This window comes from Sphingomonas sp. H160509 (assembly GCF_024124765.2).
GTDB lineage: Bacteria > Pseudomonadota > Alphaproteobacteria > Sphingomonadales > Sphingomonadaceae > Sphingomonas.
In genome coordinates, this window is the sequence record NZ_JAMXSR020000002.1 from 2,980,383 (window position 1) to 3,903,128 (window position 922,746).

At 65.6% G+C, this 922,746-nt stretch carries 701 protein-coding genes, 16 tRNA genes and 222 pseudogenes (2 of these 939 running past the window's edge); 484 read left to right on the plus strand and 455 right to left on the minus strand.

Going from position 1 to position 922,746, the window contains the following annotated elements; genetic code table 11:
- From NHF48_RS16515 to NHF48_RS16535, 5 genes are all read right to left on the minus strand, one after another.
- Window positions 1-813, minus strand: the 5' portion of a protein-coding gene (locus tag NHF48_RS16515) for an alpha/beta hydrolase (RefSeq protein ID WP_253071726.1). Its footprint begins 312 nt before the window's first position; 813 of the gene's 1,125 nt are visible here — the first part of the coding sequence; its start codon is at window positions 811-813; the stop codon falls past the left edge of the window.
- 133 nt (window positions 814-946) lie between these two features.
- Window positions 947-2,293 carry an amidohydrolase family protein gene (locus NHF48_RS16520; RefSeq protein WP_253071727.1) on the minus strand — a complete coding sequence of 449 codons (1,347 nt, stop codon included), beginning with the start codon at window positions 2,291-2,293 and terminating at the stop codon, window positions 947-949.
- Window positions 2,294-2,378: 85 nt separating this feature from the next.
- Complete coding sequence (locus NHF48_RS16525) at window positions 2,379-2,684, minus strand: DUF3325 family protein (RefSeq protein WP_253071728.1); 306 nt, start codon at window positions 2,682-2,684, stop codon at window positions 2,379-2,381.
- Entirely contained in the window at window positions 2,677-4,236 is a 1,560-nt protein-coding gene (locus NHF48_RS16530) for a PepSY-associated TM helix domain-containing protein (protein ID WP_263816913.1), read from the minus strand. Before NHF48_RS16530 ends, NHF48_RS16525 begins: the two co-directional genes overlap by 8 nt.
- Window positions 4,233-4,556, minus strand: a complete 324-nt coding sequence (locus NHF48_RS16535; RefSeq protein ID WP_253071730.1) for a hypothetical protein — start codon at window positions 4,554-4,556, stop codon at window positions 4,233-4,235. Before NHF48_RS16535 ends, NHF48_RS16530 begins: the two co-directional genes overlap by 4 nt.
- A gap of 104 nt (window positions 4,557-4,660) precedes the next feature.
- On the opposite strand from NHF48_RS16535, the gene NHF48_RS16540 reads away from it, so the two are divergent.
- On the plus strand, window positions 4,661-6,940 hold the full coding sequence (locus tag NHF48_RS16540) for a TonB-dependent siderophore receptor (RefSeq protein WP_263816914.1): 2,280 nt from the start codon (window positions 4,661-4,663) through the stop codon (window positions 6,938-6,940).
- Here the strand turns inward: NHF48_RS16540 and NHF48_RS16545 are convergent, their stop codons facing one another.
- The 4 genes and pseudogenes from NHF48_RS16545 to NHF48_RS16560 form a co-directional block, all read right to left on the minus strand.
- Window positions 6,941-7,264 (minus strand): ATP-binding protein, encoded by a 324-nt coding sequence (locus NHF48_RS16545; protein ID WP_253072463.1) that lies wholly within the window; start codon window positions 7,262-7,264, stop codon window positions 6,941-6,943.
- A gap of 196 nt (window positions 7,265-7,460) precedes the next feature.
- Window positions 7,461-9,098 (minus strand): annotated as a pseudogene (locus NHF48_RS16550) (GAF domain-containing protein); the annotation flags it as partial.
- Between the two features lie 79 nt (window positions 9,099-9,177).
- Window positions 9,178-10,158, minus strand: a complete 981-nt coding sequence (locus NHF48_RS16555; RefSeq protein WP_253071732.1) for a bile acid:sodium symporter family protein — start codon at window positions 10,156-10,158, stop codon at window positions 9,178-9,180.
- Window positions 10,155-11,167: pseudogene (locus NHF48_RS16560) on the minus strand (adenosine deaminase). Before NHF48_RS16560 ends, NHF48_RS16555 begins: the two are co-directional and overlap by 4 nt.
- Before the next feature lie 133 nt (window positions 11,168-11,300).
- On the opposite strand from NHF48_RS16560, the gene NHF48_RS16565 reads away from it, so the two are divergent.
- Window positions 11,301-12,236, plus strand: a complete 936-nt coding sequence (locus NHF48_RS16565) for a DUF808 domain-containing protein (RefSeq protein WP_253071733.1) — start codon at window positions 11,301-11,303, stop codon at window positions 12,234-12,236.
- A gap of 234 nt (window positions 12,237-12,470) precedes the next feature.
- Here the strand turns inward: NHF48_RS16565 and NHF48_RS16570 are convergent.
- Window positions 12,471-14,503 (minus strand): annotated as a pseudogene (locus tag NHF48_RS16570) (prolyl oligopeptidase family serine peptidase).
- Between the two features lie 83 nt (window positions 14,504-14,586).
- On the opposite strand from NHF48_RS16570, the gene NHF48_RS16575 reads away from it, so the two are divergent.
- The 7 genes from NHF48_RS16575 to NHF48_RS16600 all read left to right on the plus strand — a co-directional run bounded on the left by NHF48_RS16575 (window position 14,587) and on the right by NHF48_RS16600 (window position 19,903).
- Window positions 14,587-15,906 carry a S1 family peptidase gene (locus NHF48_RS16575; RefSeq protein WP_253071734.1) on the plus strand — a complete coding sequence of 440 codons (1,320 nt, stop codon included), beginning with the start codon at window positions 14,587-14,589 and terminating at the stop codon, window positions 15,904-15,906.
- A 108-nt stretch (window positions 15,907-16,014) separates the two neighbouring features.
- On the plus strand, window positions 16,015-16,527 hold the full coding sequence (locus NHF48_RS16580) for an RNA polymerase sigma factor (RefSeq protein ID WP_107951849.1): 513 nt from the start codon (window positions 16,015-16,017) through the stop codon (window positions 16,525-16,527).
- 36 nt (window positions 16,528-16,563) lie between these two features.
- Window positions 16,564-16,842: a FecR/PupR family sigma factor regulator gene (locus NHF48_RS16585; RefSeq protein ID WP_253071735.1), complete on the plus strand. Its 279-nt coding sequence runs from the start codon at window positions 16,564-16,566 to the stop codon at window positions 16,840-16,842.
- A gap of 53 nt (window positions 16,843-16,895) precedes the next feature.
- Complete coding sequence (locus NHF48_RS16590; protein ID WP_253071736.1) at window positions 16,896-17,225, plus strand: FecR domain-containing protein; 330 nt, start codon at window positions 16,896-16,898, stop codon at window positions 17,223-17,225.
- On the plus strand, window positions 17,201-17,485 hold the full coding sequence (locus NHF48_RS16595; RefSeq protein ID WP_253071737.1) for a hypothetical protein: 285 nt from the start codon (window positions 17,201-17,203) through the stop codon (window positions 17,483-17,485). The genes NHF48_RS16590 and NHF48_RS16595 overlap by 25 nt, the downstream gene beginning before the upstream one ends.
- A 2-nt stretch (window positions 17,486-17,487) precedes the next feature.
- A complete protein-coding gene (locus NHF48_RS25300; RefSeq protein ID WP_342454670.1) occupies window positions 17,488-18,087 on the plus strand; it encodes a hypothetical protein in 600 nt (199 codons plus the stop codon).
- On the plus strand, window positions 17,969-19,903 hold the full coding sequence (locus NHF48_RS16600; RefSeq protein ID WP_342454759.1) for a TonB-dependent receptor: 1,935 nt from the start codon (window positions 17,969-17,971) through the stop codon (window positions 19,901-19,903). Before NHF48_RS25300 ends, NHF48_RS16600 begins: the two co-directional genes overlap by 119 nt.
- 144 nt (window positions 19,904-20,047) lie before the next feature.
- Here NHF48_RS16600 and NHF48_RS25305 read toward each other — a convergent pair whose 3' ends face one another.
- Both NHF48_RS25305 and NHF48_RS25310 read right to left on the minus strand, forming a co-directional pair.
- Entirely contained in the window at window positions 20,048-20,986 is a 939-nt protein-coding gene (locus tag NHF48_RS25305) for a hypothetical protein (protein WP_342454671.1), read from the minus strand.
- Window positions 20,987-20,995: 9 nt separating this feature from the next.
- On the minus strand, window positions 20,996-21,244 hold the full coding sequence (locus NHF48_RS25310; protein ID WP_342454672.1) for a hypothetical protein: 249 nt from the start codon (window positions 21,242-21,244) through the stop codon (window positions 20,996-20,998).
- Window positions 21,245-21,336: 92 nt separating this feature from the next.
- On the opposite strand from NHF48_RS25310, the gene NHF48_RS16610 reads away from it, so the two are divergent.
- From NHF48_RS16610 to NHF48_RS16625, 4 genes are all read left to right on the plus strand, one after another.
- Entirely contained in the window at window positions 21,337-23,877 is a 2,541-nt protein-coding gene (locus NHF48_RS16610; protein WP_342454673.1) for an autotransporter outer membrane beta-barrel domain-containing protein, read from the plus strand.
- A gap of 78 nt (window positions 23,878-23,955) precedes the next feature.
- Complete coding sequence (locus NHF48_RS16615; protein WP_253071739.1) at window positions 23,956-24,228, plus strand: hypothetical protein; 273 nt, start codon at window positions 23,956-23,958, stop codon at window positions 24,226-24,228.
- A gap of 65 nt (window positions 24,229-24,293) precedes the next feature.
- Window positions 24,294-25,037: a class I SAM-dependent methyltransferase gene (locus NHF48_RS16620; RefSeq protein ID WP_253071740.1), complete on the plus strand. Its 744-nt coding sequence runs from the start codon at window positions 24,294-24,296 to the stop codon at window positions 25,035-25,037.
- Between the two features lie 151 nt (window positions 25,038-25,188).
- Window positions 25,189-26,385 (plus strand): multidrug effflux MFS transporter, encoded by a 1,197-nt coding sequence (locus NHF48_RS16625; protein ID WP_107952523.1) that lies wholly within the window; start codon window positions 25,189-25,191, stop codon window positions 26,383-26,385.
- A 6-nt stretch (window positions 26,386-26,391) separates the two neighbouring features.
- Here NHF48_RS16625 and NHF48_RS16635 read toward each other — a convergent pair whose 3' ends face one another.
- Entirely contained in the window at window positions 26,392-27,867 is a 1,476-nt protein-coding gene (locus NHF48_RS16635; RefSeq protein ID WP_274705165.1) for a helix-turn-helix transcriptional regulator, read from the minus strand.
- 185 nt (window positions 27,868-28,052) lie between these two features.
- Between NHF48_RS16635 and NHF48_RS16640 the strand changes: the two genes are divergently transcribed.
- The 3 genes from NHF48_RS16640 (at window position 28,053) to NHF48_RS16650 (ending at window position 29,385) form a co-directional block, all read left to right on the plus strand.
- The gene (locus NHF48_RS16640) at window positions 28,053-28,322 is read left to right on the plus strand and encodes a GlsB/YeaQ/YmgE family stress response membrane protein (RefSeq protein ID WP_056061356.1); all 270 of its coding nucleotides are present in this window, start codon (window positions 28,053-28,055) and stop codon (window positions 28,320-28,322) included.
- A gap of 86 nt (window positions 28,323-28,408) precedes the next feature.
- Window positions 28,409-28,720, plus strand: a complete 312-nt coding sequence (locus NHF48_RS16645; RefSeq protein ID WP_056484947.1) for a hypothetical protein — start codon at window positions 28,409-28,411, stop codon at window positions 28,718-28,720.
- A 23-nt stretch (window positions 28,721-28,743) separates the two neighbouring features.
- Window positions 28,744-29,385, plus strand: a complete 642-nt coding sequence (locus NHF48_RS16650) for a general stress protein (protein ID WP_253071741.1) — start codon at window positions 28,744-28,746, stop codon at window positions 29,383-29,385.
- Between the two features lie 127 nt (window positions 29,386-29,512).
- On the opposite strand, the pseudogene NHF48_RS16655 reads toward NHF48_RS16650, so the two are convergent.
- Window positions 29,513-31,181 (minus strand): annotated as a pseudogene (locus NHF48_RS16655) (MFS transporter).
- A 228-nt stretch (window positions 31,182-31,409) separates the two neighbouring features.
- A complete protein-coding gene (locus NHF48_RS16660) occupies window positions 31,410-32,861 on the minus strand; it encodes a DcaP family trimeric outer membrane transporter (RefSeq protein ID WP_253071742.1) in 1,452 nt (483 codons plus the stop codon).
- Window positions 32,862-33,016: 155 nt separating this feature from the next.
- Here NHF48_RS16660 and acs point away from each other — a divergent pair.
- Window positions 33,017-34,973: pseudogene (gene acs / locus NHF48_RS16665) on the plus strand (acetate--CoA ligase).
- Window positions 34,970-35,593: a response regulator transcription factor gene (locus NHF48_RS16670; RefSeq protein ID WP_253071743.1), complete on the plus strand. Its 624-nt coding sequence runs from the start codon at window positions 34,970-34,972 to the stop codon at window positions 35,591-35,593. Before acs ends, NHF48_RS16670 begins: the two are co-directional and overlap by 4 nt.
- A 259-nt stretch (window positions 35,594-35,852) precedes the next feature.
- On the opposite strand, the gene NHF48_RS16675 is transcribed toward NHF48_RS16670, so the two are convergent.
- Together NHF48_RS16675 and NHF48_RS16680 are read right to left on the minus strand one after the other, a co-directional pair.
- Window positions 35,853-37,628, minus strand: a complete 1,776-nt coding sequence (locus NHF48_RS16675; RefSeq protein ID WP_253071744.1) for a PAS-domain containing protein — start codon at window positions 37,626-37,628, stop codon at window positions 35,853-35,855.
- A gap of 11 nt (window positions 37,629-37,639) precedes the next feature.
- A complete protein-coding gene (locus NHF48_RS16680; RefSeq protein ID WP_253071745.1) occupies window positions 37,640-39,136 on the minus strand; it encodes a hypothetical protein in 1,497 nt (498 codons plus the stop codon).
- 232 nt (window positions 39,137-39,368) lie between these two features.
- Between NHF48_RS16680 and NHF48_RS16685 the strand changes: the two genes are divergently transcribed.
- The 4 genes and pseudogenes from NHF48_RS16685 (at window position 39,369) to NHF48_RS16700 (ending at window position 45,421) form a co-directional block, all read left to right on the plus strand.
- Window positions 39,369-39,442: transfer RNA gene (locus tag NHF48_RS16685), tRNA-Gly, on the plus strand.
- A gap of 192 nt (window positions 39,443-39,634) precedes the next feature.
- Window positions 39,635-42,838, plus strand: a complete 3,204-nt coding sequence (locus NHF48_RS16690) for an efflux RND transporter permease subunit (protein WP_253071746.1) — start codon at window positions 39,635-39,637, stop codon at window positions 42,836-42,838.
- Window positions 42,831-44,019 (plus strand): annotated as a pseudogene (locus NHF48_RS16695) (efflux RND transporter periplasmic adaptor subunit). The gene NHF48_RS16690 and the pseudogene NHF48_RS16695 overlap by 8 nt, the downstream one beginning before the upstream one ends.
- A 7-nt stretch (window positions 44,020-44,026) precedes the next feature.
- A complete protein-coding gene (locus NHF48_RS16700; RefSeq protein ID WP_253071747.1) occupies window positions 44,027-45,421 on the plus strand; it encodes an efflux transporter outer membrane subunit in 1,395 nt (464 codons plus the stop codon).
- Window positions 45,422-45,443: 22 nt separating this feature from the next.
- Here the strand turns inward: NHF48_RS16700 and trmB are convergent.
- Window positions 45,444-46,125 (minus strand): annotated as a pseudogene (trmB, locus tag NHF48_RS16705) (tRNA (guanine(46)-N(7))-methyltransferase TrmB).
- A 123-nt stretch (window positions 46,126-46,248) separates the two neighbouring features.
- On the opposite strand from trmB, the gene NHF48_RS16710 reads away from it, so the two are divergent.
- The 4 genes from NHF48_RS16710 (at window position 46,249) to NHF48_RS16725 (ending at window position 49,273) form a co-directional block, all read left to right on the plus strand.
- Complete coding sequence (locus NHF48_RS16710) at window positions 46,249-47,016, plus strand: formate/nitrite transporter family protein (RefSeq protein WP_342454674.1); 768 nt, start codon at window positions 46,249-46,251, stop codon at window positions 47,014-47,016.
- A complete protein-coding gene (locus tag NHF48_RS16715; RefSeq protein WP_253071748.1) occupies window positions 47,016-47,645 on the plus strand; it encodes a phosphatase PAP2 family protein in 630 nt (209 codons plus the stop codon). The genes NHF48_RS16710 and NHF48_RS16715 overlap by 1 nt, the downstream gene beginning before the upstream one ends.
- Window positions 47,646-47,787: 142 nt before the next feature.
- Window positions 47,788-48,072 carry a hypothetical protein gene (locus NHF48_RS16720; protein ID WP_056061318.1) on the plus strand — a complete coding sequence of 95 codons (285 nt, stop codon included), beginning with the start codon at window positions 47,788-47,790 and terminating at the stop codon, window positions 48,070-48,072.
- Between the two features lie 169 nt (window positions 48,073-48,241).
- Entirely contained in the window at window positions 48,242-49,273 is a 1,032-nt protein-coding gene (locus tag NHF48_RS16725) for an AI-2E family transporter (RefSeq protein ID WP_253071749.1), read from the plus strand.
- Between the two features lie 299 nt (window positions 49,274-49,572).
- Here NHF48_RS16725 and metK read toward each other — a convergent pair.
- From metK to NHF48_RS25325, 4 genes and pseudogenes are all read right to left on the minus strand, one after another.
- Window positions 49,573-50,792: pseudogene (gene metK, locus NHF48_RS16730) on the minus strand (methionine adenosyltransferase).
- 32 nt (window positions 50,793-50,824) lie between these two features.
- Entirely contained in the window at window positions 50,825-51,229 is a 405-nt protein-coding gene (locus NHF48_RS25315; RefSeq protein WP_342454675.1) for a nitrilase-related carbon-nitrogen hydrolase, read from the minus strand.
- Complete coding sequence (locus NHF48_RS25320) at window positions 51,195-51,872, minus strand: nitrilase-related carbon-nitrogen hydrolase (protein WP_342454676.1); 678 nt, start codon at window positions 51,870-51,872, stop codon at window positions 51,195-51,197. Before NHF48_RS25320 ends, NHF48_RS25315 begins: the two co-directional genes overlap by 35 nt.
- Window positions 51,873-51,990: 118 nt before the next feature.
- Window positions 51,991-52,383: pseudogene (locus tag NHF48_RS25325) on the minus strand (apolipoprotein N-acyltransferase); the annotation flags it as partial.
- Between the two features lie 296 nt (window positions 52,384-52,679).
- Here NHF48_RS25325 and NHF48_RS16740 point away from each other — a divergent pair.
- Both NHF48_RS16740 and NHF48_RS25330 read left to right on the plus strand, forming a co-directional pair.
- On the plus strand, window positions 52,680-53,099 hold the full coding sequence (locus NHF48_RS16740; RefSeq protein WP_253071750.1) for a VOC family protein: 420 nt from the start codon (window positions 52,680-52,682) through the stop codon (window positions 53,097-53,099).
- A 121-nt stretch (window positions 53,100-53,220) separates the two neighbouring features.
- Window positions 53,221-53,412, plus strand: coding sequence for a polyhydroxyalkanoic acid system family protein (locus NHF48_RS25330; protein WP_342454677.1), 192 nt, complete (start codon window positions 53,221-53,223; stop codon window positions 53,410-53,412).
- 2 nt (window positions 53,413-53,414) lie between these two features.
- On the opposite strand, the gene NHF48_RS16750 is transcribed toward NHF48_RS25330, so the two are convergent.
- The 4 genes and pseudogenes from NHF48_RS16750 to pyk form a co-directional block, all read right to left on the minus strand.
- Window positions 53,415-53,933, minus strand: a complete 519-nt coding sequence (locus NHF48_RS16750; protein WP_253071751.1) for a biliverdin-producing heme oxygenase — start codon at window positions 53,931-53,933, stop codon at window positions 53,415-53,417.
- Window positions 53,930-54,119, minus strand: a pseudogene (locus NHF48_RS16755) (YbdD/YjiX family protein). The gene NHF48_RS16750 and the pseudogene NHF48_RS16755 overlap by 4 nt, the downstream one beginning before the upstream one ends.
- A pseudogene (locus NHF48_RS16760) lies at window positions 54,116-56,172 on the minus strand (carbon starvation CstA family protein). Before NHF48_RS16760 ends, NHF48_RS16755 begins: the two co-directional pseudogenes overlap by 4 nt.
- Window positions 56,173-56,818: 646 nt before the next feature.
- A pseudogene (pyk, locus tag NHF48_RS16765) lies at window positions 56,819-58,284 on the minus strand (pyruvate kinase).
- 92 nt (window positions 58,285-58,376) lie between these two features.
- Between pyk and NHF48_RS16770 the strand changes: the two are divergent.
- The 5 genes and pseudogenes from NHF48_RS16770 (at window position 58,377) to NHF48_RS16790 (ending at window position 60,473) form a co-directional block, all read left to right on the plus strand.
- Window positions 58,377-58,679 carry a DUF1244 domain-containing protein gene (locus NHF48_RS16770; protein WP_253071752.1) on the plus strand — a complete coding sequence of 101 codons (303 nt, stop codon included), beginning with the start codon at window positions 58,377-58,379 and terminating at the stop codon, window positions 58,677-58,679.
- Window positions 58,680-58,893: 214 nt separating this feature from the next.
- Window positions 58,894-59,137: pseudogene (locus NHF48_RS16775) on the plus strand (DUF2312 domain-containing protein).
- 200 nt (window positions 59,138-59,337) lie between these two features.
- A complete protein-coding gene (locus NHF48_RS16780) occupies window positions 59,338-59,652 on the plus strand; it encodes a hypothetical protein (RefSeq protein WP_253071753.1) in 315 nt (104 codons plus the stop codon).
- The gene (locus NHF48_RS16785) at window positions 59,649-59,948 is read left to right on the plus strand and encodes a DUF1294 domain-containing protein (RefSeq protein WP_253071754.1); all 300 of its coding nucleotides are present in this window, start codon (window positions 59,649-59,651) and stop codon (window positions 59,946-59,948) included. Before NHF48_RS16780 ends, NHF48_RS16785 begins: the two co-directional genes overlap by 4 nt.
- Window positions 59,949-60,029: 81 nt before the next feature.
- On the plus strand, window positions 60,030-60,473 hold the full coding sequence (locus NHF48_RS16790; protein ID WP_253071755.1) for a nuclear transport factor 2 family protein: 444 nt from the start codon (window positions 60,030-60,032) through the stop codon (window positions 60,471-60,473).
- A 4-nt stretch (window positions 60,474-60,477) separates the two neighbouring features.
- Here the strand turns inward: NHF48_RS16790 and NHF48_RS16795 are convergent, their stop codons facing one another.
- A complete protein-coding gene (locus NHF48_RS16795) occupies window positions 60,478-61,941 on the minus strand; it encodes an ATP-binding protein (protein ID WP_121904341.1) in 1,464 nt (487 codons plus the stop codon).
- Window positions 61,942-62,051: 110 nt separating this feature from the next.
- Between NHF48_RS16795 and NHF48_RS16800 the strand changes: the two are divergent.
- The 5 genes and pseudogenes from NHF48_RS16800 (at window position 62,052) to ruvA (ending at window position 66,019) form a co-directional block, all read left to right on the plus strand.
- Window positions 62,052-62,622 (plus strand): annotated as a pseudogene (locus NHF48_RS16800) (DUF1003 domain-containing protein).
- A 29-nt stretch (window positions 62,623-62,651) separates the two neighbouring features.
- A complete protein-coding gene (locus NHF48_RS16805; protein ID WP_056477859.1) occupies window positions 62,652-63,395 on the plus strand; it encodes a YebC/PmpR family DNA-binding transcriptional regulator in 744 nt (247 codons plus the stop codon).
- 195 nt (window positions 63,396-63,590) lie between these two features.
- Window positions 63,591-64,098, plus strand: a pseudogene (ruvC, locus tag NHF48_RS16810) (crossover junction endodeoxyribonuclease RuvC).
- Between the two features lie 330 nt (window positions 64,099-64,428).
- Window positions 64,429-65,337, plus strand: a complete 909-nt coding sequence (locus tag NHF48_RS16815; RefSeq protein WP_263816915.1) for a hypothetical protein — start codon at window positions 64,429-64,431, stop codon at window positions 65,335-65,337.
- 82 nt (window positions 65,338-65,419) lie between these two features.
- The gene (gene ruvA / locus NHF48_RS16820; protein ID WP_093399715.1) at window positions 65,420-66,019 is read left to right on the plus strand and encodes a Holliday junction branch migration protein RuvA; all 600 of its coding nucleotides are present in this window, start codon (window positions 65,420-65,422) and stop codon (window positions 66,017-66,019) included.
- A 74-nt stretch (window positions 66,020-66,093) separates the two neighbouring features.
- Here ruvA and NHF48_RS16825 read toward each other — a convergent pair whose 3' ends face one another.
- A complete protein-coding gene (locus NHF48_RS16825; protein WP_253071757.1) occupies window positions 66,094-67,002 on the minus strand; it encodes a 2-hydroxyacid dehydrogenase in 909 nt (302 codons plus the stop codon).
- A gap of 54 nt (window positions 67,003-67,056) precedes the next feature.
- On the opposite strand from NHF48_RS16825, the pseudogene ruvB reads away from it, so the two are divergent.
- The 7 genes and pseudogenes from ruvB to NHF48_RS16860 all read left to right on the plus strand — a co-directional run bounded on the left by ruvB (window position 67,057) and on the right by NHF48_RS16860 (window position 76,418).
- Window positions 67,057-68,083, plus strand: a pseudogene (gene ruvB, locus NHF48_RS16830) (Holliday junction branch migration DNA helicase RuvB).
- Window positions 68,084-68,311: 228 nt separating this feature from the next.
- A pseudogene (ptsP, locus tag NHF48_RS16835) lies at window positions 68,312-70,586 on the plus strand (phosphoenolpyruvate--protein phosphotransferase).
- A 108-nt stretch (window positions 70,587-70,694) separates the two neighbouring features.
- Window positions 70,695-71,663 carry a RodZ domain-containing protein gene (locus NHF48_RS16840; protein ID WP_253071758.1) on the plus strand — a complete coding sequence of 323 codons (969 nt, stop codon included), beginning with the start codon at window positions 70,695-70,697 and terminating at the stop codon, window positions 71,661-71,663.
- 95 nt (window positions 71,664-71,758) lie between these two features.
- Entirely contained in the window at window positions 71,759-72,682 is a 924-nt protein-coding gene (locus NHF48_RS16845) for a tetratricopeptide repeat protein (protein WP_253071759.1), read from the plus strand.
- Window positions 72,683-73,057: 375 nt separating this feature from the next.
- Window positions 73,058-73,951 (plus strand): tRNA lysidine(34) synthetase TilS, encoded by an 894-nt coding sequence (gene tilS / locus NHF48_RS16850; protein WP_253071760.1) that lies wholly within the window; start codon window positions 73,058-73,060, stop codon window positions 73,949-73,951.
- A 95-nt stretch (window positions 73,952-74,046) separates the two neighbouring features.
- Window positions 74,047-75,956 (plus strand): annotated as a pseudogene (gene ftsH / locus NHF48_RS16855) (ATP-dependent zinc metalloprotease FtsH).
- Between the two features lie 63 nt (window positions 75,957-76,019).
- Entirely contained in the window at window positions 76,020-76,418 is a 399-nt protein-coding gene (locus tag NHF48_RS16860; protein ID WP_253071761.1) for a hypothetical protein, read from the plus strand.
- A 112-nt stretch (window positions 76,419-76,530) separates the two neighbouring features.
- Here NHF48_RS16860 and NHF48_RS16865 read toward each other — a convergent pair whose 3' ends face one another.
- On the minus strand, window positions 76,531-77,640 hold the full coding sequence (locus tag NHF48_RS16865; RefSeq protein WP_253071762.1) for a DUF3667 domain-containing protein: 1,110 nt from the start codon (window positions 77,638-77,640) through the stop codon (window positions 76,531-76,533).
- A gap of 78 nt (window positions 77,641-77,718) precedes the next feature.
- Here NHF48_RS16865 and NHF48_RS16870 point away from each other — a divergent pair, with 78 nt between their 5' ends.
- From NHF48_RS16870 to NHF48_RS16925, 12 genes and pseudogenes are all read left to right on the plus strand, one after another.
- Complete coding sequence (locus tag NHF48_RS16870; protein ID WP_253071763.1) at window positions 77,719-78,981, plus strand: glutamate-5-semialdehyde dehydrogenase; 1,263 nt, start codon at window positions 77,719-77,721, stop codon at window positions 78,979-78,981.
- Window positions 78,982-79,012: 31 nt separating this feature from the next.
- Complete coding sequence (locus tag NHF48_RS16875) at window positions 79,013-79,267, plus strand: hypothetical protein (protein WP_107963188.1); 255 nt, start codon at window positions 79,013-79,015, stop codon at window positions 79,265-79,267.
- 30 nt (window positions 79,268-79,297) lie between these two features.
- Entirely contained in the window at window positions 79,298-79,549 is a 252-nt protein-coding gene (locus NHF48_RS16880) for a type II toxin-antitoxin system RelE/ParE family toxin (protein WP_263817042.1), read from the plus strand.
- Window positions 79,546-80,160 (plus strand): nicotinate-nucleotide adenylyltransferase, encoded by a 615-nt coding sequence (locus NHF48_RS16885; protein ID WP_253071764.1) that lies wholly within the window; start codon window positions 79,546-79,548, stop codon window positions 80,158-80,160. Before NHF48_RS16880 ends, NHF48_RS16885 begins: the two co-directional genes overlap by 4 nt.
- Window position 80,161: 1 nt before the next feature.
- Window positions 80,162-80,569, plus strand: a complete 408-nt coding sequence (gene rsfS / locus NHF48_RS16890) for a ribosome silencing factor (protein WP_056061225.1) — start codon at window positions 80,162-80,164, stop codon at window positions 80,567-80,569.
- 16 nt (window positions 80,570-80,585) lie between these two features.
- The gene (locus NHF48_RS16895; protein WP_253071765.1) at window positions 80,586-81,008 is read left to right on the plus strand and encodes a 23S rRNA (pseudouridine(1915)-N(3))-methyltransferase RlmH; all 423 of its coding nucleotides are present in this window, start codon (window positions 80,586-80,588) and stop codon (window positions 81,006-81,008) included.
- 83 nt (window positions 81,009-81,091) lie between these two features.
- The gene (locus tag NHF48_RS16900; RefSeq protein ID WP_253071766.1) at window positions 81,092-82,186 is read left to right on the plus strand and encodes a murein hydrolase activator EnvC family protein; all 1,095 of its coding nucleotides are present in this window, start codon (window positions 81,092-81,094) and stop codon (window positions 82,184-82,186) included.
- 288 nt (window positions 82,187-82,474) lie between these two features.
- Window positions 82,475-83,864: pseudogene (locus tag NHF48_RS16905) on the plus strand (S41 family peptidase).
- 129 nt (window positions 83,865-83,993) lie between these two features.
- Window positions 83,994-84,368, plus strand: coding sequence for a disulfide bond formation protein B (locus NHF48_RS16910; protein ID WP_446741170.1), 375 nt, complete (start codon window positions 83,994-83,996; stop codon window positions 84,366-84,368).
- A pseudogene (locus NHF48_RS16915) lies at window positions 84,365-84,902 on the plus strand (demethoxyubiquinone hydroxylase family protein). The gene NHF48_RS16910 and the pseudogene NHF48_RS16915 overlap by 4 nt, the downstream one beginning before the upstream one ends.
- A gap of 280 nt (window positions 84,903-85,182) precedes the next feature.
- Window positions 85,183-85,485: a hypothetical protein gene (locus NHF48_RS16920; protein ID WP_253071767.1), complete on the plus strand. Its 303-nt coding sequence runs from the start codon at window positions 85,183-85,185 to the stop codon at window positions 85,483-85,485.
- A gap of 537 nt (window positions 85,486-86,022) precedes the next feature.
- Entirely contained in the window at window positions 86,023-86,715 is a 693-nt protein-coding gene (locus NHF48_RS16925) for a DJ-1/PfpI family protein (protein WP_253071768.1), read from the plus strand.
- Here the strand turns inward: NHF48_RS16925 and NHF48_RS16930 are convergent.
- Window positions 86,706-87,338 carry a DedA family protein gene (locus tag NHF48_RS16930; RefSeq protein WP_253071769.1) on the minus strand — a complete coding sequence of 211 codons (633 nt, stop codon included), beginning with the start codon at window positions 87,336-87,338 and terminating at the stop codon, window positions 86,706-86,708. The two genes, NHF48_RS16925 and NHF48_RS16930, sit on opposite strands and share 10 nt — an antisense overlap.
- An 80-nt stretch (window positions 87,339-87,418) precedes the next feature.
- Between NHF48_RS16930 and NHF48_RS16935 the strand changes: the two genes are divergently transcribed.
- The gene (locus NHF48_RS16935; protein ID WP_253071770.1) at window positions 87,419-88,216 is read left to right on the plus strand and encodes an aldo/keto reductase; all 798 of its coding nucleotides are present in this window, start codon (window positions 87,419-87,421) and stop codon (window positions 88,214-88,216) included.
- A 148-nt stretch (window positions 88,217-88,364) separates the two neighbouring features.
- Here NHF48_RS16935 and NHF48_RS16940 read toward each other — a convergent pair.
- The 6 genes and pseudogenes from NHF48_RS16940 to NHF48_RS16965 all read right to left on the minus strand — a co-directional run bounded on the left by NHF48_RS16940 (window position 88,365) and on the right by NHF48_RS16965 (window position 97,221).
- Window positions 88,365-89,749: pseudogene (locus NHF48_RS16940) on the minus strand (UdgX family uracil-DNA binding protein).
- 122 nt (window positions 89,750-89,871) lie between these two features.
- Window positions 89,872-91,118, minus strand: a pseudogene (locus NHF48_RS16945) (putative DNA modification/repair radical SAM protein).
- Window positions 91,119-91,547: 429 nt separating this feature from the next.
- Window positions 91,548-94,936 (minus strand): annotated as a pseudogene (locus NHF48_RS16950) (chromosome segregation SMC family protein).
- A gap of 275 nt (window positions 94,937-95,211) precedes the next feature.
- A complete protein-coding gene (locus NHF48_RS16955; RefSeq protein ID WP_333928554.1) occupies window positions 95,212-95,805 on the minus strand; it encodes a thioredoxin domain-containing protein in 594 nt (197 codons plus the stop codon).
- A gap of 174 nt (window positions 95,806-95,979) precedes the next feature.
- Complete coding sequence (locus NHF48_RS16960; protein ID WP_093398756.1) at window positions 95,980-96,645, minus strand: thioredoxin domain-containing protein; 666 nt, start codon at window positions 96,643-96,645, stop codon at window positions 95,980-95,982.
- A pseudogene (locus tag NHF48_RS16965) lies at window positions 96,645-97,221 on the minus strand (DUF721 domain-containing protein). The gene NHF48_RS16960 and the pseudogene NHF48_RS16965 overlap by 1 nt, the downstream one beginning before the upstream one ends.
- A gap of 14 nt (window positions 97,222-97,235) precedes the next feature.
- Between NHF48_RS16965 and NHF48_RS16970 the strand changes: the two are divergent.
- The 9 genes and pseudogenes from NHF48_RS16970 to NHF48_RS17010 all read left to right on the plus strand — a co-directional run bounded on the left by NHF48_RS16970 (window position 97,236) and on the right by NHF48_RS17010 (window position 111,062).
- Window positions 97,236-98,285 carry an A/G-specific adenine glycosylase gene (locus NHF48_RS16970; RefSeq protein ID WP_446741171.1) on the plus strand — a complete coding sequence of 350 codons (1,050 nt, stop codon included), beginning with the start codon at window positions 97,236-97,238 and terminating at the stop codon, window positions 98,283-98,285.
- 188 nt (window positions 98,286-98,473) lie between these two features.
- Window positions 98,474-99,307: pseudogene (locus NHF48_RS16975) on the plus strand (serine hydrolase domain-containing protein); the annotation flags it as partial.
- 333 nt (window positions 99,308-99,640) lie between these two features.
- Complete coding sequence (gene nudC, locus NHF48_RS16980; protein WP_253072466.1) at window positions 99,641-100,519, plus strand: NAD(+) diphosphatase; 879 nt, start codon at window positions 99,641-99,643, stop codon at window positions 100,517-100,519.
- A gap of 55 nt (window positions 100,520-100,574) precedes the next feature.
- On the plus strand, window positions 100,575-101,981 hold the full coding sequence (locus tag NHF48_RS16985) for an L-serine ammonia-lyase (RefSeq protein ID WP_253071772.1): 1,407 nt from the start codon (window positions 100,575-100,577) through the stop codon (window positions 101,979-101,981).
- Between the two features lie 10 nt (window positions 101,982-101,991).
- Window positions 101,992-104,025 carry a M3 family metallopeptidase gene (locus NHF48_RS16990; RefSeq protein ID WP_253071773.1) on the plus strand — a complete coding sequence of 678 codons (2,034 nt, stop codon included), beginning with the start codon at window positions 101,992-101,994 and terminating at the stop codon, window positions 104,023-104,025.
- An 8-nt stretch (window positions 104,026-104,033) separates the two neighbouring features.
- Complete coding sequence (locus tag NHF48_RS16995; protein WP_274705169.1) at window positions 104,034-105,110, plus strand: PLP-dependent cysteine synthase family protein; 1,077 nt, start codon at window positions 104,034-104,036, stop codon at window positions 105,108-105,110.
- A pseudogene (locus tag NHF48_RS17000) lies at window positions 105,107-108,647 on the plus strand (hydantoinase B/oxoprolinase family protein). The gene NHF48_RS16995 and the pseudogene NHF48_RS17000 overlap by 4 nt, the downstream one beginning before the upstream one ends.
- An 85-nt stretch (window positions 108,648-108,732) precedes the next feature.
- Window positions 108,733-110,376 (plus strand): glycoside hydrolase family 3 protein, encoded by a 1,644-nt coding sequence (locus NHF48_RS17005; protein ID WP_253071774.1) that lies wholly within the window; start codon window positions 108,733-108,735, stop codon window positions 110,374-110,376.
- Entirely contained in the window at window positions 110,349-111,062 is a 714-nt protein-coding gene (locus NHF48_RS17010) for a glycoside hydrolase family 3 C-terminal domain-containing protein (protein ID WP_253071775.1), read from the plus strand. Before NHF48_RS17005 ends, NHF48_RS17010 begins: the two co-directional genes overlap by 28 nt.
- Window positions 111,063-111,500: 438 nt before the next feature.
- On the opposite strand, the gene NHF48_RS17015 is transcribed toward NHF48_RS17010, so the two are convergent.
- The gene (locus tag NHF48_RS17015; RefSeq protein WP_253071776.1) at window positions 111,501-113,315 is read right to left on the minus strand and encodes a DUF885 domain-containing protein; all 1,815 of its coding nucleotides are present in this window, start codon (window positions 113,313-113,315) and stop codon (window positions 111,501-111,503) included.
- 462 nt (window positions 113,316-113,777) lie between these two features.
- Window positions 113,778-114,805 (minus strand): annotated as a pseudogene (locus NHF48_RS17020) (mannose-1-phosphate guanylyltransferase).
- Window positions 114,806-115,029: 224 nt separating this feature from the next.
- Between NHF48_RS17020 and NHF48_RS17025 the strand changes: the two are divergent.
- From NHF48_RS17025 to NHF48_RS17055, 7 genes and pseudogenes are all read left to right on the plus strand, one after another.
- Window positions 115,030-116,417: pseudogene (locus NHF48_RS17025) on the plus strand (TIGR03013 family XrtA/PEP-CTERM system glycosyltransferase).
- Between the two features lie 19 nt (window positions 116,418-116,436).
- Entirely contained in the window at window positions 116,437-118,476 is a 2,040-nt protein-coding gene (gene prsK / locus NHF48_RS17030) for an XrtA/PEP-CTERM system histidine kinase PrsK (RefSeq protein WP_253071777.1), read from the plus strand.
- A pseudogene (gene prsR / locus NHF48_RS17035) lies at window positions 118,473-119,832 on the plus strand (PEP-CTERM-box response regulator transcription factor). Before prsK ends, prsR begins: the two are co-directional and overlap by 4 nt.
- A gap of 103 nt (window positions 119,833-119,935) precedes the next feature.
- Window positions 119,936-120,658 carry a tetratricopeptide repeat protein gene (locus NHF48_RS17040; protein WP_253071778.1) on the plus strand — a complete coding sequence of 241 codons (723 nt, stop codon included), beginning with the start codon at window positions 119,936-119,938 and terminating at the stop codon, window positions 120,656-120,658.
- A 19-nt stretch (window positions 120,659-120,677) separates the two neighbouring features.
- Window positions 120,678-121,220, plus strand: a complete 543-nt coding sequence (locus NHF48_RS17045; RefSeq protein WP_253072467.1) for a tetratricopeptide repeat protein — start codon at window positions 120,678-120,680, stop codon at window positions 121,218-121,220.
- On the plus strand, window positions 121,208-121,846 hold the full coding sequence (locus tag NHF48_RS17050) for a tetratricopeptide repeat protein (RefSeq protein WP_263816916.1): 639 nt from the start codon (window positions 121,208-121,210) through the stop codon (window positions 121,844-121,846). The genes NHF48_RS17045 and NHF48_RS17050 overlap by 13 nt, the downstream gene beginning before the upstream one ends.
- Window positions 121,847-121,908: 62 nt before the next feature.
- Window positions 121,909-122,712 carry a DUF815 domain-containing protein gene (locus NHF48_RS17055; protein ID WP_253071780.1) on the plus strand — a complete coding sequence of 268 codons (804 nt, stop codon included), beginning with the start codon at window positions 121,909-121,911 and terminating at the stop codon, window positions 122,710-122,712.
- A 43-nt stretch (window positions 122,713-122,755) separates the two neighbouring features.
- Here NHF48_RS17055 and NHF48_RS17060 read toward each other — a convergent pair whose 3' ends face one another.
- Window positions 122,756-122,998, minus strand: a complete 243-nt coding sequence (locus NHF48_RS17060) for a hypothetical protein (RefSeq protein WP_082452997.1) — start codon at window positions 122,996-122,998, stop codon at window positions 122,756-122,758.
- Between the two features lie 98 nt (window positions 122,999-123,096).
- A pseudogene (locus NHF48_RS17065) lies at window positions 123,097-124,879 on the minus strand (ABC-F family ATP-binding cassette domain-containing protein).
- Window positions 124,880-125,000: 121 nt separating this feature from the next.
- Between NHF48_RS17065 and NHF48_RS17070 the strand changes: the two are divergent.
- From NHF48_RS17070 to NHF48_RS17080, 3 genes and pseudogenes are all read left to right on the plus strand, one after another.
- Window positions 125,001-125,315, plus strand: a complete 315-nt coding sequence (locus tag NHF48_RS17070) for a hypothetical protein (protein WP_263816917.1) — start codon at window positions 125,001-125,003, stop codon at window positions 125,313-125,315.
- Between the two features lie 23 nt (window positions 125,316-125,338).
- Entirely contained in the window at window positions 125,339-126,004 is a 666-nt protein-coding gene (locus NHF48_RS17075) for a response regulator transcription factor (RefSeq protein ID WP_056061146.1), read from the plus strand.
- Between the two features lie 97 nt (window positions 126,005-126,101).
- A pseudogene (locus NHF48_RS17080) lies at window positions 126,102-127,411 on the plus strand (sensor histidine kinase).
- A 144-nt stretch (window positions 127,412-127,555) separates the two neighbouring features.
- On the opposite strand, the pseudogene NHF48_RS17085 reads toward NHF48_RS17080, so the two are convergent.
- Window positions 127,556-128,459: pseudogene (locus NHF48_RS17085) on the minus strand (prephenate dehydratase).
- Window positions 128,460-128,605: 146 nt separating this feature from the next.
- On the opposite strand from NHF48_RS17085, the gene NHF48_RS17090 reads away from it, so the two are divergent.
- A complete protein-coding gene (locus NHF48_RS17090; RefSeq protein ID WP_253071782.1) occupies window positions 128,606-129,322 on the plus strand; it encodes a c-type cytochrome in 717 nt (238 codons plus the stop codon).
- Window positions 129,323-129,452: 130 nt separating this feature from the next.
- Here NHF48_RS17090 and NHF48_RS17095 read toward each other — a convergent pair whose 3' ends face one another.
- Window positions 129,453-130,331 (minus strand): LOG family protein, encoded by an 879-nt coding sequence (locus tag NHF48_RS17095; protein ID WP_253071783.1) that lies wholly within the window; start codon window positions 130,329-130,331, stop codon window positions 129,453-129,455.
- Between the two features lie 47 nt (window positions 130,332-130,378).
- Window positions 130,379-131,032 carry an extensin family protein gene (locus NHF48_RS17100; protein ID WP_253071784.1) on the minus strand — a complete coding sequence of 218 codons (654 nt, stop codon included), beginning with the start codon at window positions 131,030-131,032 and terminating at the stop codon, window positions 130,379-130,381.
- A 235-nt stretch (window positions 131,033-131,267) separates the two neighbouring features.
- Here NHF48_RS17100 and NHF48_RS17105 point away from each other — a divergent pair, with 235 nt between their 5' ends.
- The 5 genes and pseudogenes from NHF48_RS17105 (at window position 131,268) to NHF48_RS17125 (ending at window position 137,094) form a co-directional block, all read left to right on the plus strand.
- Entirely contained in the window at window positions 131,268-132,422 is a 1,155-nt protein-coding gene (locus NHF48_RS17105; protein ID WP_253071785.1) for a phosphoserine transaminase, read from the plus strand.
- A gap of 195 nt (window positions 132,423-132,617) precedes the next feature.
- Window positions 132,618-134,195 carry a phosphoglycerate dehydrogenase gene (gene serA / locus NHF48_RS17110; protein ID WP_253071786.1) on the plus strand — a complete coding sequence of 526 codons (1,578 nt, stop codon included), beginning with the start codon at window positions 132,618-132,620 and terminating at the stop codon, window positions 134,193-134,195.
- Window positions 134,196-134,321: 126 nt separating this feature from the next.
- The gene (locus NHF48_RS17115; RefSeq protein ID WP_253071787.1) at window positions 134,322-134,675 is read left to right on the plus strand and encodes an endonuclease domain-containing protein; all 354 of its coding nucleotides are present in this window, start codon (window positions 134,322-134,324) and stop codon (window positions 134,673-134,675) included.
- Window positions 134,672-135,773: pseudogene (locus tag NHF48_RS17120) on the plus strand (ATP phosphoribosyltransferase regulatory subunit). Before NHF48_RS17115 ends, NHF48_RS17120 begins: the two are co-directional and overlap by 4 nt.
- A 30-nt stretch (window positions 135,774-135,803) precedes the next feature.
- A pseudogene (locus NHF48_RS17125) lies at window positions 135,804-137,094 on the plus strand (adenylosuccinate synthase).
- Between the two features lie 62 nt (window positions 137,095-137,156).
- Here the strand turns inward: NHF48_RS17125 and NHF48_RS17130 are convergent.
- The 7 genes and pseudogenes from NHF48_RS17130 to NHF48_RS17165 form a co-directional block, all read right to left on the minus strand.
- Window positions 137,157-137,648: a hypothetical protein gene (locus NHF48_RS17130; protein ID WP_253071788.1), complete on the minus strand. Its 492-nt coding sequence runs from the start codon at window positions 137,646-137,648 to the stop codon at window positions 137,157-137,159.
- Between the two features lie 56 nt (window positions 137,649-137,704).
- A pseudogene (gene aroC, locus NHF48_RS25335) lies at window positions 137,705-138,773 on the minus strand (chorismate synthase).
- Window positions 138,770-139,024 carry a DUF2442 domain-containing protein gene (locus NHF48_RS17145; RefSeq protein ID WP_208622480.1) on the minus strand — a complete coding sequence of 85 codons (255 nt, stop codon included), beginning with the start codon at window positions 139,022-139,024 and terminating at the stop codon, window positions 138,770-138,772. The pseudogene aroC and the gene NHF48_RS17145 overlap by 4 nt, the downstream one beginning before the upstream one ends.
- The gene (locus tag NHF48_RS17150) at window positions 138,993-139,253 is read right to left on the minus strand and encodes a DUF4160 domain-containing protein (protein ID WP_253071790.1); all 261 of its coding nucleotides are present in this window, start codon (window positions 139,251-139,253) and stop codon (window positions 138,993-138,995) included. The genes NHF48_RS17145 and NHF48_RS17150 overlap by 32 nt, the downstream gene beginning before the upstream one ends.
- Window positions 139,254-139,262: 9 nt before the next feature.
- The gene (fabI, locus tag NHF48_RS17155) at window positions 139,263-140,054 is read right to left on the minus strand and encodes an enoyl-ACP reductase FabI (protein WP_253072468.1); all 792 of its coding nucleotides are present in this window, start codon (window positions 140,052-140,054) and stop codon (window positions 139,263-139,265) included.
- A gap of 23 nt (window positions 140,055-140,077) precedes the next feature.
- Window positions 140,078-140,954, minus strand: a pseudogene (locus tag NHF48_RS17160) (YihY/virulence factor BrkB family protein).
- 82 nt (window positions 140,955-141,036) lie between these two features.
- A complete protein-coding gene (locus tag NHF48_RS17165; RefSeq protein WP_253071791.1) occupies window positions 141,037-141,975 on the minus strand; it encodes a DnaJ C-terminal domain-containing protein in 939 nt (312 codons plus the stop codon).
- Window positions 141,976-142,069: 94 nt separating this feature from the next.
- Between NHF48_RS17165 and NHF48_RS17170 the strand changes: the two genes are divergently transcribed.
- Window positions 142,070-142,213: a hypothetical protein gene (locus NHF48_RS17170; protein ID WP_167397634.1), complete on the plus strand. Its 144-nt coding sequence runs from the start codon at window positions 142,070-142,072 to the stop codon at window positions 142,211-142,213.
- Between the two features lie 116 nt (window positions 142,214-142,329).
- Here the strand turns inward: NHF48_RS17170 and NHF48_RS17175 are convergent, their stop codons facing one another.
- From NHF48_RS17175 to ku, 4 genes and pseudogenes are all read right to left on the minus strand, one after another.
- Entirely contained in the window at window positions 142,330-143,223 is an 894-nt protein-coding gene (locus NHF48_RS17175; RefSeq protein WP_253072469.1) for a transglutaminase family protein, read from the minus strand.
- 149 nt (window positions 143,224-143,372) lie between these two features.
- Window positions 143,373-145,809 (minus strand): annotated as a pseudogene (locus tag NHF48_RS17180) (circularly permuted type 2 ATP-grasp protein).
- A gap of 373 nt (window positions 145,810-146,182) precedes the next feature.
- Window positions 146,183-148,712 (minus strand): annotated as a pseudogene (gene ligD, locus NHF48_RS17185) (DNA ligase D).
- A 115-nt stretch (window positions 148,713-148,827) separates the two neighbouring features.
- A pseudogene (gene ku, locus NHF48_RS17190) lies at window positions 148,828-149,710 on the minus strand (non-homologous end joining protein Ku).
- Window positions 149,711-149,820: 110 nt separating this feature from the next.
- Here ku and pdxH point away from each other — a divergent pair.
- The 3 genes from pdxH to NHF48_RS17205 are packed head-to-tail and all read left to right on the plus strand — an operon-like array spanning window position 149,821 to window position 152,145.
- Window positions 149,821-150,399 (plus strand): pyridoxamine 5'-phosphate oxidase, encoded by a 579-nt coding sequence (gene pdxH, locus NHF48_RS17195; RefSeq protein ID WP_253071792.1) that lies wholly within the window; start codon window positions 149,821-149,823, stop codon window positions 150,397-150,399.
- Window positions 150,396-151,343: a cation diffusion facilitator family transporter gene (locus tag NHF48_RS17200; RefSeq protein ID WP_253071793.1), complete on the plus strand. Its 948-nt coding sequence runs from the start codon at window positions 150,396-150,398 to the stop codon at window positions 151,341-151,343. Before pdxH ends, NHF48_RS17200 begins: the two co-directional genes overlap by 4 nt.
- Window positions 151,344-151,353: 10 nt before the next feature.
- Window positions 151,354-152,145: a PhzF family phenazine biosynthesis protein gene (locus tag NHF48_RS17205; protein WP_253071794.1), complete on the plus strand. Its 792-nt coding sequence runs from the start codon at window positions 151,354-151,356 to the stop codon at window positions 152,143-152,145.
- Between the two features lie 156 nt (window positions 152,146-152,301).
- Here the strand turns inward: NHF48_RS17205 and NHF48_RS17210 are convergent, their stop codons facing one another.
- Complete coding sequence (locus tag NHF48_RS17210; RefSeq protein ID WP_253071795.1) at window positions 152,302-152,574, minus strand: UvrB/UvrC motif-containing protein; 273 nt, start codon at window positions 152,572-152,574, stop codon at window positions 152,302-152,304.
- Window positions 152,575-152,588: 14 nt separating this feature from the next.
- On the minus strand, window positions 152,589-153,710 hold the full coding sequence (mnmA, locus tag NHF48_RS17215) for a tRNA 2-thiouridine(34) synthase MnmA (protein WP_253071796.1): 1,122 nt from the start codon (window positions 153,708-153,710) through the stop codon (window positions 152,589-152,591).
- Window positions 153,711-153,904: 194 nt separating this feature from the next.
- Between mnmA and NHF48_RS17220 the strand changes: the two genes are divergently transcribed.
- The 3 genes from NHF48_RS17220 to NHF48_RS17230 all read left to right on the plus strand — a co-directional run bounded on the left by NHF48_RS17220 (window position 153,905) and on the right by NHF48_RS17230 (window position 154,885).
- Complete coding sequence (locus tag NHF48_RS17220; RefSeq protein WP_056061089.1) at window positions 153,905-154,132, plus strand: hypothetical protein; 228 nt, start codon at window positions 153,905-153,907, stop codon at window positions 154,130-154,132.
- A 102-nt stretch (window positions 154,133-154,234) separates the two neighbouring features.
- The gene (sciP, locus tag NHF48_RS17225; protein WP_056061087.1) at window positions 154,235-154,534 is read left to right on the plus strand and encodes a CtrA inhibitor SciP; all 300 of its coding nucleotides are present in this window, start codon (window positions 154,235-154,237) and stop codon (window positions 154,532-154,534) included.
- Between the two features lie 93 nt (window positions 154,535-154,627).
- Window positions 154,628-154,885, plus strand: coding sequence for a GlsB/YeaQ/YmgE family stress response membrane protein (locus NHF48_RS17230; RefSeq protein ID WP_056484797.1), 258 nt, complete (start codon window positions 154,628-154,630; stop codon window positions 154,883-154,885).
- Between the two features lie 239 nt (window positions 154,886-155,124).
- On the opposite strand, the gene NHF48_RS17235 is transcribed toward NHF48_RS17230, so the two are convergent.
- Entirely contained in the window at window positions 155,125-155,859 is a 735-nt protein-coding gene (locus tag NHF48_RS17235; RefSeq protein ID WP_253071797.1) for an SIMPL domain-containing protein, read from the minus strand.
- Window positions 155,860-156,105: 246 nt separating this feature from the next.
- On the opposite strand from NHF48_RS17235, the gene NHF48_RS17240 reads away from it, so the two are divergent.
- The 3 genes from NHF48_RS17240 (at window position 156,106) to NHF48_RS17250 (ending at window position 162,248) form a co-directional block, all read left to right on the plus strand.
- Entirely contained in the window at window positions 156,106-157,296 is a 1,191-nt protein-coding gene (locus NHF48_RS17240) for an efflux RND transporter periplasmic adaptor subunit (RefSeq protein WP_253071798.1), read from the plus strand.
- A 4-nt stretch (window positions 157,297-157,300) separates the two neighbouring features.
- Window positions 157,301-160,522, plus strand: coding sequence for an efflux RND transporter permease subunit (locus tag NHF48_RS17245; RefSeq protein ID WP_253071799.1), 3,222 nt, complete (start codon window positions 157,301-157,303; stop codon window positions 160,520-160,522).
- Between the two features lie 457 nt (window positions 160,523-160,979).
- Complete coding sequence (locus NHF48_RS17250; RefSeq protein ID WP_253071800.1) at window positions 160,980-162,248, plus strand: DUF445 domain-containing protein; 1,269 nt, start codon at window positions 160,980-160,982, stop codon at window positions 162,246-162,248.
- Window positions 162,249-163,052: 804 nt separating this feature from the next.
- On the opposite strand, the gene NHF48_RS17255 is transcribed toward NHF48_RS17250, so the two are convergent.
- The 4 genes from NHF48_RS17255 to NHF48_RS17270 form a co-directional block, all read right to left on the minus strand.
- Window positions 163,053-163,283 (minus strand): hypothetical protein, encoded by a 231-nt coding sequence (locus NHF48_RS17255; RefSeq protein WP_263816918.1) that lies wholly within the window; start codon window positions 163,281-163,283, stop codon window positions 163,053-163,055.
- Between the two features lie 298 nt (window positions 163,284-163,581).
- Window positions 163,582-163,836 (minus strand): hypothetical protein, encoded by a 255-nt coding sequence (locus NHF48_RS17260; protein WP_253071802.1) that lies wholly within the window; start codon window positions 163,834-163,836, stop codon window positions 163,582-163,584.
- 89 nt (window positions 163,837-163,925) lie between these two features.
- A complete protein-coding gene (locus NHF48_RS17265; protein WP_253071803.1) occupies window positions 163,926-164,234 on the minus strand; it encodes a hypothetical protein in 309 nt (102 codons plus the stop codon).
- Between the two features lie 675 nt (window positions 164,235-164,909).
- The gene (locus NHF48_RS17270; RefSeq protein WP_253071804.1) at window positions 164,910-165,614 is read right to left on the minus strand and encodes an HAD family hydrolase; all 705 of its coding nucleotides are present in this window, start codon (window positions 165,612-165,614) and stop codon (window positions 164,910-164,912) included.
- A 62-nt stretch (window positions 165,615-165,676) separates the two neighbouring features.
- Between NHF48_RS17270 and NHF48_RS17275 the strand changes: the two genes are divergently transcribed.
- The 5 genes from NHF48_RS17275 to NHF48_RS17295 all read left to right on the plus strand — a co-directional run bounded on the left by NHF48_RS17275 (window position 165,677) and on the right by NHF48_RS17295 (window position 169,622).
- Window positions 165,677-166,786, plus strand: a complete 1,110-nt coding sequence (locus NHF48_RS17275; RefSeq protein WP_253071805.1) for an ABC transporter permease — start codon at window positions 165,677-165,679, stop codon at window positions 166,784-166,786.
- A complete protein-coding gene (locus NHF48_RS17280; RefSeq protein WP_056484782.1) occupies window positions 166,786-167,694 on the plus strand; it encodes an ABC transporter ATP-binding protein in 909 nt (302 codons plus the stop codon). The genes NHF48_RS17275 and NHF48_RS17280 overlap by 1 nt, the downstream gene beginning before the upstream one ends.
- Window positions 167,694-168,659: an MlaD family protein gene (locus NHF48_RS17285; protein ID WP_056484780.1), complete on the plus strand. Its 966-nt coding sequence runs from the start codon at window positions 167,694-167,696 to the stop codon at window positions 168,657-168,659. The genes NHF48_RS17280 and NHF48_RS17285 overlap by 1 nt, the downstream gene beginning before the upstream one ends.
- 8 nt (window positions 168,660-168,667) lie before the next feature.
- Window positions 168,668-169,249: an ABC-type transport auxiliary lipoprotein family protein gene (locus NHF48_RS17290; protein WP_056061054.1), complete on the plus strand. Its 582-nt coding sequence runs from the start codon at window positions 168,668-168,670 to the stop codon at window positions 169,247-169,249.
- 82 nt (window positions 169,250-169,331) lie between these two features.
- Window positions 169,332-169,622, plus strand: a complete 291-nt coding sequence (locus NHF48_RS17295; RefSeq protein WP_056061052.1) for a hypothetical protein — start codon at window positions 169,332-169,334, stop codon at window positions 169,620-169,622.
- A 213-nt stretch (window positions 169,623-169,835) separates the two neighbouring features.
- Here NHF48_RS17295 and NHF48_RS17300 read toward each other — a convergent pair.
- From NHF48_RS17300 to NHF48_RS17330, 7 genes and pseudogenes are all read right to left on the minus strand, one after another.
- Window positions 169,836-170,673 (minus strand): annotated as a pseudogene (locus NHF48_RS17300) (HpcH/HpaI aldolase/citrate lyase family protein).
- Between the two features lies 1 nt (window position 170,674).
- Window positions 170,675-172,313, minus strand: a pseudogene (locus tag NHF48_RS17305) (alpha-D-glucose phosphate-specific phosphoglucomutase).
- Window positions 172,310-173,758 (minus strand): annotated as a pseudogene (gene glgA, locus NHF48_RS17310) (glycogen synthase GlgA). The pseudogenes NHF48_RS17305 and glgA overlap by 4 nt, the downstream one beginning before the upstream one ends.
- A gap of 147 nt (window positions 173,759-173,905) precedes the next feature.
- Window positions 173,906-175,130, minus strand: a pseudogene (gene glgC / locus NHF48_RS17315) (glucose-1-phosphate adenylyltransferase).
- Between the two features lie 126 nt (window positions 175,131-175,256).
- A pseudogene (gene glgB, locus NHF48_RS17320) lies at window positions 175,257-177,419 on the minus strand (1,4-alpha-glucan branching protein GlgB).
- Window positions 177,416-179,813, minus strand: a pseudogene (locus tag NHF48_RS17325) (glycogen/starch/alpha-glucan phosphorylase). Before NHF48_RS17325 ends, glgB begins: the two co-directional pseudogenes overlap by 4 nt.
- Before the next feature lie 185 nt (window positions 179,814-179,998).
- Window positions 179,999-180,085 (minus strand) — tRNA-Tyr (locus tag NHF48_RS17330).
- A 162-nt stretch (window positions 180,086-180,247) separates the two neighbouring features.
- Between NHF48_RS17330 and rlmB the strand changes: the two genes are divergently transcribed.
- A complete protein-coding gene (rlmB, locus tag NHF48_RS17335; RefSeq protein ID WP_056055070.1) occupies window positions 180,248-180,991 on the plus strand; it encodes a 23S rRNA (guanosine(2251)-2'-O)-methyltransferase RlmB in 744 nt (247 codons plus the stop codon).
- A 167-nt stretch (window positions 180,992-181,158) separates the two neighbouring features.
- Here rlmB and NHF48_RS17340 read toward each other — a convergent pair whose 3' ends face one another.
- The gene (locus tag NHF48_RS17340; protein WP_121885580.1) at window positions 181,159-181,476 is read right to left on the minus strand and encodes a 2Fe-2S iron-sulfur cluster-binding protein; all 318 of its coding nucleotides are present in this window, start codon (window positions 181,474-181,476) and stop codon (window positions 181,159-181,161) included.
- Window positions 181,477-181,536: 60 nt separating this feature from the next.
- Between NHF48_RS17340 and NHF48_RS17345 the strand changes: the two are divergent.
- The 3 genes and pseudogenes from NHF48_RS17345 to NHF48_RS26130 all read left to right on the plus strand — a co-directional run bounded on the left by NHF48_RS17345 (window position 181,537) and on the right by NHF48_RS26130 (window position 183,857).
- A pseudogene (locus NHF48_RS17345) lies at window positions 181,537-182,161 on the plus strand (DNA-3-methyladenine glycosylase family protein).
- A gap of 462 nt (window positions 182,162-182,623) precedes the next feature.
- Window positions 182,624-182,893: pseudogene (locus NHF48_RS26125) on the plus strand (Nramp family divalent metal transporter); the annotation flags it as partial.
- Window positions 182,894-183,011: 118 nt separating this feature from the next.
- Window positions 183,012-183,857 carry an Nramp family divalent metal transporter gene (locus NHF48_RS26130; protein WP_446741219.1) on the plus strand — a complete coding sequence of 282 codons (846 nt, stop codon included), beginning with the start codon at window positions 183,012-183,014 and terminating at the stop codon, window positions 183,855-183,857.
- 3 nt (window positions 183,858-183,860) lie between these two features.
- Here NHF48_RS26130 and NHF48_RS17355 read toward each other — a convergent pair whose 3' ends face one another.
- From NHF48_RS17355 to mutS, 3 genes and pseudogenes are all read right to left on the minus strand, one after another.
- Window positions 183,861-184,307: a hypothetical protein gene (locus NHF48_RS17355; RefSeq protein WP_093398655.1), complete on the minus strand. Its 447-nt coding sequence runs from the start codon at window positions 184,305-184,307 to the stop codon at window positions 183,861-183,863.
- Between the two features lie 51 nt (window positions 184,308-184,358).
- Window positions 184,359-185,324, minus strand: coding sequence for a cation diffusion facilitator family transporter (locus NHF48_RS17360; protein WP_253071806.1), 966 nt, complete (start codon window positions 185,322-185,324; stop codon window positions 184,359-184,361).
- A 327-nt stretch (window positions 185,325-185,651) separates the two neighbouring features.
- Window positions 185,652-188,232: pseudogene (mutS, locus tag NHF48_RS17365) on the minus strand (DNA mismatch repair protein MutS).
- Between the two features lie 220 nt (window positions 188,233-188,452).
- On the opposite strand from mutS, the gene NHF48_RS17370 reads away from it, so the two are divergent.
- Window positions 188,453-190,708, plus strand: coding sequence for an NADP-dependent malic enzyme (locus tag NHF48_RS17370; protein WP_120299452.1), 2,256 nt, complete (start codon window positions 188,453-188,455; stop codon window positions 190,706-190,708).
- Window positions 190,709-190,875: 167 nt separating this feature from the next.
- Here the strand turns inward: NHF48_RS17370 and NHF48_RS17375 are convergent, their stop codons facing one another.
- The gene (locus tag NHF48_RS17375; protein ID WP_121904437.1) at window positions 190,876-191,664 is read right to left on the minus strand and encodes an SDR family oxidoreductase; all 789 of its coding nucleotides are present in this window, start codon (window positions 191,662-191,664) and stop codon (window positions 190,876-190,878) included.
- A 130-nt stretch (window positions 191,665-191,794) separates the two neighbouring features.
- On the opposite strand from NHF48_RS17375, the pseudogene NHF48_RS17380 reads away from it, so the two are divergent.
- Window positions 191,795-192,623 (plus strand): annotated as a pseudogene (locus NHF48_RS17380) (SDR family NAD(P)-dependent oxidoreductase).
- Entirely contained in the window at window positions 192,620-194,008 is a 1,389-nt protein-coding gene (locus NHF48_RS17385; protein WP_342454679.1) for an MFS transporter, read from the plus strand. The pseudogene NHF48_RS17380 and the gene NHF48_RS17385 overlap by 4 nt, the downstream one beginning before the upstream one ends.
- Window positions 194,009-194,278: 270 nt before the next feature.
- Here the strand turns inward: NHF48_RS17385 and NHF48_RS25340 are convergent, their stop codons facing one another.
- Window positions 194,279-194,407, minus strand: a complete 129-nt coding sequence (locus tag NHF48_RS25340) for a hypothetical protein (protein WP_342454680.1) — start codon at window positions 194,405-194,407, stop codon at window positions 194,279-194,281.
- 334 nt (window positions 194,408-194,741) lie between these two features.
- On the opposite strand from NHF48_RS25340, the pseudogene NHF48_RS25345 reads away from it, so the two are divergent.
- The 3 genes and pseudogenes from NHF48_RS25345 to NHF48_RS17395 form a co-directional block, all read left to right on the plus strand.
- Window positions 194,742-194,789, plus strand: a pseudogene (locus tag NHF48_RS25345) (hypothetical protein); the annotation flags it as partial.
- A gap of 48 nt (window positions 194,790-194,837) precedes the next feature.
- The gene (locus tag NHF48_RS17390; RefSeq protein ID WP_342454681.1) at window positions 194,838-196,145 is read left to right on the plus strand and encodes a leukotriene A4 hydrolase C-terminal domain-containing protein; all 1,308 of its coding nucleotides are present in this window, start codon (window positions 194,838-194,840) and stop codon (window positions 196,143-196,145) included.
- Window positions 196,146-196,282: 137 nt separating this feature from the next.
- The gene (locus NHF48_RS17395; RefSeq protein WP_253071807.1) at window positions 196,283-196,906 is read left to right on the plus strand and encodes a CHAP domain-containing protein; all 624 of its coding nucleotides are present in this window, start codon (window positions 196,283-196,285) and stop codon (window positions 196,904-196,906) included.
- Between the two features lie 375 nt (window positions 196,907-197,281).
- Here the strand turns inward: NHF48_RS17395 and msrB are convergent, their stop codons facing one another.
- The 4 genes and pseudogenes from msrB to NHF48_RS17415 all read right to left on the minus strand — a co-directional run bounded on the left by msrB (window position 197,282) and on the right by NHF48_RS17415 (window position 201,370).
- Window positions 197,282-197,770 carry a peptide-methionine (R)-S-oxide reductase MsrB gene (gene msrB, locus NHF48_RS17400; RefSeq protein WP_253071808.1) on the minus strand — a complete coding sequence of 163 codons (489 nt, stop codon included), beginning with the start codon at window positions 197,768-197,770 and terminating at the stop codon, window positions 197,282-197,284.
- Between the two features lie 61 nt (window positions 197,771-197,831).
- Window positions 197,832-199,070 (minus strand): annotated as a pseudogene (locus NHF48_RS17405) (cytochrome P450).
- A gap of 178 nt (window positions 199,071-199,248) precedes the next feature.
- On the minus strand, window positions 199,249-200,475 hold the full coding sequence (locus tag NHF48_RS17410) for an ABC transporter permease (protein ID WP_342454682.1): 1,227 nt from the start codon (window positions 200,473-200,475) through the stop codon (window positions 199,249-199,251).
- Window positions 200,444-201,370 carry an ABC transporter ATP-binding protein gene (locus NHF48_RS17415; protein WP_253071809.1) on the minus strand — a complete coding sequence of 309 codons (927 nt, stop codon included), beginning with the start codon at window positions 201,368-201,370 and terminating at the stop codon, window positions 200,444-200,446. Before NHF48_RS17415 ends, NHF48_RS17410 begins: the two co-directional genes overlap by 32 nt.
- 44 nt (window positions 201,371-201,414) lie before the next feature.
- On the opposite strand from NHF48_RS17415, the gene queG reads away from it, so the two are divergent.
- The 19 genes and pseudogenes from queG to NHF48_RS17505 all read left to right on the plus strand — a co-directional run bounded on the left by queG (window position 201,415) and on the right by NHF48_RS17505 (window position 220,023).
- Window positions 201,415-202,593, plus strand: a complete 1,179-nt coding sequence (gene queG, locus NHF48_RS17420) for a tRNA epoxyqueuosine(34) reductase QueG (RefSeq protein WP_253071810.1) — start codon at window positions 201,415-201,417, stop codon at window positions 202,591-202,593.
- A 1,064-nt stretch (window positions 202,594-203,657) separates the two neighbouring features.
- Window positions 203,658-204,912, plus strand: a pseudogene (locus NHF48_RS17425) (DNA-packaging protein).
- Window positions 204,913-205,081: 169 nt separating this feature from the next.
- Window positions 205,082-206,204, plus strand: a pseudogene (locus tag NHF48_RS17430) (phage portal protein).
- On the plus strand, window positions 206,204-206,509 hold the full coding sequence (locus NHF48_RS17435; RefSeq protein ID WP_183129183.1) for a DUF6127 family protein: 306 nt from the start codon (window positions 206,204-206,206) through the stop codon (window positions 206,507-206,509). Before NHF48_RS17430 ends, NHF48_RS17435 begins: the two are co-directional and overlap by 1 nt.
- A pseudogene (locus NHF48_RS17440) lies at window positions 206,506-206,884 on the plus strand (HK97 family phage prohead protease). The gene NHF48_RS17435 and the pseudogene NHF48_RS17440 overlap by 4 nt, the downstream one beginning before the upstream one ends.
- 338 nt (window positions 206,885-207,222) lie before the next feature.
- Window positions 207,223-207,612: pseudogene (locus NHF48_RS26135) on the plus strand (phage major capsid protein); the annotation flags it as partial.
- The gene (locus NHF48_RS26140; protein WP_446741172.1) at window positions 207,507-207,743 is read left to right on the plus strand and encodes a hypothetical protein; all 237 of its coding nucleotides are present in this window, start codon (window positions 207,507-207,509) and stop codon (window positions 207,741-207,743) included. The pseudogene NHF48_RS26135 and the gene NHF48_RS26140, both read left to right, overlap by 106 nt.
- A complete protein-coding gene (locus NHF48_RS26145) occupies window positions 207,659-208,129 on the plus strand; it encodes a phage major capsid protein (protein ID WP_446741173.1) in 471 nt (156 codons plus the stop codon). The genes NHF48_RS26140 and NHF48_RS26145 overlap by 85 nt, the downstream gene beginning before the upstream one ends.
- 325 nt (window positions 208,130-208,454) lie before the next feature.
- Window positions 208,455-208,853, plus strand: a complete 399-nt coding sequence (locus NHF48_RS17450; RefSeq protein WP_253071811.1) for a head-tail connector protein — start codon at window positions 208,455-208,457, stop codon at window positions 208,851-208,853.
- A 462-nt stretch (window positions 208,854-209,315) separates the two neighbouring features.
- Window positions 209,316-209,692, plus strand: a pseudogene (locus tag NHF48_RS17455) (phage tail tube protein).
- A 173-nt stretch (window positions 209,693-209,865) separates the two neighbouring features.
- A pseudogene (locus tag NHF48_RS17460) lies at window positions 209,866-210,180 on the plus strand (gene transfer agent family protein).
- Window positions 210,177-210,368, plus strand: coding sequence for a phage tail assembly chaperone (locus NHF48_RS17465; protein ID WP_253071812.1), 192 nt, complete (start codon window positions 210,177-210,179; stop codon window positions 210,366-210,368). The pseudogene NHF48_RS17460 and the gene NHF48_RS17465 overlap by 4 nt, the downstream one beginning before the upstream one ends.
- The gene (locus NHF48_RS17470) at window positions 210,361-210,906 is read left to right on the plus strand and encodes a tail tape measure protein (RefSeq protein WP_342454683.1); all 546 of its coding nucleotides are present in this window, start codon (window positions 210,361-210,363) and stop codon (window positions 210,904-210,906) included. Before NHF48_RS17465 ends, NHF48_RS17470 begins: the two co-directional genes overlap by 8 nt.
- A 167-nt stretch (window positions 210,907-211,073) precedes the next feature.
- Window positions 211,074-213,354 (plus strand): annotated as a pseudogene (locus NHF48_RS17475) (DUF2460 domain-containing protein).
- Window positions 213,355-213,508: 154 nt separating this feature from the next.
- A pseudogene (locus NHF48_RS17480) lies at window positions 213,509-214,329 on the plus strand (DUF2163 domain-containing protein).
- Between the two features lie 367 nt (window positions 214,330-214,696).
- A pseudogene (locus NHF48_RS17490) lies at window positions 214,697-216,861 on the plus strand (phage tail protein).
- A gap of 22 nt (window positions 216,862-216,883) precedes the next feature.
- Entirely contained in the window at window positions 216,884-217,387 is a 504-nt protein-coding gene (locus NHF48_RS17495; protein WP_253071814.1) for a DUF2793 domain-containing protein, read from the plus strand.
- A gap of 119 nt (window positions 217,388-217,506) precedes the next feature.
- Window positions 217,507-218,629, plus strand: a pseudogene (locus NHF48_RS17500) (OmpA family protein).
- A 575-nt stretch (window positions 218,630-219,204) separates the two neighbouring features.
- Window positions 219,205-220,023, plus strand: coding sequence for a shikimate 5-dehydrogenase (locus tag NHF48_RS17505; protein ID WP_253072471.1), 819 nt, complete (start codon window positions 219,205-219,207; stop codon window positions 220,021-220,023).
- Window positions 220,024-220,028: 5 nt separating this feature from the next.
- Here NHF48_RS17505 and ygfZ read toward each other — a convergent pair whose 3' ends face one another.
- Window positions 220,029-220,766: a CAF17-like 4Fe-4S cluster assembly/insertion protein YgfZ gene (ygfZ, locus tag NHF48_RS17510; protein WP_253071815.1), complete on the minus strand. Its 738-nt coding sequence runs from the start codon at window positions 220,764-220,766 to the stop codon at window positions 220,029-220,031.
- Between the two features lie 133 nt (window positions 220,767-220,899).
- On the opposite strand from ygfZ, the pseudogene pyrC reads away from it, so the two are divergent.
- Window positions 220,900-221,933: pseudogene (gene pyrC / locus NHF48_RS17515) on the plus strand (dihydroorotase).
- A gap of 128 nt (window positions 221,934-222,061) precedes the next feature.
- Here the strand turns inward: pyrC and NHF48_RS17520 are convergent.
- Window positions 222,062-222,409: a hypothetical protein gene (locus NHF48_RS17520; RefSeq protein ID WP_253071816.1), complete on the minus strand. Its 348-nt coding sequence runs from the start codon at window positions 222,407-222,409 to the stop codon at window positions 222,062-222,064.
- Between the two features lie 182 nt (window positions 222,410-222,591).
- Window positions 222,592-223,377, minus strand: a pseudogene (locus tag NHF48_RS17525) (DUF1134 domain-containing protein).
- A 284-nt stretch (window positions 223,378-223,661) separates the two neighbouring features.
- Here NHF48_RS17525 and NHF48_RS17530 point away from each other — a divergent pair.
- From NHF48_RS17530 to NHF48_RS26150, 5 genes and pseudogenes are all read left to right on the plus strand, one after another.
- Window positions 223,662-223,754, plus strand: a tRNA-Ser gene (locus NHF48_RS17530).
- A gap of 703 nt (window positions 223,755-224,457) precedes the next feature.
- Window positions 224,458-225,633, plus strand: coding sequence for a M48 family metalloprotease (locus tag NHF48_RS17535; RefSeq protein WP_253071817.1), 1,176 nt, complete (start codon window positions 224,458-224,460; stop codon window positions 225,631-225,633).
- Window positions 225,630-226,151: a hypothetical protein gene (locus tag NHF48_RS17540; protein WP_253071818.1), complete on the plus strand. Its 522-nt coding sequence runs from the start codon at window positions 225,630-225,632 to the stop codon at window positions 226,149-226,151. Before NHF48_RS17535 ends, NHF48_RS17540 begins: the two co-directional genes overlap by 4 nt.
- 58 nt (window positions 226,152-226,209) lie before the next feature.
- Window positions 226,210-226,443 carry a hypothetical protein gene (locus NHF48_RS17545; protein WP_263816919.1) on the plus strand — a complete coding sequence of 78 codons (234 nt, stop codon included), beginning with the start codon at window positions 226,210-226,212 and terminating at the stop codon, window positions 226,441-226,443.
- A gap of 234 nt (window positions 226,444-226,677) precedes the next feature.
- Window positions 226,678-226,815, plus strand: a pseudogene (locus NHF48_RS26150) (hypothetical protein); the annotation flags it as partial.
- A gap of 66 nt (window positions 226,816-226,881) precedes the next feature.
- Here the strand turns inward: NHF48_RS26150 and NHF48_RS17555 are convergent.
- Complete coding sequence (locus tag NHF48_RS17555) at window positions 226,882-227,235, minus strand: hypothetical protein (protein ID WP_253071821.1); 354 nt, start codon at window positions 227,233-227,235, stop codon at window positions 226,882-226,884.
- 112 nt (window positions 227,236-227,347) lie between these two features.
- On the opposite strand from NHF48_RS17555, the pseudogene NHF48_RS26155 reads away from it, so the two are divergent.
- The 4 genes and pseudogenes from NHF48_RS26155 to NHF48_RS17570 form a co-directional block, all read left to right on the plus strand.
- A pseudogene (locus tag NHF48_RS26155) lies at window positions 227,348-227,677 on the plus strand (AAA domain-containing protein); the annotation flags it as partial.
- Between the two features lie 1,699 nt (window positions 227,678-229,376).
- A pseudogene (locus tag NHF48_RS26160) lies at window positions 229,377-229,976 on the plus strand (AAA domain-containing protein); the annotation flags it as partial.
- A gap of 43 nt (window positions 229,977-230,019) precedes the next feature.
- Window positions 230,020-231,135 (plus strand): WGR domain-containing protein, encoded by a 1,116-nt coding sequence (locus tag NHF48_RS17565; protein ID WP_253071823.1) that lies wholly within the window; start codon window positions 230,020-230,022, stop codon window positions 231,133-231,135.
- Between the two features lie 113 nt (window positions 231,136-231,248).
- A complete protein-coding gene (locus NHF48_RS17570; RefSeq protein WP_253071824.1) occupies window positions 231,249-231,899 on the plus strand; it encodes a response regulator transcription factor in 651 nt (216 codons plus the stop codon).
- Window positions 231,900-231,910: 11 nt separating this feature from the next.
- Here the strand turns inward: NHF48_RS17570 and NHF48_RS17575 are convergent, their stop codons facing one another.
- Window positions 231,911-232,564, minus strand: a complete 654-nt coding sequence (locus NHF48_RS17575) for an outer membrane protein (protein ID WP_253071825.1) — start codon at window positions 232,562-232,564, stop codon at window positions 231,911-231,913.
- A gap of 90 nt (window positions 232,565-232,654) precedes the next feature.
- On the opposite strand from NHF48_RS17575, the gene NHF48_RS17580 reads away from it, so the two are divergent.
- On the plus strand, window positions 232,655-232,783 hold the full coding sequence (locus NHF48_RS17580) for a hypothetical protein (protein WP_263816920.1): 129 nt from the start codon (window positions 232,655-232,657) through the stop codon (window positions 232,781-232,783).
- A 13-nt stretch (window positions 232,784-232,796) separates the two neighbouring features.
- On the opposite strand, the pseudogene NHF48_RS17585 reads toward NHF48_RS17580, so the two are convergent.
- The 4 genes and pseudogenes from NHF48_RS17585 to NHF48_RS17600 all read right to left on the minus strand — a co-directional run bounded on the left by NHF48_RS17585 (window position 232,797) and on the right by NHF48_RS17600 (window position 238,810).
- Window positions 232,797-235,971: pseudogene (locus NHF48_RS17585) on the minus strand (efflux RND transporter permease subunit).
- Window positions 235,972-236,041: 70 nt separating this feature from the next.
- Entirely contained in the window at window positions 236,042-237,196 is a 1,155-nt protein-coding gene (locus NHF48_RS17590; RefSeq protein WP_253071826.1) for an efflux RND transporter periplasmic adaptor subunit, read from the minus strand.
- Entirely contained in the window at window positions 237,193-238,455 is a 1,263-nt protein-coding gene (locus NHF48_RS17595) for a TolC family protein (protein WP_253071827.1), read from the minus strand. The genes NHF48_RS17590 and NHF48_RS17595 overlap by 4 nt, the downstream gene beginning before the upstream one ends.
- 55 nt (window positions 238,456-238,510) lie before the next feature.
- Window positions 238,511-238,810, minus strand: coding sequence for a hypothetical protein (locus tag NHF48_RS17600; RefSeq protein WP_263816921.1), 300 nt, complete (start codon window positions 238,808-238,810; stop codon window positions 238,511-238,513).
- 316 nt (window positions 238,811-239,126) lie between these two features.
- Between NHF48_RS17600 and NHF48_RS17605 the strand changes: the two genes are divergently transcribed.
- The 5 genes from NHF48_RS17605 (at window position 239,127) to uxuA (ending at window position 245,890) form a co-directional block, all read left to right on the plus strand.
- The gene (locus NHF48_RS17605) at window positions 239,127-239,879 is read left to right on the plus strand and encodes a dienelactone hydrolase family protein (RefSeq protein WP_253071829.1); all 753 of its coding nucleotides are present in this window, start codon (window positions 239,127-239,129) and stop codon (window positions 239,877-239,879) included.
- A gap of 509 nt (window positions 239,880-240,388) precedes the next feature.
- Window positions 240,389-240,631 (plus strand): hypothetical protein, encoded by a 243-nt coding sequence (locus NHF48_RS17610; protein ID WP_253071830.1) that lies wholly within the window; start codon window positions 240,389-240,391, stop codon window positions 240,629-240,631.
- A gap of 34 nt (window positions 240,632-240,665) precedes the next feature.
- The gene (locus NHF48_RS17615) at window positions 240,666-243,656 is read left to right on the plus strand and encodes a TonB-dependent receptor (RefSeq protein ID WP_253072472.1); all 2,991 of its coding nucleotides are present in this window, start codon (window positions 240,666-240,668) and stop codon (window positions 243,654-243,656) included.
- Between the two features lie 155 nt (window positions 243,657-243,811).
- Window positions 243,812-244,609 carry a FadR/GntR family transcriptional regulator gene (locus NHF48_RS17620; protein ID WP_446741174.1) on the plus strand — a complete coding sequence of 266 codons (798 nt, stop codon included), beginning with the start codon at window positions 243,812-243,814 and terminating at the stop codon, window positions 244,607-244,609.
- Window positions 244,610-244,717: 108 nt separating this feature from the next.
- On the plus strand, window positions 244,718-245,890 hold the full coding sequence (gene uxuA / locus NHF48_RS17625; protein WP_253071831.1) for a mannonate dehydratase: 1,173 nt from the start codon (window positions 244,718-244,720) through the stop codon (window positions 245,888-245,890).
- Between the two features lie 9 nt (window positions 245,891-245,899).
- Here the strand turns inward: uxuA and NHF48_RS17630 are convergent, their stop codons facing one another.
- The 9 genes and pseudogenes from NHF48_RS17630 to NHF48_RS17670 all read right to left on the minus strand — a co-directional run bounded on the left by NHF48_RS17630 (window position 245,900) and on the right by NHF48_RS17670 (window position 257,386).
- Window positions 245,900-246,700 (minus strand): FadR/GntR family transcriptional regulator, encoded by an 801-nt coding sequence (locus NHF48_RS17630; RefSeq protein WP_253071832.1) that lies wholly within the window; start codon window positions 246,698-246,700, stop codon window positions 245,900-245,902.
- A 144-nt stretch (window positions 246,701-246,844) separates the two neighbouring features.
- Window positions 246,845-248,323, minus strand: a complete 1,479-nt coding sequence (locus tag NHF48_RS17635) for a right-handed parallel beta-helix repeat-containing protein (protein WP_253071833.1) — start codon at window positions 248,321-248,323, stop codon at window positions 246,845-246,847.
- The gene (locus NHF48_RS17640; protein ID WP_253071834.1) at window positions 248,208-248,987 is read right to left on the minus strand and encodes a hypothetical protein; all 780 of its coding nucleotides are present in this window, start codon (window positions 248,985-248,987) and stop codon (window positions 248,208-248,210) included. Before NHF48_RS17640 ends, NHF48_RS17635 begins: the two co-directional genes overlap by 116 nt.
- Window positions 248,988-249,100: 113 nt before the next feature.
- Window positions 249,101-250,412, minus strand: a pseudogene (gene xylA / locus NHF48_RS17645) (xylose isomerase).
- Between the two features lie 6 nt (window positions 250,413-250,418).
- Window positions 250,419-251,867, minus strand: a pseudogene (xylB, locus tag NHF48_RS17650) (xylulokinase).
- Window positions 251,867-253,016: pseudogene (locus NHF48_RS17655) on the minus strand (glycoside hydrolase family 43 protein). Before NHF48_RS17655 ends, xylB begins: the two co-directional pseudogenes overlap by 1 nt.
- A 151-nt stretch (window positions 253,017-253,167) precedes the next feature.
- Window positions 253,168-254,813 (minus strand): annotated as a pseudogene (locus tag NHF48_RS17660) (glycoside hydrolase family 43 protein).
- An 8-nt stretch (window positions 254,814-254,821) separates the two neighbouring features.
- Window positions 254,822-256,429, minus strand: coding sequence for a glycoside hydrolase family 9 protein (locus tag NHF48_RS17665; protein ID WP_253071835.1), 1,608 nt, complete (start codon window positions 256,427-256,429; stop codon window positions 254,822-254,824).
- 120 nt (window positions 256,430-256,549) lie between these two features.
- Window positions 256,550-257,386, minus strand: coding sequence for a hypothetical protein (locus NHF48_RS17670; RefSeq protein WP_253071836.1), 837 nt, complete (start codon window positions 257,384-257,386; stop codon window positions 256,550-256,552).
- A gap of 218 nt (window positions 257,387-257,604) precedes the next feature.
- Between NHF48_RS17670 and NHF48_RS17675 the strand changes: the two genes are divergently transcribed.
- From NHF48_RS17675 to NHF48_RS17720, 10 genes and pseudogenes are all read left to right on the plus strand, one after another.
- Window positions 257,605-259,260 (plus strand): carboxylesterase/lipase family protein, encoded by a 1,656-nt coding sequence (locus NHF48_RS17675; protein WP_253071837.1) that lies wholly within the window; start codon window positions 257,605-257,607, stop codon window positions 259,258-259,260.
- Between the two features lie 34 nt (window positions 259,261-259,294).
- Window positions 259,295-260,216 (plus strand): annotated as a pseudogene (locus NHF48_RS17680) (alpha/beta hydrolase).
- A gap of 23 nt (window positions 260,217-260,239) precedes the next feature.
- On the plus strand, window positions 260,240-260,965 hold the full coding sequence (locus tag NHF48_RS17685) for an acetylxylan esterase (protein ID WP_253071838.1): 726 nt from the start codon (window positions 260,240-260,242) through the stop codon (window positions 260,963-260,965).
- Window positions 260,966-260,978: 13 nt separating this feature from the next.
- Window positions 260,979-262,430 carry a family 43 glycosylhydrolase gene (locus tag NHF48_RS17690; protein WP_253071839.1) on the plus strand — a complete coding sequence of 484 codons (1,452 nt, stop codon included), beginning with the start codon at window positions 260,979-260,981 and terminating at the stop codon, window positions 262,428-262,430.
- A gap of 175 nt (window positions 262,431-262,605) precedes the next feature.
- A pseudogene (locus NHF48_RS17695) lies at window positions 262,606-264,145 on the plus strand (alpha-N-arabinofuranosidase).
- A 6-nt stretch (window positions 264,146-264,151) separates the two neighbouring features.
- The gene (locus tag NHF48_RS17700) at window positions 264,152-264,994 is read left to right on the plus strand and encodes a glycoside hydrolase family 95 protein (protein WP_253071840.1); all 843 of its coding nucleotides are present in this window, start codon (window positions 264,152-264,154) and stop codon (window positions 264,992-264,994) included.
- Window positions 264,891-266,402 (plus strand): glycosyl hydrolase family 95 catalytic domain-containing protein, encoded by a 1,512-nt coding sequence (locus NHF48_RS17705; protein WP_253071841.1) that lies wholly within the window; start codon window positions 264,891-264,893, stop codon window positions 266,400-266,402. The genes NHF48_RS17700 and NHF48_RS17705 overlap by 104 nt, the downstream gene beginning before the upstream one ends.
- Before the next feature lie 161 nt (window positions 266,403-266,563).
- Complete coding sequence (locus NHF48_RS17710) at window positions 266,564-267,586, plus strand: alpha/beta hydrolase (protein ID WP_253072474.1); 1,023 nt, start codon at window positions 266,564-266,566, stop codon at window positions 267,584-267,586.
- Window positions 267,583-267,780: pseudogene (locus tag NHF48_RS17715) on the plus strand (family 43 glycosylhydrolase); the annotation flags it as partial. The gene NHF48_RS17710 and the pseudogene NHF48_RS17715, both read left to right, overlap by 4 nt.
- A gap of 124 nt (window positions 267,781-267,904) precedes the next feature.
- Window positions 267,905-269,149 carry a beta-xylosidase family glycoside hydrolase gene (locus NHF48_RS17720; RefSeq protein ID WP_253071842.1) on the plus strand — a complete coding sequence of 415 codons (1,245 nt, stop codon included), beginning with the start codon at window positions 267,905-267,907 and terminating at the stop codon, window positions 269,147-269,149.
- A gap of 154 nt (window positions 269,150-269,303) precedes the next feature.
- On the opposite strand, the gene NHF48_RS17725 is transcribed toward NHF48_RS17720, so the two are convergent.
- The 5 genes and pseudogenes from NHF48_RS17725 to NHF48_RS17745 all read right to left on the minus strand — a co-directional run bounded on the left by NHF48_RS17725 (window position 269,304) and on the right by NHF48_RS17745 (window position 280,516).
- Complete coding sequence (locus NHF48_RS17725; RefSeq protein ID WP_446741175.1) at window positions 269,304-271,208, minus strand: NPCBM/NEW2 domain-containing protein; 1,905 nt, start codon at window positions 271,206-271,208, stop codon at window positions 269,304-269,306.
- Window positions 271,205-273,788 (minus strand): annotated as a pseudogene (locus NHF48_RS17730) (glycoside hydrolase family 3 C-terminal domain-containing protein); the annotation flags it as partial. The pseudogene NHF48_RS17730 and the gene NHF48_RS17725, both read right to left, overlap by 4 nt.
- A 156-nt stretch (window positions 273,789-273,944) precedes the next feature.
- Window positions 273,945-275,897, minus strand: coding sequence for a sialate O-acetylesterase (locus tag NHF48_RS17735; RefSeq protein WP_253071843.1), 1,953 nt, complete (start codon window positions 275,895-275,897; stop codon window positions 273,945-273,947).
- 17 nt (window positions 275,898-275,914) lie between these two features.
- Window positions 275,915-277,458 (minus strand): annotated as a pseudogene (locus tag NHF48_RS17740) (tryptophan halogenase family protein).
- Window positions 277,459-277,522: 64 nt separating this feature from the next.
- Window positions 277,523-280,516, minus strand: coding sequence for a TonB-dependent receptor (locus tag NHF48_RS17745; RefSeq protein WP_253072476.1), 2,994 nt, complete (start codon window positions 280,514-280,516; stop codon window positions 277,523-277,525).
- 323 nt (window positions 280,517-280,839) lie between these two features.
- Here NHF48_RS17745 and NHF48_RS17750 point away from each other — a divergent pair, with 323 nt between their 5' ends.
- The 8 genes and pseudogenes from NHF48_RS17750 to NHF48_RS17785 all read left to right on the plus strand — a co-directional run bounded on the left by NHF48_RS17750 (window position 280,840) and on the right by NHF48_RS17785 (window position 283,664).
- Window positions 280,840-281,196, plus strand: coding sequence for a SapC family protein (locus tag NHF48_RS17750; RefSeq protein WP_253071844.1), 357 nt, complete (start codon window positions 280,840-280,842; stop codon window positions 281,194-281,196).
- Window positions 281,186-281,524, plus strand: coding sequence for a SapC family protein (locus NHF48_RS17755; protein ID WP_253071845.1), 339 nt, complete (start codon window positions 281,186-281,188; stop codon window positions 281,522-281,524). Before NHF48_RS17750 ends, NHF48_RS17755 begins: the two co-directional genes overlap by 11 nt.
- A gap of 59 nt (window positions 281,525-281,583) precedes the next feature.
- Window positions 281,584-282,538, plus strand: a pseudogene (locus tag NHF48_RS17760) (cupin-like domain-containing protein).
- A gap of 12 nt (window positions 282,539-282,550) precedes the next feature.
- The gene (locus NHF48_RS17765; RefSeq protein ID WP_253071846.1) at window positions 282,551-282,874 is read left to right on the plus strand and encodes a hypothetical protein; all 324 of its coding nucleotides are present in this window, start codon (window positions 282,551-282,553) and stop codon (window positions 282,872-282,874) included.
- Entirely contained in the window at window positions 282,838-283,014 is a 177-nt protein-coding gene (locus tag NHF48_RS17770; RefSeq protein WP_253071847.1) for a hypothetical protein, read from the plus strand. The genes NHF48_RS17765 and NHF48_RS17770 overlap by 37 nt, the downstream gene beginning before the upstream one ends.
- The gene (locus NHF48_RS17775; RefSeq protein WP_253071848.1) at window positions 282,983-283,243 is read left to right on the plus strand and encodes a hypothetical protein; all 261 of its coding nucleotides are present in this window, start codon (window positions 282,983-282,985) and stop codon (window positions 283,241-283,243) included. The genes NHF48_RS17770 and NHF48_RS17775 overlap by 32 nt, the downstream gene beginning before the upstream one ends.
- A complete protein-coding gene (locus NHF48_RS17780; protein ID WP_253071849.1) occupies window positions 283,244-283,534 on the plus strand; it encodes a type II toxin-antitoxin system RelE/ParE family toxin in 291 nt (96 codons plus the stop codon).
- On the plus strand, window positions 283,518-283,664 hold the full coding sequence (locus tag NHF48_RS17785; RefSeq protein WP_253071850.1) for a hypothetical protein: 147 nt from the start codon (window positions 283,518-283,520) through the stop codon (window positions 283,662-283,664). The genes NHF48_RS17780 and NHF48_RS17785 overlap by 17 nt, the downstream gene beginning before the upstream one ends.
- 1,036 nt (window positions 283,665-284,700) lie before the next feature.
- Here the strand turns inward: NHF48_RS17785 and NHF48_RS17790 are convergent.
- Window positions 284,701-285,753 carry a ribonucleotide-diphosphate reductase subunit beta gene (locus NHF48_RS17790; RefSeq protein WP_056484648.1) on the minus strand — a complete coding sequence of 351 codons (1,053 nt, stop codon included), beginning with the start codon at window positions 285,751-285,753 and terminating at the stop codon, window positions 284,701-284,703.
- Window positions 285,754-285,815: 62 nt separating this feature from the next.
- Window positions 285,816-286,019: a hypothetical protein gene (locus NHF48_RS17795; RefSeq protein WP_056060833.1), complete on the minus strand. Its 204-nt coding sequence runs from the start codon at window positions 286,017-286,019 to the stop codon at window positions 285,816-285,818.
- Between the two features lie 57 nt (window positions 286,020-286,076).
- On the opposite strand from NHF48_RS17795, the gene NHF48_RS17800 reads away from it, so the two are divergent.
- Window positions 286,077-286,337 (plus strand): DUF2171 domain-containing protein, encoded by a 261-nt coding sequence (locus tag NHF48_RS17800; protein ID WP_056055125.1) that lies wholly within the window; start codon window positions 286,077-286,079, stop codon window positions 286,335-286,337.
- A 138-nt stretch (window positions 286,338-286,475) separates the two neighbouring features.
- On the opposite strand, the pseudogene NHF48_RS17805 reads toward NHF48_RS17800, so the two are convergent.
- The 4 genes and pseudogenes from NHF48_RS17805 to NHF48_RS17820 all read right to left on the minus strand — a co-directional run bounded on the left by NHF48_RS17805 (window position 286,476) and on the right by NHF48_RS17820 (window position 293,831).
- Window positions 286,476-288,363, minus strand: a pseudogene (locus NHF48_RS17805) (ribonucleoside-diphosphate reductase subunit alpha).
- A gap of 750 nt (window positions 288,364-289,113) precedes the next feature.
- Complete coding sequence (locus NHF48_RS17810; protein ID WP_253071851.1) at window positions 289,114-291,150, minus strand: hybrid sensor histidine kinase/response regulator; 2,037 nt, start codon at window positions 291,148-291,150, stop codon at window positions 289,114-289,116.
- Window positions 291,151-291,338: 188 nt separating this feature from the next.
- Window positions 291,339-292,064: a haloacid dehalogenase type II gene (locus NHF48_RS17815; protein ID WP_253071852.1), complete on the minus strand. Its 726-nt coding sequence runs from the start codon at window positions 292,062-292,064 to the stop codon at window positions 291,339-291,341.
- A gap of 240 nt (window positions 292,065-292,304) precedes the next feature.
- Entirely contained in the window at window positions 292,305-293,831 is a 1,527-nt protein-coding gene (locus NHF48_RS17820; protein ID WP_253071853.1) for an EAL domain-containing protein, read from the minus strand.
- A gap of 5 nt (window positions 293,832-293,836) precedes the next feature.
- On the opposite strand from NHF48_RS17820, the gene NHF48_RS17825 reads away from it, so the two are divergent.
- A complete protein-coding gene (locus NHF48_RS17825; protein WP_253071854.1) occupies window positions 293,837-294,055 on the plus strand; it encodes a hypothetical protein in 219 nt (72 codons plus the stop codon).
- Here NHF48_RS17825 and NHF48_RS17830 read toward each other — a convergent pair.
- From NHF48_RS17830 to NHF48_RS17850, 5 genes and pseudogenes are all read right to left on the minus strand, one after another.
- Window positions 293,986-294,402 (minus strand): annotated as a pseudogene (locus NHF48_RS17830) (diguanylate cyclase); the annotation flags it as partial. The gene NHF48_RS17825 and the pseudogene NHF48_RS17830 overlap by 70 nt on opposite strands.
- Window positions 294,390-294,968 (minus strand): hypothetical protein, encoded by a 579-nt coding sequence (locus NHF48_RS17835; RefSeq protein ID WP_253071855.1) that lies wholly within the window; start codon window positions 294,966-294,968, stop codon window positions 294,390-294,392. The gene NHF48_RS17835 and the pseudogene NHF48_RS17830, both read right to left, overlap by 13 nt.
- Window positions 294,969-295,096: 128 nt before the next feature.
- Window positions 295,097-296,729 (minus strand): annotated as a pseudogene (locus NHF48_RS17840) (efflux transporter outer membrane subunit).
- Window positions 296,729-300,003 (minus strand): annotated as a pseudogene (locus tag NHF48_RS17845) (multidrug efflux RND transporter permease subunit). The pseudogenes NHF48_RS17840 and NHF48_RS17845 overlap by 1 nt, the downstream one beginning before the upstream one ends.
- A 6-nt stretch (window positions 300,004-300,009) precedes the next feature.
- Entirely contained in the window at window positions 300,010-301,233 is a 1,224-nt protein-coding gene (locus NHF48_RS17850) for an efflux RND transporter periplasmic adaptor subunit (RefSeq protein ID WP_446741220.1), read from the minus strand.
- Window positions 301,234-301,711: 478 nt separating this feature from the next.
- Here NHF48_RS17850 and rpiA point away from each other — a divergent pair, with 478 nt between their 5' ends.
- The 14 genes and pseudogenes from rpiA to NHF48_RS17915 all read left to right on the plus strand — a co-directional run bounded on the left by rpiA (window position 301,712) and on the right by NHF48_RS17915 (window position 315,125).
- The gene (gene rpiA, locus NHF48_RS26165) at window positions 301,712-302,659 is read left to right on the plus strand and encodes a ribose-5-phosphate isomerase RpiA (protein WP_446741176.1); all 948 of its coding nucleotides are present in this window, start codon (window positions 301,712-301,714) and stop codon (window positions 302,657-302,659) included.
- Window positions 302,547-304,554, plus strand: a pseudogene (gene tkt / locus NHF48_RS17860) (transketolase). Before rpiA ends, tkt begins: the two are co-directional and overlap by 113 nt.
- Window positions 304,554-305,678: a transaldolase gene (gene tal, locus NHF48_RS17865; protein WP_253071857.1), complete on the plus strand. Its 1,125-nt coding sequence runs from the start codon at window positions 304,554-304,556 to the stop codon at window positions 305,676-305,678. The pseudogene tkt and the gene tal overlap by 1 nt, the downstream one beginning before the upstream one ends.
- A 129-nt stretch (window positions 305,679-305,807) precedes the next feature.
- Window positions 305,808-306,792 (plus strand): annotated as a pseudogene (gnd, locus tag NHF48_RS17870) (phosphogluconate dehydrogenase (NAD(+)-dependent, decarboxylating)).
- A gap of 8 nt (window positions 306,793-306,800) precedes the next feature.
- Window positions 306,801-307,613: a Cof-type HAD-IIB family hydrolase gene (locus NHF48_RS17875; protein ID WP_253071858.1), complete on the plus strand. Its 813-nt coding sequence runs from the start codon at window positions 306,801-306,803 to the stop codon at window positions 307,611-307,613.
- On the plus strand, window positions 307,610-308,353 hold the full coding sequence (locus tag NHF48_RS17880; protein ID WP_253071859.1) for an HAD-IIB family hydrolase: 744 nt from the start codon (window positions 307,610-307,612) through the stop codon (window positions 308,351-308,353). Before NHF48_RS17875 ends, NHF48_RS17880 begins: the two co-directional genes overlap by 4 nt.
- Window positions 308,354-308,357: 4 nt before the next feature.
- Window positions 308,358-308,825 carry a GreA/GreB family elongation factor gene (locus NHF48_RS17885; RefSeq protein ID WP_253071860.1) on the plus strand — a complete coding sequence of 156 codons (468 nt, stop codon included), beginning with the start codon at window positions 308,358-308,360 and terminating at the stop codon, window positions 308,823-308,825.
- On the plus strand, window positions 308,825-309,007 hold the full coding sequence (locus NHF48_RS17890) for a hypothetical protein (RefSeq protein WP_055881387.1): 183 nt from the start codon (window positions 308,825-308,827) through the stop codon (window positions 309,005-309,007). Before NHF48_RS17885 ends, NHF48_RS17890 begins: the two co-directional genes overlap by 1 nt.
- Window positions 309,008-309,550: 543 nt before the next feature.
- Window positions 309,551-309,838, plus strand: a pseudogene (locus tag NHF48_RS25355) (NAD(P)/FAD-dependent oxidoreductase); the annotation flags it as partial.
- A 1-nt stretch (window position 309,839) separates the two neighbouring features.
- Complete coding sequence (locus NHF48_RS17895) at window positions 309,840-310,676, plus strand: NAD(P)/FAD-dependent oxidoreductase (protein WP_342454686.1); 837 nt, start codon at window positions 309,840-309,842, stop codon at window positions 310,674-310,676.
- 56 nt (window positions 310,677-310,732) lie between these two features.
- Window positions 310,733-312,503 (plus strand): annotated as a pseudogene (locus NHF48_RS17900) (DEAD/DEAH box helicase).
- A gap of 136 nt (window positions 312,504-312,639) precedes the next feature.
- Window positions 312,640-313,104 (plus strand): YaiI/YqxD family protein, encoded by a 465-nt coding sequence (locus NHF48_RS17905; protein WP_253071861.1) that lies wholly within the window; start codon window positions 312,640-312,642, stop codon window positions 313,102-313,104.
- 71 nt (window positions 313,105-313,175) lie between these two features.
- Complete coding sequence (locus tag NHF48_RS17910; RefSeq protein WP_253071862.1) at window positions 313,176-313,565, plus strand: lysozyme inhibitor LprI family protein; 390 nt, start codon at window positions 313,176-313,178, stop codon at window positions 313,563-313,565.
- 363 nt (window positions 313,566-313,928) lie between these two features.
- Window positions 313,929-315,125: an acyltransferase family protein gene (locus NHF48_RS17915; RefSeq protein WP_253071863.1), complete on the plus strand. Its 1,197-nt coding sequence runs from the start codon at window positions 313,929-313,931 to the stop codon at window positions 315,123-315,125.
- A 182-nt stretch (window positions 315,126-315,307) separates the two neighbouring features.
- Here the strand turns inward: NHF48_RS17915 and NHF48_RS17920 are convergent.
- The 10 genes and pseudogenes from NHF48_RS17920 to NHF48_RS17970 all read right to left on the minus strand — a co-directional run bounded on the left by NHF48_RS17920 (window position 315,308) and on the right by NHF48_RS17970 (window position 321,750).
- A tRNA-Arg gene (locus tag NHF48_RS17920) sits at window positions 315,308-315,384 on the minus strand.
- Window positions 315,385-315,435: 51 nt separating this feature from the next.
- A complete protein-coding gene (gene nth / locus NHF48_RS17925) occupies window positions 315,436-316,137 on the minus strand; it encodes an endonuclease III (RefSeq protein WP_253071864.1) in 702 nt (233 codons plus the stop codon).
- Window positions 316,138-316,141: 4 nt separating this feature from the next.
- Window positions 316,142-316,973, minus strand: a pseudogene (dapB, locus tag NHF48_RS17935) (4-hydroxy-tetrahydrodipicolinate reductase).
- Window positions 316,974-317,006: 33 nt separating this feature from the next.
- A complete protein-coding gene (locus NHF48_RS17940) occupies window positions 317,007-317,771 on the minus strand; it encodes a nucleotidyltransferase family protein (RefSeq protein WP_253071865.1) in 765 nt (254 codons plus the stop codon).
- Window positions 317,768-318,676: a hypothetical protein gene (locus NHF48_RS17945; RefSeq protein WP_253071866.1), complete on the minus strand. Its 909-nt coding sequence runs from the start codon at window positions 318,674-318,676 to the stop codon at window positions 317,768-317,770. The genes NHF48_RS17940 and NHF48_RS17945 overlap by 4 nt, the downstream gene beginning before the upstream one ends.
- Entirely contained in the window at window positions 318,673-318,942 is a 270-nt protein-coding gene (locus NHF48_RS17950) for a hypothetical protein (RefSeq protein ID WP_253071867.1), read from the minus strand. The genes NHF48_RS17945 and NHF48_RS17950 overlap by 4 nt, the downstream gene beginning before the upstream one ends.
- Before the next feature lie 5 nt (window positions 318,943-318,947).
- Window positions 318,948-319,763 carry a diacylglycerol/lipid kinase family protein gene (locus NHF48_RS17955; protein WP_253071868.1) on the minus strand — a complete coding sequence of 272 codons (816 nt, stop codon included), beginning with the start codon at window positions 319,761-319,763 and terminating at the stop codon, window positions 318,948-318,950.
- Window positions 319,764-319,848: 85 nt separating this feature from the next.
- The gene (locus tag NHF48_RS17960; protein ID WP_263816922.1) at window positions 319,849-320,310 is read right to left on the minus strand and encodes a DUF2141 domain-containing protein; all 462 of its coding nucleotides are present in this window, start codon (window positions 320,308-320,310) and stop codon (window positions 319,849-319,851) included.
- Between the two features lie 86 nt (window positions 320,311-320,396).
- Window positions 320,397-320,558 carry a hypothetical protein gene (locus NHF48_RS17965; RefSeq protein ID WP_253071870.1) on the minus strand — a complete coding sequence of 54 codons (162 nt, stop codon included), beginning with the start codon at window positions 320,556-320,558 and terminating at the stop codon, window positions 320,397-320,399.
- Window positions 320,518-321,750, minus strand: a complete 1,233-nt coding sequence (locus tag NHF48_RS17970; RefSeq protein ID WP_253071871.1) for a lipopolysaccharide biosynthesis protein — start codon at window positions 321,748-321,750, stop codon at window positions 320,518-320,520. Before NHF48_RS17970 ends, NHF48_RS17965 begins: the two co-directional genes overlap by 41 nt.
- A gap of 114 nt (window positions 321,751-321,864) precedes the next feature.
- Between NHF48_RS17970 and asnB the strand changes: the two genes are divergently transcribed.
- Together asnB and NHF48_RS17980 are read left to right on the plus strand one after the other, a co-directional pair.
- Complete coding sequence (asnB, locus tag NHF48_RS17975; RefSeq protein WP_263816923.1) at window positions 321,865-322,965, plus strand: asparagine synthase (glutamine-hydrolyzing); 1,101 nt, start codon at window positions 321,865-321,867, stop codon at window positions 322,963-322,965.
- Window positions 322,923-323,813, plus strand: a complete 891-nt coding sequence (locus NHF48_RS17980) for an asparagine synthase-related protein (RefSeq protein WP_253071873.1) — start codon at window positions 322,923-322,925, stop codon at window positions 323,811-323,813. Before asnB ends, NHF48_RS17980 begins: the two co-directional genes overlap by 43 nt.
- Before the next feature lie 179 nt (window positions 323,814-323,992).
- Here the strand turns inward: NHF48_RS17980 and NHF48_RS25360 are convergent, their stop codons facing one another.
- The 4 genes from NHF48_RS25360 to NHF48_RS18000 all read right to left on the minus strand — a co-directional run bounded on the left by NHF48_RS25360 (window position 323,993) and on the right by NHF48_RS18000 (window position 327,158).
- Complete coding sequence (locus NHF48_RS25360; protein ID WP_342454687.1) at window positions 323,993-324,697, minus strand: CDP-alcohol phosphatidyltransferase family protein; 705 nt, start codon at window positions 324,695-324,697, stop codon at window positions 323,993-323,995.
- A 609-nt stretch (window positions 324,698-325,306) separates the two neighbouring features.
- Window positions 325,307-325,435, minus strand: a complete 129-nt coding sequence (locus NHF48_RS17990; protein WP_263816924.1) for a hypothetical protein — start codon at window positions 325,433-325,435, stop codon at window positions 325,307-325,309.
- On the minus strand, window positions 325,432-326,421 hold the full coding sequence (locus NHF48_RS17995) for a hypothetical protein (RefSeq protein ID WP_253071874.1): 990 nt from the start codon (window positions 326,419-326,421) through the stop codon (window positions 325,432-325,434). The genes NHF48_RS17990 and NHF48_RS17995 overlap by 4 nt, the downstream gene beginning before the upstream one ends.
- Window positions 326,418-327,158: a phosphocholine cytidylyltransferase family protein gene (locus NHF48_RS18000; RefSeq protein ID WP_253071875.1), complete on the minus strand. Its 741-nt coding sequence runs from the start codon at window positions 327,156-327,158 to the stop codon at window positions 326,418-326,420. The genes NHF48_RS17995 and NHF48_RS18000 overlap by 4 nt, the downstream gene beginning before the upstream one ends.
- A gap of 107 nt (window positions 327,159-327,265) precedes the next feature.
- On the opposite strand from NHF48_RS18000, the gene NHF48_RS18005 reads away from it, so the two are divergent.
- Window positions 327,266-328,345 carry a mechanosensitive ion channel family protein gene (locus NHF48_RS18005; protein WP_446741177.1) on the plus strand — a complete coding sequence of 360 codons (1,080 nt, stop codon included), beginning with the start codon at window positions 327,266-327,268 and terminating at the stop codon, window positions 328,343-328,345.
- A 132-nt stretch (window positions 328,346-328,477) separates the two neighbouring features.
- Here NHF48_RS18005 and NHF48_RS18010 read toward each other — a convergent pair.
- The 3 genes and pseudogenes from NHF48_RS18010 to otsB form a co-directional block, all read right to left on the minus strand.
- Window positions 328,478-329,865, minus strand: a pseudogene (locus NHF48_RS18010) (alpha,alpha-trehalose-phosphate synthase (UDP-forming)).
- Window positions 329,862-331,632: pseudogene (locus NHF48_RS18015) on the minus strand (glycoside hydrolase family 15 protein). The pseudogenes NHF48_RS18010 and NHF48_RS18015 overlap by 4 nt, the downstream one beginning before the upstream one ends.
- 24 nt (window positions 331,633-331,656) lie before the next feature.
- The gene (otsB, locus tag NHF48_RS18020; protein ID WP_263816925.1) at window positions 331,657-332,418 is read right to left on the minus strand and encodes a trehalose-phosphatase; all 762 of its coding nucleotides are present in this window, start codon (window positions 332,416-332,418) and stop codon (window positions 331,657-331,659) included.
- A 610-nt stretch (window positions 332,419-333,028) separates the two neighbouring features.
- Here otsB and NHF48_RS18025 point away from each other — a divergent pair.
- From NHF48_RS18025 to NHF48_RS18040, 4 genes and pseudogenes are all read left to right on the plus strand, one after another.
- A pseudogene (locus tag NHF48_RS18025) lies at window positions 333,029-334,502 on the plus strand (efflux transporter outer membrane subunit).
- Window positions 334,502-336,016, plus strand: a complete 1,515-nt coding sequence (locus tag NHF48_RS18030) for an efflux RND transporter periplasmic adaptor subunit (protein WP_253071878.1) — start codon at window positions 334,502-334,504, stop codon at window positions 336,014-336,016. The pseudogene NHF48_RS18025 and the gene NHF48_RS18030 overlap by 1 nt, the downstream one beginning before the upstream one ends.
- Window positions 335,956-336,597 (plus strand): annotated as a pseudogene (locus NHF48_RS18035) (ABC transporter ATP-binding protein); the annotation flags it as partial. The gene NHF48_RS18030 and the pseudogene NHF48_RS18035, both read left to right, overlap by 61 nt.
- 180 nt (window positions 336,598-336,777) lie before the next feature.
- Window positions 336,778-337,986, plus strand: a complete 1,209-nt coding sequence (locus NHF48_RS18040) for an ABC transporter permease (protein ID WP_056060727.1) — start codon at window positions 336,778-336,780, stop codon at window positions 337,984-337,986.
- Here NHF48_RS18040 and NHF48_RS18045 read toward each other — a convergent pair.
- The 7 genes and pseudogenes from NHF48_RS18045 to NHF48_RS18075 all read right to left on the minus strand — a co-directional run bounded on the left by NHF48_RS18045 (window position 337,961) and on the right by NHF48_RS18075 (window position 345,832).
- Window positions 337,961-338,578: a nucleotidyltransferase family protein gene (locus NHF48_RS18045; RefSeq protein WP_192239444.1), complete on the minus strand. Its 618-nt coding sequence runs from the start codon at window positions 338,576-338,578 to the stop codon at window positions 337,961-337,963. The two genes, NHF48_RS18040 and NHF48_RS18045, sit on opposite strands and share 26 nt — an antisense overlap.
- Window positions 338,565-339,489 (minus strand): annotated as a pseudogene (locus NHF48_RS18050) (XdhC family protein). Before NHF48_RS18050 ends, NHF48_RS18045 begins: the two are co-directional and overlap by 14 nt.
- A gap of 149 nt (window positions 339,490-339,638) precedes the next feature.
- Entirely contained in the window at window positions 339,639-340,925 is a 1,287-nt protein-coding gene (locus NHF48_RS18055; RefSeq protein WP_253071880.1) for a xanthine dehydrogenase family protein molybdopterin-binding subunit, read from the minus strand.
- Window positions 340,922-341,716: a molybdopterin cofactor-binding domain-containing protein gene (locus NHF48_RS18060; RefSeq protein WP_253071881.1), complete on the minus strand. Its 795-nt coding sequence runs from the start codon at window positions 341,714-341,716 to the stop codon at window positions 340,922-340,924. The genes NHF48_RS18055 and NHF48_RS18060 overlap by 4 nt, the downstream gene beginning before the upstream one ends.
- A 337-nt stretch (window positions 341,717-342,053) precedes the next feature.
- Window positions 342,054-344,287 (minus strand): annotated as a pseudogene (locus tag NHF48_RS18065) (xanthine dehydrogenase family protein molybdopterin-binding subunit).
- A 2-nt stretch (window positions 344,288-344,289) separates the two neighbouring features.
- Window positions 344,290-345,272: pseudogene (locus tag NHF48_RS18070) on the minus strand (FAD binding domain-containing protein).
- Window positions 345,269-345,832 (minus strand): 2Fe-2S iron-sulfur cluster-binding protein, encoded by a 564-nt coding sequence (locus NHF48_RS18075; RefSeq protein WP_082441359.1) that lies wholly within the window; start codon window positions 345,830-345,832, stop codon window positions 345,269-345,271. Before NHF48_RS18075 ends, NHF48_RS18070 begins: the two are co-directional and overlap by 4 nt.
- Before the next feature lie 142 nt (window positions 345,833-345,974).
- Between NHF48_RS18075 and NHF48_RS18080 the strand changes: the two are divergent.
- Window positions 345,975-346,993 (plus strand): annotated as a pseudogene (locus tag NHF48_RS18080) (glycerophosphodiester phosphodiesterase).
- A complete protein-coding gene (locus NHF48_RS18085) occupies window positions 346,994-347,272 on the plus strand; it encodes a hypothetical protein (protein WP_253071883.1) in 279 nt (92 codons plus the stop codon).
- 237 nt (window positions 347,273-347,509) lie between these two features.
- Here the strand turns inward: NHF48_RS18085 and NHF48_RS26170 are convergent.
- A pseudogene (locus NHF48_RS26170) lies at window positions 347,510-348,174 on the minus strand (TIGR02117 family protein).
- A 22-nt stretch (window positions 348,175-348,196) separates the two neighbouring features.
- Between NHF48_RS26170 and phhA the strand changes: the two are divergent.
- A complete protein-coding gene (gene phhA / locus NHF48_RS18100; protein WP_120299374.1) occupies window positions 348,197-349,075 on the plus strand; it encodes a phenylalanine 4-monooxygenase in 879 nt (292 codons plus the stop codon).
- Window positions 349,076-349,318: 243 nt separating this feature from the next.
- Here phhA and NHF48_RS18105 read toward each other — a convergent pair.
- The 3 genes and pseudogenes from NHF48_RS18105 to NHF48_RS18115 form a co-directional block, all read right to left on the minus strand.
- A pseudogene (locus NHF48_RS18105) lies at window positions 349,319-350,256 on the minus strand (50S ribosomal protein L11 methyltransferase).
- Complete coding sequence (locus NHF48_RS18110) at window positions 350,246-350,935, minus strand: SDR family NAD(P)-dependent oxidoreductase (RefSeq protein WP_253071886.1); 690 nt, start codon at window positions 350,933-350,935, stop codon at window positions 350,246-350,248. Before NHF48_RS18110 ends, NHF48_RS18105 begins: the two are co-directional and overlap by 11 nt.
- A 69-nt stretch (window positions 350,936-351,004) precedes the next feature.
- Window positions 351,005-352,348, minus strand: coding sequence for a methyl-accepting chemotaxis protein (locus NHF48_RS18115; protein WP_056061736.1), 1,344 nt, complete (start codon window positions 352,346-352,348; stop codon window positions 351,005-351,007).
- 267 nt (window positions 352,349-352,615) lie between these two features.
- On the opposite strand from NHF48_RS18115, the gene sdhC reads away from it, so the two are divergent.
- From sdhC to lpdA (NHF48_RS18200), 17 genes and pseudogenes are all read left to right on the plus strand, one after another.
- A complete protein-coding gene (gene sdhC, locus NHF48_RS18120; protein WP_263816927.1) occupies window positions 352,616-353,026 on the plus strand; it encodes a succinate dehydrogenase, cytochrome b556 subunit in 411 nt (136 codons plus the stop codon).
- Window positions 353,026-353,412 carry a succinate dehydrogenase, hydrophobic membrane anchor protein gene (sdhD, locus tag NHF48_RS18125; RefSeq protein ID WP_120299369.1) on the plus strand — a complete coding sequence of 129 codons (387 nt, stop codon included), beginning with the start codon at window positions 353,026-353,028 and terminating at the stop codon, window positions 353,410-353,412. The genes sdhC and sdhD overlap by 1 nt, the downstream gene beginning before the upstream one ends.
- A pseudogene (gene sdhA, locus NHF48_RS18130) lies at window positions 353,412-355,213 on the plus strand (succinate dehydrogenase flavoprotein subunit). Before sdhD ends, sdhA begins: the two are co-directional and overlap by 1 nt.
- On the plus strand, window positions 355,213-355,683 hold the full coding sequence (locus NHF48_RS18135) for a hypothetical protein (protein ID WP_253071887.1): 471 nt from the start codon (window positions 355,213-355,215) through the stop codon (window positions 355,681-355,683). Before sdhA ends, NHF48_RS18135 begins: the two are co-directional and overlap by 1 nt.
- A gap of 23 nt (window positions 355,684-355,706) precedes the next feature.
- On the plus strand, window positions 355,707-355,955 hold the full coding sequence (locus NHF48_RS18140) for a DUF1902 domain-containing protein (RefSeq protein WP_253071888.1): 249 nt from the start codon (window positions 355,707-355,709) through the stop codon (window positions 355,953-355,955).
- 6 nt (window positions 355,956-355,961) lie between these two features.
- Entirely contained in the window at window positions 355,962-356,159 is a 198-nt protein-coding gene (locus tag NHF48_RS18145; protein ID WP_253071889.1) for a type II toxin-antitoxin system HicA family toxin, read from the plus strand.
- Between the two features lie 61 nt (window positions 356,160-356,220).
- A complete protein-coding gene (locus tag NHF48_RS18150; RefSeq protein WP_253071890.1) occupies window positions 356,221-356,802 on the plus strand; it encodes a ClpP family protease in 582 nt (193 codons plus the stop codon).
- A gap of 133 nt (window positions 356,803-356,935) precedes the next feature.
- Complete coding sequence (locus NHF48_RS18155) at window positions 356,936-357,730, plus strand: succinate dehydrogenase iron-sulfur subunit (protein WP_133031655.1); 795 nt, start codon at window positions 356,936-356,938, stop codon at window positions 357,728-357,730.
- Between the two features lie 180 nt (window positions 357,731-357,910).
- The gene (locus NHF48_RS18160) at window positions 357,911-358,366 is read left to right on the plus strand and encodes a PaaI family thioesterase (protein ID WP_253071891.1); all 456 of its coding nucleotides are present in this window, start codon (window positions 357,911-357,913) and stop codon (window positions 358,364-358,366) included.
- Window positions 358,367-358,464: 98 nt separating this feature from the next.
- Window positions 358,465-359,556 carry a cell division protein ZapE gene (gene zapE, locus NHF48_RS18165; protein ID WP_253071892.1) on the plus strand — a complete coding sequence of 364 codons (1,092 nt, stop codon included), beginning with the start codon at window positions 358,465-358,467 and terminating at the stop codon, window positions 359,554-359,556.
- Window positions 359,557-359,682: 126 nt separating this feature from the next.
- Window positions 359,683-360,645, plus strand: a complete 963-nt coding sequence (gene mdh, locus NHF48_RS18170) for a malate dehydrogenase (RefSeq protein WP_060524038.1) — start codon at window positions 359,683-359,685, stop codon at window positions 360,643-360,645.
- A gap of 74 nt (window positions 360,646-360,719) precedes the next feature.
- Window positions 360,720-361,016, plus strand: coding sequence for a GIY-YIG nuclease family protein (locus NHF48_RS18175; protein ID WP_342454688.1), 297 nt, complete (start codon window positions 360,720-360,722; stop codon window positions 361,014-361,016).
- 55 nt (window positions 361,017-361,071) lie between these two features.
- Window positions 361,072-361,957, plus strand: a pseudogene (gene sucD, locus NHF48_RS18180) (succinate--CoA ligase subunit alpha).
- A gap of 163 nt (window positions 361,958-362,120) precedes the next feature.
- A pseudogene (locus tag NHF48_RS18185) lies at window positions 362,121-365,059 on the plus strand (2-oxoglutarate dehydrogenase E1 component).
- 101 nt (window positions 365,060-365,160) lie between these two features.
- On the plus strand, window positions 365,161-366,411 hold the full coding sequence (gene odhB / locus NHF48_RS18190) for a 2-oxoglutarate dehydrogenase complex dihydrolipoyllysine-residue succinyltransferase (RefSeq protein ID WP_253071893.1): 1,251 nt from the start codon (window positions 365,161-365,163) through the stop codon (window positions 366,409-366,411).
- A 26-nt stretch (window positions 366,412-366,437) separates the two neighbouring features.
- Window positions 366,438-366,920, plus strand: a complete 483-nt coding sequence (locus tag NHF48_RS18195; protein ID WP_253071894.1) for a DUF1877 family protein — start codon at window positions 366,438-366,440, stop codon at window positions 366,918-366,920.
- Window positions 366,921-366,941: 21 nt separating this feature from the next.
- Window positions 366,942-368,349, plus strand: a pseudogene (gene lpdA, locus NHF48_RS18200) (dihydrolipoyl dehydrogenase).
- 125 nt (window positions 368,350-368,474) lie between these two features.
- On the opposite strand, the gene NHF48_RS18205 reads toward lpdA (NHF48_RS18200), so the two are convergent.
- Window positions 368,475-368,756, minus strand: coding sequence for a hypothetical protein (locus NHF48_RS18205; protein WP_263816928.1), 282 nt, complete (start codon window positions 368,754-368,756; stop codon window positions 368,475-368,477).
- A gap of 673 nt (window positions 368,757-369,429) precedes the next feature.
- Between NHF48_RS18205 and NHF48_RS25365 the strand changes: the two genes are divergently transcribed.
- On the plus strand, window positions 369,430-370,581 hold the full coding sequence (locus tag NHF48_RS25365; RefSeq protein ID WP_253071896.1) for a GGDEF domain-containing protein: 1,152 nt from the start codon (window positions 369,430-369,432) through the stop codon (window positions 370,579-370,581).
- A gap of 65 nt (window positions 370,582-370,646) precedes the next feature.
- On the opposite strand, the gene NHF48_RS18215 is transcribed toward NHF48_RS25365, so the two are convergent.
- Both NHF48_RS18215 and NHF48_RS18220 read right to left on the minus strand, forming a co-directional pair.
- A complete protein-coding gene (locus NHF48_RS18215) occupies window positions 370,647-371,138 on the minus strand; it encodes a hypothetical protein (RefSeq protein WP_253071897.1) in 492 nt (163 codons plus the stop codon).
- A gap of 176 nt (window positions 371,139-371,314) precedes the next feature.
- On the minus strand, window positions 371,315-372,148 hold the full coding sequence (locus NHF48_RS18220) for an energy transducer TonB (RefSeq protein WP_253071899.1): 834 nt from the start codon (window positions 372,146-372,148) through the stop codon (window positions 371,315-371,317).
- 214 nt (window positions 372,149-372,362) lie between these two features.
- Between NHF48_RS18220 and uvrA the strand changes: the two are divergent.
- Window positions 372,363-375,258: pseudogene (gene uvrA / locus NHF48_RS18225) on the plus strand (excinuclease ABC subunit UvrA).
- 7 nt (window positions 375,259-375,265) lie between these two features.
- Here uvrA and NHF48_RS18230 read toward each other — a convergent pair.
- The 4 genes from NHF48_RS18230 to NHF48_RS18245 form a co-directional block, all read right to left on the minus strand.
- Window positions 375,266-375,700, minus strand: a complete 435-nt coding sequence (locus tag NHF48_RS18230; protein WP_253071900.1) for a hypothetical protein — start codon at window positions 375,698-375,700, stop codon at window positions 375,266-375,268.
- 286 nt (window positions 375,701-375,986) lie between these two features.
- Window positions 375,987-376,568, minus strand: a complete 582-nt coding sequence (locus NHF48_RS18235; RefSeq protein WP_253071901.1) for a hypothetical protein — start codon at window positions 376,566-376,568, stop codon at window positions 375,987-375,989.
- A 111-nt stretch (window positions 376,569-376,679) separates the two neighbouring features.
- Complete coding sequence (locus tag NHF48_RS18240) at window positions 376,680-376,787, minus strand: BrnA antitoxin family protein (protein WP_342454689.1); 108 nt, start codon at window positions 376,785-376,787, stop codon at window positions 376,680-376,682.
- 155 nt (window positions 376,788-376,942) lie between these two features.
- Window positions 376,943-377,215, minus strand: a complete 273-nt coding sequence (locus NHF48_RS18245; protein WP_253071902.1) for a BrnT family toxin — start codon at window positions 377,213-377,215, stop codon at window positions 376,943-376,945.
- Window positions 377,216-377,385: 170 nt separating this feature from the next.
- Here NHF48_RS18245 and NHF48_RS18250 point away from each other — a divergent pair, with 170 nt between their 5' ends.
- Window positions 377,386-377,715: a hypothetical protein gene (locus NHF48_RS18250; protein WP_253071903.1), complete on the plus strand. Its 330-nt coding sequence runs from the start codon at window positions 377,386-377,388 to the stop codon at window positions 377,713-377,715.
- A gap of 493 nt (window positions 377,716-378,208) precedes the next feature.
- On the opposite strand, the gene NHF48_RS18255 is transcribed toward NHF48_RS18250, so the two are convergent.
- Window positions 378,209-378,919: a hypothetical protein gene (locus NHF48_RS18255; RefSeq protein ID WP_263816929.1), complete on the minus strand. Its 711-nt coding sequence runs from the start codon at window positions 378,917-378,919 to the stop codon at window positions 378,209-378,211.
- Here NHF48_RS18255 and NHF48_RS18260 point away from each other — a divergent pair.
- The 5 genes from NHF48_RS18260 (at window position 378,897) to NHF48_RS18280 (ending at window position 381,584) form a co-directional block, all read left to right on the plus strand.
- Window positions 378,897-379,823: a hypothetical protein gene (locus NHF48_RS18260; RefSeq protein ID WP_253071905.1), complete on the plus strand. Its 927-nt coding sequence runs from the start codon at window positions 378,897-378,899 to the stop codon at window positions 379,821-379,823. The genes NHF48_RS18255 and NHF48_RS18260 overlap by 23 nt on opposite strands.
- On the plus strand, window positions 379,820-380,266 hold the full coding sequence (locus NHF48_RS18265) for a DUF3597 domain-containing protein (RefSeq protein ID WP_253071906.1): 447 nt from the start codon (window positions 379,820-379,822) through the stop codon (window positions 380,264-380,266). The genes NHF48_RS18260 and NHF48_RS18265 overlap by 4 nt, the downstream gene beginning before the upstream one ends.
- Window positions 380,267-380,343: 77 nt before the next feature.
- Window positions 380,344-380,757 (plus strand): glycine zipper 2TM domain-containing protein, encoded by a 414-nt coding sequence (locus NHF48_RS18270; RefSeq protein WP_156362209.1) that lies wholly within the window; start codon window positions 380,344-380,346, stop codon window positions 380,755-380,757.
- A 278-nt stretch (window positions 380,758-381,035) separates the two neighbouring features.
- A complete protein-coding gene (locus tag NHF48_RS18275) occupies window positions 381,036-381,248 on the plus strand; it encodes a cold-shock protein (RefSeq protein WP_031394996.1) in 213 nt (70 codons plus the stop codon).
- Window positions 381,249-381,353: 105 nt separating this feature from the next.
- On the plus strand, window positions 381,354-381,584 hold the full coding sequence (locus NHF48_RS18280) for a hypothetical protein (RefSeq protein ID WP_056060610.1): 231 nt from the start codon (window positions 381,354-381,356) through the stop codon (window positions 381,582-381,584).
- 297 nt (window positions 381,585-381,881) lie between these two features.
- On the opposite strand, the gene NHF48_RS18285 is transcribed toward NHF48_RS18280, so the two are convergent.
- From NHF48_RS18285 to NHF48_RS18350, 14 genes and pseudogenes are all read right to left on the minus strand, one after another.
- Entirely contained in the window at window positions 381,882-382,949 is a 1,068-nt protein-coding gene (locus tag NHF48_RS18285; RefSeq protein WP_253071907.1) for a cell wall hydrolase, read from the minus strand.
- A gap of 51 nt (window positions 382,950-383,000) precedes the next feature.
- On the minus strand, window positions 383,001-383,867 hold the full coding sequence (locus NHF48_RS18290; protein ID WP_253071908.1) for a M16 family metallopeptidase: 867 nt from the start codon (window positions 383,865-383,867) through the stop codon (window positions 383,001-383,003).
- 142 nt (window positions 383,868-384,009) lie between these two features.
- Window positions 384,010-385,833, minus strand: a pseudogene (locus tag NHF48_RS18295) (M16 family metallopeptidase); the annotation flags it as partial.
- Between the two features lie 203 nt (window positions 385,834-386,036).
- A complete protein-coding gene (gene tgt / locus NHF48_RS18300) occupies window positions 386,037-387,188 on the minus strand; it encodes a tRNA guanosine(34) transglycosylase Tgt (protein WP_253071909.1) in 1,152 nt (383 codons plus the stop codon).
- A gap of 1 nt (window position 387,189) precedes the next feature.
- Window positions 387,190-387,657 carry an EF-hand domain-containing protein gene (locus NHF48_RS18305; RefSeq protein ID WP_253071910.1) on the minus strand — a complete coding sequence of 156 codons (468 nt, stop codon included), beginning with the start codon at window positions 387,655-387,657 and terminating at the stop codon, window positions 387,190-387,192.
- Window positions 387,654-388,681 (minus strand): annotated as a pseudogene (gene queA, locus NHF48_RS18310) (tRNA preQ1(34) S-adenosylmethionine ribosyltransferase-isomerase QueA). The gene NHF48_RS18305 and the pseudogene queA overlap by 4 nt, the downstream one beginning before the upstream one ends.
- A 7-nt stretch (window positions 388,682-388,688) precedes the next feature.
- Window positions 388,689-389,417, minus strand: coding sequence for a peptidylprolyl isomerase (locus NHF48_RS18315; RefSeq protein ID WP_253071911.1), 729 nt, complete (start codon window positions 389,415-389,417; stop codon window positions 388,689-388,691).
- Window positions 389,418-389,630: 213 nt separating this feature from the next.
- On the minus strand, window positions 389,631-390,137 hold the full coding sequence (coaD, locus tag NHF48_RS18320) for a pantetheine-phosphate adenylyltransferase (protein ID WP_056060588.1): 507 nt from the start codon (window positions 390,135-390,137) through the stop codon (window positions 389,631-389,633).
- A gap of 22 nt (window positions 390,138-390,159) precedes the next feature.
- Window positions 390,160-391,051 (minus strand): annotated as a pseudogene (locus tag NHF48_RS18325) (polyprenyl synthetase family protein).
- A 13-nt stretch (window positions 391,052-391,064) separates the two neighbouring features.
- Window positions 391,065-391,304 carry an exodeoxyribonuclease VII small subunit gene (locus NHF48_RS18330; RefSeq protein ID WP_056060585.1) on the minus strand — a complete coding sequence of 80 codons (240 nt, stop codon included), beginning with the start codon at window positions 391,302-391,304 and terminating at the stop codon, window positions 391,065-391,067.
- A 71-nt stretch (window positions 391,305-391,375) separates the two neighbouring features.
- The gene (locus NHF48_RS18335; protein ID WP_253071912.1) at window positions 391,376-391,573 is read right to left on the minus strand and encodes a hypothetical protein; all 198 of its coding nucleotides are present in this window, start codon (window positions 391,571-391,573) and stop codon (window positions 391,376-391,378) included.
- 61 nt (window positions 391,574-391,634) lie between these two features.
- Window positions 391,635-393,086 carry a GGDEF domain-containing protein gene (locus NHF48_RS18340; RefSeq protein ID WP_253071913.1) on the minus strand — a complete coding sequence of 484 codons (1,452 nt, stop codon included), beginning with the start codon at window positions 393,084-393,086 and terminating at the stop codon, window positions 391,635-391,637.
- Window positions 393,087-393,602: 516 nt separating this feature from the next.
- Window positions 393,603-395,921: an ATP-dependent Clp protease ATP-binding subunit ClpA gene (clpA, locus tag NHF48_RS18345; RefSeq protein WP_253071914.1), complete on the minus strand. Its 2,319-nt coding sequence runs from the start codon at window positions 395,919-395,921 to the stop codon at window positions 393,603-393,605.
- 144 nt (window positions 395,922-396,065) lie between these two features.
- Window positions 396,066-396,260 (minus strand): DUF1192 domain-containing protein, encoded by a 195-nt coding sequence (locus NHF48_RS18350; RefSeq protein ID WP_056060574.1) that lies wholly within the window; start codon window positions 396,258-396,260, stop codon window positions 396,066-396,068.
- Between the two features lie 123 nt (window positions 396,261-396,383).
- On the opposite strand from NHF48_RS18350, the pseudogene NHF48_RS18355 reads away from it, so the two are divergent.
- The 5 genes and pseudogenes from NHF48_RS18355 to NHF48_RS18375 all read left to right on the plus strand — a co-directional run bounded on the left by NHF48_RS18355 (window position 396,384) and on the right by NHF48_RS18375 (window position 401,761).
- Window positions 396,384-397,365, plus strand: a pseudogene (locus tag NHF48_RS18355) (NAD(P)H-quinone oxidoreductase).
- A 396-nt stretch (window positions 397,366-397,761) separates the two neighbouring features.
- On the plus strand, window positions 397,762-398,646 hold the full coding sequence (locus NHF48_RS18360; RefSeq protein ID WP_253071915.1) for a UDP-2,3-diacylglucosamine diphosphatase: 885 nt from the start codon (window positions 397,762-397,764) through the stop codon (window positions 398,644-398,646).
- Between the two features lie 161 nt (window positions 398,647-398,807).
- A pseudogene (locus tag NHF48_RS18365) lies at window positions 398,808-399,830 on the plus strand (glycosyltransferase family 4 protein).
- Window positions 399,831-399,929: 99 nt separating this feature from the next.
- Window positions 399,930-400,608: pseudogene (locus NHF48_RS18370) on the plus strand (cell cycle transcriptional regulator TrcR).
- 448 nt (window positions 400,609-401,056) lie between these two features.
- Window positions 401,057-401,761, plus strand: coding sequence for an MBL fold metallo-hydrolase (locus NHF48_RS18375; protein ID WP_253071916.1), 705 nt, complete (start codon window positions 401,057-401,059; stop codon window positions 401,759-401,761).
- Here NHF48_RS18375 and NHF48_RS18380 read toward each other — a convergent pair.
- The gene (locus tag NHF48_RS18380) at window positions 401,758-402,045 is read right to left on the minus strand and encodes a hypothetical protein (RefSeq protein WP_263816930.1); all 288 of its coding nucleotides are present in this window, start codon (window positions 402,043-402,045) and stop codon (window positions 401,758-401,760) included. The two genes, NHF48_RS18375 and NHF48_RS18380, sit on opposite strands and share 4 nt — an antisense overlap.
- Between NHF48_RS18380 and NHF48_RS25370 the strand changes: the two genes are divergently transcribed.
- The 3 genes from NHF48_RS25370 (at window position 401,998) to NHF48_RS18390 (ending at window position 403,806) form a co-directional block, all read left to right on the plus strand.
- A complete protein-coding gene (locus NHF48_RS25370) occupies window positions 401,998-402,120 on the plus strand; it encodes a hypothetical protein (RefSeq protein ID WP_342454760.1) in 123 nt (40 codons plus the stop codon). The two genes, NHF48_RS18380 and NHF48_RS25370, sit on opposite strands and share 48 nt — an antisense overlap.
- A 34-nt stretch (window positions 402,121-402,154) precedes the next feature.
- The gene (locus tag NHF48_RS18385) at window positions 402,155-403,024 is read left to right on the plus strand and encodes a dienelactone hydrolase family protein (RefSeq protein ID WP_253071918.1); all 870 of its coding nucleotides are present in this window, start codon (window positions 402,155-402,157) and stop codon (window positions 403,022-403,024) included.
- Window positions 403,025-403,191: 167 nt separating this feature from the next.
- A complete protein-coding gene (locus tag NHF48_RS18390) occupies window positions 403,192-403,806 on the plus strand; it encodes a glutathione S-transferase family protein (protein WP_263816931.1) in 615 nt (204 codons plus the stop codon).
- Between the two features lie 578 nt (window positions 403,807-404,384).
- Here the strand turns inward: NHF48_RS18390 and NHF48_RS18395 are convergent.
- The 3 genes from NHF48_RS18395 to NHF48_RS18405 all read right to left on the minus strand — a co-directional run bounded on the left by NHF48_RS18395 (window position 404,385) and on the right by NHF48_RS18405 (window position 407,365).
- A complete protein-coding gene (locus NHF48_RS18395; RefSeq protein WP_253072482.1) occupies window positions 404,385-404,903 on the minus strand; it encodes a thioredoxin family protein in 519 nt (172 codons plus the stop codon).
- A gap of 5 nt (window positions 404,904-404,908) precedes the next feature.
- Window positions 404,909-406,618, minus strand: coding sequence for a DEAD/DEAH box helicase (locus NHF48_RS18400; RefSeq protein WP_253071919.1), 1,710 nt, complete (start codon window positions 406,616-406,618; stop codon window positions 404,909-404,911).
- A 375-nt stretch (window positions 406,619-406,993) separates the two neighbouring features.
- Complete coding sequence (locus NHF48_RS18405) at window positions 406,994-407,365, minus strand: hypothetical protein (RefSeq protein ID WP_263816932.1); 372 nt, start codon at window positions 407,363-407,365, stop codon at window positions 406,994-406,996.
- Between the two features lie 232 nt (window positions 407,366-407,597).
- On the opposite strand from NHF48_RS18405, the pseudogene NHF48_RS18410 reads away from it, so the two are divergent.
- From NHF48_RS18410 to NHF48_RS18430, 5 genes and pseudogenes are all read left to right on the plus strand, one after another.
- Window positions 407,598-409,027 (plus strand): annotated as a pseudogene (locus tag NHF48_RS18410) (FAD-binding oxidoreductase).
- A gap of 62 nt (window positions 409,028-409,089) precedes the next feature.
- A pseudogene (locus NHF48_RS18415) lies at window positions 409,090-409,876 on the plus strand (SapC family protein).
- A gap of 242 nt (window positions 409,877-410,118) precedes the next feature.
- Window positions 410,119-411,666 (plus strand): cation:proton antiporter, encoded by a 1,548-nt coding sequence (locus NHF48_RS18420; RefSeq protein WP_253071921.1) that lies wholly within the window; start codon window positions 410,119-410,121, stop codon window positions 411,664-411,666.
- Between the two features lie 83 nt (window positions 411,667-411,749).
- Window positions 411,750-413,018, plus strand: coding sequence for a glucose-6-phosphate dehydrogenase (zwf, locus tag NHF48_RS18425; protein ID WP_253071922.1), 1,269 nt, complete (start codon window positions 411,750-411,752; stop codon window positions 413,016-413,018).
- Complete coding sequence (locus NHF48_RS18430) at window positions 412,945-413,250, plus strand: hypothetical protein (protein ID WP_253071923.1); 306 nt, start codon at window positions 412,945-412,947, stop codon at window positions 413,248-413,250. The genes zwf (NHF48_RS18425) and NHF48_RS18430 overlap by 74 nt, the downstream gene beginning before the upstream one ends.
- Before the next feature lie 121 nt (window positions 413,251-413,371).
- On the opposite strand, the gene NHF48_RS18435 is transcribed toward NHF48_RS18430, so the two are convergent.
- The 3 genes from NHF48_RS18435 to NHF48_RS18445 form a co-directional block, all read right to left on the minus strand.
- Window positions 413,372-413,659: a hypothetical protein gene (locus tag NHF48_RS18435; protein WP_056047554.1), complete on the minus strand. Its 288-nt coding sequence runs from the start codon at window positions 413,657-413,659 to the stop codon at window positions 413,372-413,374.
- A gap of 28 nt (window positions 413,660-413,687) precedes the next feature.
- Complete coding sequence (locus NHF48_RS18440; RefSeq protein ID WP_056047557.1) at window positions 413,688-413,918, minus strand: hypothetical protein; 231 nt, start codon at window positions 413,916-413,918, stop codon at window positions 413,688-413,690.
- An 88-nt stretch (window positions 413,919-414,006) separates the two neighbouring features.
- Window positions 414,007-415,614, minus strand: coding sequence for a hypothetical protein (locus tag NHF48_RS18445; protein ID WP_253071924.1), 1,608 nt, complete (start codon window positions 415,612-415,614; stop codon window positions 414,007-414,009).
- A 907-nt stretch (window positions 415,615-416,521) separates the two neighbouring features.
- On the opposite strand from NHF48_RS18445, the gene NHF48_RS18450 reads away from it, so the two are divergent.
- Window positions 416,522-417,793 (plus strand): Xaa-Pro dipeptidase, encoded by a 1,272-nt coding sequence (locus tag NHF48_RS18450; protein ID WP_253071925.1) that lies wholly within the window; start codon window positions 416,522-416,524, stop codon window positions 417,791-417,793.
- A gap of 223 nt (window positions 417,794-418,016) precedes the next feature.
- Here NHF48_RS18450 and NHF48_RS18455 read toward each other — a convergent pair whose 3' ends face one another.
- The gene (locus tag NHF48_RS18455) at window positions 418,017-418,670 is read right to left on the minus strand and encodes a hypothetical protein (RefSeq protein ID WP_253071926.1); all 654 of its coding nucleotides are present in this window, start codon (window positions 418,668-418,670) and stop codon (window positions 418,017-418,019) included.
- Here NHF48_RS18455 and NHF48_RS18460 point away from each other — a divergent pair.
- Window positions 418,642-419,472, plus strand: a complete 831-nt coding sequence (locus NHF48_RS18460; protein ID WP_253071927.1) for a hypothetical protein — start codon at window positions 418,642-418,644, stop codon at window positions 419,470-419,472. The two genes, NHF48_RS18455 and NHF48_RS18460, sit on opposite strands and share 29 nt — an antisense overlap.
- 462 nt (window positions 419,473-419,934) lie before the next feature.
- Here the strand turns inward: NHF48_RS18460 and rplL are convergent, their stop codons facing one another.
- The 7 genes from rplL to NHF48_RS18495 all read right to left on the minus strand — a co-directional run bounded on the left by rplL (window position 419,935) and on the right by NHF48_RS18495 (window position 424,552).
- Window positions 419,935-420,309: a 50S ribosomal protein L7/L12 gene (rplL, locus tag NHF48_RS18465; protein ID WP_056047577.1), complete on the minus strand. Its 375-nt coding sequence runs from the start codon at window positions 420,307-420,309 to the stop codon at window positions 419,935-419,937.
- Window positions 420,310-420,374: 65 nt separating this feature from the next.
- Window positions 420,375-420,890 carry a 50S ribosomal protein L10 gene (rplJ, locus tag NHF48_RS18470; RefSeq protein ID WP_055879768.1) on the minus strand — a complete coding sequence of 172 codons (516 nt, stop codon included), beginning with the start codon at window positions 420,888-420,890 and terminating at the stop codon, window positions 420,375-420,377.
- A 278-nt stretch (window positions 420,891-421,168) separates the two neighbouring features.
- On the minus strand, window positions 421,169-421,525 hold the full coding sequence (locus tag NHF48_RS26175; protein ID WP_446741178.1) for a GFA family protein: 357 nt from the start codon (window positions 421,523-421,525) through the stop codon (window positions 421,169-421,171).
- A gap of 324 nt (window positions 421,526-421,849) precedes the next feature.
- The gene (gene rplA, locus NHF48_RS18480) at window positions 421,850-422,542 is read right to left on the minus strand and encodes a 50S ribosomal protein L1 (protein WP_056047582.1); all 693 of its coding nucleotides are present in this window, start codon (window positions 422,540-422,542) and stop codon (window positions 421,850-421,852) included.
- Between the two features lie 4 nt (window positions 422,543-422,546).
- A complete protein-coding gene (gene rplK, locus NHF48_RS18485; RefSeq protein ID WP_253071929.1) occupies window positions 422,547-422,984 on the minus strand; it encodes a 50S ribosomal protein L11 in 438 nt (145 codons plus the stop codon).
- A 166-nt stretch (window positions 422,985-423,150) separates the two neighbouring features.
- Window positions 423,151-423,432, minus strand: coding sequence for a hypothetical protein (locus NHF48_RS18490; protein ID WP_253071930.1), 282 nt, complete (start codon window positions 423,430-423,432; stop codon window positions 423,151-423,153).
- Window positions 423,425-424,552, minus strand: a complete 1,128-nt coding sequence (locus tag NHF48_RS18495) for an EAL domain-containing protein (protein WP_253071931.1) — start codon at window positions 424,550-424,552, stop codon at window positions 423,425-423,427. Before NHF48_RS18495 ends, NHF48_RS18490 begins: the two co-directional genes overlap by 8 nt.
- 676 nt (window positions 424,553-425,228) lie before the next feature.
- Between NHF48_RS18495 and NHF48_RS18500 the strand changes: the two genes are divergently transcribed.
- The 3 genes from NHF48_RS18500 to NHF48_RS18510 all read left to right on the plus strand — a co-directional run bounded on the left by NHF48_RS18500 (window position 425,229) and on the right by NHF48_RS18510 (window position 427,773).
- Window positions 425,229-426,008 (plus strand): hypothetical protein, encoded by a 780-nt coding sequence (locus tag NHF48_RS18500; protein ID WP_253072483.1) that lies wholly within the window; start codon window positions 425,229-425,231, stop codon window positions 426,006-426,008.
- A gap of 260 nt (window positions 426,009-426,268) precedes the next feature.
- A complete protein-coding gene (locus NHF48_RS18505; RefSeq protein WP_253071932.1) occupies window positions 426,269-427,168 on the plus strand; it encodes a M48 family metalloprotease in 900 nt (299 codons plus the stop codon).
- Between the two features lie 11 nt (window positions 427,169-427,179).
- Complete coding sequence (locus NHF48_RS18510) at window positions 427,180-427,773, plus strand: hypothetical protein (protein ID WP_253071933.1); 594 nt, start codon at window positions 427,180-427,182, stop codon at window positions 427,771-427,773.
- 261 nt (window positions 427,774-428,034) lie between these two features.
- On the opposite strand, the gene nusG is transcribed toward NHF48_RS18510, so the two are convergent.
- The 3 genes from nusG to NHF48_RS18525 form a co-directional block, all read right to left on the minus strand.
- Entirely contained in the window at window positions 428,035-428,571 is a 537-nt protein-coding gene (gene nusG / locus NHF48_RS18515; RefSeq protein WP_253071934.1) for a transcription termination/antitermination protein NusG, read from the minus strand.
- Window positions 428,572-428,584: 13 nt separating this feature from the next.
- Window positions 428,585-428,755 carry a preprotein translocase subunit SecE gene (gene secE / locus NHF48_RS18520; protein WP_253072484.1) on the minus strand — a complete coding sequence of 57 codons (171 nt, stop codon included), beginning with the start codon at window positions 428,753-428,755 and terminating at the stop codon, window positions 428,585-428,587.
- Window positions 428,756-429,326: 571 nt separating this feature from the next.
- Window positions 429,327-429,403: transfer RNA gene (locus NHF48_RS18525), tRNA-Trp, on the minus strand.
- A gap of 167 nt (window positions 429,404-429,570) precedes the next feature.
- Between NHF48_RS18525 and NHF48_RS18530 the strand changes: the two genes are divergently transcribed.
- The 5 genes from NHF48_RS18530 (at window position 429,571) to tuf (ending at window position 435,546) form a co-directional block, all read left to right on the plus strand.
- The gene (locus NHF48_RS18530; RefSeq protein ID WP_253071935.1) at window positions 429,571-430,584 is read left to right on the plus strand and encodes an alpha/beta fold hydrolase; all 1,014 of its coding nucleotides are present in this window, start codon (window positions 429,571-429,573) and stop codon (window positions 430,582-430,584) included.
- Between the two features lie 415 nt (window positions 430,585-430,999).
- Window positions 431,000-431,371, plus strand: a complete 372-nt coding sequence (gene rpsL / locus NHF48_RS18535) for a 30S ribosomal protein S12 (RefSeq protein ID WP_010164594.1) — start codon at window positions 431,000-431,002, stop codon at window positions 431,369-431,371.
- Window positions 431,372-431,421: 50 nt separating this feature from the next.
- Window positions 431,422-431,892: a 30S ribosomal protein S7 gene (gene rpsG, locus NHF48_RS18540; RefSeq protein ID WP_031393769.1), complete on the plus strand. Its 471-nt coding sequence runs from the start codon at window positions 431,422-431,424 to the stop codon at window positions 431,890-431,892.
- Between the two features lie 147 nt (window positions 431,893-432,039).
- Window positions 432,040-434,139 (plus strand): elongation factor G, encoded by a 2,100-nt coding sequence (gene fusA, locus NHF48_RS18545; RefSeq protein ID WP_253071936.1) that lies wholly within the window; start codon window positions 432,040-432,042, stop codon window positions 434,137-434,139.
- Window positions 434,140-434,352: 213 nt separating this feature from the next.
- Window positions 434,353-435,546, plus strand: coding sequence for an elongation factor Tu (tuf, locus tag NHF48_RS18550; RefSeq protein WP_031393767.1), 1,194 nt, complete (start codon window positions 434,353-434,355; stop codon window positions 435,544-435,546).
- 732 nt (window positions 435,547-436,278) lie between these two features.
- Here the strand turns inward: tuf and NHF48_RS18555 are convergent.
- Window positions 436,279-436,653 (minus strand): endonuclease domain-containing protein, encoded by a 375-nt coding sequence (locus NHF48_RS18555; protein WP_253071937.1) that lies wholly within the window; start codon window positions 436,651-436,653, stop codon window positions 436,279-436,281.
- A gap of 310 nt (window positions 436,654-436,963) precedes the next feature.
- Between NHF48_RS18555 and rpsJ the strand changes: the two genes are divergently transcribed.
- The 27 genes and pseudogenes from rpsJ (at window position 436,964) to NHF48_RS18690 (ending at window position 453,594) form a co-directional block, all read left to right on the plus strand.
- Entirely contained in the window at window positions 436,964-437,272 is a 309-nt protein-coding gene (rpsJ, locus tag NHF48_RS18560; RefSeq protein WP_007406109.1) for a 30S ribosomal protein S10, read from the plus strand.
- Between the two features lie 289 nt (window positions 437,273-437,561).
- Window positions 437,562-438,309 (plus strand): annotated as a pseudogene (gene rplC, locus NHF48_RS18565) (50S ribosomal protein L3).
- 2 nt (window positions 438,310-438,311) lie between these two features.
- Window positions 438,312-438,938, plus strand: coding sequence for a 50S ribosomal protein L4 (gene rplD / locus NHF48_RS18570; RefSeq protein WP_056047616.1), 627 nt, complete (start codon window positions 438,312-438,314; stop codon window positions 438,936-438,938).
- The gene (locus NHF48_RS18575; RefSeq protein ID WP_056047618.1) at window positions 438,931-439,245 is read left to right on the plus strand and encodes a 50S ribosomal protein L23; all 315 of its coding nucleotides are present in this window, start codon (window positions 438,931-438,933) and stop codon (window positions 439,243-439,245) included. The genes rplD and NHF48_RS18575 overlap by 8 nt, the downstream gene beginning before the upstream one ends.
- Before the next feature lie 4 nt (window positions 439,246-439,249).
- Window positions 439,250-440,089: a 50S ribosomal protein L2 gene (gene rplB / locus NHF48_RS18580; protein ID WP_055872649.1), complete on the plus strand. Its 840-nt coding sequence runs from the start codon at window positions 439,250-439,252 to the stop codon at window positions 440,087-440,089.
- Between the two features lies 1 nt (window position 440,090).
- Window positions 440,091-440,366: a 30S ribosomal protein S19 gene (gene rpsS / locus NHF48_RS18585; RefSeq protein WP_031393761.1), complete on the plus strand. Its 276-nt coding sequence runs from the start codon at window positions 440,091-440,093 to the stop codon at window positions 440,364-440,366.
- Complete coding sequence (rplV, locus tag NHF48_RS18590; RefSeq protein WP_056047621.1) at window positions 440,366-440,743, plus strand: 50S ribosomal protein L22; 378 nt, start codon at window positions 440,366-440,368, stop codon at window positions 440,741-440,743. The genes rpsS and rplV overlap by 1 nt, the downstream gene beginning before the upstream one ends.
- Window positions 440,743-441,448 (plus strand): annotated as a pseudogene (gene rpsC, locus NHF48_RS18595) (30S ribosomal protein S3). The gene rplV and the pseudogene rpsC overlap by 1 nt, the downstream one beginning before the upstream one ends.
- 15 nt (window positions 441,449-441,463) lie before the next feature.
- Window positions 441,464-441,898 (plus strand): 50S ribosomal protein L16, encoded by a 435-nt coding sequence (gene rplP / locus NHF48_RS18600; RefSeq protein ID WP_031393758.1) that lies wholly within the window; start codon window positions 441,464-441,466, stop codon window positions 441,896-441,898.
- A 4-nt stretch (window positions 441,899-441,902) separates the two neighbouring features.
- On the plus strand, window positions 441,903-442,109 hold the full coding sequence (gene rpmC / locus NHF48_RS18605) for a 50S ribosomal protein L29 (RefSeq protein ID WP_055872644.1): 207 nt from the start codon (window positions 441,903-441,905) through the stop codon (window positions 442,107-442,109).
- Window positions 442,110-442,119: 10 nt separating this feature from the next.
- On the plus strand, window positions 442,120-442,392 hold the full coding sequence (gene rpsQ / locus NHF48_RS18610) for a 30S ribosomal protein S17 (RefSeq protein WP_031393756.1): 273 nt from the start codon (window positions 442,120-442,122) through the stop codon (window positions 442,390-442,392).
- A gap of 162 nt (window positions 442,393-442,554) precedes the next feature.
- On the plus strand, window positions 442,555-442,923 hold the full coding sequence (gene rplN, locus NHF48_RS18615) for a 50S ribosomal protein L14 (protein WP_031393755.1): 369 nt from the start codon (window positions 442,555-442,557) through the stop codon (window positions 442,921-442,923).
- On the plus strand, window positions 442,923-443,240 hold the full coding sequence (gene rplX / locus NHF48_RS18620; RefSeq protein WP_253071938.1) for a 50S ribosomal protein L24: 318 nt from the start codon (window positions 442,923-442,925) through the stop codon (window positions 443,238-443,240). The genes rplN and rplX overlap by 1 nt, the downstream gene beginning before the upstream one ends.
- Before the next feature lie 52 nt (window positions 443,241-443,292).
- The gene (gene rplE / locus NHF48_RS18625; RefSeq protein ID WP_082441396.1) at window positions 443,293-443,856 is read left to right on the plus strand and encodes a 50S ribosomal protein L5; all 564 of its coding nucleotides are present in this window, start codon (window positions 443,293-443,295) and stop codon (window positions 443,854-443,856) included.
- A gap of 126 nt (window positions 443,857-443,982) precedes the next feature.
- Window positions 443,983-444,288, plus strand: a complete 306-nt coding sequence (gene rpsN, locus NHF48_RS18630; protein ID WP_056015537.1) for a 30S ribosomal protein S14 — start codon at window positions 443,983-443,985, stop codon at window positions 444,286-444,288.
- A 10-nt stretch (window positions 444,289-444,298) separates the two neighbouring features.
- Window positions 444,299-444,694 carry a 30S ribosomal protein S8 gene (gene rpsH / locus NHF48_RS18635; protein ID WP_031393751.1) on the plus strand — a complete coding sequence of 132 codons (396 nt, stop codon included), beginning with the start codon at window positions 444,299-444,301 and terminating at the stop codon, window positions 444,692-444,694.
- Complete coding sequence (rplF, locus tag NHF48_RS18640; RefSeq protein WP_056047628.1) at window positions 444,694-445,227, plus strand: 50S ribosomal protein L6; 534 nt, start codon at window positions 444,694-444,696, stop codon at window positions 445,225-445,227. Before rpsH ends, rplF begins: the two co-directional genes overlap by 1 nt.
- Window positions 445,227-445,583 carry a 50S ribosomal protein L18 gene (gene rplR, locus NHF48_RS18645; RefSeq protein WP_031393749.1) on the plus strand — a complete coding sequence of 119 codons (357 nt, stop codon included), beginning with the start codon at window positions 445,227-445,229 and terminating at the stop codon, window positions 445,581-445,583. The genes rplF and rplR overlap by 1 nt, the downstream gene beginning before the upstream one ends.
- A gap of 3 nt (window positions 445,584-445,586) precedes the next feature.
- On the plus strand, window positions 445,587-446,378 hold the full coding sequence (rpsE, locus tag NHF48_RS18650; RefSeq protein WP_132898059.1) for a 30S ribosomal protein S5: 792 nt from the start codon (window positions 445,587-445,589) through the stop codon (window positions 446,376-446,378).
- Window positions 446,379-446,384: 6 nt separating this feature from the next.
- The gene (gene rpmD, locus NHF48_RS18655; protein ID WP_055872633.1) at window positions 446,385-446,561 is read left to right on the plus strand and encodes a 50S ribosomal protein L30; all 177 of its coding nucleotides are present in this window, start codon (window positions 446,385-446,387) and stop codon (window positions 446,559-446,561) included.
- 120 nt (window positions 446,562-446,681) lie between these two features.
- Complete coding sequence (gene rplO / locus NHF48_RS18660; protein WP_056047631.1) at window positions 446,682-447,224, plus strand: 50S ribosomal protein L15; 543 nt, start codon at window positions 446,682-446,684, stop codon at window positions 447,222-447,224.
- A 391-nt stretch (window positions 447,225-447,615) separates the two neighbouring features.
- Window positions 447,616-448,981: pseudogene (secY, locus tag NHF48_RS18665) on the plus strand (preprotein translocase subunit SecY).
- Window positions 448,982-449,033: 52 nt separating this feature from the next.
- Window positions 449,034-449,684 (plus strand): adenylate kinase, encoded by a 651-nt coding sequence (locus tag NHF48_RS18670; RefSeq protein ID WP_253071939.1) that lies wholly within the window; start codon window positions 449,034-449,036, stop codon window positions 449,682-449,684.
- A 442-nt stretch (window positions 449,685-450,126) separates the two neighbouring features.
- A pseudogene (locus NHF48_RS18675) lies at window positions 450,127-450,821 on the plus strand (winged helix-turn-helix domain-containing protein).
- Between the two features lie 497 nt (window positions 450,822-451,318).
- Window positions 451,319-451,435, plus strand: a pseudogene (locus NHF48_RS18680) (hypothetical protein); the annotation flags it as partial.
- Window positions 451,436-451,589: 154 nt separating this feature from the next.
- On the plus strand, window positions 451,590-452,165 hold the full coding sequence (locus NHF48_RS18685; RefSeq protein ID WP_253071940.1) for a sensor histidine kinase: 576 nt from the start codon (window positions 451,590-451,592) through the stop codon (window positions 452,163-452,165).
- A gap of 170 nt (window positions 452,166-452,335) precedes the next feature.
- Window positions 452,336-453,594, plus strand: a pseudogene (locus NHF48_RS18690) (MFS transporter).
- 33 nt (window positions 453,595-453,627) lie between these two features.
- Here the strand turns inward: NHF48_RS18690 and rsmD are convergent.
- Window positions 453,628-454,173: pseudogene (gene rsmD, locus NHF48_RS18695) on the minus strand (16S rRNA (guanine(966)-N(2))-methyltransferase RsmD).
- Window positions 454,174-454,261: 88 nt separating this feature from the next.
- On the minus strand, window positions 454,262-455,605 hold the full coding sequence (locus NHF48_RS18700) for a pseudouridine synthase (protein ID WP_446741221.1): 1,344 nt from the start codon (window positions 455,603-455,605) through the stop codon (window positions 454,262-454,264).
- 273 nt (window positions 455,606-455,878) lie between these two features.
- On the opposite strand from NHF48_RS18700, the gene NHF48_RS18705 reads away from it, so the two are divergent.
- Complete coding sequence (locus NHF48_RS18705) at window positions 455,879-456,310, plus strand: response regulator (protein WP_253071942.1); 432 nt, start codon at window positions 455,879-455,881, stop codon at window positions 456,308-456,310.
- A 52-nt stretch (window positions 456,311-456,362) separates the two neighbouring features.
- On the plus strand, window positions 456,363-457,733 hold the full coding sequence (locus tag NHF48_RS18710) for an AmpG family muropeptide MFS transporter (RefSeq protein WP_253071943.1): 1,371 nt from the start codon (window positions 456,363-456,365) through the stop codon (window positions 457,731-457,733).
- Here the strand turns inward: NHF48_RS18710 and NHF48_RS18715 are convergent.
- Together NHF48_RS18715 and NHF48_RS18720 are read right to left on the minus strand one after the other, a co-directional pair.
- Window positions 457,723-458,199: a DUF6628 family protein gene (locus NHF48_RS18715; protein WP_253071944.1), complete on the minus strand. Its 477-nt coding sequence runs from the start codon at window positions 458,197-458,199 to the stop codon at window positions 457,723-457,725. The genes NHF48_RS18710 and NHF48_RS18715 overlap by 11 nt on opposite strands.
- Before the next feature lie 68 nt (window positions 458,200-458,267).
- A pseudogene (locus tag NHF48_RS18720) lies at window positions 458,268-459,523 on the minus strand (bifunctional folylpolyglutamate synthase/dihydrofolate synthase).
- Between NHF48_RS18720 and NHF48_RS25375 the strand changes: the two are divergent.
- Window positions 459,452-459,631, plus strand: a complete 180-nt coding sequence (locus NHF48_RS25375; protein WP_253072534.1) for a hypothetical protein — start codon at window positions 459,452-459,454, stop codon at window positions 459,629-459,631. The pseudogene NHF48_RS18720 and the gene NHF48_RS25375 sit on opposite strands and share 72 nt — an antisense overlap.
- A 74-nt stretch (window positions 459,632-459,705) precedes the next feature.
- On the opposite strand, the gene accD is transcribed toward NHF48_RS25375, so the two are convergent.
- The 8 genes and pseudogenes from accD to NHF48_RS18765 all read right to left on the minus strand — a co-directional run bounded on the left by accD (window position 459,706) and on the right by NHF48_RS18765 (window position 467,847).
- Entirely contained in the window at window positions 459,706-460,557 is an 852-nt protein-coding gene (gene accD / locus NHF48_RS18730; protein ID WP_253071945.1) for an acetyl-CoA carboxylase, carboxyltransferase subunit beta, read from the minus strand.
- A complete protein-coding gene (trpA, locus tag NHF48_RS18735; RefSeq protein ID WP_253071946.1) occupies window positions 460,554-461,366 on the minus strand; it encodes a tryptophan synthase subunit alpha in 813 nt (270 codons plus the stop codon). Before trpA ends, accD begins: the two co-directional genes overlap by 4 nt.
- 112 nt (window positions 461,367-461,478) lie before the next feature.
- A pseudogene (gene trpB, locus NHF48_RS18740) lies at window positions 461,479-462,721 on the minus strand (tryptophan synthase subunit beta).
- Between the two features lie 161 nt (window positions 462,722-462,882).
- On the minus strand, window positions 462,883-463,518 hold the full coding sequence (locus NHF48_RS18745) for a phosphoribosylanthranilate isomerase (protein WP_253071947.1): 636 nt from the start codon (window positions 463,516-463,518) through the stop codon (window positions 462,883-462,885).
- 177 nt (window positions 463,519-463,695) lie between these two features.
- Complete coding sequence (gene pyrF / locus NHF48_RS18750; RefSeq protein WP_253071948.1) at window positions 463,696-464,370, minus strand: orotidine-5'-phosphate decarboxylase; 675 nt, start codon at window positions 464,368-464,370, stop codon at window positions 463,696-463,698.
- Complete coding sequence (locus tag NHF48_RS18755; protein WP_253071949.1) at window positions 464,367-464,714, minus strand: hypothetical protein; 348 nt, start codon at window positions 464,712-464,714, stop codon at window positions 464,367-464,369. The genes pyrF and NHF48_RS18755 overlap by 4 nt, the downstream gene beginning before the upstream one ends.
- 84 nt (window positions 464,715-464,798) lie before the next feature.
- Window positions 464,799-467,086 (minus strand): annotated as a pseudogene (locus NHF48_RS18760) (patatin-like protein).
- A gap of 35 nt (window positions 467,087-467,121) precedes the next feature.
- Window positions 467,122-467,847 carry an endonuclease/exonuclease/phosphatase family protein gene (locus tag NHF48_RS18765; protein WP_253071950.1) on the minus strand — a complete coding sequence of 242 codons (726 nt, stop codon included), beginning with the start codon at window positions 467,845-467,847 and terminating at the stop codon, window positions 467,122-467,124.
- A 171-nt stretch (window positions 467,848-468,018) separates the two neighbouring features.
- Between NHF48_RS18765 and NHF48_RS18770 the strand changes: the two genes are divergently transcribed.
- Entirely contained in the window at window positions 468,019-469,473 is a 1,455-nt protein-coding gene (locus NHF48_RS18770) for a L,D-transpeptidase family protein (RefSeq protein ID WP_253071951.1), read from the plus strand.
- Window positions 469,474-469,608: 135 nt separating this feature from the next.
- On the opposite strand, the gene NHF48_RS18775 is transcribed toward NHF48_RS18770, so the two are convergent.
- The 8 genes and pseudogenes from NHF48_RS18775 to NHF48_RS18810 form a co-directional block, all read right to left on the minus strand.
- Window positions 469,609-470,034 (minus strand): DUF4112 domain-containing protein, encoded by a 426-nt coding sequence (locus tag NHF48_RS18775; RefSeq protein ID WP_056060449.1) that lies wholly within the window; start codon window positions 470,032-470,034, stop codon window positions 469,609-469,611.
- Window positions 470,035-470,039: 5 nt separating this feature from the next.
- A complete protein-coding gene (locus NHF48_RS18780) occupies window positions 470,040-470,324 on the minus strand; it encodes a hypothetical protein (protein WP_253072535.1) in 285 nt (94 codons plus the stop codon).
- Between the two features lie 9 nt (window positions 470,325-470,333).
- Complete coding sequence (locus NHF48_RS18785) at window positions 470,334-470,777, minus strand: hypothetical protein (protein ID WP_253072536.1); 444 nt, start codon at window positions 470,775-470,777, stop codon at window positions 470,334-470,336.
- Between the two features lie 244 nt (window positions 470,778-471,021).
- A pseudogene (locus NHF48_RS18790) lies at window positions 471,022-471,270 on the minus strand (ABC transporter substrate-binding protein); the annotation flags it as partial.
- 11 nt (window positions 471,271-471,281) lie between these two features.
- The gene (locus NHF48_RS18795; protein ID WP_253071952.1) at window positions 471,282-471,527 is read right to left on the minus strand and encodes a hypothetical protein; all 246 of its coding nucleotides are present in this window, start codon (window positions 471,525-471,527) and stop codon (window positions 471,282-471,284) included.
- A 171-nt stretch (window positions 471,528-471,698) separates the two neighbouring features.
- Complete coding sequence (locus tag NHF48_RS18800; RefSeq protein ID WP_253071953.1) at window positions 471,699-472,049, minus strand: hypothetical protein; 351 nt, start codon at window positions 472,047-472,049, stop codon at window positions 471,699-471,701.
- Window positions 472,050-472,083: 34 nt separating this feature from the next.
- On the minus strand, window positions 472,084-472,374 hold the full coding sequence (locus NHF48_RS18805; protein ID WP_253071954.1) for an I78 family peptidase inhibitor: 291 nt from the start codon (window positions 472,372-472,374) through the stop codon (window positions 472,084-472,086).
- 168 nt (window positions 472,375-472,542) lie between these two features.
- Window positions 472,543-473,979: an NAD-dependent succinate-semialdehyde dehydrogenase gene (locus tag NHF48_RS18810; RefSeq protein ID WP_253072485.1), complete on the minus strand. Its 1,437-nt coding sequence runs from the start codon at window positions 473,977-473,979 to the stop codon at window positions 472,543-472,545.
- Window positions 473,980-474,328: 349 nt separating this feature from the next.
- On the opposite strand from NHF48_RS18810, the gene NHF48_RS18815 reads away from it, so the two are divergent.
- Complete coding sequence (locus tag NHF48_RS18815; protein ID WP_253071955.1) at window positions 474,329-476,428, plus strand: phosphocholine-specific phospholipase C; 2,100 nt, start codon at window positions 474,329-474,331, stop codon at window positions 476,426-476,428.
- Between the two features lie 48 nt (window positions 476,429-476,476).
- Here the strand turns inward: NHF48_RS18815 and NHF48_RS18820 are convergent, their stop codons facing one another.
- From NHF48_RS18820 to NHF48_RS18835, 4 genes and pseudogenes are all read right to left on the minus strand, one after another.
- Entirely contained in the window at window positions 476,477-476,728 is a 252-nt protein-coding gene (locus tag NHF48_RS18820) for a hypothetical protein (RefSeq protein ID WP_253071956.1), read from the minus strand.
- Between the two features lie 74 nt (window positions 476,729-476,802).
- On the minus strand, window positions 476,803-477,312 hold the full coding sequence (locus NHF48_RS18825) for a ferritin-like domain-containing protein (RefSeq protein ID WP_253071957.1): 510 nt from the start codon (window positions 477,310-477,312) through the stop codon (window positions 476,803-476,805).
- Window positions 477,313-477,395: 83 nt separating this feature from the next.
- Entirely contained in the window at window positions 477,396-477,857 is a 462-nt protein-coding gene (locus tag NHF48_RS18830) for a hypothetical protein (protein ID WP_253071958.1), read from the minus strand.
- Between the two features lie 81 nt (window positions 477,858-477,938).
- Window positions 477,939-479,112 (minus strand): annotated as a pseudogene (locus NHF48_RS18835) (zinc-dependent alcohol dehydrogenase).
- Between the two features lie 548 nt (window positions 479,113-479,660).
- On the opposite strand from NHF48_RS18835, the gene NHF48_RS18840 reads away from it, so the two are divergent.
- Genes NHF48_RS18840 through NHF48_RS18850 form a run of 3 tightly spaced genes read left to right on the plus strand, consistent with a single transcriptional unit; the run spans window position 479,661 to window position 482,397 of the window.
- Window positions 479,661-481,349, plus strand: a complete 1,689-nt coding sequence (locus tag NHF48_RS18840; protein WP_253071960.1) for an SDR family oxidoreductase — start codon at window positions 479,661-479,663, stop codon at window positions 481,347-481,349.
- On the plus strand, window positions 481,346-482,107 hold the full coding sequence (locus tag NHF48_RS18845) for a patatin-like phospholipase family protein (protein WP_253071961.1): 762 nt from the start codon (window positions 481,346-481,348) through the stop codon (window positions 482,105-482,107). Before NHF48_RS18840 ends, NHF48_RS18845 begins: the two co-directional genes overlap by 4 nt.
- Window positions 482,095-482,397 carry a DUF3734 domain-containing protein gene (locus tag NHF48_RS18850; protein WP_253071962.1) on the plus strand — a complete coding sequence of 101 codons (303 nt, stop codon included), beginning with the start codon at window positions 482,095-482,097 and terminating at the stop codon, window positions 482,395-482,397. The genes NHF48_RS18845 and NHF48_RS18850 overlap by 13 nt, the downstream gene beginning before the upstream one ends.
- 33 nt (window positions 482,398-482,430) lie before the next feature.
- On the opposite strand, the gene NHF48_RS18855 is transcribed toward NHF48_RS18850, so the two are convergent.
- The 3 genes from NHF48_RS18855 to rpsA all read right to left on the minus strand — a co-directional run bounded on the left by NHF48_RS18855 (window position 482,431) and on the right by rpsA (window position 484,788).
- Window positions 482,431-482,514, minus strand: a tRNA-Leu gene (locus NHF48_RS18855).
- A gap of 100 nt (window positions 482,515-482,614) precedes the next feature.
- Window positions 482,615-482,893 (minus strand): integration host factor subunit beta, encoded by a 279-nt coding sequence (locus NHF48_RS18860; RefSeq protein ID WP_056060417.1) that lies wholly within the window; start codon window positions 482,891-482,893, stop codon window positions 482,615-482,617.
- A gap of 176 nt (window positions 482,894-483,069) precedes the next feature.
- Window positions 483,070-484,788: a 30S ribosomal protein S1 gene (rpsA, locus tag NHF48_RS18865; RefSeq protein ID WP_056060414.1), complete on the minus strand. Its 1,719-nt coding sequence runs from the start codon at window positions 484,786-484,788 to the stop codon at window positions 483,070-483,072.
- Between the two features lie 359 nt (window positions 484,789-485,147).
- On the opposite strand from rpsA, the gene NHF48_RS18870 reads away from it, so the two are divergent.
- Window positions 485,148-485,321, plus strand: a complete 174-nt coding sequence (locus tag NHF48_RS18870; protein WP_253071963.1) for a SemiSWEET family transporter — start codon at window positions 485,148-485,150, stop codon at window positions 485,319-485,321.
- Window positions 485,322-485,634: 313 nt separating this feature from the next.
- Here the strand turns inward: NHF48_RS18870 and cmk are convergent, their stop codons facing one another.
- Window positions 485,635-486,273, minus strand: coding sequence for a (d)CMP kinase (cmk, locus tag NHF48_RS18875; RefSeq protein WP_056051420.1), 639 nt, complete (start codon window positions 486,271-486,273; stop codon window positions 485,635-485,637).
- A gap of 1 nt (window position 486,274) precedes the next feature.
- Window positions 486,275-487,611 (minus strand): annotated as a pseudogene (aroA, locus tag NHF48_RS18880) (3-phosphoshikimate 1-carboxyvinyltransferase).
- A 100-nt stretch (window positions 487,612-487,711) separates the two neighbouring features.
- Between aroA and NHF48_RS18885 the strand changes: the two are divergent.
- On the plus strand, window positions 487,712-488,038 hold the full coding sequence (locus NHF48_RS18885; RefSeq protein ID WP_031395784.1) for a TIGR02300 family protein: 327 nt from the start codon (window positions 487,712-487,714) through the stop codon (window positions 488,036-488,038).
- An 82-nt stretch (window positions 488,039-488,120) separates the two neighbouring features.
- Window positions 488,121-488,196, plus strand: a tRNA-Ala gene (locus NHF48_RS18890).
- Window positions 488,197-488,240: 44 nt separating this feature from the next.
- Here the strand turns inward: NHF48_RS18890 and NHF48_RS18895 are convergent.
- The gene (locus tag NHF48_RS18895) at window positions 488,241-489,134 is read right to left on the minus strand and encodes a LysR family transcriptional regulator (RefSeq protein ID WP_253071964.1); all 894 of its coding nucleotides are present in this window, start codon (window positions 489,132-489,134) and stop codon (window positions 488,241-488,243) included.
- 108 nt (window positions 489,135-489,242) lie between these two features.
- On the opposite strand from NHF48_RS18895, the gene NHF48_RS18900 reads away from it, so the two are divergent.
- The 5 genes and pseudogenes from NHF48_RS18900 (at window position 489,243) to NHF48_RS18920 (ending at window position 495,076) form a co-directional block, all read left to right on the plus strand.
- Complete coding sequence (locus NHF48_RS18900) at window positions 489,243-490,409, plus strand: isovaleryl-CoA dehydrogenase (protein WP_253071965.1); 1,167 nt, start codon at window positions 489,243-489,245, stop codon at window positions 490,407-490,409.
- 116 nt (window positions 490,410-490,525) lie between these two features.
- A pseudogene (locus NHF48_RS26180) lies at window positions 490,526-492,130 on the plus strand (carboxyl transferase domain-containing protein).
- A 4-nt stretch (window positions 492,131-492,134) separates the two neighbouring features.
- Window positions 492,135-492,617 (plus strand): nuclear transport factor 2 family protein, encoded by a 483-nt coding sequence (locus NHF48_RS18910; protein WP_253071966.1) that lies wholly within the window; start codon window positions 492,135-492,137, stop codon window positions 492,615-492,617.
- A gap of 159 nt (window positions 492,618-492,776) precedes the next feature.
- The gene (locus NHF48_RS18915; RefSeq protein ID WP_253071967.1) at window positions 492,777-494,615 is read left to right on the plus strand and encodes an acetyl/propionyl/methylcrotonyl-CoA carboxylase subunit alpha; all 1,839 of its coding nucleotides are present in this window, start codon (window positions 492,777-492,779) and stop codon (window positions 494,613-494,615) included.
- Window positions 494,615-495,076: a MaoC family dehydratase gene (locus NHF48_RS18920; RefSeq protein WP_133018752.1), complete on the plus strand. Its 462-nt coding sequence runs from the start codon at window positions 494,615-494,617 to the stop codon at window positions 495,074-495,076. Before NHF48_RS18915 ends, NHF48_RS18920 begins: the two co-directional genes overlap by 1 nt.
- Here NHF48_RS18920 and NHF48_RS18925 read toward each other — a convergent pair.
- Both NHF48_RS18925 and NHF48_RS18930 read right to left on the minus strand, forming a co-directional pair.
- Window positions 495,070-496,860 carry an IlvD/Edd family dehydratase gene (locus tag NHF48_RS18925; protein WP_253071968.1) on the minus strand — a complete coding sequence of 597 codons (1,791 nt, stop codon included), beginning with the start codon at window positions 496,858-496,860 and terminating at the stop codon, window positions 495,070-495,072. The genes NHF48_RS18920 and NHF48_RS18925 overlap by 7 nt on opposite strands.
- A 24-nt stretch (window positions 496,861-496,884) precedes the next feature.
- Window positions 496,885-498,030 carry an aldose epimerase family protein gene (locus NHF48_RS18930; RefSeq protein ID WP_253071969.1) on the minus strand — a complete coding sequence of 382 codons (1,146 nt, stop codon included), beginning with the start codon at window positions 498,028-498,030 and terminating at the stop codon, window positions 496,885-496,887.
- A gap of 125 nt (window positions 498,031-498,155) precedes the next feature.
- Here NHF48_RS18930 and NHF48_RS18935 point away from each other — a divergent pair.
- Both NHF48_RS18935 and araD1 read left to right on the plus strand, forming a co-directional pair.
- Window positions 498,156-499,491, plus strand: a pseudogene (locus tag NHF48_RS18935) (sugar MFS transporter).
- Between the two features lie 162 nt (window positions 499,492-499,653).
- Window positions 499,654-500,650: pseudogene (araD1, locus tag NHF48_RS18940) on the plus strand (AraD1 family protein).
- A gap of 2 nt (window positions 500,651-500,652) precedes the next feature.
- Here araD1 and NHF48_RS18945 read toward each other — a convergent pair.
- A complete protein-coding gene (locus NHF48_RS18945; RefSeq protein WP_253071970.1) occupies window positions 500,653-501,021 on the minus strand; it encodes an ATP-binding protein in 369 nt (122 codons plus the stop codon).
- Window positions 501,022-501,033: 12 nt separating this feature from the next.
- Here NHF48_RS18945 and NHF48_RS18950 point away from each other — a divergent pair, with 12 nt between their 5' ends.
- Both NHF48_RS18950 and NHF48_RS18955 read left to right on the plus strand, forming a co-directional pair.
- Window positions 501,034-501,204 (plus strand): hypothetical protein, encoded by a 171-nt coding sequence (locus NHF48_RS18950; RefSeq protein WP_253071971.1) that lies wholly within the window; start codon window positions 501,034-501,036, stop codon window positions 501,202-501,204.
- A 55-nt stretch (window positions 501,205-501,259) separates the two neighbouring features.
- A complete protein-coding gene (locus NHF48_RS18955; RefSeq protein ID WP_253071972.1) occupies window positions 501,260-501,697 on the plus strand; it encodes a hypothetical protein in 438 nt (145 codons plus the stop codon).
- A gap of 526 nt (window positions 501,698-502,223) precedes the next feature.
- Here NHF48_RS18955 and NHF48_RS18960 read toward each other — a convergent pair.
- Window positions 502,224-502,889, minus strand: coding sequence for a response regulator transcription factor (locus NHF48_RS18960; RefSeq protein ID WP_253071973.1), 666 nt, complete (start codon window positions 502,887-502,889; stop codon window positions 502,224-502,226).
- Window positions 502,890-503,001: 112 nt separating this feature from the next.
- Between NHF48_RS18960 and NHF48_RS18965 the strand changes: the two genes are divergently transcribed.
- Window positions 503,002-503,592: a hypothetical protein gene (locus NHF48_RS18965; protein WP_253071974.1), complete on the plus strand. Its 591-nt coding sequence runs from the start codon at window positions 503,002-503,004 to the stop codon at window positions 503,590-503,592.
- 143 nt (window positions 503,593-503,735) lie between these two features.
- Here NHF48_RS18965 and NHF48_RS18970 read toward each other — a convergent pair whose 3' ends face one another.
- The 5 genes and pseudogenes from NHF48_RS18970 to NHF48_RS18990 form a co-directional block, all read right to left on the minus strand.
- Entirely contained in the window at window positions 503,736-503,957 is a 222-nt protein-coding gene (locus NHF48_RS18970) for a hypothetical protein (RefSeq protein ID WP_253071975.1), read from the minus strand.
- Window positions 503,954-505,087, minus strand: coding sequence for a PepSY-associated TM helix domain-containing protein (locus NHF48_RS18975; RefSeq protein WP_253071976.1), 1,134 nt, complete (start codon window positions 505,085-505,087; stop codon window positions 503,954-503,956). Before NHF48_RS18975 ends, NHF48_RS18970 begins: the two co-directional genes overlap by 4 nt.
- Before the next feature lie 247 nt (window positions 505,088-505,334).
- A pseudogene (locus NHF48_RS18980) lies at window positions 505,335-506,230 on the minus strand (SDR family oxidoreductase).
- 252 nt (window positions 506,231-506,482) lie between these two features.
- Window positions 506,483-507,955 (minus strand): annotated as a pseudogene (locus tag NHF48_RS18985) (OFA family MFS transporter); the annotation flags it as partial.
- On the minus strand, window positions 507,955-508,629 hold the full coding sequence (locus NHF48_RS18990) for a fumarylacetoacetate hydrolase family protein (protein ID WP_253071977.1): 675 nt from the start codon (window positions 508,627-508,629) through the stop codon (window positions 507,955-507,957). The gene NHF48_RS18990 and the pseudogene NHF48_RS18985, both read right to left, overlap by 1 nt.
- A gap of 125 nt (window positions 508,630-508,754) precedes the next feature.
- On the opposite strand from NHF48_RS18990, the gene NHF48_RS18995 reads away from it, so the two are divergent.
- Both NHF48_RS18995 and NHF48_RS19000 read left to right on the plus strand, forming a co-directional pair.
- A complete protein-coding gene (locus tag NHF48_RS18995) occupies window positions 508,755-509,849 on the plus strand; it encodes a catalase family protein (RefSeq protein ID WP_253071978.1) in 1,095 nt (364 codons plus the stop codon).
- 1 nt (window position 509,850) lies between these two features.
- A pseudogene (locus NHF48_RS19000) lies at window positions 509,851-510,631 on the plus strand (metallophosphoesterase family protein).
- Between the two features lie 150 nt (window positions 510,632-510,781).
- Here the strand turns inward: NHF48_RS19000 and NHF48_RS19005 are convergent.
- The 5 genes and pseudogenes from NHF48_RS19005 to rpoB all read right to left on the minus strand — a co-directional run bounded on the left by NHF48_RS19005 (window position 510,782) and on the right by rpoB (window position 522,088).
- Window positions 510,782-511,570, minus strand: coding sequence for a hypothetical protein (locus NHF48_RS19005; RefSeq protein WP_253071979.1), 789 nt, complete (start codon window positions 511,568-511,570; stop codon window positions 510,782-510,784).
- A 92-nt stretch (window positions 511,571-511,662) separates the two neighbouring features.
- Entirely contained in the window at window positions 511,663-512,850 is a 1,188-nt protein-coding gene (locus NHF48_RS19010; RefSeq protein ID WP_253071980.1) for a glycosyltransferase, read from the minus strand.
- A complete protein-coding gene (locus NHF48_RS19015; protein WP_263816964.1) occupies window positions 512,813-512,947 on the minus strand; it encodes a hypothetical protein in 135 nt (44 codons plus the stop codon). The genes NHF48_RS19010 and NHF48_RS19015 overlap by 38 nt, the downstream gene beginning before the upstream one ends.
- A gap of 562 nt (window positions 512,948-513,509) precedes the next feature.
- Window positions 513,510-517,798: pseudogene (gene rpoC, locus NHF48_RS19020) on the minus strand (DNA-directed RNA polymerase subunit beta').
- A gap of 133 nt (window positions 517,799-517,931) precedes the next feature.
- Window positions 517,932-522,088 (minus strand): annotated as a pseudogene (gene rpoB, locus NHF48_RS19025) (DNA-directed RNA polymerase subunit beta).
- A 364-nt stretch (window positions 522,089-522,452) separates the two neighbouring features.
- On the opposite strand from rpoB, the gene NHF48_RS19030 reads away from it, so the two are divergent.
- The gene (locus tag NHF48_RS19030) at window positions 522,453-522,935 is read left to right on the plus strand and encodes a hemerythrin domain-containing protein (RefSeq protein WP_056486723.1); all 483 of its coding nucleotides are present in this window, start codon (window positions 522,453-522,455) and stop codon (window positions 522,933-522,935) included.
- 160 nt (window positions 522,936-523,095) lie between these two features.
- On the opposite strand, the gene NHF48_RS19035 is transcribed toward NHF48_RS19030, so the two are convergent.
- A complete protein-coding gene (locus NHF48_RS19035; RefSeq protein ID WP_253071981.1) occupies window positions 523,096-523,782 on the minus strand; it encodes a M15 family metallopeptidase in 687 nt (228 codons plus the stop codon).
- A 109-nt stretch (window positions 523,783-523,891) separates the two neighbouring features.
- Between NHF48_RS19035 and NHF48_RS19040 the strand changes: the two genes are divergently transcribed.
- The 4 genes from NHF48_RS19040 (at window position 523,892) to NHF48_RS19055 (ending at window position 526,963) form a co-directional block, all read left to right on the plus strand.
- Window positions 523,892-524,608 carry an RluA family pseudouridine synthase gene (locus NHF48_RS19040; RefSeq protein ID WP_253072486.1) on the plus strand — a complete coding sequence of 239 codons (717 nt, stop codon included), beginning with the start codon at window positions 523,892-523,894 and terminating at the stop codon, window positions 524,606-524,608.
- A 22-nt stretch (window positions 524,609-524,630) separates the two neighbouring features.
- Window positions 524,631-525,056, plus strand: a complete 426-nt coding sequence (arfB, locus tag NHF48_RS19045) for an alternative ribosome rescue aminoacyl-tRNA hydrolase ArfB (protein WP_093399511.1) — start codon at window positions 524,631-524,633, stop codon at window positions 525,054-525,056.
- Window positions 525,057-525,222: 166 nt separating this feature from the next.
- Entirely contained in the window at window positions 525,223-525,705 is a 483-nt protein-coding gene (locus NHF48_RS19050) for a GAF domain-containing protein (RefSeq protein WP_253071982.1), read from the plus strand.
- A gap of 250 nt (window positions 525,706-525,955) precedes the next feature.
- The gene (locus NHF48_RS19055) at window positions 525,956-526,963 is read left to right on the plus strand and encodes an RcnB family protein (RefSeq protein ID WP_263816965.1); all 1,008 of its coding nucleotides are present in this window, start codon (window positions 525,956-525,958) and stop codon (window positions 526,961-526,963) included.
- An 18-nt stretch (window positions 526,964-526,981) separates the two neighbouring features.
- Here NHF48_RS19055 and NHF48_RS19060 read toward each other — a convergent pair whose 3' ends face one another.
- The 6 genes and pseudogenes from NHF48_RS19060 to NHF48_RS19085 all read right to left on the minus strand — a co-directional run bounded on the left by NHF48_RS19060 (window position 526,982) and on the right by NHF48_RS19085 (window position 532,226).
- Window positions 526,982-527,275, minus strand: a complete 294-nt coding sequence (locus NHF48_RS19060; RefSeq protein WP_253071984.1) for a hypothetical protein — start codon at window positions 527,273-527,275, stop codon at window positions 526,982-526,984.
- 71 nt (window positions 527,276-527,346) lie between these two features.
- Complete coding sequence (locus NHF48_RS19065) at window positions 527,347-528,405, minus strand: hypothetical protein (RefSeq protein ID WP_253071985.1); 1,059 nt, start codon at window positions 528,403-528,405, stop codon at window positions 527,347-527,349.
- A 428-nt stretch (window positions 528,406-528,833) separates the two neighbouring features.
- A pseudogene (lpdA, locus tag NHF48_RS19070) lies at window positions 528,834-530,231 on the minus strand (dihydrolipoyl dehydrogenase).
- 15 nt (window positions 530,232-530,246) lie between these two features.
- Window positions 530,247-530,588 (minus strand): acyl-CoA thioesterase, encoded by a 342-nt coding sequence (locus NHF48_RS19075; RefSeq protein ID WP_107952653.1) that lies wholly within the window; start codon window positions 530,586-530,588, stop codon window positions 530,247-530,249.
- Between the two features lie 44 nt (window positions 530,589-530,632).
- Window positions 530,633-530,863, minus strand: coding sequence for a hypothetical protein (locus NHF48_RS19080; RefSeq protein ID WP_243644020.1), 231 nt, complete (start codon window positions 530,861-530,863; stop codon window positions 530,633-530,635).
- A 10-nt stretch (window positions 530,864-530,873) separates the two neighbouring features.
- A complete protein-coding gene (locus NHF48_RS19085) occupies window positions 530,874-532,226 on the minus strand; it encodes a pyruvate dehydrogenase complex dihydrolipoamide acetyltransferase (RefSeq protein ID WP_253071986.1) in 1,353 nt (450 codons plus the stop codon).
- A 123-nt stretch (window positions 532,227-532,349) separates the two neighbouring features.
- Here NHF48_RS19085 and NHF48_RS19090 point away from each other — a divergent pair.
- Window positions 532,350-532,806 (plus strand): annotated as a pseudogene (locus NHF48_RS19090) (universal stress protein).
- 12 nt (window positions 532,807-532,818) lie between these two features.
- Here NHF48_RS19090 and NHF48_RS19095 read toward each other — a convergent pair.
- Window positions 532,819-533,490 carry a PAS domain-containing protein gene (locus tag NHF48_RS19095; RefSeq protein ID WP_056486696.1) on the minus strand — a complete coding sequence of 224 codons (672 nt, stop codon included), beginning with the start codon at window positions 533,488-533,490 and terminating at the stop codon, window positions 532,819-532,821.
- 168 nt (window positions 533,491-533,658) lie between these two features.
- On the opposite strand from NHF48_RS19095, the pseudogene NHF48_RS19100 reads away from it, so the two are divergent.
- Window positions 533,659-534,949: pseudogene (locus NHF48_RS19100) on the plus strand (M20/M25/M40 family metallo-hydrolase).
- Between the two features lie 27 nt (window positions 534,950-534,976).
- Here NHF48_RS19100 and NHF48_RS19105 read toward each other — a convergent pair.
- The 3 genes and pseudogenes from NHF48_RS19105 to NHF48_RS19115 all read right to left on the minus strand — a co-directional run bounded on the left by NHF48_RS19105 (window position 534,977) and on the right by NHF48_RS19115 (window position 539,241).
- On the minus strand, window positions 534,977-536,272 hold the full coding sequence (locus tag NHF48_RS19105; RefSeq protein WP_342454761.1) for a putative bifunctional diguanylate cyclase/phosphodiesterase: 1,296 nt from the start codon (window positions 536,270-536,272) through the stop codon (window positions 534,977-534,979).
- On the minus strand, window positions 536,251-537,348 hold the full coding sequence (locus tag NHF48_RS19110) for a hypothetical protein (protein ID WP_253071988.1): 1,098 nt from the start codon (window positions 537,346-537,348) through the stop codon (window positions 536,251-536,253). Before NHF48_RS19110 ends, NHF48_RS19105 begins: the two co-directional genes overlap by 22 nt.
- A gap of 156 nt (window positions 537,349-537,504) precedes the next feature.
- Window positions 537,505-539,241, minus strand: a pseudogene (locus tag NHF48_RS19115) (fatty acyl-AMP ligase).
- Between NHF48_RS19115 and NHF48_RS25395 the strand changes: the two are divergent.
- The 5 genes and pseudogenes from NHF48_RS25395 to NHF48_RS19140 form a co-directional block, all read left to right on the plus strand.
- A complete protein-coding gene (locus NHF48_RS25395) occupies window positions 539,240-540,178 on the plus strand; it encodes a regulatory protein RecX (RefSeq protein ID WP_342454691.1) in 939 nt (312 codons plus the stop codon). The pseudogene NHF48_RS19115 and the gene NHF48_RS25395 overlap by 2 nt on opposite strands.
- Window positions 540,169-540,744 carry a cold-shock protein gene (locus NHF48_RS19125; protein ID WP_253071989.1) on the plus strand — a complete coding sequence of 192 codons (576 nt, stop codon included), beginning with the start codon at window positions 540,169-540,171 and terminating at the stop codon, window positions 540,742-540,744. The genes NHF48_RS25395 and NHF48_RS19125 overlap by 10 nt, the downstream gene beginning before the upstream one ends.
- A gap of 68 nt (window positions 540,745-540,812) precedes the next feature.
- Window positions 540,813-541,239 (plus strand): annotated as a pseudogene (locus tag NHF48_RS19130) (DUF192 domain-containing protein).
- 450 nt (window positions 541,240-541,689) lie between these two features.
- Complete coding sequence (locus tag NHF48_RS19135; RefSeq protein ID WP_056060269.1) at window positions 541,690-542,082, plus strand: NADH:ubiquinone oxidoreductase subunit NDUFA12; 393 nt, start codon at window positions 541,690-541,692, stop codon at window positions 542,080-542,082.
- 197 nt (window positions 542,083-542,279) lie between these two features.
- Window positions 542,280-542,513 (plus strand): annotated as a pseudogene (locus NHF48_RS19140) (DUF2155 domain-containing protein); the annotation flags it as partial.
- 35 nt (window positions 542,514-542,548) lie between these two features.
- Here the strand turns inward: NHF48_RS19140 and aat are convergent.
- From aat to NHF48_RS19160, 4 genes and pseudogenes are all read right to left on the minus strand, one after another.
- A complete protein-coding gene (aat, locus tag NHF48_RS19145) occupies window positions 542,549-543,280 on the minus strand; it encodes a leucyl/phenylalanyl-tRNA--protein transferase (protein WP_253071990.1) in 732 nt (243 codons plus the stop codon).
- Window positions 543,277-543,998 (minus strand): annotated as a pseudogene (locus tag NHF48_RS19150) (ParA family protein). The gene aat and the pseudogene NHF48_RS19150 overlap by 4 nt, the downstream one beginning before the upstream one ends.
- Before the next feature lie 107 nt (window positions 543,999-544,105).
- Entirely contained in the window at window positions 544,106-544,474 is a 369-nt protein-coding gene (locus NHF48_RS19155) for a hypothetical protein (RefSeq protein WP_253071991.1), read from the minus strand.
- Window positions 544,475-544,600: 126 nt separating this feature from the next.
- Entirely contained in the window at window positions 544,601-544,771 is a 171-nt protein-coding gene (locus NHF48_RS19160; protein WP_253071992.1) for a hypothetical protein, read from the minus strand.
- Between the two features lie 168 nt (window positions 544,772-544,939).
- Between NHF48_RS19160 and NHF48_RS19165 the strand changes: the two are divergent.
- From NHF48_RS19165 to NHF48_RS19270, 22 genes and pseudogenes are all read left to right on the plus strand, one after another.
- Window positions 544,940-545,910: pseudogene (locus NHF48_RS19165) on the plus strand (cysteine synthase A).
- Window positions 545,911-546,000: 90 nt separating this feature from the next.
- Complete coding sequence (locus tag NHF48_RS19170) at window positions 546,001-546,240, plus strand: hypothetical protein (RefSeq protein WP_093399599.1); 240 nt, start codon at window positions 546,001-546,003, stop codon at window positions 546,238-546,240.
- Window positions 546,241-546,692: 452 nt separating this feature from the next.
- The gene (locus tag NHF48_RS19175) at window positions 546,693-547,193 is read left to right on the plus strand and encodes a division/cell wall cluster transcriptional repressor MraZ (protein WP_107952158.1); all 501 of its coding nucleotides are present in this window, start codon (window positions 546,693-546,695) and stop codon (window positions 547,191-547,193) included.
- Window positions 547,190-548,141: pseudogene (gene rsmH, locus NHF48_RS19180) on the plus strand (16S rRNA (cytosine(1402)-N(4))-methyltransferase RsmH). The gene NHF48_RS19175 and the pseudogene rsmH overlap by 4 nt, the downstream one beginning before the upstream one ends.
- On the plus strand, window positions 548,138-548,794 hold the full coding sequence (locus NHF48_RS19185) for a hypothetical protein (protein WP_253071993.1): 657 nt from the start codon (window positions 548,138-548,140) through the stop codon (window positions 548,792-548,794). The pseudogene rsmH and the gene NHF48_RS19185 overlap by 4 nt, the downstream one beginning before the upstream one ends.
- A 39-nt stretch (window positions 548,795-548,833) precedes the next feature.
- Window positions 548,834-550,552, plus strand: a complete 1,719-nt coding sequence (locus tag NHF48_RS19190) for a peptidoglycan D,D-transpeptidase FtsI family protein (RefSeq protein WP_060526690.1) — start codon at window positions 548,834-548,836, stop codon at window positions 550,550-550,552.
- A gap of 10 nt (window positions 550,553-550,562) precedes the next feature.
- Window positions 550,563-551,979 (plus strand): annotated as a pseudogene (locus NHF48_RS19195) (UDP-N-acetylmuramoyl-L-alanyl-D-glutamate--2,6-diaminopimelate ligase).
- 127 nt (window positions 551,980-552,106) lie between these two features.
- A complete protein-coding gene (locus tag NHF48_RS19200; RefSeq protein ID WP_253071994.1) occupies window positions 552,107-553,498 on the plus strand; it encodes a UDP-N-acetylmuramoyl-tripeptide--D-alanyl-D-alanine ligase in 1,392 nt (463 codons plus the stop codon).
- A complete protein-coding gene (mraY, locus tag NHF48_RS19205) occupies window positions 553,499-554,569 on the plus strand; it encodes a phospho-N-acetylmuramoyl-pentapeptide-transferase (RefSeq protein WP_253071995.1) in 1,071 nt (356 codons plus the stop codon). It abuts the gene before it with no gap.
- Window positions 554,566-555,966, plus strand: coding sequence for a UDP-N-acetylmuramoyl-L-alanine--D-glutamate ligase (gene murD, locus NHF48_RS19210; RefSeq protein ID WP_253071996.1), 1,401 nt, complete (start codon window positions 554,566-554,568; stop codon window positions 555,964-555,966). Before mraY ends, murD begins: the two co-directional genes overlap by 4 nt.
- A gap of 71 nt (window positions 555,967-556,037) precedes the next feature.
- Window positions 556,038-557,219, plus strand: a complete 1,182-nt coding sequence (locus NHF48_RS19215) for an FtsW/RodA/SpoVE family cell cycle protein (RefSeq protein WP_253072488.1) — start codon at window positions 556,038-556,040, stop codon at window positions 557,217-557,219.
- 53 nt (window positions 557,220-557,272) lie between these two features.
- A pseudogene (locus NHF48_RS19220) lies at window positions 557,273-558,371 on the plus strand (UDP-N-acetylglucosamine--N-acetylmuramyl-(pentapeptide) pyrophosphoryl-undecaprenol N-acetylglucosamine transferase).
- A pseudogene (gene murC, locus NHF48_RS19225) lies at window positions 558,368-559,787 on the plus strand (UDP-N-acetylmuramate--L-alanine ligase). The pseudogenes NHF48_RS19220 and murC overlap by 4 nt, the downstream one beginning before the upstream one ends.
- Before the next feature lie 126 nt (window positions 559,788-559,913).
- Window positions 559,914-560,767: pseudogene (gene murB, locus NHF48_RS19230) on the plus strand (UDP-N-acetylmuramate dehydrogenase); the annotation flags it as partial.
- A 106-nt stretch (window positions 560,768-560,873) separates the two neighbouring features.
- A complete protein-coding gene (locus tag NHF48_RS19235) occupies window positions 560,874-561,812 on the plus strand; it encodes a D-alanine--D-alanine ligase (protein ID WP_253071997.1) in 939 nt (312 codons plus the stop codon).
- Window positions 561,809-562,783, plus strand: a complete 975-nt coding sequence (locus NHF48_RS19240) for a cell division protein FtsQ/DivIB (protein WP_253071998.1) — start codon at window positions 561,809-561,811, stop codon at window positions 562,781-562,783. Before NHF48_RS19235 ends, NHF48_RS19240 begins: the two co-directional genes overlap by 4 nt.
- 1 nt (window position 562,784) lies before the next feature.
- Window positions 562,785-564,049 (plus strand): annotated as a pseudogene (gene ftsA / locus NHF48_RS19245) (cell division protein FtsA).
- Between the two features lie 113 nt (window positions 564,050-564,162).
- Window positions 564,163-565,739, plus strand: a pseudogene (gene ftsZ, locus NHF48_RS19250) (cell division protein FtsZ).
- 234 nt (window positions 565,740-565,973) lie between these two features.
- Window positions 565,974-567,107, plus strand: coding sequence for a hypothetical protein (locus NHF48_RS19255; protein WP_253071999.1), 1,134 nt, complete (start codon window positions 565,974-565,976; stop codon window positions 567,105-567,107).
- 148 nt (window positions 567,108-567,255) lie between these two features.
- Window positions 567,256-567,624, plus strand: a complete 369-nt coding sequence (locus tag NHF48_RS19260) for a hypothetical protein (protein ID WP_263816970.1) — start codon at window positions 567,256-567,258, stop codon at window positions 567,622-567,624.
- 10 nt (window positions 567,625-567,634) lie between these two features.
- Window positions 567,635-568,144 (plus strand): SPOR domain-containing protein, encoded by a 510-nt coding sequence (locus tag NHF48_RS19265; protein ID WP_253072001.1) that lies wholly within the window; start codon window positions 567,635-567,637, stop codon window positions 568,142-568,144.
- A pseudogene (locus NHF48_RS19270) lies at window positions 568,141-569,307 on the plus strand (deoxyguanosinetriphosphate triphosphohydrolase). Before NHF48_RS19265 ends, NHF48_RS19270 begins: the two are co-directional and overlap by 4 nt.
- A 184-nt stretch (window positions 569,308-569,491) precedes the next feature.
- Here the strand turns inward: NHF48_RS19270 and NHF48_RS19275 are convergent.
- Window positions 569,492-569,785, minus strand: a complete 294-nt coding sequence (locus tag NHF48_RS19275; RefSeq protein WP_253072002.1) for a hypothetical protein — start codon at window positions 569,783-569,785, stop codon at window positions 569,492-569,494.
- A gap of 219 nt (window positions 569,786-570,004) precedes the next feature.
- Here NHF48_RS19275 and NHF48_RS25400 point away from each other — a divergent pair, with 219 nt between their 5' ends.
- The 5 genes and pseudogenes from NHF48_RS25400 (at window position 570,005) to NHF48_RS19300 (ending at window position 575,400) form a co-directional block, all read left to right on the plus strand.
- Window positions 570,005-570,466 (plus strand): hypothetical protein, encoded by a 462-nt coding sequence (locus NHF48_RS25400; protein ID WP_253072003.1) that lies wholly within the window; start codon window positions 570,005-570,007, stop codon window positions 570,464-570,466.
- On the plus strand, window positions 570,403-571,545 hold the full coding sequence (locus NHF48_RS19285; protein WP_446741222.1) for a DUF1800 domain-containing protein: 1,143 nt from the start codon (window positions 570,403-570,405) through the stop codon (window positions 571,543-571,545). Before NHF48_RS25400 ends, NHF48_RS19285 begins: the two co-directional genes overlap by 64 nt.
- Window positions 571,546-571,547: 2 nt before the next feature.
- A pseudogene (locus NHF48_RS19290) lies at window positions 571,548-572,703 on the plus strand (DUF1501 domain-containing protein).
- Between the two features lie 252 nt (window positions 572,704-572,955).
- Window positions 572,956-574,681 (plus strand): annotated as a pseudogene (argS, locus tag NHF48_RS19295) (arginine--tRNA ligase).
- A complete protein-coding gene (locus NHF48_RS19300; RefSeq protein ID WP_253072004.1) occupies window positions 574,681-575,400 on the plus strand; it encodes an SPOR domain-containing protein in 720 nt (239 codons plus the stop codon). The pseudogene argS and the gene NHF48_RS19300 overlap by 1 nt, the downstream one beginning before the upstream one ends.
- A 671-nt stretch (window positions 575,401-576,071) precedes the next feature.
- Here NHF48_RS19300 and NHF48_RS19305 read toward each other — a convergent pair.
- From NHF48_RS19305 to glpD, 3 genes are all read right to left on the minus strand, one after another.
- The gene (locus NHF48_RS19305) at window positions 576,072-576,341 is read right to left on the minus strand and encodes a hypothetical protein (RefSeq protein ID WP_056486616.1); all 270 of its coding nucleotides are present in this window, start codon (window positions 576,339-576,341) and stop codon (window positions 576,072-576,074) included.
- A 66-nt stretch (window positions 576,342-576,407) separates the two neighbouring features.
- On the minus strand, window positions 576,408-576,647 hold the full coding sequence (locus NHF48_RS19310; RefSeq protein WP_253072005.1) for a hypothetical protein: 240 nt from the start codon (window positions 576,645-576,647) through the stop codon (window positions 576,408-576,410).
- Between the two features lie 7 nt (window positions 576,648-576,654).
- On the minus strand, window positions 576,655-577,884 hold the full coding sequence (gene glpD, locus NHF48_RS19315) for a glycerol-3-phosphate dehydrogenase (protein WP_253072006.1): 1,230 nt from the start codon (window positions 577,882-577,884) through the stop codon (window positions 576,655-576,657).
- Window positions 577,885-577,936: 52 nt separating this feature from the next.
- Here glpD and rnr point away from each other — a divergent pair.
- From rnr to NHF48_RS19330, 3 genes and pseudogenes are all read left to right on the plus strand, one after another.
- Window positions 577,937-580,167, plus strand: a pseudogene (gene rnr / locus NHF48_RS19320) (ribonuclease R).
- 48 nt (window positions 580,168-580,215) lie between these two features.
- Window positions 580,216-580,512, plus strand: coding sequence for a hypothetical protein (locus tag NHF48_RS19325; protein ID WP_056486607.1), 297 nt, complete (start codon window positions 580,216-580,218; stop codon window positions 580,510-580,512).
- Between the two features lie 43 nt (window positions 580,513-580,555).
- A complete protein-coding gene (locus NHF48_RS19330) occupies window positions 580,556-580,843 on the plus strand; it encodes a hypothetical protein (RefSeq protein ID WP_263816975.1) in 288 nt (95 codons plus the stop codon).
- Here the strand turns inward: NHF48_RS19330 and NHF48_RS19335 are convergent, their stop codons facing one another.
- Entirely contained in the window at window positions 580,844-582,001 is a 1,158-nt protein-coding gene (locus NHF48_RS19335) for a saccharopine dehydrogenase family protein (RefSeq protein ID WP_136189483.1), read from the minus strand.
- Between the two features lie 104 nt (window positions 582,002-582,105).
- On the opposite strand from NHF48_RS19335, the gene NHF48_RS19340 reads away from it, so the two are divergent.
- Window positions 582,106-582,444 carry a TfoX/Sxy family protein gene (locus tag NHF48_RS19340; protein WP_253072008.1) on the plus strand — a complete coding sequence of 113 codons (339 nt, stop codon included), beginning with the start codon at window positions 582,106-582,108 and terminating at the stop codon, window positions 582,442-582,444.
- On the opposite strand, the gene NHF48_RS19345 is transcribed toward NHF48_RS19340, so the two are convergent.
- Entirely contained in the window at window positions 582,441-584,216 is a 1,776-nt protein-coding gene (locus NHF48_RS19345; protein ID WP_253072009.1) for an ABC transporter transmembrane domain-containing protein, read from the minus strand. The genes NHF48_RS19340 and NHF48_RS19345 overlap by 4 nt on opposite strands.
- Window positions 584,217-584,378: 162 nt before the next feature.
- On the opposite strand from NHF48_RS19345, the gene NHF48_RS19350 reads away from it, so the two are divergent.
- A complete protein-coding gene (locus NHF48_RS19350) occupies window positions 584,379-585,611 on the plus strand; it encodes a polyhydroxyalkanoate depolymerase (RefSeq protein ID WP_136189486.1) in 1,233 nt (410 codons plus the stop codon).
- A gap of 39 nt (window positions 585,612-585,650) precedes the next feature.
- Here the strand turns inward: NHF48_RS19350 and NHF48_RS19355 are convergent, their stop codons facing one another.
- The gene (locus NHF48_RS19355) at window positions 585,651-586,133 is read right to left on the minus strand and encodes a pyridoxamine 5'-phosphate oxidase family protein (RefSeq protein ID WP_253072010.1); all 483 of its coding nucleotides are present in this window, start codon (window positions 586,131-586,133) and stop codon (window positions 585,651-585,653) included.
- 230 nt (window positions 586,134-586,363) lie between these two features.
- On the opposite strand from NHF48_RS19355, the gene NHF48_RS19360 reads away from it, so the two are divergent.
- Entirely contained in the window at window positions 586,364-587,404 is a 1,041-nt protein-coding gene (locus NHF48_RS19360; RefSeq protein WP_253072011.1) for a cupin-like domain-containing protein, read from the plus strand.
- Between the two features lie 189 nt (window positions 587,405-587,593).
- On the opposite strand, the gene NHF48_RS19365 is transcribed toward NHF48_RS19360, so the two are convergent.
- The 6 genes and pseudogenes from NHF48_RS19365 to NHF48_RS19390 form a co-directional block, all read right to left on the minus strand.
- On the minus strand, window positions 587,594-589,081 hold the full coding sequence (locus tag NHF48_RS19365) for a tryptophan halogenase family protein (protein ID WP_253072012.1): 1,488 nt from the start codon (window positions 589,079-589,081) through the stop codon (window positions 587,594-587,596).
- Window positions 589,078-590,594, minus strand: a pseudogene (locus NHF48_RS19370) (tryptophan halogenase family protein). The gene NHF48_RS19365 and the pseudogene NHF48_RS19370 overlap by 4 nt, the downstream one beginning before the upstream one ends.
- The gene (locus NHF48_RS19375; RefSeq protein ID WP_253072490.1) at window positions 590,591-591,100 is read right to left on the minus strand and encodes a tryptophan 7-halogenase; all 510 of its coding nucleotides are present in this window, start codon (window positions 591,098-591,100) and stop codon (window positions 590,591-590,593) included. The pseudogene NHF48_RS19370 and the gene NHF48_RS19375 overlap by 4 nt, the downstream one beginning before the upstream one ends.
- Complete coding sequence (locus NHF48_RS26185; RefSeq protein WP_446741179.1) at window positions 590,997-591,491, minus strand: tryptophan 7-halogenase; 495 nt, start codon at window positions 591,489-591,491, stop codon at window positions 590,997-590,999. The genes NHF48_RS19375 and NHF48_RS26185 overlap by 104 nt, the downstream gene beginning before the upstream one ends.
- Window position 591,492: 1 nt before the next feature.
- Window positions 591,493-591,948, minus strand: a pseudogene (locus NHF48_RS26190) (tryptophan 7-halogenase); the annotation flags it as partial.
- Window positions 591,911-593,494, minus strand: coding sequence for a tryptophan halogenase family protein (locus NHF48_RS19390; protein WP_446741180.1), 1,584 nt, complete (start codon window positions 593,492-593,494; stop codon window positions 591,911-591,913). The gene NHF48_RS19390 and the pseudogene NHF48_RS26190, both read right to left, overlap by 38 nt.
- A gap of 165 nt (window positions 593,495-593,659) precedes the next feature.
- Here NHF48_RS19390 and NHF48_RS19395 point away from each other — a divergent pair, with 165 nt between their 5' ends.
- The 4 genes and pseudogenes from NHF48_RS19395 (at window position 593,660) to yghU (ending at window position 598,212) form a co-directional block, all read left to right on the plus strand.
- Window positions 593,660-594,871, plus strand: a complete 1,212-nt coding sequence (locus NHF48_RS19395; protein WP_253072015.1) for a TonB-dependent receptor plug domain-containing protein — start codon at window positions 593,660-593,662, stop codon at window positions 594,869-594,871.
- 13 nt (window positions 594,872-594,884) lie between these two features.
- Window positions 594,885-596,204 carry a hypothetical protein gene (locus NHF48_RS19400; protein ID WP_253072016.1) on the plus strand — a complete coding sequence of 440 codons (1,320 nt, stop codon included), beginning with the start codon at window positions 594,885-594,887 and terminating at the stop codon, window positions 596,202-596,204.
- On the plus strand, window positions 596,173-597,129 hold the full coding sequence (locus tag NHF48_RS19405; protein WP_253072017.1) for a TonB-dependent receptor domain-containing protein: 957 nt from the start codon (window positions 596,173-596,175) through the stop codon (window positions 597,127-597,129). Before NHF48_RS19400 ends, NHF48_RS19405 begins: the two co-directional genes overlap by 32 nt.
- A 188-nt stretch (window positions 597,130-597,317) precedes the next feature.
- Window positions 597,318-598,212, plus strand: a pseudogene (gene yghU, locus NHF48_RS19410) (glutathione-dependent disulfide-bond oxidoreductase).
- A gap of 380 nt (window positions 598,213-598,592) precedes the next feature.
- Here the strand turns inward: yghU and NHF48_RS19415 are convergent.
- Window positions 598,593-598,668 (minus strand) — tRNA-Glu (locus tag NHF48_RS19415).
- Between the two features lie 84 nt (window positions 598,669-598,752).
- Complete coding sequence (locus NHF48_RS19420) at window positions 598,753-600,126, minus strand: class II 3-deoxy-7-phosphoheptulonate synthase (RefSeq protein WP_253072018.1); 1,374 nt, start codon at window positions 600,124-600,126, stop codon at window positions 598,753-598,755.
- Between the two features lie 205 nt (window positions 600,127-600,331).
- Between NHF48_RS19420 and NHF48_RS19425 the strand changes: the two genes are divergently transcribed.
- On the plus strand, window positions 600,332-600,496 hold the full coding sequence (locus NHF48_RS19425; protein ID WP_162236723.1) for a hypothetical protein: 165 nt from the start codon (window positions 600,332-600,334) through the stop codon (window positions 600,494-600,496).
- Here NHF48_RS19425 and NHF48_RS19430 read toward each other — a convergent pair.
- Window positions 600,490-601,428 (minus strand): D-2-hydroxyacid dehydrogenase, encoded by a 939-nt coding sequence (locus NHF48_RS19430; protein WP_253072019.1) that lies wholly within the window; start codon window positions 601,426-601,428, stop codon window positions 600,490-600,492. The genes NHF48_RS19425 and NHF48_RS19430 overlap by 7 nt on opposite strands.
- A 243-nt stretch (window positions 601,429-601,671) precedes the next feature.
- A pseudogene (gene cysS / locus NHF48_RS19435) lies at window positions 601,672-603,106 on the minus strand (cysteine--tRNA ligase).
- Window positions 603,107-603,283: 177 nt separating this feature from the next.
- Here cysS and rpsU point away from each other — a divergent pair.
- Together rpsU and NHF48_RS19445 are read left to right on the plus strand one after the other, a co-directional pair.
- Window positions 603,284-603,490 (plus strand): 30S ribosomal protein S21, encoded by a 207-nt coding sequence (rpsU, locus tag NHF48_RS19440; RefSeq protein ID WP_055878578.1) that lies wholly within the window; start codon window positions 603,284-603,286, stop codon window positions 603,488-603,490.
- A gap of 126 nt (window positions 603,491-603,616) precedes the next feature.
- Window positions 603,617-604,213 carry an FKBP-type peptidyl-prolyl cis-trans isomerase gene (locus NHF48_RS19445; protein ID WP_056486570.1) on the plus strand — a complete coding sequence of 199 codons (597 nt, stop codon included), beginning with the start codon at window positions 603,617-603,619 and terminating at the stop codon, window positions 604,211-604,213.
- 606 nt (window positions 604,214-604,819) lie between these two features.
- Here the strand turns inward: NHF48_RS19445 and NHF48_RS19450 are convergent.
- Together NHF48_RS19450 and NHF48_RS19455 are read right to left on the minus strand one after the other, a co-directional pair.
- A complete protein-coding gene (locus tag NHF48_RS19450) occupies window positions 604,820-605,053 on the minus strand; it encodes a hypothetical protein (RefSeq protein ID WP_176501462.1) in 234 nt (77 codons plus the stop codon).
- Between the two features lie 200 nt (window positions 605,054-605,253).
- Complete coding sequence (locus NHF48_RS19455) at window positions 605,254-606,048, minus strand: metallophosphoesterase family protein (protein ID WP_253072020.1); 795 nt, start codon at window positions 606,046-606,048, stop codon at window positions 605,254-605,256.
- A 418-nt stretch (window positions 606,049-606,466) separates the two neighbouring features.
- On the opposite strand from NHF48_RS19455, the pseudogene NHF48_RS25410 reads away from it, so the two are divergent.
- Window positions 606,467-607,180, plus strand: a pseudogene (locus NHF48_RS25410) (PDZ domain-containing protein); the annotation flags it as partial.
- Between the two features lie 51 nt (window positions 607,181-607,231).
- Here NHF48_RS25410 and wecC read toward each other — a convergent pair.
- Window positions 607,232-608,552 (minus strand): annotated as a pseudogene (wecC, locus tag NHF48_RS19465) (UDP-N-acetyl-D-mannosamine dehydrogenase).
- Window positions 608,536-609,662, minus strand: a pseudogene (wecB, locus tag NHF48_RS19470) (non-hydrolyzing UDP-N-acetylglucosamine 2-epimerase). The pseudogenes wecC and wecB overlap by 17 nt, the downstream one beginning before the upstream one ends.
- A gap of 109 nt (window positions 609,663-609,771) precedes the next feature.
- Here wecB and galU point away from each other — a divergent pair.
- Window positions 609,772-610,644, plus strand: a complete 873-nt coding sequence (galU, locus tag NHF48_RS19475) for a UTP--glucose-1-phosphate uridylyltransferase GalU (protein WP_253072021.1) — start codon at window positions 609,772-609,774, stop codon at window positions 610,642-610,644.
- A 13-nt stretch (window positions 610,645-610,657) separates the two neighbouring features.
- Here galU and NHF48_RS25415 read toward each other — a convergent pair whose 3' ends face one another.
- The 8 genes and pseudogenes from NHF48_RS25415 to NHF48_RS19520 all read right to left on the minus strand — a co-directional run bounded on the left by NHF48_RS25415 (window position 610,658) and on the right by NHF48_RS19520 (window position 618,501).
- Entirely contained in the window at window positions 610,658-612,076 is a 1,419-nt protein-coding gene (locus NHF48_RS25415; protein WP_446741181.1) for a sugar transferase, read from the minus strand.
- 143 nt (window positions 612,077-612,219) lie between these two features.
- Window positions 612,220-612,994: pseudogene (locus NHF48_RS19490) on the minus strand (HesA/MoeB/ThiF family protein).
- The gene (locus tag NHF48_RS19495; RefSeq protein ID WP_253072022.1) at window positions 612,991-613,134 is read right to left on the minus strand and encodes a hypothetical protein; all 144 of its coding nucleotides are present in this window, start codon (window positions 613,132-613,134) and stop codon (window positions 612,991-612,993) included. Before NHF48_RS19495 ends, NHF48_RS19490 begins: the two are co-directional and overlap by 4 nt.
- A gap of 281 nt (window positions 613,135-613,415) precedes the next feature.
- Window positions 613,416-613,853, minus strand: a complete 438-nt coding sequence (gene dut, locus NHF48_RS19500; RefSeq protein ID WP_253072023.1) for a dUTP diphosphatase — start codon at window positions 613,851-613,853, stop codon at window positions 613,416-613,418.
- Window positions 613,850-615,038: pseudogene (coaBC, locus tag NHF48_RS19505) on the minus strand (bifunctional phosphopantothenoylcysteine decarboxylase/phosphopantothenate--cysteine ligase CoaBC). Before coaBC ends, dut begins: the two are co-directional and overlap by 4 nt.
- Before the next feature lie 10 nt (window positions 615,039-615,048).
- Window positions 615,049-616,104 carry a DUF2079 domain-containing protein gene (locus tag NHF48_RS19510; protein WP_253072024.1) on the minus strand — a complete coding sequence of 352 codons (1,056 nt, stop codon included), beginning with the start codon at window positions 616,102-616,104 and terminating at the stop codon, window positions 615,049-615,051.
- A gap of 92 nt (window positions 616,105-616,196) precedes the next feature.
- Window positions 616,197-617,729: a 2-polyprenylphenol 6-hydroxylase gene (gene ubiB, locus NHF48_RS19515; RefSeq protein WP_253072025.1), complete on the minus strand. Its 1,533-nt coding sequence runs from the start codon at window positions 617,727-617,729 to the stop codon at window positions 616,197-616,199.
- A gap of 7 nt (window positions 617,730-617,736) precedes the next feature.
- A complete protein-coding gene (locus NHF48_RS19520; protein WP_056051226.1) occupies window positions 617,737-618,501 on the minus strand; it encodes a class I SAM-dependent methyltransferase in 765 nt (254 codons plus the stop codon).
- Window positions 618,502-618,557: 56 nt separating this feature from the next.
- Here NHF48_RS19520 and mutM point away from each other — a divergent pair, with 56 nt between their 5' ends.
- The 3 genes from mutM to dnaA all read left to right on the plus strand — a co-directional run bounded on the left by mutM (window position 618,558) and on the right by dnaA (window position 621,697).
- Window positions 618,558-619,373 (plus strand): bifunctional DNA-formamidopyrimidine glycosylase/DNA-(apurinic or apyrimidinic site) lyase, encoded by an 816-nt coding sequence (mutM, locus tag NHF48_RS19525; protein WP_253072026.1) that lies wholly within the window; start codon window positions 618,558-618,560, stop codon window positions 619,371-619,373.
- Between the two features lie 107 nt (window positions 619,374-619,480).
- Window positions 619,481-619,744 (plus strand): 30S ribosomal protein S20, encoded by a 264-nt coding sequence (rpsT, locus tag NHF48_RS19530; protein WP_031394736.1) that lies wholly within the window; start codon window positions 619,481-619,483, stop codon window positions 619,742-619,744.
- 438 nt (window positions 619,745-620,182) lie between these two features.
- On the plus strand, window positions 620,183-621,697 hold the full coding sequence (gene dnaA / locus NHF48_RS19535; RefSeq protein WP_253072027.1) for a chromosomal replication initiator protein DnaA: 1,515 nt from the start codon (window positions 620,183-620,185) through the stop codon (window positions 621,695-621,697).
- A gap of 232 nt (window positions 621,698-621,929) precedes the next feature.
- Here dnaA and trpS read toward each other — a convergent pair whose 3' ends face one another.
- The 3 genes and pseudogenes from trpS to secB form a co-directional block, all read right to left on the minus strand.
- The gene (gene trpS / locus NHF48_RS19540) at window positions 621,930-622,937 is read right to left on the minus strand and encodes a tryptophan--tRNA ligase (protein WP_253072028.1); all 1,008 of its coding nucleotides are present in this window, start codon (window positions 622,935-622,937) and stop codon (window positions 621,930-621,932) included.
- A gap of 8 nt (window positions 622,938-622,945) precedes the next feature.
- A pseudogene (murJ, locus tag NHF48_RS19545) lies at window positions 622,946-624,512 on the minus strand (murein biosynthesis integral membrane protein MurJ).
- 26 nt (window positions 624,513-624,538) lie between these two features.
- A complete protein-coding gene (gene secB, locus NHF48_RS19550; protein WP_253072029.1) occupies window positions 624,539-625,051 on the minus strand; it encodes a protein-export chaperone SecB in 513 nt (170 codons plus the stop codon).
- 168 nt (window positions 625,052-625,219) lie between these two features.
- Here secB and NHF48_RS19555 point away from each other — a divergent pair, with 168 nt between their 5' ends.
- The 3 genes and pseudogenes from NHF48_RS19555 (at window position 625,220) to NHF48_RS19565 (ending at window position 627,839) form a co-directional block, all read left to right on the plus strand.
- Entirely contained in the window at window positions 625,220-625,864 is a 645-nt protein-coding gene (locus NHF48_RS19555) for a Tim44/TimA family putative adaptor protein (RefSeq protein WP_253072030.1), read from the plus strand.
- Window positions 625,865-625,907: 43 nt separating this feature from the next.
- Window positions 625,908-627,264 (plus strand): annotated as a pseudogene (gene mltA, locus NHF48_RS19560) (murein transglycosylase A).
- Window positions 627,264-627,839, plus strand: coding sequence for a Smr/MutS family protein (locus tag NHF48_RS19565; protein ID WP_253072031.1), 576 nt, complete (start codon window positions 627,264-627,266; stop codon window positions 627,837-627,839). Before mltA ends, NHF48_RS19565 begins: the two are co-directional and overlap by 1 nt.
- 221 nt (window positions 627,840-628,060) lie before the next feature.
- Here the strand turns inward: NHF48_RS19565 and dapE are convergent.
- From dapE to NHF48_RS19615, 10 genes and pseudogenes are all read right to left on the minus strand, one after another.
- Window positions 628,061-629,177 (minus strand): annotated as a pseudogene (gene dapE, locus NHF48_RS19570) (succinyl-diaminopimelate desuccinylase).
- Window positions 629,174-629,845 carry a glutathione S-transferase gene (locus NHF48_RS19575; RefSeq protein WP_253072032.1) on the minus strand — a complete coding sequence of 224 codons (672 nt, stop codon included), beginning with the start codon at window positions 629,843-629,845 and terminating at the stop codon, window positions 629,174-629,176. The pseudogene dapE and the gene NHF48_RS19575 overlap by 4 nt, the downstream one beginning before the upstream one ends.
- Window positions 629,842-630,873, minus strand: coding sequence for a phosphatase PAP2 family protein (locus tag NHF48_RS26195; protein ID WP_446741182.1), 1,032 nt, complete (start codon window positions 630,871-630,873; stop codon window positions 629,842-629,844). The genes NHF48_RS19575 and NHF48_RS26195 overlap by 4 nt, the downstream gene beginning before the upstream one ends.
- Before the next feature lie 152 nt (window positions 630,874-631,025).
- A pseudogene (locus NHF48_RS26200) lies at window positions 631,026-632,457 on the minus strand (S41 family peptidase).
- Window positions 632,458-632,659: 202 nt separating this feature from the next.
- Complete coding sequence (yihA, locus tag NHF48_RS19590) at window positions 632,660-633,277, minus strand: ribosome biogenesis GTP-binding protein YihA/YsxC (protein WP_093399584.1); 618 nt, start codon at window positions 633,275-633,277, stop codon at window positions 632,660-632,662.
- Between the two features lie 59 nt (window positions 633,278-633,336).
- Window positions 633,337-635,046, minus strand: coding sequence for a membrane protein insertase YidC (yidC, locus tag NHF48_RS19595; RefSeq protein ID WP_253072033.1), 1,710 nt, complete (start codon window positions 635,044-635,046; stop codon window positions 633,337-633,339).
- Window positions 635,043-635,300 carry a membrane protein insertion efficiency factor YidD gene (gene yidD, locus NHF48_RS19600; protein WP_253072034.1) on the minus strand — a complete coding sequence of 86 codons (258 nt, stop codon included), beginning with the start codon at window positions 635,298-635,300 and terminating at the stop codon, window positions 635,043-635,045. Before yidD ends, yidC begins: the two co-directional genes overlap by 4 nt.
- A 195-nt stretch (window positions 635,301-635,495) precedes the next feature.
- Window positions 635,496-635,853: pseudogene (gene rnpA, locus NHF48_RS19605) on the minus strand (ribonuclease P protein component).
- Between the two features lie 56 nt (window positions 635,854-635,909).
- On the minus strand, window positions 635,910-636,044 hold the full coding sequence (gene rpmH / locus NHF48_RS19610) for a 50S ribosomal protein L34 (protein WP_031393806.1): 135 nt from the start codon (window positions 636,042-636,044) through the stop codon (window positions 635,910-635,912).
- Between the two features lie 87 nt (window positions 636,045-636,131).
- Complete coding sequence (locus NHF48_RS19615; RefSeq protein WP_253072035.1) at window positions 636,132-636,359, minus strand: hypothetical protein; 228 nt, start codon at window positions 636,357-636,359, stop codon at window positions 636,132-636,134.
- 206 nt (window positions 636,360-636,565) lie between these two features.
- On the opposite strand from NHF48_RS19615, the pseudogene NHF48_RS19620 reads away from it, so the two are divergent.
- Both NHF48_RS19620 and NHF48_RS19625 read left to right on the plus strand, forming a co-directional pair.
- Window positions 636,566-637,703, plus strand: a pseudogene (locus NHF48_RS19620) (YifB family Mg chelatase-like AAA ATPase); the annotation flags it as partial.
- A gap of 85 nt (window positions 637,704-637,788) precedes the next feature.
- Window positions 637,789-638,139 carry a hypothetical protein gene (locus NHF48_RS19625; protein WP_253072036.1) on the plus strand — a complete coding sequence of 117 codons (351 nt, stop codon included), beginning with the start codon at window positions 637,789-637,791 and terminating at the stop codon, window positions 638,137-638,139.
- A 393-nt stretch (window positions 638,140-638,532) separates the two neighbouring features.
- Here NHF48_RS19625 and NHF48_RS19630 read toward each other — a convergent pair whose 3' ends face one another.
- From NHF48_RS19630 to NHF48_RS19780, 31 genes are all read right to left on the minus strand, one after another.
- A complete protein-coding gene (locus NHF48_RS19630) occupies window positions 638,533-638,892 on the minus strand; it encodes a hypothetical protein (protein ID WP_253072037.1) in 360 nt (119 codons plus the stop codon).
- 57 nt (window positions 638,893-638,949) lie between these two features.
- Window positions 638,950-639,117 (minus strand): hypothetical protein, encoded by a 168-nt coding sequence (locus tag NHF48_RS19635; RefSeq protein ID WP_253072038.1) that lies wholly within the window; start codon window positions 639,115-639,117, stop codon window positions 638,950-638,952.
- 127 nt (window positions 639,118-639,244) lie between these two features.
- Window positions 639,245-640,600, minus strand: coding sequence for a hypothetical protein (locus tag NHF48_RS19640; protein WP_253072039.1), 1,356 nt, complete (start codon window positions 640,598-640,600; stop codon window positions 639,245-639,247).
- Complete coding sequence (locus tag NHF48_RS19645; RefSeq protein ID WP_253072040.1) at window positions 640,518-642,893, minus strand: hypothetical protein; 2,376 nt, start codon at window positions 642,891-642,893, stop codon at window positions 640,518-640,520. Before NHF48_RS19645 ends, NHF48_RS19640 begins: the two co-directional genes overlap by 83 nt.
- Before the next feature lie 156 nt (window positions 642,894-643,049).
- The gene (locus tag NHF48_RS19650) at window positions 643,050-643,418 is read right to left on the minus strand and encodes a gp53-like domain-containing protein (RefSeq protein ID WP_253072041.1); all 369 of its coding nucleotides are present in this window, start codon (window positions 643,416-643,418) and stop codon (window positions 643,050-643,052) included.
- Complete coding sequence (locus NHF48_RS25440) at window positions 643,396-644,781, minus strand: phage tail tip fiber protein (protein ID WP_253072042.1); 1,386 nt, start codon at window positions 644,779-644,781, stop codon at window positions 643,396-643,398. The genes NHF48_RS19650 and NHF48_RS25440 overlap by 23 nt, the downstream gene beginning before the upstream one ends.
- Window positions 644,681-645,112, minus strand: coding sequence for a hypothetical protein (locus tag NHF48_RS19660; RefSeq protein ID WP_253072043.1), 432 nt, complete (start codon window positions 645,110-645,112; stop codon window positions 644,681-644,683). The genes NHF48_RS25440 and NHF48_RS19660 overlap by 101 nt, the downstream gene beginning before the upstream one ends.
- A 31-nt stretch (window positions 645,113-645,143) precedes the next feature.
- On the minus strand, window positions 645,144-645,950 hold the full coding sequence (locus NHF48_RS19665; protein WP_253072044.1) for a hypothetical protein: 807 nt from the start codon (window positions 645,948-645,950) through the stop codon (window positions 645,144-645,146).
- 289 nt (window positions 645,951-646,239) lie between these two features.
- Entirely contained in the window at window positions 646,240-646,953 is a 714-nt protein-coding gene (locus NHF48_RS19670) for a hypothetical protein (protein ID WP_253072045.1), read from the minus strand.
- Window positions 646,950-647,312: a hypothetical protein gene (locus NHF48_RS19675; RefSeq protein ID WP_263816982.1), complete on the minus strand. Its 363-nt coding sequence runs from the start codon at window positions 647,310-647,312 to the stop codon at window positions 646,950-646,952. The genes NHF48_RS19670 and NHF48_RS19675 overlap by 4 nt, the downstream gene beginning before the upstream one ends.
- A gap of 7 nt (window positions 647,313-647,319) precedes the next feature.
- Window positions 647,320-649,095, minus strand: coding sequence for a hypothetical protein (locus NHF48_RS19680; RefSeq protein ID WP_263816983.1), 1,776 nt, complete (start codon window positions 649,093-649,095; stop codon window positions 647,320-647,322).
- 151 nt (window positions 649,096-649,246) lie between these two features.
- Complete coding sequence (locus NHF48_RS19685; RefSeq protein WP_263816984.1) at window positions 649,247-650,212, minus strand: hypothetical protein; 966 nt, start codon at window positions 650,210-650,212, stop codon at window positions 649,247-649,249.
- Window positions 650,213-650,426: 214 nt separating this feature from the next.
- A complete protein-coding gene (locus tag NHF48_RS19690) occupies window positions 650,427-651,089 on the minus strand; it encodes a tape measure protein (protein ID WP_263816985.1) in 663 nt (220 codons plus the stop codon).
- A gap of 278 nt (window positions 651,090-651,367) precedes the next feature.
- The gene (locus NHF48_RS26205; protein ID WP_446741223.1) at window positions 651,368-651,574 is read right to left on the minus strand and encodes a phage tail assembly chaperone; all 207 of its coding nucleotides are present in this window, start codon (window positions 651,572-651,574) and stop codon (window positions 651,368-651,370) included.
- Window positions 651,575-651,708: 134 nt separating this feature from the next.
- Window positions 651,709-652,143: a hypothetical protein gene (locus NHF48_RS19700; RefSeq protein ID WP_253072051.1), complete on the minus strand. Its 435-nt coding sequence runs from the start codon at window positions 652,141-652,143 to the stop codon at window positions 651,709-651,711.
- Between the two features lie 127 nt (window positions 652,144-652,270).
- Entirely contained in the window at window positions 652,271-653,185 is a 915-nt protein-coding gene (locus tag NHF48_RS19705) for a phage tail tube protein (RefSeq protein ID WP_253072052.1), read from the minus strand.
- Between the two features lie 78 nt (window positions 653,186-653,263).
- Window positions 653,264-653,662, minus strand: a complete 399-nt coding sequence (locus tag NHF48_RS19710; RefSeq protein WP_253072053.1) for a DUF4128 domain-containing protein — start codon at window positions 653,660-653,662, stop codon at window positions 653,264-653,266.
- Window positions 653,663-653,678: 16 nt separating this feature from the next.
- On the minus strand, window positions 653,679-653,984 hold the full coding sequence (locus NHF48_RS19715) for a hypothetical protein (protein ID WP_253072054.1): 306 nt from the start codon (window positions 653,982-653,984) through the stop codon (window positions 653,679-653,681).
- Window positions 653,981-654,169: a hypothetical protein gene (locus NHF48_RS19720; RefSeq protein ID WP_253072055.1), complete on the minus strand. Its 189-nt coding sequence runs from the start codon at window positions 654,167-654,169 to the stop codon at window positions 653,981-653,983. The genes NHF48_RS19715 and NHF48_RS19720 overlap by 4 nt, the downstream gene beginning before the upstream one ends.
- A 328-nt stretch (window positions 654,170-654,497) precedes the next feature.
- The gene (locus NHF48_RS19725; protein WP_263816987.1) at window positions 654,498-654,809 is read right to left on the minus strand and encodes a DnaT-like ssDNA-binding protein; all 312 of its coding nucleotides are present in this window, start codon (window positions 654,807-654,809) and stop codon (window positions 654,498-654,500) included.
- A gap of 75 nt (window positions 654,810-654,884) precedes the next feature.
- Entirely contained in the window at window positions 654,885-655,715 is an 831-nt protein-coding gene (locus NHF48_RS19730) for a hypothetical protein (protein ID WP_263816988.1), read from the minus strand.
- Between the two features lie 230 nt (window positions 655,716-655,945).
- On the minus strand, window positions 655,946-656,566 hold the full coding sequence (locus NHF48_RS19735; protein ID WP_263816989.1) for a hypothetical protein: 621 nt from the start codon (window positions 656,564-656,566) through the stop codon (window positions 655,946-655,948).
- 143 nt (window positions 656,567-656,709) lie between these two features.
- Window positions 656,710-656,919 (minus strand): hypothetical protein, encoded by a 210-nt coding sequence (locus tag NHF48_RS19740; protein ID WP_253072059.1) that lies wholly within the window; start codon window positions 656,917-656,919, stop codon window positions 656,710-656,712.
- 158 nt (window positions 656,920-657,077) lie between these two features.
- Entirely contained in the window at window positions 657,078-657,914 is an 837-nt protein-coding gene (locus tag NHF48_RS19745) for a hypothetical protein (RefSeq protein ID WP_253072060.1), read from the minus strand.
- A 70-nt stretch (window positions 657,915-657,984) separates the two neighbouring features.
- The gene (locus NHF48_RS19750; RefSeq protein ID WP_253072061.1) at window positions 657,985-658,278 is read right to left on the minus strand and encodes a hypothetical protein; all 294 of its coding nucleotides are present in this window, start codon (window positions 658,276-658,278) and stop codon (window positions 657,985-657,987) included.
- The gene (locus NHF48_RS19755; protein WP_253072062.1) at window positions 658,253-659,083 is read right to left on the minus strand and encodes a hypothetical protein; all 831 of its coding nucleotides are present in this window, start codon (window positions 659,081-659,083) and stop codon (window positions 658,253-658,255) included. Before NHF48_RS19755 ends, NHF48_RS19750 begins: the two co-directional genes overlap by 26 nt.
- 7 nt (window positions 659,084-659,090) lie before the next feature.
- A complete protein-coding gene (locus NHF48_RS19760; protein ID WP_263816990.1) occupies window positions 659,091-660,368 on the minus strand; it encodes a DUF4055 domain-containing protein in 1,278 nt (425 codons plus the stop codon).
- Window positions 660,369-660,512: 144 nt separating this feature from the next.
- Entirely contained in the window at window positions 660,513-661,415 is a 903-nt protein-coding gene (locus tag NHF48_RS19765; RefSeq protein WP_253072064.1) for a phage terminase large subunit family protein, read from the minus strand.
- Complete coding sequence (locus NHF48_RS19770; RefSeq protein WP_253072065.1) at window positions 661,372-661,872, minus strand: phage terminase large subunit; 501 nt, start codon at window positions 661,870-661,872, stop codon at window positions 661,372-661,374. Before NHF48_RS19770 ends, NHF48_RS19765 begins: the two co-directional genes overlap by 44 nt.
- 42 nt (window positions 661,873-661,914) lie before the next feature.
- Entirely contained in the window at window positions 661,915-662,760 is an 846-nt protein-coding gene (locus tag NHF48_RS19775) for a hypothetical protein (protein ID WP_263816991.1), read from the minus strand.
- 217 nt (window positions 662,761-662,977) lie between these two features.
- The gene (locus tag NHF48_RS19780; protein ID WP_253072066.1) at window positions 662,978-663,679 is read right to left on the minus strand and encodes a hypothetical protein; all 702 of its coding nucleotides are present in this window, start codon (window positions 663,677-663,679) and stop codon (window positions 662,978-662,980) included.
- Window positions 663,680-664,020: 341 nt separating this feature from the next.
- On the opposite strand from NHF48_RS19780, the gene NHF48_RS19785 reads away from it, so the two are divergent.
- The gene (locus NHF48_RS19785) at window positions 664,021-664,656 is read left to right on the plus strand and encodes a hypothetical protein (RefSeq protein WP_263816992.1); all 636 of its coding nucleotides are present in this window, start codon (window positions 664,021-664,023) and stop codon (window positions 664,654-664,656) included.
- On the opposite strand, the gene NHF48_RS19790 is transcribed toward NHF48_RS19785, so the two are convergent.
- Genes NHF48_RS19790 through NHF48_RS19805 form a run of 4 tightly spaced genes read right to left on the minus strand, consistent with a single transcriptional unit; the run spans window position 664,653 to window position 667,129 of the window.
- On the minus strand, window positions 664,653-665,183 hold the full coding sequence (locus NHF48_RS19790) for a hypothetical protein (protein ID WP_253072068.1): 531 nt from the start codon (window positions 665,181-665,183) through the stop codon (window positions 664,653-664,655). The genes NHF48_RS19785 and NHF48_RS19790 overlap by 4 nt on opposite strands.
- A 9-nt stretch (window positions 665,184-665,192) precedes the next feature.
- Window positions 665,193-665,948, minus strand: a complete 756-nt coding sequence (locus tag NHF48_RS19795; RefSeq protein WP_253072069.1) for a hypothetical protein — start codon at window positions 665,946-665,948, stop codon at window positions 665,193-665,195.
- Entirely contained in the window at window positions 665,945-666,136 is a 192-nt protein-coding gene (locus tag NHF48_RS19800) for a hypothetical protein (RefSeq protein WP_253072070.1), read from the minus strand. The genes NHF48_RS19795 and NHF48_RS19800 overlap by 4 nt, the downstream gene beginning before the upstream one ends.
- Before the next feature lie 15 nt (window positions 666,137-666,151).
- Window positions 666,152-667,129 (minus strand): hypothetical protein, encoded by a 978-nt coding sequence (locus NHF48_RS19805; RefSeq protein WP_253072071.1) that lies wholly within the window; start codon window positions 667,127-667,129, stop codon window positions 666,152-666,154.
- A gap of 130 nt (window positions 667,130-667,259) precedes the next feature.
- On the opposite strand from NHF48_RS19805, the gene NHF48_RS19810 reads away from it, so the two are divergent.
- Window positions 667,260-667,949, plus strand: coding sequence for a hypothetical protein (locus NHF48_RS19810; RefSeq protein ID WP_253072072.1), 690 nt, complete (start codon window positions 667,260-667,262; stop codon window positions 667,947-667,949).
- Between the two features lie 103 nt (window positions 667,950-668,052).
- On the opposite strand, the gene NHF48_RS25445 is transcribed toward NHF48_RS19810, so the two are convergent.
- The 3 genes from NHF48_RS25445 to NHF48_RS19820 all read right to left on the minus strand — a co-directional run bounded on the left by NHF48_RS25445 (window position 668,053) and on the right by NHF48_RS19820 (window position 669,735).
- On the minus strand, window positions 668,053-668,247 hold the full coding sequence (locus NHF48_RS25445; RefSeq protein ID WP_342454764.1) for a recombinase-like helix-turn-helix domain-containing protein: 195 nt from the start codon (window positions 668,245-668,247) through the stop codon (window positions 668,053-668,055).
- Window positions 668,208-669,095, minus strand: coding sequence for a recombinase family protein (locus NHF48_RS19815; RefSeq protein WP_263816993.1), 888 nt, complete (start codon window positions 669,093-669,095; stop codon window positions 668,208-668,210). The genes NHF48_RS25445 and NHF48_RS19815 overlap by 40 nt, the downstream gene beginning before the upstream one ends.
- An 88-nt stretch (window positions 669,096-669,183) precedes the next feature.
- Window positions 669,184-669,735 carry a terminase small subunit-like protein gene (locus tag NHF48_RS19820; protein WP_253072074.1) on the minus strand — a complete coding sequence of 184 codons (552 nt, stop codon included), beginning with the start codon at window positions 669,733-669,735 and terminating at the stop codon, window positions 669,184-669,186.
- A gap of 114 nt (window positions 669,736-669,849) precedes the next feature.
- On the opposite strand from NHF48_RS19820, the gene NHF48_RS19825 reads away from it, so the two are divergent.
- The 6 genes from NHF48_RS19825 to NHF48_RS19850 all read left to right on the plus strand — a co-directional run bounded on the left by NHF48_RS19825 (window position 669,850) and on the right by NHF48_RS19850 (window position 674,791).
- On the plus strand, window positions 669,850-670,404 hold the full coding sequence (locus NHF48_RS19825; RefSeq protein ID WP_253072075.1) for a hypothetical protein: 555 nt from the start codon (window positions 669,850-669,852) through the stop codon (window positions 670,402-670,404).
- On the plus strand, window positions 670,401-671,198 hold the full coding sequence (locus NHF48_RS19830; protein WP_253072076.1) for a hypothetical protein: 798 nt from the start codon (window positions 670,401-670,403) through the stop codon (window positions 671,196-671,198). Before NHF48_RS19825 ends, NHF48_RS19830 begins: the two co-directional genes overlap by 4 nt.
- A 710-nt stretch (window positions 671,199-671,908) precedes the next feature.
- Entirely contained in the window at window positions 671,909-672,358 is a 450-nt protein-coding gene (locus NHF48_RS19835) for a hypothetical protein (protein ID WP_253072077.1), read from the plus strand.
- Between the two features lie 7 nt (window positions 672,359-672,365).
- Complete coding sequence (locus NHF48_RS19840; protein WP_253072078.1) at window positions 672,366-673,346, plus strand: hypothetical protein; 981 nt, start codon at window positions 672,366-672,368, stop codon at window positions 673,344-673,346.
- A gap of 9 nt (window positions 673,347-673,355) precedes the next feature.
- Entirely contained in the window at window positions 673,356-673,736 is a 381-nt protein-coding gene (locus NHF48_RS19845; protein ID WP_253072079.1) for a hypothetical protein, read from the plus strand.
- Between the two features lie 581 nt (window positions 673,737-674,317).
- Complete coding sequence (locus NHF48_RS19850) at window positions 674,318-674,791, plus strand: HNH endonuclease (RefSeq protein WP_253072080.1); 474 nt, start codon at window positions 674,318-674,320, stop codon at window positions 674,789-674,791.
- Here the strand turns inward: NHF48_RS19850 and NHF48_RS19855 are convergent.
- A complete protein-coding gene (locus NHF48_RS19855) occupies window positions 674,788-675,552 on the minus strand; it encodes a hypothetical protein (protein WP_253072081.1) in 765 nt (254 codons plus the stop codon). The genes NHF48_RS19850 and NHF48_RS19855 overlap by 4 nt on opposite strands.
- A 79-nt stretch (window positions 675,553-675,631) precedes the next feature.
- On the opposite strand from NHF48_RS19855, the gene NHF48_RS19860 reads away from it, so the two are divergent.
- Entirely contained in the window at window positions 675,632-675,934 is a 303-nt protein-coding gene (locus NHF48_RS19860) for a hypothetical protein (RefSeq protein WP_253072082.1), read from the plus strand.
- Between the two features lie 31 nt (window positions 675,935-675,965).
- Here NHF48_RS19860 and NHF48_RS19865 read toward each other — a convergent pair whose 3' ends face one another.
- Window positions 675,966-676,196, minus strand: a complete 231-nt coding sequence (locus NHF48_RS19865) for a hypothetical protein (RefSeq protein ID WP_253072083.1) — start codon at window positions 676,194-676,196, stop codon at window positions 675,966-675,968.
- Window positions 676,197-676,306: 110 nt separating this feature from the next.
- On the opposite strand from NHF48_RS19865, the gene NHF48_RS19870 reads away from it, so the two are divergent.
- The 3 genes from NHF48_RS19870 to NHF48_RS19880 all read left to right on the plus strand — a co-directional run bounded on the left by NHF48_RS19870 (window position 676,307) and on the right by NHF48_RS19880 (window position 677,838).
- Window positions 676,307-676,798 carry a TIGR02594 family protein gene (locus NHF48_RS19870; protein ID WP_253072084.1) on the plus strand — a complete coding sequence of 164 codons (492 nt, stop codon included), beginning with the start codon at window positions 676,307-676,309 and terminating at the stop codon, window positions 676,796-676,798.
- Between the two features lie 144 nt (window positions 676,799-676,942).
- Window positions 676,943-677,206, plus strand: a complete 264-nt coding sequence (locus NHF48_RS19875) for a hypothetical protein (protein WP_263816994.1) — start codon at window positions 676,943-676,945, stop codon at window positions 677,204-677,206.
- A 143-nt stretch (window positions 677,207-677,349) separates the two neighbouring features.
- Complete coding sequence (locus NHF48_RS19880) at window positions 677,350-677,838, plus strand: hypothetical protein (protein ID WP_253072085.1); 489 nt, start codon at window positions 677,350-677,352, stop codon at window positions 677,836-677,838.
- A gap of 77 nt (window positions 677,839-677,915) precedes the next feature.
- Here the strand turns inward: NHF48_RS19880 and NHF48_RS19885 are convergent, their stop codons facing one another.
- The 5 genes from NHF48_RS19885 to NHF48_RS19905 all read right to left on the minus strand — a co-directional run bounded on the left by NHF48_RS19885 (window position 677,916) and on the right by NHF48_RS19905 (window position 682,839).
- Window positions 677,916-678,434 (minus strand): hypothetical protein, encoded by a 519-nt coding sequence (locus tag NHF48_RS19885; protein WP_263816995.1) that lies wholly within the window; start codon window positions 678,432-678,434, stop codon window positions 677,916-677,918.
- A 44-nt stretch (window positions 678,435-678,478) separates the two neighbouring features.
- Window positions 678,479-679,741, minus strand: a complete 1,263-nt coding sequence (locus tag NHF48_RS19890; protein ID WP_253072087.1) for a hypothetical protein — start codon at window positions 679,739-679,741, stop codon at window positions 678,479-678,481.
- A 25-nt stretch (window positions 679,742-679,766) separates the two neighbouring features.
- Entirely contained in the window at window positions 679,767-680,015 is a 249-nt protein-coding gene (locus tag NHF48_RS19895) for a hypothetical protein (RefSeq protein ID WP_263816996.1), read from the minus strand.
- Window positions 680,016-680,688: 673 nt separating this feature from the next.
- On the minus strand, window positions 680,689-680,982 hold the full coding sequence (locus NHF48_RS19900) for a hypothetical protein (RefSeq protein ID WP_253072089.1): 294 nt from the start codon (window positions 680,980-680,982) through the stop codon (window positions 680,689-680,691).
- Between the two features lie 3 nt (window positions 680,983-680,985).
- Window positions 680,986-682,839 carry a recombinase family protein gene (locus NHF48_RS19905; RefSeq protein ID WP_253072090.1) on the minus strand — a complete coding sequence of 618 codons (1,854 nt, stop codon included), beginning with the start codon at window positions 682,837-682,839 and terminating at the stop codon, window positions 680,986-680,988.
- 29 nt (window positions 682,840-682,868) lie between these two features.
- Between NHF48_RS19905 and NHF48_RS19910 the strand changes: the two are divergent.
- From NHF48_RS19910 to NHF48_RS19920, 3 genes and pseudogenes are all read left to right on the plus strand, one after another.
- Window positions 682,869-683,252 (plus strand): annotated as a pseudogene (locus tag NHF48_RS19910) (magnesium chelatase subunit ChlI family protein); the annotation flags it as partial.
- A gap of 57 nt (window positions 683,253-683,309) precedes the next feature.
- A tRNA-Leu gene (locus NHF48_RS19915) sits at window positions 683,310-683,394 on the plus strand.
- Window positions 683,395-683,803: 409 nt separating this feature from the next.
- Entirely contained in the window at window positions 683,804-684,154 is a 351-nt protein-coding gene (locus NHF48_RS19920; protein WP_253072492.1) for a cell wall hydrolase, read from the plus strand.
- Between the two features lie 9 nt (window positions 684,155-684,163).
- Here NHF48_RS19920 and NHF48_RS19925 read toward each other — a convergent pair whose 3' ends face one another.
- Both NHF48_RS19925 and gntA read right to left on the minus strand, forming a co-directional pair.
- Complete coding sequence (locus NHF48_RS19925; RefSeq protein WP_253072091.1) at window positions 684,164-684,751, minus strand: DUF1989 domain-containing protein; 588 nt, start codon at window positions 684,749-684,751, stop codon at window positions 684,164-684,166.
- Window positions 684,744-685,430, minus strand: coding sequence for a guanitoxin biosynthesis heme-dependent pre-guanitoxin N-hydroxylase GntA (gene gntA / locus NHF48_RS19930; RefSeq protein ID WP_253072092.1), 687 nt, complete (start codon window positions 685,428-685,430; stop codon window positions 684,744-684,746). Before gntA ends, NHF48_RS19925 begins: the two co-directional genes overlap by 8 nt.
- A 131-nt stretch (window positions 685,431-685,561) precedes the next feature.
- Between gntA and NHF48_RS19935 the strand changes: the two genes are divergently transcribed.
- The 4 genes from NHF48_RS19935 to NHF48_RS19950 all read left to right on the plus strand — a co-directional run bounded on the left by NHF48_RS19935 (window position 685,562) and on the right by NHF48_RS19950 (window position 690,039).
- The gene (locus NHF48_RS19935) at window positions 685,562-686,278 is read left to right on the plus strand and encodes a Crp/Fnr family transcriptional regulator (RefSeq protein ID WP_253072093.1); all 717 of its coding nucleotides are present in this window, start codon (window positions 685,562-685,564) and stop codon (window positions 686,276-686,278) included.
- 53 nt (window positions 686,279-686,331) lie between these two features.
- Window positions 686,332-686,514, plus strand: coding sequence for a hypothetical protein (locus NHF48_RS19940; protein ID WP_342454695.1), 183 nt, complete (start codon window positions 686,332-686,334; stop codon window positions 686,512-686,514).
- A 142-nt stretch (window positions 686,515-686,656) separates the two neighbouring features.
- Window positions 686,657-688,750, plus strand: a complete 2,094-nt coding sequence (locus tag NHF48_RS19945; protein ID WP_253072094.1) for a M3 family metallopeptidase — start codon at window positions 686,657-686,659, stop codon at window positions 688,748-688,750.
- The gene (locus NHF48_RS19950; RefSeq protein WP_253072095.1) at window positions 688,750-690,039 is read left to right on the plus strand and encodes an MFS transporter; all 1,290 of its coding nucleotides are present in this window, start codon (window positions 688,750-688,752) and stop codon (window positions 690,037-690,039) included. The genes NHF48_RS19945 and NHF48_RS19950 overlap by 1 nt, the downstream gene beginning before the upstream one ends.
- 122 nt (window positions 690,040-690,161) lie before the next feature.
- On the opposite strand, the gene NHF48_RS19955 is transcribed toward NHF48_RS19950, so the two are convergent.
- From NHF48_RS19955 to NHF48_RS19975, 5 genes are all read right to left on the minus strand, one after another.
- Complete coding sequence (locus tag NHF48_RS19955) at window positions 690,162-691,508, minus strand: sensor histidine kinase (RefSeq protein ID WP_253072096.1); 1,347 nt, start codon at window positions 691,506-691,508, stop codon at window positions 690,162-690,164.
- 10 nt (window positions 691,509-691,518) lie between these two features.
- Window positions 691,519-692,238, minus strand: a complete 720-nt coding sequence (locus NHF48_RS19960; RefSeq protein WP_056062218.1) for a response regulator — start codon at window positions 692,236-692,238, stop codon at window positions 691,519-691,521.
- A gap of 68 nt (window positions 692,239-692,306) precedes the next feature.
- Window positions 692,307-692,810 carry an EF-hand domain-containing protein gene (locus tag NHF48_RS19965; protein ID WP_253072097.1) on the minus strand — a complete coding sequence of 168 codons (504 nt, stop codon included), beginning with the start codon at window positions 692,808-692,810 and terminating at the stop codon, window positions 692,307-692,309.
- Window positions 692,811-692,924: 114 nt separating this feature from the next.
- Window positions 692,925-693,701, minus strand: a complete 777-nt coding sequence (locus NHF48_RS19970; protein ID WP_253072098.1) for a thioesterase family protein — start codon at window positions 693,699-693,701, stop codon at window positions 692,925-692,927.
- Window positions 693,698-695,284 (minus strand): class I adenylate-forming enzyme family protein, encoded by a 1,587-nt coding sequence (locus NHF48_RS19975; protein ID WP_253072099.1) that lies wholly within the window; start codon window positions 695,282-695,284, stop codon window positions 693,698-693,700. Before NHF48_RS19975 ends, NHF48_RS19970 begins: the two co-directional genes overlap by 4 nt.
- A gap of 74 nt (window positions 695,285-695,358) precedes the next feature.
- On the opposite strand from NHF48_RS19975, the gene NHF48_RS19980 reads away from it, so the two are divergent.
- The 3 genes from NHF48_RS19980 (at window position 695,359) to NHF48_RS19990 (ending at window position 698,763) form a co-directional block, all read left to right on the plus strand.
- On the plus strand, window positions 695,359-695,973 hold the full coding sequence (locus NHF48_RS19980) for a glutathione S-transferase family protein (RefSeq protein ID WP_253072100.1): 615 nt from the start codon (window positions 695,359-695,361) through the stop codon (window positions 695,971-695,973).
- Window positions 695,974-696,066: 93 nt separating this feature from the next.
- Window positions 696,067-696,798, plus strand: a complete 732-nt coding sequence (locus NHF48_RS19985) for a hypothetical protein (RefSeq protein WP_253072101.1) — start codon at window positions 696,067-696,069, stop codon at window positions 696,796-696,798.
- 663 nt (window positions 696,799-697,461) lie between these two features.
- Window positions 697,462-698,763: a spinster family MFS transporter gene (locus NHF48_RS19990; protein ID WP_253072102.1), complete on the plus strand. Its 1,302-nt coding sequence runs from the start codon at window positions 697,462-697,464 to the stop codon at window positions 698,761-698,763.
- A 40-nt stretch (window positions 698,764-698,803) separates the two neighbouring features.
- On the opposite strand, the gene NHF48_RS19995 is transcribed toward NHF48_RS19990, so the two are convergent.
- Together NHF48_RS19995 and NHF48_RS20000 are read right to left on the minus strand one after the other, a co-directional pair.
- On the minus strand, window positions 698,804-699,265 hold the full coding sequence (locus NHF48_RS19995) for a hypothetical protein (protein WP_253072103.1): 462 nt from the start codon (window positions 699,263-699,265) through the stop codon (window positions 698,804-698,806).
- Window positions 699,266-699,352: 87 nt separating this feature from the next.
- Window positions 699,353-700,597, minus strand: a complete 1,245-nt coding sequence (locus tag NHF48_RS20000; protein WP_253072104.1) for a TetR/AcrR family transcriptional regulator — start codon at window positions 700,595-700,597, stop codon at window positions 699,353-699,355.
- Window positions 700,598-700,753: 156 nt separating this feature from the next.
- Here NHF48_RS20000 and NHF48_RS20005 point away from each other — a divergent pair, with 156 nt between their 5' ends.
- The 6 genes and pseudogenes from NHF48_RS20005 (at window position 700,754) to NHF48_RS20030 (ending at window position 706,808) form a co-directional block, all read left to right on the plus strand.
- Window positions 700,754-702,037 (plus strand): acyl-CoA dehydrogenase family protein, encoded by a 1,284-nt coding sequence (locus NHF48_RS20005; RefSeq protein WP_253072105.1) that lies wholly within the window; start codon window positions 700,754-700,756, stop codon window positions 702,035-702,037.
- A gap of 188 nt (window positions 702,038-702,225) precedes the next feature.
- Window positions 702,226-703,308, plus strand: a complete 1,083-nt coding sequence (locus NHF48_RS20010) for a Zn-dependent alcohol dehydrogenase (RefSeq protein ID WP_253072106.1) — start codon at window positions 702,226-702,228, stop codon at window positions 703,306-703,308.
- Window positions 703,309-703,325: 17 nt separating this feature from the next.
- A complete protein-coding gene (locus tag NHF48_RS20015) occupies window positions 703,326-704,369 on the plus strand; it encodes a phosphotransferase family protein (RefSeq protein WP_253072494.1) in 1,044 nt (347 codons plus the stop codon).
- 125 nt (window positions 704,370-704,494) lie between these two features.
- A pseudogene (locus tag NHF48_RS20020) lies at window positions 704,495-705,260 on the plus strand (SDR family oxidoreductase).
- 15 nt (window positions 705,261-705,275) lie between these two features.
- Window positions 705,276-706,074 (plus strand): annotated as a pseudogene (locus NHF48_RS20025) (SDR family NAD(P)-dependent oxidoreductase).
- A gap of 119 nt (window positions 706,075-706,193) precedes the next feature.
- Window positions 706,194-706,808, plus strand: coding sequence for a superoxide dismutase (locus tag NHF48_RS20030; RefSeq protein ID WP_253072107.1), 615 nt, complete (start codon window positions 706,194-706,196; stop codon window positions 706,806-706,808).
- A gap of 120 nt (window positions 706,809-706,928) precedes the next feature.
- Here NHF48_RS20030 and NHF48_RS20035 read toward each other — a convergent pair.
- The 4 genes and pseudogenes from NHF48_RS20035 to NHF48_RS20050 all read right to left on the minus strand — a co-directional run.
- Window positions 706,929-707,513, minus strand: a pseudogene (locus NHF48_RS20035) (septation protein A); the annotation flags it as partial.
- 204 nt (window positions 707,514-707,717) lie between these two features.
- A pseudogene (gene ftsY / locus NHF48_RS20040) lies at window positions 707,718-708,654 on the minus strand (signal recognition particle-docking protein FtsY).
- On the minus strand, window positions 708,651-709,898 hold the full coding sequence (gene mtaB, locus NHF48_RS20045) for a tRNA (N(6)-L-threonylcarbamoyladenosine(37)-C(2))-methylthiotransferase MtaB (RefSeq protein ID WP_253072109.1): 1,248 nt from the start codon (window positions 709,896-709,898) through the stop codon (window positions 708,651-708,653). Before mtaB ends, ftsY begins: the two are co-directional and overlap by 4 nt.
- 234 nt (window positions 709,899-710,132) lie before the next feature.
- Window positions 710,133-711,797, minus strand: coding sequence for a putative bifunctional diguanylate cyclase/phosphodiesterase (locus NHF48_RS20050; RefSeq protein ID WP_342454696.1), 1,665 nt, complete (start codon window positions 711,795-711,797; stop codon window positions 710,133-710,135).
- A 443-nt stretch (window positions 711,798-712,240) separates the two neighbouring features.
- Here NHF48_RS20050 and ffh point away from each other — a divergent pair.
- The 3 genes and pseudogenes from ffh to rimM all read left to right on the plus strand — a co-directional run bounded on the left by ffh (window position 712,241) and on the right by rimM (window position 715,134).
- Window positions 712,241-713,784, plus strand: a pseudogene (gene ffh, locus NHF48_RS20055) (signal recognition particle protein).
- Between the two features lie 68 nt (window positions 713,785-713,852).
- Window positions 713,853-714,281 (plus strand): 30S ribosomal protein S16, encoded by a 429-nt coding sequence (rpsP, locus tag NHF48_RS20060; protein WP_056062272.1) that lies wholly within the window; start codon window positions 713,853-713,855, stop codon window positions 714,279-714,281.
- A 352-nt stretch (window positions 714,282-714,633) separates the two neighbouring features.
- A complete protein-coding gene (gene rimM / locus NHF48_RS20065) occupies window positions 714,634-715,134 on the plus strand; it encodes a ribosome maturation factor RimM (RefSeq protein ID WP_253072495.1) in 501 nt (166 codons plus the stop codon).
- A 27-nt stretch (window positions 715,135-715,161) separates the two neighbouring features.
- On the opposite strand, the gene NHF48_RS20070 is transcribed toward rimM, so the two are convergent.
- Window positions 715,162-716,067 (minus strand): NAD(P)/FAD-dependent oxidoreductase, encoded by a 906-nt coding sequence (locus NHF48_RS20070; RefSeq protein WP_253072496.1) that lies wholly within the window; start codon window positions 716,065-716,067, stop codon window positions 715,162-715,164.
- Between the two features lie 108 nt (window positions 716,068-716,175).
- On the opposite strand from NHF48_RS20070, the pseudogene trmD reads away from it, so the two are divergent.
- Window positions 716,176-716,906, plus strand: a pseudogene (gene trmD / locus NHF48_RS20075) (tRNA (guanosine(37)-N1)-methyltransferase TrmD).
- A complete protein-coding gene (gene rplS / locus NHF48_RS20080) occupies window positions 716,903-717,295 on the plus strand; it encodes a 50S ribosomal protein L19 (RefSeq protein ID WP_031395442.1) in 393 nt (130 codons plus the stop codon). Before trmD ends, rplS begins: the two are co-directional and overlap by 4 nt.
- Window positions 717,296-718,245: 950 nt before the next feature.
- Here rplS and NHF48_RS20085 read toward each other — a convergent pair.
- The 6 genes and pseudogenes from NHF48_RS20085 to NHF48_RS20110 form a co-directional block, all read right to left on the minus strand.
- A complete protein-coding gene (locus tag NHF48_RS20085; protein ID WP_253072110.1) occupies window positions 718,246-718,785 on the minus strand; it encodes a pseudouridine synthase in 540 nt (179 codons plus the stop codon).
- A 178-nt stretch (window positions 718,786-718,963) separates the two neighbouring features.
- Window positions 718,964-719,743 (minus strand): hypothetical protein, encoded by a 780-nt coding sequence (locus tag NHF48_RS20090; protein ID WP_253072111.1) that lies wholly within the window; start codon window positions 719,741-719,743, stop codon window positions 718,964-718,966.
- Between the two features lie 133 nt (window positions 719,744-719,876).
- Window positions 719,877-721,907, minus strand: a pseudogene (gene rpoD, locus NHF48_RS20095) (RNA polymerase sigma factor RpoD).
- Window positions 721,907-723,772: pseudogene (dnaG, locus tag NHF48_RS20100) on the minus strand (DNA primase). The pseudogenes rpoD and dnaG overlap by 1 nt, the downstream one beginning before the upstream one ends.
- Window positions 723,773-723,853: 81 nt before the next feature.
- A complete protein-coding gene (locus NHF48_RS20105; protein WP_253072112.1) occupies window positions 723,854-724,180 on the minus strand; it encodes a GIY-YIG nuclease family protein in 327 nt (108 codons plus the stop codon).
- Between the two features lie 210 nt (window positions 724,181-724,390).
- Complete coding sequence (locus NHF48_RS20110) at window positions 724,391-724,843, minus strand: GatB/YqeY domain-containing protein (RefSeq protein ID WP_107952276.1); 453 nt, start codon at window positions 724,841-724,843, stop codon at window positions 724,391-724,393.
- Between the two features lie 140 nt (window positions 724,844-724,983).
- On the opposite strand from NHF48_RS20110, the pseudogene carA reads away from it, so the two are divergent.
- The 4 genes and pseudogenes from carA (at window position 724,984) to NHF48_RS20130 (ending at window position 731,125) form a co-directional block, all read left to right on the plus strand.
- Window positions 724,984-726,293, plus strand: a pseudogene (gene carA / locus NHF48_RS20115) (glutamine-hydrolyzing carbamoyl-phosphate synthase small subunit).
- A gap of 291 nt (window positions 726,294-726,584) precedes the next feature.
- Complete coding sequence (carB, locus tag NHF48_RS20120; RefSeq protein ID WP_253072114.1) at window positions 726,585-729,917, plus strand: carbamoyl-phosphate synthase large subunit; 3,333 nt, start codon at window positions 726,585-726,587, stop codon at window positions 729,915-729,917.
- 75 nt (window positions 729,918-729,992) lie between these two features.
- Window positions 729,993-730,469, plus strand: a complete 477-nt coding sequence (gene greA / locus NHF48_RS20125) for a transcription elongation factor GreA (protein WP_056052861.1) — start codon at window positions 729,993-729,995, stop codon at window positions 730,467-730,469.
- Window positions 730,470-730,474: 5 nt separating this feature from the next.
- Window positions 730,475-731,125 carry a rhomboid family intramembrane serine protease gene (locus NHF48_RS20130; protein ID WP_253072115.1) on the plus strand — a complete coding sequence of 217 codons (651 nt, stop codon included), beginning with the start codon at window positions 730,475-730,477 and terminating at the stop codon, window positions 731,123-731,125.
- Between the two features lie 485 nt (window positions 731,126-731,610).
- Here NHF48_RS20130 and NHF48_RS20135 read toward each other — a convergent pair whose 3' ends face one another.
- The 5 genes from NHF48_RS20135 to NHF48_RS20155 all read right to left on the minus strand — a co-directional run bounded on the left by NHF48_RS20135 (window position 731,611) and on the right by NHF48_RS20155 (window position 733,583).
- On the minus strand, window positions 731,611-731,838 hold the full coding sequence (locus NHF48_RS20135) for a DUF4170 domain-containing protein (RefSeq protein WP_253072116.1): 228 nt from the start codon (window positions 731,836-731,838) through the stop codon (window positions 731,611-731,613).
- 65 nt (window positions 731,839-731,903) lie between these two features.
- Entirely contained in the window at window positions 731,904-732,383 is a 480-nt protein-coding gene (locus tag NHF48_RS20140) for a hypothetical protein (protein WP_253072117.1), read from the minus strand.
- Window positions 732,384-732,467: 84 nt separating this feature from the next.
- Window positions 732,468-732,740, minus strand: coding sequence for a hypothetical protein (locus NHF48_RS20145; RefSeq protein ID WP_056062302.1), 273 nt, complete (start codon window positions 732,738-732,740; stop codon window positions 732,468-732,470).
- The gene (locus tag NHF48_RS20150) at window positions 732,737-733,090 is read right to left on the minus strand and encodes a phage holin family protein (protein WP_253072118.1); all 354 of its coding nucleotides are present in this window, start codon (window positions 733,088-733,090) and stop codon (window positions 732,737-732,739) included. Before NHF48_RS20150 ends, NHF48_RS20145 begins: the two co-directional genes overlap by 4 nt.
- A gap of 4 nt (window positions 733,091-733,094) precedes the next feature.
- A complete protein-coding gene (locus NHF48_RS20155; RefSeq protein WP_056062308.1) occupies window positions 733,095-733,583 on the minus strand; it encodes a hypothetical protein in 489 nt (162 codons plus the stop codon).
- 175 nt (window positions 733,584-733,758) lie between these two features.
- Here NHF48_RS20155 and eno point away from each other — a divergent pair, with 175 nt between their 5' ends.
- A complete protein-coding gene (gene eno, locus NHF48_RS20160; RefSeq protein WP_253072119.1) occupies window positions 733,759-735,039 on the plus strand; it encodes a phosphopyruvate hydratase in 1,281 nt (426 codons plus the stop codon).
- Window positions 735,040-735,064: 25 nt separating this feature from the next.
- A complete protein-coding gene (locus tag NHF48_RS20165) occupies window positions 735,065-735,391 on the plus strand; it encodes an FtsB family cell division protein (protein WP_055878455.1) in 327 nt (108 codons plus the stop codon).
- A gap of 204 nt (window positions 735,392-735,595) precedes the next feature.
- Here the strand turns inward: NHF48_RS20165 and NHF48_RS20170 are convergent, their stop codons facing one another.
- The gene (locus NHF48_RS20170) at window positions 735,596-736,387 is read right to left on the minus strand and encodes an alpha/beta fold hydrolase (RefSeq protein ID WP_263817043.1); all 792 of its coding nucleotides are present in this window, start codon (window positions 736,385-736,387) and stop codon (window positions 735,596-735,598) included.
- Between the two features lie 155 nt (window positions 736,388-736,542).
- On the opposite strand from NHF48_RS20170, the gene NHF48_RS20175 reads away from it, so the two are divergent.
- A complete protein-coding gene (locus tag NHF48_RS20175; protein WP_253072121.1) occupies window positions 736,543-738,282 on the plus strand; it encodes a DUF885 domain-containing protein in 1,740 nt (579 codons plus the stop codon).
- Window positions 738,283-738,555: 273 nt separating this feature from the next.
- On the opposite strand, the pseudogene NHF48_RS20180 reads toward NHF48_RS20175, so the two are convergent.
- A pseudogene (locus NHF48_RS20180) lies at window positions 738,556-739,949 on the minus strand (MFS transporter).
- Between the two features lie 149 nt (window positions 739,950-740,098).
- Here NHF48_RS20180 and NHF48_RS20185 point away from each other — a divergent pair.
- Window positions 740,099-742,214 (plus strand): annotated as a pseudogene (locus NHF48_RS20185) (prolyl oligopeptidase family serine peptidase).
- Between the two features lie 112 nt (window positions 742,215-742,326).
- Here NHF48_RS20185 and NHF48_RS20190 read toward each other — a convergent pair.
- From NHF48_RS20190 to NHF48_RS20250, 13 genes and pseudogenes are all read right to left on the minus strand, one after another.
- Window positions 742,327-742,878 carry a glycine zipper 2TM domain-containing protein gene (locus tag NHF48_RS20190; RefSeq protein WP_253072122.1) on the minus strand — a complete coding sequence of 184 codons (552 nt, stop codon included), beginning with the start codon at window positions 742,876-742,878 and terminating at the stop codon, window positions 742,327-742,329.
- A 77-nt stretch (window positions 742,879-742,955) separates the two neighbouring features.
- Window positions 742,956-743,252 carry a hypothetical protein gene (locus NHF48_RS20195; RefSeq protein ID WP_133018882.1) on the minus strand — a complete coding sequence of 99 codons (297 nt, stop codon included), beginning with the start codon at window positions 743,250-743,252 and terminating at the stop codon, window positions 742,956-742,958.
- 129 nt (window positions 743,253-743,381) lie between these two features.
- Window positions 743,382-743,675 (minus strand): DUF1330 domain-containing protein, encoded by a 294-nt coding sequence (locus tag NHF48_RS20200; protein ID WP_056487012.1) that lies wholly within the window; start codon window positions 743,673-743,675, stop codon window positions 743,382-743,384.
- Between the two features lie 51 nt (window positions 743,676-743,726).
- Complete coding sequence (locus NHF48_RS20205; RefSeq protein WP_253072123.1) at window positions 743,727-745,649, minus strand: alpha-L-fucosidase; 1,923 nt, start codon at window positions 745,647-745,649, stop codon at window positions 743,727-743,729.
- Window positions 745,650-745,667: 18 nt separating this feature from the next.
- The gene (locus NHF48_RS20210; RefSeq protein ID WP_253072124.1) at window positions 745,668-747,965 is read right to left on the minus strand and encodes a GH92 family glycosyl hydrolase; all 2,298 of its coding nucleotides are present in this window, start codon (window positions 747,963-747,965) and stop codon (window positions 745,668-745,670) included.
- Window positions 747,962-749,392, minus strand: a complete 1,431-nt coding sequence (locus NHF48_RS20215) for a glycoside hydrolase family 125 protein (RefSeq protein ID WP_253072497.1) — start codon at window positions 749,390-749,392, stop codon at window positions 747,962-747,964. Before NHF48_RS20215 ends, NHF48_RS20210 begins: the two co-directional genes overlap by 4 nt.
- Before the next feature lie 11 nt (window positions 749,393-749,403).
- A complete protein-coding gene (locus NHF48_RS20220; protein ID WP_253072498.1) occupies window positions 749,404-750,285 on the minus strand; it encodes a glycoside hydrolase family 3 C-terminal domain-containing protein in 882 nt (293 codons plus the stop codon).
- Window positions 750,219-751,136, minus strand: a complete 918-nt coding sequence (locus NHF48_RS20225; protein WP_253072125.1) for a glycoside hydrolase family 3 C-terminal domain-containing protein — start codon at window positions 751,134-751,136, stop codon at window positions 750,219-750,221. Before NHF48_RS20225 ends, NHF48_RS20220 begins: the two co-directional genes overlap by 67 nt.
- Before the next feature lie 43 nt (window positions 751,137-751,179).
- A pseudogene (locus NHF48_RS20230) lies at window positions 751,180-751,380 on the minus strand (glycoside hydrolase family 3 N-terminal domain-containing protein); the annotation flags it as partial.
- Between the two features lie 31 nt (window positions 751,381-751,411).
- Window positions 751,412-751,939, minus strand: coding sequence for a glycoside hydrolase family 3 N-terminal domain-containing protein (locus NHF48_RS20235; RefSeq protein WP_253072126.1), 528 nt, complete (start codon window positions 751,937-751,939; stop codon window positions 751,412-751,414).
- Entirely contained in the window at window positions 751,936-752,166 is a 231-nt protein-coding gene (locus NHF48_RS20240) for a glycoside hydrolase family 2 protein (RefSeq protein ID WP_253072127.1), read from the minus strand. Before NHF48_RS20240 ends, NHF48_RS20235 begins: the two co-directional genes overlap by 4 nt.
- Window positions 752,167-752,212: 46 nt before the next feature.
- Window positions 752,213-754,522, minus strand: a complete 2,310-nt coding sequence (locus tag NHF48_RS20245) for a glycoside hydrolase family 2 protein (protein WP_253072128.1) — start codon at window positions 754,520-754,522, stop codon at window positions 752,213-752,215.
- Window positions 754,522-756,843, minus strand: coding sequence for a beta-N-acetylhexosaminidase (locus NHF48_RS20250; RefSeq protein WP_253072129.1), 2,322 nt, complete (start codon window positions 756,841-756,843; stop codon window positions 754,522-754,524). Before NHF48_RS20250 ends, NHF48_RS20245 begins: the two co-directional genes overlap by 1 nt.
- Window positions 756,844-757,094: 251 nt before the next feature.
- On the opposite strand from NHF48_RS20250, the pseudogene NHF48_RS20255 reads away from it, so the two are divergent.
- Together NHF48_RS20255 and galA are read left to right on the plus strand one after the other, a co-directional pair.
- Window positions 757,095-757,833 (plus strand): annotated as a pseudogene (locus NHF48_RS20255) (GntR family transcriptional regulator).
- 21 nt (window positions 757,834-757,854) lie between these two features.
- Window positions 757,855-760,962 (plus strand): beta-galactosidase GalA, encoded by a 3,108-nt coding sequence (gene galA / locus NHF48_RS20260; RefSeq protein ID WP_253072130.1) that lies wholly within the window; start codon window positions 757,855-757,857, stop codon window positions 760,960-760,962.
- On the opposite strand, the pseudogene nagE reads toward galA, so the two are convergent.
- The 8 genes and pseudogenes from nagE to NHF48_RS20295 form a co-directional block, all read right to left on the minus strand.
- A pseudogene (gene nagE, locus NHF48_RS20265) lies at window positions 760,917-762,621 on the minus strand (N-acetylglucosamine-specific PTS transporter subunit IIBC). The gene galA and the pseudogene nagE sit on opposite strands and share 46 nt — an antisense overlap.
- Window positions 762,618-763,010 carry a putative PEP-binding protein gene (locus NHF48_RS25450; protein WP_342454697.1) on the minus strand — a complete coding sequence of 131 codons (393 nt, stop codon included), beginning with the start codon at window positions 763,008-763,010 and terminating at the stop codon, window positions 762,618-762,620. The pseudogene nagE and the gene NHF48_RS25450 overlap by 4 nt, the downstream one beginning before the upstream one ends.
- A complete protein-coding gene (locus NHF48_RS20270) occupies window positions 762,931-765,114 on the minus strand; it encodes a glucose PTS transporter subunit IIA (RefSeq protein ID WP_342454698.1) in 2,184 nt (727 codons plus the stop codon). Before NHF48_RS20270 ends, NHF48_RS25450 begins: the two co-directional genes overlap by 80 nt.
- A gap of 55 nt (window positions 765,115-765,169) precedes the next feature.
- A complete protein-coding gene (gene nagA, locus NHF48_RS20275) occupies window positions 765,170-766,285 on the minus strand; it encodes an N-acetylglucosamine-6-phosphate deacetylase (protein ID WP_342454699.1) in 1,116 nt (371 codons plus the stop codon).
- Window positions 766,286-766,309: 24 nt separating this feature from the next.
- The gene (locus NHF48_RS20280; RefSeq protein ID WP_253072131.1) at window positions 766,310-767,326 is read right to left on the minus strand and encodes an SIS domain-containing protein; all 1,017 of its coding nucleotides are present in this window, start codon (window positions 767,324-767,326) and stop codon (window positions 766,310-766,312) included.
- Between the two features lie 141 nt (window positions 767,327-767,467).
- Entirely contained in the window at window positions 767,468-768,268 is an 801-nt protein-coding gene (locus NHF48_RS20285; protein ID WP_263816997.1) for a copper homeostasis protein CutC, read from the minus strand.
- Window positions 768,265-768,816 (minus strand): isoaspartyl peptidase/L-asparaginase, encoded by a 552-nt coding sequence (locus NHF48_RS20290; protein WP_253072499.1) that lies wholly within the window; start codon window positions 768,814-768,816, stop codon window positions 768,265-768,267. Before NHF48_RS20290 ends, NHF48_RS20285 begins: the two co-directional genes overlap by 4 nt.
- A complete protein-coding gene (locus tag NHF48_RS20295) occupies window positions 768,743-769,288 on the minus strand; it encodes an isoaspartyl peptidase/L-asparaginase (protein ID WP_253072133.1) in 546 nt (181 codons plus the stop codon). The genes NHF48_RS20290 and NHF48_RS20295 overlap by 74 nt, the downstream gene beginning before the upstream one ends.
- A 198-nt stretch (window positions 769,289-769,486) precedes the next feature.
- On the opposite strand from NHF48_RS20295, the gene NHF48_RS20300 reads away from it, so the two are divergent.
- On the plus strand, window positions 769,487-772,591 hold the full coding sequence (locus NHF48_RS20300) for a TonB-dependent receptor domain-containing protein (protein ID WP_253072134.1): 3,105 nt from the start codon (window positions 769,487-769,489) through the stop codon (window positions 772,589-772,591).
- A gap of 169 nt (window positions 772,592-772,760) precedes the next feature.
- On the opposite strand, the gene NHF48_RS20305 is transcribed toward NHF48_RS20300, so the two are convergent.
- The 5 genes and pseudogenes from NHF48_RS20305 to NHF48_RS20320 form a co-directional block, all read right to left on the minus strand.
- Window positions 772,761-772,836 (minus strand) — tRNA-Thr (locus NHF48_RS20305).
- A 41-nt stretch (window positions 772,837-772,877) separates the two neighbouring features.
- Window positions 772,878-773,477 carry a hypothetical protein gene (locus tag NHF48_RS20310; protein WP_342454700.1) on the minus strand — a complete coding sequence of 200 codons (600 nt, stop codon included), beginning with the start codon at window positions 773,475-773,477 and terminating at the stop codon, window positions 772,878-772,880.
- Window positions 773,395-773,754: a hypothetical protein gene (locus NHF48_RS25455; RefSeq protein ID WP_342454701.1), complete on the minus strand. Its 360-nt coding sequence runs from the start codon at window positions 773,752-773,754 to the stop codon at window positions 773,395-773,397. The genes NHF48_RS20310 and NHF48_RS25455 overlap by 83 nt, the downstream gene beginning before the upstream one ends.
- The gene (locus NHF48_RS20315; RefSeq protein WP_253072135.1) at window positions 773,738-774,079 is read right to left on the minus strand and encodes an MmcQ/YjbR family DNA-binding protein; all 342 of its coding nucleotides are present in this window, start codon (window positions 774,077-774,079) and stop codon (window positions 773,738-773,740) included. The genes NHF48_RS25455 and NHF48_RS20315 overlap by 17 nt, the downstream gene beginning before the upstream one ends.
- Window positions 774,076-775,396 (minus strand): annotated as a pseudogene (locus NHF48_RS20320) (replication-associated recombination protein A). Before NHF48_RS20320 ends, NHF48_RS20315 begins: the two are co-directional and overlap by 4 nt.
- Before the next feature lie 303 nt (window positions 775,397-775,699).
- Here NHF48_RS20320 and NHF48_RS20325 point away from each other — a divergent pair.
- Window positions 775,700-776,287, plus strand: a complete 588-nt coding sequence (locus NHF48_RS20325) for a PadR family transcriptional regulator (RefSeq protein WP_253072136.1) — start codon at window positions 775,700-775,702, stop codon at window positions 776,285-776,287.
- Between the two features lie 8 nt (window positions 776,288-776,295).
- Window positions 776,296-776,608, plus strand: a pseudogene (locus NHF48_RS20330) (DUF2218 domain-containing protein).
- Between the two features lie 110 nt (window positions 776,609-776,718).
- Here the strand turns inward: NHF48_RS20330 and NHF48_RS20335 are convergent.
- Complete coding sequence (locus NHF48_RS20335; RefSeq protein ID WP_253072137.1) at window positions 776,719-777,870, minus strand: glycosyltransferase family 4 protein; 1,152 nt, start codon at window positions 777,868-777,870, stop codon at window positions 776,719-776,721.
- A 102-nt stretch (window positions 777,871-777,972) separates the two neighbouring features.
- Between NHF48_RS20335 and radA the strand changes: the two genes are divergently transcribed.
- The 7 genes and pseudogenes from radA to NHF48_RS20370 all read left to right on the plus strand — a co-directional run bounded on the left by radA (window position 777,973) and on the right by NHF48_RS20370 (window position 783,828).
- On the plus strand, window positions 777,973-779,343 hold the full coding sequence (gene radA, locus NHF48_RS20340; protein WP_253072138.1) for a DNA repair protein RadA: 1,371 nt from the start codon (window positions 777,973-777,975) through the stop codon (window positions 779,341-779,343).
- 400 nt (window positions 779,344-779,743) lie between these two features.
- Window positions 779,744-780,076 carry a hypothetical protein gene (locus tag NHF48_RS20345; RefSeq protein ID WP_056486220.1) on the plus strand — a complete coding sequence of 111 codons (333 nt, stop codon included), beginning with the start codon at window positions 779,744-779,746 and terminating at the stop codon, window positions 780,074-780,076.
- A gap of 48 nt (window positions 780,077-780,124) precedes the next feature.
- A pseudogene (locus NHF48_RS20350) lies at window positions 780,125-780,686 on the plus strand (YkgJ family cysteine cluster protein).
- 59 nt (window positions 780,687-780,745) lie between these two features.
- Window positions 780,746-781,282, plus strand: a complete 537-nt coding sequence (locus NHF48_RS20355) for a CvpA family protein (protein WP_253072139.1) — start codon at window positions 780,746-780,748, stop codon at window positions 781,280-781,282.
- 27 nt (window positions 781,283-781,309) lie between these two features.
- Window positions 781,310-781,741, plus strand: coding sequence for an iron-sulfur cluster assembly scaffold protein (locus tag NHF48_RS20360; protein WP_253072140.1), 432 nt, complete (start codon window positions 781,310-781,312; stop codon window positions 781,739-781,741).
- On the plus strand, window positions 781,741-783,495 hold the full coding sequence (locus tag NHF48_RS20365; protein WP_253072141.1) for a cation:proton antiporter domain-containing protein: 1,755 nt from the start codon (window positions 781,741-781,743) through the stop codon (window positions 783,493-783,495). The genes NHF48_RS20360 and NHF48_RS20365 overlap by 1 nt, the downstream gene beginning before the upstream one ends.
- Before the next feature lie 6 nt (window positions 783,496-783,501).
- Window positions 783,502-783,828: a DUF423 domain-containing protein gene (locus tag NHF48_RS20370; RefSeq protein ID WP_133030553.1), complete on the plus strand. Its 327-nt coding sequence runs from the start codon at window positions 783,502-783,504 to the stop codon at window positions 783,826-783,828.
- Window positions 783,829-783,913: 85 nt separating this feature from the next.
- On the opposite strand, the gene NHF48_RS20375 is transcribed toward NHF48_RS20370, so the two are convergent.
- From NHF48_RS20375 to NHF48_RS20385, 3 genes are read right to left on the minus strand one after another with little or no spacing between them, the layout of a single operon-like run.
- Window positions 783,914-784,054: a DUF2256 domain-containing protein gene (locus tag NHF48_RS20375; protein WP_082444318.1), complete on the minus strand. Its 141-nt coding sequence runs from the start codon at window positions 784,052-784,054 to the stop codon at window positions 783,914-783,916.
- Window positions 784,054-785,154 carry a 3-dehydroquinate synthase gene (aroB, locus tag NHF48_RS20380; protein WP_253072142.1) on the minus strand — a complete coding sequence of 367 codons (1,101 nt, stop codon included), beginning with the start codon at window positions 785,152-785,154 and terminating at the stop codon, window positions 784,054-784,056. The genes NHF48_RS20375 and aroB overlap by 1 nt, the downstream gene beginning before the upstream one ends.
- Window positions 785,151-785,714 carry a shikimate kinase gene (locus NHF48_RS20385; protein WP_056062416.1) on the minus strand — a complete coding sequence of 188 codons (564 nt, stop codon included), beginning with the start codon at window positions 785,712-785,714 and terminating at the stop codon, window positions 785,151-785,153. Before NHF48_RS20385 ends, aroB begins: the two co-directional genes overlap by 4 nt.
- A 103-nt stretch (window positions 785,715-785,817) precedes the next feature.
- Here NHF48_RS20385 and NHF48_RS20390 point away from each other — a divergent pair, with 103 nt between their 5' ends.
- The 4 genes and pseudogenes from NHF48_RS20390 to NHF48_RS20405 all read left to right on the plus strand — a co-directional run bounded on the left by NHF48_RS20390 (window position 785,818) and on the right by NHF48_RS20405 (window position 789,644).
- The gene (locus tag NHF48_RS20390) at window positions 785,818-785,952 is read left to right on the plus strand and encodes a hypothetical protein (protein ID WP_258191373.1); all 135 of its coding nucleotides are present in this window, start codon (window positions 785,818-785,820) and stop codon (window positions 785,950-785,952) included.
- Window positions 785,936-787,741: a hypothetical protein gene (locus NHF48_RS20395; RefSeq protein WP_253072143.1), complete on the plus strand. Its 1,806-nt coding sequence runs from the start codon at window positions 785,936-785,938 to the stop codon at window positions 787,739-787,741. The genes NHF48_RS20390 and NHF48_RS20395 overlap by 17 nt, the downstream gene beginning before the upstream one ends.
- Before the next feature lie 70 nt (window positions 787,742-787,811).
- A pseudogene (locus NHF48_RS20400) lies at window positions 787,812-788,665 on the plus strand (tyrosine-type recombinase/integrase).
- A 31-nt stretch (window positions 788,666-788,696) separates the two neighbouring features.
- Window positions 788,697-789,644: an acetyl-CoA carboxylase carboxyltransferase subunit alpha gene (locus NHF48_RS20405; protein ID WP_253072144.1), complete on the plus strand. Its 948-nt coding sequence runs from the start codon at window positions 788,697-788,699 to the stop codon at window positions 789,642-789,644.
- Window positions 789,645-789,744: 100 nt separating this feature from the next.
- Here the strand turns inward: NHF48_RS20405 and NHF48_RS20410 are convergent, their stop codons facing one another.
- Together NHF48_RS20410 and NHF48_RS20415 are read right to left on the minus strand one after the other, a co-directional pair.
- Window positions 789,745-789,918: a Flp family type IVb pilin gene (locus NHF48_RS20410; RefSeq protein ID WP_253072145.1), complete on the minus strand. Its 174-nt coding sequence runs from the start codon at window positions 789,916-789,918 to the stop codon at window positions 789,745-789,747.
- 126 nt (window positions 789,919-790,044) lie between these two features.
- On the minus strand, window positions 790,045-790,197 hold the full coding sequence (locus tag NHF48_RS20415; protein WP_446741183.1) for a Flp family type IVb pilin: 153 nt from the start codon (window positions 790,195-790,197) through the stop codon (window positions 790,045-790,047).
- A gap of 83 nt (window positions 790,198-790,280) precedes the next feature.
- On the opposite strand from NHF48_RS20415, the gene NHF48_RS20420 reads away from it, so the two are divergent.
- Window positions 790,281-790,721, plus strand: a complete 441-nt coding sequence (locus tag NHF48_RS20420; RefSeq protein WP_446741184.1) for a (deoxy)nucleoside triphosphate pyrophosphohydrolase — start codon at window positions 790,281-790,283, stop codon at window positions 790,719-790,721.
- 378 nt (window positions 790,722-791,099) lie between these two features.
- Here NHF48_RS20420 and NHF48_RS20425 read toward each other — a convergent pair whose 3' ends face one another.
- Entirely contained in the window at window positions 791,100-791,558 is a 459-nt protein-coding gene (locus NHF48_RS20425; RefSeq protein ID WP_253072146.1) for a hypothetical protein, read from the minus strand.
- Window positions 791,559-791,697: 139 nt separating this feature from the next.
- Between NHF48_RS20425 and NHF48_RS20430 the strand changes: the two genes are divergently transcribed.
- From NHF48_RS20430 to NHF48_RS20445, 4 genes are all read left to right on the plus strand, one after another.
- Entirely contained in the window at window positions 791,698-792,102 is a 405-nt protein-coding gene (locus NHF48_RS20430) for a BLUF domain-containing protein (RefSeq protein ID WP_253072147.1), read from the plus strand.
- Between the two features lie 139 nt (window positions 792,103-792,241).
- A complete protein-coding gene (locus NHF48_RS20435; protein ID WP_253072148.1) occupies window positions 792,242-792,433 on the plus strand; it encodes a hypothetical protein in 192 nt (63 codons plus the stop codon).
- Entirely contained in the window at window positions 792,433-792,660 is a 228-nt protein-coding gene (locus NHF48_RS20440; protein ID WP_263816998.1) for a hypothetical protein, read from the plus strand. The genes NHF48_RS20435 and NHF48_RS20440 overlap by 1 nt, the downstream gene beginning before the upstream one ends.
- A gap of 197 nt (window positions 792,661-792,857) precedes the next feature.
- Window positions 792,858-793,094 carry a hypothetical protein gene (locus NHF48_RS20445; RefSeq protein WP_253072150.1) on the plus strand — a complete coding sequence of 79 codons (237 nt, stop codon included), beginning with the start codon at window positions 792,858-792,860 and terminating at the stop codon, window positions 793,092-793,094.
- 204 nt (window positions 793,095-793,298) lie between these two features.
- On the opposite strand, the gene NHF48_RS20450 is transcribed toward NHF48_RS20445, so the two are convergent.
- The 3 genes from NHF48_RS20450 to NHF48_RS20460 form a co-directional block, all read right to left on the minus strand.
- A complete protein-coding gene (locus NHF48_RS20450) occupies window positions 793,299-793,478 on the minus strand; it encodes a hypothetical protein (RefSeq protein ID WP_253072151.1) in 180 nt (59 codons plus the stop codon).
- Window positions 793,475-793,819 (minus strand): general stress protein, encoded by a 345-nt coding sequence (locus NHF48_RS20455; RefSeq protein ID WP_253072152.1) that lies wholly within the window; start codon window positions 793,817-793,819, stop codon window positions 793,475-793,477. Before NHF48_RS20455 ends, NHF48_RS20450 begins: the two co-directional genes overlap by 4 nt.
- Before the next feature lie 617 nt (window positions 793,820-794,436).
- Window positions 794,437-794,510 (minus strand) — tRNA-Cys (locus tag NHF48_RS20460).
- 318 nt (window positions 794,511-794,828) lie between these two features.
- Between NHF48_RS20460 and NHF48_RS20465 the strand changes: the two genes are divergently transcribed.
- The 6 genes and pseudogenes from NHF48_RS20465 (at window position 794,829) to NHF48_RS20490 (ending at window position 803,762) form a co-directional block, all read left to right on the plus strand.
- Window positions 794,829-795,764, plus strand: coding sequence for a helix-turn-helix domain-containing protein (locus NHF48_RS20465; protein WP_253072153.1), 936 nt, complete (start codon window positions 794,829-794,831; stop codon window positions 795,762-795,764).
- A gap of 343 nt (window positions 795,765-796,107) precedes the next feature.
- The gene (locus tag NHF48_RS20470) at window positions 796,108-796,761 is read left to right on the plus strand and encodes a protein-L-isoaspartate O-methyltransferase family protein (protein ID WP_253072502.1); all 654 of its coding nucleotides are present in this window, start codon (window positions 796,108-796,110) and stop codon (window positions 796,759-796,761) included.
- Between the two features lie 10 nt (window positions 796,762-796,771).
- A complete protein-coding gene (locus tag NHF48_RS20475) occupies window positions 796,772-798,301 on the plus strand; it encodes a TolC family outer membrane protein (RefSeq protein WP_253072154.1) in 1,530 nt (509 codons plus the stop codon).
- Window positions 798,302-798,628: 327 nt separating this feature from the next.
- A complete protein-coding gene (locus NHF48_RS20480; protein ID WP_253072155.1) occupies window positions 798,629-798,913 on the plus strand; it encodes a DUF2497 domain-containing protein in 285 nt (94 codons plus the stop codon).
- A gap of 67 nt (window positions 798,914-798,980) precedes the next feature.
- Window positions 798,981-801,775: pseudogene (locus NHF48_RS20485) on the plus strand (valine--tRNA ligase).
- A gap of 511 nt (window positions 801,776-802,286) precedes the next feature.
- Entirely contained in the window at window positions 802,287-803,762 is a 1,476-nt protein-coding gene (locus NHF48_RS20490; RefSeq protein ID WP_446741224.1) for an MATE family efflux transporter, read from the plus strand.
- A gap of 163 nt (window positions 803,763-803,925) precedes the next feature.
- On the opposite strand, the pseudogene NHF48_RS20495 reads toward NHF48_RS20490, so the two are convergent.
- The 4 genes and pseudogenes from NHF48_RS20495 to NHF48_RS20510 all read right to left on the minus strand — a co-directional run bounded on the left by NHF48_RS20495 (window position 803,926) and on the right by NHF48_RS20510 (window position 807,852).
- Window positions 803,926-804,691 (minus strand): annotated as a pseudogene (locus NHF48_RS20495) (NYN domain-containing protein).
- Between the two features lie 10 nt (window positions 804,692-804,701).
- Complete coding sequence (locus NHF48_RS20500; RefSeq protein WP_253072156.1) at window positions 804,702-805,082, minus strand: DoxX family protein; 381 nt, start codon at window positions 805,080-805,082, stop codon at window positions 804,702-804,704.
- 237 nt (window positions 805,083-805,319) lie between these two features.
- The gene (greB, locus tag NHF48_RS20505) at window positions 805,320-805,796 is read right to left on the minus strand and encodes a transcription elongation factor GreB (RefSeq protein ID WP_253072504.1); all 477 of its coding nucleotides are present in this window, start codon (window positions 805,794-805,796) and stop codon (window positions 805,320-805,322) included.
- Window positions 805,797-805,866: 70 nt separating this feature from the next.
- The gene (locus NHF48_RS20510; RefSeq protein WP_446741185.1) at window positions 805,867-807,852 is read right to left on the minus strand and encodes a lytic transglycosylase domain-containing protein; all 1,986 of its coding nucleotides are present in this window, start codon (window positions 807,850-807,852) and stop codon (window positions 805,867-805,869) included.
- Window positions 807,853-807,954: 102 nt separating this feature from the next.
- Between NHF48_RS20510 and dapA the strand changes: the two are divergent.
- From dapA to NHF48_RS20580, 12 genes and pseudogenes are all read left to right on the plus strand, one after another.
- A pseudogene (gene dapA, locus NHF48_RS20515) lies at window positions 807,955-808,840 on the plus strand (4-hydroxy-tetrahydrodipicolinate synthase).
- A 200-nt stretch (window positions 808,841-809,040) separates the two neighbouring features.
- The gene (smpB, locus tag NHF48_RS20520; protein ID WP_253072158.1) at window positions 809,041-809,523 is read left to right on the plus strand and encodes an SsrA-binding protein SmpB; all 483 of its coding nucleotides are present in this window, start codon (window positions 809,041-809,043) and stop codon (window positions 809,521-809,523) included.
- 78 nt (window positions 809,524-809,601) lie between these two features.
- Window positions 809,602-810,087: a DUF2062 domain-containing protein gene (locus tag NHF48_RS20525; RefSeq protein ID WP_107963017.1), complete on the plus strand. Its 486-nt coding sequence runs from the start codon at window positions 809,602-809,604 to the stop codon at window positions 810,085-810,087.
- 92 nt (window positions 810,088-810,179) lie between these two features.
- Window positions 810,180-812,246, plus strand: coding sequence for a M13 family metallopeptidase (locus NHF48_RS20530; RefSeq protein WP_253072159.1), 2,067 nt, complete (start codon window positions 810,180-810,182; stop codon window positions 812,244-812,246).
- Window positions 812,247-812,366: 120 nt separating this feature from the next.
- Window positions 812,367-814,416: pseudogene (locus NHF48_RS20535) on the plus strand (M13 family metallopeptidase).
- 586 nt (window positions 814,417-815,002) lie between these two features.
- Window positions 815,003-817,377: pseudogene (locus NHF48_RS20540) on the plus strand (response regulator).
- Window positions 817,378-817,426: 49 nt separating this feature from the next.
- Window positions 817,427-817,777 carry a response regulator gene (locus NHF48_RS20545; RefSeq protein ID WP_056062573.1) on the plus strand — a complete coding sequence of 117 codons (351 nt, stop codon included), beginning with the start codon at window positions 817,427-817,429 and terminating at the stop codon, window positions 817,775-817,777.
- A gap of 216 nt (window positions 817,778-817,993) precedes the next feature.
- Window positions 817,994-818,227 (plus strand): hypothetical protein, encoded by a 234-nt coding sequence (locus tag NHF48_RS20550; protein WP_253072160.1) that lies wholly within the window; start codon window positions 817,994-817,996, stop codon window positions 818,225-818,227.
- A gap of 63 nt (window positions 818,228-818,290) precedes the next feature.
- A pseudogene (gene ilvD, locus NHF48_RS20555) lies at window positions 818,291-820,014 on the plus strand (dihydroxy-acid dehydratase).
- A gap of 14 nt (window positions 820,015-820,028) precedes the next feature.
- Complete coding sequence (locus NHF48_RS20560; protein ID WP_253072161.1) at window positions 820,029-820,403, plus strand: hypothetical protein; 375 nt, start codon at window positions 820,029-820,031, stop codon at window positions 820,401-820,403.
- A 92-nt stretch (window positions 820,404-820,495) separates the two neighbouring features.
- Window positions 820,496-821,884: an NAD(P)H-hydrate dehydratase gene (locus NHF48_RS25460; protein ID WP_342454766.1), complete on the plus strand. Its 1,389-nt coding sequence runs from the start codon at window positions 820,496-820,498 to the stop codon at window positions 821,882-821,884.
- Window positions 821,881-823,075 (plus strand): annotated as a pseudogene (locus NHF48_RS20580) (class I SAM-dependent RNA methyltransferase). Before NHF48_RS25460 ends, NHF48_RS20580 begins: the two are co-directional and overlap by 4 nt.
- 68 nt (window positions 823,076-823,143) lie before the next feature.
- Here NHF48_RS20580 and truA read toward each other — a convergent pair.
- Together truA and fmt are read right to left on the minus strand one after the other, a co-directional pair.
- Window positions 823,144-823,885 (minus strand): annotated as a pseudogene (gene truA, locus NHF48_RS20585) (tRNA pseudouridine(38-40) synthase TruA).
- Window positions 823,882-824,808, minus strand: a pseudogene (fmt, locus tag NHF48_RS20590) (methionyl-tRNA formyltransferase). Before fmt ends, truA begins: the two co-directional pseudogenes overlap by 4 nt.
- On the opposite strand from fmt, the gene recR reads away from it, so the two are divergent.
- The 3 genes and pseudogenes from recR to rmuC all read left to right on the plus strand — a co-directional run bounded on the left by recR (window position 824,737) and on the right by rmuC (window position 827,919).
- Window positions 824,737-825,459, plus strand: a complete 723-nt coding sequence (gene recR / locus NHF48_RS20595; RefSeq protein ID WP_253072163.1) for a recombination mediator RecR — start codon at window positions 824,737-824,739, stop codon at window positions 825,457-825,459. The pseudogene fmt and the gene recR overlap by 72 nt on opposite strands.
- 44 nt (window positions 825,460-825,503) lie before the next feature.
- Window positions 825,504-826,028, plus strand: a complete 525-nt coding sequence (gene def / locus NHF48_RS20600) for a peptide deformylase (RefSeq protein ID WP_056486128.1) — start codon at window positions 825,504-825,506, stop codon at window positions 826,026-826,028.
- 436 nt (window positions 826,029-826,464) lie between these two features.
- A pseudogene (gene rmuC, locus NHF48_RS20605) lies at window positions 826,465-827,919 on the plus strand (DNA recombination protein RmuC).
- A 377-nt stretch (window positions 827,920-828,296) separates the two neighbouring features.
- On the opposite strand, the gene rplI reads toward rmuC, so the two are convergent.
- The 4 genes from rplI to NHF48_RS20625 form a co-directional block, all read right to left on the minus strand.
- A complete protein-coding gene (gene rplI / locus NHF48_RS20610; RefSeq protein WP_253072164.1) occupies window positions 828,297-828,914 on the minus strand; it encodes a 50S ribosomal protein L9 in 618 nt (205 codons plus the stop codon).
- 11 nt (window positions 828,915-828,925) lie between these two features.
- Window positions 828,926-829,150, minus strand: coding sequence for a 30S ribosomal protein S18 (gene rpsR / locus NHF48_RS20615; RefSeq protein ID WP_031393978.1), 225 nt, complete (start codon window positions 829,148-829,150; stop codon window positions 828,926-828,928).
- 2 nt (window positions 829,151-829,152) lie between these two features.
- Window positions 829,153-829,587: a 30S ribosomal protein S6 gene (gene rpsF / locus NHF48_RS20620; RefSeq protein WP_056050884.1), complete on the minus strand. Its 435-nt coding sequence runs from the start codon at window positions 829,585-829,587 to the stop codon at window positions 829,153-829,155.
- A 160-nt stretch (window positions 829,588-829,747) separates the two neighbouring features.
- Window positions 829,748-830,104 (minus strand): RcnB family protein, encoded by a 357-nt coding sequence (locus NHF48_RS20625; RefSeq protein WP_060526938.1) that lies wholly within the window; start codon window positions 830,102-830,104, stop codon window positions 829,748-829,750.
- Between the two features lie 200 nt (window positions 830,105-830,304).
- Between NHF48_RS20625 and fabD the strand changes: the two genes are divergently transcribed.
- Entirely contained in the window at window positions 830,305-831,264 is a 960-nt protein-coding gene (gene fabD, locus NHF48_RS20630; protein ID WP_253072165.1) for an ACP S-malonyltransferase, read from the plus strand.
- A 42-nt stretch (window positions 831,265-831,306) separates the two neighbouring features.
- Window positions 831,307-831,719, plus strand: a pseudogene (locus NHF48_RS20635) (GxxExxY protein).
- Here the strand turns inward: NHF48_RS20635 and NHF48_RS26210 are convergent.
- Window positions 831,686-831,868 (minus strand): annotated as a pseudogene (locus NHF48_RS26210) (hypothetical protein); the annotation flags it as partial. The pseudogenes NHF48_RS20635 and NHF48_RS26210 sit on opposite strands and share 34 nt — an antisense overlap.
- Between NHF48_RS26210 and fabG the strand changes: the two are divergent.
- The 4 genes and pseudogenes from fabG to mltG all read left to right on the plus strand — a co-directional run.
- A pseudogene (gene fabG, locus NHF48_RS20640) lies at window positions 831,862-832,473 on the plus strand (3-oxoacyl-ACP reductase FabG); the annotation flags it as partial. The pseudogenes NHF48_RS26210 and fabG overlap by 7 nt on opposite strands.
- Window positions 832,474-832,550: 77 nt before the next feature.
- On the plus strand, window positions 832,551-832,787 hold the full coding sequence (locus NHF48_RS20645) for an acyl carrier protein (protein WP_031393971.1): 237 nt from the start codon (window positions 832,551-832,553) through the stop codon (window positions 832,785-832,787).
- Window positions 832,788-832,908: 121 nt separating this feature from the next.
- Window positions 832,909-834,170, plus strand: a pseudogene (gene fabF / locus NHF48_RS20650) (beta-ketoacyl-ACP synthase II).
- Between the two features lie 109 nt (window positions 834,171-834,279).
- The gene (gene mltG, locus NHF48_RS20655) at window positions 834,280-835,248 is read left to right on the plus strand and encodes an endolytic transglycosylase MltG (protein WP_253072166.1); all 969 of its coding nucleotides are present in this window, start codon (window positions 834,280-834,282) and stop codon (window positions 835,246-835,248) included.
- A gap of 105 nt (window positions 835,249-835,353) precedes the next feature.
- On the opposite strand, the gene eda is transcribed toward mltG, so the two are convergent.
- From eda to NHF48_RS20695, 8 genes and pseudogenes are all read right to left on the minus strand, one after another.
- Window positions 835,354-836,025 carry a bifunctional 4-hydroxy-2-oxoglutarate aldolase/2-dehydro-3-deoxy-phosphogluconate aldolase gene (gene eda, locus NHF48_RS20660; RefSeq protein WP_253072167.1) on the minus strand — a complete coding sequence of 224 codons (672 nt, stop codon included), beginning with the start codon at window positions 836,023-836,025 and terminating at the stop codon, window positions 835,354-835,356.
- Window positions 836,022-836,989, minus strand: a pseudogene (gene glk, locus NHF48_RS20665) (glucokinase). The gene eda and the pseudogene glk overlap by 4 nt, the downstream one beginning before the upstream one ends.
- Window positions 836,990-837,133: 144 nt before the next feature.
- A pseudogene (gene edd, locus NHF48_RS20670) lies at window positions 837,134-838,948 on the minus strand (phosphogluconate dehydratase).
- 2 nt (window positions 838,949-838,950) lie between these two features.
- A complete protein-coding gene (gene pgl, locus NHF48_RS20675) occupies window positions 838,951-839,655 on the minus strand; it encodes a 6-phosphogluconolactonase (RefSeq protein WP_132739130.1) in 705 nt (234 codons plus the stop codon).
- A 173-nt stretch (window positions 839,656-839,828) separates the two neighbouring features.
- A pseudogene (gene zwf / locus NHF48_RS20680) lies at window positions 839,829-841,293 on the minus strand (glucose-6-phosphate dehydrogenase).
- A gap of 45 nt (window positions 841,294-841,338) precedes the next feature.
- Window positions 841,339-842,264: pseudogene (gene argC / locus NHF48_RS20685) on the minus strand (N-acetyl-gamma-glutamyl-phosphate reductase).
- A complete protein-coding gene (locus NHF48_RS20690) occupies window positions 842,261-842,632 on the minus strand; it encodes an SH3 domain-containing protein (protein WP_165899580.1) in 372 nt (123 codons plus the stop codon). The pseudogene argC and the gene NHF48_RS20690 overlap by 4 nt, the downstream one beginning before the upstream one ends.
- Complete coding sequence (locus NHF48_RS20695; RefSeq protein WP_136191419.1) at window positions 842,607-842,939, minus strand: MarR family transcriptional regulator; 333 nt, start codon at window positions 842,937-842,939, stop codon at window positions 842,607-842,609. Before NHF48_RS20695 ends, NHF48_RS20690 begins: the two co-directional genes overlap by 26 nt.
- Window positions 842,940-843,185: 246 nt before the next feature.
- Here NHF48_RS20695 and secG point away from each other — a divergent pair, with 246 nt between their 5' ends.
- The 11 genes and pseudogenes from secG to NHF48_RS20745 all read left to right on the plus strand — a co-directional run.
- Window positions 843,186-843,581, plus strand: coding sequence for a preprotein translocase subunit SecG (gene secG, locus NHF48_RS20700; RefSeq protein ID WP_133018938.1), 396 nt, complete (start codon window positions 843,186-843,188; stop codon window positions 843,579-843,581).
- 84 nt (window positions 843,582-843,665) lie between these two features.
- Window positions 843,666-845,300 carry a CTP synthase gene (locus NHF48_RS20705; protein WP_253072168.1) on the plus strand — a complete coding sequence of 545 codons (1,635 nt, stop codon included), beginning with the start codon at window positions 843,666-843,668 and terminating at the stop codon, window positions 845,298-845,300.
- A gap of 283 nt (window positions 845,301-845,583) precedes the next feature.
- A pseudogene (locus NHF48_RS20710) lies at window positions 845,584-848,011 on the plus strand (TonB-dependent receptor).
- A 280-nt stretch (window positions 848,012-848,291) separates the two neighbouring features.
- Entirely contained in the window at window positions 848,292-848,645 is a 354-nt protein-coding gene (locus NHF48_RS20715) for a hypothetical protein (protein ID WP_253072169.1), read from the plus strand.
- Between the two features lie 48 nt (window positions 848,646-848,693).
- Window positions 848,694-849,554, plus strand: coding sequence for a 3-methyl-2-oxobutanoate hydroxymethyltransferase (gene panB / locus NHF48_RS20720; protein WP_253072170.1), 861 nt, complete (start codon window positions 848,694-848,696; stop codon window positions 849,552-849,554).
- Window positions 849,555-849,731: 177 nt separating this feature from the next.
- Window positions 849,732-849,914 (plus strand): annotated as a pseudogene (locus tag NHF48_RS25465) (tetratricopeptide repeat protein); the annotation flags it as partial.
- Between the two features lie 241 nt (window positions 849,915-850,155).
- Window positions 850,156-850,368: a hypothetical protein gene (locus NHF48_RS25470; RefSeq protein ID WP_342454776.1), complete on the plus strand. Its 213-nt coding sequence runs from the start codon at window positions 850,156-850,158 to the stop codon at window positions 850,366-850,368.
- Entirely contained in the window at window positions 850,365-851,687 is a 1,323-nt protein-coding gene (locus NHF48_RS20730; protein ID WP_253072171.1) for an outer membrane protein assembly factor BamB family protein, read from the plus strand. The genes NHF48_RS25470 and NHF48_RS20730 overlap by 4 nt, the downstream gene beginning before the upstream one ends.
- A gap of 196 nt (window positions 851,688-851,883) precedes the next feature.
- On the plus strand, window positions 851,884-853,269 hold the full coding sequence (der, locus tag NHF48_RS20735) for a ribosome biogenesis GTPase Der (RefSeq protein WP_056062647.1): 1,386 nt from the start codon (window positions 851,884-851,886) through the stop codon (window positions 853,267-853,269).
- 14 nt (window positions 853,270-853,283) lie between these two features.
- Window positions 853,284-853,493: a sulfurtransferase TusA family protein gene (locus NHF48_RS20740; protein ID WP_342454702.1), complete on the plus strand. Its 210-nt coding sequence runs from the start codon at window positions 853,284-853,286 to the stop codon at window positions 853,491-853,493.
- A gap of 84 nt (window positions 853,494-853,577) precedes the next feature.
- A pseudogene (locus NHF48_RS20745) lies at window positions 853,578-853,994 on the plus strand (Hpt domain-containing protein); the annotation flags it as partial.
- A gap of 96 nt (window positions 853,995-854,090) precedes the next feature.
- Here the strand turns inward: NHF48_RS20745 and bfr are convergent.
- The 7 genes and pseudogenes from bfr to purL all read right to left on the minus strand — a co-directional run bounded on the left by bfr (window position 854,091) and on the right by purL (window position 859,933).
- Complete coding sequence (gene bfr, locus NHF48_RS20750) at window positions 854,091-854,606, minus strand: bacterioferritin (protein WP_253072172.1); 516 nt, start codon at window positions 854,604-854,606, stop codon at window positions 854,091-854,093.
- A 103-nt stretch (window positions 854,607-854,709) separates the two neighbouring features.
- Entirely contained in the window at window positions 854,710-854,880 is a 171-nt protein-coding gene (locus NHF48_RS20755; RefSeq protein WP_082441433.1) for a (2Fe-2S)-binding protein, read from the minus strand.
- An 81-nt stretch (window positions 854,881-854,961) separates the two neighbouring features.
- Window positions 854,962-855,432 (minus strand): DUF418 domain-containing protein, encoded by a 471-nt coding sequence (locus tag NHF48_RS20760; RefSeq protein ID WP_253072173.1) that lies wholly within the window; start codon window positions 855,430-855,432, stop codon window positions 854,962-854,964.
- On the minus strand, window positions 855,356-856,156 hold the full coding sequence (locus NHF48_RS20765) for a DUF418 domain-containing protein (RefSeq protein WP_253072174.1): 801 nt from the start codon (window positions 856,154-856,156) through the stop codon (window positions 855,356-855,358). Before NHF48_RS20765 ends, NHF48_RS20760 begins: the two co-directional genes overlap by 77 nt.
- Window positions 856,157-856,211: 55 nt before the next feature.
- Window positions 856,212-856,352 carry a hypothetical protein gene (locus NHF48_RS20770; RefSeq protein WP_253072175.1) on the minus strand — a complete coding sequence of 47 codons (141 nt, stop codon included), beginning with the start codon at window positions 856,350-856,352 and terminating at the stop codon, window positions 856,212-856,214.
- Window positions 856,353-856,370: 18 nt separating this feature from the next.
- The gene (locus NHF48_RS20775; protein WP_263817000.1) at window positions 856,371-856,511 is read right to left on the minus strand and encodes a hypothetical protein; all 141 of its coding nucleotides are present in this window, start codon (window positions 856,509-856,511) and stop codon (window positions 856,371-856,373) included.
- 1,192 nt (window positions 856,512-857,703) lie between these two features.
- Window positions 857,704-859,933: pseudogene (purL, locus tag NHF48_RS20780) on the minus strand (phosphoribosylformylglycinamidine synthase subunit PurL).
- 200 nt (window positions 859,934-860,133) lie between these two features.
- On the opposite strand from purL, the gene NHF48_RS20785 reads away from it, so the two are divergent.
- Window positions 860,134-860,532 (plus strand): DUF1842 domain-containing protein, encoded by a 399-nt coding sequence (locus tag NHF48_RS20785; protein ID WP_056062662.1) that lies wholly within the window; start codon window positions 860,134-860,136, stop codon window positions 860,530-860,532.
- A 2-nt stretch (window positions 860,533-860,534) separates the two neighbouring features.
- Here NHF48_RS20785 and map read toward each other — a convergent pair whose 3' ends face one another.
- Entirely contained in the window at window positions 860,535-861,362 is an 828-nt protein-coding gene (map, locus tag NHF48_RS20790) for a type I methionyl aminopeptidase (RefSeq protein ID WP_253072177.1), read from the minus strand.
- Window positions 861,363-861,413: 51 nt separating this feature from the next.
- On the opposite strand from map, the gene NHF48_RS20795 reads away from it, so the two are divergent.
- Entirely contained in the window at window positions 861,414-862,172 is a 759-nt protein-coding gene (locus tag NHF48_RS20795) for a competence/damage-inducible protein A (protein ID WP_253072506.1), read from the plus strand.
- A 24-nt stretch (window positions 862,173-862,196) separates the two neighbouring features.
- Here the strand turns inward: NHF48_RS20795 and NHF48_RS20800 are convergent, their stop codons facing one another.
- Both NHF48_RS20800 and NHF48_RS20805 read right to left on the minus strand, forming a co-directional pair.
- The gene (locus NHF48_RS20800) at window positions 862,197-862,613 is read right to left on the minus strand and encodes an HIRAN domain-containing protein (RefSeq protein WP_263817001.1); all 417 of its coding nucleotides are present in this window, start codon (window positions 862,611-862,613) and stop codon (window positions 862,197-862,199) included.
- Window positions 862,614-862,739: 126 nt separating this feature from the next.
- Window positions 862,740-862,815, minus strand: a tRNA-Ala gene (locus tag NHF48_RS20805).
- A gap of 236 nt (window positions 862,816-863,051) precedes the next feature.
- Between NHF48_RS20805 and NHF48_RS20810 the strand changes: the two genes are divergently transcribed.
- Window positions 863,052-864,356, plus strand: coding sequence for a DUF2171 domain-containing protein (locus NHF48_RS20810; RefSeq protein ID WP_253072179.1), 1,305 nt, complete (start codon window positions 863,052-863,054; stop codon window positions 864,354-864,356).
- Window positions 864,357-864,497: 141 nt separating this feature from the next.
- Window positions 864,498-865,487: an NADP-dependent oxidoreductase gene (locus NHF48_RS20815; RefSeq protein WP_253072180.1), complete on the plus strand. Its 990-nt coding sequence runs from the start codon at window positions 864,498-864,500 to the stop codon at window positions 865,485-865,487.
- A gap of 182 nt (window positions 865,488-865,669) precedes the next feature.
- Here NHF48_RS20815 and NHF48_RS20820 read toward each other — a convergent pair.
- The 5 genes and pseudogenes from NHF48_RS20820 to NHF48_RS20840 form a co-directional block, all read right to left on the minus strand.
- Window positions 865,670-866,639 (minus strand): annotated as a pseudogene (locus NHF48_RS20820) (magnesium and cobalt transport protein CorA).
- A gap of 39 nt (window positions 866,640-866,678) precedes the next feature.
- A complete protein-coding gene (locus NHF48_RS20825; RefSeq protein ID WP_056047737.1) occupies window positions 866,679-867,473 on the minus strand; it encodes a MetQ/NlpA family ABC transporter substrate-binding protein in 795 nt (264 codons plus the stop codon).
- Window positions 867,474-867,481: 8 nt separating this feature from the next.
- Window positions 867,482-868,144: a methionine ABC transporter permease gene (locus NHF48_RS20830; RefSeq protein WP_253072181.1), complete on the minus strand. Its 663-nt coding sequence runs from the start codon at window positions 868,142-868,144 to the stop codon at window positions 867,482-867,484.
- Window positions 868,141-869,889 (minus strand): LLM class flavin-dependent oxidoreductase, encoded by a 1,749-nt coding sequence (locus NHF48_RS20835; protein WP_253072182.1) that lies wholly within the window; start codon window positions 869,887-869,889, stop codon window positions 868,141-868,143. The genes NHF48_RS20830 and NHF48_RS20835 overlap by 4 nt, the downstream gene beginning before the upstream one ends.
- On the minus strand, window positions 869,889-870,632 hold the full coding sequence (locus tag NHF48_RS20840) for an ATP-grasp domain-containing protein (RefSeq protein WP_253072183.1): 744 nt from the start codon (window positions 870,630-870,632) through the stop codon (window positions 869,889-869,891). The genes NHF48_RS20835 and NHF48_RS20840 overlap by 1 nt, the downstream gene beginning before the upstream one ends.
- A gap of 4 nt (window positions 870,633-870,636) precedes the next feature.
- Between NHF48_RS20840 and NHF48_RS20845 the strand changes: the two genes are divergently transcribed.
- Complete coding sequence (locus tag NHF48_RS20845; protein WP_253072184.1) at window positions 870,637-870,879, plus strand: hypothetical protein; 243 nt, start codon at window positions 870,637-870,639, stop codon at window positions 870,877-870,879.
- Between the two features lie 30 nt (window positions 870,880-870,909).
- Window positions 870,910-871,531: pseudogene (locus NHF48_RS20850) on the plus strand (peptidylprolyl isomerase).
- A gap of 254 nt (window positions 871,532-871,785) precedes the next feature.
- On the opposite strand, the gene NHF48_RS20855 reads toward NHF48_RS20850, so the two are convergent.
- Window positions 871,786-872,670, minus strand: coding sequence for a diacylglycerol/lipid kinase family protein (locus tag NHF48_RS20855; RefSeq protein ID WP_056062698.1), 885 nt, complete (start codon window positions 872,668-872,670; stop codon window positions 871,786-871,788).
- Window positions 872,671-872,760: 90 nt separating this feature from the next.
- On the opposite strand from NHF48_RS20855, the gene hemB reads away from it, so the two are divergent.
- The 3 genes and pseudogenes from hemB to NHF48_RS20870 all read left to right on the plus strand — a co-directional run bounded on the left by hemB (window position 872,761) and on the right by NHF48_RS20870 (window position 876,522).
- Window positions 872,761-873,753, plus strand: a complete 993-nt coding sequence (gene hemB, locus NHF48_RS20860; RefSeq protein WP_253072185.1) for a porphobilinogen synthase — start codon at window positions 872,761-872,763, stop codon at window positions 873,751-873,753.
- Window positions 873,750-874,289 carry a GNAT family N-acetyltransferase gene (locus NHF48_RS20865; RefSeq protein WP_253072186.1) on the plus strand — a complete coding sequence of 180 codons (540 nt, stop codon included), beginning with the start codon at window positions 873,750-873,752 and terminating at the stop codon, window positions 874,287-874,289. The genes hemB and NHF48_RS20865 overlap by 4 nt, the downstream gene beginning before the upstream one ends.
- 28 nt (window positions 874,290-874,317) lie before the next feature.
- Window positions 874,318-876,522 (plus strand): annotated as a pseudogene (locus tag NHF48_RS20870) (fused MFS/spermidine synthase).
- 143 nt (window positions 876,523-876,665) lie between these two features.
- Here the strand turns inward: NHF48_RS20870 and NHF48_RS20875 are convergent.
- Window positions 876,666-877,175: a hypothetical protein gene (locus NHF48_RS20875; protein ID WP_253072187.1), complete on the minus strand. Its 510-nt coding sequence runs from the start codon at window positions 877,173-877,175 to the stop codon at window positions 876,666-876,668.
- Between the two features lie 94 nt (window positions 877,176-877,269).
- Between NHF48_RS20875 and NHF48_RS20880 the strand changes: the two genes are divergently transcribed.
- Both NHF48_RS20880 and NHF48_RS20885 read left to right on the plus strand, forming a co-directional pair.
- A tRNA-Arg gene (locus NHF48_RS20880) sits at window positions 877,270-877,346 on the plus strand.
- Window positions 877,347-877,396: 50 nt separating this feature from the next.
- A tRNA-Arg gene (locus tag NHF48_RS20885) sits at window positions 877,397-877,473 on the plus strand.
- Between the two features lie 7 nt (window positions 877,474-877,480).
- Here NHF48_RS20885 and NHF48_RS20890 read toward each other — a convergent pair.
- Window positions 877,481-878,410: an alpha/beta hydrolase gene (locus tag NHF48_RS20890; protein ID WP_253072188.1), complete on the minus strand. Its 930-nt coding sequence runs from the start codon at window positions 878,408-878,410 to the stop codon at window positions 877,481-877,483.
- A gap of 307 nt (window positions 878,411-878,717) precedes the next feature.
- Between NHF48_RS20890 and NHF48_RS20895 the strand changes: the two are divergent.
- Together NHF48_RS20895 and NHF48_RS20900 are read left to right on the plus strand one after the other, a co-directional pair.
- A pseudogene (locus tag NHF48_RS20895) lies at window positions 878,718-878,780 on the plus strand (hypothetical protein); the annotation flags it as partial.
- Window positions 878,781-878,844: 64 nt separating this feature from the next.
- On the plus strand, window positions 878,845-879,387 hold the full coding sequence (locus NHF48_RS20900) for an alpha/beta fold hydrolase (RefSeq protein WP_253072189.1): 543 nt from the start codon (window positions 878,845-878,847) through the stop codon (window positions 879,385-879,387).
- Between the two features lie 354 nt (window positions 879,388-879,741).
- On the opposite strand, the pseudogene NHF48_RS20905 reads toward NHF48_RS20900, so the two are convergent.
- The 3 pseudogenes from NHF48_RS20905 to NHF48_RS20915 all read right to left on the minus strand — a co-directional run.
- Window positions 879,742-880,093 (minus strand): annotated as a pseudogene (locus NHF48_RS20905) (DUF952 domain-containing protein).
- Between the two features lie 174 nt (window positions 880,094-880,267).
- Window positions 880,268-880,600: pseudogene (locus NHF48_RS25475) on the minus strand (DNA gyrase C-terminal beta-propeller domain-containing protein); the annotation flags it as partial.
- Window positions 880,601-880,668: 68 nt separating this feature from the next.
- A pseudogene (locus tag NHF48_RS20915) lies at window positions 880,669-882,963 on the minus strand (DNA topoisomerase (ATP-hydrolyzing)); the annotation flags it as partial.
- Between the two features lie 92 nt (window positions 882,964-883,055).
- Between NHF48_RS20915 and NHF48_RS20920 the strand changes: the two are divergent.
- Window positions 883,056-883,178, plus strand: coding sequence for a hypothetical protein (locus tag NHF48_RS20920; protein WP_263817002.1), 123 nt, complete (start codon window positions 883,056-883,058; stop codon window positions 883,176-883,178).
- Between the two features lie 311 nt (window positions 883,179-883,489).
- On the opposite strand, the gene NHF48_RS20925 is transcribed toward NHF48_RS20920, so the two are convergent.
- The gene (locus NHF48_RS20925; RefSeq protein WP_253072191.1) at window positions 883,490-884,176 is read right to left on the minus strand and encodes an SDR family NAD(P)-dependent oxidoreductase; all 687 of its coding nucleotides are present in this window, start codon (window positions 884,174-884,176) and stop codon (window positions 883,490-883,492) included.
- Window positions 884,173-884,923, minus strand: a pseudogene (gene yaaA, locus NHF48_RS20930) (peroxide stress protein YaaA). Before yaaA ends, NHF48_RS20925 begins: the two are co-directional and overlap by 4 nt.
- Window positions 884,924-885,086: 163 nt before the next feature.
- Here yaaA and NHF48_RS20935 point away from each other — a divergent pair.
- Both NHF48_RS20935 and NHF48_RS20940 read left to right on the plus strand, forming a co-directional pair.
- A complete protein-coding gene (locus NHF48_RS20935; RefSeq protein WP_253072192.1) occupies window positions 885,087-885,815 on the plus strand; it encodes a hypothetical protein in 729 nt (242 codons plus the stop codon).
- A gap of 275 nt (window positions 885,816-886,090) precedes the next feature.
- Window positions 886,091-886,381 carry a tetratricopeptide repeat protein gene (locus NHF48_RS20940; protein ID WP_253072193.1) on the plus strand — a complete coding sequence of 97 codons (291 nt, stop codon included), beginning with the start codon at window positions 886,091-886,093 and terminating at the stop codon, window positions 886,379-886,381.
- A 222-nt stretch (window positions 886,382-886,603) separates the two neighbouring features.
- Here the strand turns inward: NHF48_RS20940 and NHF48_RS20945 are convergent, their stop codons facing one another.
- Entirely contained in the window at window positions 886,604-887,071 is a 468-nt protein-coding gene (locus NHF48_RS20945) for an Lrp/AsnC family transcriptional regulator (protein WP_055880606.1), read from the minus strand.
- Window positions 887,072-887,268: 197 nt separating this feature from the next.
- Between NHF48_RS20945 and NHF48_RS20950 the strand changes: the two genes are divergently transcribed.
- Genes NHF48_RS20950 through NHF48_RS20960 form a run of 3 tightly spaced genes read left to right on the plus strand, consistent with a single transcriptional unit; the run spans window position 887,269 to window position 890,109 of the window.
- Window positions 887,269-888,219: a hypothetical protein gene (locus NHF48_RS20950; protein ID WP_253072194.1), complete on the plus strand. Its 951-nt coding sequence runs from the start codon at window positions 887,269-887,271 to the stop codon at window positions 888,217-888,219.
- On the plus strand, window positions 888,188-889,129 hold the full coding sequence (locus tag NHF48_RS20955) for a sensor histidine kinase (protein ID WP_253072195.1): 942 nt from the start codon (window positions 888,188-888,190) through the stop codon (window positions 889,127-889,129). Before NHF48_RS20950 ends, NHF48_RS20955 begins: the two co-directional genes overlap by 32 nt.
- Window positions 889,126-890,109: a polysaccharide deacetylase family protein gene (locus NHF48_RS20960; protein ID WP_253072196.1), complete on the plus strand. Its 984-nt coding sequence runs from the start codon at window positions 889,126-889,128 to the stop codon at window positions 890,107-890,109. The genes NHF48_RS20955 and NHF48_RS20960 overlap by 4 nt, the downstream gene beginning before the upstream one ends.
- A gap of 331 nt (window positions 890,110-890,440) precedes the next feature.
- Here NHF48_RS20960 and rpsI read toward each other — a convergent pair.
- From rpsI to NHF48_RS20975, 3 genes and pseudogenes are all read right to left on the minus strand, one after another.
- Window positions 890,441-890,999, minus strand: a pseudogene (gene rpsI / locus NHF48_RS20965) (30S ribosomal protein S9).
- A complete protein-coding gene (rplM, locus tag NHF48_RS20970) occupies window positions 890,999-891,478 on the minus strand; it encodes a 50S ribosomal protein L13 (protein WP_082441436.1) in 480 nt (159 codons plus the stop codon). Before rplM ends, rpsI begins: the two are co-directional and overlap by 1 nt.
- A 124-nt stretch (window positions 891,479-891,602) precedes the next feature.
- Window positions 891,603-892,655 carry a COX15/CtaA family protein gene (locus NHF48_RS20975; RefSeq protein WP_253072197.1) on the minus strand — a complete coding sequence of 351 codons (1,053 nt, stop codon included), beginning with the start codon at window positions 892,653-892,655 and terminating at the stop codon, window positions 891,603-891,605.
- Window positions 892,656-892,930: 275 nt separating this feature from the next.
- Between NHF48_RS20975 and NHF48_RS20980 the strand changes: the two genes are divergently transcribed.
- Both NHF48_RS20980 and NHF48_RS20985 read left to right on the plus strand, forming a co-directional pair.
- The gene (locus NHF48_RS20980; protein ID WP_056047781.1) at window positions 892,931-893,314 is read left to right on the plus strand and encodes a MerC domain-containing protein; all 384 of its coding nucleotides are present in this window, start codon (window positions 892,931-892,933) and stop codon (window positions 893,312-893,314) included.
- Between the two features lie 41 nt (window positions 893,315-893,355).
- A pseudogene (locus NHF48_RS20985) lies at window positions 893,356-893,824 on the plus strand (Fur family transcriptional regulator).
- Window positions 893,825-893,990: 166 nt separating this feature from the next.
- Here NHF48_RS20985 and NHF48_RS20990 read toward each other — a convergent pair.
- Window positions 893,991-894,522: pseudogene (locus NHF48_RS20990) on the minus strand (GNAT family N-acetyltransferase).
- Window positions 894,523-894,614: 92 nt separating this feature from the next.
- Here NHF48_RS20990 and dxs point away from each other — a divergent pair.
- Both dxs and NHF48_RS21000 read left to right on the plus strand, forming a co-directional pair.
- Window positions 894,615-896,538 (plus strand): annotated as a pseudogene (gene dxs, locus NHF48_RS20995) (1-deoxy-D-xylulose-5-phosphate synthase).
- Window positions 896,535-896,702, plus strand: coding sequence for a hypothetical protein (locus NHF48_RS21000; protein WP_253072198.1), 168 nt, complete (start codon window positions 896,535-896,537; stop codon window positions 896,700-896,702). The pseudogene dxs and the gene NHF48_RS21000 overlap by 4 nt, the downstream one beginning before the upstream one ends.
- A gap of 132 nt (window positions 896,703-896,834) precedes the next feature.
- Here the strand turns inward: NHF48_RS21000 and NHF48_RS21005 are convergent, their stop codons facing one another.
- A complete protein-coding gene (locus NHF48_RS21005; protein WP_056047792.1) occupies window positions 896,835-897,506 on the minus strand; it encodes an RBBP9/YdeN family alpha/beta hydrolase in 672 nt (223 codons plus the stop codon).
- Between the two features lie 185 nt (window positions 897,507-897,691).
- Here NHF48_RS21005 and NHF48_RS21010 point away from each other — a divergent pair.
- From NHF48_RS21010 to proC, 5 genes and pseudogenes are all read left to right on the plus strand, one after another.
- Window positions 897,692-898,493, plus strand: a pseudogene (locus NHF48_RS21010) (TlyA family RNA methyltransferase).
- Window positions 898,494-898,713: 220 nt separating this feature from the next.
- A complete protein-coding gene (locus NHF48_RS21015) occupies window positions 898,714-899,232 on the plus strand; it encodes a TspO/MBR family protein (RefSeq protein ID WP_274705421.1) in 519 nt (172 codons plus the stop codon).
- A gap of 51 nt (window positions 899,233-899,283) precedes the next feature.
- Entirely contained in the window at window positions 899,284-899,571 is a 288-nt protein-coding gene (locus NHF48_RS21020; protein ID WP_056485995.1) for an accessory factor UbiK family protein, read from the plus strand.
- Between the two features lie 97 nt (window positions 899,572-899,668).
- Window positions 899,669-900,176 (plus strand): annotated as a pseudogene (locus NHF48_RS21025) (YbjN domain-containing protein).
- Entirely contained in the window at window positions 900,173-900,976 is an 804-nt protein-coding gene (proC, locus tag NHF48_RS21030) for a pyrroline-5-carboxylate reductase (protein WP_253072200.1), read from the plus strand. Before NHF48_RS21025 ends, proC begins: the two are co-directional and overlap by 4 nt.
- A gap of 27 nt (window positions 900,977-901,003) precedes the next feature.
- On the opposite strand, the gene NHF48_RS21035 is transcribed toward proC, so the two are convergent.
- Together NHF48_RS21035 and NHF48_RS21040 are read right to left on the minus strand one after the other, a co-directional pair.
- Window positions 901,004-901,153, minus strand: coding sequence for a hypothetical protein (locus tag NHF48_RS21035; protein ID WP_253072201.1), 150 nt, complete (start codon window positions 901,151-901,153; stop codon window positions 901,004-901,006).
- Complete coding sequence (locus NHF48_RS21040; protein ID WP_263817003.1) at window positions 901,150-902,139, minus strand: endo-1,4-beta-xylanase; 990 nt, start codon at window positions 902,137-902,139, stop codon at window positions 901,150-901,152. The genes NHF48_RS21035 and NHF48_RS21040 overlap by 4 nt, the downstream gene beginning before the upstream one ends.
- A 199-nt stretch (window positions 902,140-902,338) precedes the next feature.
- Between NHF48_RS21040 and NHF48_RS21045 the strand changes: the two genes are divergently transcribed.
- Window positions 902,339-903,673, plus strand: coding sequence for a chloride channel protein (locus NHF48_RS21045; protein ID WP_253072203.1), 1,335 nt, complete (start codon window positions 902,339-902,341; stop codon window positions 903,671-903,673).
- Here NHF48_RS21045 and NHF48_RS21050 read toward each other — a convergent pair.
- The 3 genes and pseudogenes from NHF48_RS21050 to NHF48_RS26215 all read right to left on the minus strand — a co-directional run.
- Window positions 903,670-904,917 (minus strand): L,D-transpeptidase family protein, encoded by a 1,248-nt coding sequence (locus NHF48_RS21050; RefSeq protein WP_263817004.1) that lies wholly within the window; start codon window positions 904,915-904,917, stop codon window positions 903,670-903,672. The genes NHF48_RS21045 and NHF48_RS21050 overlap by 4 nt on opposite strands.
- Window positions 904,918-905,329: 412 nt before the next feature.
- The gene (locus NHF48_RS21055; protein WP_253072204.1) at window positions 905,330-905,710 is read right to left on the minus strand and encodes an MBL fold metallo-hydrolase; all 381 of its coding nucleotides are present in this window, start codon (window positions 905,708-905,710) and stop codon (window positions 905,330-905,332) included.
- 22 nt (window positions 905,711-905,732) lie between these two features.
- Window positions 905,733-906,062 (minus strand): annotated as a pseudogene (locus NHF48_RS26215) (MBL fold metallo-hydrolase); the annotation flags it as partial.
- Here NHF48_RS26215 and NHF48_RS26220 point away from each other — a divergent pair.
- Window positions 905,944-906,294 carry a hypothetical protein gene (locus tag NHF48_RS26220; RefSeq protein WP_446741186.1) on the plus strand — a complete coding sequence of 117 codons (351 nt, stop codon included), beginning with the start codon at window positions 905,944-905,946 and terminating at the stop codon, window positions 906,292-906,294. The pseudogene NHF48_RS26215 and the gene NHF48_RS26220 sit on opposite strands and share 119 nt — an antisense overlap.
- Window positions 906,295-906,349: 55 nt before the next feature.
- On the opposite strand, the gene NHF48_RS21065 is transcribed toward NHF48_RS26220, so the two are convergent.
- Both NHF48_RS21065 and NHF48_RS21070 read right to left on the minus strand, forming a co-directional pair.
- Complete coding sequence (locus NHF48_RS21065) at window positions 906,350-908,272, minus strand: S9 family peptidase (protein ID WP_253072205.1); 1,923 nt, start codon at window positions 908,270-908,272, stop codon at window positions 906,350-906,352.
- 210 nt (window positions 908,273-908,482) lie between these two features.
- On the minus strand, window positions 908,483-908,689 hold the full coding sequence (locus NHF48_RS21070; protein ID WP_253072206.1) for a hypothetical protein: 207 nt from the start codon (window positions 908,687-908,689) through the stop codon (window positions 908,483-908,485).
- Window positions 908,690-909,245: 556 nt separating this feature from the next.
- Between NHF48_RS21070 and NHF48_RS26225 the strand changes: the two genes are divergently transcribed.
- Together NHF48_RS26225 and NHF48_RS26230 are read left to right on the plus strand one after the other, a co-directional pair.
- Complete coding sequence (locus NHF48_RS26225; RefSeq protein ID WP_446741187.1) at window positions 909,246-910,736, plus strand: TonB-dependent receptor plug domain-containing protein; 1,491 nt, start codon at window positions 909,246-909,248, stop codon at window positions 910,734-910,736.
- 155 nt (window positions 910,737-910,891) lie between these two features.
- A complete protein-coding gene (locus tag NHF48_RS26230; RefSeq protein ID WP_446741188.1) occupies window positions 910,892-912,475 on the plus strand; it encodes a TonB-dependent receptor domain-containing protein in 1,584 nt (527 codons plus the stop codon).
- 199 nt (window positions 912,476-912,674) lie between these two features.
- Here NHF48_RS26230 and NHF48_RS21080 read toward each other — a convergent pair whose 3' ends face one another.
- On the minus strand, window positions 912,675-913,739 hold the full coding sequence (locus NHF48_RS21080) for a hypothetical protein (protein WP_253072207.1): 1,065 nt from the start codon (window positions 913,737-913,739) through the stop codon (window positions 912,675-912,677).
- A 128-nt stretch (window positions 913,740-913,867) separates the two neighbouring features.
- Between NHF48_RS21080 and NHF48_RS21085 the strand changes: the two genes are divergently transcribed.
- A complete protein-coding gene (locus NHF48_RS21085) occupies window positions 913,868-914,128 on the plus strand; it encodes a hypothetical protein (RefSeq protein WP_253072208.1) in 261 nt (86 codons plus the stop codon).
- A gap of 184 nt (window positions 914,129-914,312) precedes the next feature.
- On the plus strand, window positions 914,313-915,437 hold the full coding sequence (locus tag NHF48_RS25485; RefSeq protein WP_253072209.1) for an aspartyl/asparaginyl beta-hydroxylase domain-containing protein: 1,125 nt from the start codon (window positions 914,313-914,315) through the stop codon (window positions 915,435-915,437).
- A 182-nt stretch (window positions 915,438-915,619) separates the two neighbouring features.
- Here the strand turns inward: NHF48_RS25485 and NHF48_RS25490 are convergent.
- Window positions 915,620-916,294: pseudogene (locus NHF48_RS25490) on the minus strand (aspartyl/asparaginyl beta-hydroxylase domain-containing protein); the annotation flags it as partial.
- On the opposite strand from NHF48_RS25490, the gene NHF48_RS21100 reads away from it, so the two are divergent.
- Window positions 916,238-916,552 (plus strand): hypothetical protein, encoded by a 315-nt coding sequence (locus NHF48_RS21100; RefSeq protein WP_253072539.1) that lies wholly within the window; start codon window positions 916,238-916,240, stop codon window positions 916,550-916,552. The pseudogene NHF48_RS25490 and the gene NHF48_RS21100 overlap by 57 nt on opposite strands.
- Before the next feature lie 361 nt (window positions 916,553-916,913).
- On the opposite strand, the gene NHF48_RS21105 is transcribed toward NHF48_RS21100, so the two are convergent.
- Both NHF48_RS21105 and NHF48_RS21110 read right to left on the minus strand, forming a co-directional pair.
- Window positions 916,914-916,988: transfer RNA gene (locus tag NHF48_RS21105), tRNA-Gln, on the minus strand.
- A 52-nt stretch (window positions 916,989-917,040) separates the two neighbouring features.
- Window positions 917,041-918,151: pseudogene (locus tag NHF48_RS21110) on the minus strand (branched-chain amino acid aminotransferase).
- 41 nt (window positions 918,152-918,192) lie between these two features.
- Between NHF48_RS21110 and NHF48_RS21115 the strand changes: the two are divergent.
- Together NHF48_RS21115 and NHF48_RS21120 are read left to right on the plus strand one after the other, a co-directional pair.
- Window positions 918,193-918,699, plus strand: coding sequence for a MarR family transcriptional regulator (locus tag NHF48_RS21115; RefSeq protein WP_056485958.1), 507 nt, complete (start codon window positions 918,193-918,195; stop codon window positions 918,697-918,699).
- A 130-nt stretch (window positions 918,700-918,829) separates the two neighbouring features.
- Window positions 918,830-918,903, plus strand: a tRNA-Gly gene (locus tag NHF48_RS21120).
- A 45-nt stretch (window positions 918,904-918,948) separates the two neighbouring features.
- Here NHF48_RS21120 and NHF48_RS21125 read toward each other — a convergent pair.
- From NHF48_RS21125 to aqpZ, 6 genes are all read right to left on the minus strand, one after another.
- Window positions 918,949-919,938, minus strand: a complete 990-nt coding sequence (locus tag NHF48_RS21125) for a GGDEF domain-containing protein (protein WP_253072210.1) — start codon at window positions 919,936-919,938, stop codon at window positions 918,949-918,951.
- Complete coding sequence (locus tag NHF48_RS21130; protein ID WP_136189769.1) at window positions 919,931-920,170, minus strand: hypothetical protein; 240 nt, start codon at window positions 920,168-920,170, stop codon at window positions 919,931-919,933. Before NHF48_RS21130 ends, NHF48_RS21125 begins: the two co-directional genes overlap by 8 nt.
- 236 nt (window positions 920,171-920,406) lie before the next feature.
- Entirely contained in the window at window positions 920,407-920,550 is a 144-nt protein-coding gene (locus tag NHF48_RS21135; RefSeq protein ID WP_136189770.1) for an entericidin A/B family lipoprotein, read from the minus strand.
- A gap of 18 nt (window positions 920,551-920,568) precedes the next feature.
- A complete protein-coding gene (locus NHF48_RS21140; RefSeq protein WP_253072211.1) occupies window positions 920,569-920,751 on the minus strand; it encodes a hypothetical protein in 183 nt (60 codons plus the stop codon).
- Window positions 920,752-920,934: 183 nt separating this feature from the next.
- Window positions 920,935-922,065 (minus strand): LuxR C-terminal-related transcriptional regulator, encoded by a 1,131-nt coding sequence (locus NHF48_RS21145; RefSeq protein ID WP_253072212.1) that lies wholly within the window; start codon window positions 922,063-922,065, stop codon window positions 920,935-920,937.
- A gap of 283 nt (window positions 922,066-922,348) precedes the next feature.
- Window positions 922,349-922,746, minus strand: partial view of an aquaporin Z gene (gene aqpZ / locus NHF48_RS21150; protein WP_056486919.1) — the 3' portion only. 391 nt of this gene lie beyond the right edge of the window; 398 of the gene's 789 nt are visible here — the last part of the coding sequence; its start codon lies off the right edge, out of view; its stop codon occupies window positions 922,349-922,351.

The following is a 922,746-nucleotide window of genomic DNA, read 5'->3' on the forward strand; positions in this document are numbered from 1 at the left end:
GGCGCCGTTCAGCGGCTTCGCATTTGCAGAATCCATCCGCGACGGCAGCGTCATGCTGCTGTTCGCGATCGGGTAGACCGACACGATGTGCAGCGGCGTCGTAAGGCGATTGTCGCGCGCGTAGATTGCCGTCGCGACCGCCAGGTTACCGCCTGCGCTTTCGCCCGCGACCGCGATCTTGCGCGGATCGCCACCCCAGCTTGCCGCATTCTGCAGCGTCCAGCGATAGGCGGCGGCTGCGTCGTCATGCTGCGCCGGGAACTTGAACTCCGGTGCATGGCGATACTCGACCGAGACGACGATCGCACCCAGCTGTTTGGCAAGCAAACGTGGTGCCGCGTCGTAGGTGTCGACCGTCGCGATCACCCAGCCGCCGCCGTGATAATAGACGACGACCGGCAGGTTCTTGGCGTTGGCGAGCGATGCCGGCTTGTAGATCCGGGCGAACTGGTTCGCGTCGCTGCCATAGGGCACGTCGCGCGTCGTCACCGTCGCGTCGGGCGTCGCCGACAGGCCGTGCTTGATCATGACCTGCTTGGCGCCATCGGCTGCCGACGGCTGCATCCGTGCGACGGCTGGCGTGAGCGTCTCGATCGGCTTGCCACCGAGCGCGGCGAGCTGGTCGAGCACGACCTGCATGTCGGGCGCGGCCTTTGCCGGCTGGGTCGCAGTCGGTGCGGGCGGCGGCGGTGGTGGCGCATCGACCGACCGTGCGGACTGCGCAATCGCGCCGCTCGTCAGGGCGATACCCGATGTCGTGATCAAGGTCGCGGTGGCGAGCGCCATTAGCGTGCGCGATGAACGGTTGGTCATGCGGTATGGTATCCTGTTTCGAGTGCCCCCACTCGCCGCTTAGAACCGCGTGATCGGGTTTCCGTTCCCGCAGGTTCACGTAACCAACGCTTTTCGCACGTGTTTTTGACCGCCGAAGTCGCTCTCTATCGTATTAGAACGGTGCAGCGCGTCCTGCGACCCAAGTTTCCACGACCTTGTCGACGTCGGCGATCGAGCGGGATGGATCGCCATCGACGACCAGCAAATCGGCACGCGTTCCGGCCACGATCACGCCGCGATCGCGCAATCCGAGCAGGTCCGCGCCCGCAGCCGTGGCAACCCGCACGGCCTGCGCCGGAGTTAGTCCCGCCTCGACCATCAGCGCGAGTTCGCGGTGTTCGGCAATGCCCGGCACGCGTACCGCGCTCGCACCGCTGTCGGTGCCGAACCCGATCTTCACGCCCGCATCGTACAGCGTCTTTAGGTTGCGCAGGTTCATCGCCAGCGATTTCCGCGCATCGGCCGTCTTCGGATCGGCCAGGATCTTCGCCCGCCACGCCGGATCGTCGACCTGTTGCGCGAGGGCAGGCGACAGCGCCGCGCGGGCGAACGGCGTCTGCGTCCACGGCGCGCGATCGGCCCAGGCGAACGTGGCCTCGTCGAGTTGCAGCGTCGGGATGTACCAGATGCCCTTCGCCTTCAGCGTCGCGACGAACGCAGGGGGCACCGGCGTGTCGCGGATACCGTGCGCAATAATGTCCGCACCCGCCGCGACGATCGCCTCCGCATCGGCGAGATCGTGGATATGCGCCGCCACGCGCAGCCCGCGCGCGTGCGCCTCGGCGATCACCGCGCGGTAGACGGCGGGGCTCATCTTGACCGGCACGCTGCCGCCGAAATCGTCGAGCCACAACTTTACGAGGTCAGTCTTCTCCGCGGCCATCATCGCCACCGCCTTGCGGGCTTCTTCCGGCGTCGAGGGCCGGAACAACTGGTCGGGCCCGACCTTGAGCATCGCCTGCGGTGGCGCGCCATTGGGGACGCCGATCCCCTGCATCACGCCGAACAGGTCCGCGCCTTCGATCCGCCCAGCATGCGCATCGGCGCGTATCCCGACGAACGCCGGACCGTTGTTGCCGAGCGCCGTCACCGTTGTCACGCCGTAGCGGCGATACTGGGCGAGCTGCGCGACGATGTTGGCGCGGGTGTAGTTCTTAGCACCCGTCTCGGTGCCGCTGACCTGTCCGACATGGCTGTGGTCCGAGACCAGGCCGGGCATCACGGTGCGCCCTCCATAGTCGCGCCGATCCGCGCCCGCCGGCACCACGACCTTCCCCGCCGCGACGATCCGTCCATTCGCGATCACGACAGTAGCATCGTCCACCGGTACGCCGCCGCGCCCGTCGATCAACCGGACACCGGTCAGCGCGATCGTCTGCGCGGTAGCGGATCCGGCGGTGAGAGCCGATGCCGCGAGGGCGATCGTGCAGAGGCGAGCGGAGATTTTGGTTCGGCGCACGGTGATGTCCTTCTCGGGAGGATGCGCCGACGGGACGCTATCTCCCTGAAACGTCAGCGGATCGCGCCCGTTCCGATCTGTGATGTCAGCGCCGAACGCGTGCGACCTTCAGCGCGATCCGGACCGGCTGCATCGTCTCGACTGGCTTGAACGAGAGCAGCATCACCAGCGCGACTCCAGCGATCGACGCCGCGCCCAGGAACCGCACGAAACGCTCGCCGGTCAGCGGCGCGCCACAGTGGAACAGCGCCACCGCGAGCACGAGCGCAGCGACGAGGCGCAGCGCGCGGATCGCGGACGGCGCAACGATCCCGAGGTCCCGTCGGTACTTGAACGCAGTCGCCGCAAGCAGCAGCCAGCCGAAGAAGCACAGTATCGTGGCTTCAAGCATGAACGGTCTCCGAGAGTGTTTTGCGGATCTTTGCGACGGGTTTGCTTCGGGCCGACCGCCATGCACCGAGCGCGAGCAGGGCGGCGACCGCGAGCATGGCGACGTCGAACGCCGCGAACAGCGTGTCGCCGGACAGCATCGATCCGGGCAGCCCGCGTGATGTGGTGAGTGTATCGGCCACCGGAATCGCCGCGAACGCGAGCGCGCCGATCGCGAACCCCTCGGTCCACGCGCGGCGCGCCGGCCGTAGCAACTGGAGGACCGCAACGCCGCTCCACACCCAGAACATCGTCGCGACTTCGGTATCGGCGCGGTTCGCGGCGTCGGCCGGGATCAGGCGGTTGGCGAGCAGATAGGCGGCCATCCCGATCGGCAGGCCGGCGATGACGCCGATGTTCAGCCGCTCGACCAGCTTCATTCCGAAGAACGGCGTCGCACCCGGCTTGCGACGCTTGGCGGTCCACAGCAGCAGCCCGGTTCCGACCATCGCCGCGCCGGTCAGCCCCAGCACGAAATACGCCCAGCGCAACGCAGGGCCCGCGAACTGCGCGACGTGTAGCCCGAGCATCACGCCCGCCGTAGCGAGCGCGGGCCCGACGTCGGCGGCGCCCTCCAGGAACCGTCCGTCGCTGCCCGCATAGGTGACCGACGGCCCGCGTCCGTTGAGCGACGCGCTCGAATGACGGTACAGCGTGACCGTGCTCGCGGCATCGTTCGGATTGCGCACCACGACCGTCGCCACGGACGCACCGAAGCGCCGCTCCGCATCGGCGACCAGCGGGCCGATCGCGACCAGCGGAGCCGGCGTACCCGTCGCCTCGCGCTCGGTCGGCGTGCCGAACGCGGCTTGCGCGAAATCGGCGGGCTTGGCGTAGTTCGCGACGACCGGCCACGGCATGTACATCGCCACCAGCGTGATCAGCCCGGTATAGGTGATCATCGCGTGATACGGCAGCGCCAGCACCGCGGACACATTGTGCGCGTCGAGCCAGCTACGCTGCCCCTTGTTCCAGCGCAGCGTGAAGAAGTCGGCGAAGATGCGCTTGTGCGTGATGACGCCCGACACGATCGCGCCGAGCATGAACATCGCGCACAGCCCGGCCAGCCAGCGTCCCCAGGGATGCGGCAATTGCAGCTGGAAATGGAAGCGATAGAAATGCTCGCCGCCGCGGGTCTCGCGGGCGTGCACGTCGTCACCGGTTGCGGGATCGAGCACGATTTCGGGCGCGCGACGTTTGGCGGCCTTGGGGTCCGGCTTGCGCTGTTCGAAGATCCGCGTGACCGCAGTCCGCGCATCGGGAAGGTAGATATACCATTGCAGGTCGTCCGCGCCGACGCGTTGCAGGTGCGTGACCGCAGTCTGTGCGGCGTGCGCGGTCGAGACGGGCGTCGCGCGGAACTCAGGCTGCATCCACTGCGTGATCTCGGGCCGGAAATAGCTCGCGGTGCCGGTCAGGAACATCGCGAACAGGATCCATCCCGCGAGCAGCCCCAGCCAGCCGTGGATCCACGCCATGCTCTGGCGCAGCGTAGTTCCGACCGCCGATGTCATGGACGAACGCCGAGCAGCCAGAGCAAGCCGCCGCCAAAGGTCGAGACCCCCCACACCGCGGCAGTGACCCGCAGGAGCCGGTGTTCGTGAAAGCACCACAAGGCGATGCTGGCATAGATCGGGAACGACAGGATCATGCCCCAGCTCGTCGCTTCGACGCGCGCGATGGGCAGCAGGCGGGCAATCAACGTCGCCAGCACGGCCGCCGCGGCATAGCCGCCGACCAGTGCCGTAAGGCTTCGTAACACCATGCTCCAGACGAACGGGCGCACTCTTCGACCCGACGGAAAAGGGCCGGCTTTCAGGATCCGGCCGCGCATGAACATTTTGTCATTTTTCCTTGCCGCGCTTCCAAACCGCCTTTAGCGGGCTTTGCGAGTCATTATCAATATCAAAGTGGGTAGCGCTTATGCGGGGACGTTTCATGGTCGGGATGCTGTTGGGGACAGCGTTGGGCAGCATCGCGGTGCCGGCATTCGCGGCTGAGCATGTGCCGGCTCTCGCCGTCGTCGCCACGGTCGAACCCGCGATGGCGGACGACGACATCCAGACCCGCAAGGACGAGATCGTCGTCAACGGCGAGCGTATCCGGAAGACGGGGAGCACCGGCACCAAGACCGAGACGCCGCTGATCCGCACGCCGCAGGTCATCACCAGCATCGACGAGAAGGAACTGACGCTCCGCAACGCGCTGTCTATCAACCAGGCGCTCGGCTATGTCGCGGGCGTCTCCCCCAACCAGCGCGGCAACGTCGCCACGCGCTACGACCAGCTCTACGTCCGCGGCTTCGCGCCCGGCCAGTATATGGACGGGATGCGGTTGCTAGGCGGCGTCTATTCCACGCCGCAGATCGACTTCCACCTCGTCGAGCGCGTCGACGTGATCAAGGGCCCAGCGTCGGTCCTCTATGGCAACTCGACGCCAGGCGGGTTGGTCAATCTCACCAGCAAGGTCCCGTATGCGGAGTCCGGTGGGCGGATTGAGTTGGCAGGCGGCAATTTCGACCTGTTGCGATCGGCGATCGACGTGAACCAGCCGCTCGACAAGGACCACAAATGGCTGTTCCGCGTCATCGCCGGTGCGGAACGATCGGACGGGTTCGTCGCGATGACCGGCAACCGGCGCTATTATGCGCGGCCGATGCTGACTTTCGCGCCCGACGAGGCGACCAGCGTGACGCTGATCCTCAACTACCAGCGCGATCCGGAATCTGCGTCGTACAGCGGCGTGCCCGTCTACGGCTCCGCGCTCGCCAATCCGCTCGGCCAGTTCGCGACCGACTTCAACGTGAGCGAGCCGGCGTACGAGGCGTTCGATCGCAAGCAGAAATCGGCTACGCTGTTGTTCCGCCACGACTTCAACGACAAGCTGAGCTGGGCGACCAGCGCGCGCTATCTCGACGTCGACCTCCACTATCGCCAGATCTACCTCTCGGCGTTCGCGACGACCGGTACGGGTGCCAATCGCAACACCGATTTCTCGACGATCGTGCGCGGCGGCGGCGGGTCGGATGAGTCGTTCCGGACGATCACGATCGACAACCACGCGACCGCCAAGTTCGCGACCGGGCCGTTGCAGCACACGCTGCTCGCGGGCGTCGACTGGCAGAACAACCAGGGTAACAACGACCAGCAGTTCAACACCGGCGTCACCACCAATCCGGCGACCAGCATCCCGAACTTGAACCTGTTCGCGCCCGTCTATGGCGGCGTGCAACCGAACTTCCCGCTCACCCAGGCGCGCAGCTTCCGCAAGATCGACCAGGTCGGCGCCTATGTGCAGGACCAGATCGCGATCGGCGGGCTGCAACTGATCGCGAGCGGCCGCTACGACTGGTACGACCAGACGACGGTGAACCGCAACGCCGCGGCAGGGGCGGCGAGCGGCGTGACGCGGCTCCACCAGACCGCGTTCACCGGACGCCTCGGTGCGTTGTACGAGACCAAGTTCGGCCTCGCGCCGTTCGTCAGCTATTCGGAAAGCTTCGAGCCGCAGACCGGCACCGGCTTCGACGGCGCATCGTTCGTGCCCGTCACCGGCCGTCAGTACGAGGCGGGGCTGAAATACCAGCCACGCGGCACCAATGCGCTGTTCACGCTCTCCGCGTTCGACCTGCGCCGCCAGAACGTGCCGACGACCGATCCCGACAACCCTAATTTCTCGATTCAGATTGGCGAGGTCGCGGTGCGCGGCATCGAACTCGACGGACGGGGCGAGATCACGCCGGGCCTGACCGTCACGGTCGCCGGCACTTATACCGTCCCCGAAGTCACGCGAGGTACGCCGGTCGTCGGCACCGGCGACCAGCTCAGCGGCGTCACGGGCACCAAGCCGCTCGGCATATCCAAGTGGAGCGCGTCGAGCTTCGTCAACTACGACCTGTCACGTACCGGCGGCGGCGCGCTGTCCGGCTTCAACATTGGCGGCGGCGTGCGGTATGTCGGCAAGTCCGACGGCACCGCGACTCGCGTGGAGGCGAACCAGACGCTCACCACGCGGTTCCAGTCACCGGGCTATGTGCTGGTCGATGCGGTGCTCGGCTACGATCTCGGCAAGTTCGACGAGTCGCTGAAGGGCCTGAGCCTGACCGCGAACGTCGCCAACCTGTTCGACAAGCGCCACATCGCGAGCTGCTTCTTCGTCAACAGCTGTTACTTCGGCGCCTCGCGCACCGTCGTCGGATCGCTCCGCTTCAACTGGTGATCAGCGGACGTCGTCGACCGGCGCTGTCAGGATCACGCGCAGGCCGGGCATGTTGTCGTCCTGCTCGATCGTGCCCGACAGCCCGGCGACGATGGCGTTCATCATCCGGCTGCCGAAGCCGATCCGCGTGCCCGACTTGCCGACGCCCTGGTCCGCGACGATCAGCCGCAGCCGGTTGCGATGCTGTTCGAGGATGATGTGGATCGGGCCGGCATCGCCGCGATAGGCGTATTTGCTCGCGTTAATGACGAGTTCGGTCAGCACCAGCCCGATGTTCACCGCGCGATCGGTGGCGACGAGCACGGGCGCGAGATCGAGCGTCATCTGCGCCGCCCAGTCCTCGCCGAGCGAGGTCTGCATGTCGCCCGCGAGTTCCTCGATATAGCGCGACAGGTCGACCGACTCGACCTGGTCGTCGCGGTACAGCCGGCGATGCACCAGCGCGACCGCGGCGAGCCTTGCCTGCGCCTCGGCGAGATGCTCCCTTCACCTTCGCGTCGTCGGACGACTTCGCCTGCAAAGATAGGAACGCCGCGACCAATTGCAGGCTGTTCTGCACGCGGTGATTGACCTCCTTCATCAGGACGTCCTTCTGCGCGATCAATGCGTCCTTGTCGGCGAGCGTCCGTTGCAGGTCGGCGTTGAGCAGGCGCAGGCGCTGGTTGATATGCGCGTCGTGGAACGCACGGCGCAGGCGGTGCGCGGCCTCGATCTCCTCGCGCGTCCAGCGCCGCGATCGACCGCTGACCGCCTGCGTCCAGGATTCGAACGACGTGCGCGGGGTCAGCACCGCGTTGGGATCGACCGACACCGCCTTGTGCGGATTGCCGGCCCATTCGACCTCTTCGATCTGCTCGGCCCGGAACCACAACAGCACCGCCCCCTCGTCGACCAGCGGCAGCGCGAGCAGGCCGCTCGCCTGCGCACGGTAAGCTTCGGCGCGGGGCAACAGTGCCGACAGTTCATGCGTCGTGAACGGCTCGATCACGCCCCTCGTGCGAGTCCATGCGGCGAGATCGAGAATGTCGTCCTTACCGGGACAAGGCCCGTCGGTATCGACAATCGTGCCCTCGACATAGGCGAAGCCGTCGCCGTCGAGCATCCGTCGGAGGTCGTCGCGCAACGCGGCGACGATGCTGCGTGGGGCCGGTTCGGTTGCGAGCTTGGGGATGACCGCATCCTCCGCCGCGCGCAGCCGAAGCCGTTCGCGGTACGTCTCCGCCTCTTCCTTCGCGCGGATCTGGCGCGCGAGCCCGCTGGCCAGGGTCGCCGACGCTGCACGGATGTCGGGGGTGAGGCCCTTCGGCGAGCCGTGATGGCACGCGATCAGGCCCCAGAGCAGCCCGTCCTTGACGATCGAGATCGAGGCCGACGCTGCCACGCCCATGTTGGCGAGATAGCGCAGATGAATCGGCGACACGCTGCGCAGCGCGACGTCGCTCAGGTCGAGCGTCTCGAACTCGGCCGGGCGCAGCACTGCAGGCACGTAATCGATCGTCGGGATCGTCCGCGTCCGGTTGCGCACGTACAGCGCGCGCGCCTGCTTTGGGATGTCCGACGCGGGGAAATGGTGGTTGAGGAAGGTGCCGAGCCCTGTCGCCTTGTCCTCCGCCATCACGCGGCCCGCCTCGTCGTCGAGGAAGCGATAGACCATGACGCGGTCGAAACCCGTCAACTGGCGGAATGCGGTCGCGGCGCGCTCGCAAAGCGCCTGGAGATTGCTCGCGCGCTCGAACGTCATCGCCATCGCATTGAGCCGGCCGAGCATGCCGGCCGCAGTGACCGGCTCACCTTCGACGGGTTCGAGTTCGACCAGCACGTGTTCAGCGGTGCGGTGAAGGGTGACGTCGAACCGTTCGGTCAGGCCCGCTACCGGCAGTCCGGCAAGCGCCACACCGGCGACCGTGTCGTTGTCGGTGAGTATCGCACCGATGTCCTGCGCCAACAGCGCCGACAGGTCGCTGCCGAGCCAGTCGGGGGTCAGGCGGGTCTCGAGGTCGCCCGCACCCGCGACCACCGCTAGACTGGTCGCGTCGGCGACGAGCAGCAGGCCATGCGGCTGGATCGCACCGGGGATGTGGATCGGCTCGCGGTCGCACGCATTAAGGTCCAGCCCCACGCCATCGGTGGAACCGGCAATATCGCTCGACGCGTTCATCTACCCGAAACTCTCCTATCGAGCCTCGATCATGCAGCCCCCGGCGGAACAAAGCAAATACCCGCAGCGGGTTACGATATTAATCTGAAGCAATATCGCGCGGTGCGGACTCGGCATAGCGGCGGGCGATCACCGCGCAGGCGATCAGCTGCAGCTGGTGGAACAGCATGACGGGCAGCAGGATCACGCCGACCTGCGCGGGCGGGAACAACACGCCTGCCATCGGCACACCCGACGCGAGGCTCTTCTTCGAACCGCAGAACTGCAGCACGATCGCATCCTCGCGCGGCAGTTTCATCAGTCGGGCAACGGCAAACGTCAGCCCGAGCACGAACGCGAGCAGTGCCGCACACAGGAGTCCGATCAGGATCAGGTCGCCGAGCGACAATTTGGTCCACAGCCCCTCGACCACCGCGGCACCGAACGCGCTGTAGACGACCAGCAGGATCGACCCGCGATCGACCACCGTCAGCAGGCTCTTGTTGCGCGTCACCCACGCGCCGATCCAAGGCCGCAGCAGATGCCCGGCGACGAACGGCACCAGCAGTTGCAAGACGATCGCCTCGATACTCTCGATCGAGATCCCGCCGCTGCCCGAAGTGTTCATCAGCAGCGCGACCAGCGCCGGCGTGACGAGGATACCGAGCAGGTTCGAGAACGACGCGCTGCATACCGCCGCCGCGACATTGCCGCGCGCGATCGCAGTGAAGGCGATCGACGACTGCACGGTCGAGGGGAGCAGCGTCAGGAACAGCAACCCGGCGGCGAGCGGCCCGGTCACGAACGGCAATGCGGTCAGCCCAAGCCCGAACAGCGGGAACGCGACGAAGGTGATGGCCAGCACCGCGAGATGCAGCTTCCAGTTGCGCAGGCCCGACAGAATCGCATCGCGCGACAGCTTCGCGCCGTGGAGGAAGAACAGCAGGACGATGCCGATATCGGCGGCGTAACCGACGATCGTCGCCATCTCGCCCCGTGCCGGTAGCAGGCTCGCCAGCACCACGGTGCCGAGCAGCATCAGGATGAACGGCTCGAAGACGGAGAGGAACCGCCCGATCATGGATGCGCCTTCACATAAGCGTCGAGCGTCGCGAGATGGCCGCTGAGCGCGTCGTCATCCAGGAAACTGCCGAGGAAGCTGTTGCGTGCCAGCGTTACGACCTGCTCGCGAGACAAGTTTTTCGCGCGTGCCGTCTGGCGGAAATTCTCGCCGATATAACCGCCGAAATAGGCTGGATCGTCCGAATGGATCGTCGCGCGCAGCCCGAGATCAAGCATCCGGTCGATCGGATGGTTCTCCAGTCGGTCGACGTTGCGGAGCGCGACGTTCGACAACGGGCACACGGTGAGCGTCATCGCATCGCGTGCGAGGCGAGCGACCAAGGCCGGATCCTCCAGCGCGCGATTGCCGTGGTCGATTCTGTCCACCTGAAGAATATCGAGCGCCTCGTGGATGTACGCGGGCGGGCCCTCCTCGCCGGCATGCGCGCACAGCATCAGCCCGGCGTCCGCCGACGCCGCGAACACGCGCGCGAACTTCGACGGCGGATGGCCGACCTCGGACGAGATCGAGCCCGACGCCGATGAACTGGTCGAGCCACGGCTCAGCCTGCGCGAACGTCTTGAACGCGTCCTCCTCGTCGAGATGGCGCAGGAAGCTCATGATGAGGCCGACCGACATGCCGTGCTTGGCTTGTGCTTCGTCGATCCCCCGCGAACAGCCCGCGCGCGACGACGTCGAACGGGATGCCGCGATGCGTATGCGTCTGCGGGTCGAAAAAGATCTCGGCATGGACGACGCCGTCCTGCGCGACGCGGTCGAAATAGGCGAGCGCCAGATCGCGGAAATCCTCCTCGGTCTGGAGCACTGCTGCGCCCGCGTAATATATGTCGAGGAACGTCTGGAGATTGGTGAAGCTGTACGCAGCGCGAACATCCTCGACGCTCTTGAACGGGATCGCGACCTTGTTGCGCTCGGCCAGCGCGAACATGAGTTCCGGCTCCAGACTGCCTTCGATGTGGAGGTGAAGCTCGGCCTTTGGCAGGTTCGTGATGAAGTCGTCGGTCATGGCGGATCCTGTCGCTTGGGTCGCGGTGGCTGCAACCATTCCGCCCGCCACGCACTACCGCAAGTGCGAAAGCCGTTGCATGACAATCCTGTCACGTTACCGAGCGCCGATACTTACGCGAAGGACACCATCGATGCCGACAGGATTGGTCGCACTACTCGACGACATTGCCGGGATCACCAAGCTCGCCGCCGCGAGCCTCGACGATATCGCCGCGACCACCGGCAAGGCGGGCAGCAAGGCGATCGGCGTGGTGGTCGACGATGCCGCCGTCACGCCGCGCTACATGGTCGGGTTCGAGCCCAAGCGCGAACTGCCGATGATCGGGAAGATCGCGCTGGGATCGTTCCGCAACAAACTGGTCTTCATCCTGCCCGCAGCGCTCGCGTTGAGCGCGTTCGCGCCGTGGCTGCTGACGCCGCTGCTGATGATCGGCGGCACCTATCTGTGCTTCGAGGGCGCGGAGAAGATCCTCGAGGCGTTCGGCGGCGGCCATGCCGAGGAGGTCGTCGCCGAGCCGGTCGACGCAGCGACGCTTGAGGCACAGAAGGTCTCGGGCGCGATCCGTACCGACTTCATCCTGTCCGCCGAGATCATGGTGATCGCGCTGTCGGACGTCGCGACCAAACCGATCTGGGAGCAGGCGATCGTGCTGGCGCTGGTCGGCATCGTCATCACGATCGGCGTCTACGGCGTGGTCGCGCTGATCGTGAAGATGGACGATATCGGGCTGCATCTTGCGCAGCGCAGCAGCGCGGTGGTGCAGGCGATCGGCCGTGGGCTGGTGAAGGGCATGCCGATCGTGATGTCGGCGCTGTCGGTGATCGGGACGGCGGCGATGGTCTGGGTCGGGGGGCAGATCATCGTTCACGGGATCGAGGAGTTCGGGTTCACCGCTTTGCCGCACTGGATCCACGACACAGCGGAGGCGGCTTCGCATGCGGTGCCGTTTGCCAAGGGCGCGGTGAACTGGGTGATGAACGCGTTCTTCTCGGGGATCGTCGGGTTGATTCTGGGCGGCGCGATCGCGCTGGGGCTCCATGCGGTGAAGAAGCCGAAGACACACTGACCAACAGGCGTTCCCGGCCCTTCCTTGGCCTCCCGCGAAGGCGGGAGCCCAGTCTGGGTCCCCGCCTTCGCGGGGAAACATGTCGTGGTCTGTTGAGAGGCTCTACGACCAGCCCCCCGGCGAAGGCCGGGGCCCAGTTGGGGAACGTGATTAACTGAGAGTGCGCTCCGTTACTCTGACCTTTCCAACTGGGCCCCGGCCTCCGCCGGGGGCTTGTGGGGGTAGGAGGCGCCCCTACTTAGCCGTCCATTTCCCCATCCAGCCCAGCACTTCCCCATACCATTGCCGCGAGTTCTTCGGCTTCAGCACCCAATGGTTCTCCCCCGGGTTCACCAGCAACCGCGACGGGATCCCACGCCGCTGCAACGCCGTGAACGTCGCCAGCCCCTGCGTGTACGGAATCCGGAAGTCCTTCTCGCCGGTGATCACCAGCATCGGCGTCTTCCACTTGGCCACGTAATTGACCGGGTTCCATTTCTCGAACGCCTGCGGGTCCTCGTAATAGGCTTTCCCGCCATGCTCCCATTCGTCGAACCAGAGTTCTTCCGTCTCGTAGGCCATCGCGCGCGCGTCGAACACGCCGTCATGCTGCACGATGCACTTGAAGCGATCGGGCCACTGCCCCTCGATCCAGTTCATCATGTAGCCGCCGTACGACGCACCGAGCGCGCACGCATTGTCCGCATCCAGCCATGCGAACTTGTCGGTCGCGGCAGCCAGCCCCTTCTTCAGATCATCGAGCGGCCACCCGCCCCAGTTGTTGCTGATCGCGTCGGTGAAGCCCCTGTCCGTACCCGGTCGACCCATGGAAATCGACCGCGACCAGACCATAGCCAGCGCCTGCGAACACGGCGGGGTTCCAGCGATACGACCAGCTGTTGTTGCTCGATCCCTGCGGCCCGCCATGGACCATGTACGCGATCGGGACCTTCCCGTTCGCCCCATAGGGCTTCACCGCATAGCCCCAGACGGTGTCGGCGTTCGCGCCCTTAAAGTTGAACCGCGTGACCGTCGGCATGTCGATCCCGGCAAGCTTCGTCGCGTTGACCTGCGTCAGGCGCTGCGGTGAGCCAGTGCCCACACGAAAGAAATCGGCGGGTGCGGTGAGGCTGTCGATCGCCACCACAGGCCCCCGCGGCGTGATCGCGACCGCGCTGACGTGCCCCTCCTGCGTCAGCCGCGTGACCGCACCGCTCGTCGCATCGACGCGGAACAGCGGCGTCTCCTGCGTGTCGTCCGCCGTCACGTAGAGCGACTTCGAGTCCGGCGCCCACGCGATCGAACCGACCGACCGGTCCCAGCGCTCGGTCAGCGACACCGTCTTGCCGCTGGCGATGTCGCGCAGCGTCAGCACCTGGCGATCCGCCTCGAACCCCGGCCGGCGCATCGCGAAATAGGCGAGGGTGCGACCGTCGGGCGATACCGTCGGAAGGTTGTCGGTCGCCTTGTTCCCCGCGGTCAGGTTGACCGGTGCCGCCGAGCCGTCCGCGGGCACCGAGAAGATGTCGAGATTGGTCGACAGCGCCTCGATCCGGCCGGCTTCGCGCAGCGCAAAATAGACGGTGCGGCCGTCCGGGCTCCACGAGATTTCCTCGCCGCCGCCATTCGGCTTCGATGGCGTATCGCCAACCAACGCGCCGACCAGTGGAACGCCGTTCCCGGTCGCACCTGCGGCGGTCAGCGGCAACACGAACAGCTGCGAGCGCGTGCCGTCCGCCCACGTATCCCAATGCCGCACGAACAGCTGGTCGTACGTCCGCCCGGCGCCCGCGTTCGGATCCTTCTTCACCATCGCCGGCTCGAGGCTCGGCGCGCCCGGCTTGCGATCCGCCCAGACGAGCAACTTGTCGCCGGTTGGCGCGACCTTGAAGCCACTGAACCCACCCTTGAAGCTCGTCAGCTTGCGCGGCGTGCCGCCCGTTACCGGCACCGACCAGACCGCATCCTCGCCGCCCTTGTCCGATGTAAAATACACGGTCGAACCGACGATCTGCGGGTCGTTCTCGTTGACCTGCGGATCGGCGAGCAGTTTCACCGGCGCCGCGCCCGGCGTGGTCAGGTCGAGTCGCCAGAGATCGTAGCGCCCCCTTGTCCGCGGCCAGATCGGTCTCGCGCTGTGCCCAGACGAGCCAATGCCCGTCCTGCGACGCGGTCGGCGCACCGACGCGGCTGAGCATCGTCACGTCGTCGATGGTGAGTTGCCGGGCGGCGGCGGGGGCACTCGCAAAGGCGAGCACGGCGAGGCTGGCGGAGAGCATGATCTTCATGGTGTGCTTGATAGGACGCTTGCGAGATCGCGCGCAATCACCTCGATCGCTTGCGTGAAAGCACCGGTTCAGATCATGGCGGTATGACGCCTCGGAAGACCCGCGCGCCCAGGATTTCGTCGTTCATGTTCACTATATCTGTTCGGTGGTTTCTGGCGGCGACGTTGCTCGCACTCGGGGCGGGGCCGGTATCGGCGGCGCAGGTGCAACTGCCGGTCGACGCGCTGATGCAGGATGCGGGAGAGTATGCGACCCGGTTCGGCGTGCCGTTCGACGAGGCGCTGCGGCGGATGCGCGCGCAGGGCGCCACCGTGCCGGCAACCGACGCGCTGCGTGAAACCTACAAGGATCGCTGGGCCGGCGTCGCGATCGAGCACCAGCCCAATTACCGCATCGTCGTGCTGCTGACCGGCACCGATCCGGTCGCGGATCAGTCGGTGATGGCGGGCGGGATGGTCGTGCCGATCGTCTTTCGGACCGGCGCACCTGCGACGCGCGAGGCGGTGCTCGCCGCGATCACGGCGTATCAGGCGAAGATACGCGAGTCCCTCCCACACCCGCCCGGACTTGGAGTCGATCAGCGAACCGGCGAACTCGTCGTGATGATCGCATCGGGTGATGCCGATCTCGACCGCGATGGCGCGCTGCGCGCCCGGATCGCGACGATGACCGGCGTTCCGGTGCGGATCGAAGCCGTTGATAAGCCGCCAGTGAACATGGCGCAGGACCTGGTCGTTCCCGTCCCCACGCTCATACCCGCCCCGATCGACAGCGGCGCGATCGAAGGTGGCGGGCGCGTCGTCGGGACGGTCGACGGCAAGCGCTACGCCTGCACGACCGGCTTCGTCGTGTCCGACGGGCTGCGCAATGGCGTGGTCACCGCGGCGCATTGCCCGGACGCGCTATCCTATGTCGGCAAGCGCCCTTCGGACGGCAGTCGCGAGGAATGGCCGCTGGCGTTCGTCGGGCAATGGGGCTGGGGGTATCAGGACGTACAGGTCAACGTCGCGACCGCACCTGACGTCGGCTACGCACCTTTGTTCTACGCGGATACCGCCAAGACGCTCGCGCGGCCCGTCGCGACGTGGCGCTACCGCACGAGCACGCGCGCCGGCGACTTCGTGTGCCATCGCGGCGAGCGTACCGGCTATAGCTGTGCAGTGATCGCGATGGTCGATTTCGCGCCGGCGGGCGATCTGTGCGGCGGCGCGTGCCTGCCGACCTGGGTCGCGGTCGAGGGGCCGACGTGCAAGGCCGGCGACAGCGGCGCGCCGGTGTTCGAAGGCAGCACCGCGCTGGGCCTCGTCAAAGGCGGCACCTACCGCCGCGACGGGACGTGCCTCTTCTACTACTATATGTCGACCGACTACCTGCCGCAGGGCTGGACGCTGTTGCATCAGTAACACGGTGCCGGGCGCGCTGATTGTGTCTCCCCCGCCAAGCGCTGTACGTCCCGCCGGGAACACGGTGCCGCCGAGCGCCGATCGGCGGCCTATCGACACGGGCATGACATGGACTCCTCGGGCCTTGAGGCCGTTTTTCTAGCAAACCGCGATACGCTGCTGCGGTTCATCCGCTCGCTCGGCGCGGGCGATGCGGAGGATCTGCTGCAAGAGCTGTGGGTGCGGATCCAGACCGCCCCGACCGGGCCGATCGCGTCGCCGCTGTCGTATCTGTACCGGATGGCGAACAACCTGATGCTCGATCGCCACCGCGCGGTGCGGCAGGCGGAGAAGCGCGATCGCGAATGGACCGAGGCGACGGGGGGACCGTCGCTCGACCGATCCGAGGAGCCATCCGCCGAACGCGTCGTGATCGCGCGCGAGCAGGCGGCACTGGCGGAGTCGGCGTTGCAGTCGGTCGGCGACCGGGCGGCGCGGATATTCCGACGTCACCGGATCGACGGCATCGAGCAGCGCGTGGTCGCGGCGGAGTTCGGGGTGAGCCTCAGTACCGTAGAGGGCGACTTGCGGAAGGCCTATCGCGCGATGATCGATGCGAAGCGACGTTACGATGAGGCTTGATCGCAACGTCTCCGTCTTCGGCTATAGGAGGCCATGATGGCGGAGCATGACGATATCGAAGCGCGCGCGCTGGACTGGGTCGTCCGGACGGGTAGCGATGCGTTCGACGACTGGCCGGCGTTCCACGCCTGGCTGGAGGCGGACCCGCGTCACGCAGTGGCCTATCATGCGATGTCGATGGATATCGAGGGAGATGGCGGCGACGGTGCCGCCCGTGCAGGCCGCACCGATCGCGATGCAGCCTCCGCGGAGGCGCTGGCCGGTCTGGGCCGGTGGAGCGATCGCCGCGTCGCTCGCGCTGTTCGTCGGGTATGAGGCGACTGAGACGAGATCGTACCCTTATGCGGTCGAGACGGCGGCGGGGGGCGATGCGGACGGTTCGGCTCGCCGATGGCAGCACGATCGCGATGGGTGGTGCGACGCGCCTGATGCTCGACCACGACGACCCGCGGGTCGCGACGCTCGAGCGCGGCGAGGCGATGTTCGTGGTCCGGCACGACGACAGCGATCCGTTCGAGGTGAGCGTCGGCGGCGCGCGGCTGGTCGATGTCGGCACCGCGTTCGACGTGAAGCACGCGCGGGGCGAGACGCGCGTCGCCGTGTCGGAAGGCGCGGTCGACTATAATCCGGGCCGCGACGGCATCCGGCTCGTGAAGGGGGCAGGGGGCTGGTCGTGCGCGACGGCAAGGCGACCGTGACCGCGGTCGATGTCGCCAGCGTCGGATCGTGGCGCGACAGCGTGCTGGCGTATGAGGGCGCAACGCTGGCGGAGGTCGCGGACGACCTGTCGCGCGCGCTCGGCGTCGACCTGCGCGCCGATCCGGGCGTCGCGAAACGCGCGTTTAGCGGCAGCATCGCGACGGCCAAGCTGTCCGGCGATCCCCGCCTTGCCGCGCCGCTGCTCGGTGTCGCGATCCGCAAGCGTGGCGGTCACTGGGTGATGTCCTCGCGCTCGTGAGGATGCGCGGATGTCTGGTCGTCGCGGCACTCGCCGTCGCCGCTCCTGCGCAGGCGGGGCAGGGGGCGGTCGACTTGCCGGCGGGGCGTCTTGGGGATGCGGTGCTGGCGCTCGGGCGGCAGTCGGGGACAAGTATCGTCGTCGGCGATCCGGCTTTGTGGGCGCGGCGCGTGCCCGCGGTACGCGGGCGGATGAGCGCGCGCGAGGCGCTCGACCGGCTGGCGACTGCGGCGAATGCCGATGTCGTCGCAGCGGGCGCTTTCGGGTGGCGGCTGACTGCCCGCACGCCCCGCGTCGTTCGGGTGAAGCGGCCGAAAGTCGTTCCGGTCGCCGCACCGCCGGCGGTTCAGGGCGCGGACATCGTCGTCACCGGCAGCAAGCGCGACGTCCGGTTGCGCGATTTCGCAGGGCAGGTCGCGTTGCTCGATGGCGTCGATCTCGCGCTCGGCGGCGCGGGCGGGACCGAGGCGATCCCTCGCGCGGCTGGCGAGCGTATCGTCGACGCATCTCGGTGCAGGCCGCAACAAGCTGTTCATTCGCGGCATCGCCGATTCCAGCTTCACCGGACCGACCCAGACCACCGTCGGCCAGTATTTCGGTGACCTGCGGCTGAGCTACAACGCGCCCGATCCCGACCTGCGGCTCTACGATATCGCCTCCGTCGAGGTGCTCGAGGGGCCGCAGGGTACGCTGTACGGCGCAGGGTCGCTCGGCGGGATTATCCGCACCGTGCCGAACGCGCCGGAACTGGGCGCGGTATCGGCGTCGATCGCAGGCGGCCTCTCCGCGACGTGGCACGGCGATCCGGGGGCTGATCTCGGCGCGACGCTGAACGTGCCGCTCGGCGAGCGCGTGGCGCTGCGCGTCGTCGGCTACGGCGTGAGCGAGGGCGGGTATATCGACAATCCGGTGCTCGACCGCCGCGACGTAAACCGGACGCGGATCGGTGGCGGACGGGCGGCGCTGCGGCTCGATGCGGGGAATGGCTGGACGGTCGATCTCGGCGGGATCGGGCAATGGACCAAGGGCGACGATAGCCAATATGCCGACCGCGATGCGCCGGTTCTGACGCGGTCGAGCGCGATCGTGCAGGGGTTTTCGGCGGACTACATGATGGGGCAGGTCGTCGTCTCGGGCACGATCGGCGAGCTGAAGGTCAAGTCCTCGACCGGGATCGTCAGCCAGACGCTGACCGAACGGTACGACGCGACCCTGCCAGCCGCCGATCCGACGCTACCGAACAGCAACTGGCCTGCATTCGGCAGCCCCCTGACGACAGCCGCGGGCAGCCCCCGCGTGTTCGCGCAGCGCAACGCGACCGACATGATCGCGAACGAGACGCGGGTATGGCGGCCCATGCGAAACGGGTTCGGCTGGGTGGTCGGCGGCAGTTACACGCATAATCGCACGCGGTTGTCGCGCTCGCTCGGCCCGGTCGATGCGCCCGCGCCGGTGACGGGCGTGACCAACAGCATCGACGAGGCGACGCTGTACGGCGAGGGCAGCGTGCAACTGGTGCGCGGGCTGACCGCCACCGCCGGCGCGCGGGTCACGCGGGCGTCGCTCGCGGGGACCGGCGAGGATATCGCACCGGCGCGGCTGGAAACGGTCGCGCTCGCCCGTGCGCGCGTGACGGCGGACCGGATCGAGACGAGCGTGCTGCCGTCCGCCTCGCTGATCGCGGCGGTGCTGCCGAAAGTGTCGTTGTACGGGCGATACCAGCAGGGTTTTCGGCCCGGCGGGCTGGCGATCGAGAGCGATTTCGTCCGGCGATTCGAGAATGATCGCGTGCGGACGCTGGAGAGCGGCGTGCGCATCGGGCTCGCGGGTGTCGATCGCGCGTACCTGACGGCGAGCGTGTCGCACACCATCTGGCAGGATATCCAGGCGGACTTCATCGACGCGACCGGCCTGCCGAGTACCGCCAACATCGGCGACGGGCGGATCTGGACGTTCAGCGCGGCGGGCGGGTGGAAGCCGCTCGCCGGGCTGACGCTCGACGCTGGCTTCACCTACAACGACAGCCGCGTGACCGAACCGAGCGCGGCGCTGTTCGTCGCGCTCGCGCGGATGAGCCAGGTGCCGAACATTGCGCGCTATGCCGGGCGGCTGGGAGCGGATTACCGGCGTGATATCGGGCGAGACTTGGAACTGCGCGTGTATGGCTGGGCGCGCTATGTCGGGCGATCGCGGTTGGGTGTCGGCCCGGTGCTAGGCGAAGAGCAGGGCGATTATCTCGATACGGCGCTGACGGCGCGGATCGGGCGGCCGTCGTTGGGCGTGACGCTCGGGGTCACGAACCTGACGGATAGCGTCGGCAACCGGTTCGCGCTCGGGACGCCGTTCCAGGTCGGGAGCGGGCAGATCACGCCACAGCGTCCGCGGACGATCCGCATCGGCCTGGACGCCGCGTTTTAAACTGACCTTTCGATCCTCCCCCGCCAGGGGGAGGTGGCTGGCTCTTGCCAGACGGAGGGGGAGGTAATGACAACATCCGTTGCGTGTCCGCCCCCTCCGTCTCGCTACGCGATCCACCTCCCCCTGGCGGGGGAGGATCGGAGTTCAGCCCTTCGCCAATGCGCGCTGATCGGCCGGCAGCAACGCCAGCGCCGTCTTGTAGCAATCTTCAACGTGCGAATTACCGACCAGCTTCATCGCGCCGAAGCTGATCGTCGCCGCCACCGCCGAACCCGCAAAAGGCACGAACTTCGCCATCGACCCCACAGCGATGCGCGCGCCGACGCGGCGGAGCAGGGCAACGACGATGCGCTTCGTCACCATCCGGCCGATCATCGTGTTGCCCAGGCTCGACGCCATCACCAGCGCCTGCTGCGCAAGCTGCGGCTCGAGCTTCTGCACCTGTTCGTGAGCGAGCCCGAAGCGCTTGCTGATCTCGGGCAGCAGCTTGGTGAGCAGGCCGATGTCCGCGACGATGTCCGCGCCGGGGATCGGCACGACCGCCGCGCCCGCCGACATCACCGAGCGCGTCGTGACGAGGCGCTTGCTGTCGTCGCGGATGCGGTCGAGTTCGGCGATGGTGGTGATCATGCTGGCATTTCCCTGAAGATGTCCGCCGCACAACGCGCCGCCTCGGCCATTGTGCCGCACGATAATGGAGCGCGCTTCAAGGTTCGCGAGCCACGTCTCCGTCCTCTTCTCGAAAACACATCGAAAAGGGTTCCGTATGCGTCGTCTCTTGCTGACCACCACCTGCCTGTTCGCGGTAACCACGGGCGCCCAGGCGCAGACCGTGATCGATACCAAGCGGACCGACACGGTGCGGACCTCGACGATTAAGGCCGGCGCGCCCGACAATATCCGCATCGCCGCCGCCGGTTCGGTGACGCCGACCACCGGCACGGCGGTAACCGTCGACAGCGTCAACGCGGTCACGAACGAAGGCACGATCCAGGTGACCAACGCCGACGGATCGACCGGCATCCTCGCCAACGCCGGCACCGGCGGCGGGATCACCAACGCGGCGACCGGCAAGATCATCATCGACGAAAGCTATGTCGCGACCGACACCGACAAGGACGGCGACCTCGATGGCCCGTTCGCGGCGGGCACCGGACGCACCGGCATCCGCATCGCGGGCGCGTACACGGGCGCGATCGTCAACAGCGGCGCGATCACCGTGAAGGGCAACAACTCCGCCGGCATCTGGCTCGGCGGACCGCTGACCGGCGCCTTCACGCATGACGGCCAGACCGCGGTCACCGGCAACGGATCGACCGGCGTGCGGATCGCCGACGTCACCGGCAACGTCCGGCTCGCCGGTACGATCGCTGCGATCGGGCAGGGGCGCGGTCGCCGCGCGCGTCGATGGCGACATCGCGGGTGCGCTGGTGGTGCAGGGCGCGCTCGGCTCGACCGGCTATCGCTATGCGACGGCCCCTGCCGACGTATCGAAGCTCGACGCCGACGACCTTTTGCAGGGCGGATCCGCGCTAATCGTCGCGGGCAACGTCTCGGGCGGCATCATCTTCGCGGTCCCGCCGAAGGACGCGAGCACGACCGATACCGACGAGGACAAGGACGGTCTTCCCGACGCCACCGAAGGCTCCGCGGCGATCACGTCGTTCGGCGCTGCGCCAGCGGTGCAGATCGGATCGGCCACGCGCGCCGTCGCGATCGGCGCGGTCGCCGGCACCGGGACCGGCTTCGGCCTGATCGTCGATGGCGGCATCGCGGGCAGCGGCGTCTATGGCGGCGTCGAGGGCAATGGCCTGGCGATCGGCGGCCTTGGCGGCGCGGTGACGATCGCAGGCGGGATCGGCATCAACGGCACCGTAGCGGCAACCGCAAACGGCGCGAGTGCGACCGCGTTGAAGCTTGGTACGGGCGCGTCGACCCCCGAGATCCGCAACGCCGGCACGATCGCCGCGTCAGGCGGCGGCACAGCCGCATTGCGTTCGACGGCAGTCCTGATCGATACCGGCGCATCCGTCGCCACGATCCGCAACAGCGGCACGATCAAGGCGACCGCGCAGGCCGCCGATGGCACCGCGATCGCGATCCTCGATCGGTCGGGCACCGTGACGCTGGTCGAGAACAGCGGCGGCATCGGTGCAACGGGCGCGCTGGCCACCTCCGAGCGCAACGTCGCGATCGACCTCTCGGCGAACGCCAGCGGCACGATCGTTCGCCAGACCGCAGTCGCGACCGGCATCGCGGCGCCCGCGATCGTCGGCGACGTGCGCTTCGGCAGCGGCAACGATCTGTTCGACGTCGCCGATGGCACGGTCGCCGGCACCGCGCGCTTCGGCAGCGGCAACAACCGCCTCGCGCTGTCGGGCGATGCCAATTTCTCCGGCGGCGCAGTGTTCGGCGCTGGCAACGATGCGCTCACGCTCGCCGGGACGTCGGTGTTCAGCGGCGCGGCGGACTTCGGTGGCGGTACCGACACGCTGACGCTCGGCGGCACGTCGCGCTTCTCCGGCACGCTCGCCAATTCGGGCGGCCTTGCGGTCGCGGTCAACGGCGGCACGCTCGACATCACCAAGGCCGCGTCGATCGCGTCGCTGTCGGTCGGCGGCGGCGGTATCCTCGCCGTGACGCTCGACAAGGCGGGCGGCACCAGCACGATGATCCAGGTCGCCGGCACGGCATCGTTCGACAAGGATTCGAAGCTCGCCCTGAAGCTCACCAGCGTCGTCGATGCGGAGGGCCGCTACACCGTCCTGCGCGCCGGCACGTTGACGGGCGCCGCAAACCTGACCGCGACCACGACACTCCTCCCCTTCCTATACAAGGGCAGCATCGCGACCGGCACGGGCAACGACCTGGCCGTCGATATCGCGCGCAAATCGTCGACCGAACTCGGCCTCAACCGCTCGCAGGCGTCGGCGTATGACGCGATCTACAAGGCGCTCGGCAACGACGCGAAGGTCGGTGGCGCGTTCCTCAACATCACCGAAGCCGACGCGTTCCGCGGCTCGGTCCGCCAGATGCTGCCCGACCATGCCGGCGGCACGTTCGAGACCGTGACGATGGGCTCGCGCGCCACCGCTCGCCTGCTCGCCGACCCGCACGGCCCGTTCAAGGACGAAGGCAAATGGGGCTATTGGGTGACGCAGGTCGCGTGGGGCACGTCGAAGAGCGTCGCCGATACCGCGGGTTACGACATCAGCGGCTGGGGCGTCTCGGCGGGTGCGGAATACAAGACGGGTGTGGGCAACTTCGGCACCTCGCTCGCCTATCTCCACGGCCAGGATGCCGACGACGGCACGGACAACGAGGTGAATACGGACCAGTATGAACTGGCCGGATACTGGCGCGGGCATTGGGGCGGCCTCCAGGCCAACGCGCGTGCGTCGGGGGCGAAGGTGAAGTTCGACGGTGTCCGTCAGTTCGCCGGCGCGATCGGCGCCGAGGCCGTTGCCCGGACCGCCAAAGGCAACTGGGACGGCACTCTGTACGCGGCGTCCGGTGGCCTGTCGTACGAGGCCGGCACCGGCATGCTCACCTTCCGCCCGGTCCTTGCGATCGATTACTACAAGCTCAAGGAGGACGGCTACAGCGAGACCGGCGGCGGCAAGGCGATCGACCTGGTCGTGCGGTCGCGGACCAGCGATGAGCTGGCGGTCACCGGCAGCGGCGCACTCGGGCTGAACTTCGGTGGACCCAAGTTCGAGAATGGCTGGTTCCGCGTCGAAGCCGAAGGCGGCCGTCGCCAGATCGTCGGCGGCAGCCTGGGCGCGACCACCGCGTCGTTCGAAGGCGGCCAGTCGTTCACGCTGACCCCCGACAAGCGCACCAGCGGCTGGGTCGGCAAGCTGCGCGGCGTCGGCGGCAACGGCATCTTCCGGATGGGCGGCGAGTTCAACGCCGAGCAGCAACAGGGTCGCGTCGCGCTGTCGTTGCGCGCCAACCTCCAGATCGGGCTTTAAGCAACCGCATCTTTCGGGGGGAGGAATGGCTCGATTCCGCCCCCCGGACTGTTGTCGGCGCATAGCAGGAGCAAAGACATGGCCGAAGACCGTTTGAACATCGACACCAAGACTCTCGAAGACAATAGCGACCTGCGCCAGGTCGAGTTCGAGGCCGAAGTGAGCGAGGAGCGCTATCAGTTCGCGGTCCAGTACGACGTGCTCGAAGCGCTGAGCACGGTATCGCCCGAAGGCGACGCCGTGGCGATTCTCAAGCAGCATGCCGAAGAGATCGCCGAACTCGGCGTCGTCGCGCTGGCGCGCGATCCCGACCAGGAGATCGTCGTCATCAGCGAAAACGATCTGGACTAGCGCCGGCTTCCGGCCGATCCTCCTCACCGAGCCGGCATTGTCGTCCGGACGGTGGGAGACGGATGATGAAAACGATCTGGACGAGCGTTGCAGTGGCGATGACCATCGCGGCGAGCACAACGGCCGCGCATGCGCAGAAGGTCAGCCCCGCGGTCACCAGCGCGCTCGCCAATCCGGCGCGCGCCGACCAGCAAGGCGATGATGCCCGCCGCAAGGCCGCCGACGTACTCGCCTTCTCCGGCGTGCGGCCGGGCAACGTGGTCGTCGATTACCTGCCGGGTGCCGGCTATTGGACCCGGATCTTCACCGGCGTCGTCGGACCCAAGGGCCATGTCTACGCAGTGTGGCCGGCAGCCGGCGCGAAATACGCCGAGAAGACGCTGCCCGCACTTCAGGCGCGCAACCTCGCCAACGTCACCGCCGTCGTCCAGACCACCAACCTGCCGACCTCGCCCAAGCCGGTCGACCTGTTCTGGACCGTGCAGAACTACCACGACATCGCCAATAACGGCGGCGGCGAGGGCGCGTTGAAGGCGTTCGACAAGGCAGTCTTCAACATGCTCAAGCGCGGCGGCATCTACGTCGTGATCGATCATGCGGATGCCACCGGCAGCGGCCTGGGCGGGACCGAGACGCGGCACCGGATCGACCCGGCGGCGGTAAAGGCGCAGGTCCAGGCGGCAGGGTTCAAGTTCGTTGGCGAGTCCACCGCACTGCGCAATCCCGCCGACGATCATACCAAGCCGGTATTCGACCCCGCGATCCGCGGCACGACCGACCAGTTCGTCTACAAGTTCAAGAAGCCCTAAGCGCATCGGCGACTGGTCGACGGCATCCTCGTCGTTCGATCAGTCGCCATCGCCTTTCCGTCACGGCGTCCGAGTCCAGCGCTCGGGCATGGCGTTCGAGCGGCGACAGTCCTAAGCGGCTTTCATGAACGACAAAATTGCTGCCCCATCGATGCGTCCAGGCGAGTTCGTCGCCTTCATCGCCGCGTTGATGGCGGTCAACGCGCTCGGCGTCGACCTGATGCTGCCCGCGCTCGCCGATATCGGCCACCAGCTTGGCATCGCCACCGCGAACCATCGCCAATGGATCATCACCGCGTACATGCTCGGCTTCGGCGCCGGGCAGCTCGTCTACGGGCCGCTCGCCGATCGCTACGGCCGCCGGATCATCCTGCTCGTCACGCTCACGGGATTCGTCGCGGCGAGCATCTTCGCAGCCGGATCGCAGACCTTTGCCGCGCTGCTCGGCGCACGCGTTCTGCAGGGGCTGATGTCCGCGTCGACGCGCGTGCTCGCGGTCGCGATCGTCCGGGATCGGTATTCGGGTCGCCAGATGGCGCGCACGTTGTCCGTGGCGCAGATGATCTTCTTCCTGGTGCCCATCATGGCGCCCAGCCTCGGGCAGGTGCTGCTCCAGTTCGGTCCGTGGCGTTTCATCTTCTACGCGCTGGCGGGCTTTGCGGCGTTCGTCCTCGCCTGGTCGGTGACGCGGTTGCGGGAATCGCTGCCGGTCGAGCGCCGGTCGCCGCTGTCGTTCGCGTCGCTCCGCCAGGCGTACACGCTGACGCTGACCAACCGCTATTCGGCAGGCTATGCGGTCGCGGCGTCGATGACGTTCGGCGGGATCATCGCCTTCGTGTCGTCGGCGCAACAGATCTTCGTCGACGAGTTCCATGCCGGCGAGCGGTTCACGATCCTGTTCGCGGTCTGCGCGTTTTCGATGGGGTGCGCGTCGTTCGCCAACAGCCGGCTGGTCGAGCGCCTCGGCACGCGGCTCATATCGCAGGCTGCGGTGCTCGGGCTGATCGCGCTCTCGGTGGTTCACATCGGCGTGATCGCTGCGGGCTCGGAATCGCTATGGACTTACATGCTGTTCCAGGCACTGAGCATGACGTGCATCGGCCTGTGCGGCTCCAATTTTGGAGCAATGGCGATGGAGCCCGTCGGGCATATCGCCGGTACCGCATCGTCGATCCAGGGGTTCATCACCAGCGTCGGCGCAGTGATCGTCGGGTCGCTGATCGGCCAGTCGTATAACGGCACGACCTATCCGCTGGCGATCGGCTATCTCGCGATCGGGCTTGGCGTGCTGGCGGTGGTGTATGTGGTCGAGGGCGGCAAGCTGTTCCACGCGCACCACAAGGCCTGATGCGCGTTACGCCCCGACGCCGCGTTCATGCGCCCACACGATCGCGGCACTGCGCCGGTTGACGCCGATCTTCGCGTAAAGCCGCGCGACATGGTTGCGCACCGTGTTGCGCGACAGGTCGAGCCGGGTGGCGATCGCCGCATCGTCGAGGTCCTGGCAGATCAGTTCGAGCACCTCGCGCTCGCGCTTGCTAAGTTCGGTGGTGGGAGGCGTGGCGCCCGAGCCGGCGCGCGGATTTCGCAGCGTCGCCAGCTTGTCCATGATCGACCGGCTGAGCCAGTTGGCGTCCTTCATCACCGCGTCGATCGCCTCGACGAGTTCGAGTTCCCCGCGGCGGCGCGCCGTGATGTCCTGGTACAGCCACAGGACGCAGGGCGTGCCGTCGACGCTGATCCGTTCGGCGGAGACGAGGCAGTCCAGCGTCTCGCCGTTCTTGTGCAACAGGCGGACATCGTGGCCGCGAATACCGTTCCGCTCGCGGATCTCGGTTTCGAGTTCAACCCGCTGCGCGGCGTCGTTCCATAGCTGGAGATCGTCGGCGATCCGGTCGACGACCGCGTGATCGGTGTAGCCGGTGAGACTCTTGAACGCCGCGTTCACCTGCACGATGCGGTTCTCGTCGCCCTTGGTGATGACCATCGCGACGGGAGCCATCTCGAACACCGACGCGAAATGCCGTTCGCTCGCCTGTAGCGCCAGTTGCGCGCGCCGTCGGGGTTCGAGGTCGGCGAAGGTGAAGAGAAGGCAGTCTTCGTTGGCGAGTTCGATCGGTTGGCCGGCGAGGATGACCAGCGTCTTGTCGCCCCCCGCGAGCGGCAGTTCCGCCTCCAGTTGCGGGACGGTCTTGCCGGCGGCGACGCGTTCCTTGACGAACGGCTTGCGCTCGACCTCGGCGAGGAAGTCGAGATCGAACAGCGTCTTGCCGACGATCTGGCCGCGGTCGTAGCCGGAGAGATCGAGGAACCCTTGGTTGACCAGGACATAGCGCTGGTCGGCGACCCGCATGATGAGGGCAGGGGCGGGGTTCGCGTGGAACATCGCCTGGAACCGGTCCTCCGCGTCGAACCGTTCGGAGACGTCGTTGATGACCATCCCCAGGCAATCGGGATCGCCGCCATCCTCGTCCATGACGATGTCGCGGACCTGATGCACCCAGCGCGGTTCGTCCGCATCCGGTGACGAGACCTCGACGATCAGGTCGGGGAAGCTTTCGCCGGCAAGAAGGCGCATCAACGGATATTCGCGGCGCGGCAGCTTGCGACCGTCACGGTACCGCAGCCGAAAGCGCGCCGCGTAATCGTCCGCGGTCTCGCCCAGGTCGGCCAACGCCTTGACGCCGTGCATCTTCAACGCCGCCGGGTTCGCGCTGAGGATCATGCCGGTCGGATCCATCAGGATCACCCCTTCGAGCAACCCGGTCATGAGCTGTTCCAGGTGATGCAGCGTCGGGGCGTGGAGCGGCTTGCCGTTGGTCTTGGTCATGCCTGTCCAGCGACCAAAAGGGGGCTCCGGTTCCGTGCCCTGCGCTACATTTGTACCAATGCGACCGGTATGTAAGCACCAATCGCAAAATCCTGGCGCGGCGCCGAAACTGAACGGATCGGCGATCCCGACTGTTGAGCCCCCTGTACCATCACCCAGTATCATCATCGTCCAGGAGCCTCATCATGAACCTCATCATTCTTCTCGTCGTCGGCGGGCTCATCGGTTGGGTCGCCAGCATGATCATGCGCACCGATGCGCAGCAGGGCATCTTCCTCAACATCGTCGTCGGCATCGTCGGCGCATTGCTGGCCGGCTTCCTGATCACGCCGCTGATCGGTGGCGCATCGATCATGGACGGCGCGCTCAACATCCAGTCGATCCTGATCTCGCTGGTCGGCGCGGTGATCCTGCTCGCGATCGTCAACATGTTTCGTCGCGGTACGGTTCGCTGATCCGACCGGGAGGCGGCGTGGTCGACACGCCGCCTCCCACCCGGCGAACGACCTCGTTTTCAAAACCAGAAACCCAGGAGAGTATCATGACCGTTCGAGCATTCATGGCATGCGGCGCAATGCTGCTGGCCTCCAGCGCCGTCGCGCAGACCGCAACGCATGCCGGCGCGCACAACCCGGCCGTCAAGAACAACGATGCAGCCCATGTTGCGGCCCCGGCCAAGGGCGCCAACTCCTTCTCCGAGGACCAGGCTCGCGGTCGACTGACCAAGGCCGGCTACCAGTCGGTCTCGCGCCTGGCGAAGGACAAGGACGGCGTCTGGCGCGGCAGCGCGACCAAGGCCGGCAAGAAGGTCAATGTCGGGCTCGACTACAAGGGCAACGTGACCGCACGCTGATCCATTTTCCCAGGAGAGATATGATGACCAAGACCCTTACCCGCCTGTTCGACGATTACTCGGATGCGAAGTCGGCGCTGAACGATCTCGAGCGTCTCGGCGTGCCGCATGACTCGATCAGTATCGTCGCGAACAACGCCGATGGCGCGCATGGCGATCACGACACGCCGCTGGACGACGTCAACGATCGTGGCGATGTCAGCCGTGGTGTCTCGACCGGTGCGGCCGTCGGCGGCGTCGGCGGCCTGCTCGCTGGTCTCGGCCTGCTTGCGATTCCGGGCCTGGGGCCGATCGTTGCAGCCGGCTGGCTCGCGTCGACCGTCGTCGGTGCCGGTATCGGTGCAGCGGGCGGTGCCGCCACCGGCACGATCGTCGGCGCACTGAAGGACGCCGGTCACACTGATGACGAAGCGCATGTCTATTCGGAAGGCGTCCGTCGCGGCGGCACGTTGCTCAGCGCACGCGTCGACGACAGTCTCGCGACCGAGGCCGAAGCGGTTCTCGATCGTCATCGTTCGGTCGATGCGACCACTCGTGGTGCGGCCTATCGCCAGGACGGCTGGACGCGCTTCGACGAGGCAGCGCCCGCGTACACGCGCGACGAAGTCGTTGCCGAGCGTGGCCGCTATGGTTCGGTGTCGTCGACCAACTCGACGACCTACTGAACGACGTCGTCACGATCCTTGCCGCCAGCGTATCGGGCGGCAGGTGTGACAGCGTCGGAATAGCGAAGGGGTCGGTTTGGGTTCACCCAAACCGACCCCTTCGTCGTTCAACTACAGGCCGAAGACCTTAGCCGTGCAGCGACCGACGGAACGTCTCGGGCAGGAACACCAGCCCGACCAGCACCGTCACCGCGCAGGCGACGATCGGATACCAGAGGCCGTAGTAAATATACCCCCGTCGCCGCGACCATCGCGAACGCCGCGGTCGGCAGGAACCCGCCGAACCAGCCATTGCCGATATGATAGGGCAGCGACATCGACGTGTAGCGGATCCGCGTCGGAAACAGCTCGACCAGCAGCGCGGCGATCGGCCCGTAGACCATCGTCACGTACAGCACGAGCAGGACGAGGATCGCGATCACCATCGGCTTGTTGATCTGCGCCGGGTCCGCCTTTTCGGGGTAGCCGACCGAGGCCAGCGCGGTCTTCACTTCCGCACCGAACGCCTTGATAGCCGCTGCCTTGTCAGGACCAGACACGACTGCCGGATTGACGACCGGGATGGTCGCGCCGCCGATATGGATCTGCGCGACGGTGCCGGCTGGCGCGATCACGTTGGCATAGGAGATGCCGGCCTTCGCCAGATACGCCTTGGCGATGTCGCACGAGCTCTTGTCGAACTTGTTCTTGCCGACCGGATCGAACTGCACCGAACATTCGTCGGGATTGGCGACGACGCTCACCGGCGAATTCGCCTGTGCCGCATAAAGGGCCGGGTTGGCGGCCTTCGACAGTGCATGGAACAGCGGCATGTACGTCAGCGCAGCGAGCGCGCAGCCGGTCAGGATGATGTATTTCCGCCCGATCTTGTCCGACAGCCAGCCGAAGAAGATGAACGCCGGCGTGGCGATCAACAGCGCGATCGCGATCAGGATGTTGGTGGTCGGTCCGTCGACGCGCAGGTTCTTCTCAAGGAAGAACAGCGCGTAGAACTGGCTGGTGTAGAAGATGACGCCCTGCCCGACGACCGCACCGAACAGCGCGATCAGCACGACCTTCAAATTGCTCCACTGCCCGAACGCTTCGGTCAGCGGCGCCTTCGAGGTCTTGCCCTCGTCCTTCATCTTCTGGAACACCGGGCTCTCTTCGAGCTGCATGCGAATCCAGAGTGACACCGCCAGCAGCGCGATCGAGACGATGAACGGGATACGCCAGCCCCATGCCGCGAACGCCTCTTCGCCGACCAGCGTACGCACGCCGATGACGATCAACAGCGCCGCGAACAGCCCGAGCGAGGCGGTGGTCTGGATGAAGCTGGTGAACAGCCCACGCTTCTTGTCGGGCGCGTGCTCTGCGACATAGGTCGCGGCACCACCATATTCGCCACCGAGCGCGAGGCCCTGCAACAGGCGCAGCACGATGAGCGCGATCGGCGCGGCGACGCCTACCGACGCGTAGCTCGGGAGCAGGCCGACCAGGAAGGTCGACAGGCCCATGATCGCCATCGTCACGAGGAAGGTGTTCTTGCGCCCGACGACATCGCCGATCCGCCCGAACACCAGCGCACCGAATGGCCGCACCGCGAACCCCGCCGCGAACGCCGCGAGCGCGAAGATGAACCCGGTGGTCTCGTTGACGCCCGAGAAGAACTGCGCGGTGATGATCGTCGCCAGCAGGCCGTAGAGGTAGAAATCATACCATTCGAACACCGCGCCGAGCGACGACGCGATGATGATGAGCGGCTGGCTCTGCTTCACGTGCCCGAGGGGCGAAGCATCCCCTGTTGTAGTCGCCATGGCAGTGTCCTCTCAGAAGGAAAATTGGGTGGAACAGCCGATCTTCGCCGACTTATGAAAAAGTAGAAATGCCGGCCAAGCGGCCTGCTGATCCTCCCCCGCCAGGGGGAGGTGGCAGGCATTTGCCTGACGGAGGGGGAGGAACGCGATGACCATTGTTCCGCATTCTCCCCTCCGTCACGTTCGGCGACACCTCCCCTTGGCGGGGGAGGATCGTGAAATCATGCCTTAGAACGAGTACCGCGCGGCAAGCTCGCCGCGGTCCATTTTGCCGACCTGCCCATCGACCAGTTCGCGCTCCGCGTGACGGAATTCGACGCCGAGATCGATGTTCTTGATCGGCGAGTAGAACAGGTTGGCGGACGCGCTCCACGCCGAGTCGCTCGCCCCGACGGGTTCGCCCCCCGTCGGGTAATCGATAGACTGGACGCTGCCGATGAAGGTCGAGCGCAGCTTGTCGGTCCAGCCGAGCTTCAATGCCGCGAACCCTGCGGTGAGGCTCGGCGTATACAGCCGCGCGCCGACCACCGGCACGAACACCGCGTCGGGGGCGAGATCGAGACCGACATAACGGCCGATCCCGTCGCCATGCGTGACCATGAAGCGGATGTCCGAGCGGCCCTTGGCGTCGAGCGGCACCTTGCCCGCGAACGACACGCCCCAGCCGGTGGCGCTGTCCTTGAGCGCACCCGTATCGATCGTCAGCTGGCGCGCGAGGCCGGCCAGCGAGAACTCGCCGAACGCGGTCTTGTAGTTGAGGCGCGCGGTGACGTCGGGCAGGCGATCGTCGGCATTCTCGACAATCGTCGCCGAAGCCAGACTGGTCGATGCCGTCTCCGGATTCTCGGCCGCGACCGACAGCGACAGCGTGTCGTTGAGCTTGCGCGTATAACGGATCTGCGCCTGGCGGACGAATACGGTGCCTTCCGACGGACCGATGAAGTCGGTCGTCTCGGGCAGCGCACCGATATACTGGAAGTTGGTCCACTCCTGCCCGAACAGCCAATTGTCGAACGTGAAGAACGCGCGGCGCAAGCCGGGGTTGTAACCGTTGACGACGCGCTGGTTGCCTTGAGTCCCCGGCACGACCTGGAAATCGACTTCGAGCAGGCCCTTCAGCGTATGCCCGGCGATCGGCGTCTCGGTGCCTAGCACGATGCGGGTCTGTTTGGCGTGCGCCTCGACGCTGTTGCCTTCGTTGCGGCCGCCGACCGGAGTCATGCTCGGGAAATAGAAATCGCGACCGACCGACTCGGGGGCGATGTTGCCACCGCTGTAGCGGCTGACCGACGCCCAGGTCTTGATGAAGCCGTTGAGCTTTACCGTCGTCCCGGCGACCTTGAACCCGTCGGTCGATGGCGTCGCTCCCGGTGCCTTCGCTTCGGCGAGCGCGGTCGGCGCGGTCGGGCCCATCGGCGCGGTCGGATGGAGATCGTTCGGCGCGGACGCGACCGCGGTCGGTGCGGAGGTCGATGTCGCCGGAGCAGCAGACCGGGGCGCGGTCGCCGCCGTCGCCCGCGCGGCGTTCAGCTCGCCGCGCAGATCCTGCACCGCCGCCTCCAGCGCCTTCAACCGCGTCTCGAGTTCGACCTCACGCGCGGTCTGCGCCTGCGCCATGCCCGGCACCAGCGCGGTACCAGCCAAGAAGGCCGTCAAGGCCAGCCGTTTCGTAAACGCCATACGTGTCATCCCCGTCTCTGCTCTCTTCCACTGATCTGACGCGTGGATAGCAGCGCCGTCATCATGGCGCATTGCGAACCTGCGTCCATCCCTTACTTTGGTTAGGGATGATCGCCCGAACGCGACCGCGTACAGCGCGGCAAAAGGAGAGCCAGATGACCGAGGCAAGCTATCCCGTCCCCGCGGAATGGGCGAAGGACGCCCTGATCGATGCCGCCGCCTATGACCGGATGTATGCCGAGGCCGCGACCGATCCCGACGCGTTCTGGGCAAAGGAGGCCAAGCGCCTCGACTGGATCGTGCCGCCGACCAAGATCAAGGATACGTCGTTCGACGAGAGCGACTTCCACATCCGCTGGTTCGAGGACGGGCAGCTCAACGTCGCCGCCAACTGCGTCGATCGCCACGCCGAGACGCGCCCCGACGCGACCGCGATCCTGTGGGAAGGCGACGATCCCGCCGACGACCGCAAGATCAGCTACGCCGAACTACGCGACGAGGTGTCGAAGCTCGGCAACGCGCTGAAGGCCAAGGGCGTCAGGAAGGGTGATCGCGTCACGATCTACCTGCCGATGATCCCAGAAGCGGCGTTCGCGATGCTCGCCTGCGCGCGGATCGGCGCGATCCATTCGGTGGTGTTCGGCGGCTTCTCGCCCGAGAGTCTCTGCAACCGCATCCACGATTGCGACAGCCGCATCGTCATCACCGCCGACGAAGGGCTCCGCGGCGGCAAGACCGTGCCCCTGAAGGCCAATGTCGACGCCGCGCTCGACCACGGCGATCTCGCGGTCGAGACCGTCATCGTCGTCCGCCGCACCGGCGGCAAGGTGACGATGACCGAAGGCCGCGACTGCTGGTATGCGGACTGCGTCGAGGGCCAGTCGACCGATTGCGCGCCCGAACCGATGAACGCAGAGGATCCGCTGTTCATCCTCTACACCAGCGGCTCGACCGGCCAGCCCAAGGGCGTGCTGCACTCGACCGGCGGCTATCTGGTGTGGGCGTCGATGACGCACGAATACGTCTTCAACTACCGGCCCGGCGAGATCTTCTGGTGTGCGGCGGACGTCGGCTGGGTCACCGGCCACACCTATTCGCTGTACGGCGCGCTCGCGAACGGCGCGACCACCGTGATGTTCGAGGGCGTGCCCAACTACCCGGATCACAGCCGGTTCTGGCAGATCGTCGATAAGTACCAGGTCAACATCCTCTACACCGCACCGACCGCACTCCGGTCGCTGATGCGCGAGGGCGACGACTGGGTGACGCGCACCAGCCGCAAGTCGCTGCGCCTGCTCGGCTCGGTCGGCGAACCGATCAACCCGGAAGCGTGGAACTGGTACCATAACGTCGTCGGCGACGGCCGTTGCCCGATCGTCGACACCTGGTGGCAGACGGAAACCGGCGGCCACATGATCTCTCCACTGCCGGGCGCCACCGCGCTGAAACCCGGTAGCGCGACCAAGCCCCTGTTCGGCGTGATGCCCGAACTGGTCGATGCGGACGGCAAGGTGCTGGGGGGCGCGGTCGAGGGGCAATCTCGTCATCGCCGACAGCTGGCCCGGCCAGATGCGCACCGTGTGGAACGATCACGAGCGCTTCTTCCAGACGTACTTCTCGACCTATCCCGGCAAGTATTTCACCGGCGACGGCTGCCGCCGCGACGAGGACGACTATTACTGGATCACCGGCCGCGTCGACGACGTCATCAACGTCAGCGGCCACCGGATGGGTACCGCCGAAGTCGAGAGCGCCCTCGTCGCGCATTCGAAGGTCGCCGAAGCCGCGGTCGTCGGCATGCCGCACGACGTGAAGGGCCAGGGCATCTACGCGTACGTTACCTTGAACGCGAACGCCGAGCCGAGCGAGGACCTGCGCAAGGAACTCGTCCAGTGGGTCCGCCGCGAGATCGGCCCGATCGCGACCCCCGACATCCTTCAGTTCGCGCCCGCGCTCCCCAAGACGCGCTCGGGGAAGATCATGCGGCGCATCCTGCGCAAGATCGCGGAGAACCAGCTCGACCAGCTTGGCGACACCTCGACGCTCGCCGATCCCGCGGTGGTCGACGCACTTATCGCCGGCCGCGAGGAGGCCGCTCCCGTACCGGCATGACGCGCACGATCCTCATCGCCGACGATCACCCGCTGTTCCGCCAGGCGCTCAGACTGGCGGTCAGCCGCGCCGCGCCCGACGCGGTGGTGATCGAGGCGGGGCAACTCTGCGAGGCGGTCGACGCGGTGCGCGCGGCGGAGCGGCTCGACCTGATCCTGCTCGATCTGCGGATGCCGGGCTCGGAAGGTTTCGCGGGCGTCGCGCTGCTGCACGCCGAACGCCCCGACACGCCGATCATGGTGATCTCTTCCGCCGACGAAGCCGAAGCCGCACCGCGTGCGAGGGCATACGGCGCGATCGGCTTCGTCCCCAAGACCGCCGACCTGACCACGCTCGAAACCGCCGTAGCCCGAGCCCTCGCCGGCGAACGCGACACCCCAACCGAAGGCGCCCCGATCGACGCTATGGCCACACGCGTCGCCAGCCTCACCCCAACCGAACTCAAAGTCCTGCTCGGAGTCCTGGCCGGCCGCCTGAACAAGCAAGTCGCCTTCGACCTCGGCATCTCCGAAGGCACGGTAAAGGGTCACATGACCGCCATCCTGCGCAAGCTAGGCGTCCAGAACCGCACGCAAGCCGTCCTCGCGGCGCGCGCGATGGACATCCACTTCGCCGATTAGCCGCGCATTGTCTGCCCCCTCCCCCAATGTCATCCTGACGAAAGTCAGGACCCAGGATACCACCCACCCCGATCGTGGCTCTGGATCCTGACGTTCGTCAGGATGACGGTGGGTTGTCGTGCCCTTTTGATCCTCCCCCGCCATGGGGAGATGGCGCCGAAGGCGACGGGAGGGGGAGGAACACGCAACAGCAGTTCCTCCTTTCCTCCTCCCTCCGTCAGGCAAGCGCCTGCCCCCTTGGGGGGAGGATCGAGAAGCGTCAACTCCCCCGCGCCGCCGCCGCAGACGCATCCTCGATAAACCGCCACAAATCCGCCGGCACCACCGGCTTCGTCAACACCACCAGCCCAACACACCGCGGATCGTCCGCCACCGCGCGATCCGCCGTCACCAGCGCAATCGCCGGTGCCGGCACCATCGCCCGCAACCGCGCAACCACGTCGAGCCCATCCTCCACCTCGTCCAGATGGAAGTCGACCAGCGCGACATCCGGCTCCTCGTCCGCCGCCAGTTCCATCGCCTCGGCGATCGTCGCCGCCAGCAACGGCACGCACCGCCGCGCCCGCAACGCCGCATCGAGCGCCGCTAGGATCGTCGCATCATTATCGAGACACAGCACCCGCAACCCCGGCACCAGCGTCCGGCTCGCCAACGGAGTTGGCAACACAACATCCAGCCCGGCCGGCGCAAGCGGCACCCGCACCGCAAACGTTGTCCCCCGCCCCAAGTCCGACCGCAACTCCACCGCCGCCCCGAGCAACCGCGCAATCCGCCGCACGATTGCCAGCCCCAACCCGACGCCGCCCCCAGCGCTCCCCTTGCTCTCCAGCCGCTCGAACTCCTCGAAGATCCGCTCGCGGTCACCCGCCGCGATCCCCGGCCCGTTATCCCGCACCTCGATCAGCACATCGCCACCCCGCCGCCGCGCCCCGATCCAGATCCGCCCATCCGCCGAATAGCGCACCGCATTCGACAGGAAATTCTGCAATATCGAGCGCAGCAACGATCGATCCGTCGCGACGCTGAACGCCCCCGGATGCGACGCCAGCACCAGCCCCCGCTCACCCGCCAACGGCCGGAACTGCACCGCCAGCTGCTCGATCAACGCCCCCAGCGCAAACCGCTCGACCTTCGGCACGACGCCCCCCGCATCGAGCCGCGACACATCGAGCAGCGCACGCAGCAACGTGTCCGCCGACCCGATCGCGCCATCGATCGCGCGCACCAGTTCAGCCTGATGCGGCGCCCTGTCCTCCGCAAGCGCCGCGCAAAACAGCCGCGCCGCATGCAATGGCTGCAACAGGTCATGGCTCGCCGCCGCCAGGAACCGCGTCTTGTCGCGCGTCGCGGTCTCGGCGATCGCGCGCGCCTCGCCCAGCATGTGGTTCGACCGCGCGAGGTCCTGCGTCCGTGCTGCGACCCGCGCCTCGAGATCGGCCTGCGCCTCCTTCTCCGCGGTGATGTCGGTGAAGCTCTGGACGTACCCGCCGCCCGGCATCGGCCGCCCGACCATCTTGATCCACCGCCCCGACGGCCGCTGCCGTTCGAAACTATGCGGGGTACCCCGCGCGAGATGCGCCACCCGCCGACCAACATGCGCCGCGATATCGCCGGCGATGCCTTCGCGCTCGGCATTGTAGCGGATCAGGTCGGCGATCGAGCGCCCGACCACGACATAGCCCTCGGGATAGTCGAACATCTCGACGTAGCGCGGATTCCACGCGACCAGCCGCAGGTCGGCATCGATCACGCTGACCCCCGGATCGATCGTCTCCAGCGTCGCCGACAGCAGCGTGCGCGAGAACCGCAGCGAGCGCCCGCGCTGGTCGAGCAGCCGCACCACGTCGCTGACGTCGATCGCCGACCCGGCGATACTCGACGCGACGATCTTCCGCGCCGACGGAGCGCCTATCACGCCTGCGATCAGCCGCTCGGCAGTGCGCGCGGCAGGCCCGTCGATCGGCGCGCGCAGGTCCGGCGACGCCACCCCGATCGCCTCCGCCTCGCCATCGCCGACGAACCGCGCGACCAGCATCCGCAACTCGCCTAAGGTGGTGACGTGGTCGAGCGCAGCGTTCCCCGATGCCGCTCGCGCATATGCAGTCCGGCCATCAGCGCTATGTTGACGCCCAGGCTCCACACCGTCCCGTTGACCAGCGGCGAGCCGATCCGCCACCCAAGCAGCGCATCCGGATCGAGCCACCCCCGCGTGAACTGCGCCAGCGCCGGCCCAACACCCTCGCCGATAGACGGCAGCAACAGGCAGTAAATCCAGACGATCACGCCCCCGATCAGCCCAGCGCGCGCGGCGGTGTGGTTAGCGAAGTTCCACCCGACGCTCGCGATCAGCGCAGGCGCGAACTGAGCGACCCCGGCGAACGCGATCAGCCCGATCGACGCAAGCGGCAGGTCCGCACCCAGACTCCGCCCATAGATCAGCGCCACCGCGACGATCGCCGCGATGATCACCCGCCGCACGCGCAGCATCCGCCGGCCGAGTTCGCCCTCGCCCGCCTCGCTGTGCCGCCGGAGCAGCAACGGCGCGAGCAGGTCGTTGGTCGCCATCGTCGAAAGCGCGATCGTCTCGACCACCACCATCGCCGTCGCTGCCGAGAAGCCGCCGAGAAACGCGAGTAGCGCGATGAGGTGATGCCCCTGCTGCAACGGCACCGCGAGCACGTAGAGATCGGGCTCGGCATCGGCCGGCAACAGCGTCATCCCGGCGAGCGCCAGCGGCAGCACGAGCAGCGAGATCACCATCATGTACGCGATGAACGGCGCGCGCGCTTTGGCGACGGGCTCCGGACCCTGCGCTTCGATCACCCCGACATAGAATTGCCGCGGCAGGCACAGGATCGCGAGCGCCGACAGCAGCGTCCGAACCCAGAAATCGGACGTCAGCGCCCCCCAGGTAAAGCCGGACCGAAGCCGCGCCACCGGAGGCGCCAGCATCTCGGCCGGCACGTCGGCCAGTAGCGCCACCGTCACCACCCCGAGCACGACGAAGCACAGCAGCTTGATCAGCGATTCCGCCGCGATCGCCGCGACCACGCCGGGGTTGCGCCCGGCGACCTCGTACCGCCGCGCACCGAAGACGATCGCGAACACGGCGAGCAACAGCGCGACGAACGTGCCGACCTCCGCCGAACTCCCTACGCCGGCGATTGCGCCGAAACTCAGCGTCACCGATCGCAGCTGAAGCGCGATATACGGCACCGACGCGAGCAACGCCGTCCCAGCGACGATCGCCGCCGTCCCGCGACTCCGCCCGTAACGCGCGGAAATGAAGTCGGAGATCGAACTCGACCCTTCCTCACGCGCCAGCCGCACCAGACGCGCGAGAAACTTCGGCGCGAGCAGGAACACCAAAGCCGGGCCGAGATAGATGGCGAGGTAATCCCACCCCCGCGTCGCCGCGGTGCCGACCCCGCCGAAGAACGTCCAGCTGCTGCAATACACCGCCAGCGAAAGCGGATAGGCGATCCGCTGGAGCCGCACCGACAGCCCGCGCCGGTCGACGATCCAGGCGATCCCGAACAGCAACGCGCCATAGGTCAGGATCGCGACGATGACACTTGGCCCGACGATGGCAGCGCTCCGGTTCAGGATTGAACGGACGATCTAGCACAGGACGCGCGCTCGGCGTCGACCGGTATGTGACGCGCCGCGACGGCTAGCGGCTTGCACCGATCATCCGCCCGCGCTATCGCCGCACCGCTCCCGTGTTGGAACACTACCGGGGGCCTGCTCGGAAACTCAACGGTTTCAATAGCATGCGGGTATAGTACAATGGTAGTACAGCAGCCTTCCAAGCTGAATACACGGGTTCGATTCCCGTTACCCGCTCCACCCCCAGTCGAAATCATCGAACCGCGCCAGCAGTGACCAGCATGCGTGCGTTCGCGGTCATCACGGTAGAAACGTAAGCAACATTGACCCTTGCATTTCCCTGCTGCGCTGCCGCAAAGGGGAATCGTCGGGCAGGTCTGGCGGCTCCGGGAGTCGCCACCAGTCGTGCCGCGTTCGGATTGGAGTCTCTCCGTGATCGGTATCGTCAGGGTCGCCCTATCGCGCCCGCTCACCTTCATCGTTATGGCCATTCTGGTCGCGGTCGTCGGCGTGCTCGCGGCCGTGCGGACTCCGGTCGACATCTTCCCCGACATCAAGGTGCCGGTGATCGCCGCCGCGTGGACGTACCAAGGGCTTTCGCCCGACGACATGGCGGGGCGGATCATCACGCCGTACGAGCGCGTGCTGTCAACCACGGTCAACGACATCGACCATATCGAGAGCCAGTCGATGCCCGGCATCGGCGTCGTGAAGATCTATTTCCAGCCGGGCGCCGACATCCGCACCGCCACCGCGCAGGTCACGTCGGTGTCGCAGACGGTCCTGCGCCAGTTGCCGCCGGGCGTGACCCCGCCGCTGATCCTCAACTACAGCGCCTCGACCGTGCCGATCCTGCAGCTCGCGCTGTCGGGCGTCGGGCTGTCCGAAGGCAAGCTGTTCGACACCGCGGTGAACCAGATCCGCCCGGGCCTGGTCACCGTGCCGGGGGCGGCGATCCCGTATCCGTCGGGCGGCCGCCAGCGTCAGGTCCAGATCGATCTCGACCCGCAGGCGCTGCAGTCGAAGGGCCTGTCCGCGCAGGACGTCGGCCTCGCGATCGCCGCGCAGAACCAGATCAACCCGGCCGGTTTCGCGAAGATCGGCGGCTTCCAGTATAATGTCCGCCTCAACAACGCGCCGGGCTCGATCGACGAGCTGAACAACCTGCCGGTGAAGGTCGTCAACGGCGCGACGATCTACATGCGCGACGTGGCGCATGTCCGCGACGGTAGCGCGCCACAGACCAACGTCGTCCATGTCGACGGGTCGCGGTCGGTGGTGATGACGATCCTCAAGAACGGATCGACCTCGACGCTGGCGATCGTCCAGGGGATCAAGGACGCGCTGCCGGCGATCCAGGCGACCTTGCCCGACAGCCTCAAGATCGTGCCGATCGGCGACCAGTCGCTGTTCGTGAAGGCGGCGGTCGAGGGCGTCGTCAAGGAAGGCGCGATCGCCGCGGCGCTGACCAGCCTGATGATCCTGCTGTTCCTCGGGTCGTGGCGCTCGACCGTGATCATCGCGATCTCGATCCCGCTGGCGATCCTCGCCGCGATCATCGCGCTGTCGGCGACCGGCCAGACGCTGAACGTCATGACGCTCGGCGGCCTGAGCCTCGCGGTGGGCATTCTGGTCGACGATGCCACGGTGACGATCGAGAACATCAACTGGCATCTGGAACAGGGCAAGAGCGTCCGGCAGGCGATCCTCGACGGCGCCGCGCAGATCGTCACCCCGGCGTTCGTGTCGCTGCTGTGCATCTGCATCGTGTTCGTGCCGATGTTCTTCCTGCCGGGCGTCGCGGGCTTCCTGTTCGTGCCGCTCGCGCTGTCGGTGGTGTTCGCGATGATTGCGTCGTTCGTGCTCTCGCGAACGCTGGTGCCGACGATGGCGATGTACCTGCTCAAGCCGCACGCGGGCGACGTTCACGCCGCGGGAACGCCGACCTCGCGCAATCCGCTGGTGCGCTTTCAGCGCGGATTCGAGGCGCGATTCGAGCGGTTTCGCGCCGGCTATGGCCGGTTGCTGGAACGCGCGCTGGCGACCGGCAAGCCGTTCCTGCTCGGCTTCCTCGCGGTGGTCGCGCTGTCGATGCTGCTGATCCCGTTCCTCGGCCAGAACTTCTTCCCCGCGGTCGACGCAGGCCAGATCACGATGCACGTCCGCGCGCCGATCGGCAGCCGGATCGAGAGCACGTCGGCCCAGTTCGACCGGATCGCGCGTCGCGTCCGTCAGATCATTCCCGCCAACGAACTCGTCTCGGTAGTCGACAACATCGGCCTGCCGGTCAGCTCGATCAACGCGACCTATAACAACTCCGGCACGATCGGTCCGCAGGACGGCGACATCCTGATCCAGCTCGCGCACGAGCATGCGCCGACCGCCGATTACGTGCGTAAGCTGCGCGAGACGCTGCCGGGTGCGTTCCCCGGCGCGACCTTCTCGTTCCTGCCTGCGGACATCACCAGTCAGATCCTGAACTTCGGTGCACCCGCGCCGATCGACGTGCAGATCACCGGCAAGGATGCGGCCGGCAACTACGCCTACGCACGGACTTTGCTGCGGAAAATCGCGGCGATCCCCGGCGTTGCCGATGCGCGCATCCAGCAATCGGCGCGCTACCCGGAACTCCGCGTCAACATCGACCGCAGCCGGATCGGCCAACTCGGACTGACGGAGCGGGACGTGACCGCCAGCGTCGGCTCGTCACTCGCCGGCACGATCCAGACCGCGCCGGTCTATTACCTCAACCCAGAGAACGGCGTGTCGTACAGCGTCGTCGCGCAGACCCCCGAATACCGCGTCGGATCGATGAGCGACCTGTCGAACATTCCGGTCACCGGCACCAATGCGGGCGGCACGTCGCAGGTGCTCGGCGGGCTCTCCACGGTCGTCCGCGGCACCTCGCCCGCGGTCGTCTCGCACTACAACATCGCGCAGGCGATCGACATCTACGCGACCCCCAATGGCCGCGATCTCGGCGCGGTGGCGGGCGACATCAAGCGCGTGCTGGCGAATGCCAAGGCGTCCGCGCCGAAGGGCACGACGGTCGCGTTGCGCGGCCAGTATGCGACGATGAACAGCGCGTTCTCAGGCCTGTTCTTCGGGCTGATCGGCGCGATCGTGCTGATCTATCTGCTGATCGTCGTGAACTTCCAGAGCTGGCTCGATCCGTTCGTCATCATCACCGCGTTGCCCGGCGCGATCGCCGGGATCGTCTGGATCCTGTTCCTGACCGGCACGCCCTTGTCCGTTCCGGCTCTGACCGGCGCGATCATGTGCATGGGCGTCGCGACGGCCAACGCAATCCTGGTGGTGAGTTTCGCGCGTGAGCGCCTCGCCGAACTCGGGGATTCGCACAAGGCGGCGATGGAGGCGGGGATGACTCGCTTCCGCCCGGTGCTGATGACCGCGCTCGCGATGATCATCGGCATGTTGCCGATGGCGCTGGGCTTCGGCGAGGGTGGCGAACAGAACGCGCCGCTCGGCCGTGCGGTGATCGGTGGGCTGATCGTCGCGACGTTCGCCACGCTGATGTTCGTGCCCGTCATCTTCAGCCTCGTGCACCGCAAGGACGCAGAGCGCGCCGCCGCCAAAGCCCGCCGCGACGAGATTTTAGAGGAAGCGCATGTCTGAGATCGTTCATCCGGATCCCGTCGCCACCGAGCCGAAGCGCGGGTCGCTCAAGAAAGTCGGCATCGTCGCGGCGGTGATCGCGCTGGCGCTGGTGGCGTTCGGCATCTTCACGCGGCACCGCTCGGACTCGCAACTCGCGACCTGGACGACCGCACAGTCGACGCCGATCGTCACCGTGATCCGCCCGACCGCCGAGGGGCGCGAGCGACGCGCTGACGCTGCCGGGCAACGTCCAGGCGTATAACAGCGCGGCGATCTACGCGCGCACCACGGGCTATATTCGCAAATGGTTCGTCGACATCGGCGATCCGGTCCGCGCCGGCCAGACGCTCGCGATCCTCGACGCGCCAGAGGTCGACCAGCAGGTCGCCGCCGCGCAGGCCGATCTCCAGACCGCCCGCGCGAACCGCTCGCTCGCCGCGTCGACCGCCACGCGCTGGCGCGATCTGCTCGCCAAGGATGCCGTGTCGAAGCAGGAGACCGACGAGAAGATCGGCGACCTCGCCGCCAAGTCCGCGATCGCCAATGCGGCGTCGGCCAACGTCCGCCGGCTCGGCGCGTTGCAGGGCTTCACCCGCCTGACCGCGCCGTTCTCGGGCGTCGTCACGAGCCGCTCGACGCAGGTCGGCGCACTGGTGACCGCAGGGACGGCCGCGTCCACCCCGCTGTTCACGATCGCCGACGTCAACCGGATGCGGATCTATGTCCGCGTGCCGCAGGCCTATTCGGGGCAGACCCGGCAGGGGATGCACGCGACCCTTACGGTGCCCGAATATCCGGGACGCGCCTTCGACGTGACGCTGACCCGTAGCGCCGACGCGGTCGATCCGCAGTCGGGCACGGTGCTGGTCGAGTTGCAGGCGGCGAACACGGATCGCGCGCTGAAACCGGGCGCCTATGCGCAGGTCAAGTTCCCGGTCGGTGCGGGCGGCACCGGCGTGCGGCTGCCGTCCAGCGCGCTGGTGATCGGCGCGAAGGGCACGCAGGTCGCGGTCGTCGGCAGCGACGGCAAGGCGCATCTCAAGACGATCACGATCGGACGCGACGATGGCGACAGCGTCGCGATCAGCGCAGGGCTCAGCGCCAGCGACCGCGTGATCGACAGCCCGCCGGACTCGCTCCAGACCGGCGACCCGGTCCGTATCGCGCCTTCGACAGGACCCGCCCGTGCTAAGCGCTAGGCTGGGCATGGCGGCGGTCGTGGCGGCGGGCTTGGCCGGGTGCTCGCTCGCGCCGCCGTACAGCATTCCGCCTAGCCCGGCGGCTGCGGCGTACAAGGAACTCGGACCGCAAGGGCAGGGGCCCTGGCAGCCAGCCGCTACCGACACGTCGCTTCCCGCCGCGTGGTGGACCGCGTTCGACGATCCGACGCTGACCGCGCTCGAAGCGCGGATCGAGGCGGGCAATCCCGACCTCGCCGCCGCCGTCGCCCGCTACGATCAGGCGCGCGGTCTGCTGGGCGAGTCCCGTGCTGCGCTACTGCCGTCGATATCGATAGGGGCCGACGGCGGCCGTTCGCGCGTATCCGCCGGTCGACCACTCTCGCCGGGTAACGCCGCGACGTACAACAACCTCTCGGTCGGCGCGTCGCTGGCGTACGAGATCGACCTGTTCGGCCGCGTCCGCAATTCGATCCGCGCGGATGCCGCCTCGGCGCAGGCCAGTGCGCAGGACGTCGTTGCGGTCCGTCTCGGGCTCCAGGCATCGCTCGCGGATTCTTATTTCCAGATGCGCGGTCTCGATGCGCGGACCGTGCTGCTGCGGCAGACGGTGGCGGCGTTCCAGCGCGCCTACGACCTGACCGATACGCGCCATACCGGCGGCATCGCCTCGGGAATCGACGTCAGCCGCTCGGCCGCGTTGCTTTCGAGCGCGCGCGCGGAACTGTCGGCGGTCGCTGGCGCACGCGCGGCGTTCGAGCACGCGATCGCCGCGCTGGTCGGCGAGACCCCCTCGACCTTCGCGATCCCCGTTGCGGACACGTTGCAGCGTCCGCCCGCGATCCCCGTCGGCGTGCCGTCGACGCTGTTGCAACGCCGCCCCGACATCGTCGCGGCCGAGCGTCGGATCGCGGCCGCCAACGCGCAGATCGGCGTGGCACGCGCAGCCCAATACCCGTCGCTCACGCTCGGCGGGTCGGGCGGGTTCGAGGCGGGCAACGGCAACATCCTTCGCGCCTCGAACAGCTTCTGGGCACTCGGGCCGCTATCCGCCGCGCTCGCGATCTTCGACGGCGGTGCAAGGCGTGCCCGCGTCCGCATCAGCCGCGCGCAATATGACGAGGCGGCGGCATCCTACCGCTCGACCGTCCTTACCGCCTTCCGCGAAGTCGAGGACGACCTCGCTCGTTCGCGCGCGCTGGTGGATCAAGAACGCGACCAGCTGGCCGCAACCCGCGCGGCCGAACGCACGCGCGACCTTGCGCTCATCCGCTACCGCGACGGCGCGTCCGACTATCTCGACGTGGTGACCGCACAGACCGCGGCGCTCGACGCGCAACGCCTGTTGCTCGAAGTGCAGAGCACGCGGCTACAGATCGCGGTCGACACCGTCCGCGCGATCGGCGGCGGTATCGCGACCTGACTGCCGAACCGCCGCCGCCGGGTCAGACCCGCAGGTAGCGGTAGTACCAGACCTCGTGGCCCTGCCGCCGGGCCTTGCGTTCGTACCGCGTCTCGGGCCAGTCGTCGGCACGGGTGAGGAAGTCGTGCGGCGTCTTCGCCTGCCACTCGAAATCGCGGCGTGCGTTCATGATCATCATCGACCATCGGCAATAGGTCGGATCGTCGGTACCAAGCCGAAATTCCGCGCCGGGCTTGAGCTTGGCGGCGATCGTGTCGAGCGGGCCGTGGTTGACCATGCGACGCTTGGCATGGCGCGCCTTCCGCCAGGGATCGGGATGCAGCAGGTACAGCCGGTCGAGGCTCGCGTCGGGCAGGCGTTCGATCACCTCCAGGGCATCGCCCATGTGCAGCCGGACGTTGGTCAGCTCGCCGTCGCGGATGTGCGCAAGTGCACCGACGACACCGTTGAGGAACGGTTCGCAGCCGATGAAGCCGACGTCGGGGTTCATCGCCGCCTGTCCCGCCAGATGCTCGCCTGCGCCGAAGCCGATCTCGACATGGAGGGGGGCGGTTGTCGCCGAACAACGTCATCGCATCGATCGGCCCTTCCTCGGGCACCGACAGGTCGGCGAGCGTTTCCTCAACGAGCGCGGCTTGGCCGAGGCGCAGCTTGTGGCCCTGGCGACGGCCATAGAGGCGGCGGATAACAGAAGGATCGTTCATCGCCGCGCGCTCTAGCGGGCGATTGCGCCGGAGCAAAGCGCGACGCGGACCGTTGCACGCTCGTAATGGTCGATAACGCTTCCAATCCGCCCGGCGAAGACGTCGACGATCTCAAGGCCGCCGATGCGCAGGACCTGCACAAGGCGGTCCGCGAGGGAGGGCGAGGACGAGCTCGACCGTCCGGTGTCGTCGTTGTTCTTCTCCGGGCTCGCCGCAGGCATGGCGATCGCCAGTTCGCTGATCGCGGAAGGCGCGCTGCACCACGCGCTGCCCGATACGCCGTGGCGGACGATCATCGTCTCGCTCGGCTATCCGATCGGCTTCCTGGTCGTGATCCTCGGGCGGATGCAGTTGTTCACCGAGAGCACGATCACCGCGATGTTGCCGCTGGTGACCAAGCCGTCGGGCTGGGCATTGCGGCGCACTCTGCGGCTCTGGAGCGTCGTGCTGGGCGCCAACCTCATCGGGACGGCGCTGGCCGGCGGAATGATCGCCGCGGGCCTGCTCGGCGGCAGCGAGCTTCGTACCGCGATGATCGAGGTGTCGATGGCGATCACCGAACTCTCGCCCGGCGCGACGTTCGTCAACGCGGTCCCGGCCGGGTTCATGATCGCGATCCTCGCCTGGTCGCTGCCGAATGCGCGCGAACAGTCGTTCCTCGTGATCGTCGCGATCACCTATGTCGTCGCGATCGCCGCGTTCAGCCATTCGATCGTCGGATCGGTGGAGGCGTGGCTGCTGGTGTTTTCGGGTAAGGTTGGCGTGGTCGAAGCGCTCGGCGGCCTGATGATGCCGGCGATCCTCGGCAACTTGCTGGGCGGTGCGGGGTTGTTCGCCTTGCTCGCGCATGCACAGGTGCGCGGTGAAATGGACGGACAGGGCGAAAACTGATGGGCAAGACCAAGGACGCCGCAAAGGCCGTCGAGAAGGCGGACCGCAAGGCGACGCACAAGGCCGCCGAGCACCGCGACCAGCCGCTGGTCAAGGCGACCGGGTTCCTCGCCGAGATCGGCGACCAGCCGCAGCTCGTGGCGACGTCGATCGGCACGGTCGTGATCGGCCTGATCGCGCGCAGGCCGGACGTGATCCGTGGCGGCGTGCGGATGCTGGCGGCGCATGCGGCGGCGACCTTCGTCAAGTCGGCGATCAAGGCGTCGGTGGACCGTACCCGCCCGGAAAAGGCGATCGAGGACGGCAAGGCGCGGTTCGAGCCCGGCAAGAGCGACGATCACGACCAGACCTCGTTCCCGTCTGGCCACACCGCGGGCGCGGTTGCGGTCGCGCGTGCCGCGTCGCGCGACATCGCTGGCGCCGGTGGTCCGGCCGCGTTGATCTCCGGCGCCGTCGCGGCGGCGCAACCCGTGAACGGGAAGCATTACCTCTCCGATCTCGTCGTCGGTGCCGCGGTCGGGTGGATCGCCGAAGCGCTCGTCAGCGCGGTCTTCGACCGGGTCGCGCCCGTGGTCGAGACGGCCGTGGCAAACAAGGCGCCTCTGTTGATCGAGCACGCCAAGGCCTGAATGGTTCGACGCAACCGAGTGTTACCCGTTGACCACAGATTGCGGCGAAATCGATATTTGTAAGGGATCGGCAAGGGGATAGCGGAACCGTTACGCCCGCGTGACGGTTGCCACCGCATCGTAACCAGAACGGACTATCCCCATGAAGAAGCTTTCCATCGCCGTCACGCTCGCCGCCATGGCCGTCTCGCTCGCAGCATGCGGCGGCAAGGGCGATGACAAGCTCGGCAGCCAGGTCGAGAAGGCCGCGGACAACCGTGCCGACGCACTCGAAGCGACCGCCGACAATCTCGAAGAGCAGGCCAAGGCAGTCCGCAAGGACGGCGATCGCCAGTCGGACGCGATCGACGATGCCGACGTGAACGCGCAGGCGATGCCGCAGGCGCAGAAGGATGCACTGGTCAACGGCAGCGAAAAGCTCCGCTGATCTTCTAGGCGCACACCAGCGCCGGCGTCTTGGCCGCCTTCCGGTACACACCGGGGGGCGGCTTTGACGTTTTGAAAGGGCCGGGTTCGACCGGCCGCTATTACGACAGGGGACACGGCAATGATCGACAGGCGTCGACTGGAAACGGGGGGGCTTTATCACCTTCCTGGTGGCGATCACGATCGCGTTGTGCGTGGTCGTGTCGTCGTTCGCGGCGGCCTTGCTGTGGAGCGCGCTGGCGGCGATCCTGTTCCAGTCGCTGTACCAGTGGCTGCTCAAGCGCTGGCCCGACCGCCGCAATCTCGCCGCCGCGTTGACCTTGCTAATCATCTTCGTCGCAGTGATCATCCCGACGCTGTTCATCGGCAGCCTGATGATCGACCAGTCCGCCTCGGTCTACGCCAAGCTGCAGAGCGGCCAGATCAACTTTGGCGCGTATTTCCAGCATATTCACGATGCGTTGCCGAACCGGATCCAGGGCGCGCTGGACAAGGCCGGGCTCAACAGCTTCGAACAGGCGCAGTCGCGCGTGTCCACCATCCTCGGCAACAGCGTCCGCTCGATCGCGGGCCAGGCGCTGTCGATCGGCCGCAATGCGGCTTCATTCCTGCTGTCGTTCGGCGTCGGGCTGTACGTGACGTTCTTCCTGCTTCGCGACGGCGACAAGGTCGGCCCGGCGATCCGCCGCGCGCTGCCGTTCGAGCATTCGGTGGCGGTGAAGCTGGTCGACAAGTTCGTCGCGGTGGTGCGTGCGACGATCAAGGGATCGGTCATCGTCGGGCTCGTCCAGGGTGCGCTCGGCGGCCTGACTTTCTGGATCGTCGGCGTGCCGGCGGCGTTGCTCTGGGGCCTGCTGATGGCACTGACATCGCTATTGCCGGCGCTCGGGCCGGCGATCGTTTGGGTGCCGGTCGCGGTGTATCTACTCGCGACGGGCGCGATCTGGCAGGGCGTGGTCGTAATCGTCTCGGGCGTGGTAGTGATCGGTCTGGCCGACAATATCCTCCGGCCTATCCTGGTCGGGCGTGACACGGGGATTCCGGATTACATCGTGCTGGTCACCACGCTTGGCGGGATCGAGGTGGTCGGGCTGAGCGGTATCGTCGTCGGGCCACTGGTGGCTGCGCTGTTCCTGACGGCGTGGCAGATCCTGACCGAACAGCGGCATGCTCAGGTTCCTCACCCCGTTCGTCCTGAGTAACTGCGGAGCGTTGTCGATGAATGGCGTGCGCGACCTGTCGTTCGAGTCGCGACACGTCCTCGATAACCCTCTCCCCTCGGGGGGAGAGGGAGGGGCCCGCACGGCGAAGCCGGGTGGGAGGGTGAGGGGGAGCGAGGCTCGGACCCTCTCCCCAAAGCCCCTCACCCCTTCCGTCGCCAAAGTGGCTCCTCCCTCCCTCTCCCCGGCGGGGAGAGGGGATTAGCGAGGCTCAAGCAACAAAAAAGCCTCCCGCGGACCGATCCGCGGGAGGCTTTTTCGTAACCCCAAAGGTGTCGCTATCAGGCGACGGCAGCCTTCAGCGCATCGACCAGATCGGTCTTTTCCCAAGTAAACATGTCACCCCTCAGGCTCGCGACCAAAGTGCCCGTACGCCGCGGTCTTCTTGTAGATCGGCGCGTTGAGCTTGAGGTGCTCGCGAATGCCCTTCGGCGTCAGGCGAACGAGCTTCGGCAGGACCGCCTCGAGCTTGGCCTCTTCCACGGTGCCGGTGCCATGGGTATCGACATACACCGACAGCGGCTCGGCAATACCGATCGCGTAGCTTAGCTGGATCGTGCAGCGACGCGCGAGACCCGCAGCGACGACGTTCTTCGCCAGATACCGCGCGACATACGCTGCCGAACGATCGACCTTCGTCGGATCCTTACCCGAGAACGCGCCGCCGCCATGCGGGGCCGCGCCGCCGTAGGTATCGACGATGATCTTGCGACCGGTCACGCCGGCGTCGCCGTCCGGGCCGCCGATTTCGAACTGGCCAGTCGGGTTGATGTAGATCGCGGTCTCGTCGGTGATGAAGCCGTCGGGCAGCACGTCCTTGAACACGCCCATGACGTAGTCGCGGAGCACTGCGTACTTGGCGGGATCGGCGTTGTCGCCCTTCTCGCAATAGCCCGGTGCGTGCTGCGTCGAGACGACGAGTGCGGTCGCGCCGACCGGCACTTCGTTCTCGTACGACAGCGTCACTTGGCTCTTCGCGTCGGGCTCGAGGAACGGTGCTGCGCCCGAATGGCGGTCCTCGGCCATCTTGGCGAGGATCTTGTGGCTGTAATACAGCGTCGCGGGCATCAGGCCGGGGGGTCTCGTCGGTCGCGTAACCGAACATGATGCCCTGGTCGCCGGCGCCCTCGTCCTTGTTGCCGCTCTCGTCGACGCCCATCGCGATGTGCGCGGACTGGCCGTGGAGGTTGTTCTCGAAGCGGAAGGTCTCCCAGTGGAAGCCCGACTGCGCGTAGCCGATTTCCTTGACCGTGTTGCGGACAGCCGCCTCGATCTCTTCGAGCACGCCGTCGGCCCACTGGTCGTTCTCGTAGATGCCCTTGCCGCGGATTTCACCGGCGAGGACGACGAGCTGCGTGGTGGTCAGCGTCTCGCAGGCGATCCGCGCCTGCGGGTCCTTGGCGAGGAACAGGTCGACGATCGTGTCGCTAATCTGGTCGGCGACCTTGTCGGGATGGCCTTCGGAGACCGATTCGGAAGTGAAGAGGAAAGACTTGCGCATGCGGGCCTCTTTGCCATGCTCTGAAGCGAGCGTCATATAAGGAAAGCTTTATATGACCCTAGCGCTGGCGACGGCGCAGGGCAACCGCGCTTGCGAGCATCAGCGCGGCGACGATCGCCGCCATCGCGTTGCCGACGCGCGAGAACAGCGTTGGGGGGCAGCGCGGACGGCATCGGTTGTTCAATGGCACCGGCGGTCTCGTGCGGGACGGTCGCGACGAGGCGGCCATCGGCGGCGATGATCGCGGAAATGCCGGTCGGCGTGGCGCGAAGGATCGGCAACCCTTCCTCGATCGCGCGCATTCGGGCCTGGGCGAGATGCTGTGGCGGACCCCATTTGCCGAACCAGGCATCGTTCGACGGATTGAACAGGATGCGAGGCCGGTGTGCGCGATCCACGACCTCACCCGAGAAAATGATCTCGTAGCAGATCTGCATACCGATCGAGCCGAAGCCCGGCAGCGTCAGGTTCGCAGGGCCCTTGCCAGAGGTGAAATCGATGTCGCCGGGGGACGAGCCGCGCGAGGCCGAGCGGCTTCAGTAGCCACGGCATCGGCAGATATTCGCCGTATGGCACGAGGTGCGCCTTGTCGTAGCGGCCCCGCAACCGCGCTTGCGCATCGAGCGCGAATACCGAATTGGCCGCGCCGGAGATCTGATCCCTGTTGAACTCGAGCGCGGTGCCGCCGATCAGCAGGATGTCCTCGGGGCCGAGCAGCCGCGCCATGCGGCGGCGGAGGTAGAGCGGGCTCGACCAGCCATAGGCGTAGAACGGGTAGCCATCCTCGACGTAATCGCGGACGACGCCTTCCGGCCAGACGACGAGACGCGGGGTGGCGCCGCCTTGACCAGACAGCTTTTCGAGCGCGGTAAGGACGCGCTCGCCATCGGTCTCGCTGCGGTCTTCCTGGCCAATGTCGGGTTGGACCACGCGGACCAGAGGCGTGCCGGGAGCGGGCGGCGGTGCATTCGTCCAGAGCGCGGACAGTGCTGCGAGGCCGAACGCTGGAAGGGCGACGGCTGGCAGTGTCCAACGGCGTACCGCAAGCATCAGCAGCGCGCCCGCAGCGAGGATCGTCACCCCTGACAGAGCGTAGGTCCCGATCCATGCGGACAGCCGCGCTACGCCGATCGCGGGGGAGCCAGACGACGCTCAGCGGGTCCCAGGCATAGCCGGTGAACAGCGTCGCGCGGAGCCACTCGGTCGCGATCCAGGCGGCGGCGAAGACGAACACGAACGTCGCGTCGGGGGCGCCGGGCCGTCGTGCGATCCGCCAGGCGAGCGCGGCCGCAAGCATCGGGTAGAGCGCGAGGTAGAGCGCGAGACCGACCGCCGCGAAGTACCCGAGCACCGGCGGCATCGCATCCTGGAAGTCGAACGCGTGCTGGAACCAGTTGTTGTTCACGGTGAAATGCCCAACCCCGAACACCCACGCGCGCCACAGTGCCCCGCGCAGGGTCGGTGCGTTGTGGACGATCTTCATCCACAGCGCGAACGCAACGAGCGTCAGCGGCCAGAGATCGAGTGGGGCAAAGCCGGTCGCGGCGATCGCACCGAGGACGAGGCAGGTGAGGGCAGGGTAACGGTTCACGCTCGTGCTATGGCGTGGCGGGGAGGGGGGGCAATGTTTTCGGTGTGATAGGGCGTGGGGATGAGGAGCGCCTCCCGGCGTCTAGAACCACCCCGGCGAAAGCCGGGGCCCAATTGGAAAGGTGGTCGTAACGAAGCGCTACCCTCCGTTAGCAACGTCCCCCAATTGGGCCCCGGCCTTCGCCGGGGTGGTGCAGTGTGAGGGAGAACAAGAGAGGGCCACCGTCCCGGTAGGTGAAAGCACCCACGCAATCCCCCGGCTCGACGAACCGGATCGCCCGACCTATCTTCCCCCCAATGACCCTACGTCCCTTCCACCTGGCCTTCCCGGTCCACGACCTCGACGCAGCCCGCACCTTCTACGGTGCCACCCTCGGCTGCCGCGAAGGCCGCTCCAGCGACCACTGGATCGACTTCGACCTGTTCGGCCACCAGATCGTCGCGCACCTCGACCCCGCCGCCAAACCCGTCGCGGTCGAGAACGCGGTCGACGGCCACGCCGTCCCGGTCCCGCATTTCGGCGTCGTCCTGACGATGGACGACTGGACCGCGCTGTCCGAACGCGTCACCGCCGCCGGCGTCCAGTTCGGGATAGCGCCGTACATCCGCTTCAGGGGCGAGCCCGGCGAGCAGGCGACGATGTTCTTTCTCGATCCCAGCGGCAACGCACTCGAGTTCAAGGCGTTCGCCAACGACGACATGATTTTCGCGACTTAAGGAATAGACATGGGCACTCCCATCACCGTCGACGTCCCTCATCAACTCGGCAAGACCGCGGTCCGCGCGCGGCTCGACGGGGGGGATCGGCAAGATCAGCGACAAGATCCCCGGCGGGTCTGTGACTGAGCAGCGCTGGGAGGGCGATACGCTGCACTTCACCGTCCAGGCGATGGGCCAGACGATCGCCAGCGCGGTCACGGTGTTCGAGACCAACGTCCACGCGGTCGTCGATCTGCCCGGCATCCTCGGGCTGTTCGCGAGCAAGGTGCAGGACATGATCCGCAAGGAAGCACCAAAGCTCCTGCGCTGAGATCAGGCCGGCGCGCGTCGATACAGCTCGAACGCCGCCTTTGCGCCGACGATGGCCTGCTCAACCCAGGCCTCGTCGGCAGTCTCCCCGTCGATCGCGGCGAGCAACGCGCGCCACTCGCCCGACAGATGCTTCGCCCCGAGATAGGCCGACGGCATCCCTGCGGGCACCGAGCGCGACAGCATGATACCGCCGAGCCGCGATCCCTCGACCACATACATCGCGCCCCAACCGGCGGCCGTGCTCGCCGGAACGTCGAACGTCATCGGCGCGGGCATATCCTCACCCAGCGCGGCAAGGTCCTCGGCCAGCGCCGCTTCTCGCGACCGCACCGCCGCCAGTCCTGGGATCGCAGCGAGCCACGCCTCAACCGCCGGCAAAGCCCTGGCATGCGCGATCAGGAACGCGCGATAATCGTCCGCATCTGTCAGGTCGTAGCGTCCGAACCCGGCATCGACCGCGTCGTGATCGCTCGCCGTCGCGCTCCGCAGTCGCGCAACGGTGGAAACCACATCGGTCAACAGCAGCGTCCCCCGCCCTTGCTCCCCATACCGCGCCTCCTGCCGATCGCGGAAGAACGCGCGTTCGTCCATCGGCGCGTGATCCGGATGGCGCTCGGCCATGTGCTGGCGGTAGGCGTCATAGGACGGCACGCCGACCATCAGCAGCGCGGTCTCGCGGGCCTTCGCGTAGAGTGCGCGGATCATTCCGCGGCCACCAGCTGCGGCGGGACTTCGGTCACCGTCGGACGGTCGATCTTCAACGCGGCCAGACACGTCCGCACACCAAAGAAGACGATCGACAACACCACCGCCAGGAACAGCGCGCACAGCCCAGCATCGATCCGGTCGTTGAGGACGATCCGCTGCATCTCCGCCATCGTCTTGGCCGGCGCGAGCAGTTCTCCCCCGCGCCGCCGCGTCCGCGAACTTCGACGCATGCGCGAGGAAGCCGACCTTCGGATCGCTCGCGAACAGCTTCATCAGCCCGGCGGTGATCGTGCACAGGCACAGCCACGCGGCGGGCAAGATCGTCACCCACGCATAACGCTGGCGCTTCATCCGGAACAGCACGACCGTCGCCAGCACCAGCGCGACCGCCGCGAGCATCTGGTTCGAGATGCCGAACAGCGGCCACAGCGTGTTCACGCCGCCCAACGGGTCGGTAACGCCCTGGTACAGGAAGAAGCCCCAGGCAACGACACATAGCGCGGTCGCGATCAGCCCGGGCACGATCGCCGAGGCATTGCGGAACGACGGCACCGCGAGCCCGATCAGGTCCTGCAACATGAACCTTCCGGCGCGCGTGCCCGCATCGACCGCCGTCAGGATGAACAGCGCCTCGAACAGGATCGCGAAGTGGTACCAGAACGCCTTCATCGCCTGCCCGCCGACGAGATGGCTGAAGATCTCCGACATCGCCACCGCCAGCGTCGGCGCGCCGCCCGTCCGCGAGACGATCGTGGTCTCGCCGACGTCCTTCGCGGTCTGCGCGAGAAGTTCCGGCGTGATCGGGAAGCCCATCGCGGTGACCGCGGTCGCGGCCGAGGCGAAGTCGGTGCCGACCACTGCCGCCGGGCTGTTCATTGCGAAATAGACGCCGGGATCGAGGATCGACGCGCCGACCAGCGCCATGATCGCGACGAAGCTCTCCATCAGCATCGCGCCGTAACCGATGAACTGCGCATCGCCTTCGCTGGCGATCAGCTTCGGCGTGGTGCCGCTCGCGATCAGCGCGTGAAAGCCCGACACTGCGCCGCACGCGATCGTGATGAACAGGAACGGGAAGAGCCCGCCCGACCAGACCGGGCCGCTACCGTCGATGAACGGCGTGAGCGCGGGCATCTTGAGCGGCGGCGCGACGACCGCGATGCCGATCGCGAGCGCGACGATCGCGCCGATCTTGAGGAAGGTCGACAGGTAATCGCGCGGCGCGAGCAACAGCCACACCGGGAGGACGGAGGCGACCGCGCCGTACCCGACCATCAGTACGCATAGCTGCACCGGGGTCAGCGTGAACAGCGGCGCGAGCATCGGCGAGGCGGCGACAGTGCCACCATAGATGATCGCCGCCAGCAGCCCGATGACGCCGAGAATGGAGACTTCGCCGACCTTTCCGGGCCGGATCCAGCGCGTGTAGATGCCCATCAGGAACGCCAGCGGGATCGTCGCGGCGACGGTGAACAGTCCCCACGGGCTGCCGGCGAGCGCGCGGACCACAATCAGCGCGAGCACGGCGAGAATGATAACCATGATCGCGAACGCGCCGACCAGCGCGATCACGCCGGGGATCGCGCCCATCTCCATGCGGATCAGCTCGCCGAGGCGACCGCCCGTCGCGGCGCATCGAGATGAACAGGATCATGAAGTCCTGCACCGCGCCGGCGAGCACGACGCCGGCGAGGATCCAGAGCGTGCCGGGGAGATAGCCCATCTGCGCGGCGAGCACCGGCCCGACCAGCGGCCCCGCGCCAGCGATGGCGGCGAAATGGTGGCCGAACAGGACGTTGCAGTCGGTCGCGACGTAATCGAGGCCGTCGGCTCGGCGCAGCGCCGGGGTAGGCCGCGACGGATCGAGCTGCATCACATGCCGCGCGATATACCGAGCGTAGAACCGGTACGCGATCAGCTGGACCGACACAGCGGCGGTGACGATCCAAAGCGCGTTGACATGCTCGCCGCGCTCGAACGCGACGACCGCGAGCGCGCAAGCTGCGAGCAAGGCAAGTGCGCCCCAACCGATCTTCTCGCGTAAAGTCATAGCGTTCGCCCTCCCGTACGGTCCGTCTGCGCGGCATCGCGTATTCGGGCGGGGAGCGCTAGCCTAGATTGGATTACGTTCGGCTCCGGCGGCGAACTCCACCCCGGCGAAGGCCGGGGCCCAGTTGGAAAGGTCGCAGTAACGGAGCGGAGAGCGTCGTCATCACCGTCCCCCAACTGGGCCCCGGCCTTCGCCGGGGGTGGGGCCGGTGGTTGGTGATGAGTGATACGGTTCTGGCAAACTCGTCGGAACAGCGAGCTGGATTAGAGTGCCGCGAGATCATGAGGCATCTCGCCTAAGCCCGACATACACCTTGTTTCCGTCACCCCGGCGGAGGCCGGGCCCCGCCGTTCCGCATACTCCACGGGGCGGCGAGCATGCGGAAGGGGCCGGCATGACGGGGCAGGGGTGGCGTTCGTTGGTGCTCCGGCCTGAATGCAGTGCCGGCACGAGGCGGACGCGACACCAATGCAGTTCCCCCGCGGACGCGGGTGCCCAGCTAAATACCGTAGCGCACCGGTACCCTGGACCCCCGCCTTCGCGGGGGAACAGTTGGGGCGGGGCGCACTTTACCCGTCACAGGACTGCATCTGCGTGGCAGTGATCGACACTCCACGCGCACCGCCAGTTCAGGTCGCCAAAACACTCAAACCTGCGAATGATGCCCCTTCAGCTCATCCCCCGACGATCCGCACCACATGCAGCACATTCGTCGACCCAGGCGTCCGGAACGGCACGCCCGCCAGCACGATCACGCGGTCGCCGGCCTTCGCCATCCCGTGACGCAACGCCATCCGCTTCGACTTCGCCACCATGTCCTCGAACGACTCGACGTCGCGCGTGTGCACTGCATGCGTCCCCCACAGCAGCCCGAGCCGCCGCGCGGTCTCGTGGCTGGGCGTCAGCACCAGCAATGGCACCGAAGGCCGCTCGCGTGCGATTCGGCGGGCGGTCGAGCCCGAGGTCGTGAAGCAGATGATCGCTACCGCCGATACCGTCGCGGCGATGGTCTTCGCCGCCTCGGCCAGTGCGTCGGCAGTCGTCGGATCGGGCTTCATCACGGTGAAGTGCATCCGGTCGCCGTGCTCGGGATCGGCCTCGACCGACACGCCGATCGCATCCATCATCGCGACCGATTCGACCGGCCACGCGCCCGCCGCGCTCTCCGCCGACAGCATGATCGCATCCGCGCCGTCATACACCGCGGTCGCGACGTCGGACACTTCCGCACGCGTCGGCGAAGGCGACGTAATCATCGATTCGAGCATCTGCGTCGCGACCACCACCGGGCGGCCCATCCGGCGCGAAACCTCGACGATGCGCTTCTGCAAGGGCGGCACCTGCTGCGGCGGCAGCTCGACGCCGAGATCGCCGCGCGCGACCATCACGCCGTCACACGCCTCGACGATCTCCTCGAGCCGCTCGATCGCCGCCGGCTTCTCGATCTTTGCCATCAGCGCCGCCTTGCCGCCGATCAGTTTCCGCGCTTCCCAGAGATCCTCGGGGCGCTGGACGAACGACAGCGCGATCCAGTCGACGCCCTGGTCGACCGCGAAGTCGAGATCGCTGCGATCCCTTTTCGGTCAGCGCGGCCATCGGTAGCACCACGTCGGGGACGTTCAGACCCTTGCTGTTCGACAGGGCACCGCCGACCTCGACCCGCGTCGTGATCTCGCGCGGGCTGTGCGACACGACGCGCAGCACGAGCTTGCCGTCGTCGAGCAGCAGGCGGGCGCCCGGCTCGATCGCCGCGAAGATCTCGTCGTGCGGCAGTTCGACGCGCGTCGCATCGCCCGGCGTCGGGTCGCGGTCGAGCACGAAAGTCGAACCGGTCTCAAGCACCGTACGACCGCCGTCGAACTTGCCGACGCGCAGCTTCGGCCCCTGGAGATCGGCGAGAATGGTCGACGGACGACCATAGTCCTTCTCCAGCGCGCGAATCGCCTGGATCACGGCGATCTTCGACTGCTGGTCGCCGTGACTCATGTTAATGCGGAATGCGTCCGCGCCGGTACGGAAGAGAGTCGCGATCATCTCGGGCGTGCTGCTGGCAGGGCCGAGCGTCGCTAGAATGCGGACTTTGCGCGAACGGGGTGCGATGGCCTTGGTCATGCGGTGCGTCTTCCTCGGCGTTTCCTGGGGGAGGTCTTTGCCGCGACGGGCCTTAAACCCTATCTCCGCGGGATCAACCACGGAGCATAGTAATGAACCCCGATCGCCTCGATACTTTGGACGATGCCGTAGCGGCACAGGCCTTTCGCCGCCTGATCCGTCATCTCCGCCACCGCGAGGATGCGCAGAACGTCGACCTGATGGGGCTCGCCGGTTTTTGCCGCAACTGCCTGTCCGACTGGGTCGAGGAAGCGGGCGGCCTGTCGAAGGATGCCGCGCGGGAGACGGTGTACGGGATGCCGTACGCAGAGTGGAAGGAGCACCACCAAGGCGACGCGACGCCCGAGCAGCTTGAACGGATGAAGGCGAGCGTCGCGAAGAACGCGGTGGTCTGAGAACGGCTGCAATTGATTCGCGACGATCCCCCGCAGGGTCGCTTGAGCCGAACACGGTAAACGCCTAGACGCTGGCCCGCACCCAATTCGGCATGATTCAGGACGTCTCCGGACGGCGATCACCGGTGCGGGCTTGTATCTTGATTGGCTTTTGACCGGCGCGTGGGCGCTGGCGAGTGGGGAATTTTCGATGTCTGACGAACGGCAACACGGCATGGGCGGCGGCGCGGTCGCAGCGGACGAACTGCGCCTGCTGATCGAGCGCGCCGAGCGCCTCGAAGAAGAGAAGAAGGGTATCTCGGACGACATCAAGGACGTGATGGCCGAAGCCAAGGGCCGCGGTTACGACCCCAAGGCGATCCGCAAGATCCTGTCGATCCGGAAGAAGAAGAAGGAAGAATATCAGGAGGGAGGAGGCGATCCTCGAGGTGTATCTCCAGGCGTTGGGGATGATCTGAGTTTCGCCAGTGCGGTGAGACGGCCAAACGCGTCGGTTTTGACGTGTTTAACAGAACTGTCATCGGTTGCGGATTAGTGTCCGGCTATGAACATCCGTTTTTCGCCGCCCTCGCGCTGGCCACTATGGCCGCCCCCCGCCCAGTCGGATGTTGGGGCGGCCAACGCCAGCTTCTGCCAGCGGATCGCGACCGAGCTCGGTATGAAGACGGCGAAACCGTCTGACGGCCACGCCGCATGGGAGCTGAAGACGCTCGGTGGCCTGGGTACCGCACTGTTCGGTGGATCAAGCTATGTTTCGATGGGGCTCGGTCCGGCTGAAGACTCCGTCATCACTAACGCACGCCAATATGTCGATGCGTGTGCCAGCGTCGCCAACGGGATGGTATGCACTGTTACCGGGCCGGCGGAATTCCAGATTGGTGTGAAAGACCACATGGTCAAGATGCGCGCGAATGCGGGCGAGCGTGCAGAGGTCCGCATGGTTAAAATGCGGATCCGTTGCGAGGACCGTTGACCGCGCCGAATAGTGCGCTTGCTGTCGTCACGGCCGTCCTCTTGCTGGTGCTGGTCAACGTCATCACGGTCGCCGCGTTCGCGCTCGACAAGCGGCTATCATCGACTGGCGCGTGGCGCATTCCTGAATCCCGCTTGCTCTGGTTCGCGGCACTTGGCGGCAGCCCGGGCGCGTTCTGGGCGCGTAATCGCTACCGGCACAAGACACGGAAGCAACCATTCGTCGGTCGGCTCCAGCTCATCGCGATGGTACAAGTCGGCGTCATCGCAGGTCTCGCCATCGCGTTCGCATTCTAGGTTCGGCAACCGGCAGCGTCATTGCTGCACCTGAAGCTTAGGTGTATTGCCGTTATGCAACATTGCATCGGGGGGGCAAGAATGCGGGTATTTCTGGAGATTGCGGCGGCATCATTGGTTAGTGTTCCTGTCGCGGCGCAATCGGTTGAGGTCGACATCCAAAAACTCGGTCAGCGTGCCGAGGCGTTCGTCCGGGTCCGCAACCAGTTCGATCAGGCGGCGATGATCGCGATGATGGCGCCCGAATATCAGGAAGTATCGCCCGTCGGTGAGGTCGATTCCCGCGAGCGCGTGATCGGGTTCTACGCAGCCGACAAGAAATCAGCCGCACCGCCGATGACGATTACCGAAACCGTCGCGCGGCCCGCTGGCACGATCGGTGTCGTCACGATGCGGATCGCCTACACCATGCCCGGCAAGGACGGTCAGATGCAGGCGCGCGCGCTGCGGGCCGGCTTCGTCGCGCGACGGATCAAGGGCGACTGGCAGTTCGTGTCGTTGCAGTTCACCCCGATCCGCGGATGACGATCTACGCCGCCTCCGCCGGCAGCGTCGTCCAGCCCAGCCCTGGGATCGTGATCGAGCGTTTGCCGGCCAGATCGGTCCGGCACACGATCAGTTCGCGGCTCTCTATATAGCCGATTAGGCGCTTCACCCGGCCGATCGAACTCGTACCATAGGTCGCTGCGATGCGCGCGTCCGAAGGGCACGGTTCACCCTCGCGCGCTGCACGCGCGACAAGCAGGAACGCGCCGAGCATGTCGTCGGGGAGGCCGCTCGCCACGTCGAGCGCGGCCGTCCAAGCCTCGTCGGTCATGTCGAAGATGCCGGCGCGTGCGCAACTCAGGCGGCGCACGAAGCCGGGCAGATCGAGCGGCGGCTTGGCGAGACCGCCCATCCGGCAGCGCACTTGGAAATCCTGGAACAGCACCGACGGAGGCCGCAGCGTCGACTCAGGATCCTCAACGATCGCGCGGAACACGTCGGCGTAGACCGCCTCGACCTCGTCGTCGGTCTTCTCGGGCGGCGGCGGTGCGGCGGTGCGCGGTTCGGGCGGGCGGGCGATGCCGTCGAGCAGTTCCTCCGCCGGCACGCGACGCGGGCGCGAATCGAACATCAGGCCGAGTTCGGGCGCGTCGACCACCGGCTCGGACAACAGGTCCTGCAGGTCCATCGGCGCGGCGCTGGGGAGGGGGGTGAGCTTGGGGCTGCCGCTGCGTGCGGAGGTCGCGACGTCGCCGATCTTCACGGTGATCGGCCGCCGCGACACTGCCGGCCCGAGCGCCATGAACGTGCCGCGCTGGAGATCGCGAATCGCTTCGGCCTGGCGTCGCTCCATGCCGAGCAGGTCGGCCGCGCGCGCCATGTCGATGTCGAGGAAGGTGCGGCCCATCAGGAAGTTCGACGCTTCCGCGGCGACGTTTTTCGCAAGCTTCGCCAGACGCTGCGTCGCGATCACCCCGGCGAGGCCGCGCTTACGGCCACGGCACATCAGGTTGGTCATCGCCGCCAGCGAGGCGCGGCGAACTTCCTCCGACACTTCGCCGCCGGTCACCGGCGCGAACATCTGTGCCTCGTCGACCACCACCAGCACTGGATACCAATGCTCGCGCGGCGCATCGAACAGCGCGGACAGGAACGACGCGGCACAGCGCATCTGCCCCTCGACCTCAAGTCCTTCGAGGCTCAGCACGGCGGATGTGCGGTGTTCGCGCAACCGCGTTGCGATCCGCGCGATCTCGCGTTCGCTATAGTCGCCCGCCTCGATCACGACGTGACCATGAGGCCCGGCGAGCGTCACGAAATCGCCTTCGGGATCGATCACGATCTGCTGGACGTGCCCAGCCGATCGCTCGAGCAGCCGGCGCAGCAGATGCGATTTTCCCGAGCCCGAATTGCCCTGCACCAACAGGCGGGTCGCGAGTAGTTCTTCCAGGTCGACGCCGACGGCAGTACCATTGCCGTCGGTGCCCATATTCACGCTAACCGTCATGCCGCGCGTTTGGCAGGTGCGGGCACATGGGAGCAAGGAGTCTTTGTGGCTTCCGTCGCAAGCCGGGCTTTGCGCTGGCATAATCTGCAGTCCGGGCTAGGGCGCGACTCATGGCCACGAAACAATCCCTGCTCGCCGACCTTTCGCAGCGACTGCTCGGCAAGGCGCCGAGCGATCTCGATGACGAGGAGCGCCGCGTCCTCGCCGGCATCGAGGCCGGGACGACGGTCAGTCGCGACGCTGCCGACGTCTCGGACGAGCGATCCACGTTCGGCGAGCGACTGTCGGACCGGGTCGCGGCGATCGGTGGGTCATGGGGGGTTCATCATCACGTTCAGCGCGGTGCTGATCGGCTGGATGCTGCTGAACTCGGACATCCTCGCGCATTTCGGTCGCGCGTTCGATCCGTATCCCTACATCTTCCTCAACCTGCTGCTCTCGACCGTCGCGGCGATCCAGGCGCCGGTGATCATGATGAGCCAGAACCGGCAATCGGCGAAGGATCGCCTCGCCGCCAGCCTCGACTACGAGACCAATCTGCGCGCCGAACTCGACATCCTGCGCGTGCATCACAAGATCGATCATCTGGTGCTGGCCCGGCTCGACGCGATCGAGGCGAAGGTCGACGCCCTTGCGGGCTTGGGAACCGACGGTCTGGCGAAATCCGCGCCTGACGCCTAAGAGCGGGGCCATCAGCTAAAGAGGCACCGATGGCAGGCCATTCCAAATACAAGAATATCATGTACCGCAAGGGCGCGCAGGACAAGAAGCGCTCGTCGGCGTTCAGCAAGCTCAGCCGGGAAATCACGGTCGCGGCCAAGATGGGCCTGCCCGACGTCGACATGAACCCGCGCCTGCGCGCGGCGGTCAACGCGGCCAAGGCGGCGTCGCTGCCCAAGGAGAACATCCAGCGCTCGATCGACAAGGCGAGCCGCGGCGATGCCGAGAATTATGAGGAAATCCGCTACGAGGGCTTCGGCCCAGGCGGCGTCTCGCTGATCATCGAAGCGCTGACCGACAACCGCAACCGCACCGCGACCAACGTCCGCGTCGCGGTCGGCAAGAACGGCGGCAATCTCGGCGCGGGCGGTTCGGTCAGCCATGCGTTCGACCGCGTCGGGCTGATCTCGTATCCGGCGAGTGCTGGCGACGCCGACACGGTGTTCGAAGCGGCGCTCGAAGCGGGTGCCGAGGACGTCACGTCGAGCGAGGACGGCCATGAGGTCTGGACCGCGCAGGGCGACCTGCACGAGGTGGCCAAGGCGTTGGAAGCCAAGCTCGGCGAGGCCGAAGGCGCCAAGCTCGCCTGGCGTCCGCAGGTCATGGTCGCCGTCGGTGCGGACGATGCGGCGACGCTGTTCAAGCTGATCGACGCGCTCGACGACGATGACGACGTGCAGACCGTGTGGGGCAATTACGAAATCTCCGACGAGATCATGGAGTCGCTCGGCTGAGATGAAGAAGTTTGGTTCACGCGGAGACGCGGAGACGCGGAGAGTTGTGCTTCGTGGCGACGTCCTCCGCGCCAGCGGCCTCACATTTTTCGGACAGCCCGGAGAATTGAAAGTCCCGCTAACGCGAGACGATCGCCCAGAACGCACCCCCTCCGCGTCTCCGCGTCTCCGTGCGAACCAACCTTCTCTCTTCTCGTGATTATCCTAGGACTAGACCCCGGCCTCGGCACCACAGGCTGGGGCGTCATCCGCGCCGATGGCAACCGCCTGAGCCATATCGCCAACGGCCAGATCAAGACCGATCCATCGATGGCGCTCCCCCGCCGCCTCACCGCGCTGTATAACGCGCTGATCGACGTCATCCGCACCGAGCGCCCCGACGGCGCCGCGGTCGAGGAAGTGCTCGGCAACACCAACGCGCAATCGACGCTGAAGCTCGGCCAGGCGCGCGGCGTCGTCCTGCTCGCCGCCGCCGGCGCGGGGCTGCATATCGGCGAATACCACCCCCTCGACCGTCAAGAAAGGCGTGGTCGGCACCGGCGGCGCGGACAAGAAGCAGATTCAGGCGATGATGGCCGTTCTGTTGCCGGGCGCCAAGCTCGCCGGCCCCGACGCCGCCGACGCGCTGGCGGTTGCAATCACGCATGCGCATCACGTTGCCAGTGCCGCCGCCCTGGCACGACGCAGCGGCGTAGGCGCCTGATCTCTCCGGCGATCCGACCCAACGCGAGGTAACGCCGTCCCCGGCGTAGCATCCGAAGATGCGCGCCACGGCTAGCCGCGTTACAAATCTCAACCCTAGCCAATATCCGCTCGGACAAAACTTGGTTCATTTTGAATGGGATCGGCGCCTGAGCGCTATAATTACACCTCAATCAAGTTTTGATAGCCAAGCCTGCATTGCTGTGGCAGCGCCGCCCGTGATTTTTTAATTTAGATTAAAGGCGGCGCGATGCTTGTCGAACACGTACGAGGTGGAACGAACAGCAACAATGTTCCGGCCTCGGCGTTCGCGATGCCCGCGGGCATGACGATGCGGTACGACCTCCCCGATCCTGCGCTGTCCGAGTATTTGACGGGGTATGCGATCTACGCCTCGAACGATCGCACGCCGATGCTCAACTGGTATCTGCCGGCGCCGGCGATGATCTCGGTACTGGTCGACGCCGGGCCGCTGACCGTGTCGGTCGGCAACCACCGCTTCGGCCCGCTCGATCGCGCAAGCTTCTACGGTCCGACCAGTCGCGCCTTCCGGACGGAGACGCGTGGCGGGATCGCCGTCGGCATCGGCCTCAGCGCGCTCGGCTGGTCGCGGCTCACCGCGCGGTCGGCCGGCGAGTTCCACAACCGCGTCGTGCCGCTCGGTTCGGCGCTGGGATCGGATCTCTCCGCGCGGCTGGTCGAAGGGCTCGACGCGCTCGACGACGACACGATGATCAAGCCGTTGCTCGATGCGGTGTTCGCAGCGTTTTTCACCCGTCCGCACCCGCGCGAGGATCTGATCCGCGCGTTCACCGCGTTGACCGTCACCGACGGCGTGATCGAAATGAAGGACGTCGCCGACCGCCTCGACATCCCGACGCATGAACTGCGCCGCATGGCGACGCGCCATTTCGGCATGCCGCCAAAGCTGTTGCTGAGGCGCGCACGGTTCCTGCGCTCGTTCATCAGCCTGATCCGGACGGACGGCATGGCGGACTATTCGAAGATCGACAGCAGCTATTTCGACGCCTCGCATTTCCTCCGCGATGCCGGCACGTTCCTCGGCACGACCCCGCGCCGCTTCATCGCGTCCGACACCGTATTCCTGCGCGCCAGCCTGCGTGCCCGCGCGATGGTGATCGGCGCGCCGACCCAGGCGCTGCACGAAACCGCGAAGGTCGCTGCGCCCGTCCAGAACCGTCCAACGGGCGAGCAGGGTCGTCCGCAACCAAACGCCTGACCTGCGCGCGGGGCGATCGAGCCGGGAAGCCGGTATTTTGACGGGATGACGTCGCGCCGTCGATGTTCTACCGCCTGATCCAATGATCGTGCATCTCAAAGGACGGCTGGACTCGACCGGCATCGACCATGCCGTGATCGACGTCGGCGGCGTCGGCTATCTGGTCGGCGCATCGGCGCGCACGCTGTCGGCGCTCGGCCCGATCGGCGAGGCCTGCACGGTGTTCACCGAACTGCTGGTAGGCGAGGATTTCCAGCGGCTTGTAGGGTTTTCCAGCGCAGACGAGCGCGATTGGTTCCGGTTGCTGACGGGCGTGCAGGGGGTCGGCGCCCGCGTCGCGCTCGCGATCCTGTCTGCGCTGGAGCCGGTAGATCTCTCACGTGCGATCGCCAGCGGCGACAAGGCGATGGTCGCGCGCGCCAACGGCGTCGGACCCAAGCTCGCCCAGCGTATCGTGATGGAATTGAAGGACAAGGTCGGCGGCATCGCGCTCGGTCTCGGGCCGGCGGTAGTCAACGCTGCGCCCGGCGCGTCCGCGGATGCGGTATCGGCGCTACTCAACCTCGGGTTCCGTCCGAACGAGGCGAGCGTCGCGGTGGCGGCGGCGGACGAGGAACTGGGACCGGGCGCTTCGCTTGATGCGCTGGTCCGGCTGGCGCTACGCAAGGCGTCTAAGGCTTAGCGTCGGCGCAAATTGCAGGTCGCGTATCTAACGATCCTCCCCCGCAAGGGGGGAGGATTGCTATCCAGCTCGGTTCAAAGCGGGGTGAGCAGCGCTTTCCCGCCGAAATGCGCGTCGAGGTTCGCAACCACCAACGCTCCCATCGCCGCCCGCCCGTCGACGGTCGCGCTACCCTGATGCGGTGACAGGACGACCTGATCCATCGTCTTCAGCGCATCGGGAACCACAGGTTCGTCGGCGAACACATCTAGCCCCGCCCCGGCGATCGTCCCGTCCAGTAGTGCCGCCACCAACGCCGGTTCGTCGACCAAGCTACCGCGAGCGATATTAACGAGGATACCGTCCTCGCCAAGCGCCGCGAGAACCCCCGCATCCACGATATGCGACGTCGCCTCGCCACCAGGCGCGGCAATGATCAGCACGTCGCACGCCGCCGCAAGCGAAGCGATGTCGGCATGGAATACGCCGGCGAAATCCGGTTTGGCGGAACGCGCGGTATAATGAAGTTCGCTCGCAAACGGCGCAGCCCGCCTAGCGATGGCCTTGCCGATCCGCCCCAGCCCGAAGATCCCGATCCGCCGCCCGCTAGCCCGGCGCGCGAGACCGACTGACCACCCGCCGTCCCGCACGGCACGGTCATTCGCGACGATCTGCCGCTGCACCGCCAGCATCAGCCCGATCGCAAGGTCCGCGACGTCCTCGGTCAGCACGTCGGGCGTCGTCGTCACCGCGATGCCGCGCGCCTTGGCTGCGCCAAGGTCGATTCCGTCATAGCCGACGCCGTGGATCGCGATGATCTCCAACGCCGGAAAACGATCGAGCAGCGCCGCATCGACCACGCTGCTTCCGCCGCCGACGATCGCCCGCGTTTCCGCCGGTGGATCCTTGCGGTGCAGCGTAAAGCGCTTGGCGAGCATCGCCTCCAGCGAGGGCGAGACTCCGCCCAGCAGATACAAATCGGGGTGTAAGGTTTCGTTCGTCATCCCACCCCCATAGCCGCCTTGCCCCCCTTCACCGCGAGCGCGCTATCGCGGCGTGTGACCGACACAGACCGCATCCTGACCGCCGCCAAGCGTCCCGAAGACGTCGACGCCGCGCTACGCCCGAAGACGCTCGACGAATTCGTCGGGCAGAAGGCCGCGCGCGAGAACCTGCGCATCTTCATCCAGGCGGCGAAATCGCGCGGCGATGCGCTCGATCACGTGCTGTTCTTCGGGCCGCCGGGGCTCGGCAAGACCACGCTCGCGCAGATCGTCGCGCGCGAGATGGGGGGTGGGCTTCCGCGCCACCTCGGGCCCAGTGATCGCCAAGTCGGGCGATCTCGCCGCGTTGCTGACCAATCTCGAGGACGGCGACGTGCTGTTCATCGACGAGATCCACCGGTTGCAGCCTGCGGTCGAGGAAGTGCTGTACCCCGCGATGGAGGACCGTGCGCTCGACCTGATGATCGGCGAGGGGCCCAGCGCGCGCAGCGTCCGCATCGACCTACCGCGGTTTACGCTGATCGGCGCGACCACGCGGCAGGGCTTGCTGACGACGCCGCTACGCGATCGCTTCGGCATCCCGGTGCGGCTGCAATTCTACACGGTCGAGGAACTGGAGCGCGTCGTCACGCGAGCGGCGGGACTGCTCGGACTGGGCATCGCCAAGGACGGAGCGATGGAGATCGCTCGTCGTGCGCGTGGTACGCCGCGTATTGCCGGGCGGTTGCTGCGAAGAGTGCGCGATTTCGCCAATGTCGCGGGGCACGAGACGGTCGACGCGCGGGCGGCGGATGCTGCGCTTAACCGGCTGGAGGTCGATTCGCTCGGGCTCGACGCGATGGATCGTCGCTATCTGATGATGATCGCCGACATCTACCGCGGAGGGCCGGTCGGGGTGGAGACTCTAGCGGCAGGTCTCAGCGAACCGCGCGACACGATCGAGGAAGTGATCGAGCCATATCTGATCCAGCTCGGCCTGATCGCGCGCACCGCTCGCGGTCGGTTCCTGAACGCAGGCGGCTGGAAGCATCTAGGCCTGAACCCACCGGCCGGAAGTCAGGACGGTCTGTTCGACACCTAACTTCTCACCCCTCCCTGAAAGGGAGGGGCAGGGGGTGGGTTGGCTTCCGCATGTTCAGACACAGGCGGCTCAAACGAGCCGACCACCCTAACCCCTCCCTTCCAGGGAGGGGAGAAACCAGTATCAACAAACACTTGTAAGAATTCACACCGCCCGATCGATCGAACTTCACCCCAACACTGCTTTTGTTGCGTGGCACCCAAGCGTTTCATCTGATAGCCAACGCGAATGCCCCTTTCGGCCGCCGCCTCCGCCCGCGAAATCCTCACCAGCCTTCACGACGTGATGGCGTCGCGCACGTCCGCGCAAGCCAAGCTCAACGCCGTCGTCGGCATCATCGCCACCGCGATCGACAGCGAAGTCTGCTCGATCTACCTGTTGCGCGAAGGCGTGCTCGAACTGTTCGCGACCCGCGGCCTCGACCAGGCGGCGGTCCACGTCACCAAGCTCGCACTCGGCGAAGGCCTCGTCGGCACGATTGCCGAGGATGTCGAGGTGCTCAACCTCGACGAAGCCGCGAGCCACCCCGACTTCGCCTACAAGCCCGAGACCGGCGAGGACCGCTTCCATAGCTTCGCGGGCGTCCCCATAATCCGCCGTGAGCGCTCGGTGGGCGTCCTGGCCGTCCAGCACACCGACCGTCGCCGATATGCCGACGTCGAGATCGAGGCGTTGCAGACGGTGGCGATGGTGCTGTCCGAACTGATTGCCAACGCAGGGCTGATCGACACCACCGGCGGCGGCGCGGGATCGGCCGCAGTCGACCGCTGCGATGCGCATCCCCGGCCAGAAGCTCGTCGACGGCATGGGTGCGGGCTTTGCGGTCTACCACCAGCCGCGCATCCACATCGAGCACACCGTCGCCGAGGACACCGACGCCGAGCGCCACCGCGTCTATGCGGCGTTCGACAAGATGCGCGAAGGCATCGACCGGATGACGCGCGAGGCCGAATTCGGCGTCGGCGGCGAGCATGTCGAAGTGCTCCAGACCTACAAGATGTTCGCGTACGACGAGGGCTGGGCACGGCGCATCAACGAGGCGATCGACTCCGGCCTTACCGCAGAGGCGGCGATCGAGCGCGTCCAGCAACGCACTCGCCAGCGGATGCGCCAGATCGACGATCCGTTGCTCGCCGACCGGATGCACGATCTGGAGGACCTGTCGAACCGGCTGCTCCGCATCGTCTCGGGCCAGATGGGTACCGCCGCGCAGATGGGTCTTCGCCAGGACACCATCCTGATTGCGCGCAACCTCGGCCCCGCCGAACTGCTCGAATACGACAAGCGCCGGCTGAAGGGCGTGATCCTCGAGGAAGGCTCGCTCACCGCGCACGTCACGATCGTCGCGCGCGCGATGGGCGTACCCGTGCTCGGCCGCGTCCGCGACATCCGCCGGTTGGTAGCAGAGGGCGACATGCTGTTGCTCGATAGCGCCGAGAGCAACGTCTTCGCGCGGCCCTCCGCGGCAATGGAGGAAGCGTTCGAGGCCCGCCTCGCAATGCGCCAGAAGCGCAAGGCCGCGTTCGCAGCACTCCGCGACGTCCCGCCGATTACCAAGGATGGCCACCGGCTGACCCTGATGGTCAACGCCGGCCTACGCGACGACGTCGCCGCACTCGACGTCACTGGGGCCGACGGCATCGGCCTGTTCCGTACCGAGTTCCAGTTCCTCGTCTCCGCAACGCTACCGCAGCGCGAGCGCCAGCAGCGGCTATACCGCGAAGTGCTCGACGCGGCGGGCGAACGTCCGGTGATCTTCCGCACCGTCGACATCGGCGGCGACAAGGCCTTGCCGTATCTCAACAAGGAAGATTCCGACGAGGAGAACCCGGCAATGGGCTGGCGCGCGCTGCGCCTCGGCCTGGAGCGCGACGGGCTGATGAAGGTGCAAGCGCGCGCACTGCTCGAAGCCGCCGCGGGTCGCACGCTCAATGTGATGTTTCCGATGGTCAGCGAGCCATGGGAATTCGACGAGGCGCGTGCGCTGTTCGAGGCACAGCGGACCTGGCTCGAAGGACGCGGGCGGAAGATGCCGCTCGCGATCCGCTACGGCGCGATGCTCGAAGTGCCGGCGCTCGCCGAGATGCTCGACATCCTGCTGCCGAAGATCGAGTTCCTGTCGATCGGCACCAACGACCTCACGCAGTTCCTGTTCGCCGCCGATCGCGCCAACCCGAAGCTCGCCGAGCGCTACGACTGGCTCAGCCCATCCATCCTCCGTTTCATCGCGCGGCTGGTCGCACCGGTCCGCGACGCCTCGGTCGATCTCGCGGTCTGCGGCGAGATGGGGGGGCGTCCGCTGGAGGCGATGGCGCTGATCGGGCTCGGCATTGAGAGGTTGTCGATCACCCCCGCCGCCGTCGGTCCGATCAAGGCGATGACGCGCTCGCTCGATCGCGCCGCGCTCACCGCATACATGGCAGGACTGCTGGCCAACCCGCCGCGCGACATGCGCGGTGCGCTGACCAACTGGGCAACCGAAAACGGCGTCGAAATCGTATGATCCGCGGAAAGCTGCGGTTAAGACGTTCGGTGCGTTGACACGGCTAAGGGCCTCTGAAAGACGGGTGCCATGGCGGGCAACGCTACGCGCCCGCACTCGGAGATAAGAATGGACGAGGTCGAAACCGGCCAGAACACAGCACCCGCTCAACCAGAGCGTGCTGGCGACATTCTCCGCAAGGCGCGCGAGGCGCAGGGCCTGACCGTCGCGGATATCGCGACGCGCACCCGCGTGCCGTTGCGCCACCTCGAAGCGATCGAGGCGTCCGATTATTCCACGCTGCCGTCCTCGACCTACGCGGTCGGGTTCAGCCGCGCCTATGCGCGCGCGATGGGCATCGACGAGGTGCAGATCGCGAACATCGTCCGGAGTGACGTCGCGAAGCTGGGCAGCAAGAAGCCCGAATACGAACCGTACGAGATGACCGATCCGTCGCGCGTACCGTCGCGCGGTCTCGCGATCGTCGCGCTGGGCATCGCGATCGCGGTGCTGGTGCTGGTCGGGCTGTGGTACGGCACCGACATGTTCCGCAGTTCGAACACCGCCTCGATCACGACGCCGATTGCCGAGACCGCGCCGAACCCCGCCGCCCAGACCGCGCAGCCGGTCCCTGCGCCGGCCACGCCGGCCAACGGGCAGGTCACGTTGACCGCCTCGGACGAGGTGTGGATGCGCGTCTACGATGCCGACAACAAGACTTTGTACCTCGGCACGATGAAGCCCGGCGAGAAGTTCGACGTGCCGAAGGATGCCAAGGATCCGAAGATCAACATCGGCCGTGCGGACAAGCTGGCGGTGACGCTCAACGGCGCCGCTGCCCCTGCGCTCGGCACGGGCGAGCGGGCGATCAAGGACGTGTCCGTGGGTGCGCCGGCGATTGCCGCGCGGATCGCCGGCACGCCCGAGCCTCAGGCCATGCCGACCGCGACCGAAGCAACGCCGACCCGGTCGTCCGAGCGGTCGCGCACCGCTAGCCGTCCCCGTACGCCGCGTCGTCCGCTGAGCGAAACGCAGCGCGCCAACCTCGACGCGGCCGCCAACCCGCCGCCTGCCGCTACGGCAACGCCCAATCCGTGATGGCAGCCGACCATTGCCAGGGTCTTAAGGCTGGCGACAGGATGGGTAGTGCAGCTATACCCGGACGATTAACCAATCCACCGGGGGTGTGGCCCATGCGTAAGTCAATTCTGGTCGGCGTCTGCCTCGCGGCGCTGTTGCCCGCTGCAGTACAGGCACAAAATGTCGAGGGCCGCGTCGGCAAGCTCGAAAGCGAAATGCGCGCGGTCCAGCGGAAGGTCTTCCCGGGTGGTGCGGGCCAGATGCTCCAGCCCGAAGTCCGCGCGCCGCAGAGCGAGCAGGGCCCGGGGCCAGGCTCGCCCGCCACCAGCGCGCTCGCCGACGTGAACCAGCGCGTCACGTCGCTCGAACAGCAGATGACCTCGCTCACCGAACAGATCGAGCAGAACCAGAACCGCACCCGCCAGTTGCAGGACGCGTTCGACAATTACCGCCGCTCGAACGACGCGCGGATGAAGACGCTCGAGGCCGGTCCCGCACCGATCGCGACGGGGGCGGGGGCTGGTGGCCCGATCGAATCCGATGACCAGTCGAGCGGTCCATCACGCCCGACCACGCGCCCCGAAGCGGCGAGCAAGCCCGGCGCGGCGACACCGACCAAGGTCTCGGTCGAAAAGCCTTCGACCGGCGATCCGGCGGAGGACGAGTATATGTACGGCTACCGCCTATGGGCCGCCAAGCAATACCCGCAGGCCGAGGCGCAACTAAAGAAGGTCGTCGCCGAATACCCCAAGAGCAAGCGCGCCAGCTATGCGCAGAACCTGCTCGGCCGGTCGTATCTCGACGAGGGCAAGCCGAGCCTCGCGTCGATGGCGTTCTACGACAATTACAAGAAGATGCCCGAGGGCGAGCGTGCGCCGGAAAGCCTGCTGTATCTCGGCCAGGCGTTGACCAAGCTCAACAAACCGGCGGATGCGTGCAAGGTGTATGACGAGCTGAACGACGTCTACGGCGCCAAGATGGCGTCGGCGATGAAGGGGCAGGTCGCCGCCGGTCGCAGCACGGCGAAGTGCAAGTAAGCGATCCCTCGATGGTTAAGCGTGACCGCCTGTTCGTGTCTGCACGTCGCGAGCCAGCCCCACCCCGGCGGAGGCCGGGGCCCAGTTGGCAAGGTTGCAGTAACGGATCGCAGCGCCCGATCACCAACGTTTCCCAACTGGGCCCCGGCCTTCGCCGGGGTGGTGGATTCTTTTACGATGATGACTCGCTTCGCATGACCGAAGAAGGACGCCGCTTCGCCGCCGACTTTGCGCGCCTGGCAAGCGACATCACCAACCCACTGTTCGCCGTCTCCGGTGGCCCCGACAGCATGGCGATGCTCACCCTAGCGCACGAAGCACTCCCCCGCCGGCTTCACGGTCGCCAGCATCGACCACCGCCTCCGCCCCGAAGCGGTGGAAGAGTCCGCCATGGTCGCCGCGCATTGCGCCACGCTCGGAATTTCCCACGCCACGCTCGCCCCCAGCGAAGCCATCACCGGTGCCAGCATCCAGGCGCAGGCCCGCACCACGCGCTACGCCCTCCTCACCGACCACGCCCGCGCGATCGGGGCAGGGGCGCTCGTCACCGGCCATCACGCCGACGACCAGGCCGAAACCTTCCTCATGCGCGCCGCGCGCGGGTCGGGGTTAGCCGGCCTCGCCGGAGTCCGTGCCCGCACCGAAGTCCACGGCGTCACGGTGATCCGCCCCTTGCTCGACTGGCGCCGCGCCGAACTCCGCGCGATCGTCCGCCGTGCGGAGGTACCGTTCTTTGACGATCCCTCGAACCACGACGACCGCCACGATCGCACCCGCTTCCGCCGGTTGCTCGACCAGAACGAATGGCTCGGCACACCCAACCTCGCGCGCGCCGCCGCCGCGCTTGCCGAGACTGACACCGACGTCCGCGCGATGGTCGACTGGATCTGGACCGAACGCGCCAAGGTCGGCGGCGGCGAGGTGAAGCTCGCGGTCGAGAACCTCCCCCCGCGAAATCCTCCGCCGCCTCGCCCGCCGCGCGATCGGCACGGTCCGTACCGACGCCGGCATCGTCGCGCCCGAATGGACCGAGGCCGCCAACATCGAAAGCCTGCTCGACTCGCTGATGGCCGGCAAGCGCACCACGCAAGCCGGGATCATCGCCAGCGTCCGTGGCGACGTCTGGCGCTTCCGCGAGGCACCGCCAAGGAGAAGCCCCGCATAACGCGCCCGTCCGTTCACACTGATCAACGCAAGTCGCGCGTTGTTCCATTGCCATTAACCTGCGCACGCTTATCTTGTGCGGTGAAAGGTATCGTGCACCCATGAGCGACAACGACAACCGCGGTCAGAAGCCCCAGGGCCCCGGAAACGGCGGCCCCGGCAATGGCGGTCCCGAAAACGGCGGCGGCGGCAATCCTTGGATGAAGAGCCTGTTGATCTGGGTCGGCATCCTGCTCGCGCTGGCGCTGTTCGTGACCATGTTCGACGGTCGCACGGCTGCGTCGGGTGGTAACACGATTGCGTATTCGGCGTTCCTCGACAAGGTCGACGAGGGCACCGTCAAGGACGTCAACATCTCGCGCGACATGATCTCGGGGACGCTGTCCACCGGCGATAAGTTCAAGTCGTATCCGATTCCGGACTCGACGCTCGTGCCGAAGCTGCGCGAGAAGGGCGTCTCGATCAGCGCGAAGCCCGAAGAGGGGCCCGTCGATGCTGGCGCTGCTGCTGTACCAGTCGCTGCCGTTCCTGCTTTTCCTCGGCATCGCGTTCTTCGTGTTGAAGCAGATGCAGAAGAACTCGGGCTCGGGCGCGATGGGCTTCGGCAAGAGCCGCGCGAAGATGCTGACGCAGAAGGAAGGCAAGGTCACCTTCCAGGACGTCGCCGGCATCGACGAGGCTCGCGAAGAGCTCGAGGAGATCGTCGAGTTCCTGAAGGACCCGACCAAGTTCGCACGCCTCGGCGGCAAGATCCCCAAGGGCGCGCTGCTGGTCGGCTCGCCTGGGACCGGCAAGACGCTGCTTGCCCGCGCGATCGCGGGTGAGGCCGGCGTGCCGTTCTTCACGATCTCGGGTTCCGATTTTGTCGAGATGTTCGTCGGCGTCGGCGCGAGCCGCGTCCGTGACATGTTCGAGCAGGCCAAGAAGTCCGCACCATGCATCGTCTTCATCGACGAAATCGATGCGGTCGGTCGTCACCGTGGCGCAGGCCTCGGCAATGGCAACGATGAGCGCGAGCAGACGCTGAACCAGTTGCTGGTCGAGATGGATGGCTTCGAGGCGAACGAAGGCATCATCATCATCGCCGCGACCAACCGTCCCGACGTGCTCGATCCGGCGCTGCTACGTCCGGGCCGTTTCGATCGCCAGGTCACCGTGCCGCGGCCGGACATCGAGGGTCGCATCAAGATCCTCGAAGTCCACATGAAGAAGGTGCCGCTCGCACCCGACGTCGACGCGCGAGTCATCGCTCGTGGTACGCCCGGCTTCTCGGGTGCCGATCTCGCCAACCTCGTCAACGAGGCGGCGCTGCACGCGGCGCGCAAGGGCAAGCGTCTGGTAGCGATGGCCGAGTTCGAGGAGGCCAAGGACAAGGTCATGATGGGCGCAGAGCGTCGATCCATGGTCATGACCGACGACGAGAAGCGGATGACCGCGTATCACGAAGCCGGCCATGCCGTCGTCGCGATGCACGAGGCGGCATCTGATCCGATCCACAAGGCGACGATCATCCCGCGCGGTCGCGCGCTGGGCATGGTCATGCGTCTGCCCGAGCGCGACTCGTACAGCTATCACCGCGACAAGATGTACGCGAACCTCGCGGTCTCGATGGGCGGCCGCGTCGCTGAGGAAGTCATCTTCGGCTACGACAAGGTTTCCAGCGGAGCCTCGGGCGACATTCAGTACGCCACGGGTCTGGCCCGCGACATGGTCACGCGCTGGGGCATGTCGGACAAGGTCGGCCCGCTCGAATACGGTGAGCCCGAGGGCGAATCCTTCCTGGGTTATTCGGCGAGCCGTCCGTCGCGGATGTCGAACCAGACCGCTCAGTTGATCGACGACGAGATCAAGCGGATCGTCGAAGGTGGTCTCGACCGCGCCAAGCAGGTGCTGAGCGATCACGTCGATCAGCTCCACACCGTGGCCGGCGCGCTGCTTGAATTCGAGACGCTGACCGGTGACGAGATCAAGAAGCTGATCGCCGGCGAGGATCTCGATCGTCCGGATCCGGGAGCAAAGGCTTCGACTGTCCCACGTGCGGGTACGTCGATCCCCAAGACCCGCCGTCCGTCGGGCCCCCTTCGGGACGCCAACACCCTTGGGGGCGTGATCCGGTTCACCGGACAGTCACCTAAGTAGTTCTATGGGCGGTCTTTTCTCGGAAAGGCCGCCCATGTCGTATTCGCGTTCCAAGGCTGTAGTCGCAGCGCTACTCATGGTCGGCGCGGCAATGCCGGCAACCGCGGCGATGACCGTCGGCACCTTTCTGGCCCGCGCCAACGCGCTGCGCGACCAGGGCCCGATGGCGCTGATGTCCCCCGACCTCCCCGCCCTGAAGGCCGAAGCCAAGGCCGCAACCAATCAGTTGAAGGCTGAACGCGCCGCCCGCGCCGCCGCCGGCAAGCCGCCGATCGCCTGCGTTCCAGAGGGCGAGTCGGTCGGTATCATGGACATGCTCGACGGCCTGAACGAACTCCCCCGCCAGCTACCAGAAGCGCCCCCTCAAGGACGGCTACGCCCGCGTCCTCGCGAACCTCTACCCCTGCCGCTGAGGTGGCTGGGGGGAGGTTGAAGAGGTCTTCTTTCATCCGTTCGTCCTGAGCGAAGTCGAAGGACATGCCCCGCACGCAGGTGCTTCGACTTCTCAGCACGAACGGGTGTTGGCAGGACCCGCCTGACAACGTTCAGTCCGTCAGCCCATGCAGCAACAGCAGCACGATAAACGCCAGCAAAACCGTGAACGCGAACGTCAACAGCGCCACCGTTCGCCAAGCCGCCGACCACTTCCGCAACTTATAAGCGCCCCGAAGCTGCGCGAACATATGGACTGGCGGCACGCATATCGCCGCCATCACGATCCAGCCTTCCGCAATGCCGATCACGCCAGCGATGATCAGCACGATCGTCAGCAACATCATGAACGCGAGCGAATAGGTCACGAAGATTGCGTGATCGTAGAGGTGATGTTGGCGTCGCCAGAGGAAAAGAAGCGCCATGAACGGCACGGATAACGGAATCAGGCCCCAGCTGTATTTATACGCGCTGGTCTGCAGCTTGTAGAACATCAGGCCCGGATTGCCGTTCGCCTTGGCGATCCCGTGGTCGAGCCGTTCCCAGCCGGTCTTGAAATCGCCTAGGTCGACCAGCGTACCGTTGGCGCCGCCATTTTGCATATCCGCGACGACCCCGAGCGCACGGACAGTGGTACGCAACGCGCTCGCCTGCCGATCGAGCGTGGCAAGCTGTTCTCCCGAATATTTGGCGGGCGCACGCTTCGCAACCTCCTGCTGCGCCTCGACATTGTTCAGCGCGAGGCGAGCCCTGGCGGCCTCGTGTGCATAGTCGGACGTCTTGCCGGTGCGATCGTCCCGGATGAAGTCCTTCGTCATTTCCCCGCCGACCGCGCCGATCGTCGCGAACATCAGGAAGACGGTGAACAGGAACAGCGCCAGCGGCGACACGAACCGCGCCCGCTCGCCATTGACGTACCGCCGCGTGAGCGCACCCGGGTGCAGCACCAGCAGCGGCAAAGTCCGCCATATCTTGCCTTCGAAATGGAAAACCCCGTGCGCGATCTCATGCCCGATCCCGCCGAGCGAACGATGGACGTGCGCCGATTGCCCGCAGGCATGGCAGTGCTCGCCTAACAACCGCGTCCCGCAATTGAGGCACAGCGCGCCGTCCGGACCGTGGCCGGTATGCGCAACCTGTGCCTCACCCGCGCTTGGTTCGAACGCGCGCCCGACGACTGTCCCCGTGGCGATATCCGCCGCTGCTCCGATATCCCCAGTCATGCGTCCCCCCTGCAATATCGGCAGCGTAACGAGTTCGCGACGTTGGCGCGAGAGGCTTCGCATGGTAGCGCATCGACCATGGCCGACGCAGAAAATCCGACCGAAATGATTGCCGAAATGGGCCGCCGCGCACGCTCCGCCGCGCTGGTGCTCGCGGCGATGCCATCCGAGCGGAAGGCTGCCGCCCTAACGTCGGCGGCGGAGTCGATCCGTGCGGCATCGTCCGAAATCGTTGCGGCGAACGCGGAAGACATGACGCGCGCGGCCGAGGCGGGTCTGTCGGGTGCGTTGCTCGATCGGTTGCGGCTCGACGAAGCGCGGGTCGCGGCGATGGCGGACGGGGTTGCAGCCGTGGCGGCGCTCTCCGATCCGGTAGGGCAGGTGATCGACTCGAGCGAGCGCCCGAACGGCCTCAAGCTCTCGCGCGTCCGCGTGCCGATCGGCGTGATCGGCATCATCTACGAGAGTCGTCCCAACGTCACTGCCGACGCCGCCGCGCTCTGCGTGATGGCCGGCAACGCAGCGATCCTGCGCGGCGGCTCGGAAGCGGTAAAGAGCAATCGCGCGATCCACGCGGCACTGGTCGCGGGGCTGAAGGCTGGCGGGGTGCCCATCGACGCGGTGCAACTCGTACCGACTACCGATCGCGCGGCGGTCGGCGCGATGTTGAAGGCGGACGGGATGATCGACCTGATCATTCCCCGCGGCGGCAAGAGCCTCGTGGCCCGTGTCCAGGCCGAAGCGCGCGTGCCCGTCCTCGCGCATCTCGACGGTATCAATCACGTCTTCGTGCACGCATCGGCCGATCCGGCGATGGCCGAAGGCGTCGTCGTCGATGCGAAGATGCGCCGCACCGGTGTCTGCGGCTCGATGGAAACGCTGCTGATTGACCGGGACTACACAGATGCAGCCGCTTTGATCCAAAGTCTCGGAGCAACGGGTTGCGAGGTCCGCGGTGACGCAAATGCGCGCGCGCTCGTCCCCGAGATCGCAGCCGCCGATGCGGCCGACTGGGACACAGAATATCTCGACGCGATCGCCTCGGTCGCGATCGTCGACGGCATCGACGCGGCGGTCGCGCACATCGCCCGCCACGGCTCGCACCACACCGACGCAATCGTCGCCGAGGATGCTGCGGTCGCCGAGCGCTTCCTCACCGCGGTCGACAGCGCAATCGTGCTCTGGAACGCCTCCACCCAGTTCGCCGACGGCGGCGAGTTCGGTCTCGGCGCGGAGATCGGCATCGCCACCGGCCGCCTCCACGCCCGCGGCCCGGTCGCGCTCGAAGGCCTCACCACCTACAAATGGATCGGCCGCGGCATCGGCCAGGTGCGCGGTTGATGCTCCCTACCGATCGGCGTAACTTAAGCCCATGAACGCGCCCATCTCGATCACCACCCCGCTCGATCCCACGACCTTCGCGATGGTCGAGGAACTTGCGCGGTATCGCGGTATCACCGGCGAGGAGTTCGCTGCCGAAGCGATCCGGGAGGCAGCCGAGCATCATGCAGGGATGCGCGCCTTCATCCAAGAGGGGATCGACTCCGCTGATCGCGGCGAACTGATAAGCCAGGAAGAGATGGAAATCTGGTTCGAAGAGCGCGTGGCTGCTCGTCGGCGAGGATGAGTCGCGCAACCTGGACTCCCCCTCGCGCAGATCGATCTCGCACGGATCGATGATTTCAACGCTCGACGCGATCTCGACTATGCCGATCTAGTGGGCAGCGCTGCGATCGCGGCAGGTAATTTCCTCGCCGATTTTCCCGCCGCAGGTCCGATCGTCGACCGCGACGAGCGCAAGTGGTGCGTACCTGATACCGACTATATATTGATCTACCGCATCGTCCCGCACGGCGTCGAAATCCTGCGAACTTATCATGGTCGTGAGAACTGGCGTAAACAGCGGTGACCCACGTCGGCATCCTAGGCGGGTCGTTCAATCCCGCGCATAACGGCCACCGCGGCATCACGCTCGCGGCAATCGACGCGCTCGCGCTCGACGAGGCGTGGTGGCTGGTGTCGCCCGGCAACCCGCTCAAGGACGCGGCGAACGACATGGCGCCGCTCGCCGCGCGTCTCGCCTCGGCGCGACGGATGGCTCGCCGCGCGCCGATCCGCGCGACCGATATCGAGGCGCGGCTCCACACCCGCTACACGCTCGACACGATCCGCAAGCTCAAGCGGCGCTACCCCAAAATTCGGTTCATCTGGCTGATGGGGGCGGACAATCTCGCCGACTTCCATCGGTGGAAGAACTGGCGCCAGATCGCCCGCGAGGTTCCGATTGCGGTAATCGCGCGTCCGGGATATGACGGGCGCGCCCTCGCGGCCCCCGCGATGGGTTGGCTGCGGCGCTTCCAACGGCGCACAGACCATGCGAAGAGCTGGACGACGTGGAGATTGCCGGCCCTCGTGCTGTTGCGCTTCCGACCCGACCCGACCTCCGCAACCGGCCTGCGCGCCGAAAATCCCGACTGGGCCCAGCACGTTGCTGGCTCGGTAGTCTTACCCAGGAGCTGACTTGGCCACTTCCCCTACTGCCCCTCGCGCGACCGACCCCGAAGAGGTTGAGGCGCTGCATCGCCTGATCCTCGCGTCGCTCGACGACGACCAGGCGGTCGAGACCATCTCGATCCCGCTCGCGGGCAAGACCAGCATCGCCGATTACATGGTGATCGCCAGCGGTCGTTCGACCCGCCAGGTCGCCTCGATGGCGCAGAAGCTGGCCGAGCGGATCAAGGCCGAGTTCAAGCGCCCGGTTAAGATCGAAGGCCTGCCGACCGCCGACTGGGTTCTGATCGACGCGACCGACGTCATCGTCCACCTGTTCCGCCCCGAAGTCCGCAGCTTCTACAATCTCGAGCGGATGTGGGCATTCGGCGACGCACCGGCGCCGCCACCGGTGCCGACCTTCACCGACGAAGACTGATCCCAAGGCGGCGGCGGTGCTGCTCCACATCGTCGCCCGCGGTCGGATCGGGCGCTCGCCCGAGGCCGACCTCGTCGACCGCTATCTGAAGCGCATCGTCTGGCCGACCAAGGTCAGCGAGCTCCCCGACACCGGCGGCAAGATTCCGCTGATCGGGGAGCAGGCCAAGCGCATCCTGCTCGACGAGAAGGGCGAGACGCTGTCCTCGACGCAGTTCGCGCAAAAGCTCGAGCGATGGCGCGACGACGGCGTCCGCGAGGCGCGGTTCATGATCGGGGCCGCCGACGGCTTCGACGACGCGGCGCGCGACGAGGCGGACCTGCTGTTTTCGTTCGGCCGCGCGACATGGCCGCATCTGCTCGCCCGCGCGATGCTTGCCGAACAGCTCTTCCGCGCCACCAGCATCCTTGCCAACCACCCCTATCACCGCGAAGGGTGATGCATGAGGGCAGGGGGGCGTCTTGGCGATCGCGGCGCTGTTCGCGGCGGCGGGGGGTAGCCGCACAGACTGATGCGCCCGAGTTGGCGAGCGAACAGCAACGCCTGGTCGCTGCCAAACGCGATGCGGTAATCGCCACTGCCCGTGCCGCCAAACTCGTCGCCGCAGCCACGCGGGAACGCAACGCGGCCGACAAGGCGCGCCGTGAGGAACTGGCGCTCGCTGCACGCGTGACCGCCGCCGAAGCGAACCTCGCAACCGCCAGCGCCCGCGTGGCGCTAGTCGACCGCCTCCTGTCCGATCAGCGCGCCAAGCTCGGCCGCGCGCAAGCCCCCGTCGCCCGCCTACTCGCGGCGCTGGAATCGCTGGCCCGCCGCCCTACGATCGTCGCGGTCGCGCAGCCGGGATCGGTCGACGACCTCGTCCATGTCCGCGCAGTGCTCGGCAGCGCGCTTCCCGTGGTGCGCCAGCGTACCGAGGCCGTTCGCACCGAACTCGCCGAGACGCGGCGTTTGCAGGCCAGCGCGACGCTCGCCGCCAAGGCGCTCGCCGACGGCCGTGCGCGTCTGGAGAACGACCGCATCGCGCTGGCCACCTTGGAGGCGCGCCATCGCCAGCGCAGCCAGTCGCTCGGCCGCGGCGCGCTCGGCGAGTCCGATCGCGCGCTGGCGCTCGGCGAACGCGCGCGCGATCTCGTCGACGGCATGGCCGCCACCACCAACGCCAAGGCGACCGCAGCCAGCCTGATTGCGCTCGCCGGTCCGATCCCCCGCCCGATCGCGCCCGGCATCACGCCCCCGGCGCCACCGAGCGGCGTGTACCGCATGCCGGTAGCGGGCAGGCTCGTCACCGGTTTCGACGAAGTCTCGGACGCCGGAGTCCGATCGCGCGGCCTGACCTTCGCCACCGCTCCCAGTGCGCGCGTCGTCGCGCCTGCTGCAGGGACGATCCGCTACGCCCGCCGCTTTCGCGACTACGGGGTTATCGTCATCGTCGACCACGCCGATGGTTGGACCAGCCTCGTCACCGGCCTCGCGGCAACCTTCGCAAAGCCCGGCGACCGTGTCACGATGGGCGCCCCGCTCGGCACCGCCCCCCGCCAAGACCCGCGCATCACCGTCGAACTCCGCCGCCGGGGTCGCCCGGTCGATGTCGCTTCGTTGATAGGACCCAGCTGATCAGCCAAATCCGATGGGCGCAGCTTTCGATCCTCCCCCGCAAGGGGGAGGTGTCGCCGAAGGTGACGGAAGGGGGAGGACACGGAGCAGCGGTAATCTCTTACCGCCCCCTCCGTCTGGCAAGTGCCAGCCACCTCCCCCTGGCGGGGGAGGATCGAAAGCCCCCCGGGTCAGCCCCCATTAACCCCCACGAGCCTTCACTCCGCGCGCGCGTTGCCGCCAGCGTTCCGCTACGCTACGCCGTCACGACCGTACGACACGTCTTTTTCTCAGGTTGCAGGACCATCGATGCCTCGTCCTATACTGCGTACCCCGTTCCTTGCCGCGACTGCGATCGTCGGCGCGCTGACGCTGATCCCATTGGCCACCTCCGCGATGGCGGCAGTCGACACCGACACGTACCGCGAGTTCGACCAGTTCCTCGACGTCTTCAACCGCGTGAAGGCGGAATATGTCGACAAGGTCGATGACAAGACGCTGATCAAGGGCGCGATCCAGGGCATGCTCGCCAGCCTCGATCCGCACTCCAGCTATGTCGATGCTCTCGACTACGAAAACCTCCGGATTATGACCGAGGGCAATTACGGCGGTCTCGGGCTGACGGTGCAGATGGAGGACGGTGCGATCAAGGTCGTCGCCCCGCAGGAGGATTCCCCCCGCTGCCCGCGCCGGCGTCAAATCCGGCGACTACATCACGCATATCGACGGCAAGCTGATCTACGGCGATTCGCTCGACGAGGCGGTCGGCAAGATGCGCGGCAAGCCCGGCAGCAAGATCACGCTCGGCCTCGTCCGTCCCGGCCGCGACAAGCCGCTCGAGGTGACGATGATGCGCGAGATCATCGTCCAGAAGCCGGTGAAATGGGAAGTCCGCGGCGACGTCGGTTATATCAACATCAATACCTTCAGTGAGAACACCGGCGCCGACACCCGCGCAGCGATCATGGCGATCGACAAATCACTCGGCCACCGCCCGCTCGGCTATGTCGTCGACCTCCGCGAGAATGGCGGCGGGCTCCTGACCCAGGCGATCGAAGTCAGCGACGCGTTCCTCGATCACGGCGAGATCGTCTCGCAGCGCGGTCGCGAGAAGACCGATATCGAGCGTTATTACGCCAAGCCCGGCGACGACGCGCACGGCCTGCCGGTCGTCGTCCTCACCGATCCCGGCACCGCCTCCGCCTCCGAGATCGTCGCCGGCGCGCTGCAGGATCACCACCGCGCGCTGATCATGGGCGAGCGCAGCTTCGGCAAGGGCTCGGTCCAGACGGTGTTGCAGCTCGGCCCGGAGACCGCGCTTCGCCTCACCACGGCGCGCTACTTCACGCCGTCAGGCCGGTCGGTGCAGGAGGGCGGGATCGAGCCCGACATCAAGGTGCCGCAGCTCACCGATCCCGACTACAAGTCGCGCCCGGTGTTCCGCGAGGCCGATCTGCGCAAGCATCTGATCAACGAGGTGAAGGCCGACAACGCGGTGCTCGAGGAGGATACCAAGACCGATCCGCGCTTCTCGCAGACCCCCGACCAGTTGAAGAAACAGGGGATCGACGACTTCCAGCTCTATTACGCGCTGAAGACCGTCGCGCGCCTCGGCGGCCCGGTGCAGGTTGCCGCCGCCACCAAGCCGCGCCCGGTCAAGCCCGATCCCACGGATACCACCAAGGCGCCCGCCAAGTGAGCGTGCGTCGTGGTTTGGGAATGACCAAGAACGAAGAGATCGCGCGCGCCATCGCGCTCCTGCTACCGGCGTTCCTGCTGCTTGGCGCGCTCGGTTCGCAATATCTTGGCGGGCTGTACCCCTTGCGAGATGTGCCATTGGCAGCGGTGGCCGCATTATTCCGCGGTGCTGATCGCGGGCGCGACGTTCTTGGTCCCCGGCCGTTCGCTGCGGGCGTCGCTGGTGATCATTGCCGGGCTGTTGATTGGTCTCAGCGGGCTGATCGGCGTCGCGCATGCCGGCGTCGAATATCATTGGTGGAACGGCTTCACCGCCTGCACCACGACCGTCTCGATGGCCGGCACGACCGCCGCCGAGCGTCTCGCCGCGATCATGAACGCGCCGATGGTCCGCTGCGATTCGCCGCAGTGGAAACTGCTCGGGATTTCGCTCGCCGGGTTCAACGCCATCTTTTCCCTCGTTGGTGCGTTCACCATATTCGCACTCATGAGGAAAACGAGATGAGCGGCTGGAAGCCAGGCGACGCGAAGCGCGCCACCGATTCGATGATCCGCGTCGATCAGGCCGGCGAATACGGCGCGATCCGGATCTACGCAGGGCAGCTCGCCGTGCTCGGCGACCGCCATCCGGCGTCGCGCTCGATCCATCACATGGCGCAGCAGGAGGAGCGCCACCGAGCGTTCTTCGACAAGATGATCGTCGGGCGCCGCGTGCGGCCGACAGTGCTGCAACCGATCTGGAAAGTCGCCGGCTTCGCGCTAGGCGCCGTGACGGCCGCGATCAGCCCGCGGGCGGCCATGGCGTGCACCGCCGCGGTCGAGACCGAGATCGACAAGCATTACGAAGAACAGCTCGTTCAGCTTGGTGCCAGCGACCCCGAGCTATCGGCAGCGATCCTGGATTTCCAGGCCGAGGAACTCGAACATAAAGCCACCGCGATCGCCGCGGGGGGCGGAGGAGACGCCGGGTTATCCGGTATTGAGTGCCGCGATCCGGCTCGGCTGCAAGGTTGCGATCGCGACTGCCAAGCGGATCTGAGATGCGGCCGATACAATGAGATACGGCCAGTGACTGAAGTACGGATTGTGGGAGTGATGCGTATGAAAATGCTTTTTTGCGACGGCTTTGCTCGTCGCCGGACCCGTTGCGGCGCAGACGGCGCAACCTGCTCGCCCTGTAGCGCCGCCAACGCTGGCGCAGATACCCGCCAAGGGACCGACGCTGGCACCGGCTCTGCCCGGTGCTACCGGCAAGGCCAAACCGATTTCCGCCCCCCGGCGAAGTCTCGCGCAGTGCACCCATCAACGGCGTCCTCACGTTGTTCGGCAACGAACGCTGCCCGACCAACCAGAACGGCGAGGAAATCGTTGTCTGCGTTCGCCGCAGCGCACAGGAGCAATACCGCGTCCCCAAGGAACTCCGCGAGTTCGTCGTCACGCCCGAAAATGCAAGCTGGGCAACCAAGGCACAGGGCACGATGGACGCCGGGTCGGGCGTCAACACGATCGGAAGCTGCTCGGCGGTCGGCGCAGGCGGCGCCACCGGCTGCTTCGGTCAGCGGGTGCGAGAATCGCGGCTGGAGAACAAGACGCGCGCGGCAGAAGTCCCCGTCCTCCCGTAAACCCGTCGTAAACGACAACGCCATTATTTCCCCCTCCCTGAAAGGGAGGGGGCAGGGGTGGGTCGGCTTATCGCACCGCTTACCGTCCCCTGGCGCACAAAAGGGGGCAAACGGATGGGCTAACATCGGGAAATTGAAAACCGTCCGCGCCCGATCCGCGTCGATGGTTACGAAAAAGACTTCTCGCCTACTCTGCAATTCTTCTTGCCGCCGTCATGACCGCGCTGATGCTCGGGACGTGGCTGTTCGCCCGACACCCGCGCGCGCTGTTTTAGACGTAACTGTCCTACAGGCGGATGGAGTGGCATGATGCGCGAATGACGTCGGCAACCAACTGGAGTGCGTTCGCTAAAACCGCCCCCCTACGGTGCGTCGGGCGCAGCGGAAAATGCTGCACCAGCGTCTGCACTTTCTGCACTTCGGGCGAGCGCGGTCCTTGCACGTTGCCGGACTCGCGCAGTTTTTCAGCGAGTTAGGGGCCATTTGGAGCGATTTCGCGATTCTTGATCGTAAGAATCTATCGTAAGGAGTCATCACATGACCGAGCCGCTGGGCATCGCCTTCCTGCTGTTCCCGAACGTGACGCAGCTTGACCTGACCGGCCCCGCGCAGGTTCTGTCGCGGCTCGGCAACGCTCGGCTCGATCTTGTCTGGAAGACGCTGGAGCCGGTCCCGACCGACGCCGGTTTCTCGATCGTGCCGACCGCGACCTTTGCGGACGTGCCGTATGCCGACATTCTCTGCGTGCCCGGCGGTTTCGGCATAAACGGCGTGATCGCCGACGACGAGGCGATGGCGTGGGTCCAGACGGTTGGGGCCGAAGCGACGTGGGTTACGAGCGTCTGCACCGGCTCGCTGATTCTCGGCGCGGCGGGGTTGCTCGATGGCTACCGCGCCGGCTGCCACTGGGCGCAACGCGACATGCTGACTCTGTTCAATGCGATTCCAGTCGATGCGCGCACCGTGGTCGATCGCAACCGCGTGACAGGCGGCGGCGTGACCGCGGGGATCGACTTCGCGTTGACGCTGACCGCGATGATCCGCGGCGAGGCGCATGCTCGAGCGGTGCAACTCGGTCTGGAATATGACCCCGCGCCGCCATTCGACAGCGGTTCACCCGCCAAGGCCGGTCCCGAGATCGTCGCGGCGTATCAGCGCCGCATGCAGTCGATCGTTCCTACGCGCGACGACGATCTGCGCGCGTTAGCAAAGCTCCGTGGTTACGAGTGACGCTTCAGCCCGCGTACCCGGTGCCAGATATAGAAGCCGACCAGCGCGATCAGGACGACGCCGATCAACAGGTCGGCGCTGTGGAAAGCGGCCTTCACGCGTGGATCGCTGTCCCATTTGTCACCGAGCTTCATGCCGACCCACGCCAGCCCGAAGCACCACGGCCACGACCCGATGAACGTATAAACGTGGAACGGTACAAGCTTCATCCGCGCGACGCCGGCGGGAAACGCGATGAATGAGCGGATGACGGGGAGCAGGCGGCCGATTAGCACTGCCATCGAGCCCCACCGGGCGAAGAACCGGTCCGCCGCGTCGAGCTCGCCCGGTCCTATCAGCAGGTATTTGCCCCAGCGCTCGGCCATCGGCCGCCCGCCACGCTTGCCGACTTCATACGCGACGATCGAGCCGAGATTGCACCCGATCGCGCCCGCGGTCGCGGCCAGATACAGATCGAACCGCCCGGTCGAGACGAGGTAGCCGGCGAACGGCATGATGATCTCGGATGGCAACGGGATGCACGCGCTTTCGATCGCCATGAGCAGCGCGATGCCGACATAGCCACCCGACGAGATGACGCCGATCGTGAAGGTAGCCAGCACGGCCAGGATCTTTTCGAACATGGCTCGGTCGATTGCGCGAACCGGGCGCGGAAGGGAAGAGCCAATCGGAACCGCCGGCCGTGTCGTGCGCTGTTTGCGGCATGACAGATCTTACACTCAACGACGGCCGCACGATGCCCCAGCTCGGCATGGGCACGTGGCAGATCCCCGACAGCCAGGCCGCGGCGATCGTCCGCTCTGGGCTCGATATCGGCTTCCGACTGGTCGACACCGCCGCGATCTACGACAACGAACGAGGGGTCGGCGACGGCTATAAGGGCTCGGATGCGTTCCTAACAACGAAGCTGTGGAACGATCGTCAGGGCGATGCCGAAGCGGCGATGGATGAGAGCCTTGCGCTGCTCGGTGTCGAGTCGGTCGACCTGTACCTGATGCACTGGCCGGTGCCGAAGCAGGACAAGTATGTCGAAGCCTGGCAGGCGATGATCGCACTGCGCGATGCCGGGAAGGCCAAGTCGATCGGCGTGTCGAACTTCCTGCCCGAGCATATCGACGCGATTGTCGCTGCGACCGGCGTGACGCCGGCGGTCAACCAGATCGAACTTCACCCGAATTTCCAGCAGCGTGAGCAGCGCGCCTATCATGAAGCGCACGGAATCATGACGCAAAGCTGGAGCCCGTTGGGGCAGGGCAAGACGCTGTTGCAAGACGGCGCGATCGTCCGGATCGCGGACAAGCACGGTCGCAGTGCGGCACAAGTTATCCTGGCGTGGCATCTGGCGAACGGCTTCTCGGTCATCCCGAAGGCATCCGATGCAGAGCATCTGGCGGACAATTTCGCAGCGCTTGACCTGACACTGGACGACGAGGACATGGCCGCGATCGAAACGCTCGACGATCCCGCGGGCCGGCTGGGACCAGAACCGAACAGCATGTAATGAAGGTGAAGAGGCGGCTCGACTGAGAAGCTCGTCATCCTGACGAAAGTCAGGAACTAGGGTAACGGGCGTTGCGCTATTCGGCTCTGGATCCTGACTTTCGTCAGGATGACGGAGATAGGGAGCGTGAAGTTTGCTCGTTCGGTGATCAAGCAATCCGGCCGCCGACCGTTCGCAAGTCCTCGACGAACCGCGCATACTCTTCCGCCGCGTGCGCTGGATCGGGTAGCCTTAGCAGATAGCTTGGATGCACCGTGATCCAGGCCTCGCCGCCATCCGGTAATTGCAGCGCCCGGCCACGCTCACGGCCGATCGTCATCACCTTCCCGAACAGCGACCGCGCCGCCGTCGCGCCGAGCGCGACCGTCACCTTCGGCTTGATCAGCATCTGTTCCTGCTCGATCCACCAGCGGCAGGCGTCGATTTCGCCCGCGCCCGGTTTGGCGTGGATGCGGCGTTTGCCGCGCTGTTCGAACTTGAAGTGTTTGACCGCGTTGGTGACGTAGGCGCGTGAGCGGTCTACGCCTGCCTCCGCCATCGCCTTGTCGAACATCTGGCCGGCCGGGCCGACGAACGGGCGTCCGGCGATATCCTCCTGGTCGCCCGGTTGCTCGCCGACGAACATCAGCGGCGCGTCGACCGGGCCTTCGCCGAACACGGTTTGCGTTGCGGGTTTATAGAGCGGGCAGCGGGTGCAGCCGGCGGCCTCGTCGCGCAGTGCTTCCCATGCGATCAGGCTGTTGCCGCCGACGTTGTCGCGCGCTTTCTGGATCATGCCGCTCTCCCTTGCTTGCGCCGCTGCAAGCAAGCCCGGGACCAGCGCGGTCTCGGGCATGTTCTTCCAGTATTTCTTTGGCATCTCCTTCAGCATCGCGCCGATCTTCACGCGCGCCGGGTTGAAGATGCTGGCGTAGTACGTCTTCCAGACCTCCTCGGTCGGGTCGCCGTCGGGGGCATCCGACTTGCTCGCGCCGGGGCCTTCGCTGAGCGCCTTGCCGTCCCAATGGATCGAGACTTCGGGCGTCAGGATCGACCAGCGCATGCTGGCGAAGCGGTTGACGAAGAACGCGGCGTTGGCGCGGACGATGTGGTGGTCGGGTTCGAACCACGCGACGAAGCGCGTGCCGCCGTCCTCCTCGACTTCGCGGAAACGGAGGAATGCGCGCATCTTGTGGATGTCGCGGCGGACGTCCTTGGCGATCCGGTCGAGGCGGCGGACGAGCGGATCGGCGCGGTCCTCGATCAATTTTTGTTCGCGGCGGAGGCGGAAAAGCAGCGTGTAGAGCAGGGCGAACCGCTCTGGGTCGCTGCCGAGGATGGCGCTGCGGGCTAGATCTATGAAGGCGCGGGGGACGGAGAACGCGCCGGGGGGCGGGGCAGGTGCGGGTTCGGCGACGGTTGCGAACAGGTCGACGGGTTCGTCGCCAACTTGCCAGACGACGTCGTCGGGGGGACGTCCTCGGCGATCAGGCCACGCGCGGCGTCGCGCCAGCCGTCGAAGTCGTCGGGTTCGGATAGGGTTACGACGCGCATCTTTACCTCCTTCCCTGAAAAGGAGGGGGCTGGTTGCTTTCGAGGGAGTGCTGCGTGAGCCTCAGGCCGACCCACCCCCAACCCCCTCCCTTTCAGGGAGGGGAGCAGGTCGTGCGCGCGGGTCACGCGAACATTTCCATTTGCTTGGGTTTCGGGGCGACGATCGGGCGGAGTTCGGCTTTGTCCGCTAGCGTCACGGGGCGCCAATCCTCGGCGATGATGAAGGGGCGGAGCTTGGCGACCGACACGGTCAGCCGGGCGATGTCCGCCAAATGCAGGCGGCGCCAGCGGCGGCTGGTGAGGATGCCGTTGACCGCCTTCACACCGAGCCCGGGGACGCGGAGGAGCATTTCGCGGGGGGGCGCGGTTGACGTCTACCGGGAAAGAGCCGCGAAATTTGAGCGCCCAGGCGAGCTTGGGATCGATGTCGAGTGGGAGCATGCCGGTCGCGTCGTCGGCGGCCGCTACCACCTCGTGAGGCTGGAACTCGTAGAAGCGCATCAGCCAGTCGGACTGGTACAGACGGTGCTCGCGCATTAGCGGCGGGCGTTGCAGCGGGAGAACGGCGCTCGCGTCGGGGATCGGGCTGAACGCCGAATAATAGACCCTGCGAAGGCCGAAGCGGTCGTACAGGGTCGACGCCTTTCGGACGATGTCGCCGTCGGTTGCGGCATCGGCGCCGACGATCATCTGCGTCGACTGGCCGGCAGGGGGCAAACTTCGGCGCGGACTTGTACTTGGCCTTGGCGTCCTTGCCGTCGATGATCGAGGCCTTCACCTCGGCCATCGCGGTCTCGATACGGACGCCGTCTTTCTCGGGGGCGAGACGCTTCAGGCCGTTCGCAGTCGGGAGTTCGACGTTGATCGAGACGCGGTCCGCATACAGCCCGGCCTGGTGAACGAGTTCGGGATCGGCGTCGGGGATCGTCTTGAGGTGGATGTAGCCGCGAAAATGGTGATCCTCGCGCAAACTCCGCGCGACTTCGACCATCTGCTCCATCGTGTAGTTCGATGAGGCGATGATGCCGGACGAGAGGAACAGGCCCTCGATATAATTGCGCTTGTAAAAGGCGATGGTGAGATCGACGACTTCCTTCGCCGTAAACCGCGCACGCCGCACGTTCGAGCTCTTGCGGTTGATGCAATAATGGCAGTCGAAGATGCAGCTGTTGGTCAGCAGGATCTTGAGCAGCGAGATGCAGCGGCCATCGGGGGCGTAGGCGTGGCAGATTCCCATGCCTTCGGTCGAGCCGAGCCCCTTGCCGTCTTTCGAATTGCGCTTGGTCGTACCCGACGACGCGCAGGACGCATCGTATTTGGCCGCGTCGGCGAGGATCTCGAGCTTTTCACGGGTGTCGAGTTGGGCCATTCGTTCGTCTTACGTTCCGCGAAAAGGGGTGTCGAGTGATGGAGATCAACTTGTCGCTATGTCGTTGTACTGGCCGCCTTTCGGGTCGGCTCCGATGCTGGAAGTGCACAAAGTGCAGACGCTGGGAGCATTTTGCCGATGTCTGCACTTAGGCCCTGACGTGCACGATTGCGGATTCACGACGGTGGCAAGATCGGGTTGTGTAGGACACCCGAAAGTCAGCCGAGCAGATAGCGGATCAGGTCGACCATGCCGCCGAGGCTCACGGGCAAGAGCAGCAACAGGAAGAGATAGACGAAGACCAGGCGGGTGAGCGCTTTCTCGTGCCGATACACGGGCTTGCGGGGAGGCAGATCCCTCCTTGCGCGGCCAGATGCTGGATTCATCGAGGAACATCAAGGGTCAACGTCGCGCACGAGGATTGTCTCCCTACGCGGTTGCAATGAGTCCGGTTGCGGCTTGCAGGTCGACCGAGACGAGGCGGCTGACGCCGCGTTCGATCATCGTCACGCCGAACAGGCGGTGCATGCGGCTCATCGTGACGGCGTTGTGCGTGACGACGAGGTAGCGCGTGTCGGTGTCGCGGGACATGCGGTCGAGCAGGTCGCAGAAGCGCTCGATATTGGCGTCGTCGAGCGGCGCATCGACCTCGTCGAGGACGCAGATCGGCGCGGGATTGGTGAGGAACAGGCCGAAGATCAGCGCGACTGCGGTCAGCGCCTGTTCGCCGCCCGACAGGAGGGTGAGCGACTGGAGGCGTTTGCCGGGTGGTTGCGCCATGATCTCGAGACCGGCTTCGAGCGGGTCGTCTGAGTCGATCAGTTCCAGATGCGCGGCGCCGCCGTCGAAGAGGGTGGTGAAGAGGCGCTGGAAATGGCCGTTCACCGCCTCGAACGCGGCGAGCAGGCGCTGGCGGCCTTCACGGTTCAGCGTGCCGATCGAGCCGCGCAGGCGGTTGACGGCCTGGCCGAGTTCTTCGCGTTCGACCGCGTTGCTGCGCGCGGACTCTTCGAGTTCGGCGAGTTCGGTTTCGGCGACGAGGTTGACCGGGCCGATCCGCTCTCGGTCGGTGGTGAGGCGGTCGTGCGTGGCGGACTCCTCGGCTGGTGCGCGGACGTCGGCGACCGCGAAGCCGAGACGTTCGGGGAGCACCGGGGCGGGGCATTGGAAGCGCTCGCCCGAGAGGCGGCCGAGATCGAGGCGGCGCGCTTCGTGGTTTTCGACGCGGGCGATCGCGCCGGCGCGGGCTTCGCGGGCGACGGCGAGCGCTTCGGTGGCGGCGCGGTGGGCGTCGTCGGCGGTGCGGGCGGTGGTTTCCGCAGTGCGTTCGGTGGCAAGGAGCGCGTCGGCGGTTGTGCGCGCGTCTTGGTGTCCGGCGTCGAGCGTCGCGATTTCGGCGTCTAGGGCGGCGGGGCGAGCGGCGATGGCGGCGAGGTCGGCGCCCAGCGTGGTTTCGCGCGTGTCCATGGCGGCGATGCGCTTGGCGGCTTCACCGGCGCGCGCGCGCCAGCTTCGGGTGTCGGCTTGCGCGGCGGACAGGCGTTCGCGGTGGGTGGCGATGCCGCGGTCGAGCGTGGTGCGATCGGCACGGGCCTGCGCGACGGCGGCGCGGGCGCGCTCGGCGTCGTATTGAAGCGCGGCGACTTGGCGGGCGTTGGCGGTGCCATCGGGGACGGCGGCCATCGCGGCTTCGGCGCGGGTGCGGTCGGCGTGCGCGTCGGCGACGTCGTCGGCGATGCGGTACGCGCGTATGTCGAGGTCAGCGCGCTGGGTGGCGAGGCGTTCGAGCGCGGCGGCGGCGCGGTCTTCCTGGCGGAGGGCGTCGCGCGCGGCGGTTTCGGCGCGTTGCAGGGCGGCGCGGGCGGTTTGTGACTGGCCTCTAGCCTGGGCGATCCGCTCGTTGATCGCGGCGCGGGTTCGTTCGGCCTCGTCCAGCGCCTTGGCTGCGACGGGGCGGGCGGCCTGGAGCGCGGCTAGGCGGTTGCGGCGGACGAGGCGTTCGGCGGCTGCCGCGCCGGTGCCGGTTGCGGTGAAGCCGTCCCAGCGGCGGAGTTGGCCGTCGCGGGTGACGATGCGCTGGCCGACGGCGAGGTGTTGCTGGCCGTCGGTGTCGACGACGAAGATTTGCGCGAGCCTGCGGGCTAGGGCGGGGGGGCGCGTCGACATGCTTTGCCAGCGGTTCGGCGTCGGCGGGTGGGGCAGGGTCGTCTTCGCGGGGCTCGGCGCCGGCCCATGCGTCGAGGCCGGTGTCGAGATCGTCGCCGAGTGCTGCGGCGAGTGCGCGTTCGTAGCCGCTGCTGGCCGAGACATGGTCGAGCAGCCGGTCGCGGCCGCTGCGCTGCGTTGCCTTGGTGAGCGCGGAAACTTCGCTGTCGATCGCGGCGAGGTCTGCGCGGGCGGTGGCGCGGGTGATTTCGGCGGCGTCTCGCGCACTGGTCGCGGCGGCTTCGTCGGTGTCTGCTTGTGTGATGGCCTGGCGAGCGGACTCTGCGGCGGCGGTCGCGGCGCGTCGGGCGTCGGCGGCGGTTTCGCGCTCCGCGGCTAGCGGCCTCGGTGTCGCCGAGGGCGCGGAGAGCGGCGGCGATCTGCGCGGCATCGCGGTCGGCGCGGTCGGCGCGGGTGCGGGCGGCGGCGAGGGCAGCGCTGGCGACGCGGACTTCGGCGGCGTCGCGGGCTTGCGTGGCGAGCGCCTGGGCGAGCGCGACCTCGGCATCTCGGGCTTTGCGTTCGGTGTCGGCGAGTGCGGCGTCGAGATCGGGGATCGCGGCGGTGGCGTCGGCGATCGCGGTGTCGAGCGCCTTCGCCTCGTCGGCGAGGCGCGCGAGCGCGGCGGCGGCGTCGCTGGCGAGCGATCCTTCGCGGGCGCGGTCGTCGGCGATCCGGGCGCGGGCGTCGGTGAGGTCGGCGATCCTGCGCTCGACGCTGGCCTTCTCGGTTTTGAGCGCGGCGAGGCGGTGGGCGAGGTCGCCGACCAGGTCCCGCGCGACGAGCGCTGCGGTGCGGGCGGTGGCGACGGCTTCGATCGCGCGGTGCTGGTCTGCGGCGGCGGCGCGTTCGGCTTCGGTGGTGGCGTGGACGCGGGTTTCGGCAGCGGCGGCTTCGGCCTCGGCGGCGTCGGCTGCGGTGGCAGCTTCGCGCCAGCGGGCGAAGAGTGTGCGGGCTTCGGCGACGCGGATCTGCGCGGAGATGAGGCGGTAGCGTTCGGCGGCGCGGGCTTGGCGTTTCAGCGTGGCGGCGCGCGCATCCTGATCGGAGATGATCTCGTCGAGCTTGGCGAGATTGGCTTCGGTGGCGCGGAGTTTTCCCTCGGCGTCTTTCCGCCGGACGTGGAGGCCGGCGATTCCGGCGGCTTCCTCCAGCATCGCGCGGCGGTCGGCAGGCTTGGCGGCGATGACCGCGCCGATCTTGCCTTGGCTGACGAGCGCGGGGGAATGCGCGCCGGTGGCGGCGTCGGCGAAGAGCAGGCCGACGTCCTTGGCGCGGACGTCGCGGCCGTCGATCCGGTAGGCGGAGCCGGCGCCGCGTTCGATCCGGCGGACGATTTCTCTTTCGTCACCGGCGATTTCGGCGAGGATTGAGACTTCGGCGAAGTCGCGTGGCGGGCGGGTTGCGGTGCCGGCGAAGATGACGTCGTCCATGCCGGCGCCCCGCAGCGATTTCGCGCTGGCCTCGCCCATCGTCCAGCGGAGCGCTTCGAGGAGGTTCGACTTGCCGCAGCCATTGGGGCCGACGACGCCGGTAAGGCCGGGTTCGATGCGGAGATCGGCGGGGTCGACGAAGCTCTTGAAGCCGGTGATGCGGAGGCGCTTGATCTGCATTCTTGCGCCCCCGACGACTGATGTTGCTGTTATCCCGGACCGTTGCGCTGTTGTTTCCCCGCGAAGGCGGGGACCCAGACTGGGCTCCCGCCTTCGCGGGAGAACAAGAAAGAGCGGCCGTCTGGCAGGTACGCCGCACTTAGCTTCCACCCCGGCGAAGGCCGGGGCCCAATTGGGAGACGGCGCTAACGAAGGTGGCGCTCCATTACTGCGTCCTTTCCAATTGGGCCCCGGCCTTCGCCGGGGTGGTACGGTGGGTCGAGACGGCGTGCGGCTTACGCCCCAGCCGCCTTCAGCGCCTTCTCCATCTGATCCCAACTCACGACCTGATCGAGCTTCTTGTCGTTGATCAGGAACGTCGGCGTGCCCGTCACGGTCCCGGCCTGCATCGCGTTCTCGGTCGGCTTGGCCATCACTTCGAGCTGCTTCTGGTCCGCGAGGCAGGCGCGCGCCTTCGCTTCCGGGATCCCGCGCTGCTTGACGAAATCGATCGCGCCCATCTGTTCGGCGAGCTTGGTCGCGACGACCGTCGGCGGCTGGTTGGCGAGCGCCTTCTGCTGGTCGGGGGTCATCGCCTGGAGCTTGTCGAGGAAGGCGATCTGGTTGCCGTACATCTGCTCGAGGATCGGGAAGAACGGCGCGACGCCGCCGCACTGGCCGAGCAGGGTCAGCGCCACGTCGGGTGCGCCGTGGACGAGGAAGTCGCGGAATTCGAAGCTGACCTTGCCGGTCGAGACGTATTTTTCGGTCAGCGGCTTGTAGGCCTCGCGGCCGAACGCGCCGCAGGTCGGGCACGAGCGTGCGCCGTATTCGACGAGTTTGATCGGCGCGTTCGGGTTGCCCATCAGGTAACCCTCGGGGGTCTTCACGACCGTCTCGGTCCAGTTCTGGCCGGCGGGGGGCTGCGGCGGCTGCTACCGGTGCGGCGGCGGGCTGGTCGACGTTACCGGTCGAATCGTTCTTCGAGCAGGCGGCGAGCGCGAGCGGCAGGACGGCCAGCGTGGTCAGGAACTTCATCGGGTTACTCCAGTGGATCACGTGAATTAACGGGCGCCGGCCTTGCGGAGCGCGGGTTCGAGCTGTTCCCAGCCGACGTGCGGGACGAGTCTGCCGTTGAGGTAAAAGGTCGGCGTCGAGTCGATCTCCTTCGGCGCGTCGGCGGTCAGTTTGACGATGCGGTCGATCTCGGGCTGGTTGGCGAAGCATGCGTTGATCGCCGCGTCCGACAGCCCGCGCGCCTTGACGAACGCGGTCAGGCCCGAGCCGTCGGCGTTGGCGCGGATCTGTGCGGCGGCCGGGTACATGTTCAGGCGCGCGGCGTTGCCCTGCTGGTATTCGATCCCGCGCTCCAGCCATTGCGGCTGTGCGGCGAAGATCGCGGACGAGGTGGCAGAGAAGCCTTTCGGGCCGGTGCAGCGGGCGAGGATCGCTGCTGCAAGGTCGAGCCGGTCGCGGATGAAGCTGCGGACTTCGAGGCTGGTCGAGCCCGATGCGATCATCTGGCGCTTCAGCACGGGTTCGGACTTCACAGAGAAGTCGGCGCAGTGCGAGCAGGTATAGCTGGCGTATTCGACCAGTTTCACGCGCGCGGCGGGGTTGCCGATCAGGTACGCGCCCGAGGGGAGGATGCGCGCGGTTTGCGACCAGTCGCGCTTGGGCGCGGCGCCGGTCAGCAGGAAGAGGGCGAAGACGGCAAAGAGGACGCGCATTAGTTGATCCTGGGAAGGCCGTGCGTCGAGGCGACGCCGGCGGCGAGGGATTCGAGGACGGCGCGCAGTTCCGGATCGGCGATGCCCTTCAGGCTCATACCGAGATCGACGGGGACTGGGCGCAACGAAGGGGGCGCCTTGCGTGGGACGGGTGCGGCGACCTCGCCCTGGCGGATCGCGACCTTCACGATGGCGGCGTACCCGAAGAAGCGGTTCACGCGCTCGATGATCTCGGGCGCGATGTGCTGCATCATCGGGGCGTGCGCGCCGCGGACGGTGAGCGTGAGGACGCCGTCCTGTTTCTTGCCGACCGGGAAGCGGATCGATTCTGGGGATGCTCGCGCCCGCCAGTTTCGCGCCGACGATCTCGGGCCAGCGGCTGACGATCGACGACTGGACGAAGCCGAATCGCCGGAATGCCGCGCCGCCGATCGCAGGCAACAACTCGGCGACCGCGCGTGAGCGGTTCTCGCGCGGGGCGTCTGGATCGGTCTTGCCCTTCACGCGCTTCGTCGCCGGCTTGGGCGTCGCAGATTTAGGCACAGAAACGGGCGGCTTGCTCATCTGCGAACCCATGCCATAGGCGACGCGTGAACGCCAAGCGCTCTTCGGTCTCCGGGGCCCTGCTCGACTGGTATGACGCGCATCGTCGCGACCTGCCGTGGCGCGCGAAGCCGGGCGAAGCGGTCGATCCGTACCGGGTGTGGCTGTCCGAGGTGATGTTGCAGCAGACGACGGTGGCGGCGGTGACGCCGCGGTTCCTCGCGTGGACCGCGCGGTGGCCGGATTTCGCGAGCTTGGCGGCGGCGGACGATGCCGATGTGATGGCGGCTTGGGCTGGGCTTGGGTATTACGCTCGGGCGCGCAATCTCGTGAAGGCGGCAAAGGCCGTGGTTTCAGATCACGGCGGGGAATTTCCGCGGACGGAGGTGGAGCTGCGCGCTTTGCCTGGGCTCGGCGCTTATACAGCGGCGGCGGTGGCGGCGATCGCGTTTGGCGAGCGTGCGGTGGTGGTCGACGCGAATGTCGAGCGGGTGGTCGCGCGGGTGTTCGCGATTCAGACGCCTTTGCCCGCGGCGCGTCCTGCGATTCGGGTCGCGGCGGATTCGATCACGCCGGACGCTCGGGCGGGGGATTTCGCGCAGGCGATGATGGATCTGGGGTCGGGGATCTGCACGACGCGCGCGCCGAAATGTCTGCTGTGTCCGATTCGCGCGTTTTGCGAGGGCTTAGCTCAGGGCGCGCCCGAGCGGTTGCCGGTGAAGGCGAAGAAGGCGGCCAAGCCTCAGCGCTACGGGACGATCTTCTGGCTGGAACGCGACGGGCAGGTGTTGCTGGTGCGGCGGCCGGACAAGGGTCTGCTCGGCGGCATGCGGGCGTTTCCGACCGGGCCCTGGGGTGAGGCGGCACCCGGTTTGGAGGACGCGCCGGCGCAGGCGGATTGGCGGATGCTGGACGAGACCGTGGCGCACGGATTTACGCATTTCGATCTGCAACTGACGCTTGCGGTGGCGACGGTCGAGGCGCATCAACCGCGCGTTCCAACGGCAAGCGAATGGTGGCCGATCGACGAGCTGGATACCGCCGGGCTCCCGACCGTTTTCGCCAAGGCCGGCAAGACCATACGGAGAGCTGCATGAAACTGGTGCACTGGATTTCGACGGGCGGACTTGCCGCATTGGCTGCCGCCACGGCCTATGCCCAGCAGGCGCAACCGCGTCCGCAGGTTAGCGCGCAGGCTCGGCCGACGCCGCGGATGACGATCCCTGTCAACGCATTGCTGCCTGCCACGTCCGCGCTGTTCGACAGCTATGTCGCGCAGGACAAGATGCCGGGTATCGTCGGTGCGTTCGGCGCCGGCGATGGTCCGACACTGTTCCCGTCGGCGGGGAAGATCAGCGACGCCCCGAATGCACCCGCCGCCGGCCCCGATTCGCTGTGGCGCGTCTATTCGATGTCCAAGCCGATCACGGGGATGTCGGCGATGATGCTGGTCGAGGACGGCAAGCTCAACCTCGACGATCCGGTCAGCGAATACATCCCAGCGTTCAAGGACATGAAGGTCGCGACGAGCCCCGACACGTCGCTCGCGACGCGGCCCGCCGTGCGGCCGATCACGATCCGCAATTTGCTGACGCACACCGCGGGGCTCGGCTACACGATCGTCACCAAGGGGCCGTTGCTCGAGGAATATGAGCGGCTCGGCATACTGCCGCTGTCGGTCAGCGCGGCGATGGAAGAGAAGATGCGGCCCGTCCGGCCGAAATCGCTCGAGGAGTTCGCGAACCGTGTCGCGACGCTGCCGCTGATCGCGGATCCTGGCACCAAGTGGAGCTATTCGATCGGGCTCGATGTGATGGGCCGCGTGATCGAGGTTGCGAGCGGCATGAGCTTCGAGCGGTTCGTGCAGACGCGGTTGTTCGATCCGCTCAAGATGCGGTCGAGTTTTTGGCAGGTCCCGCAGAGCGAGGTCGGGCGGTTGGCGACCAACTATGCGTTCGTCGGCGACACGCGGACGCCGCTCGACCCGGCGGCGACGTCGGTGTTCCTGCAGAAGCCGAGCTTTCCGTATGGTGGCGCTGGGCTGGTGATGTCGGCGCGCGATTACGATCGGTTCCTGCACATGATCCAGGACGGCGGCACGCTTGAGGGCGTGCGCGTGATGAAGCCCGAAACGATCGCGCTGGCGACGTCGAACCTGCTGCCGGCGGGTGTGGTGTTCGGCGGAGTCGGTGGCGGCACCGGGGGAACGCAGGGGGAGCAACATGGGCTTCGGCGCGGGCGGCTCCGTCGTGCTCGCGGATACGCCGAACGGGCCGGGCAAGGGCACCTATGCCTGGGGTGGTGCGGCGGGTACGATCGCGTGGGTCGATCCGTCGAAGCATTCGCGCGGCAACGTGATGGTCAATTACTTCCCGGCGGACCGGATACCGCTCCGCCAGCAGGTGGTCGCGGCGCTGCTCCAGGATGCGGCGAGGTTGCGCCGATGAGCGTGATGGACGCACCTGGGTTTACCGGTGGGATGCTCGACCGGTCCGATGCGCTGCGCCACGATCCAGAGGGGCTGGCGGCGGCGCAGCGCGACTGGCGTGCGCGGCTGCTGGTGCTCGACGGGCTGCTGCCGGGCACGACCGATGACGGGCATCTCGCCTGGACGTCGATGGCGGATATGCCGGACGATGCCGAGCCGATCCTGCTAGGGCTCGACGAGAGCGGGCGGCCGCATTTCGCGGCGCTGCTGAACGGGATGCGTGTCGACAACGCGCCGGCGATGCGGTCGCCTGCGCTGATGGCGGTGCTGGCTGCGCTCGCGCCGGGTGAGGCGGCGACGTATGCGGGTGCGCGCAGCGTGATCGACTGGCATGTCCGGCATGGCTTCTGCGCGAAGTGCGGTTCGCCGACCGAGCCGTTCCGGGCGGGGTGGGCACGGAAATGCCCGAACTGCGGGACCGAGCATTTCCCGCGGGTCGATCCGGTGGTGATCATGATTGCCGAGCATGACGGGCGTGCGCTGCTCGGGCGCGGGAAGGGATGGCCGCCGGGTCGGTATTCTGCGCTCGCGGGCTTCGTCGAGCCGGCCGAATCGATCGAGGAGGCGGTCGCGCGCGAGATCCTCGAGGAGTCGGGGGTTCGGGTCGGCAAGGTGCGCTATGTCGCGAGCCAGCCTTGGCCCTTTCCGTCTTCGCTGATGATGGCGTGCGTCGCGGAGGCGGAGGACGATGCGATCACGCTGGACGTGAACGAGCTCGAGGATGCGATGTGGGTGCCGCGCGAGATGGTGCGTGCGGTGTTACGCGGGGAGGAGGGGCCGTTCGTCGCGCCGCCGCCCTATGCGATTGCTTATACGCTGCTCAAGGAATGGGCGGGGGAATAGGCGCTGCGTCAGCTTCGGATGGACGGCGCGGGGTATAGTCTCGTAACGGCGATGCATGACTCCGCTGACCTTTGATCGCCCGGACGAGCAGACTCGCGCTCGCCCCGATTGCCACCAGGCGATCAGCATCCTCGACCTGTTCACGATAGGGATCGGGCCGTCGAGTTCGCATACCGTCGGGCCAATGCGCGCGGCGTGGCTGTTCGCGGATCTGGTCGCGGACGAGAAGCCGGTGGCGGTGCGCGTCGACCTGTACGGATCGCTGGCGCTGACCGGGCGCGGGCATGCGACCGACAGCGCGGTGATGCTGGGACTGAGTGGCGCGCAGCCGGAGACGATCGATCCCGACCTGATCCCGGTGCGGTTGGCGGCAATCCGGTCTAGCGGACGCCTAATGCTTGCCGAGCGGGTCGAGATCGGGTTCGAGGAGAGCCAGCATCTGCTGTTCCATGCGCAGACGTTCCTGCCGGGGCATCCCAATGCGGTGACGTTCACCGCGTCGTTCGGTGACGGGCGCAGTGTCGAGCGGACCTATTTCTCGATCGGTGGCGGCGCGATCGTCGAGGCGGGATCGGGGCCGGTCAAGGCGAACATCCTTTTGCCGCGGCCATTCTCGTCGGGGGCGGAACTGCTCGCGACCGGCGACGCGACGGGGATGACGATCGCCGACATCGTCCGCGAGAACGAGATCGCGTGGCGGCCTGAGAGCGAGACCGACGCGTTCCTCGATGCCGTCCGCGGTGCCATGTTCGCGTCGATCGATCGTGGGTGTCGGCAGGGCGGTATCCTGCCGGGCGGGCTGAAGGTGCCGCGTCGGGCGAAGGCGCTGTTCGAGGGGTTGCAGGCGCGCGACACCGCGGCCGATCCCTCCGCGGTGTTCGAATGGGTCAGCCTGTATGCGCTCGCGGTGAACGAGGAGAACGCGGCTGGTGGCCGCGTCGTGACCGCGCCGACCAATGGCGCGGCAGGTGTGTTGCCGGCGGTGCTGCGCTTCTACGAGACCTTCACCAAGGATCCGACGGCGAAGGGCGCGCACGACTTCCTGCTCACCGCAGCGGCGATCGGCTTCCTCTACAAGAAGCGCGCGTCGATTTCCGCGGCGGAGATGGGATGCCAGGGCGAGGTCGGCGTGGCATGCTCGATGGCGGCGGGTGCTCTCGTCGCGGCGCTCGGCGGCACCAATGCGCAGATCGAGAACGCCGCCGAGATCGGCATGGAGCACAATCTCGGTCTCACCTGCGATCCGATCGGCGGGCTGGTCCAGATTCCGTGCATCGAGCGCAACACGATGGGTGCGATCAAGGCGATCAACGCCGCGTATCTGGCGCTGCGGGGGGACGGTCGCCATATCGTCAGCCTCGATGCGGTGATCGAGACGATGCGCCAGACCGGTGAGGACATGCGCTCGCAATATAAGGAGACGTCGCTTGGTGGCCTGGCCGTCAACGTCGTCGAATGCTGAAGGATTTCCCATGACTGCTCCGACGAACCCGCTTCTCGATACGCTGTCGCTGCCCCGTTTCGCCGAGCTGTCGCCCGACCAGATCGCGCCTGCACTCGATGAGGCGATCGCGCGGCATGAGGCGATGGTCGAGGCGCTGACGACCGCGCGGCCGACCGATTTCGCGGGCGCGTGGCTGCCGTACGAGCGCGCGAATACCGAGATCGGCGCGATCTGGTCGGCGGTGTCGCACCTGCACGGCGTCGCGGACACGCCCGAGCTGCGCGCCGCGTATTCGGAGGGGCAGAAGCGGCTCGTCGAGAACGACATGAAGGTCGGGCAGAACCGTGACCTGTACGAGGTGTTCGTGGCGCTGAGCGTGTCGCCCGAGTTCGCCGACTTGGCGACCGAGGACCGGGTCGCGGTCGAGCAGGCGATCCGCGACTTCACGCTGTCGGGCGTGGCGCTGGAGCCCGAGGCGCGCGATCGGTTCAGCGAGATTTCGGTCGAGCTGTCGGGCCTGTCGAACGAGTTCGGCAGCGCGGTGCTCGATGCGACCGACGCATGGTCGGAACTGGTGACGGACGAGGCGGACCTCGCCGGGATCTCGGACGCGGACAAGGCGATGTTCGCGGATGCCGCCAAGGCTAAGGGGCTGGAAGGCTGGCTCGTTACTTTGCAGCAGCCGAGCGTCAACGCGGTGCTGACCTTCGCCGAGAACCGTGGGTTGCGCGCCCGCATGTACCGCGCGTTCGCGACGCGCGCGTCGGACCAGGGGCCGAACGCGGGCGAGTTCGATAACAGCGCCCGGATCGCGCGGATCCTCGAACTGCGGCATGAGGGTGCGAAGCTGCTCGGCTTCACCGATCCGGTCGCGTGGTCGCTGGAAACCAAGATGGCCCCCAATGGCGCCGAGGTGATCGCCTTCCTGCGCGATCTGGCGCGGCGCGCGAAGCCGGCGGCGGAGCGTGACCTTGCCGAACTGAAGACGTTTGCCGCCGAGCATCTCGGGATCGCCGATTTCGAGCCCTGGGATGCGGGCTTCGTGTCGAACCGGTTGCGGCAGGATCGCTACGCGGTCGATGCGCAGGTGGTGAAGGCGTATTTCCCGGTCGAGCGCGTGATGGAAGGCTGGCAGACGCTGATGCAGCGGCTGTTCGGCATCAAGCTCGTCGAGCGCGACGATGTGTCGTTGTATCACGACGATGCGCGATTCTTCGACGTGGTGGACGAGAGCGGGACGGTGTTCGCCGGGCTGTATCTCGATCTCCACGCGCGCACTGGCAAGCGCGGTGGCGCGTGGATGGCGCAGGCGCGGCCGCGGCTGCACGACGGCAACACCGTCACGGTGCCGGTCGCGTATCTCGTCTGCAATTTCGCGCCGGATGGCGGTGAGACGCCGTCGCTGCTGAGCCACAACGACGTGACCACGCTGCTGCACGAGACCGGGCACTGCATCCACCTGCTCTTCACCAAGGTGAACCGACCTAGCATCGCCGGCACCAACGGGTTCGAGTGGGACGCGATCGAGCTGCCGAGCCAGCTGATGGAGGATTTCGCCTGGGACAAGGACGTGCTGACCGGCATGTCCGGCCACTACAAGACCGGCGAGAAGCTCCCCGCCGACCTGTTCGAGCGGATGGTGAAGGCGCGGCATTTCCAGGCAGGGATGTTCATCCTGCGCCAGGTCGAGTTCGCGCTGTTCGACCTGCTGCTCCATCTCGGCACGATGGGCAGCGATCCGATCGAAGTGATCGAGGCGGTACGCGACGAGGTGGCGGTGATCCGCCCGCCCGAATGGCACCGCTTCCCGCACGCGTTCAGCCACATCTTCGCTGGCGGGTACGCGTCGGGCTATTACAGCTATCTCTACGCCGAGTTGCTGGCGGCCGATGGCTTCGAGGCGTTCGCGGAAGCGGGGCTAGTCGATCGCAAGACCGGCGACCGGTTCCGCGAGGAAGTGCTCGCGCGCGGGGCAACGCGGCCAGCGGCGGACAGCTTCCGCGCGTTCCGCGGGCGTGATCCCGAGCCGACCGCGATGCTGGTCCGCCACGGGCTGCAATGACGCCTGCAATGACGGGGAAACGCGTCGACCGGCGCTGGTTGTCGGAGGCGGTGCGGCGGATCGAGGCGGACTACAACCGGTCCGCCGACACGCATCTGATCCGGGTGAATCTGCCGCGCTATCCCGGCATCGTGCTGTACCTGAAGGACGAGAGTTCGCACCCGACCGGCAGCCTCAAGCACCGGCTCGCGCGGTCGCTGTTCCTGTACGCGCTGTGCAACGAATGGATCGGGCCCGAGACGACGGTGATCGAATCCTCGTCGGGATCGACCGCGGTGTCGGAGGCGTATTTCGCCAGGATGCTGGGGCTGCGCTTCATCGCGGTGGTGCCCGCGACCACCGCCAAGCCCAAGCTCGACGCCATCCGCTTCCACGGCGGCGAGATCCACATGGTCGACGATCCGCGCACCGTCTACGCGGTCTCGCACCGCTTGGCGGCGGAAACCGGCGGGCACTATCTCGACCAGTTCACCTACGCCGAGCGCGCGACCGACTGGCGCGGCAACAACAACATCGCCGAAAGCATATTCGCGCAGATGGCCGAGGAGGAGCATCCGTGCCCGTCCTGGATCGTCTGCGGCGCGGGGACCGGCGGCACGTCGGCGACGATCGGGCGCTTCATCCGCTATTGCCGGCACGACACGAAACTGTGCGTCGCGGACCCGGTGCATTCGGTCTTCCACCGGCATTTCGAGGACCGCTCGGTGGTCGCGTTGCCCGAGGGGGTGCGCGTCGCGGATCGAGGGGATCGGGCGGCCGCGCGTCGAGCCGAGCTTCGTGCCGAGCGTGATCGACCGGATGATCGCGGTCGAGGACGCCGACAGCATCGGTGCGATGCGCGCGCTGTCCGACCGGCTCGGCCGGCGCGTCGGCGGCTCGACCGGGACCAACCTGTGGGCCTGCGCGCAGATCGTCGAGGAGATGGCGGCGGCGGGCGAGACGGGGAGCATCGTCACGCTGTTGTGCGATGGCGGCGACCGCTATGGCTGTACCTATTACGACGATTCATGGCTCGACGATCGCGGGGTCGCATGGACCGATCCCGCGGCGCGGATGACGCAATTTCTGGGCTGAGTAACCGATGACCACATGGCAGTTCTGGATCGACCGCGGCGGCACGTTCACCGACGTCGTCGCGCGGCAACCGGACGGGCGGATCGTCACCGCCAAGCTGCTGTCGGAAGATCCCGAGCGCTATGATGATGCCGCGGTCGAGGCGATCCGGCGGCTGACCGAGGGGGCGGATGTGTCGCTCGAACTGCGGATCGGGACGACGGTCGCGACCAACGCGCTGCTCGAACGCAAGGGCGAGCCGACGTGTCTCGCGATCACCCGCGGGTTCGGCGATGCGCTGCTGATCGGCCACCAGGAACGGTCCGACATTTTTGCGCGCGACGTGAACCGTCCGCCGCCCTTGTTCGCGCATGTCGTTGAGATCGACGAGCGGGTCGGGGCGGACGGCGATGTGCTCCGTCCGCTCGACGGCGACGCCGCGCGCGCGGGCTTGCAGGCGGCGTTCGAGAGCGGCCTGCGCGCGGTCGCGATCGTCCTCATGCACGGCTATCGCTTCACCGCGCACGAGGAGGCGCTGGCGGCAATCGCAGCCGAGATCGGCTTCACCCAAATCTCGGTCAGCCACCGCGTCGCGCCGCTCATAAAGCTGATCGGGCGCGGCGATACGACCGTCGTCGATGCGTATCTGTCGCCGGTCGTCGATCGCTATGTCGCGGGCCTGAGCGACGCGCTGGGGCAGGGCGCGTTGTTCATGCAGTCGTCGGGCGGGCTGGTCGACGGCGCAGGCTTTCGCGGCAAGGACGCGATCCTGTCGGGGCCGGCGGGCGGCATCGTCGGCATGGCCGCGACCGCGCGCGAGGCCGGGTTCGAACAGATCATCGGCTTCGACATGGGCGGCACCTCGACCGATGTCTCGCACTACGCCGGCACGTACGAGCGCGACACCGAGACGCTGATCGCCGGCGCCCGCATCCGCGCGCCGATGCTGCGGATCCATACCGTCGCGGCAGGCGGCGGCTCGATCTGCCGGTTCGACGGCGAGCGACTGATCGTCGGCCCCGAGAGCGCAGGCGCGGTGCCGGGGCCTGCGTGCTACCGCCGCGGTGGGCCGCTGACCGTGACAGACTGCAACGTGATGCTTGGCAAGGTTCGCCCCGAATTCTTCCCGGCGCTGTTCGGCGCGGCAGGCGACCAGCCGCTCGATGCCGAGGCGGTGACCGCCCGGTTCGCGGAGTTGCCGCTCGATCCGCAAGTTGCAGCGGAGGGGTTCGTCGCGGTCGCGGTGGCGAACATGGCGAATGCGATCCGGACGATCTCCGTCGCGCGCGGGCATGACGTGACGCGCTACACGCTGGCGTGCTTCGGCGGGGCCGGGGGGCAGCATGCGTGCCTCGTCGCCGATGCGCTGGCGATGGACCGGGTGATGATCCACCCGCTGGCCGGGGTGCTGTCGGCATACGGAATGGGGCTGGCCGACCGCCGGGTTCTTCGCGAGGCTACGTCGGGCGCGGCGTTCGCGAATTACGCTGAGATCGTCAAAGCGTTGGACGGGCTGGCGGAGGCCGCGCGCGACGCGCTGGTGGCGCAGGGCGTCACGGCGGACGACGTCCGGATCGAACGCCGCGTGCATTTGCGCCGAGGCCAGACCGACCACACCATCGAACTCGATCTCGCCGAACCGGCAGCGATGATCGCCGCGTTCGACGCCGCGCACATCGCCCAGTTCGGGTTCGGCAGCGAGGCGCCGCTGATCGCCGACCGGATCGTTGCCGAGGCGATCGCCGAGAGTCCGCCGACCGATGCCGCGCTTGTCTCGTTCCCCGAAGAGCCAGCGTCGCCGCTGTCCGTCGCCCCCGTCTACATGGCGGGCGCATGGCACGACACGCCGGTGCTGGCGCGCGAAGGCCTCCCCCGCCGGCCACGCCATCGACGGCCCCGCGCTGATCCTCGACAGCGTCTCGACCACCATTGTCGAGCCGGGTTGGCGCGCGCGCGTCGATCCGATCGGCAATCTGATCCTCGACCGTATCGCACCGCGCGTCGGCGCTAGCATCGGCACCGAATCCGATCCCGTCCGGCTGGCGATCTTCGCCGGTCTGTTCATGAGCATCGCCGAGGAAATGGGCGCCGCGCTTCAGCGCTCCGCCGCCTCGGTCAACATCCGCGAACGTCTCGACTTCAGCTGCGCGCTGTTCGACGCGCACGGCAACCTCGTCGCCAACGCCCCGCACATCCCCGTCCATCTGGGCTCGATGGGCGAGAGCATCCGCACGATCATCGACGCACGAAGCGGCGGCGCAGACGGCCGCGGTATCCGCCGCGGCGACGCCTACGCGCTCAACGCGCCGTATCGCGGCGGCACGCACCTCCCCGACATCACCGTCATCATGCCGGTGTTTGCCGATGACGGCGATGCGCCGGCATTCTTCGTAGCCGCCCGCGGGCATCACGCAGACGTCGGCGGTATCACGCCCGGATCAATGCCGCCCGAGAGCCGCTCCGTCGAGGAAGAGGGCGTTCTGCTCGACGACGTGCTGGTGGTCGACGAAGGTCGCTTCCTAGAAGCGGAATTGCGCGCGGTGTTCGCGTCCGGCCCCTATCCCGCACGCAACGTCGACCAGAATATCGCTGATCTCGCCGCACAGCTGGCAGCCTGCACACGCGGCGCGACTGGTCTCACGCGACTCGCGAACGAGTACGGCACGGACGTCGTCGCGGCCTACATGGAACACGTCCAGGCCAATGCCGACGCCGCCGTCCGCCGCCTGATCGCAACGCTCGACGACGGCGCGTTCGCGTACGAGATGGATGACGGCGCAGTCGTCCGCGTGGCCGTCCGCGTCGACCGCGAGGCCGCAACGATGGTTGTCGACTTCGCCGGCACCAGCGATCAGCGCCCGACCAACTTCAACGCCCCCGTCTCAATCGTCCGCGCGGCCGTGCTCTACGTCGTCCGCGCTCTGATCGACGAGGCGGTGCCGCTCAACGACGGCTGCCTGCGCGGCGTCACCATCCGCGTGCCCGAAGGCTCGATGCTCAACCCGCGCTATCCGGCTGCGGTCGTCGCCGGCAACGTCGAGACAAGCCAGGTCGTCACCGACGCGCTGTTCGGCGCGCTCGGCGCGATGGCGGCGAGCCAGGGGACGATGAACAACTTCACCTTCGGCAACGCCGTGCACCAATATTACGAGACGATCGCCGGCGGGGCAGGCGCGGGCCCCGGCTTCGATGGCGCATCGGTGATCCAGACGCACATGACGAACAGCCGGCTGACCGACCCCGAGATCTTCGAGACGCGCTTCCCCGTGTTGCTGGAGGAATTCTCAATCCGCCGCGGCTCGGGTGGGGCAGGCGCGCATAACGGCGGCGACGGGGCGACGCGGCGCGTGCGCTTCCTCAAGGACATGACCGCCTGCATCCTCGCCAACCGCCGCCGCATCCCGCCGTTTGGGATGGCCGGCGGTGACAGTGGCGGGCTCGGCTCGGCATCGGTCGAGCGCGCGGATGGCAGCGTCGAACATCTCGGCTCGACCGCCAAGGTCGACATGCACGCCGGCGACGTGTTCGTGATCGAGACGCCCGGCGGGGGTGGCTTCGGGCAGGCATGATCGCACACGTGCCGAGCGACCGCTGGTTGCGGTAACGCGACGAACGCGGCACACACGGCATTCGATCAGCCTGAAAGTGAAGACCATGACCGCATCCCGTTCCCGCGCCCTGTTCGTCCGATTGCTGGCGGGATCGGTGCTGGCGATCGCAGCGCCCGCCGTGGCGCAGACGACCAACAACGCACCCGGTGCGGCGGCGGCGCGGACCGAGGCTCCCAAGGCGCGGCCATGGATGAACACTGCGCTGGGCGCCGATGCGCGCGTCGATTTGCTCCTCAAGGAGATGACGCTCGACGAGAAGCTGCAGCTCACCTTTGGTTACTTTGCGACCAATGCAGACTGGCTCAAGACGCCGGTCAAGAACTGGGTCTATCCGAAGAACGGGCTGGCCGCGTCCGCCGGGATCGTGCCCGGCATCCCGCGGCTCGGCATCCCCAGCCAGTGGCAGACCGATGCTGGCGTCGGTGTCGCCAGCCAGCGCGGGCCGACGCCGCGTCTGCGCACCTCGCTGCCCTCCGGGATCGCGACCGCGTCGACCTGGAACCCCGAACTGGCGCAGGCCGGTGGCGCGATGATCGGCAACGAGGCGTTCCTGTCGGGCTTCAACGTGCAGCTCGCGGGCGGGATGAACCTGACGCGCGAGCCGCGCAACGGCCGCAATTTCGAATATGGCGGTGAGGATCCGTTGCTGGCGGGCGTCATCACTGGCCACGAGATCAAGGGGATCCAGTCGCAGCACGTCGTATCGACGATGAAGCATTACGCCTTCAACGGCCAGGAGACGAACCGGAACAACATCGATCACAAGATCGGTGAACAGGCGGCACGCCAGTCCGACCTGCTCGCGTTCGAGATCGCCAACGAGGTCGGCCAGCCCGGCTCGGTGATGTGCTCGTACAACCGCGTGAACGGCCATTATGCGTGCGAGAACGACTGGCTGCTCAACACGGTGCTGAAGCGCGATTGGGGCTTCAAGGGCTATGTCATGTCCGACTGGGGCGCGACGCATTCGACCAGTGAGGCGGCCAATGCCGGGCTCGACCAGCAATCGGGCTGGGCGTTCGATCGCTCGGCCTATTTTGCGGATGCGCTGCGCGAGGCGGTCAACAACGGTCATGTGACCGAGGCGCGCGCGACCGACATGGCGCGGCGCGTGCTGTGGGGGATGTTTTCCGTAGGAGCGTTCGACAAGGTCGTGGCGGGCGATCGCGCGACGACGATCGATTACGCCGGGCATGCCGCGGTAACCCGCGCGGATGCGGAGGAGGGCATCGTCCTGCTCAAGAACACCGCGGGGCTGTTGCCGATCGCCAAGACCGCCAAGTCGATCCTGCTGATCGGCGCGCATGCCGATGTCGGCGTGTTGTCGGGTGGCGGTTCGAGCCAAGTCTATTCGCACAATGCCCCGGCCAACGGCCTGATCGTGGCGGACGAATTCCCGAGCGGCTTTCCCGGCCCCAAGACGTATCACGCGTCGTCGCCGATGAAGGCCTTGCAGGCGCGGAGCGGCGCGACCGTGACGTATCTCGACGGCAAGGACGTCAAGGCGGCTGCCGCGGCGGCGCGGAAAGCGGACGTCGTCGTCGTGTTCGGCGAGCAGTGGACCGGCGAGTCGTTCGACGTGCCCGACCTGAACCTGCCGGCTGGCCAGAACGCGCTGATCGACGCGGTGGCGGGGGGCGAACAAAAAAGACGGTGGTGGTGCTCGAAACCGGCGGGCCGGTGGTGATGCCGTGGCTCGGTAAGGTCGGGGCGGTGCTGGAGGCGTGGTATCCGGGCACGGCTGGCGGCGAGGCGATCGCGCGCGTGCTGACCGGCGAGGTCAACCCGTCGGGGCATCTGCCCGCGACCTTCCCGGCGTCGCTCGCGCAGATCCCGCGCCCGAAGCTCGAGGGTGACCCGAAGCTCGACCGCGATTCGCATCCGATGGGCAATTACGACATCGAGGGCGCTGCGGTCGGTTATAAGTGGTTCGACAAGACCGGCGCCAAGCCGCTGTTCCCATTCGGCTACGGGCTTTCCTATACAAATTTCGCGATGGGTGGTTTGACCGCCGCGCCGCAGGGCAAGGGGATCAAGGCCGGGTTCTCGGTGAAGAATATTGGTGCGGTGCAGGGCAAGGCGGTCGCGCAGGTCTATGTGTCGGGTGCGGGCTGGGAGGCGCCGAAGCGGCTGGGGGCTTTCCGCAAGGTCGATCTCGCGCCGGGTTCCGAGCAGGCCGTGTCGGTGACGATCGATCCGCGATTGCTGGCGACGTTCGATGTCGCGAGCGGTGGGTGGAAGATCGCTGGCGGCGACTACAAGGTAATGCTGGCGACGTCGGCGGCGGATGTCGTGCAGACGGTGACGGTGCGGGTTGCGGCGCAGACGCTGGATCGTGGGGGAAGTGAGGGCTCTCCCGTTCGTCCCGAGTAGGCGACGAGTAGCTTCGTAGGAGCGTATCGAGACGGCGTATCGAGGGACCGGTTGTCGCGCGGAACCTGTACCTCGATACGAGCCCCTCGATACGCCCAAGAGGGCTACTCGGTCTCTACTCGGTACGAACGGTGTGGGGCGGGGCGCATGACCCGACGCAGATCGGGTGAGGCGACGCTGCCGGAAAGCGGCATAGGGTGAAGGTCCGTCGCCAGGCGAAGACCCCCCTTACGTCGTACCGTATTCGTCGCCTCTCTCGTTGGGAGAGGGAAGGGTCGAAGCGATCCCGATCGATCCACCTGATCCTCCCCCGCCAGGGGGAGGTGGCTGGCGCTTGCCAGACGGAGGGGGAGGTGAGGAATCACCGGGGTTGCGTGTCCTCCCCCTCCGTCACCTTCGGCGCCACCTCCCCTTGCCGGGGAGGATAAGGGTGCTCGGTTATCCCCTCGCCTTCATCGCCGCGATCCGCTCATCGACGCGGCGTTCCAGGATCGTGAGCGGCATCGCGCCTTCCTTCAGGATGTCGTGGAACTGCTTCAGGTCGAACTTGTCGCCCAGCGCCGCCTTCGCCTTCACTCGTGCGCGCGTCCATGCCATGTGGCCGACCTTGTAGCTGCATGCCTGCCCGGCCTGCGTGCAGTAGCGTTCCACCTCGCGCTGCGTGCGCGGCCGGGCGAAGCCGGTCGTCGCGACCATGTAGTCGGTCGCCTTCTCGCGGCTCCAGCGCTTCGCATGGATGCCGGTATCGACCACCAGTCGCGTCGCGCGGAACAGGAACGACTGGAGATACCCGGCGCGTTCCAGCGGCGACGCATACGCACCGAGTTCATCGGCGAGCTGCTCCGCGTACAGCGCCCAGCCTTCCGAATAGGCCGAGAAGAAGCCGATCTTCCGCAGCGTCGGGATGTCCTTCGATTCCTGCGCGAGGCTGATCTGCAGGTGATGCCCCGGCACGCCCTCGTGATAGGTGAGCGACGGCAGCGTGTATTTCGGCCAGTCGCCGACGTCCTTCAGATTGACGAAGTAGATCGCCGGGCGGCTGCCATCGAGCGAGGCGCGGTTGTAATAGCCGTTCGACGCGCCGTCCTGAATCTCGACCGGGACCGCACGAATCTCGAGCGGCTGCGTCGGCACTTCGGAGAAGGCCTGGGGCAGCTTGGCGTACATCGCCTTGATGCCGTCGTTCAGGCCGGCGATCAGCTCGGTGCGGCCCTCCGCGGTGTTCGCGTAGAGTTGGTCCGGCGTCACGTTCAGCTTCGCCAAGCGCTCGCCTACCGTGCCGGTAGTGAACCCTTGCGACTTCAGGATCGTGTCGAGCTGCGCGGTGATCTCGGCGACCTGCGCCAGGCCGATGCGGTGGACCTCGTCCGGGCTCATCGTCGTGGTCGTCGCTTGGTTCAGCGCCATCGCGTAGATCGCGTCGCCATTGGGCACGCGCCAGATTCCGTCACCGGGCTTCGTGGTCGGTTTCAGCCGCTCGATCAGCGCGATCTGGCGGTCGAGCGCGGGATAGACCTTCGCGTCGACGATCTTCGCGGCGCGTGCCTGCCAGTCGCCGGTCAGGCCCTTCGCTGTCGCGCGCTTCACCAGCGACTGGACTATGCTCGACGTGGCGGCAGGCTGGCTGCGCAGTTTTCGCATCTGGCCGAGCGTCAAGTCGAGCGACCAGCTGGGTGCGAGCAGCCCGCGTGCCGCCTCCGCTTGCTGCATCGCGCTTTCCTGGTCGAGCACCGTGCCGAACTGGTCGAGCCGCGACAGATACGCCTCGGCATCCGGGGTGGCGTTGATCGTGTGCGCGGTGTTGAGGAAGTCGGGCACCTGGAAATAGGCGCCGCCCTGCTGGAAGATCCGATAGGGGCGGATCGGGCTGTCCATGCCGAATTTCTCGGGTGCGGCGATCTGCGTGGCGAGCGAGTAGCGGACGACTTCGAGGTTGAGCTTGGCGGCGGGTGACAGGCCCGCGCCGTCGTAGCGAGCGAGACTGGCGAGCGCGGCCTTGGTCTCGGCGACGTCGCGCGCGCGCTTGTCGGGTGTGCGTGGCGACAATTGCCCCTTCAGCGATGCTAGCGGCCCCTTGTCGAGACCGAGCGACGTCGCGAGTTCGGGCGACCGCGCGACGCTCGCCTGGAAGATGCGCTCGAAATCGGCGTTGAGCGCGGTGTCGCCGCTCGACTGCGCGAAGGCCGACGACGGCAGCAGCGTTGTGGCGAGCGCGGCAACGCCGCCCGATGCGAGGAACTGGCGACGATCCATGACGAATTCTCCCGTGAACTTTGGCGCATCTAAACCGATCTCGGTCCGGATCGCCAGCGCTTCGGAAACTGGAATTTCGACGCGTCTGCGGCCGGATCCGGCGCGAAACATGCGCATATGGCAAAACCGCGGGAAACTGCCGGAACAAGCGGGGATATCGTCGGTTTGACCCGAGAGCCCGGCGGTGTCCTTACCCCCCGAAGGATGCCGTCGGGTGTATGCGTAGGTGAGGTAGACGTGCGAGACGAGACATCCAGGCGTGAAGCCGGCAGGCGTGAAGCCGGCGCACGATTGCACGATGTCGGCGAAAGATTGCGCTCGTCGTGGCAGACTCCCACGGACACGATGATCACCGAGGACATCCCGACGCTGCTCACGCGCCTGTCGCAGGTGCCGAAGACCCGCAGGAAACCGTAGTTCGATCGGCCCGGCGCACGGCCGGACCGATCCTGTATCCTGACCTCAGCTGGTCGGCGCGGCGTTCTTTGCAGCGTTTTTCATCGCCTCGATGAGCTTCTTCACTTCCTGGCTGCGGCCGCGTGGCATGATCAGTACGTCGTTGCCGCTCGCGACCACGATCAGGTCCTCGACGCCGACCAGCGAGACGCGGACGCCGTCGCTGCGGACGAAGCAATTCTTCGTGTCGATCGCGAGCACGGCGCCGTCACCGTGGCTGCGGTGCGCGTTGCCGTCGCCGTCCGTGTCGCTGATCGCGTGGAGCGCGTCCCAGCTGCCCACGTCGTTCCAGCCCATCGCGACCGGCACAACCGCGACCCGGTCGGCCTTTTCCATCACCGCGTAATCGATCGAATCGTCGGGCGAGGCGGCGAACGCGGTCGAGTCGGGATAGATCCGCGAGCCCTGGGTACGTGCCTTGTCCATCGCCTCCTGCGTGGCGGTGAGGATGCCCGGATCGAACTGTGCGAGCGCCTCGAGATAGGCGTCGGCGAGGAACAGGAAAATCCCGCCGTTCCAGGCGTGATCGCCGCTGGCTAGCATCGACTGAGCCTTGTCGAGCGGGGGCTTCTCGACGAACCGCGCGACGCGGTTGACGCCGGGCTGAAGCTCGTCGCCGATCTGGATCCAGCCATAGCCGGTTTCCGGGCGCGTCGGGTGCGATGCCGAACGTGACGAGCCACCCTTGCGTGACGAGCGGCATCGCCGCCTCGATCGCTGCGTGGAAGGCCGCGACATCGCCGATGACGTGATCCGACGGCATCACCAGCAGCGCGTCGCCGCCGCCACCGGCGGCAATCGCGGCGAGCGCGATGGCGGGGGGCGGTGTTGCGACCGATCGGCTCCAGGATCAGCGCCTGCGGAGTCGCGCCTGCCTCGGCAAGCTGCTGCTCGACGAGGTCCGCGTGACGCGCATTGGCGACAACGATCGGCGCGGCGAAGCGTTCGCCGAACGCGCGGCCCGCGGTCAGCTGCAGCATCGTCTCGTCCGCGGTCAGCGCCAGCATCTGCTTGGGCATTTCGGGGCGCGACATCGGCCAGAGGCGCGTGCCCGAACCGCCTGAAAGAATAACGGGAACGATCTTACGTGCGGTCATGAAGCCTCCTGCTGGCGCCGAGCTATAACGTGGCAATTTCGCGCGCCAATCGCCGAATGATCGGATTGGCATGCAGTCTTCAGGCTTTTTTGGTGTTTTACTGCGAAACGTGGCGTTCAGGTGTCGGAAGCGTTTACACTGGTGCGTCGGGATAGCGGACGATGATACGGCTCTTCAAGCATTACGTACCTTATGCGGTCCTCCTGCTCGGCCTTGTCGATGCGGTGTTGCTGATCGCGTCGGCGGAGATCGGCTGGATCCTCCGCGCGCATCAGATCGGCATGGAGGTCGGCCCGATCCATACCCGGATCGCGCAGTTGCTGACGTTCGCGCTCGCATTGCAGGTCTCGCTGGTCGCGGTCGGGGCGTATGGCGTCGCGTCGTTCCTGTCGCTGCGTTTTGCCGCCGCGCGGCTGGCGGTGGCGCTCTCGCTGGGCGTGATGTTCCTGTCGCTGATCTTCTTCCTCGTCCCCCGCTCGCGCTGTGGCGATCGAACCTGCTCTACTCGACCGTGATTGCGACCGTCCTGCTCGTCACGGTCCGTGCGGTGCTCGGCAAGACGCTCGGGGGCGAGACGTTCAAGCGGCGGATCGTCGTGCTCGGCGCCGGCACCCGCGCGGCGCGGATCGAGACGCTGGCCGCACAACCCGGCGTCAACTTCGTCGTCGCGGGCTTCGTCCTGATGGGCGAGGCGGACCCGGTCGTCCAAGGCGCGATGCCGCGCGCCGATATCCCCAATCTCGCCGCGCATATCGTCGACCAGAATGCGAGCGAGGTCGTGCTGGCGCTCGACGAACGCCGCAACGCCCTGCCGATGAAGGATCTGCTCCGCGTCCGCACCACCGGCGTGCAGGTCAGCGAAATATCGAGCTTCCTCGAACGCGAGACGGGGCGCATCGACCTGAAGAGCGTCAACCCGTCCTGGCTGATCTTCTCCGACGGGTTCGCCTCCAGCCGGATGCTGTCGAGCGTGTTCAAGCGCGCGTTCGACATCGTCGCCAGCGGACTGCTGCTGGTCGTCACGCTGCCGATCATCCTGCTCACCGCGATCGCGATCAAACTCGAGTCGAAGGGGCCGGCGTTCTATCGCCAGCGTCGCGTCGGGCTCTACAACGAGGGTTTCGACATCCTCAAGCTGCGGTCGATGCGGCAGGACGCCGAGGTCGCGGGCAAGGCGGTCTGGGCAGCGGAGGACGATCCGCGGATCACCCGGATCGGTCGCTTCATCCGGAAGGTGCGGATCGACGAACTGCCGCAGACCTGGACCGTGCTGAAGGGCGAGATGAGCTTCGTCGGTCCGCGCCCCGAACGCCCGCAGTTCGTCCAGCAGCTCGAGGAGCAGCTGCCGTTCTACGCCGAGCGGCATATGGTGAAGCCTGGGATCACCGGCTGGGCGCAGATCAACTATCCGTATGGCGCGTCGATCGAGGATGCGAGGCACAAGCTCGAATACGACCTGTATTACGCGAAGAATTATTCGCCGTTCCTTGACATGCTGATCCTGTTGCAGACGCTCCGCGTGGTGTTGTGGCCGGCAGGCGCGCGGTGATTTTCGTAGCTGACCGCGCGTGATCGCGACCCTGGTCCTGTGGGGCCATGCGCTTGCCGCGTTGCTGTTTGGCGCGGTGGCGCTTGGGCAGATGCGGCGGCCAAGTGGGCATTGGCCGCATCGGGCATTGCTGGTGGCGCTGGTCGCGACCAGCCTGTGGGCGCTCGCGGTCGCGGGGATCGGCGCGCAGGACATCGCGACTCGCGTCGCGGCGAGCGGTCGCGATGTCGCCTGGCTCGGGTTCATGCTGGCAATGGTGCGGCGCGATCGCACCGGCAACCGGGCGCTGGACGCGGTGTATCTGGTGGTGATGACGCTCGCCGGTGCCGCGGCGCTGCTCGCGTTCGTGGAAATGGCCGTGGTGCATGACGAGGCGTTCGCCGCGGTCGCGTCCGCCCGCGCGATGCTCGGCATGATGGAGGCGGTGAGCGCGCTGGTCCTCACGCATCATCTGTATCAGGCCGCGCCCGCATCGCGAGGCGGCGTCCGGCTGGTGATGCTGGCGCTTGCCGCGATGTGGGGCGTCGACCTGTTGGTGGCGGCGTTGGCCTATGCCTCGACGGTGGCGGCGCCAATCGCGTTCGTCGCGCGGGGTGTCGTGATGATCGGCGTCGCGGCGCTGCTCGTCGTTGGCGTGCATCGCAGCGGCGAGTGGACGCTCGCCTTGTCGCGACCGATCGCGGTGCGAGCCTTGTCGGCGATCGCGCTGGTCCTCTACGCGGGCATCACCGCGCTTGCGACCGCCATCGTCGCCGGCCTTGCCGGGCCCTATGCGCGGGTGGCGCAGACGGCGATCGTGTTCGGCGCGACGGCGATCGTGGTGGCGCTGCTTTCGACGCCTTGGCTGCGGGCATGGGCCAAAGTGAAGGTGGCCAAGCACCTGTTTCGCCACCGTTATGACTACCGTGCCGAGTGGCAGCGCTTCACCGATACGCTGGGTCGACCCGATTCTGGCGCGGAGTCGCTCGATTGTCGCGTGGTGAAGTCGATCGCCGACCTGACCGACTCGCCCGGGGGGCTGTTGCTGGTGCCCGATGGAGCGTCGCTTGGGCCGGGCGCGACGTGGAACTGGGCGGGAGTCGCCGATGGTCCACGCGATGAGACGTTGGCGCGGTATCTCGCGCAGGACGCGCGGATCGTCGAACTGGACCGCGTCCGCGCCGGTACCGCGCCAAGCGACGATTTGGCGAGCGTTCCCGACTGGCTCCGCGACTGTCCCGAGGCGTGGGCGATCGTGCCGCTGGTGCACGGCGGCGCGCTGGTTGGCGCGATCGTGCTGGCGCGCCCACCGGTCGACCGGGCGCTCGACTGGGAGGATTTTGACTTGCTCCGAGTCGCGGGTCGGCAGGCGGCGAGTTACCTTGCCGAGGATCGCGCGCATGCGGCGCTGGCGGATGCGGCTCGGTTCGACGAGTTCAATCGCCGGTTCGCGTTCATTCTCCACGATATCAAGAATCTTGTAAGCCAATTGACCTTGGTTGCGCGCAACGCCGAGCGGCACGCGGACAATCCCGATTTTCGTGTCGACATGGTCGCTACTCTCAAGGACTCGTCCGATCGCATGAACGCGCTGCTTGCCCGCCTTTCGCAGCATGGGCCCGTCCGCGGCGAACCGCTCCAGCCGATCGACGTCGCCACTATCGTCGAGCGAGTCGCGGCCGATCGCAAGGCGCAGCACCCGATTGTCGCGCAGGGCGGTCCGGTTTGGACGCTCGGGCACGCGGCGCGCCTCGAACAGGTGCTGGGGCAGCTGGTCCAGAATGCGGTCGAGGCGAGCGCTGCGGATGCGCCTGTTTTACTGGTCGTCGAGACGATCGGCGAACAGGTCGCGATCGACGTGATCGACCATGGCTGCGGCATGACGCCGGGCTTCGTCCGCGACCAGCTGTTCAAGCCGTTCGTGTCGTCCAAGCCTGCCGGCTTCGGGATCGGCGCGTTCGAGGCGCGGCAACTGGTGCATGCGATGGGTGGCGCGCTCGACGTCGCCAGCCGCGAGGGGGAGGGTACGCGCTTCCGCATTCTGCTGCCCGCGGTCGCGGCGCTGGAGGTGGCGGCGTGAGCGGCAACGAACGTCCCGTCCTGCTGATCGTCGAGGATGACCTCGGGCTGCAGCGGCAATTGCGCTGGGCGTATGAGGGGGTATGAGATCGTCGTGGCGAGCGATCGTGCGCAGGCGCTCGATGCGGTGCGCGCGCATGAGCCCGCGGTCGTCACGCTGGACCTGGGCCTGCCGCCCGATCCGGACGGAGTCACCGAGGGGTTTGCGACTCTGCGCGATATTTTAGCGATGAAGCCGGATACCAAGGTGATCGTTGCCTCCGGGCACGGCGCGCGCGACAGTGCGTTGCAGGCGATCGCGGATGGCGCCTGGGACTTCTATGCCAAGCCGATCGACATCGACGCGCTCGGCATGATCGTCAGCCGTGCGTTTCACGTCCATGCCCTGGAGGCCGAAAATCGCCGGCTTGCCGCGCGGATCGACGCCGGCGGGTTCGGCGGGTTGATCAGCGCTTCGCCCGAGATGGCGGTGGTCACGCGCACCCTGGAGCGAGTTGCGCCCGCCAATGTCTCGGTGATGCTGCTCGGCGCGAGCGGTACGGGCAAGGAACTGCTCGCGCGCGGACTGCACGACGCGTCGCCACGGTCGCGGGGGAATTTCGTCGCGATCAACTGCGCGGCGATCCCCGAGACGTTGCTCGAGAGCGAACTGTTTGGTCACGAAAAGGGTGCGTTCACCGGCGCGGTGAAGACCACCGAGGGCAAGATCGAGCAGGCTGCGGGCGGGACGCTGTTCCTCGACGAGATCGGCGACGTGCCGCTCGCGCTCCAGGTGAAGCTGTTGCGCTTCCTCCAGGAGCGCGTGATCGAACGCGTTGGTGGGCGCAAGGCGATCCCGGTCGATACGCGCATCGTCTGCGCGACCCACCAGAACGTCGACGCGATGGTCGCGGACGGGCGGTTCCGCGAAGACCTGTATTATCGGCTCGCGGAGATCGTCGTGCGGATACCGGCATTGGCCGCGCGGACCGGCGATGCGGTGCTGCTCGCGCGGCACTTCGTCACGCGCTATGCTCGGACGATGAACCCCGTTGTCACCGGCCTCGCCCCTGATGCGCGCGCCGCGATCGACGGCTGGGGCTGGCCGGGCAACGTCCGCGAGTTGGAGAACCGGATCAAGCGCGCGGTCATCATGGCCGACGGCAAGCTCGTCACGGCGACCGATCTCGACCTCGACGGAAAGAGCGAGGAGGCCGCCGCGCTCAACCTGCGCGCGGCTCGCGAACTCGCCGACCGGAAAGCGATCCGCCAGGCGCTGGCGCGCGCCGACGGCAATATCTCGGGCGCATCGCGGTTGCTCGGGATCAGCCGTCCAACCTTGTACGACCTCCTGAAAAGCTATGATCTCCATGCCTGAGACCGGATCCGCGGCGACGCACACGCATCGCTATCCGTTGCTGAGCCGGGGCCGGCGTCGGCGCCTGAAAATGCGCGGCGTCGTTACCGCGAGATATACACGCTTGGTTGCGATCGGCGTCCTCTGCCTGCTGATCGTCGGTATCGCGATCGCCCTCGCGACCCGTCCGCCACGGCCAGATGCGCGCCGGTCGCTTATCGACAGCCTGACGACGCTGGCAGCAGGGAACTACAGTGCCGCGCGGACCAACGCGCAGGCCGCGATCAAAGCTGCCCCGACGTTGGGGATCGCGCATGCGGTGCTGGCGCGCGCGTATCTCGAACTGGGCGACGGGCTTGCGGCAGAGGCGGAACTGGCGCGGGCGACCGACGCGGGGTTGCCCGCGGATCGCCTGCATCAGCTTCAGGCACATGCGCGATTGCTACAGGACGACACCGATGGCGCGATCAACGAGGCTGCGCAGGCGCAACCGCGGTATGCCGGGTACGCTGCGCGAATCCAGGCACGGGCGCTGGCGTCGCAAGGCAAGCCGGTGGAGGCGCAGGCGGTGCTTCGCGCCCTGCTCGATCAGATGCCGAACGATGGCGCGGCGTGGACGGATCTCGGCCGCGTCCGGTTGACGGCTGGCGATGTCGGTGGTGCGTCCGTTGCCGCGGGCGCGCGCGGTGACGCTGGCGCGGGGCGAACCGGCGGCACTGACGTTGCAGGGGGAGGTCGTTCGCAGCCGCTACGGGCTCGTTGCCGCGCTGCCGTGGTTCGAGGCGGCGTTGCAGCGCGACGCCTATTATCACCCCGCGCTGATCGAATATGCGGCGACGCTGGGTGAGGCGGGTCGGAATGCCGACATGCTGGCGGCGACGCGTCGCGCGCTGCTGGCGCGGCCGGGCAGCCCGCAGGCGTTGTACCTCCAGGCGGTATTGGCAGCGCGCGCAGGACGCATCGATCTGGCGCGCGGACTGCTGCAGCGAACCGGCGGCGCGGTTGCCGGCTTGCCGGGCGCGATGCTGCTGTCGGGCAGTCTCTACTATGCGCGGGGCAAATTCGAACAGGCGGCGGTGACGTGGCGACAGCTGGTCGCGATCCAGCCGCTCAACGTGACCGCGCGCCGACTGCTGGGCGCGGCGCTGCTTCGGTCTGGGGATGCGCAGGCGGCGTTGGGCGTGCTGCGCCCGATCGGGCTGCGCGCCGATGCGGACAGTTACGCGCTGACGACGATCGCGCGGGCGTTCGACGCGACCGGGGATACCTCGACCGCGGCGCAATTCCTCGATCGTGCAGCGGGGGGCGGACGGCGCCTTCTGCGATCTTCGGTACGGACGATTCGGTCGGTGCGTTGTTGGCCGTTGCCGATGCTGCGTCGAACGACCCAACCTATGTGCTGGGCGTGATCCGCGGCCAGATCGCGCGTGGGGATACTGCCGGCGCAATTGCTCGGGCGCGGGCGCTCGTCGCGGCGGGTCCTGGCGCGCCCGCCGCGCAACTGGCGCTTGGGGACGCACTGGCTTTTGCCGGGCGCTATCCCGAGGCGGCCGGGGTCTATGCGCGGGCGGCGGATCTGTCGTTCGACGAACCGACGATGTTGCGTCTGGTCGATGCGCTCGGCCGGGCGGGGCGCGCGCAGGACGCAGCGGCCTCGTTGGCGCTGTATCTGTCGCAGAACCCGCAAAGCCTGACCGGGCTCCGTCTCCTGGGCCACTGGCAGGTCGCGTCCGGGGATTGGGACAAGGCTATCGAGACGCTGGAGGGCGTGCGGCGAAGGGTCGGCAACCGGGATGGTGGCGTATTAAGCGACCTTGCGCTCGCCTATGCGGGTAGCGACGACGGCGCCATTGCGGTTCGCTACGGTAACGCTGCGTATAGTCTCGCGCCGATGAGTGCGGCTGCGGCGGATGCTTATGGTGTCGCCTTGGCGGCGAGCGGGAACGTCGGTGGCGCGCGCCAGTTGCTAGACAAAGCGGTGCGACTCGCGCCGGGCGATGCGGTGATCGGGGGCCACCGCCGCCAGCTTGGCTGAACGCTGCCGGTCCTGCCTTCGGAACCCTTGCCTCTGGGAAGGCGTATCGTCAGAAGCCGCGCATGACCGATCCGCTGGACCGCATCGCCGCCGCACTCGAGCGACTGTCGCCACCGCCACCACCGGCCGCCGATCCGCGGGCGCACCCTGCCTATGCGTGGCGTGGCGGGGTACTCCATCCAGCGCGTGGGTTTGCGCCGTTGCCGTTGGATATGCTTATCGGTGTTGATCGCCAGAAGGCATCGCTGCTGGCCAATCTGCGCCATCTCGCGGCGGGTCATGCCGCGCAGGACGTCCTGCTGTGGGGTGCACGGGGAACCGGCAAGTCGGCGCTCGTCAAAAGCGCGGTGGCAGACGTGCAGGGTTCGGGCGGCGACATTGCGCTGGTCGAGGTCACCGAGCTTGCCGGACTGCCGACGCTGTTTGCGGCCTTGGGCCAGGTGGAACGCGCGTTCGTGGTGTTCGTCGACGATCTCGGGTTCGACGTTCCGGCGGAGGCGCGTGCGCTTCGGTCGATGCTGGAGGGTGGGGCGGAACCCCGGCCTGCCAATGTGCGATTGCTGGTGACCGCCAATCGACGGCATCTGGCGCCGCGGGACATCGCCGAACAGGAAAGTGCGATCAATCCGCGCGACTCGGCGGACGATCATCTGGCGCTGTCTGATCGCTTTGGCCTCAGCCTGGGCTTCCACGCGCTTGATCAGGAAGGATATCTGGCGATCGTTGCGGCCTATGCGGCGACACATGATCTGGAGTTCGAACCGGGCGAGGCCATCGGTTGGGCTACACGTCGGGGCAGCCGCTCGGGCCGCGTCGCGTGGCAATATATCGTCGATCTAGCCGGTCGCGCTGGCAAGGCGTTGTAATCTCAAAACGGTGGGCCGGTGCCGAAGCACCGGCCCGGCAACATCAGTTGCTGTCCGAATCGTCGTTGTTGTCGTTGACGATGGCGATAACGCCGATCGCTGCAACGCCAGCTACGATCAGGAGGGCGAAGATGCCGCCGCCGCCTGCGAGCTCGTTCTTGCCGGACGTTGCCGAGCCAACACGTGCGTTCGCAACCGACAGGCTGGCAGGAGCAGCCGACGCTGCAACCGAGGTGGTCATCATTGCAACGGCAAGTGCGCCGCCAGTAAGGGCCTTGAGCTTCATATACATCTCCGCATTAAACAAACAGAACTGCCGCAACGCAGCAATCGCACCGTGGTTCCCGTATTGACCGAAGAGGGAAACGTCCAGCTAAATTTAGTTCAAGAAGTTCCCTCAACCATTTCTGCAAGCTCGAGCCAACGCAGCTCGGCGGCCTCCTTTTCGGCGCGGGCAGCATCCATCGCCTTGGTCAGCTTCGCGAACGTCGCATTGTCGCGCATGTAGAGGTCGGGCTTCGCCAGCTTGACCGCATCGGCTGCCATCTGCGCGTCGAGTTCCTCGATTCGCTTCGGCAGCATTTCATAGTCGCGCTGGTCCTTGTAGGTCAGCTTCGCGCGGGGGGGCAGCGACGGCGGGAGCCGTCGCCGAGACCTTCTTCGACGCACGTTTGCCGGTGGTCGTCGAGACTCGACGCTTTTCCCAGTCTTCGTAGCCGCCTGCGACGACATCCACGGTGCCTGAGCCATCGAGGCCGAGCGTGATCGTCACGGTCCGGTCGAGGAAGTCGCGGTCGTGGCTGACGATCAGCACGGTGCCGTCGTAATCGCCGATCACCTCCTGCAACAGGTCGAGCGTCTCGAGATCGAGATCGTTGGTCGGCTCGTCGAGCACCAGCAGGTTGGACGGCTTGGCGAACTCGCGCGCCAACAGGAGTCGCGAGCGTTCGCCACCCGACAGCGAGCCGATCTTCGCGTCGACCATGTTGGGGTCGAACAGGAAGTCCTTCAGGTAGCCGTGGATGTGCTTGCGCACGCCGAGCACATCGATCCATTCGCCGCCGTCGACGACGACTTCGCGGACCGTCTTCTCGGGTGCCATCAGGCTGCGCTGCTGGTCGATCACCACCGCATCCAGCGTCTGCGCCAGCTTGATCGAGCCGCTGTCGGGCTGGATCTCGCCGGTCAGCAGCTTGAGCAGGGTCGACTTGCCCGCGCCGTTGCGGCCGACGATTCCTATGCGGTCTCCTCTGGTCACACGTAGCGTCAGGTCGCCGATGATCGTGCGGTCGCCGTACACCTTGGTGACGTTCTTGGCGTCGATCACGACCTTCGACTTCGTGTCGTCGCTGGCGGTCGTCAGGTTGGCCGAGCCCTGCGGCCCAATCATGGAGGCGCGTTCGGCGCGCATCTCGTGCAGCTTGGTCAGACGGCCCTGGTTGCGCTTGCGCCGCCCGGTGACGCCGCGCAGCAGCCAATGCTCCTCGAGCTTGAGCCGCGCATCGAGCTTCTCGGCCTGGCGCTGTTCCTCGGCATAGACCTGCTCGGTCCACGCCTCGAACCCGCCAAAGCCGATCTCCGCACGCCGGATCGCACCACGATCGAGCCACAGCGTCTGCTTGGTGAGCCGCGTCAGGAAGGTACGGTCATGGCTGATCACGACGAACGCGCCGCGGAAACGCTTGAGCCAGTCCTCGATCCATTCGATCGCGCCGATGTCGAGATGGTTGGTCGGCTCGTCGAGCAGCAGCACGTCGGGGTCCTGCGACAGCGCGCGGACGATCGCCGCGCGACGTCGCTCGCCACCCGACGCAGATGCCGCCTCGCGCGACAGGTCGATGCCGAGCTGGTCGGCGATCGAATCCGCCTCGTAGTTCACCGGCGCATCGTCGCCCGCCATCACGTAATCGCGCAGTGTTGCGAAGCCGCGCAGATCGGGCTCCTGCTCGAGAATGACGACGCGGGTGCCGGGGACGATCGTCCTGCGTCCCTCGTCCGCCTGGACGCTGCCGCCGAGCAGCTTGAGCAAGGTCGTTTTGCCGGCGCCGTTGCGGCCGATCAGCGCGAGCCGGTCGCGCGGTCCGATATGGATGTCGAGATTGCGAAAGAGCCATCCCGAGCCCTGGACGAGTCCGAGGCCTTCGAATGCTAAGATTGGTGCTGCCATGTTCGCGCCACGTAGGGGTGCGAAGTGATGCAGGCAAGTTACACCGCGCCGGCTTCGTGCTGTCGGCGGCCTGTCGCGATCATTCACAGGCTGTTCAATGCGGAAGGCCTATGCCACCGCCATGAAGATGCTGCTTTTCCTTGCAACCCTGGCCGCTGCGCCGTTCCTGGTGGGTGCCGCCCCCATGCTGGCGGGCGAGCCCCCGCAGCGCCGCAGCGATCAGATGTCGGCGTTGCAGGCGCGCAAGACCGGAGCGCCGTCTTTGCGCGAGATCGAGTCCCGTGTGATCCCGACCATGCGGGGTGCGCAGTATCTCGGCTCCGACTATGATTCGGGCAGCGCCATTTACACGCTGAAATTCCTGCGCGATGGAACCGTCATCTGGGTCGACGTCGATGGCCGTAACGGCCAGATCGTCGGCCGCACGGGTCGCTGAACACTGTAATCGAGAGGATTGTCATGCGCGTTCTGATCGTCGAGGACGAGCCGAATCTCGGCCAGCAATTGAAGAATACCCTTGAGGGGGCCGGCTATGCGATCGATCTCGCGGTCGATGGCGAGGAGGGGCATTTCCTCGGCTCGACCGAGAATTACGACGCGGTCGTGCTCGACCTCGGCCTGCCCGAGATCGACGGGCTGACGGTGCTCGATCGCTGGCGCAAGGAGGGCAAGACGATGCCCGTGCTGGTGCTGACCGCGCGTGACAGCTGGTCGGACAAGGTCGCCGGCCTCGATGCGGGCGCGGACGATTACGTCGCCAAGCCGTTCCAGAGCGAGGAGCTGATCGCGCGTCTGCGTGCGTTGATCCGGCGTGCGTCGGGCAATGCCTCGTCCGAGCTTACCGCGGGCGATATCCGCCTCGACACGCGCAGCGGCAAGGTGACGCGCGCCGGTGAGCCGGTGAAGCTGACCGCGCAGGAATACAAGCTGCTGAGCTATCTGCTGCACCACAAGGGCAAGGTCGTCAGCCGCACCGAACTGATCGAGCATATCTACGACCAGGATTTCGATCGCGATTCGAACACGATCGAGGTGTTCGTGACGCGCATCCGCAAGAAGCTTGGCCAGGACGTGATCACGACGATCCGCGGGCTTGGCTACAGCCTCGAAGATCCGGACGCCTGATCGGCTGACGATGGACAGCGCGCCGGTCACAGACACGCCGATAGCGGACGGGCCGATCCGCGTGCCCGCCGCGGTCAAGGGATCGCTGTCGCGGCGGATGATCCTGATTGCGGCGGTGTGGATCGGCGTGCTGCTCAGCGGCGGCGGGTTCGCGCTCGACCGGGTGCTGTCGGCGGCGGTGACGCGTAATTTCGACGACCAGCTGGAATATGTGCTGCGGTCGCTGCTCAATTCGTCCGAGATCGGCCCTGACGGCGAAGTGATCTTCTCGCGCGAGGCTGCGGCCGACCAGCGGTTCGTCGAGCCGTATTCGGGGCTGTACTGGCAGGTGTCGGGCAAGGGGCGCGAGGATTTCCCGTCGCGTTCGCTCTGGGATCGCAGGCTCGCGTTCGGCGGGACGCATGACGACCGTAACGCGCATTTCTATGACAGCACGCAATTTCCGGACGAGAAGCTGCGCGTGGTCGAGCGGGACGCGGTGATCCCCGGGTCGAAGGTGCATTGGCGGTTCCAGGTGGCGCAGAGCCGCGACGGGCTCGATGCGCAGATCACGACGTTGCGGCGGACGCTGGTGCGGAGCTTCGCGCTGCTTGCGCTCGGGCTGATTGTGATGGCCGCACTACAGACGTTCTATGGGCTGTGGCCGCTGCGGCGGGTGCGCGAGGAGATCGCGCGGATGCGCGCGGGGCAGTCGAACCGCGTGTCGAGCGCGATGCCGGTCGAGGTCGCGCCGATGGTCGAGGAATTGAACGCGCTGATCGAGCATAACGAGCGGCAGGCGGAGGAGGCGCGGCGGCATGCCGGCAACCTCGCGCACGCGCTGAAGACGCCGCTGACGGTGATCATGAACGCGGCGACGGCGCAGTCGGACGATCTCGCCGACACGGTCATCCGGGAGGCGCGGACGATGCGGCGGCAGGTCGACCATCACCTCGCGCGGGCGCGGGCGGTCGGGCGGCGTGGGTCTGCGCATAGTCGTGCGGATGTGGCCGAGCCTGGAGTCGGTGGAGCGTGCGGTCGGCCGGCTGTACCGGCATGTGCGCATCGACGTGACCGGGCCTCGCGGGTTGCAGGTGCATGTCGAGCGGCAGGATCTCGACGAGATGCTCGGCAACCTGATCGAGAACGCCGCGAAATATGGTGGTGGCAGCGTGTTCGTGACGGTCGGTGCGCAGTCAGGGTTCGTCGAGTTCCTCGTGGAGGACGACGGGGTTGGCATTCCGGAAGAGGAGCGGGTGCGTATCTTCGATCGGGGTGTGCGGCTGGATACGGGCAAGCCGGGGACGGGGCTCGGGCTGGCGATCGTGCGGGACGTGGCGGAGATCTACGAGGGGGACGGTTGCGCTCGAGGAGAGCGAGGACCTTGGTGGGTTGCTGGTCCGGTTGCGGTTGCCCGCGGCTAACTGACGCCGTTTCGATCCTCCCCCGCAAGGGGGAGGTGGCGCGAAGCGACGGAGGGGGAGGACACGGAACACACCTTGTCCTCTGCCTCCCCCTCCGTCTGGCAAGGGCCAGCCACCTCCCCCTAGCGGGGGGAGGATCAGTGTCACATCACCCCCGCGAGCGCGCTTGCCGATACGTCCCCAGCACGCGCAGCCATTTCGAATGGAACCCCAGTTCCTCCAGCGCGTGGTCGAGGTTCGCGTCGCCCGGCTTCCCCACGACGTCCGCGTAGAATTCCGTCGCGGAGAAGCTGCCGTTGCGCTGGTAGCTTTCGAGCTTGGTGATGTTCACGCCGTTGGTCGCGAACCCGCCGACCGCCTTGTAGAGAGCGGCGGGGACGTTCCTGACCTCGAAGATCAGCGTCGTCATCCATTCGCCGCCGACCGGCTCCTGCGCCGCGGGCGGCTTGCCGCCGCGCGCGAGGACCACGAACCGCGTCGTGTTGTGGTCCGCATCGGCGATGTCGGTCGCGAGCAGATCGAGACCATATAGCGCGGCCGCGGCAGGCGGCGCGAGTGCGGCGATCGCCGGGTCGCCCAACTCCGCCACAACCGCGGCTGCACCGGCGGTGTCGGGATAGCTCACCGGCTCGATCCCGTGCGCCTTCAGCCAGTGCCGGCATTGCCCCAACGCCTGCGGATGGCTCATCGCCTTGCGGATGCCGTCGCGCGGGCCGCAGGCCATCAGCGCGTGGCGGATCGGCAGGAAATGCTCGCCGGTGATCACCAGTCCCGATTCGGGGAGCAGGAAGTGGATGTCCGCCACGCGGCCATGCAGTGAATTCTCGATCGGGATGATCGCGCAATCGGCGCGACCGTCCTTCACCGCGTCGATCGCGTCGGAGAAATCGAAACAGGGCAGGGGGCAGGCCGTCGGGGAACGCCTCGATCGCGGCGACATGGCTGTTCGCGCCCGGTGCACCCTGGAACGCGACGGCGCGCGCGGGCTCGGCGGCGGCGGCGTCGGTCATCCGCGCGACGATCGGGCGGGCGGGTGCGGCGAAGTTTTCCATGCGCCGAGCGCCTAAAGCGCGCTGCCTGCCTGTTCAAGCCGCGTAAAGCGCCGCCGTCCGCCATACACCCGCCCTTCAAGCGCGGCTTGCGGTGCGCGCCCGCGTTTTCTATGGCTGTCCCAAACAGAACAGGGCGGATGCACAAGATGGACAATCGGACCAATACGATCGCCGGCTGGGTGCTCGCAGGCTGTGGTGCGGCGCTCGGGTTGTCGATCGTCGGCGGGATGATGTTCCACGGCGAGCGCCCCGAGAAGATGGGCTATGCGATCGAGGGCGTCGTCGCCGAGGGCGGCGAGGGTGCCGCCGCCGAAGTGCCGATCGCCTCGTTGCTGCCGACCGCCGACGCCGCCAAGGGCGCCGAAGTGTTCAAGAAGTGCGCCGCCTGCCACACCATCAACCAGGGCGGCGCGAACGGTGTCGGCCCGAACCTGTACGGCACGGTCGGCGAGGAGATCGCCAAGGGCAAGGCCGGGTACGCCTTCTCGTCGGCGCTGGCCGGGATCGGCGGCAAGTGGGACTTCGACAAGCTGAACGCGTGGCTGACCTCGCCGCGCAAGTTCGCGCCGGGGACGAAGATGACGTTTGCGGGGCTCGGCAATGCGCAGGACCGGGCGAACGTGATCCTGTATCTGAACCAGCAGGGTTCGAACCTGCCGTTGCCGGCGGCGCCCGCGGCTGGCGCTGCGCCAGCGGCTAAGGATGCTGCGGCGAAGGATCAGCCGGCGACGGCGAATGCGGCGGAGGCTGCGGCTACCAAGGGCGCGCCGACTGCGGACATCGCGAATACCGGGACGCCCGCGTCGGGTGCGCCGTCGGTGGATCCGGAAGCGGCCCGCAAGGGCGCTCGCTCGGAGAAGTAGGGCGACCAACTCCCTCTCCCCTTAGGGGAGAGGGTCGGGGTGAGGGGCTGCCAAGCAGTGCAGCGCCCGGAACAGCCCCTCACCCCAGCCCTCTCCCCGGAAGGGGGAGAGGGAGCAGAAGGTTCAGCCTTCAGCCGCTTCCCTTCTCCGCCCGCTCACGATAGAACGACTGCACCGCGTCCCAGGCCTCGTCGGCGGTCTCGACGTAGCGGAAGATCCCGAGGTCCTTCTCGCTCACGACGCCTTCCTCGACCAGCGCGTCGAAGTTCACGACCCGCTCCCAGAATTGACGCCCGAACAACAACACGGGGATCGGCTGGATCTTGCCCGTCTGGATCAGCGTCAGCAGCTCGAACAGCTCGTCGAACGTCCCGAACCCACCCGGAAACGCCGCGAGCGCGCGGGCGTGCAGGAGGAAGTGCATTTTCCGCAGCGCGAAATAGTGGAACTGCACCGACAGCGACGGGGTGACGTACGGGTTCGGCGCCTGCTCGTGCGGCAGGACGATGTTAAGCCCGATCGACTCGGCGCCGACATCGTCAGCACCGCGATTGGCGGCTTCCATGATCGACGGACCGCCGCCCGAACACACCACGAACTGCCGCCAGCCACGCTCGTCGCGCGGCAGCACGCTGACCTTGGCCGCCAGCTCACGCGCGACGTCGTAATATTTCGACTTCTCGACCAGCCGCTCGGCGATCTTCTTCGACTTCTCGTCGGTGGCGAGCTTCAGCAACGCCTGCGCCTTCGACGGCTCGGGAATGCGCGCGGAGCCGTAGAATACGAAGGTCGAACCGATCTTCGCCTCGTCGAGGACGAGTTCGGTCTTCAGCAGTTCGAGCTGGAACCGCACCGGCCGCAGGTCTTCGCGCAACAGGAAGTCCATGTCCTGAAAGGCGAGTCGGTAATGCGGGTGCTGCGTCTGGGGTGTGGAAACGGAGTCGCGGGCGGACTCGGCATCCTGGCTGGCGTTCGGAAAAACGCGCGATGGTACTCGTGTATCGGTCATTCGGGCGCGATTAGAGGAAACGCGAGGGGGAGGGCTAGAGCGGTGCGCTAGCGGCAGAAATTGGCGCGGTCGTCTTCGAGATGGAGGTGGTTGCGGTGCGCGGCGTTGTAGTCGGGGCTGAGCACCGTGCCGAACCGCTTGCACGCCGACGCGCGGATCGTCTGGAGGAATTGCCGGACCTGCGGATCGGGCGAGTTCCAGTCGTTGAGCACGGTTATTCGCCGCCCGTCCTTCAGCACGAACCCGCCGACATCGATCGCGTTGGCGATCGCGTGGCCCGAGCGGCGGCCGGTGTTGCCTGCGGAGCCGACGACGTTGCGGCATGCGTAACTCCCCATGCTGTCGATCCGCGCGAGTTCGCTGCCGAGCATCTGGTACGCCGCCGGTGCGACCGCGTTGCGCGTCCAGCCGATGAACGCGCGCGCCGCGCCGCAACGGACTGCGGTGAGGTTGGCGACGGGTACGCCGATGTCGACGAGCTTGACGGTGCCGGCGAGGCCGCAGCCCGGGCCGGTCTCACGGTCGGGCAGGACCTGGAACGAGACGTGGAGTTCGCGCAGGTCGGCGAGGCACTGCGCGGTTTCGCGGTTGCTGGGGATGGAGAGGTTGGGGCGGGTCTTGGTCGGTGCCGTGGGGCGATCTGCGCGTCCGCAGCCGGCTAAAGTCAGTGCGAGAGTCGCTACTACCACCCACTCCGTCATGCCGGGCCTGTTCCGGCATCCACTCATCGTCTTGTCCCCCATGCCTAAGGCCGTGCGGCACGGTGAAGCCCGGGACAAGCCCGGGGTGACGGAGCGAGTTTGGCGCACGGTGGGGCGAGTCCCGCCGCCGCGCGCTTGCAATCGAACGCGGTTGACACCCCCTGCGAACGCCGCTAGGGCCGGCGACGGGCCACGCGGTCCCAACGCCGCGCGTGCTCTCTGTGAGGAGAGATACATGACTGATACGACCTACGCACCCGCTACACATGCGCCTGCTTTGCCTGCTACGAAGCCGGCACGTCCCTTTTTCAGCTCCGGTCCCTGCGCGAAACCTCCGGGTTGGTCCGCGGACAAGCTCGCCACCGATTCGCTCGGTCGCTCGCATCGCTCGAAGATCGGCAAGACCCGTCTCCAGTACAGCATCGACCTGATGCGCGACCTGCTGAAGCTTCCCGATACGCACCGCATCGGCATCGTCCCCGGCTCCGACACCGGCGCGTACGAGATGGCGATGTGGACGATGCTCGGCGCCAAGCCCGTCACCGCGCTGGCGTGGGAAAGCTTCGGCGAAGGCTGGGTCACGGACGCGGTCAAGCAGCTCAAGATCGACCCCACGGTGGTGCGCGCCGATTACGGCCAGCTGCCCGACCTGAACGCGGTCGATTGGTCGAACGACGTGCTGTTCACCTGGAACGGCACCACCAGCGGCGTGCGCGTCCCTAACGCGGACTGGATCCCCGACGACCGCGAGGGTCTCTCGTTCGCCGATGCGACGTCGGGCGTGTTCGCCTACGATATCGACTGGACGAAGATCGATGTAGCCACCTTCTCGTGGCAGAAGGTGCTCGGCGGGGAGGGCGCGCACGGCGTGCTGATCCTCGGGCCGCGCGCGGTCGAGCGTCTCGAAACGTACACCCCTGCATGGCCGCTGCCGAAGGTGTTCCGCCTCGTCTCGAAGGGCAAGCTCACCGAGGGCGTGTTCAAGGGCGAGACGATCAACACACCGTCGATGCTGGCCGTCGAAGACGCGATCTTCAGCCTCGAATGGGCAAAGTCGCTTGGCGAAGATGGGCTGATCAAGCGGTCGGATGCGAATGCGGCGGCTTTGGACAAGATCGTCGCGGAGCGTGACTGGCTCGGTCATCTGGCGGCCGATCCGGCAACGCGGTCGAAGACCAGCGTGTGCCTGACGGTCGAGGGTGCAGACGAAGCGCTGATCAAGGCGATGGCCTCGGCGCTGGAGAAAGCGGGCGCGGCCTACGACGTCGCCGGGTACCGCGACGCGCCTGCGGGCCTGCGTATCTGGTGCGGCGCGACCGTCGACACCGCCGATATCGAGGCGCTCGGCCCTTGGCTCGACTGGGCCTACGCGACCGCCAAGGCGGCCTAACCAGCTACCGCGTCTTTTACGTCCTCCTTCCAACAATCACCCCCATTCCGTCATCCCGGCGCACGCCGGGACCCATGGACACGGAGCATTCGCTCATGAAGCGAACCGCTACCGTGGGTCTCGGCTTCCGCCGGGATGACGGGGGAGTTGGAATAGGGACGCGCCCCAATTCACCGAATTCCCAGGAGCAATCCCATGCCAAAAGTCCTCATTTCCGACAAAATGGATCCACGTGCCGCCCAGATCTTCCGTGAGCGCGGCGTCGAGGTCGACGAGATCACCGGCAAAACGCCCGCCGAACTGATGGCGATGATCGGCGAGTATGACGGCCTCGCGATCCGCAGCTCGACCAAGGTCACCAAGGAAATCCTCGAGCACGCGACCAACCTGAAGGTCGTCGGCCGCGCAGGCATCGGCGTCGATAACGTCGACATCCCCGCCGCGTCGGCGAAGGGCGTCGTCGTGATGAACACGCCGTTCGGCAACTCGATCACCACCGCCGAGCATGCGATCGCGCTGATGTTCGCGCTCGCCCGCCAACTGCCGGAGGCCGATGCCTCGACCCAGGCCGGCAAGTGGGAGAAGAACCGCTTCATGGGCGTCGAGCTGACGTCGAAGACGCTCGGGCTGATCGGTGCGGGCAATATCGGCTCGATCGTCGCCGACCGTGCCCGTGGCCTCAAGATGAAGGTCGTCGCGTTCGATCCGTTCCTGACGCCCGAGCGCGCGATCGAGATCGGCGTCGAGAAGGTCACGCTCGACGAACTGCTCGCGCGTGCCGACTTCATCACGCTGCACACGCCGCTGACCGACCAGACGCGCAACATCCTCTCGGCCGACGCGCTCGCCAAGACCAAGAAAGGCGTCCGCATCATCAACTGCGCGCGCGGTGGCCTGATCGACGAGGTCGCGCTGAAGGCGGCGCTCGATTCGGGCCAGGTCGGCGGTGCCGCGCTCGACGTGTTCGTCGAGGAGCCCGCCAAGGCGTCGCCGTTGTTCAACACGCCGAACTTCGTCAGCACGCCGCATCTCGGCGCGTCGACCACCGAAGCTCAGGTCAACGTCGCGATCCAGGTCGCCGAGCAGATGGCCGATTTCTTGATGTCGGGTGGCGTCACCAACGCGCTCAACATGCCGTCGCTGTCGGCGGAGGAGGCGCCCAAGCTGAAGCCGTACATGGCGCTGGCGGAGAAGCTCGGGTCGCTGGTCGGGCAGTTGACGACCGGCGCTGTGTCGCGGATTTCGGTGCATACCGAGGGTGCGGCGGCGGATCTGAATGCGAAGCCGATCGTGAGTGCGGTGCTGGCCGGGTATCTCCAGACGCAGACCGCGACCGTCAACATGGTTAACGCGCCGGTGCTGGCGCGTGAGCGTGGTCTCGAAGTTCGCGAAGTGCGTACCGAGCGTGAGGCGGATTACCACACGCTGCTGCGCGTCGCGGTGAAGACCGAGGATGGCGAGCGGTCGGTGGCGGGTACGCTGTTCGGTGATTCGGCGCCGCGTCTGGTGGAACTGCTGGGGATCAAGATCGAGGCCGATCTGGCGGGGCCGATGCTGTATGTCGTCAACGAGGATGCGCCGGGGTTCATCGGGCGTCTTGGGACTGCGCTGGGCGAGGCTGGGGTGAATATCGGGACGTTCCACCTCGGGCGTCGGTCAGCAGGCGGCGAGGCGGTGTTGCTGCTGTCGGTTGATGAGGCGGTGACGCCCGACCTGCTGACCAAGGTCCGCGCGCTCCCCGGCGTGAAGACCGCAATGGGCCTCAACTTCTAAGCCTGCTACGCTCTTCTAAAGCCCTCTCCCCTCCGGGGGAGAGGGTTGGGTGAGGGGCAGTTGGAGAGGGCAGCGCTCGCGGCGCCCCTCACCCCGACCCCCTCCCCGGAAGGGGGAGAGGGAGCAGTGAAGGTCGACGACCTACTTCTCGATCGCGCCAAGCGGATGCGGCGCGAGCCCACCCCGGCAGAGGCGAAACTCTGGCGCCACCTCCGCGACCGGCAGATGGGTAACACCAAATTCACTCGCCAGTTCGTCATCGGCCCCTACATCGCCGACTACTGCGCCCGCGACGCGAAACTCGTCATCGAGGTTGACGGCGATACACATAGTGACCAAGCGCGCGACGCAAGCCGAACGGATTGGCTCCAAAGACAGGGATATCGCGTGATACGGTTCAGCAACGCCGACATCATGTCCGAGATGGACGGGGTCTGGCAGGTCATATCGGCAGCCCTCACGGCGGAGTCCGCACGATGACCGCACTTCTCCCCGAAGGTTTCCGAGATCGCCTCCCCCCCGTTCGCCGATTCGGTAGCGGCGCTGGAAGCGCGCGTGCTCGAAGCTGCTCGCCTGAACGGTTACGAACGTGTCGACCCGCCGCTCGCCGAATTCGCCGATGGTCTGGAGATGCGGCTGAAGGCCGGCGGGCTGCACGACGCGGTGCGCTTCGTCGACCCCGTGTCGCAGCGCACACTCGCGATCCGGCCCGACATTACCGCACAGGTCGCGCGGATCGCCGCCACTCGGATGGGGCATCACCCTCGGCCGGTCCGGCTGAGCTATGCTGGCTCCGTGCTTAAACTGCGCGCGTCGCAGCTCGCCCCCGCGCGCGAGACCCGGCAGATTGGGTGTGAGTTGATCGGGCTCGACTCGGTTGCCGCGGCGCAGGAACTGGTCGCGGTTGCAGTCGACATGATCGCGGCCGCCGACGTTACCGGTGCGTCGATCGACTTCACGCTGCCCGATCTGGTGCCGACGCTGGCCGCCGGACCTCTCCCCGTCGCGGATGATCTGATCGCCACCTTGCGCGATCGGCTCGACGCGAAGGACGCCGGTGCCGTCGCGGCGCTCGCCCCCGCCTATCTTCCGTTGATTGAAGCCGCCGGCCCGTTCGACCAAGCGATGGACCGCCTCCGCGCCTTCGACACCACCGGTGCACTCGCCTCCCGCCTCGACGGCCTCGCCCGCATCGCCGAAGCACTCGACGGCCGCGTCGCGCTCACGCTCGACCCGACCGAGCGGCACGGGTTCGAATACCAGAGCTGGCTCGGCTTCTCGCTCTTCGCCGCCGGCAGCGCACGCGAAGTCGGACGCGGTGGCACCTACACCATCGTTCACGAAACCGGCGCCGAGGAAGCGGCCACCGGCTTCTCGCTGTTCGCCGACGCCTTGGTCGAGCGTGTCGCCACCGTCGACCGCCGCCGCCTCTTCCTCCCGTTCGGTACCCCTGCCAGCGAAGGCGCCGCCATGCGCGCGCAGGGCTGGGTCACGGTCGCCGCACTGGACGCTGGCGACACCCCCGAAGCTCAAGTCTGCACGCATCTATGGGTGGCGGGCGAGCCCCGCGCGCTGTAGGCGCTGCGCGTAATCCTCAGGAGATAGAGTTTGGCCAACGTAGCAGTCATCGGCGCGCAATGGGGCGACGAAGGCAAGGGCAAGATCGTCGACTGGCTCGCCGAGCGTGCCGACATGGTCGTGCGGTTCCAGGGCGGCCACAATGCCGGCCACACGCTGGTCGTCGGCGACAACGTGTACAAATTGTCGCTGCTGCCGTCGGGCATCGTCCGCGGTACGCCGTCGTTCATCGGCAACGGCGGTGGTGCTCGATCCCTGGGCGCTGAAGGACGAGATCGCCCGGCTTGGCGCGCAGGGCGTCGTCGCGACCCCGGAGACGCTGCGGATCGCCGACACCTGTGCGCTGATCCTGCCATTCCACCGCGATCTCGATGGTCTGCGCGAGGATGCGAGCGGTGCCGGCAAGATCGGCACCACGCGTCGCGGGATCGGGCCTGCGTATGAGGACAAGGTCGGCCGCCGTGCGATCCGCGTCTGCGATCTCGCGCATCTCGACGATCTCGGGCCGCAGCTCGATCGCCTTACCGCGCATCACGACGCACTCCGCGCAGGCTTCGGCGAGCCGCCGATCGACCGCGCCCGCCTGATCGCGGAACTGCGCGAGATCGCCGGCTTCGTCCTCCCGTTCTCCAAGCCCGTCTGGCGCGACCTCAACGCCGCGCGCTCCGCCGGCAAGCGGATCCTGTTCGAGGGCGCGCAGGGCGTGCTGCTCGACGTCGACCACGGCACCTATCCGTTCGTTACCTCGTCGAATACGATCGCGGGCGCAGCGGCTGGCGGTTCTGGCCTCGGGCCATCGGCGGTCGGCTTCGTGCTCGGGATCGCCAAGGCTTACACGACGCGCGTCGGTTCGGGACCTTTCCCGACCGAGCTCGAGAACGAGACCGGCGAGCGCCTCGGCGTCCGCGGGCATGAGTTCGGAACGGTCACCGGGCGTAAGCGCCGCTGCGGCTGGTTCGACGCGGTGCTGGTGCGGCAGGCGGCGGCGGTCGGTGGCATCACCGGGATCGCGCTGACGAAGATCGACGTGCTCGACGGGTTCGAGACCGTATCGATCTGCACCAGCTACAAGCTGCGCGGCGAGACGCTCGATTACTTCCCGGCGCATGCGGCGGACCAGGCGCTGGTCGAGCCGATCTACGAGACGATGGAAGGCTGGCAGGAGACGACCGCCGGTGCGCGCAGCTGGGCCGATCTTCCCGCGCAGGCGATCAAGTATATCCGCCGGATCGAGGAGCTGATCCGCTGCCCGGTGACGTTGGTGTCGACCAGCCCACAGCGTGCTGACACGATCCTCGTCCGCGATCCATTCTCGGACTGAGCGGACACTAAAAAGCCGGGCGATCGCTCGCCCGGCTTTTCATTTACCGTGGTGGTGATGGATTAGCGCGGCGTCGTCGTGCCGGTCGTCCCGCCCGTGGTCGAACCCATCGTGCCGGTGGTCGTGCCACCCATCGTGCCCGTGGTGCCCATGGTTCCGGTCGAGCCGCCCATCGTGCCTGTGGTACCCATCGTACCAGTCGTGCCGCCCATGGTGTCGGCGCCCATCGTGCTACCGGTCGTACCCGACATCGTGCTGCCCGTCGTGCCGGTGCCGCTCATGGTGCCCGACGTCGTGCCACGCGTACGGCTGCGTGCCTTGGTGCCACGCTGCGTGCGCGTGGTGGTCGAACGGGTGCTGGTTGAGGGGTTGGCTTGGTCCATCGTGCCGGTCGACATGCCGCCGGTCGTGCTGCCTGCGGTCGAACCGCCCATGGTGCTGCCGCTCATCGTGCCACCCGTGGTGCCACCCATCGAGCCGCCGGTGCCCGTCTGTGCCATTGCCACGCCCGGAATGATCAACGCTGCCGCTGCGATCGAAGTCAGAATACGCATTTCGCTCTCCTATGTTATTGAAGGGCAAGCGCTTAAGTCCGGCTTATGTTCCAGCGTCAGCCGCACTGGCCTCGATGCAGCAGTGCCTGGTCGGCCAGCACGAGAGCGACCATCGCCTCGACCACGGGGACTCCGCGGATGCCGACGCATGGGTCGTGACGCCCTTTGGTGGCGATCGTCGCGGCTTCGCCGGTTGGGCTGATCGTCTCGACCGGGGTGAGGATCGAACTGGTCGGCTTGAACGCAACGCGGAGGCGGATCGGCTGACCGGTCGCGATGCCTCCAGCGATGCCGCCGGCATGGTTGGCGAGAAATTCGGGGCCATCGACGCCCGGCCGCATCGGATCGGCATTGGCCTCACCCGACAGCGCGGCCGCAGCGAACCCGTCGCCGATCTCGATCCCCTTGACCGCGTTGATGCTCATGCATGCAGACGCGAGTTCGGAATCGAGCTTGGCGTAGAGCGGCGCCCCCCAGCCTGCGGGGACGCCAGTCGCCTCGCACGCGATCACCGCACCCGAGCGACGAGCCTGATTTGCGAGCAGCGTCGACGAGCGCTTCCCAGCGGAGCGCTGCCTCGGCGTCGGGGCAGAAGAACGGGTTCTGGTCGATCTGCGCGTCGTCGAAGTTCGCCGGATCGATCGCATCGCCACCGATCGCCTCGACCCAGGCGCGGACGCGGACCTGCGGCACGACGAGCCGCGCGACCGCACCGGCCGCGACCCGCGCTGCCGTCTCCCGAGCGGACGAGCGCCCGCCACCCCGGAAATCGCGGAACCCGTATTTGGCGTCATAGGCATAGTCGGCGTGGCCGGGGCGATAGGCCTTGGCGACGTCCGAATAGTCCTTCGAACGCTGGTCGACATTCTCGATCATCAGGCTGATCGGCGTGCCGGTGGTGCGCCCCTCGAACACGCCCGAGAGAATACGGACCGTATCCGGCTCGCGCCGCTGCGTCGTGAAGCGCGAGGTGCCGGGGCGGCGCTTGTCGAGCCAAGGCTGAATGTCGGCCTCGGTCAGCGGGATGCCGGGAGGGCACCCGTCGACGATCGCACCCAGTGCAGGCCCATGAGACTCGCCCCAGGTGGTGAAGCGGAACAGCCGTCCGAACGTATTGAAGCTCATGCGGCGTTGCGGTTCGTACGTGTCATGTCGCCGCGGCCGGCGATTAGTCCCTGGACCGAGATGTCCTCGTCGAGCTCGTCCCAGTGCAAGCCGCTCGGACTGATCCAGACTTTGCCCCGATCGGCGGGTGAGCCGTGCAGCAATCGTGGATACCAGGCGAGCGGAACACCCAGGGTGCGGCCATCGTCGAGCCGGACCCACATCTGGTCCTCGTCGAATTCAACGCTCGTCGGGCGTACCGAAATGCTCATGCCATGCGCTCACGATCTCTGGCCTGCGAAGGCTTATCTGCTCGGTGAGCCATCGCAGGGTGCGTGCATCCAGTCCACGGTTATCGGCCATCGCCACTTCGGGATAAAGCCAAAACTTCGCATCACCCTCATCGCGCTTTGCGACGTGCACATGCATAGGCTCGCGCGGATCGCCTTCGCTGGAGTAGAAATGGAAGCGAAACCCGCGATCGGAGAAGATCACGGGCATCGCTGAACTCTATACCAAAGCGATATCGGGCGCGTCTTCGGCCTTCATGCCGATCACGTTGTAACCCGCGTCGACATGGTGAGTCTCACCGGTCACGCCCGAAGCCAGGTCGCTCAGCAGGTACAGCCCCGCGCCGCCGACGTCGTCGATCGTCACGTTGCGCTTGAGCGGCGAGTTCAGCTCGTTCCACTTCAGGATCAGGCGGAAATCGCCGATCCCGCTCGCTGCCAGGGTCTTGATCGGCCCCGCCGAGATCGCATTCACGCGAATATTGTCGCGGCCCAGATCGACCGCGAGATACTGAACGCTTGTCTCCAGCGCCGCCTTCGCGACCCCCATCACGTTGTAATGCGGGATGACCTTCTCCGCGCCGTAATAGCTGAGCGTCAGCATCGCGCCGCCCTCGGTCATCATCCTGGCCGCGCGCTGCGCCACCGCGACGAACGAATAGACCGAGATGTTCATCGTCATCAGGAAATTGTCGAGGCTGGTGTCGACGAACCGGCCGCGCAACTCGTTCTTGTCCGAAAAGCCGATCGCGTGGACGACGAAGTCGATCGTCGGCCACTCCTCGGCCAGCTTGTCGAAGGTCGCATCGAGCGCGCCCATGTCCGACACGTCGCAATCGAAGAGCCGCGCCACGCCCAATTGCTCGGCGAGCGGGCGCACGCGTTTCTCCATTGTCTCGCCCTGATAGCTGAACGCGAGCTCAGCGCCCGCCTCGGACAGCTTCTTGGCGATCCCCCAAGCCAGCGACTTGTCGTTCGCCAAGCCCATGATCAGCCCACGCTTGCCCGCCATCAAACCGTTCACGCCGTCCCCGCCTATACCTGCATATCCGTAGCAGGCTGCTCTAGCGTTGTTTCGGGTGGTTCCGCCAGTGCCGCGTTGAGATGCGCACCGAATACGAGACCGAGCCCGATGACATAGAAAAATAACAGCATGATGACGACGCCCGCCAGGCTGCCATAGGTGAGGTCGTACCCACCGAGACGCGACAGGATCACCGGCAGCAACGCGGTTGCGCTGACCCACCAGGCGGTGGTGAACAGCGCCCCCGGCCATTTGCGGCATTTCGAATAGCGATAGCGCGACGGCGTCACCGAGTAGAACAGCAGGTACAGCGCGCCGAACATGAGCAATCCGGGGGATCAGCCGCGACAGCCCGACCCAGCCGGCGGCGTCCTGCGCGAAGGGGACGAGGCGATAGATGAACTGCTCGGCCGCGGTCAGGATACCCTGGACGAGGAACGACAACAGCGCGATGATCACCGAACAGACGATCACGAACGACGAACCGAGCCGCGATTTCCAGAACGGCGCGGTCGCCTTGATCCCATATGCGCGGTGGAAGATGTCGCGGATCGTCTCGACGAAGCTGCCGACCGTCCACAGCCCGACCAGCGCGCCGAGCCATAACAGCGACCCGGTCCGCGCGGCGAGCACGTCGGCGATCGGCTTGCGCAACAGGTCGCCGACATTGGGCGGCAGGACGTTGAGGAACGACTCGACCGCGCGCACCGTCTCGACGCTCTGGCCGAAGATCGACAGGATCGCGGCGGCTACGATGAAGAACGGAAACACCGTCATCAACGCGAGATAGGCGAGGTTCCCCGCGTGGATGAAGCCATCGTTGAACACGCCGACGGCTGCCCGCTTGACGATTTCGAACGCGTAGCTACCTGGCCTGACCTTCGCCATGCCACGAGTGAGACGGGCGCGCGTCGCACCATGATCGTGCGCGCGCGCTTCGGGCGTTAGGGTATTATCATTCACAAGGCGTTCAGACGCCCATGGCCCCTCGAGGGTTCCCCGCTTCGCGCCCATCCCAGCTTTCGATGAACGCGGTCAGCGCCGCATCGCTGGCGGGAATGTCGATCATTAGCGTGACCAACTGGTCGCCCCGCGTGCCGCCCTTCTTGTGGAAACCCTTGCCCTTGAGGCGCAGCGTCTTGCCCGAGGTCGTGCCCTTGGGGATCGTCAGCATGACCGGCTTGTCGACCGTCGGTGCCTTGACCGAGCCGCCCAGCACCGCCTCGGCAAGCGTGATCGGCAGGTCGAGGCGGACGTCGTCGCCGTCGCGCGTGAAGAACTTGTGCGGCTGGACCTCGATAGTGAGGATCGCATCGCCCGCGCCGCCCGGACCCTGCTCGCCCTTGCCGGCCAGCTTCATCTGCGTGCCGCTCTCGACCCCGGCGGGGAGCTTGAGGTCAAGCGTCTTGCCGTCCGCCAGCGTCACGCGCTGCGGCTCCAGCGTTGCCGCCTCGACGAACGGCACCTGTAGGCGATACGCGGCATTCTCGCCCTTGGGCTGCGGGCGCCGACCGAAGCCGCCGGAGAATCCGCCGCCGCCGCCACGCTGCGCGCCGCCGAACAAGCCTTCGAAGATGTCGCTCATGTCGGCACCGCCGGCGCCGGTCTCATAGCCCTCGCTGCGGAAGCCGCCGCCGGGTTGCGGTCGCCCGCCGCCACCGCCGCCGAACCCGAACGGCGACGCGGGATTGCCGTCGCCGTCGATCTCGCCGCGATCGAACCGGGCGCGCTTGTCCTTGTCGTTCAGCAGGTCGTACGCGTTGGTGACCGTGCTGAACCGCTCCGACGCCTTCGGATTGTCCTTGTTGCGATCGGGATGAAGCTCCTTCGCGAGCTTGCGGTACGCCTTCTTGATGTCGGCTTCGGTCGCGTCGCGCGCTACACCCAGAGTCTTGTACGGATCGGCCACTTACGTCCCCATTATACCTTGCGAGTCTATGTGGGGCGGTGCGCCGCGCAACGCAATTGCGCGCGGGGTGTTTGGTTGCACGAGAGGAACGATCATGACCGACAAACAACCGATGCAGGGTGTGCCGAAGAACGACGATGGCGCGAAAGAAAAGGACGGCGTGAACGACGCGCCGGCCAAGGACAAGGGCGGCGAGAGTGGCGGCGGCTCGTATCCGAACCCGCACGACGAGAAGTAAGACCGCTACACTCCAGACCCAGCGTGTTCTCCCGCGAAAGCGGGAGCCCAGGGTAACAATGGATCACGTTCGTGGCCCTGGACTCCCGCCTTCGCGGGAGAGCAGATTCCGGAATTTTACGCCTGAACAGTCTCATCCAACGGCGCGACATCGACACTAACATCCATGTTCTGCGCCCCCGACCCGAGCACCACCCCATCCACCGGCGCGATCTCGGCATAGTCCCGCCCGACCGCCATCACGATGTGATCGCTCGCCATCCAGATCCCGTTGGTCGGATCGACTCCGACCCAACCGCGCACCGGCCCGCACCACAGCAACACCCAAGCATGCGTCGCATCCGCCCCGACCAGCCGCGGCTGACCCTCGGGCGGGATCGTCCGAATATATCCCGACGCATACGCGGCGGGCAGGCCAGCCGCGCGCAAGCCCGTGATCATGATCTGCGCGAAATCCTGACACACGCCCTTGCGCTGGAGGAACGCCTCGTGCGGCGGCGTATCGACCAACGTCGCGTCCGCATCAAATTCGAACTCTACCTGGATCCGGCGCGCGAGCGCGATCCCGGCCTCCAGCGCGCCGCGCGAAGGGTCGAGATCGACCGCGCAATAGTCGGCGATCGCTTGGTCGAGCGGGATAAGCGACGAAGGATAGATGTAGTTCGCGGGGCTAGCTGCGGAGAGATCGGTGCTGGCCCGCGCCATCGTCGCGATTTCGCCCAGCGTCGGATCGCTCGCATCGGGCACGGGCACGAGGCGGTCCACCGTCATCCGCGACCGGCTCTCGATCGTTAGGTGGCGAACCGGGCTGTCGACGACCAATCGCGTGACGTTGGCGAGCCCCGCCTCAGCCCGCGCGGCACTGGTGCGGCCGGCGGGGTGCACCGACAACGCATAGGAATCGAGGTGCTGTCCTGGCCAGTCGATCGGCTTCAACCGCAGATTGCACCGTGCGAACTTGACGCTCGCGCCGTAATCGAACGTCGTGACGTGGCGGATATCGTAGATCATGAAAATCCTCCCCGGCACGGGGAGGGGGGACCGCCAGCTTGCTGGTGGTGGAGGGGGGGCGCCACGAACGGTGCGCTGGTGGAGAGCCCCCTCCACCATGCGCTGCATGGTCCCCCTCCCCGTACCGGGGAGGATTTGCACGTCTATCCTCACGCCAACGTCAGCCCACTAGTCCGCAACGGCTCCGCTCCCTGCAGGAAATACCGCCGCGCCAGCGCATCCGACACCGCCCCGAGCCGCCGCTCGATATCCCCCAGCGTTTCCGCATTCAGCTCCGCCGCGGTCGCGGTCATCACGATCGCCTGCAACCCGGTCGCTTGAGACTGTTGCGGCTCCGCCATCTCGTCGTCGCTCAGCACCGGCAACTCCGCCAACCGCGCCGCAATCCGCTCTGCCGAAAACGCCAACGAGCGCGGATTGCCCGGATCGAGCGCGACCAAGTCCATCACCGGCACGCGCGCGATTCCGGTCGGATAGCGCTGCCGATAACTGATCTGGCTATCGGCAAGGTCGAGCAGCACCGACAGATCGTCCGGCGACGCGCCCGGCATCCCGAACAACCGGATCGCCCGCGCCATCGCCATCGCCCGCTCGATCCGCCGCCCGAGATCGTGGAACCGCCACGCCGCCGTCCGCCCCATATGCTCCGCCGACAGCCCCGCGATCGCAGCGTAGCGTCGTTGCAGCGACCCGGCCCGCTCCAGCATTCCGCGATGCGTAGGGAAGGGCGCCTCGAGCAACCGCACCATGTCCGCCGACAACCGATCGCGCGAGCCTTCGCCGATCTCGCGCGCATGGCGGTTGAGCGTCAGGATCGACTGCCAGCGCTCGTCCTCCATCGCGGTGCGGGCGAGCGCGGTCAGGTCGGCTCGCCGCAGCGATGGCGGGTGCGGCGCGCTGCCCGCCCCGACGATCAGCCCGACCAGCTTGCCGACCGTGGTTGGCGACAAGACTGCACCGCCGTCGACGTCGATCGAATTGCCGAGCATCACGCGGATCGCGCCGAGCAGAGCCTCACCGCGCTCAAGATAACGCCCCAGCCAGTAGAAATTGTCCGCCACCCGGCTCGGCAACGTCCCCGGATTGCGCCGCACCTGAAGCGAGTCCGCGGCGGTCAGCAACGACACGGGCGCGACCGGCTCGGCACCATAGATGCAGACGTCGGCGGACCAGATGCCTTCGCCCATCACCGCCGCCCGCGCGTCGGGATGCTCGCCGATCCGCGCGAACCCACCCGGGAGGACGGTCCATTCGCCGTCACCACCGCGCGCCGCGAAGACACGCAGGGTGAAGGGGCGGGGACCAGCGCATCGCCGACCACGACCGGCATCGTCGAGAGCTGGACTAGTTCCTGTCCGACATAATCTTGCGGCCTGCGCGCCATATCGGCGAGCAGACGCGTCCGGTCTTCGCCGGTAATGTCGGTGCCCGTGACCGGGCCGCCGGTCATGCCGAGAGGCCGCGCATGGAACGCCGGACCGATCAGCAGGCGGTCGAAATTGGCTTCGACCTGCGCCCGCGCGCCGTCTTGCCCACACCACCACGTCGCGATGTTGGGGAGGAGCAGGTCTTCGCCGAGCAGCGATTTCGCCAGCTGCGGCAGGAACGCCGAGAATGCCGGCGCCTCCAGCACGGCCGAGCCCGGCGCATTCGAGAGCACGACGTTGCCGGCGGCGTACGCGTCGATCAGCCCGGGCACGCCGATCTGCGAATGCGTGTCGAACGCCAGCGGATCGAGCAGCCGCGGGTCGAGCCGCCGCCACAGCGCATCGATCCGCTTGAGCCCACCAATCGTGCGGACATACACCTTGTCCTCGAGCGCGGCGAGATCGGCGCCCTCGACCAGCAACAGCCCGAGATAGCGCGCGAGATGCGCTTGTTCGGGATAGCTCGGGTTGAACCGGCCGGGCGTCAGCAGCCCAATCCGCGGGTCGGTCCGCTTGCACATCGCCGCGATCCCGGCGCGAAACGCGGCGAAGAACGGCGCGTGGCGCTGGACGTTGAGCCGATCCTGCAATCCCCGAGCGTGCGGCTGACCGCGATCCGGTTCTCCAGCGCATACCCGGCACCGGCGGGCGCGCGAAGGTGATCGGCCAGCACGCGCCATTCGCCGGTCGGCCCGCGGCCGAGATCGATCGCGATGAAATCGAGATGGCGGCCGCCGGGCGGGTCTAGCCCGACCATGGGCCGCAGAAAGAACGGGCTGCCGGTGACGAGCGCGGCGGGGATACGGCCGTCGGCGACCAGCTTTCCCTCGCCGTAGAGGTCGGCGATCACCGTCTCCATCAACGTCGCGCGCTGGATCACGCCGCGCTCGATCCCCGCCCATTCGCCGGCCTCGATCAGCAGCGGGACGGGCGAGACGGGCCAGGGGCGCTCATCGGGTTCGTCGGCGATGCGGAAGCCGGTGCCGATATCGACCGCATGCCGCTGGACGCGTTCGCGGATGTGGCCGAGGTCGTCCGAGGCGACCATCGCGAGTTCGGCGAACATCGCCGCCCAGGCGGGGTCGGCATCTTCGCAGAGCACATCAGCACCGGTGCTACGCGCGCAATAATCGGCGATCCAGCGTTCGGCATGGATCATCGCGTCGAAAAGGGGCGCGGTGTGCGTCGCCGTGTCCGCCGTGTTCAATGCCTCAAGCCCCCGAATACAGGCGGCGGTGTTTCACCTTTCGACGCGGCGGTGCAACATAAATTGTCGCGGGGGCCGCGCATTACTCCTGTTCCCTCGCGAACGCGAGGGGCCAGGAATCCCAAGGGTTGCGTGCAGTTACCCTGGCCCCCCGCGTTCGCGAGGGACCAGTAAGGGGATGAGTTGTCGCCTCCCAATGCCGCCACCCCGGCGAAGGCCGGGGCCCAGTTGGAAAGGTGGTCGTAACGGAGCGCTGCCCTCCGAAGGCAGCGTTCACCAACTGGGCCCCGGCCTTCGCCGGCGTGGTGCTAGTGGAGGGGGCAGCTCAAAAATCCGGCAACACCTGATCCGCGACACCCCAGCCTTCCAGCGCCCGCGACCCGGCCCCTCTCGATCAACTCAGCCCCATCCCGCACTCCCCATCTCGCCGCAGTCTCGATATCCCGCAATTCGGTCCACGATACCGGCGCCGCCACCGGCGCCCCCGCCCGAGCCCGTGCCGAATACGGCATCACCGCCGTTGCGCCGCGCTGGTTGCGCAGCCAGTCGATAAAGATCCGCCCCTTGCGCTTGGCCTTCGCCATCGTCGCGACGAAACGCTCGGGATCCGCCCCCCGCCATCGCCCGCGCGAAGCGATCCGCGAAGTCCTTCACCGCCGGCCACTCCGCGTCCGGAGTCAGCGGCACGACCACGTGCACGCCCTTGCCCCCCGACAGCATCGGGAAGCTGACCAGCCCCAGTTCCGCCAACTGGTTCTTGAGATGCTCAGCCGCCTTCTTCGTATCGCCGAAGTCGAGCCCCTCGTCCGGATCGAGATCGAATATCAATCGGTCCGGCTTCTCCAAGGTCGCGTTCGACGAGCCCCAGCCGTGGAACTCGATCGTCCCCATTTGCACGCACGCGACCAGCCCGTCCGCGTCGTCGACATACAGATAGTCCTCGGTCGAGCCGTCCTTCTCGCGGATCGGCACTTTGTGGACAGCGTCGCCAAAGCTCCCAGCGTCGTGTTTCTGGAAGAAGCACGCGCGTGATCGGCCTTGCGGGCAGCGGACGAGGCTGATCGGGCGATTGCCCGCGACCGGCAGCATGATCCCCGAGACCGCGACGTAATAGTCGGCCAAATCGCCTTTGGTGACGTCCGACTTGTCGAAGATCACGCGGTCGCGGCTGCTGACCTTTATGCTGGTCGCGGGTGCCGCGGCTTCCTCCACATCGGGCGGCGGGGCGGGCGTCTCGGCGACGACGTCCTTAGCCGCTTTGTCCTCGCGCAGGCCGATGAAGCTCGAATGGCGGAGCACGCCGTCCGGAGTGACTTCGGCAAACGCGACTTCCGCGACCAGTTTCGGCGTCACCCACTTCGCGCCGCGGACCGCTGCCTTTGGCGCCTCGACCGTGGGCGTCTTGCGGTCGAGTGCGTCGAGCTTGTCGCGGATCTCGTCCATCAGCGCCTGGTCGAACCCGGTGCCGACCTTCCCCGCATACCGATAGCCTTTGCCCTCACGCACGCCGAGCAGGAGCGATTTGAAGCCGCGCTTCTTGTTGGAGGGCAGCCAGCCGACGATCACGAATTCCTGGCGGTGCGTGCATTTGACCTTGAGCCATGCCTTGGTCCGCTTGCCCGCATAGGGCGCGTCGGCGCGTTTCGAGACGATGCCTTCGAGGCCCTCGCGGCACATCGTCTCGAACAATTGCTCGCCCGCGCCGATGACGTGGTCGGAATAGCGGAGGCGGTCCTCGTTCTCGGGGATCAGCGGTTGCAGCCGCGCCTTGCGGTCGAGATTGGAGAGGCCGGTCAGGTCTTCGCCGTCGAGTGCGAGCAGGTCGAACGCGAAAAGCGTCATGTCGCCGCCGGCGGAGATCGCGTCCTTCAGCGTCGAGAAATCGGGGTGGCCGTCCTTGAACGCGACGATCTCGCCGTCGATCAGCGCGGATTTTACGGGGAGTTTCGCGGCGGCGTCAGCGATCGCGGTGAACTTGTCGGTCCAGTCGAGGCCGGTGCGGGTGAAGACTTTCGCCTTGCCGTTGGCGACGGAGATCAGCGCGCGGTAGCCGTCGTATTTGACTTCGTGGAGCCAGGCGGAGCCGGTGGGGACGGCGTCGACGAGGGTGCAGAGTTGTAGGTCCTGAAAATCCTCCCCGGCACGGGGAGGGGGGACCGCCGCGACCTTTCGCGGTGGTGGAGGGGGGCTTGCCGCTGGCGACACCTTTACGGCTGGCGGTACTCTTGCGGGTCGCCCCCTCCACCAGCTTCGCTGGTCCCCCTCCCCCGTGCCGGGGAGGATTTGCCTTCCTCGATTTCGACCATCGTGCGGCCGGTCGAGACGCTGGTCAGCGCTTCCTCGACGAGCGTGTCGGTGCCGCCGGCTGCCGCATCGTCGATCTTCCTGAGCAGCCAGTTCTCGCGTTTTTCCTTTGCGCGGGGCTTCAGGCGGATCAGCAGCCATTCGCCTTTCATCCGTTCGCCATCGAGGACGAAGTGGAGGTGACCCTTGTCGAGGTCCTTGGCCGATTTCCCCTTGATCGGCGACCAGGTCCCGCGGTCCCACAGCATCACCGTGCCGCCGCCATATTCGCCGGCGGGGATCGTGCCTTCGAAGGTGGCGTAGCTTAGCGGATGGTCCTCGGTGCGGACCGCGAGGCGTTTTTCGTTCGGGTCGAGGCTGGGGCCGCGGGTGACGGCCCAGCTTTTCAGAACGCCGTCGATTTCGAGGCGGAAATCCCAGTGGAGGCGGGTCGCGTCGTGCTTCTGGACCATGAAGCTGTTGCCGTTGCCGGGGGCTAGCGTGCCCGCAGGCTCGGCGGTTTTCGTGAAGTTCCGCTTCGAATTGTAGAGGGCGAGGGGATCGTCGGTCATCTTCACCCCCTCCCTGGAAGGGAGGGGTCGGGGGTGGGTCGGCTGCTTGGCGGGCGTAGCGCTGGTTCCGGGGAGTAACCCACCCCCAACCCCCTCCCCTTCCAGGGATGGGAGCTTATGCACGTTTTTTGGCTGGCGCTTTGGCCGCCGTTTTTGCCGGCGCGCGCTTGGCGGGAGCTTTCTTCGCCGGCGTCTTCTCTGTCGCGCCCCCGCTCTTCTCCATCGACTTCTTCAACGCCGCCATCAGATCGACCACGTTCGATCCCGTCTTCCCGCCGGTGTCCTTGTCCTCGATGATCTTCTTCCCGTTCGACTTGCGCTTGCGTTCGATCAAATCCTTCAGCGCATCGACATACCGATCGTGGAACTCCTGCGGATGGAAGTCCGCGCTACGCTTCTCGATCAGTGCCTCGGCGAGTTCGAGCAATTCCTCGGACGGCTTGTCGTCGGGGATCTCGCGGAAATAACCCTGCGCCTTGTGCACCTCGTCGGCATAGCGAAGCGTCTCCAGCACCATCCCGCGCCCGCACGGCTTCAGGCTCACGACATATTCGCGCCCACGCATCGCCAACTGGCCAAGTCCGACCTTCTTCGTCCGCTTCAACGCCTCGCGCAGAACGATGAACGCCTCCTCCGCGAGATCATCCGCGGGCACCACGAAATACGGCTTTTCGTAATAGAGCACGTCGATCTCGCTTGCATCGACGAACTGCGTCAGCTCAAGCGTCTTCTTCGATTCGAGCTTCACCGCGTCGATCTCGTCCTGCTCCAGCAGGACGTATTCGCCCTTCGAGACCTCATAGCCCTTCATGATCTCGTCGGCGTCGACCGGGCCGACGCCGGTGACGACCTTGTCGTAATGGATCGGCTGGCCCGACGGCTCGTGGATCTGCTTGAACGACACCGCCGCGCCGGACTTCGTCGCGGAATAGATCTCGACCGGGATCGAGACGAGGGCCAGTCGGATCTGCCCCCTGCCAATATGCGCGCGCTGCCACCCTGCGTGTTCCTTCGTTGCGGAAACGATTCGATTACCTGGGTCAATCATCGGCACGGTAGAGTCGTTCCAAAGTTTCGTTCCGCGCCAAATCCCGCTATGGCGCGCGGCATGTCAGACGATCCCTTCACGCTGTTCGATAGCTGGTACGCCGAGGCCAAGCAGTCCGAGCCGAACGACCCGAACGCGGTCGCGCTCGCGACGGCCGACGCCGAGGGGCGGCCGTCGGTGCGCATGGTGCTGTTGAAGGGCCACGGCCCGGACGGCTTCGTGATCTATACCAACCGCGAAAGCCGCAAGGCCGGCGAACTCGCCGCCAATCCGCAGGGTGCGCTGCTGTTCCACTGGAAGTCGCTGCGCCGCCAGATCCGGATCGAGGGTCCGGTGTCATGGGCGACGGACGAAGAGTCGGACGCCTATTTCGCCTCGCGTGGTCGTGATTCGCAGCTTGGCGCCTGGGCGTCGGAGCAGTCCCGGCCGCTCGACAGCCGCGAGACGTTCGAGCAGCGCTTTGCCGAAATGACCGCGAAGTTCGAAGGCCAGGACGTGCCGAGGCCGCCGCATTGGGGTGGCTACCGTGTTACGCCGACGCGGATCGAGTTCTGGCAGGATCGCGCGCATCGTCTCCACGAACGGCGGCTGTTCGTTCGCGAAGACGGCAATTGGAGCGAGGGGCTGTTGTTCCCATGACGCAGGACGAACGGCGCAAGGTCATACCCCTCGCAACCCGCGCGGCGCTCGCCAGCGTCGCGATGGCGTGTTTCCTGCTGCTGCTGAAGGGTTTCGCGGCATGGTCGACGGGCTCGGTGGCGATGCTCGGTTCGCTCGCCGATACCGCGCTCGATCTGCTCGCGTCGCTGGTCACGCTGTACGGCGTGCGGCTCGCGGCGACGCCGGCGGATCACGACCACCGCTTCGGCCACGGCAAGGCGGAGGCGCTCGCCGCGCTGTTCCAGGTCATGCTGATCACCGCATCGGCGGTCGGCATCGCTTGGCGCGCGATCCTCGCGTTCGGCGATCCGCAGCCGACCACGGGCGCCGAGTTCGGCATCGGTGTATCGGTGGTCGCGATCGCGGCAACGGTGGTCCTGCTCGCCTATCAGCGCCGGATCATCCGCCAGACCGGCTCGGTCGCGATTCTCGCCGACAACGTCCATTATCAGTCCGACGTGCTGCTCAACGGCTCGGTCATCGTCGCGCTGGTGCTCGATCAATATATCGGCTGGAGCGGCGCGGATCCGATCTTCGGCATCGTCATCGCGTTGTGGCTCGCCTGGGGTGCGTTTCAGGCATCGTCGAACGCGATCGACCAACTGATGGACAAGGAATGGCCCGAGGATTTTCGGGCGCAATTCCTTGACGTCGCCGCGCGCCAGCCCGGTATTCGGGGAATCCATGATTTCCGCACGCGCCGCTCTGGCAGCCACGATTTCGCGCAGTTCCACATGGAGGTCGCGCGCGACCTGACCGTGGAACACGCGCACGACATCGTCGAGGCCGTCGAGCGAAACTTGCGCACCGCGTTTCCGAAGGTCGAGGTGCTGATCCATCTCGATCCCGAGGGGCATGTCGACACCGACAATCCGCTGGTCGAGGCGGACGTGACGCCGCATTGGTTTGGTAAGCGGGTTTGAGGACTTAAGCATGAGAATACCGTTCGCGCAGATCGATGCGTTTTCCGACACGCCGTTCGGCGGCAACCAGGCGGCGGTGATGCCGCTGTCGGCGTGGCTCGACGACGCCGTGCTGCTGAACATCGCGCAGGAGAACAACCTGAGCGAGACCGCGTTCATCGTTGCTTCGGACGACGAGGGTGTTGATTTTGACCTGCGCTGGTTCACGCCGGGGGCGGAGGTGGCGCTGTGCGGCCACGCGACGCTGGCGAGTGGGCATTTCGTGCTGTCGTCGGATACCGCGCTCGACCGGGTGCGGTTTCGGACGCGGCAGGCGGGGATGCTCGAGGTTGCTCGGGCGGACAGCGGGTATACGCTGGAACTCCCGGCTTGGGGACCGAGCCCGAAGGCGATTCCGGAGATTGTCGCGGCGTTGAACATCGAGTCGCCCGTCGAGACGCTGTGGCATGAGAAGGGCTATGCGCTCGTCATTGTCGACGACGAGGCCGTGGTGCGCGACCTGAAGCCGGACTTTGCGGCGCTGGCGAAGTTCCCGATCGTCGCGATCGTTGCGGCGCGGGGGGAGGCGACCGACATCGTCAGCCGCGTGTTCACGCCGTACTACGCGATCGACGAGGATCCGGTGACGGGCTCGGCGCATGCGGTGATGGTGCCGTATTGGGCGCCGACCTTGGGGAACAGCTTCACCGCGTACCAAGCGAGCGCGCGTGGCGGGAAGCTGACGTGTCGCCTTGAAGGCGGCCGGGTGGTGTTGGGCGGATCGTGCGTGACGACGATCGAAGGCACCTTCCTGCTGCAATGATTTAGGCGCCGCTGACAATGCCCCGGGGGGGATCATCGTGGTGATCTTCCTGTTGCTTCCCCCTCCCTGGAAGGGAGGGGCCGGGGGTGGGTCGGCTTCCGCGTTCTCGGAACGCGCGTGACTCGAGCCGGCCTACCCACCCCAACCCCCTCCCTTTCAGGGAGGGGGGCGAAGAAGAGCTACCGCTTGCGCCCCCTTGGTCATCGGATCGGGCTTTTTCGGTTTCACCCAACCCGACGGCGGGGTCATGCGTTGCTGGCTGGTGCCGAGACCCATCGCGCCGGGCTGCTGGCGAGTAAGGCCGGATGTGTCGGTACTCTCGCCGCCGCCGCGCAACACACTGATCTGATCGCGCAACTTTCCCGCGGTCTCGAAATCCATCGCCGCGGCGGCGGCTTCCATCTGGCGGCGTAGATTTTCGATATCCATGCCGCCTCAACGCGTCAGGCGGCGACGAGTGCCGCTTCGGTCTCCGCGATCCAGCCGCCGCCGAGGACGCGCTCGCCCGCATACAGCACCGCCGCCTGACCCGGTGCGACGCCGTATTCCGGCGCATCGAACACCACGCGGTCGCCGACCAGGCGGGCGGGGACGGGCTTGGCCATCGATCGCACCTTGGCCGTCAGCGGCCCGGTGAAATCGCCACCCAGCCAGTTGATGTCGGTCATCCGCGCCGCCTCGACCGCGAGCGCGCGACGGGGGCCGACGACGACCCGCTTGGTCTCAGGCTCGACTCGCACGACGTAGAGCGGCTCGGGACTGCCCCCGATCTCCAGCCCGCGGCGCTGGCCGACGGTGAAGTGGATCAGCCCGCGATGCTCGCCGAGTTTCGTGCCGCCGAGGTCGACGATGTCGCCCGCCGTTTCCGCCGCCTCGGGGCGTAGTTTCTTGACCAGGCCCGCGTAGTCGCCGTCCGGGACGAAGCAGATGTCCTGGCTGTCAGGTTTGGCTGCAACGCCGAGCCCGAGTTCCGCCGCGATCTCGCGGACGCGCGCCTTGGGTAGGCCGCCGAGCGGAAAGCGCAGGTAATCGAGCTGCGCCTGCGTGGTCGCGAACAGGAAATAGCTCTGGTCGCGGGCGGGATCGGCGCCGCGGTGGAGTTCGGCACCGTGCGCGCCTTCGACCCGGCGGACATAATGGCCGGTCGCCAGGCAATCCGCACCGAGATCGCGCGCGAGCTTCAGCAGGTCGGTGAACTTTGGCCCCATGTTGCACTGGACGCACGGGATCGGCGTGCGACCGGCGAGATACTCGTCGGCGAACTTGTCGACGACTTGCTCACGGAAGCTGGTTTCGTGATCGAACACGTAATGCGCGATCCCCAGCCGGTCGCAGACCGCGCGGGCGTCGCGGATATCGCGGCCGGCGCAGCACGAGCCTGCGCGGCCGATCGCCTCGCCGTGATCGTAGAGCTGGAGCGTCACGCCGATGGTCTCGGCGCCGGTGGCATGCGCGAGCGCGGCGACGACCGAACTGTCGACCCCGCCCGACATCGCCACGACGATGCGCTTTCCGGCCATGCCCGTATCGGCGCTGGCCCCGAGCTGAAAATCGGTCTGATCCATGCGGCGCTACATAAGCGCGGAGGCACCGCGTTGCAAAAGATGCGTCGGTTAACCTCGATCAGGTCAAAGCGAGTGAAAAATGCGACCGGCGAACGGCCCGATGCAACAAATCGGCCACTGCGTGGCGGGTGTTTTACGCAGTCTTCATCCCCTTGGCCTAGACAGGGGCTTCCGAGAATGAAGCGAGTGACCCGTTGGACCTGAGTTTTCCCCGTTTCGATCGCGACGCAGAGGTCACCGTTCTTCCGGGTGACCTGGCCGTCCTGATCGTCGGTATCGCCGCCCGACAGGCAGCGAGCCCGACAGCGGCGGTGCAGGCGGGATTTGCTCGCGCCACGATCGATCCGAAGTTGTTCGCGCCGCTCCACGGTGCGTTCAACGGGCCGATGGCCGCGGCGTTGACCCGTTGGAAGGAGGAATGAAGATGCTGTTTACCGCGGCGTTTCAGCCGATCTTCAAGACCTGCGATTACAGGTCGTGTGTGCGTATCGAGAGGGGGCCCCCGCCCCGACCAGAGGTTTCAAATGATCGAGAACCAGAAAATCCGTCCCGGCAAGGTCATCGGGCCATTGGGCGAGCAGCTGACGCTGGACAGCCTGCCACCGCCCAGCACCACGCGCTGGGTCGTGCGGCGCAAGGCCGAAGTCGTCGCTGCCGTGAATGGCGGGCTGCTGAGTGTCGACGATGTCTGTGCGCGCTACGGCCTGACGGTCGAGGAGTTCGCCGGATGGCAGCGGGCGATCGATCGGTCGGGAATGCCCGGACTGCGCGTGACGCGGATCCAGCACTATAAGTCGTTGTACGAGCGCCAACAAAAGTATTGAGGAGCAAAACTCAAAACGCGAGCGGAACAAAAAACGCCGTTCGCACGTCTTTCCGCCATCGCCCGGATACGGGTTCAACGGAGGGAAAATATCATGGGTCTCATTCTTTGGCTGATCATCGGCGGCGTCATCGGCTGGATCGCTAGCATGATCATGCGCACCGACGCGCAGCAGGGCATCTTCCTGAACATCATCGTCGGCATCGTCGGCGCGTTCATCGGTGGCCTGATCCTGTCGGGTGGCTCGATCAACAACGCACCGCTCACGCTGACCTCGTTCATCGTGTCGCTGCTGGGCGCCATCGTCCTGCTCGCGATCGTGAACCTCGTGCGTCGCGGTAGCGTCCGCTAAGAGTTCGCTTCGTCACGCGAAGTTGAAGAAGGGCCGTCCGGGCAACCGGGCGGCCCTTTTTTCGTGCGTGCGATTATTTGCTGGACCCGCCGCCGGCCTTTGTATCCTCCCCCGCCAGGGAGAGGTAGCGCCGAAGGTGACGGAGGGGGGAGGGCACGAAACAGCCGTATCGCTTACCTCCCCCTCCGTCTGGCAAATGCCAGCCACCTCCCCCTGGCGGGGGAGGATTGTGGAGAGGGTCAGTTCAGCAGGAAGCGTACTGACAGCGTGACCGTCACGTCCTTCTCGCCGGGTGCGATCTGCGTGCTGTCCTTGGCCATCGCCGCACGCGCCATGAACATCGGTTGTGCCGGACCACCCGTATCCTGGCCCGATTCCGCGATCGAGACGATCCGCGACACGCGCAGCCCCGCCGCCTTGGCATACAGATCCGCGCGGCGCTTGGCCTGCGCGATCGCGTCGGTCCGTGCCTCGTCCAGCGCGGCGTCGGGCTTGTCGATCGTCAGGTTCGGCCCGTCGATCTGGTTCGCGCCCTGCGCCACCAGCGCGTCGAGGATCATCCCAGACTTGGCGACGTCGCGGAAGCGGATCGAGACGGTGTTGGTCGCCTGATACCCCGTGATCACCGGCGGCTGGTTGTCCGCGTAGCGATATTGCGGCGACAGCTGGACGTTCGAAGTGGCGACGTCGCGCGGTGCGACGCCCGCCCGCTTGAGCGCGTCCAGCACCTTGGCCATCCGCTGCGCATTGTCGGTGAGCGCCGCGGCGGCAGTCGGCGACTGAGACACGACCCCGGCGCGAATCGTCGCGAGATCGGGCACGCGTGTCGTGCGACCCTCGGCGGTCACGTCCAGCACGGTTCCCGCGGCGGGCACCATCGGCTCGACCGTGGTCGGCGCGGCCTGGGCATTGGCAGCGGCGGGAAGAATCGCGGTGGCGCTCGCTAGGATGGTCAGGAACGATGCGGTCTTCATGATGGTGTCTCCCGTTGAACTGTCCGTGCGTGTCGCGCCGATCGGTTCAACACAAGCTGAACGACGCACAAACTCTTCGAAGCGCGCAAACTCCGCGAACCTCATTGCGAATAGATCGAAATCGAAGCATGTCTGCATCCTGCGCTCGTCGAGGGGCTTGAGCACGGTGACTTATTCATATAACACAGCCGGTGAATGGCGAAGCGGGTCGAGACAAGACCGGTCGAAATTGGGATTGTGACGCGCATGAACTACGAGACGAAGACCGTCGGCCAGATTGACGGTGGCGAGACCGAAGACCAGCTCGTGCTCCCCGATTACACCGCACCGTCGCACCGCCGCCGCAACATCATCATCGCGGTCGTCGTCGTGCTGGCGATCGTCGCCGCCGTCTTCGCGTTCAAGGGCGGCAAGAAGGACGCCGCCGCCGGTCCGGTCGTCGAACAGGTGCCGACCGTCTCGGTCATGGTACCGGGGCGCAAGACCGTCGATCGCACGATTTCCGCGACCGGCACGATCGCCGCGCGGCGCGAAATGCCCGTGGGCGTCGCGGGCGAGGGCGGGATGATCACGCGCGTGCTGGTCGAGCCGGGCCAGTGGGTCGCCGCAGGTCAGGTGCTCGCGACGGTCGATCGTTCGGTCCAGACCGAGACCGCCGCCTCGCTCGCCGCTTCGGTCAGCGTCGCCCGCTCCGACGAAACGATCGCGCAGGCCGAACTCGATCGCGCCAAGCAGCTCGTCGATCGCGGCTTCATCTCGAAGGCCGATCTCCAGCGCAAGGCTGCGACCCGCGACGCCGCCGCCGCGCGCGTGAAGGTGGCGCAGGCCACGCTCGGCGAGGCACGTGCGCGCAACGGTCGGCTCGATATTCGCGCGCCCGCCGCCGGCCTCGTGCTGACGCGCGGCGTCGAATCGGGCCAGGTCGTCGGCGCGGGTACCGGCGTGCTATTCCGCATGGCCGCGGACGGCCAGATGGAAATGCGCGCGCAGTTGAGCGAAGCTGATCTCGCCGGGCTCCATGCTGGCGCGCGTGCGACCGTCGTTCCGGTCGGCACGACTCAGGGCTTCCCGGGCCAGGTGTGGCAGGTCTCGCCGGTGATCGACCCCCAGAGCCGCCAGGGCATCGCGCGAATTGCGGTCAAGTACGACCCTGCGCTGCGGCCGGGTGGTTTCGCCGCGGCGACGATCGTCGGCGGTGCGACCCAGGCACCGTTGCTCCCCGATTCGGCGCTGCAGAGCGACGAGAAGGGCAGCTTCGTCTATATCATCGGCGCCGATAACAAGGCCGTTCGCCGCGATATCAAGATCGGTCAGGTCTCCGATGCGGGCGTGACGATTCTCAGCGGACTCGATGGAACCGAGCGAGTAGTGTTGTCTGCAGGCGGGTTCCTGGCGCCCGGGCAGAAGGTGAAGCCGGTCACGAAGAAAGCGAGCTGAGCTCATGAACTTTCGCAACATCTCGGCCTGGGCGATCCGCAACCCGGTGCCGCCGATCGTGCTGTTCATCGCGCTGACCCTGGCGGGCATCGTCAGCTTCATGCGGATGGACGTGAACAACGATCCGGACATCGATTTCCCGATCGCGATCGTCGTCATCAACCAGCCGGGTGCCGCGCCGACCGAACTCGAGACGCAGGTCACGCAGCGCGTCGAGGCGGCAGTTCGATCGCTCCAGGGCATCGACGAGATCACCTCGACCGTCACCGAGGGCCAGTCGCAGACCGTCGTCCAGCTCAGCATCGGTACGCCGATCGACCGCGCCGTCACCGACGTCCGCGACGCGATCGCGCAGATCCGCAGCGACCTGCCCGAGGGTATCCTCGAGCCGCAGGTGTTCCGCGCGAACACCACCGACAACGATCTCGCCAGCTATTCCGTGATCGCCAAGGACATGACGGTCGAACAGCTCAGCTGGTACATCGACAACAACGTTGCGAAGGAATTGCTGTCGGTCCCGGGCATGGCCGCGGTCAACCGCAACGGCGGCGTCAGTCGCGAAATCCGCATCATCCTCGATCCGCTCAAGCTGCAAAGCCAGGGGCTGACCGCGAGCCAGGTCAACGCCCAGCTCCGCCAGGTCAATCTGAACGCGGCGGGTGGCCGTGCCGAGATCGCCGGGTCCGAACAGTCGGTCCGCGTGCTCGGCAACGCGAAGGACGCGGTCGCACTCGCGCAGACCCAGATCAGCGTTGGCAACGGCCGTACGGTACGGCTGGCTGACATCGCACAGGTTCGCGATCTCTACGCCGAACAGCGCAGCCGTGCCGCGATCGACGGCCGCCAGACGATCAGCTTCGATTTCCAGCGTTCCAAGGGATCGTCCGACGTCACCGTCTTCAACGAGGCGGTGAAGAAGCTCGCGGCGATGGAAAAGCGCAATCCGAACGTGCATTTCGTGCTGCGCTCGAACAGCGTCAAATACACCGAGATGCAGTATGAGAGCGCGATCCACGCGATGATCGAGGGCGCGGTGCTCGCGGTGATCGTGGTGTTCCTGTTCCTGCGCGACTGGCGTGCGACGGTGATCTCGTCGCTCGCGATCCCGCTGTCGGCGATCCCGGCCTTCTGGTTCATGGACCTGCTCGGCTTCAACCTGAACCAGATGACGCTGCTCGCGCTCAGCCTCGTCGCGGGCGTGCTGGTCGACGACGCGATCGTCGAGATCGAGAACATCGTCCGCCACATGCGGATGGGCAAGTCCGCCTATCAGGCCTCGATCGACGCCGCCGACGAGATCGGTCTCGCCGTGCTGGCGACGACGATGGCGATCGTCGCGGTGTTCCTGCCGGTCGGCCTGATGCCGGGTATCTCGGGGCAGTTCTTCAAGAATTTCGGCCTGACGGTGGTCGCCTCGGTGCTGATGAGCCTTGCGGTCGCGCGTCTCGTCACGCCGATGCTCGCGGCGTATTTCCTGAAGTCCGCCGGCCCCGCCGTGCACGGCGAGGGCGTCCTGATGGACGGCTATATGGCAACGCTGAAGTGGACGCTGGAGACCGGCAAGGCGAAGGCCTCGGCCGCCCGTGGCGGCTTCCACCGCTTGACCAGCCGCTTCCGCGATCACCGCTTCTGGGTGCTCGGGCTCGGCCTGTTCGCGTTCCTCATGACGATCGTGATGTTCGCGGTCCTGCCGATGACGTTCCAGCCGGCGCAGGACAACGACACGTCGATGGCGGTGATCGACATGGTGCCGGGCACGACGCTGGCGCAGACCGAAGCCGTGGTGACCAAGGTCGCGGCGCTGATCGGATCGCAGCCCGACGTCCAGTCCGTCTACGCGCGCAGCGGCGCCAACGGTTCGGTCAATGCCGGCCGGGTCACCGCGACACTGAAAGACGACCGCAGGATGAAGAGCACGGAGTTCGAGCGCAGCCTCGCACCCCAGCTTGCGGCGATCCCCGATGCGCGCGTCTCGTTCCGGTCGCAGAATGGCTGGGGCGGCAGCACGCGCGACATGAGCGTGACGCTGGGTGGCGACGATCCCAAGCTGCTCGATGCGACCGCGCAGAAGATCGTGACCGAGATGTCGCGCCTGCCGACGCTGGTCGCGCCGCGTGTCGCCGGCAACATGCAGCGCCCGGAAATCGTTATCAAGCCGCGCTTCGATCTCGCCGCAAATCTCGGCGTGACGACGCAGGCGCTGTCATCAGCGATCCGAATCGCGACGCTCGGCGACATCGACCAGAACTCGGCGCGGTTCTCGTTGTCCGATCGCCAGATCCCGATCCGCGTGGCACTCGACCAAGGCGCGCGTAGCGAGCTTTCGACGATCCAGAACCTGCCGGTCTCGACCGCCTCGGGTGGCTCTGTGCCGCTAAACCTGGTCGCCGAGATCACGCTCGGCTCGGGCCCGACCAAGATCGACCGCGTCAATCAACAACGTCAGCTGACGATCGGCGCCGATCTCGCGCCCGGTATCGTCTCGGGCGTCGCGCAGAAGCAGATCGACGCGCTGCCGACGATGGCGAACCTGCCCACTGGCGTGAACAAACTCGTGCTCGGACAGTCCAAGTTCCAGGCCGAGATGATCAACAACTTCATCCTGGCGGTGATCGCGGGGACGTTCCTGGTGTTCGCGGTGCTGGTGCTGCTGTATCGTCGCGCGCTGCCGCCGTTCGTCAACATGGGGTCGCTGTTGCTGGCGCCGCTGGGCGGGTTGATCGCGCTGTGGGCGACGGGCAACCCGGTATCGATGCCGGTGTTCATCGGTATCCTGATGCTGCTCGGCATCGTCGCGAAGAACTCGATCCTGCTGATCGACTTCGCGCTGGAGGAGATGGGCAAGGGCGTCGATGTCTGGACCGCGGTGGTCGATGCCGGGCACAAGCGCGCGCAGCCGATCGTGATGACCACGGTGGCGATGGTCGCGGGCATGATCCCGACCGCGCTGTCGCTCGGCGGCGACGGATCGTGGCGCGCACCGATGGGCATCGTCGTGATCGGCGGGCTCGTCCTGTCGACCATCCTGACGCTGTTGATCGTCCCCGCGGCGTTCAGCCTCGCGGTCGGGATCGAGCGGTACATCGGCCCACGCCTCGGCCGCAGCCTGCTCACCTATCGCCCCGGCGACGACGGCAGCGAAGTCATCGGGCTCGCCGGACCGTCGGGGCCACGGCTCGGACCGGCAACCCCCAAGCTCGGCGATGGCACACAGCCAGCCGAGTGACGCCATCGCGCCCCTCGTGTTGAGCGACGTCGGAGTTCCGCGTGATGGCGGGGCGTCGTCGAATGCGGCACGAACGGCGCCTGCACGGGCCGTGGGGTCGAGCATGGGTCGGTTGAGTGCGGGCCGGTCGAGCATGGGCCAATCGAGCGCGGGCGGGTCAGAAGCATCGCGCGTCTGCCTGGCGTCGAGGAATACGGCACGAAGGTCACCAGCGCGAGCCGTCTGGTCGAGCACGGGCGAATCACACACGCGGCGGTTGAGCGTGGACCGGTCAGGCCGGTATCGGTCGGGAGCCGGGTGGCAGTCGAGCACGGACCGCTCGGGACCCAGCCAATCACGCGCGGGGGGTGGCCAAATTCCACCAGCCGAGCGCACCTGAATCGAGCGCTCGCCGGGCGAAAGCCGGATCGTCGGCGGCGGTCGTGAACTATCCCCGCGCTGGGGGATTGTTTCGGGCATGACAGTTTCAATCCGCACGCGCCCGGCGAGCGAAGCAACGCCGCCCGCCCTCGTCCGCATGCGGATCGTCGCGACCGGGCTGCTCGTGTTCATGGCCGCGACGTTCTTCGTCAGCCGCGCGCTCGTCCCCGTCCACCCCGCCTTCGCGTTCGTCCGCGCGTTCGCCGAGGCGGCGATGGTCGGCGGCCTCGCGGACTGGTTCGCGGTGACCGCGCTGTTCCGCCATCCGCTCGGCCTGCCGATCCCGCACACAGCCATCGTGCCGCGCAACAAAGACCGGATCGGCGACACGCTCGCGCAGTTCCTCCGCGCGAATTTCCTGATCCCCGTCGTCATCGCCAGGCGAACCCGCCGGCTCGACGTGGCGGGCGCGATCGCCCGCTGGCTGACCGATCCACCCGAGGGGGCAGGGGGGCGCTTTCGCCAAGGCGCGTCGAAGCTGGTCGCTCAGGTGCTGGAAGGGCTCGATCCGGCGCGGCTCGGCGGGATGGTCAAGGCCGGGATCGGCGCCCGCCTGCGCGCGACGGAGGTGTCGCCGATCCTAGGCCAGTTGCTGAAGGCCGCGATCGCCGAGCGCCGCCACGCGCCGTTGCTCGAAAGCGCGATCCGCTGGGCGGCCAAGACGCTGGCCGCGAACGACCACCTCGTCCGCGCGATGGTCCACGACAAGGCCGGCTCGATCCTGCGCTGGACCGGGCTCGACACGACGGTCGCGGACAAGCTCATCAGCGGCTTCGACAAGCTGCTCGCGGAGATGGCGGAGGACCCCGAGCATCCGCTGCGCTTGAAGGCGGAGGAGGGGCTCGATCGGCTCGCCTGGGACCTGCAATATGACCGCCGGATGCGCGAGCGCGTCGAGACGATAAAGAATGACCTGCTCGATAATCCGGCGATGCAGCGCTGGCTCGACGGGCTGTGGGAGCAGGCGCGCGGCGCGCTTCTGGCGATCGCGCGCGACCCCGAGCGGGCGATGGCGGGCAAGCTCGGCGACATCCTGCGCCAACTCGGCGAGACGTTGCAGCACGATCCGCGCATGTCGCGGACGATCAACCGGTTCGTGCGGCGCGCGGCGGTCGGCGCGGCGGCGGACTATGGCGACGGGATCGTCAAGCTGGTCTCGGAAACGGTCCGCAGCTGGGACGCCGACACGATCACCCGCCGCCTGGAAAACGCCGTCGGCCGCGACCTGCAATATATCCGCGTGAACGGGACGATCGTCGGCGGGCTGGTCGGCCTGGTGATCCACAGCGTCGATGTGCTGCTGTGACGGGGAAGGGCGTGTGATCAGTTTGATCTCACGCGGGAGGCAGCATTACCACCCGGTAGGGTGCGGCTGTCTGGGTGAAGTAAGACCTAGAGAGGTCCGCTCTGAAACATATCGAGATGGGACGGCCTGTCGACATCGAATGTCTGAGTTGAGAAGGATAGCGGACGGTCCGCTTCGGAGATGAAAGCATAGAAAATTGACAGTGAAGCGCTAAGCTGTCCGTTATGTATACTGTCAGACATGAGCGCTCTTATCCGCCAATTTGGCGCATAATCGCGGCCTTTTTCATTGTTCCCGGTGTCGCGGCATTGGTGATGGCCATCTTGATGCCAGCCTATGACGGGATCAGCGATCCACTAGAGAGGATTTGGCGCAGCGCCCTAGTGTTCGCCGTTGTCGGAGCATATCCGGCGACTGTGATCCTAGGCGTACCGGCGTTCTTTATCCTGCGCCAACGTTTTGAGGCTACATTGCTCAATTGCTCCCCTAACCGGGGCTGTCGTGGCCGCCTTGCCGTGGCTCATCCTTTCGTTACTGAGCCCACTCGACAGCGCCAGCATCGGTGGGCGCGCCACCATATTGCACGGATCGTTGACCCCATATGGGTGGCTCACCAACCTAACCTCCATCGGCCAAATTGCGCTTTTTGGCGCAGCCGGTGGGATGCTGTTTTGGCTCATCGCTGCCGCTGGCTGGAAAAATCGATAAGGTTGACTTGTAAAGGTGAGACCGGACGCAGTTGATGTCCGCTATTGGGATCGGCAAACCAAACCAGCAACGTCCGGTTTTGGGCGTAGGCGGACGTCAGGTCGGAACGGGCTTCCCGTCAATGTCGACCTCATAATCGCTGCCCTCGACCCAAAAGCGGATCATCCCGGCATGATACTCTGTGTAGGACGTGTCTTCTCGATCAACGTGCGGACTGTAGTGGATGGCGAACCTCGCGCCTGCCGGGATCGGCTCGACCGCCCCCCACGGTTCCACCATAAATTCAATCGCTCCATCAGTTTCGTTCGAGAAGCGCACTGTGACCATGAACGTGGTCTAAGGCTTGATCGAACGTCCGCAAGTGGGCGATAGCGAAATGGCCGAAATGGGAAGGATAGCCGCCGTTCGCTGTTAGGCTTTTCCATTCCACCACAGGCGGAGCCGTTCGGAACCAAGTAAGCTGGCGAAACCGTATCCAAAACTAAGGGCAACAGGGACCAGCACACTCTCGGGAAACCCGGTAGCAGCTTGAACGGCGAAGGCGAGCAATGCCCCGAGGACGAAAGCAATTATCCAGCGCATAGGCACAGCCTAGAGCGGTAAGCGAAGGTCTGCAATTGGGGCGTTAGCTGTCCTTCTCGCGTTCCATGTCGATCAACAAGTCAGCGAGCTGTATCCGGCGTGCTGGCGCATACGCCGGGTCCTTTGCTCGGATGTCATCGTCGTCAGCCCAATAGCTCAGGCCATGCCACGCTTTACGCTCAATCCCTCGCAACGCTGCAGGATCGGCGCTGGCAGCGTCAAGCTCGTCGTTCGTCACGTCGCCGCCATCGATAACACGCCGAAGGGATTTGATTAGGAAGGTGCGGGCATCGGTCATGCCCCAGGAAGCTGCCCTAACGCATACGCTTTAGCAATGTCCGCTGTTAGCGTCGGGAACCAAGCCAGCGACGTCCGGCTTTGGGCGGTTCAAGCCGACGCCGAACCGAACACCGACTGGTGCCAATACATTCCCGGTGTGGCGAACCAATCCGCATTCCCCGGCGCTTTGAACGCGGCAAGCTGGCGCATGTCGATGGCATAACGTTGGTGGAAAGCGAGCAGTTCGCGAAGGTCCTCGTCATTCGGGTGGCGGGCAAGTCGGATGTGCAGTCCATCGCCGCGGCCTTCATAGCCTAAAACAACTTCCATCCGGTCGAGCCATGCAAAGAATAGAGCCTCGTCGTTCTGGTGGAAGTAGCGAACGCGGTTGGCGGTAAGGGTTGAGGGTTCGGCCATGTCCCTCCGTCCCACGGTTGCAGACTATTAAGCAATGACCGGTTTCGGGTATCGGCAGATTGGGCCTCAATGACGTAGTTTGGGCGAAAGCGGAATGGCCGCTTTGGAGCGGCAGTAGCCTTCGGATCGATCGCGACGAAGTTGCCGGGACGATCGAGATCATCTTATCGGCTATAACTTCGTTCGGCGACATTCCCATATGGCCAAACCTGGCAGGACAGAGTGAGCGGCGACCATCAATTGTAATAGCAAAGTCGCGAGGCGTATCACCCTGCATCGATGCGACCGCAGACCGGGGCGGGTTAGGGACCTGTAGCCACACATCCCTCGTCTGCTTGCCTTCAGATGAAAGCGCGAAGTACGAACCTTCCAGTTCCACATGCCAAATTCCCGTCAAGCGTTGGGACGGTCCAAACGGGAAGCATATAGTGTGGCCGACATATCGGTCCTTCCCTTAGATCACCCCCGTAGCATCGCTGCACGATAAGTTTTGGGTCGCGCGCCTCGACACAGCTTGCGAGGCGAGGGACGGCCTGATGACAGGAAGCCAGAGTAAGCAGGTATGTGAGTGCGATCCACCTCATGTTTTTGAGACTGGCGGACATTGGGAATGTCCGCAACTGGGCGATAGTTACGGACCAAACTAGTTAACTGGGCACTTGTCGCGCAACGAAGCTACCGTTCCCAATCCGGCATTGGCCAGCCCTTAGCCTTCGCCAACAGCCGCAGCGGCCCATGCGCATTCACCGCGAAGGGTTCGTCGGCCCACTCGAAGGTCGGTGCATCGGATACATGGTCGGAATAGAAGCGGACGTGCGCGCCGTCTCGGGCGATGCCTTCGCGGTCCATCCAGGCCTGGATCATCCGCAGTTTTGCCGGGCCGTAGCAATTCTCGCCTTCGATGCCGGCGAGCAGGACGCCGTCGCGGTCGCGCAGGCTCTCGGTGCCGATCACCGCGTCGAAGCCCAGTCGCCGCGCGATCGCCTCGACGTAGAACCGGTATGACGCGGTCGCCATGACCAGCCGGTAGCCGGCGGCGCGGTCGGCCTCGATCTGCGCACGGGCGCTGGTGAAGACGCCGTCGCGCATGACGCGGTCGGCGAAGGCTTCGGCTGCCCGGCGTTCTTCGGCCGGCGTCATGCGCTTGCCGAGCATCATCCGCTGCATCAGGTATTTGAGCCGGCCGCGGCTGATCAGCTTGCCGACATAGCCGAGTGCTGCGACTCCGGCGAACGGGACCAGCGCCAGCCGCCACGGTGCGCCGCCTTTCTTCGCGGTGTGGAGCAGGAACGGCGTCCAGGTCGGTGCGTGCGTGATCGTCTTGTCCATGTCGTAGATCGCGAGACGGACGGACGGGGAGGCGGAGGGCTTTTCGATCATCGTCGTCGCTTACGCCGCATTCATCTTGCCGATCCAGTCACTTTGCCGCAAAGGTGCCCCCGATGAGCGCGATGGCCGATTTCCAGCAGGACGGTGCCGATACCGGCACGCTTCGCTTTACCGGCGATCTGTCGCTCGCGAAGATCGGCAATCTGCCCGATCGGCTCGAGGCGATCGACGCGGCTTCGGTGAAGCATGTCGACCTCAGCGGCGTCGACCGGATCGACACGATCGGCGCGTGGGTCGTCCACCGGTTCGCGGCGCGCAACGATGCGACGATCGATGGGCTCGACGAGAACGACCAGGCGTTGTTCGACCAGGTCGTCGCCTCCGACCAGCCGGTTGCCGCCAGGCCGGTGAAGGTCGGCGCGCTCTCCCGCGTGGTCGGCGAGATCGGCGACGCGGTCGTGCTGTCGGGCAAGACGATGCTCGGCCTGCTCGGGTTTCTCGGCGCGACGACGATCGCGTTCGGCAGCGTCATCCGCCACCCGCGCCGTTTCCGGTTCAACGCCGTGGTCCAGCGGTTCGAGGTCGTCGGCGTCGCCGCGCTCGGCATCGTCGGGCTGATGAGCTTCCTGATCGGCATGGTCATCGCGCAACAGGGCGCGGTCCAGCTGCGGCAGTTCGGCGCGGAAGTGTTCACGATCAACCTCGTCGGCCGCCTCACGATCCGCGAACTCGGCCTGTTGATGACTGCGATCATGGTCGCGGGGCGCTCGGGCTCGGCGTTCGCGGCGCAGTTGGGCACGATGAAGCTCACCGAAGAGATCGACGCGATGCGGACGATCGGCGTGTCGCCGATGGAGGCGCTGGTGCTGCCCCGCGTGCTGGCCGCGATCGTGATGATGCCTCTGCTCGGCTTCTATGCGTCGATCATCGCGATCATCGGCGGTGGGCTGCTGTGCTGGGTGCAACTCGGCATTCCGCCAGTGACGTTCATCGCGCGCATCCGCGAAGTCGTGCCGATCACCGATCTGTATATCTCGCTGATCAAGGCGCCGGTGTTCGGCGCGATCATCGCGATCGCGGGCTGTTTCCAGGGCATGCAGGTCGAATCGGACGCCGAGCAGGTCGGGCTGCGCACCACCTCGGCGGTGGTCCAGGGCATCTTCCTGGTGATCGTGCTCGACGCGTTCTTCGCGGTGTTCTTCACCTGGTTGGGTTGGGACTGATGCCCCGCAAGACGGACAACAAGACAGACGATTTCATCATCTCCGTGAAGGGGCTGAAGAACGCGTTCGGCGATTCGGTGGTGCACGAGGGGCTGGACCTCGACGTGCGACGCGGCGAGATCCTTGGCGTGGTCGGCGGGTCGGGTACCGGCAAGTCGGTGCTGATGCGCTCGATCATCGGCCTGCAGACGCCGGTCGCGGGCGAGATCACGGTGTTCGGCGAGCCCAATATCGGCCGCGAGGAAACCGAGGCGACCGAGATCCGCAAGCGCTGGGGCGTGCTGTTCCAGGGTGGCGCGTTGTTCTCGACGCTGACCGTGGCCGAGAACGTCGAAGTGCCGTTGCGCGAATTCTATCCGGACCTGTCGCCGGCGCTGCTCGCGGAGATCGCGTCGTACAAGGTGGTGATGACGGGCCTGCCCGCTGACGCCGCGAACAAGTTTCCCGCCGAGCTGTCGGGTGGCATGAAGAAGCGTGCGGGTCTTGCCCGTGCGCTGGCGCTCGATCCCGAATTGCTGTTCCTCGACGAGCCGACCGCGGGGCTCGATCCGATCGGTGCGGCGGCGTTCGACGGGCTGACGCAGTCGTTGCAGAAGACGCTGGGGCTGACGGTGTTCCTGATCACGCACGATCTCGATACGCTGTACGCGATCTGCGACCGCGTCGCGGTGCTGGCCGACAAGAAGGTCATCGCGGTCGGGACGATCGACGAGCTGATCGCACTCGATCACCCGTGGATCGAAGAATATTTCAAGGGGCCACGCGGCCGTGCCGCGGTCGCGACTCAGGAGGCGCACGAGCGCGCCGACGAGCAAGCTGCCCGACACCCTACCGAAGTCCAGTCCAAGCAGTCCGCGCCGGACGACGCCGACGCGACATACGCCGAGAAAGAAGCAAGGACGCGCTGATGGAAACCCGTTCGAACCACGTCCTAGTCGGCGCCGTCGTGCTGATCCTGCTGGCCCTGCTGGCGCTGTTCACCGTGTGGATCGCGCGGATCGGCGGCAAGGAAGAGAAGGAATACGACATCTTCTTCCGCCAGTCGGTCGACGGGCTCGCGCGCGGCTCGGCCGTGGTGTTCTCCGGCGTGCCGTCGGGTCAGGTGAAGACGATCTCGCTGTGGAAGAACGATCCGCAGTTCGTCCGCGTCCGGATCAGCGTCAACGACGAGACGCCGGTGCTGCAGGGCACGACCGCGTCGATCTCGGGCGTCGGCTTCACGGGCGTCAGCCAGATCTCGCTCGATGGCGCACGCAAGGGTGCGCCGGCGATCGGCTGCCCCGACACGAAGACGCCGACCGAATGCCCGTACGGCGTGCCGGTGATCCCGACCAAGCTCGGTGGCCTGGGCGCTATCCTGAACTCGGCACCGCAGTTGCTCGAGCGTCTGTCGACGCTGACCGAGCGCCTCACCGGCTTGCTGACCGACCGTAACCAGGCATCGATCGCGGGTATCCTCGAGAACACCAATCGCCTGACCGATGCACTCGCCGATCGTGGGCCTGAGATCGCCGCGACGCTTGCGCAGACGCGGGTTGCGATCCAGCAGGCCGGCGATGCCGCGCAGCAGTTCGGCGTGCTCGCCAAGACCACCAACGGCGTGCTGTCCGAGGACGTGAAGCCGGCAATGGCGAACCTGAACAAGGCGATCACCTCCGCACAGCAGAGCGCTGAAACGCTCAACGCCGCGATCGGCGATGCACGACCAGGCTTGCAGGCCTTCTCCAAGACGACGATCCCCGAGGCCAACCGTCTGGTCCGCGACCTCCGCACGACCGCCGCAGCGCTGTCGTCGGTCGCCGAGAAGGTCGACCAGCAGGGAGCAAGTTCGCTGATCGGGCAGCAGAAGCTCCCGGATTACAAGGGTAAGTGAGGCACGCCATGAAGACACCGCTCATCCTGATCGCGATGCTGCCACTTGCCGGGTGCATCAGCTTCGGCGCGAAACCGCCGCCCACATTGCTGACGCTGACGAGCGCATCGTCGGTGCCGGTCGGCCAGAACCAGGATTCGGCGACCGCGAAGTCGATCACGATCCAGGTCCCGGTCGTACCGCAGTCGCTGGCGACCGCGCGCGTGCCGGTGCAGGCGACGCCGACTTCGATCGCGTACGTGACCGACGCGCAGTGGGCCGAGCCCCCGGCGCGGCTGTTCTCGCGGCTGGTGTCGGATACGGTTGCGGCGCGCACCGGGCTGGTCGTGCTGTCGACGGCGCAGTCGGTCGGCGATCCCGGCGGGTTGCTCGGTGGCGAGCTGCGGTCGTTCGGTCTCGATGCGACGACGCGCGAGGCGGTCGTGACGTTCGATGCGTCGCTTACCCGCGTCGGCAAGACGACCGTCGAGAAGCATCGCTTCGAAGCGCGCGTGCCGGTCTCGGCGATCGACGCGCCCTCGGCTGCGGCCGGGATCAACCAGGCGGCGAACCAGGTCGCGACGCAGGTGGCGGACTGGATCGGTCGGTGAACGCCCCTTCGTTCTGAACGCCCCTTCGTTCTGAACGCGGCGTCGACCTGAGCGTTGACGCTCTCTGACGAGGAGAGCGACGATGCCACAGGGCGACAAGAGCGCGTACACCGACAAGCAGAAGCGCAAGGCCGCGCATATCGCGGACGGCTATGAAGAGCGCGGCGTTCCCGAGAAGGAAGCCGAGGCGCGGGCCTGGGCTGCGGTGAACAAGGATTCTGGCGGGGGTAACCTGTCCGGCTCGGGTCGCGGCAAGCCTGATACGCATGCGTCTTCGCATGAGGGCGGGAAGCAGGCGGCTGGGCGTAGCGCGGCGGCGAAGTCTGCGGCTGCGAAGAAGGGTTGGGAGACCCGGCGGAAGAAGGCGGGGTAAAGCCGCAGGACGTCATCGAAGCGGTCCGTCATCCTGACGAAAGTCAGGGTACAGAGTTACTTGCGGTGCGCTTCATGGCTCTGGATCCTGACTTTCGTCAGGATGACGGACGGTGTTTCCGACTGTGCTTGTCGAAGTTTCAGTCGGCGAGAGAGGCTTCTGCTTTGGCTAGATGCAGTCGTGCCTCTGCCTTTCTCTCAAGGGGAGAGGGATTTAGAGGGCTAGCATCGCTTCCGCTTCAGCCAAATGGAGACGCTCGACCATCTGGCCATCCAGGCGGATCGCGCCTTTGTCAGCATTTTCGGGATCCTGGAACGCTGCCACGACCTGGCGCGCCCATGCCAACTCCTCCTCGCTGGGGCCAAAACCGGCGTTGGCCGCATCGATCTGGGAGGGGGTGGATCAGCGTCTTGCCGTCGAACCCGAGCGTCGCGCCTTGCGCGCACTCGGCGGCGAAGCGGGGCGGGTCGTCGAGGGCGTTGCAGACGCCGTCGAGCGCGACGATCCCGGCGGCGCGGGCGGCCATGATCGTTGCGGTGAGCGCAGGGATCAGCGGCATGCGATCGGCGCCGAGGCGGCAGCGCATCTCCTTTGCAAGGTCGTTGGTGCCGGCGATCAGCGCGGTGAGGCGCGTTTCGGCTGCTGCTGCGGAGAGGGCGGGGAGTTCCAAGATCGCGGCGCATGTCTCGATCATTGCCCAGATCGGGGGGCCGTCCTCGCCGAGCGATGCGCGGACCGCGAGCAGGTCGGCGACTGATGAGACCTTGGGAACGAGCACCGCTGCTACGCCTATCGCGCGAATCGCGGCGATGTCGTCGGCATACCAGGGGGTGTCGAGGCCGTTGACCCTGACCACGAGTTCGCGCTCGCCGAAGCCGCCTTCGCGGATCGCCTCGACCACGCGGTCACGGGTTGCGGCCTTCTCGTCGGGCGCGACGGCGTCTTCCAGGTCGAGGATGACGACGTCGCACGCGAGCGTCCGCGCCTTGGCGATCGCGCGGGCGTTCGAGGCGGGCATGTAGAGCGCGCTGCGGCGGCGTCTGGTCGTCATGCTATCGGCCGTCGCGCATCAGGTGACGACGTCGGGGGGCGGTGCGGCCGGTGTGCTGCGCGATACCCGCGATCGTTTCCGCGGCGGCGACGATGCTGGCGAGCATTTCGCCTGTGTCGCGGTCCAGGTCGCCGCCGACGGGTTCGTAGCGTTCGAGGTATACGCGCAAGGTCGCGCCGGTGGTGCCGGTGCCCGACAGGCGGAACACGACGCGGCTGCCACCCTCGAACAGGATGCGGACGCCCTGGTTGCGGCTGATCGAGCCGTCGGTCGGGTCGGTATAGGCGAACTCGTCCGCGGTCTTGACGGTCAGGTCGCCGAACTGCTGGCCGGGGAGGGTGGCGAGGCTGGAGCGCAGGGCGGCCATCAGGGCGTCGGCGCGCGGGGTATCGACGCCTTCGTAATCGTGGCGCGCGTAATAGTTGCGGCCGAACTTTGACCAGTGATCGCGGGCGATCGTGTCGACGCTTTCACCGCGGACGGCGAGGATGTTGAGCCAGAGGAGGACCGCCCACAGGCCGTCTTTCTCGCGGACATGGTCGGACCCGGTACCGGCGCTCTCCTCGCCGCAGATCGTCGCCATGCCGGCGTCGAGCAGGTTGCCGAAGAACTTCCAGCCGGTCGGGGTTTCGTAGGCGGGAATGCCGAGCGCTTCGGCCACGCGGTCGGCGGCGGCGCTGGTCGGCATCGAGCGGGCGATACCCTTGAGACCGCCTGCGTAGCCCGGCGCGAGGTGAGCGTTCGCGGCGAGCATCGCGAGGCTGTCCGAGGGGGGTGATGAAGCGGTGCTTGCCGATGATCAGGTTTCGGTCGCCATCGCCGTCCGAGGCTGCGCCGAAATCGGGTGCGTCGGGTGCCATCATCGTCTCGTACAAAGCGTGTGCGTGGACGAGGTTGGGGTCGGGGTGGTGGCCACCGAAATCGGGAAGGGGCTCGCCGTTGCGGACGGTGCCGGGCGCGAAGCCGAGGCGGCGTTCGAGGATTTCGGTGGCGTACGGCCCGGTGACCGCGCTCATCGCGTCGAACGCCATCGTCAGTTTTGCGGCGCGGATCGCGTCGAAATCGAACAGCGTCTCCATGAGCGCGGCGTAATCCTCGACCGGGTCGACGACCTCGACGGGCATATCGCCGACCGTGACTTCGCCGTCGGTGTCGAGGTCGATGTCGTCGGCGTCGACGGTCAGCCAGCGGTCGATCTCGAGCGTGCGCGCGTTGATCGCGTCGGTCACGGACTCAGGGGCGGGGCCGCCGTTGGCGATGTTGTACTTGATCCCGAAATCCTCGTCGGGACCACCGGGGTTGTGGCTTGCCGAGAGGACCAGCCCGCCGATCGCGCCACGCTTGCGGATCATGTGGCTGGCCGCCGGGGTCGAGAGGATGCCGCCGCGACCGACGATGACGCGGCCGAAGCCGTTGGCCGCCGCCATGCGGATCGCGACTTGGATGACCTCGCGGTTGAGAAAACGACCGTCGCCGCCGATGACCAGGGTCGCGCCGGTCTTGTCCGCCACCACGTCGAACACGCTCTGGACGAAATTCTCGGCGTAGTTCGGCTGCTGGAAGACTTTCACCTTCTTGCGCAGCCCTGAGGTGCCGGGCTTCTGATCGGTATACGGCGTGGTCGATACGGTGCGGATCATGCGGTCCCCGTCAGGCTTGCGTAAAGGTCTGCGTAGCGCCGGCCGCTCTCGTCCCACGAGAAGTCCGCGCGCATCGCGTTGCGCTGCAACATGGACCAGCGATCGGGGCGTGCATAGAGGGCCATCGTTCGGCGTAGCGCGTGGCTGAGCGCTTCGGGCGTGACGCCGTCGTGCTGGACGCCGGTGGCGACGCCCGCGGCGATCGCGGCTTCGTTGGCGTCGATCACGGTGTCGGCGAGGCCCCCGGTGCGCGCGACGACAGGAATGCAGCCGTAAGCAAGGCCGTAAAGCTGCGTCAGGCCGCAGGGTTCGAACCGCGACGGTATCAGGATCGCGTCGGCACCGCCTTGGAGCAGGTGCGAGACGGGCTCGTCATAGCCGATGCGGACGCCGATCCGGCCGGGGTGGCGTTCGGCGGCGGCGAGGAAAGCGAGTTCCAGGGCGGTGTCGCCCGAGCCGAGCAGCGCAAGACGGCCGCCGAGCGCGACGAGTTCGTCGAGGGCGCCGGCGAGGACGTCCATGCCCTTCTGCCAGGTGAGGCGGCTGATGACGGTGAAGATCGGGCCGTCGCCGGTGTCGAGGCCGAACAGGGTTTCGACCGCGCGCTTGTTGGTGCGGCGGCGGGCGAGCGCGCGCGCGGTGTAGCGGGCGGGGGAGGGACGCGTCGGTCTCCGGGTTCCAGACGGCGGGGTCGATGCCGTTGACGATCCCGGTGACGCGTCCGGCGCGGTCGTTGATCAGGCCTTCGAGGCCCATGCCGAATTCGCCGCGGCGGATTTCGGCGGCGTAGGTCGGGCTGACGGTGGTGATCGCGTCGGCGGCTTCGAGACCGGCTTTCAGGAAACCGACGCCGCCGTAATATTCGACGCCGTCGAGCGCGAAGGCTTCGTCGGGGGAGCGCGAGGTCGGCGAAGATGTCGTGGCCGTAGCGGCCCTGGAACGCGATGTTGTGGATCGTGACGACCGTCTTGGCGGGGGCGCCGGGGCCGGGGGCGTAGCGGAGATAGGCGGGGGGCCATCGCCGCCTGCCAGTCGTGCGCGTGGAGGATGTCGAACGCGTAGCCGGGGACCGTGCCCGAGGCGAGGTCGGCGGCGGCGCGGCTGAACGCGGCGAAGCGGCGCCAGTTGTCGGACCAGTCCGCGCCGGTCGCGTCGCCGTACGGGCCGCCGCCTCGGGCGAACAACGCGGGGGCGTCGAGGACCAGCAGCGGGTGGTCGCCGATTTTTGTCTTGAGGATGCGGGCTTCGGTGCCGAGCAGGTCGGTGTAGCGGTGGACGACTTTGGCGCGCTTGGTGACGGCGGCGAGGGCTGGGTAGCCGGGGAGGAACGTGGTCAGCGCCACGTCATGCGGCGCGAGCGCGGCCGGGAGCGCGCCGACGACGTCTGCGAGACCGCCGGTTTTTATGAGTGGGTAGGCTTCGGAGGCGACGGAGAGGACGCGCATCAAATCCTCCCCGGCACGGGGAGGGGGACCGTTCGCCACTGGCGAATGGTGGAGGGGCTCGCCGCCGACGTACCGCTTGTGGAAGCCCCCCTCCACCATGCGATGCATGGTCCCCCTCCCCGTGCCGGGGAGGATTTGCGTTGGTCATCACGCGATTAGCCGGTCGATCATGGATTTGGTTACCAGCACCACGCCGTTGTCGGTGCGGCGGAAGCGTTGGGCGTCGGATTCTGCGTCCTCGCCTACGATCAGGCCGTCGGGGATTTCGACGCCGCGATCGACGACCACCTTCGACAACCGCGCGCCGCGGCCGATCACGCAGTGCGGGAGGATCACCGCTTGATCCAGCATCGAGTAGCTATGCGCACGCGTCCCGGTGAAGATCAGGCTGCGGTGGATCGAGGAACCGGAGATGATGCAATCGCCGGACACCAGCGACGACACGGCCTCGCCGCGGCGACCGTCGTCGGCGTGGACGAACTTTGCGGGAGGCGTGACCTCCGAATAGGTCCAGAGTGGCCAGCTGCGGTCGTAGAGGTCGAGCTTGGGCACCACGTCGGTGAGGTCGATGTTCGCCTCCCAATAGGCGTCGACCGTGCCGACATCGCGCCAATAGGCCTCGACCTCGAGCCCCGAGCGGACGCAGCTGTCCGAGAAGCGATGCGCGACCGCCTTGCCGTTTTTCACGAGGTACGGGATGATATCTTTGCCGAAGTCGCGCGACGATCCGGGGGTTGCGGCGTCGCGACGAAGCTCCTCGAACAGCAGCTTGGTCGTGAAGACGTAGATCCCCATCGATGCCAGCGCGATGTCCGGGTTGCCGGGGATCGCGGGCGGATCGGCGGGCTTCTCGACGAACGCGGTGACGTTGTCGTGCTCATCCACGGCCATCACGCCGAACCCGACCGCCTCCATCCGCGGCACTTCGAGGCAGGCGATGGTGACGTCCGCGCCGGTCTCGCAATGCTGTTGCAGGATCAGCTCGTAATCCATCTTGTAGATGTGGTCGCCGGCCAGGATGACCATGTATTCGGGCGCGTGGCTCTCGATGATGTCGATGTTCTGGTAGACCGCGTCGGCGGTGCCCCTCGTACCATTGGAATTCGCTGATGCGCTGCGACGCGGGCAGGATGTCGAAGCTCTCGTTGCGTTCCGAACGCAGGAAGTTCCAGCCGCTCTGGAGATGGCGGATCAGCGAATGCGCCTTGTACTGCGTCGCGACGCCGATCCGGCGGATGCCCGAGTTGATCGCGTTGGACAGCGCGAAATCGATGATCCGCGCCTTGCCGCCGAAATACACCGCGGGTTTGGCGCGCGTATCGGTCAGCTCCATCAGGCGACTGCCGCGGCCGCCGGCCAGCACATACGCCATCGCGTCGCGCGCCAATGGCTGTCCCCGCCGTTCCACCATGTCCGTCTCTCCCTAATATTCAGCAGTATAACGCGCCGTCACCCGCCGGTTGTTCCGTCGTTGCGCCGGATCGGTCTTCGAACTCGATCAGCCTTCGTATTCGAGCATGATCGTCGCGAGCGGGGGCAGGGTGACCCAGGCCGCGCCGTCCTTCGCGACGACGCCGCCGAGATTGCCGAGCCCGCTGCCCCAATAGTCGTGCGCGTCGCTGTTGATGATCTCGCACCAGCGGCCGTCGAGCGGCAGCGGCACGCGGTAGGGCGCGCGGGCGATCGGCGTCATGTTGGCGACGATCGCGATCGGCTTTGCGCCGGGCGCCTTGCGCAACCAGGCGAACACCGAATTGGCGGCGTCGTCCGCGACCAGCCATTCGAACCCTTCCGCCTCGCAGTCGCGCGCGTGCAACGCCGGCTTCTCGCGGTAGACGGTGTTGAGGTCGCGGACGAGGTTGCGCATGCCTTCGTGGCTGCGCGCGTTGCGCAGGTCCCAGTCGAGCGCGCGCGCTTCCGACCATTCGCGACGCTGCGCGAACTCCTGGCCCATGAAGAGCAGCTTCTTGCCGGGGTAGCCCCACATGAACGCGTAATAGGCGCGCAGGTTGGCGAATTGCTGCCAGTCGTCGCCCGGCATCTTGGTCAGCAGCGAGCCCTTGCCGTGGACGACCTCGTCATGGCTCAAGGGCAGGACGAAATTCTCGCTGAACGCGTAGACGAGCCCGAAATTGATCTCGCCGTGGTGGTGCTTCCGGTGCAGCGGATCGCGCGCCATGTACTGGAGCGTGTCGTGCATGAAGCCCATGTTCCACTTGAACCCGAACCCGAGCCCACCGCTCTTACCGTCGTCGCTCACCGGCGCGGAGACGCCCGGCCAGGAGGTCGACTCCTCGGCGATCGTGAAGACGCCGGGATGCTGGCCGTAGATCTCGCGGTTCATGTCGCGCAAGCAAGCGACGGCCTCCCAATTCTCGCGACCGCCCTGCTCGTTGGGGATCCATTCGCCGGCCTTGCGCGAATAATCGCGGTACAGCATCGACGCGACCGCATCCACGCGTAGGCCGTCGATATGATAGCGCTCGGCCCAGAACAGCGCGTTGTTGACGAGGAACGACGTCACTTCGCGCCGCCCGAAATTGTAGATCGCGGTGTTCCAGTCGGGGTGGAAGCCGAGCCGCGGATCCTCGTGTTCGTAGAGCGCGGTGCCGTCGAACTTGGCGAGCCCGAACGCGTCGGTCGGGAAATGCGCGGGGACCCAGTCGAGCAGCACGCCGATCCCGGCGAGATGCGCGCCATCGACGAACCGCGCGAAGCCATCGACGTCGCCGAAGCGCGCGGACGGCGCGTAGAGACCGGTGGTCTGGTAGCCCCAGCTCGGGTCGTACGGGTGTTCGCTGATCGGCAGGAATTCGATGTGCGTGAAGCCCATCTCGACCACGTACGGGATCAGGCGGTCGGCGAGTGCGTCCCAGGTGAGGAACCAGCCGTCGGCGTCACGGTCCCACGATCCCGCGTGCACCTCGTAGATGCTGATCGGTACGCGGCGCGGATCGACCGAGGCCCAATGCTTGCGGTGATCGGTGTCGGCCCAGTCGTGCGCGAGTTTCCGCGTGATCGAGGCGTTGGCGGGGGCGGAGTTCGGCCGCGAAGGCGAACGGGTCGGCCTTGAGCGGCTGCAACTGGCCGTCGGGGCCGACGATCTCGAACTTGTAGGCGCGGTATTCGGCGATGTCGGGGATGAAGATCTCCCACACGCCGACGTCGCCGCGCTTGCGCATCGCGTGGCGGCGGCCGTCCCAGTCGTTGAAGTCGCCGACGACCGAGACGCGCTGCGCATTGGGGGCCCAGAGCGCGAAGTGGACGCCGTGTGCGCCCTCGTGCTGGATCAGGTGCGCGCCCATCTTGTCGTGGAGGCGGCGGTGCGTGCCCTCCGCCATCAGCAGGTCGTCGATCGGGCCGAGTACGGGACCGAAGCTATAGGGGTCGGTGACCCACCACGAGGTGTCGCCCGCCTCCGCGTGGTATTTCACCGGCTGTTGCGTGCCGTCGATCGGACCCTCGAACAGGCCGCGATCGTCGATGCGGGGAGCGTGCCGAGCGCGGTGCCGTCGAGCGCATGCGCCTCCGCCGTGTCCGCGCCGGGCAGCCAGACACGCGCGAACACGCCGGTCGGGCCGCTGTGGACGCCGAGCAGCGAGAACGGATCGTCGTGACGCCCTTCAAGGAGGGCAACGATGGCGCCTTCGGGTGGCTTCACATGACCGTCCAGATCTCGCGCGCATATTCGCGGATCGTGCGATCGGACGAGAACCAGCCGACGCGCGCGACGTTGCGGACGGTCGAGGCGACCCAAGCGTCGCGGTCGTTCCAGCGCGTGTCGACGGCGCGCTGAGCAGTGGCATAGCTGTCGAAATCGGCGGCGAGCATAAACCAGTCACCCTCGTACAACCCGCCCATCAGCCCGGCGTAGCGCGTCTTGTCGTCGGGCGAGAACACGCCGGACGCGATCGCGGATACCGCCTGGCGCAGTTCGTTCGAGCCATCGATGACGCTGCGCGGATCATAACCGTTGGCGCGCTTCGCCTCGACCTCGTCCGCGGTCATGCCGAAGATGAAGATGTTGTCGTCGCCGACGCGGTCCTTGATCTCGATATTCGCGCCGTCGAGCGTGCCGATCGTCAGCGCGCCGTTCATCGCGAACTTCATGTTGCCGGTGCCCGACGCTTCGAGGCCGGCGGTCGAGATCTGTTCGCTGAGGTCGGCGGCGGGGATGATCTTCTCCGCCAGCGACACATTGTAATTGGGCAGGAAGGCCACCTTGAGCAGGCCACCGACGGAAGGGTCCGCGTTGATCCGGCGCGCGACGTCGTTTGCCAGTTTGATGACGAGTTTGGCGTTGTGATAGCTCGACGCCGCCTTGCCCGCGAACAGCTTCACGCGGGGCGTCCAGTCGCGTTCGGGGTGACTGCGGATCTGGTCGTAGAGCGCGACCGTCTCGATGATGTTGAGCAACTGGCGCTTATACTCGTGGATGCGCTTGATCTGGACGTCGAACATCGCGTCGGGATCGACGCGGAGCCCCATCGTCTCCTTGATGTGATTTGCCAGTGCCACCTTGTTCGAACGCTTCACGCTCGAAAAGCGCTCCCTGAAACCGGAATCGTCGGCAAAAAACATCCAGATCGACGAGCTTTTCGGCATCGTCGAGGAAGCCGTCGCCGATCGCATCGCGGATCAGCGCGGTCAGGCCGGGGTTGCACTGCTGGAGCCAGCGGCGCGGCGTGATGCCGTTCGTCTTGTTGTTGATCCGCGTCGGGTAGAGCTTGTGCAGATCGGCGAAGACCGTCTTCTTCATCAGCTGCGTGTGGAGCGCGGCGACGCCGTTGACGCTGTGCGACCCGGCAAAGGCGAGGTTCGCCATCCGCACGCGCCGCTCGCCGCCCTCGTCGATCAGGCTGATCGCGGCGATCGCGCGATCATCTATGCCGTCCGTGCCACGGGCTTCCCGCAACAGCTTGGCGTTGATCGCGTAGACGATCTGCATGTGCCGCGGGAGCAGGCGCTCGAACAACGGCAGCGGCCAGCTCTCCAAGGCCTCGGGCAACAGCGTGTGGTTGGTATAGCCGAAGGTGGCGCGCGTGATCTTCCACGCCTCGTCGAACGCGAATTCGTGGTGGTCGATCAGCAGCCGCATGAGTTCGGCGACCGACACCGCAGGATGCGTGTCGTTGAGCTGGATGGCGGCCTTGTCGGGTAGCGTGCGGATGTCGCCGAAATACTGGATGTGGCGACGGACGATGTCCTGAATCGACGCGGACGAGAAGAAATACTCCTGGCGGAGGCGGAGTTCCTGGCCGGCGGCGGTTGAGTCGTTGGGGTAGAGGACGCGGGTAAGTGTCTCGGCGCGCGTCTGATCGGCAAGCGCGCCCGAGAAATCGCCGGCGTTGAAGCGGTCGAGCTTGATCGGATCGAACGCGCTGGCAGTCCAGAGGCGGAGCGTGTTGACGTGCTTGCCGCGCCAGCCGACCACAGGGGTATCGACGGCCGTCGCCTCGACCGCCTCGGAGGGACTCCAATGGACCTGACCGTTATCTGCGACCGTCACTTCGCCGCCGAAGCCGACGAAATACGCGCTCTCGCGGCGTTCGAACTCCCAGGGGTTACCGTGCGCGAGCCAGTTCTCGGGCATCTCGACCTGCCAGCCGTCGTCAATTCGCTGGCGGAACATGCCGTTCACGTAGCGGATGCCGTAGCCGTAAGCCGGCAGCGCTAGGCTCGCCATGCTCTCCATGAAGCACGCGGCGAGCCGGCCGAGGCCGCCATTGCCGAGCGCCGCGTCGGGCTCGATTTCCTCGAGTTCGGCGAGGTCGACGCCGTGGAGCTTCAGCGCCTGCGTGACTTCGTCGTTGCGCTGGAGGTTGGTCACCGCGTCGCGCAGCAGCCGGCCGATCAGGAATTCGAGGCTGAGATAATAGACGCGCTTGGCGCCGGCCGCGTGCGCCGCCTTGGTCGACGCCATCCAGCGTTCGACGATGTCGTTGCGGACCGTCAGGATCGTGGCGGCAAGCCAGTCGTGGGGGCGGGCGGCCTGCGCATCCTTGCCGATGCGGTGGACCAGCGTGTCGAGGATCGAGTCGGCCAGATCCTGGATGACGGGTGCTTGAACGGGCGGCTGTACGGCAGGATCTGAGGTCACGCGGTTTCCGAAATCGTTACGGTCGCGGCGATCCTAGCCTCCCGCGAGCCGATGTCACGCGGACTTCCTTCCCGTGATGGAAAAGAAGGTTGTCGATCAATGCTTTGAATTTGGGATGATCCATCACCGCGCTGGGGCGGTGGTGGACAGGGTAGGGTTCGAACCTACGTAGGAGAAACTCCGGCAGATTTACAGTCTGCTGCCTTTAACCACTCGGCCACCTGTCCAGGCCGCTTTTGCAAGCGCCGCTCTTTCAAGCGAGGCGGCTCAATGGCGAAGCGCGCTCGGTGTGTCAACGCAGGTTTTGCGAAGTTTCGTGGTTCATAGTTGCCGCGGGAGCGGGAATGCCGACAAGGACGCGGCATACACAGACACGATAGAGAGCGAATATGGCACGCAAGGGACACAGGCCGAGCAAGGCACCGGCAGGCCGCCCCCGCTTCTGGGGCAAGCACGCGGTGGGCGCGGCGCTCGCCAATCCGGAGCGCACGGTGCGCAAAATCCTCGGCACGCGCGAGGCGCTCGCCGGGTTCGACCTGCCGGCCGACGTGCCGGTGACCTATGCCGAGGCGATGGATCTGGCGCGGCTGGTGCCGGGCGATGCGCCGCACCAAGGCGTGGTGATCGAGGTCGAGCCGCTCGAAGACATGTGGCTGGCCGACCTGCTCGAGCATGGCAAGGACGACAACCGCCCGCTGGTGATCCTCGACGGCGTAACCGATCCGCATAACGTCGGTGCGATTCTGCGCTCGGCGGCGGCGTTCGATGCGCTGGGGATCATTACGCCGGACCGGAATGCGCCGCCGGAGTCGGGGACGATCGCGCGGGCTGCTTCGGGTGCGCTTGAGAGTGTGCCCTGGATCCGGGTGGTGAACCTGGCGCGTGCTCTGGAGGAGATTGCGGCGGCGGGGTTCTGGCGGATCGGGCTGACCGGCCATGCGACGCAGACGCTGTCGGAAGCAATGGGGACGCAGCGAATCGCGATCGTGCTCGGCGCCGAGGGCGAGGGCATGCGGCAGAATACCGAGCAGCATTGCGACGAGCTGGCGAAACTGCCGATCTCGGAGAAGGTGGAGAGCCTGAACGTATCGAACGCGGCGGCGATCGCGTTGTACGCCATCACCACGCGGTAAATCACTCCCTCGCCCCTACGGGGAGAGGGAAGGGGCTCGCCGCACTTGCGGTGGGAAGGGAGAGGGGGAGTGAGGCTCGGGACGGTTCATCCCAACGCCCCTCTCCCTTCCGTCGCCCACGGCTCCTCCCTCCCCTCTCCCCCGGAGGGGGCGAGGGACATGCGGAATCAGTCCTCTTCGGCGATCCGGACCTTTAGGCCATCGAGCCCATCAGTCAGTTCGATCTGGCACGACAGTCGTGAAAACTCATCACGGTCACTCGTCGAATCGAGCAAATCATCCTCATCCGGCCCCATCGGCTTCAGTTTGCCCGCAAAGTCCGGGTCGACATGGACGTGGCAGGTGGCGCACGAGCAACAGCCGCCGCACAGCGCCAGGATCTCGTCGATCCCGGCGTCGCGGATGACTTCCATCACCGATAGGCCCGCCTCGCCGATGATCTCGCGTTCTTCCCCTTCGCGCGTCACGACGATAAGCTTGGGCATGTCATTCTCCGAAAAATCTTCGTGCGTTCATGCCGTTGCGCGAGCCAGGGATCAAGCATCATGGGCCTGAGCGCAGAGCAACTCGAAACCGCGATGGCGGCGTTGTGCGAAATCGAGCCGGCGTTCGCGGTCGCGGTCGGCAATGCCGGCCACCCCGCGCCCCGGATCAGCGAGCGCGGCTTCGCGACGTTGCTGCGGACGATCGTCGGTCAGCAGGTGAGCGTCGCCTCGGCCGCGGCGGTGTGGAATAAGCTCGACGCGGTGGTCGGCGGCGCAGGCGATCCGGAGAAGATCGCCGCCGCCAGCGACGAGTTGCTGAAGAGCGCCGGACTGTCGCGCCAGAAGCTCGGCTATGCACGCAGCTTGGCCGACGAGGTGACGAGCGGCCGGCTCGACCTGACCAACCTGCCCGAGGACGACGAGGGAGGCGATCGCCGCGCTGGTCCGCGTGAAGGGGATCGGTCGCTGGTCGGCGGAGATCTACCTGCTGTTCGCGGAAGGGCGGACGGACATCTGGCCCGCGGGCGACCTTGCGATCCAGATCGAGGTCGGGCGTATCCTGGGCCACGAGACACGGCCGAGCGAGAAACTGACGCGAGAGGTGGCGGAGGCGTGGCGCCCGCACCGCGGTGCTGCGGCGATCTTCGCGTGGCATCATTACCAGGCGGACATGAAGGTGATTTGACTTCCTTGCTCCCCTCCCTGGAAGGGAGGGGCGCGGGGTGGGTCGGTTTCCGCATGTTTGGACGGTGGTGGCTCGAGCGGGCCTACCCACCCCCAGCCCCTCCCTTTCAGGGAGGGGAGACGCTTCCCATATATTCGTTGTGTACGCACGCACACGTCGGCTCGGCGAAAGCCGGCATCTCTCCATTCGAATGGCTACACCCGCCAACCGGAATACCGCAGTTATCCCTGGAGTGACGGGACGGAGGTGAACGCATTGTCGCCCGGCGTGCCAGCCACGCCTTGTCCCCTCTCCCTCGTTCCGGCAAAGCAGCCCCCGATGTCAGCCCCCAATCTCCCCGCGTCCGGCTTCGCCAACTCGCTCGCCGAGAGTCACCGCACCGTCGTCGTCCCCGAAGGCGCGTCGTTCTGGCGGCGGCTGTTCGCGTTCGTGGGGCCGGGATATCTCGTCGCAGTCGGCTATATGGACCCCGGCAACTGGGCGACCGACATCGCCGGCGGCTCCGCATTCGGCTACACGCTGCTGTCGGTCGTGCTGCTGTCGAACCTGATGGCGATGGTCCTGCAAGCCCTGTCCGCACGCCTTGGCATCGTCGCAGGGCTGGACCTCGCCCAGGCCTGCCGCGCGCATTATTCGAAGCCGGTCTCGGTCGCGCTGTGGTTCCTGTGCGAGATCGCGATCATCGCCTGCGACCTTGCCGAAGTGCTCGGCACGGCGATCGCGCTCAAGCTGCTGTTCGGCCTGCCTTTGGTCTACGGCGTCGTGCTCACCGCGCTCGACGTGTTCCTGATCCCTCGCGCTGCAACGCTTCGGGTTCCGCAAGCTCGAGGCGTTCGTCGTCGCGTTGCTCGTGATCATCGCCGGCTGCTTCGTCTTCGAGCTGTTCCTGGCGCGGCCCGAATGGGCGGGCGTGCTCGGCGGGCTGGTGCCGACGACGCAGATCGTCACCGACCCGGCGATGCTCTACATCGCGATCGGCATCCTCGGCGCGACCGTGATGCCGCACAACCTGTACCTCCATTCGTCGATCGTCCAGACCCGCGCGTTCGCCAAGGACACGGCGGGCAAGCGCGACGCGATCACGATGGCGACGATCGACGGCACTGTTGCGCTGGGACTGGCGTTCTTCATCAACGCGGCGATCCTGATCCTCGCGGCTGCGACCTTCCACGTTGCAGGGCGCACCGACGTCGCCGAGATCGACCAGGCGTACGAGCTGCTCGCGCCGATGCTCGGCATGGGCGCTGCGAGCGTGTTGTTCGCGGTCGCGCTGCTGGCGTCGGGGCAGAACTCGACGGTGACGGGCACGCTTGCCGGCCAGATCGTGATGGAGGGGTTCCTCAACCTGCGCATGCCGGTCTGGGCGCGGCGGCTGGTAACGCGGTTGCTCGCGATCGTGCCCGCGGTATTCGTGGTCGGTGCGTCGGGCGATGCGGGGAGCGACGAAGCTGCTGGTGCTGAGTCAGGTCGTGCTCAGCCTGCAGCTCCCGTTCGCGGTCGTGCCGCTCGTCAAGTTTACCGGCGACCGCACGATCATGGGCGAACTGGTCAGCCCGGCGTGGTTGAAGATCCTCGCCTGGGTGATCGCGGCGGTGATCATCGGGCTGAACGGCACGCTTCTGTACGGCATGCTGTAGATACGAAAACGGCGGCCGATCGCTCGGCCGCCGCTTCCTTTTTCGTTAGCGTCGGCTGAAGCTCAGCGGCACTTAACGTTGCCGCGGTCGACCGAGCGGCCGAGCAAGGCGCCGCCACCGGCACCCGCCAGCGTGCCAAGCGTGCCGCCACCGATCAGGTTGGCCAGCGCGCCGCCGCCGAGGGCGCCGATCACGAGGCCGGTGGTGCCGTCGTTGCGCTTGCAATAGGCGCGGCCGTCGCGACCACGATAGATGCGGTCGTTGCGGCTGAGGCGGCGCTCGCGGTACTTGCCGTCGCGGTAGCTGTTCGACGGATCCCAGTTGCGGTCGTCGCCACGCCAGTTGCGATCGTTGCCGCGGCGGTCGTTGTCGTACCGGCGATCGTCACGATCGCGACGATCGTTGTTGTCGCGGCGATCGTCGTAACGCTGCGCGGTCGCGGCGGTCGGCAGCATGGCCGGCGCTGCGACGGCGACCGACATCAACGCTGCGATAAGATGCTTCTTCATGGGATAATCTCCTGATGCGTGACACGGTAACCCGTGCCGCACCGGAAAAGTTCAAACAGTAGCTTTATCCGCCATCGAGCAGTCGTGGCCGCTTCCCGTCTCGACCTGCAACGTGGCGTGGCCGATGCCGAATCTGTCATGGAGCATCGTCCTCGCGTTGCTGAGGAATTGGTCGCCGGGGTGTCCGGCGGGCATCACCAGGTGCGCGGTGAGGACGGGCTCGGTGGTGCTCATCGGCCAGATGTGGAGATCGTGGATCTCGGTGACGCCGGGCAGGCTGCACAGCGCCTCGTCGACATGGTCGAACTCGATCCCGCGGGGGACGGCGGACAGCGACATCTCGACGGTCTCGCGGAGTAGGCCCCAGGTCTGCCAGAAGATCAGGATCGCGATGACGATGCTCACCGCCGGATCGATCCAGGTGAGGCCGGTGCGCCAGATCACGAAGCCGGCGATCACCACGCCCGCCGACACCAGCGCGTCCGCGGCCATGTGGAGGTACGCGCCGCGGATGTTGACGTCGCCCTTGCGGCCGCGTGCGAACATCCAGGCGGTGAACGCATTGACCGCGATGCCGATGCCCGCGACCATCGACACGGTGAGGCCGGCGGTGGGTGCAGGATCGGAGAAGCGCTGCGACGCCTCGAGCACGATCGCGCCGAGTGCTACCAGCAGCAGCAGCGCGTTGGCCAACGCGGCGAGGATCGTCGAGCCCTTCAGCCCGTAGGTGTAGCGCTTGGTCGGTGCGGTGCGCGCGAGCATCGTGCCGCCCCACGCGACGACGAGGCCGAGCACGTCGCACAGATTGTGGCCGGCGTCGGCGAGCAGCGCGACCGAGTCGATGCGCAGGCCGACGATCGCTTCGACGACAACGAAGACGATGTTGAGACCGATGCCGATCGCAAAGGCGCGGTCGAACGAGGCGGGCGCGTGGCTGTGGCCATGTCCGCCGTGGGAGTGGCCGCCGCCGTGTGAGTGACCATGCGAATGGTCGTGCCCGTGATGATGTCCGCCCAAAGCCCGCGCTCCGCTAAATTCGGCCGCCGCCTAGCATCGACGTATCGTGTGATACTAGGACGCGAGCGAGCATTCTCACGCGCTGCCCGAAGCGCAACGGTCCCCCTCCCTGAAAGGGGGGGGCAGGGGGTGGGTCGGCCTGGTTATGTCGCGACGGCAAGGACATGCGGAACCCGACCCACCCCCAACCCCCTCCCTTCCAAGGAGGGGGAGCAGTTTCACCCACTCCGTCACCCCGGCGGAGGCCGGGGCCCACCGTCCCGCGCACGCAATTCTCTCGAATGTGCGGAACGGTGGATGCCGGAACGAGCCCGGCATGACGGAGAGTTAGCCCTCGTTCGCCAAGGCCTTCAACCGGTACAGCGCGTCGAGCGCATCCCGCGGGCTCATCGCGTCGATGTCGAGTTTCGCCAGATCCTCGCGCAGCACGTCGCACGCCGCCTCCTCGACCTGCGCCGCCGCCGCGAACAACGGCAGGTCGTCGAGCCCCGCCGCCAGCCCGCCGGTCTTCGCGCGCCCGGCTTCGAGCTTCGCCAGCACCGCCTTCGCCCGCGCCACCGTCACCGGCGACATCCCCGCCAGCCGCGCGACCGCCAGCCCGTAGCTCCGATCCGCCGGGCCATCGGCGAGTTCGTGGAGCAGCACCAGCTCCCCCTTCCACTCGCGCGCACGGACATGATGCAAGGACAGCGCCTCGCACCGCTCCGCCAACCGCGTCAGCTCGTGGTAATGCGTCGCGAACAGGCAGCGACAGCGATTGTCCTCGTGGATCGCCTCGACCACCGCCCAGGCGATCGCGAGGCCGTCATAGGTGGACGTTCCGCGCCCGACCTCGTCGAGAATCACGAACGACCGCGGCGTCGCCTGCGCGAGGATCGCCGCGGTTTCGACCATCTCGACCATGAAAGTGGAGCGGCCGCGGGCGAGATTGTCCGACGCGCCGACGCGGCTGAACAGGCGGTCGACCAGACCCAGCGTGGCCTTGGTCGCGGGCACGTAGGACCCGGCCTGCGCAAGGACTGCGATCAGCGCGTTCTGGCGGAGGAAGGTCGATTTACCGCCCATGTTCGGGCCGGTGACGAGCCACAGCCGCGAGTTTTCCGACAGGTTGCAGTCGTTGGCGACGAAGCGATCGCCCGACTTGGCCACCGCCGCCTCGACCACCGGATGCCGGCCGCCTTCGATCTCGAAGCACGCGTGATCAACCAGCGAAGGTCGCGCCCAGGCGCCTTCCGCGGCGCGCTCGGCCAGCCCGGCCGCGACGTCGAGCCGCGCTAGGGCATCCGCGGTCGCCGCAATCGCATCGCGCCCGGCCAGAGCCTGCGCGGTCAGTTCTTCCAGATGCGCCGCCTCCGCCGCCAGTGCGTGCGCGCCAGCCTGCGACACCTTCGCCGCGACTTCGTGCAGGGCAGGGGGTATTGAACCGGACCACGCCGGCGAGAGTCTGACGATGCGTGAAGCCGCTCTCGGGCTTCATCAACGGGTCCGCCGCGCGCGCGGGGACTTCGACATGATAGCCGAGCACGCCGTTGTGACGGATCTTCAGCGCCGTGACGCCGGTCGCGGTGCGGAATTCCGCCTCCAGCGCGGCGATCGCCCGCCGCCCGCCAGCGCCTGCATCGCGCAGGTCGTCGAGCGCGGCGTCATAGCCTGCCGCGATATAGCCGCCGTCCGATGCCTCGATCGGGGGCGACGGCACCAGCGCGCGCTTGAGCAGGTCGATCAGCGCGCCATGCCCGCGCAACCGCGGCGCGATGTCCCGCAGGAGCACCGGCGGATCGACGATCGCGTCCATCCGCTCGCCTAGGCTCCAGGCGCCGTCGAGGCCGTCGCGCAACTGCCCCAGATCGCGCGGGCCGCCGCGCCCTGCCGCCAGTCGCCCGAGCGCGCGGCCGATGTCCGGCAAGGCCCGCAACGTCGAGCGCAACCGCTCGCGCGCCGCTTGGTCGTCGTGGAACAGTCGCACCAGATCGAGCCGCGCGTCGATCGCCGCCTTGTCCATCAATGGCGCGCCGAGATCCGCGCCGAGCAACCGCGCGCCAGCGCCGGTCACGGTCCGGTCGACCGCATCGAGCAGGCTGCCTTTGCGCACGCCGCCGGTGGTGCAGGTCAGCTCGAGGCTTTCGCGGGTGGCGGCGTCGATCGCCATCGTCTCCGCCGCGCGGCCGATCCGAGGGGGGCGGAGGAAGGGCATCGTGCCCTTCGCATTATGCTCCAGATACGCGACCAGACCTCCGGCTGCGGCCAGCCCCGCGCGGCCGAACTGCCCGAACCCGTCGAGCGTTGCCACGCCGTACAGCCGCTTGAGTCTCGCCTCGCCAGCACCACTGTCGAAGTCGATCTTCGGCCGCAGCGTGGTAGCCGCCTCCTCGAAAGCGCTAGCCTCCGACGCAACAACCTCGGCCCCGCCAAGCCGCGCGAGTTCCGCCTCGACCGCGTCGCCTGCGACCTCGACGATCTCAAAGCGCCCGGTCGACACGTCTGCGGCGGCGATCGCCACCAACCCGCCCGCCTCGCCGATCGCCACGCACCAATTGTCCGAGCGCGCGTCGAGGAGCGCTTCCTCGGTCAGCGTGCCCGCCGTCACGACCCGCACGATCGCGCGTGCGACGAGCGCCTTCGATCCGCCGCGCGCCTTGGCTTCCGCCGGGCTTTCGACCTGCTCGGCGATCGCCACCCGGTGCCCGGCCTTGATCAGCCGTTGCAGGTACACCGTCGCCGCATGCACGGGCACGCCGCACATCGGGATCGGCTTGCCCTCATGCTCGCCGCGCGCGGTCAGCGCGATGTCGAGCACCCCCGCGGCGATCCGCGCGTCGTCCATGAACAGTTCGAAGAAATCGCCCATCCGGTAGAACAGCAGGCAATCCTGCGCCTCCGCCTTCAGGCCGAGATACTGCGTCATCATGGGGGTAGGGGCGGGGTGCGACATCAGGGGCGGGTAGCGAAACTTTGCGGGTTCGTCATCCGTCGCCGTTCTCCTGCGAACGCAGGAGCCCAGGGTTCCAGGGGACAGCGATGCTTGATCCTGGGCTCCTGCGTTCGCAGGAGAACATGGGCGAAGTGTCCGGGGTGACGAAGCGGCATCGTCTGCGTAAAGACACAGGCCACAGAGAGAGGCCCCGCCCATGTCCGACGAAACGCTGCAATTCTCCGAACGCGAAGCCTTGCTCTTCCACTCGGAAGGTCGCCCGGGGAAGATCGAGATCATCGCGTCGAAGCCGATGGCGACGCAGCGCGATCTTGCGCTCGCCTATTCGCCCGGTGTCGCGGTGCCGGTGCAGGCGATCTACGACGATCCCGCGACCGTCTACGATTATACCGCGAAGGGAAACCTCGTCGCGGTGATCTCGAACGGCACCGCGATCCTCGGCATGGGCAATCTCGGGCCGCTCGCCTCCAAGCCGGTGATGGAGGGCAAGGCGGTGCTTTTCAAGCGCTTCGCCGACGTCGACGCGATCGATATCGAGCTGAAGACCGAGGACGTGAACCGCTTCATCGACGCGGTCGAGCTGATGGAGCCGACTTTCGGCGGGATCAACCTCGAGGACATCAAGGCGCCCGAATGCTTCATCATCGAGCAGGCTCTGCGCGAACGGATGAACATCCCGGTGTTCCATGACGACCAGCACGGCACCGCGATCATCACCGCTGCCGGCCTGATCAACGCGTGCCTGCTCACGGGGCGGAAACTGTCCGAGGTCAAGATCGTCGTCAACGGCGCCGGCGCCGCGGCGATCGCCTGCACCGAGCTCGTGAAGGCGATGGGCGTGCGCGGCGACAACGTCATCCTCTGCGACCGCAAGGGCGTGATCTACCAGGGCCGCGACGGGGTCGACCAGTGGAAGTCGGCACACGCCGCGATCACCGAGACGCGCACGCTGACCGAGGCGCTGGTCGGCGCCGACGTGTTCCTGGGGCTCTCCGCAGCGGGTTCGCTGACGCCGGAGATGGTCAAGGACATGGCCCCCGCGCCGATCATCTTCGCGATGGCCAATCCCGAGCCCGAAATCCGCCCCGAACTCGCGATGGCCGCGCGTCCCGATGCGATCGTCGCGACCGGCCGCTCGGATTATCCGAATCAGGTCAACAACGTGCTCGGCTTCCCGTTCATCTTCCGCGGTGCGCTGGACGTCCGCGCGACCGGCATCAACGACGCGATGAAGATCGCCGCCGCCAACGCCATCGCCGAACTCGCGCGCGAACGCGTGCCCGAGGAGGTTGCCGCGGCATACGGTGTAAGCCACAGCTTCGGCCCGGCGTACATCATCCCCGCGCCGTTCGATCCGCGCCTTATGGAAGTCGTCCCCGTTGCGGTTGCGAAAGCCGCAATGGCCTCGGGCGTCGCGACCAAGCCGATCCTCGACATCGAAGCGTATCGCCACTCGCTCCGCGCCCGCCTCAACCCGACGACGTCGGTGTTGTCGATGGCGTATGAAGGCGCCCGCGCGCATCCCAAGCGCGTGATCTTCGCCGAGGGCGAGGAAGAAGTCGTCCTCCGCGCCGCGATCGCGTTCAAGGAAGGCGGCTATGGCACGCCGGTCCTGGTCGGCCGCGACGACGTGCCCGACCGGTTGCGCGCGCTCGGCGTCACCGATCCCGAGAGCTTCGAACTCCACAACAGCCGCGTCTCGCCGCTCGTCCCCCGGATGGTCGACTTCCTGTATTCGCGGCTCCAGCGTCGCGGGTACCTGCGCCGCGATTGCGAGCGGATGGTCAACCAGGACCGCAACATCTTCGGCGCGCTGCTGCTCCAGCTCGGTGAAGGCGACGCGATGATCACCGGCATCACGCGCACCTATGGCGAGACGATGCGCCAGATTTATCGCGTGATCGATCCGGCGGCGGGGAAGACGCCGTTCGGTATCCACCTGCTCGTCGGGCAGAGCCACACGGTGTTCATTGCCGATACCACGGTCAACGAGCGTCCGACCGCCGAGCAGCTGGCCGACTTCGCCGAGCAGACCGCGGCGGTCGCGCGGCGGATGGGGCATGAGCCTCGCGTGGCGTTCCTCAGCTATTCGAACTTCGGCAATCCGAAGGGGGAGTGGCTCGACAATATCCGCGATGCGGTGACCGTGCTCGACGGGCGGAAGGTCGGGTTCGAGTATGAGGGCGAGATGGCGCCGGATGTCGCGCTGAATCCGAAACAGTTGGCGAACTATCCGTTTGCGCGGCTCTCGGGGCCGGCGAACGTGCTGATCATGCCGGGGCTTCAGTCGGCGCATATCTCGGCGAAGTTGTTGCGGGAACTGGGTGGGGACTCGGTTATCGGGCCGATGCTCATCGGGATGGAAAAGCCGGTTCAGGTCGCGCCGATGACGTCGACCGCGAGCGAACTGGTGACGCTGGCAGTGCTCGCTGCCGGCGGCATAGCGCGCTAACTAAAACTCCCTCGCCCCTCCGGGGAGGAGGGAAGGGGCCCGCGGCGCTTGCCGTGGGAAGGGAGAGGGGAGTGAGGCTCGGGACGGTTCATACCAAAGCCCCTCTCCCTTCCGTCGCAAGTGCTCCTCCCTCCCCTCTCCCCCGGAGGGGCGAGGGGACGCAGAAGTTAGGCGTCGATGCTTGTGCCTAGCGAGGCGTGGACGAGGCCGCCGTCCACCGTGATCGTCTCGCCGATCACATAATCCCCCGCGCGGCTTGCGAGGTAGATCGCCGCCCCAGCCATATCCTCGTCCACGCCAACCCGCTTCGCCGGGATCCCCTGCGCCACCGCATCGCCGTGATCGCGCGCCGCCTTGTTCATGTCGCTCGCAAACGCGCCCGGCGCGATCGAGGTGACGTTGATCGAGTCCGTCACCAGCCGCGCCGCCATCCGCTTCGTCAGGTAGATCAGCGCCGACTTCGACGCGTGATAGCTGTACGTCTCCCACGGGTTCAGCCGCTGGCCGTCGATCGACGTGATGTTGATCACCTTCGCTGGCTTCGCGCGCGATCCCGAAGCCTTCAGCGCGGCATGCAGCGCCTGCGTCAGGAAGAACGGCGACTTTACGTTCAGGTCCATGACCTTGTCCCAGCCGACCTCCGAAAACTCCTCGAACGGCACGCCCCACGCCGCGCCCGCGTTGTTCACGAGGATATCGAGCTGCGACTCATGCTCGGCGAACTGCGCGGCGAGCGCCTTGCACCCCGCCACCGTCGAGACATCCTGCGGCAACGCGATGCAGTTCGGCCCGAGTTCCGCGGCCGCCGCCTCGCACACATCGGCTTTCCGCGACGAGATATACACCTTGGCCCCCTGCGCGATGAAGCCGGCGGCGATCATCTTGCCGATCCCGCGGCTGCCGCCGGTGATCAGCGCGACGCGGCCGTCGAGCCGGAACAGGTTGGTCGTATCCATCACGCATCCTCCGAATGTTTGCCCGCTTGGTATCGCCGAGCGCCGCCCGCCGCAAACCCGTTTTTCGAACCAGCCATCATTGACGAGTGCGAAGCCCGTACTATGCTTGCCAAAAACTAGGAGAGAGCGTGTGAGGTTTTCAGGCAAGCGTGCCGTTGTGACCGGCGGCGCGTCCGGCATCGGTCGAGCGACCGCACTGCGACCTCGCCGACGAAGGCGCGACCGTGCTGATCGGCGATATCGACGAGGCCGGTGGCCACGCGATCGCCGACGCGTCCGACGGCCGCATCCTGTTCCAGCGCACCGACGTGCTCCAGGCTAGCGATATCGAGGCGCTGATGCAGGCCGCCGACGATGCGGGCGGTCTCGACATCCTGTTCAACAACGCTGGCGCGGGCGGCTCACGCGACCCGATCGGCGAGATTTCGCCCGAGGACTGGGACCGCACGCAGGCGCTGCTGCTGCGCTCGGTCGCGCTCGGCATCCGCTACGCAGCACCCTTGATGGCGAAACGCGGCGGCGGCGCGATCGTCAACACCTCGTCGGTATCCGCACTCGGCACCGGCTACGCGCCGACCGCCTATTCCACCGCCAAGGCCGGCGTGCTCCACCTCACCAAACAGGCGGCCGCCGACCTCGCGCAGCACAAGATCCGCGTGAACGCGGTCGTGCCCGGCTTCATCGTCACCAATATCTTCACGCGCACGCTCGAACTCGACGCCGCCAAGACCAGCAAGGCGGACGCGATGATCGCGCATATCGCTGCCGACGCGCAGCCGATCCGCCGCCCCGGCACCAGCGAGGATATCGCCGCCGCAGTCGCGTTCCTCGCGAGCGACGACGCCAGCTTCATCACCGGCACGCACATCCTCGTGGATGGCGGCATGACGATCGGTACGCGGCCGAGCTGGGACCCCGCGCAACCCTCGCTGTTCGCCATGCTCGACAAACTGAAATGACGGCACCCGCCCGCCGCCTCTCGACCGGAACGATGGCGAGCTACGGCTTCGGCGCGGTCGCTTACGGGGTGAAGGACGCCGGGTTCGGGACGTTCCTGCTGTTGTTCTACAACCAGGTCGTCGGGCTGCCGTCCGCCACCGTCGGGCTCGTCATCATGATGGCGCTGCTGATCGATGCGTTCGTCGATCCGGCGGTGGGCTTCTTCTCCGATCGCACGCGGACGAAATGGGGCAGGCGGCACCCGTGGATGTACGCGTCTGCGCTGCCGATCATGATCGGCTGGCTGCTGCTGTGGAACCCGCCCTCGGTGATGTCGGAGTCGCAAACGCTGATCTGGCTGTTCGTCATGGCGGTGATCGTGCGCAGCGCGGTGAGTTGCTACGAGGTCCCCTCGGTCGCGCTGACCCCCGAGCTCACCTCGGGGTATGACGAGCGGACGCGGATCATGGCGTATCGCTATCTGTTCGGCTGGGTCGGCGGATTGCTGATGCTGTTGTCGGCGTACCAGTATTTCCTCGCGCCGACCGCGGCATTCCCGAACGGCCTGCTCAACCGCGCCGGATACGGCGGCTTCGCGTTGGCGGGGGCGATCTTCATCGGCGTCGCGATCCTCGTCTCCGCGCTCGGCACGCATCACGAGATCAGGCATCTGCCGAATCCGCCGATCGCCAAGCAGACTCTCCGCGAGTCCTTCGCCGAACTCCGCCAGACCGTGAAGAACCGCGCGTTCGCGATCCTGATGGCGGCGGGCGTTTGCGCGTACACGATCCAGGGCATCAGTTACGCGATGTCGAACTACCTCTACACCTATGTCTGGGGCTTCAAGGGGCCGGTGTTCGTCTACCTGACGATCGCGCTGTTCTCGGGCGTGTTCCTCGCGTTTCTCGCCGCGCCCCGGCTCGGCAGGACGGGGAGCAAGCCCAAGGCGGCGATGGGCGCGGTGCTGCTGGGTGCGGCGCTCAATACCTCGCCGTACTGGCTGCGGATGCTCGGCGTGTTTCCGGACGTCGGCGAGTCCACGCTACTGCCGATGCTGTTCGGGTTCTTCATCCTCGGCACCGCGTCGAACGTCACGGGGTTCATCCTCGGCGCGTCGATGATGGCCGACGTGGTCGAGGATTCGGAGGCGAAGACGGGTAGGCGGTCGGAAGGCGTGTTCTTCGCGGGGTCGTTCTTCGTCCAGAAATGCACGAGCGGGATCGGGATATTCTTCGCGGGGATGATTCTCGCGGTGGCGGGGTTCCCGGCGAAGGCTACGCCGGGGACCGTGCCGGTGGGGGACGATCGATCGCCTCACGCTGATTTACGCGGGCCTTTATATCGTGCTGGCGTGCGTCTCGGCATTCTTCTTCTCGCGGTTTCCGTTTGGGCGGGTGGAGCATGAGGCAAGGCTGGCGAGACTGGCAACGACACCCGGTATCGACCGCTAAATCTTCCCCCCCTCCCTGAAAGGGGAGGGGCCGGGGGTGGGTCGGCCGCTTGTCGATCGCTCCGTCAGCCAACAGGCCGACCCACCCCCAACCCCCTCCCTTCCAGGGAGGGGGGGAAGGACGGTGATCGCCGCTCTTCCAGCGAGAGTGGCAGGGCAGTAGGACCAACGCTTGGCCTTCCCCCTTGGAACGGCGACATCGGAGTTCCCATGCGTATCCCCGCTCTAGCCACCGCCCTGACCCTCGTCCTCGCATCCCCCGCCGTCGCGCAGACGATCGCACCTATCCTCACCACCCCCGACGCGCACGACCCGCACAGCTATGCCCGCCCCGCCGAGGCGCGCGTCACGCATGTCGCGCTAGATCTCGCCGCCGACTTCGACACGCACGTTATCCGCGGCATCGCCACGCTCGATATCCTCGCGGCCCCCGGTGCCAAACAGGTCGTGCTCGACGACAACGGCTTGAAGATCGTCAACATCACCGACGCCGCCGGCAAGCCGCTGCCCCTACTCGGTCGGCGCGGTCGACAAGATCCACGGCGCGCCGCTGACCGTCACGCTCAACGGCGCGAAGAAGATCCGCATCGCCTACGCCTCGTCGCCCGATGCGAAGGCGCTGCAATGGCTCACGCCTGCGCAGACCGCGGGCAAAAAGCAGCCGTTCCTGTTCAGCCAGGGCGAGGCGATCCTCAACCGCAGCTGGATCCCGACGCAGGACTCCCCCGGCATCCGGCAAACCTGGGAAGCGAAGATCGCCGTTCCCAAGCAACTCACCGCCGTTATGAGCGGGCTCGCGACCGGCAAGCCGACCTGCGTCGCGGATCGCTGCACATTCCAGTACAAGATGGACAAGCCCGTCGCGCCGTACCTGATCGCGCTCGCGGTCGGCGACATCGCGTTCAAGTCGACCGGCCCGCGCACCGGCATCTGGGCCGAACCCGCGACGCTCCCCAAGGCCGCGTACGAGTTCGGCGAGCTCGAGAAGTTCGTCGCCGCCGCCGAAGGGCTGTACGGTCCGTATCGCTGGGGCCGCTACGACGTGCTGGTCCTGCCGCCGTCGTTCCCGTTCGGCGGCATGGAGAACCCGACGCTCACCTTCGCGACGCCGACCGCGATCGCCGGCGACCGCAGCCTCGTCTCGCTGATCGCACATGAACTCGCGCACAGCTGGTCTGGCAACCTCGTGACGAACGCGACCTGGGACGATTTCTGGCTCAACGAAGGCTTCACCAGCTATTTCGAGAACCGGATCATGGAGGCGCTCTACGGCAAGCGCCGCGCCGACATGGAGGCCGACCTCGCCTGGACCGACATGCTTGCCGCGGTGAAGGACGCGGGTGGCCCCGCCGCGAAGGACACGCAGCTCCACCTCGATCCCGACGCCGCGCGCGATCCCGACGACGGCATGACGCAGATCGCCTATGACAAGGGCGCGGCGTTCCTCCGCACGATCGAGAAACAGGTTGGGCGCGCACGGTGGGACGCGTATCTTCGAAGCTATTTCGACCGCCACGCCTTCCAGCCTCAGACCAGCGCCGGCTTCCTCGCCGACCTCAAGTCGAAGCTGCTGACTCCCGCCGAAGCCAGGACGATCGGCGTCGATGCGTGGGTCTATCAGCCCGGCATCCCCGCGAACGCGGTGCATGTGACATCCGCCGCGTTCCCCGCGGTCGACGCGGCGGCCAAGGCGTATGCGGCTGGCGGTCCCGTGTCCGCCGTTCCCGGCAAGGCTACGACGCAGGAGATCACGCGGTTCATCACGCAGCTCCCGCGGAAACTATCGGCCGAGCGGCTGAACGCGCTAGACGACGCGTTCGGCTGGAACACCACCGGCAATGCCGAGATCCGCTTCGCCTGGCTGCAACTCGCGCTCGCCAATCACTATGCGCCCGCCGATGCGTCGGCCGAGCAGTTCCTGACCTCGCAGGGCAGGCGGAAGTTCGTCGCGCCGTTGTTCCAGCAGCTGATGGACTCCGGTGACTGGGGCCACAAGTTGGCGATGGAGATCTACGGCAAGGCGCGGCCTGGCTATCACGCGGTCACGCAGGTCACCGTGGACCGCATAACCGGTTGGAAACTCATGAACTGAGCCGCCTTGAGCGCCCATTCGGGGCGTTGGTCGGCGCGGTAACACGCTTCGTCGGATATGGTTCCCGCACGGGTTCCAATTAAATCGAACCTCCCGTAGCCAGAATGCGACAAACGGGTTTTGGCCGGGGGGTCTCGATGAATTTCAAGGCGTTAGCAGCGCGTTTTGCGCTGGTGGTATCGTGCGGCCTGATGACGGCCACCCCTGCTGCGGCTCAGTTCTGGCAGTGCGTGACGTTCGCTCGCTCGGTGTCGGGCATCGAAATCCGCGGCAACGCCAACACCTGGTGGAGCCAGGCCGAGGGTCGTTACGAGCGTGGCCACACCCCGAAGGCCGGCTCGGTCCTCGCCTTCTCGCCGACATCGCGGATGCGCGTCGGCCATGTCGCGATGGTCTCGAAGGTCGTCAGCGACCGCGAAGTTCTCCTTACGCATGCCAACTGGTCGCGCCCCGGCGCGATCGAGACCAACGTTCGCGCGGTCGACGTCTCGCCGGCCGGCGACTGGAGCATGGTCAAGGTCTGGTACGGTCCGCAGGGCGACCTCGGCACCTCGGCCTATCCGACCAAGGGCTTCATCTATTCGGGCCACGCACCTGCTGGCGATACGCTTGATGCGCCGGTGCAGCCTTCGTTCCAGATGGCGAGTGCTAGCCACACCGTGTCTGCAACGCAGCGCGCCAATGCTGCGCAGCTTGCGACGATCCAGCACGGCCCGACCGATGCGCGTGGGATCTTCACGCTGGTGAACGAGGCGAACTGAGGTTTGTTTCTACAGTGGGGTGCGGGGCTCGGTCCGGCATCCACGGCACTTGTTTCTTACGTCGTTAGTCTAGCGTTTCGCTACTGACCGCCCCCTAGCAGTTAGGCGCCTCCACCTTTCCCCAAAGGGCACCTCCCCAGCGAAGGCCGGGGCCCAGTTGGAAAGGTCGCAGGAACAGTCCGCCACCTTCGTTAGCAACGTCCCCCAACTGGACCCCGGCCTTCGCCGGGGCGGCGCTTTAGGGCAGATCACTGCTCTGCTTAGCTTCTTGTTCTCCCGCGAAGGCGGGAGCCCAGTCTGGACCCCCGCCTTCGCGGGGGGAACACTCTTTTTGCTCAACAGTGTCACGTGTCGAACACGTTCAGTTGAACGCCCTCAAGCAGTTTTGAACGTCAGCGCATCGCCATTCATGCAATAGCGCTTGCCCGTCGGCTTCGGCCCATCATCGAACACGTGGCCGAGATGACCGCCGCAGCGCCGGCAATGCACCTCGGTTCGCGCCATCCCCATCGTCGAATCCACCCGCGTCCGCACCGCGTTCGGCAGCGGCTGCCAGAAGCTCGGCCAGCCGGTGCCGCTCTCGAACTTGGTCTTCGACGAATAGTTCGGCAATGCACACCCGGCGCACGAGCAGATCCCCGCGCGATGCTCGCCGTTGAGAGGGCTCGAATAGGGCCGCTCGGTGCCCTCCTTGCGCAGCGTATCATACGCATCCGGCGACAGTTTCTTGCGCCACTGCGCGTCGGTCAGCGTCACCTCGAACCTCTCGGCGGCCTGCGCGGGCTGCGACGAGCACCCCCAAAGCGCGAAGCCGGCAACGCCTGCTCCGGCAAGCGTTAGGAAAGCGCGGCGGTCCTGGGTCATGTTCGTCTCCATGGTTCGGATATAGGTACGGCCGAACCACCCGATAAGGTTACGCTCGCCGTCAGTATTTGCTGATTTCCACCGGCAGCGTGCGATAGCCGTGGACGAAGCACGCCGCGACCCGCGTCGGTTCGGCGAGCACGTTGATCCGCATGCGGCGGGCGGCCATCTCCTCCAGCAGGATTGCGATCTGCATTTCAGCCAGCCGTGCGCCGACGCAGCGGTGGATGCCGTGGCCGAACGCCAGATGCCGCCGCGCGTTGGGGCGGTCGACTACGATCGAGTCCGCATCGTCGCCGAACATGCTTTCGTCGCGGTTCGCCGAGATGTACCAGAGCGCGAGCTTGTCGCCGGCCTTGATCTGCTGGCCCATCAGCTCCGCGTCGGCCGTCGCGGTGCGGCGCATGTGCGCCAGCGGCGTCTGCCAGCGCAGGATCTCGCTTACAGCGTTGGGAATCAGCGTCGGGTCCGCCTCCAGTTTCGCGCGCGACTCCGGAAACCTGTCGAGGCCGTAGGCGAGCGCCGACATCGAATTGCGCGTCGTGTCGTTGCCGCCGACGATCAGCAGGATGAGGTTCCCGATGAACTCGTTGTGATCCATGTGGCTCATCGCGTCCGAGTGGATCATCATCGAGATCAGGTCGGGCGTCGGATCCTTGTCGATCTTCGCGTCCCACAGGCCTTTGAAATACGATCCGCATTCGAACATGTGCATGAGCCGGTGGCCGCGGAGCTCCTCGTTCTTCACGATCTCGATGTCGCCCGCCCAGTCCGACCATAAGGTCAGTTTTCGCCGGTCCGCCCAGGGGAAGTCGAACAGGATCGCGAGCATCTGCGTGGTGAGTTCGATCGCGACCGTATCGACCCAGTCGAACGGCGTGTTCCACGGCAGGCTGTCGAGCATGTCGGCGGTCCGCCTGCGAATATCGCCCGACATCCGCGTCATCTCGCTGGGGGTGAAGGCGGGCGCGACGGTGCGGCGCTGGCCGGTATGCACGGGGCGGTCACGCGCGATGAACATCGGCATGCGGACGTCGCGCTCGGCGACGAAATCGGCGATCGTGATCCCGCCGGCCTCGGAGGAATAGAGATCGGGGGAGCGATTCGACCTCGACGATGCCCTTGTAGGAGGAGACCGACCAATAGGGGCCGTAGTCGGACTGCTCGACATAGTGGACGGGGATTCGGCGCGGAGTTGCGCGAATGGCGCCTGCCAGAGGTCGTCGCGGTAGAGTTCGGCGCGGCTCACGTCGAGTGGATCGACCGTCTGTTGCGCCACGTCTCTTACCAGAGTCGCCATCGTTTCTCTCCCCTGTTTTGCCGCAGGAGAGGCTTTGCTGACACTTATGTCAATAGTCTCCGTTCTCCTGCGAACGCAGGAGTCCAGGACCGCGAGGGATGGCGTTCGTTACCCTGGGCTCCTGGGTTCGCAGGAGAACAGTTAAGCGACTGCCTTGGCCTTGCGCCGCCAGAACGGCCTAGCACTTCCCGATTGCAGCACGCCGCGGCGGAACAGACGCGCCCCCCACCGTTATAAAGATCGTTACCCACAAGGCCTGCCACGCGAGTGCGGCGACGTGTGGCCAGAGTTCGGGCGAGTTTGCCGCGCGGCCGGCCATTGCGAATGGCGAGGAGAGGGGGAACAGTTCGGCGGCGGTGGCGAGCCAGCTGCCGGGGTGGGAGACCGCCGCGGAGGACAGTCCGAACATCGCGACCTGCAGGATCGTGATCGGCAGCGACAGCATCTGGATTTCGCGCATCGTCGTCGCTTGTGCGCCGACGCCCAGGAACACCGAGCCGAGCAGGAGATACGCCATGCTGAAATATGCCGCGAACAGCAGCGCGAACATCGGTGCGCCGACCGCGGGCGTCAGGTCGCCTAGCGCGACTGCGGCGGCGGCGGGCATCAGCGACGTGATCTGCGTGACGACGGTGCCCCAGAACGCGACGAACAGCACGGCGACGCCGAACATCCCGATCAGCTTGCCGAAGAACACGGACTCCAAGGGCACCGCGGCGGCGAGCACCTCGATCACCTTGTTGTTGCGCTCCTCGGCCATCGTGCCGACAACCTGGCCGGACAGGAACAGTGTCAGGAAGAAGATCCCGAACACCGCGAAGAAGGCGGATTGGTGCTGGCCGCCGACCGAGGTGGTCGAACGCGTGATCTGCGTCTTGGTCGCGGCGATCGTCGGCAGCGTACCGCCGAGCTTCTCCGCCGCCAGCGTCGTCTGCGCGAGCAGCCCGAGGTAATCGGCGGAGCGTTTGCCGCGCGGTCCGTAAAGGATCTGCGGCGCGTCGAGCGGGCCGTACAGCACTGCGGAGGCGTCGACGTCCTTGGTCTCGAACGCCGCGCGTGCCTGCGTCGCGGGATCCGCGGTCGGCGCGACGATCGACAGTTCGGGGGCGCTTCGTCGCTGCGGAACATGCCGCGCAGGCGCGTGTCGGCCTCGTCGATCGGCCGCGCGATGGTGGCGGGGACGATCGCGACGATCCGCGTCTTGTCCTGCGCGCCGCCACTGACGCTCGCCGCGCCCAGCCCGCCGATCGCGCCGAACGACCCCATGATCAGCGGCGCGAACAGGAACAGCAGGAAGATCGGCGTGAACACCGTGGCTATGAAGTCGCGGCGTGCGATCGTGAAGGTCTGGCGGAGGGTGCGACGGAAACGGCTCATGCCGCCTGCTCCTGCGCGACGTCGCCATGCTGGCCGACGATCCGGACGAACGCCTCGTGCAACCCGGGCCGCTCGATCGACAGCCCCGAAATCCCGTATCCCGCGTCGATCAGTCTCACGAGCAAGCTCTCGATTCCTTCGTTCGGCAGCTCGAACCGCCAGCTATCCCCGTCCGCTACCGCATCCGCCGGCAGCACGCCGCGGATCGCAGGATCAGGCCGATGCGGCGTATAATGCACCCGCTGCGGCAGGATTCCGCGCGCATCCGCCACCGTGCCCTCGAACCGTCGCTTGCCACCAGCGATGATCGCCAGCCGGTCGCACAGGCGTTCGGCATGGCTCATGATATGCGTCGAGAACAGGATCGTCGCGCCGCGGTCGCGCTCGTTGAGGATCAGCTTCTCGAGCCGCTCCTGGTTGACTGGATCGAGCCCCGAAAACGGCTCGTCGAGCACCAGCAGGTCGGGCTGGTGGACCACCGAGCCTAGCAGCTGCACCAACTGCGCCATGCCCTTCGACAGCTTCCGGATCTTCTCGTCGACCGCATGGCCGAGTCCGGCGGCTTCCATCAGCACCACCGCACGCTCGCGCCCGGTCTTCCAGTCGAGCCCGCGCAAAGCTCCCAGGAACGCGATTGCCTCGCGCGCCTTCATCGCCGGATACAGCCCGCGCTCCTCGGGCAGATAGCCGACCCGGTCGCTCGCATCGCGCGGATTGTCGTAGCCGAGCAGCGTGCGGCTACCCTCGTCGGGCTCGATGATCCCGAGCAGCATGCGCAGCGTCGTCGTCTTGCCCGCGCCGTTGGGCCCGAGCACGCCGTACACCGATCCGCGCGGCACCATCATGTCCACCCCGTCGACCACGCGCCGATCGCCGAACCGCTTTACGATCCCGCTCGCGGTGACCGCCCATTCATCGTTCACGCGCAATCTTCCTCCCGAGGGTGGCGTCGTGGTAGCGGGCGGACGTGGCGCAAGACAAGCTGGAACACAGGCTGAAGGCCAAAGCGGCGGAACTGGGCTTCGTCGCGTGCGGGATCGCGCATGCGGGGGCGGCGCCGCGCGCCGGCGAGCGGCTGCACCAGTGGCTCGCGGACGGGCGTCACGGCGACATGATCTGGATGGAGGAGCGCAAGCACCACCGCGAGAGCCCCGCCGGCCTGTGGCCCGAGGTTCGCAGCGTGATCGCGCTCGGCATGAGCTATGCGCCGAAGGACGATCCGTTGCGACTGGCGGACGAGGGCGGGGTGGGCCGGATCTCGGTCTACGCGCAGGGGCCGGATTATCACGATGTCGTGAAGCGGCAGTTGAAGGCGCTCGGGCGGTGGCTGGCGGCGGAGGCGGGGCGCGATCTGCCGCCGTTCGACCTGAAGGTGTTCGTCGACACCGCGCCGGTGATGGAAAAGCCGCTCGCCGAAGCCGCCGGGCTTGGGTGGCAGGGCAAGCACACCAATCTCGTCAGTCGCGAGCATGGCAGCTGGCTGTTCCTGGGCGCGATCTACACGACGCTCGATCTGGAGCCGGACAAGGGCGGTGTCGACACTTGCGGCAGTTGCGACGCGTGCCAGACCGCATGCCCGACCGCGGCGTTCCCGCGGCCTTACCAACTCGATGCCCGTCGCTGCATTTCGTACCTCACGATCGAGCATGCCGGGCCGATCCCGCACGAGTTCCGTGCCGCGATCGGCAATCGCATCTATGGCTGCGACGATTGCCTGGCGGTGTGCCCCTGGAACAAGTTCGCCGCCGCGGCCAACGTGAACTTGGCGTTTCATCCTCGTGCGGAGTTGGTCGCGCCCGAACTCGCCGACATCCTGGCGCTGGACGATGCGAGCTTCCGCACGGTTTTCGCGGGCTCGCCGATCAAGCGCATCGGCCGCGCTAAGATGATCCGCAATGCCTTGATGGCGGCGGGGAACAGTAGCGATCCTGGCCTCGTCGAGGCCGTCGTCGGACTGTTGGGCGACGACTCGCCGGTCGTCCGGGGTGCGGCGATATGGGCATTGCGACGACTGGATAGCGCGCGCTGGGGCAGCGAGCGCGGGCGTCGGTTGGCGGACGAGGGCGATCTGAGCGTGCGGGGTGAATGGGGGGCGGCTGCAGTGGATCGTCTCGTGCCTCTCGTCGATCCACCCGCGGGTAGATAACCAAACGGGTTAATTACCTTGACATCGTCACGCTCATCTGGCACATAACGGGAACATCGAAAACTAGCGAGTCGGGCCGGACGGTCTGGCTCTCGGGAAGCCGGGACGATCGGGGCGGGAGCCTTAATCGTCACCGGCTTTCTGCGTTTGGCGGTGCGGTGCAGGCAAGCGGGGGGCGCGGCATGGGGATCAAGAGCAAGGCGGCCGGGAACGCGAAGGTCGGCGGGATGGTCATCACGGGTGGGAAGAACCGGGTTCTTGTGGCCCGGAAACCCCGGGCGAAGGAATGGACGCTCGAGCGGCAAGCCACGTTTCTCGAGGAATTGGCGATGACCGGCAACGTGACCACGTCTGTCGTCGTGGTGGGGATGTCGCTCGGCGGAGCCTATCACCGCCGCTCGCACGATCCTGCGTTTGCCGCAGCATGGCAGGCGGCGTTGTCGCTCGGCGGAGCCTATCACCGCCGCTCGCACGATCCTGCGTTTGCCGCAGCATGGCAGGCGGCGTTGTCGCGCGGGTATGACCGGTTGGAGGAACTGTTGTTGGCGACGTCGCTCGCCTCGCTGGATCGCGATGATGGGCGTCTTGGCGGGCAGGGCAACGACCCGAGCGATGGGGGTGTGGAGACGCCCAGCAACGAGACGGCGGCGGTCGGCGACGCTGATGCCGTCGGGGAGGCTGATGCCGTCGAAGACGCGGGTGCCGTCGAAGAAGGGGGCGGCGAAAAGATCCGGGGCGAGGCTGCGGTGCCCGGTGCGGGGCTGATCAAGCTGTCGAGCGTGACGGCGATCCAGTTCGCGCTGGCGATGCTGAACCAGCATCGCGCGCGAGAGGCGCGGGGGGCGCCAGTCCAGCCAGACCTGCCGGGCGACGTCGGTGGAGACCGATGCCGCATTGCTGAAGCTGCTGGACTCGCTGGCGCGGCGCCAGGCGCTCGCCTCTTGACTCGCTCGGGAAGCGGCGAAGGCGATCCGGGGGCGGTCAACCCGGCGCCGGTGGCCACGGTCGAACGCGACCTGGTGGCGGAGCTGGCCGACCTGCCGGTGGTGCACCGTGAAGGGATCATGCGGAAGCTGTCGGTCGGTCAACGCAACGAGCTGCGCGATCGGTGGCGGCACTGGGCGCATGACGGGCAATATCCACCCGAGGGCGACTGGCGGATCTGGCTGATCCGGGCGGGGCGCGGATTTGGCAAGACTCGGGCGGGCGCGGAGTGGGTGAGCCAGATCGCGCGCGACGATCCGACCGCGCGGATCGCGCTGGTCGGCGCGACGATCGACGATGTGCGGCGCGTGATGGTGCAGGGCGAGAGCGGCCTGATCGCGGTGGCGCACGACAACGAGGCGCTGACATGGCGCAGTGCGGTCGGCGAAGTGCATTTCGGCAATGGCGCGAAGGCCTATGCGTATTCGGCGGAGGCGCCGGAAGCGTTGCGTGGGCCCGAACACGGCTGGGCGTGGTGCGACGAACTGGCGAAGTGGCGCTACGGCGATCCGACCTGGGACAATCTGATGATGGGCTTGCGGTTGGGTACGGTGCCGCGCGTCCTGGTGACGACGACGCCGCGACCGGTCGCGCTGATGCGGAGGGTGATGGCATTGCCGGGACTGGTCGAAACGCGCGGGCGGACGCGCGACAATCCGCATCTGCCGGTGAGCTTCGTGGAGGCGGTTACCGCCAGCTATGCGGGGACGCGGTTGGGTCGGCAGGAGCTGGATGGCGAGCTGATCGAGGATATTGCAGGCGCCTTGTGGACGCGGGCGCTGGTGGAGTCCCGGCGGGTGGCTTTTTGCACCGGAGCTGGCGCGCGTCGTGGTGGGCGTGGATCCGCCGGCGGGGGAGTGTGTCCGGGGGGCCGGGGGATGCCTGCGGGATCGTGGTGGTTGCGCTCGGAGTCGATGGGTTTGGGTATGTTTTGGAGGACGCCAGTGTTTCTGGTGCTTCTCCCGAGGGGTGGGCTCGGGCCGTGGCCGAATGTGCCGAGCGGCATGGGGCGGATCGGGTGATCGCCGAGGCTAACCAGGGGGGAAGATGGTGGGGAGCGTCCTTGCCGGGGCTGATCGGGCGATGCCGGTGAAGCTGGTGCATGCGTCGCTTGGGAAGGTGGCGCGGGCTGAGCCGGTGGCGGCTTTGTATGAGTCTGGGCGGGCTTGGCATGTGGGGGCGTTTCCGGATCTGGAGGATGAGCTTTGCGGGCTGATTGCCGGGGGCGGGTATGAGGGGCCGGGGCGGTCGCCGGATCGGGCCGATGCGCTCGTTTGGGCGATGACCGAGGTGATGCTGGGGCCGCGGGCACGGGTTTCGGTGCGGGTGCTTTAGGTTTGCCCTCTCCCTTTCGGGGAGAGGGGAAGGAGGAGCTCTTGCGACGGGAGGGTGAGGGGTGGTTGGGATTTGGGTCCTGAGCCTCATTCCCCTCTCCCTCCCACGCGCAAGGGCGCGCGGGCCCCTCCCTCTCCCCGTAGGGGCGAGGGAAATTCAGGAGATCGGCATGAAATTGTTCGGGTGGAAATCCGGGCGCGATGAGTCGCGGCCGGTGTTGTCTCGGTCTTCGGCGGGGGCGATCGGGGGCTCTGCGTTTGGCGAGTGGCCGCGGAGTTACGAGGCACAGGTGCGCGAGGCGCATCTGGATAATCCGATTGCGCAGCGGGCGGTCAAGTTGGTGGTGGAGGGGCTGGGGAGCGCGCCGATCGTCGCGTCGGATCCGGCGTTGCTGGCGCTGGCGACGGTGCGGTCGGGTGGGCAGACGCTGATCGAGACGGTGGCAGCGCATCTGATGCTGCACGGCAATGCGTATGTGCAGGTTTTGCGCGACGTAGATGGGGGGCGCGGCCGAGCTTTATGCGCTGCGGCCCGAGCGGGTGACGGTCGAGCCGGATGCCAGTGGGTGGCCGGCGGCGTATCGGTACCGGGTGGGGGAACGGGTTTCGCGGCTGCATGCGGATCCGGTGCGGCCGGAGGTGATTCATCTGAAGAGCTTCAATCCGGTCGATGACCATTACGGGTTGGGGTGCCTGGGGGCAGCTTCGGGAGCTGTCGCGATCCACAATGCGGCGGCGCGGTGGAACAAGGCATTGCTGGATAACGCGGCGCGGCCTTCGGGGGCGTTGATGTACGATCCGAAGGACGGCGCGGTGCTGTCGACCGAGCAGTTCGAGCGGTTGCGGGGCGAGCTCGAGGCGTCGTTCTCGGGGGGGGGAATGCCGGGCGGCCGATGCTGCTGGAGGGGGGCTGAGGTGGCAGGCGTTGAGCCTGTCGCCGGCGGACATGGATTTCGTGGGGACGAAGGCGGCGGCGGCGCGGGAGATCGCGCTGGCGTTCGGGGTGCCGCCGATGCTGCTCGGGCTGCCGGGGGGATAATTCTTACGCGAATTACCGGGAGGCAAACCGGGCGCTGTGGCGGCTGGCGATCTTGCCGCTGGCGACCGCGGTGCTGGGCGGGATCGCACAGGGGCTGGCCGGGTGGTTCGAGGGGGGCGGCGATCTCGCTCGATCTCGATCGGGTGCCGGCGCTGGCGGAGGATCGCGAGCGGCTTTGGGGGATGGTGAGCGGGGCTGGCTTTCTCAGTGATGCGGAGAAGCGGGCGTTGCTCGAGATTCAGGAGGTGGTCTGATGGATGGGGCGGTTTTGGCGCAGTTGATGCGGCAGGGGGCTGAACGCGGTGTCGATCTGGTGACGCTGCGGGCGATCGTGGAGGAGGCGGGGGAATTGGGGGCGGCTCGGGCCTTGGCGCGGGTGGCATTGAGTGACGAGCGGGCTCGGGAGGATGTGGCGGAATTGCGCGAGCTGCTGGCGGCGTGGCGGGATGCGAAGCGGTCGGTGTGGAAGGCTGTGGTGGGGTGGATCGCTCGGCTGGCGATGGCGCTGATGTTGGCGGGGCTGGCGGTGAAGCTGGGGTTTGCCGCGTGGCTGAAGTGAGTGTCGCGTTCGCGGGGTATGCGGCGGTGTTCGATGTTGTCGATCGGGCTGGGGATGTGGTGCGGCGGGGGGGCTTTTACTGATGCTCGCGTGGTGCCTTTGTTGTGGCAGCATCGGGGTGGGGTTGTTGGGTCTTTGTCCGTCGTTGCGGAGGATGCGCGGGGGTTGCGGGTTGAGGGGGTGGTTGCGGATTTTGAATTGGCTCGGCTGGTTCGGTCTGGGGCGGTGGCTGGGTTGTCTGTGGGGTATCGGGCGACGTCTGTGCGGCAGGGGGTGAGGCGGGAGTTGCTGGCGGTCGAGCTGATGGAGGTTAGTCTGGTGGCGGTGCCTATGCAGGCTTTGGCTCGGGTTGAGGTGGTGGACATCGTGGCGTGAGCGTTTTCCTGCGGACGCAGGAATCCAGGGTCGAGTGGTGAGACGCGTGTGACCCTGAGCTCCTGCGTTCGCAGGAGAACGGTGATTGGTGCAGGTGTTCCGTGCCTCACGCCCCCTCTCCCTACCACGCGCAAAGAGCGCGCGGGCCCCCTCCCCTCTCCCCGGAGGGGCGAGGGTTCTTTTTTGAGTTTCATTGGGCGTCCTGCGGGGCGCCTTTTTTCGTTTCATGCGAGGAGATAGATATGAGTGTTGTTGACCGGCCGGTTTTGGCGGGGGCTTCCCCGTTGGCGCAGAATGCGGCGTTTGTGGGGTTCGTTCGGACTGGCGCTACGCTGGAGATGAAGGCTTTTACCGGGGTTACGGGGGATGCCGGCGGGTTTGCGGTGCCGCGGGAGATCGATGCTCAGATCGATACTTTGCTGAAGGGCATTTCGCCGATCCGGTCGATCGCCAACGTCGTGAAGGTGGGGTCGGCTGGGTATCGCAAGCTCGTGACCACGGGCGGTACGCCGTCCGGTTGGGCGGCGGAGAATGCGGCTCGGCCGGAGACGGCTTCGCCGGTTTTCGTCGAGATCGCGCCGCCTACGGGGAGCTGTATGCAAACCCCTCGGCTAGCCAGGCGATGCTCGACGATGCCGCGTTCGATGTCGAGGAGTGGCTGGCGGGCGAGATCGCGATGGAGTTTGCGAAGGCCGAGGGGGGCGGCTTTCGTGTCCGGGTCGGGGGTGTCGCGGCCGAAGGGGTTTCTGACGTCGGCGACTGCGGCGACTGCGGATGGGGTTCGGGCTTTCGGGACCTTGCAGTATCTCGCGAGCGGGACGGCGGGGGGACTTTTCGGCGAACCCGCAGGAGCGGTTGATCGATCTGGTTCAGTCTTTGCGCGGGCCTTATCGGCAGGGGGCCAGCTTTGTCATGAACGCGGCTACGTTGGCGCGGATACGGAAGTTCAAGACGACGGATGGCGCGTTCGTCTGGGCGCCTTCGCTGGCGGCTGGGGTGCCGGCTACGCTGCTGGGGTATCCGGTGGTGGAGGCCGAGGACATGCAGGATATCGCGGCGAATGCGCTGGCGATCGCGTTCGGGAATTTCCGCGCGGGGTATATTATCGCCGAGCGGACCGAGACCGGGATTTTGCGCGATCCGTATTCGAACAAGCCGTTCGTGAACTTCTACGCGACCAAGCGGGTCGGTGGGTGCGTGACGAACTCCGAAGCTATCAAGCTGATGAAGTTCTCGGTGGCTTGAGTGGTGCTCCCTCTCCCCTGCGGGGAGAGGGGAAGGAGGAGCACTTGCGACGGGAGGGTGAGGGGCGGTTGGGATTGGTGTCCCTAGCCTCACTCCCCTCTCCCTCCCACGTGCAAGGGCACGCGGGCCCCCTCCCTCTCCCCGGAGGGGCGAGGGAAAATAGGAGACATCGTTATGACGGGGTCGGCGATTTCTGCCGGGGTGATCGCTGAGGTGGTCGTCGCGGCTAGGGCTTTGTTGCGGGTGGAGACGGGGGAGGATGTCGTGTTGGCGCGGTTGGCGTCGACGGCTTTGCTGCTGGGGGAGGCGTTCCTGGGGGGCGGCGGTGATCGTGCGGCCGTTCGAGGATGTGGTGACCAGTGCGGCGGGGTGGCGGCGGTTGCTGGTCGCGCCGGTTACCGTGATTTCCGGGCTGACCGGGTTGCCTGGCGAGGGGGCGCCGTTCGTGTTGGGGGTCGGGGCTTATGCGGTCGATATCGATGCGGATGGGGTCGGGTGGGTTCGTGTACTGGCCGCCGGGTCTGCCGGACGGGTGGCGGTGGCGTATTCGGCTGGGCTGGCCTTGAGTTTCGAGGCGGTGCCGGCGCCGATCGCGCAGGGGGTGGCGATGCTGGTCGCGCACCTCTTTGATCACCGGGAGAGCGATGTGGCGCCGCCGGCGGCGGTGGCGGCTTTGTGGCGGCCTTATCGGCGGATGCGGCTGTCCGCTGGGGTGCATTCGTGAGTGGGCGGGTGGTCTTGCAGGCTGCGATCGTCGCTCGACTGAATGCTGTGCTGGACGTGAGCGTGTTCGATGCTCCGCCGGTTCGGGGTGGGCTGCCGTATGCGGTGGTCGACGAGCCGGTGTTGTCGGACTGGAGCACCAAGACCTGGGTCGGGCGGGAGGGGCGCGTCCTGGTCACGCTATTCGATGGGGGGAGCGGCCGGTTCGGGCGCGGGCTCTGCTGGCGACGGCGGAGGAGGGGTTGGAGGCACTGCCGCCCGATCTCGGCGAGGGGTGGCGGGTGGTTCGGCTGGCGCTTGTGCGGTCTCGGGTGCTGCGGGTCGGGGATCGGTGGCGGGGGACGTCGGAGTTTCTGGTGCGGATGTACCGGGAGAGTTGAGCTTCGAGACTTGAGAGATGCACCGCGAAGACGCGGTGCAGGCTGGATCCCCGCCTTCGCGGGGAAACAAGGAGGGAGCTTACATGGCGGTGGAGAAGGGGAGTGCGTTCCTGCTGAAGGTGGGGAACGGGGCGGTGCCGGTGGTCTATGCGACCGTGGCGGGGCTGCGGACGACGCAGATGTCGGTGAATGGGGAGGCTATCGTTGTCACGACGAAGGACTCTGGCGGGTGGCGGCAGTTGCTGTCGGGGGCTGGGGTCTTTACCGGGTCGGTGGCGGAGTTGCGGGTGAAGGCTAGCGCGCTGACCGGTGTGCTCGATGACTATCGGCTGGCGTTCGAGGGGGGGACACGATGACGGGAAAGTTCCTGGTGTCTCGGCTGGACTATGCCGGCGATTTCAATGGGGAGCGGTCTTACACTCTCAGCCTGGAGAGTTCCGGGGCTGTTGTTGTTGCTTAACTTTCCCTCTCCCCGTCGGGGGAGAGGGGAAGGAGGAGCGCTTGCGACGGGAGGGGTGAGGGGCTTTGGGGCGAGTGTTCCGTGCCTCACTCCCTTCTCCCTCCCACGCGCAAGCGCGCGCGGGCCCCTCCCCTCTCCCCCGGAGGGGCGAGGGGGGTTTTTGGAGAATTCTCATGGGTGATTTGGCGAATCCGGTTCGGGGGGAGGGGTCTCTTCGGGTTGGGGGGAGGTGCTTGTGCTTCGGCCTAGCTTTGCTGCGTTTGTGGCGGCCGAGGGGGAATTGGGGCCTTTGTTTGCGCTGGTGGAGCGCGCGGCGGAGGGGAAGCTCGGGATCGGGGAGATGGTGGGGCTGTTCTGGCATTGTCTGCGCGAGTGTCCCGAGGGGGGTTACTCGGGAACGGTTGGGGGAGGCGGTCGTCGAGGCGGGGCTGGCGGCGGTGACGCCGGTTTTGCGGGGGCTGTTGCGGCAGATCCTGGCGGGGAAGTGACGTTTTCCGAGAATGCGGCGCGGTTGGCTGGCTTTGCTGGCGCGGTGCTGGGGTGGGCGCCGGAGGTTTTCTGGCGGGCTACGCCGGCGGAATTGGCGGGGGTTGTGGGGGCTTTGGTGGGGGATGTGACGGCGCCGCCGGATGCTTCGACGATCGCGCGGTTGAGGGGGGCTTTTCCTGATGGATGATCTTGATGCGGCGCTGGTGAGCGTGCGGGCGGATACGACCGGGTTTTCGCGTGATGTCGAGGCGATGCGGGGGGAGTTGGAGGGGGTGCTTGGGGCTGGGGCGGAGCGGGCTGCGCTTCGGCTGGAGGCGGGGCTCTTGCGGGCGGTTCGGTCGGGGAAATTGGGGTTCGAGGAGCTGAAGGGGGTGGCTCTGTCGGCGCTCGATGCGATCGCTTCGGCGGCGCTTAAGGCTGGGGTACAGTCTGTGTTGAGTGGTGGGGGTTTGAGTGGGGCGCTGGCCGGGCTCGTTGGTGGGTTGCCCGGGCGGGCGACTGGTGGGCCGGTGTCTCCGGGGCGGGCTTATGTCGTGGGCGAGCGGGGGGCGGAGGTTTTCGTGCCTACCTCGAGCGGGCGGGTTGAGGCTGGTGCGCCTGGGGGGCGTGCGCGAGGTGCGGGTGGTGATCACGGTGAATGCCGCCGGGGGAGTGCGCCTGGGGTCTTGGCGCAGTCGAGCCGGCAGGTGGCGAGAGCGGTGAAGGCGGCTTTGGCTGGCGAATAGTCCCTCTCCCCGACGGCGAGAGGGAGAGGAGGAGCCGTAGGCGACGGGAGGGTGAGGGGTGGTTGGGATCGGTGTTCCTAGCCTCACGCCCCTCTCCCTCCCACGCGCAAGGGCGCGCGGGCCCCTCCCCTCTCCCCGTAGGGGGCGAGGGAAAGTTGGAGGATCTTATGGCGCATTGGCTTTGCTCGGGGCGGACTGTGCAGGTCGAGGGGCTTGTGTCTCGGTTCGATCCTCGGTTTTGGACGGTGGATTTTCCGCGGCCGATGATGGCTTCGGTTGTCACTACCGGCCCTGCGTCCCTGCGGGTGGATGCGGTGTTTTATCGGGCGGATGATCTTGCGGGGGTCATCTGGGAGGCGGTGGATCGGTTCGATCATCCTTTGCTGCAGTATGAGACGTCGCGGAATTTTCGGGACTGTCGGCTGCGGTTTCGGTGGCGGTCTTTGGGCGTGATGGCGCTGGATGCCATCAACGGCCCGACGTTGACGATCGAAGGGCGCGATGCGGCTGGGGTGGCTCGGTCCTGGTATGTGCGGTTGTGGAATTATGCGGTGGGTGCACCGGAGGATGCGGTCGTTTCGCTCGATTTCGCGGCGATGGTTGGCGGGTATGACCTGCCCGAGGATGGCGATCCGGTGTGGGCAGGGGATATCGACCGGATGTTCGTGTCGGTTGTGCCGCCGGAGTATACCGAGGTCGATGCGCCGCTGGCTGCGCCCCGCGAGGGGTGGGTCGAGTGGACCGATCTCGTCTGCGAGGGGCCGGGGGCGGTGCTGGCGATCGGCGATGCCGTTGTGCCCGAGCACGGGGTCCGGATCGCCGGGGGGGTATGACGACAGCTATAATCTGACGCCGGCGCGGTTGCTGCGGAATGCGCTGCATCTGGGGTACCGGGGGAGCATCACGCATTATGTGGGCATGAGCCATTATTTCCGGCTCGAGGGGGCTGGGGGCGGGTTTTACGTGTCGGCGGCTGGGGGCGTTTTGAACGCGGCTTGTGCGGCGTGGCATTGGGATTTTGCGGGGCGGGCTAAGGCGCTTGGGTTCGATGTGATCTGGTCGCTGAGTTACGAGCTGTTCGACGCGCATTGCTGGGGCGATTGGAAGCAGCGGGCCGCCGATGGCTCGCCGGCGCTGACGGGGTGGGAGCCGCCTTCGACGTTGCTGTCGCCGGCGCATGGCGGGGCGATGGGGTATCTGCAGGCGGTCGCGCGGGCGTTCATGGGAATCGCGGTCGCGGCGGGGTTGGCGCCGAAGTTTCAGGTGGGCGAGCCTTGGTGGTGGGTGATGCCGGATGGGCGGCCTTGCTTCTACGATGCGAGCGCGGTGGCGGCGTTTGCGCCGGTCGAGATGGCGAGCATTCGTAGGTCGAAGACGCCTGCGCAGATCGCGACGCTGGATGCGGCGGGGGGTTTGCCTGGCGGCGTCTACTGCGGCGCTGGTGGCGGCTGCTAAAGCCGAGGCGCCGGGGTGCGTGTCGCATCTGCTGACGTATCTGCCGACCGTGCTGGAGGCGAAGGCGCCGGAGGCGAAGCGGGCGAACATGCCTTTGGGGTGGGCTAGTCCGGCCTTCGATGTGCTGCAGCTGGAGGATTACGACTGGGTGACGGCGGGGGATTCTTCGTCGTCGGCCGAGGGCGTGGCGGTGGCTTTTGCGCGGCTGGGGTATCCGGTGGAGAGGCAGCACTACTTATCCGGGTTCGTGTTGCGGCCTGACCAGGCGGCGGAGTGGGGGCTGATCGAGGCGGCCGCCGAGGTGGCTCGGGCGCGGGGGGTGGCGGAGACGTTCCTCTGGGCGCTGCCGCAGGTGATGCGGGATGGGTTCGTGCATTTCGATAGTTCCGGGGGAGACGAGGTCGTGGAGGCTTTCGATGACGTGCTGTTTCCGTTGGCGCTGGGGCGCGAGGCCGAGGTGGCGCCGGGGTTTTCGACCGCGATTTTGACGAGTGGCGGGGGGCGGGAAGCGCGAAATGCGGCGTGGGCGGAGGCTCGGACGTCGTATGATGTGGGGCCTGGGTTGCGGAGCGAGGCGGATATTGGCGTGCTGCTCGCGTTCTTTCGGGCGCGGATGGGGGGCGGCGCGGGGGTTTCGGTTGCGGGATCCTTTTTGACTTCGATGCTGTCGGGGAGGTCGTCGGGGTTGGCGATGGGGTCTTGCGGCGGTTTGCTTTGGTGAAGTCGTATGGGGCGATGGAGCGGCGGATTACGCGGCCGGTTGCGGGGAGTGTTTCGGTGGCTTTGGGGGGCGTTGGGACTTTGGCGTTTTCTGTCGAGGCTGGGGGGTGGGTGGTGCTGGATGTGGCGCCTGCCGTTGGGGCTGTGGTGACGGCGGGGTTCGCGTTCGATGTGCCGGTTCGGTTTGCCGAGGATCGGTTGAGCGTGGCTCGGGCTACGTTTCTGGCTGGGGTGGCGGCGAGTGTGCCGCTGGTTGAGGTTCGGGAGGCTTAGTTTCCCCTCTCCCCGCTGGGGAGAGGGAAGGAGGAGCCGCTTGGCGACGGGAGGGTGAGGGGTGGTTGGGATTTGTGTCCCTAGCCTCACTCCCCTCTCCCTCCCACGCGGAAGGGGCGCGCGGGCCCCTCCCTCTCCCCGCAGGGGCGAGGGTATGCTTTCGGAGGAGACGCTCATGTTTCTGGATACTGAGCTGGCTACGATCGCCTTGTGCTGGCGGATCGAGCGGCGGGATGGGGTGGCGGTGGGCTTGACCGCGCATGACCGGGACCTGGTGGTGGACGGGCTGGTGCACCGGGCTGCGCCGGGGATGACGCCTTCGGCGATTCAGCGGAGTGAGGGGCTGGAGGCGGATACTATGGATGTGGCGGGGGGCTTTGACGAGCACCGCGATTGGCGAGCGGGATTTGCTCAGCGGGCGCTGGGATGGGGCTCGGGTGGTGCTGTTCGCTGTGGACTGGACCGATCCGGTTTCTCGCGTCGAGTTGGGTGAGGGCGTGATCGGGGCGGTCGAGTTGGGGGATGGCGGGTTCACGGCCGAGTTGCGGGGGGCGAGTGCGGCGCTGGATCGGCCGGTGGTGGAGGAGACTTCGCCGGAGTGTCGGGCGGAGCTGGGGGATCGGCGGTGTCGGGTGGCGATGGCGGGGCGGCGGCGGTTTGCTCGGGTGGTCGCGTGCGTGGGGGGCGGTGGTGACGCTGGACTCGAGCGCGGAGGGGCTTGGGGGTGGGCTGCTGCGGTGGTTCGGGGGGCGCGAATTGTGGGTTGGAGAGTGCTGTTGCGCGGGGCGCCGGGGCGGCGGTTACGTTGCGGGCGGTGCCTTCGTTCGTCGTGGAGGCGGGGGTGTTGGTTGAGGTCGTTGAGGGGTGTGACAAGAGTTTGGCCACCTGTGCGGGGCGATTCGAGAATGTGCTGAACTTTCGGGGGAGCCGTATCTGCCGGGGATCGATCTGCTGACGCGATATCCTGGGGCTTGAGCCGGATTGCGGCGGCTGCCGTTGCTGCGGTGGGGACTCGGTTTCGGTTGCATGGGCGGGGGGCGGACGGGCTCGATTGTGTCGGGCTGGTCGCGTTGGCGCTTCGGGCGGGTGGTTATCTCGGCGACGTTCCGAGCGGGTATGCGCTGCGGGGGGCGATTGGGGTTTGCTCGATCGGATGCTGGTGCGGGTTGCCGAGGCTGAGGCGGGCGACGTGCTGTTGATGGCGGCGGGGCCGGGGCAGGTTCATCTTGGGATCAGGACGGTGGGCGGGTTCGTGCACGCGGACGCGGGGTTGCGGCGCGTGGTGGAGCGGCCGGGGATGCCGCCATGGCCGGTGCTCGGTGTGTGGCGGATGGGGGGTGACATGGCGACCTTGGTATTGACGGCCGTGGGGAGCGCGGTGGGCGGGCCGATCGGGGGCGCGATCGGCGCGTTGATCGGGCAGTCGGTGGATCACGCGCTGTTCGCGCCGAAGCGGCGGGAGGGGCCGCGGCTGGTCGAGCTGGCGGTGCAGACCTCGTCCTATGGAGCGCAGATCCCGAAGCTGTTCGGGACGATGCGCGTGGCGGGGACGGTGATCTGGGCGACCGACCTGATCGAGAGTCGGGCTTCGTCTCGCTCGGGCAAGGGGCAGCCGAGCACGTCCACCTATTCCTATGCGGCGTCTTTTGCGGTGCTGTTGTCGGCTCGCGCTATCCGCGGCGTGGGGCGGATCTGGGCTGAGGGGAAACTGCTGCGGGGGGCCGCTGGGGACTTTAAGATGGCAACCGGGTTTCGGTTACATCTTTGGGGGGTGAGGATCAGGCGGTGGATCCGTTGATCGCGTCGGCGGAGGGTGCGGCGACACCGGCGTATCGGGGGGCGGCTTATGCCGTGTTCGAGATGTTGCAGCTCGCGGATTTCGGGAATCGGATTCCTTCGCTGACGTTCGAGGTGATCGCGGACGAGGGGCAGATGCTGGTGTCGACGATCGCGAAGGTGCTGGCGGGGGAGGTTTCGGGGACGGCGGCGCTAGCGGTCGGCGGGTTTGCGGCGTCGGGTGGGAGCGTTCGGGCGGTGCTGGAGATGCTGGGGCAGGCTGGTGGGGCATGGTTTGCGCCTTCCGGAGCCGGGTTGGTGATGCGGGATGCGGCGGCGACTACCGTTGTCGTGGCGGACGAGGGGTTTGCGGTTGAGGGGAGGGGCGTGCGGCGGGCTCGGGCTGTGGCGGCGATCGAGACGGTGCCGCGGACGATGACGGTTGGGTATTATGATGCGGCGCGGGATTATCAGGCGGGCGTGCAGCGGGCGCGGCGGCCGGGGGCTGGCGTGCGTGACGATCGCGTCGAGGTGCCGGCGGTGCTGGAGGCGGGCGCGGCGAAGACTGTGGCGGAGGCGATGCTCGCGCGGGCTGAGGCTGGGCGGGTGCGGCGGACGATTGCGGCCGGGTTCGAGGCGATGGCGATTGCGCCGGGGGCTTGCGTGACGATTGCTGGCGAGGGCGGCGTCTGGCGGGTGGCCGATGTGAACATCGAGGCAATGGTGACGACGCTGGGGCTGGTGCCGCTGGTGGTGGCTTCGCTGCCGGCGACTGCGACGAGCGGACGGGTTTCGGGGGCGGTGGATGCGGTCGTCGGGACGACGATCGTGCGCGCGTTCGAGGTTCCCGGGTTGGGGGATGCTCCGTTGAGCGCGCCGCGGATGACGGTGGTTGCGGCCGGTACGGGGGCGGCGTGGCGGCAGGCGGCTTTGCTTTACAGCGTTGATGATGGGGTGAGTTGGGTGGCGGCCGGGGCGACGGCGGCGCCTGGGGTGCTTGGGACGATTGCGGTTGTGGCGCCCGGCGCACCGGCGACGCTTGTCGATCTGCGGGGAGCGTTCGAGGTGGTTCTTGCGCATGCGGAGATGGAGCTGGGCGATGCAGATGCGGCGGCGCTGGATCGGGGCGTGAATTTGGCTCTGCTGGGCGACGAGCTGGTGCAGTTCGGTCGGGCGGAACCGCTGGGCGCGGCGCGGTGGCGGTTGAGCCGGTTGCTGCGTGGGCGGCGGGGAACCGAGGCTGCGACTGGCGTGCAGATGGTTGGGGAGCGGTTCGTGTTGCTCGAGGCGGGGGCGGCCCGGGCGTTCGACTTGCCGGTGTCGGTGCTGGGGCGCGAGGTTCGTGTGATCGCGTCCGGCGTCGGCGATGATGCGCCGGTCGAGACGCGGTGCGTGATGCGCGGGGCTTCGGTGGTGCCGCCCTCGCCGGTGCATCTGCGATTTGCGAGCGAAGCCGATGGTAGTGCCACGGTACGCTGGACACGGCGAAGCAGGGCGGGGTGGCGCTGGATCGACGGGGTCGATGCGCCGCTGGCCGAGGAGGTCGAGGCGTACCGGGTGACCGTGACGGCCGGCGGAACCTCGCGCGATGTCGATGTGGCGGAACCCTTTGTCTCGATCACGGCGGCGGAACGCATCGGTTCCATAAGCATCGCAGTCCGGCAGCGTGGCGTGTTCGGAGAGTCGCTCGCGGCGGACCTGATCGTACCGCCCCTGATCGTACCGGCGTGATTCACCAACGGGGGAACGAATTATGAGCGACGACCGCACAGCGCGTCTGGCACTGCCGTTGTTGCAGCCTGGGCAGGCGCAAAAGGAAGCGACGCATAACGAGGCGCTGACATTGTTGGATCTCGCGGTGCAGGCGAGCGTGACGGCAGTGGGAACCAACGTGCCGCCGGTCGCGCCGACCGCGGGCAGCGCGTGGATCGTCGGGACCGCGCCCACCGGTGGCTGGGCGGGGCAGGCGCGAGCGATCGCCGGGTGGACGGCAAGCGGGTGGCGTTTCCTGGTGCCGCGCGAGGGCATGGCGGTGTGGAGCATTGCCGATGGACAGTCGGCGCGGTTCGGTGCGGGCGCGTGGACGCTGGGGGTACTGGCCGGAACCAAGGTCTCGATCGGCGGAGTCGACGTGGTGGGTTCGCGTCGTCCGGCGGTTCCCGACCCGACCGGTGGCACCGTCGTCGACGTGCAGTCGAGAGCGACGATTGGTGCCATATTGGCAGCATTGCGGGGGCACGGATTGATTTCCGTCTAGAACACCCTGAAAACTGTGTCGTTCCAGCAACACTTCTAACTTTTGTCAGCTTGCGTGGAAACAAGCCCGAGGATAGGGAGTTTGCGATGTCCGTGTGACACTCATGAAAGGGGATTTATATGCGGAAGCTTGCCGTCGTTCTGGCACTCGCCTCCACCGCACTTGCCACTCCCGCCCTCGCCCGCGACAAGTCGTGGTACGTTGGCGTCGAAGGCGGTGCGATGATCGTTGAAGATATCGATTATGATATCGGCAACCTGAATAAGGCCGGTTCGGTCGATCATGACTATGGTTATGACGTCGATGCGGTCATGGGTTACGACTTTGGTGGTTTCCGTCTGGAAACCGAAGTTGGCTACCGTAAGGCAACCGTGGACGGCTACTCGTCGTCGACGACCACGCCAGTGTTCGGTGCAACCGGCGTTCGCGGCAACGCGGGTGCAAACAACTACGACTACGCTGGTGGTTCGTCGTCGGCGCTCAGCTTCATGCTGAACGGCCTTCTGGACTTCGGTCCGGACGATGGCATCCAGGGCTTCGTCGGCGGTGGTGTTGGTGTTGCTCGCGTCAAGGCGCAGTACGCTCTCAACAACAACGGCGACTTCCTGAACGACTCCGGACACCGTGTTCGCGTATCAGGGCCTGGCCGGTATCCGTGCACCGCTGACCGACCACATCGACGCTACGCTGAAGTATCGTTTCTTCAATGCCGAGAACGTCAAGCTGGTCGACGTTTCGAACCGCGTGTTCGACGGTCGCTATCGTTCGCACAGCATCCTTGGTGGTGTGACGTACAACTTCGGCGAGCCTGCTGCTCCACCGCCGCCGCCGCCGCCGCCGCCGCCTGAGCCAGTCGCTCCTCCTCCGCCGCCTGCGCCGGTCGAAGTCGTCTGCTCGCCTGGTCCGTTCATCGTGTTCTTCGAATGGGACAAGTCGGACATCACGCCTGAGGCAGCGTCGATCCTCGACAACGCCGTCACGCAGTACCAGTCGTGCGGCAACGCACAGGTCATGCTGGCAGGTCACGCCGATAAGTCGGGTTCGGCATCGTACAACGTCGGTCTGTCGCAGCGCCGCGCAGATGGCGTGAAGGCATACCTGTCTTCGCATGCCATCCCGGACAGCGTCATCTCGACGGAAGCATTCGGCGAGAGCCGTCCGCGCGTCGAGACCGCCGATGGCGTTCGCGAAGTGCAGAACCGTCGCGTGGAAGTCACCTACGGTCCGGGTTCGGGCCAGTAAGACTTTCGCCAACCGGCTCTCGGGTCGGTTACGGAATGAAGATTGGGGGAGGTCGGCGCAAGCCGGCCTCCCTTTCTTTTTGTGCTTCGCGCACAGGGGCCGATCGCGAAGGTTCTTGGATTGGGCGAGGGTTGATTTTGTTCGCGCGGAGGCGCGGAGGCGCGGAGAGTAAGGGCGGAGATGAATCGTTCCGGGTAAGCGCATCCGCGAATGCGGCTTTGGATGATCGGCTTCGCCAAGGCGGGGCGATGGCGGAACGCGCTAACCAAGCCGGCTTCTTACTCTCCGCGGCTCCGCGCCTCCGCGCGAACAAAATCAACGCCCGGGCCTTTCGCGACGGCGGTGTTTGGCGGAGCGTCGATGTATTCACGCGAAGGCGCAAAGGCGCGAAGAGGGTTTGCCGGTGGCGGCGTTGGTCGCCTTCTCATGGGATTTTTAGTGCTGTCGCGAGGGCGGGAGGCGCAGCGCTTGGCTGGGGCCGACATCTTTGCGCCTTCGCGCCTTCGCGTGAACACATCTATCGACGCTTCACCGTGGCGGCTCGCGACTATAGTGAGAGCGGACTTAGCGAGGAGATGCAGATGAAACCGCTGATTGGTCGGGACACGCGGCTGTGCATGTCGTTGTCGGCGCGGCCGGGGAATTTCGGGTCGCGGTTTCATAACCGGCTCTACGAGCTGACCGGGCTGGATTTCGTCTACAAGTCGTTCTCGACCACGGACTTGGAAGCGGCGATCGGCGGGATCAGGGCGCTCGACATTCGCGGGTGCGCGATCTCGATGCCGTTCAAGGAGGCGGTGATCCCGCTGCTCGACGAGTTGGCGCAGTCGGCGAGCGCGATCGACAGCGTGAATACGATTGTCAACGACGACGGCGTGCTCACCGGGCACAACACCGATTACGGCGCGGTCGTCGATCTGGTTGCGGATCTCGATCGGGCGATGCCGTTCGTGGTGCAGGGATCCGGCGGGATGGCGAAGGCGGTCGTGGCAGCGCTCGGCGACAGCGGATTTCGGGGTGGCACCGTCGTCGCGCGGAACGAAGCGGCCGGGCGCGCGATCGCGGATCGCTATGGTTTTGTCTGGACGGCGGAAGCGGAAGGTGAGGGGGCGTTGCTCGTCAACGCTACGCCGCGCGGGATGGTTGGGCCGGATGCCGATGTACTGGCCTTTCCGCACGCGATGATCGCGGCCTGCACCGTAGCGTTCGACGTGGTGCAATATCCGGTCGCGACGCCGTTCCTGAAAGCTGCGGGCGAAGCAGGCAAGCGTTGCATCACCGGGGCCGACGTGGCCACGCTCCAGGCGTTGCAGCAGTTCGTGCTGTATACGGGCGTGACGCCGTCGCTGGCTCAGGTAACGGACGCTGCGGACTGGGCGCGCGCGCATCCGTGAGCGAGTCAGTCGGTGGGCGTATCGGTTAGCGCCGTGGCCAGCCAGGGCGCAACGATGGCGTCGCCAAGCGATTCGACGCGGCGATGCTCTACCATCAGGCTGAGTTCGGGATAGGTCACGCGTGTCCGTCCGCTGGGTTCGGTGAACGGCGCGACGATCAGCCGGCGGTTGACCTTCGAGCGATGGTGCATCCGTGCGGTGTTCTCCTGGCCAACGTAACACCCCTTGGTGAAGCTGACGCCGTTCAGTTCGCGCGCGTTGCATTCGAGCCAGAGCGTCTCGCCCGCGCCGAGTTCGCCGACGCCTTCGGTCACCCCGAGCGACAGGCGATGCGCGTGCCAGTCGGTTGCCGGGTCGGCGGGCGGTCCCAGCCACCGGCGGCCCAGGTCCGCAAGGCGAGGGTCGGGAACGCCGCGGTCGCCTTCCGGTGCCCAATGGACTGCGAGATCGTCGAGCGCGAATGTGATTGCGCGGCGCAGGCGGTAGAGCGAGAGACGCTTCGTCAACGCTTCGGCTTGCGCGGCCTCGATGTCGATCAGCACGTCGGTGCCGTCCGCCCACAGGATGAAGTCGAACAGCACCTTGCCTTGCGGCGACAGCAACGCCGCCCAGGCGGGTGCGTCGGGCGTCAGCAGCGCCGTGTCGGCGGTGACCAACCCCTGCAGGAAGCCGCGTACGTCTTCGCCGGCGACGCGGATCACGCTGCGGTCGGCGAGCATCGTTCCGGGGGGATCAGTGTTCATCCGTACCACCTAGTGCGTGCGCGGCGATTTCCAACCAAGGTATGATCCCGACCGAAGGCCGCATCCGCCCATGCGACGAAAACCCGTGTTCGTCCGTCTGGCGTCGGGGCACGTGCGCCGATAGGAAGGCGGCATGACCGACCGCCTCACGATCCGCCGCCCCGATGACTGGCACGTCCACCTGCGCGATGGCGCGATGCTGGAGGCGGTGGCTGGGCATACCGCGCGGCAGTTCGCGCGTGCGATCATCATGCCGAACCTGACCCCGCCGGTGACCTCGATCGCGGCGGCGCAGGCGTACCGCGGTCGGATCATGACGGCGGTTGGGGACGCCGCGTTCGCGCCGCTGATGACGTGCTACCTCACCGACGGCACCGATCCGGTCGAGCTCGAGCGTGGCTATACCGAGGGCGTGTTCACCGCGTGCAAGTTGTACCCCGCGCATGCGACGACCAATTCGGCGCACGGCGTCACCGATATTCGCGCGCTGACGGCTGTGCTGGAGACGTTGCAGCGGATTGGCATGCCGCTGCTGATCCACGGCGAGGTGACCGACAAGTCGATCGACATCTTCGACCGCGAGGCAGTGTTCGTCGAGCGTGTGCTGACGCCGCTGGTGCGCGACTATCCAGGGCTGAAGATCGTGCTGGAGCATATCACGACGGCCGAGGCGGCGGCGTTCGTGGCCGAGGCGGATCACCCAATCGCGGCGACGATCACGCCGCAGCATCTGCTGATCAACCGCAACGCGCTGTTCGACGGTGGGCTTCGTCCGCACGCCTATTGCCTGCCCGTGTTGAAGCGCGAGACGCATCGGCAGGCGGTGCGGCGGGCGGCGGTATCGGGGTCGCCGCGGTTCTTCCTGGGGACGGACAGCGCGCCGCATGTCGTCGGGGCGAAGGAATCCGGGTGCGGGTGCGCGGGAATCTTCAACGCACCGTTCGCGCTGGAGGCGTATCTGCGCGTGTTCGACGAGGAGGGCGCGCTCGACAAGTTCGAGGGGTTCGCGTCGGAGCATGGCGCGCGGTTCTACGGATTGCCGCTGAACGAGGGGACGGTGACGTTGGTGCGCGGCGACGCCGAGGTGCCGACGTCGATTGGCGCGGGGATTCGGCGGTGGTGCCGTTCCTGGCGGGGACTAATGTCGGGTGGCGGTTCGAGGAGTAAAATTACCTCCGATCGCAGTATGTCCCCAACGTTCCGTCATCCTGGGCTCGACCCAGGATCCAGAGCCATGCATGTCGGCGTTTGTGGCTCTGGATCCTGACTTCGTCAGGATGACGGGCGGCTGGGATCTACGGCTGCAGGCCCGCCTTCAACCGATCGAGCCACAGCCGCGCTTCCTTCTGCTCGCCGACTGCGCTGGCGCTGACTGGGCCTCGCGCGGCGAAGAAGTCGCGGTGGAGCGCGAACGGCTCAAGCATCAGGCGGTCGCGCATGGAGTCGATGTCGGTGCCCATCTCAGTGAGCGCGTCGATCGTCGGCGCGATCGCGGCGCGGACTCGGCGGTCCGGGGTACGGTCGAACAGGCCCAGCGAACCGGCGGCGGTTTTTTCGAGCGCTGCGAGGAGGGTGTCGCGGTATTCGGTTTCGAGGTCTTCGCGCTGGGCATCTAGACGGGCGAGGCGGTCGGGTTTTGCCATTTGCCGGGGGGTAGCGCTTGCGGGGCGGGCGTCAACTTTTGGGCTTGGCTTTCGAATCGCGCCACGAGCCAAGTCGTTGTTTGGCGCGCGCCGTGGGCAAAGCCCACGTCGTCGGACGGGGCCTTGCCCCGCCGGCCGGGCTTGTCGGAGTCAGCCGGGCGTGGCCGGCTGCCCGACTGCGCCTAAAACGGCAGCCACCTGCTCTTGTGGGTGATGTTCATATACCCGACGTTGACGCCCGCGCGCCAGCCGACGCCCAGACGGATCGGGATCAGGACGACGTTGCCGCGGCGGAGATAGGTCGCGGCGAAACCGCCGACCAGGTACAGCCGGCCTTCGACGGCGGGGAAGCGTTTGTAGAGTTCTTCGGTGTCGTAGAGGTTGTAGACCAGCACGAAGACCTTGTTCGCGTCGCCGCCGACGTCGAAGCCGACCGACGGACCGGTCCAGTAGACCGGCTGCTGGCCCCTCGACCTTGTGGCTCATGATCCCCGAACCGTAGCGGACACCGAGGATGAACGCGCCCGACGCCTCTCGCCCGGCGATGTACGCGTTGGGCTGACCCTGGTCCTTGAGGATATTCTCGAGAATGCCGCCGAGCCCCGCGGCGCCCTTGCCGAACACACCTTCGCCCGCCGCTAGCAGATCGTCGCGCTCATAGGTGTCGGCGGCCTGCATCGTCGCCTCGGCGCGCGTCTCCGGGGGGCGTGTGGTGGTCGTCGTGACGGGCGGCGCGGAGTCCTGGACCGGGGTCTCCGGATAGGCGGGGTCCGGTGCGGCCGGGCGCGACGGCTGCGTGGTGGCCTGCGGACGCGAGGGGGCTGATAGGCGCGCGGCGCGAGATCGCCATCGATCGCCTGATTGGGATCAATCGTGCGGACCTGCGCGGACGCGCTCGCCGCGCCACCCACGGCACTCCCGCAAACGGCCGTCGCAATGGCACCAAGGCCAAGCCAGAAGCTACGCATGTCGATCCCCAAACCCATCGCAAACACGGGAGTCACCCCGAAGCAGGGCGGTCAACCGCTGCGCCACGAGTTAACCCCTGAGCCACGAGTTAACCAGCGCAGGGCTTGCCGTGCAATGAACGATGGGCGCGAGCCTGTCGAATTCGGGCTAATTCGAGTGAATGGCCGGGTAGGCCGGGACATGAGATGGCTAAATCCAGAGAATGACGAATAACGCGCTGGACGCCATTACAGGCGTTGCCCCTTCCGCCTACCCTCGCTATAGCCCCGCATCTGCTGCAGCCGGAGACGTGGGTGAGTGGCTGAAACCAGCGGTTTGCTAAACCGCCGTACCGGGTTTACTGGTACCGAGGGTTCGAATCCCTCCGTCTCCGCCATTTTTGCCAACGCATCGACCCTGCTAGCTGGCGATCTCGCCGAGCTTCAAATGCTGCGGTGACTGCTCCTGGTAACGCCCACGTATCGCAAAGCTGTAATCGTTTTGCGGCACACACCTACTCTGGTCCACTCCGTTTTTTGACGTCGCTTCGAGAGCCCGGGCTTGAAGCGGGTGTTACGAGCGCTGGACGGAGTTGAGTTGGGGGGCCGCATGCTGGGGCGGTCGATGCCGTCCTTGAGATTACCTTGCTCGTAGATAGCGTGGCGGTACCAAACCGGCATCCGGAATTGTTATAGGCGACATTTAGAGCGGGGTACTCATAACTGCCGTTGGATGTCCGTAACTGCGTCGACTGATTGCCGAGGACTGATGACGGATATCTTTCAAACATGCTTATAGCGTTTGTGATTAGACGGCGGCCATTGGCTGACTCGTTCTTTTGAAGGTTTTCGCGCTATTCGACGATGCTGCCTTGTCGAGGGATCTGCACTGCCGGTCGGTTCCCGACGCAGATTTCTTCGAACCATGCATCGTCGTGAGGAACGACGCTGAGGCGGCAAATCAGCGCGCTAAATCTAGCCGAAGACAAATACCGGTAGCTCCCGCAAATCCCTTACCCACCGGAAACGTCCGTTCCGGGAAAGACGTGGCTGGACGAACGTTGGCAGGAACCTACGGTGTCGGCAGCCGGGGGACTGAATTTGACCGTTGTACCAACACTCGAGCCGCTTGCGTATCATCGTGCGGTCGTCGGATACCTGACCACGTCGGAGCCTGAGATCTGGGCTTGGGCGATGGCGCAGGAGACGCGTGGGGAACAGGTCGAAGAGGTGCGGGCGACGCTGTTGCGGCAGAATTACCGGCTCGACGCCGCGGCGCATCCTGAGATCTACGAGGATTGTCGCGCCGTGCTGGCAGTGCTGGGGGTCGAGGCGCCGGTGACGATCTATCAGGCACCCGACAGCACGATGAACGCGGCGCTCTGGTATGTGCCCGGTGAAATCCACCTCGTGCTGTACGGCCCCGTGCTGGAAAAACTGTCGCGCGTGGAGCGTGTCGCGTTGTTCGGCCACGAACTGGCGCACTACAAGCTCTGGTCGATCGAGGGCGGTATCTATCACGTCGCCACCACGGTCCTCGATCATGTGCTGGCCTATCCGAACGCGGCCCCCAGCCATGCGGAGACAGCGCGGATCTACCGGCTTACCACCGAGCTCTATGCCGATCGCGGCGGCGCGGTTGCCGCAAACGCCACCGCACCCGCGATCGCGACGTTGGTCAAGACGATGACCGGCTTGCTGAGCGTCGACGCCGAGGCGTATCTGCGACAGGCGGCCGAACTCGAGACGACCAAGCCGGTGGCGGAGGGCGTCACGCATCCGGAGATATTCCTGCGCGCGCAGGCGCTCGACAAATGGTGGCGGGCGGACGTCGATCTGGAGGACTGGCTGACCGAACGCATCCGCGGGCCGCTGTCGATCGCGACGCTGGACCTGCTGCGACAGCAGGACATGACCGCGATGACGCGCGCCGTTCTTGCCAAGCTTGCCAAGGACCCGGCGGCGGGGGGCGAGGCGGTAGCGGCGCAGCTGCGGCGCTACTTCCCAGACTGGGGACCCGACGAGACACCGATCGACGCCGCCGCGCTGGCTCCGGCCAGGATCGATGCGGCAACGCGCGAGTATCTGATCGCGCTCAGCTTCGATCTGGCGATGGCCGATCCCGACGACCGCGATGCGATGCTCGTGGCCGGTGCCCGGCTCGCCCAGGACTATGACGGGCTCGCTGCGTTTCGCGAGGCGCTCAAGCGCGATCTCAAGATGAACCGCCAAGCGATCACCCGCCTCCTCGCGCCGCTCGACAAGGTTTCCGCATGACCCAGCCCGTCTCGATGCAGCCCGTCGTTACGCTGCGCCAGCGTCTGGCCGCCGATGGCGGTAGCGTGCCGTCCGAGGATCTGTTGCGCGCGGTGCTGCCGTTGATGCGCGAGGTCGGCGCTTTGCACGCGCGCGGACTGGTCGCGGAGCTTGGCGACGAGGCGGTGGTCGATCGTGATGGCGAACTCGCGCTCGGCCGCCCCGATGGGCGTCCGCCGCAACTGAACGAAGCGGGCATCCGTGCTGCGCAGCCGCGCGTCTCGTCGGCGTTGCGGGTGGTCGGCGAATACCGCGTGACCACCGACATCGAGACGGGATCGCAAGTCGACGATCTGCGCGCCGGCAGCTCCGGATGGGGAAAGGCCGGATGCCGACCTGCGGGAAGCGGTGAACCCCGCATACCAAATCGGCTATCGGAGTTGGGAGGAGCAGGTCGGCCATCACGACGAGCAGACCGATATCTTCTCGATCGGACTGATCCTTGCCAGCCTCGCGTGCGGGCTCGACTTCAACGATGAGACCGACGTCAGGCGCTTCTCCGCCGACCAGGGCAATCTGTTCAGGCTCAACGGCGCGTTGCATCCGGTGATCGCGTCGCTGATCGGCGAGATGACCGCGCTCAACCGGCACGAACGCGCCAGCGACCTGATCGTGGCGGCAAGCCGGCTGGAAGACTATCGCGATCAGCCGGTCGGGCTGGATGTGAACCGCGTTCTGGCGGGGGCGATCGGCGTCGGCCGAGCCGCCGCGCGGCTGTCCTCGCGCATCTGCGCGATCGTCTGTTCGACCTCTCGCGCCGCAACCGCCTGATCCATTTCCGCCCGACCCAGGCGACGGTGAACCTGACCGTCGCCAGCGTACCGATGGTGATACGCCTCGAATCGATCCGTGCCGAGCAGCTCTGCACCTGGGATGGCAAGTTCGCCGCCGAGGTGCTGGGCGGCAAGGTCAGCCTCGCGAAATGGTTGCGGTTCGAGGACCAGCCCTACCTGCCATCGGCGTTCGACCGGGTCATTCAGGAGACGCGCCGTGATCGCGCCGAATATGGCTTCAGCCATCTCCGGCTCGTCGTCGCTTATCTGCATTGGCACAATCTGGAAGGAGTCGCCGGACGAGCGCATCCAGTCGCCGTTGCTGTGGCTGCCGGTCGAGGTCGCCAAGCAGAAGGGCGTGCGCGATCAATATTCGTTGCAGATTGCCGACACCGAGGCTGAGTTCAACCCGGCGCTTCGCCATTACCTGCGGCAGCTATACGATATCCAGCTGCCCGAGCGGGTCGACCTGTCGCAGACGTCGATTGCGGAAATCCAGGCGGACCTGCTCGCGCAGATCCAGCGCACCGAGCCCGGCGTGGCGCTCGCGTTGAAGACCAAGCCGGAAATCCAGCTGATCCATCAGAAGGCCGTCCAGCGGTTGCGTGTGTTCCAGCGTCGACGCGGCGCGACGGCCGGCAGCCAGGGGATCACGCGACCCGAATTCAGCTACGATCGCGACGATTACCGGCCGCTCGGGCTCGCGCTGTTCGAGAAATACGTGAAGCCGAGCCCGCTGCCCCAACGGATTGCGGTGGGGGGCGGCGATGCCGCCACGGCCCGATCGCATGGCGGCGGAGGCCGAAGCGACGTCCTTCGCGCTGGCCGGCGGCGAAGGTCACCGGTTCTCGTGGGAGATCGACCTGACGCAGGTCACGCTGGCGAACTTCAACTACAAGAAGATGTCGCTGGTGCGCGACTATACCCAGCTGATCGACGACCGGGTCACGCCGCCGTCGTTCGACACGGTGTTCTCGATCGAGCCGCGCCCGATCGAGGCCTCGCCGCCGCCACCGCTCGCACCGTCCGACCTGTGGAGCGTAGTGCCCGCCGATGCGACGCAGGAGGTGGCCGTCTCGATGGCGCGGACCGGGCGCAGCTTCATCATCCAGGGGCCGCCCGGCACCGGCAAGTCTCAGACCATCACCAACCTGATCGCGGACTATGCCGCGCGCGGCAAACGCGTGCTGTTCGTGTGCGAGAAGCGCGCCGCGCTCGACGTCGTGTTCAACCGGTTGAAACAGGCCGGGCTCGATCGGTTGGCGTGCCTGATCCACGATTCACAGGAGGACAAGAAGAGCTTCGTCCTCGATCTGAAGGATTGCTACGAAAGCTGGAACAAGGTCGACGATGCGATCGACCATCATCGCGCCACCCGCGATCGGACGGTCGCGGCGCTGTCGCAGCATCTCGGCCGGATCGCGGCGTTCGATCGGGCGATGGCGCATCTACCGACGGACTCGACGGTCACGCTGCGGGCGATGATCCGCCGAATGCTCGCGCTGCCCGAGCCGACCGGGGCCGATCCCGCGACCCGCGAGCGCTTGCCGACACTGGTGGAATGGGACGCAAATCGGGCCTTGGCGGATCGCATCCACCGGACGGTCAGCGACGCGTTTGGTCTCGACAGCCTCGCCGAGCATCCGTTCGCCAGACTGTCCCCGGCGACGGTCGCCGACGAGCGATGCTATGCGCAGGTGTCGGCGATGGTCGCGGAGGGCGAGCAGCTGTTCGACCGGATCGATCCTATGCTGGAGGACGACGGCACCCTGGTGTCGGGGGATACCAGCCTGGCGGATGCGCTCGTCGTAGTGCGATCGGCATCGGCGGCGGTGCAGACGAACCTTGCGGGCAACCTCGATCTGCTCGACCCGACCTCGGCCGCGTCGCGCGAGTTTCGCGACGCTAGCGCCGTGTGTGCCGCAGCTGCGTCGAAACACGCGGCGGCGGCGGACGCGGCAGGGCATTGGACCGATCCGCTATCCCCCGAGGACGCGGATGCCGCGCTCGATCAGGCGCGTCGACAGGAGCCGGGCTTTTTCAAGTTCCTGAGCGGAAGCTGGAACCGCCTCAAGCGCACAATCCACGAACGCTACGATTTCTCGGCGCATGCCGTCGAACCCAGCATCACCGTCGTGCTCGAACGGCTGGTGGCACGCCAAGTTGCGGCGGCCGAAGACGCCGCCGCGCGCGCTACGCTGAACGCGCGGTTCGGAACCGACGATGCCGATGCGCTGGCCGCACTGCGTGACAGGTGGTCCGACGATGCTGCGCCGGTTCTCGTCCGCCGCCTGGTCGCCCATGCGCAGGCTTCCGCGGATCCGGCCGCAACGCTCGTACGGGAAGCGCGCGCTACCACCGCCATCGAATCGCTCGCCGCGCTGTGCGATCGTCACCTCGTCGATGGCCAGGCCATGACGTTGAGCGCGCTGGCCGAGGCGATGCGCGACATGCGCGAGGGCCTCGATGACCTGCCCGACCTGTTGCCGCTGCTGCGGGCGGCGGATCAGGCGGGGCCGCGGGTGGCCTTTGCCTTGCGAACAATGACGCTCGATCCGGCGCGTATCGAAGCGCTCGTGCTCGACGAGGCGATCAGCCGCGCGTTGCGGGCGGAGCCGGCCCTGCACCGGTTCGACGCCGCGCAACTCGCGTCGAGCGCGCGCCGGGCCGCGCGCGCCGGCGAGATCCTCCAGGACGACAATGCCGCCTGCATCCGCGCCACCGCAGCGCAAGTTCCGCGATCACGTCCGCCAATCGACGTTGTCGGTGACGCAGCTCGATGGCGCCGGGCGGGAAGCCAAGAAGATATACGCGACCGGGCGGCGCGAGCTGGAACACGAGTTCGGCAAGACCATGCGCTATCGTTCGATCCGCGACCTGTCCGACGACGAGACCGGCGTGGTGGTCAACGACCTGAAGCCGGTATGGCTGATGAGTCCGCTCTCGGTATCGGACACGCTGCCGCTCCAGGCGGACCTGTTCGACGTCGTGATCTTCGACGAAGCCAGCCAGATCCCGATCGAGGAGGCGGTGCCGGCGCTCAGTCGCGCGCCGCAGATCGTCGTCGTCGGCGACGAGATGCAGCTGCCGCCCACCAGCTTCTTCGCCGCCGCGCGCGACGAGGACGAGATGCAGGTCACCGCGGAAGAAGACGGCCAGACGATGGCGATCCTGCTCGATGCCGCCAGCCTGCTCGCCCAGGCGGCGCGAAGCCTGCCCGCGACGTTGCTTGCCTGGCATTATCGCAGCCGCTCCGAAGCACTGATCAGCTTCTCCAATGCGGCGTTCTACGATGGCCGGCTGGTCACCATTCCCGACCGGACGATCGCCGAGACCGGCGCGTCGCCGACGGCGGTGCGATCGGACGACGAGAGCGCGTCGATCGAAAGCGTCGATCGACTGCTGGCGCTCGCGATCAGTTATCACCCGGTCGCCGACGGGCTTTACGACAAGCGCGCGAACCTTCCCGAGGCGCGGTTGATCGCGGCGATGGTCCGCAACCTGCTCGGCCGCGAAACCGGGCTTAGCATCGGCATCGTCGCGTTTTCCGAGGCGCAGCAGACCGAAATCGAAAATGCGCTCGATGCGCTTGCCGCGGAGGGATCCGGCGTTCGCCGCGCTGATCGAGGCGGAGTATGTCCGGGAAGACGACGGCCAGGTGAACGGGCTGTTCGTCAAGAATCTCGAAAACGTCCAGGGCGACGAGCGCGACATTATCCTGCTGAGCATCTGCTACGCGCCCGATCGCGCTGGGCGGATGGCGATGAACTTCCGCCCGATCAACCAGCGCGGCGGCGAAAAGCGCCTCAACGTCATCTTCAGCCGCGCGCGGCATCACATGGCGATCGTGTCCACCATCCGCGCCGAGGCGATCACGAACACGCACAACGATGGCGCGCGTGCGCTCCGGACGTTCCTGTCGTTCGCCGAAGCGCAGGCGCGGGGCGACGGACCGCACGGCCGGGCCATTCTCGCCACGCTCAATCCCGAAGCGCAGCGCGTCTTTTCCCGTGCGCCGGCACCGGACCCACTGCGCGATGCCCTTGCCGCGGCGCTGCGCGCGCGTGGCCATGTCGTCCAGGAATATGTCGGCAGCGCCACCTTCCGCTGCGATCTCGCGATCGTCGCGCCGGACGGCAGGAGCCACGCGCTCGCCATCCTGCTCGATGGAGACGCCGGCGATGCGATCGCCGATCGCTACGTGTTCCAGCCGACGATCCTGCGGCGCTTCGGCTGGCGGGTGATCGATATTCCATCGCATGCGTGGCTCCGCCAACCCGAGGCGGTGATAGCGCAGATCGAGGCCGCGTTGCGCGGCGACGAGAACGCCGTCGATGACGATCCGTTCGAGCCGGGGTCGGCGTTGCCGCTACCCGTCATACCCGTACCGTCCCCTGTCCCGGAAGCGCCTGCGGCAGAGACGTCGGTGGAGGGCTTCACCACGTTCGAGTTCACGCAAGGGTCGTCCGACAAGTTCTGGAAGATCGCGGTAAACGGCACCGAAGTCACCGTCGTCTATGGTCGTCGCGGCACCAAGGGCAGTTCGGTCGTCAAGAACTACGAGACGCCCGAACGCGCCGCCCGGGAAGCAAACAAGCTGACGCTGGAAAAGACACGCAAGGGGGTATGTCGAGACCTCTTGAGGGAGGTCTTCTGCCTGATGCTGTTTGAACCGGGCCGTCACGGCTAGCGCAATGTTGCTGCAATACACCAGGACCATATCGGAGGTTGATGCGCGATCTTCTGGTGGGAACGCGTAGAGCGGCGGTTCGGCGTCGCGGCCCGTCTTCATAAGGTCCCTTGGTGAGAATCCTGATCGTCGAAGACGAAGTCGAATTCGCTGCGGCATTGTGTCGTTCTCTCACCCGAGAACGCTTTGTCGTCGATCACGTCGATCGGTTGACGATGGCCCGGGAGGCGGCGCGGTCGGTGGCCTATGATCTGGTCCTGCTGGACAGGACCCTGCCGGACGGCGACGGGCTCTCGCTGGTCCCGTCGCTGCGAGTTAGCAATCCCGGACTTTCCATCATCGTGCTGAGTGCGCGCGGGGAAATATCGGACCGCGTTGCCGGACTGGACGAGGGCGCCGACGATTATCTCATCAAGCCGTTCGCACTCGAGGAAATGTTCGCCCGCATTCGCGCGGTCAGGCGTCGCCCCGCGGACTTGGCCGTCGAGGAAATTCGCGTCGGCACGCTCGTCTTCGATGTCGCCAACGACGAGGCCGTCGTTGCAGGCGTCAGGCTCGACCTCGTCCGGCGCGAACTTCGCGTACTTGCGACCTTGGTCAAGCGTCGCGGCAGAACGGTGCTGCGGGAGTCGCTCGAGCACGCGGTGTACGGGTTCGATGACGAGGAAAAGGCGAAAAAGGACGTGTGCCTGATCCGCCACGATAAGCCTCTTCCGTCGGCCATTGGTGATCGCCACAGCGTGTCACCAATGGCCGACGGGTAGTTGCACGAGGATCAGAAGCCGGCGTTGATGCCGAACAAGACCTTCGATGTCGTCAGACCATTTCCATAGTCGATCTTGTTATATTCGGCCCGCAAGAACAGTCCGGAATACACGGCCGTCTCGATGCCGCCGCCAAACAGGAAGCCATTCTCGGTACCTTTGGCTTTCACGTCGCTGGTCGTGACGGCGCGAAAATCGGTCTTTTCGCGAACCCGGAGCAAACTATAGCCGACGCGGCCGTACAGCAGTATCTGTGGTTCGACGAGTAATCCTGCACGGCTCGAAACATCGAGCGACCAGCGCGGTTTCAGCGTGTAGACGCCCAATGCCTCGTCGGCCGAGAGATTGGTATCGCTGCGTCCAATCGCAACTTCGGACCCTATGACGAAGCTTTGGCCCACTTGGTTATCGTAGCCTAAATGCAGGCTATACCCAACGTCGTCTTTCCTGCGATCGATGACAGAGGATAGGAGTGGCAGGTCATAGTGAACCGTTGTTCGTCTCCAGTCGGTATCAGCACCGATCTTGAAGCCGCTGAATGTCGGCTCAGCAGGCGTGTCCTGGGACTCCATCTGTGTTGGTTCCGGTGCGTGCTGCTGGACTTCAGCCACGGCAGGCAGGGGCATCACCGCGCATATGCTCGTGACTAGGTATGTGATCTTCATCGAACGCCTTCCATTTGGTCTGGATCAGACCGCACGAAGACTTTGTCCGCCGAGAATTGCGCAGGCATTGTGCGTTGGCCCGGCGCACGAGTGCGGACGGTACTTACACGCTGGAACGCAGCAGTGACGTCGTGCCAGTGTCGGGAACGGGCGCAGTTCGGCGTCTACCGCGATCTCTTCGTCGCCGAGCCCTACCTCATCCCGCAACTCGGCGACTAGATTGCGAGCAGAGCTATCCCGATGATGTCTGCGTTCGCGCCGTCGGAGCATCCGAACCTTCTAGTCTCGCCGTCCAGCCGCCGAAGCGGGCATAGAGCGTCGGCAGGACGAACAGCGTCAGCAGCGTGGCCGAGATCAGGCCGCCGATCACTACGGTTGCGAGCGGTTTCTGCACTTCGGCGCCAGCTCCATGTCCCAGGGCCATCGGTACGAAGCCGAGGCTGGCGACGAGCGCGGTCATCGCGACTGGCCGCAGTCGCGCCAACGCGCCGTCGTGCGCGGCGCGTGCTCTGTCCATGCCGCGTGCCATCAGGTCGTGGATCGACGAAACCATCACCAGCCCGTTGAGCACGGCAATCCCCGACAACGCGATGAAGCCGACGGCGGCCGAAACGGAGAACGGCATGCCTCGGACCAGAAGCGCGAGCACGCCGCCGACCAGCGCGAGCGGCACGCCGGTGAACACGATCGCCGCATCCCGAACCGAGCCGAGCGCGCCGTAGAGCAGCAGCATGATGACCGCGAAGCAGACCGGCACGACGAGCGTCAGGCGGTCGCGCGCGGAGGCGAGGTTCTCGAACTGCCCGCCCCATTCGACATAGGTGCCGGGCGGCATCGTCACCTGCGCGTCGATCGCGGCGCGCGCGTCGGCCACGACGCCGGCGACGTCGCGGTCGCGGACGTTGGCCTGGACGACCACGCGTCGCTTGCCGTTCTCTCGGCTGATCTGGTTGGGGCCGTCGACGACCGCAATGTCGGCGACGGTCGACAGCGGCACGAACCCGCCGGCCGACGTCGGGACGGGGATTTGCGCCACCTGGGTCAAGTCCGATCGCGACGCTTCGGACAGGCGGATCACGACCGGGAAACGCCGATCGCCCTCGAAGATCATGCCGGCCTCGCGCCCGCCGATCGCGGCGGCCACGGTGTCCTGCACGTCGCCCGCGGTGACGCCGATCCGCGACATCGCCATGCGGTTCGGGCGGATGTCGAGCATCGGCAGGCCTTCGGTCTGCTCGACGCGGACGTCGACCGCGCCCCGTGTCTTGCGCAGGACCTCGGCGATGCGGCCGGCGGCGGCGTTCATGCCGCCGAAGTCGTCGCCGAAGATTTTCACCGCGATGTCGCCGCGGACGCCGGCGATCAGTTCGTTGAAGCGCATCTGGATCGGCTGCGTGATTTCGTACGCGTTGCCGGGTAGCGTCGAGAGTTGTTGCTCCATCCGCGCGACGAGCGCTTCCTTGGCGAGACTCGGGTCGGGCCATTCCGCCTTGGGCTTCAGGATGACGAAGGTGTCGGTGGCGTTCGGCGGCATCGGATCGCTCGCGATCTCGGACGTGCCGGTGCGCGAGAAGGCGAAGCGGACTTCGGGTTGGCGCGCGAGCAGCTTCTCGACCTGAAACTGCATCGCCTGGCTCTGGTCGACCGAGGTGCCGGGGATGCGGATCGCCTGGACTAGGATGTTGCCTTCGTCGAGTTGCGGCAGGAATTCCTGCCCGAGCGTGGTGAAGGCGACGCCCGCCAGCGCCAGCGCGCTGACGGCGATGCCCAGCGTGATGCTCGGGCGGCGCATTGCCTTGCCGAGACCCGGTTCGTAGCGCCGACGCAGCCAGCCGATGATCCGGCTCTCTTTCTCGTCGACGCGTCGGCTGAGCGCGATCGCGATCGCCGCGGGGACGAACGTCATCGACAGGACGAACGCGAAGACGAGCGCGATGATGACGGTGAGCGCCATCGGCTCGAACATCTTGCCCTCGACGCCGGTGAAGGTGAGCAACGGCGCGTAGACGAGAATGATGATCGCCTGGCCGTATACCGAAGGGCGGATCATCTCGCGCGCCGATGCCGCGACCAGGTCGAGCCTTTGTCGCAGAGGCAGTGGCTCGCTGCGGCCATGCTGCGCGTCACTCAGGCGGCGCAGCGCGTTCTCGACGATGATGACCGCACCGTCGACGATCAGCCCGAAGTCGAGCGCGCCGAGACTCATCAGGTTCGCGGACACGCCGGCCTTCAGCATGCCGATGCTTGTCAGCAGCATGGTGATCGGGATCACCAGCGCGGCGATCAGCGCGGCGCGGAAATTGCCGAGCAGTACGAACAGCACGACGATGACCAGCACCGCGCCTTCGGTCAGATTGCGGGCGACGGTCGCGATCGTCGAATTGACGAGTTCGGTGCGGTTGAGCACCGGCTTCACCACGACGTCGACGGGCAGCGCGCGGCCGATCTCTTGTAGCCGCGTGCCGACGCCGGTCGAAACGGTGCGGCTGTTCTCGCCGATCCGCATGACTGCGGTGCCGACGACGACCTCGTGGCCGTTCTCCGACGCCGAGCCCATCCGCAATGCCTGGCCCGTGCGGACGGTGGCGATCTGGCTGAGCAGGATCGGCACACTTTCACGCGTCGCGACGACGGTGCGCGCGAGCTCGTCGGCGTTGCGGATCCGGCCGTCGGCGCGGACTGCGAGACCTTCACCGTTACGGTCGGCGATGCCGGCGCCTGCGCTGGTGTTGTTGCGTTCGAGCGCGGTGGCGAGGTCCTGGAGCGTGATCTTCATTGCCGCCATACGCTGGATTTCGGGGACGACGAGATACTGCTTGGTATAGCCGCCGAGGCTGTCGACCCCCCGCAAGGCCCGCGCTGCTCTTCAGCTGCGGCGTGACGATCCAGTCCTGCACGGTGCGCAGATAGGTCGCCTTGTCGGGTTCGCTGACGAGGTGATCGCCCTCGGGCGTGATGTAGCTGCCGTCCTTTTGCAAGCCGGGCTCGCCGTTGCGGTGACGGACCTGATCGAGCTCGCGGTATTCGACGGTCCACATGAAGATGTCGCCGAGCCCGGTAGCGATCGGCCCCATCTTGGGCACCACGTCGTCCGGCAGGTCCTCTTCGGCGGTCCGCAGCCGCTCTGCCACCTGCGACCGCGCAAAGTAGATGTCGGTCTTCTCGTCGAACACCGCAGTGACCTGCGCGAAGCCGTTGCGGCTCAAGGACCGCGTGTAGTCGAGGCCGGGGATGCCGGCGAGCGCGGTCTCGACGGTGAAGGCGACCTGTTTCTCGATCTGGTCGGGCGACAGCGCGGGCGCGCGGACGTTGATCTGGACCTGATTGTTGGTGATGTCGGGGACGGCGTCGATCGGCAGCCGCTGGATGGCGAACATTCCGGCGAGCGCGGCGGCGAGCGTGAGCAGGAGGACGAGCCAGCGCTTCTCGACGGCGAGCGTTACGACACGAGCGAGTGGGGGAGGAAGCGGGCATGGCCTAGTCCTCGTCCTTCGCCGCGCTCTTGCCGAGTTCGGCCTTGAGCGTGAACGAGTTGGTCGAGGCGATGCGCTCCTCGCCCGTCAGGCCGGCTGTCACTGTGACGGCGCCCCCATTGGTGCGTCCGAGCGTCACCGGCGTTGCACGGAACCCGCTCGCGGTGCGGACGAAGACGTGTGGCCGGTCGCCGATCATCTGCACGGCGGCCGAGGGCACGGCGACGCTGCGGTCCCCGCTCGCCGGGAGCAGCACCGACACGCCGACATTCTCGCCGACGCGCCAGAGGCCGCCCGCATTGTCGATCGTGGCGATCACGGGGACGAGGCGCGTGGTTTCGTCGAGGATCGGCGAGACGAAGGTGACGCGGCCGTCCTGGCGGCGGCCGGCGGACGTGACTTCCACGCGTGCACCCGGCCTTACGCGACCGGCATCCGCAGGAACGAGCGACATCGTCACCGACACCTTGGCGAGGTTGGCGACGCGGAAAAGTTCGGCATCCGTGGCGATCTGTTGGCCGAGCGTGGCGGACCGGGCGATGACCTGACCGGCGATCGGCGCGCGTACCGCGATCCGGTTCATTGCGCCGCCTCCGCCACCCGTGGCCGAAAGCTGTTGCCGCGCGAGACGGAGCGCGATGCTCGCTTCCGTTGCGGCGGTCCGAGCTGCGACGAGGTCCTGCTCAGGTGACACGCGTTCGGCGAACAATCGTTGTTCGCGGCGTAGGTTCGACCGGGCGAGCGCTGAGCGTGCACCGGCCGCCTCGACCTCGGCGTTGAGCGACGCTGCCTCGCGGCTCTCGATGATCGCCAGCGTCTCGCCGCGGCCGATCGACTGGCCGAGGTTGCGGGTGAGCGAGACCAGCCGGCCGCCGATCGGCGCGGCCACGACCTGGACGCCCTGTGGATCGCCCTCGATCGTCGCGGGCAGTTCGATCGCGCCGGCGACGCCGCCGACGGTCGGGCGCGTGACCTCGATACCGGCGTCGGCGATCTGCTGTGCCGACAGGGTCGCGACCGTGGGATCGCCGGAAGCCTTCTCGGGGTCTTCGTTCGCCACCGCGTTGGCAGCGGGTGCCGTGTCGGGGGAGGGGCCACAGCCTGCGAATGCCAAGGCGGCAGCGGCGGGCGCGATCGTGCGCAAAATCGTGCGGTTCATCGGTCGGTGTCCTTGGCAATCGGCGCTTCGGCAGTCAGCCGTTCGAGGCGCGCGCGTGCGTCGTGATAGGCGGCAAGCGCGTCGATCGCGGCCGTCCGTGTGTCGAGAAGCGTCCGCTCCGCGTCGAGCAGGTCGAGCTGCCCGAACTTGCCTTCGCGGTAGCCGATACGCGCGATCCGCGCGGCTTCCACGGCGGCGGTTAGGGCTGGCCCGGTTGCGTTGCGCGCTGTGGTCGCGGCGTTTGCCGCCTCGGCCTGCGTGGTGGCAATGTCCTGCTCGGCATCGAGCAACGCCACGCGACGCAGCGCGTCCGACTGGTCGCGTTGCGCGTCTGCGACCGCAACCGCCGATCGGCCGCCGTTGAAGACGATCAGCGGGATCGAGACGCCGAACACCGCTGCGGTATCGTTGGTCTGTTCGAGACGCCGTGCGCTAGCGCTGAGCGTCAGGTCCGGCACCCGCTGGCTTTGCGCGAGCCGCACCTGCGCGGTCGCGGTGTCGAGGTCCGCGCGGGCTGCGGCGGTGATGAGTGTGCCCGTCGAACGGGATGGTCGGACGGGGCCGAGCGCGTCCACTAGCTGGAACCAGGAATCATCGAGCGCGCCGACCGGCATTCCAATAAGCCGGGCAAGGTTCGTCCCGGCGACGGCGGCTGAACGGTTCGCACGTTCCAAAGCGCCCTCGGCGGCGAGGCGCGCAACGTCTGCGCGCTGTTCCTCCAGTGGTGAGGCGCGCCCCGCCTGCAGCCGCACCTTGGCGGCGTGGAGCACTTCGGCGGCAATCCCGACCTGATCGCGCGCGACCGCTACACGACGTTGCGCGGTTACCCCGACGACATACGCCTGCGTGACCCGCAGTCGGAGGTCGGCGCGCGCGATCGCTGCTGCGATACCTGCGCGGCCGATCTGCGCGTCGGCGAGTGCCATCCGCGCCTGCCGCTTGCCGCCGCGTTCCAGGGGCAACGCCAACCCCAGCGTCGTTTCGGACGAGCGCAGGCCCCGATAGATCCCGGACCCTGCGACGTTCTCGGTCTCGGCGACGATCGACGGGTTCGGCCGAAGCGCAGCGACCCGGCGCTGCGCTTCGGCCGCGCGAACGCCGGCGGATGCGGCATCCTGGAAGGGCGACGACGCGCCGGCGCGGCCAAGCGCGTCGGCGAGCGTAAGGACCGGTTCCGCCAAAATCGGCGGACGGGTCTGGGCCTGCAGCGACGATGCGCAAGCGCCTGCGGCCACGATGGCCGCGAAAATACGATGCATGGGAATGCTCCTGACGAAGTAGACGCGGGCGCGCATCGCGCACCCGATCGACGTGTCAGGTCCGGGGCGGTCTCAGCGCGGTGTCGGCGTTCCGCCCGACCAGCGCCGCGCCGTCGGAGGACGCGAGCGTGGCGCCGGTTGGACCGGTTATGCCGTCCAATGCGTCGGAGTCCGGCGCGCTCATATGGTGCGCGTGGCAACTGCCGTGATGATGCGGATAGCCCTTGTCGGCATCGGCCGCGACCTGATCGCCATCGCTATCGATATGCAAAGCAGCTTCGTACTGGCTGGTCTCGATGCAACCGCCAACCTCGGCCGCATGCGCCACCCCGACCCATGTGGTCAGTACGAGCATCAGACAGGCAAGGAAGGGCAGGAGCCTACGCATCGCCGACCGAATAGCAGATGCCTGCGCCGCTGTAACGGGCGTCGTGGTGAAGCGGTGGCGGAGCAGGCGTTACGCCTGGACACGAGATGCGTGGCATAGTTGCTGCAGATTTCGAATTCGGCTCTTCTGGTGCCGTGATGGGTATCGACGAGACCCATCTCGCCAAATTCCGGTCGAAGCATCGACACCGGCCGCGTGCATTGGCGGCGTACGCCGGATTTCCCGTGAACGAGCCCCGGCGATGCGGTAGCGCGGCTGGGCAGCTCTATCGGGATACCGCGCCATGATCATCTCCAGCGACGAATTCGTCGACCTGCCCTCGGCCGATGGCGGCGTGATGCGGGTTCATGTGTTTCGCCCGGCGATCGAGGGGCGGTTTCCCGGGGTTTTGCTGTTCTCGGAAATCTATCAGGTGACGGCGCCGATCCGGCGACTGGCGGCGTATATCGCGGGGCACGGCTACTGTGTCGCGGTCCCCGAGGTGTATCACGAGTATGAAGCGCCCGGGACCGTGCTGGCGTACGACACCGCCGGTACGGATCGCGGCAACGCGCTGAAGATCGCCAAGCCGGTTGCGGCGTTCGATGCCGATGCGACCGCCGGGCTGGATTTTCTCGCCGGGCACGCGGCCTGCACGGGACGGCTCGCGACGGTGGGCGTGTGCCTGGGCGGGCATCTGGCGTACCGTGCCGCGCTAGATCCGCGCGTGCTGGCGGCGGCATGCTTCTATCCGACCGATATCCATGCGGGATCGCTGGGGCTCGGCAAGGATGACGACAGCCTCGCGCGGATGGCGGACCTGAAGGCCGAAACGCTGTTCGTCTTCGGTCGCGCCGATCCGCATGTGCCGTTTGCCGGCCGGGCACTCATCCGTGCGCGCTTGGAAGAGGTCGGTGCGCGCTATGAATGGCATGAGGTCAACGCCGCGCACGCGTTCCTGCGCGACGAGGGACCACGGTACGACGCGGCGCTGTTCGCGCAGGCGACCGGCTGGATGTTCGCATTGTTCCAGCGGGTTCTGTCTGCCTCCTACTGAGGGTCCAGCGCCTTGTGTACCGGTAGCGATCGCGTGTTTTGCTATTGAAAGACGGCTGTCTGACGGGTGTGCCCCGGTTGGACTGAGCCGTTCTCCGCGACGCTTCGTCCGTAAACCGTCGATGGAGCGATTTATGAATTTGCGACACGATGACGATGCGCGTTCGGCGGTCGTACCACGACTTAACCCGCTGAAAAGTCGCTGAAGACTGTCCAAGGCCTCGAACCGGTAGAGCCGACCCCGTAATATTGGCCTAACCGAACCATCTTGACTCGTCGACCAATAGCGTTGAGATAGCGCTATCAACGGACCCGCATAGACGGGCGTGACGAGGAATGGGGATGGCTTTTAACGCTATTGATGTCGCATGCCCGTCGGCCAGTTGGTCGAGCCGGTGGAGTACGTCGCGCAGTACCTAGCGCCTGACGCCTGACTTTCTTCAAGCCTTCATAACAACGAGACGCTTCCTGCCGCCAGTCGGACAGCGAGGTTCCAAGAGGATCCTGAACATGACGCCTTTCAAAATGGCCCCTCGTCTTACGCGCGCTGCGCTATTGTGCGCGACGACGATGGTAGCGCTGTCGGCGACCGTCGCGGCGGCGCAGACCATTCCGCCGACGCAGGACCCAGCACCAGCCGCGTCGCAAGGTACCGCGCCCGCCACCACCGGGCCGACCGCGCCTGCCGCATCGCCAGCAGCGGCCCTGCCGGACTCCGACCAGACCCCCCGGCACGATCGATGCGGCCGATAGCGGCGACATCGTCGTCACCGGCTATCGTTCGAGCCTGGCCAAGTCGACGAACGCGAAGCGCGCAGCGACCGGCTTCACGGATTCGATCTTCGCCGAGGACATCGGCAAGTTCCCCGACACCAACATCGCCGAATCCTTCAACCGGATCCCCGGCATCACCATCACGCGCGACGTGACCGGCGAAGGTACGAACGTCGCGATCCGTGGCCTCGGATCGAACTTCACGAACGTCACGCTCAACGGCGCGACGATCGCGGTGGCGTCGTCGGGCGCGACCGATGCGCAGGGCACCGATCGCTCGGTCGATCTCAGCTTCTTCCCGACCGACCTGTTCACCAAGCTGACGGTCAACAAGAGCTATACCGCGGACCTGCTCGAAGGTGGTGCGGCGGGTAACATCGACCTCCGTTCGGCGCGGCCGTTCGATCGCGCGACCTCGTTCCTGGCGTATAACGTGCAGGGTACGAAGCAGTCGCCCGAGGACCGGATCGGTGCTCGCGGCTCGCTGATCGGCAGCTGGCGCGGTGACAAGGTCGGTATCCTCGCAGGCGTGTCCGCCCAGCGCCTGTTCACCGACACGCGCGGGTTCGAGACGATTGGCTATACCAATCCAGCGCTGACGACGCCCAACGGCATCGCCGGTACGACCAACGGCGTGCAGAACACGCCAACCGCTGCACAAACACTTGCTGCCCAGTGCCGTGCCAACAATGCGAGCTGCAACGGCACCGGCGGGGGCAACTGGACCATCCCCGGGTTGGTCCCGGCCGGCGCTGGCGCCGGGTTGGTCGCTGGCACGGTGATTAATCAGGATTTCCTGCTCGCGAACAACCCAGGTGCGACGATCCAACAGATTGACAACGCGTTGCTGCCGCGGCTCGGGCGTTCGACCAGCATTCGCGGTCCGCGTGACCGTATCAACGCGATTCTCAGTGCGGAATGGCAGCCGTCCGATACGCTGCATTTCTACGTGGATGGCCTGTACGGCTACAAGAAGAACGACCTGACGCGCGAGAACATGGCGTGGATCGTCCGCAACGGCGCGATTATCCCGACCAACCTGACGTTCGACAAGGCCGACTGTACGATCGGCTGCGTCGTCACCGGCGGGACGTTCGCCAACGCGCAGTTCTTCAACGAATTCCGTCCTTACACCGAGACGACGAAGCTTTTCAGCATCAACCCCGGTGGCGAGTGGGAAATCTCCGACACGCTTAAGCTAAACCTGCAGGGCAATTACGCACGCTCGACCTTCCACCGCGAGAATCCATCGGTTGGCCTGACGACGCCGCTGGGTGTCGGCAACACCGTGACCTATTCTAACGATGGTAGCGGCATCCCGACGATCCAGAGCGCGCTGGACCTGAACGATCCGGCGAACTTCGGCTGGAACCCCGGCAGCCGCGTCAACATCTCCGACGAACGCCGGCTCAACAAGAGCAAGGGCGCGCGCGGCGACTTGACCTGGGGCAAGCCGGCCCTCAACCTGAAGATCGGTGGCGCGTTCGACGACGTGTCGCGCCGGATCAGCAGCAACGACAACAGCCAGGCCTACCAGAACGCGGTTTGCGGCAATAATCCCAGCGTGTTCGTCGCCTCGCCGAATTCGCAGCCGCCCTGCGAAGGCCTGAATGCGCCGGGCGTGATCCCAGCCGGCTACCCGACCTATCCGGGCTTCGGCACCGGATCGACCGCGGGCATGACCGGCCCGGTAACCTATGGTGGCTCGCTCGTTCCCAACTCGGCGGCCCCAAGCTACCTGACACCAGGGCCGGCCGGTTTCGTGACGGTCGACTGGCCGAAGTTCGCGGCTGCGACCAACTATGACTTCTACCACGACAATTCGCCGGAAAGCGGTGCGTCCACCACGGGCGCAAGCGGCGGCGGCATTCGCGAAGTGGTGAAGTCCGCGTTCGCCACGGTGAACGGCGAGCAGGACCTTGGCGGCAACATGCTGCGGTTCAACGTCGGCGTGCGCTACGTCAACACAATCCAGACGATCACGGGTCGCGTGTCTTTGCCCGATCCCCGCAATACGACCGCGACCGGCGTCGCGTTGCCGGACGGTAGCCGCTATCCGAACCTCGTCAGCATCGTGTCGACGCGCAACGTTTATTCGAAGTGGCTGCCCGCAGCGACCTTCGCCTACGACGTCAGCGAGCATGCGGTAGTCCGCGTCGCCGGGTCGCGTACCATGACGCGTCCCGATCCGTCGGCGCAGCTGCCGGGCGTGAACTTCGGCGCGCCATCGGCGGATCAGGCGTCGATCGGCAACCCGGCGCTCGAGCCGTACATGTCGACGAACATCGATCTGGGCTTCGAATATTATACCGGCCGCGAAGGCGTGGTCAGCTTCAATGCGTTCCGCAAGTCGATCAAGGGCTTCACGAACACCGCGATCAGCACGGTTCCGTTCTCGAACCTGTCGCAATACGGGATCACCTACGACACGCTGAACCCGACGCAGCAGATCGCGATCAACTCGCGCGGCGGCCCCGGCACCGCGCAGGTCCAGGTCACGTCACAGGTCAACGTGGCGGACAAGCTGACCATCAACGGGCTCGAATTCCAGTGGGTCCAGCCACTCGACTTCCTGACCAAAAATATCGGCATCACCGGGTTCGGCTTCAACGCCAATGCGACGGTCGTCGATCAGACCAGCAAGGGTGCGGCAACCGCGTTCGGCGTGGCGCCGTTTACCTACAACATCACGGGCTATTACGAAAAGCACGGCGTGATGCTGCGGGTGTCGACCACCTCGCGCGAGGGCTCGCAGAACAGCGGTGCGGCGCAGAACGGCATTCCGGCAGCGGCATTGTTCGGTACGGATTATACGACGTATGACTTCTCGTCGTCGTTCGACTTGGACAAGATCTTCGGTCTTGCCGGGGCGCCACAGTTGACGGTCAACGTCGCGAACTTCACGAATGCGACGTTGCGGTCGTACTTCCAATTCGAGAATGCGACCTTCACGCAGTACAAGCCGGGCCGGCAGTTCCTGGTCGGGCTGCGCGGCACCTTCTAGTCGGTGCGCGCGAGCGAGGCGGTCTCGATGGGATCGCCTCGCTCTATCTTTCTTGCGTTCCGCATTGGTTTCGCTCGAATAATTGGGTCATGCCCGTTCCACTCGACACGCTGCCGTACTAGTATGAATACGCAGACATTAGATTGGTAAGTCCAGTGGCAAAGCCCGCCTCCCAGAACGCGCTGTTCGCGGTCGGAAAATACGACGCTCCCGCAAACGACCGCTTGTACCAGCGGCTGGCGCGGCGGCTGTTCGAGGAACTGGTCGCCGGCACCTATGCGATCGGCGATCGGCTGCCCGCCGAACGCGAGCTGGCGATCGACTACGGCGCCAGTCGCCCGGCTGTGCGAGAAGCCCTCATCGCGCTGGAGGTGCAGGGTTTTATCGAAGTCCGTGTCGGCTCCGGGGCGTATGTCTGCCGGCTGCCGGGGCAGGGCGAGGAGCCGGGTTTCGCGATCACCGCGTTCGAACTGACCGAAGCGCGGATCATGTTCGAGGGTGAGGCGGCAGCGCTCGCAGCCGTCCAGATCACCGATGCCGAGATCGACCTGCTCGACGGACTGGTCGAGGCGATGACAACCGAGAATTTGCTGACCGAAGTCACCGAGATTGCCGATCGCGATTTCCACATGGCAATCGCCAAGGCGACGCGAAATTCGGGCGTGGTTCGGACGATCGAGGATTTGTGGCATTTGCGCTCGACCTCGCCCGAATGCGCGCTTCTCCATGCCAAAGCGCGCAACGCCAAGGTGCGGCCGGTCGTCGCCGAACATGCTGCAATCGTTGATGCTCTGCGCGCGCGCGACGCGGCGGCGGCGCGTGGCGCGATGCGCGCGCACCTGACGTCGGTGATGGACCACCTCCTGTTCCAGACCGAAGAGATGGCAATGGAACAGGCTCGACTGGCGCTTGCGACGACTCGCCAGCGTTACGGCGGCGTCCCGAACAATTGATCCATATGGTGACCAAGCGCATATAGGTTGTCAGACCAATTTGATCGTTGCTATCGACAGTGAGAGCATGTGGCTGCACCGCCATGGGAAAACGGGGATGAGCGGCCGATGAAGATGACCCAGACCATGCGCTGGTTTGGCCCGAACGACCCGGTGCCGCTCGACGCCATCCGCCAGGCCGGCGCGACCGGGATCGTCACGGCACTACACGAGGTCGCCAATGGCGACGTGTGGACCGCGGACGCCATCGCCGCGCGTCGCGTGATGATCGAGGACGCCGGGCTCGATTGGAAAGTGGTCGAGAGTCTGCCCGTCGTCGAGGATCTGAAGCGACGCTCGGGCGATTGGGATCGATTGATCAAGGCCTATGTCGCCAGCCTGCGGAATTTGGCGGGGCAGGGCATCGAGGTCGTGACCTATAATTTCATGCCGTTGCTCGACTGGACGCGGACCGACCTGAGCTGGACGTTGCCGGACGGCGCGCGCGCGCTGCGGTTCGAACTGCATGCGCTCGCCGCCTACGACATCCATATCCTGCGCCGCCCGGGCGCCGAGCGGGATTACGCAGCCGATGTCGTCGCCATCGCCGCCGAGCGGTTCGCGGCGATGGATGATACCGCGCGCGCGACGCTGGAGCGGACGATCATCGCCGGGCTGCCGGGTAGCGAGGAGAGCTTCAGTTCGCCGCAGCTGCTCGAACAGATCGAGACCTATGCCGACATCGACGCAGCGCGCCTGCGTGCGAACCATGTCGCGTTCCTGGAGGCGGTGTGTCCGGTCGCCGAGGCCGAGGGCATCCGGCTGGTTGTGCACCCCGACGATCCACCGTTCCCGATCTTCGGCTTGCCGCGCGTGGTCAGCACCGAGGCGGACGTCAGCGCGCTGTTCGCCGCCGTGCCATCCGCCGCCAATGGGCTGTGTTTCTGCAGCGGATCGTTCGGCGTGCGTGCGGACAACGACCTGCCGGGGATGGTCCGGCGGCTCGGCGAGCGCATCGGCTTCGTGCATCTGCGATCGGTGCAGCGTGAACCCGGTGGCGCGTTTCACGAGGCGGCGCATCTGGAAGGCGATGCCAACATGCCCGCGATCGTGACCGAGCTGGTCGCGTTGCAGGCACGCACCGGGCGGTCGCTGCCGATGCGGCCCGACCATGGGCACCAGATGGTGGACGACCTGACCAAGCGCACCAACCCCGGCTATTCGCTGATCGGGCGACTGCGTGGGCTGGCGGAACTGCGCGGACTGGAAACGGGTATCGCGCATGGCCGGGGCGCCGCGTAGGAACCGAGCCTACCGCGTCATCGCCAGCTGCGTATCGTCGAGCGCCAGGTCCACCAGCTTGCGCATCGCCGCGTTGGCGGCCGCTGGGTCGCTCGCGGCGATCGCCTCGTACACGCGGACGTGATCGGGGATCGGGTTGCGCGGCAGCGACCGGGTGCGCTGCTTGAACTGTGTCGTCCAGCTTACTGCCGCGCCGATGCTCGCGCTCAGCACGACAAGCGCGTCGTTGCGGGTCGCCTGCAATACCGCATTGTGAAACTCGCGGTCCGCGGCACGGCCGGCTTCGGTGGCCAGCGTGTGGCGACGCATCGAGGCGAGCGACTCCTTCATCACGGCAAGGTCGGCACGGTCGCGTCGCTCGGCGGCCAGCGCGGCAGCGGCAGGCTCGACGATCGCGCGCAGCTCGAACAGGCCGCGGACGAAGTCGATTTCGGGTTCGCCCGCAAAAGCCCAGGCGAGCACGTCGGGATCGAGCAGGTTCCAGCGACTGCGCGGCAACACGCGGGTGCCGGTTTTGGGTCGACTTTCGACCAATCCCTTTGCCATCAGCACCTGGACCGCCTCGCGGTAGGCGCTGCGCGACACGTCCAGCGCCTCCGAAAACGCGACTTCGCCCGACAAGGTGTCGCCCGGCAGATACTCGCCCGACAGGATCGCGGTGCCCAGCTTGTGTGCGATCGCGCCGTGCAGCCGCCGTCCCGTACCGCGTGGCGGGCGTGGCGTCGTCGCGTTTTCCGACGGTATCGCCGCGTCGGATGCGATTGGCGTATCGGACGACGGGCTCGTCTGATCGGGATTGAAGTTCGTCATTGGTAAGCTCCCATCGCCAGGGTGATAGCCGCGTGACAATCGCGAGACGATAAGAGATTTTCTGTCCTGGGACCCAAAAGGCGCGGATTCGGGCCGAAATCATGCATCGCGGCATAGTGCGACACGCGTGGGCGGCCGCGATCATTAGGGCTGCTTGTCCTGCGGCCGGACGCCGCTGTGATCGATCACGCTGCGTGCGGCGGCTGGCCAGGCATCGCCCTCGACCTTGATATTGTCGACCGACCGGTTGTTCAGATAGTCGGTCCACGATCCCTGGAGCCGGCCGGAATTATACCAGTTGCCGATCGCCAGATTGTCCAGCGCGGTGCGCTTCGGCGCGATGAAATCCTGCGAGTTGAGGTTCAGCCAGACGCCGCCGACGCGGTCGATCACGTTGTTGCGGACCGTGACGTAGCGCGATCCCTCGTCGAGGTAGACGGCGATCCCGCCTGCGCCCGCGACGTCCGCAATGTAGTTGTCGGCGATCAGCGCGCCCGGATCGGCGGAGAGATGATAGATCGCGCCGCCATCGGGAAACCACTGCTTGACCTTGGTCACGCGGTTGCCGACGACGACCGTGTCGCGCAGCGTCGTCGGCGTATCGTAGACCAGATTGCCCGGCTGGTCGTAATAGCCGCGCTGCTGCCGCCAATATTCCGCGCTGCCGCCGGGGTCGTTCGTGCCCCATCCCCAGCCGATGTCGATCCCGTCATACGGCGCGTCCGACACGTCGTTGTTCGCAATCACCGTCCCCGACGCATAGGTGACGAGGATCGCCGACTGCTCCTTGTAATCGCGCGATACGCCGGCGATCCGGTTGTCGCGGATCAGGATGTCGCGCAGGCCCATTTCGGGGCGCGAGGGATGGTGCGCGTCGGGTCGGATGCCGCCGACCATGATCGCACCGCCGGCGAGGTCGCTGAAGCTGTTGCGCGTCACCTCGATCGCCGCCGCGCCAAGCCCGACGCCGCCGTCGTTCGCGTCGGCATTGTTCCCAATGCCGAGCGCGACCTGCCCGAGTTGCGAGAACTGGTCGTCGTCGAACACGATACGGGTCGCGGCGGCCACTTGCACGGCGGCGGGCTGCTGGTTCCAGCGGTTGCGCATCGCCTCGAACGCGGGGCATCCCCAGCTGCAATCGCGGATCGGATCGGCGGGATAGCCGGTCAATTCGCCCGCCAGATAGGCACCGCTCTGCTGGCTCGCATAGCCTTGCGGGCCCGACGGCTGCAGCCAGCTGGTGTGGCGAAATGCGAGGTGGCGGAACTGAAGGTCGCGGACCGGTCGATCATAGCTGCCGCCGATCGAGACGAGCCGTTCGAGTATCGGCATCACGACTTTGGCGCGGCGCATGTCCTCGCCCGGCAACGGCTTGTAATAGAGCAGCCCCGCCTTGGGATCGACATACCATTGGCCAGGCTCGCGCAGGAAGGCGAGCGCATTGACCAGGAACAGGCGCGCGACCTCGGCCGAGACCGGCCGGGCGATCGTGTCGTAGCCGATCAGGTTATTGCGCCAGCCCGGCTGTTGCATGACGATGCGCGCGCCTTCGATCGATCCCGCTGCGACCGATCCGCCTTCGATGCGGTCCACGACGGCGTGGCGGTGCGTGAACCAGCTCATGCCCTCGATCTCGATACGGCGCTGGTCGGGGGAGAGAGGCGAGTTCGCGCCACGCCGGGTCCTTGATGTCGAGGCCCCAGGTCTGGAACGTGACGGCGGAACGCGGAATCTCGATGCGGGCACGGCTGGCGAGCCGGTCGTTCACCGTCAGTTGCCGCGGGTCGGCGCCCTTCGGCACGGCGGCGGACCAGATGCCCTTCGCGCGATCGGCGAGCCGCCACCCGTCGATCGGCATGCCGCCCGACAGGATCGGACGCGTGCCGGGCTCGCCTTCCCAGCGGACGGTGAAGCCGTTCTGACCGCCATCATCGGCGGTGAAGCGGAGCGGTGCGGTCAGCCGATAGGTGCCAGGCGCGATCCGCACGGTGACGTCGTGATCCGGGTTGAGACGTCGCACAGCGGCTTGCGCACGCGCGGGCGTCGCGAACGGGTGCGCGGTCGATCCGTCGCCTGCGTCCGATCCGTTCGGCGAGAGGTGGAGCACGACCGGCACGGGGGCGGGGCGGTTTGGAATGACGATGTGATGGCGCGCAGGCGCGGCAGGCGGCGCGATCACGGGAAAGGTCGGTTGTGGCGGAAGCTGCGCCAGCGCGGGGGATGGCTGAGCTGCAAACCCCGTCGCCATCAGCACCATCGTCGATACCGCACGTGTCAGGGTCGGCATCACGTCTCTCCCGGTCGGTCACAATGCCGCGAGCGCGGGCAGCCGACGCGCATCTCCGCGCTGTCGGGACATGCCCGATCCCACGCCGGAGCGCAGGATCGGGCGGTCGTTAATTACAGGACGCGGTTGATGAGGTTCTCGATCCGCTCCTGCTGGCCCGAGACCGGCTTGGGATCGATGCGGCGCTCGATCGCGAGGTCGGCGATGCCGGCGAGGTCGAGCCCGCCGATCGCGCCACCGAACTCACCGTCCCAGCCGGCATAGCGCTTGGTCTTGATCGCATCGATGCGGCCGTCTTCGATCAGCTTGGCCGCATTGAGCAGCCCCCTTGGCGACGACGTCGATCGCGCCGACATGACCGTAGAACAGGTCAGCCGGGTCCATGCTCTGGCGCCGCACCTTGGCGTCGAAGTTGAAGCCGCCGGTGGTGAACCCGCCGGCGCGGATGATCTCGAGATTGGCGAGCGTCAGTTCCTCGACCGAGTTCGGGAATTGATCGGTATCCCAGCCGTTCTGCGGATCGCCGCGATTGGCGTCGATCGAGCCGAAGATGCCGAGCGCCGCGGCGGTCGCGATCTCATGCTCGAACGTGTGGCTGGCGAGCGTCGCGTGGTTCGCCTCGATGTTGACCTTGACCTCGTTCTCCAGGCCATAGCGCTTGAGGAAGCCGTACACCGTCGCGGTGTCGAAGTCGTACTGGTGCTTGGTCGGCTCGAACGGCTTCGGCTCGATCAGGATCGTGCCGGTGAAGCCAATCTTGTGCTTGTGCTCGACGACCAGGCTCAGGAAGCGGCCGAAATTGTCGAGCTCGCGCTTCATGTCGGTGTTGAGCAGCGTCTCGTAACCCTCGCGACCGCCCCACAGCACGTAGTTCTGGCCACCGAGACGGTGCGTCGCCTCGAGCGCATCGCGGACCTGCATCGCGCCGAACGCGAACACTTCCGGATCGGGGTTGGTCGCGCCGCCGGCCGCGAAGCGCGGGTGGCTGAACAGGTTGGCGGTGCCCCAGAGCAGCTTGCGGCCCGATGCGGCCTGGAGCTGTTCGAGATGGTCGACGGCCTCGGCGAAGAACTTCCGATGCTCGGTGATGTTGGCGGCGTCGGCCATCACGTCGACGTCGTGGAAGCAGTAATAGGGCACGTCGAGCGTCTTGAAGAACTCGAACGCGACCTCGCGCTTCATCGCTGCGGCGGCGCTGTCGTTGGCGCCGCGGTGCCACGGGCGATCGAACGTGCCGCCGCCGAACACGTCGGAGCCGGGCCAGCAGAAAGTGTGCCAGAAGCACGCGGCGAAGCGGAGGTGATCCTCCATGCGCTTGCCAAGGACCATCTTGTCCTTGTCGTAGAAGCGGTACGCCAGCTCGTTGGTGCTGTCGGGGCCCTCATATTTGATCTGGGGGATATCGGCGAAGAAGTCGGACATCAAAGCTTCCTACGATTTGGGGGTGATGCGGGAATAGGCTTGGCGGAACGCAGCCTTCTTCTCGGCGAGTGCCGAGACGAGGGCAGGGTCGGGGACGATGGTGTGCGAGACGGGAGGCGCGACGCAAATCTCGGCAGGGTCGCCGCCGTCGACGCCGAGCTGGGCAAGGCGTGCGGCGCCCAGCGCGGGGCCGACCTCGCCGCCCTGGAGATAAACGAGCTCGACCTCCATCGCCGCGGCGATCACCTGACCCCAATAGCGCGAGCGGGCGCCCCCCGCCGATCACCGCGAGACGCTCGACGGTCGTGCCGGCCTCACGCAACACGTCGAGACCGTCGGCGAGCGCGAACGCCACGCCCTCCAGCACCGCCTGCGACAGGCGACCGGCATCGGTGTCGTTGTCGAGGCGGAGGAACGCACCGCGCACCTCCGGATCGTTGTGCGGCGTGCGCTCGCCCGAGAGGTAGGGGGAGGAAGATCTCGGGGCCACTAGCAGGGCCGGCAGCCTCGGCGCGCGCGAACAGGTCGGCGGCACCGGCGGCACCGGTGATCCGCGCGACCCAGTCGATGCACGACGCGGCCGACAGGTGAACCGACATCTGGTGCCACATGCCGGGTAGCGCATGACAGAAGGCGTGGACCGCGCGCGCCGGATTGGGGCGGAAGTCGTTGGTCGCGACGAAGATGACGCCAGACGTGCCGAGCGACAGCAACGCATCGCCGTCCTTCACGACACCGACGCCAACCGCGCCCGCGGCATTGTCGCTGCCGCCCGCGGCGACGGGGACTTGCGGCATGCCCCACAGCTCGGCGACCTCGGCGGTTAGCGTGCCGGTGATCTCCGTGCCCTCGTACAGCGCCGGCATTTGCGCCTGCGTCAGTCCGCTGGCGGCGAGGATCTCGTCGCTCCAGCAGCGGCCGCCGACGTCGAGCCACAACGTGCCCGCGCTGTCGGACAGGTCCGATGCCTTGTCGCCCGTCATCAGCAACCGGACATAGTCCTTGGGCAGCAACACCGTCGCGATCTTCGCAAAGACCTCCGGTTCATGCTCGCGGACCCAGAGCAGTTTCGGCGCGGTGAAGCCCGGCATGGCGATGTTGCCCGAAATCGTGCGCAGGTTGGGGACGGCGCGTTCCAGTGCCTCGCATTCGGCAAAGCAACGGCCATCGTTCCACAGGATCGCGGGACGGAGCGGTCGGTCGTTGGCGTCGAGCAGCGTCGCGCCGTGCATCTGGCCGGCGAGCCCGACGCCGCGCACCGAGCGGCGGACGCCTCGGGTCGATCGCCTGGACCGCGGCGATCGTCGCCTTCCACCACGCGTCCGGATCCTGTTCGGACCAGAGCGGATGCGGCCGCTGCACGGTCAGCGCGGCGGTGCCCTGACCCACCACGGTGCCATGCTGGTCGAGCACCACGGCCTTGACACCCGAGGTGCCGATATCGATTCCGAGGAACATCAGTTGACGAACGGATCGATGGTCGGGATCGAGCCGTCGGGCGCGAACTTCAGTTCGGTCACCTTGACGTTGCGCAGGTGGTTCTTGTTGCTCATCTGCGTATCCGCATAGAACAGCCACCATTTCTTGTTCCATTCGACGATCGAATGGTGGCTCGTCCAGCCCTGTACCGGCTTCCAGGATATGGCCGCGATAGGTGAACGGGCCGTACGGGTTGTCGCCGGTCGCGTAGTTCAGGAAGTGCGTGTCGCCGGTCGAGTAGGTGTAGTAATATTTGCCGCCGCGCGTGAAGACCCAGGACGCCTCGAAGAAGCGGCGCTCATGGTCGCCGCCGAGCACGGGCTTGCCGGCCTCGTCGAGGATCTGGACGTCGCGCGGTGTCTCGGCGAAGCTCTTCATGTCGGGGTTGAGCTTGGCGATCTTGCCCGACAGCGCGGGCTGATCATCCTTGCCGAGATCGGTGTCCGACCCGTTGGCGTCGAACTTGCCATCCTTCCAGCGCTGGAGCTGGCCGCCCCAGATGCCGCCGAAATACATGTAGCTCGCGCCGTTCGCGTCGGTAAACACGGCGGGGTCCATCGAGAAGCTGCCGGCGATCGGCTTGGGATCGGCCTTGAACGGACCGGTCGGGCTCTTCGAGGTGGCGACGCCGATCCGGAACGTGCCGAGGCCGTTCTTGTCGAGCTGTTTGTCGCGCGCCGGGAAGTACAAATAATAGGTGCCGTTCTTGTAGGCGGCATCGGGGGCCCACATCTGCTGCGATGCCCAGGGCACGTCCTTCACGTCGAGCGCGACGCCGTTGACCTTCACCGGCCCGCCGATGCGGTCCATCGACAGGACGCGGTAGTCGCGCATCGCATATTGGTTGCCGAGATCGTCATCCGGGATCTTCACGTCGATGTCGTGGCTCGGATAGACGTAGATCTTGCCGCCGAAGACGTGCGCGGAAGGATCGGCGGTGTAGATGCTGGTGACCAGGGGCTGCGACAGATAGCGCTTGCCGTCGGGGCTGCGCGGTTCCTTGCCGGCGGACGTGGTTTTCGCCCCGGGCGTCGAGGGGGCGTTCCCCCCATTGGTCTGGGCGAGGGCGATCGTCCCGGTTGCGGCAAGTGCGGCAATGACGAGCGTAGGCGCGAGGCTGAAACGCATCGGTCCGTGGTCCTTCCTAATGTTCACCATCTGATGTGGTGTCGAGCTTCGATCGTGTTTGGGTAGCGCTACCGTACGAAACGTGTCAACTCTTAGCACGCCGGGCGGACGACTGTCGACACGACCTAAGTCGCATGTGGACCTACGCGGCTCACTGCCTCCACGCATAGGGACCTACCAGCGTGCCGACGAAGCCGCCTGCGGTCTTGGTGCTGAGAATGCGCGCATCGACGTCGCGTGCGAGGGTCTTCTGGCCGCCGGCGCCGTCATAATCGAACGCCATCGTGCCGCCGTTCGCGCGGATCGTCAGCGTGACCGGGCCCGAGCCGGTGACGGGTGCGGAGGCGACCAGTTGTTCCTTGCCCTTGTCGGCAGTGTAGAGCGCGACGACGGGCGTGCCGGCAATCCGGGTGATGCCGAAAAAAAGATAGTTCGCGTCACTTTGCATCATGACCAGGCCAGCGCGGTCGCCATCGGTGTCGGGGGTGAAACGGACCGTCGTCGACATCGTCGCGACGTGATGCTGCTGGCGGCGTCCGACGAATGACGGCACCTTGGAAAGATCGCCGATGCGTCCGCCGCGGTCGAGGATCAGGTCGCCGTGGTCGAGCCGGTAGAAGGGCGTCTTGGGCGTGCGTACGCCGACCCATTGCATCGCCAGCTTGCTGCCGTCGAAGCTGTCGACATAGGCGAAGTCGCCGCTGGTCGGGATGCGGCTGCGCGGGCTCGCGGGCAGCGTGGGCTTGGTGCCGACGAACGGGACCGGCTGGCCCTTGGGCAGGATGATCGGCCAGCCGTCCTTCCATGTTACCGGTAACAAGAACGTCTCGCGGCCGATATTGTAATAGTCGCCCTCGTACGGCCGCACGCCGAGGAAGGTCGCGTACCAGTCGCCGTTCTGCGTCTCGACGAGCTTGGCATGGCCGGTCGAGGTGACCGGGTTTGGCCGCGCCGGGTCGAGATCGCGCTGCGTCAGGATCGGATTGCCGGCGAACGGGACATAGGGCCCGCGGAGCGACTTCGAGCGTAGTGCGACCTGCGAGTGGTTGACGCTGGTGCCGCCCCTCGGCTGCGGTCAGGTAATAATAGCCGTCCTTGCGGAAGATGTGCGGTCCCTCGATCCACACCGGCTTCTTGGAGATGTCGACGCCGCCGTTGATCAGCTGCGTGCTGTCGCCGACCATTTTACCCGCGCGCCAGTCATATTCCTGGATCCAGATCGCGCGGTGGCCGTCGTAACGCGGTGGCTCGGCGGGGGGCGCGATTGTTGACGATATACGCCTTGTCGCCCTCCCAATAGATCGACGGATCGATGCCTTCGAACGGCAGCCATGTCGGGTTCGACCACGGTCCCGCCGGGTCCTTCGCGGTAATGACGAAATTGCCTTTGCACTCGACGCACGTATTGACGATGTAGAAGACGCCGTCGTGATACGAGATGTCGGGTGCGAACACCGCCTGCGACGTGCGCATGCCGGTGAAGTCGAGTTGCTCCGGCCGGTCGATCGCATTGCCGATCTGCGTCCAGTTCACCAGGTCCTTCGACTTGAAGATCGGCAGGCCGGGGTAGTGCGCGAACGAGGAGAGGACGAGGTAATAGTCGTCGCCGACGCGCGTCACCGACGGATCGGGATAATAGCCCGACAGGATCGGATTGCGATATTGATTGGGCCCGACGCTGACCTTCTCCTGCGTGTGGCCGTCATAGCTGAAGCTGCTGAACCGCGGCGCGTCGCTGGCAAACGAAGGCGTTCCGAGCGCGAGACCGGCGAGCAGTGCGAATTTCTGGATTTTCATGGCGGTTCTCACTTAGGGGCGCTGGCCGTCTGGGTTGGCTTGGATGCAGTCCCCGCGGCAAGCTCCTGCGCGGCTTGCGCGAGTTCGATCCACATCGCGCCTTCGGGGATGACGTATTCGTTCTCGCCCCAGAAGAACGGCCAGTCTTCATGGTTCTCGGGGAAGTCCGGCTTGATGATGAGCACGCCCGGCACCACGCCGCCGGCGATGAACGAGAAGTCGGCGCGGTTGTTGCCGTAGGCGACTTCCTTCGAGACGGTGCCGACCGCGGAGACGAACGACACGTCGGACGCGGGGTGGTTACCGACCAGGAACTCGAGCCCGCGGAACACGGCGTCGGCGGGCATGATCTCCGGGAACGCCTCGTGCAGCGTGTACGCGTTCATCGCATAGCCGAGCACGGTGCCGCTGCCCGCCCAGCCGCCGGTGGTGATCGGCACGCCGAACGGGTTGGCCTTGGCTGCGGTCTCGGTGGCGGCGGCATAGGCGCGCACCGTCGGGATCATTGCCGCGCGATAGGCCGGCGGCATGAACGGAATCGCCGCCACCGCATCGCGCAGAGTGAAGGCGAACGTCTTTTCCATCGCCGGCCACAGTGACTGGACCGCCGCGACGTAGCGCGGATCGCGGGTCGTGCGGAGCAGCTCGACCGCGGCGGAGAAGCGCTCGGCGTCAAGCGGCCCGCCGGTGGTGTTGCCATGCTGGTACAGATCGGGCGCGTGCGATTGTTCCTCCGCCCAGGTCCGCGTCGCGATTCCGAGCGCCTTCTTCGACAGCGCCGGATCGACCTCGGCGAGCGCGCGCGATGCGGTCGCGAGGCCGGCGATCGAGCCGTAGTTCAGTGCGGAGGTCTTGGTCGTGAACGCCCAGCGATCGTCGGGCGTCCCGCTGCGGCCACCCTTTTCCTCGCCGAGCTTCAGCGCCGGATCGTAGACCAGCCCGTCGGTCTTGGTCGAAGCGTCGCCGAGATGCGTGTATTGGGCGACGTCGGGCTCGACGATGCCGTGGATCGCGTGGCCGACCGCGTCGAACTGCGCGACGAGTTGCAGCGTGCCGTGGCGGATCTGCTGGACGAGATCGGGCGTGCCGTCGGGCACGTGGATCTCGGTCTTGCGCCGGGTCCAGTCGATCGCCGTCGTATCGCGCATCGGGTGCCAGCGCTCCCAGCTGTCGACCAGCGAGCGGATCACCTGATATTGCGACTGGGTACGGATGTCGTAGTCGCCCGCGTCGAACCATCCTCCGACCGCGAGGCCGGGGATGTGCTCGCCCGACTTGAACTTCGTGTCGGTCGTTGGCCCCTGTGCATAGAGGTCGATATGTTCGTGGTCGGTCGGCGCCTGCCGCGCATCGTCGCGGTGCGCATCGCCGTGCCAGACGCGGTAGCCCTCGTTGACGAACATATGGTCCATCGCGACCGGGAAATAGACATCGAGCGTCGGGTGCCATGCGCCGGCATAGGCGTCCGCGGCGATCCGGAACGGTGCGGTGCGCGTGGTGCCATAGTCGAGCACATAGGTGCCGGGCTGGCGGACCGCGCTGAAATCGAGTTGCAGATAGCTGTAGCGAAGATACTCGCCCCAGCGCTTGGCAGGCGCGGTCGGCACGGGCGTCATGCTGCCATCCTCGCCGACGCGGAGCAGGCGCGCGGGGGAGCATGCGGCGATCGTTGCGGTCGAGTTCGATCGTCGCGACCTTCCGCGCGTCGGGCGTATAGCCGAGCTGCGAATGCGCGATCACCGGCGGGCGGAGCCAGCCCGGTACGCTGTTGGGCTGGATCGTCCATTCGAGCACGGTGCCGGTGCGCCCCTGCCGGGAGCAGCGAGCGGAGCACGAACCAGCCATTCTGCGCCTGGTTGCGACCGTCGAACAACCGCATTTCGGCGGTCGAGCGGATCGTCACGCGGCGTGCCGGATCCTCGGGCGCGAGCACGAAGCGGCTGCCCCTGGCGATCGCGGTCGGTTCGGCGCCGGGGCCTTCCGCGCGCCCGCTCGCGGCGTTGCGCTGCGGCGTCCGGATCATCGCGTCGGCCGGATAGACCGGGAACGCGCCGCTCACTCCGTCCGCCATGTAGCTGTGGTGGAAATAGGCGGCGGGGGAGGAATTCGAGGTTGAACCCGGCCTTGCCCGCGAGCGCGGCCGGCACGGGCTGGTCGAGGATCACCGAAACTGCAACCGCGCCACCGCGCTTTTCCGATCGCACGCGGTAGCGCCATTTATAGTCGGGGTATTCGAGCGTGACGATGATCGCGCCGGTCGCGGCGTCGATCTTCCGGTCGACCAAGCGTCCGATCGCGTCCCATTGGCCGGGGGTGGAGGACAGGCGGACGTCGCCGTTGGTGGCGATGCGTTCGCCCTGCTGGATGATCTCGACGCCACTGATCTTCGAATCGGCAAACAGGCCGTCATACCAGTTGGAGAAGACGAGCACGTTGGCGGCTGGCGCCTCGTAATAACCCGCGGCGTTGAGCGTCAGGTCGGTCGACGCGGTGCGCGCGCTTGTCTGAGCGATTGCGGGTGCGGCGCTCGCGAGCAGGGCCGCGATCAGGCAGAATGCGGATTTGGCCGCCATGGTTTTTCCTCTCCGGTATCGTCATGCGGCGTTGGGTTCGCCAGCTATTCCCAAGACTATAGCGCTAACAATCGCATCCGCCACCCACTCCCGTCGTTGCCGTATGGACAGGGTAGCGGTATCACTCTAATACTCATACAAGGTTGCAAAGGGTACGCGATGGTTCCGGTCTTGGAACGTCGGAGAACAGCCTGCACGCGGCCGTTAGGGAGAAGAGGATGACCGGGCCAACCGTCGATCGTCGTCGTGCGATGCTTGCATCGATCGCCACCGGGGCAGGCTTGATGCTGCCCGCGGTGAGTCTAGCGCGTGCTGCGCCCGGATCGTCCGCACCGCGCGCCGGGACCTGTTCCACGCCGCAATCGGCGATCGCGCGGACGCAATACGGGCCGGTTCGCGGCTATGTCTCGGACGGCGTCTACACTTTCAAAGGCGTTCCTTACGGGGCGGATACCGGCGGCGAGAATCGCTGGCTGCCCGCCAAGCCGCCGCAGCGCTGGACCGAAACGCGCGACACGCTGTCCTACGGCGCGAACTGCCCGCAGACGCTGCATGATTTCAGCGCGGTAGAGCACACGTTCCTCCAGCAATGGACCGACGGGTTCGTCGGCGAGGACATGCTGAAGCTGAACGTCTGGACGCCGTCGCTGTCGGGCAAGCGGCCGGTGATGGTGTATTTCCACGGCGGCGGGTTCGCGTTCGGATCGTCGTACGAACTCGCCTCGCATGACGGCGCGCAGATGGCGCGGCATCACGACGTGGTGCAGGTATCGATCAACCACCGGCTCAACGTGCTCGGGTTCCTCGACCTGACCGAGGTTGGCGGCGCCGCGTACGACGAGTCCGTCAACGTCAGCATGACCGATTGCGTCGCGGCATTGCGCTGGGTGCAGGAGAACATCGCGCGGTTCGGCGGCGATCCCGACACGGTGATGGTCTACGGCCAGTCGGGCGGCGGATCGAAGGTGACGACGTTGCTCGGCATGGCGAGCGGCAAGGGCCTGATCCACCGTGCCGCGGTGCAGTCGGGCGGGGGCGGGTCGCTGCCGACCGCCGAACAGTCGCGCGATTTCTCGCGGCGCGTGCTGCGTGAACTGAACATCGGACCGAAGGATCTGGGCGCACTCCAGCGGATCGCGTGGAAGCCGCTGTTCGAAGCGGGCAACAAGGTCGCGACCGAGATCAACGGTCCGCGCGGGCCGATGGGGCCTTCGCTGACGCCGCGCGTAGGCTGGAACCCGACACTGGACGGCAAGGTGATCGACGTCCGCTCATACTCTGACATTGCGCCCGAGGTGTCGCGCGACGTGCCGGTGATGATCGGCAACGTCAGCGAGGAGGGGATGCGCTGGGGCTATAATCCGAGCGAGGTGCAGTGGCGGACCGATCTTACCGCGCAGATGGGGGGCGACAAGGCGGGCCGGCTGATTGCGGCGATGAAGCGGGCGCATCCGGAAAAGGCGGTGCGGACGCTGGCATACGGCGTGCAGGGCCTGCAGAACCGCAACCGCGTGCAGGACATGGTGCGGCTGAAACACGCGCAGCGTGGTGCGCCGGTGTACCAATATCTCTTCCAGTGGCAGTCGCCGCAACTCGGCGGCGTGGCTGGTGCGTGGCACACCGCCGATCTCGCCTTCTGCTTCGACAATACGGCTTTGTGTGATCAGGGCACCGGCAATACGCCCGAAGCACAGCGCGTCGCGCGGACCATGTCGACCGCATGGGCGAACTTCGCGCGGACCGGCAATCCGAGCCAGCCGGGCCTGGCCTGGACGCCGACCGATCCGCAGCGCTGCCAGACGATGGTGTTCGATACCACGAGCCGCATGGTCGACGATCCCAAGGGTGCGGCTCGGCGTATCCTGCTGTCGTGAGCGTGGTGTGACGGACACTCTGGGGGAGAAGGCGATGCGTTGGTCGATCGGATTTGGGTTGTTGGCGAGCGCACTCGCGTTGGCGACGCCGGTTCTGGCACAGGACGCGCGGATGACCGCGACGGCGGCGCCGGCCGAGCCGAGTGCGATCCCGCTCAATACCGGCGGCGTGAAGGGACAGGCGGCACCCGAAGCTTGGTTCAGGCAGTACGGCGTGGCGATGACGCGCAACGTCATGTCCGCGACGCTGACGCCGTTCCTGCCCGATCCGGCCAAGGCGACCGGCGCGGCGGTGATCGTCGCGCCGGGCGGCGGTTTCCTGATGCTGTCGATGGAGAACGAAGGCTGGCGCGTGGCGAAGGCGCTCGCCGACCGGGGCATCGCGGCGTTCGTGCTGAAATATCGGTTGAAGCCGACGCCGGCGGACATGGGCGGGTTCGAGCAATCGGTCACGACAATGTTCGCGGGCGCCGCGCAACCGCAACGACGGATGAGCCCGGACGAGGCGATCGCAGGCCTAAGCGACCAGGTCGCCGATGCGCGCGCTGCGGTCGCGCTGGTGCGGACGCGCGCGACCGAGTGGAAGGTTGACCCCGCCCGCGTTGGCATGGTCGGCTTTTCAGCGGGGGGCGATGACGACGATGGCGACGGCGCTCGCCGCGCCCGACACGCATCTCGCCTTCATCGCGCCGATCTATGGATCGATGGAGTCGGTGAAGGTGCCGGCCGACGCCCCGCCGCTGTTCGCGGTGCTTGCCGCCAACGACCCGCTGTTCGCCAACAAGGGATTCGGCCTGATCGAGTCCTGGCAGAAGGCGGGGAAGCCGGTCGAGTTCCGCCTGTACCAGGCAGGCGGCCACGGCTTCGGGCTGGGCAAGAAAGGCACGACCAGCACCGGCTGGTTCGAGGATTTCATGCACTGGCTCGACGCCAACGGCATGCTCGTACGGCGATGACAATGATGCAGGGGGAGACGGGTATGATGCGCTTCACGAGGGTTCGGTCAATCGGGCTGCGCGCCGCGCCGCTGTTGGCGTTGGGTGCGCTGGCCGGGCTGTCGTCCGGCGCGAACGGACAGGATACGGCGCCGGCACCGGCGACCGGTCTCGCGCCGTATTTCCAGCCGGTGACGCAAGGGGCCACGACGCCCGACAGCGACGGGTTCCTGCGTCGCTGGCTGTTGCTCGAGTCGATCGACAAGCCCAACCGCAGCAATACGGGCTTTACCGCGACGTATGTCCGGCAGGCGCTCACCACGCAGTATTTCCCCGGCCAGTTCACCGCGATCCCGCGCGACGGCCAGGTCGTGAAAGCGGCCCAACCGCTACGCTGGCACGCACTCGATTCCGGCGCGTTCGACGTCAAGCTGTTCAGCTTCGCCAAGGGGCTCGGAAAGCCGACTTACGGCGTGATCTTCTGGGCGGTGACGATCGTCGACAGCCCGCGCGAGATGCGCGACGTGCGGCTGGCGGTCGGGTCGAACTCGGCGTCGATCTGGTGGCTGAACGGCAAGGAGACGGCCGGGCTGTTCAACGATCGCCGCATGGTGATGGACGACGTGCTGTCGGACCGCGTGACGCTGCGCAAGGGCCGCAACGTCCTGCGTGGTGCGGTGATCAACGGACCCGGCCTGAGCGACTTCTGCGTGCGCTTCGTCGATGAGGCCGGCCGGCCGATCACCGACCTCAAGACCGATGTCCGCTAGCATGGAGACCCTCATGACGCGTCTTGCCGCCGCAGCTCTCGGGCTGTCCGCGATCCTCGCCGCCGGGGCGTCGCCCGCCGCCGCGCAGTTGCAGGGCGAGACGTTCATCCACGATCCGTCGACGGTGACCGAGTCCGACGGCAAATACTACACGTTCGGCACGCGTGGCGGAGGCCTGGTCTCCGACGACGGCTGGACGTGGCGCAGCGGCCCCGAGCGTCCCGGGGGCGGCGTCGCGCCCGACGTGATCAAGATCGGCGACCGCTATTACGTCGCCTATGCGGTCGGTGGCGGCGGTATGTCCGGCGGGCATGCGAGCCAGGTCAAGATCATGTGGACGCTGTCGCTCGATCCGAAATCGCCGCAGTTCAAATATCACGACGTCGGCGTGGTCGCGTCGAGCGACGGGGTGGAGACCGCCGATGCGATCGACCCCGCATTCCTGTACGTCGATGGCCGTCTTTGGCTGACCTACGGCACCTATTTCGGGCCGATCCGCATTATCGAACTCGATCCAAAGACGGGCCTGCGTGTAGCGGGCAATCAGCCCGTCGACGTCGCGATCGACATGGAAGCCACCGCGATGATGCACCGCGACGGCTGGTATTATCTGCTCGGCACGCACGGAACGTGCTGCGACGGGCCCAATTCGACCTACCATATCCGCGTCGGCCGATCGCGCAGTCCGCTCGGGCCGTATGTCGATCACATGGGGACGCCGCTGCTGCGCGGCGGCGGCAAGCTGGTCGTCAGCGCGCGTGGTCGCAATATCGGCCCCGGTCATTTCGGGCTGATCGAACTCGACGGCGGCGTCGAGAAATTCTCGATGCATTACGAGGCGGACATGGATCGCAGCGGCCGCAGCGTGCTGGGGATCGAGCCGCTCCGCTGGACCGACGGCTGGCCGGTCGCGGGGGAGAACGTCGTCCCCGGCACCTATGAAGTCGCCTCCGAACGCAGCGGCTACGCGCTCGGCCTCGCGACCGATGTCGTCCGAATCGCGTTCGACCCGCGTCGCGCCTTCATGGCCAAGCCTACCGACCCCGTCAGCCCGATCCCCGACCAGACATTGGCGCAGGATTCGGCGGGTTGGCCACAGGGCCGCATCCGCGTCGATCTCGCCGACTATATGAACCGCCCGCATCAATTATGGACGATCGCGCCTGCGGCCGGGGCCGGCGGGTATTTCGGTGCGCCCTATTACACGATCACGATCGCCGGGACCGCGCGCGTACTCGCGGCGACCGGGCAAGGCGAGGTCGAGACGGTGCCCGCGTTCACGGGCGCGACCGAGCAGATGTGGCGGATCGATCAGCTGACCGACGGCACCTACCGCATCATGGCGAAGTCCGTACCGGGTGGTCGCGCCAACTTGGCGCTCGTCGCGATCGGCGCCAGTACGCCGACGCTCGCCAAGTTCGATCCGGCCAGCCCCGCCGGGCGCTGGACCTTCAAGCGGCCGTAGTCGATCCCGGCCGACGTTGACGCCGGCCGAGATTGAACTACTCCTACAAGTATCGAAAAGATGGGGCTGCCTCATGGTGGCCGAAAGGGAGAGTATGGACCTGTTGACGCACCGCACTTCACAGTCGGGTTCTGGCCTGACGCGCGCGCTTACCGCGCTGACGTTCGCGCCGCTGATGCTCGCGGGCGCATTTGTCGCGACGTCGGCGGTGGCGCAGGACGCCGCGGCACCGACCGTGACGGCGACGTTGCAGGCGGACAAGCCGGGTGCGGTCGTCCACCGCGACGTGTTCGGGCAGTTCGCCGAGCATCTCGGCCACGGCATCTATGGCGGGATCTGGGTCGGCAAGGGCTCGCGTATCCCGAACGACGGCGGCTATCGTCGCGACGTGCTGGACGCGCTGAAGGCGATCAACGTGCCGATGGTGCGCTGGCCCGGCGGGTGTTTTGGCGACGAATATCATTGGCGCGACGGGATCGGCGCGACCAAGTCGCGCCCGACCAAGGTCAACACCAACTGGGGCGGCGTCAACGAGGACAACGCGTTCGGCACGCACGAATATTTCGGGTTGATGGACCGCCTCGGCGCGAGCACCTACGTATCCGCCAACGTCGGCAGCGCACCGCCGTCCGAGACTGCGCAATGGGTCGAGTACATGACCGCCGCGAAAGGTACGACCGTGCTCGCCAAGGAGCGCGAGCGCAACGGCCACGCCGCGCCGTGGAAGATCCAGTATCTCGGCATCGGCAACGAGCTGTGGGGCTGCGGTGGCAACATGCGCGCCGAATATGCCGCCGACCTGACCAACCGTTATGCGCAGTTCGCCAAGTCCGCGAACGGCCCGATGCTCAAGATCGCGAGCGGCCGCGAGCGACTCGAACTATGAGTGGACCGAGGCGATGATGCGGATCGCCGGCAAGAACATCGATGGGCTGGGGCTGCATTACTACACGCGGCCGCGCGACAAGGACTGGAAGGACAAGGGCGCGGCGATCGGTTTTCCCGAGCGCGAATGGGCGTCCACCATGTCGCACACGCTGGAGATGGAGGAGTTCATCACCAAGCACTCGGCGATCATGGACAAGTACGATCCGGCCAAGCGCGTGATGCTCGCGGTCGACGAATGGGGCACGTGGTACGATCCGACGCCGGGCAGCAATCCCGGCTTCCTCGAGCAGCAGAATTCGTTGCGCGATGCGGTGGTCGCCGGGCTCAACCTCAACATCTTCGCGCATCATGCCGACCGGGTCCGGATGGCGGCGATCGCGCAGATGGTGAACGTGTTGCAGGCGATGCTGCTCACCGACGGTGCGAAGATGGTGAAGACGCCGACCTATTGGGTGTTCGACCTCTACAAGCCGTGGCAGGGCGCGACATCGCTGCCGATCCAGGTGACCTCGCCCTGGTACCACAAGGACGAGGTGGCGGTACCTGCGGTCAGCGCGTCTGCGGTCCGCGACACGGCGGGGCAGGTGCATGTCGCGCTGGTCAACCTCGATCCGAACCGCGCGATGCCGGTGTCGGTCGCACTCGCCGGATTGCAGGCGACGCAGGCGAGCGGGCGGATCATCACCGGCACCGCGATGGACGCGCATAACAGCTTCGACGCGCCGGATACGGTCGTGCCACAGCCGTTCACGGGCGCGCAGGTGACGGGCGGCAATCTGACACTCACGGTGCCGGCAAAGTCGGTGCTGGTCCTCGATCTCCGCTGATCGGCGATGGCCGTCGAACCCACGCGTCGCGACATGCTGGAAGGCGCAGCGGCGGTCGCCGTCGCTGCGCTTGCCGGACCCGGCGCTGGACCGAGTCAGGCCTGGGCGGCGGCTTCCGCCGATGGCCCTCGGCTCTGGTATCGGCAGCCGGCTGTCGCCTGGACCGAGGCGTTGCCGGTCGGCAACGGCCGGCTCGGCGCGATGGTGTTCGGCGGGACCGCCAGCGAGCGGTTGCAGCTGAACGAGGATACGCTGTGGACCGGTGGGCCGTATGATCCTGTCAACCCGGCGGCGCACGCGGCGCTGCCCGAGGTGCGGCGGTTGATCGACGCGGGCAAGTTCGCCGAGGCGCAGGCGATCGCCAATGCGCAGGTCATGGGGCTGCCCAAGACGCAGATGGCGTATCAGCCGGTCGGCGACCTGATGCTGGAGATGCCCGGCGTGGCGGGGGCGGTCGGCGACTATGTCCGACAGCTCGATCTCGACGCGGCGGTCGCGACCACCAGTTTCACGATGGGCGGCACGCGGTTTCGGCGCGACGTGTTCGCGTCGCCCGGGGATCAGGTGATCGCGGTGCACCTGGTCGGCGATCGGCCGTTCGACCTGCTGGTGGGGCTCGAGTCGCCACAGCTTGGCGCGAGCGTCTCGGTCGACGGTGCGACGGTGACGCTGGCCGGGCATAATGGCGAACGGGCGGGGATTGCGGGGCGGTTGCGGTTCGCGGGCGCGCGCGCGGGTTTCGACTGTGGGTGGTGTCGTCTCGAAGGAGGGCAACCGGCTTCGCGTCGCGGGGGCACGCACGGTCACGGTGCTGGTGGCGATGGCGACGAGCTATCGTCGGTTCGATGACGTGAGCGGCAACCCGGAAGCGGCGACGCTCGCCACGCTCGATCGCGCGAGCCGGCGCGGGGTCGAGCGGATCCGGGCGGAGACGAGCGCCGCGCACCGTGCGCTGTTCCGCCGCGTGACGCTCGATCTCGGACGTACGGCGGCGGCGGACAAGCCGACCGACGAGCGCGTCCGTGCCAACCGTGCCGGTGACGATCCGGCGCTGGCGACGCTGTATTTCGACTATGGCCGCTATCTGCTGATCGCGTCGTCGCGACCGGGGACGCAGCCGGCGAACTTGCAGGGTATCTGGAACGACGCGATCAAGCCGCCGTGGGAGTCCAAATACACCGTCAATATCAACACCGAGATGAACTATTGGCCGGCGGAGGCGACCGCGCTGGCCGAGTGTACCGCGCCGCTGGTGCAGATGGTCCGCGAACTGGCGATCACGGGTGAGCGCACGGCGCGGACGATGTACGGTGCGCGTGGGTGGGTGTGTCATCACAACACCGATCTGTGGCGCGCGACCGCGCCGATCGACGGGGCGCAATGGGGGCTGTGGCCGACCGGTGGCGCGTGGCTGTGCACGCATTTGTGGGATCGCTACGATTACGGGCGCGACCTCGACTATCTGCGGTCGGTCTATCCGCTGATGCGCGGCGCGGCGTTGTTCTTCCTCGATACGCTGCAGACCGATCCGGCGACCGGCGCGCTGGTGACCAATCCGTCGCTGTCGCCCGAGAACATTCATCCGGCGGGCGCATCGATCTGCGCGGGGCCGGCGATGGACATGCAGATCCTGCGCGACCTGTTCGACCAGGTCGGGCAGGCGGCGGCGTTGCTGAAGATCGATGCACGGTTTGCGGCCGAAGTGGCGGCGGCGCGCGCGCGTTTGGCGCCCGATCATATCGGCGCGCAGGGTCAGCTTCAGGAATGGCAGCGCGACTGGGACGCGGCCGCACCCGAGCCGCATCACCGCCACGTCTCGCATCTCTACGGGCTGTTCCCGAGCGACCAGATCGATCTCGACCGGACACCCGCGCTGGCACAGGCGGCGCGGCGGTCGCTCGAACTGCGCGGCGACGAATCGACCGGCTGGGCGACCGCATGGCGCGCGAACTTGTGGGCGCGGCTACGCGATGGCGACCATGCGCACCGCATCCTGGCCTTCCTGCTCGGCCCTGAGCGGACCTATCCCAATCTGTTCGACGCGCATCCGCCGTTCCAGATCGACGGTAATTTCGGCGGTACGCGGGCGATCGCCGAGATGCTGTTGCAGAGCCGGGGCGACGAGATCCTGCTGCTGCCCGCGCTGCCGAGTGCTTGGCCGACCGGGTCCGTCACAGGGTTGCGTGCGCGGGGGGCGGTGTTCGGTCGACCTGCGCTGGCAGGGCGGCGAACTGGTCGAGACGGTGGTACGCGGTGAGATGTCGGGGCGGCGCGTGATCCGGCTCGGCACGCGGCGGGTCGAGGTCGTGCTGACCCCGGGGAAAGCGGTGAGACTTCGCGGCAACGCTCTCGCGCGCGCTTGAACAACAAAAGGGGATGTCCGTGAACAAGCTTCTCGTCGCACTCGGCACTGCGTTGATGCTGTCGACCGGACCCGCTCCGGCGCAGGTCAAGACGCCAGGACCGCCGCCGGTTGCCGGTGCGAAGCCGGTGACGATCGAGCGGATCACCGTCCACTCGCCCGCGATCGAAGGCAATCTCGAAGGCGAGAGCCCGGACCGCGCGGTGCTGGTGGTCCTGCCGCCAAGCTATCGCGCCAACCCGACGCGGCGCTTTCCGGTGGTCTACGCCCTCCACGGCTATTCGATCGGCGCGGAGCAGTGGATCGGCGAGATCCACGTGCCGCAGACGATCGAGGGTGCGTTCGCGAAGGGCGCACGTGAGATGATCGTCGTGATCCCCGACAGCAAGACCGCGCATAATGGGTCCTTCTATTCGAGTTCGGTAACGGTCGGCGATTTCGAGACGTTCGTCGCGCGCGACCTCGTCGGCTATGTCGATGGCCATTACCGGACGATCGCGGACCGCCGCAGCCGCGGGCTCACGGGGCATTCGATGGGCGGCTACGGCACCGCGCGGATCGGCATGAAGCATCCCGAAACATTCGGTGCGCTCTACATGATGAGCCCGTGCTGCCTCTCGACGCGCGCGCTCGGCACACCCGATGCGGCAACCGAGACGGCGATCCGCGCGCTGCGGTCGCCCGCGGACAGCGCGACCTTGTCATGGGGGCAGCGCGCGCAACTCGCGACGGCCGCGGCATGGTCGCCCAACCCCAAGGCGCCGCCGCTGTATCTCGACCTGCCGGTCAAGGACGGCGTGGCGCAACCCGACGTGCTGGCGCGCTGGGCGGCCAATGCGCCGCTGGCGATGCTCGACCAATATGTCGGCAATCTGCGGCGCTATGCGGCGATCGGGATCGACGTCGGCGACCGCGACGGGCTGAAGGACGATGCCGGCAAGCTTCACGCCGCGCTCGACAGCTACGGGATCGCGAACAGCTTCGAGGTGTATCCGGGCGATCATACCAGCGGCGTCGCCGGGCGCGTGCAGGACACGATGATGCCGTTCTTCTCGCGCGCGCTGGCGTTCGGCAAATGAGGGTCGCGGTGGCGGTCGCGCTGGGGCTGCTGGCGACCGCCGCGTCCGCACAGGTGTGGCGATCGGACCAGGGCGACGGGAGCTTCCGCAATCCGGTGCTGTTCGCGGATTATCCCGATCCCGACATCATTCGGGTCGGCAGCGACTATTATTTCGCGACGACGACGTTCGCGAACACGCCCGGCATCACGATCCTGCACAGCCGCGACCTGATCAACTGGATGCTCGCGTCGCACCTCGTCGCTCGGCTGGAGGGCAAGCCCGAATACGACCTGAGGGGGCGGCAACGCGTACCGGCACGGGCTGTATGCGTCGTCCTTGCGCTACCACGCCGGCACCTATTATCTCGCCAATACGCCGGTCGGTCAGAAGACGCGGATCTGGTACGCGAAGGACGTGCGCGGGCCGTGGCGCTATCACGAACTGGAGCGCGAGGCGTTCGATCCGGGGCTGTTCATCGAGCCGGACGGGCGCGCGTACCTGGCGACCGCGAGCACCGCGGACGGCACGATCACGCTGCTGACGCTCGACAAGGACTTGGCGCACGTCACCGCGTCGCAGAAAGTGCATTACATCAAGGGCGCCGAGGGGTCGAAGATCATCCGGCGCGGTGCGTATTACTACCTCTTCAACGCGCTGCCGCCGCGGCTGGGGCTGACCGTGTCGCGGTCGCACAGCCTGTTCGGGCCGTGGGAAACGCGCGACCAGATCGACGACAAGACCGGCGGGCACCAAGGCGCGCTGGTCGACCTGCCAGATGGCCGCTGGTTCGGCTTCGTGATGGAGGATAGCGGCGCGATCGGGCGCATGACGAACCTCAGCCCGGTATTCTGGCAAGACGACTGGCCGGTATGGGGCACGCGTGAGGCGCCCGGTCGCGTGCCGCGGCGTGCGGCGAAACCGATCCTGGGTGGGGCCTTCGCGGAGCCGGCGACGTCGGACGATTTCGGGAAGCCGACGCTCGGGTTGCAGTGGCAGTGGAACCACAATCCCGAGCCTTCGCGCTGGTCGTTGAGCGAGCGGCCGGGTTGGTTGCGGCTGAAGCCGACGGTCGCCACCGGGTTCTGGAGCGCGCGCAATACGCTCGTGCAGAAGGGGCAGGGGCCAGCGAGCCGGGCCGAGGTGAAGCTCGACATCCGCCATCTGGCAACGGGGGATCGCTGCGGGTTCGGGACGTTCGGGCAGTTCAGTGGGAACTTGACGGTGCAGGGCGCGGCAGGCGGCAAGGCGACGCTGGCGATGGAGGTGACCGAAGACACGCTCGCCGGTGCCCGAACCGAGGTTCGCGCCACCGCGCCGTTGCCGCGAGCCGAGGCGCTGTGGTTGCGGACGGACATGGACTTTACGACCGACCGTGCGCGCGTGGCGTATAGTGTGGACGGACGGCGCTGGACCGGGCTGGGCGGCGACTTCCCGCTCGCGTTCGCGTGGCGGACGGGGACGTTCCAGGGTGAGCAGCTTGCGGTGTTCTGCTACACGCCGACGGCGAGTGGCGGGTGGCTGGATGTCGACCGGTTCACGCTTTCTGCGTTGCCGCCGGGTAGGCCGGAGCGGGTGCACTAGGACTAAGTGACCAACGTACCGACCACGCCCAACCTTCCGTCATCCTGACGAAAGTCAGGATCCAGAGCCACAAGGGGTTCCGTCCGTTACTCTAGGTCCTGACTTTCGTCAGGATGACGACGTGGGCGGATCGACCTTGTGGCTCAAACCATCGCTATTTTAGCAACGCAGCGTCCGCCCAAGTCGCAGGTTGCGGCGCCCCGGCATTCGCCGCACCACTCCCCCGCGCCACCAGCTCGACGATCCGTACGCCCGTCACCTTCGCCTCCAGCGGTACCGCTGCCTCACCAAACCCCATCGGCTGCGACTTCGCGAGGAGGCGACCGTCGCCCCAGACCTCGAACACCGTCGTGCCCGATCGCGGCTGGCCGGAATCGTTGATGCCGACCTTGGCGGCAAACCTTGCGTAACCCTGGTTGCGGACTTCGAGGCGGGAGTTTGCGAGCACGCCGATCCCGGTGTCGAAGTCGGTGCCGGCCACCCGCAACAGCTTGCCGTATGGCGCGCGGTCGGCTTCGGCGCCGCCCCAGCCGCCATATTGCGGGTGCTCGCCACTGCCGCGGGTGCCCGTCCACGGCGTGATCGACTGGTAGATCGTCGGATCCGGCTGCGGCACGACTACGCCATCGGTCGCCGGATTGACGCGGCCGGTCTGCTCCGAAAGGTATAGTCCGTCGGGCAACCGCCGCGTGCCGGTCGCGCGGAAGATCAGCGTCTCGTGCGGCGCCAGCGTCACCGCGATCTCCTTGCGGAAACTCTGCTCCTTCTTGGTCCAGAGGTCCTTCAGGCTCACGTCGGCGGTCGGCAGCATCTTGAGCTGCTCGGCGGTCAGCACCGCCTTGGCGGGCGACGCGGTGCGGTTGAATAGTGCGACGCCCTTGCTGCCGTCCGCGAGCGTTTTCACGAAGGTCTGCACTTCCGACGAGTCATACGCGAGCACCGCCTGGTTGCCCGCCGCATCCTGGTTCAGCGCGACGATGTCCGCGTTGCCGAAGATCGCGAGCAGGTCCAGCGTCAGTTTCCGGAGATCGTAGCCGATGATCAGCGGCGCATTGAGCATCGCCCATAACGCGAAGTGCGAGCGTGCCTCCGCGCTGTGCGCCGCGTCGAAATCGCCGGTGCCGACGAACAGCATGTCGGGGTCGTTCCACGATCCCGGATGCGCGTAGAGCGCGCGGTGCGTGACGGTGTCGAGGTTGGTCAGCATCCGCGACCAGACCGGCTGGATGTCGTCGCTGGTGCGCGATGTGTTGCCGACGTCCTTGCCCCACGCACGCACGTCACCCGCGCCCCAAAGGCACAGCGAATAGACGTACGGCCGGTCGCCCGCGTGCGTGTGCAGCGCGGTGTGGACCTGTTCGTAGAGGCGGCGGATGCCGGCGATGTCGGTTCCGCCGAGCGACTGCATGTCGACCAGCGGTGTCAGCGCGCGGTACAGGCCGGACTTCACGCGCGGTGCGTCCACCGGCAGGCCGCGCGCGCCGCAGCCGTCGACCTTCAGGAAATCGAAGTTCCATTCGGCGAAGAACAGCCGGATGTCCTGGTCGACATGACCGTACAGCCCGACCTCGCGCTCGGCGACGCTGCCCTCGGGCTGGTTCTTGAAATCCGGGGTGTAGATCTGGCCGCAGGTATTGCGGCCGATGTCCGAATAGATGCCGACCTTGAGACCCATCGCGTGGAGGCGGTCGGTGAACGGGCGGAAGCTCGTGTCCGCGCCGGTCGCGGCGGACGGGAAGTGGCTGGTGCGGATCAGCAGCCGGCCGTCGGGCTGGCGACGCTTCAGCCACCAGCCATCGTCGATATTGACGTAGCGATAGCCGATGTCGCGCAACTTGGTGTCGATCAGCGCCTGCGCCGAGGCGAGCACCTTCTCCTCGTCGACGTCGCTGTTGAAGGCATTCCACGAACTCCAGCCCATCGGCGGCACGGCTGCGGAGCCATCGGTATTGGCGCTCCATTTGCCGGTCGGGGTCAGCGGATCCGCCAGTGCCGCGATCGGCGTGCAGAGCGCGACCAGCGCGGTGCCGAGCGTCGCGAGTGTCCGGATGCGGCTCACTTCGGCAGCTCCGCCGACTGGCGCGCGGTGAAGCTGGCGGTCTGCCCTGCGACGCCCGTGCCGGGCTGTCCGGCTCCGACCGTCACGCGGTAGGTGCCGGGGGCGACCGAACGTGCACCGTCCAACGCCACCGAGCTGAGATCGCGCGGCGACAGGTCGAACGTCAAACTGCGCGCTTCGCCGGGGCGGAGTGCGACGCGTTGGAACCCGCGCAGCGCGAGCCGCGGGGTGCCTGGCCGGTCGGGGAAGTCGAGATAGAGTTGCGCGACCTCTTCGCCCGGTCGATCGCCCTGGTTGGTCAGTCTCGTGGTGACGCGCAGGCCGTTCTCGGCACCGCCGCGGGCGGGCGTGACGGTCAGCGGCGCATAGCCGAACTTGGTGTAGCTGAGCCCGTGGCCGAACGGATAGACCGGCGTGCCCGCGAAGTAGCGATAGGTGCGGCCCTTCATCGCATAGTCGCCGAACGGCGGCAGGTCGCCGACGCTACGATAGAAGGTGAGCGGCAGGCGGCCCGACGGGTTTGTGCGTCCGGTCAGGATGTTCGCCGCAGCGGTCCCACCGGTTTCGCCCGGATACCAGGCCTCCAGCACGGCCGCGGCGTTGTCCTTCGCCCAGGCGAGGTTGATCGGGCTGCCGTTCATCGTCACGAGCACGATCGGCTTGCCGGTGGCCTTGGCCTGTTCGAGCATCGCGATCTGGTCCGCGGGCAGGTCTAGCGTCGTCTTGTCGCCGCCCGAGAAGCCCGGCACCGTCACGCCAGTTTCCTCGGCTTCCAGGTCGGAGGTGAGGCCGACGACCGCAACTAGCACGTCGGCGGCGGCGGCGGCGCGACGAAGCTCGGCGGACGGCGCATCCGATACGCGCTTCCACACCAGGTCGATGCCGCTGCCCTCGGCGCGGATCGCATAACGCCTGCCGCCTTCGAGTTTCAGTGTCGTCATGCCGGGCAGGTCGTTCCAGCGGGTCTTGCGCCGGTCGGAGATCATCTTGCCGTCGAGTGTCAGCGTGCCGCCCGATCCCGACAGGCCGACGCGGTAGGTGCCGCTTTCCGGGGGCACGAGAAAGCCGGTCCATTCGGTGCGGTGGACGTCGGTGACGCGTGCGAGATCGAGGTTGCGATCGCCGACATCGGGCTCGATGCGCGTGACCACCGGCTGCGCCTGGTACTTGGCGGCGGCGACGAGCTTCTCGCGCGCGCCGCTGGCATATTGCGCGGGCATCGGCGTGGTCGGATTATAGTAGCGCGCGAGCAGGCCGGGCTTGCCGTCGGGCGTGAGCAGCGCGGACGTTGGCACACGGTCGCCGTCCGTGACGGACTCGCCGAACGGCACGAGCGTGACCTGGCTCGCACCGAGCGCGGTCTTCAGCCCCTCCAGCACCGATACCGGCTGGCCCGACAGCGGCGACGAGTAATTCCCACGCAACACGCGCGTCGCATCGCCGAGCGGGCCGATCACGGCGAGCTTCACGCCGGGTTTGAGCGGCAGAATGCCGTCGTTCTTGAGCAGCACCATCGATCGCTCAGCCGCGGCCAGCGCCAGTCGCCGATGCTCGGGGGCGCCGACGACGCTGGTCGGCAACGCCTTGGGGGCGCCGGCAAGTCCGGGCAGGTCGCCGTTGCGGTACCGCGCTGTGAATAGGCGGACGAGGCTCTGGTCGACGTCCGCCTCGGTGATCAGGTCGCGGTTCAGCGCCTCGCGGTACCGGGTATCCAGGCCCGCGGTATCGCCCAGCGTCTCGCCGTTGCATTCGTTGTCGACGCCCGCGCGCATCGCGGCGGCGACCGCGGCGGCGCTGTCGGGGGCGTATTTATGGTTGTCGGCGATGTCCTTCACCGCGTCGCAATCGGACACGACATAGCCCTTGAAGCCCCACGCTCCGCGTAAGTGTTCCTTGAGCAACAGGTCGCTGGCGCAGGCCGGCTGGCCGTCGATGCGGTTATACGCGCACATCACCGACCCTGCGTGCCCGTCGACCAGCGCCGCACGGAAGGCGGGGAGGTAGGTGTCCTCCAGGTCGTGCGCGGAGATGTAGACGTTGGCCTGGTGGCGCGTGCCCTCCGGGCCGCTGTGCACCGCGAAGTGCTTGGGCGTGGCGATCACCTGCGGGCGATCGGGGTTGGGGCCCTGCATCCCGGTCACGAACGCGACGCCCATCGTCGCGGTCAAGAACGGATCCCTCGCCGTACGTCTCCTGCCCGCGGCCCCAGCGCGGATCGCGGAAGATGTTGATGTTGGGCGACCACGTGTCGAGCCCGGTGCCGATATGCCCGTTCCTGCCGCTCTCGCGGCCGAGCGTGTGCAGCCCGCGCACCTCCTGACTGATCGCCCCCGCGACGTCATGGACGATCGGCGCGTCGAAGCTTGCGGCGAGGCCGATCGGCTCGGGAAAATTGGTGGTCGCGAGCGGCCCCAGCGCGCCGTGCAGCGACTCGGTCCACCAGTTGTACGCGGGCACGCGGAGCCGCGGGATCGCGGGCGCGACGTTGAGCAACTGCGGCAGTTTCTCGTCGAGTGTCATCCGCGACACCATCGTCCGCGCCATCTGCTCGGCGGGGTCGGCCGCTGTCCGCTGGCTCGGCGCAGCGGCGGGCCTCGCGCGCGATCGCGGGGGAGACTGCGAGAGCGAGCCCGGCCGTCGCCAGGGCTTTCGCCCCTCATGGTCATGCGCATCGTCAGTCTCTCCCGTTGCGGCGCGCGTTGGCGGCCGTTCTTGTTCTTCGCACCCGTTCGGGGCTTATCGCGCCGGCAGGACCGGCACTTCGAACGTGCCGACGGGCAGCGGTGCGTCGTCGGCAAGGTTGGTCGCCGGGGCGTCGGCCCAGGCATAGCGGACGCGTGTGACGGGGTGGCCATCGCCGGGCAGCGTGACCTCGGACCCCGCGACCTTGCCCGGAGCGTAGCGGCAGGTGCCGACCGCCGCGCCGCACAGTTCGAAGCCGATCGCCTGCGCGGAACTGCGGGCGTGCAGCGCGCCCGTCACGCCGCTGAACCGCACCGTGACGCCGCCATCCGCACTACGCCGCGCATCGGCGACCGCAGGGCCGGACGGCGCGATTTTCTCGCCGTAGACCGCGGCGCGCATCACACGCGCGAGCCTTTGCCCGACCTCGTGCTTCTCGCCGGGATGAATGTCGAGCGCATCGCCGAGGTCGAGCGCGACGGCGATGCCTGCATGCGGGTCCGCCGCCGCCACGCGCCGCTGCGCATCGCGGACGTCGCTCCAGCCGCTCTCGCTTGGCGCGATCGCCGGGCTGCCGTAATTGGCGAGCTGGACGATGCCGAAGCCGGTTTCGGGCGTGCCGAAACGGTGGCGCCAGTCGGCGATCAGCGCGGTCATCCGGCGGTCGTAACCGGGGATGCCGGTGTCGGACTCGCCCTGGTACCAGGCCATGCCGGCGAATTTCGTGCTGCCGAGCGGCGCGATCATCGCGTTGTAGAGCGTGCCAGCACCATTGATGTCGTCCCACGGCACGCGCGGTGCGGCGCCAGCGAGCCGCTTGGCGATCGCATAGCGCCAGCCGGTGCCGAGCGGCACGCTGCTCCCGTCGGCGAACGACAGCCGCATCGAGTCCGCCGGACCGGTCATCCCGCCATAGGCATAGACGTCGTCGTCGTTCACGGTGATCACGTTGCGCCCCGCCTTCAGGCTGCCGGCGGGCAGCGCGTAGACGCGAGATTGCGAGGCTAGGCTGCTGCCACCGACGCCCACGCCGTTGACCCAGGTGCGGTCCGCGTCGTCGACCATGCCGAGCACCAAGGTCGCTGGGCCGCGTGCCTGCTCGGCGGTCAGCTGGACCTCGTGCTGGTACCAGATCATGCCGTTATAGTCGGCGAGTGCGGGCACGCCCCAGGTCTCGAAATTGGTCATCGCGGGCACCGGGTGCCAGTCGAGCGCGGCATCCGGCTGCCACGGCTCGCGGCCGGCGGCGTCGCCCGAGCCGTCGCGCCACCAGCTCTCCCAGATCGTCGATGCCTGCCGGTTGGCGGCGGCGGGATCGCGGGCATAGAGCGCGAGCAAGTCGGCGGGGGCGCCGAGCCCGGCTTGGCGCAACGCGGAATCGCTCATCCACGCACTGATCCGCGAGCCGCCCCAGCTCGAATGCACAGCGCCGATCGGTACGCCCGACGTACGGCGCAGCGCCTGGACCATGTAGAAACACGCGGCCGAGAAGCTGGGTGCCGTGGTCGGGCCGGACACCGCCCAGCGGGGCTGTTCGGCAAACCGCGCGACCGGTGTGGCGGCGGAGACCTTGGCGATCGTCAGCAGGCGGAGCTTGTCGTCGACTTCCGGGTGCGCGTCCGGAAACAGACCCTGTCCCTGCTCGACGCGGAGTTCCATGTTGCTCTGGCCCGAACACAGGAACACGTCGCCGACCAGGATATCGCGTAGGACCGCCGCACCGCTGGGGGCGGCGATCGTCAGGTCGTACGGACCGCCGGCGGGGAGGGCGGGGAGGCTCGCCGAAAAGCTGCCGTCGCGCGCGGCCTTGGCGGTGACGCTGCGCCCGGCCAGCGTGATCATCACGGTCTCACCGGCGGCAGCCTGCCCGGTCAGGACGATCGGCTGCCCGCGCTGGATCACCGCGTGATCGCCCATCACGCCGTCAAGGCGCGGGGCCGCCGACGCGGCGGTCGCGCCGATGGTTAGGATCGCGCCGATGGCCAGGCACGCTGTGACGGTCCGCATGTGTATTCCCCTGACGGCTAGATCGGCTGGAGGCCGTGGCGCTTGATACGGTCGATGAGATCGCGGTGGCCGGGCAGGCTACTCACCAGCCGCTGCGTCTGCACCTGATTGTCGTGCCGCGCGCGCCGAGCCAGCGCGACATCGTCGTCGATCGACCCCGGCATCACCGCGGTCCGCGCCCCCCATGCCGTACAGTACATATTGATAGCTCGCCGACGGGAAGACCTCCTCGGCGCGATCGAATTCGTCATGCACCCAGGGCGACTGGAATCGCCAGAGTTCCATCAGGCCCGCCAGCCGATCGGGGGATCGACTCCGGCCGGACATTGTCGCGCCAGAACGCGGTGTCGGTCCGCTTGGTCAGCGCATAATGCAGCTTGAGGAAGTCGATGATCCGGCCCCAGCGGTAATGCGCCGTGTCGTTGAAGCGGTGCGCGACGACGTCCATCACTTCGCGACACGCGGGCATCTGCTCGGCGATCATCTTCGCCGACAGCTCGATCAGGACGATCGCGGAGGCCTCCAGCGGTTCGAGGAACCCCGCGGCGAGCCCGACCGCGACGCAGTTGCGCACCCAGAATTGCTTGCGGTGGCCGGCACGGATCGCCAGCCGGCGCGCGGTCAGGTCGCGCGCGGCGGGGCCGATATAATCGCGCAATTCCTGCTCGGCGGCGTCCGCGCTGATGTGACTGCTGGAGAAGACATGACCGACCCCGCGCCGCGTCGGCAGGCCGATATCCCAGATCCAGCCGGCCGACTGCGCGGTCGAGATCGTGTGGCTCGCGATCGGTGCGTCGGGCACGTCGTACGGCACCTGCATCGCCAGCGCGGTGTCGCAGAACAATATGTCGGTACAACTGCGGAACGGCACTTTCATCGCGCCGCCGATCAGTAGCGCGGCGAACCCGGTGCAATCGATGAACAGGTCACCCGCGATCGAAACGCCCTGTTCGGTATCGAGGCTGGCGATGTCGCCGCTCTCGTCGAGATGCACCTCGGTGACGTCGGCCTTCACATGGCGGACGCCGAGCGTGTCGCAGCAATGCCGCTGCAGGAAATGCGAGAATTTGCCCGCGTCGAGGTGATAGGCGTAGTTCGCATGGCCGTCATATTCGGGCGTCGCGATCGTCTTGGGGCCGAGCCCTTCGTCGCAGATCCGGCCCTGCGGCGTGACCGTGTCGCAGAACGTCGCACTGCCCTCGTCCGCCAACCAGTGGGGTGCGAGGTTCACCTGCCCGAAGTGCTGCGGCAGCATCAGCGGGTGGTAATAGCCGTCGTCCGGCGCACCGGTGGTCCAGCGATTGAACCGCGCGCCCTGCTTGAACGACGCGTCGCATTGCCGGAACAACTCGGTCTCCGACACGCCCATCTTCTTGAGCGTCGAACGCAGCGTCGGCCACGTCCCTTCGCCGACGCCGATCGTCGGCACGTTGGGCGATTCGACCAAAGTGACGTTGAAGCCGTGCTGGCGCCGTGCCTGGTGCTTGGCCGCGATCACGCCCGCGGTCAGCCACCCTGCGGTGCCGCCGCCGACGATAACGATGTTCTGAATTTCGTGCATGGTGCAGCGTAATCGAAAAAAGGCGGAGCACGAACAGGTCCTGCTCCGCCAGTGGGAGGGGGGATCAGAAGTGGAAGCGGACGCCCGCGGTGTAGCGGCGGCCGTAGTCGAACACGTCAAGCAACTGATTGTCGAAGCGCCCGTGCGTGCTCTGCTGGTTGTTGTTGACGTTCAACGCTTCGGCAAAGACGCTGAACTGCTTGTTGACGTCGTAGCTCGTCGACAGATCGACCTGGAAGCTCTGGTCGACGAAGGTCGGCTCCGACCCGAAGGCGCCGGTGTTCTGGTTCTGGCCGAACTGAAGCAGATACTTGTCGCGCCAGTTGAGCGCGGTGCGGAACTGGAACCCACCCTTGTCATAGAAGCCGACGAAGTTCGCCGAATTTGCCAGGCCGGTGACCGCGAAGCCGGTCTGCGAGATGTTCTTGTCGTCGTAGGGCCGGTTGGTGTTGACGAAGGTTGCGTTGGCCTGGAACCCGAAGCCCGAGTTGCCGAACACCTGCTGCCACGCCAGTTCGACACCGCGGACGGTCGCGTTGGGTCCGTTGACCTGCTGCGATACGGCGAAGCTCGCCAGGATGCCCGTCGTCGGATCGATCAGCCCGTTGATCGACTGCCGCGTCACGCCGCCGATGATGAAGTTGCTGACGTTCTTCAGGAAGAAGTCGACCGACAAATACGAGTTGCGCTGATAATACCATTCGGCGGCGATGTCGAAATTGTCCGCCAGGTACGGTTTCAAATTCGGGTTGCCGCCGCTGGCCGTCAGGGCGCCGACGCGCTGGCCGTTGCCGACGTTCAGCACCGGGTTGAGTACGCTGAGGCTCGGGCGGGTCAGCGTACGTGACGCGTCGAAGCGCACCAGCAGCGTGTTGGTGATTTCCAGCTTCGCATCAAGGCTGGGCAACAGGTAGGAATACGAGCTGTTGGTCGTGTTCGGCACGATCGCGGTGTAGGTCGGGATGCCGAGCAACGACGGATCGGCGGTGCTCGTCGTGATCGAGGTCGGCAGGCGACCTTGCCCAGTCGCGCGCAGGTTCGTCGTCTCGTTGCGGACGCCTGCGTTCATCGTGAACGGCATGCCGCCGACGTCCGCCTTGAAGTTCGCGCTGAAGTAGAGCGACCAGGTCCGCTCGCGCACGTTCAGCACGCTGCCCGGATCGACCGCCTCGTCGAAATTCCCGCGGAAGCCAAGTAGTCCATCGCCGCTCGTCGGGCTCGGATAATTGAAGCCTGGAATGTTCTTCGCGTACGGGTTGCCCAGGCTCGTCAGGTAGTTCTGATATGCGGTCGGGCTGAACACGAATACCGACGGCGGCAGGCTCCCGTTGAAACCGGGAATGAAGTTGTCGAGGCTGACCGAGCCCTGGTAGATGTTCGCGGGGACCGGCGAGATGCCCGTCGTCCGCCCCGATGGGCCGCCATAACCGGCATAGGCCTGCCAGAAGTTGTTGGTGAACGTGCTCTGGTTGCGGAAGTTGAACGTGTCCTGATAATATTGGCCACCGGCCTTGAGCGTCAAATTGTCCTGCTTCCAGGTGGCGTTGCCGCGGAACTGGGCGAGTTCATCGGTATTGTGCTGCGTCTGGTTGACCGTGACGTGCGTACCGATCACCGACTGATCGGCCCAGCGTGCGCCATCGCCCGCAGGACCGAAGTTGCTGATCGTCGGGAAGGCGTCGCTGCTCTTGCCGTCGACCTTGAAGCGTAGGACGTTGCCGAGCGCGTTGCCGTACCCGATGTCACCGTTCTTGCTGCCGATCACGTTGCCGGGGTTCAGCCAGCTTTTCGCATACGAGCCGTCTGCTTCCAGCGTCAGATTTTCCGTCACGTCGTACTTGACGTTCAGGCCGGTCTGGTTGGTCTGCAGGATCTGCTTGTTTTCCGCAGCCGTGAAATCGGTCGGGCTGCCGGCCTGCGTGAAGTCGACCGCGGTGCCGTTTTTGTCGACCGTGACGTTGCGCAGATCGCCCTGGCTGAACCACACGCCGAACGCGTAATTGTCCTGGTTGATGGTCTGGCGCGAGAAGTTGTTGTCCAGCGTAACCATCAGGTCGTCGGTCGGATGATATTGGAACGCGACGCGTGCATCGACGCGCTCGTCCCTCACGCGCTGTTGCTCGGCGCCATATTGCTGCGGGAACCAGCCGGGCAGGTTCTGGCGGTTGTTGGGATTGGCGTAGTTTGCCGACTTCGGATCGCTGGTCGGCGCACAGTTTGCCGCCCCGGCGTTACCGGTCAGCTGGCACGGCGCGAAATTGCCGCCCGGCCAACCCGACACATACACGCGATTGGTCTCGGTATCGCGGCGCGTGTAGATCGCGTCGGCCAGCACGCCGAACGTCTCGTCATTGTTCGTGCTGCTGATCAACAGGCCGGCAGTCGGCACGATCTTGCCTGCACGATCCTGGATCGAACCCGATCCGGTGGCGGCAAGGCGGAAACCGGGATGGTCGAACGGCTTGGGGAACGCGATATCGACTGTCGCGCCGATCGAGCTCGATGCGACCGTGACGTCGGGCGTCTTGAAGACGCTCAACTGCCCGATGAAATCGACGCCGACGGTGCTGAAGTCGATCTGGCGAGTACCGGTCGCGGTCGAGATGCGGCGGCCATCATACAGCGTCGTGTTGAAATCGCCGCCGAAGCCGCGGACCGTGATACCGGTCGGTTCGCCGCGCGAGCCCGAGCGCTGGATCGATACGCCCGGTAGCCGCTGCAGCGACGCTGCGACGTTCGAATCCGGGAACTTGCCGATGTCCTCGGCCGAGATGACGTCGACGACACCCGACGAGGTGCGCTTCAGGTCGAGGTTGCGCTGGAGCGATCCGCGCAGGCCGGTGACGATGATGTCGTCGCTCTGCGCTGTACCGCCCTGCACCGTGTTACCCTGCGACACGTCTGGCGCGGTCGCTGCGTCCTGCGGCTGTCCGGCCTCCGACGCGGTCGTCGTGTTCGCGGTCGTCGGCACGGCTGGCTGCGGCGCGGACGGCTGTGTGGTCGTGCTGTTCTGAAGATTGCCCTGATCCTGCGCCATTGCCGGGATCGACCACATCATCGCCAGTACGCTGGTCGCGCAGGCGAGTGCGCTCGATGGGTGGGCCAGTCCTCGAAAGCCGAAAGCGCGCGTAGTGGTGGTCACGGTCAAACATCCCCTCATGCGGCGCCGCACCGCCCTTCTTGTGAGAGGCGTTCACGACAAAGTTACTTGGATGATCGAATCATGCGCGTTTCCGCACCGTCTCGATCATCTACGGTAGCGCTCACAATACTCAGGCTAACAATCAATGCAAGCATTTGTATGAGTGGTCGCGGCGAGGCTTTGCAACCGGGGCGCCATGTGCGATCTCTTAGCCAAGAAGACTGTACGGAGAGAGATGGATGCCGATCTGGGAGATGCTGAGCCATGCGCAGCACGCGGCGTTGCGCGTGTCGCGCGCGCACGATGGCGAGCGGCAATTCGCGCAGATCGTCGCGGACGAATTTCTCCAGGCCGCCCCCTATTATGCGATTTTGTTCACGAAACACCCGGAAACCGGCGCCTTCTACGCCGGCGTCGTCATGGGCCTGGAACCGGGCCGCAACCTGATGGCGGTGAAGGGGGCGTTGCCCGACTACCGACCCGCCGACCTCGAACGCCAAGGCTTCTACATCACCGACGGGCAGCTGGTCGTCGACCGCGAGCACGGTGTCTTTGCGGAGCCGGACGGCCAGCTTTTTGTTCGACATGAACGGTGAGGCAGCGCTACCACTCAAGCGCATCCAGCAGGCGCTGCATGTCCTCCAGTCGGGCATTCCCGAGACCGATGCGCTGATCGAGCGCTTCCTCGCGCATCGCCTGCTCGAGCCGATCGACGTGACGATGAGCTTCGACGACGGCGAACATTTGACGCTCGAAGGGCTCTACACGATAAGCCTCGACGCGCTGCACGCATTGCCCGATGCCGCAGTGCTCGACCTGTTTCGCCGCGGCGACCTGCAACTCGCCTATGCGCAGGCCGGATCGATCCGCCATCTGCGAACGCTCGGCCGGATTCGGAACAATCGGCTGGCGGACATCGGCTGATGCTGCACGAGCCGCCCGCCGACGCGTTGCGCGATCCGGAAATTTTCCAGGCCGAGGTGATGGCGCGGTGCGAGCCCGCGGTGCTGCGCGGTGCGGCGCGGGATTGGCCGATGCTGTCGAGGGCGACGACGCCAAGTGCTGCGCTGGACGGCGTGGTGGCGCAGCTTCGCCGCTACGATAGCGGCAAGCTCGCGGAGGTGTTCGTCGGCAAGCCCGAGATCGGCGCGCGGTACACTTACGACGCGACGCTCGCCGGTTTCAATTTCGAGCGCAGTTCGGTGCCGTTCGGCGAGGCGCTGACGCGAATCCTCGACAGCGCGGCGGACCCCGGCCGGACCAGCATGTACATGGGATCGATGACCGCGGAGACGTATTTCCCCGGTATCGAGGAGACCACTCGCCTGCCGTTCGTCCCGCCCGCGGTGCGCCCCCCGGTTCTGGGTCGGGCACGCCTCGACCGTCGCCTGCCATTACGACACGATGGACAATGTCGCGTGCGTCGCGGCGGGGCGGCGGCGCTTCACGCTGTTCCCGCCCGACGCGATCCGCGACCTGTATGTCGGACCGATCGACCACACGCTGGCCGGCCAGCCGATCAGCCTCGCGGTCGGCAGCGAGCCCGGCGACCCGCGCTTCCCCCGCTTCGAAAACGCCCGCGACCGCGCGCTGGTGGTCGAGCTGGAGCCGGGCGATGCGCTCTACGTGCCGAAACTCTGGTGGCATCAGGTCGAGGCGGTCGGCGACGTCAACGTCCTGGTCAATTTTTGGTGGGACGGGTTCAGCGCAGGACCGGACCAGCCCTACACCGCGATGCTGCTATCACTGCTGACGATCGCCGAGCGCCCACCGGCCGAGCGCGCAGCGTGGCGCGCGTGGTTCGATCATTACGTGTTCCGCCCCGACGGCCACCCGCTCGCGTTCCTCCCGCCCGAACGCCACGGCGTGCTCGGCGCCTCGAAGGAGAATTACGGGCGTATCCGAACACTGGTGATGCGCCTGCTACGCGGCGGTTGAGAGGGCGGGCGGATGTGCGGTCGTGTGGAGTTCGTACGTGGGATCGGCGACGAACTATCAGTCGTGGCAAGTGTTGCCAGTGCGACGGCGGCGGTGGCCGCCTCCGCACTGTCGGGCGGCAAGGCGGTCTCCGCACGCATCACGATCTGCGGCCACGCCAAGCGGATCGACTGCATGGTCGACGGCCACACGGTCTGGATGGCGGGCACCAAGATCCACATCGCCGACATCGACACGCCGAAGACCCACCCGCCCGCTGCGCCTGCAAAGCCCGTCTCGCGCAGGCGGCAACGCCGAAGATGTACCCGCTCCTCAACGCCGGCCCCTTCACGCTGACCCCGACCAAGCGCGACGTCGACCGCTACGGGCGGAAGCTGCGCTTAGTGGAGCGGGACGGGGCATCGCTAGGAGCGGTGCTGGTGCGGCAGGGGCTGGCGCGCCGCTATGGCGGCGGCAAGCGCTCGCCTTGGTGTTAGCGGGCGCGAGTTGCCGCTGGTCGTGGTTGCCGTCGAGGTGTATCCCTCAAGGATGGCCCGCGATGATGCCCTGTTCGATACGAGCGATCCCGCTGCGGAGGCTGAGGCCGACGCGCGTGCAGATGCAGCCGTGCATAGCGGACGGTTGATCAGCCACGACGCGGTCAAGCGCTGGCTATCGTCATGGGGTTCGACCGAACCTCTACCCCGACCTCGCGTCGGCGATTAGTTGCGCATCGTCTGGACGGACGATGCCGTCGCCAATCTAGAGGCGATCGTTACCTATGTCTCGGCGTTCAATCCCATCGCTGCCAAGGCCTTGGGCGTGCGGCTTATCGCGGTCGCAGACAGCCTCGCGATCTTTCCGGATCGAGGTCGCGACGTGGACGAAGGACGGCGTGAGCGGACGACGGTATGGCCGTATATTCTTCGCTATCGCGTGGTTGACGACTGCGTGATCATTTTGCGCGTCAGGCATGGGGCGCGGGACGAGGAGGCAGAAGATGATCGAACCGAATGAGTCAGAGCAACCGGCTCAGCGCGACTATGATGATTGGAAGCGGACCAAGATCGAGCGCGGGATGGCGCAAGCATGCGACCGATCAATGGTGATCCCGATCGAACAGGTGTTGCGCGAATTGGCAGTCTGAATGTGGTGATGTGCTGCAATCTGAGACTCAGTCTGTTGCATTACTTCTTTGCTAATCCGTCGTCAGGCGGGGAAAAGTACGTCTGCATTGGTCAACCCGAGCCGGCGATGAAGGCTGTCGGCTGACAACTCGAAGCCGTTTGGCCAAGCGAGCGCGCCGCTGTCAATGAAGGCACGAGCGAAATACGCTGGATCGGCAAGAGGTCGCGTCATGACCGCGTCTCGTGCGATGAGAGTAGCGGCGGACTAATGCGTCGAAACGTCGTCCGAGAATGTGAGCTTCAGGGAGTCGCTACCGACCACGGCAAATTGAACGAGTCTGACTATTCAGGTCTGCACCGGTGATTATCTCCAACGACAAAGTTTTAACATCACATTGCCAGTTTGCGATAAGTTCGGCAGGCAAGCAGACCTTGCTGAAATCACTTTTACACTCTGCTAAGGCGAGCTGTTACTGGTGAACTTTCTGTCCGCGATCAGGATAAAAATCCTGATCGTCAAATAGCACGGAGGCATATTTGCAGATGGTTGCCGAAATACATCCTAATCACAAATGCCGAATAACGGTAAGATTGGGACGATTGCATTAATCTGACTTCGCTTCGCAGTCCGCGTATTCGTACGCGAGTTTACGAAACTTATCCACGTCTACAAGATATTGCTCAAGCTGGCTGTAATAGCTTTTTTATACTAGAACGATATTGCTCTACCTCAAATGATGAGCAATTCTGCGATGTTGCGCAGTATGGTTTAGAAGGCTTGCTTGCGTACAGTGACGGGGCCCCTAGGTTCCATGCAATAGCCGTATGCAGCTAGGGCCGAGGTTGTAGGGACCTGGAGTGCAACCCCTGCAAGAACGACGATTGTAAAGACGACGCTTGCTCGGAAAACTTTTCTGCACTGCATCGCATAGCCCTTTTTACAAAATAAACTACGATCTCGCTTCGTAATATTGAGCTGGTTTAGCCAGGCAAGCGACGCACTTTGCAATGTTAATAGCGAGGATTTAGTATGGCTAAACCCTCGCGCGGTGCGACTTACTCCGCCGCGACCGAGTCGCTGAACATGTCCCGAACTTCGCTCAGGTCCACGTTCGCGATAGGACCCTTCTTCGCGGTCTGGCGCTTGTCGAACGAATCCCAGACGTCGTTCCACTGGCCCTTGGTCGCGGCCTTCGAATACTCGGTGGCGCGCTGTTCGAAGAAGTTGGCGTGCTCGACGCCGTTGAGCATCGGGGCCAACCACGGCAGCGGGTGCTCGTCGATCATGTAGATCGGCTTCAGGCCGAGCTGAGTCATGCGCCAGTCGGCGATGAAGCGGATGTACTTCTTGATCTCCTTGGGGGTCATGCCGTTGACCGGGCCCATCTCGAAGGCGAGGTCGATGAAATTGTCCTCGAGGCGGATCGTCGTCTGGCAGACGTCGGCGATGTCGTCCTTGACCGCCTTGGTCAGGCACTGGCGCTCCTGACAGAAGGTGTGGAACATCTTGATGATGCCCTCGCAGTGCAGGCTCTCGTCGCGGATCGACCAGGTGACGATCTGGCCCATGCCCTTCATCTTGTTGAAGCGCGGGAAGTTCATCAGCATCGCGAACGACGCGAACAGCTGGACGCCCTCGGTGAAGCCGCCGAACATGGCCAGCGTGCGCGCGATGTCCTCGTCGTTGTCGACGGTGAACTGCTGCATGTAGTCATGCTTTTCCTTCATCTCGGCATATTCGAGGAAGGCGCCGTACTCGCTCTCGGGCATGCCGATGGTGTCGAGCAGATGGCTGTAGGCGGCGATGTGGACCGTCTCCATGTTGCTGAACGAGGTCAGCATCATCTTGATCTCGGTCGGCTTGAACACGCGGCCGTATTTCTCGTGGTAGCAATCCTGCACCTCGACATCGGCCTGCGTGAAGAAGCGGAAGATCTGCGTGAGCAGGTTGCGCTCGTGGTCGCTGAGCTTCTGCGCCCAATCGCGGCAATCCTCGCCCAGGGGCACTTCCTCGGGAAGCCAGTGGAGCTGCTGCTGGCGCTTCCAGAACTCGAACGCCCAGGGGTATTCGAACGGCTTGTACTGCTTGGAGGCGTGAAGGAGGGACATGGGGTAAGCCTTTCGGGGAATTGGTTTTATATCGAGAAACTGGGGGGATCAGGTCGCGTGTTTCATGTCTCGGTGCTCCATTGCCACATCGCGGCGGCGGACATCGCGAGGACGATCGCGGCGGAGGTGAGCATGATGCCGATCATGCGGAACGCGTAGGTCTGTTGCTCGGTGATGCTCGGGCTGCGCAAACGGAACAGCATCGCGGTGCCGACGATTCCGAGCACGCCTGCGACCACGAACATGATAGCTGAACCATACGTCATGCGACCAACTCGCCCGGCGCGCGTTCAGCACCCGGAACCCAACACAGGAGAACGACCATGGTCGATGCAACCAAGATCCAGGAACATGCCGAAGTCATCGGCGCGGACGGCGTCCATGTCGGCACCGTCGACAAGGTCGAAGGCAACCGCATCAAGCTGACCAAGAAGGACTCTGGCGCGCAGGTCGTCGAGGGTACGGGCAGCCATGAAGGGCATCATCACTTCATCTCGCTCGGGCTGGTCGCGGATATCGAGGACGGCAAGGTCCGGCTTTCCGCCAACGCCGACGTGGCGGTGACGTTCGAAGAAGAGGCATAACGCGCTGGCGGTGCGTTCGACACGCGCCGCATAGCCTGCCTGAACCCCGGTCCGCTTCGCGCGGGCCGGGGTTTTTGCGTCAGGCGCACCCCGGTCCGCGTGTCACGGGCCGGGGTCACGCTTGAACGCCGAGAGGCCTTACTGGCAGGCAAGGCACTCATCGTAGTCCTTCGACTCGACGTCGATCTGGCGCAGGTCGATGGTGTTGTCCGCCTCGACGCCGCCGGCGAAGCCCGCGCGCTGGACCGACTTCGAACGGAGGTAATAGAGCGACTTGATGCCGAGCTCCCATGCGCGGAAGTGGAGCATGAGCAGGTCCCACTTCTCGACGTCGGCGGGGATGAACAGGTTCAGCGACTGCGCCTGGTCGATGTACGGCGTGCGATCGGCGGCGAGTTCGAGCAGCCAGCGCTGGTCGATCTCGAACGACGTCTTGTAGCAGTCCTTTTCCTCGACCGAGAGGAAGTCGAGATGCTGGACCGAGCCACCCTGCTCGAGGATCGAGTTCCAGACGGCGTCAGAATTCTTCGACTTCTCGCTCAGCATCTTCTCGAGATACGGGTTCTTGATCGAGAAGCTGCCCGAGAGCGTCTTGTGCGTGTAGATGTTCGCCGGGATCGGCTCGATGCACGCCGACGTGCCGCCGCAGATGATCGAGATCGACGCGGTCGGCGCGATCGCCATCTTGCAGCTGAACCGCTCCATCGCGCCGACGTCGGCGGCATCGGGGCAGGGGCCGCGCTCGATCGCGAGCTGCATCGAGGCTTCGTTGGCCTGGCTGCTGATGTGCTTGAACATGCGGAGATTCCACGACTTCGCCATCGCGCCCCTCGAACGGGATGCCGCGCGCCTGGAGGAACGAGTGGAAGCCCATCACGCCGAGCCCGACCGACCGCTCGCGGCCTGCCGAATAGGCGGCGCGCTCCATGCCGGGTTCGTGGCGGTCGATATAGTCCTGCAGCACGTTGTCGAGGAAACGCATGACGTCCTCGATCAGGCCCTTCTCGTCCTTCCACTGATCCCATGTCTCGAGGTTCAGCGACGACAGGCAGCAGACCGCGGTACGCTCGTTGCCGAGGTGATCCTTGCCGGTCGGGAGCGTGATTTCCGAACACAGGTTCGAGGTCGAGACCTTGAGGCCCAACTCGCGGTGATGCTTCGGCATCGCCTTGTTCACGTGATCGGCGAAGACGATGTACGGCTCGCCGGTCTGGAGGCGGGTCTCGACGAGCTTCTGGAACAGCGAGCGCGCGTCGACGGTGGCGCGGATCGCCTGGTCCTTCGGCGAGCGGAGGTGCCATTCCTCGCCGTTGCGCACGGCTTCCATGAAGTCGTCGGTGATCAGCACGCCGTGGTGCAGGTTCAGCGCCTTGCGGTTGAAATCGCCCGAGGGTTTGCGGATTTCAAGGAATTCCTCGATCTCGGGGTGCGAGACGTCGAGGTACACGGCGGCCGAACCGCGGCGCAGCGAGCCCTGGCTGATCGCGAGCGTGAGCGAATCCATGACGCGAACGAACGGGATGATGCCGCTGGTCTTGCCGTTGAGGCCGACCGGCTCGCCGATGCCGCGGACGTTGCCCCAATAGGTGCCGATGCCGCCGCCGCGCGAGGCGAGCCAGACATTCTCGTTCCAGGTGTCGACGATGCCGCCGAGGCTGTCGGGGACCGAGTTGAGATAGCACGAGATCGGCAGGCCGCGGCCGGTGCCGCCGTTCGACAGAACGGGGGTGGCGGGCATGAACCAGAGCTTCGAGATGGCGTCGTACAGGCGCTGCGCATGGCCGGCGTCGTCGGCGTAGGCCGAGGCGACACGGACGAACAGGTCCTGGTAGCTCTCGCCCGGAAGCAGGTAGCGATCCTTCAGCGTGTCCTTGCCGAATTCGGTCAGCAGCGCGTCGCGGCTGTGATCGACCTCGACCGGGTAGATCTGCGCGCGCACGGAATGGCTGTCCTGTGCCTGGCGCGGGGCCTTGGGAGCCTCTGCTGCGGGCGTGGCGGTGGTCTGTTCGATCGTGTCTGTGGTCATGTCGCTATCCCGGCTGCTGTCTCTGAAATCCATCGAAACCGCTCCTAGTGTTCTGTATTCGTTCGAATCGGTCGCCTGTCGCCATGCTACCATCGGACGGCCCCTAACGGGAGAACAAAAAGTGACCATCGCGGCGGTGGAAGGCGCGCTTACGGTCATATCGCATATGGCTATGCGAGGGTTGTTCTACCAGCGATTGGGTCCGCCCCCCGAACGCAACCCCAAGAGATTGTGCCAAAGAGCGAAGAGACGCAAGGGGGTGCGGGGGTGGTCGAGGGCTCGGTTCGTCGCGTTCGTCGCGGGGTTGGGCGAGCGGGATATTCGCGACGCGTGGACTTCTGCGGGGTTCACGATGCGCAAGGGGGCGAAGCGGGAACGAAAAATTATTTAAGCGCGGAAGATGGCAAATGTTGCTTCGAGGGGTGTGAGAGTAGGGGCACTGGATGTGGGGTGCCCCCTTCTAGTTCCCCGCGAAGGCGGGGGCCCAGGAGCCACGAACGTCGTCCTACTTGATTCCTGGACCCCCGCCTTCGCGGGGGGAACGGAATGGGGCGTTCTTCCTCTTCCAAACCGAGAGCATCGCCCCGCCAGGACCTCACCATGCCGCGAAAACCCCACCACCCCGGCGGAGGCCGGGGCCCAGTTGGGGGACGTTGCCAACTGAGCGCGTCGCGTCGTTACTGCGACCTTTCCACTTGGGCCCCGGCCTCCGCCGAGGTGGCGGCGGTTGGTTGGCGTGTCCTGTCCGCCTTACCCCTCGATCATCGTCCGGATCTGCGTCGCCAGCGCTTCCATCGCAAACGGCTTGGTGATCATCGACATCCCCGGCTCCAGGAAGCCCGACGCCAGCGCGGCATTCTCCGCATAGCCCGTCATGAACAGTACGCGGAGCCCCGGACGCAGCGCACGACCCGCATCGGCGACCTGGCGACCGTTCAGGCCGGGCAGGCCGATGTCGGTGACGAGCAAGTCGACGCGCTCCATCGTCCGCAGCTTGTCGAGTCCCGCCGGGCCATCATGCGCCTCGACCGCTCGGTAACCGAGCTCGCCCAATACCTCGACGATCAGCGCGCGAACGACTGAGTCGTCCTCGACCACCAGCACGATCTCGCCGGCATCGGTGACATGCTCCTGGGTCAGGCCGGGCAGCGCCTCGTCCTGCCCCGCTTCGCCGTAGTGACGAGGCAAATACAGCTTGATCGTCGTGCCCTGGCCGAGCTCGCTATAGATCCGCGCATAGCCCTCCGACTGGCGCGCGAAGCCGTAGATCATCGACAGGCCGAGGCCGGTACCCTGGCCGATCGGCTTGGTGGTGAAGAACGGCTCGAACGCCTTGGCGATCGTGTCGGCGGACATGCCGGTGCCGGTGTCGGATACGCAGATGCAGACGTACTGGCCGGGCCGGACGTCGCGCTGGCCGGCGGTGAAATGGTCGTCGAGATGCGCGTTGCAGGTCTCGATCGTCAGCTTGCCACCGTGTGGCATCGCGTCGCGCGCGTTGATGACGAGGTTGAGCAGCGAGTTCTCGAGCTGGTTGGGATCGCACAGGGTCGTCCACAGACCGCCGGCGAGCACCATCTCGAGTTCGATCTGCTCGCCGGTGGTGCGGCGGAGCAGGTCTTCGAGCGACGCGACCAGCGGATTGACCTTGACGGGGCGCGGATCGAGCGGCTGGCGGCGGGAGAACGCCAGCAGGCGGTGCGTCAGCGACGCGGCGCGATTGGCGGCGGTGGTCGCGCCGGTGATGAAGCGATCGAGTTCACCGACGCGCCCTTGCGCGACGCGGCGCTGGACGATCTCAAGGCTGCCGGTGATGCCTTGCAACAGATTGTTGAAATCGTGCGCGATGCCGCCGGTGAGCTGGCCGACCGCCTCCATCTTCTGCGCCTGGCGGAGGGCCTCCTGCGCCTCGACCAGCTCCTGCGTGCGATCGCCGACGCGTTGTTCGAGGTCGGCGTTGAGCGATTGCAGGTCGCGTTCGAGCCGCTTGCGGTCGGTGACGTCCGCGCCTTCGACGAAAATGCCGACGACCGCACCGGTCGCGTCGCGGATCGGTTGGTAGACGAAATCGACGTAGCGGTCGTTGACCGAACCGCCGGGTTCAGCCTGAACCGCATAGAGCATGCCCACCGCCGTGAACGCTTCGCCTGTCGCATACACATCGTCGAGCAGGTCCAGAAACCCCTGTTCGACCGCGTCGGGCAGCGCCTCGGCAACCGTTCGACCCAGCATCTCTCGGTGGCCGACCAGCTTGTCGTAGCCGGGGTTGGTCAGTTCGAACCGGTGCTCGGGCCCGCGCAACATCGCCATGAAGGTCGGCGCCTGCGCGAACATCTGGCTCATCCGCTCGCGCTCGTCACGCAGCGCGCGTTCGGTCTGGACGCGCTCGGTGCTTTCGTAGGTCGAGCAGAACATGCCCGCGATCGCGCCGCTCTCGTCGCGGACGGGCGAGTAGGAAAAGGTGAACCAGGCGTGCTCGTCATAACCCTTGCGGTCGGTGACGAGCGGCAGGTTCTCGAAGAACGACGCTTCGCCCGTCAAGGCCTTGTCGACCAGGGGGCTGATATCGCTCCAGACATCCGCCCATACGTCCGCAAACCGCTGGCCGAGCGCCTGCGGGTGCTTGTCGTGCATGATGCGCGCGTAATGGTCGTTGTAGAGGAAGCCAAGCTCGGGCCCCCATGCGAGGCACATCGCGAATTCGGAGGCCAGCATCAGCGAGACGATCGAGCGGAGCGACTGCTGCCAGTGCTCGATCGGCCCGGAGTGGCGACGACGACCAGTCATGCGCGCGGATCATCGCGGCCATCTCGCCGCCACCGGTCAGGAAATCGGCCTCGGCCGTCTGTGTGGTCATCTCAAATTCCTGCCGGGTCGCACGCCGAGCCGAATTTTACGCCGGTGCGCGTTCGATACGGGCGGTCGATACGGGGACGCGTCGCGCGTTTCCACCGGTTCGCGGGCAGGTCGGCGGGTCATCGGCACAGTTCGTCGGCCAATCGCGTCAGGCTGTCGACGTTGTAATCCCAGTCCTGTGCCGCATCCGCGTCGGGTGCAGGGCGGCCGCCATATTCATGCGGGCGGTCGACATAGGCAGTCTGCAGGCCGGCGGCGCGTGCCGCGGCGAGGTCGCTGTGGTGCGCGGCGACCAGGCAGAGTTCGCCCGGGGCAATGCCGAGAAACCGCGCGGTGGCGAGATAGGATTCGAGAAGCGGCTTGTAGACGCGGCTGACTTCCGCCCCGAGGATCGCGTCCCACGGCAGGCCGGCGCGGCGGGCCATATCCAGCATCAGCGCGATGTTGCCGTTGCTGAGCGTGACGACCGGGTAGCGGGTCTTGAGGCGGGTGAGGCCCTCGACCGAATCGGGCCAGGGATCGAGCCGGTGCCAGGCGTTGGTCAGGTCGGTGAGCGTATCTTCGTCCACCGCAGCCGGGTCGACGCCGTGGTGACGGAGCAGGTCTTCAAGTGCCTCGCGGTGGAGCGTGTCGAGAATGACGAACGGCCGCCGTCCGCTGCGGACCTCCTCGAGCGCCGGTTGATAGCGTTTGCGCCAGCCGTCGGCAAAGCGGTGCGGATCGATATCGGTGCGGCCGAGGCGCGCGAGCACGGGCGCGGCGTCGCGCGCGATGCCCGAGCGCCAGTCGACCACGGTGCCGAACACGTCGAACGCGAGGGCTTTGATCGGGGCGCGATGTACCATGAGGGTGAGACGGTGGGAGGCGGCGGTTGGTTCCCGGGAATGGGGGACTTCGAGGGCTTTGCGCGCACCCTCGTTGGGCGGAGATTCTCACGCTCGGTCCCTTACGTTGACCCACCCCGGCGGAGGCCGGGGCCCAGTTGGGAAGGTCGTAATAACGAAGGACGGCGTTCGCCAATCCACGTTTCTCAACTGGGCCCCGGCCTCCGCCGGGGTGGTGGACTTTAATTGTTCTCGTCTAACTCACCCAGTCCGGCGAAGACGCGCGGAGTGGCCCTGGTTCAGCCGTTCCAGGTTGAACGCCTCGTGGAACTCGATGCCCGCCTTGCCGGCGCGGGCCCAGCGGATGCGGGCGCCGAACATCTGGTCCTCGACCAGTTCGATCTGCATCTCGACGCCGTCGGGGTTGCCGTCGATCCGCAGCCCGTCGAGCATCGCGCCCGAGGTCGATATGTCGCGGATGCGGACGTCGCCGCGGACCCCGTCGATCGCGATCCGGGCGGAGCGCAGCATCTTGGTGCGCGGCGCGCGGCTCACCTTGAAGCCGCTTGCGGCGGCGGTGCCGTTCTCGACGCCCAATTGCCGCAACGCCTCGTCCGCGCGGACCGGGCGGCCATAGACATAGCCCTGGATATGGCTGCACCCGAGGTCGCGGATCAGGTTGATCTCGTCCTGCACCTCGACCCCTTCGGCGGTCGTCTCCATGCCGAGCGTGTCGGCGAGCGTGACGATCGCCTTGATGATCGCGGCGTTGCGGTTGCCCGGCTCGGCCGCACCGCGCACGAACGACTGGTCGATTTTGATCTTGTCGAACGGGGCGTTGCGCAGATAGCCGAGCGACGAATAACCGGTGCCGAAATCATCGAGCGCAAGTCGCACGCCGATCCCCTTCAGCGCCCTGAACATCTGTTCGGACGAGCGCGTCTCGTCGAGGAACACGCCTTCGGTGATCTCTAGTTCGAGTCTGCCTGCGGCGATGCCAGACTGGGCGAGCGCGCTGGTGACGAGCGCGGGCAGAGCGGGGTTGGCGAACTGGATCGGCGAGACGTTGACCGCGACGCGGACCGAGCCGGGCCAGCGCGCCGCCTCCAGGCACGCGGTCCGCAACACCCATTCGCCGATCGCCTCGATCAGCCCGCATTCCTCCGCGACCGGGATGAAGTTGGCGGGCGAGACCAGCCCGCGCGTCGGGTGATTCCAGCGGATCAGCGCTTCGTAGCCGACGATCTGCGCCGACTTCGTGCTGACGATCGGCTGGTAGCAAAGATGGAACGCGCCGTCGGAGATCGCCGCGCGCAGATCGTCCTCGAGCAGTTTCCGGGTGCGTGCGCCGGTCAGCATGTCGTCCGAATAGAAGCGGTGGACGCCGCGGCCATCGGCTTTGGCCGCGTACAGCGCGAGATCGGCGTTGCGGACCAGCGTCTCGGCATCGTCGCCGTCGTCGGGTGCGATCGCGATGCCGATCGAGCACCCGATCGTGACCGACGTCCCGCTGATGAAATAGGGTTCGGACAGCGAGGCGATGACTTCGCGGGACAGCGCGGCGAGCGTGTCGCGGTCGGCGATGCCGGGCAGCACGACCTGGAACTCGTCGCCGCCCAGCCGCCCGACCAGCCCCGCATCGGCGATCCCGCGCTGCAGCCGTTGCGCAACTTGTTTCAACAACGTGTCGCCCGCCTGATGGCCCAGCGTATCGTTGACCGCCTTGAACCGATCGAGATCCATCAGGAACAGCGACGTCGCGCGGTAGGGGCCCGGTCTTCTGCGCAAGCGTCTTGTCGAGCGACGAGCGCATCCGCTGGCGGTTCGCGAGCCCGGTGAGCCCGTCGAACAGCGCCAGCCGCGTGATCTCGGCTTCCGACTTGCGTTGTTCGGTCAGGTCACGGCCCGAGCCGATGAAACCCTGGAAGCGCCCGAGGTCGTCGACCACCGGCCTTCCCGAGATCGACCACCAGCGTTCGCAATCGGGCGAGGTCGCGGCGCACACCGAATAGTCCGAGAACGACGTGCGCGAGGCGATGTGGAAGGCGAGCGTCCGTTCGGTTCCGGGCGCGTCGTTGTCCATGCGGAACAGGTCGGTAAGCGGTTGCCCGACCGCGTCGTCGGCGAGCCCGAGTTCGTCGGTCACCTTGGCGGAAAGGTAGGTCAGGCGGCCCTGCCGGTCGGCTTCCCAGAACCAGCCGGTACCCTGGTCCTCGAATTCGGCGACCATCCGGATCGCGAGCCGGCCTTCGTTCGCGTTCTCGGCGTGGTGCAGTTCCTGCGCGACGTCGATCCGCGCGAGGCGGTGCGCGACGAACCCCAGGCTGCCGAGGAATACAATCGCGATCAGCAGCGGCATACCGATCCCCCGCACATATCGCGAGCATCACGACGACCCCGACGCCTAGGCCGAGGGTCGCGGCGCGGACTGCATGGACGCTGACCGCGGTCACCGCGATCATCCCCAGCACCGCGACGCAGCAGGCGAGTTGCAGCGACCCCGACGGCGCGCGCGCGACCGTCCACAGTAGTGACAGGGACAGCGCTGCGACCCCCCGCGACCCCGACGGTAAGCGCGCGGTTGCGCTTATAGGCGGGCCATTCGCGTAATCCCGGTAGCCGCAACACCCCGAACACACCTGCGGACAGCGCCACCAGGATCGCGGCATGGACGCCGATCGACGGGACGATGGTGCCAAGACCGGCGGCAGGCGGCGCGATCAGCGCAAGCGCGACGAGGAGGGCGCAGCCGACCATCTGCGTGGCGATCGCGATCGGCCATGTTTCCGCGACCTGCGCGAGCTTGCGATCTAGGAGTTCGGCAACCTGTTCGCGCGAATCCTCGCCAAGCCCGAACACGGCGGGGGGCTGGCGATCGATCGCGCGCGCGGCGATCCGCGACGGGGAAGGGGAGCGTACATCCAACCGTTCTGACTGGAATATCTTGCTGATACGGTAAGATTGGTGGGACGCGAAAAAACTTCGTCTGCTCAGTGCGTTATAAAGGCGGAGGGAACGGAGTTGCGTCTGGCTTTTCCGTTCCCTCCGACGCGTCAGTCCGTTTCCGGTCGCGGTGCGCCGCTCATCGTCACCGGTTGTGGCCCGCCGGCGGTGGCTTCGAGCGTCGAGTCACCGCCCAGTACGCGGTACAGCGTCACGCGGTTGCTCGCGCCGACGAGCTGCGTCGCGACGAGGTTGCGCTGTGCGGTGTAGAGCGAACGTTGCGCGTCGAGCGAGTTCAGGAACGTGTCGATCCCACCGCGATAACGCGCATCGGACAAGCGGTAGGTATCGAGGGGCGGCTTCGGAGAAGTTCTGGTTTGCCTTCAACTGGTCCGCGATCGTGCCCTGGCGTGCGAGCGCGTCGGCGGTTTCCTGGAACGCGGTCTGGATCGTCTTCTCGTAGGTCGCGAGCGCGGCGTCGCGTTGCGCCTTCGAATAGGCGACCCCGGCGATCCCGGCACCGGCGCGGAAGATCGGGTAGCTGACCGAGGGCGCGACCGAATAGTTGAACGCGCCACCGCTGAACAGCGAGGTGAGCGACGTGCTGGCGAACCCGAGGATACCGGTCAGCGAGATCTTCGGGAACAGTTCCGCGCGTGCTGCGCCGATCTCGGCGTTGGTGGCGCGGAGCTGGTATTCGGACTCGACGACGTCCGGACGGCGCAGGAGGATGCTGCTGTCGAGCCCGGCCGGCAGCGTGGCGACGGTCGGCAGCGCCTGCTCGATCGACGTGGGCAACAGGCTGGCGTCGACCGGCGCGCCGACGAGCAGTTGTAGCGCGTTGACGTCCTGCGCGAGCGCGGTGCGTTGCTGTGCGAGGTCGGACTGCGCGGTGAACAGAATCTGTTGCGCCTGGCGAAGATCGGTGCGCGGGGCGACGCCGCCGCGCAGCCGCGCGTTGGTCAGCGTGACGCTGCGCTGCGAACTCGTGACGGTGTCCTGCGCGATCTTTAGCAGGCTCTGGTCCGACGCGTAGGTGAGCCACGCATCGGCGATGTCGCCGACCAGCGTCAGGCGGGTGCCGCGCGCGGCGGCTTCGGTGGCGAAATAGCGATCGAGCGCGGCGCTGGTGAGCGAGCGGATGCGACCGAACAGGTCGAGCTCGAACGCGGTGGTGCCAAGGTCGACCGAGAAGGCGCTGTTCGAGCTCGACGAGCTGACCACCGAGCCGGTGCCCGTGCCTGTTCCGCCCGTACCGACGCCGCCCGTACCGACGCCGCCCGTACCGACGCCCCCCGTGCCTGTGCCGGTTCCAGTTCCAGTCCCGGTTCCAGTATTGCCGGCGCCCGTCCCAGTCCCGGTATTACCGCCCGTTCCGCTCGTAACGGTGTTGCGGGTACCCCTGCCGCCGCCCGAATAACTGTAGCGGCCGCTGGCATCGACCTGCGGCAACAGGTCGGCACGCTGGATGCGGTATTGCGCGCGGGTCGACGCGATGTTGGCGGCGGCGACGCGGAGATCGCGGTTGTTGGCGAGCGCCTGGACGATGATCTGCTGGAGCCGCGGGTCCTTGAAGACGTCGCGGTAGGTAATCACGGGCAACGCCGCCTCGGACTGGCGCAGATACGCGTCGCCGACCGGGAGCGACGGCGGGACGGGGAGTTCGGTCCGCGCATATTTGGGCGCGAGCGAGCAGCCGGCGAGCGCGGTCGACGCGGCGAGGATCAGGACTAGCGAGCGCATTATGCGGGCTCCGGCCGGTGAGGGCCCTGTGGTTCGGGTGGTCCGAGCGGTTCGTTGTGATCGCCGTCATGGTCGTCATGACCCTGGAAGCCGGTCGGCTTGCCCCGCAGCTTGGCGATGCCGTCACGCGCGCCGCGGCGGACGAGGACGAAGAACAGCGGGATGTAGAAGATCGCGAGGATCGTCGCGGTCAGCATGCCGCCGACCACTGCGGTGCCGATCGCGATGCGGCTGTTCGCACCAGCACCGGTCGACAGCGCGAGCGGCAACACGCCGAGGATGAATGCGAACGACGTCATCAGGATCGGGCGCAACCGGATCTTCGCCGCGGACAGCGCCGCCTCGATGACGCGCTTGCCCTTCTTTTCCTCCTGCTCGGCGAACTCGATCATCAGGATGGCGTTCTTCGCCGCAAGCCCCATCGTCGTCAGCAGGCCGATCTGGAGATAGACGTCGTTGATGAGGCCTCGCAGCGTCACCGCGAGGATCGCGCCGACGAGGCCCAACGGGATCACCAGCAGCACCGCGATCGGGATCGACCAGCTTTCGTACAGCGCGGCGAGGCACAGGAACACAACCAGCAGCGACAGGCCGTAGAGGGATCGGTGCCTGACCCGAGGACAGGCGTTCCTGATACGACAGGCCCGACCATGCGACCGAGGTGCCAGGGATCTGCCCCGCAAGCTCGGCAATCCGGTTCATCGCGTCGCCCGAGCTGACACCCGGCGCGCCCGACCCCTGGATCTCGTACGAGGCGATGCCGTTGAAGCGCGACAGCGTCGTCGGTGCCTGGCCCCAACTCGTCTTCGCGAACGACGAGAACGGCGCCATCTGGCCGTTCGATCCGCGCACGAACCACTGGCTCAGGTCGGACGGCTGCGCGCGGAACTGCGCGTCGCCCTGGACATAGACACGCTTGACGCGGCCACGGTCGATGAAGTCGTTGACGTACTGGCCACCCCAGGCGGTCGACAGCGTCGAGTTCACGTTCGCCTGGGTAAGGCCGAGCGTCGACAGCTTCTGCTGGTCGGCATCGACGCGCAAGGTGGCGACGTCGGGCAGTTCGGTGAGGCGGATCGCGGTCAGCGACGAGTCGGCGCGGGCGAGCGCGAGCAGCTTGTCGCGCGCCGCGTTGAACTCGACCTGGCTGAGCCCGCCTGCGTTCTGCAGCTCCATCGTGAAGCCGTTCGACGAACCAAGACCGCGCACGGCCGGTGGCACCAGCGAATAGACCTGCGCGTCACGGAAGCCGGCAAACGCCTTCGACGCGCGACCGGTAATCGCCTCCGCGGTGTTTTCCTTGCCCTTGCGATCGTCCCACGGCGCGAACGCGATGAAGCCTTGCCCCGTATTCTGGCCGCTCGCACCACCGCCACCACCACCGCTGACGGTGAACATCGTGCGGACGTTGGCCTTCTCGTTGGTGTAGTAATATTGCTCGATCTGCTTCTGCAGCGCGAAGGTGCGGCCTTGTGTGGCGCCGGCGGGAAGCTGGAACTGGACGATGCCCGAGCCCTGGTCCTCGGTCGGCAGGAAGCCCGTCGGCAGCCGCAGGAACAGCACCGCGAGCACCGCGACGATCACCGCATAGACCAGCAGGAACAGCCATTTGCGGTCGATCACCGACTGCACCGCACTGGTGTATTTCTGCGTGCCCTTCTCGAACCCGCTGTTGAACTTGTCGCCCGCGCGCGTGAAGACATGCGCGACCTTGGGGAATTTGCGTTCGCCCCAGCTCTTCTCGTGGTTGCCCTCCGCGTCCTTCTTCTTCTGCTTGAGCAACGTCGCGGTGAGCGCGGGGGGAGAGGATCAGCGCGACCAGCACCGACAGGACCATCGCCGACACCATCGTCAGCGAGAACTGACGGTAGATTACGCCGGTCGAGCCACCGAAGAACGCCATCGGCAGGAACACCGCCGACAGCACGAGCGCGATCGCGACCAAGGCGACGGTGATCTCGTTCATCGACTCGATCGTCGCCTCCCGAGGCGTCATCTCGGGATTTTCCTCCATCAGTCGCTCGACGTTCTCGACCACGACGATCGCGTCATCGACCAGCAGGCCGATCGCGAGCACGAGCCCGAACAGCGTCAACGTGTTGATCGAGAAGCCCGCGAGATAGAATACGCCGAACGTGCCGAGCAGCACGACCGGGACCGCGATCGTCGGGATCAGCGTCGCGCGCCAGCTTTGCAGGAACACGAACATCACGATGACGACGAGGATGACGGCTTCGATCAGCGTCTTCACGACCTCGTCGATCGACAGCTTGATGAAGTCCGTCGTGTCGTTGGCGTAGGCGAATTTCAGCCCGGGCGGGAAGCTCTTGGCGGACTTGGCGACGAACGCCTTGACCAGCTCGGCGGTCTTGAGCGCGTCGGCGCCCGGAGCGAGCAGCACGGCGATACCGGCGCCGGGATGCGCGTTGACGCGGCTGCGCGCGTTATAGTTCTCCGCGCCCAGCTCGATCCGGGCGACGTCGCGCAGCTTGACCACCGCACTGTCGTTGGTCGTCTTCAGGATGATGTTGGCGAACTGCTCGGGCGTCTGGAGGCGCGACTGCGCGGTAACGGTCGCGTTGAGCATCTGCGTGTCGGGCTGGGGTTGCCCGCCGAGCTCGCCGGCCGCGACTTCGGTGTTCTGCGCCTGGATCGCGGTGGTCACGTCGCTCGGGATCAGCTGGTAGCTGGCAAGCTTGTTCGGGTTCAGCCAGATCCGCATCGCGTATTGTGCGCCGAACACGTTGCTGTCGCCGATCCCGGGAATACGCCCGAGCGGGTCTTGCAGGTTCGAGACGAGATAGTCCGAGACGTCCTGGTTGGTCAGCTTGTCGGTCTCGTCATAGACGCCGACGATCAGGAGGTTGTCCGGATTCGATTTGCGGACGACGAGACCCTGCTGCTGGACCTGTTGCGGCAGGCGGGACAGCGTCTGCTGAACCTGGTTCTGGACCTGGACCTGCGCGATATCGGGATCGGTGCCCTTCTCGAACGTCACCGTGATGTTCACCGAGCCGCGCGACGACGAGGACGAGCTGAAATAGATCAGCCCGTCGATGCCGGTCAGCGACTGCTCGACGACCTGCGTGACGCTGTTCTGGATCGTCTGAGCGTTCGCGCCGGGGAAGGACGCGCGGACGGTCACCTGCGGCGGTGCGACGTCGGGGTACTGCGCGATCGGCAGGCTCATGATCGCGCCGATGCCGCCAAGCATCACGATGATCGCGAGCACCCAGGCGAAGATCGGGCGATCGATGAAGACACGGGATAACATAAGGTCTTAGCCGGCCTTTTTCTGGCTGGACTGGCCGCCTGAGGAGTCGTCCTTGGGCGCTTCGATCTTCTGCGCGGTGTTTTCCGGCACCGGCTTCACGCCCTGATTCGGCGCGATCTTCGACAGGCCCTGCGTGATGATCTTGTCGCCGGGGTTGAGCCCGCTGGTGACCACCCAGAACGCGCCCTGCGTGCGGTCCGCCTTGATCTTCTTCTGTACCGCCTTGTTGTTCGAATCGACGACGTAGACCGTGGCATTGCCCTTCGCGTCGCGCGACACGCCCGCCTGCGGCACGAGGAACGCGCGCTGGTTGATCGCCTGCGCGAACTTGGCCTGGACGAACATGCCGGGCAACAGCAGCCCCTGCGGATTGGGGAAGCGCGCGCGCAGCGTCACGGTGCCGGTCTCGGTATTGACCAGCGCTTCGGCGAACTCGACCGTGCCGGTGGCGCCATATTCGCTGCCGTCCTCGAGCGTCAGGCGGACTTCGGCGCGGGTCGCGACGATGCCGTTCTGGCCGAGCGAGCGGCGCAGCGCGAGCAGGTCGCCGGACGACTGCTGGATGTCGACGAACATCGGATCGAGTCGCTGGATCTGCGCGAGCGGATCGGTCTGCGTCGCCGAGACGAGCGCGCCGACGGTGAACAGCGATCGGCCGATGCGCCCGGTGATCGGTGCGGGGACCGTCGTGAACTTGAGGTTGATCTGCGCCGTTTCGAGCGCGGCGCGCGTCTGCGCGACCGAGGCGGTGGCCTGGCGCGAAGTGGCGACCGCGTTGGTGTAATCCTGCTTGCTGATCGCCTCCATCTCGGCGAGCGGCTTGTAGCGCTGTGCGAGGATGGTCTGCGCCTGCTGGTTGGCGCGCGCGCTCTGCAGGTTGGCCTGCGCCTCGTTGGCGGCGGCCCGATAGAGGCGCGGGTCGATCTCGTAGAGCGGCTGGCCCTTCTTGACGAGCGTACCCTCGGTGAAGAACCGCCGGCGGATGATCCCGGTGACCTGAGGGCGGACGTCCGAGCTCTCGAACGCGGTGGTGCGGCCGCTGAGTTCGGTGGTCATCGCGACGCTGGTCGGCTGGACGACGACGTAGCCGACGGTCGGCGTGCCTTGGCCCGGTTGACCGCCGCGGCCTGCCTTGCCCTGGGCCTTGTCGTCGCCGCCGGAGCAGGCCGCGAGCGCCAGTGCTGGCACCAGCAGGATGGCGCACTGCCGCGCAGAAAATCGTGTGGCTATCAAGTTTGGTATCCGCTCGCGATCGGTGGTGGCAGCTGTTGGTCGGCCTAAACCACGAGGATGTACCAGAAGTATGTCAGTTGAAAAGCGGGGGTGAGAAATAGGGAAGAAAGAGTAACCTGTTTGATCGTGAGGGGTGTTTTGTGCGACGTGACGCCCGCCAACGTCCCAAGAATTGTTTCCCCGCGAAGGCGGGGACCCAGACTGGGCTCCCGCCTTCGCGGGAGAACAAGGAGGAGTGCGCTCCTGTAATCCCATGCAGCACCCAGGATGAACATCGTACCACCCCGGCGGAGGCCGGGGCCCAGTTGGGTGACGGTGCTAACGGAGCGCGGTCCGTCGATACTGCGACCTTTCCAGCTGGGCCCCGGCCTCCGCCGGGGTGGTGCTTCTTGTGCGGGTCCTCCAAACTAAATCCTCTGGGATGTGTTCAAGCGTGAATGCCGGAACAAGCCCGGCATGACGGAAGGGTGGGCCGATGGCTTCGATCGACGACGACAAGCAAGCCGCAGCGGTTGCTGCCGTGGCGGAAGTTCAAGACGGGATGCTCGTGGGACTCGGCACCGGATCCACTGCGGCGTTCGCAATCCAGGCGCTCGGCGACCGGGTCGCCGAAGGCCTGCAAATCCACGCCGTCGTCACCTCCGAAGCCTCCGGCAAACTCGCCCGCGAACTCGGCATCGAGATCCTCGACTTCGCCACCATCGCCCAAGTCGACCTAACCATAGACGGCGCAGACGAGATCGACTCGCGCTGTTTCGCCATCAAAGGCGCAGGCGGGGCGATGTTGCGGGAAAAGATCGTCGCCGCAGCCTCGGCACGGATGGTCGTGATCGCCGACGGTTCCAAGCGCGTCGACCGGATCGGCGCCGCCAAGCTGCCGGTCGAGGTGCTACCGTTCGCCATCGCCTATGTAATGCGTGTGCTGACAGACATGGCCGCCGCCCCAAAGATCCGCGACAACTACCGGACGGACCAAGGCAATCTCGTCATCGACTGCCACTTCGCGACCCTCGACGATCCCCGCGCAACCGCCGTCACGCTCGCCGCGATCCCCCGGCATTCTCGGCCACGGGCTATTCCTCGACGAGGTCGATGCCGCATATATTGCAACGAACGACGTCGTTACGCGACTGGAACGGATGGGTGCATCCGACTAAAGGCATCCTATGTTGGCAACCAGATCGGATGCGCGGCGTTCGGTCACCGTCTAGAGCGAGGCTTCTTCCATGACCGATACCGCAACCGCCCCCACCAAGGCGGACCCTATGCTGCACGAGGACGGCTCACCCGAGCGTCTGGCGATCGATACCATCCGCACGCTGTCGATGGACGCGGTGCAGAAGGCCAATTCGGGCCATCCCGGCACCCCCATGGCGCTCGCGCCGGTCGGCTACACGCTCTGGTCGAAGTTTCTGCGCTATGATCCCAAGCACGCTGACTGGCCCAATCGCGACCGTTTCGTTCTGTCGGTCGGCCATGCGTCGATGCTGCTCTATTCGCTGATCCACCTTGCCAAGATCGAAGAGATCGACGCGGACGGCAACAAGACCGGCAAGGAGGCCGTCAGCCTCGCCGATATCGAGCAGTTCCGCCAGCTGTCGTCGAAGACGCCGGGTCACCCCGAATATCGCCACACCACCGGCGTCGAGACCACGACGGGTCCACTCGGTCAGGGTTGCGGCAACTCGGTCGGCATGGCGATCGCCGAGCGCTGGCTCGCGGCGCGCTACAACAAGGACGGCTTCACGCTGTTCGACCATGACGTCTACACTATCTGTGGCGACGGCGACATGATGGAGGGCGTCTCGTCCGAGGCGGCGAGCCTCGCCGGCCACCTGAAGCTCAGCAACCTGTGCTGGATCTACGACAGCAACCACATCTCGATCGAGGGCGCGACCGATCTCGCGTTCGACGAGGATGTCGGCCTGCGCTTCGACGCCTATGGCTGGAACGTCATCCACATCGACGATGCGAACGACACCGCCGCGCTGAGCCGCGCGATCGAGACGTTCAAAGCGACCACCGACAAGCCTACCTTCATCGTCGTGCATTCGGTGATCGGCTACGGCAGCCCCAAGGCGGGCAGCGAGAAGGCGCACGGCGAGCCGCTCGGCGAGGAGAATATCCGCCTCACCAAGCAGGCGTACGGTTGGCCGGAGGACAAGTCGTTCTACGTGCCGGACGGCGTGATCGAGCATTTCAACGGTGCGATCGCCGAGCGTGGCGCGAAGCTGCGTGACGAGTGGGTGGCGCTGACCGACAAGTATCGCGGTGCCTATCCCGAACTGTCCGCCGAGCTCGACCTGCTGCTCAAGGACGAGTTGCCCGAAGGTTGGGATGCTGACATCCCGACCTTCGAGGCGGATGCCAAGGGCGTCGCCAGTCGTGACTCGGGCGGCAAGGTGCTCAACGCGATCGCCGCCAAGGTGCCGTGGCTTATCGGTGGTTCGGCTGATCTCGCGCCGTCGACCAAGACCGATATCAAGGGCCAGCCCTCGTTCGAGGCGGAGAATTACGCCGGCCGGAACTTCCACTTCGGCATCCGCGAACATGGCATGGGCGCGATCGTCAACGGCATGGCGCTGTCGCATCTGCGTTCGTACGGCTCCACCTTCCTGGTGTTCGCGGACTACATGCGCGCACCGGTGCGCCTGTCCGCAATCATGGAAGTCGGCGCGATCTGGGTGTTCACGCATGACTCGATCGGCGTCGGCGAGGACGGCCCGACGCACCAGCCGATCGAACATCTCGCCACGCTGCGCGCGATCCCCGGCCTCGACACGATCCGTCCGAGCGACGCGAACGAAGTCGTCGCGGCGTGGAAGGCGGTCCTCAAGGACGCCAGCACGCCGGCTGCGCTGATCATGTCGCGCCAGGCCCTGCCGACGCTCGACCGGACCAAGTACGCAAGCGCCGATGGGCTCGAGAAGGGCGGCTATGTCCTCGCGGATAGCGACGGCACGCCCGAGGTGATCCTGATCGCGACCGGCAGCGAAGTGTCGCTGGTCGTCGAGGCGCACGAGAAGCTGACCGCGGACGGCGTGAAGAGCCGGGTCGTGTCGATGCCCAGCTGGTATCGTTACGAACTGCAGGACGCCGCGTACAAGGGAAAGCGTGTTGCCACGCGACGTGCGGGCGCGCGTTGCGGTCGAGATGGCCGGGTCGATCGGTTGGGACCGCTATGTCGGGCTCGACGGTGCGACCGTGACGATGTCGACCTTCGGGGCTTCGGCACCGCTCGCCAAGCTGCAGGACAAGTTCGGGTTCACCGTCGACAATGTCGTCAAGGTCGCCCGCCAAGTGATGGAGACCAAGTGATGGGTGCGCTCAACGATCTCGAAGGCTTCGGCCAGGCGGTGTGGCTCGATTTCGTCGATCGGAAGTTCCTGGAGGCCGGTGGTCTCCAGAAGCTGGTCGACGAGGACGGCTTGACCGGCGTCACGTCCAACCCGTCGATCTTTGAAAAGGCGATGGGTCACGGCGATGCGTACGACTCGACGCTCGCCGAGTACGACAAGCAGCATGCCGGCGCGGCGACGATCGACCGCTACGAGCATCTGGCGATCCAGGACATCAAGGCGGCGGCGGAGACGTTGAAGCCGGTCTATGACAAGCTCGACGCGAAGGACGGCTATGTCAGCCTTGAGGTGTCGCCGTACATCTCGGACGATACCGACGCGACGATCGCCGAGGCAAAGAAGCTGTGGGCGGCGGTCGACCGGCCGAACCTGATGATCAAGATCCCGGGGACGCTCGCGGGCGGTCCGGCGATCTCGTCGACGATCGCGAGCGGGATCAACGTCAACGTCACGCTGCTGTTCGCGCTCGACGCATACATTCGCGTCGCCGAGGCGTATGCTGCGGGTCTGGAAGAGCGCGTCAAGCAGGGGCAGCCGATCGACAAGATCGCCAGCGTCGCGAGCTTCTTCGTCAGCCGTATCGATTCGTCGATCGACAAGGAGATCGATGCACGCCTGGAGAAGGGCGATGCCGAGGCCGAGGCGCTGAAGGCGGTCCGTGGCAAGGTCGCGATCGCCAACGCGAAGATGGCGTATCAATGGTATCTCGACTTCCTGAAGTCGGACCGCTGGCAGGCTCTCGCCGCCAGGGGCGCGCAGCCGCAGCGCCTACTGTGGGCGTCGACCGGCGTGAAGGACCCGAGCTATCCCGACACGCTCTACATCGACACGCTGATCGGCAAGGACACCGTCAACACGATGCCGCCGAAGACGATGGACGCGTTCCGCGACCACGGCACCGCGGCAGAGACGATTACGCAGGACGTCGAGGGCGCGAAGCATACGCTCGCCGAAGCCGAGCGCTTGGGTCTCGACCTCAATGGCGTGACCGGTAAGCTGGTCGAGGAGGGCGTCGCGTCGTTCGTGAAGGCGTTCGACGATCTACTCGGCTCGATCGCCAAGAAGCAGCCCGCGACGGCGTAACCAACTGCTCCCTCTCCCCTCCGGGGAGAGGGGCTGGGGTGAGGGGCGCCGCGAGCGCTGCCCTCCCCAACTGCCCCTCACCCCAACCCTCTCCCCGGCGGGGGAGAGGGGGTAAGCAAGGATTTTACCATGAAGATCGGACTGATCGGCCTCGGCCGGATGGGCGGCAACATCGCGCGCCGGTTGATGAAGAACGGCCACGAAGTCGTCGCGTTCGACCGCGACGCCGAAGCCGTGAAGAAGCTCGCCGCCGATGGCGCGATCGGGGCGGACTCGCTCGACGACATGCACGCCAAGCTCGACACCCCGGCGATCTGGTGGGTCATGGTCCCGGCCGGCGAGCCGACCGAGAGCACCGTCCAGGCGATCGCCGCGAAGTCGAATTCGGGCGACATCATCATTGATGGCGGCAACAGCTTCTACAAGGACGACGTCCGCCGCGCGAAGGAACTGGCCGAAAAGGGCATCCACTATGTCGACGTCGGCACGTCGGGCGGCGTGTGGGGCCTGGAGCGCGGCTATTGCATGATGATCGGCGGCGACAAGGGAGACGGTCGATTTGCTCGATCCCATCTTCGAGACGCTCGCACCAGGCATGGGGACGATCGTCCGCACGCCGGGCCGCGTCGAAGGCCAGGCCGATCCGCGCGCCGAGAAGGGCTATATCCACGCAGGCCCCTCGGGCGCCGGGCACTTTGTGAAGATGGTCCATAACGGCATCGAGTACGGCCTGATGCAGGCCTATGCGGAGGGCTTCGACATCCTGAAGGGGAAGTCGGGCGAGCATGTCGTCGAGGAAGAGCGCTTCGACATTAACCTGACCGACGTCGCCGAAGTCTGGCGTCGCGGCAGCGTGATCTCGTCGTGGCTGCTCGACCTGTCGGCGATCGCGCTGGCAAAGGACGGCACGCTCGAAGGGTTCAGCGGCAGCGTCGCGGACTCGGGCGAGGGTCAGTGGACGATCGACGCGGCGATGGAGGAGAAGGTGCCCGCCAACGTGCTGAGCGCGGCGTTGTATGCGCGCTATCGCAGCCGCGTCGAGCATACGTTCGGCGACAAGCTGTTGTCGGCGATGCGCTATGGCTTTGGCGGTCATGTCGAGATGCCCCAGTGAGCGGTGGCATGAGCGATATCAAGCTCCTCGTCTCCGATGTCGACGGCACGCTCGTCGACAAGGAGAAGAAGGTCACGCCCGCGACCGTCGACGCGGTCAAGCGGCTGAAGGCGGCGGGCCTCGGCTTCACGATCATCAGCGCGCGGCCGCGCTCGGGGATGATGCCGATCGCGGACCTGCTCGGCATCGACGAGCCGATGGGCGCGTTCAACGGCGGGATCGTGTTCAAGCGCGACGGTACCGTGATCGAGCACCACATGATCGACGTCGATGTCGTGCGCGGCGCGATGGAGATCATCGGTGACGCGCCGGTCGACACGTGGTTCTTCGCAGACGATGTCTGGTACGCCAGTACCGACCAGGGCGGCCATGTCGGCAGCGAGAAGAAAGCCTCCGCGCAGGACCCGGTGATCGTCTCCGACTTCACCGACCTGCTCGCCAAGGCGGACAAGGTGACCTTCGTCAGCGATGACGAGAATCTGTTGCGCGACCTGCATGCGAAGGTCGCCGCGAAGTTCGATACGCAGGCGACGATCGTCCAGTCGCAGACCTATTATCTCGACATCACGCCCGTCGCCGGGAACAAGGGCAGCGGGATCGAGGAACTGGCGGATGCGTTCGGCATCAGCTTGACGCAGACCGCGGCGATCGGCGATCAGGCCAACGATATCGCGATGCTCAAGCGCGCCAAGCTGGCGATCGCGATGGGCAATGCGCCACAGACTGTCCGCGACGTCGCGCACGAGATCACCAGCGCGAACGATGCCGACGGCGTCGCGCACGCGATCGACACCTTCATCCTTACCGGAGTTTCCGCATGAAAGACCTCGTTGCCTTCGACCTCGACGGAACGCTGGCCGAGAGCAAGCAGCCCTTGCAGGCGCCGATGGGCGAGGCGCTGGCGAACCTGCTAGACGTCGCGCATGTCGCGGTGATCTCGGGCGGCGACTGGCCGCAGTTCGAGAAGCAGGTCGCATCGCGCCTGCCCGAGCGCGCGGATCGCACCAAGCTGTGGCTGATGCCGACGACGGGGACCAAGCTGTACCGGTTCGATGGCGAATGGCGCGCGGTGTATGCCGAGCTGTTCGAGGAGGACGAGAAGCAGAAGATCTTGCACGCGTTCGACGAGTCGCTCGAGGCTACCGGGTTCGTGCCGGAGAAGACCTGGGGCGAGCGGATCGAGGATCGGGGCAGCCAGATCACGTTCTCCGCGCTCGGCCAGGAAGCGCCGATCGATGCCAAGCACAGCTGGGATCCCGACTTCGCCAAGCGGAAAGTGATCCAGGCGGACTTGCAGAAGCGCCTGCCGGGGCTGTCGATCAACATGGGCGGCGCGACTTCGATCGACATCACGCGTGAGGGTGTCGACAAGGCGTACGGGCTGAAGAAGCTCAACGAGGCGAGCGGCATCGCGCTCGACAAGATGATGTTCATCGGCGACGCGATCTTCCCGGGCGGGAATGATTATCCGGCGGAGCAGCTCGGGCTCGACGTCGTGAAGGTGAAGAACGTCGACGGCACGCTGGCGGCGATCGCCGGGATCGTCGCGTGTTTGAAGTAAGGGCATGAGCGTCGCCTTCCGTCGCGAGAGTGACGAGGAACATCTCGAACCCAAGTTCGAACAGCCGATCGCGCCGGGGCCTAATCTGGTCACGGCGCGGGGGTTGCGGTTGCTCGGCGAGCGGGTGACCGAGATCGAGGCTGCGGTTGCGGCTGAGACGGACGAGGAGGCGCGCAAGCTGTTGCTGCGCGACCTGCGGTATTGGCACACGCGCCAGACGACCGCCGAACTCGCGCCTTCGTCGGACGAGGACGAGGTCGGCATCGGTTCTCGCGTCCGGGTTCGGATGAACGGGGTTGAGCGGGTTATTTCGATCGTCGGTGGTGACGAGGCGGAGCCCGGCGAGGACCGGCTGGCTTTCTCGGCACCGTTGGCGCGTGCGCTGATGGGCGCGGCGGTTGGCGAGGCGGTCGCGTTCGCGGACAAGCCGGACGCGATCGAGGTTCTGGCGATCGACAAGGATGACGGCTGATGGCTGAAGCGAAATTCGAACGGCATCGTCAGGCGTGGACGCAGGACGAGATCCAGAAGCTGCATACGCTGGCGAAGAAGGGCATGGCGTTGAAGGCGATCGCCAAGGCGCTGACTCGGAGCGAGGAGTCGGTGAAGGTTCGGGCGAAGGAAGACTCGCTGAATATTGCGAAGCTGCGGTAATTTGTGGGTCCTGAGCCCTCTCCCCTCCGGGGAGAGGGTTGGGTGAGGGGCTGTTCCGAGCGGCGCACTGCTTGGCTGCCCCTCACCCCGACCCTCTCCCCCGGAGGGGAGAGGGAACAGAAGGGGGCTAGCGCTCGCTCCGCAATGCTCCACGGCGCCATCGGAGATTGTCACTCTTTCACAAGCCAGCATCTCAGGTGCCGCCACCCCGGCGAAGGCCGGGGCCCAGTTGGAAAGGTCGCTGTGACGAAGGGCGACCTGCGCCACTGCTTGCCCCCAACTGGGCCCCGGCCTTCGCCGGGGTGGGGCGACTTCCATGTGCCACCCGTCTAGGTGGCACAGCAGATCACCACCTATGTGGCACACCCCGAACACGCTACAGCTGCCACCCCTTCTTGTTCTCCCGCGAAGGCGGGAGCCCAGTCTGGGTCCCCGCCTTCGCGGGGAAACACTCTTGACTAGCGGCTCGCGCAACCAAGCCGCACGGAGCGACACTTGTCCGACTACGACGCGATAATCCTTGGTGCAGGCGCCGCCGGCCTCATGTGCGCCGCCGTCGCCGGCCAGCGCGGGCGAAAAATCCTGCTCGTCGATCACGCCGACCAGGCGGGTAGGAAAATCCTGATCTCCGGCGGTGGACGGTGCAACTTCACCAACGTCCACACCGCCGCCGACCGCTACATCTCCGCCAATCCGCATTTCGCCAAATCCGCGCTCGGCCGCTACACCGCGCAGGATTTCCTCGCGCTGGTCGAATCCTACGGCATCGCGTGGCACGAGAAGACGCTCGGCCAACTCTTTTTGCGACGGCTCCGCGAAGCAGATCGTCGAGATGCTCCTCGACGAATGCGACAAGGGCCGCGTCGACCTGTCGCTCGGCCGCGCGGTCACCGGAGTCGACCACGCAGACGGCCGCTACCGCGTATCGCTAGACGGCCGCACCGTCACCGCGCCCGCGCTGGTCATCGCTACCGGCGGCCCATCGATCCCGAAGATGGGCGCGACCGGGTTCGCCTATGATCTCGCGCGGCAGTTCGGCCTGAAGGTCGTCGAGCCACGCCCCGCACTCGTGCCGCTGACCCTGGGCGGGGACGAGATCCTGTTCCGCGAACTGTCCGGAGTTGCCGCCGAAGTCGTCGCCACTGCCGGCAAGACCGCATTCCGTGAGGCCGCGCTGTTCACGCATCGCGGCCTGTCCGGCCCGGCGATCCTGCAAGTGTCGTCCTATTGGCGCAACGGCCAGCCCGTCGGGATCGATTTCCTCCCCGATCGCGAGTCCGGCTGGCTCCCCGCCGCCAAGCGTACCACGCCGCGCGCGACTCTCCGAAAACTGCTCGGCAGCACGCTTCCGGACCGACTCGCGGAGACTTTGAGCGAGCGATTGGGCATGACGAGCGAGATTTCCACGCTCACCGACCGCAAGCTCCAGGACGCCGAACGCGCGCTAAGCCATTGGCAATTCACGCCAAACGGCTCCGAGGGCTACGCCAAGGCCGAGGTCACCGCGGGCGGAATCAGCACCGCGGAACTGTCATCGCAAACAATGCAAGCCAAACGCGTACCAATGCTGTATGCAGTCGGCGAAGCGGTCGATGTCACAGGGTGGCTCGGCGGCTACAACTTCCAATGGGCATGGGCGAGCGGGTGGGCCGCGGGTCAAGTCCTGTAGGGACCACCACGCCAGTGCCTTGCCGTTGCGTAAGCCGGCCACCAATTAGGACGTACATGCCTTTTACAAATATTCCGTCGCTTCTTTCCGAGGCGCTCGAAGCGCGCGGCTATACCGCGCTCACCCCCCGTCCAGGCTCATGTGATCGAGGACAATGCGATCGGTCGCGATCTCGTCGTGTCGGCGCAGACCGGCTCGGGCAAGACCGTCGCGTTCGGCTTGGCGATGGCCGGCGAACTGCTCGGTGACGCGGGCGAGGACGGCGTCCAGCGCCTACCCGCGCCGCACAAGCCGCTCGTCCTCTGCATCGCGCCGACTCGTGAGCTCGCGCTTCAGGTCAGCCGTGAGCTGATGTGGCTCTATGCCAAGGCGGGTGCGCGCATCTCGACCTGCGTCGGCGGGATGGACGCCTCGAAGGAGCGTCGTTCGCTTGCCCACGGCGCACATATCGTCGTTGGTACGCCTGGCCGTCTGCGCGATCACCTCGAGCGTGGCGCGCTCGACCTGTCGGCCCTCAAGGTCGCGGTGCTCGACGAGGCCGACGAGATGCTCGACATGGGTTTCCGCGAAGATCTCGAGCAGATCCTCGACGCGTCGCCCGAAGCGCGCCGTACGCTGCTGTTCTCGGCGACGATGCCGCGGCCGATCGTCGCACTCGCCAAGCGCTACCAGAAGGATGCGCTGCGGATTTCGACCGTCGGCGAGGATCGCGGTCATGGCGACATCTCGTACCAGGCCGTCACGGTCTCGCCGTCCGAGATCGAGCATGCGGTGATCAACCTGCTGCGCTTCCACGAGGCGGAGACGGCGATGCTGTTCTGCGCGACTCGTGACAACGTGCGCCATCTGCATGCGAGCTTGGTCGAGCGTGGCTTCGCTGCCGTCGCCCTGTCCGGCGAGCATTCGCAGAACGAGCGTAACGCGGCGCTTCAGGCTCTGCGTGACCGTCGTGCGCGCGTCTGCGTCGCCACCGACGTCGCTGCACGCGGTATCGATCTGCCGACGCTGTCGCTGGTCGTTCACGTCGAGCTGCCGCGCGATGCCGAGACGCTCCAGCATCGCTCGGGTCGTACCGGTCGTGCGGGCAAGAAGGGCACCGCCGTCCTGATCGTGCCGTTCCCGCGTCGCCGTCGCGTTGAGATGATGCTCCGTGGTGCGAAGATCAACGCGGAGTGGGTCAATGCCCCGACCGCGGAGGACATCCGCAAGAACGACCATGAGCGCCTGATCGGCATGCTGTTGCAGCCGGTCGAGGTCGAGGAGGAGGATCGCGCACTCGCCGTCCGCCTGATGGCCGAGAAGACGCCGGAGGATATCGCCGCCGCGCTGGTGCACATGCACCGCGCGACGATGCCGCAAGCCGAGGACCTGATTGACCAGAGCAAGCAGCCGACTCAGGACGAGCGTTCGCAGGGTCCGCGCGCGGGCTTCGAGGACACCGTCTGGTTCCGGATGGACATCGGTCGTCGCCAGAACGCCGATCCGCGCTGGATCCTGCCGCTGATCTGCCGTCGTGGGCACATCACCAAGTCGGAGATCGGGGCTATTCGCATTGGGCCGAACGAGACGGCGTTCGAGATTCCCCGCGCTGTGGCGTCGCGCTTCTCGGCGGCGATCCAGCGTACGGCGCAGGCTGGCGAGGAAGAGAGCGGCGTGGCGATCGAGGCGATGCAGGGTGCGCCCGAGAGCGGCGCTCGGCATGACGGCGGCGGCGGTGGTCGCAGCAATGCGAGCGGTCCACGCTCGACGTTGCACCGTGCGGCCCCGCGTGGTGGTCCGGCTCCTGCGCGGAAGCCCCCGTACCGCGGCAACCGCGAGCGCAGCTGAGCTAACGCGATCCTCCCCCGCAAGGGGGAGGTGTCGCCGAAGGTGACGGAGGGGGAGGATACGCGACAGATGTGGTGGATGCCTCCCCCTCCGTCAGGCTACGCCTGCCACCTCCCCCTGGCGGGGGGGATTGTGAATGACTGAAACCCCGACCCTCCGCATCCTCGTCGACGCTGACGCGTGCCCCGTCAAAGACGAGATCTACAAGGTAGCATGGCGCCACGAAGTCCCCGTGACGATCGTCGCCAACAGCCATTTCCGCATCCCGGTCCACCCGCTGATCTCGCGCGTCGTCGTCAGCGACGGGTTCGACGCCGCCGACGACTGGATCGCTGAGCAGGCCGATGCGAAGTCGGTCGTGATCACCGCCGACATCCTCCTCGCCGATCGCTGCGTGAAGGCCGGCGCGACCGTGCTCGCCAACACCGGCAAGCCGTTCACCACCAGCTCGATCGGCGGCGCCATCGCCACGCGTGCGATCATGGCCGACCTGCGCGCGGGCGGCGATATCATCGGCGGCCCCGCACCGTTCTCGAAAGCCGACCGGTCGAGCTTCCTCTCCGCACTCGATGCCGCGCTGGTCCGGCTGAAGCGCCGCTAGCCGGAGCGTAGACAGGGCGGCTGGCCCGTCGCTACACTCCCGCCACCGATCATGCGGCAGGGGAGAGACCAATGCAGTGGAAGATGTTGGCGGCGGCGGCGGCGGCGGCGGTTGTAGTTTCGGCCGGGGCGCCTGTCCTCGCACAGGTGGCACCCGCCGGGATATCCGACCGGTACATGGCGTGCCAGGCACGGGCTCGCGGCAACACGGTGCAGGGCGGTATCTGCGCGCAGACCGAAATGGCGTCGCAGGACGCGCGGCTGAACAAGGCCTATCAGCAGGTCATGCGGCAACTCGCGAGCCGACCTGCCCAACGTATCGCGCTGCGCGACGAACAGCGATCCTGGCTCAAGGCGCGCGACTATGAGTGCAAGATCGATGGAGAAACGATCGACACCGCCTGCCTCGTTACGAAAACCGCAACCCGCGCGAGCGAACTGGAACGTAAGATCCGCTTCTAACGGCATTCCGCGGGGGGCAGGGCTGCGAGCGCGCGCGGGCGGATCGAGCCCGGTCCGCTATCTTATCAGCCGTCGTTGCCAACAAGCGACCCAACCAAAAGGCTGCCCCCCAAGCGGTAACATCAGGTCCGAACGAAAATAGTGGCCGGCCAGACACACCTGTGGGCTTCCGGCAAACTGGCTAACCGTTCGCGCCAGCAGCCACGACTAGGGTGTGCGTAAGATGCTCAAACGCAAAGGATGCCAGCGGTAAGCTGAACTGATTGACCCATTTTGGGGCCATTGTAAGATACCGAGTTTGCTAGAAAAAGTTTCGCCGCGTACAAGTGTCTTGGAAGCGGGGGAGCAATGACAGCAGCTGGCATGGGGCGCATCCCCTTCGACGGCTCGCGCCTTCCTCGCTCAGGCCGGATCGAAACGCTTGATATGCTGCGCGGGTTCGCCGCGTTGCTCGTTTTGTTTCAGCACCTCGCCGAGACCATCATAGCGACGCACGCGCTTCCCCTTCCGATCGAACAGGCCGGCGTGCTGCTGTTCGACGGCATCTTTCACTTCGGGCGGTTTGGCGTCGCGCTGTTCTTTCTGATCAGCGGGTTCGTCATCCCGTTCAGTTTTCGCACCGATCGTCCGGTCCGCGGATTCGCGATCAGCCGCGCATTTCGCCTGTATCCCGCCTATTGGCTGTCGCTGGGCGTCGCGCTGCTGGTGCTGCATGGGACAGGCGCGCCGGCCCCTGCGCCGGTGACGATCGTGGCCAATGTAGCCATGCTCCAGCATTATGTCGGTCAGCCCGATATCGTCGTCGCCTATTGGACGCTTGCAACGGAGCTGGCGTTCTACGTGCTGGCGGCCTGCCTCGTTGCCTGGGGCGTGCTGCGTGCGCCGTTCGTCTTGGCCGGAGGAGTCGTTGCGCTGTTCGGTGCAGCGCTGTTGCTCGCACTGGCATCGCATCTGGTCGATAAGCGGCTGCCCGCCGACCTGCCGCTGAACTTGGGGCTGATGTTGCTGGGAACGATGCTGCGACTGGCGATGCTCGAGCGTAATGCGATCGCGGTGCGTCTGGCGGGGATTCTCTGCGGGCTTTTCCTAGCGATCGTGCCGGTCGTCCAGTTCATGACGGTCCCGCCGGTCGGCGCCCCAGGTTTCAATCTAGCACCGACTTTAGGCTATATTGGTGCGCTGCTGCTGTTCGTGGGGGTCGTCGGCGCTGGCTCGGATACCGGCCGCGAGGTCGACGGCCGTTCGGTTTGCCGGCGTGTGGCAATGTGGTTCGGGACCATCTCCTATTCCGTCTACCTGTTCCACGGGCCGGTGATCCTGGCGTGCGGGACGATCCTGATCGCGGGCGATCCGGGGTCTGCATTACGCTACGTCGCGGTCGTGCTGAGCGCGACGATACTCATTGCGGCAGTCGTCTATCATGCCGTCGAAGAGCCGATGGTGCGACTAGGCCACCGCATGATCCGACGGCCCGTGGCAGCGCAAGCGCCGGGTATGGCAGAGGCTATCCTGGCGATCCCCACGGCCGGCCCGATCTTCGTCGAGACGGAGCTCCGCTAGCAGGTCTCGAAAAGCCGCTGCACGACGATCCACAGAAACCGATTGTTTGAACCGAGAGATCAACGCCTAGATCGCGCATACGACCTAAAGCGAGGTTGTGCGGTCCAGCGCGCGGCAGTCGACCAGTGCACGCCTGCCGACATCACAGCGACGGGGCTTCTGGCTAATCTCGAAATGAAGTTTGGTGCACCCGACTGGATTCGAACCAGTGGCCTCTGCCTTCGGAGGGCAGCGCTCTATCCAGCTGAGCTACGGGTGCCGGACGGTCCGCCTAGCAAAGCAAACCGGGGTGCGCCAGACGTTTTCGCGATCAGGCCTCGCCGGTTGCCGGATCGGGGGCCGTCTGGGGAGCGGAGCCGGCAAGCGCTCGGCTCTTGGGCGGCGGGGTCTTGGGTTTGTAGGCGCACAGATCGCTGACAATGCAGCGCCAGCATTCGGGCGTTCGCGCCTTGCAGACGTAGCGGCCGTGCAGGATCAGCCAGTGATGCGCATGCAGACGGAACGGTTGCGGGGTGGCCTTGTCGAGCTTCAGTTCGACCGCGAGCGGGGTCTTGCCGCGAGCGAGGCCGGTGCGGTTGCCGACGCGGAAGATGTGCGTGTCGACGGCGAACGTCTCCGCGCCGAACGCGACGTTGAGGACGACGTTGGCGGTCTTCCGGCCGACGCCGGGGAGGCGCTCGAGTGCGGCGCGATCGTTAGGGACTTCGCCGCCATAGTCGTCGATCAGCATCTGCGAGAGCGCGATGACGTTCTTCGCCTTGGTGTTGTAGAGGCCGATCGTCTTGATGTGGCGCTTCAGTTCGTCGAGCCCGAGCGCGACCATCTTCTCGGGCGTGTCGACCTCGCGGAACAGCGCGCGCGTCGCCTTGTTGACGCCGACGTCCGTCGCCTGCGCCGACAACGCGACCGCGACGACCAGCGTGTACGGATTGACGAATTCCAGCTCGGTCTCGGGGTGCGGATCGGCTTCCGCCAGACGCGCGTAGAACTCGATGACGTCGGCCTTCTTCACGCCCTTACAGCCCGAGCACGTCGCCCATCCGGTAGCGTCCGGCGGGCTGCCCCGCGAGCCAGATCGCCGCCCGCACCGCACCACGCGCGAAGATCGAGCGATCGTCGCCGCGATGGTTCAGCTCGATCCGCTCGCCTTCGCCCGCGAAGATTACGCTGTGGTCGCCGATGACCGAGCCGCCGCGCAGTGACGCAAAACCGATCGTGCCTTCGGTGCGCGCGCCGACGAGCCCGGCGCGGCTGTCGACGCGGAGTTCGGCGAGCGTCGTGCCGCGGCCCCTTCGCAGCTGCGTCGCCGAGCAGGAGCGCGGTGCCTGACGGCGCGTCGACCTTGTGCTTGTGGTGCATCTCGACGATCTCGACGTCCCAGTCGGACCCGAGACGCGCGGCGGCTTCGCGGACGAGAATACCGAGCAGCGTGACGCCGAGTGAGGTGTTACCGGTCTGCAGGATCGCGATGTCCTTCGCCGCGTCGTCGATCATCGACTGGTGCTGCGGCGACAGGCCGGTCGTACCGATGACGATAGCGGTACCAGCGGCACGCGCGGCGGCGAGATGCGCCTCGACTGCGGAGGGCGTCGAGAAATCGACCAGCACGTCGGCGGTCCGGGCGAGCGGGTTCGGGTCTTCGCGCGCGTCGACGCCGCCGGCGAGCGATGCGCCGGCCGCTTCGATCGCCTCGACGATCGCGCGGCCCATGCGTCCTGCGCTACCATAGATGCCGATCGAGGTCGTCGTGATGGCGGATGAGGCGGGTTGGGGCGCGAGCGTTTGCATGCGCGGCGCTTTGCACCAACCCGGCCTTCGGAAACAGGGGCGAACGGCAGGCCGAGGCATTTCTTCGCGGAATTGGCGCAGGCGGTCGGCGGCTCAAGCCTTTTCGACGAGCGTCCGGACCAGGTCGAGATCGACGGGCTTGTCGACGTCGACCGCGGCCAGGCCGAACGGGCTGGCGATGGCGGCTGCGTCGAGGCCGGCGAGGCGACCGAGATGCGCGATCGCCGCGACCAGCGTCAGGCGACCCGACAGATACCGGAGCAGCGTGCCGATCCCGAGCCGCCGAACGATCCGCCATGGTCGCTTGCGGTCCGCCTCGACCTGCGCCCAGAGATCGAGTGCGGCGACCGAGCGTGGGGTGGCGAAGTAGAACAGGTTGCACCCCGACCACGCCCCGTCGGCAAAGCGCAGATAGGTACGCCGCGTGCCCGGTGCGGCAGCCTCGATGACGTCCTGCCGTGCCAGGAGCGCGCCGGCATCGGCCTGTGCGGGGACGTCGGCGAGGAAACGCGTGACCCATTCGGGCTGCAACAGCGCGTGATCGGCGGTCGTTACCAGAAGGGGCGCGCCGAGCGCTTCGATGCCGTCGTGAACGCTGCGGCTGGGACCGGATGCGGCGTCGAGTACGGCTAGGCCGAGCGCGGTGGCGGCGGCACGGACCGAATCGTCGGATACCGATACGGCGATGGTGCTCGCGCCGGCTTCCCGCAACGCCTGCGCTACGCGGGCCAGCAACGTCTCGCCTTCGAGCACGATCAACGCCTTGTGCGACACGCCCGCATAGGCCGCGACCGGATCGACGCCGCCGCGCGAGCCGGCGAGGATCAGCGCGTTGAAGCCTCGCACCTCCGCGCTCATACCGTCTTCGGCCCGGTTTGCGCACGCGCCCGCCAGACCCGCCAGAACACGCCGGGGGCGGCGAGGATCGGATGCTTTTCGCGCCACGGGGTCAGCGGCACCGCGACGCCGGTATGCCGCTCGACCTTCCACACGCCGTAGCGGGCGGCCCCTTCGAACGTGAACGCCGCCCGCACCAATCGTGCGACGTTGAGCGGCTTGCCCGCACGACGGCGACGGCCCCACGCGCGCAGCAACGCGTTTCGACGCGCTAGCGACAGGTCGGGCTTCAGCATGCCGGCCTCGTCGCGATAGGCGATCCCGTCCGCGGTCCAGGCGAGCGGCAGGAGTTCGGCGTAGCGACCCGGATCGAAACCGAGGATCTGGCCCTCGCGACCCTTGCGCTCGACGCGGAGCTCGGCGGCATAGGTCTGGCGGAACAGCGCCCGCCAATAATCGTCGGCGGTACCCGACTCCGGCCCGAGCGCGGCGGCAAAGCGGGCGGCGGACTTCGCCGCATCACCGATCGCCATGGCTACCCGGTTCGCGGTTGCCGGATCGCGGACCCAGACAAGCGCGCAGGGCTGGACGAAACGCGTCCAGATCGTCGTGTCGAGCGTCTGCGCGGCGGCGGCCTTCGCGAACGTCGCCAGCCGCATCGTCGCGATCTTCGCGCGCAACGTCTCGCCGTGCAGGTCGAACTCGCGGTAGCTCACGGTCGGCCACAGGCCACGCTCGGGCGGGCCGGCGGTCAGCACGTAGAAGTCCAGCACGCCCTCGGTCTCGCCAGTGCGCAGGTTGGAACCGTAGAACAGCACCGCCGCGGTCTCGGGCGCATCCCCTGCGAGTATCGCCGCGACGTCACGGACGGCGGCGATGGTCGGGACGTGCAACTGGCGGCGGACGACGTCGCCGAGCGTGATCACGGGACGACGAAACGCAGCGCGCGTGCCTCGCGGATGGTCAGGTCGCCGCCTGGATAGACTTCGCCGTCGAGGATGAAGCCCGAGTCCATCGACAGGTCGAAGCTCGGCGAATCGATCCGGTGATACCCTGCACGATCGAGCCACGCGGCCGGCGAACCGGCGACGATCAGCGGCGTCGCGGCGGCAAGCCAGCGCGGCGGCGCGTCGACCAGCAAGGTCTTCAGTCCGGCACGCGGCACGCCGAACGGGCGAATGCCGATCGGCATCCGCTTCAGCGTCGAGGCGAGAAGGATATAGCGGGCGCGATCGCTGTCCGTATTCCTGCCGGCGGCATGAACGCCTTCGTCGCCGCGCGACTCGAACCGGATCCGCATCCGGTTGCCGGCGCGCCACGAACTGTTCGCCCCCCGAACAGGGTCTGGAGGATCGCCCAGCACAGCGCGAGACCGACCGCGACGCCGTTGAAGGCGCCTGCGCGGTGGGTGCGCTGCGCCAGCGCGGTCGCGTCGACGAACGCGCCTGCGCCCAGCAGGAAGCCGTGCAGCCGCGCACCGGTATCCTTGCGGATGACCTCGATCGGGCTGCGGATCTTGACGTTGCCCGCGCGTGCGGCGGTCAGCGCCTGGTCGAGCGTCCAGTCGTCGGGGATCCCGAGATCCAGTGCGAGCGCGTTGGTCTTACCCGACGGCACGATCGCCACGCGCGGCGCAGCACCGGTCCAGACTCGCGCGGCAGCGGTCATCACGTCGCGGATGGTGCCGTCGCCGCCGTCGATCACCAGCAACTCGATGCCGTGGCGCGCGAAATCGGTCAGCACTTCGGCGAGTTCGGCCTGCGTGCGCGGCGTCACGGCCAGCACGGTCCCGGACAGGAACGGCTTGGTCGCCTCGACGCTGCTGCGGTTGCGGTGGCTTTTCGGGTTGCAGATGATGCCGGTACGGATCTTAGCCGCCGCGTCGCGCGGGCTCACGCCGTACCGCTCGGATGCCGACGGATCGAACATGCCTTCGGGCAGCCACGCCGGCGGCGCCGGTGGCGAAAGAGGGTGCCCGCCAAAGGCATGGAAGTTCGAAACAGCATCGGCCACGATATAAGATACCCGTCGCGGTACATAACCGCTACAAATTTGTGTCAGGAAGATTTCCGTTCCGCTGCAACCAGCGGATTTGGGATCACCGGCGATACCGCATTTTCATACGCACGACGGTCCCGGATGGGGCCAAGGCCGTGCGCGCCGCATCGAAAGACGGCAACCCGATCGAGGTCGGCGCATCGTTGGAAAAGCCGAATCCCTCTTTCGGCGCGAACAGCGTCCGGTTGAAATCATGGTCGCTATTCTCGTCATGATATTGCGCGACCGCATAGTGGCCGGGCTTCAGCCAGAAGCACGCGCGCGGGCTGCTTGCCGCCACACGCGCCCGCACCAGCTTGCCGCCCTTCGCCAAAAACCGTTTCTTGTCATCGGGATAGACGGTGAACGCAACCTCGCCGACGGCGTTGTGCATCGCCGTCGCCTCGACGATCAGCTTGGCGTTGCCGCCGCCGGGCGTACCTTCGCACGCCTCGGCAGCCTGCGCCGAGACGGGCATCAGCAGCGCCGCCGCGCCCAGGCCCAAGGAAACCACAGTCTTCATACTGAGGCTTAAGCGCGGAAAAGATGGCCGGAGCGCGGCGCACAGATGACATTTGCGACGCGAACGGGGCGTTCGTCGTTCGCGCGCTACGCTCCGTCGATCGCCTGCGGCCCGGAGGGCGTACGCGTCATCCGCGCGGCGGCGAATCCGAGCAGGATCGCCACTGCGACCGAACCGACCGCGACCGCGGCGGCGACTCCGGTCGAATCATAGGTCGGCATCAACGCGAACGCGGTGACGAACAGCAAGAGCACCCCGACCGCGCAGAATCGCGAACACCGTGCCGGCGCGGTGCAGCGCGGTCATCACCGTGTCGAGGCTGACGGTGGCGAGGTCGAAGCACCCGGCCGCGGCGAGCCACAACAGCACCGGATACGCGCCGACGAACGACTTGCCACCAACGACCTTCAGGATCGGTTCGCCGACCAGCGCGACGATGGCGAGGATGACGAGCGCAGCCGCCGTGCTGGCCAGCATCGTCCGGATCAGGATGCGGCGCAGGCGCGACGGCTCGGCAGTCCGCACCGCGCGGACGATCTCGGGGAAGGCGGCGCGCGACAGCATCTGCGACAGTTTCGCCAGTGCCTGCGCCAGTTGCGTCGCCAGCCGGAACGCACCCGCCGCCGCCGGGCCGATCGACGCACCGACCAGCAGCAGCGGGATTTGCTTGCTCGACAGGCCCAGGGTCGCGCTGGCGTTGGTGCTGAGCGAGAAGCGGACGATGCCGGGATTTTCATCGCGTACCTGCTGCCAGCTGCCCCGGCCGCTCGCGAGCAGGCGTAGATCGCCGCTTTTCGCGACCATGATCCAATAGGTCGCGGCAGTGACGATCTCGGCGACCGCCCAGGCGAGCATGAAGCCACGGATCGTCGGTTCGAAGAGCATCGCCGCGCCCGCGCCGACGAAGCGCATGATCGGCGTCATGCTGTCCGCCACTGCCGACAACGAGAATTTGTCGCGTAGTCGCAGGATGCCGAGCGGGGTCGAGCGGATCGTGATCAGCTGCACCACCGCGAACATCAGCGTGTCGCGCATCAGGTCGGGTGGGATGCCGAACCCGTCGCTCCACGCGAACAGGATCGCCACGGTCAGCGCGGCCCCGACCAGTGCGCTGCACATGTCGAGGATCGCCGACAACCGGAGCAGCCGCGCGAGCCTGGTTGTGTCGCCGTGCTGGATCGGCTCGACGCCGTATTGGACGATGATCTGCCACGTCTGGAACCCGACAAAGGTCGCCAGCGCCTGGGCGGCCCCCGAGATCAGCGCGAACCGGCCGAAATCGACCACCCCCAGCGTGCGCGTCGCAAAGCCGAGATAGAACAGCGACAGGATCGCCAGCACGCTGCGACTGGCGAGCAGCCAGCCAAGGTTGCGCGCCGCCGCCCGGAAAATCCCGGTCGAGCCGGTGGTAACCGGAATGGGCGCGGGGTCCTGAACCATCTGCGACCGGCCCCTAGAGCGCGATGGCGAGGGCGGCAAGATGTCCGGCGGTACTAGGGTGCCTCAGAGGTGACAAAGCGGCGGTCGGCTCCTAGACCGCGCGATCGGGCGGCGGTGCTGCCGTCATGCGAGGGATCGTTCGTCATCTGCGGAATTGCCGGCCTTTACGCACGAGGTGGCGGTGTCGTCTCGCCCCGCCTCGTCACGGCGCAGTGCGACACGATCCTGCACCGCGGACCCGACGACCAGGGCGTCATGACCGATGGCGATTTCGGCTTCGGGATGCGCCGGCTGAGCATCATCGACATCGAAGGCGGGCACCAGCCGTTCCATTCGCCCGACCACCGCTATGCGCTCGTCTTCAACGGCGAGATCTACAATTTCCGCGAACTGCGGCGCGAGTTGCAAGCGCTCGGCCGCGTGTTCGAGAGCGCGGGCGATACCGAGGTCATCCTCGCCGGCTACGAACGCTGGGGCGACGACGTCTGGGCAAGGCTCGACGGGATGTTCGCGGTCGCGGTGTGGGATACGCACGCCCGCCGCCTGACGCTGGCGCGCGACCCGATCGGGATCAAGCCGCTCTACTATACCAACCAGGCCGCCGGGTTCGCGTTCGGATCCGAGCTCAAGACGCTGACTCTGCTGCCCGGCATGGCGTTCGACGTCGATCGCCGCGCGCTCCACGATTATTTCAGCTTCGGTCACGTCCGCACCCCGCGCTCGATCTACGCGCAGGTCCGCACCCTGCCGCCGGGCCATGTGATGACGATCGAGGCGAGCGGACCGCCGACGATGCGCGCCTATTGGACGCCCGCTTATCATCCGTCTGAACCCCGGTCCGAGGCGGAGTGGATCCAACGTTTCCGCGACGAATGGCTCGACACGATCGGCAAGCAGATGGTCGCGGACGTCGATGTCGGCGCATTTCTGTCCGGCGGCGTAGACTCCTCCGCGGTAGTCGCGGCGATGGCGCAGGTCTCGGATCGGCCGGTGCGCACCTTCACGATCGGCTTCCCCGACCCGCGCTTCGACGAATCCCCGCATGCCGAGGCGATCGCGCGGCATCTCGGCTGCCACCACGTCACGCGCACGCTGGAGCTCGCGGATGCGCAGGCGATGCTGCTGCCGAGGTCCAGCATAGCTATGACGAGCCGTTCGCCGATCCCTCCGCGGTGCCGACCTGGTACGTCAGCCAGATCGCCGCGCAGGAGGTGAAGGTCGCGCTGTCGGGCGATGGCGGCGACGAGCTGTTCTTCGGCTACAAGCGCCACGCGACCGAGCGCCGAATCGGGGCGCTGCCCGCGCCGTTGCGTCGCTTGGCGCGTGCGCTGGATGCGGTCCCGACCTTACCCTCACGCCATGCGAACGCCGTGCTGCAACGCTGGCGGAAGACCACCGGCAGCGCCGCGCTCCCGAACGGCATCGCGCGGTTCTTCGCCAAGACGCAGATCACGAACGAAGCCTTCCGCCGCGAGATATTTTCGGCCGAGTTCATCGCCGAGGAGGAAGGCGGGATCGCCGCTTTGGTCGCGGAATATTTCCCCGATCCCGACGCGATCTCGACCGACACGCTCGAACAGTTCGGCCTCGCCGACCTCGCGCTCAACCTCCCCGGCGCGATGCTCACCAAGGTCGACCGCGCGAGCATGGCGCATTCATTGGAGGTTCGCGTGCCGATGCTGGGGCAGGGGATGGTCGACCTCGCGCTGTCGATGCCCGCCGACATGAAGCTCAACGGCAAAATCGGCAAATACGTCATCCGCCAGGCAATCGCGCCGTGGCTCCCGGAAGGGATCCTCGATCGCCGCAAACAGGGCTTCCAGATGCCGCTGGCCGCATGGTTCGCCGGCGATTTCGGCGCGTATGCCGAGCAGCTCTGGCGCGACAGCGGCGTCCGCGAGCAAGGCATCTGGCGCGCCGGCGCGGTCGACAAGGTGTTCGCCGATCACCGTGCTGGGAAGCGGGACCATAGCCGGTTCCTGTATGCGCTGGCGATCTACTGCCTGTGGTGGATCGGGCGACCGAAAGCCTTGCGCATCCCCCTTTCCGTTCGTGCTGAGTAGAGACCGAGTAGCTTCGCAGAAGCGCATCGAGGGCTCGTATCGAAGCATGTGTTCCGCGCGCCAACCTGTCCTTCGATACGCCCTCTCGATACGCTGCAAGAGCAGCTACTCGATGGCTACTCAGGACGAACGGAGGGGAGGGAAGTCGGCGTTAGCGGGTATGCGATCCCGCGAAGCCCTCAAGCCAGCCAACTCACCAACACCTCACCCCTGGCCTTGCGAACCATCGCCTGCACCAGCCGCACCAGATGCACCACCAACGAGATCGCGGTCCACGCGGCCACCCCGACGATCCCCCAATCCGGCCGCGTCACCAGCAACCCTGCAAACAAGATCACCATGTTCGGATTGCGCCGCGCGGTGATCAGCCGGAACCAGCTGTCGAACCGCTCCCACACATGGATATGCATCCCGAACCGGACGATGAACGCCCCCTCGATCAGCCGCTGCGCGACATAGCCGAACAGCATCGTCCCGATCACCGCCCAGAACACGCCGTCCTCGAGTGGCCGCCCGTACGGCGCGCACCCCGCCGCCCAGGCCCACCACCAGAACGGTGGGTGCACCAGGTCGACCCCGTGGTCCCACGCATTGCCGAGCTTCGACGAGGTGATCGTGCACCGCGCCAGCTTCCCGTCGACGGTATCGAGCACCATGAAGAACAGACCCGTAGCGAGCCCGGTCCAGAACCAGCCATACCAGAACGCCACCGTCGCAACGATGCACAGCACCGAGCCGAGCGCGGTCACCTGGTTCGGCGTGATCCCGGCGCGCGCGCAGACCCGCGTGATCGCCAGCGCCCATTCCGGCCACAGATACTTGGTCAGCAGGTCGGTGACGCCCTTGTACGCGCCGACATAGCTTGCCCGCTCGATCGCCGGCACCGCCGCAGGGGGTCAGCAATTCCGCGAACGGGCGCTCGCGCTTGCGCAGCGCCTCGTTGAAGATGCCTTCCTCGGCCTCGGCGGCGATTACCGTCAGCCCGGTCACCAGCGGCGCCTCGCCGAGCATCGCCGCAGTCATCCGCGCGCGCTCGTCGGCACCCCGGACATGCGCGAGCACGGGAACACCGGTGCGAGTCACGACGGTACCCGGCCGCGTCTTCAGATACGCGATCCACATCGGGTCGAACGCATAGGCGAGGTTGGCGAGGATCACCGGGCCGGTGTCGCCGTCGCCATCGGCCGGCAACCCTTGCGCGACGCCGATCCGCCGGATCCGCTCGGCATTGGTCATGCCCCAGAGCAGCGTGTCGTTCGCCCGGACGGTCCGGAGCGCTGGCGTAGGGGCTGTCGAATCTACCATGCCGCACCCGTTACCCGATCTGGTCGTGAAAGCGAGAGGGGGAGGGGGCAGGCGAGAGCAAACGCCAACCAGCTACTCCACCCCGGCGGAGGCCGGGGCCCAGTTGGAATGTCCGGAGTAACTGTGCGCAGTCCGTCGTTAGCGACGTCCCCCAACTGGGCCCCGGCCTACGCCGGGGTGGTGGAGGTTTAGCGGGCGGGCGTGGCCTCCAGCAATCGAACGATCTCACCCGCGGCACGCGCCGCGCCACCTTCGACGGCCCCCAGCGACCGCCCGGCAAACTCCGCCTGAACCGCCGCATATTCCGTGTGCCTCAACGCCGAACGATCCACCGCCGCCACGACATCCGCAACGTCCTCGACCACCTCCCCAAAAGCCCACATCGCGTAATTCGGATCGCCCGCCCAAGCGACACCCCCGCATTAAGAAACACGCAAGGCCGCGGCCGCATGAGAAACTCGATCACCTGACTCGACGTATCACCCAGATACACGTCCGCCACGCCGGTATAACTGCCGTCGACCATCGCGAACCCGTCGATGTCGCAGTGCACATGCGGCAAGTCCCCGATCTCGCGCATCAAATCCGCCACCTCGGGCGCGCGCTCGACCAGTCGCTGATGCGGCGCGAAGATCAGATTGTAGCGCCCGTCCGCGACCAGCCGCCGCACCACCTCCGCCCCCCAGCGCCACCACGACGAGCGATGCTGCTGCCAGTGCGGCGTATACAGGACGACCGGCCGCGTATCCGCGAACGGCGGCGCGGCGTGCGTCCGGTGCGTGAAGTCGGCCTTCACATACCCCGTTGCGACGAACCGCTCGGGCGCGAACCCGCGGTCGAGATAGGTCCGCCGCTCCAACTCGCTCGGCACCAACGTCAACGCCGCGGCCCGCCGCCGTGGATCGTCGCGCGCGCTCATCGAACCGACGCCGTGCGACGTCTTCACGAACTTCGCGCGCAGCGGAAACAGCCGCGGCAGCCACAGGCTCGTCTGCTCGGCACACACGACGACCGCCGCACTGCGCAGATACGGGAGCAGCCGCAGCAGCATCGGCATCTTCGCCGGCAGCACCGGATTGCGCCCGGTCCCATCGTCGGCAACCGCGCGAAACCCCGGTGCCCGCCGGATTCGAACGGTAGGGAAGGGCGCCGTCCACCGCGTCAGCAATGTCTCCTGCACCGACGTGCTCACCCAAAGCTCGATCGGCACGTCCGACTTCGCAGCGAGCGCCTCGACGATCGGATACAGATGCGGAATCAGCAGCGTCTCGCCGAGAAACAGGAACGCGACCTTCCGCGTCATGACCCCGAAGCGCCGCCCGCAGGCGCGTCATGGTCATGCTGCCACAGCGCGATGTCTTCCGGCCGGTCGATCTCCTGCCAGCGGACATCGCCTGCGATCCGCACCGCGCGGACGCCGACGGTCTCCGCGACGCGCCGGACGACGGCGTGATGATAGGCGTGGATGCCGTCCTCCTCGCCGATCACTGCGCGCAACGCCTCGGCATAGGCGCCGCCGCCGGTCGACACGATCAGGCCGAGCGATCGCTCTGTGGCCTGATGCCCGACCAGGTGCTTGCCGACCGCGACGACAGCGTCGCCGTCCGCCTCGACCAGCATGTCGTCGAGTCCCGGCGTCGCCAGCGGCTCGATGACCAGCTTCACGCCCGATTCTCCATCGGCAAGCGCCGCGCGCAAGATAGCCGCATCGAACAGCGTGTCGCCGTTCATCAACGCAAACGGCTCTTCGAGAAATCCGCGCGATGCCCACACGCTGCCGATGCTGTTGGCGATCGCCCAGAACGGGTTGAACACGAGTTCGGTGGGTACGCCACCGCCGCGCGCCGCCAGATGCGCCGCGACCTGCTCGATCCGGTAGCCGCCGACGATCACCGCCCCCTCGAACCCGGCCTCCGCCACCGCGTCGAGCTGATGATCGAGGATCGCGCGGCCACCGACCTGCACGAGGCATTTCGGCGTCGTCAGCGTCAACGGCAGCAGTCGCGATCCGTGACCGGCAGCAAGGATGATGGCCTTCATGGGCGCGGACTTACGCACGAAGTGTGGCAGGAAAAAAGCTGCTACGTATCGCGCGATTATGCTGCACTGCAGCGGAACTCGCATGCCCACCCGGCCGTTGCGCTAAAATGCGCATGTTCAGATCGCTCCACATACCCCCCGAATGGGTCTGGCTGGAGAGCGTCGCCGTCGTCTCGGCGGCCGTCCTCGTCGCGCTGGTCGCGCACTGGCTGACGATGCGGATCGGCGGCCACGCCCAGCGTCGCTCGACCGCCAAGACCGACGGCCTCGTCCTCGCCCGCGTCCGCCGCCCGTTGCGCGCGGTTTTCGTCTCGGTCGCCGTCGCGTTCGTATCGCGAATCCTGCCGATGGACAACGACATCAAGGATCTGTGGAAGCAGCTGCTCGGCTTCCTCGTCCCCGGGTTGCTCGGCTGGCTCGCGGTCGCGGCGCTGCGCGCGTTCCAGGACGTCATCGAGATCCGCGCCGACATCTCGGTCGAGGACAACCTCCGCGCCCGCCGCAAGCGCACGCGGGCGGCGATCCTCGGGCGGATAGGCACGTTCTTCATCATCTTCGTCAGCGTCTGCCTGATGCTGCTGAGCGTCCCCGGCATCCGCTCGATCGGCGTCACGCTGATGGCATCGGCGGGTATCGCCGGCCTCGTCGTCGGTGCCGCCGCCCAGCCTGCGTTGAAGAACCTGATCGCCGGCGTGCAGATGGCGTTCACCGAGCCGATCCGGATCGACGACGTGCTGATCGTCGACGGCGAATGGGGGCGGGTCGAGCAGATCAACCTGACGTTCGTGGTCATCAAGATCTGGGACGAACGCCGCCTCGTCGTGCCGGTCTCGAAGTTCCTAGAGCAGAGCTTCCAGAACTGGACGCGTGAGACCAGCCAGTTGATGGGGTCGGTGTTCTGGTATCTCGATCCGTCCGCGGACGTGCCTAGGTTGCGCGAGAAACTGGGCGAGATCGTCACGTCCAATCCGCGTTGGGACAAGCGGTTCTACAATCTCCAGGTTACGGACGTGAAAACGGACTGCATCGAACTACGCGGGCTGATGACCGCGAAGGACGCGGCGATCGCATTCGATCTGCGCTGCGATGTGCGGGAAGCGTTGCTGAAGTATATCCGCGAGGAAATGCCCGAAGCCATCCCACGCAACCGCCTGCTGATGGCGCCCGACCCGGTGGCGCGCCCCTAGATGAATCCTCCCCCGCCAGGGGGAGGTGGCGCCGAAGGCGACGGAGGGGGAGGCACGCGCCACGTACGTTCCGTGTCCTCCCCCCTCCGTCTAGCAAGTGCCAGCCACCTCCCCTGGCGGGGGAGGATTGAATTAGGCCTCGACGTGCTCCGGCACCGCTTCCAGCGCCGTAATAAACAGCTCACACCACCACATCACGTCCTCCTTACGGACGTTGTCGATCAGCTTCTCCCACCGCGCTTTCCGCTCGGCGAGAGGCATCTTTAGCGCCCGGTCGATGGCGTCGGACATCTCCTCGGGGCTGTACGGATTGACCAGCACCGCGTCCTTCAGCTGCGTCGCCGCGCCCGCAAAGTGCGACAGCACCAGCACGCCCGGATCCTCGGGATCCTGCGCCGCGACATATTCCTTCGCGACGAGGTTCATCCCGTCGCGCAACGGCGTCACCAGCCCGACGCGCGCCGCACGGTAGATCCCGGCCAGCACGTCACGCGGGAAACCCTGGTTGACGTAGCGGATCGGCGTCCAGTCGATGTCCGAATACTCGCCGTTGATCCGCCCCGACATCGAATCGAGGTTCGCGCGGATCTCCTGGTACGTATCCACCTTCTCGCGCGAAGGCGGCGCGATCTGGAGCATGTAGACCAGCCCGCGCCGATCAGGGTGCGACCCCAGGAACCGCTCATAGCCAGCAAAACGCTCGGCGAGACCCTTCGAATAATCGAGCCGGTCGACCCCGACGATGAGGCTGCGGCCAGTCGCGGACATGTACATCCGCTCCTTGGCATGCCGCGCGGCGTCGCTGTTCGCCGACTTCTCGAAGTCCGCGGTCTCGATCCCGATCGGCGTCGTGATCGCCTTGATCGTACGATCGCCGACAGTCACCCAGCCATCCTCGCCGACCACGCCGTCGAGCTGGCTCGTCACATAATGCAGGAAACTGTCGAGCCAGTCCTGCGTCTGGAACCCGACCACGTCGTACGCGAACATCGATTCGACCAACGCGCGGTGGCTCGGCAGCGACAGCAGCATCGCCATCGGCGGCCACGGGATGTGGAGGAAGAACCCGATCTTGTTCTCGACGCCAAGCTTGCGCAGTTCCTGCCCGAGCGGGACGTGATGATAATCGTGGACCCACACCAGATCCTCGGGCTCGATCAACGGCAGCACCGTCTCCGCAAACCGCTTGTTCACACGCGCGTAGCCGCTGGAGAAATCGCGCTCGAACTCGGTCAGGTCGATCCGGTAATGGAACAGCGGCCACAGCGTGCGGTTCGCATAGCCGTTATAATATTCGTCGAAATCCTGCTCTTCGAGGTCGATCGTCGCGGTGGTGACGCCCTTACCCTGCTGGAAATTGATGTGCCCGGTGAAGGTCTCGGTGGTCGAACCCGACCAGCCGAACCACACGCCGCCCTTTTCGCGCAGCGCGGCGAGCAACGCGACCGCGAGGCCCCCTGGTTGCCGGAGGGCGCATCGACCGACTGGACGCGGTTCGAGATGACGACGAGGCGGCTCATCGGACGGCACTCCACGGCTTGCTAAGCAGGACCGCGCAGTTGATCAGCCCCACCAGCGAATATGTTTGCGGATAATTACCCCACAGCTCGCCGGTATTCGGATCGATATCCTCCGACAGCAGCCCGGCAGGCGTCCTGCGCGCGACCATCTCGCAGAACAGCGCGCGCGCGTCGGCGGTGCGGCCGGTCGCATGCAGCGCCTCGATCAGCCAGAACGTGCAGACGTTGAACGCGGTGTGCGGCAGGCCGAAATCGTCCTCGGTCGCATAGCGCAGCATGTGGCTACCACGCCGCAGCCCTTCCTCGACAGCCTTCAGCGTCGACTGGAACCGCGGATCGTCGGGTGCGAAAAAGCGCAGGTCGAGCAGCTGGATCAGGCTCGCGTCGAGATCGTCGCCACCGAACGTCGCGGAGATACGCTGCGTATCCTCGCGCCATGCCGATTGCTCGATCGTCGTACGGATCGTGTTGGTGCGCTCTTCCCAGAACGTCCGGCGATCCTCGAGCCCGAGAACCTCCGCCGCGTTCGCCAGCCGGTCGCATGCCGCCCAACACATCGCCGCCGAATAGGTGTGGACGTGCGCCTTGGTGCGCAGCTCCCACAGCCCCGCGTCGGGCTTGTCGTACGTCTCCCACGCGCGGTCGCCGACCAGTTCGAGGCTCTTGAAATCCTCTTCGCTCGACATCCGGAACAGCCGCTTGTCGAAGAACGCCTGGACGTCCGACAGGATGATCTGGCCGTACGCGTCGTGCTGGATCTGCTCGTACGCCTGGTTGCCGACGCGCACCGGGCCCATCCCGCGATAGCCGGGCAGGTCGCTCTCGATCCGCTCGATCAGCGTCGCCTCGCCGCCGACCCCGTAGAGCGGCTGGACATGGCCGCCCTTCGACGCATCGACGATGTTGCGCAGATATTCGAGATACCCTTCGAGCACGTCGAGTGCACCCAGCCGGTTGAGCGCTTGCACGGTATAATAGGCGTCGCGGATCCAGCAGTAGCGATAGTCCCAGTTGCGCTCCGACCCCTCATGCTCGGGGATCGAGGTGGTGAGCGCGGCGACGATCGCACCGGTCTCCTCGTGCTGGCAAAGCTTCAGCGTGATCGCCGCGCGGATGACGACGTCCTGCCACTCGACCGGGGTCGCCAGCCCGCGCACCCAGTGACGCCACTCGTCCTTGGTCCGCGACAGCATCGCCTCGGCCGCCTCGTGTAGCACGCCCGCGAAACTCTCGTCGGGGCCGAGGAACAGGTGCATCTGGCGCTCGAGCCGGAACCAGTTCTCGCCGACGATATGCCCGACCGGCGCATCGGTGGTCAGCCGCAGCGTCTGGTCGTCCATCAGGAAACGGATGTGGTTCGAACCCTGCGTGTGCTCGGTCGGCTTCCCCCAGTTCGTCGCGACCCGCATCCGAACGCGAATGCGCGGCGAGCCGGCCACCGGCTTGACGATCCGGACGAAGCTGGTCGGGCGATAGGTCCGCCCCCTCACGCACGAATCGCGGGCAGAAATCGATGACCTCGACCGCGTTGCCGGCCTCGTCCTCGTGCCGCGTCACCAGGATCGGCGTGTTGCGGATATAGGCCTGCGTCGTCTTCGCACCGCCCTCGAGTTCGATCGCCCAGAACCCGGTCTTTGGCGCATCGCCACCGAGTAGCGCGCAGAACGCCGGGTCGCCGTCGACGCGGGGCACGCAGCCCCAGACGAACGTGCCGGTCTTGTCGATCAGCGCGGAGACCTGGCAATTGCCGATCGGCCAAAGGTTCATGTCGGCTTTTTTGAATAGGTGCGGTCATCGTGTTTCCAATATGGCAGCAATCCAGTCGCGAAGTGCGGCAACGTCGTTCAGGCGGTAGGTGGCGGCGGTAGGCCGTTGCTCGCCGATAAGCACGCCGGCCCCGCCAAGATCGCGCGCGGCCTCGAACCCGTCCTCGTCGGTGACGTCGTCGCCGAAGAAATACGGCACGCTGCCCGCCATCGCCGGCGCGGCGATCAGTTTGCGAAGCGCCGCGCCCTTGTCGCCGGGGGTGCGCAGCTCGACCATCATCTTGCCGCGCTGGAGCGTGAGGCCGTGCGTGGCGGCGAGGTCCTCGGCGAGGCGGACGGCGGCGGGTTCGAAGTCCGGCGCCATCCGGTAATGCAGTCCCGCGCCAAGGCTCTTGGCTTCGTAGACGAGGCCGTTGGCGTTGGCGAAGTCGCGGAACGAGTCGGCGGCGGCTTCGAGTGAGGCGGGGCGTTCGGCGGCGACATGACCGTCGTCCGGCGTACGCGTTTCCGCCCCGTGGCTGCCCGCGACCGCGAACAGGTGCGCGTGGCGTCCGAGCATAGCGTCGAGCTGCGCGATCGAGCGCCCGCTGATGATCGCGACGCGACCGGGAAAGCGCTCGGCGAGCGTATCGAGCGTGTCGAGCAGCATCTGGCTCACCACGACGGCATCCGGCGTTGCGGCAAGATCAACGAGCGTCCCGTCGAAATCGAAGAACAGGCTCACGGCGTCGGGCACGGCAAGGGGCGGCGCGAGGACATCAGTCGCGGGCTGGCGTTCGGCTAGCATCATCCTTGAACCCATAGCGCCACCGCTCCGTTCCGCTGCACTGCAAAATTGGAACGGGTGCGGTTCGATTTTTGGGGGTTGGGCAGGGGGGCTGCGGCTGCGGAACGGCGCCTTCGTGTTCTCCCGCGAACGCGGGAGCCCAGGATCCAGCAGCGCAGCGTTTGCAACTTTGGCCCCCGCCTCCGGCGGGGAACAGGAAGGACGCGGACCCTGATTTCACAATCACATCTTACCACCCCGGCGGAGGCCGGGGCCCAGTTGGGGGGCCGATAATGAAGCACGTTGCGCGCTATTACCTCAGACGTTCCCACTGGGCCCCGGCCTCCGCCGGGGAGGTGCTAAAGGATGCGCATCTCACTCCCTTTCTGGCCAGCAAACCTTGTTTCCCCGCGAAGGCGGGGACCCAGACTGGACTCCCGCCTTCGCGGGACAACAAGGCAGCGGGGAGTGGTCCACGTTAAACAGCGCATCAACGTCCCTTCTGGTTGGCTGCCAGGCAAGTCCGCGGTGCCGGCGCCAGCTGAAGCCCCCTCCAATCCACCCCACCTGCGACACATCGCGACACAAAACCGCTGGACTAGCCTCAGCCGCTTGGTCATGCCTGCCGCCCATGTCCCGCGTCCGCGCCCTCCTCATCGCACCCGTATCCGCGGCCGTCCTGCTAGCCGGCTGCACCGTCGGCCCGGACTACCACCCCAAGGCCGCCGCAGAGCTCGGCGTCCCCGACGCGTACTCGGTCACCCCCCGTCACCAGTCCCGAAGATCTCACCCGCTGGTGGCAGAAGTTCGACGACCCCGTCCTCGGCCAGCTCGTCGAGCAGGCCGCCGCCGCCAATCTCGACATCGCACAGTCCGTCGCCCGCCTCCGCCAGGCTCGCGAAAGCCTGCTCCAGAACCGCGCGTCGCTGCTTCCGACGGTCAACGGCTCGGCCGGCTATCAGCGCAACGAGAACGTCCGCGGCGGCGGACGCTCGTTCACGCTGTCCGACGGCACCGTCATCGATACCGGCGGCGGCGGCGCCAACAGCTTCACGGTAGGCGCCAGCGCCAGCTATCAGGTCGGCGTCTTCGGCGAGATCCGGCGCACCGTCGAGGCGAGCCGCGCCGACTATGCTGCGTCCGGCTACGACTACGCCACCGTGCTCATTTCCGTCGAAAGCGAGGTCGCGCGCAACTACGTTCTAGCCCGCTCGTACCAGCAGCAACTCGCCAACGCCCGCGCCTCGCTCGCGATCCAGGACGACAACCTCGAAATCGCCGGCTTCCGCGTCCAGGCCGGGCTCGTCTCCAGCGTCGACGCCGAACAGGCGCGGGCTCAGCGCGCGCAGACCGCCGCGACGATCCCGAGCCTCGACCAGCAATACGCCGCCGCCGTCGCGCGGATCGGCGTGCTGACCGGCCAGGCACCCGGCGCGCTCCGTCCACTGATGGCGCCCGCGAAGGCGATCCCGACCGGCCCCGCCGCGGTCGGCGTCGGCATCCCCGGCGACACGCTGCGCCAGCGCCCCGACATCCGCTCCGCCGAACGCGCGCTCGCCGCCGCCACCGCGCGGATCGGCGTCGCCAAGGCGCAGCTCTATCCCGCGCTCGCGATCACCGGCAACCTGAACACCAACGCGACCTCGATCGGCAATATCGGCGACGCGATCACCGGCAGCCTGTTCGCCGGCCTGACTCAGGCGATCTTCAACGGCGGCCGTCTGCGCAGCCAGGTCCGCACCAGCGAAGCCGCCGCGGACGGTGCGCTCGCGCTCTACAAATCCACCGTCCTCACCGCGCTGGAGGATGTCGAGAACGCCGTCGTCGCGCTCCAGACCGCGCAGGAACGCGAGCGGCAATTCGCGATCGCGCTCGACGCGTCGAACAATTCCGCGATCCTCAGCCGCAGCCAATACCGCACCGGCCTCACCGATTTCACCACGCTCAACCAGCAGGAAACCGCGCTCCTGTCCGCACGCAACGGCGCGACGCAGGCGCGCGCCGACGCCGCGACCGCGTTGATCGCACTCTATGCCGCACTCGGCGGCGGCTGGGATTCCACCGTGATCCCGCAAGCGCCCATATCCAATCCAGAGGCACGCTGATGGCCGACGCATCGATCGACGACTTCCTCGGCGTGAAGCCGCAGGCCCCCTGGAAACGCTACGTAAAGTGGGTCGTGATCGCGGTCGGCGTGGTCCTGCTGTGCCTCCTGCTCGCCAAGTGCTTCGGCGCGAAGGAGCAGACGCAATATTCGACGCAGGCCGCGCAGCGCGGCAACCTGACCGTCAGCGTCTCGGCAACCGGCAAGCTCGCCCCGACGACGCAGGTCACGGTCGGCTCGCAGTTGTCGGGTCTCGTCACCAAGGTCGTCGTCGACGTCAACGACCGCGTCACCGCGGGCCAGCCGCTCGCGCTGATCGATCCCGAACAGCTCGACGACCAGATCCGCCAGACCAGCGCCCAGCTTGCGGCGAATCAGGCGCAGGTCGCGCAGGCACAGGCCACCGTCGCCGAATCGCGCGCGCAGCTGAACCGCCTCGAAGAGGTCTCGCGCCTCTCGGGTGGTCGCGTGCCGTCGAAGACCGAGCTCCAGACCGGCCGTGCCGACTACGCGCGCGCGGTCGCCGCGCAGAAGGTCGCCGAAGCCAACGTCGTCGCCAGCCGCGCGCTCCTCGCGCAGAACCAGACGCAGCGCGCGCGTGCGATCATCCGCTCGCCGGTGACGGGGGTGGTGCTCGCGCGCCAGATCGATCCCGGCCAGACCGTCGCGTCGTCGTTCAACACCCCGACGCTGTTCGTGATCGCCGAAGACCTCACCAAGATGAAGCTCGAGGTCGCGATCGACGAGGCGGACGTCGGCGAGGTCAAGATCGGCCAGAAGGCCAGCTTCACGGTGGACGCGTTCCCCGGCCAGACTTTCCCCGCGACGATCAGCCGGGTCGATCTCGGTTCGAACCTGACGGTCAGCTCGGCCACCTCGTCGACCTCGACCACCGCGACCTCGACCACCGGGCAGGTCGTCTCGTACGCGGCCGACCTGACGGTGGGTAATCAGTCGCTGACGCTGCGCCCCGGCATGACCGCAACCGCGGACATCGTGACCTCGGACAAGCGCAACGTCCTGCTCGTCCCCAACGCCGCGTTGCGTTTCAAGCCGACCGCGGCGTCCGGCGATGCAGGCGGCGGCATCGCCGGCTCGCTGACCTTCCGTCCGCGCCGTGGCGGCGGTGCGGAGCGCACCGCGACGGTCGCTCGCGGCGCGCAGCAGACGATCTACGTCAAGGGCGCGGACGGCACGCCGCAGCCCGTGCAGATCACCACCGGCGACACCAATGGCACGATGACCGAAGTCCTGTCGGGCAACCTCCAGCCCGGTGCGCAGGTCATCACCGGGCAGTTGGCGAGCGGCGGCGACGACGCCAAGCGCAGCGGCGGCCCACGTCGCTCGGGCGGCGCGAGCAAGGGTGGGGGGCGGTGGCCAGTAACGCGCCGCTCACCGCCGAACCGCTCATCTCCCTGCGCGGCGTCACCAAGACGTACGGGCAGGGCGCGACGATGTTCCAGGCGCTCAAGGGCGTCGACCTCGACATCGCGGCGGGCGATTTCGTCGCGGTGATGGGGCCGTCGGGGTCGGGCAAGTCGACGACGATGAACATTCTCGGGTGTCTGGACGTGCCGAGCGACGGCACCTTCCTGTTCCGCGGCCACCATGTCGAGACGCTCGACCGCGACCAGCGCGCGCTGCTGCGGCGAAAATATCTCGGCTTCGTGTTCCAGGGCTTCAACCTGCTCTCGCGCACCTCCGCTCTGGAGAATGTCGAACTCCCCTTGCTCTACCGCGGCGACGAAAAGCGCGCGCGGCGCGACGCGGCGATGGCCAGCCTCGACACCGTCGGCCTCGCGGATTGGTGGGACCACACCCCGGCGGAACTGTCGGGCGGCCAGCAGCAGCGAGTCGCGATCGCCCGCGCGCTGGTCACCAGCCCCGACGTGCTGCTGGCGGACGAGCCTACCGGCAATCTCGATAGCGAACGCTCGGTCGAGATCATGCAACTCCTCACGCGGCTGAACGCGGAAAAGAACATCACGGTCCTGATGGTCACGCACGAACCCGACATGGCCGCCTTCGCCAGAACGGTGGTCCATTTCAAGGACGGCCTGGTGGAACGCATCGAAAGCCAGCACCGCCAAGGTGAGAGGGGTGGAGTCGTGAGCGGCGCCCGCGAAGCATTCCCCTCCCGCTTGCGGGAGGGGTCAGGGGAGGGCGCGACGTACGTACTGGCGTCCGGTCTGTTTGATCAGCCCCTCCCCCAACCCCCTCCCGCAAGCGGGAGGGGAGCAGCCAGACTGCGCTCTCGACAACGGAGCGACGCGATAATGTTCGGTACAACCCTAGTCCTCGCGCTCCGCTCGATCCGCCGCCACCTCCTGCGGTCGTTCCTCACGATCCTCGGCATCGTCATCGGCGTCGGTGCGGTCGTGACGATGGTGACGCTAGGCAAGGCGACCACCGCCGCGGTGCAGCAGTCGATCTCCGCGCTCGGCACCAACATCCTCCAGGTCCGCCCCGGCCAGGGCTTCGGTCGTGGCGGCGGGGGCCCGCGTCCGCCCGACTTCAAGCCCGAGGACGTCGCCGCGATCGCCAACCAGATCGCCGGCGTCACCGCGGTCGCACCGCAGGCAAGCGCCACCGCCACCGCGATCTACGAAGGCGCCAACTGGTCGACCACGATCAACGGCACCACCGACGCGATTTTCCAGGTCCAGCCATGGCCGCTCGCCTCGGGCCGCCGCTGGACGCCGGTCGAGGAAAGCGCCGGTGCCGCGGTCTGCATCATCGGCAATACCGTGTCGAAAAACCTGTTCCCCGGCGGCGATCCGGTCGGCCACCGTTTCCGTATCGGACCTATCAGCTGCGACGTGATCGGCGTGCTGACCACGCGCGGCCAGGCCGGGTTCGGCGGCGATCAGGACGACACCGTGGTCATGCCGATCAAGGCGGTCCAGCGGCGCTTCACCGGCAACCGCGATATCCGCCTGATGCTGGTCGGCGTCGACGAGCGCTTCTCCACCAGCACGGTGCAGGCCGGGATCACCGACCTGCTCCGCGAACGCCGCACCATCACCGGCGACAAGCCCGACGACTTCAACATCTTCGATACCAAGCAGATCTCGGACACGCTGACCGGCACCACGACCCTGCTCACCGGCATCGTCGCCGCGGTCGCCGGGATCAGCCTGGTGGTCGGCGGGATCGGCATCATGAACATCATGCTGGTGTCGGTGACCGAGCGCACGCGCGAGATCGGCATACGGTTGGCCATCGGCGCAGTCGCGCGCGAGGTGCTGTTGCAGTTCCTCGTCGAGGCGATCGCTTTGTCGTGCCTCGGCGGCGTCATCGGGCTGATCGTCGCGCAGGCGGCGATCGCGATCATCGCGCCGCTGATCAAGGTTCAGTGGCTGTTCGTGCCCGAGATCAACATCTTCGCGTTCGCGATATCCGCGGTGATCGGCGTAGTCTTCGGCTATTTCCCCGCACGGCGCGCGGCGGCGATGAACCCTATCGACGCGTTAAGGCACGAGTGATCGCGGCCTTGGGATCGCGGACCAGCGCTTGCAGCCGGTCGAGATCCTCGGGCGTATCGATGTCGATCAGCTCGGCGGGCGCAGTCACGACATGCCGCCCCGCCTTCACCAGGTCGCGCGCACCCGCATCGCCGTCTAGCGTCAGCAGGAAATCGAACCGATCGCGGCCGAACAGGGCAGGGGGGCTCGGCTTCTCGCCGTCGCTCGACGCGACCACCGCGTCCGCGCTGTCGGCGGCGTCGAGCATCCGGTAGATATGCGCCGCGGTCACGCGCGGCATGTCCGCCAGCGCGATCAGCACTGCCTCCGCGCCCTCGTCCTTCGCGCACTGCACGCCGAGCTTCACCGACTGCGACATGCCCGACGACGGATCGTCGTTATGCACCACCTCGAAATGATGGCTGACGAAGTCGAGCTTGCAGCCGTCGGTGACGACCAGCCGGCGCTTGAACGGAATGTTCTCGAACGCGGTGACGACGTGCATCCCCAGCGGCTTGTTGAGGAACGGCACCTCGAGCTTGTTCGGAATGCCGAACCGCTCCGAGCGCCCGGCCGCGAGGAGGATGAGGAAGACGTTTTCAGCGGCGATCATTGAACGCTCCTATCATCGCCGCCGCGACCGACAGCGCGATTTCCGATGGTCCGATCGCGCCGATGTCGAGCCCGACCGGCGCATCGATCCGGTCGATGTTCTCCGCCGTAACGCCCTCCGGAGGCAAGCCGCTCGCGCCGTGCCGCATGGCTCTTGCGGCTGCCGAGCGCACCGACATAGGCAGCATCGGACGCCAGCGCCGCGATCAGCGCAGGATCGTCGATCTTGATGTCGTGGCTCAGCGTCACGATCGCGGTCGACGGACCGGGACGAAGCGCGGCGATCGCCTCGTCCGGCCAGCGATCGTTGAGCGTCACGCCCGGAAACCGCTCCTCGGTCAGGAAGCGCGCGCGCGGGTCGATCACGACCGTCTCGATCCCGAGTTCGCGGGCCAGCCCCGCCAGCGCTTGCGCGATCTGCACCGCGCCGACGATCAGCAGCCGGCGTGGCGGATCGTAGCGATTGACGAACACCTCGCCCGTCTCCAGCGGCCGCGCGTCGCTATGCCCGGTCGCGAGATCGGTCGTCACCGTCAGCGCATCGCCCTGGTCGCGCGCATCGGCGATCCGGTCGAACAGCTCGGGATCGAACCCTTCGGCGGACACCGGCTGCACCATCACGGCGATCTCGCCGCCGCACGGCAGCCCGACTTCCCACGCCGCCGCGTCCGCCACGCCGTAATTGCGCACCTGGAACGGCGCGCCCGCGATCACCTCTGCCGCGGTGGCGAGGATATCGCTCTCGACGCACCCGCCGGAGACCGATCCCTCGAACCGCCCATCGGCGTGGACGAGCATGTGGCTGCCCTTGGGTCGCGGCGCGGATCCCCAGGTCGAGACGACCGTGGCGATCGCCATCTTCTCGCCCTTCCAGGTCTTCGCAGCAGCGAGCACGCTATCGTTTTCGGCCATGTCTCGTTCTCTTTCTAATCCCTCCCCGCACGCGGGGAAGGGGGACCAGCGCAGCTGGTGGAGGGGGCCAGCCGCAGACGTTACGCTTGGGGTCGCCCCCCTCCACCACGCCAAGGGGCGCGGTCCCCCCTCCCCGTACCGGGGGAGGATCAGACCGCGGGCAACCCTTCGAGCAGCTTGTCGAGCGTCACCGGAAAATTCCGAACCCGCACCCCCGTCGCGTTGTAGATGGCATTCGCCACCGCAGCCCCCGCGCCGGAGATCCCAAGCTCCCCAACGCCCTTCGCCCCCACCGGGTTCGCGGAGTCGTCGATCTCCTCGATGAAATGCACCTCCAGCTGCGGAATATCGGCATTCACCGCGACATGATATTCGGCGAAATCGGGGTTCACGAACGCCCCCGTCCGCGTGTCGACGATGCCCTCCTCGCTCAGCGCATAGGCGATCCCCCACGCCATCCCGCCGGTGATCTGGCTCGTCGCGGTCTTGCGATTGAGCACGCGCCCGACATCGAACACGCCCAGCATCCGCCGCACCCGCGTCTCGCCCGTCACCGCGTTCACCGCGACCTCGACGAAGTGCGCGCCGTGGCTCGCCTGGCTGGTGCGCTTGCTCTCGGCACCCGGCCCGGTCTTGCCCATCGCCACGATCGGTTCGCCGCGCACCAGATCGGCCAGCTTCACCGACCGTCCGCCAGCGCTCACGCACCCGTCGTGCAGGCTGAGATCCTCGGGCGCCGCGTTTATTCGCAAAGCTAGTTCGCCGAGGATATCCTCGCACGCCAGCACCACCGCCGAACACGCGCTGCCAGCACCGAACGACCCGCCCGACCCAGCGCTCGGCGGGAAGTCGGTATCGCCCAGCCGCACGTTCACCTCGGCGACCGGCAACCCGAGCATCTCGCCCGCGGTCTGCGCGAGGATGGTGTACGTCCCCGTGCCGATATCGGTCATGTCGCACTCGACCGTCGCCCGGCCGTCCACCTCCAGCCGCACACGCGCCTGCGCCTCGACCGTGAAGTTACCGCGCAGGCTCGCCGCCATGCCGATCCCCACCAGCCACTCGCCCTCGCGCACCGATCCCGGCGCAGGCACGCTCTCAGGCCAGCCGAACCGCTCGGCGCCTTGCGTATAGCAATCGAGCATCCGCCGCGTGGAGAACGGCTTGCCGCTCACCGGATCGGTCTCGGGCTCGTTGCGCCGCCGCAGCTCGATCGGATTGATCCCGAGCTGCTCGGCCAGTTCGTCCATCGCGCACTCGACCCCGAACGTGCCGACCGCCTCGCCCGGTGCGCGCACCGCGCCACTTGCGGGCAGATCGACACGCACGAGGTCGGTCTTGAACCGCCGCGCGTCGCCCCGGTACAGCGGCAGCGTCCCGAACGGCACCGGCTCGAGAAACTCGCCATCGTCGTTCTGCGCCGACGACGCTCTCATGCCCCATGCCCAGGATCACGCCGTGCTCGTCGGCAGCGATGCGGATGCGCTGCGTCGTGTGCGAACGGTGATGCACCATGTACGCGGTCTGGCGACGGGGGAGGGGCGACCTTGACCGGCCGTCCGACGACCTCCGCCGCGATCGCCGCGAGGATCGCCTCGGGACCAACGCCGGTCTTGCCCCCGAACCCACCGCCGACATACGGCGCCAGCACGCGCACCTTGTCCGCATCGATCTTCAGCGCCTTCGCGATCGTCTTCCGCGCGCCGCCGATCACCTGGTTGCTCGACCGCACGGTGAGCTTGTCGCCGTCCCACCACGCAGTGGTCGCATGCGGCTCCAGCGCTGCGGGGAAGTGCACGGGCGTCGTGTAGGTCCGGTCGAACGTCACCGCCGCGTCGGCCATCACCGCGTCGAGATCGCCGTTGTCGATCGGCGGCAGGAAGCCGATCTTCGGCGCGGTATCGACCGGCTGCGCCTCGACGTCGAACCGATCCTCGCCCGCCTCGGTGCGAACCACGACCAGCGCCGCGGCATCGCGCGCGATCGCCTGGTCCTCCGCGACGACGATCGCGACCGGCTGGCCGAGGTGGAGAATGACGTCGGTATCGAACAGCGGCATCGCGCGCGAGTTGGACTCGCCAGCCGGCATGCGCGCGTCGTCGTAGATGATGGCGATGACACCGGGCAACGCCTCGGCGACGCTCACGTCGATGCCGAGAATGCGCCCGCTGCCGACCGGCGTGCCGACGATCGCGGCATAGGCGATGCCGTCGGGCGTGCCCCTCATACGCATAGTCCGCCACGCCGGTAACCTTTGCCGGCCCCTCGATCCGGTCGAGCCCGAGCCCGAGAACGCCCTGCTTCGCGCGGTCGAGACCACCCGGCCGAAACGCCGCATCCATCACGTGTTCGTTCATTCTGCGGTCCTCGGGTGGAGGGAAGGATATGGGTAGGGCGGGGGCGTTTGACGAGACGGACCGCCCTTCCGCGCCTGAAAGAAAACGCCCGCAACATTTCCCGTTTCCCCGCGAAGGCGGGGATCCAGGGTTACGGGCGTTATCCTGCGTGGCTCCTGGGCCCCCGCTTTCGCGGGGGAACTAGAAGGAGACGGCTCAGCTCACGACTCAAACAGCAGGCAACTGATCCAGCAGCTTGTCCAGCGTAATCGGGAACTCCCGCACCCGGATCCCGGTCGCATTATACACCGCGTTCGCCACGGCCGCACCTGCACCCGAAATCCCCAGCTCGCCGATCCCCTTCGCATGGATCGGGTTCGCATGGATGTCGCGCTCGTCGACGAAGTGGACGTCCATCTGCGGAATGTCCGCATTGGCCGGCACGTGATATTCCGCCAGATCGTGGTTCACCAGCTTGCCGGTCCGCGTGTCGTGGATCAGGTCCTCGGTCAGCGCCGCACCTATCCCGAACGTCATCCCGCCCAGGCACTGCGACCGCGCGGTCTTCGCGTTGAGCACACGCCCTGCCGCGAACGACCCGAGCATCCGCCGCACCCGCGTCTCGCCGGTGACCACGTTGACCGCGACCTCCGCGAAATGCGCGCCGAACCCGGCCTGCGTCGTCTCCTTCTCCTGCTTGCCCGGCTTGATGTGCCCGGTAGCCTCGAGACCCTTGCCGACCAGCTCGCCGATCGGCGTCGAGCGGTTGTCGCCGATCGCCTTGCCGTCCTTCAGCGTCAGGCCGTCCTCGTCGACGCCTGCCGCCTTGGCGAGCTTCCCGCGCAGCATCTCGCACGCCAGATACACCGCCGTCCCCGACGAGGTAGCACCCCAGGACCCGCCCGAACCCGCCGCCGGTGGATCGTTGGTATCGCCCAGCGACATCGTGATGTTCTCGACCGGGATCCCCCAGGATCTCCGATGCGATCTGCGCCAGGATCGTGTAGCTGCCCGTGCCGATATCGGTCATCGCCGACGACACCGTCGCCGAGCCGTCCGGATGGATCTCGACCTTGGCGGACGATTCCATCATCATGTTGCCGCGCACCGCCGAGGCGACGCCCATGCCGATCAGCCACTCGCCCTCGCGGCGCGTTCCAGCTTTCCGGCGTTTGTCCCAGCCGAACTTCTTCGCACCCTCGTCGAGCGCACGCGTCAGGTTGCGCGACGAATAGGGCACGTCCTTCTCGGGGTCGATCTTCGGATCGTTGCGTTTGCGCAGCTCGATCGGATCCATCTGGAGCTTCTCGGCCAGCTCGTCCATCGCGCCTTCCAGCGCGAGCATCCCGACCGCCTCGCCCGGCGCACGCATCGAGCCCGACAGCACGAAGTTGAGGTCGACCACCTCATGCGTGATCAGCCGGTTCTCGCCGCCATACAGCATGTGCGTGCCGATGCCCGCGGGTTCGAAATAATCCTCGGTCGACTGGTTCGACGTCAGCGTCTCGTGACCGATCGCCGACAGTTTGCCGTCCGCATCGGCTGCGAGCCGCACGCGCTGCTCGGTATTCGACCGCCGCACCGTCGCCTCGAACACCTGCGGACGCGACATCACCGCCTTGACCGGACGGCCAAGCTGCTTCGCCGCGATCGCCGCCGCGACGCTCTCGGGCGCGATGCCGAGCTTCGATCCGAACCCGCCGCCGATATAGCGCGCGATGATCCGCACCTTCTTCTCCGACAGCCCCAGCGATTTCGCCAGCTGCTGCGCATCCGACGTCGGCATCTGGTACGCGCCGTACAGCGACAGCGAGCCGTCCCTCTTCCCACACCGCGGTCGAGGCATGCGGCTCCATCGCCGCCGAATTCTGGCTCGGCGTGACATAGGTCGAATCGATCGTCACCGCCGCCTCGGCCATCGCCTTGTCGACGTCGCCCTGCTTGAAGTGCGCGGGCGTCGCGTCGTCCGGCGGCGTCCGCGTCTCGTCGCGGTGCGCGGCGAAGTCGTACTGGCCCTCGGCCTCGTCATACTCGATCGGCAGGCGCGCCGCCGCATCGCGCGCGACCTCGAAGCTCTCGGCGAGCACGATCGCCACGATCTGCCCAAAGAACGCGATGTCCTTCACGCCCTGCGTCGGTGCATCAGTTGCACCACCCTGTGCCGAGACACGGATGAACTGGTCGAAATCGGTGACGACGTCGATCACGCCGGGGATCGCCTTCACCGCATCGACGTCGATTGAGACGACCTTGCCCGCCGAGATATTCGTCCCGACCAGCACGCCATACGCCATGTTGGCGAACTGGTATTCCGCGGCATAGGGCGCCGTGCCCGTGACCTTCAGCGGCCCGTCGATCCGGTCGAGCGGCTTGCCGATGACGCCCTGGACGCCCGTATCCAGAAGACTGTCGGGATGCGGCTTGTCCATCGTCAGGCTATTCGTAGTGCCAAGACCAAACATGCTTATGCTCCCGTAACGTTGCGCAGCGTCGCGATCAGCGTGCGACGGGCGGGAGGGGGATCTTGAAGTCGTTCGAGCCATAGCCCTTGGCGTCGGCCAGCAGCGCGGTCGCCGCAGCCTCGAACACGGCATCGGACGGCGCCTTGCCGACCAAGGCCGCCTCGACTGCCGGGTTGCGCCACGGCATCGGCCCGAGCCCGCCGAACGCGAGCGAGGCCGACGCGATCACGCCGTCCTGCACGTCGACGATCGCCGCCACCGAGACGAGCGCGAACGCATACGATGCACGATCGCGCACCTTGCGGTATTCCTGCTTGCCCTTGACCGGCGCGGGCAGCTCGATGTGCGTGATCAGTTCACCCGCTTCGAGCGCATTCTCGATCTGCGGCGTATCGCCCGGCAGACGATAGAAGTCGTGGATCGAGATCCGCCGACGATCGCCATCCGCCTTCAGCGTCACGATCGTCACGTCGAGCGCACGCATCGCCACCGCCATGTCGCTCGGATGCGTCGCGATGCAGTGCTCGCTCGTCCCCAGCACGGCCAAGATGCGGTTGAAGCCGCCGATCGCCGAACAGCCGCTGCCCGGCTCGCGCTTGTTGCACGCCGCCGCGGTGTCGTAGAAATAATAGCACCGCGTCCGCTGGAGCAGATTGCCCCCGGTCGACGCCTTGTTGCGCAACTGGCCCGAAGCACCCGCCAGCAACGCGCGGCTCAGCACCTCGTACTTGGCGACGACGCGACGGTCGGCGGCGAGATCGCTGTTCGGCACCAGCGCACCGATCGTCAGCCCGCCATCCTCGCGCTCCTCGATCTTCGCGAGATCGAGCCGCGAGATGTCGACCAGCTTGTCCGGCGTCTCGACCTGCAACTTCATCAGGTCGAGCAGATTGGTGCCGCCAGCGATGAACTTGGCGCCAACGGTGTCGATATCCTTGACCGCAGCCTCGGGCGTAGCGGGCTTTTCGTATGTGAAGGTCTTCATGCCACCAGCTCCCCACGCGCGTTGGCTTCCATCGCGGCGTCCTTCTCGTCCGCGGTCCGGCCCGCAGGCTCGGCACCACCGACTTCGCGGATCGCATCGACGATGTTCGGATACGCGGCGCACCGGCACAGATTGCCGCTCATCCGTTCGGAAATCTCGGCATCGTCGAACTTCGGGTCGGTCAGGTCGCCCGACGCATGGCTGGCCCAGCCCTTCTTGACCTCGTCGAGCATGCCGACCGCCGAACAGATCTGCCCCGGCGTGCAGTAACCGCACTGATAGCCGTCATGCCGCACGAACGCGTCCTGCAACGCGTGCAGGTTGCCCGGCTGGCCGATCCCCTCGATCGTCGTGATCTCGTCGTCCTGGTGCATCACCGCGAGCGTCAGGCAGGAATTGACCCGGCGGCCATTGATCAGCACCGTGCACGCACCGCACTGGCCATGATCGCAGCCCTTTTTCGAGCCGGTCAGCCCGAGATGCTCGCGGCACAGGTCGAGCACCGACGTGCGAATATCGGGCTCGGCGTCATATGATTGACCATTGATCGTGAAATGCATGGGGATGCCCCTGGTTGAATGTGCCGGGAATGTACGGATTTCGAGGACTTAACGCCGATGCGACCGATCGTTTCCCTATTGCGACAAGCTCTCACGTGTTGGTACGCTGGCGTTCATAGCGCTGAGCGGGCAAGCTGTTGCGATGACGCCAGCTTCTCCCCGATTGTCGCCCCCAATCGTCATCGCGCACCGTGGCGCGAGCGGTCTGCGGCCCGAGCATACGCTGGCGGCCTATTCGCTCGCGATCGATCAGGGCGCGGACTTCATCGAGCCCGATCTTGTCCCGACCAAGGACGACGTCCTCGTCGCCCGCCACGAGAACAACATCGCGGAGACGACCAACGTCGCCGACCATCCCGGAATTCGCCGCGCGGAAAACCACGAAGACGATCGACGGCCAGACGATGACCGGCTGGTTCGTCGAGGATTTCACGCTCGCCGAACTGAAGACGCTGCGCGCGAAGGAGCGCCTGCCCAAGCTGCGCCCCGCGAACACCGCCTATGACGGCCAGTTCCAGATCCCCACGCTTGCCGAGATTATCGTGCTCGCCAAGCGCCGCACGACCGAGACGGGCCGGACGATCGGCATCTATCCCGAGACCAAGCATCCGACCTATTTCGCCAAGATCGGCCATCCGACCGACGCGAAACTGGTCGCCGAATTGCGCGAGGCTGGCTGGGATTCGGCCAAAGCGCCCGTGTTCATCCAGTCGTTCGAGGTCGCCAACCTCCAGCGCCTCCACACAATGACCAAGGTCCGCCTGATCCAACTAATGGACGGGGGAGGGCGGTCCCGCCGACGGCGCGCAGCCGAGCTACAAGGCGATGATCACGCCGGAAGGCCTGAAGGCGGTCGCCGCCTACGCCTACGGCATCGGCCCGAACAAGAGCTCGCTCTGGACCGACGCGACCCCGACCACGCTGGTCGCCGACGCGCACGCCGCCGGCCTGCGGGTCCACCCCTGGACCTACCGCGCCGAAAACTATTTCGAACCAACCCGCTTCCGCCGTGGCACCGACCCCGCCGCGCACGGCGACATTGCCGCGGAGATCGACGCAGGGCTTGCACAAGGTATCGACGGTTTCTTCACCGACTTTCCGCTATACGGGGCTCAGGCGCGCGACCGAGCCCAGGGAACTGCGCGTGCAGGAGTAAAGTAAATGCGTAAGGTTCTTCCCGTACTCGCGGTGCTGCCGTTCCTCGTAAGTGGCTGCATCAGCACGGCAACCTCGATCGTGAAGGCACCATTCCAGGTTGCCGGCAAGGCGGTCGACTGGACTACGACCAGCCAGGAAGAATCGGACCGCAACTACGGCAAGAAGATGCGCAAGCAGGAAGCCGAAGAGGGCAAGCAGCGCAAGGAACTGGCTAAACGCTGCAAGAAGGACCCGAGGCGCTCGGAATGCGGCCAATACCAAGGTTATCGCGCGGGAAACTGAGCTCCCTTCTACCACCCCGGCGAAGGCCGGGGCCCAGTTGGGAAACAGAAGTAACGTAGCGCTGCGCTCAGTCAGCAACGTCCCCCAACTGGACCCCGGCCTCCGCCGGGGTGGTGCTCCGAGCCAATGTTCCCTGACTTCCTTGTTCTCCCGCGAAGGCGGGAGCCCAGTCTGGACTCCCGCCTTCGCGGGAGAACAAGGAAGCGGGAGAACAAGCTGGGGGGTTCGCGACAGCCCCTAAAACCACCCCATCACAGTAACCGGAAACGGCGTCCACCACCCAACCCGAACCCCGGCAAACCGAAGCGCATCCCCCGTCCACGCATTACACGTCCGCACCGCGCTATACCGCCCGTTAGCCTCATAAAACGCATCATACCCGGCATACCCCCGATACCGCGCACCCCCATCGCGAAAGCTCGCCCGGATATATGCCGCCAACCGCCGATACTGCGCCGGCGTCACCACGATCTCCCGAGGCCCATCCCCGGCACGCGGCCTCGGCAGATGATCGACATGCATCAACGTCCGATCACTCCCGACCGCCGAAGCAACCACGGTGCGCAGCTTCACGTCAGCCCAGGTCGGCGCCTCGAGATAAAACGCCTTCTCCCCCATCCGAAAGACACATGATCGAACGCCCCATACCGCGGATCGCGCAAATCCTCCGCCCGAGCCACCCCGCGCCAGTCCACCCCGGCCGCCACCTTCGGCATGATTATCCCGGTATGCACGCCATTGCTCTCGACGAAGATATGCACGCCCTCCGAAGGCGCCCGCCAGTGGCGATTGCTCGGGATCGACCCGCCGACCAGCCCCGCCACCGCATAGCTCGCGACCAGGCCGAACACCGCCGCGATCGCCCGTAAAATCCACTTAACCCAACGCGTTTCCGTCTTCATTCCGTCATGCTAGACCACCCGCATGGCCAATGACACACACGTACTGAGCACCCCGCCCGAAGGCGCTCCCGACTGGACGATCCCGCAGAACTGGGCGGACTACACCGCGGAGGATCACGCGACCTGGGACACGCTGTTCGCGCGCCAGTCGAAGCTGCTCCCCGGCCGCGCCTCGAACGCCTGGCTGCGCGGGCTCGATGTCCTGAAGCTGTCGAAACCCGGCATTCCCGATTTCGAGGAACTGTCCGAACGCCTGACCAAGCTCACCGGCTGGTCGGTCGTCGCGGTCCCCGGCCTCGTCCCCGACGACGTGTTCTTCGACCACATGGCGAACCGCCGCTTCGTCGCGGGCAACTTCATCCGCCGCCCCGACCAGCTCGACTATCTGCAGGAACCCGACGTCTTCCACGACGTGTTCGGCCACGTCCCGATGCTCGCCGACCCGGTCTTCGCCGACTACCTCGCCGCCTACGGCCGCGGCGGCCAGCGTGCGCTGGGGCTCGACGCGTTGAAATACTTGGGACGGCTCTACTGGTACACCGTCGAGTTCGGTCTGATCGCCGAACCCGAAGGCCTGCGCATCTACGGGTCGGGCATCGTCTCCAGCTACGCGGAAACCCGCTTCGCGCTCGACGATCCGAGCCCCAACCGGATCGCACTGGACTTGGCCCGCGTGATGCGCACCGAGTACCGGATCGACGATTTCCAGCAGAACTACTTCGTCATTCCGAGCTTCGAGGAGTTGTTGAGACTGACGGTAGAGACCGACTTCGCGCCACTGTACGAAGAGCTGAAGGCGCTCCCGGATATCCCGGTCGCGCGGATCGAACCGGGCGATGTGGTGATCACCGAGGGCACGCAGGCGTACGCGACGTCGAAGGCGTCCGCTGAGACCGCATAAGCTTCGCTCAAAAAAGGCCACTACCCAGGAGCGGCCACCCCCCGGCGAAGGCCGGGGCCCAGTTGGGATAGCGGTGCGGTTCTATCGCAAGGGTTCACCCAACTGGGCCCCGGCCTCCGCCGGGGTGGTGTTAGCTGTGGGGTGAGCACAACCCTTCCCAGCGTGTTCCCCCGCGAAGGCGGGGGCCCAGACTGGACCCCCGCCTTCGCGGGGGGAACAACCTTCTGCTGGGAAGGGGGTACTCTAGATATCCAGCGCCCACCCATCGCGCCCCCTTAGGATCGAACGGCCCCTCCGCCACGAACCTCTCCGCCCCCCGCCTTCAACCGAAGCACACTCCAGTCCCCCCGCCGGTCGACCGCCTCGAGCGAACACCCGCAAGCCTCATACGCCGCGACAACCCCAGCCCGCTGCGTCTCCAGCAACCCGGCAAGAACAATCGTAGCCCCCACATCCGAAATAGACGCAATCTCCGGCGCCATAGACACCAGCGGCCCCGCCAGAATGTTCGCAATCACCAGATCATACGGCGCCCGAACCACGATCGCATCGTCCAGCGTGCCGTCCGCAACCACCAGATCGATCCCCTCGACCCCATTGAGCGCCGCATTCTCCGCCGTCACATCGATCGAGACCGGATCGATATCCGTCCCCATCACCGCAGCCGCAGGCCACAAATGCGCCGCCGCAAACGCCAGCAACCCAGTCCCCGTCCCGATATCGATCACGTTCGCAAACGTCGCATCGGCCAACCCGTCGAGCATCGCCAGACACCCACTGGTCGTCTCATGATGCCCCGTCCCGAACGCACGGCTAGCCTCGATCAAAAACGCCCTCTGGTCCGCCGGCACCGCGCCCGCATGCGCGCCCGTATGCACGAAGAATCGCCCGACCGACAAAGGCTCGAGCCCGGCCTGGCTCATCGTCACCCAGTCCGCATCACCCAACCGCTCGACCGCGATCGCTGCCCCCGCTGCACTCGGCACCAGCGCCCGCACCGCCGCGACCGTCTCCGCCGCCGGCTCATGCTCGAAATACGCATCGAGCCGCCACGACTCGACGTCGTCCTCGATCTCCTCGGTGGTCATTAACACGCCGTCGATCGTCAGATCGTCGCTCGCATCGATCGCCTCCGCCTCCGCCCGCGTGCAGGGGAGGGTGAGCTTCCAACTATCGGACATAGCTCGCCCCGTTCACGTCGATCACCGAGCCCGTCATCGAGGCCGGTGCCTCAAGCGCGAGAAACTTCGCCGCCGCCGCGATCTCTTCCGGTGCAGCAACCCGCCCGAGCGGAATATCTGCCAGCAACGCCTCGCCGCCACGGCTCGACAGATAATCCTCCGCCATCCCGGTCATCGTGAACCCCGGGCACACCGCAAACGCCAGGATGCCCTCCCGAGCATAGCCCCGAGCGATCGTCTTGGTCATCGCCACCATCCCCGCCTTCGACGCGGCATAATGCCAATGCGCCGGCGAATCCCCGCGATACGCCGCCCGGCTCGCGATATTGACGATCCTCCCGCCGACACCCCGAGCCTGCCAATGCAGCACCGCCAACCGGCACAGCTCGGCCGACGCGGTCAGGTTGATCCGCATCGTCCGCTCCCACTGCGCGGTCCAGTCGTCGTCGGCGAGCGGCGATGCCTCGAACACCCCCGCATTGTTGATCAGCACATCAATCGTGCCGCCAGCCTGCTCCAACGCGGCGTTCCACAACGCAGTCGGCCCCGCAGAATCGCTAAAGTCGGCCGGGATACCGCTAGCGGTCCCATGCCCGATGACGGTCGCGCTGGCCTCGGTCAGCGCAGCATGAATAGCCGCGCCGATACCGCGGCTAGAGCCTGTAAGAAGAATGGTCATGCCGCACCTCTAGCGCGCGCCACGCCGCCTCGTCACGCCAATCCCGCACCCACGGACGATAGCCCGCAACTAGGCAGCAACCTTCGCGACGAAATCGCCCGCGCTGTTCTTCAGGTTGCTGAGCCGCCCGTCGAGCACGTCGAACCCGCGACCCACCCCGTCGATCTCGGTCGCGACCGTCTCGGTATCCTCGCGGATCGCGGCGATCGTGTTGGACATCGAATCCGCCGCCAGCGCGGTCTCGTCTACCGCCGCGGTGATCGCGGTGACCGTCTGCGCCTGCGCCTCCATAGCATAGCGGATGCGGTCGGCGCTTTCCTGCACCTCGGCGACGGTCGACTTGATCGACGCATTGGTCTCCACGGTCGAGCGCGTCGCCGACTGGATCGCGGCGATCTTCGCGGCGATGTCGTCGGTCGCCCGCGCGGTCTGGTTGGCGAGGCTCTTCACCTCCTGCGCCACCACCGCGAACCCGCGCCCGGCATCGCCCGCGCGCGCCGCCTCGATCGTCGCGTTCAGCGCGAGCAGGTTGGTCTGCCCGGCAATGTCGCGGATCAGCCCCAGGATCGACTCGATCGACTTCGCATGGTCGCTCAGCGTTTCCGACATGCCGACCGCTTGGCCAGCCTGCGCCGATGCCCGATTGGCAATCTCTGCGGCCGCCTCAACCTCGGTCCGCGCATCCTCGATCGCACGGATCAGGCCGGCGGCGGTCTGCGCCGCTTCGCGCATCGCTACCGCGGACTGTTCTGCGGCGGCCGCGACTTCGCTCGCCTTGCCGAGCACCGCACGCGTCGAGGCCGAACTCCGCAGCGCCTGTTCGCGCAGCATATGCCCCTCGTCGGTCGCGGTTTCGACCATCGCCGCGATGCCGTCGCGGAACTCCGCCGCCAGCGTGTCGCGCGCGACCTGCGCGGTATGCATCTGGTACCGGTTATAGATCGCGACGGTGATCTCGCCCTCCAGCGCCGACAGCCGCATCAGCGTGTCGATGAACACCGGCAGCTTCGGATCCGACCGATCGACCCGCCGCATCAGCACGTCGAGCGCGGCGCGGTCGCTGGCGCTGATCATCGACAGCAGCGCCATCGGCGATACGTCGGCGACATACGCCGTCGCGACCGACCGCTCGATCGATTCGATCCAGGCGCGTCCACTCGTGTCCAGGAAGCGATTGCGCAGGAACGTGCAACCGATCTCGATCATCTGGTCGGTTTCGTGCGGCGCCCAGATCCGTTCGTCGGAAAAACACTGCAGCCACTGTTCCCAGAACGCCCTGGACACATGCGTGATCTCGGGCGCCAGCGCCGCCCAGACTTCGCGGCTCGCGCCCGTCAGCGATCCGTCGAAATCGAACACCCGCAGCCGCGCCATCAGGTCGACGGAAGCCGCGATCGAGCCGGGGGCCGGCAGGTCGTTGGTGGTCAAGACGGTGAACTCCGGATCGAATGTACGACGCCATCGCTACACGCCATGTCTTAAGGGCTGGTTAGGGATCGACGTCACGTCACGTGTATGGCCATCGTGTCCCGCACGGCATCACGCCCGCGGTGTCATGGGTTATCGGACCGGCCCCAATGGGTTGCATCGCAGCACGCGGTGGCTAATAGGTCGCCCAATCTATATATTCTGGACCAAGCTGTTCTTGGTTCGTCATCTTCTGGTTCGAGGACTCCGCCCTTGGCATCGCGCAACCCGGCACGCCCGCTTTCTCCCCATCTGCAGGTCTATAAATGGGGCCCGCACATGCTGGTCTCGATCCTGCACCGCGTGACCGGCAGCGGGATGGCGACCGTCGGCAGCATTCTGCTCGTTTGGTGGCTCGCCGCGATCGCGTCGGGCGATCAAGCGTACGCGACCTTCGTCGACGTGTTCACCACCGACACCGGCCGGCTCAACATCCTCGGCTATATCATCGCGGTCGGGCTGACGCTGTCGCTGTTCCAGCACATGATGACCGGGATTCGCCACATGGTGCTTGATATCGGCGCCGGCTACGAACTGAAGCGCAACAAGATGGGCGCGATTGCGACGATGGTCGCGAGCGTAGCGCTGACGGTTGTGTTCTGGCTCTACATGGGGATCAAGTAATGGGTTCGGGTACGGCAATCGGTCGCGTCCGCGGCCTGGGCAGCGCCAAGCACGGCGCGCATCACTGGTGGCAGCAGCGCCTGACGGCGGGCTCGAACCTGTTCCTCATGCTCTGGCTGATGATTTCGGTCGCGCGGATGCCCGGCTATGATTACGCCGCTGTCCATCTGTGGCTGCAGTCGGCCTGGGTCGCAGTGCCGATGGCGCTGCTGATCCTGTCGGTGTTCTATCACTTCCGTCTCGGTCTGCAGGTCGTGATCGAGGATTACCAGCATGGCGAGAGCCGTGTCGTGACGATGATCCTCCTCAACCTGTTCACCTTCACGCTGGGCGGCATCGCCCTGTTCGCGATCCTGAAGGTCGCCTTCTCCGGAGCTCCCGCGTAATGTCAGCTGCCTACAAGATCATCGATCATACCTATGATGCGGTCGTCGTCGGTGCCGGCGGCTCCGGCCTGCGCGCGACGATGGGCATCGCCGAGAGCGGCCTGAAGACCGCGTGCATCACGAAGGTCTTCCCGACCCGTAGCCACACCGTCGCCGCACAGGGCGGCATCGCCGCCAGCCTCGGCAACAACTCGCCGGATCACTGGACCTGGCACATGTTCGACACCGTCAAGGGTTCCGACTGGCTCGGCGACCAGGACGCGATCGAGTATCTCTGCCGCGAGGCCCCGCAGGCGGTCTACGAGCTCGAACACGCCGGCATGCCGTTCAGCCGTAACGAGAACGGCACGATCTATCAGCGTCCGTTCGGCGGCCACATGCAGAACATGGGCGAGGGGCCTCCGGTCCAGCGCACCGCCGCCGCCGCCGATCGCACCGGCCACGCCATGCTCCATGCGCTGTATCAGCAGAGCCTGAAGTACAACACGGACTTCTTCGTCGAGTATTTCGCGCTCGACCTGATCATGGAGAACGGCGTCTGCCGCGGCGTCATCGCGCTGTGCATGGAAGACGGCTCGATCCACCGCTTCCGCAGCCACCAGACCGTGCTCGCCACCGGCGGTTACGGCCGTGTCTATTTCTCGGCGACCTCGGCGCACACCTGCACCGGCGACGGCAACGCGATGGTGCTCCGCGCCGGCCTGCCGCTCCAGGACATGGAGTTCGTCCAGTTCCACCCTACCGGCATCTACGGCGCGGGCGTGCTCATCACCGAGGGCGCACGCGGTGAGGGCGGTTACCTGACCAACTCCGAGGGCGAGCGCTTCATGGAGCGCTATGCCCCGTCGGCGAAGGACCTCGCCTCACGCGACGTCGTCAGCCGCTCGATGGCGCTCGAAATGCGTGAAGGCCGCGGCGTCGGCAAGAACGGCGACCACATTTTCCTTCACCTCGATCACATCGATCCCAAGGTGCTCGCCGAGCGCCTGCCGGGCATCACCGAGACTGGGAAAGTCTTCGCCGGCGTCGATCTCACGCGCCAGCCGCTGCCCGTCACGCCGACCGTGCACTACAACATGGGCGGCATCCCGACCAACTTCCACGGCGAGGTCGTCAACCTCGTCGACGGCAACCCCGACGCGGTCGTCCCCGGCCTGTTCGCGGTTGGTGAGGCAGCGTGCGTCTCGGTCCACGGCGCCAACCGCCTCGGCTCGAACAGCCTGATCGATCTCGTGGTGTTCGGCCGCGCGACCGGCCTGCGCATCAAGGACACGCTGAAGCCCGGTACCGCGCACGCGCCGCTGCCCAAGGGCTCGGAAGACCTCGCGCTGACGCGTCTCGACCATTTCCGCAACGCGAGCGGCGGCTCGCCGACCGCGCAGATCCGTCTCGACATGCAGCAGACCATGCAGAAGCATTGCGCGGTGTTCCGCGACACCGAACTGCTCAACCAGGGCGTCGAGAAGATGGCCGGGATCTACAGCCGGATGACCGACGTCGCCGTGAAGGATCGCAGCATGATCTGGAACACCGATCTGGTCGAGACGATGGAGCTCGACAATCTGATCGGCCAGGCGGTCGTGACGATGAACTCGGCGGCCAACCGCACCGAGTCGCGTGGCGCACACATGCACGAGGATTTCCCGAGCGCGACGACGCGAACTGGATGAAGCACACCATCACGACCTTCAACGGCTGGGGCGGCAAGGGCGGCGAGACCAAGATCGATTTCCGCCCGGTCCACGATTACACGCTCACCGACGACATCGACTACATCAAACCCAAGAAGCGGGTATACTGATGACCTGGGCCATCATCGCGATCGGGTTCCTCGTGCCCGTCGCGGTGGGGCTCCTGACGCGCTTCCAACCGATGATCGCCGGCTTCCTGTGGCCGGTGGTCGTCGCGATCCTGACCGCGATCTACGTCTTCGCCATCGAACCCCGCGGCGTGGGCGAAGAACCCCAAAAAAATAGCGATCACCTTCTACGCCCTCTTCTCGCTCGTCGGCGGCGTGCCGGGCGGCCTGGTAGGCTGGATCCTCCAGTACAAGCGCTCGGCCGGAAAGGCCTGACCCTCTCCTTGTTCTCCCGCGAAGGCGGGAGCCCAGTCTGGATCCCCGCCTACGCGGGGAAACAAGCTTTAGGCGTTCGACCAGGCGGCCTGTCCTGTGATCCGAAGATTGATTTCATGAGATGCGTCGTCGGACATCGACGGGCAGTGGCCAACAGTGGCGTCAAACGCCGTTTCCGCGTACACCAATCCCAGTAATCCGCGGAAAGACGAGGTTGGACATGGCGCACTGGACGATCCGTGCAGACTACGACCCCGAAGCCAGCGTCTGGTATTCGGTAGACGGCGACATCCCCGGTTTTGCTGCCGACGCCGCCACGCTGGAAGCACTAGTGGAAAAAGCCGCGGCGATGCTGCCCGACCTGCTCGACATTCACACCAACGATATCGCCGATCCCACGCGCCTCGCCGGCCCGCACCGCATTCGGATCATCGCACACCACGAACGCGATTTTGAGATCGCGGCCTAACGCATCATGGTCCGGGGATACGCCGCGCAGGTTCGCGATATCCTCACGGCGAACGGATGCACCTTCGTGCGCAGCGGCAAGGGCGATCACGAAATCTGGCACAGCCCGCATGCGTCACGACCGGTCGTCGTCGACGGCACGATCCTGTCCCGCCACACGGCCAACGCCATCCTGAAACAGGCAGGGCTTGCCACGAAGCTTTAGGCCCTCGCGCTTTTATCCCGTCCTTCGGAACCCACCGCCCCCCGCAAAAGTTTGCCGCGGCATGACCGATACATCCCCCGCCTCTAACGCCCGCAACTACCCGCTGCTGGCTGCACCCCACATCCACCTCCACGGCCCCGTCGACGACGCGATGTACGACAATTTCAAGTCGCAACTCGTCGCAGCCCCCATCGAAGGCCCGCTGGTCGTCTCGATCACCACGCTCGGCGGCGACCCGGAAGTCGCCCGCGCGATGGGCGACAACATCCGCCTGCTCCGCGAATATACCGGCCGCGAGACGCTCTTCCTCGGCAAGGTCGCGGTCTATTCCGCCGGCGCGACGTTCATGTCCGCCTTCCCCGTCGACAGCCGTTTCCTCACGCGGAAAAGCCGCATCATGATCCACGAGCGCCAGATGCAGAGCACGATCGAACTCAACGGCCCGCTCAACACGCTGTCCTACACGCTCAAGGCCAAGCTCCACGAGATCGAGGATTCGATCAAGATCCAGGAGGAAGGCTTCCGCGCGATCGTCGAGGGTTCGAAGGTGTCGCTGGAGGAGTTGAAGAAGAAGGCCCCCTCCAACTGGTACATCGAAGCCGAGGAAGCCCGCGACCTGGGGCTCGTCCTCGACATCATCTGACCCGGCACCTGCCGCTAACGCGACAGCGGGTGTGACGCATGTTGCACCCGCGAAGCTAAGGATTTGCGGGGAGGGCCCCTGTCATGTATCGGCTCTGACAACCTATAATCACACCACGGACGGACCGCTCGCAATGGCCGAATTCTCGCTCCCGAAAAACAGCGTCGTCAAGAAGGGCGTCAAGCACGCCTCGACCAGCCAGGGCTCGGGGGCGGGTAAGCGTCTCAAATCGTTCAAGGTCTATCGCTACGATCCGGACAGCGGCGAGAACCCGCGCTACGATAATTTCGAGCTCGATCTCGACGACACCGGCCCGATGGTGCTCGACGCGCTGATCAAGATGAAGAGCGAGCAGGATTCCTCGCTCACCTTCCGCCGCTCGTGCCGTGAGGGCATCTGCGGCTCGTGCTCGATGAACATCAACGGCAAGAACGGCCTCGCCTGCACGACCGCGATCGAGGATTGCAAGGGCGAGGTCCAGATCACGCCGCTGCCGCACATGGACGTGATCAAGGACCTGGTCCCCGACTTCACGCATTTCTACGCGCAATATTCGTCGATCAAGCCGTGGCTGCAGACCGTCACCCCGCCGCCCTCGGGCAAGGAACGGCTCCAGTCGCCCGAAGACCGCTCGAAGCTCGACGGCCTGTACGAGTGCATCCTGTGCGCCTGTTGCTCGACCTCGTGCCCGAGCTATTGGTGGAACGCCGACAAGTTCCTGGGCCCCGCGATCCTGTTGCAGGCCTATCGCTGGCTCGCCGACAGCCGCGACGAAATGACCGGCGAGCGTCTCGACGAACTCGAGGATCCGTTCCGCCTGTACCGCTGCCACACCATCATGAACTGCGCGAATGCGTGCCCCAAGGGGTTGAACCCCGCCAAGGCGATCGCCGAGATCAAGAAGATGGAAGCCGAACGGATCGTCTGATCCCTTCGGTTGGGGGAGGGGCCCTACCTTTCCCGACTTTGGGGGGGGATAAGACCTGCCTTCCCCCCCCCCGTTCGTGCCGAGTAGAGATCTAGCGTAGTCGAGAGCTCGTATCGAGGTACATGTCCTTCGATACGCCATCTCGACAAGCTCGATGTTTACTCGGGACGAACGGAATTTATGACTGACAAGCCCCACTTCGTAGAAGCCGAGGACCCAGCCAACCCAGGCTGGCGTAGTTGGTCGCTCTCCGACCCGACCCGCTTCAACACCCTGCTCGGCCCCATGCTCTACCGCGTCGACGGCCACACCGTCCGCGTCCGCATCACCCCCGAGCATCGCCACTCCAACCTCCAGAACAACGTCCACGGCGGCGCGCTCCTCGCGTTCATCGACGTCGCGCTGTTCGCAGCCGCCAGAGGCTTCGGCCTGATCACCGCCGGCACCGCGGTGACGCTCGATCTCAACACGCAATTCATCGGCGGCGGCCGCATCGGCGCACCGATCGAAGCGCAGGTCGAAGTCCTCAAGGAAACCGGCCGCCTCTTGTTCCTCCGGGGCCTCGTGGTGCAAGGGGACGACGAAACCAAGATCGCCGCCTTCTCGGCCACGATCCGCAAGCCGACTGCTAGATAGCACCGGCGCCTCACTGTTCTCCCGCGCACGCGGGAGTCCAGGAGTCAGATACACAACGCCTGGGGGCCTGGGCCCTCGCCTGCGCGGGGGGAACGGAAATGACTGTACTCAAGGCCTATGAGGCGCTGGTCGCATCCGGCGAACTCCGCCCCGACCCCGAACAGGCCGCTGCCGCTGCCCGCCTGAACACCCTCGCCACCGAACTCGCCACCCCCAAATCCACCGGCTTCTTTGCACGCTTCTCCAAGAAAGCAGACCCCCGCGGCGTCTACCTCTGGGGCGGAGTCGGCCGCGGCAAGTCGATGCTGATGGACCTGTTCTTCGCCAACGCCCCCGTCGAAAAGAAGCGCCGCGTCCACTTCGGCGAGTTCATGCTCGAGGTCCACGCGCGCATCGCCGCCGAGCGTCGCAAGGAAGTCGGCGACCCGATCGTCCCCGTCGCCACCGCGATCGCCGACGAGACCCGCCTGCTCGCGTTCGACGAGATGATGGTCACCAACAGCCCCGACGCGATGATCCTCTCGCGGCTGGTGACGTCACTGCTCGATTCCGGCGTGACGATCGTGACCACCTCGAACCGCCCGCCCGCCGACCTCTACAAGAACGGCCTCAACCGCGAGCATTTCCTGCCCTTCATCGCGACCATCGAGCAACGCCTCGACGTCCTCCCGCTCAACGGCCCGGTCGACTATCGCCGCGACCGCCTCGGCAGCCAGGACACATGGCTCGTCCCCAACGGCCCCGAGGCGACCGCGCAACTCTCCGCCGCGTTCTTCCGCCTCACCGACTTTTCGACCGACGACAGCGAGCACGTGCCCGCCGAGGACCTCATCGTCCAGGGCCGCACGCTGCGGGTGCCCAAATCGCTCAAGGGCGTCGCGGTGTTCAGCTTCAAGAAGCTGTGCGGAGAAGCCCGCGGCGTGGCCGACTACCTCGCCATCGCGCGCAAATTCCACACCGTCATCCTGGTCGGCATCCCCAAGCTCGGCCCCGAGAACCGCAACGAGGCGGCGCGCTTCGTCGCGCTGATCGACGCGCTGTACGAGCACAAGGTGAAGCTCCTTGCCGCCGCCGATGCGCAACCCGGCGACCTCTACGAAAGCGGTGACGGCCGCTTCGAGTTCGACCGCACGATCAGCCGCCTCGAAGAGATGCGCTCCGAGGATTATCTCGCCGAAGGCCACGTCTAGCTTATTGCACATGCGAACCACTCGCAATAACAACCCGCTTTTGTCCTTTTAGCGGTTGCCGTAGCGGGATAATGCGCGTAACCGGCGTCACCAATCACCCCGCACATCAGACGGAGACGGATTGGAATGGCTCGCAAGAAGATCGCGCTGATCGGCGCCGGTAACATCGGCGGTACGCTCGCGCACCTCGCAGCACTCAAGGGCCTTGGCGATATCGTCCTGTTCGACGTCGCCGAGGGCATCCCCCAGGGCAAGGCGCTCGACCTGTCGCAGTGCGGCCCGGTCGAAGGCTTCGACTCGCAGATCACCGGCTCGAACGACTACGCCGACATCGCCGGCGCAGACGTCATCATCGTCACCGCCGGTGTCGCGCGCAAGCCCGGCATGAGCCGCGACGACCTGCTCGGCATCAACCTGAAGGTCATGAAGGCCGTCGGCGAAGGCATCAAGGCCAACGCCCCCGACGCGTTCGTGATCTGCATCACCAACCCGCTCGACGCGATGGTGTGGGCACTCCGCGAGTTCTCGGGTCTGCCGCATCACATGGTCGTCGGCATGGCCGGCGTGCTCGACAGCTCGCGCTTCAGCCACTTCCTCGCCGACGAGTTCAAGGTCTCGGTCAAGGACGTCACCAGCTTCGTGCTCGGCGGCCACGGCGACACGATGGTCCCGGTCATCAGCTACTCGACGGTGTCGGGCATCCCGGTTCCCGATCTCATCGCGATGGGCATGTCGAGCCAGGAAAAGATCGACGCGATCGTCAAGCGCACGCGCGGCGGCGGCGGCGAGATCGTCGCACTGCTGAAGACGGGCTCGGCCTATTATGCGCCAGCGACCAGCGGCATCGCGATGGCCGAAGCGTATCTGTACGACCAGAAGCGCGTGCTGCCGGCCGCGGCGTATGTGTCGGGCGAGTATGGCCTTACCGATCTGTACGTCGGCGTGCCGGTGGTGATCGGTGCCGGCGGCGTCGAGAAGATCGTCGAGATCAAGCTGGACGACGAAGCCAAGCAGAACCTCACCGTGTCGGTCGACGCGGTGAAGGAACTGATCGTGGCCTGCAAGGGTATCGATGGTTCGCTGAACTGATTTGAGGTGAGGTAACGAACCGAAGGGAGTACCACCACCCCGGCGAAGGCCGGGGTCCAGTTGGGAAAGCCGAAATGATGGAAGAACAAGCGTTCGTCTACGTCATGGCCAACTTCCCCAACGGTGCGATCTACCTCGGTTCGACCGTAAACCTGCCAAAGCGCGTGTGGGAGCACCGTAACGGCTTCGGCGGTTTCACCAAGCGTTACGGCTGCAAGATCCTCGTTTGGTACGAGGCTTGCGGCGAATGGGAAGCGGCACGGCAGCGCGAGCTGCAAATGAAGGAGTGGAAGCGGGCCTGGAAAGTGCGTGAGATCGAAGGGTTCAATCCTGCTTGGGATGACCTGTACGATCGTATCGCGTTACCATGACCGCCTTCCCAACTGGACCCCGGCCTTCGCCGGGGCGGACCGGACTGGAGATAGAATGAGCATCCTCGTCGACAAGAACACCAAGGTCATCACGCAAGGCATGACCGGCGAAACCGGCAGCTTCCACACCAAGATGGCGCTGGAATACGGCACGCAGATGGTCGGCGGCGTCACGCCCGGCAAGGGCGGTACGACCCACCTCGACCTACCCGTCTACAACACCGTCGCCGAAGCCAAGGCGATGACCGGCGCGACCGCGTCGGTCATCTACGTGCCGCCCCCCTTCGCCGCCGATTCGATCCCTCGAGGCGATCGACGCCGAGATCGAGCTGATCGTCGCGATTACCGAGGGCATTCCGGTGCTCGACATGGTCAAGGTCAAGCGCGCGCTGTCGGGCTCCAAGTCGCGCCTCATCGGCCCGAACTGCCCCGGCGTGCTGACCCCCGGCGAGTGCAAGATCGGCATCATGCCCGGCTCGATCTTCAAGAAGGGCTCGGTCGGCGTTGTCAGCCGTTCAGGCACGCTCACCTATGAGGCGGTGTTCCAGACGTCGAACGCAGGCCTTGGTCAGACGACCGCGGTCGGCATCGGTGGCGATCCGGTCAACGGCACGAACTTCATCGATGTGCTCGAGCTGTTCCTCGCCGACGACGAGACCCAGTCGATCATCATGATCGGCGAAATCGGCGGCGACGCAGAAGAGCAGGCGGCACAGTTTCTCCGCGACGAAGCCAAGCGCGGTCGGTCGAAGCCGATGGCAGGCTTCATCGCCGGTCGTACGGCGCCTCCGGGTCGCCGCATGGGCCATGCCGGCGCGATCGTGTCGGGTGGCAAGGGCGACGCGGAGAGCAAGATCGCGGCGATGGAAGCTGCCGGGATCAAGGTCTCGGAAAGCCCCAGCCTGCTCGGCGAGACGCTGCTGAGCGTGCTGAAGGGTTAAGCTGACTACCCCCTCTCCCGTTCGGGGAGAGGGGAAGGAGCTGCCTCTTGGCAGCGGAAGGGTGAGGGCACGTGACCGCCCGTGCCCTCACCCTCCCACCCGCAAGTGCGGGCGGGCCCCTCCTTCTCCCCCGCGGGGGAGAAGGACACTGAGGACGAGAACGATGGGCTACGAAGGCCAGGATTTCAGCGATATCGCAGCCGGCGTCAGCCCGGCGTTCGTGGAGACACTCTACGCCAAGTTCAACGCGGACCCGGCCTCGGTCGAGATCCGGTTGGCGCGCGTTCTTCGAGGGTCTCGAAGGTTCCGCGCAGGGCCCGAGCTGGGAGAGCGCCCGCTGGCCGCTCACCACCACGGACGACCTGACCGCAGCGCTCGATCCAACCCAGATGGAGCCCGCGCCCAAGCCAGCCAAGGGCGGCAAGCCCGCTCCCGCAGCAGCGGCGCCTGCGCCCGTTTCGAAGGAAGAGATCGCCAAGGCCGCTGCCGACGCGATCCGCGCGCAGCTGCTCGTCCGCACCTACCGCGTCCGCGGTCACCTCGCCGCGAACCTCGATCCGCTCGGCCTGTCGAAGCGCGAGATGCCCGAGGACCTGAAGACCGAATATCACGGCTTCTCCGACGCCGACATCGACCGCAAGGTCTATCTCGGTGGCACGATGGGCTTCGAATGGGTCTCGATCCGCGAGCTCGTCGACACGTTGCGCAAGAATTACTGCGGCAATGTCGGCCTCGAATACATGCACATCTCCGACGTCGAGGAGCGCCGCTTCCTCCAGGAGCGCATGGAGGGCCAGGACAAGGCCATCGAATTCTCCACCGACGGCAAGAAGGCGATCCTCACCAAGGTGATCCAGGCCGAGCAGTGGGAGAAATTCCTCGGCAAGAAGTACGTCGGCACGAAGCGCTTCGGGCTCGACGGCGGCGAATCGATGATCCCCGCGCTTGAGAGCGTCATCAAGTATGGCGGCCAGATGGGCGTGCGCGAGCTCGTGATCGGCATGGCGCATCGCGGTCGCCTCAACGTGCTGGCGAACGTGATGGCCAAGCCGTTGCGCGTGATCTTCCACGAATTCGCCGGCGGTTCGGCCAACCCCGATGACATTGGTGGTTCGGGCGACGTGAAGTATCACCTCGGCACCAGCACCGATCGCGAGTTCGACGGCCACAAGGTCCATATGAGCCTGGTCGCCAACCCGTCGCATCTCGAAGCCGCCGACCCTGTCGTGCTCGGCAAGACGCGCGCGATCCAGACGCTCAACAACGATCTCAAGGATCACGTCGCCAGCCTGCCCGTGCTGATCCACGGCGACGCGGCGTTCGCGGGGCAGGGGATCGTCTGGGAGTGCCTCGGCTTCTCTGGCATCCGCGGCTACAACACCGGTGGCTGCGTCCACTTCATCATCAACAACCAGGTCGGCTTCACGACCTCGCCGCAGTTCGCGCGCTCGTCGCCTTACCCGTCGGACGTCGCCAAGGGCGTCCAGGCGCCGGTCTTCCACGTCAATGGCGACGATCCCGAGGCGGTCACCTTCGCGACCAAGATGGCGATGGAATTCCGCCAGAAGTTCCACCGCGACATCGTCATCGACATGTGGTGCTATCGCCGCTTCGGTCACAACGAAGGCGACGAGCCGTCCTTCACGCAGCCGCTGATGTACGACATCATCCGCAAGCACCCCGGCGTTTCGTCGGTGTACGGCGATCGCCTGATCAAAGAAGGCGTGATCGACCAGCCCTGGATCGACGAGAACGTGAAGCAGTTCACGCTTCGCCTCGAGGGCGAGTTCGAGGCCGGATCGTCGTACAAGCCGAACAAGGCCGACTGGTTCGGCGGTCGTTGGACTGGCCTCAGCGCGCCGACCGACGGCGGCTCTGCCCGTCGCAACGTCGAGACCGGCCTCAGCCAGAAGTTGTTCGACTCGCTCGGCCGTACACTGACGACGATCCCCGACAGCGTGAAGATCCACAAGACGCTCAACCGCGTGATCGATGCCAAGCGCGAGATGTTCAAGTCGGGCAAGGGCTTCGACTGGGCGACGGGCGAAGCGCTCGCGTTCGGCGGCCTGCTCTCGGAAGGGTATGGCGTCCGCCTGTCCGGCCAGGATTCGGGTCGCGGCACCTTCTCGCAGCGCCATGCGGTCTGGGTCGACCAGACCGACGAGCACAAGTACGTGCCGTTGCAGGAGATCGAGCACGGCCGTTTCGAAGTGCTCGACAGCCCGCTCAGCGAATACGGCGTGCTCGGGTTCGAGTATGGCTACGCGCTCGCCGACCCGAAGACGCTGGTCCTCTGGGAGGCGCAGTTCGGCGATTTCGTCAACGGCGCGCAGATCATGATCGATCAGTTCATCACGTCCGGCGAGTCGAAGTGGCTCCGCGCCAACGGCCTCGTGATGCTGCTCCCGCACGGCTATGAGGGGGCAGGGGCCTGAGCATAGCTCGGCGCGTCCCGAGCGCTTCCTCCAGTCGTGCGCGGACGACAATATCCAGGTCGCGAACTGCACCAGCCCGGCGAACTATTTCCACCTGCTGCGCCGGCAGATGCACCGCAATTTCCGCAAGCCGCTGATCGTGATGACGCCGAAGTCTTTGCTTCGTCACAAGCTGGCGGTGTCGAACGCGGAGGATTTCCAGGGCGACAGCCACTTCCGTCGCCTGTTGTCGGATACCAATCCGGCTGCCGACGTCGATACGAAGCGTCTGGTCCTGTGCACCGGCAAGGTCGCGTACGACCTGATCGAGGCACGCGACGCGGCGGGCGACACCGACACGCAGATCGTCCGCGTCGAACAGCTCTATCCCTTCCCCGGCAACCCGATCGCCGAGCGCGTCGCACGGATGCCGAACCTGGAAGAGATCGTCTGGGCGCAGGAAGAGCCGAAGAACAACGGCTATTGGTTCTTCGTCGAGCCGCTGATCGAGGAGGCGCTGGCAACGGTCGACTCTCGCGTGAAGCGCGCGCGCTACGCCGGGCGCAACGCATCGGCCTCGCCTGCGACCGGCCTGATGAAGCGTCACCAGGCCGAACAGGGCGCGCTCGTCGCCGACGCGCTCGGCCACTCCGTTCGCGACGAAATCCGCCGCACCCGCGCAAACTGATTGAACCCGCACCCTGGGTTCCTGCGAAAGCAGGAACCCAGGGTGCGGCAGAGTAACCCTAGGCGCCTGCGTCCGCAGGAGCACAAAAGGTAGAAGCAAACATGGCAACCGAAGTCACCGTCCCCGTCCTGGGTGAATCGATCACCGAAGCCACCCTCGGCGAGTGGCTGAAGCAGCCCGGCGATCCCGTCGCGGTCGACGAGCCGATCGCCAGCCTCGAGACCGACAAGGTCTCAGTCGAGGTCCCGTCGCCGGTCGCCGGCGTCATGGGCCAGCACGCGGTCGCCGTCGGCGATACCGTCCAGGTCGGCGCGATGCTCGCCACGATCGACTCCGGTGACGGCGCCGCCGCTGCTCCGGCCAAGGCTCCCGAGCCCGCCGCGACCGCAACGCCGTCCGCCCCCGCCAAGGACGAGTCCGGCGCAGGCTATGGCGACCAGCCCGGCGCCGGCACCAGCGACTCCCCCGCCGCACTCTCCCCATCGGTCCGCCGCGCGGTGCTCGAGCACGGCGTCGACCCCGGCACCGTCAAGGGCACCGGCCGCGACGGTCGCATCACCAAGGAAGACGTGACCGCCGCCGCGTCGAGCAAGCCAGCGCCTGCTCCCGCCGCAGCGCCCGCACCGGCCGCAGCTCCTGCCGCCGCATCGGGTCGCGGCGAGGAGCGCGTGCGCATGACGCGCCTCCGCCAGACGATCGCCAAGCGCCTCAAGGAAGCGCAGAACACCGCCGCGATGCTGACGACGTTCAACGACGTCGACATGACCGCGGTGATCGAGGCGCGCGCCAAGTACAAGGACCTGTTCGATAAGAAGCACGGCGTCCGCCTCGGCTTCATGGGCTTCTTCGTGAAGGCCGCGACGATGGCGCTGCGCGACATCCCGTCGGTCAACGCATCGATCGACGGCGACGACATCGTCTATCACGATTACGCCGACATCTCGGTCGCGGTCTCGTCGCCGGGCGGCCTCGTCGTCCCCGTGATCCGCGATGCCGACCAGATGTCGGTCGCGACGATCGAGAAGACGATCGGCGACTTCGGCAAGCGCGCCAAGGAAGGCGCGCTCAAGATGGACGAGATGAAGGGCGGCACGTTCACGATCTCGAACGGCGGCGTGTTCGGCTCGCTGATGTCGACCCCGATCATCAACCCGCCGCAGTCGGCCGTGCTCGGCCTCCACCGCATCGAGGAGCGCCCCGTCGTCGTGAACGGCCAGATCGTCATCCGCCCGATGATGTACCTCGCCCTCAGCTACGACCACCGCCTGATCGACGGCCGCGAAGCCGTAACGTTCCTGGTCGCGCTGAAAAATGCTATCCAGGATCCCACCCGCATCCTGATCGACCTTTAAGGGAGACTGGCCCGATGGGCATGGTAATGTACCTCCGTCGGGCCAGCATTGCTGATATTGCGCGTCTTCAAGCCGACCCGCGCGGTGTTCCGGATTTCGTTTTCGATGACGCCGCACCGGACCAGGATCTCGTTGAGTTCGATAAGGCGTGGCAGGCGCTGCACTTTATGCTGACCGGCGAAGCCTATGAGATGGGGCACGCGCTCGGGATCATCGCCGAGGAAACGCCGATGCAAAGTAGCGACGGTATCGGCTCGCTCGAATATTCGGTCGTGCCGCCCGAGCGCATGGTGACATTCGATGCGGCGCTCAAAGCGCTGGACGACGGTACGTTGGCGCAACGGTACGATCCCGCGGCGATGGCAGCCCAGGACGTGTATCTCGCGGATTCCTTCCTAAATGAAGGACCAGAGGCGCTCGAATATATCTTGCAGGGTGTTCCTGCCCTGCGCCGATTTGCGGCATCCTGCGCGGATGCCGGCTGTGGGGCCATTCGGGTCCTCGCATGATGATGAACGGGATTAGAGACAATGGCTGACTACGACTATGACGTCCTCGTGATCGGTGCGGGCCCCGGCGGTTACGTCGCGGCGATCCGTGCCGCGCAGCTCGGCCTGCGCACCGCTTGTGCCGAGTCCCGCGAGACGCTCGGCGGCACCTGCCTCAACGTCGGCTGCATCCCGTCGAAGGCGCTGCTCCATGCGTCGGAAATCTACGAGGAGGCCAAGGGCGGTCACCTCACCAAGTTCGGCATCGACTTCCAGGGCGTCACCCTGAACCTCGACCAGATGCACGCCGAGAAGGCCAAGGCCGTCAAGGAACTGACCGGCGGCGTCGAATTCCTGTTCAAGAAGAACAAGGTGACCTGGCTCAAGGGGCAAGGCCGCGTTCCAGGACGCGCATACCGTCGAGATCGCCGGCCAGAAGGTCACCGCGAAGAACATCGTCATCGCCACCGGTTCGAGCGTCATGCCGCTCCCCGGCGTCGAGGTCGACCAGAAGACCGTCGTCGACAGCACCGGCGCGCTCGAGATCCCCAAGGTCCCCGAGCACATGGTCGTCATCGGCGGCGGCGTGATCGGTCTCGAACTGGGCAGCGTCTGGCGTCGTCTCGGCGCGAAGGTCACGGTCGTCGAGTTCGTCGACCAGATCCTCCCCGGCTTCGATGGCGAAGTCCGCCGCGAGACCGCCAAGCTCTTCAAAAAGCAGGGCATGGAGCTAAAGCTCTCGACCAAGGTCACCGGCGTGACCGTCGACAACGGCGTCGCGACCGTGACCGTCGAGCCCGCCGCGGGCGGCGCATCCGAGACGATGACCGCCGACGCGGTGCTCGTCTCGATCGGGCGGAAAGCGAACGTCGACGGCCTCAACCTCGAAGCCATCGGCCTCGAACTCAACAAGCGCGACCAGATCGAGACCGACCACAGCTTCCGCACGAAGGTCGACGGCGTCTGGGCGATCGGCGACTGCATCCCCGGCCTGATGCTCGCGCACAAGGCCGAGGACGAAGGCGTCGCGGTCGCGGAAAACATCGCCGGCCAGACCGGCATCGTCAACGAGGACGTCATCCCGAGCGTCGTCTACACGATGCCCGAGATCGCAGGCGTCGGCCTCACCGAAGAGGCGGCGCGCGACAAGACCGCCGAATCTGGTGGCATCAAGGTCGGTAAATTCCCGTTCGCCGCCAACAGCCGCGCCAAGACCAACCGCGACACCGACGGTTTCGTGAAGATCATCGCCGACGCCAAAACCGACCGCGTCCTCGGCGTCTGGATCGTCTCGTCGCTGGCGGGAACGCTGATCGCCGAAGCCGCCATCGCAATGGAATTCGGCGCGACCAGCGAAGACATCGCCTACACCTGTCATGCGCATCCCACGCATGCCGAGGCGATCAAGGAAGCCGCGATGGCGGTGCAAGGCAAGCCCATCCATATCTAGCAATTGCTAGATATGGATCGAAAGGGCTTGCCCGGCCGGCGGCGCTCCAGCGCCGTCCGACGACAGGGGCTTTGCCCCTGTCCGGCCAAGCAGGGCTTCACATCCGAAGTAAGATCGAGAGGGCGTCAGTGGCAATCCACCGGCGCCCTCTCTGCGTTGCAGCGCGAGAGTTGAAGGTGCAGCGCGAGGGCGGCGAAGGCGAAGGTAAGGGGGCAAAGGTTGAGTTCGATCGGGGAATGGATGTTGCGCCAGTTCGCCAGTTCGCCAGTTCGCCAGTTCGCCAGTTCGCCCACGCCCCGTCCACCCGCAAAACCCAACCCACCCCTTCCGTCATCCTGGCGAACGCCGGGATCCACGGTTGCGGTGGACCCAATGATATCCCCCATCATGACCCGGTCCGCGACCATGGGTCCCGGCGTCCGCCGGGATGACGGGGGGTAAGAGGGGTAGGGGAAGGAGGTTAGGGGGCGGGGGCGCGATCAAGTGGCAGCGTGAACCGCCGCAAGCTCACGATCTGAGAGGTCTTTGACGGCATCACCCACACCAAGCCCTAAGCTCCGGATTCCTTTCAAACTCACCCACCTACACCCCTGTTCGTCATCCCGGCGAACGCCGGGACCCACGGTTACGGTGGACCCAATGATATCCCGCCATCATGACCCGGTCCGCGACCATGGGTCCCGGCGTCCGCCGGGATGACGGGGGAGGGAGCGCAACAACTGAGCGCAATCGGAATAGCGTGCACGAAACGCCCGGCAACGCCCGGCAACGCCCGGCAACGTCCAGCAACGTCCGTCATGTCAGAGCCACTCCGCCCCAAATGATACCGCCCCCCTTCTTGTTCTCCCGCGAAGGCGGGAGCCCAGTCTGGGTCCCCGCCTTCGCGGGGAAACATTCTTGGCACGCCACCACATCCGCCTTCCGCATCGCCTATCACCTTCGGCGTCCGGCTCCTCATCGCGCCACCCCCCAACCCACCCCAAACCAAAAAGCAAACTTCCGCCCCCGCCCCCCAACCGGAACCAATCCTTAGCAAAGCCAACCTATTAGTCCGCGCAACGAACGAACAAGCAGGTCTCCGTGGCGCTCGATCTCTCCACTCTCTACGTCGTCGCAGGCCTCGGCATGCTGGTCGCCGGGTTCATCCACCTCATCCCCCTCGCGACCGGCCGGTTCGGATCATGGGCAGGGCTATGGGGCGCCGGCCACCTGATCGCCGGGTGCGGCGCGCTGATGGCGGTGCTCAACGATCAGATCGGTCTTCCTTGGGCGCCCAGCATCGGCAACCCCGCGGTGGTGATGGGCTATGCGCTGATCGCCGGCGCGGTCGTGAAGTTCAGCCGTCCCGACGCGCGCCTGACGTCGATGCTCGCGATCGCCGCGATCCTTGGCCTGCCCCTCTGGTTCACGCACGACCCGGCGCATTTCCACCTCCGCGTCGCCTATCTCAGCGTCATCCGCGCCGGGTTCGACCTCGTCGTGGTGATCGTCGCCATTCGTCTCGCGCGCCGTGACTCGCTACAGACCGGCTGGATCGTCGCCGCGCTGTTCGCGGTCACCATACCGATGTTCCTCGGCCGCGCCTGGCTCGCTTACGGCGACCGCATCGGCACGCAGTTGACCGGCCGTCACGACGATCTCGGCGCCTGGCTCGCGGCGGGGCAGATCGCCTTCATCATTTTCCGCGCCTTCTCGCTCCTGATCCTCCAGGCCGAGCGTGGCCAGAACTTGCTGCTCGATCAGATGGAGCGCGACTGGCTCACCGGCGCGTTCAACCGCGCCGGCCTGGACCGCATCGCGCAGACCTTCGCCGGTCGCCACGCGCCGCGCACGTTGACGGTGATGATGCTCGATCTCGATCGCTTCAAGGCGCTCAACGACACGCTCGGCCACGCCGCCGGCGACGCCGCACTCCGCAGCTTTGCAGAGATCGCCCACGACGCCGTCGGCCGACAAGGCCACCTGATCCGTTGGGGCGGTGACGAGTTCGTCTGCCTGCTGCCCGACACCCCGGCGGCGCAGGCGACCATGATCGGCAACCGTATCGCCACGCGGTTCGCGCAGGCCATGGCACCGCGCATGGCCACGCATGGCACGCTCGGGGTCAGCATCGGTGTCGTCGAGGGCGACCCCGACACGCCGATCGTCGACCTCATCGCCGGCGCAGACCGCGCGATGTACCTCGCAAAGGGCGACCGCGGCCAACCCGCCATCTACATAAAGGCAGCCTGAGCCGCGCGTATTGGATCGCCCCGAAAGGGCCGCAACGCCGCGCGCGGCGTCGCGGCCCTGCACACTCAAGCGGCAGGCGGGTCCTTCTTCGCGGTCGGCTTGCCGAACCCGACGAACAACCGCTCCAGCCCTACCGTGACCGAGTCCAGCACCTTCGCGAACTCCGGCGGCAGCGCGTTCGTCTCGCTCCGCGGTGGCTCCGGCGTATCCCCGGCAAACGGACCATTGCCCTGCGGCTTGGTAGGCTCGGCCGCCACGTCCGGCTCGCCCTTCGACGCTGCAGGCTCAGCCTGTGCCAAGGACGAGGTAGGGGAAGGCGGGGCAGGAGGCGTAGGCGGCGTCGGCCGAGCACTCGACTTCGCGTCATGCTTCGAGATCGCCGTAGCCGCGGCCATCAGCCCCGCCGCGATCATTTGCCGCCCGACCGGCGTCCCCATCTGCCGCGCGATGGTAGCAGCAATCCCCGCGAACGGCGCGCCGCCTTCATGCTTGCGACCCTCATGCTTGTGCGCATCATGCTTGTGCCCGTCATGCGCATGGCCCCTCATGCCCAGCACCCGAGTGCCCCTGAGCCGCCGCCATCTCGGCCTCGCGCTCACGCCGCTTTCGCTCGTCCTTCTTCTTGCCCATGTCGTCCTCTGTGCCATTCCGCGTCAGTGTGTACGAACAAGATAATACACCGATACCGGAGTGCAACCCCGGCGCCTTCGCCCCGTCCAGCCGCGACGGTCGCTCAGTTGCCGGACCAGGCGCCTGGCAATCGCCACGTCACTTTTTGCGTCGCGTGGCTGACCATCGGCTTGCCGTCGAAGCCAAGCGCGGGTGTGTAGCGCGCATGCCGCATGATCGCGCTGCAGGCCGCCTTGTCGAGTTCGACCTCGCCGCTCGTCACCACGGGCCGGCAATCGGCAACCCGCCCGTCGAGGCCGATCGTCCACAGGACCGTCGACGTCCCCTGCGCACCCTTGCCGACGATCGTCCTCGGGTAATCGTCGGGTCCGATCCAGTATTCGGGCCGCGTCGTCGCCTTGGCAGGCTGGGCGATCTTCGCACGCTCGGCCGGGTCGATCCCCCACTGCTTGGCCGTCGAATCATTGCATTTGGCCAGGGCCTCGAACGCGGCCTTCGCACTTGGCATCGCGAACGCCCAGCCCGGCATCTTGTCCGGGGTGATGCGCAGGACGGCATCGGCGGGCAGCGTTTCGAACAGCGTGGCATCGACCTGCATGCGCGTCATCCGCTTGCCCGAAGCCTGGGTCGGATAACTCTCGTACCGGCTGTCATCCGATCTCCTGCCGACTATGTCGATCTTCGCCTGCCCCAGCCGCATCGTTACGCCACGATCGTTGGTGTAGACCATCAGCTCTAGCGTAGACGCCAGCGGCAGCCGACGCAGCGCAAGAATCGTCTCCGCCCTGCCGGTGCCATAGCTGCGGCCGAGCATGCAGGCGGTCGCGCCATAATCGACGTTCCACTTGCTCGCCGGCGTCAACGGCGCGGCCGCGGTCGGCTCGGCCAGCGCGGCGGCGGCAGCAGCGGCGGCGGCCAGCGCCAGCATCAACGGCATCCGGATATACTCGTCATCGCATCATCCCTTGCACCCCGTCACGTTCGCCGGTTCTCCAAAATACGCCGCCCGGTGGCAAGCCGCGTCGACGCCTCGATCGCCCGTCGCGCAATCGGCTGCGCAATCGATCATCGCCGATGAACTGGCACCCGGCCTCATGCATTCCTATCTCTCCCACTAGTCTCCCGATCAGAACAGAAGTAGAACCAGCCTCATGCTGACAAAGATTTCCGTACGCGGCGCGCGCGAGCACAACCTCAAGGACGTCGACATCGACATCCCCCGCGACACGCTCACGGTGATCACCGGCCTCTCCGGCTCGGGCAAGTCGAGCCTCGCCTTCGACACGATCTACGCCGAGGGCCAGCGCCGCTACGTCGAGAGCCTCAGCGCCTATGCCCGCCAGTTCCTCGAACTGATGCAGAAGCCCGACGTCGACCACATCGAAGGCCTGTCGCCCGCGATCTCGATCGAGCAGAAGACGACGTCGCGCAACCCGCGCTCGACCGTCGCCACCGTCACCGAGATCTACGATTACATGCGCCTGCTCTGGGCGCGCGTGGGCATCCCGTACTCGCCCGCCACCGGCGAACCCATTGCCGCGCAGACCGTGTCGCAGATGGTCGACCGCGTCATGGCGCTCCCCGAGGGCACGCGCCTGTACCTGCTCGCCCCCCGTCGTCCGCGGCCGCAAGGGTGAGTACCGCAAGGAACTCGCCGAGTGGCAAAAGGCGGGCTTCGCGCGCGTCCGCATCGACGGCACGATCCACGACATCGACGAGGCCCCCGCGCTCGACAAGAAGTACAAGCACGACATCGAAGTCGTCGTCGACCGCTTGGTGGTAGGCGGCGAGATCGCCACGCGCCTCGCGGAATCGTTCGAAACCGCACTGAAACTCGCCGACGGCCTCGCCTATGTCGACCCCGCCGACCCGGTCGAGCCGCACACCCCCCAAGTCCGAGATCCTCGGCAACAACGCCCCCGACGGCCGCATAGTGTTCAGCGAAAAATTCGCATGCCCGGTCAGCGGCTTCACCATCTCCGAGATCGAGCCACGCCTGTTCTCGTTCAACGCACCCCAAGGCGCATGCCCGGCCTGCGACGGCCTCGGCGAGAAACTGCTGTTCGACGAAGACCTCGTCGTCCCCAACCACATGCTCAGCATCAAGAAGGGCGCGGTCGTCCCCTGGGCGAAATCCAACCCGCCGTCGCCCTATTACATGCAGGTCCTCGGCAGCCTCGCGCGCGAGTTCAAGTTCGACATCGAGACGCCCTGGTCCGACCTCCCGCCGGAGGTCCAGAGCACCATCCTGCACGGCTCGAAGGGCAAACCCGTCACGCTCACCTTTATCGACGGCAAGAAGAAATACGACGTCAGCAAGCCGTTCGAGGGCGTCATCGGCAACCTCAACCGCCGCATGCTCCAGACCGACTCCGCCTGGATGCGCGAGGAGCTGAGCAAGTACCAGTCCGCCGCCCCCTGCGAAGTCTGCGGCGGTGCGCGCCTGAAGCCCGAAGCGCTCGCGGTCAAGATCGCGATGAAGGACATCTCCTACGCCACGCATCTCTCGGTGGTCGACGCGCTCCAGTTCTTCACCGACATGCCGCAGCATCTCGGCGACCAGCAGAACGCGATCGCCGAACGCATCCTGAAAGAGATCGTCGAGCGCCTGGGCTTCCTCAACAATGTCGGCCTGGACTACCTCAACCTCGACCGCACCTCTGGCACGCTCAGCGGCGGCGAAAGCCAGCGCATCCGCCTCGCGAGCCAGATCGGGAGCGGCCTGTCGGGCGTGCTCTACGTTCTCGACGAGCCCTCGATCGGCCTGCACCAGCGCGACAACGACATGCTCCTCAAGACGCTCCGCCGTCTGCGCGATCTCGGCAACACCGTGCTCGTCGTCGAGCATGACGAGGACGCGATCCGCACCGCCGACTACATCATCGACATGGGCCCGGGCGCCGGCGTCCGCGGCGGCCAGGTCGTCGCGCAGGGCACGCTGAAGCAGATCCTCAAGTCGAAGGGCAGCATCACCGCCGACTATCTCAACGGCACGCGCGAGGTGCCGGTCCCAACCACGCGACGGAAAGGCAACGGCAAGAAGCTCACCGTCCACAACGCGGTCGCCAACAACCTGCGCGGCGTCACCGCCAGCCTCCCCCTCGGCACCTTCACCTGCATCACCGGCGTCTCCGGCTCGGGCAAGTCGAGCTTCACGATCGACACGCTCTACGCCGCCGCCGCACGCGAGCTAAACGGCGCGCGCATCGTCCAGGGCAAGCACGACAAGATCACCGGCCTCCAGTATCTCGACAAGGTCATCGACATCGACCAGTCGCCGATCGGCCGCACCCCGCGCAGCAACCCCGCCACCTATACCGGCAGCTTCACGCAGATCCGCGACTGGTTCGCCGGCCTGCCCGAATCGCAGGCGCGCGGCTACAAGCCCGGCCGCTTCAGCTTCAATGTCAAGGGCGGCCGCTGCGAGGCGTGCCAGGGCGACGGCGTGCTCAAGATCGAGATGCACTTCCTCCCCGACGTCTACGTCACCTGCGACGTCTGCCACGGCGCGCGCTACAATCGCGAGACGCTCGAGGTGAAGTTCAAGGGCCATTCGATCGCCGACGTGCTCGACATGACGGTCGAGGACGCCGCCGAGTTCTTCAAGGCGGTCCCCCGATCCGCGACAAGATGGCGATGCTGGTCGAGGTCGGCCTCGGCTACGTCAAGGTCGGCCAGCAGGCGACGACGCTCTCGGGCGGCGAAGCGCAACGCGTCAAGCTCGCCAAGGAACTCTCGCGCCGCGCCACCGGCAACACGCTCTACATCCTCGACGAACCCACCACCGGTCTCCACTTCGAGGACGTGCGGAAATTGTTGGAAGTCCTCCACGCGCTGGTCGAGCAAGGCAACACGGTCGTCGTGATCGAACACAATCTCGACGTCATCAAGACCGCCGACTGGGTCCTCGACCTGGGCCCCGAAGGCGGCGTCAAGGGTGGCGAGATCGTCGCCGAAGGCACGCCAGAGAAGGTGGCGAAGGCGAAGGGCAGCTTTACCGGGAAGTATCTGGCTCCGTTGCTGGAGAAGCGGGCGGCGGCGGGTTAAGGCCGACTCATTCAGTAGCGATAGCTTCAGGCTTTACTGTCACCTTTTCTTTACCTGCAGGAAAAATTCCTAACAGTCGTTTTGGAAGTTCGATCGTGAAATCTTTTGAAAGGTAGTCTTTTAGGTGATCGCGGAGCATCTGCATTTTTAGATTTGTTCTAAGCTGGTAGGATTCTTCGTCGGTTAACGAAAGGCCATGTTCAGAAGAAAACGAAACGTCTTTTGCGATGATGCTAATTTTTGTAAGACTCAATCGCTGATTATTGATCTTCATTATTTCGGATATAAAAACACGCGCCACTTTATACGATGCTGTAATAACCGCGACAGCAATAGTTACATATGGGACTCTGGATATCATCAGTGCTTCAATATTGATATCTTTGTCGCTACTTATTATAAAGCTTAGATCTGCTGCGCCCTTTATAAGAAGTATGAACATTATAGTGATTATGAGCAATGGTATTGCCAGGATAGCTAGATATTGGCGAATGCTTTTACTGCCTTGATCGACAAAGCCTACAATCTTAGATGGAAATAGGTTGATATTTTCTTTCAGTAATTTTAGTGTAGATTGGGCGTCGGCAATATCTTTTCTTAAAGATGCTGCCGATTTTTGCGAGTTCTTGTGCTCTAGGTCAAGCGAGGATGCTCGTGAAAGCGAGGATTTTAGAGATTCTTCGGACGCGCTATTCTGGGTAATTAGCTCGTTACGTACTAAAGCGAGTTCATCGATATTCTTTTTTATGCCGAGCTATTGCTGATTTATTCTGGTTTATCTCGCGCTGGGTTGCCGCCCTTTCAAGATCAGCCTTTTCCGCCAAGAGTGTTTTGGCTTTGGCAGATTCTACTGACCGGTTAATAACGCGGATAGCGTCTGATTTATATTCTTCGATCAAAGATAGGTTGTCGATAGCCGCAGATATATTTGACGGTTCCAAGCCAAATACAGTGACGCTATCGATTGAGGGATTTGCAAAATATACCGACGGGGGACGAAACGCGAACTTTCGACAAATAGCATTTAGTACTAACTTGTATTCGCTAGATTCAACGCGGAATGTGCCCGTTTTTTCTTTTCCATTGGCATCCATCCACATGAAATCAAATTCATGAAATTCAGAATAGCCCGTCGCGCTGATCGTGATCGCTGAAACTATCGCGGGTTCGGTAAACCTATATTCAAACCATCTATGTCGACCTTCCACTGGCTTGGTTTCGGTGCAAGTGGCAATTAGCTTTGTCGTTCTGTTTGACTGTTTATCAAAAAAAATTAAACGGGAATTCCTGAATGTTAGAATCCGTAACATCGTCGATTTTATCAGCTAATTGAGCTACTACAAGCTCACCAGTTTCGGCCACGGATCCGCTCCTCCAAGACACTTCTCTAATTACTGTGGAGCATCCCAGTTTAGAGCCGGTTACGTCAATCCCGCGATAGTCCGAAGTGCAGCATTGATCCGCCCCTGCCACCCGGGCCCGCCCTCGCGAAACTTCGCCAGCACATCCGGATCGAGCCGCAACGTCACTTGTTGCTTGGCCCGGTCGCGCAGGGGGAGGCCGCCCCTTCACTACGCCGTTCGGTCCCAGATAGCCCGTCGCTGGCCGGATCACCTTCCCGCCGATCGCCAACTCGGCGTGCTCGAACATTTCGTCCGTCCACTCCGGCGCGTCGTCGTTCGGATCAAGCGAGGTAGCGTTCAAATCGCGTGCGTTCTCGGGCATTGGCCTTCCTCATCGATATGACGCGCCGACCGTCTTCGGCGTCGACCCATATTACCACGACCATGCGATCTTCGAGCATGCCGATCGTCGAATAGCGCCGCTCGGGATACGCGACGCGCTCGTCCTCGAACTCGAACACCGTCCCCGCAAACACCTTGCCCGCATCGGCGAAATCGAGCCCTCGCTCCGCCAGCGTCCAAGCGCGCTTTATCGGGTCGAAGCTGATCTCCACATCCGACCCTTTATGTAACTACAACAATGCCGCCGTCAATGAGAGCATAGCGTGGCATCACGCTCAGCAAGGGTAATCGCATCGGTAACGGACGCACCTCGGTCGCTGGCACAAAGCGGAACCCCTGCCACCGACCGTCCGTTTCCGAGGCTGCATCAAAGGACATTCCCATGACCAAGCCTCACCCGCACACGCCCGCCCCCAGCCCCAAGCCAAACACCAAGACGTTAGGCATCAACGCGTTGTCGATCGGGGCGGCGGCGATCGGTCTCGGGGGTGCGTTGCTGGCGGTGTTCCTGCGCTCGAAGGCCAACCCCGCCGAGCATGCCGCGCCCGATCTCGCGCTCGACAAGCCCCGCCCGGGTGCGACCGATCGCGCGCCGGACGCCTTCCGCCCCGATCCCACCGCGGTCCCCACCAAGGCCGAGCGCGAGTCGCTCCGCCCCGCCACCGGCCCGGCCCCGTCGTTCGCCGCGGATCGCGGTTCGACGCTCGGCTGACCCGCCTTCCTGATCCTCCCCCGCAAGGGGGAGGTGGCTGGCGTTTGCCAGACGGAGGGGGAGGGGGCGACCACGTAGGTTCCGTGTCCTCCCCCTCCGTCACCTGCGGTGCCACCTCCCCCTTGCGGGGGAGGATGAGAATGGCCTGACGGTCGAAGCCTACCTGATGCCACCGCCCGTGCGTCGTTACCGCTGGCCGGATCGTCGAGTACGTCGAGCAGGTAAGCCTGTTTCCCCGCGAAGGCGGGGATCCAGACTGGGCTCCCGCCTTCGCGGGAGAACAATGAGGGCGTCGTATCGCGCACTAACGCGTGTTCGAAGTCGATAAACGCTGGTTCCATCACCCACGCCACCCCGTCATCCCCACTCCGTCATCCTGACGAACGTCAGGACCCAGAGCCAAAAGCGCCGTACCCCGTAACCCTGGTCCTGACTTTCGTCAGGATGACGAGGGTGGGGCGTCAGGACCAGGCCACCGCCCGAAACCGCTGGCCTACACACCCCGATCCGGCATACCTGATCGGTCCTCTCCGCAACGAGGATCGATCATGGCGAACACACCCACCCCGGACGATCCGCGACCCTGCCACTTGGCCAGGCGCGCCGCGCCCGCCCCCGGCCGCGCTACGAACCCCCCAATCCCCGACCATCTCCCCGACGCGGTCCGCCACGTCATGGCCTGGCAAGCGCATGTCGACGCCGGCCGGATCGGCACCCGCATCCCCGTATCGCCCGAGATCGCCGCCAACCGCGACCGCTGGACCGCGCTCGCCCGGACCATGCGCAAGTGGCCGCCGCTCTCCATGACCAGGGTGTCGACGCGCCACCCATCGACTCCTTCACGCGGCAAAATCGCCAACGTGTCGACGGCTGGTCCCCCGAGCGCCAGCGCGGCTTTCTCGAACGCATCGCCGAGGGCGCCACCGTCGACGAGGCCACCGCCAGCGTCGGCCTGTCGCCCCGCGCCGCGTACAGCCTGCGCCGCCGCGCAGCGGGCGCGGCGTTCGCGCTCGGCTGGGACGCCGCCAAGCTCGTCGCGCGGCCGATCGTCGCCGAGGCGCTGTTCTGTCGCGCGATGGTCGGCCAGATCGAGCGTCTCACAAAGCCCGACGGCGACGTGATCGAACGCCACCGCTTCGACAACCGCCTCGCCATGTCGCTGCTCGCCCGGCTCGATCGCCATGCCGAGGGAGAGCGAGACCACCAACGCCGCCGCCCGCCTGATCGCGACCGAGTTCGACGCGTTCCTCGACCTCGTCGAACGCGACGCAGGTCCCGCCCGCGCCGGCCTGTTTCTCGGCGAGCGTGTCCGATCGACCGACGCAGGGGGGAGGGGATGGCGCCGATCGTGGCGCTCGCCCGCGCGGACCGCTGGCTGCGCAGCAACGCCGGCCTCGCGTCGGAGATCGACGTCGCCGATCTCGATCCCGCCGCCCGCGCCGGCTGGACCGCCGAGCAATGGGCACGCGCCGAGGCCGCCGGGCTGCTCAGTCTCGCACCCGAACCTGTCGCCAAACCTGTGCCCCCCGAAACCTGCGCCCGCGACACCTGCGCCAGCGTCTGCACTTTCTGCACTTCCGGCCGTCGAACCGGGCGGGCCCGACGGTGAATGTCCGGTCTGGTGGGACGAGTTCACCAGTGCCTGGCGCACCCGCTTCCCGCCGCTGAGCGACTTCGACGAAGGCAATGGCGGCACTTTCGGCGACGACGGTTACAGCCGCGAATGTTCCCGGGAGGAGGCGATCATCCTCGATGCGCCGTACGACCGAGAGACCGCCGAGCGCGTCGTCGTCGAGGGCGCCGACCGCGACAGCTGGTTCATCGGCTATGCGGTAGGCTGCGGGCTTATCGAGGATGACGAGGTCGACGCGGTCGCCGCGACCGATATGGCGCGCGTCGCTGCGCTGGCCCGTGATTTCGATCCGGATCGGCCGAGAAAGCCTGACCCTGAACCCGGTAGCGCCGCTTCGTCCGGCGCCGGTCCCGGCCAGTCGCCCGGCCAGTCGCACGCTGCACCCAATCTGGCGCCGACGCCTGCGGACGCTGCACCCAAATCCGCCACCGGGCGTTCTCCCGCCATACGCATAGTCAACGGAGTACCCCCATGAGCATCTTCAGTAAGATCAAGTCCGCCATCTTCGGTGAGCACGGCCCGCTCGGCAGCGGCCATTTCGGCACGCCCAAGGCGGCGCCCGCTCCGGCACCCGCGCCTGCGCCGCAGACCACGGCCGCCCAGCCTGCACCGACGCCCGCCGCACCGACTTCGCAGGCCGCGCCCGCCGCGCCCGCCCAGGCTGTCGATGTCGAGGCCGTCCTCTCGGGCATCGCCTCGAAGAAGGGCTCCGACCTCAACTGGCGCACCTCGATCGTCGACCTGATGAAGCTGCTGGATCTCGATTCGAGCCTCGACAACCGCAAGGAGCTCGCTACCGAGCTCGGCTATACCGGTGCCAAGGACGGCAGCGCCGAGATGAACATGTGGCTGATAAAGGCCGTGATGCGTGAGCTGGCAAAGAACGGCGGTACCGTGCCCGCTAACCTCAAGGATTGATCTAGGATAGGCGCCGGCAACCAAATGCCGGCGCCGATCATTACGCCTTCAGTATCAACCCACTGAAAGGACACGAAATGCGCGTTGCGATGCTGGGCCTGTTGGCCGCCTCCACCATGGTCGCCGGTTGCGTTGGCGACGGGGGCAGCCGCTACGGCGTCGACCCGCGCTATCGTTCCTACGACTATAATCGTGTCGACCCTGCGTACGGCGGCTACGATGCCGGTCGCTACTACCGCGACGATGCACGGTATCGCGAGCGCCGCCTGTCGCGCAACGACCGCGTCTATCGTGGCAATGACGGCCGGTATTATTGCCGCCGCAACGACGGCACCACCGGTCTGATCGTCGGCGGAGTCGCGGGCGGCGTGCTTGGCAACGTCATCGCCCCCGGTGGCTCGGGCTTGCTCGGCACCGTGCTCGGTGCGGCCGGCGGTGCGCTCGCCGGCCGTGCGGTCGATCGCTCCAGCAACGACACCCGCTGCCGTTAAATCCCTCGACCGGCGTCGAAATATCGGCGCCGGTCGATCTAAATTATCGTCGTCGATGGCGGCGCACGGGAAAATAAAATCTGCGATAATCGACGCAGTTCTTGACCCATCTTACCGGCAAGATTTGCAATTCGGGCGGTCTTGGCCCATATAGCGCTCAGCTACAGTCGCATATCGACGGTTCTTGGCGCTTTGCGGCACCTTTCTCCTTCTTTCCCTGCTCCGCGGCACGGGTCGCCCGAACGTCGGGTTACTCTCTACTAAGAAGGAGCCACTTCATGGCTATCACCGGAACCGTCAAGTTTTTCAACGCCGACAAGGGCTATGGCTTCATCGCGCCGGATGGCGGCGGCAACGATGCATTCGTGCACATCACCGCGGTTGAGCGCGCCGGCATGCCGACGCTGAACCAGAACCAGCGCGTCACCTACGAGCTCGAGCCCGACAAGCGTGGCAAGCAGTCGGCCGTGAACCTCCAGCCAGCCGATTGATCTCGCTGGCGGATTATTGTCCGCCAACCTGATCTCGGTTGCGATGCGGCGGCCATAACGGTCGCCGCATCACCCCTTTGAAATTTCCCGCAGGAGCGCACCAGCATGGCCGATAATCCAGAATTTTACCGGGCCCGCGCTGATGAAGAGCGTCGCAACGGCGATGCCGCCCTCCTCGACAACGTCCGCGATCGCTGCCGCCGCGCCGAAAAGGCCTGGGACGACATGGCCTCACGCGCCGAACGCACCCAGATCCTCCGCGCCGCCCGCGAAGCCGCCCCTCCCGGTGGCGAACGCATGATGATCGGCACCCCCTCGATGGTCCCCGCCGAATAGGCCGGATCTCCGAGGTTCGATTTATTTGAGGAAAAACCCGGATGCAGCGATGCACCCGGGTTTTTCTTTGTGGTCATTAGAGAAGCCGTTTTCGCGCAGAGGCGCAGAGACCGCGAAGCTTTAGCTGAACCGCAGGTTCCCAAAATTAAATGTGACGTCCGCAGCTTAACCCCGAACGCAACACCTCCGCGTCCTCTGCGCCTCTGCGCGAACCAACTTCTGCGCCTGGCAAGGTGGTTGCCAGAAGGAATCCGTTGAACACGGTCGACGCGGTGCCATGGAAGCAGTCGCGGTGATTTACTTCAGCGGCTTACCCGTATCCTTCCACCTCTCGAGGATCTGCGATTCTGGCGGTAGCATGTCGGAAGCAGTCGGTATCGCCGGTGCCGGGGTAGCGGGCTTGGCCTGCGCAACATTCGCTACCACCGTAGCCGGCACCGGGACGGAGACAGCGCCAGCCGTGGCGGCTGCGATCATCTGCGGCGTGGGCGGCGCAATCGGTTGCACGGACATATGCGGCCCAGGCACCGGTTCGCCGCCAGCGTAGCGCTGGTTGAACGCAGCCGAAGTACCCCAATACCCCTTCCACCGGTGGAAGAAATGCGCGCCGACGACGTCGGTCATAACCATGCTCCGGTTCCACGCAGGCGTCACAGCGTAGGTATGATAGTGCGTCGCCAACCCGACCGGCGCGTAGACATACCCTGCGAGCGCCATGCCGGCAGCGCGCGCTGCACGGACCCACGCGGCACGCGCCGGCACCCGCGTCATCGCGCCGTCGCACGCGAAGCTGAACTGGCAGCCGGCATGTTCCGAGCCCTGATACACCACGCCGCACACCGTTCCCGGGAAGGCAGGATGCCGTGCCCGGTTGAGGATGACCTGCGCGACCGCCTGTTGGCCGGCATCGGGCTCGGATGCGGCTTCGTAATAGATCGCCGCGGTGAGGCATTGCAGCGCGCGGTCGCGGTCCAGCGCCGATGCACCGGCCATCGAGAAAGGCCGTGCGGGGACGATGCCCGCGTCGAGCGTCGCACCGGCTGGGATCGGCAAATCCGGGAGGTCGATGGTCCCCGTAACACCCGCCGCAGGGGCGGCGATCTCCTGCTCGGCCAGCATCGGGGTAGGAACTGAAACCTTCACCGAAGACGCGGCACTCGCGCGGTCGTGCGCCGCTTCACGCGCCGACATCGCCCGGAGCGTGGCATGCGCAGAGATTGCGGCGCCTATGATCAACAACGTGACGACCATCGTCGCCCAGATGCGTTTCATCAACCGAACCGTCTGCAACCTTACGCGCAATCGCTTTCCTCGTACTTGCGTGTCGAGCCGGGCATAGCCGATCTGGCCAGACCGATCGCGCACGGATTCAGTCCGTCCCACCGCGGGACGGACGGTCACCGTAGCAGCAAGCGCTTACCGTAAGGTTGCGGTGTCGAGCTTCAGCGCGGCCTCGGGGATGACCTCGACGTTCGGATAGGCTTTGCGCAGCGGTTCGATGAACTGCTTGGCGTCACCGACCACGACGATGCTCGCCGCCTTCGGATCGAGCAAGGCGACCGCCGCGGCCTGTACCGCCGCCGGATCGACTGCGCCAACCGCACCGGCGTAGCGCTGGAGTTCACCGAGCGGCACGCCATTCTGAACATAGGCGCCCAGGATTCCTGCAACGCCCGACGTCGTCTCGATCCCGCGCCCGAAATTGCCGACGAGCACGGCCTTGCGCGTGTCGAGTTCTGCGGCCGGCACGGGGGACGTCCCCATCCGCGTCATCTCGGCCGCGATCAGCGTGACGACTTCGGCAGCGGTTGGGTTCTTGGTCTGAGTCCGCGCCGCGACCGTGCCCTGCGTCTTCCCCGCATCAAGCCCGCTGCCTGCGCCATAGGCCAGACCACGCTTGATCCGGATTTCCTGGTTTAACCGGGACGAGAAGCCGCCGCCAAGGACCGTGTTGCCAACTGCTAGCGGATAATAGCGTGCATCCGACCGCGCGATCGCAGGACGCGCAACCACGACGCCCGCTTGACCCGCTTCTGGCATGTCGACGACGATGACACGAGGTTTCGGGTACGTGACCTGCGGCGTGCTCGCGGTTGCCGTGCTGGTCGATTTCCAAGAACCGAACTGCGCCTCCGCCAAAGCCTTGGCACGCGCCGCGGTGACGTCGCCGACCATGATCAGCGTTGCCTGGCTCGGCTGGAAGCTCCGCGCATACGCTGCCGTGATGTCGGTGCGCGTGATTGCCTTCAGCGACAGCGGCGTGCCCCCCGTTAGGCGCACCATAGGGCGATGCCCCCAGCACGGCACGATCCGCAACCAGACCCGCGACCTGCGCCGGATCCTTCAACGCGAGCGTCACCGCATCGACCTGCTGCGTTCGCGCGCGTTCGATCTCCTCGGGCGCAAACGCCGGATTGATCGCGACGTCGGCGAGGATCGCCATCGCCGGCGCAAGCTGGTCCGACTTCACGGTCACGTCGACCGCCGCGCCATCGCTGCCAGCCGAACTGCCGATCGCCCCGCCAAGTCCCTCGACCGCACGCGCGATCTGTGTCGCCGAGCGTGTCTTCGTGCCCTTGGTGAGCAGGTCCGCCGACAGGCTGCTGACACCCGCACGATTTGCCGGATCGGTCGCTGCACCACCGGCAGTCACGAGATACGCGGTGACGATCGGCAGGTCGTGTCGCTCGACCGTCACCAGCCGCATGCCGTTGGCGAGCCGCGTCTTCACAGGCTGCGGGATCGTTGGCGATACCGGCGCGCTTGGCGCTGGCGGCTGGACGCGCTGCCCTTCCGGCGCAGGCGTCACGATCTCGATATTCGCCGGCGCCTTCAGGTCTGCAACCTGCACCGTCGGTGCAACCGTGATCGCATCCGCGATACCGCCCGCAGGCTTGGCCGCGAGTGGCATGTACCGGATTGTCGCCGACTGGTTGTCGCCGAGGTATTTCCGCGCAACCCGCTTGATATCCGCCGCCGTCACCCGAGCAATGGCCGCCAATTGCTTGTCAGCCGCCTGTGGATCGCCGTCGACCAGCACGGCAGACGCCAGCGTGCTCGCCTTGCCCTCGGCCGTCTCGCGCGACTGGATCGACTGGGTCAGGATCTCGTTCTTCGCCTCCGCGAGTTCGGCCGCGGTCACCGGCGCATCGCGGAACCGGGCGACCTCCCGCTTCAACGCAGCCTCACCCGCCTCGACCGTCTTACCACCCGCGAGGATCGCGTAGACGACCATGTTGCCGGTCGCCTGCTTGGTATCCAGGAACGCCTCGGCCGACTGCGCGAGCTGGTCGCGGTACACGACGCTCTCGTACAGCCGCGAACTTTCGCCCGTCGCCAGCACCGCCTTCAGCACCGTCAACGCGGCGATATCCGCATCGCGATCCGCCGGCACATGATAGCTGACCAGCACCGCCGGCAACGGCGTGTTGGGCTCGTACACGGTGCGCGTTACCGCTTTCGTGCGCGCAGGCTCGGCCACCGTCACGCGCGGGATCGCCGCGCTCGGCTTCTTTATCCCCGCGAAATACTGGTCGACCCAGCTGTTCAACTGCGCCGGATCGAAGTTTCCCGACACGACCAGGATCGCATTGTCCGGCCGATAATAGGTCGCATGGAACGCCCGGACGTCATCGATCCCGGCGGCTTCAAGGTTCTCCAGGCTGCCGATCGTCCCGCGTGCATAGGGGTGCGTCGCATAGGCAATTGCCGGATAATAGAGCGAGAACAACTTGCCATACGGCCGCGAAAGCGTGCTCTGACGCAGTTCCTCCTTCACCACGTCGCGCTCCGAGCCGAAGCTCTTGGGCTCAACCACGAGGCTCGCCATCCGGTCCGCCTCCGCGAACAGCAGACGCTGGAGATGGTTGGCGGGGATCACCTCGTAATAATTGGTGTAGTCGTCGTTGGTCGACGCATTGTTGTAACCGCCGACATCCTCGGTCAGCCGATCCATCTGCTCCGACACGAGATTGCGCGTCGACTTGAACATGAGGTGTTCGAACATGTGCGCGAACCCGGACTTGCCCTTGGGATCGTCCTTCGAGCCGACGTCGTACCAGACCTGCACCGATACGTTCGGCGTGCCGGTGTCGCGGATCGCATACACCCGCAGGCCATTCGGCAGGGTGCGCTCGGTATAGGCGATCGGCTTCACCGAGACCTGCGTCGGGGCAGGTGCGGTCTGCGCCCCCACCGCTACCGGGAAAGAAGCTGCGGTCAGCAGCAAAGCGGAGCGGAGGAGGCGCATCGAGATCCTTACTTGTTGCGGTTCGCGAACAGCACCGCGCCCGCGATCGCCGCCGAGCCGATGCCGACGCCCAGGCCGATCTTCGCGAGCGGCCAGCTCTTGGTCTTCTCCGCGGCGTTGTGCGCGGCGGCTTCGGCCTGCAGCTTCGCCTCCCTTCGCGGCGGCGAGGATTTCGTTCGGGGTATCGCTGTCGATCTTGATGGTCACTTGGGCTCTCCTTCACTCTTCCGGGCATACACGCCACGGAAATCATTCGCGAACTGCGTCAACGTCCCCGAGGCGATCGCCGCCCGCAGATCCGCCATCAGCGTTTCGTAGAACCAGATGTTATGCTCCGTCATGAGCATCGCGCCAAGCATTTCGCCCGACCGGACGAGGTGATGCAGATACGCCCGGCCCCACGTCGCACAGACCGGGCAGGGGCAGGCGGGATCGAGCGGCCCCATATCCTCGGCGAACTTCGCATTACGGATGTTGATCGGCCCGGTGCGCGTGAACGCCTGGCCGGTGCGACCCGACCTGGTCGGCATCACACAATCGAACATGTCGATGCCGCGCTCGACCGCACCGACGATGTCGTCCGGCTTGCCGACCCCCATCAGATAGCGCGGCTTGTCGATCGGCAGCTGGTCCGGCGCGAAGTCGAGGCACCCGAACATCGCCTCCTGGCCCTCGCCAACCGCCAGCCCTCCGACCGCATAGCCGTCAAAGCCGATATCGATCAAAGCATCCGCCGAAGACTTCCGGAACCCTTCGTTCAACGCACCCTGCTGGATCCCGAAGATCGCGTTGTTCTCGGCATGCGCCTCGCCGCTGTCGAACGCTGCGCGCGACCGCTTCGCCCAGCGCATCGACCGCTCCATCGCCGCCGCCTGCACTTCTCGCGTCGACGTCGTGGGCACCAGTTCGTCGAACGCCATGACGATGTTCGAGCCGAGCAGCCGCTGGATCTCGATCGAGCGCTCGGGGCTGAGCAGATGCCGCGTGCCGTCGAGGTGCGACTTGAACGACACGCCCTCCTCGGAGCGCTTGGTCAGGTCGGCAAGGCTCATAACCTGATAGCCGCCGGAATCGGTGAGGATCGGCTTCGACCAGCCCGAAAACGCGTGCAGACCACCCAGCTTGGCGACCCGCTCGGCGCCCGGTCGCAGCATCAGATGATAGGTGTTGCCGAGGATGATGTCCGCGCCCGCGCCCACCACGTCGGCGGGCTTCATCCCCTTGACGGTCGCGGCGGTGCCGACCGGCATGAACGCGGGCGTGCGGATGTCGCCGCGCTGCATCGCGATGACGCCGGTGCGTGCCTTGCCATCGGTAGCGGAGATCGTGAAGTCGAAGCGGGGACGGGTGGTCATACTACTTTTTCTTGCGAATGCCGTAGCGATCGCCGGCCGGCGCGCCGCGGATGGTGATGAGTTCGGCGCGAGTCAGCATGCCATCCTTGTCGCGGTCGAACCGCGTGAAGAACTGCGCGAACCTTGCCTGGAGTTCGGCGAGCGTGATCCGGTTGTCGCCATCGCGATCGACTTCGAACGGGCTCGGCAATGCGTTACGATCGCCCAGCCACGCCTGCGCCCAGTCGGCAAAGGCGATGTACCCGATCGATCCGGTCGCAGCACCCTCGGCGGTGGCATAGCTCCGCGCGACGCCCGCGGTCAGTTCCGCCTGCGTCACGCGGCCATCACCGTTCGCATCGCATGCGGCGATGAACAGCGCGGCGGGCTCGGCGAAGATCGTCGCGGGCGGCTGCGGCGTGCCCGCGGGCGGCGGTGCGGCGGTAATGGCCTGGAGAAAAGCAAGGGCGAGCAGCATGCCGCCCGTCATGGCAGCAGAAGCGAGGCGTCGCCATAGCTGTAGAAGCGATACTTTTCAGCGATCGCATGCGCATACGCCGCCTGCATCCGCTCGCGTCCCATCAGCGCCGACACGAGCATGAACAACGTCGAGCGCGGCAGATGGAAATTGGTCATCAAGCCGTCGATCCCGCGAAACCGATAACCCGGAGTGATGAAGATCGCGGTGTCGCCGTCGAATGGGCGGATCACGTCGTCCTCGCCCGTCGCGCTCTCGATCAGCCGGAGCGACGTAGTCCCCACCGCGATCACGCGACCATTGTTCGCGCGGACCGCGTTGAGCCGATCGGCGGTGGCGGCATCGATCCGGCCCCATTCGGCGTGCATCTTGTGCTCGGTGGTGTCGGTCGCCTTCACGGGAAGGAACGTCCCCGCGCCGACATGCAGCGTCAGCGTCGCATGACCGATCCCCCGCCGCCTCGAGCGCCGCCATCAATCCTGGCGTGAAGTGCAGTGCCGCCGTCGGCGCTGCGACTGCTCCCGGCTCGGACGCGAACATCGTCTGGTAATCGTCCGCATCGCGTTCGTCGGTCGGGCGCTTGCCGGCGATATACGGGGGCAGGGGGCATGTGGCCCGCGCGTTCCAGCAGCAGTTCGACCGGCTCGTCGCCCGCGAACACCAGCGCGTAGCTCCCATCGTCCTCGCGATCGACTGCCGCTGCGCTGACGCCGTTGCCAAACTCGATCACGTCGCCGTCACGCAGTCGCCGCGCGTTGCGGATGAACGCACGCCACCGCCTTGGCCCCTCGCGCTTGTGTAGCGTCGCGCCGATCTTGGCATCGCCGCGCCGCCCGTCGAGCTGCGCCGGGATCACGCGCGTATCGTTGAACACGAGCAGGTCGCCACGCCGCAGCAGCGACGGCAGGTCTGATACGCCTGCATCCGTGGTGCGATCACCTTCGATCACCAGCATCCGCGCGGCATCACGCGGCGCCGCGGGGCGGAGCGCGATGTTGTCGGTCGGCAGGTCGAAGTCGAAAAGGTCGACGTTCAACGTGGAGTCACTTCTTTGCAGGAGCCTTCTTTACCGGCGCCTTGCGAGCGGTCGGCGCGAGCTTTGGCTTGGCAGCGTTCGGACCCGAAGCCGTCCCCGGCAACGTCACCGGCGCACCGAGTGCGGGGGCAGGCGGCCCAGCCATATACGCCGGAGGATTATCCGCCGCGATATACGCGTGGACGATCCGCGACGGGTTCGCCGGCGGCTCGCCACGCTCGATCGCGTCGACATACTGCATCCCGTCGAGCACGCGACCGAACACGGTGTATTTCTTGTCGAGGCTCAGACGCGGCTGGAACACGATGAAGAACTGGCTGTTCGCGCTATCCTCCTTGTCCGACCGCGCCGCCGAGACGGCACCACGGACGTGCGGCAGATAATTGAACTCCGCCTTCACGTCGGGGAGCGTCGAGCCACCGGTGCCGTCGCCCTTGGGATCGCCACCCTGCGCCATGAAGCCATCGATCACGCGGTGGAACGCGAGGCCGTCATAGAAATGCTGGCGGGTCAGCGTCTTGATCCGCTCGACCATCAGCGGCGCGACGTCGGGCCGAAGCCAGATCGTGACGCGCCCGCCGGTCGAAAGATCGAGCAGCAGCAGGTTCTGCGTATCCGTGGTCAGGGGCGGGGTCGCGCGAACGGCAGGCGCCACGACTTCCTTCTTCTGCGCTGCACCAGCCGGTACCGTGACCAGGCACCCGAGCAACGCGAACATTCCGACGAAAAAGCGCATCAAATTCCCACTCGAAAGAGGCCCGGCGCAACCAGGCTGCCGCCACTTAGAGCAAATCCCCGCTTGCGCCAATCTGAACGTGATGGGGATCGCTGCTCCCCTCCCTGAAAGGGAGGGGCCGGGGGTGGGTAGACTCGCTCGAGCCTCAAACGTGCAACCAAGCGGAACCCGACCCACCCCCAACCCCTCCCTTCCAGGGAGGGGCGAAGAAGGTCAGCTGCCCTTGCGGCCGATCTTCTCGACCCGCGCTACCACCTCTTCGCGCACCGACTCCGGCACGAACTTGGCGATATTCCCGCCGTACAGCGCGATCTCCTTGACCAGCCGGCTGGCGATCGGCTGCAACGCGACGTCGGCCATCAGGAACACCGTCTCGACGCGCGGATTGATCTGCTGGTTCATCCCCGCCATCTGATATTCGTACTCGAAATCGGCGACCGCGCGCAGGCCCCGGACGATCACCTTCGCCCCCTGCCGCTCGGCAAAATCCATCAGCAGCGAATCGAACGCGACCACCTCGATATCGCCATCGACGTCCGCGACCTCGCGACGCACCGTCGCCATCCGCTCCTCGATCGTGAACATCGGCGACTTGGACGGGTTGGTCGTCACCCCGATCACCAGCCGGTCGACCAGCTTCGCGCCGCGCCGGATGATGTCCATATGACCGAGTGTCACGGGATCGAACGTCCCCGGGTAAACCCCAATCCGTGCCGTCATGCCGATCTCCCCGGTTGTAGTTCTAGCGGTCGCGTTCGAGCACGAAACGGGCGACATCCCGCAACAGATCGGCTTCCTTGCCATAGCTGTGCAGATGCGCGACCGCCTGGTCGACGAGCATCCGCGCCTGCTCGCGCGCACGCTCGGGCCCGAGCAGCGATAGGAACGTCTCCTTGCCCGCGACCTCGTCCTTGCGCAGCGACTTGCCGACGACCGCCTCGTCGCCCTCGGCATCGAGCAGATCGTCGGCGATCTGGAACGCCAGCCCAAGGTCATGCGCATACCCGCGAAGCCCCACGCGACCTTCCGGCGGCAGCCGCCCGAGAATCGCCCCCTGCCTCGACCGACGCCGAGATCAGTGCACCCGTCTTCATCTGCTGCAACCGCGTGACGGTGTTGAGGTCGAAGCGCGTATTCTCAGCCTCGATGTCCATCTTCTGGCCGCCGGCCATGCCGTTCGGCCCGGACGCCCGCGCGAGGTCCATGACCAGTTCGATCCGGACGAACGGATCGGCATGCGTTGCTGGATCGGCTAGAATCTCGAACGCCATCGCGTGCAGGCAATCGCCCGCCAGAATCGCGGTCGCCTCGTCGAACACCTTGTGCACGGTGGGCTTGCCGCGGCGCATGTCGTCGTCGTCCATCGACGGCAGATCGTCGTGGATCAGCGAATAGACGTGGATCGCCTCGATCGCCGTCGCTGCCCTAGCGGAGCATTCGCGCGCCACGTCGAACAGATTTGCGGTCGCGAACACCAGCAAGGGCCGCAGTCGCTTGCCGCCACCGATCGCCGCGTGCCGCATCGCGCGGTACAGGTCGCCGCGCGGATCGTCCGGAATGGTCAGCAGCTGGTCGAATTGCCGGTCGATCTCCGCGGAGACCTCGGCAAGCGCGGCATCGAGCGTGACGGGCATCCCGCTCACCGCGTCAGCCCGCCGCGAACGGGCGGACGCCGGCAGGCTTGCCGTCGCCGTCGAGCCGGATCGCCTCGATCCGTGCCTGCGCCGCATCGAGCCGGTCGGCGCAACGCTGGCGCAGCTTGTTGCCGCGCTCGTACAGCTCGATCGCCTGCTGAAGCGGCGTGTCGCCACTTTCCAGCTTCCCGACGATAAGCTCGAGTTCCTTCAGTGCATCCTCGAACGCGAGGTCTTCGATCGGCGTGTCCATGTCCGTCGCTATGGCGCAGGCACGCGACGAGGGTCAAGGACGCGCGAGAGCGCGCCGGATACGCGACACGCTTACCGCAGGCGGTTGACAGTCCAGGTGTATAATACCGAGACACCGACCAGCCCGAAATCGACGACGGCCTGCATCCGGTGTGGCGAAGGGTCGCTCTTGTCGTGCGTAATCAGCCGGAAGTCTGCGGTCGGATGACGCACGGCGAGTGTCACAAGGCCAAGCCCCGCCACCGCCAGCACAAGTTTCCGGTTCCGCATCGTCGATCTCCCAGACTTGCGATCATGGCTCACACGTTGCCGTTTCGCAAGCGCAACGGCCTTACGCTGCAATCGGCAGTATGCCTGCGTCGCGCGACCGATCGCGCCCGGCGCCCTTGGCCGCGAACAGCGCGCGATCGGCGCTGCGATACAGCGCCTTCCAGTCCGATTCGCGCTGCAGCCCCGTACAGCAGCCGATGCTGGCGGTTATCGCCATGTCGAACGGCATGCGCTGGCTGCGCAATCGCTCGAGGATCGTGTCGGGCAGGACCGGCGTGGTCGCATCGATGAGAATGGCGAACTCCTCGCCGCCGATCCTCGCGACCAGAGCGTCGGGCGGCACCGCGTTGCGCAACACCCGCGCCACGACCCGCAGGACTTCGTCGCCGCCATCGTGGCCGATGGTTTCGTTGACGTGCTTGAAGTGATCGACGTCCGCGATCAGCAGCATCTGATCGCCCGACCGTCCGATCGCGCGATCCAGGAATGCACGGCGATTGAGCAGCCCCGTCAGCGGTTCGGTATCCGCCAGCAACCGCGCCGCGATCTCCTGTTCACGCGCGTCGTCGCGTTCGACGCTTAGCAGGCGAATCCGGTACGCGATCGCCAAACTGGAGAGCAGCGCCTCTAGCATCATAGAGATCATCGTGGAGTTATCGATCCAGAAACTCCACGACATCAGCCCCAGCGCACCGGCGATCCGCAGGCTGGCGAAGACGATGGGCGCGCCCCAGGCGAGCGTGAACATCCAGAGATAGCTGCTCCGGACCCGCCAAGCTCGGTACAGCACCGGCGGCACCAGCGCGATCAGCGGGATGTAACTGAGCGTCAGCAACCGATCGAGCCAGTAGATCTGCCACGGCGCCAGGATCGCAAACGCAATTCCGGCCGTGGCGAGCGTCGCGAGCGCCACGTTGCTGGCGGGGCGCGGCCAACCATCGAACACCGCACGCTCGAAAAAAGCGCGTGCGAAGACCAGGACCATGCCCGCACAAATCGCCAGCAAACATACGTTGAGTTTCAAGCGGACGTTGTTGTCGAGCGACGGCACAAGCTGGCCCAGCGCGGCCGACGACGAAAAGGCGTACCCGAGCAAGCACAGCACCAGCAGGCAATAGACCGGCTGGAACGACTGTCGAAGCGCACCCCACAACGCGAGATTGTAGACGATCAACGCGATCGCCATCCCGCCGAAGCTTGCATACAGCGCCGACAGGATGATCTCGCTCTCTGCGGCTTCCGCGGCCGTTGCGAGTGTCGGCCCGAGTACGACGCCCCGCAAATTCGCCGAACCCTCGACGTGCCAAAGCAGGCGGACGGGGGGCGCAACGTGCGGCGGCAGCGTCAGAGATAGGGTTGCGCCGATCATGAGATGGCGGCCGGACGTGCGACTGGTGAACCCGGTACGGCGGATTGCGCCGTCTGCATAAAGAACGAAGAGCGTGACGCGATCCTGCCAGACGCTCGCGGTCAGGGCACGCAGATCAGGGATGTGCGTCAGGTTCGTCGGCAAAGCCTGCGACAGAACCCAGAAATCGCCGGACCCATAGGCCGACTGGGGCGTGGTGCAGTCGAACCGTGAAGGCGTTCAAAACAAGGCAGGTACGGAAAGCCCTGGGGTAGCCCGCGTAATACAGACATCGAGCAGTTGCCCGGTCCGGGCCTCGGCCGGTGCAGCACCGAGCATCGCCAACGCCGTCGCAACGATGCCGATGAGCCAAGTGATACGAAACCCGAACGTCATGCAGACACCGTCTAAGCCGCCTTCGCCAATTAATGGTAAAGAGGCGCCCGCACGACGGCGTAATCAATCGGATTTCGACCATACTGGATCGATTTATGCTGATTTGGCTCGCAATTCGAACCACGCTATCGGCATCGTGAAGTCGCTTCGTCATAAACGCAGATCGTGTCTCAACGACAGAACAGGGCGCGAGCCGAAAGAGGATTGGTAGAATTTGAAGTGCTGTTCATCCAGCTTTTCCAAATCAAACCTGGTCCAGCTCGCGCTGAACCAGGTTGATAGTCGTCAGCTGGCCTCGACCGTCTCGGTCTTGCCCTTCTTCTTGGGCTTCTTCGGCGCGGCAGGCTCGATCGCGAACGACAGCGCGCCGTCCTTCATCTTCACCGTCACCTCGCCGCCATGGACCAGCTTGCCGAACAACAGTTCCTCGGCGAGCGGCTGCTTGATCTTCTCCTGGATCAGGCGACCCATCGGTCGTGCGCCGTACAGCTTGTCATAGCCCTTGGTCGTGAGCCACGCCTTCGACTCGTCGTCGAGGACGATATGCACGCCGCGATCCGCCAGCTGGAGTTCGAGCTGGAGGATGAACTTGTCCACCACGCGTGCCACCACTTCGGTCGGCAGATACCCGAACGGCACCACCGCATCGAGACGGTTGCGGAATTCCGGCGTGAACATCTTCGTCACGGCGACCTCGTCCTCGCCCTCACGCGACAGGTTGCCGAAGCCGACTGTCTCGCGCGCCATGTCGCTGGCACCCGCATTGGTCGTCATGATCAGGATGACGTTGCGGAAGTCGACCGACTTGCCGTGCTGGTCGGTCAACCGCCCGTTATCCATCACCTGCAACAGGATGTTGAACAGGTCCGGATGCGCCTTCTCGATCTCGTCGAGCAGAAGCACGCAATGCGGGTTCTGGTCGATCGCGTCGGTCAGCAAACCACCCTGGTCGAACCCGACATAGCCCGGGGGCGCACCGATCAGACGACTGACCGAATGCCGCTCCATATATTCGGACATGTCGAACCGCTGGAGCGGAATGCCGAGGATCGTCGACAGCTGCTTGGCGACTTCGGTCTTGCCGACACCCGTGGGCCCGGTGAACAGGTAGTTGCCGATCGGCTTCTCCGGCTCGCGCAGGCCCGCCCGCGCCAGCTTGATCGCCGACGACAGCTTCTCGATCGCCGCATTCTGCCCGAACACCACGCGCTTCAGATCCGTCTCGAGCGTGGCAAGCGCCAGCTTGTCGTCGGTTGAGACCGACTTCGGCGGGATGCGTGCCATCGTCGCGATGACCTGCTCGATCTCCTTCGGCGTGATCGTCTTCTTGCGCTTGTTCGGCGGCACCAGCATCTGCATCGCGCCGACCTCGTCGATCACGTCGATCGCCTTGTCCGGCAGCTTGCGGTCGTTGATGTACCGCGCCGACAGCTCGACCGCCGACTTAATCGCATCGGGCGTGTACTTGACGTTGTGGTGATCCTCGAACGCCGAGCGCAGGCCGGCAAGGATCTTGATGGTATCCTCGATCGTCGGCTCGTTCACGTCGATCTTCTGGAAGCGCCGCAGCAGAGCGCGGTCCTTCTCGAAGTGATTGCGGAACTCCTTGTACGTCGTCGAACCGATGCATCGGATCGTGCCGCCCGACAAAGCCGGCTTGAGCAGGTTTGACGCATCCATAGCGCCCCCACTCGTCGCACCCGCACCGATCACGGTGTGGATCTCGTCGATGAACAGCACCGCGTCGGGCAGCTTCTCGAGCTCGTTGACGACCGCCTTCAAGCGCTCCTCGAAGTCGCCACGATACCGCGTCCCTGCCAGCAACGCGCCCATGTCGAGCGAGTAGATGACGGCAGGCAACAGCACGTCGGGCACGTCGCCCTCGACGATCTTGCGCGCCAGGCCTTCCGCGATCGCGGTCTTGCCGACGCCGGGATCACCAACATAGAGCGGGTTGTTCTTCGACCGGCGGCACAGGATCTGGATCGTGCGATCCACCTCCGGCCCGCGCCCGATCAGGGGATCGACCTTGCCGTTCTTGGCCTTCTCGTTGAGGTCGACCGTGAATTGCTTGAGCGCGCTTTCCGTCTTGCCCTTCTCCTGTCCCTTGGCCGGCTTCTCGTCGTCCGCACCCTTTGGCGTGGATGCTTCGGTCGCCTGCTGTCCGCCCTTGCCGACACCGTGGCTGATGAAGCTGACCGCATCGAGGCGGCTCATGTCCTGCTGTTGCAGGAAATAGACGGCATAGCTCTCGCGCTCGCTGAACAGGGCGACGAGCACGTTGGCACCGGTCACTTCGTCGCGGCCCGAGGACTGGACGTGCAGGATCGCGCGCTGGACGACGCGCTGGAACCCGCTGGTGGGCGAGGGGTCGGTCGCCGCATCGACCTTCAGCGCGTCGAGTTCGCTGTCGAGGTAGTGCGAGACGGTATTCTTCAGATCGCCGATCTCGACGTTGCACGCGGTCATGACCTTCGACGCATGTTCGTCGTCGATCAGCGCGAGCAGCAGATGCTCCAGCGTCGCATATTCGTGACGCCGGGACGATGCCGCCTCGAGCGCCTTGTGCAGCGTGGTCTCGAGGGCGGGTGCAAATGATGGCATTTACAATACTCCTGTCGGGCCGCGAGAACGCGAGCCCTTTGCCACTATGTCGGAACTGATATCGGTCGCATCAAGCACTTGAACCCGGCCCCCGTCCGTTCCTGCGCTGCCTAAATGCGACGCTTGTGGAGGCGGGCAGCGCGATCACCGCCTGAACAGGTCGTCGGCGCTGGCGCGGTGACTGACCGCGCGGTCCTTCTTCAGCTGGCAGCGCGCGATCTCGCCCTGCAGCACGGTGATCCGCGCATCGAGCTCGGCGACCGACAACGGATCGAGGTCCTGTCGCACGAGCGCGTCGAGCAGATCGTCGGGACGGGAGGGGGTGTCGTCCGGTTCCATAGTTTCTGTAACGTTGACCCGCACCCGAGTGATGTCAATAAGGCGCGGAAATCTAAAGGGACGTGACGAGCAATGACCGCGATACCCGAAAATCAATCCAGTAACTTACGTGTACCCGAAGTGATGAAGGCGATCGATCCGGAACAGCCCGGCGGTCCCGAAGTGCTGGTCCTCGTCGACCGTCCCGTGCCCAAGCCGGGGCAGGGTGAGGTGCTGGTCAAGGTGGCGGCCGCCGGGGTCAACCGCCCGGAGGTCATGCAGCGCCAGGGCAAGTATCCGCCGCCGCCGGGTGCCCCCCTCGATCCTCGGCATGGAGATCTCCGGCACGATCGTCGCGGTCGGCGAAGGCGTCGGCGATGAACAGGTCGGCCAGCTCGTCTGCGCGCTGATCTCCGGCGGTGCGTATGCGGAATACGCGGTCGCACCGTTCGGCCAGTGCTTGCCCGTCCCCGAGGCACTGACGATGGTCGAGGCGGCGGCGATGCCCGAGACGTTGTTCACCGTCTGGACCAACCTGTTCGAGCGCGCCTACGCGATGGAAGGCGACACCGTCCTTGTCCACGGCGGCACCAGCGGCATCGGCACGATGGCGATTGCCCTGTGCAGCGTCTTCGGCATCGACATTATCGTCACGGTGGGCTCGAAGGCCAAGTGCGAGGCGGCATTGAGCCTCGGCGCCACCCACGCGATCGACTACAAGTCGGAGGATTTCGTCGAGCGCGTGAAGCAGATCACCAACGGCAAGGGCGTCGCCGCGGTGCTCGACATGGTCGGTGGCGACTACGTCCCGCGCAACCTGCAATGCCTCGCGGAAGACGGCCGGCATGTGTCGATCGCGGTCATGGGCGGCGCGACGGCGACCGTCCCCCTGTTCGAGATCATGCGCCGCCGCCTGACGCTGACCGGCTCCACGCTCCGCCCGCGTGACACCGCGTTCAAGTCGCTGGTCGCCGACGAATTGTCGCGGACGGTGTGGCCGCACGTCGAAGCGGGCAAGCTGAAGCCCGTGATCGACCGCGTGTTTGCCTTCGCGGACGCGCCGGCGGCGCACACCCGGATGGAAGCAGGCGACCACGTCGGGAAGATCGTGCTGACGATGGAGTGAGGAGGGGCGGGCATTCTAATCGCCTTGCCGCACCCCTTCCGTCGCCCCAGCGAAAGCTGGGGTATCTCCGTTTAACGGCCGACATCCCCCCATACACCACCACCCTGGCGAAGGCCGGGGCCCAATTGGGGGACGGTGCCGATCGAGCGCAGTCCTCTGTCACTGCGACCTTTCCAATTGGGCCCCGGCCTCCGCCGGGGTGGTATGGTGGGCAGGAAAGCGCCGATCCAGCCAACCTTGTTCTCCCGCGAAGGCGGGAGCCCAGTCTGGATTCCCACCTTCGCGGGAAAACAAGCTATCCTCGCCCATGACTTGGAACAGTCACCGGACTGCGACCACCGTGTAACAATACTCGGCTAATACTCGCGACAAGGATAGTTTTGCGGGGGCAGGCTCATGAACGCCATTACGACGTTTTCGCCATCTAGCTTCGTTGGCGCCGACATCACCGATATCGCCGACTTCATCCACTCCCGGCCCGCCGTACCCGAGCCGGTCGTCGAACGCCGCCAATATCGCACGATCTGGATCTCCGACGTCCATCTCGGCACGCGCGGCTGCAATGCGGGAATGCTCAACGACTTCCTCGATCACGTCGACAGCGAGACGATGTACCTCGTCGGCGACATGATCGACGGCTGGCGGCTCAAGAAGAAATTCTACTGGCCCGCCGCGCACAACGACGTGATCTGGCGCCTGCTGAAGCGTGCCAAGCGCGGCACCCGCGTCGTCTACATCCCCGGCAACCACGACGAGGTGTTCCGACAGTATTCGGGGCTCGACCTGGGCGGCATCTCGATCCGTCGCAACGCGATCCACGAGACGGCGGACGGTCGCCGCCTGCTCGTCCTCCACGGCGACGAGTTCGACGCGATCACGCTCGCACATCGCTGGATCGCGCACATTGGCGACGCGGCCTACACGATGCTGATGGGGCTCAACCGCTGGGTCAACGCCGCGCGTCGCCGGATGGGCATGCCCTATTGGTCGCTGTCGAAACACGCCAAGGCCAAGGTCAAGAACGCGGTCGCCTTCATCTCGCACTTCGAGGAAGTCGTCGCGCATGCCGCCGGCGTCCGCGGCGTCGAAGGTGTCGTCTGCGGCCACATCCATACCGCCGAAATGCGCGAGATCGCCGGCATCGCCTATTACAACGACGGCGACTGGGTCGAGGGTTGCACGGCCTTGGTCGAGCATTTCGACGGCCGCATGGAGTTGCTCCACTGGGGCGACGAAATCGCCGCCCGCGATCGCGACAAGGTCATATCCATGGCCGCCTGACTTAACCCTTCCCCGATGGGGAGAGGGCAAGCCGCGTCAGCGGCGCGGGTGAGGGCAAGTCCACAACTTCAGTTGAAGCGTGCCCTCACCCTCCCACCCGGCTGCGCCGGCCGGGCCCCCTCCCTCTCCCCATGGGAGAAGGGCAAAACGGAGAAGACACGATGCGTATCGCAATCGTCACGGATGCCTGGAGCCCGCAAGTCAACGGCGTCGTCCGCACCCTCCAGTCGGTCCAGCGCGAACTCGAATCCATCGGCCACGAGGTCCTGGTCGTCTCCCCGAACGCTTCGCCTCGATGCCATGCCCGACCTACCCCGAGATCCGCCTCGCCTTCGCGCGTTCGGGTGCGGTCGGTCGCATGCTCGCCGCCTTCGGTGCCGACGCGATCCATCTGGCTACCGAAGGGCCAGTCTGCCTCGCCGCCCGCAACTGGTGTCTCGCTCGCGCGCTCCCGTTCACCAGCGCGTATCACACCCAATTCCCCGACTATATCGCCGCCCGCACCGGCGCGAACCCCGACTGGATCTGGCGCTACATCCGCTGGTTCCACCGTCCCGCCCAGTCGATTCTGGTTTCCACGCCGTCGGTCGCGGCAACGCTCGCAGCCCAAGGCCTGCATCAGGTCCGCGAATGGGGCAGGGGCGTCGACTTCGCGCAGTTCGGCCTCGACGGCGCCCGCGATCCCGAGATGACGGCGCTGCCCGGCCCGATCCTCCTGTATGTCGGGCGCGTCGCGGTCGAGAAGAACATCGAGGCGTTCCTGTCCTCCGCACATCCCGGCACCAAGGTCGTCGTGGGCGACGGCCCCGCCCGTGCGACGCTCGCCCGCCGCTTCCCCGACGCCGTCTTCCTCGGCCAGCGTTCCGGCCTCGACCTAGCCGCCGCCTATCGCACAGCAGACGTCCTCGTCTTCCCGAGCCGCACCGACACGTTCGGCCTCGTCATGATCGAAGCACTGGCCTGCGGAACCCCCCGTCGCGGCGTATCCGGTAACTGGCCCGATCGACGTCCTCGACGACCGCGTCGGCGCCATGCACGAAGATCTCGACACCGCGATCGCCACCGCGCTCACTCGCGACAGCGTCACCTGCGCCGCCTACGCCGCGCGCTACAGCTGGCCCGCCAGCGCACGCCAGTTCCTCCACGCGCTCGTCCCCCTCGAAGGAAAGCTCATGGCCGCCTGAGCTTGTTCGCTTGCTTGATAGCGCCGCGCGCACTAAGTCTCTCTCATGTCAGGCCGCTCCGAAAGGGGCGGCCCTTTCTATTTTTACGGAGTTTCCGCCGTGGCCCAGCCGCTCATGCCCCACGCGACCGCCGCCTGGATGGTCGACAATACCGCGCTCAGCTTCGAGCAGATCGCGGACTTCTGCGGCCTGCACATCCTCGAGATCCAGGCGATTGCCGACGACACCACCTCGACCAAGCTCACCGGTCGCGATCCGGTCCGCGCGCATGAAGTGACGCAGGACGAGATCGACAAGGGTGCCGCCGATCCCGATTACCAGCTCAAGATGATCAAGGGGCCCGGAGCAGGTCCGCCGCACCAAGGGGCCACGCTACACGCCGGTCTCGAAGCGCCAGGACAAGCCCGACGGCATCTCGTGGATCATCCGCAATCACCCGGAGATCACCGATGGCGCGATCTCACTGCTGATCGGCACCACGCGCACGACGATCGCCGCGATCCGCGACCGCAGCCACTGGAACATCGCTAACATAACCCCGAAGGACCCGGTCACGCTGGGCCTGACCTCGCAGCGTGAGCTCGACGCAGCGGTGGCGAAGGCGGCGAAGGCAGCCGGCATGGAAGCCCCGACGGACACGCGCCTCGAAGGCGACCGCGAAGTGCTCCTCCAGCAGCTCCGCGCCGAGCGCACCCAGGCTGCGGCAGACGCGCAGTTCGTGGCAGATGGCGGCGTCCTCCCCGTCAAGCCGCTCTTCGACGACCCCTTCAAGCGCTGACCGCACTTCCCCTCCCGCGAGCGGGAGGGGGCAGGGGGCGGGCTCGCGCCCTCCTCATACGATACGGCTAGCGAGATTAGCCAACGCACAAGGCGGCGGCCGTGATGTCGAACAGTCCGCCCCCTCAATGTTCTCCCGCGAAGGCGGGAGCCCAGTCTGGATCCCCGCCTTCGCGGGGAAACAAGCTTCCTTCGTCTGAATTTGAGACGTGCCGTCCCCGGCCGGATGACGGAGAGCGTGCGAATCCGTTAATCCAACCTGATCCTCCCCCGCCAGGGGGGAGGTGGCTGGCACTCGCCAGACGGAGGGGGAGGCAAGCGCCAACCCTTGTTCCGTGTCCTCCCCCCTCCGTCACCTGCGGTGCCACCCCCTGGCGGGGGAGGATCAAGAGAAGGTCAGCTGCCGTACAGCACTATCTCCCGCCACATCCAGTTGCTAACTGCAACGGATGGCAACCGCACCCGACACAGATTTCGCGCCCACCAGCCACAAGGGCCTGACCTACCCCTTCGGCGGCGCGGAGCCCGCATCGGGCGAAACGATGCAGGTCGCCCCCGGCATAGACTGGGTCCGCCTCCACATCCCCGGCCCCTTGCGCCACGTAAACTGCTGGCTCCTCGCCGACACCGACGGCGAAGCGCTGGTCGACACCGGCATGAACACCGCGGCCGCGCGCGACGCCTGGAAAGCCATCTTCAAAGGCCCCAAAGCCAACACCCGCATCACCAAGATGATCGGCACCCACTTCCACCCAGACCATATCGGCCTCGCCGGCTGGATGTGCGACCACCACGCCGCCCCCCTGATCATGACCCGAGCCGAATGGCTCACCGCGCGCATGCTCGCCGCCGACGCCCGCGACTCCGTCCCGCACGAAATGCTCGCCTTCTGGCGCGGCGCAGGCTGGGCCCCAGAACAGATCGACCACGCCACCGCCAAGGGCTGGGCCGGCTTCCGGAAGATCATCACGCCGCTCCCGCTCAGCTACACGCGCATCGAGGACGGCGACACGCTCGCCATCGGCACGCGCGACTGGCGCGTCGTCACCGGCTCCGGCCACTCCCCGAACACGCGTGCCTGTACGACGAAGCCAGCGGCATCCTCATCGCGGGCGATCAGGTCCTCCCCCGGATCAGCCCCAACGTCTCGCTAGGCGTCACCGAACCGAACGCCGATCCGCTGGGCGAATGGTTCGCCTCGATCGCCAAGCTCAAGACACTGCCCGCCGACCTGCTCGTCCTCCCGGGCCACGGCGACCCGTTCACCGGTCTCCACACCCGCCTCGACGCGATGGACCGCGAACACCGCGAGCGTCTCGACGAACTCGCCATCTTCCTTGGCGAGCCTCGCCGCGCGGTCGACTGTTTCGGCCGCCTGTTCCGCCGCGCGATCGGCCCCGACGTCCTCGGCATGGCGACCGGCGAAGCACTTGCGCATCTCCGCCGCCTCGAAGTCGAGGGTCGGGCGACCCGCGACACGCAAGATGGCGTATGGTGGTGGCGCGCGGCCTGAGTTAGGCTGCGGCCGAATTCAAGAGGATAGGCCCATGTGCGACGAGCATACCGCAGACGATAACGAAGCCTATCTGGCCGGCGTCTCGCGCCGCCAGTTCGGCGTGATGACCGGCGCGATGGGCCTGACGATGTTGCTCCCCGCGCCCGCGAATGCCGCGGTCATCAAGGGCCGCGACGTCTCGATCGTCACGCCCGACGGCAAGGCCGATGCCTATTTCGTCGCGCCCTCCACGGGCAAGCACCCGGGCGTGCTGGTCTGGCCCGACATCATGGGCCTGCGCCCCGCCTTCCGCCAGATGGCCGACCGCCTCGCGCAATCCGGCTATGCGGTACTCGTCGTCAACCAGTTCTACCGCTCGACCAAGGCGCCATTCCTGAAGCCCGGCGAATCCTACGACCAACCCGAAGTCAAAAACCGCATCGCCCCATTCCGGGAAGCCCTCACGTCCGAAGGGACGGTTCGCGACGCGAAAGCCTTCACCACCTTCCTCGACGCGCAACCGCAGGTCGACCGCAAGCGTGGGCTGGCCACCACCGGCTATTGCATGGGCGGCCCGATGGTGATGCGCACCGCTGCAGTGGTCGCGAACCGCATCCGCGCAGGCGCGACGTTCCACGGCGGCGGCTTCGTCACCGACAAGCCCGACAGCCCGCACCTCCTGATCCCGCAGATGAAGGCGCAATACCTCATCGCGATCGCCGCCAACGACGACGCGCGGTCGCCGACCGAGAAGGACACGCTCCGCACCGCGTTTGCCGCCGCGAAACTCCCGGCCGAGATCGAGGTGTACGCCGGCACCATGCACGGCTGGTGCCCACCCGATTCGAAGGTCTATAATCCGGTCCAGGCGGACAAGGCCTGGGCCCGCATGCTCGCGCTGTTCGACAAGGCGCTGGTATAAGGGCGCGGGGGGCTTAATTGTAGGCCCCGCCTTCCCCCTTGTACTCCCGCGAAGGCCGGAGCCCAGTCTGGATCCCCCCGCCTTCGCGGGGAAACATTCTGCATGGCCTTGACCGCACCCCTGCTCCATGAGACCATCGTTCACGATCCGTTCTCAAGGAGAGTCGCGTGGCCCTGACCCTGTACACCAACCCGATGTCGCGCGGTCGCATCGCGCGCTGGATGCTCGAAGAGGTCGGCGCCGAGTACGAGACCGTCGTCCTCGACTACGACACGACGATGAAGGCCGAGGCGTATCGCGCGATCAACCCGATGGCCAAGGTCCCCGCGCTGGTCCACAACGGCAAGACCATCACTGAATGCGCTGCGATCTGCGCCTATCTCGCCGAAGCATTCCCCGAAGCCGGCCTCGCGCCACGCGATGACGAACGCGCCGACTATTATCGCTGGCTGTTCTACGCAGCCGGCCCCGTCGAAGCGGCCGTCGGTAACCGCGCACTCGGTGTAGTGCCGGACGCCGCGCAACAGCGGATGATCGGCTATGGCAGCCTCGACCGCGTCGTCGACGTTCTCGAACAGGCAGTTGCCGCGCACCCGTACATCGCCGGCGACCGCGTCACCGCCGCCGACGTCTATGTCGGATCGCAAGTGATCTGGGGGATGCAGTTCGGCTGGCTGCCAAAGCGCCCAACCTTCACCGACTACGCCGCGCGCCTGACAGAACGCCCGGCGTACAAGCGGGCAGGAGATTTGGACGACGCCTTGATTGCAGCTGCAGCCTGAGGTCGACGGACTCCTTGCGACCAATCATACCTAATCCCGTCATCCTGACGAAAGTCAGGATCCAGAGCCACAGGCGCTAACTTTTGGTATCCTGGGTCCTGACTTTCGCCAGGATGACGCTGCTATTGGCTCGCACAGGGCGTGTTGCAATTGGCAGAACCGATTGCGTATTGTGTATTGCGAGTTCGAAGGTTGCAAACTCGTTCCACCACCCGGGATTGGCACGGCCATGATCCGAGGGGCCCCGTACCTGCGGACCGACAGCATCGCTACCGCCCCCTTGTTCTCCCGCGAAGGCGGGAGCCCAGACTGGGTCCCCGCCTTCGCGGGGAAACACGCTTGCGGCTCGGACCGCGTGACCGCCGCCGTGCCCAGAAGGCTACCGGCCAGCTAATACCGTCTATCGACCCCGGTTCTGGCAGGCAGGAACCACTCCCCCACGACGTGGCACCGATCGTCGATCGTCACCCAATCGAGCCGGCCTCGGCGAGGCAACGCCCACCACGACCCAGATCAGCCAAGGATCTCGGCGTCAGTCGCTAGGCGTCAATCAGCGCACGCCGACTCTCAAATTCCGATCAGGCCGCCCACTTCGCCAGCCAGTCGGCCAGCGCCTGAGGCCCCATCGATCGCGCATCCGCTAATTCGGTCTCATGCCCTGCATTCAACAGCTTGTTGGTTCGCGGATCGACCACCAGAACCGCCGGCACGCCCTTCAGGCGGCCCTTGATCCCGTAGCCCGCCGCAATCTGCCCGTTCTTGTCGAAGCGGCCGATATCGACGGTCACGACAACGAACTTGCTGTCGACGAAACGCTTCATCTCGGGCAGGTCGATCGTCCCCGCCAGCAGGCGGCAATCGAGGCACCAGTTGCCGCCGAAATCGATCAACAACCGCTTTTGCGTCTTCAGCGCGCGTGCGCGGGCGGCCGCGACCTGTGCGTTGGCGTTCGCCGACTCATTGTAGGGCAGCGGCAAAGGCTGAGGTAGCTTGTCGAAGCTCGCCGTGTTGACGTGCGGCGCCACGACTTTCGCGCGTGGCGCGGCGGGGGCGGCCACGGCAGTTGCGAGCAAGGCAAGCGTGGCGAGACGGCGCATCGACATCATTCATATCCTCCGATCACGGCATTCAGGAAGCTCGGAAATGGTCCGTTCCAGCCATCCGCCGGCGTATCGGCGACCGGTTGACGGCGACCGCCAGTTGGATCCGCAGGAATGCGCTCCGTCCGTGGCGGCTCGACCTTTGCCTCTTCCGAACGAACAGCTTGCGAGCGAACCGGTTCCGACCGCGCCGGCTCCGTCTGCACCGGCTCAGACCGAACAGGCGCTGTGCGAACCGGTTCGACATACACGGGTTCGACATACACGGGTTCGACCTGCACCGGCTCGACCCGTGTGGGCTCCGCAACGCGCGGCTTAACCGCGGGCACGGGCTCGTCGATCGGCGTCCGCTCCCAGCGCGGCCGCTTCGTCACCACTGGCTCGACCGCAGCCAACACCTCGGCGATGACTGCTGGCGCAACCATGTCCTCGCGCGGAACGCGACGCGTCCGCGACCGCTCGCGGCCAGTGTCCACAGCAGCAGCATCCGGCGCGACATCCTCCGAACGCCCGCTACGACGGTTCCGCGACCGATCGCGACGCGGCGCGACCTCGTCGTCCTCCGCCACGGCAGCGACCGGTGCGGTCTTCGGCTCGGCAACCTTCAACCGCTCGATCGTCTGCCCGGTAAGCTTCTCGATATTGACGATATTCTCCGCATCGTCCGGCGCTACGAACGTGTACGCCGTCCCCGTCGCCCCGGCGCGCCCCGTCCGACCGATCCGGTGGACGTAGTCGTCGGGATGCCAAGGCGCGTCATAGTTGAACACCGTCGACACGCCCTTGATGTCGAGCCCGCGCGCCGCGACGTCGGAGGCAACGAGGATCGTCACCGCGCCCGACTTGAACAGCTCGAGTTCGGCCAGCCGCTGCGGCTGTTCCATGTCGCCGTGGATCTCGCCCGACTTGTAGCCCGCCTGCTTCAGCACCTTGTTGAGGTCGCGGACCGTCGTCTTGCGGTTGCAGAAGATGATCGCGTTGGTCACCTCCTCCTGCGCGAGGATGCGGCGCAGCGTATCGCGCTTGGCGGTCTGGCTCGGTACCGGCACCAGATACTGCTTGATGTTGAGGTTGGTCGACGCCGGGCGCGACACCTCGATCGTCTTGGGATTGGTCAGGAACTTGTCCGCCAGCTTCTTGATCGGCGGCGGCATCGTTGCCGAGAACAGCAACGTCTGGCGCTGCTTCGGCAGCTTGGTGCAGATTTCCTCGATGTCGGGGATGAAGCCCATGTCGAGCATCCGGTCCGCCTCGTCGATCACCAGCAGCGAACAGCCGTTGAGCATGATCTTGCCGCGCCCGAACAGGTCCATGAGCCGGCCCGGCGTCGCGATCAGCACGTCGACGCCCTTTTCCAGCGCGGCGAGCTGGTCACCCATCGACACGCCACCGATCAGCAACGCCATCGAGAGGTTCGAATTGACGCCGTATTTCTCGAAATTCTCCGCCACCTGCGCGGCGAGTTCGCGCGTCGGTTCGAGGATCAGCGAGCGCGGCATCCGCGCGCGGCTTCGGCCATGCGCCAGGATGTCGATCATCGGCAGCACGAACGACGCGGTCTTGCCGGTGCCCGTCTGGGCGATGCCGATGATGTCGCGCATCATCAGCACGGACGGGATCGCACCGGCCTGGATCGGGGTCGGCTCGGTATAGCCGGAGTCGGTGACTGCCTTCAGCAGTTCGTCGGAGAGGCCGAGATCGGCAAAACTCATGCAAATGTCCGGTAAATGGAGGGTGAAATGCACTGCCCTCAAGCGTTCCGGCGCTCGCCGATTTGGCGACAAATGTCAAGGAAACGCGGTGAATGGAGGGTGGGGAGGGGGTCTTGGACGGGAAAATACCAATTACCCGTGGCGTCCGCATACTCTGAACGACGTGCTGGTGCATCTATTCACCAGATGCACCACCCCGGCGGAGGCCCGGGCCCAGTTGGAAAGGTCGCAATAACGAACGGCAACGCAGAGTTGGCAACGTCGCCCAACTCGACCCCGGCCTTCGCCGGGGAGGTGCTTATCGGAATGGGGAGCCCAGGGGATCTGGATAGGAATTAGACCAACGGGCAGTCGACGGACGCCGAAGCGACCGACCTACTTCTTCTTCGCTCGCAAGCTCTTGAACCCCTCGATCTCGCAGCGTGCACCCGAGCGCATCCGGATCGCGTCGCGGTCCTTGCAGATCATCCCGTCCGCGCCCGGCCTCAAGTAAAACCCCGAATAATAATCTAGCGGCTTGCAGTCGCCGTCCAGCCGCGCGCGCAGCCGCGTCGTGTCGTCCATCACCAGATCGACCGCGCCATCCTTGTTGAGCATCGCGCCGGCGATCTCGTCGACAGCGATGCATTTGGGGCCCTTATGCTCCTTCCACTCGGTCGGCGGCGCGTAGGTGCGAACGGGGGCTCGGCTCATCCGGGGCACGCGGATGATGATGCGTTCGTGGATCGAGACCTGCGCGATCTGCATGCCATCAAGCTCGAATCCCGAAGACTGCCCGGGTGACGGTACATCGCGCAATGCCACAGCAAAGGGGCCCGCGAGCGCGAGCAGGGTGGCGGGTATCGCGGGGTGAATCATGGTGTCTGGATCATGCTGACGTAATCGTTAGCGCCTATCGTTGAACGCGCGATGAATTTTGTCTAGCGCCGCGTGCATGGCCGAAATTCAGTCAGCAATCCTGACGCCTTCGCAGGCGGCAATGCTTGAATCGCTCACCTCGCGGCTCGACGCAAAGGCGATCGTCACCGACTCCGCCGATATCGACCCGTGGCTGCACGACTGGCGCGGCCGCTTCCACGGCGCCGCGCCCGCAATGCTCGCGCCGACCTCGACCGCGGAAGTCGCTTCGATCGTCGCGGCCGCCGCCGAACACCGCGTGCCGCTCGTCGCGCAAGGCGGCAACACCTCGATGGTCGGCGGCGCGACCGCCCCCGCCGACGGCAGCGCGCTGATCCTGTCACTGCGCCGCCTGAACCGCATCCGCAGCCTCGACACCGACGCGGGCCTCGCGATCGCCGAAGCCGGGGTGATCCTCGCCGAACTCGGCGGCGCCGCGCAAGGGGAGGGCTGGCGCTTCCCGCTGACGCTCGGCGCCCGCGGCACGGCGACGATCGGCGGCCTCGTCTCGACCAACGCCGGCGGCACGCAGGTCCTCAAGTTCGGCACCATGCGCGGCCTCGTTGCGGGCGTCGAAGCGGTGCTCGCCGACGGGACGATCTACGACGGCCTGTCCGCTCTCAAGAAGGACAACCGCGGCTACGACCTCGACCAGCTTTTCATCGGCGCGGAAGGCACGCTGGCGATCGTCACCGCCGCCACGCTCCGCCTCGCCCCCGCAATCGCAGCGCGCGGCACGGCGTGGGTCGGCATCGCGTCCCCCCCAGGCCGCGCTGAAGCTCCTGCGGACGATGCAGGCGAGGACCGACGCGATCGAGAGCTTCGAAATTCTCCCCCGCCGAGTCGCTCGACGCCGCCATCGCGCACCTCCCGAACGCCCGTGCGCCGCTCGCGGGTAGGCACCCCTGGCACCTCCTGATCGAGGCGACCTCCGCCACCACCGAAGGCGAATCCCCATCCGCGCTGCTCGAACGCCTGCTCGGCAAAGCCCTCGAAGAGGGCGCGATCGAAGACGCCACGATCGGCACCAGCGAAGCCCAGTCCACCGCGTTCTGGCTGCTCCGCGACTCGCTGTCCGCCGCCGAACGCGCGCTCGGCCCCGCGACGCAGCACGACATCTCGATCCCCGTCGAGACGATGCCGCGCTTCATGATCGAGGCGGCAGCGGCGTGCGACGCGCGCTTCCCCGGCACGCACGCCAGTGGTTTCGGCCATCTCGGCGACGGCAACGTCCATTTCCACGTCCGCGCCGCGCCCGGCACCGACCATTCGCACTGGTATGCCGAGGACGCGCCGGTCGTCACCCGCTTCGTCGGCGACCTCGTCGTCGCGGCCGGCGGATCGATCTCGGCGGAGCACGGCATCGGCCAGATGAAGCGCGACGAACTCGAGCGCCTCTCCTCGCCCGCACGGATGGCAGCACTCCGCGCGATCAAGTCCGCGCTCGATCCGCTCGGCATCCTCAACCCCGGCAAGCTCGTCACACTTGCACGCCCGCTCGGCGCACCATAGAGCCTCGCCCCAATCGGTGGCATGAGCCACCGGCATTTCGACCGACCGATCCGGAGAGTAACATGGCCAGCACCGCCCAGCTTCCGCTTTTCTACAATGGCCTCGAGCCGCTCTCGAGCGACACGCACGCGAACTACAAGGTCCGCCCGCAGGACAGCGCGCCGTTCCTGGTCGGCCAGCACGCGATCCCGATCACCGTCGACGAGTTTCCGCTGGTCCAGCGCCACATGCCGATCGTCTTCTCGGTCGGTGACGACGCGATTCCGCTCGCGCTGATGGGCCTGAACGAGGGGCGTCAACGTGTTCGTCGGCGAAGACGGCAAGCTGACCGAGAACACCTTCTACGTGCCCGCCTATGTCCGTCGCTACCCGTACATGCTCGCGCGGCTGCACCCCGATGCGCAGGAGCTGTCGCTCTGCTTCGACCCGACTTCGCAGGCGATCGGTGATTTCGAGGACGGCGATGCGCTGTTCGAGAATGGCCAGCCGACCGAGCTGACCAAGAACATCCTCGGCTTCAACGAGTCGTTCGAACAGGCCGGCGCCCGCACGCAGAACTTCATGAACGAGCTGCGCGAGCTCGAGCTGCTGATGGACGGCGAAGTCACGATCCAGCCCGACGGCGCCGAGCAGCCGTTCGTCTATCGCGGCTTCCAGATGATCAACGAAGAAAAGCTGATCGACCTGCGCGGCGATGCGCTGCGCAAGATGAGCAAGTCGGGCATGCTGCCGTTGCTGTATGCACACCTGTTCTCGCTGTCGCTGATGCGCGATATCTTCGCGCGTCAGGCACAGCTCGGCATGACCCCGCAGCAGCAGATGCCCGCCCCGGCGCAGTTCAACGTCTGATAGCGAAACCGGGAGGCCGCGAAAATTATTTGGGGTGCGGTGCAGCAGGGGTTGAACCAAAACGGCGCTCACCCATTTAGATCCTGTACGGCATCGTGTCCCCCCTTTCGCGGCGCCGTACGGGACGCTTCTAGCGTCCCTCCTCCCTGAACCTAGGCCACTCCGTGCGACACGCACGGGGTGGTTTTTTTGGCCTGCGCGATGCGGCGGGCCCGTCCTTTCCTCCCACCCGTTGCGTGCCCGTGGAATTATTCGAAAGCCTCGACGTCATCCTGCTCGCCGCGCTGGTCCTGCTGGTCCTCGCGCGCAAGTTGAACGTGCCGTATCCTACTTTGCTGGCGGTGGCCGGGATCGCCTTTGCGGCGTTGCCATTCGCGCCGAAGATCACGGTCGAGCCGCACCTGGCGCTGGCCTTGTTCATCGCACCCGCGCTGCTCCACGCCGCATACCACACGAGCCCGCGCGCCTTGCGGCGACACTGGTTCCCACTGCTGAGCCTCGCCGTGTTCGCGGTACTCGTCACCGCCGCAGCGGTCGCACTGGTCGGCGTGACGCTCGGCGGACTGCCGCTAGCCGCCGCGTTCGCGCTCGGGGCGATTGTCGCGCCGCCGGACGCCGCTGCATCGGAAGCGGTGCTGGGCGAAGTCGGCATCCCGCGCCGCGGCCTGTTGCTGCTTCAGGGCGAGAGCCTGCTCAACGACGCCACGGCGTTGCTGTTGTTCGGACTCGCGGTGGCGTTCGCGACGCATTCCGATACGCCGGTGACGCCGCTCGCGCTCGCCGCGGCGGTACCCGGCGGGATCGTCCTCGGCGTCATCGCCTCGTGGCTTTATCTCCGCGTGACGCCGCTGTTCGCCCGGACGCTCGGCGCGAGCCTCGCAGATTTCGCGGTGACGTTCGGGATCTGGCTGCTCGCCGAGCGGGTGCACATCTCGCCTGTGCTTGCGGTCGTCACGTTCGGGATGATCGTGTCGCAGCGCCGCCCGATCGGCCAACCCGCGCGTGATCGTTTGCAGGGGGCAGCGGTGTGGTCGGCGGCGGTGCTTGTCCTCAACATCATCGCGTTCGCGCTGATGGGGCTGCAATCGCGCGACGTGCTGGTCGGACTGCCTGCCGGCGAACGCTGGCCCGCAATCGGGTTTGCCGCCGCGGTGCTGGCGACCGTGCTCGTCACCCGCATCGCGTGGGTGTTCTTCGTACGGTTCGTCGAGGGCGTGATCGCCAGCCACTACGCGCCGTCCTGGCTGCCCAAGCCGCCCCCCTGGAATGCGTCGATCATCCTGTCCTGGTCGGGTATGCGTGGACTGCTGACGCTGGCGACAGCGTTCGCGCTGCCACGATCGGTGCCGGGCCGCGACCTGATCGTTCTCGCGGCGTTCGCCGTCGTGATCGGCACTCTGGTACTGCAAGGGCTTACGCTCGGCCCGCTGATCCGGCGTCTAGAACTGGGCGCGGATACCGGCCTTGCCGACGAGATCGCCCCCGCGCGCAAGCGACTGATCGATGCAGGGCTAGCCGTCCTGCCAGCACGCGAAGGCGCGGCGGCCGATGCGTTGCGCTTCCGCTATGGCGCGGCAGGCAAGGTCACCGCAGAGGCAGACGATCCGCAGGCGACCTCGGAATTCGACGAACTCCACCTCGAGATGATCGCCTGCCAGCGCGTCGTGCTCCACGAAATGCGCGACAAGGGCGAGGTGGCCGAGGACGTCTATCGCCGCCTCCAGGAGGAACTCGACTGGGCGGAGGTCGACGCGCGTGCGTTCGGGGACAACATCCTCACGGCGACCTGAGGGCGTGCGGGGAACATCGGCACACGCTATGCGGTTTCAGAGAACCACCGCAGAAAGGGTCGATGCATGTCCGAGGCGAATTCGTGAGCAAGTCCGTGAAGCCCGCACCGCCGACGACGCTCGTGATCTTCGGCGCCTTCGGTGACCTGACCCGCCGCTTGCTGATGCCGGCACTGATCAACATGACTCGATTGGGGCTGGTTGGTAACGATTTCCACGTCCTCGGTGTCGGCATCGACGAGGGAAACGACCAGTCGTTGCGCGAGGCGCTTGGCACTTTCGATGCGAAGGGCGGCGAGGGCGATGGCGAGAAGGGCGACGCCTGGGTGCGGCTCAAGGACCGGGTTGGCTATCTCCAGGGCGATTTCACCAAGGACGACGTCTTCGAGCAACTCAAGGCCCGGGTGAACGGCAACGTCGCGTTCTACTTCGCGGTGCCTGCGAAGTTCTTTGGCACGATCGTCGACAAGCTCGCCGACCACGGCCTGATGGCAGAGACGCCACATGGCTTCCGCCGGATCGCGATCGAGAAGCCGTTCGGCCACGACCTCGCCTCCGCCCGTGATCTCAACGCACGCATCCTCGCCCGCGTGTCCGAGGCGCAAATCTACCGGATCGACCATTTCCTCGGCAAGGAAACCGTCCAGAACATCATGACCGCGCGGTTCGCGAACATGATGATCGAGCGCGTCTGGAATTCGGATTGCATCGCGCACGTCCAGATCACCGCCGCCGAGACGGTCGACGTCGGCACCCGTGGCAAATTCTACGACGGCACCGGCGCGCTCCGCGACATGGTCCCCAACCACCTGTTCCAGCTGCTCGCGATGGTCGCCATGGAGCCGCCCGCGAGCTTCGACGCCGAGGCGATCCGCAACGAAAAGGGCAAGGTGCTCAAAGCCGTCCGCGTCTATTCGCCCGGCAAGGCGAAGCGCAACGGCGTCCGCGGCCAGTATACCGCGGGAAAAGTGAAGGGGGTGGATGTCCCCGCCTACACCGCCTCGCCCGACGTCGCGCCGGACAGCCGGACCGAGACGTATGTCGCGCTGAAGCTGATGGTCGACACATGGCGCTGGGCGGGCGTGCCGTTCTACCTGCGCACCGGCAAGGCGATGACGTGTCGCGACACCGAGATCGCGATCACCTTCAAGCCGGTCCCGTTCGCGTCGTTCCCCGGTGCCGCCGCCGACATGCTGCCGCCGAACCGGCTCATCATCCAGATCCAGCCCGACGAGGGGGCTGAGCATGGACATCAACATCAAGCGTCCTGGCCTCGAAGTGGCGACCGCACCGATCGCGCTCGATTTTCGGTACGCCGACGCATTCGATATCGGTCACCTGACCGGGTATGAGTCGCTGATCTACGACTTGTTCGTCGGCGACCAGACGCTGTTCCAGCGTGCCGACGCGATCGAGGCGGGCTGGGCCGCGGTGCAACCGTTCCTCGACCTATGGGCGCATGACGCCGGCATGCCCGAGCCGTACGAGGCGGGCACGCTAGGCCCAGCGGCTGCGGACGCGCTACTCGCGCACGACGACCACACGTGGCACGAACTCGCGCCGGCAGGCCAAACCGTCCCCTGACTTTCACCCCTCCCTGAAAGGGGAGGGGCAGGGGGGTGGGTCGGCTGCTTGGAAAAGACGACGTGCGCCAACAGGCCGACCCACCCCCCAACCCCCTCCCCTGCCAGGGAGGGGAGCAGGGTCAAACCCGCTCGGTCAGCTCGATCTCGCCCTCGACCTCCATCTCGTCCTCGTCGCCCATCTCGTCCATGTCGGGCATCGTGAAGTCCGCCTTCCAATCGTACACCTTCTCGACCCCGCCCTGCACCCAGACGCGCACCGCGCCAGAAGTGATCTCGCCGCCCATCGCGCCGACGAAATCCGCGACCAGCGAATCCGCCGCATCCTCGTGATCGGTCGCGCCGGGAATCGTCGCGGCGGTCATTTCTTCATCGAGTTCGATGATCTGCGCCCAATATTGCTTCGCCATGTGTCGCTCCTGCGTAGATGAAAGGCCGTCAGCCGGCAGTGATTATAGGGTGATCCTCGCGCAGCCGGTCTGCCAGCCGCTCGACCGCGTCGACCTCGCTCGCGCTGCCTGACGGCGTCACCGCCCAGTTGCAATGCGCGTGCGTCGCGAGGCTGTAGACCTTCACGTCGCCGACGATCAGCCGCCATCGTCGCCGGTCGCCGCTATTGTACCGGACGAGGTTGGTCACGAACAGGCTCTGGAGATCCGATGCGGTCATCCGCGCCCCATAGCGACAATCGCCTGCCCGCCGCCACCGCAAACGGGCCAGCGATGGGCACGACTGGTCTAGCGACAACCGGCGAACGCTACGAACCGACCGCGATCGACGCCGTCACGCCCGGATCGTCTCGCAGCCGCAGGAACAGCGTCCCGCCGACCGGCTTCGGCACCGCGAGCGAAGCCCCGGTGAACCCGTCCGGCACGCGAATCGCGTCGGCAAACCCTGCGTTCGCCGCAATCGACTCGATCAGGAACAGGTCGGTCCCGGTCAGCGTACAGGTCTCCTTGCACGCGACCCCCGCCAATGCCGGCGTCCGCACCAGCGTCGTGAGCGGCACCCAATCCCCCGCAACGCCGCCTTGCACCAGTCGCCATTTGAGCGGCCCATGCGCGGAAACTCCGAGCGCCTTGCCTGGCTCCACCGACACTACTGCGATCCGGTCGTCCTGCACCGTCAGCCCACGCCCCGACGTGACACTAGTCGTCATCGCGCCATCCGCCGTCGCGATCTCGACACTGTCGCCGGCAGAAAATCGTGTTCCCTCCGCACGCAGCGAGAAGGTCAGGCGGGCATCCTGCGCGATCGCCGTATCACCGGCCAGCACGACCGGCAGGCCAGGGGAGGGGGGCGCCACCACGCTCTTGGCGATCAGCGTAGCCTTGGGCCGCGCCGCGGCGACGGTGAACTTCACCGACCGCTTCCGTCCATCGGTCAGCGTCACGAGCGCCGTCTTCGCCTGGCCCGCCGCGAACGTCGGCACCGTACCCGCCACCAGCGCCAGCCGATCCGCCTTGTCCGCCCGAACGACGTCACCCGGCTTGAACGCGACCCCGTCGATCGTCATCGACGCCACCAGATCGAGCCGCGTCCCACTCAACGTCCCAGACGCATCACCGGCATACAGCGTCAGACCATCAATCCGCCCTGCCTCTGCGAGCGCGGTCAACGCGATCTTGTCCGGCGCCTCGACCCCGTATTGCTTGACCAGCAGCGTCAATTTCCCCGGCGCGTTCTTCGCCAACGGCAAGGTCAGCCCAATTCGGTCGCCCGTCGACGTCCACGCGAGCGGCACGTCGCCCGCAGCACCGATCAATGTCACCGACTCCACGCAACTCGGCGTCGGCCCCGCCAGCGAGACCGCATTGTCGCGCCCGACCACGAGACTCTCGGGATCGGTATCGACCATCTGCCACCCGCCAGCGCGCGGCACCTGCAACCGAAACCGCGGTCCATCGAACGGCGTGAAGCCCCAGCGGCCGTGCAACGTCGCATCGGTCACGCTGCTCAACCCCGCGGTCCGCATCCCGACCTGGTCGAGCACATACCCGCCGCGCTCGGCATCAGCCTGCACCGGCAGCTCGACCACGCCCCCCTGCGGCGTCGTCACCCGCAAGCTCATGTCGTGTGCGAACTTGGTCGCATAGATCAGCGGCGCCCCCTCGACCGGCAGCACCAGATCGGGCTTGGCCGCGCAGACCAGCCGGTCCGCGTCCGCGCGCCGCATCGTCGGCGTCTGCGGCGCACCCGTGTCGATCACCGGCATCGCCACGACCATCACCGACTTGGGGCTGGCGAACGACGGCGCCGCATTCAGCAACAGCGCCAGCCGATCGTCGTGCGCCCGCGCCAGCGCCGGAATGTACCGGAACTGCGTCGTCTGGAACGCGCCGAAGATCTTCGCCAGATCGCGCACCACGCCGATATACGGGCTGTAATAGCCAAGCCCGCCCTCCGGCGTCGCGCTCAGCTGCAGCGCCAGATCGGTCGGCGCCCCCCACCAGAGTATCCGCCAGCGTCGAACTCTGCCCATCCGCCAGCACCAGCGAATCGCGGCTCTGCGTCAGGCAGGAGGCTTGCAGGTCCGCCGCGAGATCGAGGCACTCCGCCTTCAGCTTGATCGCCAGGCTGCGCGACAACAATGGCGAGACCGCCTCGATCCGCTCCGGCCGCGTCCGCTCCAGCGCATGGATCCCATCGAGAAACGCATCGAGCCGCGCGCGATCCAGCGACGCCTGGTCGAGATCCTGCACCGCGCGCACGAACGCCCCCGGCTGCTTGCGCACCGCCGACACGACGGCATCGAACCCGCCGCTCTCCGGCACCAGGAACACCACCAGTTGCCGCGCGCCCTCCGGTACCGTCAACGCCAGCGCGTTCTTCTTCGCCTTCCACGTCTCGGCCTTGAAGAACCACGACTTCGGCGGCGGTTCGGTCGCCCCGCGCAGGAACGCCGCGACCAGCAGATAGCGCGCGCCGTCGTCCTTCTTGCCGACGGCCAGGTCCGCCGCGATCGACACGCGGTCGCCGGTCGCGAGCCTCGGCACCTGCGCGATCGGCAACGTCGTCGTCCCATGCGTCACGCCGACGCGCAGGCTGGGCCCGGTCAGGTCGAACGGTGCCGGATCGGCGCGCGCAACCAAGGGCACCAGCGCAGCAGCCAGCGCGCAGAACGGAAGAAATCGAAGCATCATCATGGGCGATCTCGTCGTCGGAAGCATCACAGATGGCCTGTACCGGTGTCGATAATAGGGCAAGATGCGGCACTTGCCCGATCGCCCGCGGTACCGCACACAGCGCGTAACACGGGGAAGGGGACCTACATGATCGCGCGCATTCTCATCGCGACGCTACTCGCGACGACCACCGCCAATGCCGATGCTAAGACCGTCGTCGTTACCGCAGCGCACATGATCGACGTCCTTGCGGGCAAGCGAGTCGACAACCCGCAGGTGACGATCGTCGATGGTCGCATCACCGCAGTGGGCCGCAAGGGCGACGCGGTGCCCGTCGGTGCCGAACGCGTCGATCTGGGCGAGCGGACGCTGCTCCCCGGCCTGATCGACATGCACGTCCATCTGACCAGCGACCCGACGCTCAGCGGCTATCGTCAGCTCGAATTCACCGACAATTTCTGGACCGTCGTTGGCGTCGCCAATGCACGCAAGACGCTCGACGCAGGCTTCACCACCGTGCGCAACGTCGGCTCGGCCAATTACGACGACGTCGCGCTGAAGCAGGGTATCGAGCGCGGCTACGTCCCCGGCCCACGCATCGTCCCCGCCACCTACGCGCTCGGCGCGACCGGCGGCCACTGCGACGCGACCGAGTTCCCGCCCTCTATCCAGGTCCCGCACCCGCAGATCGCCAACACGCCCGACGAGTTTCGCGGTGCCGTCCGCACGATCCGCAAATACGGCGCGGAGGTCGTGAAGGTCTGCATGACCGGCGGCGTCCTCTCCAAGACCGACAGCGTCGGCGCGCAGCAGATCAGCCTCGCCGAAATCAAGGCGATCGTCGAGGAAGCGCACATGCTCGGCATGAAAGTCGCGGTCCACGCGCACGGCGCGGAGGGCATCAACGACGCACTGCGCGCGGGCGTCGACACCATCGAACACGCCAGCCTCGCCGATGCCGAATCGTTCAAGTTGGCCAAGGCGAGCGGGGCGTGGTTCGACATGGATATCTACGACGACGACTATATCCTCGCCGAAGGTGCCAAGAACGGTGTCTTCCCCGAGAGCCTTGAAAAGGAACGTCAGGTCGGCCTCAAGCAGCGCCAGACCTTCCGCGCGGCGCATGCCGCTGGGGTCAAGATGCTGTTCGGCACCGACGGCGGGGTCTACCCCAACGGCAACAACGCGCTCCAGTTCGCCAAGATGGTCGAATGGGGCATGACGCCGATGGAGGCGGTTCAGGCCGCCACCTCCAGCGCCGCGATCGCGTTGGCCAGAACCGCGGACGTCGGTGCGATCCAGCCGGGCCGGTTCGGCGATCTCGTCGCGGTCGACGGCGATCCGCTCGCCGACGTCCGCCAGTTGGAACACCCCGCCTTCGTGATGAAGGGCGGCGCAGTGGTCGTCGCACCACGGTAAGATCGACTGTCTCGATCCTCCCCCGCCAGGGGGAGGTGGCTGGCACTTGCCAGACGGAGGGGGAGGAAACGATAACGCCAGTTTCCCATCCTCCCCCGACGTCACCTTGGCGACACCTCCCCCCTGGCGGGGGAGGATTGCATTTGACGTCCTCACACGCCACCAACGTTTCACCGCTACCCAGAAGCAACTCGTCGCATCACGGGTTGCCGTCGGGTCACGTTCAGCCTCCCCCCGCCCACAACGCCGCGACGACCGCGCGCAGGGGATTTCGACGATGACGACCGATCGCGGGGCGCTGGCCGCCCTGCTCGCCACCATGACCGTCCTGGCCGCCGCCGCCGACCCCGGCGGCCGCGCAAACCGAGCCGGCCGCACCCGTGCGCGGCCTGGAGCGCCTCCAGACCCCCGGCACGCAGGCGAACCCCGACGCCACCGCGATTCCGGTGCCCGCCGCGCCGACGATCGTCTTGCCGAACACCACGCCCGCTCCACGTCGCACCCCGCGCTCGAGCGCTGCGGCAAAGCCCGCCACGGATCGTGCGACCACGCAACGTGCAGGCGTCGAGCGCCCGACGACCGAAGCGCCCACGCGCGAACAAGCAACCACCCGGACGACGCCGGAACAAACGACCAGACCGCGCGCTTCGGACGACGAGTCGACGCGTCCGCCGACATCGGCCGAACCGGCGCCCGTCACCACGCCCACGTCCGACCCCACTCTCCAATCGTCGCCACCGCAGACCTCGACCACCGGAATGGCGCCGCAACCCTCCGCGCCGCAGCCAGCAACGACGTCAGCCCCAAACCCGGAATCGACGCTCTCGACGCCGGAAAAGGGCAGCGCGATGCCACTGTGGCTTTCGCTGACGGCCATTGTCGTGGTTCTCGGCGCGTTGTGGGCGCTCCGCCGCAAGCCGCGCAGCCACCGGTACGAGAGAGCCGAACCCGAAGCCTATGTCGAGCCGACTCCGCCGCCCGTTGCCGCGAAGCCGGTCGCCCAGCCCGTTGCTCCCCAGCCGGTCGCCCCTAAGCCGGTTGTCTCCGAACCGGTGCAAACCCCGGCGGCTGTCACCCCTGCCACGGCATCTGCGGTCGCACCCGTGGCTGCCGTGCCAATGGCCGCGCCCAAATTCCTCGAGCCCAAGGGCAAGGTGCCGCCCACTCCGCCAGTCGCCGCGCGTGCCCGACTGACCTGCGAACTGCGTCCGTTGCGCGCGGGTCTCAACCTGCTGAGCGCGACCGTCGAGTGCGAGCTTGTCGTGACCAACACGGGCACCGCATCGGCCGAAGCGATTCGCACTGGCGTCGCGTTGCTCACCGCGCACGCCGATCAGGATCAGGACCTTGCACAGTTCAACGCGGCGCCCGTCGTGCGGCCCGTCGCCCCGCCGTTCGCGCTGGAGCCGGGCGAAACGCGGACGATCCGTACCGTGACGGCGATCGCAAGAGAGGCGATCCGGACGATGACCGCTGCAAACCGGCCGATGTTCGTGCCGGTCGTCGCGACCAACATCCTGTACGTGACGGCTAACGACGAGGCGCAGGCAGCGCGCGCGTGGGTGGTTGGCATCGAGCGCGTGGACTCCGCCAAGCTGGCGCCGTTCTGGCTCGATGCGCCTGCACGGATGTACACGACGGTTGCCGCACGGCCGCATGCGGTGACGTTCGATCGATAGGAGAGGGGCTCACGCGGCGTGCTGACCTTCGACACCCGGTCATGTCCTTGCTTCGAGCGGTAACACCGGGCGTACACGTAAAACTTGTTTCCCCGCGAAGGCGGGACCCAGACTGGGCTCCTGCCTTCGCGGGGAGAACAATGCCGCGGTTGCGGCTGAGGCTGGACAGCGCAGCTATGCCGCAGAAGGCTGACTGCTTTGGTCCGACGCCCATCACTACGCGCGCGACTGGTTGCGGAACCTTGGATGCGCATCGGAACCGGCGTGAAGCGAGCCCTGCTGGAATGAGCGACGCGATATTCCCGCACAACAAAAAAGGGCGACCCCATCGCTGGGGCCGCCCTTTTCTTAGCTGCGGCCAGCAGGGGCAAAGCCCCTGCTTCGTCGGTCGGCATGAATGCCGCCGGCCGGCCTTGCTGGAGTGCGATTTAGGCTACGCTAAATCGTCTCTCCAGCTGCGGCTTACTTAACCTCAACCGTAGCGCCAGCTGCTTCGAGCTGAGCCTTGATCTTGGCGGCCTCGTCCTTCGACACGCCTTCCTTGACGGCCTTGGGAGCCGACTCGACCAGCGTCTTGGCTTCGGTCAGGCCGAGCGCGGTGATCGCACGGACTTCCTTGATGACGTTGATCTTCTTGCCACCGTCGCCGGTCAGGATGACGTCGAATTCGGTCTGCTCTTCTGCTGCAGGAGCAGCGGCGCCGCCGCCTGCTGCCGGTGCTGCGACCGCTGCTGCGGCCGAAACGCCCCACTTCTCTTCGAGCAGCTTCGAAAGCTCAGCTGCTTCGAGAACGGTCAGTTCGCTCAGGCTCTCAACGAGCGCGTTCAGGTCTGCCATGATAAATCTCCATCTCGGGGCTCGTGCCCCATCAGTTCAAAAAAGGTAACGAAAGGCCTGCAAGATCAGGCGGCTTCCTTCTCCGCGTAGGCGGAAAGCACGCGCGCGAGCTGCGCTGCCGGAGCCTGCGTGATCGTTGCCAGCTTCGTGGCGGGTGCCACGATGAGGCCAACGATCTTGGCACGCAGTTCGTCCAGCGAGGGCAGCGTTGCGAGCGCCTTCACACCGTCGACGTCGAGGGTCGTCGCGCCCATCGCCCCACCCACGATTTCGAACTTGTCGTTCGTCTTCGCGAATTCCACGACCACCTTGGCGGCCGCGACGGGATCGATGGAGCTGGCCAGACCGACCGGACCCGTGAGCATGTCGCCCAGCGAGCTGTAGTCGGTGCCGTCCATTGCGATCTTGGCAAGCTTGTTCTTCGAGACCTTGTAGGTCGCGCCGGCGTCGCGCATCTTGTTCCGCAGCACAGTGGACTGTGCGACGGTCAGGCCGAGGTTGCGCGTGACAACGACGACGCCGACCTCGGAAAAGGTGCGGTTCAGCTCGGCTACGGCCGCGGTCTTTTGATCACGATCCATGCCATTCTCCACGTTTTACGAGTTCACCGCTTGCGCGGTTGACCCGGTTACTAACCGGAGGCGCAGACAAACCCGCGCTTCCGGGGTGTCTCGTCGATGGGGCATGGGAGAGGGGCGGCGCGCAGATGGGCCGACAAAATCTCATTCCCCGTCTAGGTGGGAGATTAAGCACCGGCAAACCCTGTGCGCCCACTGTCTCGGACGGAGTTCGACGAGCAAGCCCGCCGAACGAAGCCGCGCCTTAGCGGAATTGGCGGCGGAGTCAATTGCCGAGAGGGTCAGGCGTCGAGGTATTGCCCGGTATCTACGCCGTCGAGCCTGCGTATGCGGGCCGCCGCCAGAATGTCGGGCGGCATCAGGCGGGCGTTGATGCCGATCCGGTCGATCGCGGGGTCGATCTTCGTCCAGTGCGTCACGCATCCGCATTCGCTGCAGCGATGGAAGCGCAATGTCTTGGCACCCCAACTATAGATGTCGATCGGAACGGATGCCGCAACGCGTACGTCACTCGCCCGGTAATAAGCCCACAGGACTCCGTAGCTGCGACAGATTGAGCAGTTGCAGTCGGCGACCCATTCGGGAGGGTCCCCGACGGACAGCGTTACCGCGCCACAGTGGCAGGAAGCTTCGATCATGCGTCATGATGTGGACCATAATGGCGCGCCGTTCACGTATTTTCCCAGGACTCCGTCATGCTGACGAAAGTCAGGATTCCGAGCCAGAGGGGCGACGTCCGTAACCCTGGATCCTGACTTTCGTCAGGATGACGGAGTGGGGTAGGGGCGATCTTCGCCGAACGACCGGTATCGTCAACACGCAAAAAGGGCCGGGATTGCTCCCGGCCCTTTCCTGTCTCTCAGCGGCAGGACGGGAGTAAATCCCGTCCTCGTCGGTCGCGGTTGCCCGCGCCGGCCGGGCGCTCGCCGTCTCGTGGCCAGCTTTCACTAGCCACGTGCGGCTTACGCGCCAGCAACCTCGGTCGTGTCGACCTTGATGCCTGCACCCATGGTCGACGAGATCGCGACCTTCTGGACGTACTTGCCCTTGGCGCCGGTCGGCTTGGCCTTGACCACTGCGTCGACCAGTGCGTCGAAGTTCGCGCGCAGGTCTTCCGCCGGGAACGACGCCTTGCCGATGCCCGAGTGGATGATGCCGGCCTTCTCGACGCGGTATTCGATCTGGCCGCCCTTGGCTGCCTGAACGGCCGCTGCGACGTTCATCGTCACCGTGCCGAGCTTCGGGTTCGGCATCAGGCCCTTGGGACCCAGCACCTTACCGAGGCGACCGACGATGCCCATCATGTCCGGGGTCGCGATGCAGCGATCGAAATCGATCGTGCCACCCTGGATGATTTCCATCAGGTCTTCGGCGCCGACGACGTCTGCGCCTGCTGCGAGGGCTTCCTCAGCCTTGGCACCGCGGGCGAACACGCCAACGCGGACGGTCTTGCCGGTGCCCTTGGGCAGCGTCACCACGCCGCGGACCATCTGGTCTGCGTGACGCGGATCGACGCCCAGGTTCAGCGCGACTTCGATCGTCTCGTCGAACTTCGACGTGGCGCCCGACCGTGCGAGACCGATGGCCTCGTCGATGCCGTGCAGCTTGACGAGGTCGACCGTGACGGCCTTCTGCTTCTTGCTCAGCTTAGCCATGATATCAGCCCTCCACCACTTCGAGGCCCATTGCGCGGGCGCTGCCTTCGATGATCTTCGTCGCAGCGTCGATATCGTTGGCGTTGAGGTCCTTCATCTTCGTCGTGGCGATCTCGCTCAGCTGCGAGCGCTTGATCGTGCCAGCAACGACCTTGCCGGGCTCCTTGGAACCCGACTTGAGACCAGCGGCCTCCTTGATCAGGTACGATGCTGGCGGGGTCTTGGTCTCGAACGAGAACGAGCGATCCGCATAGACCGTGATGACGGTCGGGATCGGCATGCCCTTCTTCAGTTCGCTCGTGCCGGCGTTGAACGCCTTGCAGAACTCCATGATGTTCACGCCGCGCTGACCCAGCGCAGGCCCGATCGGCGGCGCGGGCTTTGCCTCGCCTGCAGGCACCTGCAGCTTGATGTATCCGGTAATCTTTTTTAGCCATGTCACTCTCTTTATGTGAGCCTAGCGGTGTTGGCGGCTACCCTTCGGCAACCTCCCGCAATTCCAACAGTGAAGGTGGAAGCCGGCGCGCATAGCCGAAAACGCGAGGGGGCGGCAACCGGCGTTCGCGTCATCGCGCGGGGGGCTGGGAGGCTGCGCGATCGACCGCGGTTTATTCGAAGACGTCGACTGGCCAGGCGATCTGCTTGGCTGCGGCGTAACAGGCCGACCGCGTGGCGTATCCATCGGAATAGCTGATCAGCCCGCCAGCCTCGTGAAACAACAACCAGGCCCAGGCACCCGTGAGCACGAGGGGTGGCGAAAGGTCGAGCCCCTCGACCTCACGGAGTTCGAGCCGCATCGAGGGCCGCTCGCCTTCGACCGGGTTCGTGGCGACGGGCTCAGCCTCGTCGAGCGTCCGGCCTATAAAGCGGCCGAACCTGTTGTCAGGCACCATGATGGGGTACGATCGATTCAATCGGCACGGGTTTTCCCCAGTAAAAGCCTTGTCCGCAGTCGGCACCGAGCGATTTCGCCAGGACGAGATCGTCGGCGGTCTCGATGCCCTCGATCACGGTTCCGATCGACCGGCTTCGGCAATAATCGATGATTTCCCTCAGCAGCGACGGCGGGAACTCGCCCTTGCGGCACTTCTGGAAGATCTTCCGGTCGATCTTGACCTCGGACACCGGCAGGTCGGAAATACGATCGAAGTTGGTCGCGCCCTTGCCGAAATCGTCGAGCGAGATGGGTATGCCCATCGTGCCAAGCTCGCGCATGTTTTCCAGCAGGCGACCGTCGAGTCCTGAATAACTGATCTCGGTGAGTTCGATCCCGAGCATGCTGGGGGCGACGTTGTGGCGTCGCAGCAGGATCGGCATCGCGGCGAGGAAATCCGGATGCGCGAGCACGGCGGCGCTGCAGTTCACCGCGATAGGCACTGGCCTGCCCTCGGCTTCCAGCGCCGCGAGCAGTCGAGCAGCCGCTTCCACCGCAAGCGACGTCGCGGCAACCTCCAGCGAGAGGATCGTCGATGGCGCGAAGATATGCTCCGGGTTGAGCGACGGCCGATTGCGCAACCGCGTGAGTGTTTCGTAGCCGGCGATGCTGTCGTCGTGCAGGCTGCGTTTCTCATGGAATTCATGCGTGAGATTGGGCAGCAACCGGCCTTGCTGGATCAGCCACGAGAGGAAATGACGGTCGCCGGTGTCGCCGTCATGCGGTTGCCGGACGATATGGGCCAGGCGGTCGACAATGTCCTGCGCGGTATAGGGCGCGTCGAGCCAGTCGACGTGATCGATTCCGGACTGTTCCGCCAGGGCAATCGCATCCCGGAAATGCACGCTGGGCCGCAACAGCGTCAGTGTCCCGGCAAACTGTTCTTTGTCCAACAAGGCGATGAACGCGTGACGATTGCCGATCGAGGCATCGGGGTTGATCACGATGAGGTCTGGTTGAAACGCCAGCCCGGCGCGTTCTTCGCTGGCCAAGCCGATCCACGCGGTTTTGTGGCCCACCTCTTCGAGTTCACGACGAACACCGTTGGCAGCTGCATTCTCAAGGTCGAGGAACAAGATACGATGACCGGCTTCGTTTGAATCCGGGGACGGTCGAGCCGTCGCAATCCCTGAACGCAAGTGATCGCCATGCTCGAGCGATTTCTTTAAGGCCGTGGTCGTCAGGGGCATCAGTCATTTCCTGTAGGCGGATCGCTGAATACGGTTGCATGCGTGTCGAGCTGGTCATGGGGTACATAGAGTTTACCGATAACGCCGGACGTCATATTCGTTTGGCGTATTGGTAACTACGCAACGTCTTGTACGCGGATGTCCTACAAATGTTAGCGCAATATAACTAGTTATGGTTAACCAAACGTAAAATGATTGCGGTATCGTTTCGGGTATAAGAGGTATGCAGGTCAACCCGATGATAATGAACAAATCTATGCCAGTTCGACCAATAGTTATTGCGCCTCGCGAGTGAAATATATTTTGATTCGGCGAATGATATTGCGGTGCAAGTAAAGGTATCGATCCGGTACTCTTCTTCGACGCGACATATATGGCTGGTAGGCGAACATTTTTATCCGCCCGAGTAAACAGGTCGAGCCGGCCATGATGCACAGAGCAAGAGTTCGGCCCTTGGAGGTCGGAAAGCACTCGTTTTGAACCAAATAATTCTCGGACGATGGGCTGCTCCGGCTCTAATATGCCCTGGATCGGATGGGGGCATCCGGGAACAGGGGTGGGTATGATCATTTTGTGCCGGGCGACGCTGGTCGCGCTGATGCTTGCGGTTACGGCGATCGCGCCGGCGTATGCGCAGGAGAAGACTGGGCTGAAGCCTGGTTTCGTCCTTGCGCCCGGTACCGCGCGGATCGTGTTGATGCGGCCATCGATCCGGGTCGGTGCGCAGTCGACCGGCGGGATGTACGAGCCGAACGCCGACTGGACAGATCAGGCGAAGGAGAACATCGCCACCGCGCTCGCCAAGGCGCAGACCGGTCTCGGCAACAGCGTCGTCGGGTATGTCGATCCGGTCGGTGCGGGTTCGGCGAAGGTCGCGGAGTATCAGGAACTGTTCGGCGCGGTCGCGTCGTCTGTGATCGAGTATCAGTTCTTCAAGGGCAATCGCCTGCCTACCAAGAAGCGCAAGGACCAGTTCGAATGGGGGCTTGGCCCCGACGTCCGCACGCTGCCTGGGCTCGATAAAGCGGACTATGCGCTGTTCATCACGACGGAGGATCATTTCGGTTCGACCGGCCGGAAGGTGCTGCAGCTCTTTGCGGCGATGGCGCGCGTTCCTGTCACAGCGGGTGTTCATACGGGATACGCCGGACTCGTCGACCTGCGGACAGGCGAATTGGTCTGGTTGAACGCAGACAGGCAGATGGGCGGCGATGTCCGTGATGCCGAAGGCGCCGACAAGCGCGTGCGGCAATTGCTGGAGGGCTTCCCGGGAAAGCCGGCCGAAGCTCCGGCGGCGGTGACTGCCGTTGCAGCCGCTCCTGCCATCGCCTCGGCACACTAGGATGCGAACGCTGACAAGCGCATTACTGCTCGGTGCGGTGATGTCGACCGCCGCGCTTGCTACCGACAAGCGCCCCCCCGCTACCGACGTACACACAGGCCTATACGCCAACGACGGTCGACGAACGTGGGGCTTGGATGGAGGCAGACGAAGACGAACGGCGCCTTCGGGAGTCCCGGTCGGTTATCAGGGATCCGGCCCTCAACGCGTATGTTCGCAGCGTACTCTGCCGTACCGTTGGCGAGGACCGCTGCAAGTCGGTGCGGATTTACATCGACGAAATTCCGGCGTTCAACGCGACTATGAGTCCCAACGGGACGTTGACGATCTGGTCGGGGCTATTGCTTCGCGTTCGGAATGAAGCCGAACTCGGCTCTATCCTGGGCCATGAGTTTGGTCATTTCGAACTTCGGCATTCGCTGATGGATTTTAAGAACCGGCGGAGTGGCCGCGACCTGATGGCTTGGGCCTCCATCCTCGTTCGGAACAGCAGCAATATTCGCTACGACACCATCGGCGGATTCTACGCATTCGACCGTGCGCAGGAACGCGAAGCCGACATGATGGGCTTCCAGTATCTTACGCGCTCGCGCTACCCATCGTCCGCTTCGGCGGATGTCTGGGATCATCTTATGGGCGAGGCCGATGCTACCGCGATCGGTCGCAAGGGCAGGGCACAGCAGAAATACGTTGCTGGTTTTTTTGCAACGCATCCAACCAGTCTCGCTCGCGCCACGTATCTGCGCGCCGCGTCGATCGAGGCGCATGACGTCAAGCCTCCTGTCGTCGACACGCATCAGGCGGCGATGGCGAAGTGGCTGCCGGTCTTCCTCAACGACCAGATCAAGCTCAACGATTTCGGCGGTAGCGAGTACCTGCTCGCCAATCTGGCGGACGGTACCGGCTGGACGACGCCGCTGCTGTGCGCCCGCGGCGACCTGTACCGCGAGCGCGGCAATCCGCGCGATCTCGTCAGTGCCGCGCAATTCTACCAGGAGGCGATCGGCAAGGGCGACGCGCCGCCCGAGGCGTATCGCGGTCTGGGCCTGGCGCTGCTCCGCAGCCAGCAAGTCCCCGAAGGCCAGGCCGCGCTCGCGACGTATCTCCGCCTCAAGCCGGCCGCGACCGACGCCGCGCTCATCGCCACGCTGATCTCGTAAGGAGGACGACCATGTCCAAGAAACTCGCCCTGCTCGCCGCGGTCGCAACGCTCGCGTGCGCAGCCCCCGTCGCGGCCGGCAACAAGCTCATCCCCGCCGGGCAGCGCATCGCCGTCGCCAAGTCGGCGATGACCGTCCAGCCGGGCACGGAATGGAACAAGCTCTCCGAACGCCCCGGTCGCAACGCCGAAACCTGGACGCAGGACGGCGACGAACTGAACGATCTCAGCTTCTATGGCGGCATCGAGTCCGGCAGGCCGCTGTTCCGCGAGGTCGACAAGAAGAACAAGCCGTTGCCGAAGGTCTCTGCAACGATGCTGATCACCGACATCCCGGTGCTGCTGGAGAACAGCTACCGGATCGCGCGCGACGCGTCGTCGATGGCGATCGACACGATCGCGCCGATAGAGTTCGCCGGCAGCAAGGGCGTGCGCTTCACCTACACCTTCGCGAAGCAGAACGAGACGCTGCAACGTCGTGGCGAAGCACGCGGCGCGGTGATCGGGGGGAAGCTGTATCTGGTGACGTACGAGGCGCCGAGCTTGTATTACTACGATCGTAGCGCGGCGGCTGCGCGCGTGGTGGCCGATAGCGTGCGGTTTTGAGGCTCGCGATCGGTTGGCAGTTATTTCGACCGGACATAGGCACGGTCTTGGGCGATCACTACGCCTGCCTTGTTCTCCCGCGAAGGCAGGAGCCCAGTCTGGATCCCCGCCTTCGCGGGGAAACAAGCCTTATGTGTCGACACGAACTAAACGGTAACGCGACGCGGGAGTGAATCCCGCGTCGTCGGCCGGGCCGTTGGCCCGCCGGCCGGGCTGGCGTCGTCTCGGGATTAGCGAGTGCTGATCCCGTGCGACTTGGCCTTACTTGCTGCGCTCGACCTGCTCGAATTCGAGCTCGACCGGCGTCGCACGCCCGAAGATCGACACCGAAACCTTGACGCGGCTGCGGTCGAAGTCGAGTTCTTCGACGAGGCCGTTGAAGGTTGCGAACGGGCCGTCAAGGACCTTGACCTGGTCGCCGATCTCGTAGTCGACCTTAACCTTCTGCTTGGGCGCAGCAGCGGCTTCTTCCTTGCTGTTCAGCATCCGCGTGGCTTCCGCCTCGCTGATCGCCTGTGGCTTGCCCATGCTGCCGAGGAAACCGGTGACCTTCGGCGTGTTCTTCACCAAGTGATACACGTCGTCGTTCATGTCCAGCTTGGCGAGCACGTAGCCCGGCATGAACTTGCGCTCGACCGCGATCTTCTTGCCGCGACGGGCTTCGGTGGTGGTTTCGGTCGGGACTTCGATCTGCTCGACGAGCTGTTCGAGACCCATCCGGGTCGCCTCGGCCATGATCGAGTCGCGGACCTTGCCCTCGAAGCCCGAATAGGCGTGAATGATGTACCAGCGCGCCATGACGGAACCTTGCTTACTGAGCGAGTTTGAGGAGGGCGGAGACGATCGCTTGCAGGATCGAGTCGACGCCCAGGAAGAACAGCGCGAGGATCGTCGTCATGATCACCACCATCACGCCGGTCATGACCGTCTCGCGACGCGTCGGCCACGTGACCTTCGCGGTCTCGTTGCGGACCTGCTGGATGAATTCGAGGGGGGGACGTCTTCGCCACGATGTTCTTCGAACCCGCTGATTGAGAAACTGAGATGCGAGGCATAGACCCACTAGCCGCTCCCTGTGAAGGGCCGCGGCGGCAGGTCCGTCCTCGCTGTCGGAAGCGCGGCAGATAGCTGCCGTCACAGGTGAAAGCAAGTGCGCGGCAGGGAGGGGGGCGGGCGTCGTATCGAAAGCGACACGGCGGTGGCCGGGAGAAGTGGCGGGGGAGAGCGCTTGGGTCGCTCCTATCCCCCGCACGATCGTCTTGCCGGTGCCGGTTTGACCGGCGGCTCCGCTCCCACGGTTTCTATTTATCGTTCGGCTTCGACGACGGCACGGACGGTGTACGCGCGATCGAGACCAAAAAAAAGGCCGGTACAAGACCGGCCGTGAAAGTTTTTAGGAGAGGATGCCTGAAAGGCCTGATCGTTGTGCATCGCAGCACATCATAGATCAATTGCGAAAAATGCATCATGAAATGCAATTTCTGCAATCGTAATGGACGCGCTAAAGCGGCGAGTGAAATCGCCGCGCTTTTTTGCCAAGGATTTAAAGGGGGTGGCAGGAGTGCTCGGATTCGAACCGAGGGCCTTCGGTTTTGGAGACCGACGCTCTAACCAACTGAGCTACACTCCTACACGGACGCGCCCCCTTACCCAGCGTTTTCGCGAAGGGCAAGCGTCTCGCGTGCAATTCGTCCTGCAAGCGTCCACCAACTATCGTCGTAAGGATGATGCGTTGCGCGATGTATGATTTGCCCGTTAACCTTAAAGCCGTCTCGTTGGATGTGGGAAACGTATACTATGAAGGCGGGATTGATGATGCTGGCGCTGCCGGTCGCGGCGTTGCTCATGGGGGCGGGGCCAGTTCCGCAGGTGCCGGACCTGGGGCCGCAGCTCGAACGCTTCACCTATCCGTGGCCGGTGCAGACGATGGAAGTCGATATCGTCGGCAGCCCTGCGCAGATGGCGTTCATGGACATCGCGCCACAGCGTCCCAATGGCCGCACGGTCGTCCTGCTCCACGGCAAGAACTTTTGTGGCGCGACCTGGGGCAGCACGGCGCGGGCGCTGAGCGAGGTCGGCTACCGGGTGATCGTTCCCGACCAGATCGGCTTCTGCAAATCGTCCAAGCCGCGCGCGGCACAGTATAGCTTCGAGATGCTCGCGACGTTCACCAAGCGGCTGCTCGAATCGCGCGGCATCACGCGGGCCACGTTCGTCGGTCATTCGATGGGCGGGATGCTCGCGATGCGGTACGCCATTCTTTATCCGGCGTCGGTCGAGAAGCTGGTGCTCGTCAATCCGCTCGGCCTGAAGGATCGCGGCGAGGAGGGCGTGCCCTATACCGACGTCGACACGCTGTGGGCGAACGAGAGGAAGACGAGCTACGCGTCGATCAAGGCATATCAGCTCGAGAACTATTATCACGGCGTGTGGAAGCCATCCTATGATCGTTGGGTCTGGATGCAGGCGGGCATGTACCAGGGGGCAGGGCGCGACACCGTGGCGCTCGCGCAGGCCAAGACCAGCGAGATGATCAAGACGCAATCGGTCGCGCACGAGCTGTACCGGATCACGCCGTCGACGACGCTGATCGTCGGTACGCTCGACAAGACTGCGTTCGGCCGTGCGCAGGCACCGGCGAACTTGCGCAAGTTCCTCGAGCCGGTGCCGATGGTCGCGCCGCGGGCGGTGAAGCAGATGCCGAATGCGAACCTGGTGATGCTCGAGGGGCTGGGTCACTCGCCGCAGGTCGAGGATCCTGCGCGATTCGAGAAGACGCTGCTGGCGGTGCTCGGGACGCGTCCGCGGTAGCCGGAACCTCTTGATCCTCCCCCGCCAGGGGGAGGTGGCTGGCCCTTGCCAGACGGAAGGGGGAGGGGGCGACAACGCAGGTTTCGTGTTCCTCCCCCTCCGTCACCTGCGGTGCCACCTCCCCCTGGCGGGGGAGGATGAGAGAGGTGTCGTCGTCGGACTCGCGTGAGCCATTGTCTCCGCGCGCGAAGCCAATCCTTCGCCAACCCAAACCGATTCCAACCCGTTGACCGCAACCGACTCCTGACCTATAGGCGCGGCCTGTTCTTCGGGAGTGTTTCCCGCCGGGCATGCTTGAACATTGCTGGATGCATTCCAGGACCTGAGGGGCGCTCCCGCGTTCCTATGGTCCTTTTTGTATTCTCAGGCGCCTCATGGCTCCAGCAAAGTAACCACTTGAAAGGTGAAGGCTTCAATGCCGACGATCAACCAGCTGGTCCGCAAGGGCCGCGATCCGCAGAAGGCCAAGTCGAAGGTCCCTGCGATGGAAGCAAATCCGCAGAAGCGTGGCGTTTGCACGCGCGTCTACACGACGACCCCGAAGAAGCCGAACTCGGCTCTGCGCAAGGTGGCCAAGGTTCGCCTGACCAACCAGCGCGAAGTCATCAGCTACATCCCGGGCGAGGGCCACAATCTTCAGGAGCATTCGGTTGTCCTGATCCGTGGCGGTCGTGTCCGCGATCTTCCCGGTGTTCGCTATCACGTCCTGCGCGGCGTGCTCGATACACAGGGTGTGAAGGACCGGCGTCAGTCGCGTTCCAAGTACGGCGCCAAGCGTCCGAAGTAAGCCGGGCAGTTATCTGACCCATCAAGGCTGAAGTTTAGAAGGAATACAAAATGGCACGTCGTCGTCGTCCCGAAAAGCGGGTCATCCTGCCTGATCCCAAGTTCGGGGATGAGGTTCTGTCGAAGTTCATGAACAGCGTCATGCTGGACGGCAAGAAGTCCGTCGCAGAGCTGATCGTGTACGGTGCATTCGAAACCGTCGAGAGCCGCGCCAAGCGCGATCCGATCGGCGTTTTCCACGATGCGCTGAACAACGTGAAGCCGGGTATCGAAGTCCGTTCGCGCCGCGTCGGTGGTGCAACGTACCAGGTGCCGGTCGAGGTTCGTCCCGAGCGTGCACAGGCGCTGGCGATTCGCTGGCTGATCGGTGCGGCGCGTTCGCGCAGCGAGAACACGATGGCCGCTCGGCTGTCGGGTGAGCTGATGGATGCCGCCAACAACCGTGGCAACGCGGTCAAGAAGCGTGAAGATACGCACCGGATGGCGGAAGCCAACCGTGCATTCTCGCACTACCGCTGGTAACAGCGGGCTTCCTGCCGCTGGTAACAGCGGGCTTTGAAGCCTAGCATTGCTATCCGTGTGACGGGCGGTCTTTCGCCTGTCACGCAAACACCTATATATTGGGGAGCCGGCACGTTCGGCTCCCCATATCCTTAAGGAAGCACGATCATGGCCCGCAGCCATCCGCTCGACCGTTACCGCAACATCGGCATCATGGCGCACATCGACGCCGGTAAGCGACGACGACGACCGAGCGCATCCCTCTATTACACCGGCAAGTCCTACAAGATCGGCGAAGTGCACGAAGGCACCGCGACGATGGATTGGATGGAGCAGGAGCAGGAGCGCGGGATCACGATCACGTCGGCTGCGACCACCTGCAAGTGGCGCGCCGAAGAAGGTAAGGGCGAAGAGCACCTTATCAACATCATCGATACGCCTGGCCACGTCGACTTCACGATCGAAGTCGAGCGTTCGCTCCGCGTGCTCGATGGCGCGGTCGCATGCTTCGATGGCGTTGCCGGCGTTGAGCCGCAGTCCGAGACCGTGTGGCGTCAGGCCGACAAGTACGGCGTGCCGCGCATGTGCTTCGTCAACAAGCTCGACCGCACCGGCGCCGATTTCTACTTCTGCGTGAACTCGATCATCGATCGTCTCGGTGCGCGTCCGGCCGTGCTGTATCTTCCGATCGGCATGGAAGGCGGCTTCAAGGGCCTCGTCGATCTCGTCGAGAACCGTGCGATCATCTGGCTCGAAGAGAGCCTGGGTGCGAAGTTCGAATATGCCGAGATCCCTGAGGATCTGGTCGAGAAGGCCGCGAAGTATCGCAGCGAGCTGATCGAGATGGCCGTCGAGCAGGACGATGCCCTCATGGAGGCCTATCTCGAAGGTAACGAGCCGAGCGTCGCCGACCTCAAGAAGCTGATCCGCAAGGGGACGCTGAGCATGGCGTTCGTCCCCGTCGTTTGCGGTTCGGCGTTCAAGAACAAGGGCGTTCAGCCCCTGCTCGACGCCGTCGTCGACTATCTGCCTTCGCCGCTCGACGTTCCCGCGATCCAGGGTCTGAAGCTCGACGGCGTGACGCCGGACGAGCGTCCGTCCTCGGACGACGTTCCGTTCTCGGCACTGGCGTTCAAGATCATGAACGATCCGTTCGTCGGCACGCTGACCTTCGCCCGCATCTACTCGGGCAAGCTGGAGACCGCATCGCAGGTCACCAACTCGGTCAAGGACAAGAAGGAAAAGGTCGGCCGCATGCTGCTTATGCATGCGAACAGCCGCGAGGACATCCAGGAGGCTTTCGCTGGCGACATCGTCGCTCTCGCGGGTCTCAAGGATACCACGACCGGTGACACGCTCTGCGCGATGAACGCACCGATCATTCTCGAGCGGATGGAATTCCCCGAGCCCGTGATCGAGCTGTCGGTGGAGCCGAAGACCAAGGCCGACCAGGAGAAGATGGGCGTCGCGCTCAATCGTCTCGCACGTGAAGATCCTTCGTTCCGCGTTTCTTCCGACCCTGAGTCGGGCCAGACCATCATCAAGGGCATGGGCGAGCTCCATCTCGAGATCCTGGTCGATCGCATGAAGCGTGAGTTCAAGGTCGAGGCGAATGTTGGCGCTCCTCAGGTCGCATATCGCGAGTATCTGAAGAAGCCGGTCGACGTCGACTACACGCACAAGAAGCAGTCGGGTGGTACCGGCCAGTTCGGTCGCGTGAAGGTCAAGGTCACGCCGGGCGAGCGCGGTTCGGGCATCACGTTCAAGGACGAGATCAAGGGCGGCAACATTCCGAAGGAGTATCTGCCTGCGATCGAGAAGGGCTTCCGCGAAACCGCTGCGTCGGGTTCGCTGGTCGGCTTCCCGATCATCGATTTCGAGATCGTGCTGTATGACGGCGCGTATCACGACGTCGACTCGTCGGCACTGGCGTTCGAAATCTGTGCACGTGGCGCGATGCGCGAAGTCGCACAGAAGTCGGGCATCACGCTGCTCGAGCCGGTCATGAAGGTCGAGGTCGTCACCCCGGAGGATTACCTGGGCGACGTCATCGGCGACATGAACAGCCGTCGTGGCCAGATCCAGGGCACCGACAGCCGCGGCAACGCGCAGACGGTCGAGGCGATGGTCCCGCTGGCCAACATGTTCGGCTACGTGAACTCGCTCCGTTCGTTCACGCAGGGTCGCGCGAACTACTCGATGCAGTTCTCGCACTATGACGAAGTGCCGCAGAACGTTGCGGACGAGGTGAAGGCGAAGTTGGCCTAAGCCATAGGCGCACGGAGCCAGGGCAACCTGGCTCCGAGACGCCGAAAGGCCGGCCGGCTTCGGTCAACGACCGAAGTCCGACGACGCGGAATTCACTTCCGCGTCGGCCTCTCCCAAGCAGGGGCTGGCGCAACGCTTTAACAGCCGCTATTGGGCCGCGTTCGCGCGGTTCCCGGGGGTGGCACCGGAATACGAATCAGAAGGTAGGAAATAATGGCCAAGGCAAAATTTGAGCGGAACAAGCCGCATCTCAACATCGGCACCATCGGTCACGTCGATCATGGTAAGACGTCGCTCACCGCTGCGATCACGAAGGTTCTGGCAGAGACGACCGGCGGTACCGCTGTCGACTTCGCCAACATCGACAAGGCTCCCGAGGAGCGCGAGCGCGGCATCACGATCTCGACCGCACACGTCGAGTACGAGACGGCCAACCGTCATTACGCGCACGTCGATTGCCCGGGCCACGCCGATTATGTGAAGAACATGATCACCGGCGCAGCCCAGATGGACGGCGCGATCCTCGTCGTTTCGGCGACCGATGGCCCGATGCCACAGACCCGTGAGCACATCCTGCTCGCACGCCAGGTCGGCGTGCCCGCCATGGTCGTGTTCATGAACAAGGTCGATCTGGTCGACGACGAGGAAATCCTCGAGCTGGTCGAGATGGAAATCCGCGAGCTGCTCAGCTCGTACGACTTCCCGGGCGACGACATCCCCGTCATCAAGGGTTCGGCTACCTGCGCACTGTCGGGTTCGAACCAGAAGCTCGGCGCCGACGCCGTCACCGAGCTGATGCAGGCTGTCGACGACTACATCCCGCAGCCCGAGCGTCCGCTCGACAAGCCGTTCATGATGCCGATCGAGGACGTGTTCTCGATCTCGGGTCGTGGTACGGTCGTCACCGGCCGCGTCGAGACCGGCATCGTCAAGGTTGGCGAGGAAGTCGAGATCGTCGGCATTCACCCGACCGTCCGCAAGACCACGGTCACGGGCGTCGAGATGTTCCGCAAGCTGCTCGACCAGGGCCAGGCTGGCGATAACGTCGGCGCGCTGATCCGCGGCGTTGCACGCGACGAAGTCGAGCGTGGCCAGGTGCTCTGCAAGCCAGGCACGATCAAGCCGCACACCGACTTCAACTCGGAAGTGTACGTGCTGTCGAAGGAAGAGGGTGGCCGTCACACGCCGTTCTTCGCCAACTACCGCCCGCAGTTCTACTTCCGTACGACGGACGTGACCGGCACCGTCGAGCTGCCTGAGGGTACCGAGATGGTCATGCCAGGCGACAACGTGTCGCTCGGCATCAAGCTGATCGCACCGATCGCCATGGACGTGGGCCAGCGCTTCACGATCCGCGAAGGCGGCCGTACCGTCGGTGCAGGCGTCGTGAGCCAGATCGACAAGTAAGCATCTTCTCCTTCGGGAGTTGATCGAAAAGAGCCCGGCTTCTCGCGAGAGAGGCCGGGCTTTTTCGTGTTTGGGGAGAGTGAAGCAGCTGCTGGGGTGCTCCAGTACAACTATGACTCGAACCCACTTGCCCGACCCTGCTGGCGGTGCGAATAGAGCATCATGACAATTTGCTGGCCAAGACGCCAAACGCTGCTGATGTGGATTACTGGCTACCTTTGGACTGTTCCAGCGGCCATCGCTCTTAGTCGTGCGCTGGATTGGCAATATGATGGGGATATCGGCTGGTGGGTAGTCATGGCTCTTACCGCGCCGATTCTTATGCTTACTGCCCCTTTCGGTTCAGCTATACCATTTGCCGCATATACTACCGCTTATATCGTCATTCTATTTGCAATGACTCTCTTGGTTGTCTGTAACTGGGCTTCTAGCGGCTCTTCGGCGGGAGACTGATTTTGAGTGGAGTTGGAGCTATGCGGCTCTCATACGCCGATTGATGATGACCACGTTCAGACTGCGAAAATGGGTTGATGACGCCGTCGGTGGGTAAATCGCGATGTCGCATTGCCTCCCCCTCCGTCACGCTTCGCGTGCCACCTCCCCCTGGCGGGGGGAGGGATTTCATGCTCACGCTTGGTGTGCCATCTGTGGGCCGCTCCGCGATCAGCCGCGTGCAGCCAATCCTCGCCCGCTGGGGAGGTGGCGCCGGAGGCGTCGGAGGGGGAGGGGCGATTAGCTCTCGATGATGGTTCGGCGTTGGAGTGCGATGTACGTGATCTGGCGGACGACGTCGTCGAGGTTGGCCAGCATTTCTCGGGCCGGGTAGTGGAGGGTCCGGATGTTCTGGGCGACTAGCCAGGCGTCGCGGGTGGCGTCTCGTTGGGGGCGGTTGCCGTGGTTGTGGGCTTCGCCGTCTACTTCGATCGCGAGTCGGGCTGGGGCGCAGTAGAAGTCCAGGGCGTAAGGGCCTGCTGCGTGTTGCTTTCGGAAGCGTAGGCCTTCTGCGTTAGCTCGCAGTGCCAGCCAGAGGGCTATCTCCGGCGGTGTCATCTGTTGTCGCAGGCGCTTGGCGTTGTCGCGGCCGGGTAGGGATCCCTCGAGCCGCATCGCTTGCCTCCCCCTCCGTCACGCTTTGCGTGCCACCTCCCCTGGCGGGGGAGGATCGTTTGCGAGCGCATCCTAACGCGCCGTCGTCTGCTTCTACAATCTTCCCCCGCCAGGGGGAGGTGGCGCCGTAGGCGACGGAGGGGGGAGGATGGGGTAGCGTCCGCTGATGTTCCGTTGATCGACAACCCGTCGAAAATCCTCCTCCCCCAGTTGCGTTTTCGCCGACTCTCCCGTAATGGCCCGCCTTCGGTTTAAACATCAACCAGCAAGAGCCCGGAAACGGGCCCGCTCTTTCGCATCGGTAGGGACTATGGACAGCAATATCCGCATTCGTCTGAAGGCGTTCGATCACCGTGTGCTCGATCAGGCCACTGGCGACATCGCCGACACCGCACGCCGCACCGGCGCGCTCATCCGCGGTCCGATTCCCCTTCCGACGCGCATCGAAAAGTTCACCGTGAACCGCGGCCCGCACATCGACAAGAAGTCGCGCGAGCAGTTCGAGGTGCGCACGTACAAGCGTATGCTGGATATCGTCCAGCCGACGCCGCAGACGGTCGATGCGCTGATGAAGCTGGACCTCGCCGCTGGCGTTGACGTCGAGATCAAGCTCGCCTAAGGGCTGGCGCGGCGCGGTCGACCGGTAACGGTCCCGCGCCGTTCGACATTGGGATACCGCCGTCGGTGAAAACCGACGGGGCAGCGTCCCCCGTCACGCTTCCGCACTCGCGGAAGCACCAGCCCGGGACGGGGGCACGTTTCGTATTTACCGGGTTGAACCGACTCCATTCAGGGCTTTTGCCGGGGATGGGGTCAGGTGGACGCATCATGGAGCTCGCTCCGGACATGGTCCGCAAGCCCCCCGAGGAATAGTCCGATGGGGCCTCTGTCTAGGAAGGGACAAGATCATGCGTACTGGCGTGATCGCGAAGAAGATGGGGATGACCCGCCTGTTCCAGGAAGATGGTCGGCACGTGCCGGTTACCGTTCTGGCGCTCGAAGGCAATCAGGTCGTTTCCGTTCGCGAAATGGATCGTGACGGCTACACTGCCGTCCAGCTTGGTGCAGGTGTCGCCAAGTCGAAGAATGTCGCAAAGCCGCAGCGCGGCCATTTCGGCAAGGCCGAAGTGGAGCCCAAGGCTGTCGTCCATGAGTTCCGCGTGAACGCAGACGGCCTGCTCGACGTCGGCGCCGAGATCTCGGCCGACCATTACGTCGCAGGCCAGATCGTCGATATCCAGGGCAAGACCCAGGGTAAGGGCTTCCAGGGCGGCATGAAGCGTTGGGGCTTCGGCGGTCTGCGGGCAACCCACGGCGTGTCGGTCTCGCACCGTTCGCTCGGTTCGACCGGTCAGCGCCAGGATCCGGGCAAGGTCTTCAAGAACAAGAAGATGGCCGGCCACATGGGCGACAAGTATCGCACCCAGCAGAACCTCGAGATCGTATCGACCGACGTCGAGCGTGGTCTCCTGTTCGTCAAGGGTTCGGTTCCTGGCTCCAAGGGCGGCTGGCTCTTCGTCAAGGACTCGGTGAAGGTCGCGCGCCACGCCGACGCACCGTTCCCCCGCCGGTCTCAAGACCGCAAACAGCAACACCGCAGCAGACACGCCGGCCGAAACGACCGACGCACCTGCAGCCGACGGCCAGGAGGGCTGAGCGTGAAGATCAAGGTTTCATCTTTCGCCGGCACTGACGCAGCGGACATCGAGCTCAACGACGAGGTCTTCGGCCTCGATCCGCGCGCCGACATCCTGCACCGTGTCGTCACCTGGCAGCTCGAGAAGCGTCGCGAGACGGCTCGTGGCACCCGTGAGCGCGCAGACGTCGCACGCACCGGCAAGAAGTTCGGTCGCCAGAAGGGCGGCGGTACGGCTCGTCACGGCGATCGTCGCGCACCTGTGTTCATCGGTGGTGGTAAGGCACACGGCGCACGCGTCCGTGACTTCAACCCGTCGCTGAACAAGAAGGTTCGCTCGCTCGGTCTGCGGATGGCTCTCAGCAGCCACGCCAAGGCGGGTTCGCTGGTCATCATGGACAGCCTGGCTGTCGAGGGTGGCAAGACCAAGACGCTGCAGGGCGATCTCGCAAAGCTCGGCTTCGGCAAGCGTGCGCTCGTCATCGACGGCGACATGGTCGACACCAGCTTCGCATTCGCTGCGGGCAACCTGTACGAAGTGAACGTGATGCCGGCTGCCGGCGCGAACGTTTACGACATCCTGAAGCATGACACGCTGGTGCTGACGCGCGCCGCTGTCGAAAAGCTGGAGGCGCGCTTCCATGGCTAAGAAGCAGAAGGCGGGCATCGATAATCGTCATTACGACGTTATCCTGGCCCCGCACATCACCGAGAAGACGACGACCCTGTCGGAGTTCAACGCGGTTGTGTTCAAGGTATCGAACGATGCCACGAAGCCCGAGATCAAGGCGGCCGTTGAGGCGCTGTTCGACGTGAACGTCGTCGGCGTGAACACGCTCGTCCAGAAGGGCAAGACCAAGAAGTGGAAGGGCACGAACTACTCGCGCTCCGACATGAAAAAGGCAATCGTGACGTTGAAGGACGGTCAGTCCATCGACGTGACGACGGGGATCTGAGGCCATGGCACTCAAGCATTATAATCCGACATCGCCGGCACGCCGCGGTCTCATCCTGGTCGACAAGTCGTCGCTCTGGAAGGGCCGCCCCGTCAAGGCGCTGACCGAAGGTAAGCACAAGACCGGCGGTCGTAACAACAAGGGCCATGTGACCTCGCGCGGCATCGCCGGCGGTCACAAGCAGAAGTACCGCTACATCGACTTCAAGCGTCGCAAGTGGGACGTCGAAGGTACCGTCGAGCGGATCGAGTATGATCCGAACCGCACCGCGTTCATCGCCCTGGTCAAGTACCCGGACGAGGAACTTGCCTACATTCTGGCGCCGCAGCGTCTGGCCGTCGGCGACAAGGTTCTCGCGGCCAAGAAGACCGACGTGAAGCCAGGCAATGCCATGGAACTCGGTCAGATGCCGGTCGGCACCATCGTCCACAACGTGGAGATGAAGCCGATGAAGGGTGGCCAGATCGCCCGTTCGGCCGGCACGTACGTGCAGGTCGTCGGTCGCGACAAGGGCATGGTGATGGTCCGCCTGAACTCGGGCGAGCAGCGCTACATCCGCAGCGATTGCATGGCGACGGTTGGCGCGGTCTCGAACCCCGACAACCAGAACCAGAACCTGGGCAAGGCAGGCCGTTCGCGCTGGATGGGTATCCGTCCTCTGACGCGCGGCGTCGCCAAGAACCCGGTCGACCATCCGCACGGCGGTGGTGAAGGCCGTACCTCGGGTGGCCGTCATCCGGTTACGCCTTGGGGCAAGCCGACGAAGGGTGCGCGCACGCGTCATAACAAGTCGACCGACAAGATGATCATCCGGTCGCGTCATTCGACGAAGAGGAAGGGCTAACATGGCTCGTTCAGTCTGGAAGGGCCCCTTCGTGGACCTTCATCTGCTCAAGAAGGCAGAAACCGCCCAGGACACCAACGCGCGTTCGCCGATCAAGACCTGGTCGCGTCGCTCGACGATCCTGCCGTCGTTCGTGGGCCTCACGTTCAACGTCTATAACGGCCGCAAGTTCGTGCCCGTCTCGGTCAACGAAGACATGGTCGGCATGAAGCTCGGTGAGTTTGCGCCCACGCGCTACTTCCCCGGCCACTCCGCCGACAAGAAGGGCAAGCGCTGATGTCTAAGCAAGTCAGCCCGCGCAAGGTCGCGGACAACGAGGCGCTTTCGGTCGGTACGCAGATCCGTGGTTCCGCGCAGAAGCTCGGCCTCGTGGCTGCGCTGATCCGTGGCAAGAAGGTCGGCGATGCGATGAACATCCTCGCCTTCTCGACCAAGGGCATGGCGATCGAAGCGCGCAAGGTGCTGGCCTCGGCCATTGCCAACGCCGAGAACAACCATAACCTCGACGTCGACGCACTCGTCGTCGCCGAGGCTTCGGTCGGCAAGTCGATCACGATGAAGCGCTTCGCTACCCGCGGCCGCGGCAAGTCGACCCGCATTCTCAAGCCATTCAGCCGTCTGCGCATCGTCGTGCGCGAGCAGGAAGAAGCATAATGGGTCAGAAGAGCAACCCCATCGGTCTGCGTCTGCAGATCAACCGTACCTGGGATAGCCGCTGGTACGCCGAAGGCGCCGACTATGGTCGGCTCCTGCTCGAGGATCTCAAGATCCGCGCATTCATCATGAAGACGCTGCCGCAGGCCGCGATCTCCAAGGTGGTCATCGAGCGTCCGGCCAAGCTGGCCCGCATCTCCATCTTCGCTGCACGCCCCGGCGTGATCATCGGCAAGAAGGGTGCGGACATCGAGAAGCTGCGTTCGACGATCGGCAAGATGACGTCGTCGACCGTGTCGCTGAACATCGTCGAGATCCGCAAGCCGGAAGTCGATGCGCGTCTCGTCGCGCAGGGCATCGCCGATCAGCTCGAGCGTCGTATCGCCTTCCGTCGCGCCATGAAGCGTGCGGTCCAGTCGGCGATGCGTCTCGGTGCCGAGGGCATCCGGGTGAACTGCGGTGGCCGTCTCGGCGGCGCCGAGATCGCACGGTCGGAGAGCTATCGTGAGGGTCGGGTTCCGTTGCACACGCTGCGCGCGAACATCGATTATGCCGAGGCTACGGCGCACGTCCTACGGCGTGTGCGGCGTGAAGGTCTGGGTCTTCAAGGGCGAGATTCTCGGCAACGATCCGACGTCGTACGACCGCATCATGATGGAGGCTCAGACCTCCGGCGTGCGGCCGCAGCGCGACGATCGTCGCTAAGGGGCAGGAACAGACATGCTGCAACCAAAAAAGACCAAGTTCCGGAAGGCCTTCAAGGGCAAGATTTCGGGCGACGCCAAGAGTGGCTTCTCGCTCAATTTCGGCTCCTACGGCCTCAAGGCGATGGAACCCGACCGGATCACCGCACGCCAGATCGAGGCGGCCCGCCGCGCGATCACGCGTCACATGAAGCGCCAGGGGCGTTTGTGGATCCGCATTTTCCCGGATCTTCCGGTCTCGGGAAAGCCAGCCGAAGTCCGCATGGGTAAGGGCAAGGGCGCGCCGGAATACTGGGCCGCTCGCGTCAAGCCGGGTCGGATCCTGTTCGAGCTCGACGGCGTCGACGGCAAGATCGCCGCCGAAGCGTTCGAGCGGGCGGCCATGAAGCTGCCGATCAAGGTAAAGGTCGTTGCCCGCCTGGGCGACACCTCGCATCTGGGAGGCGAGTAAGATCATGGCTCGTATCGACGACATGAAGACCAAGAGCGACGACCAGCTGTCGGAGTCGCTCGGCGAACTGAAGCGCGAGCAGTTCAACCTGCGCTTCCAGGCCGCCACGAACCAGCTCGAAAAGCCGAGCCGCGTTCGTGAGGTCCGCCGCGACATCGCTCGCATCAAGACCCTGCAGGCTCAGCGCACCAGCGCTGAAGCCGCGAAGTAAGGAACGTATCATGCCGAAGCGCGTGCTGACCGGTCTGGTCGTGTCCGACAAGGGCGACAAGACGGTGGTCGTGAACGTCGAGCGTAAGGTGAAGCACCCGCTCTACGGGAAGATCATCCGTCGCTCGAAGAAGTATCATGCTCATGACGAGAGCAACGAGTTCAAGCAGGGAGAGACCGTGCGGATCGAAGAGACCGCACCGATCTCCAAGCTGAAGACCTGGAAGGTGATCGAGCGGGTCAACACCCACGCGACGCCGGAGCGGGCTTCCGCCGAGGGCTGAATCAAACACGAGGGCAGGGGGAAACCTCCTGCGCTCTTGTTTCCGTAAACTGGAACGGCTAAGCGGCCGCTCCTCCCCGCTGCGGTTCGTCCGTGGCGGGGTGATTTTTTAGGCGGGGTTCGGTCGGTATCGACCCCAGAGACAGAGAAGGGATACGGATCCATGATCCAGATGCAGTCCAATCTCGACGTCGCTGACAACAGCGGCGCGAAGCGGGTGCAGTGCATCAAGGTGCTTGGGGGTTCCAAGCGTCGTGTTGCAGGCGTTGGCGACATCATCGTCGTCAGCATCAAGGAAGCGCAGCCACGTGGCCGTGTGAAGAAGGGCGACGTTCACCGCGCGGTGATCGTGCGTACCGCCAAGGATATCCGCCGTGCAGACGGTACGGTCATCCGCTTCGACGGTAACGCCGCGGTGCTGGTCAACAAGAACGAGGAGCCGATCGGCACCCGTATCTTCGGCCCAGTCGTTCGCGAGCTGCGCGGCAAGAAGCACATGAAGATCATCAGCCTCGCGCCGGAGGTGCTGTAATGGCGTCGCAGCGTATCAAGAAGGGTGACAAGGTCATCGTCCTGTCCGGCAAGGACAAGGGCAAGACCGGTGAAGTCACCGTCTCCATGCCGAAGACCGACAAGGTCGTCGTATCGGGCGTCAACGTCGCCGTGCGCCACACCAAGCCGACTCAGGGTGACCCGCAGGGTGGCCTGATCCGCAAGGAAGCACCGATGCACGTTTCGAAGGTCGCGCACGTGACCGCAGACGGCAAGCCGACCCGCGTCCGCTTCGAGGAGCAGGACGGCAAGAAGGTCCGCGTCGCCGTCAAGACCGGGGAGAAGATCAATGGTTGATCAGAACACTGGCGCTGAGAACACCGGCACCGAGGCAGTCTACGTCGCGCGCATGCGCAAGCTGTACGACGAGACGATCATCAAGGCGATGACCGAGAAGTTCGGTTACAAGAACGTCATGGAGATCCCGCGGCTCGACAAGATCGTGCTGAACATGGGCGTCGGCGAAGCCACGCAGGACAAGAAGAAGGTTGACCAGGCTGCTTCCGAAATGGAGCTGATCGCCGGCCAGAAGCCTGTCGTGACGAAGGCCAAGAAGTCGATCGCGCAGTTCAAGCTGCGTGAAGGCATGCCGATCGGCGTGAAGGTCACCCTCCGCCGCGAGCGCATGTACGAGTTTCTCGACCGTTTCATCACGATCGCTCTTCCCCGCGTCCGCGATTTTCGCGGCCTCAACCCGAAGAGCTTCGATGGCCGTGGCAACTATGCCTGCGGTATCAAGGAGCAGATCGTGTTCCCAGAAATCAGCTATGACCGGGTCGACAAGGTCCGCGGCATGGATGTGATCGTGACGACGACCGCAAAGACCGACGACGAGGCTCGCGAGCTTCTCCGTCTGTTCGGTTTCCCGTTCCCGATCGAAGACGACGCTGCCGACGAGAAGAAGGCAGCTTAATCTAAGTCCCCCTCCCGCTTGCGGGAGGGGTCAGGGAGGGGCCTCGCGCCTAACGGGCGTTGGTCCTTCCCTCCCCAACCCCTCCCGCAAGCGGGAGGGGAGCTAGCAAAGAAAGAACTTAAGTCGATGGCGAAACTGAGTTCAGTCAACAAGAACGAGCGCCGCAAGCGCATGGTCAAGCAGTATGCCCCGAAGTACGCGGCACTGAAGGCAATCGCAGCGGACAAGACGCTCGACGACGGTGAGCGTCTGATCGCTCGCCTCAAGATGGCGGCACTGCCGCGCAACGCGAACCCGACCCGCATCCGTAACCGGTGCGAGCTGACCGGTCGCCCGCGCGCCTATTACCGCAAGTTCCGGCTCTGCCGTATTCAGCTGCGCGATCTGGCCAACAAGGGCCTCATCCCCGGCGTCACGAAGTCGAGCTGGTAAGGACTAAATCATGGCAGTGACCGATCCCCTGGGTGATTTGCTCACCCGTATCCGTAATGGCCAGCGCGCGAAGAAGGACTCCGTCCTCACGCCGGCGTCGAAGCTGCGCGTCCGCGTGCTCGACGTTCTGCAGCGCGAAGGCTATATCCGTGGCTATAGCGAAGAGCAGATGGGCCCCGCGGCCGGCCTTCGCATCGAGCTGAAGTATTTCGAGGGCCAGCCTGCGATCAAGCATGTCGCACGCGTCTCGAAGCCCGGCCGTCGCGTCTATTCCGGCTCGCAGGAACTCCCGCGCGTCCGTAACGGCCTCGGCATCACCATCGTCTCGACGCCCCGCGGCGTGCTTTCGGATTCCGAAGCACGCGAGCAGAACGTCGGCGGCGAAGTCCTCGCGGAGGTGTTCTGATGAGCCGCATTGGTAAGAAGCCGGTCACCGTACCGGCGGGCATCACGCCGACCATCGAGAACAAGCAGCTGACGATGAAGGGCCCCAAGGGTACCCTCAAGATGCCGCTTCGCGACGAGATCAGCTACACGATCGAAGACGGCGGCATTTCGGTGCAGCCGGCCAACGACACCAAGCGCGCTCGCGCGTTCTGGGGCATGCAGCGGACCATGGTGCAGAACCTGGTCACCGGCGTGTCGGAAGGCTTCACCAAGAAGCTGCTGATCACCGGCGTCGGCTATCGTGCCGCAGCGCAGGGTCGCAACCTCAAGCTGCAGCTCGGCTACAGCCACGACGTCAACATCGACGTGCCGGAGGGGATCGAAGTCAAGACCCCCGACAACACGACGATCGAGATCTCGGGTTCGGACAAGCAGATGGTCGGTCAGCTGGCCGCGGAAATTCGTCAGTGGCGCAAGCCCGAGCCTTACAAGGGCAAGGGTATCAAGTACGACGGCGAGTTCATCTTCCGCAAGGAAGGGAAGAAGAAGTAATGACCAAGGGACTTTCTCTTTTCGCCAAGCGGCGTCGCCGCAACCGTACCGCGCTCCGCGCACGTGCAGGCACCCGTCCGCGGTTGTCGGTGCATCGCTCGGGCAAGCACATCTATGCCCAGGTGATCGACGATGCCGCCGGCACGACGGTCGCATCGGCCTCGACGCTGGAGAAGGACGTGCGCGGCACGTCCGGCGCCAACATCGACGCGGCGACTTCGGTCGGCAAGCGCGTCGCCGAGGCTGCCAAGGCAGCGGGCGTGACCCAGGTCGTGTTCGATCGCGGCGGCTTCCTCTACCACGGTCGCGTGAAGGCTCTTGCCGATGCCGCGCGCGAAGCCGGATTGGAGTTCTAAGACATGGCTGACGAAAACAACACGCCGGCAGTAATCGCTCCCGAGACGACCGCACAGGACGTCACGGCTCAGAACGTTCCGCAGAGCACTGGCTACCAGGGCAACAACGGTGGCGGTCGCGGTCGCGGCGGTCCCGGTGGCGGCGGCGGTGGTCGTGGTGGCCCCGGCGGCAACCGCAGCGGTGGCCCAGGCGGCAACCGCGGTGGTCGCGACGGCGGTCGCGGCCGCGACAATCGTGGCGGTCGTCCCGGTGCGGACGATGGCGGCGAAGAGCTGATCGAGAAGCTGGTGCACATCAACCGCGTCTCGAAGACGGTCAAGGGCGGTAAGCGCTTCGGCTTCGCAGCGCTCGTCGTCGTCGGCGACGGCAAGGGTCGTGCAGGCTTCGGTCATGGCAAGGCACGCGAAGTGCCGGAAGCCATCTCGAAGGCGACGGCTGCTGCCAAGAAGAAGATGGTTCGCGTTCCGTTGAAGGACGGTCGCACGCTGCATCATGACGGCAACGGTCACTTCGGTGCCGGCAAGGTCACGCTGCGGTCGGCGCCTCAGGGTACGGGCATCATCGCCGGTGGCCCGATGCGCGCAGTCTTCGAATCGCTGGGCGTTGCGGACGTTGTGACCAAGTCGGTCGGCACGTCGAACCCCTACAACATGATCCGCGCCACGTTCGAGGCCCTTGGCGAGCAGACCTCGCCCAAGGCCGTCGCACAGCGTCGCGGCAAGAAGATCGCCGACCTGCTCGGCCATGGTGGTTCGAAGACCGCCGAGGCCGATGCAGCTGCGATCACGGAGTAAGCGATCATGGCAACCATCAAGATCACGCAGACCGGTTCGCCGATCCGCCGCGAGAAGGACCAGCGCGCAACGCTGATCGGTCTCGGTCTCAACAAGATGCACAAGACCCGCGAGCTGGAAGACAGCCCAGAGGTCCGCGGCATGATCCGTAAGGTGCAGCACATGGTGTCGGTCGAAGGCTGAGCCTTCACGCTACCTAGTGACAAATACCGGGAAGGGGGCTAACGGCCCCCTTCCTTATTTCCGGATTCGAACCCGGCGATTTCAAACCAGCGCGTAACAAGCGAAAGCGAGTGCATTACCATGAAGCTCAACGAACTCCGCGATAACGAAGGTGCCCGTAAGTCCAAGATGCGCGTCGGACGCGGCATCGGCTCGGGCAAGGGCAAGACGGCAGGCCGCGGCCAGAAGGGCCAGAAGAGCCGCGAGGGCGTGTCCATCGCCGGCTTCGAAGGCGGCCAGATGCCACTGCACATGCGTCTGCCTAAGCGCGGCTTCAACAACATCTTCCGCAAGGACTTCGCAGAGGTCAACCTCGGTGCGATCCAGCTCGCGGTCGACGCCGGCAAGATCGAGGCGAACGCCACGCTCGACCACGACGCGCTGAAGGCCGCTGGCCTGGCACGCGGCGGCAAGGACGGCGTCCGCCTCCTCGCCAAGGGCGAGCTGACCACGGTCCTCTCGTTCACCGTCGACGGCGCGTCGAAGGGCGCGATCGAAGCGGTCGAGAAGATCGGCGGCAAGGTCGAGGTGATCCACTTCGTCCCCGCAGCCGAAAAGGCTGCCGCCAAGAAGGGCGTGAAGTACAAGGAGCGTGCGGCGCACAAGGCGTCGTTCAAGGCCTGACCTTGATGGGGGGGGGGCGCCGAGTGCGCCTCCTCCCTTTTTTGTTAAGGCCTTCTGAGTTGCTCCGCCACGGCAACCCATACGATCTCTCCTCCATCCCGTTCGTGCCGAGTAGAGGTCGAGCGTAGTCGAGAACTCGTATCGAGGTACAAGACCCAAGCGGGCCAGTCCTTCGATACGCCGTCTCGACAAGCTCGACGTCTACTCGGGACGAACGGGATGGGGTTGACCGCATCGGGTTCAACCAACGTAGTAAATCAGTGGACGAGGTGGTTCTCCACTCATCCATATCCGCCTTAGCCATTAGACAAGCGCGCCCGTGCGCCTATATGAGCGGCGGGGGGCGGTCACAACGCATCCCGCCTTCTTTGTTTCCAGGACGATCACACGCATGGCATCCGCAGCCGACCAGATGGCGCAAAGCATCAGCCTTTCGAAATTCGCGAAGGCGACCGACCTCAAGAAGCGGTTGTGGTTCACGATCGGTGCGCTGATCATTTTCCGCCTGCTCAGCTATGTCCCGCTGCCGGGTGTCGACCCGACCGCGCTCGGCCTGCTCTCGCAGCAGACGCAGGGCGGCGTGCTCGACTTCTTCAACACCTTCTCGGGTGGTTCGCTCAGCCGCATGTCGCTGATCGCGCTCGGCGTGATGCCCTACATCACCGCCTCGATCGTGGTGCAGCTCGCGACCTCGCTGTCGCCGACGCTCGCCGCCATCAAGAAGGACGGCGAGATCGGGCCGCAAGCGCCTCAACCAGTACACGCGCTACGGCACGGTCGGGCTGACCGCGGTGCAGGGCTACTTCATCGCCGTCGGCCTTGAGACGCTCGGGGCGGCTCAGGGCATCCAGGCGGTCATCGAGCCCGGCATGATGTTCCGCGTCGCCGCGGTCATCTCGCTGATCGGCGGTACGATGTTCCTGATGTGGCTCGGCGAGCAGATCACAAGCCGCGGCATCGGCAACGGCGTCTCGTTGATCATCATGGCCGGCATCGTCGCGCATCTCCCCGTCACGCTGGTCAACCTGCTCGAGGGCGGCCGCTCGGGCTCGCTCGATCCGATCAAGCTGATCGGCATCGTCGTTGCGGTGGTCGTGCTGATCCTCTTCATCTGCTTCATGGAGCGCGCGCAGCGCCGCATCCTGATCCAGTATCCCAAGCGCCAGACTCAGCGCGGCATGCAAGCCGATCGCAGTCATCTGCCGCTGAAGATCAACACCGCCGGCGTCATTCCGCCGATCTTCGCTTCGTCGCTGTTGCTGATGCCGTTGACGATCTCGCAGTTCGCCGGTCAGCGCGTCGCGGGTGAGTCGAAGTGGGGTGACTTCATCATCACCCTCAACCAGTACCTGCAGCACGGCTCGCCCGTGTACATGCTGCTGTACGGCGCCGGCATTATCTTCTTCTCGTTCTTCTACACCGCGGTCGTCTTCAACCCCGAGGAAACCGCCGACAACCTGAAGCGCAATGGCGGGTTCATCCCCGGCATTCGTCCGGGCAAGAACACCGAGAATTACTTCGATTACGTGCTGACGCGCATCACCGTCATCGGTGCGGCGTATCTGACGATCATCTGCTTGTTGCCGGAATATCTGGTGACCGCGTTGCAGATCCCGTTCTACCTCGGTGGCACCAGCCTGCTGATCGTCGTCAACGTGACGATGGACACGGTGACGCAGATCCAGTCGCACCTGTTGGCGCACCAGTATGGCGACCTGATCAAGAAGGCGAAGCTCAAGGGCAATCGACTTCGTTAAGTTGCGGGGCTAACCCGGTTTAATTCCTGCACGAACGAGGGGAGTGCGTTTCGTGAATATCATCCTTCTTGGACCGCCCGGCGCGGGCAAGGGCACCCAAGCCGCCACGCTCGTCAGCGAGCGCGGCATGGTGCAGCTTTCGACCGGCGACATGCTGCGCGCAGCGGTCGCCGCCGGAACGCCGGTCGGTCTCCAGGCGAAGTCGGTCATGGAATCCGGCGGTCTCGTCTCTGACGAGATCGTGTCGGGCATCATCGGCGAGCGTCTCGACCAGCCGGACACGGCGAACGGCGTCATTTTTGACGGCTATCCGCGAACTGCGGCGCAGGCGGAAGCGCTGGACGGTCTGCTGGCCGATCGTGGTCGCACGCTCGACTACGTCATCGAACTCGGCGTCGACGAGGCCGCGTTGATCGACCGCGTCGTCGGCCGCTACACCTGCGCCAAGTGCGGCACGGGCTATCACGATCGCTACAAGAAGCCGGTCGTGGCAGGCGTCTGCGACGTCTGTGGCTCGACCGAGTTCAAGCGCCGTCCCGATGACAACGCGGAAACGGTTCACAACCGCATGGCCGAATACCGCGCGAAGACGGCACCGATCCTGCCGATCTACGACGCACGGGGTCTGGTCTACCGCGTTGATGGCATGGCTGACATCGCGCACGTGGGCGCGGCGATCGCTGCGATTCTAGACAAAAAGTAAGCGTGTTCCCCTGGGGGGGGGGCGGGGCGCAATCTGGGTCCCCACCCTCACACCCTTTCCGTCATCCCGGCGCACGCCGGGACCCACGGATACGGCGGACCAAGCGAGAGCGTGCTACCACTTCCCACTCCGCAACCATGGGTCCCGGCGTGCGCCGGGATGACGGGGTAGGAGTGGGGCAGCTGACTGAGGCGCTTTCGTCTCAGGCCGACCACAACATCAACATGACGAAATTGTCACCCCTCGGTCATCGCCCTGACCCCCGCCCGATCCTAGAACGAACACGTGGCCAGCAACGGTCGCATGAGTTTCCAGAGATCGGTGCCCGTCACTCCCGGGGGTACCGTGGGGGGCCGGCGGGAAGGGTTCTTTCCGCCGGCCTTTCCGTTTATAAGGGCAGGAGATGGTGACCGAAATCGGTGGCAGGGAAGGTGATACCGCGTTGAGCCGCAAGATCCTGATCGTCGAGGACGACGCCTCGACATCCGCCTATCTTGCCAAGGGCCTGGCTGAGGCCGGCCATGCAATCGAAGCGTGTGCAGACGGCCGCGACGGCCTGTTCCTGGCAAGCGAGGGCATCTTCGACCTCATCATCGCGGATCGCATGCTGCCGGGCCTGGATGGCCTGTCTATGGTCAGCGCGATCCGCGCCGCGGGCATCGCGACGCCCGTACTGATCCTGTCCGCACTCGCCGCCGTCGACGACCGGGTCGACGGTCTCAAGGCAGGTGCCGACGATTATCTGTGCAAGCCCTTCTCGTTCGCCGAGCTCTCCGCACGGATCGAGGCCATGCTCCGCCGCTCCGATCGCGCTGCGACCGAACCGCAGAAAACCAAGCTCTCCGTCGGCGACCCTTGGAAATCGATCTGCTCGCCCGCGCGGTGTCGCGTGCCGGCCGCTCGATCCCGCTTGGCGCCCGTGAGTTCAACCTGCTCGAATTTCTCGCCCGCCATGCCGGCCAGGTGGTGACCCGCACGATGATGCTCGAGAAGATCTGGAATTACCATTTCGACCCGGGCTCGAACGTGGTCGACGTCCATATCGGCCGTCTCCGCCGCAAGCTCGAGGAAGGTTTCCCGACGCCGATCCTCCACACGGTCCGCGGCGCAGGCTATCGGCTCGCCGTAGAAGGGTGATTCGCCTTTCGGTAACAGCCCGAATCGCGCTGCTCTCGATCGCGCTGGCGCTGATCTCCAATCTCGCGCTGGTCGGCTTCGTCTGGAAGACCACCAGCGCCGACGCGATCGACGCGATCCGGCGCGAGACCACCGAGCAATCGGAAGCCCTGCGCGCGGTCTGGCGTAACGGCGGCCTCCCCGCGATCCGCCAGGCGATCGACAGCGCAGTCGTCCCTGGCGACGTATCGCTCGTGCTCGCGGTCGTCGACCCGAAGGGCAGGGCAGTCGTCGGCATTGCACCCGAACGCCTCGCAGTCCCGCTTCGCATCACGCAGTTCCGCATCGCACGACTCGGCGCCGACGAACTCTGGTCGGCACGCGAGACGGGGTACGCGCTGCATCCGCTCGGCAGCTACTGGCTGCTGACCGGTCGCAATCTCGACCTGATCGCCGCGGAGGAACGCGCGATCGAACGCGCGCTCGCGGTCGCCGTGTTCCTGTCGCTCGCGCTTGGCGTGGTCGGAGGGCTCGTCCTCACGCGCTACGTCAGCCGCCGTCTCGACGGCATCGCCAAGGCGATCGAGGCAGCCGGTGAAGGCGATCTCTCTCGCCGGGTCGACATGATTGCGGGGGGCGGCGATGCGTTCGACCGCCTTGCCGCGCGCCTCAACGTCATGCTTGGCAAGCTCGAAGGCGTGATGGCCGAACTTCGGATCGTCACCGATAGTCTCGCGCACGACCTCCGCTCCCCCGCTCGCACGCCTGCGCACCAAGACCGAGCAGGCGGTGCTGATCGCCGATCCCGACGCTCGGGAGGCGGCGCTGGGCGGCCTCCTGGTCGAAACCGACCTGGTGATGAGGATGCTGACGATGGTGATCGAGATCAGCCGCTCGGGCTCGGTTTCGCGCGACCGCTTCATCGAGGTATCGCCCGCGAACCTGCTCGAAGAGATCGGCGAACTCTACGCGCCTGTCGCGGAGGACGCGGGGCTCGTCTTTACGATCGCGATCGACGACCGCCCGCCACCAATGAAACTGCACCGCGAACTCATCAGTCAGGCGATCACCAACCTGATCGACAACGCGCTCCGCCACGGTGCCGGCGGTGGCGAAGTCACGCTGCGGATCGTCCACCGCACCGACGGCGTCGCGATCCAGGTCGAGGACCGGGGCCCCGGCATCGCCGCCTCCGACCGCGCCCAGGCGTTGAAGCGCTTCGGCCGCCTCGACAGCGCCCGCTCGACGCCCGGTGCGGGACTTGGCATGGCGCTGATCGAAGCGGTAGCGCGCCTGCACGATGGCCACTTCGAACTCGCCGACAACGCGCCGGGCTTGGTCGCGCGCATAGTCCTCCCAGTCTGATCCTCCCCCGCAAGGGGAGGTGGCTGGCGCTTGCCAGACGGAGGGGGAGGAAAGGCTAACCTCGGTTGCGTGTCCTCCCCCTCCGTCGCTCCGCGCCACCTCCCCTGGCGGGGGAGGATTAGCAGTGGCAATCGGTTGACCCCGAGGACGACCGCGGCGAGACCGTGTCCATGACGACGCTTGCCTCCCACCGCCGCATCCTCGCCGCCAGCCTGGTCGGCACCGCAGTCGAGTTCTACGACTTCTACATCTACGCGACCGCAGCGGCACTGGTGTTCGGGCCGCTGTTCTTCTCGGGCCAGTCCGCGTCGGCGCAGTTGCTGCTGAGCTATGCGACGTTCGGCCTCGCCTTCGTCGCGCGCCCAGTCGGCGCGATCGTGTTCGGGCATTTTGGCGATCGGATCGGGCGCAAGTCCACCCTCGTCGCATCGCTGTTGTTGATGGGCGGATCGACCGTCGGCATCGCGTTTCTCCCCACTTATGCGCAGGTCGGCTGGATCGCTCCGGCGCTGCTGTGCCTGATGCGGCTCGGGCAAGGGCTCGGGCTTGGCGGCGAATGGGGCGGGGCAGCCTTGCTGGCGGTCGAGAACGCGCCGCCGCACCGCAAGAACACCTGGGGCATGTTCCCGCCGCTCGGCGCACCGGTGGGCTTCCTCGCCGCCAACGGGCTGTTCCTGATCATCGGCCTCGTGCTCGACGAGGCGCAGTTCATCGCCTGGGGCTGGCGGATTCCGTTCCTGCTCAGCACGATCCTTGTCGGACTCGGCCTGTGGGTACGGTTGAAACTGACCGAGACGCCAGCGTTTCTGGAAGCGGAAGCGACCGAGGCACTCCCAAGGTGCCGATCGCGACGTTGCTGACGCAGCACCTCCGCGCGACGCTGGCGGGCACGTTCGGCGTCATAGCATGTTTCGCGCTGTTCTACCTCGCGACCGCGTTCGCGCTGGGTTACGGCACCAAGACGCTCGGCTATTCGCGCGAGGCGTTCCTCGGCGTCGAACTCGTCGCGATCTGGTTCCTGGCGGGCGGCGTGATCGTAGCCAGCGTGCTCGCGGACCGGCATTCCGCAGCACGAATGCTCGCGATCGGGTTTGCCGGGTGCATCGGTGTCGGCGCGCTGATGGGGCCGATGCTGGGCTCCGGATCGCTCTTCACGGTGTGGCTGTGGCTGTCGGGCGCACTGTTCGTGATGGGGTTCGCCTACGGCCCGCTCGGCGGTTGGTTGCCGAGCCTGTTTCCGGCGGGGGTTCGCTACACCGGCGTGTCGATGACGTTCAACCTTGGCGGCGTGCTCGGCGGTGCACTCGCGCCGATCGTCGCGGAGGCATTGGCCCCGCATGGGTTGTGGCTGGTTGGTGGGTATCTGATGGCGGCCGGGGTGCTGAGCCTTGGCGGGCTGCTGATCCTTGGCCGCACGACCGACAAATAGAATGCTCTCCCGCTTCTGCGGGAAAGCATTCTTTTACGCCGACACTGACCGCAACAGCGTCAGCCGGGCCTTTGCCGTGCACGCGCGTGGCGTCGACCTCGAACCCGGCCAGTTCGACGACCTCGGCCTTTGCCGTCTCCAGGCTGATCCACGTCGCCGGTCCGACCCAACCCAGCCGCGACAGCTTGTCGAGCGCGACCAGTCCGGCGCCGGTGCTGTACGGCGGGTCCATCAGGATCACGTCGAGCGGCGCCGGCGCGGGCCCGAGCGCCATCACCGACGTCGCGCGGACATCACCGCGGATCTCCAGCTTGGCGAGGTTGGCCTTGAGCGCGTCGACCGCCAGCTTGTCCGATTCGACGAACATGCACGTCGCCGCACCGCGTGAGAGCGCCTCGATTCCGAGCGCACCCCGAGCCCGCGAACAGATCGGCGACCGCCAACCCCCTCGAAGCTTCCGACGCGGCTCGTCAGCATCGAGAACAAGGTCTCGCGCATCCGGTCGGCGGTGGGACGGGTGGTGTCACCCTTGGGCGCGGCGATCTGACGGCCGCGGTACAGTCCTGCGATGATCCGCATCAGCGCTTCCCCTCCACGTGGTGCACGGGGCGGATGACCGCGCCCTCCCGACGGACCCTTGCCAGGCGCAGTAGGACGACTGCCGCGCTCAGGCCGCGCGGGACCCTCCGACCGCACCGGCCTTGGCTCGGCACCCGGACGCCCGCTGGCACTCCGCGCCGCACGCTTGTCGAGCGAGCTGCGTCCCCGCGAATCGTCGGCCTGCGGACGGAAGCCCCGCGGCTGCTCCTGACGCTGCACCGTAGCGCCCGCACCGACGCGCGACGGCGCAGCGCGCTCCCGCGGCGGCTTGGCGGCGCGGAAATGCTTGATCTTCGGGCTCGTGCTCAGTTCCTCGCCACGATCCGCACGCTCCTGCCGCACATACGGCTTGGACGTCTCGCCACTCGTCGGCCGGGCGTGATGCGTCCCGCTCGGCCGCGCGGCGTTGCGCGTATCGGGCCGCGCCCAGGGGATCGTTGACGTCGCCGCGCTGCATCGCCGCGGTCGGACGGATCCGCTCCGGACGCGCCGGGCGCGAAGGCCGATCGGTCGGTACAGCACCGCTCGAAAAACCCGAACTCGCGGGCGCCGCATATGGACTACGAACCGGTGTGCGCGCACTACCGACGGCAGGTCGCGCACCCGAGACCGGACGCGCGCCCGGCGCCGGTCGCGTCGTCGCAGCAGGCCGCGGCGCATTGCTGCCCCGTTGGCTAGACCGCGCGCCGATCCCGGCACCCGCACCGGCACTCGCGCTGATCCCAATGTTCGCGCGCGCACCCGGACCCTCGGGTTTGCCCTTCGCCAGTTCCTTCTGGAACGCGACGACGTCGTGCTGCAGCACTTCGCCGATCTGTCCCGGCGCAAGATCGCCGAGCACGAACGGGCCATAGCGCGTGCGGATCAGTCGCGAGACCTGCAATCCGAGATGTTCCAGCACGCGGCGGACTTCGCGGTTCTTACCCTCGGTCAGGATCATCTCGATCCAGACGTTCGCGCCAGTGCGACGCTCGATATTCGCGTTGATCGAGCCGTAGCGGACGCCCTCGATCTCGATCCCCTCGATCAGTTCCTCAAGCTGCGGCTGCGTGATGTTGCCGTAAGCACGCGCACGATAGGCACGTTCGACACCCGTCGCAGGCAGTTCGAGCTGGCGCTTGAGGCCACCATCGGTGGTCATCAGCAACAGCCCCTCGGTGTTGAGATCGAGCCGACCGACCGGCACGAGCCGCGGAAGATCCTGTGGCAGGCGATCGTAGATCGTCGTGCGGCCGGCGGGATCGCGCTCGGTGACGAGCAGCCCGGTCGGCTTGTGATACAGGAACAGCCGCGCCGAACTCGGAGCCTCGACCGGGTCGCCATCGACCGTCACGCCGTTGAGGTTGCGCAGGATGGTCGCGGGCGTGTCGAGAATGCTGCCGTTGAGCGCGACGCGGCCCTCGGCGATCATCCGCTCGATATCGCGGCGCGAGGCGATTCCGGCGCGCGCGAGCAGCTTGGCGATACGGTCGCCCTTGATCGGTGCGGTCGGCGTTTCGGTGGAGGTTGCGGGCGCGTCGTTCGACGGGCTGGCAGTCGGGTTATCGTCTTTTGAAGTCGTCATGGCGCGGCTGATACTATGGATCGACGCTCAGCGCGAAAATATTTGCGACCGTTCGTGCGGCGGTGCGTTAGAACTCGCGAGCGTAACGACCTTTCGTTCGCGTCCGGGGGCCTGTCGGCAATGTTGTTCGGGAAGAAGAAGCGGCAGATTGTCCGGCTTTTGGTAGTCGAGGACGAACCGCTGGTCGCGTTCGATACCGAATATTTCCTAACCGACGCGAAGTTCACGATCGTCGCGACGATCGACCGGGTCGCTGAGGCCTTGCCGATCCTGGCGAGCGACACGGTGATCGATCTGGTGCTCGTCGACGTGAACCTGGCGGACGGTTCAGGCATCGACGTAGCGCGCGCGGCACATGCCCGCGGCGTGCCAGTGATGTTCGTGACGGGAAGCTGCCCGGTCGAGGCGACGACGCTCGCCGCCGGCTGCATGGCCAAGCCGTATATGCCGCGCGACCTGATCGCGGCGATCGAGGCGATCGAGGCGATGCTCGGTGGCGGCAAGCCGACGCGCGTGCCGTCTGGCTTCACGTTGTTTCCGCGGACGGCGTGACGCTCGTCGGCTAACGTCTTCCCTCGTTCGGACAGCGCGCTATGGTTAGCGCATGTCCATCGATACCGTCGCTCCCGATCCCGTCGAACGCCGTTCCGTTCTCGCAACGCTCGCGCCGTACCTTCGGCCTAGGCCGATCGCCGCGTTGCTGCTCGGCATATCGAGCGGCTTTCCGCTCGCCCTGTTGCTCGGGACGATGGGCTATTGGCTGTCGAAGGTCGGTATCGACAAGAAGACGATCGGGTTCGCGATCGGCCTGACCACGCCGTACACGCTGAAGTTCCTGTGGGCGCCATTCATCGACCGGTTCGAGATTCCGGTGCTGACGCGCCTGGTCGGACAGCGCCGCGCATGGCTGTTCGTGGTTCAGGCGCTGTTGTTCGGCTCGGTCTGGATGCTCGGGTTCAGTGCGCCCCAAGAGCACCTCGGCGTCTTCGCGTTCTGGGCGATCGTCACCGCGTTCCTCGGCGCGACCCAGGACATCGTCATCGACGCCTATCGCATCGAGATCCTGCCTGAGGACGAACTCCCGCACGGTACCGCCAACAACCAGTTCGGCTACCGTCTCGGCAACCTGGCTGCAGGCGTCGGCACGATCGCGATTGCCTCGTCTGAAGGCCTGGGGCTGGGCTGGGCGCTCGGCTACGGCCTGACCGCGTTCTGCGTCATCCCCGGCGCACTAGCCGCTCTTTGGGCCGGGCGGGGCCTCCACGATCGCGTGCTCGCCAAGCAGCCGCACGAGACCCGCGGGCGCTGGCTCGAAGACACGATCATCGGCCCGTTCCGCGAATTCTTCCAGCGGCGCGGCGCGGTGCTGATCCTGCTGTTCGTGCTGATCTACAAGCTCGGCGACGCGATGGGGCAGGGGATGCTGAACCCGATGATCGTCGAGCTCGGGTTCAGTGACACCGAGTTCATCGCGATCAACAAGCTCGTCGGTTTCTGGGGGCTGATCGTCGGCACCGCGCTTGGCGCGCCGTTCATGGCGTGGCTCGGTCTCGGCCGCGCGCTGTTCGTCTCGGGCGTGCTGATGATGCTGAGCAACTTCACCTTCGTGATCCTCGCCTGGCACGGCCATTCGAACACGTGGCTGACGATCGCGGTGGCGACGGAGCAGGTGACCAGCGGTATCGGCCTGACCGTGTTCGTGACGTATCTCTCGGGCCTGTCGAACCTCGCCTACACCGCGACCCAGTTCGCGCTGCTGTCCTCGTTCGCCGCGGTCGGGCGGACGTGGCTGGCGGCCCCCGCCGGCTATGCCGCCACAGCGCTCGGGTGGCCGGGGTTCTGGATGCTGACGATGGTCGTCGCGATCCCCGGCCTCGTGCTGTTGTGGATCTTGTGGCGGCAGGGGTTCGTGGTCGAGAGCGTCCGCCGGGCGCGCGCAGACCAAACCCCGGACTCCCCAGCCGCTACACCGTGATCGGGCGCCCCTCGTCGGCGAAGGCCGCTGCGACCGCGGCGGCGCTGGCGAGGACGCCGTCGATGCGACGGACGCCGAGCAGGTCGGCCATCAGATAGCGTGCGGTCTCGGGCGCGGTCTCGACGCGCGCGAGCACTGACAGCATCGCCGATTCCGCCGGCGTCATCCGCGCGCAGCAGCACGGGGCGATCGCGATCGTACCCGCCGAGGTGCCGGCTAGGTCGGCCATCAGCGCCCTCAGCAGCACCAGCGGGCGACGGAAGCCTTGTCCGAACGCGGTGAACATCGTGTGCGAGGCACGGGCATCGGCGAGGCCGTGCGCGCCCATGCGCCGCATCGCGAACAGGGCGATTCGCGCGTTTTCACAAGGCGGTAGCGCATGGGGCAGCAGCGAGGTCGCGCTGACGATGGTCTGTGTCGAGGCGGCCGTCGAGTTGGTCGTCGAATTGGGGCGGGTATCGGTCATTCACGCGACTCCGTGGTGGTGCCCACAAAGTCGCCCGTTGGTTATTGATAGTCAATAGCAATAAGAACTTAGTCCGGTGGTTGGTCGTTTGCGGCGAGCACTTCACCGGCGAGGTAGAGCGAACCGGCGATCAGCACGAGTTGCGGCTGGTCGGTTTGTGCGGCGATCGCGGCTAGCGCTTCACTCGGCGTGGCGGCTGTTCCAGCGGTCTTTCCGAACGATCGGGCGAGCGTCGCAAGTCCCTCGGGCGCGTGATGGGCGTGGCCGGGGACGGGAATGGCGATGACGTGGCCGACCGAAGGCGACAGGATGCGGATCACGGCGTCCGCATCCTTGTTCGCGAGCATGCCGAGGATCAGCGTCACCGGGCGGCCCTTGGCGAGCGTCCGCAGCGCGCGCGCGACCGGTTGCGCGGCGTTGGGATTATGTGCGCCGTCGAGCCATAGCTCGCTGCCCTTGGGCAATCGCGCGAGCAGCGGGCCATCCGACAATCGCTGCATCCGCGCGGGCCAGTGCGCCCAGTCGGCGGCGGCGCGCATGGCCGCCTCGGGAACGTGCAGCGCGCCCTGGTGACGAAGCATCGCGATCGCGAGCGCGAGGTTGCGCGACTGGTGCGCGCCGACGAGGCGGGGGCGGTTGGTGACGACCGAGAAGCCGGTGTCCTCGTAGCGGACGGTCGAGCGTGCGGTCTCGCTCGTCCAGCCGGTGCCGCGGGCGAACACCGGCGCGCCGGCGGCATCAGCGACCGCAGCGATCTTCGCGCGGAGGGCCTTGGGATAGTCCATCGTGACGAGCGGCACGCCAGGCTTGGCGATGCCCGCCTTTTCGCCGGCGATCTCCAGAAGCGTGTCGCCGAGGAACGACTGGTGGTCGATGCCTAGCGCAGCGATGCCGGTGACGACCGGGTTGGGAATGACGTTGGTCGCATCGAGCCTGCCGCCGAGACCGACCTCGACGATCGTCGCGGCGGCGGGCGTGCGGGAGAAGGCGAGGAACGCGGCGGCGGTGGTGACTTCGAAGAAGCTCGCCTGGAGGTCGGCGGCGTGGTCGAGCACTTCCGACAGCAAGCCGGCGAGCAGGTCGTCATCGATCAGCTTGCCCGCGAGGCGGATGCGTTCGTTGAAGCGGACGAGGTGGGGCGAGGAATAGACGTGGACGCTGTGCCCGGCAGCCTCGATCGCGGCGCGGAGGAACGCGCAGGTCGAACCCTTCCCATTGGTGCCCGCGACGTGGAACACCGGGGGAGATCGAGGTGCGGGTCACCGAGGCGGCTCAGGAGCGCGGTGATGCGCTCGAGGCCGAGGATGTCGGCGCCGGGCGACAGCGCGGTGAGGCGGTCGAGCTGCGCTTGCACTGCGGGGGACGAGGACGTCGCGTGGTCGGGCATTCTTCTAGACTCCCTCTCCCCTCCGGGGGGAGAGGGCTGGGGTGAGGGGGCTGTTCCGGACGTAGCGCCTGTGGCCGCCCCTCACCCCGACCCTCTCCCCGGAGGGAGAGGGGGCAGTGTCACGCAGCTTCGCGCGCGCTTAGATACCCGATGACCGTGCCGAGTTGCCCGCGCAGGTCCTTCCGGTGAACCACCATGTCGATCAGCCCATGCTCCAGATAATACTCGCTTGTCTGGAAATCCTCGGGCAGCTTCTCGCGGATCGTGCTCTCGATCACGCGGCGACCGGTGAACGCCAGCGTCGCCTTGGGCTCCGCGATCTGGACGTCGCCGAGCATCGCGTACGCCGCCATCACGCCGCCCGAGGTCGGGTCGGTCAGCACGACGATATACGGCAGGCCGGCGTCATGCAGCATCTGGATCGCGACGGTGCTGCGCGGCATCTGCATCAGGCTGAGGATACCCTCCTGCATGCGTGCGCCGCCAGATGCGGTGAAGATCACGTAGGGCACGCGGTCCTCGATCGCCGCCTCGACGCCGCGGACGAAGGCTTCGCCGACCGCGAGGCCCATCGAGCCGCCCATGAAGCCGAAGTCCTGCACGCCGACGACGACACGGTGGCCGTCGATCGCGCCGCGTGCGTTGATCAGCGCGTCCTGCTCGCTGTTATCGGTACGCGCGGCCTTGAGACGATCGGTGTAGCGTTTCTGGTCACGGAACTTGAGCGGGTCTTCGGGTACTTTCGGTGCCGGAAGCTCCGAACAACTGCCCTCGTCGAACAACTGCGCAAAGCGAATCTTCGGCCCGATGCGGTCGTGATGATCGCACTTCGGGCAGACATACAGATTGTCCTCGAGCTCCTTGGTGAAGACCATCTGCCCGCAGCCCTTGCACTTGTGCCAGAGATTCTCGGGCGTCTCGCGCTTCGCGACGAAGGGCAGGACGTTGCGGACGCTGTTGAGCCAGCTCATGCAGGAACCTTTCGGGCCGACGCGACGGCGTCGGCGAGAGACTTGATATAGGCGCGGACCGGCTCGGCCGCAGCGGCACCGTGCTGTGCGACCAGCTCGACGATCGCCGAGCCGACGACGACGCCGTCCGCGACCCGTGCGACGTTGGCCGCCTGCTCAGGCGTGCGGATGCCGAAGCCGACCGCGATCGGGATGTCGGTCTGTGCCTTCAGGCGGGCAACGGCGTCCTCGATCGAGGATTGCTGCGCCTGTTGGAGCCCGGTGATGCCCGCGACCGAGACGTAATACAGGAACCCACTCGCGCCATCGAGCACGGTCGGCAGGCGGGCGGCGTCGGTGGTGGGGGTGGCGAGGCGGATGAGGTCGATCCCGGCGCCGCGCAACTGCGGACCGAGCGCATCGTCTTCTTCGGGCGGCACGTCGACGCAGATCACGCCGTCGACGCCAGCCTTGGCAGCGGCCTCGGCGAACCAGTCGGCGCCACGTCGGAGCATCGGGTTGCCATAGCCCATCAGGACGAGCGGTACGTCCGGATGGCGCGCGCGGAATGCGGTGGCGGTCGCGAGAATGTCCGCGGTGCGGGTGCCTTGCGCGAGGCTGCGGATGTTCGCCGCCTGGATCGCGGGGCCGTCGGCCATCGGATCGGTGAACGGCATGCCGAGCTCGATCGCGTCGGCGCCGCCCGCGACCAGTGCGTCGAGGATCGGGCCGGTCGCCTCGGTGGTGGGATCACCCGCAGTGACGAAGGCAACGAGCGCGGCGCGACCGGCGGCGGCGGTGCGCGCGAAGGTGGCGGCGAGGCGGCTCACAGCTCCCCTCCCGCTTGCGGGAGGGGATGACATAGCCGCACGTAAAAGGTCGGGGGAGCGAACAGGCCCTCCCCCGACCCCTCCCGCAGGCGGGAGGGGAGCAGAAGCGCGATCATATCGCCACCCCGAGCGCTTCGGCGATGGTGAAGATGTCCTTGTCGCCGCGGCCGCACAGGTTGGCGAGGATGATCTGGTCCTGCCGCATTTCGCGCGCCTTCTTCGTCACCGTGGCGATCGCGTGGCTTGGCTCCAGCGCGGGGATGATGCCCTCGGTCCGGCACAGGAGCTGGAACGCATCGAGCGCTTCGGTGTCGGTGGCGCTGTCATACTGGACGCGGCCGATGTCGCGTAGCCAGGCGTGCTCGGGACCGATGCCGGGATAGTCGAGCCCGGCCGAGATCGAATGCGCCTCGGTGATCTGGCCGTCCTCGTCCTGCAACAGATAGGTCTTGTTGCCGTGGAGCACGCCCGGAAAACCGCCCGCGAGGCTCGCCGCGTGCTGCTTGTCGAGACCATGACCAGCCGCCTCGACGCCGAGCATCTGCACGTCGGCATCGTCGAGGAACGGGTGGAACAGTCCGATCGCGTTCGAGCCGCCACCGATCGCGGCGACCAGCATGTCGGGCAGGCGACCGATGCGCTCGAGCATCTGCGCGCGCGCCTCGGTACCGATCACGCTTTGGAAATCGCGGACCATCTCGGGGTAGGGGTGCGGGCCAGCGGCGGTGCCGATGATGTAGAAGGTGTCGTGGACGTTGGCGACCCAGTCGCGCATGCCCTCGTTCATCGCGTCCTTCAGCGTGTGCGCGCCGCTGGTCACGGGGCGGACTTCGGCGCCGAGCAGCTTCATGCGGAACACGTTGGGCGCCTGTCGCTCGACGTCCTTGGCGCCCATGTAGATCACGCAGGGCAGGCCGAAGCGCGCGCAGACCGTGGCGGTGGCGACGCCGTGCTGGCCCGCGCCGGTCTCGGCGATGATCCGGGTCTTGCCCATCCGCATCGCAAGCAGGATCTGGCCGATGCAGTTGTTGATCTTGTGAGCACCGGTGTGGTTCAGCTCGTCGCGCTTGAACCAGACCTGCGCGCCCATCCCCTCGGGGGGCGGACTCGCGCAGCGCTTCGGTCAGCCGTTCGGCGTAATAGAGCGGGCTCGGGCGGCCGACATAATGTTCGAGCAGGTCGTCGAACTGCGCCTTGAAAGCGGGGTCGGCCTTGGCGGCGCGGTACGCCTCGTCGAGTTCGAGGACGAGCGGCATCAGCGTCTCGGCGACATAGCGACCGCCGAAGTCGCCGAAATGGCCGCGCTCGTCGGGCTGGGCGCGGTAGGAGTTGGGGGCGAGGGTGGGAGCGTTCATGACTGGGCGTTTAGCACTTCGTAAATCGCTGTCACCCCTTCCGTTTCCGCTAACTACCACCCCGGCGGAGGCCGGGGCCCAATTGGAAAGGTCATAATGGCGGCGGGAAGGGACTGTCACAGGTCTCCCCCAATTGGGCTCCGGCCTTCGCCGGGGTGGCGCTAGAGCGTTGCGACAGCTTTCAGAAACGATGCGATCTTTGTTTCGTCCTTCGTACCCGGTTCGCTTTCCACGCCCGAGGATACGTCGACCAGTTCCGCCCCGGTCCGTCGGAGGGCCTCCGCCACGTTGGCCGCATCAAGCCCGCCCGACAGCGCCCAGGGCAGTGGATGCCGGAACCCGTCGAGCAGATCCCAGTCGAACCGCAAGCCCATCCCGCCGGGCAGCGCCGCCGAGTCCGGAGTCTTCGCGTCGTACAGGATACGGTCGGCGACTCCGACGAACCCGTGTGCCGCATCGAGATCGCCGCGCGTGCGGACCGCGACCGCAACCCAGGTCTCGATCCCGAACTTCGCGCGGATCGCGGCGACGCGTGGCGGAGACACCTTGTGGAGTTGCAGCACGTCGAGCGCCGCCGAGCCGACCGCCTGTTCGAGCATGTCGTCCTCGGGATCGACGAACACGCCGACTTTCGCGACATGCCGCGGTACGCGGGCGGCAAGCTCGGCGGCCTTGGCGAACGTCACGTGGCGCGGCGAGGCGGGGAAGAACACGAACCCGACATGGCTCGCCCCGTGCTTGATCGCGGCGTCGAGCGTGGCGGGGGTGGACAGGCCGCAGATCTTGGCGGTGGTCATGAGGGTTCCTAAAACGGATCGCGGAGGTCCAACGATCCTCCCCCGCAAGGGGAGGTGGCAGGCGCAGCCTGACGGAGGGGGCGGGAAGGGATGACGGACGTTCCGTGTCCTCCCCCCTCCGTCGCCTTCGGCGCCACCTCCCCCTGGCGGGTGAGGATTATGAAGTTAAGCCTTGGGTTAAAGCGTCGCGCCGATCGCGCGGGCGGCGGTGTCGGGGTCTTCGGCCTGCGTGATCGGGCGACCGACCACCAGGATCGAGGCGCCGGCGTCCATCGCCTGGCGCGGGGTGACGACGCGCTTCTGATCACCGACCTGGCCGTCGGGCAGGCGTACGCCGGGCACCACGAAGAACCCCTTGGGCCAGATCGCCTTGGCCGCCGCAACCTCCGCACCCGAGCAGACGATGCCGTCGACCCCGGCCTCGCAGGCGAGCTCGGTGAGCCGCGAAACCTGGTCGTGCGCGTTCCCGATGACGCCGGTCGCGGCGAGATCGGTCGCGTCAAGGCTGGTCAGCATCGTTACCGCGATCACCTTCGTGCCGAGCGGCGCCGCCGCCTTCGCGTCCTCCAGCATCGCCCGCCCGCCACTGGCATGCACGGTCAGGATCGCCGGCTTCAGCGCGCCCAATGCCTGCACCGCCTTGGCCACGGTGTTCGGAATGTCGTGCAGCTTGAGGTCGAGGAAGATCGGCAGGCCGAGTTCCGCCATCGCATGCACGCCGGACTGGCCGTGCGCGCAGAAGAATTCGAGCCCGAGCTTGATCCCGCCGACATGGTGGCGGACGCGCGTTGCCATCGCCTTCGCACGGGCAAGGTCAGGCGTGTCGAGTGCGACGTAGATCCGGTTGCTCACAGGAGCGACCCCGGCGGCGTAGCGGGCGGCATAACAGTCGGTGCGATCGTTGCCGGAGTCTCGGCAGCCACGAACGCCACCGGTTCCGGCCGCGGCGTGCGCAGGTCCAGCAACTCGCGCTCGCAGGTCGACAGCCGTTGGCGCAGCCGCCACCGGATCGCGTGGTTGTACAGCATCGTCGGCACGAACCCGATCAGGAACGTCACGAACAGCAGCAGCGGCAGGTTCACGTCCGCGATCAGCCCGCCCCATAGCTGGATCTGGACGGCGTTCCAGTTGCTGATGGTGAAGACCGCGGCGATGAACGCCAGCAGGCACCAGAACAGGATTTTCAGGAACTGCATGCGGCGACCCTTTATTATACCCCTATCGCGCCGAAACGCGGTTGGAAATGCAGAGCTACCGCCACATCGGCGTTTTGGCCAGCTTTAGCCGATTTCCGTCCGCAACTGCGCGATCAGCGGCAGGATCGCGGTCAGTCTCGGCTCCTCCTCATCGAGGATCGCGAGGAACGCGGCGCGCTTGATCGCCGCCACCCGGCCGGGCTTCATGCGCACGGTGGACGGCAGCGTCGAGACGGTGATGTCGATCATCCGTTCCGACCCGTGCAGCCGCCCCCAGAGATAGTCGTTCTCGCGGTAGGCACGGCTGAAGAACGCGCCGAACGTGCCGAACTGGATCCCCTTCAACGTCGCCTCCGCGCCGCCGGAGCGGATCGAGGTCGCATCGTCGGGCGCGATCCGGTCGACCTTGATCGGATCGAACTCGTCGAGACCCTCGCCCTGCAGCAACGGCAGCGTCGCGGTGTCGAAATACGGGAAGCCGAGATAGGCCAGCAACAGCGTCCGCCGCGTCGGCTTGGCGAGCGCGGCGAACGCTTCCGCCAGCCGCTGGTCGGTTTCCGCATCGAGGCGATCGAGGTCGAACGTCCGGCCGAGCGTTTCCAGCACCGCGCCCGCATCGCCGCGCATCGCCCGTACCGCATCGTGGAGCCCGGCATGCATCTCGGCGCGCAACCGGTCGAGATACGGCGACAGCGATTCGTAGATCGCATCGCGCATCGGACCCAGCTCGGGCTCGTCGGCGGCGGTCTCAACTTCCGACAGGCGCCGCGCCATCAGCCGCAGCCGACGGATACGAAAGCCGATGTCGAACGTCTGCAGGAACGCGATCGATGCGGCGCTGGCCCCACCGGTCTGGCCCGACCCGAGCAGGTCCGCACCCGAAGCGGCGACGTGCGCGACGATCGCCGCCCGGATCTGCGCCAGCCGCCGGGGCCGGTGGTGCTCCCCGGCATCGAACAGGAGCAACGCCAGCGTCTCGATCACCGCGCTGCGTTTCAGATGGCCGTACGCGACGAAGCCATAGCCCGAACTCGCCGCCGCGGCCTTTTGCGCGCGCCGCCGCCACGCGATCAGCCGCGGTGCGGTCGGCCGGTCGAGGAACAATGTGTGGCCGAACAGCGATTCGACGTCGGCCTCCACCTCGGGACGGATCGCGGCAAGAATGCCGCGCATCCGGTCGATCCGCGCCGAGCGTTCGGCGATCGCCTCCAGATTGTCGCGGATCGGTTGCTGGCGGGGAATATCGCTGATCGCGCCGATGATCGTCTGGAAGAAGCCGGGCGTCCCGCCACCGCGGTTCAGCCGTAGCTTGATGTCGGGCGAGGGGTCTATGTAAATGAAGCGGCGGTCGATCTGGCGCCGCGCCGGCCGCTCCTTGAGCGCATCGAGCGCAGGCCGGAACGGTGCATTGGCGAGCACTGAGCCGTCGATCAGCACCGCGCTTTCCGCTGCGTTCGCGGCCGTATGACGGGGCAGGACACGCGCAAGGAACGCCGGACGTTCCGGCCACTCGATCGCGCGATCCTTCAGCACGCCGTCCAGTTCGGCGACCGTGAACGGGGGGAACGCACCCGGAAAGCTCGACGTCGCGCGCGCCGCGAACGCCAGTTCCGCAGGCGGCGCGAGCGTATCGCACGCTCCACCATTGTCGGTGAAGTCGACCACCAGGCGATGCTCGGTCTCGACCACTTCCGCCGGCGAATTGAGCTGCAACCGCTCCGGATGCCCGGAAAAGTCGGTGACCGTCACGAACAGGTCGAGCGGCTGGCCCGGCGGCAACAGGCGCGGCCCGCGCTCGCTCGCCGCCATCGCGTTGAACGCATCGAGCAGCAGGTTGGTGAAGGTCTTCCCCCGAACGGCGGCTCGAACCAGCGCGAGCGGATGAAATGCGACAGCTTGGTGCGCACCTCCTCACGCGTGGGATCGTCGAGCGCGTCGACCTTGTCGGTGCTGCGACCCGCGGCCATCCAGGCGAGCGGCATGGCCCAGGCCTTCGAGAATCGCGATTTTGGTGCCGCCTCGGTATCGATCAGCGCCTCGACATCCGCCGACGTCATCCACAGGTCGGTCAGCGGGTCGAGGCTTTGCCCGGTCGCGATCGCCTGTGCCAGGAAGATGCCGTTGATCCCGCCTGCGCTGGCGCCCGCGATGATGTCGGCAAGGACGCGGACGCGGATCGCGCCGTGCGCCTCGATCTCCTGGAGCAGCGCGTGATACACGCCCTCGCTGCCGCCCTTCGGCGTGTCGCCGTCGTGGAAGGCGCGGCTGGCGCAGACGAGCCGCCAGATCTCCTTGGTGATGCCGTGCATGTAGACCGCAAGGCTGATCCCGCCATAGCAGACGAGCGCCAGTCGCAGTTCCTTCTCGCGCATTCTACATCCTCATGCCGACGGTATCGCTCGGGGTTTTATCCGGTGGCCCCGGTTCGGTTCGTCGGTGTCCTTGGCTCCAGAATAGCCCAGATCGGCAAGTGATCCGAGGCTTTCCGTGCCGCCGGGCTGGCATGGACGCCACACTCGACCACGTTCAAGTCCGACGACACCATGATCCGGTCGAGCCGAGCGACCGCGCGCCGCGAATGGAAGCTCGCTCCCGTCTCGGCGAACGCATAGTCGCGGCCGAAATCGCGCAGGCACCCGGCGCCAGCGCTCCATTCGTTGAGGTCGCCCATCATCACCGTCGGATGCGCCTGCGCGCAGGTATCGACGTGGTTCATGATCGCGGCGGCCTGCTTGCGCCGCCACAGGCCGGACAGATCGAGATGCATGCCGAGCACGCGCAACATGCCGCCCGCGAACTGGACGTCGGCCATCACCGCCCCACGTGGCTCCAGCGAGGGGAGGTGGAGCGGTTCGCTGTCGACGATCCGCGCCGACTTGCGCACCAGGATGACGTTGCCGTGCCAGCCCATGCTGAGCGCGCGCAGGCCGAAGTCGACCGGCTTCCAGTCGCTATGCTCCTCCAGCAGGTGGTGCGGCAGCACGCAGGCCTTGGCACCAAACCGCCGGTCCGCCTCCTGTAGCGCGATCACGTCCGCATCGATCTCGCGCAGCACCTCGACCACGCGTTCGGGATTGCGCCGACGGTCGAGCCCGATGCCCTTGTGGATATTGTAGCTGGCGACCTTGATCATGCGTGGGCCCCTATAACGCGACGGGCGCGATCCGGGTTGCAGAATGACGGTGTGCGACATGCAAAAGGCACGGGCGGTCGATCCGGTGGAAGAATTACGTCGCTGAAGCGCTGTCGTGGAGCGGAGACCCACACCCGAGCGTTGTATGTCCAGATTGTGGGGGAATTGCTGGTGCGTCTTGGTTTGATCGGTGCATCGCTGCTGGCGATGACGTGTGCACTCTCGGCGTGCGAGGTGAAGACGACGACCGCCTCGAACACGCAGCAGCCCGCGGCGGCGGCGGCTCCGGCGGCTGCGTCGACCGGGTGGTCCACCACCAACGCCGGGCAGTTGCGCAAGGCGATCGCGGCGCGCGGCGCTCACGGCCTCGACCGGATGAGCTTCGATGCGAGCGCGCAGCCCGGTGCAGGCGACGACGCGTTGACCAAGGCTGCGCTCGCATACGGCAAGGCGCTGTCGCAGGGCGCGACCGATCCGACCAAGTTGTTCGACGTCTACACCGTGCCGCGCCCGCAGGTCGATCTCGGCCGTGGCCTCGCTGCGGCGCTTCAGGCCGGCGACGTCGGCAAGTGGCTCGCCGGACTGGCGCCGCAGGACGAGAATTACGCGCGCCTATCGAAGGCCTATCTCGCGACGCCGAAATGGGAGCAGACGCCGTCGTCCGCGATTCCCGACACGGGCAAGCAGATCAAGCCGGGCGAAGCCGATCCGCGCGTGCCTGCGATCGCGCATCAGCTCGTCGTGTTCGATTATCTCGACAAGGCAGCGGCGCAGGGCGACCGCCTGACGCCGGCGATGATCCTCGCGATCAAGAAGATGCAGGCGGATTACGGGATCAAGCCCGACGGCATGATCGGCAGCGCGGCGCTCGGCATCCTCAATTTGTCCGATGCGGACCGGGCACGCGCGATCGCGGTCAACATGGAGCGGCTCCGCTGGCTCGATCGCAACGCGCCGACGACGCGGATCGACGTCAATCTCGCGGCGGCACGGTTGAGCTACTGGCGCGACGGCAAGCTGGTCGACAGCCGCAAGGTGGTGGTCGGCGAGCCCGACAAAGAAACGCCGCAGCTCGGGTCGCCGATCTTCCGCTTGGTCGCCAATCCGACCTGGACGGTGCCGCGCTCGGTCGAGAAGAAGGAGATGGCGGGCAAGGGTGCCGGGTATCTCCGCGCCAACAATCTTGCGTGGAAGAACGGCTGGCTGGTCCAGCAATCGGGGCCGAAGAACTCGCTCGGCCTGGTCAAGTTCGACATGTCCAACGAGCACGCGATCTACCTGCACGACACGCCAGCGAAACAGCTGTTCGCCGAGATTCAGCGCCAGCGCAGCCATGGCTGCGTCCGGGTCGAGGATGCGCTTGGGTTCGCCGAGCTGCTCGCGAAGGACGAGGGCGTGACCGATCAGTGGCACGCCGCCCGCGCGACCGGCAAGGAGACGTTCGTCAAACTGCCGAAGGAGATACCGGTGCGTCTGTTGTACCAGACCGTGCTGTTCGACGACGCCGGCGAGCCCGTGATCCGCGCCGACCCCTATGGCTGGAACGACCGTGTCGCAGTCGCGCTGGGGCTTGGAACGAGTGCGAGCTACAAGCCGGCGGCGCGTGATGCGGATGTCGGGCCGTAAAAGTCTGACCTACTCTATGCCTTTTGTAGCCATCCCCGCGCAGGCGGCGATCCATATTGGCTGCCATTCACGATTATTCGTGAGGCCAGCCAGTATGGGTTCCCGCCTCCGCGGGAATGACCCGTATAGAGCGTCTTACCCCTGAAGCGTCGTCGTCGAAGGGTAATGCTTGTCGAGATGGCGCTTGATGATCCGCAGGTTGCGCGTGTTCGAGCGAAAGAAGAAATCCGGGATCGCGCCGACGAACGGGATCATACCGAACGCCCAGTCGATCCCGACATTGCCGAACATCCGCGCCATCTGGATCTTCGACATGCCGATGTTGCGCGCTTCCCATGCCATCCACGCGCCGACCGCCGCCGCGATCGTGCTGCCGGCGAACGGGATAAGGTCCAGCACGACGTCCATGCCGACCTTGCGGTTGGTGCCGGGGATGACGAACAACCCCTCCATCACGCGCTCCATCGCCTCGACGCGGCGGCGTACCGACAGCGCGTCCTTGCCGAGCGGCAGCGTCTGGAAGATCTCGCCGGGGGCGATGCGGGTGGTGCGCGGGTTCATCGACCCTAGTTGGTATCGGCGCGCAACCGGTTCAACGGGTGCCACGCACGGGTGTTCGCCTGCCATTGGCTGAGGCGTGTGGAGACCAGCGACCATCGCAGCGGCCGCGCCAGCGGGATGAACGCCACGTCCTCGTTCATCGCGGCGTCGGCGGCCGCGATCCTGGCGCCGCGTTCGGCCAGCGTCGGCGCCTCGCGCGCCGCTTCCAGTGCCGTCCGCGCCGCATCGCCGCAAGCGACGCAGGCCGCCGCCAGATACCAGCGCGCGCTGTCGTAGGGGCGCGACCGCATCAACCAGCTTCAGCTCGGCCGCGTCGTCGATCCCGACCCGCCGGGGAGGATACCGATCGCCATCAGCGACGCCGCGACCTGCGCATACAGCAACGTCGCCCCCGGCCCGGTGGGCAGCGCGACCCGCAGTTCGATCGGTCCCGGAATCTGCTGTTTCCAGCCTGCAACCCGCAGGCGCGCGGCGGCGCGACGTTCGTCCTGCGTCAACAGCGTCCATGCCGGCACCTGCGGCAGCGAGGCGGAGTCGAGGATATCTGGCAGGATGCGATCCGCCGCGTCCCAGTTCGGCGCGACCGCCGCCGTCACCGCCGACCGGTCGATCGCCTGCGACACGGCGGCGCGGTTGGCGGCATCGGCCAGGAACCCGTCGCGCCGGACGATCGCCAGTCCGAATAGCCCCACCGCCGGATCGACGCGGATGTTCGCCGGCGCGATACTGGTCGCCGCCAGCAACGGCCAGTCGACGAAGCTGCCCCCCGCTCACCAAATCGGAGTCGCGATTGGCGAAGCGCGCGATCGCCCGCGCCGCACGCTCGCCGATCAGCCGGACATCCTCCTGCGGCTTTGCCTCGCGCTGGTCGTCGGGATCGGCTTGGCCGGGATCGAACGCCGGGCGCAGCAACGGTGCACGACCGCGATGTGCCACGCGGAACGGTCCGGTCCCACCGGTCGGACGCAGCCGCAGCAACGCGAGTTCGGGTTGCGCGAACAGCTTCAGCAGGTCGGGGCGGGGCCGCGACAGCCGCACCTCGATCACCTGCGGCGTCATCACGACGATCTCGTCGATCGCGGTGAGGAACGGCGCGAGAGGATTGCGTGCGCCCGCCGCCGCCCGTGCGGTATCGGGGCCGCCGATCTGTCGCCTTAGCATTGCCACCACCTGTTCGGCGGTGACGGGCGTACCGTCGCCCCAGTCGCCCTCGCGCAGGCGGAAGATATAGCTCATCCCGCCATCGATCACGATCCAGCGCTCGGCGATCCCCGGCTCGATCTGTCCCGCGGCATCGAACCGCACCAGCCCCCTGCGCGGTCGAGTCCATCAGCAGGCGGGCAGGGGGTGTCGAGTGCGACGCGGCTCGCATCGGCGACATGCGGGACCCCGCCGATCGCACTGACGACCACCGCGCCGGTATCCGGCCGCCGATCGCACGCGGCGAGCGCCGCGCACCCGGCGAATAGCGCGACGCTCGCCGTAAGCCGCATGCGTCGCCTGCGTTCAGCGCCCGGTCGCAAACCGGGTCGACCGCCTGAATCCGATCGCAGCACAAGAATCTGGTGGATCGTCGACGTCAGCATCGTCGACGGTGTAGGCCCGGACGTCCCGCGGGGCAACGCAGAGGGCACCGCGCACCACCCGATAAACGCGTTGCGACGTTACCGGCCACCTCGAAATGCGAAGGTGAAGCGATAGGCGCTGCCCTTTGCGGGCTGAGCATCCACGCGCCGCACCGGGCTGGCCGCGACCAAGGTCAGCGCGCCGTCCGCGACGTTGACGGGCATGCCGAGCGTCAGATCGATCTGCCTGGACCAGCCGCCGCCCATGACAGTCGCGCGCACCACGAGCCGCCCCGCCCAGACGCACTGCACATCAACCGGGCAGCGACTGTCTTCGATGACCCGGTCCGCGCGCACTTTCGGTCCGTCGACGAACGCGGTCTGGCCAAGCGCTATCGGACCTTCGACCGGGACATGCGCCGTGCAACCCGTGATAAACGTCCCGGCCAATGCCAGGATTGCCGCCCGCAGCCAGGCTCCACGCTCAACCACAGGACGCGGAAACCACCCGGCCGTCCGCGACGACGACGGTCACGCGCTCCTGCCGGTAATCGCGCGTCATCGGATCGCCCGGTGCAAGCCGGCGGACCACGGCGCTCCCCGTCCGGCGAAGAATATCCGTGTCGCTAGGCGCGCTCTGCCCGACGAGCGCCGCGGCGGCATCGGCGCGGCATAGTCCCGTACTCGGCCGGTCGTTCGTGCCGGTCGAGGCGCAGGCTCCGAGGCACGCCAGCCCCAGCATCGACACCAGCATGCTTCCCTTGATCGTCGTCATCGTCACCTCCCCGTCACCGTAAGCCGCGCCCCTGATTAGCGAGCCGAACCTGAACGGTAGACGGTGCCGACGGCGGATAGTCTTGATCGAACGGGCGGGGGCGTGCCCCGGTATCCAGTGCGACGGCGTGCAAGGCCGACCGTCTGCGGAAGGCCTTGCACCACGTGGTCAGCTGATATGCACGGCCTTCGTGACCAGATGCGCGGCGATGCCCTCTGGACCGTCCTCGGAACCGTGACCGCTCTCCTTCACGCCGCCGAACGGACTGTCGGGATAGCTGAGCCGGACGTTGTTGATCGCGATCATCCCCGCCTCGATCGCGTCGCCGAGCATGTTCTGGCGACGGCCATTCTCGGTGAAGCAATACGCCGCCAGCCCGAACGGCAGGCGGTTGGCTTCGGTCACCGCGTCCTCGTCCGTCGCGAACCGGCTCAGCAGGGCGACCGGACCGAACGGCTCCTCGTTCATCGCCCGCGCCGACAGCGGCACGTCGGCCAGCACGGTCGGCTGGAAGAAGAAACCGCCCTTGCCGCCATAGTCGCCACCCGCGAGCAGCTTGGCGCCGTGCCCGGTCGCGTCCCCGACCAGCTCGGCGATCGCATCGGGACGGCGGGCGTTGGCCATCGGGCCCATCTGGCTCGCCGCATCCATGCCGTCGCCGATCTTCAGCGCGCGCGTCCGCTCGGCAAAACCGGCGGCAAACCGGTCGTAGATGCCGTCCTGCACATGGAAGCGCGTCGGCGCGACGCAGACCTGGCCGGCGTTGCGAAACTTGTGCGCGACCAGCGTATCGAGCGTCTTCTCCAGATCGCAATCGTCGAACACCAGCACCGGGCCGTGCCCGCCCAGTTCCATCGTCGTCCGCATCATCGTATCGGCAGCCAGCTTCATCAGCGCCTTGCCGACCGGCACCGACCCCGTAAAGCTCAGTTTCCGCGTGATCGGCGAGGCGAGCAGGTGGCGCGATACCATGTCGGGCACGCCGAACACGCACTGCGCGACGTCACCGGGCAATCCGGCGTCCTGGAAACAGCGCATGACCTCGACCGCGCTACCCGCGGTTTCCTCGGACGGCTTGATGATGATCGAGCAGCCGGCCGCGACTGCCGGCGCGATCTTGCGCACGACGTTCATGATCGGGAAGTTCCATGCGCAGAACGCCGCCACCGGGCCGACCGGCTGGTGCAGGACCAGGCTGCGCGTACCCGCTGGGCGGGGCAGGACGCGGCCATAGACGCGCAGGCCCTCGGCGGCGTGGAAGTCGAGCAGCGCGGCGGCAAACGCGACTTCGCCCTTCGCCTCGGCCTGGATCTTGCCCTGCTCCAGCGTTGCGATACGCGCGATATGATCGCCGCGCTCGCGCAGCAGTTGCGCGGTCCGGACCAGGATCGCGGCACGCTTTTCCGGCGGGGTCGCACGCCATGCGATAAAGCCGCGCTGCGTCGCCTCCAGCGCACGATCGAGGTCCGCGGCATTGGCGAGCGGCAGTGCCGCCTGTCCCGCACCGGTCGCCGGGTTCAGCACGTCGCGAGTCTCGCGACCGTCGCCGCTCAGCCATTCGCCGGCGATGTAGAGCCCGAGCTTGGTGTCATAGGCGGTGGTCATAATCGTCTCCGTTGTTGGCGTCGCGTCCGGCTGAACCGTCATGTCGTCGTCGATCGTCGCCGCGGTAAGACCCAAGGCGCGATCGAGGGATCGTCCGTGGCAATCGCCGGGTCGATCGAGCGAAATGCCGGGATCGTCCGGCACGGCGGTCACAGCATATGGCAGCGGGTCCGCAGGCTCAACCGGAGCGATGCGATCGTCGCGCCTATCATCGGTGCGGAGGCCCGGCCCCGCGCCACGCCTCGTGTCACGTACATGACACGCATCGGGCATACGGAGCAGGCGCACAGTATTTTGTGCGATCCCACGCTCTTGCGGATCGTGCGCGTTCATTATTCGGATCGTGGCCATGACAGAAGTTTCTCGTCGCACGCTGCTCGCCGCCGGCCTGTCCGGTGCGACGCTGTCCGCGTTTCCCGCGGCGATCGCGCGGGCGGCGGCGATCGCACCCGACGTGAAGACGGGCTCGATCATGGATGTCGAGCACGTCGTCATCCTGATGCAGGAGAATCGCGGCTTCGATCATTATTTCGGGTCGCTGCGCGGCGTCCGCGGGTTTGCGGACCGGTTGCCGATCCCCGTCCCGTCCGAGGGCGACGCGACGAAGCCGGCGCCGGTCTGGTACCAGAGCGATCGAACCGCCCCCGGCGGCGCGCGGACGGTCCTCCCGTTCCACCTCGCCACGCGGACGAATTTCGACCTGATGCGGATGGAGGGCACGCCGCATAGCTGGCCCGATGCGCAACGGGGCTGGGATGACGGTCGGATGGCGCACTGGCCCGAAGCCAAGAGCCAGCGCGCGATGGGGCATTATCGTCGCGAGGACATCCCGTTCCAGTTCGCGCTCGCGGAGGCGTTCACCGTCTGCGACGCGTATCATTGCTCGGTCCAGACCGGGACCAACACCAACCGCCTGTTCCTGTGGAGCGGCACCAACGATCCCGGCGGCACGCTGGGCGGTCCGGCGATCGGCAATTCGCACGACAGTTTCCCCGCGGACGGCGGCGCTGCCGATCCGTATCGCTGGACGACGGTGGTCGAGCGGTTGCAGGCGAAGGGTGTCGACTGGCGCATCTACCAGGACATGGCCGACAATTTCACAGACAACCCGCTGGTCGGCTTCGCCGCGTTCCGCGATGCGCACCAGGGTGGTGGGGATGCCGCATTACGAGAGCGCGCGCTGACGACCCGCGGGCTCGACGTGTTGCGCGCCGACGTGCTCGGCGGGCGACTGCCGCAAGTGTCCTACGTCATCGCCACCGCGAAAGGCTCCGAGCATCCCGGCCCTTCGAGCCCCGCGCAAGGCGCCGCCTATACCGCCGACGTACTCGACGCGCTGACCGCCGACCCCAAGGTCTGGGCGCGGACCGTGCTGCTCGTGATGTTCGACGAGAATGACGGCTTCTTCGATCACGTCCCGCCGCCGGCGCCACCCTCGCACGCCGCCGACGGCACGCTGCTCGGCGGATCGACGGTCGATCTCGATGGCAGCTATCACCTCCACCCGAGCAAGGGCGATGCCGCGCTCGATCTGCCCGCTTATCGGGGCCGGGCGTATGGGCTGGGCCCGCGCGTGCCGATGTACGTCGTCTCGCCGTGGAGCCGGGGCGGGTGGGTCAATTCGCAGGTGTTCGATCACACCTCGGTAATCCGCTTCCTCGAACGCCGGTTCGACTTCCACGAACCCAACATCGCGCCGTGGCGCCGCGCGGTCTGCGGCGACCTGACGTCCGCTTTCGACTTCACCGCGGCCGACCCTGCGCCGTTCGCCGCGATGCCCGATCCACGGCCCGATGCCGTCCGGGCCGCGGCGATCCCCAAGCAGATAAGCCCCCAAGCGCCAGCCGGGTCGCTGCACCCGTGGCAGGAACCCGGCATCCGCCGCGCTCGTCCGCTGCCCTATGCCTTGGCTGTCAGCGAGAGGATCGCGGATCGCGCGATCCGTCTACGCTTCACTGCGGAAGGGACGCAGGCGGCGGTGTTCCACGTCTACGACCGCACCGCCCTGACCCAAGCGCCGCGCCGCTTCACCGTCGAGCCCGGACACGCGTTGGACGGGCACTGGCCGTTCGACGACGCGGGCCTTTACGATCTGTGGGTGCTCGGCCCGAACGGCTTCCACCGCCATTTCACCGGCAGCGGAAACGATCCCGCACACCGGCACCGGATGCAGTGGATCACCACCGCGGACGATCTCGTTCTGCGACTGCCCGGCAGCCAGCGCGACCATGGTCTGGTGGCGAGCGTTGCGGCGATCGGCATGACGCCCAAGGTGATACCATTGGCCGAAACACGCTATCGCTGGCCTCTCCGCGACAGTTTCGGCTGGTACGACGTCACGGTGTCCACAGCGACGGCTCCCCGATTTCGGCGTCGCGTGTCCGGCCGCGTCGATGCGCCGGGCCGGATCACGTGTAGCGATCCGTTTCCGCCTGACGCGCACGCGTAGACTTGGTCGGTCCACCAGGGCCAACACGACCGCATAGCCGCTAACGCGTCATCCGGCGGGAGATTTCCGATCGGCGTCTTCCTCGCGCAGGAGCTGGAGAAGCTCCTCGATCTCGTCCGATCCATAGCGCAGTGCCATGTCGTCCACCTCGATCTCGACCATAGCGCGATCCTCCGACGACCAACCGGCGAGGATGTCGGCACAATCGGCCAAAGACCCGCGCGCAACGCTCTTCCGCTCCCCACCCGATGTGTCGGTGCGGTAGATCGTGGCCGGCTCACTCAGCGGATAGGTCGTCATGGAATTCGTCTCTTCCGTCCAGCACTGTATGGGATGTGGATGCCCGCCGACTGCATGCCGGCGGGCATTCGACGTCATTCGTCTTCATCTTCTGCGTCGATGTTGACGGTCGTCTCGGCGAGCTTCGTCATATATTCGTCGCCACCGTAGATGTCCTTGGTGGCCGCGCTGAGCTTCTTATGGTCGTCCTTGAGACTCAGCGCCTTGGCGTACGCCGTCGCCGTGCCGAACCCGGCAATCCCGTAATGCGTCATCCGCTGATACTGCGCGATGATCATCACATCGAGCAGCGGACCCTTTTCGGGACCTTCCTCGAGCACATGCTTGGTAGCTTCGGCGACAAGGCCTTCCATGCCCTTGCAATGCTCCTTCGAGACCTTCTCGTCGTTCGACGCGATCAGGTCCTTGAGCAGGTCGGTATGCGTCTCGATATCCGCCTGCGACTTGGTCAGCATCTCCTTCAGCGATGCGTCGCTCGCCTTCGACGTGATCTTCTTGAGGACCTTCTTCATCTGGTCGTTCGCGGACCACAAATCCTTCAGTTCGTCGGTATAGATTTCCTGGAGATCTTCGGGTGCAGACATGGGATCATCCTTATGAGTTCACCGGCGGAATGCGCGGCGGCTGGTTTTGAATTGCGGGAAATGCAGACTTGGGCGCGGCGACCTCAGCCGGCGCCGGGCTGCTTCTGCTCGTCCTCGTAGTCGGCATCGGTACCTATCTTGCCGCTGGCCTCGGCTTCGGCGATGCCCGACGTCTCGACGACCTCGATCGTGTGACCTTCGGCCGAGATCGCATGCGGTTCGCGGTCGGCATCCGGGTCGGCGGCGATCGTCGTGCGGTCACCGCCGTCCGAGCCTGCGACGCCGTTAGCCGCGCTGCCGCCGTCTTCGCCAGCCTGACCGCCGCCGTGATAGGCGATGTCGGTCTGGCCGCCATGCGCCATGAAACCGGTGTTCGTCTCGGTCTTGCCGGCATGCGGGTTGGGATAGGACCCGCCGCCACTTTCGCCGCCTTCGCTGCGACCGTGAACGTCGGCGCCATCCTGGCCGTGGGGCGAGTCCGAAACGCCGTCCGGTGCGCCCTTGCTCGCTGGATTGCCGGGAACGGGGGGTATGAACCTTGTCACTCATCGGTACGTCCTTCTGAATGTAGCGGATCAAAAACCGGCCCGGTCCGCTCATCGGGAGCGGACCGGGCCGGGGAGGGGTTACGGCCGGAGCACGACCTTGATGACGCCGTCCTGCTTGTCGCGGAACTTCTGGTACATCTCGGGCGCATCCTCGAGGCTGGCCGGGTGCGTGACGACGAAGCTCGGGTCGATGTCGCCCGCCTCGATCCGGGCGAGCAGCGGCTTGGTATAGGCCTGGACGTGGGTCTGGCCGGTCTTGATCGTCAGCCCCTTGTTCATCATCGCGCCGATCGGGATCTTGTCGCCCATCCCGACATAGACGCCGGGGATCGACACCGTGCCGCCCATCCGGCAGCTCACGATCGCCTCGCGCAGCACATGAACGCGGTCGGTCGCGAGGAACGTCGCCGCCTTTACCTTGTCGATCACCGCATCCATCGCGCCATGACCCGAAGCCTCTGCGCCGACCGCATCGATGCAGCTGTCAGGACCGCGGCCCTTGGTGCGGAACTGGAGCTCGTCATAGACACTGTCGACTTCCGCGAAGTTGATCGTCTCCCGCGCCGCCGGCCTCGGCCATCGCCAGACGCTCGGGCACCTCGTCGATCGCGATCACGCGGCCGGCACCGAGCATCAGCGCCGAGCGGATCGCGAACTGGCCGACCGGACCGCAGCCCCAGATCGCCACGGTATCGCCCGGTTCGATCTGCGCATTCTCGGCGGCCATATAGCCGGTCGGGAAGATGTCGGAAAGGAACAGCGCCTGCTCGTCGGTGACGCTGTCGGGCACCTTGATCGGGCCGATATCCGCCATCGGCACGCGCAGATACTCGGCCTGGCCACCGCAATAGCCACCCAGCATGTGGCTGAACCCGAACAGGCCGGCGGGCGAATGACCCATCGCCTTGATCGCCATCTCCGAGTTCGGATTGGTCCGCTCGCACGCGGAGAACAGCCCCTTGCGACAGAAGAAACAATCGCCGCAGCTGATCGTGAATGGCACCACGACGCGGTCGCCGATCTTCAGGTTGGTGACTTCAGAGCCGAGCGCGACGACGACGCCCATGTTCTCGTGACCAAGGATGTCGCCCGCCTGCATCGTCGGCTGGTATCCGTCGAGCAGATGAAGATCGGACCCGCAGATCGCGCAGGCCGTAACCTTGATGATCGCATCGCGCGGATGCTTGATCTCGGGATCTGCAACAGTATCGACCCGAACATCGCCTTTTCCATGCCAAACAAGTGCGCGCATCAGAAGATCTCCGTCATAGAATTGCAGCCTAGTGCTCACGCACGACACGACATCGCGTCAGACATGACCCGGCAATGGCGCAAACGCCGCCTGATCATCATCAACACTATGCACTGTCGCCACGAAGTCTCGGCCGCGACGTTTCCGCGTCGTCGCCGTCAGCGTGAACATATCCTGGGGAGTATAGCGATCAAAGTGGCGTCATCGTTCCTGCGTCACGCCAATATCCGCAGTTAAAATTTCATGTTGATTGTGATCAATATCGACGAACTTAAACTAAATCGAGATACCACAATGAAAGTCCATAGATCGTAAGGACTTGTCGAGCTCGATCGCTCTGCGACATCGTTGCGGTTGCGAGATTGATGCTGCGGCTTGCTCTGCGCAGCGGCGATTGCCCTACCAAGTTTGCGGACGCCGGGGCCAATTCGAAGCCTGGGCCGTTAAGACGCTATCGCAGTCTGCCGACGCCGTTCGCCCGCCACGCCTTGCACGGCGCCGCGGCGTTGCGACGGGCGGGTGCACGATTTCAGATCCGGGATAGCCTCATGCAGATCAAAGCCATTCTCTTCGATATCGACGGTACGCTGGTCGACACCAACGACATGCACGTCCTCTCCTGGGAGGAGGCGTTCGCGACCGTCGGCGCGTCGTTCGACCGGCAGGTGATCCACGACCAGATCGGCAAGGGGACCGACATGCTCGTACCGACGCTGCTGCCCGACGCGGACGAGGATCAGCAGGAAAAGCTCGGCGACACGCACGGCGCGATCTTCAAGGCAAAATACCTGGAGACCGCCAAGCCGTTCGCGCAGGCGCACGACCTGCTGGCGCACGCGCATGGTCTCGGGCAGCAGGTCGTACTGGCATCGTCCGCCGCCGAGGCAGAACTCGACCATTACATAGACCTGCTCGACGCACGCGACCTGATCGCCGCGACGACGAGCAGCGACGACGTCGAGAAGACCAAGCCCGCGCCCGACATCTTCGCAACCGCGCTCAAGAAGCTGCCGGGGATCGACCCCACCGAGGTGATCGTCGTCGGCGACACGCCTTATGATATCGAAGCTGCGGCCAAATGCGGGATCGCCGCCGTCGCCGTCCGATCGGGCAAGTTCGAGGGACAAGCAACTCCAGTCGGCAGGCGCGATCGCGATCTACGACGACGTCGCGGCCTTGCTCGCCGACTACGCAACCTCGCCGCTGGGACGCTGATCGCCATGGCCATCACCCTGAAACCCCTCCGCGATCAGGTCATCGTCGTCACCGGCGCAACCAGCGGCAACGGTCTCGCGATCGTCGAAGAGGCCGTGAAACGCGGTGCCGCCGTCGTGGCCACTGCGCGGAACGAAACAGCGCTTGAGGCACTCCGAGATCGCCTGTCGGCCGACGGCGGACGCATCGCGATCTGCGTCGCGGACGTCAGTGACATGGCCGCCGTCGAGCGTGTCGCCGCCGTCGCGATCGAAGCGTTCGGCGGCTTCGACAGCTGGGTCAACAATGCCGGGGCAGGGACGTACGGTACCCTTGAACAAGTGCCGGTCGCCGACCACCGTCGGGTGTTCGACGTCAATTACTTCGGCGTGCTGCATGGATCGCTGGTCGCCGCGAGGCATCTACGCGGCCGTGGCGGCGGAGCCATCATCAACGTCGGCTCGATCCTCAGCGACCGCGCGATCGTCGAGCAGGGCCCGTATTGCGCGACCAAGCATGCGGTCCAAGCGCTGACCGATACGCTGCGGATGGAACTGGAGCAGGAAGGCGCCGGCATCTCCGTCACCCTCATCAAGCCCGGCGCGATCGACACGCCGTTCCCCGAGCATGCGCGCAACTTCATGGATCAGCCACCACGCCTGCCGCCGCCGCTCTACGCACCGTCGGTCGTCGCCGACGCGGTGCTGTTCGCCTGCGGAACGCCGCGACGCACGCTGTATGCAGGCGGCGGCGGGCTGATGTCCTCGCTCCTTTCGCGCGCCGCGCCACGGTTGAGCGACAAGATCATGGAACTGGTCGGCACCGTCGCGCAGCAAAAGCCGGAAGATCCCGGTGACCCGGCGCGCCGCGATAACCTCTATGCGCCGAGGGTCGACGCGTTGCGCGGAAGCCAGGATGTCCAGGCACGCGAGTCGAGCACGGTGTTGCAGGCCCAGAAACTCCACCCCGCCATCCTGTTGCTCGGTGTCGTCGGAGCAGGCATCGCGGTTGCCCTGAGCCGGCCGAAGGATACCAGCCGGTGACACCGGACGCCGAACGGGCAGGGGCCGCGCGCGACTTCGACGTCGTGCTCGTCCTCAGCGGCGGCAACGCGCTCGGCGCATTCGAAGCGGGTGTCTACGAAGCACTGCATGAGCACGATCTCCAACCGGACTGGATCATCGGCGCCTCAATCGGCGCGATCAACGGGGCCCTCATCACCGGTTCCCCTACCGATCGCCGGATCGAGACGTTGCGAACGTTCTGGCGACCCGCACCGTCCGGCGCCCCGGCGCTTCCGTGGCTAGGTGCGCTCGAAACCAGCCGTCGCACGAACGCAGTCGGCTGGTCCGCAACGCTGGGTCGCCCCGGCATCTTCGCCCCCATGCTCTCCACCTTGGCACCGTGGACCGACAGCCGGCCGTCGATCTTCGAAACCAATCAGCTTGGCACGACATTGGAAAAGCTGGTCGACTTCGAGCGCCTCAATGTCGGCCCGTGCCGCTACACCGCGACTGCGGTAGACCTCGAAACCGGCGACGACGTCGTATTCGACAGCGCCGCGATGCAGATCGGACCCGATCATGTCCGTGCCAGCGCCGCACTGCCGGTCGCGTTCCCCCAGTGGAGATCGACGGCCGCTGGCTGGTCGACGGCGGCTTGTCCGCAAACCTACCGCTCGACCCGGTTCTCAGCGAGCCACCACTGCGACCGACATTCTGCATCGCGGTCGACCTGTTGCCGCTCCACGGCCCGCGCCCGACGACGTTGGGCGAAGCGACGAGCCGCATGCAGGACCTGATCTTCGCCGCGCAATCCCGCCGCACGATCGAACGGTGGCAAGCCGCGCACGCCGGCTGCCAGGACTTCGCGCTGGCGCTGGTCCGACTCGCCTACACCGAGCAGGCCGATGAAGTCGCCGGCAAGGCGCTGGATTTCTCAGGCCCCACGATCGAACAGCGCTGGTCGGCAGGCCGTCGCGCCGGGATGCTGGCCGTCGAAGGCGTAAAGGCCGGAACGCTGGCGATCGGCGTTCCTGGCTTCAACATCGCCACGCTAGACTGCCGGCGACCCAGCGGCGTCGACCGTTGAGTGGTCAGGCAGGTCCGGTGAGATAAATAGGATTGGTGCGGACGGCGGGACTCGAACCCGCACTCCTAGGGAGGGAGATTTTAAGTCTCCTGCGTCTACCGGTTTCGCCACGTCCGCACACGCGCCCAACAAGACGAGGTCGCGCGCAGCGTCAACCCATCTTGCCAGGCCGGCAGCATATTCTCCGACTGTCTACGGTCCCGCGCAGTGGTACCGCTCACACGTTCAGGCGTGAGCGCATTTCCTTGCCCGGCTTGAAATACGGCACGCGCTTGGCCTCGACCTCGACGACTTCGCCGGTACGCGGGTTGCGGCCGGTCCGCGCATCGCGCGCACGCGTGGAGAATGCACCGAAACCGCGCAGTTCGACTCGACCGTCGGCGGCCAGTCGCTTGGATATCTCGTCGAAGAAGGTGCTGACGATCAGCTCCACTTCGTTAGGCTGTAGGTCCGGATGCGCCTCGGCGATCTTAAGGACCAGTTCAGATCGGATCATTCGAGCCCCCGCCCATCTAAAAAAACGCGTACAGATTGATACAGGTCAACCTGCGAGGCATTAGCACTTATTACCGAACAGTCAAAAACCAAAGTGGATCTGACAATAAAAAAGCCCGACATGTTCGAGACATGCCGGGCGTTTTCATCGATAAGCCGTTAGGCTTTTCTTAACACTTACTTCTTCTCGGCGTCCGTGCGAGCCTTGAGAGCCTCGCCCAGGATGTTGCCGAGGGTCGCGCCGGAGTCCGACGAACCATACTGCGCCACAGCCTGCTTCTCTTCCGAGATCTGCATGGCCTTGATCGAGAAGGTCGGCTTCTTCGAACGATCGAAGCCGGTGACCATCGCGTCGAACTTCTGGCCGACCTGGAAACGCTCCGGACGCTGCTCGTCGCGATCGCGACCCAGATCCGTGCGCTTGATGAAGCCGGTCGCGCCATCGTCGCCCTGCTGCACTTCGAGGCCCGCATCGCGGACTTCGAGAACGGTCACGGTAACGATCGCGTTCTTGTTCAGCTTGTCGCCTGCTGCTGCGATGCCGCCGGCCGATGGCCCGCCACGCTCGAGCTGCTTCATGCCGAGCGAGATACGCTCCTTCTCGGCGTCGATGTCGAGCACGACGGCCTCGACGGTCTCACCCTTGCGATGCAGGTTGAGCGCGTCCTCGCCCGAAACACCCCAAGCGATGTCGGACATGTGGACCATGCCGTCGACGTCGTTGTCGAGGCCGATGAACAGACCGAACTCGGTCGCGTTCTTGACTTCGCCTTCGACGGTCGAACCGATCGGATGAGCGGCAGCGAATGCCTCCCAGGGATTGGCCTGAGCCTGCTTGAGGCCGAGCGAGATGCGACGCTTCTCGGAATCGACTTCGAGGACCATGACGTCGACTTCCTGCGAGGTCGACACGATCTTGCCGGGATGGACGTTCTTCTTGGTCCAGGACATTTCCGACACGTGGACGAGGCCTTCGATGCCCGCTTCCAGCTCGACGAACGCACCATATTCGGTGATGTTCGTGACGCGGCCGGTGAGCTTCGCGCCGACCGGATACTTGACCATCGCGCCATCCCAGGGATCGCTTTCCAGCTGCTTCATGCCGAGGCTGATGCGCTGGGTGTCCTTGTTGATGCGGATGATCTGCACCTTGACGGTGTCGCCGATGTTCAGGACTTCGCTCGGGTGACCGACGCGCTTGTAGCTGAGATCGGTGACGTGCAGCAGGCCATCGATGCCGCCGAGATCAACGAACGCACCGTAATCGGTGATGTTCTTGACGACGCCGTCGATGATCTGGCCCTCGGCCAGGCTGAGGATGAGGCCCGAACGCTGCTCTGCGCGCGTCTCTTCGAGAACGGCGCGACGCGACACGACGATGTTGCCGCGCTTGCGGTCCATCTTCAGGATCTGGAACGGCTGGGGGATGTCCATCAGCGGGGTGACATCGCGCACGGGGCGGATATCGACCTGCGAACCGGGCAGGAAGGCAACGGCGCCGTTCAGGTCGACGGTGAAGCCACCCTTCACGCGGCCGAAGATCACGCCTTCGACGCGGGTCGTCTTGGAGAATTCGGTTTCCAGCTTGTCCCATGCGGCTTCGCGACGGGCGCGATCGCGGCTAAGCATCGCTTCGCCGTGGACGTTCTCGACGCGATCGACATAGACTTCGACTTCGTCGCCGACCTTGAGGTCAGCCTTCTGGCCCGGCGCTGCGAATTCGCGAAGCGGCACGCGGCCTTCCGACTTCAGGCCGACGTCGATGACGGCCATGTCGTTCTCGATGCCGGTCACGGTGCCATGCACCACGCGGCCCTCGAAGCTGTCGGCGTCGCCGAGCGTTTCGTTCAGCATCGCCGCGAAATCGTCGCGGGTCGGCATTACCTGGGTTGCCATAGAATTCAGTAATCCTAGTCTGTTTCCGGCCAAGCGGTTGGGTCCGCTGGTCTTGGCCTTCGTTGCCGCGACGACCGAACGCCGGCGCAGCATCCGGACGGCACGAAGCGCGGAGGACGTAGACGCTGAATGCGAAAACGGCGCGTGAGACTCGAGGGTCTCCGCGCCTTCCTCCACGAGCATCGCTCGCCGGACGGTTCCGTATAGCCGAAACCCCGTCTCGGAGCAAGTTCGCCGCTGCTTCGTTAGGGGCCGCTCCCAACAGGGGCGAAGATTTGAACGAACGCGGCATTCTCGTGCTGGGCTGGGTCGCCACCGTGACGGCGATCGTGATGTACCTGTCGTACATCGACTAGATCATGCTGAACCTTGCGGGTCAGAAAGGATCGGTGGTCCAGACGTTCGCGACGATGGTGAATTGCGCGCTGTGGGTCGGGTACGGGTTTCTGAAGGACAAGCGGGACTGGCCGATCGTCGTGGCGAATTTTCCGGGGGTCGTGTTCGGGGCGGTGGCGCTGGTTACTGCGCTTTAGGTCCACTGATCCCCCTTGGAGGAGAGTGCCGCCAATCCCCCCTCCCTGGAAGGGAGGGGCGGGGGTGGGTCGGCTTCCGCATAGACGATTTGGGGTGGCGCAAGCTGGCCGACCCACCCCCAACCCCTCCCCTTCCAGGGAGGGGAGCGAGAAGAAGATGCGCTTCCGTTACCCAACAGAGCAACCACCCCGGCGGAGTCCGGGGCCCAATTGGGGGGACGGTACTAACTGAGGATCACGCTTCGTTACCGCGGACGTTCCAATTAGGCCCCGGCCTTCGCCGGGGTGGTTGCCGCTGAGGACAGGGTAGAGACTAAACCGAAGCCGCCTTCTTCGCCCGCTGCGCCTCCACCAACGCCACCGCCCGCTGCACCGAAGCCTCGATCGACAAAAAACTAGTATCCAGCAAAGCAGCATCCGCCGCCATCACCAAAGGCGCAGTAGACCGCCCACTATCCCGAGCATCCCGAGCCCGAATATCCGCCAGCACGCGGTCCTTGCTCGCCGTCCCACCCCGAGCCTGCAACTCAGCATGCCGACGCTGCGCCCGAATATTCGGCGTGGCCTTCACGAACAGCTTCGCATCCGCATCCGGCGCGATCACCGTGCCGATGTCGCGCCCGTCGAGAATCGCGCCACCCTCCTGCGCCGCGAACCGCTTCTGCCTATGCAGCAACGCCGCCCGCACCAGTGGATGCGCCGACACCACCGACGCCAGCGCGCCGATATCGTCGTCGCGCAACGCCGGATCGCTCAGCAGCGCATCGCTAAAATCGCATGCCGCGACCGCGTCGGCCTCCGTCTCCGGATCGAGACCCATCCGCGCCACGCTCAACGCGACCGCGCGGTAGAGCAGCCCGGTATCGAGATACGGCAGCTTGTAATGCTTGGCCAAGGCGCGCGCGATCGTGCCCTTGCCCGATGCCGCCGGACCGTCGACTGCGATGATCATCTTAATTCCCCCGGCCGGTAAGCGCATCGAGCGACCGGAAGAACACGGGATAGCTCGTCGCCACCGGCGATACATCATCGATCGTGACGGGCTCGCGGCTCCCAAGTCCAGCCACCACCATGCTCATTGCGATGCGGTGGTCGAGTTTCGAGGCGATCCGAGCGCCCCCGCGAATTGCCGCGCCGCCAGACCCGGTGATCGCCATGCCGTCCTCATACTCTTCGCAAGCCACGCCGCAGGCTTTCGAGCGCGACCCGCATCGTCGTGATCCGGTCCGATTCCTTGACCCGCAACTCATGCGCGCCGCGCGCGACGGTCGTGCCAGTCGCGAACGCCGCGGCGACGAACAGCACGGGATATTCATCGATCATGCTCGGCGCGAGATCAGCCGGCACCTCGATCGCGGTCAGCGGGGCATGCCGGACGCGCAGGTCCGCGACGGGCTCGCCACCGACGGTCCGCGGATCGAGCTCGGTGATATCCGCCCCCATCATCCGCAAAGCCGTGACGATCCCGATCCGAGTCGGGTTCAGCCCGACGTTGCGCACGACGATATCCGACCCCGGCACGATCGACGCCGCCACCAGCCAGAACGCCGACGAGGACGGATCGCCCGGAACGACGATATCCTGCGGCTTCAGGTCCGCTTCGCCGGTGATCGAGATGATGCGGCCCTGGTTCGTCTCCTCGACCGTCAGCTTCGCGCCGAACCCCGTCAGCATCCGCTCGCTATGATCGCGCGTCGCGACGGGCTCGATCACCCGCGTGATCCCCGGCGTGTTGAGCCCCGCCAGCAGGATCGCCGACTTCACCTGCGCCGACGCGACCGGCAGCGTATATTCGATCGGCACCGCCGGGCACATGCCGCGCACCATCAACGGCAGCCGCCCGCCTGGCGAAGACGTGATGTCCGCCCCCCATCTGCGACAGCGGCTCGATCACGCGCCCCATCGGTCGCCCCGACAGCGAGGCGTCGCCGGTAAAGGTGCAGGTGATCGGATGGCTCGATACCAAGCCCATCAGAAGCCGCGTCGACGTCCCCGAATTGCCCATCTCCAGCGCGGTCTCGGGCTGGAGCAGTCCACCGACCCCGACGCCGTCGACGACCCAGATGCCGTCCTCGCCGCGCTCGATCGTAGCCCCCATCGCGCGCATCGCCGCCGCGGTGGCGAGCACGTCCTCACCCTCCAGCAACCCTTCGATCCGGCTGGTGCCGACCGCCAGGCTTGCGAACATCAGCGCGCGGTGACTGATAGACTTGTCGCCTGGGACCGCAATCGAGCCGGTCAGAGGACCGCGCGCGACGACGTCCATCGAAGTGGGGAGGGGGTGTGCCATGGGGCCGGGCTTTTGACAGTGGCCTTGCGCTATGGCAAGGCGCGCCCACTTTGCGAGGGTATCCCCCCCGCAATCCATTCATCCGAAAGGTTCTATCGGCATGATCAAGCCGGAATGGGGCACGAAGCGTTCGTGCCCGAAATGCGCGACGCGTTTCTACGACCTCGAAAAAGCCGACCCCGTGACCTGCATCGAATGCGGGTATGCATGGGAGCCCGAGCCCATCCTGAAGTCGAAGCAGCCGCTGCCGTTCGAGGTCGCCAAGCCCGACACCAAGAAGCCCGACGCGGATCTCGAGGGTGACGAGGAAGAGGACATCGCCTCGATCACCGGCGAGGACGAAGAGCCCTCGGCGGACGACGAAGTCGATCTCGGCGGCGACGACGACCTCGGCGTCGAGACGCCGCAGGACGAGCACGAGCGTTAAATGCAATAAATTTGGCAGGCGGCATTTACGCCGCTTGCCAACCCGGGCGGGTCCGGTTAGTGACCCGCCTCCCAACGGGAATGGGGCCGTAGCTCAGCTGGGAGAGCGTTCGCATGGCATGCGAAAGGTCAGGGGTTCGATCCCCCTCGGCTCCACCATTTCCGTTGATGACCGGTACGCCGGGATACCTTTTTACATAGCCTCAGTCGAGATCGTCGGCACCGGCTCCCGCCGCGTGCAGATCCGTGAACGTCTCCTCGATCGCCGCGACCATGACGCTTCCCTCGATCCGCGAGGCGGAATCGTTCGCCACCAGCACGCCTACGCGCCGCGTCGGATCGAAGCCCGTCAACCGAATCATCGCGATGCCCTCGCTGGCGAAGCTCAGCGGCATGACCGTCATCCCGAGCCCTGCGCGGACATAGGTCAGCGCGCGGTCGTCGCTGACGGTGCGGGCGGCCATGAACGGGCGCACGCCGCGCGCGGTGAAGAAGCGGCTGGTCTCGGCGAGCGCTTCGCAGTGGCGGCGGACGATCATCGTTTCCTCCGCGACGTCGGCGACCGCGAGCGTGGCACGTCCGGCCAGTCGGTGGTCGTTCGCCACCGCGACCGCGAAACCCTCCTCGAACAACACGCGGCCGCGCGGATCGTCGCCGATCGCGCCGAGCATCACGTCGATCCGCCCGCGATCGAGCAACGCGACGAGTTCGCTGCTCCGTCCTTCGACGACTTCGAGGCGTTCGGTGGTGGAGGCGCGTCGCGCCCGGCCTAGCGCGGCCGCGATCCAGGATGGCGGCAGCGTCGTCGCGATCCCGAGCCGGACAAGCTTGGTCGGAGCCGTGTCCTGCAAATCCCGCTCGGCGGCGGCGAACTCCGCTTCGATCCGGCGTGCATGCACCGCGAACCGCGTGCCCGAGGGCGTGAGTTCGATCCGCCGATTGGTCCGCAGGAACAGCGTCTGGCCAAGCGACGCCTCCAGCTTGGCGATCCCGACCGACAGCGTCGGCTGCGAGATCCGGCATTGCGCGGCGGCACGCGTGAAATTGCCCTGATCCACGACCGCCAGGAAATAGCGCAACACATAGCGTTCGATCACAGCGGTACGACCATAGACACGATCTATCGCATGTGTTCGGTCGTATCAATTTCTCTAGAGGGCCGCGACCGGGTATCATGCCAGCAACACAAGGTCTGGAGAGGCTGCATGATACCCGATTTCGATTTCGCGCTCGGCGAATCCGCGGACATGATCCGCGAGAGCACGCACCGCTTCGCCACCGACAAGATCGCGCCCTTGGCTGCGAAGATCGACGCGGACGACTGGTTCCCGCGCGAGCTGTGGCCGGCGATGGGCGAGCTCGGCCTCCACGGCATCACCGTCGAGGAGGAGTTTGGCGGCTTAAGCCTCGGCTATCTCGAGCACGTCGTCGCGGTCGAGGAAGTCTCCCGCGCGTCCGCCTCGATCGGGCTCAGCTACGGCGCGCATTCGAACCTGTGCGTCAACCAGATCCGCCGCTGGGGCAATCCCGAGCAGAAGGCGAAGTACCTCCCCAAGCTCGTGTCGGGCGAGCACGTCGGCAGCCTCGCCATGTCCGAGGCGGGCGCCGGCTCCGACGTCGTCTCGATGAAGCTCAAGGCGGTCAAGACCGACAAGGGCTACGTCCTCAACGGCACGAAGTTCTGGATCACCAACGCGGCCTATGCCGACACGCTGGTCGTCTATGCGAAGACCGGCGAAGGCTCGCGCGGGATCACCGCGTTCCTGATCGAGAAGGACATGCCGGGCTTCGCGATCGGCCAGAAGATCGACAAGATGGGTATGCGCGGCTCGCCCACGGCGGAGCTCGTCTTCACCGATTGCGAGGTCCCGTTCGAGAACGTGATGGGCCCCGAGAATGGCGGCGTCGGCGTGCTGATGTCGGGCCTCGACTACGAGCGCGCGGTGCTCGCCGGGATCCAGCTCGGCATCATGCAGGCGTGCCTCGACGTGGTGATCCCGTACGTCCGCGAGCGGAAGCAGTTCGGAACGGCGATCGGCCAGTTCCAGCTGATCCAGGCGAAGGTCGCCGACATGTACGTCGCGCTGAGTTCGGCGCGCGCGTATGTCTATGCGGTGGCGAAGTCGTGCGATGCGGGCAAGACAACGCGGTTCGACGCGGCCGGCGCGATCCTGCTGGCGAGCGAGAGCGCGGTGAAGGTGTCGCTCGAGTCGATCCAGGCGCTGGGTGGGGCAGGGTATACCAAGGACTGGCCGGTCGAGCGGTTCATGCGCGATGCGAAGCTGCTCGACATCGGGGCTGGGACGAACGAGATTCGTCGGATGTTGATCGGGCGCGAACTGATAGGCGCCGCCCCGAAGGTGGCGCAGTGATGCGCCTACCGCTCCCCCTCCCGCTTGCGGGAGGGGTCGGGGGAGGGCCTGCCACAAGCGTCCTTCCTGGCCGCATTCCCTCCCCTAACCCCTCCCGCAAGCGGGAGGGGAATCATATGACCGCCCCCGTCCTGACCTCCGCACTGTCCCCCGACAGCGAGACCTTCCGCGCCAACGCAACCCACAACCGCGCGCTAGCCGAAACCCTCCGCGAGGAAGTCGCTCGCACAGCGCTAGGCGGCAACGCCAAGTCCCGCGAGCGCCACACGTCGCGCGGCAAGCTCCTCCCACGCGACCGCGTCGAACGTCTGCTCGACCCCGGCTCGCCGTTCCTCGAAATCGGCCAGCTCGTTGCCAACGGCCTCTACGACGACGAAGTCCCCGGCGCCGGCCTGATCATCGGCATCGGCCGCGTCTCCGGTCGCCAGTGCATGATCGTCTGCAACGACGCGACGGTGAAGGGCGGCACCTACTACCCGCTCACCGTCAAGAAACACCTCCGTGCGCAGGAGATCGCGCAGGAAAACCGGCTCCCCTGCATCTACCTCGTCGACAGCGGCGGCGCCAACCTGCCGCATCAGGCCGAGGTCTTCCCCGACCGCGATCATTTCGGTCGCATCTTCTTCAACCAGGCGACCATGTCCGCGCTCGGCATCCCTCAGATCGCCTGCGTCATGGGCAGCTGCACCGCGGGGGGGCGCGTACGTCCCCGCCATGTCCGACGAGACGATCATCGTCCGCGGGCAGGGGACGATCTTCCTCGCCGGCCCACCCCTAGTAAAGGCCGCGACCGGCGAGGTCATCTCGGCCGAGGAGCTGGGCGGCGCCGACACGCATGGCCGCCGCTCGGGCGTGGTCGATCACGTCGCCGAGAACGACGAACACGCGCTGACGATCGTCCGTGATATCGTCTCGACCCTGCAACCCCAGGCGCAGACCGCGGTGAACCTCCAGCAACCCAAGCCGCCGAAGTTCGCCCCCCGAAGAGCTGTACGGCATCGTCCCGAGCGACGTCCGCGCGCCCTACGACGTCCACGAAGTCATCGCGCGCCTCGTCGACGGCAGCGAGTTCCACGAGTTCAAGGCGCTCTACGGCACGTCGCTCGTCTGCGGGTTCGCACATATCTGGGGCATCCCGGTCGCGATCCTCGCCAACAACGGCGTGCTCTTTAGTGAAAGCGCACAGAAGGGGGGCGCATTTCATCGAGCTCGCCTGTCAGCGCCGCATCCCGCTGCTATTCCTCCAGAACATCTCCGGCTTCATGGTCGGCGGCAAATACGAGGCGGAAGGCATTGCCAAGCATGGCGCAAAGCTCGTCACCGCCGTTGCCACCGCGACCGTCCCGAAGATCACGGTATTGATCGGCGGCAGCTTCGGCGCGGGCAATTACGGCATGTGCGGCCGCGCCTATTCGCCGCGCTTCCTGTTCACCTGGCCCAACAGCCGGATCAGCGTGATGGGCGGCGAACAGGCGGCATCCGTCCTCGCCACCGTCCACCGCGACGCGGAAAGCTGGACGCCCGAACAGGCCGAAGCCTTCAAGGCCCCGGTCCGCCAGAAATACGAGGACGAGGGCAATCCCTGGTACGCCACCGCGCGGCTATGGGACGACGGCATCATCGATCCCGTCCAGACCCGCGACGTGCTTGGCCTGGCCTTTGCCGCGACGCTCAACGCTCCCATCCCCGAACGCCCCGCGTTCGGCGTGTTCAGGATGTAACCCGATGATCCTGCTGTCACTTCTCCTCGCCGCTGGTCAGATCACCCCGGTCCAGCCGATCGTCAAAGGCACCGGCCTGCCGCCCGCGGCCATGACCGAAGAGGCCGGCGTCATGGTCCCGATCGACGCGCTCTTCGCCGCGCTCGCCGCCCGCGATGGGCAGGCGATCCTCGCACAGGTCCGCGCCGACGGCGGCGCCACCGTCGCCGAGGAAAAGTCCGGCGGCACGCGCTCGGTCCGCCGCACCAGCTGGCCCGAGTTCGCCGCGTCGATCAAGCCAGGCCCGGAGCGCTACGCCGAGCGCCTCACCGATCCAGCGGTCGACATCGACGGCGACATCGCGATGGTCTGGTCGCCCTACGTCTTCACGATCGACGGCAAGGTCGCGCATTGCGGCACCGACCATTTCGACATGGTCCGCGAAGCCGGGCGCTGGAAGATCGCCAACCTCACCTGGTCGAAGCGCACCACCGGTTGCGCGAACTGACATGGCCTGTCCTACACCGCCCGCATCGGCTTATGCTGGGATGACCATGATGAACCAGTCGATCCTTTCCGCCGATCATCCTGCTGTCGAGGGGCTTTCGAGCCCGATGTGCACATCGCTGGAGCGTCTGCACTTTGTGCACTTCCGCGGAGCGAATCGATGATCGAGTCCCTCCTGATCGCCAATCGCGGCGAGATCGCCTGCCGTATCATCCGCACCGCGCGGGCGCTCGGCATCCGCACGATCACGGTCTATTCGGACGCCGACGCGAACGCGCTCCACGTCCGCCAGGCCGACGAAGCCGTGCACATCGGTGCCTCCCCGGCGCGCGAGAGCTACCTCGTCGGCGACCGCATCATTGCCGCCGCGCTCGACACCGGTGCCGAAGCGATCCACCCCGGCTACGGCTTCCTGTCGGAGAACGCCGACTTCGCCCAAGCCGTGCTCGACGCCGGCCTCATCTGGGTCGGCCCCAACCCCCACAGCATCCGTGCCATGGGCCTGAAGGACGCCGCGAAACAGCGCATGATCGCCGCTGGCGTGCCCGTCACGCCCGGCTATCTCGGCGAGGATCAGTCGCCCGACCGTCTGAAGGCGGAGGCCGACGCGATCGGCTACCCCGTCCTGATCAAGGCAGTCGCAGGCGGCGGCGGCAAGGGCATGCGCCGCGTCGATACGGCCGCAGAGTTCGCCGACGCGCTCGTCTCATGCCAGCGAGAGGCGGCCTCGTCGTTCGGCAACACCGACGTTCTGATCGAGAAATACATCCTGTCGCCGCGCCATATCGAGGTGCAGGTCTTCGGCGACAGCCACAGCAACGTCGTCCATCTGTTCGAACGCGACTGCTCGCTCCAGCGCCGCCACCAGAAGGTGATCGAGGAAGCCCCCGCACCCGGCATGGACGCCGCCACCCGCGAGGCCATCTGCGCCGCAGCGGTCAAGGCGGCCAAGGCGGTCGATTACGTCGGCGCCGGCACGATCGAGTTCATCGCCGACGCCAGCGAAGGCCTCCGCGCCGACAGCATCTGGTTCATGGAAATGAACACGCGGCTCCAGGTCGAGCACCCGGTGACCGAAGAGATCACCGGCCAGGACCTCGTCGAATGGCAACTCCGCGTCGCATCCGGCGAGCCCTTGCCCAAGCGTCAGGACGAACTGGCGATCGACGGCTGGGCGATGGAAGCGCGGCTATATGCGGAAGATCCCGCCAAGGGTTTCCTGCCGTCGATCGGCACGCTCGAACGCTTCGACCTCGGCACCACTGCCCGCGTCGATACCGGGGTAGAGCAGGGCGCTGAAATATCGCCGTTCTACGACCCGATGATCGCCAAGGTCATCGCCTGGGGCGAAGACAGAGAGACTGCGCGCGAGGCCTTGGCATATGCGCTAGACGGTGCGGTCGTCTGGCCGGTACGCTCAAACGCGGGGTTCCTCGTCGAGGCGCTCGACCATCCCGACTTCGTGGCGGGCACGCTCGACACCGGGCTGATCGCCCGCGAAGGCGACGCGCTCATGCCGCCGACGCACCCGACGGAAGAGGCGTTGGCCGAGGCCGCGGGCGCGCTCGTCGCTACCGATCCGATCTCGGGCTTCCGTCTCAATGCGGCGCCGCGCCGTAGCGCGACGTTCCTGCTGGACGGAGAACCGGTCGAGGTCGATCTCGACGGACAGGCCGGAACGACGTCGGCGTTCGAAGACGTCCTGATCTCCGAAGCCGGCCAGACCTGGCAGCTCAAGCCTTGGCGTGCGTCGGGTGTTGCCGCCGGCGGAGCAGCGGACGGTGCGATCCTGTCGCCGATGCCGGGCCGCATCATCGCGGTCGACGTTTCGGCGGGCGACACCGTCACCAAGGGCCAGAAGCTGGTCACGCTCGAGGCGATGAAAATGGAGCATTCGCTCACCGCGCCGTTCGACGGCATCGTCGCGGACCTCAACGCAATCGAGGGCGGGCAGGTGACCGAGGGCACAATGCTCGTTCGCATCGAGAAGGATAGCTAATGGCCGGCCGCTATTTCGACGACTGGAGCATCGGCGACCGGATCGAGCACGAGATCCGCCGCACAGTGACCGAGACGGACAACCTCCTGTTCTCGACGATGACGCACAACCCGCAGCCGCTCCACCTCGATATCGAGGCAGCCAAGGCAAGCGAGTTCGGCCGCATCCTCGTCAACGGCACCTTCACCTTTGCGCTGATGGTCGGGCTGTCGGTCGGCGAGACGACGCTCGGCACGCTCGTCGCCAATCTCGGCTACGACAAGCTGGTACACCCGAAGCCGGTCTTCATCGGCGACACGATGCGTTGCGAGACCGAAGTGACCGACCTGAAACCCAGCAAGTCACGCCCGAACGCGGGCATCGTCACCTTCACGCACCGCCTCATCAACCAACGTGACGAGATCGTCTGCCAATGCCTGCGCACCGCCCTGATCGAGCGGCGCGCAAGTCCTCCTCAGTGATTGTCGCGCGGTAGGCCCATCGTCTGCGCGATGCGCTGATACTTCTCGGCGCCTTCGAGGATCGCACCGGTCTCCATCTGGCCGACGGTGGCGCGCTGGATTTCCTGCCAGGGCGTCTGCGAACGTGGATAGGCATAGCCACCCGCCTCGGTCAGCGCACGGCGGCGCTCGGCCAGTTCTTCGTCCGGGATCAGCACGTTGGCGCTGCCCTTGGCGAGATCGATGCGAACCCGGTCGCCGGTCCGGATCAATGCAAGCCCACCCATCGCCGCCGCCTCGGGCGAGGCATTGAGGATCGACGGCGACCCCGACGTCCCCGACTGGCGGCCGTCGCCGATGCAGGGGAGGGCGTGGACGCCCTCACGGATCAGATACGCCGGCGGCCGCATGTTCACGACCTCGGCCGCACCCGGATAGCCGATCGGGCCCGCGCCACGCATGAACAACAGCGTGTCGGTGGTGATCCCGAGCGACGGATCGTCGATCCGGTGGTGATAATCCTCGGGGCCGTCGAACACGACTGCGGGGCCTTCGAACGCTTCCAGATCGTCCGGGTTGGACAGATAACGCTCGCGGAACTCCGGCGAGATCACGCTGGTCTTCATGATCGCCGAGTCGAACAGATTGCCGCGCAACACAATGAAGCCGGCATCCTCCAGCAACGGCGTCGCGAACGGGCGGATGACGCGCTCGTCCTCGATCGTCGCGGTCCGGCAATTGTCGCCGATCGACTTGCCGTTCGCGGTAATCGCATCTTCGTGGATCAGGCCCTGCTTCATCAGCTCGGCGACCACGGCGGGCACGCCGCCGGCATGGTAATAATCCTCGCCAAGATATTCGCCCGCTGGCTGGAGATTGACCATCAGCGGCACCTTGTGGCCGTGCGTCTGCCAGTCGTCGATCGGCAGGTCGACGCCGATATGGCGCGCGATCGCGGCGAGATGGATCGGCGCGTTGGTCGATCCGCCGATCGCCGAATTGACGACGATCGCGTTGTGGAACGCCTCCTTGGTGAGGATGTCCGACGGCTTCAGATCTTCCGAAACCATGTCAACGATCCGCTTGCCGGTCTTGTATGCGACTTCCTGGCGGTCACGGTACGGCGCGGGGATCGCAGCCGAGCCGGGCAACTGCATGCCGAGCGCCTCGGCAAGGCTGTTCATCGTCGTCGCGGTGCCCATCGTATTGCAGTAACCGGTGGATGGCGCCGACGACGCGACGAGCTTGATGAAGCCCTCGTCGTCGATCGCGCCGGTCGCGAGCAGTTCGCGCGCCTTCCACACGATCGTCCCCGAACCGGTCCGCTCGCCCTTGTGCCAGCCATTTAGCATCGGACCGACCGACAGTGCGATCGCCGGGATGTTCACAGTCGCTGCAGCCATCAGGCACGCCGGCGTCGTCTTGTCGCAGCCGATCGTCAGCACGACGCCGTCGAGCGGATAGCCGTAGAGCACTTCCACCAGCGCCAGATAGGCGAGGTTGCGGTCGAGCCCCGCGGTCGGCCGCTTGCCGGTTTCCTGGATTGGATGGACCGGGAATTCGAGCGCGATGCCGCCGGCTTCACGGATGCCTTCGCGCAAGCGCTCCGCCAGCACCAAATGGTGGCGGTTGCACGGGCTCAGGTCGCTGCCGGTCTGCGCAATGCCGATGATCGGCTTGCCCGAGCGTAGTTCCTCCAGGGACAGCCCGAAGTTCAGATAGCGCTCCAGATAGAGCGCGGTCATGTCGATGTTCTCGGGATTATCGAACCACGCGCGCGAGCGGAGCTTAGGCATGTCGGTCATGAGGAGCTTTCTGGAGATCGAATATCAGCGGGCGACGGAAAGGCGGTAGATCATCGCGTGATGATACGGCTTGCCCGAATCGACACGCGCGGAAACGAAGTTCGGCTTGTTGGGCGCATCGGGGAATTTCTGTGGTTCGAGCGCGATGCCGTCGCCCATCCGGTACAGATGGCCCTTCTTGCCGATGAACGTGCCGTCCAGGAAATTGCCCGTATAGAACTGCACACCGGGCTCGGTCGTCAGGACTTCGAGCACGCGGCCCGAGACGGGATCCTCCAGCCGCGCGGCCAGTTCGGGCTTGGCGGTCAGACCCTTGTCGAGCGCGAAATTATGGTCGTAGCCATGGCCGTAGCGGATCTGCTGGTCGCGACCATCGCGGATGCCCTCGCCGACGATGCGGCCGTTGCGGAAATCGAACACCGTGCCGGCGACGGGCTGCAGCGTACCGGTCGGAATCAGCTTGTCGTCGACCGGCGTGATCGCCTTGGCGGGGATCGTCAGCCGGTGGCCATACGCGCCCATCGCCGAGCCTTCGCCGCCGAGATCGAAGATGCCGTGGTTGGTCATGTTGACGATCGTGGGCTTGTCGGTCTTCGCGTCATACGCGATGCCGAGATTGCCGGCTTCGTCGAGCGTATAGGTGACGGTGACGTCCAGGTTGCCGGGATAGCCGGAATCGCCGTCCGGGCTGCGGTAGCCCAGCACGAGCGTAGCGGTCGGGCCGTTCGTCGCCGAGACGATCTTCCAGGCGACTTTGTCGAAGCCCTTCCCGCCGCCGTGCAGCGAATTGACCTTGTCGTTGAGCGGCAACTGGTACGGCGTGCCGTCCAGCGTGAAGCGGCCACCGGCGATGCGATTGGCGAAACGGCCGACCGTCACGCCAAAGAAATTGGGATGATCGACGTAGGAAGCGAGGTCGTCATAGCCGAGCATGACGTCCGCGATCTTTCCGTTGCGGTCCGGGCCCATCAGCGATTGCAGCGTCGCGCCGTATGACAGGATGCGCGCGGAGACGCCATGCGCGTTGCTGAGCGTCACGGCCTCGATCGCGGTACCGTCCTTGAGCGTACCGGCAGGCGTGCGCTTCGCCTCTGCCGCGTCGGCCGCGTGCGCCGAAAGCGCTGCCAGCAAGGTTGCCACGATGATCCCCGACTTTGTGATTGCGCGCATTCCGGTTCCCGTCCTTATTCGTCCGACGCCGTTGACGCGCCTTGTGTGGCTATATAGTCGGACAATATATTTCTGGGCAAGCCTTGCGGGAAAAGACTGTTGCAGTCACCGACAGGGCACGGAGGATGAAACGACTATGGCGATGCCGATACAGACGCAAAAAGCCCGCTGACGCCGGGGCGGTGCATGCCGCGGGAGGCGCGCCGAGCTATCGATCCGCGCTCACGTTGCTCGCCAGCCTGTTCTTCATGTGGGGCTTCATCACGGTCATCAACAACACGCTGCTGCCGCATCTGCGCAGCGTGTTCGACCCTCAGCTATACGCAGACCACGCTGATCGAGAGCGTCTGGTTCATCGCGTATTTCTTTGCGTCGATCCCGTCGGCCAAGCTGATCGAGCGGGTCGGCTATCAGCGCGCGATGGTGTTCGGGCTCGGGCTGATGGCGGTCGGCGCATTGATGATGGTGCCCGCCGCGCGGCTGCCGTCGTACGGCGTGACGCTGGTCGCGCTGTTCGTGATCGCGAGTGGCATCACGCTGCTGCAGGTTGCGGCGAATCCCTACGTCGCCGTCGTTGGTCCGCCCGAGACAGCGTCGTCGCGGCTGAACCTCGTGCAGGCGTTCAATTCGGCGGGCGCAACACTCGCGCCGCTGTTCGGTGGCTACCTGATCCTGGGTCGTTCGACCTCCGGCACGGCAGCCGCCGGTTCAACCGCGGTGCTGACGCAGGCCGAGCGGATTGCCGACGCGCAGTCAGTGGTGCTGCCCTATCTGATCGTCGCGGCCGTGCTGGTCGTGCTGGCGATCGTGATCGCGCGCTTCCCGCTGCCCGCGATGGGGTCTGCGACGCAGCGTTCGGCGAAGGCGGATCGCAAGGGCCAGTCGCTCTGGTCGCATCGCAACCTCGTATTCGGCATCCCGGCGATCTTCATTTATCTGATAGCCGAAATTGGTGTCGCCAACCTGTTCATCAATTTCGTCAGCCAACCGAACATCGGCAACCTGACGCACGAGCAGGCATCGCATTACCTGTTCATCCTGTGGGGCGGGATGATGGTCGGCCGCCTGATCGGCAGCGTGGTGATGCGCACGATCCCTGCCGAGCGCGTGCTGGCGTTTGCGAGCATCGGCGCCTGCGTCGTGATGCTTATCGCTACTTTCACCACAGGGCACGTCGCGATGTGGGCGCTGATCTCCGTCGGTCTGTTCCACTCGATCATGTTCCCGACGATCTTCACGCTCGGCATCAAGGGGCTTGGGCCGCTCACCGAGGAAGGGTCGGGCCTGCTCATCATGGCGATCGCAGGCGGCGCGCTAGTCATCGTCCAGGGCTGGCTCGCAGATACCTACGGTCTCCAGAACTCGTTCCTGCTGACCGCGGCGTGCGAACTCTACGTGTTGTTCTACGCCGTGTGGGGATCGCGGACGACCAACGCGTTGCCGGAACAAGCGGTGCGCTAAAGGACCAACACTCTCAGATCCTCGTGGTCTGACAATTAGCCGACCGGTTAGTGTCTCTTGCGTAGTTGAGTAAGGTTCAAAGTAGCACGATCGGATCGCTAGCGGCTGTAATCAGTCCGAGTAATAGGGTATACCCTTCGCCCGTCAGCAGGAGAAGTAGAAGTGACCAGTTTGCGCCTATTGCAGCATCGCGCAGCGGACGGCACGCGGTCGGTGATCGCCGCTACCGACAAGGGCGCAAGCCTTGTCCCGGGCGTGGACAGCGTCCGTGAACTTGCAGCGCGCGCGATCGCGGCGGGCACCGATCTTGCGACGGCGGTTCGGGCTTGCGGGACCGGCGCGGCAGTCGACATCGCCGCCGAACTTGCCGCCGGCCGCCTGCTCTCGCCGATCGATCACGGCGATTCCGCACATCTCATCATGACCGGCACCGGGCTGACGCATCTCGGCTCTGCGGAAGGGCGCGACAAGATGCACCGCGCTGCGGCCGCAGCCGAAACCCTGACGGATTCGATGCGCATGTTCCTCGACGGCGTTGCAGGCGGCAAGCCCGCGGCGGGCGAGACGGGTCAGCAGCCCGAATGGTTCTACAAGGGCGACGGATCGGGTCTCGTCGGGCCCGGCGGCGCACTTATCAGCCCCGCGTTCGCGCAAGACGGCGGCGAGGAGCCCGAGCTCGCCGGCATCTACCTGATCGGCCCGGACGGTACGCCGTACCGCCTTGGCCTCTGTCTCGCCAACGAGTTCAGCGATCACGTGACCGAGCGGCATAATTACCTCTGGCTCGCGCATTCGAAGCTGCGTCAGGCGGCGCTGGGTCCGGAATTGCTGACCGGCCCAATTCCCGACCATGTCGAGGGCATGAGCCGCATCCACCGCGACGGTGCGGTGCTTTGGGAAAAGCCGTTCCTCTCGGGGGGAGGCGAACATGTCGCACACGATCGCCAACCTCGAGGCGCATCACTTCAAATACGACCTGTTTCGCCGGCCGGGCGACGTTCACGTCCATTTCTTCGGGACGGCGACGTTGTCGTTCAGCGAAGGCGTGACGACCCGGGAGGGCGACGTTTTCGAGATCGAGGCGGCGCCGTTCACGCTGCCGTTGCGCAACACGCTGGCCAAGGCCTCGCCGTCGCCGGTCGGCGTCCGTGCACTGTGAAATCAGCCGCGCTGAGGTAGAGTCAGGCGGACTAGCAGGCCGCCAAGGACGGAGGAGCGATCGAGCGTCACCGTGCCCCCGTTCAGTTCGGCGAGTTCGCGCGTGATCGACAGTCCGAAGCCGTGTCCGTCGCCGCGTTCGTCGAGACGACGGCCGGGCAGGACGGCTTGTGCCATCGCCGTGTCGTCGAGACCTTGGCCGTCGTCGGCAATTTCCAGCGTGACCGTGCCATCGATCGGGTTCGCCGTGATCGAAAGCGCGGCGCGCGCGTGACGCCAGGCGTTGTCGAGGAGGTTGCCGATCATCTCGTCGAGATCCTGCGGGTCGATTGCGACGGCAAGGTTGGCGGGAATCGCGATGTCGACCGTCATCGGGCGATCGGCGTGGATGCGGTGCAAGACTGCGACGAGATCGGCAACGGCGGGGGCGATCAGCGTCCGGGTGCGAGCGCCGCCGGTCGCATCCGCGCGAGCGCGACCGAGGTGATGGCGGACTCGCCGATCGATCTGCTCGACCATGTCGCGGACGTCTGCGTCGGCGTTCGCTTCGGCTAGCTTGAGCGAGAGCGCGGCGAGGGGGGGTCTTCAGCCCGTGCGCTAGGTTGGCAACGTGCTGGCGGGCGTGCGCAAGCCCGGCCGCGTTCTGGTCGATCAGTGCGTTGAGTTCCGCAACGAGCGGTTGCAATTCCCCGGGCTGGTCATCGGGGACGTGGCGCTCGGTTCCGGCGCGAACGGCGGCGAGCGCTGTCCGGAGATCGCGCAGGGGACGCAAGCCGAAGCGGAGCTGCACCAGCGTCGCGAGCGCGAGTCCGGCGCCGAGCAAGGCGAGCGAGCCAAGCAGGGGGATCATCGCCTCGCGCAGTGGCTCCTCGACGATCCGGCGAGGGCCGATCGCTGTGATCGTCACCGTGCCGCGCGGCGTGACGACGTCCATGTCGCGCGAGTGCAGCCGCTCGCCGCTCCTATCGCGCGCTTCGCCAGGGTGGATTTGATGGTCTTCATGCCCGCCGGGGCCGGGTGGAAGCGGGCGCTCGTCATTTCGAGTTAGAGCTGGCGGCGGCGGTGGAATAGTTAAGGCTGGCTTTGAAATAATTGGGGGCGGGGTCGTGCCGCTATCGAAGCGACCGGCGGGACCTTCGACCTGCCATGACCAGTCGGACCCGGGTTCGCCGAACTCGGGCAGGTCGATCGCGCGCATCCGGTCTAGCGTAGCATCGGGGCGGACCGCGCGCGCCAGCACCGCGACCTGCGCGTCGAGGCGCTCGTCGAGCCCGCGCGTGACGAAGCGTTCGAGGACGTGGCCGATCGTGACGCCGGCGAACAGGAGCGCGACTCCCGTCGACAGCGCGGCGATCGCGAGCATTCGGCCGAAGAGGGAGCGGGGGATGAGGCGGAGACGTGTCACTGCGCCTGCTTATCCAAGCGAGACGATCCGTACTTTACACGGCATCCTAGCGAAGGCTGGGGCCCAGCTGGAAAGGTTTTTAAAATGATGGGCATCGCTCCGTTAGCGACGTCCCCCAATTGGGCCCCGGCCTTCGCCGGGGTGGTGGATGTGGTTTGCAGAGCCTTCATCAGGAACCATCCGCCGTAAGCCGATACCCGCGACCCCGCACCGTTTCGATCATCTGCGCACCGATCTTACGTCGTAACCGACCGATTATCACCTCGATCGAGTTCGAGTCGACGTCCGCGTCGCCTTCGTAGACGCGCTCGATCAGGTCTGCGCGTTCGATGACGACTTCACGGCGGAGCATCAGCGCGGACAGCACCCGCCATTCGAACGCGGTGAGTTTCAGCGGCAGGCCGTTCAGCTCGAACGTGCCGAGTTGCGCGTCGAACGTCAGCGGCCCGCACGTGACTCGCGCCGCCGCATGGCCAGCCGCGCGGCGAACCAGCGCGCGCAGCCGCATCACGACCTCCTCGACATGGAACGGCTTCACGACATAATCGTCGGCTCCGGCCTTGAACCCCTCGACCTTTTCCGACCACCCGTCGCGCGCGGTGAGGATCAGGACGGGCAGGTCGCGTCCCGCCGCGCGCCAGTCGCGCAAGACCGATAGTCCATCGCGCTTGGGCAGGCCAAGGTCGAGCACCGCCGCGTCGTACAGTTCGGTTGCACCCAGATGGCCGCCATCCTCGCCGTTGGTCGCGACGTCGACCGCGAAATGCTCCGCGCGCAACGCCCGCGCCAGCCCGTCGGCGATCGCCGCATCGTCCTCGACCAATAATACCCGCATGTCCGTTTCCCTATGCCTGAGACCCCAACGGAAACTGAACGGCTTGGTTCAGCGGGCGTCGGCAGCGTGCGCCTACACGGTGATTCGTCAACCAATGAGAGGAACGACGCACGTGACCGAACATTCCCATATCGCGCCGAACAAGCGCTTCAATCTCCGCCGCAATCGCCTGGCACTCGCCGCGGCTGGTTTGCTGGTGGTCGGCGGTGCAGCGGGTGCCGTCACGGTTGCCGCCACGCGCCCGAGCGTGACGATGGCGCCCGCCATGCCAACCGCGATCCGTTCGCTCCAGTCCGACGGCATCGTCACGATCCGCGGCAAGGTTGCCGAGACCTACGGCAACAAGTTCGTGATGGCCGACCGAACCGGTCGCGCGCTGGTCGATCTGGGTCGTGAAGGCGACGGCAGCAACTTGGTCGCGGCCGGTCAGCCGGTGACGATCCAGGGTCGGTTCGAGGATGGCTTCGTCCACGCCTCGTTCCTGGTGGCACCCGGTGGCAAGGTAACGGCGCTCGGCCCGGTCGGCGGCCCGCCGCGTGGCCCGCATGGTCCTGGTGGCCCGGGACGCGACGGTCCGGGGCGTGATGGCCCTGGTGGTCCGGGCGGTCCGGGTGGTCCGGAAGGTCCTGGGGCTCCCGGCGGTCCGGGTGCTCCTCCGCCGCCGCCGGCGGGGTATGGCGCCCCCGCCGCCGCCAGTGGCTAACGGTGCAGTCGCTCCCGCACCTGTTGCTCCTCCGATCGGGGTTCCGACGACCGCGCCGGCCCGCTAGGGTACGCCGGCGACCTGATGCCGTCCGCCTGACGACCACAATACTAGCGCGGGGCCGGTATCATGCCGGCTCCGCGTTATCGCCGTATCGGTGCGGTCCGGAGCTGTTGACGGTGCAGCACCGGTTCGGGCGGGCGGACCCAGTAGCGGCCGGTCACGATCAGCGGCAGCGCGAGCAGCAGGCCCGCACCGACATCCCAGACGCCGTCGCCGATCAGCCCGGCACCGAGCCCCGCGACGGTCGACACGCCGAGCAGGATCGGCAGCGCGAAGATCTGGCCGTTGGTCTTGTGAGTCATGCGATTTCTCCCGCCATCACGACTTCGCGGACGCGCTGGTCGCTCGGACCGCCGCGACGACGCAGCCAAAGATACAGCCCGCTGCCGAGCACGATGATCGTCAATATGTCGAAGATGGCCCAGATGATCTTCATCGCGAGGCCGCCGTAATTCCCGAAGTGCAGCGGCTGTGCGAGCAGCATCGCCTGCATGTACCACGGCATCGGCACGACTGCGTCGAGCCGTCCGGTCGCGGCATCGACGAAGCCGGGCAGCAACATCTTCGACGTCAGCGGCGTCGCGCCTTTCAGGAAGACGGCGTAGTGATGGTGACTGCTGAAGACGACGCCGGGGAAGGCGATGAACTGCGGCTTCATCTCGGGCGCCTCGCGCTGCACCGCGTCGAGCGCGGCCTGGACCGAGGCGCGCTGGGCCGGCAGTGGCGTGCGTGCCTCGCTGGCGATGATCTCTGCAAGGCCGTTAGCCTTCCAGATACCGGTGATCGGCACGACGAAGGTGTTGATCGTGCCCGTCACGCCGACGACGCTCGCCCAGGCGAGCGTGACGATGCCGAGGAGATTGTGGCGATCGAGCCAGCCGAGCCGCTTGCTGCGCCCGCGACGCAAGGTGCCGAAGTCGAGCTTGGACATGAACGGCGCGTAGAGCACGACACCCGAGACGATCGCGGCGAAGAAGAGCAGGCCCATCACGCCGAGGAAGATCTCCGCCCAGAAGCCGAGGAACATGTCGGTGTGGAGCTTCAGGATGAACGCCATCACGCCGGGGAAATAGGGCGGCATCTTCGTACCGGTGCGCGCATCGAACGCGAGGAAGTGCATCGCTGCGGGGGCGGCATCGGGCGTCGGGCCGGTCGTGACGTAGACGATCGGGCGCTCGTCGTCGAAGCTGACGTAGAGCGGAATTTCGCCGGGGGCGGCCTTTGCCGCGCGGCCGAGAATGGCGTCGAGCGACAGCGACGGCGTGCTTGCCGGCAGCGTTGCCATGGGCGCGGGCGGATCGAGCCAGCCGTCGATTTCCTTGTCGAAGATCAGCGGCAGGCCGGTCACGCACAGCATCAGCAGGAATGCGGTGCAGATCAGGCTCGTCCATTTGTGGACGAGATACCAGGTCTTGATCGTGCCGCGGGTCATGCGCGGGGGAGTGGTTTCGATGAGGGGTATGATCTGCTGGGCGGTCACGGGCACACAGGTACAGATTTGATAACGATGTGCAATAGCGGTGTTGGGGTTAGGGGCTTACCAGCTGATCCTCCCCCGCCAGGGGGAGGTGGCTGTCGCTTGCCAGACGGAGGGGGGGTTAGGGTTACAGTGGTTGCGCGTTCCTTCCCCTCCGTCACCTTCGGTGCCACCTCCCGCTGGCGGGGGGAGGATTAGGGGGTTAGGCCACCCCTGCGCCGCCGGTAACGCCGTAGACTTCACCCGTGATGTAGCTGCCCTCCTGCGAGGCTAGCAGCACGTACACAGGGGCGATCTCCACCGGCTGGCCGGGACGGCCGAAATGGCTCTTTGAACCGAACGTCTCGAGCGTTTCCTGTGGTTGGCCGCCGCTGGGCTGAAGCACCGTCCAGAATGGGCCCGGCGCGACGACGTTGGCGCGGATGCCCTTCTCGATCAGCTGCTTGGCGAGACCCTTGGTATACGCGACGATCGCCGCCTTGGTGGTCGCATAGTCGAGCAGATTGTCCGACGGGTCATAGCCCTGCACCGACGCGGTCGTGACTATCGCCGCGCCGACGGGGAGATGCGGGACGGCGGCCTGCACGAACCAGTGCAGCGCATAGACGTTGGTCTTCATCGTCTGGTCAAAATCGTCGGTCGAGATGTCGGCGACGGTCGGCCGCGTCTGCTGGCGCCCGGCGTTGACGACCAGCACGTCGAGACCGCCGAACGTATCGACCGTCTGCTGGACCGCGGCGCGGCAGAATGCCTCGTCCTTGACGTCGCCTGGCAGCGCGAGCGCCTTGCGCCCTTCCGCCTCGATCAGCGCGACGACTTCTTTCGCATCCGCCTCTTCGGCGGGGGAGATAGACGATCGCGACGTCGGCGCGTTCGCGGGCATAGGCGATCGCTGCGGCACGACCGATGCCGCTGTCGCCGCCGGTGATGAGCGCTTTGCGCCCCGCCAGCTTGCCCGAGCCCGTGTAGCTGGTCTCGCCGTGATCGGGCTTCGGGTCCATCTTCGACGCGATCCCCGGTGCTTCCTGCGGCTGTTGCGGGAAGGGGGGGCTGCGGATATTGCGTGCGCGGATCCTGCATCGTGAGCCGGTCAGCCATGGGTCGCTCCTGTAAAGATTGAGCAGGGGCAACCCATGTCGGCGCGGATAGGTTGCGTGCTATTTGAGCAGGATCAACGCCTTCGACAGCGTCATGTAGATCCCCCCAGAGGATCGGCAGCCCGACCGCCAGCCACGCAAAGACGACGACCGGCGAGGTGCCGGTTGTCGCCGCTGCCGTACCGCCAGCGACCGTGTCGACCGCGATCGGCCGGTCGTCCGCCGCCATGTGGAACTTCGCCGCGACCGGCCGGACGAACAGGTTCGCGACGAACCCGGCGACGAGCATCGCCGCCAGCACGAGGAAGATCGGCGGATAGATATCGCTGCGGGGTACACCCGCCGCGATCGCGCGGTCACGCATGTTGGCGACGAGGAGCGGCCCGACCACGCCTGCGGTTGACCAGGCGGTCAGCAACCGACCGTGGATCGCGCCGACATATTTCGTCCCGAACAGATCGGCGAGATATGCTGGCGCAGTCGCGAAGCCACCGCCGTACATCGACGCGAGGATGCAGAAGACGAGGATGAACAGGCCCAACGTCGTGCCGGCCAGTGCCGGTGCGGCGAAACCGTAGAGCACGGCGCCTGCCGCGAGGATCGTCGCGAACAGCGGCTTGCGGCCGATCCGATCGGACAGCCACGCCCAGAAGAACCGCCCGCCGATGTTGAACAGGCTGATCGCGCCGACGAAGCCTGCGCCGACCGCCGCCGCCGCCTTCTTCTGGTCGTCGTCGAACGCGGTGAACAACACCGAGGGGGCGTCGATCAGCCGTCCGCCGAACAGCTCCTGCAACATCGGCGAGGCGATACCGATGATCCCGATCGAGGCGGAAACGTTGAAGAAGAGCACCAGCCACACCAGCCAGAATTGCGGCGTGCGGTGCGCGTCAGACAGCGCCACGTTGAAGCGGCTGATCGAGGCCTTGGCGCTGGTCGGCGCGGTCCAGTTGGCGGGAGCCCAACCCTCGGCGGGCACGCGGTAGCCGATCGCGCCGGCCATCATGAACAGGAAATAGACGCAGGCGAGCACCAGGAACGTCTGCCAGACGCCGACGCCAGTGGAGCTTGCGAAATGCTTCATCAACAGGTCGGCGAGCGGTCCGCCGATCATCGCGCCGCCGCCAAAGCCCATGATCGCCATGCCAGTCGCCATCCCGCGCCGGTCAGGAAACCATTTTATCAGTGTCGAGACAGGCGAGATGTAGCCGAGGCCAAGCCCGATCCCGCCGATCACGCCCGACCCGAGCCAGATCAGCCAGAGCTGATGCGTCGCGATGCCGATCGCGGCGATGCCCATGCCGCCACACCAGCAGAACGCAGCGACCACGCCGGCTTTCCGGGGCCCCGCGCGTTCAAGCCATCCGCCCCAGATCGCCGCGGCGGCACCGAGCACGACGAAGAACAGCGTGTACGTCCAGACGAGATCGCTGACCCGCCAGTCGCAAGTCGTGGTGGTCAGCGCGCCGAGCAGCGTAAGGTTGGGGCAGGCGACCGGATCGGTGATCCCGATCGCACGCGACAGCGGCAACCAGAACACGCTGAACCCGTACGCCATGCCGATGCACAGGTGGATCGCGAGCGCGCAGGGCGGCACAAGCCAGCGGTTGAAGCCCGGGCCTGCAACCGTACGCGCCCGGCTGAGAAAGCCTTCTGCGCCCAGGTCTCTCGTGTCCGGCATGCAACCCCCTGTTTGGTTTTGGTTATGCGCCGGACGATGGGGCATCACGCGGTGAATGTCACCTCTAGAGGTTCGAACCCTTCGATCGTCGCGCGCACGGTTTGTCCGCGCTGGATCGGGCCAACGCCGGCGGGGGTGCCGGTGAAGATCAGGTCGCCGGGGGCCAGTTCGACGAAGGTGGACAGCGTTGCGATGATCTCGGGTACGCTCCGGATCATCATCGACAGGTCGCCGGACTGGCGTGTCTCGCCATCGATCGCGAGTGCGATGCTGCCCTTGGTGGCGGGTACGCCCGGCGTGAGCGCGCCGACGGGGGCGGAGCGATCGAAGCCCTTCGCCATGTCCCACGGGCGCCCGGCCTTCTTTGCCGCAGCCTGGAGGTCGCGGCGCGTCAGGTCGATGCCGACGCCCGCGCCGAAGATCATCGCCGCCGCGTCCTCGACCGCGACATCCTTACCGCCAGCGCCGAGCGCGATCACGAGTTCGACTTCGTGATGCAGGTCTTCGGTCTTGGGTGGGAAGGGGATCGCGCTGCCGTTGGCCACGACCGCATCGGCGGGCTTGGAGAAGAAGAACGGCTCCTGACGATCGGGGTCCGAGCCCATCTCGCGCGCGTGATCGGCATAGTTCTGGCCGACGCAGAAGATCCGGCGGACGGGGAAGCGGTCGGACGTGCCGGCAATGGCGACGGTCGGCGCGGTGATCGTGGGAATCTGCATGATGGCTCCCTTCGCGCGCTCTCATCGACCGCGGACGCATGCTTTGCAACGGCCGCTCGCGGCAACGAACCGGAACGTCTGCCGACTCAACGGGTTACGGCTAGGCACTAACCGGAGATACCCCAATGCCCAGCAACCAGCCTGTCCGTTTCGATCCGTCCGTTGAAACGATCGCTCCCGACGAGCAGGAGACTCTGCAGGGCATGAAGGACTCGTTCCAGGAGATCCTGGAGACGACGTCGCAGGATTACGGCCACGCGGTCCGCTCGGTCCATGCCAAGGCGCACGGCATCGCGCGCGGTACGTTCACGATCGCGGACAACCTGCTGCCCGAACTCGCACAGGGTATCTTCGCAACGCCCGGCCGCCACGAGGCGATCATCCGGATCTCGACCAACGCCGGCGACATCCTCGACGACAGCATCAGCCTGCCACGTGGTCTTGCGTTGAAGATCCTCGATGTCGACGGTGCCCGCCTGCCGGGGTCGGAAGGCGACACGACGCAGGATTTCATCATGGTCAACGGCCCGGCCTTCTCCGCGCCGGACCCCAAGGCCTTCGCCAAGAACCTGAAGCTGCTCGCGAAGACGACCGACCGCTTCGAGGGCGTGAAGAAGGCAATGTCGGCCACCTTCCGCGTCGTCGAGTCCGCGCTCGAGGCGGTCGGCGGCCAGTCGGCGACGCTGACCACGCTCGGTGGTGCCAAGCCCGTCCATCCACTCGGCGAGACCTATTATTCGCAGACGCCCTTTCGCTTTGGCGACTATATCGCGAAGATCGCGCTGTTCCCGGTCTCGCCCGAGCTGACGCGGCTGACCGGCGATCTGGTCGACATCACCGCGCGCCCGGATGCCCTGCGCGAAGTCGTCCGCGAGGAACTCGTCGAGCATGGCGGCAAGTGGGAGTTCCGCGTGCAGCTGAACACCGATCTCGAAAAGATGCCGATCGAGGACGCCTCGGTGGTATGGGACGAGGAGCAGAGCCCGTTCGTGACGGTCGCGACGCTTGAAGTGCCGGCGCAGCTGTCGTGGGAACAGGGCGTTACCGACCATACCGATGACGCGTTGTCGTATAGCATCTGGCACGGCATCACCGCGCATCAGCCGCTCGGCGGCGTGAACCGCACACGCAAGGACACGTACAAGCAGTCGGCGGATTTCCGCGGCAAATTCAACGGCTGCCCAATGCACGAGCCCGCCAAGCTGTCCGAACTCGCCTGACATGACGATAGGGGGCGGTACACTTAAGCTGTTCCACGTCAGCGACGTGCATTTTGGTGCGGAGGACCCGGCGGCGATCGCCTGGTTCTCAGAGCGTGTCGCGGACGAGAAGCCGGACGCGGTCATCATGACCGGCGACCTGACGATGCGCGCGACGAAGGACGAGTTTCAGCAGGGCGGTGACTGGCTGCGATCGCTCGGCGTGCCGGTGACGCTGGAGGTCGGCAATCACGACATCCCCTATTATTGGGACCCGTTCCGACGACTGTTCGCGCCCTACCAGCGCTATGCGGCGGTCGAGCAGATGATCGAGAAGCCGCTGGAGCTTCCGGGCGTCACCGTCGTGCCGCTGAAGACGACGGCGCGGGCGCAATGGCGGTGGAACTGGTCGAAGGGGCGCGTCAGTTCGGGATCACTCAAGCGTGCGCTGGCGATGATCGCGAACGTGCCGAAGGGTAACCTGATCCTCATTGGTGCGCATCACCCTCTGATCGAGGGGGACGACGGGGACGGCCAAGACGCGGAATGGCGACGAGGCGCTGACGGCGTTGGCCGAGGCTGGCGCGCATGCCGTGTTGTCGGGGCACGTCCACGATCCCTTCGACGTGCCGGTCGAGCGGGCAGGGCGGATCATCCGAATGATCGGTGCGGGCACGCTATCGAAGCGCACGCGCGGCAGTCCCCCGGCGTTCAACGAAATCCGCGTCGAGGGCGGGCAGTTCGAGACGCTTGCACGGACGTTGTCGCCTGAGGCTAAGCACTCGATCACGAGTGAGATATGACTGAGGCTCTTATCCTCACCCGCAAGGGGGAGGTGGCTGGCGCTTGCCAGACGGAGGGGGAGGTAAGCGCCGACCGCTGTTCCGGGTCCTCCCCCCTCCGTCACCTTCTCGGTGCCACCTCCCCCTTGCGGGGGAGGATCAGGAGCTTGCCTAGTCCGGCGCTCTGCCGGAATTGAACTCAATATCGATCTCGACCCAACCGCCGAGGATCTGCTTCCCGCCGACGCGTGGGGGACGGACGCGGAACTGCCAAGCGGCTTGTCGCATCGCGCGCGCCAGCCCCGAACCAACCGGCGACTCGCTGAGCGCCCGGCAATTCTCGACTTGGTAGTTCGCGATCATCCGGCAGGCGATCTTCGCCCAGCTGTTCGGCGGCGGCGGGCTCTTCAGATAACCGTTGAGCTCCGCGTCGGTAGGTCGGCGATACCATTCGACTTTGTACAGCCGCTCGCCACCCGGGCCTTCACCAGGACCATAGGCCGAACCACTGTCCTTACCCTTGCCCGACCCGCTGCCACCGTCTCCGCCGGCAAGCTGGTCGTCGGGGTGCGACGGCATCTTCGAGATATCCGCGGCTTCGAACATCTCCATCCCACCGAGCATCTTGATCGGTAGCGGAGGCGGTGACGTCGGCGGGGCAGGGGGTGCCTGTGCGGACGGGACCCTGGGTGCGGCACGCTGCGGCGAACCGCCGCTCGCACGCTTTTGCTTGGTCGGTGATGGCGTCCGCTTCTGAGGAGTAGGCGCAGTCTGATCCGGGGCGATCTGGAAGGTGACCGGCTCGCGGCGCTCCTCGGGCTTCGAGGTAACCGCGGGCGCCAGTCGCAACAGCAGCAGGAGAATAAGGACATGCGCGATGACGGTCAGTACGAACGCACCGCTCCGCCGTCGGGTCGAACCGCGCGTCTCGATCGACGAAGGATGGTACGCCGATCGCATCGGCAGTCCGCCTAGCCCTGCAAGCGCGCGACGGCAACGCCCGGCGTCGATGATCTTTTTGTCACCATGATCCCTGAAAACTGTCGATCAAGTCAGCCGCGCACAACGACGAGCGCCGCGATCGCGTCTGCAGCAGCCTCTGCGCCGTTCTCCCGCGCAACCTGCGCGCCGACCTGCGCGGCCGTCTCGCGCATCCGGTCGGTCAGGATGGCGGTGATCGCAGCACCAGCACGCGCGATCGTGAAGTGCTTCGACGACAGCGTCTTGCCGACGCCGATCGATTGAATGCGATGCCCGTTGTCGTATTGATCGCCCATATGCGGGACGACGAGTTGCGCCTTGCCTGCCCGTAGCGCCTGGCCGGTAGAGCCCGCGCCACCGTGATGGATGATTGCACACGCCCGTGGGCACAGCAGCGAGTGGGGCGCATAGCGGCAGACATGCACGTGTTCGCTCGCCGCTGCCTGATCGTCGCTGCCGGTTAGCAGTATTGCGCGCAGGCCGAGTGCTCGCGCGGTCGAGGCTGCGGTGGCGTAGAAGTCGCCCGGAGCAAACGTTGCGAAGGATCCCAGCGTGAAGACCAGCGGCGGTGGGCCGGCAGCGAGGAACGCCTCTAGCGCGGGTTCTAGCCTTTCGGGCGCCCCGGTATCGCTGTCGAAGATCGCAAAGCCGGTGACGCGCGCAATGTCCGGCAGGTCAGGCTGGCGCGGTGCGATGGCCGGCGAATAGCAGCACAAGGTCAGGTCGGCGCTCGCGGGCGTCTCGAGCAGCAACGCCTGGGGTGACGGCGGCAAGCCGCGTGCCTTGCGAACCGCATCGACGGGGCGTCCATACCGATGTCGCAGCACGCCGCGCATGATCCGATACACCGACCGGTTCCAGGCGCGGCCGATCGGCCCGGTTGGTGCGTGGGCCATCATTGCGAAGTCGGGCGTGCGGGGGGGCGCATAGGCGGAGAAGGTCGCCATCGGCTGGAGCAGGACGTTGACCAGCGGCACACCGCGTGTCTCCGCGACGATCGGCGCGGCGAACACGAACAGTGAGGCGACCAGCGCGACTGCCCCCTCCATCGCGTCGTCGAGCGCCGTCGTGCTGTCGGCCAGCCACGGCATCAGGATTCGGTTCATCAGATAGGTCTGATCCGACATGATCCGCTTTGCGACCAGGTCGGGCGGCATGCCCAACGTCTCCGTCAGGGCGTCGAACCCGCCGACTATAGCCAAGCCGGTGAGGCCTGCGGCTTCAACCTTGGCGACGTGGTCGGCCGGTACCGCCAGCACGACCGCGAACCCTCTCGCCTTCAGCGCAAGGCCGATCGCGATGAAGGGGATGCAGGTCGCCGAGCGAGCCGATCGTGGCGAGGACGATCTTTCGCATCGGCTCGGTGTTGTCCTTCCCGGCCGCTAATTTCGACGGCACCTGCCGCAACCGTACAGCGGGAATGCGACTCATTTATTGCGGCGAAATTGCCAACGCCGTGGTGCACGGCATGAAGCCACATGTGCTGGCGGCGAGGGCCGATCTACGGTCAGTTCGGACCACCAGATCCGCATTTTCCGCGTCATGCCGGACAAGTTCCGGGATCCACGGTCGCGCAAATCGAAAGACGTGTCTTGCAGAACGGGGGACGCCGGACCGCGTCGGTATCCCTCTCGAGTAAGAGCCGACCCGCAGTTCGACGGCGGCACCTTCTTGTTCTCCCGCGAGGGCGGGAGCCCAGTCTGGATCCCCGCCTTCGCGGGGAAACAGCTTGCCTTACAGCTGTACCCTCCGAACCCATCAAACCGACCGGGAAATTCTGGACTGAAGCTCTTCAAAAGTTCTGAAGGTCGATCGGTCCTTCTCTGCATCTGCGCCCCAAAACGAATAAGGCCGCCGCCCGGTGTTCCGGACGGCGGCCTTATTCTTAGTCAGCGCGGAAGGCGTCTGACGAAACCGATTACTCGGTCTCGTTCAGATACTCGCCGGCATCCGCGTCGGTGCCGGTGCCCGAGGTGACGACCGCTGCGAGCGGATCCTCGCCTGCGCCGCCTGCATCACGCGGCGAACGTGCCAGTTCGGCAGCATGCTCGTCGGCAGCCGACATCGGTGCCACGATCGACACCTCCGCCATCTTGCGCTGCTGGACGCGCATCGCGGCGTCGCGGCTGTTGGCCACGACACGCAGGCGGTTGAGGCCTGCACCGGTGCCTGCCGGGATGAGCCGGCCGACGATCACGTTCTCCTTCAGGCCCATCAGCATGTCCTGCTTACCCTGCACGGCTGCTTCGGTGAGCACCCGCGTAGTTTCCTGGAACGATGCCGCCGAGATGAAGCTGCGGGTCTGCAGCGACGCCTTGGTGATGCCGAGCAGGATGGGCTTGCCCTGTGCGCGGGTCTGCTTCTTCTCGAGCTTCTCGTTGGTCGCGTCCATTTCCTCGCGATCGACCTGCTCGCCCTTCAGCAGCGTGGTGTCGCCGCCGTCGGTGATCTCGACCTTCTGCAGCATCTGACGAACGATCGTCTCGATGTGCTTGTCGTTGATCTTCACGCCCTGCAGACGATAGACCTCCTGGATTTCCGACACGAGATACTCGGCGAGGGGTTCGATGCCCATCGTCTCGAGGATGTCGTGCGGATCGGGCGAGCCGCCGATCAGGTTATCGCCGCGCTTGACGTAATCGCCTTCCTGGACGTCGATCACCTTCGACTTCGGCACCAGATACTCGACGACGTCGCCGCCATCCTCGGGCTGGATGCCGATCTTGCGCTTCGCCTTGTAGTCCTTGCCGAACACGACGCGGCCCGAGATCTTGGCGATGATCGCCGAGTCCTTGGGGATACGTGCCTCGAACAGCTCGGCGACACGCGGCAGACCACCGGTGATGTCGCGCGTCTTGGCGCTCTCGCGGCTGACGCGGGCCACGACGTCGCCGCCGAACACCTGTGCGCCGTCCTCGACCGACAGCGTAGCGCCGATCGCCAGCATGTAACGACCGGTCTCGCCCGACGTCTCGTCGAGCAGGGTCATGCGCGGACGCAGATCCTCCTTCGACTTGGTCGCCGCACGATATTCGATCACGACGCGCTGGGCGATGCCCGTGGCTTCGTCGGTCTGCTCGGTGAGCGTCTTGCCCTCGATCAGGTCGACATACTTGATCGTGCCCGGGTTCTCCGTGATCACCGGCATGGTGAACGGATCCCACTCGGCCATCCGGTCGCCGCGCGACACGATGTGACCATCGTCGAACAGCACGTACGCACCGTACGGGATACGATCGACCGAGAGCTCGCGGCCGTCCATGTCGACGATCGCGATTTCGCCTGAGCGGCTGAGCACCACGCGACGGCCACGCTGGTCGACGATGATACGCAGATCGCGGAACTGCACCGTACCGTCAGCGTGAGCCTCGAGGTTCGACGTTTCGTTGAGCTGCGCCGCACCACCGATGTGGAACGTACGCATCGTCAGCTGCGTGCCCGGCTCACCGATCGACTGTGCGGCGATGACGCCGACAGCTTCACCGATGTTGACCGGCGTACCGCGGGCAAGATCGCGCCCGTAGCACTTGCCGCAGACGCCGATCTTCGACTCGCAGACCAGCGGGCTGCGGATCTTGCACGACTGCGTGCCGAGGCCTTCAATCGTCGTGATCATCGGCTCGTCGAGCAGCGTGCCCGACGGGATGACGACCTTGCCGGTCTTCGGATCGACGATGTCCTCCGCGGTCGTACGACCGAGGATGCGCTCGCCGAGGCTTGCGATCGTCGAACCACCCTGAAGAATGGCCTTCATCTCCAGCGCGCGGGTCGTGCCGCAATCCGGTTCGATGATGACGCAATCCTGCGACACGTCGACCAGACGACGCGTCAGATAGCCCGAGTTCGCCGTCTTCAACGCCGTATCCGCGAGGCCCTTGCGAGCGCCGTGGGTCGAGTTGAAGTACTCGAGGACGGTCAGGCCCTCCTTGAAGTTCGAGATGATCGGCGTCTCGATGATCTCGCCCGACGGCTTGGCCATCAGGCCGCGCATGCCGGCAAGCTGCTTGATCTGCGCCTGCGAACCACGAGCACCCGAATGGGCCATCATGTAGATCGAGTTGATCGGCTTTTCACGGCCGGTCTCCTCATCGACCTTCACCGCACGGATCTCGTCCATCATGGCGTTCGCGACCTGGTCGCCGCAACGGCTCCAGGCGTCGATCACCTTGTTGTACTTTCCCCTGCTGCGTGATCAGACCGTCCTGATACTGCTGCTCGAAGTCCTTCACGAGCGCCTTGGTGTCGTCGACCAGACCAACCTTGGCGTCCGGAATGATCATGTCGTCCTTGCCGAACGAGATGCCGGCGCGGAACGCGTGGCGGAAGCCGAGCGACATGATCGCGTCGGCGAACAGCACGGTCTCCTTCTGGCCAGTGTGACGATAGACCTCGTCGATCACGTCGCCCACGTCCTTCTTGGTGAGGAGGCGGTTGACGGTGTCGAACGGCACCTTGTGGCTATGCGGCAGGCACTCGCCCAGCAGCATGCGGCCCGGGGTCGTCTCGTACCGCTTGAGGTACTGCTTGCCCTTCTCGTCGGTCTGCGGAACGCGGCTGATGACCTTGGTGTGCAGCGTGACCGCCTGAGCGTTCAGCGCCTGGTGCACTTCGGCCATGTCACCGAGCAGCATCCCCTGGCCCGGCTCGTTCTCCTTCATCATCGACAGATAATAGAGACCGAGGACCATGTCCTGCGACGGGACGATGATCGGCTTGCCGTTGGCAGGCGACAGGATGTTGTTCGTCGACATCATCAATACGCGCGCTTCCAACTGCGCTTCGAGCGACAGCGGGACGTGCACGGCCATCTGATCGCCGTCGAAATCGGCGTTGAACGCGGAGCAGACCAGCGGGTGAAGCTGGATCGCCTTGCCCTCGATCAATACCGGCTCGAACGCCTGGATGCCGAGACGGTGAAGCGTCGGCGCACGGTTCAGCATGACCGGATGCTCGCGGATCACGTCGTCCAGGATATCCCAGACTTCCTTGCGCTCCTTCTCGACCCACTTCTTCGCCTGCTTCAGGGTCATCGACAGACCCTTCGCATCGAGACGCGCGTAGATGAACGGCTTGAACAGCTCGAGCGCCATCTTCTTCGGCAGGCCGCACTGGTGCAGCTTCAGCTCAGGCCCGGTCACGATGACCGAACGACCCGAATAATCGACGCGCTTGCCGAGAAGGTTCTGGCGGAAGCGGCCCTGCTTGCCCTTGAGCATGTCGGACAGCGACTTCAGCGGGCGCTTGTTGGCGCCCGTGATCGTGCGACCGCGGCGACCATTGTCGAACAGTGCGTCGACGGCCTCCTGGAGCATGCGCTTCTCGTTGCGGACGATGATGTCCGGCGCGCGGAGCTCCATCAGGCGCTTCAGGCGGTTGTTGCGGTTGATCACGCGGCGATACAGATCGTTCAGATCCGACGTCGCGAAACGACCACCGTCCAGCGGCACCAGCGGGCGCAGCTCGGGCGGGATGACCGGAACGACCTCAAGGATCATCCACTCGGGGCGGTTGCCCGAATCGATGAAGCTCTCGACGACCTTCAGGCGCTTGATGATCTTCTTGGGCTTCAGCTCGGACTTGGTGACCGCGAGTTCTTCGAGCAGCGCAGTACGCTCACCGACGAGGTCGAGCGATTCGAGCATGATGCGGACCGCCTCGGCACCGATACCGGCCGAGAACGCGTCCTCGCCATACTGGTCCTGCGCGTCGAGGAGCTCGTCCTCGGTCATCAGCTGGTACTTCTCGAGCGGGGTCAGGCCCGGCTCGATGACGATGTACGCCTCGAAGTACAGCACGCGCTCGAGCTGCTTCAGCTGCATGTCGAGCAGCAGGCCGATGCGCGACGGCAGCGACTTCAGGAACCAGATGTGCGCGACCGGGGCGGCGAGCTCGATATGGCCCATCCGCTCGCGGCGGACCTTCGAGACGGTGACCTCGACGCCACACTTCTCGCAGACGATGCCCTTGTACTTCATGCGCTTGTACTTGCCGCACAGGCACTCGTAGTCCTTGATCGGACCGAAGATGCGCGCGCAGAACAGGCCGTCACGCTCGGGCTTGAACGTGCGGTAGTTGATGGTCTCGGGCTTCTTGATCTCGCCGAACGACCACGAACGAGATCTTGTCCGGGGACGCGATGCCGATCTGGATCTGGTCGAACGTCTCGGTCTTGGCGACCGGATTGGCGAAGGGGGTCATCTCGTTCATTTTATTCTCCATTCCCCTTCCGCATGGCGGGAGGGGCTAGGGGGAGGGGATGTCGTAGCCTCTCGGGGGTGGCGCCTGCGGGGACAGGCCCTCCCCGACCCCTCCCGCAAGGCGGGAGGGGAGGAGTTGAGGCTTACTCCGCCGCGATCTGGATGCCGTCGCTGTCGAAGCCGGGCTCCGACTGCTTCAGGTCCACATTCAGGCCGAGCGAGCGCATTTCCTTGACGAGCACGTTGAAGCTCTCCGGAATGCCGGCCTCGAACGTGTCGTCGCCCTTGACGATCGCCTCGTAGACCTTGGTGCGGCCGACCACGTCGTCCGACTTCACCGTCAGCATTTCCTGCAAGGTGTACGCCGCGCCGTAGGCCTGGAGTGCCCAGACCTCCATCTCGCCGAAGCGCTGCCCACCGAACTGCGCCTTACCACCCAGCGGCTGCTGGGTGACCAGCGAGTACGGCCCGATTGACCGTGCGTGGATCTTGTCGTCGACCAGATGGTGGAGCTTCAGCATGTAGATGTAGCCCACCGTCACCTTGCGATCGAACTGATCGCCAGTGCGGCCGTCGAACAGGTCCGACTGACCCGAGGTGTCGAGGCCCGCCAGCGCCAGCATCGCCGAGACGTCGGCTTCGCGGGCACCATCGAACACCGGCGTCGCCATCGGCACGCCGCCCTTCAGGTTCTTGGCGAGCTCGACGATCTCGTCACCCGTGCGGGCGTCGATCTCGGCGTGATACTGCTCGCCGTACACCGTCTTCAGGCGATCGCGGACCGCCTCCGGCATCGCGCCCGGCTTGGCGTCCGGATTCTCTTCGCGCCACGTCTCGAGAGCCGCGGTGATCGACTGACCCAGGCCACGTGCGGCCCAGCCCAGATGCGTCTCGAAGATCTGCCCGACGTTCATGCGCGACGGCACGCCCAGCGGGTTGAGCACGATATCGACCGGCGTACCGTCGGCGAGGAACGGCATGTCCTCCGCCGGCAGGATGCGGCTGATGACGCCCTTGTTGCCGTGACGGCCGGCCATCTTGTCGCCCGGCTGCAGCTTGCGCTTCACCGCGACGAACACCTTGACCATCTTCAGCACGCCCGGCGACAGCTCGTCACCACGCTCCAGCTTCTCGCGACGATCGTGGAACTTGTCCGTGATCAGCTTGGCGGCGTCGTCATACTGGATCTTGACCGCTTCCAGATCGCTCTGGACCTTGTCGTCGGCGACCGCGAACTTCCACCACTCGTGGCGGTCGACGCTGTCGAGCAGATCCATGTCGATCACGACGCCCTTCTTGACGCCCTTCGGCGCCGAGGTGGCGGTCTGGTCGAGCAGCATCTCGCGAAGACGCGACCAGGTCGCACGGTTCAGGATCGAACGCTCGTCGTCCGAATCCTTCTTCAGGCGCTCGATCTCCTCGCGCTCGATCGCCATCGCGCGCTCGTCCTTGTCGATGCCGTGACGGTTGAAGACGCGAACGTCGACGACCGTACCCGACACGCCGGGCGGCAGGCGAAGCGACGTATCGCGCACGTCGCTGGCCTTCTCGCCGAAGATCGCGCGAAGAAGCTTCTCCTCCGGCGTCATCGGCGATTCACCCTTCGGCGTGATCTTGCCGGCGAGGATATCGCCCGGCTCGACCTCAGCACCGATGTAGACGATGCCCGCCTCGTCGAGGTTGCGAAGTGCTTCCTCGCCGACGTTCGGGATGTCGCGCGTGATGTCCTCAGGCCCAAGCTTGGTGTCGCGAGCCATCACCTCGAACTCGTCGATATGGATCGACGTAAACACGTCGTCCTTCACGATCCGCTCGGAGATCAGGATCGAATCCTCGTAGTTGTAGCCGTTCCAGGGCATGAACGCGACGAGGCTGTTGCGACCCAGCGCCAGCTCGCCGAACTCGGTCGACGGACCGTCGGCGAGCACGTCACCGGCACGAACCGCATCGCCCACCTTCACCAGCGGACGCTGGTTGATGCAGGTTGACTGGTTCGAACGCTGGAACTTCATCAGCGTGTAGATGTCGACGCCCGACTTGCCGGCATCGATCTCGCCGGTCGCCCGGATCACGATACGCGCCGCGTCGACCTGATCGACGATGCCCGCACGCTTTGCCGAGATCGCGGCGCCGGAGTCACGCGCAACCGTCTCTTCCATGCCGGTGCCGACGAACGGCGCCTCGGCCTGGACGAGCGGCACGGCCTGACGCTGCATGTTCGAGCCCATCAGCGCGCGGTTGGCGTCATCGTTTTCCAGGAACGGAATGAGCGATGCGGCAACCGAGACGAGCTGCTTGGGGCTGACGTCCATCAACGTGATGTTGTCGGGCAGCGCCATCAGGAATTCGCCAGCCTGACGCGACGACACCAGCTCCTCGACGAAGCCGTTCGACGAATCGAGCTCGGCGTTGGCCTGCGCGATCGTGTGCTTGGCCTCTTCCATCGCCGACAGATACACGACGTCGTCGGTAACCTTGTGGTCGACGACCTTGCGGTACGGAGTCTCGATGAAGCCGTACTTGTTGACGCGCGAGAACGACGCGAGGCTGTTGATCAGACCGATGTTCGGGCCTTCCGGCGTCTCGATCGGGCAGATGCGGCCATAGTGCGTCGGATGAACGTCGCGCACTTCGAAGCCGGCGCGCTCACGCGTCAGACCACCTGGTCCAAGTGCCGACACGCGACGCTTGTGGGTGACTTCCGACAGCGGGTTGGTCTGATCCATGAACTGCGACAGCTGCGACGAGCCGAAGAATTCGCGGACCGCGGCAACCGCAGGCTTCGCGTTGATCAGGTCGTTCGGCATGACCGTCGAGACGTCGACCGACGACATCCGCTCCTTCACGGCGCGCTCCATGCGGAGCAGGCCGACGCGGTACTGATTCTCGAGCAGCTCGCCGACCGAACGGACACGACGGTTACCGAGGTTGTCGATATCGTCGATTTCGCCCTTGCCGTCCTTGAGGTTCACGAGCGTCTTGATGACCTCGAGAATGTCCCTCGGTGCGCAGCGTCGTCACGGTGTCCTCGACGTCGAGGTCGAGACGCATGTTGAGCTTCACGCGGCCGACGGCCGACAGGTCGTAGCGGTCCGGATCGAAGAACAGACCCGAGAACAATGCCTCGGCCGTCTCCAGCGTCGGCGGCTCGCCGGGGCGCATCACGCGGTAGATGTCGCTGAGGGGCCTGCTCGCGCTCCTCGGCCTTGTCGACCTTGAGCGTGTTGCGGATCCACGGACCGGTCGCGACGTGATCGATGTCGAGCAGGTCGAGACGCTCGATGCCTGCCTGGTCGAGCAGTTCGAGGTTCTCGGCGGTCACTTCGTCACCGGCTTCGATGTAGATGCGGCCGGTCGACTCGTCGATCAGATCGTATGCCGAATAGCGACCGAAGATTTCCTCGGTCGGGATCAGCAGGTCGGTGAGACCATCCTTGAACGCCTTGTTGGCAGCGCGGGGGCTGATCTTCTGGCCGTTCGGGAATACGACTTCGCCGGTCTTCGCATCGACGATGTCGAACATCGGCTTCTGGCCACGCCAGTTCTCGACCTGGAACGGAACGATCCAGCCACCCTGGCCGCGGACGAACGTCACGCGATTGTAGAAATAGTTGAGGATCTCTTCCGACGTCATGCCAAGCGCGTAGAGCAGCGCCGTGACGGGCAGCTTGCGCTTGCGATCGATGCGGACGTTGACGATGTCCTTCGCGTCGAACTCGAAATCGAGCCACGAACCGCGATACGGGATCACGCGCGCCGCAAACAGGTACTTGCCCGATGCGTGCGTCTTGCCGCGATCGTGATCGAACAGCACGCCCGGCGAACGGTGCATCTGCGAAACGATGACGCGCTCGGTGCCGTTGATGAAGAACGTGCCGTTCTCGGTCATGAGCGGCATGTCGCCCATGTACACGTCCTGCTCCTTGATATCGATGACCGACTTGGCCTCGGTATCGGGATCGACCTCGAATGCGGTCAAACGGAGGGTGACGCGCATCGGCGCGGCGTAGGTGATCCCGCGCTGGCGGCATTCCTCGACGTCGAACTTCGGCGGCTCAAGCACGTAATCGTCGAAATCGAGATAGGCGGTGCCGGCGAAATCCTGGATCGGGAACACGCTGCGCAGCGTCTTCTCGAGACCCGAGACGTGGCCGATCGACTTGTCGGAGCGCAGGAACTGCTCGTAGCTCTCGCGCTGGACTTCGATCAGGTTCGGCATCTGCACGACTTCGTGGATGTTGCCGAAAACCTTGCGGATACGGCGCTTTGCAGTGCCGTGTTCGATCGCCTTGGATGCCATAGGTTTATTTTGCCTCGTCAGCCGAAAATTCGTGCTCGGGAACCCCCGAGCGGGACGCACGTTCACGCAAAAAGGCCGCGCGCATCAGGTGCGGCGGCTTTCAGCGTATGAAACCTCGGTATCCAATACGATCGACACGCTGCGCGACGGCATGTCATTTCCCGGATGCTGTGGTGAGATGCGGATATAGGCGTGGCACGGCGTTATGTCAAAGGGGCCCGCGTCAAACGGTCGTTTCAACACGGCCGCACTGCCGGAAATACTATAGATACCAGGTGCTGGCCGACGCTATCTGCATCCCTGACACGATGTAACGCGTATTTCCAGTATCACCGGGTGGCCCTCGCAAGGAGTAGGCGGCGTCATGAACGACAGGATCGCAGTGCGGACAGTATCCGACCAGGATCGCGCGAACTGGACACGGCTGATCGACGATCACGAGAAGATCGCGGGGCAGTGCGCCGACCTCGTCCTGCTCGCGCGGCAGCCGAGCACCCAGAGCGCGCTCGCCTCGCGCAAGTTGATCGAACTGGCAGTGACCGTCGCCGACCACCTCGGCGTCGAGGACGAGGTCATCGATCGCACCGTCGTGGCGATGGAGGCGCATTGCTCGGCCGATACCATCGCGATGATGGAAGAGGACCTCGACATCCTCCGCTCGGACTGGAAGGCGTTCATCGGCCGCTGGCTGCCGACGATCTCGCCGAAGGACTGGGCCGCGTTCGGCGTGCAGGCGGAGTCGATGCTCGATCGCTTGTCGCATCAGGTGAAGCTGGAGACTGAGTTGCTGTACGATCATGCGCTGCGTGATGGCGTCGTGCGCCCGGGTGGGCTGGTGCTGCACTGATTGGTGGCGATGAATTGGATCGATCCTCCCCCCGCCAGGGGGAGGTGGCTGGCACTCGCCAGACGGAGGGAGGAGGTAAGAGCAACGATTGTTGCGTGTTCCTCCCCCCTCCGTCACCTTCGGTGCCACCTCCCCCTGGCGGAGGAGGACCGGAAGAGCGCTAGCGCCGCTTCTTCTTTGAAGGCACGACCACCACCGGCGCCACCGGCACTGGCGGTTGCACCGTAACTTTCACCACCAACGGCAACACCCCCGGATCCGCCGGATACTCCCGCCGAGCCCGCGCAAACACGAACCGGGCCTTCGCCGCCCCCGGCGCACTCTCGCTCGCGCCGACCCAGCGCCAGTGCCACGGCTCCCACTTCACATGCTGCTTGTTCCCACCGGGAAAGCTCTGCTCGAACCCGAACCGCGGGGCGTTCAGCCGCAGCCAGCGCGCAGCAGGCGTAGCCGCCATGCATGCCTCCGCATCGGGACACCCGTTCGCCGGTCGCACGGCGAAATCCAGCGCATAGCCGGTGGAGTGCTCGCTATACCCCGGCGGGGCGACCGAGATCGCGCGGTCCGCCGGGCTGCTCGTTTCGCCGCGACAGAAGACGCTGCGCTGGCGCGCGATCGAGCGCTGGCACGACAGCGCACGAAGCTGACCCATCACCGAAGGATCGCCCTGCGCCGCCGCGAACAGCCGCAACAGGTCGGGCAATATGTCGGCGCGTACCACGCAAGGATTGCCGACCGAATACGCCGACGGCAGCGTCACCAGCTCGGTCTCGGGCGCATCGCCATACGGCAGATGCCCGAACGCACGGCCGTCGGGTGCGATCGCCGCGCTCTGTCCCTCGCACAATTGTGCTTCCGCGATCGTGGGGGGCGAAGAGGAGCGCGAGGGCCAGCGTGCGGTGCAACATCGACGCGGGCTCTGGCACGCAGGCGCTAATGATGGCAAGGGCGGCGCCATGCATGGTGAACGCGTACTCTTCCTCGACGGCGAGGCCCTGGTGATCGACAAGCCCGCAGGGCTGCCGGTCGATCCGCCCCGCGATGGCTCGCTGAGCCTCGAAAATCATCTGGAAAGCCTGAAGTTCGGCTTCCAGCGGTGGCCAAAGGCGGTGCACCGGCTCGATCGCGACACAAGCGGCTGCCTGCTCCTGTCGCGTAACCCCAAGGCACATGCCCGGTTGCAGCAGGCGTTCGAGCAGGGTCTCGTCTCAAAGCGCTACGTCGCGCTGCTCGACGGCGTGGTCGAGGGGACGTCCGGCCTGATCGAGATGGCGCTCGGCAAGGTCAGCACGGCCGAGACCGGCTGGCGGATGGTCGAGGATCCTGAGGGCAAGAAGTCGCGTACCAACTGGCGCGTGCTGGAGATCAGGGACGGCCGCTCGCTGGTCGAGTTCCTGCCCGAGACCGGCCGCACGCACCAGATTCGCGTCCACGCCGCGAGCGGCCTCGGCGCACCGGTGGTCGGCGATGGCGTCTACGGCAAGGCGGACGGGCTCGGCATGATGCTCCACGCGCAACGCCTGATCGTGCCGCGCCCAGGCAAGCCCGACGTGCTCGCCGAAGCGCCGTTGCCCGAGCGGTTCGCCAAGGCTGGTTTTGCCGACGAGGCGACTCTGGTTGCCAATGCCGCACCGGTTGCCGAAGTTACGACGCTCGACTCTACCGACGACTGAGCGGGCTGAGGGCAGGGGGCTGATGGTCGCGATCCCGATCACCCGATCGATCTCGATCGACGACAGCGAACTGATCGAGAGTACCACGCGCTCGGGTGGTCCGGGCGGTCAGCACGTCAACACCACCGACAGCGCGGTGATCCTGCGGTTCGACGTCGGCCTTTCGCCCGGCCTGCCGCTGGCGGTGAAGAACCGCATCGCGGTGCTGGCCGGTTCGCGCCTCACGCGCGACGGCGTTCTGGTGCTGCGCAGCGAAGGCTCGCGGTCGCAACTGCTCAACCGCCAGGAAGTCCGCGAGCGGCTGGTGGCGCTGATCAAGGAAGCGACGATCGTCCCCAAGGCACGCCGCGCGACCAAGCCATCCAAGGCGGCCAAGGCGCGGCGGGTCGATACGAAGAAGGTGCGCAGCGGGGTCAAGGCGGGGCGCGGCAAGGTCCGCGACGACTGAGCGATTCATGATCAAGTGCCATCCCTCCGCCCCGTCACCTCAGCGAAAGCTGGGGTATCCTTGAGGAACGGACAGCGGCCGCCAACATGGAGACCCCCAGCTTTCGCTGGGGTGACGGATTTTGGAGCGTGCTAGTTCCATCAAGAAGCCGACCAAGGAAGACACCATGTACCAGTTCGATATCTCCGCCGGCACCAAGGCCGATCTCTACCGCGACCTGCTCGCCGCACTCGACGCGCTGACCGCGGACGAGACCGATCCGATCGCCAACATGGCCAACGCCGCTGCGCTCGTGTGGGAATATCTCCCCGACCTCAACTGGGCCGGGTTCTACCGTTTAGTCGAAGGCGAACTCGTGCTCGGCCCGTTCCAGGGCAAGGTCGCCTGCATCCGCATCCCGGTCGGCAAGGGCGTCTGCGGGGCCGCCGCCGCGACGCTGAAGACGCAACTGGTCGAGGACGTCCACGCCTTCCCCGGCCACATCGCGTGCGATGCCGCCAGCCGGTCCGAACTGGTGGTGCCGGTGACGAAGGACGGCATCCTGATCGCAGTGCTCGACCTCGACAGCCCCGAACCCGCGCGGTTCGATGCCGAGGACGCGGCGGGGTGCGAGGCGTTGGCGGCATTGCTCGCCGATCGGCTGATCTAAGACCGGTCCGACGCGCCCCGTTTCGGGACAGCACGCCTTCTGGCGACTCCGCCGCGCACTTGGTAAGCAACGCGTTAAGATATCCGGCGTTTGCGCTGGATCGGGTGGCAAACCAGGGAGACGGACATGCGGAGGCTTTTGATCGCGAGCGCGGGGCTGGTGTTGGCAGGCGGTGTCGCGGACGCGCAACGTCCCGGCGCAAGCTATCCCGCGCCTGGGACCGCCCCCCGGCGCTGGGATGCAGGCGCCGATGGCCCGTCCCGGCCGTCCCGGGCCGATTGCCGCGCAGACGCCTGTCGTGCAGGCGCCGACCCGACCGGTCGTTGCGCCGCGGTCTGCACGCTGGGGCAGCAAGATCGGCGGGCGCTGGTGGGCAGGTGCCAACGCCCCCGGTGGCTGGGCCGGCTATCGCCGTCCGCATCGCGGCTGGGCCGTACCCGCCTATTGGAACGCACCGCGCTTCTACGTCGGCGACTGGTCGAATTACGGTCTCGCGCAGCCGCCGCAGGGCTATAATTGGACGCGCTACTACGACGACGCCGTGCTGATCGACGCGCGCGGGTCGGTCTACGATACGACAAGCCACATCGACTGGGATCGTGCCGGCGGTGGCGGCTATGTCGCAGCCGATCCACGCGCCTATGCGCGCAACGACAATGTCTATGCGAGTCCGAGCGACCGCGGCTACGTCCAGCCCTACGCAGATCGTCCGGCGCCGCGCCGTGACACGGGTCTGGGTGGCGCCGTGATTGGCGCGGTCGCGGGCGGCGCCGCCGGCAACGTCATCGGTGGTCGTGGCAATCGACTCGGCGGGACGTTGATCGGTGCAGGAGTCGGTGCTGCGACCGGCTATGCGATCGACAAGGCCGAGGATCGCGGTCGCCGAGCACCGCCGCCACCGGTTCGGGGTTATGGCGCCGGCTATGCATCGCCGCCGGCCTATGCAGCGGGTGCGGACGATTATGCCCCCGATTATGCCCCGGACTATGCCGCGCCGTCCTATGCGGCCGACTACCCGCCGCCACGGCCGTCCTATGATGCCGGATACCCGCAATCCGGTCGTTATACCGTGGCACCGGGCGGCACTTGGACATCGCCCGACGGCGTTACGACGGTGACGACGACCAGTGGCCAGGCGTATCCTGCCGGTTCGACCACCGTGATCGTGCAATCCGTGCCGGTGACCACGACGACCACCACGACCGAATATTACGACACCGTGTCCCGTCCGCGCAGGACGGTGCGTCGGCGGCGCTGACCTGCGGCTTGGAAGCCCTCAGCCGAGCATGCCTGCATAGGTTTGCGGCGGCTGGGGCAGCATGACGCGTGCAGCAGTGCCACTGACGACGACGAGAGCGAGCGCGCTGGCGCCGACCGCAAGGATCTTTCGCGGCGGCGCGCGATCGGCGAGCAGCACGACCGCCACTGCGGTCGAGATCATCGGCCACAGGTGATAGCGCAGGTCCGACGCGATGCTCAGGACCGCGAAGCTCGCCTCGAGCGCCAGCGCGGACACGAGCAGCGCAGTGGCAAGATCGCGGACCGGATCGCGCGGACGCGACAGGCTCACAGCAAGCGCGGTGATCGCGACGACGATCCAGGCGATCGGCCAGCCGAGCGGCGTCTCGACGACGGCCGCAGTCAGCGCCTCCCACGCGCGCGCCGGCGCCGGGATTGGCGAGCCCGAGCGTATTCGGCTCGGACGCGGCAGGCGGTGCTGCGCTCGGCCAGTGGAACGGGACCAGCCACCGGTCGGTCGAGTTCAGGTGCGCGAGACGGTGTCCGGCATAGGCGATCGGATGATGCAGCTCCGCCGACGCCAGCGTGACGTACAGCGTCGCGGTCGGCAACGCGCGCAGCCGCGCCATCGTCGTCCCGCAATGCGCTTCGTCGCCGAGCGGATCCCAAAAGAACGGTTTCGCGCAACCGCGGGCGATAACGGTCGCAGCCTCTGACTGCGTGAGGCCGGTGGTGTAGCTGAGTCGGGACACGCGCGGCTATGCCAGCGAGGTCGTAGAGCGCCTGGGTCGCCTCGACGCCGCTGGGTTGCGCGCGGAGCAGGCGGTGGTTCACGACAGGCGCGACGCCGAGCACGAGCACCACCGCGATAAGGGCGGTTGCAAGCTTTGCTACAGGGTGAGTTGGGCGCGGGACGAGCGTGACGAGCAGGGGGACGACGATGAAGACGGCGTTCGCGCGGATCAGCACGGCGTAGGCGAACAGCAGCGCGACCGGCACCAACATCACGCCGGGCAGCGGACGGCGCGAAAGCCGCCACCAGCCGATAATCCCGACTGCCGCGAGCAGCGCACCGGCGAGTTGCGCGTCCTTCAGAACGACGCCCTGCCAGCCGAGGAAAGGCGGCAGCAGGCCGATCGCGAGGATGGCGATGGCGCTACGCGAACGCCTGACCCGGCCTAACGCGGCCGCGATCATGCCAAGGCCCAGCCAGTAGGTGCCGAGTTGCAGGGCCAGCATCGGCGTCGCACCGGGGCCGAATGCCGTGAGCAGCGCCCAGACGCGCGCCATCGCCGGCGGGTGCCAGTCGTCGTACACGTCCGACAGGACCTGCCGGTATTGCGCGACGGTGTCGTACATCGCCGTGCCCGGCCAGAACAGCGCGAGCGATGCGATGCACAGCGCGGCTGCGGCTATGGCGATGTAGCGCTGTTGGGTTCGAGCGGCAGGTTCGATCGACATTCGCGGGTCCTGCACGTTGAGGTCTTAGCCGCGAGATCCTTCCAGCCGGACCTGATGGCTGGCGCGACCTTTCGGTGCGTCATGCGCGGCGGTCAAGAGAGATAGGGCCGAAACGGGATGGTTTGCCCGGATCGGTCGGTCGGCCGGATATCGCTGGTACAGGGCCGCTAGCATCCCTGCCATCACACGTCGTCATCCTGACGAAAGTCAGAATCCAGAGTTACAACGGGCTGCGGGCGGTATCCTGGATCCTAACTTTCGTCAGGATGACGGAAAAGCGCGGCGTACCAACCTCAAATCCTCCCCCGCCAGGGGGAGGTGGCGCCGAAGGCGGCGGAGGGGGAGGGCACGGAACAGCTGTGTCTCTTACCTCCCCCTCCGTCAGGCTAACGCCTGCCGCCTCCCCCTGGCGGGGGAGGATCGCAAGGTCAGTAGTGGATTGCCCGGCCGTACGCCGCCAGCACGCTCTCGTGCATCATCTCGGACAGCGTCGGATGCGCGAACACCGTCTCCATCAGTTCAGCCTCGGTCGTCTCGAGCTGGCGCGCGACCACATAGCCCTGGATCAGCTCGGTCACTTCCGCGCCGACCATGTGCGCGCCGAGCAGTTCGCCGGTCTTCGCGTCGAACACCGTCTTCACGAAGCCCTCCGCCTCGCCCAGCGCGATCGCCTTGCCGTTGCCGATGAAGGGGAATTTGCCGACTTTAAGCTCGTAACCGGCTTCCTTCGCCTTCGCCTCGGTCATACCGACCGATGCGACCTGCGGGCGCGAATAGGTGCAGCCGGGGATGTTGGCCTTGTCCATCTGGTGCGGTGAACCGCCGGCGATCTTCTCGACCGCGATGATGCCCTCATGGCTGGCTTTGTGCGCGAGCCACGGCGCGCCGGTGACGTCGCCGATCGCCCAGATGCCCTCGACGTTGGTGCGGCCATAGCCGTCGGTCTTGATGTGGCCGCGGTCGGTCTCGACGCCCAAAGCCTCGAGCCCGATATTCTCGGTGTTGGGGACGATCCCGATCGCGATGATCGCGTGGCTGAAGGTCTCTTCCGAAACCTTGCCGTCCTTCGCCTTGATCTTGGCCGTGACGCCGTTCGCCGAGGGCGCGAGACCTTCGAGACCGGTCTGGGTCAGCAGCTTGATGCCCTGCTTGGTCAGCGCCTTGTCCATGAACGCGGAGACTTCCTCGTCCTCGACGGGGAGGATCCGCGGGAGCATCTCCACGATCGTCACGTCGGCGCCCATGTCGTTGTAGAAGCTGGCGAACTCGACGCCGATCGCGCCCGAGCCGATGACCAGCAGCTTGGTCGGCATCTCGGTCGGCACCATCGCGTGGCGATAGGTCCAGATCCGCTCGCCGTCGGCCTTGGCGAACGGCAGGTCGCGGGCGCGGGCGCCGGTTGCGACGATGATGTTCTTAGCTTCGAGCTCGACGGTCTTGTCGCCCTGCTTGACGCTAAGCTTGCCTTTGGCGGTAACGGTGCCGACGCCTTCGACGACGGTCACCTTGTTCTTCTTCATCAGGCCCTTGACGCCCGCGTTCAGCTGGCCTGCAACCTTGCGCGAGCGGTCGACGATCTTGGCGAGGTCGAAGCCGACATTGTCCGCCTTGAGGCCGTAGCTCTCGGCGTTCTGCATGTAGTGGTAAATTTCCGAGGTACCAGCAGCAGCGCCTTGGTCGGGATGCAGCCCCAGTTGAGGCAGATGCCGCCCAAGCGCTCACGCTCGACGATCGCGACCTTTAGGCCGAGTTGCGACGCGCGGATCGCGGCGACGTAGCCGCCGGGGCCCGGAGCCGAGGATGACGAGATCATAGGTATCAGCCACGGAAAATCCTTTGGATCAGTTGGTTTCGGGCGGCACGGGCCGCGGTTTGCGATCGTCGCCGACCGCCACGAAGATAAAGCGCGCCTGGGTCACCTTGCAGCTGTCGTTGCTGTGGCGCGCGCGGCGCCAGGCCTCGACCTCGATCGTCATCGAGGTTCGGCCGACCGCGATCAGGTGCGCGTACACGGAGACTTCGTCACCGACGACCACCGGCATGTGGAACTTCATCGCGTCCGCCGCAATCGTGACGGCACGACCGCCGCTCCGCCGCGATGCGACAGAGCCGGCAGCCAAATCCATCTGGCCCATCAGCCAGCCGCCGAAGATGTCGCCATACGGGTTGGCGTCGGCGGGCATCGCCGTGACGCGGATCGTCGGCGCTTTGTTGGGGGGCAGGTCGGTCACGCTTCACTCCTGCGGGTCGTTCGGTCGAGACGCCGGGCGCGGCGCAGTGGCCCCACGCCCATCAGCACGGTCGCGACCATCGCCGCCGCCCCGCACGACCAGATCACGTCCTGTCCAAGCGGATAGGACCATGCCGCCGCCCAGGTCATCGCCACCGCCGCCACGAGCCCGCCGAGGATGTGCAGGATCTCGATGGTGGTGCCCGAAAGCGACCTGAACGATGACACCAGACCCATCTCAGGCGAGCATGCCCAGCGGGTTCTCGACGAGGTGCTTGAACGCCTTCATGAACTGAGCGCCGTCCGCACCATCGATCGCGCGGTGATCGAAGCTGCCGGTGGCCGACATGACGGTCGCGACCGCCAGTTCGTCACCGATCACGACCGGGCGCTTCTCGCCCGCGCCGACCGCCAGGATCATCGCCTGCGGCGGGTTGATGACCGCATCGAACTGCGTGATGCCGAACATGCCCATGTTGCTGATCGAGGCAGTACCGCCCTGATATTCCTCGGGCTTCAGCTTGCCGTCACGCGCACGGCCGGCAAGATCCTTCATCTGCGTCGAGATCGACGACAGCGATGCGGTGTCCGCACCGACGATGATCGGCGTGATCAGACCTGACGGCGTGCTCACCGCCACCGAGATGTCGGCGCGCTGGAAGGTGATCAGCTGGTCGGGCGTGAACATCACGTTGCAGCTCGGCACCTGCATGAGCGCGACGGCCTGCGCCTTGATCAGCAGATCGTTGACCGACAGCTTCACGCCGCGCGATTCGAGGCTCTTGTTCAGTTCGCCGCGCAGCTTGAGCAGCGCGTCGAGGCGGATGTTCACGGTGAGGTAGATGTGCGGAACGGTCTGCTTCGACTCGGTCAGGCGACGGGCGATCGTCTTCCGGACGTTGCTGAGCTTGGTAGCCTCGTGGGGAATGTCCGGCACGGTCGCAGGCTTTGCGGCAGGGGCGGGAGTAGCGGCAGCTGCCGGCACAGCAGCGTCGGTCTTCGCAGCAGTAGGGGCGGCACCCGGCTTCGCGCTCTCGACGTCGGCCTTGACGATGCGACCCTTGGGGCCGGAACCCGACACGGCGCCGATATCGATACCCTTGTCGGCGGCAAGACGGCGCGCGAGCGGGCTCGCCTTCACGCGGTCACCACTGGCGCTGGGCTTGGCGGCACCGGCATCATCGGGACGGCCATGATCTTCGGCCGACGATTCGGTCCGCTCGACCGGCTTGGCCTCGGTCCCGGTCTTGTTCGGGTCCGTCGGATCGGGCTTCGCTTCCGATTCCTTCGCGGCCGGCTCGGGCGTCTCGCTCTTGGTAGGCTCGGATGAAACCGAAGACGCGTCCTCGCCCTCTTCCGCGATGATCGCAATAACGGTGCCGACCTTCACGTTGTCGGTACCCTCTGCGACGAGGATCTTGACCACGGTGCCTTCGTCGACCGCTTCGAATTCCATCGTCGCCTTGTCGGTCTCGATCTCGGCCATCAGGTCGCCGGATTTCACGACGTCGCCCTCCTTGATCAACCATTTGGCGAGGGTACCCTCCTCCATGGTCGGGGACAGCGCAGGCATCTTGATCTCGATCGACATGGATTTCCCCAGGGCGTGACGTAACGGCATGCCTACTCGCGCCCTCGTCCGCTCGGGTCAACCCCGACGCACTTGCGTATCGACCCGCCGCGGCCCAATTACCGGCGATAACGGGGGGCGAAAATGCGCATTTATCTGGTGGTTATCGACGACAGTCCGGAAGCTGGGATCGCGTTGCGTTTCGCGGCCCGGCGTGCGGTGAAGACCGGCGGCGGGGTCGAAATCCTCACGGTGATCCCACCGCAGGAGTTCATCGCGTTCGGCGGCGTCCAGGCGACGATCGAGGAAGAAGCGCGCCTGCATGCCGAGGGGCTGGTTGCTGGTGCCGCCGGGACATTGCTCGAAGAGTCCGGGTTGCGTCCGTCGATCACGGTGCGCGAGGGGAGAAAGCGCGAAGATCATCCGCGAGATGATTGCCGCAAATCCCGATATCGCGGCGCTGGTTCTCGGCGCCGCGGCGACTGGTGCTCCAGGCAAACTCATCGCGCATTTTGCGGGGACTGATGCGGGTTCGCTGCCGGTGCCGGTCATGATCATTCCCGGATCGCTTACGCGCGAGGCAATCGACCGGCTCAGTTGAGTGAGGCGGACTTCAACTGACAGCCATTGCCGAATGCGTGGCCAGCAGGCGCTCTACGCTGTTGATGCCAGTCTGCGTGAGCTGCAACGCATCGAGATTGCTGTCTGGCGGTTCAATTAGGGACTTCGCCTGGAGCACGCGAATCCAGCGACCGAGCGTCGACCGTGACAGGCGTAGCTGGTCGGCAACCATGTCGACGCTTGCGATTCGGCTCTCGGCTTCTGCGACGTATACGATCAGCAGCGTCGTCCACGCATGATCGGCGAAAAGATCGGACCCGAGTACCGCGTCGCGCGCACGGATAATTCCCAGCAAGTCCTTGGCCCGGCGCCAAAGATGATGCGGCATGGCATCGCCACTGATTGTGTCGGCGAGCGTAGGAGCGGTGCACAGGGTGCCGATTAGTCTGCCGGGCTTGCCGTTGCCCAGTCGCGAAACCTGGACTTCCATCGTGATGATATCGCCTTCGCCGCCGATGTAACGTTTCCGGATTCGGGCTGAATTGCCATTGGGTTGCAATGCCGCAACGTGGCTCAGGTTACGCGCGACGTCGTCGGGGTGCGTTATCGATAGGTAGGAAAGGCCCACAAGCTGTTTCTGCGTGCGTTGCAGCACCGCCGCGACCGGTTCGTCTATCGCGAGGATAACGCCGTCGCCGTCTGAAACAGAATGGCCAATGATCATCTTAGGTCCTCGCGCTCTTGATCATATAATAGCGGTTGGCTTAAAAAGTCTCAAACATTTGATCGGTCCATTTTGCATAACATCTTGTCGGCACACAAAATTGCCCGCCGGGAACGATTGTGACGCTACCCTCTTGAGCGTGGCGCGAGATCAGGCCACGATCCGCTCATGCCTATTTTTGCCGTCCCGCTGCTACTTGCCGCCGCCGCCCCTTACCCTGCTCCGTCCGCGGTTCGCCTGAAGGCGGACGTGACCACGATGGTCGCCTTCGGTACGCGACACACCGCGTCGACCACCACCGACCCGAAACGCGGTATTGGTGCCGCCCGGAACTGGGCCGCTAGCCGCTTCCAGGAAATCGCCGCGACATGTGGCGGCTGCATCACCGTCGATCGCATCTCGCGCCGCTTCACCGGACCACGCGCACCGACCGGCGTGGTAGTCGAGGACGTGCTCGGGATTCAAATAGGACGTGATCCCAATCGCGTCGTGATCGTCGGCGCGCATATCGACAGCCGTGTCACCGACGTGATGAACGTGACGTCGGATGCGCCCGGCGCGAACGACAATGCCTCGGGCGTCGCTTTGGTGCTGGAGGCGGCGCGACTGCTGTCGCAACGCCAGTTCGACGCGACGATCGTCTACGCGGTGTTCTCGGGCGAGGAGCAGGGCTTGTGGGGCGCCGAACTGCTCGCCGATACCGCCAAGGCGCGCGGCTGGCAGGTGTCGGCGATGCTCAACAACGACATCGTCGGCAACACGGTCGGGCAGGGCGGCGTACGCGTCGCCGACAAGGTCCGGGTGTTTTCGGAAGGCATTCGTGCATCCGAGGATCTGGTCGCCCAGCAGGGCCGCCGGGCCGAGGGCGGCGAGGATGACGGCCCCAGCCGCGCGCTGGCCAAGGCGATCGACGGTATCGCGCGCGACATTCCCGGCGGCCTCGACGTGATGATCGATCGCCGGCCAGATCGGTTCGGGCGTGGCGGCGATCACGAGCCTTTCCTTAAGCTCGGCTACCCCGCGGTGCGGTTCTCGGTCGCGGCCGAGAATTGGGATCGTCAGCATCAGGACCTGCGCACCGAAAAGGGAGTGGTCTACGGCGACACGATCGAGGGCATGGACTTTCCGTATCTGGCGAAAGTGACCGCGATCAACGTCGCGACGCTGTCACGGATCGCCAGCGCCCCCCGCGGCACCCGAAGACGTGTCGATCGCCGGGGCATTGTCCCGCGATACGACGGTGAAGTGGACTGCGGTGCCAGGCGCTGCCGGCTACCGCGTGCGGTGGCGTCGCAACGATGCGCAGAGCTGGACGGAAACTCGCGACGTTACCGGGACTGGGACTATCCTGACGCAGGTGCCGGTGGACGACAATTTCGTCGGCGTGTCCGCTTTGTCGGCGACGGGCGCGGAAAGCCTCGTCAGCTTCGCCGGACGCGACCGCCGACCGACCCGGTAACCGTCCATCGACGCGCGCATCGGTTGCCTAGGCGGCGGCCGATGCTTTCCAGCGACCATTCGCAAGCGCGCGCACTTGTTCGACGGGCATCGGGCGGCCGAAATAAAAGCCCTGGACGTTGGTGCAACCGAACGCTTGCGCCATGCGGTGCTCAGCTTCGGTTTCGACGCCCTCCGCCGTCGTGTCGATGTCGAGGCTCCGGGCGAGCGCAATCACCGCGTGGACGATCGCAACCGCTTCGCGCGTCCCGGCGGCGGCGTCGCGGACGAAGCTCCGGTCGATCTTGATAGACGAGAACCGCGTACGGCTGAGATACCCCAGCGACGAATGGCCGACGCCGAAATCGTCGAGACTAAGCCGCACGCCCATGTCGAGCAGCCGCTCCAGGACCTTAGTCGCGCCAAGCGCCTCGGTCAGGAATACGCTCTCGGTGACCTCAAGTTCGAGGCGATCCGCGGCCAGGCCGGTGTTCGCCAGCGCGGAGGTGACCGTCGTCACGAAATTGGGGTTCTGGAGCTGGTCGGCAGAGACGTTGACTGCGACACGGATGTCGGACGGCCATTTCGCGGCCTCCTCGCACGCCGTGCGAAGCGCCCACGCCCCAATCGGCGCGATCAGGCGCGCGTCCTCGGCCAGCGGGATGAACTTTTCGGGCGCGATGATACCGAAGCGTGGACTGGTCCAGCGCAGCAGCGCTTCGAACGCGACCAGCGTCTCGCCGCGAGCATCGACGACCGGCTGGTAGTCGAGGTGCATTTCGCCATTCTCGAGCGCGGTGCGAAGCGCCATTTCGAGGACACGCCGCTCCTCCGCCTTCACGTGCAGTTCCGGCTCGTAGGTGCGATACACCCCGCGGCCGGCGTCCTTGGCACGGTAGAGGGCGAGATCGGCGGAGCGGACGAGCATTTCCGCGGTGCGTCCGTCGCGCGGGCCGATCGCGATGCCGACGCTGGCGCCGATGTACAGCGTGTGGGCGTCGATCTCATAGGGTCGCGACAGCGTCTCGATGATCCGTCGCGCAAGGTCGTCGATCGCACCCGCATCGCTCGCGCCCCGCACGATGACCGCGAACTCGTCGCCGCCAAGCCGCCCGCACAGGCTGCCGTCCCCCATCAAGCCCTCGAGCCGTTCGGACACGCTGCCGAGCAGGCGATCGCCGATCGGATGGCCGAGCGTATCGTTGACCGCCTTGAACCGATCGAGATCGAGCATCATGAACGCGTAGCGGCCACCCCAGCTGTCGGCCTCGGCCATCGTCCTGACGAGCGTCTCGTTGATCATCAGCCGGTTGGGCAGCCCGGTCAGCACATCGAACCGCGCCATCCGGTTGATCCGGTCTTCCGAAGCGCGCAGTTCGGTGATGTCAGACGTGACGCCGCGAAATCCGTAGAATTCGCCATCGTCTCCGAACCGGGGGAGGCGGCTATTTCCCACCATCGCAGGTCACCGTTGATCGTCACGGGCAGGCGGACGTCGCGAAAGCTGTCGCGACGGCGCAATTTCTCGGCAAGCGTCCGGAGTTCGGAGGCGAACTCCCCACTGTCCCAGCTCGGGCCGGCCAGCAATTGCAGCAACGGCATCCCGTCGATCTCACCAGGATCGAGCCCGCACGCGACCGCGAATCGCGACGACGCGCGAACGATTCGCCGCATCGCGTCGGTCTCCCACAGCCAGTCCGCGCCGGTATCCTCGAACTCGCGGAGGAGCAGGCTCACGGTCTCGTCGCGTTCGTTCAGCGCGATCTCGTTGGCGCGGATCAGGACGAGGGCGCGGGCACGGCTGACGCATCCCGCCATCAGTACCAGCGTGAAGGCCAAGATTCCGATCGCTGCCGATGTCGTCCCGGCGATCAGCAGCTGGATGACCATCGACGCGCCGAGATATCCAACGAAGATCAGCGTCGCGAGCGTCAGCGGCGCCATCGCGAATGCCGCGGCCGTCATCAACAGGGTGAGCGTAATGCCAAGCCCGGCGGTCGTGCCCGAGGGAGCATGCGTACAGAACAGGATCGGTACGCACGACCAGCCGAGGCCAAGCGCCAGACCCTCCCACCCGGTCTTGCGTAGGTCGTGGACGCTCGCCTGGCTTTCACCAGTGTGCGGGACTGCGAGACGCCGGAACGCGACAGCGACGGCGATCGCGACGAGCAACGCGGACCAGGTCGTGACCTGCCACGCAGGGACGGTCGCGCTGACCAGGAACCCGGTCGCCAGTACAGCGGCCAGATTGGTCGAGAGCAGCACCAGTGCCATCTTGCGCCCAGCGAACAACTGCGCGGCACGGATGCGGCTCCATTCGACATGGTCCGCCCCGCCACCGCGGAGACCCATCAATCTGAAGAGATCGACGGTCACGCGGCGTGACGGAGAAGGCGGTGCAGGGCTCACGGCGTCGGTCATAGGTCCGCTTGGTTATCAGATCGTTCTTATCGACCAGCGTGACTGTAATTTAGTTCGATCTGGATCAATCCACGCAGTCGTGGACGTCCTTGCATAGTTTCATTCGCGTGTCAGCGGTGGCGGCGTGACCCGCCGCCTGTCTCAGGCAGGGCGGTCTCAGGCTGCGATGTCGTACGGCTTTATATCGCCGCTCAGGTACAGGTTGCGCGCCTTCGCGCGGCTGAGCTTACCCGACGAGGTGCGCGGCAGGGTGCGTGGCGGGATCAGTTCGATCAGGCAGTTCATGCCCGTCACCGACCGCACGCGTTCGCGGATTTCGTCGCGCAGGCGCAGGCGTTCGGCTTCGTCGGAGCTGCGGCACTGGACCAATACGGCGGGGGGTTTCCTCGCCGCCGGGCGTGGTGATCGCGAACGCGGCGATGTCGCCGGCCTTGAAGCCGGGGAGCTGTTCCACCGCCCATTCGATGTCCTGCGGCCAGTGGTTCTTGCCGTTGACGATGATCATGTCCTTGGCGCGGCCGACGATGTAGATGTAGCCGTCCGACATATAGCCCATGTCGCCGGTATCGAGCCAACCGTCGGCCATGCACGCGTCGGTCGCCGCGTCGTCGCGGAAATAGCCGACCATCACCGACTTGCCGCTACACCAGACCTTGCCGATCGCGCGATCGGGGAGCGGCGTGCCGTCCTCTTCGCGGATCTCGATTCGCATGTCGCGGACCGGCTCGCCGCAATTGACGATCGCCCGGTAGCGCTGAGGGACGGTCCCCACCGCGCGAGCCACCCGAAAGCTGCGTTTCCTCGACCAGTTCGACGCGGATGCCTTCGCCCGGCGGCATCAGCGAAACCGCGAGCGTCGCCTCGGCGAGACCATAGCTCGGCAGGAACGCGCTGGCCTTGAAGCCGGCATCGGCGAACGCGTCGACGAACGACTGCATCACGTCGGGACGGATCATGTCGGCGCCATTCCCCGCGACGCGCCAACGCGACAGGTCGAACCGATCGCTCGCCTTGGTCTGCGACGACATGCGGCGCGCGCAGATATCGTAGCCGAAGGTCGGCGAATAGCTGAGCGTCGTGCCTTCGTTGCGGCTGATGAGATCGAGCCACGCGAGCGGACGGCGCGCGAAATCCTCGGTCTTGAGGTAGTCGGTGGAGACTTGGTTTGCGATCGGCGACAGGAAGCAGCCGACCAGACCCATGTCGTGATACCAGGGCAGCCACGAGACGCAGCGATCGGTGTCGCAGACTTCCATGCCGTGGCTATGCGCGGCGAGGTTGTTGAGTAGCGCGGCGTGGGTGATGACGACGCCGTGCGGGAAGCGCGTCGAGCCGCTCGAATATTGCAGGTACGCGATGTCGTCCGGCTTTGCCTCGGGCAGCGTTGCGACGGGTGCCTCGCGCGTCCCGAACTCGGACCAGTCGATCCCGACGGTGCCAGATAGGCGCGCGGCTTCGCCGGCCATCTGCGCAAGTTCGGGTGGGAAGATCAGCATCTTCGGGTCGCAGCTCGCAAGCTGGACGCGGAGCTGTTCGATGTACGAGTCGCGGCCGCCGAACGAGGTTGGCAGCGGCAACGGCACGGGCCACGCACCGGCATAGACGACGCCGAAGAACAAGGCGGCGAACTCAGGGCCGGTCTCCGCGACTAGGGCGATGCGGTCTGCAGGAGCGACACCGGCGGCGATCAGGCGATCCGCCATCGCACGGGCGTCGGTACGGAGTTGCGAATAGGGGGTAGGGCTGCGACAAGGTGCCGCGCGCGTCGTGGAAATTAAGCCCGCGGTTACCGCTAGCGGCGTAATCGAGCGCTTCGCCCAAGGTGCCGAAATCTGCGAAGCGGCGCGGCAGGGCGTCTTGGGTCGGCGTCGCAACGATTGACGCTACGGTCATGCCGTCCTTGTTAGCCGTGTCGGTCGTCATCGCAGTTCCTTGGTTCGTCGCGGCGCTCGAACACACCACGCCTATCTTAAGTATAGCCGTTCAACTTCGGGTGCCAGTGTGGCACAATGATGGCGTGACCGATGATAGCCACAGCGAAAGCAACGCGTTTCCCCCGTCGCTGGATGCCGGCGACCAGGAAAACGGCGCGTTCGACGATAGCGGCGGCACGAAGCGGCGCGGCGGCAAGAGCTGGGGCAAAGGTGGCGGGAAGGGCGGCAGTAGGGAGCACGGCAAGGACCGGACGCGCGAGCGTCCTGCGCCGAAACCGCTCGATGCTGCGGCACTCGAACAGATGGCGTTGCGCTATGTCGAGCGGTTCGCGACTACGCGGGGCCGCCTGACCGATTACCTGATGCGGAAAATCCGCGAACGCGGCTGGGACGGAGGCACCGGCGCGGCGCTGGCCGAGCCTGGTGAACTGGCGCAACGGATGGCCGATCTCGGTTATGTCGACGACCGTGCCTTTGCCGAACAACGCGCTGCTGCGATGCAGCGACGCGGCCTCGGCGCTCGCCGAGTCGCCGGCGCGTTCCGCGAGGCCGGTATCGATGAAGGCGATGCGGAGTCGGTTGCGCCCGCAATCGCCGACCGCGCCGTCAGAATCGGCACTCGCCTTCGCACGACGCAAGCAGAATCGGCCCCTACGGCACCGGGGACGGCGACCGAAAACTCCACGAAAAACAGCTCGCGGCGATGCTGCGGGCGGGGCACCGGTTCGATCTCGCACGCAAAATTGTTGCTGCACCGCCGTCCGACAGCCCCGAATCGATGGATTTCGACTGAGGGTCGCAACGGATTCATTGCGACTGCGACGAACCGTGCTAGCAAGGCGTCCAGGGGTGTAACAATGCGTAACGACACGCAGCAGGTGCTGACATGCCGGTAGAGGTGGGGCCAGTGGAAGCGGGAACGACGACGCTTGATGGTGTTGGCGCGGCCGAAACGCGTGCGATCGGCGGCGTCATCAAATGGTTCGACGTCACGCGCGGGTTCGGCTTCGCGGTGGCGGACGACGAGACCGTCGGCGATATCCTCGTACACTTCTCCGTCCTGCAGGCGCACGGCCGCCGCAGCCTCCCCGAAGGTGCGCGCGTCGAGACGCTGTCGGTTCAACGCGGCCGCGGGTTCCAGGCGCGCGAGATCCTCTCGATCGATCTGACCAACGCGGTCGAGGAGCAGGTTCGGGCACCGATTTCGCCCGATCGGATCGATCCGATCGCGATGATCGACGCGGCGGGGCCATTCGAGGCAGCATCGGTGAAGTGGTTCAACCGGTTGAAGGGCTATGGCTTTCTGGTACGGGGTGCCGATGGCAGCGACATCTTCGTCCACATGGAAACGCTGCGCCGCGCCGGGATCGAGACGGTCGAACCCGACCAGCCGCTCCGCGCGCGCGTGGTCGAAGGGCGTAAGGGGCCGCTTGCCGTCGCGGTCGAAGAGGATCTCGGATGACATTCGTTGCGAAGGCCGTGTTGGCCGCGGTGCTGGCGCTGGGCGTCGGCGCCGGGGGTGTCGCGTACATGAATAGCCGCGCGGACTCGGACGTGGCCGCGGTCGCTACGCTGCCGCTGACGATCAAGAGCGCGAACGGGACGCACGCGTTCAAGGTCGAGAGCGCGAAGACGGAGGCCGAGCAGGCGCGCGGGCTGATGTTCCGCACCGACCTGAAGCCCGGTGGCGGCATGCTGTTCTGGCCGTATCCAGCCAAGGGTGGCGAGCCGGTGGTGGCGAACTTCTGGATGAAGAACACGCCGAGCTCACTGGATATCATCTACATCCGTGCGGACGGGACGATTGCGAGGATCGCCGAGAATGCGGTGCCGTTTTCCGAAGCGCCGATCCCGTCGGGCGAGCCGGTCGGCGCAGTGCTGGAACTGATGGGCGGCCGCGCTGCGGGAACTGAGGATTGCGGAGGGTGATCTGGTGACGTGGGACAAGGCGAGGTAGGCGCTCGGTTTGGCGTAAGCGTGGTAGTCGATTGTCGTTGGTCAGGTCGATCTCGCCTCGTCGACCGATACTCCGGTCGACCCAAAACTCCGGAACGACACCTCCCCGGCGTAGGCCGGGGTCCAGTTGGGGGACGTCGCTAACTGACGCTGCGCTCCGTTACTTTGACCTTTCCACCTGGGCCCCGGCCTTCGCCGGGGAGGTGTCGTTGCTGTATTGATCCTGCAAAAAGGTGGGGGGTTCGTTGCGGCTAGCTCTTCCAAACAACCAAGACTGTTTCCCCGCGAAGGCGGGGACCCAGACTGGGCTCCCGCCTTCGCGGGGAGAACAAGGAGAGCGGGGCAACGTCTAAACTGCGGACCTCCACGATCCTTCCCCTAGCGGGAAAGGATGAGGACCTTCCCCATCATCATGGTTGAAGCCCGCCCCCACTCGCGGTAAGCGCCAACCATGGGCTTTCTTGCATCGACTTTCACGTGGTGGAACGGCGCCACCCTCGGCACCAAATTCGGCTTGCGCAGCATGGCGAAGAAGGGCGAGGACGCGCTCGGCAACGTCTATTACGAAGGTGGCAAGGACACCGCCGGCAACCCGCGCCGTTGGGTCATCTACCAGGGCGCGACCGATGCGAGCCGGGTGCCGCCGGCGTGGTTCAGCTGGCTGCATCACCAGGTCGACGACGTGCCCGATCGCGCATTGCCGCCCATCCGCGCGTGGCAGAAGCCGGCCGTGCCGAACATGACCGGTACCGCACTCGCCTATCGGCCTGCCGGCGCGCTCGAAAAGGGTGGCCACCGTGCCGCCGCGACGGGCGATTACGAAGCCTGGACGCCCGAAGGGTGATCATGCGCTGGCTCGCCGCGGCCGTGTTGGTCGTGGCGTTGGCGGTGGGTGGCTGGTTCGGATACCGTGCGCTCACCACGCCCGCGACGAAGGTGGCTGCGGTCCAGCAGGACCTGCCGGGAGCTGACGAGCAGGGCAATTCCTCGATAGAGACGATCGATACCGGCGCCGCCGCGGTTGCGAATGGCGGCACCCCGATGGCACAGCGCGTTGCGGTGCTCGGGCTGCTCAACAAGCGTAACGGCGAAACCCGCGAAGTAACGCTCAAGCCCGGCCAGGCGACGCGCATGGGCGACGTCGTGCTGCGGTTGCGGGCGTGCGAACAGACCGCTCCGTGGGAGCAGGAGCAGCTGACCGGCGCGTTCGTACAGGTGCTGGTGCGCGGCGTAGACACGCATTGGCGGCGGACGTTCTCGGGCTGGCTGTACAAGGAACGCCCGGCGCTGAACGCGGTCCAGCATCCGGTCTACGACGTCTGGACCAAGAGCTGTGCGATGACCTTCCCGGAGACCGGCCCCGATACCGCGCCGCCTGCGGACGCCTTGCCCGCCAAGCGATCGAGCGCGCGAAAGTCGCCGGCCGCCGAGAAGACCCCAGCGGCGGACGAAGGCTTGAGCGCTCCCTCGAGCGCGGCGCCCAGCAACGCGACGTAATCCGCGCGCTCGATCTCGATCGCGCCGAGCGAGGCGAGATGCGAGGTCTGGAACTGGCAGTCGAGCAGCGTGAACCCGCCGGTCCGCAGCCGCGCGACGAGGTGCGCGAGCGCGACCTTCGACGCGTCGGTGGCGCGGCTGACCATGCTCTCGCCGAAGAACGCGCGGCCGAGCGAGAGGCCGTAAAGCCCACCGACCAGCTTGCCGCCGTCCCAGCATTCGACCGAATGCGCGAACCCCATCGCGTGTAGCGTCTGGAAGACGCGCTCGATGCCGTCGTTGATCCACGTCTCGGGGCGTCCCTCGACGCTTTCCGCGCACAGTTGCACGACGCGTTCGAACGCGGTGTCGACGGTGACCTGGAACCGGTCCGCGGCGATCGTCTTCCTCAGCGAGCGCGAGAGCTGGAACCCGTCGAGCGGCAGTACCGCGCGGCGGCGGGGCTCGACCCAGTAGACGCTGGCGGCATCGCGGCTGTCGGCCATCGGGAACACGCCGACCGAATAGGCGCCGAGCACGAGTTGAGGGTCTAAAACGTCGCTCATGCGGTGAGCCGGTGTTCGATCCGGCGCCAGAGGTCCGCGAACGATTGCGCGGCAGCGGACTTCGGCGCGAATACCCCGACCGGGGCGCGCTTGACCGCCATCGATTCGATGTTGCTCGCCATCGGGATGACCGGCCAGTCGGGGTGGCGGGCCAGCGCCTCCGCATGCAGCGCACGACGCTTGTCGACCATCACGTGGACCGGCAGCAGCGGCGTGCGGCCGCCCAGGTGCTGGACCACCGCGTCGTATGCGCGGGTCGACAGCGGCGAGGGAATGACGGGAATGACGATAAGATCGGCCGCGCGCATCACCTGGTCCGCGGTTTCGGTCAGCCCCGGCGGACAGTCGAGGATCACGCGGTCATAGCCGGCGAGTTCCGCCAGCAGCCTGGCGAGCCGCTTCTTCTTGTCCATCTCGTGGAATAGCTGGTCGAGCCCGCGTAGCGATGCGTCCGCCGCGATCAGGTCGAGATGCGGGTAGGCGGTCGGCCGCGCCTGCTTGGCGACCGCGACGTCCTTCGAAAACATCGCCTGCGCCTGATCGACTTTACCCCCGGCTCCATGGGGTCCCCGAGCACCCAGGTCGACGCGGCCTGCGGATCCAGATCCCAGAGCAGCGTGCGGCGCGCTGACAATGTCGCGGCGCACCATGCCAGGTTCACCGAAAGTGTCGTCTTTCCGACGCCACCCTTGAGGCTGTAGATCGCAACGGTTGCCATCAGACTAGCGTGCCGGTCTGCGGCGATCAGGGCAAGGGTGCGCGGCGCAAAGAAAAACGGCCGGCGGAGGATCCGCCGGCCGTTTCGCAATTCCTAAACGTAGAAACTTACGCGTGGCAGGTCTGCGCCGACTTGCCGGGCGCGGTCAGCGTGACGCTCGATTCGTCGCCGGTCATCGACCAGCCGCCCTCGGCGGTCTTCGGCGAACCGGCGACGTCCGACTTCAGCGTCGTCGCGGGGCCGTCCTTCTTAGTCTTGACCACGGCTTGCTTGTCGCCCTGGAAGAACGTCACGTAGAGCAGGCTGTTGTCCTTGCAGCGCAGCGTCTTCTCGGACTTGATCGCGGGCGGCAGTTCGACCGGCGCGGCGTTGGCGAGCGTGTTCGCCATCGGATCGGGATTGCTGTCCAGCACCTCTGGCGAGGCGGGCTTGGAGTTGCAGGCTGCCAGCACGAGCAGCGCGGCGACGGCGGTCATGGGGGAGGATTTTCATAGCGGGACCTCGCTTCGCGCATGCAGCATGGAGCGTCAAGGGCTATGGTTTGCGGTACCATCGCATAGCGGCGAATAGGGCAGTATGTATGACGGGTAAGATGTCCGCGCTCAGTCGTGCAGCGGACGGTCCTGCTTGGCTACGTCATCCTGCGACTGAAGTCGTTCTTCGACCATTGCCAACGGAGTCGCGATATGCGCGGCGATCAAGGTGTCGCCGAGCGCTTCCATCAGGTCTGACGCTTTCGACAACAAGGCCAGAGCCTGCCGATACTGTTCCATCATCCCGCTCCCGCCAGTTTCGAACTTACTAACATAGATCATATATTGGTTGTAATGAACACGACATGAAAAGCATGTCATCCGCTTGGGATGTTCGCGTTGGCGGCGTTTAATCGTGCAAACTTTCGCTCGCTTGCTCTAGGCGGGGCACCACGCCACATAGCGCGCATGCATACGACACCCGACACGCTCGCCCTGATTGGCAACACGCCGCTTGTTCGTCTGAGAGGTCCCAGCGAGGCCACCGGCTGCGATATCTTCGGCAAGTGCGAATACACGAACCCCGGCGCGTCGGTGAAAGATCGCGCAGCGCTGTTCATCGTCGAGGATGCGGAGCAGCGCGGACTGCTCCAGCCCGGCGGGACGATCGTCGAGGGCACCGCGGGCAATACCGGGATCGGCCTCGCGCTGGTAGCGAACGCCAAAGGCTACAAGACGATCATCGTCATGCCCGAGACACAGAGCCGCGAGAAGATGGACACGTTGCGGGCTCTAGGTGCCGAACTGGTATTGGTCCCCGCCGCGGCATTTTCGTCGCCATGCCATTTCGTCCATACCTCGCGCCGGATCGCCGACGAGACGCCGGGCGCGATCTGGGCGAACCAGTTCGACAACACAGCCAATCGCCGTGCGCATATTGTCGGGACCGCAGAGGAGATCTGGGCACAGATGGACGGGCGGATCGACGGCTTCACCTGCGCGGCGGGCACCGGTGGGACGATCGCCGGGGTCGGGCTCGGGCTCAAGGCGAAGGACGAAAGTGTCTGCATCGCGCTCAGCGATCCGCATGGCGCTGCGCTATATAACTACTACGCACACGGCGAGTTGAGGGCAGAGGGCTCTTCGGTCGCGGAGGGTATCGGGCAGGGGGCGCATCACCGCCAATCTGGAGGGGGCACCGATCGATACGCAGTTCCGGATTTCCGATCAGGAGGGGGTATGCGTGGGTCCGACGGTTACTCGACGAGGAAGGGCTCTGCCTCGGGCTGTCGTCGGGGATTAACGTCGCCGGTGCGGTGGCGCTGGCGAAGCACCTGGGACCCGGCAAGCGGATCGCGACGATCCTGTGCGACACCGGATTCCGCTATCTTTCGACGCTGTACGACCCCGAATGGCGTCAGGCGAAGGGTCTGGTCTGAGCGGGATGGTTCCCGAGAATCGACAGAAGCGCGGTAGTCGGGTATCGAGGTAGGGCAAGATGAAGTTACCCCCACGAACCTTCCCAGACCATGCAGCGCATCAAGGTCGGCATGATCGGCCTCGCCGCGGTCGTGCTGCTGATCGGTCTCGCGAGCGCGATTATCGGTTCGACGAATCGCGAGCGGCCGGTCGCGACCGCGGGGACCGCGCAAGCCGACGTGGTGGCGAACATGGGCGTTTCGAACGTTACCGAAGCCGCCGGAGCGGGCGAGCCGCTCGCGGAAATGGGCGTGGCGCCGAGCGCCAACGCGCAGGCGCCCGCGCAGTAATTGCTGCCTTCTTGCTCCCCTCCCTGGAAGGGAGGGGCTGGGGGTGGGTTGGTTTCCGCATACCTGAACGCGAGTGGCTCGATCGGGCCGACCCACCCCCGACCCCCTCTCTTCCAGGGAGGGGAGAGCGTTACCCCTTGGTAACGTCTGGCGTGCGTTGGCTTCGACCATCTGAGGAGCTTCCGCACTTCATCCCCGGATATCCCCAGTAGTCAAAACAGTCGTCAGCACTTTCACATCCGGTCTACCCGCATATTCCCCCCAGACTGAGCATCGCAATTGCGGTGAAATCCGTCCAATCCCCAAAAATCCCGTTGCGTCCCCGAAGCGCTATGGTAGATGGAGGTTAATACAGGGGGCATTTTCATCGTTCGCTGAAAACGCGTTCGAAACGTAGCGATGGCTGCTTTTCGAAGCGGTGAAGCGTGCGCGCCAGTTCGAAGGGTTTTGGCGTGTCGGTACGGGGTCGCTATCAAGGAGACGGTATCGGCCTTGTCGACGACAAGGGCCGGGTAGCCATCCCCTCGGCACTCCGCACGATGCTCTCGGCAAATGCGCCCAAGGCGAACGGCAAGGACGGCGGGACCATCATCATCGGCGCGCATCAGAAGAATCGCTGCCTGGTCGCGTACGATCCCGGTTACGTCGACATTCTCGCCGAGCGCCTCGATCGCCGCGAATCCGAGAACACGTCCGAGAACGGCGAGTACGACTACAACATCAAGCGCGCCGCCGCGTCCGGCGAAGCGGTGCCGTTCGACGGCTCCGGTCGCTTCATCATGCCCGCGTTCCCGCGCTTCTATGCGGGCATCAAGGGCCATGCGTTCTTCTATGGCGTGCTCGATTACATCGAGATCTGGGACCCCGCGACGCTGATCGCCACCGACGGCATGCCCCCCGTCGTCAAGGAGATGGCGCGCTTCTACATGGCCGAGAAGGGGGTGCAGCTGTGAGTTCCCCCGACGCTCCGCATATTCCCGTCCTGCTCGACGAAGTCCTTGCCGCGCTTTCCCCTGAGCTCGGCGAGACGATGGTCGACGGCACGTTCGGTGCGGGCGGCTATACGCTGGCGTTGCTCAAGTCGGGCGCGCGGATCGTCGCGTTCGACCGCGATCCAGACGCGATCGCCAATGGTCGCGCGATGGAAGAGGCCGAAGAAGGCCTGACGCTGATCGCCGCGGACTTCTCGGCAATGGCGTCCGAACTCGAGGCGCGCGGCCTCGCGCCGGTGGACGGCGTGACGCTCGATATCGGCGTGTCGTCGATGCAGCTCGACCAAGCCGAGCGCGGCTTCTCGTTCCAGTCGGACGGCCCGCTCGACATGCGGATGGCGCAGGCCGGCATGTCGGCGGCGGACTTCGTCAACGAGGCGGACGAGAACGAGATCGCCGACGTGCTCTATCAATATGGCGACGAGCCCAAGTCGCGGCGTGTAGCGCGGGCGATCGTCGCGGCGCGCCCGCTGACGCGGACCGGCGAGCTGGCGCACATCGTCCGCCGCGCGCTCGGCTACAAAGCGCACGACAAGAAGGACCCCGCGACGCGCGCGTTCCAGGCGATCCGGATTCACGTGAACCGTGAGCTCGGCGAACTGGCCGACGGGTTGCTCGCGGCCGAGCGCGTGCTGAAACCCGGTGGGCGCCTGGCCATTGTGACGTTCCACAGCCTCGAGGACCGGATGGTGAAGCGCTTCCTGCGCACGCGTTCCGGGGGGCTCGCCTTCAGGTTCGCGTCATCTTCCGCAGGTGAAAGCCGTTGCGGAACCTAGTTTTTCTCATGTCGGCCGCGGTGTTCGCGCCGGCGAGGCCGAGATCGCACGCAACCCGCGTGCGCGCTCGGCGACATTACGGACGGCGCGGCGGACCTCCGCGCAACCCTGGACGGAAGAGGTGACGACATGACGGCGGCGTATCGGATGAAGGGTGTGGGCTGGTTCGGGGGCTGCGTGGCCGTCGTGCTCGGTTTCTACCTCGTGTCGCTGCAGGTCGCCGCCGAGCGCAAGAAGCTGGAGGCGGTCAATGGTCAGATCCGCTCCGCGCAGCGCGACATCCGTGCGCTCGAAACCGAGTTCGACACGCGGGGCAATCTGGCGCAGCTCGAGCGCTGGAACGGCGATACGCTGGCGCTGTCGGCACCGACGGCGGGCCAGTTCGTCGTGAGCGAGGCCGCGCTCGCGGCGCTCGACGTCAACAGCCTGCGCGCCGACGGGGTCCAGACCGCCGCGCTGCTCGTGCCGTCGGGGGCGGGGTCCGTCGTCTCCACGTCGATCGTCCCGGTCACCGCCGCTCCGCCAGTCGTGAAGCTTGCCCCCCGTCGCTCCGGTCCAGATGGCGCAGGTCACCGCACCGCGCGCGATGAACGTCGCGATCCAGGCCGCGTCCAAGACCGCGCTCAAGCCGGTCGTGATCCGCGCGTCGGTGTCGACGCCGCGCTCGGCCGAGGCCGCACTCGTCCGCGCTGCCAAGACCGAACGCCTCGCAGCAGTGGCCAAGGTCCGGCCGCAGGCGGTTGCGATGCTCGACCGGAAGCTGCTGTCCGACACGACGCTGGGTGACATCATGAGCGGCGCCCGCTCCGAGAGCCGTAAGCGGCGGTGACCGCTTTGGTCGCCCGGCCCGTCTCGCAGCAACGTAGCGCCAACCAGCGTCATGCACTGGTGGCGACGGCGCACACGCGCCTGATGATGCTGATGTTCCTGTTCGGAGCAGCGGTGCTGGTGGTGGTCGGGCGGCTCGGGATGCTGGCGGTGCAGGCGTCGCTCGCCGATCCGCAGGCGCGCTCGGCGGCGATTGCGGCACGCGGCGACATCGTCGATCGCAATGGCGCGCCGCTCGCGCGGACGATCGATGCGTGGACGATCGCGGTCCACCCGAAGAAGCTGATCGGCGATCCGACCGAGATCGCCAGCAAGCTTGCCGCGCTGATGCCCGAGGCGGGTGACCAGGCGCATTATTATGCGCTGCTGACGTCGGGGAAGAGCTTCATCTATCTCCAGCGGCGCGCGTCGCCGGCGCTGGTCGAGCAGGTCAATGCGATCGGCGAGCCCGCGATCGTGTTCGACCGCGATACGCAGCGGCTGTATCCGCAGTCGACGATGGCGGCGCATGCGCTCGGCTTCCTGTCGACCGCGGGCCACGGCATGAGCGGGATGGAGCGCGTGCTCGACGAGCGGCTGACCAATCCCGCGCTCAACGGCACGCCGGTCGCGCTGTCGCTCGACAACCGCGTCCAGGCGGCGATGGAGAGCGAACTCGGCCGCGCTATGACGACGTTCTCGGCCCGCGGTGCTGGCGGTATCGTCCTTGATGTCGCTACCGGCGAAGTGATCGCGATGGTCTCGCTACCGACGTTCAACCCCAACCGCGTCGGCATGTCGGGCAGCGAACAGCTTCGCAACATCACGACGCAGAGCGTGTTCGAGCTTGGCTCCACGTTCAAGCCGATCACGATGGCGACCGCGATGGACACGGGTGTCGTCACATCGTTCGCGCGGCGCTTCGATGCGACCCATCCGCTGCAGGTCGGGCGCTTCACGATCCACGACGAGCGGGGCGATCCGAAGCGCTGGCTCAACATGGCCGAGACGCTGATCTATTCGTCCAACATCGCTACCGCGCGCGTCGCCGATGAGGTCGGGCCCGCGAAGATGCAGGCGATGTTCAAGAAGCTTGGCTTCGATACCAAGCCCGATATCGAACTGCGCGAGAAGGGCCGTCCGTTGTGGCCGAAATACTGGGCGCGCACGACGACGATGACCACCGCCTACGGGCACGGCATCGCGGTGACCCCGCTGCATCTGGCGAGCGCGTATGCGGCGCTGGTCAACGGCGGGATCTGGCGGCCGGCGACGTTGCTGAAGGTCGCGCCGGGGCATGCGGTTGCCGGTCGTCGCGTCATCAGCGAGCAGACCAGCGCGCGGATGCGGCAGATGCTGCGACTGATCGTGCAGCGCGGGACGGGTCGCAAGGGCGATGCGCCCGGCTACCGCGTCGGCGGCAAGACCGGGACGGCCGAGGCGGCTGTGTCGGGTGGCTACGATCACTCGCGGAACGTGGCGACGTTTGCCGCAGCATTCCCGATGGATGCGCCGCGCTATGTCGTGCTGGCGATGCTCGATTCGCCGCTCGGTACGAAGGAAACCGCCGGGTGGAAGACCGCGGCGTGGAATACCGCGCCGGTGGTGGGTCGCACGATCTCGCGTGTCGGTGCCATCCTGGGCGTGGTGCCCGACGCGCACCGCGACATCGACGAGTCTGACATCCTGCCGACTTTGTGGCAGGACCCGTCGCGTACACAGCCGACCGGGCAATGAGGACTATTGCATGAAACTCGCAGCGCTGACCGACGGGACGGAAGAGGCGCAGGTGACGGGGTTCGCGATCGATCACCGCAAGGTCGCGCCGGGCACGGTGTTCGGCGCGTTCGAAGGCGCGCGCGTGAATGGTGAGGATTTCGTGGCCGATGCGATCCGGTCTGGCGCGATTGCAGTCGTGGCGCGGCCTGGGCTGACGGTCGAGGGCGCCACCTACATCGCCGACGACAACCCCCGCGAGCGGTTCGCGCAACTGGCCGCAAAGTTCTTCGCGCCGTTTCCCGAGACATCGGTGGCGATTACCGGGACTAACGGGAAGACGTCGTGCGTTGAGATGACCCGCCAGCTGTGGCGGATGGCGGGGTTTCATGCTGCTTCGATCGGTACGCTGGGGGTTACGACGGCGGACGAGCGGGTTACGACCGGGCTGACCACGCCGGATGTGGTGACGTTCCTGTCGAACGTGGCGGGGCTTGCGCGTGAAGGCGTGACGCATCTGGCGTTCGAGGCATCGAGCCACGGCCTGACGCAGTATCGGACCGAAGGGCTCAAGGTCGCTGCGGCGGCGTTCACGAACCTCAGCCGCGACCATCTCGACTATCACGGCGACATGGCCGCGTATTTCACTGCCAAGATCCGGTTGTTCTCCGAAGTGCTCTCGACCGACGGCGCGGCGGTGGTCTGGGCTGACGATCCTCAATCGGCGCGGGTGATCGACCTAGCGCGCGAGCGCGGCAACCGGCTGGTGACGGTCGGCACGCAGGGCGAGACTTTGCGGCTGGTCGGGCGCGATCCGACGTTGCTGGGGCAGGGGCTTACGATCGAGGCCGAGGGCCAGACGTATAAGGTCACCTTGCCGCTGATCGGTGCCTACCAGGCGGCGAACGCGCTGGTATCGGCAGGACTGGTGATCGCGACCGGGGGCGATGTGGCAGCAACGATAGCCAATCTTGCGCGGTTGCAGCCGGTCCGCGGGCGGCTGGAACGCGCGGTGATCGCGAAGTCGGGTGCGCCGGTCTACGTGGATTATGCTCACACACCCGACGCTCTCGAAGCAGCGATCGCTGCGCTCAAGCCACATGCTGGCGGCAAGCTGATCGTGGTGTTCGGGGCGGGGGGCGATCGGGACACCGGCAAGCGCGAGACGATGGGGCAGGTTGCTGTGCAACACGCCGACCGTGTGATCGTGACGGACGACAACCCGCGGACCGAGGATGCTCGCGCGATCCGGTGCGACGTCCTGAAGGGCGCGCGGGGGAGCAGAGGAAATCGGCGACCGGCGTGCGGCGATCGGCGCTGCCGTGCGCGAGGCCGGCCCAGAAGACATCGTGCTGATCGCGGGGAAGGGGCATGAGCAGGGGCAGATCGTTGGCGACATGGTGCTCCCCTTCGACGACGTGACCGTCGCGCGGGAGTGCGCGGCGTGAAAGCGAAGACGTCTTCATTCCCCTCCCGCCTGCGGGAGGGGCTAGGGGAGGGCATGACGTACGTACTGGCGTCCGGTCTGTTTGATCAGCCCCTCCCCCGACCCCTCCCGCAAGCGGGAGGGGAGCAGTGAGCTTGTGGACTTCCGCGGAGATAGCCGCCGCTACCGGCGGCGTAGCGTCTGGTGACTTTTCCGTTACCGGCGTTGCGTTCGACTCGCGTGAGGTTGGCCCCGGCGACCTCTTCATCGCGATGAAGGGCGAGGCCAGCGACGGGCACCTGTTCCTCGATCAGGCCTTCGCACAGGGCGCGGCTGGCGCGATCGTCTTCGAACCCTGCGACCACCCGCACGTCCTCGTCGGGGACAGCTTTGCCGCATTAAACGCACTCGGCCGCGCCAGCCGCGCGCGTTCCGCCGCCAAGTTCATCGGCGTCACCGGCTCGGTCGGCAAGACCAGCGCCAAGGAAGCGCTGTTCGCCTGCCTTGACCGCGCAGCGCCCGGCGAGGTGCATCGCTCGGTCAAGAGCTACAACAACCACACCGGCGTCCCGCTAAGCCTCGCCCGGATGCCGCGCGACGCGAAGTTCGGCGTGTTCGAGATGGGGATGAACCACGCCGGTGAGCTTGCCGAGCTGACCCAACTCGTGCGGCCGCACATCGCGATGATCACTGCGATCGCGCCCGCGCATACCGCGTTCTTTCCCGACGAGAGCGCGATCGCCGATGCCAAGGGGGAGATCTTCGCCGGGCTCGAACCGGACGGGACTGCGATCGTGCCCTATGACAGCCCGCACCGCGACCGTCTGCTCGGACACGCCGCACTACACGCCGCGCACATGGTGACGTTCGGCAGCGAGAAGGGCGCCGATGTCCGCGCGATCGAGGCGATGCGGCTGCCGACCGGCGGGACGTTCGTCACTGCGCGGATGGGGCAGGGGGCGGAGCACGAGCTGAGCTTCACGATCGCGCAGCCCGGCGCGCATTGGGTGTCGAATGCGCTCGGCGTGCTGGCGTGCGTGCAGGCGGCCGGCAGTGATCTCGGACTCGCCGGCCTCGCGCTGGCCGAACTCGGCGGGCTGCAAGGCCGTGGCGCGCGGTCGCTTGTGACCGTCGGCGAAGGCCAGGCACTGGTGATCGACGAGAGCTACAACGCCAACCCTGCATCGATGCGCGCGACGCTCAGCGTCCTCGGGCATGAACCCGGCCGCCACATCGCGGTACTCGGCGAGATGCGCGAATTGGGCGAGGGCTCTGACGACTATCACGCCGCTCTCGCCGAGCCGATCCTCGCCGCGCGCGTCGAAATGGCGCTGCTCGTCGGTGAAGCGATGGCGCCGTTAGCGCAGGTGCTTGAGGGACAGATCGAAACCGTCCATGTGGGCGACGCTGCGGCCGCGCTCGCGTCGTTACGGACGATCCTGGCGTCGGGCGATGTCGTGCTCGTCAAGGGATCGAACGGGGTTGGCCTCGCGCGCGTCGTGGCGGGTCTTCAAGCGGGCCTCAAAGGCGGGATTAACTGAATGTTGTACTGGCTCGCCGAGCATCTGGGGTTTCCCGGCCTGCTGAACCTCATCCGCTATCAGACGGTGCGGACCGGTGGGGCGGTGGTAACCGCGCTGTTCATCGGCCTGATCATCGGGCCGAAGTTCATCGGCTGGTTGCGCGTGCGGCAGGGCAAGGGCCAGCCGATCCGCGCCGACGGCCCGCAGTCGCACCTGTCGAAGCGCGGCACGCCGACGATGGGCGGGCTGATGATCCTGACCTCGATGTGCCTCGCCATCTTCCTGTGGATGGACCTGAGCAACCCGTATGTCTGGGCGTGCCTGTTCGTGACGCTCGGCTTCGGGACGATCGGGTTCCTCGACGACTATGACAAGGTGCGCAAGGCGAGCACCGCGGGGATCAGCGGGCGCACGCGGTTGCTGCTCGAGTTCATCATCGCCGGCGTCGCCGCGACGATCATCATGTCGCAGAACGGACCGCATCTGTACCTGCCGTTCACGTCGCGCATGTACCTTGATCTCGGCTGGTTCTTCCCGGTGTTCGCGGCGTTCACGATCGTGTCGTTCGGTAATGCGGTGAACCTCACCGATGGGCTCGACGGGCTGGCGACGATGCCGGTGATCATCGCCAGCGTCGCGTTCATGGTGATCGTGTATCTGGTCGGAAACGTGAAGTTCGCGGATTATCTTGGGATTCCGCATGTGCCGCGCGCTGGTGAGCTGGCGATCTTCTGCGGGGCGATCGTCGGCGCGGGGCTAGCGTTCCTGTGGTTCAATGCGCCGCCGGCCGCGGTGTTCATGGGCGATACCGGGTCGCTGGCTCTGGGCGGCGCGCTGGGAACGATCGCGGTCGTCGCGCATCACGAAATCGTGCTCGGGATCATCGGCGGGCTGTTCGTGATCGAGGCACTGTCGGTGATCATCCAGGTGTTCTTCTACAAGCGCACCGGCAAGCGTGTGTTCCGGATGGCGCCGATCCACCATCATTTCGAGCAGCTCGGCTGGGCCGAGGCGACCGTCGTGATCCGGTTCTGGATCATTGCGTTGGTGCTGGCGCTGGTCGGCCTTTCGACGTTGAAGCTGCGGTGATTGTTGCGCAGGCCTGGCGCGGGAAACGCTACGCGGTGCTGGGGCTGGCGCGGTCCGGGGCTGCGACGGTGCGGGCGTTGGTGGCTGGTGGGGCGCAGGTCGTCGCGTGGGATTCCGACGAGGCAAAGCGTGACGCAATCCTCCCCGGTACGGGGAGGGGGGACCAGCTCTGCTGGTGGAGGGGGGCTGTTCCAGGCGTTTCGCTTGCGGATGCCACCCTCCACCACCAGCCTGCGGCTGGCGGTCCCCCTCCCCGTGCCGGGGAGGATTTGATCGTTGCGCCGTTGGATGATCTTTCGGACTTCGATGCTCTGGTCGTGTCGCCGGGGGTGCCGTTGAACACGCACCCGCTCGCCGCTGCTGCCCGCGCCGCCAACGTTCCCGTGATCGGCGACATCGAGCTCTTCGCGCAGGCCCGCGCGGACCTGCCCCCGCACAAGGTCGTCGGAATCACCGGCACCAACGGCAAGTCCACCACCACCGCACTCGTCCACCACATCCTCAAGACCGCCGGCATCCCCACGCTGATGGGCGGCAATATCGGCCTGCCGATCCTCGAACAGCAACCGCTCCCCGAGGGCGGCGTCTACGTGCTCGAACTGTCGAGCTACCAGATCGACCTGACGCAGACGCTCGATTGCGACGTCGCGGTGCTGCTCAACATCACGCCGGATCATCTCGACCGCTATGACGGGTTCGAAGGCTATGCGGCCTCCAAGGCGCGGCTGTTCGCGATGCAGTCGGCCGAGCATGACGCGGTCATCGGCATCGCTGACCGCCCGTCCGCCGAGATCGCGCGCGGGCTGTCGGCGAAGGGCGAGCACCTCACCAAGATCGCCCCGGGCGTGTGCATGGATCAGGGCAACTGGCCGACGCTCCAGGGCCCGCACAACGCCCAAAACGCACTCGCTGCGATCGCCGTGGTCAAGGCGCTGGGCGTAAGCGAGGTCGACATCGACCGTGGCCTCATGAGTTTCACGGGCCTTCCGCACCGCATGGAGCAGATCGCCTCGTACGCCGGCGTCGCCTATGTCGACGACAGCAAGGCGACCAATCCCGAGAGCACCGCGCCGGCTTTGGCTGCGTTCGACCGGGTCCACTGGATCGTCGGCGGCCGCGCGAAAGGGGACGACCTCGACGCGTGCAAGCCCGCCTTCGGCCACGTCGTCCGCGCCTACACGATCGGCGAGGCTGGCCCGAAATTCGCCGAAATCCTGAAGGGCTCCATGCCCGTCGATAACGTCGGCACGCTCGACGCAGCGGTCCGCACTGCCGCCGCCAACGCCAAGCCTGGCGACACGGTGTTGTTATCTCCCGCCTGTGCTAGCTTCGACCAGTTTCGCGATTACGAAGCGCGCGGGGCGGCGTTCCGCGCTGCGGTGGAGTCGCTGGCATGACCGATATCCGCGCTGGAAGGATCGACGTTAGGGGCGATATGGGCACACCGAAGACCAGCATCGTCGCGAAGATGAAGCGGCGCGGCGGGCGGGGCGATCAGTCGCCGCTCGGCACGTGGTTCTGGGATATCGACCGGATGCTGCTGTTGCTGACGCTGTTCCTGATCGCGATCGGCCTGATCGCGGTCGCGGCGGCGTCGCCGGCGAGCGCGGTCCGCTATTCGGGCGAGCATCACAAGATCGCGCCGCTCTACTATTTCTGGCGGCAGTTGATGTGGGTCGGCGTGTCCTTGCCCGTGCTGTTCGGCGTGTCGATGATGCCCGTCTCGATGGCGCGGCGGATGGCGATCGGCGGGTGCGCGCTGTTCGTGCTGATGCTGATGGTGACGCCGTTTGTCGGCGTCGAGGCGAACGGCGCACGGCGCTGGCTCGGCGTCGGGTTCGCGCAGTTCCAGCCTTCCGAGTTCCTGAAACCACTGTTCATCGTCACGGTCGCCTGGCTGTTGTCGTTGCGCGCAAAGGATGCCGAACTGCCGACCGTGCTGATCACCGGTGCGATGACCGCGGGCGTCGCGGTGCTGCTGATGCTGCAACCTGATTTCGGCCAGACGATCATCTTCTGCTCGGTGTGGATGGCGCTGCTGATGATCGCGGGGACGCCGGCCAAGGTGATGCTCGGCCTCGTCGCGATGGCACCCGCGGGCCTGATCGCCGCGTATGTATTCTACGGCGTGGCGCGGTCGCGGATCGATGCGTTCCTGTTTCCGGGCGTCGAGGGTGAGGGCGCGGGCGATCATTTCCAGACGAATGCGGCGCATAATACGCTGACCGCGGGCGGCTGGACCGGGACGGGACCTGGAGCCGGTGCAGCTAAGTTCGGACTGCCCGAGGCGCATACCGACTATATCTTCTCGGTGATCGGCGAGGAATTCGGGCTGATCGCTTGCTCGGTGATCGCCGTGATCTTCCTGGCGATCGTCGTCCGCGTGTTCGTCAAGCTGCTGGACGAGCAGGATGAATTCAAGCTGCTGGCCTCGGCGGGCCTCGCCACGCAGTTCGGTGCGCAGGCGCTGGTCAGCATGGCCGTGAACACCGGCCTCGCGCCGTCTAAGGGTATGACGCTGCCGTTCATTAGCTATGGCGGATCGTCGATGATCGCGTTGTCGGTCGGCATGGGGTTGCTGCTGGCGTTTACCCGGCGCAATCCGTTTCTCACGCGGAGCCCCTATGTCGTCCGCTGGAGTGGTGAATGAACGTTAATCAGTCTCGGCATTACGTCCTCGCAGCCGGTGGGACCGGGGGACACATGGTCCCGGCAGCGGCGCTCGCGGCCGAACTGACGAAGCGCGGCCACCGTGTCGCGCTGGTCAGCGACGCGCGCGGCGTGCGGTTTCCGGGGCTGTTCGAGGACATCCAGACGCATGTTCTGCCGGCTGGGCGCTTTACCGGCGGGCCGCTTGGTTGGGCGAGAGCGACGCGAGAGATGTGGCGCGGGCGAGCGATGGCGCGTGAGCTGTACCGGACGTTCAGGCCCGCCGCGGTGATCGGCTTCGGCGGCTATCCTGCGCTGCCGGCGTTGCTGGCGGCGTTCGCGCACAAGATCCCGACTGCGGTACATGAGCAGAACGCGGTGCTGGGGCGCGTGAACCGCTTCGTCGCGGGCCGCGTGGACGCGATCGCAACCTCGTCCGAGCCGACCGAGCGCCTCGCGCCGAAGCTGCTGGGCAAGGCGCATCTGGTCGGCAATCCGGTGCGCGAGGCGGTGCTGGCGCTGCGCTCGCGGCCGTATCCGTTGCTGGAGGAGGACGGCATCTTCCGTGTGCTCGTGACCGGCGGCAGCCAGGGGGCGAGCATCCTGTCTCAGGTCGTGCCTGACGGACTGGCGATGCTGCCGGTGACGTTCCGGCGGCGGTTGCAGGTGACGCACCAGGCGCGGATCGAGGATATCGACGCGGTCCGCGCCAAGTATGCCGAGCATCATATTCCGGCCGAGCTGGCGACGTATCTGCCGGATATGCCCGGAGCAGTTGGCGTGGGCGCATCTGGTAATCGCACGCGCTGGGGCGTCGACGATTTCGGAACTGACCGCGGCGGGGCGTCCGGCGATCCTGGTGCCGCTGCCGGGCGCGACCGACGACCACCAGACCGTGAACGCGCGCGAGATCACGCGGGCGGGCGGCGCGCGGACGATCGCGCAGGGAGACTTTACCGCAGTGGAACTGGCCAAGCAGATGCAGAAACTCGGGCTCGATCCGGCGGCATTGCAGAACGCGGCGGGCCGCGCGCGGAGTTGCGGGCGGCCGAACGCGGCGAGCGATCTGGCCGATCTGGTCGAGAGTTTAGACGCGCCCTTGTCACGCATTCCGGTCGGTGCGCCCTCCAAGCCCAAGGCGCAGTTCGCATGAAGGGCGTCGCAACGGATATCGGCACGATCCACTTCGTCGGCATCGGCGGGATCGGCATGTCGGGCATCGCCGAGGTGATGAAGAACCTCGGCTACCGCGTGCAGGGCTCGGACGTGGCCGAGGGCTATGTCGTGCAGGGGTTGCGCGACAAGGGCATCCCGGTCGCGATCGGCCATGCCGCGTCGAACATCGGCGACGCCGCGGTGGTGGTGGTGTCGACCGCGATCGTGCGCTCGAACCCCGAGGTCGAGGCGGCGTTGAACGCCCGCGTGCCGGTCGTGCGGCGGGCTGAGATGCTGGCGGAACTGATGCGGTTGAAGTCGACCGTCGCGGTGGCGGGCACGCACGGAAAGACCACGACCACGTCGATGGTCGCGGCGCTGCTCGATGCGGGCGGGGTCGATCCGACGGTGATCAACGGCGGGATCATCAACTCGTACGGCTCGAACGCGCGGCTGGGCGCGAGCGACTGGATGGTCGTGGAAGCGGACGAGAGCGACGGCAGTTTCCTGCGGCTCGACGGCACGATCGCGGTCGTCACCAACATCGATCCCGAGCATCTCGATCATTACGGCTCGTTCGACGCGGTGAAGGACGCGTTCGTCGAGTTCGTCGAGAACGTGCCCTTCTATGGCGCGGCGTTGCTGTGCCTCGATCACCCGGAAGTGCAGGGGATTCTGCCGCGGGTGCGTGATCGGCGGGTCGTAACGTACGGTTTCTCCGCGCAGGCGGATGTGCGCGGGGTCGAGGTCACGCCGATCCCGGGCGGCAATCGCTTCGATTGCGTGGTGCGCGAGCGCGATGGTGTGACGCGGACGATTTCGGGGATCGAGATGCCGATGCCGGGCCGGCACAATGTCCAGAACGCGCTGGCGGCGATCGGCGTGGCGCTGGAACTCGGGATTGCGGACGCGACGATCCAGCAGGGGTTTGCCAAGTTTGGTGGCGTGAAGCGACGCTTCACCAAGGTCGGCGAAGTGGCCGGTGTCACGATCATCGATGATTACGGCCATCACCCGGTCGAGATCCGCGCCGTACTCGCGGCCGCGCGCGAGGGCGTGAAGGGCCGCGTGATCGCGGTCGTCCAGCCGCATCGGTATTCGCGTCTGGGCAATCTGATGGAGGATTTCCAGACTGCGTTCAACGACGCGGATCGCGTGCTGGTGACACCGGTTTATGCGGCGGGCGAGGCGCCTGTGGAGGGCGTCGACGCGGCTGCTCTGGTCGAGGGGTTGAAGCGGCGCGGGCACCGGTTCGCGGGTGTGGTTGCGGACGCTGACGCGCTGGCGGTGGAACTGGCGGCGACGATCGAGGCTGACGACATGGTTGTTTGTCTGGGGGGCTGGCGACATCACGAAATGGGCGGCCGGGTTGGCCGATGCGATCGCTGCCGAGCGCGCTAAGGTGCTGGCGTGAGTGCTAACGCTTCTGCTCCCATTCCGCTTGCGGGAGGGGTCGGGGGAGGGGCTGCGTCCTCCCCTAACGGCACGAACGCGGCTATGTCAGTCCCTCCCCTAACCCCCTCCCGCAAGCGGGAAGGGAATCAAGGTCGAGGCTGAGGCATCGCTTGCGGCTTTCATATGGTTTCGAACTGGTGGGCCGGCGGAGACGCTAGTGCGGCCTGACACTGCGAACGATCTGGCGGTTTATTTGCGCGATCTCGATCCCTCGACGCCAGTGCTACCTGTTGGAGTCGGCTCGAACCTGATCGTGCGGGACGGTGGCGTGCCGGGGGTCGTTGTGCGGCTTCCCAAGGCTATGGCTAAGGTTTCGGTGCAGGACGGCCGCGTCAGGGCTGGAGCGGGGGCAATGGGGATCACCGTTGCCAGCGCCGCGCGAGACGCAGGCATCGCCGGGCTTGAATTCTTGCGTGGGATTCCGGGAACAGTCGGCGGGGCAGTGCGGATGAACGCAGGCGCTTATGGCCGCGACGTCAGCGACATCCTGGTCGAGGCTACCGTGGTCACGCGTGAGGGTTTGGTCGAGACCTGGTCCGCCGAGAAGCTCGGCTTCACCTATCGCCATTCGGACCTGCCCGCCGGCGCCGTCGTGGTCGAAGCCGTGTTCTCCGGCACGCCCGGTGAGCCAGCCGTGATCGGTGCAGAGATGGACCGGATCGCCGCCGAGCGCGAGGCTTCGCAGCCGCTGCGTTCGCGCACCGGGGGGGTCGACGTTCAAGAATCCCGAGGGGCACAAGGCTTGGGCGTTGATCGACGCGGCCGGGTGTCGGGGGGCTGACTCGCGGTGATGCGCAGGTCAGCGAGAAGCATTGCAATTTCCTGCTGAACCTCGGGTCCGCGTCAAGCGCGGAGATCGAGGCGCTGGGTGAAGAGGTACGGGACAAGGTGAAGGCGCATTCGGGGGTGACGTTGGAATGGGAAATCCAGCGGGTTGGTGAGTACCTCCCCTCCCGCTTGCGGGAGGGGTCGGGGGAGGGCGGTCTGGATACCGGCATCTCGCATCAACCCCTCCCCGACCCCTCCCGCAGGCGGGAGGGGAGCAGTGAGCGCGCCCCTTCACATCGCGGTCCTGATGGGCGGCTGGTCGGCGGAGCGTGAGGTTTCGCTGATGTCGGGTAACGGCTGTGCGGACGCGCTGGAGTCGCTCGGGCACCGGGTTACGCGGATCGATATGGGGCGGGATGTCGCCGCCAAGCTCGCCGAGGCGCAGCCCGATCTCGTGTTCAACGCGCTGCACGGCACCCCCGGCGAGGACGGTTCGGTGCAGGGGCTGCTCGACCTGATGGGCCTCCGCTACACCCACTCCGGCCTCACGACGTCGGTGATCGCGATCGACAAGGTGCTCACCAAGCTGTTGCTCGTCCCCGCGGGCGTGCCGATGCCAGGTGGGCGGATCGTCAAGTCGGCCGACCTGTTCGAGGGTGACCCGATGGCGCGGCCGTATGTGCTGAAGCCGGTCAACGAAGGCTCGTCGGTCGGCGTCGCGATCGTCACCGACAGCGGCAATTACGGGAATCCGATCGCGCGCGACAGCGTCGGGCCTTGGGGCGAGTTCGAGGAACTGCTGGCTGAGCCGTATATCCGTGGGCGCGAACTCACGACCGCGGTGCTCGGTGGCAAGGCGCTCGGCGTGACCGAGTTGAAGCCCAAGAGCGGCTGGTACGATTACGACGCGAAATACACCGATGGGATGACCGTCCACGTCTGTCCCGCGGAGATCCCCGACGAGATCACCGACGCGTGCAAGAGCCTCGCGCTCGAAGCGCACCGGTTGCTCGGCTGCAAGGGCGCGTCGCGGTCGGACTTCCGCTGGGATGACGAGCGCGGCGTCGATGGGCTGTTCCTGCTCGAGGTGAACACCCAGCCGGGGATGACGCCGCTGAGCCTCGTGCCCGAGCAGGCACGGCATATCGGCATGAGCTATGCCGAGCTGGTGCAGGCGATCGTCGACGAGGCGATCGCGGATCACCCCTCTCCATGAGCCGCACGATCAAGCGCGGTCCGCCGCCCAAGCGGCCCGCCCCGCGGCGGAAGGTCGCGGTCAAGAAGGTGTCGGTGATGGACCGGCTGGTCGGGATGCTCCCGGTCAGCGAGGACACGCTTCGGAAAATCGCGACGTGGTCGATCCTCGGCGCGGGCGGTGCGGTCGCGATCGCGGCGGCGACGTGGGTTGGCATCCCCGGCATGATCGGCGCGGCGGTGGCCGAGGGTGCCGGGCGCGCGGGCTTCAAGGTCGAGCAGATCGAGGTGACGGGCCTCAAGCGGATGGACCGGATGTCGGTCTATGCCGTCGCGCTGGAGGACAAGCAGAACCAGACGTCGATGCTGTCGGTCGATCTGGAGGCGGTGCGGCAGAAACTGCTGCGCTATGGCTGGATCGCGGACGCGCATGTCTCGCGGCGGCTGCCGAACACGATGCTCGTCGATATCGTCGAGCGGACGCCGGCTGCGGTGTGGCAGGACAATGGGCAGCTGACGCTGATCGATTCGTCGGGCGTGCTGCTGGAGCCGGTGCAGCCCGACGCGATCCCGAACCTGCCGCTGGTGATCGGGCCGGGCGCGGATCGGCAGGAGGCGTCGTACCAGACGCTGCTCGCTGCCGCGCCCGCGCTTAAGCCGCGCGTGAAGGCGGCGACCTGGGTCGGCAATCGGCGCTGGGACCTTACCTTCGAGAGCGGCGAGACTTTGGCGCTGCCGGAAGACGGTGCGCCGCGCGCCCTGGTGAAGTTCGCCGAGCTGGATGGGGCGCGGCCGTTGCTGGGGCGCGGCTGGATCCGGTTCGACATGCGTGATCCGACCAAGCTGGTCGCGCGCAAACCGGGTGCGAGCCTGGCGCACAGCGTCGACGTGCCGGCACCTGCCAGCTCGGGGGCGAGCGTGCCGGCAACGGGCGAAACTACGAATACTCCGTCGCAAACGGCGGGCGCGAACGTAACGGGCGGGGAGGGATGACATGGCAAAGGTGGCACCGGAAGGGGCTGATCACGGCGCTCGATATCGGGTCGTCGAAGGTTTCGGCGATGATCGCGCAGAAGGGGGACGGCGGCGAGCTGATCGTGCTCGGCACCGGCCAGCGCGAGAGCCGCGGCGTCAAGCGCGGCTATATCGCCGACATGGCGACGACCGAAGCGGCAGTGCGCGAGGCGGTCGAGCAGGCCGAGCGGATCGCCGGGATCAACATCGAGAATGTCTGGGTCGGGTTCTCGGCCGGCGGGCTGGTGTCCGACGTCGCCGAAGTCGAGTTCGAGCTGGGCGGCCACCGCGTCGAGCAGCAGGATATCGATGCGTTGCTCGCCGCGGGGCGCAACTCGATCGATCCGCAGGGGCGCATGGTGCTCCACGCGCAGCCGGCGCTCTATACGCTCGACGGGCTTACGGGGGGTGAAGACACCGCTTGGGCTGCACGCGGATCGGCTTGGTGTGCACATCCATGTCGTCGCCGCGGACGGATCACCGGTGCGTAATCTCGATTTGTGCGTGCGGTCGGCGCATCTCGAAGTGAAGTCGATCATCGCCTCGCCGGTCGCGACGGGCCTCGCCTGTCTCAGCGACGAGGAGCGCGAGCTTGGCGTCGCGCTGGTCGAAATGGGGGCGGGGATCACCAACGTGTCGCTGTTCGCGGGCGGCATGCTGGTCGGGCTGACCTCGATCCCGATCGGTGCGCAGGACATTACCGACGACATCGCCAGCGCGTTCGGTACGCGGCGCCAGAATGCCGAGCGGATGAAGTGCTTCCATGGCTCGGCCAACGCGAGCCCGCGCGATAATCACGACATGATCCCGGTCATGCCGATCTCCGCGGAGGACGGCGCGGGCGAGGGCGCTCAGATCACCAAGGCGCAGCTGATCGGCGTGATCCGCCAGCGGCTCGAGCATCAGATGGGCGAAGTGCGCAACGCGCTCACCAAGCTGAAGTTCGAGGGGCCGGTCGGGCGTCAGGTCGTGCTGACCGGCGGCGGCGCGGAGCTCAAGGGCATCGCCGACTATGCGCAACAGGCGCTCGGGCGGTCGGTGCGGATCGGTCGACCGCGTGGTCTGACCGCGCTGCCGGAAGCGCATGGCGGACCGGCGTTCGCGACGCTAGCGGGGTTGGCCTTCTATGCGGCGACCAACCCGATCGACCTTCGCGGGCTCGCGCCGCAGCGGACGACGGTGCATCGGCCAAAGGGTATGGGCATGATGCGCAAGTTGATTCAGGCAGCACGCGCGAATTATTAAGAGTTTCGAGGGCGCTGGCGTTATTTCGGCTGGAACAGGCCGTGACGTTGGTGCACACAGATTAATCAGGGGCCCGGCCGTAGCGTATCTACCGGGTTGTGCGGAGAACGGCGATGAGCATCGAATTCCTTAGTCCCGAAGTGGACGATCTGGCCCCCGCATCGCGGTGATCGGCGTCGGCGGCGCGGGCGGCAACGCGATCGCCAACATGATGCGGGCCGACGTCCAGGGCGTCGACTTCCTCGTGGCGAACACCGACGCGCAGGCGTTGAAGCAGTCGACCGCACCGCAGCGGATCCAGCTCGGCACCAAGATCACGCAAGGTCTCGGCGCCGGTTCGCGTCCCGAGATCGGCCGTGCGGCCGCCGAAGAGACGATCGACCAGCTCGCCAAGATGCTCGAAGGCGCGCACATGTGCTTCATCACCGCCGGCATGGGCGGCGGCACGGGCACGGGCGCAGCGCCGGTCATCGCCAAGGCGGCGCGCGACATGGGCATCCTCACGGTGGGCGTCGTGACCAAGCCGTTCGCGTTCGAGGGCAACCGTCGCGCCAAGTCGGCCGAAGGCGGCATCGACGAGCTGCAGAAGTATGTCGACACGCTGATCGTCATCCCGAACCAGAACCTGTTCCTCATCGCCAACGCGAACACGACCTTCAAGGAAGCGTTCACGATGGCGGACGAGGTGCTCCAGCAGGGCGTCCGCAGCATCACCGACCTGATGGTGATGCCGGGCCTCATCAACCTCGATTTCGCCGACGTCCGCTCGGTGATGCAGGAGATGGGCAAGGCGATGATGGGCACCGGCGAGGCAAGCGGCGACAACCGCGCGCTCGAGGCTGCACAGAAGGCGATCTCGAACCCGCTGCTCGAAGGCGTCAGCATGCGCGGCGCGAAGGGCGTCATCATCTCGATCACCGGCGGCGACGACATGCGCCTGCTCGAAGTCGACGAAGCCGCGAATCACATCCGCGACCTGGTCGATCCCGATGCGAACATCATCTGGGGTTCGGCGTTCAACCAGGAGCTCGAGGGCAAGATCCGCGTCTCGGTCGTCGCGACCGGGATCGACGCGGATGCGCGTCCTCCGGAAGTCGCGCCTGAGCCGACCCGCTCGTTCAGCTTCGGATCGCGCAAGACCGACGAGAACACCTCGTTCCGTCCGAGCGAGCCTACCGCTTCGTCGGCCGCGCCTGCTGCGTCGTCAGCCGACGAAGAGCCGCTCGATCTGATCGCGTCGTCGGAAGTCGAGACGTCGGCGTCGAAGTCGGATGACGAGCTGGTGCTCGGTGCCGAGACGATGGTGCCGCAGGCCGCGCCTGCGCCGGTTGCTCCTGCACCGCAGCCTGCGCCCGCGCCGCGCACGTATGGCGACGAGCCTTACGGTCGCGGTCCGATCGCGCGTCCGGCTTCGGCATCGTCGGTGCCGCCCGCTCGCGCGCCGATCGCTCCGGCTGTTCCGGTGCCGACGCCGGCTGCGGACGAAGGTGGTGCACGTCGTCGCTGGCTCGCTCCGGGTGCCGAGACTGCCCCCGAGGCGGTTCCGGCCGCACCGCGCGTGAAGCTCGGCGGTACGCTGTTCGAGCGCATGTCGAATGCGGCACGCGGTGCTGCGAAGGAAGACGGCGAAGCGGCCCCTCAGGATCCGCTCGACATCCCCCGCTTCCTGCATCGTCAGAACAACCAGTAAGCCGGGAACGTCCCGACTTATCAATATCTTGCACGATCCAGCCCTGACCTCCCCTCTCCCAACGGGAGAGGGGGAGACGCCAGAGGCGGCGAAGGGTGAGGGCACGCCAGGCAGGGCTTTCGCGCTTGCGTCCGCAAAACCCTGCATTCGTCGCCGCCCCAGCCCAGTTCGTCGCGCGCATGCGTGCGAGACATTGCCGGTTCGGTCGGGCTGGCGTCTAGACAGTTGAACCTCATGACCCGGTCCTCCCATCATCTCCTGACCGCCGCGCTGGCCCTCGTGCTCGCGGCCGTGCCAGCCGCCGCGTCCGCGCAAGCCGTCGTGCAGGCGATCCCCGGCACCACCGACGCGGACAAGCTCGGCGACGTGATGCGCCAGCTCGCGAGCAATCCTCGCAACATCGACGCGCTGATCAAGGCCGGCGACCTTTCGATGGGCCTCGGCGATCTCAGCGGTGCCGCGGCATTGTTCGCGCGCGCCGAGAAGGTGAACCCGCGCGACGGCCGCGCCAAGGCGGGGATGGCATCGATCCTCGTTCGGTCCGAGCGTCCCGGCGAAGCGCTACGTTATTACGCGCAGGCGGAAGGCCTTGGCCTCGACCCGCGCAACTTCGCCGCCGACCGCGGGCTCGCCTACGACCTAATCGGCCAGCAGGATCGGGCGCAGCGCGACTACCGCGTGGCGCTCCGCGACGCCCCGGACGACGAGACGACGCGGCGCTATGCGTTGTCGCTTGGCATCTCCGGCAAGCCCGGAGCTCGCGGTCCAGCAGCTCAATCCGCTCCTGCTCAAGAGCGATCGTGGTGCATGGCGGTCGCGCGCGTTCATCCTCGCGATGAACGGCGATGTCGCCGGCGCGGAGAAGATCGCCACCACGATGATGCCCGCAGGTACCGCGCAAGGCCTGCAACCCTTCTTTCAACGCCTGCCCAACCTGCCGGCAAGCGACCGCGCGTTCGCAGTCCATTTCGGCGAAGTCCACGCGACGCCGGCACGCCTCGCGGATGCACGGATGGCGCCACCGTTGGGCATTCTAGCCGCAGATCCGACCGCGCCGGTAATGATGGCAGCCGTAACGCCGCAACCCGCAGTCGCTGCGACAACCGGCAAGAAGGACAAGCGCGATCGCCGCTCGAGCCGCGACCGTGTCCAGATGGCCGCGGTGACGCGGCCGTCGTCAACACCAGTGCCCGTGACGACGTCGGCACCGGTCCCGCCGACGACCACCGCGCCACGAACGCTCACCACGGTTCCGGCTCGGACCCCATACACTGCCCCCGTCCAACTCGCAGCAGCGCCGATGCAGACGGTGCAGCCGCTTCCGGCGCGTACCGTTCAGCCTTCGCAACCAAGCTATTCAGCACCTAACGTTGCCGCTCAGGGCACTCGTATCAATCCGGCTGCGGAAACGAACTCCGTCGTCTCGGCCACCATCCAGCCGAGCCCGTCGCCGGTTGCCCGCACAGTCCCAGCGCCATCGACGCTGGGAACGCTTCCGCAGAGCGTAGCCACGCAGATGGCGGCGATCCCGCTGGGACAGGCAAAACCCGATCCGACCCGCGCGGCAAATGCGCTCGCAGCGTCGGCGACGGCGGCGCCCTCGGTTTCGCCGCTACCGACTCCGATACAGCAGGCGCCCGTTCAGCAGGTCGCCCCACCGCAGAGTGCCAGCGCCGAGACGCCGACGCCCGGCTTCACCAGTTTGTCCACGCCCGCGCCGGTAGCCGGCACATCGTCGCCGCGCACCCACGCGGTCGCCGCGAGCGAGGACTCGATCCTCGCGCGGATCGTCGCGGGCCTGTCGATCCCCGCGTCCGAGCTCGACGTCGCGCCGATGCATCCCGCGCCGGTCGTGACCCCCCGCCGCCATCCCCGTCCCGGATGATTCCGAGCGCGTGCTGGCCGAGGCGAAAGCCAAGACCGAGCGGGACGCAGCGGCGAAGGCGATCGCCGCCAAGACGCTGGCTGCGGACAAGCTCGCCGCCGAGAAGAAGGCGGCGCTCGACAAGAAGGCCGCAGCGAAAAAAGCCATCGCCGACAAGAAGGCGCTCGCCGAGAAGAAGGCAGCCGCCGCCGAGAAGCTTGCCGCCGACAAGGCTGCGGCCGAGGAAAAGCGGATCGCGCGTGCCAATCCTGCGCGGACCTGGGTGCAGGTGTCGACCGGCGCGACTGAGGGCGATCTGCCCAAGGCGTGGAAGAAGGCGAAGGCGAAGGCGCCGACCGTGTTCGGCACGCGTGGCGGCTGGACCGCGCCGTGGAAGGCGACCAACCGCGTGCTCGCCGGGCCGTTCAAGACCGATGCCGAGGCGCGGACCTTCGTCAATCAGCTCGCCAAGGAGGGTGTCTCGACGTTCACCTTCACCAGCGATCCGGGCGAAATCATCACGAAGTTGCCGTCGAAGTGAGCTACCGTGCGCCCTGGGCATCGGACCCGGCGCGCAGCAAAGGACGGCTTCACGAGGAACAGAACGGGTCCGTCCGTGGCCCCCGCGATGCTTTCCAGCGCGACCGCGACCGGATCATCCACTCGATCAGCTTCCGTCGCCTGCGCCACAAGACCCAGGTGTTCATGGCCCCCGACGACGATCATTTTCGCGTCCGCCTGACGCACAGCCTCGAAGGTCGCGCAGATCGGCCGGACGATCGCGCGGACGCTGGCGCTGAACGAGGACCTGACCGAGGCGCTGTGTCTCGCACACGACATCGGCCATCCGCCGTTCGGCCATGCCGGTGAGGATGCGCTGAAGGCGGCGCTTACTGGCCAAGGTGGCTTCGATCACAACGGCCATACGCTGCGCACGCTGATGACAATCGAGCGGCCCTATCCGTTATGGAACGGGCTGAACCTGACATGGGAAACGCTCGAAGGCCTCGCCAAGCACAACGGCCCAGTGCGGCATCCGGGCTGGGCGCTGGCGACGGCGGACGCGAAATACCCACTCGATCTGACCAGTTTCTCAAGCCTCGAAGCGCAGGTCGCGGCGATCGCCGACGATATCGCCTACGACAATCACGACATCGACGACGGCCTGCGCGCCGGGTTGCTGACGCTCGACCAGATGCTCGCGGTGCCGCTGGTCGCACGCGGCTGGGACGACGTGCGGCGGCGCTTCCCCGACATCGACCCGAAGCGCCTGGTCGGCGAGCTCGTCCGCACGCAGATCGGCACGATGGTCAACGACCTGATCGCCGAGACCCGCCAACGGATCGCGGCGAGCGGCGTCACCAGCGTCGACGACGTCCGCGATGCGGGGCAGTGCCTGGTCGGCTTCTCCCCGAAATGCGCGAGGCGGAGCGCGACTTGAAGCGCTTCATGTACGCCAATCTCTATCATCATCCGCGGCAACTGGCGGCGGCGGATGCGGCGCACGGAATCGTGTCCGGCCTGTTCGCGGTCTATCATGACGACCCGCTGACGATCCCCGAGGAATGGCGCGAGCGGCTGCCGACCGAGGATCCCAACCGCAGCAGGCATATCGCGGATTTCATCGCGGGGATGACGGATCGGTATGCGGTGTCACGCTACCGTGACTTGGTCGGCCCGATCGACCTGCCCGAAGGGTTTTGAAGCAGGCACATTGTTACGCTCGTCCGTCATCCTGACGAAAGTCAGGATCCAGAGTTACTAGGGACATCGCTCGTTACCCTGGATCCTGACTTTCGTCAGGATGACGGGGGTGTTTGAAACCAAACGCAAAACGGCGGCCGGACCGAGGTCCGACCGCCGCTGCAATTTCCAAAAGCTAACTAGCTCAACGCGTAACCGAAGCGATGCCGCCAGCCGCGCCATTGGCCTCGTTGGTCTTGAACGTGACCGGGACGCCGGCCGAGACACCCGATACGCGGTCGCCGCGAACGATCAGGTGGAACTTCTGGCCCGACGGATAGCGACGGCCGTCGATGACCTGGCGGCCATGGTCCTGCGTCGAGGTATAGACGTACGTGCTGCCCTCATGGACGAAGCTCTGCTTTGCGTCGGCGGCCATGCCGATCGTCGAGGTGAGGGCGGCCGCTGCTGCTGCGATGATCTTGAAAGTATTGCGCATGATCGTGTCTCCCGCGGTGGTGCGTCGAGCCGGATCAGGTGTTTACCCAACTCTCGAGCCAGTGAAATATTGCGGTGCAGCATGAGTTGCAATTGCAAACCGATCCGTCGCGATTGCGTCAACTGCAACGATGAACGGCCCCCTGCATGCGACCAGCGCGGCGGGTGACATACTTCCACGACATTTGCCGCGTACACTCGCACGCGAAGGAGAAGTGTCGTGTCTGCTTCCAGTATCGCGCTCAATCGGTTCGGCCTCGGCGCACGGCCGGGTGATGCTATCGTCGGCGATCCGGCGAAGTGGGTGATGGCGCAGTGCGAACGGTTCGAGGCACAGCCATCGGTCATCGCGAGCGCGCCGGCCACGGCGGGAATTTCGACAGGTCTCGTCGCCTATTATGCGCAGGAAAAGGCGATCAGGGCGCAATTCGGTCCGCGCACGCCGAAAGCCGCGATCGGCTTGGACGGGAAACCCGCGGTCGCCGCTCCAACTATGTCCGGCGCGATGAGCCCCGCAACCGTGTCGCCGGGCGTTGCACCCCCGGCATGGCTCAGGCCCCCATGGCGCCGGAGGCGATCGATCCAGGCGCGGCCGCACGACAGGAAGCGCGACAAGTCATCGGCAAGCAGAGCCGCAACGATTATGGCGCGGCGGTCGCGGCGCGGACGATGGCGGCGCTGACCGGCGGCGCACCGTTCGTTGAGCGACTCGTGCATTTTTGGGCGAATCATTTCGCGGTCTCGACCGAGAAGTTCGAGGTGATGGCGCTCGCCGGGCCAATGGAGTTCGAGGCGATCCGCCCGCATGTGCTCGGCACGTTCGCCGACATGCTGAACGCGGTCGAGCGGCATCCGGCGATGCTGCTGTATCTCGACCAGGCGGTGTCGATCGGCCCGGACAGTCCGTTCGCCGTCCGGAAGACCCGGCGCCGCACCGGGCTGAACGAAAATCTCGCGCGCGAGATCATGGAGTTGCACACGCTCGGCGTCCGCAGCGGCTACAGCCAGGCCGACGTCACCGAGTTCGCGCGGGCGATGACCGGCTGGACGGTGGCAGGCATCGGGCGCGGTCCCGGCGCTCGCATCCAGGACGATTCGCGCGCCGGCAGCTTCCTGTTCCTCGACGACGTTCACCAGCCCGGCGATCGGACGGTGATGGGCAAGGTCTATCCCGCGGCGGGCGAGGCACAGGCGCAGGCGGTGCTGTCCGATCTCGCGGTCCACCCGGCGACCGCGACGCACATCGCGACCAAGCTCGCGCGGCACTTCGCCGGCGATACGCCGCCCCCCGCGATGGTCGCACGGCTGAAGACGGCGTTCCTGAAATCGGGCGGTGACTTGCCGACGGTATACCGCGCGCTGGTTGCGTCGCCCGAGGCTTGGGTGACCCGGCCGCTGAAGTTCAAGTCGCCTTGGGAATGGTATGTCTCGACCCAGCGCGCGCTCGGCACGACGACGGTCCAGCCCGGCGTCACGGTGGGGATGATGAACCAGCTCGGCCAGCCGATCTGGCAGCCGGGGCAGCCGATCGGCTATGACGACGTCGCCGCAGCCTGGGCCGGGCCCGATGCGATCATGCGGCGTGTCGAGGCGGCGGAGCGGTTCGCGGCACGCGCTGGGCCGGTCGATGCGCGGGCGTTGGCGCCGACTCTGTTCCCCGCCTCGCTAAGCCCCACGACCGCGCAAGGCCTGTCGCGCGCGGAAAGTCCTGCCCAGGCGCTCGCCCTGTTGCTCGTCGCACCCGAATCGCTGCGGAGATAGTCATGCTCGACCGTCGTTCCTTTCTCTCGACCGGCACGCTCGGCGTACTGGCGTCCGCCTTCGCACCGCGCATCGCCTTCGCGCGCGCGGCGACCGACAAACGGTTCGTGTTCATTATCCAGCGCGGCGCGGCCGACGGCCTCGGCACGATCGGCGCGGTCGGCGATCCGGCGTTTGCGGGTGTGCGCGGCGATCTCGCGGCGGACTTCGCGACGGGTACGAAGCTCGACGGCATGTTCACGCTGCACCCGGCGATGACCGCAAGTGCCGGGCTCTACAAACAAGGCCAGGCGCTGTTCGCGCACGCGATCGCGTCGCCCTACCGGGATAGGTCGCATTTCGATGGCCAGAACGTGCTCGAGACGGGTGGGGTCAGCGCGTATCAGGTCCGCGACGGCTGGCTCAACCGGCTGCTCGGCGTGCTGCCCGCGGACGAGGCGCGCGCGATCGCGGTCGCGGCGACCGTGCCGATGGCGTTGCGGGGGGCCGCGCGAGGTGGCATCCTATGCACCGTCGAGCCTGCCGGATGCTTCGGACGACCTGCTGCAACGCGTCGCGATGTTGTATGACGGCGACCAGCAGCTCCACGGCCTGTGGAGCGAGGCGATGGCGACGCGGCAACTCACCAGCGATCTCGCGCAGGACGGCGGGCGCAACGCGGCCGCGACCGGCGCGCTCGCCGCACGGTTGCTCAAGCCCGACACCGGCGCACGGATCGCGATGATCGAGACGGGCGGCTGGGATACGCACACCGGCCAGCGCGGCCGACTGACCGCGCAGTTGAAGGGTCTCGACGCAATGGTCGCATCGCTACAGGCGGGGCTGGGGCCGTTATGGGCGGACACGATGGTGCTGGTCGCGACCGAGTTCGGGCGAACCGTCGCGGTCAATGGCACCGGGGGGACGGATCATGGCACGGGCACGTCTGCGATGCTGTTCGGCGGTGCCGTGAAAGGCGGGCGCGTCGTGTCGGATTGGCCAAGCCTTGCGCCTGCCGCTCTGTACGAGGCCCGCGATCTGAAACCGACGATGCAGCTCGATGCGTTCATCGGCTGGGCCGTGTCGTCGCATTTTGGCGTCGAGCCGGAGCGGGCGATGGCCGCGCTGTTTCCTGCGAGCGCGAAGACTGCGGCGATCGAGGGGCTGGTGCGGGTTTGACGCTGATCTTCGCTTTGCACGCGTACGGCCCAGATACACTTCTGTTCCCTCGCGAACGCGCGGGGCGCAGGATCTCGGGCGGTGGATGTGGTTTAGCTGGGCCCCCGCGTCCGCGGGGGGAACCATTAAAGCTTTCCAATGGGATGGATCGGGCCGGGCGGCGCTGACGGCCGCCTCCTCCGACGGGATTAAAATTGAGCGCCGCGCCGCGATGGTCTAGAGCTCGCGTTTCCTTGACGTACCGGGACTGCCATGACGCTCTACACCCGTTTTGCCGCGCATATCGATGCGGCGCTCGACACGCTGACCGCGGCGGGGATGCTGCCGGCCGGTCTCGATCGCAAGAACGTCACGGTCGAGCCGCCGCGCGATACCAGCCACGGCGATCTCGCGACCAACGCCGCGATGGTCCTCGCCAAGCCCGCCAAGACCAATCCGCGCGTCCTCGCCGACGCGCTGGTCGTCGAACTGTCGAAGCTCGAGGACGTCGCCTCGGCGAGCGTCGCTGGACCCGGTTTCATCAACATGAAGCTGACCGATGATGCCTGGCGCGCCGAACTCGCCGCGATTCCCGAGGCTGGTGCCGACTACGGCCGCTCGAAGCAGGGCGACGGGATCACCGTCAACATCGAGTATGTGTCGGCCAACCCGACCGGCCCGATGCACATGGGCCATTGCCGCGGCGCGGTGGTCGGCGATGCGCTCGCCAGCCTGCTCGAATTCGCCGGCCACAAGGTGATCCGCGAATATTACGTCAACGATGCCGGCGGGCAGGTCGACGTGCTCGCGCGCTCGGTCCACCTCCGCTACCGCGAGGCGCTCGGCGAGACCGTCGAGATCCCCGAGGGGGCTGTATCCCGGCGACTATCTCGTCCCCGTCGGCCAGTCGCTCGCGAAGGAGTTCGGCGACCGCTACGTAGGCGCGCCCGAGAGCGAATGGCTGGTCGTCTTCCGCACGCAGGCGGTCGCCGCGATGATGGTGATGATCCGCGCCGATCTCGCGCTGCTCGGGATCGAGCACGAGGTGTTCGCGTCCGAAGCCGAACTCCAGGCCGCCAGGAAGCCCGAAGCGGCCGAGGCGGAACTGCGCGCGCGCGATCTCGTCTATGACGGCGTGCTCGAAGCACCGAAGGGCGAGACGCCCGACGATTGGGAGCCGGTCGAGCTGCCGCTGTTCCGCTCCTCGCAGTTCGGCGACGACCAGGATCGCCCGATCAAGAAATCGAACGGGTCGTGGACCTATTTCGGCGCCGATCTCGCCTATCATTTCCAAAAGAGCCAGGGCGCCGATCAGCTGATCGACATCTGGGGCGCGGATCATGGCGGCACGGTCAAGCGGATCGTGGCAGGCGTAGCGGCGCTGACCGGTGGCAAGACGCGGTTCGACGTCAAGCTCGTCCAGATGGTCCGGCTGCTGCGCAACGGCGAGCCGGTCAAGATGTCGAAGCGCTCGGGCAATTTCGTCACGCTCGCCGATGTTGTGCGCGAAGTGGGCAAGGATGTCGTGCGTTTCACGATGCTCACGCGCCGGTCCGATGCGCAGATGGATTTCGACTTCGCCAAGGTGGTCGAGGCGTCGAAGGACAACCCGGTTTTCTACGTCCAGTACGCGCATGCCCGCATCGCATCGCTGCATCGGCGCGCGGAAGAGGCGGGAATCACGCCTATTTCCGCCGATTTGTCCCGGCTTGATACGGACGAACTGGCGCTCGTACAGCTTGCAGCGCAGTTTCCGCGGCTCGTCGAGATAGCCTCGACCGCGCGCGAACCACACAGAATTGCGTTCTATCTCTATGACTTGGCGGCAGCGTTCCACGCGCTATGGAATGTCGGAAACGACCGGCCCGACCGTCGTTTCCTGGTGATCGAGGATCCACAGGCGACCGCGGCGCGGCTTTTTCTGGCGTCTGCTATAGGGCAGATTATTCATAACGGCCTCGCCATCATGGGTGTCGAAGCGGTTTCGGAGATGAAGTGATGGCCGAAGACATGGATCTGCGCGAGGAAGACCGGCTCCCCTGGCTCGAAACCGTCGAGCCGGACGAGCAGGAAACCGTTGGCATCGGCCGCGTCATCGCGCTCGTCGTGCTCGGCCTGGCGGTCCTCGCGGCAATCATCTTCGGCATCTACAAGCTGCAACAGCGCGCGCCGACCGGCGACGGCCAGCTGATCGCGGCGCAGGAAGGCGACTACAAGGTCAAGCCCGACGACGCCGGCGGCCTGAAGGTCAAGGGCGAGGGCGACTCGGCGATCGCGACGAGCGCGGGCAAATCGGGCAACGGCGCAATCGACCTGCGCGGCGTGCCGGAAGCACCGGTCGCGGGGAAGCGTGCGGTTGCGGCCAAGCCCGATGACGCCGCGGGTCGCAATGCGGTCGCGCAGGTCCCGGCCTCGGGTGGTCGACTGGTCGCTGCGGCACCCTTGGCACCATCGAAGCCCAATGGTGCCGGCACGGCTACCGGCGGGTCGCTGGTCCAGCTTGGTGCCTATCCCAGCGAGGCCGTCGCCAACGCGGCGTGGGCGAACTTTTCGAAGCGGTTCGCGTATGTCGGTGCGCTAGGGAAGTCGGTCCAGCCGGTCGCAGCCGGTGGCCGTACTCTGTATCGCCTGCGCGTGAACGCAGGCAGCGCGAATCAGGCAGCGGATATCTGCGGCCGGTTACGCGTCGCCGGTGAGACGTGCTTCGTCGCGAGCTGATCGGGCGAAGCGGTGAGCGAAGGCGAGGCTCGCAGCAATCGCGCTAGCGATTGCTCGCCCGCTTTGCGCCTCGTTGATACTTCGTTTGTTAGCGCACCGGTCGGCGACCTACGCGCCTCGCGAACTTGAATGGCGCGGGGCGATTAACTCCGACGAACAGCGCCCTCAAGAGAGGGAGTGCTACTAGGAGTAAGGCCACAATTTTGGCGTGAGACGGGGGCCAGTTCGTGGAGCCTGTCACGTCGACGGTTAGCTATCGCAGACTTAGCGGGACGTCGGTGGCCGACACCGGGATAGAGGGCGATGATGGTGGTCGTACCGACTACGTGTCGCAACTATACACGTGACGGTAGTAAAGGCGCCGGCAATCAGCACTTTGGTGAAGTGACGTCACGACCCCTACAACAAACACGGCGTCGAACGGTTCTTCGGCAACGGTCTCTTCGTACGGGCCTGTTATACTATAATCGAGGACAGCGAACTATCGCGTCCCGAAACGTCGCCTGTCGCTCTTTACGAGCAGCCAACGCCGCAGGTTGCAGTCCAGCCCGTCATGCTCGGCATCGCGAAACTTACGTCCCAACCAGATTCGTCAGGCACCCACGTCATCAAGCGTAAACCGCGCAAAAAAGAGCATTCTTCGCCATCCCAACCGCGCGCAACGCGTTGTCTCAGATCGAACGGCGGTGCTTTCCGCCGTACTTGCGGCCAATGTAATCGCCAATCTGCGCGACTTCGGTAGCAGCTGCTCGGGCGCCGTTCATCTGGCAGGGAAGCGGATCGCTCGCATGATCGCTCGCGCGGCGTTTCACCGTGTCGCACAGTTCCTCGATGTCCGCGCGCGACAGGATGTTCTTCTCGCGCAACAGGCAGATCAGGCTCTGCAGGATCACCAGGTTCTTGTCTTCGGGATCGGTTTGGAGGTCCGGGTATGTGGCCATTGGAGGTTTCCTCGATGGATATGCCGCGAGGATATGCTCAATCCCAAAACATGCAAGCCCCTACGCTCACGAGGGGAATGTCATGGTCCACCATGCACTGAATGCGTCCGTCTCCGCCCGATCCAAGGTCAGCCCGATCTTGCTGCGACGCATCAATGCATCTTCGGGTATCCTCGCCCATTCGCGATCGTGCATCCAGCGTGCCTCGATCTCGGTCAGGCCACCGCCAAGGTCCGCGCCGAGGTCTGCTGCGTCGGTGACGCTCGCGAGCATGCCGTCGAGCAAGGCACCGTAAGCGTGCGCCATCCGTTCGCTACGGGCATCCCCGAGAAACGGCCATCGCGCGCGAACCTGCGCGAGATAGGTCGCAAAAGGTGGGATGGCGCCCCCGGGGAAAGCACGGTCGCGAGTCATCTGGCGGTCGGTCGTACCCAGCGCGGGGGGCGATCTTTGCGAGCGCTTCCTCGGCGAGATGGCGGGCCGTCGTGATCTTGCCGCCGAACACGGACAGTAGAGGCGCCGCGCCCGTATCGCCGAGCGTGTCGAGTTCGAGGACATAGTCGCGCGTCACCGCCTTCGCCTCGCTGGCGCCGTCGTCGTAGAGCGGGCGCACGCCGGACCACGTCGAGGTGACGTCGGCTGGCGCGATCTGGCGCGTGAAATGCTGGTTCGCGGCGTCGCAGAGATACGCGATCTCGCCCGCGTCGATCACCGCGTCTTCGGGCCGGTCGACGGGAATGTCGGTCGTGCCGATCTCGGTCTGGCCCTGATACGGGATCGCGAAGACGATGCGGCGGTCGGCGAGTTGCAGGATATAGGCGTGGTCACCCTCGTATAGTCGGGGCACGACGATGTGGCTGCCCTTGACCAGCCGGACGCCGGCGCTGGCATTGATGCCAAGCCGGCCCAGCAATTCGGCGACCCACGGGCCGGCGGCGTTGACGAGCGCTCGCGCAGTGACGTCGCGGCCGTCCGATAGGGTTGCGCGCCATAGTGCGCCGTCGCGGCGGGCGCTGACGAGTTCGGTGCGGACTGCGATCTCTGCACCGTTGGCGTGCGCGTCCATCGCATTCAGCACGGTAAGGCGGGAATCATCGACGAACGCGTCGGAATAGACAAAGCCGCGCGCGCCGTTCTTCAGCGGCGCGGTGTAGCCGGTATCGCTCCTGCGCAGGCCGCGCGATCGTTTCAGCGTCATGCGGCCGCCAAGCCAGTCGTAGAGGTACAGGCCGAGACGGACCATCCACCAGGGCCGTACCGCATTCTCGTGCGGCAGGACGAAACGCATCGGGCGGATGATGTGCGGTGCGGCCTTTACCAGGCGTTCGCGCTCCCGCAATGCCTCGGCAACCAGCTTGAAGTCGTAATATTCGAGATAGCGCAACCCGCCATGGATCAGCTTGGTCGAGGCCGACGAGGTCGCGCCGGCGAGGTCACCCTTCTCGACGAGCAGGACCGACAAGCCGTTCAGTGCCGCCTCGCGGGCGATCGCGGCGCCGTTGATGCCGCCGCCGACGATGAGGATGTCGTAACTTTGCGTCATGCCCGTAGCTTAGCCGTTTGGTAATGGCGGGCCTACCGACTATCTCTGTACCATGTACAAACCAAAAGCCGGTCTTCCGACGCGCGAGCAGATCCTCGACTTCATCGCCACTTCCGACGTGCCTGCGGGCAAACGCGAGATCGCCAAGGGCTTCGGGCTCAGCGCGCAGGACAAGATCGGGCTGAAGGCTTTGCTCAAGGACATGGCCGACGAGGGGTTGATCGACAGCGCGCCCGGTCGCGCGTTCCACAAGATGGGTGGTATCCCCAAGGTAACGGTGCTGCGGATCGCCGATGTCGATGACGGCGGCAACGTCTGGGCGGTGCCGGAGCGCTGGGAGGCGGAGGGTGTGCCGCCGCCGCGGTTGCGCGTGCGCGAACGCAAACGTGGTGCGCTGGGTGTCGGCGAGCGGATCCTCGCGCGAACCGAGGAGGCCGGGAATGGCTGGATCGCGCATCCGATGAAGGTCCTCGCGCCGGCGTCCGAGCAGGTCTTGGGCGTGTTGCGCGAGGAGGCCGGACGGCTGTGGCTAACCGGTGTCGACAAGCGCGAGCGGCGTGAGTTCGCCGTGGCGGATGCGGGCGGTGCGGCGCCGGGCGATCTCGTGCTGGCGGAACTTGCGGGCAAGCCGCCCAAGATCGCCGCCCGTGTCGTACAGAAGCTGGGTGATCCCTTCGCAGCACGTAGTTTCTCGCTGATCGCGATCCACAAGCTTGGAATTCCGGACGTGTTCTCGCAGGAGGCGCTTGACGAGGCGGAGCGCGTGTCGAAGCTGCCGTTGGGGAGGGGCGTGAAGATCTGCGCGACCTGCCGATCGTCGCGATCGACCCAGAAGATGCGCGCGATCACGACGACGCGGTGTGGGCTGAGGCGGACGATGATCCGTCGAATGCCGGCGGGTGGAAGGCGATCGTCGCGATCGCGGACGTCAGCTTCTATGTCCGACCGAAGTCCGAGGTCGATCGCGAGGCTCGGCGGCGCGGGAACTCGGTGTATTTCCCCGACCGCGTAGTGCCGATGTTGCCGGAGATTCTCTCCGCGGAGGTGTGCTCGCTGAAGGAAGGCGCGGACCGTGCAGCGCTCGCGTGCCATCTGCGGATCGGCAAGGACGGCTCGCTCAAGTCGTGGCGGTTTACGCGCGCGGTGGTGCGGATCGCGGCGAACCTGGCGTATGAGGAGGCGCAGGCGATCATCGACGCCGCATCGCCGGTGGTGGACGACCGCGGCGAAATGCTGAGCGTATTGCAGCCGCTTTGGGCCTGCTGGCAGGCGCTAGCTAAGGCGCGGGATGCGCGGGCGCCGCTCGATCTCGATTTGCCGGAGCGTCGCGTGGTGCTCGACGAGCAGGGGCGGATCATGTCGGTGTCGCCGCGCGAACGCCTCGACGCGCACCGGCTGATCGAGGATTACATGATCGCCGCCAACGTCGCAGCCGCCAAGGCGCTCGAGGCGAAGAAGGCGCCGGTGATGTACCGCATCCACGAGCCACCGAGCCGCGAGAAGTTGGCCGCGCTGAAGGAGTATCTCGAGACGTTCGACGTGCCGTTCGCGCTCGGGCAGGTCGTCCGTCCGGCCACGTTCAACCACATTATCGAGCGGATCGGCGATGCGGATTTCCGGCCGCAGGTGATGGAGCAGATCCTCCGCACCCAGACCCAGGCCTATTACGCGCCCGGCAATCACGGGCATTTCGGCCTCAGTCTCGGCAGTTACGCGCATTTCACGTCGCCGATCCGGCGCTATGCCGATTTGCTCGTCCATCGCTCGCTGGTGTCCGCCTACGGTCTTGGCGAGGGTGGGTTGCCGGCGGACGATGCGGCCAACATGGAGTCGGTCGGGGAGATCATCAGCCGGCTCGAACGTCGCGCGATGGAGGCCGAGCGTGACACCACCGACCGCTACGTCGCGGCATTCCTGTCGGAACGCGTGGGCCAAGTGATGGACGTGCGGATCACCGGCGTGACCAATTTCGGCTTCTTCGCGACGGTCGAGGGGATCGGTGGCGACGGGCTGATGCCGGTGCGCGATCTGGGCGGCGAGTATTTCCGCTTCGACGAAGGCGCGCGGACGCTGACCGGCGAGCATAGTGGCGACGTTTTCGCGCAAGGGCAGACGCTGGAACTGCGGCTGGCAGAGGCGAACCCGGTGTCGGGTGCACTGAGGTTCGAGATGCCCGAGGGGAAGGGTGCGGCCCAGCCTCCGCGTGGCGGACGCAAGCCGGTGCGCGAGATCAAGCGGCGTGGTCGCCCAACGAACATCCGCCATCAGGGCAAGCGGCGTTAGGAATTGCGCAAACCCCCGCGCTATGCGAGATCGGCGCGGGGGAAGAGTATGCGGGGACTTATTCTAGGCCGATCGCGTCGACGGATCGTCAAGGATTTCGTCGCGGCACGGGCCACGTCGGCTGATCGGGCAATCGCCTATGTAGCGAAGGACGCGCGGATATTCCGCCAACTTCGCGTCTATGGCGCGATCGTCGACGACGGGGCCGGGCGCTATCATCTCGATGCGCGAAAGCTCGGCGCATTTCGCGCTTCGGTGCGACTTCGAGCCGCAGCGATCGTCGGGGTATCGGGCGTCGCTGCAAGCGTGGCGGCTGCGGCGACGGTCTTCACGCTTGCCGAATAAGCTCTCGCCGGAAAGGCCAAGCCCAGCCGGCATGCCGATGGCGTTGCGGCCGCATCGGATCCGCGGGGTCATCCCGGTGCTGTTCCTGGCGCGACACGCGATCGCACCCGACGATGCGATCGCCTTCCTACCTCGCGACGCTCGGGAGCAGGCGACGTTCGATCGGCTACGCGCCAACGGCATCGTCCGCGAAACCGCACTAGGTCGCTTCTATTTCGATCTCGACGTGCATTATGCTGCCGTCGAGCGACGCCGACGTCTCGCCGTGCCGATCGCCATCATCGTGTCGGTGCTGATTGCCTGGATCGCCACGCGGTTCTTTCGCGGTTGATCACCCGACCCTGAAGGTCAGCCCCGCCTTCGCTACCAGCCGTTCGCGCAACTTCACCCCCATCAGCGCACCCGGCGTCCAGATCCCGCCATCGCCTTCCACGTCCTGGACGAGGCACAACGCCGCCTCGGCGATCATCTTGCTGGTCGATCCATAGCCGGGATCGCGGTCGCCGGTTACGACCGTGTCGATGCGCTCGCCATCGGGCATGATGCCTGCGAACAGCAGGTCGTAATGGCCGGCATCGCGCTCCTCCTTCGACGGGCCTTCGCCGGGTTTTGGCCCCTTGTCGCCCGAGAACGGATTGAACTTGGCGATCGCCTCGGCCGCGACCTTGCCGAGATCGCCCAGTCCCGCGACCATCATCTCGTCATAGACGAAGTCCGCCCCATACGCTTCACCGAGGAGGAAATTGGTGCGGTGGACGTTCTTGGTGTTGATTGGCGCCATCACGAACGGCGCGACCCAGGCCGATATGGTCGTGTCGTATTCGGGGATCAGCCCGGTCGGCTGGTGCGGTCCCTGGAAGCCGGGGGTGAGCGCGAACGGGCTGGTCAGCAACTTGACGATGCCGGGATCGCGCGCCGCGGCTGCGAGCGTCGCCTTTAGGCTCGCCGCGGTGCCGCCGGAGAACGTCCCCTGCATTTTCCGCACGCGTCCCTTCACGCGAGGTGCTGGGATGCCGTATTTCGCCTTCGCCGCATCCTGCAATGTCAGCACGCCGAGATCGAACGGGATCGAGTCGAACCCACACGAGAAGACGATCCGCGCGCCCGTCCGCGTCGCCTCGCCCTCATGCGCGTCGATCATGTGGCGCATCCATGCCGGCTCGCCGCACAGGTCGACATAGCCGGTGCCGGTTGCGGCGCAGGCGGCGACGAGTGCGGTGCCGTAGAGCTGATACGGTCCGACGGTCGAGATGACGACGGTGGCGCGTTCGGCCATCGCGCGGAGGCTGGCGGGATCGTCCGAGTCGGCAGTGATCAGCGGCGTATCGGCAGGCGCGCCTATCAGGTCGCGGACCTCTTGCAACTTCGACAGCGAACGCCCGGCCATTGCCCACCGAACGCCAGTCGGATAGGTCTGGACGAGATACTCTGCCACGAGCCGTCCGGTGAACCCGGTCGCGCCGTAGATGACGATGTCGAAGTCGCGCATATCCATCTCCTCTTTCGAAGACTTTGCGCGCGCGACCGTACCATCGCAAGCGAAACGCCGTTGCGCGGCTCGCCATGCGCGCATCGATCTGCGAGTATCGCCCGATGGCATCCGATCCAGAAACCGTCGCGTTCATCGTCGACCAGCTCGCCGCGGCGGGGGATGTCTCGGCAAAGCCGATGTTCGGCGAATACGGCGTCTATTGCGACGGCAGGATGGTCGCGCTGATCTGTGACGAGCAGCTCTTCGTCAAACCGACACCGGGCGGCCGCGCGTTCGTCGGGGCGATCGACGAAGCGCCGCCCTATCCCGGCGCGAAACCGTGCCTACTGGTCGATGCCGATCGCTGGGACGATGCCGAGTGGCTGGCGGAACTCGTCCGTATCTCGACCGCGGAACTGCCGATGCCAAAACCGAAGAAGCCCAAGCGCAAGAAGGTCTAAGCGGCCTCGTTGAACTGCAGGCTCGCCAGCCGCGCGTAGAGACCGCTGTTGGTCATCAGCGACCCGTGCGATCCTTCCTCTACGATCTGTCCGTCGTTCATCACGATGATCCGCTCGGCGGCGCGCACGGTCGCTAGGCGGTGCGCGATGACCAGCGTGGTGCGGTTCGCCATCAGCCGCTCGAGCGCCTCCTGCACGAGCCGTTCGCTTTCGGCATCGAGCGCGCTGGTCGCCTCGTCGAGCAGCAGGATCGGCGCATCGCGGAGGAGCGCGCGGGCGATCGTGACGCGCTGGCGCTGGCCACCTGACAACCGTGCGCCGCCTTCGCCGAGGAACGTGTCGAGGCCCTCGGGTAGTTTGCGCAGGAACTCCGCGGCGTTGGCGGCTTCGGCGGCGGCCCAGAGCTGATCGTCGGTCGCGGACCAGTCGCCGTAGCGAAGGTTGTCGCGGGCCGAGGCGCCGAAGATGATCGTTTCCTGCGGCACCATCGCGATGCGGGCGCGGACTTCGGCCGGGTCAGCATCGCGCAGGTCGATGCCGTCGAGCGTCACGCGGCCGGCGTCGGGATCGTAGAAGCGTTGTACCAGCTGGAATAAGGTAGTCTTGCCCGCGCCCGAGGGACCGACCACGGCGACCGTCTCCCCCGGCTTCACGTCGAGCGAAAAGCCGTTGAGTGCGGCGACGTCGCGTCGCGTCGGGTAGTGGAATTGCACGCTCTCGAACGCGAGCGCACCGCGTGGCGGCTGGGGCAGGGCGACCGGGTTGGCGGGCGCGGCGATTTCGGGCTTTTCTCGCAGCAGTTCGGACAGGCGTCCGGCCGCACCGGCGCCGCGCAACAGGTCGCCATAGACTTCGGTGAGCGCGCCGAACGCGCCCGCGACGATCCCTCCGGTCAGGACGAACGCGGCGATCGCGCCACCGCTGATCCGCCCCGCCGCGACGTCGATCGCGCCTTCCCACAGGACCAACGTAATCGACCCGAACACGAGCCCTATGACGATCGCGGTCATCACCGCCCGCAACATAATCCGCGCGCGAGCCGCCGCAAACGTCGCGCCGACCGCGTCCGCGAACCGCGCGGCCTCGCGGTCTTCCTGTCCGAACGCCTGCACGACCTTCATCGCGCCGAGCGTTTCCGTAGCGATCGAACCGACATCGGCGACGCGGTCCTGCGAGGTGCGCGAGTAGTTGCGGACGCGCTTGCCGAGCAGCGCGATCGGCAGGATGATCAGCGGGATGCCGATCATCAGCATGCCCGCGAGCTTCGGCGAGATCGCGAACAGGTAGATCAGCCCACCAATGCCGGTGAAGGTGTTGCGCAGCGCGATCGACACCGTGCTGCCGACGACCTGTTCGATCAGCGCCGTATCTGACGTGAGGCGCGAGGCGATTTCCGACGGGCGGTTCTCCTCGAAGAAGCGCGGCGTGAGGCGGAGGAGGTGGCGTTGCACGTTGGTGCGGATATCCGCGACGACGCGCTCTCCGAGCCACGACACGTAGTAGAAGCGCACTGCGGTTGCGAGCGCGAGTACGACGACGATCATCAGCAAATAGTGGAACGAGTTGGCGACCGAACCGCCCGCACCGGGGCCGAAGCCGCGGTCGATGACGCGCTTGAATCCGTACGGGATGCCGATCGTCGCGGCCGAGGTCATCATCAGCGCGAGCCCCGCGAACGCGATCTGGCGGGGGTATTGGGAGGCGTGACGCCACACCATCGCGAGATCGCCGATCCGGCGGGACGTCTTCTCTTCGGGTATCGGCTTGGCCATGCGCGGTGCCTAGCAGTGGCGGGGGTGGCGCTCAACGAGAACCGGGCGTCGCAGAGCGCGGTGATCCGGTCGCGCGGGACGGAGCGGCGGTCGATCGCGCGTTGCACTGCGGCAAAATTGCGTTACCACCGTGCAAAGCCCGATGAGGCGAGAGGATACCGCATGCTCTACGATGCCTATGAATTCCAGCGTTCGATGATGGCCGGCGCCAGCAAGATGGCGAGCTTCGGCGCGGATATGCTCAACAATCCGGCAAACCCGTTCGCCTATTTGGGCGGCGGCACGGTGGTTGCCTCGGCGCTCGAAGTGTTCGCACACGCGAATGCGACTCGCGGCAAACCGGCGTTCGGGCTCGACACGACGACGATCGACGGCCGCGAGGTCGCGGTCCGCGAGGAGATCGTGCTGCGGAAGGACTTCGGGCAGCTGAAGCGCTTCGTGCGCGAGGGTGTGGAGGGCGGTCCGAAGCTGCTGATCGTCGCGCCGATGTCGGGGCATTACGCGACCTTGCTGCGCGGAACGGTCGAGCGGATGCTGCCGTTCGCCGACGTCTACATCACCGACTGGCGAGACGCGCGCAGCGTGCCGCTGTCGGCTGGGCGGTTCGATCTCGACGATTACATCGATTATCTGATCGAATATTTGGAGACGATCGGCGCGAATGAGGGGCAGGGGGGCACGCACATGCTCGCGGTCTGCCAACCATCGGTGCCGTGTTACGCCGCGGTTGCGCTGATGAGCGCAGACAAGAACCCGTGCCGTCCGAAGACGCTGACGATGATGGGTGGTCCCGTCGATACGCGCGAGGCACCGACCGCGGTGAACACGCTGGCGACCGAGCGGCCGCATGCGTGGTTCGAGCAGAACGTCATCGCGACCGTGCCGGGCAATTATCCGGGTGCGGGGCGGAAGGTGTATCCCGGCTTCCTGCAGCTTGCCGGATTCATGTCGATGAATCTGGGCAACCACATGGTCTCGCATTGGGAGATGTATAAACATCTCGTCCAGGGTGATGGCGAGAGCGCGTCACAGAGCCAGGATTTCTACGAGGAATATCGCTCGGTCTGCGACATGACCGCGGAATTCTATCTCCAGACGATCGATGTGGTATTCCAGAACCATGCGCTGCCGCGGGGGATCATGACGCATCGCGGCCGGCTGGTCGATCCGGCGGCGATCACCGATATCGGTCTGCTCGCGGTCGAGGGCGAACGTGACGATATCTCGGGCTTGGGGCAGACCAAGGCTGCGTTGACGCTGGCAACCGCGCTACCCGACGAGAAGAAGCGCTATCTGATGGCGGAAGGGGCCGGTCATTACGGCATCTTCAACGGCTCGCGCTGGCGGGACAAAATCGCGCCCGTGGTGGAAGAGTTCATCACCGCGAACGGGTAAGAAAAATGGGCAGCCCAGTACGGGCTGCCCAAAATCGGCTCAGGCGATCGAGTTGACCACCGCGTGGCTGCTCGACTCGTCCGAATGGATCGTGCCGCCGAACAGCATCTTGAGGCGGCCGCCGATCGAGATGTCGGTTTCCCACAGCTCGGCGCTGTCGATGTCGAAGCGCAGCAGCGTCAGGTTGGGGTCTTCCTTGCCGCCCGGAAACCATGCCTCAACCTGGTTGTTCCAGAGCTTGTCGATCTGCGTGCGGTCGTTCGACGTCGAGACGTCGCCGGCCATGCACGCGAAGAAATCATGGCCCTTGCCGACGAACTGCGCCATCGCCGCGCCGCCCTTGGCGATGCGGTTGTCGCGGCCGGCGAAGAAGAACAGCGTGTTGGGCTGATCGTCGTCGATCTGCGCGGTCATCGGCTCGGAATGCTGGCCGTCGTTGAGGCCGATCATCACGAACGGGCTGGCCTTCAGCTTGTCGATGAACTTCGCTGCGACTTCCTGCGGGGTATCCTTGTCGGCCATCGTCATTCTCCTATTGGCTTGGATTGCCACTGAGAACGGGTGGGGCGGGGGGTTGGTTGCGCGGGATCTGCGGTCGGCACACGCGCTGTTGCTGGATAAAACCGCGACCAACGGGCCATGTCGACGACCCCGGCAGTTCTGCGTCACCACGAAAATACGGTGAATGCGATTTGCCGATCCGTGCCTCAAACAGGATTTGGTGAGGCGCATCTTACTGCTATTGCAGGACTATGGAGAGTATTCATTCCGCCGTAACGGACGTTCGCGTCGAAGAGCGTGCCGTCGTCGACGCTCAGACCTTCGCTACCGAAGTGGCGGGACGCTCTACCCCGGTGGTGTTGCGCGGGCAGGTTGCCCACTGGGCCAGCGTGCGGGCGGCGGAAGGTGGCGACGACGCGACCGCAACGTATCTGGCCGGCCTCGGTGATGGCGGCAAGCCGATGGACGTGCTGATCGGCGGTCCCGAATTCGGTGGCCGCTTCTTCTATCGCGGCGATAATCTGGAAGGCTTCAACTTTCACCGCGAGAAGGCCCCGTTGACTGTTTTGCTGAGCGAATTGTTGCGGTTGTCCAGCGTGCCCGAGGAAAAGCGGCATTTCCTGTATGCCAATGCGGCAACCGCGCCGGAGCATTTGCCGGGATGGTTGGCAGCCAATCCGATCAACCTCCCGCTCGGCGGAGCGACGCCAAGGCTGTGGATCGGCAACGGATCGCAGACCGCGACACATTATGACGGCTCGACGAACCTTGCCTGCGTAGTCGCCGGCCGACGCCGCTTCACGCTGTTCCCGCCGGACCAAGTCGGCAATCTGTATATCGGACCACTCGACCGGACGCTGGCCGGCCCGCCGTCCAGCATGGTCGATCCGTTGGCGCCGGACCTGCACCAGTTTCCGCGATATGCCGAGGCGCTGCGTCATGCATTGGTCGCCGATTTAGGGCCGGGTGATGCGTTGTTCATCCCGGCGATCTGGTGGCATCATGTCCAGGCGTTCGGGACGCTCAACGTGTTGTGCAATTACTGGTGGGCGTTCGACCCGACGGTCTCGGCGTTTCACGCGATGGTTCATGCCATGATGGCGGTGCGCGATCGTCCGCCGGCGGAGAAGGCGGGATGGCGGGCCTGGTTCGAGCATTATGTGTTCGGCGACGATGCGGCCGCGGCTGGCGATCATCTGCCCACGGCAGCGCGGGGCGTGCTCGGCCCAGCCTCGCCAGATCGTACCGAGCGGATTCGCGGCTATCTGTTGAAAGCGCTCCAGCGACGCTGACCGGGTGCCGTCGATGAAGGCGGCCCAGGCAGGCGGCGGGTTCCAGTTGGTCGCCTTGCCGCCGTCATCGACGATGCTCGGGACGACCAGACGTCTTGCGGACCCGTTCGGGACCATCGAAACGCAAGCCGCGTCGGTCGAGTTTAGTCGCGGCCGCAACGATGGCGAGCGGCACGGGCATCAGCTGGTTTACGTCAACCTAGCGAGCGCATGGGCATGGGATGGCATATGCGTCAGTGAGGTGGCGACTACGCGTTCAATCTGCGCCAACTGATTGGCGGCGGTATCGATCGGTATCGCGTCGCAGATCGGATCGTAGCCAGAGACGGCGGCGTTCTGTCCGGTCAAGACAGCGAGCCAGCTGGTTTCGTTGAACAGTTCGTCGGCTTCCCGGAATATTCGGCCGCCGGCGCGAAACAATGCGAGCTTTTCGGCTAGCCCCTCCGGGATTGCTGCAGCTGCGCGGTCGCGCCAGAATGGTTCGGCGCGCGCATTCAAATGGTAATGTGCGACGAGGAAGTCCCGGATGCGAGTATATTCCGCGGTCATGATGCGGTTGTAGCGCTCGACCACTGCCGGGGCGGGAGGGGCGCCCGTCGGCAACATCCTGAGCAGATGCTGCAATCCGCTTTGCACCAGATGAATGCTGGTGGATTCAAGCGGCTCCATGAATCCCGCTGCCAGACCAAGAGCGATGCAATTACCGACCCAGAACCGGTTGCGATGGCCCGTCGCGAAACGGATCACGCGAGCGTCGGCAAGCGTCTTGCCTTCGACCCCGGCCAGCAACGTAGCGGTCGCTTCGTCCTCGCTCATGTGGCGGCTGGAGAAGACATGGCCGTTGCCGGTGCGGTGCTGCAACGGGATACGCCAGCGCCAGCCGGCACGCTCGGCGATCGCCCGGGTGAGCGGCAGCGGTGCGGCGTCGGCAACCGAGGGTACTGCGACGGCGCGGTCGCAAGGGAGCCATTCGGACCAGTCGGTCCATCCTGCCTCCATCGCGCCTTCGATCAAGAGGGCGCGAAAGCCGGAGCAGTCGAGGAACAGGTCGCCTGCGATGCGGCTACCGTCTGCGAGATGGACGGCCGCGATACCCGCCGGGCCGCGCTCGACGCGTTCGACCAGCCCTTCGTGGCGGACGACGCCGTATGCCTCGGCCTGCGTCCGCAGGAATGCCGCATAGCGCCCGGCGTCGAAATGATACGCATAGCCGATCCGCGACAGGGGTGAGTTTCCATTCGCGATCGGCCGGGAGAAACGGCCGGCCTCCGCCGCGCATGCCTCTAGCGAATAGGCGCCCAGTGGTTTTGCCGCGCCTGCCTGGCGCGCACGCAGCCATTGCGCGGCGAACGGCACGCCGGCGATGTCGGTACCGATCTGGCCGAACGGATGGACATAGGACTCATCCGGACGCGTCCAGCCTTCGAAGCGGATGCCGAGCTTGTAGCTGCCGCCGGTCGCGCGGAGGAAGGCGTCCTCGTCGATCCCGAGCATCGCGTGGAAGGTACGGATCGGCGGGATCGTTGCTTCGCCCACGCCGACCGTGGGGATGTCGTCGGACTCGATCAGCGTCACGCGCGTGCCGGCGGGGCCAAGCAGTCGCCCAAACGCGACCGCAGCCATCCAGCCCGCAGTGCCGCCACCGACGATCGTTACAGATCGTAGCGCGTCGGTCATGCGCGCACGCGTGCCGGGCTGGTACGGGCGAGATAGTCTTCGTGGCGCGGCATCCGGGCTGCGGCGTCGGCGAACATCGCGCGCAACCGATCAAACCGGGCGTCGACTTCGCGCGGATCGACCGCATCGGCGAGACGGTCCCAGCCCTCGGGAACGATGCCTTGCCCCAGCAACACTGCGACCCAGCTTGCTTCGGCGAACAGATCGTCCTCCCATCGGAACAGCCGTCCGCGACGTCGCCACAGGGTAATCTTCTCGGCGAGACTCTCGGGGATCGCCCGCGCGCCGGCCTCGCGCCAGAACGGAGAGTCGGTCCGGCGGGTCGCATGATAGTGAAGCACGAGAAAGTCGCGAACCTGGTCGAACTGCGTTTCGGCAAGACGATTATAGGTATCGATCTCGACCGGCGAGAAACCCTGGTCGGGGAATAACGCCAGCAGCTTCGAGATGCCGGTCTGGACCATGTGGATACTGGTGGATTCGAGCGGCTCGGTGAAGCCGGAGGCTAGGCCGAGCGCGACGACATTGCCTATCCACTGTTTTCGGCGCCGCCCGGCTGTGAAACGCAGAACGCGAGGGTCGGCAAGCGGCGGCCCATCGACGCCGCCGAGCAAGGTCGCGGCGGCCTCGTCGTCCGAGCAATGCGCGCTGCTGTAGACATAGCCGTTGCCGGTACGGTGCTGCAGCGGAATGCGCCATTGCCAGCCGCTCGCTTGCGCGGTCGAGCGGGTGTACGGCGTGATCGCGGTGCCGATATTGGCGCTCGGCATCGCAACGGCCCGGTCGCAGGGCAACCAGCGCGTCCAGTCCTCGTAACCGGCACCGAGTGCCTGCTCGATCAGCAAACCGCGGAAGCCGGAGCAGTCGAGGAACAGGTCGCCTTCGATCCGGCGGTCGCCGGCGAGCGTGACATGACGGACGTGCCCGGTATCGCCGTCAAGCGCGACATCGCCGATCTCGCCCTCGATCCTTATGACGCCGTCGCGTTCCGCACGACCTCGGAGGAATTGGGCGTAAAGACCGGCGTCGAAATGATAGGCATGCGCCATCTGTGACAATATCGATGCAGGGTCGGGCGAGGGGGGGCGAACCGCCCGGCCCGCGCGGCGACCGCGCACAGCGAGTAGGCGTCGATGTCCTCGACCACGCCTGCGGCTCGGCGGCGTCGCCAATGTTGCTGGAAGCGGACGCCCTCGATATCGAAGCCGAACCCGCCAAACGGGTGGAGATAGCGTTCGCCGATCGCACCCCAGTCGACAAACTCGATGCCGAGCTTGAAGCTGCCTGCCGTCGCCGCCAGAAACGCCGCTTCGTCGATGCCGAGCATCGCGTTGAAGGCCCGGATCGGCGGGATCGTCGCTTCGCCGACACCGACGGTGCCGATCGTATCGGACTCGATCAGGGTCACGCTGGCGCCGGTCGGGATCAGTCGCGCCAGCGCGGCGGCCGCCATCCAGCCCGCGGTGCCGCCGCCGACGATGACGATGCGACGGACAGGTGAACCCAGCGTCATGCGGCAGCCAGTTCGGCCATGGCGTGCGCGTAAGGCGGAAGCGCACGGACCTGCGCGATGATCCGCGCGCGATGATCGGCGAAATGCTGTTGGATCGTTGCCAGGGGCAGCGCATCGGCACGCGCGTCGTACCGCCGTGGCACGAGACCCATCGCGTCGAACATCGCGGCCCAGTCCTCCTCTTCGAACGGTTCGTCGTCGAACATTGGCAGACGTCCGCGTGCGGCGAACAGGGTGCGTTTCGCCTCGACTGCATCCGGAAGCATCGTGCCGCCGGGCTCGTCTCGGGATGCACCCACCCCACGGCCTGTGGCCTTCTGTGCGATGACGAAGTTGCGGGCGCCCGTCATGGCGTTTGCCGTAAATCGATTGAATGCCCTGGCTTCGATGGGTGCGCGGCGTTCAGCGGGCCAAAGCTGGATGAGTTGCGCAAGCGACCGCAGCAGTACGGTCAGCGCGGTTGGATGCAGTGGCTCGATAAGCCCTGCGGCGGCGCCTGGGGCAATGCAGTTGCCGCGCCAGGCCTCGACGCGGCGACCGGCGCGGAACGGCGTGCCCCTCGCCACCCGCGGCGCAGGTCAAGCGCACGTCGGCGCCACCGAGCGGCCAGGTTGCGGTCCAACCCGAACCCTGCGCGTCGACTTGCGTATAGGGTGGCGGTGCGCCCGCTGCTGACAGCGTTTGCGTATGCGTCCGGTCACACGGCAGCCATGCCGACCAATCTTCGAATGCCGGCGCCGTCCGGCTCGCGATGCGCGCGCTGCTGCCGGAACAGTCCAGCACGAGCAGCGGAACAATTTCGGTGCCGTCCGTCAATTTCAGCATCTCGACGATGCCGCCTGCGTCGATCCGAGCGTCGGCCAACGGTGCGTTCGCGCACGAAGCACCGAAGTTCATCGCGGCCGCGCGCAGCACCGCGGTGTAGGGTTCGACCGGCAGATGCGACGCATGCGCAATCGGGGCTTCGAGAGCGAACCGGCCGGCCTGTGCGGCAACCGCGGACAAGGCATAGTCGGCCAGACGGACATGGATCCCGTCCTTGCGCAGCCGGCCGGCAAGCTGGTGAAACGCGATACCTTGAAGCGGCGCCCCCCGTGTCGCCGTAGGACAGGAAGGCCGCGGCACCGTCCTCGCGCCAGCCACCGAACGCGACCCCGAGCGCATGGCCTCCGCCGGTTGTGCGGACAAGCGCCGTCGGCTCGATACCAAGATCGGCGTGAAACCCGCCAAGCGCTGGCGGCACCGCTATCACCGGTGCAAAATCCCCCAGTCCATCGCCTCTCATGCCATCGTCGATCACGACGACACGATAGGCGTCACGAGGCAGGCGACGCGCGAGCGCGGCTGCGGCCATCCAGCCGCACAGGTTCGCGCCTAGGGATTGCGACGATCCGACTCATGCCGCGGCCTTGATCCGCGCGATATAGTCTTCGTGCAGGGGCATCGCTTTGGCTGCACTCGCACAGGCGGCGGCGACCTTGGCGACATGAGCGTGCGACGTCGCCATCGGCATATCCGCTATCAGCGGGTTCACGCGGTCCGGCATGATGCGCTGGCCGTAATAGACGGCAAGCCAACTCGCCGGCAGGAACATGCCCTCTCGATAGGATGCGACGATGCCCCGCTCGCGGAATTCGGCGATCTTCTCGGTCAGCGACGAGGGGCAGGGTCATGGTTCGCATGTAGCGCCAGAACGGCGTATCGTCGCGTTCCGTGGCACAGTAGTGCAGCACCAGAAAATCACGGACCCGATCATATTCGAGCGCCATCGCGCGGTTGAATTCCGCCTCATCCGCTGGGTCGAACACGCCACCCGATGGGAACAGCTCGATGAGCTTGCCGATCGCGAGCTGGATCAGGTGGATGCTGGTCGATTCGAGTGGTTCGAGAAACCCCGCGGACAGGCCGATCGCGACGCAATTCCCAACCCATTGCAGATCTCGCCGGCCCGTCCGAAAGCGCAGCATGCGCGGTTCGGCAAGCGCCTCGCCCTCCAGGTTATCCATCAACACCGCACGTGCGGTTTCCGGGTCGGCGAACCGTGTCGAGAAGACATGGCCGTTCCCCGTTCGATGCTGCAGCGGGATGCGCCATTGCCATCCTGCTTCACACGCGGTTGCCCGGGTGTACGGTGTCAATGCGCCGGTATTGGCGGTGGGAACGGCCCATGCGGCATCGCACGGCAACCAGTGCGACCAATCCTCATATTTAACCTTGAGTGCGCCATCGATCAGGAGAGCGCGAAAGCCGGAACAGTCGATGAAAAGGTCACCCGCGATCCTCCGACCATCGGCAAGGCGAACGGCATCTATACCACCCGCGCTTTGCTCGACCGCATCGACGCGTCCTTCGATCCGGAGGACGCCGCGCGCTTCGGCATAGTCGCGCAGATAGGCCGCGTAGAGCGTCGCATCGAACTGATAGGCGTAGGAATAGGTCGACCGGATCGAGCGCGGGTCCTCGAGTGGCGGCGTAAAACGATTGTCCCGTGCGGCGACGATCGGCAGCGAGCAGTCTTCCAGCGTCGGTAAGCCGTCAGCGCCACCACGCGACGCGTGGGCCCAATACTGGTGGAAAGGCAGGCCATCGATGTCGTGCCCGAAATCGCCAAAGGGATGGATGTAGCTGTCGCCGATACGGCCCCAATCGCGAAATTCGATGCCAAGCTTGAACGTCGCATTTGTACGACGAATAAAGTCGGCTTCGTCGATACCCAATCTTTGATTAAAGAATCGGATGTGAGGAACCGTCGCTTCGCCGACGCCGACTGTGCCGATCTCCTCAGACTCGATCAGGGTTACGTCGGCAAGCCGGCCGGCAAAGCTCATGGCCAATGTTGCCGCGGTCATCCAACCAGCGGTACCGCCACCAACGATCACGACTTGTATCCGGGCACCCATGGCCAATCGTCATCCTCTCTGTGTTGCATCTTGGCAACTACCCACTCATTTCCGAGCGTTCTTAACCTTTTATGTAGCTGTTACATTCGTGTGACGCTACCTCGCCAGACAGATAAAGCGCGCCAAAGAATGATAGCGCTATCTATAAAGGGGATGCAGAACGTCATGGCCACTGCGAATATCTTAGTTGCGTCGACTCGTATTGGTGCGCTGAAGGGCGGGGCATCGTTGATCGCGCTGTGCCTGGCCGCGTCGCCGCAGGTGCTGCATGCCCAGCAAGCAGATACACTTCCTTCGCAGAGCACGCCGACCCCGGCGGCGCTTGGCCGTACCGCACCTTCAGATCGGGCTGCAGCGGCGAGCGTCGACGCCTCCTCGTCCGGGCAGGCACAGCCCTCCGCAAACGCGCAGGTTCCGTCGGGTGGCGCCGTGCCGACGCAGGCCGAGCAGTCGACTGCGACCCCGCAGGACGAGGCCACCAACCAGGACATCGTGGTCACCGGCATTCGTCGCAGTCTGCAAAGCGCGCAGGCGATCAAGAAGAATTCCGAAGTCGTCGTAGATTCGATTTCGGCCGAGGATATCGGTGCACTGCCGGACCGTTCGGTCACCGAAGCATTGCAGCGCGTTCCGGGCGTGTCGATCAGCCACTTCTCGGCCGGCGTCGACCCGGATCATTTCTCGACCGAAGGGTCGGGCGTCACGGTTCGCGGCCTGAGCTATACGCGCTCGGAGATCAACGGACGCGACTCGTTCAGCGCGAACAACGGTCGCGGCTTGTCGTTTGCCGACGTGCCGTCCGAGCTTCTGGGCGGGGTCGATGTGTTCAAGAGCCCATCGGCCGACATGATCGAAGGCGGTATCGGCGGCACGGTCAATCTGCGGACGCGTCTGCCGTTCGACTCCGTCGGGTTTGCCATCGGTGGCACGCTGGAGAACAACTACGGTGACTTCGTCAAGAAGTCGGCGCCGACTGTATCGGTGCTCGCCAGCGACCGCTGGGAAACCGGCATCGGCGATTTTGGTCTGCTCGGCAGCTTCGTACGCTCGCAGGTCCGCAGCCGGGCGGACAGCGTGCAGATCTCCAATTGGGGCGAGCGTCCGGAGGGAACGAACGGCGTCTTCTATCAGCCAAGCAACATAGATCCTAACAATCCCAACTCGATCATCGCTACCCCCCGCAACGCCGACGTCGGCGGCGGTGACGGTGCCGTTCGCCCGTACCACCTATCTACCGCGCGGTGCCGCGATCAGGAGCCAGGAGTTCGATCGTACGCGCTACGGCTATTCGGCTGCCGGTCAGTGGCGGAGCCCCGACAGGTCGATGACTGCGACGGCACAATTTCTCCGCACGGACTCGCGCGAGGCCTGGACTGAAAATTCGATTGAAGTGGCGACGGACAACGTGCTGGCGGCGGGCGATACGCAGCCTTTCCCCGGTACGAGCTTTACCTTTGACGACGACAACGTCTTTACCGGCGGCCTGATCACTGGCCCCAACGGCTACCGCGCAGACCAGAGCGCGCCTGCCGATATGCGGACGCCGACGAACGGCCTGCAGAGCAACAATATCGCGCGCGGCAACGAATCGCGGTTCCGCACCAACGACGCGAGCTTCAACTTCAAATGGCAGGCGACAAGCCGGCTCGGCGTCAATGTCGACTATCAGCATGTCTGGTCGCAGGTGAAGGTAACCGACCTGACTGTGTGGGGCACGAGCTATCAGAACGCGGACATACGTCTGAATGGTAGCGATCCTGCCTATGTGAACTTCGTGCCGGTCGCCAATGGACCTAATAACTATCAAAACGCCGCGCACCCCAGCTACACGGACCCCTATAACAACTTCTACCGTGCTGCGATGGATCACATCGAGGACAGCAAGGGTAATGAGGATTCGGCGCGTATCGACCTGGATTACTCGTTTCCTGAGGACAGCTGGCTAACCTCGATCCGGGGTGGCTATCGATTCTCCGACCGTCAAAACGATGCGCGATCGACGGCGTACAACTGGGGCGTGCTCAGCGAAATCTGGGGCGGCGGTACCGTCCCGGCGCCGACCGCTGCCGATCCTGCCGCGACGGCATCGGTCGGTCCGGGCGGCCCGGTCTGGTTTGATCGGCCGATCGATGGCAATCCGGCGACCCGCGACGCCGGCCAACTCGGCCCGCAGCAAGCGTTCCTCTACGACAACTTCTTTCGGGGTCAGGCGAACGACGCCTCCAATGGCGGGCGCGTGTTCGTACCGGGAGGTTTCCTCCAGGATTACGGCGCAGCGACCCAGGCGATCACGCAGATTGCCCAGGAATGGCGGACTTTCACGAGCAATCTGTCGGGTGCCAATGGCTGGGTCCCGCTGGCTGGGCGGGCTGGCGCAGTCGCCGGAACGCCGTTCCTGCCCGGCGAGATCAACCCGGTCAGCGAGCGCAACAATGCGGCGTATCTTTCCGTGCGATTCGGCAATGACCTGTCGAACGGGTGGAACCTGAGTGGCAATGTCGGCGTGCGCTACACGAAGACACGCCGTATCTCGTCCGGCTTCTACTCGTTCCCGCAACAGTCCTTCAGCTGTCCGACCTTGACGCCGGAGCAGATCGCAACCGGTGCGACGGTATCGCGTTTTTTGCGCCTTGCCCGGCGCCACACAAGCGGCCGCGGCCGCATTTCAGAACGGTGCGTTGTCGCCAATCGCCGCCAAGCTGAGCTATGACTATTTTCTGCCAAGCTTCAACGTCAAGCTGGCGGTCGGCAGTGGCCTTCAGTTCCGTGCGGCCTTCACCAAGAGCGTCGCGCCACCGAACTTCGACCAGACCCGGGCGTTCTACAATGTCGGCCTCAACACAAGCGACCAGAATATTCTTTTCAACGGCGGGCCGATAGCGAACTTTACCGTGGGCAATCCGTATCTAAAACCCGTGCGTGCTGACAATTACGATCTGACCGCCGAATGGTATTTCTCGAACGTTGGCCAGCTGACGCTGTCGCTGTTCAAGAAGAATCTGTTTGGCGTGCAGACCAACAGTTTGCAGCGTCAGACCTTCACAAACAACGGTGTAAGCTTCGACGGTATCGTGACAACGCCGCTCAACTCCACCGATACCGGTCGCTTGAAGGGACTTGAACTCGGGTACCAGCAGACGTACGACTTCCTGCCCGGGTTTCTGGCCGGGTTCGGCTTCTCCGGAAACTTTACGTACATCGAATCGTCCGGCGTGCCACAGCAGACCCTCGACCCGAACGATCCGAACGTTACCGCGGGCATAATCTCCAACATTGATACCGCCGGTCTGCCGTTGCAAGGTCTGTCGAAATACCAAGTCAACGCCGGGCCGTTCTATCAGCGCAATGGATTGGAAATACGCGCCGCCTATAATTGGCGTTCGAGGAATTTGCTCACCATTCGTGACGTGATCGTGCCGAACTCACCGGTGTTCGCAGAAGCCTATGGTCAGGTCGATGCCTCGATCTTCTACTCGGTGACACCCTCGGTGCGGATGGGCTTCCAGGGCGTGAACCTGACGAACTCGATCACGCGGACGTCGTACGTGATCAACGACGACCTGCTGACGCGGCCGCGCAACTGGTTCATCAACGATCGCCGCTTCACCTTCTCGATCCGCGTCGCGATCAAGTAAGGCGAGAAACCGGCCGACTATCTGGTGGGCCTGATATACTCCCTTGGGGCGTCCCGGTCATACGGGGCGTCCCTCGTTGCGTCAGCGGCGGAGCGCAAAGCAACTCGATAGGCGTACTCCGCACTTGCGTCACATTCCGCAACGGCTCACGGCGCCGACAAGGAATAACCCCCACGCGGAGAATCCTAATGACCGAGACCGCCGATTACACGCCGCCGAAGATCTGGACTTGGAACAAGGAGAGCGGGGGCAGGTTCGCCAGCATCAACCGCCCGATCGCCGGCGCCACGCACGACAAGGAGCTGCCGGTGGGTAAGCATCTGCTGCAGCTCTATTCGCTGGCGACGCCCAACGGGGTGAAGGTGACGGTGATGCTCGAGGAGCTTCTCGCTGCTGGTCATACGGGTGCCGAATATGACGCCTGGCTCATCAAGATCATGGACGGCGACCAGTTCGGCAGCGGCTTCGTCGAGGCCAACCCGAACTCGAAAATTCCGGCACTCGTCGATCGCAGTGGTGAAAGCCCGATCCGGGTCTTCGAGTCTGGCTCGATCCTGGTCTATCTCGCCGAGAAATTCGGTGCGTTCCTGCCCACCGAAGTCGCCAAGCGCGCCGAGGTGCTTTCGTGGCTGTTCTGGCAGATGGGGGCGGGGCCGATGCTCGGCGGCGGGTTCGGGCATTTCTACGCGTACGCGCCGGTAAAGATCGAATATGCGATCGACCGATTCGCGATGGAGGTGAAGCGGCAGCTCGACGTTCTCGACCGGCGCCTGGGCCAAAGCGAGTATCTTGGCGGCGACGAGTATTCGATCGCCGACATGGCGGTATGGCCCCTGGTACGGTGCTCTGGTGAAGGGGCTGGTCTATGAGGCCGCGGAGTTCCTTCAGGTCAACGACTACAAGAACGTCCTACGCTGGACTGATCTGATCGCCGCACGGCCTGCAGTGGCGCGTGGGCGGATGGTCAACCGCGTGATGGGTGATCCTTCCAGTCAGCTCCCCGAGCGCCATGACGCAGGCGATTTTGATACGCGGACGCAGGACAAGCTCGACGCCGCAGCGGCTGACAACGCGGCGAGGTAACGCTTCCTCAGAGGCGCTGAGCGGTCGATACGAGGTCACCGCCTTTGAGACGCACTCAGCTCGACCCGAATCGATGCCTCCCCAGGCATCGATTCGGGTCGGTTTGCTTAGCCGTCTGCCGTGCCCTGAACGACGTGCCGCGCGGGTCGGACGTCGCCCTCGATCGCCGCGGCGGTGTAGCGTTCGATGATGGCGCGCAGGCGGCCGGTCTGGATTGTTCAGCGGTGAGATGCAGGCCATCGATCGATCGGTTTCCCCACTCGACACGAAAACGTTTCGTGTTGAAATGCGCGTCGACAAGTATCGACGGGAAAGGGCGAAACCCTGATGCTCGCGCGAAAAATGAATGTCGCTGATCGCTTCCGTCACGAAGCGGAAGCTGGTGACCCCTACGAGAATCGAACTCGTGCTTACGCCGTGAGAGGGGCGTCGTCCTAACCGCTAGACGAAGGGGCCGTTAGCAGAAGCGGGCGTCTACGGAATGGGGTGGCAGGCGTCAAGACAGTTGCCGAACATTCTTGAACGCCCGCAGCATTTTCTTCAGGCGGCGACCTTCTTCCGCTCGGCCATTTCCTCATTGAGCATCTCGGCCAGCAGGAAGGCGAGCTCGAGGCTCTGGCTGGCGTTGAGGCGCGGGTCGCAGTGCGTGTGGTAGCGATCGGCGAGGCTCTGCTCGGTCACGTCGACCGCGCCGCCGGTGCACTCGGTCACGTTCTGCCCGGTCATCTCGGCGTGGATGCCGCCGGCGTGCGTACCTTCCGCGCGGTGTACCGCGAAGAAGCCGCGGACTTCGGCGAGGATGCGGTCGAACGGCCGCGTCTTGTAGCCGTTGGCGGCCTTGACGACGTTGCCGTGCATCGGGTCGCAGCTCCAGACAACCGGATGGCCCTCGCGCGTGACGGCACGGACCAGGCGGGGCAGGTTTGCCTCGATCTTGTCATACCCATAGCGCGTGATCAGCGTCATCCGGCCGGGGATGCGGCCGGGGTTGAGCGTGTCGAGCATCCGCAGCAGCGCGTCGGGCTCCAGGCTCGGGCCGCACTTGATGCCGATCGGGTTGCCGATGCCGCGGAGGTATTCGACATGCGAAGACCCCTCGAAGCGCGTGCGATCGCCGATCCACAGGAAGTGCGCGCTGGTGTCGTACCAGTCGCCGGTCAACGAATCCTGCCGCGTCAATGCCTGCTCGTACTGGAGCAGCAACGCCTCGTGGCTGGTGTAGAAATGGGTCTGCGCGAGCTGCGGCACGGTCTCGGGATCGATGCCGCATGCGGCCATGAACTCGAGCGCCTCGCCGATCCGGTCCGCGGTCTCAGCGTATTTCTTCGACCAGGGGCTGCGGCCCATGAAGTCGTGCGTCCAGCGGTGGACCTGATGCAGGTTCGCGTAGCCGCCTTGCGCAAAGGCGCGGAGCAGGTTGAGCGTGGCGGCCGACTGCGAATAGGCGCGGATCATCCTCTGGGGATCGGGCGCGCGCGATTCCGCGGTGAAGGCGATGTCGTTGACGTTGTCGCCGCGGTACGAGGGCAGCTCTACGCCGCCGATCGTCTCGGTATCGGTCGAGCGCGGCTTGGCGAACTGGCCAGCCATGCGACCGAGCTTCACCACTGGGAGCTTCGACGCGAACGTCAGGACGACCGCCATCTGCAGAATGACGCGAAACGTGTCGCGGATGTTGTTCGCGCTATGCTCGGCAAAGGACTCGGCGCAGTCGCCGCCCTGGAGCAGGAACGCCTTGCCGGCTGCGACTTCGGCGAGCGACGCGGTCAGGTTGCGCGCTTCGCCGGCGAAGACGAGCGGCGGGAACGAGGCCAGCTGATCGGTCGCGGCAGTCAGCGCTGCGGCGTCGGGATAGGTGGGGAGCTGCCGTGCTTCGTGACGCGTCCAGCTGTCGGGGGCCCAGTTCGCGGCCATATCATGTCGTCCGATTGGTGAATTGTGACGATGGCAATGCGCGAAAACGCCTTTTTTGCGCAACGAAGTAAAGCTTGGCCGGCAGTGGCGGAACGCTGCACAGGTCAGTTCAACCGGATGTGGTGGCTAAATCCATTCATCCCGGATTAAAAAATATATGGCGTCTTCGCTGTCCAATCGGCATGGTCCCAACATGGACATGCCAATGCGTATCATCATCGCACTTTCGATTATCGGCGGGGGCATCTTGGTCGGCGTACCGATCCTGATCATGTACTCACGCCGTCGTCGCGCCGACAAACTTCGTCGCCGCGGAATCAAGAGCTACAATCGCAGCCCCCGCCCGGCCACGACCCAAACCGGTCAGTAACCCGCGTCGAGATCGGCGACGTTCTTCATCGGGCGACCGGCGAGGAACGCCGCGAGGTTGTCGAGGAACAGCGTCGCCCCGCGAGCGAACATCGTCGTCTGGCTACGGCCCGACAGGTGCATCGTGACGATCGCGTTAGGCGTCGACCAAAGCGGATGGTCCGCGGGCAGGGGCTCCGGGCTGGTCGGGTCGAGCACGGCCCCGGCAATCGAACCATGAGTCAGTGCCGCGATCAGCGCATCGTCGTCGATCATGTCGCCGCGCGCGATGTTGATCAGCCAGGCGGACGGCTTCATTCTTTGTAACTCTTTGCGGCCAATCATCGCGTGCGTCGCGTCGGTCGAGGGCGCGGCGAGGATCACCCAGTCGAACGCGTCGAGCCGATCGCGCCAAGCGTCGGGGGTGATCGTGCCATCGCGGCCGGTGCGCGTTACGCCGGTGACCTCGACCCCGAACGCGGTCAATCGGTCGCCGATCATCTTGCCGATCGTGCCATAGCCAATGACAAGTGCCTGAGTTCCGGCGAGTTCGATCTTGCCGGGCGCGTCCTTCAGCCACTCATGACGGTCCTGCGCGCGGACGACAGTATCGAAGCGCTTGGCGGCCACGAGCATTGCCATCACCGCATATTCAGCGACCGCGACGGCGTTGATGCCGGCACCATTGGTCAAAGTGACGCCGTTCTCCCGCAGGGTGTCGAGGGGGAACGCGTCGAGCCCGGCATAGATCGTCGAGACCCATTTGAGGTTCGGCCCGGCATGGCGGATCGCGTCGGCCACGAGTTCGGTCGGCTGCATGTCCACCCAGGCGATGTCTGCGTCTGCGATCATCGCGTTGGCTTCGTCCGGCTTGGCGAACCAGGCGACGTCTAGGTCCGCGGGCAGTTGCGGTTCGAGGAGCGGGCGGGCGGCGGCTGGGAGGACGGCTTTCATCCGGAGAACATCGGCGTACCGCGAGGCATGTCAAGTTGCGCCGGGCTCAGCGACGGATCGGCCCCGCGTTCCCCTGCAGTAACACGCTGCCACAATGGTCTCGCCATCCCCGCGCAGGCGGGGATCCATATGCTCAAAGGCTCGCGATCTAACCGTGAGGCTTGCCAGTATGGGTTCCCGCCTCCGCGGCAATGACGATTGGAATTTCCCTGTGGCCTTAGTTCTTGGACCTACCCGGCGTGCTCAAACCGAGGCGATCTTCCAGTCCCAGCCTAGCGAGTCGCCATCCATCACCTCGACACCCGCTGCGGCGAGTTCGTCGCGGATCGCATCCGATCGCCCGAAGTCCTTCGCAGCGCGCGCATCGCGGCGATCCGCCAGCCGTGCGGCGATCGCATCCTCGTCGATCGTCGCCGTGACCGGCCGGATCCGCAGGTCCTCGCGGCTGATCGTCGCCAGGTCCAGCCCCAGTACCGCGTCGAAATCGTCCAGCGCAGCGACACGGTCCGCAGGCGCGACCCGCTTGTCCGCGAGAAGTTCGTCGAGAATCGGCGGCGCGCGCGGCGTGGCGAGATCGTCCGAGACCGCCTCCTCCAGCCGGTCGGCATAGGCATGCGCGCTACCCGACGGGCCTCCGGGCTCGCGGGCGCGCAACGTCTCGACCGCCTGCACCATGCGCTTCAGGCGGATCGCCGCCGCCGCTAGATTTTCCCACGAAAATTCCAGTTCGCTCCGATAATGCGCCTGGAGGCACATCAGACGGTAGGCGAGGGGGTGGAAGCCGCGGTCGACGATCGTCTGCATCGTCGTGAACTGGCCGGTCGACTTCGACATCTTGCCCGCACGCTCGACGAGGAAGTTGTTGTGCATCCAGACGCTCGCGCCGGTATCCGCGCAATCACAATGCGCCTGGTTCTGCGCAATCTCGTTGGGGTGGTGGATCTCGCGGTGGTCGATCCCGCCGGTGTGGATGTCGAAATGCGCGCCGAGATAATGCTTGCTCATCACCGAGCATTCGAGATGCCAGCCGGGCGCCCCGCGACCCCAGGGCGAATCCCATTCCATCTGGCGGTTTTCGCCGGGCGCAGAGGTCCGCCAGATCGCGAAGTCCTGCGGGTTGCGCTTGCCGGCGACCGGCTCGATCCGGCTTTCTATATCGTCGTTGCCGGCTCGTGCGAGGCGGCCATAGTCCGGGACGGTCGCCACATCGAAGTACAGCCCACTGTCGAGTGTGTAGCAGTGCTTCGGCGCGATCTGTTCGGCGAACGCGATCATCTCGGCGATATGATCCGTCGCGACGGCCCAACGCGCCGGCGGCACGATGTTGAGGCGCGCGACATCGCGTTTGAACACGTCGGTATAATAGGCCGCGATCTCCCAGATCGAGCGCCCTTGCGCGGCGGCGGCCTTCTCCATCTTGTCGTCACCGACATCGGCGTCGGAGGTCAGGTGGCCGACATCGGTGATGTTGATGATGTGGGTCGTCGGCCACCCCCTTCCACCGCAACACGCGACCCAGCGTATCCGCGAACAGGAACGCGCGCATGTTGCCGATATGCTGGTAGTTATAGACGGTCGGCCCGCAGGTGTAGAGCCCGACATCGGTCGGATTGATCGGCTGAAAGGTCTCGAGCTGGCGCGAGAGGCTGTTATACAGTGTCAGGGGGATGCGGGTCATGGCCTGCTCTTAGCGCTGCATGCGCCCTCCCGCAAAGGCGCTGACATGCCAGGCAGACCCGCCGGAATACGCGGTTTGGCTTGAAACGACGGCGCTCCGCTGATAGGGGGCCCAGTTCATGCGGCGCGGACCTGTTCGCGACGGCAAAAATCTATTCGTCCGGAGCTTATCGGGTTTATGCAGATCATCGTACGCGACAACAACGTCGACCAGGCCCTTCGCGCGCTTAAGAAGAAGCTGCAGCGCGAGGGCGTGTATCGCGAGATGAAGCTGCGCCGGCATTACGAAAAGCCGTCCGAGAAGCGCGCACGCGAGCGTGCAGCAGCGATCCGTCGTTCGCGCAAGCTCGACCGTAAGCGCGCAGAGCGCGACGGCGCACGCTAAGATTTTGTCGGCCGTACCCGGCGAGCGGGTGGGTCGATAGTTCGGGGTGTCGTGATCGGCACCCCAATTGCTTTCCAACGGCACGCGCGGCGCTCCGGCGTGACCAGATGACCGGGGCCTGATCCGATGTCGACCGTCACCGCAGTGCCGCTGCAGCCAACCAAGCGCAGCTACCTCGTCTATCTATGGGTCGGTATCGCGCTCGCGCTGATCGCCGCGGTTGCACTCGCGCGTCAGGGTGATGATCCCCTGGCCCGCAATGCGCGCGCGCGGGGCGTGGTCGTTACCGCATCCGGCCTGCAGTATAAGGTGATCGCGCCCGGCAAGCCCGGTGCGGCCAAGCCGACCGACGCCGACGTCGCGCTGGTGAATTACGAGGGCAAGCTGCTCAACGGCACGACCTTCGACAAGTCGCAGCAGCCGACGCCGATGCCCGTCACCGGCGTGGTCCCCGGTTTCTCCGAGGCGCTGAAGCTGATGCCGAAGGGGTCGAAGTACCGCTTCTGGATGAAGCCGGCGCTTGGCTATGGCGACAAGGCTAACGGTCCGATCCCGGCGAATTCGACGCTGGTGTTCGACGTCGAGTTGCTCGACTTCCTGCCACAGAGCGTGGTCCAGCAGATGCAGGCGCAGGCGCAGATGGGTCGCGGCGCTCCTGGTGGCATGCCAGGCGGTGCGCCGGGCGGCATGCCCGGTGGCACGCAGACGCCGCCGTCTCAGTAAGTGATGGTGGGGGTATGGGTCTGAACTCGTACCGCGCCATGATATTGGCTTTGCAACGCGTCTCGCTTCATTGCGAGGCGCGTTTTGCGTTGAGGCGATGCGTCGCGCTAATTATGCGTGAACTTGCTCGGTCGGCCAGCGGCGCAAGCCGTCTGCCGATAAGAAGGCTGGCCTGATTCCGTAGAGGATCGGCCGCCCTAGGGGTGCGAGGCTTCCGCAGGGGAGGGTGGCGCAGAGGGACTCGGGCTAACCTGCCCGGCAATCGCGTGCTGCAAGGTCGGTGAGTTCAGCCGTCCTTCGGATGACTAGCGCGGCGATACCCTATTGCAGGTATTGTTTCGGCGCCCGGCGCTAAAGCCGATGCCATCTCATGCTCAGCCATTCTGAGAAAGCGCGGATTTTAGTCCACTTTGCACGGAATGGCGCAGCCGCAGCCTACCGGACGTCTTTGGCCATCGACGGTATCGAGCTGACCGGAAGCTGAGTTGTGCACATGACACGGCAGCACATTGTGCTTCGGCACGCGTTGGCCCGCCTGTACTCAGAACGGCAGGCAAAAAAATAGCGGCCCGAAGACCGCTATTTCTCGAACTAAAGTCGTAAGACTTAGTTGCTGTCCGAATCGTCGTCGTTGTCTGCAACGATAACGATACCGGCGATAACTGCAGCAGCTGCGAGAACCGCAACGATGATGCCGCCGCCAGCGAGCTCGTTCTTGTCAGCCGAAACCGAACCCGAACGGACCGAATGTGCAACCGACAGATTTGCCGGTGCTGCCATGGCCGGAGCAACTGCCATCGTGGCTGCTGCTGCGGTCAGGAGATACTTCCCAAGACGCATGATGAACTCCCTTTGTGCTCGTCGCGGCAGGCAATGGCATATAACCTTACCCAACGCAACTAAGGCCCTTTGTAACAACGCGAAGAGGGATCGCACTGTTGCGGCAGTGCAACACACACTTCCGCTGTTTCTCTATAGCGGAGGCGCGCCACGAAGAAAGCGTTCGCGTGCAAACCGCATGATATTCGCGGTGAGACGCGTCAGTTCGTCTTTGGCCCTATGGTGGTGCCGGTCTGGAGCGTCCAGGTTTCCGCGCCTTCCATCCCCAGTGCAGTGAGGCGACCCGAAGCGTAGGCGCCCGTGTCGATGCCGATTCGGTGCCCGCGTCGTTCGATTTCGTCGGTCATGGTGTGGCCATGGACGATCGTCTTTTCCAACGTCGAGCGATGATCGAGGAAGGGATCGCGAATCCACCGCAGGTCGGAGGTGCGCTGTAGATCGAGCGGCGTGTCAGGGCGTACGCCGGCGTGGACGAACGCGTAGTCGCCGATCACGATCATGTCGTCGAACTTGCGCAAGAACTCGCGGTGTTCGTCTGGAACGAGTGTTTCGAGGCGTTGCACCAGCTCTTCATAGTCGAGCCGCTCATATTCCGCGGCTTCCATGCCGTAGCTCAGCACGGTCTCGCGCCCGCCGATGCGGCAGAACAACCGGAGTGCCTTGGGTTCGCCGTCGAGCGCACCGAGGAAGATCTCTTCGTGATTACCGAGCAGGAAGCGGATGTCGGGGTGGTCGGGGCGGGCATGGGCAAGCCCGCGCAACCGATCGATCACTGCCGCGGAGGCGGGGCCCCGGTCGACGATATCGCCGAGGAATATCAAGGTCGTTTCCGCTGCACCGCGGTCGCGTTCGTCCGCCTCGATCAACCCAATCAGTTCGTCGAGCAGGTCGGCGCGGCCGTGAATGTCGCCGACGGCATAAACGCGGCGACCGGGAGGAACCTGCGGTTGAGTCGGCTTGGCAACGCTACGGGACTTGAAAAGCTTTGAAATCATGCTGCAATCGATGTGGGGAGGAAGATGTACGGGACCTGATCGAACGCGTCACTCGATCGCGCGGGCGCATGCGATCGCATAGGATGTTCCTGCAGGCGTCGCAACGGATCGCCGCGACGGGGTGCAACGCATCGCCGCGATAGGGCGCGCTAGGCTTGCGGTCGTGCAGCATGACGCGCAGGCGCACGACAGCTATGGGAACGCCATGTCGATGATCTCCCGCTTCGCTCCGTTCCTGATGCTCACGGCCGCCACGCCCACGGCTTTGCCTGCCGCACCGATGCCCGTAGCGGATGCGGCGCCGACGGCTGCGTTCTTCGACACGTTGCGCGCTGCCGACCTCCGGCTGGCGACGATCGCCTACCGGCTGACTACTGGCAATGCGGCGTTGTGTGACCGCCTCCAGCCACAGATCGGCATGCCGATCCATGCGCTGACGCAATATGGCCCCGGCGCGCGCAAGGCCGCAGCGGCCACCTTCGGGTTCGAATCGACGATCGGTGTCGAGGCGGTCGTCGCCGGCGGTCCAGCTGACCGCGCCGGGGTTCGCCCCAACGATTCGATCGTCGCGATCGACGATCGGCAGCAACCCGGCCTGCCGTCCACCGACGCGCCCGAAAGCGCGGCGGCACGCGATGCGGCGGAAGCGGTCATCACCGAGGCGCCGGTCGGAAAGCCGTTGCGACTGACGGTGCTGCGCGATGGCAAGCGCCTGCCGGTCACGATCACCCCGGTGACCGGATGCCGGTCGCGGTTCGAGATCCTGCTGGGCAGTGGCCTCGATGCCAGCGCGGACGGGGCGATCGTGCAACTCGGTGAGCGGTTCTTCGAAGGCTATACCGACGAGGAGATCGCCGTCGTCGTCGCGCATGAACTCTCGCACAACATCCTGCGTCATCGTGCGCGGCTCGATGCGGCGAAGATCAATCGCGGCCTGCTCGCGGAACTCGGTCGCAACGGCCGCCTGATCCGCGAGACCGAAGATCAGGCGGATCTGCTCGGCATTTATCTGCTCGCGAACGCCGGTTACGATCCGATGTCGGCACCGAAATTCTGGCGGAGCAAGGGTGGCGCGATCGACGGGGGGCTGTTCCGCAGCCGCACGCACGCCTCTTCCAAGGCTCGCGCCGAAGCGCTGGAAGCCGCCGCGCGCGCGACATCGCGGCGACCCCGACGCGGCCCATCATCCCGCCAGTCGTTGCGACTCGAAACGTGCCGTTGCGCTGACCGCAGGCAGCGAGGCGCGCGGCTGGTCCGGCCAAATACCGCGCGTGTCGAGCACCGCCTTGTCGATGCGCTCTTCAAGCGGGATCGACTTGAATACGTCGTGGTCGACCAGCACGATCATGATCGAACACGTCTCGATCGCGGTATCGACGTCGATCAGCGTCGCGCCGGTGTCCGCCAGCACTGCGGGCAGCGTCTGCGCATAGGGCTCGACGATCCGCACCCGGTCGCCGAACTGGCGCGCCACGGCTTCGGCGACCTTGAGGGCAGGGCTCTCGCGGAAGTCGTCGATGTTCGCCTTGAACGCTAGGCCGAGGCACGCGACAATTGCGTCGGGTGATGCCTCAACCAGCGCCGCGACCTGCGCGATGACGTGGTCGGTCTTGCCGTCGTTGACCTCGCGCGCGGTGCGGATCAGCGGCGTCTGGTCGGGGGCCGCGTGGACCAGGAACCACGGGTCGACCGCGATGCAATGCCCGCCGACGCCAGGGCCGGGCTGCAGGATGTTGACGCGCGGGTGGCGGTTGGCGAGGCGGATCACCTCCCAGACGTCGACGCCCATCGTGTCGGCGATCAGCGACAGTTCGTTGGCGAACGCGATGTTGACGTCGCGAAACGCGTTCTCGGTAAGCTTGGTCATCTCCGCAGCGCGCGCGGTCGTGGTCACGCAGGCGCCGCGGACGAAGCGACGGTAGAAGGTCAAAGCCTTGCGCGCGCACCGCGGCGTGATGCCCCCGATGACCCGGTCGTTGTCGATCAACTCGACCAAGATGCGGCCGGGCAGGACGCGCTCCGGGCAATAGGCGATCGCGATATCCGCCTGGTCGCCGGTCTTGCCCGGTACGCGCAGGTCGGGGCGCAGGCTTGCCAGCAGGTCGCGAACCTTCTCCGTCGTACCGACCGGCGAGGTCGATTCGAGGATGATCGTATCGCCTGCCTTCAGCACGCTCGCGATGGTCGTCGCGGCGTCGAGGACATAGCGGATATTGGGTGCGTGATCGGCGTCGAACGGAGTCGGTACCGCGATCACGAAGACGTCCGCGGGCTCGATCGCGGTCGAGGCCCGCAACGTGCCACGCGCCACCACGCCCGAGACGAGGCCGTCGAGATCGACCTCCTCGATATGCACGCGGCCGGAATTGACTGTCTCCACGACTGATTCGGTAACGTCGACGCCGAGCACCTGCGCCCCCCGTCCGCGCGATGATCGCCGCGGTGGGCAGGCCGATATAGCCGAGCCCGAGGACGACGACGGTGAGGTTAGAGTCCGACAGCATGCGCAACGACCTTTGCGATTTTGGCGGCGGCATGGCCATCCCCGAACGGGTTATGGGCGCGGGCCATCGCGGAGTAGCGCGACGTGTCGTCGAGCAGGGTGAAGATTTCGGAAACGATGCGGTCCTCGTCGGTGCCGATCAGCCTGGCGGTGCCGGCCGCAACGCCCTCCGGACGCTCGGTGGTCTCGCGCATCACCAGGACCGGCTTGCCGAGCGCAGGTGCCTCCTCTTGCACGCCGCCCGAATCGGTCAGGACGATGTCCGCCATGCCTAGCGCGCGGACGAAGTGCGGGTAATCGAGCGGTTCGATCCGCGCGACGTTGGCGCGGGTGCCGAGGATGTCGTCCATCACCGATACGACGTTCGGGTTGGGGTGGACTGGGAACAGCACCGCGACGTCGCCGCGCGCCGCGATCCGGCCGATCGCCCGTGCGATCGCGGCCATGCCGTCGCCGAAATTTTCGCGGCGATGCGTCGTGACGAGGATGATCCGCTTGCCGGCAAAGCGCGTGGCGATTGCGTCCAGCCCGGCTGCGAGCGACGGGTCTGCCGCGACGCGGTCCGCGGTCCAGTGCAGCGCATCGATCACCGTGTTGCCCGTGACGTGGATCGTGTCCTCGGCGATCGTCTCGCGTCGCAACGCCTCCGCGGCGGTGTCGGTCGGCGCGAAATGCAGCGTGGCGATCGGCGCGACGATGCGACGGTTCACCTCCTCGGGCCAGGGGTGGTAGATGTCGCCCGACCGCAGCCCTGCCTCGACATGCGCGACCGGGACCTTGCGGTAATAGGCGGCAAGCGCCCCCCGTCATCGCGGTCGCGGTATCGCCCTGCACGATGACGAGGTCGGGCTGCTCTGCATCCATGACCTCGCCGAGCCCGACCAGCAGCCGCGCAGTGAGGCGGTCGAGCGTCTGTCCCGGTTCCATCAGGTCGAGATCGATATCCGGCACGAGGTCGGCGATTGCGAGCACCTGATCGAGCAGCCCCCCGGTGTTGCGCGGTGACGCAGGTGCGGACGGTCAGGCCGGGGATCGCAGCCAGAGCCCGGATCACCGGGAAGAGTTTGATCGCTTCGGGACGCGTGCCGAAGATGACGAGAACTTTGGGCATGATGCAGTCCCTAGATCAACGTCTTTAACGACGCGCTAATTCAATGCGACAATTTGCACGCAGGCGTAACGATCGGTAGACGGTCCCGCGAGATCAAAGGGAGCATCGAATGACCATAAAGCCGCTGCGCAAGGCCGTGTTTCCGGTCGCAGGACTGGGTACGCGCTTCCTTCCGGCCACCAAGGCCATGCCGAAGGAAATGCTCACCGTCGTCGACAAACCGCTGATCCAGTACGCCGTCGAGGAAGCGCTCGAGGCTGAGATCGAGCAGATCATCTTCGTGACCGGGCGCGGCAAGGGCGCGCTCGAGGATCATTTCGACATCTCGTACGAACTCGAGGATACGATGCGGTCGCGCGGCAAGTCGCTGGATGCGATCAGCAATATCCGGATGAAGCCCGGTTCGCCAGTCTATGTCCGCCAGCAGGAGCCGCTCGGCCTGGGCCACGCGGTCTGGTGCGCGCGCGAAATCGTCGGCGACGAGCCGTTCGCGGTCCTGCTCCCCGACGAGCTGATGGTCGGCAAGCCCGGCTTCATGAAGCAGATGGTCGAAGCCTATAATCAGGTCGGCGGCAATGTGATCGGCGCGCTCGAAGTGCCCGATTCGGAAACCGACAAATACGGCATCATCTCGCCGGGTGCGATCGATGGGCGACTCACCGAAGTGACCGCACTCGTCGAAAAACCCAAGCGCGGCACCGCACCGTCGAATTTGATGATACCGGGGCGTTACATCCTGCAGCCAGAGGTGATGCGGATCCTGGAGACGCAGGAAAAGGGCGCGGGCGACGAGATCCAGCTGACCGACGCGATGGCGCAGTTGATCGGCAACCAGCCGTTCCACGGCTTCACGTTCGACGGTCAGCGCTATGATTGCGGCGACAAGGCTGGCTACATCCAGGCCAACCTGGCGATCGCACTGGCCCGCGACGACATCGGGCCGGTGGTTCGTGAGTTCGCCAAGGGTCTGCTGGCAGGCTGAACGATCAGCCCGCTCACCGGAACGTCAGAAGGCGTTCCGGTGCAGCAGGACGCGGAAGGTCAGGAGGATGATCTTGATGTCGCGCCAGATCGACCAATGCTCGAGATACTCCAGATCCGCCTGGAGCCGGTTGCGCAAATCGTCCTCGTACAACGTCGCACCGCGATAGCCGCGAACCTGCGCAAGGCCGGTCAGGCCGGGCTTGGCCGCATGGCGATGCCAGTATCGCTGGTCGACTTCCCAGAACAGCTTGTCCGGCCGCGCGCGAGCCAAGTGCGTGCGGGCGCGGGCCGACGATGCTCATGTCGCCCTTCAGGACGTTCAGCAGCTGCGGCAGTTCGTCGATGCTGGTACTGCGGATGATCTTGCCGACGCGCGTGATCCGATCGTCGTCGCGCGACGTCGAGCGCGCACCTGCGCCGTCGCTGTGGTCAACGCGCATGCTGCGGAACTTCATCAGGCGGAACATCTGGTTGCTGCGACCGATCCGGATCTGGCTGAAGAAGATCGGCCCGCGCGAATCGACCTTCACCGACAGCGCGATCAGGATCCAGATCGGCATCAGCGTCACCAGCGCGCAGCTCGCGAGTATCACGTCGAAGCTGCGCTTCACGAAGCGGTCGAACAGGACCAGCGGGCCGTTGGCGATGATCACCGTCGGCGTGTCGCCGTGCGCGCTGATGCCGAGCGGCGCCAGCACGTTCAGTTCCGGCATGAAGATCTCGCTCTGGATGTTCGCGCCCTTCAAAGCCTGCGCCCAGGCGATCCGACGCTCCGGGCTGCACGCGACGATTACTCGGTCGGCGCCCGACAGCGATTGCGCGAGGCGGTCATACATCACGGGATCATGATGATCGGGATCGAAATAGGAGTCCGCGGCGATAACGACCGAAAAGTCCCCGCGCGGAATCGGCTGACCGGAATCGTACAGCAGGACGATGCTGAACGGATTCCCGCCGATGATCGCAGGCATGTGCCGGACGAACAGGAACCGTCCTAATGCCAAGGAAACAATGGCAAATGCCGAACCCATCGCGACGACAAGACGTGGGAAGGTATCGCTGGCCTTCAGACAGAACGCGATGAAGATGACTGCGGAGATCGCGAGCGCATAGGCCTGCAATCCTCGCGCTATCGAGCGGAAGGGGTCGCGAAGATTTGCGGCTGCATAGCTGTCGTTATTTAGCGTCGTAATAACGAAGACCGGGATCAACATCGCGAGGATTACGATCCAGGCCGTGTCGTTCGCGAATACCCCGCGCAGACCAGCCGCCGCCAGATAACTCGCAATAATGCAGCCGGTATCTACCGTCAGCATGCCGAGGATCAGGCGAACGCGTAGCGAGGACGCGCTCGGGCGCCAAGTCCGGGCAGGCTTCTTGCCGCGCGACGGCGCCACAGCACGGCTCAGAACGCCGCCCTCTACATTCATGAACTTGTCGGACGCACGCGCAGTCCCCCCTGCGCAAAGCGATACCGCGAAATGCCGCAATGCAAAAGAACTACTGTTCGTCGGGCACAAACCTTTAGTTGTTATTTTTCCAATTTGGTCAGCGTCGAAAACCAGAACTGCTACTAACTCACCGCGAAGGCCCGCTTTTTGCCGCACGCCGTACACCCCGGATCCTTGGGCAGGCGAGATCGTACGAAAGCGTAGCGCGAGCAGGTCGATCAGCAGCAATTTGCCGGCAGGATCGTCGCCGAACGGCGCGATCGCCCGGAGTACCTCGAGCGCAGCCAAGCTGCCGATCACGCCGGTGACAGGGCCGAGTACGCCGTCTTCCGCGCAACTCGTCTCTGCGCGCTCAGGGTCTTCGCCGACGAAGCAGCGGTAGCACGGCTTGTCCGCTTCCCAGCCGCGATAGGTTGCGAGCTGTCCCTCGAACTGCCCGACCGCAGCCGACACGAGCGGGACTTTCATGGCATGCGCGGCATCCGCGACCCGAAAGCGCGTCGTGAAATTGTCGCAGCCATCGAGCACCACGTCCGCCCCGGCTAGCAGCGCGGCGACGTTGTCGGCATCGATGCGTTGACGGTGCGTATCGACCGAAACGTGCGGATTGATCCGGCTTACGGCGGCTGCCGCTGCGTCGACCTTGGCGATACCGGTATCCGCGGTGGTGAAGATCGTCTGGCGCTGAAGATTGGAGGGTTCGACGCTGTCGTCGTCGATCAGGATCAGCCGGCCGACGCCGGCTGCACCCAGATACTGGATCGCAGGCGAGCCGATGCCGCCTGCGCCGACGATCGCGACGGTCGCCGCCTTCAACCGCGCCTGTCCCGTGCCGCCGAATTCCTTGAGGACGATATGCCGTGCATACCGGGCGAGTTCGTCGTCGGAGAGGATCATGCGCCCCAGGCGAACGTCAGGCTGGTACGGTACCAGGTGTCGGCGTCCGCATCGACGACATCGATCGAATCGCGCGCGCCCAGGATCACGCCTGCGGCATATTGCTCGACTGTCGGGCAGTCGATCGCCCGCGGCGTCACGCGGCGGACCCTGCCGTCGGGGGGTAACGAGCACTGCAAGGTCGACGGTTAGGGCCCAACCCTGAGACGTGCGCACGACATGCGCGCAGCGACCGGCGACGACTTCGCCGTGCACATAGGCGGAAGTGTTGGCGAGCGTCGTCGCCTGCCCCCCGGATGCGTAGGATCGGAAGCGTGCTCCAATCCTGAGGCGGCATCGCGCTGGCCATTGGCGTGGCCGGTGCGGCGGGAGCCAGGACCGGCGCCGCCGCAGTCTGGAGCAGGAGGAGGGAGGGCGGCGATCATCGGCCGGTCGATCCGAAGCCGCGTGCGCCGCGCAGGGTGTCGTCGAGCGTCGCGACTTCGTCGAGCGTGGCTCGAAGGACGACTGCGGGGACGAGCTGCGCGATCCGGTCGCCGCGCGCGATCGCGAACGGTTCCTGCCCGAGGTTGGCGAGGATCACCTTCACTTCGCCGCGATAGTCGCTGTCGATCGTGCCCGGCGTGTTGAGGCAGGTGACGCCGTGCTTGAACGCAAGGCCGGAGCGCGGTCGGACCTGGACCTCGTGGCCAGCGGGAATGGCGATCGCAAAGCCGGTCGCGACGGCGGCGCGCGCGCCGGGGGCGAGCGTCAGTTCCTCGGCAGCGACGACGTCCATCCCGGCGGCACCCTCGGTCGCATAGGCAGGCAACGGCAGGCCCTCGCCGTGCGGCAGGCGCTTCAGTTCGATGCGGATCATGATGCGGCTTCTAGCGCATCGGCGATGCGGTCCGCCAGTCGTGCGGCGACCGCGTCCTTGGGCAGGCGCTCCCAGCTCTCGACGCCGGCTTCGGTGACGAGGTGGACGCTATTGTTCGCCCCGCCCATCACGTCGCCCGAGACGTCGTTGGCGACGATCCAGTCGGCGGTCTTGCGAATGCGCTTGGCGGTGGCGTGCTCGATTACCCGCTCGGTCTCGGCGGCGAAGCCGACAAGCAGGCGAGGGCGGTATGGGCTACGCGCCAGAGTCGCCAGAATATCGGGGTTCTCCGCTAGCGTCAGCGTCGGGGTGGCATCGCCCTTCTTGATCTTCTGCGGGACGGACTCGACGTGCCAGTCCGCGACGGCGGCGACCATGACGGCGGCGTCGGCGGGCAGCGCGCGATCAACCGCGTCCGCCATCTCCCGAGCCGTCTTGACGTCGATCCGGCCGACGCCCTGCGGTGTCGGCAGCGTCACAGGGCCAGCGATTAGCGTCACGCGTGCGCCAAGCCGTGCGAGCGCTGCAGCGATCGCAAAGCCCTGTTTCCCCGACGAACGGTTGGCGATGTAGCGGACCGGGTCGATCGGCTCGTGCGTCGGTCCGGCGGTGACGAGGATATGGCGCCCTGCCAGCCGCTTCGGCGGGGCAGGGGCGAGCGTTGCTTCGATCGCGGCGACGATCGCGGGGGGCTCGGGCAGGCGGCCGGGGCCATATTCGCCGCACGCCATGATGCCTTCGTCCGGCGTCATCACCGTCACGCCGTCGGCACGAAGCTGCGCCACGTTGCGAACGGTGGCAGCATGGCTCCACATGCGGACGTTCATCGCCGGCGCCACCAGGACCGGCGTATCGGTCGCGAGCAGCAACGTCGTCGCGAGGTCGTTCGCGAGCCCTGCCGTCATCCGCGCCATCAGGTCTGCGGTGGCGGGCGCGACGACGATCAGGTCGGCCTCGCGGCTGAGTTGGATATGGCCCATCTCGGCCTCGTCCTTGAGATCCCAGAGCGTCGTGTAGACCTTGTCCTCGCTGAGCGCGGCGAGCGTCATCGGCGTGACGAAATGATGCGCCGCCTCGGTCATCACGCACCGCACCGCGTACCCCCCGCGTCTTGAGCAGGCGGATCAGCTCGGCGGCCTTGTAGGCGGCGATCCCGCCACCGACGATCAGGAGGATGCGTTTCATGCTCGCAGCTCTAGCGGATTACGCGCGTCACCGTAATGCGCCGCGTATCACTGGCGGCAGCGATCATGTCACGCAGGCCGTCGACCGCGAACGCCAGGCCGACCAGCAGCACCGGCGTGGTCATCAGCGCCCAGTAGAAATTGTCGCTCCGCGCGAATAGCGAGATCAGCGCGGCGTAGGCGGCGAACACGACGAGCGCGCGCGTCGCGACCGCATCGCGCCACGCGAGCCAGCCGAACAGCGCGGTGCCAAGAACGAGCGAGGCGAGCCACTGCGGCAGGATGTCGAGCCCCGACGAGATCGTTGCAAGCCTGACGTAGAAGCCAAACCCCTCGAGCCCGCTCCACCCCTGAGACACCCGGTCGAGCGGACCGCTGACCAGCGACACCGCGTGCGCATGGGCGGCAAGCACCACGGCGAAGACCCCTATCGCCCCGAGCCACCCCAGCGTCTCGCGCCGCTCGCCCTCGATCAACGCGAACACCGCCATGATCGCGACGTACAGCAACGCCGTCTCGCGGATCAGCATTGCCGATAGCCCGAACGCGACCGCAGGTAGCCAATGACCTGGACGGCGCAACGCCAGCGATAGCGCGATCAACGGCCCCGCCCAGACTTCGTGGAACACCACGAAGCTGGGATCGAGGTTCACGGAAAGCGCGGCGACGGCCAGCAAGCCAGCCACACCGAGCGGCACAAGGCCGGTCATTTCCGGACGGAGCCGCGCGACCCAGGCGAGGATCGTTCCGACGCACAACGCCAATAGCAACAGGTTCACCAGTATCGAGGGCAACGCTGCTTGAACGACCGCCAAGGTCGGCAGCCGAACCGCAAAGAACGGCTTCAGCGGATAATGTCCCATGCGCTGCGTTTCGGCGGCGACGGCGTAATAGGGCGAACCGCCACGCACGCCGGCGACGATCGTATCGTACAGCAGCAGGTCCGTCCGTCCGGGTGGCGGGGCATCGTATGCAATGGAGGTTGAGGCGCCCACGTCGACGCTAGGCCGCGGGCCGGGCGAGACGATCGCGCTGAGGCAGGCCGCCAGGAATACCAGGAACAGCACGAGGCCGATCCGAGGCCTGCGCCGACGGCATGCCCGCGAACCGGGTCGCGCGGGTCGTCCATAACGGAGCGCCGCGACGCGTCTTCATGCCCTCAACCAAACAGCAGCGTCGTCACGACCCCGGCGGCGGCCGCGAGCACCGCGACCAGGCCGTAACGCCACCCCCCACCGATCCGAATCACTTCGATCTCGCGCAGTGGCATCGTCGGCGGTGCGCCACCGGGGGCAGGGTAATGCGCCTCGATCCGGCGGACCAGTTCGGGAAGCCGGGTCAGCGTGCGGAAATCCTCGATCAGGCGGTCGGCGATCATCGCTTCTGGTCCGAGCTCGCCACGGATCCAGTCGCGGACGAACGGCTCGGCGGCTTCCCACAGGTTGATGTCGGGGTTGAGGCTGGTCGCGACGCCTTCGACCATCACCATCGTCTTCTGGAGCAGCAGCAGATGCGGCTGCGTCACCATGTCGAAATCACGCGTGATCGAGAACAGGCTGTCGAGCATCATGCCGATCGACATGTCCTTGACCGGCAGCCCCCGCATCGGCTCGCCGACCGCGCGCAAGGCGGTAGCGAATTCGGCGACGTCGTGGTGTGCGGGGACGTAGCCTGCTTCGAAATGGATCTCGGCGACGCGCTTATAGTTGCCGGTGATCAGGCCGTAGAGAATTTCTGCGAGCCAGACGCGCGCGCGGCGGTCGATCCGGCCCATGATGCCGAAGTCGATCGCGGCGATGCGGTTGCCGGGGAGCGCGAACAGGTTTCCCTGGTGCATGTCGGCGTGGAAGAACCCATCGGCGATCGCCTGGCGCAGGAACGCGCGGACCAATGTCTGCGCGAGCGCGGGGAGGTCGTAGCCGGCGGCGACCAGCGCCGCGCGGTCGGACAGCTTGATGCCGTCGATCCACTCGATCGTCATGACCTTCGCGGTCGAGCGCGCCCAGTCGATCGCGGGGATGACGAAATCGGGCTCGGCGGTCATGCCCTCCGCGAGTTCCGAGGCGGACGCAGCTTCGCGGCGGAAATTCAGTTCGCGGAGAGTCCAGCGCTTGAACGTCTCGATCGTCAGGCGCGGGCGCAGGCGCATCGCCTCGGGGCTGAGCGCCTCGAGCTGCGCTGCGGCCCAGCTATAGGTGTCGATAGCGCGCGCGAAATCGTCCTCGACGCCGGGGCGAAGGACTTTCACCGCGACCTGACGGCCATCGGTGGTGACCGCGCGGTGGACCTGCGCGATCGACGCAGCGCCGACCGGGATCGGTTCGATCCGCGAGAACAACGTCTCCAGCGGCTTGCCGAAGCTCGCCAGCATCGCCGCCTCGATCGTCTCGTAGGGGACGGGAGAGAGCCGGTCCTGCAACCTCAGCAAGTCATGCGCAGCGTCTTCGCCGACGAGATCCGGCCGCGTCGCGAGCGTCTGCCCCAGCTTGATCGCCGCGGGTCCGATCGCCTGGAACGCATCTGCATAGCGCGGCACCTCGGGGACGCGCGCGCCGAACCGCGCGATCCGTGCGAGGCGGCGGACAGGGGGCGGGGTGTTGGGGTCGCGCTCGATCCCGCGCAGCGCGCCGTGGCGTGCGAGAATGCGACCCCATTTGAGGAGGCGCCAGACGTGCGTGGTGGAAGCCGTCACAGTTGGATCAAATCTTCCAGCCGCTGTGGATCGCAACGAGCCCACCCAGAAGAGGCTCGACCTTCGTCTGCACGAAGCCGGCATCCGCGATCATGCCCTTGAACTTGGGCATGTCGGGGAAGCGGCGGATCGATTCGATCAGGTAGCGATAGCTGTCCGCATCCTGTGCGAGAAGCTGGCCGAGCTTCGGGACCATCTTGTGCGAATAGGCGTCGTACACCTCGGCGAACCCGGGCCAGACGGTGGTCGAGAATTCCAGGCAGTAGAACCGCCCGCCACGGCGCAGGACGCGGTGCGCCTCGCGGAGAGCTTTCGGGATATCCGTCACGTTACGGATGCCGAACGCAATCGTGTAGGCGTCGAAGAACTTGTCGGGGAAGGTCAGCGTTTCCGCGTTCGCTTCGGTCCAGACAAGGCCGTCGATGCCGCGCTTCTGCGCGCGCTGCATGCCGACTTCGAGCATCTGCGGGTTGATGTCGGCGACCGTGATCGACGCGCCCGACGGCTCCATGCGGAACGCGATGTCGCCCGTGCCGCCTGCCATGTCGAGGATCTGCTCGCCTTCGCGCGGCTTTACGCGGCGGACGAAGCGGTCCTTCCACAGGCGGTGCATGCCGCCCGACATCGCATCGTTCATCAGGTCGTATTTCCCTGCGACGTTCGAGAAGACGCCGCCGACGCGGGCGGTCTTCTCGGTGGCGGGGATGTCTTCGTAGCCGAAGGAGACGGTATCGGGCGTGAGTGCGGGCGCGGGCGCGATCAAGTCGTTCATATCCTGCGCTCTAGCCGCGCCTTGTGGCGCGAGCAAACGCAACCTAGCTGCAAACCGTGCCAGAATTACCAGAAGTCGAAACCACCGTGCGCGGGCTTGAGCCCGTGCTGAAGGGCCAGCGCCTGACCTCGGTCGAGCCGCGCCGCGCCGACTTGCGCAAAGCGATCCCGGTCGACCTGCGCCAGCGAATGACCGGGGCGACCGTTACGCATCTGGGCCGCCGCGCCAAATACGGGCTGATCGATACCGATCGCGGCGATACGCTCGTCTTCCATCTCGGCATGTCGGGGCGCTGGCGAGTCGATCCGAGCGAATTGCTGGCGCACGATCATCTGCTGATCGGCACCGAGGCGGGGCGGACGGTCGCGCTCAACGATCCGCGGCGATTCGGCTTTCTCGATCTGTGGGCGAGCGATGACATCGCCAATTATCCGCCGTTCCTCAGTATGGGGCCGGAGCCGCTCGGCCCCGACCTGACCGCGGCGTATTTGCTCGAGGCGCTCGAAGGGCGGGGGGCGTCGATCAAGGCGATGCTGCTCGACCAGCGAATCGTCGCGGGTCTCGGCAACATCTATGTGTGCGAAGCGCTGCACATGGCGAAGATCGCGCCGTCACGCGCGGCGGGGCGGATCTCGCTATTTCGGCTCGAGCGACTCGTCGAGGCGATTCGGACGGTTCTGACGGCGGCGATCCTTGCGGGTGGGTCTTCGCTTCGCGACTATGTACGACCCGATGGCGAACTCGGCTATTTCTCCAAGCAATGGCGCGTCTATGGGCGTGAAGGCGAGCCGTGCGAATGTGGTGCTACCGTGAAGCGGCGGACGGAGGGCGGGCGCTCGACGTTCTGGTGTCCGAAGTGCCAACGCGGTTGAGCCTATTAGTTGACGGGCTAGCACAAAGTGGGTAGGGCCGCGGCTTCGAGAGGGCGTAGGAGCAATCCGGCGCCCCTTTTTATTCATTCGAACATCCAGAGGGCTTCATGGCGAACACGCCGCAGGCGAAAAAGCGTATCCGTCGCAACGACCGTCGCGCGGAAGTGAACGGCAACCGCGTCGGTCGTATCCGTACCTTCATCAAGAAGGTCGAGGCCGCACTGGCTTCGGGCGACAAGGGCGCAGCGACCACCGCACTCGCAGCGGCACAGCCTGAGCTCCAGCGTGGCGTCGCCAAGGGCGTGCTGCACAAGAACACCGCGAGCCGCAAGTTCGCGCGTCTGACCAAGGCCGTGACCGGGCTCGCCTAAGCGACCGATCACTGCCAGATCATTGGCGAAGCGGATCACCCGTCGGGACCTTCCCGGCGGGTTTTTTGCGTCTGCGAAGGGAACCGGCGGGGAGTCCGCATAACCCTAGGATTCGCCACGATTCGTGTGGTCGAGAATCACGTCACGCAATCGCGGAAATTGCAAAAAATGCGTAAAGACAGCGACTTATAAAAATATCGACGCATTTCCGCGGCTTGGTCAAGTCAACCCGCTTTATTTCGAAAATGTGACGCGTCGGGGCCTTGCTAGGATCGTCGATCGCTTCATAACGGGGCTCACAGCGACGGTGGTTTCCACCGCTGCATCAACAAACAGGGCGAAGATGCCGGATGACCCTTGGGGTCGTCAGGGGGACCATTTTCTGTCGGGACTATATCACCCGCGCGAGCAATCTCGCGGGGTCGGAGAAGTGTGCGCGTGACGAAGTGGCAAGGATCTGTGACGCATGCGAGCGAGGCCGAAAAGGCCTGGGCCCGCGTTCGTGCATCCTTGCGCGAGTCGGCCGGCGCGCGGCTGTTCGAACAGTGGTTGAAGCCGATCGAGCTGATCCCGGGCGAGGACCGCGATACGATCCGGCTCGCGCTGCCGTCCGCTTTCATGACCAACTGGGTCCGCAATCACTACGCCGACCGGCTGGTGCTCGAATTCAAGCAGATCCTGCCCAACGTCCGTACCGTCCAGATCGAGACCCGGGCACCGGGTCGCGCAGCCGTCGTGCTGGCGATCGAACCGGTGGCCGACGCCATTCCCGCGAAGCCCGTTGCCGATCCGCTACCGGTCGAAGCCAAGCCGGCTCCCAAGCCGGTCGCCGACCCTGTGCAGGCGACGATGAAGTTCGGCGTCGATCCGTCGCTAAAGCCAGCGCCAGCGCCCGTCGTGACGTTGGCCCCGGTCGGCGTGCCCGCTGAACGGCCGCCGCTCGATCCGCGCTACACCTTCGCGCGATTCGTCGTCGATCCGTCCAACAAGGTCGCGTTCAACGCAGCCAAGGTGCTCGCCGAGCCCGGTCCGGTGCGGTTCAGCCCGTTGTTTCTCCACAGCGGCACGGGGCAGGGCAAGACCCACCTCATGCACGCGATCGGCCATGCGTTCCTCGAGCATAACCCGCACGCGATCGTGCTGTGCATGTCCGCCGAGCGGTTCATGTACGACTTCGTCGCGTCGATGCGCGCGCGCGATACGCATGCGTTCAAGCAGCGCCTGCGCGGTGCCGACCTGTTGCTGATCGACGATCTCCAGTTCATCGCCGGCAAGGACGCGACGCAGGAAGAATTCTTCCACACGGTCAACGAGATCATGGCGGCGGGCAAGCGGCTGGTGATCTCCGCCGATCGCTGCCCGCAGGCGCTCGAAGGCGTCGAGGCGCGGATCGTCAGCCGGATGTCGGTCGGTCTCGTGGCGGACATCAAGGCGCCCGACCTGGTGCTGCGGCGGACGATCCTCGATCGGAAGCTGGTCGACCTGCCCGACATGCGCGTGCCGACCGACGTGCTCGATCTGCTCGCCAGCCGCATCCACGCGAACATCCGCGAGTTGGAGGGCGCGCTGAACCGGGTGGTGGCGTATGCCCAGCTGACCGGCGATACGATCGATCTCGACTTCGCGGTGGCGACGTTGGGTGAGGTGCTGCGAGGCGCACAGAAGCGCGTGACGATCGACGAGATCCAGAAGCTGGTGTCCGCGCATTTCGAACTGAAGCCGCTCGATCTGATTTCGGCGCGGCGCGCTCGGGCTGTCGCGCGGCCGCGGCAGATCGCGATGTATCTGGCGAAGCGGCTGACGACGAGGTCGCTGCCGGAGATCGGGCGCAAGTTCGGCGGGCGCGATCACTCGACGGTGATCCATGCGGTTCGTAAGATCGAGGAACTGCGCGACTCGGACCGCGACATCGACGCTGCGGTGCGCGTCTTGATGCGCGAGCTCGAAGGCTAAGCCAGCCTACGTCAGTCTACGCTTTCATGGTCTCCCGCGGAGGCGGGAGCCCAGTCTGGACCCCCGCCTTCGCGGGGGGAACACGCTGATGTCCGTACTAAGTTCTGCTCCCCTCCCTGGAAGGGAGGGGCTGGGGGTGGGTTGGTCGGTTTGAGCCACACCGGTTCCACACTGCGGAAGCCGACCCACCCCCAACCACTCCTTTCCAGGGAGGGGGGCAGGTCGGTTCGCGTTAAACCTGCAACCCCATTGCGTCCTGCGTCTGCTTCAGCACCGGTGCCGCCAACGCGCGTGCCTTCTCTGCCCCCGCCTGCAACACCGCCGTCACCGCGCTGCGGTCATCGAGCAGCCGTACCATCTCGTCACGGATCGGCCCGAGCTTCGCCACCGCCAGATCCGCCAGCGCAGGCTTGAACGCGCCGAAGCCCTTGCCACCGAACTCGCCCAGCACGGTCGCCACATCGCTATCCGCCAACGCCGCGTAGATCGTCAGCAGGTTACGCGCCTCAGCCCGATCGCCCAACTCTTCGACGGTCGCGGGCAGCACGTCGGGATCGGTCTTCGCCTTGCGGAACTTGTCGGCGATCATGTCGTCGCTGTCGATCAGCTTGACCACCGACTGCTCGGACGGGTTCGACTTCGACATCTTAGCCGACGCATCGCGCAAGGACATGATCCGCGGCGCGGCCTTGCTGATCAGCGGCGCGGGCAGCGTGAACAGGTCGACGCCGTAATCGCCGTTGAACTTCGTCGCGATGTCGCGCGCGAGTTCGAGATGCTGCTTCTGGTCCTCGCCGACCGGCACGTGCGTCGCGTTGTAGAGCAGCACGTCCGCCGCCATCAGCACCGGGTAATCGTACAGTCCGACGCTCGCGCCCTCGCGGTTCTTGCCCGCCTTGTCCTTGAACTGCGTCATCCGGTTCAGCCAGCCGACGCGCGCGACCGTGTTAAGCAGCCACGCCATCTCGCTATGCGCGGGCACGCGCGCCTGGTTGAACAGGATCGACTTCGCCGGATCGATCCCTGCCGCGATCATCGTCGCGGCGACCTCGATCGTGTGCGACGAGAGCTCGGCCGGCGCGATCCATTCGGTCGGCGCGTGGAGATCGGCGATGAAGAACATCGACTCGCCGCCCTGCGCCGCGACGTCGTCCTGCAGCGTCACCCACTGCTTCACCGCCCCCAGGTAATTGCCGAGATGGAGATTACCGGTGGGCTTGATGCCGGAAACAACGCGCATGAAGAAACCTATCTGGAACGACGCAGAAGCGTGGAGATGTCGCCCAGCCGGAACGCGCCGGTGAGCAGTGTCGCGATCGCATAGACCACGCCGCCGGTGGTAACCAGCACCAGCATGGCGCCCCAGCGCTGGATGCTGGTGCCGGTCACGAACGGCTGGAACAGGTCGTTGAGGAAGAACATCACGACCCCCATGATCAGCGCCGCCACCAGCAGCCGCCACGTCCGCCGTCGCAGCCGCGCGTCGGGCGTGAAATGTCCGCGACGGACGAGCGTGCGATAGAGCATCGCGACGTTGACCGTGCTCGCGATCGCGGTGGCGAGCGGCGGGCCCATATGCCCCAGCGGCTTGATGAAGGCGAGGTTGAGGACGAGGTTCACGACCATCGACATCGTCGCATAGCGCACCGGCGTGCGCGTGTCGGAGCGCGCGTAATAGCCCGGCGTCAGCACCTTCACGAGGATGTACGACGGCAGCCCGATCGAGAACGCGGCCAAGGCCTGCGCGGTCAGCACGCTGTCCTCGAGCGCGAACTTGCCGTGCTGGAACAGCGCGCCGACGATCGGCACGCCGCACACGATCAGCGCGACCGTCGCGGGGAGGGTGAGGAACAGCGCGAGCTCCATGCCACGGTTCTGCGTCGCCATCGCCTCCGCATCCTCGCCGCGGCCGAGTTGACGCGAGATCGTCGGGAGCAGGACGGTGCCGAGACCTATGCCGATCAGCCCGAGCGGGGAGCTGGTTCAGGCGGTCGGCAAAATAGATGTACGAAACCGACCCCGCCGGCAGCAACGCAGCAGCGAGCGCGGTCGAGACGACGAGGTTGATCTGCACCGCGCCCGCGCCGGCGGCGGCGGGCCAGATCAGCGACATGAGCTTCTTCACGTCGGGATTGAGCTGAGGACGCTTCAGCCGAAGCTTCACGCCCGACGCCCGGCACGCGTAGATCAGCCATCCGAGCTGCAACGCACCCGATATCGTCACCGCGATCGCCTGGTTGCGCGCGGTCAGCAGCGGCTGGTGTTCGTGGAACAGCAGCAGCGCTGCAATCAACGTCGCATTGAGCAGGATTGGCGCAGCCGCATTGATCCAGAATTTGTGCAGTGAATTGAGGATGCCGCCGAGCAGCGACACGAGGCTGATCAGCGGCAGGTAGGGCAGCATGATCCGTGACAGGTGGACGACATAGTCGAACCGCTCAGCGCTCGCGCCATTGAACCCGAAGGTCAGCAGCCACGTCATCGGCCACGCCGCGAGCTCGAACAGCACCGTCATCAGGATCAGCGTCGGTAACAGCACGGACAGCGCATCCTCGGCGAATGCGATCCCGTCGGGCAGCCCGCGGCCATCCTTGTCGCCGACCTTCCGGTTGAACATCGGGATGAACGCGGCCGAGAACGCGCCCTCCGCGAACAGCGCGCGGAACATGTTGGGGAGGCGGAACGCGATCAGGAATGCGTCGGACGCGAACCCGGCGCCGACGAACCGCGCGAACAGCGAGTCGCGCATCAGCCCCAGGACGCGGCTGGCAAGCGTCAGCCCGCCGACCGATCCCAGCGCCTTGGTAAGATTCATCTAAGCGCGCTCCGCCCCCACGTCGCTCAGGCCTGGCCGAAATCGCCGACGTTGGGCTGGATGCCCTGCTGCTCGGACTGCTGGAGATACAGCTGTGAGAAGTCGATCGGCTCGAGCAGCAGCGGCGGGAAACCACCGTCACGCACTGCATCCGACAGTACGCGGCGTGCGAACGGGAACAGCAGGCGCGGGGCCTCGCCCAGCAGGAACGGCTGGACATGCTCCGCCGGGATGTTGCGCAGCCCGAATAGGCCCGCGTACGAAAGATCGACGATGAACGCGACCTGCCCCTCGCTCTCGGCGCGGACGTCGATCTTCAGCACGACCTCGTGCACTTCGTCGCCGACCTGCGCCGCGCCGATGTTGAACTGCACGTCGATCGCCGGCGGCGTCTGGTTCTGGTAGACGGCCGGTGCGTTCGGGTTCTCGAACGACAGGTCCTTGACGTATTGCGAGATCAGCCCGGCAGCGGGGACCGTGTCTTCACCGTTCGCGAGAGCCTGGTCGGGCGTGGTGAAGCCGTTGTCCTGATCATCCATTCGTCGTGTCCTTAGAGAATAAGCGGAAAATTGGGACCGAAGCGGACCGCTTGCGCGTTCTGTTCGATCGAGGTGGTGCGAGTAGCAGTGCCGAAGGGGCGTTTCAACGGGCGCGGGTTTGAATAGCTGCGGGTTTGCCCTATGTTGAAGCGAAGATCGGAGGCACGGTTGTTTTACGTAGTTCTTCTCGCGATGGTTGCAGGCTTCTTGGCGATGCGACTCTACAGCGTGCTCGGCAAGCGGACAGGGCATGAGCAGCCCTTGCCGCGGGCGGCCGAGGACCGTCCTGCGCTCGCCGCCGTGCCGCGAACCGTCGAAGCGGTTCCGGATGCGCGCGAAGTCGCCAATCGCAACCTGGAGACCAAGGCCGAGCCCGGTCTGCGGGCGATCGTCGCCGGCGAGCCCGGTTTCGACGTCGCGCGCTTTCTCGAAGGCGCGCAGGCTGCGTACCGCATGGTGCTCGAAGCCTTCTGGAAGGGTGATGAGGACGCACTGGCCGATCTCGCGGTCGACGATGTCCGCGCGGCGTTCGTGGAAGCGATCGAAGCGCGCCGTGAGGCTGGTGAAGTGCTCGACAACCGTCTCGTGTCGATCGAGCGCGCGCTGATCGCCGACGCCAGCCTGACGGGTCGCGAGGCGCGTATCACGGTCCGGTTCGACGCGGATATTGCTGCAGTGACCCGCGATGCTGAGGGCAATGTCCTTGCCGGGTCGCTGACCGACGCGGTCGAGACGCACGACGTCTGGACGTTCGCGCGGACGCTGAAGAGCAGCGATCCGAACTGGAAGCTTGCGGACACCGACGAAGCCTGATGGCTCGGGGCATGGGGAAGGGCTCGGCGGTCTGGGACTGCCGATGCTGATGGCGACGCTGTTGAGCGCGTGCGTCGGTGGTGTCGAACCGCCACGGTCGGGTCCGCCACCGGTGGACCGGACAGATGATCGGTCGGATGACCGACCAAGCGAACCCGTTCGCGTGCATCCGTCGCGCGATACCGGCGCATCCCCGAACATTCGCGGTATCCAGTCGCCGGCGCGGATCGTCGGCGCTGTGCCGATGCTAGCATCACCGGTCGTCCCAGCGGTCGAACCTGTGAATGCCGCCGCTGCGGGCGTAATCCCCGGTCCACCGATCGCGAGCCTTCCGATCGACGATGCGCAGGCGCAGGCGGCGTTCGCGGCGTTCGTCACGAGTTGTCCGTCGCTGGTGCGCCGTAACGACACGTCAGGGCTGACGCGCGGCGCGGATTGGCAGCCGGCCTGTACCGCGGCGGCATCGACCGATCGCCGCAATGCTCGGACATTCTTCGCGCAATGGTTTGAGGCCGCACAGATCGGCGACGGCAAGGCGTTCGCGACGGGCTATTACGAGCCCGAGATCGCCGGTTCGCTGGAGCGACGTGACGGCTATGCGCCGATCTATGCGCGTCCGAACGACCTCATCGACGTCGATCTCGGCGCATTCTCGACCAGTCTGAAGGGTAAGAAGGTGCGCGGTCGCGTCGATCGCAGCAACTTGGTGCCCTATTACGATCGCACGGCGATCGAGCAGGGCGCGCTATCGGGCAAGGCACCGATCCTCGCCTGGGCGCGCGATCCGGTCGAGTTGTTCTTCCTTCAGATTCAGGGCTCGGGGCGGCTGCGGTTGCCCGACGGCGAGATCCTGCGGATCGGGTATGCGACGCAGAACGGCCGCGACTATACCGGTATCGGAGCTCTGATGAAGTCCCGCGGGCTGCTCCAGCCGGGCCAGACCTCGATGCAGGGCATCGTTGCATGGCTCCACGCACACCCGGCCGAGGGGCAGGCGATCATGCGCGAGAACAAGAGCTTCGTGTTCTTCCGCGAACTCGAGGGCGCACCCCTAGGGGGCGCTCGGCCTGCCGGTCACTGGGCAGGTTAGCGCCGCCGCCGACGTCAAGTTCGTGCCGCTCGGCGCGCCGGTGTTCTTGTCGCTCGACCGGCAGGGCGCGAGCGGCTTGTGGATTGCGCAGGATACCGGCGGCGCGATTAAGGGCAGTAATCGTTTCGACACGTTCTGGGGTGCGGGCGCGGCGGCCGAAGCGACCGCTGGCGGCATGGCCGGACGTGGCACCGCGTACCTGCTGCTGCCGATCGGCACCGTGGCGCGCCTGAACGGCCAAGCGAATGGGGCGCGATATGGCGGGCCGTCCGCTCAACCCCTGATGAGGCGCAGCTCTGGGCGCGCGTGATGGCGAGCGTGCGTCCGATGCGCGCGGTCGCCGTGCGTATCCCGGAGCGCGCGCCGCCGCTGCCGCCTCCACCCAAGCCGCTCATAGGTCCCAACGGCAAGATCGTGCCCGCACCGCCTGCGCCAATGGGGCGGGTAAAGCCGCTAGTCCGTACCGTGGTCACGCCGTACGCCGCGAGGGCGGGGGCTAAGCCGGTAGTCGCGCGGCCTGTAGCCAAACCGATCACGGCCAACACGCTAGATGGCGGCTGGGACAAGAGGCTCACGCGCGGTGTAGTAAGTCCAGACAGCTCGATCGACCTGCATGGCCACACGCTGGCGTCCGCCCATGCACTGCTCGACGTCGGCCTGGGACGGGCTATCGCTCGCGGCGACCGTGTGTTGCTGCTGGTGACGGGCAAGCCGCCCCGCCCCGAAAGCGAACGTCCGCACGCGAGAGGCGCCATCCGGTCCGCAGTCACCGACTGGCTGGCCGGCTCGCGGCATGCGGACTCGATCGCCGCGGTGCGCGGCGCGCATCCGCGGCATGGCGGGCAGGGCGCACTGTACATCGTCCTGAGGCGCGGACGGGACTAGCTCTGGGTTTGGATTCGCGAGGTCCGGGCCTAACGATTGTTACCTCAGTTTGGTAATCGTGGGCTGATCGCCATGCCGGTGAGTTTGAGCACATCGGAGCACATCTACTTCCCCCCTCCCTGGAAGGGAGGGGCAGGGGGTGGGTCGGCTTCCGCGACTGCGTACGGTGCGGCTCAAGCGGCCTCATCCGCCCCCAACCACCCCCTTCCAGGGAGGGGGCGCTAGTCGAGCGCCCGCGCGATCACGTCCGCGTAGATATCCGTGAGCGTCCGCAAATCCTCGACCGCAACCGCCTCATCGACCTTGTGCATCGTCGCATTGATCAACCCGAACTCCACCACAGGGCAAAGCTTCGACAGGAAGCGCGCATCGGACGTGCCCCCGGTGGTCGACAGTTCCGGGGTGACCCCGGTCGCGCCCACGATGGCCTCCGACAACAGCGTCGAGAAAGCGCCCGGCTCGGTCAGAAACGCTTCGCCCGAGACCTTCCCCGTCACCACTACGCGCGGCGCATGACGCTCGGCGATCGCGCGGATACGCTCGATGAGGTCCGCCCCGCGGTGCTGATCGTTGAACCGGATGCTGAGCCGGGCCGAGGCTTTGGCCGGGATGACATTGTGCGCCGGGTTGCCAACGGTGATGTCGGTAACCTCGATGTTCGACGGCTGGAACCAGTCGGTGCCTTCGTCGAGCACGATGCCTTCGATCTCCCCGATGATCGCGATCAACCGGGGGATCGGGTTGTCGGCGAGATGGGGATAGGCGACATGCCCCTGCCGCCCCGGCACGGCGATCCAGATGTTGACCGAGCCGCGCCGCCCGATCTTCACCATGTCGCCGAGCCGCGCGGTCGAGGTGGGTTCGCCGACCAGGCACAGGTCGGGCACGACGCCGCGCGACGCCATCCGCTCCATCAGCGCGACGGTCCCGTACGTCGCGGGTCCCTCTTCATCCCCGGTGATGATCAGCGACAGCGTCCCGGCATCGCTCCGGCTCGCGGCTGCGACGAAGGCAGCAACCGCGCCCTTCATATCGACCCGCGCCGCGGCCGTAGAGCAACCCGTCGCGAAGCTCGCCGGACCAGGGCGACCCGGTCCAGCCTTCGCCGGGGGGGACGACGTCAACATGGCCGGCAAATGCCAGATGCCGCGGTCCATCGCCGCGCACGGCCAGCAGATTCTCGACCGGGCCGTCGGGTGCCTCGCCGACCGTGAACCGATCGATCGCAAACCCGAGCGGGAGTAGCGCCATCTCCAGCACATCGAACACCGCACCCCGCGCAGGCGTGACGCTATCCGCGCGGAGCAGCGCCTGCGCGAGCGCGACGGGATCGATCATGCGGTCGCGGGCACCGGCTGCTCGAATTGCTCGAGGACCCATTCCTCTTCCTGCGCCGCCGCGATCCAGTCCTGCATGAACGGATGCTCGAACATCGCCTGCATATACCCCGCCGCAAACCGCGCGATCGGCAGCTGGTACGTGACGATCCTCGTCACCAACGGCGCAAACATGATGTCCGCCGCGCCGAACTGGCCGAATAGAAAATCGCCCCCGCCACCGAAGCGTGCGCGTGCCTGCGCCCAAATTTCCATAACCCGCTGCAATTCGAGAAGCACGTCGTCTTCGGGCGTCTGCGCAGGAAACACCTGGCGCACGTTCATGCTGTGCTTGCGACGCAGCGCGGCAAAGCTCGAATGCATCTCAGCCGCCATCGACCGCGCCATCGCGCGCGCAGCATTGTCCTCGGGCCAGAAGCGCTCGCGCCCGACCTTGTCCGCGAGATAGTCGACGATCGCCAGACTGTCCCATACCACCGCGTCGCCGTCCCACAGGATCGGCACCTTGCCGGACGACGGCGCGAACTCGTCGCCTGAGCGGCGCTTTTCCCAGTCGGAATCGTACATCGGCACGACCACCTCCTCGAAGGGGAGACCGGATTGCTTGCAGGCGAGCCAGCCGCGAAGCGACCAGGACGAATAGGCCTTGTTGCCGATGATCAGTTTCATGGGGTGTGGACTAGCGGGGCAGGCGGGTCGCGGCAACGCCGTTGGCGCTGGCTCGACACGCGGTGCTGCGTGGCATGAGGTGATGCAGTGTCGCGATCGCCGCCAGCGCGACGATCGTGCCAAGCAGGATGTCGATCAGATAGTGCGTACCCTCGACGGGCGTCGACAGCAGCATAGCCGTGTTCAGGGCAAGCACCGGCCAGCGCAGCCGCGGCAGGCGCCACGCGGCGTTGATGTAAAGCGTCGCGGCGGCGGCGTGGAAGCTTGGCGCTGATACGATGCCGCGCAGATGGCCAAGGTCGACCACCCGCACGCTGTGATCGCGGAGTGCAGGTATCAGCCCATGCTGCCATTGTTCGCTCTCGGGCATATAGGCGATTGGTTGATGCCACAGATACGAGAACGGACCGATCGCCGGCATGAAGGCGTAGAGGGATCAGCGTGCCGATCGCGGTCAGCCAGAACGTCGCGAGGAACCGGTGCGCGGCGACGCGGTCACCTGTGTAGGCAAAGGTCGCGAACAGGATCGCGGGCGTCAGGTAGATGCTGCGATATGCCGCTAGACCAAGCGTTTGCAGGACCGGGGTCTCTGCTACAAGCCGATACCATGCGAGCCAGTCGAAATGCAGCAGCGCATCGATCCGCTGGAGTGCTGCATCGTGGAACCCATGCGTCAGCGCCGCGACCGGGTAGCTCGCCACCGCGCCCATCAGTGCCAGCAGGGTGAAGACGCCGTAATACTCGGCGCAGTCTGCGACCGCGCGCGCATGACGCCAGGGGCGGTCGCGAAGGCCGAAGCGCAACGCCAGCAGGACGACGCCGCTTACGTAGAATGGCATGTTGTCGGCGTCGTACGGGTCGATCGATAGGCCCGCGACATGCATCATCACCGTCAACATCGCCAGGCTGAGGATCATCCCACCTCCGATCCACCATCCATAATCGGGCACGCTGTCGTGTGCGGGCAGCGCCCCGCGGTGGATGTCGGCGGGCAGCCGCGGGTTAGTTGCAATCGAAACGTCATTCATGGTCGGCGAACGCGTATCACATACGGGGGAACAAGCGACCCTCGTCGGCTGGATCGGCTTTCGTTTGGCTGAACGGTAACGAACGACGAGCGTCGCCCTGCCGTAGGACGACGCCCGCTATAGCCGCGGTTTCACGGTCTCAGTCGCTGGCTTCAGAACGAACCGGGGACCATACGTTGCGCGGTGGTCGGCGCTGCGGGGATCAGCAGGTCCTGACGGGTGCTCGCGGTGGTTCTTGCCGACTGCGCGCTGACATCGCTGGTGATCGCCGAGCAGGTGCGGCCCGCCAGGAAATCGAGCGCGCGACGCGTGGACGCCTCGCGTGCGTCGCCAAGTGGGAAGCCGATATCGTCGGTCGCGCGACAGGTCGCTTCCACGGTCGACGCGAGGCCATCGAAGTAATTGCCGTTGCGCGCCGCGTTCTGCGTCGCGAACGCGATCACACGCAGACGATCGTCGCAGGCGGGCTTGTCGAGAGCGATCTGCCCGACGGGCTTGCCGTAGGTATTGGTTCCGATCAGCGCCGAATTGCCGTGGAGATACGGTGTGAAGGCATTGATCAAAAGTTCGCTCGCCGATGCGGTGCCGCCGCTGCCGATGAATGCGATCCGCGTCGGCGCGATCGACTCGGGTTGTGGTGCGAAGAACCGCGTCTCGTTGTTCGAGGCCTTCTCCGTGCGGAACGTCGTATAGTCGAACACCTCGGACGTTGATCGCCCCCCGCCAAGGAGGTCGCCGAGATACTCCGACGTCGCGACAAGACCACCGCCATTGTAGCGCAGGTCGATGATGACCTTCGTCACGCCCTGCGCACGGAAATTCGCGAACGCTGTTTTCAGCGCGGGTTCGGCCGTGGAGATGAACGTGCGCAAGTTGATGTAACCAACGCGCTGACCGCTATCCTCGATGATCTTCGCGCCGTACCGCGACGAGACCGGCAACAGTGAGAAGTCGGCCTTGGTGACGGTCACGTCCCGTGTACCGGCAGCGTCCGAGACACGAAAAACGCGCGCCGTACCGGTCGTGTCAGGACCGAATGCGGTGGTCAGCCCGGCCGTGCCCTCGGCAGTGATGATGGCACTGACGGTCCGCAGATTGCTCGATGTCGTACCGATCGCGAGGATCTCGGCACCGCGGTCGATCCCGGCGGCAAGGGCAGGAGCGCCCTCGAACGATTCCCGCCGCGAAGAGCCGCTGGCCGGTCTGGTCGAGCGCGAACCGAATGCCGAAACCAGCGCTCGATCCCGAGGCGTAATAGGCGTTCTCTTCCTTGATCGACGTCAGGTAGGTGAAGAACCGATCCTTGCGCTGCGCTCGAGCGGTCGCGGTCAGCGCGTCGATATAGCTATCGACCGTCGTGTACCCCGCAGGGCTCAAGGTCGCAGGCAGCGTATCGGGCAACAGATACCATTCGCGAATCTGCGCCGAAGCCCAGTCCTGGCGTTCGCGCAACGAACATCCCGCGGTTGCGGTCGGCGTGGGTGTCGGCGTAACGCCAATAGCACCACCGGTACCACCACCGGTCGAGTTCGTATTGCCGTCGCTACCTCCGCAGCCCGACAGCATCGCAGCTATCGCCAGCATTGTCCCGAACCGTGCCCGCATTGCCTAATCTCCACCCGTTCGACGGAGGCTACGGAATTCGCCGTACGATGCTAGCAGGAAATCGAAGATTGATCCGATGTCGGCAGATTTTGACGGTGCGGCTGGCAGTATACCCGCCAGCGTCACCTGCCATCGCCATTATGACGGGGTAGGAAGGGCCCGGAGTCTGCAGACTATGCCGTTAGCTGACCGCTTCGACGACGGCCGCGCGGAGTTCGGGAATGCCCATGCCGTACTCGCTGGACGTGACGAGGATGTCGGGATGTGCGGCCGGACGCTTGCGCGCCTCGATCGCGGTGCGCTCGGTGACGTCGACCAGTTCGGACGCCTTGATCTTGTCCGCCTTGGTCAGGACCATGCGGTAGCTGACCGCGGCCTTGTCGAGCATCTCGAGGATCTCGCGGTCGACGTCCTTGATGCCGTGGCGCGAGTCGATCAGCACGAGCGCGCGCTTCAACACGTCACGCCCGCGGAGGAAATCGTTGATCAGGAAACGCCATTTCTTGACGACGTCCTTGGGCGCCTTGGCGAACCCGTAGCCGGGCATGTCGACCAGGCGAAACGCGAGCGGCGCTCCGACGTCGAAGAAGTTCAGCTCCTGCGTGCGGCCCGGCGTGTTCGACGTGCGCGCCATCGAATTGCGCCCGGTCAGCGCGTTCAACAGCGACGACTTGCCGACGTTCGAGCGACCGGCGAACGCTACTTCCGGCACCGACGCATCGGGCAGGAACTCAAGCGTCGGCGCCGACTTCAGGAAGCCCACATGCCCCGCGAACAGCTTCCGCGCATGCTCCAGCATCTCCGGCGTAAACGGCGCGTCGGTCTGCTCGAGATCGGAACCTAAGTTGGGAACGTCGTTCACTTGGTCACCGGCACTTTCAGGCCCGGATGGCGGGCGTAGAGCAGCTTCTGTTGGATGATCGTCAGGCAGTTCGACGTGATCCAGTACACCTGGAGGCCGACCGCGAACGGCGCCATGACGAACATCAGCACCCATGGCAGCAGCTTGAAGACCTGCTTCTGCGTATCGTCCATCGGCGTCGGGTTCAGCTTGAACTGGAAGTACATGCTGATGCCCAGGATGATCGGCACGACACCGATCGCGATCATGTGCGGCGGCGTGAACGGCAGCAGGCCGAACAGGTTGAGCGGCGTCAGCGGATCGGGCGCGGACAGATCCTTGATCCACGCGACGAACGGCTGGTGACGCATCTCGATCGTCAGCATCAGCACCTTGTACAGCGCATACATGATCGGGATCTGGAGCAGCGTCGGGGCGCAACCGGCGAGTGGATTGACCTTCTCCGCCTTGTACAGCGCCATCACTTCCTGCTGCATGCGGACCTTGTCGTCCTTATACTTCTCCTGCAGCAGCTTCATTTTCGGCTGGACGGCGCGCATCGCGGCCATCGACTTGAACTGGCGCTGGGCGATCGGGAACAGCAGGCCGCGGATCGTCACGGTCAGCAGGATGATCGCGACGCCGAAGTTGCCGACCATGCGGAACAGCCAGTCGAGATAGTAGAAGATCGGCTTCTCGACGATCCGGAACCAGCCCCAGTCGATCGCGTAATCGAGCTTGGCAACGCCGCCGGCCTGATCGGTGTAGCGATCGAGCAGCCGGACTTCCTTGGCGCCGGCGAAGAAGCGCGAGACCTGCGTGATCGACTGGCCGGGTGCGACCTGTTTGGGCTGGAGCGCGTAATCGGCCTGGTACGCCTTGTTGGCGCCGGCGCGGAACTGGCCGTCGAACGCCTGGCCCTGGTCTGGGATGATCGCGGTCAGCCAGTATTTGTCGGTGAAGCCGAGCCAGCCGCCGGTCGTAGTGAACTTCTGCGCGGCCTCGTCGATGTCCTTGTAGTTCGGACGGTAATGCGCGCCGCCATTGTCGACCGACATCGGCCCGACATGGATCGTCATCGACGACGGATCCTTCGAGATGCCGACCCGGTTGACGAGGCCATAGGTGGCGACGGGGACGGGCGCGGTGCCGGCGTTGAGGACGGTCTGGCGGACCGTGAACATGTAATCCTGGTCGACCGCGATCTGGATTCGGAAGCGCTGGCCGGTGGCGTTGGTCGCGTCGAGCGTGACCGGCGTGGTCGGCGTCAGCGTTGTCGCGCCCGAGGGCGTCCAGACGGCGTCGGCGGCGGGCGGGGTCAGGCCCTGCGCGCGCCAGCCGAAGCTTGCGAAATAGGCGTCGGGTGCGCCAGCGGGCGACAGCAGGCGGATCGGCGGCGAGTTCTTCGCGACGGTCTCATCATAGCCCTTGAGCACGAGATCGTCGATCCGCGCGCCCTTCAGGTTGATCGAACCGGACACGCGCGGCGTCTCGATGCGGATACGCGGGGTGCTCGCGATCACGGCGTTGCGATCGCCGATCGCCGCAGCTCCGTCTGCGGCCGGATCGGCTGCGGGGTTCGCAACGGCCTTGGTCTTGCCGCCCTCGATCCGCGTGACCGGCGGATTCGCGGTCGGGAAGAACTTGCCCTGGATCAGCGGCCATCCGAACAGGATCAGCGCCGCGATCACCGCGAACAGCACGAAATTCTGCTTGTCGTCTTTCACAGGGCGGCGTCTTTCAGTTTCTTGTCGTTATCGGCGACTGGGTCAGGGACCGGGTCAGGTCCGTACCCGCCCCACGGATGGCAACGCGCGATACGCTTCGCCGCCAACCAGCCCCCCTTGAGCGCGCCATAGCGCCCAACGGCCTCGATTGCATAGGCGGAACACGAAGGATCGTAGCGGCAACTCGATGGCAGGACGAGCGAGGGACCGAGTTGCCACGCGCGGGCAAGGAGGATGAGGAGGCGGGCTAGCATAATGTGGCCGAGCCTCGGAGACCCTTAGAGTGTTTCCCCGCGAAGGCGGGGACCCAGTATGGGCTCCCGCCTTCGCGGGAGAACAAGGGGCGGGGGCAATCGCCCGTTCTGCACCGCGCCACCCAAACCCAAGTACCACCCCGGCGGAGGCCGGGGCCCAGTTGGGGGACGTAGCTAACAAAAGGCTGCGCTGCATCACGGCCGCTTTCCCACCTGGGCCCCGGCCTTCGCCGGGGTGGTGGTGTTCGCGAGAGTGGCAACCTTACCTGCTGGCGTGTCAACAGCTTGCGGCGTAACCTTGCGGAACGCCTTGCCGAGCTCGGTGCGCAATAACGCGTAATCCCGCTCGACCCCGCCGTTGCGCCCGATCAACACATGGTCAGCCCCGGCAACGCCGCGCTCCGCCAACAGCTCACGCGCCAGCGCCCGCAACCGCCGTTTCATGCGGTTCCGGACGACGGCGTTGCCAATCTTCTTGGTGACGGTGAAGCCGATTCGCATCGTCTCGTCACCGTCATCGCGGGGGGCGCATGAGCAGGACGAATCCCGGCATCGGTGCGCGCTTCCCCGCATTCGCCGCGAGAAAATCGCGGCGTTTGTCTAGAATGGTTAGGCCGACAGCTTCTTGCGACCGCGTGCGCGGCGTGCGTGGATCACTGCCCGGCCGCCGACCGTCGCCATCCGTGCGCGGAAGCCGTGACGGCGTGCGCGTACCAGGTTGCTCGGCTGAAAGGTCCGCTTCATTGGTCATTCCCTAGGTCATCAAATAGAAAACGGCCGCCACGGGGACGGCCTTGATGGCTGGGCGCTTACGGAAAGGGCGGCGGTAAGTCAATTCGCACCCGTCGTAACGGTCGTGTTTTTGGCAGCCTTGGCACGCTCATGCCGTCGCATCGCGCTCTGCCGCCGCATCATCCGATCGACGAAATGCCCGGTCCGTGGCCAGCGCCGCTTCAGCCGCGCCCATTTGAGCCGTGCCCAGCGCGAATTGCGCAGGACGAGGACCATCCCGCCCGCGAACAGGAAGATACCCGCAGGCCCCGGCAGCGGCGCGAGCAAGGGCGCACTCAGGGATCAACACTATCCCGAGCACCAACTGGCCGAAGCGAAGGACGGGGGAGCGGACTGCTTTCACGGAAGGCATGTGGGTCCGGTGTATTAGGTTCGCAAGACGGCGTGATCGGAGAGTTCCGTGCCGCCTATCCTTGCAGACATGGCAAATCGGGTATGAATAAGGCGTGACGTCGTGTCGCGGGGGAGCGGGCATGGCGGCGATGGTAGCGACGGTGGCGTATATGGGACTCGAAGCGCGCGCGGTCGAGGTGCAAGTCCAACTGATTCCAGGACTTCCCGCGTTCAACGTGGTCGGCTTGGCAGACAAGGCGGTCGGCGAAAGTCGCGAACGCGTGCGCGGCGCGATCGCCGGGATGGGACTATCGCTGCCGCCGAAACGGATTGCGGTGAACCTGTCGCCCGCCGATCTCCCTAAAGAAGGGTCGCATTTCGATCTTCCTATCGCGCTGGCGTTGCTGGCGGCGATGGGCGTGGTCGATGCCGAAGCGCTGGCGGATTACGTGATCGTCGGCGAACTAGGGCTCGATGCGCGGATCACCGCGTCGCCGGGCGTGTTGCTCGCTGCGCTGCATGCGTCGGAAGTGGGGAAGGGGGCTCGTTTGCCCCGCGGCGCAGGGCTCGGAAGCGGCATGGGCGGGCGAGATCGAGGTCATCGCCGCGCCGGATCTGCTTTCGTTGCTCAATCACTTCAAGGGCCACGGCCTGCTCAGCCCACCAAAACCGGGAATCGTCGAGCACGCCGATCATGGTCCGGACCTGCGTCAGGTGAAAGGGCAGGAGACCGCGAAGCGCGCGCTGGAGATCGCAGCTGCCGGATCGCATAATTTGCTGATGGTAGGCCCGCCGGGTTCCGGCAAGTCGCTGATGGCCTCGTGCCTGCCCGGGATCCTGCCACCGCTCGACCCGGCCGAGGCACTCGAGGTGTCGATGGTCCAGTCGGTGGCCGGCACCCTGACCGGCGGTCGCTTGACCCGCACGCGGCCTTTTCGGGCCCCGCATCATTCCGCCTCGATGGCGGCACTCACCGGGGGCGGCTTGAAGGTAAAGCCGGGGGAGGTGAGCCTTGCGCATCTCGGCGTGCTCTTCCTCGACGAACTCCCGGAGTTCCAGCGCGCCGTCCTCGATTCGCTGCGCCAACCGCTTGAGACGGGTACGGTCAGCGTTGCCCGCGCCAACGCGCACGTCACCTTTCCTGCCCGTGTCCAATTGATCGCCGCGATGAACCCATGTCGGTGCGGGCATCTCGGCGATGCGAGTCTGGCCTGCGCGCGAGCCCCGAAATGCGCTGCAGACTACCAGGCGAAGGTGTCGGGTCCGTTGTTGGACCGTAATGAGGCCCTTTTCAAGTCAATAGGACGAGTGACTAGTTGGTCATGAGGAGCGTTCCGGTATAATCCGCCGCAAGGGGGATATTATGAACTTTGGCGCTTGGCTGTTGAGCGTGGACTGGCTTGATCTGCTGGATCACATCGCTTCAATAATGACGGCGGCTGTCGCGGTGTGGGCGTGGTGGCAGTTCGGTTTGCGCCGCCGACGAAACCGATCTGCCTTAGAAAATTATTTGAACGGTCTACGCGGAAAGCCTCAATGGGGCACCGACAAAGGCCAAAGGACCATCGTGCATCTCATGGCTGAGCTACGGCAGACTGAGGCGGAGATAATCGAGGGCGCATTCTCAAGCAGGAAGGTTCAAATTATCCGTGTGCCCGATCCCCGCACGGGATTGGCTGCTGAGATAATGATTTCGTATAAGGATAACGGTTAGACCGCGTGCATCTGTAACCGTGGACTCAGCGCGTCGCTGGCTCGATTGTCGCCCAGCCCCTGCACTTGCAGACTGTGCATATCAGCCGGGCTTGCGCTCGCCTCACGGTCGCCTGATGACCAACGGCATCAATGAGCGCGCGGCTTCGCACCGTCGCGACGCGATGGCACCGGCATCGAATATGGGCGTGCGTGAAGCCTTCGAGGTGCTCGATTAAGAGGCGTTCCGAGTCGGTGCGGACCATAACTCTAAATAGAACGAAGAGGGAACATTTAGAAGGGGAACGCCTTGCGCTTGCGCGCCGGAACGATGAGCTTCGCGAGCTTCGCCTTCATATCGTCGGGCAAGTCCGGGTTTTCCACGAACGCCGCCAGTAGGATCAAGCGCGCTTGCTCAATCGGCATTTCGAGGCCGGTTTAGCTCTAGGGGTTTTTGCCCTTCGAGCATCCGCACCCGTTCTTTAACGCGGTTCATGTCCGCTTCGTATGCGTTGTCGCGGGCGTCCTGAGCCGCGTCTGAGCGCTGTAGATCGCCGATGATCTTGGCGCTCGCGCCCTGTCCGGTCTGAAGTCCGTCGATCGACTTGCTGAGCGCGCTCACGTCGGCACTCATCCGGGTGACAGTGTTGTTGAGGTTCAAAAGCTGCCCGCCAGCCCAAAGAATGAGGGCAAGGATTACCGCGCCGATAATCGTTGAGGCGTGCTTAGCGAAGCCACGCTCTTCTGCGGGCGCGAGGGCGGCGAGCGCTGCCACTAGATTAGGATCGGGGGTCGGTGCGGCGGGGGGCGCGCTTGCGCGGTGCGGTAGCCATTACTCACCGCCTTTATCGGCCTCGGTCGTGTCGCCTTCGATCTTGGGAGTGTTCGAACTCCACGCCGCCGCCAGCGGGATGAAAAGGGCGATCATCGTATCGACGTGCTCGATATCGAGGGCCTTACCGCCCACCGCCAGCGCTACCGCCGCAATGAGGGGATGCAAGGGCGCGGCGGGTCGCGCCGTTGCCCAGATAGATGGCGAGTGCCACGGCGTAGGTTTTGAGCTTGGTGATCATCCCTTATTTGGGGAAGGGGAGCCCGTGAGGCCGATCAAGGCCCCACGGGATCGCTCAGGGTTTGTAAGGCCGGTTGTTCGTAACCTGATGATACTTGAACCAAGTCGAACCGGCTTGCCCCGGACCCTTCGCGGTTTCGGCGGTGAGCTTTTCCTGAAAACGAGCTTCCGCGATCGTAACGGCTTGGTCGATATCCGTTCCGGTCATCCCCAAATCCTTGATGATCGCGGGGCCTGCTAGAAGCTGATCCATCGCCTGCCCGTCGCGGTCATAGGTCTGCCCTTCGTTCGTGTAGGTATCCCACGAAGGCGCGGGGCGCGCGGCCTGCACCGCCGCGAACGTCTGGTGAAGCTTCGAGACATCGCCGCCAGCCGCCCGAATTTCCGCCTCAGTCCAATAGCTGGTGAGGTAGTCGGAACCCGATGCGTTGATAAGCAAGCCGTCCTTAACGCGACCGATCATCCGCTTACGGTGCATCGCAAGCAACCACTCGATCACCGCCTTAACCTTTGGCGAAGCGGCCTTGAGCGCGTCGATAAAGCCGATCTTGTTCGCCGCATGAAGCGCGCTCAGCCAATAGCCCGAAAAGAAGTCATGGCAATGAACGCCAATGTCGGTGAACTGGCACGGTCCAAAGCGAGCCGCACCCGCGAACACTGCTGAGCGCTGGTCAATCTCGCCGCCGATCATGATGTTGGCGGGCGGGTTGAGGAAACCGGGCGTCGCGGCATACCAGAGATCGTAGAACGTCTCGAAGTCGAACGTGATAAAGTCCATCACTTCCGCGCGGCTGTAGAGGCGATCCGAGTTGTTAGACGCCGTTTTCCACGCAAGGGCGGTGTGCATGAACTTCCATGCCGCGCCACGCTCGTAAAACTCGGTCGCGCTATCCTGCTTGCCGAGAATGACGTTATCGTAGAGCTTCGCCTGATCGAAGAACCGGTGCCCAAGGAACGCAAACTCAGGCGTTTGCCAGAGCATCGAACCCCAATGCGGCAACTGGTGAGCGTGCGCCTCATCGATCATGTTGGTGCCGAAAATCGGGCGATCGGAAGCCATGCCCGCGTAAGGAACCTTGACGCGAAGCGGCGACGCCGACGACTGCCATTCGTATTGGCGTCCGCCCTGCGCGTAATAAGCCTGAGACGCGGGAGTCGCGCCCTGTCCGGGGCCATAGTAGTGGTTCCGCATCGTGATGTTGCGGCGCATGTTGCCCTTAAAGAGCGGACGGTTGCGGCCCCCCTCGAAGGAATGGAACGGGTCCGACACATAGCCGGTGAGGTAGTCGAGGCTAATCGACTTCATCGAACGGCCATCGTGAGGGCGCTTAGCGTTCACGTCGCGAACATACTCCGCCACCATTTCCGGCATGATCTGGCGATCGTCGCGCGCACCGCCCGGACCCGTCACGGGGCTGCGCCCCATCTGGTTGAACGGCGTGTATTTCAGCCAAATACCAGCGTTCGGAACGATGCCGTCCGCCGCGTAAACGCTGCCCCTTCCACGGGTCTTGAGTGTTGGCACCCGCCGTGATGATGTCGTTGTAAGTCGTCGGCTCCCACGACATTGCGCGATAGTTCGCAAAGCCGTTCGCCTGCCCGTCGCCGAAAACGCGAGCGTCGCCGCCGTTGACGGAAAAGCCCGTCTTAGCCGCGAACGGAACGCGCATGTCGTAAGCGGGGACGTTCTTCCAAACATCGGCTTGCGAGTAAGCAACCGGCTCATGCGAGCGCCAGATAACGCCCGAACGGGTCGTGCCGAACGGGTTCCACTGGTTGTTAGCCGTGATGATCGCGACGCCGCGACCGTCGTAAGAACCCTGCCAAGCGGGCTTGCGGTTCGCTGAGTTAAGCGGCTCGCCGTTCGGCATTTCGATGCGCGAAAGCACGGTGCCGTTCACGTCCTCGATCCGCCACTTATGCGGCACCATGTAAGAGTCCTTGCCGGTCGGATCGCCGAACGGGTTGTAAGGCATGGTTGCCGCATCCCAATCGTAACCGAACTGGAACTGCACATACGTGCCGATGCGGATGCCTTCGCAATAATAAGCGATGCCGTTAATGACGGGAACCGGGCCTTGCGGTAGAACCTCGGTCCAAGTCGGCTGAGACGTGTAAAGGTTCGCGTCCTCAAACTTGCAATTCTGAGCGCTAGGCTTCGTCATTACAAGTTGCGCCGGATGCGCGACGCCTACGCCCGTGCTCCAATCCTCAAGAACCGCCTTGTAAGCGCGTCCAGCCGGAACAACCATTTCACCAACCACGATTTCGATATCGTAAGTCTGAATGCCGTTCGCGGTGTAGGTGAGGTGATAAGCGGGCTGGTTGGTAGTGATCGCGCGCGCGTCAACGACAAGCGCTTGCAAGTCGGCGCTCGTGATCGGGCCATCGCTAACCGCCTCGAAGTTGCTTTGCACGGCGGGCTTACCGACATCGAGAGCGAGGTATTCGATTTCGAGGTTATTGACGCCCTGCGAAGTGTTGCCAACCGATGCGTTGATTTCGAGCGCCGCAACGCTCGCAATGCGCGGCTTGCTGGTCGCCTGCTTTGTCTCGCCGATCTTTGTGCCGTTCACGTAGAAGTTTACCGAACCGCCCGCGCCTGTCGGGTTGTCGATCCATTCGGCTTCGTAAAGCTGGTTGGTGCCGAGAGCGCGCAAGTCGCTTGAGTCGCTCGTGATATTCTCGGTCGAGCCGTTGCGATGGATTTTAAGCTGTAGCGTCGAGCCATCCCAATAAGGCCCGAACGTCAAACCGCCCGTCGAATAGTCCATCAAGTTCATAAGGATGGCTTCCGCTCCGGTGTTCGGAATAACGCCCTTCCACTTCATCCGCATGGTCGGCGGGGTCTGTGTCGTGACTTCGTTAGCCGACGAACCGAAATCGAGGCCCAGCGCGTCCGTGAAAAGGTAAGAGCCGTTGTTTACGACAACATGGCCGTTGCGGAAGTCAAAGCCGGTGCCCGACTTGTTGAAGCCCGCCATAGACGGCACGGCATCCCCAACGGCGGGGTAAGGTGCGCCAGTGCCGCCCATCGTCCACTTGGTCGAAGTCGGCACAACAATGCCGGTCTTGCGCTCAATCCGAATGGGGAGGGCTTCCGGGATGTTGACGGTGAAGTCTGCGCTTGATCCGCCGACGAAGATGCCAAGCGGAATGATGGTGCCGGGGGTGCCGTAAATGGTCGAGCTACCCGACAAATCGATCGGCTCGCTAGGAACCTCGGGTTGCGGAAGCGGGGCGTTCGTGAGGCCAAGCGTGATCGCATAACCGGAGGTCGTCGCCTTGATCCAAAGGCCGATGCCAGCGTTGGGCTTGTCGTAAGGCAACACGACTTGCGACGACTGAGTAAGGGTGATGCCGGGATCGCCGGTCGCGACGGGAACAATGAGGTTCACGCCTGAGCCGCCAGCGGGCTGGCCTGCATACTCGGTAAGGCCGATCACCGCGCCAAAGCCGACATCGCCGTTTTTGCCTGCGGGGCCGGTCGCGCCTGCGGGTCCAGCCGGTCCAGCGGGGCCGCGCGAAGCGTCCACAAGATCACCGGCAATATCGATGATTTCGTTTACCTTGACGCTCAGATTGTAGTTGTCGGGCTGCAACGGCGCGAACGTGTAGTCGAGGCCGGATGCGGTCGCGCCTGAGAAAGGCTTAGCGAGCGTGAGCGAGTTTGCGCCGTTGATCGACGCAACCGGGTAGCTCATCCCTTCGATGATAAGCAAAACGCCGGGGTAGTTAACCGCCCAATTGGTGCCCGCACCAGTAACCTGAGTGGAGTTGTTCGTAAGGGCAACGGTGCCGGTCGATTCAAAAATAGCCATACGGTATTTATTAAGATGACGCGGCACCCCGCCCGAACCTTAGCGTCCGATCGCAAACCAATCGAAGCCGTCAAGATACTGATCATCACGACGTGCCGCCTGAGTGGCGACGACTGCGCCGCTTGTCGTGGGCTGTCCGATGATCTGAATCCAAAGATCGCGTTCGTTGTTGAACACGGCCAAGTAAGGCGTTGCCGAAAAACTGAGACAGATATTCGGGAACGGGATCGGGAAGTTTACCGGAAACGTAAGCTCGTTGCGGATGACTTGGCGGAAGCGCCCCCATTGCATGATCATGCCGCCCGGTAGCATCTGATAGCCGCCGCTCGGGTCGAGGAGCGATTGCTTGTTGACGAACTCGAAGTCGATCGCGCCCGGAACAAGCTTATCGACACGGACATTGGGCATGTAAACGCCCTGAGCATCCGAATAGAAAACCTGTTGAGGGGCCGCTTTGGCTGTTCGCGGTGATGCGGAAGCTATCAGCAAGGAAGTTGATAGCCGACACGCCGTTTTCGATCGCGATGCCCATGCCCGCGATATACTTTTCACCGTTTTGCGTCGTCTGCACTTTAAGCGTGTATTCTGCGCCGATGCCATCAACCTTAGAAGCATAGGTGCTGAAGTTCTCTTGAAGCTGCGCATAGTTCATGTTGTCGAGGCGTGCGGTAAGGCTTCGCGTTTCTTCCGCGCGGGCTTCGTTGGCGTTCGCCGCCGTCTCTTGGGTCGTCTGGATCACGCCGTAAACGGCATCAACGCGACGATCGACGCCGCCCACGCTATCCGCGATGTCGCCGACGTAGCGCCCCAAGGCGTCGTAAGACGATGAAATCGTATCGATGCGCCCCGCCGTCGCTTCGTTCGCATCAACAACCGTCTTTTCAACGGTCTGAATAGCCGCTTCACGCGCGAGCTTTTCGCCGTTGATTTCGGTTTCAAACTTGACGCCAAGCTCTTCGATCGTGGTTCCGATCGCGCCGTTATTGTCCGCGATGATCTGCTTAACGTCGTTGATCTGCCCGCTAATCGTCTCACCAATCGAGTTGGTAAGATCGATTTCCATCTGGTCGATCGACTCCGCTAGAACCTTGTCGCCTTCCGCGCGAACCCGGCGTTCCTCAACCATGCCCGCCGATGCGCTTTCGCCATACTTTGCGATCGTGGAAACAATCTGTTCCGCCATCGCAACCTTGGTGTTGGCGATCGTCCGGTTAACTTCGAGAAAGCCCGCCTCAACGGTATCCTCGCCGTTCTTAACCCGGCTGGTAAGCTGCGTGATTTCCTCAGCGATCACCGCGCCGTTTTCGTCAATGCGCGTGCCAAGTGACGTGATCGCTACGGCATTCTTGTCGCTGAGCGCCTTCGATGCCTTGAGGATCGCACCGCTGCCCTTGAGGTGGAGCGCCGACACGTTGTCGATTGGCGTCTGCAAAAGCGGCCCGACAAGATCGGGAAGCTGAGTGCGAACCTTGTCTACGTTGTCCTTCGCGTCGCTGGCGTTCTTAACCGCTTCATCAAGCTTCGCCCCGTCGATCGGGCTCAGGTCCGCAACGCTGGTCGGCTGTCCCGCGTCCAGCTTGGCGATACGCGCAAGGGCGTCCAGCACCGGTTGGCGGTTCGTGTAATAGCCGACGAAGCGGGCGCGGAACGTCGCGCCATCAATCGTGGTGTCACGCTCGATATCGCTGAGCGCCGGGTTGAGGGTGGCGATGTAGGCGGTAAGGGCCGCGTAGGCGTCCGCTAGGCCCCTGAGCGTCCGCGTTGAGGCCACGGGCGCGAGCTTCCGCGACAATGCCCTGAGCTTCCGCCGTGATGGCCTCATATTCGGTGAGCAAGGCGCGCTTTTCAGTGCGGTCGAGGATCGAATCCTTAACCGCGTCATCAAGCCGCTTGATCGCCAGCAACGACGATGCGCGAGCCGCCTCAGCGCGTTCCTTTGCGGCCTTCGCCGCCGCGATCAACGCCAGTAGATCGGCACCCTCAGCGTAGATCGCGGGGCTGATTTCGGTCGCTGAGTGAACCGCCCAAACCGGGGTATGCCCGATAACGACTTTCCACGATGGCGACGCCGGGGCTTCGAGCGCGATTGTGTCGGGGAGCACGAACGGTGCCGCTGAGCCGTCGCTTGCGAGCTTACCGGGGGGCCTTGGTCGAGTTGTTCGGTGCGAGGTGAAGGACGCCCTTCGAATCCGTGATTAGCAGGCGCGACGAAGCGAAAGCGTATTCCCGCACAAGATCGCCGATCGTCGCGTTTTCGGTTTTGTAGAGCGAAGCCAAGCGGGTGCCGGTGGTGAAGCTCGAAGCGATGCGCGCGGGCACGATGCCTGAGCGCTTCACAAGCTCGCCAGCGATAGCCGTAGCGGTCATGGGGGTGCCGATGTCGGCGGTGATCTTGGCGTTGCCGGGATCGCCACCAAGGCGGAACATGCCAGCGCTTGGGCACGATGCCCACTCACCCGGCTTGAGGGGAAGCGCCACAAGCGCCGCGTAGCTGGTCGCGACCGTCGCCGGGGCACCAAGGCTGAGCGCGCTCGAATATACCGCGTTGATCGGCGTCGCCGCGTAGGCGTTCACCTGATAGATGAACTTGATGGTATCGAACCGCACCGGTTCTACGTTGACGCACTCGCCGAATGAGATCGGCTTGAGCTTGCCCGTGATCGCGCTAGGCCCTTCGAGCCCGCCCGTTCCCGCGTAGGTCCGATCAAGCAACTCACGGTTAAGCTGAGCCTCAGCCCCCAAGAGAGAGAAACGCGCCGTGCGGCTGTCCGCTTCGATGAAAGGGCCGATCTTGCCCGCGTAGGTCTGGCGGTAGGCGGAAAAGGGAACGCCCATTTCGCCAACCCAGATTGTCGCATCCGCGCCGTCGAAGTCGAGCTTGCCCCAATGCTTATTGTCGAGGGTGCGGCTAAGGATTAGATCAACCTGCCCGTAAGACACGGTTAGGGGCTGAGTGCGACCGTCGCCCCAATAGCTGATAGAATGTTCGGGATCACCAGTAATCGCGGGAACCCAAACTTTACCGTCAAGGAAAACGCCCTCAGCCTTGGCGTGAGCCGCCGACAAGCGAACGACATTGATAAGCTTCGTGTCCGGGTTAACGGCGCTGATTTCGATAAGGATATTCCGCATACGATATTTATGCGGTTTGCTGGATCGGTAGGCGGACGCTTACGGGGCGAATGCCAAGATCGTGCCAACAAAAACCCAACTATCGAAGTTGATAGCTTCACCGGAAGCCTTCGAAGTGATGCGACCATAAACGGCATCCGTTTGCCAAGTCTCGGGGGGCTCGATTATCGCGAACGAACAAAAGGCCCGAACTTGATCCGACTTCCAAGAGTAGCGGAAACCAAGTTTCACGCCATGCCGCGTCCGTGATGCCGGTTGTGGTAATATCCCAAGCCGGGAGCACGTCGTAACGATCGACATCCTCGAAGCCGGGGCCGATGGTAATCGGGCTGCGATCCTCGAAGTTTACCTTAGCGCCAAACTTCACGCCGTAGGTTCGCGTCGCCGCGCCGATCACCAGCCGTTGCGCCTGCACATAGCCGCGCGGGTGTCCGGGCGCGGTGATGGTGACACGAACATAACGGTCTGTGCGAATGGACGGGAGTAGAGCAATCGTCTTGGCGCTAAGCTGCTTGGGTTTCTTGCCAGCCCAAGCCGCCACGGTGCCGCTGTCATAGCCGCTCACGTCGGTGGTGGTGCCAGTCTGCACCCGCACGCCATCGCTCGCGCGTAGGTTGGAACCGACAAGCGCGATGGTGTCATATTCGACGGGATCGGGGCCTAGATCGATCGTGAACGATGCGCTCCCCAGCGATCCGCGCCACACGTAACCGGGCTTGTCGTTGTTGAGATTGCCCACCGTCGTGCCGTCGATCGGTGCGGGGCTGTTCGCGTCCGTAAACGCCAGCGGGGCAACGAAAAGCGCGCTCATCCGCGCACCATAAGCACGGTGCGGTTGGCGAGATCGCGCACCTTCATATCAATGACGGTGTAGATTTTCGTCGGGTCCGCTGCCGGATGCTCAGGAAAGTTAAGCATGAAGCGCGGCGGGCCATCGATAAAGTCATCACGATTGATGGCCTCAGAGATCGTAACCCGAAAGGTTCGCGCGCTTTCGCCCGACTGGTCAAAGATTTCTTGCGCGAGAGCTTCACCGCCCTCCTCATCAAGGGCGGTGTTAATCTCGATAACTTTCGAGTTGGGATAGAGCGCAAGCGTCCCGTCAACCTTCCGCATCGCGTAACGATACGGTTGGGTGACGAGCATTGCGCGATCGGGATTAGAGGCCATCACCTATTTAGTAGGTTTTGCCCATGTATTGCCCGTTGTAAGCCAAGTCGCCATTAGCGGCGACGGTGCCGTTATTGCCGAGTTTGGCGATACCCTGCGCAATCTGCTTGAGCCAACTTTCTTGCACGGCGTTGCTGTTCGCCTGAGCCTGATAGTGAGCCGCCGCCGATGCCGCCTGAGCCTGAATAGCCGCCGTGGTGGTATCCGCTGCCGCCTTGGTGACATCGAAGCCCGCCGACGTGTTGAACGCCTTCGTCACGTTGTCCGCCAGCGCCTGAGTGGTGCCGGTGAGCATCGAACGGATAGCCTGAAACTGCCCGGTCGCGGTGCCGTAGATATCGCCCGCAAGGCTGAAAATCGACTGTCCAAGCTGAGTGAACGCCGACTGATCAACGCTCGAATCACCCGACGCAATGCGCGCCTTGTAGGTGTCAAACTCAGCCATTTTAGCGTTGAGCTGGTCCATCTGAGTGACGCCCGAACCTTCGCCCTTGAGCGCGGCGAGGAAGTCGGTGAGGCTCGAAAGCTGTTCCTTGAGCGCGTTCTTGAGCTTTAGGGTGCGATACTCATCAATCTTGGTGAGGTCTTCCGTCGAAGCACCAACCTTGAGCATCGTTTCGCGAAGCCCGTTGAGCGGGGTAACGATCGAATCGATAGCCGCGCCGACTGGATCGGTCATAGACTTGTAATCGTCCATTGCCGATTTCCAATCCTTAGCGAACTGGATTGCGCTATCTGCACCAAGCCCAGCCAAAGCCTTTTGGACGATCGGCGCAAGTCCGGTGATCGCACCATCGGCGATGGCGTCCTTGATCGCCGCCGCGATTGCTGCCGCTTCGTCCTTGCCCTCATAGACAAGCCCGCTGATCTTTTTCGATTTCTTCGTATCGACGTTGGTTGCGCCGGTCGAGCTTACGCGGAAGCTGTCCTTATACTTGCCAACCGACACGTTGAACGCGCCCACGGTGCCGCCGATCTGCGACGCCAGCGAAGCCAATCCATCCTGAATCGACGCCGCCGTTCCGGTAAGCGCCGTGCGGGCGCTCGCCTTATTGCCGCTGATAGCGCTTTCGCCCGCGCCCGTGAGGATCGCCTTCCCCTTGGGGGCCTTCGAGAATAGCGAGCCCAGCAAGCCGCCGCCAAGCGAACCGACAATCGAGCCGATCGGGCCGAACAAGCCGCCCACGGTTCCTCCGATGCTGGCACCCTTCGAGAAACCCTTACCAAGCCCCAAGAGATCGCCGACGCCCGCGACCATGCCGCCAACCTGAGCGCCCGCCTGCATCTTGGTTAGGCCCTTGGTGAGGCCGGTAGCGAGATCGGTGGAGAACATCGACTTGAAATCGCCAAAGCCCTTCGAAAGGCTGCTGAGCGGGCTCTTGATCGCTTCGCCGATCTTGGGAAGGCTGAACTCGCTCGCGCTGTCCTTGTATGCGCCTTCGCGCTTAAAGAGCTTCGCGAACATGCCAGCGGGGCCGGTGAGATCGCCGCTCATCATTTCCGCGATCTTTTCGAAACCATCCGCAAACTTGCCGAGCACGCCACCAAGCTTCCCGCCGAACGTGTCGGCGAGATCATCGAACATATCTACCCATTCGCGCGTGGTTTCGGCTTTGATCTTGCCGAGTGCATTCTTATGGGTCGTGTAGATTTCGCCCTCAAGCTGCTTACGCCCTTCCGGGGTGAGCGACATCTTGGCGAGTTGCGCCATGCCTTCCTTGAACTGCCCGTTAGCCGTATCGATACGCGCGTTCCGGCTGGCGGTCGGCGACATATCGAGCACGATCTTGATCGCGTCCTGTCCGATCTTGAGCTTAGCGGCCTCGAAGCCCGCAACGATCTGGTCGCGGAACGTGTCGGGCATATTCCCGCCCGCTACGCTGTCCGTATAAGCCTTATACTGAGCTTCGATTGTCTTGAGGTCATCCGCCGCCTTAGCGCCCGAAGACATCGAAAGGGGCGAAATCCTGCGCTTTCTTCAAAAGCTCATTCTGAGCCTTGAGCGCCGCGTTCTTCTCAAGCTGGATACGAAGCGCGTCCTCAGCCGACTTGTAGGCGATAGCGTCGATATCGACGCCACGGTTCTTGGCATCGATACGCGCCTTGAAGAGATCGTCTTCGACGCCGCGTTGCTGTTCGGTGAGGCCCTTAGCGCGGCCTAGCTCAACGGTATATTCGTTCTGAGCCTCGAAAGCGCGCTGCTTGAGGGCGGTGATCGCCTTAGCCGTGTTAAGCTCGCCTAGCGCGGTGGAAATGCGCGACTTCTCGCTATCCGAAAGCTCGCGCTCAAGGATTTTGCGAAGCTCAAGGCCCTTGTTATATTCCTCAGCCTGAAGCGTGAGCATCCCCGCCGCCGTCGTCTGATCTTTGAGCGCCTTCCAAAACTCGTTTTCGCGCTTGAGACGATCCGCCGCCGCCTTCGCCGCCTTGTCATCGTCCTTGCCGGATGCGGGCGGGGCCTTGGGGCTGGTGGCAACGTCTAGCTTGGCGTCAGCTTTCTTGTCGCGACCAAGCATACGGCTCATGGCACGATCGGCCCCGGCTTCGTCCTTGTAGGTGGCAAGGCCGATACGCCCCACGGCGTTGATCGCGCGGCCCGTGTTGCTGAATAGCGGCTTCGACGCGAGCGCCTTAGCCTTGTCCCACTGCCCGGAAAGCAACGCGGTGATCGCCTGCCCAAGGGTCGAGAACATGCCGAGTAGGTCGTTGATCGCGATCTGGAAAATCTGCGGAAGCGCCATCGCAACCGCCTTCGCGCCACGAAGCACGCCGAACATGCTGTTCGTCCAAGAGCGGCCCGACGTTTCCCACTTGATGCCCAGCCAATCGAGGGCCGCGCCCATATTGCCCATGATCATTGACGATGCGCCGTTGATCGCGGTCCCGATTGCCGAGAACACGCCGCCGACGATCGCGCCGACAACCTGCGCAATCTGTCCGATCATGTTGAACTGGAACGTGAAGTTTTCCATGATGGAAATACCCGAACCGCCGCCCGTGTTGATCGCTGAGAATAGGTCGCCGATGCCCGACGCGATCGACGTAACGCCCTCGATTGCACCCGCCATCGCGTTGCCGATGCCCACCAGCACGGGGCCGATCGCACCAACGCCCTCAGTGATAAGCTTGATCGCGCCCGACACGGCGTCGAGCAAACCGCCTTCGCCGATCGCGACTAGGGGTTTGATCCCATGCGTCGCCAAGGTTCGAAAGTGCCCCGTTAAAGGTAAGCATCTGGCGAGTCATGGCGTCGCCGAACTTGGTTTCGCCAAGCTCGATCAAATATTTCTGGATCGCTTCGCTGTTCTTTGCAACCTCAGTGGTAACGCCGCCGAAGGTGAACTTAACCTTGTCGGCTTCCTGCTTGGTCGTGATGCCGAAGCTCTTGAGGCGCTCGAATTCGCCGGTCGAAGCGTCCGCGACGGCTTCGATCATGTCGCTCAGTGCCTGCGGCCCCTTACCAAGGGCCGATGCCGTGTTGCCGTAGCTAATCATCGCGCGTTCGGTCGGCGCAAGGCCAAGAGCGCGAAGCTTGATGTAACCGTCTACCGCTTGATTAACGTCGAACGGCGTTTTAGCCGCGTAGTTAACGAGAGCCGCGTAAGTTTCCTGAGCCTTGACGACGCTGCCCGTTACGGTCGCGAGCGATGCTTTCTGAGCCTCAGCTTGCGCGGCTGCACCAACCGACACGGAAGCAAGCGCGGTGAGCGCGCCGACAACGGCGGTGATACCAGCCGCCGCACCAGCGAAGCCGATGCTAGTAAGGGTGCCGCCCATCCCCGCAAGGTTGCTCATCGCCGCGTTAGCTGCGCTGCCCAGCCCGCCAACCGATCCGGTAAGCGAACGCACGTTGCTGTTAGCCGCGTTAGCCGCCGCACCCGCGCGCGTAGTCGCACCGTGAGCACCGTTAAGGTTGTTCACCATCGACTGTAGCGCGGGGGTTCACCCCGCCAAGCTGAGTGTAAGCGCGTTGGAGCTTTTGGGCATCCTGAATCGCCGCGTTAATATCGGAGCGAATGCGAATGATTTTGTCGTTAGTAGCGGCCATCACCTATTTATTGACTTGGCGCGCTTCTCGATCGGATAGCGTTTTGCCAGTTGGCATCCATATTTTCGATTACTCGAATGAGGATGTCGGTGTCGGTGCGGCTAAAGCCATGATAGTTGGCGTAAGCGACGATCTTATCCCAAGGGATAGCGCCCACGCTCATGCCAACTTGGCGCATGGTTCCAAGCTCGCGAAAGGCGCGATAGAACGACATTTCGTAAGGTGTGAGAGTTGGGCACTCACTCAGGATTTCGCGGGCACCATCGCCGGAAGGCCCGTCGATAGTCGCCAAAACTTTGAGGTCGGCAAGGTCATCGCCTTGCTCAACCTCAAAGAGTAAGCGCCCGATTAGTTTCCCTCGGGAAGGTCCGTCTGTTCTTCCGGCTGGAAGTTGCGAACGTCGCGCGCGAATGCGGCTAGCTCACGAAGCACGTAGAGCGCGCGAACGTCGCTAAGGTAGGCGATAGCCGTATCCTTCGCGAACGGAATTGCCTTGCCCTTTTCGTCCTTGATTTCCCAATCGACAAGCGAAAGCTCAACGAAGACTTCGACGTTCTTTTCATCGTCCGACTTCGCCGCGTAAGCCTCATTAGTGCGGCCATTCTTGGCGGGATACTTGCGCTGGAGACGCTCAAGCGTCACGCGGTAGCGCGGGGTAAGCTCATCGAAAAGGCAGAGCTTAAAGCGCCCGTAGTGGTTGCCCACTTCATCGATAACGGAAGTCCAAACGCCTTCGTCGGCCTGAGCTTCATCGTAACGGGCGGGGAAGTGAAATGCGGTCATTCTAAAGATAGCTCCTACAAGAGATATCTTATTTATCGAGATCGATCGAAGGCCCGTTTGAGCGCATGAAAAACGCCGCCCGGAAGCCCGGACGGCGCTTAACATCGCTTACTTGTAGGAGGGGCGATTAGACAAGCTCAGAGAACATAGCCGCATAGTCTGCGGTCGGGTCATACTGAGCGGTGAGAACGACGTTCACAAGCTGCTTGGAACCGTTCGCTTCGCTGGTCGGGAAGCTGCCAACGCACGCCGGGAGCGTGAAGCCGTAGCCGTTCGCACCGTCGCCAAGCTCGATCGCAACGGCAACCGGGGTGTCGTCGTTGAAAAGGCGCTCAGGTGCCAAGTCCTTGCGGAAAAGCTTCGCCGTCACCTTGACGATGCGGTTAGCGCTGGTGCCGATTTCGAAGGCGTCACGCTCACCAAGTGCATAGTTGGGCTCGCGAGCCTGCTCAACGCTGATTTCAAGCGACATATAACGGGCGGTGAGGCCAGCAATGTTGATCGTGCCGATATCGCGACCGACAAGCTCCTGCCCCTTCACGGTCTTGACGTAGGTCGCGCCCGTGATCGGTGCTTCGTCTTCCGCGAACGAACCGCCGACGAAATCGAAGGTAACCTGAGCCTTGGACTCAGCGTCAACCGTGATGGTCGCCTTCGAGATATGCACGTTCTTGTGACGGAAGTAGAGCTTGCCCGCGTCAACGGTCATGGTCTCTTCGACGGTGAAAGAGGTATCCTTGTTCGAACCGACGTAGTTGTTGCCGTTCTTGACTGCCGAGAATGCGGCGGCGAGGAAGTCGGTGATAACCGGATCGCGGCGAAGCTCAAACTTCATCGAACCCGAACCCGAACCGGCAACCTTACGGATGCCCGCCATGTCGCGCGACTGCTTCATGGTTTCAGAGTTAAGGTCGTTCATGTTGAACGTGAGAGTAGCGCCACCAGTGGTGATGTCGGCGGAATTGAATGCCGGGGTCGCGGGCGTGACGCCCTTAACGACTTCCTTAATCACGGCATAAGTGTTGTCTACGGGATTGCTCACAAAAAAGCTCCTAAATGAGTTGATAGGAGCGAAGTGGCTCCGGTCATATTTATGAGAGCCGGGGTCTTTGGAGCGGTTTTAGTGGCGGGCTCGATACTTCACGTTGATGATCAAGCGCATGAACTCGCCTTCGTCTGCACCATTACGGAAAGACGCGGTTTCGCAACGAACGCGACCGTCGTTCGAACGCCAGTCACGAAGGATCGTCGCGGCTCGATCGGCGAGGCTCCACGCTACGGCGTCGCCATCGCTCAAGGGCGAATAGATATCGATCCAGACAAGGCCCTTAGATTCGTAATCGGGGTCGAGGCTGAGCGTTAGGCGTTCTTCGTCAACGGGCCAGACGCTAAGCACGCAATATGCGGTTTCCGGCTCACCCTCAGCCGTATCAACGCCGGGGATGATCACGGGGGAGAGATTGCCCCAAGCATAAAGGAACCGCTCACGGATGGCGGTAATATCGTCGTGGTGCGTCATCCGATATTTAGGGTAATCAATCGGGCGCGTGCTTCATCACGGCGCGCTCAACGAACCCGGCTGGCGTCTGCTTAGAGTGCCCGTCGTTAAGGCGTCCGATATACGGAACGCGGTTATAGATTTCCATCTTGAGCGGGTCGGTAGTGTCGAGTTGCCAGCCCAGACGAGCCGCGCCTTGATCAACCGGGGTGCCGACTGGCGGGGCTGAAGTAAGCTCAGCGAGAACGTCGCTCATGATATCTTCCATGTCTTCGATCATGAGATCGCGAAGCTCATCGGCGAGCGTCTCGAAGTCGCTCATATCGAGCTTGATGCTGATCACTTGAGCACCGCAATGACGATGAAAGGCGAGCCGCCATCTGGTGCGACTTCCTCAGTCTCGATTACGTCGCCTTCGAAGTTGCCCAGCTTGAGCCGATCGCCACGCTTGGCGGCGATGCTCAGCTTCGCGATCGACTGAGATACGATCGTTCCGTTTTCGAGCTTGAGGTTGCGCTTCGCCAGCACGCCGCGCCCGGTGAGGGGTTGCGATCGTGACGACGCCCTTGCGCCCCGCCGCGCGATCGGCGTTCGATTGTGCGGCCTCGCTCTTGCGGGTGATGGTGGCAACGGGGAGGTCGAAGGCGTCGAATAGCTCAGCCGTGAGGCCCCGGAAGTCGTCAAAGATGCTCACCGGGTAAGGCGTCCCATGATGAGTGCGCCGCCAGCGGGTCGCGTGATCAACGGGGCAAGCATTGCCGTGATCGCCGGGTAAGGGTCGGACGGTGCCGCGTCGTATTCGGTCGTAAGCTCGCCAACGCCTTCGAGCTTTTTGGTGCTCTTGGTCGTGCCACGCTCAGCCGGGGCGATGAGAGGCCCCTTGAGCGCGTAGAACGCCAGCAAAGAGGGTTGCGGCGACGATCGCGGCGGGAAGCGCCGTAGCGCCTGCGCTAGGCCACTGGAGGCCCTGTAGCGGGCTCAGGCGAGCGCCGGGGGCGGGATAGTGAGCTTCGATGTAGTCGGTTGCTCGAATGAGTGCCGCCGCCTGAGTGGCGCTGTCCGCGTCCGTCCAAGCCGTGTTGAGCCGTGCCGCGTGGTAGTCCGCCGCCTGCGCAAGTGTCGCGTAGCTGTTTGCGCCGGGGGTGCCGGTGCCATCCTCAGAAATCATCATGAGGGTATTTATGAAAAAGGGGGGGCGAACCTTGCGGCTCACCCCCTCTTGGTTTGAGTTAATCGCGAGCGATTAAGCTGCGTGCTTGATAGCGCGGAAGCCGACGAACTTGGGGGCGATTTCCATCGTCCAGTTCGAACCGGTCGCCATCGCATCCGGTGCGAGAGCAACGGCACCAACGTAGTTGAAGCCCTGCGGATGCACGACGAACGAACGACGCGACCAAAGGATTTCGCGACCGCCACCGGTGCCCTTAGCGGCATCACGCTGCACCTCAACCGGAACCTCGAAAGGAACCGTGCCGACGTGGAACGCCAGAGCGCCCGAACGCGCGATAACCGAAGTGTCTTCGCCGAACATATTCGAAACGACGACGCGCATACCGGCATAAGTCGGCAGTGCGATGCCGGTTTCACCCGGTGCGAAGTTTGCGCGATCCTTCTTCAGCTTCGCGACGTTCTTCGAGGAAGTGATGAGAATGTCGAAGTTGTCGGCAAACTCGTCGGCGGTTGCGGTTGCATCGATGATGAGATCGCGACCGAACACTTCGTCAGCATCACCAACGGTGAGGCCCGATGCGTTTGCAGCGGCGAGAGCACCCTTGATCGACGCGAGGCCGAGCTTCTTACCGATGACATCCCAATACTCGCCGATACCGGCTTCGATGCCGCCACGGGCATCATAGAGGGTGATCATGCGGGTGAGGTCGAAATACTTCCAACCGTAGTTGAGATCGTGACGAACGCACGAATATTCATCGGCGGTGATGCGACCGGTCTTGCCGTCAACGTCGGTGTCGGTCGAGACATTCACTTCGTCGGTGTTCAGCGGGTTGATGTAGGTCAGCGAACCCTTGCGTGCGCCGCCCTGCATGAGGAGTGCGCCTTCAGCGCCCGCCTGCACGGCGAGGCCGGAAGTAACAAGAGTGTTCTGTTCGCGGGTGATAAGGTCAACGCGGTTAGCGAGCACCTTCTCAGAGGGAACAATGCTCGAAATCGTGGTGCCGAGCGGGGCGTTAGCGTCAGCCATTGTAATAAAAGCTCCAACAAATGGGGTTAAAACGGCCCCCGTTGGAGCCGTGGAGCTTTAGGGCTCCACGGTTATTTATTAGAGAGTATTGTTCGAACCCGATTTTAGACTTGGAGGTCGGGGCGGTTCCAACTTGTGGCGATCGAATTGTGAGAAACGGGATCGGCGACGGCATCGCGCATCCATTCCGTCATTTCGGTGCCGGTGACTGGCGGCTTCGTCCACTTGGCGGCATTGCTCGCCGTGCTGTTGCCAGCCGCGCCCGCGCCTGCGCTCGCCGGGGCGCTCACGAAGTGCTTTGCGTCCGCCGACTTAAAGAACGCGGTGTTCGCGTCGCTCAGGGGGGTGCCGTCCGCGCTCAGTGCTTCGCCATTCTCGATCTTGGCACCAGCGCGAAGCATGGCCTCAACCGCCTTGGCAAACTGAGGAAGGACGTTGTTTTCGGTGATGGCCTGCTTGATGGCGTTGTCGATCAAGAGCGTGCCAAGCTGAGTATCGCGCGAAGCGATATCGGCGGTGAGCTTGTCGAGTGCGAGCTTGTGCTTCTTTTCGAGTGCGGCCTTAACCGCCTCTACGTCGCCAGCCTTTGAAGCGGCGGTGTTCGCGGCTTCCTCGCGTGCGGCCTCAGCTTCATCGGCTGCGGTCTTGGCGGCTTTCTCGCGAGCAACTAGCTCTTTGTTCTTGGTGAGGATTGCGGCCTTTTCGGCCTCATGGTCGGCGCGCATCGTTTCGATCGCGGCAAGTGCGTCTTCTAGGGTCTTCATATATCCTTTTCGGCCAGTAGCCTTAGCGGGTGCGCCAGTAGCGCGGTTGATGCCCGCCGGAAGCGAGCATGTTATTTAGGCCCGCTTGCCGATAGGGATCGTGTTTAGTCGTCCTCACTGTCGAAGTAGTCGGCGGGAATATCGCCCTGATAGATCGGGTCCGTGATGATCAACCGCACCGCATCGAATGCGCGGCACGCAACTTCCCAATCGACTTGCGACGTCAGGAAGTCGATTTCTTGAGCATCCTCAAGAGTGAGATCATATCCCTTAGCGATCACGTCGCTAAGGGCATCAAGCGTTTGCGGCTTCATCAAGCAACTCCTCAATCAACTTCACTAGATCGGGGTCCGCCAAGTCGGGGCGTCCCATCATGTATGCGCTAAAGCTTTCCGCCCACCATTCGAACTCATTGGTCGTTGCGTAGGTGGTGCTAAGCTGGTTCTTGCGTTCAATGCCACGCCCGCCAAAGTTACCGGGGGGCCGCGCCATGAAACTTAGTAAAGAACATTGACGACAAGCGGTCTTCGAGCGGCGGGTTGTTCTTCCTGCTGCCAATGTAGCGCCGTCCGTTCTTTTTCCACATTTGGTGAATCTGGTGTCCTAGCTCATGGTAAAGCGTCGAACGCATCTTATCGATGCCGCTAAAATACTTGTCGTTCGTGTAGGGTCGAAGCTTAATGTCGTCGCCAACCTTCCACTCGCTCACGGGCTCGCCGCCGCCTTGGCGTTCCATCGTGCGGATCGTGCCGCGAAGCTTAAACTCTTTGTTCGCGAGCTTTTTGTAAGCCGTCACGAGTTCGCGACTTTCCGCCGCGATAACAAAGCGTTTATCGCGGTTCGCGGGATCGCTGCCCAAGGCGATGCCCTGTTCACGAAGCTTTACCAGTTGTGCGCTCATGCGATCGATTTCGGCTTTCAACTCCACTTGCTGCTTACGGGCTTTGATCAACGCGGCGGACTCCGCCCCGGTTTCCTTTAGGCCAACGCGGCTTGCAAAGCCATTAAAGTGCGTCGCGTTGATGTTAAGGATGCCATCGCCCATGCTGGCGGTTGCGTTCTGTCCGCCAACGCCCTTGATGCCACGAAGACGCGGAACGGCAAACGCATCGGTGATGCGGTCCACTTCCGGCCAAAGTGCCGCCATCGCTGAAGCCGCTTCGTCGCTAAGGTTGGTGCCAAGCGTTACCTTGCCGAAGTGCTCAGGCTTAACGCTTCGATACTCGGGGCGCGTCTCATAGATCGGCGAGCTTGCCGCCTCAGCGATGCCGGGGGTAAGCCGCTTCGTCGCTTCACGCTTCGAGATCACGGGAACCGTGTTGTCGTTGATAGCCGGGTCGATCGCGCTGGTGAGGCGCTTAGGAGGCTCAGGGGCGCGCTCAGGCGTCGCCGGGGGTGCCTTGGGGGGCTTCCGGCTTCGCCTTGGGCTTGGCGGGGCTCTTTACGCCGCCTTCGCCGAATAGACGCTCATCGAACTGGCGAAGCTCGCCGATCGACTTGTAACCGCCGCCTTCCTTGAAATACCCGGCGAAATCGAAATCCGGGTTCGCGCGGAACACGTCGGCGCGAGCCTTGCCTAGCACGTCATCTTGCACCGCTTCCGGCTGGTCGCGTAGCCATTCGCCATAAGGCTTGTGCTTCGTGCCCTCATTGTCGCGGCGGGGGATGAGCAACGAACGGCAACGCGGGTGCGCGGGTGGTTGCTGGTGGTTCGAACCCTTTACAAAGATCGTGCCGCTCAGTTTCTGGCAAGTCTGGCTTGTGCGGCTGTCGAGGATCGCGCTCCATTCGACGTATCGAATAGACTTCATGCGCGAATAGGGATTCGTTGCGGGCCGCGCTGGAGATCGCGTTGTTCGCGGTTAGCGCAATGGTGGTGGCGTCTTTGCGGCTGGTCTGGAGGATGCCGTCCGCATAGCCGCCCGCCTTCGTGCCCATGATGCGCCGCACGGCCTGCCCGGTGCTTTCACCAAGGCCAGCGCTCATGCGAAGCGATCCTTCGAGACGACGCAAGCGCCCCGCCTCTTGAACCTCCAACCAAGGCATCAAGAGCGTATGCCCGTCATGGGCGAACGGTAGGGGCGTGGTGGTGACTAGGGCCTTGAGGTATTGCGGGCCGGGGATGGTCGCGCCGAAATCGACTTTCACGCCCGCGCTGCTCACCGCCTTGGCGGCAAACGTCGCCTCATGGCTGGCGATGGCCTCAAGGTCGCTGGTGAGGCCCTTAGCGGCCTTCCCGTATGCCTTGGTGTTAACCTCAGCATATGCGCGCTTCATGTCCTCAAGCGCCTTGGTCGTCGCGGGGCCTTTGTCGAAGCCGTCGCGCTCGATACGCGCATAACGCGCGGCGATAAGATCGCTTAGCTCTTCGTCAAAGCTGTTGAGTTGGCTAACGAAGTCGTTAGCCATCCCTTGCCCGATGTCGCGCGCCGCCGTGGCGTGGCGATAAAGAATATCCCTGAGTTTGTCCTGATCCACCTCCTATTTAGGAGGCGGGCTCATCGTCCTGCCCGGTGTTATCGTTCGCGATCGGCATTACGATTGCTGGCGGACGATCGGCGAGTTCCTCAGCAAGCTTTTGCGCGTCGGCTTCACGGTCGAAATTTTCCGGCAAAGTCTTATTCGAAATGAGGATATCGATAAGCGCCTCACGCGAGATATCGCCGGTATCCTTCAAGCTCTTGAGGAACGTAAGCGCGGCGGTGTCGAGCGGCATGGCGTTGAAGTCCGTGCTACCCGTAAACTCGATCGCGTCCTCTTCGAGGTCGAGCCACCAAGCTACCCAAGCGAGGGCATCGTTAAGCCCTTCGTCGCGCTCGCGCACGATATTGGCGACGATCGCGTTTTCAGACGCGCGACGGATAGCGGCGGTTTCTGCCGCCTCAGCAACGGCGCGATCGTCGGCGAGCATCCGCAAGCCGTTCTTCGCGAGATCGGCCTTGAGCGTTTCCACCTCAGCGCGAAGCTCCGCAACCTGTCCGCCTGCCCATTCGAGAAACTTAACTTCCGCCTCTTTCGGGTCGCAATCGAACCGCCAGACGGTGCCGGGGGCAACGCTAATCTCGCCTTCGCCCTCAGCGATTTTCTTGATGATGTAGGGGATCGGCTGAGCGATCCACCAATGACACATGGCGAGGTTAGCCGATGCCATGAAAAGCTGTTTGTTGATCGAACAAACGTCGGCGAGCGGGGCCTTGGTCGGCTCAAAGTCTTCCTCGGTGCTCACCAGCGTGAACGGGATTTCGTCCAGCGCCGCGCCGTTCTTCGAGGGCACGACTGAGCTAACGCGCGTCCACTGTCCGCCGTTGAGTTTCCAGATATTCACGCTGTAAACGCCGTCATCAAGGCGAAGCTCGCGAATGGTCGAAACGTCGTCATGAAGGCGAACGCGGGTGACGCGCTGGCGGTTGTTGATGACGCCGGTTTCAATCCCAAGGATATTCTCAGCCGTATACATGCCGATGAATGGGCGAACGCCCTTGTCGATCGCCTGAGCCTGAGACATCGGGCCGGTGCTGGTCGGGTAATCGACGGTGAGCGCCACGAAGTTGGTAATGAGCAATTCGCTCAGTAGGCGTGCCGCCAGATTGTCGAGGCTGTATCCCTGCCGCGTGATGGTGCGAAGGATATCCTCAACGCTATCGGGGGCGTTCGTGATCGCGGGCTTATGCGTAGCAAGGGCCTTGAGGCCCTCCCACGTCCGTGCCGCGCCGGGGAACCACGGCGTGCGCTGCACCATGTTTGCGTAAGCGGTATCCGTCATCGCGTCGTCGCGGGGCAGGAACATAGCGAGGGGGTGCTTTACGGCACGCTCCCCCTTGATGATGGCGCGGTTGGCCTTCCACTCCTCAAGGAAGAGTGCGATTTCGGGGGAGCGGTCGTTAATGAGCATCCCATATTTAGGAAGTTAAGCGCCCATGAAGCCGCCAAGTCGAATAGACTTAACCGGGCCTGCGCCACGTTCGCCCGATAGGTGCGTAAGCGCGTAAACGAGAGCATCAACCCGATCGGGCGAACCCTTAAAGCTTGGCGAGTCAAACTCGATCATCTGTTGTTCAAGCTCAGGGAAAACGCGCGAGTGCGACACGCGCCCGCGTTCATACATCGTGGCGACGGGCTCAGCGCGAAGGCGTTTGCTTCGCCCCATCGCATCAACGAACTTGTGCGGGGCGTTCGGCGCTACGCGATACAAGAGGCTTTCGAGGATATCGCGACCGTAGTTGCGTTCCGTGATGATCCACCGCGCATCATACTTCTCTTGAAGGCGTAGCGCTTCCTTGATCCAGTCATCGGGCTTAGCCTTGCACGTCGCGTCTTCGAGAACGTGAAGCCCGCCGTTACCGTCGCGGCCCGCCACGATAATGCCGGTGCTGTCGCTGTTCTTGTTCGCGGTTCCTGCCGGGTCGAGCGCAACGACGATTTCGCTAAGCGTGTCCGGGTCGATCGGCTCGCGTCCGATCTTGGCGAGGTTGAACAAAGCGTGCGGGTTGTCCTCAGTCCACATGCCGTGTTCGTCGCGACGGCGTTGTTCCTCAGTCATCGACTCGAAGTCTTCGAACAATGACGCCGGGAGGTTGGCCTTATTGTCGATCGCGTTAATCGTGAGGTAGCGGTAAGTCTGGTCGTGTCGCGGGATCGGCTTACGCTCACCGGGAACGACGCCCTCAACGAACACTTGATAATCCCAAGAGCTTTTGAACGTCGGGTTAAGATCGAAAAGCATCTTGGTTTCGAGCGGCGGGCCATCGGCCTTGCCAGTCGCGGGGTTAAGCGTCGCGACGCTTTCGGATAGACGCCCGCGAAGCGTCATAACCGTTTTTGTAATCAACGAAGTTGGCTTCGTTGAGCATGATCGTTGAGAACTTGAGGCCGCGAACCTTATCGGGATCGTCCAGCCCCATGAATAGAAACTTCGAGCCGTTGGGCAGGCGAACCGTTAGATCGGATTGGTTGATATAGTTTTCAGGCGCGGCTTTAAGGTCCGCATACCAACCCGGCATGAGGATTTCCAAAGTCTCGGGAAAGCTGGTCTTGAAAAGATTTCGCTCGCACGACGTGCGGGTCTGATGAAAGAAACCGTGCGTCGATCCGGGCGCGCGCTGCGCTCGAAAGAACATTCCCGCAATCTCGGTGACGGTCTTGCCTGAGCGGACGCCGCCAGCCGCAAGGATGTTGCGAACGGTCGGGTCGGCGATCCACTTGAAAAGCTGAAGGTGCTTGGGCTGGAATGTCGAGATATTGATTTGATTAGGGACGATAGAGGCCATCCCATATTTAAGCTAACGGGGGCATTGCTGCCCCCCGCTCACTCAATAGACGTTGTAGATATGCTCGATATACGCGCGGCTAATGTTGATCGCCGTCTTGGTGGTGCTGGTGCCGGTGCTTACCCAAGCCTTCAAATAGTAGCGGCCTTCCGGCAAACCGGTGGTTGAACCGCCCATGTTGTAAGGCCCGTTTCGAACCGTCGCCGTCGTGTTCGAAATGCCGTTGGGAGCATAGAACAAGAACGTATAGAACGCCCCGCCAAGGTTGTTTGGCATGTTCATGTCGTTCTTAGTGACGGTGCCCGTTCCGCGCGTGATCCAGAATAGATTGGCATCGCCAGCGTTCGCCCCAAAGCCAACAAAGTTGGTCATCGTCGTTGGGTCTTGATCGGTCGGCGCGTTGAGATCGTTCACCAGCCCGACGAACCAACGCTGCCCAGCCGCAAGGGTCGGGATGCGAAGGCGAATGGTCGCGTAAAGCCCGCCAACGCCCGTGTTAAAGCCTTTGATCATCGGGTTGGTGCAAACCATACCCGCGACCGATCCAGCCGCCGCCGCCGTCTCATAGCTGATCTGAGGTTCGCAAAGCGTGGTGCTTACCGCCATCGAAACGCCCACGGGGGTGCCCGAATAGGTGGCATCCCAAGCCTTGCGGTGAATGCTCACGCTATCGCCGTGCGCCATCCACTCGCGTTGCGATGAAAAGCCCGTCGAAATCCCAAGCGGAAACTCAGTTTGCGTGTTGTAGATATCCGACGTGCTCAGGAACGCGCGGTTCGCGATATTCGCGGCGCGCACGACGCTGTTGCCTTCGAGGATGAGGTTCCCATCGGCGTTGATCGAAACCTTAGTCGCCGCCGCCAGTGCCGCACCGTTACGATACTGCACCTGTCCGTTCGAACCCGCCGTCGCGAGGAACGTCTTGGTCTGCCACGCCGCCGCATAGTCGGTTCCCGCCGTCTTGGTGAGAATTTGGTTGGTCGTGCCGCCAGCCGGAAGGCCATTAGCCGCCGATCCGCCGCCTGAGCCTGCGGGGCCTTGGATACCCTGCGGGCCTTGCGGCCCTACGTCGCCTTTCTCGCCTTTCTCGCCGGTCAAGCCGCGCTCACCCTGAGTGCCTTGATCGCCCTTGAGGCCGGGAAGCCCTTGGATACCGTCTACGCCGTCCTTGCCGGGGGCACCGGGGGCACCGGGGGGCACCATCCGCGCCGGGAAGGCCGCGTTCGCCCTGAGCGCCATCACTGCCCTTGGCACCATCGGCACCGGGAACGCCCGGATCGCCTTTGGGTCCGACATCGCCGGGATTGCCCTTGGGTCCAGTGTCGCCGAGATCGCCCTTGGGGCCGCGTGCGCCATCCTCGCCGGGATCGCCTTTCGCCCCGCGCGTGCCATCTATCCCGTCGATACCGCGCGCGCCATCGGCACCCTTAGCGCCGTCTGCACCGGGTAGGCCGCGCTCGCCACGCTCACCCTGAGCGCCGGGGGCACCATCGGCCCCAGCATCGCCCTTGAGGCCGGTAGCGCCACGCTCACCGGGTGCGCCGTCCTTACCGTCTACGCCATCCTTGCCGGGAGCGCCGGGGGCACCGTCAACGCCATCACGTCCAACGATGCCATCGGCACCCTTGGCACCATCGATGCCGTCGCGTCCGTCCTTACCGTCGATACCGGGAGGGCCTACGGGTCCGATCGGGCCGGGTTCGCCGGGATCGCCCTTAACGCCGATGGTCGAGGGCTGAGCTTGAGTGATGATCGTTTTGGGGAGCGGCGGGGTGATGATGATCACGCCATCTTTGGGCGCGCTCACTTGGGCTCACCCTTGTAACCGTCGCGCACGATGGTGCCGCGCTCGATCACCTTGGGAAGGCCGGTCTCATCGATGATCGCGAAGGCGCTAGAGACGCTCGGGAGCGTCTCAACCTGAGCGCGGGTGAGCGTGAGGCGAAGCGAGGTCGCATCGATCGGATCGACGGGGGAGTAGGAGCCTCAGCTTAGCGGCTGGTGCCTCGAAGTAGATTGTCGCGCCGGAAAGATCGACGGGCGCGCCGTCAACGATCGACTTAACGAGGGCGCTATATCCTTCGCGGCCATGAATGGTGATGGTAGTTTCCATCACCTATTTATGAAGCTGAGCCGATCGCCTAGACGGTGCCCAAGGGCTCGGTATCGAGGTTGGGGGGATCGCGGGTGATTGACTGGCACGGCTTTGACTGGCCGTCGTTCGCGGCGCTCATGGGCGCGCTCGCGTCGTTGATCGTCGGTATCGTCGCAGTCGTTTTCGCCTACCGGGTCGGGATACGCCAAGCGGGAATAGCTGAGCGGCAAGCCGACATTCTCAGTCGCCAAGTCGCGCTCGAAGAGGCGAGCCTAAAGGCTGAGCTATTCGAACGGCGCTTAGCGACATACGAAATCGCCGCCGACTTCGTGCTGCACCTTAGCGATCTTGGAGATAGTGACGAAGGGAAGGCAAGATTCGCGCATTACGCGATGAAAATGCGAGAGAGTCAGTTTCTGTTCGGCCCCAACGTCTACGCGGCATTGGTCGAGATATGGGAGGCTGGCAATCGGTTGAGGGTAGCCCGCGCAACCTCAATCTCGCTCTATGACGATAACCTTGCGTTCGATCCCAAGCTAAGTGCGACCATAGACGAGCTAATCAAGTGGAGCATGAAGCGTCTTGAAACTCTACATGAAGTCTTCCGGCCCGATCTTGAAGTCGGTTACGATCTATTGTCATCGCATTCTTCAAGCCGAGACATCAGATTGCCGCCTAAGCGCCCTTAATCGATATCGGCAAGCCAATCGATTTTGGCGCGGATGTCATAATTGGCGAAACAGCCCGGAACGCAGGTGGCTGGCGGCATGATCGCCGCGCCCGCCGCATCGGTAATCGCGCCGTTCAATTCGTTACAGGCGGAGCATTCGCGGTGAAGGGTTTCGTGAAGGTAGCCAGCAAACTTGGTGCCAAGGTGCTCGCGGGTAGCCTCGCCCTGCGCGACGCGGTTGTGTCGCGCTACGGTGAAGGTAGCGCGTAGCAGCGTCGTCTCATGGGCGGTGAGCGGCGACGCGAGGCCAAGGTTCGTGATTTCGCTATACGACGCCTTCGAAAGGAAGCCGTTCTTACGGATGCCCAACGTTTTTTTGGCGGCATCGTCTATTTGATCGCCTTCTTTGCGGTATCGCGTTGCGACAGCGCGCGGATGTTCGTTGAAATTGGCGTTGATTAGGCGGGCGATCGTAGGGATAGCATCGGGGGTGAGTAGACCTAAGGTCATCACGGCTTCACGCGCTGCGTCATGCTCGATCGTCATACGTCGTTACTACCCGGTAGAAGAGAAAAGTAGGGGGAGGTTAAGCGCCTCGAACTCAGGAACGGGGATTGTCTCGCGTTCGTCTTTGAGGCCGTCAAGCGCGTGTTGGAGGTAACGTTTTGCGAAGACGAGCGTAAAGCCAAAAATGAACGAGTTGAACGCGACCGTCTGGAGTCGAGTATCTTCAACAAGCTGGTGAACAGCTTCGATATGATCATCCATACCGGCAAGATTTTTTAGCGTTTCATACTGTAATAGTTCAATCGTGTAGAACAGCGTGTTGCCGATGCTTGGATGCAAATAGTCGCCGATGTCGGTCGCGGGGTCGAGCGATCGGTAAGCAGCTTCGACATGATCGGGAGCATGATGGAAGGCCATGCCGTCCCGAACGCGCCAGATAAGGCTACCCGGCTTAGGATGGTCAAAGTAGGCGAGGATCGCGTGAAAGCCTTCCTTCGCGTCCTCGGATAGCTCGCTCTCGTAACTGGCCTCAATCATGGCCCGGTGCTTACGGATAAGCTTCCAGCCTTCGTTGAGGCGTCCGGTAAGCATTCGAAGCATCATTAAGGCGAACGCGGCATTGCCTTGGTTAGTAATCCTATACCCCGCGTCGTCTTCCCGGAGGATCACCGCCATCGTCTTGTTGAGCATTTGGGTGTCGTTGGCGACGCTCGAAGCCATGAGGAAGAATAGGCGCTCATCGTCCGGGGTCCGGTCGAGGTCCGCCTTTGTGTAGATAAGGGTGTGAAGCGTGATCTCAGTCATGAGTAGGGGGTCGAGCAAAAGCCTATTACCGCAAACAAGCCGGTGATGATTGTCGCCGTGATTGCGGCGAACAGGGTGTCGTTCGACATGCTCGGGCCGCGTGCTCGCCGATTGTAGGGGCCGCGCGCTTTGCTGGTAAACATATAGAAGAAAAACAGCCAGACGCCGCCAAGGATTGCGAGAAACATCATACCCTCATGCCGTCAAACGGTGGGCGTTGTGAGGATACCAACGACGATAAGGCGCTTAACCTCCTGAGCCTGATCGCGCACAAAGTAGGTCTGTAGGTAAACCAAGTCCTTTTTCATCTGATCAATCAGATTCTGTTTCATTGCTCCAAGCTTGTCGTAAGGAATGTTGAAGCTGAGCGTTCTAGCGCCGTCTTCAATTTCGACCTTACCCCATCCATTATTTTTATTGAACTGGATGACATCGCCCAAGATCGGGGTGATCCGGTCATCAACAACCGCCGTCTCGATTTCCTGAGCCATCTTGCGGTCTAGAAAGAGGATCGGCTTTGTCCGACCGTAGGTAGACGACCTAACCTCGAAGGTGTCGGCGCTGCGGCGAAGCGCTACTAGAGCCATCTCGCTCAGCAAAGGCGCTGCCATAGCTACAAGCTGCTGCCCACTTTCCGCGTCGATTTTGGCGATGGTCGCCTCGTTCTCCAGCATGACCTGTTCGCGCTGAGCCTCCGCCACCCGGCGCTGAATGAGCTTCTTGGTCTTCTTATTCAACGACGTGGTGAGGCCGTTGGTTTCGAGATATTCCTCGATCGCCTCGTCAAAATCCTCGATGTCGTCGGTTTCGCTTTCGTCAGCGTCGATGATCCCGGCTTTGCTCAGCGCCTTACCGATGACGTTCGTTTCCAGCTTTTCGATAATGCGCTCAGATACATAGGCGATGAGATCGGAAAGCGGCACTTGCACAAAATCTTCGGCATCCGGCTCGTTGGCGTCTTCGATATTGATATTGAACGAGCCGTCTGCCTGACTGAGCAGTCTTATGTCAGGATTGGTCTTATCGGAGATGTTTTTTACAAATTTACCGGATTTCCGATACTGCGCCAGCTTAACCATTAGCCGGGAGGCGGCATACTGAAAGCGGGCTGACTCGTAGAAGTTCATCGTGTGTTCGTCGGCAAGAGAGCCTTCGAAATGGAAAGTCAGTGTCTCGGCCATTCTCGAACTTGCCCCCCGGTTGCGTCCGCACTCATCGCCTTGTTATGCGTCGCTCAACATTGCATCATAACCGCATTGTTCCAAGCCCGAAGGGTGAGGGGGGCGTAAGGGCAAGGGCGCGGGTAGCGAGATGAACGACATCGGCATCGGCGCGGTAGGCGCTGCGATAATCGCGGGCCTTGTTTCGCTCTTGGGCCTTATCATCGGCAAAGAGCAGAAGGTTTCGGAATTTCGTCAAGCGTGGATAGACGATCTGCGCAAATGTTTGGTCGCCTACCTCGTTAATATCAACGCGATAGCCGACGCGGTGCGAGTTTCGCTCGCATCGAAAAAGCCGGTTAAGGATATCTCGGAAAACTATAAGCTCCTTAACGAAGCGAATCACGGCATAATCCTGCGTGTGAATTACGATGAGCAGCCTACTAAAGAATTGATAACGGCAATGGACGAGTTTCAAGTTATTGCGAGTCGAAACGCCAACTTAACGGTCGCTAATATTAAGGCCGCTGAGGAAAAGTATCTTGCGGCATCCAAAGAGCTTCTTAAATTCGAATGGAAGCGCGTCAAAAAGGGTGAGAAGACCTACGTCATCACGAAGTGGGTCGTTCTCGGCTTGATTGTCATCATGTTGCTACTGTTCGCCTACCTGTGGCACAACCGAGTTCCCGATAAGCCCGTTGCGGCTACCTCTTCGAACGGAACGTCGGCGGGCGTCAATCAACTGGTTTGTCAGGTTCGCAACGAATACGGGGGGCGTATCGCCCAAGCAGCGGGCCAAGGTTCGCAAATCGCTTACGGTGGACGGACACCAGAGTGCTGAGATCGCAAACGGCGTTGGGAAGCCTGTTTGTGATGCAGGGGATATGCTTCGTTTGGAGGCGCTTACAAACCGATCGATGTGAAGCCCTGAGCCATGCGGTTCATCAGGTATTATTCTGCTGCATCGCGAGCACCCGCTTTACGGACTGAGGGTGCCACTGCCCCCCTTGATTGGTCGTGATGCCCTGAGCGTTGAGGTGGGCGGCTATTGCAGTAAGGCTCGTAGCGCCATCAGCGCGGGCTCGATCGATTGCCCCCTTCAGGTCGTGAGCGCGGGCTTGGGCGTTAGCCGCCCGTATAGCCCCGCTGAGCTTCCCCTGAGCGCTGTAGTCGGCGCTACCCCCACGATACCCCCAAGCGTCACACCGCGCGCCTTTGCGGCTGCTAGGGCTTCCTTGGTGCGCTTCGAGATAAGGCCCGCTTCCAACTCCGCCACCGCCGCCATCTGAGTGAGCATGAACCGTCCGATAGGCCCTTCCATGGTAGGGAGGTCGCAAAAGATCGGCTCAACGCCAGCGTCTAGGAGCGTGAGGAGGAAGCTCAGGTTTCGGGTGAGCCTGTCCACTTTGGCAACGATGAGAGTGGCCTTGCGAACCCGGCATTCGGTGAGGGCGCGGGTAAGCTCGGGTCGATCGCCACGTTTGCCGGATTCCACTTCGATGAACTCGGCTATCAGGTCGTCACCATCGGCGAGGCGGGCGGCAACGGCATGGCGCTGAGCTTCGAGGCCAAGGCCGCTTGCCCCCTGTCTGGCGGTGCTCACCCTTAGATAACTGACAAAGCCCGCCACGCGCGGCGCATAGCGGGTGCGATGGTGCCGGGGCAATGTTGAGGTCATGCCGGGGATACCGGAACCGTTTCCCTCGCTCAGGTAGGCGATCCGGGGGTTGCGAGCGAGCATGAGTAAGGGCGATGCGAAGTTCATGGCGTTGTGATCCTTGGCAAACACCACGCATTCCCACTCGCCACGTAGGCGCTGGGGCAGGGGTAGGAGGCCCCTACGGTGCGTGTAGATCACGCGGGTGCATAGTGCGGCCTGAACCTCCGTCTCAGCGTAGGTGCCATCCGCAAAGCGAGCGACGGTGCCGCGCCCGGTGAGGGCGGCAATCGATCCGGGTCCAAAGTTGCGCTTACGCATATCGAGCATCCAAGCCGTTGATGGCTTAGACTCGCTCTTCCTAACACGAAGGTCAACGGTCGTTGTGCTTTGCGTGAAACTTTCCGAACTGTCGAAATCAGTCCTTGTCGCGTGGCTTAACGTCATAAGCCGGATCGATCGTATGGAAGGCGATCGTCGGAAGCATGACGGGCGCGACGCTCATTGTATGTTCGTGCTGAGTGCGCTCAGCGAGAACTTTAGGAGCAAGGGCGCGAGCAATCGCTAGATCATACTTCGCGACAAGCTCATCACGCCGAACATCACCAGTCGAATAGCCTTCAACGCCGCGCGTAACCATGCGAATATCCTCAGCGATATTCAAATATGCTGTTTCGAGCGCGTCGGTGTAGCGTTCCTTAAACTCAGGATCACGACGACACTTCGCGTTAAGAGTTGCGGGGCTCAATCCGTAAGACCTCATGACGTGAGCGCCGATTTCACCGTTCGAAATGCGCTCTAATACTTCATCCCACTGTTCTGCGCTCACCATCGGCACGAACTTACCGCCCGCACTGATTTCCTGAGCACGTTTGGTGGCTAGGTTGAGGCGGTTTTCGGCTTTGATCGTCGCGGCTTCGCTCACGGCGCGGCCATTTCCAGCTTTATGGTAGTCGGTTTTATCGGTCATGCTATATTTACACTAGCGAAGCGTCATGGGGAGCGAAGCCAATGGTAGAAGACGATGATGGCATGATCCGCATTCCCGAGGAGTTGTTTCACCATTTGCCTGATGAGATGCGCGTTGAGCTTGAAGCTGTCGGGGGAGGAGGGGCGCGCGGTGCTCGCAAAGGTGACTGGGCACCTCGACAAGGCTTCACGGATTTCTCGGTCAATGGTCCACGTCCTCATGCTGAGGCATATCCAAGAGCGGCTATGGAACCGAAAATACACCGCCGATATGGAATCGATACTCGACCTAGATATGCTGACGACCGCATTCGTCGTCACCTATGTTCGCCTGCACCTCGGTGGTGCCGCAAGCGGGTTCGAACGCAATGACCTCCCTGAGCGCCTCCGTGATAGGCACGACGAGATTTTGACAATGCGCAACGAGCGGTTTGCGCACGACGATCCAGCTACGTCCTTGATCACTGACATGACCGAGATACAATACGTCGATGGGGTTTACGAACTTCATTCAAGCCTCTCGCTGCGCTACCAGTTTGGCGGTTCGCCAGATTGGAAGGATTTGATCGACGCGATTGAGGCCATCTTAGCGGCGCGATCGGAGAAGCTGATAAGCAAGATGACCGTAGCTTCCGGTGTCGAATGGCGTATGGCGACGCAGCCAGAATGACCAAGAAATCATTCGATAGAAAGCATCGTGACGCCCATTCGATACCCAAACGCGAGGATGTGGCGGCGATCAACTTCGACCGCGAAAACAATCGATTTATGTTCCTAAAAAAGAACATGCTGGAGAACCAACTTTACCGGGATGGCCCGCGCATTGCCCGCTCCTTCGATAAGATTGCCAAGTCGCATATCAAGGAAGTCAGCGCTATCTTTGCGGCGACCCAAGGCATGATCCTTCGACATCTCCCGCGCTTGGACGATGACGGATACAGAGCAACATCGGCACGGCTCCTCGCGAGTGCGGCCAACTCCTTTATCGCCAGCATTGAGGTTGCCCGACACGGTTATCGACGGCAGTTTGGCATGATCAGCCGATCACTAATTGAGACGTTGGCAACGACTGTTGTCCTAAAAATCAGGCCAGATGCGGTAGAAGAATTTCACAACGGTAAACTGCCCTCCACCAACTGTGTGGGATGGGCGAAGCCAGTGTTTCCGCCAATTGGTCAATATTATGGAATGCTGAACGGGTTCGTCCACATCGGGCGGGAGCATTCAATGCTTGAAATGCCGACCCTGTATAAAGACGACGACGCGGCTCTTCCTTTCATCTTAGGTATGATTAGGGGCAACGTCTGGACTATGTTTGTCCTTACGGAATTCGTTTTTCATGACGAGGTAGACGACTTGAGGTTCTGGCGTGTCGTTGACGAAAATGCGTTGGCCTACGACCCAAGTGAAGAGACTCAAGCGTGGTCGAACGAGTTTCTTGACCCCGTGGGGCTACGTGACTGAAACTTCGGCACCACTGAGCGGGGGTAAGTGCTGGCGCGGGCGTCTTGGAGTATCACTTAGAAGACTTCCCAGCGGGTGCCATCCTTTCATGGTTGGCGGTTAGGGTGCCCGCGCCAACCTTGCCACCATCATAGCCGCTTGAGCCTGAGCCCGCATTATTCGTGTTACCTTGCCGTTCTATGGCTGGTCGCGCTTCGCGCTCATGGGGGAGTGGTGCCAAGTCGAGATTGATACCGAACACGAAAGCTCGATCTCCCCCTTTGTCCTCAGTCCGCGACTTGTCCACGGCGTGGGCGCTTGCGCACTCGACTTGGGCAACAAAGCCGGAGGGTGCGAAGCGCCCGACGCCCCCATGATCCTGCACCAACGCTCAAGCGTTCCCGATGACGTGATTAGTGCGCTGGTGCGTTCGAAGCGGTATGTTGGTGGCCTTGCTCCGCGAAGGGCTCCGCAAGTCCAGCAATCTACCACTTCCCGTAGCGGGCTGAAGTGCGCCCGCCACGACAAGTAATGTCTTGCCCTCGAAGTAAACTGAGTTGGTGACGACTTCGACTTGTAACCTGCAATACCTATAATACTCTAGGTAATAGATGTAACAGACTGTTCAATAGGACGGCACGGTAACAGGTTGAACTGCGCAACTTCAATAATGCAAGCCGCGTGGCTGTCGTGCTAAATAATACTTCACAAGGAGTATTAGAAGTCACACCATGAAGATTACCGTAGACGAATCCCCGGTTGGCGTCGGCAAGACGCACCGCGCTATTGAAATGATGACGGGCATCAAGGGCCGCTATGTCTTCGCGACTGAGCGGATCAACACGATGGATGAAATGGTCGCTCGCATTTTCGACGCGGCCCGCATCAATAAAACCCTTCCGACGATCGTCAAGATTTTCGCGAAGAACGGTCGCGTCGGCAACGTCGCACGCCAGATCGCCGACGTTCCGCACACGACGGAGGGCAACGATCACGTCATCGTGCTGATCTCGCACGAAGGCATGATGTCGAGCGAGTTTGACGGTTTCGAGGGTTGGACGCTGATCGTTGACGAAGTGCCCAGCATGTTCGCCCCGCATTCCTACCGCACCCCCACCGACGTGGCGTTCTTCGAGGAGAACTATACGCTCGCGCCCCCTAGACGGCGTGAATGGCGATAACTGGCGGATGGTAGGGCTTACGGCTCAGGGTGCCACGCTGGCGGCTTCGAGCATCGCGAATTGCGAGGGTCACGCCTACCTCCATCACTTCCACCGTCGTTGCCGTGATCCACGGCGCGGCCCCGTCGTGAACCTCGAAGCATGGGGAGACATGACGAACGGCGAGCCGTGGCTTTGGTATTCGCTGTTTCATCCGGGGCAGATCGCCGCGTTCACGAACCGTTACTTCCTCGGTAGCGGCTTCACCAAGTCGCTCGCCTTCAAGCTGTTCGATGAGGATGGTATCGAATGGGAGACGGTTAGCGACATGGGCACCCGCCCGCTTCGTCGTCGCAACGCCCGGATCGTCTACTATTCCGATCGCCCCAGCTCGATGTGGTATTTCGAGGGTGAGGCGGGGCAAGCCGATCTCGGCATGATCGCCGAACATATCGCGGCGAGCACGCCAGCCGGTTCGCTGTTCTGGTCGTCGAACGACAATACCAAGGGGGCGATCGAACGCCATCTTGGTGCCGACAACTACCAGCGTCCACGCCAAGCGGGCACTAGCCTGCTTATGTCGTATGACACGGCGGCGATGTTCTACGCGGCGAAGCCTTCCCCGCAAATCGAGCAAGCCATTCGCGCGCTCGGTTGTGAGGCCGATGACTGGATCGTCTCCAACGAATACGAAGCGGTTTTGCAGTTCGTCACCCGCACCTCAGTGCGTGACGTAACGTCTACCCGCGACGTTGTGCTTCACGTTTTCAACCGCGCTCAGGCTGAGTATCTCAAGGCGTTCTTCGACGCTCAACCGCATATCTTGGCGACGCTCGATAAGGTCGATCTCGATCTTTCCACTCAGACGAAGAAAGCGCCCGGTCGCAAGCCGTTGGTGCTCAGCGCTGAGGAACGCGAAGCCAAGCGGCTCGCCGACAAAGAAAAGCGCAAGCTCGCCATGCGCGACCGTCGCGCCCCTCGCATCCCCCGCGAATTCGGGTCATCGTGAGCCGGTGGCATGAACGCGGCCCTCAAGCCTTATTTCAGCGGCACGATCGCGCTGCTGAAAGGGTCCAACAATCCCGCTGCGATCCTTGAGGCGTTCAACGCGGCGATGGTGGAGCATTTCGGCGAGGCGTTGGCACCAGTGCCCGCGCCCCGTCGCAAGCGCCACGTCACCCCGGAAGTGCCCGCCGCCTGCATCATGTCGGCGGTCGATATGCGCACCATTATGCACGACTTTTGGGAAATTTACGGCACCAAGATGACGGCTAAGGAGCGTGAGTGGTTCGCTATCCTTACGGGCGTCGTGAACAAGGGGACCAAGTTGGCGGGCAAGCAAATCTCAACCGTCAATAGTATCTCAGAGCGTATAGCTGACATGGCGATTATCATGTAATCGGGGCTTATCTAAGCCAGATTTAGCCGCGAGCATAAATACTTTCATGAGGCAATCACGCCTCGTGGGAGTATTCATGTCAACTTACGTCATTATCTCACTGATCGTCTGCGCCGCGATCTTTAACATGCTCGCGATCCATCATGAGCGTAAACGCACTGATCACCAGCGCAAACGCGCGGATCGCTTCGAAGCGGCCTTCAAGCGGGTTGAGGCTGAGATTTACGCCGACTTCCTCGCCACGGTCGAGGCCCCCAACGCGATGGCGGTCGATACGATCGATGAGGCCACGGGGCTTACGACGATGGATATCGGCGAGGTCCGCCTAGATGGCGGAACGATGGCCCGCCCGGTGGCCTATAACATCGCTGAGGGTTGGGTTGACGCTTGGGTTCTACCCGACGACGCGACGCCGACGCGCTTTCACGGAACCGTTACCGTGAAGCTTACGGGGGTCGCTAAGATGGCCCGCCCTCGCATTCACCCCTTGCCGTCGATCGAATATCTGCGCTCGGTTTACTCATACGATCCCGCGACTGGCGATATCCGCCACAAGGCGCGGCCCCCTCACGCATTCGCGCGTGTCGCAATGGAACTCGCGCTACGCTGGCACCGTCGCCGGGTGCGTGATGAACGTCGGCTATCGGTTCCTCAAGATCAACGAATACGGGATGCTGCTTGCGCATCGCGTCGCATGGGCGTTGCATCATGGCGATTGGCCTAGCTTCGAAATCGATCATGAGGATGGCGACAAGCTCAACAACGCGATCGACAATCTGAGGCCAGCAACCCGCCTCCAGAATAGCCATAATCGCCCCGGACGTAGCCGCACGGGCTTCAAGGGCGTGAAGCGCGCGGCGAGCAAGGTGGAGCGTTACTGCGCAACCATCATGGTGGCGGGCTGCTACATACACCTTGGCACGCATGACACGCCTGAGCTTGCCCATGAGGCTTACAAGCGCGCCGCTCGCGCCCATCACGGTGCGTTCGCCAACTTCGACATCATCCGCGTGGGCACGATCGCAGCGACTATCCGGTTCGGGATCGCCGCCTAAAGCTCCTCGCCAATCACGGGGAGGGTGCCACCTAGCCGTTGAAAGATTGTCTTGCGCCCAAACGCGGCGTCATCAACCTTCGTCTGTATCTCATCGCGCGTTTCACGCCATGCATTCATCCGTGCGGCGAACGCTTGATACACGCGAGCGCAATCTTTGGTTTGAAAGTTCGCGGCGTTAGGTAGTTCTTCCTCAAAGGTTCCTTCAGGAAATGAAACGAGGGTGTCGATCAAGTCTGGATCGTAGGGGCGAGCGATACTCAGCCAATAAGAGTAAATGCCCGTCCACTCGCCCTCAAACTGCATAAGTAACATTTCTTGCCCGTCGCTTAGTTTTCCGTAATCATGAGCAAGCTTATCGATCGGGTTCGCTGCCTCTTCGAGTTCGGCAGTTACGCTTTTAAGTCGTTCACGATCATTCAAGGAGTTAAGCGCTGAATACAGGCTTTTGATCTGGTTCCGCGCGTCAATGATCTCCCGTTCAAGCGGATAGACAAATTCGCTCAGAGCGCGATCGGTGCCAAAGCGTGCGCGAAAGGTGGCACGTCCAACGGTATCCCAAAACAGCCAAAGCGCTGCGCAGATGAAGGCAGGGACGCCTATGATGCTGCCCCATGGCATGTTCAGGAGGTTGGCGAGACTCCAACCCCCGGTCGGCGTAATGGCGTCCAGAATTTTACCAACAAGCCATGATCGCGCATCGGTCGCGATAGCCGCGCCCGCCACAAGCAATGCCGTGAGGCCGAATGTTTTCCCGTTCATGCCTCATCGCTAGTAGTCGGGGGGCAAGGTGTCATTGGAAATGCAAGCAAAGGGGCGTGCGCCGCGTCTTAAATAAGAGATGCCCCTTATTTCCCATGATGAAGCCGCGCGGCTGCTAGATGCCCTGAGCGGCGATCCTGAGACGATCGCCGCTCTAAGCACCTACATCGCCTCGCAAGCGGCCCTAGAGCGTTGGGATGCCGCGACGGTAGGGCGAACCGCTGCCGCCGCTGAGCGACGCTCTACGGAAGCGATGCACCGCAACGCCACGTTCGCCGCCGATCTTCGTAGTGTCCGCGATCGGATCGATGAACTTGAGGCGTCAAATCGCGACTTAGCCGATGTGCTGGCGGCGTTGCTTAGAATGATTGACGGTGACTGAAGCGCCCCCCGGAAAGGGGCGCTTCGAACGCTCAGGCTTTGCCAGCGCCGTGTGGCCAAACCATTTCTAACTGCTGGTCACAGTAGTCATCAAGATCGTGACCGACATAATCTTCGATATCGGAGCGCGAGTATCCCTCCTGAGCCGCCTGACGAATGATGTAGTCTCGCATCTCCCGTAAGCGATCCTTATAGTGGCCGAACTGTCCGTCACCAATGGCAGATGCCGTTGCTTTATCAACAACGCTTTTAATTGTCGGCATTTCTTAATGTCCTCTTAAAAAACGCAGGCTAGTCCTGCTACCTATTATAGGCGCGGTGCTAGCCTGACGGAAGCACAATTTGCCACGGTCGTGCTCGGCCTAAATACCCGATGAAATGGTATGAAGTCGCAAAATCCCTCATCGGCACCCGTGAAATCGTCGGGCCGAAGCACAGCCCCACCATCCTTGGTTGGGCTAAACGCCTTGGTTCGCGCGCGCTCGGCATCGCCATCGTTGACGATGAAACGCCGTGGTGCGGCACGTTCGTGGCGCATTGCGTCGCTGAGGCTGGCCTAGAGCCCCCAAAGGTCGCCGTGCGGGCATCCTCATGGGAAGCATGGGGCGCGAACCTGCGCGCCGATCGTCTCGCGCCCGGTGCGGTGCTGGTGTTCAAGCGCCCCGGTGGCGGTCACGTCGGGTTCTACGTCGGCGAGGATGCCACGGCGTATCACGTCCTTGGTGGAAATCAGTCCAACGCCGTGAACGTCACGCGCATTGCCAAGGATCGATGCGTTGCGCGCCGCTGGCCTACTGGTGTCGCCGTCGTCGGTTCGCCGGTCTGGATCGGTTCGGGCGGTAAGCTCAGCACGAACGAAGCCTAACCCCTCGGTCGATTACTGCACCGCCCATATCGGGGTGGTATAAGGATCGTGCCGGGGCTTTTGCCCCCGCCTAACCCGGACGGGTGGCACCTTATCAATGTTTGTTTGAGCACTCGCATAATATCGAAAGCTACCCGTCCACCAATGGCCTACCCTACCGATCCTCTAGTTCTCGCCATCCTCACGGAAGCCCAATGGGAAGCCGTGCTTGCTGGCATTCGGAAAACGCCCGCGCCCGTGCCGCGCCAGATTGTGCGACTGGTGCCGAAGCCCGATGTTCCGATCATCCCCGGCGACGTGCGCGACACTTGGCGCGCTGAGTGCGACGACGACGCTTACGAAACGCCTAAGCCAATCATCGGACGCCCGCGTTATGAGGGAAGGCGTTCGTCGCGCTATCGCCCTTGAGCTAAAGGCCAAGGGGAATGGAGGCGCTCAGGTCGCTAAGCTTATGGGAATCTCGCCGTCGCTGCTTAGTAAAATCTTGAACGGCCATCGGCACTAAGCTACGCCGCGTCCCGTTAATCGTTTATCGAAGCGGAGTATGAAGCATGGCGCTCAAGGGTTTCCTCGCACTGGTTGACGAAAAGCTTTCTGAGGCGTTCCACTACGTTGCCCCGGATAAGACGAAGCATCGCAAACCGTTCATTGCCGCGCTCGATAAAGCGAAGGCGCAATTCGATGACGACAAGCCCCCGCGTGGTGACAAGGCTATGTGGAGCATCAATAACAAGGTCGTTCACTTCACGCCAAAGCTTGGCGCTAACCCGGTGAAAATCCACGAAGGCAAGAGCGCATTTTTCATCCCGTCCGAACGCTTCCCCAACGCGCTTGCTGAGCTTCGTAAGGATGTCGAGGCTGGCGAGTTGGATAGCGAGCTTCACGAAGCGGCGGAAGGCGATCTACTCGCCGGGGGCGTGAAGCTGAGCGGCCATCGTGTCGAGCGTAGCGATAAGCCCGCACGGGCTGGTTGGTCGCCGGAACGTCGTGCGAAGTATGAAGCGACGCAAGCCGCCAAGAAAGGCGGGAAGCCCGCCTAAACGCCCGCTCAGGGGCAAAACAAAAGGGGAGCCCGCCCAAGGCTCCCCTTTTTCGTGTCTAGCGCTGGTGGAGCGGCTTAACCCGCCCGGTCGTATGCCTGAGCATCCTCAACGGTCGCGAATAGAACCCCCAGCATCGTGCCCATGATCGCGCTCAGGGTCGGCGGGGTCGTGATGCCGATGTCTGCCGCAAGGCCCTTAGCCTTCGCGACGTTCTGCCCGTCCGGGTTCCCATGGCGATCATAGAACGCGCGGGGGAAGCGCTCAGCGTCGCGCGCCTCACGGAAGCGCTCGGCATCGTTCGGGCTCACCGTGGTGGCAACGATCACCTCAACTTCGCGAACGTCGCCCGTGAGGCTGGCGATCGTGTCAAAGGGGGCAGGATCGCGGGCGACGATCGATAGATGATCCGGGCCAACGTGCGTGCTCACGATGTTAGCGAGGGCGGCAACCCGGCTGGCGGTGTCTTCTATTGCTGGCATCCATTTTCCTCCGTCAAAGTTTGCGATGGTCGCGAGAAATTCGTCTTCCGTATGATCGCCGTGGAATGGCTGAGCATCGGGAGCCGTGCGGGTATTCTTACGCCAGTGGAACATAAGGCGTCCTCCTTAAAGTTCGTTAAACGTCGCGCCGGATCGGATCACCGGGCGCGCACGCTGTCCATCTTGAACGGTTGGGGCTTCCACTTGGCGAGGCGCTCCTTCGATTTCACAAGCTCGTTTTCCAGCGCCGTAATCGAGCGTTCGTAACCTGCCACCTTCATGAGCCGGAAGCCTTCGAAGCCTTCATGATAAGTTTTGAACGATTGGGTATTCCAGTTTTCGGGCGTGATACGTTTGTTGCCGTCCTTTTGCGAGTAGTGAAAGACTTCTTCCGGCGAGGCTTCGATCTGCTTACGGAAGCGTTCGATGTCGCTCGGGATGATATGCTTTACCAAGCGCTCGATCGCTGAGTAATCGACTTGAACGGGCATGTGATAAGAGCCGTAGCAGGGGCCGTCATTGAAGCCTTCGCCGCGCTTATGTCCGTGATCTTGCACAATGCCGTTGTTAGCCTTGAGCACGCGATTGCAAACTTGGCACCGGGGAAGCTCGATAGGGCCGAATTGATCCTTACGGTGACGGAAAACCCAAGCGTTCCGATGAATCCCAAGGCTTCGCGCGTCGCCGTCCATAGGGAAGCTCTTAGGAACCTTGGGCATCACGATGGCGGGCGCTTCCGGGGCAGGCTCAGGGGCAACCGTCGCCTCATCGTCCGCCTTCACCTTGTCGCCACCATCCGGCGATGGCGCGCGCAACCGCCAGCCAAGCGGCTTTGCCCGTTCCTCGATCAAGTGCGCGTGCGTCTGAGCGAGAGGCTTAGGCGCAAGCTTCATACGGTAACGAAGGGTCGGTTCACCATTCGTGTATCCGTGAGCCCGTGCGTTCAACCAAAGGTAGTGAACGGAAAGAAAATCGTCGCTCTGGTTTGCCCACTGCTTCAAGGCGCGCATGATGGCGGTATCGTTGGCGTCCATCCCGTGGTGCAACGGCTTGAGCGCTTCGCATTCCTCCGCCGCCATGGCGTCCCAATCCGTGCCGACAACGCCGATGTGCGGCGGCGTTTCGCCGTTTTCGTCGCGCGGCGCGATCGTCACAAGCGAGCGATAGCGGTTCCCATCGCGCAAGATGAGGCCGGGGTAATCAATCACCAACTGGTCGAGCACGGCGTAAGCCTGTTCCTCGGTCTTGAGGCCATATTCACGAGCGTTCCCAATCAACGCCTCAATCGAAATGGGCACGGGAGCGTCACTGTCGAGCGCTGAGATAGCTTCGCGGCGAATGGCAAGCTCAGGGGAAATGCCATTCTCGATAAGATACGCCCGCGAAAGTGCGAGGTATTCGCTGTCTTCGTCCAGCTTCACCGCCTTGGGCTGTTCGACGGGGGCCTTAGCAAAGTTTGCCTTTTTGCCCCGTCACGCGCTCGATCGCCGCCATCATGTCGCTCAGGTCGGCGGACGGTGCCGGGGCGGGCGTGCCGAACGCCTCTTGGTGAGCCTTCGCCATGAACTCAGCCATACCGGGGGTCTGCGGTTCATCGGGGAACGTCTCGTTAAGGCGCTCGAATTCTTCAGCGAGGCCCCCGATCGGTTCCGCCATTTCGGGAGCGCCGGGGGGCGCGAACGACGCGACGCCCACGACGACGGGGGGGCAGGCTCAACCGGGGCCTCATTCTCAACGGGGGCCTCAGCCGGATAGGCGCTCATCGTTTCCAGCGGCGCGATGTCGAGTTCATCAACGATGGCGAGGAGACGGCTTCCGATCTTGCACGCCTGTTCCTTCCACTGGTCGCGCTCACGTCCTGCGGCTTCCGCCCGTGCTTTCCAGCCCTCGCGCTCGGCATCGGCCTTAACGCGATCCTCATCGGCGGCTTTAAGGGCTTCGATCATGTCGGCGAAGTCAATCTTACGGGGCTGGTCGGTCATGTCTTAATCCACTGCTTAGCGTCCTGCTTAATGGGCTTAAAATGCCAGACTTACTGATTTTGTCCACTAAGGTTTTGACACACTCAGCTTAATGTTGCAGCGATCTATAATCGTTTATAGATTTTAGGCTCGGGAATGGCTGATTTCTGCGGGTTTGCGATGCTTAACGCTCAGGTCGTTAAAGTCCGCACGTTGCAAACTTACCACACGCAAGGAAAACTTTAGATGAGTGGGAGCCGCGTTAAGCGATTATCGAGCCTGAGCTTTAGCGAACAAGCTTAGTAGAATCGCCCGCGCAGCATCGCTGCTCGCACCCTCGATCATGCCGCGCTGAGCGTCGGTAAGGGTGGAGGGGATCACTAGGGGCTCAGGGGCGCGCTTGCGGCTCATGAGGGCGTCGCCGGGGCGCGTGCGCGTTCTAGGGCAAGCCATAGGGCTTGGAGGTCGGCGAGGGGCACGGATGCCCAATAGGGCGGGCATCGAATGGGTAGCGTGTCGTCGTTCGCGGCACGTCGCCAGATAATCACGGGTGCGCCGATCGTATGGACGCGGCGCTCGGGTCGCTGAAACTCTTCGATCACCGCGCGCGCATAGGTGCGCCAGACGCGCCGCTTCTCGTCGGTGGTGTCGGCGTTCGCTCGATCGCGAAAATAGAAATCTACGATGGTGGAGGGGATCACCCCCTATTTAGGCCCTGAGCCCGTTTTCGAGGTCTCTGTAGCCGCCTTCCGTCGCACATAGCCCTTTGAGGCCGCTATCTGGTCGGCGTCGAGGTCATTGGAAACCGTTTCCTTCCGGGTGCCCCCTTCGATCGTCGTAACCTTGCCATAGCCGGGGCCTGCCCCCATCGCGGTGAAATCGAGGTCGCTCAGGATGTAGGGTTGAGGCTCAACCGCATTCTTGCGCAAGTTCCCGCCGCGCGGCTGGCACGTCGCGTTTGCGATCGAAAAGAGCCGCGCGCGATCGACAACCAAAACCGACACGATGCCGGTAGCGGGGTGAAAAGTGATCTTGTCGATAAGTGCGCCAAGCGCGGCCTTCACCCGGCTGCGAGCCTGAAAACGAATATCGGGATCGTCGGCGTTCATAAGCTCGCGAACCTCACCAACGCGCTTGAGGTGCTCGGCTGGCGATACCGCGCCCCGTGCGCTCGATAGTGCCGCCTCAGCTTGGTCGAGGGCTTCCTTGGCGTCCGCAAGCTCGCGTTGGCGCATGGCGAGGCGGGCCTTAGCCGCTTCACCGCCGCCGCCCTCGATCGCGTCCATAACGAACTCAATCTTGCGCTCAGTCTCAGCGATCGACGCCTTAGCCGTATGAACCGCCGCCTCTAGCGGTGCCGTGTCGTTGGCCTTCGCACCAAAGTGCTGATCATCCATCGCCAGCGTAAGGATCGTGTCGAGGATAGGCCCCTCAACCTTGTCGTAAGCCCAGCCCATCACGTTATCGCACGACTTCGCGATTTTGGCGTTCGTGCAATAGAGCGAATAATGACGGCGCGTTATGCCCACCTTGTTGGTCTTGTAGGCGGCTGAGCCTAGCGCGGCCATCTGCCCGCCACACGTCGCGCACCGTGCCCGCGTTCCTAGCAGGTTCGAAAGCGACGCCCCGCGCCCTTGACGCTTGAGCGCCTCAGAAATCCGCGCCTCATTAGCGCGCGTGAAAAGCGCCGGTTCGATGATCTTGGGGTAAAAGTCGGCGATCGGCTCAAGCGCGATTACCTCGCCGCTACGCGGGCGCTGATAGGGTTGCCATTCGCCCATGACGGCACGGTTAGCGAGGATGCGCCCGACATAGGTAGGGCTCCAATGCGCCGGGGCCTTCCGTTCGCCCGCGTCTAGTTCCCACGTCGCGTAGCGCGAGTCATCGCGTGCCATGTCGTTGAGCGTCTTAGCGGTGAGGCCCTTTCCGATACCGGCGACGCGGTTTTCGAAAATCAGGCGGATGATCTCAAGTTTCACGGGCGGCACGAAAAATGAGCCGTCTTCCGCAATCTCAACCCATTTCGGACGGCGGTGGTTGCGCTGAACCTTGGCGATGTCGCCGTTGCGGGCCGCCTCCCGCTTTTGCTCCCAAGCCGCCGCGACGCGCGTAGATTTCTTGCGGCTTTCGGTGTGCGATCCGAACGCGGTAATGAGGATCATCATAAGCCCGCCCATGTCCGTATCGAGCATGTCGCGGGTGATCATCTGCCCGGTGTTCACAACCGCGATCGAAAGCCCCTTACGGACTAGCGGCGACAACCAACTAAGCATGAGGTCGGCGGGCTGGCGGCTTAGGCGATCCAACTCCTCAACGACTAGCACCAGATTGCAGGCGTCGCGTGCGCCGCTCATGATGCTGTCGCGGAATTGGCCTAGCTGCCCCGTCTCGATATTTGCGCCCGTGTAAGCGCTCTTGCCGCGATCGATAAGCGGGTCGCCGATCGGCTCCCATCCGCGCGACTCGATAAGGCTGGTGGTCGCCTCGATCTGGCGGGCGAGGGTAGAGCCCTTCGTTTGTTCCATTGACGACCAACGGGCATAGGCGATGGCGAGCATGACGGGCCTTCTACTTGAAAAGAGCCTCTTTGCTAGATCGAATCGATTTGCACATCGACGTTCAGGCCGTCAGCGCCGCCGACCTGATTCTCCCGCCGCCGACCGAAGGCTCCGCAGAAGTTTGCGCCCGCGTTGCCGCCGCACGTGCGATCCAGACGGATCGGTACCGCGACCACCCGGTACGCACGAACGCAGAGGCGGATGGCGCGCTGCTCGACGTCGTTGCCACGCCCGACGAAGCCGGTCGCAAACTCCTCGCCCAGGCCGCCGAAGCGATGCGTTTGACGGCGCGCGGCTACACCCGCATTCTCCGCGTCGCCCGCACCATCGCCGATCTCGCCGGCAGCGAAACAGTCGGCCGCATCCACATTGCCGAAGCGCTAAGCTACCGCCGCCAGCCGCCCCGCAACTAAAGGCGCAACTAAACCCGCTTGCGGCGGACGAAAGCTTCGTCTAGCCAACCCGCCGCTGCCCCTGTGGCGAAATTGGTAGACGCGACCGACTCAAAATCGGTTGCCGCAAGGCATGCTGGTTCGATTCCGGCCAGGGGCACCATCTTTTTCCGACGATCACCCCTCGACCTTCGGGACGAGTGGCACAGTGATCGTTTCCTTGCAAAAATTTCGCCGGTAAGGACGCGGGATGGCGAAGCGACCGGCCCGATATGTCTCATCGCGGCGGCGCAATCGATCCGGGCTGAGGCCATCGTCCGAGCATTGGCTTCTCCTGCTCGGCGCCGTGGTCGCGTTCGCGGCGATCTTCGGGTCGCTGACCGATCTGCCTTGGCCGACCGAAACCACCACGGATCACCGCAAGCCCCGGCTGACGATGGCACAGGCGCGCGCGTCCAATGCGCTGGTCCCGATCGTTGCCGACAAACGCAAGCGCGCGGAGCCGTTCCGGTTTCGCGGCGGTCCTGCGGCGCGCCTCCAGGCGACCGAATGCCTCGCCACCGTCGCGCTCTATGAGGCCGGCGCCGACCGTGACGGACAACGTGCAGTCATTCAGGTGGTGCTCAACCGGGTCGGCGCGCGCGGTTTCCCCCAAGACGGTCTGCGGGGTCGTCTATCAAGGTGCGAACCGCAAGACCGGGTGCCAGTTCTCCTTCACCTGCGACGGATCGCAGACCCGACGCCCCGAACACGACGGCTGGGAACAGGCGCGGCACGCGGCACGGCGGGCGATGGACGGCTACGTCTACGCACCGGTCGGCCGCGCAACCCACTACCACACCGACTGGCTGGTGCCGTACTGGCGTAGCTCGCTCGTCAAGGTTGCGACCGTCGAGTCGCACATCTTCTACCAGCGCCGTTAGCCAGTCCGTTCAATCGATCCGGTACTGGATCGGCTTGAAGCTGCCGCCATTGGATTGCAGCGCCGAACACGCGGTCATGCCGATGACGAGGTCCATCGCTGCGCGGAAGACGATCGTGTCGCCAGCCTTGCTCAGCGGCGGTTCGACCGTGAACGTGCCCGTTTCGCCATTGATCGGCACGTTCATGAAGCAGTTGAACGCGACCGGGATCTGGTCCGGCTCGATGTCCCAAGGCGCGAGCGCCTCAGCAAGATTGCCGAAGCAGCCGCGATGCGGATCGGTATCGCCGTAGATGATCGCGAAGGTTTCCTTCGAACACGGCGTTAGCAGGAAATCATGTCGCCCGACATCGTCCGAGACGATCTCCAGCATGACGTTGCTGCGGTTCGAATAGAGCAGGTCGCCGGTCGTCAGGTACAACCGGCTCGCATAATCGAGCGTCCGCCCCGACGAGATCGCTTCGCGAATGTCGGTACGGTTATAGGCGAGCAAGTCCGAAACCTGGCGACCCTCGGGATCGATTACCGTTAGCGTTTGTCCCTTGTCGAGTGTGAACCCGGCCCCCGAACGCGGCGGTATCGTCTTGATGTCAGCCACGTGCTTCGCCTCGCTTGAAGGGGCATTTCCAGGATTCGTCGACGACGCGTCCGCTATATTGTCGCGCTTCGCTCGATTCGCCGTGGCGCGCTAGCATCGGGTTCATCGAGCCCGCATATTCGAGATCGCGCGCGAGGATCGACGAACGCAACTTGTCGTAGCGTTGCTGGTCGCGCAGCACCTCGAACTGGTCGTGAAGATTGAACACCATTGCGGGCGACTCGAACTTCCGCGCTGGACGGCTCGCATTCGGATGCAGGCCGACCACGAAGAATGCCTCGCCTGCAAAGCTCAGCGAGAAATGCGGATCGTCGGGATCGCTGCTTACCGACGGGTCAGGGCGATAGCCGAGCCACTCGTCCTTGTCGCTAAGTGATTGAGCACGCGCCCAAAGATGGGCTTCGAACTCTTCTTCAGACAGCAAAGCAGGCGCTTCGAACAGAATGATGAGAGTCCGGAAGATCGCGCGATCCTCACGGTATTTGCGCACGGTCTCGCCGAGCGCCGGAGAAATTCTCATATCATCCCAAGCGGACCGCACGTCGCGGGCGACGAGAATGTCCATCTGCCCCTTGGCGAGCGCGGATTTTGCGCCGACGCAGGGGAATTGCGGCGCCTGCACAGTCTCGATGAAGTTGCGCGCGAGTGGGTGATCGTTCTGGAAAATTGGCTGGTACATGGTCGGGGAGGAACCCGCGAACCGCTGCAATGTTTCGCGTCCGACATAACCTTTGATATTGATCAGTACGAATCCCGATCTGTTCTTCTATCGCGGAGGGCGGTACGAGGCCGGGTGATAAAGGGGTGTCGATGATCTCGGAAAAATTCCTCATGGGCCGTGGTCGCCATGAGTTGAGCAACGAAGAAAAGCAGGTGCTGGAGGACGGCATCGAATCCGTGCGGCAGGTGCCCGGGCGCAAGCAGATCGTCCGGGCGGGCGACCTCATCGAGACGAGCACGCTGCTGATCGAGGGGTTCGTGTGTCGCTACATGGACGACCGCGAGGGTCAGCGTCAGCTGGTCGCCGTGCACGTACCGGGCGATTTCGTCGATCTACACGCATTCCCGATGAAGCGGCTCGATCACGACATCGCGACGCTGGGGCCGGTGAAGATCGCCTGCTTCGAACACCGCACGCTGCAGTCGATCACCGAGCGCTATCCGCATTTGACGCAGAAACTGTGGTTCAGCACGCTGCTCGATGCGGCGATGCACCGCGAGTGGATTTTCCGTCTGGGACGCCTTGGCGCGGAAGGCCGTATCGCGCATCTGTTCTGCGAATTGAACGCGCGGCTGGAAATGATCGGGATGGCGGCCGAGGGACGCTTTATACTGCCTATGACGCAGCCAGATCTGGCCGAGGCGACCGGGTTGACCGGCGTTCATGTGAACCGCGTGTTGAGAGCGCTTCGCGAGAAAAACCTGCTGACGTTCAAGGCAGGCGAGGTAAATATCGTGGATCATAAGGCACTTGCAGCCGTTGCTGAATTCGAACCACAATATCTCTACGGTTCCAGGGGTGAGTGACGGGTAGCCGGCGCGGGGCCCCTGGCAGGATTAACGGTCGGGGGAGTGAGACCATGATGACGCCGGAAACTATTGCAGGCATTGCCGCCGCCGAGAATGGGCTGGTGACGCTGGACGGCCTCGATGGCTTGGCGATCACCTTCACGCCGGAGGCCGCCGCTGAGACGGGGCGCAGGCTTATTGCGGCGGCGGAAGTCGCTGCGAGCCAGCCTTGCGACGATCGATCCGGCGACTGATCTTACGGCGCGTGCGACCAGCGCTACACGTTGATCAATGCGTACGCCTTCCGCTACGTAACTTTATCACTATGCTACCCGGTACATTGACCGGGAGATCCATGCGCAGTTTCTATACCTCGCCGCCAGCGCCGTTGCGCTGATGGCGTCTACGTCGATCGTCGCGCAGACGGGTGCGACGTCTTCGACACCCGCCGCGAACCCCTTGCTAGCTGACTGGACCGGTCCGCTGGGCGGAGTGCCGCCCTGGGACAAGGTTCGCCCCGAACTGTTCCCGCAGGCGTTCGAGACGACGCTCGCCGAACGGACCGCCGAATACCGCAAGATCGCCGACAATCCGGCCAAGCCGACCTTCGCCAACACGATCGTGCCGATGCAGTTGGCCGGCAAGCGCTACGGTCAGGTGATGACGCTGTTCGGCGTGATGACCGGCAACATGAACACCCCGGCGTATCAGAAGCTCGACCGCGAATGGTCGCCCAAATTCTCTGCGGCATCGGATGCGATCACGTTCGACAAGCCGCTGTTCGCGCGCATCCAGGCGATCTACGCCGCGCGCAACTCGAGCGGGTTGAACGCGCAGCAGATCCGGCTCGTGACGCGGATCTACGACAGCTATGTCCGGCAGGGCGCCAAGCTGACCGATGCGCAGAAGACGCAACTTTCGCAGTATAATCAGCAGCTCGCGACCGCGTTCTCGACGTTTGGCGAGAAGCTGCTCGCCGACGAGAGCACCGCCATCGCGGTCGGCGATGAAGCACAGCTCGCGGGTTTGCCCGATAGCGTGAAGGCGGTGGCCAAGGCCGCTGCGACCGAGCGGAAGCTGCCGGGCTTCGCGATCGTCAACACGCGCTCGGCGGTCGATCCCGTGCTGACCAACGCCACCGATCGCGCGCTGCGCGAGAAGGTATGGCGCGCATTCGTCAATCGTGGCGACAATAATGATGCGAACGACACGAACGCGACGATCTCGCAGATCGTCAAGCTACGCGCCGACCGCGCGCACCTCCTCGGGTTCAAGACGCATGCCGACTGGCGGATGCAGGACACGATGGCCAAGACGCCGGCCGCGGCGATGGACCTGATGATGCGCGTCTGGCCTGCCGCCAAGGCGCGCGTGGCCGAGGAAGTCGCGGACATGCAGAAGGTCGCCGGCACCTCGCTGACGATCGAGCCATGGGATTACCGCTTCTACCAGGAGAAGGTGCGCAAGGCGCGGTACGACCTCGATCAGGCGCAGCTGAAGCCGTATTTCGAGCTCGGCAACATCATCCAGGGTTCGCTCTATGCCGCCAACCGGCTGTACGGGCTGAACTTCAAGGAGATCACCGGCACCGTTCCCGTGTTCGAGCCCAACATGCGCGTGTGGAGCGTGACCGACAAGAACGGCAAGGACGTCGGGCTGTTCTACCGCGACGATTTCGCGCGGACCGGCAAGCGATCGGGCGCGTGGGCGAACACCTATCGTGGGCAACGTGGGCTCGCCCCGGCGCAGCTTGTGCTGTCGTCGAACAACAACAATTTCGCACGAGGTGCGCCCGGCGAGCCGATCCTGATCAGCCTCGACGATGCGCAAACGCTGTTCCACGAGTTCGGCCATGCGATCCACGCGATGCTCCAGAACGTCTATTATCCGGGGCTTGCCGGCACGCCGCGCGACTTCGTCGAATATCCGAGCCAGGTGAACGAGCATTGGCTGCTGACCCGCGACGTGCTCGACAAATATGCGCGGCATTATCAGACCAAGGCGGCGATGCCGCAGGCGTTGCTCGACAATATCGAACAGTCGAGCAAGTTCAACGAAGGCTTCAAGACCGCGGAATATCTGTCGTCGGCGATTGTCGACATGAAGATTCACACCGTGCCGGACGGCGTGATCGACCCCGACAAGTTCGAGGCCGCGACGCTCGCCGAGATCGGCATGCCGAAGCAGCTGGTGATGCGTCACCGCGTGCCGCAGTTCCAGCACCTGTTCGCGTCGGACAGCTATTCGGCGGGCTATTACAGCTACCTCTGGTCCGAGACGATGGACGCCGACACCTTCGCGGCGTTCGAGGAGGCGGGCAGTCCGTGGGACAAGCCGACCGCGGACAGGTTCGCCAAGATCCTGTTGTCGACCGGCAACGAGACCGATCGCGCCGAGGCGTATCGTGCGTTCCGGGGGCGTGATCCCGACGTGAACGCGCTGCTGAAGAAGCGCGGCTTTCCGACACAAGCTCCGCAGGGGACGAAGTAATGGCACCCGATCAGAAAACGCGCCTCAAGGCGATCATCGGTGGATCGACCGGCAACCTGGTCGAATGGTTCGACTGGTACGTCTATTCCGCCTTCACGCTGTATTTCGCGCCGCATTTCTTCCCGTCGACCGATCGCACCGCGCAGTTGCTCAGCACGGCGGCGGTCTTCGCGGTGGGCTTCCTGATGCGGCCGATCGGCGCGTGGATCATGGGCATCTATGCCGATCGCCACGGCCGCAAGGCGGGGCTGACGGTATCGGTCACGCTGATGTGCGCGGGCTCGCTCATCATCGCGTGCACGCCGGGATACGAGACGATCGGCGTCTTCGCACCGACGATGCTGGTGATCGCGCGGCTGATGCAGGGTCTGTCGGTCGGCGGCGAATATGGCGCGTCGGCGACATATCTGACCGAGATGGCGGGCAAGAACCGCCGCGGCTTCTTCTCGTCGTTCCAGTACGTCACGCTGATCTCGGGCCAGTTGCTCGCGATCTGCGTGCTGCTGATCCTGCAATCGACTATGAGCGAGGCGGCGCTCGATTCCTGGGGCTGGCGCATCCCGTTCGCGATCGGTGCCGTGCTCGCCGTGGTCGTGTTCTACATCCGTCGTGGCCTTGCCGAGACGCAGAGCTTCGAGAATGCCAAGGCCGATGCGGGCGACGGCAAGCCCAAGTCGGGCTTCATCCAGCTGATCACCAAGCATCCGCGCGAGACGATCACGGTGATGCTGCTGACCGCAGGTGGTACGCTCGCCTTCTACGCCTACTCGATCTACATGCAGAAGTTCCTGGTCAACACCAGCGGGTTCAGTCGCGAAGTGGCGAGCCAGATCAACGCCGCGACGCTGTTCGTGTTCATGTTGTTGCAGCCGATCGCGGGCGGGCTGTCGGACAAGATCGGGCGGAAACCGCTGATGGTCGGGTTCGGTATTGCCGGCGTGTTGTTCACCTATCCGATCTTCACCGCGCTGGAGACCGCGACCAACCCGATCTATGCCGGGTTGCTAGTGATGGCGGCGCTGGTGATCGTGACGGGCTACACGTCGATCAACGCGGTCGTGAAGGCGGAACTGTTCCCGGCGCACATCCGCGCGCTGGGCGTCGCCTTGCCCTATGCGCTGGCGAATACGTTGTTCGGCGGGACCGCCGAGTTCGTCGCGTTGAAGTTCAAGGGCGCGGGCTTCGAACGCGGCTTCTACTGGTATGTGACGGCGATGATCGCGGTGTCGCTGGTCGTGTACCTCCGCATGAAGGACACGCGGACGAACAGTCAGATCGTCGAGGATTGAGCCTCTGCTCCCTCTCCCCTGCGGGGGAGAGGGCTGGGGTGAGGGGGCTGTTCCAGGTGGTGTCCTGCTTGGCTGCCCCTCACCCCGACCCTCTCCCCCGGAGGGGAGAGGGAGCAGTTCAGTTAGCGCGGCAGCTCGATGATGGCATCGAGCCCACCAGCCGCGCGGTTGACCAGCCGAATCTCGCCACCAGCCTCCCGCACGATCGCGCGCGCCAAGGCCAGGCCCAGGCCGATCCCTCCAGTCTCCCGGTTCCGCGAACTCTCCAGCCGCGTGAACGCGTCGAACACGTCGCTCATCCGATCCTCCGGGATACCGGGTCCCTGATCCGCCACGATAATCCCAACGCAGCGCGGGTCAGCCTCGACCCGCACTTCCGCCGACACACCGTATTTGATCGCATTCTCGATCAAATTGCGCACCGCGCGGCGGATCAGCGAAGGGCGCAGATGCATCCGCAGCCGCTCCGTCTCGACGAAGCTGACGTCGCTGCCGATATCGCGGAAATCCTCGACAACCGCATCGACCAGCGCCGCTAGGTCGACGTCCGTCAGCGGTTCGCTTGGCCGCCCGAGCCGTGCCAGCGACAGGATGTCGTCGAGCGTCCGGTTCATCTCCGCCACCGTATCGATCATCCGCGCCCGATCGACATCGTCCTCGACCGACTCGATGCGCACTCGCAGCGCGGCCAGCGGCGTACGCAGGTCGTGGCCGATCGCGCCGAGCATCCGGTCCTTCTCGTCGAGCATCCCCGTCACGCGCAGCCTTAGCGCGTTGAACGCCGCGATCAGGGCGACGACATCGTCGGGCCCATGCGGCGGCATCGGCGCACCCGGATCGCCCGGCCGAAAGCTCTCCGCCGCGCGCCGCAAATCCTGAAGCGGGCGCGAAATCCGTCGGACGATCCACAACACGGGCAGCAGTACGATGATGTACAGGATCGCGGTCTGCGTCAGCACCGCGAGCAACAACCGCCAGCCGGGCTGCGGCCAAGGCGCGGTGATCGCCAGCCATCCGCGTCCGGGCTGCTCGATCGCGATCAGCAGCGTCGCGCCCTGCCGATCGCCGCGCCGCAGCCCGTCGCGGCGATGCGCGTCGCTCGTCTCGTCGGTGGCGGGGCGAAGGCCGGTATCGATCCGCCCGACCGTCAGTCCAAGATCGGCGAATTGCCGGCGCAGTTCGGTGGCGACCTCGGGATGGCGCTCGAACATCGCTGGCGGGATCGGATTGGCCGGCAAGCGGCGTACGCGGCCGCGGTCGGGGCTCAGCGGGCGGCCGCCATGCGCCTCGCGGTCCAGCGCGTCGGCGATCCGGGTCGCGACCGGCCGCGTCGCTTGGGCCAGGCGGAACTCGGACCGATCGTGGAGGATCATGCCGAAATTGATGACCTGTGCCACCAACAGCGCGAGCGCGATCAGCAATGCCATCTGGCCAGCGAGGCTGCGCGGCCAGGGCTTGAACCGCGTCATACGGACCGGATCACAGGCGCGTGACTTCGGCCGCCAACGTATACCCGCCGCCCCAGACCGTCTTGATCAACTCCGGCGTCTTCGCATCCGCCTCGATCTTGCGCCGCAACCGGCTGATCTGGTTATCGATCGCGCGGTCGAACGCTGCCGCCTCGCGCCCTTGGGTCAGGTCGAGCAACTGGTCGCGGGTCAGCACCTGGCGCGGGCGCGTCACCAGCGCGAGCAGCAGGTTGTACTCGCCGGTCGACAGCGGCACCGAGACGCCCTCGCGGTCGATCAGCGCACGCTCGCCCGATTTCAGCACCCAACCGGCGAACCCGTAGGAGCTGCTCTCCGGCGCATGCTGCCGCGAACCGCCCGCGGTCGCGCGCCGCAGCACCACTTTCACGCGCGTCGCGAGTTCGCGCGGCGAGAACGGCTTCACGACATAATCGTCTGCGCCCATCTCGAGCCCGACGATCCGGTCGGTCTCTTCGGCGCGCGCGGTCAGAAGGATCACCGGCACGTCGCTGGTCGCGGCGATGTGGCGGCACAGCGACAGTCCGTCCTCTCCTGGCATCATGATGTCGAGTATGACGAGATCGATCGCATATGCCGTCAGCCGAGTCCGCGCCGCCTCCGCATCGCCCGCCTGCGTGACGCGAAACCCCTGTTTGGTGAGGTACACGGCCAGCGGCTCGCGGATCGAGCGCTCGTCGTCGACGAGCAGCAAATGCGGCATATCTCCCATCGGGGCAGTGTCTAGCATGGCGGCTGTCCAGGGGAAGCACCGACGCCCGATGCTTCCCCTCATCCAATTTATTGAGCAGGTGCAGGTGCGGGCGGGGTTACGCCATCGCGGCGTTCGCGCCGGTCGACGTGGCGCATCTCGGCGGCGTTGGCGCGCTCGGTCGCGTCGATCGTGCCGTCGTGATTGGCGTCCATCCGGTCGAACCGCTTGAGCGCGCGTGCCTCGAACTCCTCGCGCGTCACGCTGCCGTCGCCGTTCGGGTCCATGCGGCGACCCATGCCGTCATGCTTGCGACCGCCCGGCGGCGGCACGGGGACGTCGCGACCGCTGGCAACCATCCGGTCATGCAACGCCTCGCGATAGGCGCGCATCTCGCCAGCCGTGATCCGGCCGTCATGATCGGTATCCATCTGCGCGAACCGCGCATCGGCCTGCGCGATCGCTTCCGCGCGCGTTGAAACGCGGTTGGCATCCTGACGCATCGGCGGAGGTGGCGTGGCGGGCGTCTGCGCGCCAACGGCGGACGTAACCGCGCTGGCGGCGAGCATCAGGGTGAGAACGGTCTTGCGCATGTCGGTCTCCGGCGAAGTGGGACGAATTCCCATCGAATGACCTTCGTTCTAAACCCCGGTTGTCGCAGGGTTTTGCCGCCCCCTCCACCAATGTGTCGCAAGATATGTCAGTGGTCAGGCGAAGATCGCGACACTCTGCATCTGTTCGGCGACCGGCGTGCCGTCCGCGTTCCAGATCGCCATCTGCTGGCTTGAACTGCCGTCCTTCGTGTAATCGGTGGTCGCGCGGAGCAGCCACCAGCCCTCGCGCGTCACCGGCTGCGGCCCCAGGATATTGAGCAGCCACGTCATCGAACTGAGCGGGGCGGGGCCGCCGAGCAGCTTCAACGCGGCGGGTGGCAGGCAATCGGCGACCGCGATCAGTTCGACCATCGGATCGAGCCCGTCACGCTCGGCGAGCCGCACCCAGCGCAACCATTCCGCCGGCCCGACGCTGTCGTCGCGGCGGTCGAGCAAGTCGAAGTTCCGCGAGAATGCCACCGCACTGTGGCCACGGAACGTCTGCGTCTCCGGCCCGGGCATCGGAAAGTCGGGCGCGCTGCCGCTCTGGTGATCGACTCGCGACGCGACCGCGCCCATGAACACGAAGGTCGCGCGCAGCCCAAGCCCGGCCTCGCTCTCGACATCCGCCTGGACGAACGCGGCGTTGCGCCCGCGCCGCAACCGGGTCGCGCGGATGACGATATCGCCCGACAGTGGCCCGATGAACGACACCTGCGCGGATCGCAGCGGCGGCAGGTCGACGTCCGACTTCTGCGCGGCATGCAGCGCGAGCGCGGCGGAGAAGCCGCCGTACGCAGTGCGGCCCTGCAACCAATTCTCGGGTACCGTCCCGCGCCAGCCGCCGTCGATCGGCTCGAGCGCGTCGATCGCCTGTTTGAGTCTCGTCATGCGGCCGCTCCCGCGAGCCGGTCGCGGAGTTCGCGCTTGAGGACTTTTCCGATCGCGCTGCGGGGCAGTTCGTCGGCTATATGAAGGGCGGACAGCCGTTGGGTCTTCCCGAGTTGGCCGTTCGCCCAGGCCAGGATGGAGGCGGCATCCTCGATTGCATCGGCCCGCGGGACGTAGAAGCCTACCGGCGTCTCACCCCATGCCTCGGATGACACGCCGATAACCGCGCAATCCGCGACTGCCGGGTGCCGCGCCAATACCGCCTCCAGGTCCGATGGATAGATATTGAAGCCGCCCGAGATGATGAGGTCCTTCTTCCGGTCCATCAGCGTCAGGAAACCGTCCTCGTCGAACCGTCCGACGTCGCCGTGGCGGATGTAGCGGTTGCCCTCTGCGTCATGCCATTCGGCGTCGCGCGTCGCCTCTGATCGGCCGTGATAGCCGTTCATCATCGCCGGGCTGCGGCCGACGACTTCGCCCATCTCGCCGGGCGCGACTTCGTTGCCGTCATCGTCAATCAGGCGAATCTCGTGGCCGGGCATCGGCTGGCCGACGGTGTGAAGCTTGGTCGGGTTGGCGGTTGCGTTGAGCGCGCAACTCGCGCCGCCCTCGGTCATCCCGTAGAACTCGACGAGCACCCCCGGCCAGCGTGCGACGACGTCGGCCTTCAGTGCGGCGGAGAAGGGTGCGCTGGTGCTGGTCTTGAAGCGGAACGTCGACAGGTCGAAGCTGTCGAAATCGGGCAGCGCCATGATCCGCTGATACTGCACCGGGACCAGCATCGTGTGCGTCGCGCGGTATCGCCGCGCGAGTTCGAGATAGGCGCGCGCATCGAACTTCCCCATCAGCACGACGGTACCGCCCCAGCCGAGCGTCGGCAGGAAGCTGACGAGCGTTGTGTTCGAATAGAGTGGCGTCGCAATCATCGTCACCGCGGTGTCGAACCCCGCCGCCGTGTTGCGGGAGACATGCGCCCAGCGCATCGCGTGGCTCTGGACGATACCCTTGGGCGTACCGGTCGTGCCCGAGGAGTAGATGATGTTGAACGGGTCTTCGGGGGCGATCGCGACGGGGGTTGGCTTGGCTTGGGAAGGAGCAAGCCAATCTGCAAAAGCCTGAAAAGAGTGTTCTCCCGCGAAGGCGGGAGCCCAGTCTGGGCTCCCGCCTTCGCGGGAGAACAAGATGGGGCGGGCTGAAAGCGTTTGCTCCTCTAACGCCCGCGCATTCTCCAAATCGAGAAACACCACCGGCGCCCCGCTATCCGCTATCATCGCCGCAATCGCAGCCGCCGTCGCGGACGGCGCGATCGGCGTCGCGACGCACCCCGCGCGTACCGCACCAAGGAATACCGCCGCATAGTCCGTCGTCGGCGCCGCGACGATCGCCACCGCGCTCCCCGGCGCGACCCCATCGCGCTGCAACGCCGCCGCGACCCGGTCCATCACCGCGTCAAGCGTCCGATGGTCGATGCTACCCCGCGCGTCGGCAACGGCAGTCCGATCACCGCGTTCCACCGCGTGCGCACGGATCAAATCGGGCAGGGTGGCAAAGCCCGTGGCGAGCATGTCTGCAGCGGTCGTCATGCGACGCATCGCTAGGCGAACGCGTCCGGCAATGCCATACGGTATATTCGAAAACCGATGTCGAGGAGACGCTCTTGCTGTTCTACGATAGCGCCTTGCCCGCGCCCAACCCGCGCCGCGTCCGCATCTTCCTCGCCGAAAAGCATGTCCGCGTGCCGATGGCCCAAATCTCGATTCCCAAGGCCGAGCACAAGGCGGAGCCGTTTCTCGCGGTCAATCCACTCGGCCAGACGCCCGCGCTCACGTTCGACGATGGCCGCGTGCTGACCGAGAGCGTCGCGATTTGTCGTTACTTCGAGATCCTCCATCCCGACCCGCCGATGTTCGGCCACGGCGCGCACAACATCGCCGAGATCGACATGTGGACGCGGCGGATCGAACTGCGGCTGATGACGCCGTTGTCGATGGTCTGGCTACACACGCATCCCTGGACCGCACGGATCGTCCAGCCGCAATATACCGAGTATGGCGAGAGCCAGCGCCCGCGCGTGCTCGCCGCGATGGCGGAGTTCGACCGCGCGCTCGCCGGTCGCGACTGGCTAGATGGTGAGCGCTACACGATCGCCGATATCGTCCTGCTCACGACGATCGACTTCGCCAAGTTCGTCGGCGTCGCGATGCCCGACGATCTCGAACATCTGAGGGCATGGCATGCCCGTGCTTCCGCCCGACCGAGTGCCCAAGCGTAACCGGCACAGTTAACCAACTCGTTTCACACGATAGAAGTCCTTCCTCGGCTATCTCCGGCGCGGGACAGACCGCGCCCGCAGGGGAGAAACCGAGTGCACAAGCTGATCGTCGTTGCGGCATTGTGCGCGCTACCCACCGCCATAGCCGCGCAGGACGCGCCGACGGATGCGGCGATCGTCGTGCCAGCGCATACCGAGATGGTATTGCGCCTGGACGAGGAGATCGCGTCGGATCGCGCACGCGTCGGGCAAACCGTCGCTGTATCGGTCGCGCGGGACGTGATTGTCGATGGCGCGGTGTTGATCCCGCGTGGGGCTCCCGGCGTCGGCGCGGTCACCTTCAGGACCGGCAAGGGCGCGTTCGGCAAATCCGGCAAGCTCGATATCGAACTGCGCTCGGTCGAAGTCGCTGGCCGCAGCGTGCCCGTCGTTGGTCGCTATCACGCCGCCGGTGATGGCCGGACCGGCGAGACGATCGGCACGATCATCGTCGGCGGTGTCGTCGCGGGTGCGTTCGTCACCGGGCACAACGCCGTGTTCGAGGAAGGGCGCCAGTTCACCGCGTTCACCGGCGAGGCGACCCGGATCGCGCGTCCAGCGATACGGATGGCCAGGTACGCACCGCCGATCCCGCCCGCTGCCGCGTCGTTCGCGCGAGGTCCGGCCCTGGTGTCGCCATCCTACGCGACCGTGGCCTATAGTCCACCGGCCGCGATGGCCGTGCCACCAGCCTACGTAGCCGACGGCAGTTTCGCTGAAAAATTGGCTGCCGCCCAACCCGTCCGCGGTGGCGATCCGCGGCTGGGGTGGACGATCAGCGACTAACGTCCGGCCTGCACCGCCGTCTGCCCGAGCAGCGGATTCTTCGCTTCGTCGGCGCTGGGCTTGATGCTGTCGTCGATTGCCTTGCCCTCTCGTACGCGGCGATCGCCGCCGGCGGAGCCGCAATCGCCTCGATCGTGAGGTCGGGCCCGGCTTCTTCTAGAAGCAGTGGGATCTCGTCGCGTTTGGCGGGGACCAATTAAATAAGTCAGTCTTCGGAATGCTCCAGCGATTGTGTTGCGTGGGAGGCGAGGCAGGGGCCGTGGCGGGCAAGCTGGACGTCACGAGGGATTCCATCCCTGGCGGGAGCGATAAGGAAAATACGCTTTGCAACGTCGCGAATCTATGCGAGGGGAGCCGCATACCCGGTATTCAGATTGCCCGGACGCTCCGCTCCACTGACGACGCGGAGACGAGCCCGGCCACGACGTTGGAGAGGGGATAAGGCGGAAGAGCGACCCAAACGAGGACGCATCTTCCGCCGTCCTTCTCACGAAACACTGGTAACGCCTTCAAACCCATAACACATTGCGTCGCAGCGGTAATGTCGCTCGTCATCCACACGCCGTTGGCTCGTCGCAGGTCGGCCAGGAATACAGCTTTAGCTTGTCTGGTACGCCTCAATTGACCTAGCCTAAGGCCTGTTTAGATTTCGAGGTATTGCCGATGGCCGCAGCGTATCAGTCCCATCCCGAGATCGCCGACGCATTGGCGATGAAGCGACGGGGCCTGACGCTCGCGCTGCTCACCTTCACCTATTTCTTCAGTTACATGGACCGCCAGATCCTCGCGATCCTGCTCGAGCGGATCAAGGCGGACCTGCTGCTGACCGATACGCAGCTCGGGCTGCTGTCCGGACTCGTGTTCGCGATCTTCTATGCGACGCTGGGCATTCCGGTCGCACGGCTGGCGGACCGGACCAGCCGTCGCAACATCATTGCCGCCAGCCTGACGATCTGGAGTGCGATGACCGCGCTGTGCGGGCTCGCGCAGAACTTCACGCAGCTGATGCTGTTCCGGATCGGCGTCGGCATCGGCGAGGCGGGGTCGAGCCCGCCAAGCCATTCGATCATCGCCGATCTGTACCCGCCCGAGAAGCGCGCGAGCGCGATGGCCTTGTATTCGCTCGGCGTGGTGCTTGGCGCGGGGTTCGGTACGCTGATCGGCGGCGTCGTCGCACACTCTTATGGTTGGCGGATTGCGATGATGACCGTCGGCCTGCCGGGGATCGTGCTCGCGCTGCTGGTGCGCCTGTTCATGGTCGAGCCCCGCCGCGGACTGTCCGACGCTGCACGTGCGGTGGCGACGCCGATGCCGAGCGTCGCCCAAGGGTTTGCGTCGATGTGGGCGAGTGCACCGGCGCGGCATCTGGTGGTCGGCGTGACGTTGACCTCGATGATCGGCTACGCGCTGACCGGCTGGGGACCTAGCTATATCCAGCGATCGCTGGGCATCTCGATGCTCGACATCTCGCGCTATATCGCGCTGCCGGGGGCGTTGTTCGGCGCGATCTCCGCGCTGGCCGGTGGCAAGATCGCCGACGTTCTGGCCAAGCGTCATGGCCTCCACGTCCAGGCCTGGGTCGTGCTGGCGATGAAGGGGCTGTCGCTGCCGTTCGCGCTGGCGTTCTACCTGATCGATGCGCCGGCGATCGCGATCGGCAGCTATTTCGTGTCACTGATTTTCGCCAATTCGTATCTCGGGCCGAGCTTCGCGTTGATCCAGCACCTTGCCCCGTTGCAGATCCGCGCGATGTGGGCGGCGATCACGCTGCTGGTGATCAACCTGGTCGGGCTGGGCCTGGGACCGACGCTGGTCGGGTGGTTGAGCGACCTGCTGAAGCCGGGGTTCGGGGAGGATTCACTACGCTATGCGCTGATCATCATTGTGTTGATGACGCCGTGGGCGCTGTTCCACTATTGGCGCGCGGGGGTGCTGCTCAAGCGTGACGAGGATGTCGAGAGGTGAATTGCCCGTCCGACATCCTGACCAGAATCACGATCCAGAATCACGAAGGGCGGCCTTCGTAACTTTGGTTCCGACTGCGGTCAGTATGACGGAGCTTGGGGGGGCAGGTGATGTATGCGTCGAGCGTAGGTTGACCGACGAGTCCGCCAGCATCCACGCCAGCGCCGTCTCGCGGTCGTCGAACACCGCCATATCGTCGCGCACCGAGGCGATCCGCTTCACCTGCAACCGCGCAAGCTTCCCCTCGGTATAGAGCGCCACCTTGCGGGACTTCAGGGGGCATCGTCACCGCGACTCGTTGCAGCATCGCGATCACTTCCTGCGGTTGGATGGCTGCCCGCGTAAAGTCGCACAACAGCATGTGGCGCTTGCCGGTCGCCAACACGCGTCGCGCCTCGCGTTCGAGATCGCGCAGGAAGTTTTCGACATGCTCGAGCGTCCAGAACCCCGAGGCTTCGACCTCGATGATTCCCGACCCGAGATCCGTAGTGATATTATGCATGCCGCCTCCGTTCGGAGGTCGCATCGGGTGCCACGGATTAACACGAGGTAAGAAAACCGTAACGGATGCGAACGCAACCGCAGGCGGTCAGGCCTTCGCGATCCGATCATCGAACAAGCCGTACATCAACGTCGAGGCATACATCGCGATCGCCCGCTCGCGCGGCATCGTCGAGGCCCATTTGCGCATGTCGAATGCAGCATTCTGAAGCGCCATCAACGCTTGAGCCGCGATCAGCGCATCGACCGCGCGGATCGAGCCTTCGCCGATGCCGTCCATCATCATCCCCGCATAGCGACGCGCGATGCCGTTCGAGCGATCGACCATCGCGTTGCGCACGCCGACCGGCAGGCCGCTCAGCGCGGTGGTGCGAAGCAACGGCCCGCGCTCGGCGAACTGCACGTCGAGCAGCGTCGCAACCGTGCTCGACAGCTTGTGCCAATAGGTGCCGCCTTCCGCCTCGCCACGGCTCTGCGCATCGGCGATCGTGTCGAAGCTACGGCGGTAGCACGCGATGACGAGGTCGTCCTTCGCATCGAGATGGTGGTAGAAACTGCCCTTGGTCACGTTCAGCTCGGACGCGATCTTCTGCACCGAGGCGCCGCGATAGCCGAGTTCGTTGATCAGGCGCGTCGCAGCGAGCAGGAACGCCTCGCGCCCCGGCTCCGCCTCGTCATGGCTGAGATCGAGCAGCTTCGGCGACCAGCGCGCGTCCTTGCCCGCGATGCCGTGCGCGAACACGTCCATCAGCCGTTCCTCGACACGCCCGTACTGATCTGGCTCGTACCGGGTCAGCCAGATCGGCAGCCAGAACGTGTTCTCGAGCAGCACGTGCGCACGCGCCCCATTAAGATCGGTCTGCGCGCGCGACGAAGTCGGCCCCCACAACAGCCGCGTGCGACGGAATACCTCGCGCCAGCCCGCCATCAGCCGGCCGCGCATCGGCTCCTCGGTCGCGCGCAGATCGGAGAGGACCGCGAACGCCTTCTCCTCGCCGCGCTGGATCCGCCCGAGCCGGTCCATGTTGAGCGCGAGATAGCGCCGAACGCGGTCCTCCGGCGTTGCTTCTTCGGCCGCGACGTCGAGCATCGCGATCAGCGATTCGAGCGTGTTCTCGAACGCCGCCGCCGCGAGGTCTTCCTTGCGCTTGAAATAATAGGTAACGCTGGTCGTGTTGAGCCCGACGCGCCGCGCCACGTCCGCGAACGTCATGCCCTTGGCACTCTGCTCGTTGATCGCTTCTGCCGCCGCGGCGAGGATCGCGTCACGCTTCGCACGGAAGCGCTTGGTCCCCTGTTCGCTATCGTCGCTGGCCTCTGCCGGAACCTTCATCGAAACACCCTATCAGCTTCGATTTGAAGATACAGTGCTTTTTAGGCGCTTTCAGGGCGGACTTGAAAACATGCTTTCCGGAGTGCGTCACACGCTTTACCGAATGTGCGGTATGGTCTACCCCGCCTCAAAAGCGACGACGAACGGAGAGCCCGCATGGATTTCACGCTGAGCGAACGAGAGACGCATTTCCGCGATCGGGTCCGGGATTTCATCGACCAGAATATTCGCCCGCGACAAGCCGATTACGACCAGCAGGCGCATGAAGGCGAGCGCTGGAAGGTCATCCCGGTGATCGAGGAGATGAAGGAGAAGGCCAAGGCTGCCGGGCTCTGGAATTTCTTCATGCCGCCGCATTCCGGCCAGACGCACGTCGACGATTCGTTCGAGTTCGAAGGTACGCAACTCACCAATCTCGAATATGCGTTATGCGCGGAAGAGATGGGCAAGGTCGGCTGGGCGAGCGAGTGCTTCAACTGTTCGGCGCCCGATACCGGCAACATGGAGGTGTTTCACCGCTATGGCACGCGCGAGCAGAAGGAGGGGTATCTCGGCCCGCTGATGCGCGGCGAGATCCGCTCGGCGTTCCTGATGACCGAGCCCGCGGTGGCCTCGTCGGACGCGACCAACATCGAGACGTCGATGGTGCGCGACGGCGATCACTACGTCATCAATGGCACCAAATGGTGGTCGAGCGGCGTGGGCGATCCGCGCTGCAAGATCGCGATCGTGATGGGCAAGACGTCGTTCGAGGGATCGCGGCACCAGCAGCAGAGCCAGATCCTCGTGCCGATGGATACGCCCGGCGTGACGATCAAGCGGATGCTCTCCGTCTATGGCTATGACCACGCGCCGCACGGGCATGGTGAGGTCGTGCTGGAGAACGTCCGCGTGCCGGTCGAGAACGTGCTGCTCGGCGAGGGGCGCGGGTTCGAGATCGCGCAGGGGCGGCTTGGGCCGGGCCGCATCCATCACTGCATGCGCACCATCGGCGTTGCCGAGACTGCGATCGAGGCGATGGCGCGGCGGCTGCTCGACCGGGTCGCGTTCGGCAAGCGGATCGCCGACTTCTCGGTCTGGGAAGAGCGGATCGCGACCGCCCGGATCGACATCGAGATGACTCGTTTGCTCTGCCTTAAGGCGGCGGACATGATGGACAAGGCGGGTAACAAATCCGCGCAGATCGAGATCTCGATGATCAAGGTCGCCGCGCCGAACATGGCGCTCAGGATCCTCGACGATGCGATCCAGGCGCATGGCGGCGGCGGCGTCTCCGGTGATTTCCGGTTGGCGCACGACTGGGCGGCGATGCGGACGCTGCGGTTCGCGGATGGCCCTGACGAGGTCCACAACCGATCGATCGCACGCAACGAGTTCGGGAAATACGGCGACTTCCGCAAGGGCGGCGTGTCCAGCGGGGATGTCGGGGTGCGCCGGTAAACCCCGGTAGCATCTCACTCCCGTTCGTCCCGAGTAGGCATCGAGCTTGTCGAGATGACGTATCGAAGGACCTCTAGCCGCGAGGCGGTCCTTCGATACGGGTTCTCGACTTCGCTCGACCCCTACTCGGGACGAACGGCGATATTTGTAACGGTGTTTTTCACGGCAGTGTTTCCGGAGCTAAGTGCATGAAAGCCGCAGTCCTTTTCGAAGCCAACACCCCGCTCAGCATCGAGGATGTCACCATCTCGAAGCCGACCGCGCACGAGGTGCTGATCCGCACGGTCGCGGTCGGCGTGTGCCGGTCCGACCTGCATTTCGTCGACGGCGCCTATCCGCATGCGATGCCGACGATTCCGGGCCACGAAGCCTGCGGCGTGGTCGAGGCGGTCGGCGATGAAGTGCGCGGCGTGAAGGTCGGCGACCATGTCGTGACCTGCCTCTCGGCCTTCTGCGGTCAGTGCGAATTCTGCGTTACCGGCCGGATGTCGCTGTGCATCGATGCCAGCGTACGTCGTCCCAAGGCCGCCGCGCCGCGGCTCATGCTCGGCGACCGACCGATCGCGCAGATGCTAAACCTCAGCGCCTATGCCGAGATGATGCTGGTCCACGAACACGCGTGCGTCGCGATCGACCGCGACATGCCGATGGACCGTGCGGCGCTGCTCGGCTGCGCGATTACCACCGGGGCAGGGGCGGTGTTCAACACCACGGATGTGACGCCGGGCGAGACGGTGTGCGTGGTCGGCTGTGGCGGCATCGGGTTGGCGGCAGTCAACGCGGCGAAGATCGCCGGTGCTGGGAAGATCATCGCGCTCGATCCGGTCCCCGAGAAGCGCGCGATGGCCGAGAAGCTCGGCGCCACGCACAGCATCGACGCGCTGTCCGACACCGCCGCGGACGAGGTCGTCGCGATCACCAAGGGCGGCGTGCATCACGCGATCGAGGCGGTCGGCCGCGCGCAATCGGCGGCGACCGCGGTCAAGGTCCTGCGTCGCGGGGGCACCGCGACGATCCTCGGGATGATGCCGCTTGGCGAGAAGGTCGGACTGTCGGCGATGGACCTGCTTTCGGGCAAACGGTTGCAGGGCGGGTTCATGGGCTCGAACCGGTTCCCGGTCGATATCCCGCGGCTGGTCGATTTCTACATGCGCGGGTTGCTCGATCTCGACACGATCATCGCCGACCGGATGCCGCTGGAGCGCATCAACGACGCGTTCGACGAACTCCGCCGCGGCGATACGACCCGTAGCGTGATCACCTTCTCGTGAGCGACTCATCCACCAGCATGGTCGGCACGATCGAAGTCGGCGACAAGGACCGTCTCAACCTCGACACGCTTGGCGCGTGGATGACTGCCAACGTCCCCGGCTATGCCGGTCCGCTGACCTACGCGAAGTTCGCTGGCGGCCAGTCGAACCCGACCTATCGGCTCGACACGCCGGAGCGCGCGTACGTGTTGCGCCGGAAACCGTTCGGCCCGATCCTGCCGAGCGCGCACGCCGTCGACCGCGAATACCGCGTGATTGCGGGCCTCCATCCGACCGGCTTCCCGGTGCCTCGGCCCTACGGCCTGTGCGAGGACGCGGCGATCATCGGTTCGGCGTTTTACGTCATGGAGATGGTCGAGGGCCGGACGATCTGGGACGGCGCGATGCCGGATGCGACGCCCGCCGAGCGTACTGCGCATTACGAGGCGATGGTCGACACGCTCGCCGCGCTCCACAACACCGATTACGCGGCGGCGGGGCTCGGCGAGTACGGCAAGCCCGGCAATTATTTCGAGCGCCAGGTAGGCCGCTGGACCAAGCAATATCGTGCCGCCGAGACCGAGCATATGGACTCGGTCGAGCGCCTGATCGAATGGCTGCCGCGGACGCTGCCCGAGCAGACGCGCACCTCGATCGTCCACGGCGACTACCGGATCGACAACATGATCTTCGCGCCGTCCGAGCCCAAGGTCATCGCGGTGCTCGACTGGGAATTGTCGACGCTCGGCGATCCGCTGGCGGACTTCTCGTATCTGCTGATGAGTTGGGTGACTGAACCCGAAGGACGCTCGGGCGTACTCGGTATGACCGGTCCCGACACCGGGATCCCCACGATCGAACAGGTCGTCGAACGCTATTGCGCCGCCACCGGCCGCGACGGCGTCCCAGATCTGAACTGGTATTTCGCCTACAACCTCTTCCGGCTGACCGGCATCGTCCAGGGCATCAAGAAGCGCATCATCGACGGCACCGCGTCGAGTGCGCAGGCGGAGAAGACCGTCGCGAAGATCCATGGGTTGACGGATGCGGCCTGGGGGTTTGCGGTGAAGGCTGGGGCCTGATTCATCCCCCCTCCCGCAAGCGGGAGGGGGCTAGAGTGGGCTCGCGCTCGCCATAACCGATACCGTGTGTGGCTGGCCGGGGGCCCACCCCCGACCCCCCCGCATGCGGGAGGGGAGAAGCAAGAATGTCGCAATTCGACCTGACCGGCATGGTCGCCATCGTCACCGGCTCCTCGCGTGGGATCGGCTTGGCTTCCGCACGCGAACTGGCTGAGCACGGCGCGAAGATCGTGATCTCCAGCCGCAAGCAGGACGCATGCGACACCGTCGCGGCGGAGCTCAACGCCCGATACGGTGACGGCACCGCGATCGCGGTCGCCGCCAACATCTCCGACAAGGCTGGCCTCCAGCACCTCGTCGACCAGACCCGCGCCAAGTTCGGCCGCATCGACATCCTCGTCTGCAATGCCGCCTCGAACCCCTATTACGGCCCCCCAGGCCGGCATCGCCGACGACCAGTTCCGGAAGATCCTCGACAACAACATCGTCTCCAACCACTGGCTGATCCAGATGGTCGCGCCCGAGATGCTGGAGCGCCGCAGCGGCAGCATCATCATCATATCCTCGATCGGCGGCCTGCGCGGCTCACCCGTGATTGGCGCCTATTGCATCAGCAAGGCCGCCGACATGCAGCTCGCGCGCAACCTCGCCGTCGAGTTCGGTCCGTCGAACGTCCGCGTGAACTGCATCGCCCCCGGCCTGATCAAGACCGACTTCGCCCGCGCCTTGTGGGAAGATCCGCAGCGGATCGAGGCCGCGAACACCAGTGTGCCGCTCCGCCGGATCGGTGAGCCGGAAGAGATCGCCGGCGCGGTCGTCTTCCTGGCGTCGTCGGCGAGCAATTTCATAACCGGCCAGACCATGGTCATCGACGGCGGCGTCACGATCTAACCGAAGGACCATGCGATGCGCTTTACCGACAAATCGATCATCGTCACCGGCGCAGGCTCCGGCATCGGCCGTGCCGCCGCGCTCCTGTTCGCGAGCGAAGGGGGCAAGGTCATCGTCGCCGACAAGACCGAGGGCGCGGACGAAACCGCACACCTGATCACGCAGGCCGGCGGCACGGCAAAGGCGATCCGCATCGACGCCGGGCTCGAAGAGGACGTGATCCGCACGATCGCGCTCGCCTGCGACAGCTTCGGCGGGCTCGACGTGATGTTCGCCAATGCGGGGATCTCGGGCGGCATGGCGAACCTGTTCGACACCGACGTCGCGCTCATCACCGAGGTGTTGCGCGTCAACCTGATCGGTCCGTTCCTCGCGATCAAGCACGCTGCGCCGCGGATCGCCGAGCGAGGGAAGGGCGCGATCGTCCTCACGGCCAGCGTCGCCGGCATCCGTTCCGGCGCCGGCTCGCCCGCATATTCGGCGTCGAAAGCCGGCGTCATCAACCTCGCTGCCGTCTCTGCGCAACAACTCACCGGCTCGAACGTCCGCGTTAACGCGATCTGCCCTGGCCTCACCGAGACCGGCATGACGAAGCCCGTGTTCGACTACGCACGCGAGGCGAACAAGATGGAGCGCGTCGGCCGCCTCAACCCGCTCCACCGCGGCGCGCAGCCCGAGGAGCTCGCCAAGGTCGCGCTGTTCCTGGCCTCGGACGACGCCAGCTACGTCAACGGCCAGGCGATCGCGGTCGACGGGGGGCCTCTCGTCCAGCCATCCCGTGACCCGGCAGGAATACGGCAAGACCGCCGCCTGACCGATGATGCTGTCGGGTCGCGGCGTTTCAGCCGCTGGATACGCTTGCGCAACGACTTTTGCGGGACCATTTGCGACGTGCGGACGTTGAGCGTCCGACCCCATAAAGGAGAACCCCCCATGGCTTTCGAACTCCCACCGCTGCCGTATGCCTATGACGCGCTCGAGCCGGTGATCGACCAGGAAACGATGAAGTTTCACCACGACAAGCACCACGCGGCGTACACCGCGAAGCTGAACGAAGGCGTCGAGAAGGACTCCGCGCTGGCGGGCAAGTCGATCGAGGACATCCTCGGCATGATCTCGTCGCAGCCGCCGCTGGTCCGCAACAATGGCGGCGGTTTCTGGAACCACGACTTCTTCTGGAAGACGATGGCGGCCAAGAACGGCCAGGCACCGTCGGGCAAGCTCGCCGAGGCGATCGATCGCGACTTCGGTAGCCTCGACAAGCTGAAGGAAGAGTTCAACACCAGGGGTGCGGGGCAGTTCGGCTCGGGCTGGGCTTGGCTGATCGCGGATGCGAGCGGCAAGCTGAAGGTGACGAGCACGCCGAACCAGGACAACCCGTTGATGGACGACGCCAAGGAGCCCGGCACGCCGTTGCTCGGTAACGACGTGTGGGAGCACGCGTATTACCTGACGTACAAGAACGACCGTCCGGGCTATCTGAAGGCGTGGTGGGACATCGTGAACTGGGACGTCGTGGCTGAGCGCTACGCGAAGGTTGCGGGCTGACCTGAATTCCCCTCCCGCTCGCGGGAGGGGGCTAGGGGAGGGCGCGACGTACGTACCGGCGTCCGGTATGATCGGTCAGGCCCTCCCCCGACCCCTCCCGTGAACGGGAGGGGGAGTAGATTACCCTTCGGGCGGCAGGTCGGTCACGGCTTTGTCGCCCGTTTGCAATCCGTGCTTCAGCAGCATCGGGATGTTGGCGAACGCGAAGAGCAGCGTCAGCGGGATCGCGCCCCACAGCTTGAAGCCGACCCAGAAGTCCCAGGTCGTGTTGCGCCATACGGCCTCGTTCAGCACCGCCATGAACACGAAGAACACCGCCCAGTTGCGCGTCAGCTTGCGCCAGCCTTCCGCGGACAGGCCGGGGTAAGCGGTGGCGAGCAGCGACTGGAGCAGTGGTCGCCCGGTGACGAGCCCGAACGTCAGGATCGCAGCGAACATCGCGTAGATGATCGTCGGCTTCATCTGGATGAAGCGCTGATCGTGGAAATAGATCGTCAGCCCGCCGAACACGACGATCAGCGCGCCCGACAGCCACAGCATCGGCGAGATATGGCCGGTCTTGAGCTTCGACACGATCATCGCGGCGATCGTGGCGATGATGAACGCGGTGGTCGCAGCGACGACGCGGACGATCGGCAGGCCGGGCGTGAGGAAGTTCACCGCGAAGAAGATCGCGAGCGGGCCGTAGTCGACCGCCATGCGGACGCCGGGGGATAGGGGGCTTGGTTGGGGTCACTGGGTTTTCGCTTCCTGGGGGCGGGTGCGTGCGGGCATGTACCTCGATACAGGCCCTCGACAAGCTCGATCCTTACTCGGCACGAACGGGGTGGGTTCGGGAGGGCATCTATCAGCCCACGCCGTTCGTCCCGAGTAGCCGTCGAGATGTCGTATCGAAGGACATTCCAAGTGTTACTTCCGAACGCTCTCCACCCCGGCGATAATGCGGCTCACCTCGTTCGCATCGAACGGGCGCAGATCCGTCATCCCCTCGCCTATCCCGATCGCATGGATCGGCAGGCCGTATTTCTCGGCCGCCGCGACGAGAACGCCGCCGCGCGCGGTGCCGTCGAGCTTGGTCATCACGAGGCCTGTCACCCCCCGCGACCTCCTTGAAGACCTCGATCTGCTGGAGTGCGTTCTGGCCGGTCGTCGCGTCGAGCACTAGGACAATATCGTGCGGGCTCTCCGGGTTGATGCGTCCCAGCACGCGGCGGATTTTCGCCAGTTCGTCCATCAGTTCGCGCTTGTTTTGCAAGCGGCCCGCGGTGTCGACGATCAGCACGTCGATGCCGGTCTCGGTCGCCTTCTTGACCGCGTCCCATACTACGCCTGCCGCGTCGCCGCCCTCGGGGCCGGTCACGATCGGCACGCCGACACGTTCTGCCCAAGTGCGGAGCTGGCCGATCGCGGCGGCGCGGAAGGTGTCGCCGGCGGCCAGCATCACGCCGTAATCCTGCTCCATCAGCAGATGCGCAAGCTTGGCGATGGTCGTCGTCTTGCCCGAGCCGTTGACGCCGATGACGAGGATCACCTGCGGGCGGGGGAAGGCGTCGATCTCGATCGGTTTGGCGACCGTGGCGAGGACCTTCTCGACCTCCTCGGCGACGATCACGCGGATGCCGAGCTCCTCCATGTTGCGCTCGAAGCTGCCTTCGGACAGGCGGCGGCGGATGCGGCCGGCGGTCTCGGGGCCGAGATCGGAGGCGATCAGCGCTTCCTCGATGTCGTCGAGCGTCGAATCGTCGAGCCGCGCGCCGCCGAGGCCGGCGAGGTTGCCGACGAGCCGGTCGGAGGTGCGCTTGAAGCCGCCGATCAGCTTGTCGTGCCAGGTGGGGGTGGTGCTCATGATGGTTCTCGTGTTGCGCTGAGGCGGTCGGACGTGGCGCCGGTGATCGCGATGCGGACGATGTCGCCGGGTATGGCGGGTTCGTCCAGAAGGACTTCTGCAAAATTGCCGATATGGCCGCGGTCGCCGGGGCGTTCGACGAGCAGATCCTGCGACGTGCCGACCAGCGTTTGCAGCCAGTTCGCGCGCGATGTTTCGCCGGCCTGGCGGAGGAGGGCGGCGCGGTGGCGGCGGATTTCGGGTTCGACCTGCGGCATGCGCGCGGCGGGGGTGCCGACGCGCGGCGAATAGGGGAAGATGTGCGGGTGGACGATGTGGCAGTCGTCGATCAGCGCGCGCGTGTTGGCGAACATCGCCGCGTCTTCGGTCGGGAAGCCGGCGATCAGGTCCGCGCCGATCGCGATGTCGGGGCGGGCGGTCTTGAGGCGGTCGACGAGGGCGACGCTTTCGGCGCGCGAATGGCGGCGTTTCATGCGCTTGAGGATCATGTCGTCGCCGGCCTGCAACGACAGGTGGATGTGCGGCATGATCCGCGCTTCGGTCGTCAGCAGCGCGAAGAGCCGGTCGTCGATCTCGATGCCGTCCAGCGAGGAGAGACGCAGGCGTTCGAGGTTGGGGACGTAGTGCAGAATGCGCTCGACGAGGTGACCCAGCGTCGGCGCGCCGGGGAGGTCGGGGCCGTAGCTGGTTAGGTCTACGCCGGTGAGGACGATCTCGCGGTGGCCTGCATCGACGAGGCCGGCGATCCGGTCGACGACTGCGCCCGCCGGGACCGAGCGGCTCGGGCCGCGGCCGAACGGTATCGCGCAGAAGGTGCAGCGGTGGTCGCAGCCGTTCTGGACCTCGACGAACGCGCGGGCATGCGCGGAGAAGCTGGCGGCGAGATGGGGCGCGGTCTCGCAGACCTGCATGATGTCGGAGACGACGACCGGAGTTTCGGTCTGCCAAGCTTGCGGCATCAGCTTGTCCGCATTGCCAACGACGCGGTCGACTTCGGGCATCGCGGCGAAGCTGGCGGGATCGATCTGCGCGGCGCATCCGGTGACGACGATCTGGGCCTCGGGGCGGTCGCGCTTGGCGCGGCGGATCGCGACCCGCGTCGCCTTCACCGCGGCGTTGGTGACCGCGCAGCTGTTGACCACGACCATGTCCCGCCCGGCGACGAGCGCGCGGATGGTCTCGCTTTCGGCGATGTTGAGGCGGCAGCCGAGGCTGATGACCTCTGGCTGCGGGGCAGATGGCATGCGGCGCGATTTAGGAGGGGCGGGGGGAAGTCCACGGTTGGTGTTGCGGGGGGCGTGCTCGACGAACTGTTCTCCTGCGAACGCAGGAGCCCAGGGTATCAGCCGGAGCGCTGCTTGGCCCTGGACTCCCGCATTCGCGGGAGAACGGATTGGGGAGCCGCTCTCCATCTAATACCACCCCGGCGGAGGCCGAGGTCCAATTGGGGCGCGTCGCTAACGGCGGACGGCGCGCCGTTACTTGGACCTTTCCAACTGGGCCCCGGCCTTCGCCGGGGTGGTGTTTGTTTGAATGAGGTGGGGCTGGCAACTAAGACCGGCGCTCGCTGCTAGCCCGCCAACCGTGGTGCGATGCCGCGAGGCGGTGGCACGCTCCGGTCGGGGCGCTGGGCCAGCAAGCGTTTCTCCGCCAGCAACCGCCGGACCTGCGCCGCACCGAGCGGGCGCCCGTACAAATATCCCTGGCCCTTCGCACAACCCATGCCGCGCAACCGTTCCTCGATCGCGGCGTCCTCGATCCCCCTCGGCGGTCGTCGGCAGGTTGAGGCTGTCTCCCAGCCGCACGATCGTGTTCACGATCGCCATGCTCTCCGGATTATCCAAGATCGACGAGACGAAGCTCTTGTCGATCTTGATCCGGTCGAACGGCAGCGCGCGAAGATGCGCCAGGCTCGAATACCCGGTACCGAAATCGTCGAGCGCGAGGCGGATGCCCTGGTTTTTCAGGCTCCCCACGATCGACTGCGCGAGGGGAAGGTTGTCGAACAATGCGCTCTCGGTGATCTCGATCTCGAGCCGGCTGGCAGGAAAGCCCGTCTCGACCAACGTCTTGATGATCTTCTGTGCTAGCCACGCGTCGCGCAACTGCAGCGGCGAAACGTTGACCGACAAGGTGAGCCCGGCGTCCCAATCCCGCGCGGCGGCAAACGCTTGGCGCATGATCGACAGCGACAGGTCGCCAATCAGCCCGGTTTCCTCTGCGATCGGGATGAACACGTCGGGCGCGATCATGCCGCGCGTCGGATGTTCCCAGCGCGCCAGCACCTCGAAGCCGGTGATGAGGCCGGTGGTCAGGTCGACCTGTTGCTCGAAATACGGAACGACCTCCTGCGCCGGGATCGCGCTGCGGAGACCCGCTTCGAGTTCGCCCCGCAGTTGCAGCGATCGCTCCATCGACGTGTCGAACCACGCATGACGACTGCGCCCGGCGGTCTTGGCCGCGTGGAGCGCGATGTCGGCGTTGCGCAACAAGGCATCGACCGACGCGCAGTCCCGATCGGACCGGGCGATGCCGATCGAGACGCTGCTGTGGATATCGACGCCATTGGCGCGGAACGGCAAGGCGAGGCCTGCGACCATGCGCTCGGCGATCCGGTCGGCGACGTTCTCGTGCGCGGAGTCGAAGACGAAGGTACAGGCGAACTCATCCGCGCCCAGTCTAGCGAGCAGGCTGGTGCTGGGCGCGATCGCCGCGATCGTCTCCGCGACATGAGCGAGCAACAGGTCGCCGACCGCATAGCCGTGCAGGTCGTTGACGCTCTTGAAGTGATCGATGTCGATCGTCAGCATGGCCATCGCCTTGCCACGGCGGCGGGTACTGGTGAACAGTGCCGCGCCGTCTTCAGACAAGCTGCGGCGATTGAGGAAGCCGGTGAGCGGATCGCGCTGCGCCAGCGCGTGGGCGTGGCGGCCGGCGTCGGACAGGGTGCTCAGCTCTTCCGATAGGGCCCGGTACCGGAACCAGCCGAACAGGATCAGGGCCGCATTCAACAACAGCGCCGCGACCAGACCGTGATCGATCACCGCATCGCTGCCGTGCCAATGTGCCAGTGCCTTGACGACGGCGGTGCCGGCGGTGCCGACGAATAGAAGCAGTGCGGCGCCGGTAACGGCGCCGGTCATAAATTCCCGACTGATGTTGCGGAGCGAAAATGTCGCCGCCGACTTTACGGTCATGGGGTTGGCCTGTTCGGTCTCTTGCTTGGGTGGCGGTGTGGCATGCGACACGTGTAGGATATGTTAAGAAGCCGTATAGGCGGGACGGGGCGAGGCGCGGGCGCGATTGGTTGCGCTGCTATTGGGTGCTGTATGCGCCAAAGAAGCAGAGTGTTCTCCCGCGAAGGCGGGAGCCCAGACTGGACTCCCGCCTTCGCGGGAGAACAATTGGGCAGCATATCATTGCGCGCTCGGTGACCCATCTTGCATCCCGATCCGCATTCCAGTAGGTGACCGCCCACGTTCCGTTACGGGGCGCATTGGACGAGCATCCCAAGGATGCACGCTGGCCGGCGAGGTTTCGCCCGCCGGCGCTTTTGCGTTTGGTGACGGTGATTGGGAGTATTTCGATGTTCGAAAGCCTGAGCGATCGACTTGGTGGCGTCTTCGACCGCCTTCGCGGCCGGGGTGCGCTGACCGAAGCGGACGTGCGCGCGGCAATGCGCGAAGTGCGCGTTGCGCTGCTCGAAGCCGACGTTGCGCTGCCCGTCGCGCGCGAGTTCGTCGAGAAGGCGACCGAGAAGGCGATCGGCCAGAACGTCCTGCGCTCCGTCACGCCGGGGCAGCAGGTCGTCAAGATCGTCAGCGATGCGCTGATCGAGATGCTCGGCTCGGATGCCGTGGAGTTGGAGCTGGGCGTCACCCCGCCGGCCGTCATCATGATGGTCGGCCTCCAGGGCTCGGGCAAGACGACCACGACCGCCAAGATCGCCAAGCGGCTTGCGGCGGGGGCAGGCCAATTTCGGCCAGGCCGGTCGCGAGCGCAAGAAGGTGCTGATGGCGTCGCTCGACGTCAATCGCCCGAACGCGCAGGAGCAGCTGGCGACGCTCGGCACGCAGATCGACGTCGCGACGCTGCCGATCGTGCAGGGTCAGCAGCCAGTCGATATTGCCCGGCGCGCGATGCAGGCGGCCAAGCTCCAGGGCTATGACGTCTTGATGCTCGATACCGCGGGCCGACTCCATGTCGACCAGGCGTTGATGGATGAGATGAAGGCGGTTGCCGACGTCGCGAACCCGGCCGAGATCCTGCTCGTCGTCGACTCGCTGACCGGCCAGGACGCGGTCAACGTCGCGCAGAACTTCAGCGACCAGGTGCCGCTGACGGGTATCGTGTTGACCCGCATGGACGGCGATGCCCGCGGCGGCGCGGCGCTGTCGATGCGCGCGGTCACCGGCAAGCCGATCAAGTTCGCGGGCACCGGCGAGAAGCTCGATGCGCTCGAGGCGTTCCATCCGGAGCGTGTCGCCGGTCGTATCCTTGGCATGGGCGATGTCGTCAGCCTGGTCGAGCGTGCCGCGGAGTCGATCCAGGCGGAAGACGCCGAGCGGATGGCCGCCAAGATGGCCAAGGGTCAGTTCGACATGAACGACCTGCGTGCCCAGCTGGCGCAGATGCAGCGGATGGGCGGGCTCGGCGCGCTGGCGGGGATGATCCCCCGGCATGAAGAAGGCGCAGGGCGCGGTCGCGTCGGTCGGTGGCGAAAAGGTGCTGGTGCACATGGACGCGATGATCGGATCGATGACGATCAAGGAGCGCAACAAGCCCGAACTGATCAACGCCAAGCGCAAGATCCGCATCGCCAAGGGCTCCGGGACGACCGTCCAGGAGGTCAACAAGCTGCTGAAAATGCACCTCGAAATGTCGACCGCCATGAAGAAGATCAAGAAGATGGGCGGCATGAAGGGCATGATGGCGATGCTCGGCAAGGGCGGCCTTGGCGGCGGTCTCGGCGGGATTGGTAACGCGATCGGCGGGCCGCAGATGGGCGACATCCTCAACAAGGCTGGTGCCGGTGGCCTGCCTGGCGGCGGCGGTGGTCTGCCGGGGCTTGGTGGCCCCAAGATGCCGCAGATGCCTGCCGGTTTCGACGATTTTCTGAAGAAGAAATAATCTCCTTATCCAACCACGACACCTCGGCGTTTGCTCGGGGATCTATCTAGAAAACGAAGGAAAATATTATGGCAATCAACATTCGCCTCGCGCGCGGTGGCTCCAAGAAGCGTCCTTACTACAAGATCGTCGTTGCCGATGCGCGTTCGCCGCGTGACGGCCGCTTCATCGAGAAGATCGGCAACTACAACCCGCTTCTCGCCAAGGACAACGAGCAGCGCGTTCAGCTTGACGCCGACCGCGCGAAGCATTGGCTGAGCGTCGGCGCGCAGCCGACCGACCGCGTCGCGCGCTTCCTCGACCAGGCTGGCGTGCTCGAGCGTTCGGCGCGCAACAACCCGAACAAGGGCAAGCCCGGCGAGAAGGCCACCGAGCGCGCTGAAGAGCGTGCGACCAAGGCGGCTGAAGCTGCCGAGGCTGAAGCTGCTGCGAAGGCTGCACCTGCTGCCGAGGCAGAGGCTCCTGCCGCTGCCGAGACCGAAGAAGCCGCTTCGTAAGACGGCGCTTATGAGGACAAGGGTAGGGCGTGATCGTCCCACCCTTGTCCGTCATGCCGGGCTTGTTCCGGCATCCACCCGTCCGCGGACTTGAGAGAATCGGGTGCGCGGAACGGTGGATCCCGGGTGACGACGGGCGGGAGGCAACCCCCGGCCCAACTACTGGTCGCAAACCGCACCCGAACCGGACTTCATGCGTTCTCTCAATCGGTAACCCCGAACAGGAGCGCATGATGGCCCCCGTAAACGACCCCCCGCACAGCCCCCGCACCCGAGGACATCGAAGATGCCACCAACCAAGGCGTCTCCGCCGACGACCCCGCCGAAGGCTCCGACGACACCCCCGGTCGCGATGAAGGCTCCGCGCAAGGCTGACGTGACGCTCGCCGTCGTCATCGGTGCGCACGGCATCGGTGGCGAAGTGCGGCTGAAGGTCTTTGCCGAGAATTTCGGCAGCTATAAGAGCTTCAACAACGGCGCGCTGTCGCTGAAGTCCGCGCGCAACGGCAACAACGACATGATCGCGCGCTTCGCTGAGGTCGCCGATCGCAACGCTGCCGAGGCGATGCGCGGTACCGAGCTGACTGTGCCGCGGTCTTCGCTGCCGCCGTTGGAAGATGGTGAGTATTATCACACGGATGTGATCGGGCTCGATGTCGTCTCGACCGATGGCGAGGCGATCGGACGGGTCGTTGCGATCGATAATTTCGGTGCGGGTGACGTGATCGAGATCGAGCGGCCGTCCGTAGATGACAAGCCCGGCAAGCGGTTCATGATCCCGATGCGCCCTGAAGCTGTTCCCGAATGGGATGCCGACCGGCTCATTGTCGAGGCCTCGTTCGCGGCTGAATAAGCCTTGTTCTCCCAAGTTGAGTAGCGATTACCGCCGAAGTGGTCGCTGTTCGGCGAGCATGTTGCGGATCGTTGTCGCGGCGACGCCGGCTTCTCCCATCGCGTGGCTGATCTGGTCGAGGCCCTTCACGACGTCGCCGGCTGCGAACAGGCCGGGGATTGAGGTTCGTTGGTGCGAGTCGACCTCCAGGCAGCCGTCATCGGATGCGCGCGCGCCTGCCGCGACGGCTAGTTCCGAACGGATTATCGATCCGAGCGCTGGATAGATGCTGTCGAACGATAACCGTCCCTCGACCGTGTCGAGTGCGAGCTTGTCTGCCTCGATTGCGTAGTTGCCGCAGGGGCCTCCGACGCGGACGATCCCGGCTTCGTCTAGCGCCGCTTCGCATGCCGGATCGAGATCGTGGCCGCCCTCTGGGGCGATCAGCGTCACGTCCTTTGTGTAGCCGCGCAGGAACAGCGCTTCGCGCATGCCGTGGTCGCCGGTGCCGATGATGCCGACGCGCTTGTCGGTGACTTCGTAGCCGTCGCAGATCGGGCAGTAGCGGAGCAACCCGGCCTCCAGCGCTTCGTCGTGGATGGCGTCGGGCATGTCGGAGCGGTTGTTCACGACTCCGGTGGCGAGCAGTACGCTCCGGGCTCGCGCGCGGCGATCGCCCAGCCGCACGGTGAAGCCGTCGTCGTCGACTTCGATCGCATCTACCCGCACGCCCTCGCGGACTGCACCATAGGTTTCTGCCTGCGCCAGCATCCGGGCTAGCAGGTCCGTGCCGCGGATGCCTTCGGGATAGCCGGCATGGTTGTGGGTGCACGGGATCAGCGCGGCGCGGCTGCTGCCGCAATCGAACAGGCGGATCGAGAGGTGGAACCGCGCGAGATAGATCGCCGCGGTGAGGCCTGCCGGGCCGGCGCCGATAATGATGCAATCGTCCATCCGCCGCGAGCGTTTCGCCAGCGTAATTGTTCCGTCGCTCCGATCCGTATAGGTGCTGGGCGCATTCGGCGCCACGTGCTGGCGCAAACGCATAGAGAATTGGACGCTGTGACTTTCGCTGCCACGATATTGACGCTGTATCCGGAGATGTTTCCGGGGCCGCTGGGGACGTCGCTTGCCGGGCGCGCATTGGGCGAGGGGCGGTGGTCTTGTTCGCCGGTGCAGATCCGGGACTTTGCGACGGACAAGCACAAGTCGGTGGACCACACGCCGGCGGGGGGCGGGGCCGGGATGGTGCTCCGGGCCGACGTCGTGGCCTCGGCAATCGACAGCGTTGCGGATGGCCGCCCGGTGCTGGCGATGACGCCTCGGGGGAAGCCGCTTACCCAGGAGCGGGTTCGCGAGCTCGCGCGGGGCCCCGGCGTCACGGTTCTCTGCGGCCGGTTCGAGGGGTTCGACGAACGGCTGTTCGAGGCGCGGGAGATCGAGGAGGTCTCGATCGGTGACTACATCCTGTCGGGGGCGAGATGGGGGCGCTGGTGCTGCTCGATGCTTGCATTCGGCTGCTGCCCGGCGTAATGGGCGCGGCTTCTAGTGGGGATGACGAGAGCTTCGAAACGGGGCTGCTCGAATATCCGCACTATACCCGACCTCAGATATGGGAAGGGCGCACGATCCCGCAGGTGCTGCGATCGGGGGATCATGCGAAGATCGCTGCATGGCGCAAACGCCGCGCGGAGATCGATACACGGTCACGGCGACCGGACCTTTGGGAGCGCCATGAGGGCGTTCGGGTCCAGTCGCCCTCTGGCGCGCAGCGACACGAGGACGAGACATGAACCTGTTGCAGACGATCGAAGCCGAGAACATCGCGAAGTTCCTGGCCAACAAGACGATCCCCGATTTCCGCCCCGGCGATACGCTGAAGGTCGGCGTGAAGGTCGTCGAAGGCGAGCGCACGCGTATTCAGAACTACGAGGGCGTGTGCATCGCGCGCTCAAACAAGGGCATGGGCTCGAACTTCACCGTGCGGAAGATGAGCTTCGGCGAGGGCGTCGAGCGCGTCTTCCCGCTCTACTCGCCGAACGTCGATTCGATCGAAGTCGTCCGCAAGGGCGCCGTGCGTCGCGCCAAGCTGTATTACCTGCGTGGCCGCACCGGCAAGGCAGCGCGTATCGCCGAGCGTCGCGACATGCGCCCTGCAAAGGGCACCGCAGCCGCCGAGTAATCGGAGACTGTTCGAGTTGGAGAAGGGCGCGGGGGCGATGGTCCCCGCGCCCTTTTTCGTTGTGCGCGTTAAATCAGTGTCTTGCGCCGATGCTGCAGTGCGGAAGTGCACGAAGTTCACAGTCTCACAGCGTTCTGCACATCGCCCGATATGGGGTTCGATAGGGGCGTTTCGGGCGAGGGTGATGCATGCGGGGTAGGGGCGGGGTTGGGCATCCGCTGAAGGTGCGCTCCGAGGCGTGTGTAGGACAGCGGATTAGCGTGTCGGCCGGCGGCGGCTGCGGTGTCTGCGCGATTTCTCCGTCCTTCAGAGCATGGGGGCGGTTGTTCGGTCGGACAGGGACGCGCTTCCTCCGCAGGCGCGACTTGCGCTTCCTTGTTCTCCCGCGAAGGCGGGAGCCCAGTCTGGATCCCCGCCTTCGCGGGGAAACACGTCTTGGTGGCGGATTGGGATGGTCTCTGTATGGACCGCACGAGGCCTTGCCACATGGAGCGCGCTCGCGTGGACATGCCCCACCCCGCCCCCTCCCCTGAAGCGGAGGGAGTTTTCGTCGCGCGCTGCCATAGGCATCATCGCCTTCGTCGCCATCACACAAATCCCGCGCGTCACGCAACGCATCGTCATCCCCGCGCAGGCGGGGATCCATATCCTTCGGGGCCGGTGATCACCGTGCGAGGCCAGCCAGTATGGGTTCCCGCCTCCGCGGGAATGACGAGGGTGGGGCGGGTGTGGCTTAACCCCCGCCACCCCGTCATCCTGACGAAAGTCAGGACCCAGGATCAACGCACGCAGCGCTGCTTGGCTCTGGGTCCTGACTTTCGTCAGGATGACGGTGTGGGTGGGGGAGGCGTTCCGCTCGTAATCACGAACGCTGCCGTCTGAGGGGTTGCCCATAGGCGCCCGTGCCTCCGGTGGCCAGCACGCACCCGCCAGCCCGCCTCAAGCGCCCGTCAGGCGTCGCGCCACGTGCCGGGCTCCAGACCCGCCACGGTCCAGTCGCCTATGCTCCACCGGACCAGCCGCAGCGTGGGGTGGTCGATCGCGGCGGTCATGCGGCGGACTTGGCGGTTGCGGCCTTCGCGGATCGTGATCTTCAGCCAGCAATCGGGGATGCTCGCGCGAACCCGGATCGGCGGCACGCGCGGCCAGAGGTCGGGCGCGGCGATCCGCTCGACGTCGGCGCGGGCAGGGCCGTCCTTCAGCACGACGCCGCCTCGCAACCGATCGAGCGCGTCCTCGCTGGCATCGCCCTCGACCTGCACGAGATAGGTCTTGGTCAGCTTGAACCGCGGGTTCGCGATCCGCGCCTGGAGGTGGCCGTCGTCGGTCAGCAGCAACAGCCCTTCGCTATCGCGGTCGAGCCGCCCCGCCGGATAGACGCCCGGAACATCGACGAACTGCGACAGCGTCGCGCGCGGGGTCGGACTGTTCACGTCGGTGAACTGGCTGAGCACGTCGTACGGTTTGTTGAACAGGATCACCCGGGGCATGGTTGGGGTTTAAGAGGATGTGATGACGGGTCAAGTGGACTAGATCGGCGCCGTGTGATCGCATCCACAAGCATTCGATTGGGTTCTCTAGTGGGAGGGAGGCCAATGCATGAAAAACTGTTACCCAGAAAGGGTTTTCATCAAAATCAAAAAGCCTTATGCATCATGATATTTAAAACTATACCGATTTTAGTATTATTTTGTTTATAGTTGTTTCACCGTACGCGCGGAAGCCATCCGCGTTCTCTGGTGATGCCGCTAGAAGTGGGTCGGTAAAACTCAGTCTGCTAGATAAGGGGAATGTGCGAATTTTCTTAATCAGCGAAGGGTCAGCTGCAACGGCCAATCCTAGCTCACGATGTGCATCTTCTAAGCGTTGTTTTGAAGCTGTTTCTGCTAAATCGGTTACAGTACCCACCAAAATTGAGAAGTCTTTCGCAAATTGTCCACGATTGCGTGAACGACTGGCGCGATAGGCTACGCCGATCTTGGTGCCGTGATTAAATAAGGCAATGGCTTCCTCAATCATTGGCGTGCCATCAATAGGCCGACCACTACCAAAATGGGCTAGCTCTTTATTTCTGATCCACATTACCGATGAGTGGAGTACGCGCTGGTCTGCATCCAATTTTCCAGTGCCAAACCATGGTTGCCGACCAACTGGTTTTGTCTCCGTCGCTCTGGCGTACAGGATGATTGCAGTGTCAAAGAGGCTGCCTGCCAAAGTTCCCGCTTCATCTGTCGAGAACGGTTGCTTCCAGTCGTCGGTACTCGTTACTCGTTTCAGTAAGACCAGAGCATCTCGCGCCTGTTTGAGATCCTGGAATGCAGAGTTTGTCGAAAATGCGCGATCAATCGTAGCAACAAGTGGTTTGTGGCGACCAATTCGACGAAGGTCGGATGCCAATGCGGAAAGATCGTAAGAGGATCCAATCGGCAAGATATTTTCTTGCTGCATAATCTGATCCCTCTAGACTACAAGGTAGCGTGTTGCACTACTAGCACAATTGTTATTCATAGCTCTGAAACGAAAACGGGATCGCCGTGCATGCACTGCGATCCCGTCATCTTAATCCTTAAGTCCGCAACCCTTACTGGTCGAGGAAGCTCCGCATCTTCCTAGAACGCGATGGATGCTTCAGCTTCCGCAGCGCCTTCGCCTCGATCTGGCGAATGCGCTCGCGGGTCACCGAGAACTGCTGGCCGACTTCCTCGAGCGTGTGGTCGGTGTTCATGCCGATGCCGAAGCGCATGCGTAGCACGCGCTCTTCGCGCGGGGTGAGCGACGCCAGCACGCGCGTGACCGTCTCCTTCAAGTTCGCCTGGATCGCGGCATCCACCGGGATGATCGCGTTCTTGTCCTCGATGAAGTCGCCGAGATGCGAATCCTCCTCGTCGCCGATCGGCGTTTCGAGGCTGATCGGCTCCTTGGCGATCTTCATCACCTTGCGCACCTTCTCCAGCGGCATGGAGAGGCGCTCGGCCATCTCCTCCGGAGTCGGTTCGCGGCCCTGCTCGTGGAGGAACTGGCGGCTGGTGCGGACCAGCTTGTTGATCGTCTCGATCATGTGGACCGGGATGCGGATGGTCCGCGCCTGGTCCGCGATCGAGCGGGTGATCGCCTGGCGGATCCACCAGGTCGCATAGGTGCTGAACTTGTAGCCGCGGCGATACTCGAACTTGTCGACCGCCTTCATCAGGCCGATATTGCCCTCCCTGGATGAGATCCAGGAACTGCAAGCCGCGGTTCGTGTATTTCTTGGCGATCGAGATCACCAGCCGCAGGTTCGCCTCGACACATCTCCTTCTTGGCGATGCGCGCCTCGCGCTCGCCCTTCTGGACCATGTTGACGATCCGGCGGAACTCGGTGAGCGCCATGCCGGTCTGCTGCGTGATGTCGGCGATCTCGGCGCGGATGCGCTCGACCGCTTCGCCCTCGTTGAGGACGAACGCGGTCCACTTCTTGTCGACCTTGTTGACCGTCGTCAGCCAGTTCTCGTCGATCTCGTGACCGATATAGCGATCGAGGAAGTCCTTGCGCGGCACCTTGTGGCGCTCGGCGAGGCGCAGCATCTGGCCGCCCAGCGCGGTCAGGCGACGGTTATAGGCATAGAGCTGATCGACCAGATATTCGATCTTGGCGTTGTGGAACTGGACGCTCTCGACTTCCGCCGTGAGTTCCTCGCGCAGCTTCTGATACTTGCGCTCGTCGGCAGCCGAGAAATCGCCGCCGATGCCCATCGCGTCGACGCGAGACTGCTGGATCTTGCTGAACTTCTTGTAGAGCGCGGTGATGCTGGCGAACCGCTCGAGCGCGATCGGCTTGAGCTGCTCTTCCATCTGCGCGAGGCTGAGGGTGTTGTCCTCCCTCCTCGTCGTCCGATGCGCGGGGAGCGCGGCGCTCGCCGTCCTCGTCCTCGTCGGCGGACGGCTCTTCGGGCTCGGCTTCTTCCTTGAACGAGGGACCGGCGTTCTTCTCGCTGATCTCGCCGTCGTCGGCTTCGCCGTCCTCGGCCATCGCTTCGGGGGCAGGGTCCTTCGACAGCATCGCGTCGAGATCCATGATCTCGCGCAACTGCATCGTGCCCTCGTTCAGCGCGGTCGACCAGTCGATGATCGCGTTGAAGGTGATCGGCGATTCGCACAGGCCGAGGATCATCGTGTCGCGACCCGCCTCGATCCGCTTGGCGATCGCGATCTCGCCCTCGCGGCTGAGCAGCTCGACCGCGCCCATCTCGCGCAGGTACATGCGGACCGGATCGTCGGTGCGATCGATGGTCTCTTTCTTCTTCTCGATCGCGGGGCCTGTGTCGGCATCCGCGTCGGCGGCCTCCGGCTCGTCCTCGTCGTCCTTGGCGGGCTCGGTCTCGCCGTCCTCGCCGGCTTCGTCGTTCTCGACGATGTTGATGCCCATCTCGCTCAGCGCGGCGCTGATGTCCTCGATCTGGTCGGACGACATCTCGCCCTGCGGCAGCGCTTCGTTGAGCTGCTCATAGGTGATGTAGCCGCGCTTCTTGGCGCGCGCGATGACCTTCTTGATCGACGCATCGTTCATGTCGATCAGCGGCGCATCGCCGGTTTCGTTCGTCTCGGCGGGTTCCGCCATGTTCGCCTTAGCCATCAATCGCCCTCGGTACCCAACGCTCGGGCGTCTTCGTTCGACTGTACAAGATTTGCAAGTCGGACTTCCAACGCCTGTTTCTCTCTTACCATAGCCACTTGTCGTTCGAACGCATCTTCGGTGAAGTGCGTCTGCATCGCCGCGGTCGCCTGCTTGAGTGCCGCGTCTACCTCAGGGCGGGCGACCATGATCGCGATCGCCTCGTCGAGGTCGGCACGGACGCGGGCTGGATCGGCCGTGGTCTGCGTGAACGAATAGGGCATCGTATCGGCTCTCAACAGGTCACTCGCGACTGAATTGAAACCGGACCTCGCCAATATGGTGAGCAAGCGCCCGCTATCAAGCTTCTGGTCCTCAAGTGCAACATCTACGACCGCTTCGAACAATCGCCCGAGCGCGCCGTCTATCATTTGGAGCGAGCCGAGCACCTCCATGTGACGCGCGATCTCGACCGGGTGGCGGATCAGGCCGGCGAGGACCGCCTTCGCCAGGACGCGGTCGATGCCGGTGGCGAGGAAGGCCTTCGCGTCTTCGGTCACCGGCGCTGCGGGAGGCTTCCAGCCGCCCTTGGGGCGCTCGCCGCGGGGGACGAAGGGCGCGCGGACGGGTTTGAAATGCTCGTAGAAGCGGTTCTTGAACTCGGCGTGATATTGCTGCTTCACTGAGGGGTCGGCGATGCCTTCGGCGAGTTCGTGGAGACGGCGCTTGAGGCCGGCGCGCTGTTCGGGGGGTGTCGAGCGCCTCGGCGGCGACTTCGGACGCCCAGAGCCGGTCGACGAGCTGTTCGGGGGATTTGAGGAGTGTTTCGAACGCGCCGGGGCCGCCCGAACGGACGAGATCGTCGGGGTCCTGGCCTTGCGGGAGCGTCACGAAGGCGAGGCTGCGGCCGGGGGCGAGTAGCGGGAGTGCGCGGTGGGCGGCCCGGAGCGAGGCCTTCTGGCCGGCGCCGTCGCCGTCGAAGCAGAGCAGGGGGGACGTCGACCATCCGCCACAGTCGTTCGAGCTGCGCTTCGGTGAGCGCGGTGCCGAGCGGGGCGACCGCTTCGCCGAAGCCGGCCTGGGCGAGCGCGATGACGTCCATATAGCCCTCGACCACGAGCACGCGGCCGGATTTGCGCGAGGCGGGGGGCGGCCTTGTCGAGATTGTAGAGCGTGCGGCCTTTGTCGAAGAGTGGCGTGTCGGGGAGTTGAGGTATTTCGGCTCGCCACCGTCGAGCACGCGCCCGCCGAACGCGATCGTCCGGCCGCGGGGGTCGCGGATAGGGATCATCAGGCGGCCGCGGAACCGGTCGTACGGGTCCTTGCCCTCGACCGAGATCAGCATGCCGGACTCGACCAGCATCGGGTCGCCATAGTCCTTCAGCGCGGTCTTGAGCTTGCCGCGGCTGTCGGGGGGCGAACCCCATGCCGAACGCGCGCGCCGTCTCGGGCCTGATCCCGCGGCGGTCGAGGAGCGCGCGCGCGTCGGTGCCTGGGAGGCCGCCCAGTTGTTCGGTGAACCAGTCGGCGGCGTCGGACATGACCTCGTGCAGGCCCTTGGCGCGTTCGGCCTTGGCGGCAGACTGGCGGTCCATCGCCGGCATGTCCATCCCGGCGGCCTGGGCGAGCTCCTTCACCGCGTCCATGAAGGGGAGGCCGCGCTGGTCGGTCATCCACTTGATCGCGTCGCCGTGCGCCGAGCAGCCGAAGCAGTGGTAGAAGCCCTTGTCGTCGTTGACGTAGAACGACGGGGTCTTCTCGTTGTGGAACGGGCAGCAGCCCTTGTGCTCGCGCCCGGCCTTGGTGAGCTTGGTGGTCTTGCCGACGAGCGCGCTGAGCGAGGTGCGGGCGCGGAGTTCGTCGAGGAATTGTGGGGTTAGCGCCATGGGGTGAGCGGTTTCTCGACTTCGCTCGAAACGAACGGTTTAGGTGTGTCAGCGGTAGCTAAGGTCGACGGAACGGTCGTATCACCCACCCCACCGTTCGTTTCGAGCGAAGTCGAGAAAGCCCCTCTCCTTGGGGGGCCGCGCGAGATGGGAGACCAGCGACCAGTTCCCCGCGATCAGCGCCTCCTTCTTGCCGCGCGACCAGCCGCCGACGATGCGCTCGGCCTCCAGCGCTTCGAGGCGTGAGGGGAAGTATTCGCTCCAGACCAAGTTTACCGGACGCCTTGACGAGGTGAAACCGCAATGGCCGCCTGCGTCGTGCTGACCGATACGCCGCTCCAGATTATCGGTGTGGCCCGTGTAATACAGGCCGTCGGCGCATCGCAGCATGTATGTCCAGAAGACCATCTGTCGTCGTACCAAAATTGGGGGTGGTGGTCGACCGGTATCAGAGGGTTGGAACGAGTGATCCGCCCGTTTTCAGGGTTTCTCGACTTCGCTCGAAACGAACGGGAAAAGAAGAGGCCGGTTGCGAGCGGGAGCGGCGAAGAAGGTGCCCACCCCTCGGTCCCCTCCCGCTTGCGGGAGGGGAGGAAGAAGGGGACCGTCCTTATCCATTTACGACAGCGCCGCCTTTACCAGGCCGCTCGCCTTGCTCATGTCCAGCTCGCTGGCGTGGCGCGCCTTCAGTTCCGCCATCACGCGGCCCATGTCCTTCATCCCGGTCGCGCCGAGTTCCGCCTTGATCGCCTCGATCGCCGCCGACGTTTCCGCCTCGCTCATCTGCTGCGGCAGGAAGCGTTCGATCACCGCGACCTCGGCGGTCTCCGCATCGGCGAGCTCCTGGCGGCCGCCCTTCGAGAACATCTCGATCGACTCGCGGCGCTGCTTGACCATCTTCTGGAGCACTTCGACCACCAGCGCGTCGTCGCTTTCGGGCGCCTTGCCGGTGCGCGCTTCGATGTCGCGGTTCTTGATCGCGGCCTGGATCAACGAGATAGCGTTGCGGCTCTGCTTGTCGCCGGCCTTCATGGCGGTCAGCTGCGCAGCCTTGATGTCGTCGCGAATCATGTACTGGTCTTTCAGGCGGTTCGGGATAGCCCGACGGGATAGCGCGTCCGCCGCCCGTTTAACAGATTGACGCTGCGGCACGCCGGCCTTAGCGGACACCACTTAGCGACATCGTCAACGTAAAGAGAGTGCCCAGCCTGATGGCCGACGCCCAGCCTATAGCCATGCCTGCCGGTGCAACAGGCGTCCTCGTCCTCGCCAACGGCGACGTGATCTGGGGTCGCGGGTTCGGCGCAGAGGGCAGTGCGGTCGGCGAAGTGTGTTTCCACACCGCGATGACCGGCTATCAGGAGGTGCTGACCGACCCGTCCTTCGCCGGGCAGATGATCTGCTTCACCTTCCCGCACATCGGCAATGTCGGCGCGAACCCCGACGACGTCGAGGCGGACGACCCGCACGCGCTCGGCATCATCGTCCGCGAGGACGTGACGCAGCCTTCGAGCTTTCGTGCAGTCGAGGGGCTCGATGGCTGGATGAAGCGGCATGCGCGGATCGGCCTTTCGGGGGTCGACACGCGCGCGCTGACGCGGCGGATCCGGGTGGCGGGCGCGCCTAATGGGGTGATCGCGCATTCGGCTAGCGGCGAGTTCGACGTGCCGGCGCTGCTGGCGATGGCGCGGGCGTGGCCGGGGCTGGAGGGCATGGACCTCGCCAAGGACGTGTCGACCGAGATGCATTATGGCTGGGGTGAGGATGCGCCGGGTGGTGTCTGGAAGCTGGGCTTCGGCTACGGGGACAGCTCGCCAGCAGGAGAGGGGCGCTTCTGCTCCCCTCCCGCTTGCGGGAGGGGTCGGGGGAGGGGTTGACCAATCAGCGCCGACCCCGCCTGAGGCCATGCCCTCCCCCAACCCCTCCCGCGATGCGGGAGGGGGAGCAGAAGGCCCGCCCGCACGTCGTCGCGATCGATTATGGCAGCAAGCGCAACATCTTCCGCAATCTCGTCGAGGCAGGCGCGAAGGTCTCGGTCGTCAGCGCCACCGCCAGCTTCGAAGACGTGATGGCGCTCGCCCCCGACGGCATCTTCCTCTCGAACGGCCCCGGCGACCCCGCCGCGACCGCCGAATACGCGGTGCCGGTGATCCGCCAGCTGCTCGAGACGGGCAAGCCGCTGTTCGGCATCTGCCTCGGTCACCAGTTGCTCGGCCTCGCGGTCGGCGCGACCACGACCAAGATGTTCCAGGGCCACCGCGGCGCCAACCACCCAGTCAAGCGCCTGTCCGACGGCGCGGTCGAGATCACCAGCATGAACCACGGCTTCGCGGTCGAGCGGGAGAGCCTGCCCGCGAATGTCCGCGAGACGCACGTGTCGCTGTTCGACGGGTCGAATGCGGGGCTGGAACTTACCGACAAGCCCGCGTTCTCCGTACAGTATCATCCGGAGGCCAGCCCGGGGCCGCAGGACAGCTTGTATCTGTTCGAGAAGTTCGTCGGACAACTCCCGCGTGCTTAAGAGCGGGGCGCTCGTGACATCAGGTTCGCTATTTTTAGTAGCTTGCGGTCAGAGCGCCCCTGCAATGCCGGAAACGATCTTCAAGAAGGCCGTGAACATTTGCTGCCTTAAGCAGACGACTTATCTCCGTAGAGATGGCTTGTTTCTCGACGAGCCACTTATCAATTTTTCCAAAGAGACACAGCCGAGTATCGCGCATCACTGCTTCAATGCAGCCCTTAACAAGGTCGATGAGGCGCTAACGGCGGCTGGCGCGAAGCACGTCAGCTATATCTGGGAATGGACTGAGTAATGCCAAAACGCACCGACATCTCCTCGATCCTCGTCATCGGCGCAGGACCCATCGTCATTGGCCAGGCGTGCGAGTTCGATTATTCGGGCACGCAGGCGATCAAGGCGTTGAAGGAGGAGGGCTATCGTATCGTCCTCGTCAATTCGAACCCCGCCACGATCATGACCGATCCCGAGCTGGCCGACGCGACCTATGTCGAGCCGATCACGCCCGCGATCGTCGCCAAGATCATCGAGAAGGAGCGCCCGGACGCGATCCTGCCGACGATGGGCGGGCAGACCGCGCTCAATACCGCGCTCGCGCTGTTCCATGACGGTACGCTGGAGAAGTTCGGCGTGACGATGATCGGGGCGGATGCCGATGCGATCGACATGGCGGAGGACCGGCTGAAGTTCCGCGACGCGATGGACCGGATCGGGCTGGAAAGCGCGCGGTCGGCGATCGCCCATACTGTCGAGGAAGCGCTTGAAGGCCTTGAGAAGACGGGGCTCCCGTCGATCATCCGGCCGAGCTTCACGATGGGCGGCTCGGGCGGTGGCATCGCGTACAACCGCGAGGAGTTCATCGCGATCGTTCGCAACGGGCTCGACCTGTCGCCGACCACCGAGGTGCTGATCGAGGAATCGCTGCTCGGCTGGAAAGAATACGAGATGGAGGTGGTGCGCGATCGCAACGACAACGCGATCATCATCTGCTCGATCGAGAACGTCGATCCGATGGGCGTCCACACCGGCGACTCGATTACAGTCGCGCCGGCGCTGACGCTGACCGACAAGGAATACCAGATCATGCGCAACGCATCGATCGCGGTGTTGCGCGAAATCGGTGTCGAAACAGGCGGTTCGAACGTCCAGTTCGCGGTGAACCCAAAGGACGGTCGACTGGTCGTCATCGAGATGAACCCGCGTGTTTCGCGCTCGTCCGCGCTGGCGTCGAAGGCGACCGGCTTCCCGATCGCGAAGGTCGCGGCGAAGCTGGCGGTCGGCTACACGCTCGACGAGATCGAGAACGACATTACTGGGGCTACGCCTGCCGCGTTCGAGCCGACGATCGATTACGTCGTGACCAAGATTCCGCGGTTCGCGTTCGAGAAGTTCAAGGGCGCGTCGAACACGCTCGGCACCGCGATGAAGTCGGTCGGCGAGGTGATGGCGATCGGTCGCAACATCCACGAATCGATGCAGAAGGCGTTGCGCGGGCTCGAGACGGGCCTGTCGGGGTTCAACCAGGTCGATCATCTGGTCGGTGCGCCGCGGGCGGAAATCGAGGCGGCGCTGGCCGTCGCGACGCCGGACCGGTTGCTGGTCGCGGCGCAGGCTTTGCGCGAGGGATTCACGGTCGCCGAGGTGCATGCGATCGCCAAGTACGATCCGTGGTTCCTGGAGCGGATCGCCGAGATCATCGCGGCCGAGGCCGAGGTGATGAAGGACGGCCTGCCGATCGACGCGCCTGGTATGCGGCGTTTGAAGAGCATGGGGTTCAGCGACAAGCGGCTCGCATGGCTGGCGCTGCAATCCGCCAACCTGCGCGGCATGAACCGCGGGATCGCGCGCGGCTCGGGGCTGATCCACGAGGTCGTCAAGGCGATGACCGGCGGCGTGACCGAGGAGGAGGTGCGCCAGCATCGCTTGAAGCTCGGCGTGCGGCCGGTGTTCAAGCGGATCGATACCTGCGCGGCCGAATTCGATGCGAAGACGCCGTATATGTATTCGACCTACGAGGCGCCGAGCTTCGGCGAGCCCGAGAACGAGTCCGAGCCGACCGACCGGAAGAAGATCGTGATCCTGGGCGGCGGGCCGAACCGGATCGGGCAGGGGATCGAGTTCGATTATTGCTGCTGCCATGCGTGCTTCGCGCTGGCGGATGCGGGCTATGAGACGATCATGGTCAACTGCAACCCGGAGACGGTGTCGACCGATTACGACACGTCGGACCGGTTGTATTTCGAGCCGCTGACCGCTGAGGACGTGCTGGAGATCCTGCATGTCGAGCAGCAGAACGGCACCTTGGTGGGCGTGATCGTGCAGTTCGGTGGGCAGACTCCGCTGAACCTCGCGCGGGCGCTTGAGGCGGCGGGCATTCCGATCCTGGGGACGACGCCGGACGCGATCGATCTGGCGGAGGACCGTGAGCGGTTCGCGGCGCTGATCACCAAGCTCGGGCTGTTGCAGCCGGCCAATGGCCTGGCGCGGAGCCGGGACGAGGCGGTCGCGGCGGCGGAGCGGATCGGCTATCCGGTGCTGATGCGGCCTTCGTATGTGCTCGGTGGCCGGGCGATGGAGATCGTCGACACGATTGGGCAGCTCGAGCATTACATCGCGACCGCGGTGCAGGTGTCGGGCGACTCGCCGGTGCTGATCGACCAGTATCTGCGCGATGCGATCGAGGTCGATGTCGATGCGATCTGCGACGGCACCGACGTGGTGGTCGCGGGCGTGTTGCAGCATATCGAGGAGGCGGGCGTCCATTCGGGCGACTCTGCGTGCTCGATCCCGCCTTACTCGCTGTCGGCGGAGATCATCGCCGAGATCGAACGGCAGACGGTGGCGCTCGCGCATGCCTTGTCGGTGGTCGGGCTGATGAACATCCAGTTCGCGGTAAAGGATGGCCTGGTCTATCTCATCGAGGTCAACCCGCGCGCGTCGCGCACCGTGCCGTTCGTCGCCAAGGCGATCGGTGCGCCGATCGCCAAGATCGCCGCACGCGTGATGGCGGGCGAGAAGCTGGTCAATTTGCCGAAGATCGACCGGCATATCGACTATTATGCGGTGAAGGAGGCGGTGTTCCCCTTCAACAAATTCCCCGGCGTCGATCCGGTCCTGTCACCGGAAATGAAGTCGACCGGCGAAGTCATGGGAATCGATCCCGATTTCACGATCGCCTTCGCCAAGGCTCAGCTTGGCGCGGGGACGATCCTGCCGACCAAGGGCAACGTCTTCGTCAGCGTGAAGGACGGCGACAAGGCGATGATCGTCGAGGCAGTGAAGGCGCTGATTGACACCGGCTTCTCGATCGTCGCGACCGGTGGGACGGCGGATCACCTCGCGCTTGCCGGGTTGCCGGTCGAGAAGGTCAACAAGGTGGCGCAAGGCCGGCCGCATATCGTCGACCGGATCAAGGACGGCGATATCGCGCTGATCTTCAACACCACCGAGGGGTGGCAGAGCCTGAAGGACTCGCAGCCGATCCGGGCTTCCGCGCTCGGCCAGCGTATTCCGTACTTCACGACCGCGCCGGCTTCGCTTGAGGCGGCGAAGGCGATCGCAAAGCTTTCGACGCACAGCCTTGAAGTACGGCCGCTGCAATCCTATTATTCGCAGTCGCACGACTGATCCCGACATGAGAATGATGTGTGGGCGGGGCTGGTACAGGGCCTCGCGCGGGGAAATGGATTTGGGGACGAGATGATGGCGACCGTCGAAAAGATGCCGATGCTGCAGGAAGGCTATGAGACGCTGAGCGCGGATCTGAAGCGCCTGAAAGCCGAACGTCCGACGATCGTCGACGCGATCGAAGAGGCGCGCGCGCACGGCGACCTGAGCGAGAACGCGGAATATCATGCCGCGAAGGAGCGTCAGGGCCAGGTCGAGGCATCGATCTCGGACATCGAGGACAAGCTGTCGCGCGCTCAGATCATCGATCCGAAAGACCTGTCGGGCGACAAGGTCGTGTTCGGCGCGACGGTGACGTTGCTCGACGAGAACGACAAGCCGGTGAAGTATCAGATCGTCGGCCAGACCGAGGCTAACGCCAAGACGGGGCGGATTTCGTACAATTCGCCGCTGGGTCGCGGGCTGATCGGGCGCAAGCTCGATGAAGAGGTCGAGGTCACGGTGCCGGCCGGCGAGCGGTATTATGTCGTCTCCAAGATCGAGTTCATCTGAGCCTTATGCAATTCTTCGAGACGCGGGCGACGGCGATCATCACGATCGTGACGGTCATCGTCTCGGGATTCTTGGTGCTGAGCGGGTCGCTTGGCTACTGGGCGGTGAACGCCGGGTTCATTCCGTTGCGGATGACTGATCTCGGTATTCCGAGCGAGCATATGTTTGTCGTGCCATCCTGGGCGACGCCGCTGACCGCGACGTTGATCCATGGTGGGTGGGCGCATATCGCGCTGAACCTCGTGATGCTGGTGTATTGCGGGCAGTTCGTCGAGAAGGCGCTGGGGACGGTCGGGCTGGTCGTTCTGTACGTGCTGGGCGCGTATGCGGCGGCGGCGGGGCATTGGGCGTTCGGGCCTGACTCGACTGCACCTATGATCGGCGCTTCCGGGGCGATTTCGGCGGTCGTTGGGGCTTATGCGCTTTTGTATGGCGAGCGGCGGGTGCAGGCGATCGGGCCGGTGCCGGCGGGGGTCGTGCATGTCGTCTGGCTGGCTGCCGCCTGGATCGGGATCCAGTTGCTCATGGGGCTGGCCGGGTTTGGGGCTTCGGTTGGGGCTAGCGGGCCGATTGCTATTGGCGCGCATATCGGTGGGTTCTTAGCGGGGCTGGTGTTGGCTCGGCCGTTGTTGCTTTGGCATTACCGGGCTGCTTGAGGGGCCTGTCCCTTACGGGTTCGCTCCGCGCCACGCTAACCCACACTAACCCAACCACACCGTTCGTCCTGAGTAGCTGCTGAGCTTGTCGAAGCGGCGTATCGAAGGATCGGTTGGCGCGCGGGGCTTGTGCTTCGATACGAGCCCTTGATACGCTCCTTGCGGAGCTACTCGGTCTCTACTCAGCACGAACGGGGGGTGGGGGAAAGGGCTACTGCTCCAAGCCGCGAACTGGCGAGGCTGCGGGAGCACGTTGCCGTAGTCCTGCTTGGCGTGCCCTCACCCATCGCCGCCTTTGGCGTCTTTCCCTCTCCCCGATGGGAGAGGGACGGGGGCCGCTTTATGCAAACTTGATCGTCAGACAGGTACTACAGAACCGTCATCACCGCGGAGGCGGGGATCCATAGCCTATGTCGTTGCGATCAGGTCGCTACGTTAGCCGGTATGGGTTCCCGCCTCCGCGGGAATGACGGCTCCGGAGTAGTTCAGGCTACAGTCGTACCCAGGTTCGGTTCGAGCATCCGATGCAGATGCACCACCACGAACTTCATCTCGGCATCGTCGACGGTACGCTGCGCCGCAGCACGCCAAGCCTTCTCGGCGCTGGCGTAGTCGGGGAATACGCCGACGAATTCGATCTTGCTCAGATCGTTGAAATCCAGGGTGCGCGGGTCGCTGACGCGGCCGCCGAATACGAGGTGGAGCTTGCTCATGCGCTTGCTTTCCTAGGGGAGGGGGTTGCCGCCTCCCTAGCGTGTTCGACCCGCGGTTTGAACCCTTAGACGGTCGGCTTTTGCGAAACCGCCTTCGCACCTGCGGTACCGGCCGTCGTGACCGCCTTGACGATACCTTCGAGCAAGCCCTTGGCCTGGTCGCGTGCATTGTCCTTGGTCAGGCCGAGTTCGCCGAGTTCCGAGCGGCCTGCGTCCTTCGCTGCGGCAGTCGCCGCCACGAGCGTTTCGCTGAGACGCTTGCCGACGGGGGCGAGCAGTTCCTTCTCGCGGGCCGAACGCGGGAGCAGCGCACCGGCGAGTGCGCCGACGGCGAGGCCACCGACGAGGATGCCGAGCGGGTTGGACTCGAGATTGTTGACGACGCGCTTGGTCTTCTCGCGCGAGACTTCGAGAACCTCGGAGGCCTTGTCGCCGGCGTCGTGATAGACCTTCGATGCGGTCTCGCGGACGGTGTCGAGACCTTCACGCAGGCGGCTCTCGGTCTCGTGGGCGGCGTCGTTTGCGGTGGTCTTTGCGTCGGTCATGGAAATGTCCTTCTGGTGGCAAGCTGCTCGCCGTTCAATGCAATGAGGGTTCAACGCGAGCCGGGACTTCAAGGTTTCAAGGCATTAGCGCCCGCGGCGGAACAGTCCGACGATCCGGTGCCGCGCGAGGAACAGTCCGGCGACCGCGGCAAACCCCGCGGTCGGCCCCGGATTGCGCTTCACGGTCTCGACGCTGGCGCTGAGCGCGGCGGTGCCGGCATCGGCGACGTCGCGGCTGGCGTTCAGGGCGAGCTTCCGCGGATTGAGCCGGTCCTGCAACTGCCCGATCGTCATCATGACGCGCTGGCGGGCGAGGGCCGATTCGATCTCTGCGGCGGCGACTTTGGCGGATGTCATGATACGGGCTCGCTCTTCGTCTGAAGCTTTGACTTGCCGATCATCGCCAGGATCGCCGCCACTGCGAGGACGGTCACCACGACGATGGCGGTCGCCCATCCTGGCCCCACCAGCGTCGCCACCGTCAAGATCGCACCGACCAGCAGTGCGATCAGCGCGGCGAGAGCCAGCACCCCGGCGACAGCGAAGAACATCGCGGCCGACTTGTACGCGCTCGCCGTCTCGCCGAACTTCGCCTTGTAGACAGCGACTTCCGCGGTCGCGAGACTCTTCGTCTCGGTCGCCAGGCGACCGACGATCGACACGAGGCTCTCGTCTTCGCCGGTCGCGAACGTCAGTGGGTCGGACAAGACGTCAGACCTTCGAGTTGGCATCGACGCCCGACTGCACCAGTCGCGCGACGACGAAGCCGATGGCCGCTGCTGCACCCACAGCGATGGCAGGCGACTTGCGCACGAGTTCGCGCGCGTCGTCGAACAGCTCGTCGATATCCTTCGCCTTCACCTGGTCGGCAAAGCCCGAGACGCTGTCGGCGGCGCTGCGGGCATAGCCGCCATATTGCGAGCCGAGCTTCTCGTCGACCTGGCCGGCGGCGTCGGTCAGCAACTGTGCGACCTGCTCCAAGGCGCCACTTGCACGTGCCTTGCCGTCCTCGGCGAAGGTGCGGACCTTGTCGGTCGCCTGCGCGGTGTACTTGTTCGCGCCGTCCTTGATCGCCTGCTTCGCATCGCCGGCCTTGGCCGAGACATCGCCGTTATCGATCGTCTTGCTGAGCTCGGTCCCGACCTCGTTCGCGGTCGTTTTCAGGTCGTTGACGGTGTCGTTTACGCTGGAGTCGGCCATGACGGTCCCTTTCAGAATTGTTACGCCCTCAACACCGTCGTTGGAGCACGGTTCCCGAACCGTCGCGCGATTGCACGACACTATTCTCGGATGTCCGCGCGATTGCCCGATATGGCGTGAGACGGTAGAGGCGGCGCGAACGACCCGGCACCGGGATTTGTAGGAGCATCGTTACGTGACCGCAATCATCGACCTTCATGCACGCCAGATCCTCGACAGCCGCGGCAATCCGACCGTCGAGGTCGACGTGCTGCTCGAAGACGGCAGCTTCGGCCGCGCCGCCGTGCCGTCGGGCGCCTCGACCGGCGCACACGAGGCGGTCGAGCGTCGTGACGGCGACAAGACCCGTTGGGGCGGCAAGGGCGTCGATGGCGCGGTCGATGCGGTCAATGACGAGATCACCGATACCGTGCTCGGCATGGACGCGGAGGACCAGTCGGACCTCGATCGCGCGATGATCGAGCTCGACGGCACCGAGAACAAGGGCCGGCTGGGCGCGAACGCGATCCTCGGCGTCAGTCTCGCCGTCGCCAAGGCTGCGGCCGAAGCGCGCGGCCTGCCGTTGTACCGTTATGTCGGTGGCGTGCAGGCGCATCTGCTGCCGGTGCCGATGATGAACATCATCAACGGCGGCGAGCATGCCGACAACCCGATCGACTTCCAAGAGTTCATGGTCGTGCCGGTCGGCGCGTCGAACATCCTCGAGGCGGTCCGTTGCGGCTCGGAGATCTTCCACACGCTGAAGAAGGGCCTGAGCGAGAAGGGCCTGTCGACCAGCGTCGGCGACGAGGGCGGCTTCGCGCCGAACATCGGCAGCACGACCGAGGCGCTCGACTTCATCATGTCGAGCATCGAGAAGGCTGGGTACAAGCCCGGCGAGGACGTGATGCTCGCGCTCGATTGCGCGGCGACCGAGTTCTACAAGAACGGCAAGTACGACATCTCGGGCGAGGGCCGGATCCTCGAAAGTGGCGAGATGGCGGAGTATCTTGCGGACCTGACGCGCCGCTACCCGATCTTCTCGATCGAGGACGGCATGGGCGAGGACGACTGGGAGGGCTGGAAGACGCTGACCGACCTGATCGGCGACAAGGTCCAGCTGATCGGCGACGATCTGTTCGTGACCAACCCGAAGCGTCTGAAGCGTGGGATCGACCAGGGCATCGCGAACTCGCTGCTGGTAAAGGTCAACCAGATCGGCACGCTGACCGAGACGCTGGAGGCGGTGTCGATGGCGCAGCGGGCGAAGTATACCGCGGTGATGTCGCATCGTTCGGGCGAGACCGAGGACTCGACGATCGCCGATCTGGCGGTCGCGACCAACTGCGGTCAGATCAAGACGGGCAGCCTGGCGCGGTCGGACCGGTTGGCGAAGTACAACCAGCTGATCCGGATCGAGGAAGAGCTGGGTGATGCGGCGCGCTATGCTGGGCGCGACATCCTGATCGGGGGCTGATAGGTTCGGAAACCGGAGGTTCGACATGGCACGCGTGACGACGAAGACCAGCAAGTTGCGAAAGACGATGCGCAAGGCCGCGTGGCCGGCGCTGGGGCTGACGCTGATGGCGTTCTTCGGCGCGTATGCCGTGCTCGGGCCGAACGGGATGTTCGCGTATGGCGATTACAAGCGCCAGCTTGCGAAGCGCGAGCAGGACTATGCCGCGCTCGATCGCAAGCGCGAGGTGTTGAAGAACCGGGTCGCGCTGCTGAACCCGGACCATGCGAACCCCGATATGGTCGACGAGATGGTCCGCAAGGAACTGAACGTCGCGCATCCGGACGAGGTTATCGTGCCCTTGGGGAATTGAGCCTCTGCTCCCCTCCCTGAAAGGGAGGGGGCTGGGGGTGGGTTGGCTGGCTTGAGCCGCCACCGATGGGACGTGCGGAAGCCGACCCACCCCCGACCCCTCCCTTCCAGGGAGGGGCAAGAAGTGTGGTCGTCCGGAGGTTACCGACCCAGGAACGTCAGCAGGTCGTTGGTGAAGCGATCGCTCTCGGTGATCGTCAGGAGGTTACCGACCAAGGAACGTCAGCAGGTCGTTGGTGAAGCGATCGCTTTCGGTGATCGTCAGGCCGTGCGGGGCGCCGTCATATTCGACCAGCTGCGAGTCCGCGATGCCCTTGGCGGCGGCGCGGCCGGTGGCGTCGATCGGGACCGTTTTGTCGCTCGTCCCGTGGACGACCAGCGTCGGTACCCGGAAGGCTGCAAGATCCTGACGAAAGTCGGTGTGGCCGAATGCCTTGGCGCACTCCAGCGTTGGGTGAAGGCCCGCCTGCATCGCGAGGCTCCACACCCAGTCGACGACCTCGTCGCTGACCGGCGAGGTAATGAACCCGACGCCGAGGAATTGCTGGAGGAAGGTCTTGAAGAACGCCGGGCGGTCGTCTTCGATACCGGCGCCGATGCTGGCGAGCGTCTCTTCGGGAACGCCGTCGGGATTGTCGTCGGTCTTGAGCATGTACGGCACCACCGACGAGATCAGACCGGCGGCGACCACGCCCTTGCCCTCATAGCGGCTCATGTAGCGCGCGATTTCGCCGCCGCCCATCGAGAAGCCGACGATCGTCGCGTCGGTGTTCGCGCCGGTGGCTTCCATCACGTCGGCGAGATCGTCGGTGAGCGTGTCGTAATTGTAGCCGGTCCAGGGCTGGCCCGAGCGACCGAAGCCGCGGCGGTCATAGGCGATCGCGCGGAAGCCGGCGTTGGCGAGCGCCATCGCCTGGGCGTCCCAGCTGTCGGCGTTGAGCGGCCAGCCATGCGTCAGGATCACCGGGCGTCCCGTGCCCCAGTCCTTGACGTAAATATCTGTACCGTCACGGGTTTTTACGTAGGGGCATACAAGTCTCCGGTCTGTCTTTGCAGATGCACGCTCAACGGCTCATCGCGCCCACCGTTCCGCACGCTGGCGTACCGAAGCTTCGACTGGCAGCATGGTCTCAGACGAATCGGAGAGACAGGATGCGGATCGGACTTTTGACGACGGCGCTCGGCGCGGTCCTCGCCTTGAGCGCGTGCGGCCCTGCGCAGACGACCGCGAACACGCAGGCTCCTGCCGCGCCGACCACCGCTGCGACGGGCGACTGGGCGGGGTTCCGCGATGGCTTCATCGACGGCTGGTTCAAGATCGATCCGGCCAACGCGGTCTATCAAGGCAAGCACGAGTATGACGGCGGCTTGGGCGACTGGAGCGCGGCGGGGCTGAAGCGGCAGGCGGACTTCCTGCATGGCGCGATCGACAGGGCGGGGGCGTTCAAGGATCTGAAGCCCGCCGAGGCGTTCGAGCGCGACTATCTGGTGCAGGTCGCAAAGGGGAAGCTGTTCTGGCTGGAGGATGCCGACCAGCCGCACCATAATCCGGCGTGGTATGTAAGCGCGGGGCTCGATCCGAACACGTACATCGCGCGCAATTATGCCGATGCGCCGACCCGGATGAAGGCGCTGACCGCGTTCTTCCAGAAGATCCCGGCGGCGGCGGGGAACATCAAGGCGAACCTCAAGGCGCCGATGCCGCTGAGCTACGTCAATTACGGGACGGCGGCGTTCAACGGGTTTGCCGACTATTATGCGGGCGACGCGGTGAAGGCGTTTGCGGGCGTGAAGGATGCGGCGGCGCAGAAGCAGCTCACCGATGCGGCGCAGGCGGCGTCGAAGGCGATGCGCGATCTGGGGACGTGGACAGAGGGCCAGCGCGCGACCGCGACGCAGGATTTCGCGCTCGGGGCGGACAAGTTCGCGCGGATGGTGGCGATGACCGAGGGCGTCGATACGCCGCTCGACCAGCTCGAGGCGGCGGGTGTCGCCGACCTGAAACGCAACCAGGCGGCGCTGGCACAGGCGTGCGGAGTGTTTGCCAAGGGGCAGACGATCCTCGCGTGCATGGACAAGATGAACGCGAACAAGCCGGTCGGTGGGCCGGTCGCGGAGGCGCGGCGACAGATTCCGACCTTGCGGAAGTTCGTCGTGGATCACGACCTGCTGACGATCCCGGGGACCGAGCAGGCGCTGGTCGAGGAATCGCCGCCGTATAACCGGCAGAACTCGGCGTATATCGATCCTCCGGGGCCGTTCGATAAGGGCGTGCCGTCGATCTACTATATCTCGCCGCCCGATCCGAGCTGGACCAAGGCGGTGCAGGACGCGTTCGTGCCGGGCAAGAACGACCTGCTGTTCACCTCGGTGCACGAGGTGATGCCGGGGCATTTCGTCCAGTTCCTGCACGCGAACCGCTCGCCGTCGCTCTTCGGGCGGTTGTTCGTCGGGTATGCGTTTGCCGAGGGGTGGGCGCATTACGCCGAGGAGATGATGTGGGAGGCCGGGCTCAACAACGGCGATCCTGAGACGCATGTCGGGCAGATCTCGAACGCGCTGCTGCGGGATTGCCGATATCTTTCGGCGATACGCATGCATGCGAAGGGGATGACGCAGGAGCAGTCGTTCCGGATGTTCGTCGACGAATGTTACCAGGACGAGGGGAACGCTAAGCAGCAGGCTGCTCGGGGGACGTATGATCCGGCGTATCTGAATTATACTATGGGTAAGTTGATGATCCGGAAGTTGCGGGGGGACTGGACTGCGACGCGGGGCGGGCGGAAGGCTTGGAAGGCGTTCCATGACCAATTCTTGAGCTATGGGGGGCCGCCGATTCCTTTGGTGCGTAAGGCGATGATGGGGGAGGATAGGGCGACGGCTGCTTTCTGATTTGGGAGGAGCGCGATCGCTTCCCCCGTCCACCCCGGCCTTCGCCGGGGTGGTGCATCTGCGTGTTGGGGCGTCCCAAACCAAAGCTTGTGTCCCCGCGAAGGCGGGGACCCAGACTGGGCACCCGCCTTCGCGGGTGAACATTCTTCTTTTGCTCCTGCTCCCTCTCCCCCCTTCCGGGGAGAGGGCTGGGGTGAGGGGCTGTTCCGGGGGGATCGCTGCTTGGCTGCCCCTCACCCGACCCTCTCCCCCGGAGGGGAGAGGGAGTAGAAGTCACCGCGTTTGTTGGGCTGGCTGCACGTCCTGGGTTTCTTCGGTTGGCGGGTTGCGGATCGAGGGGCGGAGGCGGCTTAGGCTGCATAGGCCTGCCACTAGCGCTAGACCGGCGGCCACGAGCGGCGGGGTCATGCCGGCGCCTACGCCCATGGCGAGGAGGGCGGCGACCAGGGTGGCACCTGTGGTCTGGCCTACCAAGCGCACCGTCGAGACTAGGCCGCCAGCTGAAGCGGCGCGTTCGCGGGGGCGCTGCCGATGATCAACCGCGCGTTCGGGGCCATGAACATCCCGAACCCCGAGCCGCACAGGGCCATTCGCCATGCGATGTCGAAATACCCCGGATCCGCTGGCATGTACGCGATCAGCAGCAGCGCGCAGATCGATACCCCCATGCCGATCCCGCCGAGCAGCCCGGCGGGATAGCGATCCGACAGCCACCCAGACAGTGGCGCGACGAACATGTTGGCGAGCGGCCATGGCGCGATTGCCGCACCGACCTCCGCCGCGCTGAAACCGAAGGCGTGCGTCAGGCGGAACGGGGTCGAGAGCAGCAGCGTCATCTGCGCGATGAACGCGGTGTAGGCACCGATCGCCGACAGCGCGAGCACCGGCCGCGCGAGCAGGTCGATCGGCAGGATCGGCTTGGTCTCGCCCTGTTCGCGCTTCACGAAGAACCAGCCGATCACTACGCCGGTCAGCACGATCGCGGCCGAGACGATCGGGCTGTCGCCGTGGACCGCGCTCTCCGCGCCGCCGATGACGAGGCCGATCATCGCCGCGCACATCACTGCGCCGAGCACGTCGAAGGGTTCGTCGTGTTTGCTCGGTTCGGGTAGCGCGCGGCCGAGCAGCAGCGACGCGATCGCGAACGGTACGGCGCTGGCGAACACCCAGGGCCAGGGGGCGATGGCGAGGACGAGGCCGCCGATCGTCGGGGCGAGTGCCGCGGAACTGGAGACGACGACCGAGTTGATGCCGAGCCCGCGGCCAAGTTGCTTGGTCGGGTAGATCGAGCGGATCAGCGCTGAGGAGACGCTGAGCGCGGCTGCGGCACCCAGGGCTTGCGCGGCGCGGACGACAAGCAGGAACGGCAGGCTCTTGGCGAAGAAGCAGAGCAACGTCGCGACGGTGAAGAGCAGCTGGCCGTATTGGTACATGCGTTTCAGGCCGATGCGGTCGCCGAGTCCGGAGAACGGGAGCAGCGCCATCGCCAGGATCAGCTGGTAGACGGTGACGACGGTCACCACCGCGCTGCTGCCGACGTTCAGATCGCGCGCGATCGTCGGGAGCGCGACGGTGGCGATGCCGCCGTCGATGATCGTGAGCGCCGTGCCCGCCGAGATCGCGGCGATGGCGACGAAGCGGCGGGGCTTGGGCAGGCCGTCCTGCATTTTCTTGAACTCGCTTCGTTACCCCGGATCCTTCAACTTTCCTCAGGAGAGCCTTGTTCCGGGGACCACCGTGCCGCACAATCGACAGGATTTGTTATGCGGATCGGTGGACCCCGGAACAAGCCCGGGGTGACGGTAGGGAGTTGTATATGCGTGGTATCTTGTTTGCGACGGCGGCGACACTGCTTGCGGGGACTGCAGCCATTGCCCAAGTCGCACCGATGACCAAAACGAACACCGCCGCCGACCCTTATATCTGGCTCGAGGACAAGGATGGCGCGAAGCCGCTGGCCTGGGTCGAGGCTGAGAATGCGAAGACGTTGCCGCGGCTGCAGAACGATCCGCGCTACAAGACTTTCTATGCTGAGGCGCTGGCGATCGCGTCGGCGAAGGATCGTATCCCGATGCCGAACCAGATGTTCGGGCGGATCTATAATTTCTGGCGCGATGCCGAGCATCCGCATGGCCTTTGGCGCTGGACCAGCGCTGCCGATTACGCGAGCGCGACGCCGAAATGGACGACCGCGCTCGATCTCGATGCGCTGGGCAAGGCCGAGGGCAAGCAGTGGGTGTGGAAGGGGTCGACCTGTCTTCAGCCCGAGGAACGGCTGTGCCTCGTCGCGCTGTCGGAGGGCGGCGAGGATGCGGTGACGTACCGCGAGTTCGATCTGTCGACCGGCGCGTTCGTCGAGGGCGGCTACATGCTGCCGAAGTCGAAGCAGGATGCGAGCTGGGTCGACAAGGATACGCTGCTGGTCGCGCGCGACTGGGGGGGGCGGGGACGACGACGCAGTCGGGCTATGCGTTCGTGCTGAAGCAGGTGAAGCGCGGCCAGCCGCTGACCGCCGCGACCGAGGTGTATCGCGGCGCGGCGACCGACCAGGGGGCGACCGGGGCGGACGTGCTGACCGACGAGAAGGGCAACCGGCTGGTCGTGATCCAGCGCCGCAAGACGTTCTTCGGCGCGGATAAGCTGGTGTGGACGCCGGCGGGGACGCGGCCTCTTGCCTTGCCCGACCGGACGTTTCCGGCGGGGATGATCGACGGGCAGGTGATCTTCTCGACCAGCGATCCGTGGGGCAAGATTCCCGAGGGGGCGGTTGCTTCGGCGCCGCTATCCGAGGTCGAGAAGGGGACGATCAACCCGACGATCGTGTTCGCACCGGGGCCGCGCCAGTCGGTCGACGGGATGGCGTTGACCAGGTCGAAGCTGTTGCTGGTGGTGTCGGACAATGTCCGTGGGCGCGCGTCGGTTTATACGCATGGGGCGGCGGGCTGGACCGCCAAGCCGATCGCGCTACCCGACAATGCTTCGATCGATGTCGCGAGCACGACCGATCGTAGCGACGATGCGTATCTGACGGTGACGGGGTTCCTGACTCCGACGTCGCTCTATTCGCTGGATGCGGCGACGGGTGCTGCGCCGAAGCCGGTCAAGACTCTGCCGCCGAAGTTCGATGCGTCGAACGACGTGGTCGAGCAGTTCGAGGCGACGTCCACCGACGGGACGAAGGTGCCGTATTTCGTGGTGCACAAGAAGGGCATCGTGCGTGACGGGACTACGCCGACGATCATGACGGCGTATGGCGGCTTTCAGGTGTCGATGACGCCGAGTTATTCGGGGAGCACCGGCAAGCTTTGGCTGGAGCGGGGCGGGTCGTATGTGCTCGCCAACATTCGTGCGGCGGCGGGGAGTTCGGGCCCAAGTGGCATGACGCTGGGCGGAAGACGAAGCGGCAGGTGATCTACGACGATTTTGCCGCGGTGGCGAAGGACCTGTTTGCGCGGAAGCTGACGAGTCCGGCCAAGCTCGGCATTTATGGCGGGTCGAATGGTGGTTTGTTGATGGGCGTCGAGTTCAACCAGCATCCCGATTTGTGGAAGGCGGTGACGATCCAGGTGCCGTTGCTCGACATGATCCGATACGAGGGGATCGCGGCGGGCGCGTCGTGGGTCGACGAATATGGCTCGGTGAGCGTGCCGGAGGAGAAGGCGTTCCTTGAGAAGATCTCGCCGTATCAGAACATCAAGAAGGGCGTGGCGTATCCGGAGCCGTATATCTGGACGACGACCAAGGATGACCGCGTCGGGCCGCAGCACGCGCGGAAGTTCGCGGCGCGGTTGAAGGAATATGGGCTGCCGTATCTGTATTATGAGGACACGGCGGGCGGTCATTCGGGCGATGCGGATATCGAGCAGGGCGCCCGGTTGCAGGCTTTGCAGATGACGTACTTCACGCAGAAACTGGTCGGGGTGGCGAAGTAGGGGGGGCGGCCGAAGAACCCCGTCATCCTGGACTTGATTTAGGATCCAGAGCCACGAGGCATTCCGCACGTGGCTCTGGATCCTGACTTTCGTCAGGATGACGGGGCGCGCCTCAGCGGCAGCGGACCTGGCTGTTGCTCTGCTCGACTGCACGCCCGGCTAGGCCACCCGCCGCTGCACCGAGCAACGAGCCGACGATCCGCGAACGGCCGCCGTCGATGACGTTGCCGAGGATACCGCCGCCCGCCGCGCCGATGATCAGCCCGGTCGTGCCGTCGTTGCGCTTGCAGTAATATTTGCCGTCTTGGCCCGCATAGACGCGGTCGTTGGTCGACAGCGTGCGCTCTTGGTAGTTCGGGCCGGCGCGATAGTAGCGCGAGGGGTCGTAATTGCCTTCGTCGCGCTCGTCCGGATACGCTTCCTGATAGCCGCCGCTGCGATCCGGCGCGGTGCGATAGCCGCCCTGTGGCGCGTAGCCGCCGCGATTGCCGCGGACCGACTGGTAGCGATCGAATTCCTGGCGGAAGATCTGCAACTCGCTGTCGAGGCGCGATTGGGCGGCGGCGAAGCGCGCGTCGTCGGCCTGCGACTGCGCGAGCGCGGGGGTGGCGGCGGAGAGGCAGGTAGCGGCGATCAGTGCAGCCGTACCGAGAAAACGCTTCATGATCCGGGTCCTTCTAAAAGGTCACAACGAGAGTGGGCGGCAGCATCGCGCCACCGCCCACTCGATTTCAAGACGTATCAGCGGCAGATCTGCACGCGGCGGTTGTGGCGCCATTCGGTGCGGCAGCGGCGATTGTTGTTCCAGTTGCGACGATCATGATCGCGGCCACGATAGCGGCGGTCGTCATGACGATCGCCGCGATGGTCGTTGTGGCGATAGTCACGGCGGTCGCCCCGATGGTCGCGGTGATCGCCACGATGATCGTTGTCGCGATACTGCTGGCTGTACCCGCGCTGTGCCTCTGCGGGAGCGGCGGCGCCGAGGCCGAGTGTCGCGAAGGCCAACCCGGCAGCGATGAGATGTGTAAACTTCATGAGATGTCCTCTCGAACCCGACAATCGGGATGTGCCGTTGATACGGCTATCGAGAGACATCGTTCCTGAACGGGGTTGTCGGCTGGCGTACAGGTTGGGTGCGCCAGCCGGGGATCGGTTGGCCCTATGTTAGCCGGGTAGCCCCTCGATCACGAACACGCGGTAGTCGGCACCCTTGAGACGGTGCTGCAACGCGTCCTGATAGGCCGGGCTGTCATACCAGGCATGCGCCTCGGCCACGTCCGGGAATTCGAGGATCACGGCGCCCTCGACAGCCTGACCTTCTAGCGTTTCGACGGCACCGTAGAACGCCAATGGCTTCAGCGTGCGGCCTTCGCGGGCCAGGGGTGCCTTAGCCTGGTATTGCTTCATCTCTTCGGCATCGGTGACTTCGTTGCGCACGAATACGACATAGGCGGTCATCTAGATTCTCCTTCTGCGGCGGCAGGGTGGCAGCAAATATACCTATGCCCGTCAATATGCGCCTGGTTTCGGCCTGAACGCGCCGAGGCCCGCGATCGCCAGCCGTTGTGCGGGGATCGCGGTCTCGGCGAACGAGAATCGCAGGTAGCGCGCGGTGGTCGGTCGGGCGAACGCGATACGCTGCGCGGCGAGCGCGTAGGCGATGTTGGGGAGTTCGCCCTTGGCGATATCCTGCCAGGTCTTGCCGTCGGTGCTCGCCTCGACCCGGTAGCCTTTCGGCGGGGCCGTCTTTGCCATCACCGCGCGCGACGGGATCAGGACGAAGCCGGCGAGCGTCTCCGTCGCGGCGAGGTCAATCGTGACCGAGGCGGGCGTGCCGGGCGCAGGCGCGGGCAGGGTCCAGGCGGTTGCGCTGTCGTCGTCGAGCAGCGCCTTGGCACCCGGCGCGGTCGCGGTGACGATCGACCAGCGGCTGGTGACGACGGTGGTCGTATCGGTGTTGCGGACCGGAGCGACGGGGGCGGGCGCGACCTGATGGAACAGCGCGACTTCGCTGATCGCGGGGCAGGCGGTGCCTTCGAGGATCCGCAGGCGAAGGCGGCGGGGCGTGATCGGCTTTTCCAACCGGACGATGCGTTGCGGGCCAATGCCCGAATGCTCGGCGAGCTTGCGCCATTGTCCGTCGATCTCGGCGTCGATCGCAAACCGGGTCACGCGGATGCCGAGCGGGAGATATTCGCGGATGCGGATAAGGTCGAACGATCGGCCCGGCGGGAGGTCGAGCGTCAGTGTTGGCGTGGTGATGGCGTCGGGCGTCGACCAATAGGTGTCGCGGTTGCCGTCGAGCACCGTGCTGGCCGCATAGGTCTTCCCGCGGACGTGGCTGGCGGATGCGACGGCGCCCTTGGCGAGATCGGTGGCGAAGGTCGCGGCCTGCGCCGTGCCGAACGACTTGAGCGTCTCGACGTCTATGTCGGCGAGGCGGCCGCGACGGTCGGGCGGCAGGTTAAGGTTGAGGTTGGTGCCGCGACCGACCGACTCGTCGTGCAGCTTGATCAGGCGGGCGGGCGTCTTGACCTTCGAATCCTCGTCGGCGTGATAGAACCAGCCGGGCCGGATCGAGACGTCGGTCTCGGCAGGCCACCAGAGCGGCGCGCCGCGCACGCCCGAATTGCCCTCGGACTGGACATAGGGATGGTTCGGCATGGTCGGCCAGCACGGATCGCCGGCGACGCCGTCCTCGTTCCCGACCCAGCGCAGGTCCGCGCCGAGCGGGTCGAAGGTGCAGGCCATCGGCTGATGCTCATGGACCAGCGCGACGATCGACGGCCAGTTATAGTATTTCGGCGCGTCGATCTTCCGCGTGTCGCGCGCGCCGCCGTAATAGCCGTCGCCGCCGTTCGCGCCGTCGAACCAGAATTCGAACAGCGTGCCGTAGCGCGTGCAGAGTTCGACCACCTGCTTGCGGAAATATTCGACATAGGCCGGGCGGCCATATTCGGCGTGATTGCGATCCCAGGGCGAGAGATACAGGCCGAAATCGAGGCCGGCGCGACGGGTGGCGCGCTCCATTTCGCCGACGATGTCGCCCTTGCCGCCCTTGTAGGGACTGTTGCGGATGCAGTGTTCGGTGAGCATCGTCGGCCAGAGGCAGAAGCCGTCATGATGCTTGGCGGTCAGGATGATGCCGCGCATGCCGCCTGCCTTGGCTGCCGCGACGATCTGGTCGGGCGAGAAGTCGGTCGGGTTGAAGAGCTTTGGATCCTCGTCGCCATAGCCCCATTCGCGATCGGTGAAGGTGTTGATCGAGAAATGGACGAACGCGTATTGCTCGCGCGCGTGCCAGGCGAGTTGGCGCTTCGAGGGCGTCGCACCCCAGGGCTTCGGCGCGGTGTCGCGGCCGGCGCCGATCGCGGGCGTGGCGGTGGCGGCTAGACCCGAGGCGAGCAGCAGGCGGCGGGAAACTTCGGTCATCATCGTCTCCGGGAGGTATCAGGCAGCGGGCTGGCCGAACGAGGGCGGTCTGTCGGCGAGCTTCGCGCCGAATGCAGGGTTCGGCGTGGCGGACATGGTGAAGCGGAGCGTGCCACCGGCCGCGAGATCGGCGTGGGAGATCCAGCTTTTGGTCCATGGTTTGCCGTTCCACTGGACCGCCGCGACATAGGGCGTGTCGGCGCGGTTGCCGGGGGCTTCGACGACCAGCTTGCGACCCTTGCCGACGCGGACCTCGGCGTGGGTGAACAGCGGCGAGCCGAACACGTACACCGCCGCAACCGGGTCGACCGGGTAGAAGCCGAGCGCGGACATCACGAACCACGCGCTCATCTGGCCGCAATCGTCGTTGCCGATGATCCCGTCGGGCGCGTTGCGGTACATCGTGTCGAGCAGCTTGCGGACCAGCGCCTGCGTCTTCCACGGCTGGCCGACATAGGCGTAGAGATAGGGCACGTGCTGATCGGGTTCGTTGCCGTGCGCATATTGGCCGAGCAGCCCGGAGATGTCGGGCAGCGCGTCCTTGGGCAGCGTCGAGGGTGCGGCGAACAGCGCATCGAGCCGGCTCGCGAACTTCGCGTCGCCGCCGAAGTGCGCGATCTGACCGTAGAGGTCGTGCTGGTTCAGGAAGGTCGTCTGCCAGCCATTCGCCTCGGTGAAGTCGCGGTAGCGCTTGGTGTGGCCGAGCTGAATCGGGTCGTAGGGCGTCAGCCAGCTGCCGTCGGCGAGCTTCGGCCGCGCGAGGCCGATCGCGGGATCGAGGACGTTGCGGTAGTTGCGGCTGCGGAGACGCAGGCGATCGGCGTCTTCCTTCGCGCCGGCTTTCCGCGCGAGCGTCGCCATTGCCCAGTCATCATAGGCGTATTCTTGAGTCCGGCTGACCGACTCGTCGACCGTGTCCGCGGGGAGGTAACCGCGCTCGATATACGTGCCGCGTGCGCGACTGTTGACCAGATCGGGGGCGGCGGCGTCGAAGGCGCGCGTTCGGATCGCGGGCCATGCGGCGGCATAGTCGGCGTCGATGCCCTTTGCCGCGGCCTCGGCCAAGATCGCGACCGAGTGCCAGCCGATCATCGTGCCGGTCTCGACCCCCTGGAGCGGCCAGCAGGGCGGGCCGTACGCGCTTTGCTGCGTCTGGCGGATCAGGTCGCGGACCAGCGATTTCGCGCGGTCGGGCGCGACCAAAGTCAGCAGCGGGTGGAGCGTGCGATACGTGTCCCAGGTCGAATAGGTGCTGTAGGCCTGCTCGCCGGCGGGGACGCTGTGGACTTCGCGATCGAGCCCGACATAGCGGCCGTCGACGTCGGAGAAGAGCGTCGGCGCGATCATCGCGTGATAGAGCGCGGTGGTCATGATGACGCGCGCATCGTCGGTGCCGCCCTCGACCTTCACGACCTTGAGCGTGTCGGCCCAATTCCGGATCGCCTGGCGTCGCGCGACGTCGAACTCGCGGAAATAGGAGGCGGCGAGGTTCGTCCGCGCGCCCGCCATGTCGACCGCGGAGACGGCGGTGCGAACGACGATCGGTGCGGCACCCGCATTGTCGTAGTGGAGCACCGCGCGGACGCGGTCGGCGGTGACGATCGCACCGTTGACGCTCTGCGTATCGGCGTAGAGCGTGATCCGGTCGGGCTTTGGCGACACGTGCATCGCGAAGTGGAGGCGGCGACCCTTCGCCCAGCGGAACGTCCGGCGGCTGCCGGTGAGCGTGCCGTCGGTGTCGAGCTCGATCCGGCTCTCGTCGATCAGCGGGCCTTCGCCGGGGCGGCTGTCGCGGTAGTTGGCGAGATCGACCAGGAGATGGCCGGGGCCGGCGGGGAAATGGTGACGCTGCCACCCGACGCGCGTCTCCGCGGTCAGTTCGGAGCGGACGCCGTTGCCGAGCGTGACGGCGTAATAGCCGGGCTCGGTGACTTCCTGCGTGTAGGTTTGGCGATAGCCTTCGCCGGGTTTGTCGGGTGCGCCGGGCAGCAGCTTCACCGCGCCGCGGCCGGGGACGACCAGCACGTCCATCAGGTCGGCGATGCCGGTGCCTGACAGATGCGTATGCGAGAAGCCCATCATGGTCGGGTCGCCGTGATGATACCCTGAGCAGTTCGCCCAATTCTCGGTATCGGTGTCGGGGCTGACCTGGACCATCCCGAACGGCATCGTCGCGCCGGGATAGGTATGGCCGTCGCCGCCGGTGCCGATCCAGAGGTTGGGCGCGGCCTTTGCGGACCGTGCGGCGGCGGGGATCGCGCCGGTGAGTGCGAGCGCACCGCTGGAGCCGAGCAGGGCGCGTCGTGTGATCTTCATAATGCGCTCGCCAATAGTGCGGGGCGGGTGTTCGCAAGCTGAACGATCAGTTCGCCGAACAGCCCGTTGGCCCAGGCGAACCAGGACCGCGTGAACTTGGCGGGATCGTCCTTGTCGAACGCCTCGTGGATGAAGCCGGTGTCGGCGTCGGTGTCGCGCAGCATCCGCAGGCACGCGCGGACCGTGGCATCGTCGGTGCCGGACAACGCGCGGACGATCAGCGACATCGGCCAGATATGGCCGAGCCCGACATGCGGTCCACCGATCCCCTCGGCCTTGGTGCCCTTGAAGAAATACGGGTTCGCGTCGCTCCAGGCTGCATCGGCCGTGCGGCGCCAGAGCGGATCGGTGGCGGGGACGCAGCCCATATAGGCGAGGGCGGAGAGCGACGGCACGTTGGCGTCGTCCATGAAGACCGCGTTGCCGAAGCCGTCGACTTCGAAAGCCCAGACTTCGCTGCCGTCGCGCAGGCGCATCCGGCCGTGCGCGACGAGGGCCGCCTCGACTTCGTTCGCCAGCGCGGTCGCGTCGGCGGCTAGCGCCGTGTCGTGGCGCGCTTCGTTGGCGACGACCGCGAGTTCGCGCAGGGTGGTGACCGCGAACAGATTGGACGGGATCAGATACGGGTAGACGCAGGCATCGTCCGAGGGGCGGAAGCCGCACTGGATCAGGCCGTTGGGCTTGGCGGGGTTGCCCCAGCCTTCGAGCGCCATGGTCTCGGTGTTGCGGTTCGAGGACCGCAGGAAGCTATAGGGGCCGCGATCGTCCTTGCGCTGTTGCTCGCGGTAGGTGCGGATGCTCGCGCGCGCCGCCTCGGCCCAGGTCGCGTCGAACGGCGTGGCATCACGCGTCGCCTGCCAATAGCCATAGGCAAGGCGCATCGGATAACAGAGCGAGTCGATCTCCCATTTGCGCTCCGCGACGCCGGGTTTCATCTCGGTCTGGTCCTTGAGGGCCCAGCTTAGGTCGGTCTTCGCGGTCGGGCTTTCCATGAACGCGTTGGCGTAGGGGTCGATCAGGATCGAGCGCGACTGGCGCGCGATCAGCCCGCGGAACAGCGTGCGCAACGCGGGGTCTTCGCGGACGAGATGGAGATAGGGGCGAAGCTGCGCTGAGCTATCGCGGAGCCACAGGCAGGGGATGTCGCCGGTGATGACGAACGCATCGGGCGCGCCGCCGACGGTCGACATGCGGACGGTGGTGTCGAGCGTGTTCGGATAGCAGTTGCCGAACATCCAGCGGAGCTTCGGGTCGCCAATCCGGGCCGATACACGCGCGATCTCGCGTTCGACCGAACGGCTGGTGAAGTTGCGGTCGGCGAGCGCGGGGCGCTTGCTCGGTAGCGAGGGACGGGCGGCGAAGGCGGGTGTGCCGACGAGTGCGAGGCCCCCGGCGACACCGCCGGCCATGACGGTGCGGCGGTCCATGGTCGACGCGCTCACTTCGGCAACTCCACCGTCGCGCCGGTGATCGTCAGGTCGCTCCACTGGCCTGCGCCGTCACCGGGCTGGCCGCCGCCGATATAGAGGCGGTAGGCGCCGGGGACGATCGTCCGTGTGCCGTCGCGTGCGACGCTGCTCATCGAGCGGGGATCGATCGTGATCGGGACGGTGCGCGACTGGCCGGGCTTCAGCGCGATGCGGCCGAAGCCGACGAGCTGGCGCTGGAGGACGGGGGTGGTCGGGGCCCCGGCCTTGGTGGCGGGCGCTACGAGGTAGGCCTGGACGACTTCTTCGCCTGCGCGATTACCTGCGTTCGACAGCTTCGCGGTGACGGTCAGCGGTTGTCCGGCGGCGACGTTGAGCGCTGGCTTCGTCGCGGCGTAGGCGAAATCGGTGTAGCTCAGGCCGTGGCCGAAAGCCCAGAGCGGCGTGCCGGTGAAGTAGCGGTAGGTGCGCTCCTTCATCGTGTAGTCGGTGAACGCGGGGAGGTCGGCGGTGGTCTTGTAGAAGGTGACGGGAAGGCGGCCCGACGGGTTGTTGAGCCCCGCCAGCGTCTCGGCGATTGCGGTGCCGCCGGCTTGGCCCGGATACCAGGCAGCGAGGATCGCGTCGGCCGATGCCGGATCGACCGAGACCGCGCTGCCGCTGGTCAGGACGAGGACGATGGGCTTGCCGGTGGCCTTCAGCGCTTCGAGCAGGCGGACCTGCGCTGGAGGCAGGCCGATGTCGGTTCGGTCGCCACCGACGAAGCCGGGGACGCTGACCGAGAGCGCTTCGCCTTCGAGATCGGGCGAGAGGCCCATGACGGCGATCACGACATCGGCGTCACGAGCGGTGGCGACGGCATGATCGAGCAGCGGCTGTGCGGGGGGCTCCAGAGCAGGCGGACGCCTTCGTCGTCGCTGCGGTGATCGAGTTCGAGGCGGAACGGGACGGGCTTGCCGTCGCTGGCGAGCGTGACCTCGACGCGGCCTTTCTTGACCTCGCCTGCCGAGAGCTGGCGGTCGCCGATCCAGAGCCGGACGGCGTCGTGCGTCGAGCAATCCTTCCAGCAGGCGGGGACGTCGACGACCAGCGGATAGGTGCCGGCGGCGGGCGGCGTGAAGGTTCCGGTCCAGCGGACGCCGAACGTCTTGGCGAGACCGGGGGCGGGGCTCGCGCGGTTGTGGTCGATGTCGATGTGACGATCGGTACGCGTCAGGGTCGGTGCGCCGACGCCCGCCTGCGCGGCGAAATATTCGGTCTTCAGGCCGCCGGCGAAGACGGTCTCGGGGACGGGTAAGGCCGCACCGTCGGCGAGCGACGAGCCCTGCGCATAGCGGACGTTGGCGGCGCCGAACTGCTTGCGGATGCCCTCCAGCGGGGTAACGGGCGCGACTGCGGTGCCGTGGTAATTGCCTTGCAACACGCCGAGATCGTCGGCGTCCGCGCCGATCACCGCGATCCGGCTGCCGGGCTTCAGCGGCAGGCGGTTGGCGTCGTTCTTGAGCAGGACGATCGATTTCCGCGCCGCGTCGAGCGCGAGCGCACGGTGGGCAGGTGTGTCGACTTGGTCGGTGCCGATGCTGCGCCACGGATTGGCTGCGCCAAACACGGTGCCGAGCGCGCGGCGGGCTTCGAGCGCGCGGATCAGCGCGGTGTCGACCTCGGCTTCGGTGACGAGACCCTGGCGGACCGCGGCGGGGAGGGGCGGCGTAGGCGCTGCCGCAATTAAGGTCGGTGCCGCCACGGATCGCGGCGGCGGCGGCGCCCGCGGCGTCGAGGCGGTAGTGGTGGTAGAGGCTAATGTTCGACACAGCGTCGCAGTCCGACACGGTGAAGCCCTTGAACCCCCAGTCGCGCCGCAGCCGGTCGATCATCAATGCCGACGATGCGCAGGCGGGGACGCCGTGGATCGAGTTGTACGCGCACATCAGCGACTGCGCCTTGCCCTCGGTCACGGCGAGCCGGAACGCGGGGAAGTAGGTCGCCTCAAGATCATAGGGGCTGGGATCGACGTCGAAGCTATCGCGCCCGGCTTCGGGGCCGCTGTGTACCGCGAAATGCTTGGGGGGTGGCGATGACCTTGGGGTGGAGCGGGTCGGGGCCCTGCAACCCGCCGATGAACGCGACGCCGAGGCGACCGGTCAGATACGGGTCCTCGCCGTAGGTTTCCTGGCCGCGGCCCCAGCGTGGATCGCGGAAGATGTTGATGTTGGGCGACCAGATCGTCAGCCCTTCGTATATCTTGCGGTTCGCGCCGACGTCCTGCGCGTTGAAGCGCGCGCGCGCCTCGGTCGCGACGACGTCGCCGATCTTCGCAACGAGCGCGGTGTCCCAGGTCGCGGCCATGCCGATCGCCTGTGGGAAGACGGTGGCGTGGCCGTTGCGCGCGAGGCCGTGGAGTCCTTCGTTCCACCAGTCGTACGCGGGCAGTCCGGCTTTCGGATCGGCGGGCACGGTGCTCTGCAACTGCGCCGCTTTCTGTTCGAGCGACATTTGCGCGACGGCGGTCGCCACCGGATCGGCGGACGCGAGCAGGAGCCAGATCATCGGGCGAGGGTCCTCAAGGTAAGCGCTTTCCGCAACGTCGCGGCGGAGGCGTCGGAGACGACATGGATGGTGACGCTCTCGCCCGGCAACAGGTCGAAGCCGTCGTCGGAGGGCTGGGCCGCGACCGCGCCGAAATCGAGCATGACCGCGCGGGCCAGGTTGGTCGCGGTGATCTTCACGTCGGTGCCGGTCCAGCGAACGCTGAGGCCGGGGTCGGGGTACGCCATGTCCTTGGGCAGGGCGCGTTCGATGATCGCACGGCTCGTGCCGCCGTTATCGAGCTGCAGATCGGCGACCGCGTAGCTGCCGGTGGGGGGCGGCGGCCCCGAACAGCGCGTCGTCGGACAGCGTCGCGACTAGCCTCGACGAGAGCGGCTCGAGCATCAGTGCGGCGGTGGTGCCCTTCAGCACCTTGCCGTCCATCGTCATCGTCCGCACCCGCCAACGGGAGTCGACCAGCGTGGTCGCGTCGGAGATCAGCGAGATGCGCGTCGCGCCGTCCTTGCGCTCTGCGACGATCGCTTGCGGCGCGAAGAACCGCCGGGCGGCGTAGTTGAGCAGCTTCCACCGGCCGGCATGATCGATGCTCGCCCAGCTGATCGAGGGCCAGACGTCGTTGAGCTGCCAGTAGAGCGAGCCCATCGTCACCGGGCGGCAGGCGCGGTGATGCGAGGCGGCGATGCGGATCGCCTCGGCTTGGTTGACCTGCGTAAGGTAGACGAGATCGGCGAAATCGCGCGCCGGGCGCAACCGATCGCGCAGGTACATAATCAGGCGCTCATTGCCTTCGCCGGCGAGGAACTTCTGGTGCGCCTTCATCACCGGGCTGTCCGCCGTGAGCGCGCCCTTGCCGGCGAATTCGCGGATCGTCGACAGGTCCGGCATCGCCTGGAAGCCGTATTCGGACATGAAGCGCGGGCAGCTGTCGAGATAGTTCTCGACCGGCTTGGAGCCCGACCAGACGTCCCAGAAATGGCGGTCGCCGTCTTTGTCGGTGTCGACGGGGCCCTCGTAATTCGTCGAGGGCGAGCCCGGCCAATAGGGCGTGCCGGGGGCGTTGCGTGTCACGGCTTCGCGCAGCACGCGGTCGAACAGCACGGCCATGCCAGCGCCGATGCGCTCCTGTTCGTCGGCGCCGACGGCCTTCTTGAACGCCTTGCGGTCGGACCAGTTCTCCCAGCCCGACAAGACCTCGTTGCCGCCGGCCCACAGCACGACGGAGGGATGCGATCCGATCCGCGCGACCTGTTCCTCGGCCTCGATCCGGACGTTCTCGCGGAAGGCGGCGTCGGGCGGCGTGACGCTGCCGCCGAACATGAAGTCCTGCCACACCATCAGGCCCATGCGGTCGGCGATGTCGTAGAACGCGTCGTCCAGATAGGTCCCGCCGCCCCAGATGCGGACCATGTTCATGTTGGCGTCGCGCGCGCCCTTTAGGATCGTCTCCATATAGGCCGGCGTGACGCGCGCCGGGAAACTGTCGAACGGGATGATGTTCGCGCCCTTGGCGAAGATCGGCGTGCCGTTGACCTTGAACCCGAAGCTGCCGTCCTTGCGGATCAGCTCGACCGTGCGCAGGCCGATCCGCTTGGTCACGCTGTCCTCGGGAGTCGGCTCCGCGCCGCCCAGCGAGGCGGTGACGGTGTAGAGCGGCTGCGCACCGTAACCGACCGGCTGCCAACGCTTGGGGTCGGCGATTGCCAGCGGGATCGAGACCGCGTTGTTGCCCTTGACGAGCGTCACCGTCCGGTCGACCGAGACCGTCTTGCCATCCGGCCCGGTGACCGCGGCGCGGATCGTCGCTACGCCGGGCGTCTCGACGGCGAGGTCGAGCTTGGCGGACAGCCGCGCCTCGGTCGGCGTCAGCGCCTCCTGGTCGACGCGGAGCATTTCGATCCGCGCGTCGTCCCAGATCTCCAGCCGGACCGGTCGCCAGATGCCGGTGTTAACGATGCGGGGACCCCAGTCCCAGCCGTAATTGTATTTGGGCTTGCGGATGTAGGGCGAGGTCTGCTTGCCCTTCGGCTCGTCGCCGAACGCGCTGTCATATTCGCCCGGCAGTGGGTTTTTCTCGGCGAGCACCATCGGCTGGAGGGTGTGGATCGGCGAGGCGATCGTCACCAGCACCTCGTTGCGTCCGACCTTCAGCACCGGCTGCGCATCCACACGCCAGCGCCGGTGCGCGTTGTCGGTGGTCAGCAGCACTTTGCCGTTGACGCTGACCGTCGCGAACGTGTCGAGCCCGTCGAACACGAGGTCGAGGTGATTGCGCTGCATCATCGCCGGGGTGACGTCGAACACGCGGCGGAACTGCCATTTGGTCAGCCCGGCCCACTGGATCGCCGCCTCGTTGGTGCCCTTGAACGGATCGGGCACGCGGTGCGCCGCGATCAGATCCTGCTGCACCGATCCGGGGACGGCCGCCGGCAGCCAATTGGCCTCGCGCTTGTGCGCGGCGATCGCGGCGGTGTCGGTCGGATCGATCCGCACTTGCCATGCACCGTCGAGCGGCACGACGGTCTTGGGCGAGGCGAACGCGGGCGCGGCGAGCGCGATCAGGGGAAGGACGAACCAGCGACGCATCAGCGTGTCTCCGACAGGGTCATGCGCTCGACCGCGTAGAACGGGTCGGACGTGGGGGAGGTGAATTGGAGGCAGATGTCGCGGTCACCGGTGATCGTCGGCAACGTCCCCTTCACGCTGAAGCGGGTCGGCGCGGTCTTTGGATCGGGCAGCGGGAAAGTGCCGGCGATCACCGGTTTCGCGCCCTTCACGGTGCAGCCGACCAGTACCATCAGCTCGCCATGCGGCGTCACGTTGTAGTGCTGGCGGACCATCTTGAAGTCGTGCGCGAGGCCCCAGTTGCGTGGCAGGCGGGCGATATCGATCGTGAACCCCTTGGCGACATCCATCGGCGCGGCGGGATAAGCGGTGCAGGTATCGAAGACCGTGACATTGAACACCGGCGCATTGCCCTGCGCTTCTGACGTCAGCGGCACGCGCAGGCCGAGAGACCCGTCGGGGCAGGCGATCATGTCGGACGCGGTGCGGGTCAGCAGCGCCTGGCGACCGGTCTCGAACAATCGAGGCTCGGCGACCGGCTGGCCGCTCGCATCGAACGCAGCGGCGCGGATCGCCACGCCGGGCTTTACCGATAGAGGCGCGGTGTAGGCGGGCGACCGTGCGGTCGGCATTTTGCCGTCGAGCGTGTAGCGGATCGTGCCGTACGGCGCCTGTGTGGCGAGGACGACTTTCGCGCGGTTGGTGCGGAGCGCATCGCCGCGCGTGCCGTCGAGCGTGTAGCCGACCGCGAACGCACTGTCCGCGACCTCCAGCCCAGACTTGCGCCAGCGCCGGATCTGCGGCTGGACCCGGTCGAGGAAGCCGGCGAAATCGCGTTTGCCCTTGCCCGACCAGGTAATCTCCGCGAGCGCGGCGGCGCGTGGGAAGATCAGGTGCTGCATCTGGTACGGGGTGACGATGTATTCGCTCCACAGATTGGCCTGCGCGCCGAGCACGTGTTGCGCCTTGTCCGCCGAGATGCCCGCCGGCATCGGCTCGTAATTGTAAACGGTTGCGAGCGACTGGATTGCGAGGCGGCCGGGCGGTTCGTCGCGCCGGTCGCTTTGCAAATTGTCGAGATACAGCGTCGGGGCGGGCGACAGCACGACGTCGTGGTTCTGGTTGGCGGCATCGACCGCGCCCTTTTCGCCGCGCCACGACATCACCGAAGCGGATGCGGGCAGGCCGCCTTCGAGGATCTCGTCCCAGCCGATCAGGCGGCGCTTCTTGCTGGCCAGATAGGTGCCGAACTGGTCGATCATCCAGCTTTGCAGGCCGTTCTCGTCCTTGATGCCGAGCTTCGCCATCTGCGCCTGCACCTCGGGGCTGCGTTCCCACTGGTCCTTGACCGCCTCGTCGCCGCCGAGATGGATATAGGTGCCGGGGAACACCGCCATCAGTTCGTCGAGCACCGTCTTGACGAAGGCGATGCCCTTGGGGCCGGGGTTGAAGAGGTACGGGTTGACGCCCCATGCGTTGCTGACCTGCGGCGTGTCGCCGATCACGCCGAGCTCGGGATAGGCCGCGACGAGTGCCTGCGCATGGCCGGGCAGGTCGATCTCGGGGACGATCACGATGCCGCGTTCGGCGGCATAGGCGACCAGTTTGCGCAGTTCGTCCTGCGTGTAGAAACCGCCGACGCGCGTGCCGGGTGCTTCGCCGGTCGAGGGGCTGGTGCGGATGCTGCCGATCTCGGTCAGCTTGGGATAGGCCTTTATCTCGAACCGCCAGCCCTGGTCGTCCGACAGATGGAGGTGGAGCGTGTTGAGTTTCACCGACGCCATCTGGTCGACGATCGCGTAGATCGACGGCAGCGACTGGAAGTGTCGCGCGGTGTCGACCATCAGCCCGCGCCAGCCGAAGCGCGGGGCGTCGTCGATCGTCACCGCGGGGATGCGGACCGGCTGGCCGAACGCGCGATCGGGGCTGATGAGCTGAGCGAGCGTCATCGCGCCGTACAGGAGGCCCGCGTCACCCGACGCGGTGATCTTCGCGCCCGAGGCGTCGACGGTCAGCCGGTACGCCTCAGCGCCCTTGATCGCGGCATCGCGGACGAAGCGGATATTGCCGTTAGGCGACGTCTGGAGAGCGAGACCGCGCTCGGTCTTAACATGCGCGATGAGCAGGCGCATTGCGGCGGCGGCACCCGCGTCGGAAGGATCGGCTGTGATCGTCGCGCCGTTGGCGATCATGAAGCTGCCGGCGGTACGGATGATTGCCGAAGGTTGCGGTACCAGTGGCAGGCGGTCCTGCGCCTGGGCAGGGATCGCGCAGAGAGCGGCAGGAAGCAGCGCCGTCGCCGTCAGCCAGCGCCCGGCATTTCGGTTCGCGGTTGCACGCATGTCGACTGCTCCCTGTATCGGCTCCTGACGGCCGCTGGTCGAGGAATGTAACCAATATAAGTCCAGACACAACCCCGTCATTTGACAGCAAGCTTGTCGTGCTCTGACAGGAGATCGGACGTGGGGCGGTCAGGGGACATACCAATATGGCCCATGGATTTAGTCTGGTTGCCGACCACGCGGTCCTTGGCTACGCTACCATAAGGGACGCGGCAAGGCTCGCTTTGAGCTGCCGGTCGGAGGGGGAATACATGGCGTTTTCCGATGACATCGGACGCTTTCGCAAGGGTAATCCATCGCCGCTCTACCTCCAGTTGCAGGAACTGATCCGCAACGCGATCGGCGAGAAGCTGTTGGTACAAGGCAATGCGATCCCGGCCGAGCGCGATCTCGCGATCGAGTACGACGTATCGCGGATCACCGTGCGGAAAGCGATCGGCGGACTGGTCGAGGAGGGGGCTGCTCACGCGCAGGCGTGGCGCGGGGACGTTCGTCGCCGGACGCGTCGAGAAGAGCTTTTCGAAGCTGTCGTCGTTCAGCGAGGACATGGCCGCGCGAGGCCGCACGTCGAGCAGCAGCTGGATCTCGCGCTCGGCGGGGCAGGTGAACCCGGAGGAAGCGATGGCGCTGGGGTTGTCGCCGGGGGCGGCGGTGTTCCGCTTCAACCGCATCCGCTATGCCGACGACGAGGCGATGGCGCTCGAATTCTCGACGATCGCGGGATATTGCCTGCCGTCGGTCGAGGTGGTCGATGACTCGCTCTACACCGCGCTCGAGAACGCCGGGAGCCGGCCGGTACGCGCGCTGCAACGCCTGCGTGCGGTGCCGTTCGGGGGCGAGCATGCGCGGATGCTGGGCGTCGACGCGGGCCATGCCGGTCTGCTGATCGAGCGCCGCGGCTTCCTGCGCGATGGCCGGGCCGCGGAGTTCACCCGCTCCTACTACCGCGGCGATGCGTACGATTTCGTCGCCGAACTCGCCGATATCTGACCTTTAATACCGAGAGCACCGATGAACCGACGTGAGCTTCTTGTTGGCACGGCGGGCGCCGGTGCCTCTCTGGTCGTGGGGCCGATCGAGGCCGGGTTCGCGGCGAGCGTAGCGAAACAGCGCGGTGCTGGTGCGCTGCCGATGCCGCAGCCGACGCGGACCTTGCCGTTGCCCGCGTTGGTGCAGGACCCGTCGCGAACGCTGATCGAGCGGGGGTGGCTGTTCCACGAGGGCGACGTGATCGCGCCTGCGCCCGACGGCCACAACGCGACGTATCTGAGCGTGAAGGCGGGTAACGCACTCGGCGCCGCGGCGATGGCGTATGACGATTCCGACTGGCAGTCAGTGCGGTTGCCGCATGACTGGGCCTCCGCGCAGCCGTTCGTGAAGACCGCAAGCGTCTCGCAGGGCTTTCGCGCGCGGGGCATCGGCTGGTACCGGCGGACGCTGCGGCTCGACCCGGCGGACCGTGGCAAGACGATCGGGCTGCAGTTCGACGGGATCGCGACCAACGCGACGGTCTGGGTCAACGGCAGCGTCGTCGCGCACAACTGGTCGGCGTATAACAGCGTTGAGATCGACCTGACGCCGTTCGCGCGGTTCGGCGACGACCTGAACGTGATCGCGGTGCGCGTCGATGCGCAGGCGATGGAGGGCTGGTGGTATGAGGGCGCGGGGATCTATCGCCACGCGTGGCTGATCCGCCGCGCGGCGGTGGCGATCGTGACCGACAGTGTGCACTGCGGTCCCAGGCGCGGTGCTGACGGTGCGTGGAGCGTCCCGGTCGAAGTGAAGCTCGGCAGCATCGATCGCGCGTCGGTCGGCGTGACGGTGGATGTCGCGCTGCTCGATCCCGAGGGCAAGCGCGTGGCGGGGGCGCAGGCGACCGCGACGGTCCTGCCTCTGGAGCACGCGACCGCGACGATGACGCTGGCCGTGCCTGCGCCGCGCCTTTGGTCGATCGAGACGCCGACGCTCTATACCGTCGTGACGCACGTCCTGCGCGACGGCGCGATCGTCGACGAGCGGCGGATACCGGTCGGCTTCCGCACGATCCGGTTCGATGCGGACCGCGGCTTCCTGCTCAACGACCGGTCGGTGAAGCTGAAGGGCGTGTGCCTGCATCAGGATCACGCCGGCGTCGGGACTGCGATCCCCGATGCGCTGCTGCGCTGGCGGCTGGAGCGGCTGAAGGCGATGGGCTGCAACGCGATCCGCTGCTCGCACAACGCGCCGGCCGCCGAACTGCTCGACCTGTGCGACGCGATGGGCTTCGTCGTGATGGACGAGAACCGCCAGTTCAATCCCGCACCCGATACCATGGCGCAGCTCGAATGGATGGTCCGCCGCGATCGCAACCACCCGAGCGTGATCCTGTGGTCGGTCTTCAACGAGGAGCCGATGCAGGGCACCGAGGCGGGCGTCGAGATGCTCCGGCGGATGGCGCACGCGGCGCATGCGCTCGACGACAGCCGCCCGGTGACGGGCGCGATGAACGGCGCGTTCTTCGATCCGATCAACGTGTCGAGCATTTTCGACGTCGTCGGCTTCAACTATTACCAGGGCGATTACGACCGGTTCCACCAGCTCAACCCGACCAAGCCGATGACGAGCTCGGAGGATACCAGCGCCTATGAAACGCGCGGCGCGTTCGCGAGCGATCCGGCCGCGCATGTCCAGTCGTCCTACGACGTCGAGGCGGCGAGCTGGGGCGATACGCACCGCGCGACGTGGAAGAAGATCGCCGACCGCCCGTTCGTCGCGGGCGGGTTCGTGTGGACCGGGTTCGATTATCACGGCGAGCCGACGCCGCATGAATGGCCGACGATCTCCAGTTTCTTTGGGATCCTCGACCTGTGTGGGTTCCCTAAGAATGCGTTCGACATCCACCGTGCGCACTGGGTCGACGACGCGCCGGTCGTCAGCCTGACGCCGCACTGGACGTGGCCGGGACGCGAGGGGCAGCCGGTCGTGGTGCTGGTGATGAGCAACGCCGAGCGCGTCGAGTTGCAGCTCAACGGGCGGAAGGTCGGCGAGCAGGCGGTCGACCGGATCATGGGCAACGAGTTCAGCGTGGCCTATGCGCCCGGCCGGATCGAGGTGATCGCGTTGCGCGGTGGCAAGGTCGTCGCGACGGCCGCGCACGAGACCGTCGGCAAGCCGGTTGCGCTGCGCTTGACCGCGGCGCGGACGGTGATGGCGGGCGACGACGAGGACACGCAGCCGGTGACGATCGACGCGATCGATGCCGCCGGGCGGCATGTTCCGACTGCGAACCTGCCGACGCAGTTCTCGGTCGACGGCGCGGCGATCATCGGGGTCGGTAATGGCGATCCGAACAGCCATGAGCCTGAGAAGGGCAATGCGCGGTCGTTGTTCAACGGGCTCGCACAGGTCATCGTGCAGGCGGGGACGGGTCGTGGGCGGATCGTGATGACCGCGACCGCGCCGGGATTGAAGCCGGCGCGGCTGGTGATCGACCGGGCAGCGATCGCACCGCGGGCGCAAATGGCCGCGACCTATGGCGGGCAGGCGATCCGGGAGTGGCGTCGCTCGCCGGCGTTCGCTGCGCGTCCCGATCCTGCGCTGGCGCCGATCGATGGGGATAATAATAGCTGGGCGTTCGTGCGGAGCGGTACGCCGGTCCACGCTGCGGCGGAGGGTCGTTGGCGGCTCTACCGTGCGAGCGTTACGCCGTGGCGGCGGATCGGTGCGGAGGGCGGCACGATCCGTTTCGCGTCGATCGCGGGGAAGGCCGAGCTGTGGGTGGATGGCCGGCGGCTTGCGTTGAAGACCGGCGCCGAAGCGGGGCCGCTCGAGGCGGCGTTGCCGGCGGGCGGCGGCGTGCGCCAGATCGTGCTGGTGGTGGAATCGGCTGCAGAGGGGAGGGGTTTCGGGCATCCTCGGCCCTGTGTCGCTGGAACCGCCAGCGCGCTGACGCTGCTCAATCCTCCCCGCCAGGGGGAGGTGTCGCCGAAGGTGACGGAGGGGGGAGGACACGGAACCGGCGTTTCCCTTTCCTCCCCCTCCGTCTGGCAAGTGCCAGCCACCTCCCCCTGGCGGGGGAGGATCAATTTCAAAGCTTACCGGGCCAGCGTCGCCAGGACCGCGTCGGTCGCCAGCATATGAAGCTGGCCGGGTGCGGGGCGGGCGATCGCGCGGATACCGAGCTTTGCCAGCGCCGCATCGTCCGCCAGCGCTGTATCGCCCAGCTGGACGCGCAGTCGGCCGGTATGGCGGCTGGCGCCAAGGACGTTCGCCGCGCCCCCCGAGTGCGCTCTCGATTACGGACGAAAGGGCGATCGAGTCCGACACTGCGGGCGCGACGGGCTCCGGTGCCACATCGCCACCCAGCGCTAGCGCATCGCGGATCTCCATCGAGACGACGTCCGCGATCGGCCCGAGCACGACCTGGAGCGCGGAGTTCGACGGACGCAGGATACCGCGCGCGCCGAGGGCCTTCAGCGCTGCATCGTCGACCGCGGACTGGTCCACGACGATCAACCGCAAACGCGTCGTGCACGCGCTCACCGTGGTCAGGTTCGCCCCGCCGCCAAGCGCCTGCGCGAACGCCGCACCGCGTCCGCCAGCCGCGGTAGGCGCCACGGCAGCGACGGTCTCGGCTTCGCGCCCCGGCGTCGCGAGGTCGAACTTGCGTATGAAGAGGCGGAACAGACCGTAATACAGCACGAAATACACCGCGCCGACCGGCAGCAGGACGAGCGGTCGCGTCGCCTTGCCGAAGTTCAGCACGTAATCGAGCAGCCCCGCCGAGAAACCGAAGCCCATTTTGACGCCGAGCACGTCCATCAGCGCCATCGACAGGCCGGTCAGCACCGCGTGCACCGCGTACAGCACGGGCGCGAGGAACATGAAGCTGAACTCGATCGGCTCGGTAACGCCGGTCAGCGCCGAGGTGAGCGCAAGGCTGAGCAGCATGCCGCCGACCGCTTTCCGGCGCTCGGGCTTGGCCGAATGGTACATGGCGAGGCACGCGGCGGGCAGGCCGAACATCATCACCGGGAAGAAGCCGGCCATGAAGATCCCCGCCGACGGATCGCCCGCAAAGAAGCGGCGCAGGTCACCCGAAGTGCCGTGGTAATCGCCGGCGACGAACCAGACGATGTTGTTGAGCAGATGGTGCAGCCCAGTGACGAGCAGCAGGCGGTTGAGCAGCCCGAACACGAACACGCCGATCGCACCGCTGCCGGTGATCGCGACGCTCAACTGGTCGACGCCTTGGCTCAGCAGCGAGAAGCCGAAGCCGAACACCGCCGCGAGCACGAGACCGGCCACGCCGCTGACGATCGGAACGAACCGGCGTCCGCCAAAGAAAGCGAGATATTCCGGCAACTTGATCGTCGAATACCGATTGTAGAGCGTCCCGCCCGCGAGCCCCGACAGGATGCCGATCGGCACGTCGAGCCGCGCCATCGCCTTGGCCTTCCACGCCGCGATGGCGAGGTCGGCGGAGACGCCGGTCAGCCCTGCCGCTACTTCGGGTGCGACGGTGATCAGGACTTTGCCCGCCTCCGTCGCGACCAGGAAGCAGACGACGCCGGCGAGGCACGCGGCACCGTTGCCGTCGCGCGCGAACCCGGTGGCGACGCCGATCGCGAAGAGCAGGCCGAGGTGTGAGAAGATCGCGTCGCCCGCCGCGCTGATGAAGGCGATGTCGAGCAGGTCGGGCTGGCCGAGGCGGAGCAGCAGGCCGGCGATCGGCAGCACCGCGATCGGCAGCATCAGCGCGCGGCCGAGCGGCTGGAGGGCTTCGAGGATCGATTTCATGCGGTGAACTCCCGGGCGAGCGAGCGGACGTCGGCGGCGGACCCGCATTGCAGCGCGGCGGCGGCATGCGCGCGGCACGCCTCCATCGTCAGCGTCGCGACCAGCGCCTTGATCTCGGGCACGAGCGCCGGTGCGGACGAGAGTTCGGTGACGCCGAGCCCGATCAGGATGGGGACGGCGAGCGGGTCTGACGCGAGCCCGCCGCACACGCCGGTCCAGCGGCCATGCACCGCGCCGCCCTTGCAGGTCTGCGCGATCAGCCGGAGGACGGCAGGGTGCAGCCCGTCGATCCCGCTCGCGACGGCGGCGTTACCGCGGTCCATCGCCAGCGTGTATTGCGTGAGGTCGTTGGTCCCGACCGACAGGAAATCGGCCTCCGCAGCGAGCAAATCGGCGGTGATGGCGGCGGCGGGGGGTCTCGATCATCACGCCAACCGGCACGCGGTCGACGATGCCGATCTCGGCAGCAACGCGGTCGACCACCGCGCGGACGGCGCGGAGTTCGTCGAGGCTGGCGATCATCGGGACCATGATGCGGCATTGCCCGGCGGGCTTTACCGACAGGATCGCGCGGACCTGATCCTCCAGGATCTGCGGGTGCGCGAGGCCGACGCGGATGCCGCGCAGGCCTAGCGCGGGGTTCTCTTCCGGCGCCATCGGCAGATACGGCGCGGGCTTGTCGCCGCCGATGTCGAGCAGGCGGACGATCAGCGGGCGGCCGTCGAGCGCGTCGGCGATCGCCTGGTAGTCCGCGGTCTGTTCAGCGACCGTCGGCGCGGCATCGCGTTCGAGGAACAGGAATTCGGTGCGCAACAGGCCCGAGCCTTCCGCACCGTTCTCGACCGCGAGGTGCGCATCGCCGAGCGCGCCGAGATTGGCGAACGCCTCGATCCGGGTACCGTCGGCCATGCGGCAGGGTTCGCCGGCCCGCGCGAGGGCTTCGGTGCGGCGGACCTGCGCCTGGACGATCCGGACCTGCGTGGCGACGAGCGTGTCGGCATCGGGATCGATCCGCAACAGGCCTTCGCTGGCATCGAGGATCACGGGCGTGTCGTCGGCGACGGCGTTCAATGGCGCGCCGATCGCGACCAGCGCGGGCAGGCCCATCGTCGCGGCAAGGATCGCGACGTGTGAGGTCGGGCCGCCGCGCTCGACGCAGAAGCCGACGATGTTCGCGCGGTCGAGCGACAGGACGTGCGAGGGCAGCAGATCGTCCGCGAGCAGGATCGTGTCGGGCGGGAACGACAGCGGCATGGTCTCGACGCCGGCGATCAGCGCGAGGAGCTGGCGTTCGAGATCGAGCATGTCGTCGGCGCGCTCGGCAAGCCGTGGATCGGTGCTGGTGCGCAACGCGTCGGCCTGCGGACGGATCGCGCCGCGCCACGCATGACCCGCGCTCTCGCCGCGTGCGATGCCGCCGTGCGTCGTCTCGTGGAGCATGGGATCGTCGAGCATTGCCGCATGCGTTTCGACGATCGCGCGTTCGGGACCGGTCGCCGTGCGCGCGCGGTCCGCGAAACGGGTCGATAGCGTGGTGACGGCCGCATCGAAGCGAGCCTCCTCGACGGCGATGCCTTCGCCTCGCTCGGGGACGACGATGTCGGCGGGGCGAAACCAGCGGGCGCGGCCGATTGCCAGGCCGGGCGCCGCTGTGACGCCGGTCAGCGCGCCGTCGACTGCGGCGCGGGCTGGCGAGGGGGCGACGGTGGGCGCACGGACGGGGGTTTCGGCCGGCTCGTCCATGCCGCTTTCGATCAGGTCGCAGATCGCGGCGAGTGCTGTGGCGGCATCGGCGCCTGCTGCGGTCACCACGATCGTATCGTCGCGGCGGATCGCCAGGGCGAGCAGGGCTATCGGGCTGCGGACGTTGGCGGTCTTGTCGCCGGATGCGAGCGTCACGTCGGCGTCGAAGCGCTTGGCGGTCGCGGCAAGGCGCGCGGCCGGGCGGGCGTGGATGCCGTGCGGGAGAGGGACTACGACCGTCCGTTCGTGCGCGGTGCCGTTCTGGCTCGTCTCGCGGTGCGCAACCGTATCGCTGGGTTCGAGCGTCATCAGCGGATCGCCGACCGCGACCAGTTCGCTGGAGACTGCGTGGACGATGCTGAACCGGTCAGGGTTGACGATCACGATCGGCGTGACGACTGCGCGGGCCTCGCGCACGAGCAGGTCAAGGTCGAAGTGGATCAGCGGCGCACCGCGCTCGACCGTGTCGCCGACCGCGACGCACGGGCCGAACCCGCGTCCGCCGAGCGCGACCGTGTCGAGGCCGATATGGATCAGGATCTCCGCACCCTCGGGCGTGGCGAGCGTGATCGCGTGGCCGCTCGGCAACAGCGTCAGCACGGTGCCGGCGCAGGGAGCATAGAGACAGTCGCCGGTCGGATCGATCGCGACGCCGTCACCCAGCATCCGCTCCGAGAACACCGCGTCGGGGACTTCGTCGATCGGCGTTGCCCAGCCCTGCATCGGCGCGGTCAGGAGGATGGAGGCCATGGGTGCGTTCTCGATACCAGAAGGAAAGGGCGCGGGGATAAGGCAGGCGAGCCGGTCAGGCCGGGCCCGCCCCGCCGATCCACGTGCCCACCGGATGCAGGTCGCGGGTGAGCACGACCCAGTCGGCGGTGCGGCCGACCTGCAACGTGCCGCGCTCCTGCGACAGTCGCAGGAACGCTGCCGGATAGGTTGCCGCCATCGCCGCTGCGATCTCGGGCGCGACGCCAAGCCGGTCGACGGTGTTGCGGACCGCGCCCGCCATGTCGAGATCGGAGCCTGCCAGCGTGCCGTCGGCGCCGACGCAGCGGCCATTCTCGACATGGATCTCGCGGCCCTGCAGCACGAACGACTTCTCCGCCGCGCCGACGCAGGGCATCGCGTCGGATACCAGCATGAACCGGTCGTGCGGCCGTGCGCGCAACGCGATCCGCAGCACTGCGTCGTCGACATGGAAGCCGTCGACGATGATCCCGCAATACACCGCCTGGTCGTCGAGCACCGCGCCGACCACGCCTGGGGCGCGGTGGACCAGCGGCGACATCGCGTTGAACAGATGCGTCACGCCGGTGATCCCGGCGGCCATCCCGGCGCTAGCGGTGGCGTGATCCGCGTCGCTATGGCCGATGCTGATGAGCACGCCGGCGGCGGTCAGCGTCGCGATCTGTGCCGCGGTCACGCGCTCGGGTGCCAGCGTCACCATGACCCGGCCGAGGCGGGGGCGGGTCAGCAGCGCGAGCAGGTCGTCGTCGAGATCCTGGAAGCGCGTCGGGTCGTGGATGCCCTTGCGTGCCGGGCTGATCACCGGGCCCTCGATATGGATGCCGAGCACGCCGGGGACGCCTGCGAGGATCGCCGCGTCGACCGCGTCGAGCGCGAGCGCGATCACGTCGGGCGTGTCGCTGATCAGGGTCGGCAGGAACGCGGTGGTGCCGAACGGCCGGTGCGCCGCGCCGATCGCGGCGATGCCCTCAACCGTGGGCGTATCGTTGAACAGCACGCCGCCGCCGCCGTTGACCTGCGTATCGACGAAGCCGGGCATGAGCCAGCCACCGTCGAGATCGATCGCGTGATCGGCGGTTAGATCGGTGGTTGCGTCGTCGATCCGGGCGATCCGCCCGTCCTCGACGACGATCGTCGCCTCGTTCAGGACGCCCGCGGGGGGTGACCACATGGCCATTCGAAAACCGGAAGATCGTCATAACGTGCGCGTCACCTTGCTGAGATGCGACGGAGCGTCGGGGTTGAACCCGCGAGCAAGCGAGAGGGCGTTGACCATGCGATAGAAGCTCTGGATCATCAGGATCGGCTCGATCGCCGGATGCGCTTTCAACGCGGGCAGGACGCCGTCGTCGCTGCTGCCATCGAGCCCGGCATCAGCGAGCAACACGCCTGCGCCACGCTCGGCGAACTCGCGCGCCGCATCGCGCACGCCGTCACCGGCCGCGTCGGAGGTCGCGAGCGCCAGCAGCGGGAAGCCGTCCTCGACTAGCTGCATCGGGCCGTGGCGGACTTCGGCCGAACTGAACGATTCGGCGTGCAGCGCGCAGGTTTCCTTCATCTTCAGCGCCGCCTCGTTGGCGATGCCGAAGCCCATGCCGCGCGCAATCACGAACAGATTGGTCGCCGTGCGCAGCGGTGCGACGGCGGCCGACCAGTCGAGCGCCCAGGCGCGGGCGAGGTCGGCGGGGAGGGCTGCGACCGCGCTACGCAATGCGTCGTCGTCGGCCCATTCCGCGGTCAAAGCGGCGAAGGCGGCGAGCGAGCAGATGTAGGATTTGGTCGCTGCGACCGACTTTTCCGGTCCGGCGCACAGCGGGATAAGCGTGTCAGCGGTTTCGGCGAGCGGCGAAGTCTCGTCGTTCACGAATGCGACGACATGCGCGCCGGCGGCCTTCTGCGCGGCGACCGCAGCGAGCAGGTCGGGGCTGCGTCCGCTTTGCGACACCGCGATGCACAGCGTGTTCCGCGCACCGAGTGGTGCGTCGTAGAGCGACACGACCGAGGGCGCCGCGGCGGCGACCGGGATGCCGGTCTTCGTCCAGATCAGATACTTGCCGTACACAGCCGAATGATCGGAGGAACCACGTGCGCAGGTCACGACGACCGCGGGCGGGGCGCTACGAAGACGCGCACCGATCGCCGCGAACGCCGCGGCGTTGGTCGCGAGCATCCGCGCGACGGCCTCGGACGATTCCGCAGCCTCGCGGAACATCAGCGTTGCCGTTTCCGCAATCGGCGGGGGGTGTTAGCGGAGGCGGAGTGGCGTCGTGCATGGCGGCTCGCTTCGATTGGCGTTCGGCGAGGAGCGAGAGGCCCCCGACCCAGACCGGTTTGAGTAAGTTATGGATTGGTATTATTCAAGCGCCGGATGTCCGGCCGCCATGTTCGCCAGTCGCTCTACCGCGTCCCGGTTCGTGGCTGCGCGTCCCGGCGAGGCGAAGCCGAAGCGTAGTTCGGCTGGATCGGCGGCGGTCGCCGAGGGCGTGCGACACGAGGCGTGGACTTCGCGGACACCGGTCGCGAGGATCGTGGGCAACGTCTCCGGCGAGACCCCGCTTCCCGCGAGCACGATAATCCGACGGGCGGCTTGCTGGTGCAGTGCTGCCAGCATCGCGACGCCGTCGATCGCCTTAGGGGCGCCGCCCGAGGTCAGGATCCGGTCGAAGCCGAGCGTGACGGCGGACTCCAGCGCGTCGGGCATGTCGCGGCACAGATCGAAGGCGCGGTGCAGCGTCAGCGAGAGTGGGCGTCCGCGAGCATCGCCCAGCGACTTGGCGTGTGCGACCCAAGCGGCAAGCGCGGGCAGGTCGAGCCGGTGGTCGACATCGAGCGCGCCGATGACGATCCCAGCCAATCCGGCTTCCGCCGCGGTGCGAATGTCGTCGGCGATTAACGCCTGCTCGCTCGGGGTATAGACGAAGCCGCCTTCGCGTGGTCGGGCCAGGAGGTGGACGGGGACGCCGGAGGCCTCCGATGAAGCCGCCGCTGCCCGGATCAGCGACGCGGGCGGGGTGAGCCCACCGACGCCGAGCGCCGCGCACAGTTCGATGCGGTCCGCCCCGCCGGCGATCGCCGCGTCGACACCGCGCAGATCCTCGACGCAGACCTCGAGCATCGTTCGGGTACCGCGCACCATGTCTTCCGCGACGCTCACGCCTGGAACAGCGACCGCGCCTTCAGCACCGTCGTCTTGCCGCGCGCGTCGGTGACCGCATAGGTGAAGCCCGGCAACAGGCAGAACGCGCCGACATTGCCCTTCGTGTCGAGCGCGAGGAAGCCGACCTGGACGCCGCGGATCGCATCGCCGCGCAGCTTGGCGATATGCCGGACGACCTCTTCGCACGCCTTTTGCGGCGACGACCCGCCGCGCATCGACGCGACGACGCGGGCCGAGCCTGCTACGCGGGTGACTTCCTCGCCAAGCCCGGTCGAGGTGGCACCGCCGACGGCTGCCTCGACGTATAGCCCCGATCCGACCTGCGGCGAATCGCCGACCCGGCCGCGCATCTTGAACGCCATGCCGGAGGTCGTGCAGGCGCCCGCCATCCGCCCGTCGGCCGTGCGCGCGAGCAGGCCGATCGTGTCATGATCCAGCGCGCCGCCGGGCGTGCGCGTGATGCGGTTCTCGCTATTGGCTTCGGGCTGGTATTTCGCGGTCTTGAGCCAGTCGCGCCATGCCTTTTCCGATTCCGGGGTGAGCAGCGACTGTTGCGGAAACCCCTGGTCGCGCGCGAACCGCGTCGCGCCCCTCGCCGACGAGAAAGGTGTGCGGCGTCCGCTCCATCACGCGACGCGCGACGGAGATCGCATGCACCGTGTTCTCCAGCGCGGCGACGGCCCCGACGCCGCCGGCATCGTCCATGATGACCGCGTCGAGCGTGACGTGGCCGTCGCGGTCGGGATAGCCGGAATAGCCGACGCTGTGGTTGGTAGGATCCGCCTCGGGCACCATTGCGCCGGCCTCGACCGCGTCGATCAGGGATCCACCCTTGGCGAGTTCCGCGAAGGCCACCGCGTTGGCGGCGGCGCCGAAGTCCCAGGTCGACAGGACCATCGCGCCGGTCGCCGAAGCGTCCTTCGCGGCACTCGATCGGGCAGAGGCCCGAGTCGCTACGAATGGTATCATGCCCAGGCCGCCCAAGCCGGCGAGCAACGACCGTCGCGTGTTCTCCATCAGATCCCCCTTGCGTTCTTGTGTGCACGCTATCGCAAGGAGATGGCGACCGCCAGTAGTGACGCCGATTTGCAACATTCCAACGCAAATGTTCTAGACCGGTATTGCTTCGGCATTGACTGGCGACGGGTTTTGACCAAACCAGTACGAGCAACCGGTATAGCGCTATCACGCAACCGGGCTTTTTAGGGGGTAGGTATGAACTTCGGCCATTCTGTTTCGCGGATCGCGCTCGTCGGATCTCTCGTGTTTTCCGCTACCACGGCATTCGCACAGGACGTGCCTGCGCAGGCCGTGACGCCCGCCCAGGCTGCCGCGAGCACGCCCGCCGAAGCCAAGGTCGAGGCGGATGCCACCACCGCAACCACTGCCGTCGATCGCGACACGCCAAAGGACGACACGATCGTCGTCACCGGGTCGCGCATCCAGCGTCCGAACATGACGTCGGCGGCGCCGATCACGTCGGTCACCGCGCAGGACATTCGCGCGCAGGCTGCGGTCAACGTCGAGGACGTGCTGAACCGCCTGCCGCAGATCGCGCCCGACAGCCAGCAGACCTATAACGACTCCGACGGTCGCCAGCGCATCAAGCTGCGCAGCCTCGGGTTCGAGCGCACGCTGGTCCTGATCGACGGCAAGCGCCTCGGCACGCAGAACGGCCAGGACGTCGGCATCATCCCGCCGTCGCTGCTCGAGCGGGTCGACGTGCTGACCGGCGGTGCATCGTCCGTCTACGGGTCGGACGCGGTCGCGGGCGTCGTCAACTTCGTCCTGAAGAAGGATTTCGAAGGCATCCAGCTCGACGGCAACTATAATTTCTACAACCACAACAACAAGGACACTGTCGTGTCGTCGCTGGCGCGTTCGTCGGGCTTCAGCAGCCCGCGCGGCCTGACCAACGACGGCGGTCGTGCCGACGTCACGCTGACCGCGGGCAAGAAGCTGTTCGACGGCGCGCTGCGGATCAACGGCTTCGTCAACTACAAGCATACCGACGAAGTGTTGTTGTCGGCGCGGTCCAACTCGGGCTGCTATTTGACGCAGACCAGCCTGAACGCGCCGCTCTCGTGCGGCCTGACCCCGAGCAGCTCGACCAGCGGGCTCATCACGCCTCTGGACGCGAAGGGCAATCAGCTCGGGCCACAGTACGTCAATAATCCGAACGGAACGCGGGCCTTCGTGCCTTACGGTCAAGGCGTTGGCAATGCGTCGAACTACTTCAGCAACTACGCGTACCAGCGCCCCTCCGAGCGCGTGAACGCAGGCGGCTTCGTCAGCCTGGACATCGCACCAGACGCCGAACTGTACGCGTCGGGCATCTGGTTCCGCGACAAGTCGTACAATAATTATCCGGCGATCGCGGGCGGCAAGGTTCAGGTCAGCTGCAACAACCCGTTCCTTTCGGGCGGTCAGGCTGCCGCGCTTTGCGGCACTAATGCAGGTACGGGGACGTCCGTTCCGATCGACCTCCGCTATCGTCTCGGCGAGGGCAACGACCAGCCCGACGCCTACCTGAACACCGGCGTCCGCCTGACCGGCGGCGTTCGCGGGAAGGTCGGCAGCGAGTGGACCTATGATGTCGGCGGCGTCTACGCCCGCAACCATCAGGATTACTCACCAAGCTTCGTCAACTCGGCCAATCTGCAGAACTCGATCAACGTCGGTGGCACGCGCGCAGCCCCGACCTGCGCCACGACCACGGATGCCGCCTGCGTCCCCTTCGACATCTTTAGCGCCGGCAACACCAACCCTGCGCTGATCGATTATCTCTACAACCAGGGCACGTCTGCGACTACCGGCACGCTGTACGACGTACAGGCCAACGTCACCGGCGACCTCGGCAAATACGGCATCAAGTCGCCGTTCGCGGAGCAGGGCGTGGCGATCGCGTTGGGTACGGAATATCGCAAGGATACGCTCAAATCGACCGCCGACAGCGTCTATCGCGCAGGCCTGGGCGGCACCGACAGCTACCTGAAGCAGGACGTCTGGGAGGCCAATATCGAGGTCCAGGCGCCGCTGGTCGAGCACAAGCGCTTCGCCGACCTGTTGCAGGTAAACGGCGGCTACCGCGTGTCGAAGTACAGCAGCAACCCGAGCACGTTCAACACCTGGAAGGTCGAGGGCATCTACGCCCCCGTCAGCGACCTGACGTTCCGCGCTTCGTTCAACAAGGCGCAGCGCGCACCGACCGTGACTGAAATCCGTCAGGCGACCAACGTCGATTTCGCGTCGGGCGGCGCAGGCACGTTCAACGATTTCTGCGCACCGACGGTCGTCCGGAACGCCGACGGTACTGCCGTCAAAAATGCGAATGGTACGATCCAATACGGTGCACCAACCGCTTCGCGTGATGTCTGTCGGGCAACCGGCCTGTCCGATGCGCTCTACGGCAGCCAGACTCTGCTGTGCAGTAACGGCACCACCCCGAACGGCGCGGCGGCATGCACGGTACGCTCGGGCGGCTACACCGCCGATCCGGAAACCGCCTACACGCAGACCTACGGCCTGATCGTGAAGCCGCGGTTCGTGAAGGGCTTGGTGTTCTCGGTCGATCGCTACCAGATCAAGATCAACGATTCGCTCGGCTACAACGACTACAGCTATTACACCGATGGCTGCCAGCGTTCGAACGGCGACGCGTTCTTCTGCCAGGGTGTCGTCCGCAATCCCGGCACCGGTACGCTGTATTCGACGGCCGGGAGCAATCCATCCACCGGCTTCATCCGCCAGGGCACGACGAACTATTACACGTCGATCGCACGCGGTTACGACTTCCAGGCACAGTACACGCTCGACCTCGCCAGCGCCGGCAAGATCGACTGGAACTTCAACGGGTCGCTGACGACGTTCGCGGGCGGCCAGGACTCGCCGGTCCAGCCGGAGCGTAATTGCGCCGGGTATTACGGCAACGGTTGTGGCCAGTTGATCCCGAAATGGTCGCACGGCCTGCGCGCGACCTACACCACGCTCGACCGCGGCTTCAGCGCCTCGTTCAACTGGCGCTATGTCGGCTCGCTGACCAATGCTGACAATTCGGGCGACGAGGCGATCGGCGGCACGGACGCGCGCGCGCGGACCAGCTACTACCGGGTTTCGCCGAAGAGCTACTTCGACCTCGCGCTCAACTTCGCGATCGACAAGCAGTTCTCGCTCCGCCTGATCGCGAACAACCTGCTCGACAAGAGTGCACCGATCGTTCCGGACTCGTACAACGTCGCCCTCGCGCGCACGAACACGATCCCGCAGCGCTACGACTCGCTCGGCCGCAACCTGGCCGTGGGTGCGACCGTCCGGTTCTGATCCAACTCTGGCTCGTGTCGGTCGACTCGAGCCGATGGTGCCGAATGAAGATCCTCCGTGCCTCATGGCGCGGGGGATTTTTCATGTCGGCGATGCTGGTGTTGGAGCTTGAGCGCTACCGAACGATACCACGCAAGTGGCGGCGACATCGTTTATCGAAAGTCGGAAATGGTGCCGGTTGCAGGAATCGAACCCGCGACATCCAGTTTACAAAACTGGCGCTCTACCAACTGAGCTAAACCGGCCCTTGCGTCGGGCGCTGCCCGGTGCGTCGCGACCCCATGCTTCAAGATACGCCGAAGGTCCAGCCCTCGGTTTGCGCGATATGCGATGTCATCGCCGCCGGGTGCCAGAGTTCGGGGCGATCGGCGTTGGCGCGGAGCCAGGCGGCGGTGAGGATCGCGTCGGTGGCGTGGTCGTCGTAGCGCGCAAGCGGTGCGTGCGGGTCGCTGCCGATCGCGGCCAGCGCCACGTCGAGTGCGCCCGCGTCGCGGATCTTGCTGAGCCCCTTGCGAATGCCGGCGGCGCGCGCGGCGATCGTGGTGTAGATCTCGACGATCACCGAACCTTCGGACGGTACGGGATCGAACGGCCAGACCGGCACGTGGCCGGCCAGCCTGTGCAGCACGCGCATACCGGTGAGGCTCGACTTGCCGACCTGCGCCGCGCCGACGAGGTTGAGGTTGCTGGTCGGACTCAATCCCTGCCGCCGCTGCGCCTCCTCGGTCACGCGGAGGCGGCCGGACCCTTCGAAGAACTCGCCCTTGCGCCCGCCGTGGCGACGCAGATGCCGCGCGACCTCGTCATGATCGACGAAGCTGCTGGCCCCCCAGATGAGGATCGTACGCGCAAATCCGTTCCACCAGCGCCCACAGCGCGCGCGCATTTGAGGGACTCTCTGCCCAGCCGGGAAAGAACGCGTCCTGGTCGATGAACGGAAGCGATGGCCCGAGATCGAGCCCGACCAGCGTATCCGGCGGCATTGCGTTCGCCAGCCAATTAAGCGCAGCAGTGCGCGACCAGCCGCCCTCGGCTGCGATCAGCGTCGGTGCAGCGGCCCCTTGCGCGCAGATCGCCACGGCGATCCCCGATTGCCGGGGACCGACGGCGCCCGACCAGTCGATCGCGGCGAAATGGCCGAAGCGGTCAGGGGCGATCGCCATACGCCTTTCGCTGCTTGGCCGATGCCTGATCCCACCATGCGCGGGCGATCACGTGGGCAACGCGCTCGGCATCATGCGTGCCGTGGCGGACCAGCAGGCCGGGCCAGGTCTCGTAATGCGCCGTCTGCCAGAAATCGTCGGGGTCGGTCGCTATCAGGACGGCCTTCTCGTCATGCGGGCTGCGGACGTGGAAGCTGCCATCAACATGGCCGGCGCTGACGAACATTTTCCCCCGCGTCTTGATCGCGGGCTGGCCGTACGACGTCGATGCCTCGGTCTCGGGGAGCGACAGCGCATACTGCGCGACCGCATCCCAATCCTTCACGACCGCTTTTCCGCGCGCAGGCCATCCCAATAGGCAAGCCGCTCCGACAGCCGCTTCTCGAAGCCGCGTTCGGTGGGCGTATAGAAGGTCTGCGCGCTCATCTCGTCGGGCCAGTAATCCGAGCCCGAGAACGCATCCTCCGCGTCGTGATCATACGCGTAGCCCTTGCCGTAGCCGATATCGCGCATGAGCTTGGTCGGCGCGTTGCGGATCGAGGCGGGGGGCATCAGCGAGCCCGTCTCGCGCGCCGATTTCCACGCCGCCTTCTGCGCCTTGTAGACCGCATTCGATTTGGGCGCGGTCGCCAGATAGACACACGCCTGCGCGATCGCGAGTTCGCCCTCGGGACTGCCGAGAAAGTCGTAGGTGTCCTTGGCGGCGATGCACTGGACCAGCGCCTGCGGGTCGGCGAGACCGATATCCTCGACCGCGGCGCGGGTCAGGCGGCGGAGCAGGAACAGCGGTTCCTCGCCCGCCGTCAGCATTCTCGCTAGATAATAAAGCGCGGCCTGCGGGTCGGAACCGCGGATCGATTTGTGGAGCGCGGAGATGAGGTTGTAATGCCCCTCGCGATCCTTGTCGTACACCGCGACGCGACGTTGCAGGAAGTTCGACAGCCCGGCGGGATCGAGCGGTTCGGGGAGGTTCACCGAGAACAGCGTCTCCGCCTGGTTGAGCAGGAAGCGGCCGTCGCCATCGGCGCTGGCGATCAGCGCATCCTTGGCGGGCGGGGTGAGGGGGGGGGGGGCGCTCCATCTCCGTCTCGGCACGGTCGAGCAACTGTTCGAGCGCACCGCGGCCGAGGCGTTCGAGGATCAGCACCTGTGCGCGGCTGAGCAAGGCGGCGTTGAGTTCGAACGACGGGTTCTCGGTCGTCGCGCCTACTAAAGTCACCGTACCGTCCTCGACATACGGGAGGAAGCCGTCCTGCTGCGCGCGGTTGAAGCGGTGTATCTCGTCCACGAACAACAAGGTTCGCTTGCCGATCTTGGCGTGCTCGCGCGCTTCGGCGAAGGATTTCTTGAGGTCCGCGACGCCGGAGAATACCGCCGAGATCGCGACGAACCGCAGGTCGACCGCGTCGGCGAGCAACCGCGCGATCGTCGTCTTGCCGGTGCCGGGCGGGCCCCACAGGATGATCGAGGACAGCCGCCCCGCCGACACCATCCTGCCAATCGCGCCTTCGGGGCCGGTGATATGATCCTGCCCGACCACTTCGTCCAGCGTGCGCGGACGCAGGCGATCGGCAAGCGGTGCGTTTTCGGGATGCGTTTCAGTTTGGGCGGCGGGTTCGAAGCCCGCGAAGAGATCGGCCATGCCAGCAAGATAGGGGCGGGGGGCCAGTTTGCCCATCCGTGGCCATCCAAGCGCGCTCGTCATCCCGAGACGTACCGTCTTCCTCCCAAGCATCGTCATCGTCACAAGCGTCGTCATCCTCGCGAAGGCGGGGATCCATCCTGGCTGACGGCATGCATGCTTGCGCGGTTCGAGGGTCTGGGTCCCCGCCTCCGCGGGGACGACAGGGGAAGGAGACATAAAAATTGCCGCGTACCTCTTGAACTAGAAACAGTCTGCGATATATCGCAACTTATGACTGAAGATATATCGGAGAACACTCAAATGCGTTTTGGTATGGGATATGGAGCCTGGACCGGTGGCCCGCGGTCTGATGGCGAAGGCCGGGGTCGGCCGGGTCACGAAGGCCACGGTCGACACGGACATGGACGCGGCGGCCCCGGTGGTCGGCGGCGGCTGTTCGATGGCGGCGAGCTGAAGCTCGTCATGCTGAAGCTGATCGCGGACGCGCCGCGTCACGGCTACGACCTGATCCGTGAGATCGAGGGGCTGACCGGGGGTGGCTATGCGCCGAGCCCGGGCGTCGTCTATCCGACGCTCAGCATGCTCGACGAGATGGGGCTAATCGAGGAGCAGCAGTCTGAAGGCGCGAAGAAGCGCTTTGCGGCGAGCGACGAGGGGCGCGCGCATCTGGCCGAGAATGCGGCCGTGGTCGACGGCCTGTTCGCGCGGCTGGCAGCGGTCGGGGCGGAGTCCGAGCGGACCGATGCCGCGCCGATCCGGCGGGCGATGGGCAATCTGCGTCAGGTGCTCCAGCACCGGCTGATGCGCGAGGACGTCAACGAGGATACGCTGCACGAAGTCGCGGTATTGCTCGACGAAGCCGCGCAGAAGATCGAGCGGCTCAAGTGAGCGTCTCGATGGCACGCGTGCCGACGCACTCGGCGAGTAAGTATCTCCAGCAGCTTGCCAAGCACTGGAGCCACAAGATGGAGGTCACCTTCTCGGAGGAAGAGGGGCCGCATCGCGTTCCCGAACGGTGCGGTTCTGGAGATGCGCGCCGACAGCGAAACGCTCGACGTCGCGCTGACGGTGCCGGAGGGGGAGGACGTGGACCGGATGCGCGAGGTGGTATCGAGCCACCTCGACCGCTTTGCCTTCCGCGAAGCACCGTTGACGTTCGACTGGGTCACGGCGCCCCTGAGCATAGCGCAACCTGCCCCCCCTCCCTGAAAGGGAGGGGCCGGGGGTGGGTAGGCCGGTTCGAGCCATCTACGCCTGAACATGCGGAAGCCGACCCACCCCCAACCCCCTCCCTTCCAGGGAGGGGGCAGGTCAGGGCATCACTTACCCCGCCGCGCCATCACCTCGAGATACGTGTCCAGCACGGTTTGGTTAATCGTATCCCAAAGATACCCGGCGGCCTTGTCGTGCCCGGCCCACCCCATCGTCTCTCGCAGGCCCGGCTCCGAAACGATCTGCCCGATCGCATCCGCGTAACCGGCGATATACGTCGGCGGCACCAGGAACCCGGTCACCCCGTCGTCCACCAGCCCCACAGCGCCCGAAGCTCGCGCTGCGACCACCGGCACGCCCGCTGCCATGGCCTCAAGAGTCACGTTGCCGAACGTCTCGGTCACGCTCGGATTGAAGAATACGTCCATCGACGCGACCGCGCGGCCGAGATCGTCGCCCGACTGAAACCCTGCGAACACCGCGCCCGGGACGCGGCTCGCAAACCACTCGCGCGCTGGCCCCTCGCCGATCACCAGCACCTTGTGCGGCACGCCGCGCTGTTCCAGCTCCCGAATCACGTCGGCAAAGACGTCGAGACCCTTCTCCTTCACCAGCCGCCCGAGAAACCCGACCGCGACCTCGCCGTCGGCAATCCCGCGCGCGCGGCGCCACTCGAGATCCCGGCGTGTCGGCGTGAAGCGATCGTGGTTCACGCCGCGCGACCAGATCGCGGTCGGCGTCGTCACGCCCCAGTCGCGGACGATCTCCGCCATGCCGCGGCCCGGCACCAGCACTTCGTCGACCCGGTTGTAGAAGCGCTTGAGGATCTTCACCATCACAGGCTCGAAGAACGCCATTTTGTAGTAGCGGAAATACGTCTCGAACCGGGTGTGAAACGACGCAATCGTCGTGAGACCACGGCGACGGCCATAGCTGACCGCGCGGTGACCCAAAAAATCGGGCGCCGACACGTGGATGATGTTCGGCGCGAACGCGTCCAAGTCGCGCCGGATCGCGGCCGGCAGCCCGCGTGCCATCTTGTACTCGCCGCGGCCTGCAGGCAACGGTAGCGATGGAACCGAAACCAGGTCGCCGACAGGCGGAAATGCAGGATTTGAATTGGTTGGCGAATAGACGCGGACCGTCACGCCCTTCGATAGCAGATGGCCGACAAGCAAGTTCAGCGTCTGGTTCGCGCCGTCGCGAACGTAGTTATAGTTGCCGCTGAACAGGGCAACGCGCAGGTCGGTGGCATTCATCGTCGCGCGGATAACGCCGTGTGCCGTCAAGCGCCACTAAATCCGCAACATAGGCTGGCCGCCAGCCATTGATGTTCCCGTATCGTTCTCGTATATCGGGGTATGGCGAAACCCCAGAAGCGTTACGTATGTCAGGCCTGCGGATCGGTGTCGCACCGCTGGGCGGGGCAATGCAGCGATTGCAGCGAGTGGAACACGCTGGTCGAGGAGGCGAACACCGCCGCTACGCCGTTCCATTCGAAGCATAATCTTCAGACCGGCGGCCGCGCGATCCAGCTCGTCGGGCTCGATGCCGAGATCAAGCTGCCCGACCGGATGGCGACCGGCATCGCCGAACTCGATCGGGCGCTGGGCGGCGGCTTCGTCGAAGGCTCGGCGACGCTGATCGGCGGCGATCCCGGCATCGGCAAGTCGACGCTGTTGTTGCAGGCTGCGGCGAAGATGGCGCTGGCGGGGCAATCGGTCGCGTATGTCTCGGGCGAGGAAGCGGCGGATCAGGTGCGTCTGCGCGCGCGACGGCTCGGGCTTGGCAATGCGCCGGTGCAGCTGGCGGCGGCGACCTCGACACGCGACATCCTGACGACGTTGCAGACCAAGCCGCCCGCGATGCTGGTGATCGATTCGATCCAGACTATGCATTCCGACCTGATCGAAGGCGCGCCCGGCACCGTGAGCCAAGTTCGTGCGTCGGCGCAGGAGCTGATCCGGTTTGCCAAGGAGCGCGGTACAGCCGTCGTTCTGGTCGGCCACGTCACCAAGGACGGATCGATCGCCGGCCCCCGCGTGCTGGAGCATATGGTCGACACGGTGCTGTCGTTCGAGGGCGAGCGCAGCCATCAGTACCGCATCCTCCGCGCGATCAAGAACCGCTTCGGCGGGACCGACGAGATCGGCGTGTTCTCAATGCAGACGGAAGGACTGGCGGAGGTCGGCAATCCGTCGTCGCTGTTCCTGACGCATCGTGATGACGCGATGACGGGGGCGACGGTGTTTCCAGCGCTGGAGGGGACAAGGCCGGTACTGGTCGAGATTCAGGCGCTGACCGTTCGGCTGGCGTCGGGCGCTACGCCGAGGCGCGCCGTGGTCGGCTGGGATTCGGGGCGTCTTGCGATGATCCTGGCGGTGCTGGAGGCGCGGTGTGGGCTGAGCTTCTCCAGTGCCGAAGTGTATTTGAACATCGCCGGCGGTTACCGGGTGCAGGACCCGGCGGCGGATCTGGCGGTTGCGGCGGCGTTGATTTCTGCGATGTCGGAGCGTCCAGTGCCGGTCGATGCGGTGGCGTTCGGCGAAGTCGCGCTGTCGGGTGAAATCCGCCCGGTCGCGCATGGCCCGCTGCGGTTGAAGGAGGCGAGTAAGCTCGGCTTCGAACGCGCGCTGGTGCCGGCGTCGATGACGGGGGAGAAGAGCGGGATGAAGCTGTCGGGGTTCAAGACGCTTGCCTCGTTCGTCGATCACATGATGGGGCGGGGTTAGGCACCCGAAACCTTGTTTCCCCGCGAAGGCGGGGACCCATACTGGGCTCCCGCCTTCGCGGGAGAACAAGGCAGCCGTCGTGACAGGGTGGGCGGCCCGTTGATATCCGATCGGATAACTCGCGCGCTAATGTCGCGTGCCTTGTCATCCTTTTATTGTTTGGCCTGATTTGACCAAAGAAGAGCCCCACCCCGGCGGAGGCCGGGGCCCAGTTGGGAAACGCTGCTGGCGACCGCTGCGCCTCGTTACCACGACCTCTCCAATTGGGCCCCGGCCTCCGCCGGGGTGGTGTAGTGAGGGCCGTTGTCGGTCGATCGGTCGATCGAGCTGCACGCGACGTCATCGTGGCGGACAGGTTCGGCCAAGCGGCGAACGCATGGCCTCTCGCGACAGCCATGCTATGGCCGCCAGCATGGCGAACACGAAAAGCAATACCGGTACCGTCGAGGTCGACGGCACCCGATACGACTGGCACCTTCAGCGCGAACCGCAGCACACGGATGCCGAAGGCTGGAAGGGCATGACGATCTCGTTGTTGCAGGACGACGCCAAACGCGAAGCCTTGCTCGAGTTCCCTGCGCCAAAACGCCTGTTGAAGGGGTTGCCGCGCGGGCGGCTTCAGATCGACGACGCGACGATCGCTCGCGGCGTGCGGGCGGCGTTGGCCGCGGGGTGGGAGCCGATGTCGCGTGGCAAGCCGATGGTCTTCACGGTGGATTCCGAAGGGAATTGAACCGTGGATCGGCGTGACACCCCGGCCCCGACGGACGCGCGCACGCCAATGCAAGCCCATACCGACGTGGAAACCGCGCTGCTGGGGCCGATCCTCCCCGATCGAGAGTGCGGAGATTGCACCGCGTGCTGCACCGAACTGACCGTGGATACCCCCCGAGTTCGCCAAGCCCGCGGGAACGCCGTGCATCCACCTCTCCAATAAGGGGTGCGGCATCCATGCGGTCCGCCCGCGCATCTGCCGGACCTGGTTCTGCGCATGGCGGCGCGTCGCAAGCCTGCCGGACGAGGCGCGGCCCGACCGGTCCGGGCTCCTCGTCTCGCTCAATTTCGTCAAGGAACCCCAAAACTGCCTCGAAGGCGTCTCGATCAATGTCCGCGTCCTCGCGGGCAGCGACGCGATCGCGAACGGCATGGCCGCCACCGTGCTCGACAGCGTCTGCGACCAACTCGTCCCGGTGTGGTTCAGCGACGGATCGAAGAAAATGCTGATGCATCCCGACAATGACGTCGCCCGCTTCGTGCTCTCGGGGGACGCAGCACCCGCGCATTTGCAGGTCGAAGTTGCCGCGTGGCGCGAGCGCTACGGTGTGTTCGGTTTGAACTACTAGAGCGCGTCGGTCGCCGCGCGCACTAGCGGTTCGCGCCGAGCGTCCCTATTCCAGAGACCATGAACCTCACCGCCCTAGACATCGTCGTCGTGATCGCCGTCGCAGGGTCTGCGGTGCTGGGGCTGGTGCGCGGGTTCGTGACCGAAGTGCTGTCGATGTTCGCCTGGGTGGCGATGGTGGCGATGTTGAAGCTGTTCCACATCCCGCTTGCCGCCGCGCTGTCGCCGATGGTCGGCACCGTCGGTGGTGCCGCGGTCCTCGCCTTCGCGATCATCACCGGGGTCACCTATATCGGCGGGCGGCTAGTCGCCAACGCGATCGGTGCGCGGACTCGGACATCGATCCTCGGCCCGGTCGACCGTGCGCTGGGCTTCGGATTCGGCGCGCTGAAGGGACTTATCCTCGCCAGCCTCGTTTTCCTGCTCGCGACGCTCGTCATCGACACGATGAGCGGCGGACCGTCGCGGCGGCCCGGCTGGATGACGACATCACGCACCTATCCGCTGCTCAACGCGACCAGCGCAGGGATCGCCGATTTCGTCGACCGCCGCCGCCGCGGCAAACCGGTTTTCGGCGCAACCACGCCCCCCTTCTAAATCCGATAACGCAAGCGAGCCGAAACCATGAGCGCGCCCCTCTACAATGCCGAGATCCTCCGCCTTGCCGCGACGATCCCGCACCATGAACGCCTCCTCGAGCCGATGGCGACCGCGGAGAAGCGCTCGCCGATCTGCGGCAGCCGCGTGACGATCGACGTCGCGGTCGACGACGAGGGCAAGGTCAGCGAGGTCGGCCTGCTGGTCCGTGCCTGTGCGCTCGGCCAGGCATCGTCGTCGCTCCTGGCGTCGAACATCCTTGGCCGCACCCCCGCCGAACTCGCCGCGACGCGCGACGCGCTGACGGCATGGCTTGCGCGCGAGGGCGATGCACCCGATTGGCCGGGGATGGACATCTTCACCCCCGCGCTCGACTACACCGCGCGCCACCCGTCGATCCGCCTTGCGTTCGAAGCCGCGGCCGAGGCTGCCGATACCGCTGCAAAGGCCAAAGTCTGATGGCGGAGGGGACGGCACCGTCGCTGCTCCGCGACGGCGTCGTACTGCTCGGGTCCGGGCTGATGTTCGTGCTGCTGTTCCGCCGGCTCGGGCTCGGTGCGACGCTGGGGTATCTGGTCGCGGGTGCGGTCGTCGGGCCGCATGTGCTGGGCCTGGTCGGCGACGCGGAATCTAAGCTCGGGTTCGCCGAACTCGGCATCACGCTGCTGCTGTTCATCGTCGGGCTCGAACTAAACCCGTCACGCCTGTGGAAGATGAAGGAGGAGATCTTCGGTCTCGGTCTTCTCCAGGTTGCGATTTGCGGCCTTGCGATCACCGCGATCGTCTGGGTCGGGGCGAAGTTCTCGCTCCCCGCCGCGCTCGCGCTCGGCCTGCCGCTGGCGCTGTCGTCGACTGCGCAGGTGCTGCCGATGTTGCGCTCGTCGGGGCGGATGCGCACCCCGTTCGGCGAACGCGCCTTCTCGATCCTGCTGTTCCAGGACCTCTCGATCGTCCCCCTGATCACGATCGTCGCCGCGATGAGCCGCAATCCGGCGGACGCGAACGCACCCCCCGGCTGGCTGCTGGCGATCTATACCGTGCTCGCGGTAGTCGGGCTCGTCGTCGCAGGGCGCTTCCTTCTACGCCCGTTCTTCCGGCTGATCGGCAATCTCGGTGAGCGCGAGATGTTCGTGTTCGCGGGGCTCTTTACCGTCATTGCCAGCGCCGCGATCATGGAATGGCTCGGGCTGTCGACCGCGCTCGGCGCGTTCATCGCCGGCGTGATGCTGGCGGACAGCCCGTATCGGCATGAACTCGAGGCCGACGTCGAGCCGTTCCGTTCGATCCTGCTCGGGTTGTTTTTTCTCGCGGTCGGCATGGTGCTCGACCTCAACGCGATCGCCGAACGTCCGTTCTTCGTGATGGCGATGGCCGCCGCGCTGATCGCGACCAAGACCAGTGTCATCATGCTCATCGGCATGGCGTTCAAGATGACGTGGCGTCAGGCGTTCGCGCTCGGTCTATTGCTTAGCCAGGGCGGCGAGTTCGGCTTCGTGCTGTTCGCGCAGGCGCAGGCCGGGCTGCTGATCGAACCACAGGCGGCGAGCCTGTTCGGCGCGATTATCACGCTGTCGATGGCAACCACGCCATTCCTGATGGGGATCACGCGGCGCTTCCGGACCGAGCCGATCGCCGAGGGGCAGGAGCGCGACGGCCCCAAAGTCGACGGTGCGAACGCGATCATCGTCGGCTATGGGCGGTTCGGCCAGACGGTCGGCCAGATGCTGCTCGCGCAGGATATCCCGGTGACGCTGATCGACACCGATATCGAGATGATCGACATCGCCGGCGAGTTCGGTGCGAAGGTCTATTACGGCGACGGCACGCGGCTCGACCTGTTGCGGCAGGCGGGCGCGTCGGAGGCGGAGATCATCTGCTTCTGCATGGACGGCGACCAGCTCGATCCGGACACGATCGAGGGCGTGCACGAGGCATTCCCGGATGCCGCGATCTACGTGCGTGCGTTCGATCGCCGCGCTCTGGTCAAGTTGAAGAACACGTCGGCGACGGCGGTGGTGCGCGAAGTGATGGAGTCCGCGGTGAAGATGGCGCGCCTGGTCATGCGCGGGCTCGAGATCGCACCGGCCGATATCGACCGCGCGGAGGAGCAATACCGGGCGCGGGACAAGGAGCGGTTGCAGTTGCAGATCGACTCCGGCGACATGCGCGCGGCGCGTGCCGAGACCGCCAAACGCTTTCCCTGGGGGGAATGATACGCAATGATCATCGCTATCTTGGCAGCGCTGTCCGGCGCGATCGCGGTCGCGGCGGGGGCGTTCGGGGCGCACGGCGCGAGTGGGTCGGCGGCGGAGTGGCTGAAGACCGGCGCGCAGTATCAGCTCGTCCATGTGGTCGCGGCGCTGGTTGCGGTGCGGATGGAGGCGCGGGGGCCGGCTTGGCTGTTCGTGGTCGGCGCGGCGATCTTCGCGTTGACGTTGTACGCGATGGCGCTGGGCGCGCCGCGCTGGTTCGGCGCGATCACGCCGATTGGCGGAGCATTGTTGATTGGTGGCTGGTTGTGGCTGGCTTGGAGTGCGCGCGGCTAAACAAAATTGTTTCCCCGCGAAGGCGGGGACCCAGTCTGGGCACCCGCCTTCGCGGGTGAACAATCTTCTTGCTGGTACTCTGACGCTACCGCTTCTTCCGGCACGCATCGGAGCAGTAGATCACGCTGTCCCAGTCTCGCGCCCACTTCTTCCGCCACGTGAACGGCCGCTCGCACGCGGGGCACACCTTCGTCGGCAGGTTCTGCTTGGCGACACCGTTGGGCATCAGCGGGGCTGCGCGTCGAGGAAGGTCTCGACGTCGGAGAGGTCGACCGTCTTGTCGAGATACGTCTGGCCGATCCCGCGCGCGAGCAGGAAGGGTAGAGTGCCCGCCGCCATCTTCTTGTCGTGGCGCATGTGGTCGACCAGCCGCGCACCGCTCGCGCCGATCTTCGCTGCCGCGAGACCGTCCGGGAGCCCTACATCGCGCCAATGCGCCGCAACGCGCTCGGCATCCTGTCCCGAGCAAATCCCCTGTGATGCCGAGAACCCGAACGCCAGCGAACAACCCGCCGCGACACCCTCGCCGTGGATCAGCGCCTGCGAGAACCCGGTCTCCGCCTCCAGCGCATGCCCAAACGTATGTCCGAGATTGAGCAGCGCACGCGTTCCGTTCGTCTCATGCTCGTCCGCGGCGACGATCCGTGCCTTGGCCGACACGCTGTGCGTGATCGCGTATTCACGCAGACCAATGTCGCCCGCGAGCAACGCGGCGCCATTCGCCTCGCACCATTCGAAGAACGCAAAATCGTCGATCAGCCCGTATTTCACGACCTCGGCATAGCCCGCGCGCAGTTCCCGGATCGGCAGCGTGTCGAGCACCTGCGGATCGATCAGCACCATCACCGGCTGGTGGAACGCGCCGATCAAATTCTTGCCGGCCTTGGTGTTGATCGCAGTCTTGCCGCCGACCGAGCTGTCGACCTGCGCAAGCAGGCTCGTCGGGATCTGGACGAAGTTGCACCCGCGCTTCAGGATCGAGCAGGCGAACCCGACGAGGTCCCCCATCACGCCGCCACCCAGCGCGACGACGTGATCGCCGCGCTCGACGCCGAGTTCGAGCAGCCGGTCGCACAGCATCTCCAGCGTCGCCCAGCTCTTGCTGCCCTCGCCCGGCGCGAGGACAATCGCCTCCGACGCGATCCCCGCCGCAGTCAGCGAAGCCTGTAATGTGGCTAGGTGGACCGACAAATTCCCGTCGGTGACGATCGCCACGCGCCGGCCCTTCGCGAGCGGCGCAAGGAACTCGCCAGCCCGCGCGAGCAACCCGGCTTCGATGTGGATCGGATAGGTCCGCGCACCCAGTTCGACGGTAACGGTCTTCATCGGCCAAGCGCCCTCAGGATAGCGGCGACGGTCGCTTCGTGCGGCGTCTTGTTGCTGACAATATGGATGTGCGCCTGCGCGTAGATCGGGTTGCGCACGCGCGCCAGTTCGGCGAGCACTTTCCCCGCGTCGCGGTTGCGCAGCAAAGGACGGGTATCGCGCCGGCCGACGCGCTCGACCAGGATGTCGGGATGCGCGCTGAGCCACACCGACACCGCATCGCGCAGGATCAGCGCGCGTGTGTCGTCGTTGATGAACGCGCCGCCGCCGGTCGCGATGATCTTCGGCGTGCCGTCGATCAGCCGCGCGATCACGCGGCGTTCGCCATCGCGGAAATACTCTTCGCCGTATTTGGCGAAGATCTCGGCGACGGTCATGCCAGACGCGGCCTCGATCTCGTGGTCGGCATCGACGAACGGCAGGTTCATGCGCAGCGCGAGACGGCGGCCGACGGTGGTCTTACCGACGCCCATCAGCCCGACGAGCACGATCGGGCGATCGATCGGGGCAGGGCGGCGACCGCCCGAAGGTCCGCCGGAAGGGTTGTGGCTTTGCAACATCGTAGCCCGCGCTATACAGCGGCTCCGCGCGAGGGCAAAAGCTCTTGGCGCGCGATATTTCGCCGATCGTCCACTACCCCCGTCCACTACAAGGTTACGTCGTATGTCCCGTTTCATCGTCTCGGTCGTCGTCGTTCTTGTGGTCGTGGTCGGCGGCCTGTTCCTGCTGGCGGGCCGCGCGACCGAGCGTCCGCAGAGCCACGTCGAAAAGGCCGTGACGCTTGCGAACCTCTCTTAAGGCATCCTTAGCGGCGGCGGTTGCCGTCGGAGCCTTGGTCGCGCTGGCACCCGCAACCGGCCAGGATCGCCCCGAATCGATCCTGCCGCCGGGGTTCGGCGAGCCGACGCCTGCGCCCGCACCGCGACCCACGCCGCCTGCCGGTACGCAGCCGACCCGTCCGACCGATCCCGCGCAACCGACCGCTCCGGCTCCGGCACCCGCGCAACCGGGTGCGATGATCCAGCCTTTGCCGCCCACTACGCCGGGCGACGCGCCGCTGGTGCCCCCTGTCGCAACGCCTGCGCCGGTCGATCCGGCCGTGCTTGCGCAATACGAGATGCCGGCGTCCGCGCGGCGCTCGCTCGCGACGGTGGGGCCGGTCACGGCTAGCGAAGGCGGTCTCGATACCGATGCCTTCGGTGAAGCAGACGGCCAATATGTCGAGACGCTGATGCGCCGCCTCAGTGCGCCGCTGCCGTCGCGCTGGATGTCGATCCTGTTGCGGCGTGCGCTGGTGTCGCATGTCGATACGCCCAGCCGCACGAACGGCGCGGACTTCGCTGCCGAACGCGCGTGGCTGTTGCTGCGGATGGGCGAATCGGTTGCCGCGCGTGCGGTCGCGCAGACCGTCGACACGGACAATTACACGCCGAAACTCTATCAGGTCGCGATGAACACCGCGCTGGCGACGGGCGATCCGGCGGGCCTGTGCCCGCTGGTCACGGGTGCGATGCGCTACGCCCCGGCGCGCGGCTGGACGATGGCGCAGGCGATGTGCGCCGGGCTGTCGGGTAACCCCGCGCAGGCGAGCCCACTGATCGCGACCGCCAAGCGTCGCAACGTCGCCAGCGGTGTCGACCTGCTGCTCGCGCAGAAAGTCGTCGGCGCTGGTGCGCAGGGGCGTCAGGCCGTGACGATCGAGTGGGACGGCGTCGACCGGCTGACCGCTTGGCGGTTCGGGCTCGCGACGGCGACCGGCGTTACGGTGCCGGACGAGCTGTACGGCACGGCGGGTCCGCAGGTGCAATACTGGCAGGCGCTGTCGCCCTCCGTCGCGCTCGGCGATCGACTGGCTCCGGCTGAGGCTGCCGCGGGGCAGGGGGTGCTGTCCAGCGCCGCGCTCGTCGACCTCTACGCTGCGGCTGCGACCGACGACGATACGCAGAGTGGCGCCACCGCGACCGCCAACGATCTCCAGACCGCCTATGCCGATCGCAACCCTGATTCGCGGCTCACCGCACTGCGTCAGCTGTGGGGCGGGGCGAACGCGCGTCCGAGCTATGCGCGGCTCGTGCTGACGGCGCGGGCGGCGTCCCGGTTGAACCCCAATCTTGCGAAGGCTGACGCGGATCTGCTGGTTGCTTCGATGCTGTCCGCGGGGCTCGATCGCACCGCGGCGCGCTGGCTGGGCTCGGTGCCCGGCGGCAGCGACGCCTGGGCGATGATAATGCTCAGCGATCCCGACGCCTATCGCCGCCTCAGCTATTCCGACCTTGCGTCCTACACCGGTGGCGAAGGCGATTCGGCGTTGAAGCAGCGCATGCTGTTCGCAGGGTTGGCAGGCCTTGGCCGTCTCAACCAAGGCGATATCGAACGCGCGGCACAGTCGCTCGGCGTTCGGATCGGCGCAGACAACGCCTGGACGCGGGCGCTCGATCGCGCTGCCCGCGACGGCCAGGCCGGGACGGTCGTCCTGCTCGCGGCGGTCGGCATGCAGGCGGGGAGCTGGAAGGACATCCCCCGGAGGCGCTGTACCGCATCGTCGGTGCACTGCGCGGTGTCGGTCTCGACGGCGAGGCGCGGATGATCGCGGCCGAGGCGATCGCGCGCGCGTGAGCCACGCCAGCGATCGCGCGCTGATCGATCGGTTCCTCGAAATGATGACTGCGGAGGTCGGGGCCGCGGCGAACACGGTGGCGGCCTATCGCAGCGACCTGACGCTTGCCTCGCAGGCGCTGGAAGGTGGACTGAGCGACGCGAATGCGGACGCGCTGGCCAAGCTCGCGAGCGGGTGGTCGGCGTTGTCGCGCTCGACCGTGGGCCGAAAGTCCGCCTCGCTCCGCCGCTTCTTCGCGTTCCTTGCCGATGAAGGCCACCGTGCCGACGATCCCGGCAAGGCTCTACCCCGACCCGGCACAGCACGCACCTTGCCGAAGATACTCAGCCACGCCGACGTCGACCGCCTCTTCGCAGCGATCGCCGAGCGCGCCACCCGCGATCCGCTCGACCCTAACGATTTACGGTTATCCGCGTTGTTCGAGCTTCTCTACGGCTCGGGCTTGCGCGCGACAGAACTCGTCAGCCTGCCGCGCAACGCCGTTCACCCCGATCGCCCGTTCCTGATCCTGCGCGGCAAGGGCGGGCGCGAGCGGCTCGTCCCGATTTCCGACCGCGCGCGGGCTGCCGTTGCGGTCTGGCGCACCCACGTCGCGACCGATCGTCTCTGGCTGTTCCCCTCTGGCAAGGGCCATCTCTCGCGCATCCGCCTGTATCAACTCGTGAAGGCAATAGCTGCCGAGGCAGGCATCCCCCCGACCGCGTCAGCCCGCATGTGCTGCGTCACGCCTTCGCCACGCATCTGCTCGCGGGCGGTGCGGATCTGCGAGCACTGCAATCGATGCTCGGCCACGCCGATATCGCCACCACGGAGATCTACACGCACGTCGATTCGAGCCGCCTCGTCGAACTCGTCAACACGCGCCACCCGCTGGCGGATATGCCGCCGCGTTGACGCGGGCGCGCCCGCGCCGTAACCGCCGCTGATGCCAAGCTTCCTCGACTTCGAGAAACCGATCGCCGAACTCCAGGGCCGGATCGACGAACTCCGCGACACCGCCGCCGAAGGCAGCGTCGACCTCGCCACCGACATCGCCCGCTTGCAGGCGAAGTCCGACAAGCTGCTGAAGGACACGTTCGCTCGCCTGACCCCGTGGCAGAAGACGCAAGTCGCCCGCCATCCCGAGCGTCCGCACTTCAAGGATTACGTTGCCGCGCTGTTCGACGAGTTCGTGCCGCTCGCCGGCGACCGCGCCTTCGGCGACGACCAGGCGATCATCGGCGGCTTCGCGACCTTCCGCGGACGTAAGATCATGGTGCTCGGCCACGAGAAGGGTGATGATACCGCAAGCCGCCTCCGCCACAATTTCGGCATGGGCAAGCCCGAGGGGTACCGCAAGGCGATCCGCCTGGTGGAACTCGCCAACCGATTCGGCCTGCCGATCATCACGTTGGTCGACACCTCCGGCGCTTTCCCCGGTATCCAGGCCGAAGAGCGCGGCCAGGCGGAGGCGATCGCTCGCTCGACCGAAGCGTGCCTCAATGCGGGCGTGCCGATCGTCTCGGCGATCGTCGGCGAAGGTGGTTCGGGTGGCGCGGTCGCGCTCGCCGCGGGCAACCGCGTGCTGATGTTCGAACATGCGATCTATTCTGTGATCAGCCCCGAAGGCTGCGCCTCGATCCTGTGGCGCACCGCCGACAAGGCGCCCGAGGCCGCCGAAGCAATGCGGATCACCGCGCAGGACCTTAAATCGTTCGGCGTGATCGACGACATCGTGCCCGAGCCGCTGGGTGGCGCGCACCGCGACCGCGCGGCCGCGATCGAGTCGCTCGCCGACGCGCTGTCGTCTGCGCTCAGGGACCTTGCCCCGCTCACACCGAGCGAACTCCGCAAGGACCGCCAGGCCAAGTTCCTCAAAATGGGTCGTCTCTAAGCCACGCAGAAAGGGCGGCGGAACCGAGGTTCCGCCGCCCTTTCGACTCGCATGTCATGCTGGAGAGCGGTCGCGCATGCGCCGCTCTCCAGCGCGATGATTACTTGGCCGCGTTGTTCAGCGTCGTTGAGACGTTGGTGAACGTCGTCTTGAGGCTGGCGCCCAGGCCCTGCATCGCGGCGATCGCGGCAACGGCGATCAGCGCGGCGATCAGGCCGTATTCGATTGCGGTCGCACCCTTGGAATTCTTGAAAAACTTGCGGATCGTCTTCATTCCGGTCTCCATCGTTTCGATTGCGTCTGTGTCACCCGGCTGCACCGGACGGACCGGATCAGCGATTTGAGGGATACAAGTGGTTGGTTGAGAAAGGTTTAAGGTGGGCGCCGTTTCTTTTGCGGATCAGCGCGCGTTGGCGACCTTCGAGTTGACGTTGCCCCACATGCCCGTCGTCGTATCGGCGAGCGCGGTGAGACCGGCGATCATCGCGATCACGACCAGCGCGATGATGAGCCCGTATTCAATCGCGGTCGCCCCCCGTCTTTCGCGCAGCACGCGCGCGATCGTTCGGATGACGGCATGCGTCGCGACGGATATAGGGGCTCATGAATGCGGTCTAGTCGCGGGGAAATTAAGGAATGACCAACGATCCGTCCGTATCGGGACCGATGCCCGCTGCGTCGTTGCTGCTGCCCGTAGTAGCGGCCGCATTGGTCGATCTCGAAGGCCGCGTGCTTTTGCAACAACGTCCGGAAGGCAAGTCGCTCGCGGGTCTGTGGGAGTTCCCGGGTGGCAAGGTCGAGCCTGGCGAGACCCCCGAAGCGGCCCTCATCCGCGAACTCGAGGAGGAATTGGCGATCACGGTGCCGCACGCCTGCCTCGCGCCTGCCACGTTCGCCAGCGCGCCGCTCGGTGAACGCCATTTGCTGTTGTTGCTCTACATCACGCGCAAATGGACCGGCGTGCCGCGTGCGCTCGAAGCGACCGCGCTACGCTGGGTGAGGCCGAACGAGATGCACTCCCTGCCGATGCCGCCCGCCGATCGCCCGCTGATCGGTCTCTTGGATGCGCTGATCTGATTGTGTCGCGCCTTCGATAAGGGGCTCCGCCACAACGCGTTCAGATGTCTCGAACAATGCGCCCGACATGCCCGTCCGTTGGTTGATGGGCGGGTATGTCGGCTCGTCGTAATCTTTGGCTCGTCACCAAGGCGGGTCGGCATACTCCGTGTTCAAAAAAGCGCTTGATCCCGGACGCTTGCAGGCGCATGGAATCCGAGCCGGCTACGTCCCAAGACCGTATCCGGCCATCCGGACTGCGGCTCGCGCGTGTTATTCCCTTTTCTCGAGCGAGCCGTTTCCGTCGATGACGGAACGCCGAGCTCGAACGATCGGGTTCCATGCATCTACTTTGGTCCAACTACCGCGACGCACCGGCGGTTTTGACCCCCCGCGTTCTCACTGCACGGTCTGATCTCGTCGCACCATGGGACGCAATCTCACGCCCAGGCTGATAACCAGGGGCCAGAATATGGTGTTGCCGATATCCGAAAGCGTGTCGGCCCAGCGCATGCCGTAATTGAGGTAGTCGAGCGTTTCGTTGCCAAGTTCCGCCAGGACGACGACCAGCAAGGGGATGAGCGTCCCCAACGACCGGCCGCTGATGAGCCGCACGAGCATGAGGATGATGAGCCCGGCATGGATATGGAGGATCGCGTCGGGCAGGCCGGTGCCGTCTCCGATCCAGAGAATAAGCGAATGATACAGCGCGGGAATATCCATCGCCGGGCAACAGCCGAGATCGGCATCAAAAGCAAGGATGAGGCCATGCGACGCGTATCGTCTCGAGCCTGGCGTGATACCGAGAACAGCCATTCGCGCCGTGGTCGATACTCGATTTCTGTCGGCAGCGACCATGTCCGGTGGGTCGGATGACGGTGCGGGGGGCGGTGCTTCTACGGGCAAATGCGCTGATCTGTCCCGAACACACCGCCGCAATTCCCGTTTAATTTGACGTTTAGATTCGGCGGTTACGTCGGACTCGAAGGAGTTCGCGTTGATACGTCTCATCTACATCAGTACCGCCCGCTCCGAGCTATCGAAGGCCGAGCTTGAGGGTGTGCTGCGCGCGTCGCGGCGTAACAATGCGGCGGTCGGCGTGACGGGCTTGTTGGTTGTTGGCGGACGTCGGTTCCTGCAGGCGCTCGAAGGACCGGCGGATGCGGTTGTGCAGACATACGACCGTATCAAGGCCGACGGACGCCACTTCGCCGCCGTGACACTTGACAATCGCCCGATTGCCGAGCGCAGCTTTCCCGACTGGGCAATGGGCCATCAGCCTGGCAGACCCTTGCGCGGTGACGGTGCAGTTGCAGACGATGTGGCTAGGCTGATCGCGCCGATCGCCGATCCCACCATGCACGCGTATTTTGCGGAGTTCGCCAAGAAGCACGCCACCTGAAGCACTCGATGCCGGCGGCTTAAAATTGCATGCGCCGCGCCAAGCCATCGATCTCTAGGTCTGCCTTATCTACGATCCGTAGTCATGACGTGGCTCCGTACCGCCCGTTGTGCGTTTGAGCGCAACGGAGGAGACTGACATGGTAGCGAGAGAGAAGATTACGGACGGTGCGAACGAGCGCGCCATCGACGAACCGATTGCCGGCACGGCTCCGGGCATTCCCGATGACGCACTCTTGCCGGGCGAAGAGCTGCCGGAGGAGCCGAAAGACGAAGACGTAGCACGAGTCGCGCAGAAACTAGGCGCGCCAACGCCAATGGAGGCGTCATGATGTCCGACGACGCGACACAGACCCGCCAGCGCGAGATTGCCACGGAGCATCTGCTGTTCAAGCTCATGGAATATGTCGAAGCGCGGCACGCCGGGCTCCTCGACTTCATGGAACAGAGCCTCGACCACCTCGGCGATCCGGCGACCGACGGTACCAAGGACGACGAAGCCGTTCGCAAGATCGCAAAGGGCATGATTGCCGGCGCGCGCAAACAGGGTGTGAACTAGGCGCACGCTAAGTCGACTTGGGAGATGTCGGTCGCCCGTGCCGGGGGACCGCATCTCCGACCGCAGCTTCCTTTGGGCTTATCGGGTTGCCGGTCGTGGCCTGTATTTAGTTAAATCCGATCCAGTTTGTTTCGCAAGAACATTGCAGGAACATCAATCCGATGCGATGAGTGTTCCAACGATTCGAGGACACGATCATGGCCGAGTACGACAACGACCAGCAGGAGCCTAAGCCCGCGTTTGGCAAGTGGCTGCTGACGCAGCGCGACCGCGGCGATTGGGTCGACGGTATCGCCGACGCCGCGCGTGCGGATCGGACCTTTCCCAAGAACGGCGATCCGGAGGCCGTGCGCGCACATTTACGCAAGCAGCAGGCCGACGGTGACGCCTTCGCCGCGATCGACGATGCCGAGAGCGATTGGATGGCGGTCTAAACGGTGCTGGTCGTCATGCGGCGATTAGCGAGACCGTATCGGCGGCAGTATCGGATGGGGATTGTCGATACGTCAGGAGTTGGTCCGGGGGCGCAAGAATGCGTCTGGGGCAGGGTAGGATGACCGATCTATCAAGCGAAAACAGAAGGGGCGTCCCGTTATCGGAACGCCCCTTCAGCTGGACCGGCGTTGAAACGTCGGCGATTACGCCATCGAAACCTTCGTCCGCGTCGACGTGTGCCCACCCGAGCGATAGAGTACATCGGCAGCGTCTTCGGCGTTGATCCCGGCAGCGCTGGTATCGACGGAGACGAACACGCCACCCTCGTTGATACGGCCTTCATAGTAGCTGGCATCGACGCGGCTGACACCGTGATCGGTCATAACCTTCTCCAGCCCGCCAACGGCGCCACCGAGCGCCGCGCCCGTGATCGCAGCGCCTGGGATGGCCGCGGATGCAATCGCGCCAGCGGCAACGAGGGGGGCCGACTCCCGGAATGGCGAGGGGCTGCGATGCCGAGCAGCGTGCCGATCCCGGCGCCGGCCGCGACTTTGCCGACGAACTCCTGCGTGTCGCCGTTGCCGTCCGTGGTGGTGTTCTTGCCGTCATGCTGGGCAACGATGGAGATGGCGCTGTCGTTGATACCGGCTGCGCGAAGCTCGTCCACGGCGCGCTCGGCGTCTGCATGATTATCGAAAACCGCGGATACCAAGTTCGTGCTCATCATCAGTTCCAGTCGGGGACAGGTTGTAGATGAGCGTAGAAGCCGCATCGAAGGCCTAACGTTCCGGAAATTGAGAGTTAGCGGAACGTTAACTTCGAATGGTGCGGGAAAGGTGGCCGACAAGGATCGCGTCTGTGAGTCGCACGGATAGGGCAGAGGCAATCGCCGCCCATGGGGGTAAGGCGATTGCCGGCAGTGTGTCGAAGCCTATTGGTAACCGCCGTTTTCCTCACGCTCCTTGGCAGCGTCCTCCTGTACCTTTTCCATCTCCTCTGCCTCTTCGGCCGGGGTTGAGTCGTCGGTTTTCGGATCGTCGATCATGGTCATCTCCTTGCCAGTTCAACGCGCAGCCAAGCTTTTGGGCTCAGCCATAATGTCTGAAAGTCGCTCACGCTGCGGCACGAACAACAGGACAAACTTTGCGGTTCATTCAGACTGAGACGCCGCTGCGGACAATGCTCTGCTGGGGCAGCCGGTCCTGGGTGCCGGAGTCCGGGCATTTTAAAACGACAAGGGTCGTGACGTCGCTGTCCGGACGATCGCCCCCGCCACCAGGGTGGGGCCGGCATTTCTCGTTACGAAATCCTGGGCAGCCCGGGATCGAAACCGGCATTCACTGGAGGCCCGACCGGGAATCGAACCCGGGTGCGAGGATTTGCAGTCCTCTACGTCACCACTCCGCCATCGGGCCCCGATTGCGTGAAGGCGGCGCAAATGCTTCGTTTTTCCGCTGCGGTCAACCGGCAGTTGCGGTCCCCAGCGGAATAATCTGGTTTCCTCGACTCGCACGTCGCCGCAGGCGGTGAGCGTCGCGCGCTACCGCCCCCGGCCTCGTCCCTGGCCTCGTATCGTGACTCGCACACGTCAGCGTCTTTGCTTAGGGTTAAGTGCAAGGACGTTAATGGCTTTAGGGGCGGGCGCTTGAAGACGGACAGGATTGCGGGCGGCACGAATACGACGGGTGTCGATGACGAGGTGTTCGCGATGCCGTCGGGCATGGCAATCCGGTATGACCGGCCCGCAGCCGCGCCTCGCCGACTATATCACCGGCTATCACGTCTATCGAACCGACACGGGTAGCGAAGCAGGGCAGGTCGACTGGTTCCTGCCGGCGACCGCCAACGTGCGGATCGCGATCGACGCCGGGCCGATCGCGGTTTCGATCGGCCGGCGGACCTATGATCCGCTGCCCGTGGCGAGCCTGTTCGGGCCCACCAACCAGGCGTTGAAGGCGGTGACGCATGGCGGCGTGATGATCGGCTTCGGGATCAGCGCGCTGGGATGGGCACGATTGTTCCGGCGATCGGCCGGCGACTTCCGCAACCGCATCGTGCCGCTGGAAGACGTGCTCGGGAAGGCCTTCACACGCGATCTGGTAGCGGGCTTGCAGGGCGCGCCGGATGATGCCGCCGTCGCGCCCATCCTAGATTCGATGTTGCTCGCGCGGCTGGGGCCGCCGCATGCCGATGCGCCGCAGATCCGGCAGTTGATGGAGATACTCGCGACCGACGGCCCGACCGACATCGCGTCCGCCGCTGCACAACTCGACATCCCGACGCACGCGCTGCGCCGCCTGTCGGTGCGCCATTTCGGGTTCCCGCCCAAGATGCTCCTCTTGCGCGCACGGTTCCTGCGGTCGTTCGTCCGGTTGATGATGGCCGGCGGCGAGGCGGACTATTCGACGATCGACCGCTCCTATTTCGATGCTTCCCATTTCCTGCGCGATTCGGCGACCTTTTTGGGAATGACCCCGCGGCGTTTCATGGCGCTGACCAAGCCGTTCCTGAAGGCAAGCCTGCGGGCGCGGAATGCAGTGCTGGGATCGCCGACGCAGGTGCTGCACGACATCGAAAAGGCGCCGGCCCGCGATGCGCTACCGCGCGACTCGAGCCGCACGACGCAACAGCGGGTCATTTCGCGGGACGGTTCCGCGATCGGGTGCTAAAGACGGGCGCAGAGGTGTTGCCGGGATTTCTCGTGCGCCCTCGACGCCCCGTTCGCGGCATCTCGGTGTCACACGGGCGGGCGGGGCGTCTCCCGGTCCCCCGCAGGCCCGTTGCCGACGCCCGTGTGAATCGTGGCGAAATCCGACCAACCGATGCTTGGCGTTGCCGCGCCCACGCGATAACAGACGGACCATATCCGGCCGCGCGATATCGGAGCGATCCGAAACAAGTGTATTGCGTGGCTAAAACAGTTGTGCGACAGGATGCGCCATGACGACGACGACTCTCGATACTCCTTCGCTCGCAGCCGATACCCATGAGATCGGCGGGACTACCGTGTCCATGGCTCCCGCAACGTTCGACACGATGCGTCACGCGATGGTGGCGAGCCAGTTGCGCACCAACGCGGTCAACGACCAGCGCGTCGTCGCGGCGATGGCACGCGTGCCGCGCGAGGCGTTCATGCCCGCCGACGTCCGCGCACTCGCATACCGCGACGCGACGATCCCGCTGGGACGCGGACGCTACGCCAACCTGCCGATGGCGACCGGCCGTTTGCTCACCGAAGCCTATCTGACCGCGACCGACCGCGTCCTGCTGATCGGTGCCGCGACCGGCTATACCGCGGCGGTGCTGGCCGAGATCGTCGGATCGGTCGTCGCGGTCGAGAGCGATCCTGCCTTGCTGGCGATCGCCCGCGAGGCACTCGCCGGGACCGGTAATGTCGAACTCGTCGAGGCACCGATGCAAGACGGCCACGCCGCCGGCGCGCCCTATGACGTGCTGATCGTCGATGGCGCGGTCGAGACCGTGCCCGACGCGTTGATCACGCAGGTCAAGTCGGGTGGCCGTGTGACCGCAGGAATCGCCGAGCGCGGACTGACCCGGCTCGCATCGGGCCGCAAGACCGATGGCGGGTTTGCGCTGTCGGCGTTCGTCGATGTCGAATGCGTGAGCTTGCCTGGCTTCGACGCCCCCAAACCCTTCCGGTTCTGAGCAGAAAACCATGGCCCGCGCCGCACTTCTCCGCAGTCTGCTCCTGAGTGTTGCGCTGACGTATAGCGCTGCACCACTCCAAGCGGAGACGCTGCGGGAGGCGCTGGTCAAGGCGTACAACACCAACCCGACGATCACGGCACAGCGCGCTACCCTGCGCGCGACGGATGAGAACGTGCCGATCGCCCGCGCGGCGGGGCTGCCGTCGGCTAACGCGACCGGCGATCTCACCGAATTCCTCGTCACCGGCCAAAACAACTTCCTCGCGCCGCCGCGTCAGGGCGTTGCGCGAGCGAACGTGTCGGTGCCGCTGTACCAGGGTGGGCAGGTCCGCAATTCGGTTGCCGCGGCAAAGACTCGTGTCGAGGGTGGCCGCGCGACGTTGCGGAGTACCGAAGCCGATTTGTTCACCAACGTCGTCGCGGCATACATGGACGTGATCCGCGACGAGGCGATCGTTGGCTTGAACACGCAGAACGTCCGCGTTCTCGACGTCAACCTTCAGGCCAGCCGCGACCGTTTCCAGGTCGGCGACCTGACCCGCACCGACGTGGCCCAGTCCGAAGCACGCCTCGCGCTTGCCCGCGCGCAGCTTCAGTCCGCACAAGCCAATCTGATATCCAGCCGCGAAAGCTATATCCAGTTGGTCGGGACGCCGCCGGGCACGCTCGACACCCCGCCGACGCTGCCGCATCTGCCCGACAGTCCGGCCTCGGCCGTGACCGTCGCGATCGACAACAACCCGGTGCTGATCGCCGCCGCCAAGGAGCGGGACGCGAGCCGCTACGACGTCGGGGTCGCCCGCGCGAGCCGGCTTCCGCAGATCAGTGCGGTCGGGGGCGCGAGCTACACCAACTATCTCGGCTCGATCGCGTCGGTGCCCGGCGGCGTCAACGGCATTCCCAACGCCAATAAGGCGGTGCAGGCCGGGCTGTCGCTGACCCTGCCGCTGTTCCAGGGCGGGCGTCCCGCCGCGCAGGTTCGCCAGGCCGAGGCGTTCCAGTCGCGCGCGATCGAGAACGTCGCCGCAGCCGAGCGCAACGTGATCGCCCAGGCGCGTTCCGCCTATGCTTTCTGGCGCTCGTCGGAGCAGGTGATCCAGTCGTCGGAGACCGCGGTGAATGCGAACAAGCTCAGCCTCGAAGGCGTTCGCGCCGAGAATAGCGTCGGCACGCGCACGATCCTCGACATCCTCAACGCCGAGCAGGAATTGCTCAACAGCCAGGTCACGCTCGTGACCGCGCGGCGCGATGCGTATGTCGCGGGCTTCGCGCTGCTGGCCGCGATGGGCCAGGCCGAGGCGCGCGACCTCGGGCTCGACGGTGGGGTGCTGTACGACCCGGTCGCGAACTACAACCGCGTCCGCCGCAAGATCTGGGATTTCGGCGGCGACGGCGAGCCCGTGCCGGTCGCGACCCGCACCGCGCAGTCGCCCGCGCAGAACGCCACGGTCCAGGCGCAGTACGACCCGTTGCTCGATACGCCGGTTGACAGGAACCCCGCCTTGACGACAGGTAAGGACGCGCCGAGCCGCCAATAGGGGCGCGCGGGGCTACGGGGTTTGGGATGGTCCGGATGGGGGATGTCAACGGCGAGCCGTCGATGGAGGAAATCCTCTCTTCGATCAAACGCATCATTGCGGAAGAGGGCGATACGCCCGGCCGTTCGCGTCGGCCTTCGCGCGCAACGTCCGCGCCGGTCGATCTCGATCCCGCCTATTTCGACGGCGACCATGACGACGATGAGATTCTCGAACTGAGCGACCCCATGCCCGATCGTACGCCGCGCCCGCCCAAGTCCCCGGTGCTCAATGCTGCCGATACCCCGCCCGAGCCACGCCACGCCGCGCCGCAAATGGCCCCCCCAGATGACATCGCCAAAGCCCGCGCCGAGTGCCAAGCCGCAGCCGGCCATCGACGCGGCGGCCGAGCCGATCGTCTCGCGCCACACCGCCGCTGCAACGCGCGCGCCGCTCGAGGCGTTGACGCGGATGATGGTAAAACCCGAGACAGGCAATGACGGCACGCTCGAGGGCCTGGTGCGCGAAATGCTCCGTCCGATGCTGCGCGAATGGATCGACGCCAACCTTCCCAACATGGTCGAGGACATGGTCTCGCGCGAGATCGCCAAGATCATGAACCAGCAGCCCTAGGCTCACAAGTCACGGGCGCGGACGCGAGGCTGGTTTCCTCGCGTCGCGCTCGCTAAGGCCTCGGCGCATGAGCGAGCTTCCCAAAACCTTCGACCCGGCCTCCATCGAATCGCGCTGGTATGCGCATTGGGAGGCGAGCGGCCAGTTCCGCCCCGACCGTCCGAACGCCGAGCCGTGGACGATCGTCAACCCGCCGCCTAACGTTACGGGCTCGCTGCACATCGGCCACGCGCTCGATAACGCGCTGCAGGACATCCTCACGCGTCACGCCCGCCTGAAGGGCAAGGATGCATTGTGGGTGGTCGGCACCGATCACGCGGGCATCGCCACGCAGATGGTCGTCGAGCGCCAGATGGGTGCGCTGACCCCGCCGCAGAAGCGCACCGATCTCACGCGCGAGGAGTTCGTCGCGAAGGTCTGGGCGTGGAAGGAAGAGAGCGGCGGCGAGATCACGCAGCAACTCCGCCGGCTCGGCTGCTCGATGGACTGGGCGAACGAGCGCTTCACGATGGACGAGGGCTTTTCGAAGGCCGTCCTGAAGGTGTTCGTCGACCTCCACAAACAGGGGCTCCTCTACCGCGACAAGCGCCTGGTGAACTGGGACCCAGGTCTCGGCACCGCGATCAGCGACCTTGAGGTTGAGACGCGCGAGATCAAGGGCAGCTTCTGGCATCTGCGCTATCCGCTTGAAGACGGATCGGGGTTCATCGAGGTCGCGACCACGCGGCCCGAGACGATGCTCGCCGACATGGCGGTGGCGGTGAACGCCTCCGACGCGCGCTACACCGCGTTGATCGGCAAGCAGGTGAAGCTGCCGATCACCGGCCGTTTGATCCCGATCATCGCCGACGACCATGCCGATCCGGAACTCGGGTCGGGCGCGGTGAAGATCACGCCGGGCCACGACTTCAACGATTTCGAGGTCGGCAAGCGGGCAGGGATGGCCGCGGGGTCGATGCTCAACATGCTCGATGCCAAGGCGCGCGTCGTGCAGGTGTCCGATGGGCTAATCCCCGCCGACCTGCTTGGATTGACGACCGCCGAGGCACGCAAGGCAGTCGTCGCGCGTTTAAAGGCCGAAGGCTTCCTGATCGCGCACGTCGACAAGGACGGCGAAGAGCACGACGCCGAGCCGCGCACGATCCAGACCCCGTATGGCGACCGTTCGGGCGTGGTGATCGAGCCGTGGCTGACCGACCAATGGTATGTCGACGCGAAGACGCTCGCGCAGCCGGCGATCGAGGCGGTGCGCACCGGCGCGATCGATATCGTGCCCAAGACGTGGGAGAAGACGTTCTTCAATTGGATGGACAACATCCAGCCCTGGTGCGTGTCGCGGCAATTGTGGTGGGGGCACCAGATTCCGGCATGGTTCGGCCCGGATGGTACGCCGTATGTCGCCGAAACCGAGGCGGAAGCGCAGGCCTTAGCAGGCGAGGGCGTGAGCCTTACGCGCGATCCCGACGTGCTCGACACCTGGTTCTCCAGCGCCCTTTGGCCCTTCGCCACGCTCGGCTGGCCTGAGGAAGGTGCCGTTCCCTCTCCCCCTCCGGGGGAGAGGGCCAGGGTGAGGGGCAGCCAAGCAGCGCAGCACCCGGCACGACCCCTCATTCCGACCCTCTCCCCGGAGGGGAGAGGGAGCAGAAGCAGTTGAGCGGACGCTATCCGAACGACGTGCTCATTTCCGGCTTCGACATCCTGTTCTTCTGGAACGCGCGGATGATGATGCAGGGGCTGCACTTCATGAAGGACGTGCCGTTCCGCACGCTCTACCTCCACGGCCTCGTCCGTGCGGCGGACGGTGCGAAGATGTCGAAGTCGAAGGGCAACGTCGTCAACCCGCTCGGCCTGATCGATACCTACGGCGCCGACGCGCTACGCTTCTTCATGGCGGCGATGGAGAGCCAAGGCCGCGACATCAAGATGGATGAGAAGCGCGTCGAGGGCTATCGCAACTTCGCTACCAAGCTGTGGAACGCCGCCCGGTTCGCGCAGGCCAACGGGATCGTCGCCAGCACGACGCTGGAGGCACCGCGCGCGGAACTGGCCGTCAACAAATGGATCATCGCCGAGACGATCGCGACCGTCCAGACGGTCGACCTCGCGCTCGCCGACTACCGCTTCGACGGCGCTGCCAACGCGATCTACCAGTTCGCGTGGAGCCGGTTCTGCGACTGGTATCTCGAACTGATCAAGCCGCAGATGGTCGGCGATGAGCGCGGTGTCATCGATGCCGAGTCGAAGGCGGTCGCGGGCTGGGTGCTCGACCAGATCCTGGTCCTGCTCCACCCGTTCATGCCGTTCATCACCGAGGAACTCTGGCACGCGATGGGCCCGCGTGATCACGACCTGATCGTCGCGAAATGGCCAATGGCGGACGCGCGCGCGCTCGATCCCGAGGCGAGCAAGGAAGTCGACTGGCTGATCCGTCTGGTTCAGGAAATCCGCACCGCGCGGAATGAGTTGAACGTGCCCCCGGGCGCACGCCTGCCGCTCCACGTCCGCGATGCGAATGCGACGACCTTGGCGCGGCTCGAACGCCAGGCACCTGCGCTCGCGCGTCTCGCCCGCGTTACGCATGCCGACGGCGAAGCCACCGGCGGCGCGGCGCAGGTCGTGGTCGACGAAGCGACGTTCGTCCTGCCTTTGGAAGGCGTCATCGACCTCGACTCCGAACGCGCCCGCCTGACCAAGGCGATCGCGGCGGCGGAGAAGGAGCGCGACGCGTTGTCCGGCCGCCTGAGCAACGCCAGCTTCGTCGAACGCGCCAAGCCCGAAGCGGTGGAAAAGGCCAAGGCCGACCACGCCGACAAGGCCGCCGAAGCTGCTCGCCTGCAAGCGGCGCTCGGACGCCTGGGCTAACCTGCTCCCTTCCCGCTTGCGGGAGGGGTTGGGGAGGGGCGTGGCCCAAGAAGCCGGACGCCAGTACGTACGTCGTGCCCTCCCCTGACCCCTCCCGCAAGCGGGAGGGGAATGCGTAGTGTAATTCGGTCTTACTCAAACCGAACACCCGTCACTCCAGCGAAAGCCGGGGTATCCCCGTTGGAAAGCGCATCGGCCACCCGATAGTCTGGAGACGCCAGCTTTCGCTGGGGTGACGGTTTGAGGCGGGGTGGCTCTGCCGTGCAGAGTATCCGACCACCTTCTTGTTCTCCCGCGAAGGCGGGAGTCCAGACTGGGTCCCCGCCTCCGCGGGGAAACACGGCCCGCTTGGTTCGCGTACGGGACCTACCGGCTTGTTCCGGAGTTCACTCCGCGGCTAGGCACTCGACATGACAGGGCGCCTGCCCGTTCGCCGGTATATGCCGGACCGAGTTCGGCCTGACGGAGAGACTGTGTGAGCGACCTTCCATCCGACATCGAGACCGGCTCCATTCACCGCGACGCCTCTAGCCCGAATGCCGATCCCCCCCGCGGAAAGCCGGGCCAGCGCGACCTCACCACCGGGCACATCGGTCGCACCCTGCTCGCCTTCGCGCTGCCGACACTTGGCTCGAACATTCTCCAGTCGCTCAACGGCTCGATCAACGCGATCTGGGTCGGTCGCTACCTCGGCGAGGGCGCACTCGCCGCGACGTCGAACGCGAACATCATCATGTTCCTCACCTTCGGCGCGGTGTTCGGCTTCGGCATGGCGGCGACGATCCTGGTCGGCCAGAGCTTCGGCCGCCATGATCTGGAGGGTGCACGCCGGGCGTTCGGCTCCGCGGTAGGCCTGGTCCTCGGCGGAGCGATCGTGATCGCCGCGCTTGGCTGGGTGTTCGCACCCGAGATCCTGCATCTGCTTGCTACCCCCGGCGACGCGATGCCGCTCGCGCTTGCCTATCTGCGCGTGATCTTCCTTGGGCTGCCTGCGTCGATGATGATGGTCCTCCTCATGATGGGGCTGCGCGGCACCGGCGATTCGATGACGCCGCTCTGGTTCATGCTGCTCAGCGCGATCCTCGACAGCGGGCTCAACCCGTTGCTGATCGCCGGTATCGGACCGTTCCCGCAGATGGGGATCGCGGGCTCGGCGATGGCGACGCTGGTCGCGAGCCACGTTTCGCTGCTCGGGCTGATCGTCTACATCTACAAGCGCGACCTGCCATTGCGGCTCCGCGGCAACGAACTCCGCTACCTGATCCCCGAGCGCGCGCTGACCGGCACGATCGTGCGGAAAGGCCTGCCGATGGGCGCGCAGATGCTCGTCATGTCGACCGCGGGGCTAGCGATGGTCGGGCTGGTCAACCGGCTCGGCGTCGACACCGCTGCGGCCTATGCGGTGTCGCAACAGCTCTGGACCTATATCCAGATGCCCGCGCTGGCGATCGGCGCGGCGGTCAGTTCGATGGCCGCGCAGAATATCGGCGCGGGGCGGTGGGACCGGGTCGGCGACATCACGAAGTACGGCCTGCTCTTCAACATCGCGCTGACCGGCGCGATGGTTGGCGTGGTGATCCTGTTCGATCGCCCGGTGATGACGCTGTTTATCGGTGGCGCGAGCCCCGCGCTGCCGATCGCACGACATATCCAGCTGATCGCGAGCTGGAATTTCATCCTGTTCGGCATGACGATGGTGCTGTTCTCGACCGTCCGCGCGAACGGCGCGGTGATCGCGCCGTTGATCGCGCTGATCGTCGCGCTGTATCCGGTGCGGATCGGCTTTGCGTTGCTGGCGAAGCCGTGGCTTGGGGCGGATGCGCTGTGGTGGAGCTTTCCGCTGGGGTCGTTCACGACGCTGGCGATTGCCGCGTGGTATTATCGCTATGGCAATTGGCGCAAGGGTGCGCTGGTAGTGCCCGACGACAGCGAGGAACAGGCGCACGGGATGAGCGAGCCGGGCGGGCGGTTGCAGCCTACGGGGTGAGTCCGAAATTTGGCCTCGCTAGATCAAAGCCACCTCCCCGGCGGAGGCCGGGGTCCAGTTGGAAAGGTCGCAGTAACTAAGCGCGGCGCTCAGTTAGCAACGTCCCCCAACTGGGCCCCGGCCTTCGCCGGGGAGGTGCACCTTCTTGTTAAGTGCGAAGTGTTTACCGCAAGCGCTTCACGAAAGACCGCCCACCTTCGCGGCGCTCGTGCTGGAAATTCGGGATCGTCTCGATCAGGTCCGACAGCCGATTGAAGCCGTAATTTCGCGCATCGAAGCTCGATCGGTTACCCGCCAGCTGGCCGAGTTCGGCGACGCTGGCATACCCCCTTCTCGTCGCGCTTCACCGCGTTGTACGCGTCGATCAGCAGCTTGATCACCTGCTCGTCGATCGGTTGTGCCGTCTTAGGCCGCGCGACCGGCGCCGGGGTAGCGGGCTTCTCGCCAGCCACCGAAGCAGGCGCCGGCACCTGCATCGGCTGCGACGTCTCGTTCAGCGCGCCGACGTCGATGAACCGCGTGCACGCCTGCCGAAACCCTTCCGGCGTGCGGCTCGTGCCGAAGCCGTACACCGGGATGCCGTCCTGGCGGATGCGCGTCGCAAGCGGCATGAAATCGCTGTCCGACGACATGATCCCGAAGCCGTCGATGCGCCCGCGGAACAGCAGGTCCATCGCGTCGATCGTCATCTTCATGTCGGTCGCGTTCTTGCCTTTGGTCAAGTCGAACTGCTGCTGCGGCTCGATGCCGTGCTTGATCGACATGTCGCTCCACGCCTTCAGCGCGGGCTTCGACCAGTTGCCATAGACCCGTCGGACGTTGACCGTGCCGAGTTCGGCAAGGACGGTCAGCACCGGGTCGAGGGTCGCCGCGGACGCATTGTCCGCGTCGATCAGGAGGGCGACGTTGCGCGTTGTGGTATCGATCATGCGTTAGAGGTTAGCCCCGCGCGCGCGCCGCGTCCACGCTCCACGCGCCGCCACCGGCCGCAGCGAGGTACAGGAAGACGAAGCAGTAGAGTACCGCCGCCTCGCCGCCATTGGCGATCGGGAAGGGGCCCTTCGGCATGTGCGCCATGAAATACGCGACCGCGGACATCCCCGACAGCACGAACGCGACCGGCCGCGTGAACAGGCCGACGATCAGCAAACCGCCGCCAACGACTTCGAGCACGCCGGCGACGGTCAGCAACGGGTTCATCGGCATTGGGAAGGGGGGCAGGCCAAAGAATTTCGAGATGCCGTGGCTGAAGAACACCAGCGCGACGACGATGCGCATGACGCTGAGCAGGCGGCTGGACCAGGTGGCGGGTATCGGCATGGGGATTCCTCGAGTGTCGTTGCGTGGGCGAAACGTCACACGGGGGGCGGCACAAGGTCAATTCGTGTAGATCGAAACGCATCGTTTGCGGGACGCGCTCTCACGATCCTCTCCGCTAGGGGGAGGTGACACCGCAGGTGACGGAAGGGGGAGGACACGGAACAGCGATTTCCCTTACCGCCCCCCTCCGTCTGGCAAGCGCCAGCCACCTCCCCCTTGCGGGGGAGGATCGCAACGTCAGGGGTAGGCGATTGCCATCACCTCGTACTCGCGCTCCCCGGCGGGGAGGTCTACCCGCCGGACGTCACCTATCGCAGCGCCGCGCAAGGCGCGTGCGAATGGCGAGTTCCAGCCGATTCGGCCATTGCTCGCGTCGGTCTCGTCGTCGCCTACCAAGGTCAGGATCCGCTCGACGTCATCCTCGTCCGCGACCGTCACGCAGGCCCCGAACCAAACGCGCGAGCGGTCTTCCTGCGCGGCCGGGTCGACGACCTTCGCCGCCTTCATCCGCTTCGAAAGCCACCCCAGCCGCCGGTCGATCTCGCGCAACCGTTTGCGGCCGTAGATATAGTCGCCGTTCTCGGACCGGTCGCCGTTGCCTGCCGCCCAGGAGATGACTTCGACGAGGGCGGGGCGCTCGGTCGACAGGAGTTGTTCGTATTCGGTGCGGAGTACGGCGTAGCCGGCGGGGGTTATGTAGTTGGGGCGATCCATGCGCTTGCCTACCATGTTCTCCCGCGAAGGCGGGAGCCCGTCTGGACTCCCGCCTTCGCGGGAGAACAGCTCAACCCGGCCGGTTCTTCCCCAGATACCACGACAACCGCGCCGCCCCCCGGCTCTTCGCCCGCGCGGGGTTCATCAGGTCGTACACCACCGCATTCTCAAGCACGCGCTGCACATAGTTGCGCGTCTCCTGGTACGGGATCGCCTCGACCCAATCGACCATGTCCACAGCCCCGGTCCGCGGATCGCCGTTCGCGCGGAGCCATTTGTTCACATTGCCGCCGCCCGCATTATACGCCGCCACCGCCAGCGGATAACTGCCGTAATTGGCGTAGACCCGCTGGAAATAGCTCGACCCGAGCATGATCGACATGTTCGGATCGGTCGTCAGCGCGGCCTGATTATACGCCAGCCCGATCTTGCCCGACTGCTCGCGTGCGGTCGCCGGCATCAACTGCATCAGCCCACGCGCACCGGCATGCGAGACGGCGGCACGATCGAACTGGCTCTCCTGCCGCGAGATCGCGTGGATGATCGTCCAGTTATCCTCATACCCCGCCGGCACCGCCACCATCGGGAAGCCCACCGCGGAATAATCACTGAGCCCGTTCGCCAGCGCACTGCGTCCGACCATCACGCCCAGGTCGGGCCGGTTGATGCTCTTCGACAGTTCGGCAGCGAGCAGGTGATCGGTATCGGTCGTCGCATCCGCTGCGATCTGGCGGATGAACGCGGTCTGGTCCTGCCAGTCGCCGATCTGCCCGAGGAACTTCACCGCGCGCACCGTCTCGCGCCGGTCGAACGCCGCGCGCGTCGCCGGATCGATCGCTACCGAAGCGACCGAAGGCGGCGCAACCAGAGCCCGCCCGGTCCGCTCGTTCGCCAACTGCCCATAATATTGATCGCGGTACCCCGCCGCCTGGCCGTAGAACGCCGCCGCCTGAGGCGCCAACCCGGCCGCCTCCGCCGCACGCCCCGCCCAATAATACCCCTTCGACCGCACCTGTGGCGAGCGCGACCCCTTTGCATACCGGTCGAACAGCGTCATCGCATCCGCCGGCCGCCCGAGCTGCTTCATCGCTACCCGACCGCCGAGCCAGGCGAGGTTGGTATATTCGTCGCGCTCGGCATAGGATTTCGCCGCGATGTCCGCGCCATAGGGATACGCGTCGTCGATCTGCCGCGCGATGTCATAGGCGACCTGATACTGCCCGTCGTTCGCCGCGCCGTTCGCGTTGGTGACGAGCACCTCATACCATTCCGCCGCATTGCCCGGCCGAGTCACCAATGACCGAGGCCGCGCCAGCCATGCACGCGCCGACGGGCTCGCGCCCGAATTGCGCAACCACTGCGCCCGGTCCGCGACATACCCCGCATCGTTCGCATACAAGGTTTGCGTCGAGGCCGAGATATCCGACGCGTTCGGCGCATTCGTCCGAAACGCCAGCCGCGCCTCGAAGATCGGCCGCCGCGCCGCGCTCGTCCACACCAATTGCCGCTGCGCCGCGCCGGTCTGGCCCGCCCACAACAGCGCATCCATCCGCGCATCCTGATCATCCGGCGTCAGCGCACCCGGAAAGCCCGACACGACCATCGCCTCGTCGGTCGGCGTCAGGCCGCTGCTCCGCCAAGCCGTCCTTACCGCCGCATATGCCTGATCCCGCGCGCCCGTCGCCTGCAAAGCCCGCGCATAGGCAACGCCGCCCGACGCGGACTGCGGCGGGTAACGACGGAAAAACGCGACGACGCTTGTCGGCGATCCGGTCGCCGCCTTGCGCTCCGCCGCACGCCGGTTGGCCGTCTCGTTAGGCCAGCCCGGATGCGCCATCAGGAAGCCCGCATAGCTGTCGAACGGCAGCGCATCGGTCTGCTGCAACGCTCGCCACTGCGCGATGGTGGAAGCGATCGCGCCGTCCGTCGCCATCGGCTGCGCGTTGGGGCCCATATTGGCCAATTGCGTGCTGTAGCGATCCAGCGTCTGCTGCCCGCCTCCCGACGCGGCGACCGTCCCCGCCACGACTGCAAGGAGAAGGCTCGTTTTAAACATCGATGCTACCATGTGGACAGCATACGCCTCGAACCCGTATCTGTCCTGAACGAAATCCGGATTTTGCAAGACATCCGGCGCAACAGGACCGCAGGCTACCGCATGTTTTCAGGATCTATTCCGGCGCTCGTCACGCCGTTCGCCGCCGACGGCAGCTTCGACGAACCCGCCTATCGCGACTTCATAGAATGGCAGATCGTCGAGGGCTCGTCGGGGCTGGTCGCGTGCGGGACGACCGGCGAGGCGGCGACCCTGTCGTACGACGAGCATTTCCACGTCGTCCGCGTGTGCGTCGACCAGGCGAAGGGCCGCGTGCCTGTCATCGCCGGCGCGGGCTCGAACGATACGCGCGTCGCGTCCGCCAATTTGCGCGCCGCTAAAGAGGCCGGTGCAGATGCCGCGCTGATGGTGCCGCCTTATTACAACCGGCCGGGGCAGGAGGGGATCTTCCGCCATTTCGAGGCGCTCGCGACGTCGACTCCGCTGCCGATCATCCTCTACAACGTACCCGCGCGGACGGTGACCGACATCCAGCCAGCGACCTTGGCGCGGATCGTCGCGGCGTTCCCGGACGTGTTCGTCGGCGTGAAGGATGCCAGCGGCGTGCTCGCCCGCGTCTCGCAGCACCGCGCGTCGTGCGGGCCGGATTTCTGCCAGCTGTCGGGCAATGACGATATGGCGCTGGCGTTCAACGTCATGGGCGGCACCGGCTGCATCTCGGTAAGCGCCAACGTCGCGCCGAAGCTCTGTGCGGAGTTCCAGGCGGCGTGCCAGGCCGGCGATTTCGTCAAGGCGCTGGCCTATCAGGATAAGCTCTACCCGTTGCACGAAGCGCTGTTCACCGACGCCTCGCCGGGCCCGGTAAAGTACGCGATGACCAAGGTGCGGGCTGACTTCCCGGAGACGCTCCGCCTGCCGATGACCCCCCGCCGGTGAGGCCTCGCGCGCTGCCGTCGACGCAGCGCTTGAACACGCCCGCCTCATCTGACCAAGCCGCAACGGTCCCCCCTCCCTGAAAGGGAGGGGGCAGGGGGTGGGTCGGCCAGCTTGAGCCCCGATGGTTCGAATATGCGGAACCCGACCCACCCCAACCCCCCTCCCTTTCAGGGAGGGGCGAAGAATGACGACATCTAATAACGACCACCACCGCTTCCCCTAAGCCTCGCGACCCCCTACACCGCGCGTCCCATGGCACGTCCCAAACCCCCGACCTTCGAGAAGACCAAGATCGTCGCCGAGAACCGGCGCGCGCGGTATGATTATTACATCGAGCAGGTGTTCGAGGCAGGCATCGCGCTCACCGGCACCGAGGTGAAGGCGCTGCGCGGCGGCGAGGGCTCGATCGCCGAGGCCTATGCCGAGGTGAAGGGCAAGAACGTCGTCCTGGTGAACTCGAACATTCCCGAATTCAGCCACGGCAACCGCTTCAACCACGAGCCCAAGCGGCCGCGCAAATTGCTGCTGCACGAGCGCGAGATCAACAAGATGTTCGGGGCGGTCGCGCGCCAGGGCATGACGCTCGTGCCGCTGATGATCTACTTCAATTCGAAGGGCTGCGCGAAGATCGAACTGGCGCTCGCCAAGGGCAAGCAGAACCACGACAAGCGCGACTCGGTGAAGGAACAGGACTGGAAGCGCGAGCAGGGCCGGATCATGCGGGATCGCGGATAGCCTGTGTCGAAGGCGCCGGGCAGTATCTTCGGGCGCCTCGCGGCGTGGTCGCATCGCAACTTGCCGACCCGCGAATCGATGGAGCGCAACCGTCTCCTCCGCCCGGTCGCGCACCGCGTGCTCGCGCCCGAACTGTGGCGTTTCACGCGCCGCTCGGTCCCGCGTGGCGTCGCGCTGGGCATGGTCGCGGGCATCCTGATCCCGGTCGCGCAGACGCCCGTCGCAGCGATCTTCGCGCTGCCGTTCCGCGCCAACGTGCCGACCGCCGCGCTCACGACCTTCATCACCAATCCGCTGACCACCCCGCCGCTCTGGATCGCAGCCTATTGGATCGGCTCGTCGCTGCTCCGCCTCGACGCGCATGTCCCCGGCCAGCCCGTCGCGGATGCCGCAGCGCGCACCGAATGGATCCCGTGGCTGATGCAGGCGGGGCCCGCCACTGCGCTGGGCCTGCTGGTCATCACGGTCGTGTGTTCGGTCGGCGGCTATGCGCTCAGTGCGCTCGGCTGGCGATTGTGGATCGCGCGCAAGTGGCGCAATCGCCACGACAATCGTGGATCGTAACAATCGTCACTAATATTGACCTACCCGAATTGACGGACCGTCCTATCGGCGTAGAACACACCGCATCCTGAAGATCTTTTCCGAGGTTCTTGATGCGTAAGTCGATTGTTACCGTGATCTTGCTCGCGTCCGCCGCATCGGCTTTCGCCCAGACCAACACCCCGTCGCCGACGCTCGCAAAGGCCGCGAAGGGCCCCGTCGCCGCCAAGGATGCCAACAAGCCACAAATCGGCGACTTCGGCTTCGACATGACGGGCCGCGATACCAGCGTGACGCCGGGCACCGACTTCTTCGACTACGCGAACGGTGGCTGGGTGAAGACCACGCCGATCCCCGCAGATCGCTCGTCCTACGGCATGTTCCACGTCCTGCAGGACCTGTCGCTCGAACGCACTCGCACGATCCTCGACGTTTCCGCGAAGACGCCCGGCGACAAGGTCGGCGATTTCTATTCCAGCTTCATGGACGAGGCCGCGGTCAACGCGAAGGGTGCAACCCCCGTCAAGCCGATGCTCGCCGCGCTGAAGGCGACCAAGGACAAGACCGCGCTCGTCACCGAGATCGCCAAGCTCCAGCGCATGGGCGTCGGCGGCCTCGTCGGCGTCGGCGTGCAGCAGGACGACAAGGACCCGACCACCTACGTCGTGAGCCTCGGCCAGAGCGGCATCGGCCTCCCCGACCGCGACTATTACCTCAAGGACGACGCGAAGCTCGCCACGATCCGCACCGCGTACCAGGCGTATCTGACGCGGATGCTCACGCTCGCCGGCGAGCCCAACGCCGCCACCCGCGCCGCCGCCGTCTTCAACATGGAGAAGGGCCTCGCCACCGCGCACTGGACGCGGATCGAGAGCCGCGACGCCGACAAGACCTACAACAAATGGACCGCCGCCGACTTCGCCGCGAAGGCGCCGAACTTCCCCTGGGCGCAGTACATGACCGCGATGGGCGTCACGGGTCGTCCGTTCTACCTCGTCGCACAGCCGAGCGCGGTGACCGGCGAGGCGAAGGTCTTCGCTGACACGCCCGTCAACGTCCTGCAGGACTATGCGATGCTCAAGGTGCTGCGCTCGTACGCGCCGTATCTCTCGAGCGATTTCGACAAGACCAACTTCGCCTTCTACGGCACCACGCTGTCGGGCACGCCCGAGCAGCAGGTCCGCTGGAAGCGCGGCGTCTCGACCGTGTCGGGCGCGATGGGCGAGGCGATCGGCCAGCAATACGTGGCGAAGTATTTCCCACCCGCGTCGAAGGCCGCGGCGGACGATCTCGTCAAGAACGTCATCGCCGCGATGGGCGAGCGTCTCCGGAACCTCGAATGGATGGCGCCCGAGACCAAGACCAAGGCGCTCGCCAAGCTTGCCGCCTTCACCCCGAAGATCGGCTATCCGGACAAGTGGCGCGACTATTCGGCGCTGCAGATCCAGCGCGGCGATCTCGTCGGTAACGTGTCGCGCGCCAACGCGTTCGAATACGACCGCGACCTGAAGAAGCTCGGCCAGCCGATCGATCGGGCCGAGTGGTTCATGACGCCGATGACGATCAACGCCTACGCCAATCCGACGATGAACGAGGTCGTCTTCCCGGCCGCGATCCTCCAGCCGCCGTTCTTCGATCCGAAGGCGGACCCGGCGGTCAATTACGGCGGTATCGGCGCGGTGATCGGTCACGAGATCAGCCACCATTTCGACGACCAGGGCCGCAAATACGATCTCAACGGCAAGCTCACCGACTGGTGGACGCCGCAGGACGTCGCGCGCTTCAAGGTGTTCACCGACGCGCTCGTGAAGCAGTATGACGCGTACGAACCGCTCCCCGGCCAGCACATCCAGGGTGGCCTGACGCTCGGTGAGAACATCGCCGACTTGGCGGGCCTTACGGTCGCCTACGACGCGTACCACAAGTCGCTTGGCGGCAAGCAGGCGCCGATCATCGATGGCACGACCGGCGACCAGCGCTTCTATTACGGCTGGGCCGGCGTCTGGCGCACCAAGTTCCGCGACGCCGCGCTCCAGCAGACGTTGCTGTCCGACCCGCATTCGCCGGGCCACCAGCGCGTCCTCACGGTCCGCAACCTCGATCCCTGGTACGCCGCGTTCGGCGCCAAGCCCGGCGAGGCCAGCTACCTCGCCCCCGCCAACCGCGTTCGTATCTGGTAACAAACACCGCCCAACAGAGCCCCGTCATCCTGGGCTCGACCCAGGATCCAGAGCCACGCACGTCGCGCTGTCGGCTCTGGATCCTGACTTTCGTCAGGATGACGAAGTTTGGAGAGAAACATGAAGTCCTTCATCGTCGCCGGCCTCCTCGCCGCAACCGCCATCACCGGCGTCACCGCCGCCATCTCGCAAACCTCTGAACCGAAGCCCGCTCCCGCCGCCCCGACCGGCGCGCAATACGGCACGTTCGGTTTCGACGAGAAGGGCATGGACAAGTCCGTCCAGCCCGGTGACGACTTCTACAGCTTCGCCAACGGCAACTGGGCGAAGACCACCCCGATCCCCGCCGACAAGTCGAACTACGGCTCGTTCAACCTCCTGTCCGACCTGTCCGATACGCGCACCCGCGGTATTCTCGACACCGCCGCGAAGGACCCGAACTCGAAGATCGGCCGCGCCTACGCGACCTTCCTCGACACCGGCACGATCGAAGGCAAGGGCCTAGCCCCGATCAAGCCCTGGCTGTCGAAGATCGCCGCGCTGAACGACCGCGCCGGCTATCCCGCGCTCCTCGCCGAAGCGGACCGCGCCGGCATCGGCGGCCCGTTCGGCGGCGGCGTCGGCCAGGACGACAAGTCGCCTGAGCAATACGCGCTCTCGCTCGGCCAGTCCGGCCTCGGCCTCCCCGACCGCGATTACTACCTCAGCACCGACGCCAAGCTGGTCGAAGCACGCAACGCCTACCGCGCCCACATCGTCAAGATGCTCACCCTCGCCGGCGAACCCAATGCCGAGGCACGTGCCACCGCGCTGCTCGCGTTCGAGACCGAGATCGCCAAGGTGAGCTGGACCCGCGTCGACAGCCGCGACGCCACCAAGACCTACAACAAGATGACCGTCGCCGACCTCGCCAAGCGCGCCCCCCGGCTTCGATTTCGCCGCGTATTTCAAGGGCATCGGCACACCCGTCCCGACCGTCATCGTCGCGCAGCCCTCGGCGATCACCGGCATCGCCAAGCTCGTCTCGACCGCGCCGATCGGCGTGCTCAAGGACCAGCTGATCCTGCGCTCGCTCGACGGCTATGCGGACGTCCTCCCCAAGGCGTTCGACGCCGAGCAGTTCGCGTTCTACGGCACCGTCCTCGGCGGCACGCCCGGAGCAGGAAGCCCGCTGGAAGCGCGGCGTGCAGTTCACCTCCGGCGCGCTCGATGACGAGGTCAGCAAGCTCTACGTCGCGCAGTATTTCCCGCCCGAGACCAAGGCCGCGGCCGACAAGCTCGTCAAGAACGTGCTCGCCGCGATGGGCCGCCGGATCGACAAGCTCGAATGGATGGCGCCCGAGACCAAGGTGAAGGCGCATGCCAAGCTCGCCGCATTCACACCCAAGATCGGCTACCCCAGCCAGTGGAAGGATTTCTCCGGCCTGACGATCACGTCCGGCGATGCATTCGGCAACGAATGGCGCGCGAACGAATGGCAGCACCAGGACAATATCTCCAAGCTCGGCAAGCCCTTGCAGCGCTGGGAATGGGGCATGACGCCGATGACGGTCAACGCCTACGCCAATTTCGGCATGGTCGAGATCGTCTTCCCCCGCCGCGATCCTGCAGCCGCCCTTCTTCGACCCGAAGGCCGACGACGCGGTCAATTACGGCGGCATCGGCGCGGTGATCGGCCACGAGCTGAGCCATCATTTCGACGACCAGGGTTCGAAATACGATGCGAAGGGCCAGCTGACCGACTGGTGGACGGCCAAGGACATCGCCGGTTTCAAGGCGCTTACCGGCAAGCTCGGCGCGCAGTATGACGCGTACGAACCGCTCCCCGGCATGCACGTGAAGGGCCAGCTCACGATGGGCGAGAACATCGCCGATCTCGCCGGCCTGACGGTCGCCTACGACGCGTACCACACGGCATTGGGAGGCAAGGCCGCGCCGGTCCTCGACGGCTACACCGGCGACCAGCGCTTCTATCTCGGCTGGGCGCAGGTCTGGCGTCGCAACTACCGCGAAGCCAATCTCCGCAACCGCTTGCTGACCGATCCTCATTCGCCGTCGCAGCAGCGCGCGTGGGTCGTGCGCAACCTCGACCCCCTGGTACGCGGCGTACAAGCCGACGCCGGGGCAGAAGCTGTACCTGACGCCGGAGCAGCGCGTTCGGATCTGGTAATGCTGGTCCCTCGCGACGACGGGGGAACAGAAACGACAACGCCCCCCGCATAGGAAAGCGCCCAAGCCTGCCCAATCCCCAACGGTCCCCCCCTCCCTGAAAGGGAGGGGCAGGGGGTGGGTAGGCCGCTTGTAAAACGCATCGTCCACAAACAGGCCGACCCACCCCCAACCCCCCCTTCCAGGGAGGGGGAGCAGAAAGACCGCCGACACGGTTTAGCGGTGACCCCTAGTTCCCCCGCGGAAGCGGGGGCCCAGGAGCCACAAGCGCTATCCTCCGTAACCCTGGACCCCCGCCTCCGCGGGGGGAGCAGAAGGTTGAAGTGTCCTTCTCTACCACCCCGGCGAAGGCCGGGGTCCAATTGGGAAGGTCGCAGTAACGAAGCGCGGTCTTTCGTTAGCAACGTTCCCCAATTGGACCCCGGCCTTCGCCGGGGCGGTATGAGAGCTAGTCCGCAAGCGGAGGCACGAGGGGAAGTGCCCGCCCCCCCCACCTCCCGTCTCCCGCCTGCGAGACAAGCTCAGTCCCTCCAAATCCACCATCCCGCTTGACGCCTCACCCCGCAACAGCGGATGACTCCCCCGCAATGGCATCGTTCGCTCTACCCACCCCCGCCCGCAACGCAGCATTCGTCGCCATTGCCTCGGGCGTCGCCGCCGCCGCGATCGTGCTGCTGCTCGTCGGCAGCTGGATCGCCGCAGCCGGGTTCTTCGCCGCCGCCGTCATCGTCATCGGCGCGCTGATCGCGTGGCGCCTGCTCAACCCCGTCGCCAGGGACGCGCCGCGGCCGGTCGACTGGGACCTCACGCGTACCGTCGCCGAAGCCGGCACCGACGCCCTCGCGATCACCGACCGCGCCGGGCGGCTCGTCTGCGCGAACGACGCCTACGAAGCGCTGTTCGAAGGCTTCCCGACACCCCCGGCCTGCCGCTCGACGAAGCCGGTAACGCAGCGCTCGCCGACGCCGGCCGCTCCGCCTGGCGTGACGGCACCGCCCAGGTCGAGCGGCTGAACGCCCGCAACGTCTGCCTCTCCGCCCAGATCGCGCGCGCCGGCGACGATGCCGACATGCTCGTCTGGCGCTTCGTCACCGCGCAGGAACACGACCTCGCCGAGACGCTCGCCGCGCTGCTGACCGGCCCGACCGGAGACCGGCTCGGCGGCAGTGGCATCATGGCCGCGTTGCTCTCGCCCGACGGCCGCGTCCGCACCGCCAACCGCGTACTCCGCGCGAGGGCGTGCGGCGACGAATACGATACGATCGAAGGTCGCGATTTCGCCCGCTTCCTCATCACCGACAGCCGCGGCCTCGTCCGGTTCGAACGCGAAGGCCTCGAAGGCACGCCGCTCCGCGTCCTCCAGATCCCGTTCCTCGACGGCGACGACGCCCCCGTGCTGGTCGCGCTGCTCGACGAGGAGGAGAACGCCCCCGCGCTCGGTGCCAGCGCCTCCGCGCACGTCCGCAGCCTCGTCAGCATGATGCCGTTCGGGATGGCGTTGGTCGACCGCGACGGCCGCTTCCTCCAGATGAACGACTCGTTCCTGCGCGCCGCGGGCGTCAATTCGGTCGCGCCGCCGCTCTATCCGGGCGACCTCGTCGTCCGCGAGGACAAGGCCGCGGTCGCCGACGCGATCCGCAAGTTCGCGAACGGCGCGACGCACTCCGCCGACATGGCGGTCCGCCTCAAGGACCACCCCGACGAGCCGGTCGCGCTCACCATCGCCGGCGCGCGTGGCCCAGGCGATGCCGCGGTCCTGCTCAGCCTGAAGGACAACAGCGAGGAGAGCCGCCTCAAGCGCGAGGTGGCGCAGGCCACCAAGATGCAGGCGGTCGGCCAGCTCGCGGGCGGCGTCGCGCATGATTTCAACAACATCCTCACCGCGATCATCGGCCACTGCGACCTGATGCTCATGCGCCATTCGCCCGGCGACAGCGATTACGACGACATCCAGCAGGTCCGCACCAACTCGAATCGCGCCGCCAGCCTGACCCGCCAGCTGCTCGCCTTCTCGCGCCAGCAGACGCTCCGCCCGCAGATTCTCCAGCTCCCCGACGTCGTGTCGGAGGTGTCCAACCTGCTCAAGCGGCTGATGGGCGAGAACGTCCGCCTCGACATGACCCACGGCCGCAATCTAGGCCCCGTCCGCGCCGATCCCGGCCAGCTGGAACAGGTCGTCGTCAACCTCGCGGTAAACGCGCGCGATGCGATCGTCTCGGCGAACGCGCGCGGTGGCGGTGTGCTGACGATCACGACGCGCGCCGTCCCCGCGTCCGAAGTGCGCGAGATGGCATCCGACATCCTCCCCGTCGCCGACTATACCGCGCTGATCGTCCAGGACACCGGCACCGGCATTCCGCCCGACGTCCTGCCCAAGATCTTCGAGCCATTCTTCACCACCAAGGAATTCGGCAAGGGCACCGGGCTCGGCCTCTCGACCGTCTACGGCATCGTCAAGCAGTCCGGCGGCTACATCTTCGCCGACAGCAAGCCGGGGCAGGGCGCGACCTTCTCGATGTACCTGCCGGTCCATTCGGCCCCCGCCGCGACTCGCCCCGTGGTCATCAAGCCGACGCCGAAGCCGGTCGACCTGTGGGGCACGGGCACGATCCTGCTGGTCGAGGACGAGGACATGGTCCGCGCCGTCGCGGAGCGCGCGCTCACGCGGCAGGGATACACAGTGTTGACCGCAGAAAACGGCGAGATCGCGTTGGAAGTGCTGGAGAAACACGGCCGGCCCGATCTGCTGATCAGCGACGTCGTGATGCCGCAGATGGATGGCCCGACGATGGTACGCCACGCGCGCGAGAAATTCCCCGACCTGCCGATCCTGTTCATGTCGGGCTATGCCGAGGAGCAGCTGCGCAAGTCGATCGATCTCGACAACGTTGCGTTCCTGCCGAAACCCTTCTCGGTCCAGGAATTAGCTGAAGCGGCACGAGACGTGCTTGCAGCACGCTGACTCGAACAAGATGTTGGCAAGTCGTAACAATCCCGACTATGCGAGAAATATGACCGCTACCCAACAGATCCTCATCGTCGAGGACGAACCGTTGATCGCCATGATGCTGGAGGATTTCCTCGAGGTATTGGACAAGGGAGTCGCAGGCTCGGTCGACACCGTCGCCGATGCCTTGAAGCGGATCGAAGAAGGCGGCGTCGACGGCGCGATCCTCGACGTGAACCTGCGTGGCGGCGAGAAGAGCACCGCAGTCGCCGAGGCATTGGCGGCAAGAGGCGTCCCGTTCGTCTTCGCGACCGGCGGCGGCGACGATGGAGTTGCCCCGGAATTTCGCGACCGCCCACGTTTGCAGAAGCCCTTCACGATGGACGGTGTAGCGAAGGCCCTAGAAGGCCTATAACGCCTTTTCCCACTGGGGATGGGGTGAGAACGAGGCCGACTTTTCTGTCCGTCATCCTGACGAAGGTCAGGACCCAGAGCCAAGTATCGCATCGTGAGTAACCTTGGATCCTGACCTGGTCGGGACGAAGCACGTCGGCGACTCAATACCCCCCGATTGCGCAAACCCTGTTTCAGCCTCACGCTGCGTTCCGATGTATTTGCAACGTCAGACCTGATGCGACTTTCGCGAGCCCGGACGGTCACGCTCTCCTCCATGCTGCTGGCACTGGTCGCGGGATATGGTTTCGGCGGAACCAGTGTTGCCGTTGCGCTCGGGATCCTGTCACTCCCCGCTCTGGCCTGGGCTTTCGACAATGACAGCGGCACCTTCCTAATCCTCGCAACGCTCTTGGTCATCACGATCGGGATCATGGTCTTGCTGATCGCGCTGATGGCGATCACGCACTAATTCCTCGGTAAGCCTCGCAACTCTCTTGCGCAAATACCCTCTCCCGCGACATAGGCGTTCGCCATGACCCGCACATTCGATAAATCGCGCCTGCCGAGCCGCCACGTCTCCGTTGGCCCAGAACGCGCCCCCGCACCGCAGCTATTACTATGCGATGGGCCTCGACGAGGAGCAGATCGCGCGCCCGTTCGTCGCGCTCGCGTCCGCCGGCAACAACTCCGCACCCTGCAACACCACGCTCGACGCGCAGGCCGATGCCGCGCAGGCGGGCGTCATCCAGGGCGGCGGCATGCCGCGCCGCTTCAACACGATCACCGTTACCGACGGCATCGCGATGGGTCATCAGGGCATGAAGGCCAGCCTCGTGAGCCGCGAAGTCATCGCCGACTCGGTCGAACTCTCGGTCCGCGGCCATTGCTACGATGCGCTCGTCGGGTTCGCGGGTTGCGACAAGTCGCTTCCCGGCATGATGATGGCGATGCTCCGCCTCAACATCCCGTCGGTGTTCGTCTATGGCGGCTCAATCCTGCCGGGCCGGTATCAAGACCGCGACGTCACCGTCGTCGACGTGTTCGAGATCGTCGGCAAATACGCCGCCGGCGCGTGCCCGCTCTCCGAAGTCCACGCGATCGAGAAGGTCGCGTGCCCCGGCCACGGCGCATGCGGCGGCCAGTACACCGCCAATACGATGGCCTGCGTCGCGGAAGCGATCGGTTTGTCGATCCCGAACAGCAACATGGTGCCGGCTCCTTACACGACGCGCGAACAGATCGCTGTCGCCGCCGGTGCGCAGGTCATGGAGTGCCTCGCCGACAATATCCGCCCGCGCGACATCTGCACGCGCGAGGCGTTCATCAACGCCGCGCGCGTCGTCGCCGCGACCGGTGGTTCGACCAACGCCGCGCTGCATCTCCCCGCAATGGCGTCCGAAGCCGGGATCGAATTCGACCTGTTCGACGTCGCCGAGATATTCAAGACAACGCCGTACATCGCGGACCTCAAACCCGGTGGGAAGTACGTCGCCAAGGACATGTACGAAGCCGGCGGCGTCTACATGCTCATGAAGACGATGCTCGCCGGTGGTTTCCTGAATGGCGACTGCCTGACGGTGACGGGCAAGTCGCTCGGCGAGAACATCGACCAGGTGACGTGGAACCCTGACCAGAAGGTCATCTACGACATCAAGACCCCGCTCACCCCAACCGGCGGCGTCGTGGGCCTGCGCGGCAGCCTCGCTCCCGATGGCGCGATCGTGAAGGTTGCCGGCATGCATCGCCTCCAGTTCAGCGGTCCCGCGCGAGTGTTCGATTGCGAGGAGGACACCTTCGCCGCGGTCGAGAATCGCCAGATCAACGAGGGCGAAGTCATCGTCATCCGCTACGAAGGCCCCAAGGGCGGCCCCGGCATGCGCGAGATGCTGTCGACCACCGCCGCGCTCTACGGCCTGGGCATGGGTGAAAGCGTCGCGCTGATCACCGACGGGCGCTTCTCGGGCGGCACGCGTGGCTTCTGCATCGGCCATGTCGGGCCCGAAGCAGCGGACGGTGGCCCGATCGCGCTAGTCGAGAACGGCGACATCATCCACATCGACGCCGAGGCCGGCACGATCGACCTCGACGTGCCCGGAGGACGTGATGGCGGAGCGCCGCGCCGCATGGGTGCCGCGCACCAACGATTACGGCTCGGGCGCACTCTGGCGCTATGCGAAGACCGTCGGCCCCGCGTACAAGGGTGCCGTCACGCATCCTGGAGCGGCAGCCGAAACCCATGTCTACGCGGATATCTAAGCGAATACTGGCGGTTGCCGCGCTTCTCTCGCTCCCGCTCTCAGCGTGCGGGCGGGGGCAGCCGAGCAGCGAACAGGTCGCGGCAAAGCAGCGCACCGAAACCGCGGGGGGACAGCCGTATCGCCTGCGCGCAGGGTGACGCCGCGTTCGCGTCGACCTGCACGATCGAGCAGGCGCAGGGCAAGGAGGGGCTGATCCTGACGATCCGCCATCCCGACGGTGCTTTCCGCCGGTTGCTGGTAACGCAGGACGGTCGCGGCGTGATCGCCGCGGACGGCGCCGAGGTGGCGAAGGTCACGGTCTTGGGTGGGGACGGCATTGAGGTCGCGCTCGGCGGCGGCCGCTACCGGCTCCCGGCCACCATCAAGGGCGCGGCCAAGCCATCATGATCGGTATCGAAGGCCAGCCGGTCCTCACTGCCGCCGAAATGCGCGCAGCGGAAAACGCCGTAATCGCCACTGGCATCTCGGTAGAAACGCTGATGGAGCGCGCCGGCACCGCGATCGCTGAGGTAGTCCGCCGGCTCGCGGGTACGAACGAAGTCCTGATCCTCTGCGGCCCCGGCAACAACGGCGGCGACGGCTACGTCGCGGCCCGCGTGCTGGCGGAAATGGGCGTTGCGGTAAGGCTCGCGGTGCTGTCGGAGCCCAAGACCGACGCGGCGAAGTCGGCGAGGGCAGGGTGGCTAGGGGCCAGTCGAAACGCTGACCGAGGTAAAACCCGCGCCGATCCTCGTAGACGCACTGTTCGGCACCGGCCTGACACGGCCGCTCGACGCCAGTACAACACCGACCCCCGACCGTTCCCCCGCGGACGCGGGGGCCCAGCTAAATCCCGAGGGCTCACCTATCGGCCTATCCTGGGCCCCCGCGCCCGCGGGGGAACGGTCTGTGGTCGAGCGTCTCCATTTCCTCGCGAACGCCGCGCAGCTCAGCATCGCCGTAGACCTCCCCAGCGGTCTCGCCACCGATTCGGGCGAGGCCCTCAGCGCGCCCCCCGTCTTCGACCTCACCCTCGCCCTCGGCGCCGTAAAGCCAGCGCACCTCCTCCAGCCCGCCGCGCGCTATTGCGGCCAGATCCGCCTCCTCGACATCGGCGTCCCTACCGCCAGCCAGGCCGAAGTCCTGAAAGCCCCAAGCCTCCCAACCCCCGGCCCGGACTCGCACAAATACACGCGAGGCATGGTCGCGATCGTCGCCGGCACCATGTCCGGCGCCTCCGACCTCGCAGCCCTCGCCGCGATGCGCGCAGGCGCCGGCTACGTAACCCTGCTCGGCGACAGCCGAGGCCCCCGCACGCGCTCGTCCGCACACCGTTCTCCGATCACGCGTTGTCTAACGATCGCATCGGCGCGCTTGTCATCGGCCCAGGCCTCGGCCGCGACGATACCGCCAAGGCCCGCCTTGAAGCGGCGCTAAACGCAGGCCATCCCATGATCATCGACGGCGACGCCCTCCGCCTGCTCGACCCCGACCGGATCAAAGACCTGAAAGTCCACGTCATCCTCACCCCGCACGCCGGCGAGTTCGACGCGCTGTTCGGCAAATCCGACACCGACAAGATCACCCGAGCGCGTGAAGCCGCCACCCGCGCCAACGCTGTCGTCGTCTTCAAAGGCGCCGACACCGTCATTGTCGCCCCCAACGGGCGCGTCCGCATCGCGCAAGGGGCCAGCGACTGGCTTTCCACCGCCGGCACCGGCGACGTCCTGGCGGGCGCGATCGGCGCGATGCTCGCCGCCGGGCTCGAACCACTGGGGGCTGCGGCCGCCGGAGTGTGGCTCCACGGTGACGCTGCCCGCCGATTGGGGCCTGCCTTCATCGCCGACGACTTGGCGGAAGCGCTCCGGTCGGCCAGAGCGTCGCTATGACTTCTGAAACGAATATCGACACCATCGTCCGCGTCGCGGCCCGCGGCGACGGCATGACCGCCGACGGACGCCACGCCGCCTTCTCGGCACCCGGCGACACGCTCGCCGCCGACGGCACCGTGATCCCCGGCCCGCACCACCAGACTCCCCCTTGCGTGCATTTCCCGACCTGCGGCGGCTGCCAGCTCCAGCATCTCGACGACCTGGCCTATGCCGAGTTCGTCACCGACCGCATCGCCTCCGCGCTCGACGGCCAGGACCTGTCCGCGCCGATCCGCGAACCCCACATCTCCCCGAACGCAGCCGCCGCCGCGCGACGCTCCACGCCGAGGCCAAGGGGGCAAGATCACGCTCGGCTTCACCGCCGAGAAAGCGCACACGATCGTCGACATCAAGGAATGCTGGATCCTCGATCCGCGCCTCTTCGCGCTCGTCCAGCCGCTCCGCCAACTGCTCAAGCGCCTAAACTTCCGCCGCCGCGCCGACATCCACCTGACGCTCGCCGACCAGGGCGCGGACATCCTGATCACCGGCTTCGCCCCCGAAGGCCTGCCCGCCGCCGAAGCGCTGACCAAATTCTGCGAGGACCACAAGATCGCCCGCGTAGCGTTCGACGACGGCCTCGGACCCGAGACGCGGTGGGAGCCCGACGCGGTCACGATCACGCTCGGCGGCGTCCCCGTGCCGCTCCCGCCCGCCTCGTTCCTGCAAGCGACCCCGGATGGCGAAGCCGCGCTCACCGCCGCCGTGCTCGAAGCGATCGGCAAGCCCGGCACTGTGGCCGACCTGTTCGCCGGCCTCGGCACCTTCACGCTCGCGATCCCGGCGAAGGTTTATGCGGCCGAAGGCGCGCGCGACGCACTCGGCTCGCTGAAGGCCGCCGCGCACCGCACCCAGCGGCCCGTCTACCCGGAGCACCGCGATCTTTATCGCCGCCCGCTGACGGTCGCCGAACTCGACCGCTTCGACGCGGTGGTGATCGATCCCCCACGCTCCGGCGCGCGCGAACAGGCGACCGCGCTGGCGGAATGCAAGACGCCGGTGATCGCCTATGTCTCGTGCAATCCGGCCAGCTTCGCGCGCGATGCCAAGGAGTTGTGCGACGCCGGCTGGCGGATCGACTGGGTCCAGCCCGTCGGCCAGTTCCGCTGGTCGACGCATGTCGAGCTTGCGGCCAAGTTCGTCCGATAGTCTATGAAGCTTCTTCCCCGCGAAGGCGGGGGCCCAGACTGGGTCCCCGCCTTCGCGGGGATACAAACTTAGGGGTAGACGGCCGCAACGAAGAACAACCCATCAGGCGGCGCATTCAACCCTAGCATCGCCCGATCCTTAGCCGCGAGCGCGTCCGCCACATCGCCAACCGCCCAGCGCCCCATACCCACCAGCGCCAGACAACCGACCATCGACCGCACCTGATGATGCAGGAAAGATCGCGCGGCGGCGTAAACAAAAAGACGCTCCCCCGCGCGCACCACCTCCAGCCGGTCCAGCGTCCGAACCGGGCTGTCCGCCTGGCAATGCGCCGACCGAAACGTCGTGAAGTCGTGCCGCCCGACCAGCGCCCCCCGCAGCCTCCGCCATCGCGTCCGCATCCAGCAACTGCGGCACCTGCCAGGCCAGCCCCGCCTCGAACGTCAGCGGCGACCGCCGGTTGACGATCCGGTACTCGTACGACCGCCCGACACACGAAAACCGCGCATGCCAATCGTCGTCGACCACCTCGCACGCCAGCACCGAAACCGGCGCCGGCTTCACCAGAGCATTCAGCCCCTCCATCAACCGAAACGCCGCGAGCGGCTTCGCGATGTCGACATGCGCGCGCATCGCCATCCCGTGCACGCCCGCATCGGTCCGCCCCGCCGCCTGCACCGACGCGGTCTCGCCGGTCATCTTGAGCACCGCCGCCTCCAGCGCCGCCTGAACGCTCGGCCCATGCTTCTGCCGCTGCCAGCCCATGAACGGGCGGCCATCGAACTCCACCGTCAACGCGAACCGCGTCAAAGCTGCGTCCCCGAGCGAATCGGAAACCCGCGCAGCATTTCCTCCGCCGAGGTCACGCCGCGCCCCGCCCGCTGCACCAAAGTCGGCCGGATCGCCCCGTCGCCGCACCCGATCGTCAGCTCGGCGTTGACCGTCAGCCCCTCGCACCCAAGAAACGAGAACGGCAACACGTCCGCGGCCAGCACCTTCACCCGCTCGCCCGCATGCTCGAACCACGCCCCCGGCGCCGGGTTCATCGCCCGCACGAGTCGCTCGACCTCGACCGCCGACCGCTCGAAATCGATCCGCGCCTCCGCCTTGTCGATCTTCGCGGCGTACGTAACGCCCTCCTCGGGCTGCGGCCGGGCAGGGTAGGCGTCCAGATCGGCCAGCACCTCGACCATTAACCGAGCCCCCATCGCGGAGAGTTCGGACGTCAGATCCCCCCGCGGTCTTGCCGACGATCGGCGTCCGTCCCTCGAGCCTTACCGGCCCGGTATCCAGACCCGCTTCCATCTGCATGATCCCGACGCCCGTCTCGGCATCGCCCGCGAGAATAGCCCGCTGCACCGGCGCCGCGCCGCGCCACCGCGGCAATAGCGACCCGTGCACATTGAGGCACCCGAACCGCGGCGCCTCCAGCACCGCGCGCGGCAGAATAAGACCATAGGCCGCGACCACCGCAACGTCCGCGTGCAAAGCCGCAAACGCCTCGCGAGCTTCCAGCCCCTCCGGCAAAGACGCCTTGAACGACACCGGCGTCCGCACCTCGATTCCCAGCGCCTCCGCCCGAACCTGCACCGGCGACGGCACCAGTTCGCGCCCACGCCGCCCCCTGGCCGGGCAGGCTGGCAATACGCCGCCACCAATTCATGCCCCGCCGCGACGAGGGCCTCCAGCACCGGCACAGCGAAGTCCGGCGTTCCCATGAAGATGATCCGCATGGCCCCTCTCGAACACGCTGGCGGGGAGCCGCGCAACCCCCTATCTGTTCCCTATGGCATCCCCCCGAGATCGAGGCGCTGACGCAGGCGCTGGCCCGGCTCCCCGGCCTCGGCCCCCGGTCCGCACGTCGCGCCGTGCTGCATCTGCTCAAGAAGCGCGACGCGGCGCTGGGGCCGTTGCGCGAGGCGCTGACCGCGGTCGACGAGCGGCTGGAGAACTGCTCGACCTGCGGCAACGTCGACACCACCAATCCGTGCGCGATCTGCGCCGACCCGCGTCGCGACCAGCGTTCGCTGTGCGTCGTCGAGGAAGTCGCCGATCTCTGGGCATTGGACAGGTCCCGCCTGTTCCCCGGTCGCTTCCACGTCCTCGGCGGGCGGCTGTCCGCACTCGAAGGCATCCGCCCGGAGGATCTCAGCATCGACAGCCTCGTCCGCCGCATCGAAGCCGGCGGCATCGACGAAGTCGTCCTCGCGATGAACGCCACGCTCGAAGGCCAGACCACCGCGCACTACATCGCCGAGCGCATCGAACGCTTCCCCGTCCGCGTCACCCAGCTCGCCCACGGCCTGCCGGTCGGCGGCGAACTCGACTATCTCGACGAGGGCACGCTGGCGCAGGCACTAAGGGCAAGGCGGCCAATGGCTTGAGCCAAGTCCTTGACGCACCCCCGCGCGGAACCTAGCTGCGCTTGATGACCGTCATGACCGTTCTCGAAGTCCCCGATCCCCGCCTGCGCCTCGTCGCCGAGCCGGTGGAGACGGTCGACGACTCCATCCGCACGCTCGTCGCCGATATGATCGAGACGATGTACGACTTCAACGGCATCGGCCTCGCCGCGACCCAGGTCGGCGTGCAGAAGCGCGTCCTCGTCATCGATCTCCAGGAGGAGAAGGACGAGGACGACAAGCCGATCAAGAACCCCAAGGCGTACATCAACGCCGAGATCCTGTCGGTCAGTGACGAAGTCTCCACCTACAACGAGGGCTGCCTCTCGATCCCGGAGCAGTATGCCGAGGTGGCGCGCCCGGCGCGGTGCCGCGTGAAGTGGCTCGACGAGACCGGCGCGGCGCATGAGGAGGATTTCGATGGCCTGCTGTCGACCTGCATGCAGCACGAGATCGACCATCTCGACGGGGTGCTGTTCATCGACCACATCAGCCGGCTGAAGCGGGACATGGTGCTGAAGAAGCTGGCGAAGCAGCGTAAGCTGGGGTGAGGGGCGGGGGTGCCTTAAAGGCTCGCCCACCCGCGCGGAAAACCAACTCGCACCGGTAACCACCCCCGGCGGAGGCCGGGGCTCAGTTGGAAAGGTCGCAGTAACTACGCGCCGCGCTCAGTTAGCGACGTCCCCCAACTGGGCCCCGGCCTCCGCCGGGGTGGTGCTGGTGGAGAAGGTGTCGCCCGCCCTCTAGTTCCCCCGCGAAGGCGGGGGCCCAGGACCACAAGCACCACTGGCAGTAACCCTGGACTCCCGCCTCCGCGGGAGAACAACATATTCCGATTGTCCTACATCAACCGTTCGACGTATGTTCCACGCATGACGTCTCCATCTCCTTCCCAAACCCGCGCGCCGATGCGCACAGTCTCACCCCCGAAAATGCTGCGCCAGCGTCTGCACTTTGTGCACTTCCAGCTAAATTCGCGGGTGCAAAATGGATGAGTTCGCCATAATCGCCGTGCTCGCGCTAGCCGCCGGCATCCTCCTCGGCTGGCTCCTCGCCTCCCGCCGAGCCGCAACCCTCGCCAGCGAACTCGCCGTCGCCCAAGCCAAGGTCGCCGACGCCGACCTCATCCGCACCGCCCGCGACGCTGTCGAGCGCGAACGCAACGCCGCGATGCAGGACCTCGCCACCCTCCGCGCGCAGAACGCCGAGCGCGCCAGCGACACCGATCGCCTCCGCATCGACCTTGCAACAATCCGCGCCGACCGCGACGCCGCCCGCACCGAAATCGCCACGCTGAAGGCCCAGGGCGAGGCGTTCGAAGCGCGCCTGCTCGAACTCCGCGAGGCGAAGGACGTCATGGCCGCGCAGTTCGGCGACGTCGCCAACAAGCTGCTCAGCGACGCGCAGAAGACCTTCCTCGAACGCGCCGACGCCCGCTTCCGCCAGTCCGAAGAGTCCGCCGGCCTCAACCTGAAATCGATGCTCCAGCCGGTAAGCGACCGCCTACAACGCTACGAAGAGGGTGTCGCCAAGGTCGAGGCCGAGCGCCGCGATGCGTTCGGCGATCTCAAGGGCCAGATCGAGCAGATGCGCCTGGGCCAGGAAAAGGTCTCGACCGAAGCCGCCAAACTCGTCAATTCCTTACGCAACGCCCCCCAAGTCCCGCGGCCGCTGGGGCGAACAACAACCTAAAGAACGTCCTAGAAACCTGCGGCCTCAGCGAACACACCGACTTCCAGACGGAGGTCTCGGTCGCAGTAGGCGACGACGGCGCCCGCCTGCGCCCCGACGCGATCATCCGCGTCCCCGGCGGTCGAGCACTGGTGATCGACGCAAAGGTCTCGCTCAATGCGTACCAGGACGCATTCGGCGCGGTCGACGACGCCGAGCGCCTGATCGGACTCGCCGCCCACGCAGCCTCGATGCGCGCGCACGTCAACGGCCTCGGCAATAAGGCCTATTGGAGCCAGTTCGCCGACACGCCCGATTACGTCATCATGTTCGTCCCCGGCGAACACTTCCTCTCCGCCGCGCTCGAACACGACCCGACGCTATGGGATTTCGCCTTCGAAAAGCGCGTGTTGCTGGCCACCCCCCACGAACCTGATCGCGATCGCCCGCACGGTCGCGGCGGTCTGGCGCCAGGAAAAACTCGCCAACGAAGCGCGCAAGATCGGCGAACTCGGCAAGGAAATGCACGACCGCCTCGCGAAGGTAGCCGACGATCTGCGGAAGGTCGGCGTCGGTCTCAACAGCGCGGTAAAGAACTTCAACGGCTTCACCAACTCGTTCAACGGCCGCCTGATGGTAACCGGCCGCAAATTCCGCGACCTGAACATCGAGACCGGTGCGCGGGATCTGGAGGACGTGTCCTCGGTCGATGCACTGGCGCTAGGCGAGGGGCCTGCGCTGATCGAGAAGCCGGAGAATGTCGAAAGCTGACCTTCCACTACCACCACCCCGGCGAAGGCCGGGGCCCAGTTGGGGGACACGGATGATGGACGCTGCGATCCGTTACTCTAGCTTTCCCAACTGGGCCCCGGCCTCCGCCGGGGTGGTGGTGGAGGGTGGCTTCTTCCGCACCGAAAACCGATCGGTACAAAACTCGTTCACCTCTCGGCAACCTTTCCCGACCCTGCGCATTAACCGGACAACACCCCCAAGAGTCACCCGGTCATGAAACACCTAGTCCCCATCCTCTGCGCCCTCATCCCCTTCGCAGCGATGATCGGCGCCTGCGTAACCTGCCCCTGACGCCCGTCGCGCAGACACAAAGAAAGGCCCGCCCGGATCGCTCCGGGCGGGCCTTTCTGTATCGGCTAGAAGGGAAGCGAAGGGATCAACCCCTGCGCTTCGTCCTCCTGGTCGCGCGGTGCTTCGGCGGTCGCGCCGGGCTCTGCGTTCGGATCGTAATCCTCGACGAAGCCAGCCTCGTCGCGCTCGAACATCGACGACATCACGTCGACACCCGAAGCCTGCATCTCGGCCTCTTCAGGCGAGCGGGCGACGTTGACCTTGACGGCCACCGACACCTCGGGGTGCAGCGATACCTTGACGGTGTAGACACCGATCGCCTTGATCGGCTTGTCGAGCACGATCGCCGACTTGCCGACCTTGTGACCGTCGGCCACCAGCGCATCGACCAGATCGCGAACCGCGACCGAACCGTAGAGCTGACCGGTGTTCGACGCCTGACGGATCAGGGTCACGGTCGCGTCGTTGAAGGTCTTCGCTTCGGTCTCGGCATCGCTGCGACGCGATGCGTTGTCCGATTCGATCTTCGCACGGTTCGACTCGAACACCTTGCGGTTGGCTTCGTTCGAACGAAGCGCCTTCTTGTTGGGAAGCAGGAAGTTACGTGCGTAACCGTCCTTGACCTTCACCACGTCGCCGATAGCACCAAGCTTTTCGACGCGCTCAAGCAGAATGACGTCCATGTGGGCGCTCCTTACTTAACGATGTAGGGCAGCAAGCCCAGATGACGCGCGCGCTTGATGGCCTGGGCCAGTTCGCGCTGCTTCTTTGCGGCCACCGAAGTGATACGCGACGGGACGATCTTGCCACGCTCGGACACGAAGCCCTGCAGCAACCGGACGTCCTTATAGTCGATCCGGGGAGCGTCTTTGGCGGAGAACGGGCAGCTCTTGCGGCGGCGGAAGAATGGACGTGCCATGATTATTCAGCTCCCTCTTCGCGGTCACGACGGGGACCACGGTCCGGACGATCGCCGCGATCGGGACGACCCTCACGGCCACCCTCACGGTCGCCACGACGCTCGCGGTCACGATCCTGCTTGCGCATCATCACGGTCGGGCCCTCTTCGAGGGTGTCGACCTTGACCGTCATGTAACGGATGATGTCTTCGTTGATCTGAGTCTGGCGCTCCAGCTCTGCGATCACGCTGCCCGGGGCATCGATCTCGAGCATGACATAGTGCGCCTTGCGGTTCTTGGCGATCTTGTACGCCAGCGAACGCAGGCCCCAGTTCTCGGTCTTTACGACCCGACCTTCGTTGTCGTTCACGATCTTGGTGGCGATTTCCGCCAGTGCGTCCACCTGCGCTTGTGCCAGATCCTGGCGCGCAAGGAACACGTGCTCGTAAAGAGCCATGTCTTGTCCTTCGTCTTGGCCGATCGCTGATACACGCCCCATGCGTGCACCCCTCCGGCTGTCGTCTAGAATGCAAACAGGGGCGAGAGACGCGAATCTCTCACCCCGGTTGCAGAGGGCCTTACCCGTTTATCCGGCAAAGGCAAGGTAATGGTAGGTGTTACCGGAATGCGCCGCCACGAACCTGGACCACGTTGCCGCGACCGTCGATCAGGATCGCGTCGCGACCCGAGCGGACCCACTGATGTGCGCGGGGCGGGGGTGCGAGACGATAGTTGCGGTACGTCGTGATCACTCGGTAGTTCTGCGCCTGGCGACGATCAAAGCGCTGGCCGGCGCGCCAGTTGCGATACTGCGGCGTGCGGACGACGGTGCGCTTGGTAACGACGGTGCGGCCGTTGTCGTTGTGGCGCACGGTGGTCACTTCGCGACGCTGCTGCGCTTCGGCCGGAGCGGCTGCGAGCAGTGGGCTGGCGACGAGGGTGGCGGCAAGCGCGCTGAGGATGAACGTCTTCATGATAATCTCCCGTTGAAAACACGGCGCCGTTGCTGCGGCGTCCTCCATAATCTGGGAGCCGATTGTCGCAGCCGCTTGTCGCAAGGTCGGCGAAATGGTCGCATATTGTCGCAAGGCCGCGGAGTTCGTTCAGGTTGCAACTCAGGCCGCACCTTTATAGGCCCCGCGCTCAAACGAAGACCCAACATAGAGGATAGGCCATGCGCGCGTTCATCTTCCCCGGCCAGGGGAGCCAGTCTGTCGGCATGGGCAAGGCGCTCGCCGACGCCAGTGTCACCGCCCGCGAGGTCTTCGCCGAAGTCGACGAGGCGCTCGGCCAGCACCTGTTCCGCCTGATGAGCGAAGGGCCCGCGGACGACCTGCTCCTGACCGAGAACGCGCAGCCAGCGATCATGGCGAACGCGATCGCCACCTTGCGCGTCGCCGAGAAGGAAGGCGGCCTCCGCCTTGCCGACAAGGCGGACTATGTCGCTGGCCACAGCCTTGGCGAATATACCGCCTTGTGCGCCGCCGGTGCGCTAGACCTGTCGACGACCGCCCGCCTCCTGAAACTCCGCGGCCGCGCGATGCAGGCGGCCGTACCGGTAGGCGAGGGGGCGATGGCCGCGCTGCTCGGCACCGATCTCGAAAAGGCGCAGGTCATCGCCGGCGCCGCGGTCGACGCCATCCTCGCGGAAGGCGGCCCCGAACTGATCTGCACCGTCGCGAACGACAACGACCCGTCGCAGGTCGTCATCTCCGGCCACCGCCTCGCCATCGAAAAGGCGATCGCACTGGCCAAGGACCTCGGCGCCAAGCGTGCTGTATTGCTCCCCGTATCCGCCCCCTTCCACTGCCCCCTGATGCAGCCTGCCGCCGAAGCCATGGAATCCGCGCTCTTAGACGCCGACCTCCGCGCGCCGCTCGTTCCCGTCTTCGCAAACGTCGACGCCACCGCCGTCGCCGACCCCGGCACGATCCGTCATCTATTGGTCCAACAGGTCACCGGCATGGTCCGCTGGCGCGAATCGGTGTTGGCGATGCGTGAAGCCGGCGTCGGCCACTTCGTCGAATTCGGCGGAAAGGTGCTTAGCCCGATGGTCAAACGCATCACCCCCGACGTCGAAACCACGAGCGTCATCACCATGGACGACATCGAGGGGTTGATTAAGGTACTGTAGATTTCGCGCAGAGGCGCAGAGGACGCAGAGCCCAGGAAAAATATCGATGTGGTCAGTGGCGACGTCCTCGATGTCGCTTTGCGACTGCATCGAGATTTAGGGCCGGGGCTGCTGGAAAGCGTTTACGAAGCAGTCCTTGCCGGTCGATTGATTGCCATGGGGTATACAGTCGCCCGCCAGTGTCCGATCGATATCGAGTTCGAAGGCTTGCGCTTCGAAGCTGCGTTCCGGATTGATCTACTTGTTGACGACCGCTTGGTCGTCGAGATCAAATCGGTCGAGTGCCTCCCTACCCGTCCACGCCAAGCAACTGCTGACCTATCTTAGACTGACCAAACAGCCCGTCGGGCTGCTCATAAACTTCGGCGGCGCCACCCCTGAAAGAGGGCGTCCGCCGCCTCGTCAACAACCACCGCCCCTCTGCGTCCTCCGCGTCTCTGCGCGAAAAATTATAGATCGGAGTTAGAATGTTCGACCTCACAGGCATGACCGCCCTCGTCACCGGAGCATCCGGCGGGATCGGGTCCGAGATCGCCAAGGCCCCTAGCCGCGCAAGGCGCGCGCCTTGCCGTATCCGGCTCCAACGCCGACAAGCTCGAAGCATTCCGTGCCACCCTCGGCGGCGACCACGTCGCGCTCCCCTGCAACCTCTCCGACGCCGCCGCGGTCGACGCGCTCGTCCCGCAAGCCGTCGAGGCGCTCGGCGGTAAGCTAGACATCCTCGTCAACAACGCCGGCGTCACCCGCGACAATCTCGCGATGCGGATGAAGGACGACGAGTGGGACAACGTCATCCGCGTCAATCTCGAGGCCGCGTTCCGCCTCATGCGCGCCGCCGCCAAGCCGATGATGAAGGCAAGGTTCGGCCGGATGATCTCGGTCACCTCGATCGTCGGCGTCACCGGCAATCCCGGCCAGGCGAACTACGCCGCGTCGAAGGCCGGCCTGATCGGCATGTCGAAATCGATGGCGCAGGAACTCGCCAGCCGCGGCATCACCGTAAATTGCGTCGCCCCCGGTTTCATCACCTCGCCGATGACCGACGCACTGCCAGATGCTCAGAAGACCGCGCTCACCGCGAAGATTCCTGCCGGTCGGCTCGGCGAAGGCGCAGACATCGGCGCGGCGATCGTGTACCTTGCCAGCCGTGAAGCCGGCTACGTCACGGGACAAACCGTGCACGTGAACGGCGGGATGGCGATGATCTGAACTTGCGCGCTGAACTGCCGCGTTCTAGGTGCGTTCAGGAAATACCGAAAACCCCCAGATTTGAAGAGGGAACTACCATGAGCGAGACCGCTGACCGCGTGAAGAAAATCGTCGTCGAGCATCTCGGCGTCGAAGCCGACAAGGTGACCGAGGACGCGAGCTTCATTGACGACCTGGGCGCAGACAGCCTCGACATCGTCGAACTCGTCATGGCGTTCGAGGAAGAGTTCGGTGTCGAGATCCCCGATGATGCCGCCGAGAAGATCGCGACCGTCAAGGACGCGATCACCTACATCGACGAGCACAAGGCCTGATCAGGGTCTAGGGTTCAAAACTTTGGACCTGCCCTGAAGGGTGTGATTTGAGCGGCTCCCCGTCCTTGGGCAAAGAGGGCGGGGAGCCGTTTCGTTTTGAGAGCAGACGGAGTTTGAAGCCATGCGGCGTGTCGTCGTAACCGGGCTAGGCCTGGTCACCCCCTGGGGGCGGATGTTGAAACGGCCTGGGCGAATATCCTGGCCGGCAAGTCGGGCGCGGGCCCGATCACGCGCTTCGATGCGTCGGATCAGGTGTGCCGCATCGCCTGCGAGGTGAAGCCTGCCGATCACGAGTACGGCTTCGACCCCGGCAAGCGCGTCGACCACAAGGTCCAGCGCCAGGTCGATCCGTTTATCATCTACGGCATCGACGCCGCAGGCCAGGCGCTCGAGGATGCCGGTCTGCTCGACATGACGCTCGAGGAAAGCTGGCGCGCCGGCGTCTCGATCGGTTCGGGCATCGGCGGTCTGCCGGGTATCGAGAGCGAAGCGATCGTGCTCCATACCAAGGGACCGCGCCGCGTTTCGCCACACTTCGTCCATGGCCGCCTGATCAACCTGATCTCGGGTCAGGTCTCGATCAAATACGGCCTGCGCGGTCCGAATCACGCGGTCGTCACCGCCTGCTCGACCGGCGCCCACGCCATTGGCGACGCCGCGCGGATGATCGCGATGGACGACGCCGACGTGATGCTCGCGGGCGGCGCGGAGGGCACGGTCTGCCCGCTCGGCATCGCCGGGTTCGCACAGGCGCGCGCGCTGTCGACCAATTTCAACGATTCGCCAGAAAAGGCCTCGCGTCCGTACGACAAGGACCGCGACGGCTTCGTGATGGGTGAGGGCGCTGGTGTCTTGGTGCTCGAAGAGTACGAGCACGCCAAGGCGCGCGGCGCGAAGATGTATGCCGAGGTGATCGGCTACGGTCTGTCGGGCGACGCATACCACGTGACGGCGCCGCATCCGGAAGGCGACGGTGCGTTCCGATCGATGCAGATGGCGATCAAGAAGTCGGGCCTCAAGCTCGAGGACATCGATTACATCAACGCGCATGGCACTTCGACGCCGCTGGGCGACGAGCTCGAACTCGGCGCGGTCCGCCGCCTGTTCGGCGATGCAATCACGGGTCTGTCGATGTCGTCGACCAAGTCCGCGATCGGGCATCTGCTCGGTGGTGCCGGCGCGGTCGAGAGCATCTTCTGCATCCTCGCGCTGCGCGACCAGATCGTCCCACCGACGCTGAACCTTGATAATCCGAGCGACAGATGCGTGGGCGTCGATCTCGTGCCCCATGTTGCCAAGAAGCGTGAAGTCCGGGCTGTGCTGAACAACTCGTTCGGCTTCGGCGGCACGAATGCGTCGCTGGTGATGACGAAGGTCCGTTAAGTAGGTTTGTTCCCCCGCGAAGGGTCACCCATCAAAGTAATACTTTGATGGGGCCCAAGGCGGGGGCCCAGACTGGGCTCCCGCCTTCGCGGGAGAACAAGAGGTAGTGATGCGCAAGGTCGGCTGTTTCGGACTCGTCTTAGGCTTGGCGGCAGTCGTAGCGCTGTTCCTGGTCGTCCAAGGTTGGGGCGGCGCTGGCCCAGCCCCCCGCACCCTGACCGTGCAGATCGGCGAAGGCAGCACGCTGGCCGGCGCTGCCGCTGAACTCGAAAAGGCCGGCGCGATCCCTTCGGCCCGCCGCTTCCGCCTTTACGCGCGCGTCTTCGGCTCGGGCGACCCGATCAAGGCCGGCGAATACCGCATCGCGCCGCACACTAGCCAGTCCGACATCCTGAAATTGATGCAGGGCGGCAAGGTCGTACAACGCCTCGTCGTCGTCCCCGAAGGCTATCCCTCGGTCTTGGTCCACGACGCGCTGGCGAAGGCCGACGGTCTGACCGGCACCGTGCCGGTTCCGGCGGAAGGCTCGATCCTCCCCGACAGCTACGCCTTCCAGGCCGGCGACACCCGCGCATCAGTCGTCACGCGGATGCAGTCGGCGATGAAGACCTACCTCGCGACCGCCTGGGCCACGCGCAAGCCTGGCATCGCGGTGACGACGCCCGAACAGGCGATCATCCTCGCCTCGATCGTCGAGAAGGAAACCGGCAAGCCCTCCGAACGCCGCACCGTCGCCGCGGTCTACGGCAATCGCCTGCGGGGCGGCATGCCGCTCCAGGCCGACCCGACCGTGATCTACCCGATCACGAAGGGTCGCCCGCTGGGCCGCCGCATCCTGCGCTCGGAACTGCACGCGAAGAACGGCTACAACACCTATGCCGAAGCCGGCCTGCCGGTCGGCCCGATCGCCAACCCCGGCCGTGCCTCGATCGACGCGGTGCTCGATCCGGCCCAGACGCAGGCGCTCTACTTCGTAGCAGACGGCACCGGCGGCCACGTGTTCGCGAGCACGCTGGCCGAACACAACGCCAACGTAAAGAAATGGTACGCGATCCGTAAAGCGCGTGGCGAGATGTAGCCACCGTCCGGCTCCCCTCCCTGAAAGGGAGGGGTAGGGGGTGGGTTGGTCTGCAACTGCCGGAGCGTCCGCCAAGCGGCCGACCCACCCCCGGCCCCCTCCCTTTCAGGGGGGGGTGAAAAAGATCAGCCCTTCCCTTGAAGGAAGGCGGAAGCCTACCCCCCGCAACGCGTTAGCCGCGCGCGCCTTGATCTCGATCTCGGCCATCGTCCCGCCGGTCACCCAGCTTCCTCCCACACACAACACCGGCTTGAACGCCAGCCACTCGGGCGCGCTCGCTTCGGTGATCCCGCCGGTCGGGCAGAAGCTGCACTGATAAAACGGCGCGGCCAGAGCCTTGAGCGCCTTGAACCCGCCATTCGCCTCGGCCGGGAAGAACTTGAAGTGCGTCAGCCCCAGGTCGAGCCCAGTCATGATGTCCGCCGCATTGGCAATCCCCGGCAGGAACGGAATACCGCTCTCGATGATCGGCATGGCGAGGCGTTCGGTCAGCCCCGGCGAGACGATGAACTCGGCCCCCGCATCGCGGACCTGCGCAAACTGCTGCGTGTTGACGACGGTCCCCGCGCCGACGATCGCGCCCGGCACCTTCTTCATCTCGGCAATTGCCTCCAGCGCGGCGCCGGTGCGCAACGTCACTTCGAGCACACGCAGGCCGCCCGCGACCAGCGCCTCGGCGAGCGGACGGGCGAGCGCCGCGTCCTCGATCACCAGCACCGGGATGACGGCGCTGGTCTGCATGATGTCTGCGATAGTGCGCGAGGGAGTTGCGGTCATTGGGTATGTTCCTGTGCGAAGGCGGCCGCGGCGCCGAACAGGCCGGGCTGGGGATGGGTGATGAGCTTGACGGGCATCGCTGCCATCATGCCCTGGAAGCGACCCTTGGCGACGAAGCGCTGGTCGAAGCCCGAGCGGATCAGGCGATCCTTGATCCGGAAGCCCAGGCCGCCGGCGATCACGACCGCCTTCGCGCCTTGCGCCAGCGCCAAATCGCCCGCGACCGCGCCGAGCGCGAGACAGAACCGGTCGAGCGCGGCGAGCGCGATCGAATCGGTCCCGTCGATCGCCTCGGTCCAGATCGTCTTGTCGTCATGGCTGGGAACCGCGCGGCCCTCCAGCGCGGCGAGCGTCTCGTAAATCGCAACGATGCCGGGGCCTGCGACGACGCGCTCGGCGGAGACGCGCGTGAACGTCTTCCGCAGCCGCTTGAGCAACGCATCTTCGATCCCGTCGAGCGGGGCGAAGTCCATATGCCCGCCCTCGGTTTCGAGAACCTGATAGCCGGCCTTGCGCCGCAGCAACTGCGCGACGCCGAGCCCGGTGCCGGGGCCACAGATCGTCGTGATACCCTCGGAGGGCAGCGGCGTATCAGGCCCGCAGAGATGGATGAAGTCGCTGCTCGGCACCTGCGCCACGGCATGGCCGACCGCGCCGAAATCGTTGACGACCACCCACTGGTCCGCCTTCAGTCGCTCGGTGATGAGTGATTTGCGGATGATCCACGGGTTGTTGGTCAGCCGGATGACGTCGTTTGCGACCGGCGACGCGACCGCGATCGCGAGCGCGCGGGGGGGGGGCGGCCAAGGCCGGCCTCGAACGCCTGGTACGCGGTCTGGAGCGATGCGTGGTCCGCGGTCTTGAGCGTCGCCGGCTCGCCGAGCGACACGACGCGGCCGTTCTCGACCTCAGCGATCGCGAAGCGGGCGTGCGTACCGCCGATATCTGCCGCTACGATTTCCATGTCGTCTCTCCTAACCCCCTTGCCGTTCGTCCCGAGTAGCCATCGAGCTTGTCGAGATGGCGTATCGAGGGACATGCCACGGGGGTGTCCTTCGATACGGGCTCTCGACTTCGCTCGATCCCTACTCGGGACGAACGGAATTTATTAAAGCCCAGCGCCCGCCAGCATCGCCGACGCACCCTTCTCGGCCTCGTCGGCAAGCCCGCGGAACATCCCGAACAGCTCGCGACCCATGCCGCTGACTGGCGGCGGTATCGCGACCATCTCGCGCGTCGCCCACACATCCGCGTCGACCAACGCCTCGAGTGTGCCATTCACCGCGTCCACCCGAATCATGTCGCCATCACGGATCAACCCGATCGCGCCGTCGAGCAGCGCCTCGGGCGAGCAATGGATCGCGCACGGCACCTTGCCACTCGCGCCCGACATCCGGCCATCGGTGACCAGCGCCACCTTGAACCCGCGGTTCTGCAACACCCCCAGCGGCGGCGTCAGCTTGTGCAGCTCCGGCATCCCGTTCGCGCGCGGCCCCTGGAAGCGGACGACGACGACGACGTCCTTCTCCAGCTCGCCGCGCTTGAAAGCCTCGATCACGTCGAGCTGATCGTCGAACACCATCGCGGGGGGCCTCGACGATCCAGCGCTCGCGCTCGACCGCCGATACCTTGATGCACGCACGGCCGATATTGCCCGCGAGAATCCGCATGCCGCCATCCGGCGAGAACGGCGCAGTCGCGGGACGGAGGATCGTCTCGTCGCCGCTATCCGGCGTATCGCGCCAGGCGAGCGTGTCGCCCTCGACCACCGCGGTCTTCGCATACGCCGACAGGTCCTCGCCACCGATCGTCATGATGTCGCCGTGCAACAGCCCTTCGCCGAGCAGTTCGCGGATCACATAGGGCATTCCCCCGGCAGCCTCGAACGCGTTCACGTCCGCCGAGCCGTTGGGATACACGCGCGCGATCAGCGGGACCGCACAGGAGAGGCGGTCGAAATCCTCCCAGTCGATGATGATCCCCGCGCGCGCGCGATCGCCGGAACGTGGAGCAGATGATTGGTCGAGCCGCCGGTCGCAAGCAGGCCGACCGCGGCGTTCACGATCGCCTTCTCGTCGACGCAATGCCCGAGCGGACGGTACGAATCACCGCGCGCGCCGATCTTCGCCAGCCGGTGCACCGCCGCCCGCGTGAGTTCCTGGCGCAGCTTGGTACCTGGATTGACGAACGCCGCGCCCGGCATGTGGAGGCCCATCACCTCCATCATCATCTGGTTGGTGTTCGCCGTGCCGTAGAAGGTACACGTGCCCTTCGAATGATAAGCGCCGATCTCGGCCTCGAGCAGTTCCTCGCGCCCGACCAGCCCCTCGGCGAATTTCTCGCGAACCGCCGCCTTGGCTTTGTTGGGAAGCCCGGTCGGCATCGGCCCGCCGGGGATCAGCACCATCGGCAGATGCCCGAAGCGCAACGCGCCCATCAGCAAACCGGGGACGATCTTGTCGCAGATGCCGAGCAGCGCGGCACCCTCGAACGTGCCATGTGACAACGCGATCGCAGTGCTCAACGCGATCGTGTCGCGGCTGAACAGCGACAGCTCCATGCCCGGATACCCTTGCGTCACGCCGTCGCACATCGCCGGCACGCCGCCCGCGACCTGCGCCGTCGCACCTGCTTCGCGCGCCCAGATCTTCATCAGCTCGGGGTAACGATAATAGACCGCGTGGGCTGACAGCAGGTCGTTATACGCGGTGACGATGCCGATGTTCATGCCGGCATTGGCCTTCATCGCGTCGCGGTCTTCCTCGGTCCCGGCATAGGCGTGCGCAAGGTTTGCGCAGCCGAGGCCGGGACGCCGGACCTGTGCCGCCGCCTCGCGCTCGATCAGCGCGAGATAAGCGGCGCGGCTGTCGCGCGAGCGCTCGATGATCCGGTCGGTCACCGCGGAGACGACGGCGTTGAGCATCGTCACGGCGCCCAGTGCACGTCAACCGGCAGCTCGACTTCGGCCAGCACGCGGCCGATCGGATAGGACGACGACGGCCCCTGTTCGATCGCCTGCTCCAGCACCTTCTTCTTCGCGTCGCCGGTGATCATGATCATCAGCGCCTTCGACGAGGCGATAGCCGCCGCCGAGAGCGTGACGCGCGCCAGCGGCGCCTCGGGCGGGAGCGGATCGGGCATCACGCCGAGCGCACGGCGTTCCTTGGGGCCACTCAGCGCCTCGTCGTAATCGGGGCCGGGAAAGATCGACGCGGTATGTCCGTCGCCGCCCATGCCGAGCAGGCAGAAGTCGAGCGGCCAGTGCAGGTCCTGCATCAACGCATCCGCCGAGCGTCCGGCAGCCTTGTAGTCCGACATCGCCTCAGGGACGATCGGCTTCACCCGCGCGCCTTTGGGCAGGAAGATCTTCGCCAGCGCCGTCACGTTGGACAGCGGATCGCCGAGCTTCACGATCCGCTCGTCGCCGGGGATGATCGTGACCTTCTTCCAGTCGAGCTTCGCCTGGGCGAGCTTCTCATACGCGGCGAACGGCGTCTTGCCGCCCGCCAGCGCGATCACCGCCGAGCCGCGCGCGTCGAGTGCGCTCTCGATGACGAACTGGATATCGCCCGCGACTGCGTTGGCGAGCTCGTCGGAATCCTCGTAATCCCACCATTCGATTTCGGTCATAAACTTGAACTCACTCAGAAAATTGCTGTCAAAAATGCCGTTCGTGCCGAGTAGGGGGGCGAGCGAAGCCGAGAGCCCGTATCGAGGTACAATGCCACAATCGGGCCGATCCCTCGATACGCCTTCTCGACTTCGCTCGAAGGCTACTCGGGGCGAACGGAAAAAAGATAAACTCAATCGTCCTGCCAGGTCACGCCGTCGCGCTCGGTCAGCGCGATCGCCGCGGATGGACCCCAACTGCCCGAGGCATAGCTCTTGGGCTTCATCGCGTTGGCCTTCCAGCCCTCGCGGATCGCATCGATCCAGGTCCATTGCGCCTCGACCTCGTCACGTCGCACGAACAAGGTCTGGTCGCCCTCGATCAGGTCGAGCAGCAGCCGCTCATACGCGATCCGCCGACGCGAGCCGGCGAATTCGGCATCCATGCTGAGGTTGAGCGGCACTTCGCGCAGGCGGACGCCTTCGCGGTCAAGCCCCGGCTCCTTCGCCATCACCAGCAGCTGGATATACTCCTCAGGCTGGAGGCGGATGATGAGCATGTTGGGCTGCAACAGCCCGCCACGCCCCGCGAACATCGAGTGCGGCACCGCCTTGAACTGGATCGCGATCTCGCTGCGGCGAGTCGCCATGCGCTTGCCGGTACGCAGGTAGAACGGCACGCCCTGCCAGCGCCAGTTATCGACATGCGCCTTGATCGCGACGAACGTCTCGGTGGTCGAAGCCTGGCCGAGTTCGTCCGAGTAGCTCTTGACGAACTTCCCCTTCACCGCGCCTTCGCCATACTGGCCGGTGACCGTGACGTGCGGGACTTCCTCGGGCTTGATCATGCGCAGCGAGCGGAACACCTTCGACTTCTCGTCGCGGACGTCCGTGCCCTCGAAGCGCGCGGGGGGGCTCCATCGCGATCAGCGCGAGCAACTGGAGCATGTGGTTGGCGACCATGTCGCGAAGCGCACCCGCAGTCTCGTAATAGCCTGCGCGTTCTTCCAGCCCGACGGTCTCCGAGATCGTGATCTGGACGTTGTCGATCCCTTGCGCGTTCCACACCGGCTCGAAGAACGAGTTGCCGAAGCGCAGCGCGAGGATGTTCTGGACGGTTTCCTTGCCGAGATAATGATCGATCCGATAGGTCCGGTCCTCCGGAAAAGCCTTCGCCACCGAATCGTTGATTTCGCGGCTCGTCTCCAGATCGTAGCCGAGCGGCTTCTCAAGGCCGACACGGACCGTCTCACCAGCCAGGCCGACCTTGTGCAGTCCCTCGATCGCGGCTTCGAACAGCGACGGCGCGGTCGACAAATAGATCGCCAGTCCGCCGGAGATATCGCCGATTTTGTCCGCCAGCGGCTGGAAACTCGCAGGATCGGACAGGTCGGTCGGCTGGTAGAAGATCCGGTCGAGGAACGTCCCGATCGCGCCTTCGTCCTTTCGATCCTCGGGCAGGAACTCGTCGAGCGCCTTTTTGGCGAACTTGCGGTAATCCTTGTCGTCATGCTCGTGACGCGCGGCGCCGGTGATCGTCAGTTCCTCGGGCAGCAACCCGTCGGCGTGCAGGCCATAGAGCGACGGCAGCAGCATGCGCTGCGCGAGATCGCCGGTCGCGCCGAACAGGAGCAGCTTGGCTACGGGATTACGGTGCATGGAAGCTCCTGGATGTGGCGATGGACCGGGCGAAGAACGCCGGTCCTAGAAAACGAGGCCGGCTACGGGATCGACCCCGGCCATGATGTTGAGGTTCTGGACCGCGGCACCGCCGGCGCCCTTGCCAAGATTGTCGAGCGTCGCGACCAGCCGCGCATGGCCAGCCGCGTCGTTACCGCAGACCCTCAGCGTCAGACGATCGGTCCCTGCGTTCTCCTCGATATCGACCGATCCGATATCGCCGGTGGCAACCGAGACGAGCTTCGAGCCATCGAATGCGGCGCGCAGTACGTCTTCGATTACCGCGAGCGTCGGGCGGCCGGGCAGGGCGTGGAGGTGCAACGGCACTTCGACGACCATGCCGCGGTAGGTGTTCGCCACCGCAGGCGCGAAGATAGGCGCGTGCTTGAGTTCCGCATGCTGCGTCATCTCCGCAATATGCTTGTGCGCAAGGCCCTAGCGCGTAGGCGCGGAAGGCCGTCGCCGGCTCGCCGTTTTCGAACGCCGCGATCATTGCCTTGCCGCCACCGGAGTAACCCGAGGTTGCATTGACGCTCAGCGGAAGGTCGGCGGGGATGAGACCGGCCGCGACCAGAGGCGCAACAAGCGCGAGGAAACCGGTGGGATAGCAGCCGGGGTTCGACACGCGCATCGCGGTCGCGACCTTATCCGCTTGGCCCGGCAGTTCGGGGAAGCCGTAGGTCCAGCCGACAGCGACGCGGTGTGCGCTCGATGCGTCGATCACGCGGGTACGCGCATTGTCGATCAGCGTGACGGCTTCGCGCGACGCCTCGTCCGGCAGGCAGAGGGATGACAAAATCGGCATCGTTCAGCGCCTCGCGCCGAGCCGCCGCATCCTTGCGACGATTCTCAGGCAGCAGCGCCAGCGTGATGTCGGTCCGCCCGGCAAGCCGTTCGCGGATTTCGAGGCCGGTGGTGCCAACCGCGCCATCGATGAAGACCGTGGTCATGCCGCGTCCGTCGTCGAAAGGTCGAGCGCAGCGGCCTCGACATAGCCGACCAGCCCGCTCGGACGCGCAACGCCCCATGCGGAAACGCCGGCAATTTCCAGTACTTCGAAACTGTCGCCAGGGTTGAGGTCGACCATCGTATCGCTCGCTTCGTCTCGTCCGCTGCGCAACAAAGCTGTGCGCGCGACGGGCCGTATCATCGGCACGGCATAGTGTGGAGCGAATACGTATTCGGCGAGGCGAATGTCGGCAATATCGCGGCGAACCGCGTGCGTACGCGGGTCGAGGTCGACCGAGCGGCCCGTCAGCGAAAAGCTCGTACGGGCCTGGTCGTCGAACGGCTCAAGCGTGAGCGGCTGCGCGCCCATTGGAGCTGGCTGGGGCGGGGCCGTCGCCGATGAATTGCCCGAACTCTTCAAGAAAATCTGCCCCTTCGGTCGTGCGCGCGACGAAGATGTTGCGCTTGTCGCTATCGTCGCGTTGCCGGCGCAGATAGCCGAGGGCACCCAATCTGTTCAAGGCGCGCGTGACGACCGGCTTCGATACGTTCAGAGCGCGGGCAAGGCCGCGCACCGTATGCGGCCCCGGTTTGAGATAAACGAGCAGAAGAAGCGCCATCTGACGATTGGTCAGATCGGGTTCACCCGAGCGGACATAATCCACCAGAGCGGTCATCCAGGTCGATAAGGTATTGGCTGCCATTGATGCCACAGCGTTGATCCGCCATCTGAATTTATATGCACGATACCCAGTCATGAGCGTCATTACGGGTTCACAACGCCGCCCGGACGTCATGTTTCCGTAGCTTTGCGATTGGTTTGCGATATGCGGAGCCGGCGCCGCGGTCGATCGCCCGGTTGATCGAAACCGCGACGTCGCCTATGTGCGCGCCTTCGCAAAAGTTCCGGGGTTTTCCGCGCAATGTTCGCCTTTCTGCTCGTCATCCACGCGATCATCGCGGCCGCCCTCGTCACGGTGATCCTCATGCAGCGCTCGGAAGGCGGCGGTCTCGGCATGGGCGGCAGTCCGTCGGGCCTGATGTCGGCGCGCGGCGCAGCCGATTTCCTGACCCGCGCGACCGGCGTCCTCGCGACAATGTTCGTGCTGTTCTCGATCCTGCTCGCGGTCCTCGCGGCGAATCACCGGACGACCACGATCGACACGTCGCTCGCCCGCACCCCGGCGGCGGCGACGACCGTTCCGACCGCGCAGCCCAAGGGTGATGCGGCTCCGTTCGCCGGTGGCGCCGAGAACGCTGGCGTCCCCGCCGGCACGACCAAGCCGGCCGACAACGGCGCGGTCCCGCTAGCCAACTAAACACTCCATTCGCCGATAAAGGCCCCCGCGTGATCCGCGGGGCTCTTGTCGTTCGTCCCCAACACACGCTACGAGACTCTTCCCATGGCTCGGTACATTTTCATAACCGGGGGCGTGGTTTCGTCGCTCGGTAAAGGTCTCATGGCGGCATCGCTTGCCGCTCTCCTCCAGGCACGCGGGTATACCGTCAGGATTCGGAAGTTCGATCCGTATCTGAACGTCGATCCCGGCACGATGTCGCCGTATCAGCACGGCGAGGTCTACGTCACCGACGACGGTGCGGAGACCGATCTCGACCTCGGCCATTACGAGCGCTTCACCGGCGTTCCCTCGCGCCAGTCGGACAACGTGACGAGCGGTCGCATCTATCAGCAGATCATCACGCGCGAGCGGCGCGGCGACTATCTCGGCGCGACCGTGCAGGTCATCCCGCACGTCACCGACGCGATCAAGGCATTCGCGCGTGCCGAGACGGACGATATCGACTTCGTCCTCTGCGAGATCGGCGGCACCGTCGGCGATATCGAATCGCTGCCGTTCATCGAGGCGATTCGCCAGCTCAAGAACGAGGAAGGCCGCGGTAAGGCGATCAGCATCCATGTGACGTTGGTGCCGTACATCGCGGCTGCCGGCGAACTGAAGACCAAGCCGACGCAGCATTCGGTCCGCGAACTTGCCGCACTCGGCGTGCAGCCCGACGTCCTCGTTTGCCGCTGCGAACATCCGCTGCCGCCGTCGGAGCGCGCGAAGATCGCGCTGTTCTGCAACGTCCCCGCCAGCGCCGTCATTCCTGCGCTCGACGCGAAGAGCATCTACGCAGTGCCGCTCCAGTATCATGGCGAAGGCCTCGACATCGAAGTGCTCCGCGCGTTCGGGATCGAACCCGCCGAGGCGCCTGATCTGTCGCGCTGGACCGAGATCATGGACCGGCTGACCAACCCTCAGGGCGAGGTCACGATCGGCGTGGTCGGCAAATATGTCGGGCTTCAGGACGCGTACAAGTCGCTCAACGAAGCGCTGGTGCACGGCGGCATTGCGAATCGCGTGAAGGTCAACGTCCGCTGGATCGACGCCGAACTGTTCGAGAACGCCGAGAGCGACATCGCCGGCCAGCTCGAGCCGTGCGACGCGATCCTCGTCCCCGGCGCGTTCGGCGAGCGTGGCGCGGAGGGCAAGATCGCTTCGGTCAAGTTCGCGCGTGAGCGGAAGATTCCGTATTTCGGGATCTGCTTCGGGATGCAGATGGCGTGCGTCGAGGGCGCGCGCGATCTCGCCGGGATCCCCAATGCGTCGTCGACCGAGTTCGGCCCGACCGACGAACCGGTGGTCGGCATGATCACCGAATGGATGGGCCGCGAAGGCCTCGAGACGCGTGCGGCCGAGGGCGACATGGGCGGCACGATGCGGCTCGGCGCGTATAATGCGAAGCTCGATGGCAACAGTGTCGTGGCGTCGATCTACGGCGGCACCGAGATCTCGGAGCGCCATCGTCACCGTTATGAGGTCAACACCGGGTATAAGGAAGCCTTGGAGCAAGGCGGCCTCGTCTTCTCCGGCATGTCCCCCGACGGCACGCTGCCCGAGATCGTCGAACGCCCCGACCACCCCTGGTTCGTCGGCGTTCAGTTCCACCCCGAGCTGAAGTCCAAGCCGTTCGACCCGCATCCGCTTTTCGCGAGCTTCATCAAAGCCGCGGTCAAGCAGAGCCGCCTGGTCTGAATCACATCCTCCTCCAAAGGGGGAGGGAATTGTGGTTCTCATAAAGATACCTGCCACCGCCTCCTTGTTCTCCCGCGAAGGCGGGAGCCCAGGCTGGATCCCCGCCTTCGCGGGGAAACAGGGCGGCGGGTGCCGTTCGCGGTTGTTGGCCATCGTACGCTTGAGCTCTTCGTCCTTACCAACGAGCGCCACGAAGCCGCGCTTTCTCCGCTCCAAGACATGCTCGCATTGAATATCCCCTGAATTACTAGACTTTGCGCGGCAAGGTTCAGGGGAAACATTCATGTCGCTAACGCTTGCTCTGTTGCTTGCCGGTCAGGCCGCTACCGTATCAACGCCGGCCGTTCCGCCGCAAACGGCCGCCGGCGAGCAGGCGGACGCACAGGCCAATGGTCGCCTCGGCAACCAGCAGCAGGGCGGGGGCGGGGACGTCGTCGTTACCGCACGCCGCCGCGCCGAGACGATCCAGACGGTCCCGATCGCGATGTCGGTCATCGGCGGCACCGCGCTCGCCGAGACTGGCGCGTATAATGTCAGCCGCCTGACGCAGCTTCAGCCGACGCTGCAATTCTACTCGACCAACCCACGCAATTCCGCCGCCAATATCCGCGGTCTCGGCGCGCCGTTCGGCCTGACCAACGACGGGATCGAGCAGGGCGTCGGCATCTATGTCGACCAGGTCTATTACAGCCGGATCGCGTCGGCGACGTTCGACTTCACCGATACCGAGCGGATCGAGGTTCTCCGCGGGCCCCAGGGCACGCTCTACGGCAAGAACACCACGGCCGGCGCGATCAACATCACGACGCGCAAGCCCAGCTTCACGCCCGAGGCGCGGATCGAGCTCACGACCGGCAACTATCAGTTCATTCAAGCCAAGGCGTCGGTGTCGGGCCCGCTGATCCCCGACAAGCTCGCGATCCGGCTGTCCGCCTCGGTGACCGAGCGCGACGGCACGATCCCCAACGTCGTGACCGGCAAGAACCTCAACGCGCAGGACAACAAGAGCGTCCGGGGACAGCTCTACTGGAAGCCGACCGAGACGCTCGATTTCGCCTTGTCGGGCGATTACGGCCAGCAGAACCCGAACTGCTGCGTGCAATATTACGTCCGCACCGGCGCAACGCAGCGGCCGCTGATCCGTCAGTACGCGGCCCTCGCTGCCGCGCAGGGGCTATGTCGTACCATCGACCAACGCGTTCGACCGGGTGACCGATGTCGATACGCCCTTGCGTGCGAAGCAGGAACTGGGTGGCGTCTCGCTGCTCGGCAATCTGGATCTCGGCGCGGCGACGATCACGTCGGTCAGCGCGTGGCGGTTCTGGCACTGGGATCCGTCGAACGATCGCGACTTCATCGGCCTGCCGATCACCACCGTGTCCGCCAATCCGTCGCAGCAGACGCAGTACAGCCAGGAGTTGCGGATCGCCTCGAACGGCAAGCACACGCTCGATTACGTGCTCGGCGCATTCTACTTCTACCAGACGATCGATACGCAAGGGCTTCAGGTCCAGGGGCCGGCGGCCAGCGCGTTCCTGCTTAACCCGACCAGCACAGGCGGGAAGAATCCGGCGACGCTGAACGGCCTGACCGCGCGCAACACGATCGGCTTCAAGAACACCAGCGCGGCGCTGTTCGGCAAGCTGACCTGGAACGTGAGCGACCGGTTCCAGATCACGCCGGGCCTGCGCCTCAACTACGACAAGAAGAAGGGCGACTATGTCTCGGTCGTCACCAACGGCACCGGTACGGCGCTGACCGCGGACCAGCGTGGTGTGCTCGCGCCGCAGAGCTATCAGCCCGATTTCGACAACTGGAACCTGTCGGGCGACATTACGGCGGCCTATACCGTGACTTCCGACATCCACGCCTATGCGACCTACGCGCGGAGCTACAAGTCCGGAGGGATCAACCTGTCCGGCCTGCCGCTCGACGGCAGCAACAATCCGATCCTCTCGGCGGCCACGGTCAAGCCCGAGAAGGTCAATCACTACGAGCTGGGCCTGAAGACGCAGTTCCTCGATCGCCGACTGACGCTCAACCTCGCCGGCTTCTGGACCGAGATCAGCGATTACCAGGCGACCGTCACCAACGGCCAGCTCGGCGTGTTGCGCGGCTATCTCGCCAATGCCGGCAAGGTGCGGACTCGCGGCCTGGAGTTCGATTCGGCCTTCCGCCCCACCGACCGGTTCAGCGTCTACGCCAACGGTGCTTACACCGACGCGAAATACGTGAAGTTCGTCGATGCGCCTTGCCCGCCTGAGCTATCAGGAGGGTCTGCCCCGACGGCGACCAGCCTGCCAGGTCCGGCAGGGACGGGGACGGTCAGCCCGGCCAACTGCGACATCTCCGGTCAGCGCCTGCCCGGCGTGTCGAAATGGGCGTTTTCGTACGGCGCCGAATATGATTTGCCGGCCACGATCGGCGGGATCGATGGTCAGGTGTATCTCGGCTATGACGGCAGCTACCGCTCGACCTTCTCGTCCAACCCGTCGCGCTCGCTCTACACCGACATCAAGGGCTATGCGCTCAGCAACTTCCGCTTGGGATTCAAGGCGAAGGACAGCTGGAACGTGTTCGGCTGGCTGCGTAACGCGTTCGACCACAACTACTATGAAGTGCTCGCGCTTCAGTCCGGCAGCACCGGCTTGGTCGTCGGACAACCCGGCGATCCGCGCACCTATGGCCTGACCGTGTCGCGATCGTTCTGATCGCCACGCGCGTTTCGTCACGACGCGTTCAGGTTGGGCGCGATAGGTGTTAGATACGCCCGGAGGGACGTCGCAGTCGGAAGCTCCCGATGTCCCTCCGGTTCCGGATCCGAGACATCTTGCCGCATGGCCGCATCCTCTTGCGTGTAGCCTCTACTACGCGCAGTCTGTTGCCAAGAAACTGGCAGGGGCGGCGACATGTTCTTCGTGCGACAGGGGCCCTTGTGGTTCCGCATGACGACAGGCGTGCTCGTTCTCTGGGGGGCTCGTCGGATGTTTCATGTGCCTGCAACAGCTTAGGCTCGGCGCCGACGCGATTGGGCAGTCCAGCGCCTATGACCGCGCGCTCTATGCGACGTTGCCCAACTGGTATGACCCGTTGTTCGCCGTCGCGGTCCTAACCGGACTCGTCGGTGCGGTGCTGCTGTTCATGCGGCGCGCCAGTGCGCGTCCGTTCCTGATCGCGTCGCTGGTGGCGACGATCGCGCAGTTCGGCTGGCTGTTCGCCTCGACCGACATCGTCGCCCACAAGGGCGCGAGCGAGACGCTGGGCTTGCCCTTCGTCATCATCGCGATCGCGGCGTTCACGCTCTGGCTCGTCGGCCATGCGCGGCTGAAGGGCTGGGCAGTATGACGCGCACGACACTGGGCGAGCGCGACGCCGCACGCTACTAGCGCCGCCATGTCCACGACCTACACCCTCGACACCGCGACGAGTCGCGCCAACCCGACGCCCGCGCCGCTCAAGCGCCTGACCGTCCCCGCGATCCGCCGCCAGAAGGGCAAGACGCCGCTCGTCATGCTCACTGCCTACACCGTGCGGACCGCGCAACTCCTCGATCCGCACTGCGACATGCTGCTGGTCGGCGACAGCCTGGGGCAGGTGATCTACGGGCTGCCCTCGACCGTGCCCGTCACGCTGGACATGATGGCGGCGCACGGCGCGGCGGTGGTGCGCGGCAGCTATCATGCGGTGGTCGTCATCGACATGCCGTTCGGCAGCTACGAAGCCTCGCCCGAAAAGGCGTTCGAGAGCGCGGCGTTCCTGCTTAAGCAGACCGGCGCGGCGGCGGTGAAGCTTGAGGGCGGCACGGCGATGGCGCCGACCGTCAAGTTCCTGACCGAGCGTGGTATTCCGGTGATGGGCCATGTCGGCCTCACCCCGCAGGCGGTCAACGTGCTCGGTGGCTACGGCGCTCGCGGTCGAACGCCCGAGGAAGCCGCCAAGATCGTCGCCGACGCGCAGAGCATCGCCGAGGCGGGCGCATTCTCGTTGGTGATCGAAGGCGTGGTCGAGCCGATCGCGATCGAGATCACCAACACCATCGCCTGCCCGACGATCGGCATCGGGGCATCGGCTCAGTGCGACGGACAGGTGCTGGTGACCGAGGACATGCTGGGGATGTTCGACCGGACCGCGAAGTTCGTGAAGCGGTTCGCCGACATCGCCGACACGATTTCCTCCGCGACGCAGACCTATGCGGACGACGTCCGATCGCGCGCGTTTCCGGGTGCGGAGCAGGTCTACGCGCCCAAGGATTGATCCGCTTCCGTTTCGGTTCCGGCGCGGCTAAGGTCCGCGCCGCCCACCCCCTCACTATTCCCGGAGCATTCCTTGGCCCTCCCGCCGAAAACCGATCAAGCATTCCTGCGTGAGGTCGACGAAGAACTGCGACGCGACCAGCTCGCCGGGTTCTGGACGAACTGGGGCAAATGGGTCGTGGTCGGCGTTGTCGCCGCACTCGCGGCTCTCGCCGGCTTCCTTTACTGGCAGCATCACAATGGCGAGGCCGCTGGTGTCGAAGGCGAGCAGCTTCAGGCCGCTTACGATTCGCTCGGCGCGAACAACGCCGCGGCCGCGTCGAAGCCGCTGGCGGAACTCGCCAAGTCGAACCGCGACGGCTACCGCGCGCTCGCGCTGTTCACGCAGGCCGACGTCCTCCTCCAGAAGGACGACCTGAAGGGGGGCGGCTGCCAAGCTCGGTTCGATCGCTGCGGATACGTCGCTGGCAAAGCCGTTCCGCGATCTCGCGCTGGTCCGCCAGACCTCGGCCGAGTTCGACACGCTGAAGCCACAGGTCGTCGTCGAGCGGCTTCGTCCGCTGGCCGTGCCCGGTGGCCCGTGGCTCGGCAGCGCGGGCGAGATGGTCGCGATCTCCTATCTCCGCATGAACCAGCGCCAGCAGGCGGGGACCATGTTCGGCCAGGTCGCGCGCGATACCGGCGTGCCCGAGACGATCCGTCAACGCGCGGTTCAGATGGCTGGCGTACTGGGTGTGGACGCTGTTGCCAGCACGGGCGCTACTGCCAGGGTAATCACTCCGGCTGCATCAAACGAGGATACCAAGGCGCAATGATGAAGACATATCGGGTGACGGTCGCCGTCGCCGCGCTGGTGGCGCTCAGCGGTTGCGGGATTTTCAAGGGCAGCGTGAAGAAGACGCCGACGCTCGGCGACCGCGTGTCGATCCTGGTGTCGGAGAACGAGGTCGAGACCGACAAGACGATCGCCGACGTCCAGGTCCTGTTGCCGGCGCCTGCGGTCAACGACGCCTGGGCCCAGCCCGGCGGCAACCCCGCCAAGTCGATGGGCCAGCTCGCGCTCGCCGATCAGCCCAAGCGTCTCTGGCAGGCCGGTATCGACGGTGGCTCGAACCGCGAACGTCTCGGCGCCGCTCCGGTCGTTGCCGACGGCAAGCTGTTCGTCACCGACGTCACCGCGACGATCCATGCCTTCACCGCCGACACCGGCGCCGCGCTGTGGAGCGCGGGGATCACCGAGGGCAAGCTCAACAAGGCGGCTCGCTTCGGCGGCGGCGTCAGCTATGACGACGGCAAGCTCTACGCCACCGACGGTGTTGGCGACGTCGTCGCGATGAGCGCAGCGGACGGCAAGATTCTCTGGCGCGCCAAGCCCGGCGCTCCGCTCCGTGGTTCCCCGACCGTCGCCAACGGCGCGGTCTATGTTCTTACCCAGGACAACCAGGTCTTCTCGCTCAACCAGACCGACGGCAAAGTTCAGTGGGTCCAGTCCGGCACGCTCGAGACACAGGGCGTGTTCGGCGTCGCTGCACCCGCCGTGAGCCAGGGCACCGTGGTCGCCGGCTTCTCCAGCGGCGAACTCAGCGCGTATCGCTACGAGAACGGCCGTATCCTGTGGCAGGACGCGCTGTCGCGCACTTCGATCACGACCTCGGTATCCAGCCTGTCTGACATCGACGCCGCACCGGTGATCGATGGGGGCCGCGTTTACGCGGTCGGGCAGGGCGGCCGCATGGTCGCGCTCGAACTGTCGACCGGACAGCGTCTGTGGGAGCAGAACTTCGCCGGCATCTCGACCCCGTGGATTGCGGGCGAGTGGCTGTTCGTGGTGACTGACGACGCGCGTCTGGTCTGCCTGTCGCGCTCGAACGGCAAGGCACGCTGGATCGCGCAGTTGAAGCGGTTCCAGAACGAAAAGAAGCGGAGCAACGCGGTCACTTGGTTCGGGCCGATCCTGGCCGGCAACCGCCTCGTCCTGACCAACTCGCGCGGCGAGATCAATTTCGTCTCGCCGACCGACGGCACGGTGAGCTCGACGATCGAAACGAAGACCCCGTTCTCGTTGCCCCCGATCGTCGCGAACTCGACGCTCTATACGCTAGACCAGAAGGGCAAGGTCACCGCGTACCGGTAACCGAAACCCCCCTCTCCCCGCCGGGGAGAGGGAAGGGGCCGCCGCGTTTGCGGTGGGAAGGGTGAGGGGAGTGAGGCTAGGATCACCTGCCCCAACTGCCCCTCGCCCTTCCGTCGCCTGCGGCTCCTCCCCCCCTCTCCCCCGGAGGGGCGAGGGACCAGGTGACCTTTGGCGCGACACGCGCTAAGGGCACGCCATGTCCAAACTCCCCGTGGTCGCAATCGTCGGCCGCCCAAATGTCGGCAAGTCGACTCTTTTCAACCGCCTCGTCGGCAAGAAGCTCGCGCTGGTCGACGATCGCCCCGGTGTCACGCGTGACCGCCGCGAAGGCGATGCGTCGCTGATCGGCCTCGAATTCCGCATCATCGACACCGCCGGCTATGAAGACCACGACGCGCAGACTCTGCCCGGCCGCATGCGCCAGCAGACCGAAGCCGCCGTCGAACAGGCCGACGTCGCGCTGTTCCTGTTCGATGCCCGTGCCGGCATCGTGCCCTTGGACGAAGAAATCGCGCGTTGGCTCCGCACAGCCGATGTTCCCGTCCTCTTAGTTGCCAACAAGGCCGAAGGCCGTGCAGGCGAAGACGGTATCCTCGAATCGCTCGCGCTAGGCTTCGGCGACCCGGTCCAGCTGTCGGCCGAGCACGGCGAAGGCATGGGCGACCTGTTCGAAGGCCTGCTCCCGCTACTCGAAGGCAAGGAAGAACCGCCCGAGGAGCAGCCCGACAACGAATATGAAGGCCCGCTAAAGCTCGCGATCGTCGGTCGCCCGAATGCGGGCAAGTCGACCTTGGTCAACCGCATCCTTGGTGAAGATCGTATGATCACCGGCCCCGAAGCCGGCATCACGCGTGACTCGATCAGCGTAGACTACGACTGGCACCCGACCGGTGGCGAAGCGCGGAAAGTCCGGCTGATCGACACTGCCGGTATGCGCAAGCGTGCCAAGGTGCAGGACAAGCTCGAGAAGATGTCGGTCGAGGACGCGCTCCACGCGGTTGACTTCGCCGAGGTCGTCGTGCTGCTGCTCGACGCCACGCTGGGTCTCGAGGCGCAGGATCTCCGTATCGCCGACAAGGTGCTACAGGAGGGCCGCGCACTCGTCATCGCGCTGAACAAATGGGACATCGCCGAGAGCGCGTCGTCGCTGTTCAACGGCGTGAAGCGCGCGCTCGAAGACGGACTGTCGCAGGTCAAGGGCGTCACGGTGATGACCGTGTCCGGGGCGACCGGCAAGGGCATCGACCAGTTGCTGCAAGCCTGTTTCGACACGCGCGACGCATGGTCGAAGCGCGTCGGCACCGGTGAACTCAACCGCTGGTTCGAGCGCGCGATCGAGGCGACACCACCGCCCGCTCCCGGTGGCAAGCGGATCAAGATGCGCTACGTCACGCAGGTCAAGACGCGACCGCCCAGCTTCGTCATCTTCGGCACGCGCGTCGATCAGCTGCCGGCAAGCTATGAGCGGTATCTGGTCAATTCGATGCGCAAGGATCTTGGCTTCGGCGCGGTGCCGGTGCGCCTGATGTTCCGCGCGCCGAAGAATCCGTACGACGACGGCAAGGGCGGCGGCGGCCACTAGGCGTGGTGTCGGACGTGGTCCGTATCGACGCCAGGGGCATGCATTGTCCTTGGCCTGCGGTGCGGCTCGCCCGGGCGTTGCGGGACGGTGCGACCCGCGTCGAGGTGATAGCGGACGACCCTCAGGCCCCGACCGAACTCGCGGCGGTCGTGGCGTCCGCCAATGCAACAATAGAAATCGTTTTGGATGCATCTATTTCAGTCTTTGTTGTAACTTGTCGTTAGTTTTTCAACACTGTGTTTACCTAGGTTATGTATGATACGGCTCTGGCCTTCATGGCGCTATTTGCTTAACGGGAGAAGGCGACAGTGGCGTTCGAGGGAAGCACCCTGATCAATTGGCCCGCGTTCGTGCAGGCGCGCAACGAGTTGGGCGCGGGATTTGGCCGCATCCTCGGATATTTTCGCGAGGACGGCGTGAAGTCGGTTGCCGCGATCGAGGCGGCGATGCGCGCGCTCAATGCGGCGGCGATGGTGATCCCCGCGCATACGCTGAAGGGTGAAGCGCGGCAGTTCGGGGCGGAGCCGCTCGCCGATCTGGCCGAGGCTATCGAGGCGATTGCGCGCGATTGTCTGGAAATGCAGGACACGCCCGACGAGGCGTTGGAGCATATCGTTCGGTTGCGGCCGCTGTTCGTCGAGACTCTGACGCTGCTGGAGCGCGAGGCCAATCCGGTCGCAGTGCGCAAGCCCGTTGCGGGCGGTGGGTTCGGGCGTCGTGCCGTACCGACCGGGTTCGGCGGGGGAATAGATTCGTCGCCAGACTGGCGGACAACACAGCCCTGTCATCTCACCTTTCAGCGAGATGACAGGGGGGATGGATCAGCCCCTCAGATACGGCGCCGCGCCCGCCTTGGGCGAATCATGTTCCGAGATCGAGTTGAGCTGGATGTAGTTGTGGATGCCCATCCGCGCGATCATCTCGAACTGGCGCTCGAGCGTATCGACATGCTCTTCCTCGCTGGCGAGGATGCGCGCGAACAGGTCGCGGCTGATATAGTCCTTGACCTCTTCGCAGTACGAAATCGCGCCCTTAAGCTGGACGGTGGCCTCGACTTCGAGCGCCAGATCCGACTTCAGGACCTCCTCGACGGTCTCGCCGATGCGAAGGCGGCCGAGCAGCTGGAAGTTCGGCAGGCCGTCAAGGAACAGGATGCGCTCCGACAGCCAGTCGGCGTGCTTCATCTCGTCGATCGATTCCATCCGCTCGTACTGGGCCAGCTTGTAGACGCCCCAATGCTCGAGCATCCGGTAATGGAGCCAATATTGGTTGACCGCGGTAAGCTCGTTCTTGAGCGCCTCGTTCAGGAATTCGATTACTTGTGGGTCGCCGCGCATGGCCATATCTCCGTCACCTCTGACAGACATGTAGCGGGCTGACACAGATTAGCACAACCCCAAAAAACGGCAGTTTTCCGGGCTTTTCTAGCTGTTGCGACGCTTATGCAGCGGCACGTTCCTCGTCGATAATCGCTCGCGCTATCGACGTGCACTGGCCGCATTTCGGTTTCCGGCCCATCGAGCGGAAGGCCTGGCACGGTGTCGTGCAACCGCCGCGTGCGCAGTTGCGAACGTCGGATTCTCGTATGGCATTGCAAACGCAGACGACCATGGGAACTCCCTAGCTGTAAGCATGGGATACGGATAATGCGAACCACTCGCAAGTCCTTTTGCGTCTTATTCGCAAATAGCGTCATCGGCTGGCCGTGAATGCCGAACCGCGCATCGGCTGCCACGCGAAGCGGGAGAGGCTGCGCCATAGCCATTCAAGCGGACCGTAGCGGAACCGGTCGAGCCACGGCTTCGACCAGAGGAGCATCAGCAACCAGATCGGCACGACGACGAGGTATAGCTGGGCGCGGGAGAGGTCGCCGTACAGTCCGAAGCCGTAGCCGTAGAAGATGGTCGTACAGATCAGCGTCGTGCCGAGATAGTTGGAGAACGCCATCCGACCCGCCGCGGAGACGCGAGTCGTAAGCCAGCCGCCGGGTCGTGCGAGCAGGATGATCGCGGCCGCATAGCCGATGATCGTAAGTGGCCTGAGCGGGGTGGCAAGCGTCAACCACGACAGGGCGACGTACCGTGCGTCAAAACCGTGGGCGATGTCGAAGGTCGCGATGGCGGCGTAGGCGGCCCAGCCGATCGTGACGCCGGTGGCGGCCATGACGGCATAGCGCTTTCGTGGCCATTCGCCGGTCAGGAAGCCGGATCGCAGCCCGGCCATGCCGAGCAGCATGAAGCCGAGCGTTTCCGCGCCGGTGGCAGTCAGCGACGTGATCGGCCCGACCGCGTGTTGCCAGCGCCACGCGACCATATCGCTCCATCCGCCGCGCCCGATGGCCAGTTCGCGCTCGACACCGGCGGGAGAGGGGCTGGCCGAACTGATCCGCCAGCGATTGCCAGTTGGCGATGATCCGCGCCGTTGCGCCGGGCCGGTGCGCGGCGGCGTGAAGGTCGAACGTGTAGGCGACGAGCGTCGTCAGCTCGACCGTCTGGAGCGCGATGCAGGCGAGCCCGACGCCGATCAGCCAGCGGACCGGCAACCGCGCGAACATGTACGCGATCGCGCCGACCAGCGCGTAGTGCGCGAGGATGTCGCCCCACCACAGCAGGTACAAATGCGCGATGCCGAACACGAACAGCCATGCCATGCGGCGCAGGTGGAAGGTCGCCGGGTCTTCGCCGCTTGCCTCGGCCCGGTCGATGACGAGCAGCATCGATGCGCCGAACAGGAACGAGAACAGCCCGCGCATCTTGCCGTCGATGACGATGAAGGTGGTGGTCCAGGCGATCAGGTCCGGTGTGCTCGGCGCGCCCATCGAGGCGGGGGTCATGTAGGCGAATTCGGGAAAGCCGAACGCGGCGATGTTGGCGGCGAGGATGCCCATGACGGCGACGCCTCGGATGAGGTCTAGCTTGGCGATCCTGGTGGGGGGCGGGGGGTCATGCTGAATGCCGGAAGAGCACGAAGTGCAGACGCTGGTGCAGCATTTCGCGGGAGCGTTGCGCTGGTTGGAATGCGGGGCTTTCGACGTCGGTGATGGTCGTCGCGTCGGTGCCGTGGAGGACGTCGAGCGTGGCCACTTTAGACGGGGCGGGGGGTCATGCGAAATGCCGGAAGTGCACGAAGTGCAGAAGCTGGCGCAGCATTTCGCCGGAGCGTTGCGCTGGTTGAAATGCGGGGCTTTCAACGTCGGCGATCGTCGTGGCTTCGGCGCTGTGGAGGACGTCGAGCGTGGCCATTTCGGAGGGGGCAGGGGTCATGCGAAATGCCGGAAGTGCACAAAGTGCAGACGCTGGCGCAGTATTTCGCGGGGGGCGTTATAGGGGGTTGGGCCATGACATGGTCGCGTTCGATTGCACTGTAGAAGGGGACGGCGTTGGCTGAGTCGGACGGACTTGGGCGGTGCTCGATCGACGCTTAGGTTCGGGCGCGGCGTCTTGGTAGCGCGGTAGGGGAGTAATGCGGTCATGGTTCGACGCTGGCATATCGCGGTGGTGTAGGACAGGGCGCTTTGACGGGTGTTTTGGGATAGAGTGGCGTGTCGTTTTGGTGGATCCGCTATCCGGTAGGTGAACTGCGCCGCTTGTCGTTTCTGCGCGATGCCTTGCCGCACCTCGCCTGTTGTCCTCCGAGCTGCTCCGCCTCTCCCGTTACCCTAGCGGAAGCCGGGGCATTCTTTGTTGGCGCGCTGTGGTCCGATGTGGGAGATTCCAGCTTTCGCTGGGATGACGGAGAGGGGGGAGGTCGCCGAGCTCTGCTTTAGCTCGATCGGACGACCTCTCTTGGTTCGTTGTTCTCCCGCGAAGGCGGGAGCCCAGACTGGTTCCCCGCCTTCGCGGGGAAACATGGTGGAAGCGGTGGCTTCTCAGTGTTGCCACCCCAGCGGAGGCCGGGGCCCAATTGGGGGGACGGTTGTGACTGGGGGGGCAGCGCTTCGTTACTGCGGCTTTCCCAGTTGGGCCCCGGCCTTCGCCGGGGTGGTTCCTCCTTGTTGGGCGCGCGCGCTCAATCGCCCCCGAATCCATCATGCCAGCGCCGCGTCTACCCCCCCAACAGTTTCGGGAAGAAGCGCTCGTGCGCCGTCCGCAGCGTGTCGAGCGCGATGACGTCGCCGAGCGCTGCTTTAGCTCGATCGGACGACATCTCTCGCATCCTTGTTCTCCCGCGAAGGCGGGAGCCCAGACTGGGTCCCCGCCTTTGCGGGGAAACATTCTGTGGTTTGAGGTTGCTCCCTTACCCCGAAGAAGAACCACCCCGGCGGAGGCCGGGGCCCAGTTGGGGAGCGGCGATGATGAGCGCGGTGCTCCGTTACCTCGGCCTTCCCAACTGGGCCCCGGCCTTCGCCGGGGTGGCGCTTGTGAGGGCGGGCAGGAGCCAGCAGCAGTAGCCCAGCAGCAGGCTGCGTTCTAGTTCGCCCGCGGTCGCGTTGCCTTAAGCCAGCGCGGCATCGACCCCCATCAGTTTCGGGAAGAACCCCTCGTGCGCGGTCCGCAGCAAATCCAATGCGATGACGTCGTCGCGGTCGGGGCGTTCGAAGATCAGGCGCTTGCCGCCGGTGCGACCGAGCGGCTCGGCTTCGACGTCCGCCGCATGCGCCGCACCGAGGAAGTCGAGCAGCGAATGGTCGTCGACCGTCACGATATAGACGCCCTGGTCCTCCGCGAAGAACGAGCGTGCGCAGTCGAAGGGCTGCTTGCGGTCGATCATCGCGCCGATCCCGCCGGCGAGCGCCATCTCGGCGAGCGTCACGGCGATGCCGCCGTCGGACACGTCGTGGACCGCGGTCAGCTGGCCCAGCGCGATCGCTTCGCGGATCAGGTCGCCGACGCGGCGCTCGGCGGCGAGATCGACCGGCGGCGGCGGGCCGGCGTCGAGCTGTTCGCGGCCGTGGCATTCGCGCAGCCAGAGCGACTGGCCGAGATGGCCGCCGCGCGTGCCGACTGCGAGGATGATGTCGCCCGAGCCCTTGAACGCGATCGTCGCATTCTTCTGCCAGTCCGCCAGCAGGCCGATCGCGCCGATCGCCGGGGTCGGCAGAATGGCCGAGCCGCCGCCCGTTGCCTTCGATTCATTGTAAAGCGACACGTTGCCTGACACGATCGGGAAGTCGAGCGCGATGCAGGCGTCGCTCATGCCTTCGAGGCAGCCGACGATCTGGCCCATGATCTCGGGGCGCTGCGGGTTGGCGAAGTTGAGGCAGTTCGTCACCGCTAGCGGCAGCGCGCCGACCGCGGTGAGGTTGCGCCAGGCTTCGGCGACCGCCTGCTTGCCGCCCTCGACCGGGTCGGCGAAACAGTACCGCGGGGTGCAGTCGGTGGTCATCGCCAGCGCCTTCTGCGTGCCGTGGACGCGGACGACCGCGGCGTCGCCACCGGGGCGCTGCACGGTGTCGGCGCCGACCATGTGATCGTACTGCTCCCAGATCCAGCGGCGCGAGGCCACGTCCGGCGAGCCCATCAGCGTGAGCAAATCGGCGGCGATGTCGCTGCTGTGCGGCGCGTTGGCGAGCGGTGCGGGCTTCGGCGTCGGGACGTGCGGGCGATCGTAGAGCGGGGCTTCATCGGCGAGCGGCCCGAGCGGGATGTCGCAGACGGTCTCGCCCTTGAAATTCAGCACCATGCGGCCGGTGTCGGTGACGCGACCGATGACTGCGAAATCGAGTTCCCACTTCTTGAAGATCGCCTCGGCCTCGGCTTCGCGGCCGGGCTTCAGGACCATCAGCATCCGCTCCTGCGATTCCGAGAGCATCATCTCGTACGGCGTCATGCCGGTCTCGCGCTGCGGCACGTCGTCCATCGTCAGCTCGATGCCGACGCCGCCCTTCGACGCCATCTCGACCGCGGACGAGGTGAGGCCCGCGGCGCCCATGTCCTGGATCGCGACGATCACGTCGGTCGCCATGAGTTCGAGGCAGGCTTCGATCAGCAGCTTCTCGGTGAAGGGATCGCCGACCTGGACGGTCGGGCGCTTGGCGTCCGAATCCTCGCCGAAGTCCGCGCTGGCCATCGTCGCGCCGTGGATGCCGTCGCGGCCGGTCTTGCTGCCGACATAGACGATCGGATTGCCGATGCCGCTGGCGGCGGAATAGAAGATCTTGTCCTGGTCGGCGATCCCGACGGTCATCGCGTTGACAAGGATGTTGCCGTCATACGCCGAGTGGAAGTTCACTTCGCCGCCGACGGTCGGGACGCCGACGCAATTGCCATAGCCGCCGATGCCGTGGACGACGCCCGAGATCAGGTGGCGCATCTTGGGGTGATCGGGGCGGCCGAAGCGGAGCGCGTTGAGGTTGGCGATCGGCCGCGCGCCCATCGTAAAGACGTCGCGCAGGATGCCGCCGACACCGGTCGCAGCACCCTGGTACGGCTCGATGTACGACGGGTGGTTGTGGCTCTCCATCTTGAAGATCGCCGCCTGGTTGTCGCCGATATCGACGACGCCGGCATTCTCGCCCGGGCCGCAGATGACGCGGGGGCCCTTGGTGGGGGAGCTTCATCAGGTGGATCTTGCTGGATTTGTAGCTGCAATGCTCGGACCACATGACCGAGAAGATGCCGAGCTCGACCATGTTCGGCTCGCGGCCGATGGCGCGCAGGACGCGCTCATATTCTTCGGGGGACAGGCCGTGGTCGGCGACGATCTGCGGTGTGATCTCGGTCATGGGGCGGCAGATAGCGGTGCCGGCGGTCCGCGTCACCCTTTGTGCGTCAGATTCCTGTGGCGGAGCAGCGCGAAAGGTTTCGGGGCCAGTCCATACGCGTCTCGACCGGTTCGTTTCGGACCCAATCCCGCTGGACTCGGCAGTCGTCCCGTGAGGAACTCCAGTAACGGATCAGCATGGATCCGGAGGAGGAAATACTCATGACCGAGCCGGTTGGATATTACCAAGTAAAGCTGGACGTCAAGCATGGCGGATTTGCAGGCGCGCCGACGCTTCATCTCGATCTCGGCGTGAATGCACCGACCGGACAAATCTCCGGATCGGCGCAAATCACGCAAGCATTGCCACCACCTTACGGCACGACCGTCATTCCCCATGTCACGGGTGCGATCCTGCACACCGGGTTCGGCCACGACACGTTGCTCGTGCACGTCACCGGCCAATATGTCGTCTCGGTGCCACCACCCGGAATCGGATCGTATCTCGCTCACTTCAGCGCCGCGCTGGCCGTGGCGAAGGATTGGAACGGCAAGGGTTCGTTCGAATATAGCGGCCACGTCATCACCGACTGTACGGTGAAGAACGTGTCCGCCGGCTGACGCTATACGTAAGGCGGCTGCGTGTAGCCCTTGGGGCTGAGCGTGAAGATCTCGCAGCCGTCTTCCGTAATGCCGATCGAGTGCTCGAATTGCGCGGACAGCGAGCGATCGCGCGTGACCGCCGTCCAGCCATCGTCGAGCAGCTTCACGTCGGGGCGGCCGATGTTGATCATCGGCTCGATCGTGAAGATCATGCCGGGGCGAAGCTCGGGACCGGTGCCGGGCTTGCCGACATGGACGACTTCGGGGGCGTCGTGGAACAACCGGCCGACGCCGTGCCCGCAGAAATCGCGGACTACGCCGTAGCGGTGCTTCTCCGCGTGACGCTGGATCGCGTTGGCGACGTCGCCCATGCGGTTGCCGGGCTTGGCGTGCGCGATGCCGATCATGAGGCATTCGTAGGTGACTTCGACAAGGCGCCGCGCCTTGATCGGGACGTCGCCGATCAGGTACATCCGGCTCGTGTCGCCGTGCCAGCCGTCGAGCAGAGGCGTGACGTCGACGTTGACGATATCGCCCGACTTCAGCGTCTTCTCGCTCGGGATGCCGTGGCAGACGACGTGGTTGATCGAGATGCAGACGCTGTGCGTGTAGCCGCGATAACCGAGCGTCGCGGGGACGCCGCCGCCGGCGACGATGAAGTCGTAGATCAGCCGGTCGATCTCGGCGGTGGTCACGCCCGGCACCATGTGCGGGACGATCATGTCGAGCGTCTCGGCAGCAAGGCGACCCGCCTTCATCATGCCTTCGAAGGCGGCGGGGCCGTGCAGCTTGATGGCGCCGGTGCGCGCGTCGGGCTGGTCCGAGGTGACGGTTACATATTCGGTCATGTCGCGCGATATAGCGTGGCGGGCGCGGTTTTGCGAGGCTATGCCAAGAGCATGGTAGAGGAACGCATCTGGACGGCCGCGCTGACGATCATCGGCGACGAGATCCTGTCGGGCCGCACGCAGGACAAGAACGTCGCGCAGATCGCGGCCTGGCTCAACGTGCAGGGCATCCGCCTCGCCGAAGTGCGCGTGGTCGCCGACAAGACCGAGGCGATCGTCGAGGCGGTCAACATTTTGCGGACGCGCAACGATTACCTGTTCACGACCGGCGGGATCGGGCCGACTCACGACGACATCACGGCGGACGCGATCGCCGAGGCGCTAGGCGTCGCGGTCGAGCATCATCCGCGCGCGATGGCGGTGCTTGAGGCGTATTACGCGACGCGTGGCGGGCTCACCGAAGCGCGCGCAAGGATGGCGCGAGTACCGGTCGGGGCGGACCTGATCGACAACAAGGTGTCGGGCGCGCCGGGGATCCGGATCGGCAACATCTTCATCATGGCGGGCGTGCCGCACATTACCGCGGGGATGCTCGATGCGCTGACGGGGACGCTGGAGGGTGGGCGTCCGGTGGTGTCTAAGACGATCGGGTGCTGGGTGGCCGAGAGCGAGGTCGCGGACATCCTGCGCGATGCGGAGAAGACGCATGAAGGCGTCGCGATCGGGAGCTATCCGTTCTTTCGCGACGGCAAGACGGGCGCGAACTTCGTGGTGCGGAGTTCGGACGAGGTGCTGGTCGACCGCTGCCTCGCGGACCTGACGCGCGATCTGGAAGCGACCGGTCGTGTGGTCACTGCGCAGGGTATCTAGTTCATCCCATTCGGGGGTGATGCGTCACGCGCCCCATTCGGGACCCTCGGGGTCGGGGTAGAACGCGTCGGGATCGAACGACGCCGGGCGGGGCTGTGATGGCGTGGGTGCTTCGGGATCCGGCAGTGTCGGTGCGCCGCCGCCGAAGCGGATGCGGACATAGCCGTAGCTGCCAACCAGCGCCTGGAATATGGCGACATGCTCCTCCTCCTGCATACGCCGTCCGATCAGCGGCGCACGTTCGGCGGACAGATAGCCCATCTGCACGCCGCGCTGGCTGAACACCGCGACCGCATTCGTATCATGCGGGTTCTTCGGCTCGCGGCGCAGATCGACAGGTTCGCCGGGAGTGCAGAGCATCAATTCCATGCGGCGGTTGCTCTTGCTCTTGTCCGCGTTGGGGAAGTTGATGCCGACCACGTTGCACGTCAATTCGTCCATGCCGCACGATAGCGTGGCAACTGCGCGCATGAAAGACGCACGCATGGCAGACACATGGCAGACGTGGCGTGCAGTTTACGCCCGCGACGTGTTGGATGCTCGTCGACGTGCTGTTGCTATGCCGCGTGGTGGAGCCGAGGGGAATCGAACCCCTGACCTCTGCAGTGCGATTGCAGCGCTCTCCCATCTGAGCTACGGCCCCGCGCGGTTGGCCATAGGCCAGAATGGTGATCTAGCGGCTCGATTTGGGCGTTGCAACCGGGTTGGTGCGACCACGCCAACTGATCTTCGGCGCGTCGTCGCAACGGAGCGTCGGGTCGCCGTCAAGCTGCCGCAATCGCAGGAACATTCCGCCAGTTTGGCGCTTGTAGTCCTCGGAATGTACGACCTCGCGATCGACGGGGCCGGCAGCCGCAGGACAGCAATTAGGAGGTTCCTATGGTCTACGAACGCAACACCCGAGATCGCCAGTCGGGCGACTATTACGGTCGACCGAACTCGAACGATTATGGTCGCGATTTCCGCGCAGACGGTGGCGGCTATGGCCGTTCCAGCGCGCGTGAGTATGAAGCCGCCGGCGAATATGATCGCGACGATAACCGCAGCGGTCGCGGCCAGGCATATCAGGGGCGTGACGACCAGGGACGCGGCGATCAATATGGTCGCGAGCAGGGCGGTCGTGATTATTATGGCGGCCACAATGACCGCTCGCAGCCATCGGGCGGCGATCGCTACGGCCAGTCGCGTTACGGTCAGGGATCGGGCCAGGGATATGGCCAGCAGGGTTACGGGCAGCAGGGCTATGGCCAGCAGCGCTCCGGCCAGGGCTATGGGCAACAGTCCTACGGCCAGCGCAGCCAGGGTTCGGGCGATACCGAATATCACGGCAGCTATGCATCGGACGGTCGCCGCTTCGAGGACGTAGGTCGCAACCGCGATGCGGATGACGACAACCGCAACTCTTCGCGCGGCGGCAGCCGTAACGAGGGGCGTGACTATGGTCGCCAGCCACAGGGCTATGACTATGACGATCGCGGGTTCATCGCGCGCGCCGGCGACGAAGTTCGCTCGTGGTTCGGTGACGACGAGGCCGAGCGTCGCCGCGAAGCCGATGCACGCTATGACGAGCGGTCCTATGGCAACTCGGACAATCGTGCGTTCGGCAATCGCTCGTCGAACACGCACGACGACCATTATCATGGCTGGCGCAGCACGCAGATCGCTGCGCTCGACCGCGACTATGACGAGTATCGCCATGAGAACCGCTCGAAGTTCGAGAACGAGTTCTCGTCGTGGCGCAATGAGCGCCAGGGCCAGCGTAGCTCGCTGTCGCAGGTTACCGAGCATATGGAAGTCGTCGGGTCTGACGGCAGCCATGTCGGCACTGTCGACAAGGTGAAGGGCGACCGGATCCTGCTGACCAAGAACGACCGCGATGCAGGCGGCGTGCACCACTCCATCCCATCGCGCTGGATCAAGACCGTCGACGGCAAGGTGACGCTGTCGAAGTCGTCCGATGAGGCCAAGTCGGCGTGGAAGGAAGAAGAGCGCAACTCGGCGATGTTCGAGTACGGCGATCGCACGGGCGGCGATAAGAAGGATGCCGGCACTAGCGGCTATGCTTCGAGCTCGCAGACGGGCAGCACCGGGACCGGTACGGCATCGACCACGGGCACGACGACCGGCGGCACCACCGGGACGACGTCGGACACGCTCGGCAAGTCGGGTTCGACCACGTACTAACTGGTTGAAAGCGTTGGCTGGCGTCGCATGATGTCAGCCGAACAAGGGCCCGGGCGGAAACGTCCGGGCCTTTTTGCAGGTTGCGTAAGGTGTGCGTTTCGCCATACCCGCAACACGAATAATCAAGACAGGAGCAAGTTTATGGCCCGTGCATGGACCCTGAAGGCACGTCCGCAAGGCATGCCGAAGCATACCGACTTCGCCATGATCGATCTCGACCAGTCTGCGCTCGGCGCCGGCGAGGTGCGGATCGCCAATCGCTGGCTGTCGGTCGACCCGTACATGCGCGGGCGGATGAACGACGTGAAGAGCTATGTCCCGCCGTTCGCGCTGGGGGAGGCGATGCAGGGCGGCGCGGTCGGCGAAGTGGTCGAGAGTAACGACGACGGCGTCAAGGTCGGCGACATGGTGCTGCACATGGCGGGCTGGCGCGACGAGGCGGTGGTGCCGGCCGCGCAGGTGCAAAAGCTGCCTGCGCTCGACGTGCCTCCGCAAGCGTTTCTGGGTCAGCTCGGCATGCCCGGGATGACCGGGTATTTCGGCCTGCTTCAGGTTGCCGAGGCGAAGGCGGGCGACACGGTGTTCGTGTCGGCGGCGGCGGGTGCGGTTGGATCGACCGTGGTGCAGGTCGCCAAGGCCAAGGGCATGACGGTGATCGGCTCGGCTGGCGGCGCGGAGAAATGCGCTTGGGTGAAGTCGCTCGGTGCGGATGCGGTGATCGACTATAAAAGCGACGTGCCGGTGGTGAAGGCGCTCGGCGAGGCTGCTCCGAAAGGTATCGACGTGTATTTCGACAACGTCGGCGGCGAGCATCTCGACGCGGCGTTGGCGCATGCGCGGATGCACGCGCGGTTCGCGGTGTGCGGGATGATCGACGTCTACAACAGCGGCGCGGCGACGCAGTTGAAGTACCTCGCGCGGCTGATCGGCAACCGGGTGCAGATCCGCGGGTTCATCGTCAGCGACTACATGAATCGCGCCGAGGAGTTCTACAAGGACATGGGCGGGATGCTGGCGGCGGGGACGCTGAAGCGGCAGGAGACCGTGCACAAGGGGCTCGAGACGATGCCGGATGCATTCCTGGGGCTGTTCTCGGGTGGGAATACGGGGAAGATGCTCGTCAAGGTTTGAGCTAAACTCTGACGCGTTTCAGTCAGTACCCCCCGGCGAAGGCCGGGGTCCAATTGGAAAGGTCGCAGTAACGGAACGTATCGCCCGTCATTCGCGCCCCCCAATTGGGCCCCGGCCCTCGCCGGGGTGGGGAGCAATGTCTGACCGCTTGTCTGAAACGAAAATCAGGTCGATCCGCGGGCCTACAGCCACTTCGCCTGCTTGAACTTCACGTACAGCGCGGCGCAGACGACGCCGATCACCGCCAGCACGACGAAATACCCGTATTCCGTCTTCAGCTCGGGCATGTTCTCGAAGTTCATGCCGTAGATCCCCGCGATCGCGGTCGGAACCGCGAGGATGGCAGCCCAAGCGGCCAGTTGGCGGGTGATCGCGCCGGTGCGTTGTTGTTCGAGCAGGTTGCTGAATTCGAACACTGAGGTCAGCACTTCGCGCAGGCCCTCGACCATCGTCTGCACGCGGCGGACGTGGTCGAGCACGTCGCTGAAATACGGTTTCGCCTCGGTATCGATGCAGGGGGAGGTCGAGGCGGACGATCTTGCCCGCGACCTCGCCCATCGGTCCGAGGATTCTCTGGAAGCGGATCATCTCGCGCCGGAGCCCGAAGATGCGGACGATCTCGTCGCGGCCTAGGAACGCGTCGATCGTGCGTTGCTCCATCGCCAGCACCTCGTCCTCGATGCTCTCGACGATCGGGAGATAGCCGTCGACGACGTAGTCGAGGATCGCGTGAAGGACGTAGTCGACGCCATTGATCAGCAAGGTCGGCGCGGCTTCGAGCTGTTCGCGTAATGCCTTGTGCGAGCGTGCCGAGCCGTGGCGGACGCTGATGATGTGGCTGTGGCCGACGAAGATCGCGGTTTCGCCGTAGGCGATCTTGTCCTGCTCCAGCTGTGCGGTGCGGGCGACGACGAACAGCTGGTCGCCATAGACGTCGACCTTGGGTAGCTGATCCGCCTTGATCGCGTCCTCCACGGCCAGCGGGTGGAGGTTATACTGGTCCTTCAGCGTCCGCATCTCGGCGTCGGTCGGGTCGCAGATGCCGATCCAGACGAACTCCGAGCGATCCGCCGGGCAGTCGACCTTTTCGTCGATCGAGACCGCGCGGACGCGCTTGCCATGGCGATAGAGATACGCGGCGACGACCGTCATGGAGCCTCAAGGATTACGCTGACTGGGCTCGCGCCGGTATCAGAACGCCGGCAGCACCGCACCCCGATAATGCTGCTCGATGAAGGTCTTGGTCGCCGGGCTGCGCAACGCGGCGATCAGTTTCACGACCCGCGGGTCCTTCTCGCCGCCCGGCAGACCGACGACGAAATTGACGTAGGGGCTGTTCTTGTCCTCGATCGCAAGCGCATCGCGGACCGGGTTGAGCTTCGCGTCGAGCGCATAGTTGGTGTTGATCAGCGCGAGATCGACCTCGCCGAGCGTGCGGGGCAGGGTGGCGCCCTCCAGTTCCTTGAACTGGAGGTTCTTCGGGTTGGTGGCGATGTCGTTGAGGCTCGACAACGGATTGGTCGGGTTCTTCAGCGTGATCAGCCCGGCCTTTTGCAGCAGCAGAAGCGCGCGGCCGCCGTTGCTCGGCTCGTTGGGGATCGCGACGGTCGCGCCGTTGGGGATCTGCGCGATCGACTTCCACTTGCGTGAATAGGCACCGAGCGGTTCGACGTGGACGCCGGCGTAGGTCACCAGATGCGTGCCGCGCGAGGCGTTGAACTCGTCGAGATAGGGCTTGGTCTCGAAATAGCTGACGTCGATCTGCTTCTGCTCGACCTGGAGGTTGGGCTGGACGTAATCGTTGAAGACGCGGATCTGGAGGTCGACGCCTTCCTTCGCCAGCGTCGGCTTGATCGATTCCAGGATTTCGGCATGCGGGACCGCGGTCGCGGCGACGGTCAGCGTCTTGCCGTCATTGGTCTTGGTGCCACCGCACGCGGCGAGCGCGAGCAGCGAGAACGAGGCGAGCAGGGTGCGGCGGTTCATGGCAGTTCCTAGCGGCGGGTGAAGTGGCGGGCGAGCGCGTCGCCGGCATATTGGATGATCTGGACGAGCACGACCAGCAGCACGACGGTGACGACCATGACGTCGGTCTGGAAGCGCTGATAGCCGAACCGGATCGCGAGATCGCCGAGTCCGCCCGCGCCGACCACGCCCGCCATCGCGGTGAACGAGACGAGCGCGACCGCAGTGACGGTGGCGCCGGCGATCAGGCCGGGGAGTGCCTCGGGGATCAGCGCGCCGGTGACGATCTGGCGCGTGGTGGCACCCATCGCCTGCACCGCCTCGATCGTGGTGCGATCGACTTCCTTGAGCGAGCCTTCGACGAGGCGCGCATAAAAGGGCGCGGCGCCGACGACGAGCGGCGGGATCGCGCCGGCGACGCCTAGCGAGGTGCCGACGAGCATCACGGTCAGCGGGATCATCACGATCAGCAGGATGATGAACGGCACCGAGCGGAGGATGTTGACGATGATCCCGAGCGCGGCGTTGGCGACGCGGTTCTGCGACAGCCGGCCCCGGTCGGTGAGGTAGAGCAGGACGCCGAGCGGGAGGCCGAACGCGATCGTCAGGATCAGCGATCCGCCGAGCATGATCAGCGTGTCGAGGCACGCATGGCCGATGTCGGACCAGTCGATGTTGGCAAAGAAGCTCATGCCGCCAGCACCGCCAGCATGCGCTGCGTCGCCGGGTGGGCGGCGTTGGCGAAGATGTCGGTGACGTCTCCGGTCTCGACGATGCGGCCGCGCTCGAGGACGGCGACGCGGTCGCAGACGTAGCGGACGACGTCCATCTCGTGGGTGATGAGGACGATCGTCAGGCCGAGGTCTCGGTTGAGCTCGCGGAGGAGGGTGAGGACCGAGCGGGTGGTTTCGGGATCGAGTGCGCTAGTCGCTTCGTCGCAGAGCAGGATGTCGGGGTCGGTGGCGAGCGCGCGGGCTATGCCGACGCGCTGTTTCTGGCCGCCGGAGAGTTGGGCGGGGTATTTGGCAGCGTGATCGGCCAGGCCTACGCGGTCGAGCAGCGCGGCGACTTTCGTCTCGCGCTCGGCCTTGGATACGCCCGCCAGCACCAGCGGGAACGCGACGTTTGCGGCGACCGTGCGCGACGACAGCAGGCCGAAGTTCTGGAAGATCATGCCGATCCGGCGGCGCAGCGCGCGCAGGTCCGCCGCCGACAAAGCGGCTACGTCGACGCCATCGACTTCGACCCGGCCCGACGTCGGGCGTTCGAGCGCGTTGATCAGGCGGATCAGCGTCGACTTGCCTGCACCGGACTGGCCGATGACGCCAAATACGCCGCGTGCAGGAATTTCGAGCGATACGCCATCGAGGGCCGCAGCCTCGCTTGCCGGGTAGGTTTTGATGACGTCGGTGAGGCGGATCATGCGGTGCCCATCACCTGCGCGGCGAACCGCTCCATCTCTTCGGCCTGCGGGCTCATCTGGAGCAGCAGCAGGTCGAGACCGACGGCCTCGTATTCCGCGACACGCTCCTTCAATTGCTCGGGCGTGCCGACCAGATTGGGGCGCAGGCCGCGGTTGGAGACGGAATATTCCTGGATCTTCATCTCGCGTTCGAGCTGCGTGCCCGACAACCACTGGTCGAAATTCGCATAGCCGGCGGGGGAGTTCGGTGACGCTGGTGATGCGGTCGAGCTCGCGCTTGGCCTCCGCCTCGCTGTCGCGGACGATCGCGTAGGCGGCCATGCCGTATTGCATCGGCGCGCCGCCAGCTGCTTCGCGCCGCGCCGCCATGTCGGCGATCTTCGGGGCGATCGCGTCGGCGGGGTCGCCGTGCATGACGTACGCGTCGCACTGCGCGGCGATCATCGCCTTGGCCTTCTCGCTTTCGCCGCCGGCGTAGACGGTCGGGCGCTTGGCGGGCTTGGGCGAGCAGATCGCCTGTTCGGTGGTGTAGAACTGGCCCGCGAAGTCGAACCGCTCCTCAGTCCAGAGCCCGTCGACGACGGTCAGCCACTCGGCGGTGCGCGCGTAGCGATCGTCGTGCTGGTCGAACTGGAGGCCGTATTGCTTGGCCTCGTCCGCCCACCAGGACGACACGACGTTCAGCGCGAGGCGTCCGCCCGAGATCCGATCGATGTTCGCCGCGGCCTTGGCGAACAGCGCGGGGTGGTGGAAGTTCGGGCGGACCGCGACCATCAGCTCGATGCTGTCGGTCGTCGCCGCCAGCGCGGCCGCGGTCGACCATGCGTCGAGCGCGGGCTGTTCGATGCCCTTGATATCGTTGAGGTTCAGCTCGGCGATCAGCGTCAGGTCATAGCCCCAGCGCTCGGCGTTCCGCGTCAGCGCCTTGGTGTACGCCCAGCTCGCCTCCATCCCCTCGTCGGGGACATTCCGAAGCCAGCCGCCGAAGACGGGAGTCCAGTAGCCATAGCGCATCAGCGGGCCTTCTCGATCTGTTCGACGAGGTAATCGACGAGGCGGTCGTGGGGATCCCAGCCGAGCACATCCAATGGCTTGGCGACAAAGTTCGACAGTGCGTTGATGTCGTAGAAACGCGCGACGCCGTCGCGGTCGTCGATCATGACTTCCACGCCGCCGACGTCGAGATCGACCGCGCGGGCGATCGCCTCGGCGGCGTCCTTCAAGGTCTGCGAGGGCTCGACCGCGGCCATCTTGATGCCGGAGCCGGGTACGACGCACGCATCCGCGGGGCAGAGATCGAATGCGCCGCCGCCGGCGACTTCGATCGCGTAGAGGAATTTGCGGTCGAGCGTCTCGATCCGGGTGATCGCACCGTCGCGGACGGGGACGTATTCCTGGACCAGCAGCACGCCGTCGACGCTGCTTGGGAGGCCGGCGTCGGCTACGGCGGTGCGCAGTTCTTCGAGGCTGTCGAAGCGGATTATGCCGGCGCCCGATCCGCCGATGTTCGCTTTGACGACCAGCGGGAAGCGGAGCGTCTGCGCGGCGGGGACGACGTCGGCGGCACGGTGGACGACGCGCGTCTCGGGGATTGCGAGGCCGAGCGAGGCGATCAGCGATAACTGCCGTGCCTTGGAGGCGTCGATCGCGAGGACGTCGGTGCCGTTGATCAAGCGTGCGCCGGTGCGGCGCCAGTGATCGAGCATCGCCATCGTGTCGAAGATCGGATGCTCGTCGTTGCGCAGGAAGCTCGACATCGCGATGCGGTTGAAGACGACGGGGGCGGGGGGCGCTCTGGTCGGCGGGGTTCCAGAACCCGTCGGGCGTCGCGCGGGTGAACGCGACGCCGCGGCGATCGAGGGCGGCGAACAGCGGTTCGAACCAGAGCGGGTGCTCGTAGAGAATGGCGAGATCGGTCATCGCTCACCGGATACGCATTGCGTGCGGGCGTGCAAACCCAAGCAAAACTTTGCCGCGCGCAATATCGTGTCGCGGGGCCGCTGACAGCGAGGGGAGGACGCGGTAGCGTGGCGGATGATCTCCAGATTCGTCACGCTCGCTCTTGCCGTTCTCGGCGCGGTTTCCGTCTCGGCGCAGGAAGCTCCGCCGGCTTCGCCGCCTGTTGCTCCGGCGACCGTCTCGATCGTGATGACGACGAGCGAGGGGCCGATCACGCTGGCGCTGGAGAAGGAGCGTGCGCCGCTGACGACCGCGAACTTCCTGCGCTATGTGGATCAGAAGCGGCTCGATGGGGTGACGTTCTATCGCGCGATGAAGCTCGGCGCGGACGCCGGGTTGATCCAGGGCGGGCCGCAGGGCGAGGTGAAGCGGCTGTTGCCACCGGTGAAGCATGAGCCGACTAGCCAGACCGGGCTGTCGCATGTCGACGCGACGATCTCGATGGCAAGGTTTGCGCCGGGGGAGCGCGACGGCGGACTTCTTTATTACGGTCGGGCCGGTGTTGTCGCTCGATGCTAATCCGGCTGGGAGTGGGGACACGGCTGGGTTTGCGGCGTTCGGGCATGTGGTGGAGGGGATGGACGTGGTGAAGCGCATCCTTGCTGCGCCGACTTCGCCGACTGCTGGGGTTGGGGTGATGAAGGGGCAGATGATCGCTGTGCCGGTTAAGATTTTGACGGTTCGGCGGGTCAAGTAACGGGCGTCGGTTCGAGAACGATTACGCTTCACAGCTACCACCCCGGCGGAGGCCGGGGCCCAGTTGGGGGACGTCGCCAACTGAGCGCTGCGCGTCGTTACTGCGACCTTTCCAACTGGGCCCCGGCCTTCGCCGGGGTGGTGGCTCGTGAGGCGGGCTATCGTGACCCGAAGTTGTTTCCCCGCGAAGGCGGGGACCCAGACTGGGCTCCCGCCTTCGCGGGAGAACAAGGAGGTGGGGGCTGACCTTCGCCCTCAGGCTGGCGCCATCACCCGGATGATACCGGCCGCGACCTTGGCCGTCACCGGGGTCTTCGCCAGCACTTCGCCGTCGATCGAGATCGGCAGCGGCGGGATCGTGTTGATCTTCAGGCTTTTTCCCCGGAAATCGCGCACCTTCTCGTGCCGCGACTCCAGCCGGAACACGCTGGCATACCAGTTCTGCACCAGTCGCCGCTTCACATGCCCCATCACCGCCTGCACCACGATCTCGCCAGAATCGACTGCCGCCGCATCCACCAGTTCGGTGCCGCCATGATAAGGCCCGTTCGAGATGCGCACCTCGACGACGCGGATCTTCACCGCGGTCGGACCCTCGCCGACGATCAGCGTAAACGGGCGGAAGCGCATGTATTGATACGTTGCCCACGCCAGATAGCCGACCTTGCCGAAGACCTTCTTCAACCCGTGCGGAACCGTCTCGGCGATCTTCGGGCTGATGCCCATCGCGGCGCAGTTCGCGAAATAATCGCCGTCGATCATGCCAAGATCAATCCGGCGTGGCTTGCCGGTCCGGATCACCTCCACCGCGCCCTCGATATTCAGCGGAATGCCAAGCGTGCGCGCAAAACTGTTGGCCGTGCCGAGCGGCAGTACGCCGAGGATGACGTCGTGGCCGACCATCAGGTCGACCAACCCACTGACCGTGCCGTCGCCACCACCCAAGATCAGCAGGTCCGGCTTCTTCGCCAACGCCCGCAGCACCGTTGCCTCCAGGTCCTTCGGGTCTTCGACCGCATGCGCGTCGACCTCATAGGGCAGCCCCGACATCGCCGCACAGGCGCGCTTGAACAGCTTCTGTCCCTTGCGCGACTTGGCGTTGACGACGAGCGCCGCGGACGTGATCGTATCGTTCGACATAAGGCCCCCAACGCACGGCATGCGGTTTCGCACCCGTAACGCTCTTGCGTAACGCTTGATCCGTCGCCGTGCATCCCGCAAAGCCCCGCCATGACCGCAAGCTATCCCGCGCTTCGCCTCCGTCGCACCCGCGCCTCCGCCTGGAGCCGCCGCCTCCATGCCGAGACCGTGCTGACGCCCGCCGACCTGATCTGGCCGTTGTTCGTCACCGAGGGAGCCGGCGTCGAGCAACCGATCGCCAGCCTGCCGGGCGTGTCGCGCTGGTCGGTCGACGGGATCGTCGCACGTGGTCGCGAGGCGCGCGATCTCGGCATCCCGTGCATCGCGCTGTTCCCCTATACGCAGGTTGAGCGCCGCACCGAGGATGGGCGCGAGGCGCTGAACCCCGACAATCTGATGTGCCAGGCGATCCGCGCGCTGAAGGACGCGGTGCCCGAGGTCGGCGTGCTGACCGACGTCGCGCTCGATCCGTACACCAGCCACGGCCATGACGGGCTGGTCGACGCGGCCGGCTATGTCGTCAACGACACCACCGCAGAGATGCTCGTCGCGCAGGCGCTCAACCAGGCGAATGCGGGCGCCGACATCATCGCGCCGTCGGACATGATGGATGGCCGGATCGGCATGATCCGCAGCGCGCTCGAGGCGGAGTCGCACCACAACGTCCAGATCATGTCCTACGCCGCCAAGTACGCCAGCGCGTTCTATGGCCCGTTCCGCGATGCGGTCGGCTCGCGCGGGCTGCTCAAGGGCGACAAGAAGACGTACCAGATGGACAATGCCAACGGCGAAGAGGCCTTGCGCGAGGTCGCGATGGACCTGGCGGAGGGTGCCGACACGGTGATGGTCAAGCCCGGCCTGCCGTATCTCGACATCATCGTCCGCGTCCGCCAGGCGTTCGAGGTGCCGGTGTTCGCGTACCAGGTGTCGGGCGAATACGCGATGATCGAGCACGCGGTCGCAGCCGGCGCGGCGGAGCGCGACGTGATGGTGCTGGAGACGCTGATGTCGTTCAAGCGCGCCGGCTGTTCGGGTGTGCTGACCTATCACGCGGCGCATGCGGCGAAATTGCTCGGCGGATGATCGAGACCGAACGGCTGATCTTGCGCGGCTGGCGTGATGACGATGCCGCCTTGCATCATGCGATGTGCGCCGATCCGGCGGTGATGGCGTATCTCGGGCCGGCGCCGACGCTGGCCGACTCCGCCGCGGTGGTGGCACGCCAGCAGGCGATGTTCGCCGACTATGGCGCGTGCTTCTGGGCGCTCGAACGGCGGGATACCGGCGCGTTTATCGGCTGGTGCGGGATCAAGCCCGGCCCGGTCGGTACGCCGATCGAGGGGAAACCCGAGATCGGCTGGAGTCTCGTCCAGAGCGAATGGGGGCAGGGCTATGCGCGGGAGGCCGCGGAAGCTTCCCTCGCTTGGAGTTGGCGTGAGATGGACTTGCCGACCGTCTGGGCGATCACCGTCCCTGCAAATACGGCCAGCCGCACACTCATGGAGCGGCTCGGGATGACCCGCGTGGTCGACGGCGATTTTGACCACCCGAAGCTCGCCGAAGACGACCCGCTTCGCCGCCATGTTCTCTACCGGATCGACCGCCCCGCTTATGTCTGAGACCGTATCGATCGAAGACCAGCCGCTGATGGCGCGCTCGTGCCGGACGATGTTCGTGGCGACGATCCTGACGGGGTCGTTTCTGCTGTTCCTCGTCCAGCCGATGGTGGCGCGGATGGCGTTGCCGCGGCTGGGGGCGCGCCGGCGGTGTGGAACTCGGCGATGCTGGTGTACCAGGCGTTGCTGCTCGCGGGCTATGCGTACGCGCATTGGCTCGGCCGGGTGCGGCCGCGGGCGCAGGCGGCGATCCACCTTGGGGTGCTGATCGTCGCGGCGTTGTGGTTGCCGATCGGGTTGATCGCGATGGACCTGCCGGCGGACGCGTTGCCGGCCTTGTGGGTGCCGTGGCTGCTCGGGCTGTCGATCGGACCGTTGTTCTTTGCGGTCTCTGCGCAGGCGCCGTTGATCCAGCGATGGTTCAGTGCGGCGAGTGGCGGCGGCGATCCGTATGCGCTGTATGCCGCGTCGAATCTCGGGAGTTTCGCGGGGCTGATCGCGTACCCGTTGCTGGTCGAGCCGCTGATGGCGGTGCACGGCCAGAGCTTGTTGTGGAGCGGTGGGTATCTGCTGCTGATCGTGCTGGTGCTCGCCTGCGCCACGCGCCTGCCCAAGACCGCGGCAGTCGATCATGTCGCCGCAACCAGCGCGCCGCCGGGCGCGCGCCGGATCGCGCATTGGATCGCGCTGGCGCTCGTGCCGTCGGGGATGATGCTGGCGACCTCGACCTATATCACTACCGATATCGTCGCGATGCCGCTGCTGTGGGTGATCCCGCTCGGGCTGTACCTGCTGAGCTTCAGCGTGGCGTTCGCGAACGATCGCTGGCTCGCCGACCTGCTCACGCGGATCGCGCCGATCACGATTCTGCTGTTCGGCGGGATCATCATGGGCGGGGTCAACGAACGCCCGTTCTTCAGCGCGGGGATCGCGCTGGTGCTGCTGTTCATGATCTCGGTTGCGCTGCACACCACGCTGTACCGCAAGCGGCCGGCGCCCGACCGGCTGACCGGCTTCTATCTTGCGATGTCGGCGGGTGGTGCGCTCGGTGGCGTGTTCGCGGCGCTGGTGGCCCCGGTGGTGTTCGACTGGACGTATGAGTATCCGCTCCTGATCCTGGCGGCGGGGGCGCTGGTGCCGCAAATCTATCTGTTCGGGCGGTTCCGCGCGCTATGGATGGGCAAGGGGCCAGCGAAACACGTCGCGCTGCTCGCGATCATCGTCGCGTTAATCATCCTTACCGCATTGCGGATCGGCAATCCCGATGGCGTGTTCGGCGAGGGGCGGCAGGGCCTCGTGTTCCTGGTGATAGCCGCGATCGGATTCGTCGCGATCGGCGCGCGGCGGCCGTACATGGCCGTACTGGCGGGTGCGCTGGTGCTGTTCGGCGGGTATCGGTCGCTCGAGTTCTCGCTCGATCCGGGCGCGCGGGTTCGGAGTTATTTCGGCGTCTACACCGTGCGAGACGAGCCGGGGCCGAACGGCGGCACGCGCGAACTCGATCATGGGACGACGGTGCACGGCATCCAGTTGCGCGGTTCGCCTGAGCGCGAGCGGACGCCGACGACCTATTACGCGGCAGGATCGGGCGTCGGGCAGGCGATGCAAGCCGCGTCCGCACTATACGGCCCGCAGGCGCGGATCGGTGTGGTTGGGCTCGGGACGGGGACGCTCTCCTGCTATGCGCGGCCGGGGCAGCGCTGGCGGTTCTACGAGATCGATCCGGCGGTGGTGCGGATCGCGCGCGATACCGGGCAGTTCACCTATTTGTCTCGGTGCTTGCCCAAGTCGGAGATCCGGATGGGCGATGCGCGGATCGCGTTGGCGCATGATGCGGCGGACAGCCTCGACCTGCTCGCGCTCGATGCGTTCTCTTCGGATTCGGTGCCGATGCACCTGATGACGCGCGAGGCGTTCGCGACCTATGGTCGGGTGCTGTCGCGGAACGGGCTGCTGCTGGTGCATATCTCCAACCGGTTCATCGATCTAGAGCCGGTGATCGCGGCGGCGGCGCGCGAGGGCGGATGGACTGCGGTCGAGTTGAAATACCGGCCGTCGAGCTTGCTGGTCGATCGGGCGTCGGCGTCGGACTGGGTGGCATTGTCGCGTGACCCGCGCGCAATCGCCGCGTTGCGGTCGGGTGATCCGGAGTGGGCGCCACTGGTGCCGCGCAGGGGGCTTCACCGCGTGGACCGACGATTATTCGACGATCCTGCCGTTGTTGAAGGGGTTCTAGCCTCTCGATCCTCCCCCGCCAGGGGGAGGTGGCGCCGAAGGCGACGGAGGGGGAGGACACGCGACCGCCGTTTCGCCTTCCTCCCCCCTCCGTCTGGCAAGCGCCAGCCACCTCCCCCTGGCGGGGGGAGGATCAGCAACGGATCAAGCGGCCGGGAGGCTTGCCTGGATGCGGGTGATCGTGGCGCCTTGCCGATCGTTTTCCGCCTGTGCCTTGTCGCGGATCGTGGCCAGCGCCGGATAGTCCGCTTGCAGCTTGGCGGCGCGGTCGGTGGCGCGTTGTTCTATGTCGGTCACCAGTGCGGAGGATTGCGCACGCCAGTCGTCGAGTCCGGCAAGTGCGGTCTGCGCGGCTAGCCATGCGTCGCTGCCGACGGCGCCGCCGCGTGCGGTCCGTGCGAGCGCCTCGGTCTTGGCTGCGTCGCGCGTGAAGCCGGTGGCGATCGCATCGAGCTTGCCCGAGATCGTCCGGATATCGGCATCGAGCGCCGGATCGGGCGCGGCCACTGCGGTCTTCACCTCGGGCTCGGCGAATCCAAGCTTCTCGACCGGGCGCAGGCCCAGCGACGGAAAGGCGGTGGTATCCTTGCTGCACGCGGACGCCGCGAGCAGGGCGAAGAGCGACAGCGAGCGGAGCGAAGCGGCGAGTTTCATGCCCGCCGCTCTATGCGTCCGCGCCGCCCGACACAACTTTATCGCGGCAAACCCTTGCGCCCCCGAAAATGCCTGCTATCAGCGCCCCTCCAGTGCACCCATAGCTCAGCTGGATAGAGCATCAGACTACGAATCTGAGGGTCGGGCGTTCGAATCGCTCTGGGTGCACCAGGATTTTCCGCTTCACGGCGGGCTTGTCGAACCGGTCACGGGACGGCGATGCACCCATAGCTCAGCTGGATAGAGCATCAGACTACGAATCTGAGGGTCGGGCGTTCGAATCGCTCTGGGTGCACCATTTTCCATCATCGGGTGTTCAGCCACGCGGCAATGCGATCGAGTAGCCTGTCGGTGGCGTTTAGCCTTCCGCCCATTTGCAGGACGGCGTGGATCATGCCGTCGAACCGGTCTTGATCGACGGTGACGCCCGCATCGCGCAGGCGCTGGCCATAGGCTTCACCCTCGTCGCGTAGCGGGTCGTTCTCGCAGGTTATCAGCAGCGTCGGGGGCAGGGCGGCGAGGTCGTTTGCCAGGATGGGCGACGCGCGCGGACCGGTTCGGCCTGCGTCCGAGGCTAGGTACAGGTCGATCTGCCGCTCCAAGGACTTTGCATCGATGATGTTGCCGTCTTCGCTTTGCCGTGACGGGTAGGCCGCATCGCGGCGCAGGTCGGTGTTTGGGTAGAGCAGGATCTGGCCTTTTAGCGCTGGTCCGCCTTCGGACGCTGCGCGGGAGGCGAGGGCGGTCGCGAGCGTACCGCCTATGCTGTCTCCGGAGACGACGATCCGAGACAGGTCGATATCTAGAGCGTCGGCTTGTGCGACGAGGCCTTGCAACGCCGTCCAGCTATCGTCGAGTTGCGCGGGGAAGCGGTGTTCGGGCGCCAGGCGATAGGCGGGTGCGGCGACCAGCCAGCCGGTCCGGTTCGCCAGCGCGCGCAACGCCGGGTCGTGGCCATCGATCGACCCGGCGATCGCGCCGCCGCCGTGGATGTGCAGCAGTAGCGGCAACGGGCCTGGTTTCGGGCGATAGAGCCGCACGGTTATTGGGCCTGCCTCCGATGGCAGCAGGAGGTGGGTGATCGCGTGGACCGGTTCCGGTTCGCCGGAGAAGGTCTTCAGCAGCGCCGTCTGGTAGCGGAAGTCAGCCAGCCACCGCGCGTCGTCGGCGTGCGGATCGGCGTCCGGGGCGAGTGTCTTTATCGTGTCGAGTATCGTTCGAGCCTGTGGATCCACCGGCGCATCTCCTTCGCGGATCGGACGTTCGGTGGCTGTAACGGGTTCCCTGCGCGGGCGGCTGCGACTTTGGACAAGGCCGGGCGTTCAGCGCACTAAGGATTTGAAGGAGATGGCTATGAAGCGGACGGGCAAGCGATTGATCGGCGGGGCGCTGCTGGCGGCGGTATCGGGGATCGGGCTGTCGCTCTATTCGAGCCGCGTCGCGCGGCTTGCCGAGGACCTGGTGCCGGCGGAAGGGCGCTTTCTCGACGTCGCGGGCGCTCGGCTGCACTATATCGATGTCGGCAGCGGGCCGGCGATCGTCATGGTTCACGGGCTCGCCGGGCAGTTGCGCAATTTCAGCTATGCGCTCGTCGACCTGCTGAAGGACGACTACCGCGTGATCGTCGTCGATCGGCCGGGGTCGGGCTATTCGACCGCGACGGGGGGCGATGCCGGGGATCATCGGGCAGGGTGCAATCATCGCCGACTTCATCCAGAAGCTGGGGCTCGATCGGCCGTTACTGGTGGGGCATTCGCTGGGCGGTGCGCTGAGCCTAGCGGTCGGGCTCGACCATCCGCATCTGGTCCGCGCGCTGGCGTTGATCGCGCCGCTGACGCAGCCGTTGGAGCAGGTGCCCGAGAGCTTCCGTGGGCTCGCGCGGATCCCGTCGGGTGCGCGTCTGGCGTTCGCGCAGGTGCTGGGGACGCCGCTCAGCCGGTTGACCGCGAAGAAGACGCTGGAAGGCGTGTTCGCGCCCGAGGCTGTGCCGGAGGATTTTATAACGCGGGGCGGTGGTGCGCTGTCGGCACGGCCGATCGCGATCGCGGCGGCGGCGGCGGATCTTGCCGGGGCGAACGACGATGTGACGGCGATGGTCGGGCGGTATGCGGAGATCGGTTTGCCGGTGCGGATATTGTTCGGGCGGCAGGATGCGATTCTGGATCCGGCTTGGAATGGTCACCGGACTGCGGCGGTGATTCCGGGGGGCTAAGATCGATACGATCGAGGGCGGGCATATGATCCCGATTACTGCGCCTGAGGCTTGTGCGCGGTTTGTAAGGGCCGCGTTTGCGGCTGGGTGAGTTTGCGCCTGGGGTCATCGTACGCAAGTAAACTATCCACCCTGGCGGAGGCCGGGGTCCAGTTGGAAAGGTCGATGTAACTGAGGACTGCGCTCGGTTAGCGACGTCCCCAACTGGGCCCCGGCCTTCGCCGGGGTGGTGTTGGCATAGTCTGCACCGACACACAGCCAATTGAGCGCCATCTCCCGCTCCTTGTTCTCCCGCGAAGGCGGGAGTCCAGTCTGGGCTCCCGCCTTCGCGGGAGAACAAGCTTTAGGTCGGGGTCAGCCCGCGACGGGGAGCTTCACCTTGCCCTTGTCGTCTCGTTCCGACGGGCCGTAGGACAACACGACCTCGAGCAGCAGCGGGCCGCCATAGATGTGCGGGAACAACTGCCCCCCCGCGCGACTCTTCCCACTTCACGTCGTCGCCGAGCGCTTCGAGATCGATAGCCGCGACGTGGAGGTCCGACTGACCGGCGAAATGCTTGTCGACCGTTTCCGTCAGCTGGTCCGCGGTAGAGAGGTGGATATAGCCATCGGCCACATCTACCGGCGCGCCCGCAAAGCTCCCGCTCTCCAGGGTCGCCAATTGCTCCCCCGTCAGCACCTTATAGGCGATCGGATCGCGGCTCATTCGCCGTCCTCCGGACCTGCTGCGTCGTCCTCGCCGATCGTCGCGCCCGTATCCGGAGCGACCTCTGGCACGGCGTCCGCCAGGTTGATCTCGGCGTCTTCCTCGGTTTCCCTCGATCCGTGCGGCCGAGACGACGTGCTCGCCCTTCGCCACGTCGAACAGCTTCACGCCCGCCGAGTTGCGGCTGATGACGCGGAGCGATGCGAGCGTCGTGCGGATCAGTTTTGCCTGGTTGGTCACCAGCATAAGCTGATGGCCCTTCGCGGCGGCAAAGCTCGCCACCACCGGGCCGTTACGCGCGATGTTGTCGATGTTGGTGATGCCCTGGCCACCGCGACCGGTCTGGCGATAGTCGTATGCGCTCGACAGCTTGCCGTAGCCGTTCTCGCAGATCGTGAGGACGAACTGTTCGCGGTCCTTGAGATCGTTGTAGCGATCGAGTCCCAGATCGTGGTCGCCCTCCCGCTCGCCCTTCCAGGGGGGCGAATTTGAGGTAGGTTTCGCGATCGGCGGGGGGTGGCTTCGACCCGGTGGAGGACCGACAGCGAGATAACCTCGTCGTCGTTCTTCAGCGTGATGCCGCGGACGCCTGTCGACGTACGGCTCTGGAACTCGCGGACGTCGTCACCGGCGAAGCGGATCGCCTTGCCGAGCTTGGTGGCGAGCAGGATGTCGTCATGCTCGCTGAGTAGCGCGACGCCGATCAGCTTGTCCTCGGAACCCTCCTCGAAGCGCATCGCGATCTTGCCGTTCGACGGTACGTTGGTGAACGCATCCATCGAATTGCGACGTACCGTGCCGCGCTGCGTCGCGAACATCACGTGCAGGCGGCTCCACTCGCTCAGATCCTCCGGCAGCGGGAGAACGGTCGAGATCGTCTCGCCCGGCGCGAGCGGCAACAGGTTGATCATCGGCCGGCCGCGCGTGGCGGGGCCCCCTCGGGCAGGCGCCAGACCTTGTAGCGATAGACCTTGCCGAGGTTCGAGAAGAACAGCACCGGGGTGTGCGTCGAGGTGACGAACAGCTCGGTGACGACGTCCTCGTCCTTCGTCGACATGCCCGCGCGACCCTTGCCGCCGCGCGCCTGCGCGCGGAACGTGTCGAGGCTGGTGCGCTTGATATAGCCCCTGCATGGTCACGGTGACGACCATGTCCTCGCGCTCGATCAGGTCCTCGTCGTCGATGCCGTTGGCGGCAGCGGCGATTTCGGAGCGGCGCGGCGTGGCGAATTCGTCGCGGATCGCGATCAGCTCGCCGCGCATCACTTCGTACAGCTTGGCGCGGTCGCCAAGGATGTGGAGCAGCTCGCCGATCGTCGCGGCCAGCGCCTTCAGCTCGTCGCCGATCTCGTCGCGGCCGAGCAATGTGAGGCGGTGCAGGCGGAGATCGAGGATCGCGCGGACCTGCGGCTCGGACAGCTTGTAGATGCCGTCGGCCTGCTTGTCCTCGACTGCCTCGACCAGTGCGATGTACGGCGCGATCTCCTCGACCGGCCATTCGCGCGCGAGCAGCTTGCCGCGTGCTTCGGCGGGGCTCGACGACCCGCGGATGATCTTGACGACCTCGTCGAGGTTGGTGACCGCGATGACGAGACCGAGCAACAGATGCGCGCGCTCGCGGGCCTTGGCGAGTTCGAACTTCGAGCGGCGGGTGATGACCTGCTCGCGGAAGGTGATGAACGCGCCGATGATGTCGCGCAGGTTGAGCAGCTCGGGACGGCCGCCGCGGATCGCCAGCATGTTGGCGGGGAAACTCGACTGCGCCGGCGTGTGCCGCCAGAGCTGGTTGAGCACCACGTCGACGGTCGCGTCGCGCTTCAGGTCGATGACGATGCGCACGCCCATGCGGCTCGATTCGTCGCGGATGTCGCTGACGCCTTCGATCCGCTTGTCCTTGGCGGCTTCGGCGATCTTCTCGACCAGGCCGTTCTTGCCGGTCTGGAACGGGATCTCGGTGAGGACGATCGAGCGACGGTCGCCCTTGCCCTCCTCGACGATGTGCCGCGAGCGGACGATGATCGAGCCGCGGCCGGTCTCGTAGGCGGACTTGGCACCCGCGCGGCCGAGGATGATCGCGCCGGTCGGGAAGTCGGGACCGGGGACGATCTCGAACAGTTCCTCGGTCGTGATCGCGCCATTGTCCATATAGGCGAGGCACGCGGCGATGACTTCGCCGAGATTGTGCGGCGGGATGTTGGTCGCCATGCCGACCGCGATGCCGCCCGCGCCGTTGACCAGCAGGTTCGGGAAGCGCGCCGGCAGCACCGAAGGCTCGCGCTCGGAGCCGTCATAGTTCGGCGTGAAGTCGACCGTATCCTTGTCGAGATCGCCGAGCAGCGCGTTCGCTACCTTGCCGAGACGCGCCTCGGTGTAGCGCATCGCCGCGGGCGGATCGGGATCCATCGAGCCGAAGTTGCCCTGGCCGTCGATCAGCGGCACGCGCATCGACCAGTCCTGGGTCATGCGTGCCAAGGCGTCGTAGATCGAGCTGTCGCCGTGCGGATGGTATTTACCCATCACGTCGCCGACGATGCGTGCTGACTTGCGGTAAGGCTTGCCGGCGACGAAGCCGCTCTCGTGCGCGCCGTACAAGATGCGGCGGTGGACGGGCTTCAGGCCGTCGCGGACGTCGGGCAGCGCGCGCGCGACGATGACGCTCATCGCATAGTCGAGATAGCTCGACTTCATCTCGTCGACGATCGAGATCGTGGCGATGCCGGCGGGCTCGCCGCCCTGGGGTTCGGCGAGTATGGTCTCGTCGGTCAAATCTGAACGCTTTCGGCTTGTTGCGGTATGATGACACACCTTAGCCGAGGGGGGCACCTTACTACCCCCGCGCACGCGTACGCACGCGAGGGAGAAGGGTTTCATCGTTAATTCGGGCTTATTTGCAGGCGGTCTTGGTCTTGTTGCCGGCAAGCGAGCAATTGTAGGTGACGGACTTGCCGTTCGCGAGCTTGGTAGTGACCATGCGGCCCTTGGCGACAGTCGTGGTGCGCTTGGCGACCTTGGTGTTGCCGGCGGGCGTGGTGGCCTTGGTCGTCGTCGTATGGGTCGCGACGGTCTTCGGCTTGACGCTGGTCTGAGCCTGGGTCGCGGCGACGGCTGCGGTGCCGGACAGCAGCGTAGCGGCGGCGAGGATCGCGAGGGGGGAGGGACTTGATCATGCGGGTATCCTCTCGTTTCGGCCTTGGTGGACGATGTAGAGAGACTGCGCCGGAGGACCTGAACGGAGTGTGGCGGGCAGGTGAAATCCGCGTCATGAGCGGGACTTACTTCTTTCCCCTCCCTGGAAGGGAGGGGGCAGGGGGTGGGTCGGTTTCCGCGATGGCTAGCGGTCGTGGTCTGCAACCGGCCGACCCACACCCCAACCCCTCCCTTTCAGGGAGGGGAGCAGTCAGGGCGTGACCTCTACCCCGTCCCAGGCGAACAGCTTCCCGCTATCCGGCGCGCGCAAGCCGTCGATCACGTCGAGCAACTGCACCGCCGCGCGGTCAGGCTTGAACAGGTTGCCGGGCGTCACATTGCCCTGGAACGGCTTCGACAGCCCGGTGTCGACGGTCCCCGGATGCAGACCCACGACGATCCCACTCGAGTTCCGCCGCTTGTCCTCGATCGAGATCGTCTTCACCAACTGGTTCAGTGCCGCCTTCGACGCACGGTAGCCGTACCAGCCGCCGAGCTTGTTATCGCCGATGCTACCTACGCGAGCAGACAACACGGCGAACACGATCCGCCCCGCCTTCGGCATCGTCGGCAGGAAGTGCTTGGCCACCAGCGCCGGCCCGATCGCGTTGATCGCGAAGTTGCGCGCCATCCACACCGGATCGAGCTCGCGCATCGCCTTCTCGGGACCCTTGTCGCCGTCGTGCAGCAACCCGGTTGCGACGATCACCAAAGTTGGCGAGCCAACGCGCAAAGCCGCCGCCGCAATGCTCGCCTCGTCCTCCAGATCGAGATGCCGATCGCCACTCTCCGACCGCGCGAACCCATGGACCTTGTCGAACGCACCTTCCTCGATCAGCGCTTCCTCCAGCGCCTTGCCGATGCCACCCGACACACCGATGACGACCGCGCTGCTCACTTGCGGACGAACCGGAACTGCGCGTCGCTGCTGCCCGCCGCGTCATACGCATAGCCGTCGCTGTCGAAGCCCTTGATCCCCTCGATGTCGTCGACGCGGTGCTCGACCAGCCACCGGGCGACCATGCCGCGGGCCTTCTTCGCGTGGAAGCTGACGAACTTCTGCGCCTCGCCCTCGCGGAAATCGATCGCCACCACGCGGATCGACTTGGGCAGCTTGCCGTCCGCTGCCGCCCAATATTCCTGGCTCGCGAGGTTGAGGATCGTCCCCGACCCCTCCGCCTCGACATCGTCCGCCAGCAGCTTGGCGATCCTGTCCCCCCCACCAGTCGGTCAGCTTCGTCTTCCGCGGCGCCCACCGCGTGCCCATTTCCAACCGGTAGGGCCGCATCAGGTCGAGCGGCCGCAGCAAGCCGTAAAGCCCCGACAGCATTCGCACGTGATCTTGCGCGTAGTCGACTGCAGCCTCGTCGAGCGTCTTGGCCTCCAGCCCGGTATAGACGTCGCCGGCAAACGCGAACATCGCCGGCCGCTCGGGCAGCGTGTCGAAATCGCGATACCGGTCCGCGTTCAGCTTCGCCAGCGCCGGCGAGATATGCATCAGCTCGGACAGCTTCTTTTGCGTCAGGTGCGCGGCGGCATGCGCCAGCGTCTTAGCCTCGTCGGCGAAGCGCGGCGTGGTCGGGTCGAGCTTGGGTAGCGCGCTCTCGTAATCGAGCGTTTTGGCGGGCGATAGGACAGCGATCATGCGCGCGATCTAGCGACGGCCGGGGGCGCGTTCAATCGACGTTCACGCGCAATCTTACATCCGCGGGATCCAAGCCGCTCGCTTGAACGTATGCATGGCGGATCATATAGCGTCGTCGCGCGCCACTTACGTAAGCGGGCCGACGCAGAGGGAGAGTTTCCGCATGAAGACCATTTCCAAGCTTGCACTGATTGCGGCGTTTGCCACCGGCACGAGCGGCCTCGCGCTGTCGGCGCCTGCGTTCGCCAAGGACAAGAAGGCCGAAGAGGCGCCGGCCATGAAGCTGAGCCCCGAAGTCCAGAAGCCCGGCATCGCCGCGCAGACTGCGCTGACCGCCAAGGATTACGCCGGCGCGCAGACCGCGATCGACCAGATCGATGCCGCCGCCAAGACCGATTACGAGAAGTATATCGGCGCGGCGCTTCGCTATCAGCTCGAGAACGAGAAGCTGGTTGCCGCGCAGACGGCCAACCCGAACGCCCCGATGAACGAGACGACGCTGGCCAAGCCACTCGACGCGCTGATCGCCAACCCGGCGACGCCGGCCGCCGATCGCGGCAAATACGCATATCGCCGCGGTGCACTCGCGTTCAACGGCAAGCAGTATCCGATCGCGCTCCAGTATTTCGCGAAGGCCAAGGAACTCGGATATACCAACCCGGACCTTGGGTTGCAGATCGTCAAGGCGAAGATGGAAAGCGGCGACGTGACCGGCGCCACCGCCGATCTCGACGCCTCGATCACGCAGATGACCGCGGCGGGCCAGAAGGCTCCCGGAGGACTATTATCGCTATGCGATCGCCAAGTCCTACGCCGCCAAGCGCAACGCCGACACGATGGCGTGGCTGAAGAAGTGGATCGCGGCATATCCGTCGGCGAAGAACTGGCGTGACGTGCTGATCCTGTCGGGCATCCAGGCAAACGCGCTGATCCCGCTCGACGAGGCACAGAAGGTCGACGTGTTCCGCCTGATGCGTGCGACCAATTCGCTCGCCGATCAGACCGACTATCTCCAGTATGCCGACAGCGTAAACCGTCGCGGCCTGCCGAGCGAAGCACAGGCAGTGATCAAGGAAGGCCTCGCCGCGGGCAAGATCCCGGCGTCGAACACGATGGCCAAGGGGCCTGCTGGCGGACGCGAGCAAGAACATCGCCAACGACGGTCCGTTGTCGGGTCTCGAAAAGCGTGCTGCGGCCGCTCCGAACGGCAAGCTCGCCGCGGGTACGGCCGATGCCTATCTTGGCCAGAACAACTACGCCAAGTCGATCGAGCTGTATCGCCTGGCGCTGACCAAGGGCGGCGTCGATGCCGACGACGTCAACCTGCATATGGGCATCGCGCTCGCGCGGTCCGGCGACAAGGCTGGCGCCGCGACGGCGTTCTCCGCGGTCAAGGCGTCGCCCAAGGCGGATGTTGCTGGCCTGTGGACGACCTGGCTCGGCGCACCGGCTGCGTAAGCTGCGGCGTCTCGAACAAGGAAGCGGGGTGGCAGCAATGCCACCCCGTTTTCGTTTGTGGGTATGGCTAGCCAATCACGGCGTCCGAACTCCCCTCCCTGAAAGGGAGGGGGCGGGGGGGTGGGTTGGCCTGCTTGTGTCACGAAAGTCCGAACCAAGCGGAACCCGACCCACCCCCAACCCCTCCCTTCCAGGGAGGGGCGAAGGCTAGAAGTCGGAAGATCAGTCCACGACCACCGGGATGCCCGACAGTGCCTTCGCCGTCCGGATCGTCAGCGAAGTCTTCACGCTCGCCACGTTCGGCGCTGGCGTCAGATGCGTCGTCAGGATTTCCTGGAAGCTCTTCAGGTCGGCGGCGACAATCTTCAGGATGAAGTCGATCTCGCCGTTGAGCATGTGGCATTCGCGGATTTCGGGAATGTCGGCGATGTGATGCTCGAACGCGGCGAGGTCGTGCTCGGCCTGGCTGCGTAGCGACACCATCGCGAACACGGTGATCGGGAAACCCAGGCGGCTGGCATCGAGATCGGCGTGATAGCCACGAATGGCACCGGCTTCCTCGAGTGCGCGGACGCGGCGGAGGCAGGGCGGCGCAGTGAGCCCCACCTGGTCGGCGAGATCGACATTGGTCATTCGACCGTCGGCCTGCAACAGCGACAGGATCTGCCGATCGATCCGGTCAAAACTCATTTCACGCAACTCCTGATGGGCATCGCAAACCAAGCGATTCATTCCTCATAGCGATAAGATTGTTGCGGCGAAACGCAATTGTCCCACAATGCGACGAAGGGCATTGCCTACCGAAATGGGTTGTTCCTTCGCATCGCCGCGCGCGTTAAGGAATCGGTACGGAGAGCGTGCTAAGCCCGCTGAAGCCGGGGAACGATGTGCGGTTCGACGATAGCCTGAAGACGATCCTTGCCGCCGATATGGCCACCGATTTCGGTGCGCAATCGGCGTGGCGGCAGTTGGTCGACCTGATGGGACGTGGTCGTGCGGTCGTCGACGAGCCGGCGATCGCGCGGTTGCGGCTGTTGCGCCAGGCGGTGCCGGTCGAGGTCCGGGCTGCGAGTGCGCGGGCGCTGGCGTTTGCCAAGCCTAATGCGCGACTCGTCGGGTTCTTCGCGGAAGACGTGCTGGCGATCGCCGCGCCGGTGTTGCGGACGGCGACGCTGGAGCCGGACGATTGGCTCGCGCTTCTCCCGCGGCTGACACCGCCGAGCCGTTCCGTGTTGCGCCATCGTCGTGATCTGCCTGCCGAGGTCCAGCGTGGGTTGCAGAGCTTCGGTCCGACCGACTTCGTGTTGCCGCAGCCCGAAGCGCCAGTCGAGATCGAGGTAGCTGAGGCTGAACCGGTCGCGCCCGAGCCCACAGCGCCCGAACCGGTGCCGATCGAACAAGCGCCGGTCCGCGATGAACCGGTTGCGAAGCGTCCGGCACCGGCTCCCACCGACATTCCCGAGCTGTCCCTCTACGCCGCGCCGCTCAGCGAAACCCCGTTCATGGCGCTCGGCGCGGTCGCACGCGGGCTGCCGTTCGTCGCCGAGGCGTTTCGTCACGCCAAGCTAGCCGAGACCGAGCCGACTGTCGTCGAGCCGGCTGGACCAGCGCCGGCCGACCGGTTCGAGATTTCCGACCTCGTCGCGCGGATCGAAGCGTTCAATCGCGACCGCACCGTCGATGCTGCTACGCCAGCGCCCGTGGCGGCCGAGATCGAGGGCTTCCGCTTCGAGACCGATGCGCAAGGCGTCATCCGGATGGTCGACGGCGTCGCGCGCTCGGCACTGGTCGGCGTGTCGCTCGCCTATGCCGCGCAGCAGGGGGGAGGCGCATCTTGACGGAGTCGCGGCAGGTGCATTCCGCCGACGCTCGCGGTTCAGCGATGCGCGGCTCGAAGTAGGCGGCCTATCCGATGCGTTCGGATCGTGGCGGCTGTCGGGCGTTCCGGCGTTCGAACATGCCTCCGGCCGATTCATCGGTTTCCGCGGAACGGGGCGTCGCCCGCGTCGCGACGAGACGGCCGAGCCGGTTCGTGTCTCGTCGCCGGTGTCCGACTCGCTCCGTCAGCTCGTTCACGAACTGCGCACGCCGACTAACGCGATCGCCGGGTTCGCGGAGCTGATCGAGACGCAGTTGCTCGGCCCGGTCTCGCCGACCTACCGCGACCGTGCGACCACGATCCGTACGCAGGCGGGCGACCTGCTCGCGGCGATCGATGATCTCGATACTGCCGCGCGGATCGAAGGGTGTGCGCTCGACCTGCGCCCGACGACGGTGCCGGTTCGTGCGTTGCTCGACCGGGTCGCCCGCGATCTCCAGCCGCTCGCGACGCTGCGTGGCACGAGCCTGGGCGTAGCGATGCCGGCGGGCGACTGCGACATCCGCGGCGACGATCGTGCGGTCGAGCGGTTGATCGGCCGGTTGCTCGCCGCCCTGGTTTCGGCAGGGCGGAAGGGCGAGCAGCTCGGCGTGGTCGTGCGGCCGGTCGCCGATACCGTGACGATCGAGTTCGACCGACCCGCCGCGCTCGCGGCGCATGCCACCGATGTCCTGCTGAGTATCGATGCCGAACATGAGAGCGACGGCGATGGCGCGCCCTTGCTCGGGACCGGGTTCGCGTTGCGACTGGCACAGAACCTCGCGGTCGAACTGGGCGGCGTGCTGACGATCGGTGCCGACCGCCTGACCCTTCAGCTTCCGGCTGCTGATACTGTCGATGCGGAGCGGACCGCCGACGAACAGCGGTGACATACCGTCCCCCGCGCCCGACCGACGCACAACGCGTGGTATGGCCCGAGGAATTCGGCACGCGCTTCACCGTCTTCGCGGATGTCGAAGAGGAATTCGACTGGAACGCCCCGCTGGATCGCCGCAACCGTTCGACGACCGCGATGGCGGCCTTTCCTGACGCGCATCGCCGGTTCGCCGAACGGGGCGTCGCGCTGGCCTGCATGGTCGACTATCCGGTCGCCACCGATCCGGTGGCCATTGCGATCCTGTCGCGGGTCGTCGAGGATGGACGGTCGGAGATCGGTACGCAGCTCCATGCCTGGGTCAATCCGCCGTTCCCGGACAGCGCGCCGCCGGGATCGAGTTACGCCGGCAACCTGCCGCGCGCATCGGAAGCCGCCAAGCTCGAAACGCTGACGAAGGTGATCACGGCCGCGTTCGGTAAGGCCCCGCGTGCTTACCGGGCTGGCCGCTACGGTATCGGTCCGAACAGTTTCGCGCTGCTCGCCGGGCTCGGTTACCGAATCGATAGCTCGGTTCGTCCCGGCTATGATTACAGTGCTGACGGAGGTCCCGACTTCTCGATGGCCGACGCCGGCGCGTATCGCGCAGAGGGGATCGTCGAGTTGCCGCTGACCACGGTCTTCACGGGCGGTGCGCGATGGGGTGGCGCGCATTTGTATCGGGCGCTCGGACGCATTCCGAAGGGAAGGGGCCTCTTCGCGCGCCCGCACCTGCTGTCCCGGATCGCGCTGACGCCCGAGGACATGCCGATCGCCGATGCTTTGGAGGCCGTCGCGGTGGCGGCTGGCGAAGGTCTGCGGTTGCTCAACCTGTCCTTCCACTCGCCGTCTTTGGTCCCGGGTCACACGCCTTACGTTCGCGACGCGGCGGATTTGAAGCGTTTTCATGCATGGTGGGCGGTGATGCTCGACGAGTTCGAGCGGCGGGGGATTCGCAACGCCTCGCTCGATGAGATCATCGCCGCGTTGGGGTAAGGCGTCGATTGTTTCCCCGCGAAGGCGGGGACCCAGACTGGGCTCCCGCCTTCGCGGGAGAACAAGAAACGGCCGCGCCGCTGCGGCCTTGACGCGCTTTCGTATCTGGCGGGAACATCAACGTTCGACAAGTTCGACCGCCATGGCATCTGCAATAGCCACGCTGCGCGCCAACTCCAACAGGCTCCCCTCCCTGGAAGGGGAGGGGGGATCATTGGGGTTTGGGCTTCGTTGCAGCTCTCACCCTGGCGTCATCACGCTGTACCCCAAAACCAGAAAGGGCGGCCCGTTGCCGGACCGCCCTTCTGATACGCAGATACTGAAAGCGAGATTAGCGCTTCGAGAACTGGAAGCTACGACGGGCCTTCGCCTTGCCGTACTTCTTGCGCTCGACGACGCGGCTGTCGCGGGTCAGGAAGCCTGCTGCCTTGACCGATGCGCGCAGCACCGGTTCGAAGCGGGTCAGTGCCTGGCTGATGCCATGCTTGACCGCGCCGGCCTGGCCCGAAAGGCCACCGCCCTTGACGGTGCAGACGACGTCGTACTGACCTTCGCGCTCGGTGATGCCGAACACCTGGTTGATGACGAGACGCAGCGTCGGACGGGCGAAATACACTTCCTGGTCACGACCGTTGATCGTGATCTTGCCGGTGCCGGGCTTGACCCAGACGCGCGCGACTGCGTCCTTGCGACGGCCGGTCGCGTAGGCGCGGCCCCTGCTTGTCGAGGATCTGCTCGCGCAGCGGCATCGGCTCGCGGACGGGCTCGTTCGAGACCGGCGCTGCGATATCGCCTTCGCTGGTCGGCAGAGCCTGCTCGGCGGGGGCAGCCGGCGCGGGCTGGTTGGTCAGGCTCGCGAGATCGGCGAGCGACTGGCGGTTGTCGGACATTATGCGCCCACCTTGTTCTTGCGGTTCATGCTGCCGATGTCGAGCACGGCAGGGTTCTGTGCCTCGTGCGGATGCTCGGTGCCCTTGAAGATACGCAGGTTGCGCATCTGCTCACGACCCAGCGGGCCGCGCGGGATCATGCGCTCGACAGCCTTTTCGAGAACGCGCTCCGGGAAGCGGCCGTCGAGGACCTTGGCGGCAGTGATGCCCTTGATGCCGCCGGCGTAACCGGTGTGCTTGTAATAGATCTTCTTCGCGGCCTTGTTGCCGGTGAAGCGGATCTTGTCGGCATTGATCACGACGACGTTGTCACCGCAATCGACATGCGGGGTGAACGACACCTTGTGCTTGCCGCGCAGGACGTTGGCGATGATCGATGCGGCACGGCCGACGACGAGACCTTCCGCGTCGACGATATGCCACTGCTTGTCCACCTCTGCCGGCTTCGCCGACTTGGTGGTCTTCATGAGCGCCTTCATGGGCGTTAGACCTTCCAGATTGAATGCAAGCGCACCAATGGGAGGCCCCACAGCGCGAATGCCGGCCTAATGCTGAAAGGGGGGCTTCAAGTCAAGCTTTCCGCCGGTTTCCTGACGGGTATTATTATACCCGCTGCTTTACATGAGGTGCTGTGCCCACCGCGTGGGCGGCGAACATCGCGGCTATCAGGAGCAGCGCGGCATTGCCCTGATGCGCGACCGCGACGTCGATCTGCACGCCGGTCATCAGCGTCGCGATGCCGAGCATGATCTGGAGCGTGACGAGCCCGACGACGAAGAAGCCAGCGCTGCTGCCGGTCTTAGTCGCCTTGATCGCCAGCCAGATGAGCCCGGCGGCGGCGGCGAACGCGAACCAGCGGTGGATGAACTGCACGACGATCGGGTTGTCGACCGCATTGCTCCAGGCGGGGTTCACCATCGGCACGTCCGCGGGGAACAGCCCGTCGCCCATCAGCGGCCAGCTCGCGAAGGCATAGCCTGCATCGAGACCGGCGGTGAAAGCGCCATAGACCAACTGCACGAACAGAAGCGCCAGCGCGAGGATCGCGACCGGCGCGAGGCGGGCAGGGGCGGCGAGTGGGTTGCGGTGCAGAGCCATCAGGTCGAGCGCGGTCCACACGATCCCGGCTAGGATCGTCAGTGCGGTCAGCAGGTGGACGGCGAGTCGGATGTGGCTGACGTCGGTTCGCACCGACAGGCCGGAGGCAACCATCCACCAGCCGATCGCGCCCTGGAACGCGCCAAGCGCGAGCAGCGCCGACAGCCGCCAGCCATAGCCGACCGGGATGCGCTTTCGCACCGCGAACCAGATCAGCGGTACCGCGAACACGAGACCGATCACGCGGCCCCAAAGCCGGTGGAGATATTCCCAGAAGAAGATCGCCTTGAACCCGCCGACCGTCATGTCGGCGTTGAACGCGGCGTATTCGGGGATGCGCTTGTAGGCGTCGAACTCGGCCTGCCACTGCGCGTCGTTGAGCGGCGGGATGATTCCGCTGATCGGCTTCCACTGCGTGATCGACAGCCCCGACTCGGTCAGCCGCGTGATCCCGCCGATGACGACCATCGCGACGATCAAGCCTGCGACCGTGAACAGCCACAGGGCGACGGAACGAGGACGGGCTTTGCTGAGGAAGGCGGCGCTGGGTTGAAGCATGGTGAGGAGATAGTGGTTTGCGAGGCGGGGCGCCATCGGTTCGTGGTGCGCCGTTGCTTCATGTTGCTGGGGGGCGGTTCGGTAGAAGCCGGACTGGCGGACGCAGCACGCTACTTCCTTGTTCTCCCGCGAAGGCGGGAGTCCAGACTGGGCTCCCGCCTTCGCGGGAGAACAACGAGGAGGGCGTGAACCCTTCAGAATCTAGCCTAAATTGCCGCCAAAATTCGCAATGTAATGTTGTATCCTGTCAACGAGGCGTCTATATCCGTCGAACGATGACGCCCTCGGCCACGCATACCCACCGCTTCGCCGGTCTCGATCGTTATGCGATCGGCCTGTCGGGCCTGTGCATGGTGCATTGCCTGGCGACCTCCGTGCTGGTCGCGCTGATGTCGACGGCGGGCGGTTTCCTGCTCGACCCGATCTTCCACGAAGTGGGCCTGACGATCGCGATCGGCCTTGGCGCGCTCGCGCTCGGCCGCGGCGTGCTCAACCACGGCTATATGATGCCCGCCGCGATGGGCGCGCTCGGGCTCGGCATCATGGCGGGCGCGATGACGCTGCCGCACGACAGCGGTGGCGGCGAGACGCTGTGGACGATCGTCGGCGTCGGCCTGCTCGCATTCGGCCACGATCTCAACCGCCGCGCGGAAAGCTGAGCGGGTTGCTGGAACCTCTCCGGCATCCTACTTCACCCAGCATGGCGCATGCTCACAACCACACCGAACCGCAGGGCGCCGATCTTACCGTCGCAGCACAGACGACGCTCGAAAAGGCTGGCGAGCAATGGACGACGATGCGCGCCAGCGTGTTCGCAGCCCCTCGCCAGCTTCGAGAAGCCGGCATCGGCCTACGACATCGCCGAGGCCGTCTCGAAAGCCGAAGGTCGCCGGGTCGCGGCGAACAGCGTGTACCGCATCCTCGACCTGTTCGTCGGCGCGAACCTCGCACGGCGAGTCGAGAGCGCGAACGCCTATGTCGCCAACGCGCATCCGGATTGCCTGCACGACTGCATCTTCCTGGTCTGCGACTCGTGTGGCCAGACCACGCATCTCGATAACGACACGATCACCAAGGGTGTGCGGAACGCGGCGGAGGCGGCCGGCTTCTCTCCGGTGCGCCCGGTGATCGAAGTCCGCGGGCGTTGTGCGGACTGCGAAGCGAAGTAGAAGCTTACCCTGCACGCTTAATCTCATGATTGAGCCGTCCCTCCCCTGGAAGGGAGGGGGTAGGGGTGGGTCGGCTGGCTTTGGCCGGCGCCGCCTGATCCGGAAGCCGCCCCACCCCCGGCCCCTCCCTTTCAGGGGAGGGGGACCGTTGTGTTCTTGGCGTGCGTCAGTTCAAATCCTTCCCCATCCGGATCATCGGCACCGGGACCTTGCCCGGCGTCTCGATCCGTTCGATCGGGAGATATCCGCAGGCCCGGTACAGCGGCTCTCCGGCCAGCGTCGCCATCATCTCCGCCCGCGCAAACCCGGCCGCGAGGGCCGCTGCCTCGCAGACCGACAACACCAGCCGCCCGACACCCCGCCGCGTAAAATCCGGATCGGTATACATCGCGCGGATACGTGCCGCGTCATGCGCCGGATCGAGCAACGCCGCATCGCGCAACGCCGTGCTGTGATCGCCGCCATAGAGCGTCGCGCGCCGACTCCACCCGCCACATCCGGCCAGCCGATGCTCCGCCTCGACTAGCAGATACGTTCCGTCCGCGATCAACTGCGTATCGAGCCCCATCACCGCACGGCTCGCCTCGACCTGTGCCGGCGTGAGGAAGTCCCCCCTGCAAAGCGCCGATCGCGCGAGGCATCAGCGCCGAGATCGCGGGAATATCCGCCGCCACGGCAACACGGTGCGTAAAGTTCATATTTGTGCACTTCCCGAGCGATTTCAGTGCGAATGCTAGCGCAGGACACGGTAACAATCGACACGATACGCGCGCTGCATTAAGCCCGTCCGATGGCCGACCTTCCCTCGACACCGCTGCTCGACACCGTTTCGACGCCCGACGACCTCCGCAAGCTGCGCCCGGACCAGCTCCGCCAACTCGCCGACGAACTGCGTACCGAGACGATTTCCGCGGTCGGCACCACCGGCGGCCATCTCGGCTCGGGGCTCGGCGTGGTCGAGCTGACCACCGCGATCCACTATGTCTTCGATACCCCGCGCGATCGGTTGGTGTGGGACGTCGGCCACCAGTGTTACCCGCACAAGATCCTCACCGGACGCCGCGATCGTATCCGCACGCTGCGGCAGGGCGGGGGCCTCAGCGGCTTCACCAAGCGTAGCGAGAGCGAATACGACCCGTTCGGCGCGGCGCATTCGTCGACCTCGATCTCGGCGGCGCTGGGCTTTGCGATCGCCAACAAGATCGCGGGGACGCCGGGCAAGGGCATCGCCGTGATCGGCGACGGCGCGATGTCTGCGGGCATGGCGTACGAGGCTATGAACAACGCCGCGCAGGCGGGTAACCGCCTGGTCGTGATCCTCAACGACAACGACATGTCGATCGCGCCGCCGGTCGGTGGACTGTCGGCGTATCTGAGCCGGATCGTGTCGAGTCGCGAGTTCCTCGGCTTTCGCGACCTCGCGCGTAAACTCGCCAAGCGGCTGCCACGGCCGATCGCCAGCGGGATGCGCAAGACCGACGAGTTCGCGCGCGGCATGACGATGGGCGGCACGCTGTTCGAGGAACTCGGCTTCTATTATGTCGGCCCGATCGACGGCCATAATCTCGAGCACCTGATCCCGGTGCTCGAGAATGTTCGCGATGCCGAGGAAGGCCCGATCCTCGTCCACGTCGTCACCAAGAAGGGCAAGGGCTACGGCCCAGCCGAGGCTGCCGCGGACAAGTATCACGGCGTCCAGAAGTTCGACGTGATCTCGGGCGTCCAGACCAAGGCGCCCCCAGGCCCGCCGCAATACCAGAACGTGTTCGGCGCGCAACTCGTCGCCGAGGCCGCGAACGACCCGCGGATCTGCGCGATCACCGCGGCGATGCCGTCGGGCACCGGGCTCGATGCGTTCGCCAAGGCGTATCCCGACCGGTTCTTCGACGTCGGCATCGCGGAACAGCACGGCGTCACCTTCGCGGCGGGCCTCGCCGCGCAGGGGATGCGGCCGTTCTGCGCGATCTATTCGACGTTCCTCCAGCGCGCGTACGATCAGGTCGTGCATGACGTCGCGATCCAGAACCTGCCGGTCCGCTTCGCGATCGACCGCGCGGGGCTCGTTGGCGCGGACGGTGCGACTCATGCCGGCTCGTTCGATGTCACGTACCTCGCGACGCTACCGAACTTCGTCGTGATGGCGGCGGCGGACGAGGCGGAACTCGTCCACATGACGCATACCGCGGCGCAGTACGACACCGGCCCGATCGCGGTGCGCTATCCGCGCGGCAACGGCACCGGCGTCGCGCTGCCCGGAGACCCCGCAACTGCTGGAGATCGGTAAGGGTCGTGTCGTGCGCGAGGGCAAGAAGATCGCGATCCTGTCGCTCGGCACGCGTCTCGAGGAAGCGCTCAAGGCCGCCGAGGTTCTCGAAGCCAAGGGCTTGTCGACTACGGTCGCCGATCTTCGCTTCGCCAAGCCGCTCGACGTCGACCTGATCCGCAAGCTGCTCACGACGCACGAAGTCGCGGTGACGATCGAGGAGAACTCGGTCGGTGGCTTCGGCGCGCACGTGCTGACGATGGCTTCGGATGAGGGGCTGATCGACGGCGGGCTCAAGCTGCGTACGCTGCGTCTGCCCGACGTGTACCAAGATCAGGACAAGCCCGAAGTCCAGTATGCCGAAGCCGGGCTCGACGCGACTGCGCTGGTGGATACCGTGCTCAAGGCGCTGCGCCACAATTCGGGCGGGGTTGCCGAAGCGCGCGCATGACCGGGCCGACCAAGGGCCTTGTGATCATTGCGCTGGCGGTGATCGTGATGGTGTCGTTGAATATTGCGATGTGGCGGCGGATGCGGGGTGGGCTCGCAGCGGCGAAGGCCGAGCAGGTGGCGAACCCTGAGCTGTTCGATGAGGACGGTTCTCGGATTTCGTGACTGAGAACCACCCCGGCGCAGGCCGGGGCCCAATTGGGAAACGTTGGTAACGGAGCGCGGTGCCCCGTTATTGTGACCTCACCAATTGGGCCCCGGCCTTCGCCGGGGTGGTGTACCGTCAGTTAGGCGAGGTCACCCGCCCAAGTAGTGTGTTTGCGCGGCGTCTGTAGCGCTCACCGCAAGGATCGACCGCGCTTTACTTGGCGGTAGAGCTTGCCCTCGACCATCGCCACTCGCCGCGATGACGCGCTCCAGCAAGTCCTGCCCTTCGCGCCACCAGCCGATCCCGCTCGCGGCATTCAAATGCCCCTGTGGCCCCGCGTCGACGAAGTGGCTGCCCCAGTCCGCCGCCATGCTGTGCGCACGCTCGGGCGTGACCCAGGGGTCGTCGCTGCTCGCCACCACGATCGATGGGAATGGCAGGGGCGTGCGCGGAGTCGGCGAGAAGCCCTTCAGTTCGGCCTGCGCGCCGCCGCGATCTACGTCCGCCGGCGCCACGAGGAGCGCGCCCGCTACCGGCCAGCCATAAGGCTGCGGGCTGAGTTCGGCCCACCATGCAACGGCGAGGCACCCGAGACTGTGCGCGGCGAGGATCACCGGCGCCTGTGCCTGCCGGATCGCTTCGTCGAGGCGCGTCACCCAGGCGTTGCGGTGCGGCGTGTTCCACATGCCGAGCTCGACGCGGACCGTGTCGGGCCGCGCCTCTTCCCACAACGTCTGCCAGTGCGAGGGACCCGAACCACCAAGGCCGGGCACGGTCAGGATCGTCGGCTGGACGGAATCATACGGTGCGAAACTACCCACAGCGCTTCTCCTTCTCCAAAACCTCGTTCTTCGAGGTCGGGAGCGTGGCCGAGGGACGCTCTAGGGCACGCCATCCGGTCACGATCCCATACGCTCAAGATAATCCTACTCGTTCGGTAGGCAATGGCATTGCGGCGAAAGGAAGGCAGCTTGCGGCAATCGGATCGGGCGGCGATAGCGGGCGCATGGTGAAGGTACGTGCAGACCAGATGCTGGTCGACAGGGGGCTGGTCGAGTCGCGGACGCGCGCGCAGGCGCTGATCATGGCGGGCCTCGTGTTCGCGGGGACGAAGAAGGTCGACAAGCCCGGACAGACGCTATCGGACGACGTGCAACTCGACGTGCGCGGTCGCGATCATCCCTGGGTTTCTCGCGGCGGGATCAAGCTGGCGCACGGCCTCGCGCATTTCGGCTGGGAAGTGACCGGTGCGGTCGCGATCGACGTAGGCTCGTCGACCGGCGGCTTTACCGACGTCATGCTGAAGAACGGTGCGGCGAAGGTCTACGCGGTCGACAGCGGGACCAACCAGCTTGCCTGGTCGCTGCGGCAGGATGAGCGCGTCATCGTTCACGAGCAGACCAGCGCGCGGATCCTGACGGCCGCGCATATCCCCGGAGCCGGTCGACCTGATCGTCTGCGATGCGAGCTTTATCGGTTTGGCGAAGGTGCTGGAGCGGCCGATGTCCTTCGCCAAGCCGGACGCGCGCTTGATGGCTCTGGTGAAGCCGCAGTTCGAGGCGGGGCGTGGTGAAGTGGGGAAGGGCGGTGTCGTCCGCGATACCGCGATCCACCAGCGCGTCTGCGACGAGGTCGCGACGTGGTTGATGGGGCAGGGGTGGAGCGTGCTCGGCGTGGTCGAGAGCCCGATCACGGGACCTGAGGGTAACGTGGAGTTCCTGATTGCTGCTTTGCATGGCGAGAGTGCGACGGCGGAACAGCCGGCCTCGGACATGCCAAACGATCGCGAAACGCCTTCGTCATCCTAACGAAAGTCAGGCCCCAGAGCCACGCGGGGCGCGCGCGGTATCCTGAATCCTGACTTTCGTCAGGATGACGGCGTGGGGAGGCACCGTGCCGGAATGAACCACTAGCGGAACGATTATCCACCAAACTCGGTTTACCGATCGCAAAATGCGCGCCAGGACGAGCGCGCGTAGAGGCGGAAGGATTTGTGTGGGCGGTATCGCTTCGAAGGGCCAGTTGAGGATGTCGTTCCTCCGCTGGGCGGTCGTGACCGTGCCCCTGATCCTTTTGCTAGGCTTCCTGTCCGGCCGGTCGGTCAGCGTCGGCAGCGAGAATGCCTGGTACATGGCGCTAGCCAAGCCCGCGCTGAACCCGCCCGGCTGGGTGTTTCCGGTCGTTTGGACCACGCTCTACATCCTGATTGGCCTCGCGCTCGCGATGATCTTCAACGCGCGAGGCGCTCGGTTGCGCGGGCTCGCCGTCGCGCTGTTCGTCGGCCAGTTCCTGCTCAACCTCGCCTGGACGCCGATGTTCTTCGGCGCGCACAAGATCGGGCTGTCGGTACTGGTGATCGTCGCGATGCTGGCGCTGTCGATCGCCGCGACCTTCGTATTCGCGCGCATCCGCCCCGCCGCGGCGTGGCTGATGGTGCCGTACATGGTGTGGATCAGCTTTGCCGGCGTGCTCGCGTTCAGCATCGGGCAGTTGAACCCCGATGCCGAAACCCTTGCACCCGCGCCGCATACGTCCCAAATGCTGTGACGCAGCAGTCACTGTAACAGTCACTGCGACAGTCTTTGGGATTTTGAAGCAATGCAGTCCGAAAACCGCGTGTTCGACGATATCGTCAAGGTCTTGAACGGTGCTGCCGGTACGCTTGCGGGCGTCGGTCGCGAAGCCGGTTCCGGTGCGCGGGAACGCGCGCGCGAATGGCTTGGCGGGCTCGACTTCGTCAGCCGCGAAGAGTTCGACGCCGTGAAAGCGATGGCATCGGCCGCACGCGACGAGAACGACGCGTTGAAGGCCCGGCTCGATGCGCTCGAAGCAAAGTTCGCAGCACAATCGACCGTAAATGCACCGCTCGGGGCGTCGGTCGACTGACTTTTCCACAGTTTTCCGCAGAATTGGGGCCGATGGGGTTGTCGGGGCGTTTTTGCCTCGGCACCCTTTGTCGTGCGATAAGGACCGCCAGGACCCTATGATGCTTGAACACGCCGACCACGACCACGAAGACGCCGCCCCGATCGACATGCTCGAGAGCTATTACGCTGCGCATGGCTGGGAGCACGAGCGTCACGACGACGAGATCGTCGCGACCGTCAAGGGAAGCTGGGCGACCTACGAACTGCGCGCGCTGTGGCGCGAGGACGATAGCGTCCTGCAATTCCTCGCTTTTCCCGACATCAAGGTACCCGACGAGCGGCGCCAGGCGGTGTACGAGACGATCGGGCTGGTCAACGAACAGCTCTGGATCGGCCACTTCGAACTCTGGTCGTCGAGCGGCATCCTGCTGTTCCGGCACGCGGCGATGGTCGACGGTGGCGACGACGGCACGATGTCGCTCGACGCGGCGGAACTGCTGGTCGAATCGGCGATCGAGGAGTGCGAGCGCTTCTATCCGGTGTTCCAGTTCGTGCTGTGGGGCGGAAAGAGCCCCAAGGGAAGCGATCGCCGCGGCACTGATCGAAACGCACGGCGAGGCATGAGCTTTCCGGCAGGTCCGCTGTGGCTGGTCGGCTGCGGCAACATGGGCGGCGCGATGCTGCGGCGGTGGATCGCCGCCCGGCTCGATCCGGCGACCGTGACGGTCATCACGCGTAGCGGGCAGGGGGCACCCGAAGGTGTCCGTTCGCTGACCGCGATTCCCGACGAGGAGGCGCCCGCGACGGTGATGCTCGCGCTGAAGCCGCAGCAGATCGATGCGGCGCAGGCTTTGCTGGCGCCCATGAGAGGCAAGCCGCAGCTGCTCCTGTCGATCCTCGCCGGTGTCGACCACGCGGCACTCTCCCAGCGGTTCGCGGCCGACACGATCGTCCGCGCGATGCCCAACCTTCCGGTCGCGATCGGCAAGGGCGTGACGTTGCTCTACACCGCTGGGGCGTCGGAAGAGGCGATCGCGGCGGCGGAAGCGTTCTCAGCGCAGCTCGGTCACTACGAATGGATCGCCGACGAAGCGCATTTCGATGCGGTGACCGCGCTTGCAGGATCCGGCCCCGGGTTCGTGTTCCGATTCGCCGATGCCCTCGCCAAGGCAGGTGTGGCGCTCGGGCTGCCGGCGGATCAGGCGGCGCGTCTCGCTATCGCCACGCTGGAGGGTTCTGCGATCATGGCGGCCGAGGCGGACGTATCGCCCGCCATACTCGCCGACCGCGTCGCCAGCCCCGGTGGATCGACCCGCGAGGGATTGAACGTCCTCGACCACGACGACGCCCTGGTCGCGCTGCTTACCGCGACGCTTGCCGCCTCCGAACGCCGCAACGCCGAGATGGCCGCTGCGGCGCGCTAGAGGCGGCGTCGAATGTCGTGGGAATCGCTAGCCGCGCGGCGCTGCTGCGGTGAAGGCAGCGGCGATTGCTGCGTGCATCGGCTTGGCGGCGAATGCGGCGTCGTATGGGCAGGGGCGGCGGCGAGCCTTGTCCTTGCGCGGCTCGAAACCCTCGATCCAGCTGTAACGGTCGGTCATGCCCCCACAACAGCACGTCCTTCAGCGCCGGGTAGGCGAACATCAGGTCTAGATAGCCGCGCGTGAAGTCGGCCACTCCCTGGTCGCGTGCGGCGACGTCGGCGGGGGAGATTATTGTCGCGGACGTCGAGCTCGGTGATGACGATGGCATAGCCCATCGCGGTGACGGCATCGATGAAACGGCGCCAATCGCCTTCGAGCGCGGCGATCGTGGCGCGGGTGTCGATGCCTTGCGTGACGAGGTGCGACTGAACGCCGAGCGCGTCGACCGGAACGCCGCGCGCCTTGAACCCCTCCAGCAGTTTGAGGACGCCGGCGCGGTGCTGTGCGTTGCCCGGCTCCCAGCTCATATAGTCGTTATAGACGAGTTGCGCGTGCGGGGCTGCGGTGCGCGCCGTATGGAAGGCAAGGTCGAGCGTCGCCTCGGGGCTGCCGAGTGCGCGGGATAGGGCGGTCGTGTACAGCGTGCCGTCGGCGGGAGTGACCGCCTCGTTGACCACGTCGTAGCTGCGGATGCGCGTACCGTAGCGCTGGCATACCGTTGTGATGTGCCGGACGAGCAACTGTTCCGCCGCACGCGCGGGCGTCGCGCCGAAATCGTGGCTTTCCTCCCATTTCGGCATCCATTTCGGCTGGTGCCACAGGAGGTTGTGGCCGCGGACGGGCAGCGCGTTGGCGTCGGCCCATGCCATCATCGCGTCGAACCGCGTGAAGTCGAAGGTCGTGGCGCTGGGGCGCAGCGCCTGCCACTTCATCTCGTTCTCGGGGACCAGCAGCCCGCAGTCGCGCTTCAGCAGTCTCGCATAGGCCGGGTTGGCGAACGAGCCGCGGTCCGCGCCGGGTTCGCTCCACGCAAAACAGGAGCCGAGGCGCATCCCCTTGGCTGCTGCCAGTGATTGCAGGCTCCCGTCGGCGCCCGTCTGACGCAGGATCGATCGCGCCTGAGCATTCGCCGCAGCGCCGGCAGCCGCGAGCCCCGCCAGCATGCCCAGTCCGTCCCGTCGTGTAATGTCCACGAAGCATCCTCATTATATTTTTGTGATAGCGCTATCGTTGTTAGATATCGGGACGATGTCAATCGCTTACCGGGCCGCCAAGGCCTGCGCGCCGCCAGGTCGCAAGCGGGTGACGCAGGCGGGTGATGGGGCGGGTGACGTGGCGGGCGGCATGAACTAGATCGACATCATGCCTGGGCTCTTCGATCATCTTATGCCGGCGAAACGCTGGACGCCGTCGCGGTACCGTGCGTTGCTGCGTGCACGCGGGCCGCGGTCCGTGCAGTTCCGCACGCGTGCGGCGATCCTGACGGGCGCGATCCTGATCGGGGTGGTCGCGACGCTGTTCGCAGAAGCGGCGGACTGGGCGGCGGGGGTGTTCGCCGGGTACGCGCAGAGCTGGCACTGGCTGCCGCTGTTGACGACGCCATTGACGTTCATGGCGCTGGTCTGGCTGACGCGGCGGTACGCGCCGTTCGCGCGGGGATCGGGTATTCCACAGGTGATCGCGGCACAGGCCGATCCGAACGAGGCGACGCGGACGCTGATCTCGCCGCGCACCGTCGCCGCCAAGGCCGTGCTGACGATCGGCGCGGTGCTAGGCGGCGCGTCGGTCGGGCGCGAGGGACCGACCGTCCAGCTTGCCGCGGCGGTGATGGGCGCGACGCACCGGCTCGTCCGCGTACCGTTGCGGGGCGGCGTGCTGATCGCCGGTGGCGCGGCGGGTGTCGCAGCCGCGTTCAACACACCGCTCGCTGGGCTGTTGTTCGCGATCGAGGAACTGGCGTCAGCGTACGAGCAGCGCGTGACGCTGCTGGTCCTCGCAGCGATCGTCATCGCCGGGATGGTCGCGCAATCGGTGCAGGGCGACTACATCTATTTCGGCGCGATCGGCGCGCATATGCCGCTGTTGTCGGCACTGCTGGTAGCACCGGTCGCCGGGATCGCCGGTGGGATGGCGGGCGGTCTGTTTTCCCGCACGCTGCTGGCGATGGCGCAGAGCCGCAACCGCATGACGACCTGGACCCGCGCCAATCCGGTCAAGTTCGCGGGGGCGTGCGGTGCGGTCGTCGCGGTGCTGGGCGTGTTCACCGGCCTGACCTGGGGAACGGGCTATTCCGCGGCGCGCGCGATGATCGTCGGTGTCGATGCACCCTTGTGGTTCGGACCCGCCAAGTTCGTGGCAACCGCCGCGACCGCGATCGCGGGGTTGCCGGGCGGGATCTTCGCGCCGTCGCTCGCGGTCGGCGCCGGCGTCGGCAATCTGCTCCGCGAAGTGTTTCCCGGCGAACCCGCTAGCGCGATCGTGATCCTGGGGATGGTCGCGTATTTCGCGGGAGTCGTCCGCGCACCGCTGACCGCGGTCATCATCCTGTCCGAGACGACCGCCAGCCGCGGACTGATGCTGCCGATGTTCGCGACCGCGTTCATCGCCGATGCGGCCAGCCAATGGGTCTGCCGCGAGAAACTGTACCACGGGTTGTCGAAGACGTTCGCGATGCCCGCAACGCCGAAAGCCTCTTAGGGCCCGATATCGATCGCCTGCGCCTCGGCGCGTTTGGCGGACGCCTTGGCGAAGCCGAGTTGCTCCGCGATCGGATCGTTCCAGCCGTAAGGATCGGTCCGAAATGCGACCTTGCCGGCGTCGTCGACATAGACGTTGTGGTACAGCAGCCGGACCGGAATGCGGCGGGGCAGGGGGACGAAGCTCGTCTCGCCCGAATCCTGCGCCGTCTGCCACGCCTCGCCGACGCCTTCGTCCTCCGCGAGGATCCGCGCGAACCCAAGCGCATCCTCGACGCGAACGCAGCCGTGGCTCAGATGACGCTGGCTGCGATCGAACAAGCCCGGCGCGGAGGTGTCGTGCAGGTAGATTGCCTGATCGTTCGCCATGTCGAACTTGACCATGCCGAGTGCGTTGCTCGGCCCCGGCTGCTGGACGATCCAGCCATCGCGGACGACCATGTTATGCGCGGTGAGATACTCCTCGCCGACATTGGCCATCTCGCCGTTCTGGATCGATTTGGGCACGGTCCAGGTGGGATTGGCAACCAGACGATAGATCGGCGACGACAGCGCCGGCGTCTCGCGTCCGGGTTCGCCGACGATCACCTTGCGCTGATCGATCATCGTGCCGTCGCGGTAGTAGCGAAGCTGTGCGGCGGCGGTGTTGACGTCGATCCGCGTGGGCGGTGGCGTTCGTGCCAGCCACCGCCGCCGTTCGAGCCCGACCGCGAGCGCGCGCGCACGATCGCCCGCACCGAGGTTCAGTACCTTCAACGTCTCGGGGCCGACCACGCCGTCTGCGGCGATGCCGTAGTCGGTCTGGAGCCCTTTCAGCGCCTCGGCCATTGCCTGCGTGTAGATCATTGGTGCCGGGGTCGTCGGCGGGGTCGCCGTCGGCGGAAACTCCGTCGGTACGGGCGCTACGGCGAGCGGGCCGGTCGACGAGGGAAGATATCCGCTCTCCGCGAGCTGCTCGACGATCGTGGCGACGCGCGCATCGCGGTTGCCGACGCGGATGACGCCGGAGGGTATCGCCTGCACGGGCGTTGCGGTCGACGCCTTGGCGCTGAACGCGAGATACGCGTCGGACAGTTGCTTATACTCGGCATCCTGCGGTGGGAGACCGTCGAACCAGGCGACGAGATCGCCTCTGGCCAGCGCGCGCGACAGCCCGGTGGCGAGATCGACCTTGGGGCGGGGCAGCGTGTAGACCTGATGCAGCGAGGCGGGGTCGACGCGGCCCCTGTGCGAGCGCGCCGGCATAATCGAGTGCGGCCTTGGTTCGCGCGGCATCGTCGACGGGCGGAGCGCCGTCGGCGGGTGCGGGAAGGAACTCGACCCGATCGAGGCCGTGGCGCGCACGGTCGGCAAGGATTTGATCGAAGGCCGCTATGTTTGCCGCGGTCCAAGCGGCCTTGGTCGGAGTGGCCTTGCCAACTGCCTTTGGTGCCGACTTCGACGCGGTGCGGGGCTGGCCTTCCGCGATGGCCTTTGTTGGGGCGATGGGCTTGGGCGCCGGGGCAAATCCACCGAGCGCCAGAGCCAGGACCGGCATGCAACCCAGAGGGAGCTGCATCCGTAAAGTTCGTACTGTCATCGGTAGATAACGTTTGGACCGTTCGATGGGCTCACATCAGCGGCGAATTTCTCGGTTCCTGGGTTCGGCTCCCGTCGATCAGCCGAAATCGAAAACGCCGCCGGGTGGTGCCGCGACAAACCTCTCGCGGGGTATCGTCGCTGCGTCCAGCGCCTCGCCCAGCGCGATTTGCGGCGCGTCGCGTGCTTCGTCGGTCAGCTGGAACGTGCCCCAGTGAATGCCTAGCGCCCGTTTCGCGTCGACCTCGCCGAAGATCCGCACCGCCTCGGCGGGATCGACATGCTGCCCGGCCATGAACCAGCGCGGAGCGTAGGCGCCGATCGGGATCAGCGCGACGTCGGGCGCGCCAAGACGCTCGCGGATCTGGCCGAAGATCGCGCCATTGCCGTACGCGGTATCGCCTGCGAACCAGATCGCACCGGCGGGTGTGTCGAGCCAGTGCCCTGCCCATAGCGCCATCCGGACGTCGCTCGGCCAGCGGTTCGCCCAGTGATAGGCGGGGGGTGATCGTGGTGGTGATGCCCTCGCCGATCGTCAGGCGGTCCCACCAGTCGCCGACGATGCATCTGGCTTTGGGCACCGCGGCGCGCAGGATCGTATCGTTGCCGAGTGGGAGTACGAACAGGGGCGTATGAGCCACTTGGAGCCTGCGCAAAGTGGCGACGTCGAAATGATCGTAATGGCAATGGCTGATGAGCACGACGTCGATCGGCGGCAGGTGGTCGAAGGCGATACCGGGCGCTGCGACTCGCTTTGGCCCGGCGAACGAGACCGGGCTCGCGCGCTCCGACCAGATCGGGTCGGTCAGGATGTTGAGCCCGGCCACCTGGATCAGCATCGAGGCGTGCCCGATCATCGTGACACGGATCCCGTCGACGCGCGCGGCGGGCTTGGCCGGCGTGACCGGCACCGAGCGCGGCCATTTGGCGACGCCGGGCGCCAGCTTCCACCGCAGCACGTCTTTGAGGCCGCGGTCGGTCGGCGCCTGCCCCGGATTGAAGAACTGGAGACCATCGAAATGGTCGGACGGGGGGCCCTGGTAATAACGGTTCTTCGGCATGCGCCTGCCTAGCCCGAAGCCCCCCGGCCGCCCAGACGCTACTTCGCGTTCTTCACGTATTTGTCGAACCACGCGATCGACCGCTGGCGGACGTCCGCAGACTGTTCGGGGCCCGTCACGCAGTGGCCGGCGTCGGGATAGATCACGAGGCTGACGGGGACGTTCTGATCCTTCAGCGCGTGCCACCATTCGATCGACTGGGTCGGCGGCACTTCGATATCGCGCTCGCCGACATAGATGAACGTCGGCGTCCGCGCGGTCTTCGCGTGATAGATCGCAGAGACGTCCTCATACGCCTTCATGTCGTCGTACATCGACTTGCCGAAGAACGGCAGCAGCCACTGGTCGATGCCGTTGGTACCGTAATAGCTGACCCAGTTCGACAGGCCGGCGCCCGCGACGATGCCCTTGAAACGGTTGGTCTGCGTGTTGGCCCACATCGCCATGAACCCGCCATAGCTGCATCCGCCGAGGCCGAGGCGCTTGTCGTCGACCGGCGCGACGCGCTCGACCGCATCGACGCCGGCCAGCACGTCGCGCAGATCGCCACCGCCGAAGTCGCGCTTGTTCGCGGCGGTGAATGCCTCGCCCTGGCCGTAGCTGCCGCGCGGATTGGGCAGGAAGACGTAATAGCCCGCCTTGACCAAAGCGGCGTTGAGCGAGGTCGGGTAGAGATAGCCGGGCGTCGAGGCCGCCGATGGGCCGCCGTGGACGATCGTGATCATCGGCGCCTTGCCGGTCGGTGCGATGCCCGAGCCGGGGCGGGGCGCGAGCAGCCAGCCTTGAACGTCGAAGCCCTCGTTCTTCCAGCTGATGCTCCGCGCGGCGGCGAGCGCCGGCATCGCGTCGTTGTCGTGCGTGATCTGCTTCACGCCCTGTCCCTGGGAGCCGAGCGGTCCTGCGTAGATCGCCGGTGCATGCTCGTAATCTTGTACCACGGCGGCAGCGATCCGCCCGTCCGCTGAGAACACGGCGCGGCCATCGCCTGCGCTCGAGCTTGCCGGCTTGGCAAACCCCGGCACGACCGACTGCCCGGGGGTGAGCGTGCCGAACTGCATCTGGTCGCCGGCCAGCGTCACGGTGCGCAGGCCACCGCGGGTCCAGGCGATCGTCGTCACCGTCGACTTGGCGCCGGCGGTGACGTTGCGCGGGGTGCCGCCCTCCAGTCCGACCGTGAAGACGTCGCCGCCGATGGAGCCGAAGTCGCTCATCAGGCCGCCGACATAGGCGACGGTGCGACCATCGGGGGACACCCGCGGCTGGTTGATCTGCGTCGTCGGCTTGGCAATCGAGCGGACCGCGCCGGTCTGCGCGTCGATCGCGTCGAGCGTCGCCACCCACCAGTTGTTGTCGCCATTGCCGAGCGCGGTCGTCGCGACGAACCCGCGGCCATCGGGCGTCCAGTCATATTCGTAGACGTAGCGCCCCGCAGGCGAGAGCGGCGTCACCGTCGTCGTCGCCTTGGCGATGTCGAACACCGCGAGGCGTTGCTCGTCGCTCTTCTCGCCGATCTCGCCGATCATCCGGACACCGGCCTGCGTCGCGCCCGATTCCTTGGCCGCGCCCAGTGTCACCAGCAGCGCGATCCGCTTGCCGTCGGGCGACACGCGCGGAGTCTGCGCGATACCGGCGATGATCGCGACGGTGCGCGTCGCCTTGGCGTCGGCATAGGTCAGCCGGACATTGCCCGCCGCGGTGTCGCGGACCAGGAATATCAGGTCGCCGTTGGGCGCGAAGGTCAGCCCCGCATAGCTGCACGTCGCGCACGGATCGATCGTCCGCAGCACCCGCCCGTCGGCAACGCTGCGCAGCGTTATGACACCATGCGCGCCGCTGCTTTCGATGGTCGCGGTACGATCGCCCGCAGGCGACAGCGCGAGCCCACCATATTGGTGGAGCGTCTGCGCGGACGCAGGCGCGGCGGTCGCGAGGAGAAGGGCGGCGGTGACGGTAAGACGCATCGGGGGCTCCGGCAGGACAGCGGTTGCCCCTGCTTAACGCTTGGCCGACCTGCGGCAAGCCGGTGTCGTGACTACGCCGTCCAAAGACCTCGCGTCGCGACCGCCAGGCATCCGTAGCGGGCCGAAATCGTCCGTAATCGCGGCTTCGTACCTGCTAGCTCGGGCAGTGAAATCCACGAGACGCGCTTAAGCCTATTTTTGCCTCAGTCACTAGCGCTGACGCTTCACCAAAACCGGTCGTTCGCCGTCGATCAACGCTTTGAACCCGCCGAAACCAGACTGTTTGATGATGACCGCGGTGCCGGGGCGCGGTGCGAGCGTCAACGGCTCGATCGTCTCCCACGCCGTATTGTTGGCCAGCTGGATTAAGTAACGCGCGTAACTTGACGCCCTTACACCGGTGATCGTCGTCTTCACCTCGGTAACCCTCGTGAGCCGGTCGGCCTCGCCGCCGCCAAGGGGGGTTTTTTGCCGCATCTGCGAGCCCGAATCGCTGCTGTTTACGCTCGACGACAGCTGCGCGGTCCAGCGCCAGCAAACTGCCGGACTTGCGCGCGCTCGCTATCTCGCGAGCGGCTGCGTCGAAGCATGAGAGCCGAGCAGCATCGGTCGCAACCTGCTGGCATTCCGCAAGAACGTCCAATGTTCGCGACGAGGTCCGATCGGGGGCGGCGGTTGCCGGTTCACCGCAGGAGACGCCCGCCAGAGCGAGGAGTGCAAACGGAACGCAATAGGCACGCAAATCACGCATTGGACTACCTCGAGACGAATAAAGGAAAGAATCTATCGGCCGACACCGGCGGGGGACACTATGTTGCGCTTATGTCACGCTAATGTCGCAAACGGAACTCAAAAGGTCCGAATCGACGATATTCATTGCGGTGCGGTAATAGCGATCGATACACCCCTCCCAGAGCCGGTTCTTTTTCCGGGGGCAAATGCACGGCGATACGCCGGCAACAAGGGGGCTAATATGACATCTGCTGCTCGTGCACACCTGCTTGCGACCACGCTGCTCATGGGAGCGGCGACGCTTGCCACGCCAGCGTTCGCGCAAGTCCAGGGTGACAATTCGGGGATTCGCGCTGGGGGCGCGAGCGCGACCCAAGCAACCACGCCGGGCGCGAATGCCCAGGGTGAAGTCGGCATGACGACGTCCGAAGCGGCGCCGACCACCGAGAACAGCCAGGGCGACATCGTCGTCACCGGCTCGCTAATCAAGAATCCGGCGCTGATCGCATCGGCGCCGGTCCAGGTCATCGGCCAGGAAGAAATCCAGCTTCGCCAGTCGAACACTGCCGAAGACATCCTGCGCACCCTTCCAGGTGCCGTGCCGAGCATCGGTTCGGCCGTGAACAACGGCAACGGCGGCGCATCCTACGTCGATCTTCGCGGCCTTGGTTCGTTCCGTAACGTCGTGCTGCTCGATGGCAACCGTCTGGCACCATCGGGCTTGGTCGGTCGCGTCGATCTCAACAACATCCCGCTCGCACTCGTCGAGCGTGTCGACACGCTGACCGGCGGCGCAGCTACCACTTACGGCGCCGACGCAGTTGCAGGCGTCGTCAACTTCATCACCCGCTCGGACTTCTCGGGCCTTGACGCATCGGTCTCGAACCAGATCACCGAGCGTGGCGACGGTTCGTACTTCCGCGGCGACATCACGATCGGAGCGAACTTCGACGACGGTCGCGGCAACGCGGTATTCTCGGTCGGCTATCAACAGTCAGACCCCGTCTATCAAGGCGATCGTGACTACTCGATCAACAACGTGAACTCGTTCAGCGGTGCACTCGGCGGTTCGGGTACTTCGGTCCCCGCAAGCCTTACCGGTACTCGGACGCTGGTGAACGGCATCGCCAACACGGCGCCGCTATATGTCCAGACCGGAACGACGGCAGCAGGCGTTCCCATTCTCGCGTTGAACCCAGGCGGCATGGCCAATCGTGGAAACAGCCAGATTGGCTCGAACGGGCAGGCCGTTGCAGCTTATGCGCCGTTCAATTTCAACCCGTACAACATCTTCCAGACGCCGTTCGAGCGTTTCAACATGTACGGTGCGGCGCACTACGACGTTTCCGACAACATTGAGGTCTATACGCGCGGCCTGTTCTCGAAGAACACCGTGCAGACCATCGTGGCGCCATCGGGTTCATTCGGCTCGCAGCTGGTTGTGCCCCCTCAGCAATCCGTACCTGCCTGCTGCGCTCCGTACTCAGCTCTGCGCTGCCAACATTGCACCCACAACGCTCGGCGTAACTGCAGCTGGTGCTTCGGTTGCCGCTCAAACTACTTATACGCCGCGCTTTACGCCAACGGAATGCGCGGCCGCCGCGATCGCGACAAGCCCGACGGATCCAAACTTCCGGACTGCGACGACGACCCTGTCGCGTCGTACTCCAGAAGTGGGTCCGCGTATCTCAAACTTCCAAACTACGATTTTCGATTATCGAGCCGGCGTTAAGCTGGGCATCACCGAGGGCATCAAGCTGGACGTGTCGGGTGGTTACGGTGAATCCGAGAACACGCAGACGCTGCAGGGCTACGTCCTGACGTCGCGCTTGCGCTCGGCAGCGTATGCTACAAACACCACGACCTGCCTGGCTGGCGCTCCCGGGGGTGCTGCGCTTGGTGCAGGGACGGGTTGCGTTCCCGTTAACCTGTTCGGCGCGGAGGGGGACGCTCACGCCAGCGCAGGTTCCCTACCTGCTCGGCGAGAGCACCACGACGATCAAGACATCGCTTGCTCAGGCTCGTGCAGTATTGAACGGCGACTTCGGCTTCGCATCGCCGTTCGCAACCGACTCGGTCGGTTTCGCGGCCGGTTCCGAATATCGTAAATATCGTGCGTCGCAGCGCTCGGATACCCTGGCTCAAACGGCTGGCGAACTCGGTGGCGCCGGTGGTGCTGCTCCGAATGTCGATGGCGGGTATGAGGTTGTCGAGGGTTTCGGCGAAATCATTGCGCCGCTCGTCCAGGATAAGCCTTTCTTCCAAAGTTTGACGTTGGAAGTCGGTGGGCGCTATTCGCACTATAAGGTGCTCGTTCCCACCTCGCCGACCTACAATACGACGACCTACAAGGCTGGTGGTAGCTGGGAGCCAGTCGTCGGCGTAAAGCTGCGTGGGAACTATCAGCGTGCGGTTCGCGCTCCGAACATCAGCGAACTGTTCTCACCGCTGACCACCGGACTGACCAATCTGGCGACCGATCCATGCGCTGGGACCGCGCCTGTTTCGAACGTCGTGTTGCGCAACGTCTGCGTAGCGCAGGGCGCACCGGTTAGCACGATCGGGACGATCCAAGCGGATCCTGCTGGTCAGCCGAACGTCACGACCGGCGGAAACCTCAACGTCCGGCCGGAAAAGTCCGACTCGTACACGTTTGGTGTTGTTCTCCAGCCTACTCAGCTGATCCCGGGTTTCTCGGTCACGGTCGATTACTACAACATCAAGGTGAAGGGCGCGATTTCGAGCCAGACGCCTGACGATGCGATCAACGCCTGCTTTGGTCCTTCCTTGAGCGCGGCTAGCGCAACTTCAGCTGCCTGCACTGTCATTCGCCGTAATCCGGCGACGGGCAATCTCTACGGCGATAGCGCCACTACTCCCGGCCTGTTCTCGCCGCTGTCCAACCTTGGCCAGATCAAGACGGACGGTATCGATCTCGGCATCAATTATCGTCGCGATATCGGATTTGCGAAGATGGCATTGTCGTTCCAAGGCAACTGGACGCATGACTCCAAGTTCCAAGCAACGCCAACCTCGATCAACCGCGAATGCACCGGCTATTATTCGGTCAGCTGCGCATCGATCCAGCCGGAGTTCTATTGGAATACCCGGGCGACCTTCACGTTTGCCGACAGCGTCGATGTATCGCTCATGTGGCGCCATATCGACGGTGTTAAGCAAGAGCCTTACGACGTGACGGACGGTAGCGGTCCTGCATTCGCAGGTACGTTCGGCGGCGACACGGTCAACTTCGGTCGCATCAAGGCGCACGACTATTTCGATCTGACCACGCGTATCGCCGTTGCAGAGAACTTCGACTTCACCGTTACGGTTCAGAACCTGCTCGACAAGGAGCCGCCGATCGTTGGTTCGACTGTTGGTTCGACCTCGTACAACAGCGGCAACACCTATCCGTCGACGTACGACGCGCTGGGCCGTCGCTTTGCGGTCGGGGCACGACTACACTTCTAGGATCTCGACGATCCGATCTCGGGGCGGCTCTTCGGAGTCGCCCTTTTTTTGCCCGTGGGGGTCGTGAATGGGGTCGCAACCTTCGTGCCGCGCGGGGCCGGCTGGTTGGCGCGAAGGAAGACGCTGCGTCTCAGTTTGACATGACGGGGTACGCAGGATCCCAGCCATCGGCGGCGTGAAGCTCCGCTCCGCTTTTTGCTCAGTCGAGAAGCGGCGCCGGTGGATCGAGTGCTACGCCGGCCCCGCGGGCGACCGCTTCGGCCCAGACCAGGACCTTGTCGATTTCCTCGGCGTGGAATGCCGCACCGTCGATCTGTTCGCGCGTGCGGTCGGCAGCACGGTACGCCTTGCCGTCCTTGGCGTTGCGCCCGAACGCGTCGCTTGCCGCCAACGCGTCGATTGTCGCGGGATCGTCGGCCAAGCCGAACAGGGTACAGAGCGCGGCCAGCGCCGGGCGGGGCGCGGCGAGCAGTGTCTCGCTCTGCAACGATCGCACGCGTCCCGGAAACCGCGACGCGAGCGCTTCGAACAGGTCGGCCTGCGCGATCCAGCCGACCGCCGCGACCTGCAGGTCGGTCAGCCGGAAATAGTCCTCGGGCGCGAATCCAAGGTCGACCATTCCGTCCGCCAACTGTTTGGCAAGCAGTTCGCGTACCCACAAACGCCCCCACATGCCCTTGCGCGCGATCGACGTAAGGAAGACCCGCAGTGGCGCGTACAGGAGCACCGCGTGTGCCTCTGGTCGAAGCGTCATCATCGTCGGAGCCAGTGCATTGACCACATTGGACGGCTTCACGATCACCGCCTCGCCCGGCACGAATGCGCGCGACAGCAGCGTGAGTGCGCTGTCGAGCCGGTCGGCGACCTGTGCCGGGTTGCCGCCGCGGTGGCGCCAGCCGACAAGGTCGTTGAGAATGAGCGGTTCCTTCAGCGTCGACGCAAGTCCTGCACGGTCGAGGATCTGCGCGAGCAGGGTCGAACAGCAATAGGCCGAGTGGAAGATGAAATGAACCGGATCGATCCGCGGGATCATGGCGATCGCCTGCTGGCGGGGGACCACGACCGGTGCTGTCGCAGTCGGCAGGAATTCATCGGTCAGGAACGTCGCAGCACTCCGCATGGCGCGGTCCGCGGCGATCAGGTGAACTGCGTCGTGACCGGGATCGTAGCGATGCGCGAGCCATTGCGGGTCGGTGATCCGAGCGGCGGGGAGCGTGCCGGCGCCTATGTTCTTAGTCGAAGGATATCGCGCAGAGATGCTCATGCGGCAAAGGGATCGCATATCACGGCGCTGATCGCCACCTGCGAGGCGCGATCATGCGATTTCCGATTGTGCCCGCGGGCGAATGCGGCATGATACTGCTAAGAACACGATGCCCGGGAGGTTATGCGATGATGAAGCGGATTGCGTTTGGTCTGGCGACGATTGTCATCGCGACATCCTCTGTAGTCGCGCAGCAACCCGAACCGGCGGCACCGGCGAAGGCGGTTGCCAAACCCGAACGGCAGATCTGCAAACAGTCCGCGCCGTCCGGCTCGCTGATCGAGAGACGGCGGGAATGCCACACACGGGCGGAATGGAGCCGGATCGCGCAGGAAGGTCGCGCGGCGGGCCAGGACGTGGTCGATCGCGCGGCAATGGGCGGGCAATAAGCGCGTCTGGCGATCGATATGAGCAGTCATCCGGGGCAACAGGTCGACACGCTGCTGCGTGACGCGGACCAGGCACATCGTGCGGGCGATACAGCGCGGGCAGGGGCGGCGTTTCGCGATATCTTGGCGATCGCGCCTGACCATCCGGTCGCGCTTAACGCCCTCGGGATGGCGGCGCTGGGGCGTGACGACCGCGCCGCGGCGGGAATATTTTGCGCGGGCAGCGGCTGCCGATCCCGCCGCCGCACCGCTCTGGATGAACCTGGCGAGCGCACATCGCGGGTTAGGCGATGCCGTGGCGGAACGAACCGCGCTGGAGCGGGCGCTGGCGCTCGACCAGCGCAACCTGATGGCGAACGTGCGGCTTGCCGAACTGCACGACCGGACCGGCGATGCGGCGCAGGCGGCGTTCCGCTGGGGCGGGGTGGCGACGATCGTCCAGTCGATGGCGGATCGATCGCCACCGCTCGATCAACTGCTGGCGCGGGCGTCGGAGCGGATCGCATTCCACGCGCGCGCGCTGTCGGACGATGTCGATGCCGCGATGCAGCCATTGCGGGCGGGTGTGAGCCCCGCACAGCGCCGCCGGTTCGATGCGTGTGTCGATGCGATGCTGGGGCGTCGGACGATCTACGCACCCGCGCCGCACGGAATGCATTTCCCATTCCTCCCGGCCGACGAGTTCTTCGCGCGCGACCATTTCGCCTGGCTGGCCGAGTTCGAGGCGGCGACACCCGTCATCCTCGCCGAACTGAAGGCGTTGCTCGCCGAACCGTCGGCGGGCTTCACGCCTTACGTGACGATGCCGCGCGGGACGCCGGCCAATCTGTGGAGTCCGCTCGATCGCTCGGACCAGTGGAGCGCACGCTATCTGTGGCGCTACGGGGTCCGCGACGACGCGGTCTGCGCGCGGTGTCCGCAGACCGCGGCGATCCTCGATGCGTTGCCGCTGGCGGATATTCCCGGCCGCGCACCGACCGCATTCTTCTCGGTCCTCAAACCGGGCACGCATTTGCCGCCGCACACCGGGGTCAGCAACATTCGTTCGGTCGTGCACCTGCCGCTGATCGTCCCCGACAAATGCGGTTTCCGCGTCGGCGGCGAGACCCGCGAATGGCGCGTCGGCGAGGCGTTCGTGTTCGACGATACGATCGAGCACGAGGCCTGGAACGACAGTGACACGATCCGGGCCGTCCTGATCGTCGATGTCTGGAACCCCCATCTGACGGCTGACGAGACGACCATGCTGCGCCGCCTGTTCGGTTCCCTCGGCAACAAGCTCGGTAATAGCGGAGACGTTGCAGACTGAAGCCGGTGCCGACGGGCGGCCCGCAGGGATATGCTCAGCCCGTGTCGATCGCCGCGCCCCTGATAGGTGTCGATGGCCTCGAAGATGTCGGTCAGCGCGGCGCGTTCGTCGGCGGTCAGTTCGGGCCGCCAAACCTCGAACAGCAGGACGATCCGGGTTTCCGTGCCACGGTTCCACGCCTCGTGCTCGAACGAATCGTCGAAGATCAGCATTTCGCCGGTCTGCCACGTGCGCGTTTCCGCGCCGACCCGCAGCGCGCATCCTTCGGGTGCGATCAGCGGCAGATGACAGATCAGCCGCGTGTTGAGCATCCCGTAATGCGGTCGAATGTGCGTGCCGGGCTTCAGCAGCGAAAAGATCGCCATCGGCGAGCGACCCGCGATGATCGGGATCTGTGCTTGCTCGAGCGCGGCCATGGTATGCGGACAGGAGGATGCGTTGGGTTCCACGCGCTCGCCACCGCGCCACAACTGGAATGCGCTCCAGCTCGGATCGTCGAGCAACGGGTTGGCCGGCGCTGGCCGGTCTGGCGTCGACTGGACATAGGGCGCAAAGCCCTTCTCGGCCGCGACGACGCTTTCGAGTTCGGCACGCATGTCTGCGGTCGCGGCCTCCATGGCTGCAACCCACGCGAACTCGTCGCGCTCGAAGAACGCGCGTTGCGCAAGCCCGGGAAAATAGAACATCGACGGCTGTTGCAGATACAGTTCACGCCGTCCGAGCAGCAGGTCGAGCGCGTACCGCGTACGCCCTCCTGATACGCCAGCGGCAAGACCAGTCCCCGCCAGCGCATCGCCGAGATGTGCGGCAAACCGTTTCGCGCAATCCGCCAGGAACGCTTCACCGGCCTTCAGCATCGGCACCAGGACGGGCGCTATCGTGGCATTCGGCAGCGTGGCGACGTTCAGCGCGGTGCGATAAAAGGATTGCGCCGCGCGCTCGTCGCCGCGTCGGACCTTCAGCGCGGCCATCGTCAACAGCGCAGCCAGGTGGCGTGGTTCTGCTGCCAGGAAATGCACCAGCGCGGTTTCCGCCTCGTCGTCGCGGCCGAGCGACTGTGCGGCTTGTGCGATCAGGAACCAAGGCGCGGGCATGCCCGGTGCACCGTCGCGTAGAAGGGACAGCGTTTCATAGGCGCGTGCCGCATTACCGTTGCGGAGCGCAGCCATCCCGTCGCGCGCGAGAGTTTCTGCTTGAGGCCGGGTCAGTTGCATTCCTCCAGCGTAACGAAGTGGAGGCGGATGCCAAGTGCGCGGGGCTCGCCTGGCCTAGGCGGGGCATGCTCCGGCCCATGAATGCCCTGTGACCATGATAGCCGAATTTCGAAGTGTCGATAATCGATCAGGCGACGCGGTGATAAGCGACCTGGAGCTAAGCCAAGGCTGTGACCAGTCCGCGGCCACGCCGTTGGCGGTCGGCCGTGCTACTGGCGGCGGCTCGCCAATAAATACGGCAGATCCGGAATATGGAAAGACTTGGCTGGGGCGGCAGGGTTCGAACCTGCGCATGGCGGCATCAAAAGCCGCTGCCTTACCACTTGGCGACGCCCCAACAGAGGCGGCCTTATAGCGGGGCAGCGGCGTGTGAAAAGCCCTTGCGGACGTCAATCCGCGAGATGGTGCAGCCAGTTGTTCTCGTCGGGCGCAGTACCGCGCTGGATCGAGACGAGCGCGTCGCGCATCCGCATCGTCAGTGCGCCCGGAGCACCGTCGCCGATCGTGAATCGGCCCTCGGGGCTGGCCACCGTTCCGATCGGCGTCACGACCGCCGCGGTGCCGCAGGCGAACGCTTCGACCAGACGGCCGCTGGCAGCGTCTGCGCGCCACTGGTCGATCGTGTAGCCTTCCTCGCGGACCGTAATGCCGTTCGCGCGCGCGAGCGTCAGGATCGAGTCGCGGGTGATGCCGGGCAGGATCGTGCCGGTGAGGGCAGGGGTCGCCATGCTGCCGTCGTCGAACACGAAGAAGATGTTCATGCCGCCGAGTTCCTCGACCCAGCGCCGCTCGGCCGCATCGAGGAAGACGACCTGGTCGCAGCCGTTGCGGATCGCTTCGGACTGCGCGAGCAGGCTCGCCGCGTAGTTGCCGCCGCACTTCGCCGCGCCGGTGCCGCCCTGAGCAGCGCGCGTGTATTGCTGGCTGACCCAGATCGACACGGTGGGGGGCGCCGCCCTTGAAATAGGCGCCGACCGACGAGGCGAGCACCATGTAGAGATATTCGGCCGACGGCTTCACGCCAAGGAACACTTCGCTCGCGAACATGAACGGGCGCAGGTACAGCGCGCCGCCATCGCTCTCCGGGATCCAGTTCGCATCGGTCTTCACGAGGCGCTCGACCGATTCAAGGAACAGCTCGGTTGGCAGCTCGGGCATCGCGAGGCGCCGTGCCGAATCCTGGAAACGGCGCGCATTCGCCTTGGGACGGAACAGCGCCGTGCCGCCATCGGCGAGTCGATACGCCTTCATCCCCTCGAAGATCTCCTGCGCGTAATGCAGCACCGACGACGCCGGATCGATCGTCAGCGGTGCACGCGCCGTGATCCGCGCGTCATGCCAGCCCTCGGTTTCGCTATAGCGGATCATCGCCATGTGATCGGTGAAGACTCGCCCGAATCCGGGATCGATCAGCCGCTTTGCCCGCTCGTTCGCCTCGACCGGAGTCGCGTTCGGCTCATGGCGGAAGGCGGAAGACGGCGTAAAAGCTGGAACGGACATCGAAAATCTCTCTCGTTGCGGGTTGCCGACGACTACGGGCGATGTCTAAACCGGTCAACATGCCTGCCACTCCGTCTTCTGCTTCACCCCTGTTCCTTCGCGAACCCGAACTCCGCCGCGGCATGGAGCTGCTGTACTTCGGTTATAGCCACCTGACGCGGTCGATCGACCAGGGTCTTGCCGAAGAGGGGCTTGGCCGCGCGCACCATCGCGCGTTGTATTTCATCGCGCGAAAGCCCGACATGACGGTGAGCGAGCTGTTGTCGCTGCTGGCGATCACCAAGCAGTCGCTGGGACGCGTGCTGAACGAACTGGCGGACCGCAAGCTGGTCGAGACGCGACCCGGCGAGCGCGACCGGCGGCAGCGTTTGCTGCGGTTGACAGCCGAGGGTTCGAAGATGGAGCGCGAACTGTTCGAGGCAGCGCGAGTCCGGATGGCGGACGCATATGCGAGCGCGGGGCAAAGCGCGGTATCGGGGTTCTGGGCGGTGCTCGAGGGACTAGTGCCCGAAGCGGACCGTTCGCAGGTGTTCGGCCTGCGCGGTTAGGTGATGCGCCGGAGGGCAGACTGGCTCACGCGGGACGATTTGGCGTTGACGTCGCCGCAAGGACTGTGGCACTCGGCCGGTCATCGAGAGCCGGTGCAAGACCCGGACCGACAGGCGTAGATCGCCGTTAGCGGGTGTAGCTCAATGGTAGAGCTTTTGCTTCCCAAGCAAGTGACGAGGGTTCGATTCCCTTCACCCGCTCCACGTTTTCGCTGAAGTCCCGAATGTCGCCGTTCCGCGGCCGCCGTTCTACATCGGCTCCGCGAGTTGCGTACGGTTCCTGCCGCCGGATTTCGCTGCGTAGAGCATCGTGTCGGCACGTTCGAGCCAGGCGGTTAGCGTGTTGAAGGATGCGGACAGCTCAGCCACGCCGAAGCTCGCGGTTACGTGGATCGTACCGCCGCCATGGAGCGTCATCGGATGTTCGGCGATGGTATTCCGAAGTCGCTCCGCGACGACGAGAGCTGCCGCGCCGCTGGTTTCCGGCATCAGAAGAGCGAATTCCTCGCCGCCGAGACGACCGAACAGATCGCAAGGGCGCAACGTGGTTTCGGCAAGGCTGGCGATCTGCTTCAGGACCTGATCGCCGATCGAGTGGCCGTAAGTATCGTTCACCCGCTTGAAATGGTCGACGTCGATCATGATAAGCGAACTTGCCCGCCCGTAGCGAAGCGTACGCTCCATTTCCCGTTGCGCCTGATCGACGAAGCCACGTCGGGTCAGCGCGCCGGTAAGGTGATCGACCTGTGCGATCAGCCGCAGTTCGAGCTCGTCGCAAACGATGTTCGCGAAATTGCTGAGGATCGCGATGTCCGCGGGGCTGAACCGTCTGGGCCGGGTATCCATCGCGCACAGCGCCCCGACATTATATCCTTCGGGCGTGCGCAGGGGGATGCCCGCATAGCTCCGCACATAGGGCGGACCGACGACGAGCGGACTTTCGGCGAACCTCGGGTCGGCCAGCGCGTTTTCGATGATCAACGGGTCGCGTTGCTGGATCGTATGCGTACAGAAAGATACCGCGCGGGGCGTTTCGCACTGCTCTATGCCGCGCCGCGCCTTGAACCATTGCCGATCGCGATCGACGAGCGTCACGGTCGCTACGGGTACCGCGAGCACCGTGCGGACGAGCGTGACGATCTTTTCGAACGGCTCTTCGACCGCTGTGTCGAGCACGTCGAGGCGACGCAAGGCTGCGACCCGGCCATCGTCGTCGTCGAGCAGCAGGGCGTTATCCATGATCCGGTGCCTTCATCATCGCGCGGATTGCTACGGTGAGATCGTCGGCATAGCTGTCGACCAGAGTGCGGATGCTCGCATCGACGACGTCCTCGCCGAGTCCCGCCGCCCGCAGGCTGACGATCAGTTCGGCAAGATGTGCCTGGTGGCGCTGTACGCTCGCCAACAACTCCGCGGGGATCTCGAGCGGTTCCGCCACGGTGGGGGTAGGCTGAAGTTGATCGATGCGCACGTTCGGCCTCTCATTGCAGCACCGAGTCTTTACAGCCGAACGGTTAACAGAGCTCAAACGCGCGTGTTCGACACTCTCGACGATTCCCGGCTCCAGATAAAAAGATGCCCTGCCGGATCAAGGATCGGCAGGGCATTCCGAGGTTTCACCGTCCGTCGCGAATGTCGCCGGACCTTCGTGCCGGCACTGAAAGTCCTGGCGAAAGTCGACTCAAATTGCGGACGGTGCCGTGCCCGTTACTTCTTCTTGCCGCTCTCACCCGAGGCGCTCGAGACGGCCGTTCCAGCGGACTTCACATCCTTGCCGACGCCGTTCACCGTGTGACATCCCGTCAGCGCCAGGCCGGCAGCAAGTAGTGCCAGTGCAAATACGTTCTTCATACTTGGTCTCTCTCATGTTCAGTGTTTGAGGTGGATGGTGCCGGTGCGACGAGCGCGGCCGACCGCCGGTGAAGTTTTCGTGACATGAGCGGCCTTGGCGTCGACGTCAGCCTCGGACGGGGTTGCCCCGGTGAGCTTGAAGATCGCCTCCGCAACCGAGACTCTGGCCTTGTCGGCAAAATCATCGGTATCATCACTCATGAGCACCCATTCTCCATCCGGGTCTGGTCAAGTCCCGTGATTTAGCGTGATCCGAATAACGGCAAAAGATCGCGTTGTATCAACCCGATAGTATTTTCGACATCTCGCACGGATACTATCGGGCAGGCGGCGCCTGCTTGGTTCGATCAATATCAGCGGCGTCATCGATCAGGCCAGTGTCCATCAGGGCTGTAGCGTCACGACCGGGACGGGGCTTGGCAGCAGCGTCTTGCGATCGGCCCCATCGCCGAACCCGCGGGCACGCGCCCAGGCCGCCGCCGCCACCCTGCGATTGACGCCGATCTTGCTGTAGACGCGCGCGACATGGTTGCGGACGGTATTGCCGCTGACGTTCAATGTGCGCGCCATCGTCTTGTCGTCCATGCCCTCGCAAATCAGCGCGAGCACATCGCGTTCGCGCGCGGTCAGGTCGTTCAGGCCCGATGGCGTAACGGCTCGCGGTGGTTCGGACTGCAGTGCCAGATTGTCCAGAATGGCGTGGCTGAGCCATTTCGATTCCGAGATCGTCGCCTCGATCGCGGCGGCCAGATTGCGTTCGTCGATCCGACGATTGGTGACGTCCTGAAAGGTCCAAAGCGCGTAGGCCTTGTCGGCGATCATGATCGTGGCCTCCGATATCTGGCATTCGAGACGCTGCCCGCACTTGGTACGGACGGCCCCAGATGCAATTCCCGATGGCCAAATCTCGATGTCATCGGTCGATCGACCGGACAGGTCACTTCGCGAATACCCGATCAGAGAACAGAGACTGTCATTCGCGACGGTCACGAAATTGTCGGCCGGATCGACGATCATCATGCAGGCCGTCGACGTCGCGAACGCGGTTTCGACGCTTGTTCGGAGTTGATCGTAATGGCGTTCGGTCTGCTGCCACGCTTCGATATCCGTCAGCGTAAACAGCATGCACGGCTGGCCGCCGAAGGTGACGGGCTGGCCGGTAACGATCACGGGCCGGCTTGTGCCGTCAGGCATCGCCAGGCTGGCCCGGGTCTGCGGGATCGTCTGCGCGTTGACGAGCGCGCGCTTCACCGCCGCGTAGTTCGCGACGCCCTCGAGGATGTTGCGCTCGTACATCGAGCGGCTCAGCCAATCCTCGTCCGTGCTATCAGTGAGCGCGAGGAAACTACGACTGACCATGACGTAGCGCAGGTCCCGCAAGCCGCAGACGATGGCGGGGGCGGGGTGCGACTCGATCGAGCATTCGAGCCGCGTCATGCGATCTGGCGCATGCCACACGGTGCCCGCGAGCGAGTGGTGAGGCCGTGTGAAGATATCCAGGCAGTCGTTCGTCATGGTCGTTCCTCGTCGTCACGAAGATACACTTAAGTTGATCGATAGATGGAGTGAAAAATCCGTTATACCAAGAATGCCCCATTTCGATACTAAGGAGATCTGTATATTGGCGCGCAATCTGTATGACAGATGAGTCGAAAGGTCAGTGTCGGTTACTTAAGTCGATCCCGATGGTATTAACTATGATATTATCTCAGACCGGTTCTTGTATTGCTGCTTCAGGTGTTGTGTTGTTGTTGACCAGGTGAACTATTGCTTCCCATTCTGGCGGCTGCCGAACTGATTATCCTTCACGCGGCGCAGTATTGCGGTCGTCGCCGACCATCAGTTCGACCGGGGTATCGCCGATCGGGCCTGGCGATTGATCTTCATCGGTATGCGCGAACAGCCAGCGACCGAGAAGGCCAGCCACGGCGGCGCCGCTCAGCGGTGCAATCCAGAACAGCCAGAGCTGCGACAGCGCCCACCCGCCGACGAACAGCGCCGGACCCGTGCTGCGCGCCGGGTTCACCGACGTATTGTCGATCGGGATCGAGATGAGATGGATCAGCGTCAACGCCAGACCGATCGACAGCGGGGCGAACGCTGCCGGAGAGCGCTCGTCGGTCGCGCCGAGGATTACCGTCAGGAAACCGGCGGTCAGCAGTGCCTCCGAAAGGAACGCGGTTGCGGCGCCGTATC

What these genes read in the sequence shown, in the direction of transcription:
- NHF48_RS16525 (WP_253071728.1), bottom strand. Translation starts at nt 2,684, where the DNA reads ATGCTTGAAGCCACGATACTGTGCTTCTTCGGCTGGCTGCTGCTTGCG.
- NHF48_RS16530 (WP_263816913.1), bottom strand. Translation starts at nt 4,236, where the DNA reads ATGACATCGGCGGTCGGAACTACGCTGCGCCAGAGCATGGCGTGGATC.
- NHF48_RS16535 (WP_253071730.1), bottom strand. Translation starts at nt 4,556, where the DNA reads ATGCGCGGCCGGATCCTGAAAGCCGGCCCTTTTCCGTCGGGTCGAAGA.
- NHF48_RS16540 (WP_263816914.1), top strand. Translation starts at nt 4,661, where the DNA reads ATGGTCGGGATGCTGTTGGGGACAGCGTTGGGCAGCATCGCGGTGCCG.
- NHF48_RS16545 (WP_253072463.1), bottom strand. Translation starts at nt 7,264, where the DNA reads ATGACGCTCGATCTCGCGCCCGTGCTCGTCGCCACCGATCGCGCGGTG.
- NHF48_RS16555 (WP_253071732.1), bottom strand. Translation starts at nt 10,158, where the DNA reads ATGATCGGGCGGTTCCTCTCCGTCTTCGAGCCGTTCATCCTGATGCTG.
- NHF48_RS16565 (WP_253071733.1), top strand. Translation starts at nt 11,301, where the DNA reads ATGCCGACAGGATTGGTCGCACTACTCGACGACATTGCCGGGATCACC.
- NHF48_RS16575 (WP_253071734.1), top strand. Translation starts at nt 14,587, where the DNA reads ATGACGCCTCGGAAGACCCGCGCGCCCAGGATTTCGTCGTTCATGTTC.
- NHF48_RS16580 (WP_107951849.1), top strand. Translation starts at nt 16,015, where the DNA reads ATGGACTCCTCGGGCCTTGAGGCCGTTTTTCTAGCAAACCGCGATACG.
- NHF48_RS16585 (WP_253071735.1), top strand. Translation starts at nt 16,564, where the DNA reads ATGGCGGAGCATGACGATATCGAAGCGCGCGCGCTGGACTGGGTCGTC.
- NHF48_RS16590 (WP_253071736.1), top strand. Translation starts at nt 16,896, where the DNA reads ATGCGGACGGTTCGGCTCGCCGATGGCAGCACGATCGCGATGGGTGGT.
- NHF48_RS25300 (WP_342454670.1), top strand. Translation starts at nt 17,488, where the DNA reads ATGCGCGGATGTCTGGTCGTCGCGGCACTCGCCGTCGCCGCTCCTGCG.
- NHF48_RS25305 (WP_342454671.1), bottom strand. Translation starts at nt 20,986, where the DNA reads ATGATGATCTTGCCGGTCGCCGCGTTGGTGATCCCGCCGCCGGTGCCG.
- NHF48_RS16615 (WP_253071739.1), top strand. Translation starts at nt 23,956, where the DNA reads ATGGCCGAAGACCGTTTGAACATCGACACCAAGACTCTCGAAGACAAT.
- NHF48_RS16620 (WP_253071740.1), top strand. Translation starts at nt 24,294, where the DNA reads ATGAAAACGATCTGGACGAGCGTTGCAGTGGCGATGACCATCGCGGCG.
- NHF48_RS16625 (WP_107952523.1), top strand. Translation starts at nt 25,189, where the DNA reads ATGCGTCCAGGCGAGTTCGTCGCCTTCATCGCCGCGTTGATGGCGGTC.
- NHF48_RS16635 (WP_274705165.1), bottom strand. Translation starts at nt 27,867, where the DNA reads ATGACCAAGACCAACGGCAAGCCGCTCCACGCCCCGACGCTGCATCAC.
- NHF48_RS16640 (WP_056061356.1), top strand. Translation starts at nt 28,053, where the DNA reads ATGAACCTCATCATTCTTCTCGTCGTCGGCGGGCTCATCGGTTGGGTC.
- NHF48_RS16645 (WP_056484947.1), top strand. Translation starts at nt 28,409, where the DNA reads ATGACCGTTCGAGCATTCATGGCATGCGGCGCAATGCTGCTGGCCTCC.
- NHF48_RS16650 (WP_253071741.1), top strand. Translation starts at nt 28,744, where the DNA reads ATGACCAAGACCCTTACCCGCCTGTTCGACGATTACTCGGATGCGAAG.
- NHF48_RS16660 (WP_253071742.1), bottom strand. Translation starts at nt 32,861, where the DNA reads ATGGCGTTTACGAAACGGCTGGCCTTGACGGCCTTCTTGGCTGGTACC.
- NHF48_RS16670 (WP_253071743.1), top strand. Translation starts at nt 34,970, where the DNA reads ATGACGCGCACGATCCTCATCGCCGACGATCACCCGCTGTTCCGCCAG.
- NHF48_RS16675 (WP_253071744.1), bottom strand. Translation starts at nt 37,628, where the DNA reads ATGCTGGTCGCGCGGTTCGTCGGCGATGGCGAGGCGGAGGCGATCGGG.
- NHF48_RS16700 (WP_253071747.1), top strand. Translation starts at nt 44,027, where the DNA reads ATGGCGGCGGTCGTGGCGGCGGGCTTGGCCGGGTGCTCGCTCGCGCCG.
- NHF48_RS16710 (WP_342454674.1), top strand. Translation starts at nt 46,249, where the DNA reads ATGCGCAGGACCTGCACAAGGCGGTCCGCGAGGGAGGGCGAGGACGAG.
- NHF48_RS16715 (WP_253071748.1), top strand. Translation starts at nt 47,016, where the DNA reads ATGGGCAAGACCAAGGACGCCGCAAAGGCCGTCGAGAAGGCGGACCGC.
- NHF48_RS16720 (WP_056061318.1), top strand. Translation starts at nt 47,788, where the DNA reads ATGAAGAAGCTTTCCATCGCCGTCACGCTCGCCGCCATGGCCGTCTCG.
- NHF48_RS25315 (WP_342454675.1), bottom strand. Translation starts at nt 51,229, where the DNA reads ATGCAGATCTGCTACGAGATCATTTTCTCGGGTGAGGTCGTGGATCGC.
- NHF48_RS16740 (WP_253071750.1), top strand. Translation starts at nt 52,680, where the DNA reads ATGACCCTACGTCCCTTCCACCTGGCCTTCCCGGTCCACGACCTCGAC.
- NHF48_RS16770 (WP_253071752.1), top strand. Translation starts at nt 58,377, where the DNA reads ATGAACCCCGATCGCCTCGATACTTTGGACGATGCCGTAGCGGCACAG.
- NHF48_RS16780 (WP_253071753.1), top strand. Translation starts at nt 59,338, where the DNA reads ATGAAGACGGCGAAACCGTCTGACGGCCACGCCGCATGGGAGCTGAAG.
- NHF48_RS16790 (WP_253071755.1), top strand. Translation starts at nt 60,030, where the DNA reads ATGCGGGTATTTCTGGAGATTGCGGCGGCATCATTGGTTAGTGTTCCT.
- NHF48_RS16795 (WP_121904341.1), bottom strand. Translation starts at nt 61,941, where the DNA reads ATGACGGTTAGCGTGAATATGGGCACCGACGGCAATGGTACTGCCGTC.
- NHF48_RS16805 (WP_056477859.1), top strand. Translation starts at nt 62,652, where the DNA reads ATGGCAGGCCATTCCAAATACAAGAATATCATGTACCGCAAGGGCGCG.
- NHF48_RS16815 (WP_263816915.1), top strand. Translation starts at nt 64,429, where the DNA reads ATGCGGTACGACCTCCCCGATCCTGCGCTGTCCGAGTATTTGACGGGG.
- ruvA (WP_093399715.1), top strand. Translation starts at nt 65,420, where the DNA reads ATGATCGTGCATCTCAAAGGACGGCTGGACTCGACCGGCATCGACCAT.
- NHF48_RS16825 (WP_253071757.1), bottom strand. Translation starts at nt 67,002, where the DNA reads ATGACGAACGAAACCTTACACCCCGATTTGTATCTGCTGGGCGGAGTC.
- NHF48_RS16840 (WP_253071758.1), top strand. Translation starts at nt 70,695, where the DNA reads ATGGACGAGGTCGAAACCGGCCAGAACACAGCACCCGCTCAACCAGAG.
- NHF48_RS16845 (WP_253071759.1), top strand. Translation starts at nt 71,759, where the DNA reads ATGCGTAAGTCAATTCTGGTCGGCGTCTGCCTCGCGGCGCTGTTGCCC.
- NHF48_RS16860 (WP_253071761.1), top strand. Translation starts at nt 76,020, where the DNA reads ATGTCGTATTCGCGTTCCAAGGCTGTAGTCGCAGCGCTACTCATGGTC.
- NHF48_RS16865 (WP_253071762.1), bottom strand. Translation starts at nt 77,640, where the DNA reads ATGACTGGGGATATCGGAGCAGCGGCGGATATCGCCACGGGGACAGTC.
- NHF48_RS16870 (WP_253071763.1), top strand. Translation starts at nt 77,719, where the DNA reads ATGGCCGACGCAGAAAATCCGACCGAAATGATTGCCGAAATGGGCCGC.
- NHF48_RS16875 (WP_107963188.1), top strand. Translation starts at nt 79,013, where the DNA reads ATGAACGCGCCCATCTCGATCACCACCCCGCTCGATCCCACGACCTTC.
- NHF48_RS16910 (WP_446741170.1), top strand. Translation starts at nt 83,994, where the DNA reads ATGTGCCATTGGCAGCGGTGGCCGCATTATTCCGCGGTGCTGATCGCG.
- NHF48_RS16925 (WP_253071768.1), top strand. Translation starts at nt 86,023, where the DNA reads ATGACCGAGCCGCTGGGCATCGCCTTCCTGCTGTTCCCGAACGTGACG.
- NHF48_RS16930 (WP_253071769.1), bottom strand. Translation starts at nt 87,338, where the DNA reads ATGTTCGAAAAGATCCTGGCCGTGCTGGCTACCTTCACGATCGGCGTC.
- NHF48_RS16935 (WP_253071770.1), top strand. Translation starts at nt 87,419, where the DNA reads ATGACAGATCTTACACTCAACGACGGCCGCACGATGCCCCAGCTCGGC.
- NHF48_RS16960 (WP_093398756.1), bottom strand. Translation starts at nt 96,645, where the DNA reads ATGCGCGTCCTCTTTGCCGTCTTCGCCCTCTTCCTGCTGACCGGCGCC.
- nudC (WP_253072466.1), top strand. Translation starts at nt 99,641, where the DNA reads ATGGACGCACCTGGGTTTACCGGTGGGATGCTCGACCGGTCCGATGCG.
- NHF48_RS16985 (WP_253071772.1), top strand. Translation starts at nt 100,575, where the DNA reads ATGACTCCGCTGACCTTTGATCGCCCGGACGAGCAGACTCGCGCTCGC.
- NHF48_RS16990 (WP_253071773.1), top strand. Translation starts at nt 101,992, where the DNA reads ATGACTGCTCCGACGAACCCGCTTCTCGATACGCTGTCGCTGCCCCGT.
- NHF48_RS16995 (WP_274705169.1), top strand. Translation starts at nt 104,034, where the DNA reads ATGACGGGGAAACGCGTCGACCGGCGCTGGTTGTCGGAGGCGGTGCGG.
- NHF48_RS17005 (WP_253071774.1), top strand. Translation starts at nt 108,733, where the DNA reads ATGACCGCATCCCGTTCCCGCGCCCTGTTCGTCCGATTGCTGGCGGGA.
- NHF48_RS17015 (WP_253071776.1), bottom strand. Translation starts at nt 113,315, where the DNA reads ATGGATCGTCGCCAGTTCCTCGCATCGGGCGGCGTTGCCGCGCTCGCC.
- NHF48_RS17045 (WP_253072467.1), top strand. Translation starts at nt 120,678, where the DNA reads ATGCTGGCGGCGACGCGTCGCGCGCTGCTGGCGCGGCCGGGCAGCCCG.
- NHF48_RS17055 (WP_253071780.1), top strand. Translation starts at nt 121,909, where the DNA reads ATGACCGATCCGCTGGACCGCATCGCCGCCGCACTCGAGCGACTGTCG.
- NHF48_RS17060 (WP_082452997.1), bottom strand. Translation starts at nt 122,998, where the DNA reads ATGAAGCTCAAGGCCCTTACTGGCGGCGCACTTGCCGTTGCAATGATG.
- NHF48_RS17070 (WP_263816917.1), top strand. Translation starts at nt 125,001, where the DNA reads ATGAAGATGCTGCTTTTCCTTGCAACCCTGGCCGCTGCGCCGTTCCTG.
- NHF48_RS17075 (WP_056061146.1), top strand. Translation starts at nt 125,339, where the DNA reads ATGCGCGTTCTGATCGTCGAGGACGAGCCGAATCTCGGCCAGCAATTG.
- NHF48_RS17090 (WP_253071782.1), top strand. Translation starts at nt 128,606, where the DNA reads ATGGACAATCGGACCAATACGATCGCCGGCTGGGTGCTCGCAGGCTGT.
- NHF48_RS17095 (WP_253071783.1), bottom strand. Translation starts at nt 130,331, where the DNA reads ATGACCGATACACGAGTACCATCGCGCGTTTTTCCGAACGCCAGCCAG.
- NHF48_RS17100 (WP_253071784.1), bottom strand. Translation starts at nt 131,032, where the DNA reads ATGACGGAGTGGGTGGTAGTAGCGACTCTCGCACTGACTTTAGCCGGC.
- NHF48_RS17105 (WP_253071785.1), top strand. Translation starts at nt 131,268, where the DNA reads ATGACTGATACGACCTACGCACCCGCTACACATGCGCCTGCTTTGCCT.
- serA (WP_253071786.1), top strand. Translation starts at nt 132,618, where the DNA reads ATGCCAAAAGTCCTCATTTCCGACAAAATGGATCCACGTGCCGCCCAG.
- NHF48_RS17130 (WP_253071788.1), bottom strand. Translation starts at nt 137,648, where the DNA reads ATGCGTATTCTGACTTCGATCGCAGCGGCAGCGTTGATCATTCCGGGC.
- NHF48_RS17145 (WP_208622480.1), bottom strand. Translation starts at nt 139,024, where the DNA reads ATGAGCATTTCGGTACGCCCGACGAGCGTTGAATTCGACGAGGACCAG.
- NHF48_RS17150 (WP_253071790.1), bottom strand. Translation starts at nt 139,253, where the DNA reads ATGCCCGTGATCTTCTCCGATCGCGGGTTTCGCTTCCATTTCTACTCC.
- fabI (WP_253072468.1), bottom strand. Translation starts at nt 140,054, where the DNA reads ATGGCGGGCAAGCGTGGGCTGATCATGGGCTTGGCGAACGACAAGTCG.
- NHF48_RS17170 (WP_167397634.1), top strand. Translation starts at nt 142,070, where the DNA reads ATGACCGACAAACAACCGATGCAGGGTGTGCCGAAGAACGACGATGGC.
- NHF48_RS17175 (WP_253072469.1), bottom strand. Translation starts at nt 143,223, where the DNA reads ATGATCTACGATATCCGCCACGTCACGACGTTCGATTACGGCGCGAGC.
- pdxH (WP_253071792.1), top strand. Translation starts at nt 149,821, where the DNA reads ATGTCAGACGATCCCTTCACGCTGTTCGATAGCTGGTACGCCGAGGCC.
- NHF48_RS17200 (WP_253071793.1), top strand. Translation starts at nt 150,396, where the DNA reads ATGACGCAGGACGAACGGCGCAAGGTCATACCCCTCGCAACCCGCGCG.
- NHF48_RS17205 (WP_253071794.1), top strand. Translation starts at nt 151,354, where the DNA reads ATGAGAATACCGTTCGCGCAGATCGATGCGTTTTCCGACACGCCGTTC.
- NHF48_RS17210 (WP_253071795.1), bottom strand. Translation starts at nt 152,574, where the DNA reads ATGGATATCGAAAATCTACGCCGCCAGATGGAAGCCGCCGCCGCGGCG.
- mnmA (WP_253071796.1), bottom strand. Translation starts at nt 153,710, where the DNA reads ATGGATCAGACCGATTTTCAGCTCGGGGCCAGCGCCGATACGGGCATG.
- sciP (WP_056061087.1), top strand. Translation starts at nt 154,235, where the DNA reads ATGATCGAGAACCAGAAAATCCGTCCCGGCAAGGTCATCGGGCCATTG.
- NHF48_RS17230 (WP_056484797.1), top strand. Translation starts at nt 154,628, where the DNA reads ATGGGTCTCATTCTTTGGCTGATCATCGGCGGCGTCATCGGCTGGATC.
- NHF48_RS17235 (WP_253071797.1), bottom strand. Translation starts at nt 155,859, where the DNA reads ATGAAGACCGCATCGTTCCTGACCATCCTAGCGAGCGCCACCGCGATT.
- NHF48_RS17240 (WP_253071798.1), top strand. Translation starts at nt 156,106, where the DNA reads ATGAACTACGAGACGAAGACCGTCGGCCAGATTGACGGTGGCGAGACC.
- NHF48_RS17245 (WP_253071799.1), top strand. Translation starts at nt 157,301, where the DNA reads ATGAACTTTCGCAACATCTCGGCCTGGGCGATCCGCAACCCGGTGCCG.
- NHF48_RS17250 (WP_253071800.1), top strand. Translation starts at nt 160,980, where the DNA reads ATGACAGTTTCAATCCGCACGCGCCCGGCGAGCGAAGCAACGCCGCCC.
- NHF48_RS17255 (WP_263816918.1), bottom strand. Translation starts at nt 163,283, where the DNA reads ATGGTCACAGTGCGCTTCTCGAACGAAACTGATGGAGCGATTGAATTT.
- NHF48_RS17260 (WP_253071802.1), bottom strand. Translation starts at nt 163,836, where the DNA reads ATGACCGATGCCCGCACCTTCCTAATCAAATCCCTTCGGCGTGTTATC.
- NHF48_RS17265 (WP_253071803.1), bottom strand. Translation starts at nt 164,234, where the DNA reads ATGGCCGAACCCTCAACCCTTACCGCCAACCGCGTTCGCTACTTCCAC.
- NHF48_RS17270 (WP_253071804.1), bottom strand. Translation starts at nt 165,614, where the DNA reads ATGATCGAAAAGCCCTCCGCCTCCCCGTCCGTCCGTCTCGCGATCTAC.
- NHF48_RS17275 (WP_253071805.1), top strand. Translation starts at nt 165,677, where the DNA reads ATGAGCGCGATGGCCGATTTCCAGCAGGACGGTGCCGATACCGGCACG.
- NHF48_RS17280 (WP_056484782.1), top strand. Translation starts at nt 166,786, where the DNA reads ATGCCCCGCAAGACGGACAACAAGACAGACGATTTCATCATCTCCGTG.
- NHF48_RS17285 (WP_056484780.1), top strand. Translation starts at nt 167,694, where the DNA reads ATGGAAACCCGTTCGAACCACGTCCTAGTCGGCGCCGTCGTGCTGATC.
- NHF48_RS17290 (WP_056061054.1), top strand. Translation starts at nt 168,668, where the DNA reads ATGAAGACACCGCTCATCCTGATCGCGATGCTGCCACTTGCCGGGTGC.
- NHF48_RS17295 (WP_056061052.1), top strand. Translation starts at nt 169,332, where the DNA reads ATGCCACAGGGCGACAAGAGCGCGTACACCGACAAGCAGAAGCGCAAG.
- rlmB (WP_056055070.1), top strand. Translation starts at nt 180,248, where the DNA reads ATGGCACGCAAGGGACACAGGCCGAGCAAGGCACCGGCAGGCCGCCCC.
- NHF48_RS17340 (WP_121885580.1), bottom strand. Translation starts at nt 181,476, where the DNA reads ATGCCCAAGCTTATCGTCGTGACGCGCGAAGGGGAAGAACGCGAGATC.
- NHF48_RS17355 (WP_093398655.1), bottom strand. Translation starts at nt 184,307, where the DNA reads ATGAAGAAGCATCTTATCGCAGCGTTGATGTCGGTCGCCGTCGCAGCG.
- NHF48_RS17370 (WP_120299452.1), top strand. Translation starts at nt 188,453, where the DNA reads ATGTCCGACGAAACGCTGCAATTCTCCGAACGCGAAGCCTTGCTCTTC.
- NHF48_RS17375 (WP_121904437.1), bottom strand. Translation starts at nt 191,664, where the DNA reads ATGGATACGACCAACCTGTTCCGGCTCGACGGCCGCGTCGCGCTGATC.
- NHF48_RS17385 (WP_342454679.1), top strand. Translation starts at nt 192,620, where the DNA reads ATGACGGCACCCGCCCGCCGCCTCTCGACCGGAACGATGGCGAGCTAC.
- NHF48_RS25340 (WP_342454680.1), bottom strand. Translation starts at nt 194,407, where the DNA reads ATGCGTGACGCGCGCCTCGGCGGGGCGGGCATAGCTGTGCGGGTCGTG.
- NHF48_RS17390 (WP_342454681.1), top strand. Translation starts at nt 194,838, where the DNA reads ATGAGCGGGCTCGCGACCGGCAAGCCGACCTGCGTCGCGGATCGCTGC.
- NHF48_RS17395 (WP_253071807.1), top strand. Translation starts at nt 196,283, where the DNA reads ATGAATTTCAAGGCGTTAGCAGCGCGTTTTGCGCTGGTGGTATCGTGC.
- msrB (WP_253071808.1), bottom strand. Translation starts at nt 197,770, where the DNA reads ATGACCCAGGACCGCCGCGCTTTCCTAACGCTTGCCGGAGCAGGCGTT.
- NHF48_RS17410 (WP_342454682.1), bottom strand. Translation starts at nt 200,475, where the DNA reads ATGGCGACGTCGCGCAGGAGCAGGCGGCATGAGCCGTTTCCGTCGCAC.
- NHF48_RS17435 (WP_183129183.1), top strand. Translation starts at nt 206,204, where the DNA reads ATGGATGGGGCGGTTTTGGCGCAGTTGATGCGGCAGGGGGCTGAACGC.
- NHF48_RS26140 (WP_446741172.1), top strand. Translation starts at nt 207,507, where the DNA reads ATGCTCGACGATGCCGCGTTCGATGTCGAGGAGTGGCTGGCGGGCGAG.
- NHF48_RS26145 (WP_446741173.1), top strand. Translation starts at nt 207,659, where the DNA reads ATGGGGTTCGGGCTTTCGGGACCTTGCAGTATCTCGCGAGCGGGACGG.
- NHF48_RS17470 (WP_342454683.1), top strand. Translation starts at nt 210,361, where the DNA reads ATGGATGATCTTGATGCGGCGCTGGTGAGCGTGCGGGCGGATACGACC.
- NHF48_RS17495 (WP_253071814.1), top strand. Translation starts at nt 216,884, where the DNA reads ATGAGCGACGACCGCACAGCGCGTCTGGCACTGCCGTTGTTGCAGCCT.
- NHF48_RS17505 (WP_253072471.1), top strand. Translation starts at nt 219,205, where the DNA reads ATGCAGATGAAACCGCTGATTGGTCGGGACACGCGGCTGTGCATGTCG.
- ygfZ (WP_253071815.1), bottom strand. Translation starts at nt 220,766, where the DNA reads ATGAACACTGATCCCCCCGGAACGATGCTCGCCGACCGCAGCGTGATC.
- NHF48_RS17520 (WP_253071816.1), bottom strand. Translation starts at nt 222,409, where the DNA reads ATGGCAAAACCCGACCGCCTCGCCCGTCTAGATGCCCAGCGCGAAGAC.
- NHF48_RS17540 (WP_253071818.1), top strand. Translation starts at nt 225,630, where the DNA reads ATGACCCAGCCCGTCTCGATGCAGCCCGTCGTTACGCTGCGCCAGCGT.
- NHF48_RS17555 (WP_253071821.1), bottom strand. Translation starts at nt 227,235, where the DNA reads ATGCGATCGGGCCGTGGCGGCATCGCCGCCCCCCACCGCAATCCGTTG.
- NHF48_RS17565 (WP_253071823.1), top strand. Translation starts at nt 230,020, where the DNA reads ATGCGCTCGATGCGCTTGCCGCGGAGGGATCCGGCGTTCGCCGCGCTG.
- NHF48_RS17575 (WP_253071825.1), bottom strand. Translation starts at nt 232,564, where the DNA reads ATGAAGATCACATACCTAGTCACGAGCATATGCGCGGTGATGCCCCTG.
- NHF48_RS17590 (WP_253071826.1), bottom strand. Translation starts at nt 237,196, where the DNA reads ATGAACCGCACGATTTTGCGCACGATCGCGCCCGCCGCTGCCGCCTTG.
- NHF48_RS17595 (WP_253071827.1), bottom strand. Translation starts at nt 238,455, where the DNA reads ATGCATCGTATTTTCGCGGCCATCGTGGCCGCAGGCGCTTGCGCATCG.
- NHF48_RS17600 (WP_263816921.1), bottom strand. Translation starts at nt 238,810, where the DNA reads ATGCTCGTACTGACCACATGGGTCGGGGTGGCGCATGCGGCCGAGGTT.
- NHF48_RS17605 (WP_253071829.1), top strand. Translation starts at nt 239,127, where the DNA reads ATGATCATCTCCAGCGACGAATTCGTCGACCTGCCCTCGGCCGATGGC.
- NHF48_RS17610 (WP_253071830.1), top strand. Translation starts at nt 240,389, where the DNA reads ATGACGCCTTTCAAAATGGCCCCTCGTCTTACGCGCGCTGCGCTATTG.
- uxuA (WP_253071831.1), top strand. Translation starts at nt 244,718, where the DNA reads ATGAAGATGACCCAGACCATGCGCTGGTTTGGCCCGAACGACCCGGTG.
- NHF48_RS17630 (WP_253071832.1), bottom strand. Translation starts at nt 246,700, where the DNA reads ATGACGAACTTCAATCCCGATCAGACGAGCCCGTCGTCCGATACGCCA.
- NHF48_RS17635 (WP_253071833.1), bottom strand. Translation starts at nt 248,323, where the DNA reads ATGAGCTGGTTCACGCACCGCCACGCCGTCGTGGACCGCATCGAAGGC.
- NHF48_RS17640 (WP_253071834.1), bottom strand. Translation starts at nt 248,987, where the DNA reads ATGCCGACCCTGACACGTGCGGTATCGACGATGGTGCTGATGGCGACG.
- NHF48_RS17665 (WP_253071835.1), bottom strand. Translation starts at nt 256,429, where the DNA reads ATGACGCCCGTGCCGACCGCGCCTGCCAAGCGCTGGGGCGAGTATCTT.
- NHF48_RS17670 (WP_253071836.1), bottom strand. Translation starts at nt 257,386, where the DNA reads ATGGCGGCCAAATCCGCATTCTGCCTGATCGCGGCCCTGCTCGCGAGC.
- NHF48_RS17675 (WP_253071837.1), top strand. Translation starts at nt 257,605, where the DNA reads ATGACCGGGCCAACCGTCGATCGTCGTCGTGCGATGCTTGCATCGATC.
- NHF48_RS17685 (WP_253071838.1), top strand. Translation starts at nt 260,240, where the DNA reads ATGATGCGCTTCACGAGGGTTCGGTCAATCGGGCTGCGCGCCGCGCCG.
- NHF48_RS17690 (WP_253071839.1), top strand. Translation starts at nt 260,979, where the DNA reads ATGACGCGTCTTGCCGCCGCAGCTCTCGGGCTGTCCGCGATCCTCGCC.
- NHF48_RS17700 (WP_253071840.1), top strand. Translation starts at nt 264,152, where the DNA reads ATGGCCGTCGAACCCACGCGTCGCGACATGCTGGAAGGCGCAGCGGCG.
- NHF48_RS17710 (WP_253072474.1), top strand. Translation starts at nt 266,564, where the DNA reads ATGCTGTCGACCGGACCCGCTCCGGCGCAGGTCAAGACGCCAGGACCG.
- NHF48_RS17735 (WP_253071843.1), bottom strand. Translation starts at nt 275,897, where the DNA reads ATGCGGACCGTCACAGCGTGCCTGGCCATCGGCGCGATCCTAACCATC.
- NHF48_RS17745 (WP_253072476.1), bottom strand. Translation starts at nt 280,516, where the DNA reads ATGATGTGGTCGATCCCGGCAATGGCGCAGGATCAGGGCAATCTTCAG.
- NHF48_RS17750 (WP_253071844.1), top strand. Translation starts at nt 280,840, where the DNA reads ATGCCGATCTGGGAGATGCTGAGCCATGCGCAGCACGCGGCGTTGCGC.
- NHF48_RS17755 (WP_253071845.1), top strand. Translation starts at nt 281,186, where the DNA reads ATGAACGGTGAGGCAGCGCTACCACTCAAGCGCATCCAGCAGGCGCTG.
- NHF48_RS17765 (WP_253071846.1), top strand. Translation starts at nt 282,551, where the DNA reads ATGTGCGGTCGTGTGGAGTTCGTACGTGGGATCGGCGACGAACTATCA.
- NHF48_RS17770 (WP_253071847.1), top strand. Translation starts at nt 282,838, where the DNA reads ATGTACCCGCTCCTCAACGCCGGCCCCTTCACGCTGACCCCGACCAAG.
- NHF48_RS17775 (WP_253071848.1), top strand. Translation starts at nt 282,983, where the DNA reads ATGGCGGCGGCAAGCGCTCGCCTTGGTGTTAGCGGGCGCGAGTTGCCG.
- NHF48_RS17785 (WP_253071850.1), top strand. Translation starts at nt 283,518, where the DNA reads ATGATCGAACCGAATGAGTCAGAGCAACCGGCTCAGCGCGACTATGAT.
- NHF48_RS17790 (WP_056484648.1), bottom strand. Translation starts at nt 285,753, where the DNA reads ATGTCCCTCCTTCACGCCTCCAAGCAGTACAAGCCGTTCGAATACCCC.
- NHF48_RS17795 (WP_056060833.1), bottom strand. Translation starts at nt 286,019, where the DNA reads ATGACGTATGGTTCAGCTATCATGTTCGTGGTCGCAGGCGTGCTCGGA.
- NHF48_RS17800 (WP_056055125.1), top strand. Translation starts at nt 286,077, where the DNA reads ATGGTCGATGCAACCAAGATCCAGGAACATGCCGAAGTCATCGGCGCG.
- NHF48_RS17810 (WP_253071851.1), bottom strand. Translation starts at nt 291,150, where the DNA reads ATGACTGGTCGTCGTCGCCACTCCGGGCCGATCGAGCACTGGCAGCAG.
- NHF48_RS17815 (WP_253071852.1), bottom strand. Translation starts at nt 292,064, where the DNA reads ATGGTACATCGCGCCCCGATCAAAGCCCTCGCGTTCGACGTGTTCGGC.
- rpiA (WP_446741176.1), top strand. Translation starts at nt 301,712, where the DNA reads ATGGCTTCGATCGACGACGACAAGCAAGCCGCAGCGGTTGCTGCCGTG.
- tal (WP_253071857.1), top strand. Translation starts at nt 304,554, where the DNA reads ATGGGTGCGCTCAACGATCTCGAAGGCTTCGGCCAGGCGGTGTGGCTC.
- NHF48_RS17875 (WP_253071858.1), top strand. Translation starts at nt 306,801, where the DNA reads ATGAGCGATATCAAGCTCCTCGTCTCCGATGTCGACGGCACGCTCGTC.
- NHF48_RS17880 (WP_253071859.1), top strand. Translation starts at nt 307,610, where the DNA reads ATGAAAGACCTCGTTGCCTTCGACCTCGACGGAACGCTGGCCGAGAGC.
- NHF48_RS17885 (WP_253071860.1), top strand. Translation starts at nt 308,358, where the DNA reads ATGAGCGTCGCCTTCCGTCGCGAGAGTGACGAGGAACATCTCGAACCC.
- NHF48_RS17890 (WP_055881387.1), top strand. Translation starts at nt 308,825, where the DNA reads ATGGCTGAAGCGAAATTCGAACGGCATCGTCAGGCGTGGACGCAGGAC.
- NHF48_RS17895 (WP_342454686.1), top strand. Translation starts at nt 309,840, where the DNA reads ATGCTCCTCGACGAATGCGACAAGGGCCGCGTCGACCTGTCGCTCGGC.
- NHF48_RS17905 (WP_253071861.1), top strand. Translation starts at nt 312,640, where the DNA reads ATGACTGAAACCCCGACCCTCCGCATCCTCGTCGACGCTGACGCGTGC.
- NHF48_RS17910 (WP_253071862.1), top strand. Translation starts at nt 313,176, where the DNA reads ATGCAGTGGAAGATGTTGGCGGCGGCGGCGGCGGCGGCGGTTGTAGTT.
- NHF48_RS17915 (WP_253071863.1), top strand. Translation starts at nt 313,929, where the DNA reads ATGGGGCGCATCCCCTTCGACGGCTCGCGCCTTCCTCGCTCAGGCCGG.
- NHF48_RS17940 (WP_253071865.1), bottom strand. Translation starts at nt 317,771, where the DNA reads ATGAGCGCGGAGGTGCGAGGCTTCAACGCGCTGATCCTCGCCGGCTCG.
- NHF48_RS17950 (WP_253071867.1), bottom strand. Translation starts at nt 318,942, where the DNA reads ATGCCGATCGGCATTCGCCCGTTCGGCGTGCCGCGTGCCGGACTGAAG.
- NHF48_RS17960 (WP_263816922.1), bottom strand. Translation starts at nt 320,310, where the DNA reads ATGAAGACTGTGGTTTCCTTGGGCCTGGGCGCGGCGGCGCTGCTGATG.
- NHF48_RS17970 (WP_253071871.1), bottom strand. Translation starts at nt 321,750, where the DNA reads ATGGTTCAGGACCCCGCGCCCATTCCGGTTACCACCGGCTCGACCGGG.
- NHF48_RS17995 (WP_253071874.1), bottom strand. Translation starts at nt 326,421, where the DNA reads ATGACGCGGAAGGTCGCGTTCCTGTTTCTCGGCGAGACGCTGCTGATT.
- NHF48_RS18000 (WP_253071875.1), bottom strand. Translation starts at nt 327,158, where the DNA reads ATGAAGGCCATCATCCTTGCTGCCGGTCACGGATCGCGACTGCTGCCG.
- NHF48_RS18005 (WP_446741177.1), top strand. Translation starts at nt 327,266, where the DNA reads ATGCGCATGTTCAGATCGCTCCACATACCCCCCGAATGGGTCTGGCTG.
- otsB (WP_263816925.1), bottom strand. Translation starts at nt 332,418, where the DNA reads ATGCTAGCCGAACGCCAGCCCGCGACTGATGTCCTCGCGCCGCCCCTT.
- NHF48_RS18030 (WP_253071878.1), top strand. Translation starts at nt 334,502, where the DNA reads ATGGCCGACGCATCGATCGACGACTTCCTCGGCGTGAAGCCGCAGGCC.
- NHF48_RS18040 (WP_056060727.1), top strand. Translation starts at nt 336,778, where the DNA reads ATGTTCGGTACAACCCTAGTCCTCGCGCTCCGCTCGATCCGCCGCCAC.
- NHF48_RS18045 (WP_192239444.1), bottom strand. Translation starts at nt 338,578, where the DNA reads ATGATCGCCGCTGAAAACGTCTTCCTCATCCTCCTCGCGGCCGGGCGC.
- NHF48_RS18055 (WP_253071880.1), bottom strand. Translation starts at nt 340,925, where the DNA reads ATGAGAGCGTCGTCGGCGCAGAACGACGATGGCGAGTTTCTCGAGCCG.
- NHF48_RS18060 (WP_253071881.1), bottom strand. Translation starts at nt 341,716, where the DNA reads ATGAGGGGCACGCCCGACGGCATCGCCTATGCCGCGATCGTCGGCACG.
- NHF48_RS18075 (WP_082441359.1), bottom strand. Translation starts at nt 345,832, where the DNA reads ATGCATTTCACGATCAATGGTCAATCATATGACGCCGAGCCCGATATT.
- NHF48_RS18085 (WP_253071883.1), top strand. Translation starts at nt 346,994, where the DNA reads ATGCGTAAGGTTCTTCCCGTACTCGCGGTGCTGCCGTTCCTCGTAAGT.
- phhA (WP_120299374.1), top strand. Translation starts at nt 348,197, where the DNA reads ATGGCCAATGACACACACGTACTGAGCACCCCGCCCGAAGGCGCTCCC.
- NHF48_RS18110 (WP_253071886.1), bottom strand. Translation starts at nt 350,935, where the DNA reads ATGACCATTCTTCTTACAGGCTCTAGCCGCGGTATCGGCGCGGCTATT.
- sdhD (WP_120299369.1), top strand. Translation starts at nt 353,026, where the DNA reads ATGGGTTCGGGTACGGCAATCGGTCGCGTCCGCGGCCTGGGCAGCGCC.
- NHF48_RS18135 (WP_253071887.1), top strand. Translation starts at nt 355,213, where the DNA reads ATGACCTGGGCCATCATCGCGATCGGGTTCCTCGTGCCCGTCGCGGTG.
- NHF48_RS18140 (WP_253071888.1), top strand. Translation starts at nt 355,707, where the DNA reads ATGGCGCACTGGACGATCCGTGCAGACTACGACCCCGAAGCCAGCGTC.
- NHF48_RS18145 (WP_253071889.1), top strand. Translation starts at nt 355,962, where the DNA reads ATGGTCCGGGGATACGCCGCGCAGGTTCGCGATATCCTCACGGCGAAC.
- NHF48_RS18150 (WP_253071890.1), top strand. Translation starts at nt 356,221, where the DNA reads ATGACCGATACATCCCCCGCCTCTAACGCCCGCAACTACCCGCTGCTG.
- NHF48_RS18155 (WP_133031655.1), top strand. Translation starts at nt 356,936, where the DNA reads ATGGCCGAATTCTCGCTCCCGAAAAACAGCGTCGTCAAGAAGGGCGTC.
- NHF48_RS18160 (WP_253071891.1), top strand. Translation starts at nt 357,911, where the DNA reads ATGACTGACAAGCCCCACTTCGTAGAAGCCGAGGACCCAGCCAACCCA.
- zapE (WP_253071892.1), top strand. Translation starts at nt 358,465, where the DNA reads ATGACTGTACTCAAGGCCTATGAGGCGCTGGTCGCATCCGGCGAACTC.
- mdh (WP_060524038.1), top strand. Translation starts at nt 359,683, where the DNA reads ATGGCTCGCAAGAAGATCGCGCTGATCGGCGCCGGTAACATCGGCGGT.
- NHF48_RS18175 (WP_342454688.1), top strand. Translation starts at nt 360,720, where the DNA reads ATGATGGAAGAACAAGCGTTCGTCTACGTCATGGCCAACTTCCCCAAC.
- odhB (WP_253071893.1), top strand. Translation starts at nt 365,161, where the DNA reads ATGGCAACCGAAGTCACCGTCCCCGTCCTGGGTGAATCGATCACCGAA.
- NHF48_RS18195 (WP_253071894.1), top strand. Translation starts at nt 366,438, where the DNA reads ATGTACCTCCGTCGGGCCAGCATTGCTGATATTGCGCGTCTTCAAGCC.
- NHF48_RS18205 (WP_263816928.1), bottom strand. Translation starts at nt 368,756, where the DNA reads ATGGTCGCGGACCGGGTCATGATGGGGGATATCATTGGGTCCACCGCA.
- NHF48_RS18220 (WP_253071899.1), bottom strand. Translation starts at nt 372,148, where the DNA reads ATGCCGTTGATGCTGGCGCTGGCCGCCGCCGCTGCTGCCGCCGCCGCG.
- NHF48_RS18230 (WP_253071900.1), bottom strand. Translation starts at nt 375,700, where the DNA reads ATGTTCATACTTCTTATAAAGGGCGCAGCAGATCTAAGCTTTATAATA.
- NHF48_RS18235 (WP_253071901.1), bottom strand. Translation starts at nt 376,568, where the DNA reads ATGTTACGGATTCTAACATTCAGGAATTCCCGTTTAATTTTTTTTGAT.
- NHF48_RS18250 (WP_253071903.1), top strand. Translation starts at nt 377,386, where the DNA reads ATGACCAAGCCTCACCCGCACACGCCCGCCCCCAGCCCCAAGCCAAAC.
- NHF48_RS18260 (WP_253071905.1), top strand. Translation starts at nt 378,897, where the DNA reads ATGCCGAGGGAGAGCGAGACCACCAACGCCGCCGCCCGCCTGATCGCG.
- NHF48_RS18265 (WP_253071906.1), top strand. Translation starts at nt 379,820, where the DNA reads ATGAGCATCTTCAGTAAGATCAAGTCCGCCATCTTCGGTGAGCACGGC.
- NHF48_RS18270 (WP_156362209.1), top strand. Translation starts at nt 380,344, where the DNA reads ATGCGCGTTGCGATGCTGGGCCTGTTGGCCGCCTCCACCATGGTCGCC.
- NHF48_RS18275 (WP_031394996.1), top strand. Translation starts at nt 381,036, where the DNA reads ATGGCTATCACCGGAACCGTCAAGTTTTTCAACGCCGACAAGGGCTAT.
- NHF48_RS18280 (WP_056060610.1), top strand. Translation starts at nt 381,354, where the DNA reads ATGGCCGATAATCCAGAATTTTACCGGGCCCGCGCTGATGAAGAGCGT.
- NHF48_RS18290 (WP_253071908.1), bottom strand. Translation starts at nt 383,867, where the DNA reads ATGGTGCGCCTAACGGGGGGCACGCCGCTGTCGCTGAAGGCAATCACG.
- tgt (WP_253071909.1), bottom strand. Translation starts at nt 387,188, where the DNA reads ATGACCACCCGTCCCCGCTTCGACTTCACGATCTCCGCTACCGATGGC.
- NHF48_RS18305 (WP_253071910.1), bottom strand. Translation starts at nt 387,657, where the DNA reads ATGACGGGCGGCATGCTGCTCGCCCTTGCTTTTCTCCAGGCCATTACC.
- NHF48_RS18315 (WP_253071911.1), bottom strand. Translation starts at nt 389,417, where the DNA reads ATGCGCTTTTTCGTCGGAATGTTCGCGTTGCTCGGGTGCCTGGTCACG.
- coaD (WP_056060588.1), bottom strand. Translation starts at nt 390,137, where the DNA reads ATGACGGCACGGATTGGGGTTTACCCGGGGACGTTCGATCCCGTGACA.
- NHF48_RS18330 (WP_056060585.1), bottom strand. Translation starts at nt 391,304, where the DNA reads ATGGACACGCCGATCGAAGACCTCGCGTTCGAGGATGCACTGAAGGAA.
- NHF48_RS18335 (WP_253071912.1), bottom strand. Translation starts at nt 391,573, where the DNA reads ATGCGGAACCGGAAACTTGTGCTGGCGGTGGCGGGGCTTGGCCTTGTG.
- clpA (WP_253071914.1), bottom strand. Translation starts at nt 395,921, where the DNA reads ATGCCATCATTTGCACCCGCCCTCGAGACCACGCTGCACAAGGCGCTC.
- NHF48_RS18350 (WP_056060574.1), bottom strand. Translation starts at nt 396,260, where the DNA reads ATGGAACCGGACGACACCCCCTCCCGTCCCGACGATCTGCTCGACGCG.
- NHF48_RS18360 (WP_253071915.1), top strand. Translation starts at nt 397,762, where the DNA reads ATGAACGCCATTACGACGTTTTCGCCATCTAGCTTCGTTGGCGCCGAC.
- NHF48_RS18375 (WP_253071916.1), top strand. Translation starts at nt 401,057, where the DNA reads ATGGCAACCGCACCCGACACAGATTTCGCGCCCACCAGCCACAAGGGC.
- NHF48_RS18380 (WP_263816930.1), bottom strand. Translation starts at nt 402,045, where the DNA reads ATGCGCAAGTGCTTCGCCGGTCGCCATGCCGAGGACGTCGGGGCCGAT.
- NHF48_RS18385 (WP_253071918.1), top strand. Translation starts at nt 402,155, where the DNA reads ATGTGCGACGAGCATACCGCAGACGATAACGAAGCCTATCTGGCCGGC.
- NHF48_RS18395 (WP_253072482.1), bottom strand. Translation starts at nt 404,903, where the DNA reads ATGCGCCGTCTCGCCACGCTTGCCTTGCTCGCAACTGCCGTGGCCGCC.
- NHF48_RS18400 (WP_253071919.1), bottom strand. Translation starts at nt 406,618, where the DNA reads ATGAGTTTTGCCGATCTCGGCCTCTCCGACGAACTGCTGAAGGCAGTC.
- NHF48_RS18405 (WP_263816932.1), bottom strand. Translation starts at nt 407,365, where the DNA reads ATGCAGATCGCGCAGGTCTCGATCCACGAACGCATCATCATCCGCGTG.
- NHF48_RS18435 (WP_056047554.1), bottom strand. Translation starts at nt 413,659, where the DNA reads ATGGCGAAGCAATATTGGGCGCAGATCATCGAACTCGATGAAGAAATG.
- NHF48_RS18440 (WP_056047557.1), bottom strand. Translation starts at nt 413,918, where the DNA reads ATGACCGCATCGGATCTCCAGAGCCTGTTCGTGACCAACCTCGTCCGG.
- NHF48_RS18450 (WP_253071925.1), top strand. Translation starts at nt 416,522, where the DNA reads ATGATCGCGCGCATTCTCATCGCGACGCTACTCGCGACGACCACCGCC.
- NHF48_RS18460 (WP_253071927.1), top strand. Translation starts at nt 418,642, where the DNA reads ATGCCACTGTGGCTTTCGCTGACGGCCATTGTCGTGGTTCTCGGCGCG.
- NHF48_RS18455 (WP_253071926.1), bottom strand. Translation starts at nt 418,670, where the DNA reads ATGGCCGTCAGCGAAAGCCACAGTGGCATCGCGCTGCCCTTTTCCGGC.
- rplL (WP_056047577.1), bottom strand. Translation starts at nt 420,309, where the DNA reads ATGGCAGACCTGAACGCGCTCGTTGAGAGCCTGAGCGAACTGACCGTT.
- rplJ (WP_055879768.1), bottom strand. Translation starts at nt 420,890, where the DNA reads ATGGATCGTGATCAAAAGACCGCGGCCGTAGCCGAGCTGAACCGCACC.
- NHF48_RS26175 (WP_446741178.1), bottom strand. Translation starts at nt 421,525, where the DNA reads ATGATCGAAGCTTCCTGCCACTGTGGCGCGGTAACGCTGTCCGTCGGG.
- rplA (WP_056047582.1), bottom strand. Translation starts at nt 422,542, where the DNA reads ATGGCTAAGCTGAGCAAGAAGCAGAAGGCCGTCACGGTCGACCTCGTC.
- NHF48_RS18500 (WP_253072483.1), top strand. Translation starts at nt 425,229, where the DNA reads ATGATCATTTTGTGCCGGGCGACGCTGGTCGCGCTGATGCTTGCGGTT.
- NHF48_RS18510 (WP_253071933.1), top strand. Translation starts at nt 427,180, where the DNA reads ATGTCCAAGAAACTCGCCCTGCTCGCCGCGGTCGCAACGCTCGCGTGC.
- nusG (WP_253071934.1), bottom strand. Translation starts at nt 428,571, where the DNA reads ATGGCGCGCTGGTACATCATTCACGCCTATTCGGGCTTCGAGGGCAAG.
- NHF48_RS18530 (WP_253071935.1), top strand. Translation starts at nt 429,571, where the DNA reads ATGAAGGCGGGATTGATGATGCTGGCGCTGCCGGTCGCGGCGTTGCTC.
- rpsL (WP_010164594.1), top strand. Translation starts at nt 431,000, where the DNA reads ATGCCGACGATCAACCAGCTGGTCCGCAAGGGCCGCGATCCGCAGAAG.
- rpsG (WP_031393769.1), top strand. Translation starts at nt 431,422, where the DNA reads ATGGCACGTCGTCGTCGTCCCGAAAAGCGGGTCATCCTGCCTGATCCC.
- fusA (WP_253071936.1), top strand. Translation starts at nt 432,040, where the DNA reads ATGGCCCGCAGCCATCCGCTCGACCGTTACCGCAACATCGGCATCATG.
- tuf (WP_031393767.1), top strand. Translation starts at nt 434,353, where the DNA reads ATGGCCAAGGCAAAATTTGAGCGGAACAAGCCGCATCTCAACATCGGC.
- NHF48_RS18555 (WP_253071937.1), bottom strand. Translation starts at nt 436,653, where the DNA reads ATGCGGCTCGAGGGATCCCTACCCGGCCGCGACAACGCCAAGCGCCTG.
- rpsJ (WP_007406109.1), top strand. Translation starts at nt 436,964, where the DNA reads ATGGACAGCAATATCCGCATTCGTCTGAAGGCGTTCGATCACCGTGTG.
- NHF48_RS18575 (WP_056047618.1), top strand. Translation starts at nt 438,931, where the DNA reads ATGGCTAAGAAGCAGAAGGCGGGCATCGATAATCGTCATTACGACGTT.
- rplB (WP_055872649.1), top strand. Translation starts at nt 439,250, where the DNA reads ATGGCACTCAAGCATTATAATCCGACATCGCCGGCACGCCGCGGTCTC.
- rpsS (WP_031393761.1), top strand. Translation starts at nt 440,091, where the DNA reads ATGGCTCGTTCAGTCTGGAAGGGCCCCTTCGTGGACCTTCATCTGCTC.
- rplV (WP_056047621.1), top strand. Translation starts at nt 440,366, where the DNA reads ATGTCTAAGCAAGTCAGCCCGCGCAAGGTCGCGGACAACGAGGCGCTT.
- rplP (WP_031393758.1), top strand. Translation starts at nt 441,464, where the DNA reads ATGCTGCAACCAAAAAAGACCAAGTTCCGGAAGGCCTTCAAGGGCAAG.
- rpmC (WP_055872644.1), top strand. Translation starts at nt 441,903, where the DNA reads ATGGCTCGTATCGACGACATGAAGACCAAGAGCGACGACCAGCTGTCG.
- rpsQ (WP_031393756.1), top strand. Translation starts at nt 442,120, where the DNA reads ATGCCGAAGCGCGTGCTGACCGGTCTGGTCGTGTCCGACAAGGGCGAC.
- rplN (WP_031393755.1), top strand. Translation starts at nt 442,555, where the DNA reads ATGATCCAGATGCAGTCCAATCTCGACGTCGCTGACAACAGCGGCGCG.
- rplX (WP_253071938.1), top strand. Translation starts at nt 442,923, where the DNA reads ATGGCGTCGCAGCGTATCAAGAAGGGTGACAAGGTCATCGTCCTGTCC.
- rplE (WP_082441396.1), top strand. Translation starts at nt 443,293, where the DNA reads ATGCGCAAGCTGTACGACGAGACGATCATCAAGGCGATGACCGAGAAG.
- rpsN (WP_056015537.1), top strand. Translation starts at nt 443,983, where the DNA reads ATGGCGAAACTGAGTTCAGTCAACAAGAACGAGCGCCGCAAGCGCATG.
- rpsH (WP_031393751.1), top strand. Translation starts at nt 444,299, where the DNA reads ATGGCAGTGACCGATCCCCTGGGTGATTTGCTCACCCGTATCCGTAAT.
- rplF (WP_056047628.1), top strand. Translation starts at nt 444,694, where the DNA reads ATGAGCCGCATTGGTAAGAAGCCGGTCACCGTACCGGCGGGCATCACG.
- rplR (WP_031393749.1), top strand. Translation starts at nt 445,227, where the DNA reads ATGACCAAGGGACTTTCTCTTTTCGCCAAGCGGCGTCGCCGCAACCGT.
- rpsE (WP_132898059.1), top strand. Translation starts at nt 445,587, where the DNA reads ATGGCTGACGAAAACAACACGCCGGCAGTAATCGCTCCCGAGACGACC.
- rpmD (WP_055872633.1), top strand. Translation starts at nt 446,385, where the DNA reads ATGGCAACCATCAAGATCACGCAGACCGGTTCGCCGATCCGCCGCGAG.
- rplO (WP_056047631.1), top strand. Translation starts at nt 446,682, where the DNA reads ATGAAGCTCAACGAACTCCGCGATAACGAAGGTGCCCGTAAGTCCAAG.
- NHF48_RS18700 (WP_446741221.1), bottom strand. Translation starts at nt 455,605, where the DNA reads ATGATCGCCGAGGGCCGCGTCGCGCTCAACGGCAGCATTCTCGACACG.
- NHF48_RS18705 (WP_253071942.1), top strand. Translation starts at nt 455,879, where the DNA reads ATGTTGTTCGGGAAGAAGAAGCGGCAGATTGTCCGGCTTTTGGTAGTC.
- NHF48_RS18710 (WP_253071943.1), top strand. Translation starts at nt 456,363, where the DNA reads ATGTCCATCGATACCGTCGCTCCCGATCCCGTCGAACGCCGTTCCGTT.
- NHF48_RS18715 (WP_253071944.1), bottom strand. Translation starts at nt 458,199, where the DNA reads ATGACCGATACCCGCCCCAATTCGACGACCAACTCGACGGCCGCCTCG.
- accD (WP_253071945.1), bottom strand. Translation starts at nt 460,557, where the DNA reads ATGAGCTGGCTCAACAGCGTCCGCAACGTCCTGCCCTTCGTCGCGAAG.
- NHF48_RS18745 (WP_253071947.1), bottom strand. Translation starts at nt 463,518, where the DNA reads ATGACCACCGCCAAGATCTGCGGCCTGTCCACCCCCGCCACGCTCGAC.
- NHF48_RS18755 (WP_253071949.1), bottom strand. Translation starts at nt 464,714, where the DNA reads ATGCAGTTCCTGAAAATCCTGTTCTGGTGCCTGCTGGCGTTCATCGCC.
- NHF48_RS18765 (WP_253071950.1), bottom strand. Translation starts at nt 467,847, where the DNA reads ATGATCAAGGTCGCCAGCTACAATATCCACAAGGGCATCGGGCTCGAC.
- NHF48_RS18775 (WP_056060449.1), bottom strand. Translation starts at nt 470,034, where the DNA reads ATGAACCCGCGCACCACCCGCATCGCCCCCGGCGAGATCTTCCAGACG.
- NHF48_RS18780 (WP_253072535.1), bottom strand. Translation starts at nt 470,324, where the DNA reads ATGCGGTCGCGCCCCTACGACAGCGCGCGCTGGTATCTGGCGGCGGCC.
- NHF48_RS18795 (WP_253071952.1), bottom strand. Translation starts at nt 471,527, where the DNA reads ATGCGGCTTACGGCGAGCGTCGCGCTATTCGCCGGGTGCGCGGCGCTC.
- NHF48_RS18805 (WP_253071954.1), bottom strand. Translation starts at nt 472,374, where the DNA reads ATGACGACGATCAAGGGAAGCATGCTGGTGTCGATGCTGGGGCTGGCG.
- NHF48_RS18810 (WP_253072485.1), bottom strand. Translation starts at nt 473,979, where the DNA reads ATGACCACCGCCTATGACACCAAGCTCGGGCTCTACATCGCCGGCGAA.
- NHF48_RS18815 (WP_253071955.1), top strand. Translation starts at nt 474,329, where the DNA reads ATGACAGAAGTTTCTCGTCGCACGCTGCTCGCCGCCGGCCTGTCCGGT.
- NHF48_RS18820 (WP_253071956.1), bottom strand. Translation starts at nt 476,728, where the DNA reads ATGACGACCTATCCGCTGAGTGAGCCGGCCACGATCTACCGCACCGAC.
- NHF48_RS18825 (WP_253071957.1), bottom strand. Translation starts at nt 477,312, where the DNA reads ATGTCTGCACCCGAAGATCTCCAGGAAATCTATACCGACGAACTGAAG.
- NHF48_RS18840 (WP_253071960.1), top strand. Translation starts at nt 479,661, where the DNA reads ATGCAGATCAAAGCCATTCTCTTCGATATCGACGGTACGCTGGTCGAC.
- NHF48_RS18850 (WP_253071962.1), top strand. Translation starts at nt 482,095, where the DNA reads ATGCAGGACCTGATCTTCGCCGCGCAATCCCGCCGCACGATCGAACGG.
- NHF48_RS18860 (WP_056060417.1), bottom strand. Translation starts at nt 482,893, where the DNA reads ATGATCCGATCTGAACTGGTCCTTAAGATCGCCGAGGCGCATCCGGAC.
- rpsA (WP_056060414.1), bottom strand. Translation starts at nt 484,788, where the DNA reads ATGGCAACCCAGGTAATGCCGACCCGCGACGATTTCGCGGCGATGCTG.
- NHF48_RS18870 (WP_253071963.1), top strand. Translation starts at nt 485,148, where the DNA reads ATGCTGAACCTTGCGGGTCAGAAAGGATCGGTGGTCCAGACGTTCGCG.
- cmk (WP_056051420.1), bottom strand. Translation starts at nt 486,273, where the DNA reads ATGATCATCGCAGTCGACGGTCCGGCGGCATCGGGCAAGGGCACGATC.
- NHF48_RS18885 (WP_031395784.1), top strand. Translation starts at nt 487,712, where the DNA reads ATGATCAAGCCGGAATGGGGCACGAAGCGTTCGTGCCCGAAATGCGCG.
- NHF48_RS18900 (WP_253071965.1), top strand. Translation starts at nt 489,243, where the DNA reads ATGATACCCGATTTCGATTTCGCGCTCGGCGAATCCGCGGACATGATC.
- NHF48_RS18910 (WP_253071966.1), top strand. Translation starts at nt 492,135, where the DNA reads ATGATCCTGCTGTCACTTCTCCTCGCCGCTGGTCAGATCACCCCGGTC.
- NHF48_RS18915 (WP_253071967.1), top strand. Translation starts at nt 492,777, where the DNA reads ATGATCGAGTCCCTCCTGATCGCCAATCGCGGCGAGATCGCCTGCCGT.
- NHF48_RS18920 (WP_133018752.1), top strand. Translation starts at nt 494,615, where the DNA reads ATGGCCGGCCGCTATTTCGACGACTGGAGCATCGGCGACCGGATCGAG.
- NHF48_RS18925 (WP_253071968.1), bottom strand. Translation starts at nt 496,860, where the DNA reads ATGACCGACATGCCTAAGCTCCGCTCGCGCGCGTGGTTCGATAATCCC.
- NHF48_RS18930 (WP_253071969.1), bottom strand. Translation starts at nt 498,030, where the DNA reads ATGCGCGCAATCACAAAGTCGGGGATCATCGTGGCAACCTTGCTGGCA.
- NHF48_RS18945 (WP_253071970.1), bottom strand. Translation starts at nt 501,021, where the DNA reads ATGACGGTCGACATCGCGATTCCCGCCAACCTTGCCGTCGCAATCGAC.
- NHF48_RS18960 (WP_253071973.1), bottom strand. Translation starts at nt 502,889, where the DNA reads ATGCGGGTATTATTGGTCGAGGACGATGCGGCGATCGCCGACGGGCTG.
- NHF48_RS18970 (WP_253071975.1), bottom strand. Translation starts at nt 503,957, where the DNA reads ATGACTCACAAGACCAACGGCCAGATCTTCGCGCTGCCGATCCTGCTC.
- NHF48_RS18975 (WP_253071976.1), bottom strand. Translation starts at nt 505,087, where the DNA reads ATGACCCGCGGCACGATCAAGACCTGGTATCTCGTCCACAAATGGACG.
- NHF48_RS18990 (WP_253071977.1), bottom strand. Translation starts at nt 508,629, where the DNA reads ATGCAGATTCCCACGATCACCGCGCCGACCGTCGCCATTGCCGGCACG.
- NHF48_RS18995 (WP_253071978.1), top strand. Translation starts at nt 508,755, where the DNA reads ATGCCCAGCAACCAGCCTGTCCGTTTCGATCCGTCCGTTGAAACGATC.
- NHF48_RS19005 (WP_253071979.1), bottom strand. Translation starts at nt 511,570, where the DNA reads ATGCGATCGGCGTACCATCCTTCGTCGATCGAGACGCGCGGTTCGACC.
- NHF48_RS19015 (WP_263816964.1), bottom strand. Translation starts at nt 512,947, where the DNA reads ATGCGAAAGATCGTCCTCGCCACGATCGGCTCGCTCGGCGACCTGCAT.
- NHF48_RS19030 (WP_056486723.1), top strand. Translation starts at nt 522,453, where the DNA reads ATGAACGACAGGATCGCAGTGCGGACAGTATCCGACCAGGATCGCGCG.
- NHF48_RS19040 (WP_253072486.1), top strand. Translation starts at nt 523,892, where the DNA reads ATGCATGGTGAACGCGTACTCTTCCTCGACGGCGAGGCCCTGGTGATC.
- arfB (WP_093399511.1), top strand. Translation starts at nt 524,631, where the DNA reads ATGGTCGCGATCCCGATCACCCGATCGATCTCGATCGACGACAGCGAA.
- NHF48_RS19050 (WP_253071982.1), top strand. Translation starts at nt 525,223, where the DNA reads ATGTACCAGTTCGATATCTCCGCCGGCACCAAGGCCGATCTCTACCGC.
- NHF48_RS19055 (WP_263816965.1), top strand. Translation starts at nt 525,956, where the DNA reads ATGGCCCGTCCCGGCCGTCCCGGGCCGATTGCCGCGCAGACGCCTGTC.
- NHF48_RS19065 (WP_253071985.1), bottom strand. Translation starts at nt 528,405, where the DNA reads ATGTCGATCGAACCTGCCGCTCGAACCCAACAGCGCTACATCGCCATA.
- NHF48_RS19075 (WP_107952653.1), bottom strand. Translation starts at nt 530,588, where the DNA reads ATGCCCGCCGACGCCAACCCGTATGGCGACATCTTCGGCGGCTGGCTG.
- NHF48_RS19085 (WP_253071986.1), bottom strand. Translation starts at nt 532,226, where the DNA reads ATGTCGATCGAGATCAAGATGCCTGCGCTGTCCCCGACCATGGAGGAG.
- NHF48_RS19095 (WP_056486696.1), bottom strand. Translation starts at nt 533,490, where the DNA reads ATGATCATTGGCCATTCTGTTTCAGACGGCGACGGCGTTATCCTCGCG.
- NHF48_RS19105 (WP_342454761.1), bottom strand. Translation starts at nt 536,272, where the DNA reads ATGGCGCGGTTCGATGTGCTGACCGGGCTGCCCAACCGGCTGATGATC.
- NHF48_RS19110 (WP_253071988.1), bottom strand. Translation starts at nt 537,348, where the DNA reads ATGACCGACGCCGTGAGCCCTGCACCGCCTTCTCCGTCACGCCGCGTG.
- NHF48_RS25395 (WP_342454691.1), top strand. Translation starts at nt 539,240, where the DNA reads ATGCCGTCCTTGTTAGCCGTGTCGGTCGTCATCGCAGTTCCTTGGTTC.
- NHF48_RS19125 (WP_253071989.1), top strand. Translation starts at nt 540,169, where the DNA reads ATGCCGGTAGAGGTGGGGCCAGTGGAAGCGGGAACGACGACGCTTGAT.
- NHF48_RS19135 (WP_056060269.1), top strand. Translation starts at nt 541,690, where the DNA reads ATGGGCTTTCTTGCATCGACTTTCACGTGGTGGAACGGCGCCACCCTC.
- aat (WP_253071990.1), bottom strand. Translation starts at nt 543,280, where the DNA reads ATGAGCGACGTTTTAGACCCTCAACTCGTGCTCGGCGCCTATTCGGTC.
- NHF48_RS19155 (WP_253071991.1), bottom strand. Translation starts at nt 544,474, where the DNA reads ATGACCGCCGTCGCCGCGCTGCTCGTGCTGGCAGCCTGCAACTCCAAG.
- NHF48_RS19160 (WP_253071992.1), bottom strand. Translation starts at nt 544,771, where the DNA reads ATGGAACAGTATCGGCAGGCTCTGGCCTTGTTGTCGAAAGCGTCAGAC.
- NHF48_RS19170 (WP_093399599.1), top strand. Translation starts at nt 546,001, where the DNA reads ATGCAGCGCATCAAGGTCGGCATGATCGGCCTCGCCGCGGTCGTGCTG.
- NHF48_RS19185 (WP_253071993.1), top strand. Translation starts at nt 548,138, where the DNA reads ATGACGGCGGCGTATCGGATGAAGGGTGTGGGCTGGTTCGGGGGCTGC.
- mraY (WP_253071995.1), top strand. Translation starts at nt 553,499, where the DNA reads ATGTTGTACTGGCTCGCCGAGCATCTGGGGTTTCCCGGCCTGCTGAAC.
- NHF48_RS19215 (WP_253072488.1), top strand. Translation starts at nt 556,038, where the DNA reads ATGAAGCGGCGCGGCGGGCGGGGCGATCAGTCGCCGCTCGGCACGTGG.
- NHF48_RS19240 (WP_253071998.1), top strand. Translation starts at nt 561,809, where the DNA reads ATGAGCCGCACGATCAAGCGCGGTCCGCCGCCCAAGCGGCCCGCCCCG.
- NHF48_RS19255 (WP_253071999.1), top strand. Translation starts at nt 565,974, where the DNA reads ATGACCCGGTCCTCCCATCATCTCCTGACCGCCGCGCTGGCCCTCGTG.
- NHF48_RS19260 (WP_263816970.1), top strand. Translation starts at nt 567,256, where the DNA reads ATGGCGGCGATCCCGCTGGGACAGGCAAAACCCGATCCGACCCGCGCG.
- NHF48_RS19275 (WP_253072002.1), bottom strand. Translation starts at nt 569,785, where the DNA reads ATGCGCAATACTTTCAAGATCATCGCAGCAGCAGCGGCCGCCCTCACC.
- NHF48_RS19300 (WP_253072004.1), top strand. Translation starts at nt 574,681, where the DNA reads ATGGCCGAAGACATGGATCTGCGCGAGGAAGACCGGCTCCCCTGGCTC.
- NHF48_RS19305 (WP_056486616.1), bottom strand. Translation starts at nt 576,341, where the DNA reads ATGGCCACATACCCGGACCTCCAAACCGATCCCGAAGACAAGAACCTG.
- NHF48_RS19310 (WP_253072005.1), bottom strand. Translation starts at nt 576,647, where the DNA reads ATGGCGCACGCTTACGGTGCCTTGCTCGACGGCATGCTCGCGAGCGTC.
- glpD (WP_253072006.1), bottom strand. Translation starts at nt 577,884, where the DNA reads ATGACGCAAAGTTACGACATCCTCATCGTCGGCGGCGGCATCAACGGC.
- NHF48_RS19325 (WP_056486607.1), top strand. Translation starts at nt 580,216, where the DNA reads ATGCGGGGACTTATTCTAGGCCGATCGCGTCGACGGATCGTCAAGGAT.
- NHF48_RS19335 (WP_136189483.1), bottom strand. Translation starts at nt 582,001, where the DNA reads ATGCGCGACTTCGACATCGTCATCTACGGCGCGACCGGGTTCACCGGA.
- NHF48_RS19340 (WP_253072008.1), top strand. Translation starts at nt 582,106, where the DNA reads ATGGCATCCGATCCAGAAACCGTCGCGTTCATCGTCGACCAGCTCGCC.
- NHF48_RS19345 (WP_253072009.1), bottom strand. Translation starts at nt 584,216, where the DNA reads ATGGCCAAGCCGATACCCGAAGAGAAGACGTCCCGCCGGATCGGCGAT.
- NHF48_RS19350 (WP_136189486.1), top strand. Translation starts at nt 584,379, where the DNA reads ATGCTCTACGATGCCTATGAATTCCAGCGTTCGATGATGGCCGGCGCC.
- NHF48_RS19355 (WP_253072010.1), bottom strand. Translation starts at nt 586,133, where the DNA reads ATGGCCGACAAGGATACCCCGCAGGAAGTCGCAGCGAAGTTCATCGAC.
- NHF48_RS19360 (WP_253072011.1), top strand. Translation starts at nt 586,364, where the DNA reads ATGGAGAGTATTCATTCCGCCGTAACGGACGTTCGCGTCGAAGAGCGT.
- NHF48_RS19365 (WP_253072012.1), bottom strand. Translation starts at nt 589,081, where the DNA reads ATGACCGACGCGCTACGATCTGTAACGATCGTCGGTGGCGGCACTGCG.
- NHF48_RS26185 (WP_446741179.1), bottom strand. Translation starts at nt 591,491, where the DNA reads ATGAACTTCGGTGCTTCGTGCGCGAACGCACCGTTGGCCGACGCTCGG.
- NHF48_RS19390 (WP_446741180.1), bottom strand. Translation starts at nt 593,494, where the DNA reads ATGGGTGCCCGGATACAAGTCGTGATCGTTGGTGGCGGTACCGCTGGT.
- NHF48_RS19395 (WP_253072015.1), top strand. Translation starts at nt 593,660, where the DNA reads ATGGCCACTGCGAATATCTTAGTTGCGTCGACTCGTATTGGTGCGCTG.
- NHF48_RS19420 (WP_253072018.1), bottom strand. Translation starts at nt 600,126, where the DNA reads ATGGCCGCGAACTGGGCCCCCGACAGCTGGACGCGTCACGAAGCACGG.
- NHF48_RS19425 (WP_162236723.1), top strand. Translation starts at nt 600,332, where the DNA reads ATGCGTATCATCATCGCACTTTCGATTATCGGCGGGGGCATCTTGGTC.
- NHF48_RS19430 (WP_253072019.1), bottom strand. Translation starts at nt 601,428, where the DNA reads ATGAAAGCCGTCCTCCCAGCCGCCGCCCGCCCGCTCCTCGAACCGCAA.
- rpsU (WP_055878578.1), top strand. Translation starts at nt 603,284, where the DNA reads ATGCAGATCATCGTACGCGACAACAACGTCGACCAGGCCCTTCGCGCG.
- NHF48_RS19445 (WP_056486570.1), top strand. Translation starts at nt 603,617, where the DNA reads ATGTCGACCGTCACCGCAGTGCCGCTGCAGCCAACCAAGCGCAGCTAC.
- NHF48_RS19450 (WP_176501462.1), bottom strand. Translation starts at nt 605,053, where the DNA reads ATGCGTCTTGGGAAGTATCTCCTGACCGCAGCAGCAGCCACGATGGCA.
- NHF48_RS19455 (WP_253072020.1), bottom strand. Translation starts at nt 606,048, where the DNA reads ATGATTTCAAAGCTTTTCAAGTCCCGTAGCGTTGCCAAGCCGACTCAA.
- galU (WP_253072021.1), top strand. Translation starts at nt 609,772, where the DNA reads ATGACCATAAAGCCGCTGCGCAAGGCCGTGTTTCCGGTCGCAGGACTG.
- NHF48_RS25415 (WP_446741181.1), bottom strand. Translation starts at nt 612,076, where the DNA reads ATGAATGTAGAGGGCGGCGTTCTGAGCCGTGCTGTGGCGCCGTCGCGC.
- dut (WP_253072023.1), bottom strand. Translation starts at nt 613,853, where the DNA reads ATGATCCGCATCGAACTGAAGCGCCTGCCGCACGGCGAGGGCCTGCCG.
- NHF48_RS19520 (WP_056051226.1), bottom strand. Translation starts at nt 618,501, where the DNA reads ATGAACGACTTGATCGCGCCCGCGCCCGCACTCACGCCCGATACCGTC.
- rpsT (WP_031394736.1), top strand. Translation starts at nt 619,481, where the DNA reads ATGGCGAACACGCCGCAGGCGAAAAAGCGTATCCGTCGCAACGACCGT.
- trpS (WP_253072028.1), bottom strand. Translation starts at nt 622,937, where the DNA reads ATGCGCGTTGTTTCCGGCATCAAGCCCACCGGTAATCTCCATCTCGGC.
- secB (WP_253072029.1), bottom strand. Translation starts at nt 625,051, where the DNA reads ATGGATGATCAGGACAACGGCTTCACCACGCCCGACCAGGCTCTCGCG.
- NHF48_RS19565 (WP_253072031.1), top strand. Translation starts at nt 627,264, where the DNA reads ATGGCGAGCGTGCGTCCGATGCGCGCGGTCGCCGTGCGTATCCCGGAG.
- NHF48_RS19575 (WP_253072032.1), bottom strand. Translation starts at nt 629,845, where the DNA reads ATGAAACTGATCATCGGCAACAAGGCCTATTCGTCCTGGTCGCTTCGC.
- NHF48_RS26195 (WP_446741182.1), bottom strand. Translation starts at nt 630,873, where the DNA reads ATGAATGACGTTTCGATTGCAACTAACCCGCGGCTGCCCGCCGACATC.
- yihA (WP_093399584.1), bottom strand. Translation starts at nt 633,277, where the DNA reads ATGCTGGAGCATGCGCGGAAGCTGTTCGCGGGGCATGTGGGCTTCCTG.
- yidD (WP_253072034.1), bottom strand. Translation starts at nt 635,300, where the DNA reads ATGCTAGCCCGCCTCCTCATCCTCCTTGCCCGCGCGTGGCAACTCGGT.
- rpmH (WP_031393806.1), bottom strand. Translation starts at nt 636,044, where the DNA reads ATGAAGCGGACCTTTCAGCCGAGCAACCTGGTACGCGCACGCCGTCAC.
- NHF48_RS19625 (WP_253072036.1), top strand. Translation starts at nt 637,789, where the DNA reads ATGAACTTTGGCGCTTGGCTGTTGAGCGTGGACTGGCTTGATCTGCTG.
- NHF48_RS19645 (WP_253072040.1), bottom strand. Translation starts at nt 642,893, where the DNA reads ATGAGCTACCCGGTTGCGTCGATCAACGGCGCAAACTCGCTCACGCTC.
- NHF48_RS19650 (WP_253072041.1), bottom strand. Translation starts at nt 643,418, where the DNA reads ATGCCCAATGTCCGTGTCGATAAGCTTGTTCCGGGCGCGATCGACTTC.
- NHF48_RS19670 (WP_253072045.1), bottom strand. Translation starts at nt 646,953, where the DNA reads ATGAGCGCGCTTTTCGTTGCCCCGCTGGCGTTTACGGACGCGAACAGC.
- NHF48_RS19675 (WP_263816982.1), bottom strand. Translation starts at nt 647,312, where the DNA reads ATGGCCTCTAATCCCGATCGCGCAATGCTCGTCACCCAACCGTATCGT.
- NHF48_RS19690 (WP_263816985.1), bottom strand. Translation starts at nt 651,089, where the DNA reads ATGGGCGGCACCCTTACTAGCATCGGCTTCGCTGGTGCGGCGGCTGGT.
- NHF48_RS26205 (WP_446741223.1), bottom strand. Translation starts at nt 651,574, where the DNA reads ATGTCGTTCTATCGCGCCTTTCGCGAGCTTGGAACCATGCGCCAAGTT.
- NHF48_RS19700 (WP_253072051.1), bottom strand. Translation starts at nt 652,143, where the DNA reads ATGACCGCATTTCACTTCCCCGCCCGTTACGATGAAGCTCAGGCCGAC.
- NHF48_RS19710 (WP_253072053.1), bottom strand. Translation starts at nt 653,662, where the DNA reads ATGACGCACCACGACGATATTACCGCCATCCGTGAGCGGTTCCTTTAT.
- NHF48_RS19725 (WP_263816987.1), bottom strand. Translation starts at nt 654,809, where the DNA reads ATGATTTCTGAGGATGGCACCGGCACCCCCGGCGCAAACAGCTACGCG.
- NHF48_RS19735 (WP_263816989.1), bottom strand. Translation starts at nt 656,566, where the DNA reads ATGCGCGCCGACCATGAGGCCGAAAAGGCCGCAATCCTCACCAAGAAC.
- NHF48_RS19740 (WP_253072059.1), bottom strand. Translation starts at nt 656,919, where the DNA reads ATGAAGCCGCAAACGCTTGATGCCCTTAGCGACGTGATCGCTAAGGGA.
- NHF48_RS19760 (WP_263816990.1), bottom strand. Translation starts at nt 660,368, where the DNA reads ATGACGGATACCGCTTACGCAAACATGGTGCAGCGCACGCCGTGGTTC.
- NHF48_RS19765 (WP_253072064.1), bottom strand. Translation starts at nt 661,415, where the DNA reads ATGACGCTTCGCGGGCGTCTATCCGAAAGCGTCGCGACGCTTAACCCC.
- NHF48_RS19770 (WP_253072065.1), bottom strand. Translation starts at nt 661,872, where the DNA reads ATGGCCTCTATCGTCCCTAATCAAATCAATATCTCGACATTCCAGCCC.
- NHF48_RS19790 (WP_253072068.1), bottom strand. Translation starts at nt 665,183, where the DNA reads ATGACGATCGAGCATGACGCAGCGCGTGAAGCCGTGATGACCTTAGGT.
- NHF48_RS19795 (WP_253072069.1), bottom strand. Translation starts at nt 665,948, where the DNA reads ATGACTGAGATCACGCTTCACACCCTTATCTACACAAAGGCGGACCTC.
- NHF48_RS19800 (WP_253072070.1), bottom strand. Translation starts at nt 666,136, where the DNA reads ATGTTTCTCGCAATCCTTGGCGGCGTCTGGCTGTTTTTCTTCTATATG.
- NHF48_RS19805 (WP_253072071.1), bottom strand. Translation starts at nt 667,129, where the DNA reads ATGGCCGAGACACTGACTTTCCATTTCGAAGGCTCTCTTGCCGACGAA.
- NHF48_RS19810 (WP_253072072.1), top strand. Translation starts at nt 667,260, where the DNA reads ATGAACGACATCGGCATCGGCGCGGTAGGCGCTGCGATAATCGCGGGC.
- NHF48_RS19815 (WP_263816993.1), bottom strand. Translation starts at nt 669,095, where the DNA reads ATGCTCGATATGCGTAAGCGCAACTTTGGACCCGGATCGATTGCCGCC.
- NHF48_RS19820 (WP_253072074.1), bottom strand. Translation starts at nt 669,735, where the DNA reads ATGACCGATAAAACCGACTACCATAAAGCTGGAAATGGCCGCGCCGTG.
- NHF48_RS19830 (WP_253072076.1), top strand. Translation starts at nt 670,401, where the DNA reads ATGACCAAGAAATCATTCGATAGAAAGCATCGTGACGCCCATTCGATA.
- NHF48_RS19835 (WP_253072077.1), top strand. Translation starts at nt 671,909, where the DNA reads ATGAAGATTACCGTAGACGAATCCCCGGTTGGCGTCGGCAAGACGCAC.
- NHF48_RS19840 (WP_253072078.1), top strand. Translation starts at nt 672,366, where the DNA reads ATGGTAGGGCTTACGGCTCAGGGTGCCACGCTGGCGGCTTCGAGCATC.
- NHF48_RS19845 (WP_253072079.1), top strand. Translation starts at nt 673,356, where the DNA reads ATGAACGCGGCCCTCAAGCCTTATTTCAGCGGCACGATCGCGCTGCTG.
- NHF48_RS19855 (WP_253072081.1), bottom strand. Translation starts at nt 675,552, where the DNA reads ATGAACGGGAAAACATTCGGCCTCACGGCATTGCTTGTGGCGGGCGCG.
- NHF48_RS19860 (WP_253072082.1), top strand. Translation starts at nt 675,632, where the DNA reads ATGCCCCTTATTTCCCATGATGAAGCCGCGCGGCTGCTAGATGCCCTG.
- NHF48_RS19865 (WP_253072083.1), bottom strand. Translation starts at nt 676,196, where the DNA reads ATGCCGACAATTAAAAGCGTTGTTGATAAAGCAACGGCATCTGCCATT.
- NHF48_RS19870 (WP_253072084.1), top strand. Translation starts at nt 676,307, where the DNA reads ATGAAATGGTATGAAGTCGCAAAATCCCTCATCGGCACCCGTGAAATC.
- NHF48_RS19875 (WP_263816994.1), top strand. Translation starts at nt 676,943, where the DNA reads ATGGCCTACCCTACCGATCCTCTAGTTCTCGCCATCCTCACGGAAGCC.
- NHF48_RS19880 (WP_253072085.1), top strand. Translation starts at nt 677,350, where the DNA reads ATGGCGCTCAAGGGTTTCCTCGCACTGGTTGACGAAAAGCTTTCTGAG.
- NHF48_RS19885 (WP_263816995.1), bottom strand. Translation starts at nt 678,434, where the DNA reads ATGTTCCACTGGCGTAAGAATACCCGCACGGCTCCCGATGCTCAGCCA.
- NHF48_RS19905 (WP_253072090.1), bottom strand. Translation starts at nt 682,839, where the DNA reads ATGCTCGCCATCGCCTATGCCCGTTGGTCGTCAATGGAACAAACGAAG.
- NHF48_RS19920 (WP_253072492.1), top strand. Translation starts at nt 683,804, where the DNA reads ATGAGGCCGGCGCCGACCGTGACGGACAACGTGCAGTCATTCAGGTGG.
- gntA (WP_253072092.1), bottom strand. Translation starts at nt 685,430, where the DNA reads ATGTACCAGCCAATTTTCCAGAACGATCACCCACTCGCGCGCAACTTC.
- NHF48_RS19935 (WP_253072093.1), top strand. Translation starts at nt 685,562, where the DNA reads ATGATCTCGGAAAAATTCCTCATGGGCCGTGGTCGCCATGAGTTGAGC.
- NHF48_RS19940 (WP_342454695.1), top strand. Translation starts at nt 686,332, where the DNA reads ATGATGACGCCGGAAACTATTGCAGGCATTGCCGCCGCCGAGAATGGG.
- NHF48_RS19945 (WP_253072094.1), top strand. Translation starts at nt 686,657, where the DNA reads ATGGCGTCTACGTCGATCGTCGCGCAGACGGGTGCGACGTCTTCGACA.
- NHF48_RS19950 (WP_253072095.1), top strand. Translation starts at nt 688,750, where the DNA reads ATGGCACCCGATCAGAAAACGCGCCTCAAGGCGATCATCGGTGGATCG.
- NHF48_RS19955 (WP_253072096.1), bottom strand. Translation starts at nt 691,508, where the DNA reads ATGACGCGGTTCAAGCCCTGGCCGCGCAGCCTCGCTGGCCAGATGGCA.
- NHF48_RS19960 (WP_056062218.1), bottom strand. Translation starts at nt 692,238, where the DNA reads ATGGGAGATATGCCGCATTTGCTGCTCGTCGACGACGAGCGCTCGATC.
- NHF48_RS19965 (WP_253072097.1), bottom strand. Translation starts at nt 692,810, where the DNA reads ATGCGCAAGACCGTTCTCACCCTGATGCTCGCCGCCAGCGCGGTTACG.
- NHF48_RS19970 (WP_253072098.1), bottom strand. Translation starts at nt 693,701, where the DNA reads ATGACGAGACTCAAACAGGCGATCGACGCGCTCGAGCCGATCGACGGC.
- NHF48_RS19975 (WP_253072099.1), bottom strand. Translation starts at nt 695,284, where the DNA reads ATGACGACCGCTGCAGACATGCTCGCCACGGGCTTTGCCACCCTGCCC.
- NHF48_RS19990 (WP_253072102.1), top strand. Translation starts at nt 697,462, where the DNA reads ATGGCCGCAGCGTATCAGTCCCATCCCGAGATCGCCGACGCATTGGCG.
- NHF48_RS19995 (WP_253072103.1), bottom strand. Translation starts at nt 699,265, where the DNA reads ATGCATAATATCACTACGGATCTCGGGTCGGGAATCATCGAGGTCGAA.
- NHF48_RS20000 (WP_253072104.1), bottom strand. Translation starts at nt 700,597, where the DNA reads ATGAAGGTTCCGGCAGAGGCCAGCGACGATAGCGAACAGGGGACCAAG.
- NHF48_RS20005 (WP_253072105.1), top strand. Translation starts at nt 700,754, where the DNA reads ATGGATTTCACGCTGAGCGAACGAGAGACGCATTTCCGCGATCGGGTC.
- NHF48_RS20010 (WP_253072106.1), top strand. Translation starts at nt 702,226, where the DNA reads ATGAAAGCCGCAGTCCTTTTCGAAGCCAACACCCCGCTCAGCATCGAG.
- NHF48_RS20015 (WP_253072494.1), top strand. Translation starts at nt 703,326, where the DNA reads ATGGTCGGCACGATCGAAGTCGGCGACAAGGACCGTCTCAACCTCGAC.
- NHF48_RS20030 (WP_253072107.1), top strand. Translation starts at nt 706,194, where the DNA reads ATGGCTTTCGAACTCCCACCGCTGCCGTATGCCTATGACGCGCTCGAG.
- mtaB (WP_253072109.1), bottom strand. Translation starts at nt 709,898, where the DNA reads ATGCCATCTGCCCCGCAGCCAGAGGTCATCAGCCTCGGCTGCCGCCTC.
- NHF48_RS20050 (WP_342454696.1), bottom strand. Translation starts at nt 711,797, where the DNA reads ATGACCGGCGCCGTTACCGGCGCCGCACTGCTTCTATTCGTCGGCACC.
- rpsP (WP_056062272.1), top strand. Translation starts at nt 713,853, where the DNA reads ATGGCAATCAACATTCGCCTCGCGCGCGGTGGCTCCAAGAAGCGTCCT.
- rimM (WP_253072495.1), top strand. Translation starts at nt 714,634, where the DNA reads ATGAAGGCTCCGCGCAAGGCTGACGTGACGCTCGCCGTCGTCATCGGT.
- NHF48_RS20070 (WP_253072496.1), bottom strand. Translation starts at nt 716,067, where the DNA reads ATGGACGATTGCATCATTATCGGCGCCGGCCCGGCAGGCCTCACCGCG.
- rplS (WP_031395442.1), top strand. Translation starts at nt 716,903, where the DNA reads ATGAACCTGTTGCAGACGATCGAAGCCGAGAACATCGCGAAGTTCCTG.
- NHF48_RS20085 (WP_253072110.1), bottom strand. Translation starts at nt 718,785, where the DNA reads ATGCCCCGGGTGATCCTGTTCAACAAACCGTACGACGTGCTCAGCCAG.
- NHF48_RS20090 (WP_253072111.1), bottom strand. Translation starts at nt 719,743, where the DNA reads ATGCAGCAAGAAAATATCTTGCCGATTGGATCCTCTTACGATCTTTCC.
- NHF48_RS20105 (WP_253072112.1), bottom strand. Translation starts at nt 724,180, where the DNA reads ATGGTCTTCTGGACATACATGCTGCGATGCGCCGACGGCCTGTATTAC.
- NHF48_RS20110 (WP_107952276.1), bottom strand. Translation starts at nt 724,843, where the DNA reads ATGATTCGCGACGACATCAAGGCTGCGCAGCTGACCGCCATGAAGGCC.
- carB (WP_253072114.1), top strand. Translation starts at nt 726,585, where the DNA reads ATGCCAAAACGCACCGACATCTCCTCGATCCTCGTCATCGGCGCAGGA.
- greA (WP_056052861.1), top strand. Translation starts at nt 729,993, where the DNA reads ATGGCGACCGTCGAAAAGATGCCGATGCTGCAGGAAGGCTATGAGACG.
- NHF48_RS20130 (WP_253072115.1), top strand. Translation starts at nt 730,475, where the DNA reads ATGCAATTCTTCGAGACGCGGGCGACGGCGATCATCACGATCGTGACG.
- NHF48_RS20135 (WP_253072116.1), bottom strand. Translation starts at nt 731,838, where the DNA reads ATGAGCAAGCTCCACCTCGTATTCGGCGGCCGCGTCAGCGACCCGCGC.
- NHF48_RS20140 (WP_253072117.1), bottom strand. Translation starts at nt 732,383, where the DNA reads ATGACCGACGCAAAGACCACCGCAAACGACGCCGCCCACGAGACCGAG.
- NHF48_RS20145 (WP_056062302.1), bottom strand. Translation starts at nt 732,740, where the DNA reads ATGACATCCGCCAAAGTCGCCGCCGCAGAGATCGAATCGGCCCTCGCC.
- NHF48_RS20155 (WP_056062308.1), bottom strand. Translation starts at nt 733,583, where the DNA reads ATGGCCGACTCCAGCGTAAACGACACCGTCAACGACCTGAAAACGACC.
- NHF48_RS20165 (WP_055878455.1), top strand. Translation starts at nt 735,065, where the DNA reads ATGGCACGCGTGACGACGAAGACCAGCAAGTTGCGAAAGACGATGCGC.
- NHF48_RS20175 (WP_253072121.1), top strand. Translation starts at nt 736,543, where the DNA reads ATGCGGATCGGACTTTTGACGACGGCGCTCGGCGCGGTCCTCGCCTTG.
- NHF48_RS20190 (WP_253072122.1), bottom strand. Translation starts at nt 742,878, where the DNA reads ATGAAGCGTTTTCTCGGTACGGCTGCACTGATCGCCGCTACCTGCCTC.
- NHF48_RS20195 (WP_133018882.1), bottom strand. Translation starts at nt 743,252, where the DNA reads ATGAAGTTTACACATCTCATCGCTGCCGGGTTGGCCTTCGCGACACTC.
- NHF48_RS20200 (WP_056487012.1), bottom strand. Translation starts at nt 743,675, where the DNA reads ATGACCGCCTATGTCGTATTCGTGCGCAACGAAGTCACCGATGCCGAA.
- NHF48_RS20205 (WP_253072123.1), bottom strand. Translation starts at nt 745,649, where the DNA reads ATGACCGAAGTTTCCCGCCGCCTGCTGCTCGCCTCGGGTCTAGCCGCC.
- NHF48_RS20210 (WP_253072124.1), bottom strand. Translation starts at nt 747,965, where the DNA reads ATGAAGATCACACGACGCGCCCTGCTCGGCTCCAGCGGTGCGCTCGCA.
- NHF48_RS20215 (WP_253072497.1), bottom strand. Translation starts at nt 749,392, where the DNA reads ATGGACCGCCGCACCGTCATGGCCGGCGGTGTCGCCGGGGGCCTCGCA.
- NHF48_RS20235 (WP_253072126.1), bottom strand. Translation starts at nt 751,939, where the DNA reads ATGATCTGGCTCCTGCTCGCGTCCGCCGATCCGGTGGCGACCGCCGTC.
- NHF48_RS20240 (WP_253072127.1), bottom strand. Translation starts at nt 752,166, where the DNA reads ATGGCGTACCCCGACCCCGGCCTCAGCGTTCGCTGGACCGGCACCGAC.
- NHF48_RS20245 (WP_253072128.1), bottom strand. Translation starts at nt 754,522, where the DNA reads ATGCGTCGCTGGTTCGTCCTTCCCCTGATCGCGCTCGCCGCGCCCGCG.
- NHF48_RS20250 (WP_253072129.1), bottom strand. Translation starts at nt 756,843, where the DNA reads ATGCGTGCAACCGCGAACCGAAATGCCGGGCGCTGGCTGACGGCGACG.
- galA (WP_253072130.1), top strand. Translation starts at nt 757,855, where the DNA reads ATGAACCGACGTGAGCTTCTTGTTGGCACGGCGGGCGCCGGTGCCTCT.
- NHF48_RS20270 (WP_342454698.1), bottom strand. Translation starts at nt 765,114, where the DNA reads ATGGCCTCCATCCTCCTGACCGCGCCGATGCAGGGCTGGGCAACGCCG.
- nagA (WP_342454699.1), bottom strand. Translation starts at nt 766,285, where the DNA reads ATGTGGTCACCCCCCGCGGGCGTCCTGAACGAGGCGACGATCGTCGTC.
- NHF48_RS20280 (WP_253072131.1), bottom strand. Translation starts at nt 767,326, where the DNA reads ATGTTCCGCGAGGCTGCGGAATCGTCCGAGGCCGTCGCGCGGATGCTC.
- NHF48_RS20295 (WP_253072133.1), bottom strand. Translation starts at nt 769,288, where the DNA reads ATGGAGAACACGCGACGGTCGTTGCTCGCCGGCTTGGGCGGCCTGGGC.
- NHF48_RS20300 (WP_253072134.1), top strand. Translation starts at nt 769,487, where the DNA reads ATGAACTTCGGCCATTCTGTTTCGCGGATCGCGCTCGTCGGATCTCTC.
- NHF48_RS20310 (WP_342454700.1), bottom strand. Translation starts at nt 773,477, where the DNA reads ATGCGCGCGCGCTGTGGGCGCTGGTGGAACGGATTTGCGCGTACGATC.
- NHF48_RS25455 (WP_342454701.1), bottom strand. Translation starts at nt 773,754, where the DNA reads ATGGCGATCGCCCCTGACCGCTTCGGCCATTTCGCCGCGATCGACTGG.
- NHF48_RS20325 (WP_253072136.1), top strand. Translation starts at nt 775,700, where the DNA reads ATGCGTTTTGGTATGGGATATGGAGCCTGGACCGGTGGCCCGCGGTCT.
- NHF48_RS20335 (WP_253072137.1), bottom strand. Translation starts at nt 777,870, where the DNA reads ATGAATGCCACCGACCTGCGCGTTGCCCTGTTCAGCGGCAACTATAAC.
- radA (WP_253072138.1), top strand. Translation starts at nt 777,973, where the DNA reads ATGGCGAAACCCCAGAAGCGTTACGTATGTCAGGCCTGCGGATCGGTG.
- NHF48_RS20345 (WP_056486220.1), top strand. Translation starts at nt 779,744, where the DNA reads ATGGCCGCCAGCATGGCGAACACGAAAAGCAATACCGGTACCGTCGAG.
- NHF48_RS20355 (WP_253072139.1), top strand. Translation starts at nt 780,746, where the DNA reads ATGAACCTCACCGCCCTAGACATCGTCGTCGTGATCGCCGTCGCAGGG.
- NHF48_RS20360 (WP_253072140.1), top strand. Translation starts at nt 781,310, where the DNA reads ATGAGCGCGCCCCTCTACAATGCCGAGATCCTCCGCCTTGCCGCGACG.
- NHF48_RS20365 (WP_253072141.1), top strand. Translation starts at nt 781,741, where the DNA reads ATGGCGGAGGGGACGGCACCGTCGCTGCTCCGCGACGGCGTCGTACTG.
- NHF48_RS20370 (WP_133030553.1), top strand. Translation starts at nt 783,502, where the DNA reads ATGATCATCGCTATCTTGGCAGCGCTGTCCGGCGCGATCGCGGTCGCG.
- NHF48_RS20375 (WP_082444318.1), bottom strand. Translation starts at nt 784,054, where the DNA reads ATGCCCAACGGTGTCGCCAAGCAGAACCTGCCGACGAAGGTGTGCCCC.
- aroB (WP_253072142.1), bottom strand. Translation starts at nt 785,154, where the DNA reads ATGAAGACCGTTACCGTCGAACTGGGTGCGCGGACCTATCCGATCCAC.
- NHF48_RS20385 (WP_056062416.1), bottom strand. Translation starts at nt 785,714, where the DNA reads ATGTTGCAAAGCCACAACCCTTCCGGCGGACCTTCGGGCGGTCGCCGC.
- NHF48_RS20390 (WP_258191373.1), top strand. Translation starts at nt 785,818, where the DNA reads ATGTCCCGTTTCATCGTCTCGGTCGTCGTCGTTCTTGTGGTCGTGGTC.
- NHF48_RS20405 (WP_253072144.1), top strand. Translation starts at nt 788,697, where the DNA reads ATGCCAAGCTTCCTCGACTTCGAGAAACCGATCGCCGAACTCCAGGGC.
- NHF48_RS20410 (WP_253072145.1), bottom strand. Translation starts at nt 789,918, where the DNA reads ATGAAGACGATCCGCAAGTTTTTCAAGAATTCCAAGGGTGCGACCGCA.
- NHF48_RS20420 (WP_446741184.1), top strand. Translation starts at nt 790,281, where the DNA reads ATGACCAACGATCCGTCCGTATCGGGACCGATGCCCGCTGCGTCGTTG.
- NHF48_RS20425 (WP_253072146.1), bottom strand. Translation starts at nt 791,558, where the DNA reads ATGGTCGCTGCCGACAGAAATCGAGTATCGACCACGGCGCGAATGGCT.
- NHF48_RS20435 (WP_253072148.1), top strand. Translation starts at nt 792,242, where the DNA reads ATGGTAGCGAGAGAGAAGATTACGGACGGTGCGAACGAGCGCGCCATC.
- NHF48_RS20440 (WP_263816998.1), top strand. Translation starts at nt 792,433, where the DNA reads ATGTCCGACGACGCGACACAGACCCGCCAGCGCGAGATTGCCACGGAG.
- NHF48_RS20445 (WP_253072150.1), top strand. Translation starts at nt 792,858, where the DNA reads ATGGCCGAGTACGACAACGACCAGCAGGAGCCTAAGCCCGCGTTTGGC.
- NHF48_RS20450 (WP_253072151.1), bottom strand. Translation starts at nt 793,478, where the DNA reads ATGACCGATCACGGTGTCAGCCGCGTCGATGCCAGCTACTATGAAGGC.
- NHF48_RS20455 (WP_253072152.1), bottom strand. Translation starts at nt 793,819, where the DNA reads ATGAGCACGAACTTGGTATCCGCGGTTTTCGATAATCATGCAGACGCC.
- NHF48_RS20465 (WP_253072153.1), top strand. Translation starts at nt 794,829, where the DNA reads ATGACCGGCCCGCAGCCGCGCCTCGCCGACTATATCACCGGCTATCAC.
- NHF48_RS20470 (WP_253072502.1), top strand. Translation starts at nt 796,108, where the DNA reads ATGGCTCCCGCAACGTTCGACACGATGCGTCACGCGATGGTGGCGAGC.
- NHF48_RS20475 (WP_253072154.1), top strand. Translation starts at nt 796,772, where the DNA reads ATGGCCCGCGCCGCACTTCTCCGCAGTCTGCTCCTGAGTGTTGCGCTG.
- NHF48_RS20480 (WP_253072155.1), top strand. Translation starts at nt 798,629, where the DNA reads ATGACATCGCCAAAGCCCGCGCCGAGTGCCAAGCCGCAGCCGGCCATC.
- NHF48_RS20500 (WP_253072156.1), bottom strand. Translation starts at nt 805,082, where the DNA reads ATGCCGATACCCGCCACCTGGTCCAGCCGCCTGCTCAGCGTCATGCGC.
- greB (WP_253072504.1), bottom strand. Translation starts at nt 805,796, where the DNA reads ATGGATCGCCCCAACTACATAACCCCCGCCGGCTACGCCGTACTCCGC.
- NHF48_RS20510 (WP_446741185.1), bottom strand. Translation starts at nt 807,852, where the DNA reads ATGTTTAAAACGAGCCTTCTCCTTGCAGTCGTGGCGGGGACGGTCGCC.
- smpB (WP_253072158.1), top strand. Translation starts at nt 809,041, where the DNA reads ATGGCACGTCCCAAACCCCCGACCTTCGAGAAGACCAAGATCGTCGCC.
- NHF48_RS20525 (WP_107963017.1), top strand. Translation starts at nt 809,602, where the DNA reads ATGGAGCGCAACCGTCTCCTCCGCCCGGTCGCGCACCGCGTGCTCGCG.
- NHF48_RS20530 (WP_253072159.1), top strand. Translation starts at nt 810,180, where the DNA reads ATGCGTAAGTCGATTGTTACCGTGATCTTGCTCGCGTCCGCCGCATCG.
- NHF48_RS20545 (WP_056062573.1), top strand. Translation starts at nt 817,427, where the DNA reads ATGACCGCTACCCAACAGATCCTCATCGTCGAGGACGAACCGTTGATC.
- NHF48_RS20550 (WP_253072160.1), top strand. Translation starts at nt 817,994, where the DNA reads ATGCGACTTTCGCGAGCCCGGACGGTCACGCTCTCCTCCATGCTGCTG.
- NHF48_RS25460 (WP_342454766.1), top strand. Translation starts at nt 820,496, where the DNA reads ATGGAGCGCGCCGGCACCGCGATCGCTGAGGTAGTCCGCCGGCTCGCG.
- recR (WP_253072163.1), top strand. Translation starts at nt 824,737, where the DNA reads ATGCCCCGCCGCGACGAGGGCCTCCAGCACCGGCACAGCGAAGTCCGG.
- def (WP_056486128.1), top strand. Translation starts at nt 825,504, where the DNA reads ATGACCGTCATGACCGTTCTCGAAGTCCCCGATCCCCGCCTGCGCCTC.
- rplI (WP_253072164.1), bottom strand. Translation starts at nt 828,914, where the DNA reads ATGGACGTCATTCTGCTTGAGCGCGTCGAAAAGCTTGGTGCTATCGGC.
- rpsR (WP_031393978.1), bottom strand. Translation starts at nt 829,150, where the DNA reads ATGGCACGTCCATTCTTCCGCCGCCGCAAGAGCTGCCCGTTCTCCGCC.
- rpsF (WP_056050884.1), bottom strand. Translation starts at nt 829,587, where the DNA reads ATGGCTCTTTACGAGCACGTGTTCCTTGCGCGCCAGGATCTGGCACAA.
- NHF48_RS20625 (WP_060526938.1), bottom strand. Translation starts at nt 830,104, where the DNA reads ATGAAGACGTTCATCCTCAGCGCGCTTGCCGCCACCCTCGTCGCCAGC.
- fabD (WP_253072165.1), top strand. Translation starts at nt 830,305, where the DNA reads ATGCGCGCGTTCATCTTCCCCGGCCAGGGGAGCCAGTCTGTCGGCATG.
- NHF48_RS20645 (WP_031393971.1), top strand. Translation starts at nt 832,551, where the DNA reads ATGAGCGAGACCGCTGACCGCGTGAAGAAAATCGTCGTCGAGCATCTC.
- mltG (WP_253072166.1), top strand. Translation starts at nt 834,280, where the DNA reads ATGCGCAAGGTCGGCTGTTTCGGACTCGTCTTAGGCTTGGCGGCAGTC.
- eda (WP_253072167.1), bottom strand. Translation starts at nt 836,025, where the DNA reads ATGACCGCAACTCCCTCGCGCACTATCGCAGACATCATGCAGACCAGC.
- pgl (WP_132739130.1), bottom strand. Translation starts at nt 839,655, where the DNA reads ATGACCGAAATCGAATGGTGGGATTACGAGGATTCCGACGAGCTCGCC.
- NHF48_RS20690 (WP_165899580.1), bottom strand. Translation starts at nt 842,632, where the DNA reads ATGGGCGCGCAGCCGCTCACGCTTGAGCCGTTCGACGACCAGGCCCGT.
- NHF48_RS20695 (WP_136191419.1), bottom strand. Translation starts at nt 842,939, where the DNA reads ATGACCGCTCTGGTGGATTATGTCCGCTCGGGTGAACCCGATCTGACC.
- secG (WP_133018938.1), top strand. Translation starts at nt 843,186, where the DNA reads ATGTTCGCCTTTCTGCTCGTCATCCACGCGATCATCGCGGCCGCCCTC.
- NHF48_RS20705 (WP_253072168.1), top strand. Translation starts at nt 843,666, where the DNA reads ATGGCTCGGTACATTTTCATAACCGGGGGCGTGGTTTCGTCGCTCGGT.
- NHF48_RS20715 (WP_253072169.1), top strand. Translation starts at nt 848,292, where the DNA reads ATGTGCCTGCAACAGCTTAGGCTCGGCGCCGACGCGATTGGGCAGTCC.
- panB (WP_253072170.1), top strand. Translation starts at nt 848,694, where the DNA reads ATGTCCACGACCTACACCCTCGACACCGCGACGAGTCGCGCCAACCCG.
- NHF48_RS25470 (WP_342454776.1), top strand. Translation starts at nt 850,156, where the DNA reads ATGGTCGCGATCTCCTATCTCCGCATGAACCAGCGCCAGCAGGCGGGG.
- NHF48_RS20730 (WP_253072171.1), top strand. Translation starts at nt 850,365, where the DNA reads ATGATGAAGACATATCGGGTGACGGTCGCCGTCGCCGCGCTGGTGGCG.
- der (WP_056062647.1), top strand. Translation starts at nt 851,884, where the DNA reads ATGTCCAAACTCCCCGTGGTCGCAATCGTCGGCCGCCCAAATGTCGGC.
- bfr (WP_253072172.1), bottom strand. Translation starts at nt 854,606, where the DNA reads ATGCGCGGCGACCCACAAGTAATCGAATTCCTGAACGAGGCGCTCAAG.
- NHF48_RS20755 (WP_082441433.1), bottom strand. Translation starts at nt 854,880, where the DNA reads ATGGTCGTCTGCGTTTGCAATGCCATACGAGAATCCGACGTTCGCAAC.
- NHF48_RS20760 (WP_253072173.1), bottom strand. Translation starts at nt 855,432, where the DNA reads ATGGCCGCCACCGGCGTCACGATCGGCTGGGCCGCCTACGCCGCCATC.
- NHF48_RS20765 (WP_253072174.1), bottom strand. Translation starts at nt 856,156, where the DNA reads ATGGGCATCCTCGCCGCCAACATCGCCGCGTTCGGCTTTCCCGAATTC.
- NHF48_RS20775 (WP_263817000.1), bottom strand. Translation starts at nt 856,511, where the DNA reads ATGGCCACGCTCGACGTCCTCCACAGCGCCGAAGCCACGACGATCGCC.
- NHF48_RS20785 (WP_056062662.1), top strand. Translation starts at nt 860,134, where the DNA reads ATGACCGAGCCGGTTGGATATTACCAAGTAAAGCTGGACGTCAAGCAT.
- map (WP_253072177.1), bottom strand. Translation starts at nt 861,362, where the DNA reads ATGACCGAATATGTAACCGTCACCTCGGACCAGCCCGACGCGCGCACC.
- NHF48_RS20795 (WP_253072506.1), top strand. Translation starts at nt 861,414, where the DNA reads ATGGTAGAGGAACGCATCTGGACGGCCGCGCTGACGATCATCGGCGAC.
- NHF48_RS20800 (WP_263817001.1), bottom strand. Translation starts at nt 862,613, where the DNA reads ATGGACGAATTGACGTGCAACGTGGTCGGCATCAACTTCCCCAACGCG.
- NHF48_RS20810 (WP_253072179.1), top strand. Translation starts at nt 863,052, where the DNA reads ATGGTCTACGAACGCAACACCCGAGATCGCCAGTCGGGCGACTATTAC.
- NHF48_RS20815 (WP_253072180.1), top strand. Translation starts at nt 864,498, where the DNA reads ATGGCCCGTGCATGGACCCTGAAGGCACGTCCGCAAGGCATGCCGAAG.
- NHF48_RS20825 (WP_056047737.1), bottom strand. Translation starts at nt 867,473, where the DNA reads ATGAACCGCCGCACCCTGCTCGCCTCGTTCTCGCTGCTCGCGCTCGCC.
- NHF48_RS20830 (WP_253072181.1), bottom strand. Translation starts at nt 868,144, where the DNA reads ATGAGCTTCTTTGCCAACATCGACTGGTCCGACATCGGCCATGCGTGC.
- NHF48_RS20835 (WP_253072182.1), bottom strand. Translation starts at nt 869,889, where the DNA reads ATGCGCTATGGCTACTGGACTCCCGTCTTCGGCGGCTGGCTTCGGAAT.
- NHF48_RS20840 (WP_253072183.1), bottom strand. Translation starts at nt 870,632, where the DNA reads ATGTCGAGCTTCCTGCGCAACGACGAGCATCCGATCTTCGACACGATG.
- NHF48_RS20845 (WP_253072184.1), top strand. Translation starts at nt 870,637, where the DNA reads ATGCGGTTGAAGACGACGGGGGCGGGGGGCGCTCTGGTCGGCGGGGTT.
- NHF48_RS20855 (WP_056062698.1), bottom strand. Translation starts at nt 872,670, where the DNA reads ATGTCGAACGATACGATCACGTCCGCGGCGCTCGTCGTCAACGCCAAG.
- hemB (WP_253072185.1), top strand. Translation starts at nt 872,761, where the DNA reads ATGACCGCAAGCTATCCCGCGCTTCGCCTCCGTCGCACCCGCGCCTCC.
- NHF48_RS20865 (WP_253072186.1), top strand. Translation starts at nt 873,750, where the DNA reads ATGATCGAGACCGAACGGCTGATCTTGCGCGGCTGGCGTGATGACGAT.
- NHF48_RS20875 (WP_253072187.1), bottom strand. Translation starts at nt 877,175, where the DNA reads ATGAAACTCGCCGCTTCGCTCCGCTCGCTGTCGCTCTTCGCCCTGCTC.
- NHF48_RS20900 (WP_253072189.1), top strand. Translation starts at nt 878,845, where the DNA reads ATGCCGGGGATCATCGGGCAGGGTGCAATCATCGCCGACTTCATCCAG.
- NHF48_RS20935 (WP_253072192.1), top strand. Translation starts at nt 885,087, where the DNA reads ATGAAGACCATTTCCAAGCTTGCACTGATTGCGGCGTTTGCCACCGGC.
- NHF48_RS20945 (WP_055880606.1), bottom strand. Translation starts at nt 887,071, where the DNA reads ATGAGTTTTGACCGGATCGATCGGCAGATCCTGTCGCTGTTGCAGGCC.
- NHF48_RS20955 (WP_253072195.1), top strand. Translation starts at nt 888,188, where the DNA reads ATGCCGCGCAGCAGGGGGGAGGCGCATCTTGACGGAGTCGCGGCAGGT.
- rplM (WP_082441436.1), bottom strand. Translation starts at nt 891,478, where the DNA reads ATGAAGGCGCTCATGAAGACCACCAAGTCGGCGAAGCCGGCAGAGGTG.
- NHF48_RS20975 (WP_253072197.1), bottom strand. Translation starts at nt 892,655, where the DNA reads ATGCTTCAACCCAGCGCCGCCTTCCTCAGCAAAGCCCGTCCTCGTTCC.
- NHF48_RS20980 (WP_056047781.1), top strand. Translation starts at nt 892,931, where the DNA reads ATGACGCCCTCGGCCACGCATACCCACCGCTTCGCCGGTCTCGATCGT.
- NHF48_RS21000 (WP_253072198.1), top strand. Translation starts at nt 896,535, where the DNA reads ATGACCGGGCCGACCAAGGGCCTTGTGATCATTGCGCTGGCGGTGATC.
- NHF48_RS21015 (WP_274705421.1), top strand. Translation starts at nt 898,714, where the DNA reads ATGTCGTTCCTCCGCTGGGCGGTCGTGACCGTGCCCCTGATCCTTTTG.
- NHF48_RS21020 (WP_056485995.1), top strand. Translation starts at nt 899,284, where the DNA reads ATGCAGTCCGAAAACCGCGTGTTCGACGATATCGTCAAGGTCTTGAAC.
- proC (WP_253072200.1), top strand. Translation starts at nt 900,173, where the DNA reads ATGAGCTTTCCGGCAGGTCCGCTGTGGCTGGTCGGCTGCGGCAACATG.
- NHF48_RS21035 (WP_253072201.1), bottom strand. Translation starts at nt 901,153, where the DNA reads ATGACCGACCGTTACAGCTGGATCGAGGGTTTCGAGCCGCGCAAGGAC.
- NHF48_RS21040 (WP_263817003.1), bottom strand. Translation starts at nt 902,139, where the DNA reads ATGCTGGCGGGGCTCGCGGCTGCCGGCGCTGCGGCGAATGCTCAGGCG.
- NHF48_RS21045 (WP_253072203.1), top strand. Translation starts at nt 902,339, where the DNA reads ATGCCTGGGCTCTTCGATCATCTTATGCCGGCGAAACGCTGGACGCCG.
- NHF48_RS21050 (WP_263817004.1), bottom strand. Translation starts at nt 904,917, where the DNA reads ATGCCGGCGCGCTCGCACAGGGGCCGCGTCGACCCCGCCTCGCTGCAT.
- NHF48_RS21055 (WP_253072204.1), bottom strand. Translation starts at nt 905,710, where the DNA reads ATGGCGCTATGGGCAGGGCACTGGCTCGACACACCCGCCGGTGCGATC.
- NHF48_RS26220 (WP_446741186.1), top strand. Translation starts at nt 905,944, where the DNA reads ATGAGCACGACGTCGATCGGCGGCAGGTGGTCGAAGGCGATACCGGGC.
- NHF48_RS21065 (WP_253072205.1), bottom strand. Translation starts at nt 908,272, where the DNA reads ATGCGTCTTACCGTCACCGCCGCCCTTCTCCTCGCGACCGCCGCGCCT.
- NHF48_RS26225 (WP_446741187.1), top strand. Translation starts at nt 909,246, where the DNA reads ATGACATCTGCTGCTCGTGCACACCTGCTTGCGACCACGCTGCTCATG.
- NHF48_RS21080 (WP_253072207.1), bottom strand. Translation starts at nt 913,739, where the DNA reads ATGAGCATCTCTGCGCGATATCCTTCGACTAAGAACATAGGCGCCGGC.
- NHF48_RS21085 (WP_253072208.1), top strand. Translation starts at nt 913,868, where the DNA reads ATGATGAAGCGGATTGCGTTTGGTCTGGCGACGATTGTCATCGCGACA.
- NHF48_RS21100 (WP_253072539.1), top strand. Translation starts at nt 916,238, where the DNA reads ATGTGCGGCAAACCGTTTCGCGCAATCCGCCAGGAACGCTTCACCGGC.
- NHF48_RS21115 (WP_056485958.1), top strand. Translation starts at nt 918,193, where the DNA reads ATGTCTAAACCGGTCAACATGCCTGCCACTCCGTCTTCTGCTTCACCC.
- NHF48_RS21125 (WP_253072210.1), bottom strand. Translation starts at nt 919,938, where the DNA reads ATGGATAACGCCCTGCTGCTCGACGACGACGATGGCCGGGTCGCAGCC.
- NHF48_RS21135 (WP_136189770.1), bottom strand. Translation starts at nt 920,550, where the DNA reads ATGAAGAACGTATTTGCACTGGCACTACTTGCTGCCGGCCTGGCGCTG.
- NHF48_RS21140 (WP_253072211.1), bottom strand. Translation starts at nt 920,751, where the DNA reads ATGAGTGATGATACCGATGATTTTGCCGACAAGGCCAGAGTCTCGGTT.
- NHF48_RS21145 (WP_253072212.1), bottom strand. Translation starts at nt 922,065, where the DNA reads ATGACGAACGACTGCCTGGATATCTTCACACGGCCTCACCACTCGCTC.